At 68.4% G+C, this 903,776-nt stretch carries 844 protein-coding genes, 12 tRNA genes, 1 other RNA gene and 3 pseudogenes; 399 read left to right on the top strand and 461 right to left on the bottom strand.

The window, feature by feature from the left end:
* Positions 1–2: 2 nt before the first annotated feature.
* The 9 genes from ACMGFE_RS04295 to ACMGFE_RS04255 form a co-directional block, all read right to left on the bottom strand.
* Positions 3–344 carry a DUF7344 domain-containing protein gene (locus ACMGFE_RS04295; protein WP_436923849.1) on the bottom strand — a complete coding sequence of 114 codons (342 nt, stop codon included), beginning with the start codon at positions 342–344 and terminating at the stop codon, positions 3–5.
* A gap of 106 nt (positions 345–450) precedes the next feature.
* On the bottom strand, positions 451–1,182 hold the full coding sequence (locus tag ACMGFE_RS04290) for a GNAT family N-acetyltransferase (RefSeq protein WP_436923848.1): 732 nt from the start codon (positions 1,180–1,182) through the stop codon (positions 451–453).
* Positions 1,183–1,299: 117 nt separating this feature from the next.
* The gene (locus ACMGFE_RS04285; RefSeq protein ID WP_436923847.1) at positions 1,300–1,674 is read right to left on the bottom strand and encodes a DUF8055 family protein; all 375 of its coding nucleotides are present in this window, start codon (positions 1,672–1,674) and stop codon (positions 1,300–1,302) included.
* Positions 1,675–1,693: 19 nt separating this feature from the next.
* Entirely contained in the window at positions 1,694–3,361 is a 1,668-nt protein-coding gene (locus tag ACMGFE_RS04280) for an FAD-dependent monooxygenase (RefSeq protein ID WP_436923846.1), read from the bottom strand.
* Between the two features lie 63 nt (positions 3,362–3,424).
* Entirely contained in the window at positions 3,425–5,092 is a 1,668-nt protein-coding gene (locus ACMGFE_RS04275; RefSeq protein WP_436923845.1) for an electron transfer flavoprotein subunit alpha/FixB family protein, read from the bottom strand.
* A gap of 2 nt (positions 5,093–5,094) precedes the next feature.
* On the bottom strand, positions 5,095–5,991 hold the full coding sequence (locus tag ACMGFE_RS04270) for an electron transfer flavoprotein subunit beta/FixA family protein (RefSeq protein ID WP_436923844.1): 897 nt from the start codon (positions 5,989–5,991) through the stop codon (positions 5,095–5,097).
* Between the two features lie 219 nt (positions 5,992–6,210).
* The gene (locus ACMGFE_RS04265; RefSeq protein WP_436923843.1) at positions 6,211–6,540 is read right to left on the bottom strand and encodes a 4Fe-4S dicluster domain-containing protein; all 330 of its coding nucleotides are present in this window, start codon (positions 6,538–6,540) and stop codon (positions 6,211–6,213) included.
* Between the two features lie 168 nt (positions 6,541–6,708).
* Positions 6,709–7,362: a helix-turn-helix domain-containing protein gene (locus tag ACMGFE_RS04260; protein WP_436923842.1), complete on the bottom strand. Its 654-nt coding sequence runs from the start codon at positions 7,360–7,362 to the stop codon at positions 6,709–6,711.
* Between the two features lie 166 nt (positions 7,363–7,528).
* Entirely contained in the window at positions 7,529–9,262 is a 1,734-nt protein-coding gene (locus tag ACMGFE_RS04255; protein WP_436923841.1) for a glutamate--tRNA ligase, read from the bottom strand.
* A 106-nt stretch (positions 9,263–9,368) separates the two neighbouring features.
* On the opposite strand from ACMGFE_RS04255, the gene ACMGFE_RS04250 reads away from it, so the two are divergent.
* The 3 genes and pseudogenes from ACMGFE_RS04250 (at position 9,369) to ACMGFE_RS04240 (ending at position 12,464) form a co-directional block, all read left to right on the top strand.
* On the top strand, positions 9,369–10,151 hold the full coding sequence (locus ACMGFE_RS04250) for a helix-turn-helix transcriptional regulator (RefSeq protein WP_436923840.1): 783 nt from the start codon (positions 9,369–9,371) through the stop codon (positions 10,149–10,151).
* 100 nt (positions 10,152–10,251) lie between these two features.
* Positions 10,252–11,127, top strand: a pseudogene (locus ACMGFE_RS04245) (complex I NDUFA9 subunit family protein); the annotation flags it as partial.
* Between the two features lie 545 nt (positions 11,128–11,672).
* Entirely contained in the window at positions 11,673–12,464 is a 792-nt protein-coding gene (locus ACMGFE_RS04240; RefSeq protein ID WP_436923839.1) for a 2-oxo acid dehydrogenase subunit E2, read from the top strand.
* A gap of 84 nt (positions 12,465–12,548) precedes the next feature.
* On the opposite strand, the gene idsA3 is transcribed toward ACMGFE_RS04240, so the two are convergent.
* From idsA3 to ACMGFE_RS04135, 21 genes are all read right to left on the bottom strand, one after another.
* Positions 12,549–13,589: a geranylfarnesyl diphosphate synthase gene (gene idsA3 / locus ACMGFE_RS04235; protein ID WP_436923838.1), complete on the bottom strand. Its 1,041-nt coding sequence runs from the start codon at positions 13,587–13,589 to the stop codon at positions 12,549–12,551.
* 1 nt (position 13,590) lies between these two features.
* Positions 13,591–14,937, bottom strand: a complete 1,347-nt coding sequence (locus tag ACMGFE_RS04230) for an RNase J family beta-CASP ribonuclease (protein ID WP_436923837.1) — start codon at positions 14,935–14,937, stop codon at positions 13,591–13,593.
* Positions 14,938–15,218: 281 nt separating this feature from the next.
* Positions 15,219–17,156 (bottom strand): hypothetical protein, encoded by a 1,938-nt coding sequence (locus ACMGFE_RS04225; RefSeq protein ID WP_436923836.1) that lies wholly within the window; start codon positions 17,154–17,156, stop codon positions 15,219–15,221.
* 109 nt (positions 17,157–17,265) lie between these two features.
* Positions 17,266–18,006: an isopentenyl phosphate kinase gene (locus ACMGFE_RS04220; RefSeq protein ID WP_436923835.1), complete on the bottom strand. Its 741-nt coding sequence runs from the start codon at positions 18,004–18,006 to the stop codon at positions 17,266–17,268.
* A complete protein-coding gene (gene mvk / locus ACMGFE_RS04215) occupies positions 18,003–18,986 on the bottom strand; it encodes a mevalonate kinase (RefSeq protein WP_436923834.1) in 984 nt (327 codons plus the stop codon). Before mvk ends, ACMGFE_RS04220 begins: the two co-directional genes overlap by 4 nt.
* A gap of 49 nt (positions 18,987–19,035) precedes the next feature.
* Positions 19,036–19,488 carry a DUF5518 domain-containing protein gene (locus tag ACMGFE_RS04210; protein WP_436923833.1) on the bottom strand — a complete coding sequence of 151 codons (453 nt, stop codon included), beginning with the start codon at positions 19,486–19,488 and terminating at the stop codon, positions 19,036–19,038.
* A gap of 3 nt (positions 19,489–19,491) precedes the next feature.
* Positions 19,492–19,872, bottom strand: coding sequence for a DUF5518 domain-containing protein (locus tag ACMGFE_RS04205; RefSeq protein WP_436923832.1), 381 nt, complete (start codon positions 19,870–19,872; stop codon positions 19,492–19,494).
* A gap of 78 nt (positions 19,873–19,950) precedes the next feature.
* Positions 19,951–21,552, bottom strand: a complete 1,602-nt coding sequence (locus ACMGFE_RS04200) for a molybdopterin-dependent oxidoreductase (RefSeq protein WP_436923831.1) — start codon at positions 21,550–21,552, stop codon at positions 19,951–19,953.
* Positions 21,553–21,642: 90 nt separating this feature from the next.
* Positions 21,643–22,425 (bottom strand): 30S ribosomal protein S2, encoded by a 783-nt coding sequence (gene rpsB, locus ACMGFE_RS04195; protein WP_436923830.1) that lies wholly within the window; start codon positions 22,423–22,425, stop codon positions 21,643–21,645.
* Positions 22,422–23,627, bottom strand: a complete 1,206-nt coding sequence (gene eno, locus ACMGFE_RS04190; RefSeq protein ID WP_436923829.1) for a phosphopyruvate hydratase — start codon at positions 23,625–23,627, stop codon at positions 22,422–22,424. The genes rpsB and eno overlap by 4 nt, the downstream gene beginning before the upstream one ends.
* Positions 23,624–23,803 (bottom strand): DNA-directed RNA polymerase subunit K, encoded by a 180-nt coding sequence (locus ACMGFE_RS04185; RefSeq protein ID WP_274323432.1) that lies wholly within the window; start codon positions 23,801–23,803, stop codon positions 23,624–23,626. Before ACMGFE_RS04185 ends, eno begins: the two co-directional genes overlap by 4 nt.
* On the bottom strand, positions 23,800–23,994 hold the full coding sequence (locus ACMGFE_RS04180) for a DNA-directed RNA polymerase subunit N (RefSeq protein ID WP_436923828.1): 195 nt from the start codon (positions 23,992–23,994) through the stop codon (positions 23,800–23,802). The genes ACMGFE_RS04185 and ACMGFE_RS04180 overlap by 4 nt, the downstream gene beginning before the upstream one ends.
* 7 nt (positions 23,995–24,001) lie before the next feature.
* On the bottom strand, positions 24,002–24,400 hold the full coding sequence (locus ACMGFE_RS04175) for a 30S ribosomal protein S9 (protein ID WP_415382663.1): 399 nt from the start codon (positions 24,398–24,400) through the stop codon (positions 24,002–24,004).
* Positions 24,394–24,831: a 50S ribosomal protein L13 gene (locus ACMGFE_RS04170; RefSeq protein ID WP_436923827.1), complete on the bottom strand. Its 438-nt coding sequence runs from the start codon at positions 24,829–24,831 to the stop codon at positions 24,394–24,396. The genes ACMGFE_RS04175 and ACMGFE_RS04170 overlap by 7 nt, the downstream gene beginning before the upstream one ends.
* The gene (locus tag ACMGFE_RS04165) at positions 24,828–25,178 is read right to left on the bottom strand and encodes a 50S ribosomal protein L18e (protein ID WP_274323428.1); all 351 of its coding nucleotides are present in this window, start codon (positions 25,176–25,178) and stop codon (positions 24,828–24,830) included. Before ACMGFE_RS04165 ends, ACMGFE_RS04170 begins: the two co-directional genes overlap by 4 nt.
* Before the next feature lie 18 nt (positions 25,179–25,196).
* Positions 25,197–25,281: transfer RNA gene (locus ACMGFE_RS04160), tRNA-Leu, on the bottom strand.
* 165 nt (positions 25,282–25,446) lie between these two features.
* A complete protein-coding gene (locus ACMGFE_RS04155; RefSeq protein ID WP_436923826.1) occupies positions 25,447–26,214 on the bottom strand; it encodes a DNA-directed RNA polymerase subunit D in 768 nt (255 codons plus the stop codon).
* A gap of 2 nt (positions 26,215–26,216) precedes the next feature.
* The gene (locus ACMGFE_RS04150) at positions 26,217–26,606 is read right to left on the bottom strand and encodes a 30S ribosomal protein S11 (protein ID WP_274323426.1); all 390 of its coding nucleotides are present in this window, start codon (positions 26,604–26,606) and stop codon (positions 26,217–26,219) included.
* A 1-nt stretch (position 26,607) separates the two neighbouring features.
* Positions 26,608–27,126 carry a 30S ribosomal protein S4 gene (locus ACMGFE_RS04145; protein WP_436923825.1) on the bottom strand — a complete coding sequence of 173 codons (519 nt, stop codon included), beginning with the start codon at positions 27,124–27,126 and terminating at the stop codon, positions 26,608–26,610.
* The gene (locus tag ACMGFE_RS04140; protein ID WP_436923824.1) at positions 27,126–27,653 is read right to left on the bottom strand and encodes a 30S ribosomal protein S13; all 528 of its coding nucleotides are present in this window, start codon (positions 27,651–27,653) and stop codon (positions 27,126–27,128) included. Before ACMGFE_RS04140 ends, ACMGFE_RS04145 begins: the two co-directional genes overlap by 1 nt.
* Before the next feature lie 22 nt (positions 27,654–27,675).
* Positions 27,676–27,760 (bottom strand) — tRNA-Ser (locus ACMGFE_RS04135).
* 285 nt (positions 27,761–28,045) lie between these two features.
* On the opposite strand from ACMGFE_RS04135, the gene ACMGFE_RS04130 reads away from it, so the two are divergent.
* Positions 28,046–28,360, top strand: coding sequence for a hypothetical protein (locus tag ACMGFE_RS04130; RefSeq protein ID WP_436923823.1), 315 nt, complete (start codon positions 28,046–28,048; stop codon positions 28,358–28,360).
* Between the two features lie 71 nt (positions 28,361–28,431).
* Positions 28,432–29,505: a type 2 isopentenyl-diphosphate Delta-isomerase gene (fni, locus tag ACMGFE_RS04125; RefSeq protein ID WP_436923822.1), complete on the top strand. Its 1,074-nt coding sequence runs from the start codon at positions 28,432–28,434 to the stop codon at positions 29,503–29,505.
* A gap of 71 nt (positions 29,506–29,576) precedes the next feature.
* Here fni and ACMGFE_RS04120 read toward each other — a convergent pair whose 3' ends face one another.
* A complete protein-coding gene (locus ACMGFE_RS04120) occupies positions 29,577–29,957 on the bottom strand; it encodes a hypothetical protein (protein ID WP_436923821.1) in 381 nt (126 codons plus the stop codon).
* Positions 29,958–30,032: 75 nt separating this feature from the next.
* Complete coding sequence (gene moaA / locus ACMGFE_RS04115; RefSeq protein ID WP_436923820.1) at positions 30,033–31,112, bottom strand: GTP 3',8-cyclase MoaA; 1,080 nt, start codon at positions 31,110–31,112, stop codon at positions 30,033–30,035.
* Between the two features lie 146 nt (positions 31,113–31,258).
* On the opposite strand from moaA, the gene ACMGFE_RS04110 reads away from it, so the two are divergent.
* A complete protein-coding gene (locus tag ACMGFE_RS04110; protein ID WP_436923819.1) occupies positions 31,259–32,332 on the top strand; it encodes an ArsR/SmtB family transcription factor in 1,074 nt (357 codons plus the stop codon).
* A gap of 16 nt (positions 32,333–32,348) precedes the next feature.
* On the opposite strand, the gene ACMGFE_RS04105 is transcribed toward ACMGFE_RS04110, so the two are convergent.
* From ACMGFE_RS04105 to ACMGFE_RS04095, 3 genes are all read right to left on the bottom strand, one after another.
* Entirely contained in the window at positions 32,349–33,077 is a 729-nt protein-coding gene (locus tag ACMGFE_RS04105; RefSeq protein WP_436923818.1) for an archaeal proteasome endopeptidase complex subunit alpha, read from the bottom strand.
* Positions 33,077–33,805: an Ntn hydrolase family protein gene (locus ACMGFE_RS04100; protein ID WP_436923817.1), complete on the bottom strand. Its 729-nt coding sequence runs from the start codon at positions 33,803–33,805 to the stop codon at positions 33,077–33,079. Before ACMGFE_RS04100 ends, ACMGFE_RS04105 begins: the two co-directional genes overlap by 1 nt.
* Before the next feature lie 229 nt (positions 33,806–34,034).
* On the bottom strand, positions 34,035–34,331 hold the full coding sequence (locus tag ACMGFE_RS04095; protein WP_436923816.1) for a hypothetical protein: 297 nt from the start codon (positions 34,329–34,331) through the stop codon (positions 34,035–34,037).
* 520 nt (positions 34,332–34,851) lie between these two features.
* Here ACMGFE_RS04095 and ACMGFE_RS04090 point away from each other — a divergent pair.
* Positions 34,852–35,217, top strand: coding sequence for a DUF6176 family protein (locus ACMGFE_RS04090; RefSeq protein ID WP_436923815.1), 366 nt, complete (start codon positions 34,852–34,854; stop codon positions 35,215–35,217).
* 242 nt (positions 35,218–35,459) lie between these two features.
* On the top strand, positions 35,460–36,503 hold the full coding sequence (locus ACMGFE_RS04085) for an Mrp/NBP35 family ATP-binding protein (protein WP_436923814.1): 1,044 nt from the start codon (positions 35,460–35,462) through the stop codon (positions 36,501–36,503).
* A 24-nt stretch (positions 36,504–36,527) separates the two neighbouring features.
* Here ACMGFE_RS04085 and ACMGFE_RS04080 read toward each other — a convergent pair whose 3' ends face one another.
* Positions 36,528–38,930, bottom strand: coding sequence for a DUF2298 domain-containing protein (locus tag ACMGFE_RS04080; RefSeq protein ID WP_436923813.1), 2,403 nt, complete (start codon positions 38,928–38,930; stop codon positions 36,528–36,530).
* A 176-nt stretch (positions 38,931–39,106) separates the two neighbouring features.
* Between ACMGFE_RS04080 and ACMGFE_RS04075 the strand changes: the two genes are divergently transcribed.
* From ACMGFE_RS04075 to ACMGFE_RS04065, 3 genes are all read left to right on the top strand, one after another.
* Positions 39,107–39,874 carry a glycosyltransferase gene (locus ACMGFE_RS04075; RefSeq protein WP_436923812.1) on the top strand — a complete coding sequence of 256 codons (768 nt, stop codon included), beginning with the start codon at positions 39,107–39,109 and terminating at the stop codon, positions 39,872–39,874.
* The gene (locus ACMGFE_RS04070) at positions 39,867–40,367 is read left to right on the top strand and encodes a GtrA family protein (RefSeq protein ID WP_436923811.1); all 501 of its coding nucleotides are present in this window, start codon (positions 39,867–39,869) and stop codon (positions 40,365–40,367) included. The genes ACMGFE_RS04075 and ACMGFE_RS04070 overlap by 8 nt, the downstream gene beginning before the upstream one ends.
* A gap of 69 nt (positions 40,368–40,436) precedes the next feature.
* Positions 40,437–40,511 (top strand) — tRNA-Met (locus tag ACMGFE_RS04065).
* Between the two features lie 392 nt (positions 40,512–40,903).
* Here the strand turns inward: ACMGFE_RS04065 and ACMGFE_RS04060 are convergent.
* A complete protein-coding gene (locus tag ACMGFE_RS04060) occupies positions 40,904–41,182 on the bottom strand; it encodes a HalOD1 output domain-containing protein (protein WP_436923810.1) in 279 nt (92 codons plus the stop codon).
* A 612-nt stretch (positions 41,183–41,794) separates the two neighbouring features.
* On the opposite strand from ACMGFE_RS04060, the gene ACMGFE_RS04055 reads away from it, so the two are divergent.
* On the top strand, positions 41,795–42,619 hold the full coding sequence (locus tag ACMGFE_RS04055) for a M48 family metallopeptidase (protein WP_436923809.1): 825 nt from the start codon (positions 41,795–41,797) through the stop codon (positions 42,617–42,619).
* A 30-nt stretch (positions 42,620–42,649) separates the two neighbouring features.
* Positions 42,650–42,889 carry a hypothetical protein gene (locus ACMGFE_RS04050; protein ID WP_436923808.1) on the top strand — a complete coding sequence of 80 codons (240 nt, stop codon included), beginning with the start codon at positions 42,650–42,652 and terminating at the stop codon, positions 42,887–42,889.
* Between the two features lie 25 nt (positions 42,890–42,914).
* On the opposite strand, the gene hpt is transcribed toward ACMGFE_RS04050, so the two are convergent.
* From hpt to ACMGFE_RS04025, 5 genes are all read right to left on the bottom strand, one after another.
* Entirely contained in the window at positions 42,915–43,484 is a 570-nt protein-coding gene (gene hpt, locus ACMGFE_RS04045) for a hypoxanthine/guanine phosphoribosyltransferase (protein WP_415382687.1), read from the bottom strand.
* Positions 43,485–43,533: 49 nt separating this feature from the next.
* Positions 43,534–45,486 carry a hypothetical protein gene (locus ACMGFE_RS04040; RefSeq protein WP_436923807.1) on the bottom strand — a complete coding sequence of 651 codons (1,953 nt, stop codon included), beginning with the start codon at positions 45,484–45,486 and terminating at the stop codon, positions 43,534–43,536.
* Complete coding sequence (locus tag ACMGFE_RS04035) at positions 45,483–45,971, bottom strand: hypothetical protein (RefSeq protein WP_436923806.1); 489 nt, start codon at positions 45,969–45,971, stop codon at positions 45,483–45,485. Before ACMGFE_RS04035 ends, ACMGFE_RS04040 begins: the two co-directional genes overlap by 4 nt.
* Before the next feature lie 99 nt (positions 45,972–46,070).
* Positions 46,071–46,649: a DUF7344 domain-containing protein gene (locus tag ACMGFE_RS04030; protein ID WP_436923805.1), complete on the bottom strand. Its 579-nt coding sequence runs from the start codon at positions 46,647–46,649 to the stop codon at positions 46,071–46,073.
* 269 nt (positions 46,650–46,918) lie between these two features.
* Complete coding sequence (locus ACMGFE_RS04025) at positions 46,919–47,389, bottom strand: type IV pilin domain-containing protein (protein WP_436923804.1); 471 nt, start codon at positions 47,387–47,389, stop codon at positions 46,919–46,921.
* Positions 47,390–47,852: 463 nt separating this feature from the next.
* Here ACMGFE_RS04025 and mbhE point away from each other — a divergent pair, with 463 nt between their 5' ends.
* The 9 genes from mbhE to ACMGFE_RS03980 all read left to right on the top strand — a co-directional run bounded on the left by mbhE (position 47,853) and on the right by ACMGFE_RS03980 (position 56,410).
* Positions 47,853–50,291, top strand: coding sequence for a hydrogen gas-evolving membrane-bound hydrogenase subunit E (mbhE, locus tag ACMGFE_RS04020; RefSeq protein ID WP_436923803.1), 2,439 nt, complete (start codon positions 47,853–47,855; stop codon positions 50,289–50,291).
* Positions 50,288–50,764 (top strand): MnhB domain-containing protein, encoded by a 477-nt coding sequence (locus ACMGFE_RS04015; RefSeq protein WP_436923802.1) that lies wholly within the window; start codon positions 50,288–50,290, stop codon positions 50,762–50,764. The genes mbhE and ACMGFE_RS04015 overlap by 4 nt, the downstream gene beginning before the upstream one ends.
* The gene (locus ACMGFE_RS04010; protein ID WP_436923801.1) at positions 50,761–51,129 is read left to right on the top strand and encodes a sodium:proton antiporter; all 369 of its coding nucleotides are present in this window, start codon (positions 50,761–50,763) and stop codon (positions 51,127–51,129) included. The genes ACMGFE_RS04015 and ACMGFE_RS04010 overlap by 4 nt, the downstream gene beginning before the upstream one ends.
* A complete protein-coding gene (locus tag ACMGFE_RS04005; RefSeq protein WP_436923800.1) occupies positions 51,126–52,766 on the top strand; it encodes a complex I subunit 5 family protein in 1,641 nt (546 codons plus the stop codon). The genes ACMGFE_RS04010 and ACMGFE_RS04005 overlap by 4 nt, the downstream gene beginning before the upstream one ends.
* A 42-nt stretch (positions 52,767–52,808) precedes the next feature.
* Positions 52,809–53,459 carry a Na+/H+ antiporter subunit E gene (locus tag ACMGFE_RS04000; protein WP_436923799.1) on the top strand — a complete coding sequence of 217 codons (651 nt, stop codon included), beginning with the start codon at positions 52,809–52,811 and terminating at the stop codon, positions 53,457–53,459.
* Positions 53,449–53,739, top strand: a complete 291-nt coding sequence (locus tag ACMGFE_RS03995) for an MrpF/PhaF family protein (protein WP_436923798.1) — start codon at positions 53,449–53,451, stop codon at positions 53,737–53,739. The genes ACMGFE_RS04000 and ACMGFE_RS03995 overlap by 11 nt, the downstream gene beginning before the upstream one ends.
* Positions 53,736–54,098, top strand: coding sequence for a monovalent cation/H(+) antiporter subunit G (gene mnhG / locus ACMGFE_RS03990; RefSeq protein ID WP_436923797.1), 363 nt, complete (start codon positions 53,736–53,738; stop codon positions 54,096–54,098). The genes ACMGFE_RS03995 and mnhG overlap by 4 nt, the downstream gene beginning before the upstream one ends.
* 92 nt (positions 54,099–54,190) lie before the next feature.
* Positions 54,191–54,958, top strand: a complete 768-nt coding sequence (locus ACMGFE_RS03985) for a class I SAM-dependent methyltransferase (protein ID WP_436923796.1) — start codon at positions 54,191–54,193, stop codon at positions 54,956–54,958.
* A 135-nt stretch (positions 54,959–55,093) separates the two neighbouring features.
* Positions 55,094–56,410: a glycosyltransferase family 87 protein gene (locus ACMGFE_RS03980; RefSeq protein ID WP_436923795.1), complete on the top strand. Its 1,317-nt coding sequence runs from the start codon at positions 55,094–55,096 to the stop codon at positions 56,408–56,410.
* A 16-nt stretch (positions 56,411–56,426) separates the two neighbouring features.
* Here the strand turns inward: ACMGFE_RS03980 and coaBC are convergent, their stop codons facing one another.
* The 5 genes from coaBC to ACMGFE_RS03955 form a co-directional block, all read right to left on the bottom strand.
* Entirely contained in the window at positions 56,427–57,593 is a 1,167-nt protein-coding gene (coaBC, locus tag ACMGFE_RS03975) for a bifunctional phosphopantothenoylcysteine decarboxylase/phosphopantothenate--cysteine ligase CoaBC (protein ID WP_436923794.1), read from the bottom strand.
* Positions 57,594–57,881: 288 nt separating this feature from the next.
* Entirely contained in the window at positions 57,882–59,345 is a 1,464-nt protein-coding gene (locus ACMGFE_RS03970) for a DUF7519 family protein (protein ID WP_436923793.1), read from the bottom strand.
* Positions 59,342–60,865, bottom strand: a complete 1,524-nt coding sequence (locus ACMGFE_RS03965) for an NEW3 domain-containing protein (protein WP_436923792.1) — start codon at positions 60,863–60,865, stop codon at positions 59,342–59,344. The genes ACMGFE_RS03970 and ACMGFE_RS03965 overlap by 4 nt, the downstream gene beginning before the upstream one ends.
* Positions 60,862–61,542: a DUF7269 family protein gene (locus ACMGFE_RS03960; RefSeq protein ID WP_436923791.1), complete on the bottom strand. Its 681-nt coding sequence runs from the start codon at positions 61,540–61,542 to the stop codon at positions 60,862–60,864. Before ACMGFE_RS03960 ends, ACMGFE_RS03965 begins: the two co-directional genes overlap by 4 nt.
* The gene (locus ACMGFE_RS03955) at positions 61,539–62,699 is read right to left on the bottom strand and encodes a DUF4129 domain-containing protein (RefSeq protein WP_436923790.1); all 1,161 of its coding nucleotides are present in this window, start codon (positions 62,697–62,699) and stop codon (positions 61,539–61,541) included. The genes ACMGFE_RS03960 and ACMGFE_RS03955 overlap by 4 nt, the downstream gene beginning before the upstream one ends.
* 95 nt (positions 62,700–62,794) lie before the next feature.
* On the opposite strand from ACMGFE_RS03955, the gene ACMGFE_RS03950 reads away from it, so the two are divergent.
* Positions 62,795–63,880, top strand: coding sequence for a M48 family metalloprotease (locus ACMGFE_RS03950; RefSeq protein WP_436923789.1), 1,086 nt, complete (start codon positions 62,795–62,797; stop codon positions 63,878–63,880).
* A gap of 24 nt (positions 63,881–63,904) precedes the next feature.
* Here ACMGFE_RS03950 and trpB read toward each other — a convergent pair whose 3' ends face one another.
* Entirely contained in the window at positions 63,905–65,068 is a 1,164-nt protein-coding gene (trpB, locus tag ACMGFE_RS03945) for a tryptophan synthase subunit beta (RefSeq protein ID WP_436923788.1), read from the bottom strand.
* A gap of 140 nt (positions 65,069–65,208) precedes the next feature.
* Between trpB and ACMGFE_RS03940 the strand changes: the two genes are divergently transcribed.
* Both ACMGFE_RS03940 and ACMGFE_RS03935 read left to right on the top strand, forming a co-directional pair.
* Positions 65,209–65,688, top strand: a complete 480-nt coding sequence (locus ACMGFE_RS03940) for a DUF5518 domain-containing protein (protein ID WP_436923787.1) — start codon at positions 65,209–65,211, stop codon at positions 65,686–65,688.
* A gap of 150 nt (positions 65,689–65,838) precedes the next feature.
* A complete protein-coding gene (locus ACMGFE_RS03935) occupies positions 65,839–66,369 on the top strand; it encodes an SRPBCC family protein (RefSeq protein WP_436923786.1) in 531 nt (176 codons plus the stop codon).
* A gap of 62 nt (positions 66,370–66,431) precedes the next feature.
* Here ACMGFE_RS03935 and ACMGFE_RS03930 read toward each other — a convergent pair whose 3' ends face one another.
* On the bottom strand, positions 66,432–67,121 hold the full coding sequence (locus ACMGFE_RS03930; RefSeq protein ID WP_436923785.1) for a plastocyanin/azurin family copper-binding protein: 690 nt from the start codon (positions 67,119–67,121) through the stop codon (positions 66,432–66,434).
* Between the two features lie 145 nt (positions 67,122–67,266).
* Here ACMGFE_RS03930 and ACMGFE_RS03925 point away from each other — a divergent pair, with 145 nt between their 5' ends.
* From ACMGFE_RS03925 to ACMGFE_RS03910, 4 genes are all read left to right on the top strand, one after another.
* Positions 67,267–68,010, top strand: coding sequence for an NAD(+)/NADH kinase (locus tag ACMGFE_RS03925; protein WP_436923784.1), 744 nt, complete (start codon positions 67,267–67,269; stop codon positions 68,008–68,010).
* 71 nt (positions 68,011–68,081) lie between these two features.
* Positions 68,082–68,531, top strand: coding sequence for a DUF7313 family protein (locus ACMGFE_RS03920; RefSeq protein WP_436923783.1), 450 nt, complete (start codon positions 68,082–68,084; stop codon positions 68,529–68,531).
* A gap of 455 nt (positions 68,532–68,986) precedes the next feature.
* Positions 68,987–69,355 carry a DUF7344 domain-containing protein gene (locus ACMGFE_RS03915; RefSeq protein WP_436923782.1) on the top strand — a complete coding sequence of 123 codons (369 nt, stop codon included), beginning with the start codon at positions 68,987–68,989 and terminating at the stop codon, positions 69,353–69,355.
* A gap of 17 nt (positions 69,356–69,372) precedes the next feature.
* The gene (locus tag ACMGFE_RS03910; protein WP_436923781.1) at positions 69,373–69,618 is read left to right on the top strand and encodes a UPF0058 family protein; all 246 of its coding nucleotides are present in this window, start codon (positions 69,373–69,375) and stop codon (positions 69,616–69,618) included.
* Positions 69,619–70,134: 516 nt separating this feature from the next.
* On the opposite strand, the gene ACMGFE_RS03905 is transcribed toward ACMGFE_RS03910, so the two are convergent.
* From ACMGFE_RS03905 to ACMGFE_RS03870, 8 genes are all read right to left on the bottom strand, one after another.
* Positions 70,135–70,407, bottom strand: a complete 273-nt coding sequence (locus ACMGFE_RS03905; RefSeq protein WP_436923780.1) for a DUF7314 family protein — start codon at positions 70,405–70,407, stop codon at positions 70,135–70,137.
* Positions 70,400–70,810: a DUF7315 family membrane protein gene (locus ACMGFE_RS03900; RefSeq protein WP_436923779.1), complete on the bottom strand. Its 411-nt coding sequence runs from the start codon at positions 70,808–70,810 to the stop codon at positions 70,400–70,402. Before ACMGFE_RS03900 ends, ACMGFE_RS03905 begins: the two co-directional genes overlap by 8 nt.
* Entirely contained in the window at positions 70,811–71,572 is a 762-nt protein-coding gene (locus ACMGFE_RS03895; RefSeq protein ID WP_436923778.1) for a cytochrome b family protein, read from the bottom strand.
* Between the two features lie 4 nt (positions 71,573–71,576).
* On the bottom strand, positions 71,577–72,380 hold the full coding sequence (locus ACMGFE_RS03890) for a cytochrome b (protein ID WP_436923777.1): 804 nt from the start codon (positions 72,378–72,380) through the stop codon (positions 71,577–71,579).
* Positions 72,381–72,383: 3 nt separating this feature from the next.
* Positions 72,384–73,265: a ubiquinol-cytochrome c reductase iron-sulfur subunit gene (locus ACMGFE_RS03885; RefSeq protein WP_436923776.1), complete on the bottom strand. Its 882-nt coding sequence runs from the start codon at positions 73,263–73,265 to the stop codon at positions 72,384–72,386.
* 3 nt (positions 73,266–73,268) lie between these two features.
* Positions 73,269–73,658, bottom strand: coding sequence for a DUF7318 family protein (locus tag ACMGFE_RS03880; RefSeq protein ID WP_436923775.1), 390 nt, complete (start codon positions 73,656–73,658; stop codon positions 73,269–73,271).
* On the bottom strand, positions 73,658–74,323 hold the full coding sequence (locus ACMGFE_RS03875) for a plastocyanin/azurin family copper-binding protein (protein WP_436923774.1): 666 nt from the start codon (positions 74,321–74,323) through the stop codon (positions 73,658–73,660). The genes ACMGFE_RS03880 and ACMGFE_RS03875 overlap by 1 nt, the downstream gene beginning before the upstream one ends.
* A gap of 174 nt (positions 74,324–74,497) precedes the next feature.
* Positions 74,498–75,442 carry a DUF7319 domain-containing protein gene (locus tag ACMGFE_RS03870; RefSeq protein ID WP_436923773.1) on the bottom strand — a complete coding sequence of 315 codons (945 nt, stop codon included), beginning with the start codon at positions 75,440–75,442 and terminating at the stop codon, positions 74,498–74,500.
* Between the two features lie 342 nt (positions 75,443–75,784).
* Here ACMGFE_RS03870 and ACMGFE_RS03865 point away from each other — a divergent pair, with 342 nt between their 5' ends.
* The 5 genes from ACMGFE_RS03865 to ACMGFE_RS03845 all read left to right on the top strand — a co-directional run bounded on the left by ACMGFE_RS03865 (position 75,785) and on the right by ACMGFE_RS03845 (position 79,457).
* The gene (locus ACMGFE_RS03865; RefSeq protein WP_436923772.1) at positions 75,785–76,183 is read left to right on the top strand and encodes an ArsR/SmtB family transcription factor; all 399 of its coding nucleotides are present in this window, start codon (positions 75,785–75,787) and stop codon (positions 76,181–76,183) included.
* The gene (arsB, locus tag ACMGFE_RS03860) at positions 76,176–77,351 is read left to right on the top strand and encodes an ACR3 family arsenite efflux transporter (protein WP_436923771.1); all 1,176 of its coding nucleotides are present in this window, start codon (positions 76,176–76,178) and stop codon (positions 77,349–77,351) included. Before ACMGFE_RS03865 ends, arsB begins: the two co-directional genes overlap by 8 nt.
* A gap of 32 nt (positions 77,352–77,383) precedes the next feature.
* Entirely contained in the window at positions 77,384–77,830 is a 447-nt protein-coding gene (locus tag ACMGFE_RS03855; protein WP_436923770.1) for an arsenate-mycothiol transferase ArsC, read from the top strand.
* Between the two features lie 46 nt (positions 77,831–77,876).
* A complete protein-coding gene (locus ACMGFE_RS03850) occupies positions 77,877–78,380 on the top strand; it encodes a DUF7321 family protein (RefSeq protein ID WP_436923769.1) in 504 nt (167 codons plus the stop codon).
* Positions 78,381–78,482: 102 nt separating this feature from the next.
* A complete protein-coding gene (locus ACMGFE_RS03845) occupies positions 78,483–79,457 on the top strand; it encodes a D-2-hydroxyacid dehydrogenase (protein WP_436923768.1) in 975 nt (324 codons plus the stop codon).
* Between the two features lie 21 nt (positions 79,458–79,478).
* Here ACMGFE_RS03845 and ACMGFE_RS03840 read toward each other — a convergent pair whose 3' ends face one another.
* The 3 genes from ACMGFE_RS03840 to ACMGFE_RS03830 all read right to left on the bottom strand — a co-directional run bounded on the left by ACMGFE_RS03840 (position 79,479) and on the right by ACMGFE_RS03830 (position 82,279).
* Positions 79,479–79,874: a hypothetical protein gene (locus ACMGFE_RS03840; RefSeq protein ID WP_436923767.1), complete on the bottom strand. Its 396-nt coding sequence runs from the start codon at positions 79,872–79,874 to the stop codon at positions 79,479–79,481.
* A 67-nt stretch (positions 79,875–79,941) separates the two neighbouring features.
* Positions 79,942–81,063 carry an SPFH domain-containing protein gene (locus ACMGFE_RS03835; RefSeq protein ID WP_436923766.1) on the bottom strand — a complete coding sequence of 374 codons (1,122 nt, stop codon included), beginning with the start codon at positions 81,061–81,063 and terminating at the stop codon, positions 79,942–79,944.
* 619 nt (positions 81,064–81,682) lie between these two features.
* On the bottom strand, positions 81,683–82,279 hold the full coding sequence (locus ACMGFE_RS03830) for a DUF6663 family protein (RefSeq protein ID WP_436923765.1): 597 nt from the start codon (positions 82,277–82,279) through the stop codon (positions 81,683–81,685).
* A 166-nt stretch (positions 82,280–82,445) separates the two neighbouring features.
* Between ACMGFE_RS03830 and ACMGFE_RS03825 the strand changes: the two genes are divergently transcribed.
* Entirely contained in the window at positions 82,446–82,910 is a 465-nt protein-coding gene (locus ACMGFE_RS03825; RefSeq protein ID WP_436923764.1) for a hypothetical protein, read from the top strand.
* A gap of 120 nt (positions 82,911–83,030) precedes the next feature.
* Here ACMGFE_RS03825 and asd read toward each other — a convergent pair whose 3' ends face one another.
* The 3 genes from asd to ACMGFE_RS03810 form a co-directional block, all read right to left on the bottom strand.
* Positions 83,031–84,068, bottom strand: a complete 1,038-nt coding sequence (gene asd, locus ACMGFE_RS03820) for an aspartate-semialdehyde dehydrogenase (protein ID WP_436923763.1) — start codon at positions 84,066–84,068, stop codon at positions 83,031–83,033.
* A 129-nt stretch (positions 84,069–84,197) separates the two neighbouring features.
* Positions 84,198–84,389 (bottom strand): 30S ribosomal protein S17e, encoded by a 192-nt coding sequence (locus tag ACMGFE_RS03815; RefSeq protein WP_123537175.1) that lies wholly within the window; start codon positions 84,387–84,389, stop codon positions 84,198–84,200.
* Between the two features lie 197 nt (positions 84,390–84,586).
* Positions 84,587–85,351 carry an SOS response-associated peptidase gene (locus ACMGFE_RS03810; protein WP_436923762.1) on the bottom strand — a complete coding sequence of 255 codons (765 nt, stop codon included), beginning with the start codon at positions 85,349–85,351 and terminating at the stop codon, positions 84,587–84,589.
* A gap of 113 nt (positions 85,352–85,464) precedes the next feature.
* On the opposite strand from ACMGFE_RS03810, the gene ACMGFE_RS03805 reads away from it, so the two are divergent.
* Entirely contained in the window at positions 85,465–85,779 is a 315-nt protein-coding gene (locus ACMGFE_RS03805; protein WP_436923761.1) for a nucleoside triphosphate pyrophosphohydrolase, read from the top strand.
* A gap of 46 nt (positions 85,780–85,825) precedes the next feature.
* On the opposite strand, the gene ACMGFE_RS03800 is transcribed toward ACMGFE_RS03805, so the two are convergent.
* Positions 85,826–86,134, bottom strand: coding sequence for a hypothetical protein (locus ACMGFE_RS03800; RefSeq protein ID WP_436923760.1), 309 nt, complete (start codon positions 86,132–86,134; stop codon positions 85,826–85,828).
* A gap of 161 nt (positions 86,135–86,295) precedes the next feature.
* Here ACMGFE_RS03800 and ACMGFE_RS03795 point away from each other — a divergent pair, with 161 nt between their 5' ends.
* On the top strand, positions 86,296–86,625 hold the full coding sequence (locus ACMGFE_RS03795; RefSeq protein WP_436923759.1) for a DUF5658 family protein: 330 nt from the start codon (positions 86,296–86,298) through the stop codon (positions 86,623–86,625).
* 176 nt (positions 86,626–86,801) lie between these two features.
* Here ACMGFE_RS03795 and arlJ read toward each other — a convergent pair whose 3' ends face one another.
* The 16 genes from arlJ to ACMGFE_RS03715 all read right to left on the bottom strand — a co-directional run bounded on the left by arlJ (position 86,802) and on the right by ACMGFE_RS03715 (position 100,562).
* Positions 86,802–88,556, bottom strand: coding sequence for an archaellar assembly protein ArlJ/FlaJ (gene arlJ / locus ACMGFE_RS03790; RefSeq protein ID WP_436923758.1), 1,755 nt, complete (start codon positions 88,554–88,556; stop codon positions 86,802–86,804).
* Positions 88,556–90,232, bottom strand: a complete 1,677-nt coding sequence (gene flaI, locus ACMGFE_RS03785; protein ID WP_436923757.1) for an archaellum flagellar ATPase motor FlaI — start codon at positions 90,230–90,232, stop codon at positions 88,556–88,558. The genes arlJ and flaI overlap by 1 nt, the downstream gene beginning before the upstream one ends.
* A 27-nt stretch (positions 90,233–90,259) precedes the next feature.
* Positions 90,260–91,021: an archaellum protein ArlH gene (arlH, locus tag ACMGFE_RS03780; RefSeq protein WP_436923756.1), complete on the bottom strand. Its 762-nt coding sequence runs from the start codon at positions 91,019–91,021 to the stop codon at positions 90,260–90,262.
* The gene (arlG, locus tag ACMGFE_RS03775; protein ID WP_436923755.1) at positions 91,018–91,470 is read right to left on the bottom strand and encodes an archaellum stator protein ArlG; all 453 of its coding nucleotides are present in this window, start codon (positions 91,468–91,470) and stop codon (positions 91,018–91,020) included. The genes arlH and arlG overlap by 4 nt, the downstream gene beginning before the upstream one ends.
* Positions 91,471–91,545: 75 nt before the next feature.
* Entirely contained in the window at positions 91,546–92,016 is a 471-nt protein-coding gene (gene arlF / locus ACMGFE_RS03770) for an archaellum stator protein ArlF (RefSeq protein ID WP_436923754.1), read from the bottom strand.
* Complete coding sequence (gene arlF / locus ACMGFE_RS03765; RefSeq protein WP_436923753.1) at positions 92,016–92,447, bottom strand: archaellum stator protein ArlF; 432 nt, start codon at positions 92,445–92,447, stop codon at positions 92,016–92,018. The genes arlF (ACMGFE_RS03770) and arlF (ACMGFE_RS03765) overlap by 1 nt, the downstream gene beginning before the upstream one ends.
* A complete protein-coding gene (locus ACMGFE_RS03760) occupies positions 92,431–94,098 on the bottom strand; it encodes a FlaD/FlaE family flagellar protein (RefSeq protein ID WP_436923752.1) in 1,668 nt (555 codons plus the stop codon). Before ACMGFE_RS03760 ends, arlF (ACMGFE_RS03765) begins: the two co-directional genes overlap by 17 nt.
* Before the next feature lie 227 nt (positions 94,099–94,325).
* Positions 94,326–94,847, bottom strand: a complete 522-nt coding sequence (locus ACMGFE_RS03755) for a chemotaxis protein CheD (protein ID WP_436923751.1) — start codon at positions 94,845–94,847, stop codon at positions 94,326–94,328.
* 3 nt (positions 94,848–94,850) lie between these two features.
* Positions 94,851–96,065 (bottom strand): chemotaxis protein CheC, encoded by a 1,215-nt coding sequence (locus ACMGFE_RS03750; RefSeq protein ID WP_436923750.1) that lies wholly within the window; start codon positions 96,063–96,065, stop codon positions 94,851–94,853.
* On the bottom strand, positions 96,062–96,421 hold the full coding sequence (gene cheY, locus ACMGFE_RS03745; RefSeq protein WP_436923749.1) for a chemotaxis protein CheY: 360 nt from the start codon (positions 96,419–96,421) through the stop codon (positions 96,062–96,064). The genes ACMGFE_RS03750 and cheY overlap by 4 nt, the downstream gene beginning before the upstream one ends.
* A gap of 200 nt (positions 96,422–96,621) precedes the next feature.
* Positions 96,622–97,200, bottom strand: coding sequence for a DUF7500 family protein (locus ACMGFE_RS03740; protein WP_436923748.1), 579 nt, complete (start codon positions 97,198–97,200; stop codon positions 96,622–96,624).
* Between the two features lie 58 nt (positions 97,201–97,258).
* Positions 97,259–97,912, bottom strand: coding sequence for a flagellin (locus ACMGFE_RS03735; protein ID WP_436923747.1), 654 nt, complete (start codon positions 97,910–97,912; stop codon positions 97,259–97,261).
* 248 nt (positions 97,913–98,160) lie between these two features.
* Positions 98,161–98,436: a DUF7521 family protein gene (locus tag ACMGFE_RS03730; RefSeq protein ID WP_436925145.1), complete on the bottom strand. Its 276-nt coding sequence runs from the start codon at positions 98,434–98,436 to the stop codon at positions 98,161–98,163.
* Positions 98,437–98,628: 192 nt separating this feature from the next.
* On the bottom strand, positions 98,629–98,964 hold the full coding sequence (locus ACMGFE_RS03725; protein WP_436923746.1) for an ArsR/SmtB family transcription factor: 336 nt from the start codon (positions 98,962–98,964) through the stop codon (positions 98,629–98,631).
* Between the two features lie 176 nt (positions 98,965–99,140).
* A complete protein-coding gene (locus ACMGFE_RS03720; protein ID WP_436923745.1) occupies positions 99,141–99,866 on the bottom strand; it encodes an RAD55 family ATPase in 726 nt (241 codons plus the stop codon).
* A 246-nt stretch (positions 99,867–100,112) separates the two neighbouring features.
* Complete coding sequence (locus ACMGFE_RS03715; RefSeq protein ID WP_436923744.1) at positions 100,113–100,562, bottom strand: chemotaxis protein CheW; 450 nt, start codon at positions 100,560–100,562, stop codon at positions 100,113–100,115.
* A gap of 187 nt (positions 100,563–100,749) precedes the next feature.
* Here ACMGFE_RS03715 and cheB point away from each other — a divergent pair, with 187 nt between their 5' ends.
* The 5 genes from cheB (at position 100,750) to ACMGFE_RS03690 (ending at position 107,070) form a co-directional block, all read left to right on the top strand.
* Complete coding sequence (gene cheB / locus ACMGFE_RS03710) at positions 100,750–101,868, top strand: chemotaxis-specific protein-glutamate methyltransferase CheB (RefSeq protein WP_436923743.1); 1,119 nt, start codon at positions 100,750–100,752, stop codon at positions 101,866–101,868.
* The gene (locus ACMGFE_RS03705; protein ID WP_436923742.1) at positions 101,869–104,055 is read left to right on the top strand and encodes an ATP-binding protein; all 2,187 of its coding nucleotides are present in this window, start codon (positions 101,869–101,871) and stop codon (positions 104,053–104,055) included.
* A 63-nt stretch (positions 104,056–104,118) separates the two neighbouring features.
* Positions 104,119–104,928, top strand: coding sequence for a CheR family methyltransferase (locus ACMGFE_RS03700; RefSeq protein ID WP_436923741.1), 810 nt, complete (start codon positions 104,119–104,121; stop codon positions 104,926–104,928).
* A complete protein-coding gene (locus ACMGFE_RS03695; RefSeq protein WP_436923740.1) occupies positions 104,928–106,154 on the top strand; it encodes a HEAT repeat domain-containing protein in 1,227 nt (408 codons plus the stop codon). The genes ACMGFE_RS03700 and ACMGFE_RS03695 overlap by 1 nt, the downstream gene beginning before the upstream one ends.
* A 49-nt stretch (positions 106,155–106,203) precedes the next feature.
* Entirely contained in the window at positions 106,204–107,070 is an 867-nt protein-coding gene (locus ACMGFE_RS03690) for a CheF family chemotaxis protein (RefSeq protein WP_436923739.1), read from the top strand.
* 39 nt (positions 107,071–107,109) lie between these two features.
* Here the strand turns inward: ACMGFE_RS03690 and ACMGFE_RS03685 are convergent, their stop codons facing one another.
* From ACMGFE_RS03685 to ACMGFE_RS03615, 15 genes are all read right to left on the bottom strand, one after another.
* Positions 107,110–107,625 (bottom strand): DUF5813 family protein, encoded by a 516-nt coding sequence (locus ACMGFE_RS03685; protein WP_436923738.1) that lies wholly within the window; start codon positions 107,623–107,625, stop codon positions 107,110–107,112.
* 237 nt (positions 107,626–107,862) lie between these two features.
* A tRNA-Leu gene (locus tag ACMGFE_RS03680) sits at positions 107,863–107,947 on the bottom strand.
* A gap of 106 nt (positions 107,948–108,053) precedes the next feature.
* A complete protein-coding gene (locus ACMGFE_RS03675) occupies positions 108,054–108,326 on the bottom strand; it encodes a hypothetical protein (protein ID WP_436923737.1) in 273 nt (90 codons plus the stop codon).
* Between the two features lie 166 nt (positions 108,327–108,492).
* Positions 108,493–109,044 (bottom strand): DUF7529 family protein, encoded by a 552-nt coding sequence (locus ACMGFE_RS03670; RefSeq protein ID WP_436923736.1) that lies wholly within the window; start codon positions 109,042–109,044, stop codon positions 108,493–108,495.
* Between the two features lie 93 nt (positions 109,045–109,137).
* On the bottom strand, positions 109,138–109,530 hold the full coding sequence (locus ACMGFE_RS03665) for a DUF7555 family protein (RefSeq protein ID WP_436923735.1): 393 nt from the start codon (positions 109,528–109,530) through the stop codon (positions 109,138–109,140).
* On the bottom strand, positions 109,520–110,860 hold the full coding sequence (locus ACMGFE_RS03660; RefSeq protein WP_436923734.1) for an ABC transporter ATP-binding protein: 1,341 nt from the start codon (positions 110,858–110,860) through the stop codon (positions 109,520–109,522). The genes ACMGFE_RS03665 and ACMGFE_RS03660 overlap by 11 nt, the downstream gene beginning before the upstream one ends.
* Positions 110,857–112,026, bottom strand: coding sequence for an ABC transporter ATP-binding protein (locus ACMGFE_RS03655; RefSeq protein ID WP_436923733.1), 1,170 nt, complete (start codon positions 112,024–112,026; stop codon positions 110,857–110,859). The genes ACMGFE_RS03660 and ACMGFE_RS03655 overlap by 4 nt, the downstream gene beginning before the upstream one ends.
* A complete protein-coding gene (locus ACMGFE_RS03650) occupies positions 112,023–113,570 on the bottom strand; it encodes an ABC transporter permease (RefSeq protein ID WP_436923732.1) in 1,548 nt (515 codons plus the stop codon). The genes ACMGFE_RS03655 and ACMGFE_RS03650 overlap by 4 nt, the downstream gene beginning before the upstream one ends.
* Positions 113,571–113,576: 6 nt before the next feature.
* Positions 113,577–114,659 (bottom strand): ABC transporter permease, encoded by a 1,083-nt coding sequence (locus ACMGFE_RS03645; RefSeq protein WP_436923731.1) that lies wholly within the window; start codon positions 114,657–114,659, stop codon positions 113,577–113,579.
* Between the two features lie 112 nt (positions 114,660–114,771).
* Positions 114,772–116,715 (bottom strand): ABC transporter substrate-binding protein, encoded by a 1,944-nt coding sequence (locus ACMGFE_RS03640; RefSeq protein ID WP_436923730.1) that lies wholly within the window; start codon positions 116,713–116,715, stop codon positions 114,772–114,774.
* Between the two features lie 218 nt (positions 116,716–116,933).
* Positions 116,934–117,482 (bottom strand): peptidylprolyl isomerase, encoded by a 549-nt coding sequence (locus tag ACMGFE_RS03635; RefSeq protein ID WP_436923729.1) that lies wholly within the window; start codon positions 117,480–117,482, stop codon positions 116,934–116,936.
* A 168-nt stretch (positions 117,483–117,650) separates the two neighbouring features.
* Positions 117,651–118,757 (bottom strand): UxaA family hydrolase, encoded by a 1,107-nt coding sequence (locus ACMGFE_RS03630; protein WP_436923728.1) that lies wholly within the window; start codon positions 118,755–118,757, stop codon positions 117,651–117,653.
* On the bottom strand, positions 118,754–119,086 hold the full coding sequence (locus ACMGFE_RS03625; protein WP_436923727.1) for a UxaA family hydrolase: 333 nt from the start codon (positions 119,084–119,086) through the stop codon (positions 118,754–118,756). The genes ACMGFE_RS03630 and ACMGFE_RS03625 overlap by 4 nt, the downstream gene beginning before the upstream one ends.
* Before the next feature lie 37 nt (positions 119,087–119,123).
* Complete coding sequence (locus tag ACMGFE_RS03620; RefSeq protein WP_436923726.1) at positions 119,124–120,308, bottom strand: UxaA family hydrolase; 1,185 nt, start codon at positions 120,306–120,308, stop codon at positions 119,124–119,126.
* A 109-nt stretch (positions 120,309–120,417) separates the two neighbouring features.
* Positions 120,418–121,488: an anthranilate phosphoribosyltransferase gene (locus ACMGFE_RS03615; protein WP_436923725.1), complete on the bottom strand. Its 1,071-nt coding sequence runs from the start codon at positions 121,486–121,488 to the stop codon at positions 120,418–120,420.
* A 225-nt stretch (positions 121,489–121,713) separates the two neighbouring features.
* Here ACMGFE_RS03615 and ACMGFE_RS03610 point away from each other — a divergent pair, with 225 nt between their 5' ends.
* From ACMGFE_RS03610 to mptA, 4 genes are all read left to right on the top strand, one after another.
* Complete coding sequence (locus ACMGFE_RS03610) at positions 121,714–122,703, top strand: aldo/keto reductase (RefSeq protein WP_436923724.1); 990 nt, start codon at positions 121,714–121,716, stop codon at positions 122,701–122,703.
* A gap of 200 nt (positions 122,704–122,903) precedes the next feature.
* Complete coding sequence (ahbB, locus tag ACMGFE_RS03605) at positions 122,904–123,953, top strand: siroheme decarboxylase subunit beta (protein ID WP_436923723.1); 1,050 nt, start codon at positions 122,904–122,906, stop codon at positions 123,951–123,953.
* 123 nt (positions 123,954–124,076) lie between these two features.
* Entirely contained in the window at positions 124,077–124,646 is a 570-nt protein-coding gene (locus ACMGFE_RS03600) for a response regulator (protein WP_436923722.1), read from the top strand.
* Positions 124,647–124,744: 98 nt separating this feature from the next.
* The gene (mptA, locus tag ACMGFE_RS03595; protein ID WP_436923721.1) at positions 124,745–125,677 is read left to right on the top strand and encodes a GTP cyclohydrolase MptA; all 933 of its coding nucleotides are present in this window, start codon (positions 124,745–124,747) and stop codon (positions 125,675–125,677) included.
* A 53-nt stretch (positions 125,678–125,730) separates the two neighbouring features.
* Here mptA and ACMGFE_RS03590 read toward each other — a convergent pair whose 3' ends face one another.
* Positions 125,731–126,201, bottom strand: a complete 471-nt coding sequence (locus tag ACMGFE_RS03590; protein WP_436923720.1) for a hypothetical protein — start codon at positions 126,199–126,201, stop codon at positions 125,731–125,733.
* A 122-nt stretch (positions 126,202–126,323) separates the two neighbouring features.
* Between ACMGFE_RS03590 and ACMGFE_RS03585 the strand changes: the two genes are divergently transcribed.
* Positions 126,324–126,752, top strand: coding sequence for a universal stress protein (locus tag ACMGFE_RS03585; RefSeq protein WP_436923719.1), 429 nt, complete (start codon positions 126,324–126,326; stop codon positions 126,750–126,752).
* Between the two features lie 36 nt (positions 126,753–126,788).
* Here the strand turns inward: ACMGFE_RS03585 and ACMGFE_RS03580 are convergent, their stop codons facing one another.
* Complete coding sequence (locus tag ACMGFE_RS03580) at positions 126,789–127,241, bottom strand: universal stress protein (RefSeq protein ID WP_436923718.1); 453 nt, start codon at positions 127,239–127,241, stop codon at positions 126,789–126,791.
* A 173-nt stretch (positions 127,242–127,414) separates the two neighbouring features.
* Between ACMGFE_RS03580 and ACMGFE_RS03575 the strand changes: the two genes are divergently transcribed.
* Together ACMGFE_RS03575 and ACMGFE_RS03570 are read left to right on the top strand one after the other, a co-directional pair.
* Positions 127,415–127,753, top strand: coding sequence for a ferredoxin (locus ACMGFE_RS03575; protein WP_436923717.1), 339 nt, complete (start codon positions 127,415–127,417; stop codon positions 127,751–127,753).
* Positions 127,754–128,025: 272 nt separating this feature from the next.
* A complete protein-coding gene (locus tag ACMGFE_RS03570; RefSeq protein ID WP_436923716.1) occupies positions 128,026–128,427 on the top strand; it encodes a hypothetical protein in 402 nt (133 codons plus the stop codon).
* A 230-nt stretch (positions 128,428–128,657) separates the two neighbouring features.
* Here ACMGFE_RS03570 and ACMGFE_RS03565 read toward each other — a convergent pair whose 3' ends face one another.
* Positions 128,658–129,809, bottom strand: coding sequence for a KaiC domain-containing protein (locus ACMGFE_RS03565; protein ID WP_436923715.1), 1,152 nt, complete (start codon positions 129,807–129,809; stop codon positions 128,658–128,660).
* Between the two features lie 170 nt (positions 129,810–129,979).
* On the opposite strand from ACMGFE_RS03565, the gene ACMGFE_RS03560 reads away from it, so the two are divergent.
* Positions 129,980–130,834: an NAD(+)/NADH kinase gene (locus tag ACMGFE_RS03560; RefSeq protein ID WP_436923714.1), complete on the top strand. Its 855-nt coding sequence runs from the start codon at positions 129,980–129,982 to the stop codon at positions 130,832–130,834.
* An 81-nt stretch (positions 130,835–130,915) separates the two neighbouring features.
* Here the strand turns inward: ACMGFE_RS03560 and ACMGFE_RS03555 are convergent, their stop codons facing one another.
* Positions 130,916–131,203, bottom strand: coding sequence for a DUF8006 family protein (locus ACMGFE_RS03555; protein WP_436923713.1), 288 nt, complete (start codon positions 131,201–131,203; stop codon positions 130,916–130,918).
* A gap of 114 nt (positions 131,204–131,317) precedes the next feature.
* Positions 131,318–131,899: a GNAT family N-acetyltransferase gene (locus ACMGFE_RS03550; RefSeq protein ID WP_436923712.1), complete on the bottom strand. Its 582-nt coding sequence runs from the start codon at positions 131,897–131,899 to the stop codon at positions 131,318–131,320.
* A gap of 150 nt (positions 131,900–132,049) precedes the next feature.
* Between ACMGFE_RS03550 and ACMGFE_RS03545 the strand changes: the two genes are divergently transcribed.
* Positions 132,050–134,101, top strand: a complete 2,052-nt coding sequence (locus ACMGFE_RS03545) for an AMP-binding protein (RefSeq protein WP_436923711.1) — start codon at positions 132,050–132,052, stop codon at positions 134,099–134,101.
* An 87-nt stretch (positions 134,102–134,188) separates the two neighbouring features.
* Positions 134,189–135,058: an SDR family oxidoreductase gene (locus ACMGFE_RS03540; protein WP_436923710.1), complete on the top strand. Its 870-nt coding sequence runs from the start codon at positions 134,189–134,191 to the stop codon at positions 135,056–135,058.
* A gap of 45 nt (positions 135,059–135,103) precedes the next feature.
* Here the strand turns inward: ACMGFE_RS03540 and ACMGFE_RS03535 are convergent, their stop codons facing one another.
* The 6 genes from ACMGFE_RS03535 to ACMGFE_RS03510 all read right to left on the bottom strand — a co-directional run bounded on the left by ACMGFE_RS03535 (position 135,104) and on the right by ACMGFE_RS03510 (position 141,517).
* The gene (locus ACMGFE_RS03535) at positions 135,104–136,312 is read right to left on the bottom strand and encodes a hypothetical protein (protein WP_436923709.1); all 1,209 of its coding nucleotides are present in this window, start codon (positions 136,310–136,312) and stop codon (positions 135,104–135,106) included.
* A 28-nt stretch (positions 136,313–136,340) separates the two neighbouring features.
* Entirely contained in the window at positions 136,341–137,639 is a 1,299-nt protein-coding gene (locus tag ACMGFE_RS03530; protein WP_436923708.1) for a double zinc ribbon and FHA domain-containing protein, read from the bottom strand.
* Positions 137,640–137,747: 108 nt separating this feature from the next.
* Entirely contained in the window at positions 137,748–138,869 is a 1,122-nt protein-coding gene (locus tag ACMGFE_RS03525) for a PP2C family protein-serine/threonine phosphatase (RefSeq protein ID WP_436923707.1), read from the bottom strand.
* Positions 138,866–140,113: a serine/threonine protein kinase gene (locus tag ACMGFE_RS03520; protein WP_436923706.1), complete on the bottom strand. Its 1,248-nt coding sequence runs from the start codon at positions 140,111–140,113 to the stop codon at positions 138,866–138,868. The genes ACMGFE_RS03525 and ACMGFE_RS03520 overlap by 4 nt, the downstream gene beginning before the upstream one ends.
* The gene (locus ACMGFE_RS03515) at positions 140,110–141,303 is read right to left on the bottom strand and encodes a vWA domain-containing protein (protein ID WP_436923705.1); all 1,194 of its coding nucleotides are present in this window, start codon (positions 141,301–141,303) and stop codon (positions 140,110–140,112) included. The genes ACMGFE_RS03520 and ACMGFE_RS03515 overlap by 4 nt, the downstream gene beginning before the upstream one ends.
* Before the next feature lie 82 nt (positions 141,304–141,385).
* A complete protein-coding gene (locus tag ACMGFE_RS03510; RefSeq protein WP_436923704.1) occupies positions 141,386–141,517 on the bottom strand; it encodes a hypothetical protein in 132 nt (43 codons plus the stop codon).
* 386 nt (positions 141,518–141,903) lie between these two features.
* Here ACMGFE_RS03510 and ACMGFE_RS03505 point away from each other — a divergent pair, with 386 nt between their 5' ends.
* From ACMGFE_RS03505 to ACMGFE_RS03485, 5 genes are all read left to right on the top strand, one after another.
* Positions 141,904–142,908 carry an ABC transporter ATP-binding protein gene (locus ACMGFE_RS03505; protein WP_436923703.1) on the top strand — a complete coding sequence of 335 codons (1,005 nt, stop codon included), beginning with the start codon at positions 141,904–141,906 and terminating at the stop codon, positions 142,906–142,908.
* A complete protein-coding gene (locus ACMGFE_RS03500; protein WP_436923702.1) occupies positions 142,905–143,753 on the top strand; it encodes an ABC transporter permease in 849 nt (282 codons plus the stop codon). The genes ACMGFE_RS03505 and ACMGFE_RS03500 overlap by 4 nt, the downstream gene beginning before the upstream one ends.
* Positions 143,754–143,961: 208 nt before the next feature.
* Positions 143,962–144,600, top strand: a complete 639-nt coding sequence (locus ACMGFE_RS03495; protein WP_436923701.1) for a hypothetical protein — start codon at positions 143,962–143,964, stop codon at positions 144,598–144,600.
* Positions 144,601–144,603: 3 nt separating this feature from the next.
* Positions 144,604–144,891: a winged helix-turn-helix domain-containing protein gene (locus tag ACMGFE_RS03490; RefSeq protein ID WP_436923700.1), complete on the top strand. Its 288-nt coding sequence runs from the start codon at positions 144,604–144,606 to the stop codon at positions 144,889–144,891.
* 252 nt (positions 144,892–145,143) lie between these two features.
* Positions 145,144–145,317 carry a hypothetical protein gene (locus tag ACMGFE_RS03485; protein WP_436923699.1) on the top strand — a complete coding sequence of 58 codons (174 nt, stop codon included), beginning with the start codon at positions 145,144–145,146 and terminating at the stop codon, positions 145,315–145,317.
* 42 nt (positions 145,318–145,359) lie between these two features.
* Here the strand turns inward: ACMGFE_RS03485 and ACMGFE_RS03480 are convergent, their stop codons facing one another.
* A complete protein-coding gene (locus ACMGFE_RS03480; protein ID WP_436923698.1) occupies positions 145,360–145,728 on the bottom strand; it encodes a hypothetical protein in 369 nt (122 codons plus the stop codon).
* Positions 145,721–148,144 carry a penicillin acylase family protein gene (locus ACMGFE_RS03475; RefSeq protein ID WP_436923697.1) on the bottom strand — a complete coding sequence of 808 codons (2,424 nt, stop codon included), beginning with the start codon at positions 148,142–148,144 and terminating at the stop codon, positions 145,721–145,723. Before ACMGFE_RS03475 ends, ACMGFE_RS03480 begins: the two co-directional genes overlap by 8 nt.
* Positions 148,145–148,397: 253 nt before the next feature.
* Between ACMGFE_RS03475 and ACMGFE_RS03470 the strand changes: the two genes are divergently transcribed.
* The gene (locus tag ACMGFE_RS03470) at positions 148,398–149,783 is read left to right on the top strand and encodes a hypothetical protein (RefSeq protein ID WP_436923696.1); all 1,386 of its coding nucleotides are present in this window, start codon (positions 148,398–148,400) and stop codon (positions 149,781–149,783) included.
* 197 nt (positions 149,784–149,980) lie between these two features.
* On the top strand, positions 149,981–150,733 hold the full coding sequence (locus ACMGFE_RS03465) for a DUF7979 domain-containing protein (protein WP_436923695.1): 753 nt from the start codon (positions 149,981–149,983) through the stop codon (positions 150,731–150,733).
* 124 nt (positions 150,734–150,857) lie between these two features.
* Here the strand turns inward: ACMGFE_RS03465 and ACMGFE_RS03460 are convergent, their stop codons facing one another.
* The gene (locus ACMGFE_RS03460) at positions 150,858–154,976 is read right to left on the bottom strand and encodes a PAS domain S-box protein (RefSeq protein WP_436923694.1); all 4,119 of its coding nucleotides are present in this window, start codon (positions 154,974–154,976) and stop codon (positions 150,858–150,860) included.
* 237 nt (positions 154,977–155,213) lie between these two features.
* Between ACMGFE_RS03460 and ACMGFE_RS03455 the strand changes: the two genes are divergently transcribed.
* Entirely contained in the window at positions 155,214–155,519 is a 306-nt protein-coding gene (locus ACMGFE_RS03455) for a DUF7344 domain-containing protein (protein ID WP_436923693.1), read from the top strand.
* A 279-nt stretch (positions 155,520–155,798) separates the two neighbouring features.
* On the opposite strand, the gene ACMGFE_RS03450 is transcribed toward ACMGFE_RS03455, so the two are convergent.
* Complete coding sequence (locus ACMGFE_RS03450) at positions 155,799–156,770, bottom strand: phosphoadenosine phosphosulfate reductase family protein (protein WP_436923692.1); 972 nt, start codon at positions 156,768–156,770, stop codon at positions 155,799–155,801.
* A gap of 168 nt (positions 156,771–156,938) precedes the next feature.
* Here ACMGFE_RS03450 and ACMGFE_RS03445 point away from each other — a divergent pair, with 168 nt between their 5' ends.
* Complete coding sequence (locus tag ACMGFE_RS03445; protein WP_436923691.1) at positions 156,939–157,613, top strand: stage II sporulation protein M; 675 nt, start codon at positions 156,939–156,941, stop codon at positions 157,611–157,613.
* 55 nt (positions 157,614–157,668) lie between these two features.
* The gene (ddfA, locus tag ACMGFE_RS03440; protein ID WP_436923690.1) at positions 157,669–157,926 is read left to right on the top strand and encodes a DdfA family disk-determining factor; all 258 of its coding nucleotides are present in this window, start codon (positions 157,669–157,671) and stop codon (positions 157,924–157,926) included.
* 103 nt (positions 157,927–158,029) lie between these two features.
* Here the strand turns inward: ddfA and ACMGFE_RS03435 are convergent, their stop codons facing one another.
* A complete protein-coding gene (locus tag ACMGFE_RS03435) occupies positions 158,030–158,635 on the bottom strand; it encodes a DUF7110 family protein (protein ID WP_436923689.1) in 606 nt (201 codons plus the stop codon).
* 176 nt (positions 158,636–158,811) lie between these two features.
* Between ACMGFE_RS03435 and ACMGFE_RS03430 the strand changes: the two genes are divergently transcribed.
* The 5 genes from ACMGFE_RS03430 to ACMGFE_RS03410 all read left to right on the top strand — a co-directional run bounded on the left by ACMGFE_RS03430 (position 158,812) and on the right by ACMGFE_RS03410 (position 162,345).
* Positions 158,812–159,264, top strand: a complete 453-nt coding sequence (locus ACMGFE_RS03430; protein ID WP_436923688.1) for a DUF5788 family protein — start codon at positions 158,812–158,814, stop codon at positions 159,262–159,264.
* Positions 159,261–161,000, top strand: a complete 1,740-nt coding sequence (polX, locus tag ACMGFE_RS03425) for a DNA polymerase/3'-5' exonuclease PolX (protein WP_436923687.1) — start codon at positions 159,261–159,263, stop codon at positions 160,998–161,000. Before ACMGFE_RS03430 ends, polX begins: the two co-directional genes overlap by 4 nt.
* Before the next feature lie 116 nt (positions 161,001–161,116).
* Complete coding sequence (locus ACMGFE_RS03420; RefSeq protein ID WP_436925144.1) at positions 161,117–161,539, top strand: Mut7-C RNAse domain-containing protein; 423 nt, start codon at positions 161,117–161,119, stop codon at positions 161,537–161,539.
* A gap of 85 nt (positions 161,540–161,624) precedes the next feature.
* Positions 161,625–162,122 (top strand): DUF5797 family protein, encoded by a 498-nt coding sequence (locus ACMGFE_RS03415; protein WP_436923686.1) that lies wholly within the window; start codon positions 161,625–161,627, stop codon positions 162,120–162,122.
* A 76-nt stretch (positions 162,123–162,198) separates the two neighbouring features.
* Positions 162,199–162,345: a DUF7563 family protein gene (locus ACMGFE_RS03410; RefSeq protein ID WP_436923685.1), complete on the top strand. Its 147-nt coding sequence runs from the start codon at positions 162,199–162,201 to the stop codon at positions 162,343–162,345.
* A 152-nt stretch (positions 162,346–162,497) separates the two neighbouring features.
* Here ACMGFE_RS03410 and ACMGFE_RS03405 read toward each other — a convergent pair whose 3' ends face one another.
* Positions 162,498–163,574 (bottom strand): DUF5787 family protein, encoded by a 1,077-nt coding sequence (locus ACMGFE_RS03405; protein WP_436923684.1) that lies wholly within the window; start codon positions 163,572–163,574, stop codon positions 162,498–162,500.
* A gap of 292 nt (positions 163,575–163,866) precedes the next feature.
* Here ACMGFE_RS03405 and ACMGFE_RS03400 point away from each other — a divergent pair, with 292 nt between their 5' ends.
* Positions 163,867–164,280: a DUF5684 domain-containing protein gene (locus tag ACMGFE_RS03400; RefSeq protein WP_436923683.1), complete on the top strand. Its 414-nt coding sequence runs from the start codon at positions 163,867–163,869 to the stop codon at positions 164,278–164,280.
* A 29-nt stretch (positions 164,281–164,309) separates the two neighbouring features.
* On the opposite strand, the gene ACMGFE_RS03395 is transcribed toward ACMGFE_RS03400, so the two are convergent.
* Both ACMGFE_RS03395 and ACMGFE_RS03390 read right to left on the bottom strand, forming a co-directional pair.
* Complete coding sequence (locus ACMGFE_RS03395; protein WP_436923682.1) at positions 164,310–164,729, bottom strand: hypothetical protein; 420 nt, start codon at positions 164,727–164,729, stop codon at positions 164,310–164,312.
* Between the two features lie 212 nt (positions 164,730–164,941).
* Entirely contained in the window at positions 164,942–165,394 is a 453-nt protein-coding gene (locus tag ACMGFE_RS03390) for a bis(5'-nucleosyl)-tetraphosphatase (RefSeq protein WP_436923681.1), read from the bottom strand.
* Between the two features lie 128 nt (positions 165,395–165,522).
* On the opposite strand from ACMGFE_RS03390, the gene ACMGFE_RS03385 reads away from it, so the two are divergent.
* Together ACMGFE_RS03385 and ACMGFE_RS03380 are read left to right on the top strand one after the other, a co-directional pair.
* A complete protein-coding gene (locus tag ACMGFE_RS03385; RefSeq protein WP_436923680.1) occupies positions 165,523–165,834 on the top strand; it encodes a 30S ribosomal protein S10 in 312 nt (103 codons plus the stop codon).
* A gap of 148 nt (positions 165,835–165,982) precedes the next feature.
* Positions 165,983–167,263 carry an amidohydrolase gene (locus ACMGFE_RS03380; RefSeq protein ID WP_436923679.1) on the top strand — a complete coding sequence of 427 codons (1,281 nt, stop codon included), beginning with the start codon at positions 165,983–165,985 and terminating at the stop codon, positions 167,261–167,263.
* Between the two features lie 111 nt (positions 167,264–167,374).
* Here ACMGFE_RS03380 and ACMGFE_RS03375 read toward each other — a convergent pair whose 3' ends face one another.
* Entirely contained in the window at positions 167,375–167,860 is a 486-nt protein-coding gene (locus ACMGFE_RS03375) for an archaellin/type IV pilin N-terminal domain-containing protein (RefSeq protein ID WP_436923678.1), read from the bottom strand.
* A 439-nt stretch (positions 167,861–168,299) separates the two neighbouring features.
* Positions 168,300–169,670: a geranylgeranyl reductase family protein gene (locus ACMGFE_RS03370; RefSeq protein ID WP_436923677.1), complete on the bottom strand. Its 1,371-nt coding sequence runs from the start codon at positions 169,668–169,670 to the stop codon at positions 168,300–168,302.
* A 470-nt stretch (positions 169,671–170,140) separates the two neighbouring features.
* Here ACMGFE_RS03370 and ACMGFE_RS03365 point away from each other — a divergent pair, with 470 nt between their 5' ends.
* From ACMGFE_RS03365 to ACMGFE_RS03355, 3 genes are all read left to right on the top strand, one after another.
* Positions 170,141–170,476: a 2Fe-2S iron-sulfur cluster-binding protein gene (locus tag ACMGFE_RS03365; RefSeq protein ID WP_436923676.1), complete on the top strand. Its 336-nt coding sequence runs from the start codon at positions 170,141–170,143 to the stop codon at positions 170,474–170,476.
* Between the two features lie 15 nt (positions 170,477–170,491).
* Positions 170,492–170,767 carry a hypothetical protein gene (locus ACMGFE_RS03360; protein ID WP_436923675.1) on the top strand — a complete coding sequence of 92 codons (276 nt, stop codon included), beginning with the start codon at positions 170,492–170,494 and terminating at the stop codon, positions 170,765–170,767.
* A 76-nt stretch (positions 170,768–170,843) separates the two neighbouring features.
* Complete coding sequence (locus tag ACMGFE_RS03355) at positions 170,844–171,926, top strand: S66 family peptidase (protein WP_436923674.1); 1,083 nt, start codon at positions 170,844–170,846, stop codon at positions 171,924–171,926.
* A gap of 33 nt (positions 171,927–171,959) precedes the next feature.
* Here ACMGFE_RS03355 and panB read toward each other — a convergent pair whose 3' ends face one another.
* From panB to ACMGFE_RS03330, 5 genes are all read right to left on the bottom strand, one after another.
* A complete protein-coding gene (gene panB, locus ACMGFE_RS03350) occupies positions 171,960–172,790 on the bottom strand; it encodes a 3-methyl-2-oxobutanoate hydroxymethyltransferase (RefSeq protein WP_436923673.1) in 831 nt (276 codons plus the stop codon).
* Between the two features lie 310 nt (positions 172,791–173,100).
* On the bottom strand, positions 173,101–173,931 hold the full coding sequence (locus ACMGFE_RS03345; protein ID WP_436923672.1) for a hypothetical protein: 831 nt from the start codon (positions 173,929–173,931) through the stop codon (positions 173,101–173,103).
* Between the two features lie 52 nt (positions 173,932–173,983).
* Positions 173,984–174,577, bottom strand: coding sequence for a GNAT family N-acetyltransferase (locus ACMGFE_RS03340; RefSeq protein WP_436923671.1), 594 nt, complete (start codon positions 174,575–174,577; stop codon positions 173,984–173,986).
* A 3-nt stretch (positions 174,578–174,580) separates the two neighbouring features.
* Positions 174,581–175,846, bottom strand: coding sequence for a serine hydroxymethyltransferase (gene glyA / locus ACMGFE_RS03335; RefSeq protein WP_436923670.1), 1,266 nt, complete (start codon positions 175,844–175,846; stop codon positions 174,581–174,583).
* A gap of 153 nt (positions 175,847–175,999) precedes the next feature.
* Entirely contained in the window at positions 176,000–176,509 is a 510-nt protein-coding gene (locus ACMGFE_RS03330) for a hypothetical protein (protein WP_436923669.1), read from the bottom strand.
* A 190-nt stretch (positions 176,510–176,699) separates the two neighbouring features.
* Here ACMGFE_RS03330 and ACMGFE_RS03325 point away from each other — a divergent pair, with 190 nt between their 5' ends.
* A complete protein-coding gene (locus ACMGFE_RS03325; protein ID WP_436923668.1) occupies positions 176,700–176,843 on the top strand; it encodes a hypothetical protein in 144 nt (47 codons plus the stop codon).
* A 63-nt stretch (positions 176,844–176,906) separates the two neighbouring features.
* Here ACMGFE_RS03325 and ACMGFE_RS03320 read toward each other — a convergent pair whose 3' ends face one another.
* Both ACMGFE_RS03320 and ACMGFE_RS03315 read right to left on the bottom strand, forming a co-directional pair.
* Entirely contained in the window at positions 176,907–177,530 is a 624-nt protein-coding gene (locus ACMGFE_RS03320; protein ID WP_436923667.1) for an NUDIX hydrolase, read from the bottom strand.
* A gap of 106 nt (positions 177,531–177,636) precedes the next feature.
* Positions 177,637–177,789, bottom strand: a complete 153-nt coding sequence (locus ACMGFE_RS03315; protein WP_436925176.1) for a hypothetical protein — start codon at positions 177,787–177,789, stop codon at positions 177,637–177,639.
* Between the two features lie 186 nt (positions 177,790–177,975).
* On the opposite strand from ACMGFE_RS03315, the gene ACMGFE_RS03310 reads away from it, so the two are divergent.
* The 6 genes from ACMGFE_RS03310 (at position 177,976) to ACMGFE_RS03285 (ending at position 186,866) form a co-directional block, all read left to right on the top strand.
* Positions 177,976–178,707 carry an HFX_2341 family transcriptional regulator domain-containing protein gene (locus tag ACMGFE_RS03310; RefSeq protein WP_436923666.1) on the top strand — a complete coding sequence of 244 codons (732 nt, stop codon included), beginning with the start codon at positions 177,976–177,978 and terminating at the stop codon, positions 178,705–178,707.
* 544 nt (positions 178,708–179,251) lie between these two features.
* A complete protein-coding gene (locus tag ACMGFE_RS03305; protein WP_436923665.1) occupies positions 179,252–179,704 on the top strand; it encodes a hypothetical protein in 453 nt (150 codons plus the stop codon).
* Between the two features lie 45 nt (positions 179,705–179,749).
* Entirely contained in the window at positions 179,750–182,140 is a 2,391-nt protein-coding gene (locus tag ACMGFE_RS03300; protein ID WP_436923664.1) for a glycoside hydrolase family 2 TIM barrel-domain containing protein, read from the top strand.
* 166 nt (positions 182,141–182,306) lie between these two features.
* A complete protein-coding gene (locus tag ACMGFE_RS03295; protein ID WP_436923663.1) occupies positions 182,307–184,334 on the top strand; it encodes an FG-GAP repeat protein in 2,028 nt (675 codons plus the stop codon).
* A gap of 121 nt (positions 184,335–184,455) precedes the next feature.
* Entirely contained in the window at positions 184,456–186,141 is a 1,686-nt protein-coding gene (locus tag ACMGFE_RS03290) for an acyl-CoA mutase large subunit family protein (protein WP_436923662.1), read from the top strand.
* A 107-nt stretch (positions 186,142–186,248) separates the two neighbouring features.
* Positions 186,249–186,866 (top strand): DUF998 domain-containing protein, encoded by a 618-nt coding sequence (locus tag ACMGFE_RS03285; RefSeq protein WP_436923661.1) that lies wholly within the window; start codon positions 186,249–186,251, stop codon positions 186,864–186,866.
* Positions 186,867–186,873: 7 nt separating this feature from the next.
* On the opposite strand, the gene ACMGFE_RS03280 is transcribed toward ACMGFE_RS03285, so the two are convergent.
* The 3 genes from ACMGFE_RS03280 to ACMGFE_RS03270 all read right to left on the bottom strand — a co-directional run bounded on the left by ACMGFE_RS03280 (position 186,874) and on the right by ACMGFE_RS03270 (position 189,169).
* A complete protein-coding gene (locus ACMGFE_RS03280) occupies positions 186,874–187,137 on the bottom strand; it encodes a zinc ribbon domain-containing protein (protein WP_436923660.1) in 264 nt (87 codons plus the stop codon).
* A gap of 57 nt (positions 187,138–187,194) precedes the next feature.
* Entirely contained in the window at positions 187,195–187,632 is a 438-nt protein-coding gene (locus ACMGFE_RS03275; RefSeq protein WP_436923659.1) for an NUDIX hydrolase, read from the bottom strand.
* A 433-nt stretch (positions 187,633–188,065) separates the two neighbouring features.
* Positions 188,066–189,169, bottom strand: coding sequence for an aminotransferase class V-fold PLP-dependent enzyme (locus tag ACMGFE_RS03270; RefSeq protein WP_436923658.1), 1,104 nt, complete (start codon positions 189,167–189,169; stop codon positions 188,066–188,068).
* Positions 189,170–189,274: 105 nt separating this feature from the next.
* Here ACMGFE_RS03270 and mce point away from each other — a divergent pair, with 105 nt between their 5' ends.
* Positions 189,275–189,664 (top strand): methylmalonyl-CoA epimerase, encoded by a 390-nt coding sequence (mce, locus tag ACMGFE_RS03265; RefSeq protein WP_436923657.1) that lies wholly within the window; start codon positions 189,275–189,277, stop codon positions 189,662–189,664.
* Positions 189,665–189,738: 74 nt separating this feature from the next.
* Here mce and ACMGFE_RS03260 read toward each other — a convergent pair whose 3' ends face one another.
* On the bottom strand, positions 189,739–190,389 hold the full coding sequence (locus ACMGFE_RS03260) for a DUF2391 domain-containing protein (RefSeq protein ID WP_436923656.1): 651 nt from the start codon (positions 190,387–190,389) through the stop codon (positions 189,739–189,741).
* Positions 190,386–191,318, bottom strand: a complete 933-nt coding sequence (locus ACMGFE_RS03255) for a 3-hydroxyacyl-CoA dehydrogenase family protein (RefSeq protein WP_436923655.1) — start codon at positions 191,316–191,318, stop codon at positions 190,386–190,388. Before ACMGFE_RS03255 ends, ACMGFE_RS03260 begins: the two co-directional genes overlap by 4 nt.
* An 89-nt stretch (positions 191,319–191,407) precedes the next feature.
* Here ACMGFE_RS03255 and ACMGFE_RS03250 point away from each other — a divergent pair, with 89 nt between their 5' ends.
* Both ACMGFE_RS03250 and ACMGFE_RS03245 read left to right on the top strand, forming a co-directional pair.
* Positions 191,408–191,869 (top strand): MaoC/PaaZ C-terminal domain-containing protein, encoded by a 462-nt coding sequence (locus tag ACMGFE_RS03250; protein WP_436923654.1) that lies wholly within the window; start codon positions 191,408–191,410, stop codon positions 191,867–191,869.
* Between the two features lie 394 nt (positions 191,870–192,263).
* Positions 192,264–193,235 carry a transcription initiation factor IIB gene (locus ACMGFE_RS03245; protein ID WP_415382889.1) on the top strand — a complete coding sequence of 324 codons (972 nt, stop codon included), beginning with the start codon at positions 192,264–192,266 and terminating at the stop codon, positions 193,233–193,235.
* Positions 193,236–193,491: 256 nt separating this feature from the next.
* Here ACMGFE_RS03245 and ACMGFE_RS03240 read toward each other — a convergent pair whose 3' ends face one another.
* From ACMGFE_RS03240 to ACMGFE_RS03230, 3 genes are all read right to left on the bottom strand, one after another.
* The gene (locus ACMGFE_RS03240) at positions 193,492–194,220 is read right to left on the bottom strand and encodes a bacteriorhodopsin (protein ID WP_436923653.1); all 729 of its coding nucleotides are present in this window, start codon (positions 194,218–194,220) and stop codon (positions 193,492–193,494) included.
* 2 nt (positions 194,221–194,222) lie between these two features.
* On the bottom strand, positions 194,223–196,514 hold the full coding sequence (locus tag ACMGFE_RS03235) for a methyl-accepting chemotaxis protein (RefSeq protein WP_436923652.1): 2,292 nt from the start codon (positions 196,512–196,514) through the stop codon (positions 194,223–194,225).
* 116 nt (positions 196,515–196,630) lie between these two features.
* Entirely contained in the window at positions 196,631–198,259 is a 1,629-nt protein-coding gene (locus ACMGFE_RS03230) for a DUF3604 domain-containing protein (RefSeq protein WP_436923651.1), read from the bottom strand.
* Between the two features lie 246 nt (positions 198,260–198,505).
* Between ACMGFE_RS03230 and ACMGFE_RS03225 the strand changes: the two genes are divergently transcribed.
* Entirely contained in the window at positions 198,506–200,044 is a 1,539-nt protein-coding gene (locus ACMGFE_RS03225; RefSeq protein WP_436923650.1) for a protein kinase domain-containing protein, read from the top strand.
* Positions 200,034–200,774: a hypothetical protein gene (locus tag ACMGFE_RS03220; protein ID WP_436923649.1), complete on the top strand. Its 741-nt coding sequence runs from the start codon at positions 200,034–200,036 to the stop codon at positions 200,772–200,774. Before ACMGFE_RS03225 ends, ACMGFE_RS03220 begins: the two co-directional genes overlap by 11 nt.
* A 585-nt stretch (positions 200,775–201,359) precedes the next feature.
* On the opposite strand, the gene ACMGFE_RS03215 is transcribed toward ACMGFE_RS03220, so the two are convergent.
* Positions 201,360–202,013 carry a glycerophosphodiester phosphodiesterase gene (locus ACMGFE_RS03215; protein ID WP_436923648.1) on the bottom strand — a complete coding sequence of 218 codons (654 nt, stop codon included), beginning with the start codon at positions 202,011–202,013 and terminating at the stop codon, positions 201,360–201,362.
* 498 nt (positions 202,014–202,511) lie between these two features.
* Here ACMGFE_RS03215 and ACMGFE_RS03210 point away from each other — a divergent pair, with 498 nt between their 5' ends.
* Positions 202,512–203,231 (top strand): SDR family oxidoreductase, encoded by a 720-nt coding sequence (locus ACMGFE_RS03210; RefSeq protein ID WP_436923647.1) that lies wholly within the window; start codon positions 202,512–202,514, stop codon positions 203,229–203,231.
* Between the two features lie 30 nt (positions 203,232–203,261).
* On the opposite strand, the gene ACMGFE_RS03205 is transcribed toward ACMGFE_RS03210, so the two are convergent.
* A complete protein-coding gene (locus tag ACMGFE_RS03205) occupies positions 203,262–203,891 on the bottom strand; it encodes a hypothetical protein (protein ID WP_436923646.1) in 630 nt (209 codons plus the stop codon).
* A gap of 82 nt (positions 203,892–203,973) precedes the next feature.
* On the opposite strand from ACMGFE_RS03205, the gene ACMGFE_RS03200 reads away from it, so the two are divergent.
* Complete coding sequence (locus ACMGFE_RS03200) at positions 203,974–205,311, top strand: sodium-dependent transporter (RefSeq protein ID WP_436923645.1); 1,338 nt, start codon at positions 203,974–203,976, stop codon at positions 205,309–205,311.
* Between the two features lie 41 nt (positions 205,312–205,352).
* On the opposite strand, the gene ACMGFE_RS03195 is transcribed toward ACMGFE_RS03200, so the two are convergent.
* Positions 205,353–205,979, bottom strand: a complete 627-nt coding sequence (locus ACMGFE_RS03195) for a uracil-DNA glycosylase family protein (RefSeq protein WP_436923644.1) — start codon at positions 205,977–205,979, stop codon at positions 205,353–205,355.
* Positions 205,980–206,144: 165 nt separating this feature from the next.
* Here ACMGFE_RS03195 and ACMGFE_RS03190 point away from each other — a divergent pair, with 165 nt between their 5' ends.
* Both ACMGFE_RS03190 and ACMGFE_RS03185 read left to right on the top strand, forming a co-directional pair.
* The gene (locus ACMGFE_RS03190; RefSeq protein ID WP_436925143.1) at positions 206,145–207,695 is read left to right on the top strand and encodes an acyl-CoA carboxylase subunit beta; all 1,551 of its coding nucleotides are present in this window, start codon (positions 206,145–206,147) and stop codon (positions 207,693–207,695) included.
* An 89-nt stretch (positions 207,696–207,784) separates the two neighbouring features.
* Positions 207,785–209,104 (top strand): hypothetical protein, encoded by a 1,320-nt coding sequence (locus ACMGFE_RS03185; protein WP_436923643.1) that lies wholly within the window; start codon positions 207,785–207,787, stop codon positions 209,102–209,104.
* On the opposite strand, the gene ACMGFE_RS03180 is transcribed toward ACMGFE_RS03185, so the two are convergent.
* From ACMGFE_RS03180 to pdhA, 4 genes are all read right to left on the bottom strand, one after another.
* On the bottom strand, positions 209,101–210,111 hold the full coding sequence (locus ACMGFE_RS03180; RefSeq protein WP_436923642.1) for a YndJ family transporter: 1,011 nt from the start codon (positions 210,109–210,111) through the stop codon (positions 209,101–209,103). The genes ACMGFE_RS03185 and ACMGFE_RS03180 overlap by 4 nt on opposite strands.
* Positions 210,108–210,779, bottom strand: a complete 672-nt coding sequence (locus tag ACMGFE_RS03175; protein ID WP_436923641.1) for a DUF4166 domain-containing protein — start codon at positions 210,777–210,779, stop codon at positions 210,108–210,110. The genes ACMGFE_RS03180 and ACMGFE_RS03175 overlap by 4 nt, the downstream gene beginning before the upstream one ends.
* 135 nt (positions 210,780–210,914) lie before the next feature.
* Complete coding sequence (locus ACMGFE_RS03170) at positions 210,915–211,073, bottom strand: DUF1059 domain-containing protein (RefSeq protein ID WP_436923640.1); 159 nt, start codon at positions 211,071–211,073, stop codon at positions 210,915–210,917.
* 156 nt (positions 211,074–211,229) lie between these two features.
* Positions 211,230–212,351 (bottom strand): pyruvate dehydrogenase (acetyl-transferring) E1 component subunit alpha, encoded by a 1,122-nt coding sequence (gene pdhA / locus ACMGFE_RS03165; RefSeq protein WP_436923639.1) that lies wholly within the window; start codon positions 212,349–212,351, stop codon positions 211,230–211,232.
* Between the two features lie 132 nt (positions 212,352–212,483).
* Between pdhA and ACMGFE_RS03160 the strand changes: the two genes are divergently transcribed.
* Entirely contained in the window at positions 212,484–214,325 is a 1,842-nt protein-coding gene (locus ACMGFE_RS03160; protein ID WP_436923638.1) for an acetyl-CoA carboxylase biotin carboxylase subunit, read from the top strand.
* Between the two features lie 96 nt (positions 214,326–214,421).
* On the opposite strand, the gene ACMGFE_RS03155 is transcribed toward ACMGFE_RS03160, so the two are convergent.
* Positions 214,422–214,943, bottom strand: coding sequence for an adaptin protein (locus tag ACMGFE_RS03155; RefSeq protein ID WP_436923637.1), 522 nt, complete (start codon positions 214,941–214,943; stop codon positions 214,422–214,424).
* Positions 214,944–215,109: 166 nt separating this feature from the next.
* Positions 215,110–215,478 (bottom strand): hypothetical protein, encoded by a 369-nt coding sequence (locus ACMGFE_RS03150; RefSeq protein WP_436923636.1) that lies wholly within the window; start codon positions 215,476–215,478, stop codon positions 215,110–215,112.
* A gap of 584 nt (positions 215,479–216,062) precedes the next feature.
* Here ACMGFE_RS03150 and ACMGFE_RS03145 point away from each other — a divergent pair.
* On the top strand, positions 216,063–217,052 hold the full coding sequence (locus ACMGFE_RS03145; RefSeq protein WP_436923635.1) for a hypothetical protein: 990 nt from the start codon (positions 216,063–216,065) through the stop codon (positions 217,050–217,052).
* A 12-nt stretch (positions 217,053–217,064) separates the two neighbouring features.
* On the opposite strand, the gene ACMGFE_RS03140 is transcribed toward ACMGFE_RS03145, so the two are convergent.
* A complete protein-coding gene (locus tag ACMGFE_RS03140) occupies positions 217,065–217,832 on the bottom strand; it encodes a helix-turn-helix transcriptional regulator (protein WP_436923634.1) in 768 nt (255 codons plus the stop codon).
* 391 nt (positions 217,833–218,223) lie between these two features.
* Between ACMGFE_RS03140 and ACMGFE_RS03135 the strand changes: the two genes are divergently transcribed.
* Entirely contained in the window at positions 218,224–219,183 is a 960-nt protein-coding gene (locus ACMGFE_RS03135) for a biotin--[acetyl-CoA-carboxylase] ligase (RefSeq protein WP_436923633.1), read from the top strand.
* A gap of 31 nt (positions 219,184–219,214) precedes the next feature.
* On the opposite strand, the gene ACMGFE_RS03130 is transcribed toward ACMGFE_RS03135, so the two are convergent.
* The 5 genes from ACMGFE_RS03130 to ACMGFE_RS03110 form a co-directional block, all read right to left on the bottom strand.
* Positions 219,215–219,760, bottom strand: coding sequence for a universal stress protein (locus ACMGFE_RS03130; protein ID WP_436923632.1), 546 nt, complete (start codon positions 219,758–219,760; stop codon positions 219,215–219,217).
* 144 nt (positions 219,761–219,904) lie between these two features.
* The gene (locus ACMGFE_RS03125) at positions 219,905–220,261 is read right to left on the bottom strand and encodes a four-helix bundle copper-binding protein (RefSeq protein ID WP_436923631.1); all 357 of its coding nucleotides are present in this window, start codon (positions 220,259–220,261) and stop codon (positions 219,905–219,907) included.
* A 93-nt stretch (positions 220,262–220,354) separates the two neighbouring features.
* Positions 220,355–221,389, bottom strand: coding sequence for an amidohydrolase family protein (locus ACMGFE_RS03120; RefSeq protein ID WP_436923630.1), 1,035 nt, complete (start codon positions 221,387–221,389; stop codon positions 220,355–220,357).
* 21 nt (positions 221,390–221,410) lie between these two features.
* A complete protein-coding gene (locus ACMGFE_RS03115) occupies positions 221,411–222,634 on the bottom strand; it encodes an HD domain-containing protein (RefSeq protein ID WP_436923629.1) in 1,224 nt (407 codons plus the stop codon).
* A 110-nt stretch (positions 222,635–222,744) separates the two neighbouring features.
* Complete coding sequence (locus ACMGFE_RS03110; protein ID WP_436923628.1) at positions 222,745–223,296, bottom strand: protein-tyrosine phosphatase family protein; 552 nt, start codon at positions 223,294–223,296, stop codon at positions 222,745–222,747.
* A gap of 177 nt (positions 223,297–223,473) precedes the next feature.
* On the opposite strand from ACMGFE_RS03110, the gene cofD reads away from it, so the two are divergent.
* The 6 genes from cofD to ACMGFE_RS03080 all read left to right on the top strand — a co-directional run bounded on the left by cofD (position 223,474) and on the right by ACMGFE_RS03080 (position 228,899).
* A complete protein-coding gene (gene cofD / locus ACMGFE_RS03105; RefSeq protein WP_436923627.1) occupies positions 223,474–224,466 on the top strand; it encodes a 2-phospho-L-lactate transferase in 993 nt (330 codons plus the stop codon).
* Positions 224,463–225,305, top strand: coding sequence for a tRNA-dihydrouridine synthase (locus tag ACMGFE_RS03100; protein ID WP_436923626.1), 843 nt, complete (start codon positions 224,463–224,465; stop codon positions 225,303–225,305). The genes cofD and ACMGFE_RS03100 overlap by 4 nt, the downstream gene beginning before the upstream one ends.
* Positions 225,302–226,141, top strand: coding sequence for a triphosphoribosyl-dephospho-CoA synthase (locus ACMGFE_RS03095; RefSeq protein ID WP_436923625.1), 840 nt, complete (start codon positions 225,302–225,304; stop codon positions 226,139–226,141). Before ACMGFE_RS03100 ends, ACMGFE_RS03095 begins: the two co-directional genes overlap by 4 nt.
* Entirely contained in the window at positions 226,138–226,746 is a 609-nt protein-coding gene (locus ACMGFE_RS03090; RefSeq protein ID WP_436923624.1) for a DUF447 domain-containing protein, read from the top strand. The genes ACMGFE_RS03095 and ACMGFE_RS03090 overlap by 4 nt, the downstream gene beginning before the upstream one ends.
* Positions 226,747–226,838: 92 nt before the next feature.
* A complete protein-coding gene (locus ACMGFE_RS03085) occupies positions 226,839–228,059 on the top strand; it encodes a PKD domain-containing protein (RefSeq protein ID WP_436923623.1) in 1,221 nt (406 codons plus the stop codon).
* 30 nt (positions 228,060–228,089) lie between these two features.
* Positions 228,090–228,899, top strand: a complete 810-nt coding sequence (locus ACMGFE_RS03080) for a hypothetical protein (protein ID WP_436923622.1) — start codon at positions 228,090–228,092, stop codon at positions 228,897–228,899.
* A 350-nt stretch (positions 228,900–229,249) separates the two neighbouring features.
* Here the strand turns inward: ACMGFE_RS03080 and arsN2 are convergent, their stop codons facing one another.
* Positions 229,250–229,693, bottom strand: a complete 444-nt coding sequence (gene arsN2, locus ACMGFE_RS03075) for an arsenic resistance N-acetyltransferase ArsN2 (protein ID WP_436923621.1) — start codon at positions 229,691–229,693, stop codon at positions 229,250–229,252.
* Positions 229,694–229,873: 180 nt separating this feature from the next.
* Here arsN2 and ACMGFE_RS03070 point away from each other — a divergent pair, with 180 nt between their 5' ends.
* Positions 229,874–230,740, top strand: a complete 867-nt coding sequence (locus ACMGFE_RS03070; protein WP_436923620.1) for an aldo/keto reductase — start codon at positions 229,874–229,876, stop codon at positions 230,738–230,740.
* Between the two features lie 155 nt (positions 230,741–230,895).
* Here the strand turns inward: ACMGFE_RS03070 and ACMGFE_RS03065 are convergent, their stop codons facing one another.
* Together ACMGFE_RS03065 and ACMGFE_RS03060 are read right to left on the bottom strand one after the other, a co-directional pair.
* A complete protein-coding gene (locus tag ACMGFE_RS03065; protein ID WP_123538602.1) occupies positions 230,896–231,090 on the bottom strand; it encodes a cold-shock protein in 195 nt (64 codons plus the stop codon).
* Entirely contained in the window at positions 231,090–231,284 is a 195-nt protein-coding gene (locus tag ACMGFE_RS03060; protein WP_006883278.1) for a cold-shock protein, read from the bottom strand. Before ACMGFE_RS03060 ends, ACMGFE_RS03065 begins: the two co-directional genes overlap by 1 nt.
* A 160-nt stretch (positions 231,285–231,444) precedes the next feature.
* On the opposite strand from ACMGFE_RS03060, the gene ACMGFE_RS03055 reads away from it, so the two are divergent.
* On the top strand, positions 231,445–232,197 hold the full coding sequence (locus ACMGFE_RS03055) for a DUF429 domain-containing protein (RefSeq protein WP_436923619.1): 753 nt from the start codon (positions 231,445–231,447) through the stop codon (positions 232,195–232,197).
* Between the two features lie 86 nt (positions 232,198–232,283).
* The gene (locus tag ACMGFE_RS03050) at positions 232,284–232,502 is read left to right on the top strand and encodes a DUF8015 family protein (RefSeq protein ID WP_436923618.1); all 219 of its coding nucleotides are present in this window, start codon (positions 232,284–232,286) and stop codon (positions 232,500–232,502) included.
* 24 nt (positions 232,503–232,526) lie between these two features.
* On the opposite strand, the gene ACMGFE_RS03045 is transcribed toward ACMGFE_RS03050, so the two are convergent.
* Positions 232,527–233,891, bottom strand: a complete 1,365-nt coding sequence (locus tag ACMGFE_RS03045) for a hypothetical protein (RefSeq protein ID WP_436923617.1) — start codon at positions 233,889–233,891, stop codon at positions 232,527–232,529.
* Positions 233,892–234,123: 232 nt separating this feature from the next.
* Here ACMGFE_RS03045 and ACMGFE_RS03040 point away from each other — a divergent pair, with 232 nt between their 5' ends.
* Together ACMGFE_RS03040 and ACMGFE_RS03035 are read left to right on the top strand one after the other, a co-directional pair.
* Positions 234,124–234,813 carry a TIGR00266 family protein gene (locus ACMGFE_RS03040; RefSeq protein WP_436923616.1) on the top strand — a complete coding sequence of 230 codons (690 nt, stop codon included), beginning with the start codon at positions 234,124–234,126 and terminating at the stop codon, positions 234,811–234,813.
* 60 nt (positions 234,814–234,873) lie between these two features.
* Positions 234,874–235,242, top strand: a complete 369-nt coding sequence (locus ACMGFE_RS03035; protein WP_436923615.1) for a Cdc6/Cdc18 family protein — start codon at positions 234,874–234,876, stop codon at positions 235,240–235,242.
* Positions 235,243–235,269: 27 nt separating this feature from the next.
* Here ACMGFE_RS03035 and ACMGFE_RS03030 read toward each other — a convergent pair whose 3' ends face one another.
* Complete coding sequence (locus ACMGFE_RS03030) at positions 235,270–236,061, bottom strand: lamin tail domain-containing protein (RefSeq protein ID WP_436923614.1); 792 nt, start codon at positions 236,059–236,061, stop codon at positions 235,270–235,272.
* A gap of 147 nt (positions 236,062–236,208) precedes the next feature.
* Here ACMGFE_RS03030 and ACMGFE_RS03025 point away from each other — a divergent pair, with 147 nt between their 5' ends.
* The 3 genes from ACMGFE_RS03025 to ACMGFE_RS03015 are packed head-to-tail and all read left to right on the top strand — an operon-like array spanning position 236,209 to position 238,961.
* Positions 236,209–237,564 carry an arylsulfotransferase family protein gene (locus tag ACMGFE_RS03025; protein ID WP_436923613.1) on the top strand — a complete coding sequence of 452 codons (1,356 nt, stop codon included), beginning with the start codon at positions 236,209–236,211 and terminating at the stop codon, positions 237,562–237,564.
* Positions 237,561–238,406, top strand: a complete 846-nt coding sequence (locus tag ACMGFE_RS03020) for a hypothetical protein (protein ID WP_436923612.1) — start codon at positions 237,561–237,563, stop codon at positions 238,404–238,406. The genes ACMGFE_RS03025 and ACMGFE_RS03020 overlap by 4 nt, the downstream gene beginning before the upstream one ends.
* A 60-nt stretch (positions 238,407–238,466) precedes the next feature.
* Positions 238,467–238,961, top strand: a complete 495-nt coding sequence (locus tag ACMGFE_RS03015) for a hypothetical protein (protein WP_436923611.1) — start codon at positions 238,467–238,469, stop codon at positions 238,959–238,961.
* 59 nt (positions 238,962–239,020) lie between these two features.
* On the opposite strand, the gene ACMGFE_RS03010 is transcribed toward ACMGFE_RS03015, so the two are convergent.
* Together ACMGFE_RS03010 and ACMGFE_RS03005 are read right to left on the bottom strand one after the other, a co-directional pair.
* Complete coding sequence (locus tag ACMGFE_RS03010) at positions 239,021–239,584, bottom strand: hypothetical protein (protein WP_436923610.1); 564 nt, start codon at positions 239,582–239,584, stop codon at positions 239,021–239,023.
* 155 nt (positions 239,585–239,739) lie between these two features.
* Positions 239,740–241,197, bottom strand: coding sequence for a sulfatase (locus ACMGFE_RS03005; RefSeq protein WP_436923609.1), 1,458 nt, complete (start codon positions 241,195–241,197; stop codon positions 239,740–239,742).
* Between the two features lie 379 nt (positions 241,198–241,576).
* On the opposite strand from ACMGFE_RS03005, the gene ACMGFE_RS03000 reads away from it, so the two are divergent.
* Both ACMGFE_RS03000 and ACMGFE_RS02995 read left to right on the top strand, forming a co-directional pair.
* A complete protein-coding gene (locus ACMGFE_RS03000; RefSeq protein ID WP_436923608.1) occupies positions 241,577–241,936 on the top strand; it encodes a hypothetical protein in 360 nt (119 codons plus the stop codon).
* Positions 241,937–242,114: 178 nt separating this feature from the next.
* Positions 242,115–243,728 (top strand): long-chain-fatty-acid--CoA ligase, encoded by a 1,614-nt coding sequence (locus ACMGFE_RS02995; RefSeq protein WP_436923607.1) that lies wholly within the window; start codon positions 242,115–242,117, stop codon positions 243,726–243,728.
* A 46-nt stretch (positions 243,729–243,774) separates the two neighbouring features.
* Here the strand turns inward: ACMGFE_RS02995 and ACMGFE_RS02990 are convergent.
* Positions 243,775–243,848, bottom strand: a tRNA-Phe gene (locus ACMGFE_RS02990).
* Positions 243,849–244,002: 154 nt separating this feature from the next.
* Between ACMGFE_RS02990 and ACMGFE_RS02985 the strand changes: the two genes are divergently transcribed.
* The 6 genes from ACMGFE_RS02985 to ACMGFE_RS02960 all read left to right on the top strand — a co-directional run bounded on the left by ACMGFE_RS02985 (position 244,003) and on the right by ACMGFE_RS02960 (position 252,134).
* Positions 244,003–244,275, top strand: coding sequence for a hypothetical protein (locus ACMGFE_RS02985; RefSeq protein ID WP_436923606.1), 273 nt, complete (start codon positions 244,003–244,005; stop codon positions 244,273–244,275).
* A gap of 146 nt (positions 244,276–244,421) precedes the next feature.
* The gene (locus ACMGFE_RS02980) at positions 244,422–244,778 is read left to right on the top strand and encodes a YgaP family membrane protein (protein ID WP_436923605.1); all 357 of its coding nucleotides are present in this window, start codon (positions 244,422–244,424) and stop codon (positions 244,776–244,778) included.
* Between the two features lie 418 nt (positions 244,779–245,196).
* Positions 245,197–248,175: a transglutaminase TgpA family protein gene (locus ACMGFE_RS02975; RefSeq protein WP_436923604.1), complete on the top strand. Its 2,979-nt coding sequence runs from the start codon at positions 245,197–245,199 to the stop codon at positions 248,173–248,175.
* Positions 248,175–248,918 carry a DUF7269 family protein gene (locus ACMGFE_RS02970; RefSeq protein ID WP_436923603.1) on the top strand — a complete coding sequence of 248 codons (744 nt, stop codon included), beginning with the start codon at positions 248,175–248,177 and terminating at the stop codon, positions 248,916–248,918. The genes ACMGFE_RS02975 and ACMGFE_RS02970 overlap by 1 nt, the downstream gene beginning before the upstream one ends.
* Positions 248,915–250,489: a DUF58 domain-containing protein gene (locus ACMGFE_RS02965; protein ID WP_436923602.1), complete on the top strand. Its 1,575-nt coding sequence runs from the start codon at positions 248,915–248,917 to the stop codon at positions 250,487–250,489. Before ACMGFE_RS02970 ends, ACMGFE_RS02965 begins: the two co-directional genes overlap by 4 nt.
* On the top strand, positions 250,482–252,134 hold the full coding sequence (locus tag ACMGFE_RS02960) for a DUF7519 family protein (protein ID WP_436923601.1): 1,653 nt from the start codon (positions 250,482–250,484) through the stop codon (positions 252,132–252,134). Before ACMGFE_RS02965 ends, ACMGFE_RS02960 begins: the two co-directional genes overlap by 8 nt.
* Here the strand turns inward: ACMGFE_RS02960 and ACMGFE_RS02955 are convergent.
* The 4 genes from ACMGFE_RS02955 to katG all read right to left on the bottom strand — a co-directional run bounded on the left by ACMGFE_RS02955 (position 252,087) and on the right by katG (position 257,696).
* Positions 252,087–253,130, bottom strand: coding sequence for an AAA family ATPase (locus ACMGFE_RS02955; protein ID WP_436923600.1), 1,044 nt, complete (start codon positions 253,128–253,130; stop codon positions 252,087–252,089). The genes ACMGFE_RS02960 and ACMGFE_RS02955 overlap by 48 nt on opposite strands.
* 108 nt (positions 253,131–253,238) lie before the next feature.
* Positions 253,239–254,033 (bottom strand): superantigen-like protein SSL4, encoded by a 795-nt coding sequence (locus ACMGFE_RS02950; RefSeq protein ID WP_436923599.1) that lies wholly within the window; start codon positions 254,031–254,033, stop codon positions 253,239–253,241.
* Entirely contained in the window at positions 254,033–255,301 is a 1,269-nt protein-coding gene (locus tag ACMGFE_RS02945) for a PKD domain-containing protein (RefSeq protein ID WP_436923598.1), read from the bottom strand. Before ACMGFE_RS02945 ends, ACMGFE_RS02950 begins: the two co-directional genes overlap by 1 nt.
* A 244-nt stretch (positions 255,302–255,545) precedes the next feature.
* Positions 255,546–257,696 carry a catalase/peroxidase HPI gene (katG, locus tag ACMGFE_RS02940; RefSeq protein ID WP_436923597.1) on the bottom strand — a complete coding sequence of 717 codons (2,151 nt, stop codon included), beginning with the start codon at positions 257,694–257,696 and terminating at the stop codon, positions 255,546–255,548.
* A 196-nt stretch (positions 257,697–257,892) separates the two neighbouring features.
* On the opposite strand from katG, the gene ACMGFE_RS02935 reads away from it, so the two are divergent.
* The 4 genes from ACMGFE_RS02935 to ACMGFE_RS02920 all read left to right on the top strand — a co-directional run bounded on the left by ACMGFE_RS02935 (position 257,893) and on the right by ACMGFE_RS02920 (position 262,215).
* A complete protein-coding gene (locus tag ACMGFE_RS02935) occupies positions 257,893–259,344 on the top strand; it encodes a M48 family metallopeptidase (protein WP_436923596.1) in 1,452 nt (483 codons plus the stop codon).
* A gap of 106 nt (positions 259,345–259,450) precedes the next feature.
* Positions 259,451–261,007: an alpha,alpha-trehalose-phosphate synthase (UDP-forming) gene (locus ACMGFE_RS02930; RefSeq protein ID WP_436923595.1), complete on the top strand. Its 1,557-nt coding sequence runs from the start codon at positions 259,451–259,453 to the stop codon at positions 261,005–261,007.
* Entirely contained in the window at positions 260,994–261,809 is an 816-nt protein-coding gene (gene otsB / locus ACMGFE_RS02925; RefSeq protein WP_436923594.1) for a trehalose-phosphatase, read from the top strand. The genes ACMGFE_RS02930 and otsB overlap by 14 nt, the downstream gene beginning before the upstream one ends.
* A gap of 202 nt (positions 261,810–262,011) precedes the next feature.
* A complete protein-coding gene (locus ACMGFE_RS02920; RefSeq protein ID WP_436923593.1) occupies positions 262,012–262,215 on the top strand; it encodes a hypothetical protein in 204 nt (67 codons plus the stop codon).
* Between the two features lie 40 nt (positions 262,216–262,255).
* On the opposite strand, the gene ACMGFE_RS02915 is transcribed toward ACMGFE_RS02920, so the two are convergent.
* Both ACMGFE_RS02915 and ACMGFE_RS02910 read right to left on the bottom strand, forming a co-directional pair.
* Positions 262,256–263,353: an NAD(P)/FAD-dependent oxidoreductase gene (locus tag ACMGFE_RS02915; RefSeq protein WP_436923592.1), complete on the bottom strand. Its 1,098-nt coding sequence runs from the start codon at positions 263,351–263,353 to the stop codon at positions 262,256–262,258.
* Between the two features lie 129 nt (positions 263,354–263,482).
* Positions 263,483–265,294: an ArnT family glycosyltransferase gene (locus tag ACMGFE_RS02910; protein ID WP_436923591.1), complete on the bottom strand. Its 1,812-nt coding sequence runs from the start codon at positions 265,292–265,294 to the stop codon at positions 263,483–263,485.
* A gap of 203 nt (positions 265,295–265,497) precedes the next feature.
* Here ACMGFE_RS02910 and ACMGFE_RS02905 point away from each other — a divergent pair, with 203 nt between their 5' ends.
* On the top strand, positions 265,498–266,589 hold the full coding sequence (locus ACMGFE_RS02905) for a Gfo/Idh/MocA family protein (protein WP_436923590.1): 1,092 nt from the start codon (positions 265,498–265,500) through the stop codon (positions 266,587–266,589).
* 105 nt (positions 266,590–266,694) lie between these two features.
* On the opposite strand, the gene ACMGFE_RS02900 is transcribed toward ACMGFE_RS02905, so the two are convergent.
* Entirely contained in the window at positions 266,695–268,278 is a 1,584-nt protein-coding gene (locus ACMGFE_RS02900; RefSeq protein WP_436923589.1) for a right-handed parallel beta-helix repeat-containing protein, read from the bottom strand.
* Positions 268,279–268,430: 152 nt separating this feature from the next.
* On the opposite strand from ACMGFE_RS02900, the gene ACMGFE_RS02895 reads away from it, so the two are divergent.
* The 3 genes from ACMGFE_RS02895 (at position 268,431) to ACMGFE_RS02885 (ending at position 273,669) form a co-directional block, all read left to right on the top strand.
* On the top strand, positions 268,431–269,270 hold the full coding sequence (locus tag ACMGFE_RS02895; protein ID WP_436923588.1) for a sugar phosphate isomerase/epimerase family protein: 840 nt from the start codon (positions 268,431–268,433) through the stop codon (positions 269,268–269,270).
* 110 nt (positions 269,271–269,380) lie between these two features.
* Positions 269,381–272,122: a DNA mismatch repair protein MutS gene (gene mutS, locus ACMGFE_RS02890; protein WP_436923587.1), complete on the top strand. Its 2,742-nt coding sequence runs from the start codon at positions 269,381–269,383 to the stop codon at positions 272,120–272,122.
* Between the two features lie 167 nt (positions 272,123–272,289).
* A complete protein-coding gene (locus ACMGFE_RS02885) occupies positions 272,290–273,669 on the top strand; it encodes a sugar porter family MFS transporter (RefSeq protein WP_436923586.1) in 1,380 nt (459 codons plus the stop codon).
* Between the two features lie 133 nt (positions 273,670–273,802).
* On the opposite strand, the gene ACMGFE_RS02880 is transcribed toward ACMGFE_RS02885, so the two are convergent.
* Positions 273,803–275,053, bottom strand: a complete 1,251-nt coding sequence (locus tag ACMGFE_RS02880; RefSeq protein ID WP_436923585.1) for an orc1/cdc6 family replication initiation protein — start codon at positions 275,051–275,053, stop codon at positions 273,803–273,805.
* A gap of 1,034 nt (positions 275,054–276,087) precedes the next feature.
* Here ACMGFE_RS02880 and ACMGFE_RS02875 point away from each other — a divergent pair.
* Positions 276,088–276,747 (top strand): GNAT family N-acetyltransferase, encoded by a 660-nt coding sequence (locus tag ACMGFE_RS02875; protein WP_436923584.1) that lies wholly within the window; start codon positions 276,088–276,090, stop codon positions 276,745–276,747.
* Between the two features lie 155 nt (positions 276,748–276,902).
* Here the strand turns inward: ACMGFE_RS02875 and ACMGFE_RS02870 are convergent, their stop codons facing one another.
* Entirely contained in the window at positions 276,903–277,475 is a 573-nt protein-coding gene (locus ACMGFE_RS02870) for a DoxX family protein (RefSeq protein WP_436923583.1), read from the bottom strand.
* A gap of 132 nt (positions 277,476–277,607) precedes the next feature.
* A complete protein-coding gene (locus ACMGFE_RS02865) occupies positions 277,608–278,792 on the bottom strand; it encodes a tubulin/FtsZ family protein (protein ID WP_436923582.1) in 1,185 nt (394 codons plus the stop codon).
* A 222-nt stretch (positions 278,793–279,014) separates the two neighbouring features.
* Here ACMGFE_RS02865 and ACMGFE_RS02860 point away from each other — a divergent pair, with 222 nt between their 5' ends.
* Positions 279,015–279,926 carry a hypothetical protein gene (locus tag ACMGFE_RS02860; RefSeq protein WP_436923581.1) on the top strand — a complete coding sequence of 304 codons (912 nt, stop codon included), beginning with the start codon at positions 279,015–279,017 and terminating at the stop codon, positions 279,924–279,926.
* Positions 279,927–279,989: 63 nt separating this feature from the next.
* On the opposite strand, the gene ACMGFE_RS02855 is transcribed toward ACMGFE_RS02860, so the two are convergent.
* A complete protein-coding gene (locus ACMGFE_RS02855; RefSeq protein WP_436923580.1) occupies positions 279,990–280,412 on the bottom strand; it encodes a hypothetical protein in 423 nt (140 codons plus the stop codon).
* A gap of 173 nt (positions 280,413–280,585) precedes the next feature.
* Here ACMGFE_RS02855 and ACMGFE_RS02850 point away from each other — a divergent pair, with 173 nt between their 5' ends.
* Positions 280,586–283,066, top strand: coding sequence for a hypothetical protein (locus ACMGFE_RS02850; protein WP_436923579.1), 2,481 nt, complete (start codon positions 280,586–280,588; stop codon positions 283,064–283,066).
* Between the two features lie 175 nt (positions 283,067–283,241).
* Here the strand turns inward: ACMGFE_RS02850 and ACMGFE_RS02845 are convergent, their stop codons facing one another.
* Complete coding sequence (locus ACMGFE_RS02845) at positions 283,242–284,477, bottom strand: iron-containing alcohol dehydrogenase family protein (protein ID WP_436923578.1); 1,236 nt, start codon at positions 284,475–284,477, stop codon at positions 283,242–283,244.
* Between the two features lie 752 nt (positions 284,478–285,229).
* On the bottom strand, positions 285,230–287,389 hold the full coding sequence (locus ACMGFE_RS02840; RefSeq protein WP_436923577.1) for an ABC transporter substrate-binding protein: 2,160 nt from the start codon (positions 287,387–287,389) through the stop codon (positions 285,230–285,232).
* Positions 287,390–288,286: 897 nt separating this feature from the next.
* Here ACMGFE_RS02840 and gfo6 point away from each other — a divergent pair.
* Positions 288,287–289,354 (top strand): D-xylose 1-dehydrogenase Gfo6, encoded by a 1,068-nt coding sequence (gene gfo6 / locus ACMGFE_RS02835; protein WP_436923576.1) that lies wholly within the window; start codon positions 288,287–288,289, stop codon positions 289,352–289,354.
* Positions 289,355–289,428: 74 nt separating this feature from the next.
* Here the strand turns inward: gfo6 and ACMGFE_RS02830 are convergent, their stop codons facing one another.
* On the bottom strand, positions 289,429–290,604 hold the full coding sequence (locus tag ACMGFE_RS02830; protein WP_436923575.1) for a mandelate racemase/muconate lactonizing enzyme family protein: 1,176 nt from the start codon (positions 290,602–290,604) through the stop codon (positions 289,429–289,431).
* A gap of 117 nt (positions 290,605–290,721) precedes the next feature.
* Between ACMGFE_RS02830 and ACMGFE_RS02825 the strand changes: the two genes are divergently transcribed.
* The 9 genes from ACMGFE_RS02825 (at position 290,722) to ACMGFE_RS02785 (ending at position 301,269) form a co-directional block, all read left to right on the top strand.
* Complete coding sequence (locus tag ACMGFE_RS02825; protein WP_436923574.1) at positions 290,722–291,483, top strand: IclR family transcriptional regulator; 762 nt, start codon at positions 290,722–290,724, stop codon at positions 291,481–291,483.
* Between the two features lie 106 nt (positions 291,484–291,589).
* Complete coding sequence (locus ACMGFE_RS02820; RefSeq protein WP_436923573.1) at positions 291,590–292,459, top strand: fumarylacetoacetate hydrolase family protein; 870 nt, start codon at positions 291,590–291,592, stop codon at positions 292,457–292,459.
* 194 nt (positions 292,460–292,653) lie between these two features.
* Positions 292,654–294,150, top strand: a complete 1,497-nt coding sequence (locus ACMGFE_RS02815; RefSeq protein ID WP_436923572.1) for an alpha-N-arabinofuranosidase — start codon at positions 292,654–292,656, stop codon at positions 294,148–294,150.
* A 627-nt stretch (positions 294,151–294,777) separates the two neighbouring features.
* On the top strand, positions 294,778–296,679 hold the full coding sequence (locus ACMGFE_RS02810; protein ID WP_436923571.1) for an ABC transporter substrate-binding protein: 1,902 nt from the start codon (positions 294,778–294,780) through the stop codon (positions 296,677–296,679).
* A gap of 73 nt (positions 296,680–296,752) precedes the next feature.
* The gene (locus ACMGFE_RS02805; protein ID WP_436923570.1) at positions 296,753–297,763 is read left to right on the top strand and encodes an ABC transporter permease; all 1,011 of its coding nucleotides are present in this window, start codon (positions 296,753–296,755) and stop codon (positions 297,761–297,763) included.
* Between the two features lies 1 nt (position 297,764).
* Positions 297,765–298,757, top strand: coding sequence for an ABC transporter permease (locus tag ACMGFE_RS02800; protein WP_436923569.1), 993 nt, complete (start codon positions 297,765–297,767; stop codon positions 298,755–298,757).
* A 2-nt stretch (positions 298,758–298,759) separates the two neighbouring features.
* On the top strand, positions 298,760–299,806 hold the full coding sequence (locus ACMGFE_RS02795; RefSeq protein WP_436923568.1) for an ABC transporter ATP-binding protein: 1,047 nt from the start codon (positions 298,760–298,762) through the stop codon (positions 299,804–299,806).
* On the top strand, positions 299,799–300,905 hold the full coding sequence (locus tag ACMGFE_RS02790; RefSeq protein ID WP_436923567.1) for an oligopeptide/dipeptide ABC transporter ATP-binding protein: 1,107 nt from the start codon (positions 299,799–299,801) through the stop codon (positions 300,903–300,905). Before ACMGFE_RS02795 ends, ACMGFE_RS02790 begins: the two co-directional genes overlap by 8 nt.
* A 151-nt stretch (positions 300,906–301,056) precedes the next feature.
* Positions 301,057–301,269, top strand: coding sequence for a hypothetical protein (locus ACMGFE_RS02785; protein WP_436923566.1), 213 nt, complete (start codon positions 301,057–301,059; stop codon positions 301,267–301,269).
* A 106-nt stretch (positions 301,270–301,375) separates the two neighbouring features.
* Here ACMGFE_RS02785 and ACMGFE_RS02780 read toward each other — a convergent pair whose 3' ends face one another.
* The 3 genes from ACMGFE_RS02780 to ACMGFE_RS02770 all read right to left on the bottom strand — a co-directional run bounded on the left by ACMGFE_RS02780 (position 301,376) and on the right by ACMGFE_RS02770 (position 306,463).
* The gene (locus ACMGFE_RS02780) at positions 301,376–304,021 is read right to left on the bottom strand and encodes an alpha-L-arabinofuranosidase family protein (RefSeq protein WP_436923565.1); all 2,646 of its coding nucleotides are present in this window, start codon (positions 304,019–304,021) and stop codon (positions 301,376–301,378) included.
* A 506-nt stretch (positions 304,022–304,527) separates the two neighbouring features.
* Positions 304,528–305,322 carry an IclR family transcriptional regulator gene (locus ACMGFE_RS02775; RefSeq protein ID WP_436923564.1) on the bottom strand — a complete coding sequence of 265 codons (795 nt, stop codon included), beginning with the start codon at positions 305,320–305,322 and terminating at the stop codon, positions 304,528–304,530.
* Between the two features lie 49 nt (positions 305,323–305,371).
* Complete coding sequence (locus ACMGFE_RS02770; protein ID WP_436923563.1) at positions 305,372–306,463, bottom strand: Gfo/Idh/MocA family protein; 1,092 nt, start codon at positions 306,461–306,463, stop codon at positions 305,372–305,374.
* Positions 306,464–306,682: 219 nt separating this feature from the next.
* Here ACMGFE_RS02770 and ACMGFE_RS02765 point away from each other — a divergent pair, with 219 nt between their 5' ends.
* A complete protein-coding gene (locus tag ACMGFE_RS02765) occupies positions 306,683–307,114 on the top strand; it encodes an NUDIX domain-containing protein (RefSeq protein ID WP_436923562.1) in 432 nt (143 codons plus the stop codon).
* 102 nt (positions 307,115–307,216) lie between these two features.
* Here the strand turns inward: ACMGFE_RS02765 and ACMGFE_RS02760 are convergent, their stop codons facing one another.
* The 3 genes from ACMGFE_RS02760 to ACMGFE_RS02750 form a co-directional block, all read right to left on the bottom strand.
* Positions 307,217–307,828 (bottom strand): ArsR/SmtB family transcription factor, encoded by a 612-nt coding sequence (locus ACMGFE_RS02760; protein WP_436923561.1) that lies wholly within the window; start codon positions 307,826–307,828, stop codon positions 307,217–307,219.
* Positions 307,825–309,321 (bottom strand): S8 family serine peptidase, encoded by a 1,497-nt coding sequence (locus ACMGFE_RS02755; protein ID WP_436923560.1) that lies wholly within the window; start codon positions 309,319–309,321, stop codon positions 307,825–307,827. The genes ACMGFE_RS02760 and ACMGFE_RS02755 overlap by 4 nt, the downstream gene beginning before the upstream one ends.
* An 80-nt stretch (positions 309,322–309,401) precedes the next feature.
* Positions 309,402–310,631 carry an ABC transporter substrate-binding protein gene (locus ACMGFE_RS02750; protein ID WP_436923559.1) on the bottom strand — a complete coding sequence of 410 codons (1,230 nt, stop codon included), beginning with the start codon at positions 310,629–310,631 and terminating at the stop codon, positions 309,402–309,404.
* Positions 310,632–310,735: 104 nt separating this feature from the next.
* On the opposite strand from ACMGFE_RS02750, the gene ACMGFE_RS02745 reads away from it, so the two are divergent.
* The 9 genes from ACMGFE_RS02745 (at position 310,736) to ACMGFE_RS02705 (ending at position 321,266) form a co-directional block, all read left to right on the top strand.
* Positions 310,736–311,968, top strand: coding sequence for an ABC transporter permease subunit (locus tag ACMGFE_RS02745; RefSeq protein ID WP_436923558.1), 1,233 nt, complete (start codon positions 310,736–310,738; stop codon positions 311,966–311,968).
* A gap of 133 nt (positions 311,969–312,101) precedes the next feature.
* On the top strand, positions 312,102–313,046 hold the full coding sequence (locus ACMGFE_RS02740) for an ABC transporter ATP-binding protein (protein WP_436923557.1): 945 nt from the start codon (positions 312,102–312,104) through the stop codon (positions 313,044–313,046).
* Positions 313,043–313,906 (top strand): ABC transporter permease subunit, encoded by an 864-nt coding sequence (locus ACMGFE_RS02735; RefSeq protein WP_436923556.1) that lies wholly within the window; start codon positions 313,043–313,045, stop codon positions 313,904–313,906. Before ACMGFE_RS02740 ends, ACMGFE_RS02735 begins: the two co-directional genes overlap by 4 nt.
* 5 nt (positions 313,907–313,911) lie before the next feature.
* Positions 313,912–314,454, top strand: a complete 543-nt coding sequence (locus tag ACMGFE_RS02730) for a hypothetical protein (protein WP_436923555.1) — start codon at positions 313,912–313,914, stop codon at positions 314,452–314,454.
* Between the two features lie 148 nt (positions 314,455–314,602).
* Positions 314,603–316,831, top strand: coding sequence for a DNA mismatch repair endonuclease MutL (gene mutL, locus ACMGFE_RS02725; protein ID WP_436923554.1), 2,229 nt, complete (start codon positions 314,603–314,605; stop codon positions 316,829–316,831).
* A gap of 124 nt (positions 316,832–316,955) precedes the next feature.
* Positions 316,956–317,897 (top strand): sugar kinase, encoded by a 942-nt coding sequence (locus ACMGFE_RS02720; protein WP_436923553.1) that lies wholly within the window; start codon positions 316,956–316,958, stop codon positions 317,895–317,897.
* A 114-nt stretch (positions 317,898–318,011) separates the two neighbouring features.
* The gene (locus tag ACMGFE_RS02715) at positions 318,012–319,244 is read left to right on the top strand and encodes a PGF-CTERM sorting domain-containing protein (protein ID WP_436923552.1); all 1,233 of its coding nucleotides are present in this window, start codon (positions 318,012–318,014) and stop codon (positions 319,242–319,244) included.
* 184 nt (positions 319,245–319,428) lie between these two features.
* Positions 319,429–320,787 carry an MFS transporter gene (locus ACMGFE_RS02710; protein ID WP_436923551.1) on the top strand — a complete coding sequence of 453 codons (1,359 nt, stop codon included), beginning with the start codon at positions 319,429–319,431 and terminating at the stop codon, positions 320,785–320,787.
* 74 nt (positions 320,788–320,861) lie between these two features.
* A complete protein-coding gene (locus tag ACMGFE_RS02705; RefSeq protein WP_436923550.1) occupies positions 320,862–321,266 on the top strand; it encodes a hypothetical protein in 405 nt (134 codons plus the stop codon).
* A gap of 157 nt (positions 321,267–321,423) precedes the next feature.
* On the opposite strand, the gene ACMGFE_RS02700 is transcribed toward ACMGFE_RS02705, so the two are convergent.
* The gene (locus ACMGFE_RS02700; protein WP_436923549.1) at positions 321,424–321,999 is read right to left on the bottom strand and encodes an LURP-one-related/scramblase family protein; all 576 of its coding nucleotides are present in this window, start codon (positions 321,997–321,999) and stop codon (positions 321,424–321,426) included.
* Between the two features lie 106 nt (positions 322,000–322,105).
* Between ACMGFE_RS02700 and uvrA the strand changes: the two genes are divergently transcribed.
* The gene (gene uvrA, locus ACMGFE_RS02695; RefSeq protein WP_436923548.1) at positions 322,106–325,105 is read left to right on the top strand and encodes an excinuclease ABC subunit UvrA; all 3,000 of its coding nucleotides are present in this window, start codon (positions 322,106–322,108) and stop codon (positions 325,103–325,105) included.
* A gap of 33 nt (positions 325,106–325,138) precedes the next feature.
* Here the strand turns inward: uvrA and ACMGFE_RS02690 are convergent, their stop codons facing one another.
* From ACMGFE_RS02690 to ACMGFE_RS02680, 3 genes are all read right to left on the bottom strand, one after another.
* Entirely contained in the window at positions 325,139–325,669 is a 531-nt protein-coding gene (locus ACMGFE_RS02690) for a PIN domain-containing protein (protein WP_436923547.1), read from the bottom strand.
* The gene (locus tag ACMGFE_RS02685) at positions 325,666–325,983 is read right to left on the bottom strand and encodes a UPF0175 family protein (RefSeq protein WP_436923546.1); all 318 of its coding nucleotides are present in this window, start codon (positions 325,981–325,983) and stop codon (positions 325,666–325,668) included. Before ACMGFE_RS02685 ends, ACMGFE_RS02690 begins: the two co-directional genes overlap by 4 nt.
* A gap of 411 nt (positions 325,984–326,394) precedes the next feature.
* Positions 326,395–329,196, bottom strand: coding sequence for a rhamnogalacturonan lyase family protein (locus ACMGFE_RS02680; RefSeq protein WP_436925142.1), 2,802 nt, complete (start codon positions 329,194–329,196; stop codon positions 326,395–326,397).
* A 454-nt stretch (positions 329,197–329,650) separates the two neighbouring features.
* On the opposite strand from ACMGFE_RS02680, the gene ACMGFE_RS02675 reads away from it, so the two are divergent.
* Positions 329,651–329,824, top strand: coding sequence for a DUF7987 family protein (locus ACMGFE_RS02675; protein ID WP_436923545.1), 174 nt, complete (start codon positions 329,651–329,653; stop codon positions 329,822–329,824).
* A gap of 22 nt (positions 329,825–329,846) precedes the next feature.
* Here ACMGFE_RS02675 and ACMGFE_RS02670 read toward each other — a convergent pair whose 3' ends face one another.
* Together ACMGFE_RS02670 and ACMGFE_RS02665 are read right to left on the bottom strand one after the other, a co-directional pair.
* Positions 329,847–330,809: a glutathione S-transferase family protein gene (locus tag ACMGFE_RS02670; RefSeq protein ID WP_436923544.1), complete on the bottom strand. Its 963-nt coding sequence runs from the start codon at positions 330,807–330,809 to the stop codon at positions 329,847–329,849.
* 38 nt (positions 330,810–330,847) lie between these two features.
* Positions 330,848–331,267: a DoxX family protein gene (locus tag ACMGFE_RS02665; protein ID WP_436923543.1), complete on the bottom strand. Its 420-nt coding sequence runs from the start codon at positions 331,265–331,267 to the stop codon at positions 330,848–330,850.
* A gap of 262 nt (positions 331,268–331,529) precedes the next feature.
* Here ACMGFE_RS02665 and ACMGFE_RS02660 point away from each other — a divergent pair, with 262 nt between their 5' ends.
* Both ACMGFE_RS02660 and ACMGFE_RS02655 read left to right on the top strand, forming a co-directional pair.
* A complete protein-coding gene (locus tag ACMGFE_RS02660; protein ID WP_436923542.1) occupies positions 331,530–331,892 on the top strand; it encodes a winged helix-turn-helix transcriptional regulator in 363 nt (120 codons plus the stop codon).
* A 305-nt stretch (positions 331,893–332,197) separates the two neighbouring features.
* Positions 332,198–333,241 (top strand): WD40/YVTN/BNR-like repeat-containing protein, encoded by a 1,044-nt coding sequence (locus ACMGFE_RS02655; RefSeq protein ID WP_436923541.1) that lies wholly within the window; start codon positions 332,198–332,200, stop codon positions 333,239–333,241.
* 24 nt (positions 333,242–333,265) lie between these two features.
* On the opposite strand, the gene ACMGFE_RS02650 is transcribed toward ACMGFE_RS02655, so the two are convergent.
* Together ACMGFE_RS02650 and ACMGFE_RS02645 are read right to left on the bottom strand one after the other, a co-directional pair.
* Positions 333,266–333,652 (bottom strand): hypothetical protein, encoded by a 387-nt coding sequence (locus ACMGFE_RS02650; RefSeq protein ID WP_436923540.1) that lies wholly within the window; start codon positions 333,650–333,652, stop codon positions 333,266–333,268.
* 96 nt (positions 333,653–333,748) lie between these two features.
* The gene (locus ACMGFE_RS02645; protein ID WP_436923538.1) at positions 333,749–335,011 is read right to left on the bottom strand and encodes a COG1470 family protein; all 1,263 of its coding nucleotides are present in this window, start codon (positions 335,009–335,011) and stop codon (positions 333,749–333,751) included.
* Positions 335,012–335,182: 171 nt separating this feature from the next.
* Between ACMGFE_RS02645 and ACMGFE_RS02640 the strand changes: the two genes are divergently transcribed.
* On the top strand, positions 335,183–336,334 hold the full coding sequence (locus ACMGFE_RS02640) for a geranylgeranyl reductase family protein (RefSeq protein WP_436923537.1): 1,152 nt from the start codon (positions 335,183–335,185) through the stop codon (positions 336,332–336,334).
* A gap of 90 nt (positions 336,335–336,424) precedes the next feature.
* Positions 336,425–336,622 (top strand): DUF7333 family protein, encoded by a 198-nt coding sequence (locus ACMGFE_RS02635; RefSeq protein ID WP_436923535.1) that lies wholly within the window; start codon positions 336,425–336,427, stop codon positions 336,620–336,622.
* Positions 336,623–336,641: 19 nt separating this feature from the next.
* Here ACMGFE_RS02635 and ACMGFE_RS02630 read toward each other — a convergent pair whose 3' ends face one another.
* Positions 336,642–336,857: a hypothetical protein gene (locus ACMGFE_RS02630; protein WP_436923533.1), complete on the bottom strand. Its 216-nt coding sequence runs from the start codon at positions 336,855–336,857 to the stop codon at positions 336,642–336,644.
* A gap of 82 nt (positions 336,858–336,939) precedes the next feature.
* On the opposite strand from ACMGFE_RS02630, the gene ygfZ reads away from it, so the two are divergent.
* Together ygfZ and ACMGFE_RS02620 are read left to right on the top strand one after the other, a co-directional pair.
* Positions 336,940–338,043, top strand: a complete 1,104-nt coding sequence (gene ygfZ, locus ACMGFE_RS02625) for a CAF17-like 4Fe-4S cluster assembly/insertion protein YgfZ (RefSeq protein ID WP_436923532.1) — start codon at positions 336,940–336,942, stop codon at positions 338,041–338,043.
* Positions 338,044–338,218: 175 nt separating this feature from the next.
* Positions 338,219–339,088: a CheF family chemotaxis protein gene (locus ACMGFE_RS02620; RefSeq protein WP_436923530.1), complete on the top strand. Its 870-nt coding sequence runs from the start codon at positions 338,219–338,221 to the stop codon at positions 339,086–339,088.
* A gap of 63 nt (positions 339,089–339,151) precedes the next feature.
* Here ACMGFE_RS02620 and nth read toward each other — a convergent pair whose 3' ends face one another.
* On the bottom strand, positions 339,152–339,841 hold the full coding sequence (gene nth / locus ACMGFE_RS02615; protein ID WP_436923528.1) for an endonuclease III: 690 nt from the start codon (positions 339,839–339,841) through the stop codon (positions 339,152–339,154).
* Between the two features lie 252 nt (positions 339,842–340,093).
* Here nth and ACMGFE_RS02610 point away from each other — a divergent pair, with 252 nt between their 5' ends.
* Positions 340,094–342,022, top strand: coding sequence for a response regulator (locus ACMGFE_RS02610; protein ID WP_436923526.1), 1,929 nt, complete (start codon positions 340,094–340,096; stop codon positions 342,020–342,022).
* Between the two features lie 334 nt (positions 342,023–342,356).
* Here ACMGFE_RS02610 and hmgB read toward each other — a convergent pair whose 3' ends face one another.
* From hmgB to ACMGFE_RS02575, 7 genes are all read right to left on the bottom strand, one after another.
* Entirely contained in the window at positions 342,357–343,703 is a 1,347-nt protein-coding gene (hmgB, locus tag ACMGFE_RS02605; RefSeq protein WP_436923524.1) for a hydroxymethylglutaryl-CoA synthase, read from the bottom strand.
* 126 nt (positions 343,704–343,829) lie between these two features.
* Positions 343,830–346,409, bottom strand: a complete 2,580-nt coding sequence (locus ACMGFE_RS02600) for a hypothetical protein (RefSeq protein ID WP_436923522.1) — start codon at positions 346,407–346,409, stop codon at positions 343,830–343,832.
* Between the two features lie 153 nt (positions 346,410–346,562).
* Positions 346,563–347,144, bottom strand: a complete 582-nt coding sequence (locus ACMGFE_RS02595; protein WP_436923520.1) for a DUF2150 family protein — start codon at positions 347,142–347,144, stop codon at positions 346,563–346,565.
* A 367-nt stretch (positions 347,145–347,511) separates the two neighbouring features.
* Positions 347,512–347,730 (bottom strand): hypothetical protein, encoded by a 219-nt coding sequence (locus tag ACMGFE_RS02590; protein ID WP_436923518.1) that lies wholly within the window; start codon positions 347,728–347,730, stop codon positions 347,512–347,514.
* 39 nt (positions 347,731–347,769) lie between these two features.
* The gene (locus ACMGFE_RS02585; RefSeq protein ID WP_436923516.1) at positions 347,770–348,618 is read right to left on the bottom strand and encodes a TatD family hydrolase; all 849 of its coding nucleotides are present in this window, start codon (positions 348,616–348,618) and stop codon (positions 347,770–347,772) included.
* An 82-nt stretch (positions 348,619–348,700) separates the two neighbouring features.
* The gene (locus ACMGFE_RS02580; protein WP_436923514.1) at positions 348,701–349,570 is read right to left on the bottom strand and encodes a CAP domain-containing protein; all 870 of its coding nucleotides are present in this window, start codon (positions 349,568–349,570) and stop codon (positions 348,701–348,703) included.
* Between the two features lie 272 nt (positions 349,571–349,842).
* A complete protein-coding gene (locus ACMGFE_RS02575) occupies positions 349,843–350,358 on the bottom strand; it encodes an NYN domain-containing protein (RefSeq protein ID WP_436923513.1) in 516 nt (171 codons plus the stop codon).
* A 117-nt stretch (positions 350,359–350,475) separates the two neighbouring features.
* Between ACMGFE_RS02575 and ACMGFE_RS02570 the strand changes: the two genes are divergently transcribed.
* From ACMGFE_RS02570 to ACMGFE_RS02560, 3 genes are all read left to right on the top strand, one after another.
* The gene (locus ACMGFE_RS02570) at positions 350,476–351,345 is read left to right on the top strand and encodes an ATP-binding cassette domain-containing protein (protein WP_436923512.1); all 870 of its coding nucleotides are present in this window, start codon (positions 350,476–350,478) and stop codon (positions 351,343–351,345) included.
* 182 nt (positions 351,346–351,527) lie between these two features.
* Positions 351,528–353,318 carry a cation:proton antiporter gene (locus tag ACMGFE_RS02565; RefSeq protein ID WP_436923510.1) on the top strand — a complete coding sequence of 597 codons (1,791 nt, stop codon included), beginning with the start codon at positions 351,528–351,530 and terminating at the stop codon, positions 353,316–353,318.
* 34 nt (positions 353,319–353,352) lie between these two features.
* Positions 353,353–354,864 (top strand): aryl-sulfate sulfotransferase, encoded by a 1,512-nt coding sequence (locus ACMGFE_RS02560; RefSeq protein WP_436923508.1) that lies wholly within the window; start codon positions 353,353–353,355, stop codon positions 354,862–354,864.
* A gap of 28 nt (positions 354,865–354,892) precedes the next feature.
* Here ACMGFE_RS02560 and ACMGFE_RS02555 read toward each other — a convergent pair whose 3' ends face one another.
* From ACMGFE_RS02555 to ACMGFE_RS02540, 4 genes are all read right to left on the bottom strand, one after another.
* Complete coding sequence (locus ACMGFE_RS02555; protein WP_436923507.1) at positions 354,893–357,424, bottom strand: efflux RND transporter permease subunit; 2,532 nt, start codon at positions 357,422–357,424, stop codon at positions 354,893–354,895.
* Positions 357,425–357,649: 225 nt separating this feature from the next.
* Complete coding sequence (locus tag ACMGFE_RS02550; protein WP_436923505.1) at positions 357,650–358,726, bottom strand: metal ABC transporter permease; 1,077 nt, start codon at positions 358,724–358,726, stop codon at positions 357,650–357,652.
* Entirely contained in the window at positions 358,723–359,481 is a 759-nt protein-coding gene (locus tag ACMGFE_RS02545) for a metal ABC transporter ATP-binding protein (protein ID WP_436925141.1), read from the bottom strand. The genes ACMGFE_RS02550 and ACMGFE_RS02545 overlap by 4 nt, the downstream gene beginning before the upstream one ends.
* A 26-nt stretch (positions 359,482–359,507) precedes the next feature.
* Positions 359,508–360,584 (bottom strand): metal ABC transporter substrate-binding protein, encoded by a 1,077-nt coding sequence (locus ACMGFE_RS02540; RefSeq protein WP_436923503.1) that lies wholly within the window; start codon positions 360,582–360,584, stop codon positions 359,508–359,510.
* Between the two features lie 284 nt (positions 360,585–360,868).
* Here ACMGFE_RS02540 and gcvT point away from each other — a divergent pair, with 284 nt between their 5' ends.
* The 4 genes from gcvT (at position 360,869) to ACMGFE_RS02520 (ending at position 366,934) form a co-directional block, all read left to right on the top strand.
* On the top strand, positions 360,869–361,966 hold the full coding sequence (gene gcvT, locus ACMGFE_RS02535; protein WP_436923501.1) for a glycine cleavage system aminomethyltransferase GcvT: 1,098 nt from the start codon (positions 360,869–360,871) through the stop codon (positions 361,964–361,966).
* On the top strand, positions 361,963–362,346 hold the full coding sequence (gcvH, locus tag ACMGFE_RS02530) for a glycine cleavage system protein GcvH (protein WP_436923499.1): 384 nt from the start codon (positions 361,963–361,965) through the stop codon (positions 362,344–362,346). Before gcvT ends, gcvH begins: the two co-directional genes overlap by 4 nt.
* A gap of 429 nt (positions 362,347–362,775) precedes the next feature.
* Complete coding sequence (locus ACMGFE_RS02525) at positions 362,776–365,217, top strand: DUF5059 domain-containing protein (RefSeq protein ID WP_436923497.1); 2,442 nt, start codon at positions 362,776–362,778, stop codon at positions 365,215–365,217.
* A 175-nt stretch (positions 365,218–365,392) separates the two neighbouring features.
* Positions 365,393–366,934, top strand: a complete 1,542-nt coding sequence (locus ACMGFE_RS02520; RefSeq protein ID WP_436923495.1) for a glycosyltransferase family protein — start codon at positions 365,393–365,395, stop codon at positions 366,932–366,934.
* Positions 366,935–367,118: 184 nt separating this feature from the next.
* Here ACMGFE_RS02520 and ACMGFE_RS02515 read toward each other — a convergent pair.
* Positions 367,119–367,193: transfer RNA gene (locus ACMGFE_RS02515), tRNA-Ile, on the bottom strand.
* Positions 367,194–367,294: 101 nt separating this feature from the next.
* Between ACMGFE_RS02515 and ACMGFE_RS02510 the strand changes: the two genes are divergently transcribed.
* Positions 367,295–367,804: a macro domain-containing protein gene (locus tag ACMGFE_RS02510; RefSeq protein WP_436923494.1), complete on the top strand. Its 510-nt coding sequence runs from the start codon at positions 367,295–367,297 to the stop codon at positions 367,802–367,804.
* A gap of 48 nt (positions 367,805–367,852) precedes the next feature.
* On the opposite strand, the gene ACMGFE_RS02505 is transcribed toward ACMGFE_RS02510, so the two are convergent.
* From ACMGFE_RS02505 to ACMGFE_RS02495, 3 genes are all read right to left on the bottom strand, one after another.
* Entirely contained in the window at positions 367,853–368,716 is an 864-nt protein-coding gene (locus ACMGFE_RS02505; RefSeq protein WP_436923492.1) for an ATP-grasp domain-containing protein, read from the bottom strand.
* A 118-nt stretch (positions 368,717–368,834) separates the two neighbouring features.
* Positions 368,835–369,365 carry a 50S ribosomal protein L16 gene (locus ACMGFE_RS02500; protein ID WP_436923491.1) on the bottom strand — a complete coding sequence of 177 codons (531 nt, stop codon included), beginning with the start codon at positions 369,363–369,365 and terminating at the stop codon, positions 368,835–368,837.
* A 177-nt stretch (positions 369,366–369,542) separates the two neighbouring features.
* Complete coding sequence (locus ACMGFE_RS02495) at positions 369,543–371,999, bottom strand: coiled-coil domain-containing protein (RefSeq protein ID WP_436923489.1); 2,457 nt, start codon at positions 371,997–371,999, stop codon at positions 369,543–369,545.
* 141 nt (positions 372,000–372,140) lie between these two features.
* Between ACMGFE_RS02495 and ACMGFE_RS02490 the strand changes: the two genes are divergently transcribed.
* Entirely contained in the window at positions 372,141–373,139 is a 999-nt protein-coding gene (locus ACMGFE_RS02490) for a glutathione S-transferase family protein (protein ID WP_436923488.1), read from the top strand.
* A gap of 26 nt (positions 373,140–373,165) precedes the next feature.
* Here the strand turns inward: ACMGFE_RS02490 and ACMGFE_RS02485 are convergent, their stop codons facing one another.
* Positions 373,166–374,293, bottom strand: coding sequence for a hypothetical protein (locus ACMGFE_RS02485; RefSeq protein ID WP_436923486.1), 1,128 nt, complete (start codon positions 374,291–374,293; stop codon positions 373,166–373,168).
* A 186-nt stretch (positions 374,294–374,479) separates the two neighbouring features.
* Here ACMGFE_RS02485 and ACMGFE_RS02480 point away from each other — a divergent pair, with 186 nt between their 5' ends.
* The 5 genes from ACMGFE_RS02480 to ACMGFE_RS02460 all read left to right on the top strand — a co-directional run bounded on the left by ACMGFE_RS02480 (position 374,480) and on the right by ACMGFE_RS02460 (position 378,723).
* Positions 374,480–375,448, top strand: coding sequence for a beta-ribofuranosylaminobenzene 5'-phosphate synthase family protein (locus ACMGFE_RS02480; RefSeq protein ID WP_436923485.1), 969 nt, complete (start codon positions 374,480–374,482; stop codon positions 375,446–375,448).
* 109 nt (positions 375,449–375,557) lie between these two features.
* Complete coding sequence (locus tag ACMGFE_RS02475) at positions 375,558–376,400, top strand: RAD55 family ATPase (protein ID WP_436923484.1); 843 nt, start codon at positions 375,558–375,560, stop codon at positions 376,398–376,400.
* Between the two features lie 124 nt (positions 376,401–376,524).
* Entirely contained in the window at positions 376,525–377,454 is a 930-nt protein-coding gene (locus tag ACMGFE_RS02470) for a magnesium transporter CorA family protein (protein WP_436923482.1), read from the top strand.
* Positions 377,455–377,459: 5 nt separating this feature from the next.
* Positions 377,460–378,236, top strand: a complete 777-nt coding sequence (locus ACMGFE_RS02465; protein ID WP_436923481.1) for a DUF8135 domain-containing protein — start codon at positions 377,460–377,462, stop codon at positions 378,234–378,236.
* 163 nt (positions 378,237–378,399) lie between these two features.
* Positions 378,400–378,723, top strand: a complete 324-nt coding sequence (locus ACMGFE_RS02460; protein ID WP_436923480.1) for a transcription factor S — start codon at positions 378,400–378,402, stop codon at positions 378,721–378,723.
* Positions 378,724–378,748: 25 nt separating this feature from the next.
* On the opposite strand, the gene ACMGFE_RS02455 is transcribed toward ACMGFE_RS02460, so the two are convergent.
* Positions 378,749–379,009: a MarR family transcriptional regulator gene (locus ACMGFE_RS02455; RefSeq protein WP_436923478.1), complete on the bottom strand. Its 261-nt coding sequence runs from the start codon at positions 379,007–379,009 to the stop codon at positions 378,749–378,751.
* A gap of 107 nt (positions 379,010–379,116) precedes the next feature.
* On the opposite strand from ACMGFE_RS02455, the gene ACMGFE_RS02450 reads away from it, so the two are divergent.
* Together ACMGFE_RS02450 and ACMGFE_RS02445 are read left to right on the top strand one after the other, a co-directional pair.
* Complete coding sequence (locus tag ACMGFE_RS02450) at positions 379,117–379,581, top strand: SHOCT domain-containing protein (RefSeq protein WP_436923477.1); 465 nt, start codon at positions 379,117–379,119, stop codon at positions 379,579–379,581.
* A gap of 34 nt (positions 379,582–379,615) precedes the next feature.
* Positions 379,616–380,149, top strand: coding sequence for a YkgJ family cysteine cluster protein (locus tag ACMGFE_RS02445; protein ID WP_436923475.1), 534 nt, complete (start codon positions 379,616–379,618; stop codon positions 380,147–380,149).
* Positions 380,150–380,216: 67 nt separating this feature from the next.
* Here ACMGFE_RS02445 and ACMGFE_RS02440 read toward each other — a convergent pair whose 3' ends face one another.
* Positions 380,217–381,092: a ZIP family metal transporter gene (locus tag ACMGFE_RS02440; RefSeq protein ID WP_436923473.1), complete on the bottom strand. Its 876-nt coding sequence runs from the start codon at positions 381,090–381,092 to the stop codon at positions 380,217–380,219.
* Positions 381,093–381,305: 213 nt separating this feature from the next.
* On the opposite strand from ACMGFE_RS02440, the gene crtID reads away from it, so the two are divergent.
* The 5 genes from crtID to ACMGFE_RS02415 all read left to right on the top strand — a co-directional run bounded on the left by crtID (position 381,306) and on the right by ACMGFE_RS02415 (position 388,048).
* A complete protein-coding gene (crtID, locus tag ACMGFE_RS02435; RefSeq protein ID WP_436923472.1) occupies positions 381,306–382,916 on the top strand; it encodes a bifunctional phytoene desaturase/3,4-desaturase in 1,611 nt (536 codons plus the stop codon).
* A gap of 49 nt (positions 382,917–382,965) precedes the next feature.
* Positions 382,966–383,859 carry a prenyltransferase gene (locus tag ACMGFE_RS02430; protein ID WP_436923470.1) on the top strand — a complete coding sequence of 298 codons (894 nt, stop codon included), beginning with the start codon at positions 382,966–382,968 and terminating at the stop codon, positions 383,857–383,859.
* Positions 383,849–384,718 (top strand): bisanhydrobacterioruberin hydratase, encoded by an 870-nt coding sequence (cruF, locus tag ACMGFE_RS02425; protein WP_436923468.1) that lies wholly within the window; start codon positions 383,849–383,851, stop codon positions 384,716–384,718. The genes ACMGFE_RS02430 and cruF overlap by 11 nt, the downstream gene beginning before the upstream one ends.
* Before the next feature lie 105 nt (positions 384,719–384,823).
* The gene (locus ACMGFE_RS02420) at positions 384,824–386,779 is read left to right on the top strand and encodes a methyl-accepting chemotaxis protein (protein ID WP_436923467.1); all 1,956 of its coding nucleotides are present in this window, start codon (positions 384,824–384,826) and stop codon (positions 386,777–386,779) included.
* A gap of 147 nt (positions 386,780–386,926) precedes the next feature.
* On the top strand, positions 386,927–388,048 hold the full coding sequence (locus ACMGFE_RS02415) for an NADH:flavin oxidoreductase/NADH oxidase (RefSeq protein ID WP_436923465.1): 1,122 nt from the start codon (positions 386,927–386,929) through the stop codon (positions 388,046–388,048).
* 1,520 nt (positions 388,049–389,568) lie between these two features.
* Here ACMGFE_RS02415 and ACMGFE_RS02410 read toward each other — a convergent pair.
* The 3 genes and pseudogenes from ACMGFE_RS02410 to ACMGFE_RS02400 form a co-directional block, all read right to left on the bottom strand.
* Positions 389,569–390,810 carry a serine hydrolase domain-containing protein gene (locus ACMGFE_RS02410; protein WP_436923464.1) on the bottom strand — a complete coding sequence of 414 codons (1,242 nt, stop codon included), beginning with the start codon at positions 390,808–390,810 and terminating at the stop codon, positions 389,569–389,571.
* 231 nt (positions 390,811–391,041) lie between these two features.
* Positions 391,042–391,185 (bottom strand): DUF7557 family protein, encoded by a 144-nt coding sequence (locus ACMGFE_RS02405; protein WP_436923462.1) that lies wholly within the window; start codon positions 391,183–391,185, stop codon positions 391,042–391,044.
* A gap of 334 nt (positions 391,186–391,519) precedes the next feature.
* Positions 391,520–392,020, bottom strand: a pseudogene (locus tag ACMGFE_RS02400) (alpha/beta hydrolase fold domain-containing protein); the annotation flags it as partial.
* Positions 392,021–392,276: 256 nt separating this feature from the next.
* On the opposite strand from ACMGFE_RS02400, the gene ACMGFE_RS02395 reads away from it, so the two are divergent.
* Positions 392,277–393,482: a CaiB/BaiF CoA transferase family protein gene (locus ACMGFE_RS02395; protein WP_436923460.1), complete on the top strand. Its 1,206-nt coding sequence runs from the start codon at positions 392,277–392,279 to the stop codon at positions 393,480–393,482.
* A gap of 18 nt (positions 393,483–393,500) precedes the next feature.
* On the opposite strand, the gene ACMGFE_RS02390 is transcribed toward ACMGFE_RS02395, so the two are convergent.
* On the bottom strand, positions 393,501–394,130 hold the full coding sequence (locus tag ACMGFE_RS02390) for a TetR/AcrR family transcriptional regulator (protein WP_436923458.1): 630 nt from the start codon (positions 394,128–394,130) through the stop codon (positions 393,501–393,503).
* 116 nt (positions 394,131–394,246) lie between these two features.
* Between ACMGFE_RS02390 and ACMGFE_RS02385 the strand changes: the two genes are divergently transcribed.
* The gene (locus ACMGFE_RS02385; RefSeq protein WP_436923456.1) at positions 394,247–395,602 is read left to right on the top strand and encodes an amidohydrolase family protein; all 1,356 of its coding nucleotides are present in this window, start codon (positions 394,247–394,249) and stop codon (positions 395,600–395,602) included.
* Between the two features lie 67 nt (positions 395,603–395,669).
* A complete protein-coding gene (locus tag ACMGFE_RS02380; RefSeq protein WP_436923455.1) occupies positions 395,670–396,554 on the top strand; it encodes a fumarylacetoacetate hydrolase family protein in 885 nt (294 codons plus the stop codon).
* 27 nt (positions 396,555–396,581) lie between these two features.
* Here ACMGFE_RS02380 and ACMGFE_RS02375 read toward each other — a convergent pair whose 3' ends face one another.
* Positions 396,582–397,592 (bottom strand): TatD family hydrolase, encoded by a 1,011-nt coding sequence (locus ACMGFE_RS02375; protein ID WP_436923454.1) that lies wholly within the window; start codon positions 397,590–397,592, stop codon positions 396,582–396,584.
* Between the two features lie 114 nt (positions 397,593–397,706).
* On the opposite strand from ACMGFE_RS02375, the gene ACMGFE_RS02370 reads away from it, so the two are divergent.
* The 6 genes from ACMGFE_RS02370 (at position 397,707) to ACMGFE_RS02345 (ending at position 401,418) form a co-directional block, all read left to right on the top strand.
* The gene (locus tag ACMGFE_RS02370; RefSeq protein WP_436923453.1) at positions 397,707–398,753 is read left to right on the top strand and encodes a WD40/YVTN/BNR-like repeat-containing protein; all 1,047 of its coding nucleotides are present in this window, start codon (positions 397,707–397,709) and stop codon (positions 398,751–398,753) included.
* Positions 398,754–398,755: 2 nt separating this feature from the next.
* Positions 398,756–399,151 (top strand): DoxX family protein, encoded by a 396-nt coding sequence (locus ACMGFE_RS02365; RefSeq protein ID WP_436923452.1) that lies wholly within the window; start codon positions 398,756–398,758, stop codon positions 399,149–399,151.
* Positions 399,152–399,395: 244 nt separating this feature from the next.
* Positions 399,396–399,797: a universal stress protein gene (locus ACMGFE_RS02360; RefSeq protein WP_436923451.1), complete on the top strand. Its 402-nt coding sequence runs from the start codon at positions 399,396–399,398 to the stop codon at positions 399,795–399,797.
* Between the two features lie 144 nt (positions 399,798–399,941).
* Entirely contained in the window at positions 399,942–400,580 is a 639-nt protein-coding gene (locus ACMGFE_RS02355; RefSeq protein WP_436923450.1) for an NAD(P)-dependent oxidoreductase, read from the top strand.
* A 202-nt stretch (positions 400,581–400,782) separates the two neighbouring features.
* Complete coding sequence (locus tag ACMGFE_RS02350; protein ID WP_436923449.1) at positions 400,783–401,088, top strand: hypothetical protein; 306 nt, start codon at positions 400,783–400,785, stop codon at positions 401,086–401,088.
* A 57-nt stretch (positions 401,089–401,145) separates the two neighbouring features.
* Positions 401,146–401,418 carry a DUF7553 family protein gene (locus tag ACMGFE_RS02345; RefSeq protein ID WP_436923448.1) on the top strand — a complete coding sequence of 91 codons (273 nt, stop codon included), beginning with the start codon at positions 401,146–401,148 and terminating at the stop codon, positions 401,416–401,418.
* A gap of 105 nt (positions 401,419–401,523) precedes the next feature.
* Here the strand turns inward: ACMGFE_RS02345 and ACMGFE_RS02340 are convergent, their stop codons facing one another.
* From ACMGFE_RS02340 to ACMGFE_RS02330, 3 genes are all read right to left on the bottom strand, one after another.
* Positions 401,524–402,657: a BGTF surface domain-containing protein gene (locus ACMGFE_RS02340; protein WP_436923446.1), complete on the bottom strand. Its 1,134-nt coding sequence runs from the start codon at positions 402,655–402,657 to the stop codon at positions 401,524–401,526.
* Between the two features lie 231 nt (positions 402,658–402,888).
* The gene (locus ACMGFE_RS02335; protein WP_436923444.1) at positions 402,889–403,581 is read right to left on the bottom strand and encodes an SDR family oxidoreductase; all 693 of its coding nucleotides are present in this window, start codon (positions 403,579–403,581) and stop codon (positions 402,889–402,891) included.
* A 340-nt stretch (positions 403,582–403,921) separates the two neighbouring features.
* Positions 403,922–405,157 (bottom strand): ornithine cyclodeaminase, nickel-pincer nucleotide-dependent, encoded by a 1,236-nt coding sequence (locus tag ACMGFE_RS02330; RefSeq protein ID WP_436923443.1) that lies wholly within the window; start codon positions 405,155–405,157, stop codon positions 403,922–403,924.
* 115 nt (positions 405,158–405,272) lie between these two features.
* Here ACMGFE_RS02330 and ACMGFE_RS02325 point away from each other — a divergent pair, with 115 nt between their 5' ends.
* The 4 genes from ACMGFE_RS02325 (at position 405,273) to ACMGFE_RS02310 (ending at position 411,231) form a co-directional block, all read left to right on the top strand.
* Complete coding sequence (locus ACMGFE_RS02325; protein WP_436923442.1) at positions 405,273–405,524, top strand: DUF7996 family protein; 252 nt, start codon at positions 405,273–405,275, stop codon at positions 405,522–405,524.
* 107 nt (positions 405,525–405,631) lie between these two features.
* On the top strand, positions 405,632–408,070 hold the full coding sequence (locus tag ACMGFE_RS02320; protein WP_436923440.1) for a heavy metal translocating P-type ATPase: 2,439 nt from the start codon (positions 405,632–405,634) through the stop codon (positions 408,068–408,070).
* 447 nt (positions 408,071–408,517) lie between these two features.
* On the top strand, positions 408,518–409,138 hold the full coding sequence (rdfA, locus tag ACMGFE_RS02315) for a rod-determining factor RdfA (RefSeq protein WP_436923439.1): 621 nt from the start codon (positions 408,518–408,520) through the stop codon (positions 409,136–409,138).
* A 149-nt stretch (positions 409,139–409,287) separates the two neighbouring features.
* A complete protein-coding gene (locus ACMGFE_RS02310; protein WP_436923437.1) occupies positions 409,288–411,231 on the top strand; it encodes an archaea-specific SMC-related protein in 1,944 nt (647 codons plus the stop codon).
* A gap of 692 nt (positions 411,232–411,923) precedes the next feature.
* On the opposite strand, the gene ACMGFE_RS02305 is transcribed toward ACMGFE_RS02310, so the two are convergent.
* Together ACMGFE_RS02305 and ACMGFE_RS02300 are read right to left on the bottom strand one after the other, a co-directional pair.
* Positions 411,924–413,570, bottom strand: coding sequence for an aryl-sulfate sulfotransferase (locus ACMGFE_RS02305; protein ID WP_436923436.1), 1,647 nt, complete (start codon positions 413,568–413,570; stop codon positions 411,924–411,926).
* A gap of 141 nt (positions 413,571–413,711) precedes the next feature.
* A complete protein-coding gene (locus tag ACMGFE_RS02300; RefSeq protein WP_436923435.1) occupies positions 413,712–414,455 on the bottom strand; it encodes a ribonuclease H-like domain-containing protein in 744 nt (247 codons plus the stop codon).
* A 179-nt stretch (positions 414,456–414,634) separates the two neighbouring features.
* Here ACMGFE_RS02300 and ACMGFE_RS02295 point away from each other — a divergent pair, with 179 nt between their 5' ends.
* The 3 genes from ACMGFE_RS02295 (at position 414,635) to ACMGFE_RS02285 (ending at position 417,882) form a co-directional block, all read left to right on the top strand.
* Positions 414,635–415,687, top strand: coding sequence for a hypothetical protein (locus tag ACMGFE_RS02295; RefSeq protein WP_436923434.1), 1,053 nt, complete (start codon positions 414,635–414,637; stop codon positions 415,685–415,687).
* Positions 415,684–416,652 carry a DUF7537 family lipoprotein gene (locus ACMGFE_RS02290; protein ID WP_436923432.1) on the top strand — a complete coding sequence of 323 codons (969 nt, stop codon included), beginning with the start codon at positions 415,684–415,686 and terminating at the stop codon, positions 416,650–416,652. Before ACMGFE_RS02295 ends, ACMGFE_RS02290 begins: the two co-directional genes overlap by 4 nt.
* 141 nt (positions 416,653–416,793) lie before the next feature.
* The gene (locus ACMGFE_RS02285; protein WP_436923430.1) at positions 416,794–417,882 is read left to right on the top strand and encodes a type II glyceraldehyde-3-phosphate dehydrogenase; all 1,089 of its coding nucleotides are present in this window, start codon (positions 416,794–416,796) and stop codon (positions 417,880–417,882) included.
* A 16-nt stretch (positions 417,883–417,898) separates the two neighbouring features.
* Here the strand turns inward: ACMGFE_RS02285 and ACMGFE_RS02280 are convergent, their stop codons facing one another.
* Complete coding sequence (locus ACMGFE_RS02280) at positions 417,899–418,402, bottom strand: metallophosphoesterase (RefSeq protein WP_436923428.1); 504 nt, start codon at positions 418,400–418,402, stop codon at positions 417,899–417,901.
* Positions 418,403–418,504: 102 nt separating this feature from the next.
* Between ACMGFE_RS02280 and ACMGFE_RS02275 the strand changes: the two genes are divergently transcribed.
* Positions 418,505–419,341, top strand: coding sequence for an NAD-dependent epimerase/dehydratase family protein (locus ACMGFE_RS02275; RefSeq protein ID WP_436923427.1), 837 nt, complete (start codon positions 418,505–418,507; stop codon positions 419,339–419,341).
* A 128-nt stretch (positions 419,342–419,469) separates the two neighbouring features.
* On the top strand, positions 419,470–419,625 hold the full coding sequence (locus ACMGFE_RS02270; RefSeq protein WP_436923425.1) for a hypothetical protein: 156 nt from the start codon (positions 419,470–419,472) through the stop codon (positions 419,623–419,625).
* 51 nt (positions 419,626–419,676) lie between these two features.
* Here the strand turns inward: ACMGFE_RS02270 and ACMGFE_RS02265 are convergent, their stop codons facing one another.
* Positions 419,677–420,891, bottom strand: a complete 1,215-nt coding sequence (locus ACMGFE_RS02265; RefSeq protein ID WP_436923423.1) for a phosphoglycerate kinase — start codon at positions 420,889–420,891, stop codon at positions 419,677–419,679.
* A 185-nt stretch (positions 420,892–421,076) separates the two neighbouring features.
* Here ACMGFE_RS02265 and ACMGFE_RS02260 point away from each other — a divergent pair, with 185 nt between their 5' ends.
* Complete coding sequence (locus ACMGFE_RS02260) at positions 421,077–421,376, top strand: hypothetical protein (protein ID WP_436923421.1); 300 nt, start codon at positions 421,077–421,079, stop codon at positions 421,374–421,376.
* Positions 421,377–421,424: 48 nt separating this feature from the next.
* On the opposite strand, the gene gap is transcribed toward ACMGFE_RS02260, so the two are convergent.
* Both gap and ACMGFE_RS02250 read right to left on the bottom strand, forming a co-directional pair.
* Positions 421,425–422,444 (bottom strand): type I glyceraldehyde-3-phosphate dehydrogenase, encoded by a 1,020-nt coding sequence (gene gap, locus ACMGFE_RS02255; protein WP_436923420.1) that lies wholly within the window; start codon positions 422,442–422,444, stop codon positions 421,425–421,427.
* A 175-nt stretch (positions 422,445–422,619) separates the two neighbouring features.
* Entirely contained in the window at positions 422,620–423,573 is a 954-nt protein-coding gene (locus ACMGFE_RS02250; RefSeq protein ID WP_436923418.1) for a M48 family metallopeptidase, read from the bottom strand.
* Between the two features lie 259 nt (positions 423,574–423,832).
* On the opposite strand from ACMGFE_RS02250, the gene ACMGFE_RS02245 reads away from it, so the two are divergent.
* Positions 423,833–424,195, top strand: coding sequence for a type IV pilin N-terminal domain-containing protein (locus ACMGFE_RS02245; RefSeq protein ID WP_436923416.1), 363 nt, complete (start codon positions 423,833–423,835; stop codon positions 424,193–424,195).
* Between the two features lie 42 nt (positions 424,196–424,237).
* Here the strand turns inward: ACMGFE_RS02245 and ACMGFE_RS02240 are convergent, their stop codons facing one another.
* Positions 424,238–425,941, bottom strand: coding sequence for a CRTAC1 family protein (locus ACMGFE_RS02240; protein ID WP_436923415.1), 1,704 nt, complete (start codon positions 425,939–425,941; stop codon positions 424,238–424,240).
* 4 nt (positions 425,942–425,945) lie between these two features.
* Entirely contained in the window at positions 425,946–427,289 is a 1,344-nt protein-coding gene (locus ACMGFE_RS02235) for a DUF7405 family protein (RefSeq protein ID WP_436923413.1), read from the bottom strand.
* Positions 427,290–427,441: 152 nt separating this feature from the next.
* Between ACMGFE_RS02235 and ACMGFE_RS02230 the strand changes: the two genes are divergently transcribed.
* The gene (locus ACMGFE_RS02230) at positions 427,442–428,362 is read left to right on the top strand and encodes a HEAT repeat domain-containing protein (protein WP_436923411.1); all 921 of its coding nucleotides are present in this window, start codon (positions 427,442–427,444) and stop codon (positions 428,360–428,362) included.
* Between the two features lie 100 nt (positions 428,363–428,462).
* On the opposite strand, the gene ACMGFE_RS02225 is transcribed toward ACMGFE_RS02230, so the two are convergent.
* The 6 genes from ACMGFE_RS02225 to ACMGFE_RS02200 all read right to left on the bottom strand — a co-directional run bounded on the left by ACMGFE_RS02225 (position 428,463) and on the right by ACMGFE_RS02200 (position 435,016).
* Positions 428,463–428,750, bottom strand: coding sequence for a hypothetical protein (locus tag ACMGFE_RS02225; protein WP_436923409.1), 288 nt, complete (start codon positions 428,748–428,750; stop codon positions 428,463–428,465).
* 92 nt (positions 428,751–428,842) lie between these two features.
* Positions 428,843–429,949 (bottom strand): oligopeptide/dipeptide ABC transporter ATP-binding protein, encoded by a 1,107-nt coding sequence (locus ACMGFE_RS02220; protein WP_436923407.1) that lies wholly within the window; start codon positions 429,947–429,949, stop codon positions 428,843–428,845.
* Positions 429,946–431,091 (bottom strand): ABC transporter ATP-binding protein, encoded by a 1,146-nt coding sequence (locus ACMGFE_RS02215; RefSeq protein ID WP_436923405.1) that lies wholly within the window; start codon positions 431,089–431,091, stop codon positions 429,946–429,948. The genes ACMGFE_RS02220 and ACMGFE_RS02215 overlap by 4 nt, the downstream gene beginning before the upstream one ends.
* A gap of 1 nt (position 431,092) precedes the next feature.
* Positions 431,093–432,124: an ABC transporter permease gene (locus ACMGFE_RS02210; protein ID WP_436923404.1), complete on the bottom strand. Its 1,032-nt coding sequence runs from the start codon at positions 432,122–432,124 to the stop codon at positions 431,093–431,095.
* Positions 432,111–433,118, bottom strand: a complete 1,008-nt coding sequence (locus ACMGFE_RS02205; RefSeq protein ID WP_436923402.1) for an ABC transporter permease — start codon at positions 433,116–433,118, stop codon at positions 432,111–432,113. Before ACMGFE_RS02205 ends, ACMGFE_RS02210 begins: the two co-directional genes overlap by 14 nt.
* A gap of 56 nt (positions 433,119–433,174) precedes the next feature.
* Positions 433,175–435,016 carry an ABC transporter substrate-binding protein gene (locus ACMGFE_RS02200; protein ID WP_436923400.1) on the bottom strand — a complete coding sequence of 614 codons (1,842 nt, stop codon included), beginning with the start codon at positions 435,014–435,016 and terminating at the stop codon, positions 433,175–433,177.
* Positions 435,017–435,434: 418 nt separating this feature from the next.
* On the opposite strand from ACMGFE_RS02200, the gene ACMGFE_RS02195 reads away from it, so the two are divergent.
* Entirely contained in the window at positions 435,435–437,663 is a 2,229-nt protein-coding gene (locus ACMGFE_RS02195; protein WP_436923398.1) for a glycoside hydrolase family 3 N-terminal domain-containing protein, read from the top strand.
* A 57-nt stretch (positions 437,664–437,720) separates the two neighbouring features.
* Here ACMGFE_RS02195 and ACMGFE_RS02190 read toward each other — a convergent pair whose 3' ends face one another.
* The 3 genes from ACMGFE_RS02190 to ACMGFE_RS02180 form a co-directional block, all read right to left on the bottom strand.
* Positions 437,721–439,016, bottom strand: coding sequence for a DUF7405 family protein (locus ACMGFE_RS02190; RefSeq protein WP_436923396.1), 1,296 nt, complete (start codon positions 439,014–439,016; stop codon positions 437,721–437,723).
* 107 nt (positions 439,017–439,123) lie between these two features.
* The gene (locus ACMGFE_RS02185; protein ID WP_436923395.1) at positions 439,124–440,170 is read right to left on the bottom strand and encodes a DUF7282 domain-containing protein; all 1,047 of its coding nucleotides are present in this window, start codon (positions 440,168–440,170) and stop codon (positions 439,124–439,126) included.
* Position 440,171: 1 nt separating this feature from the next.
* Positions 440,172–441,311: a DUF7350 domain-containing protein gene (locus ACMGFE_RS02180; protein WP_436923393.1), complete on the bottom strand. Its 1,140-nt coding sequence runs from the start codon at positions 441,309–441,311 to the stop codon at positions 440,172–440,174.
* Between the two features lie 179 nt (positions 441,312–441,490).
* On the opposite strand from ACMGFE_RS02180, the gene ACMGFE_RS02175 reads away from it, so the two are divergent.
* The 5 genes from ACMGFE_RS02175 to ACMGFE_RS02155 all read left to right on the top strand — a co-directional run bounded on the left by ACMGFE_RS02175 (position 441,491) and on the right by ACMGFE_RS02155 (position 446,316).
* Positions 441,491–441,880, top strand: a complete 390-nt coding sequence (locus ACMGFE_RS02175) for a hypothetical protein (RefSeq protein ID WP_436923391.1) — start codon at positions 441,491–441,493, stop codon at positions 441,878–441,880.
* 327 nt (positions 441,881–442,207) lie between these two features.
* Positions 442,208–443,428 carry an MFS transporter gene (locus ACMGFE_RS02170; protein ID WP_436923390.1) on the top strand — a complete coding sequence of 407 codons (1,221 nt, stop codon included), beginning with the start codon at positions 442,208–442,210 and terminating at the stop codon, positions 443,426–443,428.
* 367 nt (positions 443,429–443,795) lie between these two features.
* Positions 443,796–443,972, top strand: coding sequence for a hypothetical protein (locus tag ACMGFE_RS02165; RefSeq protein WP_436923389.1), 177 nt, complete (start codon positions 443,796–443,798; stop codon positions 443,970–443,972).
* Positions 443,973–444,193: 221 nt separating this feature from the next.
* The gene (locus ACMGFE_RS02160) at positions 444,194–445,243 is read left to right on the top strand and encodes a glycoside hydrolase family 88/105 protein (protein ID WP_436923388.1); all 1,050 of its coding nucleotides are present in this window, start codon (positions 444,194–444,196) and stop codon (positions 445,241–445,243) included.
* A 131-nt stretch (positions 445,244–445,374) separates the two neighbouring features.
* Complete coding sequence (locus ACMGFE_RS02155) at positions 445,375–446,316, top strand: glycoside hydrolase family 43 protein (protein ID WP_436923386.1); 942 nt, start codon at positions 445,375–445,377, stop codon at positions 446,314–446,316.
* A gap of 24 nt (positions 446,317–446,340) precedes the next feature.
* On the opposite strand, the gene aroE is transcribed toward ACMGFE_RS02155, so the two are convergent.
* Positions 446,341–447,141 (bottom strand): shikimate dehydrogenase, encoded by an 801-nt coding sequence (aroE, locus tag ACMGFE_RS02150; protein WP_436923385.1) that lies wholly within the window; start codon positions 447,139–447,141, stop codon positions 446,341–446,343.
* Positions 447,142–447,433: 292 nt separating this feature from the next.
* Here aroE and ACMGFE_RS02145 point away from each other — a divergent pair, with 292 nt between their 5' ends.
* Positions 447,434–448,111 carry an SOUL family heme-binding protein gene (locus ACMGFE_RS02145; protein WP_436923383.1) on the top strand — a complete coding sequence of 226 codons (678 nt, stop codon included), beginning with the start codon at positions 447,434–447,436 and terminating at the stop codon, positions 448,109–448,111.
* A gap of 36 nt (positions 448,112–448,147) precedes the next feature.
* Here ACMGFE_RS02145 and ACMGFE_RS02140 read toward each other — a convergent pair.
* Together ACMGFE_RS02140 and ACMGFE_RS02135 are read right to left on the bottom strand one after the other, a co-directional pair.
* Positions 448,148–448,222, bottom strand: a tRNA-Val gene (locus tag ACMGFE_RS02140).
* Between the two features lie 55 nt (positions 448,223–448,277).
* Complete coding sequence (locus ACMGFE_RS02135; protein WP_436923382.1) at positions 448,278–448,523, bottom strand: DUF7553 family protein; 246 nt, start codon at positions 448,521–448,523, stop codon at positions 448,278–448,280.
* A gap of 226 nt (positions 448,524–448,749) precedes the next feature.
* Between ACMGFE_RS02135 and ACMGFE_RS02130 the strand changes: the two genes are divergently transcribed.
* Complete coding sequence (locus ACMGFE_RS02130; RefSeq protein WP_436923381.1) at positions 448,750–449,700, top strand: MBL fold metallo-hydrolase; 951 nt, start codon at positions 448,750–448,752, stop codon at positions 449,698–449,700.
* Between the two features lie 63 nt (positions 449,701–449,763).
* Here the strand turns inward: ACMGFE_RS02130 and ACMGFE_RS02125 are convergent, their stop codons facing one another.
* Entirely contained in the window at positions 449,764–450,300 is a 537-nt protein-coding gene (locus ACMGFE_RS02125) for a cob(I)yrinic acid a,c-diamide adenosyltransferase (protein ID WP_436923380.1), read from the bottom strand.
* Positions 450,301–450,498: 198 nt separating this feature from the next.
* Between ACMGFE_RS02125 and ACMGFE_RS02120 the strand changes: the two genes are divergently transcribed.
* Positions 450,499–450,672 (top strand): DUF7838 family putative zinc beta-ribbon protein, encoded by a 174-nt coding sequence (locus ACMGFE_RS02120; RefSeq protein WP_436923379.1) that lies wholly within the window; start codon positions 450,499–450,501, stop codon positions 450,670–450,672.
* Between the two features lie 52 nt (positions 450,673–450,724).
* On the opposite strand, the gene ACMGFE_RS02115 is transcribed toward ACMGFE_RS02120, so the two are convergent.
* The 3 genes from ACMGFE_RS02115 to gcvPA form a co-directional block, all read right to left on the bottom strand.
* On the bottom strand, positions 450,725–453,904 hold the full coding sequence (locus tag ACMGFE_RS02115) for a PAS domain S-box protein (protein ID WP_436923378.1): 3,180 nt from the start codon (positions 453,902–453,904) through the stop codon (positions 450,725–450,727).
* A gap of 107 nt (positions 453,905–454,011) precedes the next feature.
* Positions 454,012–455,556, bottom strand: a complete 1,545-nt coding sequence (gene gcvPB / locus ACMGFE_RS02110) for an aminomethyl-transferring glycine dehydrogenase subunit GcvPB (protein ID WP_436923377.1) — start codon at positions 455,554–455,556, stop codon at positions 454,012–454,014.
* Position 455,557: 1 nt separating this feature from the next.
* The gene (gcvPA, locus tag ACMGFE_RS02105) at positions 455,558–456,889 is read right to left on the bottom strand and encodes an aminomethyl-transferring glycine dehydrogenase subunit GcvPA (protein ID WP_436923376.1); all 1,332 of its coding nucleotides are present in this window, start codon (positions 456,887–456,889) and stop codon (positions 455,558–455,560) included.
* Between the two features lie 282 nt (positions 456,890–457,171).
* On the opposite strand from gcvPA, the gene ACMGFE_RS02100 reads away from it, so the two are divergent.
* Positions 457,172–458,134: a C-terminal binding protein gene (locus ACMGFE_RS02100; RefSeq protein ID WP_436923375.1), complete on the top strand. Its 963-nt coding sequence runs from the start codon at positions 457,172–457,174 to the stop codon at positions 458,132–458,134.
* 24 nt (positions 458,135–458,158) lie between these two features.
* Here ACMGFE_RS02100 and ACMGFE_RS02095 read toward each other — a convergent pair whose 3' ends face one another.
* Positions 458,159–458,482, bottom strand: a complete 324-nt coding sequence (locus tag ACMGFE_RS02095) for an Hsp20/alpha crystallin family protein (RefSeq protein ID WP_436923374.1) — start codon at positions 458,480–458,482, stop codon at positions 458,159–458,161.
* Positions 458,483–458,725: 243 nt separating this feature from the next.
* Between ACMGFE_RS02095 and ACMGFE_RS02090 the strand changes: the two genes are divergently transcribed.
* The 3 genes from ACMGFE_RS02090 (at position 458,726) to ACMGFE_RS02080 (ending at position 461,509) form a co-directional block, all read left to right on the top strand.
* Positions 458,726–459,391: a TetR/AcrR family transcriptional regulator gene (locus tag ACMGFE_RS02090; protein WP_436923373.1), complete on the top strand. Its 666-nt coding sequence runs from the start codon at positions 458,726–458,728 to the stop codon at positions 459,389–459,391.
* The gene (locus ACMGFE_RS02085; RefSeq protein ID WP_436923372.1) at positions 459,391–460,974 is read left to right on the top strand and encodes an MATE family efflux transporter; all 1,584 of its coding nucleotides are present in this window, start codon (positions 459,391–459,393) and stop codon (positions 460,972–460,974) included. The genes ACMGFE_RS02090 and ACMGFE_RS02085 overlap by 1 nt, the downstream gene beginning before the upstream one ends.
* A 148-nt stretch (positions 460,975–461,122) precedes the next feature.
* On the top strand, positions 461,123–461,509 hold the full coding sequence (locus ACMGFE_RS02080) for a hypothetical protein (protein ID WP_436923370.1): 387 nt from the start codon (positions 461,123–461,125) through the stop codon (positions 461,507–461,509).
* Between the two features lie 78 nt (positions 461,510–461,587).
* Here ACMGFE_RS02080 and ACMGFE_RS02075 read toward each other — a convergent pair whose 3' ends face one another.
* From ACMGFE_RS02075 to ACMGFE_RS02065, 3 genes are all read right to left on the bottom strand, one after another.
* Positions 461,588–462,391, bottom strand: coding sequence for a DUF7537 family lipoprotein (locus ACMGFE_RS02075; protein ID WP_436923369.1), 804 nt, complete (start codon positions 462,389–462,391; stop codon positions 461,588–461,590).
* 271 nt (positions 462,392–462,662) lie between these two features.
* Positions 462,663–462,734: transfer RNA gene (locus tag ACMGFE_RS02070), tRNA-Thr, on the bottom strand.
* A 97-nt stretch (positions 462,735–462,831) separates the two neighbouring features.
* On the bottom strand, positions 462,832–463,563 hold the full coding sequence (locus ACMGFE_RS02065; RefSeq protein WP_436923368.1) for a DUF7114 family protein: 732 nt from the start codon (positions 463,561–463,563) through the stop codon (positions 462,832–462,834).
* Between the two features lie 129 nt (positions 463,564–463,692).
* Between ACMGFE_RS02065 and ACMGFE_RS02060 the strand changes: the two genes are divergently transcribed.
* Positions 463,693–464,373 (top strand): enoyl-CoA hydratase/isomerase family protein, encoded by a 681-nt coding sequence (locus ACMGFE_RS02060; RefSeq protein ID WP_436923367.1) that lies wholly within the window; start codon positions 463,693–463,695, stop codon positions 464,371–464,373.
* Positions 464,374–464,509: 136 nt separating this feature from the next.
* Positions 464,510–465,220 (top strand): thioredoxin-like domain-containing protein, encoded by a 711-nt coding sequence (locus tag ACMGFE_RS02055; RefSeq protein WP_436923366.1) that lies wholly within the window; start codon positions 464,510–464,512, stop codon positions 465,218–465,220.
* A gap of 58 nt (positions 465,221–465,278) precedes the next feature.
* Here the strand turns inward: ACMGFE_RS02055 and ACMGFE_RS02050 are convergent, their stop codons facing one another.
* Complete coding sequence (locus ACMGFE_RS02050) at positions 465,279–466,112, bottom strand: NAD+ synthase (RefSeq protein ID WP_436923364.1); 834 nt, start codon at positions 466,110–466,112, stop codon at positions 465,279–465,281.
* A gap of 176 nt (positions 466,113–466,288) precedes the next feature.
* Here ACMGFE_RS02050 and ACMGFE_RS02045 point away from each other — a divergent pair.
* A tRNA-Gly gene (locus ACMGFE_RS02045) sits at positions 466,289–466,359 on the top strand.
* A 398-nt stretch (positions 466,360–466,757) separates the two neighbouring features.
* Here the strand turns inward: ACMGFE_RS02045 and ACMGFE_RS02040 are convergent.
* The gene (locus tag ACMGFE_RS02040; RefSeq protein ID WP_436923363.1) at positions 466,758–468,575 is read right to left on the bottom strand and encodes a S8 family serine peptidase; all 1,818 of its coding nucleotides are present in this window, start codon (positions 468,573–468,575) and stop codon (positions 466,758–466,760) included.
* Positions 468,576–468,901: 326 nt separating this feature from the next.
* Here ACMGFE_RS02040 and ACMGFE_RS02035 point away from each other — a divergent pair, with 326 nt between their 5' ends.
* The 13 genes from ACMGFE_RS02035 to ACMGFE_RS01975 all read left to right on the top strand — a co-directional run bounded on the left by ACMGFE_RS02035 (position 468,902) and on the right by ACMGFE_RS01975 (position 481,706).
* Entirely contained in the window at positions 468,902–469,234 is a 333-nt protein-coding gene (locus ACMGFE_RS02035; protein WP_436923361.1) for a BsuPI-related putative proteinase inhibitor, read from the top strand.
* A 96-nt stretch (positions 469,235–469,330) separates the two neighbouring features.
* Positions 469,331–472,669 (top strand): bacterio-opsin activator domain-containing protein, encoded by a 3,339-nt coding sequence (locus ACMGFE_RS02030; RefSeq protein WP_436923360.1) that lies wholly within the window; start codon positions 469,331–469,333, stop codon positions 472,667–472,669.
* A gap of 92 nt (positions 472,670–472,761) precedes the next feature.
* Positions 472,762–473,817, top strand: a complete 1,056-nt coding sequence (locus ACMGFE_RS02025) for an AAA family ATPase (RefSeq protein ID WP_436923359.1) — start codon at positions 472,762–472,764, stop codon at positions 473,815–473,817.
* Positions 473,818–473,928: 111 nt separating this feature from the next.
* Positions 473,929–474,243: a 30S ribosomal protein S24e gene (locus tag ACMGFE_RS02020; RefSeq protein ID WP_436923357.1), complete on the top strand. Its 315-nt coding sequence runs from the start codon at positions 473,929–473,931 to the stop codon at positions 474,241–474,243.
* Between the two features lies 1 nt (position 474,244).
* Entirely contained in the window at positions 474,245–474,379 is a 135-nt protein-coding gene (locus tag ACMGFE_RS02015) for a 30S ribosomal protein S27ae (RefSeq protein WP_415378539.1), read from the top strand.
* 123 nt (positions 474,380–474,502) lie between these two features.
* Positions 474,503–475,096 carry a twin-arginine translocase subunit TatC gene (locus ACMGFE_RS02010; RefSeq protein ID WP_436923355.1) on the top strand — a complete coding sequence of 198 codons (594 nt, stop codon included), beginning with the start codon at positions 474,503–474,505 and terminating at the stop codon, positions 475,094–475,096.
* A 91-nt stretch (positions 475,097–475,187) separates the two neighbouring features.
* A complete protein-coding gene (locus ACMGFE_RS02005; RefSeq protein ID WP_436923353.1) occupies positions 475,188–475,946 on the top strand; it encodes an SDR family oxidoreductase in 759 nt (252 codons plus the stop codon).
* A 93-nt stretch (positions 475,947–476,039) separates the two neighbouring features.
* On the top strand, positions 476,040–477,743 hold the full coding sequence (locus ACMGFE_RS02000) for a bifunctional N(6)-L-threonylcarbamoyladenine synthase/serine/threonine protein kinase (RefSeq protein WP_436923352.1): 1,704 nt from the start codon (positions 476,040–476,042) through the stop codon (positions 477,741–477,743).
* A 158-nt stretch (positions 477,744–477,901) separates the two neighbouring features.
* Positions 477,902–478,357, top strand: a complete 456-nt coding sequence (locus ACMGFE_RS01995) for a universal stress protein (protein WP_436923350.1) — start codon at positions 477,902–477,904, stop codon at positions 478,355–478,357.
* A 39-nt stretch (positions 478,358–478,396) separates the two neighbouring features.
* On the top strand, positions 478,397–479,881 hold the full coding sequence (locus ACMGFE_RS01990; protein ID WP_436923349.1) for an outer membrane protein assembly factor BamB family protein: 1,485 nt from the start codon (positions 478,397–478,399) through the stop codon (positions 479,879–479,881).
* 133 nt (positions 479,882–480,014) lie between these two features.
* Positions 480,015–480,293, top strand: a complete 279-nt coding sequence (locus ACMGFE_RS01985; RefSeq protein ID WP_436923348.1) for a DUF5808 domain-containing protein — start codon at positions 480,015–480,017, stop codon at positions 480,291–480,293.
* Between the two features lie 177 nt (positions 480,294–480,470).
* Entirely contained in the window at positions 480,471–481,148 is a 678-nt protein-coding gene (locus tag ACMGFE_RS01980; protein WP_436923346.1) for a non-canonical purine NTP pyrophosphatase, read from the top strand.
* A 51-nt stretch (positions 481,149–481,199) separates the two neighbouring features.
* Positions 481,200–481,706, top strand: a complete 507-nt coding sequence (locus ACMGFE_RS01975) for a GNAT family N-acetyltransferase (protein ID WP_436923344.1) — start codon at positions 481,200–481,202, stop codon at positions 481,704–481,706.
* A 124-nt stretch (positions 481,707–481,830) separates the two neighbouring features.
* On the opposite strand, the gene ACMGFE_RS01970 is transcribed toward ACMGFE_RS01975, so the two are convergent.
* From ACMGFE_RS01970 to ACMGFE_RS01955, 4 genes are all read right to left on the bottom strand, one after another.
* Positions 481,831–482,301 (bottom strand): DUF7384 family protein, encoded by a 471-nt coding sequence (locus ACMGFE_RS01970; RefSeq protein ID WP_436923343.1) that lies wholly within the window; start codon positions 482,299–482,301, stop codon positions 481,831–481,833.
* Positions 482,298–482,420 carry a hypothetical protein gene (locus ACMGFE_RS01965; RefSeq protein ID WP_436923342.1) on the bottom strand — a complete coding sequence of 41 codons (123 nt, stop codon included), beginning with the start codon at positions 482,418–482,420 and terminating at the stop codon, positions 482,298–482,300. Before ACMGFE_RS01965 ends, ACMGFE_RS01970 begins: the two co-directional genes overlap by 4 nt.
* A 270-nt stretch (positions 482,421–482,690) precedes the next feature.
* Entirely contained in the window at positions 482,691–483,359 is a 669-nt protein-coding gene (locus tag ACMGFE_RS01960; protein ID WP_436923341.1) for a potassium channel family protein, read from the bottom strand.
* 69 nt (positions 483,360–483,428) lie between these two features.
* Entirely contained in the window at positions 483,429–484,472 is a 1,044-nt protein-coding gene (locus ACMGFE_RS01955; RefSeq protein WP_436923339.1) for a hypothetical protein, read from the bottom strand.
* Between the two features lie 130 nt (positions 484,473–484,602).
* Here ACMGFE_RS01955 and ACMGFE_RS01950 point away from each other — a divergent pair, with 130 nt between their 5' ends.
* Positions 484,603–484,800 carry a heavy-metal-associated domain-containing protein gene (locus tag ACMGFE_RS01950; RefSeq protein WP_436923337.1) on the top strand — a complete coding sequence of 66 codons (198 nt, stop codon included), beginning with the start codon at positions 484,603–484,605 and terminating at the stop codon, positions 484,798–484,800.
* Between the two features lie 54 nt (positions 484,801–484,854).
* Here the strand turns inward: ACMGFE_RS01950 and ACMGFE_RS01945 are convergent, their stop codons facing one another.
* Positions 484,855–485,838, bottom strand: coding sequence for a replication factor C small subunit (locus ACMGFE_RS01945; protein WP_436923335.1), 984 nt, complete (start codon positions 485,836–485,838; stop codon positions 484,855–484,857).
* Positions 485,839–485,949: 111 nt separating this feature from the next.
* On the opposite strand from ACMGFE_RS01945, the gene ACMGFE_RS01940 reads away from it, so the two are divergent.
* From ACMGFE_RS01940 to ACMGFE_RS01910, 7 genes are all read left to right on the top strand, one after another.
* A complete protein-coding gene (locus ACMGFE_RS01940; protein ID WP_436923333.1) occupies positions 485,950–487,029 on the top strand; it encodes a bactofilin family protein in 1,080 nt (359 codons plus the stop codon).
* 70 nt (positions 487,030–487,099) lie between these two features.
* Positions 487,100–487,300 (top strand): ubiquitin-like small modifier protein SAMP2, encoded by a 201-nt coding sequence (samp2, locus tag ACMGFE_RS01935; RefSeq protein WP_436923332.1) that lies wholly within the window; start codon positions 487,100–487,102, stop codon positions 487,298–487,300.
* A gap of 342 nt (positions 487,301–487,642) precedes the next feature.
* Positions 487,643–487,966: a hypothetical protein gene (locus ACMGFE_RS01930; RefSeq protein WP_436923331.1), complete on the top strand. Its 324-nt coding sequence runs from the start codon at positions 487,643–487,645 to the stop codon at positions 487,964–487,966.
* Positions 487,967–488,180: 214 nt separating this feature from the next.
* Positions 488,181–488,678, top strand: coding sequence for a redoxin domain-containing protein (locus ACMGFE_RS01925; protein ID WP_436923329.1), 498 nt, complete (start codon positions 488,181–488,183; stop codon positions 488,676–488,678).
* Positions 488,679–488,709: 31 nt separating this feature from the next.
* A complete protein-coding gene (locus ACMGFE_RS01920) occupies positions 488,710–489,168 on the top strand; it encodes a GNAT family N-acetyltransferase (protein WP_436923328.1) in 459 nt (152 codons plus the stop codon).
* 70 nt (positions 489,169–489,238) lie between these two features.
* On the top strand, positions 489,239–489,733 hold the full coding sequence (locus ACMGFE_RS01915; protein WP_436923327.1) for a peroxiredoxin family protein: 495 nt from the start codon (positions 489,239–489,241) through the stop codon (positions 489,731–489,733).
* A 218-nt stretch (positions 489,734–489,951) separates the two neighbouring features.
* On the top strand, positions 489,952–491,208 hold the full coding sequence (locus tag ACMGFE_RS01910) for a mandelate racemase/muconate lactonizing enzyme family protein (RefSeq protein ID WP_436923325.1): 1,257 nt from the start codon (positions 489,952–489,954) through the stop codon (positions 491,206–491,208).
* Between the two features lie 54 nt (positions 491,209–491,262).
* Here ACMGFE_RS01910 and ACMGFE_RS01905 read toward each other — a convergent pair whose 3' ends face one another.
* From ACMGFE_RS01905 to larB, 4 genes are all read right to left on the bottom strand, one after another.
* Complete coding sequence (locus tag ACMGFE_RS01905; RefSeq protein ID WP_436923324.1) at positions 491,263–492,717, bottom strand: phosphohexomutase domain-containing protein; 1,455 nt, start codon at positions 492,715–492,717, stop codon at positions 491,263–491,265.
* 92 nt (positions 492,718–492,809) lie between these two features.
* A complete protein-coding gene (locus tag ACMGFE_RS01900; RefSeq protein ID WP_436923322.1) occupies positions 492,810–493,133 on the bottom strand; it encodes a GIY-YIG nuclease family protein in 324 nt (107 codons plus the stop codon).
* Positions 493,134–493,148: 15 nt separating this feature from the next.
* On the bottom strand, positions 493,149–493,298 hold the full coding sequence (locus ACMGFE_RS01895; protein ID WP_274325719.1) for a DUF7563 family protein: 150 nt from the start codon (positions 493,296–493,298) through the stop codon (positions 493,149–493,151).
* A gap of 124 nt (positions 493,299–493,422) precedes the next feature.
* Positions 493,423–494,193 (bottom strand): nickel pincer cofactor biosynthesis protein LarB, encoded by a 771-nt coding sequence (gene larB / locus ACMGFE_RS01890; protein ID WP_436923320.1) that lies wholly within the window; start codon positions 494,191–494,193, stop codon positions 493,423–493,425.
* A 287-nt stretch (positions 494,194–494,480) separates the two neighbouring features.
* Between larB and ACMGFE_RS01885 the strand changes: the two genes are divergently transcribed.
* A complete protein-coding gene (locus ACMGFE_RS01885; protein WP_415378562.1) occupies positions 494,481–494,648 on the top strand; it encodes a DUF1931 family protein in 168 nt (55 codons plus the stop codon).
* 36 nt (positions 494,649–494,684) lie between these two features.
* Here the strand turns inward: ACMGFE_RS01885 and rpiA are convergent, their stop codons facing one another.
* Together rpiA and ACMGFE_RS01875 are read right to left on the bottom strand one after the other, a co-directional pair.
* The gene (gene rpiA, locus ACMGFE_RS01880; RefSeq protein ID WP_436923318.1) at positions 494,685–495,365 is read right to left on the bottom strand and encodes a ribose-5-phosphate isomerase RpiA; all 681 of its coding nucleotides are present in this window, start codon (positions 495,363–495,365) and stop codon (positions 494,685–494,687) included.
* Between the two features lie 260 nt (positions 495,366–495,625).
* Positions 495,626–495,802, bottom strand: a complete 177-nt coding sequence (locus tag ACMGFE_RS01875) for a DUF7501 family protein (RefSeq protein WP_436923316.1) — start codon at positions 495,800–495,802, stop codon at positions 495,626–495,628.
* Between the two features lie 244 nt (positions 495,803–496,046).
* Between ACMGFE_RS01875 and ACMGFE_RS01870 the strand changes: the two genes are divergently transcribed.
* Both ACMGFE_RS01870 and glmM read left to right on the top strand, forming a co-directional pair.
* Positions 496,047–496,175, top strand: a complete 129-nt coding sequence (locus tag ACMGFE_RS01870) for a hypothetical protein (protein ID WP_436923315.1) — start codon at positions 496,047–496,049, stop codon at positions 496,173–496,175.
* A gap of 104 nt (positions 496,176–496,279) precedes the next feature.
* Complete coding sequence (gene glmM / locus ACMGFE_RS01865) at positions 496,280–497,590, top strand: phosphoglucosamine mutase (protein ID WP_436923313.1); 1,311 nt, start codon at positions 496,280–496,282, stop codon at positions 497,588–497,590.
* Between the two features lie 168 nt (positions 497,591–497,758).
* Here the strand turns inward: glmM and ACMGFE_RS01860 are convergent, their stop codons facing one another.
* Positions 497,759–497,917 carry a DUF7563 family protein gene (locus ACMGFE_RS01860; protein WP_006883194.1) on the bottom strand — a complete coding sequence of 53 codons (159 nt, stop codon included), beginning with the start codon at positions 497,915–497,917 and terminating at the stop codon, positions 497,759–497,761.
* Positions 497,918–498,206: 289 nt separating this feature from the next.
* Between ACMGFE_RS01860 and ACMGFE_RS01855 the strand changes: the two genes are divergently transcribed.
* On the top strand, positions 498,207–499,667 hold the full coding sequence (locus ACMGFE_RS01855; protein ID WP_436923311.1) for an aryl-sulfate sulfotransferase: 1,461 nt from the start codon (positions 498,207–498,209) through the stop codon (positions 499,665–499,667).
* Between the two features lie 57 nt (positions 499,668–499,724).
* Here ACMGFE_RS01855 and ACMGFE_RS01850 read toward each other — a convergent pair whose 3' ends face one another.
* Positions 499,725–500,303: a DUF7090 family protein gene (locus ACMGFE_RS01850; protein WP_436923310.1), complete on the bottom strand. Its 579-nt coding sequence runs from the start codon at positions 500,301–500,303 to the stop codon at positions 499,725–499,727.
* A 440-nt stretch (positions 500,304–500,743) separates the two neighbouring features.
* A complete protein-coding gene (locus tag ACMGFE_RS01845) occupies positions 500,744–501,166 on the bottom strand; it encodes a DUF2391 family protein (protein ID WP_436923308.1) in 423 nt (140 codons plus the stop codon).
* 112 nt (positions 501,167–501,278) lie between these two features.
* Between ACMGFE_RS01845 and ACMGFE_RS01840 the strand changes: the two genes are divergently transcribed.
* Together ACMGFE_RS01840 and ACMGFE_RS01835 are read left to right on the top strand one after the other, a co-directional pair.
* The gene (locus ACMGFE_RS01840; protein ID WP_436923306.1) at positions 501,279–501,959 is read left to right on the top strand and encodes a class I SAM-dependent methyltransferase; all 681 of its coding nucleotides are present in this window, start codon (positions 501,279–501,281) and stop codon (positions 501,957–501,959) included.
* A 91-nt stretch (positions 501,960–502,050) separates the two neighbouring features.
* A complete protein-coding gene (locus ACMGFE_RS01835) occupies positions 502,051–503,208 on the top strand; it encodes an AI-2E family transporter (protein ID WP_436923305.1) in 1,158 nt (385 codons plus the stop codon).
* A gap of 15 nt (positions 503,209–503,223) precedes the next feature.
* Here the strand turns inward: ACMGFE_RS01835 and ACMGFE_RS01830 are convergent, their stop codons facing one another.
* Complete coding sequence (locus tag ACMGFE_RS01830; protein ID WP_436923303.1) at positions 503,224–504,102, bottom strand: sulfurtransferase; 879 nt, start codon at positions 504,100–504,102, stop codon at positions 503,224–503,226.
* A gap of 301 nt (positions 504,103–504,403) precedes the next feature.
* Here ACMGFE_RS01830 and ACMGFE_RS01825 point away from each other — a divergent pair, with 301 nt between their 5' ends.
* A complete protein-coding gene (locus ACMGFE_RS01825; protein WP_436923302.1) occupies positions 504,404–505,267 on the top strand; it encodes a sulfurtransferase in 864 nt (287 codons plus the stop codon).
* Positions 505,268–505,509: 242 nt separating this feature from the next.
* Here ACMGFE_RS01825 and ACMGFE_RS01820 read toward each other — a convergent pair whose 3' ends face one another.
* On the bottom strand, positions 505,510–506,295 hold the full coding sequence (locus ACMGFE_RS01820) for a hypothetical protein (protein ID WP_436923300.1): 786 nt from the start codon (positions 506,293–506,295) through the stop codon (positions 505,510–505,512).
* Positions 506,296–506,438: 143 nt separating this feature from the next.
* Between ACMGFE_RS01820 and ACMGFE_RS01815 the strand changes: the two genes are divergently transcribed.
* Together ACMGFE_RS01815 and ACMGFE_RS01810 are read left to right on the top strand one after the other, a co-directional pair.
* Complete coding sequence (locus tag ACMGFE_RS01815; RefSeq protein WP_436923299.1) at positions 506,439–506,930, top strand: HPP family protein; 492 nt, start codon at positions 506,439–506,441, stop codon at positions 506,928–506,930.
* A gap of 44 nt (positions 506,931–506,974) precedes the next feature.
* Positions 506,975–507,883, top strand: a complete 909-nt coding sequence (locus tag ACMGFE_RS01810) for a DUF106 domain-containing protein (RefSeq protein WP_436923298.1) — start codon at positions 506,975–506,977, stop codon at positions 507,881–507,883.
* Positions 507,884–507,916: 33 nt separating this feature from the next.
* On the opposite strand, the gene ACMGFE_RS01805 is transcribed toward ACMGFE_RS01810, so the two are convergent.
* The gene (locus tag ACMGFE_RS01805; protein ID WP_436923297.1) at positions 507,917–508,891 is read right to left on the bottom strand and encodes an aldo/keto reductase; all 975 of its coding nucleotides are present in this window, start codon (positions 508,889–508,891) and stop codon (positions 507,917–507,919) included.
* A gap of 158 nt (positions 508,892–509,049) precedes the next feature.
* Between ACMGFE_RS01805 and ACMGFE_RS01800 the strand changes: the two genes are divergently transcribed.
* Together ACMGFE_RS01800 and ACMGFE_RS01795 are read left to right on the top strand one after the other, a co-directional pair.
* Positions 509,050–509,670: a rubrerythrin family protein gene (locus ACMGFE_RS01800; protein WP_436923296.1), complete on the top strand. Its 621-nt coding sequence runs from the start codon at positions 509,050–509,052 to the stop codon at positions 509,668–509,670.
* 114 nt (positions 509,671–509,784) lie between these two features.
* On the top strand, positions 509,785–511,071 hold the full coding sequence (locus ACMGFE_RS01795; RefSeq protein ID WP_436923295.1) for an ICP22 family protein: 1,287 nt from the start codon (positions 509,785–509,787) through the stop codon (positions 511,069–511,071).
* Between the two features lie 30 nt (positions 511,072–511,101).
* Here the strand turns inward: ACMGFE_RS01795 and ACMGFE_RS01790 are convergent, their stop codons facing one another.
* Positions 511,102–511,383 carry a hypothetical protein gene (locus ACMGFE_RS01790; protein ID WP_436923294.1) on the bottom strand — a complete coding sequence of 94 codons (282 nt, stop codon included), beginning with the start codon at positions 511,381–511,383 and terminating at the stop codon, positions 511,102–511,104.
* A gap of 603 nt (positions 511,384–511,986) precedes the next feature.
* Between ACMGFE_RS01790 and uvrB the strand changes: the two genes are divergently transcribed.
* Positions 511,987–514,053, top strand: coding sequence for an excinuclease ABC subunit UvrB (gene uvrB, locus ACMGFE_RS01785; protein WP_436923293.1), 2,067 nt, complete (start codon positions 511,987–511,989; stop codon positions 514,051–514,053).
* Between the two features lie 263 nt (positions 514,054–514,316).
* On the opposite strand, the gene ACMGFE_RS01780 is transcribed toward uvrB, so the two are convergent.
* The gene (locus tag ACMGFE_RS01780; protein ID WP_436923292.1) at positions 514,317–514,937 is read right to left on the bottom strand and encodes a hypothetical protein; all 621 of its coding nucleotides are present in this window, start codon (positions 514,935–514,937) and stop codon (positions 514,317–514,319) included.
* 400 nt (positions 514,938–515,337) lie between these two features.
* Here ACMGFE_RS01780 and ACMGFE_RS01775 point away from each other — a divergent pair, with 400 nt between their 5' ends.
* The 5 genes from ACMGFE_RS01775 (at position 515,338) to ACMGFE_RS01755 (ending at position 524,723) form a co-directional block, all read left to right on the top strand.
* On the top strand, positions 515,338–516,411 hold the full coding sequence (locus tag ACMGFE_RS01775; protein WP_436923291.1) for a phosphotransferase family protein: 1,074 nt from the start codon (positions 515,338–515,340) through the stop codon (positions 516,409–516,411).
* A gap of 256 nt (positions 516,412–516,667) precedes the next feature.
* On the top strand, positions 516,668–519,199 hold the full coding sequence (locus ACMGFE_RS01770; protein ID WP_436923290.1) for a ribonucleoside-diphosphate reductase subunit alpha: 2,532 nt from the start codon (positions 516,668–516,670) through the stop codon (positions 519,197–519,199).
* Between the two features lie 27 nt (positions 519,200–519,226).
* Positions 519,227–520,222 carry a ribonucleotide-diphosphate reductase subunit beta gene (locus ACMGFE_RS01765; protein WP_436923289.1) on the top strand — a complete coding sequence of 332 codons (996 nt, stop codon included), beginning with the start codon at positions 519,227–519,229 and terminating at the stop codon, positions 520,220–520,222.
* Positions 520,223–520,404: 182 nt separating this feature from the next.
* A complete protein-coding gene (locus ACMGFE_RS01760) occupies positions 520,405–521,991 on the top strand; it encodes an outer membrane protein assembly factor BamB family protein (protein ID WP_436923288.1) in 1,587 nt (528 codons plus the stop codon).
* A gap of 92 nt (positions 521,992–522,083) precedes the next feature.
* On the top strand, positions 522,084–524,723 hold the full coding sequence (locus ACMGFE_RS01755; protein WP_436923287.1) for an outer membrane protein assembly factor BamB family protein: 2,640 nt from the start codon (positions 522,084–522,086) through the stop codon (positions 524,721–524,723).
* A gap of 136 nt (positions 524,724–524,859) precedes the next feature.
* Here the strand turns inward: ACMGFE_RS01755 and ACMGFE_RS01750 are convergent, their stop codons facing one another.
* Positions 524,860–525,594: a helix-turn-helix domain-containing protein gene (locus tag ACMGFE_RS01750; protein ID WP_436923286.1), complete on the bottom strand. Its 735-nt coding sequence runs from the start codon at positions 525,592–525,594 to the stop codon at positions 524,860–524,862.
* A gap of 89 nt (positions 525,595–525,683) precedes the next feature.
* Between ACMGFE_RS01750 and ACMGFE_RS01745 the strand changes: the two genes are divergently transcribed.
* Positions 525,684–526,796 (top strand): MBL fold metallo-hydrolase, encoded by a 1,113-nt coding sequence (locus tag ACMGFE_RS01745; protein ID WP_436923285.1) that lies wholly within the window; start codon positions 525,684–525,686, stop codon positions 526,794–526,796.
* A 3-nt stretch (positions 526,797–526,799) separates the two neighbouring features.
* Positions 526,800–528,089 (top strand): MFS transporter, encoded by a 1,290-nt coding sequence (locus ACMGFE_RS01740; protein WP_436923284.1) that lies wholly within the window; start codon positions 526,800–526,802, stop codon positions 528,087–528,089.
* A 234-nt stretch (positions 528,090–528,323) separates the two neighbouring features.
* Here ACMGFE_RS01740 and ACMGFE_RS01735 read toward each other — a convergent pair whose 3' ends face one another.
* Positions 528,324–528,992, bottom strand: coding sequence for a helix-turn-helix domain-containing protein (locus ACMGFE_RS01735; protein WP_436923283.1), 669 nt, complete (start codon positions 528,990–528,992; stop codon positions 528,324–528,326).
* An 80-nt stretch (positions 528,993–529,072) separates the two neighbouring features.
* On the opposite strand from ACMGFE_RS01735, the gene ACMGFE_RS01730 reads away from it, so the two are divergent.
* Both ACMGFE_RS01730 and ACMGFE_RS01725 read left to right on the top strand, forming a co-directional pair.
* Entirely contained in the window at positions 529,073–529,996 is a 924-nt protein-coding gene (locus ACMGFE_RS01730) for an alpha/beta fold hydrolase (RefSeq protein WP_436923282.1), read from the top strand.
* A 25-nt stretch (positions 529,997–530,021) separates the two neighbouring features.
* A complete protein-coding gene (locus tag ACMGFE_RS01725; protein ID WP_436923280.1) occupies positions 530,022–530,873 on the top strand; it encodes an alpha/beta fold hydrolase in 852 nt (283 codons plus the stop codon).
* Between the two features lie 195 nt (positions 530,874–531,068).
* Here ACMGFE_RS01725 and ACMGFE_RS01720 read toward each other — a convergent pair whose 3' ends face one another.
* On the bottom strand, positions 531,069–532,400 hold the full coding sequence (locus ACMGFE_RS01720) for a cobyrinic acid a,c-diamide synthase (RefSeq protein WP_436923278.1): 1,332 nt from the start codon (positions 532,398–532,400) through the stop codon (positions 531,069–531,071).
* Positions 532,397–533,185: a cobalt-precorrin-7 (C(5))-methyltransferase gene (locus ACMGFE_RS01715; RefSeq protein ID WP_436923277.1), complete on the bottom strand. Its 789-nt coding sequence runs from the start codon at positions 533,183–533,185 to the stop codon at positions 532,397–532,399. Before ACMGFE_RS01715 ends, ACMGFE_RS01720 begins: the two co-directional genes overlap by 4 nt.
* Before the next feature lie 91 nt (positions 533,186–533,276).
* On the opposite strand from ACMGFE_RS01715, the gene ACMGFE_RS01710 reads away from it, so the two are divergent.
* Positions 533,277–535,295: a beta-galactosidase gene (locus ACMGFE_RS01710; protein WP_436923276.1), complete on the top strand. Its 2,019-nt coding sequence runs from the start codon at positions 533,277–533,279 to the stop codon at positions 535,293–535,295.
* A gap of 20 nt (positions 535,296–535,315) precedes the next feature.
* Here the strand turns inward: ACMGFE_RS01710 and ACMGFE_RS01705 are convergent, their stop codons facing one another.
* From ACMGFE_RS01705 to ACMGFE_RS01690, 4 genes are all read right to left on the bottom strand, one after another.
* The gene (locus tag ACMGFE_RS01705) at positions 535,316–536,128 is read right to left on the bottom strand and encodes a DUF7537 family lipoprotein (protein WP_436923275.1); all 813 of its coding nucleotides are present in this window, start codon (positions 536,126–536,128) and stop codon (positions 535,316–535,318) included.
* 237 nt (positions 536,129–536,365) lie between these two features.
* Positions 536,366–536,812, bottom strand: coding sequence for a DUF5518 domain-containing protein (locus ACMGFE_RS01700; RefSeq protein WP_436923274.1), 447 nt, complete (start codon positions 536,810–536,812; stop codon positions 536,366–536,368).
* A 120-nt stretch (positions 536,813–536,932) separates the two neighbouring features.
* Positions 536,933–538,822 carry an excinuclease ABC subunit C gene (locus tag ACMGFE_RS01695; protein ID WP_436923273.1) on the bottom strand — a complete coding sequence of 630 codons (1,890 nt, stop codon included), beginning with the start codon at positions 538,820–538,822 and terminating at the stop codon, positions 536,933–536,935.
* A 71-nt stretch (positions 538,823–538,893) separates the two neighbouring features.
* A complete protein-coding gene (locus ACMGFE_RS01690) occupies positions 538,894–539,925 on the bottom strand; it encodes a hypothetical protein (RefSeq protein ID WP_436923272.1) in 1,032 nt (343 codons plus the stop codon).
* A gap of 163 nt (positions 539,926–540,088) precedes the next feature.
* On the opposite strand from ACMGFE_RS01690, the gene ACMGFE_RS01685 reads away from it, so the two are divergent.
* The 4 genes from ACMGFE_RS01685 to ACMGFE_RS01670 all read left to right on the top strand — a co-directional run bounded on the left by ACMGFE_RS01685 (position 540,089) and on the right by ACMGFE_RS01670 (position 543,200).
* The gene (locus ACMGFE_RS01685) at positions 540,089–540,778 is read left to right on the top strand and encodes a hypothetical protein (RefSeq protein ID WP_436923271.1); all 690 of its coding nucleotides are present in this window, start codon (positions 540,089–540,091) and stop codon (positions 540,776–540,778) included.
* A 48-nt stretch (positions 540,779–540,826) separates the two neighbouring features.
* Positions 540,827–541,090: a DUF7967 family protein gene (locus ACMGFE_RS01680; RefSeq protein WP_436923270.1), complete on the top strand. Its 264-nt coding sequence runs from the start codon at positions 540,827–540,829 to the stop codon at positions 541,088–541,090.
* A 62-nt stretch (positions 541,091–541,152) separates the two neighbouring features.
* On the top strand, positions 541,153–542,181 hold the full coding sequence (locus tag ACMGFE_RS01675; protein ID WP_436923268.1) for an ABC transporter ATP-binding protein: 1,029 nt from the start codon (positions 541,153–541,155) through the stop codon (positions 542,179–542,181).
* The gene (locus ACMGFE_RS01670) at positions 542,178–543,200 is read left to right on the top strand and encodes an ABC transporter permease subunit (protein ID WP_436923267.1); all 1,023 of its coding nucleotides are present in this window, start codon (positions 542,178–542,180) and stop codon (positions 543,198–543,200) included. The genes ACMGFE_RS01675 and ACMGFE_RS01670 overlap by 4 nt, the downstream gene beginning before the upstream one ends.
* Positions 543,201–543,233: 33 nt before the next feature.
* Here the strand turns inward: ACMGFE_RS01670 and ligA are convergent, their stop codons facing one another.
* The 8 genes from ligA to ACMGFE_RS01630 form a co-directional block, all read right to left on the bottom strand.
* Entirely contained in the window at positions 543,234–545,327 is a 2,094-nt protein-coding gene (gene ligA, locus ACMGFE_RS01665; RefSeq protein WP_436923266.1) for an NAD-dependent DNA ligase LigA, read from the bottom strand.
* A gap of 130 nt (positions 545,328–545,457) precedes the next feature.
* Positions 545,458–545,712: a DUF7123 family protein gene (locus tag ACMGFE_RS01660; protein ID WP_436923265.1), complete on the bottom strand. Its 255-nt coding sequence runs from the start codon at positions 545,710–545,712 to the stop codon at positions 545,458–545,460.
* Positions 545,713–545,801: 89 nt separating this feature from the next.
* On the bottom strand, positions 545,802–546,536 hold the full coding sequence (locus ACMGFE_RS01655) for a rhodopsin (RefSeq protein WP_436923264.1): 735 nt from the start codon (positions 546,534–546,536) through the stop codon (positions 545,802–545,804).
* Entirely contained in the window at positions 546,529–548,133 is a 1,605-nt protein-coding gene (locus ACMGFE_RS01650) for a methyl-accepting chemotaxis protein (protein WP_436923263.1), read from the bottom strand. The genes ACMGFE_RS01655 and ACMGFE_RS01650 overlap by 8 nt, the downstream gene beginning before the upstream one ends.
* A gap of 232 nt (positions 548,134–548,365) precedes the next feature.
* A complete protein-coding gene (locus tag ACMGFE_RS01645; protein WP_436923262.1) occupies positions 548,366–550,654 on the bottom strand; it encodes a nitric-oxide reductase large subunit in 2,289 nt (762 codons plus the stop codon).
* Between the two features lie 232 nt (positions 550,655–550,886).
* Positions 550,887–551,999: a pyridoxal-phosphate-dependent aminotransferase family protein gene (locus tag ACMGFE_RS01640; protein WP_436923261.1), complete on the bottom strand. Its 1,113-nt coding sequence runs from the start codon at positions 551,997–551,999 to the stop codon at positions 550,887–550,889.
* 117 nt (positions 552,000–552,116) lie between these two features.
* The gene (locus ACMGFE_RS01635) at positions 552,117–552,494 is read right to left on the bottom strand and encodes an ArsR/SmtB family transcription factor (RefSeq protein ID WP_436923260.1); all 378 of its coding nucleotides are present in this window, start codon (positions 552,492–552,494) and stop codon (positions 552,117–552,119) included.
* A gap of 164 nt (positions 552,495–552,658) precedes the next feature.
* On the bottom strand, positions 552,659–553,060 hold the full coding sequence (locus ACMGFE_RS01630; RefSeq protein WP_436923259.1) for an Hsp20/alpha crystallin family protein: 402 nt from the start codon (positions 553,058–553,060) through the stop codon (positions 552,659–552,661).
* A gap of 139 nt (positions 553,061–553,199) precedes the next feature.
* Between ACMGFE_RS01630 and ACMGFE_RS01625 the strand changes: the two genes are divergently transcribed.
* On the top strand, positions 553,200–554,483 hold the full coding sequence (locus ACMGFE_RS01625; protein WP_436923258.1) for a TIGR00341 family protein: 1,284 nt from the start codon (positions 553,200–553,202) through the stop codon (positions 554,481–554,483).
* Between the two features lie 140 nt (positions 554,484–554,623).
* Entirely contained in the window at positions 554,624–555,382 is a 759-nt protein-coding gene (locus ACMGFE_RS01620; RefSeq protein WP_436923257.1) for an SIMPL domain-containing protein, read from the top strand.
* A 260-nt stretch (positions 555,383–555,642) separates the two neighbouring features.
* Here ACMGFE_RS01620 and ACMGFE_RS01615 read toward each other — a convergent pair whose 3' ends face one another.
* Positions 555,643–556,650: an NOG1 family protein gene (locus ACMGFE_RS01615; protein WP_436923256.1), complete on the bottom strand. Its 1,008-nt coding sequence runs from the start codon at positions 556,648–556,650 to the stop codon at positions 555,643–555,645.
* Positions 556,651–556,785: 135 nt separating this feature from the next.
* Between ACMGFE_RS01615 and ACMGFE_RS01610 the strand changes: the two genes are divergently transcribed.
* The 3 genes from ACMGFE_RS01610 to ACMGFE_RS01600 all read left to right on the top strand — a co-directional run bounded on the left by ACMGFE_RS01610 (position 556,786) and on the right by ACMGFE_RS01600 (position 558,075).
* A complete protein-coding gene (locus ACMGFE_RS01610) occupies positions 556,786–557,151 on the top strand; it encodes a DUF5518 domain-containing protein (protein ID WP_436923254.1) in 366 nt (121 codons plus the stop codon).
* A 90-nt stretch (positions 557,152–557,241) separates the two neighbouring features.
* Positions 557,242–557,670, top strand: coding sequence for a hypothetical protein (locus ACMGFE_RS01605; RefSeq protein ID WP_436923253.1), 429 nt, complete (start codon positions 557,242–557,244; stop codon positions 557,668–557,670).
* Between the two features lie 90 nt (positions 557,671–557,760).
* Positions 557,761–558,075, top strand: coding sequence for an ASCH domain-containing protein (locus ACMGFE_RS01600; RefSeq protein WP_436923251.1), 315 nt, complete (start codon positions 557,761–557,763; stop codon positions 558,073–558,075).
* A gap of 342 nt (positions 558,076–558,417) precedes the next feature.
* Here ACMGFE_RS01600 and hisE read toward each other — a convergent pair whose 3' ends face one another.
* Positions 558,418–558,705: a phosphoribosyl-ATP diphosphatase gene (gene hisE, locus ACMGFE_RS01595; protein WP_436923250.1), complete on the bottom strand. Its 288-nt coding sequence runs from the start codon at positions 558,703–558,705 to the stop codon at positions 558,418–558,420.
* 194 nt (positions 558,706–558,899) lie between these two features.
* On the bottom strand, positions 558,900–559,493 hold the full coding sequence (pdxT, locus tag ACMGFE_RS01590) for a pyridoxal 5'-phosphate synthase glutaminase subunit PdxT (protein ID WP_436923249.1): 594 nt from the start codon (positions 559,491–559,493) through the stop codon (positions 558,900–558,902).
* A 399-nt stretch (positions 559,494–559,892) separates the two neighbouring features.
* On the opposite strand from pdxT, the gene ACMGFE_RS01585 reads away from it, so the two are divergent.
* Positions 559,893–560,918: a PrsW family intramembrane metalloprotease gene (locus ACMGFE_RS01585; protein WP_436923247.1), complete on the top strand. Its 1,026-nt coding sequence runs from the start codon at positions 559,893–559,895 to the stop codon at positions 560,916–560,918.
* Positions 560,919–560,945: 27 nt separating this feature from the next.
* On the opposite strand, the gene ACMGFE_RS01580 is transcribed toward ACMGFE_RS01585, so the two are convergent.
* Positions 560,946–561,602: a riboflavin synthase gene (locus ACMGFE_RS01580; RefSeq protein WP_436923246.1), complete on the bottom strand. Its 657-nt coding sequence runs from the start codon at positions 561,600–561,602 to the stop codon at positions 560,946–560,948.
* Positions 561,603–561,724: 122 nt separating this feature from the next.
* Between ACMGFE_RS01580 and ACMGFE_RS01575 the strand changes: the two genes are divergently transcribed.
* Both ACMGFE_RS01575 and ACMGFE_RS01570 read left to right on the top strand, forming a co-directional pair.
* Positions 561,725–561,973: a DUF7533 family protein gene (locus tag ACMGFE_RS01575; protein WP_436923245.1), complete on the top strand. Its 249-nt coding sequence runs from the start codon at positions 561,725–561,727 to the stop codon at positions 561,971–561,973.
* A 137-nt stretch (positions 561,974–562,110) separates the two neighbouring features.
* Positions 562,111–564,024 (top strand): flippase activity-associated protein Agl23, encoded by a 1,914-nt coding sequence (locus ACMGFE_RS01570; RefSeq protein WP_436923244.1) that lies wholly within the window; start codon positions 562,111–562,113, stop codon positions 564,022–564,024.
* Positions 564,025–564,045: 21 nt separating this feature from the next.
* Here the strand turns inward: ACMGFE_RS01570 and ACMGFE_RS01565 are convergent, their stop codons facing one another.
* From ACMGFE_RS01565 to ACMGFE_RS01550, 4 genes are all read right to left on the bottom strand, one after another.
* Positions 564,046–564,936, bottom strand: a complete 891-nt coding sequence (locus tag ACMGFE_RS01565; RefSeq protein WP_436923243.1) for a ketopantoate reductase family protein — start codon at positions 564,934–564,936, stop codon at positions 564,046–564,048.
* A gap of 6 nt (positions 564,937–564,942) precedes the next feature.
* Positions 564,943–565,236 carry a DUF7130 family rubredoxin-like protein gene (locus tag ACMGFE_RS01560; protein ID WP_436923241.1) on the bottom strand — a complete coding sequence of 98 codons (294 nt, stop codon included), beginning with the start codon at positions 565,234–565,236 and terminating at the stop codon, positions 564,943–564,945.
* Positions 565,237–565,315: 79 nt separating this feature from the next.
* Positions 565,316–566,017: a hypothetical protein gene (locus ACMGFE_RS01555; protein WP_436923239.1), complete on the bottom strand. Its 702-nt coding sequence runs from the start codon at positions 566,015–566,017 to the stop codon at positions 565,316–565,318.
* Positions 566,018–566,094: 77 nt separating this feature from the next.
* Complete coding sequence (locus ACMGFE_RS01550; RefSeq protein ID WP_436923238.1) at positions 566,095–566,682, bottom strand: DUF7504 family protein; 588 nt, start codon at positions 566,680–566,682, stop codon at positions 566,095–566,097.
* Positions 566,683–566,930: 248 nt separating this feature from the next.
* Between ACMGFE_RS01550 and ACMGFE_RS01545 the strand changes: the two genes are divergently transcribed.
* On the top strand, positions 566,931–567,071 hold the full coding sequence (locus ACMGFE_RS01545) for a DUF7503 family protein (protein ID WP_436923237.1): 141 nt from the start codon (positions 566,931–566,933) through the stop codon (positions 567,069–567,071).
* Positions 567,072–567,073: 2 nt separating this feature from the next.
* Here ACMGFE_RS01545 and ACMGFE_RS01540 read toward each other — a convergent pair whose 3' ends face one another.
* The 5 genes from ACMGFE_RS01540 to ACMGFE_RS01520 form a co-directional block, all read right to left on the bottom strand.
* Positions 567,074–569,191: a hypothetical protein gene (locus tag ACMGFE_RS01540; protein ID WP_436923236.1), complete on the bottom strand. Its 2,118-nt coding sequence runs from the start codon at positions 569,189–569,191 to the stop codon at positions 567,074–567,076.
* A 123-nt stretch (positions 569,192–569,314) separates the two neighbouring features.
* Positions 569,315–570,526 carry a homoserine O-acetyltransferase MetX gene (metX, locus tag ACMGFE_RS01535; protein ID WP_436923234.1) on the bottom strand — a complete coding sequence of 404 codons (1,212 nt, stop codon included), beginning with the start codon at positions 570,524–570,526 and terminating at the stop codon, positions 569,315–569,317.
* Complete coding sequence (locus ACMGFE_RS01530; RefSeq protein WP_436923233.1) at positions 570,527–571,831, bottom strand: O-acetylhomoserine aminocarboxypropyltransferase/cysteine synthase family protein; 1,305 nt, start codon at positions 571,829–571,831, stop codon at positions 570,527–570,529.
* Between the two features lie 90 nt (positions 571,832–571,921).
* A complete protein-coding gene (locus ACMGFE_RS01525; RefSeq protein WP_436923232.1) occupies positions 571,922–572,821 on the bottom strand; it encodes a DUF7351 domain-containing protein in 900 nt (299 codons plus the stop codon).
* 578 nt (positions 572,822–573,399) lie between these two features.
* Positions 573,400–573,502 (bottom strand) — tRNA-Asn (locus ACMGFE_RS01520).
* Positions 573,503–573,647: 145 nt separating this feature from the next.
* Between ACMGFE_RS01520 and cca the strand changes: the two genes are divergently transcribed.
* Positions 573,648–575,015 (top strand): CCA tRNA nucleotidyltransferase, encoded by a 1,368-nt coding sequence (gene cca, locus ACMGFE_RS01515; RefSeq protein ID WP_436923230.1) that lies wholly within the window; start codon positions 573,648–573,650, stop codon positions 575,013–575,015.
* Between the two features lie 49 nt (positions 575,016–575,064).
* Here the strand turns inward: cca and ACMGFE_RS01510 are convergent, their stop codons facing one another.
* The 5 genes from ACMGFE_RS01510 to ACMGFE_RS01490 all read right to left on the bottom strand — a co-directional run bounded on the left by ACMGFE_RS01510 (position 575,065) and on the right by ACMGFE_RS01490 (position 579,908).
* The gene (locus ACMGFE_RS01510; RefSeq protein WP_495849296.1) at positions 575,065–575,319 is read right to left on the bottom strand and encodes a MarR family transcriptional regulator; all 255 of its coding nucleotides are present in this window, start codon (positions 575,317–575,319) and stop codon (positions 575,065–575,067) included.
* A gap of 221 nt (positions 575,320–575,540) precedes the next feature.
* On the bottom strand, positions 575,541–576,557 hold the full coding sequence (locus ACMGFE_RS01505; protein ID WP_436923227.1) for a histone deacetylase family protein: 1,017 nt from the start codon (positions 576,555–576,557) through the stop codon (positions 575,541–575,543).
* 7 nt (positions 576,558–576,564) lie between these two features.
* Positions 576,565–577,002 carry a histone family protein gene (locus ACMGFE_RS01500; RefSeq protein ID WP_436923226.1) on the bottom strand — a complete coding sequence of 146 codons (438 nt, stop codon included), beginning with the start codon at positions 577,000–577,002 and terminating at the stop codon, positions 576,565–576,567.
* Positions 577,003–577,142: 140 nt separating this feature from the next.
* On the bottom strand, positions 577,143–578,612 hold the full coding sequence (locus ACMGFE_RS01495) for a single-stranded DNA binding protein (protein ID WP_436923225.1): 1,470 nt from the start codon (positions 578,610–578,612) through the stop codon (positions 577,143–577,145).
* A gap of 681 nt (positions 578,613–579,293) precedes the next feature.
* On the bottom strand, positions 579,294–579,908 hold the full coding sequence (locus ACMGFE_RS01490; protein WP_436923223.1) for a hypothetical protein: 615 nt from the start codon (positions 579,906–579,908) through the stop codon (positions 579,294–579,296).
* Between the two features lie 113 nt (positions 579,909–580,021).
* Here ACMGFE_RS01490 and ACMGFE_RS01485 point away from each other — a divergent pair.
* A tRNA-Arg gene (locus ACMGFE_RS01485) sits at positions 580,022–580,094 on the top strand.
* A gap of 417 nt (positions 580,095–580,511) precedes the next feature.
* Here the strand turns inward: ACMGFE_RS01485 and ACMGFE_RS01480 are convergent.
* Entirely contained in the window at positions 580,512–581,228 is a 717-nt protein-coding gene (locus ACMGFE_RS01480) for a hypothetical protein (RefSeq protein ID WP_436923222.1), read from the bottom strand.
* Between the two features lie 158 nt (positions 581,229–581,386).
* Here ACMGFE_RS01480 and ACMGFE_RS01475 point away from each other — a divergent pair, with 158 nt between their 5' ends.
* The 6 genes from ACMGFE_RS01475 to ACMGFE_RS01450 all read left to right on the top strand — a co-directional run bounded on the left by ACMGFE_RS01475 (position 581,387) and on the right by ACMGFE_RS01450 (position 584,906).
* Positions 581,387–581,734 carry a cupin domain-containing protein gene (locus ACMGFE_RS01475; RefSeq protein ID WP_436923221.1) on the top strand — a complete coding sequence of 116 codons (348 nt, stop codon included), beginning with the start codon at positions 581,387–581,389 and terminating at the stop codon, positions 581,732–581,734.
* Positions 581,735–581,903: 169 nt separating this feature from the next.
* Positions 581,904–582,278, top strand: coding sequence for a VOC family protein (locus ACMGFE_RS01470; RefSeq protein ID WP_436923220.1), 375 nt, complete (start codon positions 581,904–581,906; stop codon positions 582,276–582,278).
* A 36-nt stretch (positions 582,279–582,314) separates the two neighbouring features.
* Positions 582,315–582,791, top strand: coding sequence for a DUF6653 family protein (locus ACMGFE_RS01465; protein WP_436923218.1), 477 nt, complete (start codon positions 582,315–582,317; stop codon positions 582,789–582,791).
* A 66-nt stretch (positions 582,792–582,857) separates the two neighbouring features.
* Positions 582,858–583,364 (top strand): DUF6653 family protein, encoded by a 507-nt coding sequence (locus ACMGFE_RS01460; RefSeq protein WP_436923217.1) that lies wholly within the window; start codon positions 582,858–582,860, stop codon positions 583,362–583,364.
* A 32-nt stretch (positions 583,365–583,396) separates the two neighbouring features.
* Entirely contained in the window at positions 583,397–584,017 is a 621-nt protein-coding gene (locus tag ACMGFE_RS01455) for a DUF309 domain-containing protein (protein ID WP_436923216.1), read from the top strand.
* Between the two features lie 70 nt (positions 584,018–584,087).
* Positions 584,088–584,906, top strand: a complete 819-nt coding sequence (locus ACMGFE_RS01450; protein WP_436923215.1) for an HVO_2922 family protein — start codon at positions 584,088–584,090, stop codon at positions 584,904–584,906.
* A gap of 81 nt (positions 584,907–584,987) precedes the next feature.
* Here ACMGFE_RS01450 and ACMGFE_RS01445 read toward each other — a convergent pair whose 3' ends face one another.
* The 4 genes from ACMGFE_RS01445 to ACMGFE_RS01430 form a co-directional block, all read right to left on the bottom strand.
* On the bottom strand, positions 584,988–585,632 hold the full coding sequence (locus ACMGFE_RS01445) for a DUF7344 domain-containing protein (RefSeq protein WP_436923214.1): 645 nt from the start codon (positions 585,630–585,632) through the stop codon (positions 584,988–584,990).
* Between the two features lie 231 nt (positions 585,633–585,863).
* Positions 585,864–587,618: a bacterio-opsin activator domain-containing protein gene (locus tag ACMGFE_RS01440; protein WP_436923213.1), complete on the bottom strand. Its 1,755-nt coding sequence runs from the start codon at positions 587,616–587,618 to the stop codon at positions 585,864–585,866.
* Complete coding sequence (locus ACMGFE_RS01435) at positions 587,618–588,070, bottom strand: response regulator (RefSeq protein ID WP_436923212.1); 453 nt, start codon at positions 588,068–588,070, stop codon at positions 587,618–587,620. The genes ACMGFE_RS01440 and ACMGFE_RS01435 overlap by 1 nt, the downstream gene beginning before the upstream one ends.
* A complete protein-coding gene (locus tag ACMGFE_RS01430) occupies positions 588,063–592,409 on the bottom strand; it encodes a PAS domain S-box protein (protein WP_436923211.1) in 4,347 nt (1,448 codons plus the stop codon). Before ACMGFE_RS01430 ends, ACMGFE_RS01435 begins: the two co-directional genes overlap by 8 nt.
* A gap of 244 nt (positions 592,410–592,653) precedes the next feature.
* On the opposite strand from ACMGFE_RS01430, the gene ACMGFE_RS01425 reads away from it, so the two are divergent.
* The gene (locus tag ACMGFE_RS01425; RefSeq protein ID WP_436923210.1) at positions 592,654–592,989 is read left to right on the top strand and encodes a DUF7344 domain-containing protein; all 336 of its coding nucleotides are present in this window, start codon (positions 592,654–592,656) and stop codon (positions 592,987–592,989) included.
* Positions 592,990–593,140: 151 nt separating this feature from the next.
* Here the strand turns inward: ACMGFE_RS01425 and ACMGFE_RS01420 are convergent.
* From ACMGFE_RS01420 to ACMGFE_RS01410, 3 genes and pseudogenes are all read right to left on the bottom strand, one after another.
* A pseudogene (locus ACMGFE_RS01420) lies at positions 593,141–593,260 on the bottom strand (NAD(P)-dependent oxidoreductase); the annotation flags it as partial.
* A gap of 152 nt (positions 593,261–593,412) precedes the next feature.
* Positions 593,413–594,183 (bottom strand): NAD-dependent glucose-6-phosphate dehydrogenase Azf, encoded by a 771-nt coding sequence (azf, locus tag ACMGFE_RS01415; protein WP_436923209.1) that lies wholly within the window; start codon positions 594,181–594,183, stop codon positions 593,413–593,415.
* Positions 594,184–594,550: 367 nt separating this feature from the next.
* Positions 594,551–595,171 (bottom strand): histidine phosphatase family protein, encoded by a 621-nt coding sequence (locus tag ACMGFE_RS01410; protein ID WP_436923208.1) that lies wholly within the window; start codon positions 595,169–595,171, stop codon positions 594,551–594,553.
* Positions 595,172–595,335: 164 nt separating this feature from the next.
* Between ACMGFE_RS01410 and ACMGFE_RS01405 the strand changes: the two genes are divergently transcribed.
* From ACMGFE_RS01405 to ACMGFE_RS01395, 3 genes are all read left to right on the top strand, one after another.
* Positions 595,336–595,689 carry a dihydroneopterin aldolase family protein gene (locus tag ACMGFE_RS01405; protein WP_436923207.1) on the top strand — a complete coding sequence of 118 codons (354 nt, stop codon included), beginning with the start codon at positions 595,336–595,338 and terminating at the stop codon, positions 595,687–595,689.
* 96 nt (positions 595,690–595,785) lie between these two features.
* Positions 595,786–597,021 carry a DUF7544 domain-containing protein gene (locus ACMGFE_RS01400; RefSeq protein ID WP_436923206.1) on the top strand — a complete coding sequence of 412 codons (1,236 nt, stop codon included), beginning with the start codon at positions 595,786–595,788 and terminating at the stop codon, positions 597,019–597,021.
* A 146-nt stretch (positions 597,022–597,167) separates the two neighbouring features.
* The gene (locus tag ACMGFE_RS01395) at positions 597,168–597,653 is read left to right on the top strand and encodes a DUF5790 family protein (protein WP_436923204.1); all 486 of its coding nucleotides are present in this window, start codon (positions 597,168–597,170) and stop codon (positions 597,651–597,653) included.
* Positions 597,654–597,701: 48 nt separating this feature from the next.
* Here the strand turns inward: ACMGFE_RS01395 and ACMGFE_RS01390 are convergent, their stop codons facing one another.
* The 3 genes from ACMGFE_RS01390 to ACMGFE_RS01380 all read right to left on the bottom strand — a co-directional run bounded on the left by ACMGFE_RS01390 (position 597,702) and on the right by ACMGFE_RS01380 (position 599,423).
* Entirely contained in the window at positions 597,702–598,484 is a 783-nt protein-coding gene (locus tag ACMGFE_RS01390) for a creatininase family protein (RefSeq protein ID WP_436923203.1), read from the bottom strand.
* An 89-nt stretch (positions 598,485–598,573) separates the two neighbouring features.
* Positions 598,574–598,780, bottom strand: a complete 207-nt coding sequence (locus tag ACMGFE_RS01385; protein WP_436923201.1) for a hypothetical protein — start codon at positions 598,778–598,780, stop codon at positions 598,574–598,576.
* Positions 598,781–598,889: 109 nt separating this feature from the next.
* Positions 598,890–599,423, bottom strand: coding sequence for a DUF6789 family protein (locus ACMGFE_RS01380; protein ID WP_436923199.1), 534 nt, complete (start codon positions 599,421–599,423; stop codon positions 598,890–598,892).
* A 134-nt stretch (positions 599,424–599,557) separates the two neighbouring features.
* Here ACMGFE_RS01380 and coxB point away from each other — a divergent pair, with 134 nt between their 5' ends.
* From coxB to ACMGFE_RS01360, 4 genes are all read left to right on the top strand, one after another.
* Positions 599,558–600,409: a cytochrome c oxidase subunit II gene (gene coxB, locus ACMGFE_RS01375; protein WP_436923198.1), complete on the top strand. Its 852-nt coding sequence runs from the start codon at positions 599,558–599,560 to the stop codon at positions 600,407–600,409.
* A 35-nt stretch (positions 600,410–600,444) separates the two neighbouring features.
* Complete coding sequence (locus ACMGFE_RS01370) at positions 600,445–603,054, top strand: cbb3-type cytochrome c oxidase subunit I (RefSeq protein WP_436925140.1); 2,610 nt, start codon at positions 600,445–600,447, stop codon at positions 603,052–603,054.
* 9 nt (positions 603,055–603,063) lie between these two features.
* Entirely contained in the window at positions 603,064–603,345 is a 282-nt protein-coding gene (locus ACMGFE_RS01365) for a cytochrome C oxidase subunit IV family protein (protein WP_436923197.1), read from the top strand.
* 104 nt (positions 603,346–603,449) lie between these two features.
* Complete coding sequence (locus ACMGFE_RS01360) at positions 603,450–604,634, top strand: LEA/WHy family protein (protein ID WP_436923195.1); 1,185 nt, start codon at positions 603,450–603,452, stop codon at positions 604,632–604,634.
* Positions 604,635–604,649: 15 nt separating this feature from the next.
* Here ACMGFE_RS01360 and ACMGFE_RS01355 read toward each other — a convergent pair whose 3' ends face one another.
* Together ACMGFE_RS01355 and ACMGFE_RS01350 are read right to left on the bottom strand one after the other, a co-directional pair.
* Positions 604,650–605,354, bottom strand: coding sequence for a DUF7546 family protein (locus ACMGFE_RS01355; protein ID WP_436923193.1), 705 nt, complete (start codon positions 605,352–605,354; stop codon positions 604,650–604,652).
* A 7-nt stretch (positions 605,355–605,361) separates the two neighbouring features.
* Positions 605,362–605,811, bottom strand: a complete 450-nt coding sequence (locus tag ACMGFE_RS01350) for a hypothetical protein (protein ID WP_436923192.1) — start codon at positions 605,809–605,811, stop codon at positions 605,362–605,364.
* A 410-nt stretch (positions 605,812–606,221) separates the two neighbouring features.
* On the opposite strand from ACMGFE_RS01350, the gene ACMGFE_RS01345 reads away from it, so the two are divergent.
* The gene (locus ACMGFE_RS01345; protein ID WP_436925139.1) at positions 606,222–606,875 is read left to right on the top strand and encodes a DUF5806 family protein; all 654 of its coding nucleotides are present in this window, start codon (positions 606,222–606,224) and stop codon (positions 606,873–606,875) included.
* A gap of 89 nt (positions 606,876–606,964) precedes the next feature.
* Positions 606,965–607,360, top strand: coding sequence for a hypothetical protein (locus tag ACMGFE_RS01340; RefSeq protein ID WP_436923191.1), 396 nt, complete (start codon positions 606,965–606,967; stop codon positions 607,358–607,360).
* Between the two features lie 84 nt (positions 607,361–607,444).
* On the opposite strand, the gene ACMGFE_RS01335 is transcribed toward ACMGFE_RS01340, so the two are convergent.
* The 9 genes from ACMGFE_RS01335 to ACMGFE_RS01295 all read right to left on the bottom strand — a co-directional run bounded on the left by ACMGFE_RS01335 (position 607,445) and on the right by ACMGFE_RS01295 (position 618,359).
* Positions 607,445–607,984 carry a DUF7529 family protein gene (locus ACMGFE_RS01335; protein ID WP_436923190.1) on the bottom strand — a complete coding sequence of 180 codons (540 nt, stop codon included), beginning with the start codon at positions 607,982–607,984 and terminating at the stop codon, positions 607,445–607,447.
* A 105-nt stretch (positions 607,985–608,089) separates the two neighbouring features.
* Positions 608,090–608,428, bottom strand: a complete 339-nt coding sequence (locus ACMGFE_RS01330; RefSeq protein WP_436925138.1) for a DUF7268 family protein — start codon at positions 608,426–608,428, stop codon at positions 608,090–608,092.
* Between the two features lie 110 nt (positions 608,429–608,538).
* Complete coding sequence (locus ACMGFE_RS01325; protein ID WP_436923188.1) at positions 608,539–609,537, bottom strand: ABC transporter permease; 999 nt, start codon at positions 609,535–609,537, stop codon at positions 608,539–608,541.
* Positions 609,538–609,589: 52 nt separating this feature from the next.
* The gene (locus tag ACMGFE_RS01320) at positions 609,590–610,633 is read right to left on the bottom strand and encodes an ABC transporter permease (protein ID WP_436923186.1); all 1,044 of its coding nucleotides are present in this window, start codon (positions 610,631–610,633) and stop codon (positions 609,590–609,592) included.
* A gap of 21 nt (positions 610,634–610,654) precedes the next feature.
* Complete coding sequence (locus tag ACMGFE_RS01315) at positions 610,655–612,469, bottom strand: ABC transporter substrate-binding protein (protein WP_436923184.1); 1,815 nt, start codon at positions 612,467–612,469, stop codon at positions 610,655–610,657.
* A 137-nt stretch (positions 612,470–612,606) separates the two neighbouring features.
* Positions 612,607–615,345 carry a dipeptide ABC transporter ATP-binding protein gene (locus ACMGFE_RS01310; protein WP_436923183.1) on the bottom strand — a complete coding sequence of 913 codons (2,739 nt, stop codon included), beginning with the start codon at positions 615,343–615,345 and terminating at the stop codon, positions 612,607–612,609.
* Positions 615,346–615,467: 122 nt separating this feature from the next.
* Entirely contained in the window at positions 615,468–616,892 is a 1,425-nt protein-coding gene (locus tag ACMGFE_RS01305) for a dihydroorotase (RefSeq protein ID WP_436923182.1), read from the bottom strand.
* Positions 616,893–616,978: 86 nt separating this feature from the next.
* Positions 616,979–617,551: an RDD family protein gene (locus tag ACMGFE_RS01300; RefSeq protein ID WP_436923180.1), complete on the bottom strand. Its 573-nt coding sequence runs from the start codon at positions 617,549–617,551 to the stop codon at positions 616,979–616,981.
* Positions 617,552–617,657: 106 nt separating this feature from the next.
* Complete coding sequence (locus ACMGFE_RS01295) at positions 617,658–618,359, bottom strand: lipoyl protein ligase domain-containing protein (protein ID WP_436923178.1); 702 nt, start codon at positions 618,357–618,359, stop codon at positions 617,658–617,660.
* Between the two features lie 120 nt (positions 618,360–618,479).
* Between ACMGFE_RS01295 and ACMGFE_RS01290 the strand changes: the two genes are divergently transcribed.
* Positions 618,480–619,376, top strand: a complete 897-nt coding sequence (locus tag ACMGFE_RS01290) for a DUF8155 domain-containing protein (RefSeq protein WP_436923176.1) — start codon at positions 618,480–618,482, stop codon at positions 619,374–619,376.
* An 18-nt stretch (positions 619,377–619,394) separates the two neighbouring features.
* Here ACMGFE_RS01290 and ACMGFE_RS01285 read toward each other — a convergent pair whose 3' ends face one another.
* The 9 genes from ACMGFE_RS01285 to ACMGFE_RS01245 all read right to left on the bottom strand — a co-directional run bounded on the left by ACMGFE_RS01285 (position 619,395) and on the right by ACMGFE_RS01245 (position 628,579).
* Positions 619,395–619,916, bottom strand: a complete 522-nt coding sequence (locus ACMGFE_RS01285) for a DUF4385 family protein (protein ID WP_436923174.1) — start codon at positions 619,914–619,916, stop codon at positions 619,395–619,397.
* The gene (locus ACMGFE_RS01280; protein ID WP_436923172.1) at positions 619,913–620,440 is read right to left on the bottom strand and encodes a GNAT family N-acetyltransferase; all 528 of its coding nucleotides are present in this window, start codon (positions 620,438–620,440) and stop codon (positions 619,913–619,915) included. The genes ACMGFE_RS01285 and ACMGFE_RS01280 overlap by 4 nt, the downstream gene beginning before the upstream one ends.
* On the bottom strand, positions 620,441–621,013 hold the full coding sequence (locus tag ACMGFE_RS01275) for a cysteine hydrolase family protein (RefSeq protein WP_436923170.1): 573 nt from the start codon (positions 621,011–621,013) through the stop codon (positions 620,441–620,443).
* 74 nt (positions 621,014–621,087) lie between these two features.
* On the bottom strand, positions 621,088–622,383 hold the full coding sequence (locus tag ACMGFE_RS01270) for a rhamnogalacturonan lyase family protein (RefSeq protein WP_436923169.1): 1,296 nt from the start codon (positions 622,381–622,383) through the stop codon (positions 621,088–621,090).
* 202 nt (positions 622,384–622,585) lie between these two features.
* Positions 622,586–623,503 (bottom strand): bile acid:sodium symporter family protein, encoded by a 918-nt coding sequence (locus ACMGFE_RS01265; protein ID WP_436923167.1) that lies wholly within the window; start codon positions 623,501–623,503, stop codon positions 622,586–622,588.
* A 72-nt stretch (positions 623,504–623,575) separates the two neighbouring features.
* Positions 623,576–623,818: a SelT/SelW/SelH family protein gene (locus ACMGFE_RS01260; RefSeq protein WP_436923166.1), complete on the bottom strand. Its 243-nt coding sequence runs from the start codon at positions 623,816–623,818 to the stop codon at positions 623,576–623,578.
* A gap of 72 nt (positions 623,819–623,890) precedes the next feature.
* Complete coding sequence (locus ACMGFE_RS01255; RefSeq protein ID WP_436923164.1) at positions 623,891–625,084, bottom strand: nicotinate phosphoribosyltransferase; 1,194 nt, start codon at positions 625,082–625,084, stop codon at positions 623,891–623,893.
* 318 nt (positions 625,085–625,402) lie between these two features.
* A complete protein-coding gene (locus ACMGFE_RS01250; RefSeq protein WP_436923163.1) occupies positions 625,403–626,761 on the bottom strand; it encodes an Hvo_1808 family surface protein in 1,359 nt (452 codons plus the stop codon).
* A 9-nt stretch (positions 626,762–626,770) separates the two neighbouring features.
* Complete coding sequence (locus ACMGFE_RS01245) at positions 626,771–628,579, bottom strand: Hvo_1808 family surface protein (RefSeq protein WP_436923161.1); 1,809 nt, start codon at positions 628,577–628,579, stop codon at positions 626,771–626,773.
* Between the two features lie 107 nt (positions 628,580–628,686).
* Here ACMGFE_RS01245 and rnpB point away from each other — a divergent pair.
* An RNA gene (rnpB, locus tag ACMGFE_RS01240) (RNase P RNA component) lies at positions 628,687–629,089 on the top strand.
* Between the two features lie 98 nt (positions 629,090–629,187).
* Here the strand turns inward: rnpB and ACMGFE_RS01235 are convergent.
* Positions 629,188–629,550 (bottom strand): winged helix-turn-helix transcriptional regulator, encoded by a 363-nt coding sequence (locus ACMGFE_RS01235; RefSeq protein ID WP_436923159.1) that lies wholly within the window; start codon positions 629,548–629,550, stop codon positions 629,188–629,190.
* A gap of 58 nt (positions 629,551–629,608) precedes the next feature.
* On the opposite strand from ACMGFE_RS01235, the gene merB reads away from it, so the two are divergent.
* Positions 629,609–630,286: an organomercurial lyase gene (merB, locus tag ACMGFE_RS01230; protein ID WP_436923157.1), complete on the top strand. Its 678-nt coding sequence runs from the start codon at positions 629,609–629,611 to the stop codon at positions 630,284–630,286.
* 51 nt (positions 630,287–630,337) lie between these two features.
* Here merB and ACMGFE_RS01225 read toward each other — a convergent pair whose 3' ends face one another.
* Positions 630,338–631,315: a nucleotidyltransferase family protein gene (locus ACMGFE_RS01225; protein WP_436923155.1), complete on the bottom strand. Its 978-nt coding sequence runs from the start codon at positions 631,313–631,315 to the stop codon at positions 630,338–630,340.
* Positions 631,316–631,455: 140 nt separating this feature from the next.
* Here ACMGFE_RS01225 and ACMGFE_RS01220 point away from each other — a divergent pair, with 140 nt between their 5' ends.
* Complete coding sequence (locus ACMGFE_RS01220; protein WP_436923153.1) at positions 631,456–631,746, top strand: transcriptional regulator; 291 nt, start codon at positions 631,456–631,458, stop codon at positions 631,744–631,746.
* A gap of 33 nt (positions 631,747–631,779) precedes the next feature.
* Here the strand turns inward: ACMGFE_RS01220 and ACMGFE_RS01215 are convergent, their stop codons facing one another.
* From ACMGFE_RS01215 to ACMGFE_RS01205, 3 genes are all read right to left on the bottom strand, one after another.
* Positions 631,780–632,355: a Rieske (2Fe-2S) protein gene (locus ACMGFE_RS01215; protein WP_436923151.1), complete on the bottom strand. Its 576-nt coding sequence runs from the start codon at positions 632,353–632,355 to the stop codon at positions 631,780–631,782.
* Between the two features lie 170 nt (positions 632,356–632,525).
* Complete coding sequence (locus ACMGFE_RS01210; RefSeq protein ID WP_425484368.1) at positions 632,526–632,681, bottom strand: DUF7563 family protein; 156 nt, start codon at positions 632,679–632,681, stop codon at positions 632,526–632,528.
* A 168-nt stretch (positions 632,682–632,849) separates the two neighbouring features.
* Positions 632,850–635,471, bottom strand: coding sequence for an ATP-dependent DNA helicase (locus tag ACMGFE_RS01205; RefSeq protein WP_436923149.1), 2,622 nt, complete (start codon positions 635,469–635,471; stop codon positions 632,850–632,852).
* A 217-nt stretch (positions 635,472–635,688) separates the two neighbouring features.
* Here ACMGFE_RS01205 and ACMGFE_RS01200 point away from each other — a divergent pair, with 217 nt between their 5' ends.
* Positions 635,689–637,914, top strand: coding sequence for a PAS domain S-box protein (locus ACMGFE_RS01200; RefSeq protein ID WP_436923148.1), 2,226 nt, complete (start codon positions 635,689–635,691; stop codon positions 637,912–637,914).
* A 51-nt stretch (positions 637,915–637,965) separates the two neighbouring features.
* A complete protein-coding gene (locus ACMGFE_RS01195) occupies positions 637,966–639,021 on the top strand; it encodes a Gfo/Idh/MocA family protein (protein WP_436923146.1) in 1,056 nt (351 codons plus the stop codon).
* Between the two features lie 30 nt (positions 639,022–639,051).
* Here ACMGFE_RS01195 and ACMGFE_RS01190 read toward each other — a convergent pair whose 3' ends face one another.
* Both ACMGFE_RS01190 and ACMGFE_RS01185 read right to left on the bottom strand, forming a co-directional pair.
* A complete protein-coding gene (locus ACMGFE_RS01190; RefSeq protein WP_436923144.1) occupies positions 639,052–640,170 on the bottom strand; it encodes a pyridoxal phosphate-dependent aminotransferase in 1,119 nt (372 codons plus the stop codon).
* A 96-nt stretch (positions 640,171–640,266) separates the two neighbouring features.
* Positions 640,267–640,761 (bottom strand): P-loop nucleotide/nucleoside kinase family protein, encoded by a 495-nt coding sequence (locus tag ACMGFE_RS01185; RefSeq protein WP_436923143.1) that lies wholly within the window; start codon positions 640,759–640,761, stop codon positions 640,267–640,269.
* Between the two features lie 130 nt (positions 640,762–640,891).
* Here ACMGFE_RS01185 and ACMGFE_RS01180 point away from each other — a divergent pair, with 130 nt between their 5' ends.
* From ACMGFE_RS01180 to ACMGFE_RS01160, 5 genes are all read left to right on the top strand, one after another.
* The gene (locus ACMGFE_RS01180; protein WP_436923141.1) at positions 640,892–641,263 is read left to right on the top strand and encodes an Hsp20/alpha crystallin family protein; all 372 of its coding nucleotides are present in this window, start codon (positions 640,892–640,894) and stop codon (positions 641,261–641,263) included.
* Positions 641,264–641,439: 176 nt separating this feature from the next.
* Complete coding sequence (locus ACMGFE_RS01175) at positions 641,440–642,402, top strand: winged helix-turn-helix domain-containing protein (RefSeq protein WP_436923140.1); 963 nt, start codon at positions 641,440–641,442, stop codon at positions 642,400–642,402.
* Between the two features lie 73 nt (positions 642,403–642,475).
* Positions 642,476–642,997 (top strand): CinA family protein, encoded by a 522-nt coding sequence (locus tag ACMGFE_RS01170; RefSeq protein WP_436923139.1) that lies wholly within the window; start codon positions 642,476–642,478, stop codon positions 642,995–642,997.
* Positions 642,998–643,132: 135 nt separating this feature from the next.
* The gene (locus ACMGFE_RS01165) at positions 643,133–643,615 is read left to right on the top strand and encodes a metal-dependent hydrolase (RefSeq protein WP_436923137.1); all 483 of its coding nucleotides are present in this window, start codon (positions 643,133–643,135) and stop codon (positions 643,613–643,615) included.
* Between the two features lie 101 nt (positions 643,616–643,716).
* Positions 643,717–644,022, top strand: coding sequence for a DUF7565 family protein (locus ACMGFE_RS01160; protein WP_436923136.1), 306 nt, complete (start codon positions 643,717–643,719; stop codon positions 644,020–644,022).
* Between the two features lie 91 nt (positions 644,023–644,113).
* On the opposite strand, the gene ACMGFE_RS01155 is transcribed toward ACMGFE_RS01160, so the two are convergent.
* The 5 genes from ACMGFE_RS01155 to ACMGFE_RS01135 form a co-directional block, all read right to left on the bottom strand.
* Complete coding sequence (locus ACMGFE_RS01155; protein ID WP_436923134.1) at positions 644,114–644,695, bottom strand: hypothetical protein; 582 nt, start codon at positions 644,693–644,695, stop codon at positions 644,114–644,116.
* A gap of 5 nt (positions 644,696–644,700) precedes the next feature.
* A complete protein-coding gene (locus ACMGFE_RS01150; protein ID WP_436923133.1) occupies positions 644,701–645,582 on the bottom strand; it encodes an ABC transporter permease in 882 nt (293 codons plus the stop codon).
* Positions 645,579–646,550, bottom strand: coding sequence for an ABC transporter ATP-binding protein (locus tag ACMGFE_RS01145; protein ID WP_436923131.1), 972 nt, complete (start codon positions 646,548–646,550; stop codon positions 645,579–645,581). Before ACMGFE_RS01145 ends, ACMGFE_RS01150 begins: the two co-directional genes overlap by 4 nt.
* Positions 646,551–647,009: 459 nt before the next feature.
* A complete protein-coding gene (locus ACMGFE_RS01140) occupies positions 647,010–647,447 on the bottom strand; it encodes a transcription elongation factor Spt5 (RefSeq protein WP_274325850.1) in 438 nt (145 codons plus the stop codon).
* Positions 647,447–647,629 carry a protein translocase SEC61 complex subunit gamma gene (locus tag ACMGFE_RS01135; protein WP_436923129.1) on the bottom strand — a complete coding sequence of 61 codons (183 nt, stop codon included), beginning with the start codon at positions 647,627–647,629 and terminating at the stop codon, positions 647,447–647,449. Before ACMGFE_RS01135 ends, ACMGFE_RS01140 begins: the two co-directional genes overlap by 1 nt.
* A gap of 131 nt (positions 647,630–647,760) precedes the next feature.
* On the opposite strand from ACMGFE_RS01135, the gene ACMGFE_RS01130 reads away from it, so the two are divergent.
* Positions 647,761–649,395 carry a potassium channel family protein gene (locus ACMGFE_RS01130; protein ID WP_436923127.1) on the top strand — a complete coding sequence of 545 codons (1,635 nt, stop codon included), beginning with the start codon at positions 647,761–647,763 and terminating at the stop codon, positions 649,393–649,395.
* A 71-nt stretch (positions 649,396–649,466) separates the two neighbouring features.
* Here ACMGFE_RS01130 and ACMGFE_RS01125 read toward each other — a convergent pair whose 3' ends face one another.
* The 4 genes from ACMGFE_RS01125 to ACMGFE_RS01110 all read right to left on the bottom strand — a co-directional run bounded on the left by ACMGFE_RS01125 (position 649,467) and on the right by ACMGFE_RS01110 (position 654,895).
* On the bottom strand, positions 649,467–650,321 hold the full coding sequence (locus ACMGFE_RS01125; RefSeq protein WP_436923125.1) for an MBL fold metallo-hydrolase: 855 nt from the start codon (positions 650,319–650,321) through the stop codon (positions 649,467–649,469).
* 213 nt (positions 650,322–650,534) lie between these two features.
* Positions 650,535–651,707: a cell division protein FtsZ gene (gene ftsZ, locus ACMGFE_RS01120; RefSeq protein WP_436923124.1), complete on the bottom strand. Its 1,173-nt coding sequence runs from the start codon at positions 651,705–651,707 to the stop codon at positions 650,535–650,537.
* Positions 651,708–652,053: 346 nt separating this feature from the next.
* Entirely contained in the window at positions 652,054–653,481 is a 1,428-nt protein-coding gene (locus ACMGFE_RS01115) for a D-aminoacyl-tRNA deacylase (protein WP_436923122.1), read from the bottom strand.
* A 1-nt stretch (position 653,482) separates the two neighbouring features.
* A complete protein-coding gene (locus ACMGFE_RS01110) occupies positions 653,483–654,895 on the bottom strand; it encodes a calcium:cation antiporter family protein (protein ID WP_495849295.1) in 1,413 nt (470 codons plus the stop codon).
* Between the two features lie 116 nt (positions 654,896–655,011).
* Here ACMGFE_RS01110 and ACMGFE_RS01105 point away from each other — a divergent pair, with 116 nt between their 5' ends.
* From ACMGFE_RS01105 to ACMGFE_RS01085, 5 genes are all read left to right on the top strand, one after another.
* Positions 655,012–655,809 carry a shikimate dehydrogenase gene (locus ACMGFE_RS01105; protein WP_436923121.1) on the top strand — a complete coding sequence of 266 codons (798 nt, stop codon included), beginning with the start codon at positions 655,012–655,014 and terminating at the stop codon, positions 655,807–655,809.
* 98 nt (positions 655,810–655,907) lie between these two features.
* Positions 655,908–656,501, top strand: a complete 594-nt coding sequence (locus ACMGFE_RS01100) for a helix-hairpin-helix domain-containing protein (protein WP_436923120.1) — start codon at positions 655,908–655,910, stop codon at positions 656,499–656,501.
* Between the two features lie 69 nt (positions 656,502–656,570).
* Positions 656,571–658,082, top strand: coding sequence for an aminodeoxychorismate synthase, component I (gene pabB, locus ACMGFE_RS01095; protein WP_436923119.1), 1,512 nt, complete (start codon positions 656,571–656,573; stop codon positions 658,080–658,082).
* Positions 658,075–658,782 carry an anthranilate synthase component II gene (locus tag ACMGFE_RS01090; RefSeq protein WP_436923118.1) on the top strand — a complete coding sequence of 236 codons (708 nt, stop codon included), beginning with the start codon at positions 658,075–658,077 and terminating at the stop codon, positions 658,780–658,782. The genes pabB and ACMGFE_RS01090 overlap by 8 nt, the downstream gene beginning before the upstream one ends.
* A 23-nt stretch (positions 658,783–658,805) precedes the next feature.
* A complete protein-coding gene (locus ACMGFE_RS01085; RefSeq protein ID WP_436925136.1) occupies positions 658,806–659,714 on the top strand; it encodes an aminotransferase class IV in 909 nt (302 codons plus the stop codon).
* Between the two features lie 8 nt (positions 659,715–659,722).
* Here the strand turns inward: ACMGFE_RS01085 and ACMGFE_RS01080 are convergent, their stop codons facing one another.
* A complete protein-coding gene (locus ACMGFE_RS01080; RefSeq protein WP_436923116.1) occupies positions 659,723–660,799 on the bottom strand; it encodes a saccharopine dehydrogenase family protein in 1,077 nt (358 codons plus the stop codon).
* Positions 660,800–660,994: 195 nt separating this feature from the next.
* On the opposite strand from ACMGFE_RS01080, the gene ACMGFE_RS01075 reads away from it, so the two are divergent.
* Positions 660,995–662,065 (top strand): ArsA family ATPase, encoded by a 1,071-nt coding sequence (locus ACMGFE_RS01075; protein WP_436923115.1) that lies wholly within the window; start codon positions 660,995–660,997, stop codon positions 662,063–662,065.
* Between the two features lie 86 nt (positions 662,066–662,151).
* Here ACMGFE_RS01075 and ACMGFE_RS01070 read toward each other — a convergent pair whose 3' ends face one another.
* The 3 genes from ACMGFE_RS01070 to ACMGFE_RS01060 form a co-directional block, all read right to left on the bottom strand.
* Positions 662,152–662,769, bottom strand: a complete 618-nt coding sequence (locus ACMGFE_RS01070; RefSeq protein ID WP_436923114.1) for a DJ-1/PfpI family protein — start codon at positions 662,767–662,769, stop codon at positions 662,152–662,154.
* 77 nt (positions 662,770–662,846) lie between these two features.
* A complete protein-coding gene (locus tag ACMGFE_RS01065; protein ID WP_436925135.1) occupies positions 662,847–664,169 on the bottom strand; it encodes a glycerate kinase type-2 family protein in 1,323 nt (440 codons plus the stop codon).
* Positions 664,170–664,211: 42 nt separating this feature from the next.
* Complete coding sequence (locus ACMGFE_RS01060) at positions 664,212–665,036, bottom strand: SDR family oxidoreductase (RefSeq protein WP_436923112.1); 825 nt, start codon at positions 665,034–665,036, stop codon at positions 664,212–664,214.
* A gap of 132 nt (positions 665,037–665,168) precedes the next feature.
* On the opposite strand from ACMGFE_RS01060, the gene ACMGFE_RS01055 reads away from it, so the two are divergent.
* Complete coding sequence (locus ACMGFE_RS01055; protein ID WP_436923110.1) at positions 665,169–665,732, top strand: class I SAM-dependent methyltransferase; 564 nt, start codon at positions 665,169–665,171, stop codon at positions 665,730–665,732.
* Between the two features lie 18 nt (positions 665,733–665,750).
* Here ACMGFE_RS01055 and ACMGFE_RS01050 read toward each other — a convergent pair whose 3' ends face one another.
* Together ACMGFE_RS01050 and ACMGFE_RS01045 are read right to left on the bottom strand one after the other, a co-directional pair.
* Positions 665,751–666,596 carry an endonuclease V gene (locus ACMGFE_RS01050; protein ID WP_436923108.1) on the bottom strand — a complete coding sequence of 282 codons (846 nt, stop codon included), beginning with the start codon at positions 666,594–666,596 and terminating at the stop codon, positions 665,751–665,753.
* Entirely contained in the window at positions 666,596–667,525 is a 930-nt protein-coding gene (locus ACMGFE_RS01045) for a rhomboid family intramembrane serine protease (RefSeq protein ID WP_436923107.1), read from the bottom strand. The genes ACMGFE_RS01050 and ACMGFE_RS01045 overlap by 1 nt, the downstream gene beginning before the upstream one ends.
* Before the next feature lie 162 nt (positions 667,526–667,687).
* Between ACMGFE_RS01045 and ACMGFE_RS01040 the strand changes: the two genes are divergently transcribed.
* The gene (locus ACMGFE_RS01040) at positions 667,688–668,263 is read left to right on the top strand and encodes a response regulator (protein WP_436923106.1); all 576 of its coding nucleotides are present in this window, start codon (positions 667,688–667,690) and stop codon (positions 668,261–668,263) included.
* A 111-nt stretch (positions 668,264–668,374) separates the two neighbouring features.
* Here the strand turns inward: ACMGFE_RS01040 and ACMGFE_RS01035 are convergent, their stop codons facing one another.
* From ACMGFE_RS01035 to btuC, 3 genes are all read right to left on the bottom strand, one after another.
* A complete protein-coding gene (locus ACMGFE_RS01035) occupies positions 668,375–669,196 on the bottom strand; it encodes a CAP domain-containing protein (RefSeq protein ID WP_436923104.1) in 822 nt (273 codons plus the stop codon).
* A 92-nt stretch (positions 669,197–669,288) separates the two neighbouring features.
* Positions 669,289–670,656 (bottom strand): ABC transporter ATP-binding protein, encoded by a 1,368-nt coding sequence (locus tag ACMGFE_RS01030; protein WP_436925134.1) that lies wholly within the window; start codon positions 670,654–670,656, stop codon positions 669,289–669,291.
* A 137-nt stretch (positions 670,657–670,793) separates the two neighbouring features.
* Entirely contained in the window at positions 670,794–671,894 is a 1,101-nt protein-coding gene (gene btuC / locus ACMGFE_RS01025; protein ID WP_436923102.1) for a vitamin B12 ABC transporter permease BtuC, read from the bottom strand.
* Positions 671,895–671,956: 62 nt separating this feature from the next.
* On the opposite strand from btuC, the gene ACMGFE_RS01020 reads away from it, so the two are divergent.
* From ACMGFE_RS01020 to ACMGFE_RS01000, 5 genes are all read left to right on the top strand, one after another.
* Entirely contained in the window at positions 671,957–673,177 is a 1,221-nt protein-coding gene (locus ACMGFE_RS01020; RefSeq protein ID WP_436923100.1) for a PGF-CTERM-anchored ABC transporter substrate-binding protein, read from the top strand.
* A gap of 161 nt (positions 673,178–673,338) precedes the next feature.
* Positions 673,339–673,617 (top strand): signal recognition particle subunit SRP19, encoded by a 279-nt coding sequence (gene srp19, locus ACMGFE_RS01015; RefSeq protein ID WP_436923098.1) that lies wholly within the window; start codon positions 673,339–673,341, stop codon positions 673,615–673,617.
* A 31-nt stretch (positions 673,618–673,648) separates the two neighbouring features.
* The gene (locus ACMGFE_RS01010) at positions 673,649–673,876 is read left to right on the top strand and encodes an H/ACA ribonucleoprotein complex subunit GAR1 (protein ID WP_436923097.1); all 228 of its coding nucleotides are present in this window, start codon (positions 673,649–673,651) and stop codon (positions 673,874–673,876) included.
* Between the two features lie 69 nt (positions 673,877–673,945).
* The gene (locus ACMGFE_RS01005) at positions 673,946–675,103 is read left to right on the top strand and encodes a presenilin family intramembrane aspartyl protease PSH (RefSeq protein ID WP_436923096.1); all 1,158 of its coding nucleotides are present in this window, start codon (positions 673,946–673,948) and stop codon (positions 675,101–675,103) included.
* An 82-nt stretch (positions 675,104–675,185) separates the two neighbouring features.
* A complete protein-coding gene (locus ACMGFE_RS01000) occupies positions 675,186–675,998 on the top strand; it encodes an aldo/keto reductase (RefSeq protein WP_436923094.1) in 813 nt (270 codons plus the stop codon).
* 67 nt (positions 675,999–676,065) lie between these two features.
* Here ACMGFE_RS01000 and ACMGFE_RS00995 read toward each other — a convergent pair whose 3' ends face one another.
* Genes ACMGFE_RS00995 through ACMGFE_RS00985 form a run of 3 tightly spaced genes read right to left on the bottom strand, consistent with a single transcriptional unit; the run spans position 676,066 to position 677,049 of the window.
* Positions 676,066–676,344 carry a DUF7521 family protein gene (locus tag ACMGFE_RS00995; RefSeq protein ID WP_436923092.1) on the bottom strand — a complete coding sequence of 93 codons (279 nt, stop codon included), beginning with the start codon at positions 676,342–676,344 and terminating at the stop codon, positions 676,066–676,068.
* Positions 676,337–676,696, bottom strand: a complete 360-nt coding sequence (locus ACMGFE_RS00990; protein WP_436923091.1) for a DUF7521 family protein — start codon at positions 676,694–676,696, stop codon at positions 676,337–676,339. Before ACMGFE_RS00990 ends, ACMGFE_RS00995 begins: the two co-directional genes overlap by 8 nt.
* 2 nt (positions 676,697–676,698) lie before the next feature.
* Positions 676,699–677,049 (bottom strand): ArsR/SmtB family transcription factor, encoded by a 351-nt coding sequence (locus tag ACMGFE_RS00985; protein WP_436923089.1) that lies wholly within the window; start codon positions 677,047–677,049, stop codon positions 676,699–676,701.
* Between the two features lie 129 nt (positions 677,050–677,178).
* Here ACMGFE_RS00985 and ACMGFE_RS00980 point away from each other — a divergent pair, with 129 nt between their 5' ends.
* Positions 677,179–677,976 (top strand): plastocyanin/azurin family copper-binding protein, encoded by a 798-nt coding sequence (locus tag ACMGFE_RS00980; protein ID WP_436923088.1) that lies wholly within the window; start codon positions 677,179–677,181, stop codon positions 677,974–677,976.
* An 18-nt stretch (positions 677,977–677,994) separates the two neighbouring features.
* Here ACMGFE_RS00980 and ACMGFE_RS00975 read toward each other — a convergent pair whose 3' ends face one another.
* The 5 genes from ACMGFE_RS00975 to ACMGFE_RS00955 all read right to left on the bottom strand — a co-directional run bounded on the left by ACMGFE_RS00975 (position 677,995) and on the right by ACMGFE_RS00955 (position 682,008).
* Positions 677,995–678,960 carry an oxidoreductase gene (locus ACMGFE_RS00975; protein WP_436923087.1) on the bottom strand — a complete coding sequence of 322 codons (966 nt, stop codon included), beginning with the start codon at positions 678,958–678,960 and terminating at the stop codon, positions 677,995–677,997.
* A 132-nt stretch (positions 678,961–679,092) separates the two neighbouring features.
* Positions 679,093–680,445 carry an MFS transporter gene (locus ACMGFE_RS00970; protein WP_436923086.1) on the bottom strand — a complete coding sequence of 451 codons (1,353 nt, stop codon included), beginning with the start codon at positions 680,443–680,445 and terminating at the stop codon, positions 679,093–679,095.
* Between the two features lie 105 nt (positions 680,446–680,550).
* On the bottom strand, positions 680,551–680,745 hold the full coding sequence (locus ACMGFE_RS00965) for a hypothetical protein (RefSeq protein ID WP_436923085.1): 195 nt from the start codon (positions 680,743–680,745) through the stop codon (positions 680,551–680,553).
* A gap of 29 nt (positions 680,746–680,774) precedes the next feature.
* Entirely contained in the window at positions 680,775–681,416 is a 642-nt protein-coding gene (thiE, locus tag ACMGFE_RS00960) for a thiamine phosphate synthase (protein WP_436923083.1), read from the bottom strand.
* A gap of 421 nt (positions 681,417–681,837) precedes the next feature.
* Positions 681,838–682,008: a hypothetical protein gene (locus ACMGFE_RS00955; RefSeq protein ID WP_436923082.1), complete on the bottom strand. Its 171-nt coding sequence runs from the start codon at positions 682,006–682,008 to the stop codon at positions 681,838–681,840.
* Positions 682,009–682,229: 221 nt separating this feature from the next.
* Between ACMGFE_RS00955 and ACMGFE_RS00950 the strand changes: the two genes are divergently transcribed.
* The 3 genes from ACMGFE_RS00950 (at position 682,230) to ACMGFE_RS00940 (ending at position 688,765) form a co-directional block, all read left to right on the top strand.
* Positions 682,230–683,402, top strand: coding sequence for an MBL fold metallo-hydrolase (locus tag ACMGFE_RS00950; RefSeq protein ID WP_436923081.1), 1,173 nt, complete (start codon positions 682,230–682,232; stop codon positions 683,400–683,402).
* 2 nt (positions 683,403–683,404) lie between these two features.
* A complete protein-coding gene (locus tag ACMGFE_RS00945) occupies positions 683,405–683,932 on the top strand; it encodes a DUF7988 family protein (protein ID WP_436923079.1) in 528 nt (175 codons plus the stop codon).
* A 294-nt stretch (positions 683,933–684,226) separates the two neighbouring features.
* Complete coding sequence (locus tag ACMGFE_RS00940; protein WP_436923077.1) at positions 684,227–688,765, top strand: PKD domain-containing protein; 4,539 nt, start codon at positions 684,227–684,229, stop codon at positions 688,763–688,765.
* 99 nt (positions 688,766–688,864) lie between these two features.
* On the opposite strand, the gene ACMGFE_RS00935 is transcribed toward ACMGFE_RS00940, so the two are convergent.
* Positions 688,865–689,155: a DUF6432 family protein gene (locus ACMGFE_RS00935; protein ID WP_436923076.1), complete on the bottom strand. Its 291-nt coding sequence runs from the start codon at positions 689,153–689,155 to the stop codon at positions 688,865–688,867.
* Positions 689,156–689,311: 156 nt separating this feature from the next.
* Between ACMGFE_RS00935 and ACMGFE_RS00930 the strand changes: the two genes are divergently transcribed.
* The gene (locus ACMGFE_RS00930) at positions 689,312–690,418 is read left to right on the top strand and encodes a DUF7093 family protein (RefSeq protein ID WP_436923074.1); all 1,107 of its coding nucleotides are present in this window, start codon (positions 689,312–689,314) and stop codon (positions 690,416–690,418) included.
* Between the two features lie 81 nt (positions 690,419–690,499).
* A complete protein-coding gene (locus tag ACMGFE_RS00925) occupies positions 690,500–690,892 on the top strand; it encodes a DUF5611 family protein (RefSeq protein WP_436923073.1) in 393 nt (130 codons plus the stop codon).
* Positions 690,893–691,253: 361 nt separating this feature from the next.
* Here ACMGFE_RS00925 and ACMGFE_RS00920 read toward each other — a convergent pair whose 3' ends face one another.
* Positions 691,254–691,613: a cell division protein SepF gene (locus ACMGFE_RS00920; RefSeq protein ID WP_436923072.1), complete on the bottom strand. Its 360-nt coding sequence runs from the start codon at positions 691,611–691,613 to the stop codon at positions 691,254–691,256.
* Positions 691,614–692,144: 531 nt separating this feature from the next.
* Between ACMGFE_RS00920 and ACMGFE_RS00915 the strand changes: the two genes are divergently transcribed.
* A complete protein-coding gene (locus ACMGFE_RS00915; protein ID WP_436923071.1) occupies positions 692,145–692,678 on the top strand; it encodes a hypothetical protein in 534 nt (177 codons plus the stop codon).
* A gap of 359 nt (positions 692,679–693,037) precedes the next feature.
* Here the strand turns inward: ACMGFE_RS00915 and ACMGFE_RS00910 are convergent, their stop codons facing one another.
* From ACMGFE_RS00910 to ACMGFE_RS00865, 10 genes are all read right to left on the bottom strand, one after another.
* Positions 693,038–693,343 carry a hypothetical protein gene (locus tag ACMGFE_RS00910; RefSeq protein WP_436923070.1) on the bottom strand — a complete coding sequence of 102 codons (306 nt, stop codon included), beginning with the start codon at positions 693,341–693,343 and terminating at the stop codon, positions 693,038–693,040.
* A 477-nt stretch (positions 693,344–693,820) separates the two neighbouring features.
* Positions 693,821–697,927, bottom strand: coding sequence for a DUF7286 family protein (locus tag ACMGFE_RS00905; RefSeq protein ID WP_436923069.1), 4,107 nt, complete (start codon positions 697,925–697,927; stop codon positions 693,821–693,823).
* On the bottom strand, positions 697,924–698,895 hold the full coding sequence (locus ACMGFE_RS00900; RefSeq protein WP_436923067.1) for a DUF7284 family protein: 972 nt from the start codon (positions 698,893–698,895) through the stop codon (positions 697,924–697,926). The genes ACMGFE_RS00905 and ACMGFE_RS00900 overlap by 4 nt, the downstream gene beginning before the upstream one ends.
* Before the next feature lie 401 nt (positions 698,896–699,296).
* On the bottom strand, positions 699,297–699,836 hold the full coding sequence (locus tag ACMGFE_RS00895) for a DUF7285 family protein (protein WP_436923065.1): 540 nt from the start codon (positions 699,834–699,836) through the stop codon (positions 699,297–699,299).
* Positions 699,814–700,347 carry a DUF7283 family protein gene (locus tag ACMGFE_RS00890; protein WP_436923064.1) on the bottom strand — a complete coding sequence of 178 codons (534 nt, stop codon included), beginning with the start codon at positions 700,345–700,347 and terminating at the stop codon, positions 699,814–699,816. The genes ACMGFE_RS00895 and ACMGFE_RS00890 overlap by 23 nt, the downstream gene beginning before the upstream one ends.
* Positions 700,348–700,508: 161 nt before the next feature.
* Positions 700,509–702,239: a type II secretion system F family protein gene (locus ACMGFE_RS00885; RefSeq protein WP_436923062.1), complete on the bottom strand. Its 1,731-nt coding sequence runs from the start codon at positions 702,237–702,239 to the stop codon at positions 700,509–700,511.
* A 3-nt stretch (positions 702,240–702,242) separates the two neighbouring features.
* Positions 702,243–704,183, bottom strand: coding sequence for an ATPase, T2SS/T4P/T4SS family (locus ACMGFE_RS00880; protein WP_436923061.1), 1,941 nt, complete (start codon positions 704,181–704,183; stop codon positions 702,243–702,245).
* A gap of 76 nt (positions 704,184–704,259) precedes the next feature.
* On the bottom strand, positions 704,260–704,727 hold the full coding sequence (locus ACMGFE_RS00875; protein ID WP_436923059.1) for a DUF7311 family protein: 468 nt from the start codon (positions 704,725–704,727) through the stop codon (positions 704,260–704,262).
* Positions 704,724–705,398 carry a DUF7310 family coiled-coil domain-containing protein gene (locus ACMGFE_RS00870; RefSeq protein ID WP_436923057.1) on the bottom strand — a complete coding sequence of 225 codons (675 nt, stop codon included), beginning with the start codon at positions 705,396–705,398 and terminating at the stop codon, positions 704,724–704,726. Before ACMGFE_RS00870 ends, ACMGFE_RS00875 begins: the two co-directional genes overlap by 4 nt.
* Before the next feature lie 200 nt (positions 705,399–705,598).
* Entirely contained in the window at positions 705,599–706,714 is a 1,116-nt protein-coding gene (locus ACMGFE_RS00865; protein WP_436923055.1) for an ATP-binding protein, read from the bottom strand.
* Between the two features lie 75 nt (positions 706,715–706,789).
* Here ACMGFE_RS00865 and ACMGFE_RS00860 point away from each other — a divergent pair, with 75 nt between their 5' ends.
* From ACMGFE_RS00860 to ACMGFE_RS00830, 7 genes are all read left to right on the top strand, one after another.
* Positions 706,790–707,314: an Ig-like domain-containing protein gene (locus ACMGFE_RS00860; protein WP_436923054.1), complete on the top strand. Its 525-nt coding sequence runs from the start codon at positions 706,790–706,792 to the stop codon at positions 707,312–707,314.
* A 192-nt stretch (positions 707,315–707,506) separates the two neighbouring features.
* Positions 707,507–709,885 (top strand): CARDB domain-containing protein, encoded by a 2,379-nt coding sequence (locus ACMGFE_RS00855; protein WP_436923053.1) that lies wholly within the window; start codon positions 707,507–707,509, stop codon positions 709,883–709,885.
* A 9-nt stretch (positions 709,886–709,894) separates the two neighbouring features.
* Positions 709,895–711,205 carry a M26 family metallopeptidase gene (locus ACMGFE_RS00850; RefSeq protein WP_436923051.1) on the top strand — a complete coding sequence of 437 codons (1,311 nt, stop codon included), beginning with the start codon at positions 709,895–709,897 and terminating at the stop codon, positions 711,203–711,205.
* On the top strand, positions 711,202–712,413 hold the full coding sequence (locus ACMGFE_RS00845) for a DUF8167 domain-containing protein (RefSeq protein ID WP_436923050.1): 1,212 nt from the start codon (positions 711,202–711,204) through the stop codon (positions 712,411–712,413). Before ACMGFE_RS00850 ends, ACMGFE_RS00845 begins: the two co-directional genes overlap by 4 nt.
* Positions 712,410–713,714 (top strand): cation:proton antiporter regulatory subunit, encoded by a 1,305-nt coding sequence (locus tag ACMGFE_RS00840; RefSeq protein WP_436923049.1) that lies wholly within the window; start codon positions 712,410–712,412, stop codon positions 713,712–713,714. The genes ACMGFE_RS00845 and ACMGFE_RS00840 overlap by 4 nt, the downstream gene beginning before the upstream one ends.
* Positions 713,715–713,963: 249 nt before the next feature.
* Positions 713,964–714,338 (top strand): DUF7857 domain-containing protein, encoded by a 375-nt coding sequence (locus ACMGFE_RS00835; protein ID WP_436923048.1) that lies wholly within the window; start codon positions 713,964–713,966, stop codon positions 714,336–714,338.
* Positions 714,335–715,033 (top strand): MinD/ParA family ATP-binding protein, encoded by a 699-nt coding sequence (locus ACMGFE_RS00830; RefSeq protein WP_436923047.1) that lies wholly within the window; start codon positions 714,335–714,337, stop codon positions 715,031–715,033. Before ACMGFE_RS00835 ends, ACMGFE_RS00830 begins: the two co-directional genes overlap by 4 nt.
* A gap of 15 nt (positions 715,034–715,048) precedes the next feature.
* On the opposite strand, the gene ACMGFE_RS00825 is transcribed toward ACMGFE_RS00830, so the two are convergent.
* Both ACMGFE_RS00825 and ACMGFE_RS00820 read right to left on the bottom strand, forming a co-directional pair.
* Complete coding sequence (locus ACMGFE_RS00825) at positions 715,049–716,674, bottom strand: DUF7125 family protein (protein WP_436923046.1); 1,626 nt, start codon at positions 716,672–716,674, stop codon at positions 715,049–715,051.
* Between the two features lie 112 nt (positions 716,675–716,786).
* Entirely contained in the window at positions 716,787–717,671 is an 885-nt protein-coding gene (locus ACMGFE_RS00820; RefSeq protein WP_436925133.1) for a transcription initiation factor IIB, read from the bottom strand.
* 481 nt (positions 717,672–718,152) lie between these two features.
* Between ACMGFE_RS00820 and ACMGFE_RS00815 the strand changes: the two genes are divergently transcribed.
* Positions 718,153–718,890: a DUF1028 domain-containing protein gene (locus ACMGFE_RS00815; RefSeq protein WP_436923045.1), complete on the top strand. Its 738-nt coding sequence runs from the start codon at positions 718,153–718,155 to the stop codon at positions 718,888–718,890.
* A 62-nt stretch (positions 718,891–718,952) separates the two neighbouring features.
* Here ACMGFE_RS00815 and ACMGFE_RS00810 read toward each other — a convergent pair whose 3' ends face one another.
* The gene (locus ACMGFE_RS00810) at positions 718,953–720,215 is read right to left on the bottom strand and encodes a M20/M25/M40 family metallo-hydrolase (RefSeq protein ID WP_436923044.1); all 1,263 of its coding nucleotides are present in this window, start codon (positions 720,213–720,215) and stop codon (positions 718,953–718,955) included.
* A 143-nt stretch (positions 720,216–720,358) separates the two neighbouring features.
* On the opposite strand from ACMGFE_RS00810, the gene ACMGFE_RS00805 reads away from it, so the two are divergent.
* Positions 720,359–721,303: an aldo/keto reductase gene (locus tag ACMGFE_RS00805; RefSeq protein ID WP_436923043.1), complete on the top strand. Its 945-nt coding sequence runs from the start codon at positions 720,359–720,361 to the stop codon at positions 721,301–721,303.
* Positions 721,304–721,589: 286 nt separating this feature from the next.
* Here the strand turns inward: ACMGFE_RS00805 and ACMGFE_RS00800 are convergent, their stop codons facing one another.
* The 5 genes from ACMGFE_RS00800 to ACMGFE_RS00780 all read right to left on the bottom strand — a co-directional run bounded on the left by ACMGFE_RS00800 (position 721,590) and on the right by ACMGFE_RS00780 (position 724,207).
* The gene (locus tag ACMGFE_RS00800; RefSeq protein ID WP_436923042.1) at positions 721,590–722,090 is read right to left on the bottom strand and encodes an RNA-binding protein; all 501 of its coding nucleotides are present in this window, start codon (positions 722,088–722,090) and stop codon (positions 721,590–721,592) included.
* Between the two features lie 52 nt (positions 722,091–722,142).
* The gene (locus tag ACMGFE_RS00795) at positions 722,143–722,400 is read right to left on the bottom strand and encodes a DUF8028 family protein (protein ID WP_436923041.1); all 258 of its coding nucleotides are present in this window, start codon (positions 722,398–722,400) and stop codon (positions 722,143–722,145) included.
* 163 nt (positions 722,401–722,563) lie between these two features.
* On the bottom strand, positions 722,564–722,827 hold the full coding sequence (locus ACMGFE_RS00790; protein WP_436923040.1) for a DUF6684 family protein: 264 nt from the start codon (positions 722,825–722,827) through the stop codon (positions 722,564–722,566).
* 152 nt (positions 722,828–722,979) lie between these two features.
* On the bottom strand, positions 722,980–723,573 hold the full coding sequence (locus ACMGFE_RS00785) for a response regulator (protein ID WP_436923039.1): 594 nt from the start codon (positions 723,571–723,573) through the stop codon (positions 722,980–722,982).
* Between the two features lie 28 nt (positions 723,574–723,601).
* A complete protein-coding gene (locus tag ACMGFE_RS00780; RefSeq protein WP_436923038.1) occupies positions 723,602–724,207 on the bottom strand; it encodes a DUF7504 family protein in 606 nt (201 codons plus the stop codon).
* A 279-nt stretch (positions 724,208–724,486) separates the two neighbouring features.
* Between ACMGFE_RS00780 and ACMGFE_RS00775 the strand changes: the two genes are divergently transcribed.
* Positions 724,487–724,559 (top strand) — tRNA-Asp (locus ACMGFE_RS00775).
* 900 nt (positions 724,560–725,459) lie between these two features.
* Here ACMGFE_RS00775 and ACMGFE_RS00770 read toward each other — a convergent pair.
* A complete protein-coding gene (locus tag ACMGFE_RS00770) occupies positions 725,460–726,461 on the bottom strand; it encodes a DUF5784 family protein (protein WP_436923037.1) in 1,002 nt (333 codons plus the stop codon).
* Between the two features lie 171 nt (positions 726,462–726,632).
* On the opposite strand from ACMGFE_RS00770, the gene ACMGFE_RS00765 reads away from it, so the two are divergent.
* The gene (locus tag ACMGFE_RS00765) at positions 726,633–726,803 is read left to right on the top strand and encodes a DUF5786 family protein (protein WP_436923036.1); all 171 of its coding nucleotides are present in this window, start codon (positions 726,633–726,635) and stop codon (positions 726,801–726,803) included.
* Here the strand turns inward: ACMGFE_RS00765 and ACMGFE_RS00760 are convergent.
* The 4 genes from ACMGFE_RS00760 to ACMGFE_RS00745 form a co-directional block, all read right to left on the bottom strand.
* A complete protein-coding gene (locus ACMGFE_RS00760; RefSeq protein ID WP_436923035.1) occupies positions 726,784–727,626 on the bottom strand; it encodes a DUF7530 family protein in 843 nt (280 codons plus the stop codon). The genes ACMGFE_RS00765 and ACMGFE_RS00760 overlap by 20 nt on opposite strands.
* Positions 727,627–727,671: 45 nt before the next feature.
* Complete coding sequence (locus ACMGFE_RS00755) at positions 727,672–728,622, bottom strand: NAD(P)H-binding protein (protein WP_436923034.1); 951 nt, start codon at positions 728,620–728,622, stop codon at positions 727,672–727,674.
* Between the two features lie 98 nt (positions 728,623–728,720).
* Positions 728,721–729,584 (bottom strand): YkgJ family cysteine cluster protein, encoded by an 864-nt coding sequence (locus ACMGFE_RS00750; protein WP_436923032.1) that lies wholly within the window; start codon positions 729,582–729,584, stop codon positions 728,721–728,723.
* A gap of 40 nt (positions 729,585–729,624) precedes the next feature.
* Positions 729,625–731,118, bottom strand: coding sequence for a PAS domain-containing sensor histidine kinase (locus ACMGFE_RS00745; RefSeq protein WP_436923031.1), 1,494 nt, complete (start codon positions 731,116–731,118; stop codon positions 729,625–729,627).
* Between the two features lie 154 nt (positions 731,119–731,272).
* Here ACMGFE_RS00745 and ACMGFE_RS00740 point away from each other — a divergent pair, with 154 nt between their 5' ends.
* On the top strand, positions 731,273–731,476 hold the full coding sequence (locus ACMGFE_RS00740) for a DUF7561 family protein (RefSeq protein WP_436923030.1): 204 nt from the start codon (positions 731,273–731,275) through the stop codon (positions 731,474–731,476).
* Positions 731,477–731,510: 34 nt separating this feature from the next.
* Here the strand turns inward: ACMGFE_RS00740 and ACMGFE_RS00735 are convergent, their stop codons facing one another.
* Both ACMGFE_RS00735 and ACMGFE_RS00730 read right to left on the bottom strand, forming a co-directional pair.
* The gene (locus ACMGFE_RS00735) at positions 731,511–732,842 is read right to left on the bottom strand and encodes a hypothetical protein (protein ID WP_436923029.1); all 1,332 of its coding nucleotides are present in this window, start codon (positions 732,840–732,842) and stop codon (positions 731,511–731,513) included.
* Between the two features lie 112 nt (positions 732,843–732,954).
* Positions 732,955–734,316, bottom strand: coding sequence for a hypothetical protein (locus tag ACMGFE_RS00730; protein ID WP_436923028.1), 1,362 nt, complete (start codon positions 734,314–734,316; stop codon positions 732,955–732,957).
* Positions 734,317–734,446: 130 nt separating this feature from the next.
* On the opposite strand from ACMGFE_RS00730, the gene ACMGFE_RS00725 reads away from it, so the two are divergent.
* Positions 734,447–736,309 carry a helicase C-terminal domain-containing protein gene (locus ACMGFE_RS00725; RefSeq protein ID WP_436923027.1) on the top strand — a complete coding sequence of 621 codons (1,863 nt, stop codon included), beginning with the start codon at positions 734,447–734,449 and terminating at the stop codon, positions 736,307–736,309.
* 571 nt (positions 736,310–736,880) lie between these two features.
* Here the strand turns inward: ACMGFE_RS00725 and ACMGFE_RS00720 are convergent.
* The 3 genes from ACMGFE_RS00720 to ACMGFE_RS00710 all read right to left on the bottom strand — a co-directional run bounded on the left by ACMGFE_RS00720 (position 736,881) and on the right by ACMGFE_RS00710 (position 738,599).
* Positions 736,881–737,543, bottom strand: coding sequence for a helix-turn-helix domain-containing protein (locus tag ACMGFE_RS00720; protein WP_436923026.1), 663 nt, complete (start codon positions 737,541–737,543; stop codon positions 736,881–736,883).
* A gap of 40 nt (positions 737,544–737,583) precedes the next feature.
* Positions 737,584–737,841 (bottom strand): hypothetical protein, encoded by a 258-nt coding sequence (locus ACMGFE_RS00715; RefSeq protein ID WP_436923025.1) that lies wholly within the window; start codon positions 737,839–737,841, stop codon positions 737,584–737,586.
* 83 nt (positions 737,842–737,924) lie between these two features.
* On the bottom strand, positions 737,925–738,599 hold the full coding sequence (locus ACMGFE_RS00710; protein WP_436923024.1) for a helix-turn-helix domain-containing protein: 675 nt from the start codon (positions 738,597–738,599) through the stop codon (positions 737,925–737,927).
* Positions 738,600–738,817: 218 nt separating this feature from the next.
* Here ACMGFE_RS00710 and ACMGFE_RS00705 point away from each other — a divergent pair, with 218 nt between their 5' ends.
* Positions 738,818–741,409, top strand: a complete 2,592-nt coding sequence (locus tag ACMGFE_RS00705; protein ID WP_436923022.1) for an efflux RND transporter permease subunit — start codon at positions 738,818–738,820, stop codon at positions 741,407–741,409.
* An 83-nt stretch (positions 741,410–741,492) separates the two neighbouring features.
* Here ACMGFE_RS00705 and ACMGFE_RS00700 read toward each other — a convergent pair whose 3' ends face one another.
* Positions 741,493–742,167, bottom strand: a complete 675-nt coding sequence (locus ACMGFE_RS00700; RefSeq protein WP_436923021.1) for a helix-turn-helix domain-containing protein — start codon at positions 742,165–742,167, stop codon at positions 741,493–741,495.
* 88 nt (positions 742,168–742,255) lie between these two features.
* On the opposite strand from ACMGFE_RS00700, the gene ACMGFE_RS00695 reads away from it, so the two are divergent.
* The 4 genes from ACMGFE_RS00695 to ACMGFE_RS00680 all read left to right on the top strand — a co-directional run bounded on the left by ACMGFE_RS00695 (position 742,256) and on the right by ACMGFE_RS00680 (position 747,959).
* Complete coding sequence (locus ACMGFE_RS00695) at positions 742,256–743,254, top strand: ABC transporter permease (protein ID WP_436923020.1); 999 nt, start codon at positions 742,256–742,258, stop codon at positions 743,252–743,254.
* Positions 743,255–743,515: 261 nt separating this feature from the next.
* Positions 743,516–745,120: an RICIN domain-containing protein gene (locus ACMGFE_RS00690; RefSeq protein ID WP_436923019.1), complete on the top strand. Its 1,605-nt coding sequence runs from the start codon at positions 743,516–743,518 to the stop codon at positions 745,118–745,120.
* Between the two features lie 97 nt (positions 745,121–745,217).
* Positions 745,218–747,386 carry a S9 family peptidase gene (locus tag ACMGFE_RS00685; RefSeq protein WP_436923018.1) on the top strand — a complete coding sequence of 723 codons (2,169 nt, stop codon included), beginning with the start codon at positions 745,218–745,220 and terminating at the stop codon, positions 747,384–747,386.
* A gap of 267 nt (positions 747,387–747,653) precedes the next feature.
* Positions 747,654–747,959, top strand: a complete 306-nt coding sequence (locus ACMGFE_RS00680; protein WP_436923016.1) for a hypothetical protein — start codon at positions 747,654–747,656, stop codon at positions 747,957–747,959.
* Positions 747,960–748,005: 46 nt separating this feature from the next.
* Here ACMGFE_RS00680 and ACMGFE_RS00675 read toward each other — a convergent pair whose 3' ends face one another.
* Positions 748,006–748,191: a hypothetical protein gene (locus tag ACMGFE_RS00675; RefSeq protein ID WP_436923015.1), complete on the bottom strand. Its 186-nt coding sequence runs from the start codon at positions 748,189–748,191 to the stop codon at positions 748,006–748,008.
* Between the two features lie 80 nt (positions 748,192–748,271).
* On the opposite strand from ACMGFE_RS00675, the gene ACMGFE_RS00670 reads away from it, so the two are divergent.
* The 6 genes from ACMGFE_RS00670 (at position 748,272) to ACMGFE_RS00645 (ending at position 754,284) form a co-directional block, all read left to right on the top strand.
* The gene (locus tag ACMGFE_RS00670; protein WP_436923014.1) at positions 748,272–748,889 is read left to right on the top strand and encodes a hypothetical protein; all 618 of its coding nucleotides are present in this window, start codon (positions 748,272–748,274) and stop codon (positions 748,887–748,889) included.
* A gap of 5 nt (positions 748,890–748,894) precedes the next feature.
* Entirely contained in the window at positions 748,895–749,890 is a 996-nt protein-coding gene (locus tag ACMGFE_RS00665) for a winged helix-turn-helix domain-containing protein (protein WP_436923013.1), read from the top strand.
* A 267-nt stretch (positions 749,891–750,157) separates the two neighbouring features.
* On the top strand, positions 750,158–750,784 hold the full coding sequence (locus ACMGFE_RS00660) for a hypothetical protein (RefSeq protein ID WP_436923011.1): 627 nt from the start codon (positions 750,158–750,160) through the stop codon (positions 750,782–750,784).
* A gap of 100 nt (positions 750,785–750,884) precedes the next feature.
* Entirely contained in the window at positions 750,885–752,336 is a 1,452-nt protein-coding gene (thiC, locus tag ACMGFE_RS00655) for a phosphomethylpyrimidine synthase ThiC (protein WP_436923010.1), read from the top strand.
* Positions 752,337–752,503: 167 nt separating this feature from the next.
* Entirely contained in the window at positions 752,504–753,274 is a 771-nt protein-coding gene (locus tag ACMGFE_RS00650) for an SDR family NAD(P)-dependent oxidoreductase (RefSeq protein WP_436923008.1), read from the top strand.
* Positions 753,271–754,284 (top strand): TIGR04024 family LLM class F420-dependent oxidoreductase, encoded by a 1,014-nt coding sequence (locus tag ACMGFE_RS00645; protein WP_436923006.1) that lies wholly within the window; start codon positions 753,271–753,273, stop codon positions 754,282–754,284. The genes ACMGFE_RS00650 and ACMGFE_RS00645 overlap by 4 nt, the downstream gene beginning before the upstream one ends.
* Positions 754,285–754,712: 428 nt before the next feature.
* Here the strand turns inward: ACMGFE_RS00645 and ACMGFE_RS00640 are convergent, their stop codons facing one another.
* From ACMGFE_RS00640 to ACMGFE_RS00615, 6 genes are all read right to left on the bottom strand, one after another.
* A complete protein-coding gene (locus ACMGFE_RS00640; protein WP_436923005.1) occupies positions 754,713–756,098 on the bottom strand; it encodes an FAD-binding oxidoreductase in 1,386 nt (461 codons plus the stop codon).
* A 69-nt stretch (positions 756,099–756,167) separates the two neighbouring features.
* Complete coding sequence (locus ACMGFE_RS00635; RefSeq protein WP_436923003.1) at positions 756,168–756,395, bottom strand: hypothetical protein; 228 nt, start codon at positions 756,393–756,395, stop codon at positions 756,168–756,170.
* 140 nt (positions 756,396–756,535) lie between these two features.
* Entirely contained in the window at positions 756,536–756,748 is a 213-nt protein-coding gene (locus ACMGFE_RS00630; protein WP_436923002.1) for a hypothetical protein, read from the bottom strand.
* Between the two features lie 463 nt (positions 756,749–757,211).
* On the bottom strand, positions 757,212–758,018 hold the full coding sequence (locus ACMGFE_RS00625; RefSeq protein ID WP_436923001.1) for a 6-hydroxymethylpterin diphosphokinase MptE-like protein: 807 nt from the start codon (positions 758,016–758,018) through the stop codon (positions 757,212–757,214).
* A gap of 126 nt (positions 758,019–758,144) precedes the next feature.
* Positions 758,145–759,350 carry a dihydropteroate synthase gene (folP, locus tag ACMGFE_RS00620; protein WP_436923000.1) on the bottom strand — a complete coding sequence of 402 codons (1,206 nt, stop codon included), beginning with the start codon at positions 759,348–759,350 and terminating at the stop codon, positions 758,145–758,147.
* Between the two features lie 192 nt (positions 759,351–759,542).
* Positions 759,543–759,848, bottom strand: a complete 306-nt coding sequence (locus tag ACMGFE_RS00615; protein ID WP_436922999.1) for a DUF7577 domain-containing protein — start codon at positions 759,846–759,848, stop codon at positions 759,543–759,545.
* A 134-nt stretch (positions 759,849–759,982) separates the two neighbouring features.
* Here ACMGFE_RS00615 and ACMGFE_RS00610 point away from each other — a divergent pair, with 134 nt between their 5' ends.
* Together ACMGFE_RS00610 and ACMGFE_RS00605 are read left to right on the top strand one after the other, a co-directional pair.
* Positions 759,983–760,510: a DUF8114 family protein gene (locus ACMGFE_RS00610; RefSeq protein WP_436922998.1), complete on the top strand. Its 528-nt coding sequence runs from the start codon at positions 759,983–759,985 to the stop codon at positions 760,508–760,510.
* A complete protein-coding gene (locus ACMGFE_RS00605) occupies positions 760,510–761,322 on the top strand; it encodes an RNA methyltransferase (protein ID WP_436922997.1) in 813 nt (270 codons plus the stop codon). Before ACMGFE_RS00610 ends, ACMGFE_RS00605 begins: the two co-directional genes overlap by 1 nt.
* A gap of 99 nt (positions 761,323–761,421) precedes the next feature.
* Here the strand turns inward: ACMGFE_RS00605 and ACMGFE_RS00600 are convergent, their stop codons facing one another.
* From ACMGFE_RS00600 to ACMGFE_RS00585, 4 genes are all read right to left on the bottom strand, one after another.
* Entirely contained in the window at positions 761,422–761,898 is a 477-nt protein-coding gene (locus ACMGFE_RS00600; RefSeq protein ID WP_436922996.1) for a hypothetical protein, read from the bottom strand.
* Positions 761,895–762,866: a hypothetical protein gene (locus ACMGFE_RS00595; protein WP_436922995.1), complete on the bottom strand. Its 972-nt coding sequence runs from the start codon at positions 762,864–762,866 to the stop codon at positions 761,895–761,897. Before ACMGFE_RS00595 ends, ACMGFE_RS00600 begins: the two co-directional genes overlap by 4 nt.
* A 28-nt stretch (positions 762,867–762,894) precedes the next feature.
* Entirely contained in the window at positions 762,895–764,823 is a 1,929-nt protein-coding gene (gatE, locus tag ACMGFE_RS00590; RefSeq protein WP_436922994.1) for a Glu-tRNA(Gln) amidotransferase subunit GatE, read from the bottom strand.
* Positions 764,824–765,348: 525 nt separating this feature from the next.
* Positions 765,349–766,281, bottom strand: coding sequence for an aminoglycoside phosphotransferase family protein (locus ACMGFE_RS00585; RefSeq protein WP_436922993.1), 933 nt, complete (start codon positions 766,279–766,281; stop codon positions 765,349–765,351).
* A gap of 109 nt (positions 766,282–766,390) precedes the next feature.
* Here ACMGFE_RS00585 and ACMGFE_RS00580 point away from each other — a divergent pair, with 109 nt between their 5' ends.
* The 5 genes from ACMGFE_RS00580 to ACMGFE_RS00560 all read left to right on the top strand — a co-directional run bounded on the left by ACMGFE_RS00580 (position 766,391) and on the right by ACMGFE_RS00560 (position 770,974).
* Entirely contained in the window at positions 766,391–766,633 is a 243-nt protein-coding gene (locus tag ACMGFE_RS00580) for a ferredoxin (RefSeq protein WP_436922992.1), read from the top strand.
* Between the two features lie 190 nt (positions 766,634–766,823).
* A complete protein-coding gene (gene nadA, locus ACMGFE_RS00575; protein ID WP_436922991.1) occupies positions 766,824–767,957 on the top strand; it encodes a quinolinate synthase NadA in 1,134 nt (377 codons plus the stop codon).
* 2 nt (positions 767,958–767,959) lie between these two features.
* Positions 767,960–769,603, top strand: a complete 1,644-nt coding sequence (locus ACMGFE_RS00570) for an L-aspartate oxidase (RefSeq protein WP_436922990.1) — start codon at positions 767,960–767,962, stop codon at positions 769,601–769,603.
* Between the two features lie 17 nt (positions 769,604–769,620).
* Complete coding sequence (gene nadC / locus ACMGFE_RS00565) at positions 769,621–770,448, top strand: carboxylating nicotinate-nucleotide diphosphorylase (protein ID WP_436922989.1); 828 nt, start codon at positions 769,621–769,623, stop codon at positions 770,446–770,448.
* Between the two features lie 73 nt (positions 770,449–770,521).
* Complete coding sequence (locus tag ACMGFE_RS00560; protein WP_436922988.1) at positions 770,522–770,974, top strand: hypothetical protein; 453 nt, start codon at positions 770,522–770,524, stop codon at positions 770,972–770,974.
* 19 nt (positions 770,975–770,993) lie between these two features.
* Here the strand turns inward: ACMGFE_RS00560 and ACMGFE_RS00555 are convergent, their stop codons facing one another.
* The 3 genes from ACMGFE_RS00555 to ACMGFE_RS00545 form a co-directional block, all read right to left on the bottom strand.
* Entirely contained in the window at positions 770,994–771,731 is a 738-nt protein-coding gene (locus tag ACMGFE_RS00555) for a GNAT family N-acetyltransferase (RefSeq protein ID WP_436922987.1), read from the bottom strand.
* A gap of 83 nt (positions 771,732–771,814) precedes the next feature.
* Positions 771,815–774,022 (bottom strand): glycoside hydrolase family 3 N-terminal domain-containing protein, encoded by a 2,208-nt coding sequence (locus ACMGFE_RS00550; protein ID WP_436922986.1) that lies wholly within the window; start codon positions 774,020–774,022, stop codon positions 771,815–771,817.
* An 81-nt stretch (positions 774,023–774,103) separates the two neighbouring features.
* Positions 774,104–774,943, bottom strand: coding sequence for a TrmB family transcriptional regulator (locus tag ACMGFE_RS00545; protein ID WP_436922985.1), 840 nt, complete (start codon positions 774,941–774,943; stop codon positions 774,104–774,106).
* 101 nt (positions 774,944–775,044) lie between these two features.
* On the opposite strand from ACMGFE_RS00545, the gene ACMGFE_RS00540 reads away from it, so the two are divergent.
* On the top strand, positions 775,045–775,383 hold the full coding sequence (locus ACMGFE_RS00540; RefSeq protein ID WP_436922984.1) for a DMT family transporter: 339 nt from the start codon (positions 775,045–775,047) through the stop codon (positions 775,381–775,383).
* Positions 775,384–775,450: 67 nt separating this feature from the next.
* Here the strand turns inward: ACMGFE_RS00540 and ACMGFE_RS00535 are convergent, their stop codons facing one another.
* A complete protein-coding gene (locus ACMGFE_RS00535; protein ID WP_436922983.1) occupies positions 775,451–775,621 on the bottom strand; it encodes a DUF5786 family protein in 171 nt (56 codons plus the stop codon).
* A gap of 151 nt (positions 775,622–775,772) precedes the next feature.
* Between ACMGFE_RS00535 and ACMGFE_RS00530 the strand changes: the two genes are divergently transcribed.
* Both ACMGFE_RS00530 and ACMGFE_RS00525 read left to right on the top strand, forming a co-directional pair.
* Positions 775,773–776,456 carry an RNA 2'-phosphotransferase gene (locus ACMGFE_RS00530; RefSeq protein ID WP_436922982.1) on the top strand — a complete coding sequence of 228 codons (684 nt, stop codon included), beginning with the start codon at positions 775,773–775,775 and terminating at the stop codon, positions 776,454–776,456.
* A gap of 408 nt (positions 776,457–776,864) precedes the next feature.
* Complete coding sequence (locus ACMGFE_RS00525; protein WP_436922981.1) at positions 776,865–777,803, top strand: carbohydrate kinase family protein; 939 nt, start codon at positions 776,865–776,867, stop codon at positions 777,801–777,803.
* 24 nt (positions 777,804–777,827) lie between these two features.
* Here ACMGFE_RS00525 and ACMGFE_RS00520 read toward each other — a convergent pair whose 3' ends face one another.
* On the bottom strand, positions 777,828–779,309 hold the full coding sequence (locus tag ACMGFE_RS00520) for a glycoside hydrolase family 32 protein (protein WP_436922980.1): 1,482 nt from the start codon (positions 779,307–779,309) through the stop codon (positions 777,828–777,830).
* An 80-nt stretch (positions 779,310–779,389) separates the two neighbouring features.
* Positions 779,390–779,848: a universal stress protein gene (locus tag ACMGFE_RS00515; protein WP_436922979.1), complete on the bottom strand. Its 459-nt coding sequence runs from the start codon at positions 779,846–779,848 to the stop codon at positions 779,390–779,392.
* 216 nt (positions 779,849–780,064) lie between these two features.
* On the opposite strand from ACMGFE_RS00515, the gene ACMGFE_RS00510 reads away from it, so the two are divergent.
* Entirely contained in the window at positions 780,065–781,414 is a 1,350-nt protein-coding gene (locus tag ACMGFE_RS00510; protein ID WP_436922978.1) for a glycoside hydrolase family 68 protein, read from the top strand.
* Positions 781,415–781,618: 204 nt separating this feature from the next.
* On the opposite strand, the gene ACMGFE_RS00505 is transcribed toward ACMGFE_RS00510, so the two are convergent.
* From ACMGFE_RS00505 to ACMGFE_RS00480, 6 genes are all read right to left on the bottom strand, one after another.
* Positions 781,619–782,806 (bottom strand): ABC transporter ATP-binding protein, encoded by a 1,188-nt coding sequence (locus ACMGFE_RS00505; protein WP_436922977.1) that lies wholly within the window; start codon positions 782,804–782,806, stop codon positions 781,619–781,621.
* A 6-nt stretch (positions 782,807–782,812) separates the two neighbouring features.
* Positions 782,813–783,772: a carbohydrate ABC transporter permease gene (locus ACMGFE_RS00500; protein WP_436922976.1), complete on the bottom strand. Its 960-nt coding sequence runs from the start codon at positions 783,770–783,772 to the stop codon at positions 782,813–782,815.
* Complete coding sequence (locus ACMGFE_RS00495; protein ID WP_436922975.1) at positions 783,769–784,767, bottom strand: carbohydrate ABC transporter permease; 999 nt, start codon at positions 784,765–784,767, stop codon at positions 783,769–783,771. Before ACMGFE_RS00495 ends, ACMGFE_RS00500 begins: the two co-directional genes overlap by 4 nt.
* Positions 784,768–785,004: 237 nt before the next feature.
* On the bottom strand, positions 785,005–786,480 hold the full coding sequence (locus tag ACMGFE_RS00490) for an extracellular solute-binding protein (protein ID WP_436922974.1): 1,476 nt from the start codon (positions 786,478–786,480) through the stop codon (positions 785,005–785,007).
* Between the two features lie 144 nt (positions 786,481–786,624).
* Positions 786,625–787,476: a DUF8054 domain-containing protein gene (locus tag ACMGFE_RS00485; protein WP_436922973.1), complete on the bottom strand. Its 852-nt coding sequence runs from the start codon at positions 787,474–787,476 to the stop codon at positions 786,625–786,627.
* A gap of 223 nt (positions 787,477–787,699) precedes the next feature.
* Positions 787,700–788,767 carry a TrmB family transcriptional regulator gene (locus tag ACMGFE_RS00480; protein ID WP_436922972.1) on the bottom strand — a complete coding sequence of 356 codons (1,068 nt, stop codon included), beginning with the start codon at positions 788,765–788,767 and terminating at the stop codon, positions 787,700–787,702.
* Between the two features lie 139 nt (positions 788,768–788,906).
* Here ACMGFE_RS00480 and ACMGFE_RS00475 point away from each other — a divergent pair, with 139 nt between their 5' ends.
* Complete coding sequence (locus ACMGFE_RS00475) at positions 788,907–789,644, top strand: IclR family transcriptional regulator (RefSeq protein WP_436922971.1); 738 nt, start codon at positions 788,907–788,909, stop codon at positions 789,642–789,644.
* A gap of 787 nt (positions 789,645–790,431) precedes the next feature.
* On the opposite strand, the gene ACMGFE_RS00470 is transcribed toward ACMGFE_RS00475, so the two are convergent.
* On the bottom strand, positions 790,432–791,001 hold the full coding sequence (locus ACMGFE_RS00470; protein ID WP_436922970.1) for an NADPH-dependent FMN reductase: 570 nt from the start codon (positions 790,999–791,001) through the stop codon (positions 790,432–790,434).
* Between the two features lie 256 nt (positions 791,002–791,257).
* On the opposite strand from ACMGFE_RS00470, the gene ACMGFE_RS00465 reads away from it, so the two are divergent.
* The 3 genes from ACMGFE_RS00465 to ddh all read left to right on the top strand — a co-directional run bounded on the left by ACMGFE_RS00465 (position 791,258) and on the right by ddh (position 794,549).
* Entirely contained in the window at positions 791,258–792,037 is a 780-nt protein-coding gene (locus tag ACMGFE_RS00465) for a DUF7260 family protein (protein WP_436922969.1), read from the top strand.
* Positions 792,038–792,247: 210 nt separating this feature from the next.
* Positions 792,248–793,459 (top strand): MFS transporter, encoded by a 1,212-nt coding sequence (locus tag ACMGFE_RS00460; protein ID WP_436922968.1) that lies wholly within the window; start codon positions 792,248–792,250, stop codon positions 793,457–793,459.
* 160 nt (positions 793,460–793,619) lie between these two features.
* Entirely contained in the window at positions 793,620–794,549 is a 930-nt protein-coding gene (gene ddh / locus ACMGFE_RS00455) for a D-2-hydroxyacid dehydrogenase (protein WP_436922967.1), read from the top strand.
* A 33-nt stretch (positions 794,550–794,582) separates the two neighbouring features.
* On the opposite strand, the gene ACMGFE_RS00450 is transcribed toward ddh, so the two are convergent.
* Both ACMGFE_RS00450 and ACMGFE_RS00445 read right to left on the bottom strand, forming a co-directional pair.
* Positions 794,583–795,548: an NADPH:quinone reductase gene (locus tag ACMGFE_RS00450; protein ID WP_436922966.1), complete on the bottom strand. Its 966-nt coding sequence runs from the start codon at positions 795,546–795,548 to the stop codon at positions 794,583–794,585.
* A gap of 116 nt (positions 795,549–795,664) precedes the next feature.
* Positions 795,665–796,618 (bottom strand): ferritin-like domain-containing protein, encoded by a 954-nt coding sequence (locus ACMGFE_RS00445; RefSeq protein ID WP_436922965.1) that lies wholly within the window; start codon positions 796,616–796,618, stop codon positions 795,665–795,667.
* A 1,431-nt stretch (positions 796,619–798,049) separates the two neighbouring features.
* Between ACMGFE_RS00445 and ACMGFE_RS00440 the strand changes: the two genes are divergently transcribed.
* Entirely contained in the window at positions 798,050–799,255 is a 1,206-nt protein-coding gene (locus ACMGFE_RS00440) for an enolase C-terminal domain-like protein (RefSeq protein ID WP_436922964.1), read from the top strand.
* Positions 799,256–799,257: 2 nt separating this feature from the next.
* Positions 799,258–800,289, top strand: coding sequence for a TIGR03560 family F420-dependent LLM class oxidoreductase (locus ACMGFE_RS00435; RefSeq protein WP_436922963.1), 1,032 nt, complete (start codon positions 799,258–799,260; stop codon positions 800,287–800,289).
* A gap of 103 nt (positions 800,290–800,392) precedes the next feature.
* On the opposite strand, the gene ACMGFE_RS00430 is transcribed toward ACMGFE_RS00435, so the two are convergent.
* Both ACMGFE_RS00430 and ACMGFE_RS00425 read right to left on the bottom strand, forming a co-directional pair.
* Positions 800,393–800,650, bottom strand: coding sequence for a hypothetical protein (locus tag ACMGFE_RS00430; protein ID WP_436922962.1), 258 nt, complete (start codon positions 800,648–800,650; stop codon positions 800,393–800,395).
* Between the two features lie 107 nt (positions 800,651–800,757).
* Entirely contained in the window at positions 800,758–800,961 is a 204-nt protein-coding gene (locus tag ACMGFE_RS00425; protein WP_436922961.1) for a hypothetical protein, read from the bottom strand.
* Between the two features lie 374 nt (positions 800,962–801,335).
* Here ACMGFE_RS00425 and ACMGFE_RS00420 point away from each other — a divergent pair, with 374 nt between their 5' ends.
* The 4 genes from ACMGFE_RS00420 to ACMGFE_RS00405 all read left to right on the top strand — a co-directional run bounded on the left by ACMGFE_RS00420 (position 801,336) and on the right by ACMGFE_RS00405 (position 807,430).
* Positions 801,336–802,997 carry an ABC transporter substrate-binding protein gene (locus ACMGFE_RS00420; RefSeq protein WP_436922960.1) on the top strand — a complete coding sequence of 554 codons (1,662 nt, stop codon included), beginning with the start codon at positions 801,336–801,338 and terminating at the stop codon, positions 802,995–802,997.
* Between the two features lie 87 nt (positions 802,998–803,084).
* Positions 803,085–804,080, top strand: coding sequence for an ABC transporter permease (locus tag ACMGFE_RS00415; RefSeq protein ID WP_436922959.1), 996 nt, complete (start codon positions 803,085–803,087; stop codon positions 804,078–804,080).
* Positions 804,067–805,209 carry an ABC transporter permease gene (locus ACMGFE_RS00410; RefSeq protein ID WP_436922958.1) on the top strand — a complete coding sequence of 381 codons (1,143 nt, stop codon included), beginning with the start codon at positions 804,067–804,069 and terminating at the stop codon, positions 805,207–805,209. The genes ACMGFE_RS00415 and ACMGFE_RS00410 overlap by 14 nt, the downstream gene beginning before the upstream one ends.
* Before the next feature lie 73 nt (positions 805,210–805,282).
* Positions 805,283–807,430, top strand: a complete 2,148-nt coding sequence (locus tag ACMGFE_RS00405; RefSeq protein ID WP_436922957.1) for a dipeptide ABC transporter ATP-binding protein — start codon at positions 805,283–805,285, stop codon at positions 807,428–807,430.
* Between the two features lie 81 nt (positions 807,431–807,511).
* Here ACMGFE_RS00405 and ACMGFE_RS00400 read toward each other — a convergent pair whose 3' ends face one another.
* From ACMGFE_RS00400 to ACMGFE_RS00390, 3 genes are all read right to left on the bottom strand, one after another.
* Positions 807,512–807,814 carry an L-rhamnose mutarotase gene (locus ACMGFE_RS00400; protein WP_436922956.1) on the bottom strand — a complete coding sequence of 101 codons (303 nt, stop codon included), beginning with the start codon at positions 807,812–807,814 and terminating at the stop codon, positions 807,512–807,514.
* A 74-nt stretch (positions 807,815–807,888) separates the two neighbouring features.
* Positions 807,889–809,505 carry a glycoside hydrolase family 28 protein gene (locus ACMGFE_RS00395; RefSeq protein ID WP_436922955.1) on the bottom strand — a complete coding sequence of 539 codons (1,617 nt, stop codon included), beginning with the start codon at positions 809,503–809,505 and terminating at the stop codon, positions 807,889–807,891.
* A gap of 55 nt (positions 809,506–809,560) precedes the next feature.
* Positions 809,561–810,823, bottom strand: a complete 1,263-nt coding sequence (locus tag ACMGFE_RS00390) for an MFS transporter (protein WP_436922954.1) — start codon at positions 810,821–810,823, stop codon at positions 809,561–809,563.
* A gap of 117 nt (positions 810,824–810,940) precedes the next feature.
* Here ACMGFE_RS00390 and ACMGFE_RS00385 point away from each other — a divergent pair, with 117 nt between their 5' ends.
* Positions 810,941–811,927, top strand: a complete 987-nt coding sequence (locus ACMGFE_RS00385; protein ID WP_436922953.1) for an LLM class flavin-dependent oxidoreductase — start codon at positions 810,941–810,943, stop codon at positions 811,925–811,927.
* Positions 811,928–812,109: 182 nt separating this feature from the next.
* Positions 812,110–814,869 carry a family 78 glycoside hydrolase catalytic domain gene (locus ACMGFE_RS00380; protein WP_436922952.1) on the top strand — a complete coding sequence of 920 codons (2,760 nt, stop codon included), beginning with the start codon at positions 812,110–812,112 and terminating at the stop codon, positions 814,867–814,869.
* A 49-nt stretch (positions 814,870–814,918) separates the two neighbouring features.
* Here ACMGFE_RS00380 and ACMGFE_RS00375 read toward each other — a convergent pair whose 3' ends face one another.
* On the bottom strand, positions 814,919–816,373 hold the full coding sequence (locus tag ACMGFE_RS00375) for a sulfatase family protein (protein ID WP_436922951.1): 1,455 nt from the start codon (positions 816,371–816,373) through the stop codon (positions 814,919–814,921).
* 172 nt (positions 816,374–816,545) lie between these two features.
* On the opposite strand from ACMGFE_RS00375, the gene ACMGFE_RS00370 reads away from it, so the two are divergent.
* Positions 816,546–818,294 carry an RICIN domain-containing protein gene (locus ACMGFE_RS00370; RefSeq protein WP_436922950.1) on the top strand — a complete coding sequence of 583 codons (1,749 nt, stop codon included), beginning with the start codon at positions 816,546–816,548 and terminating at the stop codon, positions 818,292–818,294.
* Positions 818,295–818,305: 11 nt separating this feature from the next.
* On the opposite strand, the gene ACMGFE_RS00365 is transcribed toward ACMGFE_RS00370, so the two are convergent.
* Positions 818,306–819,082 carry an SDR family NAD(P)-dependent oxidoreductase gene (locus ACMGFE_RS00365; RefSeq protein ID WP_436922949.1) on the bottom strand — a complete coding sequence of 259 codons (777 nt, stop codon included), beginning with the start codon at positions 819,080–819,082 and terminating at the stop codon, positions 818,306–818,308.
* A gap of 237 nt (positions 819,083–819,319) precedes the next feature.
* On the opposite strand from ACMGFE_RS00365, the gene ACMGFE_RS00360 reads away from it, so the two are divergent.
* The 4 genes from ACMGFE_RS00360 to ACMGFE_RS00345 all read left to right on the top strand — a co-directional run bounded on the left by ACMGFE_RS00360 (position 819,320) and on the right by ACMGFE_RS00345 (position 825,719).
* Positions 819,320–821,632, top strand: coding sequence for an RICIN domain-containing protein (locus tag ACMGFE_RS00360; protein WP_436922948.1), 2,313 nt, complete (start codon positions 819,320–819,322; stop codon positions 821,630–821,632).
* A gap of 121 nt (positions 821,633–821,753) precedes the next feature.
* Complete coding sequence (locus ACMGFE_RS00355) at positions 821,754–822,857, top strand: Gfo/Idh/MocA family protein (protein WP_436922947.1); 1,104 nt, start codon at positions 821,754–821,756, stop codon at positions 822,855–822,857.
* Positions 822,858–823,610 carry a hydroxypyruvate isomerase family protein gene (locus ACMGFE_RS00350; protein WP_436922946.1) on the top strand — a complete coding sequence of 251 codons (753 nt, stop codon included), beginning with the start codon at positions 822,858–822,860 and terminating at the stop codon, positions 823,608–823,610.
* Between the two features lie 321 nt (positions 823,611–823,931).
* Positions 823,932–825,719 (top strand): rhamnogalacturonan lyase, encoded by a 1,788-nt coding sequence (locus ACMGFE_RS00345; RefSeq protein WP_436925132.1) that lies wholly within the window; start codon positions 823,932–823,934, stop codon positions 825,717–825,719.
* Positions 825,720–825,763: 44 nt separating this feature from the next.
* Here the strand turns inward: ACMGFE_RS00345 and ACMGFE_RS00340 are convergent, their stop codons facing one another.
* Positions 825,764–827,227: a family 4 glycosyl hydrolase gene (locus ACMGFE_RS00340; protein WP_436922945.1), complete on the bottom strand. Its 1,464-nt coding sequence runs from the start codon at positions 827,225–827,227 to the stop codon at positions 825,764–825,766.
* A 192-nt stretch (positions 827,228–827,419) separates the two neighbouring features.
* On the opposite strand from ACMGFE_RS00340, the gene ACMGFE_RS00335 reads away from it, so the two are divergent.
* From ACMGFE_RS00335 to ACMGFE_RS00325, 3 genes are all read left to right on the top strand, one after another.
* Positions 827,420–828,421, top strand: a complete 1,002-nt coding sequence (locus ACMGFE_RS00335) for a Gfo/Idh/MocA family protein (protein WP_436922944.1) — start codon at positions 827,420–827,422, stop codon at positions 828,419–828,421.
* Positions 828,422–828,593: 172 nt separating this feature from the next.
* On the top strand, positions 828,594–829,628 hold the full coding sequence (locus ACMGFE_RS00330; protein WP_436922943.1) for a zinc-dependent alcohol dehydrogenase: 1,035 nt from the start codon (positions 828,594–828,596) through the stop codon (positions 829,626–829,628).
* Positions 829,629–830,584: 956 nt separating this feature from the next.
* Entirely contained in the window at positions 830,585–831,775 is a 1,191-nt protein-coding gene (locus ACMGFE_RS00325; RefSeq protein WP_436922942.1) for an oligogalacturonate lyase family protein, read from the top strand.
* A gap of 55 nt (positions 831,776–831,830) precedes the next feature.
* Here ACMGFE_RS00325 and ACMGFE_RS00320 read toward each other — a convergent pair whose 3' ends face one another.
* Entirely contained in the window at positions 831,831–834,662 is a 2,832-nt protein-coding gene (locus tag ACMGFE_RS00320) for a DUF8487 domain-containing protein (RefSeq protein WP_436922941.1), read from the bottom strand.
* A 57-nt stretch (positions 834,663–834,719) separates the two neighbouring features.
* Positions 834,720–835,892 (bottom strand): hypothetical protein, encoded by a 1,173-nt coding sequence (locus ACMGFE_RS00315; protein WP_436922940.1) that lies wholly within the window; start codon positions 835,890–835,892, stop codon positions 834,720–834,722.
* Between the two features lie 168 nt (positions 835,893–836,060).
* On the opposite strand from ACMGFE_RS00315, the gene ACMGFE_RS00310 reads away from it, so the two are divergent.
* Positions 836,061–836,747: a hypothetical protein gene (locus ACMGFE_RS00310; protein WP_436922939.1), complete on the top strand. Its 687-nt coding sequence runs from the start codon at positions 836,061–836,063 to the stop codon at positions 836,745–836,747.
* Between the two features lie 24 nt (positions 836,748–836,771).
* On the opposite strand, the gene ACMGFE_RS00305 is transcribed toward ACMGFE_RS00310, so the two are convergent.
* A complete protein-coding gene (locus ACMGFE_RS00305) occupies positions 836,772–837,440 on the bottom strand; it encodes a DUF1961 family protein (protein WP_436922938.1) in 669 nt (222 codons plus the stop codon).
* A gap of 137 nt (positions 837,441–837,577) precedes the next feature.
* Here ACMGFE_RS00305 and ACMGFE_RS00300 point away from each other — a divergent pair, with 137 nt between their 5' ends.
* Positions 837,578–838,606 carry a glycoside hydrolase family protein gene (locus ACMGFE_RS00300; protein ID WP_436922937.1) on the top strand — a complete coding sequence of 343 codons (1,029 nt, stop codon included), beginning with the start codon at positions 837,578–837,580 and terminating at the stop codon, positions 838,604–838,606.
* A 110-nt stretch (positions 838,607–838,716) separates the two neighbouring features.
* Complete coding sequence (locus ACMGFE_RS00295) at positions 838,717–838,917, top strand: hypothetical protein (RefSeq protein ID WP_436922936.1); 201 nt, start codon at positions 838,717–838,719, stop codon at positions 838,915–838,917.
* 41 nt (positions 838,918–838,958) lie between these two features.
* Here the strand turns inward: ACMGFE_RS00295 and ACMGFE_RS00290 are convergent, their stop codons facing one another.
* The 10 genes from ACMGFE_RS00290 to ACMGFE_RS00245 form a co-directional block, all read right to left on the bottom strand.
* Positions 838,959–839,222, bottom strand: coding sequence for a hypothetical protein (locus ACMGFE_RS00290; protein WP_436922935.1), 264 nt, complete (start codon positions 839,220–839,222; stop codon positions 838,959–838,961).
* A 41-nt stretch (positions 839,223–839,263) separates the two neighbouring features.
* Positions 839,264–840,418 carry an ABC transporter ATP-binding protein gene (locus ACMGFE_RS00285; protein WP_436922934.1) on the bottom strand — a complete coding sequence of 385 codons (1,155 nt, stop codon included), beginning with the start codon at positions 840,416–840,418 and terminating at the stop codon, positions 839,264–839,266.
* Complete coding sequence (locus ACMGFE_RS00280) at positions 840,415–841,473, bottom strand: ABC transporter ATP-binding protein (RefSeq protein WP_436922933.1); 1,059 nt, start codon at positions 841,471–841,473, stop codon at positions 840,415–840,417. The genes ACMGFE_RS00285 and ACMGFE_RS00280 overlap by 4 nt, the downstream gene beginning before the upstream one ends.
* A 6-nt stretch (positions 841,474–841,479) precedes the next feature.
* Complete coding sequence (locus ACMGFE_RS00275) at positions 841,480–842,535, bottom strand: ABC transporter permease (protein WP_436922932.1); 1,056 nt, start codon at positions 842,533–842,535, stop codon at positions 841,480–841,482.
* 6 nt (positions 842,536–842,541) lie between these two features.
* Positions 842,542–843,480, bottom strand: coding sequence for an ABC transporter permease (locus ACMGFE_RS00270; protein ID WP_436922931.1), 939 nt, complete (start codon positions 843,478–843,480; stop codon positions 842,542–842,544).
* Positions 843,481–843,766: 286 nt separating this feature from the next.
* Positions 843,767–844,039: a hypothetical protein gene (locus ACMGFE_RS00265; RefSeq protein ID WP_436922930.1), complete on the bottom strand. Its 273-nt coding sequence runs from the start codon at positions 844,037–844,039 to the stop codon at positions 843,767–843,769.
* 123 nt (positions 844,040–844,162) lie between these two features.
* A complete protein-coding gene (locus ACMGFE_RS00260; RefSeq protein WP_436922929.1) occupies positions 844,163–845,137 on the bottom strand; it encodes an AAA family ATPase in 975 nt (324 codons plus the stop codon).
* Between the two features lie 144 nt (positions 845,138–845,281).
* Complete coding sequence (locus ACMGFE_RS00255; RefSeq protein ID WP_436922928.1) at positions 845,282–845,809, bottom strand: DUF7519 family protein; 528 nt, start codon at positions 845,807–845,809, stop codon at positions 845,282–845,284.
* A complete protein-coding gene (locus ACMGFE_RS00250; protein WP_436922927.1) occupies positions 845,806–847,812 on the bottom strand; it encodes a DUF58 domain-containing protein in 2,007 nt (668 codons plus the stop codon). The genes ACMGFE_RS00255 and ACMGFE_RS00250 overlap by 4 nt, the downstream gene beginning before the upstream one ends.
* Before the next feature lie 57 nt (positions 847,813–847,869).
* On the bottom strand, positions 847,870–848,850 hold the full coding sequence (locus ACMGFE_RS00245) for a DUF4129 domain-containing protein (protein WP_436922926.1): 981 nt from the start codon (positions 848,848–848,850) through the stop codon (positions 847,870–847,872).
* A 367-nt stretch (positions 848,851–849,217) separates the two neighbouring features.
* On the opposite strand from ACMGFE_RS00245, the gene ACMGFE_RS00240 reads away from it, so the two are divergent.
* On the top strand, positions 849,218–850,225 hold the full coding sequence (locus ACMGFE_RS00240) for a hypothetical protein (RefSeq protein ID WP_436922925.1): 1,008 nt from the start codon (positions 849,218–849,220) through the stop codon (positions 850,223–850,225).
* Between the two features lie 214 nt (positions 850,226–850,439).
* On the opposite strand, the gene ACMGFE_RS00235 is transcribed toward ACMGFE_RS00240, so the two are convergent.
* Positions 850,440–852,641 carry an ABC transporter substrate-binding protein gene (locus tag ACMGFE_RS00235; RefSeq protein WP_436922924.1) on the bottom strand — a complete coding sequence of 734 codons (2,202 nt, stop codon included), beginning with the start codon at positions 852,639–852,641 and terminating at the stop codon, positions 850,440–850,442.
* Positions 852,642–852,723: 82 nt separating this feature from the next.
* Positions 852,724–853,242, bottom strand: coding sequence for a hypothetical protein (locus ACMGFE_RS00230; RefSeq protein WP_436922923.1), 519 nt, complete (start codon positions 853,240–853,242; stop codon positions 852,724–852,726).
* 251 nt (positions 853,243–853,493) lie between these two features.
* On the opposite strand from ACMGFE_RS00230, the gene ACMGFE_RS00225 reads away from it, so the two are divergent.
* Together ACMGFE_RS00225 and ACMGFE_RS00220 are read left to right on the top strand one after the other, a co-directional pair.
* Positions 853,494–854,174, top strand: coding sequence for a YIP1 family protein (locus ACMGFE_RS00225; RefSeq protein ID WP_436922922.1), 681 nt, complete (start codon positions 853,494–853,496; stop codon positions 854,172–854,174).
* A gap of 236 nt (positions 854,175–854,410) precedes the next feature.
* Positions 854,411–855,445, top strand: a complete 1,035-nt coding sequence (locus ACMGFE_RS00220; RefSeq protein WP_436922921.1) for a zinc-dependent alcohol dehydrogenase — start codon at positions 854,411–854,413, stop codon at positions 855,443–855,445.
* 718 nt (positions 855,446–856,163) lie between these two features.
* Here ACMGFE_RS00220 and ACMGFE_RS00215 read toward each other — a convergent pair.
* Positions 856,164–857,033, bottom strand: coding sequence for an amidohydrolase family protein (locus ACMGFE_RS00215; RefSeq protein WP_436925131.1), 870 nt, complete (start codon positions 857,031–857,033; stop codon positions 856,164–856,166).
* Positions 857,034–857,122: 89 nt separating this feature from the next.
* Here ACMGFE_RS00215 and ACMGFE_RS00210 point away from each other — a divergent pair, with 89 nt between their 5' ends.
* On the top strand, positions 857,123–857,599 hold the full coding sequence (locus tag ACMGFE_RS00210) for a cupin domain-containing protein (RefSeq protein ID WP_436922920.1): 477 nt from the start codon (positions 857,123–857,125) through the stop codon (positions 857,597–857,599).
* Between the two features lie 124 nt (positions 857,600–857,723).
* Here ACMGFE_RS00210 and ACMGFE_RS00205 read toward each other — a convergent pair whose 3' ends face one another.
* The 3 genes from ACMGFE_RS00205 to ACMGFE_RS00195 form a co-directional block, all read right to left on the bottom strand.
* On the bottom strand, positions 857,724–858,569 hold the full coding sequence (locus ACMGFE_RS00205; RefSeq protein ID WP_436922919.1) for a fumarylacetoacetate hydrolase family protein: 846 nt from the start codon (positions 858,567–858,569) through the stop codon (positions 857,724–857,726).
* Between the two features lie 215 nt (positions 858,570–858,784).
* Entirely contained in the window at positions 858,785–859,546 is a 762-nt protein-coding gene (locus ACMGFE_RS00200) for an IclR family transcriptional regulator (protein WP_436922918.1), read from the bottom strand.
* Positions 859,547–859,709: 163 nt separating this feature from the next.
* Positions 859,710–860,495 carry a hydroxypyruvate isomerase family protein gene (locus ACMGFE_RS00195; RefSeq protein WP_436922917.1) on the bottom strand — a complete coding sequence of 262 codons (786 nt, stop codon included), beginning with the start codon at positions 860,493–860,495 and terminating at the stop codon, positions 859,710–859,712.
* Positions 860,496–860,658: 163 nt separating this feature from the next.
* Between ACMGFE_RS00195 and ACMGFE_RS00190 the strand changes: the two genes are divergently transcribed.
* Positions 860,659–861,168: an LUD domain-containing protein gene (locus ACMGFE_RS00190; protein WP_436922916.1), complete on the top strand. Its 510-nt coding sequence runs from the start codon at positions 860,659–860,661 to the stop codon at positions 861,166–861,168.
* 32 nt (positions 861,169–861,200) lie between these two features.
* The gene (locus ACMGFE_RS00185) at positions 861,201–863,393 is read left to right on the top strand and encodes an LUD domain-containing protein (RefSeq protein WP_436925130.1); all 2,193 of its coding nucleotides are present in this window, start codon (positions 861,201–861,203) and stop codon (positions 863,391–863,393) included.
* A gap of 659 nt (positions 863,394–864,052) precedes the next feature.
* Here the strand turns inward: ACMGFE_RS00185 and dgoD are convergent.
* The 5 genes from dgoD to ACMGFE_RS00160 all read right to left on the bottom strand — a co-directional run bounded on the left by dgoD (position 864,053) and on the right by ACMGFE_RS00160 (position 867,759).
* A complete protein-coding gene (dgoD, locus tag ACMGFE_RS00180) occupies positions 864,053–865,207 on the bottom strand; it encodes a galactonate dehydratase (RefSeq protein WP_436922915.1) in 1,155 nt (384 codons plus the stop codon).
* A 97-nt stretch (positions 865,208–865,304) separates the two neighbouring features.
* Entirely contained in the window at positions 865,305–865,799 is a 495-nt protein-coding gene (locus ACMGFE_RS00175; RefSeq protein ID WP_436922914.1) for a TRAM domain-containing protein, read from the bottom strand.
* Positions 865,800–865,927: 128 nt separating this feature from the next.
* On the bottom strand, positions 865,928–867,145 hold the full coding sequence (locus tag ACMGFE_RS00170; protein ID WP_436922913.1) for an AGE family epimerase/isomerase: 1,218 nt from the start codon (positions 867,143–867,145) through the stop codon (positions 865,928–865,930).
* Positions 867,146–867,236: 91 nt separating this feature from the next.
* Positions 867,237–867,425 (bottom strand): hypothetical protein, encoded by a 189-nt coding sequence (locus ACMGFE_RS00165; RefSeq protein ID WP_436922912.1) that lies wholly within the window; start codon positions 867,423–867,425, stop codon positions 867,237–867,239.
* 100 nt (positions 867,426–867,525) lie between these two features.
* Complete coding sequence (locus tag ACMGFE_RS00160) at positions 867,526–867,759, bottom strand: DUF2249 domain-containing protein (protein WP_436922911.1); 234 nt, start codon at positions 867,757–867,759, stop codon at positions 867,526–867,528.
* Positions 867,760–867,914: 155 nt separating this feature from the next.
* On the opposite strand from ACMGFE_RS00160, the gene ACMGFE_RS00155 reads away from it, so the two are divergent.
* The 3 genes from ACMGFE_RS00155 to ACMGFE_RS00145 all read left to right on the top strand — a co-directional run bounded on the left by ACMGFE_RS00155 (position 867,915) and on the right by ACMGFE_RS00145 (position 870,323).
* Complete coding sequence (locus ACMGFE_RS00155; protein WP_436922910.1) at positions 867,915–868,295, top strand: putative zinc-binding protein; 381 nt, start codon at positions 867,915–867,917, stop codon at positions 868,293–868,295.
* A 271-nt stretch (positions 868,296–868,566) separates the two neighbouring features.
* A complete protein-coding gene (locus tag ACMGFE_RS00150) occupies positions 868,567–870,033 on the top strand; it encodes a lamin tail domain-containing protein (RefSeq protein ID WP_436922909.1) in 1,467 nt (488 codons plus the stop codon).
* Positions 870,030–870,323 (top strand): DUF3006 domain-containing protein, encoded by a 294-nt coding sequence (locus ACMGFE_RS00145; protein ID WP_436922908.1) that lies wholly within the window; start codon positions 870,030–870,032, stop codon positions 870,321–870,323. Before ACMGFE_RS00150 ends, ACMGFE_RS00145 begins: the two co-directional genes overlap by 4 nt.
* 82 nt (positions 870,324–870,405) lie before the next feature.
* On the opposite strand, the gene ACMGFE_RS00140 is transcribed toward ACMGFE_RS00145, so the two are convergent.
* From ACMGFE_RS00140 to ACMGFE_RS00130, 3 genes are all read right to left on the bottom strand, one after another.
* Positions 870,406–871,329 (bottom strand): 2-dehydropantoate 2-reductase, encoded by a 924-nt coding sequence (locus ACMGFE_RS00140; protein ID WP_436922907.1) that lies wholly within the window; start codon positions 871,327–871,329, stop codon positions 870,406–870,408.
* A 156-nt stretch (positions 871,330–871,485) separates the two neighbouring features.
* Positions 871,486–872,664 (bottom strand): DUF763 domain-containing protein, encoded by a 1,179-nt coding sequence (locus tag ACMGFE_RS00135; RefSeq protein WP_436922906.1) that lies wholly within the window; start codon positions 872,662–872,664, stop codon positions 871,486–871,488.
* A 163-nt stretch (positions 872,665–872,827) separates the two neighbouring features.
* Positions 872,828–874,279 carry an NAD(P)H-hydrate dehydratase gene (locus ACMGFE_RS00130; protein ID WP_436922905.1) on the bottom strand — a complete coding sequence of 484 codons (1,452 nt, stop codon included), beginning with the start codon at positions 874,277–874,279 and terminating at the stop codon, positions 872,828–872,830.
* Between the two features lie 224 nt (positions 874,280–874,503).
* Between ACMGFE_RS00130 and ACMGFE_RS00125 the strand changes: the two genes are divergently transcribed.
* Complete coding sequence (locus ACMGFE_RS00125) at positions 874,504–874,680, top strand: hypothetical protein (protein ID WP_436922904.1); 177 nt, start codon at positions 874,504–874,506, stop codon at positions 874,678–874,680.
* 292 nt (positions 874,681–874,972) lie between these two features.
* Here ACMGFE_RS00125 and ACMGFE_RS00120 read toward each other — a convergent pair whose 3' ends face one another.
* The 6 genes from ACMGFE_RS00120 to ACMGFE_RS00095 all read right to left on the bottom strand — a co-directional run bounded on the left by ACMGFE_RS00120 (position 874,973) and on the right by ACMGFE_RS00095 (position 880,409).
* Positions 874,973–876,175 carry a sensor histidine kinase gene (locus ACMGFE_RS00120; protein ID WP_436922903.1) on the bottom strand — a complete coding sequence of 401 codons (1,203 nt, stop codon included), beginning with the start codon at positions 876,173–876,175 and terminating at the stop codon, positions 874,973–874,975.
* Positions 876,176–876,283: 108 nt separating this feature from the next.
* The gene (gene gdhB, locus ACMGFE_RS00115) at positions 876,284–877,579 is read right to left on the bottom strand and encodes a glutamate dehydrogenase GdhB (protein WP_436922902.1); all 1,296 of its coding nucleotides are present in this window, start codon (positions 877,577–877,579) and stop codon (positions 876,284–876,286) included.
* A gap of 21 nt (positions 877,580–877,600) precedes the next feature.
* Positions 877,601–877,756 (bottom strand): rubrerythrin-like domain-containing protein, encoded by a 156-nt coding sequence (locus ACMGFE_RS00110; RefSeq protein WP_436925129.1) that lies wholly within the window; start codon positions 877,754–877,756, stop codon positions 877,601–877,603.
* A 178-nt stretch (positions 877,757–877,934) separates the two neighbouring features.
* On the bottom strand, positions 877,935–880,019 hold the full coding sequence (locus ACMGFE_RS00105; protein ID WP_436922901.1) for a RecQ family ATP-dependent DNA helicase: 2,085 nt from the start codon (positions 880,017–880,019) through the stop codon (positions 877,935–877,937).
* Between the two features lie 85 nt (positions 880,020–880,104).
* Positions 880,105–880,257, bottom strand: a complete 153-nt coding sequence (locus ACMGFE_RS00100) for a zinc-ribbon domain-containing protein (protein ID WP_436922900.1) — start codon at positions 880,255–880,257, stop codon at positions 880,105–880,107.
* The gene (locus ACMGFE_RS00095) at positions 880,254–880,409 is read right to left on the bottom strand and encodes a DUF7837 family putative zinc-binding protein (RefSeq protein ID WP_436922899.1); all 156 of its coding nucleotides are present in this window, start codon (positions 880,407–880,409) and stop codon (positions 880,254–880,256) included. The genes ACMGFE_RS00100 and ACMGFE_RS00095 overlap by 4 nt, the downstream gene beginning before the upstream one ends.
* Before the next feature lie 550 nt (positions 880,410–880,959).
* Between ACMGFE_RS00095 and ACMGFE_RS00090 the strand changes: the two genes are divergently transcribed.
* Complete coding sequence (locus tag ACMGFE_RS00090) at positions 880,960–881,415, top strand: response regulator (protein ID WP_436922898.1); 456 nt, start codon at positions 880,960–880,962, stop codon at positions 881,413–881,415.
* Between the two features lie 140 nt (positions 881,416–881,555).
* Here ACMGFE_RS00090 and ACMGFE_RS00085 read toward each other — a convergent pair whose 3' ends face one another.
* Positions 881,556–882,743 carry a pyridoxal-phosphate-dependent aminotransferase family protein gene (locus ACMGFE_RS00085; RefSeq protein WP_436922897.1) on the bottom strand — a complete coding sequence of 396 codons (1,188 nt, stop codon included), beginning with the start codon at positions 882,741–882,743 and terminating at the stop codon, positions 881,556–881,558.
* Positions 882,744–882,816: 73 nt separating this feature from the next.
* Positions 882,817–885,792 (bottom strand): FAD-binding and (Fe-S)-binding domain-containing protein, encoded by a 2,976-nt coding sequence (locus ACMGFE_RS00080; protein ID WP_436922896.1) that lies wholly within the window; start codon positions 885,790–885,792, stop codon positions 882,817–882,819.
* A 443-nt stretch (positions 885,793–886,235) separates the two neighbouring features.
* On the opposite strand from ACMGFE_RS00080, the gene ACMGFE_RS00075 reads away from it, so the two are divergent.
* The 3 genes from ACMGFE_RS00075 (at position 886,236) to ACMGFE_RS00065 (ending at position 889,556) form a co-directional block, all read left to right on the top strand.
* Positions 886,236–886,526 (top strand): PadR family transcriptional regulator, encoded by a 291-nt coding sequence (locus ACMGFE_RS00075; protein ID WP_436922895.1) that lies wholly within the window; start codon positions 886,236–886,238, stop codon positions 886,524–886,526.
* Positions 886,527–886,895: 369 nt separating this feature from the next.
* Complete coding sequence (locus ACMGFE_RS00070) at positions 886,896–887,555, top strand: DUF998 domain-containing protein (RefSeq protein WP_436922894.1); 660 nt, start codon at positions 886,896–886,898, stop codon at positions 887,553–887,555.
* 84 nt (positions 887,556–887,639) lie between these two features.
* Positions 887,640–889,556 carry a serine hydrolase gene (locus ACMGFE_RS00065; protein WP_436922893.1) on the top strand — a complete coding sequence of 639 codons (1,917 nt, stop codon included), beginning with the start codon at positions 887,640–887,642 and terminating at the stop codon, positions 889,554–889,556.
* A 197-nt stretch (positions 889,557–889,753) separates the two neighbouring features.
* Here the strand turns inward: ACMGFE_RS00065 and ACMGFE_RS00060 are convergent, their stop codons facing one another.
* A complete protein-coding gene (locus ACMGFE_RS00060) occupies positions 889,754–891,154 on the bottom strand; it encodes an FAD-binding oxidoreductase (protein ID WP_436922892.1) in 1,401 nt (466 codons plus the stop codon).
* A 147-nt stretch (positions 891,155–891,301) separates the two neighbouring features.
* On the opposite strand from ACMGFE_RS00060, the gene ACMGFE_RS00055 reads away from it, so the two are divergent.
* The 5 genes from ACMGFE_RS00055 (at position 891,302) to ACMGFE_RS00035 (ending at position 896,477) form a co-directional block, all read left to right on the top strand.
* Entirely contained in the window at positions 891,302–892,216 is a 915-nt protein-coding gene (locus ACMGFE_RS00055; RefSeq protein ID WP_436922891.1) for a helix-turn-helix transcriptional regulator, read from the top strand.
* Between the two features lie 197 nt (positions 892,217–892,413).
* Complete coding sequence (locus tag ACMGFE_RS00050) at positions 892,414–893,067, top strand: ribonuclease HI family protein (RefSeq protein WP_436922890.1); 654 nt, start codon at positions 892,414–892,416, stop codon at positions 893,065–893,067.
* 182 nt (positions 893,068–893,249) lie between these two features.
* On the top strand, positions 893,250–894,146 hold the full coding sequence (locus ACMGFE_RS00045) for a CPBP family intramembrane glutamic endopeptidase (RefSeq protein ID WP_436922889.1): 897 nt from the start codon (positions 893,250–893,252) through the stop codon (positions 894,144–894,146).
* Between the two features lie 154 nt (positions 894,147–894,300).
* On the top strand, positions 894,301–895,608 hold the full coding sequence (locus ACMGFE_RS00040) for an MFS transporter (RefSeq protein WP_436922888.1): 1,308 nt from the start codon (positions 894,301–894,303) through the stop codon (positions 895,606–895,608).
* Positions 895,605–896,477, top strand: coding sequence for a DUF8173 domain-containing protein (locus ACMGFE_RS00035; protein WP_436922887.1), 873 nt, complete (start codon positions 895,605–895,607; stop codon positions 896,475–896,477). The genes ACMGFE_RS00040 and ACMGFE_RS00035 overlap by 4 nt, the downstream gene beginning before the upstream one ends.
* 372 nt (positions 896,478–896,849) lie before the next feature.
* On the opposite strand, the gene ACMGFE_RS00030 is transcribed toward ACMGFE_RS00035, so the two are convergent.
* Both ACMGFE_RS00030 and ACMGFE_RS00025 read right to left on the bottom strand, forming a co-directional pair.
* A complete protein-coding gene (locus ACMGFE_RS00030) occupies positions 896,850–897,173 on the bottom strand; it encodes a DUF7344 domain-containing protein (RefSeq protein WP_436922886.1) in 324 nt (107 codons plus the stop codon).
* Positions 897,174–897,276: 103 nt separating this feature from the next.
* Positions 897,277–897,915 (bottom strand): helix-turn-helix domain-containing protein, encoded by a 639-nt coding sequence (locus ACMGFE_RS00025; protein WP_436922885.1) that lies wholly within the window; start codon positions 897,913–897,915, stop codon positions 897,277–897,279.
* Positions 897,916–898,291: 376 nt separating this feature from the next.
* Between ACMGFE_RS00025 and ACMGFE_RS26050 the strand changes: the two genes are divergently transcribed.
* Entirely contained in the window at positions 898,292–898,405 is a 114-nt protein-coding gene (locus ACMGFE_RS26050; RefSeq protein WP_495849299.1) for a hypothetical protein, read from the top strand.
* On the opposite strand, the gene ACMGFE_RS00020 is transcribed toward ACMGFE_RS26050, so the two are convergent.
* Complete coding sequence (locus ACMGFE_RS00020) at positions 898,402–899,187, bottom strand: sulfite exporter TauE/SafE family protein (protein ID WP_436922884.1); 786 nt, start codon at positions 899,185–899,187, stop codon at positions 898,402–898,404. The genes ACMGFE_RS26050 and ACMGFE_RS00020 overlap by 4 nt on opposite strands.
* A gap of 286 nt (positions 899,188–899,473) precedes the next feature.
* Between ACMGFE_RS00020 and ACMGFE_RS00015 the strand changes: the two genes are divergently transcribed.
* The 3 genes from ACMGFE_RS00015 to ACMGFE_RS00005 all read left to right on the top strand — a co-directional run.
* Entirely contained in the window at positions 899,474–901,258 is a 1,785-nt protein-coding gene (locus tag ACMGFE_RS00015) for a bifunctional metallophosphatase/5'-nucleotidase (RefSeq protein ID WP_436922883.1), read from the top strand.
* A 61-nt stretch (positions 901,259–901,319) separates the two neighbouring features.
* Positions 901,320–902,468, top strand: a complete 1,149-nt coding sequence (locus ACMGFE_RS00010; protein ID WP_436922882.1) for an MBL fold metallo-hydrolase — start codon at positions 901,320–901,322, stop codon at positions 902,466–902,468.
* Positions 902,469–902,691: 223 nt separating this feature from the next.
* Positions 902,692–903,776: multicopper oxidase family protein (locus ACMGFE_RS00005; protein ID WP_436922881.1), on the top strand; the 1,085-nt coding region annotated here is incomplete at its 3' end.

Below are 903,776 nucleotides of genomic sequence, written 5' to 3'. Positions count from 1 at the left end.
TCCTACTTCGAGCACCGACGGGCCCACTGGCCCGTGCGGTACGTCTCGGCGACGTCCAGACATCGTTCGAGGAGCGGCGCCGAGTCGTAGTCGACGACGCCGCGCTCACCGTCGAAGTCGATCACGCCGGCGTCGTCGAGTTTCGGGAGGTGGGTGTGGTAGAGCGCCGGCGCCAGTTCGTCCGGGTCGTCGTCCGTCTTCGACGCGACGCCCTCGACGAGCGCCGGGAGTTCGAGCGACCCGTGGGGCGCCGTCCGAAGCACCTCGATCACCGCGCGCCGTCGTCGGTCGGCGAGCAACTCGAAGGCCGTGTCGATACCGTCACTCTCGTCGCAACCCGTCATCGCGCTAGAATTCGTGAGAGCGGTTTAAAAAAGACCCCGGTGGCTTACCAGGGGCCACACCGTCGACGCCGGAAACGAGCGGCGACTCCTCGGATCTGGGCGGTCGTCAGGGAGTCGTCGCGAGCATGACCTCGTCGAGGTACTCGCCGTCGTACTTGTAGTGGTCCTCGCGGACCGCCTCGACCTCCCAGCCGTGGGACTTGAGGAACTCGATGGCCGACTCGTTCGAGTCGGGGACGCTGTTGTAGATCTTCTCGTACCCGTTGTCCGTGGCCCACTCGAGGCCGCGTTCGAGCAGTTCGCTCCCGATGCCGTGCCCGCGGTACTGTTCGAGGACGCCCACGGTGAGTTCGGCCGTGTGGTCGAGTTTCTCCGTCTCGTTCGTGTTGAGGTTCACCCAGCCGACGACGTCGTCCTCGACGGTGGCGACGAAGAACACCCGCGACTGGAGTTCGTTGTGCCGCAGGAGCACCTCCTCGTGGTCGACGACGTCGGCCACCGTCTCCGCGTCGACGTACGTCCCGTCGCCGATGGCCTGGCGGATGACCCCCACGAGCCCGGTCAGGTCTTCCTCGCGAGCCCGCCGGATCGTCACCTGCACGCCGTCCGAACTGAACTCCTCCTGGGGTTCGTCCTCGTAGGCGATGCGCAACTCCCCTTCCGACTCCAGGAGGACGCCGTCGCGTTTGAGGATGGCGACGTGGTGGCCGAACGCGCGCGGTTCCATCTCCAGGGCGCGCCGGGCCTTCCCCGGCTTCACCGACCCGTGGCGCTCGACGTAGTCGTAGATGTCTCGCCGGTCGTCGTGGTCGAACGAGAGCTCTGCCGTGAGTTCCATGAGCATCGGTACCACGCCACGATACTTAGCATTTGTCACGGTTTATCAAGACAGATCCGTCGCCGTCGGGCGGTCGGCCGTGGACGGTTCCCAGAATCGATCGACAGTCAGGCTCGGTCAGCGCTCGGCGGAGCGGTCGGGGACGCTCGTCAGGATGCGGGCGACGTCGGCGACGTTGTGCGTGTCGACGAGCGCCTCGGCGGCGGTCCTGACGGAGTACTCGGCGTCGAGTTCGACGCCGTAGCAGCGAGCGTACAGTTCGAGGTAGTCGTTCATCGCCCGTTCCAGGCGGGCGAACTCCTCCTCGCCGAACCGGTCCCAGTCGCCGGTGCGTGCGTCCACGTAGACGGCGACGGCCTCGCCGACGCCCTCCCGGCAGAAGCGCATCGCGCGCTCCGCGTCCGGCGGGTCGGCGGGCGGATCGAACGTCTCGCGGGCGCTCGCGGCGTCGGCGGCGAGGTCGTCGATGCGGTCGCGGTACTGTGAAGGCATGGGACGAGGCGAGTGGGGTTCAGCCCTCTTTGTACTCGACGCCCTTGCCGCCGCGGGGGTGCGTCCAGTTCGTGTCGGCGACGACGGCGCAGGTGCCGCACTCGACGCACGGCTGGGTGTCGAGGCTCACGACGTGCTCCTCGGACCCGTTCGTCCCGACGAACTCGTCGCGGTAGCAGCCGCCACCGAAGTCCTTCGCGCTGACCGGACAGGCCGTCACGGCCGTCCCACTGGCGGCGAAGGAGTTGTCCCGGAGTTCGATGTGGGGGTTGCCCTCGTCGATGTCGTAGGTCAACTCCCCGATCCGGTCGTCGAGTTCCGGCGGTTCGACCGTCGACTCGCCCTCGACGGGCGCGCCCAGTTCCTCGGCGATCACGGTCGGGACGGTGACGTAGCCCATCCGCGTGTCGGGGAGCATCCCCATGAGGAACGGGGAGTTGAACAGCGACTCGGCCCGGTCGCCGAGCGCGGAGATGGCCGTGCGGCCGACCACGGAGTCGGTCACGGCGTTCATCGCCGAGGCGACGGGACCGACCTCGCCGAGTCGACCCAGCGTCTTGTACCGCGTCGGCCGGAGTTTGTCCATCACGCCCTCGTTCTCCAGCTTCGTCACGTAGCGCTCGCCCGCCGCACCCGTGTCGCCGCGGGACTTGGCGTCGACGAACGCCTCCGCGGCGAGCGCGCCCGCCGTGACGGCGTGGTTCATGCCCTTGATGATCGGTCCCTGGGCCTGCATCTGCCCGGCGGCGTCCCCGACGACGAGGAGCCGGTCGCGGTACGGCGACGGGTGGGCCACCTTCTTCGAGTCGGGGACGAGTTTGGCGGAGTACTCCAGTTCGGTGTACTCGTCGCCGAGCCAGTCCGCGAGGAGCGGGTGGGTCAGCAGGTTGTCGAGCAGCTCCTGCGGTTCGGCGCGCTCGTTCGCGATGGAGTCGAGGTGGAACACCGTCCCGATGGACAGCGACTGGTCGTTCGTGTAGAGGAAGCCGCCGCCGCGGACGTCCTGGAAGAGGTCGCCCGAGAACAGGTGGGCGACGCCCTCGCCCTCGTCGACGTCGAAGCGGTCCTCGATGGCGCCCTCGGGCATCTGCGCGACCGCCTTGACGCCCTGGAACCACTCGTCGGGCTCCTCCCAGTCCATCAGGCCCGCGTCGCGGGCCAGCTCTGAGTTGACGCCGTCGGCGGCGATGATCACGTCGGCCCTGATGGGGTCGAGTTCGTCACACGTCACGCCGACGATCTCGGCGCCCTCGCGGAGGAGGCCGTTCACGCGGACCTCGGTGAGGAGGCCGCCGCCCGTCTCGCGGGTCATCTCGTGGACCTCGCGGGCGAGCCACGAGTCCATCTTCCGCCGCAGGACCGCGTCGGCCCACTCGGTGTCGTGGTGGTGCAGGTCGCCGAGGTCGAACGTCTTCACGTTCCGCCCGGCGATGTTGTGGATGTAGTGGTCGGTGACCGCGCGGTCGCTCGCCTCCGCGCGGAAGTCGGGGAACAGGTCGTCGATCGTGTACGGCGAGGACTCCTCCGCGTAGATGAGCCCGCCGGAGACGTTCTTCGACCCGGCGTCGACGCCCCGTTCGAGGACCAGCGTCTCTACTCCGTTCCGTGCCAGCGTGGCGGCCGCGGCCGCGCCGCCGGGTCCGGCGCCGACCACGACCGCTTCGTAGTGTTCGTAGTCGTCTGTCATCGTCGTCTCCTGTGGTGTCTTCGTTCGGTTCCGTCCCGTTCGATACGCGATTTCGTCGTCATCTCAGTCGTCGCTCGCCTCCGCGAGTGCCGCCGCCAGTTCGCCCGACTCGACCGCCTCGGTCAAGCGGGGGAGCACGTCGAAGAGGTCGCCCTCGATGTAGTAGTCCGAGAAGCCGCGGATGTCCGCGTCGGGGTCGGTGTTGATCGCGATGATCGTGTCCGCCTCGTCCATCCCGACCTTGTGCTGGATCGCCCCGGAGATGCCCGCGGCGATGTACACGTCCGGTTCGACCACCTGGCCGGACTCGCCGATCTGGCGGTCCTCGCCGATGTACTGCTCGACGTGTCCCTCGAAGTTGTACGAGGAGGTGATCACGCCCCGCGAGAGGCCGAACGCGGCGTCGTCGAACGCCTCGACGAGGTCGAGGCCGAGTTCGATCCCCTCGGTGGGCGAATCGCCGATGCCGCGGCCAATCGCGACGACCACGTCGTGGCCCGTCAGGTCGATCCCGCTGTCGAGCGTGTCGAAGTCCGTCACCTCGACCTGGAACCACTCCTCGGCGAGATCCATCTCGTGCTCGATCACCTCGCCGTCCCGTTCGGGGTCGGCCTCGGGGATCTCGAAGCTCCCCGGGATGACCGAGGCGCCCTGCGGGTGGAAGTCGCGGAACGGCTTGTCGATACAGAGGATCGTCGAGTACTCGAAGCCGGAGAAGTCCGGCCGCTTCATGTGCAGGATCCGGTCGAACTCCTTGCTGTCGCCGGGTTTCCCCGTCTTCGCGGGGTTGGAGATCATCGCGTCCTCGATGTACAGCCCCGAGCAGTCCGAGGCCAGCCCGGAGTCGAGTTCGCCCTGCACGAGCGCCGAGAGGTCCCGGCCGTTGTTCGTCGCCGGGAAGACCGTGTAGCGCGGTTCGTCGTAGTCCTTCCAGTCGACCTCGGCGTGGGCCTCGTCGGCGACCTGTCCGCCGGCGCGTGCCATCGAACAGAAGATCTCCGTGTAGGGCTCGTGGCGGAATCGCTCCAGCCGGTCGTCCTCGTGGTAGACGACGCGGTCGGCGCCGTACTCGACGACCTGCTCGGTGAGGTCGCCGACGTCGTCGCCGATCAGGACGGCGACCACGTCCTCCGGTTCGCCGTCCTCGTCGCCACCATATTCCTCGTTGTACTCGTCCATCAGCTGGCGAGCCTTCCCGAGCATCTCCATCGACACGTCGATGAGTTCGCCGTGCTGGGTCTCGCAGTAGACCCACATGTCCCGGTACTCGCCGCCGTCGATGTTCTCCACCCACTGCTTTTCGTTGGTGGGGTGGTCGAGGTCGGGGTGTTTCTCCTCGGGCGGGACGTACTCCAGTTCCTCGCCGTCGTCGTCGCTGCCCTGGACCGACTCGATGCGGTCCTCGATCTGTCCCTTCGCGGTCTTGCGGTCCTGTCCCGCCTGCTCGCGTTCGAGCAGGTCTTCGAGGACGTCGACGTCGTCGATATCGCGGACGAGGTTCGCGATGTCGGCGACGGTCAGGTCCTCCAGGTCGACCGTCTCGGGGTCGATCTCCCCGTCTTCCTCCTCGAGTTTCTCGATGCGGCTCTCGATGAGGGTCTTGACCGGCGCGCGGTCCTCGCCGCCCTCCTCCAGTTCCAGCATCTCCCGCAACTCGTCGGCGTCGTCGACGTCTTTGATCTTCGGGCCGAGGTCGGCTATCTCGTGTTCGGTTGGGTCTATCTCCGGCATCGTCAGTCACCTCCCGCGTACGGCGCGAGTTCGTCCACGACGCGCTCCATGGCTTCGTCGTCGGCCGGGTCGACGACCGTGGCCTCCCGTTCGGAGGGGGCCTTCGGGATCGGGTCGACGCCGGCGACGATGGTGGGCGAACCGTCGAGCCCGATGTAGTCGGGGTCGAGGTTGAGCGCCGCGTGGTCCCACATCGTGAAGCGGTCGTAGTCGGCCACGTCCAGGTCGGAGTCGTCGTCGATGTACTCGCCGAACTTCGCGGCCCGGTCCTGTGTCTGTTCGCGCAGGTCCTTGTGTTTCAGCCGGTATTCGGCTCTCCGGTAGGTAGGTTCGAACTCCGGGTCGGCGACGACGAACGCCGGGAGCGGCGCCTCGACCGTCTCGATCTCCTCGACGTCGCCCTCGACGAGTCGTTTCGCCCTGAGGGTCCCTTCGTCCTCGTCGATCTCCATGGAGATGACGTGGGTGACCAGCGGCATGTCCAGACACCACTCGGTCTGGGGGCCAGTGTGGCCAGTCTCCCCGTCCGCGGTCTTGAAGCCGGCGAACACCAGATCCGGCGGTTCGTCGAGCTTCTGGATGCCGGTCGCCGCCGTCATCGCGGTCGCCCACGTGTCCGCGGCGCCCATCTCGCGGTCCGAGAGGAGATACAGATCGTCGGCGTAGACGTCCCGCATTCCCTCCTGGAGCACTTCCATGTAGCCGGGCGGACCCATGCTCATCAGCGAGACGGTCCCGCCCTTGCGGACCTTCGTCTGCAGTGCCGCCCTGAGCGCGTGTTTGTCGTTCGGGTTCATCACCGTCGGCGTCTTCCCCCGCTCCAGGTGACCGTCTTCGTCGAAGGAAACCTGGCCTTCCCTGAAGTCGGGGACGCCTTTCGTCAGTACGACACTATGCATAGTGTTATCACACACGTTGGTAGCCGCAGGGACAATGGGTAAGTTTTTCGTCCATCGAAATCCCCGAATCCGGGACGCGTCTCGCGTTCGTGACGGATCGACGGAGCGGAGTCGGCGGTCGCTCGTGACGAAGTCGCCGGGCGATCGGAGACAATACGGCCGCTCGACGAAAACAGTTGTTCGGAAAGTTACACCACGGCCACCGACGGTCCGACGGCGTCAGATGCGGCCGGCGCGGCCGGGGTCGACGTCGATGGCGTCGACGGGGCAGACGTCGACGCAGAGCATGCAGTCGATGCACTGGTCCTCGTGGGCCGGGTCGGCCTTGATCTCGCTCTCGGGGTGGCCCGGCGTGTCGACCCACTCGAAGACGTCGACCGGACAGTCCTCCAGACAGGCGCCGTCGGCGAGACAGATGTCGAAGTCGACGGCCACGTGCGTCCCGTGGATTCCGAGCGTCTCGGGCTCCTCGACCGGTCCCCAGACCTGGTGTCCCTCGTGTTCCTCGACGACCTCTCGGTTGTTCTCGAACTCCGGATCGATGGCCATTGGTACCTAGGCGCACCACGCCGTGCCACGTAAACCTTGCCCCGGACGAACCGCCGTACCGCGAGGGAATCGGCGGTTCGAGGCGTCGAATCCGCCGAAGTGTCGGCCGGCGGCCAGGCGAAGCACTCCCAGCGATCCGTTGGGGTCCGGCCGGTTCCCGCGTCCCGATCAGTCTTCCTTCGAGGTGAGGATGGTGTTGGTAGTGAGTCTGACGATCGCCCGGCGGAGGCGTTCGGTGACCGCCTGGTCGGAGATACCGAGCGAATCGGCCAGTTCGACGGTCGTGCAGTCCCGCGGGATGTCGTAGTAGCCATTCTCGACCGCGAGCACGATGGCCTCGCGCTGTCGCTGCGTCAGTCCGAACCACGGCCCGAGGTCGGGATCGTTCGGATTGTAGACGCGGATCACCTCGAACCCGATCCCGTCGTCGCGACAGCGCTCCTGGAACGTCGACATCGCCTCGTGGGAGGGAAAACGCAGTTCGAAGCGCCAGGAGTCGCCGCTGCCCGTCGCGTTGAGGATGTAGGCGTTGACCTCCCTGATCGACCGGAAGACGGCGTCGTTTTCGACCGACCACTCGAACGTGTAGAGGACGCGGTCGTCGTAGGTGTCGATCTGGACGAGCTTGCTCACTGACGCGTCGCTGGTGACGGTCGCCTCGAAGGCGTCGAAATCGGCCTCGTAGACCCAGAAGAACGGCACCGCTCGCTCCCCGGTCGGAACGAGCGACTCCAGCTCGACCGTCCCCGACTGGGAAACGTCCATGATACGTCCCAACTCGAACTCCGTCGCTGAAATACTAATCTCGGCGATGACGCTCATACAGGCAACGTTCCCGTGTTATACGGCGCGTCCGAAAGCGGATCAGCATGATACATCATGCAGCAACCGTTGGGAATCGGTACTGTTCGCTACGGAAGGCTGACGGAAATACAGTTCGGATAGACAACAACTCTACGGCGCGCAACTTCCCTCCGCGGTCGACCCGTTAGGGGTGCGCGTAGTACGCGACCGCCGGCTCCGTGCTCAGGTCGTCCAGCCGGGCAAATCCGACGCGCTCGAACTGGAGCAGCGTGTCCTCGTCGTAGTCGACGACGCCGGGTTCGGCGATCCCGGTCACGTCGCCGTCCATCGTCCGCAGTCGCAGGCGCGGACCCCCGGCCGGCGCCCAGTGGATCACCGGGACGTCGCCCTCGCGGACCACGTCGAGGTCGTCGCCGGTCGCGACGAGTTCGCCGTCCCCGGCGCGGACGCACCCGAATCCCTTGAGCCAGACGCGCTCGCCCTCGTCGGGCACGTCGCCGGCTTCCAGCACGACTTCGTCGTCGACAGGGACGTGCCGCCGGCCGCGGTCCTCGTGATTGGGGTGGACGAGCGGTTCGCCCGCGTCGGGCCCGCCCGAAATCGGCAGCGCCACCGCTCCCTCGGTCCCTGGCCCCGCTTCGCGGACGAAGAAGGCCCGATCGGTCTCCTCGTCGACGATGTCGCGGTTGTTCGAGTAGATCGACGACATCGCGAGGTCGACGTTCGACGAGGACGTCCCGAGTTCGGCCATCGCGTCGACGATGGCCTCGCCGCGGATCCCGCGTCGACGCAGGCTCGCGATGGTGGGCGCGCGCGGGTCGTCCCAGCCCGTTAGCTCCCCGGCCTCGATCTTCTCGATGATGGTCGACGTGCTCATCGGCACGTCGTAGGCGTCGATCTGGACGTGGCCCCAGTGGACGACCTCCGGGTACTCCCAGCCGAAGTAGTCGTAGACGAACGCCTGCCGTTTCGCCGAGTCCTGCAGGTCGATCCCGCGGACGATGTGCGTGATCCCCGTCAAGTGGTCGTCGATCCCGCTCTGGAAGTCCAGCATCGGCCAGCAGCGGTACTCGGCCGCCTCCTCGCGGGGGTGTGGCGTGTCGATCATCCGGAACGCAACGAAGTCCCGCAGCGCCGGGTTCTTGTGCGTGATGTCGCTCTTGACGCGCAACACGAGGTCGCCGCTGTCGTACTCGCCGTCGACCATCGCCTCGAACTCCTCACGCACCGTCTCGACGTCCTTGTCCCGGTGCGGACACGGCTCGCCGGCGTTCTTCAGGTCCGAGAACTCCTCGCCGGGACACGAGCAGGTGTAGGCGCCGCCGAGGTCGATCAGTTCCCGCGCGTGGTCGTAGTAGATATCGAGCCGGTCGCTCGCCTTGACGACCTCGTCGGGTTCGAACCCGAGATAGTCGATGGCGTCGAGGATCTCGTCGTACGCGTCGAGATCCGGCCGCTTGGTCTCCGGGTCGGTGTCGTCGAACCGGCAGAGCATCCACCCGTCGTAGATCTCCTTGTAGGTCCCGATGACCGACGGCATCCGCGCGCTCCCGAGGTGCCACGGTCCGTTGGGGTTGGGGGCCAGCCGCATCCGCACCTCGTCGTACTCGTCGACGTTCGGCAGGTCCGGCAGGATCTGGTCGTCCTCCTCCTCCTCGGCGTCGAGCTCCTCGACCCGCTCCGGGGCGAGTTCGGCCAGTCGCTCGCGCTTCTCGGCCGCGTCCATCCCGTTGACCCGCTCGACGACCGGCGCGAGGACCCCCGCCATCTCGTCGCCGTATTCGCGGAACTCGGGATTCTCGCCCATGAGCGGGCCCATGATGGCTCCCACCTGCGCGTCGCTCTCGTGTTTCAGCGCGTTGAACAGCGCGTTCACCTCGGCGGCCTCCTCGGCCTGCTCGCGTACGTCGTCGTCCATTACCCGGGCGTTCGATTCCGGGGGTGAAAATCCCGTTGGGTTGGGCCGGCGACGGGGCGTCACGTCTGCCGGTAGGGTTTTCAGCCTCCCAGTCGGATCCGCGGACATGGCACGGGAGGTCGTCGCGTTCCTCGCCGGCTCGCCCGACCGGCTCGCCCTCCTCGACTACCTCGCCGAGGAGCCGTGCGCGCCCCGCGACGTGGCCGACGCGCTCGGCGTCTCCGGCAGGAGCGCCCAGCGCAACCTCGCGCAGTTCGCCGACCGCGGCTGGGCCGAAAAGCGCGACGGCGCCTACCACCTGACGACCCGCGGCCGCCTCGTCCGCGAGGCCTACGCCGACTGTCTGGACCGGATCGACCGGATCGACGACCTCGCGGGGTTCTACGAACACCTCCCCGACGGCGACGAGGCGCCCGATCCCGCGTGGCTCGCCGACGCGACGGTCGTCACCGCCGACCCGGACCACCCCCAGGAACCGGTGACGCGATACGTCGACGCCGTCCGGTCGCTCGACACCGACCGCGTGCGAATGCTCTCGCCGGTGCTCTCGCGCATCTTCGAGCGACCGCACGCCGAACTCGTCCGCCGCGGCGCGAGCACGGACCTGATCCTCCCCACCGACCGCGTCGCGGCCGCACGCGAGCGGAACCCGCCGAAGTTCGAGACGGTCCTCGCCGTCCCCTCCGTCACCCTCTACGAGACGGACGACCCCGTCGACGTCGGCCTGACCGTCACCGACGACCGGACCTTCGTCCTCGCCTACGACGCGGACGGCCACCTCCGGGCCTGCGTCGACGGCACCGACCCGGACCTGCGGGCGTGGGCCGTCGACCGCTTCGAGGACTACCGCCGCGCGGCGGCCGAAGTCGAGGGACGCGGCCCGTTCTGATCGGGCGCGGTCACCCCTCGCCACCCCTCGTCGGTCGCGACAGCCCTTGTCGCCGGCGCCAGCGAATGTCGTGAAGGCGGCAGGCAGCGTATCCGGAGGTATGAACGTCCTCGTCGCCGGCGGCACCGGCTTCGTCGGCACCGAACTCTGTCGAGCGCTCGCCGACCGCGGCCACGACGTGACCGTGATGGCCCGGCATCCCGACGCCGCGTCGCTCCCCGACGCGGTCGAGACGGTCACGGGCGACGTGACCGACCGCGAGTCCGTCGCGACTGCGGTCGCCGGCCGCGACGCGGTTGTCAACCTCGTCGCCCTCTCGCCGCTGTTCGAGCCCGACGGGGGAAGCGAGGCCCACGACTGGATCCACCGCGGCGGCACCGCGAACCTCGTCGCCGTCGCCGAGGACACCGGCGTCGACCGCTTCGTCCAGATGAGCGCCCTCGGTGCCGATCCGGACGGCTCGACAGCGTACCTCCGGGCGAAGGGAGCCGCCGAGGAGGTCGTCCGCGCCTCCGACCTGGACTGGACGCTCGTCCGCCCCTCCGTGGTGTTCGGGGACGGCGGCGAGTTCGTCGGGTTCACGAAGCTCCTGACGACGCCGTACGTGACCGGCCTCCCCGGCGGCGGCGCGACCCGCTTCCAGCCGATCTGGGTCGGCGACCTCGCGCCGATGCTCGCCGAGTGCGCGACCGAGGACCGCCACGTCGGCCGGACGTACGAACTCGGCGGCCCCGAAGTGCTGACGCTCGCCGACGTGACCCGCGCGGCCTACCGCGCCGAGGGGAAGTCGACCGTCGTCCTCCCCGTCCCGACGGCCCTCGCGCGAGTCGGTCTGACGCTGGCCGGATTCGTCCCCGTCGTACCGTTCGGCCCCGACCAGTACCGCTCGCTTCGCCTCGACAACACCGTCGCCGACAACGACGTGACCGCCTTCGGCCGCGAGCCATCGTCGCTCCGCACGCTCGGCGCGTATCTCGACGGGCGAGACGAGCGCGACGGAGATGCCGACCGCCACGACGGCGTCGACCGCCACGACGGCGACGGTGTCGACCGCGGCGGGGGTCCCCGTGGTGTCGACGACGGGGATCGTAGCGACCGGGACGCAGCGACGACCCCGCTGTATCGATCGCGGGCGGTCCTCACCGTCTTCGGCTTCCTCGCGGGCGCGTGGTCGCTGCAGTACGTCGTCGACATCTACGTGAACCCCCTCGTCCGGTGGCTGTTCGTCGTTCCCTACGTGGTGACGCTGTTCCTCTTCGACAACGGTGTCGCGGAACGGGTGGTCTACGCCGTCGAACCGTTCGTCCCGGTTCCGGGGCCGGTCCTCTGGGAGGTCGGCAACCTACTCACCTACTACTGCGTCGCGCTCGGGGTCGGTGCGCTCGCGCGCGCGTGGGGGGAGTGCTTCTGACCGACGAACCCGGAGGCGACGGCGGATCGGCGACGTAGCCGGCGTGGCACCGCCATCGACGAGAGCGGAGCGGGGTCAAGACGTTTGGGTCGTCCGGACCTACGTCGGGCATGAACGACGAAGGCGAACGGATCGAACCGTTCTCACCCCGTCGCCGCGGGACGGTCGATTACATGCGCGCGGCGGGCCGGCGAAGCAACGTCCACGGCCTCGTCGAGATCGACGTCACCGAAGCGAGACGCGCCATCCGAGCTATCGAAGCGGAGGAGGGCGAGGACGTCTCGTTCACCGCGTTCGTCGTGTACTGTCTCGGGCGCGCCATCGAGGACCACCCGGACCTGAACGCGTATCGCGACTGGCGGGGGCGGGTGCACGTCTTCGACGACGTCGACGTGAACGTGCTCGTCGAGACGGAGATCCGCGGCGAGCGGATCGGCGTCCCGCACGTCCTCCGCGGGGCGAATCGGCGGTCACTACGGTCGCTCCACGACGAGATCCGGGCCGCCCAGGAGTCGCCAGACCCCACGGACCTCTCGCGCTGGGCCGAACTGGCGCTCCGGCTCCCCGGACCCGTCCGACGGCTCGTCTGGCGGCTCCCGCAGTGGTTCCCCCGACGCTGGAAGGACACGGCCGGGACCGTCGCAGTGACCTCCGTGGGGATGTTCGGTCGCGGCGGCGGGTGGGCGATCAGCCCGACGAACTACACGATACAGGTGACCGTCGGCGGCATCGGCGAGCAGCCGCGACTCGTCGACGGGGACGTCCGGAACCGCGAGTTCCTCCACCTCACGGTGACGTTCGACCACGACGTGGTCGACGGCGCACCCGCGACCCGGTTCGTCCGACGGTTCGGGGAACTCCTCGAGGACGCCCACGGGCTCGATTCGTGGACCGAGACGTGACCGAACCCGTCCGCGCATCGACAGCCGCGGCTGTCCTGCGAGGTGGAGAAAGCGAGAGAATCGAGAGACCGACCTGAATGCGAGCTAGTACTCGCGCTCGATGAGGTAGTCGGCGATGTCTTCCAGGCGGTCGCGCGAGTCGTTGTCGGGGAGGACCTGGAGGTTGTCCTTCCCGCTGGCGATGAGGTCCCGGGCGGTCTCGCGGGCGTACTCGATACTGCCGACCTCGCGGAGGCGCTCGACGGCGGCCTCGATCTCGGCCTCGTCGACGGCCTCGACGGAGTCGGTCTCGACGAGGTCGTCCACGTCGACGCCCTGTTCGCGGGCGTGGAGCGTGATGAGGGTCTGCTTGCCCTCGACGAGGTCGGACCCGCGCTGTTTACCGAGTTTCTCGCTCGGCGTCGTCAGGTCGAGCAGGTCGTCCTGGATCTGGAAGGCCCGGCCGACGTCGAGGCCGTAGCCGTACAGCGAGTCGACGGTCTCCTCGTCGGCGCCGAGCAACATCGCGGCGATGGCGGCGCTCGCAGCGTACAGCACCGCGGTCTTGAGTTCGACCATCTCGAGGTACTCGTCGGTGGAGACGGCGCCGCGCGACTCGAAGTCGATGTCGAGCGACTGGCCCTCGCAGATCTTCGTGCAGGTGGTCGCGAGTTCGAGCGCCGCTTCGTTGGTGTTCTCGGGGTCGGCGCCGGTTTCGAGCAGTTGCTGGAAGGCTTCGGAGTAGAGCGTGTCCCCGGCGAGGATCGCCGTCGAGAGGTCGTACTCGCGGTGGACCGACGGGACGCCGCGACGCAGGTTGTCGTCGTCCATGATGTCGTCGTGGATGAGCGTGAACGTCTGGATGACCTCGACGCTGACCGCCGCTTTCATCACGTCGACCGCGTCGTCGCCGACCGGGAACGACCGGTAGTCGACGGCCTCGGGGTCGACGTCAGCCAGCGACTCCGCGACCAGCAGCAGGACGGTCGGACGGAGCCGTTTCCCGCCCGCGTCGAGCAGGTACCGCGTCGCCTCGTAGAGGCGCTCGGGGTGCTCGATGGGGAGTTCCTGCGCGATGGCCTCGTTGACGCGCTCTCGGCGCGCGACGATGGCCCGCTCGACGGCGGCCTGGGACTGCCCGCTCATGTTACTCGACCAGCTGGATCATGTTGCCGTTGCGCGTGACGTGCAGGTCGCGACCCATCTTGTACCCCTGGCTCTCGCAGAGGTTGACGTACTCCGAGAACCCGGACATGTCCTGGTGGGCCGGGATGACGTTCTGGGGCTGGAGCGCGTCCAGCATCTCGTAGTGACCCTCCCGGTTGAGGTGGCCGGAGACGTGGATGTCGTCGTAGATGCGCGCGCCCTGCATGCCGAGCAGTTTCTCGGACTGGTAGCGCTGGCCCTCGTTGGTCGGCTCCGGGATGACCCGCGCCGAGAAGATGACCTTGTCGCCGTTGTCCAGCTCGTAGGGCGTCTCGCCGCGGCCCATGCGGGTGAGCATCGCGCGCGGTTCGCCCTGGTGACCAGTCACGATCGGCAGGAAGTTCTCCTTGCCCTCGTTCATGATCCGCTTGAACGTACGGTCGACGGACTTGCGGTGGCCGTACATCCCCAGGTCGTCCGGGAAGTCGACGAAGTCCAGGCGCTCGGCGGTGCCGGAGTACTTCTCCATCGACCGGCCGAGCAGGACCGGCTGGCGGCCGATGTCGTCGGCGAACTCGACGAGCGAGGTGACCCGCGCGATGTGGGAGCTGAAGGTCGTGGCGACGATGCCGCCGTCGTAGTCCTCCATGCTGTACATCACGTCTTTGAGGTGGCGGCGAGCGACGGACTCGGAGGGCGTGCGGCCCTTCTTGCCCGCGTTCGTACAGTCCTCGATGTAACAGAGGACGCCCTCGCCCTCGCGACCGATCTCGCGGAACCGGTCCATGTCAATGGGGTCGCCGATGACCGGCGTGTGGTCCATGCGCTTGTCGAGGCCGTAGACGATGGCCCCCTCGGGCGTGTGCAGGACCGGGTTGATGGCGTCGATGATCGAGTGGGTGACGTTGACGAACTCCAGTTCGTTCTTGTCCCCGATGCTCATCGTCTCGCCGGCCTCCATCTTCTGGAGGTCGTTCTGGACGCCGAACTTCTCCTCGCTCTTGATCTGCTGTTTGACCAGTTCGATGGTGAACGGCGTCGCGACGATGGGTGCGTCGTAGCGGTGGGCCAGCTTGGAGATGGCACCGATGTGGTCGAGGTGACCGTGCGTCGGCACGATGGCCTTCACGTCACCTTCCAGATCGGACATGACGCGGTCGTCGGGGATCGCGCCCATGTCGATCAGGTCGAGGCTGTGCATCCGTTCGGTCTCGACGTTGTCGTGGATGAGGACCTTCGAGAGGTTGAGGCCCATGTCGAACACCACGACGTCGTCGCCTGCGCGAACTGCGGTCATCTGGCGGCCGACTTCCTCGTAGCCGCCGATAGTTGCGATTTCGATTTCCATGGTTTGCACTCCGAGGAAGGCTCGCCCGCGGGCGCGATGGCGACCGGCGAACAGTGGACGCTTGCGTGACTGCCGCGCTCCGGGCCGCGCCGGTCTCTCGACCCGCAGGCCGCGGGAGCGTCCCGCAGCCCGCGCGTCACCCGCGCGGTCGGAACCCAGTCCGCATCGACGTCCGATGCGTCAGCCGGCCGCCCCTACTGCGACCCGGGCGGCCGTATACTCGGTTATCTCTACCTATACGGCGAGGTTTTAAAAAGCGTGCGACTCGTCTCCGAAACCTGTCACTCCTCGTCGCCGACGTGACCGGGCCCCGTCGTCCAACCGCCGGCGCCGCCGTCCTCGTCCTCCGCGTCGTCGCCCGCGAGCGCGGCCGCCGCTGCGTTTCCACCCTCGTCCGCGTCTCCGTCCCCAGCGTCTTCGCTCCCTGCGTCTTCGTCCGCCGCGGACAGGTCCCCGCCCGCGTCGTCGTCGGCCGGCACTGCGTCTCCCGTACTCGACGGCGTCGAGTCGCCCGTGTTCGGCGCGAGCGGGTCCGTCGCCCCGTCGTTGGGGGCAAGCGGATCCTCGCCGTCCTCGTCGTTCGGAGCTAACGGATCCCTTCCATCCTCGTCGCCGGATGCCAGCGGGTCCGCACTCTCGTCGGGTCCCGACGCCAGCGGGTCCGATTCCCCGGGCGACCCGGAGTCCGACCGATCCGCCTCCCCGTCCGTGTCCGACACCAGTGGATCGGTTTCTCCGTGGGTATCGGGGGCCAGCGGGTCGGCTCCGCCGTCGGAGTCGGGCGCCAGGGGGTCGTCCGAGGCTTCATCGTCGGAGGCCAGTGGGTCGTCCGCCGCTTCGCCGTCGGGCGCATGCGGGGCAGTGCCGTCGTCCGCACCCGCCCCGGACTGGCCGTCGGAGCTGTCTCCCGATCGACCATCCACGGCCCCCTCGGCCGTCGATTCGGCCGTGGACGCCCCGGCACCCTCCGCGGACGAATCCGCGACGTCCTCGCCGGCGTCGCCCGCCGCTGGCACGAACGCGTCGCGGTCGGTCCTGACGTCGTCCGCGACAGGCTCGTCCAGCTCTGTCCCGTCCGTCGCCGTCGATTCGGCGTCGGTCTCCTCGCGGTGGGCCGGGCCGCCACCCTGGCCGAATCCCAGTTCCTCCGCGATCTCGCTGTCGTTCGCGACGTCCTCCGGTGATTCGGCCGGTTCGTCCGCCGCCGAAGCGTCTGCCGCCGAGTCGCGGTTCTGCGACCCGTCTCCCGGCGAGTCGTCGACCGCGGACCCGGCCGCGGCGCTGTCGTCCGCCAGCCCCCCTTCGGCGATCGAGCCGTCGCCCGACGGGTCTCCCATCGAGCCGTCCGCGGCCGAATCCACCGTCGAACCGACGTCCGTCGTCCGTTCGGTCGAGTCCCCGGTCGGGTCCGTCGAGGCTGCGCCAGTTTCCGAATCGCCGCGCTGAGCGGGTTCCTTGTCCGGACTCCACGGGCTATCGGTCTCGTCCGAATCGCCCTCGCCCGCGGCAGCGGTCGATCCCGCGGCGAGACCGTCGGACTCGTCGGCGGTCGTCTCCTCCGGTTCGAGCGACGGCGCCTCCCGTCTCTCGTCGTTCGCGTCGGAGACGGCGTTCTCGGTGGCCGTTCCGCCGCGGACCACCGCGCCCTCGGTCGCGGGCTCCCCGTCCGCAGGCGTCGGTTCCGGCTCGGACGGCTCCTGGCCGGCCGACGACGGCGCCGGCTCGGAGGGCTCGACGGACGCCGGGCCGGTCCGCGCCGTGGATTCACGCGGCGTCCGCGGTTCGGGTTCGGGCCGGTCGACGCCCGATTCGTCGGTCGCACCCGACTGGAGCGGATCGCCGTCGCTGTCGGCGGCGCCCGCCGCGGCCCCCTCACTGCCGGCGTTCGCCGAGTGGTCTCCTTCCTCGGCGCCCGTCGTGGACTCTGCGTCGGCCGGCACCGCGTGGGCCACGCCGGCTATCGTCCCGTCGGCGACGAGTTTGTACGCGATGCCCGTCTGTCCGGCGCCGAAGACGAGGACGCCGAGCACCGCGGCGAAGCCACCGACCGCCGCGAGCGCGCCGTCCTCGTTCGCGCCGACGCTCCCGTTTTGCACCTGTTCGGAGAGCAACCAGCCGCCGCCGGCCACCAGCGCGGCGCAGACGGCCAGCAACACGAGCCAGTACGAGAATAGGTAGAACCCGTACCGAAACGCCTCTCGACGGGGAACCGATGTCATATCACCTTCATTGCATAGCCCGGCCTAATAGGTTACGACGGTTCGGTGTCAGGAGCGGACGCGTCCGGACCCCGCAGCGGTCGACGCCGTCCCGCGCCCGGGCACCGGGTCACTCCCGACCGGCGACGACCGTGCCGGGCGACTCGCCGGCCAGAAACGCCGAGAGCCCGTCCGGGCCGAAGACGTGCGCCGGCGCCGACAGCGCCAGCAGTTTCTCGACCTTTGCGGCCATCCCGCCGGTCACGTCCGTCGCGTCGCTCTCGCCGACGGCGTCCGCCACGTCCGAAAAGCGCTCGACCCGGTCGATCACCTCGCCCGACGCGTCGAGGACGCCGGGCACCGTCGAACACAGCCCCACGCGGTCGACCGCTAGCCCGCGTGCGAGCGCGACGACGAGGTCGTCGCCGCTCGTGATAGTCACGCCCGCGCCGGACTGGGCGACGCCGTCGCCGTGGAGGACCGGCGTGAACCCTTCTTCGAGCATCGTCGCGACGCTCCCGGTCGGGAGCGAGAGGTCGCCCGCGGCGTCGCGGCTGGCGACGGACAGCGGCCGAACCGGGAGCGCCTCGACTCCCGCTCCTTGGAGCGCGTCGAGGACGGCCCCGTTGAGCCGGCCCATCGCGTCGTGGATCGCGACCGCGTCCGCGGCCGACCGGGTCCCCTCCGCCGAACTGACGCCGCGCTCGGCGGCGGCGTGGTGGCCGAAGCTCCCGCCGCCGTGGACGACGACCAGGTCGCCGTCGTGGGCGGCGACTGCCGACGCCGCCCGGGCGAGCGCGTCCTCGTCGACGGTCTCGGGCGTGTCCTTCTCGGTGACGACGCTGCCGCCGAGTTTGAGGACGGTCGTCATTCGACCCTGACCCCTTCGGTGTCGAGTTCGGCGCGGAACGTCTCCTCGCAGCCGGGGAGGTACCGCAGCGCCGTCTCGGTCTCCTCGCTGTCGTCGAGCGCGACGACACACCCGCCGCCGCCCGCGCCCGTGAGCTTCGCGCCGAGCGCGCCCGCGTCCCTGGCCGCCCAGACCATCGAGTCCAGCGACCGAGAGGAGACGCCGAGCGCCGAGAGCAGCCCGTGGTTGAAGTCCATCAGTCCGCCGAGTTCCGCGACGTCGCCGGCGGCGAGCGCCTCCTCGCCCGCCCGCACGAGGTCGCCGATGGCCGCCACGGTGTCGGCCGCGAAGTCGTACTCGTCTTTCAGATCGCGGACGCCCGCGACGAGCGCGCCCGTGTCGCCGGCGCCGCCGTCGAACCCGACGACGAACGGGAGTTCGGGGGCGTCGAGCGAGCGGCAGTCGTCGCCCTCGACGCGGACCGCACCGCCGGTCGCCGAGCAGAAGGTGTCCGCGCGGGAGGCGTTGCCCTCCTGGACGGCCAGTTCGGCCCGGTAGGCGCGGTCGGCGACTTCCTCGGCGGAGATGTCGACGCCGAGTTCGCGGGTCGCGGCGAGGATGCCCGCCGCCGTAACCGCGGCCGACGAGCCCAGCCCCGCACCGAGCGGGATCTCGCTCTCGATTGTAATGTCGAACCCCGTCCGCGGCGCGTCGGCGGCCTCGCGGGCCTGTTCGACAGCGGCGTCGACGTACCCCGTCGCGGCCTCGACGAGCGACTGCGAGACGTTCACGTCGGGGTCGGCGTCCGTCGACCCGCCGTACTCGACGGTGAAGCCGTCGAGACTCAGGTCCTCGGCGTGGACTCGCAGGTGGTCGTCGTCGCGTTCCTCGACTGTCACCCGGGCGCGGCGGTCGATGGCACAGGGCACCGCCGGCTCGCCGTACACCACTGCGTGCTCCCCGAAGAGGTAGACCTTCCCGGGCGCGCTCGCGGTAACCATGGCCGCCTCTCGCACCCGCGGGGAGTTAGGGGTTTCCGAACGCCCGCGACTACAGCCAGTGGGTCGGGTCGAGGCTCCTGTCGGTGTGTCGACGCACCCAGACGCCGACCAGCCCACCGGCGGCCGACAGCCCGACCGTGTACACCAGGAACAGCGCCGCGACGATCCCGAGAAAGAGACCGTAGGCGGGCGACGACGGCGGGATGCCGACGCCGAGCCCCGCGACGATGCGGAGCGCGGGCACCAGCACCAGCGCGAGCGGGAGCGCCGCGAAGACGCCGGCGAGCAGCCCCAGGCCGACCCCACCCGGGTACCCGGTCTCGCCGCGGAAGGCCGCCGCCGCACCGCCGGCTACCGGGGAGAACGGGACCACGGAGAGCGTGAGAGTGAGGAGGGCACCGTAGCCAGCGTCCACCAGCGGGCCGCGACGGCCGCTGTCGACGGTAGTTTCGGGAGTCTCGGGGGCGGGTCGCTCGTCGCTGTCGCCCCGACCGGTCGCCATCGATCAGATGTCGATGTCGGTGTCGTACTTGACGTAGTTGCCGATCCAGCCGCCGAGCGCGCTCAGCCCGACGGTGTAGACGAACAGTGCCACGAAGACGAACACCACGATGACCCCGCCGAAGGCGAACGGGAGCACGCCCTCGCCGCTCCCGACGGAGACGAAGCCGATGAAGCTGAGGATCAGGAACATGATGCCGACCACCGGGATGAGCGCGATAGCGCCGGAGATGGCGCCGACTTTCACGCCGTCAGAGCGGGTGCCGCCCTCGAAGTAGCCGGCGAGCGCCCCGCCCAGTACCGGTGCGAACGGGATGAACGAGCTCGCGACGGCCGAGACCACCGCGCCGACGAGCGCGTTGAGGTAGGTGTTGCCTTCTTCCATGCCCGGTCGTTCACCCAGTGGGGGCTTAAAACTGATACTCTCGACGACAGGTATCGCGCCCGGGTCGCCGGCGACCCGTCACAGCGAGACGGTCACGCCGTGCCACCCCGTCGAGCCGCCGGGGTGGGCGCCCGTCTCCTCGCGGGTCTGACGGTTCCCCTCGCCGTCGGTCGCCCGGACGACCACGTCCTTCGGTCCGGCGTCGGGTGCCTTGGTGACCAGCCGGAAGCGCCGCCAGGCGTGGGGGGAAGGCGGGGCTTCGAGCGTCGCGTCCGCCCACGAGTCGCCGCCGTCGAGGCTCACCTCGACGCGGTCGACCCCGCGCCGCCCGGCGTAGGCCACGCCGCCCACCCCGACGCGGTCGCCGCGGCGCTGGACCGCGCGGACGGACGAGAGCGTGTTGACGACCGCCTCCTCGTCCCAGCCGCGGGCCTCCCAGTAGGCCTCGTGCTCCCCCGCGCTGACCTCGATCGTCTCGACCCACTTGGTCGACTTCATGCCGTACCGGCCCGGGATCAGCAGACGCGCCGGGAAGCCGTGTTCGTTCGGCAACGTCCGCCCGTCCATCCCGACGGCGAGGACCACGTCGTCGCGCTCGCTGACGACCTCCCACGGGAGCGCCTCGGTGTAGCCGTCTGCCGCCCGCGTCACCACGTCGACGGCGCCGTCGGCGACGCCCGCTTCCTCCAGCAGCGCACGAACCGGCACGGCCCGCCACTCGACGGTGCTGATGAGGTCTCCGCCGACGTCGTTGGAGATACAGGCCGTCGTGACGGTCATGTCGCGGGATTCGGGGTGATCGAGGAGGGCCGGGAAGTCGAGTTCGAACGGCTCCGCGACGGCGCCGCGGACCGACAGGGACCACCGCTCGGCGTCGACGTTCGGATTCGAGACAGCCTTGTCGACGACGTAGTGGTCGTCCGCGGACCCGACCGCCGCCGGCATCCCGGTGAAGTCGTAGCCGAAGTCGGCGTCGGTGTCTGCCACCGAGACCACCACGTTCTCGGTCTCCCGGCGGTTCTCGACTGCGTTCCGGTCGGCCACGGGCGTCGCCGTCGAGCCCGAATCCGGCGTCGTCGTTCCCCGGTCTCGCTTCTCGGCGACCGGGTCGAGTGAGTCACCCGGGTCCGGGCCCCCGCCCGAGCCGCTGGCCCCTATCGATCGTGCCACGAGTCCGCCGCCGATCGCGACGCCCGCCGCACCGCCGAGGTTCCGGAGCGTCCGGCGTCGTCCCACCGTCGGTCGACGGTCGTCGCCGAGGACCCGGAGTACCGCTGGCCCCGCGAGCGCGAGCGCCGTCGCGAGCGTCCACCGCCAGAAGACCCCGTCGCCCGCCGCGCGAAAGCCCGCCGCCGTGAGCACGACGACGACGATTGCCACCCCACGGACGAGCAGTCGCTGCTGGCGGCGGGTCGTCCCGTAGCCCTCGGCGAAGGCGGCGATCCCGGCCGCGCCGGCGACCGCGGCGATTGCGATCCCGGCCATCAGCGCCGGCTGGGCCATCGACCCGAGCATCTCGATGGCGGCCGTCGCGACCGCGCCCGGCGACGCCTCGATCACCACCTGCGCGGCGACCGTGAGCGGATGCCCGCCCACGAGCGGGGCGACCGCGACGATCCCGAGCAGCCACACTGCCGCCGTCGCGGCCCACCCGAACGCCGCGCTGTCACGGCTGACCATACCCCGCCCTCGGGACTGTGGCCGGTAATAGCTTGCGCGGCCGCTCGGCAGACGCGGTGAGCGAAGCCGGAAATCCGGAAAAACGAGCGCTTAAATCTCGGTCTCGAAGTCGTCGAGCGAGTAGGCCGGTTCGGCGCCGCGCCGGTCCAGCGTCTCGTTGGCCAGCAGCCAGTAGACGACCGACAGGGCCTTGCGCCCCTTGTTGTTCGTCGGGACGACCAGGTCCACGTTGGACGTCTGGTTGTTGGAGTCGCACATCGCGATGACCGGGATGCCGACGGTGATGGCCTCCTTGACGGCCTGGGCGTCGCCGATGGGGTCGGTGACGACCACGACGTCCGGTTCGATGTAGCCCTCGTAGTCGGGGTTGGTCAGCGTGCCCGGGATGAAGCGGCCGGTGCGGGCGCGGGCGCCCACGGCGTCGGCGAACTTCTCTGCCGGGAAGCGACCGTACTGGCGCGACGACGCCACGAGGATCTGCTCGGGGTCGTAGTTGGCCAGGAAGTCCGCGGCCGTCCGGATGCGGGTGTCCGTCATGCTCACGTCGAGCACGTACAGCCCGTCCGTTCGGACGCGGTGGATGAACCGCTCCATGTCCTTGGTTTTCTGCTGGGTACCGATGTGGACGCCTGCCGCGAGGTAGTCCTCGACGGGGATGAGGAGGTCTGCCTCGTCGTCGGGCATGACGTCCTCGTCGAGGGCCGGCCCCTCGTCGGCCTCGTCGGCCGCCTCGTCTTCGACTTCCTCGGCCACGTCGTCGGCCCCAGCGGCCGATTCCTCAGTCTCTGCCTCGGTGGCCGCTTCCTCGTCGTCGACGTCCGGGTCGACGTCTGATTCGGCGGCGTCGAGGCCTTCGTTTTCGTTTCCGCTCATACTGCGTTGTCCTCGATTCGGATGAGTTCGTTCAGCTTTGCGGTGCGCTCGCCGCCGACCGCGCCCGTCTTGATGAACGGGGCGTCGGTCGCGACGGCGAGGTGTGCGATCGTGGTGTCCTCCGTCTCGCCGCTGCGGTGGGAGACCACGTGGCCGTAGGCGTTCTCGACCGCCAGTTCGATGGCGTCGAACGCGTCCGACAGCGTCCCGATCTGGTTCGGCTTGATCAGGATGCTGTTGGCCGCGCCCTGCTGGATGCCGTCACCCAGCCGGCCGGTGTTGGTCACGAACAGGTCGTCGCCACAGACCAGCGTCCGGTCGCCGACCTGCTCGGTGAGGTCGGCGAACCCCTCGTAGTCGTCCTCGTCGAGCGGGTCCTCGACGTACTTGAGGTCGTACTCGGCCACGAGGTCGGCGATGTACTCGACCTGCTCGTCGGTGGAGCGCACGCGGTCGGAGTAGACGTACCCGCCCTCCTCGTCGTCGTACATCTCCGCCGCGGCCACGTCGAGGCCGAAACGGATCTCGAAGCCGACCTCGTCGGCGACCGCGCCGGTCGCCTCGTCCATGATCTCGAACGCTTCCGAGTCGTCGATGGACGGCGCCCACGCGCCCTCGTCGCCCTTGCCGCTCGGGACGTCGCGGTCGACGAGGATGTCGTGGACCTTCTGGTGGACCGCCGCGTTGGCGAAGATGGCCTCTGTGACGGAGGGCGCGCCGACGGGCGCCGACAGGAACTCCTGGATGTCCGTCGCGTCCGCGGCGTGTTCGCCGCCGCCGATGACGTTCCCGAGCGGGACCGGGAAGGAGTTACCGCGGAACGTACCGCCGAGATGCTGGTACAGCGGCATCCCGGCCACGCTGGCACCGGCCTTCGCCGCCGCCATCGAGATGGCGACCGCGCTGTTGGCGCCGATCGACGAGAAGTCGTCGGTGCCGTCGGCCGCGTGCAGCGCGGCGTCGACCTCGCGCTGGTTGCCCGCGTGGACCTCCCCGACGAGTCGGGGAACCGCGTCCTCGCGGGCCTTCGCGATCGCCTCGCTCGCCGGCAGTTCGATGGCCTCGTACTCGCCCGTGGAGGCGCCGCTCGGTGCGGCCGCGCGGCCGAAGCCGCCCTCCTCGGTCAGCACGTCGGCCTCGACCGTCGGGTTGCCCCGCGAGTCGAGCACGCGGCGCAGGCGGACGTCGGTGACGAGCGTCACGCGTCTTCACCCCGCCGGACCGTGAACGGGAGCACGCCGGAGTCGTACTCCTCGGCGGCGATCAGGATGGGCTGGGTCTGCTCGCTGTCGACGAGGACCGGCGCCCCGTAGGCCACCTGCAGCGCTCGCGCGCCGATGATGCGTGCTTTCTCGTAGCGGTTGTACGACTGACTCATTGATAGGGTGCGACGATGTCGACCAGGTCCTTGTGCGAGACGAGCATCCGCCGGCAGCAGTGGCGCTCGACGCCCAGCTCGTCGAGGACCTTCTCGGGGTCCTCGCCGTCTTCCTGGGTGCGAGCCTTGAACTCCTCCCAGTACTCGCCGACGACGTTACCACACGTGAAACACCGGACCGGGACCATCATGGCGAGATCACCTGTAGGACTTCTGGTAGCGGGCCCGTGCACCGGGACCGCCCCATTTCTTGGACTCGCTCTGGCGAACGTCGTTGACCAGCAGCGACCGGTCGAACTCCATGAACGCGTCGCGGAGTTCGGCGTCGTTGGTGTGCTGGACGAGGCCGCGGGCGATCGCGGTGCGGGCCGCGTCGGCCTGCCCCATGACGCCGCCGCCCTGGACGTCCACCTCGATGTCGACGCCGTCGCGGAGCTCGTCGTCTGCCAGGCGGAACGGTTCGAGCATCTTCAGCTGCGCCAGCTCCGGCTCGGTCAACTCGACTGGCTGTGCGTTGATACGCACGCGGCCCTCGCCCTCGCGAACCGTCGCGCGGGCCACGGCCGTCTTCTTCTTGCCTGAGGTGTTCGTTACCATGTTTTGTTCGCTCCCAGCGCCTCGCTCACGTCGCCGAGCGAGACGAACTTGATGTTCGAGAGTCGGTCCAGCGACGTGCCTTCCAGCACCTCGCCGTCCTCGTCGTAGGGGTTACCCATGTAGACGCGGACGTTCTCGAAGGCCTCGCGACCGCGCGTGGTCTTGTAGGGCACCATGCCGCGGATGGACCGCTTCAGGATGCCGTCGGGGCGCTTCGGGTAGGCCGGACCGCGGTCCGAACCGAGCTGTCGGCGCGTCTCGAACGTCCCGATGACGTCGTCTTCGCTGCCGGTGATGACCGCGCGCTCGGCGTTGACGACCGCCACGCGCTCGCCGTCCATCGCTCGTTCGGCGACCTGCGAGGCGACGCGACCGAGGATGCAGTCTCGCGCGTCGACGACCACGTCGGCCTCGAACTCGGCGAGGCTCATCGGATCACCCGCACGTCGGAACCGTCTGGATTGTCTTCGAGTGCCTGTTCTAGCGTTGCCGCCTCGCCGACCTGGTCGATCTTCGTCCGGGCGGTCCCGGAGAAGTCGACTGCCGCGACGGTAACGTCCTTCTGCAGGACGCCACTGCCGAGCACCTTGCCGGGCACGACCACGGTCTCGTCCTCCTGGGCGTATCGCTCGATGCGACCCAGGTTGACTTCGGCGTGGGTGCGCCGCGGACTCTCTAAGCGCTCGGCCACGTCGCCCCAGACGTCGCCGCCCGAGTTGCGGGCGGTCGCCTTGAGGTCAGCGATGAGGCTACTGAGTCTCGGATTGCTCTTGCTCATACGTTTCTCCTAGAAAAGTGCAGGGAGCAGGATTTGAACCTGCGGACCCCTACGGGACAGCGCCCTGAACGCTGCGCCGTTGGCCTGACTTGGCTATCCCTGCTCGCGATTCGTTGTTTCGTCGGCCCCCTCAAACCGCTTTCGATCCGGGCCCCGGATCGACCTTCCGTCCGCGCGTTTGCAGCCGGACGAGCGGGACGCTCGCGGCCGCCGGAGCACTCCGGCGACGGTGTGCGAGCGTCGTGGGTCTGAGGGGTGTCGTTCATCGTTACAGTTGCACCGATTCGCGCAGTTCGTCCGCGCGGTCCCGCAGCGAGTCGATCGCGCGGGTGACCAGCTCGTCGACCGTCAGCGATCCGTCCGTCTCGACGCTGAAGACGAAGGCGTTGGGAACGTCCTCGACCTCCAGCTCCTTGCCGGGGTATCGCTGGGTCAGGTCGTTGTCGAACTCGTCGGTCGGGATCAGCTCGCCGTCTTCCTCGATGACCCCGCGCAGGATGTGGGGGTCGTCGTCGGCGAACTCGCCTTTCTCACCGATCACGTTGACCCGCTGCAGGTGCCGGTAGCCGACGGCCACGCCGCCCTGGTGTTTGGCGTGCTCGCGGCCGTGGTCGAGCACCGCGTCGGCCTCGACTTCGAGCCGCTGGCCGGCCTTGAGGTCGATGATCGGGATGTTGTCGTCGGCGGGCTGGACCATCTCGTCGCTGCTGACGATGTCGCCCGAGTAGGCGGTCACCGTCTCGGTGGCCTCCTCGCGACTCGGTCCCTCGACGTCCAGTGCGAGCGTCACCTCGTCACCGATCTCGAACTCGCCTTCGGGCGTGGTCAGCGGCACCAGCCCGAGTCGGAGTCCGATCTGCTCGTCGAACATGACGCTGGAGTTCTCCACGACGCGCAGCTGGTCGATGGAGAACGTCGGCACGTCCGCGATCATCGCGCGGCGGATGCCGTTGGCGAACGCGGGGGTGATCCCCCGCACCAGGAATCGCGCGTCCCGGTCGCCGCGTTCGACGAACTCGACCTCGTAGTCCTGCATCGTTAGAATCCTGCGTTCTTGGGACCGCGGGTGCCGTCGTGCGGGATCGGGGTGACGTCCTCGATGCGACCGATCTCGAGGCCGGCTCGCGCCAGCGCTCGGATGGTCGCCTGCGCGCCCGGTCCGGGGTTGGTCTGCTGGTTTCCACCGGGACCGCGCACGCGGACGTGAACGCCCTCGACGCCCTGTGCCTGGACTTCCTCGGCGACGACCTCCGCCATCTGCATGGCGGCGTAGGGCGACGCCTCGTCGCGGTTCTGCTTGACGACCGTCCCGCCCGAGGACTTCGCGAGCGTCTCGGCGCCCGTCTCGTCGGTGATCGTGATGATCGTGTTGTTGAACGATGCGTGCACGTGGGCGACGCCCCACTTGTCGTCCTGGGTCTCGCTCATGTTATTGCTCCTCCGCGCGTTCGGGGTGGAGTTCGTCCGTCAGCGGGCTGTTCGCGTCGAACTCGACGGCGCCCTGCTCGTCGACGGTGATCTTCTTCGACGGACGGGTGACGCGCTGCCCCTCGACCGTCACGTGTCCGTGACTGACGAACTGGCGGGCCTGGCGCGTCGTGTTGGCCAGCCCCTTCCGGTAGACGACCGTCTGGAGTCGCCGTTCGAGGATGTCCGTCACGTCGAGCGACAGGATGTCGTCCAGCGAGTCGGTCTCGTCGAGGACGCCGATCCGCTTGAGGCGCGCGAGGAACTCCTCGGTCTCCTTGGCCGCGCCGGCGGTGCCGGTCTGGCCGAGGAGCTTCCGCGCCTCGCGGCGGTACGCGCGCAGTTCGGACTGGGCGCGCCAGAGCTCTTCTTTGTTCTTGAGTCCGTACTGGCCGACGAGGCCGGACTCCTCGCTGATGCGCTCGCCCTGGTAGGGGTGGTTGGGCGTCTCGTAGAACTTGGTGTTGCTACCGAGCGCCATTACTCCTCATCCCCCTCTGCTTCGGCGGCTTCTGCCTGCTCTTCCTTGATCGCCTCGACGTTGACGCCGATGGTCCCCTCGGACCGACCGGTGGACTTCGTGCGCTGACCGCGGACCTTCTGTCCGCGCTTGTGTCGGGCTCCCTTGTAGGAGTCGATCATCTTCATGCGGTTGATGTCCTGTCGGCGGGTGAGGTCGAGGTCGTTGCCGGTCTCGTGGGTGGTCTCGCCCGCGAAGAAGTCGTTCCGGTGGTTCGAGAGCCACTCGGGCGCCTCCTCGGCGAAGCCTTCCACGAGGGCGACGATCTCGTCGATGTCCTCCTCGTCGAGTTTCCCGAAGACGGCGCGGCGGTCGATGCCGGCCTCCTCGGCGATGATGCGGGCCGCGCGATGGCCGATGCCGTTCATGTCGGTGAGCGACCGCTCGACGGACTTCGTGCCGTCGAGGTCGGTCTGGCCGATTCGGACGAAGTAGCGGATATCCTCTTCGTCTTCCGCTTCGTCCGGGTCTTGGTCTTCTGCACTCATGTGTCTGTGATTCGAGTGTGAGCGTCGTGGCGGGGATTCGAACCCCGGAGGCTGTACGCCACAGAGTTAGCAACCCTGCGCCTTGGGCCAGGCTTGGCTACCACGACACGCACTTGCCGCGTGCTGTTGTATACTACCGCCCTCACACGATCCGTCGCGTGGGACTCGGGACCCGGCGCCCCTGCACGAGCGTACCTGAATTACCTACTGGGCCCTATTTAAACGTCACGAAGTGGTCCCCACGCGGGACTCCGTGGCACGGAATCGGACAGCCTTCGACCCCATCAGGTGGCACGGACTCGGACAGCCGTCGACCTCACCAGGGGGTCACGCAGGCCGACGTGCCACGGGGTCGACGCCACCGCTTAGTCCGTCCGGCCCGAAATGCGGATATGGCCGAAGACCCCGCACTCGTCGACCCGGCCGACCGCGAGTCGGTCCGACAGAACCTCGAGCGCTTCGCCGGCGCCGCCGCGGTTTCCGAGCGCGAAGACGGATCGCTGGTCGCCGACTTCCGCGGCACCACACACGTCACCGTCCGACCGGACGGGCGGGTCGAGACCGGCATGCCACTCCACGCGTTCTCCGGGTCGTCGGATCGCCTCGTGTTCGACCACGACGCCGGCGAACTCCGCGTCGAGACCGACGCGGAACCGGATTCTGACGCGGACAGTCCACACGTCTCCTACACGTTCCGCCGGCCCTGATCCGCCGGGCCCACGTTCCTCGCCGGGAAGAGGTAGTTGTAAGACGTGGCCGGGGGAACTGCGGGCAACAGATGACGGGATCGGACGAGACGGTCGACAGGAAGGACGACCACGTCAGGATCGTGAACGAAGAGGACGTGGAGGAACCGGGAACGGGTTTCGCGGACGTCTCGCTCGTCCACGAGGCGCTGCCGGAGATCCATCGCGACGAGGTCGACCCCAGCGTCGACTTCCTCGGCCGCGAACTCGCGGCGCCGGTGGTCATCGAGAGCATGACCGGCGGCCATCCGAACACCACGGCGATCAACCGCGCGCTCGCCGCGGCCGCCGAGGAGGTCGGCATCGCGATGGGCGTCGGCAGCCAGCGCGCCGGACTCGAAGACGAGGACACCGTCGAGTCCTACTCCGTGGTTCGGGAGGCCGCACCAACCGCCTTCGTCTACGGGAACATCGGCGCCGCCCAGCTAGAGGAGTACGGGGTCGCGGGCGTCGAGCGCGCGGTCGAGATGATCGACGCCGACGCCGTCGCCATCCACTGCAACTTCCTCCAGGAGGCCGTCCAGCCCGAGGGCGACGTCGACGCCCGCGGCTGTCTCGACGCCATCGAGCGCGTGTGCGACGGACTGTCGGTCCCCGTGATCGTCAAGGAGACCGGCAACGGGTTCTCCCGGGGGACCGCCCGGCGACTCGCAGCCGCCGGCGTCGACGCCATCGACGTGGCGGGGAAGGGCGGCACGACGTGGTCCGGCGTCGAAGCGTACCGCGCCGCCGCCCGCGACGAACGGCGGGGAGAACGCCTCGGCGAGCGGTTCCGCCAGTGGGGCATCCCGACGGTCGCGAGCACCCTGGAGTGCCTCGACGTCCACGACACCGTCGTCGCCAGCGGCGGCGTCCGCTCGGGGCTCGACGTGGCGAAGGCCGTCGCGCTCGGCGCCACCGCGGGGGGGCTGGCCAAGCCGTTCCTCGCGCCCGCCGGACGGGGGACCGAGGCCGTCGTCGAGGTCGCCGAGGACCTCGTCGTGGAACTGGAGACGGCGATGTTCGTCACCGGCTCTCGCACCGTCGAGGACCTCCAGGCGGCGGACGCGGTCGTCGGCGGTCCGACTCGGCAGTACCTGGACGCGAGAGGCGTCACCGACTACTGACCAGCGGCCCCGTCACTGACCGCTCGGGACACGGGACGCAGAACCGACGGGTCACACCGGTGAATCGACGGTCAGACCAGCGCCCACGCCAACGCCGTGGTCAGACCCGCGAGGGCGGCTGCCGCGACAGTGATCTTCGCCGCGTACTCGTAGTCCGCTCTGCGGTGACCGGCGTCGGACACGGTCCCGGTCCCCTCGCCGCCGGTCGCCCTGAAGTCGTACCGGTTGAGTAGCGCGAGACGGACGCAGAAACCGGTCGATGCCTGGATGACCCACTCGAAGCCGACTGCGAGCGGGACGAACACGCCGACGAGCAGCGGTTCCGGGAGATAGCCGCCAGCGACCGCACCCGCGTACCCGGCTGCAGCACCGAAGGCAGTGGCCGCGACGACGAGGCGACGCTTGCGCTGTCGCGGGCCGATGTTACACGACGCTGGCTGGTACGTGCTCACGGTGGATCGACGGGACTTGCGCAGTTGAGGGTTTTGCACGCGGCAACCAGGAGTCGACTCCGAGACCGGGACGGGTCAGTCGTCGCTCTGGACGGTCGTCTCGTCGGCGGCCGGGTCGATCTCACCGTCGTCCCCGTCCGAGACGGCGGCGTCGGTGGACTCGTCCAGATACGCCTCGTTCACGACCCACTCGCCGTCTTCCTCGACCATGTACTCGCCGTAGAAGGGGACGCGCTCGGCGACTGTCTCCCGGAACGCCTCGCGGATCTCCGGGCGCGTCATCTCGCCCATCGGGCGGAGGTCGTCGTGGCGGTTCAGACAGCCCTTGAGGTACCCTTCGTGTGTCACGCGCACGCGATGGCAGTTGGCGCAGAAGGTAGGGTTCTCCACCGGGTCGACGATCTCGACCATGCCCGCCTGGGACTCGTCGGTGGGGTCCGTCGGCGTTTCGCCCTCCGGACTCACCCAGTAGCGCCTGCGGTCGTGCATCTCGCGACGCTCGACGTGGTCGGCCTGCTCCGCGAGCCAGTCGTGGACGCGCTGGATGTCGATGGCCCACTCGGGGTGGCCGGCGATCTCCGGCATGTACTCGATGAGCTGGAGACGGAGTCCCTCGTTCTCGGCGACGTGCTCGACCATCTCGGGGACGTAGCCGGCCGTCTGCTCGAAGACGACCATGTTGAGCTTGACCGGCGCCAGCCCCGCGTCCAGCGCGGCGTCGACGCCGTCCATCACGGCGTCGTACGCGCCGGCCTGGGTCACCTGTTTGAACGTCTCCCGGTCCAGCGCGTCCTGGGAGACGTTCACGCGTTCGAGGCCCGCGTCCACGAGGGCCTCGGCGCGACCGGGTAACATCGTCCCGTTCGTGGTGAGCGACACCTCCATGCCCTCGGGCGTGCGACGGACGATCTCCTCGATGTCCTCTCGCAGGAGCGGTTCGCCGCCGGTGAACTTCACCGAGTCGACGCCGAACTCGGAGACGACCTCCAGGAACCGGACCACGTCGTCGGTCCCCATCTCGTGCTCGCGGGGCGCCATAGGGCCGCGCGTGTCGCCCAGCCCCTCGTTGTGGCAGTAGACGCAATCGAAGTTGCACCGGTCGGTCAGCGAGACCCGCACGCCGCTCACTTCCCGACCGAACTCGTCCGCGAGCATACCGACTCTTTCGGCCCGGCGGTAATAAGGCCGGTGCCCGTTCCAGGGTTTCTGCACACCCGGTCACCGACCCGCGAGACCGCCCGAACCGGCAGGAGCCGTCGCGGACGACAGGTTCAAACGCCCGTGGCACGCAGTCACACGATATGACCGCCGAGCGCCGGGACGCCGTCGGATCCACCGAGGGGCGAGCGGACGAGTCGGTGCCGCCGACCGACGCGGACGCGCCGGATCCGAGCGACGCGTTCGGCGCGCTCGGCAGCGAGACGCGCCTCGCCGTCGTTCGGTCGCTCGCCGACGACTCGCCGCGGACGTTCTCGGCGCTGTTCGACGCGACCGACGAGGACACCTCCGCCGGCTTCGCCTACCACCTCCGGCAACTCACCGACCGATTCGTCCGCCAGCGCGACGACGAGCGATACGAGTTGACCGATGCCGGTCGCTCGGTCGCACGGGCCCTCGAAGCGGGGACCCTCACCCGAAGCGTCGACCGCGACCCCATCGAACTAGACGACGACTGCCCGTTCTGCGGCGAGGCGTCCCTCGCCGCGACCGTCGCCGACAACGTCACGGCGATCACGTGTGAGCACTGCGAGTCGCCGCTACTGCGGCTGTCGCTCCCTCCGAGCGGTTACGCGAGCCGCGACGCCGAGGATCTGCCGGACGCGCTCGACGCCCACCACCGCAGGCGCATCGACTCGTTCGGTGATGGGGTCTGTCCGGCGTGTGCCGGAGCCGTCTCGACGGGGATCGAAGCGGCTTCCGTCGACGACCGGGCGACTCACGGCGACGAGGAACCCGTCCCGGTGCAGACCGCCTTCGAGTGCGAGTCCTGCGGCGCTGCACTGCGCTGTCCCGTCGCGCTCACGCTGCTGGACCACCCGGCGGTCGTCTCCTTCTATCACGACCACGACCGAGACGTGCGTGACCGACCCATCTGGAACGTGGGCAGCGAGTGGCGCGAACGCGTCGTCTCCCGCGACCCCTGGTGCGTAGTCGTCAGCGTTCGACTCGACGGCGACGACCTGATCTGCTACGTGGCCGGCGACGGACGCGTCGTCGACCACCGTCGCGCTGGTGGCGACGACTCGGACGGATCCGCGAGAACGACAGAATCGGCAGATCTCGGGGACGCGGACGCCGAGTCAGGATCCGACCGGTCGCGGGCCGGAGAGCGCACCCGGGGCGAAGAGGGCGGAACGGGCGAAGCCTCCGCCTGAACCGACTGGTTCGACCTCAGGACGCCGCCGAGAGCCCTGCGTCGTCGAGCGCACTCGCCCGCCGACCGCGGTCGAACGGTTCGAAGCCGTCGTCGTCGAGCACCGCGACGTCGATCTCCCGGGCGCTCAGCCCGTCGTCGGTCCCCTCGTCCAGCGCTGCGAGCGCGAGCGAGACACCGGCGTCGGCGTCCGATTCCGCCGCGTACTCGGCTTCGAGGTGGCTCCGGATGGCCTCGCTCCCGTCGCCGACCGCCGTCGCTCGCCACTCCGTCGGCGTCCCGGACGGATCGATCTCGTAGAGCCGAGGATCCGATTCCATCACGCCGCCGACGAGCAGCGCCGCCCCGAACGGCCGCGTTCCGCCGGTCTGCGTCGACTCCTGGATCTGGTCGGCGACGGCCTTCGCGACGGGTTCGACCGCCGGCGGCTCGCCGTAGCGCAACCGCTCGCGCTCGGCGAACTGCCGACCGTAGTCGACGAGTCGGCGCGCGTCGGCGACGTGACCCGCCGTCGCGACCCCGAGACGGCCGTCGACGTCGTGGACCTTCTCGATGCTGTCGGGTTCCATCAGCGGTGATCGGGGCCGCCCGTGGGCGGCGAAGACCACGGCGTCCTCGGTCGCCACGCCCACCGCCGGGCTCCCGCGTTTGACCGCTTCGCGCGCGTACTCGACCTGGTAGAGGCGGCCGTCGGGCGAGAATACCGTCACCCCGCGGTCGTAGGCCCGCTGGTCGTTCGACTGCATCAGGCCACCTCCCCCGCGTCGTCGGTCTCTCCACGTTCGCCGCCCGACTCCGCGGCCCCGTCGAGCGCTTCGATTTCGACGCCGTCGACCGAAATCCTCGCGACCGTCACGCCGTTCCCGCTGGCGGTGTCGCGCGCGCTCGCGGCCTCGACCGCGGCGACGGCCGTCTCGGTCGCCTCCGACCGGGTCGCGTCGGGGTCGAACCGCCCTTCGAGCACGCCGTAGGCGACCTGCATCCCGCTCCCGCCCGCGGCGTAGGCGTCTTCCATCACGCTCCCGCCGCCGTCGAGTTCGTAGACGTGCCCGCCGGTGTCGTCGACGCCACCCAGGATCGGCGCGACCGGGAGGCCACGGAGGACGTGTCCGGCAGTCCGGGAGAGCGCCTGCATGGTCATGGGTTCGCCCCGTCGGGATTGGTAGAGGCTCGCCTCCGCCCGGATCGACCGGATCGCGTCCTGCGCGGGCCCGACCGACCCCGATATCGCCAGTGCCGCACGGGGGTGTACGCGAGAGAGCTTCCTGACGTTCTTGTTGGCCGTGAACCGCCCGCCGAGGCTCATCCGCTGGTCTGCGGCCATCACGACGCCGTCGTCGGCGGCGACGGCAACGATGGTCGTCCCGGTGTCGAACGTCGGCGCATCGACGTCGGCCGTCCGGTCGGCTTCTCCGTAGTCGTCGGTCAGTTCGTGCAACGCCCCGCTCGCGGGGCCGAAGTCTGGCGGCGTCATCGACAGGGAGTCGGTGCGGGGCGAGGATATATGTTAGCTAAAAAATATTTTAGCCGCGGATCCGAACCGGTTGCTCGTTCCACTGTCGGCAGCCGAGAGGGACGCTGGGCTTTCCGCTCCCACTTCGTACCCGGTTTGGCTGGCACGTTCAGCACTCACCACGCACTCCCCTGACCCACCGACAGGACCCAGTATCCACGTCGTCAGTTACCGTCTGACGGGCGCCAGGTCAGTCCTCGATGACCGCGTCGATGGACTCGTCTAACGTGAGGACGGGCGCGACGTGTCCGTCGTGGTCTTCCCCGAACGGTGGCCCGAGAAATCCAGTGACGGCCCCGAAGCTGTCGGCTTGCATGATGAAGTAAAACTGGTGTTCGGTCGGGGTGGCGTAGGCCCCGTCGAGTTCGACGCCGTGTTCCTCCGCTCGCTGGTCTAACTGCGTGATCCATTCGACTGCTTTGTCCTGGTTTTCTTCGCGCGCCCAGCAATTATCGGGACTGTGTTCCAAGGTGGCGATGAAGCGCATTGATAACACTCAACACGCAATTTCGGCAATTAAGGCCAAAAAAATACTTGCGACAATGTAATGTGGTGGGGAGAGTTTCTGCCCCCCGCATACGTCGGGCGGAGCGAGGTGGTGCAACCGCCTCGATGATGACTGCGAAGCCGTCTCCCGTCGCCCCGGAGCAACCGGTGGTGGCGCGTCACCGGACCCCGAGGGAAACGGATGAATCACACCCACTTCGCTCGGAGTTACGGAGACGAAGTGTGGGCGAAGATGGAGTGCTCGGCCTGCTCGGGACGCTCGAGGCCCCAGATCTGGGCGACGATATCGTCTCACGGGGGCCGGTCAACTCGGTCGAGGCAGACGGCGGGGTTTCGCTCTGAATCTCGTGTTCGGTGTGGTTTGCGGACGTTCCATTGAGGGTACGTCATTTGAATCGAGTTTTCTGTCATCTTGGCGATGAACGTATCAGTGTCCAGTTCCGGGAACGTCTCGAATTGACCGAAATACAAATAAAAATGGTGTATCTCAGGCTACGTGTATGCCCACTACCAGATTATTCAAACTCCCGCTCGATCCCGACAAGATCGAACAGGTACGGGACCACTTCGCTCACCTCGAACAACGCCGAGAGACGTTTGAGCGGGGTCTCGCGTTGGAGAAAATGAACGCAGAAGCGGCGTGGCTCGACGAGAACGAGCCCGCACTGTATTACCTACACGAGGAAAGTGATGCACATCCCCCGGATATCGAGAAGTCCGACGTCGAAGACGAGGCGATTCTGGAATTGAGCCGCGAACACCACGGCTTCTTCCAGCAAGTGGCAGCAGACGGGCACGAACACCCCGACGACCTGACCGAGTTCGAGACGCTGTTTGCTGCCTCCGCCCGCGACAGAATCGAGTAATTCTGGCAGCCTCACCTGAACCGTCTGCCCGGTCGCGGACTGGGAGCGCTCGCTGTGTTCGAGCGCGCCTCGGTTCTGAGCATCCGCGCCGAACGAAGTGAGGCGCGGTTCAACCGAGCGCGAGCGTCGCGAGCGCTCGGCCTTTTTCACCCATGTTTTTGGTCGGGGGGTCGCCGCAAGCGACCCCCCGACGAAAAAGATGGGTCACAACCCTTTTCGCTCGGAGTGACGGAGACGAAAGTATGGACGAAGACGACGTGCTCGACCTGCTCGGGACGGTCGAGGACCCGGATCTGGGCGACGACATCGTCTCGCTGGGACTGGTCAACTCGGTCGACGTCTCCGAGGACGAGGTTCGCGTCTCGCTGGCGCTCGGGGCGCCGTACTCGCCGACTGAGACGGAGATGGCGGGCGCGGTCCGCGAAGCGCTGTCGGGTCTCGATCGAGCGATCGAACTCGACGCGGAGGTGGACAGCGGGCTGGTCGCCGAGGGGTCGGTCCTCCCCGGCGTCGAGAACGTCATCGCGGTGGCGTCGGGCAAGGGCGGCGTCGGCAAGAGCACAATCGCCGTCAACCTCGCGGCCGGGCTGGCCCAGCTCGGCGCTCGCGTCGGGCTGTTCGACGCCGACGTGTACGGGCCGAACGTGCCGCGCATGCTCGACGCCGACCAGCAGCCCCAGGCGACGCCCGAGGAGACGCTCGTCCCACCGGAGAAGTACGGGATGAAGCTCATGAGCATGGACTTCCTGCTCGGCGAAGACGACCCCGTGATCTGGCGGGGCCCGATGGTCCACAAGGTGTTGACCCAGCTCTGGGAGGACGTCGAGTGGGGGAGCCTCGACTACATGGTCGTCGACCTGCCGCCGGGGACCGGTGACACGCAGTTGACGCTGCTCCAGAGCGTGCCCGTCACCGGCGCCGTCATCGTGACGACGCCCCAGGGGGTCGCGATCGACGACGCGCGCAAGGGGTTAGAGATGTTCGGCGAGCACGAGACGCCCGTGCTGGGCATCGTCGAGAACATGAGTTCGTTCCGCTGCCCGGACTGCGGCAACGAGCACGCCATCTTCGGCGAGGGCGGCGGCGAGGCGTTCGCCGCCGACGCGCAGATGCCGTTCCTCGGCGAGATTCCGCTCGACCCGGCCGTCCGCGAGGGCGGCGACGCCGGCGAACCGATGGTGCTCGACGAGGACAGCGAGACGGGCGAGGCGTTCCGCTCGTTCGTCCGAACCACCGCCGACAACCAGGGGATCGTCCACCGGCGCCGCCACGCCGACACGCACTGACCGAAGTTTACTGCTGACCGGTTCTCACTCGTCTGGGTACTGAAGCTCGCTCTGCTCGACGCGATAGACCACCACGCTGTTCCACTGCTTTTCGACGCTGAGACCGGCCATCGACTCGAAGGCGGCGAGCTCCTCCTCGCTGTACTCCTGGCGCTCGTTCGTTCCGACGTAGACGTACTCTACGTCGTAGGCGTCGAGGTAGTACGCCCGTTGCTCCGCCGACCCGGTGTAGATGGTGTCGACGTCGTCGAGGCGGGCCCGGTAGACCTCGCCGCCGCGGTAGCCGACTTCGTGCGCCCACCCGGCGACCGTCGGAACGCCTGTGAGACTCGATATCGGGTTCGACCACTGGTACATCTGCGATCCGCGCCCCGGAGCGGAAGCGATGTTGGGCTGGCCGTCGAGGTCCTCGAACCACTCGATGGCGGGGTACTCCTCGGGGTGGCTCTGGTTGACGAACACGAACCCGTTCAGCGTCGGATCGTCGGGGTGGTCGTACCGGTTGATCGGCGACTCACCGCTCAGGTGCTTCGGGACGGCGAAGGCCCCGAACATCGCCGTCGCGACGACGAGGACGACCGCGAGCGCGCGAAACGCCGACTGCCAGGTGTCGCCGGAGAGCGCGAGCTCTGGCGAGTGGTTTTCGACGAGACGGGCGAGGATGGCGCCGGCGGCGACGGCCCAGAGGATCCACACGTCTGCGTACGTCTTGAACACGGTGTTCATCCGCCCGGGGCCGGCCTCCTCCTGGACGTAGACGAACTCGACGAGAACGACGATTCCCGCGCCGGCGATCAGCAGGAGCGTCTCGAACCCGACCACGTCGCGGACGCGCGCGTCGCCGTCCGACGCGGTGCCCTCGGTGGCGCTACCGGTAGCTCCACCGCCGTCCGAGACCGCACCCATCGCGGTTTCGGCCGTCCGCGAAGCGGCACGGTGAACGACGTCGGCTTGCGTCCGCAGGAGGACCCAGGCGACGACGATCATCGGACCGAAGATGGCGAGTGCGGCCGAGGAGGCGCCGAGCCAGGCGATCGCGACGCCGATCCCGAGCATCACCAGCGACTCCCCGAGGAACTCCCGGTCGACCTGCGGGACCGCGTGGCGCACGAGGTAGATCCCGAACAGCAGTGCGAACGCGCCGTGGGCGAGGAGGAGGCCGCCCAGCGAACTTTTGTCGGGGAGGAAGCCGATCGAGCGGGTACTCGCCGTCCCGAGCCAGAACGGGAGCGACCAGACGATGCCCAGCGCGACGACTACCACCGCGCCCACGAGCGCGACGACGTGGCGAACGAGTTCGCGTTGCCAGTCCTCCCGCCGGGGGATGCGCTCGCCGACCGCGCCGGGCAACAGCGACACCGGGTCGGCCGGTGCGAGCGCGAGCGTCAGGAACGTCAACCCGCCGACGGTCGGGAACGACCACGTGTTCACGACTGCGAGCAGGCCGGCGAGCGGCGGGACCGCCGCAACGACGAGCAGGAGACGCCGCGTCCGGGCCGCCGCCGGCGTTCGGTAGTAGCTGAAAAGCAGCGCCGCGACCAGCAGGACGAACGGCGTACTCATCATGTGCGCGTGCAGGTCGCCGTTGAGCCAGGCGAACAGCGGGAACTCGTTTATCGTTCCCTCGATCACGCGGCTGGCGTCCCAGTATCGGAACGCACCGGGGCCCTCCCTGCCGACTCTGCCGAGTTCGACCCCGAGGAGGCCGATGACGAACGAGGAGAGACCGTCGGGCAACAGCCAGGCGCCGAACTGGACCGCCGTCGAGATGTTGGCGGCGAATCCGGCGAAGAACGCGCCAAACGCGCCTGCGCGAACGCGGGAAACACCGCGACTCGCGGCGACCGACCCGGCCAGGCCGTAGGCGGCGGTGACGAGCATCCCGAAGAAGCCCGCGAGCGCGAGGTTGTACGCGAATCGCGCTTCGGTCCCGGTGATCTTCGTCAGCAGCGCGGCTATCAGGTGGCCGCCGTAGTAGTACTTTACCGGTCGGCCGGCGAACCACATGTCTTCGGGAGGGAGCGCGTCGGCCCGGAGGATCGACTGCAGGAGACCGAAGTCGAGGAACTTCTCACCCATCAGGGGGTGGACCCCCGCGTCGACCGCGCGGATGGCGATCATGAACAGGAACGCGACGGTGAAGACCGCGGCCGCCTCCCCGTAGCGCCGACGGTCGAACTCCGCACCCCGATAGACGGCCACCACGCTGGCGGCCGCGAGGACGGCGAGGCCGACGAGCAGTCCGGCGGTCAGCGAGACGTGCCCGACGAGGTACGCGACGACCCAGAGGACGGCGAGCGCTGTCGGGAGCGCCACGCCCGCCCCGCGGTCGGCGAGGCGGGGGAACAGTACCGCCGCCAGCGGCATCCCCACCGCCATGAAGGCGAGGTAGGCGACGAGCCACCAGAGGACCAGACCGTACTCCATTACCAGAGTGGCCGTCTCCGGAGCCTATACCTCTTGTGGACCGGTGTAGCCCGCGCTGACGAGGGCCCGAGCGGCCGCGACGACGACCGTCGGATCGCCGTAATTCGCCACGACGAGTGGCCGACGATTCCACCGTTCCGAACAGTTTTTACTCGGCGCGGTGGTCACAACTGGCAATGAGCGCGTCCGTCGGTATCGTGGTCCCCGCCTTCCGCCCCGACGTCGACCGCCTCGCCTCCTACGTCAGGTCGCTCGACGCCGAACTCGACCCCGAGACGATCCGTATCGAACTCGACGACGCCGAAGAGCGCGTTGCCACCGCTCTCGCGGACCTGCCCGCGACGGTCAGCGTCTCCCCGTACCGCCGCGGCAAGGGCGCCGCGGTCACCGCCGGCTTCGAGGCGCTCGATACCGACATCCTCGGGTTCGTCGACGCCGACGGCAGCACCGCACCCGGAGAGTTCGCAGACGTCCTCGCCGCCATCACCGACGGCGGCGCGGACGTGGCCGTCGGGTCGAGACGGCACCCGGACTCGTCGATCACCAGCCACCAGACGTTCGCCCGTCGCTTCCTCGGCGACGGGTTCGCGTGGCTCGCTCGGCGGATGCTCGACGCGGACCTCTACGACTACCAGTGCGGCGCGAAGGCGATCACGGCCGAGTCGTGGGACGCCGTCCGCCAGCACCTCTACGAACCGGGGTTCGCCTGGGACGTGGAACTCGTGGCGATGGCGGGCGCGCTGGAACTCGACGTGACGGAGGTCCCGATCACCTGGGAGGACCAGCCGGGGTCGACGGTCTCGCCCGTCCGCACCTCGATCCGGCTGGCCCGCGCGCTGGTCTCGTCGCGCCACCGGGCGAAACAGATCCGCAACAGCCGCGTGCACAACGCTATCGCCGCGACTCGCGAGGACCCGACGGCGCTGGTGGAGAAGAATGACTGACGAGAACGTGGACACGCCGGGCGACTCACAGATCGACGGGTCGAACGAGTCCCGGACGGACGCGCTCCTCTCCGGCGTTCGATTCGGCAAGTTCGTCTCGGTCGGCGCCGTCGGCGCGCTCAGCGACAACGCGATGCTGGCTCTACTGGGGCTGGGGTTCGGCGTCCCGGAACTGGCCGCCAAGGCCGTCGGTATCGAGACGGCCATCCTGGTGATGTTCATGGTCAACGAACACTGGACGTTCGCGGGCGAGGGTGCGCCAGGTGCGAGGCCGTTCCTGCGCCGCCTGGGGAAGTCACATCTCGTCCGCTCGGGCGGCTCGCTGATCCAGTTCGCCATCTACTGGGCACTCACCCAGCGTCTGGACGTCACGCTCGTCGTCTTCGACACCGACGTGTGGTTCCTCGTCGCGAGCCCGATCGCCATCGGATTCGCGATGTTCGTCAACTACGTCTTCGAGAGTCTGTTCACCTGGCAGGTCCACGAGGGCTGACCGCGCCACTAACTCACGGACGGCGAGTGAATCACAACCCTTAATGGGTGGTCGCCGGTACGAATGGGTAGCGGGATGGGATAGCCAGGAGATTCCGGCGGGCTCATAACCCGCAGATCGGTAGTTCAAATCTACCTCCCGCTATGATTTTGCCGCGAACTAAACGGCGAGCACCGCCTTGTGTGTGCTCGCCACCGTGAGCGGCAATCACTCGCGAGTAGATTTGAAGTAGGCGAGTCGAACCGCGAGCGAAGCGAGCGGTCCGTCTCGACGTAGTTCAAATCTACCTCCCGCTATTTCTGTGACCTCACACATACAGCGAGGCGTTTCATCGCCGAGCGCTCCGTGAGGTCACGAAATCGCCAGTAGATTTGAACCCTGGCAGTCGCGCGCAGCGAACGGAGTGAGCGAGCACGTCTGCCTCCGGTTCAAATCTACCTCCCGCTATGATTTTGCCGCGAACGAAACGGCTAGCAGTCACTCGGGGGTGCGCGAGCGGTGACGGGGGGTACGTCGAGGAACGTCCGATCGGGTCCTCACGCGAACGAGCGCAACTGGATGAGGCCGTCGCTCGTCACGACGACCTCGTAGCCGAGGTATTCGAAGGAGAGCGTCTTCACTGACGAGCCGCCGGCTTCGCGGAGCCCGTTGAGGATGTCGGGGTCGATGCTGTCTCTGAGCGGCGGGAGCGACTCCGGATCGCTGCCGAGCTCGTCGGCGATCGCCGTCACGACTATCGTGCCGAACTCGTCGTCACGCGAGGGGCGTGCCTCGATGACCACGTCGGTTCCACGGTCGTCGTCGAACTGGTTCATGTGTGTCTGGGTGGGTGCGCGTTACGCCGGCACGCGATGGGCCGCCCCGGGTCGCGTCGCCACTCGCGCTGGGCAACGCTTTTACCGGCGGGGGGAGAAGGTCGACATGTCCTACCAAGCGCCCTTCTCCGCGCGCTCGTTTCTCTAGCGACGGCCATACCACCGACTGGGTTATTAGCTTTATTCTGTAAACATGACAGGCTACGTGATAGTAAACGAATAGAATCGTCGCCGTCGCTCGATTGGGCGAAAACGTACAACGTTTCTCTGAACTGTAATACGCGCGGAGATAGCGAGAGAACGCTGCGGGCGGTCGGCGGTCTGTCTGCCGCGGAGTGGCCCCGAACCGCTCGGGAAGCCCAGTTTCCACGCCACCGCGGCCGGCAGGAAACGCGGGTGGGTCGAGGCCGGGAACGGTCGCGCGCGCTCTTCGAGGACGAGAGTCCAGGGAGACAGATCGCTCGGAACGACTGCCGGGTCGGCGACACGAACGGCCCGGGCGGGCACGCTCCGGCGAATATGATGCGATAGCCACAGGTAGAGAGGGGGTTTCGACGGTTTAGTGAGGACGATCCCGTGGTTCTTTGTGGGAAGATGGAGGAAGCGACGGGTATGCGCCACCCAAGTCTGGTCGCGCGGATGGCGGTCGTCGGATCGATCCTGTTCGCGTTCTACGCAGTGGCAGCCGTCGTCGCCATGGGCGCGTTCGGGGCACCGCTGTGGCTCGTCCTGGTCGGGAGCGTCCTGTTCGTTGGCGTCCAGTACAAGGTCGGCAAGTGGGCCGCCGTCCGGAGCGTCGGCGCCGAAGATCTCCCGGAGGACCGATACCCGGAGATCCACCGCCAGGTCGAATCGCTGTGCGAGGAGATGGGTATCGAGAAGCCGCGGCTGATGATCGCGCGGATGGGCGTCCCCAACGCCTTCGCCGTCGGCCGGAAGGGCGCGGGAACGGTCGTCGTCTCCGAGGTACTCATCCGGACGCTGGACGGCGACGAGGTCGAGGGTGTGCTCGCGCACGAACTGGCCCACATCGGCAATCGCGACGTCGTGATGATGGTGCTCGGCCAGGGGATCGCGTCGATCGTCGCCATCGTCGCCCAGTGGGCAGTCCTGCTGACGGGCGACAACGACATCGCCGACTTCTTCCTGGCCATCGTCGTCGGCCAGGTCGTCCAGCTGTTCGTCATGCTGTTCGTCTTCGCCATCTCGCGGTACCGCGAGTACGTGGCCGACAGCGACGCGGCGGGAGCGATCGGGTCCGGCGAACCGCTCGCCCGCGCGCTGGAGAAGATAAGCCGCGGCAACGAGCGAGCGAGCGACTCCGCGGTGGACGAGCAGGTAAACGCGCTGTGTATCTCCGGCCAGGACCGCGGACTCGCGCGCCTGTTCGCCACGCACCCGCCGATCGAGAAACGCATCGACCGCCTGCGGAACTGACCAGTGACCGTACGGGAGAGCGAGTGACAGATGGACTATCGCACACTGCTCGCGGCCGTGCTCGGGATCGGCCTCGGCGTCGTCCTCGTCGCGACACCGGAATCACTCGTCCGCGCGCACACGACGGGGCGAGTCCCCGGCGAGCGGGGAGGGAGATACGGGACCGACTCGGCGCTCGACGACAGGACGCGGCGACTCGTCCAGGCCCTCGGCGTGGCGTTGATACTCGCGGGGCTGTACTTCGGCGCCGTTACGGCCGCGACGCTGTGAACGGCCGGAGAGCGGGGACGATCGGTCAGTCGTCGCCCTGTTCGTCGACGATGACGACTTCGCCGTCCTCGACGACGACGTTGATGAGCGTCTTGGCCTCGTAGCCCGCGTCGGCGAGCTTGTTCTGGCCGTCGTCTTTCTTGATCACGCAGACGATGTCGACGATGTCGGCGCCGATCTCTTCGAGCGCGCCGGTGATCCCCGAGAGCGTGCCCCCGGTCGAGAGCACGTCGTCGAGGACGAGCACGCGGTCGCCCTCGTAGACGTCGTTGACGTACATCTCGGACTCGGAGTAGCCGGTCACCTGTGAAAGCGCGACTTCCCCCTCCAGTCCGTACTGGCGCTTGCGGACGACGACGATGGGGATGTCGGTCATCAGGGAGACGGCGGTGGATATGTGGATGCCCATCGCGGCGGGCGTGACGATCTTGTCGACGTTCTCGAGTTCGGCTTTGCGGATGATCTTGATGACGATCTCGCGGAGCAGTTCCGGCCGGAGCATCGGCACCCCGTCGCTGATCGGGTGGACGAAGTAGTGATACCCCTCTTTCTCGACGATCGGGGCGTCCAACAGCGACTGCTTCAGACGATTCATGCTCGTTGAATCGAAACCCGTCGGGAAAAGCCTGACTAGCTTGGTCGGATCACGCCGTCGACAGCAGGTCGGCGAGCCAGTCCACCATCGGAAGCGCGTACGGACCGTATTGGAAGTAGACGAGCGCCGAGAGCACGACGAGATTCGTCCCCAGCGCGGCCGCGAGTGCGCCGACGACGGCCGTGGCTCTGTCGAAGCGTTCGTCGAAGGCGCTCGCCGTCGCCACCAGCGCGAACGAAGCTGCGACGACGAGCCCGACGACAGCGTGTAACTGGAGCGCCCCGCCTCGACCGATAGCGGTGGCAGTCACCGCGACGAAAAGCAGTTGAGCGCCGATGAGGACCCCAACTAGATACGTCCACAGAGCTGTGAGACCGTGGGTACCGAGAGCACGACGGATCTGGCTCTGTCGAACGACACCGTAGACTGCCAGTGGGTAAAGCGGGAGGAGATAGCGGACAGTGACCTGCGCGTGGAGCGGCAGCCGATGGATGTAAACCAGGAAAAATAGGAGTGCCGAGACGGCGACAAGCGCGTCGGTGGCTCTTGCAGGCGATCGACGAAGAGTGCGCGCCAGGTCGGCTATCCGTACCGGGCGAACTCGTTCGAGCCCGCTGAATCGCCCTACGACGAGTCGGTTAGCCGCGATTCCGACGATCCCGACGACGCCGGTGACGAAGGGCGCCGATTCGACGATCGTGAGGTTGATCGCTTGCTGATTGTCGTGCGAACCCACTGACGAGATGTATCCTGCTCGGACGAACGTCTGATACACGTCGCCCGGCCGGTTGACCGTCGCGTGGAGACCCTGGACGAACGGACCGAAAATGAGTTCCAGTCGCTGCGTGATCTCGTTGACCGGTCCACTGAGCACCGGTGGCAACAGCCCAGATCCCCCGCCACCGCCACCACCGCTGGCACCGCCCGAACCGGACCCAGAGCTGAACGTCGAATCACCAGAGAACTCGCCGAACTGATCGAGCATCCGCGGCGGCCGCACCGGGTCGCCCGAGATGAGCACGTTCGTCAGGAAAAACGGGAGCATCGACACTGTGAACGCCGCGGCGACGAACGTGAGCGTCCGCAGGTCGTTCGACGGCGCTGTCGGCACGTCGACTAGCACGAGTACAAGGAAGACGACGAACCCCTCACCCGCGTGTATCCAGGTCAACAGACCAACCAGTGCGTACGCGAGTCCGCGAAATCCGGTCTGAGAGAGTAACGCGTCGTCGGCCGACTCCTCGCGACTCCGGTAGAAAGCGTAGACGACGCCGATCAATAGCGCGACGACGTACACGTGGCGCTTCGGAATCGTAGCCCAGAATCCGACCGGCGTAGCGAGCACGATACTCACCGCCGCTCCGACGCCCGCTCGACGGTCGTGCATTCGAGCGAGTACCCGATAGCCCGTGCTCGCTGCGAATGCCGTCGCAACGAGCGCGCTGAGCTGTAGCGCTGCGAGCGGTACCAGGTCCGGTGAGAGCGGTTCGGCAAGGCGAGCATTGAGGAAGAACGTCGATAGCGCCGCTCCCGCACCGATAACGACCATGAGTGGCCGGTGATCGGTCAGCCGGCCGATCTGTACCGCCAGCGCGAGTAACAGCAGCGACCAGAGCGCAGGGAGGATGAGCCCGGGATCAGCAACCGACAGCGTGAGTCGAAGCGCCCAGAAGAACGGGACCGCGAACGCGACTTGCCCGTAGTTGCGGCCGTACGTCTCCCCGTCGTGGATCTGCATTCCGGGTGCTTCCAACGTGCCGTAGAGCGCTTCGTCGACGATCAAATGGCCGTCGGCGAGTGCGACAAGTGTATTGGCCGGCGTGTAATTGTCAGTTATGAAGAATCCTATCCGCCACGTGAGACCGAACACCACGAGCGTCCCGAGAAAGATGACGAGTCCAAGGCGGTCCCCGACCGCCGCTCTGACGAGCGCCTGGGAGATGTTGCGGATTCGCTGTTGTGAGAATGAGAGGTCGACCTGCCGTTCGCGATTGAGGTTCATTCAGACACCTCCACGCCGATCGACTCGTTGTAGAGAACCGACTTCCCGTCGCTTGAACGCATGACGATCGAAAGTTCGCCCTCATACACCTTACCCGGCGTGACGTCTTCGGAGAACGTGTCGGTCCGCAAAGAGAGTGCGATCCAACCTGTCCGTTCCTCGCTCAAGAAGTGCGTCGTCGATCGCGAGTAACCGAACTCAGGGATTTCGACGCCGTACGCGACGGTCGGTTTCCCCGAGATCGACGCGACGTGGATTCGCGCGTCAGGGACGTTGAGATAGTAGGTCTCGGACTGGTACTCGCGTTCGATAGAGACGGACGAGGGTGCGCCGATCCGGTCGACGGTGGCGTTACCCTCGCCGAGGCCGGCCATGTCGTAGCGGGGCGTCGTCAGGTCGACGAGTCCAATCGCGGGCCCGGAGACGAGTGTGATACCGAGGATCACCATAACGGTCGCGTACACCAGTGCCCGCGGCCGATTCATTGACGAATCACCAGCTCGGACCGATTTAAACCCGTTGGCCGCTGCCGAGCAGCGCCGTCAAAAAGGAGACGGAAGAAACAGGATACAGACATCGGACTGCTAGCGATCGATCTCGTCTGGCGCGTACCCGTCGTCACCGAGTTGCATGTCGGCGCCGCTGTACGTGTGGTACGCGGCGGCCGCGGTGAACGTCGCGGCGATAACTGTCGCCCACTCCAGCGGCGTGAGAAGTGTGAGCGGGAACAGTTCCGTCCACAGGGCTACGACGATGGCGCAACTGATCGACCCGAGCGAGAGGTAGAACTCCCGCCAGGGGAATTCGGACCCGGGAACGATCTCCAGATAGACGGTCAACTCTTCCGTGTACGGCGTGCGCGTCACGATGTTCTCGTCGGCATCGTACTCGACGATCCCGGCCTCCTCCATCTTGCAGAGGTGTGTCTGCTGGAGCGTCGTGTAGACGCGCTTTTTCTGGTCGTTGGTCACCTCGTCGACGGGCGTCTGGTACTCCCAGGCGGCGACCTGCGTAGCGAGGTCGCTCAGTTCGACCGGCTCCTCGAACCGCTTGAGATACTCGAGAACGTATCGGCGCCGCTGGTTCTGCAGGACGTCGAATATCTCGCCCTTCGACAGCTCTCCGTCCCCGTGCGTCGGAAGTCGTCTCGTCTGATTACTCATTGTGTCGAACCCCTTTTGGCAGGCGGAACCCCCACCGCCCGTTCCCGTGGATGATGTGAGTTAGATTGCTCATCCGCTAAGACTGTTTCGGAGAGCGTGCCGAACGCTCCCATTCCCGACAGGCCCCGACGAGCGAAGGGGGCGAATTCGGCACCCGTAGTATTAGTTCCGAGACTCACGAGACCGAGTAACGATATCAAAGGTGAAATGAGGCGATCCGCTAGCCGCACGGCGGCTCGTCGTCCGGACTGCGGAAGATATCGATCCGTTCAGGCGGTCGGGCCAGTCCACTCCTTCAGCGTCGAGGAGCTGTCGCCGGCCGAACTCTGCCAGACGATCCGGGCTTCAGCGTCGGAGTCGACGGCAGCTACACTTGCAGACATACCGGCCTGAACATCTGAAGTCGCCCCAACTCCGGTGGCGTAGGTGTCCCAGGTGTCACCGAAGTTTGCCGGTGAACCTGCGCCGTAAGTACCGTCAGAGCCCCGAACGTAGAGGTTCTGAGCCTGGATCGTTTCACCGCCGTCGTGCGTGATCTCTAGCGGTGCTTCGTTGCCTGCTTCGCCGTTCCACTCGAAGCTGAACGATGCCTGGGGAGTCGTGTTACTAACCTGATCGCCGAGTCCGAGGACGAACGTCGCGATAACGGCCGCGAGGATGACCGTGATCGCGACCATCAGGATGACGCCGATGACCGGCGACACCGCGTCGTCGTCCGCGAAGAGTTGGTTGAGTTGCATTGTTGTGTCGTCACGCCCGATGCGTGGGGCCGAATCCCCGGTCTCGCCACCGACCGGACACCGCGTCCGGCATCGACGGCGATCGGTGCGTGTCATTTACGGGTCGCCTAGCGCCGTACATAAGCGTCACTACCGTATTATCAAAATCGTAAATTCAAGGGAGTGCTTCGAGGTATCAAATATGAATTTCACGAGTATCACTGCCGTTGAATCGGAGAACTGGGCCCGGAGACCGCAAGGAAATGGTTCTATTGTTGTTTTACTAATGCGTATGCGTAAATTGTAGACAGTTCGAACAGAGTTGCGTTATCTGAAGTTGAAACGAGTATAGCGACCGATCGTATCTGACAGTTACTATTTCACCGGATCATTCGTCGGTTTGCCGTCATAATCCGGCTGCTGGAAGGGGACTCGGTCGGCGAAGTTGAGAACCATTAAGTCGCATCTCGGCCGAGAGACGCGTGTGCAACCGAGTCCGTCCGCGCTCCTGTCGTTGATGGCACTGCCGTTTCTCGGTGCGGCGCTCGCTCCCCTGGTGTATCGGGTGCTCGGCGAGCGGACGGCCTACTTCGCCGCGGCCGTCGCAGCGGCGTCGCTCGCGCTCGTCGGTAGCCTGTACGGGACCCACGGGACGGTCGTCGTCCCCTGGATCCCGGCCTACGACGTCTCGCTCGCGTTCTACGTCGACGGCCTGGCTCTGCTGATCGGCACGCTGGCCACCGGCGTCGGCGTCCTCGTGTTCACCTACTCCGGCGGCTACATGCACGGCGAGCCCGGCCAGGCGAAGTACTACGCGACGCTGCTCGCGTTCATGGGGTCGATGCTCGGCGTCGCGTTCGCGGCCGACCTGATCGCCCTGTTCGTCTTCTGGGAACTTACGAGCGTCTCGTCGTTCCTGCTGATCGGTCACTACCAGGACGCCGACGCCTCCCAGTACGCCGCGCGCAAGTCGATGCTGATCACCGTCGCCGGCGGCCTGTTCATGCTCGTCGGCTTCCTCCTGCTCCACGTGGTCGCGACGGGCGTCCCCGGCGTCGACTCGGCGTTTCGACTCGCCGGCGAGGGCTCGATACTCGCGAACGCGGAACCGATGGTCGGCGCCCTCCGCGCGCAGGGGCTGTTCGTACCGGTCCTCCTGCTCGTCGGTATCGGCGCCGCGACCAAGTCCGCGCAGATCCCTTTCCACATCTGGCTGCCCAACGCGATGGAGGCCCCCACTCCCGTCTCCGCGTTCCTCCACTCCGCGACGATGGTCAAAGCGGGCGTCTACCTCGTCGGCCGCTTCCGCCCGCTGCTCGTGACGGACGAGTGGACGCTCGTCTTCGGGATCCTCGGCCTCGCGACGATGACCGTGACCGCGATCCTCGCGGTGGCGGCCAGCGACATCAAGGAACTGCTGGCGTACTCGACGGCCTCGCACCTCGGCCTCATCGTCGCCGGCTACGGGATGTCCGGTTATCTCGGCGCGGAGACCGGCGCATTCCACATCCTCAACCACGCGCTGTTCAAGGCCGCTTTGTTCCTCGTGGCCGGCATCGTCGCCCACGAGGCCGGCACGCGCGCCATCGACGAACTCGGCGGCCTCGCCGAAGATCTCCCGGTAACGGCCGGGATCACGGTCGTCGCCGCGCTCGGCATGGCTGGCGTCCCGCCGTTCAACGGCTTCTACTCCAAGGAGTTCCTCTTCCACGCCGTCTACGCGACAGCCGAGCAGTTCGTCGCAAGCGGCGGATCCCCGCTCTGGTGGCTCCTCCCAGCCGTCGCCGTCTTTGGAAGCATCTTCACGTTCCTGTACTCCATCCGGTTCCTGATGCTCTTTTTCGGCGACAAGCCCGACGCGCTCGGTGAAGTCCACGCGCCTCCGCTCGCGATGACGGCCCCGGCGTTCGTGCTCGGCGCGCTCGCGCTGCTGGTCGGACTCGGGGGCGTCGCCGCCACCTTCGGATACCACGGCTGGCCGATACACGGCCTCGAAACGTTCGTGGAGGGAGTCATGGAGAGTTCGCTCGCTCACGGGGGTGACGGTGAGCACGGCTTCTCGTATTACCTGCCGACCGAGGTCTCCCCGTGGCTGATCATGAGCGCGGTCACCATCGGCGTCGGCGCAGTGCTCTACCCGTTCTTCGACACCGTCCGCGACGGCGTGCGCGCCGTCCGGAGCGTCGACCCGCTCCGGCCGAACTGGTACTACGACGGCACCACCGAGTGGCTCGACCGCTCGTCGGCGATCGACGTGATCCAGACCGGGGATCTCCGCACGTACGCGGCCGCGCTCTCGCTGGCGCTCGCGGGGCTCGCCCTCGGCGCCTACGCCGCCGCCAGCGTGGCGGTCCCGGACGTCGTCTACGCGGGCCTCGAACCCGCGCTCGTCGTGGTCCTCGGCGTCGCGGTCGTCGGCGCCCTCGCGGTCGCCGCGGCGCCCTCGCACATCTCCGGCGTTCTCACCCTCTCCATCGTCGGGTTCATGGTCGCCATCTTCTACATCCTCGGGAGCGCGCCGGACCTGGCGCTCACGCAGCTGGTCATCGAGACGCTCGTGCTCGTCATCTTCCTGCTCGTGCTCGACAAGCTCCCGGCGTTCTACGGCACGGTCGACAGGCTCAAGGCGGCCCGCGACGCGGTCGTCGCGGGCGCGGTCGGGCTCACCGTCTCCGTGACGGTGTTGCTCTCGACGGCCGCCGGTCCCGACGACGTGATCGCCCAGTACTTCGTCGCCAACGGCGGCGTCCCGGCCGAACACGATCCGATATTCGTCAACGCCGGCGGGGGCGGCAACATCGTCAACGTCATCCTCGTGGACTTCCGCGCGTTCGACACCCTCGGGGAGATATCGGTGGTGGCGATGGCCGCGCTGTCGGTCATCACGCTCATCGCCATGCGGGAACGAGGTGAACTCCAGTGAGTCTCGACAGGCAACCGACGGTCATCGCACGCACCGTGACGCGACTGGTCGTCCCGCTCATCCTGGTGACGGCGTTCGCCCTGCTGTTCCAGGGGCACAACCTGCCGGGCGGCGGCTTCATCGCCGGCGTCCTGACGGTAACGGCGTTCGCCCTCGTGTACATCATCTTCGGCCTCGACTACCTGGAGGCCGAACTGCTCGACCGCAACCCCGGGACCCGCTACGAGACCGAGTCCGGCATCATCCGCGAGTACGGCACCGTCTTCGCCCTCGGCCTCGCCGTCGCCGCCGGGAGCGGGATCGCAGCCATCGCGCTGGGCTACCCGTTCCTGACCCAGGCGGTCGCCTTCGTCGAACCCCTGCCGGTCTACGGGTACCTGGAGGTCGCCTCGGCGCTCGCGTTCGACCTCGGGGTGTACGCGGTCGTCGTCGGGGCGCTCCTGACGATCCTCGCGGAGGTGGGCGCGGAATGACCCAGGTCATCCTCGCCGGCGTACTCGGGCTCCTGTTCGCACTCGGGACCTACCTGATTCTGCGCAGGGACGTGGTCCGGGTGGTCTGGGGCGTCTCGATCATCAGCCAGGCCGCGAACGTCTATCTCGTCACGATGGGCGGGCTCACCGGCCAGTCGCCGATCCTCGGCCACGGCGGCGAGCACCCTGTCGCCTGCTCCGTGCCCGACGCGGGCGCGAACTGCGTGACCGACCCGCTCGTCCAGGCGCTCGTGCTGACGGCCATCGTCATCGGCTTCGGGACGACCGCGTTCGCGCTCGTCCTCACCTACCGCCTCTACGAGGAGCACGGCACGCTCGACCTCGGGGAGGTGACCGTCGAATGAGCGCCGATCTGGCCGTCTCGACGACGCACGTCGTCGTCGCGCCGATGCTCGTCGCGCTCGTCACGGCGGTCGTGACCCTCGGGACTCGTCGGTACGACCGCCTCCAGCGGGCCCTCAGCCTGCTCGGCGTCGGCGCCTACGCGGTCTTCGTCGCCGTCCTCGCCGACCGCGTGCTTCGCGGCGGGACGCTGACCTACCAGCTGTCGGCCTGGCCGGCACCGTTCGGTATCTCGCTGGTGGCCGACGCGCTCGCGGTGTTCATGCTCGCGCTCGCGGCGCTCGTGACGGTCGCGATCCTCGTGTTCTCGGTCGCGTACGTCGGCGACCAGGGCCAGCGGGTCTCCTATCACCCGCTGTTTCACTTCATGCTGCTGGGCGTCTCCGGCTCCTTCCTCACCGGCGACGTCTTCAACCTCTTCGTCTGGTTCGAGGTGATGCTCATGCCGAGTTACGTGTTCGTCGCCTTCTACAGCGGCCCGCGCCAGACCGCCGCGGCCCTGCAGTACACCGTCCTGAACCTCGTCGGCAGCGCGCTCATGCTCGTCGCCATCGGCGGCCTCTACGCGACGACGGGGACGCTCAACATGGCCGACATCGCCCGCCGGCTCGCCGACCCAGCGGCGTTCGGGATCGACCCCGCACCCGTCCTGGGGCTGTCGGCCATCCTGTTCATCGTCTTCGCGCTGAAGGCGGGGATCGTCCCCTTCCAGTTCTGGGTGCCGCCCGCCTACCGCGCGGCGCCCGCGCCGATCTCCGCGTTCCTGGCCGGCGTCACCAAGAAAGTGGGCGTCTACGCCATCGTCCGCCTGTACTTCACGGTGTTCGCGGCCGGAACCATCGAGGGCGGCCTGGGCCTGCCCGGCCTCTCGGGCGAGTCGTTCCTCGCCTTCTTCGGACCGGTCCTCTTCCTGATGGCGCTGGCGAGCATGCTCGTCGGCGGGATCGGCGCGGTAAGCCGCGGGAACCTCGACGACGTGTTCGCCTACTCCAGCATCGGCCAGGTCGGGTTCATCGTCCTGCCGCTGGCGGTCGTCGCGACAGTGGGCGACCACTCGCTCGGGGCGACGGCGACCGACCTGCAGGTGCTCGGGATCGTGGCCGCGCTCGTCTACTCGCTCAACCACGCCGTCGCGAAGTCGCTACTGTTCATGGTCAGCGGCGCCGTCTTCGACGCGACCGGGACGATCGAACTCGACCAGATCGGCGGGCTGACCACCAGGTTCCCCGTCCTCTCGGGATCCTTCTTCGTCGGCTCGCTCGCGTTGATCGGCATCCCGCCGCTGTCGGGCTTCTTCGGCAAGCTCCTCGTGTTCGACACCGGCGGTCGGGCGCTCGCGGCGGGGGCGCCCGGCGCCGGGATCGCGCTCGCCGGTGCGCTCGTCGGCGCGATATTCACCATCGCCTACCTCTCGCGGGCGTGGACGAGAGGCTTCTGGGGCGGCGTCACCCCGGTCGTCGAGCACGGCGAACGGTCGGCCGTCCTCGTCGGCGTCGTCGCCACGCTCGCGCTGGTCGTCGTCGCCATCGGCGTCGGGTTCGACCCGGTCTACGGGTTCGCGGAGTCCGCCGCGGAGGCCGCGCTCGACACCGAGGGCTACGTCGAGGCAGTCGATCCAGGGGTGGTCGCCCATGAGTGACCGAACGCAGCCCTCTTCGGTGCGGCCGCGGGAGGGAGAGGCATGAGACGCTGGATCGGCGTCGGCGTCGGCCTCGCCGTCGCCTGGCTGTTCGTCCGCGGCGTCACGCCGGAGGTCCTCGTCGGCGAGTTCCTCATCGGCCTCGCGATCGGGATGCCCATCGCCTTCGCCTTCCGGCGCTTTTACCTGCCGGAGCTGGCCGTGGGCGAGCGGCTCCGCGGTCTCCCGTACGCCGGCATCTACCTCGCACTCTTCCTGTGGGAACTGCTGACCGCGAACGTCGACGTCGCCTATCGCGTCCTGGCGCCGTCGATGCCCATCGAGCCCGACGTGATCGAGTTGCCACTCAGGGTCGAGACCGACCTCGCGATCACGACCATCGCCAACAGCATCACGCTCACGCCGGGGACGCTGGCGATGGACTACGACGACGAACGAAACACCCTGTACGTCCACGCCATCGACGGCCGCGACCACGAGTCCGTAATCGATCCCATCCGCTCCTGGGAGGACTACGCGCTCCGGATCTTCGACGAGGAACGCGATCCGGGGGACCCCATCCCGGATCCGGACGCCGTGCCCGCCGAGGCGGACGGCTCGACCGCGGACGATGGCGTCGACGAAGCCGGCGCGACGAGCACGGTCGCCGGAGAGCGACCGGCCGACGCGGGAGGTGAGACCGATGGCGAGTGAACTCCCCGCGTTCCTGGAGACGGCGGTCTTCGGCGGCCTCCTCCTCGCGACCGCCGTGACGCTCCTCGCCGGCTACCGCGTCATCTGGGGGCCGACCGTCCCCGACCGCGTCGTGGGGCTGGACACCATCGGGACGAACGTCGTCGCCATCGCGGCGCTGTTCGCGCTCCAGACCGGCGAGAGCCTGTTCGTCACGGTGAGCCTCGTCCTCGCCATCATCGGCTTCATCAGCACCATCGCCGTCGCGCGCTTCGTCACGGAAGGTGACATCATCGAATGATCTCGACAGTCCAGGCCGTCGTCGTGACCGCGCTCGTCGTCGTCGGGAGCTTCTTCCTCCTCGTGGGGACGGTCGGGCTCCTGCGACTCCCGAACGTCTACAACCGGATGCACGCCACGAGCAAGGCCGCCACGCTCGGCGCCTCGTCGATCCTGCTCGCCACCGCCGTCTACTACGGCCCCGCCGGGGACGCCCTCACTTCGCTGGTCGGCATCGTCTTCCTGTTCTTCACGGCGCCGACGGGCGCGCACGTCATCTCGCGGGCGGCCCAGAAGATGGGCGTCCCGTTCCTCGAGGGCGCCGACTGGCCCGCGACCGTCCCGATGCGCGACGAAGACGCCCCCAGCGACGACGACTGAACCACTCCCACCCGGGGACTTCCGCGCACGGACCGCGCCACACCGTCCCACGGCCCCATTCGGTTTTTCACGTCGGCCGCCGACCGGGCGGTATGGCCCACTGGACCGAGGCCGCCTTCCGCGAGAACCCCGACGTGTTCCGTCACCACCTCGAAGCCAGGCTCTCCGACGCCACCGAGGAGACCGAGAACCTCTGTACCCTCCTGGCCGACCACGGCGTCGAGCCGACGAGGGCGCTCGACGTGGCCTGCGGCATCGGTCGACACGCCGTCGAACTCGCCGACCGCGGCGTCGCGGTCCGCGGGATCGACATCTCCGAGGCGTACCTCGACCGCGCGCGCGAACGCGCCGACGAACGAGGGGTCGCGGACGACGTGTCGTTCGAACGCGCCGACATGCGCGACCTGGCCGAGCGCGAGGAGACGTACGACCTCGTCTACAACCTCTGGACCTCGTTCGGGTACTACGACGACGCGACGAACCGCTCGGTCCTCCGCGGGATGGCCGAGCGGACCGACGACGACGGCGCGCTCGTGCTCGAACTCGTCAACCGTGAGGGCGTCCTGGCCGACTTCCGTCCCGCGGGCGTCCCGGAAGACGGCGACGAGCTGGTCGTCGAATCCGTCGACTACGACCCCGCGACCGCACGGATGGAGACGACCCGACGGGTGTTTAGCGAGACCGAAGACGGCTACGACTACGAGGGCGAGATGGTGTACGACGTGCGGCTGTACGCGCCGGTCGAACTGGCCGCCGACTGTCGCGCGGCCGGCTTCAGCGACGTGTCGCTGTACGCCGGGCTCAACGGCGCGGCCCTCGAACGCGAGTCGACGCGGCTGGTCGTCGTCGCCGAGCCCTGACGACGGACGACTCAGGGACTGGGTCCCGGATCCGCGTCTCGGGCTGGGATCCCTCTACTGTCCCCGGGTCCGATAGCTCAAAGACCCGTTTGAGCCGACGGAAGACATTCATAACGACCGACAGTACCCCCAGATATGTCGCTGATTGGACGGCTATGGGCGCGCCGACGCGAGCGCCCGACGCTGGTCTTCGTCGCCGCCCTCGTCCTCACTGCGTTGCTGGCCTACCCGTTTGTCGACTGGTGGCTGCGCGCGAACTTCGAGTTCGCTTCGGGCTTTCGGTTCGGCGACTTCGGCGCGTACAACGCCGCCGTCGAGCGCTGGCAGCGCGGCGAGTCCCTCTACCGCCGGACCGAGGAGGGCGGCTTCTGGGGGACCTACCTCTACCCGCCGGTCGTCCTCCTGCTCTTCCGGCCGTTCACCGCGCTGCTGGAGTTCCGCCCCGCTGCGATGGCGTGGGTCCTCTCGACGGCGCTGTTCCTGTGGGTCGGCCTCCAGGCGCTGGTCGCCGCGATGGGGTACGACCTCCGCTGGTTCGAGCGGGTCGGGCTGGCCTGGCTCGTCGCGGGCTTCCAGCCGGTGATCCTGACCGCCAAGCTCGGCCAGACCTCGCTGTTCGTCGGCGGTCTCCTCTCGTTCGCCGGAGCCGCGATGATCTGGGACGGCCGCCGGTCCGCGGACCTGACCGGCGAGTCCCTCCTCGAATCGCCGTGGGCGCTCGCCAGCGGCGCCGCGACGGCCGTCGTCGGCGTCGTGAAGTTCGCGTACGCGCCGGTCGGCGCGCACCTCCTGCACGACCGCCGGCGTATGGCCGGAGCGCTCCTGGCGACCGTGCCCGTGCTGTGGCTGTCGATCCGCTTTTTCGACGTCGAGGCCCACCGCACCTACCTCGAAGTGCTCCGCTGGGGAGTCGAGAAGGGGAGTGACGACGCCCGGTCGCCGACCCTCTGGCTCGCGCCGTACTACAAACCGCTCGCGTGGCTGCCCGGTGCCCAGATGCTGCGCGCGGTGGTCTGTCTGGGCGTCGCCGGGCTCTCGGTGCTCGCCCCGCCCCGGGCCCGCCGGAGCGTCTTCGCGCTCGGCGTGGCGGCCGTCCCGCTGTTCGCGCCACAGACGTACGTCTACTACTTCGTGGCGCTGCTCCCCGTCGCAGTCGTCATGCTCGCCGTCGAACTCGAACGCGACGGCCGGCCCGAACTCGTCCTGGTCGGCCTGCTGCTCGTCCACCTCCACTCCTACGGGCTGAAGTTCCTCGTCCACAACGTGCCCGCGGCGGTCCCCGCGTTCGAAGCGCTCCGGCCCGCGTACCTCCTCTTCCAGCCCGGCCTCTGGGGGAACGCGCTGCTGTTCGGGCTCGCGGCGCGCAGCGTCGTCCAGTCGACCGACCTCACGATCGATCTCCTACCGATCCTCGACGGTGCCGAGAACCAGACCAGTGAGGGCGACGGGTAGCAAACGAGCGCGGCGGTCAGCCGTCGCCAGCGAGTTCGCTGGCGAGTTCGTCGGCGATCCGGGCGCCCAGCCCGGCCTTCTCGCCCTCGTACTCGTCCACGTCGTCGGTGCGGACGATCAGGGCGCGCGTCCGGTCGGCGGCCATCACGCCGGCGTCGTTGCCGACGACGAAGACCATCCCGGCGCGGTCGAGCAGGTCGCGGGCGGCCGCGACGATCTCCCCGTCGTCGCCGTCGGTCTCGGCCTTGAACCCGACGATGGGGAGGTCGGGCCGGGCCTCGCGGACGGCGTCGACGAGTTTGGCCGTCGGTTCGAGTTCGAGCGTCAGCGACTCCTGTCCGGAGCGGATCTTCGACGGGCGGCGCTCGACGGTGTAATCGGAGATGGCCGCCGCGGAGACGAGCGCGTCGGCGTCGGTCACGGCGTCGAGCGTGGCCTCGCGCATCTCCGCCGCCGACTCCACGGACTCGACGCTCGCGTAGGGGACGTTCTCGCCATCGTGGACGAGGGTCACGTCGGCGCCCCTCACGTAACACGCCCGGGCCACGGCGCGGCCGGTCTTGCCCGACGCGCGGTTCGAGAGTGTCCGGATCGGGTCGATCGACTCGGTCGTCGCGCCGCTGGTGACGACGACGCGTCGGTCGGTGAGCGGGTCGGGCGTCGCGGCGCGAGCGGTCGCCAGTGCGATGGCGTCCTCGGTCGCGATCTTCGCTTTTCCCTCCTCGACGCGCGGGTCGACGAACTCGACGCCCCAGGACTCGACGCGGTCGATCGCCTCCAGCACGCCGGGGTGGTCGTACATCGGTTCGTGCATCGCCGGCGCGACGACGACCGGGACGGCCGCCCCCAGCGCCGTCGTCGCGCAGGTCGTGACCGGCGTGTCGTCGATCGCCGCCGCAACCTTTCCGACCGTGTTGGCGGTCGCCGGTGCTATCAGCAACACGTCGGCCCATCCCTCGCGTCCGCAGAGTTCGACGTGTTCGACGGCGCCGGTGATCTCCGTGACCACGGGCTCGCCGGTGGCGAACTCCAGCGCCCAGGGGTGGACGATCCCTTCCGCGGCGCTCGTCGTGACGGCCCTGACGCTCGCGCCGCGGCGGCGCAGTTCGTGGGCGAGTTCGACCGTCTTCACGGCCGCGATCGAGCCGGTGACACCGAGCGCGACGTTGACGCCGTCCAGCATCGCTCGCACGTTGGCCGCGCCGTGACTTATAAGAGGTGGCTCGCGCGCCGTCGGCGCCGTCCCGCGCGGCGCTCGTCGGGGCGCCGTTCGAGAGAGAAACGGGGACCGAGAGGGGGGAGAGGGGTGTCCGATCCGATAGGGGATGCCTCTGACACCCGTTCAATACTGGTCGGGACCGGCCTATTGAGTGTTCCGTTCGTTCGCGACTGGCCGGTGGCCGCGCCGTCGTCGATGGTGGCGGGGACATTGACTCGATCCGTTGCCCCTCCGGCTGTCGCGCCGGGACCGTCAACGGCGCATCGCGAACCCGACAGCCACGAACGAACAGAGGACGAGCGCGAGGGCGACGATGGCGCGGTCGTCCGGGATCCGGAGGGGGACGGCCAGGTAGCCGACGGCCGTCGCGACGACGACGCCCCCGAGCAACGCGCCGGCGGCGGCAGTGGCGTGGACGACCTCGGTCCGCGTCGGCGGAGTGACGCCCCGCAGGTCGCGTTCGAGCCCGAGCGCGTGGACGCCGAGATCCCACACGAGCAGGCTGAGCGCCGCGCCGACGACGACCACCGCGGCCGGGAGGTCGTTCGCTAGCAACAGGGTCCCCGCGAAGAGCGCGGTGGCCCCGACGGAGAACTCGGCGCCCGTCGGGCTCGCGGCGACGACGAAGACGTGGACGCCGAAGATCAGCGCTGCCGCCGCGAGGACCGAGACGAACGTGCCGGCCAGCACCTGCACGGCCGGTCCGAACGCCGCGAGCACCGACCCTGTCGACCCCCACAGCGCGAGCCAGTCGAACGCGACCCCGAGCGCGGCGAGGACGCCCGCGGCGAACGCGCCGGCGACCGCGACGAGTCCGCCGGCGGCGAACGCGAGCGTGTAGCCCGGCGAGGTCCCCGTCCAGAAGACGACGCTCCGCTGGACGGGCGCGAACAGGGCGACGACGGCGAGCGCCGCCCCCACGACCGCGAGCCCGACCTGCGTGACGCCGGAGAGCAGCGCGACCTCCGCGGCCCGGGCGACGACCGGCCGCGCGGTCAGGAAGGGGTCGAGCACGTGCGGGGCGAGGGTCGCGAGGAGGAACTGCGCGACGAGCGCCGCCGCGTACCACAGCGGCACGTCGGTGAGTCGGAGCCGGAACTGCGCGGCGAGTCCGTCCCCGAGCGCGTCCTCGCCTGGCGTCCAGCGGTCCACGACCCGCCCCGCCCGCTCGGCGAGCAGCCCCACGCAGACGACGCCGACCTGGATCCACCACAGCGCGACCATCGGCGAGAACGTGGACAGCGAGAACAGCTTCCCGAGGAGGACGGCCACGAACCCCGTGCCGAACGCGAACGCCGCCACCGCGAACGCGACGCAGCCGACGACCGCCACGAAACCCGACTCGGACACCGACCGGTACAGCTCGGAGACCGTCTCGTCGGCGAATCCGTCCCGGGTCCCGACGGCGACGACCATCGTCCCGACGAGGACCGCGACGTACGCGGCCCCCTCAGCCTGGGCCGCCAGCACGATTCCGGCGACCAGCGCGACGCTCCCGAGCGTCAGCGCCACGCTGCCGAGGGCGACTCGCCGCTTTCGCTCGCTCGTGACCGCCCCGCTCCCCCAGCCGATCGCGAGGGCGCCGGCGACGCCGACCGCTGCCGGCGACACAGCTTCCAGCCCGACCGCGACCAGCGCGGCGAACCCGACCGCGACGACGAGCGCCGCGCGCCGGGAGACGACGCCGCTCCGTCGGTCGACGCCGAAAGCGGTCATCCGTCCCACCTCGCACCGGCGCGGTCGACGGCCGCCTGCAGCGGTTCGTCCGGCGACCAGTCGACGACTCGGACCCGCCTCGTCGCGGTGATCGCCCGCAGCCGTTCGGACCGCATGACCCGCTCGACTGCCCCGCCGGGAGTCGAACCGTCGGTCACGTCCGGACTGACGACCGTCGTCACGTGTTCGTGGGCGACCAGTTCGTCGACCGTCCGCACGGCCGCGTCGTCGAGCAACGGCGTGACGAAGACGACCTGGGCCCCTCCGGGGACGTCGTCGAGCAGCCGTCGGTCCTGCCGCGCGACGCTACCCGACCCGTCGGGGGTCGCGTCCGACCGTTCGGTCGCCGCCTCCTCGGACCCCGAGCCCGAGTCCCGGTCGGCGGCGACGTGCAGGTCGTCGACGTCGACGCCGAGTTTCTCCCGGAGTAGCGCCCTGATCCGCAGCGACTGCTCCGTCCCCCGGTCGGGGCCGACCGTCCCGAAGGTCCCGATGGCGTTCGACGAGCGGTACGAGCACACCGACGCGCCGACGAGGTTCTGGTCGTCGAGGACGGCGTCGGCGATCCGGACCGTGGCGTAACAGCAGAGCTCCCGCGCCGTCGGTTCGCCCAGCGCGCGCCGGTGGTCGAAGCGCCCGTCGACGACGAACACGACGGTCGCCGCGTTCGACTCGCGGTAGGTGACCGTCGTGAGTTCGCCGGTCGACGCGTACCGGTTCCAGTCGACGCGGCTCGCGGGGTCGCCCCGGGCGTACTCCCGCGTCGCGTAGAACTCGACGCCCTCGCCGCCGCTGTCCGTCTGCACCCGGCCCGCGCCGATGCCGGTCTGACCGGCCAGCGCCAGCGACTCGACGGGCGCGTGACAGACCAGCGTCGCCGCGGCGTCGTACACCGTCCGACGGACGCCGACGCCGCTCGCGCCGCGCGCGACCGCGACCACGTCGCCGAACGCGTGTTTCCCGCGGGGGATCCGCAGGTCGTACTCGAACTCGACGGCGTCCCCGGGTTCGACCGTGGCCGCGCGTCGCGTCTCGCCGTCGACCACCTCCAGGCCATCCGGCGGGTCGTCGGCGACGCGCAGGTCGGCCAGCGGCACCGACCCGACGTTCTCCGCACGAACCGTCACCGACACCCGGTCGCCGGGTTTCGGCGCGGCCGGCGCGACCGTCCGCTCGACCACGAGCGGCGCCGTCGGCGGTCCCGAGAGCGAGACGTATCCGGCGTAGACCAGGCCCACGATCCCGGCGAGGAACGCCCCGGTGTTCGAGAGCACGACGCCGGCGCTCCCCGCGACCAGCGCGAGTACGATCCCGACGACCCACCGGCCCTCGCCGTCGACGTCGGTCGTCTCTGAGACGGTCGTCGTCCGCGTCACCATCGGTTCGTCCACGTACCCGCCCGTCGTCCCGGTCCGCTCGTCGTTCGTCGTCCCGGTCCGCTCGTCGTTCGTCGTCTCGGCCGGCTCGTCGTCCGTCACCGATCGCGTGCCGTTCGTCTCTCCCCCCGATTCAGCGTTCACGGTGACTCCACCTCCGTTTCGACGCCGGCGATAGCAGCCAGTTCCGCCACGGTCGCCTCGACCCGGCGTCGGTACGGGTCGCCGCTGGCCCAGTCGATCACGCGGAGCCGCACCGGGAGTTCCACGTCGCCCACGTACGCGGCGGCGCGCGGGTCGTCGGTCCAGGTGCCCTCGTCGATCGCGGCCCGCACGTCCTCGAAGTCGGTGTCGGAATCGTTCCGAAGCACGTCGATCACCGCCTCCCGGATCGCCCGCTCGACGTCGATACGTCCCCGCAGTTCGACCACGTCGGACGGATCGGCGAGTCTGCGGAGCGTCTCGTCGACGCTATCACCGACGACCCTGTCCGCGGTTCGGCCCGCGTCCGCGGGGTCCGGGAGCGTCGTCGACCCCCCTCCGACACGGTCTCCCCGGGCCTGCCACAGCGACCAGGCGCCGAGCGCGACCGCGAGGTGCGCGAAGAGGTAGACGAACAGCCGCGCCGATCCGGCGAGCGCGCCGACGGCGTCGTCGACGCGAGAGCCTCCGACACCGGCGGCGACCGCCACCGCCGCCACCAGCGAGAGCACGCCGATAGCCGCGGCGGCAGTCCGGAGCGCGCGTCGGTTCCGGGCGAACACGTCGATGGCGCGCCTGATATCCGCGCCGAACGGTTCCGAGGGCGACCAGCCGCTCATCGGTCGTCCTCCCGGTCCCGGTCGTCGAGGATGTCGCTCACGGCCACGAGCGCGGACCGCGTCCGGTCGTCCGAGGGCGGTCGGCCGCCGTAGCGCACGTCGCGGAACGCGCGCGTCAGTCGCCGGACCGCTCCGGTCGGATCCCCGTGTTCGACCGCCAGCCGCGCGAACTCGCCCGGGGTGCGCGCCTCGGGATGCTCGGCCGGGAGGGGATCGGCGAACGCCTCCCAGGCGTCCTCGACCGTCCGGATACGGTCCTCGCCGGTGGATTCGGGATCCAGCGAAGTCGCGGTGCGAGCGTCGGCGGTCGGCGAATCGGCCGTCGCGGTGCCCGATCCACCGCGCCGCAGGCCGGAGAACAGCCCAGAGAACGAGATCGTGGGCGGGCCGGGGAGCGAGAACAGTCCGCTCAGGCCGCTCCCAAGCCCTGCGGTCACCGAGCGAGACCCCGCGCCGACGACGAACGCGAGTCCACCGACCACCTCGCTCGCGAGCGACCCGGCACCGCCGAGGAGCCGCGCCGTCCCGGTCGAGACGCCCACCAGCGCGACCATCGTCGCCTGCGGGATCCGGGCGACGATCCCGACCGGCGAACCGTCGAACAACCGTCCGATCCCGCCGAAGAGCCCAAGCGACTGGGCTGACCCGCCCGCGGCGCCGCTCTCCCGGAGGGCCTGCAGCAGTCGGACGACTGCCACGAGCGCCACCGTCACGACGAAAGAGAGGATGAGTCCACCGACCAGGCCGAGCAAGCCGAGGCCACTCCCGCTGTCGTCATCGAACGCGGCCTCCGTCACGTTCGGGGTCGGCGTGGGTGTCGGCGACGGCGTCGGTGTCACCGTCACTGCAGGCGTCGAGGATCCGCGGGCAGGGCCGTCCGTCCGCGTCGCGTCCGACGTCCCGCCGCCCGGTTCCGAGTCGCCCGGCTCGGCGGTCGCTCCGTCCCCCGCTGCGACTGTCTTTCCGTCCCCCGAGACAGTCGAATCACTCGATCCGGACCCCGGTCCGCTCCCCGGAGCGGCGTCACGGGGACCGACCAGGTCGGTCTCCGACGCCGGTGCCGACCCGAGCCCGGTCGGCGGAAAGAGGGCGCTCCCGAGCGCGACCGCCACGATCCCCAGCGCCACCAGCACCGTGCGATGCCCTGATCGCGTCACATCGGACACTCGATGCTGTGAGACAAAACTGTTGCCTTCGAAGACTGTTCCGACGATCGGACAGTTTTTGCCCCGCCCCCGAGAACGCCTCGGACGTGTCTCTCAGTAGCGACCGCGGGCTTGCGGTCAGGATGGCGGCGACGCTGACCGCCGTCGTCGCCGCGAACGCCCTGTTCGCCGGCGTACTCGTCTACCTGACCGCGCCGTGGCTCGATTCGCTCGCACGCCGGGCCGGAGACGCGGCCGGCCTCCACCCGGCAGTTACGGCGCTGTGGTGGCTCCCGCTGTCGGGCGGCCTCGTCGCCGCCTGCGTCTGGGCGCAGTTGCGATACGTCCGCAGTGAGACCCTTGGGGCAGTGGACGCCGAGCGAGCGACCGCGGACTCGCACCCCGAACTGGACCGCCGCGTCACTCGCCTGGCCGCCCAGGCGAGCGTTCCCACCCCGGCATGTTACGTCGTCGACAGCGAGACGCCCAACAGCTTCGCGCTCGACGGCGTCGGCCGGCCGACGCTCGTCGTCAGCACCGGCCTGCTCGCGACCCTCGACGGCGACCGCCTCGACGCAGTCCTCGCCCACGAACTCGCGCACCTCCAGCACCGCGACGCGACCGTGATGACCCTCGCCTCGTTCCTCCCGGCGCTGACCAGCGACCGCTACTCCCTCCTCGATTCGCTGGGGCCGTGGGCCCGCAGTCGCTTCGTCTGGGCGTTCGCGCTCTGCGCGGTCTACCTCGTCGGCGCGGTCGCGACTGGAACGAACCCGTTCGACCCGGGGTACGCGTTCGGATTCGTCGTCGGCCTCGCGGCGGTCGTCGTCGTCGGCGGCGTCGTCCTCGGCGTCTTCGCCACCGCAGCCGTGGCCGCCGCCCGTCGACTCTCTCATTATCGCGAGTTCGCCGCGGACGACGCCGGCGCGGCGCTCACCGGTGACCCCGCCGCCCTCGCGGACGCACTCGCGACGCTCGACGAGGAGACGGCGAGTACCCCCAGCGTCGACAAGCGCCTCGCCTACGACGAGGTCCGCGGCCTCTGTCTGCTCCCCCACGGGTTCGACGCCGCCGACGAAGCGGGTGACGACGACGGGACTGCTGATGACGGCGAATTCCACGTCGAGACGCGCTCGCACCCGCCCACCGACGAACGGATCGCTCGACTCCGCGAGCTGGTGGAAAAACAGTAGTTCGGTCGGCGCCCCTGCTCGGGATTACGAGAGGTCGAACCGCTCGGCGGCAGTCTCCATGTCCTTGTCGCCGCGGCCGCTGAGATTGACGAGGATCGTCTCGTGGTCGGTCTCCTCGGCGACGCGTTTCGCCATCGCGAGCCCGTGGGCCGTCTCCAGCGCCGGGATGATCCCCTCTTCCTCGCTCAGTGCGCGGAAGGCCTCCAGCGCTTCGTCGTCCGTGATCGCCCGGTACTCCGCTCGACCGACCTCCCGGAACATCGCGTGCTCGGGGCCGACGCCGGGGTAGTCGAGCCCGGCCGACACCGAGTGGACTTCGGTGTCGTCGTCGATCACGCGCGTCTTCATGCCGTGGATCACGCCCTCGTGCCCGTCGTCCAGCGGCGCGGCGTGGCGCGTCGAGTCGCTCCCCTCGCCGCCGCCTTCCCCGCCGTAGAACGCCACGTCGTCGTCACGGAAGGCGTGGAAGAGCCCGATCGCGTTCGACCCGCCGCCGACGCAGGCGACGGCGGCGTCGGGCAACTCGCCCGTGCGCTCGCGGAACTGCTCGCGCGCCTCGCGGCCGATGACCGACTGGAACTCTCTGACCATCCGCGGGAACGGGTCGGGGCCGACGACGGACCCGACCAGGTAGTGCGTGTCGTCGACGTTCTCGACGAAGTCCTCCAGCGCCGCGTCGACGGCGTCGGCGAGCCCCTCACCGCCGCGGGTGACCTCGTTGACCTCCGCGCCCATCAGGCGCATGCGGAAGACGTTCATCCGCTGGCGCTCGACGTCTTTCTTGCCCATGTAGATCTCCGTGTCGAGGTCGAACAGGGCGCCGACCATCGCCGTCGCCGTGCCGTGCTGGCCGGCCCCGGTCTCGGCGATGAGTCGCGATTTCCCCGCCTTCTCCGCGAGCAGGGCCTGCCCGACCGCGTTGTTGATCTTGTGGGCGCCGCCGTGGAGCAGGTCCTCGCGCTTGAGGTAGATCTCCGCGCCGTAGCGCTCGGAGAGGTTCTCGGCGTGGTAGATCGGCGTCGGTCGTCCCGCGTACGATTCCAGGATCGCCCGGAACTCCTCGTGGAATTCCTCGGTCTGCGCGACCGTCTCGAAGGCGTCGGCCAGCTGCGCCAGCGGTTCCTGCATCGGTTCCGGCACGTGGCGGCCGCCGAACGCGCCGAACTCGTGGTCACCGTCTTCGCTCATGGAATAGGGTGTCCACGCTGGAGACCATAGGTCTGTCGACGGCCGCGTCACGCTCGCGAAGTCGAAATCGCCGTCGTGAGCCGCTGAATCGGCCGAATTTAGTGCATAGCTTTATCGTGTTAGAGAGCCTATAAAAGTGTATGGCTACCAAATCCGCCGATTCGTTCGTCGCACAGCGCGAGGGTGACTTCTGGGTAAACGCACTCATCGGGGCCGTCGCGATGGTCCTGCTGTCGTGGATCCCGTTCGCGACGGTGCTCGGAGGGGTCGTCGCCGGGTACCTGCAGCGGGGCACTCGCACGGAAGGGGCGAAGGTCGGTGCGGTCTCCGGACTCATCGCCGCGATCCCGATCTTCGGCGTGCTCGTGCTCGTGTTCAGCATCTTCAGTTTCGGCGCGATCGCCGGCGGCGAGACCCTCGGGATGGTCATCTTCCTGGGCATCATGGTGTTCTCGCTCGCCGTCGTCGCGGCCGTCGTCGCGGGGACCGGCGCTGTCGGTGGCTTCCTCGGCGTCGTCCTCCGCGAACAGTCGGACGACGGTGACGACTACGACGACCACGACCCACGAACCGTCGACTCGGCCAGGGAGGCCGACCTCGAAGTCGACGCGACGCACTGACCGACGACGCTGTTCCGAGCTAATTTTCTCGCTTCCCGCGAACACACAGCGGAGCGGCCGGGTTGCCTCCGTATCGGCGTGACCGCTCGCCCGTCGCGGCCGGGCGTTCGTCCGCCGAGGCTATTAGTACGAGGGGCCCCCAGAGGTCGTGTGGACGAAGTCGAGGTCAGTACGGTCGTCTACGTTCCTCCCGACGAGATATACGACTTCGTCGTGGACTTCCCGCGGTACGCGAACTACTCGGAGTACCTCGAGGAAGTCCGCCGCGACGGCGACGGATCGCCCGGGACGCGCTACAGCCTGCGGTTCGCCTGGTGGAAGCTCAGCTACACCGCCCACACGGAGGTCGTCGCGGCCGATCGACCGAACCGACTCGACTGGCGCGTCGTCAAGAACGTCGACGCCGACGGTCACTGGCTCGTCGAAGCGGCCCCCGACGAAGCGCCCGCGGACGCCGAGACCGCCTCACGCGTGACCCTGCGTATCGACTACGATCCCGGGTCGGTCAAGGCCGGCAGCATCGACTTGCCGCGGTTCGTCTCGCTGTCCTGGGTCGTCGAGAAGGTCAAGCCGCTCATCCGGAAGGAAGCGACGCGCGTGGTCGAGCGGATCGTCGCGGACGTGGAAGGCGAGCCCCGCGACGTCGAACTGACGGTCCACACCGGACCGGACGCGATCTGACCGGCTCGAAGTTCTCGGCTCCCTGCGGCGACAAAAGACGGTACCGCGACGGGCCTCGGCTCTCAGGCCTCGTCGTACTCGCCGTAGTCGCCGCCGTACTTGATGAAGAAGTAGGCCAGCCCGAGCGTCGCGGCCATCCCGAAGCCGGTGGCGATGCCGAGCGACTTCGCCGCATCGGGGACCTGCGGTCGACCGCCCCCGCCGCCACCGCCGCCGGTGTCGACCTCGACGGTCGAGACCTCTTCGCCGACGGCGATGGCACCTTTCATGCCCTGGCCCTCGTGGGGCCCGCAGTAGTAGGTGTACATCCCGCCCGTTTCTAGCGTCGCCGAGTAGGTCTCGCCTTCGGGGATGGTGTCGAAGTCGCCGCCTTCGGTCCCGTCGAGGCTGCCGCCTTCGGGCTGTTCGTTCGGCTTGACGTTGTGGCTCGGCGAGACGAACTCGAAGTTGATCGTCGTCCCCGGGTCGATCCAGATCTCCGTCGGGACGAACGAGAAGTTCCCGCCCGGACCCACCTCGACGGTCACTTCCGACTCGCCGCGGAGGTCCTCGTAGCTCCCGTTTTGCGCGTCGTCGACGTACGACGGCCACTCCGGCTGGACGTTTCCGCCGCCGCCACCTCCGCCCTCGCCGCCAGTCTCGGTCTCTTCCTGGGCGGCGGTGGCGGTACCAGCGCCAGCCGCGACTGCTGTGGCGCCTGCGCCGGCGCGCAGGAAGGCCCGACGTGACACGTCCGCGCTCTGGTCGCTCATGTCCGTGGCTTTGGGACCGTCCGTAGTGAATCCACCGGAACGGTTTCGACCCGCTACCGGAACGGTTCCGACCCACCGCCGGCCCTCCCGGGTCGCGCACGCGCGGTGCGGTGCCTTTTTGCCGAGTCATCGCCACACTCCGGTGATGAGGAATGGACCGGTCGTCGGCGTCGTCGGCGCCGACACCGATCGCGCCGTCGCCGCCGTCGAAGCCGCCGGTGGGACGGCGGTCGTCGGAGCGGCCCGCGACGTCGTCGACGACAGCCAGGCGCTCGTCGCCGTCGGCGAACCCGCGCTGCTCGCCGTCGCGCGCGCGACGCCTTCCGTCCCGGTATTGCCGGTCGCGGCCGGTCGCGGAGTCAGGTCCGTCCCGCTGGACGCGGTCGACGAGGCGGTCGCGGCGCTCCTCGCGAACGACTTCGACTCCAGCCCGCACCCCGTCCTCGACGTCCGCGCCGGCGACGGAACGCGTGCACGGGCCCTGCTGGACGTGATGCTCGTCAGCGCCGAGCCCGCGCAGATATCGGAGTACGCCGTCGAGAGCGGCGACCACCGGGTCTCCCGGTTCCGGGCCGACGGCGTCGTCCTCGCGACGCCGGCGGGGTCGAGCGGCTACGCCAGCGCGGCCGGCGGCCCCGTCCTCGGGCCTGGCCCCGACGCCGCGGCGGTCGTCCCCGTCGCGCCCTTCGAGACGGACACCGACCACTGGGTCGTCCCCACGGCCGACCTGCGCGTCTCCGTCGAACGCGACGAGACCGCCGTCCACCTCCTCGCCGACGACAGAGTGGTCGGCGAGGTCGGTCCGGCCGAACCGGTTCGCGTGACGCCGGGCGCGTCGCTCTCGGTCGCGGTGGTCGACGCCAGCCGCTCGCCCTTCTCGTCGGCGTAGCCCGCCTCGACACCGCCGAGCGCCGCGCTGGATTGGAAAAACTCTAATGGGCCACGGACAGATCTACCGTTATGGTTGCATACGAGCTGTTCGGGCCGATCGACGCCGCCCTCGGAGGCCACATCACCGAGGAGATCCTCGTCATCGAGGCGGTGCTGCTCGGTCTCGTGGTGCTGAACATCGCGGCGCGGGCGCTCGCGCACAGACGTCACCTCTCGCAGGCCGAGAACGGCGACGCCGACGACCTCTCGCGACACCCCTTCCACGTCGCCACGAACGTCGCGCTCGTCCTCGGGTCGTTCTACTACCTGACCGTCCATCCCCACGCCGGGATGGTCGCCGCGACGATCGCCATCTTCGTCCTGCTGACCGACCTCTTCGAGTTCGAGTCCCGCAAGGTCGAAGTCCGCCGGGAGATCGACGTCGAGCGACCCAAGGCCGCGATCGGCGCGTCGCTCGTCGCGCTGCTGTACGTGGGCTACGTCACGTTCTTCTACGGTCCGCTCGGCCAGTTCCTGTAGCCCATCTTTTTCTCGGGTGGGTTTCCTCACTCGCTTCGCTCACTGCTCACTTCGTTCACTGCACGGCTCACTCCGTTCGTCTACCGAGCCCTGTCTCACTTCGTTCGACAGCACCCCGTTCACGTCGAGGTGCTCCCTTCGGTCGCCCCTCCCACCGCTCGTTGCGGGAACCCACCCGCCAAAAAACAGGGGTGAAAACGCTGTCAGAGCGCAGCTTCGACGGTAAACCGCACATCGGCCCGCTCGCCGCGGATGCTCAGTACAGGGGACTCACGTACCGATCACCACGTTGATTCTCCCGGTATCTGGCAAGAATGCCGTGCGAGATGTAGCGGATGGATTCACCAACACGAACTCACATCTCCCGGGGAGATTTGTGATGATCTGGAGTAACGTCACCCGTATTTACGTGAGGGACTAATGATTCTCGTCCATGTTCACGCGCGTCAGTGTCCATGGCGGACGCCACAATGAACACCAACACACAGACCGCTTCGACAGACCGAATACGACGGTTGATTGCCGACCCACGGCGACGACAGGTCCTCCAGTACCTGATTGAGAACGACGAGGAGGCCGTGCCCATCGGCGAACTCATTGCTGCAATCGTTGACAGCAAAGTTCCTCCAGCGGCTGGAGAAGACCCAATCGAACGAATTACCACCGAGCTGCACCACGTCCATCTCCCAAAGCTGGCCGACGCGAGCCTCGCCGACTACGACAGGGACTGTGAAACTGTCCGCTCCCAGCTCGACAGCACTGCCGAGGAACTGCGTCGAACTGTCTCGGGACTCAGCGTCGAGGCAGGGTCTGAGTGTCGGTGACTGCTACTAGTCTACCCATGCGCAAACAGGAATACATCCACGTTCACGCCTTACTCGTAGAAGTCACTCGTCACCTTACCGACCACGAAGACATGCCGGCCGAGATACGCGGTACGTACAACACGCTCGACATACATCCGTCGAGCGTCCACGCGTCGAAACAGGACCATCACGAAGCGGTCATGGCGCTCGCCACCGCGATCGGAACGTGGCTCGAACTGGCCCCCGACGAGAGAGCGGACCTCACGGTCACGTTACACTAGCCTCGACTCCCGAGCGATCCCGACCAGTGGCTGAATGACAGTCCACGTCTGCCGAGCGAAGTCACTCACGGCCAAGCGCTACTCGACGTGCTTGTCGACTCCACGTGCCGGAGAACGCTTCGGACGATCGCGGATCGAGCGATGAGCGCAGGCGAGACCGCAACCGTCGTTGCGCAATCACTCTCGACAGTCTACCGCAGACTCGAGACTGTCACGTACTCCTCTCGTGACCGCAATCACGCGAATTTCCGCGGACGGCTACCATCCGGATCGGTATCTGTGTACAGTTGAACGGGTTCACGTTCGGGTCTCTGCGAGCAGCAGCGACGTTCTGGACGTCGATGTTCCGGAGGGGCCCCGCGAGATTGATCGACGCATTCGCGCCCTGTATCTCACAGCTATCGGAACATCTCTCTGAAGTGGTAGCCCTCTCGGTGGCCAATACGCACTCCGTAGCGAACGCACGTCGACCCTACTGCAGCTACGGGGCCGAAGAGACAGAAAATCGAGCCGCCGTCAGTTCGAGCGTTCGGCGTACGCTTCGCGGGCCTGTTCGACGGCCGGGATGACGACCCAGAACGTCAGCGCGCCCATGACGGCGAACCACGCCATCACGTCCATCAGTGCGATGCCGATCTCGCCGTAGATCGACGACGGGGTCTCGACCGGCGCGATCAGCTGGACGCCGGTACCCTCGAAACTCGGGGTGCGATACCAGCCGGCCAGGGTCAGCCACGCCATCCCCGCGCCGGACAGTATCGCCAACCCCTTCGCGAATTCGTCAGCCATTGTTTGACGGTTCGTCGGTGTCGTCTTTAGCGTTTCCCATTCCTTCGGCCCGGAAGCGCGTCGAGAAGGCGTAGGTGACCGCCCCGAAGGCGATGAGACCCACCCCGACCAGCGCCACGAGCGGGTCGATCTCCGACAGCTCCGCCGTCGCCCTGTCCGTCGCGACGTCGAGCACGAGGAAGCCGCCGACCACGGCCACGACCGCGATCAGCGTCGAGAAGACCGTCACCCGCTTGTAGACGGCCGTGGGGACGACGACGCCCCTGTCGTCGCGCGTGTCGTCGTCATTCTCTGGTCGGGCCTGTGGAGACGAATCGGCATCGGCAGCAGAATCCGCGTCCGTCCCGCGGGTGGCGGCGACCTCCTCGGCCGCGTCGCCGGTCCGGGACGGGTCGTCCGCCATCTATTTCGGCGGTCGCAGCCGGTAGTACCGGCGATTGAGGTTGAACATGTACCCTTCCCGCATCGTCCGGAGCACCGCGTACGCGAGGAACGCGGACAGGATCGGGAGGATGAACGTCAGGTCGAACAGCAGGTGCGAGTCCATCGAGATCAGGTTCTTGACCGACAGCGCGGCGATGGTGAACGCGAAGACGACGCCGCTGACGCCGACCGCGCCCCAGAAGGGCTGTTCGACCGGCCGGCGCGCGCTCCCCTTGTTGAGGAAGGGGACGATGGCGACGAAGCCGACGACCACCAGGTTGGCGAGGACGCCGTACGTTCGGTCGGCCATCAGCTTCTGCCCGCCCAGCAGGCTGATGTCGGGGTTGAGCGGGCCGAGTTTCAGCAGGCCGAACGACCAGTAGAGGTACCAGTCGGGCAGGATGACCGCCGGCGTCGACGAGGAGTCGGCCGGCGGGCCGATGTGCGGCGGGAGCGCGGCCGACAGGAAGATGATCATGCCGACGAAGAAACTCGTCAGCGCGAGGTTGCGGATCATCTCGTGGGGCCACGTCGGGAACGCCAGCACGTCGCGCTCGACGTAGCTGGACTGCTGGCGCAGGTCCTGGTCCTCGCGGCGGGAGCGCTCGAAGTACTCGTAGGTCAGCCGGGCGAGCCCCTGCTGGCGCGCTTTCCGCTCGCTCCAGGTCGGGGTCTCGTCGTCCGGCGGGACGATACCCGTGCCGTCGGTGCGAACTTCCTCGCTGTTGTCGTTGTCGCTCATTGTATCAGTGTGGTTCCGCGATGCCCTGCATCCAGACGATGCCGATGTGGACCGCGATGATCCCCGTCGTGACGAACGGGAGCACGAACACGTGCAGGATGTACATCCGCTGGACCGTCGACTGACTGAGGGTGAACCCGCCGAACAACAGCTGGGCCACCCACTCGCCTATCAACGGGATAGAGAGGCTCATCTCGACGCCGATCTGGCCGGCCCAGAAGGCAAGCTGGTCCCACGGGAGCAGGTAGCCCGTGTACCCGAAGACCATCGTCAGCGAGATGAGCACGATGCCGATGATCCAGTTGAGTTCACGCGGCTCCTTGTACGCGCCCGTGAAGTACACGCGCAGCATGTGCAGGAACACGGCCGCGACCATCACCTGCGCCGACCAGCGGTGGAGACTCCGGAGGAAAAAGCCGAAGTTCAGGTCGGTCATGATGAACGTGATGGAGTTGTACGCCAGCGCCGGTTCGCCGTTCGAGGCGCCGGCGCCGGGTGCGTAGTAGAACCCGAGCAGGGCGCCGGAGATGGCGGCCACGACGTACGCGATGGTCGAGAACGACCCGAGGGCGTACAGCGGATACCAGTACCAGAACTTGTTGTCCAGATTGTACTGCTCCGTGTGGCTCTTCGGCATCTGGAAGTTGACCTTGTAGTACATGTTCTCCATGATCTCCAGATAGTCGACGATACGGAGGCGCCTGTCGAGCCACAGCAACACCGTGAGATAGATCTCTTCGATGGCCGTCAGATCGCGGCTCTCCATCCAGGTGTCGTGGTCGTGTTCGTCCTTGCGTTCTAAGCTCATCTGTTATTCCTCCGGGCGCGGGCGCGCGACGAACTGTACTTGCGTGGGGCTGAACGGGTCGTAGATCGACTGATGACACTGACAGTACACTTCGTCCGCGCCACCGAAGTTCGCACTCCCTTCGAGCTGTTTGTAGCCTGGGACGCAACAGAAGTGTGTGCACTTGTTGATCCAGGCCATGAAGTCCTGGTCGGTCGCCCCGTCGATGAAGCTCTGGATGTTGCTCGGGAGGTCACTGAACTCGCCCTCGCCGTTGGCCATCTGCGAGACCTTGGGCGAACGGAGCACCTGCACCGGGATGGTCTTCGCGTCCTCGCCCTGCGACCGCCAGGTCGCGCTCGCGGGCTTGCCGAGGCCGTCCTTCCCGATACCGTTGCCCCACGTCTCGTAGTCCTCGAACATGTCGACGGTGAGTACGGCGTCGCCCTCGACGTCTTGCTGCCACTCGTAGGCGGGCGGTGGGCTCGGGGAGGCGCGGAGAGCGTTGTCCGCATCGGCCTCGGGCTGGACGCCCTGGTACTGTTCGAGCCCGCAGTACTGGAACCACTGCGAGGAGTACGTCGTTCCGCCGACATCCATCTCGGCGATCGTCCGCTCGATGCCTTGGACGGTCTCCGTGCTCGCTTCCGGGAAGAGCCCGTACAGCTCACCGGAGCTGTTCACTTCGACCGGGACGATCGGCATCCCGCGCGGGGCCGGGCCGTCCGTGTTCTCGATGGCCATGTACTGCGTCGGGCCGCCACCGCCGCCCGCCGCCGAGGTCACCGTGTTCATCGCTGCCGCGCCGCCCGTGCCGACGCTCGCCAGCGCCGCACTGCCGACGACGCCTTTGACGAACCGGCGTCGGCCCGTTTCTCCGGGGTACTTGTCTTCGTCCAGTGGCATTGTTTATCGTTTGTAGTAGGGGTAGACGGCTCGTTTCACGCTCTCGATGGGGTCCTCCTCGGTGAAGGGCGTCCCGTCGACGTCCTCCTCGCGAACGTAGAGGTCCTCCCACTTGCGGCGTCGCTTCTTGACGATCATCACGTCCGGCAGGAACTCCTTGCGGTACAGCATCAGGATGAAGGCCAGGTCGATGAAGATGATCGCGAGGATGCCGCCCAGGTACATGTTCCCGAGGGGACTGTACCCCCAGCCGTTGACCAGCCCGAACGTGAACAGCCCGACGAAGACGACCTCGACGATCGTCAACAGGACGATCCCGACGGCCGCAGCGGTGCTCTCCCGGGCCGGTTCGTACCGGTGGATGTCACCGTAGGTGCTTCCAGAGGACGACATCAGTTGTTCCCTCCCTTCGCGTTCGGCGACTCACCGTACTTCAGCAGGAAGAACGTGAACAGCAGCGAGACGACCATCATCACGATAGTCGACACCCCGACGTAGTGGGGGTGGAAAGGCACGCCCATGTGCTCGGGGTTCAGCGGCGTCGCGCCGCCGCCGCCCGTCTCGACGGTCGAGACCTCTTCGCCGACGGCGATGGCGCCTTTCATGCCCTGGCCCTCGTGGGGCCCGCAGTAGTAGGTGTACATCCCGCCGGTCTCGAGGGTCGCCGAGTAGGTTTCCCCCTCGGGGACGGTGTCGAAGTCGCCACCCTCGGTCCCGTCGAGGCTGCCGCCTTCGGGCTGTTCGTTCGGCTTGACGTTGTGGCTCGGCGAGACGAACTCGAAGTTGATCGTCGTCCCCGGGTCGATCCAGATCTTCGTCGGGACGAACGAGAAGTTCCCGCCCGGACCCACCTCGACGGTCACTTCCGACTCGCCGCGGAGGTCCTCGTAGCTCCCGTTTTGCGCGTCGTCGACGTACGACGGCCACTCGGGCCGCACGCTCCCGCCTCCGCCACCGCCCTCCTCCTGGGCGGCGGCGGCCGTACCGGCCCCGACGGCCGCGGCGGACGCGCCACCTGCCGCGCCGCCGGCGGTCCGCAGAAAGTCCCGTCTATTCATACACGTCGATGCTCGGTACCGAATTTGTATAAACCCACCGAATACGCACGCAGGCGCGCTATTAGCCGCCAGCCGCGTCGCCGAACCCCGGAGATATTCGGGTCGCGCTCGCCGACAGAGCCCGTCTTCGAGACGGGGCCACTCCTCGGCAGCGACGACGAGCCATCGCACCCGTCACGTCGCGTCGCGCTCGCCCTCGGACTCGCTCCCCGGGAGCCCCTCTGACCGCTCGCCCGGGATGCCCTCCGTCCGCTCGGTCGCCGCTCCGTCGTCAGGCAGGAAGTCCGGCCGCTCGTCCGGCTCCAGCTCGACGGCGCGCAACCGGTTGCGGTACTCCTCCGCGCGGAACTTGTCGGAGAGACGCGCGTTCGCGACGACCGTGAACAGCAGCAGACCGATCCCGAGGAAGACGACGCCGGCGACGAGCATCCCGATGACGTTCAGCGACCGGACGCTCCCGCCGCCTGGCGGCTCGACCAGTCCGATGCTGATCACCAGCCAGCCGACGACGAGCAGGACGCCGGCCAGCACCTGAAACCCCGCGACGACCTGCAACATCGTGTTCCCGAGTTCGCCGCTCCCCTCCGGGACCTCCTGTGGTTCGGGGAGCAGGTCCTCGGGCGGCGCCTCGGGCACCTCGTAGGAGTCCATCGACGCCAGCGCGACCGTCGGTTTCACGTCGCGCAGGACGGTCCCGTGGCCCTCGACCGAGCCGTCGGCGTAGACGGTGGCGTACCCCTCGTCGGAGTAGGCCAGGATCCGGTCGTCCTGTCGTTCGATGCGGGCGAACACCTCGCGGTCAGCCACCCTCCGTTTGAGGTCTGCCTCGATCCGGTCGAGCAGCTCCTGGCCCGTAATCCACGAGTCCGGGTCGAAGACCGCCTCCCACTCGTCGGCGGACATCGACTCCATGTCGGCCGGGCCGAAGTCCTCGAAGTCGTATTCGGCCTCGACCTGCTCGCGGAGCGCCTCGATCGACTCGGACCCGTGATCGTCCCCGCTCGCTCCCTCCGAGGCCTCCTCCCGGTCGACCTCGCGGCTCGCGGGTCCTTCGTCCCCGCTCGCTCCCTCCGAGGTCTCTCCCCGGTCGACCTCGCGTTCGTCGCCCGCGTCGCTCATTGACGGAACTCGGTCCCCGAGGGGTAAAAGCGCCCCGACCGGGCGACGGACGGCGGACACGACGAACCGACGGATCGTCGCGATCGGCGAAATTGTCACGGCAGGCGGAATTCGTCGTGCTTCGCGTGTGCGCATGGAATAATCCTTAGCCGAAACGGAAATCGCGTCCTGCCGAAACAGGAGTTACGTCGCCATGTTCGCCAGACACAATTCACTATCCACTCAACTAGGGTGAAGTGGCTGTACTCTCGAACGGGCACCATAACACAGTAATCGAATTCAAACCGGGACCTCGATATCACACCGGAAAGACTAATTTAGTATTGATTCAACCGTCTGGTGATGGCCCAGGGAACGGATCGACTTCGTCGGTACCTCGACGATGAGTTGGGAAATTGTCGGAACGAAGACGTGGAGCGTCGTCTCGACGAACTCGGGACGCTCGAAGCGGCGCTCGGGGCGGCACAGGTCGACGCGGAACTCGACGTCCTCTCGGCGCTCGCCAACGAGACGCGCTACACGCTGGTCCGCGTGCTCGTCGCCGCGGGCGAGGAACTGTGCGTCTGCGAACTGAACGCGGTCGTCGACGTCTCCGAGAGCGGACTGAGTCACGCGCTGTCCGCGCTCGTCGACGCGGGTCTAGTCACCGACCGCAAGGACGGCCGCTGGAAGAAGTACCGCGCGACCAACCGTGCGGTCGCCCTCGTCACCGTCCTCGAAGGGACCGTCGACGATGAGTGACGCGGCCCACGAGCACGGACCGGACTGCGACTGCGAGAGCTGCGGCGACCCGCGGTCGATGGACGTCCTCGACAAGTACCTCACCGTCTGGATCTTCGGCGCGATGGCCGTCGGCGTGGGCCTCGGATTCGTCGCGCCGTCGGTGACGCGACCGATCCGCGACCTCCACCTCGTGGAGATCGGGCTCGTGGTGATGATGTACCCGCCGCTGGCGAAGGCGGACTACTCGCGACTCCCGACCGTGTTCCGCAACTGGCGCGTGCTCGGGCTGAGTCTCGTCCAGAACTGGCTCATCGGCCCGACGCTGATGTTCGGGCTCGCCGTCTTCTTCTTCAGCGGGCTCGTCCCCGGCCTCCCGGCACGTCCCGACTTCTTCCTCGGACTCGTGTTCATCGGGATGGCCCGCTGCATCGCGATGGTCCTCGTCTGGAACGAACTCGCCGAGGGCTCGACGGAGTACGTGACCGGACTCGTCGCGTTCAACAGCCTCTTCCAGATCCTCACCTACGGGGTGTACGTCTGGTTCTTCGCGCTCGTGCTGCCTCCGCTCCTGGGCATGGAGACCCTCGTCGCCGGCATCTCGACGTTCGACGTCACGCCGACCCAGGTGTTCGAGGCGATCGTCGTGTTCCTCGGGATCCCCTTCGCCGCCGGCTTCCTCACCCGGTACGCCGGGACGCGAGCGAAGGGCGAGGAGTGGTACGACGAGCGACTCGTCCCGAAGATCGACCCCCTGACCCTGGTCGCACTGCTGTTCACCGTCGTCGTGATGTTCGCCACGCAGGGCGAGACGATCGTCGCCGAGCCGGCGGACGTGCTGCTCATCGCGGTGCCGCTGACCATCTACTTCGTCGTGATGTTCCTGGTGAGCTTCGGGATGGGGCGGGGCATCGGCGCCGACTACTCGACGACGACGGCCATCGGCTTCACCGCTGCGAGCAACAACTTCGAGCTGGCCATCGCCGTCGCCGTCGCCGTGTTCGGCGTCGGTTCCGGCGTCGCCTTCACGACCGTCGTCGGCCCGCTCATCGAAGTACCCGTCCTGCTCGCGCTGGTCAACGTCGCCCTGTACTTCCAGCGCACGTTCGACTGGGGGAACTCCGCGGCGGGAACGCCGGGATCGACAAACGGCGAACCGACTACTGGCACCGAACCGACCGACGACTGACCGACACCACGCGACTCACCGATACGAGACACATGTCTACAGAAACCGACACCACCGAACCGACCCGCATCGCCTTCATGTGCGTCCAGAACGCCGGCCGTTCGCAGATGTCCACTGCGTTCGCCGAACGCGAGCGCGAACGACGGGGCCTCGAAACAGCGATCGAGATCCTGACCGGCGGAACCCACCCTGCCGACCACGTTCACGATGAAGTCGTCGAGGTGATGGACGAAGTCGGCCTCGACCTCTCGGACCGAACGCCTCGCGAGATCACGCTGGAGGAGCTCCGCTCGTGTGACTACGTCGCGACGATGGGCTGTTCGACGCTCGACGTCGGCCAGGTGGGCGACGACGTGACCGTGGCCGACTGGGCGCTCGACGACCCCGACGGCGAGGACCCCGAACGGGTCCGCGAGATCCGCGACGAGATCGAAACGCGGGTCGCGGCGCTGTTCGACGAGATCGAGTCCGACGAGTGAGCGGACTTTCGGCACGGTTTAGGAGGCATAGCCGATAGAGTCGGCTATGGTCACGGACAGGGTCGTCGCGACGGTCGTGTTGCTGGCCGTGACGGCGAGTTTTCCCTGTTTCTTCTACGGCGCCTGGTACATCATCGAGACCGAACCGGTCACGTGGGACGTGCTGATGCACCACCTGAAGTTCGTCGTGACGGGGCTCGTCCTGACGACCGTGCCGCTGGTTACCTGGATGGCGCCCCGACTGCTCGACCAGTTCGGGAGCTTCGCGATGGTTCACGCGTTCCTCGGGATGCAGGCCTACGCGCTGCTCGCGTTCGGCATGACGGGGATCGTCCGCATCTTCAGCGCCAAGCGCCGCTACGACCTCTACAACGACTACGACGAGGACGTACTGCTCGACGAGATCGGCTCCGACCGGATGGACCACTGGCGCAGCCGCGTGCGGATCGGCGTCTTCGGGTACGTCATCTTCTGGGTCCTCGCCTACGGCGCCGGCGTCGCGCGGTACGTCCTGCGATACGACATCCTCGAACTCGTTCCCGGGCTCTGAACACGGTCGAGTGCCGGCAACGCGACGCACATCCAGAACGATGCCGGGAGAGTCGTGTACCGACGGCGGGGTTTTTGATGAAGCACGGCGAACTGGCGGCCTATGACCGCCGGTTCGACGGGCGAGCACCCCGAGGTACTGGTGTTGCGACAGAACATCCACGGCATCTCCCCAGAGGAGTACGTCGCGACGCTGCGCGAACGACTCCCCGAGCGGGAGGTCGGCTACGCCGCGACCCCCGAACAGGAACGGGAGATGCTCCCCGACGCTCGCGTCGTCGCCGGCCTGTCCCTCGACGAGGACGACCTCGCGCGCGCCGAGAACCTCGAACTGTTCGCCTGCTCGTTCGCCGGCGTCGACCACCTCCCGCTCGACGCCTTCCGCGAACGCGGTATCGCCGTCACGAACGCCTCCGGCGTCCACGGCACGAACATCGGCGAGTACGCTCTCGGTGCGATCCTCACCTTCACCCGCGACTTCCTGGAGTCCCGGCGCCGCCAGCGTCGTCGCGAGTGGCGCTCGCACCAGGTACACGAACTCGCGGGGAGTACCGTCGCCGTCGTCGGCATGGGCCCGATCGGCGAATCGGTCGTCCAGCGCCTCCAGGGGTTCGACGTCGACACGGTCGGCGTCCGCTACACGCCGGAGAAAGGAGGGCCGACCGACGACGTGTACGGCTACGAAGACATCTCCGAGGCGGTGGCCGACGCCGCGTACGTCGTCCTCGCCTGCCCGCTCACCGACGCGACCGAGGCCCTGATCGACGAGGAGGTGTTCGTGACGATGCCGCCCGACGCCGTCCTCGTGAACGTCGCTCGCGGCGGTGTCGTCGACACCGGCGCGCTCGTCGACGCCCTGCGCTGGAACTCCATCCGCGGCGCCGCGCTCGACGTGACCGACCCGGAACCGCTCCCGGAGGACCACGAACTGTGGACGTTCGAAAACGTCCTGATCACGCCCCACAACGCCGGGCACACCCCCGAGTACTTCGGACGCCTCGCGGACATCGTCGCCGACGCCGTCGCCACCGCGGACGAATCCGGCGAGTGGGAGGACCTGCCGAACCAGGTCGTCTGAGCGGAGACCCGTGTCTGCCGATCAGGCTCCGGCCTCGGTCGTCGACTCCCGATAGCCGGCGCGGGCTTCGACGAACAGGTAGCCGAGCGCGACGAGACCGCCGAGCGCCGCGAGCAGTCCGTCCGTGGTCAGCGGGCCGACGGCGACCGGATCTGTCAGGGCCGCGATCACGCCGAGACCCACGATCGCCCCGACGGTGGCGACGAACCGCCACCGCGCGGAAACGGGGACGAGTCCGTCCTCGCCGCGCCACGCGAGATAGAGATGCGCGCCGGCGAGGACGACGCCGTTGAAGGCGACGAATGCCACGACTGCGAACGGGCTCTCGGCGTCGACGACGGACGGGGACAGGGCGGCCAGACTGGCGAACGCCAGCGCGACGACCGTCACGTGGACGGCCGTGTCTCTGGAGACCATACTGGCCTGTCACTGCGACTGATGAAAAGCGTTGAGTCTCCCGTCGCGAACGGGAGAGCGGCCACGTTCACTCCCGCTCGTCGATGACCTCGGAATCGTCCGCGCGCAGTCCCTCGCCCTCTTTGATGGCCTGGGCCTCCTCCTCCATCGCGTCGACGTCGACCTGTGCTTCCTCGTCGATCTGGCCGATGATCTCGGCGATGTTGTCGAGACCGAGGAGCTCGCGCGTCTCGGCGTCGAACTCTAAACTATTGAGTTCGCCCTCGCCGTCGGCCTGCGCCATGTCGGTCACGTCGCTGCCGGTGAGGTGCTTGCCGTAGCGACCGAGCAGCGATGACATCTCCTGGGGCAGGATGAACGTCGAGGAGTCGCCCTGGCCGATGTTTTCGAGGGTCTCCATCCCCTTGTCGATGATGGCGCGTTCGCCCATCGACTCGGCGGATTTCGCCCGCAGCACCGTCGAGATAGCGTCGCCCTGCGCTTCGAGGATCTGGCTCTGTTTCGACCCCTGGGCGCGGACGATGTCGGACTGCTTCGCGCCCTGGGCCTGCTCGATGGCCGAGCGCCGTTCGCCCTGCGCTTCGAGGATCATCGCACGGCGCCGGCGTTCGGCGGAGGTCTGCTGTTCCATCGCCTGTTTGACGCCCGCGGCCGGGTTGACCTCGCGGACCTCGACGCTCTCGACGCGGATGCCCCACTCGTCGGTGGGTTCGTCTAGCTCCTCGCGGATCCGCGCGTTGATCATCTCCCGTCGCGAGAGCGTGTCGTCGAGTTCCATGTCGCCCAGCACCGCGCGCAGCGTCGTCTGTGCGAGATTGGAGACGGCGCGTTTGTACTCCTCGACCTGCAGGAACGCCTTCTTGGCGTCCATCACCTTGATGTAGACGACCGCGTCGGCGGTCACCGGCGAGTTGTCGCGGGTGATCGCCTCCTGCTGTGGCACGTCGATCGTCTGGGTCCGCATGTCGAACGGATACGTTCGACTCACGAACGGCGGGATGATGTGGATCCCCGGTTCGAGCAGTTCGCGGTACTCGCCGAAGACCGTCAGTGCCTCCTTCTCGTAGGCCTCGACGATCTCGATCGCCGAGTACACCGCCGCGATCGCGATTAGCAGGAGCAACCCACCGACCACGACCAGCGGGGAGACGTCGAGCACCTGGAGGGGGGCGATTGCCGAGAGGCTCATACGTGAGCTAGAGAGTTACAGACAGATAAGGAATCGCACAACCATCTTTTTCGCTCGGGGGTCGCCTGCGGCGACCCCCCGAGCCAAAAACATGGGTGAAAAAGGCCGGACGCTTCGCTCACTCCGTTCGCTTGCGTCCGGTGTCCACGGGAGTGAGCACCGCGAACGACCGCGGGCTCGTCAGAGCTTCGCTCTGACGGTGAACCGGCGCCTTCGGCGCCGAACGCTCAGTACAGCCCACAGCGTGACCAAACACGGTGGCGCGCGCTGTCGCGGCGTTCATGCCGCGACAGTACCGTGCGAGGGATGAGCGACCGCGGGGAGCGAATCGGTTGGGGAGGCATGAGGCGCTTTGCTGTGCGGTCGTTGTCCTGGTGGACTGAAAGGGCGAGGCGCGCTCGCGACGGAGTATCGTCGTCTGAGCGACCCCTACCCGAGCGAAGCGAGGGTATGTCGCTCAGCGACCGCGAGCGCGCCGAGGGCTTTCAACGCATGCTGTCACCTGCAGTTGCTCCGATCCAACTTCTTTCCACACTAACTAAACCAGAAACCACTGCTCAAGAAGCAAAGTAAACCGGACACCACGGAATCGATCCCGACAAAGAATCGCGACATTACCTCAGACCAGCGGTTCGTCGGGAGCGTCGCGCTCGTAGGTCTCGCGGAGCGTCTCCGCGAATCGGCCCTCTTTGTCCAGTGCGATAGTGACGACGGTGAACGCGCCGTCCGCGGATCGCAGGACGAACAGTTCGCGGGGTTCGGGCTCGGTGTCGGCCTGGTCGTTGATTCGGTCGACGAGCGGTTCGAGCGGGCGGGCGCCGCCACGGAAGTCGTCGAAGACGCTCGGCTGACCGGCGTCCGCGAAGACGTAACAGACGCCGTTGACCTTGTTGTCGGTGTTGTACGTCTGCGTGGCGTTCATCCCCTCGCCGGCCGCACGGGTCTCCTCCCAGAGGTTCTGTGCCACCTCGAATATCGGTTCGGCGTCCGCGACGAAGGTGTAGCGCGTCGGTCGAACTACCGAGAGCGACCGTACCGCCGGCTCCTCCGATCCCCAGTCGAGTTCGGCCTCAACGAGGTAGCCCGGCCGGAGGTCCTCGACAGGCGCGTCGTGGCCTTCGACGGGAACGGCCACGGTCTCGAAGGTGTCGCGGTCGAGAAAGCGCCACGTCTCGTCGTCGCGACCGGGCAACACGCGGTATGTCCCCTCGTCCATGGCCATACTTTGCAGGGTGGCCGGATAACGTCGTCCATCTTGTTCGCCGGGTGGCATCCCACGTGTCTTCGCTCGCAGCGCTTCGAATCGTTCGCATCGAGATTGAATTACTGACCGTCATTCTGTCGCTCAGAAGATACTTATGAGACCCCTTTCACCGAACAGTATGAGACGTCGTCAATTCCTCTCGATTTCGGCTCTTTCCGCATCTCTCTGTGGCTGTATCGAGGGTGGTTTCGTCGATACGACCGGAAATAACTCTCGAACGTCGAAAGCGACAGAATCCGAAACTCCGAGGAACACCGCCACTGGAACGGAGACGCCGTCTCCCGAAGGCGCGACGCCGGAATGTTGGCCGTCGATGTGCGAGGGAACGAAGCTCGCGGAAGTAGTCGTCGCGCACGGCGTTTCGGGTGACGTCGTATTACAGGCCGAATGTCGAGACGAAGAGTTCCAAATCCAATCGGGAGAATCGGTCCTGATCGACCGCGAAGAGGACGCCGAGACCTGCGGGATCAGCGTATCCGTCGACGGTGAGCGAGTGTTCAACGAAACCATCGAGGGTCACGAGAACGTGACTCTGACAGTGAGTTCAGACGGCGAAGTCGACGACGAATGGGTCGTTTACTAACTGCGACTCGCAGGCCGGTTAGGCCTCTATCGCGGCGTTCGGAACTGGTCGCGACTACTGTCCACTGAGCGGACCTATCATATAATCGATCCGTCGGCGATCCTCGCTCGCGGCGACTGCTTACAGGTAGCCGGTGTCGAGGAGCAGTTCGCCGTTGAGGACGCTCGCGCCGGCGGCGCCGCGGAGCGTGTTGTGCGCGAGGCAGTTGAACTGAAGGCCGTGGGTGGTCTCCTGGACGCCGCCGACGGAGACGGTCATCCCGTTACCGAGGTTTCGGTCCATCCGGGGCTGGGGGCGGTCGGGCTCGTCGAAGACCTTGATGAGCTGATCCGGGGAACTCGGGAGGTCCAGGGACGGGTACGCTTCCAGGGCTTCCTCGGCCTCGGAGGGAGTCAGGTCTTCCTCGGTGTCGGCCCAGACGTTTTCGAGGTGACCGTCGATGGTCGGGATGCGGTTACACGAGGCCGAGACGTCGGCGTCGTGCCACTCGACTTCGGCGCCGTCGAAGGTGCCCAGCAACTTGCGCGACTCGGTCTCCATCTTCCCCTCTTCCTTGCCGATGTGCGGGATGGCGTTGTCGATGATCTCCATCGAGGAGACCCCGGAGTAGCCGGCGCCGGAGACGGCCTGCAGGGTGGCGACCTCGATGCGGTCGAGACCGGCGGCGTCGTCGATGGCGGCAAGCGGCGGCACCATCGTGATCGTCGAGCAGTTGGGGTTCTTGACGAGGGCGCCGTCCCAGCCGCGCTCGTCGCGCTGCACCTCGATGAGGTCGAGGTGGTCGGCGTTGACCTCGGGGATGACGAGCGGCACGTCGTCGTCGGCGCGGGCGTTCGAGGAGTTCGAGGAGACGACGTAGCCGGCCTCGCAGAAGTCCGACTCGACGCGCTCGCCGACGCTGGAGGGGAGCGACGAGAAGATGAGGTCCACGTCGTCGGGGACGGCGTCGGGGTCGGTCGCGGTGACCACCGTGTCCGCCACGTCGTCGGGGATCGGCGTGTCGATGCGCCACTTGCTCGCCTCGCGGTAGGTCTTGCCCGCACTCGATTCGCTGGCGGTGAGTGCCTCGATCTCGAAGTCCGGGTTCGGGTCGAGTAACTGGATGAGTCGCTGTCCGACGGCACCGGTCGCGCCGAGGATGCCTACGTTGACAGTCATTGATCCGGGATAGAGAGACGCCCCCTCAAAACAGTTTGGATACGTCTACCACGGTCAGGAACTTTCGTGCGCGATTTCGCGGGACGGCGCGGCCGCTCGGCGACCGGACAAGAGAGGAGAGAACCGCGCCTACGCTTCCGCGGGCTGGGCGTTCTTGCTGGTGACGTAGCCGGCGATGCGGTTCCGGACGCCTTTCGATTCGACGTTCGTGAGCTCGGTGACGACGTCTTTGTTGTGCTCGAAGTCGTCGCCGAAGGCGTTCGGATACCGCTCCATCAGCAGCGTCGCCGTCTTCTTGACGTAGGCGGGTTTGATAGCCATACCCGCCTGTTCAGGTCTCGCGCCCTAAAAGGATTCGAATCTGCCCGCGTCAGTAGTGGGCAGACTGGCACCGTTACAGTACCGACCGACACCGGTACTGCACCGACTGGCATCGGTACTACGCTGGCGGCAGCGCCCCCGGTGTCAGCGTCCCCGGTGTCAGAGCTCCCAGTGTCAGAGCACGTGATCCACGCGAGTCACGACTCCGCTTCGACCGGTTCGACGACGGCCGGCGAGTCGTTGGCCGGGTTGTTCACGGCCGTCGAGACCGGATAGGCGCGCATCTCGTCGGCCGGATACGGGTCCAGCAGCGCCTCGACCTCGTCCGGGTCGCCGGTGAGCCAGCGGTCCTCTTCCCCGGGTTCGAGGACGACGGCCATCCGGTGGTGCAGTTCGGCGACGGTGTCGTTGGGCTCCGTCGTGACGATGGTGAACGTCTCGACTGCGTCCGGGTCGGCGTCGGGGTCCGATCCACCGCCGAAGTCGCCGAGTCCCGTCTGGGTCTGCGGCGGCGTCCACCGTTCCCAGAGCCCCGCCATCGCGAAGAGGTCGTCGTCGCCGATAGTGACGCGGTACGGCTGTTTTCCCCCTTCGTCAGTCTCGGCCCACTCGTAGAACCCGTCCGCGGGGACCAGACACCGACCCGCCTTCGGCGTGTCGAGCTCCCGCTCGCTCCGCTCGCGGGAACAGCGCCGGGACTCGTAGGCGTCGGCGAAACTCCGCTTGTCGCGTACTGTTTCCGCGCGTGCGTTGATGAATTCGTACTCGGAGCGGTCGTCGGCCCAAGACGGGACGAGTCCCCACTCCATGCGCTGGATGGTCTCGGGGTCGTCGCCGGTGACGACCGGGAGCCCCTGGCTCGGCGCGGCGTTGTACCGCGGTTCGAAGGCGACGTCGAAGGTCGCGCCGAACCGCTCCTCGATGTCCGCGGGCGGCGCGAACAGGCTATAGCGACCACACATACCCTTCAGTTCGGTCGCGAGTGCCATAACGGCACCCGCTTCGATTGCGGCGATGGACAGCCGATAGGTGCCGCGAGCGTCACCGTTAGAACGGCGGCGGTGCCAGCGCACTCATGGCCGAGGAGTACGACAAACTCGTCCGCGACGAGATCCCGCGGATCATCCGGGAGAACGGGGAGGAACCAGTATTCCGCGAGGCCTCGTGCGAGGAGTATCTGGAGCGCCTGCACGAGAAACTCGACGAGGAGGTCGCGGAGTTTCACGACGACCCGAGCGCCGGTGAACTGGCCGACGTGCTGGCGGTCATCGACGCTCTCGGGGAGTGCCACGGGCTGGAGGACGAGGAAGTCGAACGCGTCCGCCGCGAGAAGGCCGACGAGCGCGGCGAGTTCGACGACGGGGTGGTCCTCGAAGCGGTGCGCCGGTGACACAGCGGTCCGATTCGGGACGACGACTCGGTCCCCTGGCAGTGCGTTACTCGTCGTCCAGTTCAGCGGCGAGGATGTTGGCGTCGGCGACGAGCTTGAACAGCGCGCCGACGACACCGCCGAAGAAGAACGTCGCGCCGACGAGGACGATGGCGAGTCCGATGATCTGGCGGACGATCTGCGCGATCCCGCCGATAAACGGCGGATTGACGAACATCGACAGCCCGATCGGGAGCAGGAGCGTCCCGACGAGGTAGAGGATGATGAGCCGGCGCATCTCGGGGTGGAGCGCGTAGGCGACGGCAGAATCGAAGTCGACGGGCGAGCGGCTGAGCGTGTCTTCCGGTTCTGGCATGGTCACCACTATCAGGCCCGAAACATAGTAATTGGTATCCGTTCACCGGGTCTCGGCGCCGTCTGTCCTGTCTCTTCGCCGCCCGCGGGAGGGCGTTAGACGACGTATTCGCGCCGGTAACCGGCCGATAGCAATGTCCGCGGCCGGCACACCAGCGATCGATGGCGACTCACGGGGGGACGAAGACCGACGTAACGGCGAGCACCTGGGCTGTCGCGCTGATCGCGTTCGGGATATTCGACGTGGTCCTGACAACCGCAGCGGTCGGAACCGGCGTGGCGGCGGAAGCGCACCCGCTCATACGTGAAGGGATCCAGCGGTTCGGTCTCGTGGTCCTCCCGGTCTGGAAGGGGATCCTCATCGCCTCGTTCTACGCGCTGTACCGGGCGACCCCGCGGCCCTACGACGTCGGCGTCCCGCTCGGCCTCGCGATCGTCGGCGTCGCGGTCGGGATCTGGAACGTCGCCGTGGTGGTCTTCGCGATCGTGTAGCGGGTGATGAAACCGGGCGGCGGGTACTGGCGTCCGCGCGAGCGAAGCGAGCGCGGTTCACCGGACACGAGGGAGCGAAGCGACCGAGTCGTCCGGCTTTTTCACCCATGTTTTTGGCCGGGGGGTGCCCGCAGCGAACGCAGTGAGCGAGGACACCCCCCGGCGAAAAAGATGGTCTAGATGGCGAGGAACTGCGTGACGAGCCACTTGGTGACGGCGGCGGTGATCGAGCCGACCCACGTGAGCGCGACGAAGTGGACGTAGGTGTTGATCTTGTGTCCGCCGTCGACGGTGCGGACCATCAGCGCAGAGAGCATGGCGCCGAACATGATGATGATAACCAGCAGGAACTCGATGAGCGGGATGTTGTAGACCTCGGTGTTGATGAGGCTGCCGACGTCGAAGTTGCTGGTGTTGCTCTGGAGGTCGAGACTCATGGAAGCGAGGATGTTGACGACCTGGAGGCCGATGAAGAAGGCGAAGGTGGATGCTGCGGTGATCCCGTAGAGGAGGCCGATGAGGGTGGTGGTCGCCTGGGTGCGGCGCTGTCGGAGCTGCTGGACCTCCATCATGTTCTCGGAGATGACCTCGCCGAGGAGTTTGGGGTCCCCGCCCATCTCCCGGCCGACGAGGTACATCTCGGAGAACATCTGGATGAGGTAGGAGCGACACTCGGCGGTGAAGTGGCGCCAGGCTTCGGTCGTCTCGATGCGCATGTTCAGCCGCTTGTAGAGGTTGTCGACGTTGTCGGTCAGCGGCCCGAAGTCCTTCTTGCGGAGGCTCTCGAGGACCGCCGAGGTCGTCGACTGCTTGGCGCCTTCGGTGGCGCCGAGCGCGCGGATGAAACTCGGGAACTCCTCGTCGCGGGCCTTGATCTTCTTCTCCTCGGCGTTGACGACGATCCCCGGGATCAGCAGGGGGAGAGTGGGGATAGCCGCGTAGAACGGCAGCGGGAGGGGATCGAGGAAGAAGACCACGTCGTCGAGCGTGACGGGGCTGACACCCATCATCCCGGCGAGCGAGAAGAGGAGGAGCAGCGTCGAGAGGGCGGTGCCGGCGACGGTCGCGTTGCGGATCTTGTCTTCGATGGGGGAGGGTTTCTCCTCCGGGTGGTACCAGAGGGGGTCGTGCGGTGCCATCGAGCGGATAGCGAGGTAGAAGCCGGACTGGACGAACACGTAGAGGACGATGACCGCGCTGACGGTCATCGTCGGGTTCGTGCCCGTGAGGACGGGGAGGACGACGGCGAACACGAGCGCGAACGTCATCGACAGGATCATCGACAGGTAGAGGTCCTTCATGACCTCGAGGTTGTCGAGGGTGCCCTGGTAGACGGTCTTGTAGTTCTGGATGATCTGGCTCTGCTCGGAGATGAGGTAGTCGTCGAGGGCCTGGCCGGCGCCGAGGGTGTACCCGAGGCGGTCGAAGAAGTCGGAGACGGCGTCGCTGGGGACCTGTTTGGCCCGGCGGCGGCAGGCGTCGTCGAGGCTCTGGTTCCAGGTGTCGACGAGTTCGACGACGCGGCCGATCTCGGCAGCCATCTCGCCGTACTGGTCCTGCTGGGAGAGCTGTCGGAACACCTCCATCCGGTCGATGTTCGTCGTCGAGAGGACCGTCATGTGCGTGACGACGAGGTGGAACTGGTTGTTGAGTTCGGCCTTGCGCTGCGAGAGGAGGATCTTCGGGTAGAACACGGCCGAGAGGAACATCAGGAAGCCGAGCAGCGGGATCGGGCCGCGGATCATCAGCGGGAGGTCGACCAGGATACCGATCCCGAGCGTGACGAGGAAGAACAGGGCCGAGGGCGCGAGGATGACGCCGATGTACCGGTTCAGCGGCATCGGCATCTGCTGGTAGGCGTCGATCAGGCCCGAGAGCGCCGACGTGACCGTCAGTTCGAGGTCGCTCGCGGATTCGTCTGCCGAGGCCATCAGTCGGGCCTGTGGATGTCGAAGGGGAGACCCTCGACGCCGTCGCGGTGGTAGTCCTCGATCAGTTCGTTGACCTCGTGGTACCCGAGGATCCCCTCCTGGATCGACCGCTCGATGATGCTCGCGCGGAAGTTCAGGTCGTCGTAGATGTCGCGCGTGTCCTCGTAGCCGAGGAGGGTCGCGATCTGCTCTTCGAGGACGAACGAGTTGTTCATGCCCTGGAAGATGATCTCGTCCTCGACGGGGTCCCAGTAAAAGGACTGTCGGGTGACGACGCCGTCCATCTCCTTGGAGTAGCCCTCGATCTCCTGGACCGAGGTGACCCGACGCAGGACCTGATCGCCCTGTTTGACCCGGTTCTGGAACAGGGCCACGTCGGCGACGTCCATGAACGTCTCCGGGACGTTGATCGGTTCGCCGGTGAACCGCTGGATCATCGAGACGATGTCGCTCGCGTGGAACGTCAGCATGACCGGGTGGCCGGTCTGTGCGGCCTGGAAGGCCATCCGCCCCTCTTCGCCACGAACCTCACCGACGATGATGTAGTCGGGACGGGACCGCAGTGCGGCGGCGACCAGGTCGAACATGTCGACGCTAGAGCCCTCGTCTTCCCCTTCCCTGGTCAGCAGTTTCTGCCACGTGTCGTGGGGCGGGAGCACCTCTGCGGTGTCCTCGGCGGTGTATATCTTCGCGTCGCGAGGGATGAACGCCATGATGGAGTTCAGCGTCGTCGTCTTCCCTGACGCCGTCTCCCCGACGACGAACACGGTCTGCTCGTTCTCCAGGCAGAGCCAGAGGTACGCCGCGAGTTGCGGGCTCAGGGTCCCCCACTTGGTAATCTGGAAGATCGACAGGGGGACGTCGTCGCCCTGACGGATGGTGAGCGAGGGGCCCTTGACGGACACGTCGTCGGAGTAGATGAGGTTCAGACGCGACCCGTCCGGCAGGGTGGAGTCGACGATGGGGTCGGAGTCGGAAACGGGGTCGCCGATCCGTTCGCCCATGTTCTTGAGCCACTGGTCGTACTCCTCGGGCGTGCCGAAGTCGACCGTCGTCGAGAGCATGCCGTAGACGGCGTGGTCGACGTGGCACTCGTGGGGGCCGATGACGTGGATGTCCTCGTTCGCCGGGTCGCGCATGACCGGTTCCAGCGGGCCGAGCCCGACGATGTCGCGGTTGAGCCGGTAGAGGATGTTCTCGTAGGTGTGTTCGGTCACCTCGACCTTGCCGATGTTCGAGAACTTCGAGAAGTGGGAGAGGACGCCGCTCTCGTCGCTCGCGCCGCTTTTGACGTTGGTGGACTCCTGGAGAAGTTCCTCGATGCGGTCGTCGTACTCGTTGTCGCTGGTCGGCGCGGGCTTGGAGACGCTCTTTTGCAGGAGCTTGTTACGGACCTTCTCGAAGACGACCTTCTCCTCGTCGTCGAGTTCCGGCTCGATGGCGTAGTACTTCATGTCCTGGCCGATGTCCCCGTAGATGTGACAGAAGATGGGTCCACCGACGGGGTAGAGGACGTTCGGCCGGTGGGACTCGTAGTCGTCGTCGGCCTCCTCGATGAACGTGGGGAACTCCCCGGTGATCTGCTTGAACTTCTTCAGATGGTCCATCAGGTGCGGCCGGCGCGATGCGACCTGTCTGAGTTCGTCCGAGGGTTTGGGTCGTCCGTGGTCTGTCATAGTTGTGCTGTGCGTCCGTGAGTTCGGTTACGCCACGCTGCGCGATTCGATCACGATACCGGTACCCGAGCGGACCGAGTACCCGATGGAGTCGCCGACCTGTTCGCCCATCCCCGCGAAGCGGAGGACGCTGATCTGGCGACGGACGTCGTTGCCGACCTCGACCATCTCCAGTTCGAGGAAGACGTCCGCGATGGCCCGGAACGGGCCGATGGCCTCCTCGTCCAGCGTCGACGGGTCGACGGTGAGCATGATGACCTTGCCCTGTGAGATGATGTCCCTGAAGAAGGAGATGATCTCCAGGGCGGCCTGGCGCTCGTCGTTCTGGCGGACGAGCGCCTCGAACTTGGGGTCGTTGCGGAGGATGGCGTCGAAGGTGTCGATGATGACGACCTCCGAGTCCCACATGACCTCCGCCTCCATCAGCCGCTTGAGCAGTTCCTTCCGGTCGCCCTCGTCCTCCTGGCCGGAGAAGGTGTTCCCGTCGCCGATGTCGGCGTGCAGGAACAGCATGTTCTCGTCGAGCAGGTGCTCGACCATGCCGTAGTCGAGCGAGTGCATCTGGTCGAGGAAGCTGCCGACCGTCAGCTCGGTCGAGAGCATCGTGACCGTGTGGCCCTCCTCGCAGAAGCCGTAGGAGAAGCGCTGGCTGATGGCGGACTTGCCGGCGCCGTAGTCGCCCTCGACGAGGACGATGCTGCCCGGCGGGATGCCCCCGCCTAGCTCCTTGTTCAGTCGGTCGCGCTCTTTCAGCCCCAGTGAGAGTAGGTCGGTCGTTGCGATGCTCATGTTCGGAACTCGAATACCTCCTCGTCGCCGTTGACGATCACCTTGACGCGGTGGTCGCTGTTCCCGTCGAGCGTCTCGGAGATGTCCAGGCGGACGACCTCGCCGGGTCGCCAACTAATCGCGTCTCCGAGGAGCGTCACAGTCACGTCGGTCTCGAACTGACCGTCGACGAAGACGTTTATCGCGCCGCTCTCGGCCGCCAACGTCTCCGATCCGGTGTTCTTGACGTGGAGCGTGACGTTGTCGTTCGCGTCGTCGTAGATGGACAGCGACCCGCTGTCGCTGATGATCTCCACGTCCGTGCGGACGTCCTGACTGACCTGCAGCCCCTGGTCGTCGATGGCGTTACTCAGTTGCCCGACGGTGTCCGTGAACACCCCCGCCACGCTGGCGGCGACCAGCATCGAGGCGATGAACAGGATCATGTGCGAGACGGAGACGCTAGCCACGCTGGATCACCTCCGTCAGGCCCCCGCGGGGGACGGACGCGTCCGTCGGGACCGACATCCGGCGGGGAGCGACGCTCACGAACATGAGAGCGACGACACCCCCTGTGAGTCGGCCACGCCGGGGCCGGAGACGACCTTGACCGAGCGGGGCGCGGCGTCGAGGCCGCTCTCCTCGATGGTGAGCCGCTCCCCGGGGAACCACAGCTCCGTGTTCGGTTCGGTCCCGTTGGCGGTCCCGTCGACGACGGCGTCGTCCCACTGGGCCCGGTACTCGTTGTCCACCAGCAGGTCCGTGTCGGACACCAGAAGCTTCGTATCCCCGGTGTTGTTGACCTGGACCTCGACGCCGCAGGTCGCGTCCGAGAGCAGGCTGATCGACGTGATCTCGATCGCCGTGTCGCGGACGCGGTCGAACCGGTCTGTCCGGTCCTCGCGGGCCTCGGTCACGCGCTCCATCGCGTTCGAGACGCTGCCGTAGTAGGCGCCGAGCGCGATGAACAGGCCGAGCAGGACGACTACCATCGATCCGCTGACACTGAACCCCATCAGCTCGTCACCTCCGTCGCGTCCGAGACGCCGGACTCGGTGACGAGCTTGACGCGGCTACCGGTCGTCGTCACGGTGATCGTGATCTGTTCGTCCGGGAGCCACAGATCGACGGGCTTCTGGCTGCCGTCGAACAGGACGTCGCCCTGCCAGCCGGTCTGATAGTCGTTGTCGACCAGCAGGTCGGTCCGGTTGAGCGACAGCGCCGTCGATCCGGTGTTGGTGGCTGTGACAGTCAGGTCGCCGTCGGTGGTCGAGGCCGAGTCGACGACGATCGCGGTGTTTTGCTCGTCGAGCGCGGCGTCCGAGCGGTCGCTCTGGGCCTCGCTGACGCGTTCGAAACTGTTGGAGGCGGCCGTCTGCCACATCCCGAAGGCGATGAACAGCCCGACGAAGATGATCGCCGCAGACCCGCTAACGCTGAAGCCCATCGGCACCACCTCCGCGGCGCCCCGTGAGCTTCGAGAGGGCGACGGCCTCGGCGGCGTCGCCGTCGAGCTGGCTGATGTACTGCAGGCTCTCGGTGTGGTGGTCGATCGTGAGCCCGCCGTCGCCGCCGGACCCGTCGAACCCGCGCAGGTACGCCTGCAGGTCCTCGGCGACCGGCTCGGACACCCAGTCGATCGTCTCGTAGTAGTCGATGGCTCGTGCCGTCTCGCGGACGCCGACCTGGTCGACGAGGTACTCGAGCCACTCGACGACGACGAGTTCGCTCGCGAGCCCCTCGGGCATCGTCGCCAGGTAGGGCTTCCCCTCGGAGTCGCCCGTCGATTCCGTCGGCGGCGACGCCGCGGCGCTGGCCGACGCGGTCGACTCGGCGACGTCCCCCGCAGGCTCCGGTTCCGGTTCGGGTTCCGTCGTCTCAGCAACCGGCTCTGGTTCTGGCTCAGGTTCGGGCTCGGGCTCCGGTTCGGTCGCCGGTTCTGGTTCGGGTTCCGGGTCGGGCTCCGGCTCCGGTTCGGATTCCGGTTCGGCCGTCTCGGCCTCGCTGTCGAGCCCGTCGTCGTCGATGACCTCGTCGAAGAGGTCGTCGTCGGCGAGGTCGCCGCCGGTCCCGTCGTCCGAACCGTCGGCGTCCAGTAGCTCGTCGGCGTCGCCGAGGTCGTCTTCGAGCGAGTCGTCCTCCTCGTCCTCTTCGAGTTCGTCCGCCCACTCGGCGTCCCCGGACTCGTACTCGTCTTTCAGTTCCGCGAAGGACTTGCCTCCGTCGCCGTCGCCTGTGGATTCACTCATGTCCTCACTGTCTCCATCGAGGTCGTCGGCCCCGTCGTCGAAGTCGTCTATCCCGTCGTCGAAATCGTCCATCCCACCGAAGTCGTCGCCCTCGTCGAGGGACCCGTCGTCGAAGGTGCCGCCGTCGTCTTCGAAACCGCCACTGCCGCCGTCCATGTCGCCGCCCATGACGTCGTCGACGCTGCCTTCCGGCGCGGCGTCGTCCTCGACCAGGTCCTCGTCGAAAAAGCCCTCCGCGTCCGCGTTGGCGATCTCGTCGTCGAGGTCCTCTTCGGGTTCGTCGCCGTCGTCGTCGTCGAACAGGCCGAAGTTGCCACCGCCACCGGCGCCGCCCATCCCGCCGGGCTCCATGTCGTCGGCGAACGGGTTGACGCCCCGGGTGACCATCTCGTAGATGTCGAGGAGTTTCCGAACGTTCTCCTCGACGTCGTCGACCGTCTCCGCGATCTGCTCGTTCTCGTTGCGGACGGTGTTGACCGTCGAAGAGAGGCTGCCGACTTCCGTCTCCAGTTCGTCGAGTCGGTGTTCCAGTTCGTCGGTGTCCGAACCTCCCTCGTCCATGTCGCCGAAGTCGTCGTCCCCGAACTCGCCGAAGTCGTCGCCGCCGTCGTCGTCCAGCCCGCCGAAGCCGCCGAGGTCGTCGTCGTCGCCGTCTTCGGCCATCAGGCCGCCGTCCGCCATGCTCTCGTCACCGTCGTCGCCGTCGTCACCGCCGCCGTCGCCGAAGATGTCGATCATCTGCCGGATGCTCATCCCGACGACGCCGCTGGTCAGCATCACCAGCAGAGCGGGAAGCGCCTCCGACGCGCCCGGCGCGATGGGGCCGAACGACTGTGCGACGAGGCTCATTACGTCCAGAAGTTCACTCAGATACCCTTCAATGTACCGTTTATAGTATCATTACTGATAACAAACGCGTTAATACGAGCTTACCGACGTTGAACTTACGGCGGGGGCCGCGAAAGAAACGTCGGACGTAAATTTCGGCAGATGCGGCGAGAAAGTAGTGTGTTCCCTGAAGTGTTGTGCGCGCCCCCGTCGGACGCTCGTCAGACCTACGTTCCCTATCTCTGATACTATAGCGTGATCGCGTCGCGATTCGCACTTTTGACGATGAGATCGCCGGTCTTCGCTTCCAGTCGGAGCGACCGACCGTGGTCGCCGCCGACGTCTTCACCGACGATCGGGATGTCGAACTCGGCGAGCGTCTGCCGGCCCTTCTCCACGTTCCGGACGCCGATGCCGGACCCGTTCTCGGAGAAGTCGAGCATGTCGCTCCCGCCGGCGATCTTCGCCTCCATTCGCTCGCGTTCGGCGCCGAGCCGTTCCATCTCGGTGACGAGGTCTCGGATCCCCGAGTCCGCGAACTTCGACCCGTTCTGTCCCTCCATCTCGTCGATCGAGGGGAGCATGACGTGGAGCAGGCCGGCGACGTCGGCCTGTCTGTCGGAGACTGCGACACCGAGACAGGAGCCGAGACCGCTCGTCGTCAACACCGCGTCGCCGCTGGTGACCTTCGAATCGGCGATCCCGACCTTGAAGCGCTCGGGTTCGGTCGCCGGTTCGCTCTCGGCCGTCGTCCCGTCGTACACCTTCATGTGTCAGAAGATCTTTTCCACGTCCGCTTCGGTCTCGTCGGCGCGTTCGACGAGTAGCTCGTCAAGCGCCTGACGTAATTCTTTTTCGTTCGGGAGCGCGTGGATCTCGGCCCCGAACTCGATGTCGTCGGTCCGCATCTTCGAATCGATGATGAAGGCGTGTTCCTGGTGCTGGCCGACCTGCGCGGCCAGCGGATCGACGATGGCCCGGCCCATGTCGTGGACGAGTCGCGGGGGCGTGTGCTCGACTGACGTCTGGAGCACGTTCGCCCAGCCGTCGACGAACCCCGAGGTCATGATGTTCCCGAGTTCCTCGATAGCGGCCTCGTGCTGGTCGGTCAGCTCGTCTACGTCCATCTCGACGGGCATCATCGCTTCCGCGATGTGGACGGCCGAGGCTTCGTCGAAGAGGACGAGCAGGAAGCCGCTCGGGACGCCCGTGAACTCGACGACCGTTCCGACGTACGTGTCGGTCCCGACCTGCTTCGGCACGTCCTCGATCGACGCGAAACTCAGCCGGGTCACCTCGGCCTCCGTCTCGATCCCGGTCATCATCTCGACGTTCGCCGCGGCCTGCTCGGTGCCGTCCTTGGTCATCTCGTTGAAGACCTCGAGCTTGTCGACCGGGATGGCGTCGTCCTCGGTGTCGGTGGTTCGCGACATGACGTCCGCGAGCGGGTCGTACTCGGGGAACATGTAGATGTAGAAGCTCACTGACTCGCCGACCCACTCGATCTCGCTCTTGAAGACGAACACGTGGTCGCGCTCCTCGTCGCTCGGGGGCTCCGGGAGCATCGCGGTCCCGTCGCCTTCGACGTAGTTCGGCGTCGAGTGTTCGATGGTCGTCTCGAGGAAGTCGGCCCAGCCGTCGATGAAGCCGCTCATCATGATGTTGCCGATCTCCTCGACGCTCGATTTCGCCATGGCGTCGTCGTCTGCGCCTCCCGGAACGAGCGAGTCGACGATCGTCTCGCTGCCCGCGCGGTCGAACACCAGGACCGTGTCGCCGGCCAGTTCCCCGTCGAACGCGAACTGGACGCCGACGTAGTCGCCGTCGGCCAGTTGTTCGCCGACGTCAGCGCGGTTGACCAGCGTAATCTTCGTCACGTCGACCACGGCGTCCAGACCGGTCATCTGACACAGCGACTGGGTCGCCTGCTCGGCGCCCTCGTGAGCCAGCCGGTTGAACGTCCCGAGCGACTGGACGTCGATCTTCATGAGGGAACGACGTCTTCGATCGCTTCCATCACGCTGGGTTTCTGGAACGGCTTCGTGATGTACCCGTCCGCGCCGGCCCTGACCGCCTCCTTCATCTTCTCCTCCTGCCCCACGCTCGTACACATGATGACGTTCGCGTCGGGGTTCGTGTTCTTGATCTCGTCGGTCGCCTCGATCCCGTCGCGGATCGGCATCACGATGTCCATCATCACGAGGTCCGGATCGTGTTCCTTGTACGTCTCGACTGCCTCGACACCGTTTTCCACCTCCCCGACGATGTTGTGGTCCTCTTCCAGTATCTCGCGTAGCAGGTTTCGCATGAACTCCGAGTCGTCGGCTATCAATACGTCTGACATGGGCCTATCACCTCTTTTGTACTGTGAAACCCAAGATAAAGGCTTCCCGTAAATTATCGTGATTGATAGCAATACGGATCGTCGTCGTGGCACACGACCGCGGGACGCTATCGGGATAACAGGCCGACTCGATTCGGATCTGCACCGCGGTTCGATGGGTACTGCAGACCGAAGGGTCGCGTCTCAGGTCGTCGCGCGAGTCAGATCCGGAAGCCGTCCTCGTCGCCGACGGCCGCGATGAGGTCGGCGATGGAGTCGTCTGGGGACAGCTCCGTCGATTCGAGGAGCCGCCGGAGGCTCGCGGGCGGATAGCGAACCGGGACGTTCGCTTCCATCAGGAGGATGCCCAGCACCTCTTCGACCGGCGTCTTGCCGTCGATCTGCTGGGCGTACCAGAGCACGAGGCTCTCGAAGATGGTCACGACGTCGTTGGAGACCATCTGTCGCTGCTGGATGGATCCGTCGAACGTCGCCGTGATGTCGAACCCGTACCGCGACCCGGAGTCTTCGAACTGCGTCTCGAGGAACGCGTGGACGTCCCGTTCGGTGAGTTCGGGTTCGTCCGCGGCGTTCTCGGCCGGCAGTTCGGTCGGCGCACCGGACGCCTGACCGGTCCCGTCGTCGACCGCCGGGACGTCGTCTATCGGTCCCCCAGGGGAGACGACGTAGCGTCCGTCGTCGATCTCTGCGACGTGCTCGTCCTGCGTGATGTCGAGCTCGTCGGGCGAGAGGATGGGGCCGTCATCTGCGTCCGGCGGGTCGTCGTCGCCCTTGGCCATACGGTGTTGTCTGCGATAAAAGGGTTTAGTTCCGTCGAATGAAAGGGTTCCGACAGGTTTAGAGCTGAACTGCCGACGCGCCCGAGAGCGTCTCGGGGACGGTCAGCTGTTCCGTCGTGGTCGCACCGGACTTGGTGGTTATCTTGACGTTGACGGACGCGCCTTCGGGGATCTGGCTACCGAAGTACGTGTATCCCTGACCTGTATCAGCCGTACTGTAGGTGATGTCGTCGCTGTTCACGTCGTCGTGACCCAGGTCGAAGACCATCACCATGCGGTCGTCCGGGTCGTTGAGCACGGGATGGGACCCGTCAGCGTCCTTGAAGGGAACGATCCCGAAGTGGCCGTCCGCACCGGACGCGTCGACGCTGGCGTTGACCAGGTTGTACGTGCCCGACGGACCGACCCACTGGACTGTCGCGTTCTCGAGGTCGATGTTACTCGCCCCCGGCGACTTCTTCAGCGTCATGTTGACGACGCCGACCTCGGACTGGCTCAGGTTCGTCCCGGTCGCCGCTGCGACCTGGAGCCGGTTCGTGACCTGCTGCCCTGACTGCTGACCCGTCTCCTCGGACTTCGTCTGCAGGAAGCCCGCCGTGTTGATCAGTACGCCCGCCGCGATCGCCGCCACCAGGACCATCGCGATGAACACGATGAGTGTCCCGATACCGACCTGCCCGCGTTTTCGTTCGTTACGTTCGTTTTGTAGCATGGATTCTCCGCCCGGGGCGGTACGGTGCGCCCGGACTCTACTCCGAGAATCCTACTCTCCCGTATTAAGGGTATCTCCCCAATTATCGAGAATAAAATCGAAGCTTACCGATCGAAGCGACGTTCTCAGACGATAGAACTGCCACGTAGACAGTTTAATACTGCGGAATTCGAGATGGGGAGCGACGCTTGTCGGTCGCTGGAATAACCGAGAATTAATCTAGAATATGATAGCGCTATCGAGCCGGATCAGTCGTACGTGACGAGACTGTACATCACGAAGAGGTAGCCGAACGTCGTGAGCCCGCTGTTGACCAGCAGCAGCGACCGCGGTCCCGCGAAGCCGGTGACGAAAGCGCTGATCATCGTCGCCGCGGCGCCTGCCACGGCTAGCGAGAACCCGAGGGAGAGGTGGAGCATCGCCTGTCGTGACGTCTGTACGTACGCGCGCATCGCCATACCGACCATCGTCAGCCCGGCGACGACGAAGACGAGCGTCGATACCGCGTAGAGAAGTTCAATCACTGTGACCACGTTGGGTCGAGGGTTCTCGACAATCGGTATTAAATCCACCCTCGAAAATATCTATCATGATAATCGAGAGTGGTGTGAGGGAACTGCCGTCGTCCGGTCAGAATATCGCAGGAGGGCAGTCGGTCGGACGGCAAACGGACAGTGTCACGAGCTGGGGACTGCAGCTGGTTCGCGTGCGCGAGTCTAGCTCTCTGAAAGCGTTCGCCACGCTTCGTCGAGCTTGTTCGTGACTTCCGAGCGCTCCTCGATGTCGACGGTCAACGACTCGTCGAAGTCGATGTGGACGGTGTCGACGTTCCGTCGATACACCTTGATCCGGCGCCTGTCGTCAGAGAGGATGTTGTCGTGGAGTTCGAGCAGGTCGTGCTCCGTCAGCTCGTCGATCCGTCGATAACAGGTGGCGATCGGGATCCCGAGCTCGTCGCTCAACTCCTGGGCGGACTGGGGTTCGTCCGTCGCGTCCAGGATCTCTGCGCTGTATTTGTTCCCCAGTGTCTGTAGGATCTCAGCTGAAGCCATCCGTTATCAAAACGTATATTCATCACAGTATAAATCTATCGCTGCCGGTACGGGGACATTACGGCGTCTGGTCGAACCGATCGCGAAGCGGGGAATTCGGCCGCCAGGAAGTTCATCCCGGCCATTTCACCCAGTAATAACCAGTTACAAACGTGAAAATCGGGCGTCGTGCTCTCTCACAGCGGCGTGTCGTCTTCACTCATCATCGAGAACGCACTCGCGTTCTGGTGGACGCGGATCCCGCCCTGGGAGATCTCCATCGGGAAGATGTCCGTCTCGATGTCTTGCTTGCGCATCTTGGCCACCCAGACGTAGCGGTTGACGCCCGACTCGGTCGGCGTCTGGATCAGGTAGATGTTACCGTCGGTCAGGTAGTTCTCCAGACCGATCTCGGTCTCCGGGAAGACCGCGCCCTGTTCGTTGGTCATCAGCGTCGTCAGATTGTTCTGACTCAGGATGTCCGTGAACTTCAGGAGGTACGTCCGTTTCTCCTGTTCGGTCTCGAAGAAGAGTTCGAACATCGCCAGCGAGTCGAGGACGACCCTGTCGTAGTCGTTGTCCTCGAAGTCGTCGAGCAGCAGTTCGAGCGACGACGAGAAGTCGTTTTCGCGTAGAAGAACCTTCTTGTCGTACACCTTGATGTCGCCGTTCTCGACGTGTTCGGCCCAGTTGTCGAACCCGAGCGACTCCGCGGCCTCGCGGAGGTCCTGCGCGTCTTCCTCGAAGGTGAGGTAGATCCCCTTCTCGTCGAACTGCTCGACGCCGTTGTAGATGAACTGCAGACAGAGGATGCTCTTGCCCGCCCCCGGATTCCCGCTCACCAGTGTAGTCGAATTCTTGACAATACCACCGTTCAGGATTTCGTCCAATCCGTCGATGCCGGTTTTCGTTAGTTCGATCATGTCTTCCGTGGATCCCCGCGACGTTCGGCTTGTGGAGCATCGGTCGTCGTCGGTAAAAAGTCTTGTTCATGCGAGCAGTTGCGAAGCCGGCGGCCACAGGCGATGCTTACTCCGGTACCCGGGGACCGGTGGTCTTCGGAATTGCGCACTGGTTCCCGATCGAACAGACCAGGACCCACGCGGGTGAGAGCGCGCTCAGTGAACCGGGGGGTGAGAAGCGATCCGGAGAACGGCCGGCAGAACCGATCAGGCGGAGTGGACAGCCTTCGGGTCGACCCAGATGACGAAGTCGTCGTCGCGCTTGACGACGCCGTTGACGGCGACCTTGTCCTGCGACGGTGAGTCGTCCACCTCGTCGCGGTCGACCTGGACCACCTGGAACACCTCGTCGACGATCCAGCCCGCTGCGCCCTGGTCGTCGACGATGGCGGGATCGAAGACGATGATCCGACGCTCCGCGCCGTCGCCGTCGATGCCGAAGACGACCTTCGGGTCGACGATCGACGTCGTCCGTCCGCGTAGATCCATCACACCGCGGATGTGCGGCGGCGAGTTCGGCACTGTCGTCACGTCGCCGACGTCCACGATCTCGGTGACGTAGTCGATGCTGACGCAGTAGGTCTCCTCGCCGAGGGCGAACTCGAGGACCTGTCCGTCCGTCGCGCTCGTCGACGAGTGCTGGGTGTTGGATGCCATGGCTAGCCGTTGGGAAATGTCCCCGCGACGGCGACTTAAGCGTGTCTCCCGGGTTATCAGCATTGATTTCGCGGGCGGAGTCTTTATGCCCGACCTACCGCAGTGTCCTAACACGTATGGTGCCGGCTCCGGTGGGGTTCCGGGGACGGGTTTCGGGCCTCGCCCGAGCCGTCACCGGGGGCTTCACATGGCAGTAGACTCGTCGCCACGAGCGGTCGTCGCCGACGACTCGCACTTCATGCGAAGCGTCATCTCCGACATCCTCGAAGAGGGTGGGATCGACGTGGTCAGCATGGCGAGGAACGGCCGTGAGGCCGTCGAAGCCGTCGAGGCGACCGAACCGGACGTGGTGACGATGGACGTCGAGATGCCGGAGATGAACGGCATCGAGGCGACCGACCGGATCATGTCGACGTGCCCGACCCCCATTCTGATGTTGAGCGCGCACACCGACGAGAACGCCGACGTGACGTTCCAGGCCCTCGAGAAGGGCGCCGTCGACTTCTTCCGCAAACCGGGCGGAGAAGTCTCGATGGAGATGTCCCGGCTCCAGGACCAGCTCGTCGAGATCGTGACTTCGGTCGCCGCGGTCGACCCGACCGACTCCTCGGACGTGGCCTCGGCCCGGACCGCAGGGTCGGACGTCGCGGTCGACGCGAGCGCCGGACCGAGTTCGAACGAATCGCCCGGCGCCGACTCGCGGGCCGAGCCGGCGGTTACCTACGTGGACAACCCGACGGTCGTCGTCGGCTCGTCCACGGGGGGACCGACGGTCGTCGAGCAGGTCCTCTCGGACCTCCCGCTGGCCGCGGACCTGCGCGTCCTCGTGGTCCAGCACATGCCGAGCGGCTTCACCGGCCGCTTCGCCGAGCGCCTCGACGCCCGGAGCGAATACGACGTCCGCGAGGCCGAGGACGGTGCGCGCATCGGCGGTGGCGAGGCGCTCATCGCCGCCGGCGACTACCACATGGAGGTGAAGAGCTACCGGCGCGGTCGACTCCGCGTCGGGCTCACGCAGGATCCGCCGGTCAACAACGTTCGACCGGCGGTCGACGTAACGATGCAGACGGCGGCAGAGACGATCACGGACCCGCTCGCCGGCGTCATCCTGACCGGGATGGGCGAGGACGGCGCCGCGGGCGTCCGCGCCATCCACGCCGCCGGCGGGTACACGGTCGCGCAGGACGAGGCCACGTCGGCCGTCTTCGGGATGCCCAAGCGGGCGATCGAGACCGGTTGCGTGGACGGCGTCGCGCCGATCAACGACGTTGCCGCCGCGATACTCGATGCATTCGAGGTGACATAAATGGACGAACAGTATCTCGACGCGTTTATACGCGAAAGTGAGGAGGCGATAACGAACCTGAACAACTCGCTGCTCGACCTGGAGAGCGATCCGGACGACCAGGAGGCGATGGACTCGATCTTCCGGACGGCTCACACGCTGAAGGGGAACTTCGGCGCGATGGGCTTCGAGGACGCCAGCGACCTGGCACACGCCGTCGAGGACCTCCTCGACGCGATGCGCCAGGACGAGATGGAGGTCACCGCCGAGCGGATGGACCTCATCTTCGCGGGCGTGGACATGATCGAAGTGATCGTCCGCGAGATCGAGTCCGAGGGCGAATCGACGACCGAAACCGGGGAGATGGTCGCGCAACTGCGCGCCGTCCTCGAGGAGAGCGACTTCGACGCCGAGACGGGGGCCATCGAGCCCTCGATCGACCCCGCCGGGACGCCCGCGGGAGACGCGGAGAGCGCCGGCACGACGGCCGGCCTCGACGACGCCGGGACGGAAGACGCGGAGGGCGCCGACGGGATGGACCTCGACGCGCTGGGCGTCGCACCCGGCGACGCCGACGAACGTGTCGTCCGTTCGCGCGTCTCCGTCGGTGAAGGCGACATGCTGGGCGTCGACGCCATGCTCGCGCTCGACCGGATCACGGACGCCTTCGACCTGCTCGGCGCCGCGCCCGACCGCGAGGCGATCGAGAGCGGCGACTTCGAGGAGGACTTCGTCCTCGCGCTCGACGCGCCCGACGCCGACGCGGTCGCGGCCGAACTGGACGCGATCAGCGCCGTGGAATCCGCCGAGACGACCGAACTGGCCGAGAGTGCACCCGACGCGACCGGAACGGGCGCGCCTGCCGCCCCGGGCGACGAAGCGGCGGACGCGAACGGGAACGACGGCGCGTCGGTCGACGAGATCAAGTCGGTCCGCGTCGACGTCGACCAGCTGGACGACCTCCACGGGCTGGTCGAACAGCTCGTCACCAGCCGCATCAAACTGCGGCGGGCGGTCGAGACCGACGACCTGGCCGGCGCCTCGGAGAACCTGAACGAACTGGACAAGATCACCGCCAACCTCCAGAACACCGTGATGGACATGCGACTCATCCCGCTGAAGAAGGTCGTCGGCAAGTTCCCGCGGATGGTCCGCGACCTCTCCCGCGAACTCGGCAAGGAGGTCGAGTTCACCATCGAGGGCGAGGACATCGAACTCGACCGCACGATCCTGACGGAGATCTCGGACCCGCTGATGCACATCATCCGGAACTCCCTGGACCACGGGATCGAGTCGCCCGACGAGCGCGAGGACGCCGGCAAGCCCCAGACCGGGCAGATCGAGCTGCGCGCCTCGCGCGAGCGCGACCACGTCATCATCGAAGTCGAGGACGACGGCGCCGGTCTCGACGTCGAGGCCATCGAGCGCAAGGCCATCGAGAAGGGCGTCCGTTCCCCGGACGAGATCGATGCCATGGACGACTCGGCGATCTACGACCTGGTCTTCCACCCGGGCTTCTCGACCGCCGACGAGGTCACCGACACGAGCGGCCGCGGCGTCGGGATGGACGTCGTCCACGACACCGTCACGCAGCTCGACGGGTCCGTGAGCGTCGACTCGACGCCCGGCGAGGGGACGACGGTCTCCCTGCGCCTGCCGGTGACGATGGCGATCGTCAAGGTCCTCTTCGTCGAGGTCGGCGACGAGGAGTACGGCGTCCCGCTCAAGAACGTCGACGAGATCACCCGCACGAGCGAGGTCAAGCAGATCAACGGGAGCGACGTCATCAAGCACAACGAGGACATCTACCCCGTGATCGACCTCGCCGAGCGCTTCGACGTGCCGGGCGCCGGCGGGCAGTCTCCCGCCGAGGCCGGCGCAGCCGATTCGGCCGGCGCCGCCGACGCAGCGAGCGGAGCCACCGAGTCCGGCGACGGCGGTGGAGCCGCCGTCGCTGCCGCGGCGGCCGGCGTCGACGCCGCGGCGGCGAACGCAGCGTCCAGCACGGCTGCGGGGGACGAGGGGATGCTGGTCCGCATCCGCGAGTCCGAGCGACAGGTCGCGCTGCGCTGTGACGCCGTCAACAGCCAGGAGGAGGTCGTGGTCAAGCCGCTGGAGGGGATCCTCAGCGGGACGCCCGGCCTCAGCGGGACGGCCGTCCTCGGCGACGGGAACATCGTCCACATCCTCGACGTGGTGACGCTTTAATGTCCGTGCAGACGGAGCGATCGACGTGAACCACCGACGCGACACATCGGGGGACCGACGGCCATGAACCAGGACACCGACCGCGCCTTCCACGACCTGCTCGAGTACATCGAACGCGAACTGGACTTCGAGTCGGGCTTTTACAACGAGGCGTACCTCGACCGGCGGATCACCGCCCGGATGCGCCGCACCGACACGGACGACTACCGGACCTACAGGGGGCTGCTCGAAGCCGACGACGGCGAGCGCGAGCAGCTACTCGACTCGCTGTCGATCAACGTCACCGGTTTCTTCCGCAACCCCGACGCCTGGGAATCGCTCCGGGGCGTCCTGCGGGAACTGACCGCCGAGCGCCGGTCGGTCTCGATCTGGAGCGCGCCCTGCGCCGACGGCCGGGAACCGTACTCGATCGCGATGTTGGCCCTCGACGACGAGGAGATCGACGCTCGCCGCGTCGAGGTCCTCGGGACCGACATCAACCGCGACATCCTCCGGACCGCCCGCGCCGGCCGCTACGAGACCTCCCAGACGACCGACATCGAGTCGGAACTCGAACCGCTGTCGACCCCCGACCGCTACGTCGACCGCGACGGTGACGTGTTCACCGTCACCGACCGGGTCAGCGACCTGGTGACCTTCGAGCGCCACGACCTCATCCGTGGCCCGGAGAAGCGCGGGTTCGACCTCGTGTGCTGTCGGAACCTGCTCATCTACATCGACGCGGACTACAAGGTACCGATCTTCGAGACCATCACTGGCTCGCTCACCGAGGAAGGGTACCTGATGATCGGGATGACGGAGACGCTCCCGTCGGAGTTCCGCGGCCGGTACGAGGCGGTCGAGAAGCAACACCGCATCTACAGACGCGCCTGATGTCACTCTACCAGCTCGAACGCGACGGCGACGTGCAGGAACTCATCGGCGTCCTCCGCCGCAGCGACAACCCCGAGTTGCGGGCTCGCGCCGCGGAGTTGCTCGGCAACTTCCCGGAGCACGACGACCGCGACGACGTCGTCAACGCCCTCAGCGGCGCGGCCGCCGACGACGACAGCGCCGAGGTGACCGCCGCCGCCGTCGACTCACTGGACACGCTCGGGGGCGACGCCATCGAGCAGCTCATCGCCGACGTCGCGGGCGTCGACTTCGGCGACGGCGCCGACTGGATGAAAGCCAAGGCCTTCGTCCGCGCGCTCGACGCGGACGTCCCCGAGTTGCGGATGGCCGCCGCCAACGGCCTCGGGGCGATCGAACAGGCCGACGCCGTCCCGAAACTCGTCGAGTGCTTCGACGACCCGGACCCACGCGTCCGGGCCCGCGCGGCACGGGCCTGCGGCCAGATCGCCGACTCGCGCGCGACCGATGCGCTCGAAGGACTACTCCGCGACGGCAGCGCCACCGTCCGCCGGGAGGCCGCCGAGGCGCTGGGTAACGTCGGCAACCGACAGGCCCTCTCGGCGCTGCTCCCGCTCTACGAGGACGACGACGAGCGGGTGCGCCGGATCGCGGTCGGCGCGTTCGGGAACTTCGGGAACGCACAGCCAGTCGAGTACCTCGTCGCGTCGCTGACCGACGACTCCGCGGCCGTCCGCCGGACCGCCGTCTACTCGCTCGTCCAGTTGCTCTCGAACGTGCCCACCCAGCAGAGCCACGAGATCCGCGAGACGATCGTCGAGCAACTCAGCGAGACCGACGACCGCAACGTCGTCGTCCCGCTCGTGGAGATCCTCGAAGAGAGCACCCAGGCCGCCCAGCAGCGAAACACCGCGTGGCTGCTTGGCCGCGTCACCGAGGCCGAGGAGCGCGAGCGCGTCGTCGAGGCGCTCGTCGGCGCCCTGCGATCCGACGACCAGATGACGAGCCAGTTCGCGGCGACGAGCCTCGCGGAACTCGGCGGCGAAGCCGTCGAGGACCGACTGCTCGCGCTCGTCGACGACGGCGACGCGCCGGCCGAGGCCCGCGCCCAGGCCGTGTTCACTCTCGGCAAGGTCGGCGGCGAGCGCTCGCGCCAGCGCATCGACTCGCTGCTCGACGAGACCGAGAACGAGCAGATCCGCAAGCGGGCCTTCTCGGCCATCTCGAAACTGGGTGGTCGCGCGTGACCTCGCGCGCCCGATCGACCGTCCGGATCGGCCCCGGGGGTGAGCGCCCGTGAGCGGCGGCGAGCGCCCCCTGGCGGACACCCAGGGGCGATTCGTCCAGGTCGTCTCCAACGGTCGGAAGGTCAACGACCTCGACTGGTCGACCGGACGGATCCTCCTCTCGAACAGGCGGCTCGTCCTCGCGAGCAACGAGGGCAAACGGCAGATCCCGCTCGCGAAAGTCACGACCGTCAAGAACCGCAAGAACGCTAACCAGGCGATGACCGCCGTCTCGGGCTACTTCTCCGTCCAACTCGGCTCCGACGTGTTCCTCGTCGCCCCGGTCGACATCGACGAGTTCGAGGAGCAGTTCTACACCGCCCTGCTCGACGGCGAGGTCGTCCTCGTGAAACACCCCGCGGTCAAAGGGGGCGTCGTCCAGGACGTCACCTGGACCAAAGCGCGGGTCAACATCGAGGGCGAGATCGTCGGCATCGCGGTCTCCAGCGGCCAGTTCGTGGAGGTCGAACTCGAAGACGTCGGCGCGGTCGAGACCAGGGAGACCGCCGTCCGCGGCGACGAGCGCCGCGTCATCGAGATCGAACACACCGACGGCGACGGGACGAGCGTGCAGACGTACGTCTCCGGCACAAATCGCCACGTGTCGATCCTCGAATCGCTCGTCCGGCAGGGCGAACTCCAGAACGCCACGGACGCCGACCTCGACCAGACCGACATGGAGGTGCTGATGGCGCTGTACTCCGGCGTCTCGTCGTTCGAGATCCCCGACTTCGTCGGCTTGGACGTCGAGGAGGTCGAGGCCGTCTTCGACCGCCTCGTCGAGGAGGGCATTCTCCGGGAAAAACGCGTCCGCCGCGACGTCCGCCTCAAGGCCCGCGGGCGGAACATCGCCAGTGACGTCATCGGCGACCAGTAGCCGGTCGTGAGTCGTACTCCTGTCTCGCCAGTTCGCCAGCTACAGCGGTGTCCCGCCGCGTTCGCCGTCGCTCCCGGTCGCCGCCGCGCCGAGCAGGCTCGCCACGGGCTCGCCGTACTCGTACCCCGGCACCACGCTCTCGACGTAGGTCCCCTCGACGTACTCGATGAACGTCTTCACGATGTCCGCGGCCCGTCCGGCGTCGCCGTAGGAGAACTCGTAGGTCACGACGACGGTCCCGGCCTCCGTGCGGACCTCGAAGGTGTCCAGTTCGACCGAGGCGCGCGTCGCCATCGGCGCGTCTTCGAGCCGTCGCTCCATCGCGTCGAGCCACCCGCTCTGGACAGCGTCGCCGACGTCCCCGTCCGTGACGGCGCTGTCGAGCGTCGGAACCACGACCGTCACTTCGAAGTCCGTCGCGTAATCGTCGCGCTCGCTCGCCGTCACGGTCGTATCGAAGTCGGTCGTCGTCAGGCGATACCCCTCGTCGGCCGCCGCGAACGCGTCGTGGGACTCGAACGCCTCGCGGGCCTCGGCCGGGAACTCGTCGGTCATTGCCCGTGATACGGCACAGGCCGGCAAAAGGCCGTTGAGTCGTGACTGGAGAGGTATCACCGGGAAATGCGAGGGATGGGACCGGGCGATTCGGGGCGGCGCGTCGTCGCGCCGCCCACTCATGCGAGGGATGGGATTCGAACCGGAGGGAGACGGTCGGCCTCGCTGCGCTCGGCCGCTGCGACTCCCAGGGCTCGAATCCCGCTCGCATCGCTCCTCACGTCCGTTCGTCGCAGATGCGAGGGATGGGATTCGAACCCATGGACCCCTTCGGGAGCGGGTCTTAAGCCCGCCGCCTTTGGCCTAGCTCAGCCACCCTCGCGCGTTCACCAGTCCACCCTCCGCGGGAAAAGCGGTTACGGTCCGGATGCGACTGCCGGACGATGTAGAAAGCAGAGAAGATAGTGTAGACGCGGGGACCGTCGGGCTCAGACCTCGACGTGGAGGTCGGTGAAGGGGATCCGAATCACGAGGATCCGGCGCACCGGACGGCGCTGCAGGCGGACGCGCAACACGAGGGCGGTGACTGCCCACGAGATCGCGCTGAGAGCGACCAGCATCGCGGAGAGCGCGGGGTACATGACCGCCAGCGCACCGACGACGACCGCCAGGGAGACCGCGAGCGACGCGAGCAGCGTCCGCGCCAGACTGTACTCGGTAGGGAGCTCGGCTCGTGCGGCCGAGGGATGGTTCCGTCTCATTACGTACAGTAGTACGACCCCCGACACCATAATGGTAATCTGAAATACATTTCTGTAGGCGCGTTTACTGAACTGCGTTTCAGGAGAGTCGTTCACACACGGACGAGCGGGGTCGGGTCGCGGTCGTCGCTCACCCGGACGGTGATGGACGCCAGTGAAAGCGGCCTCAGCTGGTTACGTCGTAGGCGTAGAACGCCTCGGGGTCGGGGAAGAAGTCCGAGGGGTCGTCGTGGTGGAAGCTACCGAGGAGGGTGTGATCGAGCGTCTTGACGTGCGTGTACATCTCGTCGCGGTCCATCGCGGTGCGGACCAGCCCGCCCGAGTAGCGCATGTCGTACGACCCCGCGACGAAGATCACGACTTCGTCGGACGGGTTGATCAGTTCGGTCACGAGGAAGACGAACCCGCCGCTCTCCAGCTGGTAGACGCCCGTCTCCTCGAAGGCCGACTCCTCGTAGAGTTCCTCGAAGTCCTCGGCGTAGTTGTCGGGGATGATGTGCGAGAGCCCCCAGGAATCGTCGTCGCCCATGTCCGGAGTGAGCGTCGTCGTGTCGCCGGCCGGGACGGTCAGGGTCTCGAACCCTTTCGATTCGCGGTCGTCGGCCATCGCCTCCATGTCGCTGAGAGTCCGCTGCCAGTTGCTCTTGAGTTCCTCGCTGTGCTGGGCGACGACCTCCTTCTCGTCGGGCGCCTCGGGACCGTCACTCTGGTAGGGCATACCTGGGGTAACGCGGCTGGGACAGTAAAGGGTGGTGGCGTGAGGCTGTCCGGTCGCGGCGCGCTCGCCCGTTCCGGTCCGATGGACGGGCCCTCACACGCGGATGCCCAGCCAGAACTCCATGGCCAGCGACACGGCGAGCACGAGCAGACTGGCGACGAAGACCTTCTTGTTCCGGTCCACTCGCTGGTCGAAGGGGACGCGGTCGCCCCGCAGCGGCGGGAGCTGCTGGATGCGCGCCTCGAACCCGTGCTCGCGGGACGAGTCCATCGAGAGCCGCTTTTCGTCCCTGTAGGAGGGCGTCGGCTGGATGCCGAGACTCCCGAGCCCGAACAGGAAGATGCCGACGAGGAAGACGGCGTACTTCGAGGCGACGAGCGACCCACCGACGAGGAACCCGACCGCGATCGCGCCCGCCGAGACCGCCGCCCCCACGACGACGACCCAGAGGACGAACTCGGCGATCCGGTGCCGTCTAGTCGCCATCCGCACGGCGACCGAGGGCCGCCTCGACGCTCTCGTACTCGTCGCTGTGCCGGTGGCAGTAGCTCAGCCGGTTGGTGTCGCTGACGGGGTACAGTTCCGGCCGGGTCGTGTCGCACACGCTGTCGAACTGCTCGCCCATGTACTCGCGGGCCTGGTCCGGGTAGCCCGCTTTGACGTACTCCGCGGCCTGCTCGACGTGGGACATGATCTCCGCGGAGACGTCGTCGTCGAACAGGTCCCGGACGGCCTCGTCGATGTCGTCGAACTTCGTGAAGCGTCCCGTTCGACGGCGGATCCGGTTGGGGACGCTGAGGTCGACGCGACTGCGCTCGCGGATCACCTCGCGGAACCGCTCGATCGAGTTCCACGTGTCGGCGTCCAGGTCTTCGTGCGTCTCCGGCCGGATCTTGGCCGGACACCGCGTCGTGAACTGACACCCCTCCGGGGGGTCCCGCGGACTCGGTGGCGTCCCCGGGAGAGTGATCCGCTCCTTGTCGACCGTCGGGTCCGGTTCGGGGATCGCCGACAGCAACGAGTGCGTGTACGGGTTCGCCGGGTCCGTGTACAGCTCCTCGGTCAGCCCGAGTTCCATGACCTTCCCGAGATACATCACGGCGACGCGGTCGCAGATGTGCCGCACCGCGGAGAGATCGTGGGCGATGAAGAGGTACGTGAGGTCGTACTCGTCCTGCAGGTCCTCGAGCAGGTTGAGGATCTTCGCCTGAACCGAGGTGTCCAGCGCGGAGACGGGTTCGTCGAGGACGACGAACTCGGGTTCGAGTGCGAGCGCGCGGGCGATGCCGATTCGCTGGCGCTGGCCCCCCGAGAACTGGTGGGGGTAGCGGTAGTAGTGCTCGGGCTGGAGCCCGACCTGCGCCAGCAGGTCCTTGACCTTCTCGCGGCGTTCGCGCGGGCTGCCCACCTCGTGGACGTCCAGCGGCTCGCGGACGATCTCGCCGATGGTCATCCGGTCGTTGAGGCTCGACTCGGGGTCCTGGAAGACGATCTGGGCGTTGCGCCGCCACTCTTTGAGCTGTTTGCCCGCCAGTTGAGTGATGTCCGTGCCGTCGAACTCCACGCTGCCCTCGGTTGCGGACTCCAGCTGGACCAGCGTCCGGCCGAGCGTCGTCTTGCCGCAGCCCGACTCGCCGACGAGACCGAGCGTCTCGCCGCGCTGGATGGTGAAGCTCACGCCGTCGACGGCCTTGACCGGCGGGTCGGCCAGCAGGCCCTGCCCGCCGTAGTACTTCTTCAGGTTCTTCACCTCGACGAGCGTCTCGCCCGTCGCCGCGGGGTCTGAACGGCCTCGCTGCTGGCTCATCTCGCTCATCGCCGCTCACCTCCGTCGGCCGCGACGTCGTCTCGGCCGTCGCTCGTGCCCCCATCACTGTCCGAACGCGTCGAGGTGTCCGACCGCTCGGCGATCCGCTCGTGGTACGCGACGGCCTCGCCCGTGGGCCGGTCCTCGGGGTAGAGGAGACAGGCCGCGGTGTGGTCGGCGTCGCGCTCGTTTACCTGGACGAGCCGTGGGTGGACCGCGGTACAGTCGTCGAACTCCTTCGGACAGCGGGGCGCGAATCGGCAGTACGTCGCCGGTTCGTTCGGCGTCGGGACGTCGCCCTCGATTGTCCGCAGGCGCTCCTCGTCGGCGTGCTGGCCGGGGATCGCGTCGAGAAGCCCGTTCGTGTAGGGATGTTTCGGGTCCGCGAAGAGGTTCTCCGTCGGCGCCTTCTCGACGATCTCGCCGGCGTACATCACGTTGACGCGATCGGTGATGTCGGCGATGACGCCCATGTCGTGGGTGATGAAGAGGATCGACAGGCCTCGCTCGGCCTGCAGTTCTTCGAGCAGTTCCAGGATCTGGGCCTGGATGGTCACGTCCAGCGCGGTCGTCGGTTCGTCGCAGATCAGCACGTCCGGGTCGCAGGCGAGCATCATCGCGATGACCGCTCGCTGGCGCATCCCGCCGGAGAACTCGTGGGGGTACTCCTTCAGTCGGCGCGAGGCGTCCGGGATCTGGACCGCCTCCAGCAGGTCGATCGCCTCCTCGCGAGCCTCCTCACCGGTGATCCCGCGGTTGACCTTCAGCGCTTCCCTGATCTGGTTGCCGACGGTGAACACCGGGTTGAGCGACGACAGCGGGTCCTGGAAGACCATGCCGATGCCGCTGCCCCGGAGGTTCTGGTACTCCTTCACCGAGTAGCCGGTGATCTCCTCGCCGCGGTACTTGATCGACGAACCGGGCAGGATCTCCCCCGGCTCCTCGACGAGTCCCATTATCGAGCGGGCGGTGACGCTCTTGCCCGACCCGGACTCGCCGACGAGGCCGACGGTCTCGCCCTCGTAGATGTCGAGGTCGATGCCGTCGACCGCGCGGATCGTCTCGCGGTCGGTCCGGAAGACGGTCTGGAGGTTGCGGATCGAGAGGACCGGTTCCTCGCCGTCGCGGCGGTCGGCCGGCCCTCGCTCCACGTCCTCCGAGGGGGAAGCGGTCATCCGCCCGTCCCCCCTGCGGCGGCTTCGTCCTCGGCACTACCCTCGCTCTCGGGGTCGATCGCGTCGCGGATGCCGTCACCGAACGCGTTGAGGCCCGTCACGAGGATCACGATGAGCATCCCGGGGATGAGCGCGATGTGCCACGACTGCGTGGACACGTAGTTGCGCCCCATCGAGATGGCCCGGCCCCACGCGGGGGTCGGGGGGTTGATCCCGAGTCCGCTCCCGATGAACGAGAGCGCCGAGAGCGCGATAACGATACCGCCGACGGCCATCGACCCGTAGATGAGCAGGTACGGGAGTACGTAGGGTAACATGTGTTTTCGCATCGTCACGCTCGGCCGCTGGCCGAAGCTCTGTGCCGCGTCGATCCACTCCTCTTCGGAGACCTGCAACGCCGGACCGCGGACGGCCCGCCACAGGCCGGGCCAGCCCGTGAGGCCGAACACCAGCGCGAGCAGGAAGCCGCCGTTGAACACCCCCGCGAGCCAGTGGCCCTGGAACGCCATCGCGACCATCAACAGCAACAGCAGTTGCGGGATCGACGTGATCCCGTCCGCGGTGAGGATGGTCGCGAGGTCGACGATCCCCTTGTAGTAGGCGGAGGCGAGCGACATGATGATCGCGATGATACTGGCCAGTCCCATCGCGAGCGCGGACACCGTCAGCGAGATGCGCGCGCCCATGACGGCGAAGGTGAACAGGTCCCGCCCGTTGGTCAGCGTGCCGAACGGGTGGAACCGGCCGAAGTCGTCGTAGGTCATCGGGCCGACGTTCTGGTCGCCGTTCCCCTTGGACTTCGAGTTGAAGTTCGCGTCGCCGGCGAAGATCGTCTCCACCTCGCCGCTCTCGGAGTCGAAGTACTGTAACTCGTGACTGTACGGCGACTGGATGTTCTGTTCGACGGTCGTGGGCCCGAGCGCCGGTGCGAACAGGGCCATCGTCGTGAAAATCAGGACGACCGCGATCCCGAACTGCGCCCAGCGGTGGCCCCGGAGTCGGTCGACGACGTCGTCGCGGGGGGTCCAGTCGGCGTTGCGGTAGTGGTCGCGGAAGACGACCCAGCCGCGGAATCCCCAGATGGCGACGAAGAACGCGTAGAGGTACACTAGCGTCGCGCGGATCGCCCACGCGACCGCCGGTTCGAGTCCCAGGAAGGTGTTCTCCCACGGGCCGTTCGGTCCGGTCTTGTACCCCTGGTTCGGAATCGTCTCCCGGGAGAGCAGCGTCGGGAGGCCGTTCGCGGTGCTCCGCAGGCCGTCGAGGAACGCGCTGGCCGACTGCTGGAAACCGACGATACTCTCCGAGGCGGCCGGCGAGAAGACGCCGACGAACACCTCGATGAGCGCCGTCGTCCCGATGAGACCCGCGTCGATCACCAGGAGGAGGCCCGCGACGAACGCGCCAAACTCGAGAGCGACCAGGCTGAGGGCGATCGCGGCCCACGACGCCGCTGGCTTCGGGTTCGCCGCGATCCGCTCGCGCAGCGTCGTGTCGTCGTGCCAGTCGCGTTCGCGCGTCCCTTCGGTGACAGTTGCACACATGTCAGATCACTGCTCCGCCCCGTCGAGGGTAATCCGCGGGTCGATGAACGTGTACGCGATGTCCTGTGCGATGTTGAAGAAGACGAGTATCAGGATGAACACGTAGGTCAACGCGCCGATGATCGGGATGTCCGAGGCGAAGATCGCGGAGAGATACAGGTTGCCGAGCCCTCGGATGCCGAAGATCAACTCGACGAGGACCGACCCGCCGATCAGCAGGTAGAACTCACCCATGATGACCGGCAAGAGCGGGATGAGGGCGTTCCTGGCGACGTGTTTCCCGATGATCGTCCGCGCCGAGAGTCCCTTGGCCTTCGCGGTGTCGATGTACGGCGCGTTGATGCTCTCCAGGACCGCCGTCCGCCCGATGCGGACCTCGTTCCCCATCGACGAGGACCCGAGGACGAGCGCGGCGGGGAGGATCCACTTGAACGCGACGGCCCAGTTGTAGAAGTTGGGGACGGGGATGCTGAGCCACTCGAGTGACGGTATCGGTACGAAGCTCCCGAGCAGGTTGCCCAGCGCGTTGGGCGTCCCGATGACGTCGGTCGGTATCAGGAACCCCCGATAAAAGGACAGCAGGCCGCCGGCCGAGAGCAGGCCAGAGAGCATGACGGCCAGCCAGAAGTTCGGCATCGCCCGCCAGACGATCCCGCCGAACGACGCGGCGTAGTCGCCCCACGTGTTCGAGCGGAGGCCGGCGTACAGCCCGATCGGGATGCCGAGCACGAGGGCAATCACGACCGACCAGAAGCCGAGCCACACCGTCGCGGGCATCCGTTCCCAGACGAGCTGGCCGACGTTCTGGCCGCGCGTGACGACCCACGACTGGCCGAAGTTGAACGTCATCGTCTCGACGAGGAAGTTCTTGTACTGGATCCACAGCGGTACTGGCGTGCCGTCGGGATACCTGAGTCCGAGTGCGACGGCCACCTGGCGCGCCGTCTCCGGGTCCGAGTCGCGACCCAGGATCGCCGTCATCGGGTCGAACGGGGACAGGTACAGGATGATGAACGTCATCGAAAGGCCGAACAGCACCACCGGCACCCCGAGCACGAGTCGTTTCGCGAGATACAGGAGTTTGTTCATTGCGTAATCTCCGTTATACGGGTAATTGTCGGGCTATGCGTGCCGCCGAGTAATACGTCCGTCGACTGCGTGATTCCGTCATGGAGGACGCCGCTGGGCTGCGATAGCGGCGTTATTCCGGCTGGTAGTGCTGATCGTACGCCTCGATGCCGCCGGGGTAGATCTGGGGCGGCGTGAGGTGGTAGGCCGGCTCGAAGCGGTCCTTGAACACGTTCTCCATGAACTCCGGCCGGTTGATGACGTACGCCATCGCCTGCCGGACGGCCTTCGGCACCTCCTCCATGTTGAACCCGACGTAGAAGGTACCGATCTCGGGGACCTTGGCGAGGTTGACGGTCTCACCGTTCTCGAGGTCGTAGGTCCCGAGTTCGCGACCGAGGTCGTCGGTCTCGTTGATCGTCACGGCGTCGGCCTGGTACTGTGAGGTCGGCACGCCGCCGATGTCTGCGTTCCCGTTGAGGAACCGGTTGTAGGTCGCCTGGGTCTCCGTGAGGATGGCCGCGTCGATGCCGTCGAAGCTGGCGCCCTCGCCGTGGTAGTCGTCGAAGGCGTCCATGACGAACTCGCCACCGTTGCCGGACTCCCAGTTGACGAACTCGAAGGGACCACAGCCGACGGGGTTCTGGGAGAACTCCTCCCACGCCATCTCGCCGTCGTAGCCCTCGATGTCGCCGACGATGCCTTCCGGCACCGCGGAGAACGCCGAGTACGCCAGCACGGACAGCGAGAACGCGAACGGCTCGTCGGTCGTGATCTGCAGTTCGTAGTCGCCGGTCGCCTCGACGCCGATGGAGTCCTGGACGACGTTGCCGTCGTCGTCGGTCTCGTGTGCGATGCCCATGACGCTGACCGGGAAGCGCGCGTTCGTGGAGTTCGTCGACGCCATCAGCCGCTTGATGGAGTAGACGAAGTCCTGCGCGGTCACTTCGTCGCCGTTGTGGAAGGTCGCGCCCTCCTTCAGCGTGAACGTGTAGGTCTTGAAGTCGTCGCTGAGTTCGTACTCCGTGGCCAGCAGGTTCTCGACCTCGGTGGTCCCGTTCCGGTAGTTGGTCAGGGCGTCGAACATGTCCATGATCTTCCCGCCACTGGCCGTGTTCCCGGACGCGATCGGGTCGAGGCTGCTGAACGTCGCCGAGGTCGTCGAGAGCCGGTCTTTCCCTTCGATACCGGCGACGGAGTTGCTCGCCTTCGCCCGCGAGGGACCCATCGGGCCCGGCGGGTTGTAGTCGACGTAGTCGTACCACATGCCCTCGGTGACCGACTGGAAGATCGGGAGCAGGGCCGCTTCCTGCCACATGCCCTCTTCCATGTTCACCGCGGCCTCGCCGCGGATCTGGGCGGCCTCCTCGGTGTCCTGCGGGTTGTTCTCGATCCGGTCGAACTGCTCGACCATGAACTCGCGGACTTCGGAGTCCGCCTCGGCGTCTTCCGACCAGAAGATGCGCGCGCCGTTCGCGGCGTCGTTCTCGTCGTAGACGGTGTTCGGCGGGTCGATCAGCTGGACGAAGTTCTGCGCACCGGGGTAGTCTGCGATCCACCCGAGCGTGTAGGCCTGGTGGTTCCCGTTCCGGGTGGCCTCGAGCAGCGGCGAGAACGCCGCTTCGCTCTGGTTCATGTCGATGTAGGCCGACTCCAGTCGGGAGGCGATCGTGCTCGCCATCTCCGACCACGTCGGGCTGGAGTACTGCAGCCAGTCGAGTTCGAAGCGGTTGTCCGGGCCGTAGCCGGCCTCTTCCATGACCCGCTTCGCTTCTCCGACCTTCGTCTCGCCGACTCCGTACGGATACCCGTTGATGTTGATGGGACCGGTGTCGGTCTGCGTCTCCGTCTCGTCTCCACCGTCGCCGCCGTTACCGTCACCGTCTCCGCCGCCGTCACCGTCACCGTCGCCACCGCCGTCGCCGTCGCCACCGCCGTCACCGTCGCCGTTACCCGGCGTGTCCGTGTCGCCACCGTTGGATCCACACCCGGCGATGGCGGACGTCAAGGTTGCGGCACCGGTCGCTTTCAGGAATCGTCGTCGGCTAGTTTCCGAATCGTCGGTATCGCGAGGCATACTGTGCCTTAGCCAATCATACTACTTAAATTGCGGTGGAACTTGCCGCAGGTTTTTTCGATAATCGCCGGACTACGACGGTCGAAAATTATCTTAAATTATATTCTAACCAGTAGTATTATAACAGGGAATGAGAGGGCTGGAAGGGACTTGTCCACCCATTCAATGGACTCATGATATTAAAAGAGTACCGGGGAACGGCCGATAAACGTCGGGTATTACCGGTGAATATCGACGGATTCGAGGACGATCGTGTCGATCGGTCGATCACTGGGGTCCGTCTCGACCGAACCGATCTTCTCGACGACGTCCATCCCGTCGATTACCTCGCCGAAGACGGCGTGTTTGTCGTCGAGGTGCGGCTGGGCGTCCAGCGTGATGAAAAACTGCGAGCCGTTCGTGTCGGGGCCGCGGTTGGCCATCGAGAGCTTGCCCGGCTCGTCGTGGCGCAGGTCCTCGTGGAACTCGTCGTCGAAGGTGTAACCCGGGCCGCCGCGGCCCGTCCCCGTCGGGTCGCCGACCTGGAGCATGAAGTCCTCGATGACGCGGTGGAACTCGACGTCCTCGTACAGCGGGTCGACGCGCTTCTCGCCGCTCTCGGGGTCTTCCCAGGCGCCCTCGCCCGGGCCGATCTCGGCCTCCTCGTAGTCGGATTGCGTCGCGTGGTCGACGAACGCCTCGACGGTGTTCGGGACCTTGTCTTCGAACAGTCGAACTTCGATGTCGCCCTCCGAGGTGTGGAGCGTCGCAGTCAGATCGTCACTCATGATTCGACAGAGCGCCGGAGCGAAGAAAACGCTGGTGGTACGGCCGCCGCGGGCGACTCGCCCGACGCATCGCGCCTTCCGGGCCGCCCTCGCGAGCGGATCGACAGATCGCGCCATCTAAGCCGTCTCCACCGACGGATCGGCCGGTCGAGCTACCGGGACCGTCCGTCACATCGACGGACCGACGCGCGTGATCGCCGACGCTTCGAGTCCGTGTTCTTCCGCACGCACGCGCTCGCCGCCCGCGACCGCACGCAACCGATCGAGTAGATCGTTGGCAGACGCCGACGTCGCGTCCACGTCGACGTCGTCGCCGACGGCCGAGAGGGTCGCCTCGTCGCCCGAGACCTTGACGACCGGCGCGACGGGGTGACCCGTCGGGACGCCCTCGCCGGTGACGTGGACGACGATCTGTGCACCTGCGGCGACGAGGCCGGTCGCCGCCTCCGCGAACCGCGAGGGGGCGTCGACCAGCGCCAGTCCGTCCTCGTGCGTCGCGCGCTCGCCGTAGTCGAGCACGTCCCGGACCGGCTGGTCGCCCCAGGCCCGCGTCACGGCGTCGAACTCGTGGACCGCGGCGTCCCGACCTACTCGCGACGCACGCGCGGGAAGCCCGCGATGGTGCTCGACCAGTTCCCCGACGGCCGCCGCGGTCTCGTCGCTCGCCGCGCGTGCCGCCGCGTCGTCGGGATGGGCAACCACGCGCTCGCTCCCGGCGGCGACCACCCGGGCGCCCGCCCCGACAAGTTCGTCCACGACCTCGCCCACGAGCGGATCGGCGACCTCGCGGGTCGACGCCGAGAGGTCGCCCGAGACGACGCCGACCGTCAGGTCCGAGAGATCGGCTGTCCGTTCCGTGTCCGAACCCCCGGCCTCCCGGAGTTGCGCTGCGGCGTCTACGCCCGCGTCGACCGTCGCCTCCGTGCCGCCGGCGTCCTGGATCGCGGTCTCGCGGACGGGGATCCCGAGGTCCGTCAGGTCCGCGGCCACGTCGTCGCTCTGGATCGACTCGCAGCCGAGGCCGACGACGACCGTGCCCGCGACGTTCGGGTTCGATCCGACGCCGAGGAACGCCCGGAGCGTCTGGGATTTGTCGTCGCCGATCTGTGCGCAGCCGTGGTCGTGCGGAGCGCTCACAGCGCCCGGCACCGCCGCTGCGATCCGGTCGGCGACGATGCGCGAGCAGATGACCGACGGCAGGACGAGCACGCGGTCGCGCACGCCCAGGCCGCGGTCGCCCCGGTCGACCGCCTCGAACCCCTGTTTCAGGCTCACGCCGACTCACCCCCGTCCGTCTCCGTCACGTCCGTCACCGCGCGGTCGCCACGGCCGCGGGTGCTCTCGCAGTTGTGGGTGTGGACCCACTCGCCGCGAGCGACGTCTTCCGACGCTTCGCCGATGACTTCGCCGTACTTGCGCACCGTCTCGCCGGCGTCGACGTCGACGAGAGCGACCTTGTGACCGAAGGGGATCTCCTCGGCGACGGTCAGCGGTGGGTCGGCGTCGTCGAGCCGATCCCCGGCTTCGATGTCTTCGAGCGCCGTCGCGACGTTGTCCTCGGCCGCCATCAACAGCGCCCGCCCGTCGAGGACGTCGCCTTTCATCTGCCTCCCTCCCGTGGCTCGCCGCCGACGCCGGCGTTCATCGGCCGCCCTCCGCGGCCAGTTCCCGGGGCTGGCGCTCGTTGATCGCGAACTCCTCCAGCCGTCGGGTCTCCGCGGCCGTCTCCGCGCCGTCGGCCACGGACAGCAACGTTCGATACACCCGCTCGCCGGCCTCCGAGAGCGGTTCGCCGTCGATGACCGTGCTCGCGTCGACGTCCATGTTCGAGGCGAGCCGTTCCGCGGTCCGCGGGTTCCCCGTCACCTTGATCACCGGCGCGATGGGGTTGCCGGTGGTCGACCCACGCCCCGTCGTGAAGGCGATCACCTGCGCGCCCCCGGCCACCTTGCCGACGACGCTCTCGACGTCGTAGCCCGGCGTGTCCATCACGGTGACCCCGCCGCCGACCGGCAGGGCCTCCCCGTAGTCGGCGACGTGGCGGATGGGCCGCGTCCCGCACTTGGCGATGGCGCCCAGGCTCTTCTCCTCGATGGTGGTCAACCCGCCTTCCTGGTTGCCCGGCGAGGGCTGGGCGCCGCGCATGTCGACGCCCATCAGGTCGGCCAGCTCCTCGCGCCGGCCGACGCGGTCGAAGAGTTTCTCGCGCGTGGCCTCGTCGACGCACCGGTCGGCCACGACGTGCTCGGCGCCGATGAACTCCGGCGTCTCGGAGATGCAGGCCGTGCCGCCCGCGTCGACGAGGCGGTCACAGGCGTCGCCGACCGCGGGGTTGGCCGCGATCCCGCTCGTCGCGTCGCTGCCCCCGCACTCGACGCCGAAGATCAGTTCGCTCGCGTCCGCCTCCTCGCGGGCGTGGTCGCCAACCTCCTCCCAGAGGTCCGCGACTATCTCGGCGCCGGCGTCGAGCGCTCCCTCCGTCCCGCCGGCCTCCCGGACGGCCAGCGTCTCGACGGACTTGCCCGACTGTGCGACGTCGTCGGCGACCGTCTCGGCGTCGATGTCCTCGGTCCCGAGTTCGACCACGAGCGCCGCACCGACGTTCGGGTTTCGTCCGATCCCCGAGAGGACGGTCCGCGTGCGTTCGCGTCCGGCCTCGGGCTGGCTGGTGCCCATCTGGTGGGGCGTCGCGCGCGCCCATCGGCCGGCGTCGCCGGCGATCCTGTCGGCGACCGGGCTCGCCGCCACCGACGTGGGCAGGACCGCGACGTGGTTGCGCACGCCGATCCGGCCGTCCGGTCGGCGGTAACCGCTGAAGGTGTCCATAGGATAGCTGATACCGCTCCGTCCGCAAGAAACTGTCGCGCTCGCGCGGAACCTTTCGGAGACCGAGTCCGAGAGCAGAGCGACGCTCCCGGTCTCCCGGGACCTGCGCTCAGAACGCCCGCAGATCCTCGAGCACGGCCGCCGCCTCACCGCTGTCGAGGGCGTCACGGGCCAGTTCCAGGCCCTCGTCCAGCGAGTCGGCGTCCTCGCGGGCGTAGATCCGCAGGGCGGCGTTGAGCGCGACGGCGTCGGCGAACTGGTCGTCGCGCTCGCCGGCCAGGACTGCCTCGGTGATCGCGGCGGATTCCTCGGCCACGTCCTCCACACCGAGGTCCTCGCTCTCGAAGTTCATGCCGTAGTTCGCGGTCTGGATCTCGAAGTCGTCCAGTTCCTCGTCGCCCTCGTTCCACTCCGCGACGACCGTGGTCCCGGGACGCACGTCGTCGTAGCCCTCCATCCCCTGGAAGAACAACGTCCGGGAGACGTCCTGGCTCTCGGCGGCCTGGAGCGTGTCGGTCATCTTGACCGCGAACGGCAGGTGGTAGAACGATCCGAGGTGCACGTCCGCGTTCGCGGGGTTCGCGAGCGTCTCGATGGTGTTGACGAACGAGCGGACGCCCATGTTGTCCCGGCGGTCCCACAGCGCGTCGATCCCGGGGTTGAACGCCGGCTGATAGTAGAAGCCGAAGCCCACGTCGTCGACCATGTCCGCGCTCTCGCCGGGTTCGATCTCGGTCCGCACGCCGAGTTCGTCGAGGACGTGCTTGTAGGCGTCCTGTTTCTGCGTCGGGACGCGGTCGCCGCTGTGGACGACGACCGGCGTGCCCGCGGCGGCGGCGACGACGCCGGCCGCGACGCCCAGGATCGCCGAGCGGCCCTTGCCGTCGTAGTTGGCGCCGCAGTCCACGGGGTCGGCGTCGGGCTCGGCCATCTCCACGCTCTCCTCGCGCATCACGTCGACGTAGGCCGCCAGTTCCTCCGGGGTGTTGCGCTTCCAGCGGTTGGCGAGCCAGAACGCCCCGAGCGTCGTGTGGTCGGGTTCGTCCGCGAGGATCCGCTGGAACGCCTCGCGCGCCTGCTCGCGCGTCATGTCGTCGGCGGACTTGTGTCCGGACCCGACGACCTCGGTCATCAGCCGTTTCAACGGCCAGTCGCCGAACTCCTGTGTCGCTTGAGCCATGCGAAGAAGTTCGGACTGGCGATTATAAAACGCCCCGCTTCCCGCGGTCCGGCGGGAGCGCGCCCGACGTTTTTTGTCCGATCGTGACGTATCCCACTGGGCTTCGTCTCGAACGGAAACGAATCAGGGGTTCGAAGCGTCGCCGGTCCCTCCGTCGTGCCGCGAACGCACCGGAAGCCGTCGGCCGGGCCAGGTTTATCAGGTATGCCGGCGACACGGCGAGGTATGGAGTACACCACGCTCGGCGACACGGGAATGACGGTAAGCCGGATCTGCCTCGGCTGTATGAGTTTCGGCTCGAACGACTATCGCGACTGGGTGCTCGACGAGGAGGACAGCCGGCCGATCATCGAACGAGCGATCGACCTCGGGATCAACTTCTTCGACACCGCGAACGTCTACTCGAACGGCGAGTCCGAGCGCGTCCTCGGGAACGTCCTGGACGACTACGAGCGCGACGAACAGGTCATCGCGACGAAGGGCTACGGGGAGATGGACGAGGACAACCCGAACGCGAGCGGGCTCTCTCGGAAGGCCATCGAGCAGGAGCTCTCGAACAGCCTCGACCGGCTCGGCGTGGACACCGTCGACCTCTACCAGACGCACAGGTGGGACTACGACACGCCGATCGAACAGACGCTCCGCGCGCTCGACGACGCCGTCCGCCGGAACCAGGTCCGGTACGTCGGCACGTCGTCGCAGTGGGCCCACCAGTTCGCCGACGCGCTCCACACCAGCGACCGCCTCGGCCTCGAACGCTTCCAGACGATGCAGAACCACTACAACCTCGCCTACCGCGAGGAGGAACGCGAGATGCTCCCGCTCTGCGAGCGCGAAGGGATCGGCGTCATCCCGTGGAGCCCGCTCGCTCGCGGCTATCTCACTCGTCCACACGAGGAACTCGCCGAGACCGTCCGCGGGGAGTACATGGAGAACAGCCAGTTCGCCGAGCGGATCGCGACGTACCGCGCGAACGGTGGCGAGGAGATCAACGAACGCGTCGAGGAGCTCGCCGCCGAGAAGGACGTGACCATGGCCCAGATCTCGCTCGCGTGGCTCCTCCACCAGGACGCCGTCGACGCGCCGATCGTCGGCACCACGAGCGTCGAACACCTCGAAGACGCCGTCGAAGCGCTCGACATCGACCTCTCCGACAGCGATCTGGAGTACCTGGAAGAACCCTACCAGCCCGTCGAGATCAACGGTCACGACTGACGCGCCGATTCCCGCGGCGAACACCCAGCGAGCGCCCGATGAGTGGCCGGCGAGCGATGCTCGGACGAAGTCCGCCAGACGTCCGCCCGTTTGACCGCCGTTTCGCGGACGTGTCTGGGTGGACGCCGGCGAAGCGGTGACGCTGCCGCGGAACCGACGGTCCGAAAGGGATAGGACGCTGTGTTCCTAACTTCCGTCGAATGAGCCAGGGAACGGGCGACTGGCGGTCGCAAGTGGACGCGGTCGACGCGGCTCTCGTCGACGGCTGGCAGAGCGGCTTCCCGGTGACGGAACGGCCCTTCGAGGTCGTCGCCGCCGACGTGGGCGTGGACGAATCAGAGGCGCTGGAGCGGGTCAAGCGGCTCTACGACCAGGGGATCTTCCGCCGGTTCGGCCCCGTGCTGAACCCGCCGGTCATCGGCAGTTCGACGCTGGCGGCGGTCAAAGCGCCCGCGGATCGCTTCGAGGAGGTCGCCGCGGTGATCAACGGGTACGAGCAGGTCAACCACAACTACGCCCGCGACCACGAGTGGAACATGTGGTTCGTGGTGACCGCCGCCTCGAAGGAGCGCCGCGACGCTATCCTCGACGAGATCGAGGAGCGGACCGGCTGTGCGGTGCTCGTCCTCCCGATGCTGACCGACTTCTACATCGACCTGGAGTTCCCGGTGGTCAACACGGACCGCTTCGCCCGCGAGAGCCTCGCCGAGACGGACGTGGCGGCGACGACGATCAGCGAGCGGGCCGCCGCGGATCTGACGGAACTCGACCGGCGGGTCCTCCTGGAAGTCCAGGAGGGGTTCCCGCTGACGGCGACGCCGTACCGGGACGTGGCCGAGGCGGTCGGCGCGCCCGTGGCGGACGTGCTCGACAGCGTCGAGCGACTGCTCGCCGACGGTTGCATCAAGCGGATCGGCTGCGTCGTCAACCACCTCGCGACGGGGTTCGACGCCAACTGCATGGTCGTGTGGGACCTGCCCGACGAGGACCTGGACGAGCGGGGCGTCGACGTGGGACGGCTCCCCTACGTGACGCTCTGTTACCACAGACCGCGCCGGCCGGACCACGAGTGGCCGTACAACCTCTTCACGATGATCCACGGGCGCGAACAGGAGGCCGTCGACGCGAAGATCGACGAACTGGCGGGCGAGTACCTGCCGTACGACCACGAGCGGCTGTACTCCACGGAGACGCTCAAACAGACCGGTGCGCGATACGAGGACCTCGTCGACGAGCGCGACGAGGAGTAGCCGGACGCGACGAGGGGTAGCCGGACGCGACGGGAGCTAGACAGACGCGCATTCGCGATCTCCTGCGGCGGAGGAACCGACGGAAGCTTTTTGCACACCGTTGTTCCATATGTCCACGTTCGAATGACGAGCCAGGAGCGGGCGGTCGTGCTGATCGTCGACGACGAGCCCGCAGTCGCCGACTCGTACGCCGCGCACGTCAGGGAGCGACACACCGTCAGGACCGCCTACGGCGGGGAAGCGGCTCTCGAGAAACTCGACGAGGAAGTCGACGTCGTCCTCCTCGACCGGCGGATGCCCGACATCGTGGGCGACGACGTCCTGGAGACGATCCGCGAGCGCGGCCTCGACGCGCGGGTCGCGATGGTGACGGCCGTCGACGCCGACTTCGACATCGTCGACCTGGAGTTCGACGACTACGTCGTCAAGCCGATCAGCGGCGAGGAACTGCTGGAGACGATCGACCGCTTGCTCCGCTGTGCCGAGTACGAACGGACGCTCCGCGACTACTACCGCGTGACGCGGACGTACGTCGCGCTCAAGTCGACGAAAGACCAGGCGGAACTCGATGCCAGCGACGAGTTCCAGCAGCTCGAAGCCCGGCGCGTGGAGCTTCGCGACTCGCTCTCGGCCGCCGCCGGGCGCCTCGCGGACGACGACTTCGAGGCGCTCTTTCGCGACCTCGAGGAGTGAGGCCGCGGTATCGACCGGCGGTCTCGTGGCGTCACCGAGCCTGGCGAATACTCGGGTTTTCGAAAACCCTATTCGGGGAAGGTCCTAAGCCGGGCGCAATGACTCAGCAACTGCCGGACGTCCAGGCGTCGAGCCCGGACGTGACCGTCGGCCTCAACCGCGTCGGCGTCACCGGCGTCGAGAAGCTCGTCGAGATAAGCCGCGAGGACAAGCGTCCGTACGTGCTGATGGCCGAGTTCGAAGTGTTCGTCGACCTGCCCAGCTGGCGCAAGGGCGCCGACATGAGCCGCAACATGCAGGTCATCGACGAGACGCTCGAAGCCGCCGTCGCCCGCAACGACCTCCCCCTGGAGGACATCTGCGGACACGCCGCCGAGCGCCTCCTCGAGAAGCACGACTACACCGAGCAGGCGGAGGTCCGCATGGAGGCCGAGTTCGTCACCCGCGAGCGGACCCCAGAGAGCGACCTCCCCACGCAGTCGACCGCCGACGTCATCGCCTCGGCGACCGCCACCGAGGTCGGCACCCACGAGGAGATCGGCGCCTCCGTCACCGGCATGACGGTCTGTCCCTGCTCGCAGGGGATGTCCGCCGCCCGCGCCCGCGAGACGCTACGCGAACAGGGCGTCGACGACGAGACCATCGAGGAGTTCCTCCGCGACGTGCCCCAGCCCGGCCACTCCCAGCGCGGCCACGCCACGATCACCGTCGAGAGCGAGGGCGGTCCGGACGTCGACCTGGTGGAACTCATCGAGGTCGCTCGCGATTCCATGAGCGCGCGCATCTACAACCTCGCCAAACGCCCCGACGAGGACTACATGACCTACCAGGCCCACCTCGACGCCAAGTTCGTCGAGGACTGCGTCCGCGCCATGGCCGAGGGCGTCGTCTCCGAGTTCCCCGACCTGGACGACGACGCGGTCGTCTACATGGAGCAGTCCAACGACGAGTCCATCCACCAGCACAACGCCCACGCCGAGCGTCTGGCCGACGTGGCCACGCTCCGCACCGAAGTCAACGGCGACGACTGACCCCGGACGCAGACGGCAACTGCCCCCGGATCCGGGACGACTGGCCACTGCCGTCAGGACGCCGATTCTTCCGCCTCGTTCGACTTCCCCTCACGGTAGACGAGCAGGTAAAACAGCGGCAGCGTGACCAGCAGTGCCCCGAAGGTGTTCCGCGGCTGGGCGAACACGTCCGGCGGCGCGAAGACCGTCCCGGCCATCATGGCGCTCAGGAGCGCGAGCAACACGGTGAGCGTCAGTCGTTCGCGGTCCGACTGCGGCCGAGCGCGGTCGCCGCGATAGTAGACGTAGCCGACCAGTAGCGGCGGGAAGACCGCGACGGACACCGCGGACCCTACGGGGTGGTCGCTCTCCCGCGCGAGCGCGTCTTGATACACCCAGGCGACCAGCGTGACCCACGTGAGCGCGGGGATCGCCGCCGCAGCGACCAGCATCCCCGTCGACTGCATCGGCAGCGGGGCGGCCGTGGTGACCGCCCCGGCCGGGACGGACGTGACGGCGGACGCCACCGCAGTGACGGGTGTCATGGAACCGGGTTGTCGGGGCGCCGTCCTAAGCCTTGCCCGTTGTCGTCGTCCCACCGGAGTCGTCCCGTGGCTCCCCCGTCGTGCGCCGAAGATTGAAGCACCGAGCAATTCATGTGGTAACTATGGGCAAGCGAGTTCTCGTCCCGGTCGACGGGTCGGAGCAGGCACACAGGGCGTTCGAGTTCGTCGCCGAGGAGTTCGACGACGCGGAGGTGGTCCTCTTGCACGTCGTCAACCCCGCCGAGGCGGGCTACAGCGCGCAGGCCTCGCTCCCGAGTTTCTCCGAGGAGTGGTACGAGGGAGAGAAAGCCGCCGCCGAGGAACTGTTCGACGAGATCGCCGCCCTCGCGGCGGACACGGAGCTGACGATCGACCGCGCGATCGACGTCGGCAAGCCGATCCGCGTCATCGTCGAGTACGCGGAAGACAACGACGTCGACCAGATCGTCATGGGCAGTCACGGCCGCTCGGGCGTCACGCGCATCCTCCTCGGGAGCGTCGCCGAGGCCGTCGTCCGCCGTTCGCCCGTCCCCGTCACCGTCGTTCGGTGAGCGGGCAGTTCGTTTCGCCCGGTCCGTCAAGTCCTGTCAGTCGTCGACGTGCCTGACGATGTGGACGTCGTAGCGCGGGTCCTCCGAGACCGGTGCGCCGACGCTCGAAACGGGCGTCGAGACGCGCCCCGCGTTCTCGCTCCCGATGAAGACGATGGCGGCGTCCACGTCCTGCGCCACGGACCGGACCGTCCGGACCACGTCGGTCGTTATCGAGGCGACAGAGCTCACGTCCTCCGGCCGCTCACAGCGGAAGGTCGCGTCGGGGGCGACCCGCTTCACCTGTACCTCCAGCGCCGCAGCGACCTCGTCGGGGTCGTAGCGCTCTCCCTCGTCGATCCAGCCGCGTTCGACGGCGAAATCGCGTTCTTCGAGGGGCACGACGGCGAGCGCGACGACCTCCTCGTCGGTCAGCGCCGCGAACTCGGTGGCTCGTTCCAGGGCGGCTTCCGCGAGAACAGAGCCGTCGAAGGGCACCAGATACGTCATGGGTCGAGGTGGGGGCGCCCGAGTCTTATATTCGGTGGACGGTCCGCATGCGCGACCCCGTGGACGCCCGTTGGTGCGACCCCGTGGACGCCCGTTGGTGCGGCCTCGCGGACGCCCGCCGGAGTTTCGCGCGAAGCGATAGACGAAAGGTCCGTCGGCGCTCATCGTCCGGTATGGCCGAGGACGGACCCGTCGATCCGAGTACGATCGGCGAGCGCGACGCGCCCCCCGTAGAGGACAAGCCCTACAAGATCATCTTCGAGGCGAACAAGTGCTTCGGCGCCGGGAAGTGTGCCGAGGTTTCGAACAACTGGAAGCTGGACATCTCGACCGGCATCGCCCAGCCGCAGGCGTACTTCATCGACGAGGACGACCTGGACGAAAACGTCCGCGCGGCGGAGGTCTGCCCCGCGAAGAAAGACCGCGGCGTCATCCACGTCGTCGACCGCCGCACCGACGAGGAGATCGCTCCCGACCCGAACGGCGACGGCTCTCTGTCTGTCGACTGGTAATTCGGGTCGTTATCCGCATAGTTTTTGTTCAATTGGGGGCTGTGCGTATCAATCAGAGGCTCCTTTGAGCTATCCGGGGAAACTTGTGGCTGTGCCGGCTATGTGTGTCTATGAATCGCCGTCGCTTTCTTGGTCTCGTCGGGTCCGGAACCGCTGTCGTTGCAGGCGGGTGCCTGGAAAGCGCTGACGCGGGCGGAACTGCGTCGAGAACACCGCAACCCACCGCTGATGAGCAACCGTGTCCTCCGTACCCGACCGACCGCAACCGCACGGTGTGTTCGCACACAGTCACGTCTGACACCGCCTCTGTGTATCTTACCCCGGACCCCACGGTCCAGCCCCTCGACGATGGCACGCCGGTCAATGAAATCACGCTCACGCTCTACAATCAGTCCAGCACCGACCTCAGGTTCAATCCACACAGCTGGCGTATTTGGCACCTATCTGACAGAGATTGGTCGGAGCTGGATCGGCAACAGTCCGGTGATGGTGTCGTGACCGTTGCAGCAAACGGAACCTATACGTGGTCGTTTCTGGAGACGCTAGAGACCATTCAGGACGACCCCGAACTGAATCCAGGACGATACGCCGCCGAAATCGGTGTCCCTGATCCAGACGCCGCCGACGGTTGGGTCGCCTGTATTGCGCTTATCCGATTCGAACCATCTGAGTAAGCCTCTCGATCGTTACGTGCACGCCCTGTACTGAGCATTCGCGCGAGCGGAGCGAGTGCGATTCGCCGTCAGATCTCCGCTCTGACGAGCCTGCGGTCGTTCGCGGTGCTCACTCCCGCAGACACCGAACTCGCGCACCGCGCGAGTTCGGCTTTTTCACCCATGTTTTTGGCCCGGGGGTGCCCGCAGCGAACGCAGTGAGCGAGGACACCCCCCGGCGAAAAAGATGGTTAGAAAATATTCGCCTGCTCGTAGACCGAGATGCCGTCCATCGTGATCTCGTAGGGCTTGGTCTCGCGGGAGTGGTTGGCGTTGCGTATCTTCTGTATCTCGACGGCGAGGCGGGTCTCCTGGGTCTCCGAGCGGACGTACCGGAGGAGGAAGACGGCGTCGGTGAGGTACTCGATGATGCCGTGGCGGGAGGCGTAGGGGTTGTCCTCGTTGGCCTCGCTGGTGAGGACGGTCGTGACGCCGGCCCGCTTCAGGCTCTGGGTGAAGTCGAAGACCTCGGTGCGGCGCTTGGACACGTCGTCGTACATCATCTCCAGCAGGGAGACGGAGTCGAGGACGAACCGGTCGGCGCCGAAGTCCTCGATGAGTTCGGGGAGTTCGCCGCGGATGTTGTCGAGGCTGTTGGCCATCTCGACGGGGTCGAGGTCGATGACGGCGAGGTTGCCCTCCTCCTCGTGGCGTTCGAACTCCCAGCCGCGCTCGGCGGCGGTCGCCATGATGTCGTCGTAGGTCTGTTCGAGCGTGATGAAGACGCCGCGGTCGGTGTCCTCGCGCTCCAGGCCGTGGTGGAGGAACTGGAGGCCGAAAGTCGTCTTCCCAGTGCCGGCGCCGCCGACGATGACGATGAGGTGCCGGAGCGGGACGCCGCCCTGGATCATGTTGTCCAGGCCGTCGATGCCGACGTCGAGGCGGGGGATGTTCGACTCGAAGTCCTCGTCCTCGAACTCCGCGTCGCCGCCGCCCATCCCGCCCATCGCGTCGGCGAAGTCGTCGTCGAACAGGCCGCCGCCGTCGCCGCCGCCACCGCCCCCGAAGTCGGCCGCGCCGTCGTCGAGCTCGCCGTCGCCGCCGCTTCCCGCGTCTCCGAACGGGTTCTCCTCGTCCGTCCCGACGTCGCCGAAGGCGCTCGCGCCGCCGTCGCCGCCACCGCCGCCGAAACCGGCCGCGCCGTCGTCGAACGAACTGTCGCCCGCTGCGTCGAGTTCGGCGCCGTCGCCGGCATCGAAGCCGCGCTCCTCGCCGGCATCGAAGCTGTTCCCGTCCGTCTCGTCGACGGACCGCTCGTCCGCCGGCGCGGTCGCTTCGGAGTCGTCGGACTCCTCGTCGGCGAACGCGCGCTCGAACCAGTCGTCGTCGGCGTCGTCGCTCATCGTTTCACGGCCCCGGTGTCCGGGGTAGCCATGGCCGAAGGTGAGTCTCCCCACGCATTAATGTTGCCCGCCAGCTATCGCGCCTGATTCGGGTGGGCGGGGCGCGGGTCCGTCGGTCCGTCGCGCGCCGAAGGGGTCGTTTATTGCGGTGGAGGGCGAAGTCCGGACAGATGCGAGTCGGAATCGTCGGGCAGCGGGGCAACCGCCGCGCCGCGGCCATCGTCGCTGACCTGTACGAGCGCCTCGACGGCATGGGCGTCGACGTCGCCGTCGACGAGGAATCGGCGGCCGTCACCGCCGCCTGGCCGAGCGAGTATCCCGAACCGGCCGACTTTGGCGTGCCCGTCGACCGGATGCGCGAGTACGACCTCGTCGTGAGCATCGGCGGCGACGGCACCTTCCTCTTCGCCGCTCGGGCGGCGGGGTCGACGCCGATCATGGGCATCAACCTCGGCGAAGTCGGCTTTCTCAACGCCGTCCCTCCCGAGAACGCGATCGGCGCCGTCACCGCGGAAGTCGAGGAGTACCAGGAACGGGGCGCCGTCGAGACGCGTGACATGCCGCGCGTCGAAGCCAGCGGCGAGGGGTGGTCGCTGCCGCCCGCGCTGAACGAGGTGGTCGTGCAGGGCCCGCGGCGAGGCCACGGCGGCGGCGCGGCGCTGGAAGTGCGCGTCGACGGGTCGCTGTACACCAGCGGACGGGCCGACGGCGTCCTCGTCGCGACGCCGACTGGGAGCACGGCGTACAACCTGAGCGAGGGCGGGCCGCTGGTGCATCCGAGCGTGTCCAGCCTCGTCCTCACGGAGATGTGCGGCGAGGAGTCGATGCCACCGCTGGCCGTCGACGTCGACAGCACCGTGACCGTCCGCCTCACCGACGCGGACGGTGGGTTCGTCGTCAGCGACGGGCGCGCGAGACAGGAGCTGTCGGTCCCGGCGCAGGTCACGCTCGAACGCGCCGATCTGCCGGTCCGGATCGCCGGTCCGCCCCTCGATTTCTTCGCTGCACTCGGCAAGATCGAGTGACCGACCGCGGACGCGGGGCTCGGCAGGCGTGAGAGTGTCGGAGGCGACGGGAAAACCCGAGCGGCGCGAGGACGGGGCGGATTACTTCTGGGCGGTCGTGTACAGGACGGGCGAGATCACCAGCAAGATGAGGCCGATCATCTTGTACTGGAGGATGCTGGTCAGGAGACTCAGTTCCTGGGGCTCGTAGAGGCTCCCGGGAGCGAGGAGGAAGAGCGCACCGAACGTGATGAGGTGCAGCGTCAACAGTTTCCGGGACCGCTGGGTGGCGACCGCGAACAGTCCCAGGACGAACCCGACGATGAGCGCGTCGCCCAGATTCACCTTGAGCAGGAACCCGTCGATCACCTGCAGTGGGATCGGGAGCATTCTTGTCTCGAAACTGGCCGTGATGCAATCATTAAACTTCCGTTCCCGCCGCGTTCGCGGCCGAGCCGACCTACCCCGTCGTCCCGAACGTGTGCGCCGCGGGGACGGCGCGGTTCACCGGCCGGTGTCGTACTTGTAGGTCGCCTCGTCGGGGTCGATCCCGAAGTCCTCGGGACCCTCTTCGGGTTCGGTGTCCGGCTCGTCGGCGGCGGCGCCCTTGAACGCCTCCCGGAGTCGCGACGGCATCTGGAACCGCTCGGGGTCGACCCGCATGGGAACCGCCTCGGGCGCGACGCCCTCGCGCTTCTCGTCGAGGCGCTCGCGCAACCGCTGGGGGAGCTGGGCCAGCTCGATGCGCTCGAATCCGAACTGCGCGAGGTAGTCCGGCTGGTCGGTCAGCGTGTAGACGGTGTCGAACCCCTCGCCGCCCGCCGTATCGACGAGCCGTTCGACGACGTGCGCCCCGACGCCCTGCCCACGCCAGCCGTCGAGGACGCCGATGCTCGTCAGCTCGCAGACCTCGTCGTCGTCGGTCTTGTGCACCCGGTAGCGCCCGAACCCGGCCTTCTCGTTGGACTCCTCGTCGATCGCGATGACGTAGTCGCGTGAACGGAACGCTGTCTCGTCGAGTCCCATCGCCTCGATGTGGTCGAGCAGCCAGGCCTCGTCGCGGTTTTTCGCGTCCCGAACGTACATGTGCTACCCTCAGACGGCCACGCGAAAAGTACTTGCGGGCGAGTACCCGCTCCCGACACGACCGATCGGCGCCGACAGCGTCCATCCCGCCGACCGGTTTGACACGATCGTCCGGGCAAGTAATTTGTGATAGCTGAGCGAAGTTCCGGTATGCCCTCGGAATCGCTCGCGGAGATCGACAGGGTGGTCCACCGACCGGATCGCGAGTTCGTCGAGTCGACGAACGTCTGGGAGTTCATGCAGGCGTACGACATCGACGACTACGAGCAACTGATCGACAGGACGACGCGGGCCGACCCGGGCGAGTCCGCCTCGGGGGTCGACTGGTTCTGGGACGCGGCGACGGACTACCTCGACGTGGACTTCTTCGAACCGTACGACCGCGTCCGGGACGACAGCGAGGGACCCCAGTTCTCCGAGTGGTACCCGGAGGGGACGACCAACATCGCGCACAACGTCCTCGACCGCCACGCCGACCGTGACGCCGAACGCCGGAACAAGGTCGCCTGCATCTGGGAAGGCGAACCCGTGGGTCCCGACGGCGAAGCGACCGAGATCCGCGAGGTCACGTTCCACGAGCTCCACCGGCAGTCCAACCAGGTGGCGAACTACCTCGATTCGCGCGGCGTCGGCGTCGGCGACACCGTCGGACTGTACATGCCGATGGTCCCCGAGGTCGTCTCCATACTCTACGGCTGTTTCAAGGTCGGTGCCATCGCCGTCCCGATCTTCTCGGGCTTCGGCGTCGACGCGACCGCCACGCGCATCGACGACGCCGAGTGCTCGGTGCTGTTCACCGGCGACGGCTTCTACCGCCGCGGGAGCGAGGTCCGGCTGAAGGGGACTGCAGACGACGCGATCGACGAGGCGGGACACGTCGAGGAAGTCGTCGTCTACGACCGGCTGGGGACGCGCGCCGACGGTGAGGACCCCGACCCGGGGGACCACGACGTCCCGTGGACCGAGGGCCGCGACCGCTGGTGGGACGAGGCCGTCGCGACGCAGGACGACGAGTTCGAGACGCGCGAACTCGACGCGAACCAGGAGTCGATGCTGCTGTACTCCTCGGGCACGACCGGCGAGCCGAAGGGGATCGTCCACACGCACGCCGGCGTGAACGTCCAGTGTGCCAAGGAGCTGTACTTCGGCTTCGACCTGCAGCCCGCCGATCGCTTCTTCTGGGTGTCGGACATCGGCTGGATGATGGGGCCGTGGACGCTCGTCGGCAACCACCACTTCGGCAACACCGTCTTCATGTACGAGGGCGCGCCCGACCACCCCGAACCCGACCGCTACTGGGAGATGATCGATCGCCACGGCATCACCCAGTTTGGTATCTCGCCGACCGCGATTCGCGCGCTCCGCAAGCACGGGGACGAGTGGGTCGAAGACCACGACCTGTCGTCGCTCCGGCTCCTCGGCTCGACCGGCGAGCCCTGGGACCCCGAGTCGTGGGTGTGGTTCTACGAGCAGGTCGGCGGGGGCGAGGCCCCGATCATCAACATCTCCGGCGGGACGGAGATCTGCGGCTGTTTCCTGATGCCGATGCCGATCCAGGACCTCAAGCCCTGCACGCTCGGCGGCCCGGGACTCGGGATGGACGTCGACATCGTCGACAGCGAGGGCGAGAGTGTCGCCGACACGCACGAGCGCGGCTATCTCGTGGCTCGCGACTCCTGCCCGTCGATGACGAAGTCGCTCTGGCAGGGCGACGAGCGCTACCTCCGCGAGTACTGGTCGACGTGGGAGAACCTCTGGGACCACGGCGACTGGGCCCAGAAGGACGAGGACGGCTTTTGGTTCCTCCACGGTCGGTCCGACGACGCCCTGAACGTCGCCGGCCGGAAAGTGGGGCCCGCCGAAGTCGAGGGCGCCGCCATCGAACACGACGGCGTCAACCAGGCCGCCGCGGTGGGCGTCCCCGACGACACCACTGGGACCGCCGTCGTGCTCTACGTCGTCGCCGAAGACGACGTCGAGGAAGGCGACGCGCTGCGCGAGGAGGTCCGCCAGCTGGTCGGCGAGGAACTGGGCAAGCCGTTCCGGCCGCGCGAGGTGCTGTTCGTCGACGAGTTCCCCAAGACCCAGAGCGGGAAGATCATCCGCCGCGCCATCCGCGGGACCTACACCGGCGAGGACCTGGGAGACATGTCCAGCATCGAGAACCCCGACGCGCTCGAAGAGGTCGAAGCGGCGCGGTGAACGTGCCCCGAGTTCTGACCGCTCGGGACCGCTGGGGTGAACATATCAACCCCCCTCTTTTCCGGGGTCGGCGCCGTCGTCGATAGTATGGAAGACAGTGACACACACGACCGGCTCGCGGTCGAGCCGATCACCGACGACGACCTGCTATTCGTCGACGACGAGCACTTCGTGGCCGAAACCGTCGCGGTCGTGACCGGTGCGGGGTCCGGGATCGGCCAGGCGACGGCGCTCGCGCTGGCCGCGAACGGCCTCACCGTCGCGGCGACGGACGTCGACGAAGACGGCCTCGCGGAGACCGTCGCCGAGGCCGACCGGCTCGACACGGACGGGACCGTAGAGACGGTCGTCGCGGACCTCACCGCCGACGAAGACGTCCGACGGATCGTCGACCGGGCCGCGGACTTCGGGACCGTCCGGTACCTGGCGAACGTCGCCGGGCTCCAGCACATCGACGCCATCGAGGACTTCCCGATGGACCAGTACGACCTGATGCACGACGTGATGCTCCGCGCGCCGGTGTTCCTCTCGAAACTCGTCGTCGGGCGGATCCGCGACACGGCCGACGGCGTCGGCGCTGTCGGCAATATGGCCTCCGTCCACGGCCACTACGTCACCGCGGACAAGGTCGGTTACAACGTCTCGAAGTTCGGCATCCGCGGACTCACGCAGTCCATCGCGGCCGAGGGCGGTGACGGTCTGCGGGCGTTCTCGGTCTCGACCGGGTACGTCAAGACGCCGCTCGTCACCGACCAGATCCCCGACACCGCCGAGCAGCGAGGCATCTCGGTCGACGAGGTCGTCGAGGACGTGATGCTCGGCCAGTCCCGCGTGAAAGAGATGATGGATCCCGTCGACGTGGCCAACCTCTTCGTCTTCGGCTTCTCGTCGCACGGCGACCACCTCAACGGCGGCGACCTGCTGTTCGACGGCGGGATGACGCTCACCTACGAGTGACAGGTCTTCGGGCGCGTCGACGGCGGTGGACGGGCGCCGCCGCGCTCAGTTCCGGTCCAGGACGGCGTTGCAGTTCGGGCAGTTGGTGTGCCCGGCGTCGGCCGCGTAGGTCTCCCCGCAGATGGGGCAGAACTCGTTTTTCGTCGCGTCCTCGTCGACTGTTCGGGTCGCGTCCCCGGCGGTGGCCACGCCCTCGGCGTCGTCCGGCGGCGTGAACACGCGCGTCTGGCCCACGTTCTCGGCCTGCTCGTCACCGGTTGCGTCGGCACTGTCACCGTTGGCCGAGGCGCCGCCGGCCGATCCGGTGCTCGCGGCGGGAGCGTCGGCCGCTCCGCCCCCGGTCCCGGACGGGCCCGATTCGGTCGGCTCGACTTCGGTATCACCGCCGCCGCCGTCGGAGGCGGTGCCCATCGCGAGGCGGTCGGAAGTGCCCGGCTGGACCACCTGCGGGTAGCGCTGGCCCGCCCGGATGGCCGACCGCGGCACGTCCGGTCGGCGAATGCGGACGACCAGGCTCGCGAACAACTGGACCCAGACGTACGCGAGGGCGAGCACGGCCGGGGTCGCCACGGCCGCCAGGGGTAGCGCCGGCGCGGAGACGCCGGCGCGGCTCACCGTCCCGAATGCGATCTCGGCGACGCCGTAGCGAGCCGCGACGGCCTCGACCAATGCCGTCTGGCCGGCGAGGGACGACGCGAGCGTCACCGTCGCCGTCGCGGCGACGGCCGCGGAGACGAACAGTAGCCCCTGGAGCAGCCGCGGGACCGAAAACGAGTAGACGCGGTAGCCGTAGGCGACGGTCCGCACGAGCAAGAGCGTGTTCGCGACGGCGAGCGCGGCGAGGACGTACCACGTCGCCACGCCGCGGACGGCACCGACGGCGAGGGCGGCGGCCAGCAGCGCGAGCGGTGGGACGAGCGCGACCAGCGGCCGGTCGAACCGGTAACACTGCTCGACGTTCCCCCGCAGGTTCGTGACGTTCCCGACGACGTACTTGACGGCCGCGAGCGACGGGAGGAGCACCCAGAGCACGGCGTAGGTCGCCGCGAGCGCGGCGGCCTCCGTCGACCACGGGTCGACCGAGTAGGAACCGAAGGCAAGATCCGCGGCCTGCGAGACGGCGACGCCGGTGCCGGCCAGCCAGATCAGGTAGCCGGCGCCGCCGACGAGGAGCCCGGCGAAGAGCCACCGCTCCTCGTCACCGAGGAGGCGGATCGACCTGCCGAGTTCGCGTCTGGTGTCTCTCGTGTCCATGCTGGCTCGTCCGACCGCGGTCGACGGCTCAGGGCGTCTGGACGCGCATCGTCGCGACGCCGGAGAGTTCGATCCGGTCGCCGGGCGAGACGGGGGCGCGCTCGCCCTCGTCCAGCGACCGGCCGTTCACCACGGTCGGGTTCTGCCCGAGCGCGACCACGTGGAACCGGCCGTCCTCGCGGACGAACCGGACGTGCTCCCGGTGGATGCTGAGCGCGTCGTCCTCGTCACCGCCGGTGTTCATCACGATGCTACGGATCGTTCGACCGACCGTATCCCCGTCCCACACTTGAACTTCGCGGTTACGCACAACCAGGACCAGTGATTCCGGCCCCTCGGCCACGGAACCGTCGGCGTCGCTGGACTCGGCGGCCACGGTACTCTCGCCGTCGGTCGCGTCGGTGGGCTCACTCGCCGTCGCGTCGGTCTCCGCGTCCGCGTCGGCCCCGGGGCCGTTCGCTTCGGTTCCCGAATCGTCGGTCGACGCCGTCGCTCCGGCATCGCCCGAGCGATGGGCGTCGAGGTCCTCGCCGCAGGTCGCACAGAAATTGTCCTCCGTGTCCACGTCCGCGTCACAGGCGGGACAGGCCGTCAGCGGGCCCGGTTCGAGCGCGGAGACGTCTTCCCCGCAGTTCGCACAGAAGTTGTCCTCGGCGGCGACCGACTCGCCGCAGCCCGGACACGACAGCTCCCCCGCGTCCGAGTCAGAGGGGGCATCGGACTCCGACCGCACGTCTCCGTCCGTGTCGTCGGCTGCCGCTGGCGAGTCGGCAGCTTCGGACGGTTCGTCGGCTTCTGACGGTTCGTCGGCTTCGGCCGCTTCGGCCGCTTCGGAGGCGCCGTCCGCTCCGTCGGATTCGACGACAGCAGAGGGGCCGTCGGATTCGGTCGTTTCGGACGGCTCTCCGGCGTCGGACGGTTCGTCGGGCTCGGCAGCGTCGTCTCCGGACGCCTCGACGGACGGAACCGCGTGCCCGTCGTCGGTCGCCGGCTCCCCTCCGGTCAGACCGTCCGCGGACGCCGCGGCCGTGCCGTCAGCCTCCCGCGACTCGTCCGCGTCGCCGGACTCCGCGTCCGGGATGGCATCCAGGTCCGAGGCTGCGTCGTCGACGTCCTCCGAAGCGTCGGGGGGTGTGTCGGCGGCGCCGTCGGGCGCCGACTCCTCGGGCGCGCCGTCGTCGTCGGTCGAAGTCTCCCCGCCGGCGTCGGTGGCTTCGTACTGCCACTCGCCGCAGTCCGAGTTCGTACACCAGCCCCCCGCGGCGGTCGGGTCGAACGCCTCCCCGCAGAGGGGGCACTCGACCGACTCGCTCGTGCTGTGCGACATAGCTGTCGGCATATGCAGGCCGGTCATGAAAACAGTTGCCCTCAGCCGGTCCCCGTCGCCGGGTTCCTGACAGCGATCGGAACGGTGTGGGTGCGGCCCGGCCGACGGTCAGTCGCTCTCGCCGACGACCGTCTCGCGGTCTTCCAGCGCGGGTTCGGCCCCGGCGGCGCGCGGCGGCGGGTCGTCCGGCGTCTCCGGGAGCGTCCCGTCACGGAGCAGGATCGTCGAGAGGTTGTCCTTGCCCCCGCGGTCGTTCGCCAGGTCGACCAGTCCCTCGGCCGCGGCGTCGAGCGACCGCGCCGAGAGGACGGCGTCGCGGATCTCCTCGTCGGTCACGGCGCGGTCGCGAACCACCGCGGCCATCTCCTCGTCGCGGTCGGCCTCCACGTACCACTCGTAGAGCTTCGCGGCCTCGGTCTGGGCGTCGAGGAGGCCGTCACTCGTGACGAGTAACACGTCCTCGCGGTACAGCGGGACCGTCGCCGTCTCGACGTCGACCGTCGCCGTCTCGGGGTCCTTGCGCCCGCTCCCGCCGACCGCGCGGGTGATCTCGTTGCTGCGCGGGTGGACAAGCGCCTCCACGTCGTCGATCTGGTCGGCCTCCCGCAGGCGCTGGACGACCGCGTGGTCGGTCGTGAGCGGGAGGATCTCGTCGCGCGCGGCGTTGACGAGATAGGCCCGGCTGTCGCCGACCCAGCCGTAGTGCACGGAGCCGCCGGCGACGACGCCCGCGACCACCGTCGCGTGGGCCTGCTGGCCGCTCTCGGCGGCGTAGGCGAGTACCTCCCGGTGGGCCGCGACGATCGCCTCCGCGACCGCCGATTCGAGGTCGCCCGCTCGCGGCGTCGCCGGCAACGGCTCGTCGACCGCGACGTCGAACCCGCCCGGATCGCTCCGGGCGGCGCCGACGGCGGTGCCCGCGAGATGTTCGCAGACGGCCGTCGTCGCGACGTACGACGCCACGTCGCCGGCGTCGTGGCCCCCCGCGCCGTCCGCGAGCGCGAACACCGCCGCGCTGCGGTTCGTCGCGTTCTCGGCTGCCGCCGTCCGGTCGGTCTCGTCCCCCGATTCGTCCCCCTCGTCTCGCTCGTCGGCGCTCGCGCGGTCGCGTTCGTAGCCCAGGAATCCCTCGCGGTGGCCCTGTTCGAACACGGAGACGGCGACGCTGTCCTCGTTGATGCCGCCGTCGCGCTTGTGGTCGCCGACGTCGTAGTGTGTCGCGTAGTTCATGCCTGATCACTCTCGAATTCGAACGTGACGCCGTAGCTCGGGTGGACGAGCGCGATGAGGTCGCCGTCGCGGAGTCCGTAGAGCTCGGGCGGCACGTTTCCGTCGCGGTCGGTCGCGTCCTCGCCGCTCTCCTCCAGACGTTCGCGGCCCGCCTCGCTGAGGACGCGTTGCCAGCCGTTGCCGGTCTGGACGTAGGTCCCGTTGAGACTCCGGTCGCGGATGAACCACTCGCCGTCCGCGTCCGTGTCGAACTGGACCTGGACCGTCGAGATGTACTCGCCGTCGTCCTCGATCACGATGGACGAACGCGGCCCCTCCGCGTAGCGCCGCCCGATCGTGTCGCCCGGGTAGACGGTGTAGGACTCGTCTTCCTGGGTGTATCGCACCGTCGCGGCGGGCGGCGGCGTCGGATCTCTGGCTTCGAGCACCCGCTTCATCGCGGTCGCGTTGCGATAGCGGTCCTCGTAGTCCGTCTGGGTCGCCATCTCGACGATCTCGGCGAGGTAGGGCTCGCACTCGGCGCCGAAATCCCGCGGGTCGACGCCGTCCTTGCGCGGGACCGTCCCCTTGAGCAGGTACAGCAGGATCTTGCCGACCGAGTACACGTCCGACCACGGCCCCTGCCGCATGTCGGTCTGGTCGGCCTCGGCGACTTCCCTGGGTTTGTACGGGCCGACGATGGTCGTCTGGTCGACCGTGCCGTCGCCGGCCTCGGCGCCCGCGGTGAAGCCCGTCGCCGTGTTGAAGTCGATGAGCACCGGCGTCACCGTCCCCCCGCGGTGGGTGATCATCACGTTATCGGGCTTCAGATCGCGGTAGACGATCTCGTTCTCGTGGAGGAAGCTCATCGCGTCGCAGAGGTCGATCCCGATCTGGCGGACCTCGTCGACGTCGTCGAGCGGGCCGGTCCGCCGGATCGCGTCGTCGAGTTCGTACCCGTCAACGAGTTCGACCACGAGGACCGAGGTCCCGTCGTCGTCGGAGACGTCGAGCAGCGACATGACGTTCGGGTGGCCGCCGACCGCGCGGATGGCTTCGAGCGTCTCGGCCTCCTTGTCGAAGTACGCCGTGACGATGTCGCGGTCGTTCTGGCTGCCCTCGTAGTTTGGGTACTTGACCGCAACGGACTCGCCGGTCCGGGTGTCGGTCGCGCGGAACACCTTCGCGAACCCGCCCTCGCCGATCACCTCGCCGAGTTCGTAGCGGCCGACGACCAGGTCCCCCTGCGACGGCGCGGTCGTCATTCTATCCGGGAGTCGTCGACGATCCTGGTCGCGTCGTTGCGCTCCTCCCGGCCGCCCTCGCTGACGAGGCGGGTCTGGCGTTTCGCCTCCTCGACGACGGCGGTGTCCTCACCGTGGATCCGCGTCATCTTCTCGACCTGCGTCTCGGCCTCCGCGACGTTACCCTTCCCGAGTTCCGTCCGGACGACCGTCTGGCGGTGGTCGAGCGACACCGACTCGTTGTGCTCGGCGAGTTTCGCGTTGTCGTCGGTGTACTCGGCGGCGATGCGGTCGCTCGCTTCACGACCGGACGCCGTGAGCGTCACGTCGACGAGGTTCTGCTCCCCCATCTCGTCGCGGGCCGGTGCGTTGACCTTCAGGACGACCCGCTGGCGCTCGCGCTCGGCGAGGTCCGGGAGGGGGACCTGTGCGGCGTTGCCGCGCCAGTCCACGTCGACCTCCTGGGCCTGCGGGAGCGCGCGGTACACCTCGCTCACCTCGACGCCGGGTGCGGCGTCGAGTTCGAGGCTGGCGTCGGTCGCGACGACCGACTGGGCCTGCTCGACGGCGGCGCCGAAGAAGGACTCGATGTCCCCGGGCGATTCGAGGTGGGTCCACTCGCCGCGCGCCGTCGTCCCGAGCGTGCGAATGGTCTCCTCGTCGTAGTCGGTGCCGATACCGGCCGAGAGGATACGGATGCCGGACCCGTCGATGTCCCTCGCGAGGTCGCGGAAGTCCGCCGGTTCGTGGGAGTTGTCCTTGCCGTCCGAGAGCAGGAGGATGCGGCGGACGGCGTCGTCGGTCTCGGGGCGATAGCCCAGCGAGTCGAGTGCGGTCCTGGCGGTGTCGAGGCCGTCGTACATGTCGGTGCCGCCGCCGGCGCCGAGGTCGTCGACCTTGCTCATCGCGGCCTCGCGGGAGGTCTCGCGCCACTGGGTCGGTCGCATGACGACCGACGCGTCGGAGTCGAACGCGACGATGCCCACGTAGTCGTCGGGTTCGAGCAACCCGAAGACCCACGAGGCGCCCTCGCGGGCCTGGTCGAGTTTCGCGCCGTCCATCGACCCGCTGGTGTCCAGACAGAGGACGATGTGGCGCTCGTTCACCCCCGAACTCGCCTGTGCACCCGGTTCGACGTCGACCGTCGCCGTCAGCGTCGTCCCGTCGGCGGGCACGTACGGCCGGTTGACGTCGGTCTCGATTGCTACCATCGTTCCCCCAGTTGCTCCGGTCCCGTATGTACTTTTATCCGACGCGTCGGGGTCGGGCCGACGGATCGGAGCCCCCGCTCCCCTACGCGAACAGGCTCTGGATCACGTCGCCGAAGCGAAGCAGCATGATACCGCCCACCAGCATCGCGAGCAGCCACAGGAACGTGATGATCACGCTCCTCCGCACGAACGGATCCTCGGTCCAGGTTGTCATACCTCACACTACGGGCACCGGGACTCAAAAAGTCTCGCGTCGGTTCGACGGCCGCAGGGAGCACGGACAGTTGCCGGAGGACAGCCCGACGACAACTGGCGGACGGCGTCGCTATCCGCACACTCGCGGAATCGAATGTGTCGGTCGACCCCCGCGGGGGTCGACCGGGCTCTCCGTCGCAAACCCGGCTTTGCGTCGTAAATTCTACTTTGCGTCACAAAGTGGCTGTGCGGCGCAAACTTTATTGGGGGAGAAACTAGTTTTCGAACCGTGGCGATGTCCCGTCCAGTTCAGTCCCCGCTCTCGCTGCACAGTCGACCGAACGGTCGAACCACCCGACGAGGGTTCGCCAGTCGACACTCCGCTCAGCCGGGGGTGGCCGACCCGTGAGCGCCATCGAAGCCGAGGGCGTGACGAAGCGATTCGGCGACGTGACCGCGGTCGAGGATCTCACGCTATCGGTCGAGCAGGGCGAGGTGTTCGGGTTCCTCGGGCCGAACGGTGCCGGGAAGTCCACGACGATCAACGTCTTGCTGGGGTTCCTGGAGCCGACCGCCGGGTCCGCACGCGTGCTCGGGTCGGACGTGACCGAGGAGGGCCGCGCGGTCCGCGAGCGGATCGGGCTCCTGCCGGAGGCGTTCGACGGCGTCCCGAATCTCAGCGCCCGCGAGCACGTCGAGATCGCGATCCGGACGAAGGGCGCAGACGACGACCCCGACGCGATCCTCGACCGCGTCGGGCTGGACCCCGACGACGCCCGGCGCTCCGCCGACGACTACTCGACGGGGATGCACCGGCGCATGGGGCTGGCGATCGCCCTCGTGGGCGACCCCGACCTGCTCGTCCTCGACGAACCCTCCGCGGGGCTGGACCCCAACGGCGTCCAGCTCGTCCGCGACATCGTCCGCGAGGAGGCCGAGCGCGGGGCAACCGTGTTCTTCTCCTCGCACATCCTGGACGAGGTCGAACGCGTCTCCGACCGGGTCGCCATCCTCCAGGACGGGCGGCTCACCGCCGTCAACTCCGTCGAGAACCTCCGCGCCGAACTCGGGATGGGCGCCGTCGTCGAGGCGACCGTCGACGACCCCGTGGACCCCGACCCCGTCGCGGCGGTCGACGGCGTCACGGACGTGACAGTCGCCGACTCCATCGTCCGAGTGGCCTGTGCGACGCCGCGGGCGAAGATGCCCGCGCTCCGCGAGATCGACCGGGTATCGACGGTCGCCGACGTGACTATCGAGGAGGCCTCGCTGGAGGACCTGTTCGAGGCGTACACGGCGGGCGGTGGAAGCGGCGCCGGTGACGCCGACGGGGCCAGCACCGGCGCCGACGGACGCGCTGGCGGCGGGGCAGACGAGCGCGCCGCGGCCAGCGGGGGTGAGCCGGCGTGAGCGCGGTGACCGTCGCGCGGGCGGACTTCGTGAGCATCCGCCGATCGTACGTCGTCGTCGGCGTGGTCGCGACGTTCGCGCTGATCGTCGGGCTGGCGTTCCTCGGGTCGAGCGAGGTGCATCCGCACCCGGTCAGGACGACCTGGGGCTTCGCGGCGCTCGTCGCGTGGGCGTTCCCGCTCCTGCTCGCGCCGCTGTCGTATCTCGCGATCGCGGGTGACCGCACCAGCGGGTCGATCACCTACCACCTCGGGCTCCCGAACTCGCGCGCCGAGTACTTCGCGGGCAAGTACGCCACCCGCACGGCCGTCGCCGCCGCGACGATGGCGGGCGGCGTCGCGGTCGCGTTCGCCGTCGCGCTCGCGACCTACGAGCACGCGCCCGACCCCGCCCGCTTCCTGTCGCTCGGTGCCGTCTCGGTCCTGTTCGCCCTCTCGATGGCGGGGATCTTCGTCGCGGTGTCGGCCGCGGTCGCCTCGCGCTCCCGGGCGATGATCGGCGTCCTCCTCGCGTACTTCGTCCTCTCGGCGTTCTGGGTGGGCCCGTTGCCCGCCCTGAATCTCGGGACGGCGCTGGACGCCGTCGCGTCGCTCCCGGGCGTGACGATCGCGGAGTCGACGCGGGCACTGGTCGGCTCGCTCTCCCCCGCCGGCGCGTACTTCAACACCCTGCCGGAACTGGTGTGGGCCGGTGCGCCCGGCGGGTACGAGGTGTTCGCGCAGTTCGAGGACACGCCCGACTACCTGGCGTACGAGCCCTGGTTCAACGTCGCGGTGATGGTCGTCTGGGCGGTCGGCGCGCCGCTCGTCGGCTATCTGCGGTTCCGCGGGGCGGAGCTCGGCTGACCGATACCGCCTCGCCCGGCGGTGGTCCCCGCCGGCGCTTCCGGAATCGACTTACCGGTCCTCCGACAACACGGCGCCAACGCGCCGAACCACGCATGACCGAACGAGTACACCCACGCCCGCGCGCCTCGACCGAGTATCACACCGTCGCCGGCCGGCGGCGCCGCAGCGTCCGGGGCAGCGGCGGCCGAGCCGCGGGGCGGTCGCGATGAGTGACACCGCCGGAGACGTCGACCCGGAGGAACTCCAGCGCCAGCTCTCGGAGATCAAGGGCGCCATGGGGCTGGCCGAGCAGTACCCCGGCCGGGCGCGACTGTGGCTGGTCGCCGGGCTGCTGATCGGCCTGGCCGCGGTGCTCGTTCAGGTGACGTTCTTCCTCTACGAGACGCTGGGTCCGGCCGCCTACTCCGCCATCTGGGGCGGGTTCTGCGTCGTAGCGGTCGCGACGCTGTGGCTCGTGTCGGCTCGCCTTCCCCAGCGCGAGGCGCCCGCCGGGGCACCGAGCTGGCGGGTCATCTACGGATCGCTGGCGGTGTTCCTGTTCGGGGTCGCCGGCGTCGCGGGCGAGGTCGCCAGGCAGGTGCCCGGGCTGGACCGCGCGCTGCTGTACTTCGGGCTCGTCATCGCGACGGTCGGCCTGGGTCTGCTGGTGACCGGGGCCGTGCTCTCGAGCTACCGGGTCCGCCGGCGGGACAGACTGGTCTTCTACGCCGGGGGCGCGTGGGTCCTGGTCTACGCATCGTGGCTCCCGTACGTCCAGATCCTCCGCTGGGTCGGCGTCGGGCTCTTCGGCATCCTCTTCGCCCTGTACGCGATAGCTGCCTACGTGTATCTGACGCGGGCCTGACTCATGGACTTCGACAAGCTCGTCCACCAGCCGACCCGATTGCAAATCTTCGCCTACCTCTACCAGCACGGCGAGACGAGTTTCCCGGACCTCAAGGAAGCCCTCGACGTGACCGAGGGCAACCTCGCGAGCCACATCGGGAAGATGGAAGACGCCGACTGCGTCGTCGTCGAGAAGCAGTTCGTCGACCGCAAGCCCCAGACAACCTACGAACTCACCGACCTCGGCCGCGAGAAGTTCGAGGAGCACATCGGAACCCTGGAAGCGCTGATCGACGATCTCGACGGGTGAGGCCCGCGAGCGAACGCGAGCGGCTTTTTGTCCCAGCTTTTTGGCCGAGCGGGTCGCGAACTGCGAGGCGCGACCGAATGGGAGCGCCTCGGTGGCGAGCGGCGAAGCCGCGAGCCGTGAGCGACCCCGAGGCGAAAAAGATGGTCGCCAGGAACACATCGGAACCCTGGAAGCGCTGATCGACGATCTCGACGGGTAACCGCCGCTTACACCGGTCGTCAGGTATATCCGTCCATAAATCAAAGAAAAATAATGGAATACAAGGAGCCGCTCGAGGATACGCAGCAGACGCTCACTGAGCACCTCGACGCGGCGCTCGACAGTGCTACCGACGAGACGGCCGTCTTCCACCTCCGGCAGGCCAGGCAGATGGCTGCCGACCTCCCGGCGCTGGTCGCCGAGAAGAGCGACGAAGAGACAGACTAACGCCGGGATAGACCGACCCGAGTCGCGACGACTCTCCGAACGCTACTCCCCGTCGAGCGACGCGTCGGGCAGGAGCCCGCGAACCGAGGCGCCGAGCGGGCCGGCGACGAGCGGGACGACGACGCCGACCAAGAGGATCGACCCCATCGCGAGCGATTCGTCGAGCGTTCCGGCGAGCGATAGCTGGGCGGCGGCGACTGCGATGACGACGACTCCGAATCCGAGGCCGGCAACGATCGCACGCCGGAGCGTCGGTCGGCAAAGTCCCACGAGCGCACCGCCGACCAGCAGGCCGGCCCAGTGAACCGACGCCAGCGCGAGTCCAGCGACGACCGCGGCGACGGTCAACGCGCGCCGCTGGCCGGGCGTCGTCTGGGCGGCGAACAGGCGCTCTCGCGGCGACTCACTCATCCGCCCCACCGCCGCTGTCCGTCGGATCGGCCGGGTCGAACCGGATGGCCGGATCCCCGTCAGTGGCCGGGCGGAGCGGCCGGTACTCGGCGTCGGCCCAGGCGCGCAACTGGTCGCTGTAGTGGTCCGAGAAGTACTCGCCGTCGTTACCGCCGGGCAGCATTCCGAGGGAGGGATCGCCGTCGAACCGCGCCAGCAGGCGGAAACTACTGCCGACGCCGGACTCCCTGCGGAAGTTGCGGACGGTCGCGGGCGAGCCGTCCGTCGGGAGTCGCGGGTAGTTCAGGAATTCGAGGTCGAACGGGTGGTCGATGGCGGTCCGGTTGTAGTCGCCGTAGGTCTCGTAGCCCGACTCGTCGATGTGGGTCGCGGTGGCCGCCATCGCCGAGGCGACGAGGGCTGGGCGGGTCCGCGGGTCGACGCCGTCTGCCGGCGGGTCGGCGAACCAGCGCCCGTCCGGGTCGAGCGTCAGGAGGACCCAGTCGTTCGGGTAGTAGGCGTCGTCGAGCCCCGCCGCGTCGAACACCGGGTCGAAGACGGCGCCGCGGTAGCGCTCGACGAACAGTTCGAAGACGAGCGCGGCCCGCGAGTCGCGGTCCATGCGGTAGTCCCACTCGGCGAGTCGGTCGGCCGCGTTCCGGGTGCGCTCGCCCATCGCGTCGCGGGCGTCCAGAATCGCGGGGACGAACAGCCGGGCGCGTTCGTCGAGCACGTCTCGCTGGACGCGACGCATGTCAGCCAAGTCGAACGGCTCGTCGGCGGCCGCTCGCTCGTCGAGCAGGTCGTAGATGCGGCGGGCGCGAAACGGCGCGGCGTACGCGTCGCTCAGATAGTGTCCCGGGTCGTCGACGACGCGCTGGTTCGCCGTCGCGACGTACTCCGGGTCCCGGACGCCGGGTTTCTCCGCGAAGGGGAGCCAGCCATCGTCGCGGTCGGGCTGGCCGTAGGGTTCGTAGCCGGGCCACTCCCCCTCGCCGGTCGAGCCGTCGAAGACGCGGTCGCCCCGGACGGCCTCGCCGTCGGTCCGGCGGACCGGGATGAGGCCGGTCACCCAGAACGCCGTATTGCCGTCGCGATCGGCGTAAACGGCGTTCTGCGTCGGCGTGTCGAACTTGCGGAGCGCGGCCAGCGCCTCCTCGCGGCCGCCGCTCCGGTCGAGTTCGTGGACGGCGATCGCGGTCCGGGAGCCCTGCAGCCCGGTCCACGCGACGCCGACGCGCCGGCCGTCGCGCTCGATCACCGGGCCGTGGACCGTCTTGCGAGTGGTCACCGTGCGGTCGTCGCCGCCGGCGACGTCGATCGTTCGTTCCTCGGCGTCGAACGACCGCCACTCGTCGCCGTATCGATACTCGCCGTCGCGGGTCTCGTACGTGTAGACGTCCAGCACGTCCGCGCCGGTGTTAGTGAACCCCCAGGCGCCCGCGTCGTTCTCGCCGATGACGACGAACGGGACGCCGGGAAACGTGACCCCGGCCACTCGCATCCCGGGGCGGCGCTGGTGCATCTGGTACCAGACCGGCGGCGCCATCAGCGTCAGGTGCGGGTCGTTCGCGAGCAGCGGCGCCCCGCTCGCGGTGTGTTCGCCGTCGACGAGCCAGCTGTTCGAGCCCACGCCGGGCCCGGACTCGAACGCGTCGAGCCACGACCCCAGCGACGAGAGGGTGTCGTCGCGGGGGACGCCGACGTTCGTCGCGGCAACGGACGCCGCGTCGCCGTCTCCGCTCGACCCCTCGCCCCGGAGGATCGGCACCTCGTGGTCCATCCGGTCGGGATAGAGCGTCGACGCGGCCGACTCGCCGAGCGCGTCGACGGCGGCCGCCCGCCGAAGCGTCCGGAAACTCCCCGTCAGCCCCCAGCTGATCTGTTTCTCCACGAGCATCGAGTCGACGGGCGTCCACGGCCCGGGCTCGTAGTCGAGCAGGCGAAACTCCAGCGGGAGCGGGTCGCTCGTCCGCTGGGCCTCGACGCCGGCCGCGTAGGCCCGCATCGCGTCGCCGGTGGGCGTGTCCCGAACCGTCCGCCAGCTCGCCTCGGCGGCGCGCTCGAAGTCCATCTGGACGTGGAACCGGTCGGACTCGACGGTGCGTTCGCCCACCGCCGCCGAGAGCGTCCCGCGCATCCGCCGGCGGATCAGGTCCATCTCGAACAGGCGGTCGGCCGCGTGGACGTACCCGACGGCGAAGTAGAGCGCCCCCTCGTTGACCCCCTGGACCGTAGGGATCCCGGCGTCGTCGTATCGAACGGTCGCGCGGCCGTACGGCGTCGCCACGCGCTCGCTGGTCCCCGCGGTCGCCGCGCCCCACACCCCGCCCGAGAGCGGCGCGAACCGGTCGAGGTAACTCCGGGCTTCGGTCAGCGTCGCGGCGCCGACGCTCCCACCGAGGAGCGCGCCGATCACCGCGCGTCGGGAGGGCATGTCGCTCGACTGGGGACCGGACGGACTTAAGCGTGGTCCGGGTCGTCGTCCGCCCGCGTCTCCGCCCTCGCCCTCATCCTCGCCCGTCGGCAGGTTGCTCACCCGGTTCGCGTCCCTTCGGGCCTGTGGCGGCGAGCGGACCCGGTGGCGACAGAAATTTTACGGGACCGACAGGCGAACGACCCCGTATGTCCCTCCATCGCGGCGTCGTCACACGTCGACCGTCCGACGCGTCACCCGGTGTCGTGAGAGTATGAGCGGGCAGCGATCCCGAGCGTGGGCGCCCGTCGCTCTCGCCGCCCTGATCGTCCTCGCCGGCTGTCCCGTCGGGTCGGAGTCCGCCCCGGGGACCCCAGGCGGGGCCCCCGCCGACTCGACGCCCGGAGGCCCCGGGAGCGTCGCGGGTCCCGCGACGACCGGGGGCCCTCCCAACGCAAAGACCGGCGACCCGGCCGGTTCGACCGCGAGAGCGCCGTGCGAAACGGAGGCCGCGACTGCCGATTCGAGCCCGGACCCGACGCCGACCGCCTCGAGCGCCACCCCGTTTCCCCCGAGCGAGGTGAACGCCTCCGACTACGCGATCCCGGTCCGCGGGAACGGGTCGTTCCCGTTCGACGTGAATCGAACGTACGCACGCACGCTCGCGTTCCTCGACATCGAGGCCGAGCCGCCCGCGCAGATCTACCGCCGGCAGACCGCCGAGCCGTGGCGCCCGACGATACCGGGCCCGTTCGCGCGGACGCTCGTCGACGGGCGCGAGACGACGAACTTCTCCACGGAGACCAGGACGGGTATCACGCTCTCTAACCCCGGCGACATGCCGACGCTGGACCTCCGATACACGCTGGTCCACGAGTACGTCCACTCCCTCCAGTTCCAGCGCGCGGACGACTCGACGGCCTTCAGGGCGATGGGGTCGGGCCGCGAGGGCGTCCACGGTGACGCGGCCTTCGCTATCGTCGAAGGGAGCGCCTCGTACGTCGCGTTCGAGTACGCGCGGACGTACACGAACCACAGCACAGCGACGATCCTGAACGCGACCGACGAGTACCGCGACGCAGGACCGGCCGGCAAGTTCGTCTGGGGCCCGTATCACTTCGGCCGCCGGTACGCAGCCGCACGAGTCGACTCGCCAGCCGACCACTGGCGCCTCTACGAGAACCCGCCGCGGACCACCGAGGAACTGATCCACGCGCGCGAGCCCGGGTCCGAACCCGTGCGACCGCTCTCGGTCTCGGTCGCCGCGGACGAGTGGTCGGTCGCCGACCGCGACAGCCGCGGCGAGCTGTTCGTCCGGACGGTGCTGACCGCCGAGCTTCCGGAGTCGCGGGCCGCCCGCGGGGCAGCGGGGTGGGGGAACGACCGCGTCGTCCGCGTCGAGGCCGACGACGAGGTCGGTTACGCGTGGGCGCTCCGCTGGGACGACGCGGCGAACGCCACCGAGTTCCTCGGCGCGTTCTGCGCCGCGATGGGTGAGCGCGGCGAGCGCACGGACGGCCGCTGGTCGGTCGACGAGGGAGCCGTCGACGTCGTCAGGGTCGCGCCTGAGACCGCCGTCGTGTTCAGCGGCTCCGCTGGATTCGTGGCGAACGCGACCGCCCGCGGCGGGAACGCGAACGTGACCGTCGTGGGGAACTAAGCCCGCCGTCGGACGCCGATCGCGTAGCCATGGATCTGAGAGAGGAAGCGGCGTCGTGACCGGTCCGTCGGCGGGTATCGGCGAGGGACGAGCGAGGAGGAAGGGCCGGCGAGCAACGGACGGCCGCGACCGAGTCGCGACGACGGAACCGCTACCCCGTAGACAAGACACTTATCTGATGGCTCCGAGCGTCGGCTATGAACTCCACCACGGAGGCCGTCGCCTACGCGGTCACCGGGTTGCTCCTCGTGTCCTTCGGCGCCGCGGCGTTCTCCCCCTTGAGCGAGCAGACGATGGTCACGGAGGTGGTCGAACGGGGAGACGTCCCGGAGAGCGCGACGGTGACGAACTACTCGGCGCTGCCGCCCGGGACTCGGACCGCGGTCGACGGAGCAATCGAAGACGGCCACGTCGTCAGCTCGTCGTACGAGGACGAGGCGGCCGTCGAGGCGCTCCGCGGGAACGCCTTCGTCCGGAAGGACGGAACGGTATACTGGCTCCGGACTACGAGCGCCGACGGGAACGGCGGATTGTTCGAGGGCAATGCACGCGACTCGGTGCTGGCGATCGGAGGCTTGCTGGTCGGCGTTGCTGCGTACGTCTCCGGCCGCGGGCGTCGGCCACTACTCCTCGCACTCCCGGTCGCCGCGTGCCTCGCGCTCCTCGGAGCGAACGTGCTAGCCGCGCCGGACCCGTCCGAGGTGTCCTGGCTCGGGAACACGTCGTTCGCGCTGGCCGCAGCGGTGCCGGTACTCGCCGGTATCGCCGCGCGGCTACGGGACGTCTGGATCGCGGGTGCGGCCGCGGGAACGCTCGCCTTATCCGTGGCTGTCCTCCTTTGGGGCCCGAACCTCTCGGCGCTCTATTTCCTGGTCCCGCTCGTCGGACTCGCGGTGCCGGGCACCGGGCTCGGCTGGTTGCTCGGCGGGCGGACCGCCGCGCGGTCGTGACTGCCTGCGGTGCGGAGAGTGGCGCTAGGAACGGAGCGATTCGACCTCGGCCCCGGTTCGGGTAAGTGTCTTCTGTCCTCGACGACGCGGGCTGTGTCGCTCCCCGGTCCGGACCGTACGTTCGCTACCCGACAGCCTGCACCGCGGACGCGAACAGCGACGCGAACACCTTCCGCTCGGCCTTCCGGAGGTGCTGGTGAAACGTGGGGGGCGCGACGTCGAGCGACTCGGCGAGGTCCTCGCCCGAGGTGTCGCGGGGCCACTCGAAAAAGCCCGCGTGGTACGCGGCTTCGAGCGCTGTCCGCTGGCGGTCGGTCAGGTCCGCCACGAGGTGCTTGCGGGTCCGCGAGGGGTCGTCGTGGTCGCGCCGTATCTGTCTGCGACGGAGCATCCGGGCCGTCGGGTAGGCGGACTCGACGGAGTCGATGACCTGCCGCACGTCGGCGGTCGGGGCGAGGTGGACCCGCATCACGTAGTCGCCGTCCTCGACGACGGCGTTGTCGACGTACCCGCCCTGCGAGGCGACCACCGACAGGACCGGCGGTTCTGTCAGCTTGAGTTCGAAGGCCGCCGGGTCGCCGTCGGAGTGGAAGGTCACTGCCTCCCAGTGGGGCAGCGCCTCGACAAGCGCGTGCACGCTGTCGACTGCGTCGGCCGTGGCAGTGCCGTAGACGAGGAACGCGCCGTCCCCGGCGGGGACCGAGTGGTCGAGGGAGAACCTGCCGTCCGCTCCGCTCTGCACGTCGAGCACGTCGAACACGTCGCGGATCCGGAACTCGAGTTCGACCAGTTCGTCGCTCATCAGCGCCCGTTTGCGTTCGGCGGCGGCGATGGCGTGGCCGACGACCTCGCCCAGCTGCGCGACCACCTCTCGCTCCTGGCCGTCGAAGGCCCGTGGCCGGTCGGCGTACACGTTGAGCACGCCGTAGACGGTCCCCTCGTGGACGATCGGGATCGCCGCCGAGGACCGTATCCCGTGTTCTTCCACGTGGGGGCGCCAGGGGTCGTGTCGGTCGTCGGCGCGGATGTCGGTCGTGACCTGGATCTCGCCGGTCCGGAGCGCTCGACCGGTCGGTCCCTCGCTCCGTTCGTCGTCGGGGTCGACGGAGATGGTGACGCCGTCGAGATACCCCTCGACGCCCGCCTCCGTCCGGAGGGCGACGGTCTGGGACGACGCGTCGACGTCGCCGATCCAGGCGAACAGGTACGAGTCCGACCGGGCGAGCCGGTCGCAGACCGTCCGCTCGATCTCCTCGCGCGTGGACTGCTCGACGACCGCCTCGGTGATCTCGCGGACGACCTCGTTGAGGTTGTTCATCGCCGCGAGTTGCTGGCGCTGGCGTTCGACCGCGATCTCCGTCCGCTTGCGTTCGGTGATGTCGGTCAGCGCGCCCGGGAACGAGACCGGGTCACCGGCCTCGTCGCACTCGACGGAGCCGCGCGCGACGACCCAGCGGACGTCGCCTTCGGCGTTGCGCACGCGGAACTCGGACTCGAACTCGCCGCACTCGTCGAGTGCCGCCCTGACCTCGCCCTCGACGCGGTCGCGGTCGGCCTCGTGGACGGCATCGAAGAACCGCTCCGGGTCGACGCCGTCCCTGGCGTCGCTAGGGACGACGCCGAACTGCCTGGCCAGCGCGGTGCCGGCGACGAACCGGTCCTCCCGGAGGTGCCACTCCCACGTGCCGACCGCCCCGGCCTCCGTCGCGGCCTCCAGCTGGGATTTCGCGTCTTCGAGGTAGTCCTCGTAGGCCGTTCGACTGGTGACGTCCTGGGACATCCCCATGGCCGCGAACACCTCGCCGTCCTCGTCGCGGACGGGAACGACCCGGAACTCGAAGCTACGGTCGCCGAACTCGCCCTCGAACTCGCTGGGCTCGCCCTCGAGAGCGGCCTCGTAGCGCGGGGCGAGCGCGTCGGCGAACGGGTCCGGCAGGGCCTCGCGGACCGTACTTCCCTCGATGTCCCCCGGCGACAGTCCGGTCTGTTCCGGTGGCGTGCCGCCGATCGTCACGTACTGGAGGTCCTCGTCGACGAGCGCGACGACGCCGTTCGGGAACTGTTCGACCAGCGTCTGGTATCGGTTCCGCGACTCCTCCAGCTTCCGCTCGCGCTCCTTGCGCTCGGTGACGTCACTGACGACGCCGAGCGCTCGCACCGGCTCGCCGCCTTCGTAGGAGATTTCGCCCCGGGCCTCGATCCACCGCTCGGCGCCGTCAGCGCGGACGATCCGACACTCGAACGTCCACTCGCCCTCGTCGAGCGCGGCCTCGAAGCTCTCCTCGATCCGCTCGCGGTCCGCCGGGTGGACGTGGTCGAGGAACTGCTCGATCCCCCACTCGTCGAGCGGTTCGTCGTACCCGAAGATCCGGTCGTGGTGGGGCGAGCGGTCCGGCGACTCGCCGCTCTCGAGGTCGAGTTCCCACGCCCCGAGGCCGCCGGCCTCCAGCGCGAGCCGGTGTCGCTCTTCGCTCTCGCGGAGCGCCGCCTCGGTCTCCTTGCGCTCGGTGACGTCTCGGAAATACACCGACAGTCCCGACTCGGAGGGGTAGACGCGCATCGCGGTCCAGATCCCCAGCGGCTCCGAGTACCGCTCGAACGTGGTCGACTCCTGGGTCGCCATGGCTCGCTCGTAGTGCTCGCGGACCGGGTAGTCCTCCGAGAGGTCGAATGCGTCCCACACCGACCGTCCCAGCAGGTCGGCCCGGTCCCGACCGAGCAGTTCCTCGGCGCGGTCGTTGACGTAGGTGTACCGGAACTGCTCGTCGAGCGCGTAGAACGCGTCGTCGACGCGCTCGAAGACCTCGTCCAGTTCGCTGGCCAGTTCCTCGTGCTGGCGTTCGAGGCGCCGCTCCCTGGCTCGCCGGTCGCTCACGTCCCGCCCGATCCCGGTGACGCCGCGGACGGTCCCGTCGTCGTCCCGCATCGGCGCGCCGGTGAACTCGTAGGGGATCGTCTCGCCCCCCTTCGTCACGAGGGGAAGTTCGACGGTCACGTTCTCGCCCATCTCGAGCACTCGGTTGCGGGCCGCGGCCAGGTCCCCCTCCGCCTCGTCCGAGACCAGATCCGCCGGCGGCATCGCGCCGATCTCCTCGTCGGCGTACCCGGTCACCTCGCGCAGGCGGTCGTTCCATCGACGGAAGGTCCCGTCTGTGTCGAACGCGTAGACCACGTCGCGCTGGTTCTCGAGGATGCTCTCGGTGAACGCCTTCTCCTCGCGGAGGCGGCGTTCGCGCTCCCGGCGCTCGGTGACGTCGTGGGTCACCTTCGCGTAGCCGGTCAGCTCACCTTCGTCGTCCGTGATCGCCGTGACGGTGACGTGCGCCCAGAACTGTGAGCCGTCGGCGCGGACGCGCCACCCCTCGTCTTCCGTCGAACCGAACTCGGCGGCCGCCGCGAGGTTCGCCTCGGGCAGGCCGGCTTCCCTGTCGGCGTCGGTGTAGAACGCCGAGGCGTTCTCGCCGACGATCTCGTCCGCATCGTATCCTTTGATCCGCTCGGCGCCCGGGTTCCACGAGGCGACCCGACCGTCGGTGTCGAGGGTGAATATGGCGTACTCCTCCACGGCCTCGACCAGCGACGCGAACTCCCGTCGGTCCTCGAGCCGGGCCCGTTCGGCGCGCTCGCGGTCCGTGACGTCGTAGTAGAGCTCGACCCGGCCGCCCTCGTACGCGCCGGCCTCGATCGGCTTGCTCCGGTGTTCGAGCCAGCGTTCCGAGCGGTCGTCCCCCGCGGTGACGCGACACTCGAAGCGCTCCGTGTACGTGTTGTCGTCGTACGTCGCGAGGACGGTGCTCGCGAACGACGCCGAGTCCTCGACCGCGGGCGCGATCCGCTCGTCGACGAGCCGGCGCTTGTCCCGACCGAGCGCCCGCTCGCGGTCCACCCCGAAGTAGCGCTCGGCGGTGTCGTTGATCCACGCCACGTCGAACCGCTCGTCGAGGACGAAGATCCCGACTTCGACGTCGTCGAGGACGTCCCCGACGAGCGATTCGGCGGCTGCGGGCCACTCCGCCGACGGCCGGTCCGATGGCTCGGCCGGTCGCCACCAGACTCGCGCGTTCGCCCCGACCTTCTTCGTCCGGAGTCGGCCGCGGTCGACGAGGCGGTCCAGCCGGCCGTACGTCGCTCGCCGGCCGAGGTCCAGCCGCTCCGCGATCTCAGTCGTCGTCTGCGGTTCCCCCGACTCGTCGAACAGCGCCAGCGTCGTCCGCATCGCGTCCGTCAGCGGTCCCCCTGCCATTACCCACCGCAGGCGTCCCCGACCCATTAACCCTCCGTCGTCGGAACACCCTGCCGTACGAATCCAGTCACCGAACGCGACAGATCCCGTCGACCGGGTAGTCGGTCGCGTTCGGCCAGTCCGAACGCACCCGCGGACCTCGCCAACTCCGACCACCTAATTGATTATGGCGTGAGCTTACGGTGACACGGAATCTCTGAAGAGATACACCACCACGACACACTGGTGATCCCCTTTATGTCTCAGATCACGACCGAACTCCGACCCGACTTCGCGGCGACCGCCGACCTCACGGAGAGCGAACTGTTCGGCGTCCTCTCGGAGCGACGACGTCGCCTGTTGCTCGACGTTCTCGACGAACGAACGACCCCGCTCGGCCTCCGCGAGCTCGCGACGGGAATCGTCGCTCGTGAAGGCGGCGACCCGGACGACATCGAAGCGGTTCGGGCCGTAGAGATCGTGCTCCACCACAAGCATCTGCCGAAACTGAACGCGCTCGATGTCCTCGACTACGACCGCGACGAGAAGCAGATAACGCCGTAATCTGGGTGCGCGCGCCGCGTTCACCCGACGTGCCGCGCTCTGCCAGGGTCCCCGATTCCTCCGTTTCACCTGGTCCGGGTTCGATTGCTTCGAACCGACCGTCGCCGACGCCGGTTCCCGCTGCCGCCGCGACCGTCGGCGCCGGAACGCGTGTTCTAAAGGCGAACCGGACCGGTGGCTCCGCTCCGGTGTTGCCGACGGTCGAGAGACGGCAGTCGTTCGACAGTGCCGAACGGGGTCGACGAAAAGTCGCGTCGGATGCAGTGGTTCCCTGGGGGCTTACATGTAGCCGAGGTCGCGCAGGCGCTCCATCAGGTCCTCTTTGTCCTGGGCGCGGCCAGCGCGCTCGGTCGTCGAGTCGAGGTCCTGCTGCCAGGCGGGTTCCTCGGCGGCCTTGTCAGTGCTGACTTCGGAGCCGAGCGAGCGGAACCCGGCGAAGTACTTCGGCGAGACGGGGATGTCCTCCTGCTCGATGCCCTCGGGGAGGTCGTCGTCCGTCTCCGGGACGTAGCCCTCGTCCGGGAAGTCCTCGACGGTGTCGGGGACGACGAAGTTCCAGAAGGCGTCCCAGACGGCGGCCTCGTCGAACTGGAGGATGGTCTGGATGCGGTCGTGGGGCGGGTAGATGTCCGGGTCGTGGCGCGGCGAGAAGAACGTCTCGTCGGCGCGGGACTCCTGCTCATCCCAGCGGATGCCCGAGATGATGCCGTCGACCTCGTGCTCCTCGATGGCGTCGTTGAGCGCGACGGTCTTGAGCAGGTGGTTGCCCACGTAGGTGTCCAGCAGGAACGGGAAGGTGTCCTCCTCGTACTCGAGGATGTCGCGGACGTGGTGCTGGTTGTGCTCGGAGAGCTCGTCGATGGGGATGTCGTCGCCCGGTTCGAGGCCGTGCTCGTCGACGTAGTCGCCCACGTCGGTGTTGCGAGCCCAGATGACCTCGAGGTCCCACTCGTCGGCCCAGTGCTCGACGAAGTCGATCAGTTCGTCGAAGTGCTGGTAGTGGTCGATGAAGACGACCGGCGGAACCTCCAGGTCGAACTGCTCGGCGACCTCCTTGACGAAGTAGAGGGTGAGCGTCGAGTCCTTGCCGCCCGTCCACATGACGACCGGGTTCTCGTACTCCTCGAGACCCTTGCGGGTGACCTCGATGGCCTTCTCGATCTTCTCGTTGACGTGCGAGTAGTCGGCAGGGTCCTCGCCCTCGCCGTCCGTGTAGTCGACGTCCAGGTAGTCGGGGAAGTCTGCTGACATCGGTAATTACATCTCATTACCCGGCGGGATAAGTTCTTTTTGGAGAACCGGGCCCCCGGGGCTTGGAAACACGTCACAAAGGCGGATCGCGGGGGAAGTGCGGTCGAGGGCCAGACGTCGGTCGTGTCACCGGTGCAACGAAATGGGTCGGGGTTGAAGCGGGAGGCGATGAGTGCGCGCACCGACGAACGGCGACAGGGACGAAGGGGAGAGCGGTCGGTGCGGTCGTTGCACCGCCGGGCCCGGTACACGCGCTGGTTTCGCTGGCACCTGGTCGCCGCGCTGGCAGTGTTCTTCGCGAGCGCCTTCGCGGCGTACGCGCTCGTCGGGACGATCCCCGTCGAGCAACTGGAAGCGCTGATCGAGGAGGCACAGGGCGGGATACCGGGCGACAGCCCGCTCCCGGAGCTGGCGTTCGTGCCGCTCCTGTTGAACAACCTCCGGGCGTTGCTGTTTATCGGACTCGGCGCGGTCACGGGCGGGTTGCTCTCGCTGTTCGGACTGGTCGTCAACGGCGCCCTCGTCGGTGCGGTCGTCTCGTTCGCGGTCCGCCAGACGTCGTGGGCAGTCGTCCTCGCGGCGCTGCTCCCCCACGGGGTCCTCGAACTCTCGGCGTTCTTCATGGCCGCCTCGGTCGGCTTGCGCATCCCCCACCGGATTCTGCGCTACCTCCTCGGCTGGGACGAGACGCCGCTGAGCCGCGTGGAACTGTTCGAACTGGCCGTCCTCTCGGTCCTGCTCGCGGCGATGATCGCCGTCGCGGCCTGGATCGAGGTCAACGTCACGCTCGACGTGGTCGAGTGGGTCGCCGGCGAAGGCGCGCTCGACCCAGTGAACGCCTGAGGCGCCCGATTTCCCTTCGGAGGAGTTTTACGTTTCACCGGTGAATCGGGGACTGATGACTACGGCAGGCTCCGGAGAACGCGAGGACGCCGCGTCGCTCAGCGAGACGGTGGTGTCGTCGGTCGCGGCCCACAGAGGCGTCGAGGAGATGTCGCTCCCGTCGCTGTACGAGGTCCTCGACCCGGACGCGCTGGACAGTCTCTTCGACACCCCCGGGTCCATCCCAGCGGGGCGCGTGACGTTCGAGTACGCCGACTGCACTGTCGTCTGCAAGAGCGACGGGACCGTCGACGTTCGCGACGCCGGAGAGTAGGGACTCGCTTCGAACAGAACGGACGTCTACGGAAAAGCAGTTTTTCGGGAGACGAGCGCCAGACAGAACCGAGCGGTGCGATAAGAACAGCGACCAGCGGCCCTCAGCCCGAGATGAACTCGTTGTCTCGCCAGTTGACGCCCTCGGAGTCCTCGTCTTCGCGGGGGTCCTCGACGACGTTGATGGAAGCGGGCACGTCTTCGCCGTCGACGATGCGGATCGCTTCGAGGTCCTCGTCGGGCGAGATAATGGCGGTGAGCGTTCCCTTCTCGGCGATCCGGGCGATGTCACAGAGTACCTGGAACATCTCGTACTGGAGGGTACTGTTCTGGAGGACCGTCTCGCGGTCGCCCTTGAAACAGGCGTACTCGACGAGTTCGGACGGCGGTTCCTCCTCTTCTTCCTCCAGGGCGCCCCACTGCGGGCCGCCGGCGGTATCGGTGGTGTGGACCGGCGTGCTGTCCTCGTCTTCGTCCTCTTCGATCTCCTCGTAGACGCGGTTCTCGGTCACGCTGGCCTTCAACTGGGCCGTCGGCGTGTACTTGCTGATGCTCTCGTCGACGGAGACCGCGCTGATGATGAGCGTGTTGTTCCGGCGCGTGATGTCGACGTCCTCGACGTTGTCCGGGAGATCCGGGTCGTCGAAGAAGTCGTACACGTCCTCCAGGGGCAGTTCCAGTGTCGAGTGGAGTCTGTATACGCGGCTCATGTTTATGGGATCGCCGGCCGTCCGCTGACGACGGTGCTACACACCTGTAGAACGCCCACCCATATAGGGGCTACCCTTCCGACTCGCGCCCTGCGAACCGCGCGCCGTCCGTCGAGAAGCGCTCCGCCGCCCGGGTATCGCGTGGGTTTTTGGCCGTCGAGACCGGAGACGAACTCGTGAAAGAGTACGAGCGCAAACAACTCCTGGAACGCATCGGCCGGGAGGGGGCGACCGTGGGCGCGGAAATCCCCGACCGCATCGAGGTCCAGGGGGAGCCGGTCGAGTTGCGCGAGTTCGTCTTCGAGATCAAGCGCCGGGACACGGTGCCGGCGGGCGAGCGCGAGCGCGTCGACCGGGCGAAGACGAACCTCCGGCGCGAACGGCTCCGGCGCAAGGAGCTCATCGAGGACGGCGATATCTCCCGCGAGGAGGGCGAGCGGCAGGCACAGGCGATCATCGGGATCGACCGGGCGCTCAACGCCCTGGAGAACCTCGGGCCGACGGACCTCGAAGCGGAGATCGAGGCCCAGGAGACCGCCGACAAGAAGCGCTGGATGAACTTCCTGAAGCAGGCGCTTGGCCGCGACCAGGACAGCCAGGGCTCGCACCGCTCGTCGAGGTCCCCATGAGCGTCAACGACGACATCGCCGCCCGTCTGGAGGAGTTCGCCGACCTGCTGGAGGCCAGAGACGTCGAGTACAAACCCCGAGCCTACCGGCGAGCGGCCGAGAACGTCCGCGAGCACCCCGGCGACGTCGCCCGGCTGGCCCACGGCGGCGAGGACGCGCTCGACGATATCGAGGGCGTCGGCGACGCCATCGCCTCGAAGATCGTCGAGTACGTCGAGACCGACGAGATCCAGGAACTCGAAGAACTGCGCGCCGACCTCCCGGTCGACATGGAGGAGCTCACCCGCGTCGAGGGCGTCGGCCCGAAGACCGTCGGCGCCCTCTACGAGGCACTGGGGATCGAGACGCTCGACGACCTCGAAGCCGCGGCGGAGGCCGGGGAGATCCAGGAGGTCAGCGGGTTCGGCGCCAAGACCGAACAGAACATCCTGGAGAACATCGAGTTCGCTCGCGAGGCGACCGAACGCGAGCTGCTGGGGGAGGCCCGCCCGCGCGGGGAGCGGGTCGTCGACTACCTGGCGGGGCGCCCGGCGATCGACCGGATCGACCTGGCGGGGTCGCTCCGCCGCTGGAAGGAGACGATCGGTGACGTGGACGTGCTCGTCGGGAGCCGGGAGGCCGAGACGGTCGTCGACGCGTTCACCGACTGGTCGGAGGCCGACGCGGTCATCGAGGCGGGCGACCAGAAGGCGAGCGTCCGCTCGGGCGAGGTGCGCGTCGACCTGCGGGTCGTCGACCCCGCGGAGTTCGGGAGTGCGCTCCAGTACTTCACCGGGAGCAAGGACCACAACGTCAAGCTCCGGAACGTCGCCATCGAGCGCGACCTGAAGATGAACGAGTACGGCGTCTTCGACGTCTCCGGCGTCGAGGACCCCGACGCCGACCAGCGGGCGGGCGAGCGCATCGCCGGCGAGACCGAGGAGGGGATGTACGAGGCGCTGGACATGCCGTGGATGCCCCCAGAGATCCGCGAGAACTGGGGCGAGATCGAGGCGGCGCGGGACGGCGACCTGCCCGACCTGATCGCCGAGGACGACGTGCGTGGGGACCTGCACGTCCACACCGGCTGGTCGGACGGCGACAACACGATCGCGGAGATGGTCGAGGGCGCCGCCGCGTTCGGTCACGAGTACGTCGCGATCACCGACCACGCGACCGGACCGGGAATGGTCGGTGGCGTCGGCGTCCCCGACGACGAACTCCGCGAACAGATCGACGAGGTCCAGGCGGTCGCCGAGGAAGCGGACATCGCGGTGTTCACCGGCGTCGAGGCCAACATCTCGACGGACGGTGAGATCTCGGTCGCCGACGACCTGCTCGCCGAACTCGACGTGGTCGTCGCCTCCCCGCACTCGGGGCTCGACGGCGACGGGACCGACCGACTGGTCGCCGCCGCCGAACACCCGGAGGTGGACGTCATCGGCCACCCGACCGGCCGATACATCAACCAGCGGTCGGGCCTGGACGTCGACGTCGAGCGCCTCGCGACGGCCGCGGCGGAACACGACACCGCCCTGGAGATCAACGCCAACCCGGCGCGACTGGACCTGGGTGGTGGGGCGGTCAAGACGGCGGTCGAAGCGGGCGCGACACTCGCGATCAACACTGACGCCCACCGGCCGGTTCGCTACGAACTCGTCCGCTACGGCGTCCACACGGCGCGTCGGGGCTGGGCCGAAGAGACCGACGTACTCAATACGAGAGCCGTCGAAGGCCTGCGCGAGTTCCTCGAATGACCGGCGACGAGTCAGACACTGACGAGGGCGTGCAGGACCCGAGAGCGAGCACCGTGACGACCGAGGACGAGATCCCACAGCGGCCGTCCGCGGAGACGGCGCTGTTGCTCGACACGATGCTCGGCAAGCTCGCCACGTACCTCCGGATGTGCGGGTACGACGCCGCCTACGTAGCCGAGCGGGGGATCGAGTCCGACGACGACATTCTGGCGCTGGCCCACACCGAAGGCCGCGTGCTCGTCACGCGGAGCCGCCGGCTGGCGGCGCGCGGCGAGCGGACGGAACTGCTCTCGACTCGCGACGTGACCGAGCAACTGCGGGAGCTCCGGGAAGCCGGGTTCGACCTGGACCTGGCCGACGAGCCGGCCCGCTGTAGCGCCTGCAACGGCCCGCTCGAACTGGTCGACCGGACGGAGCCGACGCCCGACTACGCGCCGGAGACCCACGAGGAGACCGTCTGGCGCTGTCGCAACTGCGGGCAGCACTTCTGGAAGGGCAGCCACTGGGACGACGTCGCCGCGACCCTCGACGACCTCTGACCGCCCGCGGTCGGCGACGGACGGCGGGCGGTCGCCGACCGGCAAGCAACACGGCTTAATAGCACATGTCCCTACCGGCGGACGAATGACGTTATCGGACGAGGCCCGCGAGCGACTCGCGGACGTGGTGGCGCTCCAGCCGACGAAGAACGCCGAGCTCCAGGCCCAGTGGGAGATGGACAGCGGGAGCGACGTCCACCAGTACCTCGAATCCGAGCTGAAGGACTACTACTACCGCAACGAGGACAGCCTCATCTGCGCCACGCCCGAGGCGAACGAGCTCGTCGGCGACGAGGTCGAGGGCGAGGTGAACGAACAGGTCGTCACCGCCCCGCCGCTCCAGGCGGCGACCATCGACGTCCTCCCCGACCACGACGCCGAGCCCCAGAGCGTCGTCGCTACGCTCCACGCCCTGCGCGACGAGGGATTCGACCCCGAGCCCGACGTGGACGACGTGCGCTCGGCGCTTCGCTCGCTCACCGAGAAGGGCGTCGTCGCGCGCGTCCAGAAGACCGTCCCGACCTACCGCCTCGCCGTCGAGCGCGACGCGCTGGACGTCGAGCGAGTCGACGGCGACGAGTGAACGACCGTTCTCGGCGCGGTAGAACCACCCTGACTGCAGAGACAATCGTTATCCCTCTCCTCGCTCGTCGTATATCATGGCGACGTGTTTGAACTGCGGATCGTTTGTGACGAGGGCGTACGTACGAGTTTTCGCGCCGAACGACATGTCTCAGCCGCGCGTCTGCCCGAACTGCGAGGACATGACGCGGGCGAACGGGGACGTCCGTTCGAAACGCAACTGAAGCGGGCACCAGAGAAACAGCGCTAACGGCTCCTTTCAGCGCCGTATCGACGAAGATCCGTGAGAGCGGCAGACGACCCGATCGATCCGGAACGGTCTCACCAGAGACCAACCGTGGCGAGCGCCACCTCCCGTCGACGCCCATGGCGACCGCTACGACGTTTCGTCGAGTCCCGGCCGCTGACGGCGCCGCTGGCGGTCGAGCAGTCGTTTGAGCCCTTTTCCCGGCCCGCCCGAGATCGGCCAGTCGCGAGACCGCCAGACGGGCGGCTCCGGTTCGAAATCGGGGCACGAGCCGGAACACTGCCCGGCTGTCTGGTGGCACTTCTTGGCGGCGCAGTACGGCAGGAACCCGGGCCGTTCGTCGGTGAGTCGGAAGTGCCGGCAGTCGGGCCGCATGGTATCGGCGTAGGAGCGCCAACCGCGGCCGAAGGCTCGCTCGGCCAGTTCGAGGCGCTTGTCGCGCTTCCACGCCGCGTCGGCGTACTCGAAACGCGCGGCGGAGGCGTCGCGGGCGCCGCCGGACGGACGTTCGAGGATGCGCGTTCCGGGGTCGTCTGCGGCCAGCGTCCGCGGGTGCCAGGAGACGCTCGCGTCGCCGTCGGCGTCGACGGTGAGGATACCTGCCTCGACGGGGACGTCCTCGATCAGCGCCGGTTCGACCGTCTCGCCGGTCTCGGTGGTCGCGACCCACACCTCGTCGGCGAGCGCCAGAGCCACGTCGCGTTCGAGTTGCGGCGCGAGCGCGCGGGCGGCGCTGGCGTCGAGGTCGGGCTTGTTCTCGATGGCGACGATCCGGCGGACCCAGTCCGGATACGCCCACTTCCGCCGGAGTTCGATGCGGCCGTTCGAGCCCGTCCGGGTCTCGACGACGCCGCGGTCAGCGGCGCGGTGGACGGCCTCGCGGACGTACCGCCAGGGGTAGCCCGGGTCCGGCAGCGCGTCGCGGTACCACGCCCACTCTGCGGGCGCGTTGCGGACGACGTGCAACAGATCCGAGTCGAGTTCTTGCAGGCCGAAGTTCGCCCGCTGGCGCAGCCCCTCGGGGTCGCACTCGACGACGACGGTGTCCCAGCGGCGGTCCCTGGTCCCGATCTGTCGCGAGACGACTGCGGTCGCCTCGTCGGTCGAGACGCCGTCGGGCGGCCACTCGCGCTCGGCCCACTGGCAGACGCACAGCTCGAAGACGAACTCCGACCCGCCGAGGGCCTCGCCGTCCCCGGGTGACACGACCCGAGATAGGTGGTGGCGGCCGCTTATAGGTTTCGCGGCGCGCACGGAACCGCGCTCCCGACGAGAGCGACAGGTGGCGTCCGGATTCCCGGACAGATCCGTTCGCAGCCGTTCGGCATATCCCCCTGTTGACGTGCAGCATCGATCCGACCGGCCGGATTACAGGCCCGCTGTCGTCCGTTCCCGGCGGTTTGTGAACGTCCACGCGCTCGGGCGAACGAACGGTACTGGCAAGTGACCTGTTTCCAGGAGGATAGGATTTATGTACTATGCGGAAAGAGGTGCGCACATGGCTGGGAGCCTACTGAGCGGATTCGGAACGGTCGCACTGCAAAGCAACGGCGGCGGGGCCGGCGCCCTCGCGGCGCTGGGACTGCTGTTTTTCGCCGTCCCGATGCTCCTCGCGGTCATCTCGATCGCGGGGATGTGGAAGACGTTCACGAAGGCTGGCCAGCCCGGCTGGGCGGCCATCATCCCGATCTACAACGTCTACGTCCTCGTGGCGGAGATCGCGGACCGCGACATGGTCTGGGTGCTGCTGAGCATATTCATCCCCTTCGCGGTCATCATTCCGATGATCGACGTGGCGAAGGCGTTCGGCAAGGGGACCGGCTTCGGACTCGGGCTGGCCTTCCTCGGGTTCATCTTCTTCCCGCTGCTGGGCTTCGGCGACGCCCAGTATCGCGGCGTGACCGGAATCTGAGCGGCGAACGCTGGTCGGAACCAACGATTTTACTCGGCGTTGAGGACGCTCCCCAGCGCCCCGCCCAGGATGTACCCGACGGGAGACATGAAGACGAGACCGAAGACGTTCATCAGCGCGCCGAGGCCGTTGATCGCCATAATCGCGCCAGTCGCCCCGTCGCCGGCCGCGGCGCCGAGGAGCCCGCCGAGCAGGATCGACCCGGGGATGTAGACGAGGTTGAACGCCACGGCGGCCAGCATGCCGGTGACGAGGGCGAACTTGATCCCGTCTTCCGCGTCCGAGAGCGACGTGAACGCCACCACGACCAGCGCGCCGAGGAGCACTTCCTTGAACAGCGGCACGTATCGGATCAGGTTGAGAACCGGAACGAATCCGGTGACGAGCAACGCGACGAAGATCGCCGCCACCGACCGCTTGAACGCCTCGTCGTCGAATCCGAGTAGCATGACGTACCACCGGTATCCAGTCGACCGTGATTAACCTACTGGATCAGACATGTGCTGTCGTCGACGTAACCGGATCTCAGCCCAGGTCAGACGAGAAACCCAGACGGCACGAACAGGTTTCGAACTGACAGGTGGGGAAGTGCCAGCGGGGGCAGAGAAGTCGCTGGCTGGCCGCGTATCGGGCGGCCGGAGTGGCACGGTTCAGCCCGTGGCTACTCCTCGTCGTCTTCGTCCTCGTCTTCCTCCGCGAGTTTCTCGTCGAGGAACTCGTGGGCCTGTTCGAGGATTTCGCGGGGGCCGTCCTGCGTGACGGTGTTGACGGCCTGTTCGTAGTCGCGCCACTGGAGGTCGCGGTGCTCGTGGGAGAGCTCGGCCGACGCCTCGAACGAGCGGGCGATGAACAGGTGCACGGTCTTGTGGATGGTGTTGCCGTTGGCTTCGAACACGTAGTCGTAGTCTTCTCGGAAGCCGTCCAAGAGCCGGAAATCACCGATTCCGGCTTCCTCTTTCACTTCGCGGATGGCGGTCTGCTGGAGCTCCTCGTCGCCCTCGACGCCCCCTTTGGGGAACTCCCAGTCGCCGGGGCGACTTTTGAGGAGCAGGTACTCCCGCCGGCCACGCGTGTCGCGAAAGAGGATGGCTCCCGCGCTCGTGGCCTCTATCATTGCCGATACGTACTCTATCACACCTTAAGTGAATATCGGAGCGTCGCCAGGCCGATACCACATCCGTCCGACACCTCCGTCGAGGGACAAACGCATCGCTTATCCGCGCGCCCGGCGACCGGACGGATATGCCGTTCGTCACGAAGCTCACGTTCACGAGCGGGGATCGACGCCTCCTCGACGACGTCGTCGACGGCGTCAAGTCCGCCGCCGAGCGCAAGGGCGTGGAGCTGAAAGGCCCCCATCCCCGGCCGCCGACCGACTACCGGGTGCCACAGACCAAACGGCTCTCGGCCGACGGGGGCCGGTTCGAGCCATGGCAGTACACCTCCTACACCCGGACCGTCGAGATCCACGGCCACGACGAGTTCGCGCGCTCCGTCGCCGGCGACGACTACCCCGACCGCATCCACGTCGAAGCCGAGATCGAACAGGTCTGAGTCCGCGACCCAGCGCGTCCCCACCTCACTCACCCCGCTCTCCAGCCCGACTCGCACCGCCCGGCGGTCCGTCCGACTCCGCTCCACGGTCCGTCCCCGTCCCGTTCCTCCCGAAACCGTCTACACCCTCGCCGTCCTCTCGTCGGTCATGAGCCAACCGAGTCGCGACCGCCTGGTCGAGTTGCGCCGCACCTTTCACCGGCGACCGGAGCCCGCCTGGCGGGAGTTCTGGACCACCGCCCGCGTCGTCGAGGAACTACAGTCGCTCGACGTCGACGAGGTGCGCGTCGGTCCCGAGGTGCTCGCCGCCGAGGAACGCATCGCCGTGCCCGACGACGCCGAACTGGACCAGTGGTTCCAGCGGGCCCTCGACGCCGGCGCCGACCCGGACGTCCTGGATCGACTCCAGGGCGGGTTCACCGGCGCGATGGCGACCGTCGAGGGCGGTGAGGGCCCGACGATCGGTCTCCGCGTGGACATCGACGGGCTGCCGCGGGAGGAGTCGGCCGACGAGGGCCACGCTCCCGCCAGTCAGGGGTTCCGCTCCGAGCACGAAGGACTGATGCACGCCTGCGGCCACGACGCCCACGCGACCATCGGGCTGGGCGTGCTCGAAGCGGTCGCGGACGGCGACTTCGAGGGCACGCTGAAGGTGTTCTTCCAGCCCGCCGAGGAGGCCATCGGCGGCGGCAAACCGATGGCCGAGAGCGGCCTGCTCGACGACGTGGACTACCTGCTCGCCGCTCACGTCGGCCTCGACCACCCGACCGGTGAAGTCGTCGCGGGCATCGAGGGGTTCCTCGCGGTCCACCAGTTCCGCGCCGACTTCGCGGGCGAACCCGCCCACGCCGGGGCGCGACCCGCCGAGGGACGCAACGCCGTCCAGGCGATGGCGGCTGCCGTCCAGAACCTCCATGCCATCCCCCGCCACGAGGACGGCAAGACGCGGGTCAACGCCGGCAAGGTCGGTGGCGGCAGCGCGACGAACGTCGTCCCCGAGCGAGCGCACATCGAGGGGGAAGTCCGCGGCGAGACGACGGAACTGATGGAGTACATGCGCGACCGCGCCCGGTCGGTCTTCGAGGGTGCGGCGGCGATGCACGAGTGCGACGTCGAGATCACGCCCCAGGGCGAGGCGCCGGGCGCCGAGAGCGACGACGCGGTGGTCGACGTGGTCGAGGCGGTCGCCGGACTGACCGACGGCGTCGACTCGGTGGTCCGCCGCGACGACCTGGGCGGGAGCGAGGACGCCACCTTCCTCATGCGCCGCGTCCAGGAGAACGGCGGGAAAACCGCCTACGTCGGCATCGGGACCGACCACCCGGGCGGTCACCACACGGCGACGTTCGACGTCGACGAGGACTCGCTGGTCATCGGCGTCGATACGCTGGCAGAGACGATCCGGGCACTCGCGAGAGAGCGACCCTGAGCGAGCACGTCGGTCGGAGGGGGAAACCCGTCCTCGATCGAAGGAAGCCGACGTCCCCCGACCGGAGCGCTCCACGCCGCGACGGCAGCCGCGGCGGCGACGACGCCGTCCCTACGCGCCCGGCCCCCGCCATCGGTAGAGGGTGTTCCCGTCGGCGCCGTCGGAACTGAGCCACGAGACGGTCACCTCCGTCCCCGAGAGCTGGAGGCGGCTCGCCGCGGGCGGACAGACGGTCCCGACCGCGATGTCGGCGCGCGTCCCGGCCATCACCTCCGAGGCGGAGACGCCCAGTTCTCCCAGGTCGAACCGGTCGGAGACCGTCCCGTGACCGAGGCACTCGGCGTTCGAGACCTGTACTTTCACGTTCTCCCTGGCCACGACCTCGCCGCCGGTGAACTCGAGCGCGAGCTCGTGCCCGCCGCTGTCGACGTCGAACTCGCCCGAGATCGCTACGGTCGGCGCCCCCATTCCCGTCAGCGAGTCCTCGTACCCCATGAAGAACGTCGCCACCGTCGTCGCCAGGAGGACTGTGATCGCGACCATCAAGATGACTCCGATGACCGGTGAAACCCCTCTCTGTGTGTCTCGTGCGTTCATGGTCTTCCCCACGCGCCCCTGTACGACACCGGGATCTACGACTCCGACTTCGAATGGCCCCCCAACGGACCGATTCCCGGGCCGCTCCCACACGGCGCGTCGTACGTTCAGTTGGTTGAGGATTGCATATAAATGTTTGTCAGTTTCGAACGATTTCGGGCCAGCGAACAGGTGGACGTTCGAGTGTCTCGTCGTGGCAGCGCCTTCCCAACGGGTCGGGCGGCCGATCGACCGACTACGGAGCGAGTGGCCTGCCAGGGACGGAGTGACAACGTATGAGTCCGCATGAGAGAACGAGACGGGAGCGAAGTGGTTCGGGCAGGGCAGGGCAGGGCAGGGCAGGGCAGGGCAGGGCAGGGCAGGGCAGGGCAGGGCAGGGCAGGGCAGGGCAGGGCAGGGCAGGGCAGGGCAGGGCAGGGCAGGGCAGGGCAGGGCAGTATCAGTACTTGGGGTCGGCGCCCGTGGTCGCGTAGACGTCGTCCATGATCTCGTCGCGCTCGGCCTGCCAGTCGGCGAATCCGGCGCGGTGTTCGGGGTAGGCCTCGTAGTGGTCAAGCACGCGTTCGGCGAGCTGCTTCGTCTCGTAGAGGTCGTAGATCGTCCCCCAGTGGCCGACCGACTTGACGGCCGTCTTGAGCTTGAGCCAGAGGCCGATGTCGGTCTCACCCTCGTAGAGGCCTTCGGCGATCTTCTCGGCCGGCAGGGCCGCCAGCAGCCCCATCAGGTCGTCGATGTCGTAGGCCGTCGTGAAGATGTTGTAGACGTCGAGCGTGGCGAAGCGAGCGCCGAAGTGGTCCATCACGTTCTCGTTGTACTCCCAGAGGCGGTCCTCGCTCACGTCGCCGGCCTCGATAGCCTCGACGGCCTGCTCGCCCGCGTACTGCCCGGAGTAGGCGGCACCGCCGATACCGCCGCCGGTGGTGGGGTTCACGAGACCCGCGGCGTCGCCGGCGGCGATGAACCCCGGCGCGACCGCCGAGTCGTAGGGCCGACGGGTCGGTAGCGCCGCGCCGAGTTTGTCCTCGACGGTGGCGCCCTCGAACTCCTCGCGGTCCCGGAGGTCGCGCTTGAGGTCGTCGACGAGTTTCATCGGTTCCTCGGTCATCTGGAAGCCGAGACCGGCGTTGATCTCGGTGTCGGTCCGGGGGAAGTACCAGAGGTAGCCCGCGGCGCGCTCGGTCGGCTTGAACACGAGCGCGTCGGACCACTCGACGGGTTCGTCGACCGTGACCACCTCGCGGTAGGCCGAGCAGAACTGCTGGTAGCTGACGTTCGTGTCGAACGTGCTCCCGTCGAAGTCGATGTTGTCCTGGAGGATCGAGAGCGCCCCGGCGCCGTCGATGACGAGTTCGGCCTCGTAGTCGACGGGGTCGCCCTCGTGCATCGCCCGGACGCCCGTCACAGTCCCGTCGTCCGCCTGGGTGACGTTCTGGACGAGCGTGTCGAAGTGGATCTCCGCACCGGCGTCGAGCGCCCCCTCGATGACGCGCTTGCCGTACTCCCAGCGGTCGATGACGGCGAGTTCCCCGGGCACCGGGATCTCGACGACGGTGTCCTCCTGGGGGATCTCGAACCGACCGTGGTCGACGTCGGTGTTGGTCATCGCCGGTTCGATCTGCGACTTCGGGATCGCCTCCGGGAACGAACTGGCACCCTTGAGGGCGTCGCCGCAGGCGATGTGGCCCCCTTCTTCCTCGGGTTTGCGTTCGAGGAGTGCGACGTCGTAACCCTCGTGGGCGACGGTCGCCGCGGCGTAACAGCCCGCAGTCCCCGCCCCGACGACGACGACGTCGTACTCGCGTGTGGTCATGGTCCATCTTTCGCGGGGGAGGGAAGAAAACTCTTTACTACCATCTTTTTGGCCGGGGGGTCGCTTGCGGCGACCCCCCGGCCAAAAACATGGGTGAAAAAGGCCGGCCGCTCACTTCGTTCGCGGCCGGTGAAACGCCTCGCTTCGCTCGGCGTATGCTCGGTACAGGCGGTCCAGCAAGCGCGCCGGCGTCCGCGCACCTCGGCGTGAGTTCAGGGAACGGCACGCCTGCGGCATGCGGATGCTATACTCGAAGGACAACGACCGCCCACGTTCTATCCTGCAATGAGCATCCGCGCCGAACGAAGTGAGGCGCGGTTCTTCCGAGCGCGAACAGAGTGAGCGCTCGGCCTTTTTCACCCATGTTTTTGCCGGCCGGGTTCCCGCAGCGAGCAAAGCGAGCGAGGAAACCCGGCCGGGAAAAACATGGGGTAGCAAGAGTTTAGGCGGAGACCGCCGAATCGAAGGCCATGACCGAGTACACCGTCGAGTTCGTGGGGACCGGCGAGGAGATCACGGTCTCCGACAAAGAGACCGTACTCAGCCGGTGCATCGAGGAGGGTATCGCGCAGGAGTACTCCTGCCGCGTGGGGATGTGTCTCGCCTGCTCGGCGAAGATCGAGGAGGGGGAGGTGACCCAGCCCGCCGCCCGCGGTCTCACCGAGGAGGAGGCCGAGAACTACGCGCTCACCTGCATGGCCCGCCCGCAGTCCGACCTGAAACTCGACCGCGGCAAGTACCCGCCCAGCATCGAGGACGACGTCGCGGCGGCGGCCGGCGCCGACCCCGCCTCCGCCGACGACTGAGAGGCGGCCGGTCCGATGAAGCCACTCCGGGCCGTCGGCGTCGCACTCTTGAGCCTCGTCGACGCGCTGGTCCCGTCCGCCGTGACGGCGCTCACCGTCCTCTTCCTCGCCGTCGATCCGACGGTCGACGCCGCGCGACCGTACGTGCTCGCCGCCGGATCGGGAGCCGTCGTCTTCGTCGGAACGCTCACGGTCGGATTCGCGCTCACGATGCTCGGCCACGGCCCGTTCCCGGTCACTCGTGCCACGAAACGGGTCTGGCAGTGGTGGAACCGACCGTGGTTCCGGTGACGGACCCGGGGTAGCCACTGTCACGTAGTGTCACACCGGCACAAACGCTATCCCGGTATCGACGGAACTGGCGGATATGAGCGACAGCGCTGCTCCCGTCGAGTTCGTCACGCCACCGCCCGCCGAACCGGGCGACCAGGTAGCCGTGATCGCGCCCTCCAGCGGCGCGGCGACGATATTCCCGGACGTGCTCGACCTGGCGCTGGAGCGACTCCGCGACCGCTTCGACGTGGAACCGGTGGTCTACGAGACGGCCGAGACCGACCCGGATCGCCTCCGCGAGAACCCGGAGGTGCGAGCCGAGGACATCCAAGCGGCCTTTCGCGACCCGGAGATCAGCGCCGTCTTCGCGACCATCGGCGGCGACGACCAGATCCGGGTACTGAGACATCTCGACGGCGAGATACTGCGGGAGAATCCGACCCGATTCTTCGGGATGAGCGACAACACCTGCCTCGCCAGCTACCTCTGGACCCGCGGCGTGGTCTCCTACTACGGCGGGCAGTTGCTCAACAACGTCGCTATCGCCGGCGAGTTCCCCGAGTACTCCGAGCGATACCTCCGCCGCGCCCTGTTCGACGAGTCGCTGGGCGAACTGGCGCCCGCCGCGGAGTGGACCGACGACGTGATCGAATGGGCCCGGGACGACTTCCGGGAGGCGACGCCGGAGTACGAGTCGGCCGACGGCTGGCGGTGGGACGTGCCCGACGAACGAGCCGGCGAGCAGATTTCTGGTCGGCTGTGGGGCGGCTGTCTCACCGTCCTCCAGTGGGTGCTGGCCGCAGACCGGGGTGCGCCAGACCCCGACGCGCTCGACGGCGCGGTGTTCGCACTCGAGACGTCCGAAGAGCTGCCGAGCGCCGAGGAAGTTCGGCGGATACTGACCTGTTTCGGCGAGCGCGGCCTGCTGGAGCGGTTCGACGCGGTGCTCGTCGGCCGTCCGCAGACGAGAAAGCGGGAGCGCGAGTACACCGACGAGGAGCGCGACCAGTACCGGGTCGATCAGCGCGCGACGATTCGAGAGTGGGTGCGGGAGTACAACCCCGACGCCCCGATCGTCTTCGACCTCGACTTCGGCCACACGAACCCGAACGCGCCGGTCCCGATCGGCGGTCGGGTCGAGATCGACCCGGACGAACGGTCGATCCGGTTCCCCTGAACGGCGAGTCGCGACGGTCCGAACGCGGGACCGTCAGTTCTCGTCGACCGGGTCGAAGGCGTTGTCCCGGGTCGGGAAGTCGCCGGACTCGACCTCGTCGACGTACCGCTCGACGGCCTGGCGGATCTCCGAATCGAGGTCCGCGTACTGTTTCGAGAGGCTGTACGGCTCGGCGCCCAGCCCGAGCACGTCGGAGATGACGAGCACCTGCCCGTCGACGTAGCGGCCCGAACCGATGCCGATGGTCGGCACGTCGACCGCCTCGGTGACCTCGCGGGCGACGCCCTCGCTGACCGTCTCCAGCACGATGGAGAACGCGCCGGCTTCCTCCAGGCGCTGGGCGGTCTCGACGAGCGCTTCGCCGGGCGAGGACGTGTCGGTGTCGCGGCCCTGGACGTACGCGCCGCCGATCTCGTTTTTCCGCTGGGGCGTGAGCCCGACGTGGCCCTGGACCGGGATACCGAGTTCGGTGAGGCGGTCGACGATCTCGATAGTCGTCTCCCCGTAGGGCGCGGTCTCCAGTTTCACCGCGTCGGCGTCCGCCTCCTTGAGGAAGCGCCCGGCGTTCTGTACCGACTCTTCCATCGACGTACCGTAGGTGAGGAAGGGGAGGTCAGCGACGACGAACGCGTCGTCGGTCCCGCGGACGACCGCGGAGGTGTTCGAGAGTGCCTCTTCCAGTGTGACGGGGAGCGTGTCGTCGTAGCCGAGGTGGTTGTCCCCGGCGCTGTCGCCGACGAGGATCATGTCGACGCCGCCGCGGTCGACCTGTCGAGCGATCGGCGCGTCGTAGGCCGTCAGCATCGTCAGCGGCTCGCCCGCCTCGTACTTCTCGTAGAGGTCCGGTATGCTGTTGCGAGACATCGCGATTAGTCGCTCTTCGACCGCCTCCCGTTTATCAGTTGCCGCAGCGTGACAGGGCGTCCGGGTGCTGAGACGGGTCATCAAACCGACCGGCGCGCGCTGTCGCGGCCTCTGTGCCGCGACGAAGTCGTGCGAGGGATGAGTAGCGCAGGGCGAGCGCAAGCGAGTCCCGAGCAACGCAGTCGGCTGGGAAGGCGTGAGGTGCGGCGCTGCGCGGTTGCGGTGTTGTCCTGGTGGGCCGAGGGCTTTTATTGCTCGTCGTCAGTCGCGGTAGCTGTTGGTCCGAGGACTACAGAATCACCTCGAACTCTCACGCGACGACAGACGACTCCGGCCCGTTCAGCTCGGCGAGCACGTCGCGGATCAGGTCAGCGTCGGTTCGGTGGGTGCCGAACACGACGCCGTCCGCGTGTTCGTCGAGTCGGCGCGCCAGCTCAGCCAGCCGCTCCGCCTGGGCCCCGGAGGTCGAGAGCTGGAACGTCAGCGAGGCGTCGAGTCCGCCGACCGCCGAATCGAACCCGCGGGCGAGCGACTCGACCCAGTAGGTCGTCTCGTAGCCGGTGCCACACAGCGGGACGAGGAAGCCGTCGACGTGTTCGGCGAGCGCCGCGGGGTCCAATCCGGCCCGCTCCCGCAGATGACCCGGGTATGGGTCTGGATACAGCGTCGCGATCACTTCGCCGTCCACGAGGTCGGCCGCCTCGGCGGTGAACTCCGTGATCACCGAGGACCGCCACTCGGCCCGGTCATCGGAGTCGCTCTCGGCGAACAGCCGCTCGCAGCGGTCACATCGGCAGAAGTCGGCGCCGGGGAACCCGAGCGTCGTGAGTCGTACGTCCCCGACGCTGCCCACGTCGGCGATCCGGTCGAGCAGCGCCGCGCGGTAGTCGGGATCGGTCGGGCAGACGGTACCCCAGTGGTGGCCGTCCACGTCGGGCGCGGCACGGGTGCCGTCGCTCGCCACCGCGGCCCGTTCCGGCGACTCGCGGACGGTCTCCGTGTCGCCCCAGCAGGCGACGGAGTTGACGACGCCGTCGACGGGGTCGCGGCGCGCTCCCGACACGCGCTCGGCGAAGTAGTACGTGTTGTCGCCGACGCCCTCGCTGGCGAGGTCGGCGTCGGCGGTGAGGACGCCGTACATGTCCGACGGTCCGCCGCGACCGGACATAAATCCCGGCGGGTGCATCCCTCGATCAGCCGTCGAGGCGAGACCAGTACAGGGCCAGATCCAGCGTCGCGCCCTCGAACTCGACGGTCGTCTCGCGGACGAGCGAGTACCCGTGTGACTCGTAGAAGCCGCGGGCCTGCTCGTTGTCGGCGCCGGTGTTGAGGACGAAGGCGCGGTAACCCGTACAGCGTGCGCGATGTTCGAGTTCCTCGACGACCCGGGTTCCGAAGCCCCGTCCCTGCGCCGCGGGGTCGACCCGCACTCGGGTGAGTTCCGCCGTCCCCGCCGTCGAATCGAACTGCTCGGCCATCCACCCGTCGAGCGGTTCGTAGGCGCCCATCGCGACGATTTCGTCGTCGAGGTTGCCGGTATCGATTTTCTCGCCCTCGCCCTGCTCGCGGGTCCTCGTTCCCCGCTCGCGCTTCGAGGTCTCGCTACGCTCGACCTCGCACACCAGAAACTCGCCACCGGCGTCGAGGTAGTGGCCGCGGACGTCCTCTAGATCCGCGTCGGGGGCGTCGGGCACCCACTCGGGCGTCTCGGCCATCGCCACGCGGTTCAGTTCGCGGACGCGCTCGCCGTCGCCCGGGCGGAACGGGCGGACGTGTAACTCGCTCACGCGTCAGGCCGACGCGACCCGCGAATCGCCGTAGATCGGGAACGATCGGCAGAGGTCGGCGACCGTCTCTCGCGCGTCCGTCGCGACTGACTCGTCCTCGGGCGCGTCGAGCACGTCGGCGACCGTGTCGGCCAGTCGCTCGGTCGCCGCCGCGTCGAACCCGCGAGTCGTGACCGCGGGCGTGCCGATGCGCAGGCCGCTCGCGACGGTCGCCGAACGGTGGTCGCCCGGCACGGTCTGCTTGTTCGCGACGAGACCGACCGATTCGAGCGCGGCCTCGGCCGCCTGGCCTGTCAGGTCGGGATGGGTGTCCCGCAGGTCGACGAGCGCGAAGTGGACGTCCGTCCCGCCCGAGACGAGATCGAACCCTCGCGCTCGCAGCCGATCCGCCAGAGAGCTGGCGTTCTCGACGATCTGTCCGGCGTATACATCGAAGTCAGGCGTCAACGCTTCGGCGAAGCCCGCGGCCTTGCCGGCGACGTTGTGCATCAGCGGGCCGCCCTGACACCCTGGCATCACAGCGGTGTCGACGGCGTCGGCCAGTTCACCGGCGCACAGCACCATCCCGCCGCGACCCGCGCGGATCGTCTTGTGCGTCGACCCCGTCACCAGATCGGCGACGCCGACGGGCGAGGGGTGGGCGCCCGCGGCGACGAGGCCGGTGAGGTGCGCGATGTCCGCGACGTGGTAGGCGCCCGCCTCGTCGGCGACGGCCTGCATCCGCTCCCAGTCGACTACCCGCGGGTACGCCGAGTAGCCCGAGACGATCAGGTCGGGGTCGGTCTCCGCGGCGCGGGCTTCGACGGCGTCGTAGTCGAGGCGACCCGTCTCCGGGTCGACGCCGTAGTGGACCACGTCGAAGTGCTCGTCGACCGCGGTGTACGGCTGGCCGTGGCTGAGGTGGCCGCCGTGGCGCAGCTCCAGCGAGAGGATGCGGTCGCCCGAGTCGAGCAGCGCCTGGTAGGCCGCGAGGTTCGCCTGCGTGCCGGAGTGGGGCTGGACGTTCGCGTGCTCGGCGCCGAAGAGGTCCCGGGCGCGCTCACGGGCGAGTCGCTCGACCGCGTCGGCGTGTTCACAGCCGGCGTAGTAGCGGTCGCCGGGGTCGCCCTCGGCGTACTTGTTCGTCAGGACCGAGCCCTGGGCGGCCAGCACCGCCTCGCTCGCGTAGTTCTCGCTGGCGACGAGCGAGAGCGTCTCGCGCTGACGGGCTCGCTCGGATTCGAGGGCGTCGGCGAGCGCGCCGTCCACGGGTGAGAGATCCGTCGGCATGTCCGGGAGGTCCCGTGACGGTCTCAAAGCTACTGCGCTGACAGGAACGGCGCCGTTCGGACGGTCGACACAGTCGTCACAGTCGGTCGAGTCGGTCGGCGAGCCGCCAACAGGCCGCCGGACGGAAACCGGTCCCCAGAGCGCCGACCGCCCTCACTCCAGGAAGTACTCGATGTCGTCGACGGCGTCGGCGTGGGCGTGGTAGGCGTCCTCGGGCACGTCGTCGAACCATCCCAGTTCCAGGTCCTCCCACTCCCCGAAGGTCGGATCGTCGGCGAGGGGTTCGCCGTCCACCGGGTCCGTGCCGACGACCGCGTCGAAACTCGTCGCGGTTCGGTCCGCGTCGCTCCGCAGTTCGTGAGTGATCTCGCTGACGCGGAGCACCTCGGCGGCCGAGACCTCGACGCCGGTCAGGATCTCGCCGACGTCTTCGGCGCTGGCCAGCCAGTCCGCACCGGCGTCGACGTGACCGTAGGGAAGCCGCCAGCCGTGGGGGCTGTCCATCAACAGGATCGCACCCGCGCCCGTCGTGATCCCGACGGCGACGAGTCCCGCCACCCCGTCGAAGTACTCGAACGCGTCCCGTCCGTCCGTCGTCCGGGCCTCCGTGAACTCGACGTCGGCGTCGTCCCGGAGCGACCCCGGGTCGTACAGCGCGTCCATGTCCCGAGCGTTGTCGGCCCCGGTATTTGGTCGTTGATACCTCTGACCCGCGACCGCACCGTCGTCGGACATATACATGGTAACAAACGGCATATACAGTCGAGGCCGTAGCCCGTCGAAAGGTGAGACCAGTGACAGACGACACGGACGAACCGACCGGGAACCGACGGCAGGGATCGAGAGAGAGCCGATGGCAAAGGTAACCGAGACCACTCGGGAGCGCGGGAAGACGTACATCTGCAGGACGTGCGAGGTGGAGTTTATCGTCCCCCGGACCGAGACGGCCGTCTGCTGCCCCATCTGCCGGATGAACCGCATCCGGGCGATCGATTGAACCAGGCCGGTCGCGCCGCCGAGGTCCGGCCTCGTCGGCGGTCCAGCCTGGCTGGACCCCGCCTCACCACTCGAAGTCGCCGAGCGGGTCGTCGACCGCGTACTCGTCCCAGAAGTCGTCGGCCCGGAACTCGTTGGCGGGGTGGAGTCGCGCGGGGGCCTCGGCGAACCACGCGGCGCCGTTGAGTTCGCCCGGCTGGATCGCGACGTGCCCGCCGGCGTAGTCGGCGTCGAAGAAGACGTAGAGGGTGTGCAGTCGCTCGCCGTGGTCGCCCGCCGAGTCGGTTCTGATGCGGCGAAACAGGAAGCAGTCGGTGATCTCGCAGTCGACGTTCGTCTCCTCGCGGACCTCCCTGACCGCCGCCTCCTCGTAGGTCTCGCCGTCCTCGCGGCCGCCGCCGGCCAGCCCCCAACGGGTGCCACCCCGCCCGAGGATCATCAGGACGCGCCGACCGTCCTCGATCCCCGACGGCATCGACTCGGTGAGGGCGGCCGTCTGCTCGGGTTCGCGCACGACCCACGCGTACGCACCCCCGGTGTATCCGCTCTCGGCGACTTCGCGGAGTTCCTCGAACTGTTCCGGTGGTACCTCTTCCTCGACCGCTTCGACGGGGACGTCGCCGTAGTCGTCGCGTAACCGCTCCATCCGCCGCTCGACCGCCTCCCGATTGACGTGCGTAGAGGGCATGAGTAACGGAGGTTACGCCGGGGCGTGAAAAACGTAGCGGGTGAACGTACCCTGTCGACACACCGCACGAAGTCGCTGGTGACGTCGTGGACGGCTCCCCGACCGGTCACTCGATCTCGTCGAGCGAATCGAAGGCGCTCCAGCACTCGCAGTCGAGGTCGTCGATGGTCGTCACCTCGTCGGGGAGGTCGGATATCGGCATTCCGTCGTCGAATCGGTCGCACTCGTCGGTGTGGACCGAGAAGTCGCCACTCGCCATGACCGGCATACTCGTCTCGACGACGCACCCAACCAAAAACCCCGCGTCGCGTTTTCACCGCGTGTAACCACCCGACGGCGGCCGTGCCGGTACCTCGCGGCGACGATCGGTAGCCGACCACGCGGCCGCAGCTGTGTCGACTGTGTCAGGACAATCGTTATCCCGGCGGGCCGCGAGGCGCCACGCATGGAAGTCGCCGAGCGCGTCCACCTGATCCCGGTGGGCTACGAGAACGACCGGATCGTCCTGCCGGCGGTCCGGTTGCGCGCCGACCGCGTCGTCCTCCTGCGCTACGAGGACGAGACCGACCACCCCTCCTACGCCGAGACGGTGCGCGAGCGCCTCGACGACGAGGGGATCGACCACGAGACAGTCCCGTGCAACATCTTCGACTTCTACGACTCCATCGGGACCGTCGCGGAGCTCGCGACCCGCTTCGCCGACCACGAGGTGTACGTCAACCTCGCTTCGGGGTCGAAGGTGACAGCTATCGGCGGCATGATCGCCTGCATGGCCACCGGCGCGACCCCCTACTACGTCCGCGCCAAACGCTACGCCGCCGAGACCGACGGCGACGTCGCGGAGGGGATCCGCGACATCACCGAACTCCCCACCTATCCGATGCAGAGCCCCGAACCCCAGCACGTCGCGGTGATGGACTACCTCGACCGCGAGGACGGCACCCGCAAGCGCGACCTCATCGACTTCGGCAAGGAGGCTGGCCTGCCGTTCATCGCCGAGCGCGACGCCGCCAACCGGAAGAGCGAGTACCGCCTGCTCGATAGCCACGTCCTCGGTCCCCTGGCCGAGAACGGCTACGTCGACCTCGAAGAGGTGGGCCGGTCGACCCGCGTCTCCCTGACCGAGAGCGGCCGTAACACGCTCCGGGCGTTCCGCTACCTCATCGACGAGGACTGAGAGGACGGTGTTCAGGTCGTCATGCTTTTTGAGTAGTTGGTCCCGGTCGGGTTGGTGTGGATTGTCGGTAGACTGGAGCGGCCGCAGGTGACAGCATGCGCTGAAAGCCCTCGGCCCGCTCGCTACTAGCCGAATCGATCGCAGGATACGCCGGGAGTTGAAAGCCCTCGGCCCGCTCGCGTGGTCTGTGCGGGATATCCTCGGTCGCTGTCGCTCTCTCGGATAGGGCCCGCGCAGACCACGCGACCTGGCCTCGCCCTTTCAGTCCACCAGGACGACAGCAACCGCACAGCACCGCGCCTCACGCCTCCCCAACCGACTGCGGTGCTCGCTTCGCTGCGCTCTCTGCTCACGGCGCCTTCGGCGCCGTTCGCATGGTCCGAGGGACCTTCGGTCCCTCGCTACTCGCCCCTCGCACGATGCTGTCCCGGGATAAAACCCGCGACAGCGTGCGCCACCGCCGTCGTTCACTCCCAGGGCTGCTCTACCCGAAAGCTGCTGACAGCGGGCGAACACCTTTCCGTCAGCCGGTCCGATTCTGACCATGCGCGCCGCCGCCATCTCTCGCGTCGTCTCCGCCCCGCCCGACACCGTCGCCGAACGGCTCACGCCCGAAGCGGTAATCGAGGGAGAGGGCAGATACGCCGTGAAAGACGTCGCGACGGAGAACGGCCGGACCGTCGTCACCGCGTGGCCAGCCGGGCGGCTCTTCCCGCCGCAGTTCGCCTTCGAGGAGCGCCCGGACGGCTTCGTCTACCGACGGCTCGACGACGGTCGGCCGCTAGTGACGACCGAGACGACGGTGACGCTCCGCCCCGAGGGCGACGGGACGCGTGTCGACGTCGAGTCGGAGGTTCGGGCGTCGGTCCCCGTGCCACTGATCGAGCGAAGTACCGTCCGACAGCGGCGCAGAGACGTCGAACGCCTCTGCGAACGCCTCGACGCGATCGTCGGCGAGCGGTCGCCGGAAGACGCCGGTGCGGCCGCCCCGAAATGATCCGAAGTCGGAAACTAATTGACGGACCTGGATGAGTGTCACCGTATGACAGCAGGCTCGCGACCGAGCGAGGAGCACCGACGGGTCCGCCGCCTGGAGCAGGGCTGGCGGTTCCACCGCGGTGACGTCGAAAACGGCGAGGACCCGGCGCTCGACGATTCGGACTGGGAGTCCGTCGAGGTCCCCCACGACTGGAGCATCGAGGGGCCGTGGGACCCGGACAACCCCGGCGACCAGCAGCAGGGCTTCGCCCCCGGTGGGATCGGCTGGTACCGGCGCGAGCTCCCCGAGGACGTCGACGGCGAACCGACGCTCCGCCTCGACGGCGTCTACCGCAACTTCGACGTGTACGTCGACGGCGAACACGTCGGCCACCGACCGTACGGCTACTCCACGGTCACCTACGACCTCGCCGAGTTCGGCGTCGAGGGCGGCGAGACGCTCGCGGTCCGCGTCGACAACGACGAGTACCCGCACAGCCGCTGGTACACCGGGTCGGGCATCTACCGCAACGCGTACCTGATCGAGACCGACTCCGTCGCGGTCACGCCGTTCGGCACCGACGTGCGCACGACGGCCGCGAACGGCCGCCGCGCCGAGGTGCAGGTCTTGACCGAGGTCGAGAACGCCGAGGGCGCCGCCGTCGACTGCGCGCTGGAGACGGATATCGTCGACGCAGACGGCGAGATCGTGGCGACCGCCGGGAGCAAAGCGACCGTCGAGAGCGGCGAAGCCCACGAGTTCGAACAGCGCCTCTCCGTCGCCGACCCGGACCGCTGGACGCTCGACGATCCCACCCGCCACTTCGTCCGCAGCGTCGTCTACCGGAACGGCGAACGCGCGACGGCTTCGCCGTCGCGGAACGACGAGGGCGGCGACGCCGCCCTCGCAGTCGACGACTACGTCACGCCCTTCGGCATCCGCACCTTCGAGTGGACGAACGACCAGGGCTTCTACCTCAACGGCGAGCCGGTGACGATGAAGGGGGTCAACCTCCACCACGACGCCGGCTGTCTCGGCGCCGCGGTGCCCGAGCGCGCCCTCGAACGCCGCCTGGAGACCCTCCAGGAGATCGGCTGCAACGCCATCCGGATGAGCCACAACCCGCCCCAGCCCGAACTGCTGGACCTGTGCGACCGGATGGGCTTCCTCGTCGTCGACGAGGCGTTCGACAAGTGGCGCCACGAGGGCGCCGACGAGTGGTTCGACGAGTGGTGGCGCGAGGACCTGGCGGCGATGATCGACCGCGACCGCAACCACCCGTCGATCGTCTGCTGGAGCGTCGGCAACGAGTCCTACGACCAGGGCGACGACTCGATGCTCGACGACCTCGCGATGCTCACCGAGGCCACCGCCGAGATGGACCCGACCCGACCGGTCACGTACGGCGCGGCCCCCTGGGGCGGCGACACCGCGGGCATGGTCGCCCAACTCGAAGACATCGGCGAACACGTCGACATCCTCTCGTGTAACTACCAGGAGCAGTGGTTCGAGGCGTTCCGCGAGGCCGGCCTCGAAAAGCCGATCGTCAGCTCGGAAGCCAAGCCCTTCTTCCTCGGCGGCGAGGACGAGGACATCGGCTTCATCGCGGAGAACCCGTGGTTCGGGGTCGCCGACAACGACTTCGTCGCCGGCCAGTTCATCTGGTCCGGGGTCGACTACCTCGGCGAGTCGCGCGAGTGGCCGAGCAAGGGCTGGGCCACCGGCCTGATCGACACCACCGGCCAGCCGAAGCCCGAGACGGGCTTCCACGAGAGCGTCTGGTCCGACGACCCGATGGTCCAGATCGCCGCCTTCGACCCCGACCGCGAGCGGCCCGCCGGCCGTCCCAACTGGAGCTGGCCCGCCGTCTCCGAGCACTGGACGTTCCCCGGTCGCGAGGGGTCGCGCGACTTCGTCCACCTCGTCACCTTCACGAACGCCGAGACCGTCGAGCTGTACCGCAACGGCGAGTGGATGGGCGAGCGAGACCTGGCCGACACCTCCGAGCGGATGATCGAGTGGTACGTCCCCTACGAGGCCGGGACGTTGCGAGCGGTGGCGAAAGAAGACGGCGAGGTCGTCGCCGAACACGAACTCGAGACCGCCGGCGAGCCCGCGCGGGTCGAACTCGACGCCGACCGCGAGGCCATCGCCGCCGACGGCCGGGACCTGGTCTACGTCGAGGCGACCGTCACCGACGACGAGGGCGTCCGCGTCCCGCGCGCCGACGACGAGGTCCGGTTCTCCGCCTCGGGCGCGGGTGAGATCGTCGGCGTCGATAACGGCGACCTCGACAGTAACGAGCCCTGGGTCGCCGACTCGCGCTCGGCCTACCACGGCACCTGCATCGCGGTCGTCCAGGCCGACCGCGAGGGCGGCGATCTCGAGATCGCGGCCGACGCCGATGGCATCGACGGCGACAGCGTGCGCGTCACCGTCGGATCCGCCGACTGAGCGCGGCCGCGCGGTCGGCGTCCACTGCCCATCCGTGGCAAATACGCGGTTTAGAGCGATTATCGACCGCGATATCGCCCTTCTGACGTTCAGCCGTTCACCCGGTAGATCGCCATAAGCGGTCTATTACAATGCGGACGTGTGGCGTCGCCCTCGACAGTCAACCATGCACACGGGTCACTCCGCGTCCGACGGTCCGGACGAACGACAGTCACCGACCGACGGCGACTACGCGGTCTCCAGACGCGCGGTCCTCGAGGGAGCGGCCGTCGCCGCGGTCGGCGCCATCGCGCTTCGATCCGCGCCCGGGAGTGCCCGCGCAGCCCACGGTGACCCGGTCGACTGGACGACGACAGGACTCGACGCTGACGGCGCCAGCGACGCGTTCGGAGCGTCGATCGCCCTGGACGCCGCCGGGGAGACCCTCGTCGTCGGCGACCCGCTGCGGCGGGACGGAGACGCCCGCGTCGGTGGCGCGTCCGTCTACGTCGCCGAAGACGGCGGCTGGACGCGCGAGGCCGTGCTCCAGCCGCCCGACCGGGCGCGCCTGGACTACGTCGGCGCGTCGGTCGGCGTCGACGCCGCGGGCGAGACCGTGGCCGTCGGCGTCCCCGGCGAGGACGCGCTGGCGGGGCAGTGCGGCGCGATCTCCGTCTTCGCGCGGGACGGTGACTCGTGGACGTACGAGGCGAAACTCCTGGCCGGCGACGACGCGGAGATTCGGGACCGACTCGGCAGAGCCGTCGCCGTCGACGACGCGGGCGAGCGAATCGTCGCCGGTGCGCCCGCCGACGACGCGAACCCGGCCAGAGCGGGCGCGGCCCACGTCTACGACCGGACCGAGGACGACGGCGACGCCTCGTGGTCCCGGACGGCGACACTGCGACTCCCGGACGGATCGGCCGGCGACCGCGCGGGCGCGTCCGTCTCGCTGTCGGGGGACGGTGCGACGGCGCTACTCGGCGCGCCCGGAGCGGCCGACAGTGCCGGCGTCGTCGCCGCGTTCACCGACGACCCGTGGGACCACGTCAGGACGGCCGAGAACCCGTCGGACGCCGCGGCGGCCTTCGGCGGCGCGACCGCGACGAACGGGACCGACAGCGTCCTCTGTGCGTCCGAGTCCGCGGCGTCGGCGTCCGAGAGCGATAGCCCGGACGGTGCGCGCGGTCCCACCGGGTACGCGGGCGTGTTCGGCGGCGTGTCGCTGGCCGCGGTCCAGCGACTGTCCGCAGCGGGGGGATCGACCGGCGAACGCTTCGGGACGGACGCCGCGCTCGCTACCGACGGCGACTGCGCAGTCGTCGGCGCCGTGTTCGACGGCGAATCGGGCTCCGACGGCGAATCGGGTTCTGACGGCGAATCAGGCTCTAGCGACGATTCGGAGTCCGGCAACGAGGACAGCGACGGCGAGAACGACGGCGGATCGGGGCCGACCGGCGACGTCTACGTCTACGCCAGCGGCGACGACGGGTGGAGTCGCTCCTCCCGACTCACGCCCACAGAGTCGGCGGACGGCTCGCAGTTCGGCCGGGCCGTCGCGACCGACGGCAGCGGATACGTCGTCGCCGTCGCGGGGCGGCGTGGCGCGTCGGACGAACAGCGGCCGACCACGGGGACCGACACCGGGCCCTCGTCCGCCGCGACCGGGACGGTGACCGTGTTCACCCGGGAATCGCCGGACGTCTCGATCGACATCGAGCCGGGCCAGGAGTGGCCCGCGACGGTCCCGTACGAGGGGAACGGCGAGATCGAGGTCTGTATCGAGCACACCGACGAGTTCGACCCGGCGACCGTCGAGGTCGGGAGCCTCCGGTTCGGGCCGCCCCGGCTGGTGGACGAGGGCGGTGGTTCCCGGACGGTCGACGGCGGCAGGTTTGAAGACGTGGACACCGACGGCGACCGCGACCTCGTCGTCCGCTTCCCGGTTGACGAGGCCGGGTTCGACGCCGACGACTTCGCCGCCAGACTCGTCGGCGAGACGATCTACGGGACGCCGATCGCCGACCACGACTTCGTCGTGACGACCGACGGCGACGACTCCGACGACGGGTCCGATAGCGGCGGCGACGGTAGCGGTGACGGAGATGGAGGCGACGGCGGCGGCGACCGCAGCGGTGACGGAGATGGTGACGAGAGTGGCGATGACGGAGATGGCGACGAGAGTGGCGATGACGGCGAAGACGAGAATCAGTAGCTGGGGCCGGACGGGACGAACGCGAGGGCCGGCCGTGGTTTGGCCCGAGAGGGAAGGCGACTCGGTCGCGGGCGACGGGATCGCCGCCAACGGTTAAGGGCCGCCGGGCGAACGAACACGTATGTTCGACCCCGACGACCTCGCGGCCATCCGGGAGGGTCGCGAGGAGTGGGAGGCTGAGACGCGCGGGCCGACCGTCGACCGCTTCGGGGAGCGCCAGGACACCTTCGAGACCGACACCGGCGGACAGGAGGTCGCGCCCCTCTACACGCCCGAGGACGTGGCCGACCTGGACTACGAGGAGGACCTGGGCTTCCCCGGCGAGGAACCGTACACTCGCGGCGTCTACTCCACGATGTACCGCGGCCGGCTCTGGACGATGCGCCAGTACGCCGGCATGGGAACCGCCAGCGAGACCAACGAACGGTTCAACTACCTCATGGACGAGGGCCAGACCGGCCTCTCGATGGCGTTCGATCTCCCCACGCAGATGGGCTACGACTCCGACGCCGGCATGGCCGCCGGCGAAGTCGGGAAGGCCGGCGTCGCCATCGACTCGCTGCGAGACATGGAGACCGTCTTCGACGGCATCCCGCTCGACGAAGTGAGCACGTCGATGACCATCAACGCCCCGGCGAGCGTCCTGCTCGCCATGTACATCGCCATCGGCGACCAGCAGGGCGTCCCCCGCGAGGAGCTCCGCGGGACCATCCAGAACGACGTGCTCAAGGAGTACATCGCCCGCAACACCTACATCTACCCGCCCGAGCCCTCGATGCGGATCATCACCGACATCTTCGAGTTCTGCGCCGACGAGGTACCCAACTTCAACACCATCTCCATCTCCGGGTACCACATCCGCGAGGCGGGTTCGACGGCCGCCCAGGAGATCGCCTTCACCCTCGCCGACGGCATCGAGTACGTCGAGGCCGCCCAGGACGCGGGGCTCGACGTCGACGAGTTCGCGCCGCAGCTGTCCTTTTTCTTCGCATCGTACAACAACATCCTCGAAGAGGTCGCGAAGTTCCGCGCCGCACGCCGGATGTGGCAGTCGATCATGGAGGAGCGCTTCGACGCCGAGAAGCCGGCCTCGAAACAGCTGAAGTTCCACACCCAGACCGCGGGGTCGACGCTGACCGCCCAGCAGATCGAGAACAACGTCGTCCGGGTTGCCTACCAGGCGCTCGCCGCGGTTTTGGGAGGGACGCAGAGCCTCCACACCAACGGGAAGGACGAGGCGCTCTCGCTGCCGACCGAGAAGTCCGTCCGGACCGCCCTGCGGACCCAGCAGATCCTCGCCCACGAGTCGGGCGCCGCGGACACCATCGACCCGCTCGGCGGGAGCTACTACGTCGAGTCGCTCACCGACGACGTCGAGGCCGAGGCCCGCGAGATCCTCGACCAGGTCGACGCCCGCGGCGGGATGCGCCAGGCCATCGAGAGCGGGTGGGTCCAGCGGGAGATCCAGGACGTCGCCTACGACCGCCAGGAGGAGATCGAGTCCGGCGAGCGGGTCATCGTCGGCGTCAACGAGTACACCGTCGAGGAGGACGCCCAGGACGCCGAAGTCGAGGACGTCTCGGAGGAACAGGAGCGCTCGCAGATCGATCGCCTGGAGTCCGTCCGCGAGGAGCGCGACGACGAGGCGGTCGCGGAGGCGCTGGACGCGCTCGGCGAGGCCGCCCGCGGCGACGAGAACCTCCTCCCCTACATCGTCGACGCCGTGAAGGCCTACGCCACGACGGGGGAGATCTGCGACGAGTTGCGGGACGTGTTCGGCGAGTACCAGCCCGGCGCTGCACTGTAGAACACGATGCGATAGGGCGCCGTTGCGCGGGGCCCGTCTCCCCGCGATTCAACCGTCGCTCGCCGTCGATCCCCGTGATTTTTCGGCGGGCGGGCGCAAGCGGCGGTATGGTCCAGTCCCAGTACGACCCCGCGCTCTCGCGGGTCCCGCCCTCCCTCGGACTCGCCGCCGTCGCCGTCTCCTTCGGCGGCGTCGTCTACGCCATGTTCGCCGCCCCCTGGTTCTCGCCGTTCTACTACGCCCTGTCGGACCTCGGTGCCCGCGGAGCGGTGACGGCGCCGATCTTCAACGGCGCCCTCCTCGTCGGCGGCGCGCTCGGTATCGGCTTCGTCGTCTCCATCCTCGCCGCCGTCGACAACCCGATCCGTGCAGCCGGCGCCCTGTTCGGTCTGCTCGCGATGGCGTTCATGGCGCTGGTCGGCGTGTTCCCCCTGCCGCACCCGCTGCACGGCGTCGTCGCGATCCCCTTCTTCGTCTGTCTCACGCTCGCCGTCCTCCTCTGGGGCGCCGGTGACTACGCGGCCGGCCGGGAGGTTCGCGGCCTCGTGCTGGTCCTCGCCGGCGTCCTGCACCTCGTCTCCTGGGCCTGGTGGATCCTCTACCCGTGGTTCCCGCCCGGCATCGCGCTCCCCGAACTCGTCGGGTCGGTCGCGTTCGCGCTCTGGGGCGGCTGGATCGCCGTCGACCAGTTACGGGACCACCGCGTCGACCGCGACCCGCTCTGAGGGGCGGTCACGCCGCGTCCATCGGCTCCTCGCAGTACGAGCAGACCGTCGCGTCGACATCGTTGCGCGCGCCGCAGTGGGGACAGTTCGTTCGCTCGGGGGCGCGTTCGCTCGACTCGCGTCCCCGGATCACCCCGGCGAGGAGGACGGCCGCACCCAGCGTGAGCCAGCCGAACGGTCCCAGGAGGAGGAGCAGAACGACGACGGGTAGCGCGACGACGGCCAGCACGCCTTTCAGGAGTTCGCCGCCCAGGGAGGGATATTCGGTCACGGAGCGTCACCTGTCGTCGATCGGTCCGTCCGGGGCATGGGTCTTGTGGCGAGAGCGTCACTCGGAGTAGCGAGCGGCGGCCCGTTCGACGTATTCCTCGGTGAACGCCGGCACGTCCTCGTGCTCCCGGAGTTCCTCCCGGTCGAGCCAGTGGACCGCCGCGACCTCGTCGGGGTCCTGCGGCGCCGGTTCGCCGCCGACGTACTCGCACAGCGTGACGACGTTGAGACACTGCTCGCCGGTGTCGGCCTCGAACGTGCCGCTGCAGACGTACTCGACCGCCCCGACCTCGATCCCGACTTCCTCGGCGATCTCCCGGCGCGCCGTGGCCGCGATGGCGTCGTCGCCGTCCGGTGGCGCTTCGAGTTTGCCGCCCGGGAGTCCGAGGATTCCCGGCGCGTGTGCTTCCTCGGCGCCGCGTTCGATGAGCAGGTACTCGTCGTCGTTCCGCGTCACGACTCCGTCCACGTTGACGACGTAGGCGAATTCTCCCATGTGGTTTTGATTCCGGTATTACCCGATTAATCCTCCGTGTCGATGGAGCGACCAACGCCTTCGGCCCGTTCGCTAGTAGTGATCTCCACCACGACTAACGACAAGCGACGAAAGCCCTCGGCCCGCTCGCTAGCAGTATCCTGATTCGGCGGCAGCAGGCGATGAAAGCCCTCGGCCCGCTCGCGGTCGCTGCACGGGATATCCTCAGTCGCAACGCTCCTTCGGATAGAGCCCGCCCAGCGACTACCCTGCGGCGCGACCGGCCCTCGCCCTTTCAGTCCACCAGGACCGCCCGACACAGCATCGCGCCACACGCCTCCCCAACCGACTTCGATGCTACCTCGCTCCGCAGGCTCCGCTCGGTGCGCTTCTCGTCCCTCGCACGGTGCCGTCGCGGGATGAAACCCGCGACAGCGCGCGCCACCCTGAATATTCAGAGCGCGTCGAGCAGGGCGTCGATGTCGTCGGCGGTGTTGAAGACGTGGACGGACACGCGGACGGTGCCCGTCAGCGGGATGTCGCGCACCCGGATACCCTCGTCGACGAGTCGCTCGGCGGTCGCGACGGGGTCGTCGGCCGCGAACGAGACCAGCCCGGACTCGTACGCCTCGGCGGAGACAAGCCGGTCGCCGAGTCCCGCTTTCAGCCGGTCGGTCAGCCGCTCGACGCGGTCGGTTACGGTGTCGTAGCCGACGTCCTCGATGGTCGCGACGGCCTCTCGCAGGCCCGCGTAGGGGACCGGCGAGACGCTCCCGGTCTCGAAGCGGCGCGCGTCGGGCTTCAGTTCGCTCGGGTCGGCCCCGGGGTCCTCGACGCTCATGTAGCCGACCTGTGCGGGTTCGAGCGAACGGGCGAACTCGTCGTCGACGTAGAGGAAGCCGGTGCCGGTGGGCGCGAGCAGCCACTTGTGCCCGGCGGCGGCGACGGCGTCGGCGCCCCATGCCTCGAAGTCGACGGGGGCCTGTCCGACGGACTGGACGGCGTCGACGAGCACGCGAGCGCCGGACTCGTGGGCGACCTCGGTGAGTTCCGCGACGGGGAGGCGACAGCCGTCGGTCCAGCACAGCGAACTGAAGACCGCGAGTTTCGCGCCGTCGACGGCCGCGCGCCACTCGTCGCGGTCGACCTGGCCTCCGGCCGCCTCGACGACGCGCACCTCGACACCGGCGGACGCCTGCAGTCGCTCCCACGGCAGGATCCCCGCCGGGTGCTCCTGGTCGGTGCGGACGACGACGTCACCGGGTTCCCACTCCATCGCCGCGCCGATGCGGCCGATGCCGTCGGTCGTGCTCTGGGTGAGCGCGATCGATTCTGGAGCGACGCCGACGTGGTCGGCGACCGTCTCGCGCGTCTCGTCGAGCGACTCGAACAGCGCGCCGTAGGTGCCCGCGCCGGCGGGCGCCTCGTACTCGTGGTACTCCAGGGCGGCCTCGGTCGCCTCGACGACTCGACGGGGGCTGGGCCCGCCGGCGCCGGTGTTGAGATAGATGGCCTCGTCGAGCGCCGGCATGTCCGCGCGGAGTTCCTCGGGAGTCATGGCCGTACCGACGGACTCGCGGAGGGTAAATCTCCCGCCACGGCGGCGCCGGAGTACCCGTCGGGTCGACGCCGGGATTAAGCCCTCGACGGGCCAAGCGCCGGTATGGAGTTCGACCACGCCGGCATCGCGACCGACGACCGCGACGCGCTTCTCGACCTGTACGGCACCGTTCTCGACGCCTCGGTCGCCCACGAGGAGGCCTTCGGCGACCTGCGAGTCGCCTTCCTCGACCTCGGTAACGGGTTCCTCGAACTGCTCGAACCGACGGCCGACGCGCAGGGCCCGATCCCGAACTACCTCGACCGGCGTGGGGCCGGAATCCACCACCTCGCACTCCGGACCGACGACATCGGCGACGCGCTCGACGCCGCGCGGGCTGCCGGCGTCGAACTAATCGACGAAGAGCCACGGCCGGGTGCGTGGGGCCACGAGGTGGCGTTTCTCCACCCCGAGTCGACCGGCGGGATCCTGATCGAGTTCGTCGAACACTGAGCGACCCGGGCTGACAGTCCGGCCGCGGCCGCACCCCGGCAGAAGGTCGCCGAGCGCGGACAGCCTGACGCGGCTCACCCCGGCAGCAGGTCGCCGAGGGCGGACCCGATCGCCATCGGCACGAGCGCGACGCTGACCTGGCAAATCGCGAACCAGGGCTCTGCCCAGGTGACGCGCCCCCAGGCTGTCATCACGACGAGCGCGGTGAGCAGCGGGATGGTGAGCACACCGAGGAACTTCCGCGGGAGGACGCCCAGGATGGGGTTGTGGACTCGAACGTCCTGGAAGTCCGCGACGTAGAGGATTCCGATCACGAGCGCGACGGTGAGCGCGTTGGTCAGGACGAAAAAGGCCGGCCGGGCCGCGATGAACTCGCCGACCTCCCGGGTGCCGCCCTCGACGAACATCGGGATCCCGAACAGGAGCGAGCCCAGCAGCGCCTCGGCCGCGTCGCTACGGTCGAACCCGAAGACGATGCGACCGAACACCGCGGGCTCCTGCACGTCCCGCATCATCCGCATGGTCTCACGGACCTGTTCGCGCTCCTCGTGGCCGTCGACCGTCTCCTCCAGCTCGGCGAGTTCGTCGAACAGGTCGCCCATGTCCGGAGTCTCCGCGTCGGCGTCCCCTTCCCAGTCTACGTCGTCCGGGTACTCGCCTTCCCCGTACCATTCGTCGTCGGCGTCGGCGTCCCCGCCCGGTCCGCGCCCGTCCCGACGGTTCATCCGCCGTCGGCGTCGTCGTCCGGGTCGACCGGGCTCTCGGTGCGCAGGTCCGGCCGCGGGTCGGGGTCGGCGGGTTCGACCGGCTCGCCGCCCTCCCAGACGTAGAACCCCTCGCCGGTCTTGCGACCCAGGTTCCCCGCGGCGACCTTCTCCCGTAGCACCGGCGGCGGCGTGAACCGATCGCCGAGGGACTCGGCGAGGTGTTCGAGCGCGTCGAGCGTCACGTCCAGCCCCCGCTCGTCCGCGGCGGCGAGCGGCCCGACGGGGTGGTCGTGTCCCACCGTCATCGCGCGGTCGACCGCCTCGACGCCGGCGGCCCGCTCGTCGATCATCTGCATCGCCTCGACGGCGAGCGCGAGGCCCAGCCGCGTCGCCGCGAAGCCCGGCGTGTCCCGGACGACGACGGCCTCGCGGCCGAGTCCGTCGACGAAGGAGACCGCCGCCTCGCGCGTGGGTTCGGCCGTCTGTTCGGCGACGACGACCTCGACCAGCGGGGCCTCGGGCGGGTCGACGAAGTGCAGCCCGACCGCCCGACCGGGGTTCCTGAGTCCCGCGGCGACGGCCGTGACCGACACCGCGGCGCCGCTGGTCGCGATGAGGGTCTCCTCGCCCACGCGCTCCTCGACGTCGGCGAAGAGGTCCCGCCGGGCCGCGCGGTCGGCCTCCGTCGCCTCGACGACGAGGTCCGCGTCGGCGACGGCACCGTCCAGTCCCGTCGTGGCTTCGATGCGCTCGACCGCGTCGTCGCGGGCGTCTGCGTCGAGGGTGCCGGCGGCGACGGCGTCGTCCAGGCCGGCCTCGACCGCGTCGATCCCGTCCATGACGACGTTCGCGTCGTCGTCGTGGAGGGTCACGCCGTGCCCAGCGGCGGCACAGCACTGCGCGATACCCCGACCCGTCGCGCCCGCGCCCAGTACGGCAACGTCCATACTTCCCATGCGAGTGCGGACCCGATTAAGCGTTGTTGCCCCGGATCGGGCCTGGACTGTTAAGCGATCGGCGTGCTAACAGGTATCGTATGCCGTATAGTTACGAGCCCCAGTACTTCGAGGAGTTCGAAGCGGGCCAGACATTCGAGAGCGTCGGTCGTACGGTCACCGAGACGGACTTCGTCATGCACTCGGCGTTCACCGGCGACTGGACGGAGTTGCACACGAACGCGGAGTACGCCGCGGACGGTCCGTTCGGCGAGCGCATCGCGCAAGGACCGATGACGTTTATCCTGGCGACGGGCTTCGTCTACCGCTGTGGCTTCCTCGAACGCCGCGTCGTGGCCTTCCTCGGGATGAACTACATGGACATCCCGGCGCCGGTCTACACCGGCGACACCGTCTCCGCCGAGTTCGAGGTGACCGAGGCCCGGGAACTCTCGAGCCGCGACGACGCCGGCCTCGTCGTCATCGACAGTTCGATGACGAACCAGGACGATCAAGAGGTGTTCGCCGGCGACATGAAGTTCCTCGTGAAACGCCGCGAATAATGCCGACGCGAGGGAGTTGGCGAGTCTGCGTGCGCCCTTTCACGGGCGACGATCGACGCCGCTACACGCCGTCGTCCGATCGGCCGCTACATGCCGTCGTCCGATCGGCCGCTGCGTGCCGTCGTCCGATCGGCCGCTGCGAACCGCCGCCCGACCGGCCACTGCGCGCAACCGTCCTATCGGGCGGGCAATACGAACCGGCCGCCCTCCGGGGGGAACGTCGTCGTCATCCGCATGTCAGACGGATGTCCGCTGTCGAACCGTACCCGGGAATCCGCCGCATTCGACCGACGATGCACCGAATATGTGCGCTTGCGGCCGATGTGTCGTCTGACATGCGACGGAAGTCGGGCGAAGGGTTTATGTGTCCCCAAAATTTGTCTATATAAGAACAATGGAACGGCCGAGCCGCCAGCGCGAGCGCGTGGAGTCCCAGGAGAAAGAGGAGGAAACAGCGGACGAACAGGCCGAAAATCAGGAGTGCCCCGAATGCGAGTCGTCCGCGCTCGTCACGAGCGCGGACGGCGGCGAGGTAGTCTGCGAGGACTGCGGCCTCATCATCGACGAGGGCAACATCGACCGCGGCCCCGAGTGGCGAGCGTTCAACCACAGCGAACGACAGGAGAAATCGCGGGTGGGCGCGCCGACCACCCAGACGATGCACGACAAAGGGCTGACGACCCAGATCGACTGGAAGGACAAGGACGCCTACGGGCGGTCGCTGTCCTCGGAGAAGCGGAGCCAGATGCACCGCCTGCGAAAGTGGCAGGAACGGATTCGAACGAAAGACGCCGGCGAGCGCAACCTCCAGTTCGCGCTGTCGGAGATCGACCGGATGGCCTCCGCGCTGGGCGTCCCGCGCTCGGTACGTGAGGTCGCGTCGGTCATCTACCGCCGCGCGCTCGACGAGGACCTCATCCGCGGCCGGTCCATCGAGGGCGTCGCCACCGCCTGTCTGTACGCCGCCTGCCGGCAGGAGGACATCCCGCGCAGCCTCGAAGAGGTCTCGGAGGTCTCGCGGGTCGAACAGAAAGAGATCGGGCGTACGTATCGCTACGTCGCCCAGGAACTCAGCCTGAAGATGGAGCCGGTCGACCCCAAGCAGTACGTCCCCCGGTTCGTCTCCGAGCTCGAACTCAGCGAGGAGGTCCAGGCGAAGGCCAACGAGATCATCGACGTCACCGCCGAGAAGGGCCTGCTCTCGGGCAAGTCCCCCACCGGCTACGCCGCCGCGGCCATCTACGCCGCCTCCCTGCTGTGTAACGAGAAGAAGACCCAGCGCGAGGTCGCCGACGTGGCACAGGTGACCGAGGTCACCATCCGGAACCGGTATCAAGAGCAGATCGAAGCGATGGGCATCCACTGACCGGCGCCGGCTGTCCGGCGTCCGGCCCAGTTCGTCCGACTCCGACGGCCCGGTGCCGTCGACTCCATTTTTCGCGCACCGACTGGTGAGCGGCGGCTCTCGCCGTCGACGACGGCCGTCTCTGTCGACGACGGCCGTCTCTGTCGACAACGGCCGTCTCTGTCGACAACGGCCGTCTCTGTCGACAACGGCCGTCTCTGTCGACGACCGCCGTCGCTGTCGAGTCGGTTCGAGAAGCGAGAGAACGGTCCGGGAGTCAGTCCGCGGCGTTCGGGCCGTCGCCGATCGACGCGTCCACGTCGGCGACGTCGTCGCTGGCCGCGGCCATGCTCGCGAAGTCGTTGATGACGATGAGGCCGAACCCGACCTTCGCCACCACGTCGATGTAGGTGACGACGAGCGCCGTGGTCTCGGTGTCCATGGCCCCGACGCCCGGCGGCGCGAGCAGCCAGATGACCGGGTAGATCAGCCACAGGACGACGACGAACGAGCGCAGCTTCCGGAAGAGCGAGGCCACGTCGTCGGCGCTGTCGCCGGCGAGCGCCTCGCAGTCGGTGAAGAGGAGGTAGACGACGCCCGCGAAGCAGGCGCTCCCGACCAGGTACAGCGCCCAGTTCAGCGGCGAACCGAGCGTCGCGCCGACGAACCCGAAGACGATCGTCAGCGCCTGGAGCGTCGCCAGGCGGGCTATCAGTCCGGTCGACGCGCCCACGACGAGCGCGATGATGGCGACGTGGATCGGGGTGGTGAGCAGCCAGTCGACGTACCGCGGGACGAAGACGGTCGCACCGTCAGCGGTGGTCAGGCCGCCGAATCCGAGGGCCATGAGGCCGTAGGCGACCGCGGCGATCGCGGGCACGACCGCCGCGAGGCCGAGCTGTCGTCGTCGTTCCGTCGGGACGAGGGTCAGTCCGTAGGCCAGCATGGCCGTCCCGACGAGCATTCCGAGCGTGCCGATGGTGAACCAGGTTGTGAGTCCGAGCATTGTCAGTCGTCCGTCGCCGCGGTCGTCGCCGATTCCGCGCCCTCGACGCCCGTTCGCGTCTCGAAGCGCGACAGTGCAGTCTCCAGTTCCTCCGCCCGCTCGCGCAGGTCCCGCGCCGAGGTCGCGACCTCGTCGATCGACCGGGACTGGTCGTCGGCGGCCCCGGCCACCGTGTCGGCCTCCGTCGCGGTCTGCTGACTGATCGCCGTCAGGTCGTCGATGGTCCCCATGACTTCCTGGGCGGTGCGGGCCTGCTCCTCGGTCGCGTCGTCGATCTCCTGGATGCCCGTGTCGACCTCCTCGGTGTACTCGACGATGGTCTCCAGGGCGTCGACGGCCTCCTCGACGGTGGAGACGCCGTCGGTGACGCGCTCGCTGGTCGATTCCATCCGGTCGACCGTCTCGTTCGCCTGCGACTGGATCCCGTCGATCCGGTCCTCGATGTCGCCGGCGGCCTCCTTGGTCTCCTCGGCCAGCCCCTTGATCTCGTCGGCGACGACCGCGAAGCCGGCGCCGTCGCCGTCCGCGTGGGCCGCCTCGATCGAGGCGTTGAGCGCCAGCATGTTCGTCTGCTCGACGATCTCCGTGATGACGCTCACGATCTGGCCGATCTCGTCGAGTTCGTCGTCCAGATCGGTGATCGCCGTGACCGTCTCCTCGGTCTCCCCCTCGATGGCGCCCATCTCCGCGATGGCGCGCTGGGCGGCCTCGCGACCGTCTTCGCCGACCTCCGCGGCCTGCTGGGAGGTCGTCGCGACCTCCTGGGCCGAGGAGGCGACCTGCTGGGCCGTCGCGGAGAGGTTCTCCATCTCCCCGGCCGCGTTCTCCAGGCGGTTCGACTGCTCCGTGGTGCCGTCGAAGATCTCCGAGATGGAGTCGGTCACCTGTTCGCTCGCCCGGTCGACCCGCTCGGCGTTGTCGCCGACCTGGTCACTGGCCGCCGAGACGTCCCCGGCGAAGGACTTCATCCGCGCGATCGTCTCTTCGAGCGCGTCGAGCGCCTCGTTGATGCTCCGGCCGACCGACTGCATCGACCCGTTGTCGCTCTCGGGGTCCGCCCTGCGCGTGAGGTCGCCGTCCGCCACGGCCGCGAGGACGTCGCCGTACTCCGTGGCCTTGGCCTCCAGGTGCGTCGTCATCGACTCCATCTCGGCGGCCTCCCGTTCGGCGCGCTGGCGGGCGTCCTCGGCCTCCGAACGGGCCGATTCGGCCTCGGCCACCTTCTCGCGGATCGAGTCGCGCATGTCCTGGAACGACCGATACAGCGTCCCGATCTCGTCTTCCCTTGTCGTCGCGAGGTCGACCCCGAGGTCGCCGTCGGCCATCGCCTGGGCCCGCCCAGACACGCGACGCAGGGAGATGATCGTGTTGCTCCCGATGGTCACGCCGACGAGACCGAGGTTGATGATCGCCAGCAGGACGATGCCGACGAGGTCGGAGTTGATCTGCGTCCCGAGCGCGTAGGCCGTCGACTTCGCCGAGTGGATCATCACGACCCAGTCTTTGGTCTCCATGCGCGTGCTCGCCATGAGCATCTCCCCGTTGTCCGTGAACGTCGCCTGGCCGGGTTCCATCATCGAGGGGTCCATCCCGGCCCCGTCGTGGGCGGTGAGTATCTTGCTCGCGTTCGGGTGGGCGACGTAGTCGCCGGCCGCGTTCACCACGACGGTCGACGTGTCGGCGTTGGCGTCGGCGAGCGCTTCCGAGCGGGCCGCGATGTCGGTCATGAAGACGAGCGCACGGTTCTCGGCGCCGGGCACCGGCGTCACGACGGCGACGATCGGGTGATCGACCGCAGACACCTCGAACGGCTCCGAGACGTACGCGTCGTTCGGCCCGTCGAACGTCGGCGGGTCGGTCGCGAAGGGCGCGCCCTGTTCGGCCGGGCTCACCCCTTCGAGGTCCTCGGAGGTGCTCTCGGTGAAGATCATCGACTCGGTATCGAGATAGTGGATCGCCACGACGTCCGGCGGAACGGAGCCCGATTCGAGGATCGCGGAGAGTTCTCGATCGATGGCGTCGCCGTCGCCCGAGCGCATCGTCTCCAGTTTGGCGGTGAGGACGGCTTCGCGCTCGACGCTCCCGAGCCACGAGTCGAGTTCGCCGGTCCGCGTCTCCGAGAGCGTCTGCAGGTCCCCTTTCACGTCGTCTTGCAGCGTCGCAGAGGCCTGGGTGCTGATGACGGCCCCGAACCCGACCATCACCACCACCGCGACCGCGAGTGCTACCCCGAGGCGAGCGGCGTACGACCGCCTGATTACCCCGGGCAAGAGAGAAGGTGCATCGGATGTCATCGTGCGGTACAGAGGAATACTCCCTGTAAAGCGTTCGTGCGCGATTCTCAGGGCTGATAGCCGCGACGGCGGCCAGGCCCTGCGCTCGTACCCAACGAGGCGCTCTCGACCCCGACTCAGGCCTCGGGTTCGGCCCACACGGGACCGGCCCACGCCATCTCGCCGTCGGCCTGCTCGACTCGCAGGTAGTAGACGTCCGCGTCGCTACCGCGCTGATCGTCCCAGGCCATCCCGCTGACCGGGTCGTCGTCGACGATCTCGCCCGTCTGCGTGAAGGCGTCGAGGTCCGCCGACTCGTCGGGCGTCCCGCCGGCGACGTGCCAGTCCTCGTTGTTCTTGACGACGGTGACGCGCTCGACCGGTGCGGTGCCGGCCACCAGCCACTCGACCGTGCGGTCGCCGTCGGCGGTCACGGTGCTGTCGTTCTCGCCGACCGCCACCCCGTCGACGGCGAACTCGACGATGGTCCGGTTGGGCTGGCTGGTCGCGTAGACGCGCCGCGAGCGCAGGCTCTCGAAGACGTTCTCGCGGGAGAGGTTCGGGGCGTAGAACCCGGTCAGCCCGCCGGGGTAGCTCCCCTCTTCCCAGATGCGCCAGATGTGACCCCAGCCGACGCCGTCTTCCCAGATGTCCGAGAGCGAGGGGAGATGCGGCGGCAGGTGAATGTGCGACCGACCCGGGCGGGGCGCGTGGAAGTCAGACGACCCCATCATGCCGACGCGGTAGCCGAGTTCGTGGGCGTCCTGGACGTAGTGGCCGGGGTCGCCCATCTCGCCCTGACCCATCTGGACGGGCTTGGGGTTGCCCTCGTCGCCCGGCATCTCGCTGGAGCCCCACTGGGAGTACACCTCGACGAGCGGCGCGACGTCGTCGTCGTAGTCCACGTTCGAGAAGTCGAAGGGGTACATCGCTTCCGCGGGGTGGTGCGGGATGGCGAGGGCGTCCCCGTCGCTCTCCTCTCGCCACGCCTGCAGGCGGCGGAAGAGCTTCTCGTAGCGATTCGTGTCGGTGTCGAGCGAGTCGAACAGTTCGGCGTCGTCGACACCGTCGAAGTAGACGTTGATGTGGCCGCCCATGTTCGGCTGTTTCGTCCACTCGTAGCCGAACAGCGTCACGAACTCGCCGGGGTCGTGGAAGTGCTTCGTGACGGTCTTCATGTCCTCGAAGTACCCCCCGTGCATCCGCCGGCGCTGGAGTTTTGGCGGGATGAAAAAGCCCATCGTGTCGTGGTCGGTGTAGGCCACCACGTCGAGATCCATCACGTCGCGGCCGAACTCGAAGCCCTTGCTCATCGACCCCGCGCCGTCGGAGAACTGCGAGTGCAGGTGGATGTCGCCCCAGTACAGGCGGTACGCGGGCTCGGATTCGAACACCTGCACCGGGTTGCTGACGAAGCGCCGGCCCTCCTCGCCGGTGAGGACGAGGTACTGCACGCCGGGCGTCTCGAAGGCGATCCCCTCCTGTTCGGCGACGGCCTCGTCGGTGAGGGAGAAGTCGAGCCGGTCGGGGTGGATCGCCTCGGTGTCGGTGCTCTCGACGGCGAACGCGCCGTCGAACTCGGGCAGCAAGCGGAGGTACTCGTCCCACACCGACACCGTCGCCGACAGCGACTCGCCGACGACGACGCGGGAGGGGAGGACGCACTGGACGTCGTCGAACCGGCGGCGACGGCCGCGAGCGAGGTCCGCGAGGGTGGGGGTGTTCTCGGCGAACACCTTCACCGACTCGATGGCTTTCGTCAGCATCGGGACCACCGCCGGTTGCCGACCCGCGGGGAACCGCCGCGTGTGCCCTGCCGGACCGATCGATCCGGCCGGGCGCGAGTCTGGACGGACATACCACGGAGGTGCGGCGGCGGCGGGATAAGGGTCCCGGCGGACGCGGCGGGATCGACCGCACTCACCCGCGGGTCCGACCCAAACAATCATTACCGGGTATCGTAACATATCCGAGAGACGTCGCGCCGAACGACGGCGAGACCACCGACAACGATGACAGCGGACAGAGACGCGGCCGACGGGGACGACCCCGACCCGTTGCTGGCGGTCGTGGCCGACCCCGAGCGCGGGCCAGACCGGCTCCCGTACCTGCTGGGATCGCTCGACGCCGCGGACCGAACGCGGCGGCTTCGCGCCGCGCTCGCGATCTGTCTCGTCGCCGAGTCCTCGCCCGACCTGCTGGAGCCGATCGTCAGGCGGCTGGTGGACCGCCTGGACGGCGACCCGCCGGTCGAAGTCCCGCACGCCCTCGACTACCTCGCCGCACGCGACCCGAGGGCGGTCGACGAGGTCGTGACCGACCTCGCGGACGAGGCGGAGCTCCGGGCGCGACAGTACCTCTACCAGTCCGGCGCCGGCTTCGCCCGCAACGAGTACCTCCGGGCGTCCCCGGGCGACCGCGGCGTCGGCCGAACCAGACTGGCCGGCGGCGACACCGGTTCGGATCCTCGGCAAGTGTACACCGACCGCTCGACCGGAGACGCGCCCGACCGGCGCGCCGACGAGCAGACGGGCGGTCAGGGCGCGGAAGAAGGGGTCAACGCGGAAGACGCCGACGAGGGCAGCGACGAGACTGGCGAGGGTGACGCCGACGACAGTGACGACGAGACTGACGAGCGCGGCGACGACGCCGACGAACGCGGCGACGGACAGGACCTGACCCGCGGGGCGCTGTCGCTCGTCGAGAAGCGACTGTCGGCCGTCATCGACCGGAGTCGCTTCGACGACCTGACCGTGCTCACCGAGCGCCGGCGCGAACGCTTCGGCGACCGGTATCGCGCCGTCGGGACCGTCGACGACGCGGAGACCGCGCTCGCGGTGACCGTGTTCCGCGTTCCCGACGGGGACGGGACGGCGTTCGCCCGGTCGCTCCGGAACGCGATAGGGTCGTGGGCGGGCGTGGACGACCACGATTCGGTCCTGACCGTCCACGACTGGGCCCTCCGCCCGCGGCCGTGGGCCGCGCTCGAATACACCGAGTCGTCGCTGGCCGAACGCGACGCCCTCGCGCCGGACGAGGCGGTCGCGAACGCCGTCGACGTGGCCGAAGCCGTCGCTCACGCCCACCAGCACGGCGTCGTCCACGGGGCGCTCGACCCGGAGACCGTCCGGTACCCGGGCGCGACGCTGACGGCCTCGCGGCAGCAGCGACCGCGGGTGACCGCGTTCGGTCTCGCCCGCGTCTACGCGGACTACCTGGGGCTCGCGGACGTCCTCGACCCGCGGTTCGCCGCGCCCGAGCACTTCGACGGCCGCTTCGGCCGCGTCGACCACGCGACCGACGTGTACGCCCTCGGCGCGCTCCTCTATCGCCTCGCCACCGGCGAGGCTCCGTTCCTCGGTCGCCCCGAGGAGGTCAGGACCGGCGTCCTCTCGGACCGGACGCCGGTCCCGAGCGAGGCCGCCCCCGGGTTGCCGGCCGGCCTCGACAGGGTCGTCCGGAAGGCGATGGCGACCCGGAAGCTCACGCGGTACGAAACGGTCACGCACTTCCGTCGGGAACTGGAGGGGATCGACACCGATGGCGGGTGACCTGACCTTCGGTCTGCACCTCGTGGCAGACAACCCGAACCTGACGTTCATCGCCTTCGTCGGCCTCGTCCTCCTCACGGTCATCGCCGCGCGCTTCGGCGCCTACGCATACCTCAACATCCGCGCGACCGGCATGGACGCCCAGCGCGTCCTCTGGGAGTACCTGCTTTACGTCGGCGTCGTCGCCGCCCTCTACGGCGCCGTCGGCATCCTCGAGATCGTCTCCTCGATCCGCACGCCCTACAAGAACGGCGTCATGCTCGCCGTCGTCCTCCTGCTCGCCCTCTCCGTCCGCGAGATCTACTTCAACGCCGCGCTCTCGACCGGCGCCGAGGACCGGTCGAACGGGTTCGCCGGTCGCCGCCTGCTTGAAGTCGCCTTCGTCGGCGTCGTCGCAACCGTCGTGTTCGGCGTCGCCGTCGCCGGCGTCGTCCGCCCGCTCCTCGCCCTCCAGGGCCTCGGCGCGCTCGCGTTCGCCGGCTACGGCTTCTGGTTCGGTCGCCGGCAGACCGCTGCGGCGATGGTCCAGGGGACGATGATCGACTCGTTGCTCCGCCACCTGCTGCCCGTCATGGCCTTCGCGACGCTCGTCCCCGCCGTCGACCTGGCGACCGTCGCCGGCCTCGACCGCGTCGTCGTCATGCACGTCCAGATCGTCTTCGTCATCATGACCGCCACCGCCCTCATGACCGCGACCATCAAACTCCGGCAGAACCTCGCGAGTCTGTGACGAGCAACTGAACAGCCGACTGCTGTGGCGCGCGCTGTCGCGCCTCTCGTGGCGCGACAACACCGTGCGAGGGGCGAGCATCGCAGCGAACGCAGTGAGCGAGAAGCGCAGTCGGTTGGGGAGGCGTGAGGCGCGGTGGTGTTGCGGTCTTCCTGGTGGACTGAAAGGGCGAGGCTCGCTCGCGGGTGGTGCGCGGGCCCTATCCGAGCGCAGCGAGGATATCCCCAACAGCACCCGCGAGCGGGCCGAGGGCTTTCGTCGCTTGCTGTCGACTTCGGCGTTGGTGACTGCTAGCGAGCGGGCCGAGGGCTTTCGTCGCTTGCTGTCGACTTCGGCGTTGGTGACTGCTAGCGAGCGGGCCGAGGGCTTTCGTCGCTTGCTGTCGACCTCGGCGTTGGTGACTGCTAGCGAGCGGGCCGAGGGCTTTCATCACTGGCCGTCACCCGCGGTCCGAGCCACTCTGAGCGGGTATTCGAGAACCTACGAGATTGATTGAGTACTCAATCAAACTACGTGGGACATAAATCCGAGTACGATCACGACGACAGCCGCTGACCGGCGAACAGCCAGACGTTCCGATAGGGATCAATCGGCGGACGGGCAGTACTCCGGAAAGTCGGTCATCACGCCGTCGACGCCGGCGTCGCGAAGCCTATCAGTCTCCCCGGACTCCCGTACCGTCCACCCGTTGACGCCTAACCCCGCATCGTGCGCTCGCTCGACCAGCGGCGGCGTACAGGCGTCGAGGTTCGCGTGCAGGAACGAACATCCCAGTTCCGTCGCGCGCTCGACGGCCCCCTCAGCCTCCCAGACTGCCAACGCAGTGGGAAGCCGCTCGACCTCGGAGACGGCCTCGGGATCGAACGACGAGACGACGGTCTCGCAGCCCGCCCCGTCGACCAGCCGCTCGACGCCCTCGCCGGTCCCGCGCTCTTTCAGTTCGGCGTGGAGGGTCACGTCGTCGGGAATCACTTCGACGACTTCCTCGAAGGTCGGTACCCCGGCCCCAGAACCCTCGACAGACAGTGCGGCGAGTTCCGCGGCGGTATGCGCGCTCACTGGACCGCTCCCGTCGGTGGTCCGGTCGACCGTCTCGTCGTGGCAGACGACGAGTTCGCCGGAGCCGCAGATTCGCACGTCCACCTCGACGGCGTCCGCGCGCGAGGCCGCGTCCTCGACTGCGGGGACGGTGTTCTCGGGATTGACGCCGCAGAAGCCGCGGTGAGCGATGCAGTTCACGGAAGCGTGTTCGACCCGAGGACCGATAGTAGTTGGCGCCACGAGGGCGGTGTTCAATCTCTGTGCGAACTGAGTAGTGATCTCTTTATTGTGATTCGTGGAACGAAATCGAACGGGTGCGACCGCAGCCGACAGTGAGAGTTGAAAGCCCTCGGCCGCTCGCGGTCGCTGAGCGGGATATCCTCACTTCGTTCGGATAGTGCCCGCTCAGGCGACTGCACTTCGTCGCGAGCGCGCCTCGCCCTTTCAGTCCGCCAGGGATTTTTTATCGAGGTGGGCTGTGAATGCCGGCTGGCCGGAAAGTCGTGAGCCTCACGCCTCCCCAGCCTCCTGCGGTGCTCGTCGCTACGCTCCTGCGCTCCTCGTCCCTCGCACGATGCTGTCGCGCGATGAAACGCGCGACAGCGCGCGCCACGGCGGGTGTACACGGTATCGCCAGTACTGAACGCCCACCTCCACCGACCTACCTTTAACCGATAGCCGCTCCAACCCACGACCATGTCAGCCGACTTCGACTTCGGAGACAGCGTGGTGCTCGTGACCGGCGCCGGGGGGACGCTCGGCAGTGCCGTCTGCGACGCTTTCGCCGAGGCGGGCGCGACAGTCTGCGGCGCCGACCTCATCGGCCCCGACAACGAGGACTTCGAACTCGACACCGACCGCGTCGACTTCTACCAGGGCGACTTCACCGACGAGGACGACGTGGCCGAGACGATAGAGTCCGTCGTCGACGACCACGGCGGCCTGGACGCGCTGGCGAACATCGCCGGCACCTGGCGCGGCGGGACGCCCATCGACGAGACCGAGGCCGACACCTTCGACTTCCTGATGGACGTCAACCTCAAGACGATGTTCCTCGCCTCGAAGCACGCGATTCCTCACCTCCGCGAGTCCGACGCAACGGGCCAGGGCGCCATCGTCAGCGTCTCCGCGCGCTCGTCGCTAGAGGGCGGCGAGGGCGACGGCATCTACCGCGCCTCGAAGGCCGGCGTCAGGATCCTCACGGAGACCGTCGCCGAGGAGAACCTGGGCGACGTGCGGGCAAACGCGGTGATGCCGAGCGTCATCGACACGCCGATGAACCGCGAGATGATGCCGGACTCGGACCACGACAAGTGGGTCGACCCCTCGGACATCGCCGAGACGATCCTGTATCTCTGTTCGGACGCCGCCTCGGTCACCAGCGGCGCGGCCGTGCCGGTCTACGGCGAGGCCTGAGCGGTCCCGATCGGCCGCTCCGGCGCCCGCTCAACAGCCGCCCGCACCGCCGGCGCCGGCACCTGCACAGCTCGCACCGGCGGCGCTCGCGCCGGCCATCGCGGCCGCCGATCCCGTCACCACCGCCGCGTCGTCGTTCCTGCTGTAGTCCACGCACTCGCTCCACGCGACCGGCGCGATCTGGTCGTCGATGTCGTCGGCTTCCAGCATCGCCGACTTGAAATCGGCGACGCCGAAGCCCGTCTCGGTGACGAGGCGGTCGGCCAGTGCCGGCGTGACGGCGATCCGCCGACACTCCTCGGCCTCGAACAGGCCATCTCCATCGAAGGTGAACTGCACGTCGTAGTGGCGGACGAACACCCCCTCGAAGGCGGGCTGCATCGCGCGGATCGCCTCGCTCGCCAGTTCCCAGACGAAGTCGTAGTCCGGTGATTCGACGTCTTCGCCCAGCGAGAAGCGAGCGATCGGGACCGTGATCGGCTCCTCGTCGGGGCCTTCGTTGACGACCGCGACGCCGGTCACCGCGCAGTCGTCGATGCCGTACGTCTCGGGCGTGATCCGGTTCTGTAACGCCTCGTGGGCGTCGTCTTCGCGCCGTTCGAGGTCGACGCCTTCTTCGGTCGACCCGTCGCCGAGCAGTCGTTCCAGCAGGGAGGGCATACCGTCTCTCCTGTCGCTCGGACACGACTTAGCGTCTGCGGTCGGAGCTATTTTGAACGACAACGGCCGAGCATCGATAGAGATGGTCGAACGAGAGACGTGGGCGACGCGGGTCGGCTTTCTGGTCGCCGCTATCGGGAGCGCAGTCGGCCTCGGGAACCTCTGGCAGTTCCCGTTCAAGACGGCCGCGAACGGCGGCGCGGCGTTCGTCGTCTTCTACCTGATCGCGGTCACGCTAGTCGGCTTCCCCGCACTGCTCGCAGAGTTCGTGATCGGCCGGCGGACGCACGTCAACGCCATCGACGCGTTCGCCGAACTTGGACACCGGAACTGGCGGATCGTCGGCGGCCTCGCCGTCGCCACCGGCTTCTGGATCCTCTCGTACTACGACGTGGTCGGCGGGTGGGTCCTCCGGTACATCCTCGGCAGCGCGACGGGCGCGTACTTCGACGCCCCGGGCGAGTACTTCGGCGCGGTCTCCGCCGGCCCCGAAGCGGTCCTCGCCCAGGCCCTCTTCCTCGCCATCGCCGTCAGCATCGTCGCGTTCGGGATCGAGGACGGTATCGAACGCGCCACGAAAGTGATGGTCCCCTCGATCGCCGTCCTGATGGTCGTCCTCGCGGCCTGGGCGGCGACGCTCCCCGGCGTCGGGGAGGCCTACGCTTACTTCCTGTCCCCGGACTTCGGGGCGATGCTCGACAACGCCGGAACGGTCATCCCCTTCGCCGTCGGGCAGGCCTTCTTCACGCTCTCGCTGGGGATGGCGATCATGATCACCTACTCCTCGTACATCGGGGAGGACGACAGCCTGTCCGTCGACGGCGGCGTCATCGTCGTCACGAACACGCTGGTCGGCATCCTCGCGGGCCTCGTCGTCTTCCCGATCCTCTTCGCCAACGACGTCAGTCCGGACACCAGCGGCCCGTCGGCGCTGTTCGTCGCCATCGCCCAGGGCTTCGCGGAGCTACCGCTCGGGCGGGTGCTCGGCGTCGTCTTCTTCGGCGTCGTCCTCATCGCGGCGCTGTCCTCGGCGATCAGCCTCATGGAGGTCGTCGTCGCCTACGCGGTCGACAGCACGAGCTACTCGCGCCCGACCCTCGCGGTGGCGACCGGGCTCGGACTGTTCGCGCTCGGACTCCCGTCGGCGTGGGACACGGCCTGGCTGACGTGGTTCGACGACCTCGCCTACCAGCTGTTCCTGCCGCTGTCGGTGCTCGCGGTCGTCGTGTTCGTCGGGTGGGTCCTCGGCGAGGAAGCGGTCGACGAACTCCGGGAGGGGACCGGCGGAATCGGCGCGCTCGGCCCGGTCTGGCTGTGGACCCTCCGCGTCGTGGTCGTCTTCGGCGTGCTCGGGACGCTCGCGCTCGGGTTCCAGACCCTCTTCCTCGGACCGGACCCGGCCGCGGTGCCGCCGCTGTAGGAGCGAAAACAGGGACTATCGACCGCCGGCTGAATCCCGCGCTACCGCACCATGTACGGGTCGTCGTCTGGCAGGAATCGACCGAGATCCGCCCGGCGGACGTAGTCGCGCCGCCGGAGTTCCACGAGCGCCTCGACCAGCGCCTCCTCGTCGGCGTCGGACCACTGGGCGGGATCTTTGACGGGGACGATGAGCCAGCCGCTGCCGGGGATCTCCGTCGCGTGCTGGGCCTCCATGTCGACGTCTTGGGGCGGGCGAGCGCTCATGTTTGCGAAGACGTGGCGGGTCGCGCGCTCGCCGACCGGCAGGAGGACGTGGGCGGTGATCGCGCGGATCTCCGAGTCGAAGATGTTCTCCAGGTCGGCGTAGTCGCGCTCGCTCGGAACGCCCTCCGGCACGCACGGGTAGAGGTACGAGAAGAAGGTCTTCTCGACGACGGGCGGTTCGCCCGTCTCGGCCAGCAGGCCGCCCTCGGTGAGGGCGCGCTGCAGTCGCTCGCTGGCGGCGAACTCCGTGAACGGGTAGCCCGATTCGGCCCCGCCGTGGACGCCGGGGTGGTCGCCGACGACGTGGAAGTCCGCGTTCGCGTCGCCGTAGCCGGCGACGAACGGTTCACACGGCGGCGAGAAGCCGAAGGGGTTCGACTGTCGGGCCGTGACGTTCTTCACGTCAGGCTGGAGTGGCGGGGCGGCCTAAACTCCGCCGGTTTTCACCGCCCCAGCCCGAGTTCGCTCCGTCGGGAAACGCTTTTCTCCCGGACTGCCGATTGTGCCCCCAATGACCGCAGGGACCCGTGATCGGCAGCAGTGCACACCGACCAGAGGTGGGACGGCGTGACCCACGACGAGGACATCGAGGACCTGCGCGAGCGCAAGGAGCGCGCCCGTAAGGGCGGCGGCGAGGACCGCATCGAGGCCCAGCACGACCGGGGGAAGATGACCGCCCGCGAGCGGATCGACTACTTCCTCGACGACGACTCCTTCGTCGAGATCGACCAGCTCCGCGAGCACCGCTCGACCAACTTCGACATGGACGAGCAGTCGTTCCCCGGCGACGGCGTCGTCACGGGCTACGGGAACGTCGACGGTCGCACCGTCTTCGTCTTCGCCCACGACTTCACCGTCATGGGCGGTTCGCTCGGCGAGGCGTTCGCCCAGAAGGTCTGCAAGGTCATGGACAAGGCCATGGAGACCGGCGCGCCCATCGTCGGCCTCAACGACTCCGCGGGGGCGCGCATCCAGGAGGGCGTCGACGCGCTCGCGGGCTACGCCGACATCTTCCACCGGAACCAGCTGGCCTCGGGCGTCGTCCCGCAGATCTCCGCGATCATGGGCCCTTGCGCCGGCGGCGCGGTCTACTCCCCTGCTATCACCGACTTCATCTTCATGGTCGAGGAGACCAGCCACATGTTCATCACCGGGCCGGACGTCATCGAGACGGTCACCGGCGAGGAGGTCTCCTTCGACGAACTCGGCGGCGCCGGCACCCACACCGGCGACTCGGGCGTCGCGCACTTCGCCCCCGCCGCCGAGGAGGAAGCACTCGACGACATCCGCTACCTCCTCTCGTATCTCCCCGCCAACAACGCCGAGGACCCGCCGCGCGTCGAGCCCTGGGACGACCCCGACCGCGCCGACGAGGAACTTCGTGAGGTCGTGCCGCAGGCGCCACAGAAGCCCTACGACATGCACCAGGTCATCGACGGCGTCGTCGACGAGGATTCGTTCTTCGAGGTGGCCGAGCGCTACGCGCGAAACCTCCTCACCGGCTTCGCCCGCCTCGATGGCCGCCCCGTCGGCATCGTCGCCAACCAGCCGCGGGTCAACGCGGGCACGCTCGACATCGACTCCTCGCTGAAGGGGTCGCGCTTCGTCCGCTTTTGCGACGCGTTCAACGTTCCGCTGCTGACGTTCGTGGACGTGCCCGGGTTCATGCCCGGCAAGGACCAGGAGAAAGGCGGCATCATCAAACACGGCGCGAAACTGCTGTACGCCTACTCCGAGGCCACCGTGCCACTCATGACCGTCATCACCCGGAAGGCCTACGGCGGCGCCTACGACGTGATGTCCTCGAAGCACGTCGGCGCGGACGTCAACTACGCCTGGCCGACCGCGGAGATCGCGGTGATGGGTCCCGAGGGCGCCGTCAACGTCCTCTACGACGACGAACTCGACGCGGCCGAACAGGTCGAACAGAAGCGCCAGGAACTCATCGAGGAGTACCGCGACGCGTTCGCCAACCCCTACACCGCCGCCGAGCGCGGCTTCGTCGACGACGTGCTCGAACCGCCCGAGACCCGCGCCCGACTCATCGGCGACCTCGAAACGCTGCACACCAAGCGGAAAGACCACCCCGACCGAAAGCACGGGAACATCCCGCTGTAACGTCACGTCCGATACCTTTATCAGCTGATAGCGGACAGTTGTGTCAACGTTCGATCCGAATCAGCCGACAGGAGGGTCCCCCTATACCGATGTCCCCCACGTCACGCAAGCGACTGCTCGCGGCGCTCTGTCTCGCATTGCTCACCGTGACCGCCGGATGCAGTTTCCTCGCCGGCGACGGCGGTCCATCGACCGCGTCGCCGCCGGCAGCGACCGACGCCGCGCCGACGGCGACTGCCGCTGCATCGACCCCGACCGACCTGCCCTCGTCGCAGGCCACCGCGGCGCCGACGGACGCGGGTGCGGCTGCGACGCCCGAGTCCGGCGAGGAGCTCACGGTGCGCGGGAACCTCTCCGTGGACGTCGACCGCATCTTCGAACGCGTCGAGCGACTCCACGGCGTGGACGTGGATCCGCCGACTGTCGTCGTCTTCGAGTCGAGGGATGCCGGCTCCTTCGAGTCGAACTTCTACGGGGCCTTCGGCCTGACTGGGACAGTTTCCGCGGCCGGACAGGCCACTCGACAGGGGACAGTGTACATCGAATCGAACGTGTCGATGCCCGAACGGGTCCTCGCACACGAATTCGCGCATCACGTCCACTCGCAGAGGCGATGGCGACCGAGCGGCCTCTGGCGAGTTACGGCCGACGAACGGCAAGCTGCCACGGCGGTCAGTGAGGGAAGTGCCGTCTTCGCTACCGACGCGTACGCGAACGCCCCGAAAACCGATGTACCCCTGGAAAGTGACGTCCTCCAGTACGGATACAACCGATCTGAATCACCGTTCAGGGTGTTCACGGCGAAGTACATCGTCGGCGCCGAATACGTCGAATCGCAGGTCGACTCGCCGAGTGAACTGAGCACGGTCCTACGAGACCCGCCAGAGACCACCGAGGAGCTCCTCCATCCGGATCGGTCCGTCTCACTGGGGAACCTCACGGTTGCGCCGAACGAGTCCGCGGACTGGACGGTCGAACTGGGCCACTACCCCTCCGACGCCGACAGGCGCGGCGAACTAATCGTCCGCGAATTCCTGCGGCTGGAACTCGACCGCAAGACGGCCGACGCGGCCGCGGACGGCTGGGACAACGACCGGAGCCTGACCTTCTCCGCGACGGCCGACGAGAACCGGACGGCCATCGCCTGGACGCTCCGGTGGGAGAACGCGACCGAGGCCGACGAGTTCGCCGCCGCCTTCGACCGCTTCGCGACTCGGCGCAGCGCGAACGCCTCCCTTTCGTTCGCCTCGGAGCGCGTCGCGCCTGAAACCGTCGTCGTCTTCGCTGGCGACGAGTCGTTCGTCCACGGCGCCACCGCTCGCGGGACGAACGAGTCGGTGCGTATCGCGGCGCCAGGCCGGTCGGAGACGGCGTCGGCCACCGCAGCGCGGTCCGACCTATCGGGTTAGCGATCGACCAACCGCCACCCGACGGCGCCACAGAGCGCGAACCCGTAGGCGTTCAGCGACCCGTGGAGCGACACCATCCTCCCGATGCTCAGTCCCAGCGGGTTCGTCCCCCCGAATGCCGCGACGCCGTACCCGAGCGCCAGCACCATCGACGCCGGGAGCGCGAGCGCCGAGAGCCCCACGAGTGCGGCCGGAAGCACGTCGAGCGACGGAACGACGCGGACGAGCACGAGCAGGCCGAACGCGGCGACGGCGAGCGTGAACGCGCCGACGGCGACGACCTCCACGAGCGGCGAAAAGGAGATGCCGACCGCGATGAGCGCCGGACCGACGAGTATCACGCCGGCCGTCGTCCGGGCGAGCCCCTCGAAGCCGTCGAGGCGTCGGCCCGTGACGCCCGCGAGGACCGGGAGCGCGAACCCCGCGAAGTGGAAGTGAACGGCGGTGAGGAGGACGATGACTGGGTCGAACCAGAACGTGATCCCGCGGTGGAAGAGCACGAGTGCCACGGCCGCGACCACGACGTACGCCAGCCCGGCGTCGACCAGCGTCTCGGACAGTCGGTTCGGGGCCAGGCCGCGCTCGCGGGCTCGGACGAGACCCGCGAGCGCCAGAAGTGCGGTCACCGGGAGCCAGGCCGCGGCCGCGAGCGTCGCGGTGAGTTCCGAGGACGCCACCAGCGACACCAGCACGAGCGGAGCCGTGGCCGGCTGAGTCACCGCCGCGAGTGCGAGGAGCGCTCCCGGAGTCCCGTCGAACCCCCGCTCAGCGGCCAGGCCGATCCCGAGCGGCACGACGACGAGCGGCGCGAGTGCGAGCGCCTGCTCGACCGGCGAGAGAGCGCCCGCAACAGCGGCGAGCGTCCACAGCGCCCCGCCGGCGACCGCGCTGACGTCCGTGACTCGGACGCCGCGGATCGACGGGATCTGCGCCGCCACTGCGCCCCCGGCGTCTCCGCTCGCGGCGCTCGTCTCGGTCCCGACACCGCCGCCGTCCCCACCGCTCATGGCGGGAGCGGGTCGATCCCGGTCGTCGGCTTCAGGTCGGTCGGAACGACTTCCATCGCTCGCCGTTCCTGCGTGAACGACCCGCGGTAGCCGAGAATGTGCCCAGCCAGTCCGCTCTCGACGGTGGCGGTGACGTAGAAGCGCTCGTCGGCCTCGTCGTAGCGGTCCCGGACGGTCACGTCGACCGCCAGCGGGCCGGGGGTCGGCAGGTAGCGCCCGCCGATTCTCGTCCACTGCTTGCCGCCCTCGACGACGAGCGCCCCGTCGTCGACGCGCGGGTGGAGTTCCGAGACGACGTGGCCGCCCGTCCCGAGGAAGTCGAACAGGCGCTCGCGCTGGTCGTCCCAGACCGTCAGCGAGTCGAACTGGCGAACCGTGCCGTCGAACTCGAACTCGCGGCGGGTCGTCAGCGCCTCGTAGCCCGCCGGGTCGCGAAACCCGACCGTCGTCACCGAGAAGGGGACGTCCGTCCCCGACTCCGGGAAGAGGAGGTTCCGCAGCGGCATCGCGTAGAGCACGGGGAGCGCGAGCGTTCCCCGGGTGATGTCCATGGTTCCGCGGCCCACTGTCGCGTACGCGTCGTCGGGTCCGAGGCCGTAGCGGTCCCGGACCTTCGGATGGAGGTCGTCGACCGCCGATCCCAGCGCGCGCTCGTAGACGCCCGTCACCCGACCACCGCCGCTACCCACACCGGTCGCGAAGCTACCTGTCTGTCCATACCGTCCGCTGGCACGCCGGCACACAAAACCGTTGGTGCCGCCGCTACGGCAGCGCGGCCCGTGAAAAGAGGTGGGCTCCGGCGGTCAGGACGCCTGCTGGATCATGTCGCGGGCCTCGTCGTCGCTCAGATCCATGTCGTGTTTCTTCTCGGCGTGTTCTTTGACGTGCTCGATGACTTCCTGCTCGTCCTCGGATTTGATCATGAAGTCGTCGTTCTGGCTGCATTCGACCTGATATGCCATACGCGCTCCGTGGGACCGACCGGGTTTAGCTATACACGGGTTTCGAGTCGGTAGGGAGACGACACTCCCGAGTAACACGTCAGATCTGTCGAGTAAGCCACCGTCGGGCGACCTGCTCGACGTGGGGTATCAGGTGGAGACGCCGACAACGCGGGCTTACTCGTCGCGCAGCAGCGCGTCCTCGCCGTGGCGGTCGCGGAGGTCCCGGAGGTAGCGCTGCTGTTCGCGGACGCGCGGAGTGGCCTCGTCGTAGGCGTGCTCGAACCACTCGTCTACGTCGGGTTCGTACGCCTCCGCGCCCGCGATCAGGTCTGCGACGCGCTCGCGATTGCGCTCGCCGATGGCGTCGACGCGCTCGTCGTCCAGCAGGTCGCGCTCGCGGAGGAACGCTTCCATCCGGGGAATCGGGTCGCGGTCCTTCCACCGCTCGACCTCGGCGTCGTCGCGGTACTTCGTCGGATCGTCGGCAGTCGTGTGGGCGCCGTAGCGGTACATCTCCGCCTCGATCAGCGTGGGGCGCAGTTCGTCCTCGTTAGGATCGCGCGCTTTCTCGACCGCGGCGGTCGTCACCTGGTACACCGCGAGCGGGTCCATCCCGTCGACGCGGACGCCCGCGAACCCGTAGGCGTCGGCCTTCTCGGCGATAGTCGCGCTGGCCGTCTGGCGCTCGCGGGGCACCGAGATGGCGTACTGGTTGTTGTTGCAGAAGAATATCGCCGGGGCGTCGAAGACGCCGGCGAAGTTCAGCGCCTCGTGGAAGTCGCCCTCGCTCGTGGCGCCGTCGCCGAAGTGACAGCAGACGACGCGGTCGTCGCCCTGGAGTCGCGCGGCCCACGCCATGCCCGTGGCGTGGGGGAGGTGGCTCGCGATGGAGATGTTGAGGGGGAAGATGCTGCGGGAGGCGAGCCACGCGTTGCCGACCTCGTGGCCCTTCCAGTACAGCAGGTACTCCGGTTCGATGCCGCGGACGACGACGGCGCCGTGTTCGCGGTACTGGTCGAGGATCCAGTCGTCGTCGCGCAGGGCGTGCGTCGATCCGATCTGGGCGGCCTCCTGTCCGGCCAGCGGCGGATACGTCCCCAGGCGACCCTGCCGCTGGAGCGAGACGGCTCGCTCGTCGAGGTGGCGGGCCAGCCGCATCTGCGCGTACATCTCGACGAGTTCCTCGTCGGACAGGTCCGGGACGGTCGCCCCGTCGCGGACGCGACCCTCGGCGTCGAGGACCTGGACCAGGCCGTCGTCGGCCGCGGTGGGTCGCTCGTCGGTCACGTCGGTCACAGTGGGGGCGAACGCGCACAGCGGATAAAGTCGTTTTCCCGGCGGCGACGGACCGGACGAACCAGCGGAGTCGTTCGGACCCGTCCCGCGACTCCGATTAGATTTAAAGGGCGACGGTCGGTACAGAGTGGTATGTTCGAGAAGGTCCTCGTCGCGAACCGCGGCGAGATCGCCGTCCGCGTCATGCGCGCCTGCGAGGAGCTGGGAGTCGGGACGGTCGCCGTCTACAGCGAGGCCGACAAGTACTCGGGCTTCGTCCGCTACGCCGACGAGGCCTACAACATCGGGCCCGCCCGCGCGGCCGACTCCTACAACGACGGGGATGCCGTCATCGAAGCCGCGAAGAAGGCCGACGCCGACGCCATCCACCCCGGCTACGGGTTCATGGCCGAGAACGCCGACTTCGCCGCCCGGGTCGAGGAGACCGACGGGATAACCTGGATCGGCCCGTCCAGCGAGGCGATGGAACGCCTCGGCGAGAAGACCCACGCCCGCCAGGTGATGCGAGACGCCGACGTACCCATCGTCCCCGGGACGACCGAACCCGTCACCGACGTCCAGCAGATCAAGGACTTCGGCGAGGAACACGGCTACCCGGTCCTCATCAAGGCCGAAGGCGGGGGCGGTGGGATGGGCCAGGAGGTCGTCGAAGGCCCCGAAGCGGCCGAGGAGGCGCTCGAAACCGCACAGCGCGAGGGGGAGGCGTACTTCTCGAACGCCTCGGTCTACCTCGAACGGTTCCTCGACAACCCCCGCCACATCGAGGTGCAGATCCTCGCGGACAAACACGGCAACGTCCGCCACCTGGGCGAACGTGACTGCTCGCTCCAGCGGCGCCAGCAGAAGGTCATCGAGGAGGGACCCAGCCCCGCGATCACCGACGAACTCAGGGAGAAGATCGGCGAGGCCGCCCGCCGGGGCGCCGAGGCCGGCGACTACTACAACGCCGGCACCTTCGAGTTCCTCGTCGAGGACGAGGACCGCAACGACGAGGGCCTGCTCGACACGGACGCCGACTTCTACTTCCTCGAGGTGAACACGCGAATCCAGGTCGAACACACCGTCACCGAACAGTTGACCGACATCGACATCGTGAAGTGGCAGATCCGGGTCGCCGCCGGCGAGGAACTCACCTTCGAACAGGACGACGTGGAACTGGAGGGCCACGCGATGGAGTTCCGGATCAACGCCGAGAACGCCGCCAAGGAGTTCGCGCCGGCGACGGGCGGGTCGTTCGACGTGTACGACCCACCGGGCGGCATCGGCGTCCGGATCGACGACGCCCACCGGCAGGGCGACGACCTCGTGACCGACTACGACTCGATGATCGCGAAGCTCATCACCTCCGGCGAGGACCGCGCGGAGTGTATCGCCCGCGGGAAGCGCGCACTCGCCGACTACGACATCCAGGGCTTCCCGACGATCATCCCGTTCCACCGCATGATGCTCACCGACGACCCGTTCCTCGAAGGGCGCCACACCACGAAGTACCTCGACGAGGAGATGGACCACGACCGGATCGAGGCCGCCCAGCAGCGGTGGGGCACCGAGACGGAACCCAGCGGCGACGACGACGAGGAGGTCGTCGAACGGGAGTTCACGGTCGAGGTCAACGGCAAGCGATTCCAGGTCGACCTCGAAGAGCGGGGCGCCCCGGCCATCCCGACGGGCGGCGACGGGTCCGGCGGCGGCCAGGCCCAGCGGCCCCAACCCGGCCGTGGCGGATCCGACGGCGACTCGGACGGCGGCGTCTCCGCGGAGGGCCAGGAGATCACCGCCGAGATGCAGGGGACCATCCTCGAAGTCAACGTCGCCGAGGGCGACGAGGTGGCCGCGGGGGACGTGCTCTGCGTGCTGGAAGCGATGAAGATGGAGAACGATATCGTCGCCGAGAACGCCGGCACCGTCACTCACGTCGAGGTCAGCGAGGGCGAGTCCGTCGACATGGGCGACACGATGTTCGTCCTGGACTAGCCCGCGTCAGGCGACGGGAGCGACGGTTCGTTCCCGCCGTCGGGGACAGATCGGTCCCCCGTCGTGGACACGTCGCTTCCACCGTCGGATGACGACTCACCCGACAGAGGATTCTCGCGGGCCCGCGCGTCGTGGCGGATCGAGGCCCAGGCTGCCGTCTCTGACGGCGTCCACGAAGTCCCAGGGGTAGTAGTGGATCCAGCCGTCGACGTGTGAGCGGTCGACGTCGTCGACGACGACGCGGACCGTCGCGCCGTCGCGGAGGGCCGCGAGCAGTCGGAGTCGCTCGTCGCGCGGGGGCATCGTGGCCGAGTCGACGCGGGGAGCGGTCGCGGCGAACATCGCGCGGAGCCCCGGGTACCGGTGGAGGTGCCACTCGACGCGCATCATCCCGGCGAGGAGGCGCGACCGGACGCGACCGGCCCCGAGTTCGGCGAGCAGTTCCGGGACGCCGGGGACGTCGGCCTCGTAGCGCAGTCGCTGGTTCCCGATGGCCCACACCTCGACGCCTTCGCGGTCGTCGAACGCCCGGAGCCACGCCAGCGGGACGGCCTCGCGGTCGGCCGGAGGGTTGACGTCGACGGTGTCGTCGCGGTCGAACGCGAGGATCGTCGTCATCGACCGGATCGACGGGAACGACGCCGATAGTAAGTCGACGGTGAACGCGGGTAACCACTCCGTTCGATTGCGGGTCAGACCGTTGGCGGCGGACGGCTTCGGACGGCTCGGGACAGCGGTGGCGCACGGGGCTCGGACGGGTCGACCGAGAGGCCGCGTGCCGGCATCACTCGTCGTCTGCCTCCGGTGGCTGGCGTCCGCGCGGATCGTCCGGGTCCGGTCGTGCGGCCGCGTCGGCGTCACCGTCGATGTAGAACACCGCGAGCGGATACCCGCGCTGTCGCTGCCGCCAGGCATCCCCGGGACGAGGCGGTGGGGCCGGATCCCCGGGCTCCGGGCCTGTCGACTGGCAGTCGCAGGGACGGGTGTCCGGTCGCTGCGACGCCCCCCAGGCGCACGCTCCGGACCGAGCGAACGACGAGACGACCCGAACGAGGAGTCGCGACGCGGCCGCGACGACGAGGGCCACCACCGTCCCGAAGACCAGCCACTCGCGGCCGCGGTAGAGCGCCCACAGCGCGACGACCAGGAGCATCTGTCGGAATCGTCCGGGTCCCGAGATGGCTTTGAGTAACGCGCAGATCAGCTGTTCCGGACCGAGCGCGAGGTCGCGAACCCGCCCGCGGCTCGGATCCGTGTCGCATCCGTTGTTTCGTACTGTCATCGTTTGACGGAGGGCGGCACCACACCGCTGGGATCGGGTGTGCGCTCCACCCCCCTATGCTTGGTAACGTACCGCAAACCCATAGTATTAAGAACTGAACGTCGTTCACGCCGTGATTATTTCCGACGAAGCGATCCGCTACTCCCGTCCCGAACGTCGTTCGGACGAGCGACGGCCTCGATGCCCGCGAGCGGTCGAGATCGCCCGTCTGCTCGGGCCCGAGTCGACGGTGATCGGCCGTTTTACCGATCCTACGGCCGAGCCTGGCGATCCCGGTCGGCCCGCCGCCGTCCCCGAAACTAGATCCTTACCGGGCACGTCGTCGTGAAGTGATACATAGTTCACGAATAACAAACTACCTGTCATTCGTGTAATCACTCGGGGACGCCGCCCGACGGAACGGCCGGTCGCGCCTCGACTGGAGGGACGGCGGGCAGTCCGACGGGGAGCGTACCATGTACGTGGGCATCGACCACTCGACGACCGGCATCAAGGTCGCGGCCATCGGCGACGACGGCGAGTTGACGACCGCGTTCCGGATAGACCGCCGGAACGTCGAGACGGCCGGGGCGTTCCTGGAGGTGCTAGACGACCGAATCGGGCTCTCGCGAGTCTCGCTCGCGACGGTCACGTACGCATTCGGGAACGCCATCGACGAGATCGAAGGCATCGAAGACGTCCCGAACAGGGGCACGACCGATCTGGTGGGGCTCGACTACGGGACCGGCGCGGGAGCGACCGTCTTCGACCGACTGTACGACTCCGCCGTCCCGACGGTCGTCCTGCCCGGCGTCCACCGGGGACTGGACACACTCCACGCGTTCTTCAGGCACTACTCGGCGCTGGCAGGGGCGGACAAGGTCGCGTCCATGCGGTACGCGCTGGAACGGTTCCGGGCGGAGTTCGACGCGTCGGGGGCGTTCATCTGGGTGTGCGCGAGTTCCTCCTGCATGGCCGGACTCGTCTGCGGCGGGCGACTGACGGGCTTTTTCCACTGGGTCGGACCGGTGCACGGCTGGCCCGACCCGGAGGCGGTCCGCCGCGGCGTCGAGTCGGACTTCGAGGACGTGTTCATGCGGTGCGGGCTCCTCCCGCGACGCGGCGCGGACCTCACCGACGTCCACGACATCGCCGACCGGGACCTCCTCCAGAGCGTGTACTGGTCGACGCTCATGAACGTCTACGCGCTGTATCCGTTCGCTCGCGACCTTGGCGCCGATGGCCTCGACGCCGTCGTCCTGAGCGGTCGCCTGATGCGACGTGAACGTCCGTTCCCGCTCGGCCGACGGGTGTACGAGGCCTGTGTCGACCTCGCCCCGGTCCGGTTCGCCGAGCCGTACACGTCGGCCCAGGGCGCGGCGCTGGTCGCCAGGGACGTGGCGGCAGGCGCGGACGAGGTTCTCGGGATCCCGGTCGGGGACGTGCCCGGCGGCAGGGACCGGTGAACGCGGACGCGCTCAGATCGGCGACGTGTCGTTCGCGGAGACCAGTTCCTCGAACCACGCCTCGGCCCAGGTCAGTGCGGCCGGGGTGTCGTTCACGACGACGCCCCGGAGGCTCCCGCCGTCGTCCCCCACGGGGACAGCGACGACGTCGTCGCCGACGAGGAGCCCGTACATCTCCGTCGCCGTCGTCTCGTACACCGTGGTGTGGTCGGCCTCCGTCAGGTCCGCGAAGCGGTCCGGGTAGTTCCGCTCCAGCGTCTCGACCACGTCGGCGGTGAACACGAGCGTCGCCGGCATCGCTTCCTCGACGACGAGTGAGTAGAACGCGTCGACGTACGACGGCAGGACCGTACTCGAGTACCCCCGGATCTCCGTCGCGTCCGCGGCGGCGTCGACGACGTCGAGGAACGGCTCCTGGGGCGCGTGCTCTGCTGCCCGGTGTGCGGTCGCGCCCTTCAGCAGTCGCATGTCGATCGGGGAGTCCCGCGGGAGCACCGACAGCACGTCTCTCATGTCCGTGAGCGTGGTGAGCGCCGCTCGCGTCCGCGTGAACTCCTGGCAGAACAGTTCGCCGAACGCCGTCAGTTCGTGGGTCGTTCCCGACGACGCCAGCACGCCGAGGTCCTCCAGTTCCCGGAACGACCGGTCGATCGTCGGCCGCGAACAGGCGATCTGGCGCTCCAGTTCCCGCTTGTCGAGCGTCCCCGCGCAGACCAGACAGAGCAGGTCCGTCCGTCTGTTATAGATATCGAGAACGTCAGCGACTGCTTCGTCCCCCATTATCGTGTGCTTTTATCGTCAACAAGTAAAATCTAACGGACGTAATTGATATTCGAATTATACGACGCGATCGGTCCGCGTCGCGCCGACCCCGGGGGACCGTCTGTCCGGGGTCGGTTCCTCCGGGGGCCGTCTGTCCGAGGTCGGTTCCTCCGGGGGAGTGCCAACACGCGTGGGCGGCCGGACAGAGAGCCCGCTACGACCGGGACACGCAGCGCGGTCCAGATCGGGTGCGGCGACCGCGGGCAGCGCCACGCTCGCGCCCCACGTCAGCGACCGCTTCGAGGTCAGCTGCGCGGCGCACCGACCACGCTGCGAGACGCTCTCGCGACGGGTCCCCCGACCGCCGCGCTCCGGACCACTTACAACCGGTCGCGGGCTACGCGGAGCCATGCAGGAGACGCGAGAGCGCGTCCTCGACGCGCTCGCCGACGGGCCGGTCACCGGACCGGAACTGGCCGAGCGACTGGACGTCTCGCGGGCGGCCGTCTGGAAACACGTCGAGGCGCTCCGCGAGGAAGGGTTCGCCGTCGAGAGCGGCAGTGACGGGTACGTCATCGACGCGTTCCCCGAGTTCGGTGGGTCGGCCGTCGAGTACGGCCTGGACGCCCCCTTCGAGGTGGAGTTCCACGACTCCGTCCCGAGCACGAACGCCAGGGCGCGAGACCTCGCACAGGCGGGGGCCGACGACGTGGTCGTCCTCGCCGACGAACAGACGGGCGGCCGGGGTCGACTCGACCGCGAGTGGTCCTCGCCGAGCGGCGGGGTCTGGCTGAGCGTCCTCACGCGGCCAGCGGTTCCGGCCACGCACGCGCCGGCCTACACGCTCGCGGCCGCGGTCGCCGTCGCGAGGGCGGCCCGGGAGGCCGGCGTCGACGCGCGGATCAAGTGGCCGAACGACGTCGTCGTCCCGGGCACCGACGACGACGGCGCCGAGGTCGACCGGAAGCTGGCCGGGATCTTGACCGAGATGGAGGGCGAGGCCGACCGCGTGTCGTGGGTGATCGTCGGGATAGGGATCAACGCGAACGTGGACCCGGACGACCTGCCGAGCGAGGCCGACCCGGCGACGCTCCGCGGAGAAGTTGGCGACGTCGACCGACGGCTGTTCACCCAGCGCGTGCTGGAGGAGTTCGACGACCTGCGCGGCGACCTGGAGGCGGTCGTGCCGGCCTGGAGAGAGTACGCGACGACGCTCGGCAAGCGCGTGCGCGTCGACACACCCGGCGGCGAGGTCGTAGGCGACGCCGTCGACGTGGCGTTCCCCGGGGCGCTCGTCGTCGACACCGGGGACGAACGGGTGACCGTGACCGCCGGCGACTGCGAGCACCTGCGACCGGTCGGGGAGTGAAGTCGTTCGGCAGGCGGTACGACGGCCCCGCTCAGGAGCCTTCGGCGCTCTGCGCCGGGTCCGGGTCCGCATCAGTGACGCTGTCCGACTCCGTGGCCCGTTCCGCTTCGGCGGCGTCTTCCGTCTCGACGGTGGCGGCCGCGCCGCCGACGGGCACCGTGACGACCGGGACGGCTGACTTCCTGACGACGCGCTCGGCGACGCTCCCCAGCAGGAGCCGGTCGATCCCGCCGCGGCCGTGGGTCCCCATCACGACCACGTCGACGGGTACCTCCCGCGTGTAGCGGACGATCTCGGTGCTCGGCGTCCCCTCGACCGTGGCCGTCTCCACCTCCACGTCCTCGGGCGCCACCCGTTGGAGCTGTTCGAGCGCCGTCTCCCCCTCCGATTCGAGCACCTGTCGAACCCCCTCCCAGGAGGTCTCCATCGGGAGCCCCGTGAAACTCGTCGCGTCGATGACGTACAGCGCCCGGATCGTCGCGTCGTGGACCCGCGCCAGCTCCCCCGCGTGGTCGATCACCCGTTCGATCCCCGCCGACCCGTCCGTCGGCAGGAGGATCGTCTCGTAGAGACTCATGCTACCAAATACCACTCGCGGCTGTATAACCCTTCGGCAGGAGCGGAGACCGGTGAACGACGAGAGTGGCGAGAATCGGCTTCACGCGGATGGAACGCGGGAAACGGGAAAGTCCGCGGCGACGACCTGGCCGTGCGATGCGGATCAGGCGCTCATCATGTCGCGGCAGGACTGGGCGCACTCGCGCAGGACGTCCGCGCAGACCTGGCAGTGCTCGGCGTCGTGGCGCGCGCACTCCTCGGCGCACTCCTCGCAGGCGCCCGCGCAGGCCTCGGCGAGGGCGGTGCTGTAGTTCGACCCGCGGGCCATGAACCTCGCGTGCAGCGACGTCAGATCGGCCACGTCGCGACAGAGGCGGGCGCACTGCTCCATCTCTTCGTCGCCGAGGCACTCGTCGGCGCACCACTCGGAGACCTCGGCGGCCTCGTTGCAGTTCTCGATGCAGTCGCGCTGTTCGTCGCTCAGCCGGTCGATCTTCGAGACGGTCTCTGAGAGTGACATTGCGTACGAAATAGGGCCTGACCGCCGTTCAACAGCGAGCCTGTATCTCCAAGGCCGTCGATCGCAGTTCCCGGCCAGGGACGTGCCCGGCGCTCACCGCCCGGGCAAGTACACCTCTGACACGTCCGCGACGCCGGCACGCCGGACGGCCGCGCGGACGGGGTCTTTCGCGCCGGAGAGGTTGTCGGAGTCGCCGTCGAGGACGAGCAGTTTCGCGTCGCGGCCGGGTTCGACGAGTCCGCAGTTCAGGTCCGCGATCTCGGCGCCGTTGACGGTCGCCATCCGCAGGACATCGCGGGCGCTCACGTCGGCGATCTTCGCGGTGAACTCCATCTCACGGAACATGGAGGGGCTGTTGAGGAAGACGTTGTCCGTCCCGAGCGCGACAGTCGTCCGTTCGAGGAGATCCGCGACCGGCGGGAAGCCCACGTCCGTGACGAGGTTCGAGCGCGGGCAGACCGCGACCGGGATCTCGCTGTCGGCGACGCGGTCGAGGTGCAGTTCCTCGGCGTGGACCATGTGGACGAGGAGGTCCGGGTCCAGGTCGAGCGCGGGGTTGATGTCCGAGGCGTCGACCTCGCCGGCGTGGATGCCGAACAGCTTCCCGGCGCGGGCGGTCGCGTTCCGTTCCCGGCTGAAGTCGCCGTCGTTCGCGCCGCTCGCGCCGAATCCGTCGCTGGCCTCCATCGCCGCGACCGTCTCGCGACCGAGGACCACCGGGTCGATTTCCAGCCCGTGGGCCGCTCGTTCGAAGGCCTCGACGCCGTCGGCGCCGCCCTCGCGGAACTCGATGCAGGCGGCCGTCCCCGAGTCGACCATGAACTGCAGGGAGCGGCGCATCGCCTCGACCTTCTCGTCGGTGCTCGCCTGCCGGAGCAAGCGGTGTTTCAGGCCGTCCGGCGGCGCGACGAGTTCTTCGAGGGAGAGCCCGCCGCCGGCCTCCTTGGCGATGGAGTCGCCGATGTGCGTGTGCGCGTTGACGAACGCCGGGAGCACGACGTCGTCGCTGTGGGTCGACTCCTCCTCGATGGCCGCGATCTCGCCGTCTTCGACGACGACGCGTCCCTCGACGGGTTCGAACTCGCGACCGCGGAGGATGGTGCCGTCGAACGTCGTGGAGTCGGTCATTACACAGTCACTCTGGTGGCGTCAGTTAAAATCGTCGAGGGTCGCGTGGACGCCGGGCCGCACGTCGCGGACCCTGGTGTCTTCCAGGTCGAGCCCGAGCGCGCGGACGGCCGCGTTGCCGACGCGCTCGGCCGTCTCGTCGGGGGCGTACACGCCCAGGCGCCACTGGTCGTGCTGGGCGGCGCGGAGGGCACTGACCAGCGTCGACTGCTCGCTCAGTCGGCGCACGTCGCCGTTGACGAGCACGCGGCTGCTCGATTCCTGCATCGACGGCCGGGCCGGCACGTCGAGGATCACCGCGTCGGGGTCGACGTTCGCCTCGTCGGCCACCGCCCGCTCGTGTTCCCAGATCGCCTCGTGGTCCGCGTCGATCAGCGACTCCGGGACCGCCTCCATCTCCGCCCAGACCGCGCGCTTGTACAGATCGCGGCGGTCGAGGCGGTGGGCGAACGCCGCCGTCGCCTCGCACTCGCGGAGGGCGACCCGGAGCCCGTAGTCGTCCATCCGCCGGAGTTCCTCGCCGTCGATCTCGGTGTGAGCGAGCAGGCGCTGGGTACCCCGGCGCAGCATCGCCTTCGCGATGCGGGAGACGTGGTGGCTGTAGACGGTCGGGTTCATCAGCGCCCGCGAGAGGAGGAGGCTCTCGGCCGCCTGGACGTTGCCCTCGTCGAGGACGAGGTCGCCGTCGACGAACCGGAGCGCCCGGACGAGCCGCTCGGCGTCGATCGTCCCGTAGGAGACGCCCGTGTGGTGGGCGTCCCTGACGAGGTAGTCCATCCGGTCCACGTCGAGTTCGCCCGAGACGATCTGGCCGAGTTCCCCGTCGCCCGCGACCAGGTCGGCCACGCTGTCGGGGTTCAGCCCGTGGTCGGTCAGGACGCGCGCGACCGGGCCGCTGCCGAGGAGGTCGCCGACATCGTCGTGGTACTTCCCGGTGCGGCGGTGGACGACGTCCTCGATGTTGTGGCTGTAGGGCGCGTGGCCCACGTCGTGGAGCATCGCCGCGGCGCGGACCCGTTCGGCCTGTTGGCCCTCGATGCCGAGGTGCGACAGCGCCTCGGTGGCGAGGTAGTAGACGCCCAGCGAGTGCTCGAAGCGGGTGTGGTTCGCGGAGGGGTAGACGTAGGTGACCGTCCCGAGTTGCTTGATCCGGCGGAGGCGCTGGACGGGCGGCGTGTCCAGCAGATCGGCGGCGACGCCCTCGACCGCGATGTGGTCGTGGACGCTGTCCTTGATCGTCGTCATTGGGTCGAAATTACGCGTCTCCCGACATAAGGGTCAGCATCGACTGCCGCGACCGTCCCGACCGCGGCCGTCGCGACTCCGGGGGCGAACGCGACGCCGGGAACGGCGGATCAGCCGAAGACCGCGAGCAGGTCGTACAGTTCCTGTTCGGTGGCGTTGCCCCTGCGGACGGGATCGCGGGGCTTGCGGCCCGTCACCTCGACCGTCTCGATGGCTCGTTCGGGGCCGTAGCCGCGGTCGTGTGCGAGCCAGGCGGCGAGCACCTGTCCAGTGCGGCCGATCCCGTCGAGACAGTGGACGACGACCCGTTCGTCGGCGGCGACGGCGTCGTCGAGGAAGGGCAACAGTTCTCTGTCGAGGAGGGCGGGGCTGACGAGGCGGCCGTCCGGGACGGGCGCGTGGAGCACCCTGTCGTCGCCGAACGCGTCGACGTATCCGTCGGCGTCGCAGTCGTCGGGGCAGGCGGCCCCGGGCTGGAGGCTACAGACGCGCTCGACGTCGTGAGCGCGGACGACGGCGATCCAGTCGGCGAGGGCCTCGCTGTGGGCGGCGGCGGTGTGCCAGCCCGGACTACACGCACCGTAGACGTGCTCCTCGTCCGGTGCAGCGGGGGCGAATCGGTGTGCGTCTGCACCCGATTCTCGGTTGTGAACGTCTGGCATCGGATCCTGGTCGGATCACTCGACGACCCCCCTTGAGTCTAGAGGTGCAATTCTCACGTCTGACAATAGTTCGATCGCGACGATCCGGTGCAGTGTGGCGATTCCAGACCGCGCTGCGGCCCGGAGTCGCTGCCGCGGACGCAAAGCTTTAGCCCGGGGTCACCCCTACGGCGGAGTATGGTGACGTTTCTGTCCGGCGGGACGGGCACGCCGAAGCTCCTGTCGGGCGCCGACGCCGTGTTCGACCCGGGCGAGACCGTCGTCGTCGGCAACACCGGCGACGACGTGGAGCTCGGCGGCCACCTCGTCTGCCCGGACGTCGACACCGTCCTCTACCTCCGCGGCGACCGCCTCGACCGCGACCTGTGGTGGGGCATCGCCGACGACACCGCGACGACCCACGAAGAACTCGTCTCGCTCGCCGAGTCGGCCGGGTTCGAACCGGGACCCAGATACCTTCCCGACGAGCGCCAGACTGCGGGCCGACGGATCGCCCGCTGGCGCCGGTTCTCCGGCGTCGGCGAGTTCATGCACATCGGCGACGCCGACCGCGCCGTCCACCTCACGCGGACGAGCCTGCTCGACGAGGGGCGTACGCTCACAGAGGCGACGCGGACGCTCGCGGACGCGTTCGACCTGACCGTCGACCTGCTACCGATGAGCGACGACCCCGTGGCGACCATCGTCCACACCGAGGAGGGACCGATGCACTTCCAGGAGTTCTGGGTCGCTCACGGCGGCGAGCCCGCGATCGAGTCCGTCGAGTTCCGGGGGAGCGACGAGGCCGCGGCCACCCCCGCCGTCCGCGACGCGCTCTCCGAACCGGTGGTCGTCGGCCCGTCGAACCCGATCACGAGCCTCGGGCCGATGCTCGCGCTGGACGGGGTCCGCGAGACGCTCGCCGAGACCACCGTGGTCGCCGTCTCGCCGTTCGTCGAGGACACAGTCTTCTCCGGCCCCGCCGACGACCTGCTGGAGGCCGAAGGCTACGAGGCCAGCACCGCCGGCGTCGCCGAGGCCTACCCCTTCGCCGACGCGTTCGTCCTCGACGACGCCGACGGGACCGAACTCGACCGCCCCGTCGTCCGCACCGACACCCGGATGGACGACGAAGACGACGCGACCCGCGTCGCCCGCGCGGTGAGAGACGCGCTGGAGGCGGTCGAATGAGCGCGAACGGGGACGGCGACCGCACTAACCCCGGCCGCGGCGACGTACCGTTCGAACCCCGACTCGCGCTCGCCAGCCTGAGCGGCCAGTCGGACGCCGCCTGGGCGCGGGCCGCGAGCGAGTACGCCGGCTGTGCCTTCCTCGGTGGAATCGCGCTCGACGAGCCGACTCGCGAAGCTGCGAGAGAACTGGTCGACCGCGACCGCGACGAGTTCCTCCCGGCCGATCCGGTAGCGTTCATCGATCAGCAACTGTCCGCACTCGCCGATGCGCCGCTCAGAGCGGCGTTCAACGTCCGCGCCAGCGGGCCGGAACCAGTCGCGGAGGCCGCCGCGGTCTGCGCCGACCACGGCGCGATCGTGGAGATCAACGCCCACTGCCGGCAGGACGAGATGTGCGCCGCCGGCGCCGGCGAGTCGCTCCTGCGTGACCCCGACCGACTCGCGGCGTACGTCCGTGCGGCCGCAGAGACCGGAGCGACAGTCAGCGTGAAGGTTCGTACCGAACTCGCGGGCGTCGACCTGCCCGCAGTAGCGGCCCGGCTGGACGACGCCGGTGCTAATCTCCTCCACGTCGACGCGATGGACTCCGAGGCGGTCGTCGCCGACGTGGTCGACGCCACCGACGCGTTCGTCGTCGCCAACAACGGCGTTCGCGACCGGGCGACGGTCCGTGAGTATCTCGATTACGGTGCAGACGCCGTCAGCCTCGGCCGACCGAGCGACGATCCGAGGGTACTCCGGCGGGTCCGCAGGGCCGTCGACGAGTGGTTCGACGGCGCCGAGAAACAGCGGTCCGAGCGGGCCCCCAACGCCGAACCAGGGGGATCGAACGCGTGAGGACGACCGCCCAGAACGCCGAACTCGCGCTCTTGCTCGAAGTCGCCGGGACGCCGAAGCCCGGGAACGTCGACCGCCACCGGGAGTACGACGACCTGCGCTTCGAGCACTTCCTCGCCGGCGCCGTCGGGGCGCGGCCGGGACTGGCGATGGCCGCCGACGGCGAACCGCTCGGTGAATCGTTCTTGCACGCTATCGAGGGGATGAGTGAGCAGCGCGGCGGCAACACGCAGTTCGGCGCCGTCCTCCTGCAGCTCCCGCTGGTCGCCGCCGCGGGCGCCGACGATCGGTCGCTCACACCCGACGGGGCGACAGCGGTCGTCGACGCGACGACCGTCGCCGACGCGGCGAACTTCTACCGTGCGTTCGAAGCGGTCGAAGTGGCCGTCGACGAACCCCCCGAAGGCATGGAACCGCTCGACGTGCGACGCGGGAGCGACGCCGTGCCCGAACTGGAGGCCCGCGAACTCACGCTCCGGGAGATCATGGGTCGCTCGGCCGGCCGCGACGGCGTCGCCCGGGAGTGGGTCGAGAGATTCGAGCGCGTGTTCGCGGCCGCCGAGTCCATCGAGCGCGGCGACGGCCCGGTCGCCGATCGCGCCGCGCGGACCTTCCTCGAACTGCTCGCCGACGAGGTCGACACATTCGTCGCGACGCAACACGACCGGGCGACCGCCGAAGCGGCGACCGAACGGGCGCAGGCGGCCCTCGACGGCGAGGGCGACCCGGAGACGCTGGCCGACGAGTTCGTCGCGGAAGACGTCAACCCCGGCACGACCGCCGATATCGTCGCGGCCGGGCTCTTCGTCGCGCTGGAACGGGGGCTGGACGTGTGACGGGGGACAGACCCCGGGCGGGCGATCGCGGCGGCGCCGGCGAGTGGCCGGTCCACCTCTCCGGCGTCGTCGAGTCTGTCGTCACCACGCGCGGTCCGAACGACCGCTGGAACGTCGCCGCGCTCGGCATCCACGCCGGCGACCCGGTGACGGCGCGCACTTACGGCCGCACGCGAACCCGGCGGAACTTCGAGGAACGTGGAGCGGGCTACGTACAGTTCACACGCGACCCGGTCGACTTCGTCGACGCCGCACTCGCCGTCCACGAGGTGGACCATCCCGTCCTCGACAGCGCCGACGCGTGGGCGGAAGTCGCGGTCGAACGGACGGGAGCGACCGACGAGGGCGGCACGGAAGTCGTCACCTGGCGGCTCGATCCCGTCGACAGCGGCGTCGAGCGGCGGGTCGTCCCGACGACGAATCGCGGCTTCTACGCCGTAATCGAGGCGACCGTCGCGGCCTCCAGGCTCGACGTCGAATCGTACGACACCGAGACGCTTCTCGACCGACTCGCGTACTTCGAGACCGTGGTCGATACCTGTGGCGGCGAGCGCGAACGGACGGCCTTCGACCGTATCGAGGACCTCGTAGACACAGAGTGGTAGCTGCGTGTACCTGTCGACAGTACCGACAGTACGACCGACAGTGTTGGACCACGAACATTTATACCGGAGAGGGAACCACCGGCGAGTAGAGGATGCTGGACAGGGATCGGGGAATTCCGACGGCGGCGCTGTGTTTCGCGCTCGTCGTCGGGACGGTGGTGAGTTTCGTCCCGGGGGCCGCTGGAGCGGCGAGTCCCGGGACTGAGGCGCCGTTGGCCGACGCTGGGTTGGACCAGAACGTCACGGCCAACGCGACCGTGTATCTGGACGCGACGGGGTCGCGAGATCCCGACGGGGAGATCGCCGAGTACGAGTGGCGACTCGAACAACCGGACGGCGACTATATCCGGCCGGACTGCCGGACGTGCGGCCAGACGTCGTTCGTCGCCCGACAGGTCGGGACGTACAACGCGACGGTGACTGTTACCGACGACGACGGTGCAACCAGTCGCGATACGTTGCGGGTTCACGTCGAGGAATCCAACGGACCGTCGGTTACTCTCTCCGGGCCGCAAGCATTGAACACGGGCGAAGTCGCCGGGTATACCGCGTCTGTGTCGGCTGGCAACGCGGACGTCGCGGCAGTGACCTGGCGGGTCGACGGGGACTGGCACAATCGGACGAGTATCGCCGGCGAGAGCGCAACGGCGGACTACCTTCACGCGTTCTCGACGGCCGGCAACTACACGCTCAGCGCCACGGTCGTCGACCGGGTGGGCCGCCAGCGTACCGCGACCAGAGAAATCAAAGTGCACAGCCCATCTGCTGCCGCTAGCGGCGGTAGTTCGTCGGGAAGCGGGGATAGTGACGGTGAGCAATGCTCGCGGTACAACAGAGACGACGACACCTACTGTAACAACGACCGGATGACCCTCGACAGTAACGGCATCGTCATCACCGACGCCGACAACGACGGCACGATCGTGTGGGCCGGCCAGACCCTCGACGCGGAGTTCGCCCAGAACAACGCCGGCGTCTCCTACGATTCGACCGACGGCGTCGTCGAATTCGACAGCCAAGAAGCGTACAAAACAGCGCTTGGGGTCAAGACTACTAATGTGAACCCAGCCTATAATGCTTCCAGAAGTACATCGGAAAGAAAGGAATCAGACGGTGGTGAGGAGGAGAACGAAGACGACCCCCTGGACTGGAGCGCGATATCTCATAATTATGCGGATAACTATGGCAGCAGTGGTGAGGAAGACGGCAGTGAGGAAAACAGAGAGGATAATACTGAAGATAGCGCTGAGACCGAGACAAATACACGAACTGGTCGTGTTCCCCCTGGGCGGGCTGGTTCGGGAGGTTTCTAAGTCCGCTTAACTGTGGACACTACTCAAAAGATGATCTTCGAAAACATCTCTGACAGTGATGTTGCACAAAGTACGACTGTAGTACTGGCACTACTGGGACTTTTCCTCATCGGGGTCATAGCGGTCTCAGTGCTTTTCCTTGGTGGACTATTTGATGATAGCACTCCATCAAAAACTGCTGAAACTGCGCTCTCAACAGAGACCAATTCCATATCGACAGTACCTACATCCACTCAAAATGCAGATTCGACGCCTACAGAGAGTTCAACGATCATCCCCATCACGACCCAAACGCAGGCACCGCCATCTACAGCGACGTACACTCCGACAGCAACGATAGACCCGACACCGACTCCAGGGCCATATGCGAACGAAAGGTACGGAGAATTCGTAGACGTCGTTTTTGGTGAAACAGAAACTTACTCTGGGGTGCCTGTAAAGATTCGTGGGTGGAGGGTTGTTGAAGGAGAGATATTGATCATTGCAGTGAATCTCAGCGCACGCTCAGAAGACGAAAACCGTCGGGTAAAACAGGTCAACGCCCTCGTCACCGCGGGATACACGCAAGCAGTAGTCCAATACGACAATGGAAAAATTGAGGGGAAAATCCCCAACCGCCTTCGTATTGCCGAAGTAAATAATACGGGTTCGAAACCGAAGATGTGGTATCTCAATACGTCGCTGGCCCGTGAGTACTATCTGAACAAGATAACTACTCCCGAGTTCACTGACCAGTATTGGGAGACTGTGGAAAACCAAACGGAAGCTCAAGAAGCATATATCAATCGTCTAGACCAAGCTGCTGGGAACGTTACGCTCTCCGACGGGAAAACGAAGTAAAGTACGTACTATCTCTGCGGAACAAACGGTTCATAGGACTCTGTTGTTTAATCTTGCGAAGAAAGACACAACATGTTCTGACATAGTTAACAGTTCGCCCCCCTCGATAATATGTATCCAAAGTGGGAATAGGGTCCAAAAACATTCAGTCTCACTGTCTCGGAACCCAAACGTGGATTAGGACGAAGTCGGATCGGCCTGTCGGTAGATACCCGACGCTGTCAGCGAGGGACCGTCGACGCGACTCTTGGGATCGGAGTCCAATAACGACACACCTCGGACGAAAGCTAGCTTCTGTCACATCTTAAACTGCGAGCCCACTCGAACTCGCGTGGCAGAAGAACGTGTACTCAGAGCGCTTTCCGCATACAGATCGCCGACGACGGACAGAGCTCGGTGAATTCGGTGGTGTTTCGGATGGTTCCGGGCACGTCGGTGCGGTCGATCTCCACATACTCGTGGCTGGCGAAGAACTCGCTGGCCGTAGTGGTGAGGAGATAGAACCGCTGGATGCCCGCGTCTCGGGCCTCGGCTTCGAGCGCGTCGACGATCGCAGTGCCGTGGCCCTCGCCCCTCGTCGATTCTTCCACTGCGACCGACCGGAGCAGCCCATCGTCTCCGTGGACTTCGATCCCGCCGACTCCGACGCGGTCGCCGTTGGCGCGTGCGACGTACAATCGGGCTGAATCCGCGTGGACGTCGTCGGTCGGGAGATCAGCCCGTCCAAGCACCCTCTCGACGTACCGGAGTCCGTCTTCGTCGGCGCGTTCGAGTCTGATCGCCGATTCGGTCATGTGTGCGTCGTGTCGTCTTCCGGGACGATTAGATTGTCGGCCCAGTCGGGAACGGGGAGCGGCGGAAATGCCGGGCCCGCTCAGGACGTAGACAGTACGTCGCGTACAGAACTTCGAAAACCCACGCTACGTTCCGCCATCCCCATCGCTTAGTGACTGGAAGCCCGAGCGAACTGTGCTATGGCTGACGACGTACACAACGAAAGCGACACGTTCGACATCGGTGGTGAGGTGACGGTCCATCGCCTCGGGTTCGGGGCGATGCGACTCACTGGCGAGGACATCATCGGCCGACCCGACGACGAGGAGACGGCCCGGAGCGTCGTCCAGCGGGCCGTCGAACTGGGCGTCGACCTGATCGACACCGCCGACTCCTACGGGCCGGGCGTCAGCGAGCGGATCCTCCGCGAGGCGCTCGCCGACGTCGACGCGGACCCGGTCGTCGCCACGAAGGCCGGTCTGCTCCGCCACCGCGACGGCGAGTGGCTCCCGCACGGTGACCCCGACTACCTCCACAATCAGGTCATGGTGAGCCGCGACCGTCTCGGTGTCGACTCCATCGACCTCTACCAGTTCCATCGTCCGGATCCCGACACCGACTTCGAGGACTCGGTCCACGCCTTCGCAGAGATGAAAGACGTCGGACAGGTGGACCACGTCGGTCTCTCGAACGTCAGCGTGGAACAACTGGAGACCGCTCGCGACATCGTCGACATCGCGACGGTCCAGAACCAGTACAACATCGGGTATCGCGACGACGAGGACGTCCTGCAGGCCTGCGAGGAGTACGACGTCGGGTTCATCCCGTGGGGGCCACTCTACACCGTCGAGGACGACGGGGTGGCGAACGTACTCGACGAAGTCGGCGAGGCCCACGACGCGAGCCGGCGGCAGGTCGCGCTCGCGTGGCTCCTGGAGCACTCGGACGTGACGCTGCCCATCCCGGGGACGTCGAGCGTCGATCACCTCGAATCGAACGTCGCGGCGTCGCAGGTGGCCCTCACCGACGAGGACATGGCGAAACTACACGATATCGACCCGCAGTAGGCAGTCGGCTCGCGTTTCTCGGCTTTCCCGGTTCCCGTCGCTCTGGGAGCGATCGTGGCCCGTCGAAGCGGTGGCGCGGGCGCCGTCGCTCGACGGTGTGATAATGTGAAAATCGGAGTCAGCAGGAAGCTGACGCCGTAGTTACAGAGAGCGACTTACTGTCGCGTGAGGTTCGTCGCGCGCGGGCCCTTGTCGGCCTGCTCGATGTCGAACTCCACTTCCTGTCCCTCTTCGAGGTCCGGGCCGCCGACGTCTTCCATGTGGAAGAAAACGTCGTCGTCCGCGTCCTCGGTCTCGATGAAACCGTATCCACCAGTGTCGTTGAAGAAGTCGACTTTGCCGGAGGCCATTAGAGGCGCTCCAGGTTGGTCGCTCGCGGGCCCTTGTCGGCCTGCTCGATGTCGAACTCCACTTCCTGTCCCTCTTCGAGGTCCGGACCGCCCACGTCCTCCATGTGGAAGAAAACGTCGTCGTCAGCGTCCTCAGTCTCGATGAAACCGTAACCGCCCGTGTCGTTGAAGAAGTCAACCTTACCGGATGCCATTGCTTCTAAACACAACAGCGGGGGATGTATAAGAGTTCCGAGAGAAGCGTTACCACGACCCTCTACGGAGCTACGCGGCCTGCTGGGCCGGATCGCGGAAATCCACGTCGGGACACGCGCGGGCAGGGGATTTTTGTCCGCAGACTCGAAACTTCGCGACATGAGCGAGACAGGGGGGCCGCTATACGTCGGGGTCGACTGGTCGGACGGCCCGTGGTTCGCGGTCGCGTTCGACCGCGACGGGTTCGACCACGCCGCCGTGTTCGGAGAGATCGGCGACCTCTGGGTCCGCTACGAGGAGCGCGCCGAGCGCGTCCTCGTCGACGTGCCGATCGGGCTGGTCGAAGAAGGCGAGGAAGGGCGGCGCTGCGACGCGCTCGCTCGCGAGGTTCTCGGCCCGATGGCCGACTCGCTCGTCGTGCCCCCGGTCCGTGAAGCGACACGCAAGCGCCGCTACCCCGCAGCGCAGCGCGTCAACGAGCGAAAGGCCGGACGCGGTATCTCCGAGCGCGCGTTCGCGATGAGCGACGGGATCGCGGCCGTCGACCAACTCCTCCAGAACGTTCCCGAAGCCAGTGCGGCCTTCGCGGAATCCCACCCCGAACTCTGTTATCGGGCCTTCGCGGACGAGCCGCTGGAACACTCGAGCGCGTACGCGGCGGGGTACGCCGAACGGATGCGAACGCTGGCGCAGTACGACCGCGACGCGCCGCCGGCCGTTCAGGCGGCTGCCGCCGCGACGGAGGGGTACGAGGTGGCCGTCGCGGACGTGCTCGACGCGGTCGCACTCGCGTACACCGCCGCACCCGGCGACGGTGCCCTCCGGACGCTCCCGGCCGATCCGCCGACCGACGCGAAGGGGCTCCCGATGGGCATCGCTTACAGGGCGAACGAACCGTTCGACGCAGAGTAGGTCCCGGTACCGCCCGGCTCCCGTCCGTGGTATCGCCCGTGTCGGGCTGACCCAGGATATTCCTGACGGCCGGTCGAAATCCGGTCATGGAGTACACCTGGCAGTACTACGACCTCGTCTTGCTCGGAGTGTTCGCCAGTGTCGCGACCGGCTTCGCCGTCGGCGCGTTGACGGGGGTCTCTCCGACGACGTCGACGCTCGGGTTCGGCCTCGTCGCGGTGGGGTTCATCGGCCACGGCCTGTTCGTCAACGGGCCCGTCGACGATCCCGGCGACCTCGCCGACGAAGTCGACACGCTCAACTGACGTCCGCGAGCGCCCCGCTGCCACTCAGTTCCCTTTGCCGTTCCCGCCTCCTCTCCCGTTCCCCTTGCCGTTCCCGCCTCCCTTGCCATTGCCCTCGTCCTTCCCGTTGTCATCGTCGTCGTTGGCGTGGTCGGGCGGCCCGCGACCATTTCCCTTCTTTTCGTCTTTGCTGTCCTCGTCGTCGCCATCTTCGTCGTCATCGTCGTCCGTCGGATCGAACGCGTCGATGGCGTCGTTCAGCGAGAACGACGAATCCCCGTCGTCTCCGCCGTCTCCACCGTCTCCACCGTCGATCTTGCCGACCACTTTTGCGAGGGCGTTTTTGGGGTCGATATCGGTTTTGTCGATCGGGAAGTGTACTTTGCACGTCCCGTCGTCGCTCTCGTGCTGTTTCGGGGACGCGCCGTCGCCGTCGTCGACGGCCTCCGGTGTACCGAACGAGATCGAGTCCACGTCGATCTCCGAGGGGTCTGGGCAGTCGATGTCGACCGGCACCAGTCCCTCACTCTCGACGTTGATCTTCGCGTCCGGCGGCGAGACCGAGAGATCGAACTCCGTTTCGTCGGATTCCCCGTCGGTCGAGGCTCGCTCGATCGCGACTGTCAGGGGTGCGTCGAGGTCGAGCGTCGACCGGGTGACGCCGCCTTCCCCGTCGGCGGAGAGGAGCTGCCACTCGTCGATCTCGCCCTCGTAGTGCTCGTCGTAGAGCGTCGCCGCCTCGTTGAACTGGGGGTTGATTCCGAGGGAGACGCCGGGGTCGAGATACCCCAGGACGCCGCCGTCACCCCTGGTCGCGCCCCAGGTCCAGTCGATCTGGTGGTTCGCGCCGTCGGTGTTCCAGTTGTCGTAGTTGCTCTCCGGTTTCTCTCCCGACTCGAACAGGTAGAAGTCGTCCTTGACGAGCCACTCGGCGTCCGTCGGGACGCCGGAGACCGTCCAGGTGGCCGACCCGCCGTCGTCGCCGTCGGCGTCGTGCACGGCCACGAGACTCACACCCTCGGGCCCGTCGTAGAAAAACAGCAGCGACGTCGACGGTCGCTGGAGGTCCTGCGTACCGACGGACATGTAGTACGGTCCGTCGCCGGGGTCGGTCGCGCCGTTGTCGCCCGTGTACTTCTCAGGGATCCGCAGGTCGTAGAACGACTCGGCCGGTTCGCTCCCGGACAGCGGCGTGATCTCGTAGCGCTCGTCGCCCTGCTCGACGACGTACAGCGGGTCGGCGTCGTCGTCCGATTCGTCGTCTTGGTCGCTGGCCGCTGCTGTCGTCCCTGCCGCCGCTCCGAGGGCACCGGCCGCTGCGAGCGCCTGCAGGAGCGTTCGTCTGCCGACCGAACGGCCGTCTCGTCTGCTGACCGAACGAACGTCTTTCGCCGGCGTTTCGTTCGTCATACCCCATGCCGAAGTGGAACAGTCATTGTTATGACGGGCAAACTTCGAGAGCGGTGAGTGCCGGTTCCCACTGCCAGCGGACCCGTTTTTCGTCGCTCCGGAGTAAGACCGGAGTACTACCGGTCCGTGAGGCAGCGTTCGCGGTCGATTGGGAGGGGTTACCGCACCTCATCCCCGGTCCTGGCAACCAGAAAGCAAGAACTGATTAACGGGATGACAGTGTACTGATGCCATGGACCACGAGATCAGTCACAGACCCTCGTACGCCCAGTTGACGCTCGACCTCGACGCCGGCGAATCGGTCCGGTCCGAGGCGGGCGCGATGGTAAGCAAATCACCGCACGTCGACGTGGAGACGAGCGCCGAAGGGGGATTGCTCAAGTCACTATCGCGGTCGCTGTTCGGCGGCGAATCGTTCTTCATGAACACGTTCACCGCCTCGGAGGCGGGGCAGATACAGCTCGCGCCGGCGCTGTCGGGCGACGTCCAGCACCACCTGCTCGACGACGAGACACTGTACGTGCAGTCGTCGTCGTTTCTGGCTTCTGACCCGTCGATCGAGGTCGACACCGAGTTCGGCGGTGCGAAGACCTTCTTCGGGGGCGAAGGGCTCTTTCTCCTCCGGATGGAGGGGACGGGGCCGCTGTTCCTGTCGAGTTACGGCGCCATCGACGAACACGAACTCGACGGGACAGAGTCGTACGTGGTCGACACGGGCCACATCGTCGCCTTCGAGGAGAGCCTCTCGTTCGACGTGCGGAAGGTCGGCGGCCTGAAGTCGACGCTGTTCAGCGGCGAGGGGCTGGTCTGTGAGTTCGAGGGCGAGGGGACGGTCTGGACGCAGACCCGCAGCCCGGACGCGTTCCTCTCGTGGCTCATCCCCAAGATCCCCCAGCGGAACACGACCCAGACGACGACGTGACGCTGGATCGCGGGAACGCCGCACCAAATCGTTATGACATGTCCGGACAAACTGATATGTATGAGTGAATCAGTCGATCTCGAGTCGGCGACGCTGTCGACGCAGGTCGTCCTCGCGGGTGTCGTCGAGCTGTCGGTCAGGGGAGCGACACCCGCCCACGCCGGTGAGATCCGGGGCGCCTGTAACGAGGCGATGAGCGCCGTCGTCGCGGACGTGCTGGGCACCGTTACGGAAGCGGAGGTCTCCCGCACGCTGAACGAACTGGAGGCCTCGGGACTGGTCGACGGACGGCGCGACGACACCTCCGCGACGGGGAAAGGCCGACCGGCGTATCGACTCGCGGCGGACGCGGACGCCGTCCGCGCGCAACTCGCCGACGACGAGCGCGTCGCCCCCCTCGCCGATCGCATCGATTCGATCGACCAGTAGTCCACGGGTCGCTCCGCTCCGACGGTCTTACTCGGCGCCCGACCCGCCCTTGTAGTCCGCTTCGAGCGCGCGGTGGCCGTCCGGCGTCTCGACGACGACCGTGCCGCCGCGGGTCGGCCAGACGACGTCGTCGGTGCCCCAGTAGTAGTCGTTCGCTTCGTCGCGGCCGTCGCCGCTGTGGACGCGCACCGTCGTGTCGGGTTCGATCGTCGTCTCCGGCGGGAACTCGAACGCCAGGCCCTCGCCGTTGCGGAGGCGCCACCCCGACAGATCGAGCGGTTCTTCGGCGGCGTTCTCCAGCGAGACGTGTTCGTCCTGCGAATCGCCAAGGCCGGGGCGGTGTTCGTGGACGCTGTCGAGGACGAGCTGGTCGGCGGCCGGCGTCGGTCCCCGGACGTGGTCGGCGGTCGCCGCGGCCGGAGTGGCGTCGGCGTCCTCGGCGGTTCCGCGGTGCGCGTCGGTGACCGGCTCCGCGTCGCCGGTGTCCGACTGGGACAGGTGACCGGTGTTCATGCCCTCTGTCCGGCGTGTCTCGTCGGCGACTGGTTCGCTATCGGCGGCCGCCTCGTGACTCACGATCTCGTAGTTCGGGGCGATCTCATCGGCGTTCGGTCGGTACCGGAACGCCAGGTCCTCGCTGTCGAAGACGCCGAAAAAGCGGCTCCAGGGCATTCCTTCCTCGGGCACGGGCTCGAACCCGAGGTCGGGCTGGCTGGCGCCGCGGTCGACGGGGACAGCGTCGTGCTCCGCCGCCCACTCCTGGATCTCCTCGTGGTCGCGCGTGGTTCGCCACGCGCCCGAGTCGCCGTTCTGGCTCATGGGGAACGGTCGGTCCGCCGAGTCGTAGCCCTTCGGCCTGCCTTCGCAACGCTCAGATCCCGCCGACGGCGTCGGCCTCGGATCGCCGCGGCCACCCGCAGCGTGGCCGCCGTTTAATATCGTGGGCCGATACCACCGACGTACGCTATGGTCTCACGTCGCGCCGTCAGGCTCCTTTTTGCGACGCTGCTGGTCGTCTCGATATCCGGCCTCGCCTACGGCGCGGCGACCGCACCGACGACCGCCAGCGCCGACGACGTACCGCGACCGGAGCCGCGCGACGGCCACACGGTCGTCACCGAATCGGCGAAGTTCGGAACGATCGTCGCCTGGCGCCCGAACGGTAGCCTCCTCTACTACGACGACACTCACACCAAGTACTTCGACGTCGACCCGGTGGCGAACGAGTCGCTGACCGTCGAGTACACCGCGACCGACACCATCCACACCAGCGGCCCCACCTGCGAGTCGCCCCCGTGCACCCGGAACGTGGTCGAGCGGGTGAACCTCTCGACGGGCGAGACGCGAGAGATCTACGCCCGGTACGACGACAGCGAACTCGCCGCCGAGTGGCACGACCACGTCCGCGTCGACGACGAGCGGATCCTGATCGCCGACATCGTCGACGACCAGGTCTTCCTGGTGAACACGACGACGGAACTCGTCGAGTGGCGCTGGAACGCCCAGAGCGACTTCCCCGTCGAGGGCGGCGGGCCCTACCCAGAGGACTGGGCACACATCAACGACGTGTCGCTGCTCGACGACGGGCGCGTGATGGTCAGTCTCCGCAACCAGGACCAGGTCGTCTTTCTCGACCGCGAGACGGGACTGGTCGACGAGTGGACGCTCGGCAGTGACGGCGACCACGACACGCTCTACGAACAGCACAACCCCGACTACATCCCACCCGAGCGAGGCGGCCCGGCCGTCCTCGTCGCGGACTCGGAGAACGGTCGAATCGTCGAGTATCAGCGCGTCGACCCGGACACGGGCCAGGCGACGACGGCCGGCGACGGCGTCTGGAACCGAACCTGGCAGTGGCGCGACGCCCGACTCCAGTGGCCGCGTGACGCCGACCGCCTGCCGAACGGCCACACGCTGATCGCGGACACCCACGGCAAGCGCGTCGTCGAGGTCGACGAGCAAGGCGAGATCGTCTGGTCGGTCCCCGTCTCGCACCCCTACGAAGTCGAACGGCTGGAGACGGGCGCCGAAAGCGCCGGCGGCGAGAGCGCGGCGCGCCTGGGGCTCGAATCGAGAACCGCCGAGCGTTCCGACGGCGGCGGGTTCGACCCGCTCGACCCGCTGAGCGACCTGGTGACGTTCGTCGTCCCCTCGCGGGTCGTCAACGGCGTCATCTTCCTCTCGCCGGTGTGGATGGGGCGCCCGGAGTTCGCGGCGGCGCTGTTCGGTCTCGGCGCGGCGCTCGCGTGGATCGGCGCCGAGGCGCGGTGGCGTCTCCCCGCCCTCGGCGTCCGGTGGCCGGTGTTCAGAAAGAAGTGACGACGACGGTCGGCGGATCGGCTCCCGCCGGCGTCTCAGCGGCCGTACGTTTGCTTGCTCCCGACGTGCTGCGGGTCGTGATCGTGGCGCGCCTCACCACCGTAGAGGAGCCCCTCTTCGGACCAGGGCCCCGTGTGCTGGTTCGACTCCGGGACTACGTCGCCGATCCCTCGCTGATCCGACTGCTGGGCCTGTCTCGAACCGCCGAACTGCCCATGCTGGGAGCCACCCTGCCGCTGCCGCGGCTGCTCCGCGGTCTGATGCTGCGGCTGCTCCGCGGTCTGATGCTGCGGCTGCTCCGCGGTCTGATGCTGCGGCTGGTTGCCGGGCTGGTGTTGTTGCTGCCCGCCGGGCTGGTGCCGTTGCTGCCCGCTGGGCTGGTGTTGTTGCTGCCCGCTGGGCTGGTGCTGTTGCTGCCCGCTGGGCTGGTGCTGTTGCTGCCCGCCGGTGTGCTGTCGCTGCTGGCGCTCGGACTGCCAGTACTGCTGATCGCTGGGGCGGTGCTGGTGACTGCTGGCGTGCTGGCTGCCGGCCGGGTGGCCACCGGTCTGTCGAGTTCGCTGCTGGTCGCCCGTCTGCTGGGGCTGCCGCTGGTCGCCCGTCTGCTGGTATTGTCGCTGATTGGCGGGGTGGTGCTGGTGACTGCTCGCCTGCTGTCGTTGACTCCCGGACTGCGGACGCTGTTGGCCGCCCATGGGCTGTTGCTGGCCGCCTGCGGATCGTTGCTGACCAGCGTCCGTGGGCTGTCGCTGGCTCCCTCCGTGCTGGCCCGACTGGTGCTGCGGTGGCGCGGAACTCCGGCGGTGATGCTGGAACTCGTCCTGCCGGGGCATCTGACCTGACTGGTCCCCGGCTGTTCCCTGTGGCTGTTGGGTCTCGCGGTTCAACTGCTGTCGTCGGTCGTGGCCGGTCCGACGCGACTGATCCGTCGTCTGCCAGTCCCGTCGCTGGGCGCCCTGACCGCCCATGTGATGTGGCTGTTGCTGATGCTGTTCGCCGGCCCCCATCTGCTGGCGACTCTCGCGCTGGCGCGTCCGGCGCGTTCCGTGCCCGTGTGTCTGTTGTCGTCCCTGCTGGTGCTGTCCCTGTTGCTGGTGCTGTCTCTGCTGCTGGTGCTGTCCCTGCTGCCCCTCCTGATACTGGCCCGCCTGACGGTGTTGCTGTCCCTGGCGCTGCTGCCGGTCGTGCGTCTGCCGGTCGTGCTGGTCCGCTCCGGCGTGCTCGTTGTGATGCATGATGGATCTCGGGCACGTAACCCGTGTCGGCAGTGGGACGCAGGTCCGCAAATAGGGCCGACTCCGTTTTCGCAGGGCCACTCACCGACTCACGGACTAACGCTTCCCTACCCGTCCGACGGGGGCTACTGCCCAGCGGGGCGGCTGGTAATCGCGGGGTAACGACGAGAATCAGTCCGCGTCGAGGACGGATCGACGCCGTTCGGAGGGAGAGACGTCGACTATCCTATAACGCGGCGCCGCTCGGTGAACGTCGCGTTTCCGCCGTCCCAGCGGACGGTGGTGTTGATGGTGATCCTGCCGTCGTTGCTGGCGACCGCGAACGCTTCGGCGTAGGAGAGGTGGATCCGCGCGGTCCGGTTGGTCGACGCGTTCGCGGACAGGTTACCGAACTGGTCCGTCTGGGTCCAGACGTCCCTGTCGCCCGTCGTGATCTCCGTCTCCGCGGTGACGTTCTCCAGCGTCTCGTTGCCGACGTTCGTCAGGTTAGCCGTCACGAGCCGACACCGGCTGCCGCACCTCGCCACCTCCTCGACCGAGACGGACACCGGGTCGCTCTCGTTCTGTTGGGCGGCCGTGTCGTTGGCCTGAGCGCTCTCGTCCTGTTGGACGGTGGTGGCGTCGTTCGCGGGGATCGCGTCGCTCGTCGCGGTGTCCCCCACCGGCTGGGCGGCTGTGGCGCCCGCCGTGCCGATGGATACACCGACGACGGCGACCAGAACGAGCATCCGAACGATCGCGACGCGGTCGAGGCCCGAGGCGGACTCGGAATCTGACTTTCTCACGGGCGCGATAGGGGCTACAACCGAAAGTGTGCCGTGCCGGCAAGTTCCTGCAACCACCGTTCGCCGGCGAGTTCGACGAAGATCGGCGATCTGCGCCTCGAGAGCTGGGTCGTCTCTGTCGCCTCTCGACGGAGAGCGGGCGCGCGGTCGTCCCGTTACTGCAGGTACCCGAGCTGTTCCAGCCGGGCTTTCCGCTCGTCGCCGATCGTCACCGACTCGCGGTCGCCCGCGGTGTCGACCGTCTCGAGCCAGTCGTCGAGCGCGTCGCCGAGTTCGGCGACCACCTCGGGACGGGCCTCGGACACGTCCGTGGTCTCTCCCGGGTCGGCGTCGACGTCGTAACACCGCTCCGAGCCGTCGGATCCCCGGACGAGCTTGTGCTCCTCGGTCCGGATCGCCCGCAGGGAGCGGTCGTATCGTCTGACGTGGTCCGGAACGTCCCCGATGTGGCGTTCGAGCGCCTCCATCGACGGCTGCGGGGCCATGTACTCGCTGACGACGAACTCGCGAGCGGACGCCTCGGCGTCGGGATGGAAGGAGCTCCCGTGGAACCGTTCCCGGGCGCCCGGTGCGTCGATCCCTGCCGCGTCAAGGAGCGTCGGCGGGAGGTCCATCAGGCTCACGAGATCGTCGAGGTCGCTCCGCCCGGTGAAGGCGCCGCCCGTGACGACGAGGGGAACGTGGACGAGCGTGTCGTAGAGACAGTACTGGTGGTCCATCAGGCCGTGGTCGCCGACGTTCTCGCCGTGGTCGGCGGTGACGACGAGGATCGTGTCCTCCCACTCACCCGCCGCGACGAGCGCCGCTTTGAGCGCGGCCAGTTGCTCGTCGAAGTACGTGATCTCGCCGCGGTAGAGGTCCCGAAGCAGTCGCAGGTCGCGGTCCGAGAGGTCGAGCGTCCCCGCGAGGTAGTCCCAGGGCTCCTGCGGGACGGCCATCGCCTCCTCGTAGGTGGCGTCGTCCGGGAGGTGGGGTTCGGTCGTCCGTCGCGGGGGCTCGTAGTCCAGGTGGGGTTCGAGGTAGTTGACGAGCAGGAAAAACGGGTCTTCGCGCGAGCGGTCGTCCAGCCAGTCGGCGATCCAGGCGGTCGAGCGGCGGGCGCCGTCGTCGGCCCGGTCGCGGACGAACCGTCGGTACAGGGCGTTCGCCGCGTTGACGAGCGGGTTGCCGGCGAACAGCTTCCGGGCGACGAGGCGGGTTCGGTTCTCTTCGGTCACGTCGACGAGTTCGCTCAGTGCGTTCTCGGACTGGACGAGCTGCCACATCTGCCGGAACTCGTCGAACCCGCGGTCGAATCCAGATTCGGCGCTCAACCAGGTGTTGTTCGAGACGCAGACCGTCTCGTACCCCGCGTCACGGAACAGTTCCGACAGCAGTGGGTGGCGGTCGTCGAGGAGTTCGTGATCGGCGTGGGCGCCGTGGGCGGACGACGGCACTCCCGTCAGCAGCGAGGCGTGGGAGGGAAGCGTCCACGGCGCCGCGGAGAAGGCCCGCGTGGCCCGTGTCCCAGACGATGCGAGTTTCGCCAGCGTCGGCGCGACCTGCGAATCGTACGCGTCGTCGACACGCGTCGTGTCGGCGACGACGACGACGACGTTCGGCTGAACAGCCATTGTCGCCTGCGCTTGGGGGCCGACACCGATAGCAATTGACCGCTTACTTCCGATCGTTGCAGCCCGCCCGCGGCTGTTGACGCGCTCGCTCAGTAACGTCTACTTATCGGGTCTGTCGCGGCTGTTCACCCGGGGCCGAACGGCGGATTACTGCCCACATCGGGCCCGCCCCCGCGGTCGCTCTCACCCTGCCCTCCCGGCATTCCTGAAGCCGCTTCGGAGCTTTCGGGCCGTCGGTCGGCCACCGACGGGGAGTGCGGCCCCACAGCGACCGGTCGGAAGCCGATACGACTAACTTACCCCATCGCTCTGAGTTCTGCGCCCAGATGTCGAGGAGTAATAGTGTAGTAACTACGGGTTCGGCACCACTTCGTTCGATATGGCACTCGTCGACTCGATCATCGTGTTCGTCGTCAGTCTGCTGGTGGGAGCGCTCGGGATCTATATCGGCGCCAGCGTCATCACGGACCACGAGGACTACACGTACGCGATCGTGACGGCTCTGATCGGCGCGATCATCTGGGGGGTCGTCGGATTCCTCTTCGGCTGGATCCCCCTTCTCGGCCCGATACTGGTCCTGATAGCCTACGTCGCCGTGATCCAGTTCCGCTATCCCGGCGGGTGGGGGGACGCGATCCTCATCGCGCTCATCGCGTGGATCGCTTCCCTCGTCGTCCTCTGGGTCCTCGCCTTCGTCGGGATCGGCGCACTGGAGGCAGTCGGGGTCCCGGGCGCGTAGCCGGTTCGACCCCTCGCTCCGGACGGTATCGCAGCGCCGCACTCGCATCGTCGGGCCGAACGGGGATCGATAGGCCGGGATCTACTACCCTCGCCGCACCGATCCGGCGGTGGACCATCATCATTGAACATTTAATTTATGGGGTGTGGCGGCGACGGTTCTCCCGTGAGACGATACCATGCATAAGCCACTGCTCGTGACCGACTTCCTGGACCGGGCCAGGCGGCACTACGGGGACGACGAAGCGATCGTCGCAACGACCGGCGAGCGATTCACCTACGACGAGTTCGGGGACAGGGTGGACCGGGTCTCGGCCGCCCTCCGGGAACGCGGCGTCGAGAAGGGCGACCGGGTCGCCGTGCTCGACCCGAACACCCACTATCACCTCGAAGTCGCCTACGCGAGCATGCAGATCGGTGCGGTCCACACGCCGCTCAACTACCGATTGACGCCCGACGACTTCGCGTACATCCTCGACGACGCCGGCGTCGACGCGATCTACGCCGACCACGAGTACGCCGAGAAGATCGACCCCATCCGATCGAACGTCCCCACGACGACCTTCCTCACGAACGACGCCGATGCTGTCGACGACGACTGGGAGGACCTCGACGCGGTGATCGAGAACACCGATCCAGACTTCGAGCGCCCGGAGATGAGTGAAGACGAGGTGATCACCATCAACTACACCTCCGGGACGACCGGCGACCCGAAGGGCGTGATGCGGACCCATCGGAGCGAGACGCTACACGCGTACCTGGTGTCGGTCCACCAGGATATCCGGGACGACGACGTCTACCTGTGGACGCTGCCGATGTTCCACGTCAACGGCTGGGGTCACATCTACGCGATCACCGGGATGGGCGCGACTCACGTCTGCACGCGCGGGGTCGACGCCGAACGGATATTCCGGACCATCGCCGCGGAGGACGTCTCGTACCTCTGTTGCGCGCCGACGGTGCTGAACAGGCTCATCGACTACGACGACGCCGAATCGCCGGCGACGACGGGCGCGAACGACGTCCGCGTCGCGACCGCCGGGAGCGCACCCCCGGAGGCGACAATCCGCCACGTCGAGGCGGAGTTCGGCTGGTACCTCACGCACGTCTACGGCGCGACCGAGACCGGCCCGCTGATCACCACGTCCGACGCTCGCAGACACTTCGACGACGACAGCGCCGACCGCTTCGCGGTCAAGAAACGGCAGGGCCTCGGCTATCTCGGGACCGACGTCCGCGTTGTCGACGAGGACGGCGAGGACGTCCCCAGAGACGACGAGCACGTCGGCGAAGTCGTCGTCAGCGGCAACCAGGTGATGGAAGGCTACTGGAACAGGCCCGAGGCCACCGAAGAGGCGTTCTCGGAGCGCCTGGAGGGCTACTACCACACTGGTGACCTCGCGACCGTCGACGAGAACGGGATGATCGCTATCCAGGACCGGAAGAAAGACATCATCGTCTCCGGCGGCGAGAACATCTCCTCCATCGAACTGGAAGACGCGCTCTTCGAACACGAGGCAGTCTCCGACGTCGCGGTCGTCCCCGCTCCCAGCGACGAGTGGGGCGAGACGCCCAAGGCGTTCGTGGTCCCCGAGTCCGACGCGGTCGACGACGCCGACGCTCTCGAAAACGACCTGATCGCCTTCACCCGCGAGACCCTCGCGAGCTACAAGACCGTCAGGAGCGTCGAGTTCGTCGACGCCCTCCCCACGACAGCCACCGGCAAGGTCCAGAAGTACGAACTCCGGGCGCAGGTCTGGGAAGACGAAGACCGCATGGTCGGACAGGGATAGTGCGGACTACGTGATCGGTAGGAGTGGGAATCAGGTAAAATCGGGATGCCGCCTCCCGGATTTGAACCGGGGACAGCTCGATCTTCAGTCGAGTGCTCTCCCAGTCTGAGCTAAGGCGGCGCGCCGTCGTGCGCATCTCCGACTGCGAGGAGGGGAGAAAAAAGGATTTCGAAAGCCCGCCCCGACAGATCACCTCGTTGACGACACGTTCGACCCGCCGATTTTGCCCGCGAAAACGCTCAGGGATCATCCCCCATCGCGAGGATCGAGCGGCGTGGGGACGGCTGTCCGGGATCCCGACGACGGTTCGACGCCACCGGGACAGACGACTCGCCGGTTGATGATCGCGCTGGGCTCCGGCACCGCGCCGTCCGTCGGGAAGTGGCTCGGCGAGGAGGACCACTCCGACGACGAGACCGTCGAGGAGGGCGACGAGGAGTTCCAGTTCGTCACCGTCGAAGACTCGAGCAAGGGCGAACGGTCCGACGGCGGAACGGGCGGCGGTATCCTGCCCGACCAGTCCGCCCCGCCAGCGGCCTCGGGCTGATCGAGGCCCCGCTCAGAGACCCCGTCCACACCGCGGTATTCTCGACCGCCGTTTTTCGATTCGATCGGCACCGTCGACGGACGCCTCTCCGAGAAAGCGTCAGTCGAACCGATGACTTACAAGGGCACGGAGCCCCATTTATGCGTATGGAGTCGAACGAGACACTCGACGACCGCAGTCGACTCGCCCGCGTGGTCCTCGCTGCCGTCCTGGCGCTCGTCGCGATCCAGTCGTTCCGGAAGGGCAAGCGAACGCGCGGCGTGCTGGCGGGAGTCGGCGCGGCGGCGCTCGGGTACACGGTGTCCGGCGAGTCCGACGACTTGCTGGAGAGCATCGATACTGGGGCGACCGACGTGATGGAGAGTATCGGTACCGAGACGGCCGCGGAACCCGGCGAACTACGCTGTGCGAGCTGCGGCGAACCCATCGTCCCTGGAGAGCGGCGGAAGCCGAACGAAGACGGCGAGACCGTCCACGAGGCCTGTCTCGAAGCTACTGCCTGAGTAATCGAGGCCGGCGTTCGTCGGCCCGGCCGGAGTGGCGCCCGAAGAACTGCGTTCCCGACTCGTGATTCCGTTGATGAGGCGTTCAGGGGAGGAACAGATCGGCCGCGTCGAACTCGCGGTCGCAGTCGTCACAGACGTACGTCGTCCCGTCGGTCGTGCTGACGTGTCCGTCGCAGTCGGGGCACTTCGATCCGTCGATCATGCCTGGATTCGGTCACCGGGGAACAAAACCCTTGCTCCGCCGTCCGAACCCGTGCGCGATCGCGGTCTGAACACGACTACGAGCGCCGGATCCGACCGCGAAAGGGTCGGTTAACCACGAAGTATTTGTTGCTGGCAGGCCTCCTAACGGTGAATGCAACGCCCGGAGTGGAACGTGACGATCCAGTTGCGGGCACCCGATCTGGCCTGACACATGAGTGACGCCGACGAGGGATTCGAGTTCGCCGGCGACGGGTCGGCCCGCGAGTACGGATCGGTCGCGCTCGTCGCCGGCTGCGTGGTCGCGGTCGTTCTCGCGACGACGCTGGTTCCCACAGCGGTCTCGGTCGGCCTCGCCGGTGCGCCGGCGGAGTCGTTGATCCCGATGCCGCCCGGCGCCGAGGAGCGTTCCGACGGCGGGAGCGCCGGCGGCGGCGAACGAGGAACCGGCGACGGGTTCGGAGCGCTGAACCTCGGCGACCGAACGTCGGTCGGCGGGTCGCTCGATCAGAACGGCGGCAACCCGTTCCGGTCGCAGGACGCGGAGGTTCACTTCCTGGTCCGTAGCGAGGAGTCCAGTTACTGGCGCACTGGCTCGTACGACACCTACACCGGCGACGGGTGGTCGCGGTCGGGCACGAGCGACGCGTCGGCGCCGATCGAGGGCAGCGAGGTCCGCTATCGCGTGGAACTGGCGCGACCGACCACTTCGGCACCGACCGTGTGGCGGCCGACGGGCGTCCAACAGGCCGAGGACATCGAACTGACCGAGGGTGGTCTGGCGCGCGCCAACGGTACGCTGCCGGCGGGAACCAGTTACGTAGGCGTGAGTCGGAAGCCGCCGCGGGACCCGGAGCTATTGCGGACGAGCGGCCGCGACTACCCGGACGCCATCGAGCAGCGCTACACGAAACTCCCGCCGAGCACCGCAGTGTCGCTCCGACCGTTCACGAACAACGTCACCCGGGGGGCGGACACGCCCTACGAGACGGCGGTGCGGATCGAGGAGTGGCTAGAGGCGAACAAGGAGTACTCGCTAAACGTCTCGGAGCCGTCGGGTGAAAACGTCGCCCGAGAGTTCGTCACGCAGATGGAGGCGGGCTACTGCGAGTACTTCGCGACGGCGATGACGACCATGCTGCGATCGCAGGAGATCCCCGCTCGCTACGTCGTCGGTTACTCGACGGGCCAGCAGGTCGGGGCGAACGCGTTCCAGGTGCGGTCGATGAACGCCCACGCCTGGGTGGAGGTGTACTTCGAGGACGTGGGCTGGGTGCGCTTCGACCCGACGCCGGGGACCGAGCGCCTGCAGCAAGAAGCGGAGTCGTACGAGGAAAGCAGTGCGCCCGGGGAGTACAGCCCCCAGGAGGAGGGCAGCCCGGGTGAGACGTTCTCGCCGGACCCCGGGGGGCGTGACGAGACGGCCACCGCGACGCCGGTGGACCCGGGGTCGAACGACGAGTCGGTGGTGACGCCGCAGCCGACGCCGGACGTACCGGGTGGCGCGGACGACACGCCGGCCCCGGGCGATCCCGGTGAACCGTCGACGAGCGAGTACGACATCGCACTCAACCGGACGGCGGTGCCCGGTGCGACGGTAGCGGTTTCGGTGACGGCGGGCGCCCAGCCGGTCGTCGGAGCGCTGGTCGAGTTCGACGGTGAGCCGGTGGGACGGACCGACAGGGACGGGACGGTCGACGCGACCGTCCCCTACACCGACAACCTCTCCGTAACGGTGGTCGGTGGACGCACCGTCGCGTCGGAGGTGCCCGTCGATTCGGCGCTGTCCGGTGGAGCAGCACTGTCCGGTGCAGCGCTGTCTGGCAGTGTGACGTTGCCCAGCGGTACGGCGCTGTCAGACGGTGCGGTGCTGTCCGGCATGGACGCATCGCGTTCGTTCCCGTCACCGGAGACCGACCAACTCGCCGCGGACGCACAGGCCGACAACACGACGCGTTCGTTCGACGTCTCGACGGAGGCGACGCTGTCCGTGTCGGGCGACGTGCGCACCGGCGAGACCGTGCTTGTCACCGCGACGGTCGACGGCGTCCCGGTCGAGAACGCGACGGTGTCGCTGGACGGCGAACCCGTAGCGCGCACCGGTGACGGGGGGCAGGCGAGCGTGCGCCTGCCCGAATCACCGGGGAACGTCACCCTCGGCGTCGCCCGAAAACCGGTCGCCGGATCCACGACGCTCCGGCTCGGTGGGTTGACAGTCTCGGCTGACGCGGTCTGGCCACTGCCGGTCGCGGGCTCGCCGGTCGAGGTGACGGCGGCGCTCGGGAACGACTCGGCCGCGGGCGTCCCGGTCCGGATCGGCGGCGAGCGAGTCGGCGTAACCGGCGTCGACGGGTCGTTCACGACCGGACTGCCGTTCGAATCGGCCGTGCAGATAGCGGTCGAGACGGACGGGCAGACGGCGCGAACGACCGTCGTGAACCCGCTTGCGAACGCGGCGGGCGCCGCCGTCGGCGCGCTCGCCGTCGTCGTCGGCGGCGCAGTCGCCCTCAGTCGACGGTCGGTCCGTCCGCGGTCGCTCGGCCGCCGTCTCGCGGGCGCGCTCCGAACGGCCTGCCGTCTGGTGGTGTGCGCGTTCGTGGGGTTCGCGGTCGTCGCGGCCGCGCGAATCGAGCGGACGATCGCCTACCTCGCCGCGCTGGTCGCGGGCGACCGCTCGCCCGCCGAGCTAGTCGGGGCGTTCCGAGCGTGGCTGGTCGCCTGGTCGAATCGACTCTCCGGGGTCGTCGATCGGCCGTTCCGCCCCGGAGACCGCGAGTCCGGCGTGGACAGCGGATCGCAGTCGACCGAACCCGACGCGGCGCACGTGACGATCCGGGAGGCCTGGGGACGGTTCCTGACTCTCGTGTCGGTCCGCCGGCCGTGGACGAAGACCCCGGGACAACTGGCCGACCACGCGGTGTCGGCCGACGGCCTGCCCGCCGAGGCCGTCGCGACGCTCCGTGACGAGTTCCGCGCCGTCGAGTACGGCCCGCGCTCGCCCGACGACTCCGTCCCGGCCGTCGAGGCGGCGATCGAACGGATCGAACGATCGATCGAATCCTCCGATTCGACGGGGGCAACTGCAAGATCCGACGACACTGGCGTATCCGACGACAGTGACGCATCCGACGACACTGACGTATCCGACGACGAATCGGCGGCCGAGATCGATCCCCGACGAGGTGGGGACTGATGCGCGGCCCCGTCCGGGTCGCGTTCGGCGTCGTCGGCGTGCTCGCGACGCTGCTCGGCGTTCTCTCGGTCAGTGCGCCGTCGCTCGTCGCGGGGACGGAGCCGCTGGCGACCCTGGTAGACGCCGCCTCGACGCTCGAACCGCGGGCGCTCTTCGTCCTCGGCAGCGTTGCGGTCGGGTTTTACCTCGTCGGAGCCGTGTGGAAGTCGCCGGAGGACCGCCTCGTGTCAGGCGACCGGAGCGGAACCGAACGGTTCGAGCGGATCGTCGCCGATCCGCCGGGGACGGTCACGGCTCCCGACCGGACGCTGGTCGCGACCGAATTCGATGCGACCGTCGAGCGGGCGACCACGGGCGACGAACGCGCGATGGACCAGATCCGAGAGCGGCTCCGTAGGCTGGCGGTCGCTCGCCTCCGTCGCAGTGAGTGGGACGGCGACTCGTCGGACGGCGCGGTCGCCTCGGGCGAGTGGACCGACGACCGGACGGCGGCGGCGTTCCTCTCGGGAGACGAGGGACCGGTTCCGTCGCTCCGGTCGCGACTCCGACTCTGGCTCGACCCCGCGGCAGAGCGCGAACGTCGTCTCCGGCGGACGGTCGCGGCGATCGACGCGCTCCCGGCGTCCCCCCGGACCGACAGCGAGCGGGGTTCAACCAGGGACAGCGACGGAGCTGTCGACGGAGGCAGCGGCCGAGAGCGTACGCCACCCGAGGAGGTCGGCGGTGGAGGTGTCGGCGAGTGAGTCACGAACGGGTGTACCGGTGGCGCGTCGGCGCGGTCGCGACCGCGGCGCTCGTCGCTCTCGGGCTGGTGTACGCGTCGCCGCTTCTGCTCGCGTCGACGGCGATCCCGCTCGCGTACGTCGTTTACGGCGCTATCTCGACTGTTCCGGGGGACGCCGCCGTCCGGGTCGAGCGCACGTTCTCGGACGCGACGCCGGCGCCCGGCGCGTCGGTGACGGTCGATCTCTCCGTCGAGAACGTCTCGGACGGGACTCTCCCGGACGTCCGAATCGTCGACGGCGTCCCCGACGACCTGGCGGTCGTCGATGGAACCCCGCGTGCGTGTGTCACGCTACGTCCCGGCGAATCGGCGACGCTGACGTACGACGTCGTGGCGCTACGCGGCGACTTCGAGTTCGCCGACCCGGTCGTCCGTCTGCGACCGTTCGCGGCGGGACGGCTCGTCACGGAGGTCGTCCCGGCGACCGGCGACGCCACGCTCTCGTCGCTCGATCCCGTATCCGCGGCGTCGGTCGGGTCGGCCACGCTCGCCCGGGCGGGAACGCACCCGACCGACAGCGGCGGTGAGGGGCTGGAGTTCCACTCGACGCGCGAGTACCGCCCGGGCGACTCGATCAGTCGCATCCACTGGCGGCGCTTCGCGAAGACGAGCGAGTTGACGACCGTTTCGTATCGCGAGGAACGGGCGGTGAGAGTCGTCGTCGTGGTCGACGCCCGGCCGGTCGGGCGCGTCAGACCTCACGCCGGGGCGCCGACGGCGACGTCGCTAACGGGATACGCCGCCGAACGGATCTACGAGTCCCTGGTCGACGCGGACGTGACGACGGGCGCGGCGGCCTTCGGCGTGGACAGCGCCGATCCGGCCGTCCCGACGGGGGCCGGGCCGATACCCTGGGTCGGCGGCGACCGGGACGACGCGACGGCCCACGCCCGCGCGCTCTTCGACGCGATTCAGCGCGTCGCCGACGATCCCGACGGCGGAGGCGGTGACATCCGTCCGAGAGCAGCGGACGGGAACTGGGCCCCTGTTCGATCGAACGCCTCAGGCATCGATGCGGACGGGCAGTCGGCTAGCGTCGGGCCTCCGAGCGACGCGGCAGAGGAGCCGGACGCGGCCGGTGAAGCGGACGCGACCGGTGAGGCGGACGCGACTGGGGAAGCAGACGCGACCGGAGGAACGGACGCGACTGGGGAAGTAGACGCGACCGGAGGGACGGACGCGGCAGCGCCCGAGACGCCGACACCGGACGGCGGTGCCGACGAAGTGCGATATCTGCTGTCGCAGTTCCCACCGACGGCGCACGTCGTCTTCGCGACGCCGTTGCTCGACGACTGGCCGGTCGACTTCGTCCGGCGGGTCCGTCAGCGCGAATACCCGGTCACGGTCCTCAGTCCCGCTGCGACCGGTTCGGCATCGCTCGGGGCGCGAGTCGCCAGTCGCGAGCGGGACGTACGCCTGGCCGACCTCTCTGCGACGGGCGCGACGGTAGTCGACTGGGACCGGTCGGACGCCGTCGAGGTGGCGCTTGCAGACGCGATCGCCTCGCTACCAGGGGGTTCCCATGGCTGACGTGCGGTCAGACGCCGACGCGACGACCGAAGACCCCGGTCTCGGCGGTTTCACGGCGCCCCCCTCTCGGGTGAGCACTGTGGTCGTCGTCGTGCTGTCGGTGGCCACCGCTGCCGTGCTGATCGGACGACTCGGATCGCTCCTCGCGGTCGCCGTCGCGTTCGCGCACGCGGGGGCGTTCGCCGCGAGTTTGTGGTTGGTCGGGCGGGATCGCTGGCGCGCCCCGGCGACCGCGATCGCCGGCCTGCTCGCGCTGTTCGTCGGCGCCGGCTTCGCCTCCGCCGTGGGCTACGTGTTTCTGGACCTCGTCGCGGCGCTGTATCCGGTGCAGACGGTCGATCAGATCCGACCCCGCGGTCTGCGGGTGGTCAGTGGGACCGTGGTCGTCCTCGGCGGGACTGTCGCGATGGTCGGCGCACTCTCGACGCTCGCCGGTCGCCTCAGCATGGCGAGGACGTGGGCTTACGCGAAACTCGCGGTCAAGACGTTCGTCGTCCCGCTGGCGGTCGCCGCCGTGCTATTGCTCTCGACGCTGCTCCGTCGCCTCGGTGGGGCGGACGAGGCGCCGATGGCCCCCCCGCTCGTTACCACCGTCGGTGACGTCGTCGGCGCGTTCGTCGCTCCAGTTCCCGGTCGAACGCACCTGATCACGTTCTGTCTTCTCCTCGGGACAGCCGCGCTGGCTGTCGCTCGGGCCGTCGACGCGCTGCCGGTCACGGAACTGTCGACGCCGCGGACCGACGACCGCGTCGAACAGACGGCGGCGGCGGTCGAGCGCGCCGCCCGCCGAACCGCCCTCGTCACGGCTGCCGTGTTACCGCTGACGCTGGTCGAGGCCGTAATCTCTCCCCCCGCTCTGCGAGCCGCGCTCTCTGCGCCGGTGTACAGCGTCCTCGCCGGATCGACTGCGAGTCCGTTGCTCCGTGCTCTCCTCCTCGGAGTCGCGCTCGTCGCCGGTGGGACCGCCGCGTTCGTGTGGTCGCTCAAACGCCTGACTCGAACGGAGACGAGCGACGTCGTGGTCGCGCTGACGCCGTTCGTCGGGGGCGGGGCTGTCGTCGTGCTGGCGATCGCACTCCACGGGGTCGTCCTCACACCGGCACTCGCGTTCGTCGCCGACGCACTCCCGGGGCAGTTCGCGACCGCCTTTACCCGCCAGTCGACCGCGGTCGTCGACTTCTACGGCTCGCTGGCGGTCGTCGTCACCGTCGCGGCGGCGCTCGTCGGCATGACCGCTGCGCTCTCGCTTGCGCTCGCGCTGGTGATGGCGGTCGGTGCGCTTCCGGAGTCCGCCCCCGGGCCGGCCATCGCGGCCGCCGGGACGTTCGTCGCCGCGGGCTTCGCCTCCGGCGCCGGCGTGGGTGCGCCGGTCGTTCTGGGGGGACTCGTCGCCAGCGTGGTCGTCTGGGACGCCGGCGAGTTCGGCGTCACCCTCGGACGAGAAGTCGGCCGAACGGGAGCGACCGCCACTCCCGAGATCGTCCACGTCGCCGCCGCGCTGGCAGTCGGCACGTTCGGCGCGCTCGGTTCGATGTCTATCTACCGACTCGCGACGGGGACCGTGCTCACCGACGTGACGACGATCCCCTTCGCCCTCTCAGTGGTCGTCGCCGCGCTCGTCTTGCTGGTCGCCGCGCTCCGATGATTCGCGCGTTGATCGCCCGTCTGCCGACCGTCCGTCCGATGCTCGCTCTTCGACGGCTGGCACGGCGACGCTATCGAGCACGTCGTCGATGACCGCCGCGGGATCCGCCCCGCGGACGCTCGCCTCCGTCGTCAGCACGAGTCGGTGAGCGAACGTCGGATAGACGACTCGTCGCACGTCGTCGGGGACCACGAACTCCCGTCCGTTGATCACCGCTGCCGCCCGGGCGGCCTCGAAGAGCCGTTGCACTCCCCGCGGCGAGACGCCGACCTCTACCCGGTCGTCCTCGCGCGTCGCTCGACCGAGTTCCACGACGTAGTCCCGCAGTTTCCCGTCCACCGAAACCGTCTCGGGCACCGACTGTAACTCTGCCACCGTCTCCCGGTCGACGACCGGATCCACGCTCGGCGACTGAGACGTGCGGTCGGCCCGGCGGTCGATGAGCGTTCGCTCGTCGTCGAATCCGGGATACCCCATCGCGAGTTTGAAGATGAATCGGTCACGCTGGGCCTCGGGCAGCCCGAACGTCCCCTCCTGTTCGATGGGGTTCTGCGTCGCGATGACGAAAAACGGGCTCGGGAGTGCCGTCGTCTCGCCGTCGACCGTTACCTGTCCTTCGCCCATCGCCTCCAGCAGTGCGGCCTGGGTCTTCGGCGGCGCGCGATTGATCTCGTCGGCCAGCAGGAGGTTCGAGAACACCGGACCGGGGACGAACTCGAACTCCCCCGTCCCCTCGTTGTAGACGTTCGACCCCGTGATGTCCGAGGGCAGCAGGTCCGGCGTGAACTGGATGCGCGAAAAGGAGAGGTTGAGTGCGCTGGCGAAACTCCTCGCCGTCAGCGTCTTTCCGGTCCCCGGCACGTCCTCCAGCAGCACGTGCCCCTGTGCGAGAATCCCCGTCAGGACGCTCTCCAGGAATCGCTCGTCGGCGATGACCGCCTCGCCGACGGCGTCGAGTATCCGCCGACAGGTCGCCCCCGCCTCGTCGTAGTCCATGTTCGGGTTCCGGGACGGCCCGACCAAATGTTTTCGGCCTCTGCTGGCTCCCGCCCAAATTTAGATTGGCGAACAGATTCAGGTGTCTTCGAGAAAGGGCGAACCTCGCTACTCCGAACTATTGTAAAGTGTAGAATTGCCGGCAGATCTGTCTATGTTCTCGACATATTCAATATGCCCTTCACTCATATTCGTTTTTGTAGACCAGTAACGGTCAGTGAATTCCATCGCAGTCAATTGGCCCGTGTAGTAATTACGGACCAGTGATGTGTTGACGTATAATGTCTGCGGTGGGGATCCAGTGTTGTTCACCTCTGCTATTCGCAATTTATTCGGAATTTCTCCATCTATTTTTCCGTTATCATAATGGGCGACTGCCTGCGCGTAACCGCTCGAAACAAGTGTGTTCACTTCTTTCGCCCGACGGATATCGTCTTCTGAATGCGCTGTGAGATTCATCACCATTACTAGTTCTTTCCCCACTAACACTGTCCATCCACGGATTCTAACTGGGACATCGGCATCTACCTCCGTTTCACCATAAACTGTGGCTACGAATTCACTGTACCGTTCATTGGCATATGGGCTTGGAGTAGCGGTCGCTCTCGGGGTACGCGTTGGAGTTGGCGTCTGGATTTTAGTTGGCGTTGACGTAACTGTCTGGGTCGGAATTGGCATCTCCGTTTGGGTGATTACAGGAGTTGGAATTGAAGTCCTGGCTGAAGTGGGGATATCTACTTGCGTAGCAGTTTTGGTAGATGTCTGTACACTTTTTGATTCTACCCTTCCATCGAAGACACCGGTTGAGATAGCAACTCCCCCAATTAAGAGAAGAACAATAATCCCGACAATCACCACCATTTTCTGTGCAGGACTAACCTTGGATGGGAATCTATTGACCATTAATATCCCGTATCATGCGGCACACGACCAGTTCGGGTATTGGTGCTCCCGTTCTCCTCACCACTACTTCCGCTGTTGCTGTCTCCGTTGTCTCCGCCATTGTTCTCGCCTACACGATCGGCAATGCTATCTAACAGTGTTGGAAGAATTTCATCGTCCTCATTGCTATCGTCGTATTCAGCGTTTTCGGCCTCACCCCATCTGACACCGTCGTCATCTTCTTCCATTCCATTTCTTTCTTCTTCTTCATTCATTGTGACGCTCACTGTGGGATCGACGTTAACCGAATCAACTTCTAGTGCCTCTTTGTACGCTTCTTGGGTGTCGAATTCGACGACGCCGTCGGTCGAATCGTAGGAGACGCCGGCGTTGTTCTGGGTGAACTCCGCGTCGAGGGTCTGGCCGGCCCACACGATCGTGCCGTCGTTGTCGGCGTCGGTGATGACGATGCCGTTACTGTCGAGGGTCATCCGGTCGTTGGTGCAGTACCGGTCGTCGTCTCTGTTGTACCGCGAGCACTGCTCACCGTCACTATCCCCGCTTCCCGACGAACTACCGCCGCTAGCGGCAGCAGATGGGCTGTGCACTTTGATTTCTCTGGTCGCGGTACGCTGGCGGCCCACCCGGTCGACGACCGTGGCGCTGAGCGTGTAGTTGCCGGCCGTCGAGAACGCGTGAAGGTAGTCCGCCGTTGCGCTCTCGCCGGCGATACTCGTCCGATTGTGCCAGTCCCCGTCGACCCGCCAGGTCACTGCCGCGACGTCCGCGTTGCCAGCCGACACAGACGCGGTATACCCGGCGACTTCGCCCGTGTTCAATGCTTGCGGCCCGGAGAGAGTAACCGACGGTCCGTCGGATTCCTCGACGTGAACCCGCAACGTATCGCGACTGGTCGCACCGTCGTCGTCGGTGACCGTCACCGTCGCGTTGTACGTCCCGACCTGTCGGGCGACGAACGACGTCTGGCCGCACGTCCGGCAGTCCGGCCGGATATAGTCGCCGTCCGGTTGTTCGAGTCGCCACTCGTACTCGGCGACCTTACCATCAGGGTCGCGCGATCCGGTCGCATCGAGATACACGGTCGCGTTGGCCGTGACGTTCTGGTCCAACCCAGCGTCCGCCAGCGGTGCTTCGTTACGAGAATCCGCCGCTCCCACTACCCCCGGGACGAAACTCACCACCGTCCCGACGACCAGTGCAACACACAACGCCGTCGTCAGGCACCCCCAGCCCCACGCACGCTCACAGTCCCAGTCCCAGTCCGACATCCTCTACTCGCCGGTGGTTCCCTCTCCGGTATAAATGTTCGTGGTCCAACACTGTCGGTCGCACTGTCGGTACTGCCGACAGGTACACGTAGCTACCACTTCGCGTCTACGAGGTCGAAAGCACTTCTGAAGAGCATTCCCACGCATTCAGCATTTCCACACCACTCGTCAGTGAATCCGAAGCGTAAATCGTGGCGACACTACACCGAGGTGCCACGCACGGAAGATGGCCTCTCGGCCGGGCTTATTCGAGGTCGAAGCGGTCGAGCTTCATGACCTTGCTCCACGTCTCGGCGAAGTCCTCGACGAACGTCTCCTCCTCGCTCGCGTAGACGTCAGAGATGGCCCGGAGTCGGGAGTTCGATCCGAAGATGAGGTCGACGCGGGTTCCCTCCCACTCGACCTCCCCGGTCTCGCGGTCGCGCAGCTCGTAGACTCCCTCGGACTCCGAGGCCTGCTCCCACTCGTAGCCCATGTCGAGGAGGGTCACGAAGAAGTCGTTGGTCAGCGTCCCCGGTTCGTCGGTGAAGACGCCGAGGTCGGAGTCCTGATAGTTCGCGCCCAGGGCGCGCATGCCGCCGACCAGCACCGTCATCTCCGAGGCCGTCAGGTCGAGCAGGTCGGCGTGGTCCACCAGCAGTTCTTCGGCCGGCGCGTCGTATTCGCCGAAGTAGTTGCGGAACCCGTCGACGCGCGGTTCGAGCACCTCGAACGACTCCTCGTCGGTCTGTTCCTGCGTCGCGTCGGTCCGTCCGGGCTCGAACGGGATCTCGACGTCGTAGCCGGCCTCGGCCGCGGCCGTCTCGACGGCCGCGTTGCCGCCCAGCACGACGAGGTCGGCGAGCGAGACTCGCACGTCGTCGGATCGGGAGCCGTTGAACTCCGCCTGGATATCCTCGTAGGTCGACAGCACAGTCTCGAGTGCCGCCGGCTCGTTGGCCTCCCAGCTGCGCTGCGGTTCGAGGCGGATGCGAGCGCCGTTCGCACCGCCGCGCTTGTCACTGTCGCGGTACGTCGAGGCCGCCGCCCAGGCGGTCTTGACCAGCTGTGTGCGGGAGAGATCCGAGTCGAGGATCTCCGCTTCGAGCTCGGCGGCCTCTTCCTCGCCGATCAGGTCGTAGTCGGCGTCGGGGACGGGGTCCTGCCAGAGCATCGTCTCCTCCGGGACGTCCGGGCCGAGGAACCGCTCGGGCGGGCCCATGTCGCGGTGGATCAGCTTGAACCACGCCCGCGCGAAGGCCTCCAGGAACTCGCCGGGGTTCTTCCGGAACCCCTCGACGATCTCCCGGAACTCCGGGTCCCGCTTGAGGGCGAGGTCCGTCGTCATCATCATGGGTGCGTGCTTCTCCGAGGGATCGTGGGCGTCCGGCACGGTGTCGTACGCCTCCTCTTCGACAGGCTGCCACTGCTTCGCGCCGACGGGGCTCTCCGTCAGCTCCCACTCGTAGTCGAGCAGGTTGTCGAGGTAGGAGGTGTCCCACATCGTCGGCCAGGCGTTCCAGGCGCCCTCGATGCCGCTGGTGGTCGTCTCGGAGCCCTTGCCGGAGTCGGGCCAGCCGAGGCCCTGCTCCTCGATGGGGGCCGCTTCGGGCGCGGGGCCCATGTCGTCGTTGGCGGCGCCGTGGGACTTGCCGAACGTGTGGCCGCCGGCGATGAGCGCGGCCGTCTCCTCGTCGTTCATCGCCATGCGACCGAACGCCTGGCGGATCCGCTCGGCCGACTCGAGCGGTTCGGGATTGCCGTTCGGTCCCTCGGGGTCGACGTAGATGAGGCCCATCACGGTTGCGCCGAGGGGTTCGACGAGCTCGCCGTCCTCGTCGATGCGCTGGTCCTGGGGCGCTTCCCACTCCTCTTCGGGCCCCCAGAAGACGGCCTCGTCGGGCTCGAACACGTCCTCGCGTCCGCCGGCCCAGCCGAGCGTCTCCATACCCATCGACTCGAGCGCGACGTTCCCGGCCAGGACGATCAGGTCGGCCCACGAGAGCTTGCGGCCGTACTTGTGCTTCACCGGTTCGAGCAGCCGGCGCGCCTTGTCGAGGTTCCCGTTGTCGGGCCAGCTGTTGAGCGGTGCGAACCGCTGGGTCCCGCCCGCGGCGCCGCCCCGGCCGTCGACGGTCCGGTACGTCCCGGCGCTGTGCCACGCCATCCGGATGAACAGCGGCCCGTAGTGGCCGTAGTCGGCCGGCCACCAGTCCTGTGACGTCGTCATCAGGTCCTTCAGATCCGCCTTCACCGCTTCGAGGTCGAGTTTCTGGAATTCCTCGGCGTAATCGAAGTCATCGCGGTACGGACCGACGTCTTCGGCGTTCTGGTCGAGCACGTCCAGGTTCAACTGGTTCGGCCACCACTCGTGGTTCCTGTTGCCCATCCTGCGCTTGGGATTGTCCTCACTCATCTGTCGTCAGGATAGCACGGCTATTTGGGGATAAGTTTTCCTTTGGCTACCAGCAATCCAGCCGTGGTCACCGTATCATGATCAGTCTCTAACCCCTGTTTTGGGCGGTATTTCTGGACAACAGGGAATGGGAGTCGGACGGGAACTGACGTATCGACCGCGTTGGATTTATCCCGTCCGCACCGTACCCCGTGGTATGCTCGCATTTCACGTCGCCTTCCTCGCCCTGCTCGTCGGGACCGAGGCATTCTTCACCTGGCTGGCGGCGCTGAACGTCCGGCATGGGGCCAGCGAGGTCGAGCGTAGGGAGACCTCGAATGGAGCGAGCGGTGAAACCGCGAGCCGCGAGGTCGAGCGTAGGGAGACCTCGAATGGAGCGAGCGGTGAAACCGCGAGCCGCGAGGTCGAGCGAAGGGAGACCTCGGATGGAGCGAGCGGTGAAACCGCGAGCCCCGAGACCGACTGGTTCGACGACCGTCTCGACGTCGGCGACACGGACGAACTGCTCGGCTACCAGCGCGCGAAGACCGGCGCCGGCCAGCTCGAGGCCTGGGTCGGTCTCGGCCTGCTGCTGCTGGTCCTGTACTCCGGTCTGCTGGCCGACGCCGTCGCCGCCGTCGAGTCGCTCGGTCTCGGCACCGTACCCTCGGGCGTCGTCTTCTTCCTGGGCGTCGTCCTCGCGCTGCAACTCTCCTCGGTCCCCTTCGATCTGTTCGACACCTTCGTCGTCGAGGAAATCTTCGACTTCAACGAGCAGTCGCCGCGCCTGTGGGCCCGCGACCAGGTCGTCGGCCTGGCGGTTTCGCTGGTCATCTCCGGCCTGCTCGCCGCGGCGGTCATGTGGGTCGTCGACTCGTTCCCGGGCCTGTGGTGGGTCGGCGCCTGGGCGCTGTTCGTCGCCTTCTCGCTGGTCATGATGGTCGTCTACCCGCGGGTCATCGCACCGCTGTTCAACGACTTCGAACCCGTCGAGTCGGGCGACCTGCACGACGCCGTCACCGACGTGTTCGACCGCGCCGGCTTCTCCTGCTCGCAGATCTACGTCATGGACGCGAGCCGGCGCAGCGGCCACTCCAACGCGTACTTCGTCGGGTTCGGCGCGACCAAACGGGTCGTCCTGTTCGACACGCTGGTCGAGCAGATGGAGATGGACGAACTCCAGAGCGTGCTCGCCCACGAACTCGCTCACTGGAAGAAAGCCCACATCTGGAAACGAGTGGGGAGTTCCGCCGTCCGGATGGGCGTCGTGTTCTTCCTCGCCTACCAGCTGGTCACCGGCCCGTGGCTCTACGAGATGTTCGGCCTCGCGTCGGGGGCGGGCCGGCCGGTCTACGCCGGACTGTTCCTCGCGGCGCTGGTCCTCTACCCGCTGAACCGGCTCACCAGCCCCCTCGAAAACAAGCTTTCGCTTGCACACGAGCGGGAGGCCGACGCCTTCGCCGTCGAGGTGATGGGTGACGGCGAACCGATGGTCGACGCCCTCTGTCGACTCGCCAGCGAGAACCTCTCGAACCCGTTCCCGCACCCCCTCTACGAGACGTTCCACTACACCCACCCCCCGATCCCGGAACGCATCCGCGAGATCCGCCGGCAGGCCGGGGCCGCGGACGCGGACACCGACGAGTTGTCTACCCCAAACGCGGGATAGAAACCCTTTATCGGCCATCTTTCCGACGCGTGGCGTTGTGGGTGACAGCGCGCAGGTGCAAGCCGCGCCCATACCCTCCTGGCGGGGCAAGCACGGGTAGTCCGTCATGGAGAGGACACATCTGCGGGCCGACCGGGTCGAGACGGGTCTCGACCGCGTGCTCGCGACAGCGGGCGACGACCTCGTCGTCGCATCGAACCGACAACCCTACAGACACGACTACGGTGACGACGGCGACGTGACCGTCGACCGCCCCGCTGGCGGCCTGACGGCGGGTCTCGACGCCGTGATGCGGCGCGTCTCCGGTACCTGGATCGCCTGGGGCGACGGCGACGCGGACGCGACCGTCGTTGACGGCGACGACCGCGTGACCGTCCCTCCGGACGGGGACGACACCTACACGCTACAGCGGCTCTGGCTCGACGATTCGGAAGTCGAGGGGTACTACTACGGGGTCAGCAACCGGGTGCTCTGGCCGCTCTGTCACGCCGCGCTCGGCACTGTCGAGGGCTGCGGCGACGCCTGGGCCGATTACCGGCGCATCAACGACCAGTTCGCGGCGGAGATGGCGGCGGCCAGCGGCCCCGACCACCTCCTCTGGCTCCACGACTACCACCTCGCGCTCGCTCCGCGGCAGGTCCGCGAGCGAACCGACGACGCGCCCGACGACCCGGCGGCCGACCGCACGCTCGCCCACACCTGGCACATCCCGTGGCCCAGCTGGGACACGTTCCGCGCCTGCCCCCACCGCGAGGAGATCCTCGACGGCCTGCTCGGCAACGACGTCGTCCTCTTTCACGTCCCGCGCTACTGCGAGAACTTCCTCCGATGCGCCGAACGGGGACTCTCGGACGCCGAGATCGACCACGAGGCGGGGACCGTCACGCACCGCGGTCGGACGACGACAGTCCGCGCCGCGCCGATGGGCGTTCCGGCCGACAGCATCCGCGAACAGGCCGGGAGCATGGAAGCGGCCGGCTTCTGCGCCGCCTTCCGGAAGAACCGCGGGATCGACCGCGACACCCGGGTCGCCGTCGGCGTCGACCGGCTCGACTACACCAAGGGCATCGTCGAGCGCCTCGACGCGCTCGAACGCCTCCTCGCCGAGCGCCCGCGCTGGCGCGGCGAAGTGACGCTCGTCCAGATCGGGACGGAGAGCCGGTCGAACATCGACGCCTACCGGCGCTACCAGCAGCGCGTGGAGGACGCCGTCGAGCGGGTCAACGACCGCTTCGCGACCGACGACTGGCGACCCGTCGTCTACACGACCGACATGATCTCGAACGAGGGGCTGGCCGGTCTCTACCGCGAGTCCGACCTCGCCGTGGTCAGCCCGGTCCGCGACGGGATGAACCTCGTCGCCCAGGAGTACGTCGCCGCGCAGGACGACGACCCCGGCGTGCTCGTCCTCAGCGACCAGGCCGGCGCCCACGACGTCCTCGGCGAGTGGACCGTCTCCGTCCGCCCGCACGACACCGTCGGCTTCGCCGACGCGCTCGACGAGGCGCTGTCGATGAGCGAGCACGAACGGCGACGCCGGGGCAACGCGCTGTCCGACTACGTCACCGACAACGACATCGAGTCGTGGGTCGGGACCGTCCTCGGGACCGTCGCGAACCTCGGCCACGCCGACGGGGGTGTGACCACCCGTGCAGACCACTGAGGCGACCCCGCTCTGGCTCGCTCGCGACTCCGTCGCCGACCGCCTCGCCACCGCGCCGGGCGTCGTCTGCGCGCTCGACTTCGACGGCACGCTCGCGCCGATCGTCGACGATCCCGAGGCCGCGTGGATGCCTCCGACCGTCCGCGAACGCGTCGAACGACTGGCGTCGTGTCCCTCCGTCGACGTGGCCGTCGTCAGCGGCCGGGCACTGACCGACCTCCGCGAACGGGTCGACGTCGACGGGATCGCCTACGCCGGCAACCACGGGCTCGAACTCCGCTACGACGGCCGCGAGGTCGTGAACCCGGAGGCGCGCCGGTGTCGCGACGCCGTGGACCGCGTCTGCGACCGCCTCGCCGACCGGCTCGCACACGTCCCCGGCGTCGAGATCGAGAACAAGAACCTGACCGCGACCGTCCACGTCCGACAGGTGCCCGCGGAGCGCGTTCCCGAGGTCGAACGGAGCGTCCGCACCACGGTCGAGGAGACGGTCGCGGCCGGCGTCCCCCTGGAGATCCGCGACGGCAAGGCGATCCGCGAGGTCCGTCCCGCGGTCGACTGGGACAAGGGCCGCGCCGTCGAACAGGTGACCGACGAGGCGCCCCACGGCTGGCTCCCCACGTACGTCGGCGACGACGTGACCGACGAGGACGCCTTCAGGGCGCTGGACGACGAACGGGGGTCGCTCGACGGCCTCGGCGTCCTCGTCGGGGAGCGCGAGACGGCCGCTGACTACCGACTGGAAAGCCCCCGCGACGTTCGCGAGTTCCTCGATCTGCTCGCCGACGCCCAGTTCGAGTGAGCGACGGACCCGTTCACCGCGAAGAATCCCGCTCTCCCATCAGTGTCTGCTCGGCAGTCGTCTGGCGATATGCCGCTCGTCCAGCGACGCAGCAGTCATCCGGCGACGCGGCCGTGACGGGCGAGTATCGAGGGGCCTCCGGCGGTTCGCGTCCGGACGTCCCCGCCAAAAGTAATGTGGCGCCGCCGCGTACGTCGAGGCGATGCGCGACCTGCTCGGGGACGTGTTCGAACCGACGCGGTACAACGTCGCCACCGCGGTCGTCGTCGTGGCCCTGCTCGTGGTCGCCTACGTCCTCGTCCCCCACCCCTACGTCCAGTACGGCGCGTGGCTGGTCATCTTCACTATCTGGATGGTCTGGTTCGTCTACGTCGGCGTCGACCGGATCTACGGGATCGACTCCTGATACGAAAATCGGTCCCAGCCGGGGGAGAAACGGCCGTTCCTCAGTCGTCGTCGGCGGGCTGTTCGTCGCCGCTCTCGGCCTCGTCGGCTGCCTCGACGCGCGGCCCGCCCGCGTGGCCCTCGTGGGCGACGGCGGTCGCGAGTAACTCCTGCGAGAGGGCGGGCACGTCGCCCGAGGAGACCGGCCCCATCGCGTCGACGTCCTCGACCGACCGGGGGAACTGGCGCAGGTCCATGTGGACGGCGATACCGGCCTTGGCGCCCTGGCCCATCGCGACGGGGATCTGGTTGTGGCCGGGGGTCACGTCGCCGACGGCGTAGACGCCGTCGACGCTGGTGCGGCCGTGGTCGTCCACGTCGATGGTCCCGTCGTCGGTCAGCTCGCAGCCGACGGCCTCGGCCAGGTCGGTGTTGTACTCCGAGCCGTACATCGGGAAGCCGCCGCGGTACTCTCGAACGGTCCCGTCCTCGAACTCGAAGGACTCGAGCCAGCCGCCGTCGTCGCGGTTGGCCGCCGCGATCTCCGCGTGGATCACCTCGACGGGGTGGTTGCGGAGCATCTCGTCGGTGTCGTCGCTCCACTCGGGGTCGTCACCGCGAGTCAGCAGGTCCACGTCGTCCGTGAAGTTCAGCATGATCATCGCGACGTAGGCCGCCGAGTCGCCCGTGCCCATCACGTAGACCGGCTCGTCGGCGAACATGTAGGCGTCGCAGTGCAGGCAGTAGTGGAGGCCCCGGCCCGTCGGCGGGAGCGGCGGGTCCGGGGTGACGTCGGAGAACCCGGTCGCGAGGACGACCCGACGAGTGCTGTAGGTCGCGTCGCCCGTCTCCAGGCGGAACCGGAGGTCGTCAGGACCCTCACCGTCCCCGTCGGTGACGCGCTCGATCCCGCCGACGAACTCGCGGTGGATGTCGGCACCGTACGACTGCACCTGCTCGGCGGCCGTCCCGAGGAACTCGCCGCCGCTGACGTCCTCGGTGACGCCGATGACGTTGTGGGTGTCCTGCATCATCGCGGCGCGGCCGCCGCCGCGGTCGACGACCGCCGTGTCAAGCCCGAGGCGCGTGGTGTAGAGCGCGGCCGTCAGTCCCGCCGGCCCGCCGCCGACCACGACGACGTCGTACTCGCTGTCGGTCATGTACGAGCGGATAACGGACGAGTCGGCTTAAACCCCGTCAAATCGGTGCGCGCGGTTACTGACGGGTAAGCCCCACGGCGGCGCGCCAGGGGTCCTCCGGACCGTCGTCAGCGATCCTCTGGACCGTCGTCAGCGATTCGCCGACCCGAATTCGTCCGAGAGCGTCCCGTTGCCGCAGTCGCCGGTCCGGCGGAGCACGACCGTGTACTGGTCGACGCCCATGTCCTGCGGGTCGCCGTACTGCATGGTTCGCGGGCGCGTCCCGACCCGGAAGAGTCGCTGCCACATCGGCGCCCGCCCCTCGCCACGCAGGAATCGCGGTTCGCGTCCGTACTCGCCGGCGATCTCGTAGGGGTAGGTGTCCTCGGCGAGCAGGTCGCTGACGAAGCCCTCGACGCTCGGGTTCGTGAGGACCTCCGCCCGCTTGCCCCAGGAGTCCGGCGCGAGATACAGCAGTGACCGGTGGTAGTTGAGGACGACGTATGCCGGACAGCGGTCGGTGAACGTCGCCACGCCGAAGCGCGGGCGCTGGTCGACGCGGTCGCTGTGCGGGACCGCCGCGTCCTGCGGGTCCACCGTGTAGGTCTCTATCGTGTCGTTCGCGCCGCCGTGGCTCGTCAGGTAGTCGACGGCCTGGTCGCGGGGCTGGGAGGCGTACGCGAGCGTCCCCGCACCGGCGTAGGCGGCGCTCGTCACCAGCAGGACGGCGACGGCCGCCCGGCCGACCGCTGGCCGGCGCTCGCGCAGGCGGACGAGCGCCACCGCGAGGACGAGCGCCAGCAGCGCGAACGTGGGCAGGAGGTGGTGCGTCCGGACGTATCGCCACGTCGAGAAGACGAGGAGGTACGTGCCGACGCCCGCCAGCGCGATCCGCAGTCCGTCGGCCGTCAGCGAGCGCTCGCGGAACCGCCCGATTGCGGCCGCCGCGCCGGCGACGAATCCGAGGAGAAGCGGTACCCCGGCGCCGTTGAGGTACCCCCGCAGGATCCACCACCAGCTGGGCTGGACGAGCCACCCGTGCGGTTCGGATTTCGCGCCGAACGCGCGGCTGATCCGGCCGCCGAACTCCTCCGGGGCCCCGAGGACGATGCTCGGGAACCCGGCCGCGACGGTCGCGATGCCGATCAGGACGCCGACGGTCAGGAACCTCGGGCGGACGAGCGCGGCGACCGGCCCCGCGTCCGACCGGCGAGCGCGGTGGAGGTGTGCGACCCCGAGCATCACCGCGCTCACGCCGCCCGAGAGCTTGAACGCGATCGAGACCCCGCCGAACAGGCAGCCCCAGAAGAACAGCCTGTCGGCGCCCGACTCCACGTATCGAACGGCGAAGTACAGCGAGAGCAGGAGGAAAAACAGCGACGGGACGTCCTCGCCGCCCTCGTGAGCGAGGACGAGGAACCCCCACGTGACGGTCAACAGCGCCGCTGCCAGTCGGCCGGTCGCGCGGTCGCGCATCGTCGTCCCGGTGCGGTAGACGACGTAGACGCTGCCGACGGCCATGGCGACGTTCGCCAGTCGCACCGGCAGGACGCTCCACGTCCAGATCCAGCCGGGCGTCCGGAGCCAGTGGGGCCAGAAGCCGACGCCGATGTGTCGACCCATGTCGGCGAACGCCGGGAGCGCGTCGCTCGCCAGGACGACGACGAAGACGGGGAGGAGCGCGAGCGCCGAGAGGTACATCGCCGAGCCGTAGGTCCGCCAGTACGCCGCACCCTCGGAGATCGAGCCGAGTCCGGGGTCGTCGAGGTACGCCGCGACCACCTCGATGGGGTCGACGACCCGCCAGCGCTCGTCGCGCGTCGCGAAGTTCGGCAGCCGGTGCCAGATCCAGAACGACGAGACCAGGAGGGCGGCAGCGAGGATGTACGGGAGGTACGGGTCGGCGCGGAGGTCCTCGACGACCTGCCGCTTCGCCCGCTGGAGGGGGTCCGGGAGCGCCATCTGTACGTCCCTCCCGACCGAGGGGAACGGTAAAAACGACCCGCCTTCGGCCCGGTGGCCGGCGCACGTTGCTCCCGTGACCCGCCCCGACGCGACCGTCCGCCGCTCGTGTCGCTGACAGTGACCGACACCGGATGGCACTCCCGGCGCCGTTCGCCCGCTCGGTCACCTTTTTGCCACGGGGTCGCGAACCGAGCGACGACATGACAGACCGTCTCGCCATCGCCGGGATCGGATCGGTCGCGACGATGCACGCCGAATCGATCGCGGACATCGACGAAGCGGCGCTCGTCGCCGGCTCCTGTCGCACCGAGGAGCGCGGCCGCGAGTTCGCCGACGAGTACGGCTGCGCGTGGTACGCCGACACCGAATCGATGCTCGACGCCGAGGACGTCGACGTCCTCAGCATCTGCACGCCGAGCGGCGCGCACCTCGAACCCGCGCTGGCGGCCGCCGAGCGCGGCGTCGACGTGCTCTGCGAGAAACCGCTGGAGATCACGACCGAGCGCATCGACGAGATGGTCGCCGCCGCAGACGACGCCGGGATCCGCATCGGCGGGATCTTCAACCAGCGCTACAACCCCGTGGTCCGGCAGCTCCACGAGGCCGCCGCCGACGGTCGGTTCGACGATCTCTCGGTCGCCAGCGCGTACGTGCCGTGGTGGCGCGACGACGACTACTACGACGGCGCGTGGCAGGGGACCCAGGAACTCGACGGCGGCGGTGCGCTCATGAACCAGTCGATCCACGGGGTCGACGCGATCCAGTGGCTCGCGAGCGCGGCCGGCGCGGACGGTGATACCGGAGCGGGGTCGGAGAGTGTCAATCCCGTCGCAGAGGTGTTCGCGTACACCGACCGCCGGGCTCACAGCGGCGACATCATGGAGGTCGAGGACACCGCGGTCGCCGTCCTCCGCTACCGCGACGGCACGCTCGGCCAGATCCTGGGCGCAACCTCCATGTACCCGGGATCGCTCAAGCGGCTCCAGATCGCGGGTCGCGGCGGCACCGCAGAGATCCTGGAGGACGAACTCGTCACCTGGCAGTTCCGCGAGGAGCGCGACGACGACCCGGCGATCCGCGAGGAGTTCGGCGAGACCGACTCCGGCGGCGGCGCGGCCGACCCGATGAGCATCGACTACGCGAACCACCGGCGCAACATCGAAGACTTCCTCGACGCCCGCGCGAACGACGAACCGTACATGCTCGACGCGAGCGAGGCGCGAAAGGCCGTCGAGATCATCGAGGCGATCTACGAGTCCGCCGAACGGGGCGAACCGGTTCGGATCGAGTGACCGCGCCGCGATGCGACCGGCGAGTGACCGCACCGCGGTGCGACCGGCGAGTGACCGCGCCGCGATGCGATCGGCGAGTGACCGCACCGCGGTGCGACCGGCGAACTACCGGCGTGCCTCGAAGCCCCAGCGGAGCGCCGCGCCGTCGGCGGGCGCGGTCTCGTAGACGACCGCGAACTCGTCGGCGTCGCCGTCGGTCACGTGGAACCGGCCGACCGCGTCGTCGCTGGCCGCCCAGGCGCTGGTGACGAGCGGGGCCACGTCGAGGCCGTGTTCGACCGAGAAGCGACGACGCTCGCCGTCACCCCGCGCGTTCGCGAACCCGGCCTGTTCGGTCACGAACCCCTCGTTCTCGCGGACGACCGGGAGCGTCTCCCCCGCGACGGGGTCGGCGTCCCCGCGGAACTGGTTGTCCCGGACGACGAGCGACTCGTGGTCGGCCGCGACGGCGACGCCGGGGGACTGCGTCCCCGCGCGGTCGACGACGTGGCACCCGGCGACGGTCGAACCCTCCACTGGCCCGCCGAAGTGAACGCCGGCCGCATCGCTGTCGGCGCCATCGGGGTTCGAATCGGGCGGCCCGCTGCGACCGTTGTCGCGGACGTCGCAGTCGGAGACGCGGAGGTCGGCGCCGCCGTCGGCGAACGTCAGGCCCGGCCCGCCGTTGTCGTACACCTCGCAGTCCGCCACCGACACCGAACGCACGGGCTCGCCGGTCGACACGCGGACGCCAGCGCCCGCGTTCGCGCCGACGTGGCAGTCCGCGACGTCGACGAACGCGTCCGTCCCCGCGTCGGCGACGTGGACGCCGTGGCCGCCGTTTTCGGTGACGTGGCAGCCGTCGACGCGGTGCTCCCGGGCCGGGAACGGGGGGCGCTTCGCCTCGTTCGGCCAGTCGCCCTTCTCGTCGATCACGACCCCGTCCTCGTCGTTGGCGTGGGCCGAGCAGTTCGAGACCCGGACGCGCCGATCCGCGGAGGTGCGGAACCCCACGCGGTTGCCGACTGCAGTCGACCCGTGGACGAACACGTGACCGGCGTGGTACTCGTTCGCCCGCCCGCCCGTCGCCTGGTTCTCGAACATGATCCCGTTGTTGCCGTTGGCGCGGGCGTGGCAATCGGAGACGACGACGGGTTCGGCGTCGTCCTGGAGCCCGGTCCCGATGCCGATGCCGTTCGAGCCGAGGTTGAGGCCGTCCCGGGCCGCGGCGAAGTTGCGGCCGCAGTTTTCCGCGACGCAGCCGTGGACCAGCGAGTCGACCATCATGTCCGTCCCGATGCCGGTCGCCGCCGCGCCGTACGCGTGGACGCGAAGGATCTGACAGCGGCGGACGTGCTGGTAGTAGACGCACTTCTCCGCGGCCGAGTAGTCGTCGGGGTCGCCCAGCCCGGAACTGTCGACTGTCAGATCGGCCACCGTCGCGTCGACGAGTACGTCGTCTGCGTCGCCGAGGTACTGGAGCGGGGCGAACCCCGTCCCCTCCGCGGCGACGGTCGTCGCCCCCATCCCGTCACCGACGAGACGGACCCGTGAACGCATCGTCACCGGGCCGTCGACGCGGTATTCGCCGGCAGGCAGACGGACGATCCCCCCGCCCGCGTCGCCCGCGGCGTCGACGGCGTCCCGGATCGCGGCCGTGTCGACGGTCTCGCCGTCGCCGGCGGCGCCGTAGTCGGTCACGTCGTCCATGGCACCACTACGAACCCCAGCCGATTAGGTGGACGGTTGAGAAAGCGCGCATTCGATAACTGAGCGGAAGGGCGTGACGCGAGCCGCCCCCGTTACTGGCACGCGTTTCCGCGGTGACAAGACATACGACCCCCCGCTCCGACCGCGGAGACATGACAGCCCCGTTCGTGATCAGCGGATTCGCCGACGAGATCGCGTCCGACCTCGACGACCAGCTCTCGACCCTGGACGGACTGGACATCAGTCACCTCGACCTGCGCGGCGTCTGGGACGAGAACGCCCTCGACCTCTCGGACGAGCGGCTGGACGAACTGGAAGCGACCCTCGACGAGCGCGGCTTCTCGGTCACCTCCATCGGATCGCCGATCGGGAAGATCGGGATCGAAGACGACTTCGAGCCGCACGTGGAGCGCCTCGAGCGCGCGCTGGAACTCGCGAATCGCTTCGACACCGAGTACGTCCGCGTGTTCTCATACTACATCCCCGAGGGCGACGACCCCGCGGACCACCGCGAGGAGGTCCTCCGGCGGACCCGCGTGGCTGTCGAGAAGGCCGAGGACGCGGGCGTGACGCTCGTCCACGAGAACGAGAAGGACATCTACGGCGACACGCCCGGGCGCGTCCGGGACCTGCTGACGACCGTCGACTCGCCGCACTTCCGGGCGGTGTTCGACCCCGCGAACTTCCTGGAGATCGGCGTCCGGCCGTACCCCGACGCGCTCCTGCAGGTCGTCGAGTACGTCGAACAGGTCCACGTCAAAGACGCCGAGTACGGCGAGCGCGGCGAGATCCGCCCCGCCGGCGAGGGCGACGGCCGCATCGGCGAGACAGTCGCGGCGCTCCGGGACCGCGGGTTCGAGGGCGCGCTCTCGCTGGAACCGCACCTGTCCTTCGCGGGGTCGGCGTACGGCTACAGCGGTCCCGAAGGGTTCGAGGCGGCCGCCGAGGCGCTGAAAGGCGTGCTCGACGACGGGGGAGTGAGCTACGAGTAGTCGAGAGCGGGGGACCACTCGACGAGAGAGCGGACTGCAACGGTCGTTCCGCGAACCACTTTCGCTCCGGACCCGTAGCCTTTTACCCGACTTCGCACACACGTCAGCGTATGACCGAGGCGACGGGTATCGTCGGGGAGTTCCTCGCGCTCAAGGAGGAGACCGACGCCGACATTCTCGCGATGCAGTGCGGTGACTTCTACGAGTTCTTCGCCGAGGACGCCGAGATCGTCGCCGACGAGCTCGATCTGAAGATCTCGCAGAAGTCCTCGCACGGGTCGTCCTACCCGATGGCGGGCGTGCCGCTCGACGACCTGACGCCGTACCTCTCGGCGCTGGTCGAGCGCGGGTATCGGGTGGCCGTCGCCGACCAGTACGAGACCGACGACGGGCACGCGCGCGAGATCTCCCGAGTGGTGACGCCGGGCACGCACCTCGCGACGACCGACGACGACGCGCAGTACCTCGCGGCCGTGGTTCGCGACGGCGAAGGGGGCGACGCCAAACGGACGGGAACCGACGCGACGTACGGCATCGCCGTCGCGGACGTGACGACCGGACAGTTCCTCGTCACCGAGCAATCGGGCGCCGACGCGACGGCGGCGGCGCTGACGGAACTGTACAAGTTCGACCCCGCGGAGGTGCTTCCCGGTCCCGAGGTCCGCTCTGACGATGCTTTCCTCGACGAGGTGCGCGAGCGGACCGACGCATCGCTCTCGCTGCACACCACCGAGGCGTTCGCACCGGGACGGGCGCGCCACCGGGTGCGCGAACAGTTCGGCGCGGAGACCCTGGAGAGCGTGGGTATCGCCGACGCCGACGCCGCAGTACGGGCGGCAGGGGCAGTCATCTCCTACGTGGACGAGACCGGCGCGGGCGTGCTGGCGTCGATGACGCGACTCCAGTCGTTCGACGAGTCGGCGTACGTCGACCTCGACGCGACGACCCAGCGCAACCTCGAACTCACCGAGACGATGCAGGGGGACCGGGAGGGGTCGCTGTTCGCGACGGTCGACCACACTGTCACGAGCGCCGGCGGGCGCCTCCTCCGCGAGTGGCTCCAGCGGCCGCGTCGCTCCCGCGGCGAGTTGACGCGCCGGCAATCGGCCGTGGCGGCGCTCGCCGAGGCGGCGATGGCCCGCGACCAGTTGCGAGAGACGCTCGGCGACGCGTACGACCTCGAACGGCTGGCTTCGAAAGCGGCCTCCGGGAGCGCCGACGCCCGCGACCTGCGCGCCGTCCAGGAGACGCTCGCGCTGTTGCCCGCGGTCGGCGACCTGATCGCGGAGACCGAACGCCTCGCCGAGTCGCCGCTCGCCGACGTCCTGGACCGGCCGGACCGCGAGGCGGCGGCGGAGTTGGCGACCGACCTCGACGAGGCCCTCGTCGAAGATCCTCCGGGGACGGTCACCCAGGGCGGACTGATCCGCCAGGGTTTCGACCCGGATCTAGACGAGATCATCGAGGCCCACGAGTCGGCGCTCGCGTGGATCGAGGAGTTGCCCGAACGGGAGAAGCGCAAGACCGGCATCACCCACCTCTCGGTCGACCGCAACAGGACCGACGGCTACTACATCCAGGTCGGCAACAGCGAGACCGACCAGGTCCCCGACGAGTACGAGCAGATCAAGTCGCTGAAGAACTCCGAGCGGTACGTCGTCCCGGAACTGGAGGACAGAGAACGGGAGATCCTCCGCCTCGAAGAGCGCCGCCACGAGATGGAACGAGAGATCTTCGAGCGCCTGCGCGACCGCGTTGCGGCGCGGGCGGAGGTCCTGCAGGAGACGGGCCGAGCGCTCGCCGAGTGCGACGCGCTGGCGAGTCTGGCCGCCCACGCCGTCCGCAACGACTGGACGCGGCCGGAACTGACCGACGGTCGCGCGCTGGCCGTCGAACAGGGTCGTCACCCGGTGGTCGAGCAGACGACGCAGTTCGTCCCCAACGATCTGCGGATGGACGACGAGCGGCAGTTCCTCATCGTGACCGGTCCGAACATGAGCGGGAAGTCGACGTACATGCGTCAGGCGGCGCTCATCACGCTTCTCGCACAGGTCGGGAGCTTCGTCCCGGCGCGGTCGGCTCGGGTGGGACTCGTCGACGGCATCTACACGCGCGTCGGCGCGCTCGACGAACTGGCGCAGGGCCGCTCGACGTTCATGGTCGAGATGCAGGAACTCTCGAACATCCTCCACTCCGCCAGCGATGACTCGCTCGTGATCCTCGACGAGGTCGGCCGGGGAACGGCGACCTACGACGGCATCTCCATCGCCTGGGCGGCGACGGAGTATCTCGCCAACCGGATTCAGGCGAAGACCCTCTTTGCTACCCACTATCACGAACTCACGGCGCTCGGCGAGGAACTCCCGACGGTGGAGAACGTCCACGTCGCGGCTGACGAATCCGACGGCGACGTCACTTTCCTGCGGACGGTCCGCGACGGGCCGACGAACCGGTCGTACGGGATCCACGTCGCGGATCTGGCCGGCGTCCCCGAACCAGTCGTCGACCGCTCGCGGGACGTGCTCACCAGACTCCGCGAGGAGAAAGCGATCGAGGTTCAGGGAAGCGACCGGGGCGACGGTGGGGAGACGGAACAGGTCGTCTTCGACCTCGGGTCGGGTGAGCTGGTCACCGAGGGGACGAACAGCACCCAGCAGCAGGTCGCGACCGACGGGAGTCAGACGGCAGCGCCGGCGAACGACTCGGACGGCCGGTCGCTCGATTCGGAGACGGAAGCGATTCTCGACGAGCTCGATGATATCGACGTCAACGAGACGCCGCCCGTCGAGCTGATGGCCAAAGTCCAGAACTGGCAGGAGCAACTCGAAGACAGCGACGCCGACGCCAATTGAATTCTGGCCGCCCAGCGCCGCGTGAGTCCCGGTCGTCCCTTCGCGAAGGCAGCGATTGACGAGTCGCGACTATCCGTTCGCCCGCAAACCGGCACTACTGAGGGCGTCTCGGATTCCGGGAACAGTTGGAAATATTTTTACACGGAAACGAGTACATTTTTGCATAGATGTCGACAGCTACGATTCGTAGCGTCCTCCGCGGCGACGGGGATCGATTCGTCTACGTGGTCTCCGCGTTAGCTGCACTGAACGGGCTATTGTTCGGGTTCGACACCGGGATCATCTCGGGCGCGTTCCTCTTCATCCAGGACTCGTTCGTCATGTCACCGCTGGTCGAGGGGATCATCGTCAGCGGTGCGATGGCGGGCGCGGCTGTCGGTGCGGCCGTTGGTGGCCAACTCGCCGACCGGCTCGGCCGCCGTCGGCTCATCCTCATCGCGGCCGTCGTCTTCTTCGTCGGGTCGTTCACCATGGCAGTCGCCCCGAACGTCCCCGTCCTGGTCGCGGGACGGCTGATCGACGGCGTGGCGATCGGCTTCGCCTCGATCGTCGGTCCGCTGTACATCTCAGAGATCGCACCGCCCAGGATCCGGGGTGCGCTCACGTCGCTCAATCAGCTGATGGTGACGACCGGGATCCTGATCTCGTATTTCGTCAACTTCGCGTTCGCGGACGCGGGAGCGTGGCGGTGGATGCTCGGCGCCGGAATGGTGCCGGCTGTCGTCCTCGGGATCGGGATCCTGAAGATGCCCGAAAGCCCGCGGTGGCTCTTCGAACACGGACGGGAGGACGAAGCCAGGGCCGTCCTCCAGCGGACGCGAGAAGACACCGTCGAGGGGGAACTCGCGGAGATCGAAAAGACGGTGGAGAAACAGTCGAAGACGGGACTCCGCGACCTGCTGGCACCGTGGCTCCGACCGGCACTGGTCGTCGGGCTCGGGCTCGCCGTTTTCCAGCAGATCACCGGCATCAACGCCGTCATCTACTACGCACCGACGATCCTCGAATCGACCGGGTTCGGCGGAGTGACGTCGATCCTCGCGACCGTCGGCATCGGGACCATCAACGTGGTCATGACGGTCGTCGCGATTTCGCTGGTGGACCGTGTCGGCCGGCGGAAACTCCTGCTCGTCGGCGTCAGCGGCATGGTTGTGACCCTGGCCGTGCTCGGAACCGTGTTCTACCTCCCCGGGTTCGGCGACGTCCTCGGCATCGTCGCGACGGTCAGTCTGATGCTGTTCGTCTCGTTCTTCGCCATCGGTCTCGGTCCCGTCTTCTGGCTGCTGATCTCGGAGATCTACCCGCTTTCGGTCCGCGGCTCCGCGATGGGCGTCGTCACTGTCGCCAACTGGGGTGCGAACCTCCTCGTATCGCTGACGTTCCCCGTGTTGACCGACGGGATCGGCACGCCGTGGACGTTCTGGCTGTTCGGACTCTGTAGCCTGGTCGGACTGGTGTTCGTCCACAGGTTCGTCCCCGAGACGAAAGGTCGGACCCTCGAGGCCATCGAGACCGACCTGCGCCAGAATATCTCGCTCACCGACTGACAAGCGGAATAATTGACGACGCTGGCCGACATCGACGTGAACGAGACGCCACCCGTGGAGCTGATGGCGAAAGTGCAGCAGTGGCAGGAACAATCAACCGAGGAGTGAACGGAGAATCGCGCGGCAGGCGGTCTTACTGATCCACGTCGACCTGCGCGGGGTTGGGGTCCATCTTGAACACGACGCTGGGCTCCCAGAGCAGGCGGTGTTCCTTGTAGGTGCCTTTCCCCATGCCGCCGTGTTCCTGGTTCGACTCCGTGACTTCGAGGAAGGCGAGTTCGCTGAGCAGCCCACGGATCGAGTCTGTCGTGAGGTCGTCCGCCCCTTCCGCCGCGCAGACTTTCTGGTACACGTCGTAGATGACGGTCGTCCGGAACCAGTCGCGCTCTTCGGCCGTGTTCGCGGTGAGGTTCGCCAGGGCGTAGAGGACGTACTTGCTGTGGGGCGGGAGCCCGGCGATGAGTTCCTTCAGCCGCTCGACCTCGGCCTGTTCCTGGGCCCGTTCGAGGTGGCTCTCGGTCACCTCGGCGATGCCGTTGTTCTTCGCGTAGTCGCCGGCGTGGCGCAGGAGGCGGATGGCTTTGCGCGCGTCACCGTGGCGCTGGGCGGCGAGCGCGGCCGTCTTCGGGATGACGCCGGCGTTCAGGACGCCGTCGCGGAACGCGTCGCGCCGGTTTTCGAGGATCTGTCGGAGCTGTTCACCGTCGTAGGGGTCGAAGATGAACTCGTTGTGGCCGAGGCTGCTCTTGACGCGCTCGGTCATCTGCTCGCGGAAGTTCACCTTGTTCGAGATGGAGATGATGCCGATAGGGACGTCGACCTTCCCCGCTTCCCTGGCCCGGGAGAGGAGCATCAGGACGTTGTCGTCGCCCAGGCGGTCGACCTCGTCGAGGGTGATGAGCGCGGCGTCGTACTCCCGGTCGAGGATCTCCCAGAGGCGATTGTAGTACTCGTTGGTGGAGATGCCGCGGGTCGGGATCTGGACGCCAGTGTCGGGCGTGTTGATGCCCTCGGCGATGGTCTGGATCGTGTCGGCTTCGCCTTTCGCCTGGGCGCAGTCGACGGTCACCGTCGCGAGGTCCTTGGCGCGGCGCTCGGCTTCGCCGCGGGCCCGCTCCATCACGTGGTTCGCGACGAGCGACTTGCCGGAACCGGTCTTCCCGTAGAGGATCACCGAGTTCGGCGGCGACCCGGTGACGGCCGGCCCGACTTCGTTGGCGAGATCGCGGATGTGTTCGTCGCGACCGACGATCCGGGTCTCGTCCGGGACGTGGTCGATGTTGAGCAGCTCGCGGTTCGCGAAGATCGTGTCGTCACCGCCCTCGTCGACAGACTGGAACAGCTCGTCCCCCTCCGCTGTCGCCGCGTTCCGACGCTCCTGCATGACTCTCCTGTTCGGTGGCCCGCTGAAAAATGTTTCCACTACACTCCGAGTTAGTTACCCGCCAGTGGAAGCTATATTTCAGGATAGGAGCAGTTTCGACGTAACTCCGAACCGGGTATTCCCCCACTAGATTCCGAGTTAGCGTCGGACGGTCGGCGTTCGATATCGGTCTGCGGGCGTCGAGACCGATCCGTCCCCGTGGTCGAACGGGGATCGATTCAACCTGACCGGAGACACACACCCGATTCCGAGTCAGCGATCGACCGAACGCAGACAGACGGCCGGCGTTCGGGGGCACACACCGGATTCCGAGTTAGTCGGCGTCGGTTCTTCGTCTTCGGTGGCCGCCTGGCGCGGGCGCGCGATACCGGACGAATTGTCTGCACACCGCAACGGAAATTGGACCCGACGCGGAGAGACACCTGATTCCGAGTTAGTTCTCGGGGACGGCGCGGTCGTGCTGCAACTCGCCCGCACCGGCACACACCCGATTCCGAGTTAGTTAGACGCCCGTCGTGCGACCGGGAGAAACGGACACACACCCGATTCCGAGTTAGTTCTGCGATAGTACTAGCCTCCGGGCTCTCGAATCGATCCTCTCGCGGTGAGACGGTTTTAGTTTCGGTTAGCTACCGAATAGCACGGCTATCTCTAGTGTCACTCCATCTAGATACAACCACCGTTCCTTTTCACACACTAGTAGACAGAGACTAGAAAGCTAGTTCTAGAAGGGACACACCGAATTCCGAGTTAGTTCAGCCCTCACAGCGACAGTCGACCCCGCCGAACCCCCCACTAACTCGGAATCCGGTGTGTGTCTCTCTGCCCATCACACGTCCGTCGGTCGTAACCGTCACAGTCCGGACCCCGACCGCGGTGGAGCGCCCGATGGTCCGCTCTGTCCGGATTTCGGCCGCGATTCCGGTCTGGGCCCAGTCCCAGTCGCAGACCAGACATCGGCTGACAGGTCGCCCGTTCCCGCGATCTGAGAGCGCACTCGCCACCTTATCCGTCCGGATAGCGGAGACTCGATCATGAGCGATACCGACGGGGCGTGTTCGTACTGGTCACCGGCGGACTGCGAGGGATCAATCCACTGTCCGCCGCGGTGTCCGCGGTTCGTCGACTCGCAGGGCGACCGCTGGGTCGTCCGTCCGCCGACAGCCGAGGATCGAGACGCACTGGTGGAGATGTACGACGACTTCGCGCCGGGCGAGCGAGCGCAAGGGCTCCCACCGCGAAACCGCCCCCGGGTCCGGGACTGGCTCGACGACTGTCTCGGCGAGGGGTGTAACTTCGTCGTCGCCGGCGACGACCGTGTCGTCGGTCACGCGCTGTACACGCCGACCGACGACCCAGAGCCGGAGTTCGCCATCTTCGTCCATCAGGACTACCAGCACCGGGGTATCGGGACGGAGGTGAGCAAGCACGTCCTCGCGGCGGCGGTCGTCGGCGACCGCGACGCGCTCACTCTCGTCGTCGAGCCCAGCAACCGCCCGGCCCGCCGGCTCTACGACAACCTCGGGTTCGAAACGGTCGAAGAAGTGTCGTACAACCAGGTGGGCCGGCCGATGGGCGTCCTCCGGATGCGCCGACCGCTCGACTCGTCGGCGGACACGCTCTCGTGTCGCCAACCGCCACTGGTACGCGGCGACCTCTCGCGCGCTGGGACGGACCATGCGACGTCGGATTGAGTCGCTCGCGCTGTAACGCTGTGGTGACGCGAAGACGGAAAAGGCGGGAAAGGACGGAAAGCCGGAGAAGTCGACGGAAAGACGGAGAAGGCGAGAAAGGACGAAAAGCCGGAGAAATCGACGGGAAGACGGGTAGAAATTACTGCGCAAACGCGTTATCCGAGGACGTACTCGAGCCTGGGGTAGCGCTCGACGAGGGTCTGTCCGCCGAGGTCGTAGTTCTCGATGTACTGGTCCAGTCCGAGGATTCGCCCGGCGCCGAAGGCGGCGACGGCGAGGAACACGAGCATGTACGCGAAGTCCCCGTTGATGACGCCGTGTTCGATGCTCCAGTTCCCGAAGTAGAACATGAGCATCATGAGCGCGCCAAAGAACGCCGCGAGGCGGACCAGCGCGCCGACGAGCAGCCCGAGCCCGATGAACAGCTCGCCCCACGGGACGGCGACGTTCGCGAACTCGACGAACCACGGCGTGGAGCCCATCCACGCGAACACGCTCGCGAAGGGGTTGCCGTTCGTCGCCGCGCTGTGGGTCAGGTAGCCGCCGGAGTCGAACCCGCCCGCGGCGATCTTCGTAAAGCCGGAGTAGGCGAACGCCCAGCCCATCATGAGCCGGAGCGAGAGGACGAACCAGGCGGAGAGACTGTGGGCGCGGCCGCCGACGGTGTACCCGGCGATAGTGCTCTGAAACGTGTTACGAGTGTCTGGGGAAGTGGTTGCTGCTGTCATGGTAGGCGGAAGAGAACTTCCTACTTCGTTAGACGACGGGCGAGGTAATAAGTTGGTATGTATATGCGGTAGCATGGTTCTCGATACGTTACGTGAATTATCGAGAACCGTCCGCGACCGAGGAAGAATCGCTCAGTACAGCGGTGCGATCTCCTCGGCGCCCTCGTTCAGCAACTTGTCGAGGTTGTCCTCGCGTTGGGCCTGCAACTGGTCGATGTTCTCCCTGGCCTCGATGGCGACCTGCTGGAGTTCCTTGATCCGGGGGACCTTGTGGACGCCCGAGAACAGGACGGCACTCGCGACCGTGTCGGATTCGGGGATCGGGTAGTCGCCTCCGCGGACCTCCATGCTCCCGGTCTCCTCTTCGACCCACGACCGCCCGCGCTCGATCCCCTTCCGGTTGAGGAACCCGGGCGGCCCGCCGACGACCAGCAGCGAGCGTTCGGTTCCCGACAGGTCACAGGGGAGCGTGAGTCGGCCGAGCGCGGCCTTCCGGACGAGCGACGTGATGCGGTTGGTCGTGTTGGCCTCCGCCATGTCGTCGACGGGCCCCTCGTCGCTGCCGCCGCCGACGCGCGAGAGGAGTCCCCCGTCGCTCCGGTCGACCGTCTCCGAGGCGTAGCCGACCGTGGAGACGCCGCCGCCCGCGAGCGTGTTGATGATCTCCGAGGAGTCGACGACGCTCTCGGCGACCTGCTCGTTGCCGACGGTCTCGCCGGCGGCGAAGAGCATGCCGAACCGGCGGACGATCTCGCTGTTTATCTGGTCGTACCCACCGGCCATCGACTCGCCGGTCTGTCGCCAGGCGTCGTTGTCGAAGACGAGCACGTTGTCGGTCTCGCGGACGAACGTCTGGAACGACCGCGCGGCGTTGAGGGTGTAGATGCCGCCCTCGTCGGCCGCCGGGAGGACGCCGAGACCGAAGACGGGCTCGGTGTAGATACGCTTGAGGTGCTTGGCGAGCACCGGCGCGCCGCCGCTGCCCGTGCCGCCGCCCAGCCCCGCGACGATCAGGAACGCGTCCACCTCGTGGACGGGGATCGTGTCGAGGGCGCTCTGCACCTCGCCGATGTCCTGCTCGGCGATCTCCGCGCCGAGTTCGTTGTCGGCGCCGACCCCGTGGCCCTTGACGCGTGCCTGGCCGATGAGGACCCGGTTGTCCACGGGGACGTTCTCCAGCCCGCGCAGGTCAGTCTTCGCCGTGTTGACCGCGATCGGGGCGCTGAAGATGTCCAGTCCCGTCCGGCGCTCGTAGTCGACGAACTCGTCGACGATCTTGCCGCCCGCCTGTCCGAAGCCGATGAGTGCTACTTTCATGGTTGCCTCGTGACGGGGGTCAGTGGTCGGCTCTCGCCCGCGGTAAGCCCTCGATATCCCGACGCCGACGTCGCCCCGTGTCGCTTCGGACTCGCGGCCGACACGGGTATTGTTATACGGCGTATTACCGCCGCTCGACGGCCGGGACGACCGCCTGTCGCCCGACCGAGACGACCGGCCGCCCGCACGGATTTACGCGTCGAGACCCAAAGAACGGACAGCATGAGCCACAGAGACGCGAGCCACGAGTCAATCGGCGAGCACAGCGAACGCGGCCAGCAGCGCGATTCCGGGGGCGCCGGTGGGACAGCCGGAAAACTCTCGGGCTACGTCCGGAAGGGCGCGCGTTCGGGCGCGCTCGCTGGCCTCGGCGGCGGTGCGACAGTGGTTCGCGGGCTCCGTTCCATCCGGGCCGGCCACCGCGCACGCGGGGTCGCCCGTCTCGCGGTCGGCGCCGGACTCCTCGCCATCGCGGTCGTCCAGCGCCGCTCGCGGCGCGACCGGGGCGAACGCATCGACATCGAACAGTCTGACGTGGTCGACACGAGTCCGGACATCGAGAGCGCCGCCAGCGAATCGGGAAGCCAACCGGACCACGCTGGCGGCGAGGAAGCGTCGTCGGTCGTCGACACCGGCCCGGACATCGAAGACGCCGTGGCGGACCAGCCCGAGGAGGTCGAACAGGCCGAATCGACGGCGGAAACAGACGAGAGCGGGGAGTCAGCCGACGACGTTGTCCCGCTCGCCGACGACCGCCTGGGCGCGGCGGCCTTCGACGAGCACAGCAACAAGGTGCCGGCGCCCCAGCGAGCGTTCAATCAGGAGTTCCTCTCGATGAACGCCGAGGTGGTCTGGGGGATCCGCGACGACGATGCGGTCGTCGTCTCGCAACTGTACGACCCGATCGAGGACGGCGACGACGTCCGATACGTCGCCAGCACGCAGGTCACCGAGGACCGACTGGTGACCGTCCCGGACGAGGTCCTCGACCACTGGGAGAGCGTCTACGACGGCGTCCGCGTCGCCGGCGGCGACGACATCGTGTTCGCGACGGGCGACGAACTGGAGCGCAACGAGCAGTTGCTCGTCGTCCCCGAGGCGTACACCGACGGCGTGGTGAGCGACGACGCCTGACTCGCGACGCCCGAGGGGTACTCACCGCTCGCGTCCCCGCTCCGAGCCCGGTCCGCGTGCAGGTCAGTTCTCGCGAAACTGCCCGCCTGCCGACCCCTCCGGCGGGGTGGCCTCCACCCAGTTCGATTCGTCGAGGACGAACCGAGAGGCGACCGCAGCGACGCGCCGGGCGGTCTCCTCGCGGCCGAACAGGGAGATGCTCCCCAGCGACGCGCCGACGCTCTTGCTCGCCTCGCGAGTCGGGATCGACGGGTCGCCGACCAGGTCTTCGAGTTCGCGCGTGAGCCGTTCGTCGAGTTCCTTCCGGGCGGGTCTGGAGAGTTCACTCCCCGCCGGCAGGAGGTCGTAGGTGACCGCGTACCCCTCCTCGTAGCGTTCGACGGCGAAAAACGGCGTCCGCTCGCGCTCGGCGCGCTCGTACTCGGCGTCCCGGGTCGCCTGGTCCTCGTAACACGGCACCTCCGCCGGCTCGTATCCCTCTGTCACGCGTGGCAGTTGGCGCCTCGGTACCATAAACGTCGGGCGGGTCACAGATCGGTCGGTCCCGATTCCACGATGAGTCGCGGCCGTTCGGTCTCGGTTCGTGCGGGATCGGTAACTAAAGGCCGCATTTGAGTTAGCGAAACCTACTACGTAGCTGCGGGGTTCAGATCGACTACATGCCCAGAACGGAAACCGCAACCGCCTGCTGGCTGGCCGCACTGGTCGTCGTCGGCACCCTCGTCGCCGTGGTGCCCGCCGGTGCGACCGCCGCAACGCCCTCCACCCCGTCCGCCGCTTCGGCGGACGCGCAGTCGAACAGTTCCGACGGAACGACCGTCCCGATGGCGTTCGAGGAGACCGACGACGGCGCGACGATCGTCGGTGGCGTCGAACTGCCGAAGAACTACAGCGTCCGGTCGGTTCCCAGAACGCTGAACGGGTCGATCGTCCGCTACGAAGACGACCGGGTCGACTGGAAGCGGACGTTCTCGACCACGAACGCGACGACGCAAGTGAGCGACGTGGCCGTCGACGACGACGGTGACGTGTACGCGTTCGTCACCACGCGGGACACCCAGACCGAGACGTACCCGCCGGAGACGACCGTCGAGGTCGTTCGACTCACGAGCGACGGCGACGTGACCTGGCGATACGAACTGAACGCGAGCGCACAGTCGACGTACGGGACGACCGGCGATACGCTCCGCGCCACCGACCAGGGCGTCGCGGTCGCCGTCGGCCTCCCCGGTGACGACGGCGTCCGCCTCGCGGAACTCACGAGCGGCGAGGCGATCTGGAGCAAGACCTACGGCGTCGACGCCTCTCCGACGTCGCTCCGTGTGACCGAGGACGGGTTCCTGATCGCCGGCAACGCCGGCTATTCGAACCCCTGGGTGCTCCGGACGGGCCAGTCGGGCCAGGTGCGGTTCAACAGGACCGTCAGCGGCAACGTCGACCAGCGCGTCGTCGACGCGGTCCCCACCGACGACGGCGGTGCGCTCCTCGCCGGCACCCAGACCGACTTCGGCGGCGCCTACAGCACGAACACGTGGGTCAGCCGCGTCGACGACGGGGGCGTCACTCGCTGGAGTCGCCTCTACGGCGTCGGCAACGAGAGCCGGGTCCAGCAGGTGTTCGCCCACCGCGATGGCGTCGTCCTCCTCGAACAGGGGCGAAACCGATTCCGCGGTGAGACGGCGATCCGCCTCCGCGGCGTCGACGACGACGGCAGTCAGCTGTTCGACCGGACCGCACAGTTCAACGGGACGATCACCGCCGCCCATCGGGTCGACGGTGAACTCCGACTCGCCGGCGTGACCGGTCTCCTGTCCGACCGCATCGCGACCACCGAGTCGACGGTCTCCATCCCCAACATCGGTCACGTCGACCACAGCGGTCTCAGCGCCGACGTCGACGTCTCCTCCAACGAGACGTTCTACCGCGGGCAGAACGTCCGGTTCGCGGACCGCGGAGCGAACGGAGCGACGTACGAACTCGTCCGGCTCCCCGGTCGGACCGACTTCTTCGATCCCCACGTCGTCCGCCGCGTCTCCTTCGACGACGGCGAGGCCGTCCTGGAGTCGGCGACGCTCCCCGACGGCGAGTACGTGCTCCGGAACGACGACGGCGAGTCGCTCGTCCTCGACGACGGACGCGTCGTCGGCACCGGCACGGACGCCGAGGCCGCGTTCTCCCTCGCCAGTCAGAACTTCTTCCGCCTCGAGACCAACCGCACGTTCGTCGACGCGGCCGCCGGCGAGAACCGCGTTTCGCTCTCGCTGGACTCCGAACGCACGGACTACGTCGTCCACGTCGCAGTCGAAGACGCCAACGGCGAGTCCGTCTCGGCCGACGAACTGCGTGACGCCTTCGGCGCGGTCGGCGCCTTCACCGGCGTCGAGCGCGACGGCGGCCGGCCCGTCGCCCGCCTCGAAGTCAGCGGGGACGTCCGGATGAACGTCTCCGCGGCCGCGTTCGACGCTGGCCTCTACGAGGTCGGCGTCAGTGCCGTCGACACGCGAGAGGCCGGTGCGTCGGCCACCGGGCGACTCGTCGTCGCGCAGGAGTCCAACCGCACGGTCGGGCTCTCCCTGAACGAGACGTCACTCACCGTCCCGGTCGACGGCACGGCGAAGACGAACCTCACGCTCAGCGGGGTCGACAACGGGATCTCGGCGCTTTCGATCTCCGCGAACCGGACCGGGTCCCCGGCCGTCTGGCCCGACCTCGACCTGAATATCAACGCTTCGCGGCTCTCCGCGAGCGCCGGCGGTAGCTCTCACAGCGCAGAAGCGTCGGCCACCGCGTTCGACGGCGCCACCGGAAACGGGACCGTCGCCATCGGCACGCTCGGCGTCGAGACGGACACCTTCAGCAACGACCCGATCGAGCCCGGCAACAACACGATCACGCTCCGCGTCGACTGGGTCGTCGACGAGGACGGCGTCCCCTACGCCCTCCCCGACCCGATCACCGTCCCCGTCGAAGTCGTCGAGTCGACGAACGAGACCAACGGCGAAACCGACGAGGGCGGCGTCGGCGTCCCCGGGGGCAGCGGTGACGACGAGCGTTCCGGCGGCGCCAGTGACGGTTCCGGAAGCGAAGACAGCGGCAGTAACTCGGCCACGAACTCGACGGCCGCCGCGACCGACGAGTAGTCGCTGAACGCCCGCAGCCTTTTTTCGGACGCTGATTGTCGTCACTGCCGATCGACGCAATCGCCCGCGACAGACCGATCTCGACCGATTCCACCGGTCCACCGATCGCTTCAGTCGCGGCCTGTCGAGCGTCCGTTCGCCGTCGGCTCTGTCGATTACGTTCCCGACTCGCCGGTCACCAGGCCGCGTCGAGGACGGCTTCGATCTCCGCCGTCGACGGGTCGAGCCCTTCCGGAGCGCCTTCCATCAGACTGTCCTCCCGGATCGCCTCGGCGATGGCGGGGAACTCGTCGCGAGAGAGTCCCTCGATCGCGCGCAATCGGGACGGGAGTTCGAGGTCGTCGCTGACTGCCGCGACCGCGTCGGCGACCCGTTCGGCGGTCTCGGCGTCGCCGGCGTCCGCTCCGGCGACGCCGAACGCCTCGGCGAGCAGGTCGCGGCGCCCGTTCACGTGGTCGAAGACGTACCGGAGGACGTGGGGCGCGAGGATGCCGTGGACCGTCCCCTGGTGGACGTCGTAGTCGTGGGAGAAGCCGTGGCCGAACGCGTGGACGACCGAGGCCCGGTAGGTCCCGGGCGTGGAGATGCCGTACTGCGCGAGCACGACGCCCGAAACCGCGTCGTACAGTCGATCGGGGTCCATCGACTCGTCGGGAAGCGTCCCGAATCCCGACTGCATGAGCGAGAGCGCCCGCATGGCCGTGCCGTCGGTCACCGGCGTCCGGTACCGGGAGTAGAGACACTCGACGGCCTTGTCGAAGCCGTTCATCGCCGACGCGCAGAGCACGCTCCTGGGAGTCGTTTCGAACAGCGCCGGGTCGTAACAGAGCGCCGTCGGCATCAGCCGGCGGTCACCGACAGATCCGTTAGGGATCTCGCGGTCCGAGCGCCCGGCCGACTCCAGCGTGAGGCCGACGCCGGCGATCACCGAGAGGTCCGCCCCTGCCAGCGTCGTCGGGACGGCGACGACCGGCGTCGGCTCGCCATCGGGCGCGACGGCGACGGCCCCGGATTCGAGCGCGCGTTCCGCGGCAGCGTCGACGTCTTCGTGGCTCGTCAGTGCGCTGATCACCTTCGCCACGTCGAGACTGCTCCCGCTCCCGACGGCGACCAGCGCGTCGATCCCGTCCTCCCTGACGCGCCGAGCGCCGTCCAGACCCGTCCGCAGGGACTTCGCGGGCGTCGTCTCGTCGAACACGCCGGCGAGCCGGTCGCCGAGGCCCGCCTCGATCGGCCCCATCACGTCCCGATTCGCCCCCACGTTCGAGCCGGTCACGACCAGTGCGTCGTCCAGGTTCCGCTCGGCCAGGACGGCCCCGAGATCTGCCGTGGACCCCCGGGCGCACCGGAGTTCGCCCGGGTCGTAGTCGAATGTGAACCCGCGCTCGGAACCGCGCGTATCGGTCGTCATACGCCCGGATCGGTCGATAGATCCGTAAGTCCACCGGGCCAGTCGGTCGGAGTGGCCCCGACGAGCAGATCCCAGCTGGTGTCGTCTGTCGACTCCGAACCCTCGTGTGGGAAACGGTTATCTCCCTCCGTGAGACAACCGTTCCCGGTAACCGGCGTTCGGACGTGGGTCCACCGCTACGTCGCCGGACCGATCGTCGCAGATTCGCACAAACAGCAGACATATATCAGAATTTTATACATGACATTATAGTTAGTGTGGAGAGAACGTATGGGTTTCGTATCCGAGTCGAGTACCGACGTCTTAGAGACAGGTACGACAGATTTCAGCCGATCAAAAGTCCTGTCTCTCGGAAACATACTTCGATCGACACCTGCCGGGAAGATGCAATTAAGTCCCGAATAAACCCGAGACAGGGCTTCTTTCAGATCTCGACGGCAAATCTACGAAACGAACTGTCTGTCGCCACTTTCCGAAAAAGGTAACCTGTCTTTCACCGTTCGAGACCGTCGAACGTCGCGACGCAGCAGTCGGCCGACGGAGGTTCGGAGAACGGCGGCGCGGTCGCGTCGCTCGCGGGTCGTTCGGCAAGGAGTGGTGCGGAGTTCCGCGCCGTCGAGACGGTCGCGCCGCGTGACGGCCGACGGAACCCGAGTGGTAATTGCGATCCGGCTGCGGCGAACGCGTGGGCGGGCGTTCAGTCGATCGGAGCGGTCAGCGACCGAACCGTCGACGAGCCGGTGTGTGCCGGCTTACTCCGGCGGTTCGAACTCCGTGTCGTAGCTCGCTTCGACGAGGCCGCCGAGGATGAGCGCGGCGCTGATGCCGAAGCCGCGCTCGTAGTCGAGCCCGCGGTGGGCCGCGTCCGGCCACTCGAAGTCGCGGACGTTGCCCCAGGCGCCCCAGTTGTACTGGTGGAACACGAAGTGGGGCAGGTAGTAGTTGTAGTACCGGGCGCACTTCCGGTAGAGGTCCTGGAGCTGCTCCTCGGACGTGTCGGGGTCGCGGATCTGGTAGACGATATCCGCCAGGTTGATCTCCTCGCCGTCCGAGAGGTCCGGGTCGCGACCGGCCTCGTCCGGTGCCTCGATGGAGCCGACCTCCGAGGGAATCTGGACCTGGAGCGGCTTGCCCTGCGAGTCCATCTCGGTGTCGCGGTCGACCCGTTCGGTGGGCGAGCCCGATTTGCCCATCACGAGCGTGCCGGACCACCAGCCGGGCGTGCTGTTGTAGTACCCGAACGAGTTGCCGTACCCGTGCCAGAAGATCGAGGAGTCGTAGTTGAGGCCGTCGCTGGCGGTGAGGTTGCTCTGCCAGCTCGACCACCCCTGGCTGCTGAAGTTGACGCCGAATCCGAACTTGGACAGGTTCGCCTTGATCGTCTGGGCGGCGCCGGCGTAGTCGCCGATGGCCGACGGGTAGATGAGGTCAATCTCCGCGGCGTCGCCGTTGGGATCCACCCACTGGCCGCCCTGCTTGCTGTAGCCGCCGCGTTCGAGGTATTCCGCGGCAGCGTCGAGGTCCGACTCGACGGGCCAGCTGTGGAGACTGTCGAGGAAGTCGCTCGAGAACGTCGACTGCGACTGCGCGTCGAGCATGTACGTGTGGTTCTCGATGGGCACGGACCGTTCGTCACCCCAGCCGTTCGCACCGGCGGCGGTCCAGTCGACCGCCGCCACGAGCGCGCGGCGTACCCAGAGGTTCCGGAGGTGTTCACCGTGCCAGTTGAACCGCCACTTGTCCCCGCCCGTCGACCGCAGCCAGCGGGTGATCTCCTGCATGTGGTCCGGCAGGCTCTCTCGCGGGTAGAGGCTGTTCGGTGCGACGATGTTCCCGTTGAGGTCGAGCGACCCGTTGCTCGCGAGGGTCTGTCGACGGTCGCCCTCACCCCACATGAGGGCGAGCTCCGTGACGTTGGTGTTAGCGGCGTTCGGGTGTGCGGCTTCGGTGTCTCCGCTGCTCGCCGCGGCCTCGTCGCGGAGCCGCAGCGTGAGCCGGGCCGAGCCGATGTCGTCCTCAGAGCGGATCTCGTACGGGCCGCTCCCCCAGCCCTCGTCCATCAGGCGCTGGAGCGAGATGCGGTCGCTAGTGAGGTCATCCGTGACCGACTGCGCCTCGTCGGCGGAGGAGGCGTCCTGGTAGCGCTCGAAGTACGGCCGCGTGAAGTCGGGGTGCAGCGGCATGTCGCCGTCGTTCGGCGCCGCGTTGGCCTCGAGGATGTGCCTGGCCTGCGGGTTGTCCTCGAGTCCGTTGCTCCCGTCGGCGTTCCACCAGTGGTACTCCCACTGGCTGGTGGCCTCGCTCTGGAAGGCCGTGTCCTCGTTGAATTTGTTCCCGTTCTGGAAGTAATGCACGTGGTCGTGGAGCTCGCGCGCCTCGGCGTCGAAGGGATCCCCGTTCCAGTAGGTCGCGCGGTCGTCGTGCATCTCGTAGACGTCGTACGGCGCCTCGACCTCGTAGCCCTCGTACCACGTCATTATCGAGACGCTTTCCTTCCCGGGCTTCCAGGGCGTCTCGATCTCCAGGCCGCTGTAGGCCATCTCGCGCGTGTGCACGTTCATCAGGGCGTGGAGTTCCGTCATGAACCCAATGCCGGTCGTATTGTCCTGGGGTGCCCAGAGGTTCGCGTCGAACACGTCCGGCGAGTTAGCCTGGAAGATCCGGATCTCGCTCGTCACCGGCTCGCCTTCCGGCGTCGGCTCCTGGGTAGCGGTGTCGGACCCGGACGGCGTGTCCCCCGAACCAGAATCGGTCGACGTCGGCGTCTCTGTCGGCGTCGACCCCGGGTCGGCCGTCGTTCCGTCTCCACCCTGCGACGGGCAGCCAGCGAGACCGGTGATCCCGACACCGGCCAGCAACTGTGCGTACTGCCGTCGCGACAATCTATCGCGCAGGTTGTCATACTCCCGCATAGTAACCCACTTCATCGCATGCTATAAAAAAATTACTAGTATTCGATTACCCATTCGACCGGCTCTCGTCCGCGTTCGCGGGCGTCTGGCGCCGGCCTCGGAGAGAACCGGTCTGGCCAGTACGCCTCGACGAGGACGGCGTGTGGATCGACAATCCGTGTGGAGCTCCGCGACTCCTCGCAGACGGCGCTGCGACCGCCGGAATCGACGATTCCGTCCGCCGCTCCAGCGCCCCCGTTATAAGTGACCGGTTTTCACCACTACTGTTTCACGATATGGGACAATACGGCGTGAAACGCGATTTCGACTCGGCCTGAGGCCGGGGATCCAGGACCGGGATCCCTGGTTCGCCGAAGCGATTACACTGTTATCACAGTAATAGATGGACCGTCCAGCAAAAGCACTCTGATCGACTGAGCACACGTCTGTTTCAGGATGTGAAACGGAGTGGAGGATTCGGCACAGTCTGTCCGGCCTGCCGTCCGTGGGCCAGCGCGTAGGCGAGATCAGTGTTGCGAGTGAGCGGTGCGACGACGCCCACGATAATATCGGATCGCCTGGAACAGGCGCCCTTCGGCGTCTTCAGGCCCACTTCAGCGGTTCCAGATTTCGGCCAGTTCGCATTGGAACTGGTCCGCGGCATCCGGCTATACGAGGCCCAGAGTTACCGTCGAATCCCGATCTCTCGCCCGATGGGCGACAGATCCCCGCTCTGTCCACCCGAGCGAAAACCGACGCACCCCGCACGATCGAGATTACGGATCTACAATTGTAATTCTCTCGACGACGCGTGCGGATGCGAGCTTCACTCATCCAGTGATCCGGATATATCGGATGAGGCCGTGCGCGATCGCAGAGGGCACATTTATGACGACAGTCGCGGATCGGTCAAACGAAATGTCGACATCGCTATTCGAGTACGAACCGAGAGACTGGCGAACGGACGCGACGGGGACGGTCAGATTCGCACTGGTCGGGATCGGCTGGTGGACCAGCGAGTACGTCCTCCCGGTGATAGCGGAGCTCGACCACTGCACGACGACGACGGTCGTCAGTAGCTCCACTGAGAAGACTGACCGCGTTCGCGACGAGTACGACACCGTCGAGCACGGCCTGACTTACGAGGCGTTCGCGGACGGCGAGGCGGCCGACGCCTACGACGCGGTCTACGTCTGCACGCCGAACGCGACGCACCTCGAACACGTCGAGGCAGCGGCGCGGCACGGGAAGGCGGTCCTCTGTGAGAAGCCCATGGAGGCGACCGTCGAACGCGCCGAGTCGATCGTCGAGGCCTGCGAGGACCACGACGTCCCGCTGATGGTCGCCTACCGGATGCACACCGAGCCCGCGGTCCGGCGGGCGCGTGAGCTCGTGCGTGAGGGCGTCATCGGCGAGCCGCAGCTCGTTCACGGCGAGAACTCCCAGCCGCTCCTCCGGATGATCGAGAACCCGGACCAGTGGCGGCTCAACCCCGACCTCACCGGCTACGGGACGTCCGTGATGGACCTGGGCATCTATCCGCTGAACACTGCGCGGTTCATCCTCGACGCCGACCCGGTTCAGGTCCAGTCGACGATGGCCTCCGAGCACGAGGCGTTCGACGAGGTTCCCGACGAGGTGGCGACCTTCTCCGTCGTCTTCGACGACGGCACGCACGCCGCGTGCTCCTCCTCGCAGAACGCGCACGACCACACGCGCCTCGAGATCGTCGGGACCGACGGACGGATCGAACTCGAACCGGCCTTCCACATGGAGACCTCGTTGACGGTCGCGCAGGGCGAGACGACCGTCGACGTGGAGACCGAGCAGGTCGACCAGATGGCAGAGGAGTTCGAGTACTTCGCTCAGCAGGTCCTCGCCGACGAGCCGTTGTACGCCGACGGCGAGCACGGGCTGCTCGACATGAAGGCGGTCCGAGCGATCCACGAGGCGGCGGAGTCCGGCGAGACAGTCGACATCGAATAAAAAGCGGTTCCGCGGTTTTTCCGGTTCCGCGGCGGGACAGACGATGTATCCAGTTTCGAAGGGAGAGCGACGACTTACCGCAGTTCGTCGGCGCGCTTCTCCCAGTCCTCTTCCCAGAGGTCGATGGTGTGGACCGAGTCCTCGGTGTACTCGTGTTCCTCGACGACGTCCATGTCGAGCTCGATACCGAAGCCGGGGCCCTCGGGCACCTGGACGTAGCCGTCCTCGACCTTCAGCGAGTCCTTCAGGAGGTCGTCGACCCAGGGCTCGTCGTAGGTCTGGAACATCTCCTGGATGCGGAAGTTCGGGATCGAGGTACAGAAGTGCGAGTAGATGGCGCCGGCGACCGGGCCCTGCGGGTTGTGCGGCGCGATGTCGACGTGGTCGGCCTCGGCGAGGCCGGCGATCTTCTTGCCCTCGGTGATGCCGCCCGTGTTCATCAGGTCGGGCTGGAAGACGTCGATGTCCGTGCGCGTGACCAGGTCGAAGAACTCGTGTTTGGTCATGTGGCGTTCGCCGGTCACGACCGGGATCGGCGACTTCTCGGCGACCTCGCGCAGGCTGTTGATCGAGTCCGGGGGGCACGGCTCCTCGTACCACGCCGGGTCGAACTGGTCGAGTTTCCGCGCGATGTCGACCGCCTGACTGGCGGAGAAGCGGCCGTGACACTCGATGAGGAGGTCGACGTCCGGGCCGACGGCCTCGCGGACCGCGCCCACGATGTCGACGGCGTGATTCTTCTCCTTGGTGGTCATCGACTGCCACGCAGTGCCGAACGGGTCGAACTTCATCGCGTCGTAGCCGTCGTCGACGACGCGCTCGGCGGCCCGGGCGAACCCTTCCGGCTCGCCGTCGGCGTCGGTGTACCAGCCGTTGGCGTACGCGCGCAGTTCGGTCCCGTGCATGGCGCCGCCCAGCAGCTCGTAGACGGGCTTGTCGAGCACCTTGCCCTTGATGTCCCAGCACGCCATGTCCACGGCCGAGACGACGGTCGTGTTGATGACGTTCTTGGAGAACCACTCGTTTCGGTACATCTCCAGCCACAGGGCCTCGGTGTCGAAGGGGTCACGGCCGATGAAGAAGTCCGACATCTCCTCGATGGCCGCCACCACCGTCCGCGGCTTGTCGTGTGTCGTCGCTTCTGCGACGCCGGTGACGCCCGCATCCGTGTGCAGGCGGACGAATACCCACGGCTTCCACGGGTTCGCTACCAGGTGCGTCTCGACGTCGGTGATTTCTACGTCCGACATAGATGGGTAGCGGCCGAGAACGCCAATAAAGCTACCGGTGCGAACCGAATCTGTGCGGGACGATTCCCGTCCGACAACGTCGGACGATTAATGTAGGCCGGAGTACGTGATACCTGTATGCACGTCGAACAGGACCCGCCGATCAAGTCCACCGCGACGAGCCTCGACGTCATCGAGACGGTCCACGAGATGGGTGGGGCGACGCTCCCCGAAGTCGTCGAACGCTTCGAGAAGCCCCGGAGCACCGTCCACGACCACCTGAAGACGCTCACGGAGGCTGGCTACCTCGTCAAGGACGACCGCACGTTTCGCGTCAGCGTCCGGTTTCTCAACCTCGGGGGTCGCGCACGCGCGGAGTCCCAGTTCTTCCAGGTGGCCGAAGGCGAAGTCAGGCAGCTCGCCAGCGACACGGGCGAACACGCGAACCTGATGATCGAGGAGAACGGCCGCGGCATCTTCCTCTACAAGGTCAAGGGGTCGCGCTCGGTGAACCTCGACACCTACGAGGGGATGGAGGTGGACCTGCACACGACGGCGATGGGGAAGTCGATCATGGCCTGGATGAGCGAGTCCAAACGGGACGAGATCATCGACGAACACGGCCTGCAACCGGTGACGAACCGGACGATAACCGACCGCGCGAAACTCGAAGAGGAACTGGAGGCGATCCGGGAACGCGGCTACGCGGTCGACAACGAGGAGCGCGTCGAGGGCGTCCGCTGCGTCGCCGCCCCGATCGTCACGGACGACAGAGTCGTCGGCGCTGTGAGCGTCTCGGCACCCAAGAGCCGCATGAACGGCGAGCGATTCGAGGAGACGATCCCCTCGGAGGTCCTCAGCACGGCGAACATCATCGAAGTCAATCTCCAGCACGCCTGATCCGAGTATATCGGATGGAGGTTGTGGCACCCTCTCACGTCGCCGATTCCCGTGGGACGGCGACACCAACGCAACCTTTATATCGCAGAACTCTCCATGAGTGACTATGCGTTACTATCGAATCGCCCGAGGGGAGTCTCCGTCGCTGATCGTCGAAGACGAGTCGGCAGCCTACGACCTCACAGCCACCGAAGCCGAACCGACGTCGTTTCTCGAACTCGCTTCTGCGGCCTCGCTGACGGACGGAACCGTCGACGACGTGGCCCGCGGCCTGATCGACGAGGCTCCGACCGTCGAACTCTCGACCGTCCGTGAACACCTCGTTCGACCGCTCGACCCCGACGAGATCTGGGGGGCCGGGGTCACGTACGCCATCAGCCAGGAGTCCCGGGAGGACGAGGGCGGACTCGCCGAGGCGTACCTCGACGCCTACGAGGCCGACCGCCCCGAGGTGTACTTCAAGGCGACGCCGAGTCGGACCGTCGGTCCGAACGAGACGGTCGGGATCCGCGGCGACTCCGACTGGGACGTTCCCGAACCCGAGATGACGATCGTCCTCTACGAGGACGAGATCGTCGGCTACACCGTCGGTAACGACATGTGTAGTCGGTCCATCGAGCGCGACAATCTGCTCTACCTCCCCCAGAGCAAGATCTACGCCAAGAGCTGCGCCATCGGCCCCTGCATCGCCACCGACGAGGCCATCGGCGACCCGCTCGACGTGGAGATGCGGATGGAGATCGTCCGCGACGGCGCCACAGTCTTCGAGGACTCGACCTCGACCAGCGAGATGGTCCGGACCTGCGAGGAACTGGTCGACTACTACACCCGCTACAACGAGGTACCCGAGTCGACCGCCCTGCTCACCGGTACGTCGATCATCCCGCCGGACGACGTGACGCTCGAAGAAGACGACGTGGTCCGCATCGAGATCGAGAACGTCGGCACGCTCGAGAACACCGTCGAACAGCTGTAGGCCGGACCCGCTGCGAACAGCTCTCGGCTGGCCGCGCTGTCGTCCTGTCCGGACACGCCCGCGACGGCGCGTCGGCGGCCGTCACCGCTCTGTCTGTCCCGTGCCCGAGCGGCGTCACAGCGGCAGTATCCTGTCGCTCGGCGCCGCTCGGACCGATCATTTTATACGACCGCCTCGGAATACCGTACTCCTGTATGGCAAACGCCCGCGTCACCGTTCACACAGAGGCAGGTATCGACCGCATCGAGCCCGAACTCCACGGCCACTTCGCCGAACACCTCGGGCGGTGCATCTACGACGGCATCTTCACCGACGACTCCGTCGACGAGGACGGCTTCCGTGAGGACGTCGTCGAACTGCTCGACGATCTAGAGATGCCCGTGCTTCGCTGGCCCGGCGGCTGTTTCGCCGACGACTACCAGTGGGAGGACGGCGTCGGCCCCCGCGAGGAGCGACCCCGCCGTCGGAACCTCTTCTGGGGCCAGGGTCGCGAGATGATCCCCGAGGAGTCCAACCGCTTCGGTACCCACGAGTTCCTCGAGTTCTGCGAGCGCGTCGGCACCGAGGCGTACCTCGCCGCCAACGTCGGCTCCGGCGACCCGCAGGAAGCGGCTGACTGGGTCGAGTACGTCAACTACGACGGCGACACCACGCTCGCCGACCGCCGTCGCGAGAACGGCCGCGAGGAGCCCTTCGAGGTCAAATACTGGGGCCTTGGTAACGAGAACTGGGGCTGTGGCGGCCAGATGGACCCCGAGCAGTACGCCCGGGAGTACCGCCGCTTCGCCACGTACGTCGGCACCCAGACCGCGCACATGCTCGACCACGACCTCGAACTCATCGCCTGCGGGTTCGAGGGCCACGACTGGAACCACCAGTTCATGGAGGAGGTCGGCGGCACGCCGTGGGGCGTCGACTACCCCCTCGACCACCTCACGCTGCACCACTACTACGGGCGAACCATGTCCGTCTCCGAGTCCGACGAGGACGACTACGACGAGTTCCTCCTCGAGGCGCTGGAGATGGACCACCACATCGAGCGGATCGCCTCCGCGATCAACGCGTTCGCGTCGACGCGCGACGTGGGCGTCATCATCGACGAGTGGGGCTCGTGGCACCCCGAGGCCCAGGGCGCCAGTGGCCTCGAACAGCCCGGCACCGTCCTCGACGCGCTGTCGGCCGCCGCGGTGCTCGACATCTTCAACGACCACGCCGACGTGATGACGATGTCCAACATCGCCCAGACGGTCAACGTCCTGCAGTGCCTCGTCGAGACGCAAGGCGACGACGCCTTCGCGCGCCCGACCTACCGCGTCTACGACCTCTACAAGCCCCACAAGGGCAACGAGGCCGTCACCACCTCGATCGACACGCCGACGCGCGAGGTCGACGACGAGGAACTGCCGCTGGTCGGCGCCTCGGCCTCGGTCGACGAGGACGGCGAGGTGTACGTCACCGCGACGAACCTCGACACCCGCGCCGCCCACACCATCGAGTTCACCGTCGAGGACGCGACCGGCGACGACGTCGACGCCCGGGTCCTCTTCGAGGGCCAGGAGCCCGACCTGGAAGTCGACGCCGACAACGCCGACGCGTTCGTCGCCGACGAGCTCGACGTGAGCGTCGACAACGACGGCACCATCACCGCCGAACTCGAACCGGCGACGGTCGCCGGCATCTCCGTCGAGTGACGCCCGAAGGCGGTCCGTACCTTCGATCGCCCCGCTCTCCGGCGGGTCGCGCTCCCTAACGGCCCGGGATTCGCCGCGACCGTCGACGGGACGATCGATCGGAGCAACCACACCCACCTCATGGATACACGGTCCCGGTCGGTATCGGTCCGCGGTCCCGGAGTTCCCGACTGTCACTCTTTCCCGTGTTGTCGTCTTTCGTTCCCCCACACTGCTCCGGATCTCTCGGTTCCGAGAGACGCTGCGGCCCCCGAAGCCGACGGTCGGAGAGTACCATAGACCGGGACGGTTCCGACGGAAGAACCGTCGTCAGAGTCGAGTCCCTACAGGCTCTCGTCGGCCCTCGCAGTACTGTGCCGACCAGCAGGTCGTCGCGACGGCGTCTCGCAGTCGTCGACCCCGACCTGCGACGACCGCGGACCAGCGACCGTCGACCACGTAGAGTACGATTATCGGAACGTAAACGCCAAAGAATTGAACAGTACTTCGCGACAATCGAACAGGAATTCGGGATGTGTGGGCGGCGGCGCATTCGGTCGTCCGTTAGAGGTGGACCCGGGCCCGCGAGCCCGTTAGATCGGCACGACCCCGACAAATTTATATAATGGGAGAAATGTACCAAAGGCCATGCCATCTGATGGCAAGCCAACAGAGAGTGCAGCACAGCGACGGCGGCGCGTGTCGCGTCGGAACGTGCTCCGTGCCGGGGCAATGGGTGGCGCCCTGGCGCTAGCCGGGTGTTCAAACAACGGTGACGGTGGCGACGGTGGCGACGGTGGTAACGGCGGCGACGGCAGCGGCGGCGACGGTGGTAACGGCGGCGACGGCGGCGACGGCGGTGACGGCGGCGACGGCGACGGTGGCGGCACGCCACCCGAAGACTTCGAGCCCGCGGACAACGCCATGACCGAGGGCATCACCGTCAACCCGACGAACTACCAGTTCAACCACCTCAACTTCACACAGCCCTTCTCGCACGCGATGCAGAACGACTGGTTCCAGCGCTACCACATCGCGAAGGAGGAGATCGAACCCTACGCGCTCGAGGTCACCGAGTTCGAGGGCGAGCGGGCGGTGCTGAAAGTCCGCGACGGACTCACCTGGCACAACGGCGACCCGGGAGACCCCGTGAACGCCGACGACCTCTACGCGAAACTCGTCACCGACACCGTCACGAACGGCTCGCTGGGGAAGCTCTGGACGGAGATCAACCGGGCCGGCGAGAAGTCCGTCGAACTCACGCTCGACGGCACCATCGCCGAGGAGCTGTTCATGGACGGTCTCAACTACTACGCCCTCGAGACCCCCTGGCGGCTCTACAAGGACTACGTCGAGCGCTGGGAGGACGCGACCACGGCCACCGCGACCGATAGCATCCGCACGGACCTCCGGAACGCCGCCTTCGAGGAACCGAAGGGTAACGGCCCGTTCCGGGTGTCGGACATCTCGAGTAGCCGCCTCCGGATGGAGAAATACGAGCACCACCCCGACGCGGACAACATCAACTGGGACTACTGGGACCTGGAGAAGGTGTCGACCGACACCGCGAGCGTCCTGGTCGGGATGGAAGTCGACGCCTTCCGGAACTACAACCCGCCCCAGTCCGTCTTCGAAAACGTCCCCGACGCGATGGAGTCGGCTGCCCTGCCCGCGCTGTGGGGCCAGTCGCTCCCGTTCAACCACAACGACGAGGACTTCGGTAACGTCCGCGTCCGCCAGGCGGTCACCGAGTTCATCGACCGCGAGGCCGCAGCGAACAACTACGGTCGCTGGGGACAGCCGGTCGAGGCCCCGAGCGGCCTCGTCGGGAACATCGACGGCCAGAACCAGCAGAGCGACCGATGGAAGAACAAAATCTCCGACGGAATGGCCGAACAGCTCCACCGCTACCGCGACCCCGAGCGCGGGCGGCGGCTCCTCCGCGAGGAAGGCTATCAGAAGGACGGCGGGACCTGGTACAAGCCCAACGGCGATCCGTTCGAGTTCACGATCAAGGTGCCGACGTACAACGACTGGCACCCGCTCTACCAGACGATCGCCGACAACCTCTCCAGCGAGGGTATCGACGCCCAGATGCAGACTATCGAGGCGTCGGCCTACTGGTCGGACCACTTCCTCGCCAACAACTACAAGGTCGCCGCGACGGGGTGGACGCTCCAGCGGTCGAGCCCCTACTACGTCTTCGACCAGTACTACAACGTCGACGCCGGCTTCCTCGGCCTCGACGCGACCTCGTTGATGGCGCCGCCGGTCGGCGAGCCCGACGGCGAACTCCAGGAGTTCGACCTCACGAAGCTCCAGTCCGAACTGCTCGTTGCGCAGGGCGACCGCTACACGGAGCTGACCGACAAGATCGCGTGGATCACCAACCAGACGCTCCCGATGCTCCAGATCCACGAGATCAACGACGCCACCTGGTACCGGACCGACAACTGGGAGATCCCGCCGACGGACTCCCCGAAGTACCAGGCCAAGTTCCCGCTGTGGTGGCTCCCGCGGTTCGGCTGGCTGCAGGCCAAATCGGCGTGATCCCCGCCCCGCGGTCGAACATGCATCGAGCGAAACAGTTATGACACAGCATACCACCATTCTTCAATAATCGATGTACGTAGCCAAACGAGTGGCACAGGCGTTCGTCACGTTCGTGTCTGTCGTCACCATCACGTTCGCCCTCGTGCGAGCGATTCCGGGTGGCCCCGCCGACTTCATCAGGGCACAGGTGATGCGCAGCGGCGGGTCCGACGAGATCAACATGCGAGAGCTCAACAACCTCGTCGAGACCTACACGAACATCGACCCGTCGACGCCCCTTCACGTCCAGTATTTTAACTACGTCACGAGCATCCTCCAGGGGGACTTCGGACAGTCGATCTGGTACAACAGGCCCGTCTCGGACATCATCGTCGACGCCGCTCCGTGGACGATCTTCCTCCTCACCGTCTCGATCCTGCTCACGTTCGGACTCGGGATCGTGCTCGGTGCGGTCATGGCCTACCTCGAAGGGACTCGCTTCGACAGCAGTTCGACCATCGTCTCGATGTTTCTCAACTCCGTGCCGTACTACATCGCCGCGATCTTCCTGGTCTACGTCGTCTCGATCCAGCTCGGGTGGCTCCCTCAGTCCGGTCGCTACGCGTCGGGGTTGGAGCCGGGGCTTTCCGTCGAGTTCATCGGCAGCGTGTTGCGCCACGCGATCCTCCCGATCGTGTCGCTGGTCGCCACCGGCTTCGGCGGCGTCGCGATCACCATGCGCGGCAACGCGATCCAGGAGATCGGCGAGGACTACATCCGCGTCGCCCACCTGCGAGGCGTGCCCGGCCGCCGAATCGCCACGCGGTACGTCGGCCGCAACGCCGTGCTCCCGATGTACACGAACTTCATGATCTCCATCGGCTTCATGTTCGGCGGGTCGGTCATCCTCGAACAGATCTTCGCCTACGAGGGGCTGGGCTACTACCTCCTCTCGGCGATCAACTCGCGGGACTATCCGCTGATGATGGGCGGGTTCCTGATCATCGCGCTCGCCGTGCTGATATGCATCCTCATCGCGGATCTCACCTACAGCAAGATCGACCCGCGCATCAGCGACAACGCGTCACGGGAGGCCTACTGAGATGGCCGAGAAGAACTCCTCGTTCAGCCAGTCGGACGACTACGCGACCGGGAGTAACGCGGCCGCGTCGAAAGGCGAGATCTACCGGGAGTGGTTCGATATGGCTCTGCTCACGCCGCTGCGAGTCGCGTGGGACGACTGGCGCACGCAGGTCGGGTCGATCATCATCTTCGTGTACGTCCTGATGGGCACGGCCGGCGTCGTGCTGGTCGACCCGCCCGTCCAGGGCCAGGGCGACCGGCTGACCCCCCCGCTTCAGGACTGGTCGGTGCCGCTGGGGACGAACAATCTCGGCGAGAGCCTGCTGTCGGCGACCGTCCACGCGACGCCGCCGATGCTCCAGATGATCGCCGCGGGCGCCGTGTTCTCGACCGCCGTCGCGACGGTCGTCGGCACCGTCTCCGGGTACAAGGGCGGCCGCGTCGACCGCGTCCTGACGACGTTCACGGACATCGCGATGACCATCCCCGGCCTGCCGCTCATCATCCTCCTGGTGGCGCTGTTCGAGCCGACGAATCCCGTGGTCATCGGCATCCTGTTGACGGTCAACGCCTGGGCCGGCCTCGCGCGGTCGATCCGCTCGCAGGTGCTCTCGCTGCGCGACCACTCCTACGTGGAGGCCTCGCGCATCATGGGCGCGCCCACCCGGCGGATCCTCAAAGACGATATCCTGCCGAACATCATGCCCTACGTCCTGATCAACTTCGTCAACTCCGCACGTGGGGTCATCTTCGGTTCCGTCGGGCTGTACTACCTGGGCCTGCTCGGTGGGGCTCACGAGAACTGGGGGATCATGCTCAACGGCGCATTCAACAACGGGGCCATCTACTCGCTGAGTTCGGTCTACTGGCTGCTGATCCCGATGGCCGCGATCGTCGGCATCTCCTTCGGGCTCGTGTTGTTCTCCCAGGGCACCGAGAAACTGTTCAACCCACGCATCCGCGCGCGTCACGCTGAAACCGTCGAAGACGACACCGCCCCCTACCAAGAATGACGATGCAACAGACACACACAGCGGTCGTCTCGGACCCGATCTTCGAAGTGCGCGACATCTCCGTGTCGTTCGACATGGACCGCGGCGAGTCGCGCGTCCTCGACGAAGTGGACATCGACATCCAGCGCGGCGAGATCCTCGGTGTCGTCGGCGAGTCCGGCTCGGGCAAGTCGATGTTCGCCTCGGCGTTGCTCGACGCCGTCGTCGATCCCGGCGTCCTCACCGGGGACATCGCGTTCCACCCCGAGGACGGCGAGTCGATCGATCTGCTGGACGACTCGGGCGTCGACATCAAGGACATCCGCTGGCGGCAGATCGCCATGGTGTTCCAGGGCGCGATGAGCTCGTTCAACCCGACGATGACCATCGAGGAGCACTTCCGCGAGACGCTCTCCGTCCACGACTACGACGTCGAGGAAGGCATGGAACGCGCTCGCGAGCTGCTCTCGGACCTGTATCTCGAAGCCGATCAGGTGCTCGGATCGCACCCGCACGAACTGTCAGGCGGGATGAGCCAGCGCGCGCTCATCGCGCTCTCGCTCGTCCTCGAACCCGAGGTGCTCGTGATGGACGAGCCGACGGCCGCGCTCGACCTGCTCATGCAGCGGTCGATCATCGAACTGATCAAGGACATCGCTCGGGAGCGTGACCTCACGATCGTCTTCATCACGCACGACCTGCCGCTGGTTGCGAACCTCGCCGACCGTCTGGCCGTGCTGTACGCCTTCGAGTTCGTCGAGGTCGGGCCGGCCGACGACGTCCTGACCGGTTCGAAACACCCCTACACGCGGGCGCTGCTGAACGCGACGCCGAACCTCGACACGCCGCGCGAGGAGATGAAACCCATCGACGGAGCCGCTCCCGACCCGGTGAACGTCCCGGACGGCTGTTCGTATCACCCGCGGTGCCCGATAGCAGACGAGACCTGTGTCCGCGAAGACCCGCCGCTGGACGGGGCCGACGACGCCCACGCGGCGGCCTGTCACTACGTGGAGCGAGTCCCAGACGAAGTCCCGCTGAACATCCAGGAGGTGACCGTCGATGAGTGACGAACCCGTCGTCTCGATGGAGAACGTGGAAGTCCACTTCGAGTCCGAGGGATCGATCCTCCCGTTCGGCGACGACCCCGAAGTCGTCCAGGCGGTCGACGGCGTCTCGCTCGACATCCCCGAGAACGACGTGGTCGCGCTGGTCGGTGAGTCCGGCTGTGGGAAGACCACCCTCGGCAAGACCGCCATCGGTACACAGCGGCCCACCGGCGGGTCGGTGAAGTACAAGGGCCAGGACGTCTGGAAGGCCAAAGACGGCGAGGGAGACGTCGAGATCCCCTTCGAGGAGATCCGCCAGTCGCTGCAGATCATCCACCAGGACCCCGGCGCCTCGCTCAACCCCAACAAGACCGTCCAGCACTCGCTGGGCGCGCCGCTGCGCCTGCGCCATCCGGACATGGACACGTTCGAGCGCCGCGAGCGCATCCACGAGATGCTCGCCCGCGTCGGGATGGAACCGCCGGAGGACTACGCCAAGCGCTTCCCGCACCAGCTCTCCGGCGGGGAACAACAGCGCATCGCGCTCATCCGCGCGCTGCTGATGAACCCGGACCTCATCCTCGCCGACGAGGCCGTCAGCGCGCTGGACGTGTCGCTGCGGATCGACATGATGGACCTCATGCTCGACCTGCAGGACACCTTCGACACCTCCTTCCTGTTCATCAGCCACAACCTCTCGAACGCCAGCTACATCGCCGGCAAGTCCGACGGTCGCATCGGGATCATGTATCTCGGCGAACTCGTCGAGATCGGTCCGATCGACGAGGTGCTGGGGAACCCCCAGCACCCCTACACGAAGGCGCTGATGTGGGCGACGCCGAACCTCCACCCCAAGGCGGCCGACCGCGGCGAGTCGCCGCTCCGGAAGATCGACGTGCCGGACCCGCGCAACCCGCCGAGCGGCTGCCGCTTCCACACGCGCTGTCCGGAGGCCCGCGAGGCCTGCACCGGCGAGATGCCCGATCCCGTCACCGTCGGGGACGACCACGACGTCGCCTGTTACCGCGCCTACGACCACCACGAGTACTGGTCCAGTCCGGAACTCTCCGACGATGCGTCCGAGGGGCCCGGTGTCGCCGACGGTTCGACCGCCGACTGACTACGATTCGACCGCCGATTGACCACGACTCGACCGCCGATTGACCACGACTCGGCCGCCGATTGACCACGACTCGGCCGCCGATTGACGACGCACGCTCTCGATCCGTCGTTCCAGTAGTTCTTTACCCGCCACGGGGAAACGAGAGAGCATGCACGCGAGCAAAGGGATATTCCGGGCGCTGCTCGCCGTCGGACTGACGCTGCTCGTGCTGACGGCCGGGCTGTTCGTGCTACAAGAGCCCGGCACCGCTGGATACGTCGTCTCGATCCTTTCGCTGGTCGTCCAGGTCCTGCTGGTCGCGCTCGGCGCCGCCGGCCTCTACTTCGAGTGGGACCCGTTCGCTACGTTCTTCGAGGAGTGACCGACGGCCGTCTGGTCGGCCGAGACGAGGGCGACGCAGCTCACAGAGACTGGATCGAGAGAGGAGAGATAGCTACCGCGCTGTCGTCGCTGCCCCGCGGCGTTCGTCAGTGGTGGCTGTGCCCGCTGCCATCGGTTCCGCGTCCCCTGCCGCGGTCGTGGTCGTCGTCATCGTTGTGGTCGTGGTCGTGGTCGTCGTGGTCGTCGTCATCGTCGCGGTCGTGGTCGCGGTCGCGTCCACCGTGACAGTCGCCACCGGCGTCTCCGTGATCGCGTCCCTCGCCTCGCTCCTCGTCGTCGTGGCCCTTCCCACGGCCGTGGCCGCGCTCGTCGGCGCAGTAGCTGTCGTGATAGGGCTCGCCGTCCGGCGCGAGGTCGATCCCGTGCCAGACGCCGTCGTCGTCGACGGTGTCGGGGCGCCCGCGGTCGTTGTCGACGTACAGCCTGACGACCGCGGCCGGGTCGAGGTCGAGCGAGAGGGTCCCGTCGTCGGCGACCGTCTCCATCGACGTCTCAGCGACGTAGTTCGTCGGCTCCGCCCACGACTCGGGGAAGGCGTGCGGGAGCGGCCGCTCCGTCGCCGTCGGCCGGACCGCGACCATCTCGACGGACTTGCCCGCGTACCACTCGTCCAGGTCGAGCGTCACGTCCGCGTTCTCCCGGAGGTTCCGGTTCGTGAGGAAGACGGCCAGTTCCTTCCCGCGGCGGTTCTGCATGGCGGCCGCGTCGACGTAGGGCACGTCCTCCATGCGACGGATGCGCGGTCCCGTTTCCGGGATGGTCCGGGTGTCCCCGTCGACGTCGACGTCGACGGCGTGCCACTCGGCCCTGCCCTCGAAGACCGCCGAGTACAGCGCCGTGACGGTGCCCGCCGGCGCGAGCGGGTTCGGGTCCGGCGGGAAGTCCTCGTTGATCGGCGGGAACATCCGCACCGGGAGCCACGTCTGGGAGGCCTCTTTGACCGTCTCGCTCTGCCTGATGAACGCGTTGAGCATCCCCGCGACGTACGAACCGCCGGGCATGGTCTCCGGTCCCGGATAGGGGGCGCCCGAGTCGACGGTCGGGAACAGGCCGTACTCGCCGACGTTGATCCGGAAGTCGTCGACGCCCGCGTCCGCGGCTTTCTCGCTCAGGTCCGCCATTAGCTGGCCGAACTCCGTCGGGAACATGACGAGCACCTCGTTGTAGTCGATGGGGCCGGCGTCGTTGGCCTCGTACCAGGCGTCGCGGTCCGCCTGGCTCTCGATGCCCCAGTTGTAGCGGTGCAGGTCGAAGCCGTCGAGGCGATCGCCGGCTTCCGCGAAGAGCGTCTCGTTCCACGTCGCCGGGTCGGGCGTGTTCGCCTCCTCGTACCCGGGGTCCATCGCGTCGGCGTAGACGAGGATGTCGTCGTCGACCTCCTTCATCGCGTCGTAGTACGTCGTGAAGCCGATCCGCTCGTCGGAGCCGCTTGCGTACTCCGAGGCGTCTTGCGTCGAACCGCGCTGCCAGGGGCCCCACACCTCGTTGCCGACCTCCCAGTGCGTCACGTCGTATGACTCTTCGCGGCCGTTCTCGGCGCGCAACTGGCCCATTTCCGTGTCCTCGTCGCCGTTGCAGTACTCGACCCAGTCGGCGGCGTCCTCCGGGAGCGTCTGTCGCTCCGACGCCCACGCCGGCGGGTTGTCCCACCAGCCGATCGTGATGCGCGGGGTGAGGTCGGCGATCTCGCAGAGTTCGATGTACTCGTCGGTCCCGAAGTAGTTGGGATTGATCCCGCCCCAGGCGTGGTTGAACCGGACCGGCCGCTCGGACTTCGGCCCGATCCCGTCGCGCCAGTTGTACTGGCTCGTGAAGTTCCCGCCCGGCCACTTCAGCCAGGTGGCGTTCTGCTCGCGCATCAACTCGACCGTGTTGGGATTGTACTTGCCCCGGATCGCGTCGTCGGCCGCCAGGTTGATCCAGTCGAGGTCGACGTGACCGCTCCCCTCGGCGGTGAACTCGACGGCGTACTTGCCGTAGGGCGTGTCGACGTTCGCGACGGCGCCCGCGACGTACTGGTCGCCGCTGGCCTCCGCGAGTTCGAGCGTCACCTCGTGGCGCGTCCACTCGTCGGTCACGTCGAGTTCCGTCGACGCGAGGACGGTCCCGTCGAGCGACGTCAGCGCGGCTCGAACCGTCTCGACGCCGTCACCGCGGACCGATACCGAGAGATCGTACCCGTAGGTCCGGAAGTCCGGCAGGACGATCTTCTGTGAGATGCCGCCGCGAGCGCCGTCGACGGAGACGCGCTGGTAGTTCGTCGTGTCGACGGCCGCGACGCCGCCCTCGCGCTGCTCGAACGACACCCCGTCGGGGTCCACCGGTTCCCAGGGGAAGGGGATCCCCTCGACCTGCTCGATGTCGGACGCGGGATAGAACGTCCGGGGGCCGAAGAAGTCGTCTTCGCTGTACGTCCGCGGGTAAAAGGAGGGGTTCTTGACGTGTTCGGAGTAGACGCCGGGGTAGATCGTCCCCGACTCGTAGCTCTCGCAGAGCCGGCCGAACAGCCCGTCAGAGACGGCCTCGCGGGCCCGATCGCTCGCGTCGACCGAGACGGTGTTGCTGACGGTCGCCCGCGTCTCGCCATCTGTCCGCGACGCGCCGGCGGCCGTCCCGGTGGCCGCCCCCGCCACCACTGCCGCCTGGAGCGCCACGAATTTGCGCCGTGATAGGCCACCTGTGCCAGTGCCACCGCTATCGCCGTTCCCGTGAGGGTCGCGATCACTCACCATACGAGAATCACATCAAAATCACCATACAAAAACATTACTGAATTAATGTTATCAATCAGCGACGAACGGGCTATCCGCACCGAGCGTCGCTGGGCGGCTGTGACCGCAGCCGCGGCTGAAACGTGTCCGATCACGGGGGAACGTATTATATTCGAGAGTCAAGTAGGCCGAGTCGGCAGGCAAACTCCGACTCGCAGTCAGTTCGACTGACCCCTATCCCCTCGTTGGAGTACATCTCCACGCCGTGACTCGATCCCTCGAATTGCCTGCCGTGCCGACTTTCGTTCCCGCTCCGGTCTGGTGACGCGTTGGGTGGTTCGTCGAGAGTCGACTGACCGGGAAACGAACTGACAGCCGTAACAATCAGATCGGCAGTATAATATGTATTATGATAGGAACTCCCGAAGACTGCCGCGGCGTCAGATCGAACAGGTAGCGGAGACGGGCGACTCCAGGCCTGACTGGCTTCTGTCGAGGAGAGGGCGGAGAGACTCGGTAGGCGTCGTTCAGAGCGCGTCGGACCACTCGGAGTAGGTGGTGTTGAACTCGACGACGCCGACGACGTTTCGAAGTCGCGAGGGAATCTCGGATCGGAACCGTTCGTCGGTCAGTCGGTCGGCTGGACCGGACACGCTGATCGCACCCAGCAGTTCCCCGGAGCGGTCGGAGATCGACGACGCGACGCAGCGGACGCCCTCGTCGCGCTCCTCGTCGTCGAAGGCGACGCCGCGGTCGCGGATCTCGGCGAGGGTCTCGCGCAGTTCATCCGGGTCGGTGATCGTGTTCGCCGTCCGCCGGGGGAGCGGGTTGTCAGCGAGGAGGTCGTCGAGCTGGTCCTCGGGGAGTTCGGCCAGAAACGCCTTGCCCGCGGCCGTACAGTGGAGGTCTTCGACGGTCCCGGCGTAGGTGGGCGGGTCGTCGACGTTGTCGCCGGACGCCTGGTAGAGGGTGATCCCGCGGCCGTCGCGTTCGACGACCAGCCGCGCCTGTTCGCCCGTGGCGTCGGCCAGTCGGTCGACGTTCGGCTTCGCGACGTGGTAGATCCGCTCTTGCGCCCTGGCTTGCGCGCCGAGCGTGAACAGCCCGAGCCCGAGACGGTAGGTGCCTTCCTCGCGGATCAGGTAGTTGTCGGCCGCGAGCGTGCTGAGGTAGTGATGGACGGTGCTCTTGGGCAGGTCGAGCGCGTCGGCGAGTTCCGTGACGCCCACGCGGTCGCGCTCGCGCACCGCTTTCAGGATCCGGAACGCCGTGGCGACCGACTTGATCTGCTCGCCTCGCGGCTGTGAGTCCCCCTCGGTCATGGACGACCCTCACGGGGCCGAGCCTTAAACCTGTATCAGGGGCTGTCGGTCAGACCCACCCGTGGTCGGTCGCCTCGTAGATGGCGTCGATCACGCGCTGGACCGCGAGCGCCTGCTGGGCGGTACAGCGGTCCGGCGACTCGCCCGTCTCGACGGCGGCGAGGAACGTGGCGAGTTCGTCCCGGAACGGGTCGTTGGCGGGCGGGATCAGTTCGCTGTCGACGTAGTGGTCGACCACGTCGCTGCGGACTTCGTAGAGCCGGAAGTCGCGGATCTGCTCGGTCGACGGGTCGACAGACTCCAGTGGGTTCGTGATGTCCAGGGAGACGCCGGCCTCGGTCCCGCGGATGTTGTACTCGTGGCGCCGGCGGGCGTTGGCCGCCCACGCGATTTCGAGGTGGGCGGTCCGACCGCCCTCGAACTCGCAGAAGGCGGTGACCGAGTCCTCGACGTCGTACATCTTCGCCTCGTCGTCCTCGCCCCACATGTCGAGATAGGCGTAATCGTCGCGGTGACCGAAGTCCGAGCGCGCCGTGGCTATCACCTGCTCCAGCTCCGGCCAGTCGTAGAAGTCGAGGACGAGGTCGACGAGGAAACACCCCACGTCGATGAGCGCGCCGCCGCCCGCGATCTCCCTGGAGGTGTACCACGTGCCGAGCCCGGGGACGCCCCGCCGTCGCATGTACCGCGCGTCGATGTGCGTGACCTCGCCGAGGCGGCCGCTCTCGACGTAACCCTTCGCCAGCCGACAGCGGTTCTGGAACCGGTGGAAGTAGCCGCACATGCAGATGTTGCCCGTCTCCTCGGCCGCCTCGACGATCCGCTCAGCGCTTTCGAGGTCGTGAGCCAGCGGCTTCTCGATCAACACGTCCAGACCCGTGTCGAACGCTTTGAGCGCGGCCGTCTCGTGGAACTTGTTCGGCGTCGAGATGATCACCGCGTCGAGACCGGCCGCGAAGAGCGCGTCCAGTCCCTCGTACATCGTCGCGTCGTATCGGTCGAGAAACCGCTGTTTCGCCCGGGGGTCCAGGTCCACCGCGTGGACCGTGTGTCCGAGCTCTTGCAGGAATTGCGCGTGTGTCTCCCCGTGCTTGCCGAGCCCGACGAGCCCGATGTCCATCCGGGGGGAGTCGTCGTCCATAGCCGAGTCTCCGCGCCGACGGTTGTATTTATTTTGGTCACTCTGTCGCGGGCGATCCCGCCCGTGAACTCGCGAAAATACGTAAGGTATCGAACCGATCGAGAGTCGTAACATAAATATTATCAATCAACCTCTCAGTTCTCGATCGCGGAGTCGAACGGACTGTTCGCCCGCGGTCGGAGGAAACGTTGAAGGCCGTCCGAGCAGCAACCCACCACAATGGCCGAGACGTATTTCAGTGGACACGTGACCCAGCGCGGGATCGTCTTCGGTCCGCGCGGCGACGTGTTGCTGGTCACGAGCGGGTTACGGCCGTGGACGTTTCCGGGCGGCCGGATCGCGGCCGACGCGCAACCGGAGGCCGCGCTCCGTCGCACGCTCCACGACAGGGTGGGCCTCCACACGACGGTCGAGGAACCGGTCAAGACCGTCACCGACATCTGGGGGAAGGGCGACGAACCCGTCTACGCGGTGCTCTACCGGGTGCGTGCCCGGAGTCGCAACGTCGACCTGGACGACAGGCACGACGACTACTGCTGGTACACGCCGGAGGGCGCCATCGAGGAGATGCACTTCAAATCGCTCGAGACCGCCGTCGAGCGCGCCGTCGCCAACCACCAGAACGACGGCGCCGAAGCGGCCGACGACTGACTAGCACGGCGACCGACCAGCACAGCGACTGACCAGCGCAGCGACTGGCGGGATCGATACAGGGCCCGGAGTGGCGACGGATTCTCGTCCGACCGGTCGGTGTCAGGCGGTATCGCGTGAGTAATCGACCGCGAGGACGGCGAGACCGAACACGAGGAGGACGAGTCCGGGATCGACCGTCGCGACGGCCGCCGCGACCAGCTGCGCTACCCCGTCGACGGCCGTCCGGGCGCCGCCGGTGCCGGCCGGTTCGAGCAGCGGACTCCCCGAAGGGGTCGCCGCGACGAACCGGTCGCTGGCGTAGTGCAATACCGCGCTCGCGGCCACCAGTCCGGCCGTGGCCCCGAGGTACTCGTCGAGCGAGCGGCGGGCTCGCTCGGTCTCCTCGGCGATGACGACTGCGCCCTGCGCGGGCGCCCAGACGGTCATCTCCTTGCCCTTCTCCGAGTAGTGGGTGCCGACGGACTCGATGAGCGTCGCCGACTCCAGCTTGGTCAGGTGGTAGGAGACGGTCTGGACGGACTTGTCCGTCGCCGCCGCCAGCGCCGAGGGGGTCCGCGGCTCCTCGTGGAGTGCACGGTAGATCCGCCGCGCTGTCTCCGAACTGAGCGCGTCGAACACCCTGTCTTCCTCCTCGCTCCCGAGTTCGACGAACCGCGGCGTCGCGTCGCGGTCGTCCGTCGTACCGTGTTTGATGCGTGAGATCTTGCTCATCTGTCTCGCCTCCAGTCGACTGCGTGTGCGCGTCCCCGAGCTATCGACGCGACCCCGAGTAGCGGCGCCGCGAGCAGCGCCAGCGGCGCGATACCCGGCAGCGCGCGCTCCGTCCGTCCTGCCGAGTCCGAGGCGACCCGTTCGACGGCTGTACGTGCGTCGAGGCGACCGTGACCTGCGACCGAGTCGGCCGTCCCTCGGTCGGCGCCCGTCGCGGACGATTCGAGCGCCCGCTCGACGCCGTCGGGGCCGAGCGACGGGTCGGCGTCCAGCACGAGCGCCGCCGTCCCGCCGGCGTAGGCGGCCGCGACCGACGTCCCGGTCGCGCCCCGGCCCGGCCACTCGTCCCAGATGCCCACCGGCGCGACCACGTCGACGCCTCGGCGCCCGTCAGCGGTCGGGCCGCGACCGCTGTGGACCGTGACGTCGCCGGTGTCGCCGTCGTACGCGCCGACCGAGAGGACTCCCCGGGCGGTCGCGGGCGCCGCCACGCTACCGGCCGGGCGCGCCTGTTCGAACCCGTGCGTCGTGGACTCGATCTCCAGGCGCACGTCGGACGCGGAGGCGCTCTCCGGTCCCGAATCGACCCGAACGGTGACGTAGTACGACCCGGGGCCGACCGACGTTTCGATGCGCTCGCTCTCTGTGCGGTTGCTGCGCGGTACGTCCCGCCGGACGGGTTCGGACGTGGCGACTCGCTCGGGTCCGGCAGGCCCGTCGCGATAGAGTTCGAGCGTCAGGTCGACGTCGTCGCCGGTCTGATCGGTCCAGGTCATCCACAGATCGGCCGGTCCGGCGGTGGACGATCCCGACGGGGACAGCGGGACGAGTCCGTTGCGCACGCCGTCGGAGAACTCGTGGCGGCCATCGCGGTCGGGCTGGAGCGAGCCCGTCCAGTGACCGCGCGCCTGATTCCCCGTCGGCGCGACGACGAGGACGCCCGCGTCGCGAGCGCGCGTCGCGGCCCGCGACAGCGGCGCCGTCCCGTCGTCCGGGGCGCCCAGTCGGTTGAACTCGACGACCACGACGTCGGCCCCGCGGTCGACGAGCCACTGCACCGCGCGCACGGCCGCCTCGGGCGAGTCGGCGTTCGCGAGCAACAGGTCGGCGTCGGGCGCCGTCGCCGCGACGGTCGTCGCCGCGGCGGTCCCGTGGGCGTTGACGCCGCCGTTGCCGACGCTGTTGCCCGGTCCGAACGCGCGGGCGGCGACGACGCGATTTTGGAGCATCGGATGATCGGTGGCGAACCCCGTCGCGTCGAGGACGCCGACGGTGACGTTCGACCCGGTGACGCCCCGGTCGTGGGCCTCTCCCGCCCCGTCGGGGAGCGTGAGGTTGTCGCGCTCGACGGTCGGGCCGTCGTCGCCCCCGATCGACCCGAGCGCGAGCCCCAGCGACGCCGAGACGGCGGCCGCCGCGAGCGCGCCCACGACCACGCCGACGGCGAGCCAGCCCAGATCCGCGAACAGCCCGGCGTCGTCACTCGCGTCCATGATCCCTCCTGCGGCGCCGACCGGGCCTCGCTCGGCGGGGGTCCCACGATGCCCGACCATCGCACCCTGGGCCCGGACCGTCAGTCGCCATCTTCGCCCTCCTCGATCCGCTGAATCAGTCGCCGATACCTGGTCGTGGTCTCGTCGGGGCCGAACAGGTGGGGCTTCAGGTGGAACTCCCCCTCGTCCGCCCAGGCGAGAAACTCCCGGACGGCTGTCGACGCGTGATCGCCGACGGGCACCGTCGGGACCGCTCGCTCCAGTTCCCACCGCCGCGCGGCCACCTCGGGCCGGCACAGCCAGTTCGCGTAGCGGAGGCCGGCGAGCGGCCGCTTGCTCGCGGTCGGCACGGCGGAGAAGGAGCAATTCAGGATCGCTCCCTCCGACGGGACGACGTACTCTAAGGGCACGCCCCGCTCGAAACGCGCCTCGTACACCGCCGGGAGCGACAGCGACCCGACGACGGCGTCCTCGGCGACGAACCGCTCGACGGCGGCGGACCGCTCGCGGTCGTCGTGTCCGTCGACGAGCTTGGGCCGCTGGCGACGCAGGACCGACTCCAGCCGGTCGAAGTCCGGATCGCGCGGGTCCTCGTCGGCGTAGAGCGCGGCGATCTCCAGGTGTCCGTACACGACGTCCGTGTCGACCAGCACCTCGCTCTGGTCGGCGCCGTCCCAGAGCGCGCTCCAGGAGTCCGGGGGGCGCTCGAAGTAGTCGGCGTTGTACACGAGCGGCGTCAACTGCGCCTCGACGGGGAGGCCGAACACGTCGCCGTCCGCCCGGTGGACTCCGACCGAGCGGAACACGTCGAACACCCGGTCGAACGACGGCACGTCCTCCGCGGGCAGCGGGTGGAGCAGCCCGTCGTCCATCGCCCGGGGGAGGAAGTCCGTGGTCGTGACGACGTTGTCGAACGATCCGTCGGGCTCGTCGCGCGCGCTCGGCTCGGTGAACAGCCCCTTGACGCGCTCGAACGCTCTGCTGAGCACTCCCGGGGGCCGCTCGCGACCGCCAAGCGAACGCGAGGGGTCCCAGGCGAACGTCCGGTAGCTCCGCACTTCGATGTTCGTCCGGTCGTGAAACGCCTCCCTCGCCCACGTCGACCACTGGTCGTAGTAGTCGCCGGTGACCACGGTGGCGGCGCCGGTGTCGGGCGGCCACGACTCGATGCGGCGCGGCATCTCCGGGCTGTCACGGCTGAGCAGGTGGCCGCCGCCGACGGTCGCCGCGCCGGCAGCGACGCCGACGCTCTTCAGGACCCGTCGACGCGAGAGCGGTCGCGGGGACCGACCGCCGTCCGCCTCGTCCATGACTGCGACGAGTCGCCGGTATCACATATAAGCTACAGAAAGTTTCGAACGGCGTCGAAGTCACCGCCGGGTTTTACTCCCGACCCCGCTCAGATGCGGACACGATGGCGGACCCCCGCGATCGGACCGACGCGAGCGAGCGGGATCGGCAGCGAGACCGCCGCTCAGATCCCGCGAGTCGCGACTCCGGGTCGGCGGACTCGGCGCTCGCGGTCGCGCGGCGCGACCTCGCGGCGCTCCGACGGTCGACGCTGCTGTGGGTGATCGCCGTGGTGGTGGTCGTCCTGACCGTCGCGCCGGTCCACGACCTGGTCGGCAGCGACATCCTGGTCCAGACGCCCTACGACGTGATGACCCGGCTGCCGTCGCTCTACTACGTGACCGTCGGCGCCGCGGCGGCCGGGATCGGCTACGCGGCGAACGGCGCCCCGCCGGCGTCCGGCCGGCTGGGAGCGCTTCGCCGCCGTGTCGAGCGCGCGTGGGTTGCGGCACGCCGGAACCGGACGCGCCGGGCGGTGGCAGCGCTCGGTGCCGCGTTTCTCGCCGTCCTCGCCTACCTCGCGATCATGCGGTTCTGGCCGAACCCCGTCGCCCTGGCGCTCGTCGCGATGGGCCTCACAGCGTACGTCGCGGCTGGCGTCGACCGGCGCCGCGGTCGCGAGTCGAACCACGCGATGGCGTCGGATCCCGACCCGAGCGACCGCCGGACCCGCGGCGGGCTCCCGGAACGGGGGCGGACCGCGTTCCTCGGGTTCGCGCTGAGTCGGTCGGCGGTCCTGCTCTGTCTGGTCCTGGGGGCGTATCTGCTCCAGGGAGCGCTCGTCTTCGTCGAACTCCGGGCGTTCGAACCGGCCGCCTACGCCGCGAACGCCGCGCTGCTGTCGGTGTTCACGGTGATGTGGGCGGCTATCGCGGTCGGATTCGGCGCGCTCACAGCAACGCCGAGGCGGGCGTTCGCGGCCACGCTCGGCCTGTACGCCCTCGCGAACCTGACCCACTTCTGGCACAACACGGTGTCGAACGTCGTCGGCGCCCTCCTCCTCGGCGACGCCTACGCCCCCCACGAACTCACCAGGCTCGAGAACCCCTACTCCGGGGACCCCTGGTGGGTGCTGTACCTCGGCTGGTTCAACCCGTTCGACGGCTTCCGGGGCGTCAGCAACTGGCTGTCCGTGAACCTCAGTTCGACCCACATCGTCCTCGACGGCGAGGTCCACGAGGTCACGATCGGCGGGGATCCGATCCACGTGGCCTACGCCGTGGCCGTCATGCTCGGCTGGACCGCGGCGTTCCTCGCGGCCGGGTACTACGCTTCCAGCCGGGCAGGGCCGACCTGAACCGCGATTTCGCGTCCGCCGACATTGCACGAAACATACGGTAAACAACATCTCCTGACCGCAAAACGTAGCTTCGAAACCCATCTAACCTATCGGATATTTTACCCTCTATCGGAGTCACAGTCAAGACGGAATGGCAGCGATCGAAACCACCGCCCTGACGAAGGAGTACGGCGACGTCCGCGCCGTCGACGGGCTCTCGCTCACCGTCGAGGAGGGCGAGATATTCGGCTTCCTCGGTCCGAACGGCGCGGGCAAATCGACGACGATCAACGTCCTGCTGGACTACGTCCGGCCGACGAGCGGCGACGTCTCGGTGCTGGGCGTCGACCCGCAGGCGCGGCCGGAGGTGGTCCGCGCACGCCTGGGCGTCCTCCCCGAAGGGTACGCCCTCTACGACCGGCTCTCCGCGCGCAAACACCTCCGCTTCGCCGCCAAAATGGAAGGGGTCGACACCGATCCGGAAGCGATCCTCGACCGGGTCGGGATCGCGGACGAGGCCGACCGCGCGGTCGGCGGCTTCTCGAAGGGGATGACCCAGCGCCTCGCGCTCGGGATGGCGCTCGTCGGCGAGCCCGACCTCTTGATCCTCGACGAGCCCTCCAGCGGCCTGGACCCCAACGGCGCCCGCGAGATGCGGGAGATCGTCCGCGAGGAGCGCGACCGCGGCGCGACAGTCTTCTTCTCCAGCCACGTCATGGAACAGGTCGAGGCGGTCTGCGACCGCGTCGGGATCATGAACGACGGCGACCTCGTGGCCGTCGACACGGTCGAGGGGCTCCGCGGACGGCTGGGCACGGGCTCGACGCTCGTCGTCACGGTCGATACGGTGCCCGACACGAGCGGCGTCGAGGCGATCGACGGCGTGACGGGCGTCTCCGTCCGCGACGATGCGCTCCGCGTCTCGTGTACGGACCCAGGTGTGAAGGCGGAGGTCATCGAGCGGGTCGGTGCCGCGGGCGCGACGGTCCGCGACATCGACGTCGAGGAAGCGTCGCTCGAAGACCTCTTCACCGAGTACACGAACGCCGGGGCGGATCCCGACGCCGACGCGCCGACGGGGGTGAGCGAAGCGTGACCGCGCGGGCGCTGACGGTCGCGCGGAAGGACCTGACGGACCTCGCGCGGTCGAAGCTGCTGTGGGGCGCCGCGCTGGTGATGCTCGCGGTATCGGTCCCCCAGACGTACGACCGGGCCACGGACTCGTGGGACGTGCTGGTCGACTCGACGCAGGAACAGCTCCTGATCCCGTTCGTCCTGTTCGGCGGCCCGGTCGCTATCGTCGCCGCGTACGCGTCGGTCGCCGGCGAGCGTGAGTCCGGGAGCCTCCGCGTCCTGCTGAGCTTCCCGACGGACCGCGGCACCGTCCTCCTCGGCAAGGCGGTGAGCCGCACCCTCGTCCTGCTCGCCGTGTCGCTCGGGACGTACCTCGTCCTCGGCGGCGTGTTGATCCAGGCGTACGGGACCCTCGACGGCGTGGAGTACCTGGTCGACGCGGGCCTGCTGGCGGCGTTCACGTTCGCGTGGGCCGGGCTGTCCGTGGGCGTCTCCGCGGCCGTCGCGACCAAGGTCAGGGCGGTGGCGCTCCTGTTCGGCCTCTACCTCGTGCTCGGCCCGCTCGACCTCTGGCGAGCGACGGTGGTCAGGGCCGTCGGGATGATCGTCGAGGGCCCGGGGTTCGACCCGTCCGGACTCAGCACTCTCACGAGCGCCAGCCCCGACGCGCCGGAGTGGTACCTGTACGTCGGCCGGCTGAACCCGGTCCAGGCGACGCTGGCCGCGACTGACTGGACCAGCCACGTCCTCACGGCGTCGCGGTGGTCGGCTCAGTACAACACGCTGGCTCACAACGCCTTCGGCCTGGCCGCGATCCTCGCGTGGGGCCTCGTCCCGCTCGCGGTCGGCTACTGGCGCTTCGGTCGCGCCGACCTGGGGTGATCACGATGCAGGAACGAACACGCCGAAACCTGGCGCTCGTCGCGCTCGGGGTCGTCCTGCTCGCCGCGGCGGCCGTCGTCCCCGTCGGCGACGTCCGCTGGCACGACACGTCGGTCGAACAGCCGGACTTCGTCGAGGGCAACGAGACCGGGCTCCGGAACGAGGGGTACCGGGTCGTCGCGTACGAGAACCTCTCCGAACGCGCACAGGATCTGTACGTCGCCACGCTGGAGAACGACGGCGCGTACCGCGTCCCCGCGGACGACGGCGCCGACGACTTCGACTACCCCACGAGAGTGGAGGTGATCGAACGCGCGAACGTGTCCGAGCCCGCAGCCCGGTACCCGATGCACGTCGTCGTCGAGCGTCCGAACGGCAGCGACCTGCCCGCGGCGGACGAGGACCTGCCCGACGCGACCTACGACGCGATGCTGACGAAGACCGCCGGACCGCCGCTCACGTCGACGGCGCGAGCCCCACAGCTGGCGCTCGTACTCGCCGGCGTGGCCTGCATCGGCGTCGGCGGCTACCGCGCGGCCACGCTGTGAGACGCCCCTCCGCGAATCGCGTCCGCGCCTCGAACCCGCGGTCGACCCGTCGGACTCGACCCGTCGGACTCGACCCGTCGGACTCGACCCGTCGGACTCGACCCGCGGCCGGAGTACTCAAGGGCGTCCGCGGCCCACCAGCGGGTAGATGAGCGACGACGCCCCGACCGGAACGATCCGCCGCCTCGACGAGGCGACCGTCGAGCGCATCGCCGCCGGCGAAGTGGTCGAGCGCCCGTCGTCGGTCGTGAAGGAATTCGTCGAGAACAGCCTCGACGCCGGCGCCTCCCGCGTCGAGGTGGCCGTCGAGCGCGGCGGCAAGGACGGGATCCGTGTCGCCGACGACGGCATCGGGATGACCGAAGCCGAGGTCCGTCGCGCCGTCGAGGAGCACACCACCTCGAAGATACGCGACATCGACGACCTCGAGTCCGGCGTGGCCACGCTGGGCTTCCGCGGCGAGGCGCTCCACGCCATCGGCGCCGTCTCTCGCCTGACGATCACGACTCGTCCCCGGAGCGACCGCGCGGACGTCGACGCCGACCGCGGCACGGAACTCCGGATCGAGGGCGGCGAGGTGACGAGCGTCGAGCCCGCGGGCTGCCCGGAGGGGACCGCCATCGAGGTCGAGGACCTCTTTTTCAACGTGCCCGCCCGCCGGAAGTACCTCAAACAGGACGGCACGGAGTTCGCACACGTCAACACCGTCGTGACGAGCTACGCGCTGGCGAACCCCGACATCGCCGTCTCGCTGACCCACGACGGCCGCGAGACCTTCGCCACGACCGGCCAGGGCGACCGCCGCGCGGCCGTCATGTCCGTCTACGGCCGCGAGGTCGCCCAGTCGATGGTCGCAGTCGATGCGAACGAGTCTGAACTGCCCGATGGCCCGCTCGACGGCGTCTCGGGGCTAGTCAGTCACCCGGAGACGACCCGGAGCACCCGCGAGTACCTCTCGACGTACGTCAACGGCCGGTACGTCACCGCCGGCGCCGTCCGGGACGCCGTCGTCACGGCCTACGGCCACCAGCTCGCCCCCGACCGGTACCCCTTCGCCGTCCTCTTCCTGGACATCGAGGCCGGCGACGTGGACGTGAACGTCCACCCGCGGAAGCTGGAAGTCCGCTTCGCCGACGAGGAGGGCGTCCGCGAGCAGATCCGGACCGCCGTCGAGTCGGCACTCCTCGACGAGGGGTTCCTCCGCAGCGGCGCCCCGCGCGGGAAGTCGGCCCCCGAGCAGACCGAGATCCACCCTGAACGGACCGGGACGGTGGGGGACGACGACGACGGAGGTCCCGACGGCGGGTCGGGTGTCGACGCCGGCTCCCGTGGGCCGGCCACCGACGAGCCGACCGGCGCCACGGATTCTCCCACGCCGACTGCCGCCGAGGACACGGCCGATACCGACGACGCGACCGATACAGACGACGCGACAGATTCACCCGCGACGACGCGAGGGCCGACGTTCTCGTCGGACCCCTCGGCTCCGTCGCCGCGGTCGTCGCCGTCCTCCCGGTCGAGGGGCGTTCCTTCGAGGGAATCAGGCTCGACCGGCGACTCAGGAGCGGGTGACGAGCCCGATTCGGCCGACGGCGCGGTGTCGCCGGGGACACCGAGCGACGACAGCCCGGGGACACCAGCCGACGCCAGCCCGGAGACGGCGAGCCAGACCGACCCGCACGACCGCGCTCGCAAGTTCGCGGGCGGACACGACCAGTCGCGTCTCGGCGACGGGGAACCCGAGGTCGGGCCGACCGACTTCGACGCGCTGCCGTCGATGCGCGTCCTCGGCCAGCTTCACGAGACGTACGTCCTCGCAGAGACCGACGAGGGACTCGTGCTGGTCGACCAGCACGCCGCCGACGAGCGGATCAACTACGAGCGCCTCCGCGGCGAGTTCACCGGCGAGACGACGACGCAGGCGCTCGCGACGCCGGTGGAGCTGTCCCTGACCGCCCGCGAGGCCGAGCTGTTCGAGACCTACGGTGAGGCGCTGGCGACGCTGGGTTTCCGGGCTGAACGCGTCGGCGACCGGACCGTCGAGTTGCGGACCGTCCCGTCGCTGGTCGCCGACGCCGCCGATCCCGACCTCCTGCGGGACGCGCTGGCCGCGTTCGTCGAGGGCGAGGGCAGCGCCGCCGAGACCGTCGAGGCGGCCGCGGACGAGCTCCTCGCGGATCTGGCCTGTTACCCGTCGATCACGGGCAACACGTCGCTCACCGAGGGGTCCGTGCGTGACCTGCTCGCCCGGCTCGACGACTGCGAGAACCCGTGGGCCTGCCCGCACGGCCGCCCCGTCGTCGTCGAGTTCGACGCCGACGAGATCGAGGCCCGCTTCGAGCGGGACTACCCCGGTCACGGCGGTCGCCGAGACTGACGCTCCGCGGTGAGACGGCCCGTAAATCACCGGCGTTCGCCGCGGGAAAGCAGATTCTACCGGCGAGACGGGCGGCGGGGCCGTCCCCCTATGAATTATACCGCATGCTATCCATGAACGGGGTATGACGGAGCTGGTTACGTTCGGAGAAACGTCGTTACGGGTGTCGCCGGTCGGGGACGAGCGCCTCGAGACGGCCGGCGAGGTTCGGATGCGGGTGTCGGGGACGGAGAGCAACGTCGCGGTGGCGGCGAGCGCGATGGGCGCCGACGCGACGTGGCTCTCGAAGCTGCCTGACTCCCCGCTGGGTCGGCGGGTCGAGCGGTCGCTCCACGAACACGGCGTCGACACTGAGGTCGCGTGGGCCGACGAGGGGCGACAGGGCCTCCAGTTCGCCGAACGGGGACCCGAACCGCGCGAGAAGCGCCTGCTGCAGGACCGCTATCACGCCGCCGCGGCGTCGGTCACGCCCGGCGAGCTGCCGATGGACCGCGTCCAGCGGGCCGACGCGACGTTCGTCGCTGGGAGCACGCTGTCGCTCTCGGGCGACATCGTCGAGACGGCCGAGGCGGTCCTGCGCGCCGCAGGGAGCGGGCTCGTCGCGATGGACCTGGACTTCCAGCCCGGCCTCTGGTCGGTCGAGGAAGCCCGCGAGACCCTGGAGGGCGTCTTCGACGCGGTAGACGTGCTGTTCGCGAACGAGGAGCAGGCGCGACGGGTGTTCGACCGAACGGGGTCGCCGCGGGAACTCGCCCACGCCATCGCGTCGACCCGGGAGTTCGACACGGTCGTCATCACCCGCAGCGAGCGCGGTGCGCTGGCCTGCCAGGGCAGCGTGATAAACGAGCAGGACGGCATCGAGGTCGACGCGGTCGATCCGACCGGTCAGCACGAGGCGTTCATCGGCGCGTTCCTCGAGCGCGTCCTCGCGGGCGCCAAGGCCGACGAGGCGCTGGCCTACGGCGTGGCCGGCGCGACCCTGGCGCGGACCATCCCCGGCGCGATGACGACCGCGACTCGCGCGGAAGTCGACGCCCTGGTCGAGGACCTCCAGAGCGGCCGCTGACGGCGAATCAACGGCCGAGCGGCCTCGTGGAAGGTGGCCATTTCTGTCAACAAGACGTGGTTTCGGAGGGGGACAGTCGACAAAGATATGGGGCCGCCCAATAAGGTACCAGTCATGGCACGGGCACACACGCGAGTTACACCGGTTCTGTTCTCGCTGTTCGTCGTCAGCGCGTCGTTCGTCGGGGGTGTCGGCGCGACGACAACGACGGATACGGTCACGCTGACGGTCACGGTCGTGGATCAGGGCGGCAACCCGCTGGGCGACGCGCAACTCTCGGCCACCTGGGACGGGGGCGGACCGGTCAACCGGACCACCGCCGGCAACGGGAAGGCGTTCATCGACGTCGCGGAGGGCGCCGACGTCACGATCCGGGTCGACCACCCCCACTACGTCCGCAACGAGCCCTACGTCGTCGAGGACGCGAGCGCCAGCGACGTCACTATCGAGGTCGCACGGGAAGGCCAGGCGACGATCGCCGTCGACGACGGGAGCGCGGCTGTCGACAACGCCATCGTCCGCATGTTCCACGACGGTCGCCCCGTCGTCAACGCCAGGACCGCGGCGGACGGCACGTTCACCACCGGCGAGATCGAACAGGGGAACTACACCCTCATCACGTTCAAGGAGGGGTACCTCCGAAACCGGACGACGCTCACCGTCGACGGGGAGGTCCGCGAGCAGATGCGCATCGAACGCGGTTCCGTGCTCGTCACGTTCAGCGTCGACGACGACCACTTCGACCCGCCGCAGCCGGTGACCGACGCGAACGTCACCGTCCCGAACGTCGCCGACGTCACGACGCAGGGATCGGGGAGCGTCACCGTCAGCGTCCCCGTCAACGACGCCTACGACGTGACGGTCACCAAGCCCGGCTACGAGAGCGTGACCGAGCGGCTGTCCGTCCGCGAGTCCCAGACGACGCTCAACGCGACGATCCAGCGCACCCCCACGATCCGCGTCAGCGCCGACAGCGACCGCGTGGTCGTGGGCGAGCCGGTCCGGGTGACCGTCACCGACGAGTACGGCAACCCCGTCTCCGGCGCGTCGGTCAGCGCCGGCGACTCGCAGGCCGGCGAGACCGACGAGGAGGGAGTCGTTCGCGTCCCCGTCGAGACCGCCGGGAACGTCACCATCTCCGCGGAGTCCGAAGACCGTGAGGACAGCGTGACGATCGAGGGCGTCCAGCCCGGCGGCGACGACACGCCGACGGCGACCGCGACGTCGACGGCGACCGCGACCGACTCCTCGACCGGGACCGACAGCGCGGGCGGCCCCGGCTTCGGTGCCGCCGGTGCGCTCGTCGCCCTCTTGCTCGGCGCGATCGCTGCACGACGCCGGGCATAACCGGCTCCCCACCGCGGCCCGCCCCGATCCGCTCCGGTCCCCCCCGATCCGCACCGCCCAGGCCCGCTCCGCCTTGTCCTCGCCGATTCGTCCCGACACCACGAGATGCCCCCGCAGCGGCGCTCGAAGCGGTAATCGTCGCCGGGGAACGGACGTTTACGACCGGTGGGAGCGATGCGTCCCCATGGCTACCGAGACGCCGAGCGTCCGGTCGACGGTCAGGCAGTTCTTCTCGCTGGAGCGGGACGTGCTCGTGCTCTCGCTGGCGATGTTCGCCTTCAGCCTCGGCTTCCAGATGACCGGCCGCTACCTCTCGGAGTACCTCGTCGTCCTCGGCGCGACGCCCTTCATCGTCGGACTGTACGGCTCGTTCGGCAACATCATCAGCGCGGTCTACCCCTACGCCGGCGGCGTCTTCTCCGACCGCGTCGGCTCGCGGTACGCGCTCACCCTGTTCGGCCTGCTGTCGACGCTCGGGTTCCTCGTCTGGCTGGTCGCCCCCCTCGTCGGTCCGATCGACCTCGGGGCCGTCGTCCTCGAACCGTGGCTGTGGATCTTCGTCGGCCTCGTCCTCGCACAGGCCTGGAAGTCCTTCGGGCTGGGTGCGACCTTCGCGATCGTCAAACAGAGCGTCTCCGACGAACGCCTCGCCCGCGGGTTCGCCAGCACCGAGACGTTCCGCCGGACGGCGTTCCTGATCGGCCCGGTCCTGGCCGCCGGCCTGCTCTTTGTCTTCGGCGGGAGCGGCGAGGAAGACATCCTCCCCGGTTTCCTGTACGTCCTGGCGATCGCCGTCGGTTTCGGCGTCGTCGCCACCGCGATCCAGCACGTCCGCTACGAATCCGACGCCGACTCGTTCGGCAAGGAGTTCGAAGGCGTCGCCCAGATCCGGAGCGACCTGGCGGACCTGCCCGAGACGCTCCGGCCGCTGCTCGTCGCCGACACGCTCGTGCGCTTCGCGAACGGGATGGTCTACGGCTTCTTCATCCTCGTCATCACCCGCATCTACGAACTGGACGTGACGCTGTTCGGATACTACCTCAACCCGGCCGTCTTCTTCGGCGTCCTGCTCGGCGTCGAGATGGTCGTCGCGCTCGTCTCGATGGCCCCCGCCGCCATCGCCGCCGAGCGAGTGGGACTGAAACCCGTCGTCGCGCTCGGGTTCTCCGTGTACGCGGTGTTCCCGGCGCTCCTCATCTTCGCACCGGCCGACCCGCTAGTCGTTACCGCGCTGTTCGCGTTCTCGGGGCTGCGCTTCGCGGGGCTCCCCTCGCACAAGGCGCTGATCGTGGGACCGGCCGAGCGCGACGCCAGCGGCCGCGTCGCGGGCGCGTACTACCTGCTCCGGAACACCATCGTCATCCCCAGCGCCGCCCTCGGCGGCTACCTCTACGACAGCGACTGGGCGCTCGACCTGCCGGTCGACGCCCTCGGGACGCTGGCGGCGGGCCCGGAACTCGCCTTCACCGTCGCGACCGTCGTCGGCGTCGTCGGCGTGGTGTACTTCCTCGCGTTCGGCGAGGAGTTCGCGGCGTACGCCTGAGTATCGTCGGTCGCGGCCCCGTCCCGTTGAACGCCGGCGACAGCCCTATCTCTTCGGCGATGCTACGTGTTGACATGGAATCCGACGGAGAGAGACCGGGGAGCGACCTGACAGACCGCGAAGTCGAGGCGCTCCACGAGGTCGAACTGGGGGTCGAGTGGCTCCGCCGCGCGCACGGCAAACTCGTCGAGTTCCACCACAACACCGGCCACGCCATGGAGCACCTCGACACGGCGGAGACGCTCCTCCGGGAGAGCGGCCACGACGACCTGGCAGACGAGGTCCGCGACCACCACCTCCCGCGCGGCGTCGTCGACGAGGATCGGTGGTCGTACGACGTGCTGGAGTCCTTCGAAGGCGACATCATGGCCGAACTCGGGGCCTTCGAGGAACAGGCGCGAGTCGAACTCGCCGACGGCCGCCGCCACGTCGCAGAGCGCCGGCAGGAACACGAGTGGAAACGACAGGCCGACGAGTGAGACGTTCTATCGAAGAGCGCGCCCGCCGGGCGCTGACGGCGCGAGAGGGGTGACCGGGTGGACAGGTGCTGACCGCCCGGACCACGCCCGGAGTCGATTCGAGTTGGTGGCCGCAGGGAGCGGAGCGAGCGTGGGCAAAGCGGACAAAGCGGCCGGTTCAGTGGTTCTGGATCGCGTCGATGACCATCGCCGCGGCGACGATGGGTTCCTTGGGGACGTTGGTGGCGTCGTCGATGGTGACGTCGTAGCGGTCGCGGATCGAGAAGTGCGCCTGGATGGTACCGACGTGGCCGCCGTTCGGGTCGGAAATCTCGTACTTGTGGGGGATGAGGCTCCCGAACGGGAGGTAGTGCCGGGCGAGGGTGTACAGGGCCCCGCGGGAGTCGAGTGTGGCGAGCGCTTCGCCGGTGTCGACGTCTCTCACGGTCCAGGTGTCCTGGAAGATCGAGAAGTCGTTGTCGAGGACGACCAGGTCCTCGCCGGTCTGGGAGTCGCTCAGGACGTAGTTGCCGGCCACGTCGAACATGCTCCCGGCCTTGACCGAGAAGACGTCGTTGCCGTCGCCGTCGACGAACGGGAACTCCTCTTTGAGCTTGAACATCTTCTGTTTGCCGCGGAGGACGACGTTCCCGGCGCCGTCGAGCGCCTTGTACTTGTTCCGGATCAGCGACTGCTCGACGGTGTAGTTGTCGTCCGTGAGTTCGAGTCCCGCGATGTCGTACGTTCCGGCCATGGCGTCCCGAACTGTCCCGCCCCTTTTATATAAATTTCGACAATCGGTCGGGAGGAAACCGGCGAACCGACAGCGTTTCACACCCCCAGTTCTTGACGTGGGATAGATGAGTAAAGACGTCATCGAGGTCCGAGGGGCAGAGGAACACAACCTCAAGGACGTCGACGTAACGATCCCGCGCGAGGAGTTGACGGTCGTGACCGGTCTGTCGGGGTCGGGGAAGTCCTCGCTGGCGTTCGACACCGTCTACGCCGAGGGCCAGCGCCGCTACATCGAGTCGCTGTCGGCCTACGCGCGCAACTTCCTCGGACAGATGGACAAGCCGAAAGTCGAGAACGTCGAGGGGCTCTCGCCGGCGATCTCCATCGACCAGAAGAACGCCGCGAACAACCCCCGTTCGACCGTGGGGACGGTCACCGAACTCCACGACTACCTGCGACTGCTCTACGCTCGCGTCGGCACGCCTCACTGCCCCGAGTGCGGCCGCGAAGTCGGCGAGCAGTCCGCCCAGCACATGGTCGACCGCATCCTCGAACTCCCGGAGGGGACCCGCGCGAAGATCCTCGCGCCGGTCGTCCGCGACCAGAAGGGCGCCTTCGAGGATCTGTTCGACGAACTCGTCGCCGATGGGTACGCCCGCGTCGAGGTCGACGGCGAGCAACACGACCTCTCGCTCGACCGGCCCGACCTCGACGAGAACTACGACCACACCATCGACGTGGTCGTCGACCGCATCACGACCGGTCCCGAGGCCCGCTCTCGGATCACCGACTCCGTCGAGACTGCTCTCGAAGAGGGCGAGGGCGTCCTCAAGGTCGTCGTCCCGGACCCGCCCGAGGACGTCGAACTCGGCGGCGCGACCACCCGATCCGTGGGCGACCTCGGCGCCGGAGACGAGGACGGCGACGAGAGCTCCGACGACCGCCTCGTCGTCGAGTTCTCCGAAGACCTGGCCTGCACGCACTGCAACGTCGACATCAGCGAGATCGAGACGCGCTCGTTCTCGTTCAACAGCCCCTACGGCGCCTGCCCGACCTGCGAGGGGCTCGGCGAGACCAAGGAGGTCAGCGAGGACCTGGTGATCCAGGACCGCTCGAAGGCGCTGAAACACGTCTTCGAACCCTGGAGCTACGACCGCACCTACTATTCGCGCCAGCTCGACAACGTCGCCGACCACTTCGGCGTCTCGCTGAACACGCCCTTCGAGGACCTCGACGAGTCGATCCAGCGCCAGTTCCTCTACGGCACGGACAGTCGCGTCCACTTCGAGTGGCGGACCAGGAACGGCACCCGCGAGAAGACCGAGCGCTTCGAGGGCGTCATCCCCAACCTCGAACGCCGCCACGTCGAGACCGACTCCGACCGCGCCCGCGAGCACATCGAGGAGTACATGGCGACGACCACCTGCCCCGACTGTGGGGGCACCCGCCTGAAAGCCGAGTCCCGCGCGGTGCTCGTCGACGGCACCGCGATCACCGAGGTCAACCAGCTCTCGATCGGCGACGCGCTCGAACACTTCGAGGGCGTGGAGGCGAACCTCGACGCCCGCGACACCAAGATCGCCCAGGAGATCCTCAAGGAGATCCGCGCCCGCCTCGGGTTCATGGTCGAGGTCGGTCTCGACTACCTGACGCTGGACCGGGAGGCGGCCACGCTCTCGGGCGGCGAGAGCCAGCGCATCCGTCTCGCCACCCAGATTGGGAGCGGGCTCGTCGGCGTGCTGTACGTCCTCGACGAGCCCTCCATCGGGCTCCATCAGCGCGACAACGACCGCCTGCTGAACACGCTCGCCGAGCTCCGCGACCTCGGGAACACGCTGCTCGTGGTCGAGCACGACACCGAGACGATGCGCCGCGCGGACAACATCATCGACATGGGCCCCGGGCCGGGCAAACGCGGCGGCGAGATCGTCGTCAACGGGGACTTCGACGAGGTGGTCGCCGACGACGAGAGCATCACCGGCGACTATCTCTGCGGCGAGCGCGCCATCCCCGTCCCCGCCGAACGGCGCGACCCCGACGGGACGATCACCATCGAGGGCGCCCGCCAGCACAACCTCAAGGACCTCGACGTGGACCTGCCGGTCGGGAACTTCACCGCCATCACCGGCGTCTCCGGCTCGGGCAAGTCCACGCTGATGCACGACGTCCTCTACAAGGCGCTGGCCCGCGAGATGCACGGCAACTCCGACGTGAACCCGGGCGAACACGACGGTCTCTCGGGGCTCGACAACATCGAGACGGTGCGCCTCATCGACCAGTCGCCCATCGGCCGCACACCGCGCTCGAACCCCGCCACGTACACAAACGTCTTCGACCACATCCGCGAGCTGTTCGCCGAGACGAACCTCGCCAAACAGCGCGGCTACGAGAAGGGCCGCTTCTCGTTCAACGTCAAGGGCGGCCGCTGCGAGGAGTGCGGCGGGCAGGGCACGGTGACCATCGAGATGAACTTCCTCTCGGACGTGCAGGTTCCCTGCGAGGAGTGCGGCGGCGCGCGCTACAACCGCGAGACGCTCGACGTCACCTACAAGGACGCCACTATCGCCGACGTGCTCGACATGAGCATCGACGAGGCCTACGACTTCTTCGAAGGTCACAGTCAGATCCGCCGCCGGCTGAAGCTCCTGAAGGACGTCGGCCTCGACTACATGCAGCTCGGCCAGCCCTCGACCACCCTCTCGGGCGGCGAGGCCCAGCGCGTCAAGCTCGCCGAGGAACTCGGCAAGAAAGACTCCGGCGAGACGCTGTACCTGCTCGACGAGCCGACCACCGGCCTGCACCCCCACGACGAGCGCAAGCTCATCGACGTGCTCCACCGGCTCACCGACAACGGCAACACCGTGGTCGTCATCGAACACGAACTCGACCTCGTGAAGAACGCTGACCACATCGTCGACCTCGGCCCCGAGGGCGGCGAAGCCGGCGGCCAGCTCGTCGCCGAGGGCACCCCCGAGGACGTTGCACGCACCGAGGACTCCTACACCGGGAAGTACCTGCGTGACCTGCTCCCCGACGTCGACCTGGAAGGGCCACGCGGCGACCGCGTCGTCACCGCCGACGCCGACGGCGAGGCAGAGACGGCGCCACGAGCGGACGACGACTGAGACTCGCTAACCGCTTCGACGGCGCCCGATTTCTCAGCCGCCTTCGACTTCGTCGATCAACCGCTCCGCCCGTCGAACGAGACTTGCACTCAGCCGCGCGCCCACTTCGTCCATCGCGTAGAGCGTTTCCTTCGCCTCGCTAGCGTCGATAGCATCGCGCTCGACGGCGCGAACCAGCACACCGATCGATCCGGAAACGGGTATCGAGAGCGCCTTGCAGGTCTGCCGGAGCGGCTTGTCGTCGGTCACTGCGACGACCGGCCCATCGGCGGTCAGGGCGTGAGCGAGCAGTCCGACGTCACCGGTGTCCTCCGAACTGCTCCCGAGATGTGTCCGCGCCGACTCCAGTTCCGTCTCGGCCCGCTTGACGTCGACGAAACCCTCCTTGCGGGCGGTCGATAGCGCCGCCTGCGAGCGGTCGTCCACGAGTTCGGCGACGACCCGTTTTGGGATGACGAGACGGCCAGCCAGTCCGGACAGCAATTCTACCGCATCAACCGCGGCGAGTGTGATGAACACGCTCGCGTCCACGAGAACGAGCCGTTCGTCCTCGGTTTCGCTCATCGCAACGCGTCGACGTCGTCGGCCAGATCGGCCTCGTCGTAGTTCGACAGCACACCGCGTTCGTTGGCCTCGGCCATCATCTCGGAGATCGTTACTCCTGCCAGATCCGCCGCGCCGCGCATCCCGACCTCACCCTCCCGATAGCGCTGGAGCGCGAGTCTGATCAACTCCTCCTGGGCGCCGCGACGGACGGCCTTCCGGACGACCTCGCTGCGGCTCTCCCCGCTGGCGTCGGCCAGCCGCTCGACGAGGTCGAGTTCCTCGTCACTCATGCGTGTCGTGACGTTCTCCATGCGTATTGCATCGCGTTGCATCGTAATAATCTCGTTGCACAGGCACCAATGACCTCGCGATCACTGATAAGAAATCGGGCAAAATCTTCTCTCACGGCTAAAGAATACGCTAGTCGACAAGATACCGAATTTCGAACGCAATACGTGCAACACACCGGACGACGCGACCTGTCGGCATTTCCAACCCGTCCATCGAATCGTGGCCTCCCGCGATACGAAAGAGACGACACTGCTCGTCGATCTCGGACCCGTCGGGACTGAGCAAATCCGACGGATTTGCGATGTTTGACGAGGGGATGAGACGAAGTGAGCGAAGCGAACGCAGTCGAATGAACTCGTCGGGACTGAGCGAAACCGGGAGTTTCGCGAAGGTCGACGAGTCCATCGACCGGAGCGAACGAAGTGAGCGAACGGAGATGGACTCGTCGGAAGTCAGGCCGAGGGGTCGAGGAAGGCGAACTGCTGGTTGTCGCTGTTGCTCACGCTCCAGATCCCGATGGTCGCACCGTCTTCGGTGCTCACACCGAAGACGTCGGCCGCGAGATCGTCGGGAGCGTCCATCGGCCGGAGGCTACAGTGCCCGTCGGCCACGGGCACGACCTTCCACTTCTGGTAGTCCTCGCCCTCCCAGGTGGCCTGGACGACGTTCCCGCCCTCCGAGGCGCCGCCGTCGGCTTCCATCACGAGCCCGCTGTCGACGTTCTCGATCCGGTACACGCCGTCTTCGAGTTCCGTCACCTCCCAGCGCTGGTAGTCTGCGCCCTCCCAGACTCCCTGCTGGACGTTCGCCCCGGCCGCCGTGGAGCCGTCGGCCACCTCGACGACCTTGTCGTCGGCGGTGTGCCGTGCGGTCAGACGGTAGGTTCCCGCTGCGACGTCGACCGTGATCGTCACGGAATGTGACGTCGTGCAACCGCTCTCGGCGGTGGCGTTCAGCGTGAGGGTGTACTCACCGGGTTCGTCGTAGCTATGGGAAACCGACCAGCCCGTGGCAGTCGTTCCGTCGCCGAACTCCCACGTCAGGGAGTCGACCGACCTCTCGTCACCGGAGACGTCCTCCGCTTCGAAGTCGATGGACTCGCCCATGTCGGCGCGGGTCGCACTCGGCACGGCCTCCGCTATCGGCTCCGGCTCGACGATCGTGATCGTCTCGAAATCAGTCGTCGTCTCCCCGTTCTTGGCTGTCGCGGTCAGCTTGACCGGGTACATGTCCGTCTCGTCGTAGGCGTGACTGGTCGAGCGGCCCGTCGCAGTCGTGCCGTCGCCGAACTCCCACGAGAGGGAACTGATCTTCCGGCCTTTGCCCGTCAGGTCCACCGCGTCGAATTCGATGGTATCGCAGACGGTCCCCTCGGTCTCACTGGCGGATATTTCGGCAAGTCGGTCGTGTCCTGCGGGTTCGAACGAGGTCTTGATGTCGGGTTTCGGTGGGTCGTCCATCCCGTGGCCGAGGAAGAAACTGGGCCACGGCGGCTGGTTGTAGCCGACGTTCTGGCGCGCGATGCCGGTCCGGTACTGCGGGTCGTGCAACAGCGTGTACAGCCGATTGTCGGTCTCGTGCGGCGTCGCGTAGAGGCGCAGGTGGCTGCTGTCCTCGGCCCGCCAGATAACCTCCTCGCGCCAGTCACCGAGGATGTCCCCCGACAGACACGGGTTGCCCTTCGTCCAGTTGTTCGAGCGAGTGCCCTCGAACGATTTCAGGAGGTCGAGTTCCTGGGCCTCGGGGTCCCACTTCTGGATGTTGCCGATGCCGACCCCATCGCCCTGCCAGTCGTGGTCGAGTAGTTCGCGGTGGAGGTCGCCCGTCCACCAGATCCCCGAGTTTACCGAATTGATGGCGGTCTCACTGATCGGCTCACCGTCGGCGGTGAACGTGCCGGCGATGTCACTCCCGGTGGACAGGGGCTGGCCCCCCCACGCTTCCGCTCCCTCGTAGTTCGGATCGACGTCGGCGACCATCGCTCTGCCGACGTCCGCACCGTTCCTGACGGCCCAGATGTACTCGCCCGTCTCGGCGTCGCGCATCGACAGGCTCGGTGCCCCTTCGGCCGGATACTCGGCGGGGACGAAGATCTCCAGACCCTCCCGGTCGGGGATGAAATCACCGCAGTGCTGGGCGTCGGGGTTCGACATCGTCGTCGTGTGCAGGCCGGTGCCGTCGTGGTCGATCACCGCGCCGCCGAAGACGATCTCGTCCTTGCCGTCGTCGTCGACGTCCGCGGTGGCCAGGCTGTGTGCGCCCTTGCCCTCGTACTCCTCGTTCCCGTCCTCGCTGTCGAAGATCCAGCGTAACTCGAGTTCGCCCTGCCGGAAGTCCCACGCGGCGAGCATCGTCTTCTCGTAGTAGCCCCGCGTGAACACGATGCTCGGTCGCTCGCCGTCGAGGTAGGCGGTCCCCGCGAGGAACCGGTCGACGCGGTTCCCGTAGCAATCGCCCCAATCGCAGGGGTCTCCGCGTGCGGGCTGGAAGTCCTGGGTCGCGAGTTCCTCACCCGTCTCTCCGTCGAAGACAGTGAGATACTCCGGTCCTCCGAGGACGTATCCGGATTCGTTCGTCCAGTCGGCGTCCGGATCCCCGATGACGTTGCCGGCCGCGTCTTCGGCACCGTCAGCCGTCCGCACCACGAGCTCCGACTTGCCATCTCCGTCGAAGTCGTACACCAGGAACGGCGTGTAGTGCGCGCCGGCCCGGACGTTCTGGCCGAGGTTGACTCGCCAGAGGTGCTTCCCGTCCATCGTGTACCCGTCGATCAGGACGTCGCTCGTCTGCCCCGACTGGGAGTTGTCCTTCGCGTTCGACGGGGACCACTTCTGGACGACGTCGAGCGTACCGTCACCCGTGAGGTCGCCCAGACTCGCGTCGTTCGCGTGGTACGTGATCGTCTCGCCGTCCTCGCCTTCGACCGGGTCGGGCTTGTTCAGCGGGATCGCTTTGTACTGGTCGTCCCACACCTCGACCGACTCCGACATCCCGGGCTTTCGATCGTCGTCTTTGTCGTGGCGCTCACCGCCGGCCCGCCCGTTGCCGACAGCTCGAACGGCGTAGGTCGAGTCGGTCGTCCCGGCGGGGTCGAGGTAGTTCGTGCTGTCAGTGATCGGTTTGTCGTTCAGCCGCTCGCCGTCGCGAAATACGTGGAAGCCGAGATCGGCTGGTTCTGTCCCGAACAGTCGCCATCGGAGCAACACTCCGTCTTCCGTCGGAACGGCTACGAGGCCCCGATCGAGCGACTCCATCTGCCGCGTACCATCCTTGTCTGTTCTGTTCTTCTCCCCCCTCCCGGCGGCTGCCATACTGATACCGCCGGTCCCCAGCAGTGTCGTCCCCGCAGCGATTCCCCCGAGGAACTCACGTCGGTACTGTCGATACCGCCCCTTGTTTTTATCCTCATCAGACATTGTCTTTTTCGCCACAATGTCCTCATTTGAATTCATTTTGTATGAACGTTTGGGTATTGACAACTCCACACACATGATGTACCGAGAACATATCTACCAGTCGTAACCCGTCGGAGACGACGGCTGAACCGGTGGCCGACTGGTTCGCTCCGATCCCCGACGCTTCGACGTGAAAGTCGGAGTCGCCTTCGGGTCGCGGTCGAGGGCGAGACGCGAAAGTTGGGGTCACCATCAGGCCGGGGGCGAGAGCGGGATCCGAAAGGATTTATCGACCACCGGCATGCGATAGCCAATGGTCTCACGGCACACGAAAGAAACCGCACTGCTGGTCGCGGTCGGTATCGTTGGTTTCGTCACCGCACAGTCACTCAACACGCCCGAAGTGTTCGCCGGCCTCATCCTGGTCGCGTTCGCCGTCGTCGCACCGACTGTTCGCGGTGAACAGCGCCGTCGACGCGACGCCTGATTCGCACGGCTTCAGCGGCCAGTTACGCGGTGGGCGGCATTCCCGGCAACTCGTCCCGGTTGTGAGACGCCTCGAAGTCGACGGCGGGACCGACGGGGACGAACCCGGTCGGGTTGATCTGCTCGTGACTGCGGTAGTAGTGCTCCTTGACGTGGTCAAGATTCACCGTTCCTGGAACGCCGCGCGTCTGGTAGACGTCCCGCGTGAATCCCCAGAGGTTCGGATAGTCGACGAGGCGGCGGACGGTACACTTGAAGTGGGTGTGATAGACGGCGTCGAAACGGACGAGCGTCGGGAACAGCCGCAGGTCCGCCAGCGTCAGGCGGTCGCCGAGCAGGTACCGCCGGTCCGAGAGGTGTGCCTCCCAGCGGTCGAGCGCCTCGAACACCGTCTCGACGGCCGACTCGTACGCCGATTGAGTCTCCGCGAATCCCGCGCGGTAGACGCCGCGGTTGAGCGGGCGGTAGAGTTCGCCGATGTAGCGATCGATCGCTTCCCGATGGCCCGCGGGATAGAGGTCGGCGCCCCGGTAGTCCGCGAAGGCGTCCGCGAGCGTCCGCATTATCTCGTCGGACTCCTCGTTGACGATGGTTCCCTCTGCTTCGTCCCAGAGGACGGGCACGGACACCCGACCGGTGTAGTTCGAGTCGGCCGTGGTGTAGACATCCCGGAGGTAGTCGGTATCGTGGAGTCGGTCGGGCGTACAGCCCGCTTTCTCCGGCGTGAACTCCCAGCCGTCGTCTCGCCGGTGCGGGTCGACGACGCTGATCCCGATAGCGTCGTCGAGGCCCAGGAGCGCCCGCGTCAGCAGGGTGCCGTGGGCCCAGGGGCACGCCCGGGAGACGTAGAGGTGATACCGTTCGGGGTCGGCCGGATGTCGGTCGGTCCCGATCGCCGATCTGAACTCGGTCTCCTCGTAGTCGAAGTCCACGCGGTCGTCGTTCGTCACGTCGCTCAACCATTCGCCGTCGATGAGTCGTCCCATGGATGTCGTGTGTTCGTCGGTGTGTGTTCGCGGGCGATTCAGACCACGGAGGGGCCGACGGCGTACGGCCAGGCGGCCGTCGAGAGCGCCAGAAAGACCAGCGCCGCACCGGCCAGTCCCGCGTTCTTCAGGAAGTGGATCAGCTCGTTCTGTCGGTCTTCTCCTTCCTGCCCCCAGAAGTCGTGCATCACCGGCGTAACGCCGACGAGGAAGCCGATCACGAGGAGCGCGCCCACGGCTGGGAACGCACCGAGCAGGATCGACGCGGCCCCGCCGATCAGCGCCACGCTCGACAGCGGCACCAGTATTCGCGGTGCCGGCGCGCCCTTGTGCTCGGCGTAGCCCACGGTCTCCTCCAGGTCGAGCAGATTGCCCAGCGCCATGAAGCCCAGCACGGCCGCGAAGAGCCCGCGACCGAGCAACAGCGCCGCCCCGGCGCCCGTCGACTCGAAGACCATCAGGCCGACACCTCCCCGACAGCGGCCGGCCCTACCTCTCCGTTCACTGCGCCGTTCGTCGGCCCTTCGTCGGCTGATTCCGCGTCGATGCGCTCGATTACGTGCGTCGCGTTCATCGCAGTCACGACTTTCGCCGCCACCCACATTAGTGTCAGGTATATTATGTTATACCGGGTTGGGTCGGATCGACCAGGTATACCGCGGTGTACCGGGACGTGTCCCAGCGGGAGATTTTTCACGCAGATGGCCGAATCTATGGGTGATGCAGACGGACGACCCGAACGACCCGTTCGCGGACGTGGATCCGCAGGCGTGCCCGACCGCGGAGTCCCTGGACGTGATCGGGACGCGGTGGCGCCTCACCGTCCTCCACGACCTGCACGACGAGGGGGAGATGCGGTTCAACGAACTCAAGGAGGCGACGGGGGCGAGTTCGCGGACGCTCTCGCAGTCGCTCGACGCGCTGACCGAGGCGGGCCTCGTCGACAAGCGCATGGAGGAAGCCGCGCCCGTCGCGACCTTCTACTCGCTGACCGAGAAGGGTGCAGCGCTCGGTCCGGTGTTCGAAGAACTCGACGCGTGGGCCCGGGAATACGTCGACCCCGCAGACTACGTCGAGGAGTGATCGGCCCTCGATTTTTCACCCCGCGGGTCCCAGCGTGCGTCGCGGTCGGCGGCGTCGCGCCCACTGTCCGCGACGAGTGGCGACGCCGACAGGACGCGTAGCCCACTGTCCGCGACGAGTGGCGACGCCGACAGGACGCGTAGCCCACTGTCCGCGACGAGTGGCGACGCCGACAGGACGCGTGGCCCACTGTCCGCGACGAGTGGCGACGCCGACAGGACGCGTAGCCCGCTGACGAGGACGCGACGGACTCCTGAAATCGATTTCAGCGACCAGTTAAGGCCGTCGCGACCCTCCGATAGGGTATGCCTGCCGACACGATCGTCTACGCCGCACTGGACGACCGCGTGCTGGTCGTCCGGGGCGATCCCAGTGGTTGGACCGCCAGCGAACCCCTCGTCGGCCGCGACTTCGAGTCTGTCGCCGCGAGCGAGGAGCGACCGGAGCGCGCCTTCGCCGGCACCGTCGAGTCGGGCATCCAGCGCACGACCGACGAGGGCGACACCTGGGACCGCGTCGCTCCCGATATCGACGACCGAGTCACCGCACTCGCCGTCAGCCCGCACGACCCCGACACGGTGTGGGCCGGCTCCGAACCCTCCGCGGTCTACCGCTCCACTGACGGCGGCGACTCCTGGGAGCCGCTGCCGCCGCTGACCGACCTCCCCTCGGAGTCGGCGTGGTCGTTCCCGCCGCGGCCGCACACTCACCACGTCCGCTGGCTCGAAGCGGACCCGCACGACCCCGAGCGGCTCTACGTCGCTATCGAGGCCGGGGCACTCGTCCGGACCGACGACGCGCTGACGGCGCGCGCGGGCGACGCCGACGGCACCGAGACGTGGCAGGACCGCCCGGAGGGAGCCCGCCGCGACAACCACACGCTGGCGACCCATCCCGACGCCGAGGGGCGCGTCTACACCGCCGCCGGCGACGGCTACGCCCAGTCCGAGGACGGCGGCGACACCTGGACGTACCCCCAGGACGGACTGGGCCACCGCTACGTCTGGGGATTGGCCGTCCCGCGCTCGGACTCCGACACCGTCGTCGTCTCCGCCGCCAGGGGCGCCCGGAGCGCCCACACCGTCTCGGCCGCCGAGGCCCACGTCTACCGGACGACGAACGCGGGCCGGGACGATGCGACCGAGTGGACCCTGTCGATGGACGGCCTGCCCGGGGCCGAGGGGACCGTCCGGTCGATACTGACCGCCGCCGACGGCCCGGTCCTGTTCGCACTCAACAACCGCGGACTCTACCGCTCGGCGGACGCCGGCGCGTCGTGGGACAGGCTCGACCTCGACTGGCAGGACGAGTACGAGTCCCAGACGCCGCGCGGGCTCGCCGTGGTCTGAGCGCGCCGGAGCCCGGTCGTCCGTTCACAGCACAGCCGCGACGCCGTAGACGCCCATCGTCGCGACGACCGCGGCCGCAGCCGATACCGCGAGCACCTGAAACGCCCGAACGCGGTCCTGTTTGACCGCTTCCGAACTGTCGACCGGTCCGGCGTCGCCGCCCGACCCCGAGAGGTCGTAGCGCGCCAGCGCACCGAAGGCCGCGCAAAACCCCATCCGGTCCTGGACGACGCCGACGAACCCGCCGAACAGCAACGGAAACGATCCGAGGAGCAGGCCGTCCGGTCGACCGGTTACGATCACGAAACCGACGTAGCCGGCCGCCGCCAGGAAAGAGAGCGCTCCCAGCGTGCGTCGCTTGCGCCGCTCGTCGGCCCCGATGTAACAGACGCCCGGTTGGTACTTGCTCATGGCCGTGTCTCTGCGGTGCGCCGATATAAGGACACCAGCAAACAGCGTCGGCACGGCGGACTCGGGCGCGAACCGCCGAAAAGAGCTGTGGGGCGTTCAGCCCTCGTTGCGGACGATCTGGTAGCGGAAGTCGACGGTGTTGCGCGGCATGATGCGGACGGTCCACTCGCCGGCGTCGGGGTCGTCGACGCGGTACTCGAACTCGGTCCCGCCCGAGCGGGCGGCGTAGGCGCCCTGCGTTTCGGCGTCGTGGCGGTCGTCGGCGCCGAGACTGACCGACCCACTGTCGGTGACCGAGACGCGCTCGGCGGAGAACTCGGTGCCGTTCGGCGAGACGAACGTCACGTCGAACGAGACCGGTTCGTCGGAGGCCTGCTCGTAGTAGTTACCCGCCGTCAGCGACAGCGAGACGTTGTCGGCGCGCTCGCTGACGGAGAAGGTCTTCTCGAAGGGCTGGTCGGGTTGTTCCCAGACCAGCATGCTCAGGTCGACGCGCTGCCAGTAGTCGCTCCGGTCGGGCCGCTTGGGGTCGGTCAACCCGAGGTTGACCTCGGTGTGATACCGGCCGACGGAGGCGTCCTCGGGCGGCGTCACGGTGATCGTGACGGTCGCCGTCTCGCCGGGCTGGACCTCGGTGGGCGCGTCGATCTCGAACCACGAGCGCTCGACCGTGTTCTCGCTCGGCCGCCGGTGCTCGCGCATCTGGATACGCGGATTCAGCGGGACCGCCTGGTCACCGTCGTTGCGGACGGTCACCTCGTAGGTGTAGCTGTCGCCAGTCTGGACCTGCGCGGAGGCGTAGCGACCGTCGACGATCTGCACCGACGGCTCCTCGTGAACGGAGACGCTGATCTGCGCCGCGTGGACCGGTCGATCCGGCCGACCCGGATAGCTCACCGTCTGATTCGTGAACGCCACCTGGGCGCGATAGCTGCCGAACTCGGCGTCGTCGGGCACCTCGACGGTGACGGCGAACTGCTGCTCCTCGCCGGCGTCCAGCGTCGTGTCGGCGTCCTCGATGGTGATCCACGACTTCTCGATGGGGCGACCCTGGACCTGCGGGAGGACCACGTGCGGGTCGAGTTCCACCGCGTGGTCCTCGCTGTTGCCCACGGTGACGTTGAAGGTCACCGACTCACCGGGCTTGACGCGGTCGCTGAGGTACCCGTCGGTGATGTAGAGCCGCGTGTAGTTGCCGTCCTGTGCCGTCGTCGCCGACGATGCCGCCGCAGCGCCGGCGCCGTCGTCGGCCTGTTCGTCCCCGCCGGGCGCGCTGTTCGAACTCGGTGCGTACGCGCTGGCGACGGGGACCAGAAGGACCGCCACCACCGCGATCGTCAGTATGTCTCTGTAATCCATGCGTGATCAGTCCCGGAGGATCGGGAGCTATAGTTACCTACTGGTAGCCACGTATAGGCGGTTTCGTAACATCAAATGGCCAATTTACATTTCGAGTGGTTCCACGATGCGGCCTCCGAGGCGAGGGTCGAGGCCGGAGAGTATTTACAGCGACGTGCCCCACCGGCGGGTATGCACGATTTCGTCGTCGTGGGCTGTGGCCCGGCCGGGTCGCGGTTCTCCCGCCGCGCCGCCGAGGCGGGCTACGACGTGCTGGCCTTCGAGCAAGGGGAGATCGGGAAACCGCTCGCCTGCTCGGGCCACGTCTCCACGGATCTCTGGGACTACACGCCCGACGGTGCCCGCGACCGTCTCCTCCAGAACGTCGTCTACGGCGCCCGATTCCACCTCGGCAGTCCCCGCGGCGCCGCGCCGAGCGACCCCCGTACGAACGGGCACGCCCCCGCGAACGTCGATAGCCGGCGACTCGACGCCGGAACCTACCCCTTCTACAAGGACGAACAGATCTCGAACGTCATCGACCGCGTGGGGCTCGATAACGAACTCGCCGACGCCGCCCGTGAGGCAGGCGCGGACGTGCGTGAAGACCACACCGTCGTCGGCGTCGAGGAGCGCCGCGACCGCGTCCGCGTCGAGGTGACGGGGCCGGACGGCGTCGAGACTCACGAGGCACGGATGGTCGCGGGCTGCGACGGCCCGAAGTCCCGCGTCCGCCGCGAACTCGACATGCCCGAACCGGACGAGTTGCTCCACGGCGTCCTCGGCTTCTCCGACGAGGACGACGACACCGACTTCGTCGACGTCCACCTGACCGTCCCGGACTTCTTCGCGTGGCGGATCCCCCGCGGCGACGCCGGCGTCGAGTACGGCCTGGCGACGCCGCCCAGCGCCGACGTTCGCGAGCGCTTCGACCGCTTCGTCGCCGACTACGGCGTCGAGACGGACCACCGGTGTTCGGGCCTGATACCCGTCGGTCCGCCGGACTCGGTGACGAGCGACCGGGCGTTCCTGATCGGCGACGCGGCGGCCCAGACCAAACCGTTCACCGGCGGGGGCATCCTCTACGGGATGACCGCCGCCGACCACGCCGCTCGCGAGGTCGACCCGCGCAGGCCGGGGAGTCTGGCCGACTACGAGCGGGCCTGGCGCGACGACCTCGAACGCGAGATCGAACTCGGTCACTGGCTCCGGCGGGCGTACTCGCTCCCGGAACCCGTCCAGCGGGTCGGACTCCGGGCGTTCTCCGGCGAGATCGGCGTCCACATGGACCGCCCGACCTCGCTATTTTCGGTCGACCAGCTGAAGTCGCTGCTGCGCGGATAGGCGGTCTGTCGACGACCGTCGACGGTCGACACCGCTCTCCGCGGTCGAAATCGTCGAAATCCTCATTTGATATCACTCCCAAGCGCCGTCATGGAGTTCGACCTGCCGAAGACGGCCGCCGCGTTCGTCGCGATCATCGTCGTCGCCGTGGGCGCGCTGCTCGCGATGGACGTCATGCCGCCGCGGATCACGCTGATGATGGTCGCACCGTCGATGGTCGCGTTCGGCCTGATCTGTCTCGGACTGGGCGTCCTGTACGGCGAACACCGGGCGGGAAGCGCGCACTGAGGGCACCCAACCGGCAGTCCTACTGTCCGACGTAGCGGCGGAGCGCGAGCGTCACCGCGGCGAACACGACGCCGAAGACGAGGCCGCTCTCGACCGCTTCACGTAGGCCGCCGCCCGTCAGCGCGGCCACGGCGACCTTCGCGGTGACGGGGGCGGCGACGAGCGCGAGGAAATAGGCGATCGGGTGGGCTTCGAGCCACTCGCCGGCGGCTGCGAGGCGAGACGTGGGGGACATATCTCGGCCGTCGTCCGTCCGGCACTTCACCGCTTCGCCGGTCCCGGAAGATGTAACCCGCCACCGGCCCCACACCGGGGTAATGACGGTCATCGAGTCGGTCCACGAGGACCACGGCGCGACGTTCGAGGAGCGCGGCGACCGCCGGGTCGCGGCCCACTACGGCCGACCCGAACGTACTCACGCCGCCGTCCGGAACGTCGTCGGGGTCACCGAACGCGGCTACGGCGTCCTCGTCGTCGAGGGCGAGGACCGCGTCGACTTCGTCGACAACGCCGTCTCCAACCGCGTCCCGAACGAGGACGGCCAGGGCTGTTACGCGCTGTTGCTCGATCCCTCCGGCAGCGTCGAGACGGACATGTACGTCTACAACGCCGCCGACGGCGACCGCCTGCTCCTCTTTCTCCCCCCGACCGAGCACGAACGCGTGGCCGACGACTGGCGCGAGAAGACGTTCATCCAGGACGTCGAGATCACCGACGCGACCGACGACTTCGGCGTCTTCGGCGTCTACGGCCCGCAGGCCACCGAGAAGGTCGCGAGCGTCCTCAACAAGTCCGCGACGCCGGATCGGCCCCTCTCGTTCGTCCGCGGGACGATGGGCGACGCCGGCGTCACGGTGATCCGCGACGACGGCCTCACCGGCGAGGAGGGATACGAGGTGGTCTGCGCCGCGAGCGAGGCCGCTGACGTCTTCGACACGCTCGCGAACCTCGGTCAGGCGGCCGCCCCCTTCGGGTACCGCACCTGGGAGACGCTGACGCTGGAGGCCGGGACGCCGCTGTTCGAGTCGGAACTGTCGGGCCGCCTCCCCAACGACTGCGGCGTCCGCAACGCGCTGGACTTCGAGAAGGGGTGTTACGTCGGCCAGGAGGTCGTCTCCCGGATCGAGAACCGGGGCCAGCCCGGGACGCGCCTCGTCGGCCTCACCGGCGAAGCCGTGCCCGACGCGGGCGCCGCGGTCTTCGCCGCCGACGCCGCCGTCGGCGAGGTGACGCGCGCCGCGGAGAGCCCCTCTCGCGGCGAACCGATCGCACTCGCCGCACTCGACAGCGATGCGGCCACCGGGACGACGCCCCTGACCGTCCGGGTCGACGGCGACGAACTGTCGGCGACGCGCGCCGCGCTCCCGTTCGTCGACGGGAGCGACGACTCCGAGCGGCGCCCGCGCTACCCCGACCAGTGAGCGAATCGAGAGTCCGCGACGCCACCGGACCGCTCGCGGGCGTCGCCGGGAGCGAGGGCGGGACCGTCGGGACGGCGGTCGCGGGCCGCGGGAGCGACCGAACGGCGTTCTCGCCAGTGATACTGGCACGAAACGCTCAATATTTGTGCTGTGCAAGGTGGTCGTAACCCCGCCCATGTCGGAATCAGTCATCGCGGACTTCGTCGGCTCTTTCAACTCGGAAGCGTCGGCTCGCGCCGAGCCGGTGAAAGGGCGGATCCTGCTGAGCGAGAAGCGGCTCGTGCTCGCCGGCGACGAGGGCAAAGTGACGATTCCGCTCACCACGATTTTCGACATCGCGGTCGGTCACGTCCCCGACGGGCTCGGGGAGTTTTTCAGCTCGACGGTCACCATCGCCTTCGAGCGGTCCGGCAAGCGGATGGTCGCCGCCGTCGAGGCCGACGACGACAAGATCGAGAAGTTCACCACCGTCCTCTTCAAGGCCATCCTCAACGGCACCGACATGACGGTCAAGCACCCGGCGCGGGTCGGCGGGCGCGTCACGGACGAGCCGTTCGTCCCCGCCAAACTCTTCCTCAAGCCGGAGACGGTCCGCTTCCGCCGCGCCGACGACACCGTCGACGTCGACCTCTCGACGGTCAGCGACTTCGACCGACTCACCCGCGAGATTAACGGCACCGAACAGCCGGTCCTCGCGGTTCGACACCTCAACGGCGGCCAGGCCGCCCTCTCGCTCGGGGCCATGGACTCCCCGCGGAAGATGTCCATCCTCGGGAGGTTCCTCCGCCTGGAGTACAGCGACCTCATGTCCGACCTCGAAGACGTCTCCCTCTCGGAGGAACAGGTCGAACTCCTCGTCGCCGTCTACTCGACGGGCCCCGGCGTCTCGCTCGCCAGCGTGCTGGACATGGAGGGCAGTCAAGTGACGATGGTCCTGAACGACCTGAAGGCCGACGACCTCGTCGTCGACGCCGACGACGGCCCGAAGCTCACCCCCAAGGGCCGCGTCGTCGTCAGCAAGCACCTCGAAGACGTCAACTCGTAACCGCTCGCCGTCTTCGCGACGGCTGGGTCGTCGCAGACTACTGCCTCGACCCCTCGCAGGCCGCTACTCGTCCCAGGGCTCGCCGCTGGCCAGGTCCACGTCGTGGTCGAGTTTCGACGACGGACAGATGTCCTCGACGACGCACGAGTCGCAGTCCGGGTTCCGGGCGGTGCAGATCGCCCGCCCGTGACTGATGAGCAGGTGGGTGTACCACTGCCACTCCTCCTCGGGGACGATGGGCAACAGGTCCTGTTCGATGGCGTCGGGCCGTTCCTCCTCGGTGATGCCGAGCCGCTTCGAGAGGCGCTGGACGTGCGTGTCGACGACGATCCCTTCCACCAGGTCGTGGCCGTGCTGGAGGATGACGTTCGCGGTCTTCCGCCCGACGCCCTTGAGGTCGGTCAGCGCCTCCATCGTGTCCGGAACCTCGCCGTCGTGTTCCTCGATGATCGTCTGCGCGGAGGACTTGAGGTAGTCCGCCTTGCTGTTGTGATAGGTGATGGAGTTGATGTCCTCGGAGAGTTCGTCGACGTCCGCCTCGGCGTAGTCCTCCGGAGTCCGGTACTTCTCGAAGAGGTGCTCGGTCTCCTGGTTGACGCGCTCGTCGGTGCACTGCGCCGAGAGTACTACGGCGACGAGCAGCTCTAAGCGGTTCGAGAAGTGCAACGAGATGGTGGCGTCGGGGTACTCCTCCCAGAGCCGCTCGACGACTTCCTCGACCTGCTCCTCGCGCGTGGGGAGTGGGGTGCCCATTGTGATGGGATCCTCGCCGGAATCTCGCTTCAGTGGTTCGGTCTCGACCGATACCCCGCGGGCTCGGTCGTCGCCGGATCGCCCGTCCGGCCGTCGTCGCCGGATCGCCCGTCCGGCCGTCGTCGCCGGATCGCCCGTCGGGGCGTCGCTGGATAGCCGTGCGGAACCGGCGCCCCCCCGGAGCCGCCCGAGCGGCAGCCCGTCGACGCAACAACTTTGATATGGCAGTGACATATATATCGGGCGATAGTGGTGTCACCCAAAGTGCTGTGCGTCGACGACCACCCCGACGCCATCGCGGTCACCGAGGAGTTCCTGGCCAGGGAACTCCCGTCGGCGGACGTTCGCGGCGTGACGACGGCGACGGAAGCGCTCGAGGTGCTCGCGGAGGATCGGATCGACTGCGTCGTCAGCGACTACGAGATGCCCGACGTCGACGGTCTGGAGCTGTTGCGCACGATCCGGGCCGACCGTCCGGACCTCCCCTTTATCCTGTTCACCGCCCGCGGGAGCGAGGAGATCGCCAGCGAGGCGATCTCCGAGGGCGTGACGGACTACCTCCAGAAGCGCGGCACCGAACAGTACGCGTTGCTGGCCAACCGCATCGAGAACGCCGTCTCCCAGTACCGCGCCGAGCGCGACCTGGCCGACGTTCGTCGGAAACTCGAGCGGTTACACGCGACGGCGCTCGAACTCCGCGACGACGACGACAGGGACAGTGCCTATCGGTGTGCCGTCGAGACGGCGCGAGACGTCCTGCAGTTCGACACCTGCGGGTTCTACGAACTCCGGGACGGCGCGTTCGTCCCGACGGCGCTGGTCGACTTCCCCGACCAGTCGTCGCACCTCCGACGCGACGAGGGGCTCATCGGGAAGACCTACGAGACCGGTGAGTCCTACCGGGTCGGCGACGTTCGAGCGGTCGACGAGGCCGAGCCGATCGACGACTCGTTCCGGAGCGCGCTGAGCGTCCCCGTCGGCGACCACGGCGTCTTTCAGGCCATCTCGACCACGGTCGACGAATTCGAGGAACGAGACCTCGAACTCGCGGAACTGCTCGTCTCCCACCTCGTCGGCGCGCTGGACCGCATCGAGTACGAACGCGACCTCGAACGGACCAACGAGCAGCTCGAGACCGTCCTCGAGAACACCACCGCCCACATATACATCAAGGACCGCGACGGCCGATACACGCTCGTCAACGAGTCGTTCGCCGACCGGCTCGGGTACGACCGGGAGGCGATCCTCGGACGGACCGACGAGGAGCTCCAGAACGCCGAGATCGCGCGTGAGGTCCGCGAGAACGACAGGCGGGCGATAGCGGCCGGCCGGACAGTCGAGATCGAGGAGTCCGCCGAGTGGGACGGCGAGCGCCGCGTCTACTACTCGGTGAAGGCGCCGCTGTTCGACGACGACGGGACGCCGAAAGGGGTCTGCGGCGTCTCCTCCGACATCACCGAGCTGAAAGCTCGCGAACGCGAACTGGAGCGCAAGACCGAACGCCTCGAGGAGTTCGCCTCGCTCGTCTCGCACGACCTCCGGAACCCCCTGATGGTCGCCCAGGCGCGGCTGGACCTCCTCGAGGGCGGCGACGAGGAGACCGTCGCCCACATCGACGACGCGCTCTCGCGGATGGAATCGATCGTCGAGGGACTCCTCACCCTCTCCCGGTCCGGACAGACCATCGGCGAGACCGAACCCGTCGACCTGGAGACGGTCGCCACCGACGCCTGGCGGACCGTCGAGACGGGCGACGCCGAACTGGTGGTCGAAGCCGACCGGACGGTCGAAGTAGACTGCGAACGGGTCACGCGGCTGTTCGAGAACCTCTTTCGCAACGCTGTCGAACACGGTTCGACAAGCCCTCGGTCGCAGGCTCCCGAGGACGCTGTCGAGCACGGCTCGACAAGCGCTCCGTCGCAAGCTCCGGAGGACGCTACCGAACGCGGCGAGAGCGTGACCGTCACCGTCGAGGAGACCGCCGACGGGTTCGCCGTCGAGGACGACGGCCCCGGCCTCCCCGACGACGTCGACGAATCGGTGTTCTCTCCCGGCGTCAGCACCGACCCCCGGGGCACCGGCTTCGGACTGGCCATCGTCTCCCGCGTCGCGGCCGCCCACGACTGGGACCTCCGGACCCCCGCCGACACCGACGGCGCCAGGTTCGAGTTCCGCCTGTGACCGCCGCCTCTGCGACTCGCGTTCGACCGGCACCGTCGCTTCCTAGACCGAGCTAGTCGAGAGCGGTGTCGCCGAAGACCGCTGATAGAACAGTGATGGCGACCGTCCTTACTCCACGTACGTGTACTTCCGTTCACCCATCCGTCCCCAGCCGTCGAAGACGAACTGGCGACCACCTTTTTTCGCCTCGGGTGGCCTCGGTCACTCCGCTCTCTTCGACCACCGCTCGGCCAAAAAATCTGGACCAAAAAAGCGGTCGCTCACTACCTCACGGCGCGGTGCGCCGTCCGGTTCTCGAGGTCGCTACGCGACCTCGCGCCGTTCGCGACCGTCCTTACTCCACGTACGTGTACTTCCGTTCGCCCATCCGTCCCCAGCCGTCGAAGACGAACTCGTCCTCCGGCGCGGTGAACTGATCGGTGTCGCTGGCGCCGGCGTCCTCGTCGTGGTTGTGGACGTCGTGGACGTCCTCGTACTCGTCGAACGTGAGTTCGTACCGAGCCGCGAGTTGTTCGTCGACGTCGATCGCTTCGATCTCGGACTCCCAGCCGGACTGGATGGTCTCGGCGTGGATCTCCGCCTGCGCTCCCGAGCCGTAGGAGCCGACGAGCAGTTTCTCACCGGTCAGGTCCGTTCCGTTCTCGTAGGCGGCTTTCAGCCCGGAGAGCCGGGCGACGTGGACCGAGCCGGTGTACCAGTTGCCGACCTCGCGGGAGATGGTGAGCGTCGGTTCGACCGTCTCGGCGTACCATTCGCGATACACGTCGGTGTCGGTCAGGTCGTCTGTGTAGTCAGCGGCGGCCTCGCGGAAGGCTTCCTCGCTGTCGAATGCCTCGTAACGGGGCTGTCGACCGATCTCGTCGGCGAGGCGCTCCTCTATCTCCGTGTCGCGGCTGAAGTGCCGGAACGCGAGCGCCGCCGCCTTGCGAACCATCCCCGGGAAGGGGGTGTGGAACGGCCCGAGCACGTAATCGTCGGGATGGATGGTCTCGGTGACCGACTCGAAGTCCTCGATGGCCTCGCGCATCCGCGCGAGGTACACCTGCACCGAGCGCTTGCCGTCGACGCTCGGGAACTGCTGCTGGGGCTTGAGGAAGTCCGTCTCGTCGGCGCTGCCGTACCCCTGCTCGGTCGAGAGTTCGACCAAGCTCGGGTCCTCGGTAACAAGGAGGGCGACGGCGCCGGCACCCTGCGTCGCCTCACCGGGGTCGTCCCGGGCGTACAGGGCGGTGTCGGTCGCGATGACCAGCGCCGCGCGGCCCCGATTGCGGCCCGCGCGGATCCAGTTGTAGGCGTCGTCGAGGCTCTGGGTCCCCGAGATGCAGGCGAACTTGCGCTCGCCCTTGTTGGCGTGGTGGAAGTCACCGTCGTACACCTGTTCGAGGCAGCCGGCGATGTACGTCGAGACGGGTTTGGAGTTGTCGAACGCGCTCTCGGTCGCCACGTCGATCCGGCCGATGTCCTCGGGTTCGAGGCCCTTGCGCTCCATCAGTTCGTGGGCCGCGTTGGCGCCCATCGTCACGATGTCCTCGTAGACGTCCGGGAACGAACTCGCCGTGAGGCCGAGCCCCTTCGTGTACTTCCCCGGGTCGTCGCCCTGGGCCGGCGCGAACGTCTCCGGCAGGTCGAGTCTGAGCTTCCCCGTCCGTATCTCGACGGCGTCGATACCGACCGATGTCATACCCGCTACTCCGTGTGACTCCTACAAGTGCCTGTCGACTAGCACATCGACGACCGTCGAACGCGCCGATCGACGGCGGTTTCGTGGCGCTTCTTCCGGGAGAAGCGGTCTGAGAGTCCCTTTCTCTCAGGAGACGTTCACCGTGAACGTCTCGCTCCCGGTCGTGCCGTCCGCGAGTTCGTAGGAGACGGTGACATCGAACGACTCGCCGCTCATGTCGATCCGGTTGCCGCCGTTGTTCTCGAACTCGAAGAGGGAGACGTCGAAGGTCGTCCCGCTCGACGCTTCCGGGTTCCCGTTGTTGTTGAACCCGTCGCTGTCCATGTCGAACGTGGTCGGGAGTCCGATGCCACCGTTGTAATCGACCCAGCCGTCGCTCACGTCGCTCGTCACGTATATCTCGGTGCGCCGGTCCTGATAGTTTGGTATCACGCGGTCGTTGATCCGGCGGTTCCCGCTGACGCCGGACACCTCGACGCTCGTGATCTGCGCGCGCTGGCCGAAGTCGTTCGTGACCGAGAACTCTACGCCGCCCGCGGTCGAGTCGGCGTCCGGTCCGTCGACCGCCACCGCGTCGTCGTTGAAGACGAGTGAGCCACCGCCTCCGCCTCCACCGCCGGACCCGGGCGTCCGCCCGCCCGCCTCCCCGCCGCCGACCGCTTTCCCGATCACCGATATCTGCGGGTCGTCGACGAGCCACTCGTCGTTGGCGGCGTCGGCCGCGACCTGCCGGAACCGCAGCGAGAAGTTGCCGTGAAGGGCGTCGGCCCCCAGCCGCACCGTCCGGTGGTAGGTCGGACGCTGCGGGTCGTCCACGGTCCCTCTCGCTTCCAGCAGGTCAGCCTGCACCCAGGTGCCCGCCGCGGTCAGGTACTCGACGGCGAGGTCCTCGTCGAGCCCGGTATCGGCGTCGTTCGCTTCGGCGCCGACGTCCTGAGCCCAGTACTGCACGACCACCATCTCGGCGCCCGTCGTGTCGTACTCCGTCGTGACGATCCCACCGTCGTCGCCGCCGTGCAACACGACCGACGACGACCCGGTGTTGGCGTTCTCCGTTGACAGCTCCGGATCGTCCCCGACGAACGTCCCGAAGGCGCCGTATCTCCCCAGATTCGACTCGAAGCGCTCGGACGAGGGGGTCGAGACGTTGCGGGTGGCGTTCGCCCCGGCGCTCTGTGTCCACAGCGTGGCGTTGCCCTCCGCCCGCTGGAATCGCACCGTCGTCGTCGCCGTCCCGCCGGATCCCGTCGCCGTCACCCGCCTGAAGACGCGAACGACGCTCGTGTCGTTCGACCCGAACCCGATGGGCGCGCCGATCTGCGGCCGGACTGTCTCCGCTCGCATCGTGACGTTACAGGGATCGGGCGTCGACGCACAGTCCGCACCCCCGCTCGTCGTCCCCGGGACCGTCGTCGGTTCGGTCCAGCGCAGCGAGTAGCCGGCGCCGCCGCCCCCTCCACCGCCGCCGCCGAGCCCGCTCCCGTCCGCGTTCCGCACGGTCACGTTCATGCTGACGTTCTCCGGTTTCCCGCCGGCGAACGAGCCCGGTCCCGCCCCCGGCGACACGGCGAAACTCGCGTTCACCCGCCCCGCGACCGACGCCCCGTCGACGTCGGCGGGGGCGCGATAGGTCAGCCTCGCCCGGCCGTCGTCGCCCGTCTCCGCGCGCCCCGAGACGCTCCCGGTGCCGTCGGTCGCCGCGCGCACCGTCACGCCACTCACCGGGTTGTTGTACCGGTCGCGTACCTCGACGACGAACTGCTCCGTTCCTCCCTCCGGGACGTGCGTCCCGTTCCCCCGGACCTCCGTCACGTACGCCGCTTCCGTCCCCGTCACGCGCGTCCCGACGCCCGCCTTCGCCAGCCGGAGGTCGTACGTCCCCGGCACGAGGTCGACGACGAGCATCCGGTACGCGGGCGCCGCGGGAATGGGGTTCGTCCGCACGTCGGTCACGTTCCCGCCCGCGGCGACGAACTCGTCTGCCAGCAGTGCCTCCCAGCGCGACTCGCTCAGTCTGGTCGGCACGCGGACCGTCACGTTCGAGTCCGGGTCGGCGTTCCGGACCGCGACCGTCGTCGTCGACGCGCTCACCGGCCGCACGTCGACGGACTCCGTGCCCGACGAGGACGCCCGGATCGACCCGTTCAGCGCCACCAGCGAGATCGAACTCCCGTCGACCAGCGCCTGCCCGCTCCGCGCGACGGTCGTTCCTTCGAAGGAGAAGTCGTCGTACAGCACGGAGTTCTCGTAGACCGTCGACGGCGGTTGGCCGTACTCGTTGTAGTCCGGCCGGTAGACGACGCCGCCGGTGTCGTAGTCGCGCCGGGTGCCGTTCCAGAAGTCGTCCGTCTCGGCGTCGAGCGCCGTCGCGTTCGTCACACCGAACGACACGTCGCCGTCGGCCGTCCCGACCGTCCGCAACTGTCCCGAGACGGGCGGCGGATTCACCGCCAGCACGCGCGACGGATAGGTCGTCCCGAGCGCCACCGACACCGACCGCCTGCTCGGGTTCCCGACCGTCGACACGACCGCGTTCCGCAGGTCCAGCAGTTCCCCCCGGATCTGCTGGCTGTGGTCGAACTCGACCCGTTCGTTCTGCTGTGGGACGACCGTCGCCTGGTAGAGCGCGAGCAGGAGGACGACTGCCGCGAAGACCAGGACTGCCCCGATCTGGATAGACTGCCCCCTGTCGTCCCACGAATCCATGTGCCCGGAGTTCCGCCCGGGCGTGCAAAAACCTGTGTCCCCGATTTTCCACCCTGATAACGACGCGCCGTCCGCCGATCGGGCAGACGGCGCGACCGCAGCGAGCGCGACAGCCGGCGCCGCGGCGGCGAACGGCCCGGGGAGACCGCCGCGTTACTCGTCGTCTTCTTCGACGACTTCGGGGTCTTTCATCGCCGTCTGGAGGCTGTCGAGCCCGTTGACCCACTGGACCACGAGGCCCGGCTCCAGTTCCTCGGCCATCGCGGGGTCGAACTCCGCCCCGTCGATGACGAGCGTCCCCGCCTGCACGCAGTACGACAGCGCGGCGTCGAGGTCTTCCTCGGACTCCGCGTCGGCCGCGGCGCTGACGTAATCGCCGATGCCCGCCTCCTCGGCGGTCCCGCCGACGATGTACTCCTCGGCCGCGTAGAAGACGCACACGAGCGAGGTCTGGACGCTGTCGACGAGCATGAGCGCCTGTTCGTCGTCGAACTCGGGTTCGGCGAGGACGACCTCGCGCATCTCCTCGATCTCGGCGAGCGCGCCGTCCTCGTCGAGGACCTCGTCCTCGAAGTCGGAGACGACCTTGACCACCGCGATGGCGGTGTCGTCCTGCATGTTCCAGAGCAGTTGGGCCGTGTCGTCGTCCTCCGGGTCGAGCTCCTCCTCGTCTATCCTGTCCAGCCAGTTCTGCCAGCGTTCGGGCGTGTAGTACTCCCCCGGCTGATTGCTCATACAACTCCGTTCGTCGCTCCGGTGATATGGCTTTCGACCCCATCTTTTTCGCTCGGGGGGTCGTGCGTAGCGCGACCCCCCGTCTGCTCACGGGCGGCGAAGCCGCCCGTTCGCATGGTCCGAGGGACCTTCGGTCCCTCGCTAGCCAAAAACATGGGTGAAAAAGGCCGCGCCTCGCTTCGCTCGGCGCGGTTAACCGGCGCCTACGGCGCCGGACGCTAGTGGCGGGCCTGCCCTTCCCCGAGTCGCGCGACCCGCGCAAGAGCGCGGGCACGCGCTCCCGGCCACCGCGACTCCGCGACCGTTCACGCTCAGTACCGACTCCGCGACCGTTCACGCTCAGTACCGACTCCGCGACCGACCACGCTCAGTACGCTTCTTCCGTCTCGATGTCCGCGTAGAAACGGATCAGACCACACTCGGGGCAGGCGACCGTTTCGACGTCCTTGCGTTCGTTCATCCCAAGTTTCCCCAGCAGGCCCTCGCGCTTCTCCTCGGTCTTGACGTGGGGCTGCCACGCGTCGGCCATGCCGAACTCGACCGACTCCATCGAAACCCCGCAATCGGGACAGCGGCGGTCGTCCATGAAGCGCCGTTCCCGTCAACGAATGGAAACGTTACCGGTTCACTCCAGCGTCCCTTCGGTGTCGATGTCGTACACCGCGGCGGGCGTCTCGACGTGGGCCCGCCGAACTGCCTCGTCGTATCCCTCTTCGAGCAGCCACCGAACCCGCCGCGGGACCGTCTTGACCCCCAAGACCGCACCCGGCCGGTCGGGGTCGTCGATGTAGTCGGTCTCCATCATGAACGGCTCGTCCTCCTCGATGGCGAGTTCGAGGTCCTCCTTGTTCGAGATGACGCTCTTGGTGATCCCCTGCAGTCGCCCGCCGGAGTAGTGCTTGACGACGCGCTCGGACGGGAGCCCGCGGTCTTCGGCCCACTCGGCGACCTCGCGGAAGTCCTCGCTGCCCTCGGCGTGCAACTGGATCGCACACCCGGCCTCCGCGGCGAGGTCGAACCCGTGGGTCATCACGGCGTTGGAGGCGTCCCAGACCGCATCGGACACCTCGTAGTGGGGCCGACCGGACTTGAGCGCCAGCGCCGGCCCGTCGGCGACGTACTCCGCGGCGGCGTCGAGACCGGTCTGCATGAGATCCCGGGCCTCCGCGGGGTCGTGCCCGTCGTCAACGAGCTGGGAGATCAGTGCGGGGTGGACGCCCAGGACCGGCCAGGCGCGGCCCGGCAGTACCTCGCTGGCGCGCTCGACGACGTCGACGGTGAGGTCGAACACCTCCCGGAAGTCCGCGGCGTCGCTCGGGAGGTCGTCGAGCAGGTGCCACGAGGGCTTGTTGACGACGAGCAGGTGCGTGCCGCCGTTGTCTGCGAACTCCGCGGCGGCCTCGACCCCTCGCCCGTGGACCGGGTCGAGATGCATGTGGTCGTCGAGGACCGGCGTGTCGAGGTCGGCGTTCATGTCTCGCCATGCGATCCGGCGTCGCAAAAACCAACCGCTCCGAGGGCCCGTACCGGCGCCGCCGCGGCCTGCAACCGGCCGGTCAGCTGTTCCCGTAGACGCCGCAGAGGTTACCGGTCACGTACACCTCGTTGTCCTCGGTCGTCTCGATGCCGATACCGATACGGGTCGCGTTGGCGTACGAGAGCCGGTCGCGGTACGGTCCCGGCTCGGTCCACGACTCGAAGATCGCGCTCGCGACCGCCGACTCGTCGCCGTTGTAGCGAGTCCCGTTCGGCGTCTCGTAGGTCCGTCCGGCGTAGGTTTTGCCCAGGACTTCCAGGCGGTTGCGCGTCGGCGTGACGATGTACTGGGCGCCGGACTTCTTGAACTGGCAGGTCTCGAAGAGCGCGGCGTCGCGGTAGCGTCCCGCGCTCGACCGGTTGTCGATCCGGTGGACCGTCTCGCCCAGGTCGGCCATGTCGACGCTGTGGGCGGTCGCCATCCGGTCGAGCTTCCGGACGACGCGCCCGTCCGGGTAGCTGAACGGCCGCAGTCCCCGCTCGTCGCGCCAGTCGTTCAGCAGCCGCCGCAGGTGCCGCTCGATCTCCCCGGAATCGAACCGGCGGATCAGCATCGGTGTCCGCGTCGGCGTCGCGGTCAGGCCTGGCGTGTGCGTCGGCGTCGCTGTGGGCGTCGCCGTCGGGACCGCCGTCGGTGGATCCGTGGCAGCAGGCGTCGGATCACGAGTCGGCGTCGGGGTCCCGGTACCCGGCGCGGTCCCCGTCGCTGTGGGAACCGGACTCGGCGCGGGCGTCGACGTGCCCGCCGGCGTCGCGGTCGGGCCACTGGCGCCGTCGCCGGGTCCATCGGACTGGCCGACACCGCCCCCGAGGACGAACCCCGCGGCCGCGCCGACGAGGAAGAGGCCGAGCACGGACGCGACGAGGACGCGCCCGTCGATACGGAGCATGTCCGAGGATTCCCACAGCCCCGGTTAAAGACTCGCCCCCAATTATCACGCCTAAAACGAGGACGGCGCGGCGAGTGCCGCGGACGCGAGCGCCGTGTCTGCGAACGTCGCGGATCAGAGGACGCCCGCGACGGCGAGTCCGACGAGCAGGCCGACGAGGAGCGCTGCGACCAGCGCGCCGACGAGGACGCGCCCGTCGATCCAGTACATAGCCGACGATCCGGCTCCGGCGAGTTAACTGTTGCACCCGGGCGACGAGCGGAGCCGCCCGCTCAATCGAGCGTGATGTCCTCGTGAGCCGTGTTCCGGAGCGCGTCGGAGCGACCGTGTTCGCCGGGGGCGATGGCGATGGTCGCCAGCCCGCGCTCGGCGGCCGCTTCCAGCACCGGCTTGAAGTCGGTGTCCCGCGAGGCGACCGCCAGCACGTCGATGGCTTCCTCGACGGCGGCGGCCGTCGCGTCCACGCCGAGTTTCACGTCGACGTCGCCGCTCGTGGTCACGACCTCGAACCCCCGTGCCTCGGCGGCCTGGATGAGCCCCGCCGGCGCGTTCTCGTCGAGATACAGGAGCGCGAACGAGCACTGGCCGTAGCGTTCGGCCGCCGCACGGACGTCGTCGAGGTCGACGTCGAACTCCTCGCGGAGCACGTTCGGCCCGTCGACGTAGAGCCCCACTCGCGGCTGGTCGTGTCCGCGAGACGCCGCTCGGGTCGATCCCGTCTCCGCCCCGGACTCGTCTTCGGCGCCGCCGCGACCGTCGCCGCCGAACAGCCGCCCCAGCAAACTCATTGCCCGCCGTTGTCCACCGCCGAGTATAGGCGTGACGCTTCGCCGCGTCAGTGCCGCGTTCGGACCCGGCGCGGGCGAAGACGTAGAAGTCGGGAACCCCAACGAGGAGACACGCCGATGTCCGACCACCCCGACGACCCGACGTCCGACGCAGCGACCGGCTCCGTGTCCGACACCTCGACCGGCCCCGCGTCCGACCGCGCCGTCGACCCGATCCTGGACGTCGAACGCCTGTCGGTCGCGTACGGGCGCGAACGGGTCCTCGACCGACTGGATCTGGCGGTCCGGCGCGGCGAGATTCTGGGCGTCGTGGGCGAGAGTTCGACGGGGAAGACCACGCTCGCGACCGCGCTAGTCGACGGCGTCCCCGCGCCAGGTCGCGTCTCAGGGACGATCACGTACGCTCCCGAGGAAGGCGACCCGATCAGCGTCCGCGAACTCGACGAGGACGCCCTCCGGCGATTCCGTCGCGAGGAGGTGGCCGTCGTCAGCGGAGACGTCGGCGGGTTCGAACCGACCTCGACGATCCGGTCCGGGTTCCGACCGGTGCTCCACGCGACTGACGCCGACGAGGAGCGCGCTCGCGCGCTGCTCTCGACGGTCGATCTCGACTCCGGTCACGTGCTCGACGCGCGCCCCGGCGACCTGAACGTCGGCGCCCAACAGCTCGCACAGGTCGTCCGCGGCCTGCTCGCCGACCCCGCGGTCCTCGTCCTCGACGACCTCCCCATCGCGTTCGATCGCCTCGCGCGCGGCGCCCTGGCCGCGCTCCTCGAAGCCGCCGCGTCCGCGGAACCGGTCCGCGACGGCGAGACGACGGTCGTCGCACTCGGGAGCGATCTGCCGACGCTCGCGGCGATGGCGGACCGGCTCGCGGTGGTGCACGACGGCCACGTCGTCGAGAGCGGGCCGACCGACCGGTTACTCGACGAACCCCATCACCCCCACACGCGGACGCTCGTCGAGTTCTACGGGGGGACGCTGTAGTTGTACGACGGGACGCTGTAGTTGTACGACGGGCCGCTGTAGTTCTACGGAGGGTCACTGTCGCTCGGAGGGCGTGAAACCGAGTCGAACTCGACCGCCGAGGCGGCGCGATGGCCGTCGAACGGCCGTCTGACGGTATTCTCCGGCAGTTATTTTACCCGTCCGAGCCCCGAACGGGACGTATGGTTCAGGCGGGTATCGACGTGGCGCTGCTGGCGGACGTGCTCTCGGTGTTCATCATCGCCGCCGGCGTCGGGATCTTCGTCGCGAAGATCGGTCGGTTCCCCTACACTATCGCGCTCCTGCTGGCCGGGTTCGCGGCGTCGGTCGCGGGCATCCACGTGGTCATCGACCTCTCCCACGACCTCATCCTGCTCGTGCTCCTCCCGCCGCTGCTGTTCGAGGGCGCGGCGACGACCGACCTCGTGCGATTGCGGCGCAACTTCACCCCGATCATCGTGCTCGCCGTTGTCGGGCTGATACTCTCGGTGCTCGCGCTGGGGTTCGTCGGGCAGTACGCCTTCGGCTTCGACCTGCTCGTCGCGCTCCTGTTCGCGGCGATGATCCTCCCGACCGACCCCGTGTCGGTCCTCGCGCTGTTCGAGGAACTGGGCGCGCCAGAGCGCCTCTCGGTCCTCGTCGAGGGCGAGAGCCTCATCAACGACGGGGTCGGCGTCGTCCTGTTTACGGCGCTGCTCGCCCGTATCAGCGCCGAGAACGGCGGTGGCGGACACGGCGGTGGCGGTCCCGAACTGTTCTCGGTCGCGGGCGCGGTCGACGTCGGACTGAACATCGCGGTCACTGCTGGTGGGGGCGCGCTGGTCGGTATCGTCGGCGGATACGCCGTCTATCGGGTGATGAGCGGCCTCGACGAGCACATGACCGAGATCGTCCTCACGATCATCCTCGCGTACGGCGTCTTCCTGGTCTCGGAGCACTACGTCGAGGTCCTGCTGGGCATCCACTTCAGCGGCGTCATCGCGACGGTCGCCGCCGGCCTGCTCATCGGCAACCGCGGCGCCGAGTTCGCGATGAGCCCGCGGACGAAGCTGTCGGTGTTCAACACGTGGGAGACCGGCGCCTTCATCGTCAACACGTTCATCTTCGTCATGATCGGCGTCACCACGCCGGTCAGCGACCTCCTCGCGAACTGGCAGTTCATCGCCGTCGCCATCCCGCTCGTGCTCGCCGCGCGCGCACTGGTGGTTTACCCCCTCACGTGGCTGGTCAACCGTTTCGACGAACCCACCGTACCGGTCGCCTACCAGCACGTCATGGTGTGGGGCGGTCTCCACGCGTCGATCCCCATCGCCCTGGTGCTCGGGCTCGGGAGCGGGTCGGGCCTCTCGCCGGAACTGCGGACCACGCTCCGGGCGATGGTCTTCGGCGTCGCCGCCTTCTCGCTCGTGGTGCAGGGACTCACGATGTCCAACCTGCTGAACGGGCTCGGCATCGTCACCCGCTCTGACGACGAGGAACTGTACGAACTCCTGGTCGGTCGGGCCCGCGCGGTCGACGAGGCCCTCGAGTCCGCCGAGGAACTGCGCGACAGCGGGGAACTCCCCGCCGAAGTGTACGAGGACTTCACGGCCGAGTACGAGCGCGAGAAGGAGCAGCTCAACGACGCCATCGCCGAACTCCTGCGGGAACACCCCGAACTGCGTCGCGAGCAACTGCTCGCGGGCGAGCGGCAGGTGCTCCAGCGCGAGAAGTCGGCCATCAGCGACGCGGTGCGCAACGGCGTGATAAGCGGCGACGTCGGCGAGCGACTCGTCGAGGAGACCGACCTCAAACTCGACTACGTCCGCGACGGCCGCAGCACGGTCGAACAGCGCGAGGAAGGCTTCGAGGAGTTCTGGCAGCGTCGCGCTCGCGAGTTCGGCCTCGAAGCGGTCGACGAGCCGGCCTCCGACCGTGGCGAGGGCGAGCGCGCGCTCGACCGGACCGACCGCGGATCGGACCAAGAGTCGTAACGGAGTTAACCCGGACCGTCGCATGTGTGAGCAGATGCGCCGAACCGTCCTCCCGACGCTGGTCGTCGCGTTCCTGCTCGTCGTCCCGATCAGCGCCGCCGCTGGCGCGGTGGCGACCGACCCCGTAGCCGGAACACAGCCCGCCGGAACCGTGGCGGCCGAAGCCGCGCCCGCCGCTGGTCCGGTCGCCGGTGGCCTGACCGCGGCGGCCGGGGTCGCGCGACAGGAGCGCCCGAACCCCTGCGTCGGAACGATGGAGCGAACGCCCGACGGAACGACTCTCTTCTCGATCCAGGGCGCCTACGGGGGCGAGAAGACGTCAGCGATGGTCGTCGGGGCCCGACCGGACGGGTCGGTCGTCGGCGTCCACAACGACACCGCGGCCGGCCGCTGGTGGAGCTACGACATCGACGTGCTCCCGAACGGCAACGTCCTGGAGTCGACGACCGACAACCGCGACACGCTGATCGAGGAGATCGACCCCGCGACCGGCGAGCACGTCTCCGAGCGCCGGTTCGAGGACGTCTACGACACCCACGACGTCGACCTGATCAACGGCGACGAACTGGTCATGAACGACATGAGCCAGGACGGCGAGGACCGCCTGCTCGTCTACAACCTCACCCGCGAGGAAGTGGTGTGGGAGTACTACTTCGCCAACTACACCGACCACTACCCGCACGACGGCGGCGGCGAGTTCGGCGGCGACTGGACTCACAACAACGACGTCGACCAGATCGAGGACGGCGTCTTCATGGTCTCGGTCCGCAACTTCGACAAGGTCGTCGCCATCGAACGCGACACGAAGGAGGTTCGCTGGACCCTCGGCGAGGACGACAACACCACGATCCTCCACGAGCAGCACAACCCCGACTACATCGAGAGCGAGGACGGCAACGCCACCGTCGTCGTCGCCGACAGCCTCAACGACCGCGTCGTCGAGTACGAGCGCGAGGGCGACTCCTGGAATCAGACGTGGGTCCTTCGCGGGGGCGGACTCGCTGAACCGCGCGACGCCGACCGCCTGCCGAACGGCAACACGCTGATCGCGGACCGCCGCGCCCACCGCATCGTCGAGGTCACGCCCGAGGGAGAGGTCGTCTGGGAGATGTACTCGCCGTACCAGCCCTACGACGTGGAACGAGTCGGTACCGGCGACGAGTCCAGCGGCCCGACGATGGCCGACGCTGGCGCGACCGGCACGACCGAGGTGACCGGCAGTGCCGACTTCGACACTGCCGACGTCGAGGCTTGCTACGACCACCTCACCTCCGTCGAGCGCACGCGCCTGATCCCGGACGCGGAACTGGACGCCGTCACCGGTTCGACGGCGACGGACGGCAGCGGAACTGACGGCGCCGACGGCGACACCGACGCGAACAGCACCGACGGCGAGCGCGACTCGGACACCGAATCGGTCGAGCGCGGCGACAGCGTGCTCGGCACCACGACCGGCGGGTCCGGGCCGTCGCCGCTCGGCACCGTACTCGCGCTCGGCGCCGTCGCCGTGCTGTTCGCGGGCGCAGTCGTGCGTCTGCGACGCTGAAAAAGAAGACTGCGGGCGGTATTCTCGTTCAGTCCTGTGCCATCGGCGCGTCGCGCGCGGCGGACTCGCGGCGGACGGCGTCGACGCTGCCGTGGTTCGCCCACGTGAGCAGCAGGCTCGGCAGGACGAACACGGCGACGACGAACGACAGTGACAGCGCGAGGACGACGAGCGTCCCGAAGCTCTGGATCTGCGGGTGCGGGTGGAGCAGCAGGGCGCTGAAGGCACCGACCGACGTGAGCGTGCTCCCCAGCAGCGCGCCGCCAGTGCCCGTGACGGCCGTGCGGAGCGCACCGGTGACGGTCTTGCCGCGTTCGAGTTCCTGCGCGAACCGGTCGCTGACGTGGATGTTGTAGTCGATGCCGAGTCCGATGACCAGGCTCAGAAGCAGCGCGGTCAGCAACGTCAGCGGCACGTCGAGCAGGTACATCCCGCCGACGACCAGCGCGAGCACGAGCGTGATCGGGACGACCGTGACCGCGCCGAGCGAGGCGCTCCCGGTCGCGAGCCGATAGATCACCGTCAGCAGGAGGCCCACGGCCGCCAGCGCGATCACCAGCGTCGTCAGGATGCTATCGGCGGTCTGGGACAGCTCCGCCTCGTTGAGCGTCCCGGCGCCGACGGCGATGGCGCTGACGTCGTCGGCGTCGACGCTCCCCGCGACGGCCTGCATCGCGTCGCCCTGGGCGGTGTACGTGGCCGCGTCGCTGATCGGGACGACGACGCGGAGCGACCGGTAGTCTCCGTCGGTCCGTTCGATCACCCGACTCGCCTCCTCGGGCGCTGCGCCGTAGAGCGCGTCGTAGACGCCCTCGACGTTGCGGTCGGGGACACCGTCGCCGTCGGTGTCGGCGTCGCGATACACCTGCGCGAATTCCTCGTCGGCTACTGCGACCGACTGCATGACCGACAGCGGCGAGACGACCGGGACCGACCCGTCGCGCTGGAAGACGGCGTCCTCCGCGGCGGCCGCGTCGTGGACCGTCTGGACGGCCGCGAGCGCCTCCGGCGAGGTCACCTCGCCTTCGAGCAGCACCTGCGACCGCCGGCGGGCGTCCTCCGAGGCCGCGCGGTAGTGCTCGTCGACGTATCGGCTCTGTTCCTCGTACTCGTGGGTGTCCCAGCCGAGCGGGCCGGGGAGGTCCTGCTTCCACTCGGCGATGGGCTCGTTGGTCTGCTGGACGGACTGGCGATCCAGATCGGTCCAGGCGACCGCACCGGCCGAACCGGCGACCAGCGCGAGGACGATCACGACGGGCGCGGCCCGCTTCGCGAGGCGCGCGCCGCTCGACAGGAACGGTTCGAGCAGTCGCGTCTTGCCCAGCGCCTGCTTGCGCCGGTCGAAGCCGACCCGTTCGAGCAGGCCGTCGATGGTCACCTTCAGCGCCGGGACGAGCGTCAGCGAGATCACGAACGTCGAGACGACGCCGAGCGTGATCCCGAATGCGAGCTGTCTGATGACGTTGAACTCGTTGGTGGCGTTGGACATGAACCCGACCGCCGCCGTGACGGTGACGAGTCCGAGGGCCACGGCGACCGACGAGACCCCGCGGAACATCGGCTCGCGGATGCCTTCGGCCTCGCCTCGCTCTTCCCTGTATCGCATGAACACGTGCAACCCGTAGTCGACGCTCAGGCCGACGATGAGGACCGGTCCGATGATCAGCGTCATCCCGGCGGGGATCTGCATCCAGCCGAGGATGCCGAACATCCACAGCACCGAGAGGACGACGCCGGTGAACCCGACGATCACGTCGACGAGGTCGCGATAGGAGAACGCGAGCACGGCGAGGATGGCCAGCAGCGCGACCGGGACGATCAGTTCCATCGTCTGCTGACTGTAGTTGGCGTTCGATTCGGCGACCGCGTGCTCACCGGTCGTGAAGTACTCGGGGTCTTCCCGGTCCTGGGCGATCTCGTAGAGCCCCGCGGTCGCCGCCGTGCGGGTCTCGGCGGCCGACTCGCCGGCGCTCTCGAATCTGAACAGTATCCGCCGGCTCTCGGCCGTCGCCGTCCCCGGCTCGTAGTCACCGGGGAGCAGCGCCTCCGCCTGCGAGCCCTCGGTGAGCGACTCCGCCACGAGGGATTCGACCTCGCTCTCGTCGGCGGACTCCAGCGCCGCGATCTGCTCGTCGAGCGTCGCGTCCGGGTTGCCGGCCGCTCGCATCGCGATCAGGTTCGCGACGCCGACGGGTTCGCGGTCGCCGAGGCTCGCGGCGACCGACTCGTTTTCGAGCGCCGCTCGCTGGAATCGCAGCGAGTCCAGCAGCGCGGCCTTCGAGAGGACGTTCCCGCCGTCACTCCGGACGTAGACGGGCGCCGGGCTGACGGCGGTCACGTTCTCGCTCTCGTTGTCGTGGCCGCCGTAGTTGGTCTGGATGTAGTCGAGCTTCTGGGCGACCTCGGTGTCGCCGACGGCGCTGCTCGCATTCGTCTCGCTCTGGGTCTGCAACTGCCCGATCCCGGCGACGACGCCGGCCGTCGCCAGTAGCATCACCAGGAGCACGACGACGTTGTGCTCGGTGACGAACCGGAGCGGGCGTTCGAGGGTGTCCCTCACGGGGCCACCTCCGTCTGCGCGCGCGGTGCGCCGCCCGGTGGTCGACGGCGGCCGGGCGGGAGGGCGATTCGTCGGATCGACGCTTCGGGAACCATTGCGTTCGACGGGTCGCCCGCACCGAGCATATAAACGGGATCACAGTTTCAGGCCGAGAAACTGTGCGAAACTGTCGGTCGGGATGAGGCGATCTCACGGCGTGCAGACGGCGAGGACCAGAAACAGCTGTCAGTCGGAGGGCGAGTCGTGCTCGTCGACGTCGATGCGCCCCATCTCGGGGGTCGCCTCGTCGCCGTACGCCGTCTGGAGCTTCCCGACGGCGACGGCGGCGACGTAGATGGCGACGGCGACGAGGACGACGACGCCACCGGCGGTCGCGCCGGCGTAGTAGGAGACGCCGATGCCCAGGAGTACCGCCAGTTCGGCGAGGACGACCGAGACGAGCAGCGCCTCGTCGAAGCTCCGGGCGACCTGCGAGGCGGCGGCGACCGGGACGACGAGCATCGCGGCGACGAGGATGACGCCCATGATCTGCATCGCGCCGACGACGACCATCGCGGTCAGCATCACGACGATCCGGTTGTACCAGTCGACCGGGATGCCCGACACCTCGGCGGCCGTCTCGTCGAAGGTCACGTACAGGAGTTGATTGCGCGTCACGCCGACGACGGCGACGACGATGGCGAACAGCACGAGCAACACCGCGGCGCTCTGGGAGGTGACCGTCGAGAGGTTGCCGAAGAGGTACTGGTCGACGCTGACGGTCAGCCCGCCCGCGTTGATGCTGATGAGCGTCGTCCCGAGCGCGAAGCCCGTCGAGAGGACGATGGCCATCGACACGTCGTTGTAGGCGTCGGTCACCTCCGAGATGAGTTCGATGCACAGCGCGGCGATCATCGCGACGACCACCGCGGTCAGGTACGGCGTGACCCCCAGGTCGACGACGGCGTTGAGGAACAGGCCGACGGCGACGCCGGCGAAGGCGGTGTGGGCCAGCGCGTCGCCGATGAGCGCCAGCTGTCGGTGGACCAGGAACGTCCCGATGAGCGGCGCCATCACGCCGATGCAAAGCCCTACCAGGATCGCCCGGTGCATGAACCCGTACTCGAGGACCTGCAGGCCGGTCTGCTTCGCCACCCAGCCCACGGCGCCCGACCAGAGATCGAGAATCCAGTACAGCGGGGCGAGTACCGCGTCGAGCGGACTCGACTGGAGGACGGTGAGTGCGGGCCAGGTGTCGACCGTCGGTGCCAGCAGTTGTGCGAGGAGTCGCGCGACGACCCCCGCGAGAAGCGGGTCGGTCATCCCGACTCACCCAGCCCCCTCGCCGCCGTCCCGAACGCGCGGACCAGCGCGTCGCTGTCGACGAACTCGTCGGTCAGGCCGTCGAAGTACACCTCGCCGTCGAGACAGACGACGCGGTCGGCGTGTTCGGTCACGGCGCTCAGGTCGTGCTCGATGAGCAACACGGTGATCCCGTCGGCGTTGAGCGATTCCAGCAGCGCGTAGAACGCCTCGACCGACTCGGCGTCGACGCCGACGGTCGGCTCGTCGAGGACGAGCAGCTCCGCCTCGCTCGCGAGCGCCCTGGCGATGAACGCGCGCTGGCGCTGGCCCCCCGAGAGCTGCGTGACCCGCCGGCCCGCGAACTCCGACATGCCGACGGTCTCGAGCGCGCGGTCGACGATCGCCCAGTCGTCGGCCGAGAGGAGGCCGAACCCGACGTGGGGGAACCGGCCCATCTTCACGACCTCGCGGACGGTGATCGGCATCTCCTTCGAGGCGCTGGCGTGCTGGGCGACGTAGCCGACGCGGTCGCCGTCGTCGAAGCGGTGGGCCGGCTCGCCGAACAGCCGGACCGTCCCGGCGTCGGGTTCGAGGAGGCCCAGCATCAGCTTCATCAGCGTCGACTTGCCCGAGCCGTTCGGGCCGACCACCGCCGCGTACTCCCCGGGATCGATCGTCAGCGATACGTCTTCGACCACTCGGGTCGCGGTGTAGCCGAAGTCGACGTCTGCCACCTCTATCACCGATTCGTCGGGCCGCTGGGCCTGTTCCATCGCCGTGTCCGCCGTCGTCTGTGCCGTCATTCGAAGTTCCTCCACTCCTCGGCCCAGCCGTCGGGACCGACCTCCGCGGGCGGTTTGTTCCCGAGCACGACCTCGAAGGTGGGCATGTTGATGTTGTACGCGATCTCCTCGTAGCCCCAGTCGTTGGCGACCCAGTCCTCGCGGACGCCCGCGTAGGGGGTCACCGGGAAGTACGCCGTTACCTGCGTCTCCTCCAGCAGTTGCCTGGCCGGTCGGCGCGCTTCGAAGACGCCGTTGGCGATGTAGTCGATGTCGTTCTCGTCGATGACTTCCTTGGCTCGCGCGACGTCCGCGGGCGCCACGTCGCCGCTGGCCGCGAGGTTCGTGACCAGCGGGCGCATTCGGACGCCGTATCGCACGCCGACGTACTGAAAGGCGTTGTGCGCCGCGAGCTGGACCACGTCGCGCTCGGCCGCGTCGAAGATGGCCTGGTAATCCGCGTCGATCCGGTCGATCGTCTCCGTCTTGTACGTCTCGGCGTTGTCGCGGAGGGCGTCCTCGTGGTCGGGCGCGAGTTCGACGAGCCCCTCGACGATGTTGTCGACGGACGTCTTCGCGCGATGGGGGTCGAGCCAGAAGTGTGGGTCTTTCCCCTTCTGTCGCCCGACGCCCTCCTCGTCCGGATCGAGCGAAGCCGCCAGATCCACCAGTTCGACGCCCTCGCGAGCGTCGATCAACTGGGTGTCGACGCCGTCGTCTTCCAGCGTCTGGATGGCCCGATCCGCCCAGGGCTGGAACCCCGGGCCGACGTGGAGGAACGCGTCGGCCTCGATGATATCCTGGGTGACGCTGGCGTTCGGTTGCCAGCCGTGGCCGTGGAGACCCGTCGGAACGAGGTTCTCGACCGTGATCGGCGTTCCCTCCGCGATATTACGGGCGAAGTCGTAGAAGCTGAAAAAGGAGGCCACCACGACGGGGCCGTCACCCTCGCCGCCCCCTCCGGGTCCGTCCGTCCCCGCAGTCGTTCCACCGATACATCCCGCGAGGCCCCCGATCACGGCGCTCGTTCCTGCTGCCAGCACCTGACGGCGCGTCGGCCGTGACCTCCCGGCCGCTTCGCTCGAGTGAGTCATCACCTCGCTGTAGCCACCACCAACACATTAATTCTTCTAGTCGAATCAGGTCTTTAGATGAGTCTAATCCGTCTTCGTTCCCGGAGTAGGCGCCGTCACACCCGGTCGGCGACAGCATACTCCTCGGGGTCGCCACCAACCAGACGAAAACGGATCGAGCCGTCCCACCCGGTATTCGATATAGTCGCATGCGGTTGAGAGCGTCAGACACCGGATCGCAGCAGGGTCGCGAGCGGGCGCGTACGACGACAACAGTTACGTCGCTGGCGGGCGGAATCCGGGACATGACGCTCAGACAGCCGCCGCTCGCGGCGGCGCACGAGGACAGCGGCGCGACGCTCACGGAGTTCGGGGGGTGGGAGATGCCCGTCGAGTTCGACTCGATCCGGCGCGAACACGAGGCGGTCCGCGAGTCGGTCGGCCGCTTCGACGTCTCCCACATGGGCCAGATCACCGTCACCGGCGACGACGCCGGTCGGCTCACCAACCGGCTGGTGACCAACGACGTCTCCGACCTGGACCCCGGCGAGTCCAACTACGCCGCGATCACCGACGACCGGGGCGTGATGCTCGACGACGCCGTCGTCTACCGCCCGCCCGCCGACTGGTCGATCGGCGCCGACTACCTCGTGGTCCCCAACGCCGGCCACGACACCGAGATGGCCGACCGCTGGGTCGAACACCGCGAAGCCTGGGGACTCGACGCCACCGTCGAGAACCGCACGGAGTCGCTCGGGATGATCGCGCTCCAGGGCCCGGTCGCCGAGGACCTGCTGGCCGGCGAGACCGACGCCGACCTCGGGTCGCTGGCCCGCTTCGAGACGTTCGTCGCGAGCGTCGCCGGCGTCGAGACGCTCGTCTCCCGGACCGGGTACACCGGCGAACCCGGCTTCGAGCTGGTCGTGCCCTGGGAAGAGACGGAGACGGTCTGGTCAGCGCTGGACTGCCAGGCCTGCGGGCTCGGCGCGCGCGACACGCTCCGCCTGGAGATGGGATTTCTCCTCTCCGGGCAGGACTTCGACCCCACGGAGAACCCGCGGAACCCCTACGAAGCCGGCATCGAGTTCGCCGTCGACCTCGATTCGGAGTTCGTCGGCCGCGACGCCCTCGAGGGCGCCGACGTCCAGGGCGTCGACGAGAAGATCCGCGGGATCGAACTGGTCGACCGCGGCGTCCCCCGCGAGGGATACGCGGTCACCACGACGGGGGGCGATCCCCTCGGGGAAGTCACGAGCGGCACGATGAGCCCGACGCTGGACGCGGGGATCGCCCTCGCGTACCTGCCCGTCGACCGGGTGAGCCCCGGAGACTCCGTCCGGGTCGAAGTCAGGGACGAACCGAAGAAAGCACGTATCACCACCACCCCATTCCTCGATAGATGAGCTTCGACGTTCCCGACGACCTGCGCTACCTCGAATCCCACGAGTGGGTGCGGGTCGACGACGACAGCGCGCGCATCGGCATCTCCGACTTCGCCCAGGACGAACTCGGCGACGTGGTCTTCGTCGACCTCCCGAGCGAGGGCGACGAGATCGCGGCCGACGAGGACTTCGGCGTCGTCGAGTCGATCAAGGCAGTCTCGGACCTCTACGCCCCCGTCTCCGGGACGGTCACCGCGGTGAACGCCGCCCTCGTCGACGCACCCGAACTGATCAACGAAGACCCGTACGGCGACGGCTGGCTGCTCGAAGTCGAACTGGCCGACGACGCCGAGTTCGACGACCTCCTCTCCCCCGACGAGTACGAGGACCAGATCGCCTGACGGCAGGGGGCCGACGTGGACTCCCTCCGCCCGTGACTCCCCGCGTGCGGTCCACCGAGCGCCGACTACGGCTCCCGAGCGTCGGCCAGCGAGTGCCAACCCGTCGCGACCCGTTCTCCGACACGCCGCGGCCGACCGCTGACCCGTCTCGGCCGATCTTCACCCCATCACGCCCTGTTCTCCGCAGTAGCGACCCGGAGTTGTCGGTAGCAGCCCGGAGTTGCCGGTACCGGCCTGCACGCCCCCCAGATGCCCGCGTTCGGTGCGTTCGTCCTGGCGCTCATAAACTGATGATAGCTATATCAAACTCACCCTTCGGCGCCCGTGCGGCACACAACAGCCGCCCACTGCAGCGTTTCCGACCCGAACATGTTTTAGGCGTACCTAAAGATCGGAGTGTTTATTACAATTTAGGCAGCCCTAAACCATATGAAACGCAGCAGACGCGAGGTGTTGACCTCGGGCGCGGCGGTCCTCGCGACGGCCGGGATCGCTGGGTGCAACGAACTGGGTGATGGGACCCCCACCGACGAGGGGGGACCGAGCGACGCGGCGGCGGTGGGCGGCGCCGTCGCTGCGGAGTGGAACGCGATGCGCGCTCGCGTGTGGGACGCGGCCGCTCTCGGCCTCGCGGGCGAGTCGACCGCCGGCGCCTCCGTCGCGCAGTCGACGTTCGCGCGCTTCGAGGAGGCCACCGGCGAGTACGGCGCCCACGAGGCGCTCGAACGCACGAGCGAGGACAACTACGCGGAGTTCGAAGAAGCCCTGGGCGAGTTGCGGACCGAAGGACTCCAGGCCGGCGACGTCGAGCGAACCCGCGAAGAGGCGTCGATCGCGAGCACGCAACTCGCCGAGGCACAGCGCGCTCGCGTGGGCGAGTCGACCGCCGACGCGCTCGACCTCCAGCTGTTCGGAGCGAACGCGCTCGACGCGGCCGCACTCGCCGCCGCCGGCGACCTCGACGGTGCCCGGGAAACCGCGGCCGCCGTCATCAGTCGATTCGAGGAAGCGAGCGTCCACGACGCTCTCGAATCGACGGACGGCGACGCCTACCAGGCCTTCGAAGACGCGCTCGAAGCGGTCCGGTCGGCCGCCGAGAGCGGCGACGCCGAGACGGCCCGGAGTGAAGCGAAATCGGCCTACGCCGCGGCGGTCGACGGCAGCTACGCCCTGGCGGATGCCGAGGCGGCCGCTGGCGCCGGACACGTCGCGTCCATCCAGGCCCGCGGCTGGGACGCAGCCGCACTCGCCGCGATGGGCGGTCCCTCCACGGCCTTCGCCCACGCCGCCGCGCTGACGCTGTACCGCGCCCGCGCCGCAGACGCCCGCAGGCTCGCCGCCACAGGCGAAACCGACCGCGCCGCGACCATGGCGAGCGATATCTTCGCGCACTTCGAGGGCGCACGCGCCCACGAGGCACTCGAGGAGGCCGACCACGAGGCCTACGAGGGCTTCGAGTCCGGCCTCTCCGCCCTCCAGTCGGCCATCGAGGGCGGAGACTCCGCGGCCGTCGGCGACGCGTTCTCGACGGTCGATGAGAACCTCGTCACCGGGATCGAGGGGCTGGCCGGGTCGAACGCGCCGCTGCTCGAAGCGGCGTTCTTCCGCGCACGAATCGCCGACGCACGCGAGCGATATCGGTCGGGCGAGGACGACGCGGCCGCTGCTGCCGCCGAGGGACTCTTCGAGCGCTTCGAATCGAACGAACTCGACTTCCACGAGACGATGGAGGAGACGAGCGAAGACCTCTATCACGCGTTCGAGGAGGAGCATCTCGCCGGCCTGATCGCGGCCTTCGAGAACGGCGACGACGAGGCCGTCGCGACCCACAGTGATGGTATCCGGTCGACGCTCCTGGAGTTCGAGACCAGCGCCGGCACGACGGCCACCGTCAGCGGCGCGGAGGCGGCGTACGTAGGTTCCCGTGGGTTCGACGCCGCCGTCCTCGACGCGCGCGGCGACGACGATCGTGCCGAGGCCATCGCCCAGAGCGCCTTCGAGCACTTCGAAGCTGGTGCCGGCGGCTATCACGAGTCACTGGAACACGCCGACGAGTCGGTCTACGAAGCCTTCGAGGAACGACTCGGCGCGGTCGCGACCGCCGCCGGAAACGGCGAGGACGTCTATCCGGCGAGCAAGTCGTTCAACGACGAGGCGCTGGCGTCCGCGTACGCCATCGTCGGGAGCGCGGGCGGGTCGACCAGCGACACTGCCGTCACGGTTCTGCAGGACGCCTTCGCGCACTTCGAGGACGCGCGGGTCCACGACCGACTGGAAGCGGCCAGCCGCTCCGCCTACGAGACCTTCGAGGCCGAACTCGACGCGTACGTCACCGCGCTACAGGACGGCGGCGACGTCCGGGGAGCTGCCGAGTCGTTCGCGAACGCTGCCCAGTACGCGCAGTTCGCCCTCGTCGACGGCGTCGAGGACCTCCCGCTCGACCTGCGCCTCGCCGGGACGAGTGGCGAGGGGGGTCACAGCGACGGGGGCGGCGAACCGGACCTGCACGGTGGACCGAACGTCGTCGAGGGCGTCCCAGACGACGCCGACCACGTCGTCGACATGGAGGCCGTCGCGTTCGCCCCCGCGGAGCTGACGGTCTCGAAGGGCGACACAGTCGCCTGGACCCATGCCGCCGGTGAACCCCACAGCGTCACCGCTGTCGGCGACGGTATCCCCGACGCTTCGGAGTACTGGGCCTCCGGCGACTTCGACACCGAAGACGCCGCCCAGCACGGCTGGGAAGAGGGGAATGGTGCCGTTCAGTCCGGTCAGTCGTTCGTCCACACGTTCGAGACGACGGGCACTCACGAGTACTACTGCATCCCCCACGAGGCCGCCGGGATGACGGGCTCTGTTACCGTAGAGTGATCTGGGGCCAATTTCGGCCGCTTGAGGGCAGTTCCACAGGTTCGAGCGGACTTCGATCGGGAAGGTGTGCAGACACGTCCGGGCTGATCCGACGGAGCAGCCGCCTCGGTAGGTGATCACGTCGCTCTCACCAAAACGAATATTTATGAAGGGGCTACCGGTACAGGGAACACCTGTGGCTTCGCTCGACTCCCCCGATTCGAATCCACTCCATCCCGACGCTATGGGATCGGTTCCGAAGGCCGCTTGGATAAGGATGTTCGCTATTCTCGGCCCGAGTCTCGTCTACTTGCCGTTACTGACCACGAGGATCCCGGTCGATTATCACTCTCCTCGAGAGGTAGCGGGATATTTCCAGGCGTTCGGGATGATACGGTTAGGAGTGGAATCGCTGACAGTTCTGACACCGCAGGAGAGTTACAGCGCTCTCCACCTTCATTCGTTTTTGAGCACGCCGTTCGTCACAATCGGGTACGTCGAAGGCGGCCGCCTCGTGAGTCTCGCGGCTGCTATCGCCGCAGCGGCCGCGATATCGGCGATCGCGTCTCACCTGCTAGATCATCGAGCGGCGGTCATCGCACCGCTCGCGATGTGGTTGAATCCGATGTTCGCGAGACACGCGTATCTGTACATGCCCGAGACGTTGAGCGTCGCAGTCACTTGCGGCGCGATCCTCGCAGGGATCTACTACGTTCGAACGGACTACCGAGTTTGGCTCTCCGCTGCCCTCTTTCTGTTGGCTATCGGGGTGACGAATCACATGTGGGAAGCGACCATCGCGCTCCCACTGGCCGTGTTATTCTTGGTCCATCGGAAATTTCGGGCGACCGCACTGGTCTGTCTCACCGCTCCGATCGCCGCCCTGATCGTCTATCTCGTCGCTGATCTACAGCCGAACGGCCCGTCCGCGCTCACCGGCTACAGTACGTTCGCGAATCCTGGCGCCTTACTTCAGAGCAACTTCTGGTTCCCTGGTCTCGTCCACCCATTCTCGCTCTCACAGTCGCTGGTGCTGGTCGGGGGGATCGTTTGCTTCCTCTCGTTCGGATACGTGGCTGTTTCAGCTCCGGATCGACGAGTCCCCACGGTCACGGCTGCGTGGCTACTGAGCGGTCTCTGCATCCCGTTCCTTCTGGCGAAAGGGCTCATCGCTCACGAATACTATCTCTGGGGCCTCTGGGCACCGATCGCGCTCTCGGTCGCCTATCTGTTCACACAACTCCTCTCGGCGCTGGAAATCAGGATGCCCGACAGACGAACGAGAGCGGCCGTGAACGCAGTGGTCGTCCTGCTCGTCGTGCTTGCGATTCTCAACGTGGCAGTCTTCGAACTTGGGATTGCGGCTGGTACCGGAATCCCTGTACTGACAGGCGTCGACGGAGCAGCGAACGGGACGCCTGCCGACCTCGAGCCTGGCGCAACTGTCGAAGCGGGCAACGCTATCAGAGAAGCTGGCGTCACGGACGCGTCGCGAATCGTCTTTGTCGGGAACTGGAGCCGGCAATCTCCACCTCCGTACTTCGGAGCTCCGGGCAGCGTTCTCGTGTATAGTGGCGTCTTTATCTCCGGTGAAGCGTTTGCAGGCGGCGACCCCGGACCGAAGTTCGTCCAGCGCTCGGACCAACTCCCCCCGTGCGACGTGTTTCTCGAAAAGACTGGCGGGTCGATTCGAGTCTCTCACTGCGCGAACACCGAGGTGAACGCCACCAGTTCGTGAGAGGTCTCTCCGCGAAATTTCGGGAAGATGATGGAATTATTCGATCTGAATCTCCGAGAGCGTTCGATTCACAACCGGCTGCTCGGATTGTGAACCGGAGGAAGACTCGCTACGCTCATCTTCCAGAGTTCCATTCCTCGGGGATGATACAGCGGCCGCTCACTATCGTTCGCGGCACGCTGAGTGGGCCCGCTCGGATTTGAACCAAGGACGAAGCGGTTATGAGCCGCTCTCTCTAACCAGACTGAGATACGGGCCCGCTACATCCCACGGTTTCGGACGCCGGCCCTTTAGCCTACCGGCTTCTCCCACAGCGGCCCGGGGACGGCATTTTAGGCCCAGCCAACCCGACCTCCGACCATGGACTTCGACACCGTCCAGGGCGACATCGCCCAGCAGTCAGCAGACGCACTGGTCAACGCCGCGGGCACGAGCCTCCAGATGGGCAGCGGCGTCGCGGGCGCCCTCCGTCGGGCCGCCGGCGGGCCGATCAACGAGGAAGCCACGTCGAAGGGACCGGTCGACCTCGGCGCCGTCGCCGTCACCGACGCCTTCGACCTCGACGCCGAGTACGTCGTCCACGCCGCCGCGATGCCCCACTACGGCGACGGCCGAGCCACCCGCGAGTCCATCGCCGACGCGACCCGGAACGCGCTCGCCCGCGCCGTCGAACTGGGTTGTGAATCCGTCGTCCTCCCCGTCCTCGGTACCGGCGCTGCCGACTTCGAGTTCGCCGAGGGCGCCCGGATCGTCTGCGAGACTATCGACGAGTACGACGCCGAGGGGCTGTCCGCCGTTCGCGTCATCGCCTACTCCGACGACGAGTTCGCCGAACTGGAACAGGTCGCCGACGAGGTCAAGAACGGATGATCCCGTCGTAATCGGTTCGGGCGTAGCGAATCTACCCGGCGTGACCTCTCACTCCTCGGCTGTTCGCCGGATCAGATCGGCCAGGTCGTCCCAGAAGCCGTCGACGTACTTGGAGGCGTCGTCGATGGTGGGGCGGGCGTTCGTCTCGTTGACGACGGCGCGCTCGTCGGTCACCAGCAGGTCGACGCCGAGGAAGGGGACGTCCAGCACCTCGGCGGTCCGTTCGGCCAGCGCGCGCAGTTCGGGGTCGAGGTCGACCCGGCTGGCCTCGGCGCCGCGATGGACGTTGTGTTTCCACTGGCCGGCCTCCAGCGCCTCGTCGGGGAGGCGGCGCTCGACGGCGCCGATGTACTCGCCGTCGAGGACCATCACCCGGTAGTCGGTCGCGGCGGGGAGGTACTCCTGGAGGAGGTAGGACTTGTCGCCGGTGGCGTGGAAGTCGTGGACGAGGTCGAGGTAGTCGACGACGCCGAGCAGCGAGTCCAGGTCGTGGGCCTTCGCGACGCCGACGCCGCGGGTGGTCGAGTTGGGTTTGACGACGACCGGCGGGTCGAAGCCCTCGACGGCGGCCGCGACCGCGGACTCGTCGGCGGGGTTCGAGACCATCACCGTCTCGGGGACGGGCACGCCGGCGTCGGCGAGGCGGGTGATCACGTCGGCCTTGTTGCGCGAGCGGAGGATGGCCTCGCGGTCGTTGACCCACGGGACGGCCAGCGCGGCGTCGGCGACCCCACCTTCCATGATACGCGGCGGGTAGACGAACCCGACGTCGAACTCGCCCCACGGCGGGTCGGTGAGCGAGATCGTCCGCTCGCGGGACTGCACGTGGTCGACCTCGATACCGCGGTCGCCGAGCGGCCCCTGCATCCGTTCGTACGTCTCGGCGTCCGTGGCGACCGCCAGCCGAAGCATGCCCTCTGGTTGTGACGAATCCCACTTAGCCCCTCCGCTGGCGCGCCGGGGAGAGAACACGGGACGGCGTGGAAAAACTCGTCAGTAGGGGGTCGGAGAAAGCGAGAGGAAGGCCGCGTTACGCGATGAGGAGCTCTTCGCCGCGTTCGACCTTGATGCGGCACGGCGGGGTGATCTTGTTGTAGGCGCGGCGGAAGGCTTCCTTGACTTCCTCGGCCTGGTCGACGTCGCAGTAGGCCGTAAAGAGCTGCTCGCCGGCCTGGACGCGCGAGGCGGTGCCGACGATCTTCCCGAAGGCCTGGCGCATGCCGTCGGAGACACGGTCCGCGCCCGCGCCGGTCGCCTGTTTGTTCTCCCGGATGACCTGGTGGGGGAACTTCCGGAGGACCATCTTGTAGTTGCCCTCGCCGAGTTCCTTGATCAGGTGGCGGTTGGCCGACAGGCGCGAGGCCTCCATCGAGCCGTGGCGCAGCTGGACGGACTCTTCCACGATGAGCGAGATCTGGACCGGGTAGTCGTCGGGGTCGGCCTTCTTGTCGCCCATCTGGTGCTGTGCGATCTTCGAACCGGGAATACCCGTGATGTACTCCCGTCGGGTGTACGCGGGCTTGTCGATGTCCCGGTACATCGAGGCTGGTTTCTCGGCCATGGTCTTGGTGTAGACGTGGCCTAGCGGTGGTAAAAGGGCTTCGAACCCGCGCGGGCGTGTGGGGCCGCCTGCCACACGGTGCGATCGTCGCCGAGCGTCTCCGTGTCGGGGGAATCGCCACAGTTCCCCGAACACCGCGATTCACACGGACTGGCCGAAATCACTGCGAGCGTCCGTTCACGACTCGGTCGGCCGATCGTCCGGGAGCGACACGTCCTCGCCGTCGGCCAGGTCCGCGAGTGCGTCGGGTCCGACGATCCGGACGCCACGCTCCGCCGCCCGCTCGCGCACTCGCTCCGGCACGGTGGCGCCCGCGGCGACGACCGCCTCGTCGAGGTCCCCGTCCCGTTCGACGGCCGAAACGAACCGATCGACGTCGTCGGGGTCGACCGTCGCCGCGTTCGACGCGTCGACAGTCAGGACCGCCGCGGTGACCGCCACTGGCTCCGGCGTCGTCGCCCGGAGGTCGTACGTGACGAGCGTCTCCCCCGAAAACTTGGTCTCCCAGCCCGTCGCCTCGAACAGTTTCGCGACGAGCGTTCGGAACCGTTCGGCGCCGACCGACGAGGGATCTACCGTCGGCCCTTCCGGTTCTTCGGGGTCGACCGCCCCGGATCCCGACTGCTCGACGCGCGTCTGGGAGTCCGCGACGCCCCACGACGAATCCCCGACACTCTCTGCGGAGTCATCGATACTCTCCGCGGGGTCGTTGACGCTTTCCGCGGGGTCGTCGATACCATCCGCGGGGTCACCGACACTCTCCGCGGAATCGCCGTCGCTCGGCTCTGTCCGTTCCGCCGAGACCCAGTCGTCGTCAGTCTCGTCGTCGACGAATATCCATCCCTCCTCGTCGGTGTCGGGTTCGTCCGGCGTCGCCGCGTCTGGTTCCTCGGCGTCGGCGTCCACTATCGTCTCGTCCACTGCCTCCGCGATCTCCTCGTCGACGTCGCCCGCCATCGCCTCCGCGAGCGCCTCCGCGATCTCCTCGTCGACCTCGGTCGGGACGTCGTCGCCGTCTCCCGGTGCAACGTCGTCACTGTCGGCTGCTGCCGGATCGTCACTTCGGTCGACTGACGCTGCTTCGTCGGCTGGTGCCGGATCGTCGCCGTCGGCTGGTGCCGGATCGTCGCCGTCTCCCGGTGCAACGTCGTCGCTGTCGGCTGGTGCCGGACCGTCGCCGTCGGCTGGTGCCGGATCGTCGCCGTCGGCTGGTGCCGGATCGTCGCCGTCGGCCGGCGACTCCTCGTCGTCCTCGGGCGCTATCACGACAGTGTCCCCGGCGTCGACGTCTTCGGGCGCTTCGGCGGCGTCGCCGGGCTCGTCGAACTCCTCTCCGGGCCGAGGCGAGCGCCGTTCGGCCAGCCGGTCCCGCAGTCGTTCGACGGTATCGAGTTCGTCCGGGACGCGCTCGCGGGCGACGTCGCGAGCGGCGTCGAGCGCCGACGCCGCGCGTTCGTCCGCGGCGTCAGTCGCGCCAGGAGGCCACTCCTCGACCAGGTCGATGGCCGCCCGGGCGCGGTCACAGTGGGCCGCGACCAGTTGCTCGGCCGCGGTGGCCAGCCGCTCGCGCACGACGTCGCGCTCGCCGGCGAATCGCCGCTCGTCGCGGCCCCAGTCCAACGCCAGCAGCGTCTCGTAGCGCTCGAGTGCGCGCTCCCACCACTCGACCGCGGCCTCCGGGTCCTCGGCCGCCGACGCCTTCTCCACGGCCGCTTCGGCCCGCTCCAGCGGGACGGTCGTCACCTGGTCGCGCTCGGTCGCGACGCGCTCGCGACGACGTTCGATCGCGTCGTCGGTCGGCCGGTCCGCGTCGACCGACAGCGCCGCGGCGTAGCTGTCGTCCGCTCGTTCCAGGAGGTCCAGCGCCGACTCGTAGTCGCCGTCCTCCCGGAGCGCCTGGGCCCGCTCGGCCACCCGTTCGGCACGCTCGGCGTACGCGCGTCGCTCGTGTCGCCGCAGTCGCTTCCGCGATGAGCCGACCCGGTCCGCGATCGACGCGGCCGCGCCGTCCAGCGACGCCGCCGCTTCCCGGGCGGCCTCCAGCGCCTCGCGCGCGTCGTCGAGCGCCGCCAGCACGTCGGCCGCGTCGTCCGATCCCGACCTGGCTTCGGCCCGGTCGAGCGCCTCCGCGGCGGTTTCGAGGTGGCGTTCCGCCCGCGCCCAGACCCCCGCGGCGGCGTCCACGAACTCCCGGACGGCGTCGAGGTCGCCCCGCGTCGGAAACCGGTACTGGCGTCCGTCGACGGTGTCGATGACGAGCGCGCCCCCCAGGAGTCCCCCCTCCGCCCGCGCGTCTACCACGTCCGACAGCGCCACGGACCGCGTTCGGTCGCCGTCGGCGCGGCCGACCGCGAACAGGACCCGGACGTCCGTCACCAGCGCCGCCGCGCTGTGATCTCCGTCGGGGACGACCTCCCCCTGTGCGTCCCGCGCTTCCGTCGCGTCCCCCTCGTCTGTTCGTTCGATCGAGACCCCCCGTTTCTTGTTCCGGACGACGTACCGCGGCGTTTCGGCGGCCCGGACGTACTCGGCGAGCGGCCGGTCCGCGAGCAGTCCGCGCGCGATGAGGCCGCCGCTCCCCGCCTCCCTGAGTACCGCGGCGTCGCCGTCCTCGACTTCGATTACGTGTTCCATCGGCCCACCCGTCGTGACTGGCGCAACCATCGACGTGATGACACTAAACTCTTTGGTGAGCGCGCCCAGACCGGACGAACGGCCGGTTACGCGCGGGTCACTGGGGTCCTTTTGGGCGTGGCGGCCCAACGGAGAATCGACATGAACAAACTCGTCGACGGCGAGTGGCGGACAGACATCGACGACGACACGAACGACGACGGCGAGTTCGAGCGCCAGGAGACGACCTTCCGGGACCGCGTCGAGGACGACCCCGACGCGCGCTTCCAGCCCGAGGCGGGGCGCTATCACCTCTACGTCTCCTACGCCTGCCCGTGGGCGCACCGCACCCTGCTGATCCGCTCGCTGAAGGGGCTCGAAGACGCCGTCTCCGTCGACGTGGTCGACCCCTACCGCGACGACGACGGCTGGCAGTTCACCCCCGAGAAGGACGGCTGCACGCCCGACACCGTCAACGGCAGCGACTACCTCCGGGAGGTCTACCAGGCCGCCGACCCGGACGCGACCTGCCGCGTGACGGTGCCGGTCCTCTGGGACAGGCGAGAGGAGACCATCGTCAACAACGAGTCCGCGGAGATCCTCCGGATGCTCGACACCGAGTTCGGGGACGTCGCCGAGCGCGACGTGGACCTCTATCCCGAGGGCTACCAGGAGGAGGTCGACCGGGTCATCGACGACATCTACGACCCGATCAACAACGGCGTCTATCGCGCGGGCTTCGCGAGTTCACAGGAGGCGTACGACCGGGCCATCGACGACCTGTTCGGCGCGCTCGACCACTGGGACGAGGTCCTCGCCGACCAGCGATACCTCGCCGGCGACCGCCTGACCGAGGCGGACGTCTGCATGTTCACCACGCTGGTCCGCTTCGACCACGTCTACCACACCCACTTCAAGTGCAACGTGACGGCCGTCCACGAGTACGACAATCTCTGGCCGTACCTGCGCGACCTCTACCAGACGCCGGGTGTCGCGGATACGGTGAATCTGGACCACATCAAGGAACACTACTACACGACCCACCCGGACGTGAACCCCAAGCGGCTGATCGCCCGCGGGCCGGACCTGCACTTCGACGCCGAGCACGACCGGGACGAACTCCCCGGAAGTCCGCCCACCGAGTTGCTGCCCCTGGCGTAAGAAACGGGAGAGCGGTCCGCGTCTTCTCAGTCGGTTCCGGAACTCGCCGGCCGAGCGTCGCTGCCGCCGGCCCGGGCCGCGAGTTCGCGGTCGAACGGCGAGTCCGGACGGGTCCGCACGGCGACCGCGGAGCCGTCGTCGACGGTCGCGACGACCGTCCGGCGACGCGTCCGGACGACCTCCATCCCGTCGAACTCGTCGCTGTGGCGGACTGCGTGGACGACGAGCGCGAAACTCCCGGCTGTCGCGAGCGCGAACAGCGGCGCGAGCAGTCCGGCTTCGAGACCGACGAGCGCGGCGAACGGCGCGACGGCGACCGCGCCGGCCGCCCAGACCGCGAGCGGGTCGTCGCTCACACGTCCGCGGACCCGTCGTTCGAGTCCGACCAGGCCGTCCGCGAGGGCGTCGATCGGGCCGAATCGGCGGAGTCGCTCCGTCAGCGTCGTCCCGTTCAGCGCGACCCCCTCGCGCCGAACGTGGTCGAACGTCAACGCCCCGCCGACGGTCGCGAGCGCGAGCGCCGGCGTCAGGGGGTTCGACGCGACGCCGAGCACGCCCAGGAAGGTGACTACGGAGAGGGCGTATCCGACGCCGCCGAGCACTCTCGCGTCGCGACCGCGGACGCCGAGCGCCGTGTCGACGGAGCTCCGAACCGCGGAGACCCTGTCGAAACCGACGCTCACGAAGTTGTCGTCGGTGGCGACGACGAGCCTGTCGTCGGTGAGCCCGGCCGTCGCCGGACCACCGCGGGCCCCGAGGAGCTCTCCCGTCGCGACGAGTTGCAGCGACTCGTCGGGTCGGAGCACCCGCCGGACGGGTCGCACGTCCCCGTCCGCCCCGGAGAAGGGCGTCCACCCCTCGACCGTCGTGACGCGCTCGACGGCGCTCTCGATGGCCGCGCCGACCGTGCTTCCACGCTCGCCCGCGTCGTCTCCACCCTCACGGTGGCCGGTCGCGTCACCGCCTGTAGCGACGGTCGGCACCCGCGAGACGTCGGTCTCCGTCGGTCGCTGGTCGTCCCGCTCCACCGAGGCCGACCCCGTCGCATCGGTTTCGCCCCGCCTCGCGGCGGTCGAGGAGTGGGTGGCGCCGGCGTCCCCCCGACTGTCGCCGGCGTCGTCGCGGTGATCCTCTGTCGATCGTCTCTCTCCCATGGGGGCGAGTTCCCCCCGCCGACGGGATTGTAAATGACTGCTTATCGGCCCGAACGGCGACTCTCGCCGGCAGACCGGGACGGAGACGCCCCGAACGGCGCCGGGGCCGAGTCGCCGGCGTCGCGGACTCCGGCGACGAACGCCGGTGTCGAAAGGCCGTAGGGCCGGGGGCGCGTCGGACGCCCCATGACCCGCGTCACGGTCGGCGGCCGCCTCCACGTCGGCTTCCAGAACCTCTCGCTGGCGCACAACCGGCTCTACGGCGGCGTCGGCCTCGCGCTCGCCGAGCCGCGCCTGGTCCTGCGCGCCGAGCGCGCCGAGCGCGTGGACTGCGACGACGAGGCGGCGTCCCAGTACGTCGAACGGGTCGTCGACAGCCTCGACGTGCCGGGGGCGACCGTTCGCGTCGACGAGCGGCTCCCCCGCCACGCCGGTCTCGGCAGCGGGACGCAACTCGCGCTCGCGACCCTCGCGGCCGTCGCCGGCGCGTACGACCGCGACGTGGACCCGCGGGAACTCGCCCCCGCCCTCGGCCGCGGCGGCCGCAGCGGTATCGGGGTCGCGACGTTCGAACGCGGCGGGTTCGTCGTCGACGGCGGCCACCCGACCGAGCGGTTCACCACCGCGCCGCCCGCGGAGGGCGAGTGGACCGTGCCGCCCGTGGTCGCCCGCCACGCCCTGCCCGACGACTGGCGGTTCGTCCTCGCGATCCCGGACGCCGGGCCGGGCAGGAGCGGCGACGAGGAAGACGAGAGCATGCGCTCGGTCGTCGAGCGCGCCGACCCGGGGATCGCCGAGGAGATCGCCCAGCTCGTGACCCAGCACCTCCTCCCCGCGGCAGCGACCGGCGACCGCGCCGGCTTCGGGAGCGCGATCGCCCGCCTCGGCCGTCTCAACGGCGCCTGGTACGCCGACGAGCAGGGCGGAGTCTACCGGCCGCCCGCGGGCGCGATCATCGACCGCCTGGCCGACGAACCGGCGGTCGCCGGCGCCGGCCAGTCCTCGTGGGGACCGACCGTCTACGCGCTGACTGGCGCCGACTACGCCGACGACGTGGCCGCGGCGGCCCGCGACGCCCTCGACGCGGTCGCCGACGGCGGCCGGGTGACGGTCGCCCGCCCCCGGAACGAGGGCGCCCGGATCGAGCGGTCGTAGGCCCACCGGCTCGGCCTGCTGGGGGTCCACCAACTCGACCGGTTCGTGCGTTTCAGCGAGCGAGAACTGCGGCGAAACAGGTAAGCGGGAGGGGGCGAATCCTCGGCGCATGGACCGGATACCCTTCGGCGTCCGCCAGCTGGACACGACCCTCGGGGGCGGCGCGCCGGCGGGAAGCGTCGTCCTCGTCGCCGGGGAGGGCGGCGCCGGCTCGCGGGAGTTCCTGTACACGAGCACGCTGATGAACGCCCTCGGACGAACCGACGAGGACCTCCACAGCCTCTACTACGGTGACCTCTCCGCCGACGCCAGGCCCCCCGGGGAGGTCCACTTCGTCTCGTTCACCGCCAGCGAGGAGCGCTTCGCCGACGAGGTGGGGATGACGATGGCCGAGGACATCGTCGAGGCCGGCATGGACGCGGTCCGGTTTCACGACCTCTCCGAGCAGTACTTCCACCAGAGCCCGGTGCCCCGCGACTGGTACGCCGAGGAGACCGCCGACATCAAGGACCTCCGGGCGCGCCAGGAGCGCGACGACATCCTCGGCGAGCTCGGGAGGCTCCTCGTCGAGCGCGCGCCGGAGAACCTCGTGGTCATCGACTCGCTGTCCGACCTCATCAGCACCGCCGGCCGCGACGAGAACGTGAACTGGTCGGACGTCGTCTTCCTCATCAAGGGGCTCCAGAAGGGCGCCAACGAGTGGAACGGGGTCATCCTCGTCCACGTCGGCCGGGAGACGGTCTCGGGGACCGAGTACGGCCAGCTCGTCGACAGCGTCGACGGCACCCTCGAGTTCGAGTGGGCCAGCGGCGGGTCGACCCGCGCCCGGACGCTCGTCGTCAAGCAGTTCCGCGGCGTCCTCTCGCAGATCGACGACGAGAACATCGTCCAGTTCGAGACCGAGATCGGCGACGGCGGCCTCGACATCAGCGACGTTCGCAAGATCCGCTGACGGGAACGTCTCGTCGCGATCGGAATTTTCGGGTGCGAGAGCCGGTTTATGTCCCGATCCCCAGATTCGATTTCCGAGAACCGGTGGCAAACGCTTAACTACCTCGTCTCGACAACAGATGGTAATGGCGAGCGAGTCGTCGGACGACGCCGCGGTGTCCGTGTCGCTCCCCGCGGACGTAGAGGCCTGGCTGGACCGCAAGGCCGACGACCTCGGGGTCGACCGCGAGGTCGTCGTCGTCCAGTTGCTCGCGTCCTACCGGGCCGCCGAGGAGTTCGGCGACGAGGACGTGAGCGCGGCGCTCGGGACCGACGTGGAGTCAGAGGTCAGAGACGTGATCGCCGAGCGGCTCCCCGACATCGCCGACGCCGTGACCGAGCGCACGGACGCCGGCGACGTCGCGGCCGTCGAAGAGGGCCTCAGTGCCGAGATCGACCGCGTCGAGGGGGACTTCGCGGAGAAGATCCAGGACGTGCGCGAGCGGGTCGTCCAGGTCAAACGGGAGACCGACGGGAAGGCCGACGCCGACCACACTCACCCGGAGTTCGGCGAACTCGCGACGCTCTCGTCCGCCGTCGACGACCTCGAATCCGCGCTGGGGTCGCTCGAATCGCGCGTCGACGACGACGCCGAGACCGTCGCGGACGTCGACGAACGGCTCGGGGACGTCGAGGATCGGGTCGACGAGATGGAGCGCGCGACGGACCGGCTCGACGAGATCGAGGAGCGATTGCGGACGGTCGCGTGGGTCGTCAGCGACCTGCGAGAGGCCGAACAGGCGCGGTCGAGCGGCTCCGACGCCATCGAGCGCCTCAAGGCCACCGCGGCAGAACTCGACGCGGACCGCGCGGTGTGCGAGAACTGTTCGCAAGCAGTCGACATCGCGCTGTTGCACGAACCGCGGTGTCCCCACTGCGACGCGACCGTCAGCGACGTCCGACTGCCGGGCGGCTTCTTCGGCAAGCCGACGCTCACCGTCGCCCGCCAGCTCGAAGCGGGCGACGAGGACGAGACCGACCGATCGAACGTGCCCGACGCCGCCGAACGGGAGTGACCGACGTGAGCGACGACTCCCGTCCGGACCGCGACGACGACGGTCCCGCGGACGACGAACGGTCGGACGACGGCGGCGACCGCGACCCCTTCGACTCCTTCGACGAGTACAGAGACAGGGGAGGCGACCCGTTCGAGTCCCTCGGTGGCGACGCCGGAGCCGGGGAAGCCGACGAAACTGCCCCCGACGATGGCCGAACGGCCGACGTGGACGCCGACGCGGAGGGTGACGGCCGCGATCCGTTCGAATACGGGACCGACCGCGGACGAGACGGGTCCGACAGCGACCGCGTCGACGCCGGCCGAAACGATAGCGGGGTCGACCACTCGCCCGATCCGACCCGAGCGGACGCGGGCGATCCGCTCGCGGGCGTGGAGGTGTCCGAAGGCGACCCCTTCGAGTCCGCGGCGAGTGCCTTCGAACGCGCCGGCGTCGAAGACATCGACCCCGACGACGTGTGGGACCGTCTCACGGGGGAGTCCGGGGGCGACGAGTCCGGGGATCCCGGGGCCGGGCCCGACTCGGCTCCGGGGACGGACGCGGGACCGGCGGCGGACGCTGGACTGGAACCTGGCGAGGCGGCACCGACCGGCGACGAAGACGACGTGGTGGACGTCTCGAAACACGCCTACTGCGAGGGCTGTGAGCACTTCTCGCCGCCGCCAGACGTGACCTGCTCGCACGAGGGGACGGAGATCCTGGCGTTCGTCGACGTCGACAGCGTCCGCGTCGCCAACTGTCCGGTCGTCGCCGAGCGACGCGACCTCGAAGACCACGAGTAGGCGGATTCGCGGCGAGTTCGCGGCGAGTTCGCGGCGAGTTCGCGGCGGATTCGTGGTGGATTCCCGGCGAGTTCGCCGCGGCGTCGCCACGGGCGAAGACTGGCGGTCGATCGCCGAGGAGACGAGAAATTGATACGTCCGCACGGACAACGGATGTGATATCATGCAGTTTTGCGACGACTGCGGTTCGATGATGCACGCCGACGGCGACGAGATGGTCTGCAAGAGCTGCGGCGCGACGACCGGCGTCGACCGCGACCGCGCCGACCAGTTCGTCAGCACCGACGAGCAGGCCGGCGACGAAGTCATCGAGACCGAGGAGGGGGCCGACTTCGAGGGGAAGCCGACGGACAAGAGCGTCACCTGTGACGACTGCGGCCACGGCGTCGCCTGGTACACGATCAAACAGACCGGCGCCGCCGACGAGCCGCCGACGCGATTCTTCAAGTGCAAAGAGTGCGGGTACCGCTGGCGCGAGTACAACTGATCTCGGCCGACCGGGTGGCCGCGTTCTATCGCACTGGCGATCCGGGATCGATCGTCCAGTAGGCGCCGCGGTGGCGGAGGACTCCCCTGTCTTCCAGCCGCGCGAGGACGACGCCGACGCTCCCGGTCGGGACGCCGGTCCGCTGGCAGATTTCGGCGGGCGTGAACGCCGATTCGCGGTGCTCGGTGAGGAACGCGAGCACGCGGTCCGAGTTCTCGGCGCCCGCGGCTGGCGGGCGGAGCCGGGGTTCGGGCGTCGTTTCGAACTCCTCGATACTGATGGGCATACGTACTGTTACGCCGGACGCGAGCATATCGTTATCGGGCAGGAGCGGCCGTCGGAGCGCACTCCTCGCCCCGAGAAACTATATCCGACGGGTCGCTATCCCCGGCCATGAGCGAAGAGACGGACGACCCGATGGAAGCCCTCGTCGGGATCGTCGCGGTCGCGACGCTCCCGCTCGCGGCCCTCGCGGCGATATTCGTCGGCGAGACGGCCGCGGCCGTGGTCGCCATCGTCGGGTGGTTCTTCCTCGTGCCGGTACTGGGGATCCTCTCGGAGCACGTCGATCTCCGCGAGTGGACGGGCTGGGGCGGCTCGACCGAGACGGAGGGACGCGACCGCGAGACCGAGGCGGAGGTCGGTGACGCCGCACTCCAGCGCCTCCGCGAGCGCTACGCGACCGGGGAGATCGACGACGTCGAGTTCGAACGCCGCCTCGAACGCCTCGTGGAGACCGAGGACCTCGACGTGGCGGACCACGCGACGCTCGACGAGCGAGCGGACGACGAACGAGCGGACGACGACCAGCGACGGCACCGCGCCGGCGGCCGGAGACCCGAGCGCGAACCGGAGTGAAAGGTCTTTGCCCGTCGACGCCGGACCGGAGGGCGTGTCCACGGACGCCCGCGTCGTCGAGGTCCACCCCGGCAAGGAGGCGGTCGTGGACTTCGACCCCGCGCTGACGTTCGAGTGCGTCGACGAGTGCACCTGGTGTTGCCACCACGGCGTCCTGCTGTACGAGCCCGACTTCCTCGAACTCGCGAACGTCGCGAACCTCTCCGAGGCGACCACCCAGTTCCGCGGGCAGGACTTCGTCCGCAAGGAGAGCAAGGACCGCGCAGACCACGTGGACGAGGACGGCGCTGCCTGCTTCTTCCTTCGCGACGACGGGCTCTGCGCGCTCCACGACGAGCACGACTGGAAGCCCGCCCGGTGTTCGGTCTTCCCGCTCGAAGTCACCGTCGGGGACGGCGACCTCACCGACAGGGACGGCGGCGACATCCACGTCTCCGTCCGCGAGGAGGCCCGCGAGCACTGCGACGGCCTCGGCGTCTCCGAACGCCGGGTGGTCGACCACCTCGACGCCTTCCTCCCCGCGGTGCTCTGGGACCTCGATCAGCCGGAGACGAAACGAGAGCTATAGGAGGACCCGCTGCCGAGAACTGTGGCCGCGGTCGACGCGACGAGTAACTCTACACGATATCGCCAGATCAGGGAGTGAGGACGACCCAGGCGGCGACCACGGCGACCGCGCCGACGGCGGTACTTCCCACGGCGTGGACGCGCAACTGGTCCAGCAGTTGGTGAGACTCCTCGTGGAGCGAGCAGACCTGGTCGATCTCGGAACCGGCCTCGCAGACGGGCAGGAAGTCCATCGCGATGTGGAGGAAGATGCCCGCGGCGAAGCCGAAGACGACCGCGTTGAGCGCGGCGACCTCGGGGACGGGCAGGGACGCCGACGGGATCGCGGTGATCCCGACGCCGGCGGCGGGGAGCAACAGCGCCGAGACGGGTTTCCCGTTCCGTCGCAGTCGCCGCGCGGCGGCGTAGCCCGCTGGCCCCTTGTGGGAGACGATGGCGAGGCCGAGCAGGAGCCCGAGCGTGGGCATCGAGCCGTAGACGAGGCCGATGATGAGGCCCGCGGAGAGGGCGTGGGCGGTGATCTGCGCCGTCGTCACGTCCATCGGGAGGTCCCGGTGGGTGAGCCGATGCCCGGCGACGTGGCCGCTGTAGCCGACGACGATACCGAGGGCGATACCGATGCCGCCGATCTGCGGCGCGCCGGCCGAGCGGCCGATACCGATGGCCTGCGGGACGAGGAACATCGCGGCGCTGGTCACCATCGCGCCGCTCGCCAGCCCGTACCCCCAGACGAGTCGCTGCGGATCCGTCGAGTCGGCCCGACCGCCGAGGTACGCCCCCGCGGCCATCGCCGCGAAGGCCACCCACCCGATGACGAGGACCTTCCACGTCTCCGTCACCGCCGCCACCACCGACAGCGCGAGCAGCGCGACCACGCCCGCGCCGCCCACGAGCGACAGGTCCCCGGGCGAATTATTAACGCCACCGCGTTCGTTAATATCCATTGTTTATGAACACCGAGACTGTTATTATTAAGTCTGTCGCTCCGACGGGGTGGCGAGTGGCAGGGCGGTCGACGTCGACGCGGCAGGACCGGGAATCGGCCGGGATTCGGCGACCGACCGGTCGCCGAGTAGTGCGCCGATCGTCGCAGCGGCGGCGCGACCCCGACGGGTTGGGCACCTCCTTTTTATCCGTCGCGCGGCAATCGAGAGACGATGACAGGGCTCTCGGGACGGGCGGACGGCGTGTCGGTGACGGTCGTCGGCGGCGGCGTCGGCGGGCTCTCGTCGGCCGCGTACCTCGCCGACGCCGGCGCAGACGTGACGCTCGTGGAGAAAAACGACCAGCTCGGCGGCCGCGCCAGCCGGCTGGAGGCCGAGGGCTTCCGCTTCGACATGGGCCCCTCGTGGTACCTCATGCCCGACGTGTTCGAGCGCTTCTTCGGTCACTTCGACAGGGTGCCCGGCGACTACTACGACCTCGAACGGCTAGACCCGCATTACAGGATCTACTTCAAGGGCGAGACGCGAAGCGTCTCGGAACAGTCGAGCGGGCGGAGCCCGCGAGACGGCGAGCAGTCAGGCCCCGGCGAGGAAGGCGGCGAGCGGATCGACGTCGCCGCCGACCGCGCGGCCAATCGCGAGTTGTTCGAGTCCATCGAACCGGGCGCGGGGGAGGCCTTCGCGGAGTACCTCGCGACGAGCGAGCGCCACTACGAGACGGCGATGGAGAAGTTCGTCTACGAGGACCGATCGTCGCTACGGGACTGGATCGACCTGGACGTGATGCGCGCCGCGCCCGTCGGGCTCACGCTCCTGCGCTCGATGCAGGGCCACGTCGAGAACTACTTCGAGAACCCCAAGCTCCAGCAGATAATGCAGTACACGCTGGTCTTCCTGGGAGGGTCCCCGCGGAACACGCCCGCGCTCTACAACATGATGAGTCACGTCGACTTCAACATGGGCGTCTACTACCCCGTCGCGAACGAACCCGACGACGACGGGGACCATCCCGGGGGAATCGGCGTCGTGATCGACGCGTTCGTCGACCTCTGCCGGGAACTCGGCGTCGCCTTCGAGACCGGCGTCGAAGTCGCGGAGATCACCCGCCGCAAGCGCGGCTTCTCTGTCGTCGACGAGGACGGGAGCGAGCGCCGCCCGGACCGCGTCGTCGTCAACGCCGACTACGCCCACACCGAGCAGGAACTCCTGCCCGAGCACGAACGGCAGTACGACGCCGACTACTGGGCCGATCGCACCTACGCCCCGTCGGCGTATCTCCTCTATCTCGGCGTCGAAGGAGCCGTCCCCGAACTCGCCCACCACACGCTCGTCCTCCCCGACGACTGGGACCCCCACTTCGACCAGATCTTCGAGGACCCCGCGTGGCCGGACGAGCCCGCGTACTACCTCTGTGTACCCTCGAAGACGGACGACACCGTCGCGCCGGAGGGCCACAGCAACCTGTTCGTCCTCGCTCCCATCGCCCCGGGCCTGGAAGACTCCCCAGCCCAGCGCGAGCGCTTCCGCGAGCAGATCCTCGACGACGTGGCCGAGAACACCGGCACAGACCTGCGCGACCGCATCGTCTTCGAGGAGGAGTTCTGCGTCTCGGAGTTCGTCGACCGCTACAACGCGACGCAGGGGACCGCGCTCGGCCTCGCCCACACGCTCCGCCAGACCGCCCTCCTCCGGCCGCCCAACCGCTCGACGGCCGTCGACGGCCTCTACTTCACGGGGTCGTTCACCACCCCCGGTATCGGCGTCCCCATGTGTCTCATCAGCGGCCAGCACACCGCCGAGGCGCTGGTCGAGGACGTGAACTGAGCCGAGGGCGCCAAGTTAACTCGCTCCCACACCTATGCCCGACGACCCGATGCCCGACGACGCGAAGCCAGCGGTCGCCGCCCGCCTCGGCGCCCTCGCGCCCCCCGACACGACCGTCGGGTACCTCCTGCGCGTCTCGCGCCCTCGGTTCTGGCTCTACCTCGCCGGGCCGGCGCTCGTCGGCGCCGTCTTCGCCACCCGCGAGACCGCAGCGCTGTTCACGCCGCTCACCGTCGCCCTCGCGCTCTACTTCCTCGTCCCGGCCAACGTCTTCCTCTACGGGATCAACGATATCTTCGACGCAGACGTCGACGCCGAGAACCCGAAGAAAGCGGAAAAAGAAGTCCGCTACCGCGGCGATCGGGCGGTCCTCGCTGCCGTGCTCGCCGGCGGCGCCCTCGGACTCGCCTTCTTCCCCGCCCTCCCGACGGAGGCCGTCGTCGCGATGGTCGCCTTCCTCGTACTCGCGACGGAGTACAGCGCGCCCCCGCTCCGATTCAAGACCGTCCCCTTCTTCGACTCGCTGTCCAACGGGCTGTACGTCCTCCCGGGCGTCGTCGCCTACGCGACCGTCGCGGGTTCGTTCCCGCCCGCGCTCGCCGTCGCCGGCGCCTGGCTCTGGACGATGGCGATGCACACGTTCTCGGCCATCCCCGACATCGAACCCGACCGCGCCGCCGGCATCCAGACCACGGCGACCGTCCTCGGCGAGCGCCGCACCTACGCCTACTGCGGCGCCGTCTGGGCGGCCGCCGCCGCGGTCTTCGCCCTGGTCCACCCCCTGTGGGGCGGCCTGCTCGCGGTCTACCCCGTCTTCACCGCCGGGGTCGCGCTGACGGACGTCTCGGTCGACCGGGCTTACTGGTGGTTCCCGGTCCTCAACACCGTCGTCGGCGCGCTCCTGACGATGGGCGGTCTCTGGAGGATCGTCTATGCCACCTGACCCCGCCGAGGCCGCGGGGCTGCCCGCGCCGGGACGGATCGACCGCGACTGGCTCGAAGCCCGGCTCGACCGCCTCGTCCGGACCAACCGGTTCACCATCGCGGTCGTCTTCCCCGTCGCCGGCGCCGCGCTCCTGCTCGCCAGTGCGTTCGACCTGCTCCCGCCCGTGCTCGCGTTCAACCCCTGGCTCGTCCTCGTGGGTGTCGTCGTGATGCGCTTGCCCCTGATCGCCGGCGTCGCCCCGCTCGTCGACCGGAAGGGGACCGTCGCCCTCGTCGCGCTGGCGGCCTACGCGTACGGGATCGAACTCGTCGGGGTCACGACCGGGTGGCCCTACGGCGCCTTCGAGTACGGCGTCGCGCTCGGACCGATGCTCGGCGGCGTCCCGCTCGCGCTCCCGGTCTTTTTCTTCCCGCTCGTCCTGAACAGCTACCTGCTCTGCCTGCTGCTGCTGGGCGATCTCGCCCGCTCGCCGTGGGTCCGCCTGCCCGTCGTCGTCGCCACCGTCGTCGCCGTCGACCTCGTCCTAGACCCTGGCGCCGTCGCCCTCGGCTTCTGGACCTACGACGGCGGCGGCGCGTTCTACGACGTCCCGTGGTCGAACTATCGGGGGTGGGTCCTCTCGGCGACGGTCGCCGTGGCGGCGTTCGACCGGGGCCTCGACCGCGAGGCGCTGCTCGCGCGACTCGACTCCTGCCCGTTCATGCTCGACGACATGGTGAGCTTCGTGATCCTCTGGGGCGCTATCAACGCCGCCTTCGGGAACTGGGCCGCCGTGGGACTGGCCGGACTGTTCGGTCTCGGTCTGGTCGTCACCGACCGATTCGACGTGCCGACCCGGCCGCGGTGGATGGAATAGCGCCGTCCCGACGACGGGCCGCGACGCGGCCGACGGGCCGTCTATCGTTATTTCCTGTGATACTGGCGGGGCAACGCTTTTCTTCGGGTTTTCCGCTGAGACGGTATGGTAGAGACTACGGGCGGATCTGGACCGGTTCGCCTCAGGATCGATCGCTGGGAGAGCGTCGTCCGGGAGTTCGTCGAATACACGCCGAGCGGCGACTCCATCCCGGACGAGATCTGGCGGGGACGCCACCGGAACATCCTCGCGCTCCTGCTCGCGCACGTGCCGTTGTTGCTCTTGCTCGGGACGTACGAGGGAACGGAATCGGCAGTGACGGGCGCGACGATCCCCGAGATCCCGCTGACCACCGTGCTCGTCGAGGTGGGCATCGTCGTCGCGTTCGCCCTCCTCGCGGGCTGGTCGCGGTTCGGACGGCGCACGCGAACCGCGCTGGCGACGCTGGGACTGGTGACGACGTCGGGGTTCCTCGTTCACTTCTCCGGCGGGTACATCGAAGCGCACTTCCACTTCTTCGTCGTCATGGCCGTCGTCGCCGTCTACGAGGACTGGCTCCCGTTCCTCCTCGGGATCGGGTACGTGGCCATCCAGCACGGCTTCTTCGGCATGATCGACCCGAGCCGCGTCTACAACCACGCGGCCGGCATCAACAACCCGTGGGCGTGGTCGTTCATCCACGCGGTGTTCGTCCTCGCGCTCGCCGGCGCGCTGATGAGCCACTGGTACTCGACCGAGCGGTCCCGCGAAGAGGCCAGAGAGCGACTCCGAGAGGCCGACGAGAAGTCGGCGGAGATCGACGACCTCGAAGCGAAGCGAGCGGAGAACGAGCGGGCCAAGGCAGAGGCGGAGGAGCTGCTCGCGGAGGCCGAGGCCAGACAGGAAGCGGTCGAGCAGCAGAACGCGCACCTCGAGGCCAAGGCCGACGACTACAGCGACGCGATGGCGCGGGCGGCCGACGGCGAGTTCCACGTCCGAGTCGACGCCGACAGCGAGAGCGACGCGATGGCCCAGATCGGCGAGGCGTTCAACGCGATGATGGCAAACACCGAGTCGGCGGTGCGGGAGATCCAGACGTTCGCCGAGGAGGTCGCCGAGGCGAGCGAGGGCGCGACGGCCGGGGCCGAGGAAGTCGAGCAGGCGAGCGCTGGGGTGAGCGAGTCGGTGCAGGAGATCGCCGGCGGTGCGGCCGAGCAGCGCGAGATGCTCGAGAGCGTCTCCAGCGAGATGGCGGACCTGGCGACGACCGTCGAGGAAGTCGCCGCGTCCGCCGAGACCGTCGCGGAGACCTCCCACGAGACGGCGGCGATCGCCGAGGAAAGCGAGCGGACGGCACAACAGGCGATCGACGACTCACGGGAGGTCCAGTCGGCCATCGACTCGACCGTCGAGAACGTCGAGGTGCTCCACGGCCAGATGGACGAGATCGGGCAGATCGTCGGGCTCATCGGCGACATCGCCGAGCAGACGAACATGCTGGCACTCAACGCCAACATCGAAGCCGCCCGCGCCGGGTCCGGCGAGGGCACCAAGAGCGGCGACGGGTTCGCAGTCGTCGCCAACGAGGTCAAGCAGCTGGCCGAGGAGACCCAGGAGTCGGCCAACGAGATCGAACAGCTCATCGAGGAGACCCGGGAACAGACGGAGACGACCGTCGAAGAAGCCCGGACCGCCGAACGCCACGTCGACGAGAGCGTCGACGCCGTCGAAGACGTCGCCGACGCGTTCTCGCGAGTGGCGACCAACGCGGAGGAGACCGACCAGGGCATCCAGGAGATCCGGAACACGGCGGACGAACAGGCGGCCAGCACCGAGGAGGTCGTGTCGATGGTCGAGGAAGCGGCCGACATCAGCCGGTCGACCGCCGACGAGACCGAGGGCGTCTCCGCCGCCGCCGAGGAACAGGCGGCGTCCACCTCGCAGGTCAGCGCCAACGTCCGGTCGCTCGGGGAACAGTCCGAACGGCTCCAGTCGCTGCTGTCGCAGTTCGCAGTGAGCGACGCGACGACGCCCAGTACCGGCCCGACCCCCGCGATCAAAGACGGCGGTCAGCCCGAATAACCGGACAGCCCCACTCTACCACCGAAACGGTCCGTTCCAGCCGACCGGGGCGCTTCTCTCAGCCCGACCCGGCGCGACCCGACCGAGAAGCCGGAACCGCTTGCGTTCGCCGCACGATACTTCAGTGGACAGTCGTAACCCACGACGATGACAGACCTGTTCTCCCCGCTCGAACTCCGCGACACGACCGTCCCCAACCGCGTGATGGTCTCGCCGATGTGCCAGTACTCCTGTGAGGCGCGCGACGGCCGCGCGACGGAGTGGCACCACGTCCACCTCGGCTCGCGCGCCGTCGGCGGCGCCGGCCTCGTCATGGCCGAGGCCACCGCCGTCGAGAAGCGCGGCCGGATCACCCCCGAAGACCTGGGCATCTGGAGCGACGACCACGCCGACGCGCTCGCCCGGACGGCCAGGTTCGTCAAGGAACAGGGCGCGGTCCCGGGCATCCAGCTCGCCCACGCCGGCCGCAAGGCCTCGAAGACGCGCCCGTGGGACGGGAGCCAGCCCCTCTATCCCGACGACGGCGGCTGGGAAGTGATCGCGCCCAGTGGGGACCCGTGGCCCTACGAGACCGACGAGGCCGACGGGCGGACGGAAGCCCCGCCGACCAGGGAGATGAAACAGGGCGACATCGAGGAAGTCATCGGCTCCTTCCGGCAGGCGGCCGAGCGCGCCCGCGACGCCGGCTTCGAGGTCGCCGAGGTTCACGCCGCCCACGGCTACCTACTCCACGAGTTCCTCTCGCCCGTGACCAACCGCCGGGAGGACGACTACGGCGGCGACTTCGAGGGCCGGACGCGACTCACCCGGGAAGTCACCGAGGCCGTCCGCGCGGTGTGGCCGGACGAGAAACCGGTGTTCGTCCGCATCTCCGGGACGGACTGGTTCGACGACCGCGACTCGTGGACGGCCGAGCAGTCCGCGCGCCTGGCCGACCGACTCCACGAGGTCGGCGCCGACCTGATCGACGTCTCCAGCGGCGGCATCGCGCCCGGATCGTACCCCGACCGGGCGGGGCCGAACTACCAGGTCCCCCTCGCCGAGGCCGTCCGCGAGGGGGCCGAGAGCGACGTCCGCGTCGGCGCCGTCGGCGGGATCACCACGCCCGAACAGGCCGAGGCCGTCGTCGCCAACGGCCGCGCCGACCTCGCCATCGTCGGCCGCCAGTTCCTCCGCGACCCGTACTTCGGGCTCCACGCCGCCGACGCGCTCGACGCCACCGACGAGGTGTCCGGCCCGCCGCAGTACCGCCGCGCGTTCGGCTTCTGAGCGGTCGCTCTCGATCGCTGTGCGCGATTCGACGCCACGCGGTCTGGTAGGGTCGTTCCCGCACGGACTGGGCGTAATTCGATCGCTCAGTACAGTCTGCAGAGTGAACGATCGCGGTGGCGCGCGCTGTCGCGAGTCTCGGCTCGCGACAGCAGCGTGCGAGGGATGACCGAGGGAGCGGAGCGACCGAGGGAATCGGCTGGGGAGGTGTGAGGCGCAGTGCTGTGCGATGTGGTCCTGGTGTCCTGGCGAGCGAAGCGAGCCAGGGCTCAGGAGACGAGCAAAGCGAGTCTCCTGGCGGACTGAAAGGGCGAGGCGGGCTCGCGGTGAGCGAAGCGAACGGAATCGTCTGAGCGACCCCTACCCGAGCGGAGCGAGGGTATGTCGTTCAGCGACCGCGAGCGCGCCGAGGGCTTTCAACGCCTGCTGTTGGCTGCGGTCGCTCCGACTCGACTTCAGTCCACGACTCAATCCACAGAAACCACTGCTAGGTAAGCAGACAGCAGTGAGCGGAGAATCCGTCATTTCGCTAGCTGAAAGTAGTGTCCCGTCCTCAGTACGAGTCGGATCCGGTCAGTACAGGCGATGTCGATCTCTTCAATCCCACAACTATCTGCCTGTATCGACGATCACAGGGTGTAACCAGTTTTGCACCTCGGGCAGCGAATTTGGCCATCTGAAACCAGTGTATAGCTCTGATTACAGTGTTCACAGAGCCCGTTTACCGAGAGACCGTTAATCTCTCCGGCGACACCTTTGAGCGTGTTTTTCAGGCGCTGGATCTCCGCTTCTTGCTGATCGAGACGAGCGATAACCGTCCCACCGTAGTCTGATCTGGTCCGTCTCACGAGAATCCCAGGTCCCGTTCTGTCGGAACGTTCTCGACAGGGGTCTTGCACTGTGAACAGGACTCCTTCTCCTCGCTCAGGTAGGTCGTATCACACGAGTCGCAATAGTAGAGACGTGATGACCAGGCCACTTCTTCGTCTGACTGCTCACGATCGGACTCTGGGGCGAGAAACGCTTGCACTCTGGTTACGACACTCATCAGTTTCGGGAAAGCTAGTCACTCGAATAACCCGTGTGCCTAAAGGATTTGGGCCGAGACCGAACATAGCCAGTACCGGCGTTGTTCGGCCAACATTCGGCATTTCACCCTCGGAGGGTATTACTCATATTTCACCAGCGACTTGGAGCGACCTTCGCCACCGAGTGACGATCTGTGGACCAAGAAAATCTAGTCAGTACGTGCTCACCTCGTGCAAGAAATCCAGAGAGTAATCAACGGAGATTCGCGGCCGGTTCTGTCCCCAGAGTCGGATCTGCTCAATCCAGGTTACACACTTCCCGTGACCAGTGACCACTTATCAGAAGTCCAGTAGAAATGCCGTGCAAGATACAGAGCAGATATTCCGCAACCCAGCGGTAACCATCACGAGTGCAGCAAAAGCCATGTAGACGACAGCAATTTGTCGGGGGCCTGTATTCGCGGCTTTATCGAATTGTTCAGAAAATCAGAATCAGGCACGGGGTGAATCCGTCTCCGAGCTCTGGCGTTCGATGCACTCGTAGACGGCTTCCCTGAGTGCTACCTCTCGGGGGTCGTCCTTCAGGTGGAGGCCCAATCGGTTGGGTGTGTAGGCAAAGCCCAGTTCCACGTCGGGGTCCGCAAACCCGAACGAGCCGCCGGCGCCGGGCGTACCGAACGCGGCGGTTGAAGTCCCGAACCGGAAGCCGGGCGATGGTTTCGAGTACCCCATCGCGTACACGGTCTCCATGCCGATGACAACGTCCCGCCGGTCACCTGACGGCGGCACCGGGGGTGCGGTCAATTCCGCGAACACGTCCTCGTCGAGACCCAGCACTTCGCCGCCCGTCGAGAGTTCACCATACAGCCGTGCCATCGCGCGGGCCGTCCCGATGCCGTTGCCCGAGGGAATCTCGACCGCACGGAACGCCGGACTGTTCAGGTCGGCCGGACGCCGGGTATCGAGCACGTTCAGCGCCCGACTCGTCACCGACCACGGGTTGAAAAACGACAGGACGAACCGGGGCGATAGTGTCCGGAGGTTCAAGAGCATATCCAGATACCCAAACGCATCGAGTTCCGCCACACGGTCGGTTGGAATCTTCTCGGGGAGCCCTATGTAAAACTCCAGGTTGAGCGGCTCGGCCACCTCCTCGGCGAAGAACTGACCAAGCGTCCGCCCGTCGGTGTGTCGGAGCAGTTCGCTCGCATACCAGCCCAGCGTGAACGCGTGGTAGCCCTGGCGGGTGCCGGGCTCCCAGTCGAGTTCCTCGCCTGCGAGCAGGTCCGAGAGGTACTCCGTGTCGGCTATCTGTTCGGGCGACAGACGCCCGTCGAGCGTCGCAAGGCCGGCTTGATGACTCAGCAACTGCCGGACCGTGACGTTGCCCTTTCCGTGCTGGGCGAACGCCGGCCAGTGGTCGGCGATACGGTCGTCGAGCGCGAACAGCCCCCGCGAGAGCGCAACAGCGATAGCCGCCGCCGTCATCCCCTTCGTCGCCGAGGCCACGAGGACCATCGTGTCGGCCTCCCACGGGTGCTCGCGGTCGGTGTCCCGGTAGCCACCCCAGAGATCGACGACGGGCTCGCCACGAGAGTAGACGGCGACGGCCGCCCCCAATTCGTTGCGGTTACGAAAATTCTCCGCGAACACGTCATGGACCGGCTCGAACCCGGGCGCGACAGTGCCGTGGATTGTCACGGTGTCCGCGGACGGCGCGCTAACATTTGACATACCATCAGCTACGTCCTCTGAACCGATAACACTGACAGTCGATGATTGGGTATGCGTTTGAGCGATATCGCGCTGTATTCAGCACGACAGTCAGAATTTCAAACTAATCTGGTAGTATATTCTGTGTTCGGTACGCAGGCTGCAATGAACAGGGAATTCGGCCTGGAGGTGACTGAAATTAGTGTCCGGTTCTATCCACAGACTCGGGTCTACTCGGTACAGGACGACGATTTACAGACCGGGGTCGCTGAAAAACTCCTCTTGTTCGTAGATGTTCACGAGCTCTTCGATGAATTCTTCGAGCGTTTCGTCTTCCTCGAGATGGCCTTCCAGACGCTCTACCAGTTCATCATTGAGTTCTATCGTCTGGGACATATGTCGTAAATGTGTTCGCCTCGGAGTAAAAGATGTCGCCAAGCACAGCGAAAAATATGTGGACGGATCGACCAGGAGCTCTGGGGAGTGGTCTATTGAAATGAGTGTCTGGTTCTACCCACAGAGCCGGACAGATCAATCTCTGTTCTCTCGAGTAGGTTCGACTGCACCCTTCAGCTCGTCGAGACGATCTTCGGCATCTTCTAGTTTGAGCCCTCTGTACCGGTCGTGAATTGTGAGGACGAGACTACCGTCACGTTCCCTCCCGTGGGCTGCCATTCCGAGCCTGACTTGGTCGGACGTCTCCAAATTAGGGTGGCCTGGATGCCCCTGTTCACAAACCGCCGAGCGCGACGCGCAGGTCATCGCCGAGGGCCTCCACGGCCTGGTGAGCGCGCTCGACCCCTTCGCTCTCCGAGAGCATCCCGACGAAGCCGTGAACCATGTCGGGGTAGTTACGAAACCGCACGGAGACGCCGTCACCGACGAGTTTTCGCGCGTACGCGATGCCGCCGTCGCGGAGCGGATCGAACCCAGCCGTCACCACCGTCGCCGGGGGCACGCCGGACAGATCGCAGGCCCGCGTGGGGTCCGCGTATGGGTTTCGCTTGTGGACGTCGCTCCCGTGGTAACACTCGCCGAACCACCGCACGTCGTCTTCGGAGAGGACGTAGCCAGTGTACTCCTGCATCGACTCCTGACCCTCCCTGGTTCCCACGGCCGGGTAGACGAGGGTCTGGTAGTCGAGGGCCGGTCCGTCGCGCTCGGTGGCCATCAGCGAGACGACGGCCGCGAGGTTCCCGCCGGCGCTATCGCCCGCGACCGCCAGACGTCCGTAGTCTACGCAGGACCGAGGTAGCCCCACGCCTGCAGTCGGTCGTTAGCGCCGATCAACGCGGCGTCCGGCGAACAGAAGCGGAAGCGCCTGGGATCCACACCCATCAGTCGAACGCGGTGGCGGTCGGTGTTCGGGTCGTTGGCCGCGAGTTCGCCGCCAGCCAGGCTTAAATAGCTCGTTTTACCAACTAGTAACCGGCCCGGTGATCGCGACCGGCGGTAGTTTTACCACGTGGTAAACCATACGGCGCTGTATGACAGCGGATGGCAGGATACTGGACGGGATCACCGTCGTCGACCTCTCGACGTTCGTGACCGGCGGGTTCTCGTCGTCGATGCTGGCGAACCTCGGTGCGGACGTGATCAAGGTCGAACAGCCCGGCTACGGCGACGCGATCCGGCACACCGGGCCGCCGTTCGTCGAGGGCGAGTCCCCCTACTACTGGACGGTCAACTACGGGAAGCGCAGCGTCGAACTCGACCTGAAAAAGGAGGAGGCGCGCGAGGCGCTGTACGACCTGATCGAGGAGACGGACGTGTTCGTCCAGAACTTCCGACCGGGGACCGCCGAGCGGCTGGGCGTCGACTACGAGACGCTCAGCGAGCGCAACGACCAGTTGATCTACCTCGCCATCTCGGCGTTCGGCCAGACCGGCCCCTGGCGCGAGCGCTCGGGCTACGACCTGCTGATCCAGGGGATGGGCGGGATCATGGACGTGACCGGCGAGGAGGGCCGCCAGCCCGTCAAGGTCGGCCTGCCGGTGACGGATCTCATCACTGCGATGTGGGCCGCCTTCGGGGCCGCCAGCGCGCTCTACCGGCGCGAACTGACCGGCGAGGGCGATTACATCGACCTGGGGATGCTGGAGGCCGTGTTGCCGTGGCTCACCAAGCAGGCCGGACAGGTGTTCGCCGGGGAGACGCCCCGGCGGATGGGGACGAAAGACCCCGTACTCGCGCCCTACCAGACCTTCGAGACGGCTGACGGCTACCTCAACGTCTGTATCCTCAACGAGAAGCTCTGGCACGAGCTCTGTGCGGCGATCGACCGGCCGGACCTGCCCGAGGACGACCGCTTCGAGGTGAACGCCGACCGGGTCGAGCATCAGGACGAACTGGAAGCCGAGATCGAGGCGACCCTCACGGCGAAGACGACCGACGAGTGGATCGAGATCATCGCCGAGGACGCGGGCGTCCCCGCGGGGCCGGTCTACGACGTCGAGGAGGCGCTTCACAATCCCCAGATCGAGGCCCGGGGCACGATCACCGAGCTCGACCACCCGGAGATCGGGTCGATCCCCGTGATCGAACACCCGCTGAAGTTCGAGAACGTCGACAGCGGGTTCGAACGCCCGCCGCCGCTGCTCGGCGAGCACAACAGGGACGTGTTCAGGGATCTAGGCTACTCGGCGGACGAAGTCGACGAACTGGAAGCGATGGGCGTCTTCGGCGACGAATAGGGCAGTCCGGCGACGGGGTCACTCCTCGCCAGCGTCGGACTCGGCGAGCAGCGAGTCGACGATGTACTCGTCGACGGCTCGACGGGCCTGCTCGGGGGCGTCCTCGTGGCCGAGCGAGATGCGGCGGCCGCGTGCCGCGTGGATCACGTCGGTGATCAACTGGCCCACGAGCTCGGCGTCGACCTCGCGGAACACGCCCTGCTCGATGCCGTCCTCGACGACCTCGACGACGCTGCCCCGGAGGCGGTCGTAGTGCTCGTTGAACAGCTCGCGGTGGCGCTCGTCGTTCTGGGCGTACGCGTACAGCTCGTGGTACACCTTCATGCGGTCCCAGTGGGAGAACTCCTCGAACTCCGGGCCGAACAGGCACTGTTCGACCCGGGCGTCGAGTTCCGTCACCGGGTCCGCGTCCGCGTCGACCTCGACGCTGCCCTCGTACTGGTCGATGACGTACTCCAGGAACGAGGACATCAGGTCGTACTTCCCGTCGAAGTGGTAGTGGATGACCTGCCGCGTCAGCTCCATCTCCTCGCCGATGTCCCGCATCCGGAGGTCGCTGTAGCCGTGCTCGCTCAGCGCGCGGAACGTCGCCTCCATGATGACTTCCCGCGTGTCCTTGGCGGCGACCTGCTCGTCGGAGTTCCCCATACACTCAGTCTGTCGATTCCGATACTTATAACGACTGTTTGCGACGACGGCGGTTTACCGAACGGTCTTACTGCCCGGTAAACTTTTATCCGCGTGGTCAGACGGTACGGGTGATCATGTCACGAACGATCATTCGGAACGGGACAGTCGTGTCCCTGGACCCGGAGGTGGGACAGCTCGACGACGGCGACGTGCTCGTCGAGGACGGCGAGATCGTCGAGATCGGGCGTGGGCTCACGGTGTCCGGCGCCGAAGAGATAGACGCCTCGAACCACGTCGTGCTGCCGGGATTCGTCGACTCGCACATCCACCTCGCACAGACCCAGGTCAGGGGCATCGCCGGGGACTGGTCCCTCATGGGCGAGTACTTCGACCACATGCTCGGCAACATCACCGGGCTCTACCGGCCCGAAGACATGTACCTCGGCGGCCTCTTCGGGGCGCTGGAGAAACTCGCTACGGGGACGACGACGGCCCTGGACTGGTCGTATCCCAACTCGCTCGAACACGGCGAACGGGCCGTCGACGCGCTCAACGACGCCGGGCTGCGCGCGGTGTACACCTACGGCCCGCCGGGCGACGACGCGGCGAAGTGGTGGTTCGAGAGCGACGTCGGCCTCCCCGAAGGGAACGTTCGCGAGCTCTACGACGAGAAAATCCGCGACGACGACCGGCTCAGCCTGGCGCTCGGGCTCCGGGGACCGGACTTCTGCGTCGACGAGACCGCCCTCGCCGACCTGGAGCTGGCCCGCGAGCTGGACGCGCTCGCGACGATCCACATGGGCGCCGCGCTGTGGCCGTCGTCGGTCTACGGCGAGGGCTACCAGGGCTTCGGCTGCCTCGAGGACGAGCTCGGCCCCGACGTGAACGTCGCCCACGGGAACCACTTCTCCCAGGAGGACGTACAGCACGCGGTCGACGCCGGGGCGTCCTTTTCGTCGACACCGGAGGTCGAGATGCAGATGGGCCACGGCATCCCGGTCACGGACAAGGTCATCGAAGCCGGTGGCCGGCCGACGTGGGGCGTCGACGTCTGTTCGAGCGTCAGCGGCGACATGGGTTCGCAGATGCGCATCGGGCTCCAGCTCCAGCGCATGTTCGACAACCAGGAGGTCCTCGAAGGCGACAAGGAGGTCAGCGAGGTGAGCATCTCCTGTCGGGACACCCTGGAGATGGCGACCGTCGAGGGCGCACGGGCGCTCGGCCTCGAAGACGAGATCGGGACGCTCACGCCGGGCAAGCGCGCCGACATCCAGCTGATCCGGACGGACGACTTCATGACCGCGCCGAACCACTCGCCGGTCCAGACGGTCGTCTTCCAGTCGGACCCCTCGCACATCGACACCGTGCTGGTCGACGGCGAGGTCGTCAAACGCGACGGCGAGCTGACGAACCCCGCGGTGACCGAGGAGTTCGACCGATTCGTGCAGTCCGGCCGTCGACTGATCGACGAGGCCGGGATCGACCTGTGACCGCGACGCGACCCGTGATCGTGACGCGATCTGTGACCGCGACGCGACCCGCGACCCCGAAGCGACCATGAGACTAGGACAATACAGCGCTGACGCGGAGCGACCGTGGTGTGGCATCGAGACCGACGACGGCGTCGTCGCGCTCCCCGAGGCGGGGGCGGCCGCCGGAGTCGAGATCCCGCGGACGACGGGCGAGTTGCTCGACCAGTGGGCGTGGCGGCGCAAGGCCGAACTCGCCGTCGAGCACGCGACCGAGACCGGCGAGGGGCTCCGCGACCCGGCCGACCTCGACCGGCACGCACCGGTGTCGAACCCGGGGAAGATCGTCTGCGTCGGCCTCAACTACCGCGACCACGCCGAGGAGGGCGACAATCCGATCCCGGACGAGCCCGTCCTCTTTTCGAAGTTCCCGACCTGCGTCACGGGACCGGACAGCACCGTCCGCTGGGACCCCGATCTCACCGAGAAGGTCGACTACGAGGCGGAGATGGTCGCCGTGATCGGCGAGGAGGCCCGCCGCGTCGACCCCGACGACGCGCTGGACCACGTCGCCGGGTTCACCGTCGGCAACGACGTGTCCGCGCGGGACCTCCAGCACGGGGACGGCCAGTGGGTCCGCGGCAAGAGCCTCGATTCGTTCGCCCCGGCGGGGCCAGATCTCGTCACGAGCGACGAGGTGGAGGACCCGCACGATCTGGACATCTGGGCCGAGGTGAACGGCGAGCGCCTGCAGGAGTCCTCGACGTCGAACCTCATCTTCGGCGTCGACGAACTCGTCTCCTTCTGCAGCCAGGCGTTCACGCTCGAACCCGGGGACCTCGTGTTCACGGGGACGCCGCCGGGCGTCGGCGTCTACCGCGAGCCCCCGGTCCTGCTCGGTGAGGGCGACGAGGTGACCGTCGGCGTCGAGGGACTGGGCGAACTCTCGAACGTCTTCGGCTTCCTCGACTGAGCGCGCGCCGATCCGATTTTCGGATGTTCACCCGCCGAGCCCGAACACCTCGCGCGGGTTCTCCCACACGACCTGCCGGATGTCGGCGGGATCGATGCCGTAGCGGTACAGATCGAAGATCGCTCGCTTCAGTGCGAACGGGTCCGTCTTGAGCACGTTGGCGCAGTCCGTGTCGATCATGACCCGGTCGGGCCCCCACCGGTCGATGGCGTCGGCCACGTCCGCCGCGTCGACGCCGATCAGCCACGCGTGGCCGATGGTGAAACTCGCGTAACAGTCGGTCTCCGCCATGATGTACTCGATGTTGTTCCGGTCGGCGTGCGAGGCGACCACTCGTTCCTCGGGGAGACCGGCGTCGCGGGCCGCCTCCACGTCGATCTTCACGGCCTCCAGCTGGGGGTTCTCGCCCCCGATGACCGGGTCCTGACCGAGCGCCGTGTTCTTCTCGTAGCCGGGCGTCCCGCCGGCCGGCCGGACGTACTCGCGTCTGGAGTCGGTGCCGGTGTTCGGCGTGTGGAGGATCACCGGCAGGTCGTGCTCAGCAGCCAGTTCCATCTGGGCCTGGACGACGGCGCGCTGCTCGTCCAGGTCCCACGCCTCGGCGTGCTGGGCGGGTGTCACGCCGGTCTCGCCGACGGTGACCACCTCCTCCAGCGCGCAGTAGTCGGCCATCGCGTCGAGCAGCTCGTCGGGGTTCTCGATGCGGACGCCGGTGTGGATCCCCAGTCCGAGCCTGGCCGCGAAGAAGTGGTCGCGCTCGATCGCCGCCCTGCGGTTTATCGCGTCGTCCCAGAGGTAGCGCACGTCCTCGGCCCGCACCGGCTTGTACGGCGTCCAGTGATAGCCCGAGGCGACCATGATCATCCCCTCGCAGCCCGACAGCGAGTATCGCTCGCGGTCCGCCCACGAGAGCGTGTGAGCGTGGTTGTGTGCGTCGATCCAGGGCAGGTTGAGCAGGTCCGTCGGCGGGTCCGCCCTGTCGGCGTCGTCGAGATACGCCGCGTCGGTCGGCCGTCTGGTCGGCTGTGGTCGTGTCATAGTGGTCCCGTGGCGCCGCCGCCTGTCGCCTGTCTCCCCCGTTCGCGCGGACCCCACTTAGCGTTTTACAGCTTGGTAAACTTTTAAGAGAACCGGATCCGTTTGTGCCAACGTATGCCACTGTTGATCGGGACAGACTCCGGGCTGTATCGGGCTGCGGACGTGCCCTTCGAGGAGGAGGCGCTCCAGCAGGTGCTGGATTGCGGCGTCGTGACCGCGGTGAAGACGTTCGAGTCGGTCGACGGCGTCTTCGTGGCCTCTTCGGAGGGCGCGTATCGATCCACGGACGGCGGGGACACCTGGGACGACCTGGGCGTCCCGATCGGGGACCGCTTCTGGCACGCCGGGACGAGCGAGGTCTGGTCGATCCTCGCGACCGACGACGGGACGCTCTACGCCGGCACGAACGACCCCTACGTCTTCCGTTCGGTCGACGAGGGGGAGACGTGGTCGGAGCTGAAAGGGTTCCGGGAGCTCCCCTCTCGGGGTCACTGGGAGTCGCCGATCGACCCCCACTACGCTCGACTTCGAGCGCTCGAACAGGTCCCCGGGCGACCGGAGCGACTCATCGCCGGCGTCGAGGCCGGCGGGATCCACCTCAGCGACGACGGCGGGCAGACCTGGCGCGACCGACGGGACGCCATCGTCGACGACGTACACCAGGTCCTCCCCATCTCGGAGGACGTGTGGCTCGCGACGACCGGCTATCTCGACCACGACCTGGAGAACCTGGGGCTGGGCCACGCGGTCGGCGCAGGCGGGCTCTATCGGACTGTCGACGCCGGCGAGTCGTGGACTCGTCTCGACGTCGGCAACGACTTCTCGTACATCAGGCGGGTGTTCGTCCACGACGGCCGCGTCTTCTTCTGCGGCGGCGAGGAGGCCCCGCCCGCCTGGGTCGAGGACGAACACGGGGTCGCCCTCTTCGAGTCGACCAACTTCGGCCGCGACTTCGAGCGGGTCGCGTTCCCCGGCGAGCCCCACGAGGTCGTCGAGACGTGGGAGGTCTACGACGGGGACGTCGTCTGCGGGTCCGGCCTGTTCGACGTCCCCGACGCCCGCGACGACGTGCGCGGTCGCGTCATGCGGCGGACCGACGACGGCGAGTACGAGACCGTCGGTCGCGTCGAGGCGAACGTCAGCCGGATCGAGGCGATCTGACCGTGTCGGGGACAGACGCAGCAGACGGTCCACCGTCTGCAATCGGCCGCTGCCTCTACAGCGGCGTCCTCGCGTACATGGCGATCGACGGGTTCCGGAACAACGAGAAACGCGTCGAGATCGCCGCCGAGAGCGGCGTCCCGATGCCCGACGTGATGGTCCCGTTCGTCACCGGGATGCTCTTCGTCGCCAACCTCGGGATCGCCCTCTGGAAGTACCCGCGGGCCTCGGCCGGCGCGCTCGTCGTCTTCTTCCTCGGGACGACGCCCGTCATCCACAACTTCTGGACGATGGAGGGCAAGGAGCGACAGGGGAACAAGATCAACTTCCTGAAGAACCTCGCCCTGCTCGGCGGCGCCGTCGTCCTCCTCGACGAAGCGTCCGATCGTGACGGATAGCGGCCGATATCATCGATCTCTCTCTCTGGGGTGGCCCGTGTCCCGGCGGCCGCCAGCAGACAGGCCGCGACCGGCAGCGACCGGCGACTCGCTGACGGGCTCGGCTGCGAGGTCATCGACGGGGACGTGGCCGACGTGTCCGCAGCGCTATCGCGGCGTCACGGGTACCAGATCCCCGAACACGACCGATACGCGGCGAGGACGATCGCCTGGATTTATCATCGTCGTCCGTGAATGTGGTGCCATGGTCGAACTCGTGGTCGGGACGGACGCGCCGGAATCGAGCGAAGCGCTGGCCGACTACCTCACCGACGTCGTCGACGACGACGACACGCTGTACGTCATCAACTCGCTCGTCGGCGGCGAGGACACCAGCGGCGGAGACGTCCAGGCCGGTGATCAGGCCATTCAGGTCCTCGTCGACCGTCTGGAAGGCCTGCCGGTGACGGTCGAGACCCACCAGTTCGTCCGCGGCAACGAGCCCGTGGAGGACCTGATCGGATTCGCCGGCGAGGTCGACGCCGACGAGTTCGTCATCGGCGTCCACAAGCGGACGCCGGTCGGCAAGGTCGTCTTCGGATCGACCGCGCAGAACCTCCTGCTGGCCGCCGACCGCCCGGTCCGCTGCGTTCCGCTGGTCGACTAACCGGATCGCGGGTCGGCCGCTCGGTCCCGGATCCGGCGGCGATTACACTCGCGTCCCCTGATTACTCCCACGTCCGCGAGCGCCTATTACGGGCCAGTTCGTAGGAGAGAGCGACGCGTGACGAGAGTCACGGAGACACCACCAATGAACGTGCTTCTACTCGGTGCCAGCGGCACCATCGGACAGCGCATCGCAGCCGAACTCCTCGACCGCGACCACGCGGTGACGGGCTCCTCGCGGAGCGGCGCGGTCGACGCGGTCGACGGCGAGGACTTCGAAGCCGTCGCCGTCGACGCGACCGACCCCGAGGACGTCGCAGACACGGCAACCGACCACGACGCGGTCGTCTCCGCGCTCGGACCCGGCGACGACGCCGACCTCGACGTCCTCGTCGAGATGGCCGAAGCTGTCGTCGACGGCGTCCGCGACGTGGACACCGACCGGTTACTCTGGGTCGGCGGCGCGGGCAGCCTCTACGTCGACGAGGAGACCCAGTTCATCGAGACCGAGGCGTTCCCCGACGAACTCGTCCCGCTCGCACAGGCGCACATCGACGCCTTCGAGGTCGTCCGCGAGGCCGGCGACGTCGAGTGGTCCTACCTCGCGCCGCCGGGCATCATCGAGCCCGGCGAACGGACCGGCGACTACCGCACCGTCGAGGGCGAACTCGTCGTCGACGACGAGGGCGACAGCTACATCACCGCGGAGGACTACGCCGTCGCGCTGGCCGACGAACTCGAATCCGCCGACGAGGTCCACACCCAACTCGGCGTCGGCTACTGACGACCACGGGTCTCTCTCGGCCCACCGCGGACACGGTACCCCACCCGACCTCTCCCCGATCCCGAACCCCGGCTCCCCGCACCCGCTGCTGACACTCGCTCTCTTCCCCCTCTCGCCGGCTTCCTCCGCGAGCCGCGGATTCCGGCGACCACAAGACTGATTCCACCGATCTGTGAACCCGATCTCACCCCTGGACTGACAGATGGCTCCCGACATCCGCCGGCTCCTCGCCGACTGGGAGTTCTGGCACGCGCTGACGATGGTGTCGCTCGCGGTCTGGATACTCGCGCGGACGAGCCGGTACGCGCTGATCGACGGGCTCTACGCGCTGATCTGGAACGGACACGGAGCCGTCCCGTTCGTCTCGCGGGTCGAACGCGACCAGATCCGGCTTCTCGTCGAGGTCTTCGTCGGACTGTGGCTCCCCATCGCGATCGTCTCGTTCGTCTGCGGCTTCTTCGTCTTCCACGCGGGCGCCGAATCACGCCGGCAGGCCGAGGGCGAGTGACCCCGACCGAAGACGGTCTCCGCAACTGTTAACGCCGGGCTCCGAGAACCCTCGAATATGACGCGCGAGAACCTCGCAGATGCCAGCGACACACTCGAATCAGCGGCCGACGCGACGACCGACGACGACGCGGCCGAGCGCCTGGAGAGCCTCGCCGACCAGCTCGACTCCCTCTCGACGCGCGACCGCGACCCCGACCACGGCCGTCTGGCACGGATCGAGAACGCACTCCACGACCTCGAAGAGTCTTCGAGCGACGACGTGGCCGAACTGATCGAGTCGGCGCACGAATCGGTCGTCGCCTTCCGCGAGACCGTCGAGGGTGTCTAACGACGACGAGGATTCCGGAGAAAACGCGAATCCCGGAGCGGAACCGGGAGACGGGGAACGGCAAGCGATAGGTGATGACGATGATCCGAGAGCGGTGCGGCCGGCTTACTCGACCACCTCTCCGTCGGCGTTCTCGATCTGGGCACCGTCGTGACGGACCGTCACCTCGAACTCAGTCCCGGGCGGGACGGTACTCATGTTGACTGCGGTGCGAAACCGTCCGTCCTCGGTCACTGTCGTCCTCGCGCTCTTGAGGAACGGACTCGATCCGCCGCTCGATACGAGCCGCACGGTCACGTTGGTCCCGACCGCGAGGTCGGTCTCGCCGGTGACCGTCTGATTCGGCGCGGATTCGAGAGTCAGCGCGTCGCCCTCGTAGTCGAGAGTCGTGTTGTGGTCGGTCTCGGAGGCCTCGTCCGTCCCGTTGGCGGGCACTGCGGTCCAGTTCTCGTTCGACTCGTCGGTCGTCGACACGTTGTTCTCGCCGCCGACGACCATCCCGTCGGCGGACGCCACGGTCTCGCCGTCGTGGCGGACGGTGACCCTGAACGTCGTCCCGTTGTCGATTCCGACGAGGTCGACGGTCGCCTCGAACGAACCGTCGTCACCGACGGTGGCGGTCTCCTGGATCAAGAACGGCGAGGACGAAGAGGTGGACGAGAGGCGGACGGTCAACTCGGTGCCGGCGTCCAGATCCGTCTCACCGCTGATCGTCTCGTTTTCCAGCGCCGCGAGCGTCAACCGGTCGCCGTCGACGTCGATGGTCGTCCCACGCTGCGTCTCGTCCGACGCCTCGGTCGGCGTCACGTGCTCGACGGCGGCGATGCGTGCACTCACGTTCGTGAGTTCGGTACCGTCACGGACCACAGTCGCCCACGCGGACGCGTCGTCGTCGACGTGAGCGAGGTCGACGGTCGCCCCGAACGTGCCGTCGTCGCCGACGGTCGTCGTCTCGGTGACGAGGAACGGACTCTCGGCGTCTGCGGAGATCAGGCGCACGGACAGCTCCGTCCCGGGCGCCAGGTCCGTCTCGCCGCTGACGGTCTGGTTCGGCGCCCCCTCCAGCGAGAGGGTTGACCCGTCGTGGTGGATCGTCGTCGCGTTGGCACCGCCGGGCGTCGCCGTCGGATCGGGTGACGCGTCGCCCCCGAGCGGGACGCCACCCGCGGAGACGACCGCGACCGCGGCGATCAGAACGACCGCGACGGCGCCGACGGTGCCGTACGTCCGGTCGATCACGGTATCACCCCCGCGTTTCGGAAACGGGTCGGTCTGTGGTCGGGCCCGGTCGGCCCGACCGCGTCGATGCAGTCGCGGGGTGGGCGGCTGGCTGTCATGCCACTCGACGGTACAGGCGAGCGGTAAGTAGCCCCGGCGGATGCTAAAAACTCGGTTTGAACGGCACCCTCGCCCGTCCCCCCGCTTTCACGGTCGTGCGCCCGCGACGCCCGACGGCCCCGCGAGCCACCTCTAGAGCTTCTCCGTCGTGTTGACGCCGATGTCGGTCAGTTCCACGTGGTCGGGACGGGAGAGAGCGAAGACGATAGTTTCCGCGACGTCCGCGGGGTCCATCGCCCGGCCGTCCCAGTGCTCCCAGTCGTTCAGTTCCGTCACGACCGGCCCCGGCATCACGATGGTCACCCGGACGGGCTCGTCGGACAGCTCCTTGCGGAGCGAGCGACAGAACCCGTTGACGCCGAACTTCGACGCGGTGTAGCCGCTCCCGCCCTCCTGCGGGAACCGGGCGCTCAGCGACGACACGGTGACGACGTCACCGCCGGATTCGAGGACGTCCGGCAGCGCGGCGTGGGTGACGTTCATCACGCCCTCCAGGTTGACCCGGACGTTCCGGCGGAGCGCCGACAGGTCCGCCGATTCGACCGGTCCGCCGCGTGCGACGCCGGCGTTGTTCACCAGGACGTCGATACCGCCGAGTTCCTCCCGAATCGTTTCGACCGTCGCGGCCACCGCGGCGTCGTCGGCGACGTCTGTCGGCGCCACGAGCGTTTTCGATTCGATCTCCGCGGCGATCTCCTCCAGGCGCTCTTCGCGGCGGGCCACCAGCGCGACGGCGCATCCTTCCCGTGCCAGCGCCCTGGCCGTCGCTTCTCCGATCCCGGACGACGCTCCGGTCACGACCGCCACCTTCCCGCTCAGGTCCATACCCGCCATCGCTCCAGATAGCGAATAACGTTTTTGTTGTGACGCGAGCGCCGGTCGCTGGGCCCCGGTGATGGCTCAGAGGCGGATACTTTGCTTCACCTGGTGCGAACGTCCGCCTCTACTCCTCCTCCAGCAGGTGATCCGCCAGAATCGGCACGAAGGTGCGCGATCCACCTTTTTCTTCACCGGGTGTCCTCGCACGCCGCTGGCGTGCTGCGGGCACCCGCCTCGAAAAAGATGGGGCAAAAACCGCTCGCTCCCGACGGTCGCTCGCGGTCGCTACTCGCGGGTCGCTCCGCTCCCCGCTCGTTTCTCCGAGGGCTCGCTTCGCTCGCCCTCGCTACCCCTCGTCCAGCAGGTGATCCGCCAGAATCGGCACGAAGGTGCCGATGTCGGTGACCATCCCGACGGCCTGGTCGCTGCCGCGGTCGAGCAACTGGGTCACCGTCGCGGGGTTGATGTCGACGCAGACGGTCCGGGTCGTCGACGGCAAGCAGTTCCCGACGGCGACCGAGTGCAACAGCGTCGAGAGCATGAGGACGAGGTCGGCCTCGTGGGCCTGCTCGCGGATGGCGTTCTGGGCTTCCATCGAGTCGGTGATGGTGTCCGGGAGCGGGCCGTCGTCGCGGATGGATCCGGCGATGACGAACGGGACGTCGTTCTCGACGCACTCGTACATCACGCCCGACTCGACCGTGCCGCTCTCGACCGCCTGTTCGATCCCGCCCTCGCGGATGATCTCCGAGATGGTGTAGATGTGGTGTTTGTGGCCCTTCCGCGGGTGGTCCAGCGTCTCGGTGTCCATGCCCAGGGAGGTGCCGTAGAGGTCGCGTTCGAGGTCGTGGACGGCGAAGCCGTTGCCGATAGAGAGCATGTCGATGTACCCCCCGCGGACGAGACGGGCGAGGTCCTCACGAGCGCCCGAGTGGATGAGCGCGGGACCGCAGACGGCGAGCACGTCGCCGCCCTCGCGTTTGGTCTCCTCGATGGCGTCGCCGACCTGGCGGATGGTGGACTCGGAGGGCCGTTCCGAGGAGACGCCGCCCTGCATGAACCCGAAGGCACCCTCGCGGTTGCGCGGTCGCTCCGGCGGGCTGACGCGGATCCCCGTCTCGCCGGCGACGACCAGGTCGCCCTCCTCGACGGCGCTGAGGACCTTGGTGTAGGCGCGGGGGTCGTCGCTGTCGTGGCCCTCCACCACGACGGCGCAGTCCATCTCGATGTTCTCGACCTCGATCCACTCGCCGTCGATGCGGACCTCGGTCGGGTGGTTGGTCGTCGAGTAGAAGCCGTAGGGGACGACCTTGTCCTTCGGGGCGCGCTGGAGCGTCGCGTCCTTGGGATCCGAGGGGTTCGCGCCGTTCTGGTGGAGTTCGTGGACGATCGACTGTAGCGTCTCCTCGTCTTCGGCCTCGACGAGCAGTCGGGCGTAGGACTCCTCGTTCTCGTGGCGGCCGATCCGGAACTCCTCGACGTCGAAGGAGCCACCGAGGTCCATGATGATACCGAAAGCGGCCCCCATCATCCCCGAGTCGATGATGTGGCCCTCCAGCTCGACTTCGCGCGCGGCGGTCATGCCCGGAGCATCGACGGCGGCGAGTAAGTCGTTTTGGATGTCCCGGGCGCGTCACCGTCCGCCGGCACGTGCACCGAACCGCTTACGTCCGTCCGTCCCCAACTCGAAACGATAGATGGACCGCGGAGACATCGCACTCGCGCTCGCACTGCTCGTCGGGATCGCGCTGACGGGCCAGGTCGCCGGCCTCGTCAGGTCCGTCGGCTTCTCGGCCGCCAGCGGTCTCGTCTGGCCGATCGGTTACGGCAGTATCGTCCTCGTTGCGTGGTACGTCTGGATCCGCCCGATCGACCTGCGCGCGCCCACCCCCGGCGACGGCGACCCGTGGGCCGCCGAACCCGACGAGTCCGCCGAGGCGGACCGGTAGCGACTCGCTGATTATTAATTCGGATTCGTTCGACTAGTAATCCGTAACAGAATACCCCCGTTTCGTAGCAGTGGGGTTAATACAGCCCGGTCGCCTAGCGCCGGGTAATGACAGACGATGGCCCGGAGCGGGCCGACTGCGGGTGCCCCAGCGGCGAGGGGACGGGCCGATGCGACCGCGACGAACGCGACGACGTGACGGCGGTCGACGGATCCGCCGACGCCGCGGGCACCGAGGTGAGGCTCTCGGTCCCCGACATGGACTGCTCGTCGTGTGCGAACAAGGTCGATGGCGCCCTCGCCGACCGCGAGGGCGTCGCGGCGACGGACCTGCGTCCGACCACCGGGACGGCGAAGATAACCTACGACGAGTCCCGACTCTCGCGGGCGGACCTCGTGGCGGCGATCGAGAGCGCCGGGTACGGCGTCACCGACCCGGAGGGGCGCGGCGTCGAGGACGAAGGTGCAGAGACCGAGAGCGTCTGGAGGACGGCGCGAGCCCGGAAGACGGCCCTCAGCGGGTTGTTCCTCGGGCTGGGCGTGCTCGTACAGTTCGGACTCCCGGGACTGAACGGTCCGGTCGTGGGAGCGGCCGGCCGGGAGTTGCTCCTCGCGGACGTGCTCTACCTGGTCGCGGTGCTGTCGGGCGGCCAGGTGATCGTCAGGAACGGCTACTACTCCGCGAAGAACCTGAGCCTGGACATCGACTTCCTGATGTCGGTGGCGATCGTCAGCGCCGCGGGGATCTCCCTGGTCGTCCCCGCGCTGCACTTCTACGTCGAGGCGGCGTCGCTGGCGTTCCTCTTCAACGTCGCCGAACTGCTGGAACGGTATTCCGTCGACCGCGCGCGCAACTCGCTGGAAGAACTGCTGACGCTCTCGCCGGACACGGCGACGGTGCGACGGGCGAGCGGTCCCGATGGCGAGGGCGAGCGCGTCGAGGTACCCGTCGAGGACGTCGCAGTCGGCGAGACCGTCCTCGTCGAACCCGGCGAGAAGATCCCGATGGACGGGACGGTGACCGAAGGCGCCAGCGCCGTCAACCAGGCGCCGATCACCGGTGAGAGCGTCCCCGTCGACAAGGAGGTCGGCGACGAGGTGTTCGCGGGGACGATCAACGAGCAGGGCTTCCTCGCGGTCGAGACGACCGCCGAGGCGGGCGACACCACCATCGACCGCATCGTCGAGCTGGTCGAGGACGCCCAGGCCAACAAGACCGAGCGCGAGCAGTTCGTCGAGCGCTTCGCAGACTACTACACCCCCGTCGTCGTCGGGGCGGCGCTGCTGGCGACGTTCGCTGCACCGGTCGTCTTCGGCGGCGGGTGGGCGACGTGGTTCGTCCGCGGCATCTCCCTGCTCGTCATCGCCTGCCCCTGCGCGTTCGTCATCTCGACGCCGGTCACGGTGGTCTCGGGCGTCACGAGCGCGGCGAAAAACGGCGTCCTGATCAAGGGCGGCAACCACCTCGAAGCGATCGGCGACGTCGACGCCGTCGCCTTCGACAAGACGGGCACGCTCACGACCGGCGAACTCACGGTGACCGACGTGGTGGGCCTCAACGGCAACGGCGAAGCCGACGTGCTCCAGTGCGCCCGCAGTATCGAGCGCCGGAGCGAACACCCCATCGCCGACGCCATCGTCGCTCAGGCCGACGAGCGCGGCGTCGCCGACCGCGAGGTGACGAACTTCGAGAGCATCACCGGGAAAGGCGTCCGTGCCGACCTCGACGGCCGGACCCACTACGCCGGCAAACCGGGCCTGTTCGCGGACCTCGGGTTCGATCTTGACCACGTCCACCTGACGGGCGCGGAGCCGATGACCGACGGCGGAGTCGTCGTCGAGCACGCCGACCCCGTCTGCGAGGACCGTGACGACTGCGTCGACCTCGCGGAGACGATCCCGCGGCTCCAGTCCGAGGGGAAGACTGTCGTCCTCGTCGGGACCGAAGACGAGATCGAGGGACTGGTCGCCATCGCCGACGAGATCCGACCGGAGGCGCGACGGACCGTCGACCGCCTGCGTGAGCAGGGGATCGAACGCCTCGTGATGCTCACGGGAGACAACGAGGGCACCGCGCGCGCGGTAGCCGAGCAGGTGGGCGCCGACGATTTCGCCGCCGACCTGCTGCCCGACGAGAAAGTGGCCCGGGTCGAGGCGCTGACCGAAGAGTACGAGACGGTCGCCATGGTCGGCGACGGCATCAACGACGCGCCCGCGCTGGCGACTGCCACCGTCGGGATCGCGATGGGGGCCGCCGGCACCGACACCGCGCTCGAAACCGCCGACGTCGCGCTGATGGGCGACGACCTCTCGAAGCTCCCCTACCTCCACCGACTCGCCCGCGCGGGGAACGGGATCATCAGACAGAACGTCTGGGGCAGCCTCCTCGTCAAGGCGGCGCTGGCCGTCGCCATTCCCCTCCCGTTCGTCGCCGTCCCCCTCTGGTTCGTCGTCCTCGCGGGCGACGTCGGCATGACGACCGCCGTCACTGGCAACGCGATGCGGCTCTCGCGACTGCGCCCGGACGCGCCCGTCGAGCCGAAGTGACTGAACCGAGTACGTAACTCGATCGAACTTTATCGGATGCAGTTTTATACAAATTTCTTATGCTTAACCCGACGTTCGGGGGCCCTTTTCCACTTCTCCGGATTGAGTGCCTCAGAACGTTCAGAGCGTCATTTTCGCCGTCTAGATGTCCCGCATAGAGAAATTCGGTCGACTTCCCATATCGTTCCATTGCCGGGCGAGGAAGCCCGTTTCTCCGCCGTTCAGGGACGAATCAAGTTCGTCGGTCAGATCAGTAAATGACACATTCATTAACTAGTAATATAATCCACCTTTCGAGGGGTTCGGGAGATGACGAGTGAACGGGAGCCACCGGGAGCAGCGGGTCGGTGATGGGGCCGGCTACCGGGACGAAACCCGGTCGTACCCGAGGATTTCGAGTCGGACGAACGGAAGACCTATCTGCGAGTCGGTGGTAGCGATGCGTACATGACGAATCGACAGGACGAGCGCCCGGACAACAAGGTAGAGCGGGTCGTGCGCAAGTACGACCTCGGGGACCTGGGTCGGGAGCTAGAGCGGCGGTGGACGGGAGACGGCAGGGAGCGCCAGAGTCTCCGCGACCTCGCTCACTACTTCAACCGGCGCGTGCTCGAGAGCGCGATGGACGAAGCGGGGGTCATGACGCTCCAGGGTGAACTGGAGAACATCTACGAACTGCTCACCGAGGACGACGTGACGGAAGGCGCGCGGACGCAGGCGCGCAATCGCCTGGAACGCGAGGGGATCGACGTCGACGAACTCACCGGCGACTTCGTGAGCCACTACGCGATCCACACGTACCTCCGCGAGTACCGCGACGCGGAGTACGAGGCCGGCGACGACGAGAACCAGCGCGAGAAGTCCATCGAGACGATCCAGCGACTCACCAGCCGACTGAGCGCCGTCACCAGGCGGAACGTGGAGAACCTCCGTTCGACCGACCGACTCGACATCGGCCCTGTCGACGTCATCGCCGACGTCCAGGTGGTCTGCCAGGAGTGCGGCCGACAGGAAGACCCGATCGACCTCATCGAACGCGGCGGCTGCCGCTGCCAGGTCGACGAGTGATCCATTACACTCGTATGTGTGTAATCAGATCTGCCGACCGGCGCTGTCCGGTCCCGGACGGCGGAGAGACACGCCCGCGAGCGCAGAAAGTCGAGTACCACGAGATACATTGCAGTACATTTATAGACTGGTAAACGCACCTCGTAGGTATGGGAGCGACTGATAGCATGGCGAAGTCTGTAGATGTCGCCGTGGAGAACGTGGGTGGCATCGACAGGACGTCGGTTTCGTTCACGTCCGGCGTGACGATACTGACGGGGCGAAACGCGACCAACCGAACCTCGCTGTTACAGGCCATCATGGCCGGCCTGGGGAGCGACGACGTCTCGCTGAAAGGCGACGCGGACGAGGGACACGTCGAGATGACCGTCGGCGACGAGACGTACACGCGAACCCTCGAACGGAAGAACGGGACAGTCGTCACCAGCGGCGACCCGTACCTCGAGGACGCTGAGATCGCCGACCTGTTCGTCTTCCTGCTCGAGTCGAACGAGGCGCGCCGCGCCGTCGAGCTGAGCGAGAACCTGCGCGACCTCATCATGCGGCCGGTGGACACGGCCGCCATCGAAGACGAGATCGAGGCGCTCCAGACCGATCGCGACCAGATCGAACAGCGCCTCGACGACCTCCAGTCGCTGCGACACACCCTGCCGGACCTGGAGGAACGGCGCACGGAACTCGAGGCCGAGATCGAACAGAAGCGCCAGGAACTCGAGGAGAAAAAAGAGCAGATCGAGGACGCGGACCAGGACGTGGGGACAACCCGCGACCAGAAGGCCGAACTCGAAGAGGCGCTGGAGTCGTTCCGCGACGCGCGCTCGGACCTGGAAGACGTCCGCTACAACATCGAGAGCGAGCGCGAGAGCATCAGCGCGCTGGAGTCCGAGATCGACACCGTCGAGACGGAACTCACGGACCTGCCCCAGGAGGTCTCGGGCGACGTCACCGAGGTCGAAGACCACATCGAACGCCTCCGCGAGCAGCGCCAGGCGCTGGATTCGACCGTCAACGAACTCCAGAAGGTGATCCAGTTCAACGAGGAGATGCTCGAGGGCACGAGTTCGGACGTCGTCGCCGCCCTGCGCGGCGGGGACGACGCCGAACAGGTGACCGACCGGCTCGTCGACGACCAGGTCGTCTGCTGGACCTGCGGGAGCGAGGTCGACCAGTCTGACGTCGAGACCACGCTCGACCGGATCCGCGACCTCCGCCAGGAGAAACTCTCGGAGCGCCAGGACCTGCAGTCGGAGATTGACGACCTGAAGACCGAGAAGGCGACCTACCAGGAACAGAAGCGCCAGCGCTCGCAGCTCGAAGACCGGCTCCAGCGTGCCGAGTCCGAACTCGAGCAGCGACGCGAACGGGTCTCGAACCTCGAGGACGAACGGGGACGTCTCGAAGACCGCATCGACGAGCTGGAGACCGAGGTCGAACAGCTCCAGGACGAGACCCAGAGCGACCTGCTGGACTTGCACCGCGAGGCGAACGAACTCGAGTTCGAGATCAGCCGGCGCCAGGACGACCTCGAGGACGTCTCCGAAGAGATCGAACGCATCGAGTCCGAACTCGACCGCCGCGACGACCTCAAGGAAGAACGCGAGGGGATCCAGGAGGACATCGAGGACCTGCGGACGCGCATCGACCGGATCGAGGTCGAGGCCGTCGAGCAGTTCAACGAGCACATGGAGTCCGTCCTCGAGATGCTCGGCTACGAGAACCTCGAACGGATCTGGATCGAGCGCAAACACGAACAGGTCAAGGAAGGCCGCCGCCGCGTCGAGAAGTCCGTCTTCGACCTGCACGTCGTTCGCAGCACCGACGACGGGACCACCTACGAGGACTCGATCGACCACCTCTCCGAATCCGAACGGGAGGTCACCGGTCTCATCTTCGCACTCGCGGGCTATCTCACCCACGACGTCTACGAGACCTGTCCGTTCCTCCTGCTCGACTCCATCGAGGCCATCGACTCCGACCGCATCGCCCGCCTCGTCGATTACGTCTCCGAGTACGCCGAGTACGTCGTCGTCGCCCTGCTCGAAGAGGACGCGCAGGCGCTCGACGACGCCTACCAGCGCGTCACCGAAGTCTAATCCGTCTCACTCTCCGACTTCCCTCCGCTCGTCTCCCCGACTTCTCTCCGCTTGCCGCTCTCAACTTCTGTCAGCTCGTCTCTCTCGACTCCGCTTCGCCTCGCGAGACCCGTCTCCTTCGACACCGTTTCGCCCGCTCTGTGCACGGCCCCCTCCGGGATCACCGACTCGACACGTTCGTTCGATACGACGGTCGAAGCGGCCGAACACGACCGATCTGACCGCTATCGAGTCTGGGAAATATTTACTCAATCGATAGTAAATGTTTGGAATACTGTATCTCCGTCCAGTTATAACCGAGCTGATGGAAGAAGCGGACGGCCGCAGAGCTCTCGACGATCGGTTCTGGTAACGCCCGCGTCACGTCACGTGGACGGCCCGAAACGGATACGATAGGAAATCCGGTAGGCGAACCCAGCCGGCTCACCCGATGTACTGGACGTCTCGGTCGACCGCGGAACGGCCGCGACGGACGGGTCCAGACCCTCGAACGTACGTTTCGTATTGTCGAACAATCTTCCGCTCCATTCATCGATTAGCTTGGAGTGGAATACCCATCAATGATCTTCGTATATATCGAAATTGACGTTGAAGAAGCGGCGCGAGAGTGTCTCTCACGGCCGTCCCGTGTGGCGTCTCGAGAGAGGATTCTCCGGTCGAACGCGAGTGCCGGCGGCAGAAGGGGGAGTTCCTCAGCGCGGTCGCACGGAGCGAAGCGCCGCCCGGGCCCGACCGAGCGGTGCGTACCGCGACCAGTAGAGTTCAGAACCGATCCATCCGAGCGCGGCGACGAAGCCGGCGGCGCCGAACGCGAGGTCGGTGAACCGGACCCACGAGGGCGCGGCGTAGAGGAGGCCGTTGACGACGATGCTCGGGGTCAGTTCCTTCAGGGCGACCCACGTCGTCTCGACGACGGTCCGGTCGGGGTGGGTGATCCGACCCTCGGGCGGGACCGCGTCGGGGTCGGCGTCGTCGTTCGCGGGCTGGATGATCGGGACGCCGACGCCCGAGCGCGCGCCAGACCCGTCCTCGGTCGTCCCCCGCGCCTCGCGGATCGAACGCATACTGTCGCCGCCGGCGCTCTCGTCGCCCGTCCCGAGGCGCTCGACGTCGTAGGGCATGCCGACCGTGAGGGACCAGTTCACGCTTCCGTCGGGGGCGATCTGCGCGACGCGGTCGCCGTGGGTGTCGACGACCAGCGTGTCGCCGTTCGGCAGACGGTCGGCGTCTCGCGGCCACTGCACCCGACTGTCGCGCCAGCCCCACGAGCGGCGCCACTCGCCGTCTTCGGCGGTCGTCGCGTTGCCGGTCTCCGGGTCGACGCGCTGGTACTCCAGCACGCGGCTGTTCTCCGAGTCGGCGACCGTGATCGCGGGGCCGCCGTGCTCCGCCGGGATGTAGTCGGGGTTGTGCTGCTCGTAGAGGACGTCGTAGTCGTCCTCGGTCCCGAGCGTCCAGTTCGCGTCGACGCCCTCGCCGGGTTCGACGAAGACGACCCGGTCCATGTTCCGCACGCTGACCATGAACCGCCCGTCGTCGAGCACCTCCACGTCGTTGATGTGCGTCCAGTCGCCCTCCGCGCCGCCGACGTCGGGGTCGAAGTGGTCCGACGCGTTCCACTCCCAGACTGTCTCGTCCGTCGTCGTGTTGACGACGCGCACGCTGTCGCGCAGGATGTCCGCGACGGCGACGTGGGTGTCGTTGATCCGGTCGACGTCGTGCCACCGCGCCGAGTAGATGCGCGGCGTCACCTCGCCGTACACCTCCCGTTCCTGGCCCGTCGTCATGTTCACCCGGTTGACGACGTTGTACGTGCAGCGCTCGGTCGAGACGTTCACGCAACCCTCGCCGTCGAGGTGTTTCGACGCGAGGTACTCGACCGTGTAGTCGGTCCCTTCGACCGGGTCCACGTCGAAGTACACGCGGTAGTTGTCGTCGTAGTAGGCCACCTCCCCCTCCCGGTCGAACGCGACCAGTTCTGCCTGCTCGTCGGAGGCGTAGAACCCCTGCGTCCCGACCACGGTCAGGTTCGCCGGGTCGTGCTCGGCGGGGTCGACGAGCACGCGCTCGTCCGTCTCGGCCGCCGTGCCGTCCGACCACTCGTCGACGGCCCCGTTCGTCAGCGAACCGTTCGCCCCGGGTTCGCGGTAGTCCGGCGGGCGTGTCTCGGGGGCGGCGACGCCGGTTTCGCCGGGGACCGGGTTGCCCGCGCCCGACGACCCGTGCGCCCGCGCGACGTTCGTTTCGGCCGTCGCGTAACTGCTCGCCACCGCTCCCGCAGCGAGGACCAACACGACCGCGAAGAGCGCGCGAGCGACGCGTTTGGAGGGCCCGTTCATACCCATACCCTGTGTGAGCGTTCGTTAAGTTTCTTTAGATCCGTCGACAGACCCACTCCACGCTGTTCGTTCGTCAGGGAATGGACGTCAGCAAGTGGTTCGGCAGCCCTGTACCGCTCGCCGTCGTGCGAGCCTGCCGGCTCACTCCGTCGTCACGAACACGTCGCTGTCGAGGAGGTCGGTGACGTGGTCGGCGAGGAGCCGGAGGTTCTCGGTGTCGTCGCGGTTGTAGGAGACGAGCGTCTCCAGCGCGTGCTCGTCGCCGCGCTCGTACTCCCGCCAGAGCCGGACGGCGTCCCGGCCCGAGAGGTCCGGTCGGTCGCGGTCGATGCCGGTCTCTTTCTCGATGGCTTTGAGCCCGCCGGTGAGCCCCAGCCGGCGGCAGGGGTACATCAGATCGACGTGCGGGACGTCGACGTCCACGTCGAAGGCTTCCTCCAGGAAGGGCACGTCGAAGCGCTTGCCGTTGAACGTCACGAGGAGTTTCGCGTCGTCGAGGCGGCCCTGCAGGCGCTCGGCGGTCAGGTCCCGGCCGGCGACGAACACCTCCGTGTCGCCCGGCGAGTGGACGCCGACGACGGTCACGTCGTGGCGGCGCTGGTCCAGTCCCGTCGTCTCGATGTCGAGGAAGCACGTCTCCTCGCGGAAGTTCTCGTAGCAGCGCCAGTGGCTCCCCGAGGGGAACTGCTCCCGGAAAAAGCGGGCGTCGCCGTCGTCCAGGCGCTCGCTCGCGTCCGCGATGAACGACTCGATGTTCTCGGCCTGCCTGGCGCCGACGGCCGAGGGGTCGAACGACTCCCAGTGGGTGACCCCTGACTCCCAGAGGGACCGCTCGGTCCGCTCGCCCACGCCCTCGGCCGGAATGAAGCTGTTCTCGATGCGCACACTCCTCCCGTTCGTCCCACCGGTCTTGGCTGTTTCGCTCACGACCCGTCGATTGCTCACCGTTCGCGACCAGTTCTCGGCCCGTCGACGTCCCGTGGGATGATCGCGCTCACGCCGCGAGTCGGCCCGCAGGCCCACCGGCAAGCCGCTTATGTCTGTCTCGCCCCTACGTCAGGTCAATGACCCGGCGCTTCGCGCTCGCGGTGGCGCTCGCGGTGACGCTGGCCGGCTGTAGCGCGTTCGGCCCAGCGGGAGACGCCGGGACGCCGAGAGAGACCGTGACGCCGCTCTCCGTGCCGACCGAGACGCCCGCCCCCGGCGAATCGCTCTCTCCGCCGCCCGGCGTCGCCGCCAACGGCTCGATATCGCCGTCTGTGGTCGGCGCTGCCCACCGCCGCGCGCTGGTCGACCGCTCGTTCACCTGGACCGTCGAGTACGAACGGCGCGACCTGGACGCCGGGGTCACCGTCGACGCCGTCTCGAAGCGGTTGCGAGTCGGGAGCGACGGCTCGTACGTGATCCGGACGGTGCGAGCCGACGACCAGCGACAGGCGCTCTACGCCGACGAAACGGGTGCTTACTCCCGGACCGTCCTGGGCAACGTCTCGATGGTCCACCACCTCGCGGACGCCATCGACTACCGCGACTACCTGACGACGACGCGGTCCGTTCAGATCTATCTCGGGACGGAGGGGGCGAGCGTCTCCCGGGTCGAACTGGACGGCCGAACGTTCTACCGCCTGCACGTCACCGCGCCGCCACCGAGGGTCGACGACGGTCACCCCAAACAGACCGTCCGCAACTACAGCGCGACGGCGTATCTGACGCCCGCGGGGCTCGTCAGGTCCCTCGTCGTCCGCTACGACTACGAGCTCCGGGCGGACCGGGTCGAAGTGTTCCTGCGGGCCGACTACGAGCGCGTCGACGAGACGACCGTAACTCGTCCCGCGTGGGCCGTCGAGCCCGATCGGAATCGCTCCGCGTCAGCGATCCACGCACCGACTACCGCCTCGCCGATGAACCCCTCGACGAAGACTGCGACGACCGACCTGTCGTCGTCCGCGAACTCGTCCTCGTCGGCTCCCACGGCCACGGACTCGAAGTCGAACGCTACCACGACTGACCCGGCGGCGACCACTACCACGACTGACCCGACGGCGACCACTACCACGACGACTGCCTCCGCTTCGACCGATCCGCACCCGGCCGCGACGCCGTCGGGGGAACGATGACTCGTCGTCCGGAGTGGGTCCTGATCGCGGTCGGACTGCTAGTCGTCCTCGGCGGCTGTAGCGCCCTCTCGCCGTCGACCGACGAACCGACCACGAGGACGATCACGCCGGTTCCGGTTCCGTCCGACACGGACGCGGCGGCTGGGACGCCAGTCGCGGCCGAACCGACGGTCCGCTCCGGGCTGGACTCGTTCGCGGGCGTCTCGGCCGGCCACGGCATCGACGTGGAGCGACTGCTCGCCGCCCACGTCGTCTACCTCTCGACCCACTCGTACACGGTCGAGTGGGCGCGCTGGACCGCCGGGGGGACCGAGTCCGTCGCCAACCGCTTCCAGCGGCGCGTCGAAGTCGCGGACGACGAAACGTACCTCCGCCGGAACCGCGGGATCAGCTACGGGAACGTCACGTCGACGTACGTCGGGCCGGAAGGTGCCTATCGCCGGGTGGTCGGTGACGACGCGACCGACGTCACCCCGGTGACTGTCCGGGACGACGACGCGGCGCGCGAGCGCTTCGCCCACCTCGTCGCCTTCGAGGTGCGGGCGTTTCTCGGGAACGGCTACGACGAACTCGACGTCGTCGAGCGGGACGGTCGCCGCTACGCGCGGGTGTTCGTAACCCGACCGCCGCCGCAACTCGCACAGATCTACGACGCCTACGCGCTGCGGAACTTCAGCGCGACGCTCTGGGTCGCGCCCGAGGGGTACGTCCAGGCCGTCCACTACGAGTTCGACCTCGTTGGAGCCGAGTACAGTTTCGCCGTCGAGTGGCGCTACGCCTACACCGCGGTGGGCGAGACGACCGTCGACCGACCGCCCTGGGTACCGACCGGCGGAACCGCCGGGGCGTCGTCGAACGCGACGGCGACCGACGCGGCACCGACGGGAACCCAGACACCCGACCCCTCTCGGGTCCCCCCACCCACCGCCCCGAACGCCACGGCCGCCGATCCAGGCGGTCTGTGAGCAGGTCCGACGTGGTCGTGATACACCGTCTCAATGCCCACGTTAGCGGCTGACGTGGCGGAACTTCTTTTTCGGTTCCGAGTTAATTTCTGGTAAAAAACCGTGAAAAGAACTATGCCGGTGCCCGTCGAACGGATGGATATGATCCACGTCGGCGTCAACGGATACGGGACAATCGGCAAGCGCGTCGCGGACGCGGTGCGCGCCCAGCCGGACATGTCGGTCGCGGGCGTCGCCAAGACCAGCCCGAACTTCGAAGCGAAAGTCGCGCTCGAACGCGGCTACCCCCTCTACGTGGTCGACGAGGAACGGACCGACGAGTTCGCGGCGGTCGGCTTCGACGTCGCCGGCACCGTCGACGAACTCGTCGCCGAGAGCGACGTCGTGGTCGACGCCACGCCCGCCGGCATCGGCGCGGAGAACGCCGAACTGTACCGCGAGCACGACACGCCCGCGCTCTTCCAGGGCGGCGAGGACGCCGACGTGGCCGAGGTGAGCTTCAACGCCCGGGCCAACTACGAGGCCGCGCGCGGCGCCGACTCCGTCCGCGTCGTCTCCTGTAACACGACGGGGCTCTCACGGCTCCTCGCGCCCATCATCGAGGAATACGGCGTCGAGAAGGCCCGCATCACGCTCGTGCGCCGCGGCGGCGACCCGTCCCAGACCGGCCGTGGCCCGATCAACGACACGCTGCCGGACCCCGTCGAGATCCCCTCGCACCACGGCTCCGATCTGAACACCGTCTTCCCCGAGATCGACGTCGACACGATGGGCATGAAAGTGCCCGCGACGCTGATGCACACCCACGCCGTCAACGTGACCCTGGCGTCCGAGACGGACGCCGAGTCCGTCCGCGACCTGCTCGCGGCGGAGTCGCGCCTGTTCGTCCTGCCGCCGGAGCTCGACATCGACGGCGCGGGCAAGCTCAAGGAGTTCGCGCAGGACGCCGGCCGCCCGCGCGGGGACTGCTGGGAGAACTGCATCTGGGGCGACTCCATCACCGTCGACGGCCGCGACATGTACTGCTTCCAGGCCATCCACCAGGAGGCCGACGTGGTGCCAGAGAACGTCGACGCCATCCGCGCCGCCGTCGACACCGCCGACCGCGAGGACAGCATGGCGCTGACCGAGGACGCCCTCGGCCTCGACGGCCAGATCGGACAGTCGATGCGCGATCCGGTCGCCCAGCCGCCGACGCTGGCAGACGGCGGCCGCGACGCCGACGACTAGCGACGGTCCGCCGTTTCTACGCCGATCCCGCGGACAGTTCGAACCGCTCTATCTCGCCGGTTTCCGTGTCGAGGACGACCGCGTAGTGCGGGCCGGGCGCGCCTTCGAACGAGATCCCGCCGGGGTTGATCCGGACGGTGCCCGCGCGGTCCTCGTGGACGAACTCGTGGGTGTGGCCGTGAAGCACGTAATCGTAGCGGCCGCACGCCACGAGCGCGTCGACGAGCGGCGCACCAGTACCGTGGTAGACCGCTATCTCGCTCCCGTCGAACGTCAACTCGCCGACTTCGCCGAGGTACGTGCCGAACTCGTCGACCGTCGACTGGAGCGCCCACTCGCCGTCGTTGTTGCCGCGGACGGCGTAGAAGTCGAACGAGGAGTCGAACGGGGTCGCCGAGAACGGCGCGACGATATCCCCGCAGTGGACGACGGCGTCGACGCCCTCGCGTTCGAACACTGTGACTGCGTCCTCGACCGCGTCGAGGTCGTCGTGCGTGTCGGAGACGATGCCGAGTTCCATGGGCGACCGTTCGGCCACTCGCCCAATCAAGGCTTCCCCTGGGAAACCGGCGCCGACCGCTCCATTGCGCGGATTGAAGGAGAGTCGCGCCGAACGAGTGGCATGGACGTACTCATCACGGGCGGCGCGGGCACGATCGGCACGGCGATCACAGACAACCTCGGGGACGGCGACCACTCGTTCACGAGCCTCGACGTCGAGGAACACCCCGACCCCGACGTCGAGTCGGTCGTCGCCGACGCGACCGACGAGGAAGTCGTCCGCGAGCAGGTCGCCGACGCCGACGCGGTCGTCCACCTCGCGCGCGTCCAGATGGAGGTGGGCGGCACCTCCGACCAGACCGTCGTCTGGAGCGAGGAGCACCTGGAGAACCTGCGACTCCACGCGTCGGTGTACAACGCCGCCCTGGAGACGGGACTGGACACGTTCATCTACGCCTCTTCGAACCACGCGGTCGGGATGTACGAGAAGGAGAACATGCCGGACATCTACTACGGAGCGAACGTCGAGGTCGACCACACCGTCCAGCCGCGTCCGGACTCGATGTACGGCGTCGAGAAGGTCTACGGCGAGGGACTGGGCCGGCTCGCCGCCGACTCGTCGGACCTGTCGGTGTACGCCCTCCGGATCTGCGCGGTCCGCGACCCCGAGTACGACCACCCCTGGGGCGACGCAGAGCGCGGCGTCGCCAGCGGCCGGTTCGAGCGCGACTCGGACCCCTACGACGAGCAGATCGCCCGAATGCGCTGCATGTGGCAGTCTCGACGGGACGTCGCGCAGCTGGTCGAGCGCTGCCTCGACGACGAGACGGTCTCCTTCGACGTGTTCTACGGCGTCAGCGACAACGCGAACCGGTGGTTCGACATCGACCACGCCCGTGACGTGCTCGGCTACGAGCCCGAGGACTCCGCCGACGAGTGGGACGAGCCGCCGAACTGACCGCCGAGAACTGAGCGTCCGTTCGCTCTCCGCCGACTGCCCAGGACCGAGAGATTAACTCGTCGCCGAGTTATTTTATTTCGACCTTCAGAGAAAGAAATTTAGTCGCAGCCGCCCAACGAGTGAGTATGCGAGACACCGGCGACGATTGGACGCGGCGGCACGCACGGCTCGTCGCGACGGGCGACCGAGCGGAGAACGGCCCGGCGGACCGCGAGCGAGTCGTCAAAGCGGACCCGCCAGCGGACGACTGGAGCGTCCGCCACGCCTGGTGCGAGCGGTAACCGGTCGGAAGAAGGCCAATAGTCGAAATCAGTACTCGGTGTGTCCTGCAGTCAGTTGCCGTCCTGCAACGCCTCGACGCCGACGAGTCGCTCGCCGGTGAGCGCGCGGATGTAGGCGCCGCCGGCGATGGAGACGTGGTCGAAGTCGTCCTCGCTCAGCCCGTACATTTCGATGGCCCGGGAGGTGTCGCCGCCGCCGACGACGGAGAAGCAGTCGGTCTCGGCGATGGCCTCGAGGACGCCGACGGTGCCGTCTGCGAACCGTTCGTCCTCGAACAGGCCCAGCGCCCCCTTGACGAAGACGGCTTCTGAGTTCTCGATGAACGCGGCGTACTCCGAGACGGTGTTCGACCCCACGTCGAGGAACGCGCGGTCTTTCTCCTCGATGTCACCGACTTCGATTTCGTCGCGGTCGCCGTCCTCGTCCTCGTACGCGAGGTCGAGCGCCAGCGTGATCTGCTCGTGGCGGTCGTCGATCAGGTGTTCGATCGTCTCCCTGTTTTCCTCCCACTGCTCGTCGAACAGATCCATCCCCTCGATGTCGCGGCCGACGGGGACGCCGTCGGCGCGGAGGAACAGTTCGCCCGCGATGCCGCCCAGCAGGAAGTCGTCGACTTTGTCGCCGAGCGCCGTCATCACGTCGATCACGTCGGTGGCTTTCGTCCCGCCGACGACCATCGTCACGTTGCCGTCGAACTCCCGCTCGGCGATGGCAGTGTTGGCCTCGTACTCGGTCTCCATGACTCGGCCCGCGTAGGCCGGGAGCGCCAGCGGGAACCCCACGAGCGAGGCGTGCGAGCGGTGGGCCGCCGAGTAGGCGTCGTTGACGTAGGCGTCGAACTCCGGCGCCAGGGCGCGGACGAACTCGGTCTCCGCTTTCACCGTCGGTTCCTCCTCGGGTAGTTCCTCGTCGCACATCCGCGTGTTCTCCAGCAGGAGGATCTCCCCGCCTTCGAGGTCGTTGATCGCCGAGATGGCCCGGTCGCCGAACGTGTCGGGGACGAACTGCACGGGCCTGCCGACGTGGTCGCGCAGGATCTCGGCGTGCTGTTCGAGCGAGACGAACGTGTCCCGGCCGGGACGGCCCTGGTGGGCCATGAGCACGACCGCGAAGTCGCGGTCGGCGAGTTCGCGCACCGTCTCGGCGTGGCGGTCGAAGCGGCGGTTGTCCTGGACCTCGCCGTCCTCTACCGGCGAGTTGAGGTCGAGGCGGACGAGGACGCGCTGGCCGTCGTCGAGGTCGTCGAGCGTCTTGAACGCGGGCATGGTTGGTGTTCGAAGCGTCGCCCGGCGACGAGAAAAAACCGCGTGGTCCGGCCGAGCTCTCGTCGCTGGCACGGACTGCCCAGCCACGCCGGTGAGACCGGAGCCGTCTCTGCGGATGGATCACAGCCCTCCGAAATACTTGTGCCATCACGGACACGTCTTCCGGGCAGAAGAGGAGATCACCGATGTCCGACGAACTCGCCGCGGTCCTCGACGACTTGCACGAACTGGGCTACGAGACCGTCGACCGCGTCGAGGGCTTCGAGAGCGAAGCGAGCGGTCGAGTGCCCCTGCCCGAGGAGCATCGTCGCGAGCGGGCGACCGGCTGGCGCCGGTATCTCCCCCGGATCCACTGCGACGCGGGCGACCCGGACCTCGTGCCCGACGACCTGCGGGCGGCGGTCGAGGCTCGCGGCTGGACCGTGCAGGCCATGGGACGGAGCGACGACACGGTGACCGTGGTCGTCTCGGAGAACGGCGTCTAAACCGGGTGAAGTATCGCCGAAACGCGAAGAGAAGTCGGACCGCGGGATTCAGTTCTCGGTGACGTACTCGGCGACGTCGAGCATCCGGTTCGAGAAGCCGTACTCGTTGTCGTACCAGGTGAGGATCTTCGTCATGCCGTTGACGACGTTGGTCGACTGCAGGTCGACGTACGAGGAGTACGGCGTCCCCTGGATGTCCGTCGAGACGACCTCGTCGTCGGTGACGCCGAGCACGCCCTCCAGTTCGCCCGCCGCGGCCTCGCGGAACGCCTCGTTGACGTCGCCCTCGGTCACCTCGTCGTGCAGGTCGACGACGAACTCCGTGATCGACCCGTTCGGGACCGGGACGCGGATCGCCATCCCGTCGAGTTTGCCCTCCAGTTCGGGCAGCACTTCGGTGGCGGCCTGCGCGGCGCCCGTCGAGGTGGGCACGATATTCTCCGCAGCGGCGCGGCCGCGGCGGGTCTTGGCCTTCGGGCCGTCGACGAGGTTCTGCGAGCCCGTGTAGGCGTGGACGGTCGTCAGCTGCCCGGCCTCGATGCCGAACTCCCGGTCGAGCACCTTCGCGACCGGCGTGATGGAGTTCGTGGTACAGGAGGCGTTCGAGACGACGTCCTCGCCGTCGTACTCGTCGTGGTTGACGCCGTAGACGATCTGCTTGACCGGCTTGTCGCCCTTCGGCGGCGCGGAGATGACGACCTTGTCGGCGCCGGCCTCGAGGTGCTTGCTCGCGTCGTCGTAGGTGCGGAAGATGCCCGTGCACTCGAAGGCCACGTCGACGTCGAGGTCGTCCCACGGGAGCTGCGTGGGGTCGGTCTCCTCGTGGATCGACGCCCCGAAGTCCGTCCCGTCGACGGTGAGCACGCCGTCGTCGAGGGTGACGCCCTCCAGACGACCCATCACCGTGTCGTACTTCGCGAGGTACTCCATGTCGTCGTCGTCCATCACGTCGTTGATGCCGACGACGTCGACGCGCGGGTCTCCGAGCGACGCGCGAAAGATGTTGCGGCCGATGCGGCCGAAGCCGTTCAGCCCGATCCGAACCGCCCCCTCGTTAGATTCGCTCATGGTGGCTAGAACGTCTCCCGAGGCGAGTATAGGGTTTTCGAATGCGAAACACGGCCCGTTCGCGTTCGCTTCTGGGGATCGGATCGGGCGGAGGCGACCGATTGGGCCGTACAGCGGTGTCGGGTGCGACCGATTGGGCCGTACAGCGGTGTCGGTGGCGCCGATTCGGCGTCGGTCACGGACGTCCCTGCGCGATCCTGACTCGTCGCTCCCCGTCGGAGCGGTCCAGAAGTCGCTCGACTCGCTCGTCTGTCGCCGGGTGCGTGGACAGCATCCGCGTCAGCGGCCCCTCTTCCTCGCCGTTGACGTACAGCGGTGACAGCAGCGACCACGGCGACCGGCTCGCCCGTTCGATCTTCCGCAACGCTCGCGCCAGCGCGATTGGGTCGCCCGTCACCTCGGCCGCCCGGTCGTCGGCCGCGAACTCCCGCCGTCGCGAGTGCGCCAGCAGCGCCAGCGTCAGCGCGAAGAACACCAGCGACACGGACCCCGCCACCGCCCGCTGGAGCCGTCCGGGAACCGTCCGCGACCACGCCTCCGGCCGACCACGGATCCACGCCACGCCCCGCGCGACCCCCGCTCCGACCACCAGTATCGGCGCCAGGACGAGCACGACCACCCCGGACAGCGTCTGCATGGCGCTGTACCCGAACGTCTGGACCAGGCTGTCCTTGCGCTCGATGTGCGCCAGTTCGTGGGCGCAGATCGCCGACAGCTCGTCGAGGGTGAGCAGTCCGAACAGCCGCCGGTCGACGACGATGTGGCCCGCTCCCAGTCCGCCGCCCAGCGCCAGCGCGTTCGGCTGGCCCATCTCCGCGACGAGTACGTCCGGCCGGTCGATGCGCATCTGCGCGCTGTAGGCGTCCAGCCGCCGGTAGAGCGCCGGTGCTCGACCTTCTGGGAGCTGCCAGACCTGCAGGTCCCGGAGGATCTGCGCCGTCCCGACCTGGTAGCTGACGAAGGCGAACACGACCGTCGTCACCGCGAGATAGAGCGCCAGCGTCGACAGCGACGGCCGGAGCGCCCATACAGACCGCGCGAACAGGTACGCCAGATAGGCGCCGGCCAGGTACACCGCCAGGGTCACCACCCCGACGACCGCCATCAGCCCCCGCAGTATCCAGCGCATACCTGAACGTCTGTCTGCGTCCCTGAAAACCCTTCCTGGCTCCGTGTCCTCGCAAATTATCGGGTATCTACGGCGATATCGCTGGAACCGCACGGAACAGCGTGAAAGCCCCCGGTCCCTTTCACGCTGTTTGCAGTCGTAGCGGTCCCACGGGCTGCGGTGTTGTCGCCGTTCACAGCTGTGCAATCGCAGGTCGACTTACTACTTACACCCCCTCGTAGCCAGCACGCTGATTTAGCTGCAGCAGAGACGTGGGGACATGGACGGCGACACGGCGCTGAACGCGGTCGGGGTGGTGCTAGTGCTGGCCATCGTCGCCGGGTTCGTCGTGGTCGGGCTCAACTTCGCCGGAGGTGCCTCCGGGAGCGACGCGCCGGACGCCGACTGGACGGTCGAGCGGATCAACGACACCGCCGTCCGGGTGACTCACGCCGGCGGCGAACCGGTGCGGACCGACGAGATCAGGGTGACGGTCGACAGCGTGAGTCGGTCGACCGACTGGACCGACCCGGTCACCGAGAACGAGAGCACGGTCGTCCAGGCGAACGACGGGTCGCTCGTCCGGATCGTCTGGAACGGAGGTCGCGGCGACCGTGAACGCATGCATAGCGAACGACTGTGAACCAAAGAAAAACGGTGTTTCGTTCTCCGCACTCTCGCTCGTTCAGTCGCCGGCGCGCGTGTGGTTCGCCACGGTCTCGACGCCGTCGGGGGCGACGCGGTAGCGGGCGCCGGCGTCGACCTCGAACGACTCCCACGTCCCGTCGGGCCAGGTCACGTCGAGGGTAGCGGTCTCGGCGCCGCCGAGACCGACGTGCAGTGCGCGGCTCTCCTGAGAGAGGAAGTCGCTCTGGTCGGTCTGACGGACGACGGCCACCTCGTCGCCGCCGGCGGTGACGGTGACGTTCGCACCGAGGGCGGTCGCGCCGTTCCCGTCGACGACTTCGAACTGGACGGCGGCGCCGCCGTCGACGGTGTTCTCGTAGAGCACCGTCGGCCCCTCGTACGTCGAGAGGACGATGTCGCGGTCGCCGTCGTTGTCGTAGTCGAGCGTCGTCATGCCGCGGCTGTCCTGGTGGGTCATGCCGTGGACGGACTTGTTGACGCGTTCGAATCCAGTCTCGTTGCGCTGCCACACCTGCGGGACGGTCCAGATGGGGTCGTCGTAGTCGACCTTGACGGTGTGCTGGGTGCTGTGGATCAGGTCCCGGCGACCGTCGTTGTCGAAGTCGGTCAGGCTGGCCGACCATCCCCACCCGCCGTGGCGGACGCCGTACTCGCCGGCCCGGTCGACGAACTCGCCGTCGCCCTGGTTGATCAGGAGCGTGTTGCCCTTCGTCCGGCCCGACTTGATGACGAACGCGAGGAACCGCTTGAGGCGGTTGTACCGCTCCTCGCCCATCTTCTGCTTGTCGATGGGGATGTAGATGTTCGTGACGAAGACGTCCATCCGGCCGTCGCCGTTGACGTCCGCGACCTCCGAAGCCATGCCGTTCCTGGCGGTCGCGCCGCCGAGCAGGTGCTGGGAGAACTCGCCGTCGCCCTCGTTGAGGTAGATGGTGTCGTTGTTGTAGTCGTTCGCGACGTGGATGTCCGGCTTGCCGTCGCCGTCGAAGTCGACGAAACTCGCGGCGAGGCTCCAGCGGTCGCCCTCGATGCCCTCGACGTCGACGCGCTCGAAGGTGCCGTCGCCCGTATTTTCGTAGAGGAAGTTCGGGTTGCCGTTGTCGTTCGGGACGTGGCCGGACTGGTAGAAGTGGCCCTTGGGCTTGTCCTCGTGCCAGTCGCCGGACTGGTAGACGAAGAGGTCGGTGTCCCCGTCGCCGTCGTAGTCGGCCGCGGCGGCGCCCAGCGGGTAGGTCAGGTTACCGATGCCGACGTCCGTCCGTTCGAAGGTGCCGTCGTCGTTGTGCAGCGCGACCGGCGGCGCCTGCTTGCGGAACAAGAGGAGGTCGTCCCACCCGTCGCCGTCGTAGTCGACGACGGAGGCGCTCTTGTGCCAATCGGTCAGGTTCGGGAACGACGCGGCGCGCTCGAACTCGCCGCCCGTGTTCTCGTAGAGGACGGGCCGCTCGCCGCCCATGACGAGCAGGTCGTCCCACCCGTCGCGGTCGTAATCGAGGACGTAGACGGCGTTGTTGCCGGCGCCGACGCCGGTGCCCGACCCGTGGTAGTCCAGGCCGGCCTCGGCGGTCGCGTTTTCGAAGGTCAGTGGCTCGGAGGGGTGGTCCTCCCCGCCACCGCCCAGCTCGCCGAGCGCACCGGAACAGCCCGAGAGGACGACCAGCGCCGCGACGGCGATGACCAGGAGGGCGCGAGTACGACTCGAACCGGGGCCGGACGCGAAAGCCGAGCGGAGCGCGCGCATCGACTCACGCCTCCGGGAGCGCGCGATTCTCGCGCGCCGGCACGACGTAGGTGCCGCGATTCACCGTCTCGATGTAGTTCACGATGCCGTGGTCCTCGGGCGCGACGTCCACGTCGTACTCCTCGACGTTCATCGCCTTGCGCGCCTCCACGAACGACTCCAGTCTCCGCTGGACCGAGGTGAAGTTGAACCCCGTGTGCTCGGGCGCGTCGGTCGCGAACCCCTCCGACCGCCGGAGTATCTTCGGCGAGAAGTCGTCCTCGCCGCGGGCGCGAGCGACCTTCTGGGAGTGACCGATCACGCCGTATTCTTCGGCGTGTTCTTCGATGCTGTCGACGTCCTCCTCGGTGATCGCGCTGTCGCTCCCGAGGCCGGAACCGTCGGGGCCGACCTCCTCGGAGGAGTGGGCGGGGCAGAACATCCGGTCGGTGCGCTCCTCGTGGTCGTGGTCGTACCACGCGTCGAGGTTCAGCCGCAGGCGCGACAGCGCGAGCGTCGTCCCGCCCGCGAACGGGCCCTCCTCGATCTTCACGCCGTCCTCGCTGGGCAGACTGTCGGTGAATCCCGACTTGAACCCCATCGAGAGGGGCGCGCTCTCGGGAATCTCGTCGTGGTCGAGTTTCTCGGCCGGGATGCCCTTGCCGGCGAAACCGGTCCGGCGCTCGGCGACGGAGAAGACGCCGTCGAGCGACCCCTCCACCTCGATCCCGTTGACCGTCTCCTTGCGCCCCATGAGCGCTTCCTCGGCGGCGAGGACGACCGATCCCACGTCGCTGGTCAGCACGACCGTCGCGTCGAAGCCGTCGGTCTTCTCCGGGTCCTCGCCGACCTCCTCCAGCATCCGCTCCGGCCGCATCAGCGACTCGGGCACGTCGCCGAACCGCTCGAAGTAGCTCGGCGCGTAGCCGATCAGGTAGAGCAGGCCGCGGTTGAACGTCGCGCCCGTCCCGCCGCCGGTCCCCCACTGGAACGCCCGCTCCAGGGTCTCGAAGGCGGCGTCGACCTGCTCGCGCTCCTGCTCGGTCGGTGGCGTCGACCCCTCGTAGGAGAGGCCGAGCACCAGTTGCTGCTGGGGCGGGACGGTGTTACCGTGGGTGTCCAGCACCAGGTACTCGCTCCACTTGTGGATGGCCTCGGGGAGGACCGAGGGGTCGCCCCGGGGAACCATCCGCGAACCCGATCCGGAGTCTGTCTCCGCGTCGGCCTCGGTCGGCGTGTCCGTCTCGTCGCCGCCGAGGAGCGACCGCTCGCGAGACAGACAGGCCGACAACGCGCTCGATCCCCCGATAGCCACTGCCGATCTGACGAACTGCCGGCGTGGTATCCCACGCTCCCGATCCGATTGCATCACTTCTGGTAACGATTCACGCGGCAAAACTCTTTTCCATAGGCTTACCCACCTGCTATGGGCTCTCACCCGCCTCCGGCGTCCGAGCCCGCCGGAGACGGTCGTCCGCCTGACCGCCACGTATATACGACTGCCGCGGGTGACCTGTAGACATGTCTGACGGGTCTTCCGCACCGCTCGCGGGGGTCGATCTGGAATCGCTGACCGCTGCCGACGTCGACGACGACGAGGTGCGCGCCGCGCTCGAATCGACGGACCCGGTGGTCCGCCAGCGCGGCACTCGCGTCTGTTCGGTGCTCGCCGCCCGGGACGCCGACGCGGTGCTCCCGCTGGCCGAGGATATCGTCGCTCGACTCGCCGACGACAGCCTGGCCGTCGCCCGCCACGCCGGTACCGCCCTCGTGTCGCTCTCCGAGGCCCACCCCGAATCGCTGCGCGGGGACCTCGAGCCGGTCGTCGGCTTCGCCGAGAGCGACCTCGGCGGGGTCCGCATGGTCGGCGCGCGCATCCTCGGGAACGTCGTCGTCGACCACCCCGGAGCGGTCGCGCCGTACGTCGACCGCCTCGTTACCGCGGTCGCCGACTCGGAAGGGACGTTCACCCAGTCCGACCTCGAAGAGCACGTCGAAGCGGCCCAGGCCGCCGACGAGAGCGCCGTCGAGAACGTCGCGCAGGCCAACAAGGAGGAGGCCCAGAAGCGCGTCGTCTCGCGGGCCGCCCTCGCCAACGTCGTCGTCGCCGTCGCCGAAGACGACCCGGACGCGGTCGCGGACCTCGTCGACGAACTGGCGCCCCTCCTCGCAGACCCCGACCCGAACGTCGTCGGCGCGGCACTCGACACGTTCGGCGCACTCGCGGAGGGAGATCCCGGTTCGGTGGACCCGGCCGTCGACGCCATCGCCGACTGCCTCGACCGCGACGACGGGATGCTGCGCGCCCGCGCCATCCGGACGCTCGGGTTCGCCGGTGCGACCGAGACGGTCGACCGGCTCCGCGACCTCGCCGAGAGCGACGAGGACGAAGACGTCCGCGACCTCGCCGCCGAGACGGCCGACTACCTCGAAACGGTCTGATCGACCGGACTCGCGCGAGAATACGTCGGTTTGTTCCTGCGAAATACCTGTTCTCTCATTTCGGCCGACCGTTTCGCAGGACGCCTCGTCCGTTCTCTTCCTACTGGTCGTCGGCTTCGCGTCCGTCCTCTCTGTATCGCTCGCCGATGGTCTCCGCTTCGTCCATCTCCCGACGGGTGCAGTACCAGAACGTGCCACCGAACAGGACGAACCCCAGAGCCAGGACACCGATGTCGATCAGCGCGATGTTGTAGGCGGGGGTCTGCGGTTCGAGGTAGAACAGCGAGAAGGCCAGCAGCGCGGTGAGCACTGCGAGGACGAGCAGGAGCGGCTTGGCCTGCTGGCGCTGACTGCAGGCCGCGTTCACGATGCTCTCGCGTGCGGACATACTCGACCGGAGGGGGCGCCCCGCAATGAAGGTGGTGGGAAACGCGGATCGGGAAAAAAGAGCGCGCCGCGGTACCGGTCAGCGCCGGCGGTTCAGTCTTCGAGTTCGGGGCTCGACCAGTACTCGTGGTCGTCGAGTTCCCGGAAGCAGGCGGTGGCCTGCTGGGCGCCCTCGACCTCGTAGAGGTCCGGTTGCTCGCTGACGCAGGCCTCGCGGGCCTCCGGACAGCGCGTGTGGAACCGGCAGCCGCTCGGCGGGTTCACCGGGTCCGGCACGTCGATCTTTCGCATGGGCGGCTCGCCGGCCTGCTCGGCGTCGAGGCCGAGGTCCGGCGTCGCCCAGCGGAGGACGTTCGTGTACGGGTGGTGTGGGTCGTCGATCATCCGCTTGGCCGACCCGATCTCGGCGATCTCGCCGAGGTACATCACGCCGATGCGCCCGCCGCCGTGTTCGCTGAAGTAGCGGGCGTTCGAGAGGTCGTGGCTGATGAACACGTACGAGGTGTCGAACTCCTCCTGGAGTTCGAGCATCAGGTCCATCATCTCGACGCGCAGGCTCACGTCCAGCGCGCTGATGGCCTCGTCGGCCAGGATGACGTCCGGGTTCATCAGGAGTGCGCGACCGAGCGCGACCCGCTGTTGCTCCCCGCCCGACAGCTGGTGGGGGTACCGGTCGGCGAAGTCGGCCGCCGGGTTCATCCCCACGCGTTCGAGCAGCGAGTAGATGCGCTCGCGGCGCTGGTTCGACCCCAGGTTCGGGTGGGTCTGCTTGATCGGCTCGGCGAGGATCTCGACGATCCGCCGGTTCGGGTTGAGCGAACTCCCGGGGTCCTGGTGGATGATCTGCAGCGACTTGCGGATCTCCGAGAACGGGACGTCCGCGTTGCCCCGCTTGGCCTCCCAGATGTCCGTGCCGCGGTACTCGACGGTGCCGGCGGTCGGTTCCTGCAACCCGATGCAGGTCTTGCCGAGCGTCGTCTTCCCACAGCCCGATTCGCCGACCAGCGTCACGACGTCCTGTTCGTAGATGTCGAGCGAGACGCCGTTGACCGCCTGCACGACCTGGGGGTCCTCGCGGAATGACTCGATGATGCCCTGCTCTTCCTCGAAGTGGACCTCGACGTCGGTCAGCGAGAGGATCGGTTCCTCGTCGCGGTCGTCGACCGTCGCCCCGCTCGCGGGTCGCTGTGCGTCGCTCATCTGATCTCACCCCCGTCGGACTCGTCGGACTCGTCCGACGTTGCTCGCACATCTTCGATGTGCTCACCCCCGTCGGCCGCGACGTCGCTGTCGCCGCCAGTGTCCCCAGCGGACTCGAAGTTGAGGGGGATCTCGGTCTGCGCCGCCTCCCAGTGGTGGCAGGCGGCGCCGTGGCCGTCGGAGACGGTGTAGAACGCGGGGTCCTCGCGGACGCACTCGTCGTCGGCGAGCGGGCAGCGCGGGTGGTACGAGCAGCCGTCCGGGACGTTCACCGGCGCGGGGCTCTGGCCCTGGATGGGTTTCATCTCCTCCAGCGGCGCGTCGAGGTTCGGCGTCGCGTTCAGCAGCGCCCGCGTGTAGGGGTGGCCGGCGTCGCCGATCACCTCGTCGCGAGGGCCGATCTCGATCATCTGGAAGGCGTACATCACGCCCATCCGGCTGGCGAGCGAGGCGACCAGCGGCAGGTCGTGCGTGATGAACACCATCGTCAGGTCGTACTTCTCCTGGAGGTCCTTCAGCAGCATCAGGATCGACCGCTGCATCAGCAGGTCGAGCGCCGCCGTCGGCTCGTCCATCACGAGCACCTCGGGTTCGAGGACGATGCTCAGGGCGATGAGCGCCCGCTGTTGCATCCCGCCGGAGAGCTCGTGGGAGTACGACCCGAGCACGCGCTCGGGGTCGAGGTAGAGGTCTTCGAGCAGTTCGCGGGCGAAGCGCATCCCCTGGTCGACGTTCTTGTCGTGGGCCTTCAGCGTCTCCCGGAAGTGCGCGCCGACCTTCATCGTCGGGTTGAACGAGCTCATCGCCCCCTGGAAGACCATCGAGATCTCCTCCCAGCGGAACTTGTAGAGCTCGTCGTGGTCGAGTTCGAGCACGTCGATCGTCTCGCCGTCGCCCCCGTGATAGAGGACCTTGCCGCTGAGCAGGCCCGGGTCGGGGATGGCGTCGAGCATCGCCGAGGCGAACATCGACTTGCCGGAGCCGGACTCGCCGACGACGCCGAGGATCTCCCGGCGCTCGATGTCCATGCTCACGTCGTCCAGGACGTACGTTTCGCCCTCGTCGTAGGTCACCTTGAGGTTGCGGACCTCGACGATGGGGTCGTCGGTCGTGAAGTGCGATTGTTGGTCTGTCGTGGCCATCTCACATCACCTTCCCGCCGAAGGTATCGTCTTCTTCTTCGGCCGCGGTCGATTCGGACTCCCCGGCCAGGCGGGTGCGAACGCGCGGGTTGAACACGCGGTCGAGCCCCTGTCCGAGGAGGATCAGTGCCAGCGAGAGCAGGCCGATGGCGAGCATCGGCGCGAGCAGCCAGTGGGCCGCCTCCGGGGCGAACAGCGCGCCGCCGGAATAGGCTCGCTGGAGCGTGAGGCCCCAGTTGGTCTGCTGATAGGGCAACACGCCCAGGAAGAACAGGCCGACCGAGGCGAACACGACGTACCGCGCCGCGAACACGAAGTTGACCGTGATGTACGGCATCAGGTTGGGGATGACGTCTTTCCGGAGGATCCGGGGCGTCGACACCCCCATCGTGCGCGAGGCCTCGACGTAGCTCTCCTCGCGGATGGTCAGCACCTGCGAGCGCAGCGACCGGCCGAGCCCGGCCCAGTAGTTGATGTTGATGATGATCCCGACCAGGATGGGGTTCTGCGGGTTGAGCGTGAACGCGAGGATGATCACCAGCGGGAGGCCGGGGATCGCCATCACGAGGTCGGAGAAAGACATCAACACGCGGTCGATGGTGCCGCCCTTGTAGCCGGCGAGGGTGCCGATGGCGACGGCCAGGCCGGTCGCCCAGACGCCGCCGGCGAGGATCATCAGCAGCATCTCGTCGGTCGAGTGGATGATCAGCGCCGCGATGTCGACGCCGGAGTTCGTCGACCCCAGCGGGAACGACCAGTCCTGGAACGGTTGCATGTACCGTTCGGGCGCCTGGCTCGAGGTCGGCTCGCGCCACAGGCCAGCGACGGCGACGAACGCCATCAGCACGTAGACGCTCATCAGCAGGATGCCGATGCGGGTCCGCGTGTCGCTCCAGGCGACCACGGCGGGCTTGTAGATCTTCTCCTCGTAGAACTCCCGGGCGCGGTCGCTCCGAGTGACGTCCGGCGCGGAGGATTCGTCACTCGTCCACTCGACGCCGCCGACCGTTGAGTCCATCTCAGAACGCTTCATTGGACTCACCCGATTTGACCCGCGGGTCGATCTTGCCGTAGGTCAGGTCGGCGATGTAGACGCCGACGACCAGCGCGACCGTGATGACGAGGAACGTGCCCATCATCAGCGGGTAGTCGTTGCTGTTCAGCGCGTCGAACAGGTAGTAGCCGAGCCCCGTGTACGAGAAGATCTCTTCGAGGATGACCGTCCCGCCCAGGCGGAAGCCGAGCAGGAGCAGGAAGCCCGTGTACATCGGGAGCACGGCGTTCCGTGCCACGTACCGCGTGGCGATCCGGGTGTCGGCGATGCCGCGCAGTCGCGCGACGCGCACGTAATCCTTCCCGAGGATCTGGATACTGTTGCCCCGCATGGCGAGCATCTGGATCCCCGCTTCGGCGATCGTGTACGAGAGGATCGGCAGGAAGGCGTGCTGGAGCGCACTGACGAGGAATCCCACGGAGAGTCCCTCACCGCGATATTCGGCCCCGACCGTCCCCGCGGTCGGCGTGAGGCCCAGCTGGTAGCTCAGGACGTAGAGCAGCAGGATGGAGTACACGTAGAAGGGGATCGACATGACGCTGATCGACAGCACCGTCAGCGCGCGGTCGAAGCGCGACCCCTCCCAGTAGGCCTGCAAGGCGCCGAAGACGATCCCGAAACCGAACACGAGGACCGTCGAGACGCCGACGATGAAGACCGTCCACGGGGCGGCCTCGGCGAGGATCTCGGTCACCGGCTGCTGGTAGTGGATCGACTGTCCGAGGTTCCCCTGGAGGAACCCGCTCATGTAGTCGATGTACTGTTGCCACAGCGGTGCGTTCGGGTTGATGTTCTGCAGGGCCTCGATGCGCCCTTCGACTTCCTCGGGGGACATCCCCGACCGGAGGAGTTCGTTCCGCAGTTGCGTGTACGGTCCGCCCGGCAGCAGGCGGATCAACCCGAAGGTCAGCGTCGCCACCAGATAGATGGTGACGAACACTCTGGCTGTTCGTCTGAGGTAGTAATTGCTCATGGTTTATGGTTTGCAGTTACGCCAATAAAATTTATGTGGACGGTTGTGTGGACCGTCTATTTCGCCTGCAGTTCGCCCTGCCGCGGCAGCCAGTTGGCCGGCCACTTGATCTGGAGGATGTCCGAACCTTCCTCGGGGACGTTCCAGTCGTCGCTGGTCAGCCAGGACTGCTCGAGCTTCCCGACGACCGACAGGAAGGGCAGTTCCCGGTTGTTGTGCAGGGCCAGTTGCGTCACCTTCTCGGTGACCTCGGCCTCGTCGGTGGTCGTCGCGATGCTGCGGACGGCCTCACCCGGCGTGATCGTGAACTCGCCGTCCGGACCTTCGAGCGTGAACTCCTGGTCCGCGGGGTAGTTGTGCCCGCCGTTGAAGGCGCTCGCGAGCAGCTGGTGGCGCAGGACGAAGTACGGGAACGCCGACCGCGGCTGGCCGGGCGTCCACGGGCGCGCTCCCATGCCGAAGTTGCCCTCGACGAACGCGTTCGTCCAGTCACTGCCGGGCAGCGTGTTGACGGTCGCGTCGATCCCGAAGGAGCTGAGCTGGTCGACCACGGACTCGGTGGCCGTCGTCCAGTCGGTCCAGCCCGCCGGGGAGATGAACTCCACGGAGAGCGTCTCGCCGTCCTTCGACCACGAGCCGCCGACCTCGCCCTCGTAGCCGGCCTCGCGCAGGAGCTCGGCCGCCTTTTCGTTCTGCGAGGAGTCGACGCCGTAGCTTTCGAAGCTGTCCATCGAGTCGCCGACCCAGCGGTCGATGTCGTTGGGCGTGATGCCACAGGGGACGGAGGTCGCGACCTTCGTCCGCGGCCCGGCGTTGTCGACGATGGCCTGTCGGTTGACGACGTGTGCGACCGCCTGGCGGACCTCGCGCTGGCCGAAGTGCGGGTCGTCGTGGTTGAAACAGATCCCGTAGCCCCACTTGGCCGGCGGGTTCGCCTCGACGACGTGGTCCGGGAAGTTGTCGACGACTGGCGGGGGCGCGAACAGGCTGATGTGCACGTCGAGTTCCCCGCCGAGCAGTCCCTGATGGCCCTGCTCGTTCCCCTGCCGCTGGAGATACTGGTACTCGCTGAAGTTGATCCCGTCGGCGTCCGGGTGGTCGCCGAACCGGGTCAACGTCATCTGCTGGTTGTCCTTGTTGCCCAGTTGCCACGGACCGCTGCCGATGACCTCCTGGTCCTGTCCGTGCCACTTGAACTGCTGGACCCCTTCGGCGTCGCCCTCGAACTCGGAGAAGATCTCCGTCTTCGCATCGACGCGGAGCTGGGCGAGCTGGTGGAGCAGGATGTTCTGGTTGGTCTCGCCGGAGAGGTTGAGAACGACGGTCTTGTCGCCGTCCGCCTCCGTGCTCTCGACGAAGTCGGCCACGGGGTCGTTGACGAGGTTCAGCATCTGGAACTGCGTGACGATGTCCTCGGAGGTCACGTCGTCACCGTTCTGCCAGACCAGGTCCTCGCGGATGTTCAGGGTGACCGTCGTCCCGTCGATCGTGTAGTCGCTGATCGCGTAGGGGATGAACTCGCCGTTCGCGGCGTCGTACTTCATGTACTGGTCGAACACGTCCAGCGCCGCGTAGTCGGCCACGTTCTGGGTCGCATAGCGGTTGAAGTGGAGGTCCGACGGGACGCCGTTGTTGGTCGCGCCGACGAGCGTGACGTCCTTGACGTTGGTCGACCCACCGTCGCCGCTACCGTCACCGTCGCCGCCACCATCGCCATCGCCGCCACCGTCGCCGTCGCCGTCGCCGCCACCGTCGCCGTCACTGCCCCCGTCTCCGGGAGTGTCCGTACCGCCACCGCCACCACACCCCGCAAGCGCGGCAGCACCCGACACACCTGTCAGTTCGACGAACCGACGGCGGCTAATTACGTCTCTGTAGTCGCTGTTATCGCTTGCCATGACTCACTAAATTCCCTACATCCATAGTAAATAAATGTTGTGGATCAACCGGCCAAAAGGGCCCAGAATGTCACCCAACAGTCACCCAGAACTGTCCCACATCGGGCCGCGAACGGCCGGTCACTTCCAGGTGAAGCGCGCAGTACCGAGTCAGTTTTTGTGATAGTATATAAGTTTTTACCTCGGGCGCGGTCCGGCCGGATATCCCCGATCGAATGGGCGATCGAGTGACACGTGTCCGCCGTCCGGGTGACGACGCCGGCAGTAGCCCGCAGCAGTCGACTCGACGCGGTCGCTCGACCGGTCGGGCCCCGGCGGGAGTCGGTCCCGACTCACCGGCGCCGTCCCGCGGATCCGGCCGCCCTCCGATCGACAGCACCCCGAAATATTTTTATAGGTGACAGATATCCATCCGAGCATGCCAGAGAGTGGAGGGAGGGCCGAGTATCAACGCTCGGAGCTTCCGGTTTCGCGGCGCGTCGCCGATCTGTGCGACAGAATGACGCTCGAAGAGAAGGCCGGACAACTCGTCGGGACCTGGGCGGGGGAGATGCACCGCGAGCTCGACGTCGACGACGTCAAGGACCTGATCAGGGACAAGCACCTCGGCTGCGCGGCCCCATTCGGGTGGGGCGGTTCGGAAGGGACGGAAGTCGGCGAGATCGTCGACATCGTCAACGAACTCCAGCGGGTCGCGACGGAGGAGACCCGCCTCGGCATCCCGATTTTCTTCAACGTCGACGCGGTACACGGGCACGCGTACGTCGCGGACGCGACGGTGTTCCCCAACGGCCTCGGTGCGGCTGCGACGTGGGATCCCGCGGCCATCGAGGAGGGCGCCTCGATCACCGCGACGGAGATCGCCGCGACCGGCGCCCACCAGAACTACTCGCCGACCTGCGACGTGGGCAGGGACCCCCGCTGGGGCCGCGTCTTCGAGACGTTCGGCGAGAGCCCGCGCCTGGTCGCCGAGTTCGCCGCCGCCAAGGTCCGCGGCTACCAGGGTGACGGGCTGGAGGCCGACGACACGGTCGTCTCGACGGCCAAGCACTTCCCGGCCTACAGCGAGCCCGAGCGCGGCGAGGACGCCGCGCCCGTCGACGTCTCGGAGTACAAGCTCCGCAACACGTTCGTCCCGCCGTTCGAGGCCGCCCTCGACGCGGGCGTCGAGTCGGTGATGCCCTGCTACAACTCGATCAACGGCGAACCCGTCCACGGCTCGGCGCGCTGGCTCACCGACCTGCTGCGCGGCGACCTGGGGTTCGACGGCACCATCGTCTCCGACTGGGGCGGCGTCCGCCACCTCACCGACGACCACAAGACCGCGGCCGACCTCCGCGAAGCGACCTACGACGCACGGATCGCCGGCCTCGACGTCGCGTCGGTCGGGAACGACCTCGAAGCCGACGAACTGGTCGACCTCGTCGAGTCGGGCGACCTCGCCGAGTCGGTCCTCGACGCGAGCGTCGAGCGCGTCCTCGAACGCAAGTTCCGGATGGGGCTGTTCGAGGACCCCTACGTCGACAGGGACGAGGCCCTCGACACCGTCGGCGCCGCCGACCACCAGGAGGCCGCCCTGGAGGTCGTCCGCGACTCGCTCACCCTCTGCAAGAACGACGACTTCCTCCCCCTCTCGGGCGACGAGGACATCTTCGTCGGCGGCCCGAACGCCGACGACCTCGTCCACCAGGTGGGCGGCTGGAGCGTCGAGTCGGAGGAACACGTCGACGGGACGACCATCCTCGAAGCGATCCGCGCCCACGCCGACGGCGACGTGACGTACGAACAGGGGTCGAGTCTGCACGAACCGCTCGACGTCGACGCGGCCGCCGAACAGGCCGCCGACGCGGACGTGGCCGTCCTCGCGCTCGGCGAGGGCTGGTACCTCCACGAGTTCGGCGCCGGTGGCCCGCGCACCGAGACGGGGGAGTTCCCGACGCGCGAGCAGATCGACCTCCCCGACGCCCAGCAGGAACTGGTCGACGCCGTCGTCGCGACGGGGACGCCCGTCGTCGGCGTGCTCGTCACCGGCCGCCCGCTGGCCGTCGAGCGCCTCGACGAGCAGGCCGAGGCGGTCCTGCTGGCGTACTTCCCGGGGACGATGGGCGGCAAGGCCGTCGCCGAGACGCTCGTCGGCGAGAATGACCCGAGCGGTCGGCTCCCGATCACCGTCCCGCGCTCGGGCACGCAGGTCGACGTCCACCACGACTACCTCCACCAGCCGCACCCGATCGGCGACTCGGAGCATCCCGATTCGTACGACCCGCTCTACCCGTTCGGCCACGGCCTGACCTACACCGAGTTCGAGACCGGCCAGCCGTCCGTCGCCGAGGAGGTCCTCGGCCCCGGCGACACCGCCGAGGTCACGGTCACGGTCGAGAACGTGGGCGACCGCGCGGGCACCGAGGTCGTCCAGGTGTACAGCACGACCGAGTCGAAGTCTCTCGTCATGCCCGAACGGCGCCTGCAGGCCTTCGAGCGCGTCGACCTCGACGCCGGCGAGGAAGCGACCGTCACCGTGGACGTACCCGTCGAACAGTTCGGCGTCTACGCTCCCGGCGACGGTCACCGCATCGAGCCCGGCCACTACGACCTGGTGGTCGACGGCGAGGCCGTCACGGTCCGCGTCGACGGCGACTACGTGTAAGAACGAGCCGTTCGGTCCGCGCAAGCCGCTCGGTCCGAGCGGTCCTCTCGGTTTCTCTCAGGGGTCCGGTCGGGGAAGCGCCCGCTGCTCGCGGGGCGGCAGGAGGAAGTTCCCGCGGCGGCGGACGAAAATGTACTCGAGGATCCCGTTGTTGACGCGCTGGCGAACGGCGGGGTTGTCCGTGAGGTCGGTGCCGTTCATCGCCGAGCGCGTCGCGACGAAGTCGGAGATGCCTTCCTGGAGCGCGAGGAAGTGCAGGCCGGCCTCCCCGCCGTCGGTCGAGTCGAAGTCCCGGCGGAGGATGATCGGTGAGCCGTCCTCGCGGACGCGGGCGTTCTTCTGGGCGTGGCCGACGCGCCCGTACTCCCCGGCGTGGTCGTCGACGTTCTCGACGCACTCGCCGTCGACGCCGTTGTCGTTCCCGAGGTTCTTCCCGGTCCCCTCGACGCGCCCCTCGTCGGCGTGGACGGGACAGAACATCTCCGCGACGCGCTCGTCGTGGTCCTGCTCGCCGTACCAGTCGTCGAGGCGCAGGCGGATCTTCGAGACGTGCTGGGTGGTGCCACCGGCGAAGGGGCCATCGGAAATCGTCACGCGGTCCTCGCTGGCCTGGTTCTTCTCGAAGCCGGACTCGAAGCCCATGAACAGCGGCGCGTCGTCGGGGACGGACTCCGGGTCCGGGATCCCCTTCACGTCCGCGTTCTCTGCTGGTAGCCCGTCGCCGACGAACCCCGTTCGACGGGCGGGGCCGTCCCCGGTCAGCGACGCCTCGGCGAACACGCCGGCGAGATCCGTCTCCATCTCGACGCCGTTGACCTCGCTCCGATCGCCGAACAGGCCTTCCTCGGCGGCGAGCAGGGCCGAACCCCTGTCGCTGGCGAGGTGGACGACGGCGTCGGGATCGTCGGGCGCGGGGTCCTCGAACGTCGAGAGCGCCTCTGGCGCGGGCAGGTCGACGCTCTCGGGCAGCGCGGCGTCGAAGCGCTCGAAGTAGGCGGGCGAGTAGCCGACGGTGAACAGCAGCCCCTCGTTACTCCGGGCGAACGCGCGCTCCAGCGAGCGGAAGGCGGCCTCCGCCCGTTCGCGGCCGTCGTCCGTCGGTGCGCCGTCGCCGGCGTAGTCGAGGTACAGCAGGAGGTGATGTCGCGGCGGGAGGTGGTTGCCGTGCTCGTCGGTCGTGAGGGCGTCGTTCCACGCGTGCTGACGGGAGGGGCGGGTCGACGGGTCCGTCCCCGTCGGCGTCGCGGCGTCGCTCTCGCGGTCGAGACAGGCCGACAGCGCGGCCGATCCGCCGATGGCGACGGCGGCCTTGACGAACTCGCGCCGGGAGGGGTCGGGCGTGCGGGGGGCCATCACCGGCAGTAGGGGACCGCTGGGAAATGGACGTTGCGATTCCATCCATACGCTCGGCAGGCGGTCGGTCCGCGCACATCGGGCGACAGAGCGATCCGGACCGGAGACTACCGGCGGCGCGACCGTCCGACGGCGGCCAGCGCAAGCGCGACCCCCAGTGCGGCGAGCGCGACGCCGAACCCAGCGCCATCGGCTGCCGTTCCGGTCCCGGAGCCGTCCTCGTCCGGCGTCGAGTCACCGGTAGGTGCGTTCGTGCGCGAGTCGGTCGCGGTCCGGGTGGCCGGCGCAGTGGTCGACGGCGTCGGGGTCGCGGACTCGCCGGGCGCGGTCGTCACCGTCGGCGTGTTGATCACGGGGCCGTCGTCGGTCCCGTTGCCGGGCGCGACGGAGAGGTACGTCTCGACCGGTCGATCACCGGCGGTGATCGGCGGGTCTTCCGGCCCGAAGTCGCCGTCGCCGTCGTCCCGGTGGACGACGACCCGGACGCGGAACGGCCGCTCGTGCTCGGCGACGAACGATTCGTCGAGCGGGACGGAGACGTTTCGGTGGGTGCCAGCCGCGAGCGAGCGCGACCCGATACTGTCGTTCGTGCCGACCGGCCGGACGACGACGTGGCCGGCCGCGGGGAGGTCGACCTGCCGGACCGTGAGCGCCCCGTCTGTCAGCGGTAACGGGTCGAAGGTCGTCGCGAGGACCCGCGCCTGGCCCGACGCCGCTCGTTCGACGGTGATGCGCGTGCTCGCCGCCGGGTTGCGGGTCACCATCGACAGGTCAGTCCCGTACTCGAACTCCCCGTTGCCGTTGGTGTCGTCGTGCAACACCGCCCACAGCGTCCGGTCGCCGTCCCACTCGTCCCACGTCGCGGGGTCGATCCGGACCGGGACGCTCGTCAGGAAGGTCAGGTTCGGCGTCCGCGCGACGCTGGTACTACCGACCGGCTCGCCCGGCCTCCCCCCGTCGTCGGCGCGGAGGACGACGAACCCGGGCGTCAGCGCCGACACCGTCTCGACGACGACGGTCCCGTCGCTGGTCACCTGCGAGTCCGCGGCGACGTGGTTCCCGTGCGCGGACACCGTCGCCACCGCGAGGGGCGTCGCCAGGACGACGGCCACCGTGACGACGACTACGGCCCGGTAGGAGACGCGTCCCGCCATGTCAGGCGGTGATCGTCGCCGGTTCCATCTGCAGGAACGCCCGTTCGTACCCCTCGTGGCGAGCGAGCTGGGGCGGGGTGGTCACGGAGACGGTGATCTCGTCGCCCGACTGCGGCGCCTCGGCCAGGGCCGTGCCGTAGTGATACCCGAGGTCCGGGTCGAGGGTCCGCCGGAGGTCCCCCTCGAACACCGTCTCGCCGCCCCGCGTCACGGTCGCCGACAGCCCCATCGCGGGCAGGACCAGCCGGTTGTACGGCGTCCGGGCCGAGACCGCCAGGTAGGGGTCGCCGTCGGTGAATCGGCTCGCGGCGTCGGCGGGCAGGCCCGTCGCGACGAGTTTCGCGTCGTCGCTGCGACCGGTGCCGAGGACGGTTCCCGGGAGGTCGTCGGGTTCGGGTGCGCGGGGCTGCGGTAGCTCGCCCATCTCCATGGGGGCGAGCGCCCCGCGCTTGCCTGCTTCGTCGAGCTGTTCGGTCTTCAGCTGTTCGCGAACCTGCTTGGACCACTCGAACGAGATATCGGCTCGCTCGCCGTCGCCGAAGCGGTCCGCGAACGCGCCGGTCGTTCGCGCGCTCACGCCGCCGACGCTGATCCGGGCGGTGTAGGTCCCGTCGCCGTCGAGTCCGAAGTTCGCCCCGTAGTGAAACCCCATCCGCTGGGAGAGCATCGGGTAGATGACCTCCTGGGAGACCAGGTCGCCGTCGCGGGCGATCTCGACCGAGAGGTTCGAGTCGGGCAGGACCGTCCGCGTCTCGGGGTCCCAGACCGCTGCCATCAGGTGGACGTCGTCGCCGTCGCGGATCGCCGTCACGGATCGCTCGGTGAGGGAGACCGTCCAGAAACGGTGGGGGACTGCGACCAGCAGGGCGAAACGGTAGTCGCCAGCCGTCGCCGTCCCCGGCATCACCATCGTCTCGCGGAACGACTGGACGTAGACGCCGCCCGGGCCCTCGGGCGTCGCCGTCGGCGACGCCGTGGGACTCGACGTCGGCGGCTCGTCGTTCGGGGACGCGGTCGGGTCGGGCGTCGATCCGTTCGCTGGGGTGGCCGTCGAGTCGGTCCCGCCGCCGTCACCGAGACAGCCGGCGAGTCCGAGCGCCGCGGCGCCCGTCGCGGAGTGGAGGAAGCTCCGTCGGTTCATCGCCGGAGGGTTGGGCCATGCGGCGGTTAACGGTTCTGGTACTCTCGTCGACACGTGGCGCCGCGATCCCGTCCCGAGACGGTGCCACCCACGGAAGACGGAGCCACTTCGATTCCGCGCAGACCGCCTGCCAGCACCCCTCACTGCGAATTTAAGTGTCCACGGGACGTGATAGACGTATGGTATTCGAGAACGTCACCCTGTTCGAAGTACACCTCGACGACGCGCAGTTCGGCCCCCGAGACGGGCGATCCGGCGACGACAGCCGGAGCGAATCGGTCGCCGTCGAGCGAAGCGACGCCGGCGAGCCAGAGGTCGGGACAGATAGCGGCGGCGAAGCGTCCGCGGACGCGGAGGGTAGCGGCCGCGGCCGATTCGCGAAACTGGCGGTCGCGAGCGTGGTGGTCTCGGTCGTCGCGACGGTCGTCGCCAGGCGGCTTGCGGGGCGCGGGGACGACTCCGAGTTCGACGAACGAGGCGGAGACGAATTCGAATCGGGCCAGTACGGGGCCGAGACGGCGGACGAGACCGAACCCGTCGCGGGTCCCTCGGGCGCCGGCGACGACTGATCCGGTCGGTGAAATTCGCATTTTAGTTTTAGGTGTCGTTATGTCCGGGCCGTCCCTCGGTCGACGTGCGGTCGGCGCGCGCCCTCCACATGGCGCTTGCCGTCCGCGTGCCCGACAACCCCACCCGCGACCCGACACCGGGCCGGCAGTGCCGCGCTGCTGGTGCCAGGCTGTCCCGTCTCCGACGGGGCAGTCGCCATCTTCACTCGGCCGGGCCTGTCACCCGCGGGCTCGGCCATCCGTTCTTATCGCCCACCGCGCTCTCGCCGCCCGCGGGCCACTCACAGCCCGCAGTACTTATCCGCGGCTGCCCGACAGACGTACGTAATGGACTCCCAGCGGTCGGTCGTGCTCGCCGTCATCGTCAGCACGTTCTTCGTCGGCATCGGCGGCGGCGTCGTCTTCCCGATCCTGCCGAACCTCGGGGCCGTCCTGGGCATCTCGCCGTTCCTCGTCGGCCTCATCCTCAGCGCGAACCGGTTCACGCGCATCCTCGCGAACGCGCCCGCGGGCTCGCTGGTCGACCGGATCGGGACTCGCACGCCGTTCGTCGCCGGCCTCCTCGTCGAAGGAGTCGCCACGCTGGGATACGTGGTCGCGCTCGCGGCCCCGTTCCCGGAACTGTGGTTCCTCCTCGCCCGCGTCCTCTGGGGGATCGGGAGCGCACTCGTGTTCGCGACCGCCTACACCATCGCCGCCGACGTCAGCGACGGCGGCGACCGCGGGACGAACATGGGCGTCGTCCGCGGCGGCATCACGCTCGGCTTCCCCGCCGGCCTCGTGATGGGCGGCGTCCTGAGCGACGCCTACTCCGTCCTGGCCGCCTTCGTCGCCGCCGCGGCCGTCGCGCTCCTCGCGAGCCTCCTCGCGTACGGCACCGTCCCCGAGACCCACGTCTCCGGCGAGCGAACCGCCGTCAGGCCCTGGGAGATCGACACCGCCCTGCCGACGCTGACCGTCGGCTTCGTCAACTTCGGCCTCTTTTTCGCCTACCTGGGCGCGCTGTTCGCGACGCTCGTCCTCTTCGTCGAGGCGAAGGGCCTCAGCGTCTGGGGCTACGGGCCGCAGGGCATGTCCGGACTGCTCATGGCCGTGACCGTCCTCGCGGCCGCCGCCTTCACCTTCGCGGGCGGGAAGGCGAGCGACGTCTTCGGCGCGCGCGTCCCGACGCTGCTCGCCTTTCTGGTCGTCTCCTTCGCGGGCTTTCTCCTGCTCGCGCGCGCCCAGTCCCTCGAAACGCTCCTCGCCGCCTGCGTCCTCATCGGTACCGGTCAGGGCGGGACCAGCGGCCCGCTCATCGCCCTGCTCGCCGACCTCACGCCGAACGAACGCACCGGTCGCGCGATGGCGACGAACAACGTCCTCGGCGACCTCGGCGGCGGCCTCGGGCCGATGGTTTCGCTCCCCGTCGTCGAGTCGATCGGATTCTCGCCCGTCTACGCCGCCTGCGCCGTGATACCGCTTCTCGCGGGCGCGCTCCTGGTCGTCGGCATCTACTCCCAGACCGGCCGCGTCAACCCGCAGACGGCGAGCCTCTCCGACGACTAAGTAACAGTTGACAATACTGATTGGAGAAGATATAGTACTGGATTCGTTCCTGTATTACGATACTATTACCGATCGGCTGCGACTCGTCTGCTGTTCGTCCTTGACTCACGCCTTCATCAGCTGTTCTGCCGATTTGTGGATCGGGAGTGGTGGACGATCCGGCGGACTCGGTTTCGGAATACGTATCCGGTACGTGCGGATAATTGCGCCTTTGAAACGCTTACCGACACGTTCGGGGCGAGGCCGCGATCTCTGTCCGTTCGACATACGTAATATATTCAAATATATAAGATAGAAAATAGAATAATCGTTCTCACGGTCGGATGGAGATCGAGTCGGTTATCCGTGGGCACCGGTGAGGGTGGGTGTGACCTCCACTGACTCCGACGACCGGGCCGCGCCGGACCCCCTGACGACAGACGCCTATCACGTCACCGTCGACGACGGCCGCGATTCGTTCTTCGCCCTGAGCATCGAGCGCGAGGACAGCGAGACCGCGTGGCTGATGTCCGACACCGTCGTCTCGCTCAGCGAGATGCGGTAACGTCCGTCGTTTCGCATCCCGCGCCCCACGTTCGCATCCCGCGCCCCGCGGCGCCCCGCGCTCCGTCGCTGCGCGCACGACGCCCCGTCGTTCTCGTCGATCACGTACCCCTCACTCGCCGCCGGACCAGTGCCTGTTCCGGCCGGTTCGAGCGGTGGTGCGGCGCGTCCACCGCGACCGATCCCCGCGCTCTTAAGATTGGGCCGGCCACATGGGGTAATATGCCCACACAACGGACGCTCGACGAGTTGCTGCCGACGGTCGCCGAGTACACCCTCGACCTCGACTTCGAGGAGTTCATCCAGGGGGAACGGCCGATGGTTCTCCGCGGACTGCTGGCGACCGACGACGACGAACACACCGAGATCGCGGAGGAGTACGTCGACAAGGCGGTCCGCTCGCAGTCGACCAAGGGCCAGCTGGCGTACGGCTCCATCGACGTCGTCCCCGAGTGGGACGAACACCGGATCTTCCGTCCCGTCCCGGACGCCGGCGCGTTCGGCTACCTCGTGCTCGACGTCTACGAGGACGACGGTCCCGAGTACTTCCTCGACGCCGCCCGGCGCCAGTTCGAGTACTTCCACGAGGGCGCCCCCCGGAGCGAGGCCGGCGGTATCTCCCACCACATCGACGACATCGAACTCTGGATCGACGCCGTCTACATGATGTGCCCGTTCATGGCTCGCTACGGCCAACTGACCGACACCCCCGAGGCTATCGAGGAAGCCGTCGACCAGATCCTCGTCCACCACGACCACCTCGTCGACCCCAAGAGCGATCTCTACCGCCACATCTGGCGCGAGACGCCCGACAGCTACCCAGACGGCTCGCTGTGGCTGCGGGGCAACGGCTGGATGGCCAACGGCATCCTCGACACCCTCGACTACGTCCCCGAGGACTACCCCGAGCGGGATCGGCTGGAGGAGATCGTCACCGACCACCTCCTGAGCATGGCGGAGTACCAGGACCGTAGCGGCTTCTGGCACCACCTCATCGACGACCCGTCGATGTACCTGGAAACGTCGGGCACGATGCAGTACGCGTACGCCTTCACCGAGGCCGTCGAACGCGGCCTGCTCGACGAGGAGTACGAGGAGGTCGCCGAGAAGGCCATGAGCGCGGCGAAGACCGCCGTGACCGACGACGGTGCGGTCCAGCGCAACGCCGCGATGCCCGGCGGGCCCGAGGCTCCTCAGGCAGTCAACCTCTACGGCCAGGGCTGGTTCCTGATCTCGGGAACGCGGCTCCGCGAGGCCGGGATCGGCGACTGATCGCCGGAGACCGGGTCTTTCTCGCAGTTTCGCGGTCAGTTCGTGGCGCGGCCCGAGCGTCGGCGTCCGCGCTGACCGACGGCGGCGAAACAGAAACGGATACGGCACTGACCCCACAGTAGCACGTAGAGATGCCGTACCTCTTCGTTCACTTCAGGGAGAAGCGGACGCCGGACGGTGAGCAGGTCTACTTCGGGATCAGCGAAGACGGGTTCCACTGGGAGGCGGTGAACGACGGCGATCCCGTCCTCTGGAGCTACAGAGGCGACAAGGGCGTGCGGGACTGCACGATCACCCGGACGGCCGACGGCCGGTTCGTGATCATGGGGACGGACCTCAGTCTCGCCTACGGGATGCCCAACCAGTACGACGGGTCGTGGGAGGAGATCACCCGCAACGGGAGCGACGCGCTGGTGCTGTGGGAGTCCGAGGACCTGGTCGAGTGGTCCGACCAGCGGATGGTCGAACTCGGCGACGGGCAGTTCGGCTGCCTCTGGGCGCCCGATATCACCTACGACGGCCAGAACGACGAGTACGTCGTCCACTGGTCGTCATCCCACCGTCGTGACGACTACGAGGACAAGGCGATCTACTGCGCGACGACCGAGTCGTTCGAGACCTTCTCCGAACCCGAACTACTCTACCGGAAACCGGACAGCGGCGTCATCGACTCCGCCATGTACGAGGAAGACGGCTCTTACTACTGTTTCTGCAAGAGCGAGGCGAACCCCGCCGGGATCGTTCTGCTGAAGAGCGAGCGGCCCACCGGCCCGTTCACCCGGGTGGACGTGTTCGACCGGACCATGGAGGGGCTGGAGGGCGGACGGTACGAGGCACCGACCGCCTTCCTGCTCGACGACGGGCGGTGGTGTCTGTTCCTGGACTACTTCGGCGGTCGCCCGGAGACGCAGGGGTACGTCCCGTTCGTCGCGGACTCGCTGGAGTCGGCGTTCGAGCGCGCAGACGAGGAGTTCGCGTTCCCCTACGGGTTCAAACACGGGACGGTGCTGCCGATCACGGCCGAGGAGTACGAGCGCCTGCAGGCCTACGAGAAAGAGCCCTCCGAGCGGTAGGCCGCGGGTCGGCTCACGCGGTAGTTACAACTCGGCGCGCAGGGCCTCGTTCATCACGTCGACGGGCGCGTCCTCGCCGGTCCAGGTCTCGAAGGCGTCGACGCCCTGGAACAGCAGCATCCACGCGCCGTCGATGGTCTCGGCGCCGGCCGCGGCCGCGTCGCCGAGGAAGCGGGTTTCGAGCGGCTTGTACACCGCGTCGAAGGCCACGCAGTCCCCGTGCCAGGCGTCGGCGGGCGCGACCGACTCGTCGGACTCCAGCCCGACGCTGGTGGCGTTGGCGACGACGTCGGCGTCCGCCATCAGGTCCGGCAGTTCGTCGAGGCCGTGGCCCGTCGCGCCGGGTACCTCCTCGGCGAGGTCGTGGGCCTTCGACGCGGTCCGGTTCGCGACCGCCACGTCCGCACCGGCTTCCTCGAACCCGAACGCGAGCGCGCGGGCGGCACCGCCGGCACCGACCACCACGGCGTTGGTCCCGGCGAGTTCCACGTCGTGGTGCTCGAACGCGCGGAGCGTCCCCGTCATGTCGGTGTTGTACCCGATCGGGCCGTCGTCGGTGAAGTCGATCGTGTTGACCGCACCGACGCGCCGGACGGACTCCTCGGGTTCGACGAACTCGAAGGCGTCGTGCTTGAACGGCAGCGTGACGGTCAACCCGTCGATTCCCAGCGCCTCGGCGCCGCGGAACGCCTCCTCGATGCGGTCGGGGTCGGCCTCGAAGGTGACGTACTTCGCGTCGATGCCCAGTTCGTCGAACGCGGCCTGGTGCATCGGCGGCGACAGCGAGTGCTCGACCGGATTACCGATGATACCGTATACGTCCATAGGCGTGTCGTCGCCGGGGCGGGTAAAAAACGATCACGGTTCGGTCCCCCCGAACCCCGGGTGACCGACCAGGTCTCCCGACGGGCCGGCCCGGTCCCCGACGGGCCGCTACCTGACGTGAACTGAGTCACCAGCGGGAGTGACGTCGACGGGCCTGCGCGCGGTCGTCCGGTTTGGTCGCTCGTACCGCTCGGCTGGTGGGGCTACGTCGATCGCGACGCGCGTCCGCCGCGCCGTCAGATGCGAGTCGGCGCGGGAGAGGACCTATTGAGCCACGCGTCCTATGGGACGCATGGTTCGCAAATCGGCACTCGTCGCGGGCGCGGTGGGAGGGATCGTGGCGGCCGTCGGAGGGTGGTCGCTCTACCAGCGGTACGCGACCGAGACCGTCCCCTACACCGTCGTCGCTCGCCTCGGCGACGTCGAGCTGCGCCGCTATCCGGAACTGGCCCTCGCCGAGACGGTCGCCCCGTCCGAGAACGAAGCCTTCGGTCGGCTGTTCCGGTACATCGCCGGTGGGAACGACGGCGGGGAGGACCTCGAGATGACCGCACCGGTCGAAGTGACGGACCCCGGAACGAAGCTCGCGATGACGACCCCGGTCGAGATGGCGCGTCCCACGCCGGTGGGTTCGACGACGCCCGCCGAACCAGCCACGAGTCGCGCCGAGAGCGGGGTCCGGATGGCGTTTTATCTCCCGCCGGAGTACGACGTCGACTCGGCCCCGAGTCCGACCGACGACGACGTCGACCTGGTCTCCGTCCCGGAGCGAACGCTCGCAGTCCGACGGTTCTCCTGGCGGGCAACCGACGACCGTCTCGCCCGTGAAACCGACCGACTGCTCGCGACACTCGACGCTGCCGACGTCCCACTCGACGGCGATCCGTTCTTCCTGGGATACGACGCTCCCTGGACGCTCCCTCCGCTCCGGCGCAACGAGGTCGCCGTCCAGGTCGAAGCGAGCGACTGAGCCCGCGCGGTCGCTCGCCAGTGACGTCGACAGAAGTGGGTTGGCCAGGAGTTGAACCTGGGGCCTGCTCCGTGTGAAGGAGCCGTCATAACCGGACTAGACCACCAACCCGGACACTCTGCGATACTTCGCCGCCCACCTTAAGAATTGCTTTCCGTCGAGACGCCTACCGTGACTCGGTTCGGCCGCGATACGAACCGATAGTCGCGCGGACTTCGTCGAGAACGTGCCGGACTTCCCTCTCGACTCGCTCCCGGGCCGCCTCGAACCGTCCCTGTTCGGGCGCTTTCTCCCGCCCGGTCAGCTCCCGAACCTTCTCCTCGGCCGGCGCGACCTCCTCGGTCACGCCCTTCCTGGCCGTCTCGACCGCTCGCTTCAGGTAGTACAGGGTGTCTTCGAAGTGCCTGTTCATACCTGTCCTTACGCAGGCAACAGATATATGCTTTCCCCCACCGCAACGTTTATCTTCTTTTAGGCAGACCTAAATCATGTCGGCGCGGTCGACCGTCGGGCCCGCGCCGTCTGTCTGTCCCAACAGGCTGTGACGTCCGCACACGACGGTGGGCATCGCCGTGTGCCGACGATTTCTCTCCGGGGGACCCGCCACGCACTTACAGCACCAGCCAGTATCGAGGCACATGTTCGAGCAGGTTCCCGTGCCGACGCCGTTCCAGGTCGGCCCCGTGAACGCCTATCTCGCCGACCGGACGCTCGTGGATCCGGGCCCCGACAGCGACGAGGCCTGGTCTCGTCTCACCGACGCGCTCGCCGAGCGCGACCTCGCTCCGGAGGACATCGAACAGGTGCTCATCACCCACCCTCACCCCGACCACTTCGGGCTCGCCAGCCGATTCCGGGAACTCGGCGCGTCGATCGTCGCCCACTCCGACGCCGCGGCGATCATGGCCGACTTCCCCGGCCGCCTGGACGCCGAACAGGCCTACTTCAGCGAGTTCTTCGAGCGCTGCGGCATGGCGCCGTCGACGGCCGACACCGTCACCGAACTCCCGGAAGCGTTCGTCCACTACGCGCCGAGCGTGACGGTCGACCGCAGCGTCAGCGCCGGTGAGACGGTCGCCGTCGACGGCCGCGAGCTCCGCGTCGACGACCTCGTCGGTCACGCGAGCGGCGAGGTCCTCTTCGCGTTCGACGGCCCGGGCGGTCGGGAAGCCATCGTCGGCGACAACGTCCTCGCGGAGATCACGCCGAACCCGTTCCTCCAGCCACCGGTGGATCCCGACGCGGCCCGTCCCCGGGTGCTCCCGGCGTACAACGACTCTCTCGCGACGTTGCGCGACGCCGGCTACGACCGCCTGCACCCGGGCCACCGCGGCCTGGTCGACGACCCCGCCGGTCGCATCGAGGCCATCCTCGCCGAACACGAGGAGCGCACGGAGCGCGTGGCCGACATGCTCGACGAGCCGACCACGCCCGTCGAGGTGATGACCGGACTCTTCGGCGACCTCCCCGTCACCGAGCAGTTCCCCGGGATGAGCGAGGCCGTGGGCCACCTCGACGTGCTCGAAGCCGCCGGGCGGGTGACAGTCAGCGAGACCGACGACAGCATCCGCTACGAACGCGACGAGTGAGTCGGCCGTAGAAGACGGCACGGATCGCCAGCGGCGGACTCCATCGGTAGCGGGCTGACTCCCTCAATAGGAGGGCGATTCCTCGCGGACGCCTTCGCGTTTGTTCACCGCGCGGGCGAGCGTGAACAGCAGGTCCGAGAGGCGGTTGAGGTAGACGATGGCGCTCTCGTTGACGCCCTCCTCGGCCTCGGCGAAGGCGACCGCGCGACGTTCGGCCCGCCGACAGACCGCCCGCGCCTGGTGGAGTTTCGCGCCGGGTTCCGACCCGCTCGGCAGGATGAAGCTCTCCAGCGGGTCCAGTTCCTCGTCGAAGGCGTCGATGCTGGTTTCGAGGTGCTCGACGTGGTCCTCGCGGACTCTGGGGTCGGCCTCGTCCGGGTCGGGGTTGGCGAAGTCCGCCTGCACGACGTGGAGGTGGTTCTGGACCTCGCGCAGGAGGTCGTCGACGTCGTCGTGGCCGGTCGGTCGGACGACGCCGACGAGCGCGTTCACCTCGTCGACGGTCCCGTAGGCTTCGATGCGGGGGTTCGTCTTCGAGACGCGAGACATGTCCCGCAGGTCGGTCAGTCCCTCGTCGCCGCGGCCGGTGTAGATCTTCATACGCACCGCTCCGACGGCCAGCGACTTAAGGACGGAGCCGAACGGCCGACGACTCACGCTGCACGGCCGACGGCCTCCGTTGGACAGCCGACGGTCCTCACTGCACGGCCGATGGCTCGCCGGACCGGGGTCGACCGGACCGCCGCACCCGCGGGGAAAATCAGCACGTTAAATTACCGCCGTGCAGAAGGCGGAGGTATGAGCGAGCTCATGGAGCACGAATGTCCGGTCTGCGGGACCGAGCGCGAGTTCTTCCAGGCGGCGAGCACGAACGTCCACATCGGGACGAAAGTCAAGTGGCACTGCCCCGACTGTGACTACGGGTTCGTCCGCATCGACGGGACCGTCGACACGAGCGAAGCCACTGCGTAAGCCCGTCCGAATCAGTCCGTTTTCGCGTCGTCGGCCCCGGTAGCGTCGCGTCTCACTCGTCGGCAGCCGTCAGCGAGAGCGCGACCGCAGCGCCGCCGAGGTCGCTCTCTTCGAAGCGCATGCGACCGCCGCAGGCGTCGCACACCCAGCGGACGACCCACAGACCGAGGCCGCTGGCGTGTTCGAGCTGTGTTATCTCGGCCGAGTCGTCGACGACGGACCGCTCGTACTCGGGGATCCCGGGGCCGTCGTCGGCGACGGTGAGCGCGATTCGACCGCCCTCGCGCTCGGTCTCGACGCGGATCTGGACGCCGTCACCGCCGTACTCGGCGCTGTTCTCGAGCAGTTCCCGGAGCGCGAGCTCGATCCGGCCGTCGCCGACGACGGTCTCGTCGTCGACGTCGGTCGCGATCTGCACGTCTGGGAACTCGTCGCGGTACTCCGTGACGACGTCGGCGACGAGGCCGCCGATCCCGACGGTGCCGTCGCGGAGCGACCCCTCGCGCATCGTCCGATCGAGCGAACGGGCGCGCTCGCCGAGCGAGGCGACGTCGGCGGCCGTCTCCACGAGCGTCTCCGCCCACTCTTCGAGCGACTCGTCGTCCACCTGCCCGGCGATCATCTCCGCGTACCCCATCACCACGTTGAGGTCGTTGCGGAGGTTGTGCCGGAGGACGCGGTTGAGGACCTGGAGTCGGCGCTCGCGCTCCTTCTGGTCGGTGATGTCGGTGTAGATGCCGAAACTGCTCGTCCCGCCCGTCCCGGTCTCGAACGGGACGCCGCGGAAGAGGAAGTCCCGGTAGCCGTCTGCGGCCTCGCGGCGAACCTCGCACTGGACGACTTCGCCCTCTGCGGCCGCCCGGTCGAGTTGCCGACCGCTCTCGCGCTCGTCCGCCGGCAGGATGAGGTCGTTGAGCGGTTCGCCGGCGATGGTCGCGGGTTCGTAGCCGAACACCTCCGCGAAGGCGTCGTTGATGGTCGTGACGATAGGCCCGCAGTCCTCGTCGAGCGACGCCTCGACGACGGCGTCGGGCAGGTTGTCGAAGAGGTACGTGAACCGGTCGCGCTGGGTCTCCAGTCGCTCGCGGGTCTCGACGAGTTCGCTCCGGTCACGGACGACGCCGACGCTCCCGGCGAACGCCTCGTCGGCCGGGAGGGGCGACACCTCCACTTCCGCCGGGAGCGCCTCGCCGTCGTCTCGGCGGAGCGTCGTCTGGACGACGCTGCTCTCGACGTCCTCGTCGCGGACGTCCGCGACGGCCGCGGCCAGCGCGGACCCGTCGTCGAGTACCGACGCGACCGGCGTGCCGACGAGGGCCGCGCGTTCGACGCCGAGCCACGCGGCCAGCGGTTCGGTCACCAGCGAGAACCGTCCGGTCTCGTCGGCGACGTACACCATGTCCTGGACGTTCTCCAGCACCGTCCGGTACTGGACGAGTTCGTCCTCGTAGGCCACGCGGTCGAGGGCGACCGCCGCGTTTGACGCGAGGATCTCCGCGAGCGAGCGGTCGCCGTCGTCGAACTCTTCGCCGTCGGTGGCGCCGATGCTGATCGTCCCCTGGTCGCCCAGGGGGACGTACAGCGTCTCCGTGATGGACTCGGGCAGGTCGCCGACGGCCGGGTCAACGTCCGTCGGTGCGTGGAGCGTCTCCTCGCGTTCGAACGCGCGCCCGGGACCGCCCTCGCCGACCTCGTAGCCCGGCCGGTTCGCGACGGAGATCACGTCGCTGCCCGACCCGGCGACGGCTTCGAGGCGGCCGCTCTCGGGGTCGTACAGCCGAACGACGTTGAGTTCGTACCCCACCGTCTCCGCCACGGCGTCGGCGACGATCTCGGCGACGCGGTCGCTCCCGTGTGCGCCCAGCAGCGCCCGGGAGGTGTCCAGCAGTTCGGCGAATCGCTCGCGGGCCTGGCGGAGCTCCCGCTCGCGTTCCTTTCGGTCGGTGATGTCGCGGATGACGCCGGCCGTCCCCTCGAATCGCCCCTCCTCGTCGGTCAGCATCGTCATGTGGTCCTCGGCGTCGACCGGATCGCCGGACCGGGGCTGGAGCGCGAGTTCGAACGTCGTCTCGACGGCGTTCCCGGAGACGAGTTCCCGGAGCTTGTTCTCGGCGCGCTGGACCGTCGGCTCGTCCTTGATGACCGATGTGTGTTCGCCGAGCAACGCCTCGCGGTCGTAGCCCGTCAGATCGAGGAGCGCGTCGTTGACGACCTCGAAGCGGCCCTCGTCGTCGAGCGCGTAGACGCCGTCGTCGACGGCCTCGATGATCGACTCGTAGCGTTCGAGTTCCCTCGTCCGCTCGCGCTTGTCCGTCACGTCGCGGATCACGCCCGCGATGCCGACGACCTCGCCGTCTTCCGTGACCGCGGTGACGTGGTCTTCCGCGGGAAACGGGTCGCCGTCCCGCGGGACGACCGTCGTCGACACCGTCTCGGACTCGCTCTCGCCGGTGACTACGCGCCGGATCGCCGGGAAGACGTTGGCTTCCGCCTCCTCCGTCGTGATCATCGCGGCGTTCTCGCCGACGAGCTCCTCGATACCGTACCCGGTCATCTCGGCGAGGGACTCGTTGGCGACGAGGAACCTCCCCCTGGTGTCGAGGACGTAGAGCCCGTCGTTGACGGCGTCGACCGCCGCACCAGCCTCTCCGATCCCGACAGTCACCCCAGCCTCGGCGTCGGCATCCGTGGCCCCCCGCAGGTCACCGCCGGTCGGGGCTCCGACGGCCCCGCGTTCGGTCGATTCCGATTCGCTATCGGCCGCTCCGTCCCCGTCGGTGACCACCGGTTGCGATCCGTCGCGGAGGTGCGCGCGGACGCGCTCGGCCAGCGACGGCCCCGTCGTGGCCCGCGGCACGTACTCGCTGACGTCGAGCCGCGTCGCCGCCGCAGCGAGGTCGCCATCGGGGCCCTCCGAGGCGAGGATCACCGGGACGTCGTATCCGAACTCGCGGACGCCCGACAGCGGGTCGAGCGGGTCGAACGCGGCGTCGTCGTTCGCCTCCCGTGCTTCGTCCCCCTCGTCGGTCGCCGGGTCGTCACCCACCGCACCCGGCCCCCCGGCCTCGATGACGACGCACGCTACGTCCCCGGCTTGCAATCGCTCGAGGACCGCTCGCGTCGTCGTGACACAGTCGACGTTCCACCCGTCGGCTTCGAGTTCGGCCCCCCACGAACCCTCGGCCCACGAACCATCCACCCCCTGACCGATCACCAGAACCGTCGCTCCCATTTGTACGCCGAGACAAAGAAATTCGTCCATATAGCGACTTCCCCCCGATTATCGAAAACTGAATCGTACGCGACCGGGGGGCGCCGCCGTGTGCGGGACGGGGCGGACTACTCGTCGAGCGCGTGCCAGGAGAGTCGCGGTTCGCGCGCGGCGCTGGCCTGGTCGATCCGCCGGGCCGCGGTTCGCTCGGGCGCGGCTTCGAGCGTCGCGTCGTCCTCGGCCGCGACGGCGTCGAAGGCCGCCGCGAGGTCGTCGAGCGAGCCGCGCGTCTCCGCCTCCGTCGGCTCGGTCATCAGCGCCTCGTCGACGATCTCGGGCCACTTCGTCGTCGGCGGGTGGACGCCGTAGTCGAGCATCCGCTTGGCCGCGTCCGCGGCGTCCTGGTCGCCCGCGCTCGCGACGAACTCGTGGTGGAAGGGGCCGTAGGGCACCTCGTAGTCGATCTGGCTCGCGAGGTAGTTGGCGTTCAGGACCGCCTTGGCGCTCGCGTCGGCCAGCCCCGCGTCGCCCAGGCGGGCGACGTACGCGTACGCCCGGACGAGGACGAGCCAGTTGCCCGAGAAGCCGTGGACCTTGCCGATGCTCCGCTCGGGCTCGTAGCGCTCGTAGCCGCTCCCGTCCGCCTGTTCTCCCGGGTCGCTGCGCTCCCCGCTCGAACCGGCCGCGGAACTCCGTTCCGCGCGTTCTCTGACGTGCGGGCTCGGCAGGAACGGCGCCAGTTCGTCGACGACGCCGACGGGGCCGGCGCCCGGGCCGCCGCCGCCGTGGGGCGTCGCGAACGTCTTGTGGACGTTGTAGTGCATCACGTCGAAGCCCATGTCGCCGGGGCGAGCCCTGCCGAGCAGGGCGTTGAGGTTCGCGCCGTCGTAGTAGAGCAGCCCGCCCGCGTCGTGGACGACCTCCGCGATGTGCTCGATGTCCCGCTCGAACAGGCCGAGCGTGTTCGGGTTGGTGAGCATCAGCGCGGCGGTGTCGTCGCCGACAGCGGCCTCCAGCGCATCGATGTCGACGCGGCCGTCGTCGTCGCTCGGGAGCTCGACCACGTCGAACCCGGACATCGCCGCCGTCGCGAAGTTCGTGCCGTGGGCGCTGTCCGGGATGACGACTTCCGAGCGGTCCTCGCCGTTGGCCTCGTGGTACGCGCTGGCGATCCGGATGCCCGTGAACTCACCGGCCGCGCCCGCCGGCGGCTGGAGCGTCACCGCGTCCATCCCGCCGATGCGCCCGAGGTAGTCCTGGAGTTTCGCCTGCAGTTCCAGCGTGCCCTGGAGGCTCCGGCCCGACCGGTCGGGGTGGACCGCGGCGTCGGGCAGGGCGGCGACCCGCTCGGTGAACTTCGGATTGTACTTCATCGTGCACGACCCGAGCGGGAACGGCCCGCTGTCGACGCCGTAGTTCATCTGGGAGAGGCGGGCGTAGTGGCGGGCGAGTTCCGGCTCCGCCAGCCCCGGCAGTTCGAGCGAGTCGCGCGTCAGGTCCGCAGGGAGCGGCGAGTCGTCGCCGATCTCGACCTCCGTCGAGTCCTTCTCGGAGAGCAGCGGCTCGTACTCGCCGTCGTCGGTCCAGCGAGCCTGGTCGTAGAGCGTGCCCGCCTCGGGCGCGTGGTCCGCGGCGTCGTCGACACCCTCGATTTCCCCCGGTTCTTCGCTCATCTCAGGCCACCTCCTCCACCGCGTCGACGAAGCTGTCGATCGCGGGCTCGTTCGCGTCGGTGACGCAGACCTGGATGCGGTGCTCGCCGACGACGTGGACGGCGAACCCCTCCGTTTCGAGGTCGCTCGCCACCGCGGCGGCGGGCTGGTCGGTCCGTGCCTGGAACTCGCGGAAGTGATAGCGGTCGTGGACCGGCGCTTTGATCCCCGAGACGTCGTCCAGCCTGCCGGCGAGGTCCTCGGCCAGCCGGACGCAGTCCTCGGCGAGGTCGACGAGGCCGTCCGGGCCGAGCGTGGCGGCGTGGATGGCCGCCCTGAGCGCCAGCAGCGCCTGGTTCGTGCAGATGTTGCTCGTCGCCCGCTCCTTCCGGATGTGTTGCTCGCGGGTCTGGAGCGTGAGCGTGAACGCCCGCCGGTCGGTGGCGTCTTCGCTGATCCCGACGAGTCGACCGGGTACCTGCCGGAGGAACTCCTCGCGCGTCGCGAAGATGCCCATGCCCATGCCGTAGGCGGTGCCGAGCCCCAGCGAACTCGCCTCGCCCACGACGACGTCGGCGCCGACGTCCGCAGGCCGCTCGAGCAGCGCGAGGGCGACCGGGTCCGACCCGAGGACGAACAGGGCGTCGTGGTCGTCGGCGAGGTCGCCGACGGCACCGAGCGACTCCTCGACGGCGCCGCTGACCGTCGGGTTCTCGGCGTAGACCATCGCTGCGTCCTCGTCGAGCGCGTCGGCGAGGCCGTCCGTGTCGACGTTCCCCGCTTCGGTCGGATAGGTCTCGATCGACAGATCGGGACCGTCCGCGTACTGTTCGAGCACCGCGCGTTTGCCCTCGCGCAACTGGTCCGGGACGAGGATGCGGTCGCCCGAGACCGACCGGACGCGCTGTGAGAGCGTCGCGGCCTCGCCGAGCGCGGAGGCGGCGTCGTACATCGAGCAGTTCGCCACGTCGAGACCCGTCAGTTCGACGAGCATCGACTGGTACTCGAACAGGGCCTGCAGGAACCCCTGGGCGACCTCGGGCTGGTACTGCGTGTAGGAGGTGAGAAACTCCTGGCGGCTCGCCAGGTCGTCGACCAGCGCCGGGACGTAGTGGTCGTAGTGACCACGCCCCATGAACTCGGTCAGGTCGTCGTTGCGCCCGAGCGCCAGCTCGACCTGCCGGTGGACGGTCCGTTCGCTCCGCGCCTCGATACCGAAGTCGCCGTCGAACCTGACCGACTCGGGGATGTCGAACAGGGCTTCCTCGCTGTCGGCGCCGACGGCCGCCAGCATCGCCTCGGTGTCGGTCGCGTCGTGGGGGGCGTACGGGCTCCCGCGCGTCTGCCGTGTCATTGTGGTCCCTCGCGTGTCATGGCTGAAATCCTCCGTCGGGAGAGATGGACGACCCTATCGGACGCTCGCACATGAGCCTCCCGTTTCACGTCTCGGACGGCACCTCAGACCGCGACGGACCCGGGAGGAGGGCACGCACTTCCGACGGGGAGCCGTGCACTTCCGACGGGACGCCGCGCGCCTCTGACGGGCGTGCCGTTTGCCGGTCTCGGCGCCGGGAGGCTTGCCAGCCGGTGGGAACGCGAGCACGCCTTTATCTCCGGCCGTCCCCGGAGGCCACACATGGAAGTCGTCGCGAGCGAGAACCCGATGATCGACGCCGAACGCCTGCGGGACCGACTGGGCGAGGCCGTGACCGTCACCGTCGCCGAAACGGGCACCGAAGCGGCGGTCCGCGAGGCCGCCGCCGACGCCGTCGCGCTCGTCGCCGACGTGTCGACCCCCGTCACGGCCGACGTGCTCGACGCGTGTGACGACCTCGACGTCGTCGCGCGGGCCGGTGTCGGCATCGACACGATAGACGTCGAGGCCGCCGCCGAGCGCGGTGTCACGGTGACGAACGTCCCGGACTACTGCACCGACGAGGTCGCGAGTCACACGGTCTCGCTCCTGCTGGCCTGCCTGCGGCGCCTGGGCGTCTACGACCGCGACGTGAAAGGCGGCGGCTGGGACTGGCGCGTCGGCGGGTCGGTTCACCGGCTGGCAGACAGCACGCTCGGGTTCGTCTCGTACGGCCCGATCGCCCGGCGCGTCCGCGAGCAGACCGCCGGGTTCGACGTCGAGTACGTCGCGTACGACCCCTACGTCGACCGGGCGGAGATGGCCGACGACGGCGTCGAACGGGTCGAGTTCGAGGCGTTGCTCGACCGCAGCGACCTCGTGTCGGTCACCGCGCCGCTGACTGCGGAGACGAGAGACATGATCGACGACGCTGCGTTCGCGCGACTGGCCGACCACGCCGTCGTCGTCAACACCGGCCGCGGCGGCGTCGTCGACGAGGAGGCACTGGCCAACGCACTCGAATCGGGGGAGATCGGGGCGGCCGGGCTCGACGTGTTCGCCGAGGAACCTCCCGAGGACTCGCCGCTGTTCGACCGTGACGACGCGATCCTGACCCCACACGCGGCGTGGTACTCGGCGGAGGCTCGCGTGGAACTCAACCGGACGGTGGCGGAGAACGTCGCCGCCGTCCTGGCCGGCGAGACGCCGCCGAACCGGATCGACCCCGGGCTGGACTGGGTCTGAGCGGCCAACGGCGGACCGGCGCCGTCACTCCGACGGCGCGGACTCGCGGACCTCGATCAGGGTTCCGGGCCGCGACTCGTCGGCGGCGATGGGGAGTCGCACGTTCAACACGCCGTCGTCGTAGTCGGCCGTGATCGACTCCGCGTCCACCGATCGGGGGACCGAGACGTGGCGGTTGTAGACGCGCGTCTCGCCGTCGTCGTCGCGGTGTTCGGCGGTGACGTGGAGCCGCCCGTCGTGCCAGCGGAGGTCGACGTCCTCGCGCTCGTAGCCGGGGAGGTCGACGTACACCTCGTACGCCCCCTCGTCTTTGAACAGTTCGACCTCGTGGTCCGGGTGGTGTGTCATGACTGGCCTCCGTTCGTATGGTGGACCGCGACCCATTTGAATCGACGCGTTGATTCTCGCCCTCCGAGACCCGTTGCGGCCCCGGCCACCGCCCGTGGGACCGCGACCACCGCCCGTGGGACCGCCGACTATGGCTCCGTCGCGACCGCCGAGTGTCGCTCCGCAGCGCCCCCGTGCCACGCCTTGACTAACCGGTCAGTCAGTTCGGAAACTTTTTGACTAACCGGTCAGTTAACTCAGCCAATGAGCGGAGAGACGGAGAGCGCCGCGGCGGGCGCCTCGGACACGCCCGAGGCGATCATGGAAGCCACCTACCGGGCGCTCTGTAAACACGGCTATGCGGACCTGACGATGCAGAACATCGCCGACGAGTCGGACAAGAGCAAGGCCTCGTTGCACTACCACTTCGACACGAAAGAGGATCTCCTGCTGGCGTTTCTCGACCACCTCTACGACTCGTTCACCGCGGAGTTCGCGACCACCGACGGCGAGCACGCCGTCGACCGGCTGATCACCTTCGTCGACGAGGTGCTGTGCAAGTCCGACGTGGAGGGCGCGGAGGAGTTCCAGACGGCGCTGCTGGAGATCAAGGCCCAGGGACCCTACGTCGAGGCCTACCGGGAGGAACTGGAGCGGATCGACGCGTTCGTCCGCGACCGAGTGCGCGAAATCGTCGCCGACGGGATCGAGGACGGTGTCGTCCGCGCCGACGTCGACCCCGACGACACGGCCGCGTTCGTCGCGACGCTCGTCGACGGCGTCAACACGCGCCGCGTCGCCATCGGCGAGACAGACGGAAGCACCCGGAACATCTTCGTCGCGTACGTCCGCGAGAACCTCGTCGCACCCGACGCCGACGTCGACATCGACGGCGATGCGCTGGGAGCGGTCTCGGAGAGTGAGGACTGATGGCCGGCGACCGCGTCGACCGCCTCGTCCGCGCCGTCCGCGAGCGAGTGAACGTGGTGTTCAAGGGCCGCGACGAGTTCGACCTGACCTCCGGGGACATCGCCAGACCGCTCTTCTACCTCTCGATCCCCATCGTCGTCACCAACCTCCTGCAGACGATGTACAACCTGGTCGACACCATCTGGCTGGGCCGCTACAGCACGGAGGCGCTGGCGGCCATCAGCTTCGCGTTCCCGGTCGTCTTCTTCCTCATCTCGCTCGGACTCGGCATCTCCATCGCCGGGAGCATCCTCGTCGCCCAGCACATCGGCGCCGACGAGGAGCGCGAGGCGGAGTTCGCCGCCTCCCAGACCGTGACCTTCGCCATCATCGCCTCGCTGATCCTCGGGACCGTCGGCTACTTCATCGTCGGCGACCTGCTCGGGTTGCTCGGCGCGTCCGACGACGTCCTCCCCGGCGCGACGGCGTACCTGGAGATCATCTCGATCGGGATGGTGTTCATGTTCGCCTTCTTCGTGTTCATGTCGCTGATGCGCGGCTACGGCGACACGATCACGCCGATGCTCGTCATGTTCGTCACCGTCGTCGTCAACATGGTCCTCGACCCGTTCTTCATCTTCGGGTGGTGGCTGTTCCCCGAACTGGGCGTCGAGGGGGCCGCCTACGCGACCGTCTTCTCGCGAGCGCTCGCGACCGTCATCGGCCTCGGCATCATGTTCCAGGGGACTCGCGGCGTCAAGATCCGCCTCGAAGACATGAAGCCGGACCTCTCGTACCTGCGGAAGCTCCTCCGTATCGGCGTCCCCGCCTCCATCGAGGGGACCGGCAACGCCATCGCGGTCAACCTCATGCTCGTCATCGTCAGCGCGTTCCCGACCGTGGTCGTCGCCGCCTACGGCGTCGGGGTCCGGATGTTCTCGGTCATCTTCCTGCCGGCCATCGCGGTCGGTCGCGGCGTCGAGACGATGTCCGGCCAGAACATCGGCGCCAAAGAGCAAGAGCGCGCCGCGTCGGCGACGCACTTCGCCGCCCGCGCCATGTTCGTCGTCCTCGCCGCCGTCGGCGTGCTCACCTGGCTCGGCGCCGGCAACATCGTCGCCGTCTTCTCCGACGACGCCGAGGTGGTCGAGGTCGGCCGCCTGTTCCTGCGCTACGTCGCGCCCACCTTCGGGTTCACCGGCATTTTCCACTCCTACAAGGGCGGATTCCGCGGGGCAGGCAAGACGATGACCGCCGCGCTCATCTCCATCGCCATGCTCGGCGCCATCCGCCTCCCCGTCGCCCTCTTCGCCTCCCAGTCGCTCGGCTACGAGGGGTCGTGGGTCGCGGGCCTCGTCGACGCCATCCCGTTCGACCCTCTCGCCGCCCTCCTCAGCGCGCCCATCGAGGCCGTCGCCGTCTTCGAGATGGGCTACGAGGGCATCTGGCTCTCCTTCGCCGTCTCGAACGTCGCCGGCGCCGCGCTGGCGTTCGCCTGGTACATGCGCGGCACCTGGCGCGACGCCGACCTCACCGAAGGTGCCACCGGCGTCGGCGCCGCCGCCGGAACCGACGGCGAGGCCGAACCGACGACCGACGACTGACTTCGCCGACGACTGGCGTTCGCCGACGGAGGCCTGCGGATCCGTCGTCTCCGACCCCAGCGGATTCCACCCCAGGAGTCCGGGCCGAATCCGCTCTCGCGCGAGAAGTTAAAAGGGATCCCGCCCTATCTCCCGCCGAGGCGACCACATGACGGCGCGCGACCCCTCGTTCGCGATCCCGGGCCGACCCGAGCGCACGTACCCGCGGAGCGGCGGCGTCGAGTACGAGGGCGAGACGGTGTTCGCCCTGACGCCCGAGGCCGACTACTCGGACGGCGACCTCGAAGCGCTCGTCACCTCCGTCCTCGAATCCGGCCCCTACCGCTCGGGCGACTTCATGGAGCTCCCGATGCCGCTCTACCTCGTCCGCGACGAGGAGACCGCAGACGTGTTTCGCGTCACCGTGCGCAACTGCTCGATCCAGTTGCACGTGCTCCCGGAGACCGAATCGGCAGGACTGCGCCGCTTCTACGACCGACTCTGCGAAATCTCCGAGTGCGAGTGGTCGGTCGTCTGCCGGACGGACTTCGGGTGAGTAGCGGTCGCGCCGCCATTCGTCCACGGCTTCACACCGGGCCGGCAGCACCGGTTCTCGACAGTAAGCGTCGACCAGTTACGATCCTGACGTCGCGTTCGACGTCCAGTCCGGCCGTTCCACGTCGGTGTTCCCGACGTCCGTCACGGTGTGGGCCACCGTGACGTTCAGCGTCTCGTTGTCGGCTTCCCAGGCGATCTCGACGCGGTAGCGACGGATCACCCCGTCGGCGTCGACGAGAAGCGTCGCGGAGAAATCCGTCATCGCGGGGGACCGTCCGTCCAGCGCATCGACGCCGACCGCTTCGTAGCGCATCACTTTCGCGTCGCGGAAGGTCTCCATGCCGAGACGCTCGTAAGAAGTGTTGTCCGAGATGTACTGGTACGGTTCGTTGAACATTCGCTGCTGCCAGCCCGTCCAGAGGTACTGTTCACTCGACCTGTTTAGCCGTCTGGCGTCGGAGTCCATCGTCACCCTCGACCCGGTGTTCGTTCGCTTCAGTACGTACGTCGTGGTACCGTTCGAGTAGACCGACCCGTTCTGCAGGCTCCCGAGGTACGGCCACTCGCCCCTGGAGTCGAGCAGGAACTGGCCGGCCTCGGGGTCCACGAGCGCCCGTCGACTGCCGTTCCAGGTGCTCGACCCGCCTAACAGAGAAGCGTATTCGGGATCGTGTCTAGCGACGGATTGCTCGAACTCGACCGTGAAGCTCTCGTTCGCGAGTAGCGCCGCGTGTCTGTCCATCACCGATCGATCGATCGCCGACGCATTGGGAAAGTCGGCCGACGTCGGCTCGGCTCGGTCAGTCCCACCCAATCCGCTACAGCCTGCGAGGACCAGTAGCGCGACGACGACCACCGCAAGGAGGGCAGCGTCCCTCATTGACTGTGATTTACCAGACACTCATGTAATACTTTTGCCGATAGAGGCTTTGCTACCGGACCAACAGACGGGAACCACCGCGGTGTGGTCGGTGAAACAGGTGCTCGGCGGCGGTACGTTCCGCAAAAACCGTCGAAGAAGCCTAGGCCGGGATTTGAACCCGATGCCAGAACTCACTCTGTTCGGTCTGCCGTGATTCAAATCCCGGTGTCGACTTCTTCGACGCAGCAATGGCTCGGCGACGGAGCGCCTCGCAGAATTGCGTCGAAGAAGCCTAGGCCGGGATTTGAACCCGGGCTCTCGTCCTTACCAAGGACGCGCTTTACCTCTAAGCTACCCAGGCGCCGTTCGTCAGTTGCCACGATTCGTCTTTAGGCGTTTCGATCCGGTCGCCGCCGTGCGGGCCTACCACACGGAGACGGCGCCGGAACAGCACCGGCTCAGAACCGCTCGGCCAGCGCCGCCGGCGTCGCCTCGGAGAACAGCCCCTCGGCGAGGGGCAGTGCGCCCTCGCTTCGGGCCAGATCCCCGACGTGCGCCCGCAGATCCGTGGTCGCCTCGCCGCCGGCGGCCGTCGCCCCGGCGACGGCCGCGAGTTCGAACACGTCGACCTCCAGGTTGCCGTCGAAGGTCTCGTCGCCGGTCGTCCGGCGGCGCGTCTGGTCGCCGCCGAACGACCGGACGACCGCGACCGCCTCGGTGGAGGCCTCGGTGCGCGCGAGCAGGTAGAACCCGCGGGCGACCATCACGTCGGCGACGAGGATGTCCATGTCCGCGGCGTCGGCCTCGGTCGTCGCCGTCGGGTCCGTGGGCACGCCGTCAGCGTCGGAGAGCGTCACGTCCCCGCCGTCGGTGAATTCGTCGCCCCGCGGACCGGCCGACGCACCCTCGCGCTCCCAGGGCGGGTCCTGCGAGAGCGTCCGCGTGAGTCGCAGCCCCTCGTAGATGAGCTGGACGCCCGCGCCGCGTTCGGCGAGGGCCTCCAGCGATATCGACGGGGAATCGTCAGCCGATGCGCGGGCTGCGGCGGCGCGGGCGCTCAGGACCGTCAGCACACCGGGTGCCATCGACCCGTCTTCGAGACGTTCGCGGATGCGTTCGCGAAGGCGGTCGGGCTCGACGTCGCCGACCGCGTCCGTCGCGGCCACGCGGACCGCCGCGGCTTCCTCCATTGGCGTCGGCTAGCGGGGGGAAGGGCAAAGACCTTTGGAAACGACTTACCGAACGACACCTATGTCGACGCCTGCGACGGTCCACCCGCCGTTCACGAGCGCTCGCCGCATCGCCCCGGGGGCCCCACGGTGATCGAGACGGTCACCGACGGCGACGTGCGCGTGGTGACGCTCGACCGCCCGGACCGTCGGAACGCACTCACTCCAGCGGCGCTCGACGACCTCGAAGCGGCCATCGAGGGAACCGACAGACCCGTCGTCTTCCTCCGCGGCGCGGGCCCGGCGTTCTGTGCCGGCGCGGACCTCGACGCGGTCGCCGCAGTCGACGACCGCGACGCGGCCGAGGCCTTCGCCCGTCGCGGCCAGGAGGTAGCCGCGTCGATCGCCGATTCCGATGCGGTCGTCGTGGCTGGCATCGACGGGGCGGCACGAGGCGGTGGCGTCGAACTCGCGCTGGCCTGCGACGTGCGCGTCGCGACGGCCGAAGCGACCTTCGCCGAGACGGGGGCGACCATCGGCCTGTTCGGCGCCTGGGGAGGCACAGCCCGCCTGCCGGAAGTGGTCGGTCTCGGCGAAGCGATGGACCTGGCGCTCTCCGGGCGAGTCCTCGACGCCGACGAAGCGCTCCGCACGGGTCTCGTCTCCCGCGTCGTCGACGACCCGCGGGCCGTTGCCGAGGAGATCGCCGCCAACGACCCCGCAGCGCTACGCGTCATCAAAGCCCGACTGCGGGACGACGCTGACCGTCGCGTCCAGGAGCGTCGCGAGGCCGAGGCGTTCGCCGACCTGCACGCTGAATTCGAGCGGTAGCGATCGCGTCGGGAGCCACTACCGCGGAGCCCTCAGCCGGCGCCGAACCCTCGGCCGGGGCGGAGCCGTCGGTCGGTCGTTCTGTCACTCCGGGAACCGAAACCGTTGAAAGCACAGGCGACTCAGTGAGGGTATAATGCCGGACTGCGACTACTGCGGGGCGACGTTCGACGGGGAGGAGGCCTATCTGGACCACCTCGCCGCGGAACACGAGGGCGAACTGCGGTCGATCGACCAGCGGCGCGTCGCGGACCGCGAATCGGCGTCCGAAGGCGGGTTCCCGCTCGGACCGGCCGTGCTCGTCGGACTCCTCGTGTTCTCGGGCGCGCTCGTCATCTACGTCACGTTCCTGATGGGCGGCTCGGGCGGCACGGCGTCTGCGAGCGGACTCCCCGACAGCGGCGACGACTCGGTGATATCCCAGGTCGAGACGGAAGAATCCGAGGGCAACCGACACGTCAGCGGGGGCACCGACATCAACTACGAGACGGTTCCGCCGACCAGCGGGACGCACTACGGCGGGTCCACGGTGAGCGCCGGATTCTACACCGACCGGCAGGAGCTGGGCTCGCTCGTCCACTCGCTGGAACACGGCGCGGTCATCGTCTACTACGACCCCGCGGAGATCTCCGATGCCGGCGAGGAGGGGCTGCGCGGCTGGGCGAGCAACCAGACCGGCAACTGGCAGAGCTTCATCGCCGTCCCCAACCCGAACGAGGACCCCGAGGCCACGTACGTCCTGACCGCCTGGGAGAAGCGCCTGACGATGAACGAGTACGACGCCGGCAAAGTCCGTGCGTTCGCCGCCGAGTACATCGGCCGCGGTCCGGAGAACCCGGTCCGGTAACGCCGCGGTCGTCGTTCGGTCCGGTCGCTTCGTCGCCCCGTTTTCCCGCTTTCGTCGCTCAGTGCAGCCGGTCGGGACCCGGCGGCGCCCGCCGCTTGTGCTCGCTCGCCTCGTAGAGCTCACGAACCGTTTCGATCGTCTCCGTTTCGACCCCGATCTCTTTCGCCGTCGCCGCGGTCGACAGCGGGCCGTCGACGTGGAGCGCGAGGATGGAATCGAGCGTGTCGTAGCCCATCCCGAGTTCGCCCTCGTCGGTCTGGCCTTCCCAGAGCTCGGCGCTGGACTCCTTGCCCGCAAGGTCGTCCGGGACGCCGACGTGCCGGGCGAGCTGGCGGACCTGCTGTTTGTAGAGGTTGGCGATGGGGTGGCAGTCGACCGCGCCGTCGCCGTACTTCGTGAAGTACCCGACGAGCGCCTCGCTCCGATTCCCCGTCCCGACGACCAGCCCGTCCTCGTGGTTCGCGACCAGGTAGTTCAGGACGGCACGGACGCGCGCCCGGAGGTTCCCCGTCGCCGTCGTGTCCTCGGCGGCGTCGGGGTAGGCATCGAGAAACGCGTCGACGAGCGGGTTGATCTCGACCACGTCGAACTCCACGTCGAGGAGTTCGCTCGCCACCCGCTCGGCGTCGCTCATGTTCTCCTCGCGGTTGACCTCGCTCGGCTGGACGAGCGCGTGGACGTTCTCGGCGCCGAGTGCCTCGACGAGCAGGTACCCGGTGAGCGTGCTGTCGATCCCGCCCGAGAGGCCGAGGATCGCCTGGTCGGCACCCGCGGCCTCGTACTGACTCGCGATGAAGTCGGTGATGTGCTCGCGATGTGCGTCGAGTTCTTCCGCCGAGAGCGTCAGGTCGAGCGGGTCGTCCGCCCGGGCGATCGTCTCTGTCGCAGTCATGACGGGCGCTTGGGGTGGCGGCGACTAATACCCTCGCGTCGACGGCCATCGGTGACCGTCCGTCCACTCCTGCGAAGCGCTACGTTCAAGTGATCGGCCCTGCCACTTCCACCCGAAGGGAGCGCCGTTGGCGAGTAGTCCCGAGCGGACTGCGAGCCTCGGGGCGAACGAAGTGAGCGCCGTTGGTCCAGTGGTAGGACATTAGCTTCCCAAGCTAATAGCCCGGGTTCAATTCCCGGACGGCGCATGCGAGGCGCGAATAGTGAGGGACCTCCGGTCCCTCATACCGTGCGAACGGGCGGCTTCGCCGCCCGTGAGCAGACGGAGTGAGCGCCTCGGAAAGCGAACGGCGAACGAAGTGAGCCGTGAGCACATGTCTGCGCCGCCATCTTTTTCCGCCTCGGGTGTCCTCGCGAGCCTACGGCTCGCTGCGGGCACCACTCGGCGCAAAAACATGGGTGAAAAAGGCCGGACGGCTCGGTCGCTTCGCTCCCTCGCGTCCGGTACAACGGATCGTTCCACCTCACAGCACCGCTACTGCCACCACACAGTACCGCTACCGCGTCCGCACGACACCGCTCTCCCACCGCTACCGCACCGGTAGTTCTTCAAAAAATGGCCGTCAGCCGAATTGTCCGCGACCGCTCAGGACGACACGGACTGCGTCTCGCTGGTCGAGTTGCCGGCGGCGTCGGTGACGGTGAGCGTTACGTCGTAGGTGGTGCCGCCGCCCTGTTTGATCTTGAAGCTGTCCGACCCGCTGGCCGAGGAACCGGAGACGTTCGAGGTCGCCGAATCGACCACGGCACCGCTCGGATCGAACACCTCGACGACGACGCTATCGAGGTCGCCGTCCGCGTCAGAGACGGCCCAGTCGGCCGTGATCTCCGCGTGGGGGTTCGGCGACCCGGCCTCGGTCACGCTGTAGGAGTCGACGACGGGCGCGTTGTCGCCAGTCCCGCCGCTCGTCGTAAACGTCGCGCTGGTCCCGCTGTCGCTGTCGCCGTCGCTCGCGTCCGCGACCGCGCGGAACTCGTAGTCGGTGCCGCTGGAGAGCCCTGACACGTCCTGACTGTAGCTTCCCGTCGAGGAGCGCGTCTGGGAACTCGTCGCGGTCCAGCTACTCGCGCCGCTCTCGCGGTACTCGAAGTAACAGTCGGCCGAGGAGGCGCCGCCGAGGTCGTCGAGCGACCCCGAGAGCGTCGCCGACGTGTCGCCGACGTTCGACGCCGATCCGGTCGAGACGGCGACGCTCGTGTCGCCGCCCCCGGAGTCGCCGAGGGCCGCTTCGACGTCGAGCAGGCCCGCCCCCGACTCGTTCGAGGCGAGGCCGATGTCCTCGGCAGAGTCGCGGAGTTGCTGGCGTGCTTCCGTGTTGGTGTAGCCGTTGTCCATGAGCTGGGCGCCAGCGCCCGAGACGTGCGGGCAGGCCATGCTCGTCCCGGAGTAGGTGTCGTACCCGCCGGCGACCGTCGAGTAGATGTCCCCGCCCGGTGCCGCGAGTTCGACCTCCGGACCGGTCGAGGAGAAACTCGACAGGCTGTCGTCGCTGTCTGTCGACCCGACGGCGACCACGCTGTCGTAGGCCGCCGGGTAACCGACGCAGTCGGTGCAGGGGCCATCGTTGCCCGCCGCCGCGACCAGGAGCACGCCGTTGTTCTCGGCGTACTGGCAGGCGTCCTGCAGCGTCTGGTCGCCGGAACTCGCACCGAGGCTCAGGCTACCGACGTCCCAGCCCTGGTCGGCGACGTACTCGATGCCGGCCGCGACGTCCGAGAGCGACCCGCTCCCACAGCCGTCGAGAACCTTGACCGCGTGGAGGGTCGCGTCGGTCGAGACGCCGACGACCCCCTCTGTGTTGTCGTCTGCGTCGGCGATGCCGGCGCAGTGGGTCCCGTGGTTGTCGTCGTCGTCCCACGGCTCGTTGCAGGCGTTGTCGTTCGTGGATCCCCCGTACCGGCAGTTGTTCACGCTGCCGCAGTCGACGTACGCTCGCCCGGTCCCGAGGTTCGCCTGCAGGTCCGGGTGGTCGGAGTCGATTCCGGTGTCGATGATGGCGACGTCCGCGCCTCCCTCGCCGTCGGTGTCGTCCCCGCCGGTCTCGCCGTCGGCGTGAACGACGTCCGCGTCGACGCGGTCGACCCCCCACGGGAGCGTCTGTTCGATCTTCTCGTACGTGCTGTCGGCTTCGACGTACCGGACGTGCGGGTTCTTCCCGAGGGCCTCGCGGGCCTGTTCCGGGAACTTCCCCGCGACGGCCATGCCGATCTCGCCGAAGTCGAACTCGCGTTTCACCGACGACGCGTGCCTTCTCGCCGCTTCCGCCCCCCGTTCGTTCTTCGTCCCGACGATGTAGGCGTCGTCTGGCGCGTCGCCGGCGGCCTGGCCAGTCGCCGCGACTGCCGCCAGGCCCGCCCCGGCGGCCTGTAAGACCTCTCTCCGAGTTGGTGTTTCGTCTGGCATCCGTGTACTCCGGCTCAGTCATCAATTGGTAACGGTTTATAATCTTTCATAACTGAAACTGATTCGGTAATTGTGACGTACGTACATCGCAACCAAATGGTGTAAAGCCGCAACTAACACGGGCAGTCCGTTGCTTCTCCCGGCTAATCTGGCGAATCTGTCGAGCAGGGTGTATCGGGCGAACCGGGCGAATCCGACTAATCGCACTCGACGACTGGGATTCTCGATACTGGATCCGAATCCGGCACCGACACACGGTGCACATCGACGACGGGGCCGCTGGAACCGCCGGACGCTTTTTCGCGCGGGCGGGGGTAGCTGACCGTATGGAACTGACGCCCACTGTGACCGTCGACGCGGGCGAGGACGACGTCGTCGTCCGCCTCACGGTGACGAACGACGGCGACGACCCCCTCGAACTGACGTTCGGGTCCGGACAGACCGCCGAGTTCGTCGTCCGGACGGACGGCGAGACCGTCTGGCGCTGGAGCGACGGACGGCTGTTCACCCAACAGGTCCGCCGGGAGACGATAGCTCCCGGCGAGAAACTGGTGGCGGAGGGGCGCTGGAGCGACCCGCAGCCGGGACAGTTCACGGTTGAGGCGACGCTGACCGCGGCGGACCACCGGCCGTCGGCCAGCGCGACCTTCGAACGCTGAACGCGACCCGGGGAGCGCCGACCGGTCAGCTCGGCCGCCTGCGGTGGTCACCCGTGATACTTGGGTTTATGCCGCTCGGAGCGAAAGAGAGTGGCAATGTCAGGGAGTGGGCGGGTTCTCGTGGTCGCCCGCCGGCCCGAGCGCGCGGCGGCCCTCGCCGACGAACTCGGGGCGGACGGGTCGCTGTCCACGGAGACGTCGAGCGCGACGGGTCCGGCCGCGATAGACGACCCGGGAGACGCCGACTGTCTCGTGTGGGTCGGCGACGCGACGGCCGAGGGCCTCGCGGCCCTCGTCGAACGCGCGAAGGGTCGAGAAGCGACGCCGGTCGTGGTCGTCGGGGGCGGCGACCTCACACCGGAGGCCGCCTTCGACGCCGGCGTCGCCGACTACGTTCGCGGTGGCGACGGCGAGGCGACGGTCCTCGCCCGGCGGATCGAGCAGGGACTCGGCGGCGTCGACGGGTCGTCCGACACCCAACCCGCGACGATCGCCGACGGGAGCGGAGAGCAGTCGGAGCGATTGGGCGGCGCCGCGTCGACGACCGAGACGAGCGCCAGACGGGTCCTCGACCGCGTCGACCGCGGCGTGGTCGGCCTCGACGACGACTGGCGGATCACCTACCTCAACAGCCGGGCCGAGGCCATCGTCGGCCGATCGACTGACGAACTGGTCGGGGAAGACATCTGGGAGATGTTCCCCGAAGCCGAGGGGACGGTGGTCGAACGGGAGTACCGCGAGGCGCTGGAGAGCCAGACCGTCCGGACCTTCGAGACGTACGACGAACGGACCGACTCGTGGCTGGAGGTGACCGTGTTCCCGGCCGCCGACGGGCTGTCCGTGTCCCTGCGCGACGTGACCGACGAGAAACGGACGAAGGCCGAACTGGAGCGAAACGAGCGCGCGCTCCGGGACCTCCAGCGGCTGGCCTCGTCGCGTGACCTCTCGTTCCCGGAGAAACTTGACCGGGCGCTGGCGGTCGGCTGCGAGCGACTGGACCTCGAACTCGGCTATCTCACCCGCATCGACGACGGAACCCAGCGGATCGTCGCGACCCACGGCGACCCGGCCGCCTTCGAATCGGGATCGAGCGCGCCGCTGTGCGAGACGTACTGCCGGAGAGCGCTCGACGCCGACGGGGTGCTCGCGGTCGCGGACACCGCCGTCGCGGGCTGGGACGACGACCCCGCCGACGACCGGTTCGGGCTGGGGTGTTACCTCGGCGGGACGCTGCTCGTCGACGGCGAGCGCTACGGGACGCTCTGCTTCGGGTCGAACGGGGCCCGGGAGCACCCGTTCAGCGACGCCGAGGAGACGTTCATCGAGCTGCTCATCGAGTGGGTCAGTTACGAACTCGAACGCCGCGAGCACGAGCGGGAGCTGGGCCGCTACGAGACCATCGTCCGCTCGGTCGACGACGGCGTCTACGAGCTCGACACCGACGGTCGCTTCACGTTCGTCAATCCCGCGATGTGCCGGATCACGGGCTACGAACCGGACGAACTCGTCGGCAGACACGTCTCGGTGATCAAGGGGGACGCGGCGACGGAGGACGCCGTCGCGGCGCTGCTGGCGGGCGAGGAGACGGAGCTGACCGTCGAATCGGTCGTCCAGCGCAAGCGCGGGCCGCCGGTCCCCTGCGAGGACAGCGTGACGGTCCGCACCGACGAGGACGGGGAGGTCCGCGCCGTCGTCGGCGTCGTCCGCGACGTGACCGAGCAGACGGCCCACCGGGAGATGCTCTCGGAACTGGTCACGTCCTCGCGGTCGCTGATGCAGGCCCGCGACCGCGAGGAAGTCGCGGAGATGGCCGCCAGGGCCGTCAGAGACGTGCTCGGGTTCGAACTGACCGTCGTCCGTCTGTTCGACCGCGACGAGAACCGCCTGCACCCGGCCGGAACGACCGACGCAGTCGTCGAGCACGGCCTGGAGACGCCGAGTTACGACGTCGACGAGGGCGGGCCGGGCCGGGCGTTCGTCGACGGCGAGATGGTTGTCGTCGAGGACACCTCGACCGCTGACGACGGCCGCGACCACGACGTCGTCCGCTCGGCCCTGCACATCCCCATGGGCGTCCACGGCACCATCAGCATCGGCTCCGAGGAGCTCGACGGCTTCTCGAACGTCGACCGCCGGGCCGCCCAGCTGCTCGCGACCAGCGCGGCCGCGGCGGCCAACCGCGCCAAGCGCGAACAGGAGGTCCGCGACGCCCGCGAACGGGTCGACACGCTCGTCGACCGGATCAACGGCCTCATCGAGAACACCGTCGAGGTGCTCGTCCAGTCCGGCACCCGCGAGGAGCTCGAACGCGGCGTCGTCGAACAGCTCGTCGCGACCGACCCCTACGCCTTCGCGTGGATCGGCCAGCCCGACCTGGCCGCCGATCGGGTCGAAGCCGCCGCGTGGGACGGCGACATCCCCGGACTGGACTCGGCCGTCGAGTCCCTCTCGCTCGACCGAGCGGCGGCCCGCGACGCCGCCGACCCCGCCGCGCTCGCGCTGGACGACGAGACCATCCACATCGTCGACGACCTCGCCGACGCCCCCGCGGACAGCGTCCACGCCGTCGCCCACGAGGCCGGCCTGGGATCGATGATCGCCGTCCCGCTCACCTACAAGGACGCGAGCTACGGCGTCCTCTGCGTCTACGCGCCGACGACCGACGCCTTCGCCGACCGCGAACAGGTCGTCCTCAGCGCCCTCGGCCGCGCGGTCGCCAACGCCGTCAACGCCATCGAGAGCGGCCGCATCCTCTCGACCGACCGCGTCGTCGAACTGGAGTTCACCGTCCGCGACAGCGACCTCCTCTTCGGCCGCCTCTCGGTGCAGACGGACGCCACGCTGGAGTTGACGGGCTCGGTCCACGAGTCCGACGGCAGCCTCCGGCTGTACGTGGCGGCGAGCGGCGCCGACGCCGACGAACTCGAATCGGTGCTGGCTGGCGACGACGCGGTCACGTCGGCGACGACCATCGTCGACCACGACGGCGACGTGCTGTTCGAGGCGGTCGTCGCGGACTCGCTCGTCGAGGTGCTCGCCGACCACGGCGCGGTCACGCGGTCGGTCACCGCCGAGGACGGTGTGGCGCGCTACACCATCGAACTCCCCTACGAGGCGGAGGCCCGCGAGCTGTTCGAACTCGTCGCCGACCGCTACGAGGAGACGGACCTGGTCGGCTACCACGAGCACGAGCGGCCCGTCCGCACCCGCCAGGAGTTCCGCGAGGCCGTCACCGACCGGTTCACCGACCGCCAGGAGACCGCCATCCGCACGGCGTTCCTCGGCGGCTTCTTCGAGTGGCCCCGCGACGTCGACGGCGACGACCTCGCGGAGTCGATGGACATCTCCCGGCCTACCTACCACCAGCACCTCCGCGCCGCCCAGCGAAAGGTGTTCGACGAACTGTTCGATCCCCACTCCGGGCGGCGCGACTGACCCGTCGAATCGGCAGCGCAGCGGCCGATCGGTCGGTCGCAGCCGGACCGAGAGAGATGGATTGATACGCCGGGGTGTCCTACCGGGAGTCGATGGCCGACGAGTCCGAGGACGACGCGGCCGCGGCGGTCGAGGGGCCGCTGTGGACCGAGACCCACGCGCCGGCGCTCGAAGACCTCCCCCAGCCGAAGGTGCGCGAGCACCTCCGGAGCGTCGTCGAGGAGCCGATGAACCTGCTCGTCCACGGGCCGAAAGGCGCCGGCAAGACCGCCGCCGTCCGCGCGCTGGCCGACGAACTCCACGACAACCCCGACGCCGACCTCGTGGAGATCAACGTCGCCGACTTCTTCGACATGACGAAGAAGGAACTCAGCCAGGACGACCGCTTCGCGCAGTTCATCGACTCCAAGCGCCGCCGGGAGTCCTCGAAGGCCGACCTCATCAACCACGTCCTCAAGGAGTCCGCGAGCTACGCCCCCGTCTCGGGCAACTACAAGACCGTCCTGCTGGACAACGCCGAGGGCGTCCGCGAGGACTTCCAGCAGGCGCTGCGCCGCGTGATGGAGCAGTACTACGAGGCGACCCAGTTCGTCATCGCGACGCGCCAGCCCTCGGCGCTCATCCCGCCGATCCGCTCGCGGTGTTTCCCCGTCTCGGTCAGGAAGCCCACCCACGACGAGACCGTCGCTGTCCTCGAAGCCATCGTCGAGGCCGAGGGCGCCGACCACGACGACGAGGGCATCGAGTACGTCGCGGGCTACGCCGACGGCGACCTCCGCCAGGCGATCCTCGCCGCCCAGACCACCTACGAACAGGAAGGGGAGATCACGATGAACAACGCCTACGAGGTGCTGGGGTCGCTGGGCGCCGACGAGCGCGTCCAGGAGATGATCACCGCCGCCGAGGCCGGCGAGTTCCTCGACGCCCGCAAGACGCTCGACGACCTGCTCGTCGACGAGGGCCACAGCGGGGAGGAGGTCCTCGAAGACGTGCTGACGGTCGCACGCTCGCGCTATTCGGGCGCGGAACTGGCCCGCGTCCACCGGCTGGCCGGCGAGATCGACCTCGACCTCCACGAGGGAACCAACGATCGCATCCACGTCTCGCACCTGCTCGCGGAACTCGGCGAGATGCGCGCCGGTCGCTGAGACGTGACCGGTACGGTGAGCGCCGGCGTGCGCTCTGCGTCGCGCCGCTGACCGCGTTGTGCGCTTCGAAATCCTTTTACCCGCTTCGGGGGGAGTATTGGACAACGAACCATGGACATCGACATCATCGCGGAAGAGGAGAATCCGATGTTGCATCGGACGGACGTGCGCTTCGAGATGACCCACGACGAGGCGACCCCCTCGCGGCTCTCCGTTCGAGACTCTCTCGCGGCCAAGCTCAACAAGGACGCCGGCGAAGTGGTCGTCCACGAGCTCGACACGAAGTTCGGCATGCGAAAGACCGTCGGCTACGCGAAGGTCTACGACGACGCCGAGTACGCCCGCGACGTCGAGCAGGACCACATGCTCGAACGCAACAAGATCGTCGCCGAGGACGGCGAGGCCGAAGAGGCCGAGGAGGCCTGAGATGCCGCGCCACGAACTCTACGAGGACGACGGCACCACCGAGCGCGAACAGTGTCCCCGCTGCGGCGACACCTTCCTCGCCGACCACGGCGACCGCAAGCACTGCGGGAAGTGCGGCTACACCGAGTGGGAGTAAGGCCCGTTCTTTCCGCCGTTTCCGCCGCCGCGTAGCCGCTCGCTATCCGGTCGACACGCGTCGCGATCGGCCTCTCGCCCCCCACAGAAGATTGATAGCCGCGACGGCGGACGTTCCGTTCGAATGACCAGTCCCTCCACGCGGCAGCGGTCGGCCGGCGGCGGGTCGGCGGTTTGGGCCGTCCTCGGCGAAGCGCGGAACGATCTACTGACGCTCCTGGCGGCCGTCCTCGCGTTCCTGACCGGCGCGCAGGTGACGTTTCTGGAGTTTCGCCGGGTCGCCTGGCCGGTGCTGAAACGCGATGTGAACGCAATCGTGGGGATCGAGACGGAGATAATCGCCACCACGCCGTGGGACGTGATCTTCCTGCAGGCGCAGGTCGCGCTCGCGGTCGGGCTGTTGTTCGCGCTTGAGACGGTCGTCTACCGCGCCCGTCGCACGCCGGAACTCCGCCGATGGTGGCCCGGCGACCCGCTCCACGCGGCGGTGCGCGCCGGACTCGTCCTCGTCGGCGTCGCCCTGTTCCCGGCGGGAGCCCTCCTCGGCTACGAGTCCCTCGTCCCGACCGTCCTCGACTTCGTGATGGGGGCCGATCCGGCGTGGTCGATCGTCCGGTGGGCGCGGATCGCGTCGCTGACTTCGTTCGCGACGGGCCTGGCCGCCCAGCTGGCGTTCGTCGGTACCGTCGCCGCGTTGCGGGGCAGTGTCTGCCGGTGACCGGGAGAGTCGGTGGTGCGCCGTCCCGACTCTTTAGAATCCAGTGACACATTCATACCGCCGCCGCTCGAAGGTCGAAGGGGAGACCAACATGACAGACTTCGACGGCAAGACTGCGATAGTGACGGGTGCGAGCGGCGGTATCGGCGAGGCGGCGGCGAAACGGTTCGCCGAGGAAGGCGCGTCGGTCGTCGTCGCGGACCTGAAAGTAGAGGAGGGCGAAGCGACCGTGGCCGACATTGAGGACGCGGGCGGGGAGGCGACGTTCGTCGAGACGGACGTGACCGACCCCGCGGACGTGGGCGCGATGGTCGACGCGGCAGTCGACAACTACGGCGGTCTCGACTTCGCCTACAACAATGCCGGTATCGAGGGCGAACAGGCTCCCCTGTCTGACCAGTCGATCGACAACTGGCAGCAGGTGATCGACGTGAACCTGCGGGGCGTGTTCCTCGGGATGCGCGCGGAGATCCCGGCCATGCTCGAGGACGGCGGCGGCGCTATCGTCAACACCTCCTCGATCGCCGGTCGGCTCGGCTTCCCCGAGATCAGCCCCTACGTCGCCAGCAAGTTCGCCGTGATCGGACTCACGAAGACCGCTGCGCTGGAGTACAGCGCCGAGGGCGTACGCGTCAACGCGATCTGCCCCGGCGTGATCGACACGCCGATGGTCGCCCATTCGCGCGAGGAAGACCCCCAGTCGATCGATCAGGCCGTCGCGGCGACGCCGATCGGTCGGCTCGGCCAGCCCGAGGAGATCGGTGACGCCGCCGTCTGGCTCTGCTCCGACGACGCTTCGTTCGTGACGGGCGAGGCGTTCACCGTCGACGGCGGGTACTCGAGCCAGTAACAACGCCTCCGACTACCGGCCACGGCGGCGACGCCGAGAGTCGGCCCAGACCGAAGTCGTCTTTTCCGTCCGGTGGAGATATCGGGCAACCACATGGCCGCGAGTCCGCCGAACGGGGACGGGGGCAGGGACGGACACGGAGACGTCCGGCGAGTCCTCGGCATCGAGGGGACCGCGTGGGCGGCCAGCGCCGCCGTCTACGAGGTCGAGAGCGACGAGGTGACCATCGAGAGCGACCCGTACCAGCCCGAGAGCGGGGGAATCCACCCCCGCGAGGCGGCCGAACACATGAGCGAGGCCGTCCCGTCGGTCGTCGAGACGGCAATCGAAACGGCCCGCGACCGCGCGGCCGCGGCGGGCGATGACCCCGACAACCCCATCGACGCCGTCGCTTTCTCTCGCGGGCCGGGGCTCGGGCCCTGCCTCCGGATCGTCGGAACTGCCGCGCGAGCGGTCGCACAGCGCTTCGACGTGCCGCTGGTCGGCGTCAACCACATGGTGGCCCACCTGGAGATCGGGCGCCACCGCTCGGGGTTCGACGCCCCGGTCTGTCTCAACGCCAGCGGCGCGAACGCGCACGTCCTCGCGTACCGCAACGGACGGTACCGCGTGCTCGGCGAGACGATGGACACCGGTGTCGGCAACGCGCTCGACAAGTTCACCCGCCACGTCGGCTGGTCTCACCCCGGCGGCCCGAAGGTCGAGGCCCACGCCAGGGAGGGGGAGTACGTCGACCTCCCGTACGTCGTCAAGGGGATGGACTTCTCGTTCTCGGGGATCATGAGCGCCGCGAAGCAGGCGTACGACGACGGGACTCCCGTCGAGAACGTCTGTCGGGGGCTGGAGGAGACGGTCTTCGCGATGCTGACCGAGGTGAGCGAGCGAGCGCTCTCGCTGACCGGGCGGGACGAACTCGTCCTCGGCGGCGGCGTCGGCCAGAACGACCGCCTGCAGGGGATGCTCCGCGAGATGTGCGAGCAGCGCGGCGCCGACCTGCACGTCCCCGAGGACCGCTTCCTGCGCGACAACGCCGGGATGATCGCCGTCCTCGGCGCGAAGATGGCCGCCGCGGGCGACACCCTCGCCGTCGAGGAGTCGGCCATCGACACGGACTTCCGCCCGGACGAGGTGCCCGTGACCTGGCGGGACGGAGAGCCGGTCCCCGCGCGAGCCCCGTCAGGCGCGGTCGACCGCGCGACGGAGCAGCAGGGCGCTGAAGCGACCGTCACCGTCGAAGGCGACCGCGTCGTCAAACGGAGGCACCCGCGGTCGTACCGCCACCCCGCGCTCGACGAGCGGTTGCGCCGCGAGCGGACGCGGATCGAAGCGCGACTGACCAGCGAAGCCCGCAGAGAGGGCGTTCCGACGCCGCTCGTGCGGGACGTCGACACCGCGTCGGCGACCATCGTCTTCCAGCGGGTCGGCGACCGCGACCTGGACGACGGGCTCTCGGTCGAGCGCGCGGCGGCGGTCGGGCGCCACCTCGCGGCGATCCACGACGCGGGGTTCGTCCACGGCGACCCGACCACCAGGAACGTGCGCGTCGGATCTGCGGATGGGAACGGCTCGGACACCGACCGGGTATTCCTCATCGACTTCGGCCTCGGCTACCACACCGGCCACGAGGAGGACCACGCGATGGACCTGCACGTCTTCGCCCAGAGCCTCGCGGGCACGGCCGACGACCACGAACGCCTGCAGACCGCCGCCGAGGACGCCTACCGCGCGGCGAGCGACCGTCCCGACGCGGTGCTCGGCCGGCTGCGGGAGATCGAAGGCCGGGGTCGGTACCAGTAGCGCGCCAGGCGGTACCGACCGCTCGGCGTCCCCCCTGGGGCCGCAGGCCGGCAAGCCCGGCTGCGCGGTCGGCGACATGGTCCGGCCTGTGCGGGTCGCCGGCCCTGTTAGCCGGTACCACAGAGATTTAAATACCCGTCGGCGAACATACGAACACTATGGACAACCCACTGGTCGTGTACGACGACGAGAACTCGGAGTTGCTCGAGGAAGCGGGAGAACTGGCCGCAGGCGTGGACGCGCAGTTGACCATCGTCTCGTTGATGACCGCCGAGGAGTTCAGGGAGGCGCGCGAAGCGCTCGACGTCGTCGCCCAGGAAGAGCACACCAGCTACGACGACAGCGTCGTCATCGACGCGGCCAAGCGCCAGGCGAGCGACACCGCCGAGGACGTCTTCGCCGACACTGACGTCGACTGGCGGGTCGTCGGCGCGCGCATCGGCGACAACGAGAGCGAAGCCGACCGCATCCTCGAAGTCGCCGACGAGAACGACGTCGACCACGTGTTTATCACCGGCCAGAAGCGCTCGCCGACCGGGAAAGCCGTCTTCGGCGACCGCGCACAGGCGATCATCCTGAACTTCGACGGCCCGGTGACCAGCCTGCTCGGGTAACGGAAGACTTACTCCGCCCGACCCTCCTGTCCCGGATACATGGACGACCAGCAGACCTGGCGCCGGCGGACCCTCCTACGCCGCGCCGGGACGGGCGCGTTCGCCTTCGCGACGCTCGGTGGTGCGACCGGGACGGGAACTGCCGCCGCGACCGACGCCGAGCGCCGCGGCTCCGAACCCGTCGCGAACCGGCAGCTGAGCGCCTCCCCGACCCAGTGGCCGCAGTTCCAGGCCGACGCCGTCAACAGCGGCTACACCGAGACGCCCGGTCCCGCGGAGGGGTCAGTCGCCTGGCAGTACGACACGGGCAGCTCTGGCGTGGCGACCGCGACGCCGCCGGCGACCGGGACGCCGTTCGACGACCCGCCGGACGACTCGCGCGACAACGTGGTCTCCTCGCCGGCGGTCGTCGACGGCACCGTCTACGTCGGGAGCAACGCCGGCTACCTCTACGCTATCGACGCCGTTAGCGGCGACGAGGCGTGGACCTACGAGACGGGCGAGGAAGTGATGTCCTCGCCGGCGGTCGTCGACGGCACCGTCTACGTCGGCAGCCACGACGGGCGCCTCCACGCCGTCGGCGCCGACAGCGGCGAGGAAGAGTGGACCTTCGAGGCCGACGGTGCCGTCTTCGCCTCCCCGACCTATCACGACGGGACGCTCTACGTCGGCAGCCAGTCCGGGACGATGTACGCCGTCGACACCGCCGGCGAGGAAGTCTGGCAGCGCTCGGTCGCCGACCGCGTCGACTCCACCGCCGCCGTCGTCGACGACACCGTCTACGTCGGCCTGTGGAACGCCGACCACACCGGGAGCGTCGTCGCGCTCGACGCGGCGAACGGCGAGCAGGTCCAGGAGTACCCCGCGACCGGCGAGATCGCCTGTTCGCCGACGGTCGTTGACGGCGTCGTCTACTTCGGCGACTACGCTCGCACGATCTACGCCGTCGACGTCGGGACGGCGGAACTCGTCTGGGGCCGCCAGTTCGACGGCGCGATCCTCGCCTCGCCGGTCGTCGTCGACGGGACGATCTACGTCGGCGGGTTCGACGGCACGCTCTGGGCGATGAACGCGACGAACGGCGACATCGAGTGGTCGTTCGCGACGGGAAACCAGATCTTCTCCTCGCCCGCCGTCACCGCCGACGCCGTCTACGTCGGCAGCGCCGACCAGTCGCTGTACGCGATCGACCGCGCGACCGGCGACGAACTGTTCAGTGTCGAGACGGACCAGCCCGTCCTCTCGTCGCCCGCCGTCACCGCGGGCGCGGTCTTCGTCGGCAGCAGCGACAGCCGCGTCTACGCCATCGGCGACCCCACCGGCGGCGAGTCCGTGAGCGCGACGCCCCCCGGAACGACCGACGACCCCACGAGGACCGGCACCGCCGGCACCGCTCCCACCGACGGGTCGGGCGGGACGACAGCGGACGACGGCCCCGGGTTCGGCGCGCTGGGCGCGCTGGGCGCGCTCGGACTCGGCGCCTGGCAGCGACACCGCGTCAAGGAATCCACCGACGAACAGTGACGGAACCGGCCGGTCGTCGAACAGTCGGCCGGCCGTCGAACGGTCTGTTGGGACGTTCGAATCGCATACCGGCACCGGTCGCGCGTCGTCGGCGGTGGAAAACCACTTAACCGATCCGCCCCAATCCTGGCACATGGTCGACAAGCCCACTTCGGGGTCGCTTTTCGGCATTCCGTACAACTTCGAGCAGCCGAGCCTCAAGCGCATGCTCTCGACGTACTGGCAGCCCGGCGAGGGCATGCTCGTCGAGAAGCCCTTCGGCGTCGGCTACACCCTGAACCTCGCCAGCTGGCGCTCGTGGGTCGTCCTCGGCGTCGCCGGCGCACTCTGGTGGCAACAGAGCCAGAGCGCCAAGACGACGGAGTTCGAGGACGAACGCGACGAACCCGTCGAAGTCGTCGTCGAAGACTGAGCGCGTGAATCCGCGGCTTTTCGCGTCTCCGTTCGTCGGCCAGCGACTGCCACTCCGACCGTCGACCGCAGGACAGCCGGGGCTTTCACGTCCTTCTCGACGCCGTCTGTAGCCGCGGATCGAACACAGACACCCGAAATCAACGCACCTATGACGAATCGAGCGGTGTTCTCGGACATGACCATTCGGTTCGTCACGACGAATCCCGGGAAGGTCCGCGAGGCCAGGGAATATCTCGCGGAGCCGGTAGAACAGCTCGACTTCGACACGCCGGAGATCCAGAGCGCCGACCTGGGCGCCATCGCCGCGCACAAGGCGCGAGCGGCCTACGAGTACGCGGACGAACCGGTCTTCGTCGACGACGCCGGCCTGTTCATCGAGGCGTTCGACGGGTTCCCCGGGCCGTACTCCTCGTACGTCCACGACACCGTCGGCGTCGAGCGGGTGTGGCGACTCGCCAGCGAGGAGGACGACCGCGCCGCGAGTTTCCGCGGAGTCGTCGCCTACTGTGACGGCGGCGAGTTCGAGGCGACGCCGGAGCCCGTCGACAGAGAAGCGCGCCGCGGGCAGGACCTCTCGGTCGAAGAGCGCGCGGCGGCGACGACCGACGAACAGGTTCGCGCCGGCGACGGCAGCGACAGTGATAGCGACGGTCTGCCCGTGAAACTCTTCTACGGCGTCGTGCCGGGTGAAATCGTCGAGCCGCGAGGGACGGGCGGGTTCGGCTACGACCCGATCTTCGAGTACGACGACCGGACGTTCGCGGAGATGGACGCCGAGGAGAAAAACGCCATCTCCCACCGCGGCCGCGCGCTCGCGAAGTTCGCGGAGTGGCTCGACGGCCGAACGGCCTGAGAGGGTCGCGCCGCGCGCAGTCGTTTTCACCCCGGCCGGCGAAGCACGGCCGTGACACGCGTTCGACCGGCCCGAGCGGCCGACACCGAACCGATCCGCGAGACACACGTCGCGGCTATCGAAGCGTTCGGGCCGGAGGCCTACGACGAGCGCGCCGTCGCCGCCTGGGCGGACCGCGGCGACGACCACTCGCTGGAGGGACTGCACGACCCCGACACCTACTGGGTCGTCGCCGAACGCGAGAACGAGAGCGAGAGCGGACCGGGCGGGAATCCGCCTGTCGCTGGCTTCGGTCGCCTCGACGCGGCCGGAGCCGAGGGCGAAGTGGTCGCCGTCTACGTCCACCCCGACTACGCACGCTCGGGCGTGGGGTCTGCCGTGCTGTCGAACCTGGAGGGGTACGCTCGCGGAACCGGACTGACCGAACTCGCGCTGATCGCGTCGCTCAACGCCGTCGGGTTCTACGAGCGACTCGGCTACGAGCGAACTCGGGCGGTCACCCACGAGACCAGCCACGGCGTCGAACTCGACTGCGTGGAGATGCGCAAGCGACTGTAGCCCGATTCGTACGGCGAACCCCGCGATGACGGCCCCCGGAGATCCCCGCGATGACGGCCCCCGGCGATCCCCGCGATGACGGCCCCCGGCGATCCCCGCGATGACGGCCCGCGGTGACGCCCCGCTACGCCCGCGGGTCGCGGTCCGGTCCGGGATACTCGCCGTTCTCGACCGCCTGGTACAGCGATTCGGCGTCGAACAGCGTCGCGAACGCCTTCGGGTCCCTGACGCTGGTCTCGACGCGACCGCGGACGGCCGCGCCGGCCGCCGCAGACTGGAGTGACTCGTCGAAGGTCAGGACGTGCATCGCCCCGCCGTGGAGCGCCGATGCCAGCGCGGGGTGGTCGTCCTCGGGCTGGTCGACCGGTTCCCGCAGGTCCTCGATCCGGTCGCGCCAGTCCGTCGCGAGGCCGGGGTCGGCCAGGTCGGCGATCACCGCCTCCGCGTCGTCGAGGAGCGCGTCGCTGGCGACGAGCGTCACCCACGAGTGCGACCGGACGTGGTCCATCGCATCCCGGGCGTCGCCACCCACGAGGAGGTCCGCCGCGAGCACGTCCGCGTCCGCGACGATCCGGGCGGGGCTCGCGTCGGTCACGACGCTCCCCCCTCCTCGTCCCCCTCTCCGGCCTCGCGTCGCCGCGCCACCGATTCTCGGACGTCCTCCACCGTCACCTCGCGGTCGTCCGCCCGCTCGAACAGATCGTGCCAGGACATGCCTGGACCGACGGACTGCGGCGGGTAAAACGCACGGTTCGAGCGGGTCCGTCTCCGGTCGACCGGCGAAGAATCACCGGGCTACGGCCGGTCTGACACGCGTCTGACGGGTGTTTACATAGACAGGTCGAGGAGTACGCGTGGGCGCGCAGCGACGGCCTCGTTTCCTATCCTCCCCACGGCGCGCCCGATCCGCAACCGATCCAAGACGCCCCGCGGTCGCTCCCCGCGACCGCGACTTCCGCGCGAGTTCGAATGGTACTCGGCGAGTCAGGCCGCGGCTTCCTCGCCGCGGAGGAACGCGCGGATGTCGGGCAGGTCGGCGGGCGCGGCCATGAGCGCCACGTCGTCGCCGGCCTCGATCTTCGTCTGCGGGAGCGGGATCTCCATCGGTTCGTCGGCGCGCCCGTGGGCGTAGATGTGGGCGTCGCCCTGGAGGTCGACGTCGACGACGCGCCGACCGATGAGGGGCGAACCCTCGGGGATCGAGACGGTCGCGACGGACAGCTCCTCGGTCAGGTCGGCGAGCACGTTGAAGTCGCCGCCCATGAGCGCGGTCTTGGCGCCGGCGGCGCCCAGTCGCTCGGGGTAGATAATCTCGTCGACGTCCTCGGCGTACTTCTCGTAGATCTCCTGGCGATAGTCCTCGTCGATGCGGAGCACCGTCCGCAGGCCGTAGTGTTTGCCGAGCATGCACGCCGAGAAGTTGGTGTTGAGGTCGCCCGTCAGCGCGGCCACCGCGTCGGCGTCCTGGATACCCGCCTCCTCGAGCGTCGCCTCCTCCGCGCCGTCCCCCTCGACGACTGTGAACCCCTCCGACTCGGCGCGCTCGACCTTCTTCGGGTCGTTGTCGACGATGACGAGGTCGTGGCCCTCGCTCTGCAGGATGCGGGCGGTCCGCATCCCGACGCGGCCGAAGCCGACGATGACGAACTTCATGGAGGTGAGTTGGGCGCCCGCCCCCAAAACTGTACTCCCGAGCGGAGTCTCGGGGCGGCGACTCGACCGTCAGTGGTCGCGGATCGACCGCTCGCTTATCGGCGTCTCCGTCACCGCGTCGACGCTGCGGTCGTCGCGGTCGGCGCTCCCCCCGCCGTCCGACTCGTCTGCGTCGAACCGCGCGACGCCCACGCCGGCGACGGTCGCGAGCGTCGCGACGACGGCGGTCGAGACCACTGCGTTCGGGAGCGTGGCCGCTATCGACGGGACCGTGGGCGCGCCCGGGCCGGCGTTCTCGGTCACCAGGTACCACGTCACCGGTAGCCAGACGGCCAGCAGTCCGCCCAGGGCGCCGGTCGCCGTCACGGCGACGAACCGACGCGACAGCGCCGTCATCCCGGTCCGGCGGACGGCGAGCACTCCCAGTCCGATCCCCCCACCGAGCAGCGCGAGGTCGCCCGCGAGTTGTCCGGCCTGGAGGTACGTCGTCGCGGTCGTCCCGATCGTCCCGAACTGCGGAAGCCACGCCGGAACACCCACGCCGTCGCTCGCCACCATGGCGACGCGGGCCACCGAGTCGAGCGCGTATCCGACCCCGGTGACGACGCCGGCGGCGAGTGCGAACGGGAGGAGGTCCCGCGCCGAAGGGGTTCGCCGGCCGCCCTCGCGGACCGACGCGATCGTCACGCCGGCCAGGGCGCTGATGGTGAGGACGCCCGGGACGGCGACCAGCAGCGTCGCCGTCGTGAGCAGCGTCAGGAACGGGCTCGAACCGGCCGAGCCGGTCGTGACGAGGACCCCCGCGACCGTCAGGAGCAACGCCGTCGCGCCGGCGGCGTAGACGACGCCGACGTACCGCAGGTACGTCCGGCCGACAGCCCGGTGTCGGGCCTCTCGATACCCCAGCGCGACGGCGCCAGCGAGGACGGCGATGGTTCCGAGCGCGAGCGCCATCTCACGGTATGCGGCGGCCGTGACGGCTGGCGACCCGAGGCCCGGGACCCACGCGGGGACTGAACCGCGGGCCAGCGCGATCGGCGGGAGGAACTGCGACGCGATGGCGAGGACTGTCAGGACAGCCGGGAGGAGGAGTGTGCGGACGGGGCGTCGCATAGCTGCCGTTCGACCGCCGGAGTGATAAACCGTCGGCTCGCTCACAGGTCTTTGCGAGCGCCCTCTCGAATGGTCCGGGCGGGTCGCGTCGTCCGTTGCACACAAGAGCGTCGCACTCCTCCGGTCGCGTATGGAACGACAGATCACGGTCAGCGGGATGAGTTGCGAGGGCTGCGAACAGAGCGTCGAGGACGCGCTCGAAGGCGTGCCGGGCGTGGAAACGGCGACGGCCGACCGCGAGTCCGAGACGGCGACCGTCGAGGGCGACGCCGACGAGGCCGCGCTCGTGCAGGCCGTCGAAGACGCCGGCTACGACGCGTCGGCGTGAGACCGCGGCAGCGGCGCGCAGAATCGGCAGCCGCTGAGAAGTCGGGACCGGAGTTCAGTCGTCGAGCGCGATGGACGCCAGTAGCGCCTCTAGCTGGATCCGCTCGTTCGCGCCGGTGGTGATCCGGTACTCCGTCTCGCCGATGCGATCGAGCAGGCGGACGGCCGCCTCGTCGCCCAGGTCGAACTCCCAGACCGAGCGGTGGAGCTGGTCGATCACGTCGCCGCCGGCGATGCCCTCCTCGGTCAGGAGGCGATCGAGCGTCGAGCGCGCCGCGGTGAAGTCGCCGTCCAGCGCCTCGACGACCATCTCGCGGATCTCCTCCGGTCGCGCGGTCGAGGTGAGCGCGTAGACGGCGTCCTCGTCGACCACACTGCCCGTGACCGAAGCGGCCTGCAGCGCGTTGATCGCCTTCCGCATGTCCCCGTCGGCGGCGTAGACGAGCGCCTCGATACCGTCCTCGGTGAGTTCGATCCCCTCCTCGTCGGCGATGTGGCGCATCTCCTCGGCGACGGCCTCGTCCGACAGCGGCGAGAAGCGAAAGACCGCACACCGCGACTGGATGGGGTCGATGATCTGGCTGGAGTAGTTACACGAGAGGATGAAGCGGACGTTGTTCGAGAACTGCTCCATCGTCCGCCGCAGGGCGGACTGGGCGTCGCTCGTCAGCGCGTCGGCCTCGTCGAGGAAGATGATCCGGTAGTCGTAGCCGCCGAAGGAGGTGCGCGCGAAGCTCTTGATGCGGTCCCTGACGACGTCGATCCCCCGCTCGTCCGAGGCGTTGAGTTCGAGGAAGTTCTCCCCCCAGTCGTCGCCGTAGAGTTCGCGGGCGATCGCCGTGGCGCTCGTCGTCTTCCCGATACCGGCCGGTCCCGAGAACAGCATGTGGCTCAGGTCGTTGCGGTCGACGTAGCTCTGGAGTCGCTCGACGATGTCCTCCTGTCCGACGATCTCGTCGAGCCGCTGGGGTCGGTACTTCTCGATCCAGACTTCCTCCCGGCCCGCCCGCGACCCGGACTCCTGATCGGCCTCGCTCATGGGATATCGGAAGCGCGGGCCGTCCGTAAACCTACCGAGTGCCGACCATCGGTCCGGCCGGGAGTTGCCTGGCTGACATCTTTATCACCTCGGCGGACGTATCGACGGGACATGAGACGCACCGCGATCGCGCTCGTCGTCGTACTGATCGTCGTCCTCTCGGTGATGCCCGGGGTGGCCGCCGCGGCGACGCGAACCGGCGGGACCGTCGTCGTCGCCGACGGCGAGACCATCGAGGGAGACCTCCAGGCCTTCGGTGGGTCCATCGTCGTCCGCGGCACGGTCGAGGGAGACCTCCAGGCCGTCGGCGGCACCGTCGTGGTCGAGGGGACCGTCGACGGGAACGTCCAGGCGACGGGCGGGACCGTCCAGATCCTCGGCACCGTCGGGGGCGACGTGGCGGCGTCCGGTGGCACCCTCAGCGTGGGCGACGACGCCCGGATCAACGGCTCGCTCGAAGCCGGTGCCGGGAGCATCGCCGTCGACGGCACGATCGTGGGCGACGTCCGCCTCGGCGGCGGATCGATCGTCCTCGGAGACACCGCACGGATCGCCGGCGACCTGGAGTACGAGGGCGACCTCACCCGGGCCGACGGCGCGACCGTAGACGGCACCGTCACGGAACGCGAGGGCCTGAACGTCGGCAGCGACGCCGACTTCACGATCCCCGGTGCGGTGTTGACCGTCTACGGGATGGTCGTCACGCTCCTGGTCGGCGCCGTGCTCCTGGCCCTCTTCCCCGTGACCTCCTCGGCCATCGCCGAGCGGGCGACCCGCGATCCGCTCCGGACGGGCGGTATCGGCCTGCTCACCGTCGTCGCCGTTCCCATAGTGCTCGTCGCCGTCGCCGTCACGATCGTCGGCATTCCGCTCGCGCTCGCCGGCGGACTCGCGTTCGGGCTGCTCGCCTGGGTCGGAACCGTCTACGGCCGGTTCGTCCTCGGCACCTGGCTCCTCTCGCTCGCCGACGCCGAGAACCGCTGGGCAGCCCTCCTCGTCGGCGTCGTCACAGTGGCGGTGCTCCGCCTGATCCCGGTCGTCGACCCGCTCGTCCGCCTCGCCGTCTTCCTCCTCGGGTTCGGCGCGCTCGTCGCCGTGCTCGCCGACAGATACCGCGACCGCCGCGGTCGCCGCGAACCGGCGCGCCAGTCGCCCGACGCCGACGACTCCGGCGCCGAACCCGCCGACTGACCGAGTCGCGTTCCCGTTCCCGCCGGGCGCAGGACGACACGCTCAAGCCCGTTCGGACGGATCGACGGGTATGCGCGTCACGGTCGCCGTCGCCGGCGAGGACACCCGCGAGGTCGAAGTCGACGAGGCCGCTACCTACGCCGACCTGCTCGACCCGTTCCCCTACGGCCCGCACGAGGTATCGGTCCTCGTCGACGGCCGCCCCGTCCCCGAGGACGCCCCGGTCGAGACCGACGAGGTGGAGGTCCTTCGACTCGTCAAAGGCGGGTGACCTACAGCCGGGCCGGCACCGAGCGAGACGGGTCACGCGAGTCACTGTCGGACGCGCCTCCAGCAGGCAAACGGGCCCTGCGACAGCAGGCCCGCCGTTTTCGGCGCCCGCGGACGACTGCCGATCCGGCATGTCTCTCCCAGCATCAGCCCCCGGAGTCGACCGACTGAACGACGAGTGGCGCGACCCCACCGCGGCGACCGGGATCTGCGACTAGTGCGCGGACGTTCTCCGGGCGGGCGCCGAACGCCGGCCACGTGCGAACGGGCGAACCAGCGACCGGCGAGCGGTCCCGTTTCCCGTCGCCGGACCGCGCGGCCACCGCGACAGGTGGCAGGATAGATGACGCCAGAAGACACCGCCACGAGCACGACGGGGATCGAAGCACGACTGGAGCGGGTAGGCCGCTACTCCCGGTTCGTCAAGGCGGGCCTCGGTGTGATCGTCGCCGCGTTCGTCCTCGCCGTCACCGTCGTGTTGCCGGCGAATCTCGACTCGGCCGCGAGCGCAGTCGACGCGATCCTCCTGCCCGTGATCTTCGTCGGGATGGGACTGCTGTTGTTCGGTATCGGGATGCACCTCCACCTCATGCACCTGAACCTGGTGAGACAGCTACGGAAGGGCCAGGGCTCGACCTCGGACTCGGAGTCCGGCGGCGACGGCTGAAGCCCGTGAAGGGACTCCGGACTACCGGGCGTCAGCGCGGCTGGGGCTCGCGGGTCACCGGTCGTGAACGGTGGGCGGTGCGAGCGTGACGAGCGCCCCGGCGCGACCGGAACCGGCGCCGCACGTGACCGAGGACAGCGACGGCCCGGCTCGCGGGCGACGGGGGCGGGACTGGACGCAGGGATTTTGACGAGGGGGCGTCTATCGGGGGTCGATGAGTGGTTCACAGCCGGCGCCGGAGTTCGAACTCCCCAACGTCGGACCCGGACCGGACCCGTGCTCGCTGACGGCGCTGGCCGACGAGGAGTCGTTCGTCGTCCTCCTCTTCCAGGACGACCACGACTGCGCGGAGTGTCGGTCCCAGGCGAAACGCGCCGGCGAGCGGTACTCTGCGCTGCGCGCTCGCGACACCGTGGCCGTCTCCGTGCTCCCCGAACCGCGTGACCGCGCCGAGGCGTGGCAGGACCGGTTCGAGTTGCCCCACCCCCTCCTGGTCGACCCGGGCGCCAGCGCCGGCGACGACTACGGCCAGCCCGAGCGGCTGACCTTCCTCGGCGAGTGGATCCCGATATTCGGCCGCCTGCCGGCGGTCGCCATCGTCGACGCGCGCGGGCCCGACCCCGAAGTCGCGTGGACCTACCGCGGCCGGTCCACGTGGGACCACCCCTCGATGGCGACCGTCCTCGACGCCCTCGACGACCTCCGGGAGTGAGCGAACGACCGATGGTTCGCGACACCGACAGATGACCCGCGACGTGACCGTCCGACCGGCGGCGCCCGACGACCTGGCGAGCGTGCTCGGCGCTCTCGACGCCGGCGCTCTCGAAACGGACGCAGAGCGGGTGCGCGCGAGCATCGACCGGGGCGACGCGTTCGTCGCGGTGCGCGAAGGGGGCGGTAACGCCGAGGGTAACGACGCCGAAGGCGTTGACGCCAGTGGCGTCGATTCCGCGGACGAGCGCGTCGTCCTCGGCGCGCTGGTCCTCGACGGCGACGAGATCGCGGCCGTGGCCGTTCGTCGACGACGCCGCGGTCAGGGGATCGGGACGGCGCTGGTCGCGGCCGCCGCCGCTCGCCGCGACCGACTCGTCGCCGAGTTCGACGCGGGCGTGCGACCGTTCTACGAGGGGTTGGGGTTCGCAGTGACGCCCGTCGACGCGAGCGAGCGGTTCCGCGCCGAGCTGGACTGTTCCGGCGACTGACAGCAGGCGCCCGGGGCGCGGCGGACCGAGAGGCGAGCGTTCATGACCCTCGGGCGGAAACCGACTGTCGATGAACCACCCGCTCGCTGCGCCGGAGTTCCTGCTCGCGAACGTCGGGCCAGGGCCGGACCCGTGCTCGCTGGCGGCGCTCGACGACGCCGAGTTCGTCGTGCTCGTCTTCCTCCGGGACTTCCACTGCGACTGGTGTCGCAAGCAGGTGCACACCCTGACCGACCGCTACGAGGACTTCCGGGCCCGGAACGCCGACGTCGCCGCGGTCCTCCCCGAACCCGCCGAGCGCGCCAGCCGGTGGGTCGACAGGTACGACCCGCCGTTCCCGCTGCTGGCCGACCCCGACCGCACAGTGGCCGACGCGTACGACCAGCCCACGCAGCTCGGTGGCCTCGGGGCCGCGAACGACTTCCTCGGACGGCTCCCCGCGACGTTCGTCCTCGACGCGCGCAGCGAGGAACCGCGGTTCGCCTGGGCGAACAGGGGCGACTCGCCGCGGGATCGGCCCGACGTCGACGAAGTGTGTGCGAAACTCGACGCGCTCGTCGGCTGACCGGGAACGCGTGAAAACACCGGCAGGAGAACGGTTTTACAGAGAGGTCGGAAACGTGATCCACTGGCCAACAGGGACCGCATCGACCTCCGATGCGTCCCGGTGAGTTCGATCTTCGCTCCGAATCCGTCGCTCGTGTCGTCACAATTCGACGGAGACGTGTCCCCGCTCCGTGACTAAATCTATATAGCCAGTACGAGGGATCGACGTACCGAACGATGTCTAACTCGAAATACGATCACCTCGTTGCGGAGATGAAAGGCGGGATCGAGTGGCGTGATCTCGGCGACCAAGGGATGTCGCGTGACCCGAGTCGCGACGTCGCGATCACCGGCGTCACCTGTCACGTCGTGAGCGGAAACTTCCCGTGGAACATCGTGACGGTGGAGACGGACGCTGGCGTCACTGGCGTCGGGGAAGCGTTCACCGGCCCTGTCCGCGAGCACGTCGAGTACCTCGAACCCGGCCTCGTCGGCGAGAATCCCTACGACGTCGAGCGCCTCACCGAACACATGACGCAGCTTCTCTCCGGGCTCGCCGGCGGTACCGGATTCTCGCAGGCGGCAGTCTCTGGCATCGAGACCGCGCTCTGGGACGCCGTCGGAAAGCTCGTCGACCTCCCCGTCTATCAGCTCCTCGGCGGGAAATACCGCGACGAGATCCGCATCTACTGTGACAGTCACGCCGGCGCCCACCTCGACGAGGGGTCCGAGAAGTCGTTCGAGGCGTACGAACCCGAAGCGTATGCGGACGCAGCCGAGGCGGTCGTGGACGACGGCTTCGATGCGCTCAAGTTCGACCTCGACGTCGCCGCTGGCGACGCGGACACCGCGACCCGCCGGCTCTCGAACGCCGCCGTCCAGCACAAAGTCGACGTCGTCGAGGCGGTCCGCGAACGCATCGGGACCGACCCGCTGCTCGCGTTCGACCTCCACTGGAACTTCACCGTGGAGACCGCGCTTCGCGTCGCGCGCGAACTCGAACCGTTCGACGTCGCGTGGCTCGAAGACCCCGTCCCGCCGGAGAACGCAGACTCCCACCGGCGCGTCACCCAGGCCACGTCGACGCCAATCCTCGCCGGTGAGAACATCACGCGCGTCGAAGGCTTCGTGCCCTTCCTCGCCGAAGGAGCCCTCGACGTCGCCGCGCCCGACATCCAGAAGTGTGGTGGGCTCTCGGAGTTCCGTCGTATCGCCGCGCTCGCCGACGCCTTCGACGTTCCGATGGCGCCACACAACGTCGCCAGCCCCGTCGGCACAGTCGCGAGTGTGCACGCCTGCGCGACCGTGCCGAACGCGTTCGTCCTCGAGTGGCACGCGCGCGACGTCGACTGGTGGGACGACCTCTACGTCGGCGACCCGCTCATCGAGGACGGTCGTATCCAGGTCCCCGAGGGCCCTGGTCTGGGCCTGGAACTCGACCTCGACGAACTCAACGACCGCCTCGCGCCCGGCCAGGACCCGGTCGACCTCTAAACGGCCTTCTAACGAGGCCAAGACGTCGAAAATTCCCGACCCGAGCGGCCCGACTCACACGAGCGGCTCGACCAGGTCGCGGCCGGCTGCCAGCAGTTCGTCGACCCGCTCCTGGGAGCCGGCTTCGGCGTAGACGCGCAGTTTCGGCTCGGTACCGCTGGGGCGCAGCAGGAGCCAGGTGCCGTCGGCGAGGAACACCTTGAACCCGTCAACGGTGGAGACGTCGTCGACGGCGACCCCGGCGAGTTCGTCGGGGAGGGCGTCTTCGAGGTCGGCGAGGACGGGCTCTTTGCGGTCCTCGGGGCAGTCGACGCTGACGCGGTCCTGGACGATCCCCCCGTGGCGCTCGAGGAGACCGTCGACGCGCTCGTCGTACCCCTCGGCGTTCGCGATGGCCGCCGCGAGGAGCGCGAACGCGACGCCGTCCTTGTTCCTGACGTGCGCCGTGAGCCCGAATCCGCCGCTCTCCTCGCCGCCCACGACGGTGTTGTGGTCACCCATGGCCTCGGCGACCCACTTGAAGCCGACCGCGGTCTCGTGGACGGCCTGGTCGTGGTCCTCGGCGACGCGGTCGACGATGCTGCTCGTCGAGACGGTCCGCACCACGTCGCCGCTCGTCGTCTGGTCGGTCGACCACAGGTCCTCGTCGCCGAGGAGGGCCTCGTAGGTCGCGGCGAAGAAGAGATTGGGATCGAGCGCGCCGCGGTCGGGCGTGACGACGGTGATGCGGTCGGCGTCGCCGTCGTTGGCGACGCCCAGGTCCGCGCCGCCGTCGGCGACGCGGTCGGCGAGCGTTTCGAGGCGTTCGGCGGCGGGCTCGGGGGACTCCCCCCCGAACTCGGGGTCGCGATCGCAGCGCAGTCGCTCGACGTCGGCGCCCGCGCGTTCGAGGAGCGCGTCGGTGACGCCGCGGCCGCTCCCGTGCATCGCGTCGTAGACGACCGAAAAGTCCGAGAGGTCGGCGTCGACTGCGTCGAGGACGTGTTCGGTGTAGGGCGCCACGAGATCGGTCTCCTCGATGGTGCCCCACTCGGCTTCGGCGAGTGGGTCGGGTTCGGCGAGGCGCTCGGCGAGCGCGTCCGTCACCTCGGGGAGCGCGGGCGCGCCGCCGTCCGGGATGAACTTCACGCCGTTGTACTCCGGCGGGTTGTGCGAGGCGGTCACCATGAGGCCGCCGGCGAGGTCGCGCTCCCGGACGGTCCACGCGACGACCGGCGTCGGGAGGTCACGGCCGGGAACGAGCACGTCGAAGCCGTTGGCGGCGAGGACGCGGGAGAGTTCCTCGGCGAACCCACGCGAACTCTCGCGGGCGTCGTAGCCGACCGCAACGGTCCCGGGCCCTCCGTCCGCGTCGGTCCCGGTCGCTTCGTCCGCGTCGCCTCCGGCCTCCTCGTGCAGGTACGTCGCGACTGCCTGGCCGACCATGCGGACGCGCGGCGCGGTGAAGGTGTCGAGCGTCGCCCGCCAGCCGTCGGTGCCGAAGTCGATGGCGTCGGCGTCTGCGGTCATGCCAGAAGGCACCGGTGCCGACCGGAAAAAGGTGTGTGCGTGGCGTGCTATCACGACGGGGAATCGGACGGCGACCGGGCACGCTCCGGCGGTCAGCGCGCGTCGTCGGCCAGAATCGACGCGGGCAAATCGAGCGTCGCTGGCACGCCCCCTTCGTCGAAGAGCCGTTCCTTGGCGGCGCGCGAGCGCTGTTTGATCGCGTACTCGCGGGACATCGCGGCCGACTGCGAGTCGAACTCCTCGACGTGAACGAGTCGGACGGGCGTCCGTCCGCGGGTGTACTTGGCGCCCTCGCCGGCGTCGTGTTCGCGGACGCGGCGCTCGACGTCGGTGGTGTAGCCGGTGTAAAACGTGTCGTCACAGCACCGAAGGACGTACACGAAGTGCTCGGAGTCCGGGGTCCGCAGGTCGGTCATGGGGCTGTGCGGGGACTACGCTTCGAGTGCGCGCTCTCTCGCGACCTCGGCGATGCCCGCGTTCGCCGAGCAACTGGGGCAAGCGTGGACCGCCCCGCCCTCGTCGGCGAAGACGCGTGCGAACTGGTCGGAGACGTGCGCGCCGCAGTGGTTACAGGTTGGCATTGGTTTCTGCCGGCTGTCAACCGGTACCAGGTCGTTGGCGTGCCCCGGATATAACGGGTGTACCAACGTGGTTTGGTGTCGTCGGTGTAACCGGCCGCTGGCCCCCAGCGCGGGCGCTCTGCGGTCACCGGTCGGCCCTCGCCTCGTCGATCCGGCGGGCGATCAGGCCGGCCTGCGCGCCGGCGGTGAAGCCGGCGTCGACGTTGACGACCGAGAGCGCGGTGCAGGACTGGAGCATCCCCGACAGGGCCGCCTCGCCCTCGCCGGCGTGGCCGTACCCCGTCGAGACCGGGAGTCCGATTATCGGGACGTCCACGAGGCCGGCGAGGACGGTCGGGAGCGCCCCCTCGCGGCCCGCGGCGACGACGAGCACGTCCTGGTCGCGGAGGGTTTCGAGTGAATCCACCACGCGCGCGAGCGACGCGACGCCCACGTCGTCGACGCGCTCGACGGTCGCGCCCATCTCCCGTGCGACGGCGGCCGCTTCGCCGGCGGGAACGGCGTCCGAGGTCCCCGCGGTCACCACGCCGACCGCCGCGTCGAGGTCCGGTCGGTCAAAGTCGGGCGTCGTCGCCACGACGACGCCCGACCGATCGTCGACGTCCACGGCGGTCGCCGGGTGGTCAGCGTCGAGCACGTCGCGGACCGCCTCGGCGACGGTCTCGTCCGCCCGCGTCACGATGGCCCGCCCGGTCGTCTCGACCGACGTCGAGGCCAGCGCCGCGACCTCCGCCGGCGTTTTGCCCGTCGCCAGCACCGCTTCGGGGACGCCGCTCCGGTTGGTGCGGGCCGCGTCGAACCGCCCCGCCTCGCCCGTGGCGTACCCCGCGAGCTCCGCCTCGGCTGCGGCGGGCGACAGCTCGCCCGCCGCGACCGCTTCGAGTAGTTCGCGCATATCCCCCCTCTGTGTTCGACCCACTTGACCGTCCCCCTCCGGCCCGGTCTCGACCGTGGGCGCGCGCCCGGCCGCTCACTCCGCGGTGAGCGCGCGCGAGCGGTCCCACGGGGCCGTTGCGCCCCGATCCGGGCCGATCCACCCCTCGACATCCCACAAGATACTTAAACACGCGTCGTTCCCGCGGTCCGACATGCCGGGAGCGACGCTCAGACCCCCGACAAAGCCGGCGAGACTGCGTATAATTGGGAAAGTTTATAAACCATCCATTTGTTCAGACACCTTGTATGGCAGACCTCATTGTCAAGAACTCGGTCAAGGAAGCGCTCGAAGAGATGAACGTCTCCCGCGACTTTTACGATGCCCTCGACGAGGAAGTCGAAGAGCTCCTCGAGCGAGCGCAGCGACGTGCCGAAGCGAACGACCGCAAGACGGTCCAGCCGCGCGACCTGTAAGGTCGACTCACTGTAGATTTTTTGGGGGGGACGTCGTCACGGTTCGAACACGGTGACGTCAGTCTCCGTCCCCACGTGTACCTCGTCGGCGTAGTCCACGAACAGTCCGTGCTCCACGACGCCCGGCAGTGCCGATAGATCCGCCGCCAGTCCCGCCGGGTCGGGCATCGCGCCGAAGTCACAGTCGAGGATCAGGTTCCCGTTGTCGGAGACCACGGGGCCGCTCTTGCGGTCGGCCCGCCGGAGTTCAGGCTGGCCTCCGAGACGTCGGACGGCGTCGGCGACGGTCGTCCGGGCGTCGGGTAACACCTCGACCGGAACCGGATAGTCCAGAACGTCGACCTCCTTGGTGGGGTCGGCCACCACCAGAAATCGATCGGCCGCGGTGTCGACGATCTTCTCGCGTGCGTGTGAACCGCCCCCACCTTTGACGAGATCGGCGCCGGCGAACTGGTCGGCGCCGTCGATGGCCACGTCGACGTCGGCCTCGTCCAGCGTCGTCAACGGGATCCCGACGTCGATGGCGATCTCGCGGGCCTGGAAGGAGGTCGGGACGCCCTCGACGTCCAGCCCCCCGTCGACTTCCCGACCGAGGGCGCGGATGGCGTGCGCCGCCGTGCTCCCGCTGCCCAGTCCGACGACCGTGCCGTCCCGTACTTCCGCTGCCGCGCTCTCGCCCGCGCGGCGCTTGGCTTCCTCGCGCTCGCTCTGGTTCATGCCCGAGTCAAGACCGCCCCCCGGGAAAACGCTACTGGCAACGCCCGCCGGCGCGACACCGCGTCGGCCGGTCAACGGCGCGCTGGGCCGGGACACGCTGTAGGGGCCGAACCGACAGGCGCGAAGTGGCGCGAACCGAGAGGGACGGGCTGAACGGCGACCGAACGGACCGCGGATCGGAAATCGCCGCGCACGACCCGTTCCCCGATCGTGGTCCGCTCTCCGATGCGGATCGGGTAGGCGGCCCCTACTTCGGCGGGTCAGCCGGTCCAGCCGCCGCGGACGTCGTCCGTGATGCGGTCGCGCCACGTCTCGAACTTCGCTTCGCAGTCCGGGCTCTCCGCCGTGTGATCGACGAACCCGGCACCGGGCGAGGCGAGTTTCGCGCCGCAGAACGGACACCGCTCCGGATCGTTCCAGGACTCTGTCGTTGCCATATCGGAAACGCCGCCGTCGAATTACGTAAAGGTTCCCGGTAAATACCTAAGGCACACACAGTGTTGATTATACACCCTATTACATAACGTGCCGAAGGAAGTTTACTCGAACCCGAGTTGATCATCCGTGCGAATCCCTCACAACAGTGCGAATGAGCGACTCATGACGTCGAACGTACGACCTTATATTCTCAAGTCCTAATAATAGGAAGGCTTAAACGGGCCGAAGAAGTGTAGGTCAACAATGGCAACCCAGCAGTACGCGACCGTCGGGGACTACACGTGCCCCGACTGCGACGGCGAGATAGACTTCGAACACCAGTCCTGGCAGTGCGGCGACTGCGGGTACGTCCCGCGACACGGCGCCGACTGAGCCGGAGCGGAGGCGGCGTTCCGGTCCGGTGTCCGTCCGCAGTCGGGCGACCGTGCCCGACGCGGACGGCCGAGTTTTTTGGTCCAGTCCTTCGAGGGTCAGGTATGTTCGGAACCAGCGGTATCCGGGGACCCGTCGGCGAAGACGTGACCGCCGCGCTCGCGCTCTCGGTGGGGCGAGCGGTCGGCGTCGACGCCGACCGCGTCGTCCTCGGCCGGGACGCCCGCGAGAGCGGACGCCTGCTCGTCGACGCCCTGGCGGCGGGGCTCCGGGAATCGGGGACCGACGTGGTCGACCTCGGGTTCGCGGCCACGCCGACGGTGGCCCGGAGCGTCTCCCCGGAGGGGGCCGACGCCGGCGTCGTCGTCACCGCGTCGCACAACCCCGCGCCCGACAACGGCATCAAGCTCTGGCAGCCCTCCGGCCAGGCGTACGACGGGCCGCTCCGCGACGAGATCGAGGAGCGTGTCCGAGCGGGAACGACCGACCTCCAGGCGTGGGACGGGCTCGGCGACCGCGAGCGTCGCGACGGCGACGACCGCCACGTCGACGCGCTTGTCGACGCGGTCGACGTTCCCGAACCGCTCTCGGTCGTCGTCGACCTGGGCAACGGAGCCGGCGGCGTCACCGTCGACGCCCTCCAGCGCCTCGGCTGCGGGGTCGAGACGCTCAACGCCCAGCCCGACGGGTCGTTCCCGGGTCGCCCCAGCGAGCCGACGGAAGCGAACTGCGAGTCGCTCGCGTCGCTGGTCGCCGCGAGCGACGCGGACCTCGGGATCGCCCACGACGGCGACGCCGACCGGATGCGTGCGGTCGCCGGCGACGGAACCTACCTCTCCGGCGACGTGACGCTCGCCATCCTCGCCCGCGAGGCCGCGAGCGAGGGCGAGAGCGTCGCGGCCCCGGTCGATACCAGCCTCGCCGTCGACGACCACCTCGCGGACGACGGCGTGACCGTCGAACGCACCAGGGTGGGCGACGTGTACGTCGCCGAGCGGGCCAGCGAAGCCGGCGTCGCCTTCGGCGGCGAACCCAGCGGCGCCTGGATCTGGCCGTCGGAGACGCTCTGTCCCGACGGGCCGCTCGCGGCCTGCAAGCTCGCTGCCCTGGCGGCCGAGCGCCCGCTCGCCGACCGCCTCGCGGACGTGGAGACCTACCCCATCCGGCGCGACTCGGTCGAGACCGACGAGAAGGCGGCGGTGATGGATCGCGTGAGCGAGCGCGTCCTCGCGGAGTACGACGACGTGACCACGCTCGACGGCGTCCGCGTCGACCTCGGCGACGCCTGGTTCCTCCTGCGAGCCAGCGGCACCCAGCCGATCGTCCGCATCACCGCCGAGGCCCGCGACGAGAGCCGCGCAGAGGAGGTCTTCGCCGAGGCGCGTGACCTGCTGGTCGCCGCGGTCGACGAGTGAAGCGCTGTCGCTCCGTCGGACGTGCGATAACAGACCTCCCAGAGAGCCGCACCAGGAGCGGTCGCTGGGCGGTGAGCAAACAGGAGAAGCGTCCTGACAGCGTCCCGGGCGCGTCCCCCGACTCCGCCAGACCGCCTCCCCCCGAGGATTTCGCGACGATACAGGACCCTAACCGCGACGGGTCGAGCGCGCCTCGCGAACGTCGGCCCCGTCGCGGATCTTGTCCTCGCACTGAGGACAGACGCGCGGCGACTCGACCCCGTTCGGCGTAAAAACCCGTGCGTAGTCTGCCGTAACGAAGGAACCGCAGTTCTGGCATTCCGGCATACGTTACATCCCTTCGAGTACTGAACCTTAATGGTTGGTGATTTGGTAGTAGCGCGCACACCCCGTCGATACCCGGTCTGACCGGGTGAGACGGCGAATCGACCGCCACCGGTCACCGTCGGACTGTGCGGTCCGACAGGACGCGGGCCCAGATCGAGTGGACGCGACCGCTCGTAGCGACGCGTGCTCGACTGGACGAGGGGCGCCGACCGACCGAGAGCGGTACGATTATATCCGAGTGACGGTTGCACTCGGACAACCGGAACGCGCGTTCCTCGGGGTCGATTTCATGGACAGGGATTCGCTCGCGCTCACGCGACCGCTGGTCGCCCGCCTCTGCGTGCTCGTCCTCGTCGCGGCACTGCTGGTGCCCTCCGGCGTCTCGGCGCTCACGCACGAACCGATCGAGCTACAGCAAGGGGCGATCGACGAGCCCGCGAACGGTACCACCGTCATCGCAGTCCAGGGGTTCAAGGGCCGCGGCCAGAACAGTTCGAAAAAGCCCGCCCGCCTCGTCGCGGTCGGCCCCGAGGGCGACCTGGAGTGGCACTACGAACCCCAGAGCGACGTGACGTGGTTCTACGACGTGGACCCGCTGGAGGACGGGACCCTCCTCGTCGTCGGCGCCCGCCGCGGCGGCACGACCGTCTTCAAGTACGACCCCGCCAGCGGCGAGCGCGTCTGGACCGAGCGCCTCGACACCCACGACACCCACGACGTCGACCTGATCAACGGCGACGAACTGCTCGTCGCGGACATGCGCAACTACAACGCGACGAGCGAGCGCAACGAGGACCGCCTGTTCGTCTACAACCGCACCACCGGCGAGGTGGTCTGGGAGTACCAGTTCGAGCGCCGGTACGACCGCGACGACGGCGGCCAGTACGCCGGCGACGGCAACGACTGGACCCACGTCAACGACGTCGACAAGATCGGCGAGGGTCGCTACCTCGCCTCCCCGCGAAACATGGACGAGGTCGTCGTCGTCAACCGGTCGACCAAGGAGGTGGAACTCTCGCTGGGGGCTCCGGGCAACCACAGCGTCATGTACGAACAGCACAACCCGCAGTACGTCGAAAGCGAGGACGGCACGCCCACGGTCCTCGTCGCCGACAGCGAGAACGACCGCGTCGTCGAGTACGAACTGACCGGGCGCGAGAACGGCTCGGCCTCCTGGGAGCGGACCTGGAATCTCGGCGTCGACGGCAACCTCAACTGGCCGCGCGACGCCGACCGCCTCCCGGACGGCAACACGCTCGTCACCGACTCGCTCAACCACCGCGTGATGGAGGTCACGCCCGAGGGCGAGGTCGTCTGGGAGTACTACGCCCCGTGGGGCACCTACGAGGCCGAACGCGTCAACCTCGGGGACGAACCCGGCGGCCCGACCATCAGCGACCAGGGAGCGACGGGATCGTACGGCCTCAACGGCAGCGCCGCGCTGACCCCCGGCTCGACCGACCGGGCGACCTTCGCCGACTGGGTCTCCGGCGCGTTCGCCGGAACCCCCCTCTCCGAGCAGGCCGACTGGTTCGCCGAGCGCTGGTCGCACATCGCCCCGTGGATCCGCCCGGTGTGGATGGATCCCTGGGCGTTCGTCGCCGCACTCGGCGCCGTCCTGTTGACCGTCGGCTGGGCCGGCGGCGAAGCCGTCTATCACCGCCGCTGGATCCGCGACCGCCTCCGCGCCGGCTACCACCGCCTCCGCGCCGTGAACGACGGGACAGCCTCCACCGACTCCGACGACTGACGGCGCTGCCGCTGCCGGTTTTTGTCTGGGTCTCGACCGTGGATAGAGACGCCGGTCTCAGAAGTCGGCGGTGACCGAGCCGTCCGCTGAGAGGTCGACGACGCCGTCGAACCGCGAGCGGAAGTCTTCGAGTTCGGCCTCGTCGTGGACGCCCTTCGCCAGGTGGAACAGGCCGACCGCGTCGTGTTCGTCGAGCAACTCCAGGATGGCGTCGACCGCCTCGCCCGCCCGCTCGGCGTCGGAATAGTAGATCATCTCGGTGACCGAATCGAGGCTGACGCGCCGTTTGCCCTCCGTCGATTCGAGGAACACGCGCGTCTCGTCGACGATGCCCTCCAGGTCGTCCGGCGCGGAGACGTACTTGACGTTCTCGGACTGCCGGCGGGTGTAGCCGCGCTCGACCGACAGCGCGTCGAGGATGGTCGCCCGTTCCTCGTCGACCTCGTAGTGTTCGAGCTTCTGGCGCACTTCCCGCGCCGTCGTCCGCGTCGAGATGACCAGCATGTGGTCGGTATCAGTACTCAGAAAGTCCGTGTCGATCCGGTCTGTCTCGCCCGTGCTCGGGTGCACGAGGAGGATCCCGGTCCCGCCGGGAACCGTGTCCGGCGCGTTCTCGATAGCGAGACGGTAATCCATGTCCAGTTGAGAGGCTGGTATCGCCTTAAGCCTGCGGGACCGGATCCCATCTTTTTCGCTCGGGGGTCGCCTGCGGCGACCCCCGAGCCAAAAACATGGGTGAAAAAGGCCGGTCGCTCCCTGTGGTCGCGACCGGTGTCCGCAAGAGTGAGCACCGCGAACGACTGCGGGCTCGTCAGAGCTTTGCTCTGACGGTGAACCGCCTCGCTTCGCTCGGCGGATGCTTGATGTCACTGCTTGGCTGTCTAAGCATTCGCGCGAACGGAGTGAGCGCGATTCACCGAACCCGAGCGAAGCGAGGATTCCGGCCTTCCTCGTGAGCGAAGCGAACGAGGGCTCGTCAGAGCTTTGCTCTGACGGTGTTTTCACCCATGTTTTTGGCGGAGGGGTGGCCGCGTCCCCCCCCCCCCCCCCCCCCCCCCCTCCGCCAAAAACATGGTCTAAAACACGCTGTCGGCGGTCGCGGCGCCGACGACGCTGAAGATGGCGCCGACGCTGACGGCGCGGGCGGTGATCTGCGCGCGTTCGAACGTGGTAGCGTTCTCGACGAAGGTGCTCGGAGCGGTCAGCGTGAGCGCGAGGACGGCGACCGAACCGTATGCGACCAGCATGAGCGAGACGAAGCGGAGGGGGACGCCGGCGACCTCGGCCTCGCGGTCGGGGTCGCGGTCGTCGTCGGCTTCGTAGAGGGCGCCGTAGCCGATGGCGAACACGATGGCGACCGTGATGGCCGCGTGCCACCAGGACATGCTCTCCGCCAGCGTCCACACCTCCTCGGTGACGACGAACGGCCCGGCGAGGAGGAACCCGCCGACCACCTGCTGGGCCGTGTCGGCGAGTTTGTACCGCGGCGGCCGTCCCATGACTCCGCGATTTCGGCGCACCGGCAAAACGCTGACGTTCCGACCGGTGGGGCGTGCGGCGAACCGTCACGGACACAGAACCGTTTTCATCGCGCCCGTCCACGCCTCGAACATGAGCGTCAGCGAGGAGTTCGACGAGTGGGCCCGGGACGGCCGCGACGAGGGCATGGAGGAGCGCCACTGGCACACCGCCAAACACGCGCTCTCGCGGATGCCAGTCGAGAAGGGTGACACCGTGCTCGACCTGGGGTGTGGGAGCGGGTACGCCGGGCGCGCGCTGCGCGAGACCAGCGACGCCGCTCGCAGCTACGGCCTCGACGCGTCGCCGCAGATGGCCCGTAACGCCCGGTCGTACACCGACGACTCGCGGTCTGGCTTTCTGAACGGCGACTTCGAACACCTCCCGTTCGCCGACGATAGCGTCGACCACTGCTGGTCGATGGAGGCGTTCTTCTACGCGCAGGATCCCGACGTGGTGCTGGAGGAGTTACTCCGGGTGCTCCGGCCGGGCGGCACGTTCTACTGCGCCGTGAACTACTGGGAGGAGAGCGTCCACACGCACCGGTGGGACGAGCTGGTCGACGTCCCGATGATCCGCTGGACGGAGCGCGAGTACCGCGAGCGGTTCCGCGCGGCGGGCTTTCACGTCGCCGGCCAGGACCGCATCCCCGACACCGAGACGGAAATCCCGCCGGCGAGCGAGTTCCCGATCGAGGGGTTCGAGACGCGCGAGGCGATGGTCGAGCGCTACCGCGAGCACGGGACACTCCTGACGGTCGGCGTCGTCCCGTGAGTCCCGGGAGGCCACGAGAACAGCGGTGAGCGCGCTCGCGCGACGCGAGTCCGTGCCAAACGTTTTGTAGGCCTCGCACGCACGCAGTGGTATGGCATTGACGCGCCGCCAGCAGGTGCTGGGGGCCCTCTTCGTCGGGATCGGTCTCCTGACGCTGGGGATCCTGTCCCGGGTGCTGGGGACGGTCTTCTTCGCCATCACGGTCGCCTACGTGCTCTACCCGGTCCGGCGGGCGCTCGTCCGCCGTGGCCTCCACCGACGCCTCGCCGCGGCGGGCGCGACTGCCGTCGGGTTCCTGTTCGTCGTGCTGGTACTCACACCGATCGTCTACGCCGTCTACATCCGACAGTCCCTCCTGTTCAGCTTCTTCCGTTCGATCCCCAGCGAACAACCGATCACGGCCTTCGGGATGACCTACGTGATCGACGTGAGCGCGCTGATCACCCGGGCGCGTAACGCGATACTCGAACTCGCCGTCGACACGGCCAGCGCGGCCCCCGTTCTCGCGCTGAAGGGATTCCTGTTCGTCTTCCTGGTCTACGGCCTCCTCTTGCGGCCGACGAGCGTCCGCCGCGCGATGTTGCGCCTCGTCCCCGGCGAGTACCACGACGTGGTCCTCTCGTTGCACCGCTGCGTCCGGGACACGCTCTACGCGCTGTACGTCCTCCAGGCGGCGACGGCCTTCGGGACCTTCCTCGTCGCCTACGCCGTCTTCTGGCTGCTGGGCTACGAGGCGGCGTTCACGCTCGCCTTCTTCTCGGGACTCCTGCAGTTCATCCCCGTCATCGGCCCGAGCCTGCTGATCGTCGCCGTCGCGACCGGGCAGGCGCTGGCGGGCGAGGTGACGGCGGCGCTCGTCGTCGCCATCGCCGGGCTCGTCCTGATAGGGTTCCTCCCCGACGCGCTCATCCGCCCACGCCTCGCCTCGGTCACGACCGGGATGTCCGCCAGCCTCTACTTCGTCGGGTTCACCGGCGGGACCCTGAGTCTGGGGGTCGTCGGCGTCATCGCCGGCCCGCTCATCGTGGCGCTCCTCGTCGAAGTCGTCGAGATCATCACCGAGGAGCGCACGACCGTCCAGCAGACCTTCGACGAGGCCGCCGCGGATCCCGACGCCCCGCCCGGGTCCGTCGGCGAATCGTCTCCGTCCGCGGGTAGCGACTCGACGGCCGATCTGAACGCCGACTCCGCGTCCGGTCCCACTCGCGGCCCCGATCCCGCTCCCGACGCCCCGCCGGACGAGGGGTGACGGACGGCCGCTCGCTCACTCGCCGGTTTCCAGTTCGCGACCGGCCGCCTTCCACTCCGTGAGACTCCCCTCGTAGAACGCCAGATCTGGGTAGCCGAGGTGTCTGAGGACGGTGTACGTGTGGCTGATGCGCCGCGCGGTGTTACAGTACAGGAGCACTCGCCGGTCGGGGGTGATCCCTCGCTCGTCGAGGACCGCCTCGATCGCCTCCCGCGGGCGGAGCCCCCGCGTCTCGTCGTCGACGAGTTCGCGCCAGTCCAGCCGGACTGCGCCGGGGATGTGCCCCTCGTCGAACTCCCACTCCTCGCGCGTGTCGACGACGACGGTGTCGTCGTCCGCGGTGGCCGCGGCGACCTCCTCGACGTCGACCAGCGGCGTCTCCGCGGGCGGGTCGACCGCGTAGTCCGAGGGCTCGAACGCGACGACCTCGCTCGTCGTCTCGTGGTCGAGGCGCCACGCGGAGAAGTCGCCGTCGAGCAGGTGCAGGCGGTCGGGCGGGTGGCCGTAGAGCTCGGCGGTCACGAGAAACCGGGCCGCGAACACGCCGTGGGTGTCGTCGTAGGCGACGATCCGGTCGTCGGGCGTGATCCCCGCGTCGCGCATCAGGTCGGCGAACACGTCGGCACCGGGGAGCATCCCCTGGTCGCCGTCCGTCCCGTCTTCTCCCCCCGCGCGGTCGTCTGGTTCGTCGCCCGATTCGCCGTCGCCGGATTCGCCGCCGCTCGCCTCGTCTTCCGCTGCGTGCGCGTCGGCGCGGAACGAGTCGAACGGGACGTTGACCGCGCCGGGGACGTGGCCGATGCCGTCGAACTCCCAGGCGTCGCGCACGTCGACGACCCGGACCTCGTCGAGTCGGTCCGCCACCCACTCGGCCGAGACCACGATATCACTCATATCCCCGTGTCGGGCGAGGGGGCGCTTGAAGATGTCTGTCCGGACCGGTCGGAGGTAGTGGCAAGTTTGTCCGCATGAATCGATCGCCGTCTCCGATAAAAACCCCGTCGGCCTGCCCTCCCGATACCCCCGTCGGCACCCGGCGGCCGGGCTGACCGCCCGCTCGCGAGCGCAATAGAGAGACCGTGAGAACGATAGACACGGCGACTGGCGGCAACATTCTCCGCTATGGTCGTCAAGGGGCGGGCCATGCCGAAAGTCGTAGGTGTATATAGTTGGTAGACTTACGGTTCTATGAATCATGAGCGACTACGCCAAAGACGTACTCGTCACCGCGGACTGGGTGGAAGAGCACCTGGACGAGTTCCAGAGCGACGATTCGGACTACCGACTGGTCGAGGTCGACGTGGACACCGAACTGTACGACGAGAGCCACGCGCCGGGCGCGATCGGCTGGAACTGGGAGACGGACCTCCAGGACCAGGTCGAGCGCGACATCCTCGACAAGGAGGACTTCGAGACCCTGCTGGGTTCGGCGGGCATCAGCGAGGACACGACGGTCGTCCTCTACGGTGACAACGCCAACTGGTTCGCGGCCTACACCTACTGGCAGTTCAAGTACTACGGCCACGACGACGTGCGCCTGCTCGACGGCGGCCGCGACTACTGGGTCGAGAACGACTACCCGCTCACCGACGAGGTGCCCGAGTTCTCGGAGGTCGAGTACGACGCGTCCGGTCCGCGCGAGTCCATCCGCGCTTACCGCGAGGACGTCGAGAACGCGGTCGAGCGCGGCCTGCCGCTGGTCGACGTTCGCTCGCCCGAGGAGTTCTCCGGCGAGGTCCTGGCGCCGCCGGGCCTCCAGGAGACCGCCCAGCGCGGCGGTCACATCCCGGGTGCCAGCAACATCTCGTGGGCGGCCGTCACCAACGACGACGGCACCTTCAAGACCGCCGACGAGATCCGCGACCTCTACGCCGAGGAAGGCATCGACGGCGACAGCACGACTGTCGCCTACTGCCGCATCGGCGAGCGCTCCTCCGTCGCGTGGTTCGCCCTGCACGAGCTGCTGGGCTACGACGACGCCATCAACTACGACGGTTCCTGGACCGAGTGGGGTAACCTCGTGGGCGCCCCGATCGAGAAGGGTGAGGCGCAGGACTGAGCGGAGCGAAGGACTGCGCCTCAAATCGGAGCGGCGAGCGACTGCGAGCCGCGGAGAAGGGCAACTGAGGTCGCTCACACCACCGGAATTTTTCGACGCGACACCGACCAGCCTCGGCGCCGCCAGCGTCGGCGTGTTGCTCGGTCCCGGCGCGATGACGCTGGCCGCGGGCGAATCGGTCGTCGTGACCGACGTCTCGGTCCTGGCGACGGGAGGCCCGCGCACTGCGGTGGCCCGTCGGCTCAGACCGATTGCGAGAGCACGTAGCGGCGGGTGGCGTCGTCGTGGTCCTGGACGACCGCCAGCGGGCCGCCGGGGACGATCTGGAGTTCGACCGGCCCCGAGAGCACCCGCGCGATCCGCGCCAGGTCGGGGCCGTAGCGGTTCTCGCAGTCCGGCCCGGAGACCGCCGCCTCCAGTCTACCCCGCCCGCGCATCTCCTCGCCGACGACCGCCAGGCGGAACTCGCCGTCCCTGACGACGACCGGCAGGCCGTCGTCGCCGACGATGTCCGCGGCGTCGGCGAGTCGCGCCAGCGTCTCGCCGTCGGTCTCGACGCGCGTCGGCGCCGGGTGTCCGTCGGGCGCGAACGTCCCGTCTTCGAACGACGACGGGCGGCCAGCCGACAGGTCCGGGTCTATCACGTCGCTCGGTAGCGGTCCGACCTCGACGGTGTCGCTCCCGTCGTCCAGTTCGACGGCCCGCACGAGACCCTCGTCGCCGAGCAACCGGGCGGTCACCGTGCCGCCGTCGAACCACTCGAGCCAGCGCAGCGTCGCCTCGGTCCCTAGCGCCGCCAGCACCCGGTCGGCCCGCGGGTCGAACGACGAGAGGTACCCCGGGTCGTAGCGGACCGCGAAGGTCGGCCCGTCCCCGCCGGTCGGCGTCGTCGCTTCGAGGCCCTCCCGGGCGAGCGAGAGCCGCACCACCCGGTAGGACGCCGAATCGGGGGCCGGCGCGACGGCGGTCTCGCGGACGAGTCGGCGCAACCGCTCGACGGGTGCCCGCAGCGTCGCGAGTCTGTCCATGGCCCCCCGTTCGCACACTCGGTAATAACTCCCCGCGCCCGAGTTCAATCTGCGATAACGGGACCGGGGCCGCGACCGGTCACGGAACTGATCGATCGTCCGAAAAGCGCCACGCTCTTTTCCGGCGACGGGAACGGGCAGACGTGGACCGCCACGCTGCCCGGGCCGCCTTGCACGCCGGCGCGTTGCTCGCGACGACCGGTGCCGTCGCCTGGGCCACGGGTACGCCGTTCGTCTTCCCGAGTCTGGGTCCGACCGCGTACCTGCTCGGGACCCAGCGACCGCGTGCCCGCGACCGACTGGCACGCGTCGTCGCCGGCCACTCCGTCGGCGTGGCCGCCGGCCTGGTCGCCTACCGCGCGCTCGGCGCCGGCGTCGTCGTCACCGCCGACCTGCCGGCGCGCTCGCCGACACTGGCGGCCGTCGTCGCCAGCGGCGTCTTCGCGCTCGCGCTGACGAGCGCCGCGATGCTGGCGCTGGACGTCGTCCACCCGCCCGCCTGCGCGACGACGCTCATCGTCTCGCTCGGCCTCCTGCCGACCCTCCGCGAGGGCGTACTCATCGTCGTCGCCGTGGTCGTCCTCGTCGGCGCCCACGTCGCGACGACGCGAGTCACTCCCGACGCGGCGACCTGACGGTCGACGGGAAGATTCATACTCGCGGACAGTCACTCTCAGGTATGGACGAGACCCTCCAGGAGTCCCTCGAAGCCGACGACGCGCTCGGGCGGGCGGCCGCGGTGGCCCTCGACCGCGCAGAGTCGGGCGACGGGACGGTGGCGTGGGCGGACGTGAGCGACGCGGTCCCGGCCGAACAGTGGGGTCGACTGCTCGAGACGGGCGTGCTGGTGGCGACCGACGCCGGGTTCGTCGTCGACGACCCCGACGCCGTCCGCGCCGCAGTCGAGGATATCGACCCGACCGCAGGCGAGACCGCCGAGGACGAGGCCGAACCCGACGGCTGGTCGACCGCCGACAAACTGGCCGGCGTCGCCGCGCTCGGGCTGATGGCCAGCTACCAGGTCCCGGTGGCCAAGGAGACAGTCGGGAGCACGGCCCACCTGCTGCTCGGGCCGGTCGAGGCCGCACTGCCGTTCGGCGCGACCGTCGCCCTGCTCGCCGTCGCGACGACGCTCGTCTCGACGACGCTCCGGCGTCGTCTGCTGGACGAGAACCCCCAGGAGGAGCTCAAAGACCGGATGAACACGGTCAAAGAGCGCCTGGAGGCCGCCCGCGAGCGCGGCGACGACGAGGCCGTCGAGCGACTCCAGTCGCGCCAGCAGGAACTGATGCTGGAGCAGATGGGTGCGATGAAACAGATGATCCGGCCGATGGTCTACGCGATGCTGGTCACGATCCCGGTGTTCCTGTGGATATCGTGGCTGACGGTCAACCCCGCGGCGGCGATCACCCCGGCCGCGCAGGTGTTGCCCCTCGCCGGCCGCGTCGTCTGGACCGCCCGGTTGGTCGGGCCGCTGCAAGTCTGGACCGTCTGGTACATCGCCTGGTCGGTCCTCTCGGGGGTCGCGGGCAAGCGCGTCGCGAAGAAAGTCAGTCCGGTCGTCGCCGACTACCGGTCGTCGTTCTGAGCGCCCCCGAGCGGTTTTGGGCCCTGCTGCGCCCTACTCGTGGCCGATGATCGGCTGGGGCTCGTACGGTTCTTCGAGGTAGGCCACGTCCGACGCCGACAGGTCGATCTCCAGGGCTTCGACGGCCTCTTCGAGGTGGTCGGCGCTCGTCGTCCCGACGATGGGCGCGTCGACGTACTCGTTCTGGTACTGCCAGGCCAGCGCGATCTGGGCCATCGTCACGCCGTGGTCGGCTGCGAGTTCCTGGATCCGCTCGTTGATCTCCCTCCCGCCGCCGCGCTCGTACTCGGGCGTCGGGTTGTGGAAGTTCTCGGGGTCGCCCCGATTCGTCCGTTCGAGTTCGTCGAACGGCCGGGCGAGAAAGCCCTGGCCGAGCGGGCCCCACGGGATCACGCCGACGTCGTTCGCGTCGCACAGCGGGAGCATCTCCCGTTCCTCCTCGCGGTAGGCGACGTGGTAGTGGTTCTGCATCGTCTCGTAGGAGAGAAGGTCCTCGCGCTCGCTCGTCCGCAGGCGCTCGGCCAGCTGGTGGGCCCACATCGAGGAGGTGCCGGCGTGGCGGATCTTCCCCCGGCGCTGGGCGTCGGTCAGCGCCCGCAGGGTGGTCTCGGGCGGCGTCTCCGGGTCGACGCGGTGGGTCTGGTAGAGGTCGATCGTGTCCATTCCTAACCGATCGAGGCTGGCCTCGAGTTCCTGCTCGATGGTCTTCCGGGAGAGGCCGGCCGCGTTCGGATGTTCCTTCCCCGACGGGAACCGGACCTTGGTGGCGACGACCTGCTCGTCGCGGTCGTAGTCGGCGAGCACGTCGCCGAGGATCTCTTCGCTCTCGCCGTCGGAGTAGGCGTTGGCGGTGTCGAAGAAGTTGACCCCGAGGTCGATGGCGCGCTCGATGATCTCCCGTCCTTCGTCCTCGTCGAGCATCCAGGGCTCCTCGCTGCCGAAGCTCATGCAGCCGAGACAGACCTTCGAGACTTCCATGCCGGTCGAACCGAGTGTGGTGTACTCCATGCAATCGATCGGCTCGCGAACGCGGTAAAGTCTGCCCGTCCCGGCACGGAATTCCCCGTCGTCGCGGCCGCCGGCCGGCCGAGTCACCGGCCGCCCGGCGCGTTCGCGATCCGGCCGGAGACGATGGTTACAAGCCGCGGCCGACCGACCGTTTCGACATGGATTCACAGGAGTTCGTCGAGACGGTCCGCGACGAGGCGGCGACGCCGCTCTCGCGGCTCGGCTCCTCGAAAGCGCTGTTCGCCGACACCGAGGGCGAGATGGAGGACGACGCCGTCCTGCAGGCGGCCGCCGACCGCGCGCACTTCGCGGCAGAACGCTTCGACGCGTGGGCCGACGGGGAAGCGGACGCCGTCGCCGACCTGTTCGCCGACGCCGCCGAGACCGAGCGCGACCACGCCGAGGCCGCCGCGGACGAACACGGCGACTACGAGCCGGGGGAGACCCCTGCCGTCCAGGCACACCTCGCGAACGTCGACGGCACGGTCGAGCGCCTCGGCGCGTTCGTCGGCTGGGCGCTCGCGGCCGGGAACAACGCGGACCAGGTCGTCGGGTACTTCGTCGGCCAGGCCAGCCCGCGGACGGCGAGCACGTTCCGCGCGTTCGGCGACGACTACGACGAATACGTCGCGACGGGGAGCGACCTGCTGGAGGAGGTCTGCGACGACGAGACCTGGTCCGACGCCGTCGAGGCCGCTACCGCGACTGTCGACGCCGACTACGAGGACTACTTCGAGACGCTGGAGTCGCTCGGCGTCAACCCGAAACCCGTCTGTTAGCGGCCCGCGAGCGCCGAGACGCACGGGAATCGACGCAGTCGGCGATGGCGGCGATGCCTGTCCCGTCTAGTCGGATGAGTAACTATTTTTACCGCGGGGGTTCACGGGTGGCGTGTGCGACGGGTCCTGGCGCTGGCGGTGCTGGGGATCGTCATCGTCGCGGGCGTCGGGGCACTGGGAGCGAAGACAGTGGACGCTCGCGACCACGCTGCCGCACCGCCGAACGGGTCGACCGACGAGACCACCTCCCCGGGGAACGGGGCGGAGAGCGACGCGCTTCTCGACAAGCTCGACCAGTGGGCCTTCGCCGCCGAATCGAACGAGAGCGGCTCGGACGCCGAGGCCGACGTCGGGGACGGCGACGCGACGACGACGCCGGGCGACGCGAACGACGCCCGTCCGGCGTTCGACGTGCCCGCCGAAGCGAACGGGAGCACGGACGCGCTGGATTCGGACGGTGACCAGCTTCCGGACGTGAAAGAGCGAGAGATCGGGAGCGATCCGTTCGACGCCGACACCGACGGCGACGGCCTCGCGGACGGCCGCGAGTGGTCGATCGGGAGCGACCCGCTGGATCCCGACACCGACGGCGACGGCGTCTCGGACGGGCGGGAGGTCGAACGCGGCACGAGTCCGCGCTCGATCGACGCCGACGCCGACGGACTGACAGACGAGCGCGAACTCGAACTGGGGACCGACCCCTTCGACCACGACACCGACAACGACGGCCTCGGCGACTGGCGGGAAGTCGAACTGGGGACGGACCCGACCGATCCCGACACCGACGGTGACAGGCTCCTTGACGGCTGGGAGTACCGCCAGGCGACGGCCGACGGCGCGGCCCTCCCCGGGAGCGACCCGCTGGCGATGGACATCTACGTCCAGATCGACTACGCCAGCGGCGTCGAGACCGAGTCACAGGCGTTCTACGACCGAATCGAGGCCGAGTTCGCCGACATGCCGGTGCAGCGGCCCAACCAGACGGGCATCGACGTGCACGTCCGCGAGGGCGGTCACATTAACGAGACCGCCGTCTACACCGGGGACAACTTCTGGGCACTCAAAGACGAACTGTACCGCGACCGCCTCGGCCAGCGGGCCGGCCGCTACCACCACGTCGTCGTGACGGATTTCGCCACCGACGAGGTCGGCTACGGCGAAGTCGGCGGCCGCTTCTCGGTCGTCGACGCCGGGGCCTCGGAGGGCACGAAACGCCACGTCATCGTCCACGAACTCCTCCACAACGTCGTCGGCCGCATCGACGCGCCCGGCGCCTGCGAGAGGGATCCGCACCACTACTGCGACGGCGGGTGGCTCACCCCGCAGATCACGCCCGGCGAGGACGAGTACCTCCCCGATCCGCTCGGCGACGAGATCGAACAGCAGGGATTCACGCCCTGAAGCGTCGGCCGCGTTCGGTCGAGACCGGTACTATCTCGGCGGCTGTGACGGCTGGGGTCGAGCGGTCGGACCCTGCTGCTGTTGGGTCGGCTGCCCCTGCTGGGGCGGCGCCAGTCCGACCTGTGGCGTGACGCCTTCGGGAAGCACGTACCACAGCCGGTCGTGCGGGACGAACCCGACCTGCTGGGGTTCCTCCGTGTCGTACCGCTCGCGCTCCGCTTGCTCTTCGGTCCCGTACAGCACGAGGCCGTAGTCGTTGACCTCGTATCTCGCGCACTCGAAGACGGTCCCGTCGGTGCAGTAGACGTGCATTGCGGCCGCGCTAGGGGCGCGATCCGGTTGAACCTGCTGTCGGTCTGGCGGTCGCGTTCAGTATCGGTTGCTTGTTGAGTAGTTGTTTCACCGTGGATTCGTGTGAATGGAGTCTGGTCAGGAGCGAGCGATGGAGACAGCAGGGGTTGAAAGCCCTCGGCGGGCTCGCTCACGGGTCGCTGCGCTCCCTCGGATAGGGCCCGCTCAGGCGACTCCACTCCGTCGCGAGCTCGCCTCGCCCTTTCAGTCCGCCAGGAGAGCAAGCTCTCCTGAGCCCTGCCTCGCTTCGCTCGCCAGGACACCAGGACAACGACCGCACAGCACCGCGCCTCACGCCTCCCCAGCCGATTCGCTCCCGACGGTCGCTCATCCCTCGCACGGCTACGTCGCGGCACGGAGGCCGCGACAGCGCGCGCCACCGCAATTGTTCACTCTGCGGGATGTACTGAACGCCGTCGCGATGGCGTCTCGTGGCAAGCGCACCCCTCAAGTCGCCCGCGGGTCGTTCCACTCCCCGCTTCCGTATCCGTGGTCCTCGCTTGGCTCGGACCACGCCTCGCTCGGACCACGCACCTCAAGTCGCTCCGCCCCTAGCCCCGAGTAATGAGCGACACCGAGGGCCCCCTGTCGCCGGACAGACCGGAGGAGGAGAGCGACTTCCGCGTCGACGCGCCCTTCGAACCGGCTGGCGACCAGCCCGAGGCCATCCGGCAACTCGCAGACGGCTATCGCCAGGGAATGGACAAACAGACGCTGCTCGGGGTGACCGGGTCGGGCAAGACCAACACCGTCTCCTGGCTCGTCGAGGAGATCCAGAAACCGACGCTCGTCATCGCCCACAACAAGACGCTGGCCGCACAGCTATACGAGGAGTTCCGCGAACTGTTCCCGGACAACGCCGTCGAATATTTTGTCTCGTACTACGATTACTATCAGCCCGAGGCGTACGTCGAGCAGACCGACAAGTACATCGAGAAAGACGCCTCCATCAACGACGAGATCGACAAGCTGCGCCACTCCGCGACCCGCTCGCTGTTGACGCGGGACGACGTGATCGTCGTCGCCTCGGTCTCGGCCATCTACGGCCTCGGCGACCCGCAGAACTACGTCGACATGTCCCTCGAACTCGAAGTGGGACAGCAGATCGACCGCGACGAAGTCCTGAAGCGGTTGGTCGACCTCAACTACGAGCGCAACGACGTCGACTTCACGCAGGGCACCTTCCGCGTCCGCGGCGACACCCTGGAGATATTCCCCATGTACGGCCGATACGCCGTCCGCGTGGAGTTCTGGGGCGACGAGATTGACCGCATGCTCAAGGTCGACCCGCTGGAGGGCGAGGTGAAATCCAGCGAGCCCGCAGTCTTGCTCCACCCGGCGGAACACTACTCCATCCCGGAGGAACGGCTCCAACGGGCTATCGCGGAGATCGAGGAACTGAAAGACGAACGGGTGCGCTATTTCGAGCGTAACGCCGACCACGTCGCCGCCCAGCGCATCGACGAGCGGACCACCTTCGACCTGGAGATGATGCGCGAGACCGGTTACTGCTCGGGCATCGAGAACTACTCGGTCCACCTCTCCGAGCGCGATTCGGGCGATCCACCCTACACCCTGATCGACTACTTCCCCGACGACTTCCTCACCGTCATCGACGAGTCCCACCAGACGATCCCCCAGATCAAGGGCCAGTTCGCGGGCGACCGCTCGCGCAAGGAGTCGCTGGTCGACAACGGCTTCCGGCTCCCGACGGCCTACGACAACCGGCCGCTCACCTTCGAGGAGTTCGAGGAGAAGACCGACAAGACACTCTACGTGAGCGCGACGCCCGCCGACTACGAGCGCGAGGAGAGCGAGCAGATCGTCGAACAGATCGTCCGCCCCACGCACCTCGTCGACCCCGCCGTCGAGGTCTCGCCCGCCGAGGGCCAGATCGACAATCTCATGGACCGGATCGACAACCGCGTCGAACGCGACGAGCGCGTTCTCGTCACCACCCTCACCAAGCGCATGGCCGAGGACCTCACCGAGTACCTCGAAGAGGCCGGCGTCGCCGTCGAGTACATGCACGACGAGACCGACACGCTCGAACGCCACGAGCTCATCCGCTCGCTCCGCCTCGGCGAGATCGACGTCCTCGTCGGGATCAACCTGCTCCGCGAGGGTCTGGACATCCCCGAAGTCTCCCTGGTCGCCATCCTCGACGCCGACCAGGAGGGCTTCCTCCGCTCTGAGACGACGCTCGTCCAGACGATGGGCCGCGCCGCCCGGAACGTCAACGGGGAGGTCGTCCTCTACGCCGACGACCCCAGCGACGCCATGGAGTCCGCCATCGAGGAGACCAACCGCCGCCGCCGGATCCAGCAGGAGTACAACGCGGAACACGGCTTCGAGCCGACCACCATCGAGAAGGAGATCGGCGAGTCCTCACTCCCCGGTTCGAAGACCGACACCGGCGGTGCCTCCTCGCTCTCGCCCGAGGACGACGAGGAGGCCGCCCGCGCCGTCGAGCGCCTCGAAGACCGGATGCAGGAGGCCGCCGACAACCTGGAGTTCGAACTCGCCGCCGACATCCGCGACCGCATCCACCAGCTCCGCGACGAGTACGACCTCGCCGGCGGCGACGACGAGGAGGGCGTCGTTCCCGAGCCCGTGACTGAGGATTTCTAGAGACCATCTTTTTCCGTCGGGGGTGTCCTCGGCGCGCTTCGCGCGCTTGCGGGCACCCCCGACGGAAAAACATGGGTGAAAAAGGCCGAACTCGCGCCGCAGGCGCGAGTTCGGTGTCCGCAGGAGTGAGCACCGCGAACTACTGCGGGCTCGTCAGAGCTTCGCTCTGACGGTGAACCGCGCCTCGCTCCGCTCGGCGCGGACGTTTCCGGGAAACGCTATCAGACAATTGCTCTCGCAGACCGCCGACGCTCACTTCGCTGTCAGCCAGAAGTAGTAGTCGTGGCGTCCTCGTCTTCAGTGCTCAGCCGAATCGAATCGCCGTACTGCGGGTGAATCGTCGCCTCGGCCGCAGAAACGGACGGGCCATCGGTCCGCACCCGGACGAGCATCGTGTCGGTCGTCACGTCGTCGGTGCCGCCCTCGCCCGGGTACTCGGCCGTGAGGCTCACGGTCGATCCCTCCACCGTTACGTCCCGGAGTTCGAGGTCCGGAACCGAGGAACTCCACCGGTCGTGAACGACGAAGAGTGCGGCCTGTGAGAAGTCGGTTTCTCCGAGAAACGCGGTGGCGTCCTCGTTCCGGAAACGCTCCGTCGGGAACGCTGCGGCGTGGTCGTCCGCGGTCAACAGCGCGAGGTAGTGGTCCTCGGCGTCCAGTTGCGGGAAGGGGGCGTCGACGCGACGGAGCCTGTCGGCGCGGTTGAAAGACAGCGACGAGGCGCTGGTCCCGCGGTTCGGCGTATCCGTCGCGCCCGACCCGTCGTTCGGCGTGGGCGTCCCGGTGTCGTCCGGTCCCGCCGGGTCGCCGCCGAGACAGCCTGCCAGCGCGCCCGCGACACCGACCCCGAGTCCGAGGAACGTCCGCCGCGTCCGTCCGTGCATACCTTCTCGTAGGAGACCGGGGTATAGAGGGGTTCTGCAGTCTCAAACGCGGTTTTCACCGTTCCTCGCGGCACCGCCGGCCACGCACGGCCGTCGGAACGCCGGCTGGCATCGGCCGGCAAATCGTGCTATCCTCCCGCACACTCGCGGAAAACTTTTCAGCCGAACGAATCAGTGATCCGTCAATGAACCGTCGTCGCTGAACGGGATCGAGATCGCGACGGTTGACGCGCTGATCGGCCGGTTCCGCCTCGGCGGCTCCGGCGCCCCGAATAGCTGCGCGCTCTCGATTCCGGCCGCCGCTCGGCGCCCGTTCGATAGCGGCGTCGAGGGCGACGTTCTTCTCGTCCTTGACCAGTGACGCGTATCGCGAGCCGACCGACGACCACAGCCGACGCAGATGACCGAATCCGAGATTCCACCCGAGACGATCACCCGAATGGTACAGCACGTCGAACCGACCTGGCGAGTCGCCGAGACGACCGCCGCGACTGAGGGCGCCCACCTCGTCTACCACCTGGGAGTCGAGACCGACGCCGGACGCCGCCGGTGCGTCCTGAAGGCGACGCCGCCGGACCAGTCGCCGAGTTGCGACGGCGAGGCGCGCCTGCTGGCGATCCTGGACGCCGAGACCGACCTCCCCGTCCCGGAGGTGTTCGGCGCCGTCGACGAGCACGAGGCCTTTCAGGCGCCGTACTTCCTCATGTCGACGCTCCCCGGGACGTACCACCCGCGACGGGACCTCCCGGATCTGCCGACCGACCTCGTGGCGGGCATCGCCCGCTCGACCGGTCGTCACCTCGCCCACCTCCACCGCTTCGAGGCGGTCGACGCCTACGGATACCTCACCGCCGAGTCCGGGCGGACGCTCGACGGCGGCCGGCCCGCCGCGGATCCGTCACAGCTCACCGTTCACGACCCGATCAGGTCGTGGCCCGACTACCTCGACGCCGAGATCGTGCGTATCACCGAGGGACTCGCGGAGACGCGATTCAGCGATCTGGCGGAGACGGTCCGTGCGGCGTTAGAGGCCCGGGTCGAGGTGGTGACCGACGACGGCGAAGTCGACCCTGTCGTCGCTCGCATCGACCAGTCGCTCGACAACGTCCTCGTCGACCCCGAGACCGGCGATCTGACGGGGCTGCTCGACTGGGAGTTCTGCGTCGCCGCCACGCCGGCCTACGACCTCGCGTTCGTCGAGCACACTCTGCTCGGCGGCCACTGGCGACTGTTCCACGGCGAGACCGACCTCCGATCGACGATCCAGTCGGGCCTGCTCGACGGCTACGCCGAGGCCGGGCCGGCCCGCGTCGTCGACCGATTCCGGGCGGAGCGCGAGTGCTACGCGACGGTCGTCCTGGCCCACGAACTGTGCAACTTCGACGCCTGGTTCGACCAGATCGCCGGGGTCTCGGACGACCGACGTGAAGCCGCCGCGCAGCGACTCCGGGGAGACGTCGACCGGCGCTGCTGAACCGGGATCGGGCTTCCGTCGAGCGATTTGGCGAGCGTGCCTGCCACCCCGCCCGCATCGCTGAAGACGCACGCCGTTGTGCTCAAAACAATCCAACTTGTATTAGTGAAAGCGACGTTGGAAAGGTTTATTCCCCGTGCGTCGGACAGGATAGAACGCACCGCGAACGGTCGTATTCGGCGGGTCCGGGCGTCGACGCCCGGATAGCCGAGCGACCGCGTGTGCCGCTTCGCCACCGAGAGTGGCGACACTACCCATGAGTACGCTGACCGAGCAGTCGACGATCCGCTCCGTCCTGGAGCGAGCACGCACAGGCCACGAAGACGTCATCGACGACGAGGCGCTGGACGACCTCGTCGCATCGATCGAGCGATCGCTGTACGAAGGCGTCGACGCCGACGAGCGCGACGAGGGGGTCGTCCAGGCGCTGACCGCGCGCATCGAGCGCCACCCCGCCTACGACGATGCGGCGGCCCGCGTCGCCCGCCGGAAGCACTTCCGGACCGTCACGGGCGAGGACCCGCCCGGCGACGGCTGGGCGCTGGACGACGACGCGGTCGCCGACGCCGAGTCCGGCGACGGCCTCGACGGCGCGTACGCCGAGCGCTATCGCGAGGCGTTCGTCGAGGGGATCGAAGCGGGCGTCCGCGCCGACGTCGTCGACGAGCGGCTGCTGACCTACGATCTCGACGACCTGGCGGAGGCCGTCCGGCCGGAACGCGACGAGCGCTTCGACTACATCGCCGTCGACACCCTCGCCCAGCGGTACTTCCTCGACGACGACGGCGATCCGCTGGAACTTCCGCAGGCGTTCTGGATGCGCGTCGCGATGGGGATCGCACTGCGGGAGGACGTCGACGACCGCGCCGAGCGCGCCCGGGAGTTCTACGAGGTCCTCTCGACGCTCCGGTTCGTCCACTCCTCGCCGACGCTCTTCCACGCCGGGACGACGCACCCACAACTGGCCTCCTGCTACGTCACCACCGTCCCCGACGACCTGGAGGGCATCTTCGACGCCTACAAGGCCCACGCCCAGCTCTCGAAGTGGTCCGGCGGACTGGGCACCGACTGGACGCCCGTCCGCGCGTCGGGCTCGCTCATCGAGTCGACTGGGGTCGAATCGACGGGGACCGTCCCGTTCCTCAAGATCTCCAACGACGTGACCGCGGCGATCAACCGCTCGGGCAAGCGCCGCGGCGCCGCTTGCGCGTACATGGAGCCGTGGCACCTGGACTTCCCGGACTTCCTCGATCTGCAGCGCAACACCGGCGACGAGCGCCGGCGCACCCACGACATGAACACCGCCGCGTGGGTGCCGGATCTCTTCATGAAGCGCGTCGCGGCCGACGAGCAGTGGACGCTCTTCTCGCCCGACGAGGTCCCCGACCTCCACGAGAGCTACGGCGAGGAGTTCGAGGAGCTGTATCGCGAATACGAGGCCGAGGCCGACGCCGGCGACCTCCGCCAGTACGAGCGCGTCGACGCCGCGAACCTCTGGCGCGACATGCTCACCCGTCTCTTCGAGACCGGCCACCCGTGGATCACCTTCAAGGACGCCTGTAACATCCGCTCGCCGCAGGACCACGCGGGGACCATCCGCTCGTCGAACCTCTGTACGGAGATCACGCTCAACACCTCGACCGGCGAGACGGCCGTCTGTAACCTCGGGTCGGTGAACCTCTCGGCGCACGTCGGCGAGGACGGAGTCGACCGCGAGGCGCTCGAAGACACCGTCGAGACGGCGATGCGGATGCTCGACAACGTCGTCGACCTGAACTTCTACCCGACCGACCGCTCCGAGCGCTCGAACCTGAAACACCGGCCCATCGGCCTCGGGATGATGGGCTTCCACGAGGCGCTACTCGAACAGGGGATCGCGATGAACAGCGAGGAAGCCGTCGCGTTCGCCGACGAGGTGACCGAGTTCCTCGCGTACAACGCCGTCCTGAACTCCTCGAAGCTCGCGGCCGAGCGGGGCACCTACGAGAGCTACGAGGGCTCGAAGTGGGACCGCGGGATCTTCCCCCAGGACACGGTTGCACTGCTGGAGGACGAACGCGGCCGCGATGTCGGCGTCGACGCCGAGGAGCGACTGGACTGGCGTCGCGTGCGCGAGCACGTCGCCGAGCACGGCATGCGCAACTCGAACACCATGGCCGTCGCGCCTACCGCCACCATCTCGACCATCGCCGGCACGTCGGCCTCCATCGAGCCGCTGTACTCGAACCTGTACGTCAAATCGAACATGAGCGGCGACTTCACCGTCGTCAACGACCACCTCGTCGCCGACCTCGAACAACGGGGGCTGTGGACCGACGAGATCCGCGACCGCCTGAAGTTTCACGACGGGTCCGTTCAGGAGATCGCGGAGATCCCGGAGGGTCTGCGCGAGCGCTACCGCACCGCTTTCGAGATCGACCCGCGCCACCAGCTACGGCTGAGCGCGGCCCGCGGCGTCTGGATCGACCAGAGCCAGAGCCACAACGTCTTCTTCCCCGAGACCGACGGCACGCTGCTCGCCGACGTCTACGAGACCGCCTGGGACCTCGGGCTGAAGACGACCTACTACCTGCGGACGCTCGGCGCCAGCCAGTTCGAGAAGTCGACGCTGGACATGAGCGAGTACGGCCGCACGCAGACGAAGGATCGGGGAGGCGACGTGAGCGGGGCGAGCGACGACCGCGGGGACGGCGGCGCCGGTCGCGGCGACGACGAGGACGCGTCCGCCGGGTCGAGCGACACCGACCTGCCGAGCGTCGAGGACCCGACCTGTGACGCCTGCCAGTGAACCAGCGAGCACGGAGGTGACCCACCAATGCCGATAACGTACACGACCGACAACGACACGCACGACCCGAACAAGATCCTGCCGATGGACTACGAGTGGGCCCGCGAGTACTACCAGGCGGGCGTCGCCAACAACTGGACGCCCGAGGAGATCCCGATGGGCGAGGACGTCCGCCAGTGGGACGACGGGACCCTCTCGGAGGCGGAGAGACAGCTCGTCGAGTGGAACCTCGGCTTCTTCTCGACGGCGGAGTCGCTCACCGCGAACAACATCGTGCTGGCGGTGTACGACTACGTCACCGCGCCGGAGTGTCGCCAGTACCTGCTCCGGCAGGCCTACGAGGAGGCCGTCCACACGGACACGTTCATCTACTGCTGTGACTCGCTGGGCTTCGACCCCGAGTACCTCTACGGCATGTACGACCGCATCCCCGCCATCGAGGCCAAAGACGACTTCGTCGTCGACCTCACGCGGGTCGTCGACGACCCCGAATTCACCATCGGCGGCCCGGCCGACGTGCGCGCGTTCCTCCGCGACCTCGTCGGTTTCTACGTCGTCATGGAAGGGATCTTCTTCTACGCCGGCTTCGCCATGATGCTCGGGCTGAAGCGCCAGGACAAGCTCACGGGGATCGGCCAGCAGTTCGAGTACATCATGCGCGACGAGTCGCTGCACGTGGGCTTCGGCGTCGACCTGATCGACCAGGTCCGGACGGAGACCGACGCCTGGACGGACGACTTCGAACGCGAGGTGATCGACCTCATCCGCGAGGCGGTCGAACTGGAGCAGCGCTACGCCCGCGAGGCCTGCCCGGAGGAGATCCTCGGTATGGGGCCCGAGCAGTTCGCCGAGTACGTCGAGTACGTCGCCGACCGGCGGTGTTCGCAGCTCGACCTGCCGGAACAGTACGGCACCGCGAACCCCTTCGAGTGGATGGCCGAGGCGGCCGACCTCAACCGGGAGAAGAACTTCTTCGAGACGCAGGTGACGGAGTACCAGAGCGGCGGCCAGCTGGAGTGGTGAGCGGTCGCGGGCTCGGCGGCCGGTCTGCCGACGGTCGGTAACGCCGACTCCCGGGAATCTCGCCACAGCGTGCCAACGGAAAGCTATTTCCGAAGAGTCGACAGTTATCCCCGATATGGAACGGGCACAGGGTATTCGCGGCGTGTCGCGGAGCGAACGGGCGGGTCGACGGAGGGGTCGCGATGACGAGTGACAGGTCGGCCAGCAGACGGCGGTTCCTGGGCGCCCTCGCGGGCGGCGCCGCAACCGCCGGCGTCGGCGGCGGCGTCGCGGCGGGATCGGCCGGCTCGTCGGCCGTGGATGGCGAGTCCGCGATCGGTGGCGCCGCTGACAGCGAGGCGGTCGCGACGGACCACACGGAGTGGCCGATGTTCGGGCAGAACGCCCAGCACCGGGGGACGACCAACGACCAGGCACCCGCGGACGGCGTCCAGATCGGCTGGCAGGCCGACCACGCGGCGTCGACCGCGGCGGCGCTGAAAGACAACCGGCTCGTCTTCGGGACGGCCGACGGCGTCGTGGCCGTCGGCGCGAGCGACGGCGAACGACAGTGGACCTTCGAGACGGAGACGTCGGTCGGCGGCTGCCCGGCGTTTTTCGACGGCGAGGTCTTCGCCGGCACCGAGGGCGGGCAGATGTACGCGATGAACGCGCGGACGGCCGAAGAGTCGTGGTCCGCCGAGGTCGAAGGCGGTTTGACGGCCGCGCCGTCGCTGACGACGAGTTACTCCGACACCGAACTCCACGTCGGTACCGACGCTGGCTACGTCTACGAGTTCGACCCCGTCCGCGGGCGCCAGAACTGGGAGTTCGACACCGGCGATCGGACGGTCTCGTCGGCCGTGGCTGCGTCGCCCGACACCGAGACGGCCTACGCGCCGACGGAGTCCGGAATGGTGTACGGGATCGACATCGAGACGGGGCGCGAGCGGTGGTCGACGCGACTCCGCGAGGGCGTGCAGGGATCGGTCGCCATCGACGGTAACTTTCTCTTCGTCGGCACCGACGCCGGAACGGTCTACGGGCTCGATTCGCGCAACGGGAGCGAGCGCTGGACCTTCGACGCCGACGGCGCGGTCTCCGCGACGCCTGCGTTCAAGAGCCGGCGGGTCTACGTCGGCACGGAAGCCGGGACGCTGTACGCGCTGGGCGACCAGGACGGCGAAAAGATATGGCAGGCTGACGTGGGCGGCACGGTGACCTCCGCACCGGCCGTCGCGGACAACGCCGTCGTCGTCCCCACCGAGGAGGGCCAGGTCGTCGCCTTCGACCGCCAGGGGAACGAACTATGGCGCGCGCAGTTGACGGTCGGCGCGCCGGCGTTGGCGGTCTCGAAGTCCGTCTACGCGGTCGGCGACGGGGTCACGGCTGTCGACGAGGGCGACCAGACGACGATAACGACGGCGACGCCGACCGCCACCCCGACGGCGACGTCCACGGCCACGTCGACCACCACGCCGACCGCCACCCCGACGGCGACGTCCACGGCCACGTCGACCACCACGCCGACCGCGACTGCGACCATGACACCGACGGCGACGTCGACGCCGGGCTCGACGGACACGCCGACGCCGGCCGCGACGCCGACTGCCACTGCGACGGCGACTCCGGCCCCTGCGGACGCCGCGAGCGGTGACGACCCCGAGACGACGAGCGGGGACGGGGCACTGTCGGCGTGGGTCGCGCTCGCAGGGATCGGCGGGCTGGCGGCGCTGGGGCTGCGCGGCGGCGGAACCGCCGGTTCCGGCGAGAGTGACGACAGCGCCTGACGGACCTGGACGCCGGTGACTGCTTGCGCACGCAAGCGAGTGCGACAAGATATTTGGCGGCCCGGGTCGACCACTCTGCAGAGGTCCGCTGGATGGACGATACGACCCCGCACTCAGACACAGCCCGCCTCGCTCCGACGCGGCGGCGATTCCTCGCCGGACTGACGGCGAGCGGCGTCGCCGGCTCGGCGCTCGTCGCCTCCGCCTCCGGTGACCGAGGGCCGCTCTCCGCTCGCGAGGCTAACGGCGCTTCCTCCGACGAGTGGCCGATGCACGCTTACGACGCCGCGAACACCGGTTACAGTAGCGCGAGCGCCCCGAACACGGGGATCGCGGTCGGGTGGGACCGGGCGATAAACGCGACGGGAGAACCGACATTCGACAGCACCAACGCCTACGTCAGGAGCGCGGATGGCAGTCTCTACGCGCTCGACCGCGCGTCGGGCAAGACGAAGTGGCGCTACAGGACCGACTCGACGAACGACGACCCGACGGCGGCGGCCGTCGCCGACGGGACGGCGTTCATGGACGACGGCGGCGCGGTTCTAGCCGTCAGGACCGGGTCACAGCGGCAGTTCTGGCGCACCGAACTCGACGGCAGCGTCTCGGCCCCGGTGACGGTGTCCGAGGACCGCGTGCTCGTCGGCACGGACGCCGGGACGCTCTACTCGCTCAGCCGCGACGCGGGCAGCGAGCGCTGGACGTTCGACGCCGGTGACGCCGTCGCCGCCGCACCGGCCCACGGGGGGAGCCGCGTGTTCGTCGCTGCCACCGACGGCACCGTCTCCGCTCGCGACGCCCAGAGCGGCAACAGCCGCTGGCAGTTCAGCACCGACGCGCCGACCGAGGACGTGACGCCCGTCGTCAAGGGCGACCGCGTGTACGTCTGCGACACCGGCGGCACTGTCTACGCGCTCGACAAGACCGACGGCCGCGTTCGCTGGGAGGTCGACCTGGAGAGCGCCGTCGTCGGCGGTCCGAGCGTCGCTTCGAGCACGATCTTCGTACCGACGGCCGACGGGCGGCTCCACGCGCTGAACACGACCGAGGGGAGCGAACGGTGGACGGTCGACCTCGGCGCCGCCCCGAACCGCAAGCCCGTCCTGACGGACGACGCGGTCTACGTCGCGACGGACGACGACGCCGTCACTGCGTACTCGCGGACGAAGGGCACCGAGAACTGGCGAGCGGAACTCCCCGTCGACGACCCGTCCCTGTCGGTCGTCGACGGGCTGGTCGCCGTCGTCGGCGGGCTCTACGTCGGCCTCGAACAGGGTTCCCAGACCGAGATCACTCGCGGAGCCGTCGACACCGTCTCGACTCGATGGAGCTACGAGACGGAGGGGACCACGACCGGGTCGCCCGCACTGACGGACGACGCGCTCTACGTCGTCGACGACGCGGACGCCTGTTACGCCGTCTCGCCGACCGAGGGAACGGATCTGTGGCGATACGACGCCGACACGGGCCTGACCGGTCCGGCGTCCGACGCCGACAGCGTATACGTCGGCGGCGCCGACGGCACCGTCCGCGCCCTCGCGGCCGACGACGGGAGCGAACGGTGGACGGCGGAGACCGACGACCCGGTCCCGGCGGCACCGGTCCGCTGGGGAGAGTTCGTCCTCGCCCTCGACAAGGGTGGTCGGCTCTACGCGCTCGACCCGAGCGACGGGAGCCAGCGCTGGACCGGGCGCGTCGACAGCGGCGGCACCAGCCCGGCCGTCGGCGGCGACCGTGTCTTCGCGAGCTCGCCGAGTGGCGTCCTCTCGGGCTTCGACGGTGCGAGCGGCAACGAGCTATGGGGGTTCCGCGCGAGCGCGACCCTCGCCGAACCCGCGGCCACCGCCGACACCGTCTACGTCGGCGATCGGAACGGGCAGTTCTACGCGGTCGGTGCCAGGAACGGCGACGAACGCTGGTCGACGGACCTGGACTCGGCCGTCAGGGCCGCGCCGACGGTCGCCGGCGACACCGTCTACGTCGGGACCGTCGACGGGACGCTTCACGCGTACGACCTCGAAGGCGACCGGCGCTGGACCGCCGACGCCGGCGAGTCCGTCCGCGCGAAACCGGGCGTGGCGGGCGACCTCGTCACCGTCGGGAGCGAGGACGAGAGCCTCTACGCCTTCGACGCCGCGACGGGCGAGACGCAGTGGTCGTTCGACACCGCGGCGCCGCTCCGGTCGACGGCGGCGTTCGGCAACGACTCGGTCTACGTCGCCAGCGCGGAGATCGCCTCGCTCGATCCCCCCGGAACGGTGCAGACACCGACGCCGACGGCGACGCCTGACGACACGCCCACGCCGACGGCGACGCCCACCGATACGCCGGACGGAGCGACGCCCACTGACACGCCGGGTGGCTCGACGCCGACCGACACGCCCACGACGACGGGTGGCTCGTCGACAGCGACGGCGACGCCCACCGCTGGGGGCGGTTCGGCCCAGACGACCACCGCACCGTCCGCGACCGACGGTACGACCGTACCGGCGGGGACGCCGACGGGAACTCCCACGTCGACGCAAACGAGCGCCCCGGGAGGGAACGACGGCGGCGACGGCCCCCTCGGCGGGATCGCAGGCGACTGGCTCCCCTACGCCGGCGCCGGTGCGGTCGCGGCCGTCGTCGCGCTCGGCGCGCTCGTCAGGCGGTTCGCGGGCGGCGGGATGACGGGCGGCAAGCAGGCCGACGCGCTGGACTGGGGCGGCGGCCTCGATGACGACGACAAGTAGCCGAGCGACCGTTTTTCGCGACGCCGGTCGCATCGGCCGATTCGAGTGGCCGGACCGTCGTCACGGCATCGTCGAAACCGCCGGCGAGGTGCCGGTCCCGGGCTCCGTTCGGGCGACGTCGCGTGCGGCCGGCCGTTCAGTCGGCTGCACGTTCAGCCCGCCCCGACTGCTCGATTTCGAGGGGATCGCCCGACGAGGTCGCGGTCACCAGACGCAGGAACTGACCCGCGTTCGTGAGGAGCTTGTTCTCCGCCTTCCGGAGGTGTTCCTCGTACGTCGAACGGGCGACGGCCGTCCGATCGGCCAGTTCGCGGAGCGACGTCTTCCGCGGCTGCTCGTAGTAGCCGCTCTCGAGCGCCAGTCGAAGGGCCGCCATCTGCCGGTCCGTGACGTCTTCGAACAGTTGATCCACGGGGGCAAGCATGCTGTGTGGGATCTGCTGTTCCGTGATGGCCGTTTTCGAGAGCACCTCGATGTCCCTGTCGCCCTCCAGGTCCTGCAGGAGCGTCCGCACGTCCGTCTCGTCGAACGCGATGACCGTGTAGTGTTCCCACCCCTGGCGATGGATCGTCGGCGGCTGGTACAGGCAGTTGAACTCCTCGAATCGCTCGATGATGGACCCCTCGAGCGAACAGAGACAGGACTGCGTGACGACGTGGAGACCGGATTCGTCGATCGACTCGTGGAGGATCGTCCCGAGCTGGTCGATCTCCGTGAGCAACTCGTCCGTCGGCGACTCCGAGGAGGTGATCTCGATCACCTGGCAGTCACTCAGGTACCACTCGCGGATGGTGAGGTCCGGATAGTGCTCCGAGATCTCTCGATACGGGCACTCGTGTTTGACCCGGAAGGAAGCTTCGTAGAGACCCATACAGGGGTAATCGGTAGTGATTCAATTAAGGGTGCCGGTCATGTCCGGCAGGGCCTATATGCCCATCTCTCCACTACGAGGAGACACTGATGCCAGCGATCAACCCCGATCGACTCAGCGAACGTTTGCAGACCGACGACGAAGACGTGGTCGTCCTGGACGTCCGTCACGAAGCGGACTTCGACGAGTGGCACATCCCGGGCAGCGTCAACGTCGACGTCTACGACGAACTCACCGACGACCCCGATTCGGCGACGGGCGCGCTGTCGGACCTCCCCGAAGACGCGGAGATCGTCACCGTCTGTGCCGCGGGCGTCGTCTCACAGACCGCGACTGACGTGCTACGGGAGATGGGCTACGAGGCCGTGACGCTCACGGACGGGATGAACGGCTGGAGCCGCGTCCACCGACACGCGCCCGTGCCGACCGACCTCGACGGCTGGCTGGGACAGGTCGCCCGGCCGGGGAAGGGTTGCCTCTCGCACGTCCTCGTCTCGGACGGCGAGGCCGCCGTCTTCGATCCGTCCCACTACGTCGAAGAGTACGAGGCGATCCTCGACGACCACGACGCCGAACTGGTCGGCGTCTTCGACACGCACGCCCACGCCGACCACGTCTCCGGTGGCGCGGACCTCGCCGAGCGTCACGACGTTCCGTACTACCTCCACCCGAGGGACGCGCTCGCGATCGACGCGACTCCCGTCGAGGACGGCCGGACCGTGACGGTCGGTGGCCGCGAGGTCGAAGTGATCCACACGCCCGGACACAGCGAAGGGAGCGTGTCGTTCGACGTCGACGGCGCAGCGCTGATCACGGGCGATACCCTCTTTCACGAGAGCGTCGGCCGCGTGGAACTCGGCGTCGAAGCGGGGATCGAAGACTCCGACGTCGAAGCGAACGCCGCGACGCTCTACGAGAGCCTCCAGCGGTTGCTGGACCGACCGGACGACGCCGTCGTCTTGCCGGCCCACGACCCCGGGTCTCCCGAACCACCGGTGTCCGCGACACTCGGTGACGTGAGGGACCGCAACGAGGATCTGGACCGCGACCGCGAGGCGTTCGTCCGCGAACTCGCCTCCGACGTCCCGGATCATCCGCCGAACTTCGAGCGCGTGAAGCGAACGAACGTCGGTCAGGAGTCGGTCCCCGACGACGAGCTGGCCGAACTCGAACTGGGGCCCAACAACTGTGCGGCCGAGTGACCCATGAGTACGGGAACGAAACTCCAACAGGGAATCCGCGAACACCTCGGACAGTTCTCACTGCACGTCCTGCTGGTGTTCGCGACCGGGCTGACCATCGGGTCCGAACGCGCCGTCGTCCCCGTGCTGGGGCGCGACGTGCTCGGAGTCGAATCGCTGTTCGTCATCGGATCGTTCGTCGTCTCGTTCGGATTCGTCAAGGCGCTCCTCAACCTCTACGCCGGGAAGTGGGGCGAGGAGTACGGCCGCAAGCCGGTCCTCGTCCTCGGCTGGGCGACCGCGCTCCCGCTCCCGCTCATCCTGATCTTCGCTCCCAGCTGGGGCTGGATCACGGCCGGGAACGTCCTGCTCGGGATCAACCAGGCGCTGACCTGGAGCATGGCGATCAACGCCAAGATCGACCTGGCGGGCCCCGACCAGCGGGGCCTGGCGGTCGGTATCGACGAGGCGTTCGGCTACTCGGGCGTGGCGGTCGGCGCCTGGGTCACCGGCGCTATCGCCGGCCGGTGGAGCCTCCGGCCCGAGCCGTTCTACTTCCTCGCCGTCGTCGTCGTGCTGGCGTTCCTGATCTCTATCTTCCTGATCAGGGAGACGGTTCAGTACGCACAGGCGGAAGGCGACGACGACCACCACGACGCGAATCTCCCGTTCAACGAGGTGCTGAAGCGGGCGACCTACGGGGACAGGACGCTGTTCGCCGCGGCACAGGCCGGCCACATCGAGAACTTCGTGGACACGCTGTTCTGGATCGCGGTGCCGCTGTATCTCACGAGCCAGGGGCTCGGCATCGCGGCGGTCGGCGTCGTCGTCGGCGTCCACAGTGCGATGTACTTCCTCCAGATCGCGACCGGCGGGCTCGCAGACCGCATCGGACGTCGTCCGCCCGTAATCTGGGGGATGTTCCTCGCGGGCGCCGGGGTCCTGGGCATGGTACTCGTCGACGGGTATCTCCCGTGGGTCGTTCTGGCGGCCGTCTCCGGGCTGGGAATGGCCCTGCTGTACCCCAACCTGATGACCGTTCCCGGGGACGCGGCGCACCCGTCCTGGCGGTCGGCGGGGATGGGCGTCTACCGGATGTGGCGCGACTCCGGCTACGGAGTCGGCGCGATCCTGATCGGACTCTCGATGGAGTTCGTCAACGCAGCGGCCGCGTTCTACGTCACCGCGGTCCTGATGTTCGTCTCCGGCGCGGTCGTAGTTGTCTGGATGGAGGAGACCCACCCCGACTTCGGCACGCACGAGCCCCCCGCGCCCGCGACGGCGCCGTCCGCTCAAGCGGTGTCTGAAGACTGAGTTCGGCTCTCCCGTCCGGGGCCGTTCCCCGCCGACATTCGGGTCCCGAACCTATCTGCGGCGACCCGAACGCCCGACCGCGAGCCCGCACGGACCGACGTTCGATATCGCGGATAGGGATTTACACTCGGTCGAGCGGGAAACGCGTGAAGGCGGTGAAAACACTTCCAGAGCGACCAGAGAGCCCTTTCGTCCGAATCAGGCGACGAACGACACCACTCCCGGCGACGGCGGTCAGCGGAACGCCGAGGACGGGCGGTCGGGTTCGCCGGCGAACGCCGTGAGAACCGTCGACTCGGCCCGGCGGAGGAGTTCGCCGGCGGTGCTCCGGGCGCAGTCGAGTTCGGCCGCCACGTCGGCGACCGAACCCGACCGGGGCACGTCGTAGTAGCCGACGGCGACGGCGACTTCGAGCGCTTCCCGACGCCGGTCGGTCAGCGCCGCGGGCGCGGGCCACTGGCGAAACTCGCGCACGCGAACGAGTTCGGTCGGAAAGAGTTCGGCGAGATCCGCGTAGAATCCTCCGATCGCCTCGGACTCGCCGACGGCGTCGAACCGGACGACGCCGTCCTCCTCGAACCGAACCGGTGGGACGAAGACGACCCGCGACGCGGCGACGAGATCCAACACCGGATCGGGGAGTTCGTAGGCGGTCTGGCGGACGAACGCGTAGGTCCCGCCGTCGGCGGCCACGAGGTGGGTTCGAGTCGTCGAGTCGACCGCCGCGAGCACGTCCGCCACCTCCGACCGGCCCGCGTCGAACCAGGTGAGCGTCGTCACCGCCTCCGTCGGTCCCCATATCAGCAGGTCCGCCCGCGTGACTTCGCTCCCCTCCATCATCCGCCGATGGAACGGATGGGCCGCTTCCGCCGGATACGTCGTCTCGAACGTAGCCTGCCGCATCGCCCGTGTCGTCGTACTGCTTATAAAAGACCGTACTGATCCGGGATAGCGTTCTGGCCGTCGGCCAACGTTCGATCCGTATGACTCGCGCACGTGTCGCCGGAGAGACCGGCGATGTCGACGGAGACGGCGACGGCCAGGGGAGACTCCCTGTCAAGGCCACCGTCGAATCTGTCGAATACGGCGCCGAGAGTCGGGAGCTTTGCTACGCGGAGTACGGCGACACGGGTGGCGAACCGGTCGTCGTCCTTCACGGGACGCCCGGGTCGCGATATCTCGGCGCGCTCTTCGACGAGAAGGCGCGGGAACACGGCGTTCGCATCCTCGCACCGGACAGGCCGGGGTTCGGGCGGTCGTCAGCCTGGTCCGGACGGCGCCCGACTGACGCGGGGGAGTGGTTCGGGGCGCTCCTGGAGGACGCCGGCCTCTCGACGGTGCCCGTGGCGGCGTTTTCCGGCGGGTCGGCGGACGGGCTGGGGCTGGCCGCGACTCGCGGTGACCTCGTGGACCGCCTCGACCTCGTCTCCGGGGCCGCGCCGCCGTCGATCGCTCGCGAGACGCCGCGACTCCAGCGGATTCTCGGCAAGACTGCGGCCAGATCTCCACGCCTCCTGGGGGCCGCGCTGCGGGGACAGACGTGGCTGGCCGCGCGCGGACCTCCGTCGACCGTCATCGGCCAGTACACCGACGAGCCCGGCGACGTTCCAGCGGACGTCGCGGAACTGGTGCGTCGGGACTTCGTCGAGAGCTGTGCGCTGTCGCGAAACGGGGCGGTGACGGAACTGGCCTGGGTGGTCGGCGACTGGGGGTTCCCGGTGTCGGCCGTCGACTGTCCGGTGACGCTGTGGCACGGCGAGCGCGATTCGAACGTGCCGATTTCCGGCGCCGAGCGACTCTCTCGCAGGCTTTCCGACGGTGAGCTGCGGCGGCTCGACGCCGACCACCTGACGGCGCTCCTGGCCGGCCGACCCGGCGTTCTCGAACGTGTCGCTCCCCGAGATTGAATGCGCAGGCGGACGAGATGCCGACATGGTCGACCGAACGCACCAGACGGCGGTCGTCGAGGGACATCGCATGCACTACCTCGCGGCCGGTGACCCCGACGCGCCGCCGCTGGTGCTCGTCCACGGGGGGATCATTGACGCCGCGCACGTCAGCTGGGGTGGCGTTCTCGAGTCGCTGGCTCGGGACTACCACGTCGTCGCCCCCGACTTACTGGGGTACGGTCGGAGCGCGAAACCCGACGTGACGTACTCGCTGTCGTTCCACGTCGACGCCCTCGACTCGTTCGTCGAGACCGTCGGGCTGGAATCGACCGCGATCGCCGGGATATCCATGGGCGGCGGCGCCGCGCTCGGGCTCGCGCTCCGGTCGTCCGCGGCGGTCGATCGGCTGGTCCTGATCGACAGCTACGGACTCGGCCGTGAACTCGCGAACGGATGGCTCACGGCGCTGCTGTCGAAGACCGCGGTGTTCAACAAGGCGGCCATCGCGCTCATGCGCCGGAGCCGGGGGTTCACGAAGGCGAGTCTCGAGAACATCGTCCACGACACGGACGCACTCTCCGAGGACGCGGTCGACGCCGTCTGGGAGGAGGTCAAACGTCCCGGCGTCGGCAGGGCCTACCGGAGTTTTCGGGCGGCAGAGGTCACGAGCGACGGGTATCGGACCGACTTCTCGGACCGCCTGGACGTACTCGCGGTCCCCACGCTGCTCCTCCACGGCGCCCACGACGAGGTGTTCCCCCACCGCTGGAGCGAGCGGGCCGCGGCCCGCATCCCCGACTCGGAGTTCCACCTCCTCACCGAGTGCGCTCACTGGGCGCCGCGGGAACGACCAGCGGCCGTGATCGACCTGATTCGCGAGTTCGTCCCGCAGTAGCGCCGAGAACGATCGAGGTGCGAGATTCACCGCCCCGGTGGCAAGATTTCCGTTCTCACGACCGCTTCCGGGGGTTCTCGACATCTCTCGACGACCTGCCGGTCTGTGGTCAACCGCCCCGATGAATCGCATGCCGCGATATAAAATTGATGGTGAGGCGGCTACCCCGGAACCGAGCGAAGCCTCGAAAACCAGCTACAGCGCGTCCAGGAACGCGTCGAAGGCGCCGCTCTCGGGGTGGCAGTGGCAGTAGGTGCCGAGCGTCCGGTGTTCGGTGAGTCCGTCGCGGCCGTCGGCGATGCCGTCGCCGCGCTCGACGTCGAACGCGAAGCGGGCGTCGGAGGCCGTGTCCGCCGAGGAGTAGTGGAACTCGTGACCGCGGCGCGTCTCCCCGGCCGAGGCGGTGAGCGTGTTACGGCTTGCCCGGAGTTCGACGTGGTCGAGCGCCTGGTAGCGGTCGTGCATCCGCACGTCCGCGGGGAGCACGCCGGCCATCTCGTGCGTCTCGCCGTCCGCGGTCGTCAGCGACTCGGACAGCGCCATTAGCCCACCACACTCCCCGAAGACCGGCAATCCGTCGGCTGCGCGGTCGCCCACTGACGCGAGTGCGGGGCTGTCGGCCAGTGCGGCGGCGTGGCGCTCGGGGTAGCCGCCGGGCAGGTACACCCCGTCGCAGTCGGGCAGGTCGTCGCCCGCGGTCGGTTCGAACGGGACGACTTCGGCCCGTTCGCCGAGGCGTTCGAGCGTCGCCGGGTAGACGAAACAGAACGCCTCGTCCCGTGCGACGGCGACGCGGCGATGCGGTGATTCACCGCCGGATACGGCCGAAGTCGGGCGGTCCGGCGCCACGGTCGACCCGTCGTGGTCCGGCGGCGTTCGCGCGACCTCGCGCAGGCGGTCGGTCCGGAGGTGTTCGGCCGCGGCGTCGAGGGCGTCGTGATCGACGGGCGACTCGCCTCCCATGTGGAGTCCCAGATGCCGGTCGGGGATTTCGAGGTCGTCTCGCGGCGGGATTCGGCCGAAGTAGGTCATCCCCTCCGGAAGCGCGCCGCGGATCCCCTCGGCGTGACGGCCGCCGTGGGCGCGCTGGGCGACGACCCCTGCCACGTCGATATCGCGGCCCGCGGTATCGGCGTACTCGCGAAAGCCCAGCGCCGTCGCGGCGACGCTTTCCATCCCCGCGCTCGCGTCGACGACGAGGACGACCGGGAGGGCGAGCGACTCGGCGACCATCGCCGTACTCGACCCGTCACCGTCGTACAGTCCCATGACGCCCTCGACGACGCAGACGTCGCCCTCGCCCCGACGGTAGTTCCGGCGCAGACCGGCCTCGCCCTGGAGCCACCGATCGAGCGTTCGTGACGGGGTGCCGGCTACCTGTTCGTGGTGGCTGGGGTCGATGAAGTCCGGACCGGCTTTCGCCGGCTGGACGGCCAGCCCCTCGCGTTCCAGCGCCCGGATCACCGCCAGCGTGGCGACCGTCTTGCCGACGCCGGAACTCGTTCCGGCGAGGACGAACCCCTTCATCGCGTTGTCGCCCCCGGCCCGTCCGTACCTGCCCGCACGACCAGCACGGAGAGATCTGAGAACGGCGTGTCGTCGGGGTCGGATCCACCGGCGTGAACCGCCAGTTCGTCCAACGTGGTCTCCGTGACACGTTCGTCGTCGTGAGTCAGTCGCTCGTAGACGAGGGCGGTCAGTGACCCGGGGGTGCCGGCGTCGACCAGGTCGGCGGCGACGTCGCCGGGCATCACGTCGTAGGGCCGGGGCAGGACGAGCAGGTGACGTTCGCCGGCGTCGGCGCGGAGGCGTTCGCGGTCGGCGGTGAGGTCGCCGCGCTTGTGGAGCGTGACGAACGTCGAATCCTCCATGGGCGTGCGGGCGCGACTCGCGGCGATCTGGAGCGATGAGACGCCCGGGACGACCTGGACCGGCCGGTCGACCGCGGCCTGGACGCGCCCGAGGAACTGGTAGCCCGAGAAGTTCGGGTCGCCCATCAGGACCGCGGTGCCGGTGTCGCCGTCGCCGACCCGCTCGGCGAAGGCTGCGAGGGTCTCGTCCTCGTCGTCGTATCCGCAGGCGAGGGCCTTCCCCTCTATCCGGTCGCGGACGTAGTCGACGACCGTCTCGAAGCCGACCACCGCGTCGGCCTCGCGGATCGCGCGCTCGCCGCGCGGGGTGAGATAGTCGAGGTTCCCGGGGCCGATGCCGACGGCGCGGACGGGGTCGTCGGCGTCCGGGCGTTCGGGCGCCGCGGCGGCGATGGCCTCGGGCGGGAGTTCGTCGCAGTCGGGTGTGGACGTGTCAGTCACGCGTTGTTACCATCGACGGCCAGCACCCGGTTGACTGTTCCGGACCGCGCGAGGGGAACTGTTTTCACAGTCGCCACCGACCCCGCACGCCATGAACATCGGCGTCTGTTACTTCCCGGAGCACTGGCCCCGGGAACAGTGGGAAGACCAGGTCGCACAGATGGCGGAGGCGGGCCTCGAGTACGTCCGCATGGGCGAGTTCGCGTGGTCGCGGTACGAACCCGAACCGGGCGTCTACGACCTGGAGTGGCTCGTCGACGCCGTCGACCTGATCGGCGACCACGGCATGGAAGCCGTCCTCTGTACGCCCACGGCGACCCCGCCCAAGTGGCTCAGCGACGAGCATCCGAGCATCCTGCGAGAGACCCAGGACGGGACGACCCTGGAGTTCGGCAGCCGTCGCCAGTACTGTTTCAACTCGCCGGTGTACCGCCGGGAGAGCGCCCGAATCGTCGAGCACATGGCCGAGCGCTTCGCCGGTCACGACGCCGTCGCCGGCTGGCAGACCGACAACGAGTACGGCTGCCACGGCACGACGCGGTGTTACTGCGACGACTGCGCCACCGCGTTCCGCGAGTGGCTCCGCGAGCGCTACGACGACGTCGACGACCTCAACGAGTCGTGGGGCAACGCCTTCTGGAGCCAGGAGTACGCGGGCTTCCACGAGGTCGACCCGCCCCGGTCGACCCCCGCCGGCCACCACCCCGCGCGCCTGCTCGACTACTACCGGTTCTCCAGCGACAGCGTCGTCGATTACAATCGCGAGCAGGTCGATATCCTCCGCGGGGCGGACGACGACTGGTTCGTCACCCACAACGACATGTCCCTGTTCGGCGGGTACGACGCCTACGACCTCGGCGAGGACCTCGATTTCCTCTCGTGGGACTCCTACCCGACGGGCCACGTCCAGCACGCCCGCGGCGAGGACGCCACGGCCGACGACCTCCGCGCCGGCGACCCGGACGTCGTCGGCATCGACCACGCGATCTACCGCGACGCCGCGGACGGCGACTTCTGGGTGATGGAGCAACAGCCCGGCGGCGTCAACTGGCCGCCCCACCCGACTCAACCCGGCGAGGGCGCGATGGCGCTCTGGGCCCACTACGCCAGCGCCTACGGCGCGGAGACGGTGTCGTATTTCCGCTGGCAGCGCTGTGACATGGGCCAGGAGCAGTACCACGCCGGCCTCCGCAACCAGGACGGCTCGCCCGACCGCGGGTATCGCGACGCCGCCCGCGCTGCGGGGGAACTGGCCGAACTGGACGAGATGCTGGACGGCGACGCCGCTCGCGGCAACGACGCTCGCGTCGCACTGCTCCACGACTACGAGAACCTCTGGGGGCTGGACATCGAGCCCGCGTCGGTCGACTTCGACTACTGGGACCACCTGCTGACCTACTACGCGGCGCTGCGCCGCCACGGCGTGGAGGTCGACGTGCTCCCGATCGACGCCGATCTCGACACCTACGACGCGGTCGTCGGCCCGACGCTCTACCTCGCCGACGAGGATCTGGCGGACAGTCTCGACGCGTTCGCTCACGACGGCGGTCAAGTCCTCGTGACCGTCCGCTCGGGCGTGAAGAACGAACACAACCGACTCCGCCCGACGCTCCCCGGGCCGCTCGGCGACGTAGTTGGCGCGAGCGTCGAGCAGTACGAGGGGTACCGCGGCGACGCCGACCCCGAAATCGAGTACCGCGGTGAGACCTACTCGTTCCGGACGTGGGGCGAGTGGCTCGACGCCGACGCGGCCGATACCGTGGCCACGCACGAGACCGGCCCCGCGGCGGGAACCGCGGCCATCACGCGAAACGAGCGCGGCGACGGCGCCGTCACGTACCTCGGCGTCTGGCCCGAGCAACCGCTCGCCGACGCCGTCGTCGCCGACTTCCTCGACGACGCAGGCGTTCCCACCACCGGACCGCTCCCCGACGGCGTCCGACTCCAGCGCCGGGGCGGGCTGACGTGGGTGGCGAACTTCACCAGCGAGGTCGTGCGCGCGGACGCGCCGGCAGATGCGACGTGGCACCTCGGTGACGGTGAGGTCGGCGAATTCGACGTCGCCGTGACCGATGCACACCTCGCGGACGTGAGCGTCGACACCCGATAACCGGGGTTTCGACCGACAGGTTACGGTCCCGCCGTCGCGTTCGCCACCCACTCCGGCTTTTCGACGTCAGTACTCCCCACGTCGGAGAGCGTATACGACCTCGAAACCCTTCGGGTCTGGTACTCAGACCAGACGAATTCGTACTCGTAGTGGCGGATGACGCCGTCCTCGTCGAGCAGTAGCGTCGCCGAGAACTCCTCGTACCACGAACTCGCGTTCTCGCCTCCGGCCCACGAGTCGGACAGGGCGTTGACCCCGGTAGCCTCGTACCGCATCACCGGAACCTCCTGGAACGTCTCGACGCCTTCGCGCTCGAAGGTGGCGTCGATCGCAGCGTGATCCAGCTGCATTCCGGTGTCGTTGCTGAACAGGCCCCGCCAGAGATACCGGTCGCTCGATTCGTTGAACACCGACACGGGAGAGAGGTTCTGTACCTCCGTCCAGTCGTTCTCCCGCGAGAACACGTACTCCGCGCTTCCGTTCGAGTAGGTGCTGCCGTTCCCCGAAAAGTAACCGGTGGTGTGTACGAGGTACTGTGAGTCGCCGGGCTCGGCGAGAATCCGGCCCGTGTCGTTCATGTGTTTGAAGTCCTCCTCTGACGTGTGGAGAACGCGGTCCGTCCGGTTTTTCACGGTTGTGAGGGTGAAACTCGTGTTGCCCATCGCTGTCGCGTGTCTCTCGAACACCAATCGATCGACGGCCGACGCGTTCGGGAACTCGTCGGGGGACGCGTCGGGCGAGGGCGTATTCCCGCCGCTGCTTGGAAGGCCAGAACAGCCCGCGAATATCAGGAGGGCGGCGACGGCGATCGCTGAGAGCGGAGACGCACGCATGGGCGACGATTCAATCGTCCCACAGTTAACGCTGCTGTAAGTCCACCGCTCGGCCACTGAGCGATGCCACCCTGTCCCGCCGGTGAGACTCGCGGGAGTAGCAGTGCGGAACCGGCTGCAAGAGACGCGCTCAGTATCCAACACGGTTCGACCGTCTCACCGATTGAGGATTTCGACGAGGCCGGATCGGACGGAGAGGACAACAAGCCGAGACACGCAGACGCCAGAAACAGCGGATCAGGCGCTCAGAGCGGCAGTTCGATCCCGACCGATCTTCCCGCTGATCCACGACCCGACGAGACCGCCGAGGAGGCCCATGACCGCAGCAGTACCGAAGACGACGGCGCTGAAGAGGACGGCCAGCAGGACTGACGCGGGCGCGAACGACCACGCGTCCGCGAAACTCTCAGCGCTGACGAGTATCGTGGGCGCGATCCAGACGTAGCCGGCCAGGCCGCCGATCACACCCGCTCGGATACTCGCGGCGCTCACGTCGGCCGAGTACCGGCGGGCGAGGAAGCCCGCGATCAGTCCGCCGACGACGACCATGTTGAACGAGAAGTGATTGCTCGCGCCGGAACTCCAGTAGGCGGCGAGTGTGAGCGGCATCGATACGACGCCGCCGACGAGGGCGTACTGCCACGTCCGCGAAAGTGAACCGGGATGGGGACCAGTCCGGGACATCGTTTCTCAGTTGACAGTTGCGTCCGCGGTGTAATAAATCACGTGTCGATTGATGAGCCGCCCTCGCTCGGCGAACAGGCTTTGCACGACGGACAAGCTCTCAGTCGTCTCCGCCGCCACTTACAGCCGTTCTTCGAGCGTCTGGGCGGTCTTCGCGCCGATGCCGTCGACGCGCAGGAGTTCCGTCTGCGACGCCGACCGGACGTTCTCGACGCTGCCGAAGCGCCGCAGCAGTCGCTTGCGCGTCTCCGGACCGATGCCGTCGAGGTCGTCCAGCACCGTGGACACCTCGTCGCGCAGGGTCTGGTGGTACTGGACGGCGAAGCGGTGGGCCTCGTCGCGGACGCGCTGGAGGAGGTGCAGGTGCGAGGCGTCGTCGGGCCAGTCGTACACGCCCGTCGGCGTCACGACGAGTTCCTCGTCCTTGGCGAGAGCGATGGCGGGCACGTCCCACCCAGCGGCCGCGAGCGCGTCACGGGCCGCGCCGAGCTGTCCCTCGCCGCCGTCGATGAGGAGCAGGTCGGGGTCGAGGCGGTCGTCGCGGCCCTCGACGGCCCGATCCGCGCGCCACCGCACGAGCGAGCGCATGTTCGCGTAGTCGTCGTTCTCGTCGTCGAGTTTCTTCCGGCGGTAGTCGGACTTCTCGGGGTTCCCGTCGACGAACGTCACGTCGCTGCCGACGGCGGCTTTCCCCTGGGCGTGGCTCACGTCGAAGCCCTCGATGCGGTCGACGCGTGAGTCGAGGCCGAGCGCGTCGGCCAGCGCCCGGCCCTCGTCGTCGCGGCGGTCGCGACTGCGGGCGTTCTTCAGCGCGAGGTCGACGAGCGTCGACTCGCGGCCGGTGCCGGGGACGCGCAGCGCGACCCCCTCGCGTTCCAGCCAGGCTTCGAGGTCGGCGTCGTCGGGGTGGTCCGAGCAGAGGATGGCGTCGGGCAACTCCCGCTCGGCGTAGTACTGGGCGATAAAGGCCGCGAGGACGGCGCCGGAACGCTCGCCCTCGGGGGCGTCGAGGCGGTGGCGGTCCCGCTCGACGAGTTTGCCGTCCTCGCTGTGGAGGCGGGCGACGGTGCCGGTCTCGCCCTCGACGGCGACGCCGAGCACGTCGACCACGCGCTCGCGTTCGGGCTCCTCGTGGCGGCCCTCGCTCGCCACCGCGTCGCCCGACTCGCCGTGGATCGCCTCGACTGCGTCGAGTCGGTCCCGGAGGTTCGCCGCGCGCTCGAACTGCTGGTCGCCGGCGGCCGCCTCCATCTCCCGGCGGATCGGGTCGCCGAGCGCGCCGGTCTCCCCCTCGAAGAAGCGCTCGACCGCTTCCACGTCGCCCAGATAGCTCTCACCGTCGACCTCGGTCTCGGCGACGCAGGGGCCCGAGCAGAGGCCGATGTCGTGGTCGAGGCAGGGTCGGTCCCGGTTGGCGAACTTGTGGTCGGAACAGCCACGGAGGCCGTAGGTCTCGCGGACGGCCTTGACGACCGTCTCCAGCCGCCCCTTGTCGGTGAACGGGCCGAAGACCGTCGCGCCCGGGCCGGGGTCGCGGGTGATCTCGATCCGGGGAAACTCGTGGTCGGTCAGCTGGACGAGCGGGTAGGACTTGTCGTCTTTCAGGCGGACGTTGTAGCGCGGCCGATGGCGCTTGATCAGGTTGGCTTCGAGCAACAGCGCCTGGGTCTCCGTGTCCGTGACGGCCACGTCGACGGACTCGGCCTCGGCGACCATCCGCCGGATGCGCTGGCTGCGGGGGTCGGCGTACGAGCGCACCCGGCTCCGGAGGTCGACCGCCTTCCCGACGTAGAGGACGCGCTCGTAGGTGTCCGTGCCGGCCGAGACGATCTCGTCGCCGGTGAGATCGGCACCACCGAAGTCGTCGCTCGTCCCGTCGGTCTCGCCGCCGTCACCCGTTCCGCCGGCGTCGCCGGCGTTCCGTCCGCGGGACTCGCGGCCGAGGAACTGGTAGACGCCGGGCTCGGCGGGGAGGTCGCTCGCTCGGTCCCGGACGGCGTCGGGATCCATCGCTCTCCCGTAGCGACCCGGGGAATTTGAACCCTGCGTCCGCCGATGCCGAAGCCGGGGCGGTCCGACGATCAGGCGTCGAAACCGAACTCCGAGTCGGTCGCGTCCCCCTCGTCGCTCCCCGAGTCGGAGTCTCCGACGTCCTCCTCCGGATCGGCCGCTTCAGGCGGCCCCTCGACCACCTCGTCGACCGTCTCGGAGAAGTCCACCCCGCTGGTCTCGCGGACGGCACGGTCGACCTCCTCCGACACCGACTCGTCGGATTCGTCCGCCGTCGACTCCACACTGCCCGTGATCCCCTCGCTCTTGACCGCACTGGAACCGGGAGATAGCGGGTCCGAATCGGTGTCGGAAGTCCGGCTCGCACCCACACCGGTCTCGCCCACCTCGACGCTGTCCGCTCCGGCCCCGCCCGCCTCGACGCCGCCAGCGTTGACCCCGCCCGCCTCGACTCCATCGGCGTCGACGGTACGACCGGAGTCGAACAGCGCGACTTCCAGGTCCGCCACGGCGCCGTCGAGTGCGTCCTCGGAGGCGGGGACGTAGACGTCTTCCTCGTCGCCGGCGACGCCGACCACGAGGACGCGGTCGCGGGTCACGAGATAGACGCCGAAGACGAAGACCGCGAAGAGGACGAGGACCGCGCCGATCAGTCGGGCGAACTCGTCGATGCGCGCGACGAGGTCGAGGAACCGCTGGAGCATCGCGAGCAGCCCTCCCATCCCGAGTTGCCCCGCCGCGCCGGTCTGCTGGAAGGCGTCGGTCGGGACGAACGCGCCGAAGTCGACGAAGACGCCGACGGCGAGCAAGACGGCGCCGTAGACGAGCGTCCGTCCGCCGATCCCGAGCAGGTTGCGCTCGCCCTCGTGGCCGGCCCGGACGTCCGTGACGTTGGGCAGGTCGACGCCGCGGTAGTTCTCGCCGTCGCTGCCCGGCGTGAACGCTAGCAAGCGATGACTCGTCACGACGACGCGGTCGTCGCCGCCCAGCGCGACGCGCCGCCTGACCGTCTCCCCGTCGTAGAGGAGGTCCTCGACCGACCCCGCCCACGCCCGACCCCCGTTCCCACCGACGCCGTCGAAGAGTCGAGCGAACCAGGACATGCTCTATGGAGGCGGGTACTCCCTCTTAAAGGGTGTGCCGGCGGCACTCGTCCGACCGTCGCCGGATCGGGTGCGCTCGCGGTTGGACCCTCGCTCGATAGTCTGCCGTTCGACCTGTAGTAAGCGCCGAATAACCAAGTGATCCACCCGGCGAACCCGAGACGTGTCTACCCGCGAGCTGGTCCGGACGGAGCGGTTCGTGGCCGCCTGCCGCTGGGCGCTCGTCCTCGCGCTCACCGGCCTCGAGGTGGCGACGCTGAGCGTCTGGCTGGCGCTGGTCGACGGGGCCCCACCGCTCTCGCGCGCGGCCGTCGTGGGCGTCGTCGTCCTCCTCGTCGGCCTGCAGGTCGAGCACTTCCTGACGGACCTGGCCGCCAACGGGTACGCCGTCGGGTTCCCCCTGGGCCGGACGCTCGCGGTCACCGTCATCGAGGCGCTGCTCTGGATCGGCTGGTTCGCCGCCGCGGAGGCGCTGGGCGAACTCCGCGGCGTCTTCGTGGCCGGCGTCGCCTTCGCCGTCGCGCTCGCCGTCCAGCACACCGTCGAGGCGAACGCCCTGCGCGGCAGGTCGCTCGCCGTCCGCCTGTTCGACCCCGGGACGGTCGGCTTCAGCCTCCTCACCGCCGCCGGCGCCTCGGTCTGGTTGGTACTGTCGACGCCGGTCGCCGGCAGCGAACCGCTGACCCTGTTCGTCGCGAGTCTCGGAGTCGACCCCGCGACGGCGGGCGGCCTCGCGCTCGCGGCGGCGCTCCTCGCAGAACGACTGCTGGTCGTCCGCTTCGCCCGTCGCGACCGCAGCGATCACACGGTCCCGGCGCGGCGTACCTATCGCACCGGGTCGCGCGCCCGCTGAGCGGTACGGACCGCCGCCTACAAGCCCGCCCGGCGCCCACGAAGGTGTATGAGCGACGACAGCGTCAGGTGCTGGCTGGTGGACCGACAGTCGCGCGACGAGAACCTCGTCACCCTGGTGTACGCGACGCCCGACGGCGAGCGCCACGTCACCAAACAGCTCTCCTTCCAGTTGCTCACGCGCAAGCCGACCACCGCGGCCATCGACGTCGACGCGGACCGCCTCGAACCGACGCCCGACGACGAGCGCGACCGGTACGCCACCCAGGCCCAGTCGATGGCCGAGAAACACGACCCCGACGACGAGGTGTGACGCGCCGGTCGCCGTCCGCAGACTTATGAAAACCTATAAATGAGGGCGCGAAAGCCCCGGCCATGCCAGCCATCGAACTCGACGGACTGACCAAGCGCTTCGGCGACGTCGCCGCGCTTCGGGGGGTCGACATGACCGTCGAGGACGGGGACGTCTTCGGGTTTCTGGGGCCGAACGGCGCCGGCAAGACGACGACGATCGACATCCTCCTCGACTTCGTCCGCCCCACCGCCGGGTCGGCCGAGGTCCTCGGGATGGACGCCCGCGAGGAATCAGAGACCATCCGGGAGCGACTGGGCGTCCTCCCCGACGGGTACGACCTCTACGACCGCTTGACCGGCCGCCAACATCTCGAGTTCGTCGCGGAGGCCAAACGAGCCGACCCCGACGTGGAAGCGCTGCTCGACCGGGTCGGCCTCGACGCCGAGGACGCCGACCGCAAGGCCGGCGGCTACTCCCGCGGGATGCAACAGCGACTCGCGCTCGCGATGGCGCTCGTCGGCGAGCCCGACCTGCTGATCCTCGACGAGCCCTCCTCCGGACTGGACCCCAACGGCGCCCGACTGATGCGCCGGATCGTCCGCGAAGAGAACGAGCGCGGCGCGACCGTCTTCTTCTCCTCGCACATCCTCGGCCAGGTCGAGGCGGTCTGCGACCGGGTCGCCATCCTCCAGGACGGCCAGATCGTCGCCGAGGACAGCGTCGAGGGGCTGCGCGCGGCCACCGACACGGGCACGAGGCTCGTGGTGAGCGTCGCTCCCGACGAGGCCGAGCGGGCCGCCGACGCCGCCAGGGAACTCGCCGTCGTCGACGGCGCGACCGTCGAGGGCGACGATCTGGTGGTCAGCTGCGAGGGCGACGCGAAGATGGACGTGCTGACGGCCATCGAGGACGCCGGCGTCGAGGTCGACGACTTCGAGACGCGCGAGGCGTCCCTCGAGGATCTCTTCGCCGCCTACACCGACGACGGCGAGCGACCGACCGCGGACGCCGAACCAGCGGGGGCCGACACCGAGACCGCCGACGGCGAGACGGCCGATGGCGAGACGGGAGACACCGACGCCGCGGCCGAGGAGCGTGGTGCCCGATGAGCACAGAGAACCAGGGACTCGACGGCGCGCTGCGCGACACCTTCGACTGGTACCCGGTCGCCAAGAAGGAGTTCCGCGACGCGATCCGCTCGAAGGGGCTGTGGATCCTGTCGTTCCTGTTCACGGCGCTGTTCGTCCTGCCGGCGGCGATCAACTGGTGGGACCTGCGGAACGCCGAACGGGTCTCGCGGGCCGTCCAGAGCTTCGGGCTACAGGCGGCCATTTCCGGAGTCTATCTGAGTTTCGTCACGCTGCTGGTGCCGATCGTCGTGATCTTCGTGACCTACGCGGCCGTCTCCGACGAGCGGACCAGCGGGTCGCTGAAGGTACTCCTCTCGCTGCCGTTCTCCCGACGGGACGTCATCATCGGGAAGATCGCCGGCCGTAGCGCCGTCGTCGGCGTTCCGCTCGCGCTTGCGCTTTCGATCACCGGCGCCTTCTTCGCGCTGTCGCCGTTCGCGTTCAAGTTCGAGGCGTTCGCGTGGTTCGCGCTGTTCACCCTCGCATTCACGCTGGTGATGGGCGCCGTCTTCGTGAGCATCTCCGGCGCGGTGTCGACGAACCTCCGCTCGCTCATGGGCGCCGGCCTCTTCTACTTCTACGTCTCGTTCGGCTGGAACTCGCTGGCGAACTTCGTCGGCGACCTGCTGGCCGACTACGCCGGGATCGAAGGGGCGCTTCGCTGGCAGATCGTCCTGTTCGTCAAGCTGTTGAGCCCGACGCAGGCCTACAAGACGCTGACGCGCTCGGTCGTCCTCGGCAGCGAGGGCGGGGCACTGGACTCCCGGTTCAGCATGTTCAGTAAAGACCCCGAGACGATGAAGACGATCTGTGCAGACGTCCTCAGCGGGCAGCCGGGCGTCCGACAGACGTTCTTCGGGAACCAGACCACCTGCGAGAGCGCCGGCTCGGCGGTCCCGTTCTACTTCTCCGACGCGGCCGTCTTCGTGAGTCTCTTCCTCTGGATCGGCCTCGCCGCCGCGCTCAGCTACTACACGTTCGACCGCGTCGACCTGTAGAACGACGTCCCGCCGCCGCCCGACTTTGCCGGTCTATTCTTCCAGTTCGACGCCTTCCGCGCGGAGTTTCGCCTCGAACGCATCGACGCCGTCGAGCGTCGGGACGTCGTGTTCGGCGGCGTCGTCCTGCTTGGACTGCCCGGGGTTCTCGCCGAGGACTAGATAGTCCGTGTTGCTCGACACGCTGCTGGTCGCTGAGCCGCCCGCGCGCTCGACGATGTCCTGCGCATCACTGCGAGTGTACCCGTCGAGCGAGCCGGTGAAGACGAAGGTCAGTCCCTCCAGCGCGTCGCCGGTGGCCGTCTCGGCTTCTTGCGGGGCGACGTAGTCGAGCAGGCGGTCGAGCACGTCCGCGTTGGCCTCGCTGTCGAAGAACTCCCGGACCTCGCGGGCGACCGTCGGGCCCACGTCCTCGACGGCCTGCAACTCGTCCTCGTCGGCAGCACGGACGGCCTCGAACGTACCGAAGTGGCGTGCCAGCGAAGCGGCGACCGTCTCGCCGACTTCGGGGATACCGATTGCGGTGAGGAAGTCCGCGAGCGGCGGTTCGCGGGCGGCGTCGAGTTCGGCGACGAGATTCTCGGCGCTGGTCTCGCCCCACCCCTCCAGGTCGGTGAGGTCGTCGACGGTCAGTTCGTAGAGGTCGGCCACGTCCGAGACGAGGTCGGCGTCGAGCAGTTGCTGGACGCGCTCCTCGCCGAGGCCCTCGACGTCCAGACCTGTGCGGGAGGCGTAGTGCTGGACCGAGCGCTCGCGCTGGGCGCGACACCCCAGTCCGCCCGTACAGAAGGCCATCGGGCCGTCGCGCTCGACGGGGCTCCCGCAGACCGGGCACGCCTCGGGGAACGCGAAGTGGCCCTCGCTGTCGGCCTCGGTGACTTCGGCCACCTCGGGGATCACGTCGCCGGCGCGGCGGACACGCACCTCGTCGCCGATGTCGACCCCTAATCGCTCGATCTCGGCGGGGTTGTGCAGCGACGCGCGCGAGACGGTGACCCCGCCCACCTGGACGGGGTCCATGAGCGCGACCGGCGTGAGTCGCCCCGTCCGACCGACCTGGACGACCACGTCTCGAACCGTGGTGTGCTCGCTGCGAGCGGGGAACTTGTAGGCGAAGGCCCAGCGGGGCGCTCGCGAAGTGGTTCCCAGCCGTTCGCAGGCGTCGGTGTCGTCGACCGATATGACGACGCCGTCGATCTCGTAGTCCAGGTCGTCGCGCTCCTCCAGGCGGGCGTCCCGGTAGTCGATCGCCGCCTCGACGTCGTCGACGAGTTCGGTCCGCTCGCAGACGCGCAGGCCCCACTCGGGGAAGGTCTCGTGCATCTCCCAGCGGGTGTCGAACTCGGGCCCGTCGAGCACGTCGAAGAAGAACATCGAGAGCGGGCGCTCGGCGGTGACCGAGGGGTCGAGCTGGCGCAGGGTGCCGGCGGCGGCGTTTCGGGGGTTAGCGAACGGATCGTCGCCGCGCTCGACGAGTTCGCGGTTGTACGCCTGGAACGCCTCCTTGGGCATGTACACCTCGCCGCGGACCGCGAGGAAGTCGGGGTGGTCGCCGCGCAGGCGCTGGGGCACGCTCGGGATCGTCCGGACGTTCGCGGTCACGTCGTCGCCGACGTCGCCGTCCCCGCGGGTCGCCGCGCGCTGGAAGACGCCGTCCTCGTAGACGACCTCGACGGAGAGCCCGTCGAACTTCGGCTCGCAGTAATAGGCGATTTCCCCGTCGTAGCCGGTGGCTTCCAGCCCCTCGCGGACGCGGCGGTCGAACTCGCGGACCTCCGCGGCCTCGCCGCCCTGGTCGATCGAGCGCATCGGCGCCACGTGTTCCACGTCGGGAAGTTCGTCGCGCGGCGCGCCGCCGACGCGCTGGGTCGGACTGTCCGCCGTCTGGATGTCGAACTTCTCTTCGAGAGCGCGCAAGCGAGAGAACAGGGCGTCGTACACCCGGTCGTCGATCGCCGGGTCGTTCTCGACGTAGTACCGGTGGTCGTGATAGCGAATCGCCTCGCGGAGGGCCTCGGCCTGTTCGCGGGCCGCCCGCTCCGAGAGGTCCTCGACCGGGTCGAACTCCGTCGACGGGTCGTCGACGTACGGATTGTCCGCAGCAGTCTGGGCCGCCTCGTCCGTCATTACCCCCTCTCGCGGCGGCACCCTCTTTGAATGTTCGGTGCGGGCCGCACGAGTTCCGACTCCCGCGAACTGGGGCGGTCTCTTCCGGGTTTGGGCTGTCGCGTCGGGGTTCGGGCCGTCTCTTCCGGGCTCAGACGGTCACTTTCCAGGTAGTGCTGTCGGAACGGCCCCACTGTTCGATCTCGAGTTCGCGCGTCCGCTCCTGCAGGAGCCCCATGTTGATCCCGACCTCCTTGGAGGACAGTCCCAGTTCCTCGGCGATGTACTTCGCCTTGAAGTAGGCAGTCCCGTCGACCTGCTCGCGGAGGTGCGAGAGGATCTGCGACTGCGTGTCGGTCAGCGTCGTGGCCGCGGCCGCACCGTCACGGCGGGTTGGCGTCGGCATGCTCGATGCTCGGCGTGGATCGACTATTGTTATACGTCGATTTCGGGCCGAAAACGCCGTTACGGTCCGTCTGCGGGGAAGCCGAGATCTCAGTCGCCGGTCGCGCCCGATCGGTCGTGGTCCGCGTCCGGGCCCGCGGTGTCGAGGAGCCCGCCCGCCGCGCCATCGGTGGCGATCGCGTCGACGTTCGCGAACAGGAAGCCCGCGAACCCGACGCGGATCAGCGCGCCCAGGTACTCGCCGAGGACGCCGGAGACGTAGGCGTCGAAGACGCCGGCGACGCCGAGCAGCGCGAAGACGATCAGCATCCCGATCAGGAAGAGGAGGAGGTTCCTCGCCTTCCAGTGCAGGAGTCGCTGTCTGTCCGGGATCGACTGCGCGCGCTTCCACACCGGACCGAGCAGCAGGTACGCGAGCAGCACGTGTCCGGCGACGACGACGAACAGGCCGACGAGGCCGACGACGCCGCCGAGGACGGCCGCGCCGTTGAACGCGACGACCTGGACGGCCGGCACGAGGGCGAAGACGCCGACCATCTCGCGGGACTCGTTCGCGAGCAGCGCCGCGACCGCCCACAGTAGCGAATAGGCGATCAGGTCGTCGAGGACGCTCGGGACGTCGAGCGGCGACCCCCCGACGGTGAGGACGCCGACGCCGACCAGCGAGAGCGCGGTCGTCACGGCGGAGATGCCGACCGCCGCTACCACCGGGTAGCAGTACAGTCGCTTGGACCCGGGGACTCTCGTGAGCCAGGCGAGCAGTCCGACAGCGGCCAGGGCGTAGACGACCGTGGCGACCCCGTAGACGGTCGACAGCTCAATCATCGTCGCCTCCTGCGAGCGACGCGGCGCCGGGGCTCGGTCCGTTCCCGGCCGCGCTGGTTTCCTCGCGCGTCTCGAACACGGCCAGGCGGTCGAGCAGGTCGTCGGTCCGACTGGCCAGGTCGTCGGCGCGCTCGCGCACGTCGGCCATCGTCACGGCGGTCTCCGAGGCGGTGTCCGCGAGCGCGTGCGAGCGGTCGGCGACCCGTCGGGCGACGTCGCCGACGGAGTCGACGGTCGCCGCGACTTCCTCGGTTGCGGCCGCGCCGTCGTCGGTGGCCCGGGCGATCTCGCCCATGGCGGCGTCGACGTCGTCGACAGTGTCCGTCAGCGACCCGAGCGTGTCGCCGGCGTCGGTCACAGTGTCGACGCTCGCGTCGATCCGCTCGTGGGTCCGGTCCATCTCGTCGGTCACGTCGTCGACGTCCTCGCGAGCGCCCGCGACGATGGTCTCGATCTCGTCGATGGCGGACTGGGTCTCCTCGGCGAGCTGTTTGACCTCGTCCGCGACGACGGCGAACCCGTCGCCGCCCACGTCCGCGTGCGAGGCTTCGATGTTGGCGTTCAGGGCGAGGATGTTCGTCTGCTCGGCGATGTCGTCGATGATGCCCGTGGTGGCGGCCACGTCGTCCATCCGGTCGTCGACTTCGGTCACCAGCCGGTCGAGCTCGTCGACCGTCGTCTCGACCGTCCGGATGGCCTCGATGGCCTCCTCGGCGCGCTCGGCGCCGGTCGCGCCCACCTCCGAGGCCTCGGCGGCCTGGTCGGCGATCTCGTCGGTCGTCGCGGCGACCTCCTCGATAGTCGCCGAGAGGTCGTCGACCTCGTCGACGGCGCTCTCCAGCTGTTCGGCCTGGTCTTCCAGGTCGGTCGCGAGTTCACGGATGTCGTCGGCAAGCCGGTCGTTGAGCCGCTGGACCTCCGCGGACTCCTCGGCGACCGCCGAGCTCGACGCCTCGACCCGTTCGGCGAAGGTGCGGATCTCCTCGACCGTCTCGGAGAGCCCCCCGGCCATCTCGTCGTAGGCGTCGGCGATCCGGTCGATGGCGTCGACGTCCGTGTCCGTCGAGAGCTCGCGCGTGAAGTCGCCCTCGGCGGCCGCGGTCATCGCGTCGCCGATCCGTTCGGCGTGGTCGAGCAGTTCCTCGTTGAACGCCTCGGCCTGCTCGGTCGCCGCTTCCGCCTCCGTTCGCGCCTGTTCGGCCTCGCGACGGGCTTCGTCGGACTCGTCGAGCGCTTCGCCGAGCGACCGGCGCATGCTGTCGAACGTGTCCGCCAGCCGCCCGAACTCGTCCGTCCGGTCGACGTCGGCCGAGGCCTCCAGATCGCCGTCTTCGACGGCCGCTGCCGCCTCCGAGAGCCGACGGAGCGCCACGGCCGCGTTCCCGCCCAGCACGATCGCCAGCAGCCCGAGATTCAGGACGAGCACGAACAGCGTCCCGGCGATCCCGGAGAGGTCGGCGCCCGGCTCCGTCGCCGACGCGACGTAGGTCGCGAACAACACCCCCAGCGCGACCGTCACGGCCGCGGTCAGCGCGACCGCCGTGGCAATTCGCCGACTGTAGTGGTCTCTGATCGCTGATACTGTAACCGTATTCATCACTAGCTCGGAGTTTCTTGAGGGGTCTCTTATTCGTACCTTTCCGAGTATAAAGTCTGATAATCTATGTTTAACCCACTTCTAACGCGCATGTAAACGGCTACAATATAGATCTAGTGTTATCAATATAAATAATAAATGGTGTCTTCCCGGGCAGTTCCACCCCGGCGGCCAGAGGAGAGTCGACCGAAACGGCCGACGGTGACTGACTCGCCGGAACTGCCCCGCGGCGTCAGTCGTCGCCGAGAACGCCTTCGGCGACGGCCATGTCGTCGACATCGGGGTCGGCGGCGGTGGTGCGGAGGACGAACCGTTTGCGGATCACGTCCGCGGCGAACAGCGCGGTGCCGGCGATGATCATGGTGTCCCCGGGCAGGCGCGCCCAGAAGAGGTTCTGGACGATAGGCTGGTTGTAGAACGCCAGACTCCGGCCGGCCGCGTAGCTCTCCGTGAAGATCGCCTCCAGTTGCAGGAAGCCGACCGGGAGCACGGAGACGAACACCATCAGCGCGAGGCCGACGTTCCACAGCCAGAACGCCCCGCGCAGCCAGGAGCCGTCCCAGCGGTCGGGCCGGATGGCGATGCGGAGCATGTACGTGACCATCCCCAGCGCGAGGAAGCCGAAGGCGCCGAACATCGCGGCGTGGGCGTGGCCGACCGTGAGGTAGGTGCCGTGTTCGTAGTAGTTGATCAGCGGGAGGTTGATGAAGAAGCCGAGCACGCCGGCCCCGACGAAGTTCCAGAACCCGCTGGCGATGATGAACATGAACGGGAGCTTGTAGGGGAAGGACTCGCCGCCGCCGGCCATCGCGCGGTACTGGCCGATGGCCTCGTAGAGGATGAACACGAGCGGGACCAGTTCCAGGGTGGAGAAGACGCTCCCGATGGGCACCCACACGTCCGGCATCCCGATCCACCAGTAGTGATGCGAGACGCCGATGACGCCCGTCGACATCACGAGCAACGCCTGGAGCATGACCGCCTTCTCCGCACTCCGGCGCTTCAACAGGTTCATCGAGACGAGCGTCAGCCCGACGATGGCCACGATGAAGAACTCGAAGGCGCCCTCGACCCACATGTGGACGACCCACCAGCGCCAGAACTCCGTGACGGCGATGTTCGTCTCGGGCGTGAACAGGAACCCAGCCGTGAACAGCAGGGCGATGGACCCGCCGGCGTAGAGGATCATGTGCGCGAGCCCGTAGACGGGTTCGCGGTCGAGCATCGGCTTGAGCCCGCGGATCGACAGGACCGCCCAGGCGCCGAAGCCCGCGAGCAGGCCGACCTGCCAGACCTTCCCGACTTCGAGGTACTCCAGGCCCTCGTTGCCGACGAGCCACCACAGCGCGCCGTCGAGGTAGCCGTTCGCGCCGATCCAGATGCCGCCGAGGCCGCCGACGGTGACGACGACGATCGCGCCCAGCAGTCCGTTCACGTAGGTCGACTGCCGTTTTGGTTCGTGACCGGTAAGCAGTGGCGGCAGGAACAGGCCGGCGCCCAGCCACGTCGCGGCGATCCAGAGGATCCCCAGGTCGATGTGCCAGGTCTTTGCGATGGCAAAGGGGAGCAGTTGCAGGACGTGGACGCCGAATAGCTCCTCGATCCCGAAAAAGGCCGCCCGCTCGATGTAGAAGTGTGCGAGCAGGCCTCCGAGTAGGACCTGCGCGAGGAACAGTCCGGCCGCCACCGGGACGAACCGCATCGCCGCGCGCTGGCTCGGGAAGACGCTCACGTCGCCGGGTGCGGGGACGGAGATGCCCTCGGTGGAGGGCTCGGGGAGTTCGACGGCCTTGTAGAGCCAGATGCCCGCACCCGCACCGCCGACGAGCAGGACCATCGCGATCACGCTCCAGGTCATCGCGGCCCCGGTGGCGTCGTTGCCGGCGGTCGGCTGGTACGGCCAGTCGTTCGTGTAGGAGTGGTCGCCCGCCGGCCGGTCGGTGTGGGAGAACCACGCCGTCCAGAGCGCGAAGTCGGCGAACTGGCGGGCCTCCTCTTCTGAGTCGATCATGTCGACGGGGACGCCCCGCTCGTGGTCGCCCTCGTGGTAGCGCTCGACGTATTCTTCCCTGATCTGTTCGTGCGCGTAGCGCTCGGCCGCGGAGTACTCGATGGCCCCACCGTCGTACGCGCCGTCGAGGTCACGTTGCACGTCGTCGTCGACGGCCGCCTGTTCGGCCGAGGCGAGCGCCTCGTACTCGCCGCCGTAGCGCTCGCGGGCGTAGTAGTCGCGCATGTGCTCGACCTTCAGATCGAGCGCGTCGGCGGTGTAGTCGACGCCGTAGTACGCGCCGTTGCCGAGGATCGACCCGTGGTTCATCAGCCCGTCGCGCTGGAACGCCTTCTTCCCCTCGCGGACGTCTTCGCCGGTCATGACGGTCCCGCCGTCGGGGCCGACGACTCTCTCGGGGATCGGCGGTGCTTCCTGGTAGGCCAGCCAGGCGCCGCCGGCCATCACGACCAGGTTGAACACGAAGACCGCCGTGAGGATCTTCGCGATCGTCGCTCTCGTGACTTGCATGTCCAGACGTCGGACCCGCTCACTTACGTCACTCTCCCCCGCTCTCGCCGGGCGGCAACTCGCCCGAACCAGTTCGCCCGGGCGTGGTCGTTTCGAGGGCGAACCACGGCGCCGTCTCGCGAAAATCCCCTGACTAGTTCCGTTCGTCGGATTGAATCGAGCCGGCGACTCGCGAACAAATTGCAGCCCGCGAATCGACTACGTCTGCGAACCAATTGCGGTCCGCGACTGTTCAGAGGTCCGCGACGTCTTCGATGGCGTCGGTGAGTTCCTCGATGCTCTCGACGTCGTGTTCGCCCATGTGGCCGATGCGGAACGTCTTCTCGCCGAGCTGGGAGCCGTAGCCGTTCGAGAAGGCGAAGTCGTACTCCTCGGAGACGGCATCGATGGTCTCGGCGACGTCGATCCCCTGGGTGTTCTCGATGCAGGAGACCGTCTGGGAGCGATAGCCCTCCTCGGCGAAGAGATCGAAGTGCTCGCGTGCCCACTCGTGGACGTACTCGGTCATCTCTCGGTGGCGCTCGTCGCGGCCCTCGTGGCCCTCTTCGAGCATGTACTTCATCTGCTTGCGGTAGGCGAGCATGATCGGGATGGCGGGCGTCGAGTGGGTCTGGCCCTTCCGGTCGTAGTAGTCGAGCGTGCGCTGGAAGCCGCCGTACCACGACGCCGAGTCCTTCTCCAGTTCCCGCTCGTAGGCGTCGTCGCTGACGACGCAGACGGCGAGTCCGGGCGGCATGGCGAAGGCCTTCTGCGTGGAGGCGAAGATCACGTCGATGTCGTGCTCGTCGATGTCGACGTAGTCGCCGCCCAGCGCGGAGACCGCGTCGACGACGAAGTACGTGTCCGGGTACTCGGCGACGACGTCGCCGATCTCCTCGATGGGGTTGCGGACGCCGGTCGAGGACTCGTTCATCACGGTCGCGACCACGTCGTAGTGCTTGTCGCTCGCTTCGAGTTCCGCGCGGATGTCCTCGGGCTTGATCGCCTGGCCCCACTCGTATTCGAGGCGGTCGACGTCCTTGCCGAGTCGCTCGGCGACGTTCGCGTGGCGCTCGCTGAAGCTCCCGCAGGTCGGCACGAGGATGTTCTCGTCGACGAGGTTGAGCGTCGACGCTTCCCAGAACTCCGTGCCGGAGGCCGTGAGAATGATGACCTCGTTGTCGGTGCCGAGGAACTCCTTCGTGTCCTCGACGATGGTCGTGTAGAGGTCGGTCATCCGGTCCATCCGGTGGCCGAACATCGGCTGGGCCATCTCGTCGATGACGTCTTCGCGGACCTCGGTCGGGCCGGGGATGTACAGCGTCTTGTCGTCGTAGTCGCCTGTGTATTCCTGTTTCTTGGGCACTGGAACCACCGTCTGTTACCGAGACGGTCGGCGCGAGGTGGTATGGTAGTTTTGATGCCGGCGCGACACCGTCGACGCAGTCGACACAATCGACCGAAGAGCGACGTCGCGGACCGATCATCCCTCCCGCCACGGCGGCGAGAGGTGGACGTGGAACAGCTTCCCACAATCCTCGTCCCCGCAGACCGGACATTCGCCGGTGTCGGCGGTCGCGGACTGCGATTCGGTGTCCCCAGACGCGACCGTCGTCGCCGCGACGACGCGACTTCCGGCGTGGCCGAGTTCGTAGCCCTCGTCCGTCTCGCGGACGAAGTACTCACAGAGCCGTCGAAGGTGGTAGCTGAAGCGACCGGAGTCGCGGATCCCCGCGCGCTCGCGCAGTCGGGAGAAGGGGAGCGGATCGTCGGCGTCGGCGAGCGCGCGGAGGATGGCGAGGCGCGTCTCGTCGCCCAGTACGTCGAACGCGTCGGCCGGATCGTCGACCGAGTCGGTCATAGCGGTCGCTCCGCACGGGCGGGTCCTGTACTTTGTGGCGCGACGGCCGTGTCTGTGGGTTGTGGCGCGACGACCGCATCTGTGGGTGGGAGAAGGTCGAACGACCGGAGAGAAATCGAGAGACGTACGGCTTCCGCCGCGGGAGCGACGACGCGGAGGGCGGCTCAGGAGAGGTCGATGTTGGCCGAGTCGTCGGCGCGGTCGAACGTGACCTCCAGGATGCCGTTGTTGTACGACGCCGAGGCGGAGTGCTCGTCGACGCGGGCCGGCAGGCGGACCCGTTCGTGGTACTCGCGGGCGTCGCCCGCGGCGTCGAGGGTGAGCACCTCGCCGTCGCAGCGCAGGTCGATGTCCCCCTTGTCGACGCCGGGGATGTCCGCGACGACCCGGAGACGGTCGTCTTCCTCGTAGACGTCGAGGTGGACGTCCGCCGCCGCGGGGTCGGAGGCGCCGGGTCCGGCGTTCGCACCGCCGCGGGCGCGCGCGTCGTCCATCACGTCGTTCATCATCCGCTCTATCTCCCGGAAGAACTCGTCGAAGGGGTCGTCGCGGTCGTCGCGTCGCATGCGAGATGCTATGTGGATCGATGGCAAAAGCTTTCGGCTCGCGGATCCGGGAGCGATAGCCGCCGCTTCGCCGGCGACGTCCGGCGCCCGGAACCGCCTGACCCCAGAGTATTTCCCGGTGCTGGTCCATCCGTGTGACGTGCGTCTCGTCCAGATCACGATCCCGACCGGCAAACGGGAGACCGTCACGCGCGCCCTCGACGACGAGGAGGTAGACTACATCGTCACGGACGAGACCAGTGGCCGCGAGTACGCAGCCGTCGCGTACGTGCCGCTCCCGACCAACGCCGTCGAACCGGTGCTCGACACGCTCAGGGCGGCCGGCATCGACGAGGGCACGTACACCGTCGTGCTGGACGCCCAGACGGTCGTCTCGAAGGACTTCGAAGCGCTCGAAGAGCGCTTCAACGAGGAGGAGGACACCGACCGGATCGCCCGCGAGGAACTCGTCACCGCCGCAGAAGACCTGCTCATGTCGTTACCCACGTACGTCGTGATGACCGTCGTCAGCGCCGTCATCGCGACCGCGGGGCTACTGCTCAACTCGCCGGCGGTCGTCGTCGGGTCGATGGTGATCGCGCCGCTGATCGGCCCGGCGATGGCCGCGAGCGTCGGGACGGTCGTCGTCGACAACGAACTGTTCGCCGAGGGCGTCAAACTCCAGGCCATCGGCGTCGTCGTCTCGGTCGCGGCCGCCGCCGCCTTCGCGTGGATCGTCAAGACCGTCCACCTGATCCCGCCGTTCACCGACGTGACCGCGATCCCGCAGGTCCGCAGCCGGCTCTACCCCGATTTCCTCTCGCTCGTGGTGGCAATCGGGGCCGGCGTCGCCGGCGCGGTCTCGTTGACAGCGGGCGTCTCCTCCGCGATCGTCGGCGTGATGATCGCGGTCGCCCTCATCCCGCCGGCGGCGACCGTCGGCATCGGCATCGCGTGGGGCAAGCCGATCGTCGCGTTCGGGTCGAGCGTCCTCGTCATGGTGAACCTCCTCTCGATCAACCTCGCCGCGCTGGTCGTCCTCCGCTACAGTGGGTATCGTCCGACGAACTGGTTCCAGCTGGACGAGGCCCGCGGTGCGACGCTCCGACGGGTCGGCATCCTCGTCGTCGCTATCGTCTTGCTGTCGACCTTCCTGGGCGGCGTCACCTACGACTCGTTCCGCGGCGCGACGACCGAAGAGCGCATCCAGAAGGCGACCACCGACGCCATCAACGCCTCCGTCGCGGACGCCGAACTGATCTCGCTGGAGGTCAACCGGAGCAGCAACTTCCTCCTGCAACACCCGGTGGGGATCACGGTGACGGTGGGCGTCGAGGACCAGGACTACCCGCGGATGGCCGGTGCTATCGACCGTCGCGTCGAACGGGCGATCGACCGCGAGGTCGAGACACACGTCCGCTACGTCGTCGTCGACTCGGCGTGACAGCTGGCGGTCATTACCGACCGACAGCCGTCGGCCGATCGTGACGGTCAGACGCGCGTCAGACGGCCGATTTCGATCCTTCAAAGACGCGTTTGAGTTAACGTGATCCCTTTTTGATAGCCCGTCGTTGGGACGGACGCATGAACTCACGAGTCACACTCGCCGGAGTGGCCCTCGTCGCGGCCCTCCTGGCCACGGCAGGCGCCGCCGCGGCGTTCACGTCCGGCGGTGCGCCAGTCCAGGCACAGCAGTCGCCCGCACAGGACAGCATGAGCGGCACGATAACCGTCGGCGCCTCCGGGCAGGTCCAGGCGCAGGCGGACCGCGCGGTGGTCCGCGTCGGTATCGTCGCGACGGGCGACGACATCGAGACGGTGCGCGAACAGCTCTCGAGCAACGCCAGCCAGATGCGTAGCGCCCTGAACGAGATGGGCATCGACGACAGCCAGATCCGCACGGGCTACTACGACATCTCGACGAACCGCCGCTACGGTGGCGGTCAGTCCGACCGGCCCGAGTACCGCGCCATTCACTCGTTCTCCATCACGGTCGAGGACCCCGGCAGCGTCGGTAAGGTCATCGACACCGCCGTGACCAACGGCGCTAACGAGGTCGACGGCGTCGAGTTCACCCTCTCGGCGGACAAGCGCGAGGAGCTCCGCCAGGAAGCGCTCGGCGAAGCGATGGACACGGCCCGCGGTGAGGCCAGCACGGTCGCCGGCGCCGAGGACCTCACCATCACCGGCGTCGACCGCGTCTCCACCACGGAGTATCACTCCCGTCCCTACGCGGTCGAAGCCAGCGCGATGGCCGGTGACGGCGGCGGGACCTCCATCGACAGCGGTCCGGTGACGGTCTCCGCGTCCGTCAACGTCGTCTACGAGACGAGTTCGGACTGACGACCGACCCGTTTCGCCCGCAGACCAGAGCCGTCTCCCGCTGACGCTCCTCCTTCCATCCCCCCCTGACGCTCACCCAACCCCCCTCCACTGTCGTTCCATCGCCTGCCCCCCGCTGGCGCCCCGTTCTCCCGTCACCGGCCCCCCGGTGGCGTTCACCCGTTCCATTCTCGATCCGTCGCTGACGGTTTCGCGTAGTTTATCGGTCGCTCGCGGTCGCGTCGACCGTCGCAAAACGTCGGCCCGGCCCAGTCGGCCGGTTACTGCCCGTCGTAGGGGAGTTCGGGTTCGTAGTCCACGGCCTCGACGGCGGCGTCGAGGACGCCCTGGACGTTCTCGTCTTCGGTGACGCTCATGTACAGGTCTGCTTCCACGTCGCGCGAGCGATCGGATTTGTTGCAGACGGTGAGGACGGGCACGTCGAAGCGCGCTTCGATGTCGTCACGGAGCGCGAGTTGCAGGTCGAGGGGGTAGCCACACTCCCCGCTGGCGTCGACGAGGACGAGGACGGCGTCGGCGAGGTGCTCGACGGCACTGGCGGCCTGGGCTTCCACGTCGTTGCGTTCCTCCGGCGCGCGGTCGAGTAGCCCCGGCGTGTCCACGATCTGGTATCGGATGTGGCCGTCGTCGAAGTGGCCGACGCGGATCTCGGTCGTCGTGAACGGGTAGGAGGCGGTCTCGTTTCGGGCGTTCGTGACCGCGTTGACGAACGTCGACTTGCCGACGTTCGGGTAGCCGGCGACGACGATGGTGGGCTCGTCAGGGCGGATGTCGGGGAGCGTCTTCAGGTCGTCGCGCGCGGCGCCGACCGCGGCGAGGTCGCCTTCGACCTCCTCGACCACGTCGGCGATGCGGGCGAACGCCTGCTTGCGGAGCTTGCGGGCGGTGTCGATGTCGCCGGTGGCGATGCGGCCCTGGTACTCGTCGCGGATCTCGGAGGTCTTGCGGCTCGCCCAGCCGATCTCCGAGAGGTGCTGGCGGACCGCGTCGATACCGCCGATGTCGGGCGCGTCGTCGTCGGTGGTGTTGGACGCGATGACCGCGTCGGCGAGTTCCTCGTAGAACGGGTCCAGGTCGTCGAAGTCCGGCCAGTCGGTGACGACGTTCTCCAGGTTGTCGGAGGCGATATTGGAGGCGGTCTGCAGCATCGACAGGGGGGCGTCGTGGCCGCTCTTGGCCCGCCCCGCGCGCGCGGCCCGCGAGAACGCCTTGTCCACCAGTTCGTCGGCGGTCGGCGTCGTCGGCAGGTCCTCGAACGGTTGGCTCATTGCCCACCGATAGACGGCCGGCGCGTAAAAGGCCGTTTACTCGCCGGCGCCCGCGACACGCCGTCACACCGCCGGGGACGCCTGCTGGCGTATCCCTGCGAGACGCCTTTCCGTGCCGGCGGTGTACCCCGGGTCATGACCGACTGGAGCGCCGTCGTCTGGGGATTCGTCGCCGGGATCGTCGCGGGTATCGCCGCCTTCGTCGTGCCGGTGGTCGGCCACGTCGGTGCGGGCCTGATCGCCGGGTTCGTCGCCGGCTACCTCGCCGGCGGGAATCTCGGCAGTGGCGTGTGGCACGGCCTGCTGGCCGGCGCACTCGGTGGCGTCGTTCTCGTCGTCCTCACCGCACCGATCGCCGGCTTGCTCGGCGGAGCACTCGGCGGCCCGATCGGCGGCGTCTTCGGCGGGCTCAGCGTGATAGTCGTCGGGATCGTCATCGCGTTCGTGTTCGCCCTCGACAGCGCCGTCGGCGGCGCTATCGGCGCGGTTCTCGCCGACTGACCCCGCTCCCACCGCCGCGTCTGGTCCCTCGGTCTCCGGGGCGCCCCGATCGGGATCCCCTTTTAAGTAGTCACCCCTCCCGTCGTCTGTGTGAATCGACCCGGTGCGCTCCTCGCGGGGACGGCCGTGAACGTCCCGACGCTCGCCGTCCTGCTGGCCACGACCGACGTCGTCCTCCTCGGGACGCTCGCCGGCGGCGTCGTCGCCGGGCTCGCGGTCGGGGAACTCCGCGACGGCGCCCTGGTCGGCGGAGCCGCCGCGCTCCTCGCACCGCCCGTCGGCGCCGCGCTGGCCGTCGTGCTCACGGTCGTCGCGCTCGCCGTCGGCGTCGTCCTCGGAAGCGGCGACGCCGCATGGGTCGGGGCCGGTGCGATCATAGGGACCATCGCGCTCGGCCCGGTCCTCGGGTTGGCCTCGCTGCTGGTCTACTTCGTCTCGCTCCTCGTGCTCGTCCCTCTGGGCGTCGTCGGCGGTGTCGCCGGCGCGCTCGCCGCCGGAACGCTCGTCCATCGACGCTGAGGCGAGCGGGCGCCGGCCCTTCGACCCTACGGCGTCCCGGCGATAGATCGCCGGAGTCACGTTTTTCCCGATACCGTCCCCAGCAAGCGTATGGCCCATATCGACGCGAGCGAACTCCTGCCCAACGGCCACGTCCAGCAACTGGCCGCCAGCGGGGACGTCACCCAGCTGCACCGCGGACACCAGTACGCCGACGAGGGCGACACCTTCGAGATCGACGGCCGGACGTTCGAGGTGACCGACGTGACTCGACGGACCCTCGGCGACCTCACGGACGAAGACGCCCAGCGCGAGGGGTCCGAGGACCTGGATGCCTACCGGAAGCAGCTGAATCGCGTCCACGACGAGTTCGAGTGGGACGACGACAGCGAAGTCGTCCGCCACCGGTTCGAGCCCCGGGAGTAGGTTCGTGAATCGTCCGGTGAATCCGAGGGCGCCTGGGACCGGCTCCCGGACCGACCGGGGATCCAGTCGGCGAGAACAGCGAGAAATCCCCCGTCCGCACAGACAGATCGGCAGGGGGACACAGGTGGGAATGAAAGGGGCGGCCGTCTGCGCGAACCCCGGCGACGGAAGCACTGGACCGAGCGGAGCGAGGGAAGCGCGCAACGAGCCGCGGGAGTGCAGACGGCCGGGGCTTTCACGCCGTTTGTCGCCCATATCGAGCCTGCGGTCGCGGCAAGTGCGGTGGAGGGGCTCGTGGTATCCACTGTGTGGTACTCCCTTCGCGAACAGTCGTTCCGGTTCCTACCGTCGCTCGGCCAGCTCGGACCGCAAGTCTTCGAGATCCATGTCTTTCATCGCGAGCAGCACCAGCAGGTGATAGACGATGTCGGCGGACTCGTGAGCGATCTCCTCGCGGTCGTCGTCCTTGGCGGCCAGCAGCAGCTCGGTGCTCTCCTCGCCGAGCTTCTCCAGCACGGCGTTCTCGCCTTTCTCGTGGTCGAACAGGGAGGCGGTGTAGGAGTCCTCGGGCAGGTTCTCCTTGCGGTCCTCGATGACGTCGAACAGGTCGTCGAGCACGTCGTCGGTCATTACCCGCCCTGTCGTCGCCCTGGGGTAAGTCGCCTCGGGTTTCCGCCCGCGCACGACGGCGATGGCTACGCTCGCACCACGCTCTCTCTCACGGTTCACTCCGTTCACCGTTCGAGTTGTCGCGGTACTCGGAACGCTCGTACCGCGCTTCTCACGGGTCGCTTCGCTCCCCGTTCGAAATACCGTGGCGCTCGCTACGCTCGCGCCACGCTTTCAAAAAACGCTAGATCGTGAATCCGGTAGTCGTCGGTCAACTCGGGGTGGAACGACGTCCCCACCACGGGACCGTCTCGCACCGCGACCGCTCGACCGTCCCACTCGGCGAGCACTTCGGCGTCCCCCACGGAGTCGATGAGCGGCGCGCGAATGAACACGGCCGGGAACGGCTCGTCGAGGCCAGCCACGTCCAGCGGCGCCTCGAAGCTGTCCGCCTGGCGGCCGAAGGCGTTTCGCTCGACGGTCACGTCGACGAGATCCAGCGACATGACGCGGTCGTCGTTCGGATCGGCCGATGCGACGATGAGCCCGGCACACGTCGCCAGGACCGGCTTGCCGGCGTCGACGTGGTCGACGATTTCCGGGGCGATGCCCTCGCGCTGGAGGTGTCGGGAGATGGCGGTGGACTCGCCACCGGGGAGGAGCAACAGATCGCAGTCCGGGACGACGCCGGACTGGCGGATCTCGACGACTTCCGCGGTCTCGTCGTGACTGGCGGCTGCCCGTCGGATGGCGTCGGCGTGCTCGCTCACGTCGCCCTGGACGGCGACGACGCCCGCCCTGATGGTCATACCCTCGCTACCGGACGCGACGCGAAAAACCTCTCGCTCTCCGTGTCGATATCGCCCGACCGACAGCGGTCGATTAGCCGTCGATCGGTCGTCGATTGATCACCGATCGGTGCCCCTTCCCGAGCGGCCGCTCGCGTTCAGTCGTCCGCCGATTCTTCCGCTGTCTGTTCCTCGTCTGTCTCGTCTGCCGGCGGCGCGGAGTAGAGCATCCCGCGGCTCGCGCTGACTCGTGTCATTGGTTGGCACTCGCCGACTCTCACTGATAACCGTACCCCTGAATCTGATATAGAGTATTAAGATACAAATAGGGGATATAAGGACAGTCGGTCGCCGTGGACAGCACCGGACAAGCGAAGGACGGCCAAACTGTTAGGGCCGGGGAAGACCAACGAGCGATCCATGCCAGACAGCCGCGATCCGGTTGAAGCGCACGCCGAGAGCGGGCGCGACCTCTACGAGGTGTCGACCTGGGAGCCGAGAACGGCGTTCGACAGGCTGTCGACCGGGCTCTATTCGGTCGGGGTCTCTGCGGCGCGGTTGTTCGTGGTCCTGGTCGCGGTCGTGATACTCGCCGTGCAGTTCGCGCTGGGCGGCCTCGGCGCCGTCACCGACCCGATCATCGGCGTCTTCGTCCTGCTATCGGCCGTGCCGGCGCTGGCGCTCGCGGCCTACGTCTGGTACGCCGACGTAACGACGTCGGAACCCCTGGAGTTGCTCGTCGGCACGTTCGTCCTCGGCGTGCTGTTCGCCGGTTTCGCCGGTATCCTGAACAGCATCGCCGACTGGGGGATCCAGTCGCTGGGGCTGACGGCCGGTATCGTCGGCTTCGTCTTCCAGATCGTCTTCTTCTTCGTCGTCGTCGGGCCGGTCGAGGAGACGGTGAAACTCCTCGCAGTGTGGCTCTACCCCTATCGAAAGCCGGAGTTCGACGCCGTCGTCGACGGGGCTGTCTATGGCGCGATGGCGGGGCTGGGCTTCGCGACCATCGAGAACGCCATCTACATCTCCGGCCAGACGCAGGGCATCGCCGACCCGCTGAACCTGATAGCGGCGGGCACCGGCATCTCGGCCGTCCGCGCGCTGGCGGGACCGGGCCACGTCATCTACTCGGCGTTCGCGGGCTACTACCTCGGACTCGCGAAGTTCAACCGCGAGAACGCCGGTCCTATCGTGGTGAAGGGACTGCTCATCGCCGCGCTCGTCCACGCGACGTACAACTCGCTGTCCAGCGTCGTCCCCGCCATCGTGGCGAACGCCACCGGGATCCCCTGGTTCATCGCCTTCCTCGGGTTCATCATCGTCTACGACGGGATCTTCGGCCTCCTGCTCATCCGGAAGATCGCCCGGTACCGGCGAGCGTATCACGACGCTCACGACGAGCCGCCGGGCGGACAGAAGTCCGAACTCACCGAGTTCGACGGCTGAACTGACGGCACCGGCCGGCGACCCGACCTATCGATACTCGCCGAGCGCCTCCCGCACTTCGGCCACGCCGGCCCCGGCCTCGGCGTCGCGGTCGGCCAGCCCGAGCATCCGCTCGACGTACTTCGCGAACACGTCGACTTCGACGTGAACCTCGTCGCCGGGTTCTTTCTCCGAGAGCGTCGTCTCGTGGTACGTCGTCGGGATGATCGCCACCGAAAACGTCCCCGCCGTCTCGTCGAGCGCGGCGACGGTCAGGCTGATCCCGTCGAGGGCGATCGATCCCTTCTCGACGACGTACTGGGCCAGCCCCGGCGGTAGCTCGAAGGTGTACGCCCAGTCTTCGCCGATGCGCTCGACGTCGACGACTTCCGTCGTCCCGTCGACGTGACCCTGCACGACGTGACCGTCGAAGCGCTCGTCTGCCGCGAGCGCCCGCTCCAGGTTGACCTCCTGGCCCTCGACGGCCGAATCGAACGTCGTCCGGTCGAGCGTCTCGGCGGCCAGGAACACCGAGAACCACTCGCCCGGCTCCCACTCCTCGACCGTGAGACACGCGCCGTCGACGCTGACGCTCTGGCCGCCTTCTAGATCCGAGAAACTCGACCCGATCCGAAGTCGTCGGCCGGCGTCCGTGTCCTCGATCCCGACGATCTCGCCCGTCTCCTCGACGATCCCGGTGAACATACGTCAGGGTTGGGAGGATCGTCACAAAAGGATTATCGTTCCCAGATGTGGAACAGCGTCCGAGACGTGCGCGAGCGTCCGGAGGCGCGGGGCTTTTGCCGGTCGGGGGGGTATCGGGGCCCATGGCGCGGAGTATCCTCGGATTGGTGGGGCTGGGAGCGACGCTCGTGTTCGCGATCCCGGTCGCGATGCTGGGGTTCGACTACCTCGTGCTCCAGGGGAAGACCGGCCTCGGCGTCGCGCTGTTGGTCGCGGCGGGGCTGATGATCGCCATCGAGGAGTACATCACGACGCCGGGCGACCTCGCGGGGACGGCCGTCGAGAAGACGCTCGGGGCAGTCGTGAAATCACCGGACGACGACGAGAAGTGAACGTGCCGGGGCGGGTCGACGTCCGCGCGTCGAGGCGATAGCCGAGTTGCGACAGCGGCGGAATCGCGCGACTCGACTGCGGTATCGCGTCGAGAGAGATCCAAGCGTTAAAATCGTGAGGGCGTGACACGGCGGATATGCGCCGCTCCGACTCCGAGTCAGCCGCCCGCGACGAGTCCGACGACGCCGCGGACGCGCCCGAGTCCGAGCCCTCCTCCGACGCCGGCCCCTCCTCCGACGAGAGGGCCGACCCCGCATCGGGACCGGGTTCCGGCAACGATGGTTCCCCCCGGTTCGGCGGGTTCGACCGTCTCGACGAGGCGACCAGATGGGTACTCGGGATCGTCTTCGTCGGGTTCGTCGTCCGATTCGCCCTCCTCGCCGCGCGCGTCGCGCACTACGACGAGGGACGGGTAGCCTGGTGGGCCCTCCACTTCCTCGACACCGGCCAGTTCGAGTACCGCTACATCATCCACGGCCCGCTGGTCCAGCACGTCAACAAGTTTCTCTTCGACGCCCTCGGCGCCAACGACTTCACGATGCGGCTGTTCGTCGCCGTCGTCGGCGCGCTGTTGCCGCTGTCGGCGCTGCTGTTCCGCGAGCACCTCGACCGCGACGAGATCGTGGGGGTCGCGTTCTTCCTCGCGCTGAATCCGCTGCTCGTCTACTACTCCCGGTTCTACCGGAGCACGCTGATCGCCGCGGCGTTCGCGTTCGTCGCCTTCGGCCTGCTCGTGCGCGCCTACGACGAGTGGAACGTCCGCTACGTCCACGGGGCGGTCGTCCTCGTCGCGCTCGCGTTCACCGCCAAGGAGAACACCGCGGTCTACCTGCTGGTGTGGGCCGGCGCGACGGCCCTGCTCGTCGACCAGTTGCTCTTCCGCACCGGCGACGACCGCTCGGGCTTCGAGTGGCTCCGGACCCGCGTCGCCGAGACCGAACGGAGACCGCTCGCGGAGTACCTCGCCGACTTCGTCTGGCACCTCGCTATCGCCGTCGTCCTCTTCCTCGGCGTCACGCTGTACTTCTACGCGCCGCGGTCGCCCGGGAGCGAGGCCGTCGGCCTCTGGCAGACCGTCGGGAACCCGGCGCTGTTCCCGGAACTGTTCGACCGGACCCTCGACGACGTCGTCGAGGGGTACAGCTACTGGTTCGGCGGGACCACGGACGCGGGGTGTCGGAAGGACAACATCATCGACGCGTACCTCTGTTTCCTGGGGCAGGAACTCCAGGCCATCGCGCAGGCGGCGTTCGCGCTCACAGCGATGGCCGTCGTCGGCTTCATCGCCGAGCGCTGGGGCCGCGTCCGCTCGCGCGGCGTCGTCCTCTTCTGCGCCTACTGGGGCTTCGTCTCGATCCTCGGCTACCCGCTCGGGACCGACATCGCCAACGCCTGGATCGCGGTGAACGCGCTCGTCCCGCTGGCGGTCCCCGCCGGCGTCGGCATCGCGCTCGTCGTCGACCGCGCGCGCGATTCCCTACACACCGGCTCGGTCCGCTTCGGTATCACCGCGTTCGTCCTCCTGTTGATCGGCGGCTACATGGTCGTCTCCATGGCCGGCAGCGTCTACGTCGACCCGGCCAGCGAGGACAACGAACTCGTCCAGTACGCCCAGCCCGCCGACGACTTCCGGCCGTCGATGCAGATCCTCGAAGAACGCGCCGGGTCCCACGGGGGGACGGACGTGCTCGTCGTCGGGTCGAGTTACGTCCGGGATAACCCACGCTCCGGCGGCATCGAACCCCGGTGTTCGAGCATCAGCGACACGCTCCCCCTGCAGTGGTACATCGAATCCTACGGCGCGACCGGGGACTGCATCCAGACTGCCGACGAGGCCGTCCAACAACTACAGCAGGAGCCGCTCGACCCGCTCGTCGTCATCGCGCCGCAATCGCTGGAGAACGACCTCAGTCCGGCGCTGGAAGGCTACGACACGGACGTCCACCGCCTGCGCGTCTACGGGAGCGAAGCCGTCTTCTTCACCGATCGCTCGCCCGGAACGGGCGCATCCGTCGAGAACGCGACCGCACCGCAACCGGCGGGCGGATAACGGACGGTCGACCTCCGGGCGCTACCGCAGACCTCGCTCGCGCTCCCAGGCCCGGAGGAGCGCCGTCAGCGTCTCGTTGACCGGCACCGGGGTCTCGGCCCGTTCGACGACAGCGCCGTTGATCGCGTCGACCTCGGTCCGCTCGCCGGCGTCCACGTCCTGGAGCATCGACGAACGGTTCGCCGCCGTCGCGTCGGCGACCCGCTCCACCGCGTTCGCGGCGTCTTCGTTTGAGAGGTCTATCCCCAGATCGCGGGCGACTCGCGCCGTCTCGACGGCGGCCCGGCGAGCCGGTTCACTCGCCGGCCCCCCCGAGAGCGCGCCGTTCTCGACGCGGGCGAGCGCGGTCACCGCGTTGATCCCGGCGTTGACCGCGAGCTTCTCCCAGAGGCGCCGTGTCATGTCCCCGGCGACCGTCGTCTCGATGTCAGCTGCGTCGAAGGATGCGCCCACGCGGTCGGCGAACGACGAGGGACCCCCTTCGGGCGGGCCGAGCACCACCTCCCCGCGACCGGTGCACTCGACCCGACCCGGTTCGCGGAGACGAGCGCCGTACGTACACGTCCCCGCGAGCACCGGGACGGCGAGCGCGTCCGCCAGTCGCGCTTCGTTACCCAGTCCGTTCTGTAGCGAGAGGGCGCCGCCGAGGTCGGCGCTCGCGAGCGCTGCTGCGGCCCCGTCCGTGTCGAACGCCTTCACGGTCACGACGGCGAGGTCGAAGCTCCCGTCGGGAACGGCCGTCGCTGCCGCCGGTTCGACGTGAGCCGACACCTCTCCCTCGATACGGAGGCCGTCGCTGCGGATTCGCTCGACGTGCGGGTCGCGGCCGACAAGCGTCACGTCGTGCGCACGGGCGAGCAGCCCGCCGACGAGACTGCCGAGGCTCCCGGCGCCGAAGACGAGGACCTGCACGGGTTCTCAGTCTTCGATCCAGTAGTATATCTCCTCGCGCGCGGCGCCGCACGACGGACAGGCGTCGGGGAGTTCCTCGATGTCGCCCATCTCGCCGCACTCCCAGCAGCGCCACATCAGCTCGGCCTCGCCCGCCTCGCCGGTCGTGAGGTGCTCGCCCGACAGCGCCCCGATCCCCTCGTCGGTCGTCACGTAGAACCCGTGTTCGTCGAACCCGCGGACGGTCCCCAGCCGGTTCCCCTCGTCGTCGTAGACCGCCTGTCCGAACCCGAGGCTCACCGTTTCGTCTGTCTCGGTCATACCTGATCTTGTTCCACCGCTCGCATAAATGTACGTGCCAGGGGCGCTGACCGGCCGTCGCGTCACCCACCGCCGGTACTCATTCGTCGCCGGAGTCCGATCCGGTCGCGTCGGATCCGTCGTCGCCGGCGTCCGATCCAGTCGCGTCCGACTTGTCGTCGCCGGCGTTCGTCTCGCCCGACCGCTCGGCGTCCGGGCCCTCGCCGCCGGTCGACTCGCAGGGCCGGAGACGTCGCTCGTCCGGTGACAGGGCGGCATCGAAGACCGACGCGTCGTCGATGCGCCGGAACCCGTCGGCGAGCTCGCGTCGCAGCTCCTCGAACTTTCGGTCCAGTCTGTCGCGGTTCGGAGCCGCGTCGTCGTCGTCCGCGACGGCGGCCCGTTCCTCCGCGAGCGCGTAGTACTCGTCGAGTCGCCGCCGGTACCGGGCGCGTGCGACCAGTTCCGAAACCGTCTCGCGGACCGCATCTTCGTCCCACGCGACGACCGCGTCGACGGGCGCGTCCGCGCCGAGCTGACACCGGCCCGCGCCAGAGTCGAGGACAGCGACCTGACAGTCCGCCTCGTGGGCCCGCAGGTCGTCGAGGACCGTTTCGAGCGACCCGTCGCCGAGGCCGCTTTCGACGAGGACGGCGTCGACTTCGTCGTCCAGGGTTTCGCGGAGCGCGACGGGGCTGTAGGCGGTTCTGACGGTGCCGTCGTCGCGGAGGGCCGCCGCCATCGCGTCCACCGCAGCAGCGTCGGCACCTGCGAGCACGACCAGGTGCCGTCCCGAAGTCATGTTCGGCGACTCGCCAGGGAGGTATAAAGAGCCACCCCTTTCACGTCCATCGATTTCGTCACCGATCGGCGACGTTGCTACGGGCCCCCGTCGAACTGGACGACCGCGTCACAGAGGATCCGGAACGTCTCCACAGTCGCCGGTTCGTGGACGTCGGGGTCGAGATGGAAGAAGGCGACGCCGTCGACGCGCCGGGTCACTTCACCGAGCGTGTAGACGAACTTGAACGCGGTCGACTCCTCGACGTGTCGGAGGATCCCGCTCAACGAGTGGACCGCGACGCCGACGTCGTCGCCCGCTTCGTCCGCCTGCTGGAGGACGTCGCTGACCTGCCGACCGAGCGCTTCCAGGTCGCCGGGATCCGAGACTCGCCTGACCGTCGCACCGGCCGTGTCCTCGCTTCGACTCGCCGCGGAGCGAGTGGCTTCGTCGACGTCCACGCAGGTGACCGGTGTCGTCGTCGATACGGGACTCCGGTCCCACAGCGAGAGCCACTCGGAAGCCGACTTGGTGATGGTCACCGCGGCCGCGCGGTCGACGCGTTCGTCGACCCGCTGGAACGCTCGCACGCAGGCGTCGATCGGTCGGCTCTGTACGTCGGGCGCCAACAGGAGAACCGTCGTCGCGCCCGCGAATTCGCTGTCTCCGTCCGGTCCGTCGATCATCTGACCACCACCCCATCTTCCCCTATCGCCATTATACGCGGACAACGGACCTACGTGACAATGAATCTTATTATCCCCTGACACCATATACTCACGAGAACGCGCGATTGCCATGCTCAAAATCTCCCTCGACACGCCCCGAAGCGCTGAATTCTAATCTCCCTAGTAGATCCTGATAATACAACGGTTAATTTATCTCTAATTTTTAGATAAATTCAATCACATCGCGTATAAATAAATGAGTGGCTATGAGCCAAGAATCAACGCGACTCCGCGAATTCCTCGAAGAGAACCCCAAATGGATCGGCGTCATGTTCAGCGCGCTGTTGCTGCTCTCGCAGGCCGGTACGGTGGCGGCTGGAAACGGGACCTCGATGACTGGTCCCTGAAGTTAGAGTTCTGTTAAGCCCATACTCCATCGAAGCGATCCGTCGAGATCAACTGGAACATCTTGCTTGTGAAGAAAGTCGAGTAGCTCCGGCTCTGTTAGCGAGTACGTCCGCATACGACCCGAGTTCAGACAGTACGTGGTTTCTCCATTGATTTGTGGTAAAAACATCGTACCCATCGGAGTAGATAAGTTTGGATATCCGAACAAGGTCATTTCATAATTATCAGAATCTCCTGCTTCGATATTGATTCGGTTAGGCGTTCCCGACTGATTTTCTACAATCGACGAGCTAGCGTCACCGACAACGAGATAGTGGTGTCCGATCTGCTCGTACTCCTTAATTATCGATACTGTGGCAGCGAGCGAGAAACCCTGGTTGAGTAGTTTTGCGGCGGTTCGACCGACAGAAGTAGCCGCTTCGTTAACGATATCCGTGACTGTCGCGATACCGGCCATTGCACCCGAATCGACGAGTCCGCGGCCCTGTTCGTATGAATCACAGGCATTGAGGAGGAAGGCACTAACGTTCACTTCCGAAAGGTGTCGCGTATCGAGATACCCGTCTGTACATCGGATACCTTCGTCGTCAACGTGGCCGATGTAGTGGAGGAAATCAACGTCGGACTTCAGGACTTCACGCATCTCCGTCGTCGTCAACTGCTCCTGGAACGAGATGTCGAACTCGACCCAGTCGCGCGTCCCGTATATCTCTGAAACGACGTTTTCGTCGGTCATCTCCTCGTCGTTACAGACGACTGCGACCCGAATCTGCGGATCCGTCGTCGGTTCGAACGACAATCGGCGATGATAGGCGTCGACTGTCATCTTGCTCGCACCGACGGGTAGTCCATCACCGACGTACGCCTGTTCGATGCTGTCCGCTGGCTCGGGACGGAAGATGTCCGTGTCGGTCGTAGAGGTTGAGGAGTTCGTCGACCGCGCTTTCGTGCTCCGACGTAGCGCCTGCGGGTTGTCGCGGAAGAACGACTCGACTTGCTCTGAAAGGTCCTCGAGCGCCTCGTCGTCCGAGGGGACCGCTCCCGGGCAGCGGACGATCGCGAGTTCGTTCGCGAGGAACGGAAGCGCGCTGACGTACTCGGCGTACGGCCGCACGTCGGCGGTCAGTTTCCACTTCGGGACGACATCTGCGAGCGAATCGTACGGAATTTCGAGATACGTCCTGAGCTGTTCCGGGAGCGACCGCTCGTACACTTTGGCGAAGTCGAGATCGACGCGCTTCTTTACTTCCCCGCGTTCGTGCAGGTCCACCTGATAGTATCCCTCTGTTCGCGTTACGCAGTCCAACAGGAGGATCTGTTTGAGGGTGCGGGCGACAGCGGGTTCGAACCCGTCGTTGCCATCGAGTGGATACGACCACTCTTCGGTGACGATCCGTGGAGACGGACCCGGCTGTAGCGTCGCCCCGAGATAATACACGAGCGGGACGACGGGATAGATGAACTCCTCGACTGGCGGGACTTCGATAGCGACTCCGTTGTCCGGAGAATCGATCGCCTCCGGGATGGAGAGTTCGTCACCGAGTTCGACGAGCGGGGGGTGGCCGCGCAACGACGGGAACGACCGCTCGCAGCTGGTCGTTTTCAGTGCCGACCCGAGCGTCGAGAGCGCGGCCATCAGGTCCTCTGGTTCCTCGGTCGTCGTTACGGTGGCTGCGGGTTGTTCGTGCACCGAGCGCGCACCGACGTGTAGGCGATCGGTCTCCGAGAGCGATAGGGTTACACCGTCTTCTGTCGAGGTGACTGCGATTCCACCTTCGATGGCGAACTGTAGTTTGATCTGGGTAGTCGCCAACTCGACGTTATAACGGCCGGGCTGGATATTCACGGACTCACGATCGCTGATCTCCGCGACGGTATCGCCTTCTTCGTCACGGATCCAGACTCCCACGAAATACGGCGTCTCGATCGTATCGGTTCGAATCGTCGCGGCGGTGTCGGCGGGGAAGTAGAAGCGTTCGGTGTCGCAGTCGGAGATGTCCGGTTGCTCGGGGGTGAGGAGGGCGAACTGGGTCTCCTGGATCGGGTCGACGATCTGCGCGCCGTCGCGACTCGGGTGCGAGCGGATCTGCGGTCTGGTCGCGTCCAGGTCGATTGTCATGCTGTAGAGGGCCTCTGCGTTCTCCCCGCGGGGCAGCGCCAGTCCACCCGTGCCCGTCCCCCGGAGACGAGTATCCGAGCAAACGCAGTGGGGAGAAAAAAGCCTGTTGGCCCCGCAAACCCGTCAATCAGAGAACAGGCTCGTGTGGACCGGGGCGAACGAGGGGTCGTCGTCCTCGGGGGGTTCGTCGGTGTCGGTGACCGCCGTTCCCTCGACGCCGTCGACGAGAAAGTCCGAGAGCGGCGGGCCGACGCTCTCCGGTTCGACCAGGAAGGCGTCGTGACCGTGGTCGGACTCGACGAGGTGGTGAGCCACGCGGACGTCCGCTCCGCGTAACGAGTCGGCCAGCTCCTCGGCCTGCGTCGGGGTGAAGTGCCAGTCGCCGGTGAACGACATGACGAGCGCCTCGCCGTCGAATGCCGCGAGCGCGTCCTCGTCGGATTCGAAGCCCGCCGAGAGGTCGTAGTTGTCCATCGCGCGGGTGAGATAGAGGTAGGCGTTGGCGTCGAAGCGGTCGACGAACGACTCGGCCTGGTAGTCGAGATAGGACTCGACGTCGCGGTAGGGGAAAAAGCCGGCCGCCGGGTCGGTCGGGAACGAGCGCGCGGCGTCGCGCCCGGCAGCGCGGCGACCGAACTTCTGCTCCATCGAGGCCTTCGAGAGGTACATGACGTGGCCGATCTGGCGGGCGAGGGCGAGCCCGTCGTCGGGGTCTGGGCCGTCGCCGTAGTAATCGCCGCCCTGCCAGCCGTCGTCGGTGGTGATCGCGCGGCGCGCGATGGCGTCGAGGGCGAGACACTGCACGTCGAGGCGAGCGGCGGCGGCGATGGGGACGATGCGCTCGACGTGGTCGGGGTGCTGTTTGGCCCACTCAAGGACGTTCATGCCGCCGACGCTGCCGCCGACGACGGCGTGGAGGTGCGGGATGCCGAGTTCGTCCAGCAGTTTGCGCTGCGCGTCGGTCCAGTCCGCCACCGTGACCGCGGGGAAGTCGGTGCCGTAGGGTTCGCCCGTCTCCGGGTTCTCGCTGGCGGGGCCGGTCGTGCCGTAGCACGAGCCGGGGATGTTCGCACAGAGGACGTAGTACTCGCGCGTGTCGATGGCCTTGCCGGGACCGACGATGTCGTCCCACCAGGCGCGAGCCTGGCCGTCGGTCTCCTGGTCCGGGTGGCGGCCGGCGACGTGGGCGCTCCCGGTGAGCGCGTGACAGACGAGGACGGCGTTGTCCCCGGTGAACTCCCCGTAGGCCTCGTAGGAGACTTCGAGTTCGGGGATCGAGCGACCGCACTCGAACTCGAACTCGCCCAGCGAGACCGAGTCGCGTTCGATCTCCATCTACGACTCACCCGCGCCGTGGTTGGCACGTTCGATGGCACCGTCGATATCGGCGACGACGTCGTCTGCGTCTTCGATGCCGACCGACAGCCGCACGAGGTCGGGCGTGACGCCGCTGGCGCGCTGTTCGTCCGCCGAGAGCTGGGCGTGGGTCGTGCTCGCGGGGTGGATGACGAGCGTCTTCGCGTCGCCGATGTTGGCGAGGAACTGCGCGAGGTCGGTCTCCTCGCAGAAGCGCTTGCCCGCCTCGAAGCCGCCGGTGAGACCGAAGGCGATCATGCCTCCGTAGCCGCCGTCGAGGAACTCTGCGGCGTGGTCGTGGGTCTCGTGCGATTCGAGACCGGGGTAGGTGACCCACTCGACGCCGTCGTGGTCGACGAGGAACTCCGCGACGGTCTGTGCGTTCTCGCAGTGGCGTTCCATCCGGAGCGAGAGCGTCTCGCTGCCCTGGAGGGTCGCCCAGGCGTCGAACGGCTTCTGGCCGTCGCCGAGCGAGCGGACGGCGCGCTGGCGGGCGGCCATCGCGAACGCCCGGTCGCCGAACCGCTCGGCGAAGGTGACGCCGTCGAAGGCGTCGTTGGGCGCGCCCAACTCGGGGAACTTCTCGGGGTACTCCGCCCAGGGGAACGATCCGCCGTCGACCAGGACGCCGCCGACGGTGGTGCCCGACCCGTGGATCCACTTAGTGGTCGACTCCCAGACGACGTCGGCGCCGTGGTCGAGCGGGTTGCAGAGCGCGGGCGTCGCGAACGTGTTGTCGACGAAGACGGGGACGCCGTGCTCGTGGGCGACCTCGGCGATCTCCTCCATCGGCGGGGTGACGAGCGAGGGGTTCCCGATGGTCTCGTAGTGGACGTAGGCGGTGTGGTCGTCGATGGCCTCGGCGTACGCTTCGGGGTCGAGCGTGTCGACGAAGCGCGTCTCGATGCCCCGGCGGCTCCCCATGTTGGAGAGATAGGAGTGGGTGCCGCCGTAGATAGAGGAGGCGGTGACGACGTTGTCGCCGGCGCTGGCGAGGATCGAGGTGCCGGCGTCGAGGGCCGCCATCCCCGACCCGGTGGCGACGGCGGCGGTGCCGTTCTCCAGGGAGGCGAGGCGGCGTTCGAGCGTCGCCACGGTCGGGTTGTCGAACCGGGAGTAGACGTTCCCGCCGTCGTCCAGCGCGTACCGGTCGGCCGCGGTGTCCGCGTCGTCGAACACGTACGAGGTCGTCTGGTAGATCGGTGGGGCGCGCGCCCCTGTCGCCGGATCGACCTCCTGGCCGGCGTGGACGCAGCGCGTCCCGAAAGCGTACGGATCGGTCATGTGTGTCGTGCATATATCTACAAGCATCTATAACCACGAGTTACGGCAAATATCTCAGTGAGACGGTGTGTCACGGTCCGGGAAGCGCAGTTACGTCCGTTCGGTGTCGACGACGGCGAGCGAGCGGTCGACGGTCACGTCGAGTCGCTCACCATCGACCTGGAGCGGAACGGTCACGCGTAACGGATCGCGTTCAGTGACGGCGATGTCGTCCGGGTCGCAGGCGCCGACGGTCCACAGCATCTCGGTCAGCACGTCGTGGGCGTTGGCGGCGACGAACGGCAGGACGTCGGGGTGGTAGACGAGGACTTCCGGCAGGTCGGTCGAGAAGAAGTTCTTGCAGTACGAGCAGTGGTGGACGACGGCGGGGCCGGGCATCGCGTGTTCGAGATCGCTCGACTTCTCGTCTTCGGGGACCACGTCGTGGTACATCTCGCTGGCGCAGGTCGGACAGACGTCGCTGGCGACGGTCATCAGGTCGCGCCGGGCGTAGACGTTCGCCGCCCACAGCACCGCGTCGGGGTCGTTCGACCGGATGGCGCCCGGCGGGAGGTGGTACTTGAACGCCAGGTCGCCACAGTCCCGGCAGCGGACGACGAGCATGCTGTTCCGATAGGTCGCCTCCAGGTCGCCGTCGCAAGTGACGCACGAGGAGTCGACGGGGAACGGGTCGACGGTCGTCCGGTCGGTGAAGCTGTCGGCCTTGATCGCCTGATAGAGGATGACGCCCGGGTACAGCAGGCCGTAGCCCTCCGGTTTCTCGGTGACGAAGACGTCCAGTAGTTCCTGAAGGTGGTAGTTGAACCGGCCGCTGTCGGTCACGTCGCATCGGCGACGCAGTTCCTCGAAGGGGAGCGGCCGGGGCTGGTTTCCCTCCTTGGCGTCGCCGAGTTCGAGGAGGATAGACACGCGCAGTTCGTTGCCGAGGAGGGAGAACGCCTCGGCGGGCGGGACGGACCGCTTCTCGGAGACCTCGAACGCGTCGCTCATGCCCACGCACCTCGGGGCGCATCCATTTAGCCCTGTCTCTCCCGCGTGGCTGGGCAGGGAGCAGTCGTCACACGCTCGTCGGCGCATCGAGCGGTCGACTGTTACCCGTCCGCGTCCGTCACGCAACTGACCGATGGCGCCGCGGGACGCCGGGGCGCTGTGAGGCGGCGAGTTCCACGTCGCCCGCCTGCTCCTCCAGCGCGAGCTGGCGCTGACCCCTGAGTGATTTCACCACGTTACCGACTTGTTGTGGCGCGCGCTGTCGCGCGTGTTCGAGCACTGCGAGAACCGCGCGGCGTAGCCGTGCGAGGGATGAGTAGCGCAGGGAGCGAAGCGACCGAGCAACGCAGTCGGCTGGGGAGGTGTGAGGCCGTCTGCGGTGTCGTGCGATGGGTGGGAATGAAAGGGGCGACTGGTTCGACGAAGCACGACGACGGAAGCACCGCAGGGAGTGAAACGACCGAGGAGCGCAGCGAGGCGCGCGAGTCGAACCAGTCGGGGCTTTCAGTTCTCGTCGTCGGCTGCTACTGTAGAACTACACTGATTCGACTCACCGAAGAAAACGACGACTGCTAGAACGCCACCGCCAGGACTCGAACCTGGGACAACCTCGTGTCTGCGGCACGCAGGTGACCTGCGCACCCTAACAGCGAGGTGCTCTACCAACTGAGCTACGGCGGCACGCATACACTGATAGCCGGAGTTATTGTATAGGGATTTCGCTTTGGACCCGCCGCGTCACGGAGTCACGCACGTCGACAGAGCGACAGTTCCAAACCCACGGTACATCAGACAGATTTTCACGGGCCCCACCGAACCCACGCACATGAGCGACGAGTTCGAGGGGGTCGTCGAGCGGGTCCGCGAGCGGGTCGAGCCCGACGCGGTCGAGCGCGAGCGACTCGACCGGGTCGCCGAGGAGTTACGCGAACGCGCACGGGCCGCCATCGCCGACTTGCCGGTCGACGCCGAGGTAGTCCGGGCCGGCTCGACGGCCCGCGACACCTGGCTGGCGGGCGACCGCGACGTCGACCTGTTCGTCTCGTTCCCGCCCGATATCGACCGGGAAGACCTGGAGTCCTACGGGCTCGACGTCGGTCACGCCGTCCTGCCCGAGGGTCACGAGGAGTACGCCGAGCACCCGTACGTCAAGGGAACGCACGACGGGTTCGACGTGGACCTGGTGCCCTGTTACGCGGTCGAAGACGCGACGAAGATTCAGTCCGCGGTGGACCGCACGCCGTACCACACCGAGTACATCACCGAGCGCATCGACGCCGAACTGGCAAGCGAGGTGCGCGTCGCCAAGCAGTTCCTCACCGGCATCGGCGTCTACGGGAGCAACCTCCGGACGCGCGGGTTCTCGGGGTACCTGACGGAACTGCTCGTCGACGAGTACGGCGGCTTCCGCGCGTTCGTGGAGGCGGCGGCGAACTGGCATCCACCGATAGAGCTCGACCCCGAGGATCACGGACGGGAAACCTTCGACGACCCGCTCGTGGTCATCGATCCGACGGATCCCGAGCGCAACGTCGCCGCGGTCTGCTCGGCCGAGGCCGTCGCGCGCCTCCAGCACTACGCGCGCGAACTCCTCGCCGACCCGCGCGAGGAGCTGTTTTTCCCTTCCGATCCCGACCCGCTCGACGCGGCGGCCGTCCGGGAGGCCTTCGAGCGGCGCGGGACCACGCCGGTCGCGCTCCGGTTCGACGCGCCCGACGTCGTGGACGACCAGCTCTACCCGCAACTCGACCGGTCGCTCGGCGGCGTGACGAGCGAACTCGACCGGCGCGGGTTCGACGTGCTCAGGGCGGCGGCGTGGGCCGACGAGACCGTCGTCATCCTGGTCGAACTCGAAGTCGCCGAGCGGCCGGCCGTCGAGCGCCACGAGGGGCCGCCGGTCGACGTCCGCGACCACGCAGAGGGGTTCTACGAGGCCTACGCGGACGACGACCCCGAGGAGGACGGCACGTACGGTCCCTTCCTCGATGGCGACCGGTACGTCGTCGAGCGGCCCCGGGAGTTCGAGACGGCGGTGGCGTTCCTGGAGAGTGACGCCGTCCTCGACGTGGCGCTGGGCGCGCACGTCGAGTCGGCGATGGAAACCGGATACGCGGTGCTCGCGGGCGAGCAGGTCGGCGAACTGGCCGCGGAGTTCGGCGTCGAGTTCGCGCGCTATCTGGCGCCGCGCCCCTGATCGGTCGCGCGTATAAAAATCCCGACACGGTCGACCCGGACCGCGGTGGTTATTCGGTGTCGATCGCGTAGAGTCGCTGGCGGGCGTCCGCCGGGTAGATCCGTTCCTCGACGAGGTCGGCGTCGGTCAGGTCCGACAGCGCGCTGCGGACGCTGCGCTGTGAGAGCCGGGTTTCCTCGGCGAGCGTTTTCTGGGTCAGCGGTCCCTCGTACTCGAGGACCGTGTACACGAACTTCGCGCTCGGTGTCAGGTCGTCGAGTTGCGATTCCCAGTCACGATACGTTTGTTCCGTACAGCAACACACGGGGTGAAGTCACCAAGAGACTCGTTCCGTGTACACACTTGTAATGGTTTCCGCCGTTCGTTGATATGTAGGCCGGTACCCGTCGGCTGAGAGACATTGTTTCCCCGGATCGCCCGGTCGGCTACCGCTCCTGTCGGGAAATTCACTGTGTCGACAGCAAACGTATCAGGAAGCATACAACAGCGGCGGACGGCTGCATCGGTCGGGGAGCGGTCGCCGACTCACTCGGCGGCGAGGTCGAAGCCCTGCGTCTGCAGGTCCTCGATGACCTGCCGGGCGGCGTCCTGGACGTCCTCGGTAGGTTCGGCGGGCTCGTAGCCGTCGAACACGTCGTGGACGGTCCGGATGCTCTCGGTCAGCGTGTCGAGGCCGTAGCCGCCTTCGAGGACGAACCCGAGGCCGGCGTCGATCCGGTCGGCGAACGTCGCCAGGCGGCGAGTCAGACAGCCGTACCCTTCGGTCGAGACGCGCATCCGCGAGATGGGGTCGTGTTCGTGGGCGTCGAAGCCCGCCGAGACGAGGAGCAAGTCCGGGTCGAACGCCTCGAAGGCGGGGACGATCAGGTCGTCTACTGCGGCGAGATAGCCGCTGGTGCGCGTGCCCGGCGGGAACGGGACGTTCATCGTCGTGCCCTCGCCGGGGCCCGTCCCGATCTCGGTCACGTCGCCGGTGCCGGGGTAGATGCCGTCCTCGTGGATAGAGACGAAGAACACGTCCTCGCGGTCGTCGAAGATGTCCTGCGTGCCGTTGCCGTGGTGGACGTCCCAGTCGAGGATGGCGACGCGGTCGACGTCGCGGTCGTCGAGGGCGTGCTGGGCCGCGACGGCGACGTTGTTGAAGAAGCAAAACCCCATGGCGTCGTCTTCGACGGCGTGGTGGCCCGGCGGGCGGCCGAGCGAGAAGGGGGTGTTCCGGCCGTTCGATCCGTCGAGCGCCGCGTCGGCGACCCAGTTGGCCATGCCGGCGGCCGCGAGCGCGGCGTCCCAGGTGGCTTCGACCGCGACGGTGTCGGCGTCCCAGTCGCCGCCGCCGTCGGCGCAGAAGTCCTTGACGTCCTGGACGTAGTCGGCGTCGTGGACGGCCTCGATCTGTGCCTCGGTCGCGTCGTCGGGGGAGACGTACCTGACGCCGTGGGACTCCGAGAGGCCCTGCCGGATGGCGCGCAGGCGGTCGGGGCTCTCGGGGTGGCGCTTGCCGGTGTCGTGGTCGAGACAGGACTCTCGGTAACCGAAGTTCATGACGGGCTTACTCGTAGTACTGTGCTAATCGAAAGTAGGCCTCGACGTCCTCCGCCTTGACCGTCCGCCGGTCGGCGTGGCGGGCCAGGTCGGCCGCCGCTGCGGCCACGCGGTCGGCGAAGGTCTCCAGTTCGGACGCCAGCGCGACGCGGGCGTCCATGGAGACGCGATAGTCGTCGATGTCGAGGCGAGCGATGCGGTCGACGGGAGCGATCGGCAGTTCGAGGTCGTCCTTGTCCTGGGAGACCTCGACGCCGAAGTCCGACGCCATCAGCGTCTTCCGCCCGTCCGCGGTCGCCACCTCGGCGGCCTCGGCCGCCAGGTCGGCCCCTCGCTGCTGGATGCGACGGGCGAGTTCCTCGGCGGCCTCGGCACTGACCCGCAAACTCCCGGCGTTGCGCCGGATTATCGTGTCGACCGGCGCGAACGGTAGCTCGACGCTCATACACCACAAGCGGTCTGTTCCGGCCTTAAGCGTTTCCGAAAACCGCTGTCCCCGGACGCCGGGCGCGCCACCGCCGCGGTGCCACCCCGTCGCTCTCTCGAGTGCGACCGCGAAACGCGCCGCTCCACGGTCGTACGCCGTCAGAACACGTCGTCCGCGTCGAGTCGGTCGTCGCGCAGCGACCCGCGCGCGGTCACTTCCTGGCCGAGGGTCAGCGCCGCGTCCGTCTCGACCTGCATCGTCTCCTGCCCGTCGTCCAGAATCACGGGGTCGCCCGTCTGGACCACCGTCCCCGTGAACTCGACTTCCTCGGTCGCTGCGGTCGCGGCGCCGCCGTCCGCGCTGGCACCGCCCGCGCCGCCCGACCCGCCGTCGGATTCGGTCGCGTCCTCCACACCGTCGCCGTCACCGGTGAACGCGCCGAGGCCGGTCGACTCCGACCCGCCGTCGTCGCCACCACTGCCCGCGCCGCCCGGCGAGGGCGCGGCCGCGCCGGCGCCGGTGTTCTCGTCGAGGACGACGACCGTCGACTGCCAGCCCGCAGACGCTTCCAGGTCGTCCTGCCAGCCGTCCTGGATCTCGGCGTCGGCGACGAAGACCTCGTCGCCGGGAGCGATCTCCTTGTCGGCCTTCTCGCCCCAGAGCGCGACGCGGATGTCGCCCGTGTCGTCCTGTACGCGGATGTTCCGGACCTGCCCCTCCGAGCCGTCGTCGCGGTCGAACGTCCGCTTGGGGTCGGCCGAACGGACGACGCCGGCCAGGTCGACCACCTGGTCCATCTCGACGGCGTCGATGGCGTCGGCCTCGGGCACGAACTCGACGGTCTCCTCGATCTCGTCGACGGCGCCGTGGTCGCCGACGTGGAGTTCGAGGTCGCCCTCGCGCTCGCGGACGTACCCGTCGACGATCTCGACGGCGGTCCCCGGCTGTATCTCCTCGACGCGGTCCGCGCGGTCGTCCCACAGCGTCACGCGCACGCGCCCCGTCTCGTCGCCGAGCAGGAAGTTCGCGACCTTCCCCTCCGAGCCGTCGTCGCGGTCGAACGTCCGGATCGACTCGGTCTCCAGCACGATGCCGGTGACGTTCACGTCCGACTGGCCCATCGTCAGCCCGTCGACGGACGACCCCGCGCCGAGTTGTACGTCGATCTCGGCGTCGTCGTCGGGTTCGGCCTTGTCGACCGAGACTTCGAGGCCGTTGTAGCCGTCTTTCGGTCGGCCGGCGACGCGGAGGACCTGCCCTTCCTCCAGCATGCCGTCGGTGATGGCCTCGGCCTGCTGGTCCCAGAACGCGAGGCGGACGCTGGCGGTCTCGTCGGCCGCTTCCACGTTGACGACGCGGCCGTCCTCGTCTTCGCCGTCGCGCTCGAAGGTCCGCAGATCGCCGATAGAGACGACTTTGGCGAGGAACTTCACCTCCTCCATGCCGGGCTCGATGTCCGCGACGGTGTCGACTTCCCCTTCGTTGAGCTCGTGGGCGAGGAGCATCGCCGCCGTCTCCTCGTCGGCGAGTCCGCCCATCTGCTCGACCTTCTCCTCGACGGCCTCGCGGAACTCCTCCTCGGAGACGTCGGTCTCCAGATCCGCGTAGATCTCCTCGATCTCTCCCATTAGTCTAGCCGTTGGCACGGTATGTCGCCGCTTAAGCGTTGTCGTTGCCCCGGTACCCAGTCCGCGTACGGCGATTTCGCCGCCGTTTCGGCCGCGCCACCGACCGAACTGATCGTCCGCGCGCTCGCCGCGTTCGCTCCGTGCATGGGTCGGTGTGGTCGCTGCTTCAGGTATAAAATCGAGGGTCGACGCGAGGGAGTGTTCAGATCAGTCCGCAGGGTAGACAATTGCGGTGGCGCGCGCTGTCGCGGCCCCGTGCCGCGACGAAACCGCGCGAGGGATGAGAAGCGCAGGAGCCTGCGACGAGCATCGCAATCGGCTGGGGAGGGATGTGGCTGTCTGCGGTACTGTCTTCCTGGCGGACTGAAAGGGCGAGGCGCGCTTGCGATGAGCGAAGCAAATGGAGTCGCCTGAGCGGGCTCTATTCGAGCGAGCGCAGCGAGCGAGAATATCCCGCGCAGCGACCGCGAGAGCGAGGCGCGAGCGCAGGGAGCGCCTCGCTATGCGAACGACGAGCGAAGTGAGCCGTGAGCGAGCGCGCCGAGGGCTTTCGTCACCTGCCGTCCTCTGCAGTCGAGCCAACTCAAATCGAGCGTGTCGAGGGCTTTCATCACCGTTGTCCCCGCTGCCGTCGCTCCCGATCGACTTCTCCCCCGGTTCAAGCGTCGCTACCGAAGCCGGCTACCGGTCAGCCGACGTAACCCGCGTGTCCTCGCCGCCGTGTTCGTGGACGACCGTCACGGTTTCGGGGAGCGCGGCGTCGAGGGCGATCGTCGCCTCGTAGTCGATCTCGGTGATGCACTCGGCGCACGCGGTGTCGGTGTCCGCGTCGGACTCCGCCGCGACGACGACCGTGAGAGAGCCGCCGTCGAGGCGGACGTCCGAGAGGACCGCCGTGTAACAGGCGTCGTTGCCCCAGATGGTCCCGGTGACCGTGACGGACCCGCTGCCCTCGTCGAACGAGACGGACGCCTCGTCGGTCTGGCTACCGCAATCGTTGCCGGTCACCGAGAACGATTCGTCGGCGATACCGCTCGGCGTCGTGGACGGCTCGCTGTCGGGCGTTTCGCTCACCGTGTCCGTCGGCGCGTCGCTGGGCGTGTCGCTCCCGTCGGGGTCGGGCTCGGTGACCGTATCCCCGTGTGTGTCGCTCTGGGTGTCGGCGTCGGTCGGTTCCGGGGTCCCGGTCGGTTCGTCGGTTTCCGTCGGTTGAGCGCCCGGGCCGTCGGAGAGACAGCCCGTCGCGGCCAGTGCGCCCGCGGCGGAGAGACCGCGGAGGAGGGTGCGTCGCTTCACGACAGGACGGAGGAGGGTCCGGATAAAGGGCTTTCTCCACCATCAAGCGACCCTTTGACACTCGCCGGACGGATCGTAACCCCTTTACAATCAACCGCGGTACGTAGGAGTGAGTCCGGATAGGGTAGTGGACTATCCTCTTGGCTTGCGGAGCCAGGGACCGGAGTTCGAATCTCCGTCCGGACGTTACTCTCCCGAAGCAACCCGGCGAGCACCGCGTAGCGTGTGCTCGCCTCCGCTGAGGGAGATCACGGTCACGGAGATTCGAGCAGGGAAGTCGCAGCCCGGGAAGCGAACGGCGCGAGGCCGAACGAAGTGAGGCCTCGGGAAGCGAACGGGGAACGGAGTGACCCGTGAGCAGTGAGCGACCCGGAACGTCTTCACGAGTTCGAATCTCCGTCCGGACGTTCACTTCGTTCACGTCCGACGTGCCCAGCGCTCACTTCGCTCACGGTTCCCTGCGGTCACCGTTCACTTCGAGGCGCTCCGTCCAGTCGCGCTTCGCTCGCGCTGGACTCCGTCCGGACGTTCCTGTCGACACCACACCGCGAGCAGCGCTTCGCGCGTGGTGGCCGGCGTGAGTGGGTCGACGAACCAGCGGGGTCAGACGAGTCTTGTGGCCAGCAGGCCGCCGAGGCCGCCGAGCGCGGCGTTGATCGCCAGTCCCAGGAGTTCGCCGGCGACGACGAGGCCGACGAGGATGGCGCCGCTCGCGAGTTGCCCGATGGCGTCGGCTCCGGCGAGCAGTCCGCCGGCGACCGACACGAGCAGCGGGACCGTCGCCGCCCACCCGACCAGTCCGGCCGCGGCGCCGATACGCACGCCGGAGCCGTCGTCGTGGAGGTACGCCGCGGCGCCGCCGCCCGCGATAGGCGACCCGGGGACGAACGAGACCAGGGCCGTCACCGCGGCGCCGTAGACGGCACAGGCCCAGAACGTCGCGGTCGTGCCGCCCTCGCTGGCGACCCGGCGGCGGGTGCGCCGACGCACGACGACGAACGCCGCGGCGCCGACGACCAGCACGAGCCCAGTCACGACGATGCCGGCCGCGAGCCAGTCGACGAACGGCTCACCGGCGGTGATGGCCTCCGAGGGCGTGATCCCGTTCACCTCCACCTCCTCGCTGGTGACGAAATCGGCGATCAGTGCCCGGTCGACCCGGGTGTAGATCCCGACGCCGACCGCCGCCAGGACGAGTCCGATCGCCCCGGTCACGATTCCCAGTAGCCAGTCGGCTGTCGCCGGTACGGGGTCACGTCCCTCGGTCGGTCCACCGGCCGGCGGCTGTCCTGCGTCGTGCACGGTATCTACGTCCGTCATATCTCCCGATAGGGTCCCCCACCGATTATAGCCACGAGCCGCGTTTCACCGCCGGAAAGCCGGCGAATCAATTAAGTTGTTCCACGAGTCGGGCCGCCAGTTCGGCGGTCAGCGGGACGGGCCCCCAGAGATTTGTCGCGAGCGCGCGATCCAGGCGTATGGAGCGAGTCAGCTTCGACGACGCCGAGACGTACGAACCGGACGAGGGGTGGCGCCGCGTGGCGCTGGCGGGCGACGACGACGTGAGCCTGGAGTGGTTCGAGAAGCCTCCCGGCCACAGCTCGCCGATGCACGACCACGAGAACGGCCAGGTGTGTCTCGTCCTCGACGGCGAGCTTACCATCCACACAGAGGACGACAGCGAACGCCTCCAGCGGTACGACTCGGTGTGGCTCGACCCCTGGGAGTCCCACCGCGTCGAGAACGAGGGCGAGGAGACGGCAGTCGGCCTGGACATCTTCGTCCCCGGTCGCTCGTTCGACTTCTGGACCGACCGCGAAGAATGAGCGATGGAACCTGCGAGAGGAGAAGACAGTACCGCACAGAACAGCGGGGATGAATCGATCGGCGGTTGCGGCTACCACGCCCTCTGAGGTGGTACCGGTAGCGAGGCATACCGAAGTCCCCCGGCCCATCACAGTACGTTTAAGCCGGAACTCTCCGAGCGATTACCCGATGACACTCCGACACACGTCTATCCGCGTCGCGGATATCGAGGCGACCATCGACTTCTACGCCGACCTCGTGGGCTACGAGGTGCTCCGGGAGTTCGAGACCGACGACGGGACGCGGAACGTCTTCGTCGGCGACCCCGCGGACGAGGACACCGACGACCCGGCCGCGCTCCAGCTAGTCGAGACCGACGGGCCCGTCGAGACGGGCGACTTCGAACACGTCGCGCTCACCGTCGAGGACGTGGACGCGGCGCTCGACCAGCTGGCCGACGAGCGGATCGACGACGGCCCGATCACCATGGACGAGTTCGACTCCCGCGTCGCCTTCATCACGGCACCCGAAGGCTGGGGCGTCGAACTCGTCGAAGACATCTGAGCGCGGCTTTTTCACCCAGCCGAGCGAACTCAGAACATGGACGACTCGATTCGAGCGCGGGCGAAGCGGACTTTCTGGGAACGGCACGCCAACCCGTGGAGTGGGTGGTCGCGAACGCTCACGTTGCCGGCGCTGACGTACGCGGTGTACCACCGGCGGTGGCGACTGGGCGTCGCCGCGATCCTCTTCGCCGCGGTGAACCCGCTGTTGTTCCCGAAACCCGACGACGCCGACGCGTGGATGACGAAGGTCGTCCTCGCGGAGCGCCGGTGGCGCGAGACGGGCGACAGCCTCGGCGCGCTGCAGTGGCTGAACGTCGGGAACGCGTTCGCGACGGTGTACGCCTTCTACGCCGCGTATCGGCGCGACGCCGGCGGCGCGACGGTCGGCACGAGCCTGTCGATGACGCTGAAGTTCGCGTTCGTCGCCGCGCTCGTCCGGCGCTACGAGGGCGAACTCGACTCGCTCGACGTGGGGACAGTCGCATCGGACCGTGACGGACGGCCGCAGTAGGGGAGTCTCGCTCGACGCGGCCCGTCGTACCCCACGCTTATTGGGACAAACTACCAAGGTACGGACGTGTCGACCACAGTGCCATCGGAACGGCTCGCAGAGTTCCTCTGGGAACGACACGCCAACCCCTGGAGCGGGTGGACGCGCGTGTTCGCGTTCCCCGTGCTTGTGTACGCGATCCTGACGCGGCGCAAGCGGCTCCTGGTCGCGGCTGTCGTGGCCATCGCCGTCAACCCTGTCGTCCTCCCCCAGCCCGAAGACGCGCGGGCGTGGACGAACGACGTGGTCCAGGCCGAACGCTACTGGGTCGACCACGGGAAACACGGGACGCTCCTCCGGGCGCTCGACGTCGCGACGCTCCCGGTCACCGTGGGGGCGCTGTACGCCGCCTACCGCCGCAAACCGCGGTCGACCGCCGTCCTGACCGCGCTCTCGATGGCGCTGAAGTTCGCGTTCGTCAACGCGCTCGTGCGCCACTACGAGATCGAAACCGCGACCGGAGCCGGGGCCGAGAGCGCGTCCCCAGACGAACGCGACTCGTCGGCGGAGACCGCCGACGAGCCCGCGTCGTAGGGGTTTTCGGCCTCGCGGGCGAACCGCAGCGCATGGACCCACAGCTCCGGGCAGGCGTCGCCGTCTACAACGCCGGCCACTACCACGCCGCCCACGACGCGTGGGAGGAGCGCTGGCTCGACCTGCCCGAGGGCGACGACGAGCGATTCCTCCACGGGCTCATCCAGTTCACGGCCGCCGTCTACCACGCCCGCGGGCGCAACTGGTCGGGCGCGACCGGCCTCGCCGACAGCGCCGGCGACTACCTCGCCGGCCTCCCGCCCGACTACCGCGGCGTGAACGTCGCGACCGTACGGGCGTTCCTGGCCGGCCTCGCGCGCGACCCCGAACGCATCGAGCGCAGGGCTGCCCCCGCGCTCACCTACGAGGGCGAAGCCATCGGGCTGGCCGACCTCGACGTCGAGGCCGCGTTCGTCGCCGCGGGCGTCCTCGCCGAGGACCTGGGGTACGACGAGGAGGTGATCGAGCAGGCGGCCCGGTACGCTCGTGCTGACCTGGACGCCGGCGACGAGGGGAGCGAGTTCGTCACGTTCTTGCTCGATTTCGTCCGCGACGCCGAGCACCGGGGTATCGTCGCCCAGCGCCTCTCCGAACACGTCGACCGCCGCGAACACCGCGAGTCCGACGTGGACGGGCTGTTCGACGAGCGCTGAGGTGAGCGAGGCGGACGCGAGCGGCCGGAACCGTCGCCAAGCGTTTCCGCCGCGGACCCTTCGTGAGGGTATGGCCGACGACGATACCAGTCATGACGCGGAGCGAGCGTCCGAGGACGAGAAACCGGCGGACGGCGGGCCGACCGACGCCTTCGAATCGGATCGCACGACCACGCGGGCCGAAGCGGCCGCCGTCCTCCGCGGGCTCGCCGACGGCGTCGACGCGGGCGCCGTCAGCATCGGTACGGGCGAGGACGCCGTCTCCGCGGCGATCCCCGACGAGTTCGACTTCGAAGTCGAGTACGAGCGCGACGACGACGAGGTGGAGATCGAAGTCGAATTCGAGTGGGCGCCCGACGACGAACCGCCGACGAGCGACGTCGTTCCCGCCGACGAGTCCGCTCGCGCGTCCGAGTCCCAGAATGACGCCGACGGATCGGCTGACGACGGCGAGCCGTCCGTCGCAGGCGACGATCCGTCCGTCCAAGGCAGCGGACTGTCCTCCGAAGGCCAGGGGCTGTCCCCCGAAGGCGACGAGTCGTCCGGGAGAGACGACCGTCCGACAGTGGAGACGGCGACGGTCGAAGCGGCGGTCGAGTCGGACGGCGGAATCGACGAACCAGCGGACGAGGCGGTCGACGGGACGGCTCCGCGGGACGACCGCGAGACGGGGGCGCCGGCGGTCGAGGCCGTCGCGCCGCTGGTGAGTCAGGCGCGATTCGAACTGTTCCGCGACCGCGCGAGCGAGTGGCGCTGGCGACTCGTCCACCGGAACGGGAACGTCATCGCCTCCAGCGGCGAGGGGTACACGCGGAAACACAACGCGGAGAAGGGGTTGCGGAGCGTGATGCGCAACGCGCCCGACGCGACGGTCGACGAAGAAGGCTGAGTGAGCGGCGACCGCGGATGCGGTCGGCGCCCCAGGTCGATATCCCCGGTCGAAGCCGCTGCCGGACGGAGTAAGCGGGGTCTACGCCCCGACAAGCAGGTCACCGACCGACGGGGTCTCGCTCTTCCGGTAGGCGACGGTTTCCTCGTCGGTATCGTAGTCGACCAGGCCCGCGTCCTCGAGTTTCGGGAGGTGGACGTGGTGCAACTGCACCGCGGCGTCGTGGACGGCGTCGGCCGACGGCGACCGCGACGCGTCGCGAGCGGCCAGTTCGCGGGCGAGGGTGGCGCGCGCCACGCTCCCCGTTCGGGACGTGAGGACGTCGAGAACGACCAGTCGGTCTTCGTCCGTCACGCAGGAGCGGACGTCGTCCCACTCGTCGTCGCCGCGGAGGAGTCCTTCGAACCGGGCGTCGTCGAGGAGCGGGTGCTCGGCCGGGGCCACCGTCTCGTCGGACTGGTCCCACGAGACGAGGCCTGCGTCCTCGAGCGTCGGCAAGTGAGCGTGATAGAGCCTCGTTCGAGCCGACGCGACCGCTTCGTCGTCGACCGATTCGGCCCCCTCGTCACGCTCGGCCGCGGCGAGTTCAGCGGCGAGCGCTCGTTCGCTCAGCGATCCCGATGCGTCGGCCAGGGCGACGAGGACGCGTCTGCGCGCCCCGTGAGTGAGGGCGTCCAGCGACTGGGTACCGAGGCGTCGTCCGCGAGTATCCTCGAGGGTGCTCATCGTAAGTCTCCCTTATCCTGCACGGGGGAAGTACGGTCTGCCTAAGTGTTTTGGAGAACCCCGATATCCTGTTATTTCCGAGGCAGATGGCTCGAAACGGTAGTTTACCGGCAAGCAACTGGGAGCGACGGCCGACCGGCGAGCGGGTGCAAACGTCGGCGCGATGGTCGACCGACGAGCGGGCGGCGAACGCCCGAGCGACGAGCACGAGCGGCAGCCGGCGACCGGGGATCAATCGGAGCCAGAGCCGGAGTCGGACTGGGACTCGGTCACGGAGTCGGAGTCACTGCCGGAGTCGGATTCCAGTGGCGTCCACGGGGCAGACTCCCCGTCGGCCGACTCGTCCCGGAACAGGGCCTCGAAGAGCTTCCGTTCGGCCGCCCGGAGGTGCTGGGTGAACGTCGCCGGCGAGACGCCGAGGCGGTCGGCGACCTCCTCGCCGGTGCTCGTCCGCGGCCAGTCGAAGAAGCCGGCGAACACGGCCGTCTCGACCGCGGACCGCTGCTTCTCGGTGAGGCGGTCCTCGATGACCGAGGCGGCGGTGTCGACGGCGTCGTCGTCGCGCTGGACCGTCCGCTGTGCGCGGGGGACCGCGCCGGGGCAGTGCTCCTCGACGAGTTCGACCAGCTGGCGCTTGTCGCGCCCGCGCGGGAACCCGACGACGAAGCGTAACTCGCCGTCGGCGATCGTCGCCGAGGAGACCTGGCCGCCGTGGGTCGCGACGGCGGTGACCAGCGACGTGGCGATGTCCGTGACGAGTTCGAACCCGAGTTCGTCGCCGTCCGACGAGAGGAACCTGAACTCGTCGACGACCTCCGTTCGCTCGACGGCCTCTCGGAACGCGTCCCCCGAGACGCCGTCGGCCCGACCGTACGCGACGACGCCTCTGTCGCTGCGGACCACGGTTTCGACGTCGACGACCGCCTGGCCGTCCGCCGTGAGCGCGGTCAGTTCCTCGGCGACCCCGGTCACCGCGAACTCGATCTCGAGGGCCGCGTCGCTCACCAGGGCGTCCCTGCGCTCGACGGCGGTGATCGCGTGTCCGATGACGTCGCCGAGCCGGCCGAGGACCTCGACCTCCGGTTCGGAGAAGGCGTTCGGGGACTCGGCGTAGACCGCCAGGACCCCGTAGAAGAGGTCTTCGTGCGCGATCGGGACCGCGGCAGCCGAGCCGTAGTCGCGCTCGCTCGCCCGGTCGCGCCACCGCTCGAACGCCGGGTCCGTCCGGACGTTCTGGACGACCTGGACCGACTGCGTCCGGACCGCCTTCGCTCCCGGACCCTCGGGCCCGGACTCGCCGTCGAGAGAGACCGTGATCTCGTCGAGGTACCCCGCTTCGACGCCCGCCGATACCCGCGGCGTCACCTCGTCGGTCGACCGGTCCACCTCGCCGATCCAGGCGAATCGGTAGGCGTCCGAGGCGACGAGTCGTTCGCAGACGGTCCGTTCGAGGTCATCGCGGGTGTCCGTGGTGATGACCGCGTGGGTGATGTCCTGGCTGACCCGGTTGAGGTTGTTGAGCGCTTCCAGTTGTTCGAGCCGCCGGGCCCGCTCGCGTTCCTGGCGGTTGCGCTCGATCGCGTGGTGGATCGAGCGCACCAGCAGGTCGCTCGTGACCTCGTCTTTCACGAGGTAGTCCTGAGCGCCGCGCTGGACGGCCTCGACGCCGACCCCCTCGTCGCGCAGCCCCGTGAGGACGACGATCGGGACGAATTCGGTCGCGTCGAGCACGCGCTCGAGCGTCTCCAGGCCGGTGCTCTCGGGGAGCCCGAGGTCGAGGAGCAACACGTCCGTGCCGCTCTCGGCGAGCCGGTCGAGGCCGTCCGAGAGGGTCGTCTCGTGGTGGATCCGCGAGCCGTCCGCGCCGGCCGCGTCGCCCTCGACGCGCTGGCGGAGGTCGCCGACCTCGCGAAGCATCTCCTCGATGAGCCGGGCGTCGCCGGGGTTGTCCTCGATGAGGAGGAGGTCGAGTTCGTCTCCGGACATCACTCCACCTCGTCCGACGGGAGCTTGACGACTTCGAGCCAGAACGCCTGGAAGCGCCGGACCGTCTCGATGAACTCGCTCGGGTCGACCGGTTTGGTGAGGTAGGCGTTCGCCTGGAGTTCGTACGACTGGACGACGTCCTCCTCGGCCTCCGAACTCGTCAGGATGATGACCGGGAGACACGAGAGGTCGTCGTCGTCCCTGACCTCCGCGAGGACCTCCTCGCCGTTCTTGCGAGGCAGGTTGAGGTCGAGCAGAACGATGTCCGGCCGGGTGGCGTCGGCGTAGTCGCCCCGCTGGTGGAGGAAATCGAGGGCCTCGACGCCGTCGGTCACGACGTGGAGGGTGTTGGAGATGTTGCCCTCCTCGAAGGCCTCCCGCGTCAGCCTGACGTCGCCGGGATTGTCCTCGACGAGCAGGATGTCGGCCGAGGCACCGGGTCGCTCAGTCATTTTCGTCCTCCGGTGCCGGGAGCGTGAACGAAAAGGTTGCGCCTTGGCCCGGTTCCGACTCGACCCATATCTCGCCCCCGTGGCGCTCGACGATCCGCTCGGACAGCGCGAGCCCGATCCCCGTCCCGTCGTAGTCGGCCCTGTCGTGGAGGCTCTGGAACACCTCGAAGGCCTGCTCGGCGTCGACCGGGTCCATCCCGATCCCCTCGTCTCGAACGGAAACGACGTACTCGTCGCGGGCGCGTTCGGCGGAGACGTAGATCCGCGGGGTCTCGTCGCCGCTGTACTCGATCGCGTTGTCGAGCAGGTTCTGGAACACCTGACGAACCTGCCCGGCGTCGGCGTGGACCTCGGGCAGTGACTCGGCCGTGATCGCCGCGTCGGTCTCCTCGATCTTCACCCGGAGGTCTTCGCGGGCGTCCGCGAGCACCGCGTCGAGGTCGACCGTCTCGAACGGGTCGCCCCGCGTCTCGACGCGCGAGTACGCGAGGAGTCCGTCGATCATGTCGCGCATGCGGTCGGCGCCGTCGACGGCGAACTCGAGGAACTCCCGGCCGTCATCGTCGAGTTTGTCCTCGTAGCGGCGTTCGATCAGCTGGAGGTAGCTGGAGACCATCCGCAGCGGTTCCTGCAGGTCGTGCGAGGCGGCGTAGGCGAACTGTTCGAGCCGTTCGTTGGACTCCTCCAGGTCGGCGACCAGCTGTTCGAGGTCCTCCTGGTAGCGGCGGCGCTCGACGGCCTCGGCGAGGACGTTGGCGACGCTCATGACGAAGTTGACGTCCTCGTCGGTGAACTCGCATCGCCCGGTGTCGTGCGTCCCGAGGATGCCCCACGGCTCCTCGACGGAGCCGATGACCGTACTGATCCCACTCACGACGTCGTGGGACGTGAGCAACTCGGGGCCGCTGAATCGGGTCTCCGCGTCGAGGTCGTCGACGACGACGGGCTGTTCCGAGAGCAGCGTGTACCCCGCCTGCGAGTTGTCGTCGGCGTCGACGGTCGCCTGTCCGACGATCCTCTCGTCCCAGCCGACGCCCTGGCGCAGGAGAAGCTCCCGTCTGTCGCCGTCGAGGTCGAGCACCTTGCAGTACTCGTTGTCGAGCACCTCGGCCACCTGCCGGCTCGCCTCGCGCATGAGTTCGTCGACGTCGTCGGTTTCGAGCGCGAACTGGCCGAGTTCGGCGATGGCCTCCTGCTGACTGGTCCGCCGTTCGAGCGCCCGCTCGCGCTCCTTTCGCTCGGTGATGTCCTGGGCCATCGTCATCCCGGCGAAGACGTCACCCCGTTCGTCGGTGATCGGGACGCCGTGGATGAGCCAGTCCCGGCCCTGGTACTCGACCTCGACCGCCCGCTCTCGACCGTCGAGCGCCGCCTCGAACGCCGGTTCGAGCGCGTCCGCGGTGTGCGCTGGCCAGACGTCGCGGAACTGCTCGCCCTCGAGATCGTCGGGGTCGATGGGGAGGTCCTCGAAGCCCCGTCCGGCGGCCAGCGTGTACACCAGGTCGTGGTCGAACAGCGTCACGACGCCGTTGGGGAAGTACTCGGCGAGCGTCCGGTAGCGCTGCTCGGACTCCGCGAGTCGCCGTTCGTACTCGCGTCGCTCGGAGACGTCGCGGTCGGAGACGATGATCGACACGACCTCGCCGTCGTCGTCCGTGACGGGCCTGAAGTAGCCTTCGAGCGTGTACTGCTCGCCGTTCGGGCGGGTGAGGTCCGCCTGGAATTCGACGTACTCGCCGGCGGACGCGCGCTCGGTCCACTCCCTGACGTCGTCCCGGACGTCGTCGCCGGCCCCCCACCAGGGCGTCTCCCAGAACGCTTCGCCCTGTACCTCGACGAGGTCGGCGTCGATGTACTCCATCGCCGTCTCGTTGATGTCCAGCACCGTCCCGTCTGGTTCGAGCAACCCGACGAGGATGTTCGGATCCTCGAAGACCGCCTCGAAGCGGCGTTCGGTCTCCCGGAGTTCGCGTTCGCGCTCCTTCCGGTCGGTGACGTCCTGGACGATCCCGTCGAAGTAGACCTCGCCGTCCTCCTCGGTCCGGATCCCCGTCCCCGAGATCCAGATCTCCCGGCCGTCGAGCGTCTCCTGTCGCAACTCCTCGTTCCTGACGATCCCTTCGCGCTCCAGGCGCTCGCTGAACGCCGCGCGGGTCTCGGGGTCCGGATAGAGGTCGCTGACCGAGACCCCCATCAGTTCCGCCGGCGAGTCCGCGTCGAAGATCCGGGCGAGCGCGTCGTTCATTTCGACGAACTCGCCCTCCGGGCCGGGCGTGTTCCGATAGACGCCGACGGGGAGGTTCTCGACGAGGCGCTCGTAGCGCCGGAGTTCCTGCTCGCGAGCCTTCCGGTCGGAGATGTCGCGGACGACGCCGACGCGCCGCTCGGCGTCCTCCCCGGTCGGAAGTATCGCGAACGTCGCTTCGGCGGGGAGTCGACCGCCGTCGGCCGTCTGCAGCTCCGCCTCGATCACGGCCGTCTCGGCCGTCCCGTCCCGGAGCGCGGCCTCCTCCTCTTTGGCCCGTTCCCGGACGACTCCGTCGACCACCATCGAGACGTGTTCGCCGATCAGGTCCTCGCGGTCGTAGCCGGTCATCTCCGCGTAGGCGTCGTTGACCATCCTGAACCGCCCCTCCTCGTCGACGACGTACACCCCGTCGTTGACGGCCTGGAAGATGGTCTCGTAGCGCTGTAGCTCGCGCTCGCGCTCCTTGCGTTCGGTGATGTCGACCAGATAGCCGAGGTAGTGGGTTATCTCGCCGGCGTCGTCGCGGACGATCTTCGTCGTGTCTTCGACCCAGCGGACGTCGCCGTCGCTCGTCAGGACGCGGTACGGTTCGTGACTGAATCGCTCGGTCGTCTCGTCGCTGTGTTCCGCGACCTCGGCGGCGATCCGGTCGACCTCTTCGTCGAGGAGCAGGTCGGTGTACGGGACCTCCCCGGACTCCAGCGTCGCCGGCTCGTAGCCCAGGACGTCCGTGACGTTCTCGGAGACGTACTCGACGGGCCATCCCTCCTCGTTGCGCCAGCGGAAGACCATCGCCGGTCCCTCGGCGAACACGTCGCGCTCCTCGGCGAGCCGTCGCTCGGCGCGGACCTCCTCGGTGACGTCGATGAGTACCCCTTCGATCGCGGTGACCTCGCCGCCCTCGGAGCGTTCGTGGCCCCGTTCACGTACCCATCTGATCTCGCCCTCGGCCGTCTCGATGCGGTAGGTCGTCAGGAAGGTCCCGTCGTCGGCCAGTCCCTCCTGGGCCTCCTCCCAGAGCGCCTCGTGGTCGGCGTCGAAGACGACGTCGTCGCCGAACGACACGTCGCCGCGCTCCAGCGCCTCCGGGTCGTAGCCGGTGAGGTCGCGACACCCCTCGCTGACGAACTCCATCGGCCACCCGCGCTCGTTGCGACAGCGGTACACCATCCCAGGGACGTTGGCCATCAGCGTCGAGAGGCGGCGCTCCTGTTCTTCGATGCGCCGACGTCGCTCCTTGCGCTCGGTGACCTCCCGGAAGTACACCGACAGACCGCTCTCGGATGGGTACGCCCGGACCTCGAACCAGGCGTCGAGCGGGTCCGGGTAGTACTCCTCGAACGTGACCGTCTCCTGCTCGTACATCGCCCGCTCGTACTCCGGTTTGAACTCCCGGCTGACGGCGTCTGGGAACGCGTCCCAGACGGTCTCGCCCACCAGGTCGCGTCCCTCCGGGTTGATCAGTTCGTTCGCGCGGTCGTTGACGTAGGTGAACTGCCACTCCTCGTCCAGCGCGAAGAACCCGTCGGAGATGCGACCGTACACCTCGTCGAGGCGGCTTCTCGTCTCCGCCCGCTCGACCGCCGACGCGACGACGTTCGCGACGTTCTGCACGAACGTGGCGTCGTCGTCGGTGAACTCGCGGTGCTCGGTCGCGTGCGTGCCGAACACGCCCCAGGGGTCCGCGACCGGGCCGACGATCACAGTGATCCCGCTGACGACGCCGTTGTCGACGAGCAGGTCGTTGCCGTCGAATCGTTCGTCCTCCGCCAGGTCCTCCGCGACGACGGGCCCCTCCGTGCGTAACGTGTACCCCGCCAGCGAATCCGACTCGGCGGGCACCGTCGCCGAGCCGACCGTCCCCGCGGGCCACCCGACCCCTTCCGTGAGTTCGAACCGCTCGCCCTCGGGACCGAGTTCCAGCACCTCGCAGAAGTCGGTATCGAGCGTCTCCGTGACTGCGGTCGCCGCGTCGCGTATCACCCCGTCGAGTTCGTCCGCTTCCAGCGCCCACCGCCCCAGGTCCGCCACCGTCTCCTGCTGGCGGACTCGGCGCTGTAATTCGGCGTCGCTTCGCGAAGAGGAACTCATGTAGGGAACCCAGACGTGCGGGCCCCGTAAGAATTCCGCCACCGTTAGTAATCGGCAGCCTTCGGGGACGTAGCGGTCGGGCCGGTTCGGTGGCACGGACCGCCCCCGACGACTGCGACGACGGAGCGACCCCGCCGAAAGGATCCGCGTTCTCCACGATGATAGTGACGAAATAGCTATTCTTAACGATCGATAAGGATGTTAATCGGAGGCTGTTTTTTGGGGCGGAACGCGAACTGCGACCATGCCTCCCGCTGACTGTTATCCGGAGGAAGCGAACGCGGTCGACGAGATACTGGGAGCGCTGGCCCATCACCTGCGGAGGGAGATAATCAATTACTTCGAGAACGAGGCCGCCGGGGACACCGCGACTATCGACGAGATCGGCGACTACATCGACACCCGAATGCCCGACGGCGACCGCGAAAATCTCCCCACGGTGCTCGTTCACAAACACCTACCGAAGCTGGAATCGGTCGGCTGGCTCGAGTTCGACCAGCGCAACGGGGAAGTCCGATACCGCGGTCTCGAGTCCGCCCCCGAGCTGTTGGGCGACGTGCAAGAGATGCTCTCGGAGTGAGCGGGCCAGCGTCGCGACAGAACGAACTGTCCATCGGTCAGGAGAATCACGAACGAACTGCCAGACGGCGACCGACCGCCGACACGCCGTGTCTGGCTTCGAGACGGAGGGCGAAAACCGGATCTAGCCTCGGGTTTCGCGACCGGGCTTCGTCGTCTTCAACGACCTTCTCGTCAGCGTCCCACTCGGCGGAGTTGTCCTGGTGGTCGTAGCCGAGGACTTCTCTCGCGCGCTCCAGCGAGAGGTACTTCCGGTCGTTGTCGGAGACGCCGACAGACTCGCTTCGCTCACGGCTGGCGCCGTTCGCTCACGTCGCGGTCTCCCGCTGGTCGGCCGCGCAGCGCCCGCCTGTCGAGCCCTCGCTCCGCTCGCGAGGATGCCGTAGACGATCCCGATGCCGGTCGCCGGGAAAAACGGTCGGAATTACTCCGCGTCGACGACTTTCTCGTCGGCGTCCCACTCTGCGGAGTTGTCCTGGGGGTCGTATCCCAGCACCTCGCGAGCACGTTCCAGCGAGTAGTACTTCCGGTCGTTGTCGGAGATGCCGTAGACGATCTCGAAGCCGTAGTCGGCCTCCAGCGCGCAGCGGTGGATTCGCGCGCAGTCGGGGTAGGAGAGCCACATGGCCTGGCCGCGTTCGTAGTCGATCGGTGGGTGGCCCTTCGTGAGGTTCCCGATGCGGATGTTGCAGACCGCGATGCCGTACTCGTCGTGGTAGTACCGCCCGAGGATCTCGCCGGTGGCCTTCGAGACGCCGTAGTGGTTGCCCGGGCGCGGGAACTCGCTCCCGTCGAGGCGGAAGTCGTCGCCGCGGCGGTACATGTCGGGCGTCCGCTCGTCGGTCTCGTAGGCGCCGACGGCGTGGTTCGAGGAGGCGAAGACGAACTTCTCGACGCCCTCGTCGATCGCCGCCTCGTACATCTTCTGGGTGCCGTCGATGTTGTTCGAGAGCACCGAGGGCCACGGGGCGCTCGGACGCGGGTCCCCCGCGAGGTGGATGACCGCACCGACGCCGTCCATCGCCTCCGCGACGGTCTCCTCGTCGGTCACGTCGCCGATGAGGTACTCGTGGTCGGGCTCCTCGTCCGGCGGGCTGTGCAAGAGGAGTTTCCACTCGTACTCGTCTTCGAGCCCCTGGAGTACGGCCCGCCCGACGCGCCCTCCCGCACCAGTGAGTAAAACCGGCTCGTCCATTCAGGTGAACCCTTGCGACCGGCCAGTAAGTATCATGCGGATCCGTCTTTTTCGCTCGGGGGGTCGCGCAGAGCGCGACTCCCGAGCCAATAACGTGGGTGAAAAAGCGCGGCTCGTTCGTTACTCGCGGGCTTGCCCGATCGCTATCGAGGCGCTCGTTTCACTCGCGCCTCGCACCGCTCATTCGCCGCGAAGAACCGCGCGCCCGCGGCGCACGGATGCTCAGTACAGGGGATAGACCAAGCGCTCAGTACAGTGTGGTAGCCACTCGGGCGATCAGCCGGTTACTGGGGGAGGTTCCCGGTCTGATAGGGGTTACTCGTGGTGTGATTTCCCACCGTCGTACCATGCAGCGACGCTGGGCGATTCAGCAGTGACTGGTATCGTTCTCGCGAACGATCCGCACCGCACCTGACTCGTGGTCGACCTCGAACTCGTTGATCGAGCAGCACCCCTGTGACTGCTCCGTGATCGTCTCGACGATGTCGAGGTCTTTCAGGTGTCCGAGAAGCAGGCGAATAGGGCCACCGTGCGTCACGACGAGGATGGTCTCTCTCGAGTCACACTCGGCCAGTGTCGTCTCCCACCGCTCGACGACGCGTTCGCGGACGTCCACGAGGCTTTCACCGCTTTCCGCTCGTCTGTGCGCTGCTTCTGGACCAGTCTCGCCGAGGTCGTGCTCGGGGAACCGCTCCGACATCTCGTCGACCGGTAGGCCCTGGTAGACGCCGACGTCACGCTCGCGCCACGCCGATTCGAACGCGACCGGCGCGTCGACGTGTTCGAGCAGGATTTCTACCGTCGCCTCCGCCCGATAGAGGCCCGACGACAGGATGCGGTCGACGTCGTATCCCGCTGTGAGTGCTACGCCGAGTTGGTCGGCCTGCTCTCGACCGAGGTCGGTGAGTTTGGCGGGCGCCCAGCCTTGCAATCGTTGCTTCCGGTTCCACGTGGTCTCACCGTGTCGGACTGCAACGATAGTCGTCATCTCTTTCGGTAGACAGAACGAGGCTTTGAGGATTCTGATCCGTTCCACTGTTCTCCCGAGTTGCAACGGAAATCGGCTCCCAGCGTCAGTCGTTGAGCGCGCGAGCCAACCTGCTCGTCCCCAACAGCCGACACTGATTACTCCCGGGGCGCCCAGCGGCCGGTATGGACGCCACCGACGCCCAGACGGCCTGCTTCGAGGCGGGCATCAAGTTCGGCTCGCTCTACCACCAGTTCGCCGGCACGCCGGTCAGCCCCGCGAGCGCCGACAGCCTCGCCCGTGCTATGGAGGAGGCAATCGAGAACCAGCCCCACTGCGAGTCGGTCACGGTCGACGTGCTCACCGACGAACTCGACGCGGAACTGGCCGACTCGGCCGCCGACTACACGGAACTGACCGGCCGGTTCCTCGACGTCGAGATGCGGATCGACTACGAGGGGAACGAGGTCCGCACGCGTATGGACATGCAGGACGGCTACCCGCTCATGCGCGTCGAGGACGTCCGTGCGGACGATTGACGGCTTCGTCTCGGAGCGGAACTCCCGACGCGGAGACAGGTCCGCTGGCTGAACCGACCACGAAAGATATGTAACAGGGCGGTGAACGGGCCGCCTATGTCCCTCGCTGCCCTGGACGACCTCGACGACGCCATCGAGGCGACGAAGCGGTTCCTCACTCCCTTCGACCGGGTCCGCTGGTTCCGGCTGGCGGTGGTGATGTTCTTCGTCGGCGGAGCCGGTTTCTCGTTTCCCGGCGCGCCGACCGGCGGATTCGGCGACGGGCCGGAGCCGGGCGAACCGACCCCCGGCGGGCCCGGACCGGAGATCACGCCCGAGATCACCGCGGAACTGCTCGTCCTGATCGCCGGGGTCGTCCTCGTCGGCCTCCTCGTCTTCCTCCTGTACTCCGTCGCGGCCGCGACGATGGAGTTCGTCTTCGTCGCCTCGCTGCGCGACGAGGAGGTCAGGCTCCGGCGGAACGTCGGGCGCTACTGGCGGCAGGGCGTCCGTCTGTTCGTCTTCCGATTCCTCGTCTGGACGCTGACGACGGGGGCCGCGGCGGCGGCCCTGCTCGGCGTCGGCGTCGCGATGAGCGGGTGGCCCCCCACCGGCTGGAGCGACGAGACGATACTGGCGGTGATCCTGCTCGGGATCCCGGTCTTCCTATTGCTCGCGCTCGTCGTCGGGACCGTCCTCGGCTTCACGACGATGTTCGTCGTCCCCGTGATGCTCCGGGAGGACCGCGGGGTAATCGGCGCGTGGCGGCGGTTCTGGCCGACCCTCACCGGCGAGTGGGTGGAGTTCCTCGCGTACCTTTTCGTGAGCTTCCTGCTCAGCATCGCCGTGGGAATCGCGGTGAGCTTCCTGGTCGTGTTGATCGCGGTCGCGGTCGCCGTCCCGTTCCTTGTCGTCGGCGTCCCCCTGTTGCTCGTGCTCGGACTCACCGGCGCCGGCGGACTGGTCGTCTTCGTCCTCCTGTTCGCCTACCTGATACTGCTGTTCGTCGCCGCGCTGCTCGTCCAGGTCCCCTTCCAGACGTTCCTGCGGTACTACGCGCTGCTCGTCCTCGGGGACGCCAACGGCGAGTTCGACGTGATCCCCGACGCCCGCGCCGCCGTCCGGGCCGACGGCGGCGCCGACCGCGACGAGACTGGTGACGACGGCCCGGGCAGTGGCGCCACCGGCGCCCGCACCGGAAGCGACGACGGCCCGGACGAGCCAGACACCGACGGAACTGGCACCGACGCAACGGGAGCGGACGATCCCTTCGAATCGACCGACGACGAGGGCGACACCGGATGGAACGTCGACCGCGACGACGAGCGCGGCGACCGGGACGGTCGGTCGTGACGAGAGACCGTTCGCCGGGATCGATAGCAGCGGATCGTAACTGATCGGGGCCGTACACAGAAACAGCGCGCTCAGCGGCACTGAGGCAGTTTTTCACTTTCAGTTTCAGGCGTGTTTTTAAACAGGCAGGGGCCGAAGGACGAAGTATGAGTCAAGCGACGCTCGACGACGACGAACTCTTCGAGGACGCGGCGAGCGAGATGCGCGAGGACGTGGAGGAGAGCCTGGGGAAGGCCCGGGCGGAACTCCCGGAGGCCGACGGCATCTGGGACGTCGACGCCGACAACACGCTGGGCGTGCTGAACGCGCTCCGGTCGGCCCTCGACGTCGAGGACGCCGAGGACCACCTCGTCGACGCCAAGAAGTGGTACACCATGGGCGAGCGCGCCGACGCCTTCGAGGACGCCGACGACCTCGCCGAGGAGATCGAGGCCGTCGAGGGCGTGCTCGACGACGTGACCGACGCGCACGAGCAGGTGAGCGACCTCGCGAGTACGGTCCCGCAGCTCCGGAGTGCGCTGGAAGCGTTCGCCGACGAAGCCGACGCGGATGCAGACGCGGACGCGGACGCAGAAGACGAGGCCGACGCGGAGGCCGACGCAGACGCGGACGCGGACGAAGCGGAAGCCTGAGGCGCCGCGCGGGCTCCGGTCGCGGACGGGCCCCGGGCCGCGAGCGGCTCAGCCGTCGTCCGAGCGCGGGCGGTCCCGTTCGACGACGCGACCCAGGAGCGTCGCTACCTTCTCGGCAGCCCGGTCGCGGAGCCACGCCCCCAGCGCGGCGCTTCCCTCGCGGGGGTCGCCGACGGCACCGTTCTCCGCGAACTCCGCCGAGTCGTAGGCGAGGTTCGTCCCCGCGACCCACTCGCCCCAGCCGTCTGCGGCGCCCGCCGCAGCGTCGTCGAGGCGCTCCTCGCGTATCAGGTCGGGCGCCACCGCCCGCACGAGCGCCGTCTCGACCGGGCCCCCGTGGCCCATGGCGATCGCCTCCAGGTCGACGGGGGGCGCGTCGGGGTCGCCCGTCCAGTCCCGATCGAGCGCGAGCGCGTCGAACCAGGTGAACGGGACGGCGTAGGCGTCGTCGTGGCGGGTGACGCGCGCACAGACTTCGCGGAGCGGCGCGACGTTGCCGCCGTGGCCGTTGACGACGACCACGCGGTCCCAGCCGTGGTGGGCGAGGCTGCCGACCGTCTCGCGGACGTAGTCGCGGAACGTGTCCTCGCTGACCCAGAGCGTGCCCGCGAAGTGGCGGTGCTCCTCGGCGACGCCGACGGGGATCGTCGGCGCGACGACGACCTCGCCGTCGTAGGCGTCGGCGCCGGCCGCGGCGACGGCCTCCGCGGTGAGGGCGTCCGTGCCGAGCGGCGCGTGGGGGCCGTGCTGCTCCGTGCTCCCGACGGGCAGGAGCGCGAGGTCCGTCTCGACGGCGTCGGCGTCGGTCCACGTCGACTCCGAGAGGTGCATATCGGCCTCTCGCGCGGCCGGGGGTTAAGCGGTACGGCCCGACGGGTCCGGCAGCGGCGCGGCCGGACGGACCCGTGCCCGAGTCGCGATCACTCGCTGCGCCACGCGCTGGGCTCCATCCCCAGCGACTTGACGAGCGGCCGATACAGCGCGACGAGGACGACGATGACGGCGAGTTCGACCCAGAAACCGACGTCGCCGACGACGCTCCGGACGACGGCGAGCACCACCGTCACGATGACCAGGATCACGACGTAGTGCGCGGCGAGTTCGAGGAGGTCTCCCTTGTCTACCATGGGGGTACTACGGTCTTTCCCCACAAAAACGGTCGTATCGGGGCCTGGTGAGCGTCACGAACGGGAGGGGGCCGCGGACACGGTCTCGGACGGCGTCGCCGGACCGACGTCAGACGAGCGTGTCCGGGCGCGTCGAGAGGTACTCGAAGACGGCGCCGAGGCCGATCCCGTAGACCCAGTGTGCGACGAGGGTCACCGCGAGGTAGCCGACGAGGGCGAGACCGGTGTAGCCGTCGTAGAACGCGAAGACGAAGCCGGTCCACAGCGCGGTCCCGAAGAAGATCCCGTGGACTGGGTCCTTGGCGCCCGGGAGGTACTCCTTGAGCGAGGCGAACAGCAGCGGCCAGGGGAACATCCCGGCGAGGACGAAGATGACGTAGCCCGCGGTCACTTCCGGGAACACGCCGTCGAGGCCGACCATACTCGTCACCGTCGCGAACGACGACCGCGAGAACACGCCGAAGGACTCGCCGATGAGCAACACGACCGTCATCAGCGTCGTCCCCACGAGCCCCCCGGCCGCACCGACGACGCCGTCCGCGATGATCCCGAACAGGCGATCGAAGTCGTCGTCCCTGACCGCCGGGTCCTCGAACTCCTCCTCGTCGACGGTCCGGTCGTCGATCTCGCGCGTGTCTGTCATGCCAATACGTACCACTCCAGTGGGGAAAAACCCCTCGGCAGATACGACCGGCCCCGAACCTGTTCGCTCTAGTTAAAAGCTATATGTGAACGTCCCCCAAACAATAAGACCGGGTGTATCGTTGGTGATCGAATATGGAAGAGTCCGGTGGACCGGTGGTCGGCGACGCCGTCCTGGCTGGCACGAGCGGGATCAGGGCGCCGGCGGAGGTGTTCAACAGCATCTTCGTCGTCTTCCTCGGCCTGGGGACACTGGTCGGGGTCGTCGTCATCTCCTACACGCTGTACAACGCGTACAAGTACCGCTATCGCGAGGATAAAGACCCGGCTCCAGACGCGGAGCGGCCGGAGCTGGGGGAGCTCCCGGAGGGAGGGGGCAAGGGCAAGAAACTGTTCCTGTCGTTCGGCATCAGCGCGCTCATCGTCCTCTCGCTGGTGATCTGGACCTACGCGTCGCTGCTGTACGTCGAGGGCAAACCGACGGAGGTCCAGCAGAACGGCGGCGACGTGGTTGACGTCGAGGTCGAGGGCTTCCGCTTCGGCTGGCAGTTCACGTACCCGAACGGCGCGCAGACGAGCACGCTCCGCGTGCCGACGGACACGGTGATCAACCTCTCTGTGACGTCGGCGGACGTGTTCCACAACTTCGGGATACCGGATCTCCGGACGAAGGCCGACGCTATCCCGGGCCAGACCACGAACGCGTGGTTCGTCGCCAACGAGACCGGCACGTACCAGGCTAACTGTTACGAGATCTGCGGGGAAGGGCATTCCGGGATGACCGCCGAAGTCGTCGCGATGGAGCCCGAGGCCTTCGAGGAGTGGTACGCGAACGCCGAGCCGAGCGGGGACGAGACGGCCGGAAACGAGTCGGCGGGCACCGAGACCGCGTCGGCGAGCGGTGGCGGCCACTCGCTGGGTCCCGCGGGGCCGAATGAACTCGGCGCGCCCGGAGTCGCGCCCGCACGGGCGGGTGGTGCGCCGTGAGCCACGAGGAGGCCGGCGGGCACGACTTCCCGCCGATGAGTTCGGTCAGGCGCTGGTTCGTCACGACCAACCACAAGGACATCGGCATCCTCTACACCATCACGGCGCTGTTCTTCCTCGTCCTGGGCGGCGTCCTCGCGTTGCTGATGCGCGTCCAGCTGTGGGGACCGGGCGAGAGCATCCTCAGCGCCGGGGCGTACAACCAGGCCGTCTCCGCGCACGGGCTGTTGATGGTCTTCTGGTTCATCTCGCCGTTCGCGTTCGGCTTCGCCAACTACCTCGTCCCCCTGCAGATCGGGGCGGACGACCTGGCGTTCCCGCGACTGAACGCCATGAGCTACTGGGCGTACCTGTTTTCCGGGCTCCTCTTTATCGCCTCGTTCTTCCAGGGCGGCACCTTCGACGGCGGCTGGACGATGTACGCGCCGCTGAACGTACCCACCTACATGCCGAACATCGGCGGGACCACCGTCGTGCTCGCGCTCATCATGTTCATCGCGGCGGTGACGATGGGGTCGGTCAACTTCCTGACGACCATGTACCGCATGCGCGCCGAAGGACTGCGGATGCGCGACCTGCCGATGTTCTCGATGTCCATCCTGCTGACGGTGTGGATGATGCTGTTCGCCTTCGCCGCGCTGCTGGCGGCGCTGATGATCCTCGGCGCCGAGCACCTGCTGGGCGTGACCTACTTCACCGCCGACGGCGGGACGCTGCTGTGGACGCACCTGTTCTGGTTCTTCGGCCACCCGGAGGTGTACATCGTCTTCTTCCCGGCGCTGGGCATCATGGCCGAGTGCTTCCAGACGTTCACCGGCCAGCGCCTCGTCGGTCGCAAGTGGTTCGTCCTCGCGATGGTGCTGGTCGCGCTCCAGAGCTTCGTCGTCTGGATGCACCACATGTTCCTCACCGGGATCAACCTGGAGATCAAGACGCTGTTCATGGTCACGACCATCGGCATCTCCCTCCCCTTCGACCTGATGGTCTTCTCGCTGATCTACACGATGATCAAGGGTCGAATCCGCTTTACGACGCCGTTCCTCTTCTCGCTGGGCGCCCTGATCCTGTTCATCATCGGCGGGATCACCGGCGTGTTCCTCGGCGCGGTCGTCCTCGACTACGAGTTCCGCGGCACCTACTGGGTGGTCGCGCACTTCCACTACGTGATGGTCGGCGGCGCGACCGGCCTGTTCGCGGGCATCTACTACTGGTTCCCGAAGATGACCGGCCGGATGTACGACGAGTTCCTCGGGAAACTCCACTTCGGGCTGTACTTCGTCGGGTTCAACCTGCTGTACTTCCCGATGTTCGGCGCCTGGGAGACCCCGCGGCGCGTGTTCGACTACGCACCCGGCCTCTCGGGCTGGCACCAGGTCGCCACCATCGGCGGGTTCCTGCTCGGCATCTCCTTCCTCGTCATGTTCTACAACCTGTTCAAGAGCGTCGCCGTGGGCGAGGAGGTCGGCGACGACCCCTGGAAGTACGCGACGACGGCCGAGTGGGCCGTCTCTTCGCCGCCGCCGCTGGAGAACTTCCCCGGCAAACCGAGCTACGCCGGCGGGAAACTCTCCTTCCGCGACGAGCCCGAACTGACCGCGGACGGCAGCGGCGACGGCGAACCCGCGAGCCACCCCTCGACCGACGGTGGTCTCGCGAGCGACGCGAGTGAGGGCTCGTCGGACCGGCGGTCCGAGGGCGGTCTCGCGAGCGACGCGAGTGAGACCTCGTCAGGCCAACGGCCTGACGGTGGCGTCCGCGCGGAAGGCGCGACGGCGGGGAGCGGCGGTGCGCTGGTCACCGGTCCCGACGCGGTGACCCCGAGCGCGACCGGCGGCGCGACGGCCCACGCCGAGGACGAACACGCCGACCACGCGAGCATCTGGCCGTTCGTCATCGGCCTGGCCGGCTTCCTCACGTTCCTCGGCGTCTCGGGCATCCAGGAGGGCGGTGCCTACTACTGGCTCACCGGGACCGGCGGCGTCCTGAGCGCCGTCGGGTTCGTCGGCCTCGCGCAGGAGCCGTTCCACGTGCCCGAACCGACGGTCGCAGAGCAGTGGCCCTTCGGGGGCGTCGAGAACATGAAACTGGGGATGTGGACGTTCCTGGCCTCGGACGTGGTGCTGTTCGGGGGGTTCATCGGCTCGTACCTGTTCCTGCGAGTCGCGAACGGCTGGACCCACTGGCACCACGCGTTCGTCCCCGAGGCGCACGTCACGCTTCCGGGGCTGATCAACACGTACCTGCTGCTAGCTAGCAGTTTCGCGGTCGTGCTCGCCCTCGTCGCGGCGCACAAGAACAGCAGCAGGGGCGTCGTCGCCGCCCTCTCGATAACGTGGCTGCTCGGCGTCGGTTTCCTCGTCAACAAGGGCCTGGAGTGGCAGCACCTGTTCCACATCTCGACGGAGGCGTTCCCGAACGGGTGGAACGTCGGGACGAACGTCGCCTCGTCGACGTTCTACCTGACGACCGGCCTCCACGGCGCCCACGTCATCGTCGGCCTGATCATGCTCATGTACATGATCCCGCGGGCGATGAAGGGGGCGTACCTCGGCGACGACGAGACGTCCATCGAGTACTTCGGGCTGTACTGGCACTTCGTGGACATCGTCTGGCTGTTCCTGTTCCCGCTGTTCTACATCCTCTAGGTGATCACAATGACACGATTCAAACTGTACTCGGCGATATTCGTGGTACTGATGGCGCTGTCGACCACGCAGGCGCTCGTCGAACGGACGGGGATGGTCGACTTCGGCGACCCGGACACCTACTGGCTGGCCTTCGGGATCATCCTCGCGCTGTCGTTCGTGAAGGCGACGTTCGTCGCGACCTACTACATGCACCTCCGGTGGGAACCTCGGTCGGTGACCTACCTGTTCCTCGGCGGGCTGTTCGTCGCGCTCGCGCTCACGACCGCCGCGGCCTACTCCATCCTGTAGACCGCGAGCGACGCTCCCACCAGCTGCTGTCCTGTCACTCACCCGAACGAGTTCGGCCGTGATCGCCAGGATTTATCCCGCTCACGGAGACTGTGCCGACAGCCATGTCAGAGGCTGGTTCAGCGGATCCGGGATCGGGCGGACCGAACGGGGGGAGCGGCGGGTCGCGACTGGGCGCGCTGGTCGCTACCTGGCCGCGAAAGATCGGTGTCGTGCTGGGCGGGTTCGTCGGTCTCCTGGTCGTCCTCTCCGTGCTGGGGATAATCGGGGCGCCGTCGGCCGGACTGGTCGACCGCGGCGACTGGGGCGAGGTCACCGACGAACGCACGGAGATCGTCACGACGGTCTGGGTCGACAACCCGAACCCCGTCGGCGTCTCGCTCGGGAACACCGTCACGGCCGAGTACGACATCGTCCTCAACGGCGTCGTGCTCGCCGAGGGGACGAAGTCGGACGTCGAGGTCCCGAAAGGCAACAGCACGACCGAGTTGCGCACGGACGTCATCAACGACCGCCTGGCGGCCTGGTGGGTCAGGTACGTCCGCGCCGACGAGACCGTCGCGCTCGACGCGAACGCGACGGTGAACGTGAACACGCCGCTCGGCACGGTCCCCCACGACGTACACCGCGAGCGAACCATGCTCAACGAGTCGACGCCCGTCATCGACGCGCTCTCGGCGTCGGTCAACGAGACCAGCGGCACCTACACCGAGTCCGCGAGCGCGAGCGAGGTCGACGATTCGCTGCTCGGCGACACCCTCGGCGACAGCGACACCGTGACGGTCGGCTACGAGGTCGAGCGCGGGTGGGCGACCTGGGGCGAGGTCAGCGAGAGCGAGACGACCGTGCGGTTCCACATGCTCGTGCACAACCCCGGGGACGTGCCGGTGCCCGCCGCACCGGACGGCCTCGGCGTCAGCATCGACATGAACGACGTGCGCACCTTCGAGGCCGAGAGCGGCGAACTCTCGGCCGGGAGCGCCGGCGCGGACGAGGTCATCGCGCCGGGCGAGACCGAGGAGGTCACCTACACCGTGACGATGGACAACGGACAGGTAGACGACTGGTTCACCAGCCACGTCCGCGAGGACGCCGGGCCGGGCGCCGAGGCGACCGCGGTCAGCGCACAGTTCCAGGTCGTCTTCGAGAACCCCGTCACGGGCGGCGAGTTCCGGTTCCCGCGCGACTCGCCGGTCACCTACGACTGCGCCTTCCAGACCGCGATCCTCGTCGACGACCAGAACAGCACGTCGACCTGCGAACCGCCGACCGTCCCGTCGGGGAACTGACCGCCCTCCGTCTTTTCACTCCGCCGCGTCGTCCGCGTCTCGCCCGAACGACGGGAAGCCGGGCCGCCAGTAGAGCAGGGCGACCGACGCCAGGAAGGCCACCGTCGAGACGTCGATGGAGTAGGCGACGGCTGTCGACATTAGCGTGACCCACCCGCCGAGCAAGCCGGTCGCGAAGGAGGCGAGGATGGGGGCCGAGCAGCTGAGACAGGAGACGAGGCCGAGCGCGCCGGAGGCGACCGCGCCGCTGGCGTCGAGGATCGCGGCGTAGACGAGGTACGTGAGACCGAGGTAGCCGATCACCCGGTAGGGGACGAACGAGACGTAGAAGACGCGCGTGACGAGTCGGAGGCGGCCCCAGCCGGGCGACCCGGCGCCGACGCTCAGCCCCAGGACCCCCTCCGGAATCGGGTGGTGGCCGCCGACGGTCAGGCCGACGAGCCCAGCCCAGTTGGCGAGCAACAGGAAGTAGACGGCAGCGATGGCGCCGGCGAGGAGGTGGCGACGGGGCGGTGCCGCGGGGATCGGCGTCCGGTAGGCGGCGACGAGGACGGCGTTGATCCAGACGAACGGGTACAGGACGTAGCGCGGGACGGTCACGTCGCCGGGCGTCGCGAGGAAGTACCCGACGACGAGGACGCCTTCGAGCGCGATGGCCGCGGCCAGCGGGGCGGCCCCGGTGGGCCAGGGCCACTCGGTCGTCCGGGTCGAGTGGGCCATCGCGGTGTCAGCTCATGACGAGTAGCACGGTGATCGCGAGGACGAACAGCATGCCCGTCGCGACGGCGCTCCCGGCCGCCGCCTGCGCGCTCGGGCGGCCGTGTTCCCGCAACGCGACGTAGACGCCGCCGACGAGGTACAGCGCGACGAGCGCGCCGACCGCGCCGATGACCGCCGGACCGGTGATCGCGCCGCTCGCGTACACCATCGGCGCGATCATGAATCCGAGGACGAGGACGACGTACAGCGCCGTCCAGGTGCTCGTCCGCCCGGCGATCTGGGCCAGTCCGGACGTCGGACGGCTCCCGTCGGCGCCCACCTCGCGGTACGCGGCCAGGGGCACGTAGTGGTGCCAGCGGCGCGAACGCAACGCCAGAGCGACCACACCGACCCCCAGGAGCGCCGTTACCACCGTGCTCGCCAGGTACGCCGTGTTGACCATGGTACGTGTCTGCACACCACTTCCCACCGGATCATTATAATTATTCCTTTAGGAATCCCGAGGGGAATCCCGGGCACGCGGGGGCGACGGCCGAGGGCGACACCCTTTTTCCCAGCCCCGACACAGTGGTGACCATGACAGACGGACCGGCGACGGGCGAGGGCGAGGAAGCCACCGAGCGGGCATCGCCCGACTCCGAGGGCCGATCGGGGGCCGACGGGACGGACGACGCCGACCGCGACGAGACCGACCGCCAGCGGGCCGAAGACGGGGCGGACGCCGTGGTGGACGACGAAGAAGGGGAGGAAGAAACCGACGCGACAGACGATGCCCGAGACGACGTGGCCCCGCAAACGAACGCGGCCGACGACAGCGAAGCGGCCGACGACAGCGAAGCGGCCGACGACAGCGCCGCCGACACAGCGATTGACGACGACGACGCGACCGACGACGACGCGACCGACGACGAGGGCCAGTCGGAGGCGTCTACCGCGGACACGTCGACTGGCCCGGGGCCGGCGGACGGCCCGGTCGACTCGCCCGCCGCGGACGTGCCGCCGGACGTGCAGAAGTACGACCGCTTCAAGAAGATCGACGGCGGGACGTACGACCGCGCGAACGAGTTCCTCCGCGACCGCACCTACATCACGGCCCGCGAGTGGGCCATCGCGCGCCTGTGCGCCGACTTCCGGACCGAGACGGGCGTCGAGATGACGAAGATCGGCGAGAACCTGCCGGAACTCGTCCCCTTCATGACCGACACGTACACGCCCCAGGCGGTCAACCAGGCCCGCGCCTCCTTCGAGGAGAAGGTCCGGAAAGCCGGCGCGACCTTCCTCTACGGCGCGATGTGCGACTTCTTCACCGCCGAGGAGCTCGACGACGTGATGTACGAAGCCACCGAGGTCGCGAAGTTCCTCCTGGAGGTCGAGGGCGTCGAACTCACCGTGGAGGAAGAACTCGAAGCCGAGGACGAGATCTCCGACGTGATGCGCGAGGTGCGCGAGCACTCGACCGCGCTACGCCACGACGAAGTCACCTGCCCCGAGTGCGGCCACGACATCGAAGCCGACCAGTAGACGGGATCGCGGCGGGTCGCGGCTCTGAGGCGGATTCCGGCCCGGAGACGTGCCCACCAATTTATCACCTGAGCGGAATATCGTCTCGTATGGACACCGCCCGGCGCGTGGTCCTCTTCGAGGGCGGGATGGGGGCCGCCTGGATACTACTCGGCGTGTTGAACGTCGGCGTCGCGGGCCTCCGCGAGGCCTGGTGGCTCTGCCTTGCGGCGCTCGTCGCCACGGTCGCGACCGCCTACGCCGACGAACACAGAGTAGTCGCACTGGACGAGTTCTACCGCTACGCGGTCGCGATCGTCGGCGTCGTCGCGGCGGTCGCCGTCTGCGGAGCCGTCGTCGCCCTGACGGACGTGGCCGTGCTGACCGTCGTCGGCGTCGTCCTCGCCGGCATAGGAGCCGGGCTGCTGGGCTATCGCGTCGTCTACGGCGTCCTCCGGCCCCTTCCGGAGTCACGACTCGACGGTGCGAAGAAACGAGCCGTGTGACTCCGACGCCGAGGACCCGAGCACACGTCGCGTTCGGCGCCGAGGACCTGTATCTGGGGCCGAGCCCCGGCCCACGCTGCAGGCTCACTCGGCGGTCGCGTCCGGGAAGAACGGCGCGAACTCCTCGTGTTCGACGGTGACGACCGCGTCGTCCTGCAGGGGTCTGACGTGCGTGTACAGCCCGTGGTCGCGAGCGACCGCGACGAGCGCCTCGCGGTCCGACTCGTCGTAGTACAGCGGAACCAGTCCCGCCGTCTCCCCGTCGGCCGCTTCTAGCACGACCACGAGATAGACGATGCCCGACCCCGTCGCGGCGTAGACGGTGGACTCCGCGACGGACCGGTCGGCGAACGCGGCTCGGAACGCTTCGAATTCGTCGCCGGGGACGACGACGTCGAACCCGAGCCGCCGCGGGTCGGGTTCGAAGTCGCCCGTCTGTTCGGCCGCGGTCCGCGGCTCGCCGGTCAGGACGGTCACGTCGCCGGGGTGGACCGCGACCACGTTCCAGCCCGCCTCCCGATAGTCCGCCGCCGTCGCGTGCATGTCCTCGACGACGGCGTCCCAGTCGTCGGTCACCCGATGGAAGGGGTTGTCCGTCGGGTCGCCCGGGTCCGGCTCTCGCATGTGCCGGTCGGTCGCTCTCTCGTCACAAAAGAACGCACGACCGTTCGACGGGGTATGCGGCGTTTACCGGGCGGTCGGGCCGTCGCCGCGGCTCGGGGTGTGCGCTCAGAGCGCCGCCGCGACCGACGAAACGCCGACCATGACCCCCGCGCCGAAGCCGGCGATGCGGGCCATCGCCCGTCGCGAACTCGCCTCGGTCCAGTCGCTGTCGGCGTCGAGGTGACGCTGCACGGTCTCTATCGAGCGGCCCGCGAGGACGGAACCGGACCAGCCGACGACGCCGAATCCGAGGGCGAGCGCGCCGAGGGCGAAGGCCGTCGCCTCGCTGGCGCGGGCGTCGCCCGTCGAGAGGACGAGCGCGACCATCGCTGCGACCCCGACGACGACGCCGACGACGGCGGCAGTACCGACGGTACGGGCCCGCGGGCGGACCCACCGGCGCAGTTCGTCGACGCGGCCAGCGGGCGCGTCGGTGGTCCCGTGGTTTCGGGTGGGGGGATCGCCGCCGCCAGCGGTCTCGGCGTCGGTACCGCGAGCGGCGTCGCGGCGGGCCATCAGTCGACGGCCTCCCGCATCCGCGGGTCGAGCGCGTCCCGCATCCCGTCGCCGAGCAGGTTGAACCCGAGGACGGTGATAGCGAGGAGCAGGCCGGGGAAGAACGAGAGCCACCACTTCCCCGTGAGGAGGCCGTTGTCGACGCCGCGCGCGAGCATCAGCCCCCACGAGGGCGTGCCGGCCTGCGCGCCGAAGCCGAGGAACGACAGCGCCGCGAGGTCGATGATGGCGAGCCCGAAGTTCAGCGTGGACTGGACGGTGACGGGCGCGAGCGTGTTCGGCAGGACGTGGCGCACGAGGATCCGCGGATCCGCGGCACCCAGCGCGACCGTCGCGTCGACGTACTCGTCCTCTAAAACGGTGAGCGCGGCCCCGCGGACGACCCGGGCGAACCGCGGCGTGTACACCAGCGTCAGCGCGGCGACCGCCCGCCAGAGGCCGAGTTCGCGCGGGAAGATGGCCACGAGCGCGAGCGCGAGCAACAGCGACGGGAACGCGAGCAGCACGTCCATCGTCCGCATGACGACGTTGTCGGTCACGTCGCCGTAGTAGGCGGCGACGATGCCGAGCGAGACGCCCAGTACCGTCGAGACGCTGACGGTGATGGTCCCGAACTTCAGCGCCAGCCAGGCGCCGTACAGGCACCGCTTGTAGATGTCCCGCGCCGCGGCGTCGGTGCCGAACAGGTGCTGGTTCCAGGCGGCCGGTCCGATCCAGCCCGGCGGCGTCCGGTCGGCGACTTCGGTCCCGAGCCTGGACTGGGTGAGCGCGCCCAGGTCGTAGACGAACCGTGCGTACACGGCGACGACGACCATCCCGACGATGATCGAGAGGCCGACGACCGCGAGCCGGTTCGACAGCAGATCCGACAGGAACGGGGACGCCCGCAGTCGACCGACGAACCCGCGCGTCTGTCGCCGGTCGACCGCGCCGTCGGCGTCGGTGGCCGCGGGCGAGGCGGTGTCGGCCTCGGTGTCGGTCGGTGTGTCGGCGCTCATGGGTCGTGCGGGAGCGGTCTGTGGCCAGCGACCGGGGCTGTGTCGTGCGTAGTCATTGCTGGATCCGTGGGTCGAGGTAGCCGTAGGTGATGTCGACGACGAGCGTAACGAGAGTGAACAGGAGCGCGAACGTGAGGACGGTCCCCTGGACGACCGGGTAGTCCGAGGAACCGATGGCGCGGACGATGGTCAGTCCCATCCCGTTGATGCCGAAGACGGTCTCGGTGAGGACGGCCCCGCCGAGCAGCGTCCCGAACTGGATGCCGATGATGGTGACGACGGGGATGAGCGCGTTCCGGAACCCGTGTTTCATCACGGTGATCTTGGCGCCCTGGCCCTTCGCGCGGGCGGTCCGCATGTAGTCCTGGCGGACGACTTCGAGCATCGACGAGCGCATCATCCGCGAGATGAGTGCCGTCGAGTAGATGCCGATGACCAGCGCGGGCATCAGCAGGTGCCGCGCCGCCGAGACGAACGCGTCGAACCGCCCCAGCAGGAGCGTGTCGACGGTGATCATCCCGGTCAGGGGGAGTTGCCGACCCATGAAGGTCCAGTGGTTCGGGAGGAACAGCGTCGACTCGATCCGCCCGCTCGTCGGGAGCACGCCGAGGTACGTGGCGAACAGGAGGATGAGCAGCGGCCCCGACCAGAAGATGGGTATCGAGATGCCCGACAGCGCGCCGACGCGCGTGAGGTGGTCGGTCGCGGAGTCCTGCTTGACCGCCGAGAGGACGCCGAGCGGGATGCCGATGAAGATGCCCGCGAGTTGCCCGTACACGGCGAGTTCGAGCGTGACCGGGAGTCGGTCGGCGATGACCGAGCGGACCGGCGCGCCCTGGCTGATGCTGTAGGACTTGCCGAAGTCGAAGCGGGCCGCGTCCGTGAGGAAGTCGACGTACTGGACGTACAGCGGCCGCGTCAGTCCGAGCTCTCGACGGACCTGGTTCACCTGCTCCGTGGAGGCCCGTTGCCCGGCGATGATGCGCGCCGGGTCGCCGGGCGCGAGGTGGAGGATGGCGAACACGAGCGTCGCCACTCCGAACAGCACCGGGACGAGCAGGAGGAGCCGCTTGGCGACGAACCTGAGCGAGGCCATGGCTGGAGCGGGGAGGTGACCCTACTGTATCTGGACCGTGTTGAGGTAGGGGCCACCGACCGAGCTGATCGTGTAGGAGTCCTCGACGACGGCCTCGTTGATCGCTCGCAGCGTCTCCGCGTAGTCGAGGAACACCCACGGCGCCTCGTCGTGGGCGATCTGGTTGGCCTCCACGTACATCGACTCGCGCTCGCCCTCGTCGTAGGTCCTCTGGGCCTCGCGGACGGTCTCCATGTAGTCGGTGTTGGCCCACGCCGAGACGTTGAGCGTGCTGTAGCCCTCGGTGTCGAAGGTCACCCAGTCCTGCCCGTCGGGGACGGCGTCCAGTGAGACCTTCGGGTCCAGCAGGACGTACAGGAAGTTGTCCGGGTCGGCGTTGTCGGTGTACCACCCCAGGAAACAGGCGTCGTGTTTGCCCTGGTCGGTGTAATCGAGGTACGGGCTGAACGTCGAGAACTGGTTGATAGTCACCGACAGTCCGATCTCCTCGAGGTCGGACTTGACCTGGTTCGCCGTCTGGATCGGACTCGGGTTGTACCCCCGGGGGTTCGAGAACGTCGCGAGTTCGAACTCGAAGCCGTCGGCGTACCCCGCCTCTTCGAGGAGCGACCGGGCCTGGTCTTTGTCGTGCGGGTACGGCTCGATGTCCTCGTTGTGGCCGAGCACGTCGGGCGGGAGCGGCTGGTCGGCCTCCGTGGCGAATCCCTGGTAGATCTGGTTGACGATGGCCTCGGTGTTGACGGCGTAGGAGATGGCGCGCCTGACCTGACGGTCGCGGAACTCCTCGCGACGGGCCATGTTGAACGCCATGTAGCCGACGTTGATGCCGTTCTTCCGGAGCAGCGTCGCCGAGTCGCTGCTGTCGGCCCGCTGGAAGCCGTCGGAGTCGAGGTTGTCGGTGATGTGCGAGTCGCCGTTGATCACGTCCTGGACGCGGGTGCTGTTCTCCTGGATCGTCTTGAAGACGACGTTGGCGACGTTGGGACCGTCGCCCCAGAACTCCGCGTTGGCCGTCAGCAGGATGCGGCTGTTGGGGTTGTCGAGCTGGTCGAAGGCGAACGGCCCGGTGCCGACCGGCTGGGTGCCGAGCGCGACCTGGTCGTCGCCGCTGGTGCCCATCTCCTCGATCTGGGACTCGGAGAGGACGGCGGCGGCGAACATCGCGAGGTTGCGCAGGAACGGCGCGTACTGCTGCTGGAGCTCGATCGTCAGCGAGTAGTCCTCGCTGGCGTCGACGCTCTCGATCCAGTTGCCGAGCGTGAACGGGCCGTACCCCGACCGGTTCTCGTCGCCGAGGTAGTAGTCGTAGTCCGACTGCGTGAACCGGCGCCACGTCGCCTCGAAGTCGCTCGCGGTGAACTCCTCGCCGTTGTGGAAGGTGACGCCCTCGCGGAGTTCGAGCGTCGCGGTCGTCCCCTCGAGCGAGTAGTCGGTCGCGAGCGCCGCTTCGAGCTCGCCGCCGCTGCCCGGCGCGAACTGGATCAGCGTATCGAAGATCTGGTTCGTGACCTTCGCCACCTCGCCGCTGGTCGTCTGCTGGGGGTCGTAGTTCTCCGGGTGATCCCCGCGAGCGTACACCAGCGTCCCGCTCAGGTCGGTCTGGTCGTCGCCGCCATCCCCGTCACCACCGTCGCCACCGTCACCGTCGCCGTCATCGCCGTCCGTACCGTCACCGCCATCGCCGTCGCCACCGCCGTCTTCACCGTCGCCGTCGGCCGGTTGGGTCGTCTGCGCGCCGCCACCGCCGCCACCGCACCCCGCGACGGTGACCGTCGCGGCCGTCGTCCCGGCCAGTGTCAGGAACTTCCGTCTATCTATCGACTTCTCCGGAGACATGATCAGAAATGCACCGAGATAGGTTATACTACCCACGATACTTCACACCCAATTACACGAGCGTTACATCGTGGTAACGATTGTCTACCGGGGAGAGCCGCGAAGGGCCGCACTGCGGTGTGGCCGTCAAGTCGGCGTTACCGGGCGCTCCCGTCGCCGGGCTGGTCGTACCAGTGGCACGCGGCGGGGTGGCTGTCGTCCTGGAGCACCGGGTGGCGCCGTTCGCAGACGCTCTCGAAGCGATCGCGGAGGACCCGGTCGGCCGCCGCCCACTCCTCGGCGGCCAGGTGTTCGAACGACTCCGCGACGACGGCGCGGTTCCGACCGGTGAGTTCCGTCTCGAACACCTCCGCGAACGTCGACTCGACGAACGCCGACAGCGAGGTGGGCCGGTCGGCGACCGCCACGTCGTCTCCCGGGGACGGACCGGCTGACCCGCTATCGGCCCCCGCGGTGCCGCCGTCCGCTGCGGTGGGGGTTTCCTCGGCGGCGTTCGCCCACAGCGCGTCGACGTTGATCGACCGCTCGGCGACCCGCTGGCGGTAGTCCATCACCTCGCGGTAGGTCTCCTGGCCGATCTCGACGTCGTCGGGCGGGATTATCTCCGGGCAGCGGGTGCGGAACCGGCATCCAGACGGCGGGTCGGCGGGGTCCGGCACGTCGCCTTTGAGCAGGACCCGGTCCGCGGCGACCGACGGGTCGGGTTCCGGGATCGCCGACAGGAGCGACCGCGTGTAGGGGTGTCTGGGGTCCGCGAACAGGTCGGCGGTCTCGGCGACCTCGACGATCTCCCCGAGGTACATCACCGCGACGCGGTCGCAGATGTGCCGGACGACGGAGAGATCGTGGGCGATGAACAGGTAGGTCAGTCCGAACTCCCGCTGGAGGTCCTCCAGCAGGTTGATAATCTGTGCCTGGACCGACACGTCGAGCGCGCTCACGGGCTCGTCACAGACGATGAAATCCGGGTCGACGGCGAGCGCGCGGGCGATGCCGACGCGCTGGCGCTGCCCGCCCGAGAGTTCGTGGGGGTAGCGGTCGAACTGGTCGGGGTCCAGACCGACCGCGTCCATGAGTTCCAGGACGCGGTCGCGGCGCTGTTCGCGGCGCGACCCGTCGGGCTGGGGTGCGGGGAGGTCGTGGATCTTCAGGGGTTCGGCGATGGTCTTGCCGACGGTCATCCGCGGGTCGAGACTCGACAGTGGGTCCTGGAAGATCATCTGCATGTCCCGGCGTTTGCGGCGTAAGCCGTCCTTGTCGAGGTCGCCGAGGTCGTCGCCCGCGAAGACGACGCGGCCGTCGGTCGGTTCGAGCAGGCGCAGCAGCGTCCGCCCGGTCGTGGACTTCCCGCAGCCGGACTCGCCGACCAGGCCGAGCGTCTCGCCTTCGTACACGTCGAAGGAGACGCCGTCGACGGCGCGGACGACCGCGTGCTCGCGGCCGAGGTACCGGTCGAACAGGTCGTCGGCCTGCGAGAAGTGCTTCGTCAGCCCCTCGACGGTCAGCAGCCGACGGTCGGTCCGGGTCGAGGCCGTCGCCGAGACGCCGGCCGTCTCGGTCCCGTACTCCGTCCGGTCGAAGGATTCGAGGATGCACTTCGAGCGGTGGTCGACCGCGTCGGGCCCGTGCTGGAGGTACGGGATCTCCCCGTGGCGACACTCCGGCTGGACCCACGGGCACCGCGGCGCGAAGAGGCACCCGTCGGGCATGTCGACGAGGCTCGGCACCGACCCCTCGATGGGGGCGAGTCGGTCCACGTTCTCGCGGGGGATCGACTCCAGCAGCGCGTAGGTGTACGGATGTGAGGGGTTGTGGAATATCTCGTCGACCGGCCCCTCCTCGACGATCTCGCCGGCGTACATCACGGCCACGCGGTCGCACACCTCGGCGACGACCCCGAGGTCGTGGGTGATGAACAGGACCGCCATCCCGAGGTCGCTCTGGAGTTCGGCGATCAGGTCGAGGATCTGGGCCTGGATCGTCACGTCCAGCGCCGTCGTCGGTTCGTCGGCGACGAGCAGTTTCGGTCGGCAGGCCAGCGCGATGGCGACGAGGACGCGCTGGCGCATCCCGCCGGAGAACTCGTGGGGGTAGTCGTCGACCCGCGAGGCCGGTTCCGGGATGCCGACCTGGTCGAGCATGTCGATCGTGTCGGCGAGCACCTGGTCGTCCGTGTCGCCGCCGAACCGGGGCAGGATCTCGCGGACCCCGTTGACCCACGAGTCCGCCCGCTTGCGACCGTACCGGTGGAGTCGCAGACTCTCGGCGATCTGTTCGCCGATCGTGATCGCGGGGTTGAGCGACGTCATCGGGTCCTGGAAGATCATCCCCACGTCGCCGCCGCGGACGTCGCGCATCGCCGCTTCCGGCGCCGCGGTCAGGTCGACGTACCCGTCCGCGATCGCCACCCATCCCTCGCCGGCGTCCGGGAGCGCTCGCTCGGGCGCCTGGCGGACGAGTCGGCGCGCGAGCGCGGTGTCGTCGAGCGATCGGTCGACGTCGACGCTCCGCGGGAGGGCGCCGCGGTCGACCGTCGCGTCGGTCAGGTGGAGGAACTCGCCGTCGGTCGACCGGCGGGGCGTCGACTCGCCGTCGGTCCCGGGCCGGGTCGCGACGCCGTTCGGGTAGCGACGAGCGAGTCGAGCGACGGTCTCGACCGCGCCGAAGCGGACGGTCCCGCCGGCGATGCGGCCGGGGTCTTCGATCAGGTCCAGCGTCGAGAGCGCCGTCACCGACTTGCCCGACCCCGACTCGCCGACGAGCCCGACGGTCTCGCCGCTCTCGACGGTCAGGTCGATGCCGTCGACCGCTTTCACCTCCCCGCGGTCGGTGTCGAAGTAGGTCCGCAACCCGTCGATCGAGAGCAGATCGCTCATTCGACCGGGCTTGGTCGATGCGTCGGAAAGTTATATCCCGGCTACCGTGAGACGAAAGTCGGGGAGCGGGCGGTGGTCGCGACGCGTCGGGAGCGGCCGAACGCGGCGGGCGGCCGGTCCAGTCAGGGGCGGTCGTCGTCGGGCGATTCCTCGACGACTTCCGCGGCCAGGTCCGCGATCGACTCGGTCTGCCGTTCGCCGCGAGTGGTCGAGTCGTCGTCTCCGTCCTCGTCGCCGGCGCGGTCCGTCCCCGCACGGACGTTCTCGCCGACGGCCGCACCGAAGGACTCGCTGTCGCCGCCGGGCCGGTCGTCGGGGTCGCGCTCGTAGACGACGGTCCCGCGGACGAGCGTGAGTTCGGGGAAGACGGCCTCGCGGCCCTCGAAGGGAGTCCAGTCGCACTTCGTGTGCAGGCGGTCGGCGCGGATCGGGTGGGTCTTGCCGGGGTCGACGAGCACGAGGTCGGCGTCCATCCCCTCGGCGACGCGACCCTTCGCGGGCAGGTCGAACACGTCGGCCGGGTTCGCAGCGGTCAGGTCGCGGACGCGCTCGTAGGTGAGCGCTCCCGTCCGGGCGTCGGCGAGCAACAGCGGTAGCGCGGTCTCGACGCCTGGGACGCCCGACGGCGCGTCCCAGATGTCGGCGTCTTTCTCTTCGGCGGTGTGGGGCGCGTGGTCGGTCGCGATCATGTCGACCTCGCCCTCGACGACGCGGTCGTAGACGCGCTGGCGGCGCTTCTCGCGGCGCAGCGGCGGGTTCATCCGCCCGTGCGTCCCGAGGCCGCGCAGGTCGCTCCGGGAGAGGTACATGTGGTGGGGCGTGACCTCGCAGGTCATCCCCGCCTCCGTCGCGGCGTCGATTCCCTCCGGGGTGGACGTGTGGGCGACGTGGATCCGCGTCTCGCGGTCGGCGGCGACCTCGCAGGCGCGGCGGACGGCGGCGGCCTCGGCGCGGGCGGTCCGGTAGGCGCTCCAGGCGTCGGCGTCGTCGCGCTCCCTGGCGGAGATGTTGAAGAGACTGGCGTCCTCGGCGTGGACGGTGACGGTCACGTCGCGTGCGTCGGCCTCGGCGAGCGCGTCGACGAACAGCGGTTCTTCGATGCCCATGTTCCCGGTCGAGTCGGCGAGGAACACCTCGCCGAGGGCGAAGACGTCGCGGTCGAACAGCGAGTCGGGGTCCCAGTCGGCGGTGACGCCGCCGTTGAGCCCGAAGTCGACCAGCGAGGCCTCCGCGAGGTCGGCCTTCTCGTCGAAGGCGGCGCCGTCGACGGTCGGCGGCGACGTGTTGGGCTGGTCGACGACGGTCGTCACGCCGCCCGCGGCGGCGCTGTGTGACCCCGTGTCCCAGGTCTCCTTGTGCGAGTCGCCGGGTTCGCGGAAGTGGACGTGCGCGTCGATCATCCCCGGGAGGAGGCGCTTGCCCGTCGCGTCGAGAACCCGCTCGCCCTCGGTCGCGTCCAACCCCTCCCCGACGGCCGCGATGGTCTCGCCCGACACGCGGACGTCCCGGCGGCGTCCGTCCGCGAGCGTCGCGTTCCGGAATAGCATACCCCATCTCTGACGTGCGTGGTCCTAAATCTCCCGGAGTGTGACAACCGGCCGGTCGCTCGGGGCAACGACGCGCGACGGATCGCTCAGGCAGGCGTGCCCGTCGCGGATTCGCCGCCGGCCGAGGCGGGCGTCTCGGCCTCGACGACGACGGTCCCGGCGACGCGGTCGCCGATGCGCTGCCGGCGGTCGCTCGCCAGCATGGAACCGAACCCGAGCAGGTACAACGACGGGAGCGAGTCGACGGCGCGCAACGCCGTGCGGACGAACGCCTCGCGGTAACCGATCGCCGACCCGTCCGTCCGGACGACGACCAGCCCGAAGAGTAGCTTTCCAACGGTCCGGCCGAACGCGCCCTCCATCAGCGTGAAGTACGCGAACATGGTTGCGGTCGCGCCGACCCCGAACAGCGCCGCGCCGACGGCGACGGCGGTCTCCGCGCTCGTCCCCCCGAAGACGCTCTTGAGCGGGTCGTCGAACAGTTGGATCTCGACACCGAGTCCGAGGGCGCCGGCACCGACGCCGAGGACCCACGACGCGACGGCGGTGAGCAGGCCGATCACCAGCAACTGGTCGACGACGAAGGCGGCGACGCGTCGCGCGACCGCATCGGATTCGGTTCCGCGGCGGGGAACAGGAGGGTGGCGGGCCAATCGCATGGCCGACAGTTGTAGTTGCGTAGACAAGAAAGTGTCGCAGCTCCTCTCGGACCACCGACCGTCGTTCCGCCCGGGTACCACCCGGGTGTCGCCCGAGTCCCGTCCGCTACTCCGTTCGGTCGACCGGGATCACCCGGTACGGGTCCCCGCCGCCGAGCGCCGTTTCGACGCGTCTGACGACCGCCTGGGGGTCGGACTCGCCGCCCGCACTCGCGACGCTGCCGACCGTTTCGGGGTCGAAGGGCACTTCGAGGGTCTCGTACACCGGGTCGAGAACCCCGGCGATCGGTTCGTGGTCGCGGACGACGAGCACGCCGGCCACGACCGCCACGTCGGCGCGAACGCGCTGTGCGAGCCCCGCGAGTTTCCGCACCCGCCCGCCGCAGTCGGCCTGGACGGAGTGCGTTCCCGGACAGAAGGAGTCCGGCGGTTCGCCGTCGCCGGCGTCGACGCCGAGGCCGTCGAGCGCGTCGAGCAGGTCGGCTGTCGTCGCGTCGTAGCGCTCCTGCAGGCCCGATCGGAGGTCGTCGACGGGCGTCACGCGAGCGAACGCGACCGTCGACCCGGTGTAAGCGACTGCACGCCCGCCCACCTCTCGCTCGACGGGCGGGAAGCCGCGGCCGTCGGCCAGTTCGCGAGCGCGCTCGTAGCCGGCTGCCCCAGTGTCGCGGCGCCCGAACGCGATCTGTCGATGCGGCCGCCAGACACGGACGGCCGGATCGCCCTCGGCGGCGACGCGCTCGACGAGTCGCTCCGAGACCGCGCGGTCGGCATCGATGGTGTCGGCCCGGCCGCGGTAGACGCGCATAGCGGGGGTTCGGGCCCGATTCCGAAAACCGCAGCGGTGCTCCGACGGTCAGCGGCGTCGAACGGGAGGGCAGCGGAAGCGAACGGGACCGTCATGTCGCTCCCGCCCGAACCACCGCCGATGGTCGTCACGCTGTCCGCCGCAGTCCTGTCGCGATACGTGCGGTTCACGCTCTACAACTCACCGTTCGCCGCCCACGACCGGGGATGCGCCGTCGACCTCTACCCGGGCGACAGCGACGGCGATGCGACCCGCCCGAACCCCGAAGACGGTCCGCCCGTCGATGCGCCCTCGCCCGTCGCCGGCGAGGTTCTCGAAACGCGGACGGTGACGGCACCTTCACAGCCCTACGCCGCCGACGAGGACCACCTGATCCTGATCGACACCGGCGAGCGCGTCGCCCGAATCTTACACGTCGACCCGGCGGTCTCGGCGGGCGACGCCGTCGCAGTCGGTGACTCACTCGGGCGGCTGGTCCGCGCCGGATTTTTCGCCCCGTGGGTCGCGAACCACCTCCACCTCGGGTTTCGCGAGTACGGGGCCGACCTGCACCGCGCCGCCGGGTCGATCCCGCTGGAACTCGCCCCCGACCTCCCCATCGAAGCGCTCGACTGGGACGGGACCGGCACCGTCGTCGCCGCGGGGGACACCTACGCCGTCCTCGACTCGCCGACCCATCCCGCGCCCGGCGAACGGTTCGCCGGCCTCGCGGTGACGGACGAGGACGGCGAGCGAGTGGGCGTCCTCGACGGGGGCCTCCCGCACTACGACTGCGGCGGCGTGTTCGGGCCCGTCGGGGGGCGCGACGAGGTGTGTCTCCTCGACGAGCGCGTCGGACGTGCGAACGGTCGCGACGTGGCCTGGGACGACGTGACCGTCCTCGTCGACGGCGACCCGGTGACGGGGCTCGCCCTGGCGTTCGGTCGGGACCGGGCTGGCGTGAAACTCGTCGGCGAGTCCGTCGACCTGCCCGTCGGGACGGACGTGACGGTCACCGTCGAGACGAACCGAGGCTAGCGGTGGGTCAGTGGTGGGTCACTCGCCGTAGTGCTCTCGGTGCTGGCGTTTGGCCCGTTCGTACGCCTCGTCCTCGCGAACGCGGTCGAGGTACTCCCGGTACGTAACTGCGATCTCCCGTTTCTCCGGGTCGTACCACTGCTGGGGCTCGCGTTCGACGCGGTTGCCGCTCGCTTTCGAGGCGCTTCGCGCCTCGCTGTCGTCGTCGGTCCGATACTTGTTCCCGCCGGGGTACTTCGCGTAGCGCATCGCCCGCGTCCACCCCATCTGGAGGTCCTTCCGGGCCAGGTCCATCCCGACGAAGTCGTCGGCCGCGCGATACTCGCGGTAGCGCTCGTAGATCGGTTCTGCACCGTCTTCGGCCTCGTCGAGCGTCGCGATCCCCCATTCCGGCAGGAGTTCGCTCTTGTACGGCTCTATCTTGAACGCGCCGCGCTCGTCGGGCGTGTGCCGGTAGCGCTCGGGGTGCTCGCGGAAGTCGAGGTCGTACTCCGGCCCGTCCTCGACCTCCGTGACCTCGCCGCGGACGGGGTCGCTCATCCGTCGGCCCGTCCCAGCGTTGCTGACCCGCCGTCGTCGAGCGATTTCTCGAATCGGAGCAGTTCGTACTCCCCTTCCGTCCGGTGGTCGGTTCCCTGGTACCCCAGGGACCGATAGAACGCCACCGCAGACCGCTGGCGCTGTGCCGTCCACAGGAACACCCGTTCGAGGCCGCGTTCCCGAGCCGCGTCCTCCAGTCCGGCGACGATAGCACGCCCGTACCCCGCTCGCTGGTGGTCGGGGTGGACTGCGATCCGCAAGAGTTCACCCGCGCCGGCCGGAATCTCCGCGTCTTCGACGGCGAGGCCGCCCATCGCGACTATCTCGCCGTCGTGCTCGACCACGAGGAACTCGCCGCCTGCGTCGACGTAGTTCCCCTCGACGTCCAGGACGTCGTCGCTGTTCGGCACGTCCTCGGGGTTCGTCCCCGCCTCGCGCAGCGCCGTCCGGTGGAGGTCCCGGACCGCGTCGCGGTCGCGCGGTTCGTACCGGCGGAGCGTTCCGGGAGCGGTGGCCCGGACCATTCAGGCGAACTCGATGTCGTCGAGCGGCGTCACTTCGCCGAACAGGAAGTCGGCGTGCTCCAGCGCGTACTCGCGATGGCGCTCTTCGATACAGCCCACCGCGTCCTCGACGAGCACCGGCCGGAAGTCCCGGAGGCCGGCGCTGCCGGCCGTGTGGAGCACGCAGACGTTGGCGAGCGTCCCGCAGATCACCAGGTCGTCGATCCCGTGGGCGGTTAGCCACCCCTCCAGTTGCGTCTCGTGGAACGCGTCGTAGGTGTGTTTCACGACGACCAGGTCGTCGTCCGCGGGATCGAGTTCCTCGACGATCTCGGCCTCCCAGGAGCCTTCGAGGACGTGCTCGCCCCAGCGGTCGAACTCGTCGTAGTAGTGGGCGTCGTCGAACTGCTCGGGCGGGTGGACGTCGCGGGTCCAGATCACCTCTGCGCCAGCCTCGCGCGCCCGGTCGACCGCCTGCCCGACCGGTTCGATCGCCTCCTCGCTGCCCGGTGCGTAGAGGCTGCCGTCGGGGTGACAGAAGCCGTTCTGCATGTCCACCACGACGACCGCCGCGGAGTCGGCGTCCAGTTGCATGGGCGGTCCTACGGACGGTTCGCCAATAGGTTTGCCGTCAGCGGATGGTATCTCGGTTCGGGCGATTCCGCCCGTTAGACGTCGTGCAGCGGCCCGTCCGGTCGCTCGCCGCCGGGGTAGAGCGTCGAGTTCGCCAGCCGTTTGGGCTGGGGTAACGGGCCGTCACCGGGCGCGTCGAGGCTGACCTCCTCGTCGCCGAAGACGTGAGCGGTGCCGTCGTCGAGGACGATCACCTGTTCGGTCCCGCGGCCGAGCAGGTCGCCGTGGATCAGGTAGCCGTCCTCGGGGAAGGTGACGACCGGGTCGAGGTGGCCGTCGTAGAGCGTCGGGTTCGTCCCGCCTCCCCGACGCCAGGCGAGAACGTAGTCCAGATCCGCGTCGTCCCACGAGGTCATCGGCTCGACGATCGTGAGCCAACCGCCGGGGTCCCGATCCTCGGTGCAGACCATCTCGCCGTCGCAGTCGACGACGAAGATGCCGTCCTGCCCCGTCTGGTCGGGGCCGCCGCGGACGATGCGGTCCAGACCCGCGACCTGCAGACCGTCGACGTCGTCGCGGAACTTCCCGGGGGCGATGTGCTGGACCTCTCTGGGCTCGCGGTTGCGCCAGCGTTCGGTACCCTCCGGGCGGTAGGCGTACACGCCGCCCTCACCAATGACGATTTCGGGGTCGTCGTCGCCGGATTCGCCGTCCTCGTCGAGGTCGGCCACCCAGATGCAGTCGGCGTGTTCGTCGGGGACGTCCGCCGTCCACAGCCGCTCGCCGTCCGAATCGAGGAACGAGTAGCCGACCATCACCTCGTCGCGGCCGTCGCCGTCGACGTCGTGCGGCCAGGGGTAGTGGCCCGTGTTCCCCTCGTGGGTCCACAGCGTTTCGAAGTCCGAGTCGAGCGCCCAGACCTGCTGATAGCGGTCTTTCACTATCAGGTCGTGGCGCCCGTCGCCGCCGGTGAGGTTCGCGGGGACGATGCAGTCGTGGGCCTGCGGGGCCGGCAGTTCGGCCGTCCGCTGGATCTCTCCCGTTTCTCCGTCGATCACGCGGAACTCGTCGTCCATCACGCAGACGACCTCGTTCGCGCCGTCGCCGTCGAAATCCCAGATCTGCGCGGGGAAGTCGGCGCCGTGGCTCCCGCCCTTCGGGTCGGGGTCGCCGACCTGCCAGCGGACCTCGCCGTCGAGGTCGATCGCGGTGAGCGAGGTCACCTGATGGGGGTCGTAGGTCGCGTCGATGTCGTCGCCCTGGACGAACAGCAGCTCCATGCGCCCGTCGCCGGTCAGGTCGCCGAGCAGAACTTTCGGCCGCCCGCCGGCGGCGCCGACGTCGAGTGTCGCCAGTCGAGTCGGTTCCCGAGCGCCAGTCTCGCCGGTCATGAGTCCGCCGGTCTCGTCCGTTCGACGGCTGTTCGACTGCCGAAGCGCGGTCGGCCCGGAATTCCAGAACGGTCGTTCACGGTACGATACAGTCGGCACCTCCACATCAATCCGATCGTGACCGAGTTGATACGTCGGCCGGCCACCGGCGGGTCGCTGCCGGCGGGGGTTCCGTTCCGGCCCTCGTCACTGGCCTGCGGGGTCAGCTCCGGGAGAGCAGCTTCACCAGCCCGGCGCTCGAACTCATCTCGACGACGCCGAAGACGACGGCGGGGAGCGCGGCGAGCGACGGGAGCCCCGCGCCGACGACGAGCGCGGCCGCGACCGCGAAGTCGCGCATCCCGACCGAGAACAGCGCGGCGATGCGCTCCTCTCGGGAGAACGACCGGGACGCGAGCCAGCCGCCCGCGTAGCCGACGGCGTTCAGCGCCACCGCGCCGGCGGCGACGAGCGCCAGGGTCGACCCACCTGCGCGGAGCACTTCCGCGTTGGCGGCCGTCACGATCCCGATGACGAGGATCACCATCAGCGCGGAGACAGAGGGGTAGAACTCGTCGTACTGTCCGACCCGCGCCGGGAAGCGAGCACGGGCCGCGACCGCGACGACCATCGGACCGACGACCGCGAGCAGGAGTTGCTCGACCACGCGCGCCGTCTCGAAGGCGACCGACTCGCCGGCGAGGACGCGCACCGACAGCGGGACGAGCGCGAGCGTCCCGACGCCGACGACGACGAGCGCGGTGGTCGTCAGCGCCGTGTCGCCGCCCCCGAGTTCCGTCATCACCGGCGCGACGAGTTCCGGCGTGACCGCCCCGAGGACGACGAACCCGACCGTCAGCGCTGGACCGAGTCCGAGCGCGCGGGCCACGAGGTACCCCGCGAGCGGCATCCCGGTCTGGACGACGAGGATGGTCGCGAGGGCGCGCGGGCGGACCGCCCTGAACGCCGCGGGGGAGAGCGTCAGCGAGATGCTGCCGATCATCACCGCGAGGATCGGCGTCGCGAGCGGCGTCAGCGCCGCGATGTCCGGAACGAGGACGCCGACCGCCACGGAGCAGAGGACCCACACCAGGAGGTAGTCGTCGACGGCGTCGGCGGCTCTCGCCAGTGCGGGGGACACGTCTGGCGAACGTGCCGGCGGCGCCCCGAAAGAACTGTCGGAGTTTGCGGCTGGTCGGCGGACGACCCCCGCTCAGGCCGCTGCACCGACGCGGTCGCCGATCGCGTCGACGATGGCGTCGGCGTCGTACTCGTCGTTCTCCTTGTCGAAGACGACCTCGCCGTCCGCTCGGACCTCGAAGACGCCGTCGTCGCCGGTCACCAGCGAGACGGCCTCGACGCGCTGGCCGAACGCTTCGAGGACGTCGGTCTGCAGGTCGACGGCGCGGTCGCGCATGCCACACGGGACGCAGTATTCGATTTCGACTGTCGTCATGTTCGTTCCGTAGTTCGGCCCCGACACTGGTAAACGCTGACGTGGCGGCCGGACGTGCCGGTACGTTCGATATCAGTCCCCGGATTCGCGGTCAGGCGCGTCGTCACCGGCCGGCGCGTCGAACCCGACCGCCTCCGCGTCCGCCGCGGCGCGGTCGACGGCCGCGTCGAGGTCGAACTCCCGGACGATCTCGCCGTCCCGGACGAGCGGTTCGAGGAGCGCCTCGGCGTTGTCGGGCGCTTCGTCCGCGGCGAGCGCGACGTGATGACCGCCGTCGTCCGTTCGATGGACCGCCTTCTTCCCGGTGAGTTTGCCGCGCTTGGCCGCGAGTTCGCCGTCGACTTCGACGAGGTCCAGCGAGAAGTCCGTCGGGTCCGCGTTGCTGACGTGACTGCCGACGCCGAACCCCTCGACGTACTCGCGGAGCGCCACGAGTTCCGCGGGGCCGAGCCCGCCGCTGACGAAGATGCCCACGTCCTCGAACCCCTCGGCGTCGAGCGTCCAGCGGACCTCCCGGACGATGTGTTCGAAGTCGCCGCGGCGCGAGGACGTGGTGTCGATCCGCACCGAATCGAGGGCGTCGACCGCCTCGGCGGCGCGGACGGACTCGTCGACCTCGTCGCTGTAGGTGTCGGTGAGCGCGATCCGCGGCACGTCCTCGCCGACCGCCTCGTCGAAGGCCTGCCACGCCGCTTCCTGCTCGCCGCGACCGAAGCAGATGACGAGCGCGTGGGGCATCGTCCCGCCGGCTTCGCGGCCGATCACCTCGCCCGCGGCGACGTTCGAGAACCCGTCGAGCCCGCCCAGCAGCGCCGACCGCTCGACCATCGCGCCGATGGAGGGGTGGACGTGTCGCGATCCGAAACTCAGGACCGTCGAGTCGGGCGCGGCGAAGCGGGCTTCGAGCGCGGCGGTCGCGGCCCCCGTCGGGTGGGAGAGAAAGCCCAGCAGCGCGGTCTCCAGGCGGCAGAATTCCAGATAGGGCCCCTCGATACGCATGACGGGTCCGCCGTCGAACAGCCGTCCCTCGCGAATGGCGTCGACGTCCAGGTCGCGGCCCTCCAGAAGGTTGGCGGCATCTTTCACGCCAGCCAGTAACTCCCACTCGCCGGTCGGGAACTGGTCGGCGGTCACTTCCGCGACGACGTGGGGGTTCCGGTCGGCGTGTTCCAGCGTCTCGACCGTCCGGTCGAAGTAGGCGTCGGTGGCTCGCCCGTCGGCGATGGCCTCCGGGGGCACGATGTCGAAGCCCGACTCGTCGGTCATGTCGTGGCCTACCGAGGCGACCGCCAAAAACGGTCCGCGTTCGATGTGGATCTGGAGTCGGCAGTTGTATACGGAACGCTGGCACCGCCGCGAACAGCGTGAAAGCCCCGACCGGTTCGACTCGGGCGCCTCGCTGCGCTCCTCACTCGCTCCGCTCGTTGCGGTGCTTGCTTCGTCGTCCTTCGTCGAACCGGTCGCCCCTTTCATTCCACCCGTTTCTGCTGGCTGACCGGTCTATGCGGGTGGGGCTTTCACGCCGGTCTGGCTGCTGTGATCGCCGACTTCCACAGAATCACCAATTTCACGATCGAGTCCAACTCAACCGGTTCGCGAGTGGACCTCGGAGAGCTGGTCGGTGGTGGGAGCGTTGACGATCCGCACCGTATCACCGTTCCGAACGACCCGGAAGGCGTCGCCGAACTCGCTGTCCTCGGGGACGACGTAGACGTTCCCGCGCGGGTTGCGCGCGTCGTGTTCGTCGAGCACGTCCAGGTAGGCAGCGTGGAACTGCCTGGCGTCCTTCTCGGTGTCCCAGACGGTCTTCCAGACGTAGGCCCCGGTATCGCCGTTCGTGTAGGGAACGACGCTGTCGCCCCCCCAGCCGGCCGAGGGCGTGGACTGGTAGCCGTAACGGTTCTCGGGGTTCACGGCGCCGTTGTGGACGAGCATGGCGTAGATGGATGCCTCGCCGACGGTGTCCGCGACGGGGTCGTGGTCGAAGCGGCGCCACTCCCCGCTGGAGCGGTCGGCGACGGACACGTTGACGGGCTGCTCGTCGGGGTACTTCCCCGGGTGGATGAGCTGTTCCGTGCTGTCGGGGCGGTCGTCGTAGAGGTCGTCGACGGCGTCCCAGCCGCCGTCGGAGCGGACGGTGTCGACGAACTGCGAGCCGGCTGCGTACGGCGTGTAGATGGTCAGGAACAGCCCGCGGTTGTAGTCGCTGCTGCCCGACCCCCCGCCGTCGCCGCCACGGGACGGCTCTGGAATGCACGACCACTGCGAGTCACAGCGGTTGTCGTAGAGCACGTCGACGTAGCGGGCGTCGCCCTCGGTGACGCCGCGGTTGGCGAGTTGCTGGTCCTGCGTCTCGCCGCCGGGACCGAAGCCGAAGTGCTGGTCCTGGAGCGCGTGGACGAGTTCGTGGGCGAGCGTCACCCGGTCGATGGTGGGCGTCTCGGAGTCGCTGACGAGGACGATGGCGTCCTTGCCGGGCGAGTAGTAGCCCTGGATGGTCTGGCTCAGCGTCTCGTCGGAGCTGTTGGAGTACGACGAGCGCTCGCCGACGACGAACAGCGACTCCCAGACCTGGTCGTTCCAGCGTTCGTAGGCCGCCGAGCCGTTCCCGCCGCCGGTCCGGTTTTCGAGGTACTGCTCGCGGGAGATGACCTCGACGGGGACGGTCTCGTTGAACTCCAGTTCGCGGATCTGCTCGACGCGGGCCATCGTCCGGGCGACCACGGCCTCGCGCTCGCTCTCGTTGTAGCCGTCGGCGGCGGTGACGTTCACCGCGTCGTCGTACCAGTAGCCGTTCTCCCAGCCGAGGCGGTCGCTGTCGGGGTCGCCCGCCGGGTGGCCGCCCAGCGACTCCAGCGCGGAACAGCCCGCGAGGAGGGCGACGAGGACGACGACGGCGAGCGCGGCGCGCGCGCGAGCCGATTCAGGCGCCCGGAGTTCCATCGGGCCGACTCACTCCCGCCGGCGCAGCGCCAGTCCGGCGAGCGCGAGCGCAGCGAGCGCGAGCGCAGTGCCGAAGCCGGGGCCGTCGCCGGCGGTGGTCTCGGCCGGGGCGTCCGTCGAGTCGCCGTCGTCGCCGTCCATGCCGCCACCGTCGTTGGGGATAGGCGTCGCCGTCCCGGCGTCGGTTCCGGGCACGTCCGTCCCAGTGGCGGTGTCGGTCGACTCGTCGGTTCCGGGCGCGTCCGTCCCAGTGGCCGTGTCGGTCGGCGTCGACTCGCCTGCCGGCGCGGCGCCCGCGCGGACCTCGCTCAGTTCTTCGACTGACGGAGCGTTGACGAGCGTCACCGTCCGTCCGGTGTGGTTGACGTAGAAGGCGTCGGCGTACTCGCCGTCGGGGATCCGGTAGGTGTTCGCGCGGTCGTCCACCGCTTCGGCGCCGTAGTAGTCGATCAGCAGGGAGTAGCCCTCCACGAATTGGGCGGCGTCCGTCTCGGAGTCCCAGACGGTCTTCCAGACGTAGCCCGTCTCGTTGGTCTCGGCGGAGTCGTCGGTGACGTACGGGTAGAGTCTGTCACCGTCCCAGCCGTCGGTGTATCGCGTCGTGTAGTTGAGCGGGTCGTACTGGCTGACCTGGCCGCCCGCCGTGTAATTGAAGAACGACCGCACGCCGACGACCGGGGACTCCTGTCCGCCGGAGGCGTACGTGGGGTAGAACAGCATCGTCGCGAGTCCGGCCTCACCGAACTGCGCGTAGTCGACGGTCCCGTTCTTCAGGTGCGGAACCGTCCACTCCTGGTTCGACTGATCGGTGAATCGCACGTCTGTCGGTTCGTCCTCGCCGTACTTCTCGGGGCTGATTACCTGTTCGGTGCTCGCGGGCGGGTTCTCGTAGACGGCGTTGACGCCGTCCCACCCGTCGGCTCTGTAGATCTGGTCGACGAACTTCGGTCCGTCGCTGTAGGGCTGGAAGGTGACGAAGTACATCCCCCAGTGGAAGTCCTGCGGCAGGTCACCGCCACCGTCCTGCGTCTGCGGCATCAGGCAGTTCCACTCCGCCTCGCAACGCTCCTGATAGAGCGTGTCGACGAGATTGCCGTCGCCCTCGATGATCCCGTCGCGCGCGTTGTGGAGTTCGCGGGTCGTCTGGTTGAACGAGGAGAGGTTGAACTGCTGGTCCTGCAGCGCGTGGAACAGCTCCTGCGAGAGGGTCACCTCGTTCATCTTCGGGGCCGTGGTGTTCTCGGAGACGATCACGATCCGCTCCTGGCGCGGGCTGTAGTAGCCGAGGACGGACGACCCGGTGTTGGACTGCTGCACGGAGATGGCGTCGGTGTCCTCGCCGACCATCAGCATGGCCTCCCACTTGGCGTTCTGATGGAGGCTGTTGTTGACCGAGTAGTTCCCGCCGGTCGCGTTGCTCTGGCGGAACTCCTCGCGGGAGATGACCGCGACGGGTACGGTCTCGTTGAACTCCAGTTCGCGGACCTCCTCGACGCGGGCCATCGCGCGGGAGACGACGGCGTCGAGTTCGGTGTCGTTGAGCCCGTCGCCGCGTGTCACGTCGATCGACTCGTTGTACCAGCAGCCGTTCTCCCAGCCGAGGGTGTCGTCTTCTGGGTCCTCGGGGACGCTCCCGTTGGCGACCGGCGCGCAGTCGTCTGCGGCCTGCGTCGCGGCGCCGGCGGCGTCGATACCACTCGCGGCGGACGACCGGTCGGTCGTCGCGTCGTCAGCTTGTTGAGTGCCGGCGACGGGAACGGCGGCCACCGTCGACAGCACCACGAGACCGACGACGACTGCGGAGAGGGCGGAACGCATGTCTACCGGAGACATGGGGTGGGGCCCATAAAAATCGCCCCACTGTCGGGCGACGGGCGGGGACGCGGACCGAACGCCTTAATCGTCGGAGTCGTCTACGGTTCGGTGGCAGAGGGAGCCCGGCCTCCGTGCGCCGGCACCCGCTTCGCGGGCAAGGTGCATGAGGAAAGTCCCCCCACCGTCCGGGCAGGTGACCGGGTGCAAACCCGGAGCGGGAGACCGCTGGCGCTGGAACAGAAACGAGACCGCTCCGCCCGACCGATGACGTGCGCGAACCCGAAGCGACCGGCCTCGCCGGGAAGCGACGGGGAGCTAACCCACCGAGGGTAGAAGGCGTCCGCGAGTCCTCCGGACTCGCGGGCTCGTCGGGCGCTTCGCGTCCGACGGTGGAGAACGGATGGAACGGCGAATCCTCACCGGTGCAAGTCCGCGCCGCAAGGTAGCCCGGACAGGGCGCGAACGCTCAGCCGAATGCCGGGCCGAACAGAAGGGGGCTTACTCCCCTCAGCCGACTCAGACTTCCGAGCCGCGGCTCCGTACCGTTCCCGAGCCACTGCTCCACGCCGCCTGCCACCGACTGTCTAACACCGAATCCTGTCCAGACCCGATCAGCAACATCCCTCGTCCCGCTCCATCGCCCACTCGACGAGGGGCTGCAGTCGCTCGCCCAGTTCCTCGCCCTCGTCGCTGAGTTCGTACTCGACGCGCGGCGGGATCTCCGCGTAGCGTTCGCGCTCGACCAGCCCCGCCTCGACGAGTTCGTCCAGCCGCGTCGACAGCGTCGACGTGCTCGCGCCCGGGAGGTGCGCCTCGATCTCGCCGAACCGCACCGTCCCGTGGTTCGCGACGACGCAGACGACGTCCATCACGTACTTGCGGCCGAGCAACGCCATCGGTTCCGACAGCAGACAGCGACATCCCGGATCCGTGCACTCACACTCGCTCTCCGCCATGGCTTCGGATTCGCGCATCTCGTTCGATGCTTTGGACTTGACAGTTTAATAACTTTGCTCTCCGAAGTATAGACGCATGTGGATTGATGCAGACAATCTGGACGGTACCGAACCGAAACTATCGCTCGCTGACGTGGCGCTTCCCCCGGAAGTCGGGGACGGGTTCGCGCGGCTGTACGGGAGCGACGACCGGCCGGAGACGGCCGCCGAGTGGGTCGCGACGATTCGGGAGGCCGTCGAGCGGACGTACGACCGGCGGCCGACCGTCGACGACCTCTGTACGACCGACGACGGCGACCACGCGTTCGTCGGCGACGACGGGGTGCAGACGTACATCTGCGTCCTCGACCCGCTGGTCTACCCGTACCTGACCGGAGAGACCGGAACCGTCCGGTCGACGACGCCAGTGCGAGAGACCGAGGTCACGTTCGAGATGAGTCCCGACGGGACGACCCTCTCGCACGACGAGGCGCTCGTCTCCATCGGCGTCTCCGACGACGTCGAACGGACCGAAGAGACGCCCATCGAAGCGGTGTACCGCGAGGTCTGCGGGTACATCCAGACGTTCGAAGACGCCGAGGAGTACGAGACGTGGGCCGCCGAGGTCGACGCGTCGACGACGGCGGTCCCGGCCGCCGAAGGGGTCGCGGTCGCCCGAGCGCTGGCGGACGCGCTCTTCGACGCCGAGACGGACGCGGACACGGACGCGGACGGCGAGACCGGCGACCAGTGTTCCGACGGCGCCTGCTGCTGAATCGGCGGTCGGCCCGGACGTAGAGAGAACAGGGAGGTCGCGACGCGGCGGTCAGTGGTCGCCGTCGCCGTTCGTGATGGTGGTGTGGGCGCCGATGAGCGCGCCGGCCAGATCGAGGTTCTCGACGTGCGTGTCGCGGTCGATGATCGACTCGCGGATGTCGCAGTCGCGGAGTTCCGCGTCGGGGAAGACGATGGAGTTGTCCAGGTGCGAGTCGACGACTGTCGAGTCGCCCAGGACGTGGACGTTCTCGCCGAGTTCGGTCCCCTCGACGGCCGCGTCCTCGTCGATCTGGTTGCCGCCGTCGAGGTGCCACGCGACCGCGTCGAGGTAGCTCTCGGGCGTCCCGATGTCGAACCACGCCTCGTCGAAGGCGAAGGCGTAGACCGAGTCGCGCTCGACGAGCCACTGGACGAACCAGCCGGGCTCGTCGGGGTTGTTGCCGTCGGCGAGGTACTCCGCGAACCGGACCTGGTCCGACGGGAAGACGTAGCAGGCGATCGAGACCAGCGTGCTGTTGGGGTTCTCGGGTTTCTCCTGGAAGTCGACGACTTCGTCGCCGTCCAGCGTGACCAGCCCGTAGGACTTGGCCTTCTCGCGCGACCCGACGTCGTAGGCGGCGAGCGTCGTGCCCCCCTTCTCCTCGTAGAAGTCGACGAAGTCGCTGACGTCGAAGCTGATGAGGTTGTCGCCGGCGATGACGAGCAGGTCCTCGTCGTCGACGCCCTCGCGGTCGACGAGCTGGGCGAGCGCACCGATGACGCCGAACTTCTCGTCCTCGTCGGTCGTGTCCTCGACCGACAGCTGGGGCTTCTCGTAGTCGCGCTCGGCGAGGTGGGCCTCGAAGTCGGGGGCGAAGCGCTCGTTGGTGCTGACGTAGACGTCCTCGATCCGGTCGTCCGATTCGAGCTCGGAGAGCACCCGGTCGATCACGGTCGTCTCGCCCACCGGTAACATCATCTTCGGCCGATGGCGCGTGATCGGCCAGAGACGGGTGGCGTAACCACCCGCGAGTACGACGGCGTCCATACCCCACCCTCCTCAGCGGCAAGTGAAGGTCTTTTTCATTGCGACAACGTACCACGGCCGTCCCGGGTGGCGATCACGGCGGGGTCCGGGAGGGGATACACCGCCAGAAAGGATTTGTGAACGCTTCCCCAACCCCCGGTATGCGCGAGGCCAGTCGGACGACACGCCAGCGAATCGCCGACCGTCTGCGGGAAGAACCGATGGCCGCCGGCGCGCTCGCCCGCGAGTTCGAAGTCCGGACCGACGCCGCCCTCGACCACGTCGAACACATCTCCCAGTCCCTCGACGCGACCGACGAGACGCTGCTCGTCGCGCCGCCGACCTGCGACGACTGCGGATTCGAGGAGTTCGACGACCTCGTCAACCGTCCGGCGCGCTGCCCGGAGTGCAAGTGCGAGTCCGTCACCGAACCGACCTTCGTCATCGAATAGGCCAGCCGACCCGCTACAGAACACCTCGACCCGCTACAGGATCACGTTCGAGGACGACGACAGATCGTGGTCGTCGGACTCGACGGGGCCCTCGCCGACGAACTCGTACTCGTCGTCGGCGAGGAAGACGCCCTCGTCGGCGACCCGTACGTCGACTTCGTTCAGAAACGCCCCCTCGCAGGGGCCGTAGGTACACTCCCCGGAGTCGGCCGCGAACAGCGCGCCGTGGTTGACGCAGACGACCTCGCCGTCGCGGACCGGCGCGCCCGAGCCCTTGTCGAGTTTGATGTGGGTCATGTGCTGGCAGTAGTTCAGCCAGCAGACGACGTCGTCGGCCGGATCGCCGTTCTCGGTCGCCAATCGCAGCAGGATCGCCTCCCGCACGTCGTCGTCCCCCTGCATGTCGTCCGGCATCGCGATGCCGTCGGAAGCGTCGGCATCGTCGGCGTCATCGGCGGTACCGCCGTCGACGTTGGTCGCCGTGTTCTCGTCGGACCGGAGCGCCGCGTCCCCGCTGGCGACGGCCTCGCCGTCCGTCGAGTGCACGCGGAAGAGGAAGGTGTCGTCGGTCGAGAGGTCGGCCAGGTCGACGATCCGCGTCCCGTCCATACCTCCGCGTCGGGCCGTCGCCGTTTGAACGGATCGGTTCGCGGCATTCGCGCGGGCTCGGTCCGGGCGCCACGCGGCCGGCGGCCCCGAGACCTGCGGCTCACGAGTCGTGGAACCGGAAAGGTCGACCGTCCCCCCGGACGGCCGGCACGAGCGTGTAGGCGGGATGCCTATGACCGCGACGACCGAGCCTCGCGCACCTCAGCGCCGTCGCGGAGTTTGTCTTCGCAGAACGGACAGACGCGGGGGCCAGTGTGACCGTCGGGCGTGAACACGCGTACGTACGCCTCGGTAACAAACGACCCACAGTTCTGACACTCTGGCATCTCTTGAGTAACGGGAATACTCCGACATATGCTTTCCGGCCGTGGATGGCGGTATAGACCGATTAACTCCCCTTCGGCGCCTGTCAGGTGTCCGCTTCCGGGGGGTATCTGGGTGCTACCTTTCGGTGGCCTGAGACGACGGCCGAGTCGTCGCGTCCGCCGGCGATCTCACTGCGACCGGTCGGCCCAGAACCGCTCTAACTGCCCGTCGAGGAACTCGGCGGTCATCCTGACGAACTCCTCGCGCTCGGCGGGCGAGAGGTACTCGTGGACGGAGTGGCGCGTCCCCGCCGTGTAGCGGCGGTCGGCGAACACGCGCACGCCGACTTCCTCGGTCCCGCGGATCACCCGGCCGATGGCCTGGCGGGCGCGCCGGACCGCGGGGACGGTCAACGCGTACTCGAAGGCGTTGTCCTCCCCGAATTCGTCGGCGTAGGCCCGGCGGACCGCCTGTACACGTGGTGATCCGACGTTGACGAGCGGAACGCCGATCACGAGCGCGGCGGCCAGTTTCTCGCCGTCGTAGTCGACGCCCTCGGTGAGCGTCCCCCGGGTGCTCGTGACGAGGACTTTCCCGCCGCCGCGGAAGAAATCGGCCTTGAGCTGCTCGGTCGCCTCGTTGCTGGAACTCTCGTCGACGAGGACCGGCTTGTCGACGGCTTCCTTCAGGTAAGCACCGGCCCACTCGGCTTCTCGATAGTTGGGCATCGCCACGAGGACGTTCCCCGGCGACCGGGCGACCGACCGCAGGACGTGGGCGTACTCGCCGCGTGTCTGGTTCCAGCCCTCGCCCAGCGGGTCCATGTCGCCGGGGTCGCCGCGGTTGCGAGCGGTGAACGGTGCCGCGTCGACGGCCCAGCTCGCGCGGTTCTCCGCGGGGAATCGCAACGGGTAGCTCTCCGCCTCGACGGGTCGACCGTAGTCGCCCTCGTCGGGCGTGGGTCCCGGGTCCGGGTCCCCCGCGCGGAGCGATTCGAGCCCCGACACCTCGGTGAACACGTCGAGCGGCGACAGCGTCGCGCTCATGAGGACGCCCCCGCCCAGCGAGTCGAAGATCTCCCGCAGCGACTCGGCGGGCATGCAGTCGAACAGGACGAGCCCTGGCGTGTAGACGCGCTGGTAGTCGGCGTCGACGGCGTCGGCCGCCTGCCCGGTCTTCGGGGAGTGTTCGAGTTCGATCTCCCGGAGGTAGCGGTCGTGGTCGCGCTCCCACCAGTGGTTCATCACGGCCCCGACGGCGGCGCAGACGGGCGAGCGCGTCAGTCCGAGGCCGTCGATGGCGTCCTCGACGGCCGCGCCGACGGTCGCGAGCGTCCGCCAGGTGTCGCCGTCGTATCCCACCCGTTCGGCCCAGCGGGTCAGTTCGTCGGGTTCGGGCTCGTCGGGGTCGCGAAGCGGGATCTCCACGTCGCGGGCGGGGACGCTGTCGGCCGGGTCACCGACGCGCCAGTCGCGCTCGAACTCCTCGTCGAGGTAGGACTCGACGCGCTCGTCCAGCCAGTCGAGGAGGTCGTCGTAGAACTCCCTGGCCCGGTCGATGGCCGAGAGGGGCACGTCGTGGCTGGCGAGTCGGTCCCGGACCTGTCGCTTGCGGTCCTCGCTCTCTCGCGCCCGCGAGAGGAGGTGGTTGCAGTCGTTGCGCGCCCGTTTTATCGTCGAGCGGCCGACCCGATCGGAGAGCAGGTCCCGAACGCGCTCTTCGAGGCGGTGGGCCTCGTCGACGACGAGAAACGTCGAGGAGTCGAGCGCGGCGGCGACGAGCGGCCGCGACCCCGGGTCGAAGACGTGGTTGTAGTTGCCGATTATCACGTCGGCGTGTTCGAGCATGACGCCCATCGCGCGATGCGGGCAGGTGCCGCGCTCGACGCTGGCCGGTAAGTAGTCGTCGGCCGTCACGACGCGGTTCTCACCCGCCGAGAAGTCGACGGGCGAACCCTTGTTACGGGCGAACCAGTCGGCCTCGAACGGACAGTACAGCGGGTCGTCGTCGCCGGAAGTCATCCCCTCGGGCGCGCTCGGCTGGCTCCGCGGGTAGGGCGACTCCGCACCCCCGGTTTCGAGCGCGCTGTCGAACGTCCGGTACGTGTCGGCGTCCATGCGCGCCTCGCGGACGAGGTCGCTCGCCAGGTCCGGGTCCCACCAGATATCGTCCGGGTCGGACTCCAGCGAGGCGTCGGCCGCGGGCGCGTCACCCGAGCGGCGGTCTGCCTCGACGAGGTTCGCGGTCGACTCGCGCAGGTCCTCGCAGCGGTCGTGCGTCGAGACGTCGTCGGGGAACGCGCCCTCGCGCCCGTAGGGACACAGGTCGCGCTTGCCGACGAGGGCCACGCCGTCGAGCGGTTCGGGCGCGTCGGGGTCGGCCGCCAGCCCGGCGTTCATCGCCCGCAGGTCGTCGACGAACTGGATGCGCTGCTGTTTGACGGGCGTGACGACCATCACGCGGTCGTACTTCGAGGTCGTCCGGACGAGCGTCGCGCCCGCGGTCAGCGCGGCCATCGTCTTCCCGGTCCCGCAGGGCCCCTCCATCGCGAAGTAACCGCCGAGCTGGCCGACCTCGATCGCCCGCTCGATCGCGTCGGTCTGGCTCTCGTAGGGCTCGTCGAAGCCGAACACGTCGCGCCAGGCGTCCTGCGGATCGCCGCTCCCGAACGCCGAACCGGGCGCGCCGTCGGTCCCCTCGCGCCCCGCGCCGTCGGCGGCGGTCCCGTGGCTCCCAGCGCCGCCGTCCGCGGCCCCTCCGCTCGTCGACCCGTCCCCGGCCTCGCCGCTCGCGCCGCGGTCCTCGGCCATTGTGGATCCCTGTGTCGTCCTCGCCTATGAACGCACGGATGCGGCGACGGACCGGGTCGACCTGCCCCCGCCCGAACCCGCCGGCTCGCTCGGAATCCGCGCCGCTGGTGGCGATTCCGCGGGACACTTATGGTCCTGGAGTCAGCACTACAGGCACTGACGGCCGACGAGACGGACCGGTGGGGCCGCGGAACGGACTGGACGGCCGGGAGGACAGATGACTGGACCGGACGACGACACGGACGACGGAGGGGAGGACAGCGACGGGTCGGCGGTTTTGATACTACACCTCGACCCCGACGAGACCGTCCGGTCGCGCCTGGCGGCAGTCGTCGACGAGGCAGACGGCGACGTGACCTACGAGGGCACAGCCACCGTCGAACGGGCCCGCGAACGCCTCGACGAGGAGGACGTCGACGTGCTGGTGGTCGAACCGGACGCCGCGTCGGACGTGACCGGACTGGTGACCGACGCCGACGTGCCGGTCGCCCTCTACACGAGCCTCGAACCGAACGAGATCGACCCGGCCGTCTCCGGGGCGGCCGACACCCTCGTCGAGAAGTGGACCGCCGAGGAGGGGCTGGACTTCGTCGTCGAGAAACTGCTCGGCGCCGTCCGCACCGCCGCCGAACCCCAGTCGCGGTTCACCCGCGCCTTCGAGCGCGTCGACCCGGACACCCAGTCCTCGTCGAGCTTCCTCGTCTACGAGGACGGGACCGTCATCTGGGAGACGACGACGCTGGAGGCGATCTTCGACCGGCGCGACGTGTCGGTGTCGCTCCCGGAGACGCCGAACTTCTACAAGCAACTCTCGGCCGCGCTCTCGCACGACCCCGAGGCGATCCGGACGATCCGCGGCTCGGACGTCCCCGACGAGCCGACCCGGTTCACGGTACCGACCGCCGACAGCGAGGCCAGCTTTCGGTACAGCGAACACGAGTTCCCCGAGACGGTCGGGCCGCTCCGCCTCGTCGTCGTCGAGGACGTGACCTGGTCGGCCCGCTCGGGCGCCCGCTACGAGCTGCTTGAACTGCTCGACCGCCACGTCCAGGACGGCATCTCCGTCGTCGACGCCAACGGCCGCGTCCAGTACCACAACGAGTCGTTCGCGGACCTCCTCGGGCACGAGGACATGGTCGGCGACCACACGGCGACGTTCATGGCCGACGGCGAACTCGAGGCCGGACAGCGGCTGATCCAGCGACTGCGCACGTCCAGTCAGGACAGCGGCGTCATCGACATGACCTTCGAGACCGCCGACGGGGACGAGCGGACGCTGGCCGTCCACTTCTCGGTCCGCGAGGCCGACGACGGCTACGAGGGGCTCGTCAACGTCGCGCGCGACGTGACCGAGCGCCGCGACCACGAGCGGACGCTGGACCGCTACCGCCGGCTCGTCGAGAGCGCCGGCGACCCGATGTACGTCGTCGACGACGACTGCCGGATCGAGATCTGCAACGAGGCGCTCGCCTCGCTGTTCGACCGGTCGCGCGAATCGCTCCACGGGACCCGGCTCACGGAGTTCATCCCGGAGGAGGCCGTCGATCGGACCCACTCTGCGCTCGAACGCGCGCGAGAGACCGGCGAGAGCGCCACGTGCGAGGTGGAACTCCCGGGCGCCGACGGCGAGGCCCGGCAGTTCGAGGCGACCGTGGCGGGCCTCGGCGACGCCGACGCCACGGGCTCGGTCGGGATCCTCCACGAGGTGACCGACCGCGAGCGCCGCGAGAGCGAACTCGACCTGCTCAAACAGGTGCTCACGCGCGTGCTCAGACACGACGTGCGTACCGGCCTGACCGTCGTCCGCGGTCAGGCCGAGGTGCTGGCCGAGCGGACCACCGGCGAGGAGCGGGAGATGGCCGAGACCATCGTCGACCGGAGCGAGGAACTCGTCGGGACCGCCGAGAAGGCCCGCGCGATCGAGCGAGTCATCGACAGCGACGAGGGACGAGTCACGCTCGACCTGCGGTCGGTCGTCAATCGGTGCGTCGCCAACGTCTCCGCGGCGCACTCCGGGGCCGGATACGACGTCCAGATCACCGAGCAGGTGCCCGTTCGCGTCCATCGGGCGTTTCCCTACGCCGTCGAGAACCTGATCGAGAACGCGGTCGAACACTGCGCCGAGGGTCACGACTCCGGAACTCGCGAGAGCGAGGGGGCACACTCCGGAGACGGAGCGTCGGTGACGATCTCGGCGACCGCTGACGACGACGGACGGGTCCTCCTGCGTATCGAGGACGACGGCCCCGGCATCTCGCAGGAAGAACTGGACGTGCTGGACGAGCGTGAGGAGACGCCGCTCAAACACGGCACCGGCGTGGGCCTGTGGCTGGTCAGCTGGGTCGTCGAGCGATCCGGCGGCGAACTGTCCTTCGACGCCGACGACGACGGGACGACCGTCACCGTCCGACTGGACGCGGGCGACGCCGAAGACGTGGTCTGACGCCAGCGCGGCTCCGCGACCTTTTTGCCGTCGTTCGGCGTGTCTCCCCCAATGTCCGCACATCGGATCGCCATCGTCGGCGTCGGCGGCGCGGCGGGGACGCACATGCGAGCCTACGACCAGCTGGACGACGTCGACGTCGTCGCCTGCGCGGGCCGCGAGGAAGCACCGACCCGGTCGTTCGCCGACGAACACGGCTGCGACCCGTATCTGGACGTCGAGACGATGCTGGACGACGCCGACCCGGACGTGCTCGATATCTGCACGCCAAGCGGCGCACATCTCGAACCCGCGCTCGCGGCCGCCGAGCGCGGCGTGGACGTCTTCAGCGAGAAGCCTCTGGAGATCACGACCGAGCGCATCGACCGGCTGATCGGCGCGGCCGACGAACACGGGATCAGGCTCGGGTGCGTCTTTCAGCGCCGGTACAAGCCGGTCGTCCGGACCGTCCGGGACGCGGTCGCCGAGGGTCGGTTCGGGTCGCTCGCCGTCGCGAACACCGCGCTCCCCTGGTGGCGGGCGGACGACTACTACGACGGCACGTGGCAGGCGGACCGGGACGTGGCGGGCGGCGGCGCCGCGATGAACCAGGCGATCCACAACGTCGACGCCCTCCAGTGGATCGCGGGCGCCGGGATGGATCTGGCCCCCGGCGAGAACCCCGTCGCGGAGGTGTTCGCGTTCGCGGACGTCCGCGGGCACGACGCCGATCTGGAAGTCGAAGACACCGCCGTCGCGACACTGCGCTTTCGCGACGGCACGCTCGGGCAGGTACTCGCGACGACCGCGACCTACCCCGGCGGCGACATCCGCTACGAACTCGGCGGGCGCGACGGCTCCGCGGTGGTCCGCGGCGAGGAGATCTCGACCTGGGAGTTCCGCGAAGAACGCGACGAGGACAGGGAGGTCCGCGAGCGCTTCTCCGGCCCCGATGCGGGCGAGGACGAACCCAGCCCGCTCGAACTGCCGAACGTCCGCGAGTTCCTCGACGCCCGCGAGAGCGGCGAACCGTTCATGCTCGACGGACCGGAGGCGCGCAAGGCCGTCGCCATCGTCGAGGCCATCTACGAGTCCGCGGAGCGCGGCGAGCCCGTGACGCTGGACTGATCCGCGCTGTCCCGGGCGGCCGGGGCGGCCTCACCCGAGGTAGTCGGCCAGTCGCTCGGCCGCCTCGTCGACGCGCGGCGTGACCAGCGCGAAGCGAAGCCAGTCGTCGCGCGCTTCGCCGAACGCCTCGCCGGGCATCCCCGCGACGCCGGCCTCGTCGATCAGTCGCTCGACGTTCTCCATCGTCCCCGGGAACCCGTCGAAGCGGGCCATCACGTAGAACGACCCCCCTGGCGTCGTGTACGCCGCGCCGGCGGCGTCGAGCGCGTCGGTGAACCGGTCGATCCGCTCCCGGATGCGCTCGCGGTTGCGCTCGTAGTACTCGACCGGCGTCTCCCGGAGCGCCCGCAACACCGCGTACTGGGCCGGCCGGCTCCCGGTCACGTTCTGTATCATGTGGCGGGTCCTGGCACGCTCGACGAGTTCGCCGAGCGGCCCGTCTTCTGGCGGGAAGACGGCGTAGCCGACCCGGAAGCCGGTGATCGCCATCGACTTCGAGAACGAGTTGGTGGCGACGACGTGGTCGGAGTCGGTCGCGAGCGCGCTCTCGAACGTTCCGGTGTAGTCGAAGTGGTCGTACACCTCGTCGCTGACGAGCACGGCGTCGTACTCCTCGGCGAGCTCGACCAGCGCCTCGATCGTTTGGGGCGGGTACACCGCGCCCGTCGGGTTGTTCGGCGAGTTGACGACGATGGCGGCGGTGTCGTCGGTGGCGGCCTCGCGGACGCCCGCGGGGTCGACCTGTCCCGTCTCGTCGACGGGGACGTACGTCGAGTCGGCGTCCAGCAGGTTCGCCCGCCCGGCGTAGTAGGGGTAGACCGGGTCGGTCATGATCACCGCGTCGCCCTCGCCCCGTTCCAGCGCGCTCGTCGTCGCGAGATGATTGGCCTCGCCGGCGCCGTTGGTCACGAGCACGCGCGAGCGATCGACGCCGCGGCGCTCGGCGATCTCGTCGCGCAGCGGCGTCAGGCCCACGCTCGGGGGGTACTGGAACTCGGTCACGTCGCCGTCGGCGTACTCGCGCAGGCCATCGCGGAGCGCCTCGGGGGGTTCCCAGTCGGGGTTGCCGCTGACCATGTCCACCACGTCCCGGTCGGCGCGCGCGGCGTACTGCATCACCCTGAAGAACTGCGGCGTCTCGTAGTCCATCGAGTACGCGTCCGTTGGCTCCCCGCGACGTAAATCCTGGCGCTCGCCGGTCGCCCGGGAGTACGCGGTGCCCAGCCGGAAGCGGTCGCCGCCGGCTCAGAAGTGCTCGTCCAGCTGTCGCCGGGTCGCCGTCAGGTCGCCGGAGTTGTCGATCGTGACGTGCACGCGTTCGAGCGGTTCGAATCGTTCGCGGGCGTTCTCGTAGACCGCGACGTCCGCCTCGCTCGGGTCGTCTTTCCGCTGGCGGATGCGCTCGCGGGCGACCGACTCCTCGCAGACGACGCGGACGAAAAGGCGATCCGCGCCGACCTCGTCGGCGAGGGCGGCGGCGGCGTCGCGGTCGACCTGCCGCTCGTAGGTGGCGTCGAGGACGGCCGGCCGCCCGTCCGCGAGCGACGCCCGCGCCCGCTCCAGCATGGTCGCGTAGACCCGGTCTTTCTCCGCGCGGCTGTAGGTCGGGTCGTCGAACAGTTCGGCTCGGACGGCGTCGCTCCGGACCCGCTCGACGCCGAGCCGGTCGGCGATCTCGGCGGCGACCGTCGACTTCCCGACGCCGGGCAGGCCACACTGCACCACGAGTCTCGGACCCATCGCCCCAGTATCGACCCTCCCACCGTATGAATCCAAGTGAAGCGGACCGACGGACCGCCACACAGTTTCCGGAAAGGTTAATTTTTTATAGAACCGCGAACAACGATCTACCGAGCCGAGGTGAGAAGCCATGGCTCTACCGGATCGACCAGTGAACTCGTGGTTCGAGGGTATGGACCTGCCGAACAGACTGTTCGAGACGGGACGCAACGACTACGAACTCTACGAGGAAGACGACGAGTTCGTCCTGAGCGTCGAGTTACCCGGCTTCGACCCCGAAGACATCGACGTGACGTGGCACGAGGGCGTCCTGAACGTGGCCGCCGAGCACGAGGACGAGACCCGCGGCCAGCGCAAGACCTACCACCGGCGGTTCCGCTTCCCGAAGGACGTCGACGACGACGAGATCGCCGCGGAGTACACCAACGGCATCCTCGAAGTCCGCCTCCCCATCTTCGAGGGCACCGCGACCCGCGGCACGACCATCGAGGTCGAGAGCTGACGCGGGTCGGCGACGGCCCACGAGCCGGGTCGACCCGTGATCCCCGGGCCCGCGACCCGGCCCCGTCGTCCTGACCCGAATCGTCGGTACTCCGAATCGTCGGTATCGCGGCTTTTCGTGCGCCGTCGACGCGTCGACAAGCGACTTTTAGGGGCCGGAGCCCGTTGGCGAGAGCGATGACTGACGAACCGGCCGAGCGGACGCTGTCGCCCGACGAGGCGTTCGAGGTGCTCGGGAACGAGACGCGCGTCGGCATCCTCCAGGCGCTCGGCGGTGCCGACGCGCCGGTGTCGTTCACCGAACTCCGTGAGGACGTCGGCATGACCGACTCCGGGCGGTTCAACTACCACCTCGACCGCCTGACCGGTCACTTCGTCCGCAAGGGCGAGGCGGGGTACGAACTCCGGAGGGCGGGCGAGCGCGTCGTCGAGGCGGTCCTCTCCGGGGCGGTCACGGCGGCGCCCGTGCTCGAACGGACGGAGATCGACCAGCCCTGCCACTACTGCGGCGCGCCGATCGCCGTCCGCTTCCGCGAGGAACGCGTCGAACTCTACTGCACGGAGTGCCCGGGAACCTACTCCCGCACCGACTCGGACGACGAGACGTGCATCGACGCCGACGCGGACGACGGCTACCTCGGCTACCACCCGCTCCCGCCCGCGGGCGTCGCCGACCGCGACCCCGAGGCCGTCTTCCGCGCGGCGTGGGTCTGGGGCCACCTCGAACTGCTCGCGGCCTCCGCGGGCGTCTGTCCGCGCTGTTCGGCGACCCTCGACCGCTCGACGCGCGTCTGCGAGGACCACGACCCGGACGAGAGCCTCTGCGACGCGTGCGGTCGGCGCTACGCCGTCGTGTTCGACCTCGAGTGCACGAACTGCATCTACGACGAGAGCGGCGCCGCCGTGGTCGGGCTCGCCGACTCGGCCGCCCTCGTCGCGTTCATGCTCGACCACGGGCTGAACCCCTTCGCCCCCACCGTCGAGACGCTCCCCGCGATCAGCCGCGCGTACAACAACTTCGACGAGGAAGTCGTCTCCACCGAGCCCTTCGAAGCGCGCTTTACATTCGCTGTCGGCAACGACGAACTCACGCTCACGGTCGACGACAGTCTGCGCGTGGCCGACGCCGACCGGAACTGAGTTTCCGACGGCCGGATCGACGTGGTCGACGACGGTCCCCGGCATTTTTCGGCCGGCCGCTCGTCCCGCCGGTATGGACGAGTTCGCGGAGGATCCGCCGGTCGAGGCGCGCCTCGGAGACCTGCTGCGCGACCGCGGGGAGAGCGTCGCGGTCGCCGAGACGGCAACCGGTGGCCTGGTCGGCGCGCTCCTCACGGGCGTCCCCGGCGCGAGCGACTACCTCGACCGGGTCGTCGTCCCCTACGACTACGACGCGCTCCGGACGACGCTGGCCGTCGCCCGCGAGACGCTCGACGAACACGGCGCCGTCAGCGAACCGGTCACCCGGGAACTCGCGCGGGCGGCCCGCGACACGGCCGACGCCACCTGGGGGGTCGCGACCACCGGTATCGCCGGTCCTGGCGGTGGCACCGGGGAGAAACCCGTCGGCACCTGTTTCGTCGGGGTCGCCTACGCCGCCCCGTGGGAGTCGGGCGAGTCGACCGCCACCGTCTCTCGCTACGAGTTCGACGGGGACCGCGCCGCCGTCCGCGAGCGCCTCGCGCGCCGCTCGCTCGCCGACCTCGAACGTGCCGCCCGCGCCCGCTCCGAGTGAGTTCCCGACCGCCCCGGGCGACCTCCGCACCGACCCGCAGTCGGCTGGTTCCGGCCGACCGGCCGCCCTCCCTGCGTCGCCCCGGGGCACACCGAAGGGGAACACTTGTCACCCTGCCGTCCGTCGATACCGCCGATGAACAAGCGCGGTCACGTGTTGAACGCGATCTTTCTCGCCGTTGGGCTGGGGTTCATCCTCGAACCGGCCGGCGACGCGGCGACGTTCCGGACCGTCGCGGCGGTGTTCGTCCCGCTGGTCCTCGGCGCTCTCTTCCCCGACGTGGACACGCACTTCGGCAAACACCGCAAGACGCTCCACAATCTCTTCGTGCTCGGCATCGTCGCCGCCTACCCCCTCTACTTCGACAACCTCCAGTGGGTCTGGCTCGGCGTCCTCACCCACTACGTGCTCGACGTGCTCGGCACGACCCGCGGGATCGCGCTGTTCTACCCGATCTGGGACGAGGAGTTCGGCGCGCCCGTCGGCGTCCCCGTCAGCAGCGACTTCTCCGACGCGATGATGCTCGCCGTCACCGCCTTCGAACTCACGGTCGCGGCCGGCCTCGTCTACGTGCTCCCGACCTACATCCCCGACGTGAGCGCGTCCGTCCCGGTCTGACCCCACCGGACCGCACGGGCGGCTCTCGGCCGTCGATCCCCCGCTCGACCGCCGTTCGAGGGGGAATGTTTTTATTAAGGGGCCGGCATGTCTCGGGTACGATGGCCCCCTGGGAGTGTGCGATCGACGGCGACGACGACCAGTTCGAGCGCGTCGAGGACCTGATCGTCCACCAGTCGACAGCACACGAACGCATCGAGTGCAAGGTCTGCGGAACCGTCCTCCCCGACGGCTACTTCGCGATCCGCCACGCGTTCGACGAGCACAGCCGCGCGGAGTACGTCCGTGCCTACGACGCCACCGCCAAGGAGGTCCGCCGCCGCGAGAACGTCAAAGAGACCATCGAGGAGGAGGCGGACATCCGCGAAGTCATCGACCGCCTCGAAGGCGGCAGCGGCAGTATCTGACACGGTTTTTCTCCCGTCGATCCACTTCCGAGCGGCGGCTCTGCTCGTCTCTCCATCCGGCCGACCGAAAACCGCACCGTCGACGCTCCCGCTACTTCGAGGAGAGCAAGTAGCCGCCCACGCCGAGCGACAGGACCGCCAACAGGACTGACGCCAGTCGGATCAGTTGCGGCGTCGAACCGAGCGGCGGTTCCTCGGTCGCCGTGTCCATCGCGTCGTAGCGCTGGATCACCTCGGCGCGCTGGCGTTCCCCCTCGCTCGCGTTCTCGCCGGGGCGCGGTCCGAAGTTCGGTTCGTCGGCTTCGGGGAGGTGGTCGTCGTCTTCGGGCCGCTCGATGACGACCGACCGGACCGCCGACCGGTTGTCGGTCTCGTAGGCCCGCCGGCGTTCGCTCGCGTTCAGATAGTCGAACTCCGACGCCCCCTCGCCGAGCGGGACGCTGTACTCGCCGTCGTTCTCCAGCGTCGTCACGTACAGTTCCTGACCCCGCTCGGAGAGGTTCTCGTAGGCGATTATCTCGTGGCCCTCCTCGCGGAGTTCCTCCGGCGGTCCCGTCGCCGAGTCCCACGTCTCGTGGACCAGCACCGACTGGACCGGGAAGAACGCCGGCACAGTGAACAGGACGACTGCCAGCACCGCGAGCGCCGTACCGAGTGTGTTGCGTCGATTCATTGATATCACTCCAGATCCGCCCGTTCGAACAGCCAGTAGCCGATCAGCAGCGGGACGACGAGCCAGAAGGCCAGCACGACCACCGAGAACTCGTCCTGCAGGTAGAACGGCAACGCCGTGTTGGCCTTCGCCGAGCCGTAACTGATCTCGTCTGGCAGGCTCGAATAGAAGACGATCTGGCGCAACTCCGCCGGCAGCACGAGGTTCACCGCCTTCTGGTAGCCCAGATACGGACTCGTGTACTGGACAGCGTTGTACAGGTCGGGGTTCGCGTCGGCGCCGAGCAGCGTCGTGTGGACCCACCTGGCGATGGCGGCGACCGACACGCCGGGGACCAGGTACAGGATCACGAGCGCGAAGTAAGTCCCGAACGCGCCCGCGATGGCGCGGCTGCGGGAGGCCACGGCCGAGGACATCGCCATCGCGACGCTGACGAAGACGCTCCCGTAGACGAGCGTCACCAGCAGCGTCCCGAAGATAACGGCCGCGGGGAACGCGCCGTGACGGGTCAGCGCGACGCTGATCGCCGCGACGTACATGAACGCGACGCCACCGGCGACGATGCCGTTCCGGCTCAGTAGCTTCCCGACGAAGACGCCCCGCCGCGTGTTCGGCAGCGAGAGGAGGAACTTGATCCCCCCGCCCTCGCGCTCGCCCGCGATGGCGAGGTAGCTCGCCACCAACGCGACGATGGGCAAGAGGACGCCGAGTATCATCGTCAGCACGCGGAAGAGCCGCTGGACTTGCTCCGCGTCGGCTCCGGGCGCGCCGCCAGAGACGTACCCGACGAACGCGGCGATGAGACCGAGGACGACGGCCGCCGCCCAGAGCAGCTTCGACCGACGGGCCGCCTTGAAGTCCTTCTTCGCGACGGTGACGGTGCTCATGGCGAGGCCTCCTGGGCGTCGACGCGCTGTCCTGGTTGGCCCCCGGGCACCTCGACGTCTCCGTCGCGCCCGCCTCCGGTGAACTGGTTGAACAGTTCCTCCAGGGACGTGTTGTCCGCGAGGATGTCGACGACCTCCGCCCGGCTGTCGACTCGCTTGACCACGTCGACCTTCGCGCGCGCGTCGGAACACGTCGCGGTCAGTTTCGTTCCAGCCACCTCGACTTCGGAGACGCCCTCGATGTCAGCGACGCCGTCTCGCGGCGGGACTTCGGCGCACTCCAGTTCGATGGTCGCCTGGCCGCTCGCGCTCTCGCGAAGCCCCTCGATGGAGTCGATGGCGACCAGTTCGCCCTCGTTCATCACGCCGACGCGGTCACAGACCGCCTCGACCTCCGAGAGGATGTGGCTGGAGAAGAAGACCGTCGTCCCGCTCTCGGCGCGGTCGCGGATGACCGACCGCATGTGCTGGATGCCGTTCGGGTCCAGGCCAGTCGACGGTTCGTCCAGGATGAGCAGGTCGGGGTCGTCCGCCAGCGCCATCCCGAACGCGAGGCGCTGTTGCATCCCCTTGGAGTAGCCGGCGGCGACGCGACCCGCGTCCTCGCGGATGCCGACGAGGTCGAGCAACTGCTCGGGGTCGTCGGCGGCGTCTTTCGTCTCGACGGCCCACTCCATGTACTCGCGCCCGGTGAGATAGTCGTCGAAACCGTACCCTTCGGGGAGCACGCCGATGCGCTCGCGGATGGCCGCCGCTTCGTCCTGGGCGTCCATGCCGAACACCTGCGCCGACCCCGCGGTCGGCCGGATGAAATCGAGCAGCATGTTGATCGTCGTCGACTTCCCCGCGCCGTTCGGACCGAGGAAACCGAATATCTCGCCGTCCTCGATCGTCAGGTCGAGGTCGTCGACGGCGACCACGTCGTCGCCGAACTCCTTTGTCAGGCCGTGCGTCTGAATGGAGGGCATGTGTCGTTCTCGTTGTCCGACTTGCGGGGGTCCTGTAAGTGCTTTCCCGTTTGTTCGACCGTTATTTGAGCCACCATCTTTTTCGGTGCGGGGTTTGCTCGATCGCCTTCGGCGACCGGCGGGAACAGCGTGGCCGCGTAGCCGCCACGTCATTCGGTCGCGGGCGTAGCCCCCGACCCGCCCCGCGCGCAAAAACACGGGTGAAAATGGCCGCGACCTCACTTCGTTCGGTCGCTGTGAACCGCCTCGCTCCGCTCACGGCGCTCCGCGCCGTTCGCATCGAGGTGTTCCCTTCGGTCACACCTCGCTCCGCTCACTGCGGGTACCGTCTCGAAAAAGATGGGGCAAAAAACGCGACTCACTGCGTTCGTCGCGGAGTCCTCGTGAGCGTCGGCGAACGAGGGCTTGTCAGAGCGAAGCTCTGACAGTGAACCGGCGGCGAAGCCGCCGGACGGTAGCTCAGCGTTCCTCGCTGTCCAGCACGCGGATCTGGTCCCCGCGGACCGTCACGGGAATCGGGACCGTCGCTTCGTAGAGCTCGACCGTCACCTGGTCTTTGCCCTCGTCGATGCGCTGGACCTGCGCCTTCTCGCCCTTGAACGGGCCGGCGATGAGTTCGACGATGTCCCCTTCGGCGATGCCCTCGACGTCGGGCTTGGGCGAGAGGAAGTGTTCGACTTCGCTGATCCCCGATTCGCCGGGGACGACGCCGCGCATGTGGGGGATCTCGTCGGAGATCCGCTCGAACACGGCGGAGTCCTCGGCCTCGACCATGACGTAGGAGGTCAGCGAGTCCGGGGCGAGAGCGGCGTGGATCGACTCCTCCTCGCGGTTCATGATCATGTCGGCGACGGTGCGCTCCTGGCTCGCCGTGGTCTTGACGGCGAAGATACCCATCAGAGACCACCCGGGCCGCCCGGCACGAAGTTCATAATCACGAAGATCAGGAAGCCGAGGATACCGACGAGGATGATGCCGGCGCCGGCGATCTTCGCGACTTGCGAGAACTCCTCCCACGAGGGCGTGCTCGCCAGTTTCAGCACGCGGACGTAGGAGCTCAGGTCGTAGGGAACGTTCATATCGACCGGTTGCTCCCGCGGGCTTTTCTATCTATTGATGCGGGCCGGTGGCCGTCGACGGTCGCGGCCGGCCGTGTGAACCCGCGTTGTTCCCCAGAACCGTTATACGCGCGAACGGCAACCAAGTGGATATGAATACGTGGCAGCGCCGGTCGGTGTGGTACACCGGCGTTCTCGTCCTCTCCATGGTCGTCTTCACCCTCCTCTACCAGTACGGGATGGCGGCGTACGAGGGCGCGTCGCTCACGTTTCTCGAGGCGTTCCAGTTCGTCGTCGAGACGTTCACCACGACGGGCTACGGGGCGCAGGCGGGCTGGGAGTCGCCACTCCTGCTCGTGCTCGTCATCGTCATGGACATCTCCGGGACGGTCATGATCTTCCTCGCGCTCCCCGTGGTCGCCTTTCCCGCGTTCGAGGACGCGCTCTCGACGACGGTGCCGACCGCGGTCGAGAACGGCCTCGACGACCACGTCATCGTCGCGACCTACACGCCCAGAGTCGAGACGCTCATCGCCGAACTCGACTCCCGCGGGGTCGAGTGGATCATCGTCGAACCCGACCGCGACTCGGCCACCGACCTCTACGAGGAGGGCTACGACGTCATCCACGCCGACCCCGACTCCGCGAACGGTCTCGAGGCCGCCAACTTCGCCGACGCCCGCGCGCTCGTCGCGGACGTCTCCGACCAGGTCGACGCGAGCATCGTCCTGACGGCCAAGGAACTCGACGAGTCGATCCGGGTCGTCAGCGTCGTCGAGGAGCCCGACCGCGCGCGTTACCACGAACTCGCCGGCGCCGACGCGGTGCTCTCCCCGCGACCCCTGCTCGGCGAGAGCCTCGCGCGGAAGGTGACCGCCAGCGTCTCCACGGACCTGGGCGGCAAGGTCGAACTCGGCGAGGACTTCGACATCGTCGAACTGCCGGTCCATCGCGGCGCAGACCTGGCGGGCCGGACGCTCGCCGAGAGCGGCCTCCGCGAGCGCGCCAGCGTCAACGTCATCGGCGCGTGGTTCGACGGCGAGTTCGAGAGCCCGCCCGAACCGGACTCGGTCGTCGAACCCGGGACCGTCCTGTTGCTGACCGGCGAGGAATCGCAGCTCGAACGCCTCGCCGACCGCACCCGCTCGGAGGTGCGCCGGCACACCTCCGGCGAGACCATCGTCGTCGGTGCCGGCGAGGTCGGCCGAAAGATCACGGCCATCCTCGACGACGTGGACCTGCCATACTCGGTCGTCGACCGGGACGACGGCCCCGGCGTCGACGTCGTCGGTGACGCCACCGACCCCGACGTCCTCGAACGCGCCGGACTGCCCTCGGCCCGGTCGGTCATCCTCGCGATCCCCGACGACACCGCCGCGGAGTTCGCGACGCTGGTCGTCCGCGACGAGAGCGAGCGCGTCGAGATCATCGCCCGCGCCGAGGAGGCCGAGTCAGTCCAGAAGATGTACCGCGCCGGCGCGGACTACGTCCTCTCGCTCGGGACCGTCACCGGCCGCATGGTCGCCTCGGCCGTCCTCGAAGACGAGGACGTGATCTCGCTCGATACCCAGGTCGAGGTCCTCCGGACGCGCGCGCCCGGACTCGTCGGCCACTCGCTGGGTGACGCCGACGTCCGCGCGAAGACCGGCGTCACCGTCGTCGCCGTCAAGCGCAACGGCGAGGTGCTCACCGACCTCGGCCCCGACTTCCGGCCACAGACCGACGACGAACTCGTCGTCGCCGGCCCGGACGAGGCCACGAACCGCTTCACCGAAGTGTTTAGCTGAAAATACGGGTCCGCCACTGCGCCCATCGGCCCGTCCGACACGTTCGGTCCGGTCGGTCCAGTTCGCCGCCCTCAGTCGCCGCCGAGACGGGTCGGCGTCACGATCCCGGGCTGGCCGAGCCGGAGACGGTCGCCGACCTCGATCTCTTCGATAATGTGTGGGTACTCGAAGGTCGTCGCGGCCTTCGAGAGCGCGCCGGGGTCGGCCTGGATCGACCGCCAGCGCCGCCAGTGGGTGGGGACGAGTCGGTCGATCCCCACCATGTTCGCGGCGTCGATCACGTCCTGGGCGTCGTTGTACAGCTTCCGGCGGACGACCTCGCCGTCCTGGTAGAGGCGCGCACTCGTCCCGTACGAGAGCATCCCCATGTCGACGTCGAACTCCTCGCCGACCGCCTCGAACGCGTCGCACGGCCGGTTGTCGCCGCCGTGGAAGATGACCCCCTCCTCGTGTTCGAGGACGTACGTGACGCTCCCGTCGGCGTCGGGGTCGCGGCCACCGCGGACGTGGACCGTCAGGTCGCCGACCTCGTAGCTGTCGCCGGGCTCGACGGCCGCTCGCTGGTCCTCGGCGATCTCGCTCACGTCGAAGTTCTCGTAGCACTCGGCAGGCGCGTGGATCGAGGCGCCGTCGATGTCGAGGAGCGGGCCGAACGAAGGCGGCCAGAAGTGGTCACGGTGGTCGTGCGTGCAGAAGACGGCGTCGCAGGCGTCCGCCCACTGCGGTTCCATCGGCACGGGCGGCATCCGCGCGATGTACTCGCGGTCGCGCTCGGTGCTGAAGTAGGGGTCGATGAACAGCGTGGTCTCGGGCGTCCGGATCGCCCAGCCGGTCACACCGAGGAACCACAGCGACACGCCCTCCACGTCGGGGCCGTTGAACTCCTCGCGAGCCCACCACTCGCCCCAGTCGCTGTTGATCGTCATCGGTTCACCCGCCGATTCGTGTCGATTTCGCTGTGAGCGTGCATGCAGGACCCATCCGCTCCGGTGTGGGTAAACCTTCCGAGGGAATCCGGGCGCTGTCCGCGACTTGCCCAGATGGCGAAGGGAGACACCGTATCTTTCGAACGCGGTGCCAGATAGAACAGCAGCGCTAGGAGAAAAAAGAGAACGGAGAATCCAGGCTACCGACAGCGATTACTCGACGTAGTCGATGTCGTCGCCGAGTTCCTTCGCGGCGCGCTCTTTCTCGGCTTCGCTCTTGCCGTAGATCTGCGGGCTCTCGACGCCGGTGACGACGATCATCGTCTCCATCTTGCCCTCGAACTCGTTGTTGACCGAGGCGCCCCAGATGATGCGGGCGTCGGGGTCGATGCGGTCGTAGATCTCCTCGACGACGCCCTCGGCCTCCTCGATGCTCATGTCGGGGCCGCCGACGACGTTGACGAGCGCGGAGTTCGCACCGTCGAACTCGACATCGAGCAGGGGTGAGCGCAGGGCCGAGCGGATGGAATCCTGGGCCTTGTTCTCGGAGTCTGACTCGCCGAGACCGATCATGGCGACGCCGCCGTTCTCCATGATCGTGCGAACGTCGGCGAAGTCGACGTTGACGAGGCCGGGCTTGGTGATCAGTTCGGTCATGCCCTTGACCGAGCGCATGAGGACGCGGTCGCAGATCTTGAACGCGTCCTGCAGGGGCATGCTCGGCGCGTAGTCGAGCAGGCGGTCGTTCGGCACGACGATGACGGTGTCGGAGACGGCCCGCAGCCGCTCCAGACCGGCGTCGGCGTTGGCACGGCGTCGCTCACCCTCCGCGGTGAAGGGGATCGTGACGATGGAGATGGTGAGCGCGCCGTTGTCCTGGGCGGCCTGGGCGACGACCGGCGCCGAACCGGTCCCGGTCCCGCCGCCGAGCCCCGCCGTCACGAACACCATGTCCGAGCCGTCGATGGACTGCTGGATGTCCTCGATGTTCTCCTGAGCCGCCTCCTCGCCGATCTTGGGCACCGAACCGGCGCCGCGACCGCCGGTACGTTTGCGCCCGATGAGGATCTTCGTGTCCGCCGCCACCTCGTCGGCGAGGTGCTGGGCGTCCGTGTTGGCCGCGACGAGCTTCGCCCCGTGGATCCCCTCTTCCATCATCCGCGTGACGGTGTTGCCGCCGGCGCCCCCGCAGCCGACGACGGTGATCTTCGTCTCCAGATCTTTGACGACGTCCGCCAGCTCCTCGTCGGACATCTGCCCCGACGTCGACATCTCCTCGGCCCCCGTCCGTCCGCCGCTCTCCTGTGTCTGTGCGGCGTCCTGCTGGCTCGCCGCTTCGCGCTCTTCCTCGGCCTCGTCGATCGCGTCGTCTATTATAGAGTCCATAATTTAAGTTTCCGTTGATGGCCAACATTTATTAACCTTCTCCCGTGCGTCAGACGCCTGACTGACGATTGGTAGCACGGCCGTACTCACGACTCCGCGGCCGTAAGCCCGCGTTACTAGCGGAAACGGTCGTCTCGGTCGATCTCCAGCTGAACCGCCGGTAACGCCGGTTCGGAGCCGGGTACGTTTCACGTGCAGATCACGTCCGTTCCACGTAAGCATCAGATGCTGGCGGTGCGCGATTCGAGTGCCGAGCGCGGTCGCTCCCAGGGACCGATCGAAACGAGCGTGACAGAACGGCGCTGGCGCTACGTGGTGGAGTCTCTGGAGTCTGCCCGCGTGTGCGTCACTCCGTCGCGAGGTCGCCGAGGGAGAAGCGGTGTTCGCGGTCGACGTGCACGACCGAGGGGTCGATCCGGTCGCCTTCGACCGTGACCGCCTCGCCCTCCGCGAGTTTCCCGAACTTCGGGCCGTCCGGTATGCCGAGCGTACGGGCGCGGTCGGGGTCGAACGCCGTCTCGCGAGCGACGACGGTCTCGCCCTCGCGCTCGACAGCGTCGTATCGCTCTTCGAGAACGGCCACCAGTTCGTCGACGAGCGCCGCGGCGTCGTGGTCGGCGTCGACGACCGCCCGACCGCCGAGGCGAGTCCCGCCCTCGGTCGTCTCGTAGGCGACCGTCGCCGCCTCGACCGCGGCGCGCGTCGCCTCGGGGTCGACGCCCTCGGCCGCGGCGACTACCTCCTCCGGCAGGTCGATCACGGAGCGTTCGCGATCCGGATCGGCGGAATCGTCGCTGAGGAGGCTGTCGCGCTCGGTCTCCGTCGCCCGGTCGCCGAACCGGGCGCCCTCGCCGACGGGACCCAGGCGGTCCTCGACGGCCTCGACCAGCGCGAGCGGGACGCCCGCGGTCTCCCGGACCCACGTCTCGCTCACGACGCGATAGCCCAGGTCGGCGACGACTCGCTTCAGGTCCGGTCGGTCGCCCTCGACGACGCCGTAGTCGGCGGCGCTGGCCTCGAACGCGCGCTCGATCACGTCGCGGTTGGCGTCGGGGTCGCCCATCGCGTCGAGACACCAGTCCGCCGCGACGTGGCCGACCGACCAGTCGGTCTCGCGGACAATCCGTTCGAACCGCGGGGCGTAGTGGCCGCCGCCGAAGCCGACGAGATGGCGGCGGCCGCCGTTCTCGCGGGGCGCGTCGGGGAGGACGGTCCGGAGTTCGAGGATGGCGCGCGCGACGGCCTCCGCCGCGTCGGGGTCTTCCCACTGCGGTTCGTCGCTGCCCACCTCGACGAACATCGAGGGGACGCCGACCGCCGTCGGGCCGTGGTGCGTGCACTCGACGCCGACTTCGTAGCCCGGCGGCGCGTGCGCCTCGAGCGCTTCGACCACACGGCTGTGGGCGTTCGGGCACGCTCGCGCGAAGTGGCCGGTCTCCCCGCCGTACTCGGCGGGACCGAAGTTGCCGGTCGGATGGGCAGTCAGGAGCTCGTCCGTCTCGCCGGCGTGACGGGAGGCGAAGACGAGCAGGTCCGGCTCGCGGAACGCATCCTCGTCGTCCACGCGCCCGAACGCGTCGCCCGCGTTTTCGAGGCGGAGGTGCAGGTCGTCGAACTCGCGGAGTTCGACCGAGTCGGCGCGATAGACGGTCCCGCCGCCGTCGGCGTCCGACCGGCTCCCGTCGGTGTGTTCGGTCCAGTCGGCGACGTCGCGCAGGCGCTCGCCGACGTGGACGGACGCGGAGTCGGCGCGGGAGACGACGACGGCGAGCATCTCAGTCGGCGTACTCCGGATGCACCGGTTCGCGGCCGAGCGCGGTCCGGCCGGCGTCGGCGGCGAGGCCGAGCATCTCTCTGAGCGCCTCGCGGCGGACGGCGAACAGCGCCGTCCCGATGAGCACGTACGCGACCGCGTAGACGAGCAGGAGTTCGTAGCTCGTCAGCGGGAGCGCGACGATGTCGCGGATGATGACGAACTCCAGGAGCACCTGTGAGATGAAGAGGACGAAGATGGTCAGCGCCTCGCGGACGCTGATCTCGAAGTTGACGAGGATGGCCAGCGCGAAGTACGACTGGGCGGCCGTGATCCAGATCTCGGCGGCCTGCTTGGCGTCGAACGGCAACACGCCGTACTGGCCGTATGCCAGCGAGAACACGACCGAGAGCGTCCCGATGAGCAGCGTCCACTGGTTGAGCTTCGACGAGATGAGCGCGTTGAACCCGGCGGTCGAACGCGCCTTGTTCACGAGGACGACCACGACGATGAGCTCCGGGGACTCGCTGGCCAGCGGCGCGATCCACTGGATCATGAAGAACTCGGGGATACCGTTCTCGACGCCGATCGTCTCCAGGCCGTGCGCGAACGGCTCGACCGCGGTGAAGATCATCGCGCCGGAGTAGCCGAACAGCGCGAGCACCACCATCGGCCGCCAGGGCAGCGACCACTGCTGGAAGTAGTTCGGGACGCCGACGTGGTCTTCCTCGGCGTCGACGTCGCCGCGGATGATGATCCCGATGTAGGTGACGTAGAGGCCGACGAGCAAGAGCGTGTCCAGCGCGTCGATGCCACCGCCGAGCGGCACGAAGAAGGCCCAGGCGGTCGCAAGGAAGAGGAAGGCGACCTCCGTCGCGATGGCGCGGTCGAGGGTGACGGCGTCCGAGAGCCACCCCTCGCGGTCGCGGACCGCCGCGTCGCGGGTCTTGGCGGCCCGCCAGACCGTGAAGACGGCGATGCCGGCCCAGCCGATACCGATGAGGATGCGGTTCGCGCCGGTCATGTTCGCGACGGCGAGGTTGGCGTCGTGACAGGCCCGGGCGAGCTGCGACTCGCCGTTCTCTATGGTCGCGGCCGTGAGCTCTCCGCAGGCAGCCGTCGTCGCGCCGCCCGCCCCCGCGTTCCAGGCGTACAGCGCGTCGACCGCGTACTCCGGGGCCACGGCGAGCACCGCGAGGACGGCGATGGCGAACGCCCGCGGCACGTCTTTCTCTGCCGTTTCAGCGCCCCACGCGAGCAGGAACGAGGCGCCGAGGACGGCGACGCCGCTGACCGCGACGGTCAGGACGACGCCCAGTTCCTCGTGGGTCGGTACCACCGGGAGCGCGGCGCCGCCGAAGAAGACGACGACCCAGCCCGCGGTGAGCGCCACTGCGGCGGCGACCTGCACCAGTGGGTGACTGAGACGACTCACTACCGATGGGGAGGCCGTGTCTGTATGAAATAGTTGCGGAAGGCAGACGCCCGACTGCGCCTCGAGCGTTGCGGCCGGAACGCATCGATTATGTCGGCCGCTCCACAGAGACCGGTATGGACGTCTACGGACTCATCGGCAACCCGGTGGGCCACTCGCTGTCCCCGCCGATGCACGAGGCGGGCTACGAGGCGCTCGGCCTCGACGCTCGCTACGTCACGTTCGAACCGCCGAAAGACGGCGCCGCGGCCGCGGTCGAGGGCGCCGACGACCTGGGCGTCGCCGGCCTCAACGTCACCATCCCGTTCAAACAGGACGTGCTCGCGGCGGTCGAACCCGACTCGCTCGCGCGGCGCATCGGCGCGGTCAACACCGTCGACTTCTCCGGCGCGGACCCGACCGGTCACAACACCGACGCAGTCGGCGCGACGCGCGCGCTCCGCGCCCACGACGTGGCGCTCTCGGGGACGGCGGTCGTCGTCGGTGCCGGCGGCGCCGGGCGCGCGGTCGCCTTCGGCCTGGCCGACGAGGGGATGGAGGTCCGCGTCGCCAACCGCACGGAGTCGAAGGCCCACGAACTGGCCGACGACGTGCCAGAGGCGACCGGCCACGGGCTCGACGCGCTCGGAGACCTGCTCGCGGACGCGGACGTGTTGGTCAACGCGACCAGCGTCGGCATGGAGGAAGACGCCACGCCGGTCCCCGCGGAGGCGTTGCACTCGGATCTCGGCGTTCTCGACGCGGTGTATCGACCGCTGGAGACGCGGCTCCTCCGGGACGCCGAGCGGGCAGGGGCGACGACGGTCGACGGCGCCTGGATGCTCCTCTACCAGGGAGTCGAGGCGTTCGAACGCTGGACCGGACGGGAGGCGCCCGTCGACGAGATGAACGAAGCGCTCCGCTCGCGGCTCTGAATCGACGACGTCTCTTCCGAACGCGGAATGGGCTGGCGGATCCCGCGCTCGTCGGGTGGCTGAAAGAGGTTAAGTGATGGGGTCCGCTATTGCCAGTTATGGGGCTTATCGAGCGTATCAAATCTGCACTCGGGCTGGGCACCTCTACGTCGAGTTCTCAGTCTGCACCGTCCTCCACAGACGGCCCGTCTCCGGGCGATGGCGTCGACGTGACCGTCGAACACGAACCGGCGACCGCCAGCGAAGACGCGGTCAAGGGGACCGACACCGCCGGCGACGCCGGGTCGACCGCCGAGGGCGAATCGACGACCGACGCCGGATCGCCGGACGCGGAGACCGAATCCGCCAGCGGAACCGACCAGGTCGACGCCGACACGCCGCCGGAGGGGGACGACGCCGCGGAACTGATCGAGGAGGCCGAATCGACCGAGGGGGACGAACCGGACGCCGCGTCCGCGGAGAACGAGACCGACGAGGCTGCCGACGCGGGCCCAGACCCGGAGGAACCGGCACCGGACGCCGAGCTCGAGGACATCAAGGGGATCGGTCCGACGTACGCAGAGCGACTGCGGGGAGCGGGCGTCGACGGCGTCGGGGGGCTCGCCGCGTCGGATCCCGCGGAGATCGCCGAGGAGACCGACATCGCCGAGTCGCGCGTCGAGAACTGGGTCGAGCAGGCGAAGCTCTACTGACGCGGTCGGCCCGGTCGTCGCGAGCGACGACCGCAAAACGGTTACTTTCCCCGGTGTTCTGTGCACTCGATGACCGAGCCACGGGTCGTGACCGACAGGGAGGCCTTCGAGCGCGCCGCGGCGGCGGGGCCGCCGGGCGCCCGCGTCCCCGTCGAGGTCCGCGTCTCCGTGGCCGACCCGTTCGACGCCTACCGCCGGGCCCGCGACGGCCCCGGCGGGTTCCACCTCGAGACCACCGGCGGCCAGTCCGGCTGGGGCTACTTCGGCGTCGACCCCGTCGACCGCCTGACTGTCGAACCCGACGACGTCCCCGACGCGCCGAGCGGCGAGTCCCCGGCCATCGCGGCGCTCGTCGACCGGCTCGATCGGGAGTCGCTGGCCCGCGGCGACTGCGACGTGCCCTACCCCTGCGGCGCCGTCGGCTGGCTCTCCTACGACGTGGCCCGCGAACTCGAGGACCTGCCCGAGAGCGCCGATCCCGACCGCGAACTGCCGCGCCTCCAGATCGGCGTCTACGACCGCCTCGCAGCCTGGGAAGCGCCCCGCGACGGCGAGACGACGCTCCGGATCACGGCCTGTCCGCCCGTCGGCGGCGACGCGCCCGACGCGCAGGAACCGGGCGACGCCTACGAGTACGGCCGCGACCGCGCGCTCGCCCTCGCCCGGTCGGCGATCGAGGGCGACCCCGCGGTCGGCGACCCGCCGGTGGCGACCGACGAGGCGCGCTTCGAGAGCGACTGCGGCCGGGCGGCGTTTGCCGACCGCGTCCGGCGCGTCAAGCAGTATATCCGCGACGGCGACACGTTCCAGGCGAACGTCTCCCAGCGGCTCACCGCCCCGGCGGCCGTCCACCCGGTCGCGGCCTTCGACGCTCTCCGGAGCGTGAACCCCGCGCCGTACTCCGCGCTGCTTGAGTTCCCCGGCGTCGACCTGGTGAGCGCGAGCCCCGAGTTGCTGCTGGAGCGAGAGGCCGAGCGCCTGGTCACCGAACCGATCGCGGGGACGCGCCCCCGTGGCGACACGCCCGAAGAGGACGAGTTCCTCGCGGAGGACCTCACCACCGACGAGAAAGAGCGCGCCGAGCACGCGATGCTGGTCGACCTCGAACGCAACGACCTCGGGAAGGTCAGCGAGTACGGGACCGTCGAGGTGAGCGAGTACCGACGCGTCGACCGCTACTCCGAGGTGATGCACCTCGTCTCGCTCGTCGAGGGGCGCCTGCGCCCGGAACACGATCTCGGCGACGCCGTCGCCGCCGTGTTCCCGGGCGGCACCATCACCGGCGCGCCGAAACCCCGGACGATGGAGATCATCGACGAGGTCGAGTCGACGCGGAGGGGGCCCTACACCGGGAGCATCGGCATCTTCGGGTTCGACGGGCGGGCGACCCTCAACATCGTGATCCGGACGCTCGTCCGCTACGGCGAGGAGTACCACCTCCGCGTCGGGGCCGGGATCGTCCACGATTCGGTCCCCGACCGCGAGTACGAGGAGACGCTCGACAAGGGCCGCGCGCTCGTCACGGCCGTCGACGAAGCGCTCGGCGACCGCGCCGCGTTCACGGTGGAGGACCATGACTGACCCGTCCGCGCCGGACGCCGCCGCCGGCGCTCCAGACGAGTCGCTGACCGCGGACGCGACGGCCGTCGATACGGTCGACGAGATGACCGTCCTCGTCGTCGACAACTACGACTCCTTCGCCTACAACCTCGTCCAGTACGTCGGCGAGATCGTCACGACCGCCGACTGGCTCCCCGAGGTCGTCGACGGCGAGGTTGTCGTCCGCCGCAACGACGCGATCGACGCGGCCGGGATCCGACAGCTCGACCCCGACGCCATCGTCGTCTCCCCCGGCCCGGGCACGCCCGAGGAGGCGGGCGTCTCGATGCCGATCTTCCGCGAACTCGACTACCCGACGCTCGGGGTCTGTCTCGGCCACCAGGCGCTCTGCGCGGTCAACGGCGCGCCAGTCCGCCACGCCGAGGCGGTGGTCCACGGCAAGCCCTCGTCGATCAGCCACGACGGCCGCGGCATCTTCGCGAACCTGCCCGACCGCTTCGAGGTCGGCCGGTACCACTCGCTGGCCGTCGAGCGGGCGGACCTGCCCGACTGCCTGACCGAGACCGCCCACACTGACGACGAGGCGGGGGTCGTGATGGGCGTCCGCCACGACGAGCGCCCCCACGTCGGCGTCCAGTTCCACCCCGAGAGCATCCTCACGGAGCACGGGAAACAGATGGTCGAGAGCTTCTGTCGCACCGCGCTGGAGGGACCGCTGTGAGCGGCGAGAGAGACGGCGAGGAGCTGACCTACCACGTGAACGGCGACCTCGTGCCCGCGAGCGAGGCGACTGTCTCCGTCCGGGACCGCGGGTTCATGTACGGCGACGGCGCCTTCGAGACCCTGCGGGTCTACGGCGGGGCGCCCTTCGAGTGGGACGCCCACCGCGACCGCCTCCAGCGGACGGCCGAGACGCTCGGCTTCGCCGACGCCGTTCCCGACGACCTGCGCGAGCGAGTCGACGAGACGCTCGCCGCGAACGACCTGGCGGAGGCGTACCTGAAAGTCTCGGTCACGCGGGGCGTCCAGCCCGGGAAACTCACGCCAGACGCCGACGTGGACCCGACGGTCGTCGTCTACGTCTCGCCGCTCGGCCGCGGCGGGGTCGACGGCGAACCGGTCTGGGACGGCCCGGCGACGGTCCAGACCGTCCGGACGCGCCGGCCGCCCGACGAGTCGTTCCCGGCCGACGCCAAGACGCACAACTACCTGCCCGGGATCCTCGCGCGTCTCGAACTCCGCCGGGCAGCGACGGCCGAGTTCGCCGCCGACGAGGCCGTGATGCGGACCACCGACGGCTACCTCGCCGAGGGCGCGACGAGCAACCTCTTCTTCGTCGACGGGGGCGTCCTGAAGACCCCGACCGCCGACCTGCCGATCCTGCCCGGGATCACCCGCTCGGTCGTGCTGGACCTCGCCGAGGACGAGGGGTTCTCGGTGCGCACGAGCCGGTACACGCTCGACGACCTGCGCGACGCCGACGAGGTGTTCCTCACCAACTCCACGTGGGAGATCCGGCCCGTCACCGGCGTCGACGGCATCGACGTCGGCGTCGGCCCAATGACGAAACTCCTCGCCCGACTGTACGACGAGCGCGTCGAACGGGAGCACTACGGCGGCGGGAGCGGCGAAGACGAGGCTCGCGACGAGTAGAGGGCCGATCAGGCCGATTTCTGGACCGCCTCGACGGGGTCGTCCGTCCGTTCGACGCCGTCGATATCGAGGATCAGGTCGGGTCCGTAGGCCCCCGCCGGGGTCTGGAACCCCACGGGGGCGTCGCCGTCGACGGCGCGGCCGGCGATTTCGACCGCCGTGAGTTTCGTCAGTCGGTAGGTTTCGGGCGCGACGAGTCGCGAGACAGCCCGCTCGCCGTCGGTCGTCTCGGCCTCGCCCCAGACGTAGCTCCGTCCCTCTCTGCGGGTGCGTTCGTCGGGGCCGTCGACGCGGGCGTCGACCAGCCGTTCCAGCGCGGATTTGACGGCGCCGGTCCGCGCGAGCGGACCGAAATAGCGGCCGAGGCGGAGGGCGTGGAGCGCCCACGACGGGACGGCCATGTAGACTTCGACGGTGCCGATCCCGGTCGTGTGGTACGCCGTCGACACGTCGCCCCAGGGGATCGTCGTCGCCGAGCGCTCGCCGTTCCCGAAGTCGATCCGGCGGGTCCGCCAGGCCGACGGGACCTGCTCGATCCGCCCCTCCCGTCGGGCCGCACCGCCCTCGCCGAGGCTCCCGACCATCGTCCGCGCGGTCCCCGGCGAGATGCCGCCGGAGGCCTCGAACCCCAGCGCGAGTCGGTCGGCGTCGGGGAGCCGGTCGGCGAGGTGGGCCGCCAGACAGTCCGTGGGCACCACGTCGAAGCCGACGCCCGGCAGGACCATCACGCCCGCTTCTCGGGCCTCCTCGTCGTAGCCGGCGAGGCGTTCGAACACCTCGATCTCCCCGGTGATGTCGAGGTAGTGGGTCCCGGTCCGGAGACACCCCTCGACCATCGGTTGGGCGGTGTCCGCGAACGGGCCGGCGCAGTGGAGGACAGCGTCGACCTCGTCCAGCGCGTGGTCGACCAGTCGCGGTTCGTCGAGCGAGAAGACGCGCTCCTCGCACTTCTGTCGGATCGCCTGGTTCTCGACGGCGTTGCGGTCGCGCCCGGCGACCATCACGTGCAGTCCGCGGTCGAGCGCTTCGTCGACTATCAGGGATCCCGTGTACCCGTACGACCCGTAGACGAGGAGATCGGCCATGCCCCCGGTTCGCCGGGTGCGAGGAAAAGGGTATGGTGTAGAGGGTCCGTGGCGCGTCGGCCGGAGCGCACGAGACCGGGGCGACGAACGGCGGACGACCGGGCGGCCGCGGTGACGAGGATAGCGGCCGCGTCCCGGGGGTCGACGCTCACCAGGACCGACGGGTACATCCGTCCCGGGAGTCCAACCGAACGCATGAGCGACATCGACGTCGAAGCTGTCGACGACATCGACGACGCGGCGGTCCCCGCGGGAGTCGACGCTCCGGAGTACGTCCTCTACGGGGGGAAAGGCGGCGTGGGGAAGACGACGATGGCCGCCGCGACGGCGCTGGCGAGCGCCCGCGACGGCACCGCGACGCTGGTCGTCTCGACCGACCCGGCCCACTCCCTCTCGGACACCCTCGAAACCGAGATCCCGGCCGAACCCGCGCAGATCCGCGAGGACGTCCCCCTCTACGCGGCCGAGATCGACCCCGAGGCGGCGCTGGAAGACGGTCCGTTCGCCGACGACGGCGGCGGAGTCGGCGGTGCCGGCGGCGCGCTGGGCGGGCTGGGCGGGATGCTCGGCGACGCTGGCGAGGAGATGGTCGACCCCCTCGGCGGGTCGATGCCCGGCGCGGACGAGGCCGCCGCCATTCGACTGCTCATCCGCTACATGGACGACCCGCGGTTCGACCGGGTCGTCGTCGACACCGCGCCGACGGGACACACCCTCCGCCTGCTCGAACTCCCCGACGTGATGGACTCGATGGTCGGGAAGATCCTCTCGCTGCGCGAGCGCATGGGCGGGATGATGGAGAACCTCGGCGGGATGTTCGGCGGCGACGACGAGGACGTCGACCCCGAGGAGGGGCTGGACGACCTGCGCGTCCTCAGCGACCGCATCGAGCAACTGCGCGCCGTGCTTCAGGACCCGACCCAGACCGACTTCCGCGTCGTGATGGTCCCCGAGGAGCTGTCGGTGCTCGAATCCGAGCGACTGCTCTCCCGCCTGGACGAGTTCGACGTGCCCGTCGGGACGGTCGTCGTCAACCGCGTCATGCAGGACCTGGCCGACGTGGCCGACGTGGACGCCGACTGGTTCGTCTCGCCGAGCCTCGACGACTGCGAGTTCTGCCAGCGGCGCTGGTCGGTCCAGCGCGAGGCGCTCTCGCGCTCGCAGGACGTCTTCCGCGGCCACGACGTCCGCCGCGTCCCGCTGTTCGCCGACGAGGTGCGCGGCGAGCGGGCGCTCAAAGTCGTCGCGGCCTGTCTGGAAGAGTAGCGGTCGCGGCGCGTCTCGGTGGATAGCGCGTCGCGGCGTACCTCGAAGAGTAGCGGACGGTCGCAGTGCGACTCGAAGCGTAGTCCCTAACTGCGGTACACGTCGGTGCTGCGCTCGTACTCCATCGCGTCCTCGACGTCGAAGGCGACTTCGTGGCCCCACTCGCGCTCGACGAGCCACAGCGCGGCGTCGATGCCGGCGGTGATCCCCCCGGCGGTCACCACGTCGCCGTCGTCCACGACGCGGGCGTCGATCACCTCGGCGTCGGTCTCGCGCAGGTCGTCGAGCGCGCTCCGGTGGGTCACCGCGGGCCGGCCGTCGAGCAGTCCCGCCGCCGCCAGGACCATCGCGCCGGTGCAGACCGAGAGAATCGTCGCGCCGCGCTCGTGAATCGTCCGAATCGCGTCGAGGACCTCCTCGTCGCTGGCTAGCGCCCGGGCGCCAGCGTCCTCGTCGCCGTCGTTCCACCCGCCGCCGGGGACGACGAGGTAGTCGAGTGCGGCGTCCGCAGTGAAGACGCCGTCCGGTTCCACGCGGAGGTCGTACGCGGCGGTGACGCGGTCGGTCTCGGCGGTCGCCAGCAGGTCCACCGTCCAGTCCGCGCCCGCCGTCCGGGCGTTCTGGAACACCTCGTAGGGACCGATCGCGTCCAGTTCCTCGAAGCCCTCGAAGGCGAGGATGCCCAGCGAAGCGGCGTCGCTCATCGACCGACGCTACCCGCGAGACGACCGAAAAGCTACCGGCCGAACGGGGCTTGCCAGCGACCCGGCGAGTCGACTCGTCACTCGACCAGCAACACGCGCAGGTCGTTGACGTTCGTCCCGGTCCGGCCGGTCCGCACGAGCGCGCCGCGGTCGGCGAGGAACGGTTCGGCGGCGTTGTCGGCCAGCGCGTCGCGCGCCGCGGCGGCCGACGCAGCGTCCCCGATCGTCTCCCAGTCCACGAGCGCACCTGCCGCGCCGGTGCCTCCGTCTCTCCCGTCCGTGTCGACGGCCCCCAGCACCGCGTCGTCGGGGAGTTCCAGGGCCGCGCGGAGCGCGAACTCCTGGTTCGGCCCACCGGAGCCGTCGCCGCGGACGGTCACCGTCGTCTCGCCGCCCGAGAGGACGACCGCGGGCGGTTCGAGCGGGTTGCCGGTCGCCGCGACCTCCTCGGCGACGGCGGCGTGGGCCAGTCCCTGCTCGCGGGCCTCGCCGCGAATCCGCGAGGAGAGCACTGCGGTCTCGTACCCTGCATCGTCGGCCACCGCGCGGGCGGCGTCGAGCGCCGTCCACGCGTCCGCGAGCAGGTGATAGCGGACGTGCGAGAAGTCGGCGTCCGGACCGGGCGTCTCTGCTCGATCGCCGGCCGCACCCGCCTGGAGGTGCGCCCGGACTTCCGGGGGGAGGCCGAGGTCGTAGCGGTCGAGGACGGCGAGCGCGTCGTCGAACGTCGTCGGGTCGGGCGCGGTGGGGCCGCTGGCGATCACGCCCGGGTCGTCGCCCACCACGTCGCTGAACGCGAGCGTGACGACCGTCGCCGGGGCGGCCGCGGCCGCCAGCCGCCCGCCCTTGAGCGCCGAGAGGTGCTTGCGAACCGCGTTGATCTCGTCGATCGCCGCGCCGGCTTCCAGCAACGCGGCGGTGGTCTCTCGCACGTCGCCCAGCGAGAGATCGCCGGCGGGGGCGGGGAGGAGCGCGCTCCCGCCTCCGGTGATCACCGCGAAGACGAGCGTGCGCTCGCCCGCGGCGGTGGCCCGTTCACGGACTCGGCGCGCACCCGCAGCGCCCGCCTCGTCCGGTACCGGGTGGGAGCCTTCGACGACCTCCACCCGCTCGGTGTCGACCGGGTCGTCGGTGACGACGATCCCCCCGTCGACGGCGTCGCCGAGGCGGTCGTCGAGCGCGCCTGCCACCTGTCCGGCCGCCTTGCCGCCGCCGAGGACGAGGACCTCGTCGTAGGACCGCAGGTCGTACACCTCGCCCGTGATGCGGAGCTGATCGCCCGACAGCGAGAGCGCGTCGGCCAGGACGCGCTCGGGCCGAGCGGCCTCGATCCCGGCTTCGAGACAGTCGAGGACGACCTCGTGGGCCGCGGTGCGGGCCAGACCGTCGCGGTCGCGCACGTCGACCACGTCAGATCGCCCCCGGCCCGCGGGCGGCCATCCTCAGGTCACCACCCAGCGCACGAGTCGGTAGGCCGCGTCGCGCCAGCGGTCGGGGAGATGGCGCGTCGCGATCATGACGCTCGCGAGCGTCCCGACGGGGTAGCGGGGGTCCGGGTCCGAGGCGCAGGCGGCGTCGCCGATGACCGCCGCGACCTCCGAGGGGTGGACGCCGAAGTCGTTCCCGCTCCCGAGCACGTCCGTGTCCTCCTGGACGCTGTAGAGGTCGTGGTACGCCCCGGAGCGCTCCAGGCGGTCGAACTCCGTCTCGGCCCGGTCGCCGAACGCCGTCGCGACGGGACCGGGTTCGACCAGCACGACGTCGATCCCGAAGTCCTCGACCTCGACGCGGAGCGCGTCGCTCATCGCCTCCAGGGCGAACTTCGACCCGCTGTAGGCGCCGGTGCCGCCCGTCGCGACCCGCCCCTGGACGCTGGAGACGTTGACGATCGTCCCCGACCCGCGCTTGCGCATGTGCGGGAGGACCGCCCGGGTCAGCCGGTGGGGACCGTAGACGTTCACGTCGAACTGGTCGCGGACCGCCTCGACTGGTACGTCCTCGATCGGTCCGTACTGGGCGTAGCCCGCGTTGTTGACCAGGCAGTCGATGCGACCGGTCTCCGCGGCGATCCGGTCGACGACGCGCTCGACGTCGGCGTCGCTGGTCACGTCGAGTTCGGCCGTCTCACACCCCGCCTCCGCGAGGTCGGCCACGTCGTCGGTGTCACGAGCCGTCGCGTAGACCGTCCACTCCCGTCGCAGGAAGTCGACGGCGGTCGCGCGTCCGATCCCGGACGAGGACCCCGTTATCAGCGCCGTCTTCGTCATGTCCCCGACGACGAACGCCCACCAGTTAAGTCTCCGCCGTCCAACGCTCCCGAGACGGCGCTGCGGAGTGGGCGTCGACGCTCGCCGCGCGGCACGGGAGCTATTTCACGGCGCGGCGACAACGACGACACCATGGGCCACCACACGTTCCCCGCCGAGGACGCGGACAAACTGGAAGACGCCGCGCGACGCTATCGCCACTGTTCGGCAGAGGAGCTCTACTGGGCGCTCGACCCCGACGCGGAAGACAGCGTCGTGGACCTCGGGAGCGGCACCGGCTTCTACACCGACGACGTGGCCCCCCACGTCGGCGAGGTGTACGCCCTCGACGTGCAGGAGGCGATGCACGACCGCTACCGCGAGAAGGGCGTCCCCGAGAACGTGCGCCTCGTCACGAGCGGTGCGGACGAGTTGCCGTTCGACGACGGCGCGCTCGACGCGGCGTTCGCGACGATGACGTACCACGAACTCCCCGACGCGGCGGTCGAGGAAGTCGCCCGCGTCCTCTGTCCGGGTGGTCGGTTCGCAATCGTCGACTGGACCGCCGAGGGCGCGGGCGCGAGCGGTCCGCCGGTCGAAGAGCGCTACGACGCCGACCACGCGGCCGCCGCGCTCGACGACGCGGGATTCACCGTCGAGTTCCGGGCGACCCGCTCGGAGACGTTCGTGCTCGTCGGCGTCCGCGACGGGGCGTAACGCGGTGGCGGCGGCCGCCTACAGATTCTCGCGCACGTCGGCTTTCACGTCGTCCGCGTACTTGTCGGCGAGGCGGGTCGGTTCGGGGAGTTTGTACTCGCTCGCGCAGGCCAGCGCGATATCGGATGCGGTGTCGGCGCTCACGCGGTGGCCGGGACTGACGATCAGCGGGTTGACGTACCGGTCCGCGTTCTCGAACTGACGCGTCTGGACGGCGTCGCCGATGTGGGTCCCTGGTTCGGCGGTCTCAACGTCCGCGTCGGCCTCGATGGCGACGCGCGCGCCCTGGGGGAGTTTCCGGTCGAGCGACTCTCGCGGGGTGCCACAGAGCAGGCTCTTGGCGACCCCGACCGCGGGGAGGTCGAGGGTGACGCCGACGTGGGTGGCGATGCCGGCCTCCCGGAAGTGGATGCGGCCGCTCCCGTCGAGCAGCGCGAGGTCGGGGTCGCGCGAGAGCAGGTCGAACGCCGAGAGGATGGCGTTCCCTTCCCGGAAGCTCAGCAGTCCGGGGATGTAGGGGATCTCCACCGGTTCGACGGCGTAGGCGCGCTCGACGACCTCGCCGCCCTGCAAGAGCACGATCGCGCTGACCGCGTGGTCGTCGACGAACGACTGGTCGACGCCAGCGACCAGCGGCGGATCGGCGGCCTGGCCCTCGCCGATCTCGTCGCCGTCCGCGTCCACGTCGGCGAGACTCGTCTGTTCGTCGTCGGTGGCGACCGCGTCGTCGCCGCAGACCGCCGCGGGATCGACGGGGGGGTCGTCCGCGAAGACGGCGACCTCGGCGATCTCCCGCTGGAGGGACTCCATATCCTCGCGGGAGAGGGAGGCGTCGGGGACGAACTCGGGACGGACGACTTCCATCAGAACGGGCCGCGGCCGCCGGGGCCGCCCGGTCCGCCCGGTCCGCGACCGCCGGCGCCGAACTGGAGCTGGTTCGGTACGCGACGACGGCCCTTCACGTGCTGGCCGTAGAGCAGGCCGATCCCGAGGCCGAGGAGGTGGGCGAGCTGCGCCGTCCCGCCGGCACCGATGCCGACGCTGAGGATCTGGAACACCGTCCAGCCGGTGTATCCGACGGTCAACAGCCACAGCGGGACCGGGAGGATGAAGTACAGGTACACCCGGAGGTTGGGGTTCAGCACCGTGAGCACGCCCATGACGGCGAGGGCCGCGCCGCTGGCCCCGAGGACGCCGGGGGCGAAGGCGGGGATGCCGCCGTTCTGGAGTATCTGGAAGCCGACCTGTCCGAGGCCGGCGAGCGCACCGCTCCCGAGGAAGAGCAGCGTGAAGTCTCTCGACCCGACGTAGTCCTCGACGATGCGGCCGAAGAAGTAGATCACGATGCTGTTGATCCCGATGTGCGCCAGCGATCCCGGTGCGTGGGCGAAGATCGAGGTGAACCACGTCCAGACGTACTCGGGGTGGCTGGGCCGGAGGACGAACAGCGCCTGGTGGAGGTCCTGTGAGATCCCGAGGAGCACGACGTGCTGGAGCAGGAAGGTGATCCACATCGCCCCCAGGAAGACGTAGGTCATGTTGCCGCGGAAGTAGCCGAGCGGGCCGCCGGGACCGGTGTCGATCCCGAGGCGGTCGCGAATGCCGCCGCCAGCGTCGTCGTCGACGCTGTCGTCGAAGCCGCTGTCGAAGACCCCACCGGGGTCGGACCAGTTGTCCAGCCCCGGACAGCCGTGGTTCTCCGGGAGGCGGTGTTCCGCACAGAACGTGCCGCCGCAGTGGCGACACTGGTACGGCATGTTCTCCTGTTTGCCGCACTCGTCGCACCTCGACATTACCCGGTCTTGGAAGGGTACCGGCAAAGGGATTGTGTTTGGCCGTGTCCGCAGCGCCCTTCCCGCGCGGGCCGACGCGGACCGGACGCAGACGGCCTGACGGTCCCAACACGTCGAGCGACACCCACGCACTTACATAGTATCATCGCGTCATCTCCCCCCGTGAACGAGACGAGTCCCGGACCGCGGGTCCTCATCGTCGACGACGATGCAGAGGTCGCCGACGTCTACGCGCTCCGCCTCCGTGACGAATACGACACGGAGACGGCCTACGGCGGGGAAGAGGCGCTGGAGGTCGTCGACGAGTCCGTCGACGTCGTGTTGCTGGACAGGCGGATGCCGCAGGTGTCGGGCGACGACGTGCTCGCCGCGATCCGCGAGCGGGGGCTCGACACCCGCGTGATCATGATCACCGCCGTCGACCCGGACTTCGACATCGTCGACATGCCGTTCGACGACTACCTCTGCAAGCCAGTACAGAAGGGCGACCTCGTCGCCGCCATCGAACAGCAACTGACGGCCAGTCGCTACGACGAGCGCCTCACGGAGTATCTCGAGGTGACCTCGAAGGTCGTCCTGCTCGAAGCGGAGAAGAGCGAACCGGAACTCGACGCCAGCGACGACGTTGCCGACCTGCGCGAGCGCGCCGAGTGCCTGCGCGAGGAGATCGACGAGGCGCTCGCCGAGTTCGACGACTTCGAAGCGGCGTTCAACGAGATCAGTCGCCACGCTGAGTGACAGTTTTGCGGCCCGACAGTCGGAGAAAACGGATGACAGGGAGCGACTGCTGCGGTAACGAGGAGGGTGTCCAGGTCCGGAATCCGTGTGTAACCGGACTCGACGCGCCGGTCAGCAGAAGTCGGCGGTGACGAACACGTCGCCGCGCCGGGTGATGTCGACGCCGACGCCCACCTGGGTGGCGTTCGGTCGGACGAGGCGCGGTCGGTAGGTCGACGTGTTCCACCAGCCGTCGACGATGGCGTCTGCCACGGCGCTCTCGTCCCCGTTGAAGCGGCGCTCGCCGTCCACGCGGTACGGTTCGCCGGCGACGGTCCGCCCGACGGCTTCGAGCGCGTTGTCGTCGGCGGTCACGAGCGAGTTCCCGTCGGGAGCGGACCAGCGGCAGCGCTCGTAGAGCCCGTTTTCGTGGTATCGGTCGGCGCTGTTCTGCCCGTCGATCCGGTGGATCGCCTCGTCGATGTCGGCCATGCGGACGCTGTGTCCGCGGGCCATCTCGACCAGGCTGTCCACGCGACCCCCTTCGAGTTCGAGCCGGTCGAGACCCCGGTCCGCCCGGCGATCGTTGATGTACTCGCCGACGAGGCGCTCGACTTCCTCTTCGTCGAAGGACTCGGCCGGGACGTCGGTCAACGCCGGCGTCGGCGTCGCGGTCGGCGTCGGCGTCGGCGTCGGGGTGAGCGTCGGATACGGCGTCGGCGTGGCCGTCACCGTCCCCCCGTTCGCCCCGGTGTCAGTCCCCGCTGTCGACCCCTCCGGCGTGGGCTCGAGCGTCGGCAACGGCGTCGCTTCCACGGCAGTTGGCGTCGACTCGTCTCCGACGACCGGCGCGTCCGGCTGTGTCAGCGCCGCACCGACGAGGACAGCGACGACGATCAGCGCGACGAGGCCGCCCCCCGCGACCAGTAGCGTCGGCTTGTTCACGTCCGCCATAGTCGGGGGTGAGTCCGCCTCCCAATAACTGTTGCGTCCACGACAGGCGAGCGAATCCCACGAATGGACTCGGTCGCTCGCGGCGAGCGCTCTCAGTCGTCCGCCTCGACGGGCCGGTCGAGCGCCGCACGGATGCCGGCCGTCACGGTGGCAGGCGTGGCCGCGACGGCGGCGTCGACCGCGGAGTCGGACCCGTCAGGTTCGGTCGCCGGGGCGTCCTCGGCGTCGAGGTTCGGCCGGTCAGCCGCATCGGTCGCGTCCGTCTGTTCCGCCGCACCAGACGCGCCGGTCGTATCCGCCGCATCGGCAGCGTCGGTCGCGTCCGCAGCGTCGGTCGCGTTAGCAGGATCGGTCGCGCTCGTTGCTCCGCCACTCCCTGCCGCCACCCGGACGACGGCGTCGTGGTCGCGGGCGAGCGCCCGGAGGGAGGTCGCGACCGGTTCGACGACGACCACCGCGTCGGCGGCCGACAGCAGCGCGCGCGCGTCGGCCTCGACGTCGGCGTCGAGCGCCGCGAACGCCGGCGCGGTCACCGTCTCCGCGGCGAGTTCGCGGGCAGTCGCCGCCGCCACGTCGCCCTCCGGGACGGCGCCGACGGTGACCGTCGCGCCCGCCTCCACCAGCGCCGCGACGGTCCGCGCGGTCGCGGCGCCCGTGCCGACGACGTGGACCGTCCGGTCGAGGTCGCCGGATTCCGCGAGCGGCGTGACGGCCGGCGTCCCCGTCACCGGGTTGGGCAGGACGGCCGCCTCCGTGTCGAAGGCGGTTCCGAGGTGCTCGGCAGTGAGGACCTCCGCGGGCGGCCCGACCGCCAGCAGGTCGCCGTCGGCGAGGACTGCCAGCCGGTCGCAAAAGCGCGCCGCGAGATCCAGGTCGTGGATGGCCGCGAGCGCCGCCTTGCCCTCGGTGTCGACCAGTTCGCGGACGAGTTCGAGCGTCCGCACCTGGTGGTTCACGTCCAGGCTCGCCGTCGGTTCGTCGAGCACGAGCGCCGGCGTCTCCTGCGCGAGCGCTCGCGCGAGGACGACGCGCTGGCGCTCGCCGCCGCTGAGCGAGGCGATCGAACGGTCGCGAAAGCGCGTCGTCTCGGTCCGGTCGAGCGCGCGCTCGACCGCTTCGCCGGCGTCGGGGTCGCCGCTGAACCGGCCGTGATACGGCGTCCGCCCCATCTCGACGACGTCCTCGACGGTGAACTCGAAGGCGACCGTCGTGTCCTGGGGCACCGTCGCGACCCGGCGACTCGCTGCTCTCGCCGACAGGTCCGCGACCCGTTCGCCGGCGACCCGGACCGAACCCCCGTCCGGGTCGAGGACGCCGTTTATCGCCTTCAGCAGGGTCGTCTTCCCGGCCCCGTTGGGGCCGACGAGGCCAACGAACTCGCCCGCCGCGACGGACAGCGACACGTCCTCCACCACCTCCACGTCGCCGTAGCTCAGCGAGACGCCGTCGACGCCGATCAACGGATCGTCGGTCGATCGAGCCGCGTCGCGGGCCACGGCCGGTCGCGCTTCGCGGCCGTCCGCGAACGCGTCCGTACGCCTTTCGTCGCGTTCGGCGTCGTCGAGGAGATCGGCGAGCGGGTCGGGCAGATCGGGGGTCACAGCGAGTGCACCTCCCGCGTCCGGAGGAGATAGAGGAAAAAGGGCGCGCCCAGCGCGGCGGTGACGATGCCGACGGGGACCTCGACGCTGCCGGCGCGGGCGACGGTGTCGGTCGCGACGAGGAAGGCGGCGCCCGCGATGGCGCTGGTCGGGAGCAGGATCCGGTGGTCCGGCCCCACGACGAGACGCATCATGTGCGGGACGACGAGGCCGACGAAGCCGATCGCTCCAGCGACGGCCACGGCCGCGGCCGTGGCGACGCTCGACACGGCGAGCAGGATCCGCTTCGTGCGTTCGACCTCGATCCCGAGCGTGTGGGCGTCCTCCTCGCCGAGCAAGAGGACGTTCAGGTCGCGCGTGTACGCCACGAGGACCGCGAAACAGGCCAGCGCCACCGGGAGGGTCACGGCCACGTCCGACCACGCGGCGTTGTGGAGCCGCCCCATCAGCCAGTACAGCGCCTGTTCGAGGCTCTCGCCGGCCTGCAGGAGGAGATACGAGACGACCGCGCCGAGGAACGTCTGGATCGCGACGCCGGCGAGGAGGAGGGTCGCGACGGGGGTCCGCCCGCTCTCGGTGGCGATGACGTAGACGGCGAAGGCCGTGACGACCGCGCCGACGAACGCGGCGGCCTGAATGCTGAACGGCCCGGAGAACGACAGCGCGATCGTGGCGACGGCGCCGACCGCGGCGCCCGAGGAGACGCCGATGATCGAGGGGTCGGCCATCGGGTTGCGGAAGAAGCCCTGCATCACCGTCCCGGCCGACGCCAGCGCGAGTCCGACGGTCGCCCCGAGGGCGATTCGGGGCAAGCGGATCCGCCGGACGATGGTCTCGTCGGTCGAATCGAGGGGGAACGAGAAGAGGTACGTGTAGGAGAGGTCCGGGACCGGAACGGAGAACCCGCTGCCGAAGAAGGCGACGGTGCCGCTCGCGAGGCGGACGCCGGTGGGGACCCCGACGGCGTTAAGGGTGGCTTTCGCGACCGCCGGGAGCGAGACCGTCACGGGGCCGATCGTCGCGCTCACGAGGACGACCGCCATCAGCAGTCCGGTCAGTCCCGCCGACCACCCGGCCGCCCTGGTCCGCACGTTCATGGTCATCAAGTCTGGTTGCAGTAGGTAAGTATTTATTGCATAGAGGCACAGCCACAGACGCCATGAGAGACGCGACAGCAGTCGTCGGTGCCGCGCTGGTGCTCGTCACCGCGTTCGGGGCGGTCGCGACCCCGGCGGCGGGTGTGGGTGCCGAAACGGGTGCAGCGAGCGCGAGTGCGAGCGGTCTCGCGGACTCGCACTGCACCTATCCGATGACGCTCACCGACGCGACCGGAGCGGAGGTAACGATCGAAGAGGACCCCGACAGACTCGTCGCGCTCGCGCCGAGTGCGGGACAGATCCTCTGGAGCATCGGCGCGCAAGACGAAGTCGTCGGGATGCCGCAGGACTACAACCTGGGGTACCTGAACGACACCGAGGGCAAGACCGACGTCGTGCAGGACGACGGGACGGTCATCACCGAGGCGGTCGTCGGGGCCGAACCGGACCTCGTGCTCGCGCCGAACGTCGTCTCGAACGAGACCGTCCAGAGCCTGCGCGACAGCGGGCTGACGGTCTACCGGTTCGAGAGACCCGACAACCTGGAAGACGTCTACACCAAGATCCAGCTATACGGCCGACTCACCGGTAACTACGACGAGGCCGGACAGGTCAGCGCCCGGATGCAGGGGCAGGTCCAGGCCGTCCGCGACGCCGTGAGCGAGGAGGAGAACCCCCGCGTGTTCTTCTCGCTCGGTGGCGGGTGGACCTCCGGCGAAGACACCTTCATCGGGCAGCTGATCGAAGCGGCCGGCGGCGACAACATCGCCGCGGGCGAGATCAACACCACTAACGGGTACGGCCAGCTCAGCGACGAGGTCGTCGCCCAGAAGGATCCCGAGTGGATCATCCAGAACGGTAAGTTCGGCACGGTGCCGAAGACCGCCGCGTTCAACCAATCGACGGCCGTCCAGGAGGACAACATCGTCCGGGTGAACCGCCACTTCATGAGCCAGAACGGGCCCCGGAACGTCCAGCCGCTGAAGAAGATGGCCCAGGCGTTCCACCCCGGGGCCTACGAGAGCGTCGACTTCTCGGCCGCGGAGACGCCGGAACCGGTCTCCTGTACGACGCCGACGCCGTCGCCGACCGCGACGCCGACGGCTACCGACGGGACGACCTCGATGGGCGACTCGACGGCCACGCCGGAGACCGGCGCCACGCCGACCGACACCGAGTCGCCGGTCGCCGAGACGACCAGTGACGGCGGCCCCGGCTTCACGGCCGCGACCGCGCTCGTCGCGCTGCTGGCCGGCGCGCTGTTCACGCGTCGCCGCCGGTAGGACGGCGAAGCGCGGTCGTCGGGAGGACGGCGACCACGCATCGACACCGATAGGACGGCGGTCACGCGGTCGTCGAGAGGACCGACGCGAACCGGACGTTTTTCGCGGGAGGGCGCGCCGACCGGAAAGACCCTTACGTAGGCGGGTTCTCAGGGCCGCGTATGGTCGAGAACGTCATCTGGCCGGCGGCGCTCGACGCCACCCGCACTCGAAGCGAGGGGCGTCGCGTGTCGGCGGATCTGGCGGTCCCGGAGCCGACGGTCGACGAGATCGCACAGGCCGTCCAGCAGGTCGGCTACGACGCCGTGATCGAGCGCGACAAGACGTATCCTCGCGAGTACGACCCCCGCGGGCGCGTGCTCGTCAAGGACGCCGACGACGCGAGCAAGTCCGACCTCCTGGGGGCCGTCGCCGCGTACCTGGACGTCATCCGCGAATGAACGCCGCAGACCACCGCGGAGGGACCCCTCCGTGAGACGCGTCGGCGAGGTCGTCCGGATCGCCCAGCACCTCGCGATCGTCCGCGCGCCGGACGCCGACCACGTCGACATCGGCACGCCGGTCGTCGACGAGAACCTCGACGGCCTGGGCCGCGTCGTGGACGTGTTCGGCCCGGTCGACCGCCCGTATCTCGCGGTTACTACCGACGACGACGTGCATGCGCCCGCCCTCGTCGGCACGCCGCTGTACGCGCGGTGAGCGCCGGGTCGCCGCGACGGCGCGCGGGCCCGTCGTAACCCTCAAACGGGTCGTGGGCGAGGTGTGCACATGGACCAGCGGACGCGCGCGTACGTCGCTTCGGGGGGAATCGTCGGGATCTTCGTGCTCGTGCAACTCGGCGCCCTCGCGCTGGTCGGACCGTTCCAGGACGCCGGCTACCAGGCCGTCGAGGACCCGGACAACCCGACGAACAGCCTCGTCTACGTGGCGTTCATCCTCGTGATGACGGGCGTCATGCTGGCGATCATCCGCTTCGGCGTCGACTGGATCCTGCGCCTGTTGCTCGTCGGCACCGGCGCGTACGTCGGGCTGTTCGTCCTGCGCGTGCTCGTCCCGCCGGTCGTGACGGTGCCGGTCGGCCCCGTCGAACTCAACGCCGTCGCGTGGGCCGGCGCCGCCGCCCTCGGACTCGCCCTGTGGTTCCACCCCGAGTGGTACGTCATCGACGCCGCGGGGATCGTGATGGGCGCCGGCGCCGCGGCGCTGTTCGGGATCAGCTTCGGGGTGCTCCCCGCACTGATTCTCCTGACCGTGCTGGCCGTCTACGACGCCATCAGCGTCTACGGCACCGAGCACATGCTCACGCTCGCCTCCGGCGTGATGGACCTCAAAGTCCCCATCGTCCTCGTCGTCCCTCTGTCGCTGTCGTACTCGTACCTCGACGGGGAGCTGCCCGACCCCGTCGGCGACGACGGGGACGAAAGCGGGAACGACGAGCGAGCGGACGCGGAAGTGAGTGCGGACGTGGACGAGGACGTGGACGTGGACGCGAATGCGGACGAGCGCGCTCGAGCGGTCGAGACAGACGGCTCGGACGGACGGCGAACCGAAGCGAACGGTCGAGACGGCGAGGCAGTCTGGGAGGACGAGGCAGAGGCCGGGGACCTCGACGTCGAGCGGGAAGCGCTGTTCATCGGCCTCGGCGACGCGGTGATCCCGACCGTCCTCGTGGCGAGCGCGGCGTTTTTCGCCCCCGACACCGTCCCGACGGTCGACCTGCTGGGGATCCCCGCGACGCTCCCGGCCCTCACGGCGATGGTCGGGACCGCCGCCGGACTGGTCGTCCTGCTGTGGATGGTCCTCAAGGGCCGCCCCCACGCCGGACTCCCGTTGCTGAACGGCGGCACCATCGCCGGCTACCTGCTCGGCGCGCTCGCGAGCGGGCTGACGCTCGCGCAGGCGACCGGGGTCGCGCCGTATCTCTGAGGGCGGGCCGGTGCGGGCGCGAGAACCGGAAGATCCGACGGTAGACAGAACAGTCAAACCGGCGTCGCCACAACACCGGGCTATGCCGCTCGATTCTCTGCCGCGACTCGGACTCGGCACGTACTCCGACGACAACCGCGACCAGTGGCGCGAGAACGTCAGCACCGCCCTCGACGTGGGCTTTCGCCACGTCGACACCGCACAGGTCTACGAGAACGAGCAGTACGTCGGCCAGGGGATCCGGGACAGCGGCGTCGACCGCGACGACCTCTGGCTCTCGACGAAGACCGTCCACCACGACGTGCCGCCCGAACCCGGGCAGGTCCCCGAGGCCATCGACGGCTGTCTCGACCGGCTCGGCGTCGACGCGGTGGACCTGCTGTACGTCCACTGGCCCTCCGGTATCTACAGCCACGAGGAGGTCCTGCCGGCGTTCGAGGCCGCCTACGAGGAGGGCAAGACCCGACACGTCGGCCTCTCGAACTTCACCCCCGAACTCCTCGACGAGGCCCGCGAGTTCCTCGACGTGCCGCTGTACGCCCACCAGGTTGAGATGCATCCCCTCCTCCCACAGGAGGAACTGGTCGAGTACGCCCAGGAGCACGACCACTGGCTGGTGGCGTACTCGCCGCTGGGGAAGGGCGCGGCGCTCGAAGCGCCCGAGGTGCAGGACGTGGCGGAGAAGCACGATGCGACGCCGGCCCAGGTCAGCCTCGCGTGGGTCCTCTCGCACGACAACGTCGCCGCCATCCCGAAGGCGAGCAGCCGCGAGCACATGGAGCAGAACCTCGCCGCCCAGGACCTCGAACTGGACGACGAAGACATCGAGCGCATCGACTCCATCGAACGGCGCCACCGGGAGATCGACGCCGATCACGGCCCCTGGAACTGGTAGGATCGACACCCGAGACAGATGACACCCTCGACAGACGACGACACCCGGGCCGGCGGCCGAACGCCGGTCACCGGAGGAACGAACGCAGGAGGACGAGGAAGCCGACGCCGATGGCGACGGACTCGACGATGTGAACCTGCGGGAGCGAGAGCGCCGTCAACTGGAAGAGGAGCCCCTCGAGGAGGACGCCGACAGTGATGATCGCGAACCCCGCGGTGGCGTCCCGAAGATAGCGCGTCCCCGACGCGCGGTAGGCGCGGTAGCTGACGAGCGTCGTCGCCGCGCCGAGCGCGAACACGATCGCCCTGGTTGCGGTGAGTACCACGGTGCTGCCGGCGTCACTCATTGTTTCCGTCACCGCCGTCGGGATCGCCGGGAACCGACCGGTTCCCGGCGACCGTCCGCTCGCCCTCCGCGCGGTCGGCGGTCGGCTGGAGCCCGTACAGCGAGTAGAGGATGAAGACCATCCCGACGGCGACGATGCCGGTCTGGATGGCGCTGGCCGGGAAGATGTCCATGCCGACGACGTCGAAGAGCACGCCCTCGATGACCGCGCCGAAACTGATGAAGGTGAAGCCGACGGCCACGTAGAGCATCGGCTCGCTCCCGTGGACGCGATAGCCGCGGTACGCCTGGTACGCGATGAGGAAGCCGAGCCCCATCGTGACGAGCTTCGCGATGACGAGTTCGATGTGCATTGTCAGGTCTCCCGGATGTCCTCCCAGATCCGCGTGAACCGCTCGGAGGGCGTGTCATGCGAGGTCAGCGCGACCTCGATACGCCCGTCGTCGACCTCGACGTCGAGGTGGTCGACCGCCGCCACGTAGACGCTGTGGTGACTGCCGTCCGGCGCGATCGCCGTCTCTTCCGCGACGAGCCCGTACGCTTCCATCTCTTCGAGACGGCGATACACCGTCGACAGCGCCACGTCGCACCGATCGGCGAGTTCCTTGACCGACTGGCGCTCGCGGCTCGTGGCCGAGAGTATCTCCCGGACGTACTCGTCGCCGAGGAGCGAGAGCACCGAATCCGAGTCGACGCCGTCTGGCACCTTGGTAGGCCTCACTCCACTGTAGGCCGGACGAGATACTTAAAGCGCCCCCTCGTTTGCGAGACGCGCAAAACAGGTGCGGGCTATACCGTGGTGTCGTCCCTCTCTCCGACTGTGAGGTGACTCCCGATGGACACGCCTACTCCCACGCGACGACAGGTGATCGAAGCGGGCGGCGCCGCAGTCCTCGCGACGCTCGCGGGCTGTAGTACCTCGACGGCGAGCGACGGGGCTACGTCAGTCCCGACGACCGAGGACGACGGCCACCACGCCGAGACGAACACGCATCACGACGAGTCGGCCGACCACGAGGACGGACACGACCACGAGCACGGCGGGTTACCGACCGAGCCGGCGGCGAGCGTGACTGTCGAGATGCGGACCACCGACGACGGGACGCACTTCGACCCACACGTCGTCTGGGTCGAAGAGGGCGGCACGGTGACCTGGAACCTGACCAGCGGGACCCACACCGCGACGGCCTACGCCCCGGCGAACGACAGGCCGCGTCGGATCCCCGACGGCGCGAACGCGTTCGACAGCGGGACGATGACGGAACAGGGGGCGACGTTCGAACACACCTTCGAGACCGAAGGCGTCTACGACTACTGCTGTGTGCCCCACGAGGCGACCGGGATGATCGCGAGCGTGGTCGTCGGCGAACCGGACCCCCACGGTCAGCCCGGCATGGCCCAACCACACGACGAGGTTCCCGAAACAGCACAGACGAAACTCCGGGACCTCAACGCGAAGGCCAACGAGATGCTCGGCCACTCCCACGACGAAACGAGCACTGACGACGGCCACCACGACGAGACCGCCACGGAACACCACGACGACGACGGCCACCACGACGAGACCGCCACGGAACACCACGACGACGACGGCCACCACGACGAGACCGCCACGGAACACCACGACGGGTGAGCGGGAGCCGCCCGGCGCTCACTCGATGACGTTGTCGGCCATCGCGAGCGCCTCGAAGTCGTACGTGACGCCGGTGAGATCCTCGGAGACGGTCCAGAGGCGCTCCGCGCGCTCCGGGTCGTAGGAGGCGTCGCTGGAACGCTGTGTCTCGGGGTGGCCGCGCATGTCGAACAGGCCGCCGGGACCGACGTAGTCACCCCCCTCCACGGCAGGCGCCGTGGCGGCGTAGACCATCGGGAGCGCGCCCATCTCGGCCGACTGGGCGAACGTGGCGTTGAGGGCGGCCATCGCGTAGCTCTTGATCGTCGAGCCCTCCTGTTCGGGGCCGCGTGCCTGGAGTCCGGTGGCCGCGTAGCCGGGGTGGCAGGCCGCCGAGAGGGTGTCGTCGACGCCAGCGGCGTCGAGGCGGCGCTGGAGTTCGTAGGCGAAGAGGACGTTGGCGAGTTTCGACTGGGCGTAGGCCTCCCACTTCCCGTAGGAGTCCTCGTGATCGAGGTCCGCGAAGTCGATCTCGCCGCGCTCGTGGACGCCGCTGGACTGGGTGACCACGCGCGTCTCGCCGGCCGTCTCGACGAGTCGGTCGAGGAGGTGGCCGGTCAGCGCGAAGTGCCCGAGGTGGTTGACGCCGAACTGCGTCTCGAAGCCGTCGGCGGTCTCCGAGCGGGGGATCGCCATCACGCCCGCGTTGTTGCAGAGGACGTGCAACTCGTCGTACTCCTCGCGCACGCCGTCGGCGAACGCCTCGACCGAGGCGAGGTCTGCCAGATCGCACTCGCGCACGTCGAGGTCCGGGTCGGTGATCTCGGCGCGGATATCGTTCGCGGCGCGGTGACCGCGGTCCGCGCTCCGGCAGGCCATCACGACCGTCGCGCCCTTCACCGCGAACATCCCGGTCGCCTCGTAGCCGAGGCCGCTGTTCGCGCCGGTCACGACGACGGTCTTCCCCGAGAGGTCGGGCGCGTCCGCGAGAGTCCACTTGCTCATACCGGAGGGTAGGCCGCCGGTCACTCAAACGCCTCGCCTGACCAGTCGGGGAGCCCCGCCGGAGCGAGCGGAGGCTGGCGACCGAACTGGCGAACCGGACCACGGAGCCAGCGAGCGCGGGCGACCCGACGGTCAGTCGATGGACTCGGCCGGGTCCCCGACCGGTGCCTCGGCGACCGTGACCGTCGCCAGGAGGGCGACGATGCCGACCGTCAACAGCGCGCCGAGGACGAACGGCGACCAGTAGACCACGACGGCGTAGAGGGCGGTCATGATCGGTGGCCCGACGGTCCGCCCGAGGCTCCCGGCGCCCTGCGTGACGCCGAAGGCGCTCCCCTGCCGGTCGGCGCTGGCCGCGAGCGAGACGAGCGTCGTCAGCGCGACGGTCAGCAGGCTGTTGCCGAGCGAGAGCAGCGTCAACGCGCCCAGCAGCGCCACGACCCGGGGGCCGAACCCGAACAGCCGAACCTCGCCGAGGAGCGCGCGCCCGATCTCCGGCGAGAAGGGGAACGCCCCGAGCGCGACGACGAGCAGGAGCGCGCCGGCGGTCGCGAGCCGTCGGGCGGGGACTCGCCGGGCCAGTCGCCCGACGAGGACGCCCTGGTTGAACACCGCGAGCGCGCCGACGTAGGTGAGCAGGAGGCCGGCCTGCGAGGCGTCGTAGCCGTACACGTCGGCGACGTACGGGATGAAGGCGATCTGGATGCCGGAGAACGCGACGGAAGCGACGAGGAACGCCGCCACCAGCGGACGGAGGGTCGCGTCGCGGAACGCGTCGACGAACTCGCCGATCACCCGGGGACGGCGGGCCGGTCCCGCGTGGCGGTCGGGTTCGGGCAGGAACGCCGCGGTCGCGACGAACGCGAGGAGGCTCAACAGGGCGGCGCCGAAACTCGGCAGCGAGAAGCGCGTCGTCGGCAGGAAGTCGGGGAAGGTCGCGGCGGCGCCGGCGACGACGGCGTCGCTCGCCAGTACGGATCCGAGCGCGGGGCCGAAGACGAATCCGAGGCCGAAGGCAGCGCCGACGAGCCCGAGTGCGCCGGCGCGGCGGTCCGCGGGCGTCACGTCCGCGATGTACGCCTGCGCGGTGGCGATGTTGCCGCCCATCGCGCCGGCGAGCATCCGCGCGAGGAACAGCGTCGCCAGTCCGGCGGTCGTCCCGGCCACCGCCCCGACTTCCCCGCCGAGGCCGAACACCGTCCAGGCGACGGCGTTGCCCGCCAGCGAGATCATGAGGATGGGACGCCGGCCCCTGCTATCCGAGAGCTGTCCGAGCAGCGGCGCGAAGACGAACTGCATGAGCGAGTACGACGCCGCCAGCAGCCCGTACACCACGTCGCTCGCCCCGAAGTCGCGCACGTAGAAGGGGAGGATCGGGATGACGACGCCGAACCCGAGCAGGTCGATGAAGACGATGGCGAGCACCGCGAACAGCGCCCTGCGGCGCCCGCTGGTCGGCCGGACGACGGCGCGAGGATCCTGCACGCGCGCCCGTAGGGAGTGCGCGGCCGAATAGCTAGGGGCGAGACCTGCAGGACGGCGGTCCCAGCGCGGTGGACTCCCTGGCGGGGTCGGCTGCGGTTTCGCCGGTCACGGCTTTCGTCGCTCGTCGAGTTCGAAGGCGAACCAGCCGTCTGCGCAGGTGATCCCGCCGCGCTGGACGCGGCCGTCCGACTCGAGTTCGACTTCGTACCCGTACAGCGTCGCGTCCCCGTCGCGCAGTTGCGTCGCGATCGATTCGAGGTCGGCGGCGATTCGGTCCTCGCGGCTGCGGCGTTCGCCCATATCGGGACGTGGGGCGCCGCCGGGAAAAATCAGTCCTCGCGGGCGTCCGCGACGCCCGCGCCCAGTTCGCGCGTCGCGGCCTCGGGGTCGTCGGCGCGGGTGATCGCGGTGATGACGGCGACGCCGTCGGCGCCGGCCTCGATCACCGGCCCGGCGTTGTCGGCGGTGACGCCGCCGATCCCCACGACCGGGATGTCGACGGCGTCGGCGATCTCCCCGACGCGCTCGGGGCCGATCCCGTACTCGTCGTCGTCGATGTCGTCCTTCGAGCCGGTCTCGTAGACCGCGCCGACGCCGAGGTAGTCCGCGCCGGCCCGCTCGGCCCGGCGGGCGTCCTCGACGAACGAGACCGAACGGCCGACGACGGCGTCCGGTCCCAGTTGCTCCCGCGCGACCGGGACCGGGAGGTCGTCGTCGCCGAGGTGGACGCCGTCGGCGTCGACCGCCCGCGCGAGGTCGACGCGGTCGTTGACGACGAAGGTCACGCCCGCCTCGCGAGTGAGCGTCCGGAGTTTTCGCCCGAGGTGGTACCGCTCGCGGGCGCACCGGTCTTTCTCCCGCAGTTGTACCACGTCGACGCCGCCGGCGATGGCCGCCTCGACGACGTCGCGCGTCGTGCGGTCCCCCGAGAGGCGCTCCTGCGTGACGAGATAGACGTCCCAGTCGGGCATTGGCGAACCGTCGGTGCCGACGAACCTGTTCCTTTCGAACCATCTTTTTCGTCGGGGGGTCGCCGCAGGCGACCCCCCATCTGCTCACGGGCGGCGAAGCCGCCCGTTCGCATGGTCCGAGGGACCTTCGGTCCCTCGCTAGCCAACAACATGGGTGAAAACACCGTGAGAGCAAGCTCTCCCGAGCCCTCGTTCGCCCTGCTCACGAGGAAGGCCGAATCCTCGCTCCGCTCGGATTCGGTGAACCGGCGCCTTCGGCGCCGGATGCTCGACGTGGGTGATGGACGTAACGCTGTGGAGTGCAATCTCTCCAACTACGGTCAAGGAAAGAGCGTGCCGACCGCAGAGGGAACCTCTCCGATCGAATTCCGGGGTCCTGTGACCCCCTCACTGCATCGAGGACGTCTGGCGGGCGAACGTCTCACTCCTCCTCACCGGTCGAGACGTCCTGCCACGACGACTCACCGAAGAACGTCTGAAGCGCCCCGAGAACTCCCAGGTACGTCCCGAAGACGACGATGAAGAACGGGACCACGAGCGCCAGTACTACGCTACCTAGCGGATTGACCCCGAACAGCTGGAGGACCGTCATGCCGAATCGTCGATCCTGATTTTGTATAATATTGTCGGTTCCGAACACAACCATTCCGAGTCTGTGACGTCCGAAAAATCCGTAGATGCGCTCCGCATTCAGCACGGTACGCAGAACACCACCTTGTTCTGACAAAGTGGCCAGCGGCCAGTACGCAAGAAACGGGGAACGTCGTCGGGACCGGCCGCGCCCTTATGCCGTCGGCGTCGCTACTGGGACCCATGACCGGCGACACACCAGGGATCGATCCCGGGGAGATCCAGCGCCGGATCGACGCGGGCGAACCCGTCCGGATCCTCGACTTGCGGAACCGCGACGAGGTCGACGAGTGGTACCTCGCCGGCTCCGGCGTCTCGCTGACCCAGAAGCCGTACAACCGCTTCGTCCAGGCCACGGTGACCGACGACTTCGAGGGGTTCGTCGCTGACGTCGAGGGCGAGGGACCGATCACGACCGTCTGCGCCCGGGGAGAGGCCAGCGCGGAGGTCGCCGCAGAACTGACCGAGGCCGGGTACGACGCCCGCAACCTCACCGGTGGGATGGAAGGGTGGGCACGACTCCTCCTCGCCGTAGAGGTCGAAGACGCCATTCCGGACGACGGCGAAGCCGACGCCGAGCTCGTCCAGTACCGCCGCCCGTCGAGCGGCTGTCTGGGGTACGCGGTCGTCTCGGACGGTGAAGCGGCAATCGTCGACCCGCTGCGGACGTTCACCGATCGCTACGTCGCAGACGCGCGCGAGCGCGATGTCGACGTCGAGTACGTGGTCGATACGCACGTCCACGCCGACCACGTCAGCGGCCTGCGCGAACTGGCCGGGGCCACGGGGGCGACGCCGGTGATGCCGGCACCGGCCGTCGACCGCGGCGTCACCTACGACGTCGAGACTGTCGCCGACGGCGAGGAACTCCGCGTCGGCGACCTGTCGATGGAGGCCGTCCACGCGCCGGGGCACACGACCGGGATGACAGCTTTCGCCGTCGGCGACGCACTGCTCACCGGCGACAGTCTCTTCACGGATGGCGTAGCTCGGCCGGATCTCGAACGGGCCGACGACGCCCCCGCGTTCGCCCGCGACCTCTACCGGACGCTCACCGAGCGCTTCGCGCGGTTCCCCGACGAGACGCTCGTGGCGCCGGGCCACCACGGCGAGGGTGCGACACCCGACGGATCCGGGGCGTTCACGGCGCGGCTGGGCGACTGTCGGGACCTTCCCGTCTTCGCGCTGGACGAGGAGTCGTTCGTCGACCGGATCACCGAGCGGACGCCGCCGCGACCGGTCAACCACGAGACGATCGTCGCCGTCAACCTCGGCCGGGAGTCGGTGACCGACGACGACGCGTTCGAGTTGGAACTGGGACCGAACAACTGCGCGGCCGCGCCCGCCGACGACTGACCGTGACGGACCGCGACCGATCCGCGACCGACGGGCCGTCCCCGGTCGACGAGCGGGCGATCCGGGACCGACTCGTCGCCGAACACGCGGAGGTCCTCGACGCGGTCGCGGCGGCTGGTGACGCGGTCGAAGCGGCGGGTGACACGCTCGTAACGACGGGTGACGCGGTTGCGCCACAGAACGAGACGACGGCGACCGATACTCGCGGAGCGGCCGACGGGGAACTCACCGACGGCCGGGCGCTCGGGGCGGCCCTGGAACGCGAACTCGCGGACGGCGGTGTCCTCGACCGACTACCGGGGGTCCTCGAGACGGCAGTCGACGCCGCGAGCGTGGAGCTAGTGGCCGAGCCAGTGGCAGCGCCGCCGTACGTGACCGTCACGGGCCGCGGCCCCGTCCTGCGCGGACCGACCGAGGACGGGCGCCTCGTCGTCGTCATCGGGGCGTTCCGCGTCGAGCGCGACCCCTGCCGGTACGTCCGGACGCCCGCGCCCGGCCGGACGGTCGTACAGGTCGAGTTCGAGCGGTGAGACGCCGACGGTGGCTGGGCGAGCATCGAACTCTCGGTCGATATCGTGCCGAAGTGTGAGGCGTACTGCTCATTATCGCCGGTGATTTTCGGGCGAATACATTCTTTATCGAGGTTTTTCGATACACGCACTAATGTCGAGTGACGCGAGAACTGGGAGCGGCTCGCTGAGAGACCGGCTGGAGGTCGGCCACGCGTCGGCGGCTCCGGCCGAACGAGGACGTTCCCCGAGATGGGGTGCGAGCGGCGAAGAGATACGAGAGTGCCGATCTGCATCGGCGACCGGGGGCGTCCGATGACGACGCCCGGGGAGGGCGTACGAGCGCTCGTGCTCGCGACGCTGGTGGTCTTCTCGGTGTTCGCGGGGACCGCCGCGTTCGCGGGCACGTCGTTCGCTGCGGGCAACACGGCGGGAAGCGTCGGGATCTCGCTCAGCGAGGCCGGCAACTCGGCGACTGTCACCGTCGACGACGCCGACCTGAACACGGACGGCGGGAGCGCCCAGTCGGTCACGGTGAACGTCGAGTCCGACAGCGAGCAACCGGGTTCGGCCACCCAGGATTCGAGCGCGGACACCGACGACGGTTCGACGCAGGACGTGTTCATCTACGCGCCGGTCGACGTGACCGGCGACGACGCGGTGACGGCGGCGGACCTCTCGTTCACCGGCGCCGACGACGAGCGGATCAAGAGCGTCTCGAAGGTCGGGGCCGTGAGCTACAAGGTGGTCGTCGAGGACACCGGCGGGTCGACCACCGACAGCAGCGTCGAGACGATCGGGTTCACTCAGCTCGGTCTCTCCGCGACGTCGACGGACACGACAGACACGAACACCCAGACGGTGACGACCAACGGACCGGTCGGTGACCGGAACGAGGACGGCTCGATCACCGCGGCCGACGTAATCCTCGCCTCCTCCTCCCCGGACGAGTCGATCAGTAACGTCGCGTTCAATCCCGACGGGACCGCGACCGTCACCATCGCGGACAGCGGCGGAACGGCAGACAGCAGCGAGACGGACGGCGGCCAGACCGAGTCCGTCGGGTACCTCCGGTCCGAGACGGTGACGCTCACAGAGACGGGGCCGGACACCGGCTCGTTCGCAGGGACGGTCCCCGTCTCGCAGACCGACAGCGACGGCGTGGTCTTCGCGCTGGAAGGGGATACGGTCACCGCTTCCTACTGGGACGGCGGCACGACGAAACGCGTCGCGACGGGGACCGCGAACTACCCGCCGACGATTTCGAACGTGTTCCTCGGCGAGTCCGAGGGCAACATGGTCGTCCAGTTCGACTCCGACGAGCAGCTCGGCGGCGCGGCCTCGGACGTCGCGGTCTCGGTGACGGGACCGAACGGGAAGCGCTACCCGTTCGACCGCACGGCCTTCAGCGAGAGCGGGACGGGCCCGTACACGTACAGCCTCGCCGTCTCCGCGTCGTACGACGACGGCGAGGGGACGTACTCCCTGAGCGTCGACGACGCGAAGGACGCCGCCGGGAACAACGGCGGGAACAGCGGCGCCGGGAGCGGTCTCGGCGCCTCGTACACGTTCAGCACCGGTGGGGACACGGAGGCACCGTCCATCTCGGGCTTCGACGCGTCGAACCCGAGCGACACGACGATCGACGTCTGGTTCTGGAGCGACGAACAACTGGACTCGATCGACGTCGGCCTCACCGGCCCCGAGGACAAAACGCTCACGCGCAGCGACTTCTCCGAGAGCGCCGAGAGCGGTGGGTACGCGTACACGGCGACGTACCTCGCGGGCTCCTCCGGTGACTACACCGCGACGCTGAACGCCGCGGTCGACGGCGCGGGCAACGACGGCGCGAGCGGGGAGTCCGATACCGTGTCCGTCGGCGGCGACGGCGGCGGTGAAAGCGGCCCGAACGTCCCGGCGGCGCCGTACGTGAGCCTCGAGACAGGGGAGCTATCGACGGGCGGGTTCACGTCGCTGTTCCTCATGGTCAACGCGACCGGCGAGGTCGACTCGTACGGCGACCTCGAACTCCGGTTCTACAACGCTTCCGAGTCCACGAGTTCGCCCATCGCGACCCAGACGAACGTCGGCACGCTCAAGGGCTTCGCGATGGTGGAGGTGCCCCAGTCCGAACTCGGGGCCAAGCAGTTCAACGGGAAAGTCGAACTCGTCGACACCACGTCGGACACCATCATCGACAGCGACACGCGGACGATCACCGTCTACAGCGGCGTGAAGACCACCGTCGACCACACGACCCTCGACAACTCCAAGGGCTCGGGCATCGAGGTGGGCTACGAACTGGGCAACCTCAAAGCGGAGAACGCGAAGCTGGAGGTCAAGACGATCACGCTCAACTCCGGGTTCACGACGGTCCAGAAGCCGATCGACCAGCAGAGCGGGACCGTGACGATCGCGACGAAGGCCTCCGACGTGAACCGGAACTTCACCGTGGTGACGAACGTCGTCGACACGTCACGGACCCGGACGATCCACTCCTCGTCCAACCGGACGTGCATCGGCATCCCCGGCTCGCCGTGCGCGGAGGTCGCCGACACGTCGGTCACCTACGCCGCGAACGGGTCGACCGTCCCCGGCGTCGACGTCGCGACCGACTGGAACTGGGAGTTCAACAGCCTCGACTTCCACCTCCACCCGACCGGGCAGCCCGACACGCGGGAGCTCGACGGGATCGCCGGTATCGACAGCGACACCGACCTGGAGGTGACGCTGACCGTCGACAACTTCGACCCGACGTTCGTGATGGGCAACGCCAACGCCGAGGGCTGGGAGACGTCGAAGGTCGACGCGAACACGACCGCCGTGACGTTCACGCTCCAGCCGGCAGACGCCTACTGGCACGACGAGGTGGCGAACCCCGACCCCAACGAGTGGCCGCTGAAGAACGCGTCGGCGACGACCCACTACGACGCGGTCGTCGACATGTCGGTCATCGCCATCCAGAACAGCTTCGCCGACAAGGTCCAGGGCGGGATGGTCGTGACCGACGCCCAGGCGTTCGCGCCGCCGCAGTACCAGGCGCCGAGCGACGGGAACGCCGGCAAGCTGCAGATCACCGTCGCGGCGCCCCACTACCAGACCGACGGGCAGACGGTCAACACCGGCTTCTACACGGCCATCATCCCCTCGGGCATCACCACCGAGTGGGGGGTCGACGCGAGCCAGCTGACGGCGACCTACGACTCCGAGTCGCTCGCCTCCTCCGTCGACGAGCTCGACTCCGGCGCGATCAAGCTGGAGACCGGCATCCACTACTCGTCGGGTACCGTCACGGTCTCCGGCGACTCCGGCAAGCCGGTCGCGAAGACCGGCGCGGACAAGTCGGTCGACGAGGACACGTCGGTGAGCTTCGACGCCTCGTCCTCGACCGACGACGGCGCGATCACCGGGTACGCGTGGGACTTCGACGACGACGGCACCACCGACGCGACCGGCGCGACCCCCTCGCACACCTTCACCGACCCCGGCACCTACGACGTGAAACTGACCGTCACCGACGACAGCGGGAAGACGTCCACGAACACCGTGATCGTCACCGTGGCGGACGTCACGGACCCGTCCGCATCGGCGGGCTCGGACCGGACCGTCGACGAAGGGGCGAGCGTCGACTTCGACGCGTCGGCCTCGACCGACAACGCGCAGGTCGCCAGCTACAGATGGGACTTCGACGGCGACGGCCAGACCGACGCCACCGGCGCGACCGCATCGCACACGTTCTCGTCGGCCGGCAGCTACGACGTGACGCTCACCGTCACCGACGCGGCCGGCAACACCGACACGGTCACGGTCACCGTCGCCGTCGAATCGGCCGGCGACGGCGGGAGTTCGGCCGGGTCGTCGAACGACGGCGGGTCGGACGCGCCCGTCACCGTCTCACAGGACGGCGACGTGACGAACGTCCGCGTGAACGACGCGTCGGAAGCCGGTCGCATCGACCTCGGCGACCGCGGCGCGGTGCGCGGCGTCGGCGTCGACTCGCTGTCGGTCTACACGACCGCGAGCGAGTTCACCCTCGACGTCTCCGCGCACGAATCGGTCCCCGACGGCACTCCCCTGCCCGACCGGACCGACGTGGGCGAGTCCACTGCGGGCTACCTGCAGATCGACCACTCCGTCGCCGACGCGGAAATCTCGGGCGTGACCATCGGCTTCACCGTCGGCTGGGACGCGCTCACGAGCGGAACGAACGCCAGCGAGGTCGTCCTCTACCGCCACCACGACGGCGAGTGGCAGCCGCTCGCGACCGAATTCGTCCGCTACACCGAACGGGGGGCGCGCTTCGAGGCGGCGTCGCCCGGCCTCTCCGTGTTCGCGGTCGGGTTGGAGACCGCCGCCGCGTTCTCCGTCTCGCCGACCGCCCCCGCCGAGGACCTGACGGTCGGTGAGTCGGTCACCGTCTCGGCGCGCGTCTCGAACGACGGGACCGCCGCCGGGACGAAGACCGTCGCGCTGCGCGCTGACGGCGCCGTCCGTGCGACCGAGGACGTGACTCTCGACGCCGGCGAGACGACGACGATCGAACTGTCGACCGCGCTCGATGCGGCCGGCGACTACGATCTTTCCGTCGACGGGGTCGACGCCGGAACGGTCTCCGTGACCGAGGCGTCGACGGCCGAATCGACGGCCAGCGCGACGCCGACTGCGACCGCGACGCCCGCGTCGACACCTGTCGTGACCGCGACTGGAACGCCCGAGTCGGGGCCGGACGCGGTCGAGACGGCGGCGCCCACCGGGACGGCGACCGACAGCGCGGGCGGCCCCGGATTCGGTGCGGGCCTCGCGGCCCTCGCCGTCCTCGCGCTCTCCGTCGCGCTCGCTCGGCGTCGGGACTGAACGCTCTCACCGTTTTCGCTGGGTTCAGACAGCTGTGATAGTACGCCTCGGGGTGGCCGAGCGGGGATCGAGCGACTGTCGTCGAACTGTCGGCCGCACTCAGAAGGGGAGCCGTTCGCGGATCTGCCCGATGAACGAATCGTCCTCCGGATCGACGGGACCGACGACGCCGTCTTCGGGGACGATGACCGTCCGGTGGTCTTCCTCGGTGGCCTCGATGAGGCCGTCGTCCTTCAGGTCGGCGAGCGCCGCTTCCAGGGCGTCGATGTCGACCTCCACGCGAGACCGGAGTTCGAAGACGGTCATCCCCTCCTCGCGCCGGTTGGCCAGCGCGTCGAGGACAGCGACCTCCACGTCGTCGCGGTCGCGGTACTCCGGTTTCGCCCTCATACCAGTGTGTTCGTCGGGACGGGTCTTACGCTTATCCCTCGGTCCGGTCGTCCAGCGGGGCCGTGGAGGTGTCGGGGCGGCCGCGCGCAACCGCCGGAGCACTCGCCGTTCGGACAAACAGCACGCTTATGTTTCGGAGGCGACGAACACGTGGTAATGAGTATCAAGTGTTCGCTCCTGGGACACAGCTTCGGGGAGACGACAGTCGAACGGGAGCGCGAAGAGGAGGGGACGGAAGTGGTCATCACCATCACGGAGATGGAGACCTGTTCGCGCTGCGGCGAGTCGCGCGTCGTCTCCGAGAACAAGGAAGTGACGACGCTGGAGGCCCCCGACGCCGACGACGCCGCGGACGACGACGAGAGCGACGCCGCGGACGACGAGTTCGCGGCGACCCCCACCGACGACGGCGCCGAGGCCGACGAGGGAGGCGACGCCGCGGGAGGCTCCGAGGCCACCGACGCCGTCATCCTCGGCGACGACACCGGCGAGGAGTCGTCCGCCCAGGCGGAAGCCCGCGGCGCCGAATCGGCGATCCCCGACGCCGAATCCGACGCGCCGGTCGAGAGCGACGCCGAAGACGAGGACGCGGTCATCATCGACGACGCCGAGGGCGACGACGGCGACCCCGGCGAATGGCCCGACGGGGCCGACGAATCGGAGCCGGCCCCCGACGAGGAGAGCACGGAGGGCGACGCCGAGGACGACGACCGCGACCCCGGCGAGTGGCCCGACGAACCGACCGACCCGGCCGAGCGGGCGGGCGAATCCGACGAGGTCGAGATCCTCGACGACGGCCCGAGCGCGGACGACGAGGAGAGCGAGGCCGCGGAGCAAGCTGATACCGCTCCAGCAGCCGACGCAGCGGCCGGGACGCCCTCGGCCGAGACGGCGAACGACGCGGGGGCCAGTGCGGCCGGGAGTCCGGCGGATGGAGACGACGCCGAGGCGGCCGAGACTGCCGACGACCGGAGCGCCGGCGCCTGGCCCGAAGAGGAGGGGTCGTCGACCGGGAGCGACGCCATGGGCGAGTGGCCCGAGGCGACCAAGCGGGACGAACCGGCCGACAGCGGGATCGCCGGCCCCTCGCTCGACGGCGATGACGGCCCCTCTGTCACCGTCCCGGAGGGGATGTTCAAGTGCTCCGAGTGCGGGTTCACGACCGAGGCCGACTCGTCGTCCCTTCGCGCGGGCGACTTCTGTCCCGAGTGCCACCGGGGCACGCTGCTCCAGCACGAGGACGACTCGTCGGGCGAGGAGTAACGGCTGCCGGACGCAGGCCGGCCCGGTCGCTCGTCCGACGCGCTCGAAAAAGGTAAGAACGGTGCTCGCAAAAGGTCGTCCATGCGGGAGTACAAGATGCGCCGGGGAGAACACCTCGAAGAGCGTATCGAAGACATGGAGGCGACGATCGAGGACTACTTCGGAACTATCTCTACCACCGAGGAATTCAAGGGGAGCGACCTGTACGTGGTCGAGGACCCCGACAATCCGGTGTTCGAGCGCATCACGGCGGGGACCGTCGAGTACAGCGGCAAGAAAGACAAACTGGCGGTCGATTTCGAGGAGCGTCCCGCCGAGGATGTCATCGCGGAGGGGAACGCCGACGCCGCCGCGGACGCGGTCGACGCGAAGAACGACTTCCTGCTCGAAGCGACGGGTCGCGACGCCAAGAGCCGTCGCGACTCGATGAAACGCTCCGTCGAGGACAGCCCCGACGAGGCCGACGAGGTCTAACGCCCTTTTCCGACCGCGCGGTCCGCGGTCCGCAGTCCGACGCCGAGCCGCGGTGCCCCTAAATAGGTGTGACACGTAATAGCACACACGCCCTCCGGGAGGCGTCGAGCAAGTATCCCGGCGGGGCCGTCGAAACTGTGGTCATGGGTAGGGCCGTCCACAGTTCCTGTCGATCGCCACCTCGAACGAGGCGGTCACCCACGGAGACCGGCGGCCCCGGTAAATGTTTTCTGGCGACTGTCGAGTCGGAGACAGGAGTGCGGCGTCCGGAGCGCCCCCCCGACGCCCGGTCGGCCGCGCCGATAGAAAGTGCAGTGGCTGGCGTCGATGCCGCGTCGCGTAGCGGTCGCGTGGCGGACGGTTACTGCCCGAGCGGGTCGCGGTTGATCGCGACGCTGTGGGGCGTGATGATGAGCTGGTCGTCGCCCTTCTGGGCGATGTCCCCGCCGACCTCGTTGGCGACCTGCTTGAGTTCGTCGGTGATGTGTTCCATCGTCCGGTCCTGGGTCGTGTGGCGCGTGATGTCCGCGATGACGACGTCGCCGTCGTAGACGGCGTCTTTGATGTCGATGACGTCCTGTTTGTCACCGATCTTCGCGATCCGGACCTCCATCCGGGTCACGGCCCCCCCGGCGTCGACGCCGTCGCTCTCGATCTCAACGTAATCGTCCTTGTGGCGACTGCCGCCTGATTCCCCGAGGATCTTGCTCATTAGTCCCATACACTGTCTCCCGGTCGCTGAGGGTTTGTATTTTACGTCAGACATCCCTCACCCGCCGGACATCCGCGAGACCGCTCTCCCGTGGCTGGGTCGGGGAAGAACTACCGACCGCCGGCGTCCCGTCACCTCCGGGTACGCTCCGACCCGCGAGCGGCCGACCGAAGTCGGCGTCAGGTGTCGAGGAACCGTTCGACTTCGCTCTCGGGACCATCCACGACGCGGACGAAGGCTCCGGTGTCGACGTCGACCGCGACAGTCCCGTACGTGTTCCGCCGCAGGAACGTAGAGACGACGAGGCCGTCTTCTCCGGGGTGGAACCCCCAGTCGCGGTTGCGCTGTCGGCTCCACAGTTGCGTCCCCGTCTCGTCGAAGCCGAACAGGATGGTCTTGCGTCGGAACCGCGCGTCCCCCTGGACGACGAGGAGCGTCTTCCACGCGGTAGGACTTCGGGGTCAGGTCACCGTACTGATCCTGCTTGCGAAGGTCCTCCATCGACCACTCGGCCAGTCGATTCCCGGTCCGGTCGAACCAGTGCAAGCGACGGGCAGTCTGGAGGAGCCACGCCCCATCGAGGGACTCGACCGATTCGACCGGCCGCTCGAACTCGTGGCGACGGTCGCCGATCACGAACTCGTCGAGCGGCCAGGAGTCGCGGAACGCGCCGCTGTCGAGGTCGAACTCCGCGTACCGCTCGACGTCGGTCTCGGTGACGAGACGACCGTCGTGGACGGATATCTCCTCGTGAACGGCGTCGTCGACGGGAAAGTCCGCGGCGTCCGCGACCCACTCGAGCGCGCAATCGCCGCTCACACGGACGAGATTCTCGGACCGATCGCCCACGGTGAAGTCCGAGTCTTTCGGGTTCGCGTCCGCCGGATCGAGCCCGACGATGGCCCCGTCGCCGACCTCCGTGAACGTGTGGATCGCGTACGGCATCCGTACCTCGGACCCACCGCTCCGCACTGTAAACCGATCGGCGACCTCGACGTTGGAGTCGTCCCCCGTTCGTTCATCTGTGCGAACAGTGACAGGCCGACGGTACAAAGTTCTATTCGACCGACCTGATCCGGTTCGACTGATCGGTCCCAGACACTCACTGTACGAGCGGCTGTGGCTGTCGACCACGACCGGAAGTCGGTCGCAGCGGTGGCTCGAATCGGAACCGGAACTCACTGTCCTATCTGGCCAAATCGCCGGGTGTCTCCGGGAGAGCATCGACTACACCCACCGTGCGCGCTCGCCAGTTGCGGCGGGCGCGCCGACGACGAGTCCGCATCGTCCCATGTCGTCGAGCGTGTGGCCGTGTTCGTCTTCGGCCAGGCCTACGCAGAGTTGTTTGCCGTTACCCGAAGCACTCGTACTCGTGGTTCGGACCGGCAAGCCAGAGAGGGATACCTGCGAGACGGTGTGAATCGTCGGGAACGCTACTCGGGTTCGCCCATCACGTCCGCGGCCACGTCGTCGGGACCGAATACGTGCTCGGTGAGCGCTCCCGTCTCGGGTTCGAGAACGAACTTCGAGTTGGCGCCTCGGCCCGGCTGGTGAAACAGGATCGGACCCGCCTCAGTTTCCCCCACCCGCCACGTCCGTCCGTCGTTCCGGCGCCACAACTGCCGACCCTCACTGTCGAACCCGTAGATGATCTGTTGGTCGACGTTGACGACCGTGATGTCCCCAAATTCCCGAATATCGTCCACTTTCCCGTCGAGACCGTGGCGTTTGCCGGCCATTTTAAATTCGTTCGAACCCCACGAATCGAGGATCCGTCCGCTGTCGGGGCACACGTGGAAAAAGTGGTCCCGGCTCTTGGATCTCGTGATCGGCCGTCCCCGATGCGACCACAGTTGGTAGTGCCAGTCGGAACTGTCTCTCAGGCGGCTCGCGAGCTCTACCGTCCATTCACGTGTACAGTTCGCGCTTACGGCGAAGGCGTTCCTGCTCGGATCCGAGAGCGGAAACGACTGGTCTGGCGGGCCGTCGGCGGTCGGGTTGACAGTGAAGAGTAGTCGCTCCCCGAAAACCTCGCACCGGGCGAGTCGCCTCGGTGGCCTGAGTTCCCGGTCACCGCACCTGATGGCCCCCTCCTCGGTGACCTCGAACTGGCTACTATCGATTTCCGGCATTCGTCATCCACATTTCGTGTCGGCTATAAGAGAGTTCCGGCGACAACGGTCCGATGTGAATCGCTCAACTGTCGGACTCAGTGGTCAACTCCCGTCGTAGTAGATGTCGTCCGAACACTTCCCGTCAGTGTACTCGTCGTCCGGAGTCGACGGATCCGCGTCTTCGTACCGATCGCTGAACTCACTGGTGTGGGAAGCCAGATATTCGATCCGGCCGAGCGGGATCCACTGGCTATCGTCGGGTATCGTATGCAGTTTGAACTGCATGTGGCCGCCGTCAAGCGTTTCAGTGATCGGATGTTCGCTCTCGTGGAACGTGCTCGTGGTGCTGACGCTCACCTCGATGTCCTCTTCGACGACCAGTTTCCCGAGGCACTGATAGTTGCCCCACGGGTCGACACTGGCCCTCTCCGGGACGACGCTCGCGTTCCACAGCGCGAAGTCCTGGACGAGTTGCTCGCGGTCCTTCCCTATCACCGACCCCGGCCGCGCGACGTACGACCCCGAGATGAGTCCGTCCTCGTCGCCGTTGCCGTACACCCGCGCGAAGCTGTGGTCTTCGACCAGCTGTAGCTTCGTCACGATCCCGGGCGTCTTGTGGGGATCGACCCCACTTTCGAGGGAGTTGGCGTTTGTCGCGGTTCGGAACCGGACGACGTCGTGTTTCTCGATCAGACTCTCGCTGTCAGAGAGCGACCCGCCCTCGCTATTCAGGTAGTTGAGCGTCCTCTTCACTTGCCGGTACTCGATGTCGGTGCTCGTGATGGCGCCTCGCCAGGACGCAGCGAGGACGTCGTCGTCGTCCTCGTTCGGTTCGTCGCCGTTGACGAAGTTCGCGTACTGCGTCCGGTAGTCGGCAGTGTGAAGCCGGCAGTACTGCCACTTCCAGATCTCCACCTGGGCGTCTTCGGACAGTCCGTCGTACCAGGTCTCGGCGTCGTCGTCGAGGGCCTCCACGAAGTCCTCTTCCTCGCAGTCGTCGGTCTCCGGCGCGGCGAGTTCCAGTTCGTCGCCGTCGTCGTCCAGCGTGAGCGGGAGCTCGCTGACGCTATCGCTGCCGGGCACGTAGTCCCACAGCGAGGCTTTCAGGGGGCCGCCGCCCGTGTTGATGTTACTGCAGGCGCCCTCGTTGATGGCGCTGGGCCTGAAGCCCGGGCCGGTGTGTGGCCAGCTCGCCGAGCACATGTTCCTCCAGGGCTTCTCGTCCCGGGGATTCTTGATGGTCCACCGGTCACCCACGCCGTAGTTGGGCTTCGGATAGACGGTTCCGCCCGGCACCGGGATGACCACGGCCGTCTCCGACGAGAAGTTGATCGGCGTGACCTGACCGACACGGCGTTCCTGGCCCGCGATCTCGAGGTCGACGGGCATCTCCTGGCGGACGTACGTCGTCGTCTTCGGCGAGGCCGGTGCGCTGTTGTTCGCCGTCACCTCGAAGCGCCCGTACTCGCCTTCCGTCTTGACGTTCCAGAAGTCGATCGAGAGGTACCAGTAACTCGGCCACGGGATTACCGGGACGCCGGGGTACCCGAACGTGTTGTGTTTGCGCACCGCCATCGGGATGTGCTGGGTGTCCCCGACGTCGGTCACCGTCGCGTACCCGGGCCGGAGCCCCGGAACCGTGGCGCGGGAGACCGGCCCGGTCGTGAGGTACGTCGGCGACGCGGACACCTCGTACCGGATGTCGCCGAGCAGGTCCGTGTCCGATATCGAGCCCGGACTGTACGTCGGACCCTCGCCGTCGATCTGGTCGGAGGCGAAGTCCAGTCCCTGGTTCAGCACGTTCGTCGCGCCGTCGACTCTGCTGGATATCTCGTCGTCCACGTCGTTCGAGGATTCCTCGCGTGAGCTCTCCACGCGGTCGATCCAGCGGTGCATCGAGTCGACGTACTCCATGCGGGCCTCGGCGATGGCCTTCTCGCGGGCGCTGTCGTAGGCCCCCGAGGTGTCGTAGTAGACGTGCGAGGCCGTCGTGACGTTCCGCCGGATCGGGGCGAACACGTTGTCGCCCGTCGCCATCTCGGTGGGCGACACCTTCATGTCCGAGACCTCCTCGGGCGGGCCGGAGTCGTCGCCCACCACGTGGTCGTGCAGGTCCTCGACTTCGTCTTCGAGGTCCGAGCGCAGGTCCGAGCGCTCGGACCCGGAGAAGAACTCGTCGGCGTCGATCGTCGCGCTCCCGGAGATCTGGTCGCTGACGGCCGATTCGAGGTCGCCGGCGCTCTTGATGCCGCCCGTCGAGATGGCGCTCCCGAAGTTCCCGTCGGGGTCGCTCGGGTCGACGTTCAGCCCCGCGCTGATCGATTCGGCGATCGCCTCCTCGAAGTTCGGTCCCGACCCCTCGTAGGCGCCGTCGGTCCCGTTGTGCGTGACGTTGATGTTCGGGTGGTCGCTGTAGGTCCCCGAGACCGTCACGTCAATCTCCCAGGTGACGTCCTCGTAGTCGGTCTGGTCCTCGTACTCGTAACACGGCCCCGACGGCGTGTCGGTCGACGAGCCGGAACCGGAGTCCGAACAGGAGACCTCCCGCCGGTACTCCGACGTCGACTTCAGTTCGTTCGTGACGCGAACGGTGAACTCGTGGAGGTCCCGCGTCCTGTCGGTCGACTCGCTCCACACCTCCTCGTGGTCGACGGAGACGTCGACGGTGTGGTCGACCGAGACCCCGCCGTCGTCGACCTCCGTCCACCCGCTGCCGGAGGGTGCGGTGGCGTCGGGGAAGCTCCCGGACACCTTCGACGCGCTCCCGGTGCTGGTCGACACCGAGTAGGAGAAGATCCGGTCGATGAGCCGCTCGAAGGTGTTCCGGCCGGTGAAGTCTGTGGGCAGGTCGTCGTCGAGTTCGGGCGCGCCGTCGCTGGCGCTGGGCTGTTCCTGCCCCGTGTCGTCGCTGTAGGCGGAGTCGAAGTCCACCGTGTCGCTGTTGACCTCGTCGAATGCCGGTTCGGCGAACTTCTCGACTTCGACGGTGCTCTTCTTGTTGAACGCCCGCTGGGCCTGGCCGCCGATGAACTGGTTGACGACGTCCTGGACGGAATCGGGCGGGTCGCCGCTCGCACCGCCGGTGATCATCGCCGCGGCCCTGCAGAAGTCCTTGGCGTCCAGCCCGGACACCGCAGAGTTGAGACCGTATTCCTCCTTCCAGCCGCCGGTCGAACCCTCGTCGTCGAGGCTATCGCCACCGGCGCCCTGGCTGTAGTCGTCGTCGGAACCGCTACTGCTCGAACGGCTGAACGCACCGGCATCGTACAGTTTCTCGACGTTCCGGACGACCATGCACGCGTACGCGGACGCCATCACGCGGTCGTGACCGGGATCTCTCGTCCCGAAGACCTCGCCCTGTACGGCGAAGTTGGCGCTGTTGGCGAGGACCTCGATGTCCTTCTTCATGACCATCTTCTCGAACGCGCCCGCCTTGCTGGGCGGCGCCATCCGCTCGTAGTACGCCTTCGCGTACATCAGCGGGTAGAGACGGGCCGCGAACTGCTTCCCGTACCCCTCGCCCGATTCGAAGAAGCCCTTCGAGAGTTTGTCCTGGTACTTCTGCGTGCGCTCCTGGAGCAGCAGGCTCGTCGACGCGACCGAGACGGTGACCGAGTCCGTCTCGCTGGCCCGAACCTCCCCGTTCTCGACGACTTCGGTCGTGACCCCGTCGATGGTCGCGACGACCGTCCCGTTGCTGATGTCGTCGCTCTGGTCGTCCATGCCGGCGGTCAGGTCGACGCGGTCGATCGCGTCCTCGATCGACGACTCGGTGTAACTCACGTGGGGGAGCGACGTCCGCGTGACCTCCCCGCCGCTCATTCGCTGGACCGAACTGTCGAGTTGGTCCTGTATCTCGAGGTAGATCCGTAGCTTCACGTAGCGGCGATACACCTGGTTGGGGTCCGGATCGCCGCTCGAACCGGCCAGCACTCGCCCCGCCGGCGTGTCGGCGGGGACGGTGACCGGTTGCTTCGCCGCGTCGTTCGCCGCGTCGGAGACGGCCTCCCGGATGGTCGACTGGGCGGCCGACTCGGCCTGATTCATCGCCTGCGCGACGCTCGACTCAGTCTGCGGGTCATCTCGCGATTGCATCACCCCGACCACCGTGACGCTCGTGATCAGGACCAACACGCCGACGATCGCGAAGGGGATGCGTGCTCTGTCGCTCAGTCCTATCGATATCGTTCGCGGTCGCTTTCGGCTCATTCGTTCCAGGTGGTAACCGTGATTTTCACTTCACCGACCGAGACCGCCGAGGCGATCGTTTCGGCATCCCTCGGGTACTTGTCATCCAACTCCTGGCGGATCATCGACTGGAGTTCCGCCTGTAAGTCCGAGTTCGCCGACGCCGCGTCCGCCTGCGTCCGGCTGATCGGGTGGTCGCCGGTCAACACGCCCGGGTTCTCGTCGAAATCGCCGTAGTCCGTGACCTCCGCCATCCGATGATAGCGATACACGACGAGTTCGCGTCCGAACCCGTCGCGTTCGAGCGCGAGTTGCGTCTCCGTGGGCGGGAAGTACCCCTCGACGATGGCTTCCGCGATCAGTCTCGAGACGCCGGTGTACCCGTCCATTCGGAAGGCGCGTTCGAGTTCCGCCTCGTCCAGCGACGGCATCTTGCTCGGGACCGTCAGCGTCGCCGTGCTCGTGTCGACGCCCGACGGCAGGTCCGCCCCAGCCTCGACCCGGCCCTCGATGGCCGAGTCGTGGTAGGGTTTCCAGACCGCGACGACGTGCGCATCGCCGTCGGCGCTCGTCAGCGCGTCGCGGACCGCGCCGTCGACCGCGTCGTCGAAGTTCTCGCCGGCCTTCGTCAGGTGCGTGGGCGAGTCGGGGTCGTACGCTGTCGAGGGCCCCCCGTCTGGGAACTGCGCGTTCGTGACGGCCGCGTCGGCCAGCAACCCCGTCAGCGTCCCGTGGGTCGACCGCTCGTAGTTGAAGTCGCTGTCGTGGTCGAAGTTGGCCTCTGACCTGACGGGTTCGAGGCTGTAGGTGAGCGACTTGGTCGTCGCGGCCAGCGTCTCCGCCGTTCGGTCGGCCTCCATCGGGTCGTGCGTCCGCTCGCTGTCCGTCAGGAAGACGCCCAGCACGGCGATAGAGGCGCTGACGAGCAACAGCGCGAACGTCACGTCGACGACGGTGCTGATACCCCGTGCCCGCGGAGACCGGATCACGGCGGCGACCCACCTCCCCCGCGCCCGTGTCGGCTCCCGACTCCCGCGCGAACACCGGCGCTCTTCGAGCGATTCCGGAAGCAGTCGCCGACGAACGACGCCGGCCGTCCGCCCGTGGTGACGCCCCCAGTTCTGCGATTCCCCCTCGATACCGACAACCGCGGCTGCATACCCGGTTTGGCCCCGTCATGATATTTAAACATAACATGGCCCCGACGCCGCACGGGCGGTCGGCAGAATCGCCGGCGTCTCACCGGTCTCGCCGTACTTCTGACCGTCTACTCGAACGTGTTCGTCTGCGTGACGCCTTGGCTTCGCGATTCAGCGTCGCACCGTCTAACTGCGACCGCAGCGGAGCCAGCGGCTCGCGGCGATACTGTCCGGACGGACGGTGTCGCCCGTCACTGCTCCCACGCCGCGACGTTCAGCCGGCCGGCCACCACGTCGCCGTGTCCGCGTCGGATCGGGATGGGGCGACTCGCCGTGCTCGCGCTGTCGGGGACGCCGAGGTCGGGGTCCTCGACGTCCGAGAGCACGGCGCTGCGCGCCTGTCCCTGCGGGCCGAAGACCACGTGGCGTTCCTCCGTCCCGCCGCTCGGGTCGTTGTACTCGAACAGCTCGCCCCGCTCGGAGTCGCCGGTCTCCGTCCGCGTGACGTTGATGTAGACGTAGTACCCCTGGGGGAGCCCCGACGGACCGGGCGAGCCGGACGGACTGTAGATGGCGCTCAGGTCGTCTTCGGCCGGGTACACCCCCGACTGTTCGATCTTGTTCCACACGTCCTGGATCGCCGACTCGGCGACGTCGCGCTGGCTCGTTCCCGGAAGCGTGTCCGTGACGTAGCCGGCGTAGAGACTCAGCCCGATGGCCATCGCGGCGACGGCGATCAGCGCCGCCAGCGGCTCGGTCTGGCCGCTGTCACGCGTCGACGAGCGTCGCACGCTTGTCCCCCCATTTGACGAACCGCACCACGAGTTTGCCGTCGGCGATGCGCCACTTCGGCACGTCCGGGTCTGAGAGGCTGTCCTCCGCCAGCCTGGACGCCGCCACCACGTCTTCCCGGAAGGCTTCTTTCGGGTTCGACCCCCTGTACTCGCTGCTGACCGGCGCCCCGTGGAGTATCGCCTCGAGGTCGCCGTCCGGCGCGTGCGGCGAGTCCCTGTCGGCCCAGACGGGGACCACCCTCGCGTACGAGAGGGCCGCACGCGCCGTCCCGCCGTCGTTTTTCATCACGATGGTCTTGTTGGCGACGTACCAGCGGTCGGCGTCGTGCTCGTACTCCGCGGTGGCGTTGTAGCCGCTCGCGGTCGTCTGGTCGATGGCGTCGGCCGCCGCAGGCGCGTCCGGCGGCGGTTCCGACGGGAACGAGGCCACCACGCCCACGAACGCGAGACTCACCAGCGCGACGCCGAACCACACGTACCACGCGTCTGCCGGCGACTCCAGTTCCATACCACGTTTGGTCCCCCCATCGTATTTAAACGACTACGCGCGACCGTCCGGCAGCGAGTAGCGAACGCGATGGCGGAGACGGCTCGGCGGCGGAGACGGTTCGGCCGCGGAGTCGGCTCGACGGCGGAGACAGCTCGGCGGGGGAGTCAGTTCGGCGACGGTCAGATCACGAGGCCGGTCACGAAGACGGCGATCACGTAGATGGGCGTCGCGGAGATCAGCGAGCGGCCGACGTGGTAACCCAGTAGTGAGCGGTCGAGGCCGTTGCGGAGCCCGATGGAGAGGGTCGTCAGGATGACCGACATCAGAAGGACGTAGACGCCGACGACGAGGCTCAACTGGTCGGCCGACAGCGCCTTGCCCACCTGGTCGCTCGCGGCTGCGGTGCCCTGGCTCTCCTCGATGCTCTTGGCGAGCGCGACGGTCGCTCCGGCGACGAGCGGACCGAAGTACGCCGCCGTGCTGTCGAGCGTGCCCGTGACGGCCGACAGCTCTCGCTTCGCCTCCGCTTCGACCTCCTGGAGTTCTTCGAGGTGGTCGGCCATGGCGACGACGGCGCTCCCGGCTGGCCTGCCCTCCCGCGCGGCGATCGAGAGCAGCGACGCCGTGCCGTGGGCGCGCGGGCTGGGGACGTTCGCGAGCGACCCGTACTCGCCGAAGAAGGCCTCGTCGACGGTGACGTGCAGGCGCTCCTGGAGGCCCGCCGCCCGCTCGAACACCTCCCCGGTCTCGGCGGGGACGCGCTCGCCGGCGTGGGCGATGGCCGCCTCGACGGCGAGCCCCTCGGCGACCTGCCGGCCGACGAGGTAGAGGGCGTCGGTGAGGTGCTCCTCGATCGCCCTGACGCGGTCGCGGAGCTCCTTGATCGGCGTGAAGACGGTGAGCAGCGCGGTGCCCAGGCCCAGCCCGATCCCCGCGACCGGCGCGAGGAAGCCGTGCCCGATCATCGTCGTGACCACGGCCGCGAGGACGCCGACGGCGAGCCCGAGGCCGACCCCCTGCAGCCGTCGGTCGGCCACGTCGGGGTGCGAGACGGTGACGTTCGGTGGCGGGAACGCGACGGGTCGGCGCTGGAGGAGCCAGACGCTCGCGGCGATCAACCCCGCCGGGAGCATGACGTCGTAGACGATGACGAAAAACTCGATCGGGAGGGTGAACCCCCCGTCGCCACCCCCTGCGAGGCCGATGGCCGGCACGAGCGCGACCAGAGCGAGCGGGAGCATGACGCCGAAGGCGTACAGTCCGGTCGTCGGGCCGCGGATCTCGCTGGTGAACTCGGCCATCTCCTCGCGCGTCCCGTTGAGGACCGCCGTGAGCGAGCGTTCGAGGGTCCGCTCGCGCTCGTCGGGGGGCGCGTTCTGCGCCGTCGCGAGCAGGTGGGCCGCCCGCCGGAGCGCGGGGAAGTCCTCGGCCCAGTCGTCCGCGAACGAGAGCAGGCCGGTCTGGGGCGAACCGATCGAGCGGTCGATGTGGCTCGCCAGGCTGTCGGCGAGCGGCCCGCGTCCGGTCTCGGCGGCGAACTCGACGGCCGTCTCGGTCGCGGGCTGGATCTGCATCCGCAGGACGGCACGGCCGATCAGGTTCGGCGTGTCGCCGAGCGCCTCGGTCCGTCGGAAGCCGGCGAGGATCGTCGGCGACGTGTGCGCCCCGTGGATCGTCGCGATCCCCACCGGGAGCGCCAGGATCGAGAACAGCGGGAGCCCGAGCGCGAAGAGGATCCCCGCGGTGAGGACGGCCACGGCGATGCCCGCTCCGTAGCCCGCCTGGACGATGGTCTCCGGTTTGAACGGCGACTCGATGAACGCCACCGCCTCGACGAGTTCGTCGCTGGTCTCGACCTCGTACGGGTACAGGCTCGCGAGCGCGTGGACGAGGCTGACTTTCCATCCCATAGGTCACTCGACGCCGCGGCCGACGTAGGCCGCGGCGACCTCCGTCGGCGAGGTCCGACCGTCCTCCGCGATCCCCGCCAGTCGCTCCCCCCGCTCTTTGACCGCTCGCCGCACGTCCGAATACGACTCGGCGGGGCCGGTGAGCCGGTCGAGGAAGCGGCTCTCCCCGCGGTCGATCCGGTCGGTCGAGCGGGCGATGTCGCCCTCGATCTCGTACAGCGGCGCGAAGCGGATCTCGTCGTCGCCGACCATGACCTCCTCGATGGCCGAGAGCCGGCGTTTGCGGCCCGTCGGCGTCCGGTAGGCCTGGACGGTGACGACGAGGTCGGTCGCGCCGAACGAGGAGGCCGGCACGCCCAGGTCGGAGACGACGCGCTCGAACACCTCGTCGGCGCCGTCGCCGTGGATCGTCCCGAGGACGGCGTTGGCGTTCGCGCCGACGCGCATCGCCTCGTAGAGGACGCGAGCCTCCTCGCCGCGGATCTCCCCGACGACGAGGGCCCCGTCGCCGAGGCGGAGCGCCGTTCGGAGCGCGTCGGCCGCGGTTATCTCCGGTCCCTCGCCGGTACCGGTGCGCAGCGGCTGGACGTCGCGGTCGCACTGCTGGAGCTGATTGACGGGAAGTTCGGGCGTGTCCTCGATGACGACCGTGCGCGTGTCGGGGGTGACCTCGTAGAGGAGCGTTCCCAGCAGCGTCGTCTTCCCGGCCCCGCGGGTCCCGGCGATGAGCGCCGCGGCGTTGCGCTCGATGGCGACAGAGAGAAAGCCCGCCGCCTCGGCCGGCATCGTCCCGTTCCTGACGAGTTCCGGGAGCGTGAAGGTGTCCTCGGCCTGCTCGCGGAAGGCGAAGGCGACCCCCTCGGCGACCGGGTCGGTGACCCCCGCGACTCGCAGGCCCGTCCCGTTCTCCAGGTCCGCCGTCGCGTCGACGGTCGGCGTCGCCCGGGAGAACGCGCGGCCGCTCGTCCGCCGAATGCGCGAGGCCAGCGCGCCGCCGCCGTCGGTCGTCAGGTGGACGTTCGTCGTCATCGCCTGGCCGTCGACCTCGAGGCGGATCGGGTTCGACTCCACCGGCGAGGTGGCGTACACGTCGGTCACGCGCGGGTCGGCGAACAGGTCCTCGAGCACCCCGTACCCCTGGGTGTGTTTGCCGAGCACCGAGGTCAGGATCGGGTCGACGTCGCCGTCGCTGACGTACTCGATGGCCTGCGAGGCGCGCCGGTCGCCTTCCACGAGGCCCTTCGCGATCGCCTCGTACCCCTCCAGCACGAACTCGCGCTGTTCGACCGAGAGGGTGACGTCGACCACGTCCAGCGAGTACAGCGGGACGGAGTCCTCGCGGCCGTAGATCCGGGCGGTGCTCCCCGTCGACAGTTCAGTCACGTCCCGGAGCCGCGCGCCGTCGTCGACGGTCCGGTCGACGAAGTAGTGGCCGACCGTCAGTCCGACGGTCGGAGCGAGCGCCTCGTCGTAGTCGTCCACTCCCGCCGCCGCCTGGAGAAGCCCCGACTGCGCGGCGATGTCGGCGACCGGACCGACCCGGGTCTCGGTCTCGTCGGCGACCGAGAGCGGGTCGGTCGCGGCGGTCCGGGCGAGGCGGTCGTCGCGGTCGCCCAGCAGGTCGACGAACCGGCCGGCCGTCGAGAGCAGGGAGACGGCGCGGTCGCCGTAGCGGTACTCGAGGCCGCTGGTCCGGACCACCAGCCCGTCGACGGTGTGGTCGGCGAGCGTCCGGACGACGGTCGCCCGGCAGGCCGGGGACGCGCGCAGGTCGCCGTCGTTGTCACACCCCGACGCGTCGACCAGCAGGACCCCCTCGTCGATACGCAGATCGCACGTACAGGGACCGTCGTCGCCCTCGTCGTCGCCGCCGCCGGTCAGCCCGTCGAGGCCGACCGCGTCGAGGACCGACGACAGCGAGAGATCGGACGTACCCGTTGCCATGCCGGGAGTGGCCGCGTGTTCGGCCTTAAACTTCTACACGGCGCCGTCTCCGCCCGGAGACGGGACCGACTCGCGCTCACCCGCCGGTACGGTGGACCGTGACGATCGGGTCGTCGGACGACCCCTCCCGTTCGAGCCGGAAGACGAACGTCTGTTCGCCCGTGATCCGCCCCAGTTTCAGCGTCCCGCCGTTCGCGTTGACCATCGGGGCGTCGACGTGGCGGACCCGTTCGGGTCGACCGCTGACCCGGTAGGTGATGACGCTGTGCATCTCGCCGCTGGGACGCTCGATCTGGAATTTCAAGACGGTCTTGGCGGTGAGCGACGGCGTCGGGAACGTGACCTCGACGACGCGCTGGGGCCCGCGGACGCTCTTCGGGGGGAGGTCTTCGCTCTCGTTGAGGTCGACCGCCGCCTGCTCGAACTGGGCGGCGATGCTCTCGACCTGGCGGTCGCTGTGGACCCCGGCGGCGTGGTCGATCGCCGGCATCGAGATCCCGACCAGCGCGACCATCAGGATGACGGCGAGGACGGTGCGTATCACGGGAGCTTCGAGCGGATGGTGTTCAGGAGACCGTCCTCGTCGTCCTCGTCGCCCTCACCGTCGAGGTCGAACTCGTCGGCCAGTTGCTCTTGATCGGCGTTCGCCTCGCCGTCCCCGTCCGCCGATCCGGCGGCCCTACGGCCGTCCGCCGACCCGTGGCCGCCTGTGACGCCGCTGGCGGCCCCGGGGCCGTCGCGAGCGTGACCGTTCCCGCCGCCTCGACCGGTCCCGGCCCCGCCGCGAGCGGTGCCCTGTTCGCGGCCGGAGACGACGCGGTCGACGGACCGTTCGGCGGTCCCCGGTCCGTCCGTTTCGCGACCGCTCCCCGCCCCGCGAGGACCGCCCTGGCCGCCGCGGACGGCGCCCTCCGTGGCCGCTTCCAGTTCGCCGATCCGCCGCTCCAGGCGGTCGACGGCCGCGAGCGCGGCGTCGGCCTGCTGCTCGACGTCGTCGTTGACTGAGCGCACCTGGCCCACGAACCCCTCGACTGACTGCGAGCGCGCCTCCACCGTCGCGAGCCGGTCTTCGATGTCGTCGAGGCGGGACTCCAGCCTGTCGACGTCGTCCGCCACCGCGGCGAGGTCGGCGAGTTCGTCGAGTTCGTAGTCGCCGTCGACGACCGCCCGCTCGACCGCCGTCAGCCGCTCGTCCAGGCGCTCGATGTCGGTCATACCCCGTTTGCCCGCCTCTTCGTATTTAAACCACAACGCCGTCGCGGCCGGTTTCGCAGCGCTGCTCCCCTCTCGCGCCGGCCGACGCTCGATTCGCGGTCCGAACCGCCAGCGTGCGTCCGGACGAACCGTCTGGGTCCGTCTGGACGGACCGCCAGCGTCCGTCTGAAAGAATCGTCGGCGTCCGGCGGGACGAACCGTCAGTCGTCGGTGGAGAGCCGCGGGTGCGGGTCGACGTCGACGTCGCTCGCGTTGGGGCTGTCCCCGCCGTGGGGCGTCTCCCGCATGCGGACGTTCGCGGAGTGGACGGTCTCGGTCGCGTCGTCGATGACGATGACCTCGCCGGGGCTCGTGGGCAACCGCTCGGCCAGCGAGGTCTGCATGTACGTCGGCTGGGCCGCGTCGAGCGCCTCGAGGTCGGCCTCCGACGTCAGCCGGTGTGAGACGACGATGTCCGACTGGGAGACGGCCACCTCGGAGACGGCGCTCGGCCGCTGGGTGGCGAGCACGAGGCTGACACCGGGCGCGCGGCCGCGGGTGAGGATGGTCTCCAGCGCGGCCTCGCCGACGCCCTGGAAGAAGGTGTGGGCCTCGTCGATCATGTACCACGGGAGCCGCGCGATCTCCTCGTCGACGCGGGCGCGGTAGAGCGCCTCGCCCACGCCGCGGACGACCGCGTTCATCGGCGCCGCGTCGAGGCCGGAGACGTCGACGACGGTCACCTCGCCGCCGCCGAGGTCCCGGGCGTCCAGTCCGTCGGGGTCGAAGATCCCCCACGAGTCGGCCAGATCGAGGTGGTTGACGGCCGCGCGCTTGTCGACGGCCGGCGCCTCGGTTGCCTCGACGTTCGCGCGCATGTCCGCGAGCGTCGACTCGTCCTGGGCCGCCTGCCAGACGAGGCCGCCCGCGCCGCTCTCCGGCGAGAGGTCGAGGAGGGCGCACCACGACCGCGGGTCGAGCGTCGTCGTCGTGATCTCCGGGTCGCTGACCACCTCGGCGGGGACCGGCTCGCCGTCCGAGGGCTGGTCGAGCGTCGGGAACACGCCCATCGGATCGACGATGACGGGGGCGACGCCGCGGGCCCGCGAGAGCGCCTCGGCGACGACCCCCAGCGTGTACGACTTCCCGTAGCCGCGCTTGCCGACGATCAGCATCGCGTGCGGGCCGTCGAGGTCGATGTGCAGCGGGGCGCCGCTGGAGCCGTCCCTGGCCCGATAGGTCCCCAGGTGACCCGCGGGCGCGTCGTCGTCGGTCGTCACGACCTTCCCGCGGCCGATGACGAACTCGGTCTCGTCCGATGCGGGGGAACCAGTCACGCGAGGTGATAGTCACGCCGCCGCACTTGTAACTTCGGTTCAAGGTTTAAATACCAGGACGGGACCAAGGCCGACATGCGGCGCACAACGACGCTGTCGCAGGACGAACGGGCCATCGAAGGACTCCCGATACGGCTCGTCATCGCCCTCGTAGTGGGCGTGGCGAGTCTGGGTATCATGATGACGATGCTGGACGGCATGGTCCTCAACACCCAGAAGGAGGTCACGCTGGAGGTGACGTCGGACACGATCATGGGGACCGGGAGCGGTGCGGGGACCGATGACATCACGGTGACCGTCATCACCGAGGACGGCGAACCGGTCCCGAACGCCCAGGTCCTGATCGAATCCGGGACGCTCACCCTCGAAAACGGACCGTATACGATGCAATCGGCGTCAGGGTCCGGCACAACGACGGGGGACAACGGGAAACTGGAGGCATCGCACCCCTGTGCGAGTTCCTGTAGTAGTTCCTCCGAGCCGGTCGTCGACTTCCGGTCCGACCAGGACAAGGGGACGCTCACGTTCGACATCATCCTGCAGGGGGACGGCGGATACGAGGACGAGAAGTCCAACCCCGAGATCGTCGTCACGGAATAACCACTCCGTGACCGCGCCCTCGTCGTCACTGCCACGGCCGACAGCACCCGAGACGCCACGTCTCGGTGCGATACCCCGTTTCGACCGTCGCCGTCCGGTCGACCGATCGCCGGCCCGAGGGCCGACGTTCGACGACTTCGGAACCGACGTAGCGGGCAGCCACACCTCACCACCAACGATCTATTACCGAACATGACATCTTATCACTCGAACGCACTACCGAACGTCAGCGGAGAGAGAACCGTCCCGGGACTGCTCGCCGTCGCGGTCGCGGCGGCGGTCTGTCTCGGCTTCGTCGCGCCCGTGACCGCCGTCGGGTCGGCCGACGCGACGCCGGCGTCCCTCGACGGCGTGACCGGGAGCGGAACACAGGACGACCCCTACAGGCTCACGAACGCGACGGAGCTGCAGGCGATGCGCGACGATCCGGACGCCCACTACGTCCTCGCGAACGACGTCGACGCGAGTGCGACCGCGAACTGGAACCGCGGCGAGGGCTTCGAGCCGGTCGGCTCCGACTCGCCGTTCACCGGGACGTTCGACGGTCGCAACCACACGATCACCGGGCTCACAGTCGACAGACCGACCGCGGACGACGTCGGGCTGTTCGGCGCCGTCGACGGCGCGACCATCGAGCACGTCTCGCTCGCGGGCGTCGACGTCCGAGCGGGCGGGGACGCCGGTGCGCTGGTCGGCATCGCACTCGGTTCGTCGGGGATCCACGACGCGAGCGCCAGCGGGACCGTGACCGGCGGTGACCAGACCGGCGGTCTCGTCGGCATTCTGGAGGCGAGTTCTCTGAGCGACGCGCACGCGAACGTCGAGGTGGACGGGAAGTCGAACACCGGCGGACTCGTCGGGCTGAGTTCCGGGAGCACGGTCGACGCGTCGTCGGCCAGCGGGAACGTGGCCGGCACGTACAGGGTCGGCGGCCTCGTCGGCGGCCCCACGAACCCGGTCAACGCGGACGCCAACACGATCACGCGCACGTACGCCACGGGCGCCGTCAGCGGCAGCGAAGCCGTCGGCGGGCTGCTCGGCGGCAACGTCGGCGCCGTCGAACGGTCGTACGCGACCGGCGACGTCAGCGGCGACGCGAAGGTCGGCGGACTCATCGGACACAACCGCGGCGACGCCGCCGCGCTCTACTGGAACGGGGAGGCGGCCGGCGACGCCGTCGGCGAGGGGTCGACCGCCGGCACCAGCCTGACGGCCGACGAGACGGTCGGCGCGAGCGCAAGTTCTGCCATGAACGCGCTGACGTTCGGCCAGGTCTGGGTGACGACCGACGAGACGCCGGTGCTCCGGAGCGAGGTAGAGGCCGTGTCGCTGTCGATCCCCGACCAGATCATCGTCGACCGGGGGGCAACGGCGACGGTGCAGGTCTCGCTGCGCGGCGACCGAACCGTCGGCGCCACGGAAGCGGCCGCCTACGACGTGAACCGGTCGGTCCTCTCGATCGACGGCGGTCGCGTGGACACGTCCGGGACCGGCAGCGTCGACGTGACCGCGACCGTCGCCGACCGCAGCGACAGCGCGACGGTCTCCGTCGTCACGCCGCCCGACGTGTCGGTCGACAGCTCCGGTCTCCGATACGACCGCGTCGGCGCCGAGACGGCCGCTCCGGTCGACGTGACGCTGCGGAACGACGGCGGTGCGGACGGCGAGTTCGACCTGTCGCTGTCGATCAACGGGACGGTCGGACAGACTCGCACCGTCGTCGTCCCCGGTCACGGCACGGAGACGGTGCAGTTCAACTGGTCCGCACCGGCGACCGGCACCTATCAGGTCGCTCTCAACGGGTCGTCGCTGGGCACCCTGACTGTCGTCGACGAACCCGAGACCAGCGTCGCCTCGGCCACGTCGTCCGAAGAACTGCTCGCGGTCGGGAACGCGACGACCGTCGAAGCGACGCTCGAGAACGCCGGCGACGCCGCCGCCGGGCACACGGTCGAGTTGACCGCGAACGGCGAGACCGTCGCGACGAAAGACGTCGTCGTCCCCGCCGACGGCACGACCGTCTCGTTCGAGTACACCGCCGATTCGGCGGGCGAGTACGACCTCGCCGTCGGCGGGACTTCCGCGGGGACGCTCACCGTCGCCGAGCTGGGGAGCGTCTCCGTCGACGGCGCGTCGGTTCCCGAATCGGTCGGCGCCGGCGAGCGCTACGAAGTCACCGTGACGCTGACCAACTCCGGTGGGCTCGCGCTGTCGACCGACGTGACCTACAGCGTCGGCGGGAGTTCCGTCGCGACCGAGACCGTCGAGGTGCCCGCCGACGGCGCCGCGGTCACCTTCGAGGCGACCGCGCCGGAAGCCGGCGAGTCGATCGAACACGCGGTCTCGGCCGGTGACGACGAGTGGACCGGCACCACGAGCGTCGACGTGGCGACCGCGACTGCGACGCCGGGGACCGGCGGTGACGGATCCGGCGGGGACAGTACCGAGAGCGAACCGGACGGCGACGGTGGCGCGAGCACGACGAGCGGCGACGGTGCCGGCTTCGGAATCGGGGCCGTCGTCGGCGCGCTCGCCGCGCTGGCGGTCGCCGGACGACGGCGAACGAACTGAGGAACACGAATGCACAGCAATGGGTTCGGGCGGTCGAACGGGGTCGGGCGGTCGGCAGCCGTGGGTGGCGTCCTGCTGGTGGTACTGGCAGCGTCGCTCGCCGGGCCGGCGGTCAGCCTCGCGACCGCAGACGACGAGGTACAGACGGGGACGGCGACGCTCTCCGGGATGGAGGGGAGCGGGACGCCGCAAGACCCGTACGTGATAACGACAGTCGAGGAGCTGCAGGCGATGAACGAGGACCTGGAGGCCCACTACGTCATCAGGAACGACATCGACGCGAGCGTCACCGAGACGTGGAACGCCGGGAACGGCTTCCAGCCGATCGGCGGCGAAGGGGCGACGTTCCGCGGGTCCCTCGACGGGAACGGCCACACGATATCCGGCCTGACGATCGTCCGGCCGGGGCAGAACAACGTGGGGCTGTTCGGGCTGTCCGTCGGGACGGTCCAGAACGTCTCGCTCCGCGGCGTCTTGATCAACGGAAACGAGAACGTCGGGGCCCTCGCGGGCGTGAGCGAAGGGTCGATCACTGGATCCTCCGCCACGGGCGAACTGCTCGGTTCGGCTTCGACCGTCGGCGGGCTCGTCGGCTACAACGCCGGCCAGATCGTCGCGGCGTACGCGGACGCCTCGGTCTCCGGGACCGACGTCGTCGGCGGGCTCGTCGGGGTGAACAGAGGCCCGGTCCGGGGTTCGTACGCGACCGGCGAGGTGACGGCCACGGCGGTCGGCGGCGGACTGGTCGGCGCCAACAGCAACGCCCTGACCGCCTCCTACGCGACGACGACGGTCGACGTCGAGGAGGTCGGCGGCGGACTGGCGGGGACCAACTCCGGGACGATCCGCACCTCCTACGCGGCGGCGACGGTCGAGGGGAACGCGAGCGTCGGCGGGCTGACCGGGACCAACGGAAACAGCGTCGTCAGCCAGAGCTACTGGGACGAGGACGTCGCGGGCGTGAACGAGTCCTCGGGCGACGGCGCCGACGTCGGCACCGCGCTCTCGACCGGCGAGTTGACCGGCGACAGCGCCACCGAGACCCTCGCGGGCTTCGACACCGCGAACGTCTGGATGACGACCGACGACTACCCGGTCCACCAGTGGGAGCGGCCTGACGTCGACCCGCTCGACCAGTGGCAGGTGCCGACGCCGACGCCGGCGCCGGCCACGCCGACGGCGACGCCGACCGACGTCCCGACGCCCTCGCCGACGCCGACCTCGGCCGGGAGCTTCGGCGCCGGGCCGGGCTTCGGTCCGGCCGCCGTCCTCCTCGCGCTCGCCGCGCTCGCGGCGCTGGGGGTGTCTCGTCGCCCATGAGTTCCCTACCGGTCGAGGTCCTGATCGGGATCTCGTTCGGACTCCTCGTCGGACTCATCCCGGCGTTCGCGGTCGGGCTGGCGAGTTTCCTGCTGGAGTACTACGGCGGGCGAGCGATCCCCGGGTTCGCGACGGCGCTGGTCGCGTTACCGCTGGCCGGCGCGAACGGCTACGCCGTCGGCCTCGTCGGGACGACGGTCGAGCAGGTCCCACGGCTGCTGATCGCCGCACTCGTCGCACTGATGCTCGCGCTGTACGCCAGCAGCCAGGGGAACGCGCTCGCCGCCGACCTCCCCCGCGACCTGGCCCAGGCGACCCGGAGCCGGCGGACGCTGTCGGCGGAAGCGCTCGACAGCGTCGACGGGTCGGGCCAGGTGACGATCCAGGCGACCGGCGAGATACGCGACATCGAGGGCTATCCGCCGCTCTCCCCGGATCTTCGGACGACGCTGGAGACGGGGGCCTGGCGGCTGCCGGCGGACCTGCCGCTGGACGAACTGGAAGTGCGCCTGGCCGACCAGTTGCGGACGGACTACGACCTGGCGGACGTCGCGGTGTCCATCGACGCCCGCGGGCGCGCCTCGATCGCCGCCGCACCGCCGTCGCGTGACCTCGCCGAGCGCGTGCCCGACGGCTGGCGCGCCGTCTCGTTCGCGGCGCTGTTGCCGACGGGCCTGTCGCCGGGCGACGAAGTGGTCGTCGACGCCGGCGGCGAGTCGGTGTCCGGTCGGGTGTTGAGCGTGAGCGCCGACCCCGACGACGACGCGGTCGCGGACGAGGCCGGTCCGTCGCCGGGCGAGGCCGAGACGCGCAGGCGCGCCCGAGCGGAGACGGCCGGCGGCCGCGGTCGCGTGACGGTCGCCGTCCGCACGGCCGACGCCCGGACGGTCCTGGGCGACGACGAGGCGGGGATCCGCGTCATCTCGCAGGGGACCAGTCACGTCTTCGAGGCGTTCTCGCACCTCGAACGAGCGGGCCAGGCCGTCCGGCGCGTCCGACTCGACGACGAGGACCGCGCGGCCATCGCCGACGCCGGGTCCGGCCTCTCGGTCGTGGGCGTCCGGCGACCCGACGGAGCGGGTCGCGGCTGGCAGTTCGGACCCGACGCGGCGTCGATCGACGACGCCGACGAGGCGTTCGTCGTCGGGAACGACGGGAGCGACCGGATCCACAGGCTCTCCGGCGACGGGGTGGAGGTGGAGCCGTGACGCTCGCCGTCCCGCTCCAGCTGGCCACCGACTGGACGATGACCGCGCTGTTGCGGATCCTCGGCTTCGGGCTGTACGCGAGCGTCGTCGCGATGGGCTTCGCCTTCCTCTATCGCGGCTACAGCACGCGTCCGCTCCCGGTCGGCGTCGGCGTCGTGCTCGGACTCTCGTTCGTCACGATGTCGCTGAACATCACCGCGGTCGTCCAGTCTTCGCTCATCGACGACACGGCGAAGCTCCACTACGCCAGCGCGGCGTACCTGCTGGGCGTGTTCAGCGTCGGTGCCGTCACCTCCGAGGTCGGCCGCCGCATCGGCGACCACTTCGCCTGCGACGTGTTCGAAGTCACCCGCGTCGACGCCGGCGGGATGGTCGCGCGGCTCGTCCAGTCGGCGGGCCTGATCGTCGAACTGACCCTCCCGGAGTCGCTCGACGACATCGACGGCTATCCCGCGGTCGACGACGACGTCAAACGGGAACTGGCCGGCCGAACCGTGCGCTTCCCGCGGCGCCTCTCCGACGCGGGCCTGGCGGACAGGCTCGCGACGCGGCTCGAACGCGACTTCGGCGTCGGCCACGTCCACGCCGAGATTGAGTCGGACCTGACGGTCTCGTCGCTGGCCGTCGGCGCCCGCCCCTCCGGGATCGGTCCGTCGCTGCCCCCGGGGACCGTCGCCCTCGCAGTCGAGGGCGATCCGTCGCCGGACGCCAGCACCGGCGACCCGGTGGAAGTCTGGGCCGACGGCGAGGACGGCGGTCGCCTGGTCGCAACCGGCAAGTTCCGGGCGACGGTCGGCGACGTGGCGACGATCACCGTCGGCACGGACGACGCCGAGGCGTTCGACCCCGACGACTCCTACCGGCTCGTCACCCGGCCGGACACCGCGAACGACGTCAACGAACTGGTCGCGACCGTCTGGGAGGCCGAGGAGACCGTCACGGCCGTCACCGTCGAGGAAGGCGACGCGCTCCAGGGCGAGTTCGTCGACTGGCTGCCCGTCTCGGTACTCGTCGTCGTGCGCGACGGCGAGCCGATCCCCTTCCCCGCCGAGAACGAGACGCTCGACGTGGGCGACGCCGTCTACGTTCTCGGGACCCCGGAGGGGCTCCACCGCCTCGCCGAGTACGAACCCGAGCGCGAACCCGGTGACAGCCCCGTCCCGGACGGCGCCGACGCGGGGAGCGACGACGGCGGGGAGGACGTCGCCGACGCCGGCAGCGGCGGCGACGCGGACGCCGAGGCGGCCGACGACGCCGAGAGCGAGGACGGCGGGCTCGCCTCGATGTTCAACGACGACTGACCACCGATTTTTCGCCGGCAGCCGAGTCTCGGATTCTCGCCGGTGATCGACGACCGATCTTTCGCCATCGACTGACGACCGGATTTCCACCGGCGACCGACGAGCGGCTTTTTCGCTGCAAACTAACTGCGGGGTGGTTTCGTCGCCGACAGACACGGCGGGGGAGCGACGGGACGCGCCGGGTCGGTGGACCGGTCCGACGGCCCGGACGCGTTGAACTTTATACAGGAACGGGCGACCAATACCGGTATGGACGAGGTATCGGAGTGCGACACGGTCCGACGCAACGGGGTGACGTTCGTGCGGGCGACGGTCGAAAACGAGCGGGCCACGCCGCAGGTCGTCGAGCTGGAGAACCGGCTCGAGGGGCCGGTGTGGCCGCCGCGGTTCGGCGACGTGACCGCGCCGGAGTGGACGGGGGGGACCTGGAAGGCGCGCGTCGAACCGGACCAGACGCTGGGCGTCGGCTACGCCACGCCGGCGCCGCCGCTCGCCGACGGAGACCCGGTCGCGGTCGTCTCGCGGGAGCGCGCCGGCGACGCCGGGGAGTCGGACCCCGAGGAAGTGCTCGCGTCGCTCGACGACTGGGCCCCGCCGAGCGACACGCTCTCGGGCGACCGATGATCCTCGCGGTCTGCGGCGGGAAGGGCGGCGTCGGCAAGTCGACCGTCTCGCTCAATCTCGCCCGCGAACTCGACGCGGTCGCCGTTGACGCGGACCTGGCGACGCCGGACCTGCCGCGGGGTCGCGGTCCCGACCTACACGACGTGCTCTCCGGGCGCGCGGCGCCGATGGAAGCCGTGGAGACGGTCGACTCGATCGAGCTCCTCCCGTGCGGACGGTCACTCGCCGGCGCGCGGGCGGCCGACCTGACCGAACTCCCGAACGCCCTCTCGATGGTCGACCGGCAGTTCGGCCGCGTCGTCGTCGACTGCCCTGCGGGGCTGGCCCGCGACGTGGGCTATCAGATCCACAGCGCCGACGCCGTGGTGCTCGTCACGACGCCCGACCGGGCGGCGCTGCTCAACGCCTTCCGGACGCGGCACCTGGCGGGCGAACTCGACACGCCGGTCGTGAGCGTCGTCGTCAACAAGGCCACCGCGTCCGAGGACCGGGACATCGCCACCCGCGTCGAGGACGAACTGGGCGCGCCGACGACCGTCGTGCCCCAGCGGTCGGCGCTCGCCGACTCCTTCAGGAGCGGCAAGCCGCTTCGCGACGCCCAACCGGAGAGCCCCGCGCTGTCGGCCTTCGAGACGCTGACCGAGCGCATCGAGGAGAGCGAGCGACAGATAACCGAGAACGCGGAGGCGGCCTGACCGACGCGGACTGTTCTACCGAGTGTTCTCCGGCCGTCCCCCCGGCCGAGCGGCGTCCGCGCGCCGCCGGTTCGCCTCGTCCGTCCGCTCGTCGTCGACCAGCGCCGAGTCCACGGACTCGGGGGTGGCGCCGCCGGCCCGGAACTTGGGGACGGTGATCCGGTCGGCGCCGTCGTCGGTCGGTTCGACGGAGATGACGGCGTCGGCGACGTGTTCGGTCGTCGCGCGGTTCTCGGGGACGGAGGGCCGAGAGAGACAGTGAAGGACGGCGATGCTATCGGTGTCGAGCATCCGTCCTTTGAGACCGTTCAGGAACTCGCGGTAGTCGTCGCGGTCGGCCCGTTCGAGCGGGGCCATCGTGTCGACGACGACGTTCGACCCGTCGGGCAACTCGCCGACGAGGCGCTCGGTCTCCGCGAGTCGGTCCTCGGTCAGGTAGCGGACGGTCGGGCTGCCGACCGTGACCGGCGCGGCGTCGAGCGACGCGCGGATCGTCCGCTCGGTCCGCTCTGTCGAGACGTACAGCGTCCCGCGAGTGGCCGTCAGCCCGTAGAGCAACTGCTCGGACTGGCTCGCCGGAGGCGCCTCGACGACGGCGACGCTGCCCGGCGGCAGTCCGCTCAGGTCGACGTCCAGGGCTGTCAGCCCCGTCGGGGGCGCCTGCCGTCCGCCGCTGACCGTGTCGGGCGGCGCCGCCTCGCCGTTCGACGCGGCCCCGTCGTGTCGGGCCCTCGGGGATCCGCCGTCGGTCCCGGCCTGCGCCCCGCCGGTCCCGGCCTGCGCGTCGTTCGCCCCGGACTGGATGCCGTCGGTGTCGGCGTCCCCGCGTTCGTCTGCGCCGGTCCGGTCCGGACCTGTCCCGGCCTCCGGCGAGGCCGACGAGTCACCGAGACCCTCCGCGTCGGCGCTCGGTTCGGCCGTCGAGTCGTCCTCCCCGCCCGGCGTCACCCAGTCGTCGAGTTCGCGGGCGGTCGCCGCGGAGTCGGCCGGCCCGCGGTCTGCGGGTCCGGTCGCGGTCAGCGAGGCGAGTTCCTCCGCGGCGCGTTCGTACTCCGTGCGCGCCTCGTCGCTCGCGAGCGGGGACTCGGACTCCGGGACGACCGCGAGGACGGGGATCTCGAATCTGGCGTGGAACGCCTCTGGGACGGCGCTACAGTGCGTGAAGACGGCGCCGGCGACGGGCACGTCCAGGCGGCGGGCGATGTCGATCGTCGTCGCGGCGGCGTCGAGGCTCTGGTCGCTGTCGGTCGTCACGACGACGACGCCGTCGGCGAGCGCGATGGCCTCGACCACGTCCGGTCCGGCGCCGGACGGGCAGTCGAGCAGCACCTCCGTCGCGCCGGCGTTCAGCCACTCCAGCGCCGCGTCCAGTTCGACGTTCTCGGTCGGCTTCTGCCCCGGGAGGACGTGCGCGCCGGAGGTCCCGGGGAACTCCTGGGCGAGCGAGTGCCAGCTCGTCTCGCGGTCGAGCGCGGCGACGGTCGGCTCGCGCTCGACGCCCGCCCGGACGTGCAGGTCGGGCAACTGCCGATCCGCGTCGACGGCCAGCGTCTCGACGCCCGAGCGCGCGAAGGCCGCGGCGAGGCCGAGCGTCGTCGTCGTCTTCCCGGATCCTCCTTTCGCTCCCGCGATCGCTATCATGCCCCTAGTGGTCGCGTCTTCCGTCTTGAACCCTCACACGGACGCGGCCGCTCGCGGCGGTCGAGACGCGGTGTTCACTGCCGCGACCGACGCCGCGTTCGGCGGGCCGGGACTACTCGAGTTCGTCGAGGTCGCCGACGGTCGAGCCGATGGTCATCCGCGAGACGTCGGCGAGGTCGGCGGCCTCGCTCTGTTTGACCGGCACGCCCCGTTCGTTGGCGGCCTTGTAGAGACACGCGGCGGCGACGCCGCTGGGGTTCTTGCCGCCCATGCGTCCGGACTCGACGAGCAGCACCGCGTACTTGCGGGCGCGTCGCTCCACCTCGGTCTCGACGTCCAGGTCCGAGGCGTACCGCGGGAGGTACTCCGTCGGCGAGACGGGACCGACGGGCAGGCCGAGCTCCCGGTTGAGCGCGTCGTAGGCGGTCTTGAGTTCGCTCCGGTCGGCGCGCGCCACGTCGACGATCTCTTCCATCGTCCGGGCGATCGACTGGGTCCGGCAGGTGGCGTACACCACCGCGGCGGCGAACCCTTCCAGCGACCGCCCGCACAGCAGGTCCTCGGACTGGGCCGAGGAGAACAGCGAACACGACTGGTCGCGCACAGAAGTCGGCAGCGACATCACCGACACCAGCCGCCGGATCTCCGTGTAGGCGTAGAGCTTGTTGCGCTCGGCCTTGGAGTCGAGCCTGGCGCGGTTGTGCTGGCGGCGCATGCGCACCAGCTGTCGCTGGCGGGTGCCCGATACTTCCGATCCGGTGCCGTAACCGATCTCGGTCGAGAGTCCACGGTCGTGCCGCGAGGCCGTCAGCGGCGCGCCCGTGCGGCGCCGGTCGGTCTCCTCGCCGAGCGAGCGCCACTCCGGGCCGCGCTCGACCGCGTCCTCCGCGAGGACGAGTCCGCAGTCCTCACAGACCGTCTCGGTCTCGGATTCGCGAAGCGTCCCACCACATTCCGTACACGCCGGGTCCGTCTTCGGGCCGTCTTCGGCGGCGATACCCCTCTGCTTTTGTTCCGATCGTTCCCTCAAGCGTACTCCCCCGTGCAACCAAATGTGTTGTTTTCCCGTACTATAATAACTTTTTATATTTTATCCAAACATGAATATGATGACATGCGCCGCTGGCTGGAACGGGGCCGGCCGGACCGTGACCAGAGTGACGACTCACGGACGGAGACGACGGCGTCCGCCCCCCTCGCGGTCGGACTTCTTCCCCAGCGGTCCCCACCGATGACGGGGATATCCCACAGGAGTCGTAAAAACGTACCGGAACCGTCGGTCGATTGGTACGACCAGCCCGGAGACACGAACGCGGTCCGTCTGGCCAGTTCAGCGATGGAGTGCGGAATCCATCGGTAACGACCATCCGCCACTCTCGGCCATTCGCCGGTCGCGTACACGATTCAGCGAACGAGTGCACGATCGAGCGACCGAATACGACCAAACACTGAGGGGCGTCGCGCCCGACGTGGCGGTCGTGACGTTCAGCATCTGCGTTCGCGAATCCTACACCGACGCGGCGGACGAGGAGCAGACCCGGTTCGGGGTCGCGGTGACGACGCGGCTGGCCGGCGTCGGGACGCTCTGCCCCTTCGCCAGCGAGCACGGCGCGGTGGCGACACAGAGCCTGGTCAACGTCGACCTCGGTCGCAAGGGCATCGAGTACCTTGGGGACGGGCTGGCCGTCGAGGACGCCCTGGAGGCGCTGTTGAACGCCGACGACGGACGGCCGCAGCGACAGCTCCACGGCGTCGGCGCCGACGGCGAGTTCGCCTTCTCCGGCGAGGAGTGCCGACCCTGGTTCGGCCACGTCGTCGGCGACAACTACACTGTCGCCGGCAACCTGCTCACCGGCGAGGACGTCGTCGAGGCGGTCGCGACGGCCTACGAGGCTGGCCTCGCCCCGGCCGCGCCGGACGACCCCGCCGCCGACCCCGACGCGCCGCTGGCCGAGCGGCTGATCGACGCGCTCGCCGCCGGCCACGAACTGGGCGGCGACAAGCGAGAGGAGTTGCACGTCCAGAGCGCGGCGCTGCTCGTCCGGACGACCGAGGAGCGGGAGATGGCCCCGTACTACGACGACCTGCGCGTCGACGCGACCGAGACGCCCCTCGAGGACCTGCGCGAGACCTACGAACTCGCCGCCGAAGGCTACGAGATGGCGATGGAGCGCTACGCCGACGAGTATGCCAACGACGAAGACGCCGGCGACTGAGGGGTAAGCCGGCGCCGACGACTGGGGCGCGTCGGCGCCGACGACCGCGGGATACGGCGCGCTCAGTCCGACAGGAACCGCCGGGCGGTCTCGACCAGCACCGCACCGGCGGTGAGCACCTCCGGCCAGCGAACGGACTCGTCGGGGAAGTGCGCCTCCTCGATGCGGCCGGGCCCGAACACGACCGTCGGGATGCCCGCCGCGACGTAGTGGCGCGCGTCGCTGCCATAGGTCTCTCCTGTCGGTGCGGTCGCCGACAGCCCGGACGCCGCCATCGCCTCCTGCAGGGCCGCGACGACGGGTTCGTCGGCCTCGATCTCGGCCGAGGCGAACTGGACGCCGAACCGCTCGAACGTCGGTGGATCGACCGACCAGGACTCCTCCGCCGCGACCGCATCCAGCGTCTCCCGGCACGCCGCTTCGACGCTGTCCAGCGACTCGCCGGGAGCGACGCCGACGCGCAGTTCGGCGGCGAGCGTCCCGGGCACGTTGGACGCCCAGGTACCGGCCTCGACTCGCCCGATAACGATCGGCCAGGGCACGTCGAAGCGGTCGTACAGCGGATGCGTGACCGCGTCGGCGCGCTCAGCTTCCAAGTCCTTGAACGCCTGGCGGACCCGTTCGAAGCCCGGCAGGACCGATTCGCCTTCCCACCGGCGGGCGGCGTGGGCCGGCGTCCCCTCGATCCCGATTCGTCCCATCAGACAGCCCTCGGTCGCCGTCACGACCCGCATGTCCGTGGGTTCGGCGACGACGGCAGCGTCGCGCTCGAAGGGGTACGGGTTCGACAGCGCCGCGGCCGCCGCCCCGAGGCCGCCGTCTTCCTCCCCGGCGACGCTCTCGACGACGATCCGTCCGTCGAGGTCGAACTCACCGGCTTCGACCCGGTCGGCGAGGTGCCGCGCGGCGAAGACGCAGGTCGCGAGTTGGCTCTTCATGTCCACCGCGCCGCGGCCGACGAGGCGGTCGCCGTCCCACCGCGGTTCGAACGGGTCGCCCGTCCAGCCGCTCTCGCCCGCGGGCACGACGTCGACGTGGCCGTTCAGGACGAGCGTCCGCCCCGCGTCGGGGTCGCCGAGTTCGAGGACGCCCGCGACGCTCGGCCGGTCCTCGGTCGACAGGTCTCCGGCCGAAGCGAAGGAGGGGTGGGACGCGAGCGCGTCGGCGTCCGCGGTCCACGTGTACGTCTCGAAATCCAGGTCGGCGAGCCGGTCGCGTACCCACTCCTGGGCGGGCGCCTCGTCGCCGGCGGTCGTCTCGAACCGGACGAGCCGCTCGGCGAAGGCCCGCACCCGGTCGCCGTAGGCGGCCGCGAAGTCCTCCATCGTTCGTCATTCGTGCGCCCGGCGCTATCAGTCCTCGGGAGCGGGGAACCGGCCGTCGGACGCCTCGCCGCGCCCGACTACGGAGGGCCACGGACGTTTCCGGATTCCGTAGCGTTACACCGGACCCCGCACACGGTCCGCACATGGAGTACACGAAGCTCGGTTCGACCGGCGTCGACGTCTCGAAACTCTGTTTCGGCACCTGGCGCTTCGCCAAGGAGTCCGGCGGCACGGTCGAGACGGACAGGGAGACCGCCCACGAACTGCTCGACACGTTCGACGAGCACGGCGGCAACTTCATCGACACGGCGAACGTCTACGGCGACCCGAACGGGACCAGCGAAGAGTGGATCGGCGAGTGGCTCGCCGAGCGCGACCGCGAGGACTACGTCGTCGCCTCCAAGGTCTACTGGACCGCGCGTAGCCGCTTCAGCGACAACCTCTCGCGCAAGAACATCCGCGCGGAGATCGAGGGCACGCTCGACCGACTCGGGACGGACTACGTCGACGTCTACTACATCCACCGCTGGGACGACGGGACGCCCATCGAGGAGACGCTGCGGACGCTGACGCGGCTCGTCGAGGAGGGGAAAGTCCACTACCTGGCGGCGTCGTCGATGGCTGCCTGGCAACTGACGAAGGCGCTGTGGACGAGCGACGTCGAGGGGCTCGAACGGTTCGAAGCCACCCAGCCGCGGTTCAACGCTGCCGACCGCCCACAGGAGTATCTCGACGTCTGCGCCGACCAGGACGTCGCGGTCTGCCCGTGGTCACCGCTCGACGCCGGTTTCCTCACCGGCAAGTACGACACGAACGACCCCGACTCGGGGTCCCGCGCGGACCTGCAGGGCTGGGACATGGAGTTCTCGAACCGGCAGTGGGAGGTCCTGGATGCCGTACAGGAGGTCGCCGACGAGGCCGACGCCTCGCCCGCCCAGGTCGCACTCCGGTGGCTGATCGACCAGCGCGAGTTTACCTGTGTCCCGATCTTCGGCGCCCGAACCGTCGACCAGATGGAGGAGAACCTCGGTGCGGTCGAGATTTCGCTCTCGGACGACCAGTACGACCGCATCGACGAGGCCTACTGAGTCGGCGCCGAACGAGACACGGACCGGAATTTCGGGCCAAACCGCTCGCTTCGCTCGCGCCCTCAGACCGAGAACTCGAACAGGTCCTCACGCGACCACCTTTTTCGGGCCAGGTGGAAACCGCACACCCGGCCCGAAAAATCTGGACCAAAAACGCTCGCTTCGCTCGCGCCCTCAGACCGAGAACTCGAACAGGTCCTCACGCGACCACCTTTTTCGGGCCAGGTGAAAACCGCACACCCGGCCCGAAAAATCTGGACCAAAAACGCTCGCTTCGCTCGCGCCCTCAGACCGAGAACTCGAACAGGTCGTCGCCCACGTGGTGAATCGACTCGACGACCTTGCCGGAGTCGCCGACCATGTCGTCGCCGCTCGTCTTCGCGCGGCCGATGGCGAGGAACTTGCCGTGGCCCTCCTCGTTGATCGCGACGAGGTCGCCCGACTCGATGTCCTCGTCGGCCTCGACGATACCGGGGCGCATCACGTCGGCGCCGTCGGAGACGAAGGAGATGGCGCCGGCGTCGACGGTGACGACGCTCCGTTCGGGCGGATAGGCGTTCGCTCCCTGGACGGTCAGGAACGGTTCGTCGTCGTCGCCGGAGTCGGCGGCGTCGACGTAGAGCACGTGTGGTTCGCCGTCGACGAGGACGACGTTCCAATCGCTGTCGTCGAACTCGACTTTCTCGAAGCTGTCGGCGTCGAGCGAGACGCCCAGTCGGTCGGCGAGGGCGTCTTCGATCTCCGACACGGCGTCCGCGCGGAGGTGGTGGCGCGACTTGACGTTCATATCTCGACGTGGGCCGGGACGGGAGATAAATCGACCGCTCCGCGGCGAGTCCTCAGCGGTTCTGGTTGCCCGACCCGTGAGTCGGGCTGTCCGTCCGATGGCGTCGGCCGGCGAGGAGCGCGACCCCGTGGAGCGTCCAGAGGGCGAGCAGCAGCGGCATCGTCTCCGGGGAGAACCCGCGGAACGCGAGGAGCGGCAGGTGGACGCAGGGGAGCGCGACGCCGGCCCAGAACGCCAGGCGCTCGCCGACGCGGACGGCGTCGTCGAGGGCGCGGCCGAGACGGCGGCGAGACGGAGTGGGGGCGCTCATTATCGGATAGTCACACCCCATCCCTCAAAAGTCGACGAACGCTCAAACCGGAGTTTGAGTTACCCCGCGCTGGCCGCGAGTGACCCGACTCCCGGTCGGCGGTCCGCGATCGGTCGGCGGTCATCGATCGGTCAGTGGTCCTCGGTCGGTCGGCGGCCATCGGTCAAGATTCCCCCGCGTCGGCGTCGGTGACCGATTCCGTCCGTTGTTCGTCGCGCTGGATGACGCGGCCGCTGACGTATGTGAGAATCGTCAGGAGGACGAGCGGGACGAACGTGAGCACGTGAGCCCAGAAGACGAACCACAGGTCCCATCCCCAGGGGTTGTACACCCAGAACATCACGTCGAGGAAGGCGAGGATCCCGATGGGGATGAAGTTCACCGTGAGATCGAGCCAGGTTTCGTCGGTGAGTTTCAGGTAGCTCATTGGTCGGACCCCGGCGCGGTCCGTGCGCCGTACGATAATTCCGACCGCTGCCCGCAAAGTGCTCGCGCTTGCGATGCAAAGCTCTCGCTCTCGGGTTCGTGCAAGGCCGCAACGACGGTCGACCGGGGACGGGCGGTCGGGGACGGGACCGCTCAGGGGTCGACGTCGAGTTCGCGCAGCGCGGCGTCGTAGGCCTCGTTGTTGTCGAGGCTGCAGAAGACTTCGTCGAGTCGCTCTTCGAGTTCGGCCAGTCGGCGGTCGAGTTCGGTCCGTTCGCTCTCGTCGGCGTCCGCGCGGTCGCTCGCCGCACGGTAGTACGCTTCGAGCGTGGTCCGGTAGGACGCGCGGCGGCTGAGCCGGTCGACGGTGTCTTCGAGCAGGTCGTGGGCGACCGGTTTGACGAGGTAGTCGTCGAAGGCGGTCGAGTCGACGTCGACCGGCTCGTCGGTGAGCGCGGCGACCTGGCAGTCGGCGGCGTCGGTGCGAACGCGTTCGATGACGCGCCGGACCGAGAGGCCGGGGATCTCCGGGTCGAGCAGCGCCACGCTCACGTCGGGGTCGAGACTCGCCAGCGCGTCGGCGCTGTCGTAGGCCGAACGCACGGTGTACCTGTCCCGGAGCACGGACGCGATCTCGTCGGTGACGGCGGGGTCGCCGTCGGCCACGAGCACGACTGCCGTCGGCGTCTCCCCTCGAGAGCGCTCGGACTCGGTCGTTCCCGCTCGTCTGGTTTCGTCGGTGTTCATCTGTTCGTGAGTCACTCCTCCTGAAGGGTCATTCACCGCTGACGCTGGCCGTTCGGAGGTCGACGACGCTGTCGAACAGGACCTCGAACGTTCGAACCGTCTCGGCGTCGTGGACGTCCGGATTCATGTGGTAGTGTGCGACGGCGTCCGCGCGGTCGACGCTGCTCGTCAGCACTTCGAGGAACTTGAACACCGCCCGCTCGTCCGCGCGCTGGAGCAGGTCGCTCACCGAGTGGACGCAGACCGCCGTCTCGCCGTCGGCGGTCAGCCGCGTCAGGTGCCGGTCCACTGTCTCGCCGAGGTCGACCAGATCCGCCTCCGCGGGGACGACCTCGACCACCGCGTTCGTCGGTGCGGTCGCCTCGGCCTCGGCCGCCGCTGCCGACCGCGCCGACGTCTCGACGTCGATCACTGTCGCGTCACTGGATGCGCCGTGGTCGTGGTCGGTCCAGGCCGCCAGTCGCTCTGCGGGCGAGTCCATACAGGTGATCAACAGGCCGTGACTGCGACCGGCCGCCCCGTGTAGTAACTCGCCGCAGACGTCGGACTCCTGTCCGCTGACTGACGGCGCCAGCAACAGTACGTTCGACGGCATCTCGATGTCCTCTCCGTTAGCGTCCGGTCTCGTGCTCATTTCGATGTCCCCGGAGTTGACTTCGGCGTAACTCCGCTATCTGAGTTAAGGGACTTCGCCACGCAAGTAAGTTCCGTTGACGTTATCAGTTGTGAGATGTCGATAAGTTAGTCATTAATTTATACTACTTTAGTACCAGAGTGGGCACAATCTGGTTGGATCATTGGTACGATTCGGTTGCAGAGATGGTAACGGGGTGTCGAGTGGGTTGGTCCGTCGTAGCACAGGGCGCTCGTTTGGAAAGTCTTAAATCCAACTCCGGCAAAGCGATGAATGCGTGCCCGGGTGGTGTAGTGGCCCATCATACGACCCTGTCACGGTCGTGACGCGGGTTCAAATCCCGCCTCGGGCGCTTCTCTGATTTCAACGGCGCGGAGTTTTATCTCCGCGCTTCTCCCGAAATCAGAGAGCGGTCGGCAAGGGATTTGAAGTAGACCGGAAGCGCGCAGCGAAGCGAGCACTTCCGGGCGTGGTTCAAATCCCGCCTCGGGCGCTTCTCTCGAACTCAACCCGCGAGCGACCAGCTTGCTGTGTCGCGAGCAATCGAGTTTGAGGAACGCCGTCCGGGATTTGAACCCTGGCAGTCGCAGCGGCCGAACGAAGTGAGGCCGACCGTCTGCCTCTGGTTCAAATCCCGCCTCGGGCGTCTCTCCGAACTCAACTGACGAGCGGCGCGTTTCATCGCGCCGCGTGCTGAGTTCGGGGAGCGCCGTCCGGGATTTGAAGTAGGCCGAGGTTCTGCGCCGCAGGCGCAGGTTCTCGGACGTGGTTCAAATCCCGCCTCGGGCGCTTCTCTGATTTCCACGACGCGGAGTTTCATCTCCGCGTCTCTCTCGAAATCGAAGAGTGACAGTACGGGATTTGAACCACGGCAGACCGAACGCAGTGAGGTCTGGCATCGGGTTCAAATCCCGCCGGTAAAGAGGGCATTTCCAGAGCGACTGCACTCAACAGTGTGCATCGAAAGCCCTCGGCGCGCTCGCGGTCGCTGAGCGACATACCCTCGCTCCCTTCGGTCGCTCGGGTAGGGGTCGCTCAGGCGACTGAACTACACGCGAGCCCGCCTCGCCCTTTCAGTCCACCAGGAACCGCAACAGCACCCATCCAGCACAGCACCGCAGACATCCACATGCCTCCCCAACCGATTGCGATGCTCGCGGGCTGCGCTTCTCATCCCTCGCGCGGCTAGTTCGAGCGGCCTGCCAAGAGGCGGGCACGCTCGACAGCGCGCGCCTTCCAGAAATCCAGCGAGTCACACCCACTCGATGCCGTCGTCGAGGTCGAGGGGAACGTCGCCGTGGCGGTAGCCTTCGCAGTGGCCGTCGGGGCGGTAGCGGAAGACGACGGTGGGTTCGTAGCCGAGCGAGGGGCGTTCGGCGCGGATGGGGTTCCACTCGTCGTCGCGGAAGGAGGTGCAGTCGACGAAGAGGACGGCCTCGTCGTGGATGGCGAGCTGGTCGCGGGTCTTGGAGTCGACCGTCCGGCGGAGGGCGGCGATGGCGGTGCCGGTGTTGCGGTCGCGGGGCGCCATCGGACGGGTGACTTCGACGAGGCGCTCGCCGCCGGGGGTCTCGACGGCGAAGTCCAGCGCGTGCCCGGAGTCGCGCTCGGACTCTGGGACGAACGGGATGCCGGCGTCAGTGAGGAGTTTGGCGGCGTTGAACTCGCCCATGGTGGCGCGCATGCGGTTGAACTCGTTGCGCTCGCTGGTGCCGAGCTTGGCGGCCATGGTGTAGCGGTGGTCGTCGAGGACGCCGGTCGAGAGGAAGCGCTCGTAGAATTCGAGCCCGTCCTCGCGGGTGGCGTCGGGGAAGCCAGCGGCGTCGCGGTCGAAGAATGCGCGGGTGGTCTCCCGGCCGTCCTTCGAGAAGAGGACGGGGAGGAAGAACCACGCGACGTACTCGTAGGCGGCGAGCCAGGGGGCCTGCCGTTCGAGGTCGTAGGTGAGTTCGCGCTGGGCCCAGCGGGCGATGTCGAAGGGCGCCTCGTCGAAGGTCTCCTTGTCCGTGCGCCAGAGGACTTCTGGGGTTACGGTGTTGCCGAGCCAGAAGGCGTCGCTGTCGGTCCAGGCGAACAGCGCGAGGTCGCCGTTGTCCATCTCGAGGCGGCGAGCGGTGTATCCGTCGGGGGCGTCGATCTTCGGCGTCGTCAGTCGGGCGCCGAAACGGTCGTCGAGCGGGGTGAGGAGCTGACGGCGCACGCGTTCCTCGTCCCAGCGCTCGGTCGACCGCCGAAAGCGAACCGGTCCGGCCATACCCGAGACGGGACCGCCAGTCGTATACACTGTTCGGACTGCCCGCCCGGCCGGCCGTCGGATCCTCGACGGGATTTCCCCGATTCCGGGACGTTCGGGCCCGCTGCGTCGACATTGTCACTGACCGTTACATTGATAGGTGTTAACTCACAAGTGTGGGTGTGATACGCAATGTCTATGGGTGCATACGACGAAGTGGAGCATGAACGGCGGGAGCGGAAGAACAGCGAAGTCGACGTGAGCGACGACGACCGACGGACGGAGTACCGCGGCAAGGTGGAGTACGAGAGCGACGAATCGACCGAGGAGCTACTCGACCAGTTCAAGGAGATAAATTCGTAATCGCGGCCTCGGTTTCTGTGCGCCTGTAGAGGACGACCAGCGACAGCGACGTGACCGTCGCGATCGCGAGGACGTGGCCGACGACCGCGACGAGCAGGAGGGTGTGGTCGAGCAGGAACGGCACGAGCAGCAACTGCAGGAACCCGAACCCCATGGTCTCCAGGTCGGCCCGGGCGAGCGAGCGCGTCTGCTCCGGCGAGAAGCGATAGCTGGCCGACCGCCAGAGGGCGGCGACGCTGGCCCACCAGCCGGTGCCGATGCGGTAGCACAGGTCCCACAGCACGAGCAGCGTCAGGTACGTCGCCGCGAGCGGTGGCTCCGATCCGAGCAGTTCCGTCACGAGCGGTCGGGCAGAACGGGGGTCGAGGACGAACAGGTAGGTGACCAGGGCGACGAACGCCAGCACGCCCAGGACCACCTCGATGCTGGAGCCGAAGAGGAGCCGCCTGTAGGCCGGTGGCGGGTCGGCTCGGCGGACGTGTTTGCTGATCCGGAGCATCTCGACGCTGCCGGTCGTCGCGACGAACACGGCGACCGTCCCCGCCAGCGCCCCGTCCCAGAGGCCGTAGACCGCGGCGAGCGCGAGCACCCCCGCCTCGAACAGCGTGAACTGGATCGCGAGCGCGAGGCGCTCGGAGATGTCGACGCCCGGGAGCGCGCCGATGATGCTCTCGTACACCCACGTCTCGCCGTACTCCGGGCCGGGGACCGGTGGGGCGCTCTCGTTCTCTCCCTCGCCCACATCGTCGACGACGGCCGCGCCATCGTCGGAGACGCCACTTTCGCTCTGTGACTCCGCGTCCCCCGGGTCGGAGTCACTCATCGACGGCCGTCCCCCGGGGACCCTCCAGCGACCAGTGGCGCCCCATCAGCTCCGGCCCCCGCGTTCGTCGGCGGCCGGGACCCCTCGCGACGCCGACTCCCGGACGGTCGGGTCGGGCGCCAGCGCTTTCACGACGGCGTCGTCGAAGGGTGTCAGGTCGACAGCGACGTGGTCGCGGATGCTGTCGTCGGTGACGACGACCGGGTTCTTGAGCCCGAGGATGAGCGGCCGCGCGACGTCGCTGGGTACGTCGGTGACGAACCCGACCCAGTACGAGGAGAGGTTCGGCGTCAACACCGGGACCGAGAGGACGAACGGGCGGCGACGACCCATCGCCTCGGCGGTCCGACCGAGCATTTCGCGGTAGGTCAACACGTCCGGGCCGCCGATGCCGTAGGTCTGCCCGGCCGTCGCGGGCGCGTCGAGGACGCCCACGAGGTAGGCGACCACGTCGTCGATGGCGATGGGCTGGCACTCGTTCGCCACCCAGCGCGGCGTCACCATCACCGGCAGCCGGGAGACGAGCTGACGGACCATCCGGAAGCTCGCGCTCCCGTCGCCGACGATGACGGCCGCGCGGAGCGTCGTCAGGTCGTACGAACCCTCCGAGAGGACGGTCTCGACCTCGCGGCGCGACCGGAGGTGCGGCGAGAGGTCGTCGGCGTCCTCGCCGAGCCCGCCGAGGTAGACCACGCGGTCGACGCCCGCGGCGCTCGCGGCGTCGGCGAAGTGGCCGGCGGCCGCCCGGTCGCGCTCCTCGAAGTCGCCGCCCGCGCGCATCGAGTGGACGAGGTAGAAGGCGGCGTCGATCCCCTCGAAGGCAGGGGCGAGCGTGCCGGGTTCCAGCAGGTCACCCGAAACGACCTCGACGCCGGGCTGCGGGTCGTACGCCGACGGATCGCGGACGAGCGCCCGCACCTCGTGACCCGCCTCGCGGAGCGCGGGAACGAGCCGGCCCCCGACGAAACCGGTCGCTCCCGTGACGAGCACGTGCATACCCGCTCCACGGGCTGTATCCCCTTAACGATCCGAGCCGACCGGGAGCGGGACCGACGTTTCAGCTGGGTGGTGATCGCTCCCTACGGCCGCGACCGTCACTCCCAGCCGGGCGTTCCGGGCGCACCACGTTCGTCCTCGACCGTCGCGGCCGCCTCGGGGTCGGGCGACTCGTCGGCCTCGGCGCGCTCGAACCACTCGGCGATAGCGTCGTCGACCCAGGAGTCTGCCCCCCTCGCGCGCTCGCGGGCACGCTCGTAGCGGTCGTCGTTGACGGCGAGCGTCCCGGGGCTGGAAGCGGCGGCGACGGCCACGAACTCGGCGTGGTCTGCCCGCGTGGCGTCGCCGGCGGCGAGTCGCTCGACGGCGTCCTCGATGCGGTCGGGGGCGGGATGGACGAACACGCGCGACCCGACCGCCCCCGGGCCGATGGCAGGCTCCGAGTCGGCGGGCGGGTCGTCGTCGACGAGGCGGTCGCCGCCGTGGGCCCGCTCGACGCGCTCGCACTCCGTCTCGGCGTCGAGCGCGAGGTTGTCGCCCGGGTACGTGGCGCAGGTCTCGGGGTAGGTCTCCGCCCCGTGGATGCGACACTGGAGGGTCTGGGGGTCGAGGAAGACGCACGTCGGGAGCCAGTGCGGGTCCGAGTCGAAGGGGGCGACCGGTTTCGGCACCTTCGCCAGGCCGACGAGGAAGGCGGGGCGGCCGCGGACGGCGGCGACGTCGACGCCGCCGACGGAGACGCTCGGGCCGTCGTCGATCCGGAAGAGGCGCGCGACCAGGGCGGCGGCGTGGCCGGCCCCGAGGAACGCGCGCACCTCGTCGCACGACAGCGGGACGAGGTTGTCGATGTCGTCGAGCGGTCGGTAGCGACCGCGGCGCTCGTGGCCGTGGTCGAACTCCGCGGGAGCGAGCGCTCGCCAGTCGAGACAGCAGCCGGCACACCCCTCGCAGTGCACCTCCATACGCGCCGTTCGCGTCGGACGCGGAAAAGCGCGACCCCGATCAGGCGTCGGTGGGGTCGGACGGCCCGTCGCCGACCTCGCCGAACTCGAAGCGCGCGCCGGTGGCTCGCTCGCCCTCTCGCCCCTCTGACTCGCCGCGCTCGTCCGCGACGCCGCCCGCGTCGCTCTCGGCCACGTCGACCTCCCAGCCGTGGGCCTCGGCGATGGTCCGGACGATGCTCAGCCCCAGGCCGGTCCCGTCCTCGCTGGTGGAGTACCCGGAGTCGAAGACGTCGTCGCGGTCCGCCTCGGGGATGCCGGGGCCGTCGTCGGCGACGTAGAACCCCTGTCGGGCACCGAGGTCGCCGACGGTGACCGTCACGTCCGGGCCGGCGTGTTCGATCGAATTGCGAAAGACGTTCTCCAGCAGTTGCTGGAGGCGCCCGCCGTCGGCCAGCAGCGTGGCGTCGGTCCGCACGTCGAGCGTGGCGTCGGCCGTCTCGACGACCTTCCAGGCGTCCCGTGCGACCGACGCGAGGTCGGTCGGTTCCGGATCGCTGACGGCCTCGCCCTCGCGGGCGAGCGTCAGCACGTCGTCGATGAGTCCGTCGATGCGGTACAGCGAGCGCTCGACGGCGTCGAAGTGCTCCTCGTCGCCGTCCGTGCGGGCGAACTCCAGGCGGCCGAGCGCGACCTCCAGCGGGTTGCGCAGGTCGTGCGAGATGGCGCTCGCGAACCGTTCGAGGCGCTCGTTCTGGCGTTCGAGCTGTTTCTCGTACTTCTTGCGCTCGGTCACGTCGCGGGTCACGCCGACGACGCCGAGGACGTTCCCGTGTTCGTCCCGCCAGGGCGCCTTGGCGGTCGTCACGTAGGTCTCCTCGAGGTCGTCGCCGTAGGCCCGTTCGATCCGGTCTTCGATCGACTCGCCGGTCTCGACGACGTGGCGGTCGTCGGCGACCGCCCCCTCCGAGAGCGTCGGCGGGTAGAGATCGTAGTCCGTCTTGCCGACGAGGTCCGCGGGGGCGTGGTGGCGCTTGCCGTCCGGGCTCTCGAGGTAGGGCGGGCCGTTCAGTCCCAGCATCCCGTCGCTCACGCGGACGTGACGGCTCCGGCGGTCCTTGACGTAGATGGACAGCGGGACGTTCTCCAGCAGCGAGTCGAGCATCGTCGACTCGCGGCGCTCCTCCCGGCGCCGTTCGATCGCGGGACGGAGCCGTTCGAGCGTCGCGACGCGGTCGGTGCCGGCGTCGACCTGCAGGTACGTCTCGACGCCGAACTCGGTGGCCGTCGCCAGCGGGAACGAGTCGCCGGCGGCGAGCACGATCACCGGGAGCGACGCCGAGTGCTCGCGGACCGCTTCGACGACGGCAGGCCCGTCGAAGGTGTCGTCGCTGTCGCAGACGACGGCGTCGAACCGGCGGTCGGCGAGCGCCGCGCCGACGTCGACCGGCGGCGTCGCGCTCTCGACGGTGAGGCCCTCCGCCGACTCGCGCCACGCGTCTGCGACGGACCTGGCATCACTTCCGACGTAGAGAACCGCTGGTAGCGTGTGCATCTGAACGGGCTCCGAGGCGATAGAACGGGTTACCGCTGGCGATGCATAAGTGCGTGGGTCACCCGAGAGCCGGCGTGGTCCGGCCGCGCTCCGGAACCTGGCCGCCTCGGAGCGGGCCCGCGGCGCTTTTCCGGGTGCCCGTCCTACGCCGGGTATGACGACCCAGCCATGCGACGGCTGTGGCGACGACGTGAGCATCGCCGGCGGCATCGCCAACATCTGGACGCTGGAGAAGTCCACGACCGACGGCCTGACGCTCGAACTCGCCGACGGCTCCGAGCACTTCCTCTGTTACGACTGCATGGAGCGATTGCCCGACGACCGCGAGCCCACCGCCGACGACGTGGCCGACCTGTAGCGCCCGCGAGGGGGCGTCGGGCCGACCCCGTCGCTCAGGCGTAGGGACCTTCGTGACGCGCGAGCGTCGCCGACGCGTCGCGGTCCGAGGGATCCCAGACGATCTCGATCTCGTAGTCGCGTTCGACACCGACGGCGACCGAGTCACCCGCGACGACGCCGCCCTCGTCGCCGCTCGCGCTCCCCTGCCAGGGGCCGGCGCTCGTCTGGTCGGCGCCGTCGACGCCGGCGAATCCAGACCCGCGGACGAACAGGGCGTCGCTGTCGACGGTCTCGCCGCCGTCCTGCGTGACCGTGAGCGTCCCGACGCCGTCGCCCGTCTCCGCGTAGTCGAACGCGAACGAGACCGCGGGCGGGACTGGCGACTCCGACTCGATGTCGGGGCCCGGGAACTCGGCCGGGAACTCGGTCACGTCGCCCGTCGCGACCAGCGCCGTCGCCGTGACGACCCGGCCGTCGGCGCCGACCGTGGGCGACCCGCCGAGGAACGAGTCCGACTCGCTCGCCCAGTCGGCGACGAGACGCCGGTCGGTCTCCCCCTCGGCGAAGACGACGCCGGCGTGGACGCGGGTCTGCTCGCTCCCGACGTGGTAGCCCATCCCCTCGCCGACGCCGCCGGCGAACGTCTCGCCCGCCTCGTGAGTGCGGCCCTGGACGAGGTGCGCGCTCCCGAGCGTCTCGACGAGGCGCTCGCAGTCGGCGACGGCGTCGACGTAGCGGTCGCCGTTGCCCGTGCGGGCGTCGACGATGGCCTCGACGACGGGCGTCTTGTCGGCGGTGTCCCGGCTGGAGAAACTGCCGACGGTGACGAGCATGTTGTCCCGGACGGCGGCCGCCCGCGCGTCCTCGGCGCTGAAGATCCGGAAGCCGTGGCGCGCTTCGCCGGTGGAGAAACCCAGGTCGCGCAGGTCGTCTTCGACCGGCGTGCGGTCGAACTCGGCCTCGACGACCGAGGCCGAACGGGCGAAGCGGTGGATGGCCGTCGCGTCGCCGACGGTGTCGATGGCCGCGAGCGGATAGGACTGGTCGAACCCGTCCAGCGCCCCCGACCCCAGCGCGTCGCCGAACTCGCGCATCGCCTGCGGCGCTATCGACCTGAACGCGTACCCGGTCTGGTCGATGGCGCTCGGCGCGGGCATCCACTTCGGCAACTCGCCGACGGGCGTCTCCGGGCGACTGCCGACCGGCGTCGGCGTCGGCGTGCCCGACGGGGTCGCGGTCTCGGCCGACGGGCCGCCGTCTCCGCCGTCGCCGCTCGGCGGTTCGGTCGCGGTACCGCCCCCACCTCCCAGACAGCCCGCGAGCGACGATACGGCGGCGATCACTGCTCCCCCTCGCTTCAGTGCGTCCCGGCGTGTCTCCGGCATGCACCGCTGTTTTCCGGTTACCGTCAAATTGGTTGCGGAGTTGACTCGTCGCCGCGGAGACACCCCGGACCGGCCGCGACAGTCACGCACTGATAGATCGGATGCCGCAACGCTAGGCGTCCGGGCCTTCGTCTTCCATGAGCGTCGACGCCGTGTTGCCGTCGGCGCTCTCCCAGACGACGTTGACCTCGTAGTCACTGGCAACACCGACTTCGACGCGGTCGCCGGCGACGACAGACTCGTCGTCGCCGCTGGCGGTTCCTTGCCACTGCCCGGCGCTCGTCTGGTCGGCGCCGTCGACCTCGGTGAATCCCGTCCCGCGGAGGACGAGTTCGCTCCGCGGGATCGAGTCGCCGCCCTCGTGGGTGATTTCGAGGGTCCCGACGTCGTCGCCCGTCTCCTCGTAGTCGTATCCGAACGTCGCCGCCGGGGCCCGATCGACGGCACGGTTCGCTTCGCCGGGAAGTTGCGAGTGGAACCGCTCGATCTCGGCGCTCGGGACGGTCGCCGTCGCAGTCACGACGCGCCCGTCGACCGACGTTCCGGGTTTGCGCCCGTAGAAGACATCCGCGTCGCTCGCCCACTCGACGACCGGCCCCTCGCTCGCCTGTCCCTCGCGGAAGACGACCGGCGTCGCGACGCGCGTCTCCTCGGATCCGACCGAGAAGACCAAGCCGTCGCCGACCACGCCGTCGAAGGTCCGGCCGGGCGCGTGGGTCCGCCCCCGGAGCAGGTGTCCCCTCCCGAGTGCGTCGGTCAGGAGGTCGCAGGCCGACGAGACGTCCGCGTACCGGTCCGCTTCGCCCGCCTCCGCGTCCACGACGGCCTCGACCGTCGACCGCGCGGCGTCGGCGTCCCGCGTGCCGACGGCCGAGACGAGCGCGTCTTCACGGACGGCCGCCGCGCCGGTCTCCCCGGTGTAGAGGGTGAAGTCGTGGCGCGCGCCCGCCTCTGCGAGACCGCGCTCCTCGAACCCGGCCGCCGCGTCGTCGGTGGCCACGTCGGTCTCGAACACCAGCGCGCTGTCGCCGACCACGTGGACGGCGCTCGCGTCGGCGAACTCGCCGACGCCGGGGACGCGCGCGTCGCGTTCGAACTCGCTGACCGCGCCGTCGCCGAGGTTCGCCTTCAGGTCGACGAGCGCCCCGGTCGCGAGGGACGCGAACGTATAGTGGTCGCGGTCGAGCGCGTCCGGCGCGGGCAGCCACGCCGCGTAGTCGGCGTTCCCGAGCGATCCGCCGGTGGTCGCGGTCGGGGTGTCGGTGGGCGTCTCGGTGTCCGTCGCGGTGGCCGTCGGCGCGTCGGTCGATGTGGCCGTCGCGGTCGGACTGTCGGTCGCCGCGTCGGTCCGATCACCGGACCCGCCGGTGGGATCGGTTTCGGTTCCGCTACCGTCGTCGAGACAGCCGGCCAGGGAGCCGGCGAGGAGCGCACCGGTCGCGCGTTTCAGGAAGGTTCGTCGCGGGGATGTCATCTCCGAATCGTGACAGCGGGCAGCCAAAAACGGTTCCGGTCGAGGGAAGCCGTCGCCGTCTCCGTGTTCGCTCGGTCGCGGCCCGGCGACGACCGGCAGTTTTAGGCGGACCGCCCGCCTGCCTTCGTGCGTGCAACCGGGTCGGATCTTCGACGAGTTCCCGGCGCCTTCCTACCGCGGCGCCCAGGAGCAGGCCCTGGCCGACATCCGCGACGCCTTCGAGGCCGACAACGACGTGGTCCTCGTGCGCGCGCCGACCGGCAGCGGCAAGTCTCTGCTCGCCCGCGCCATCGCCGGCTGTGCCCGGACCGCCGGCGAGAGCGAGGCCGGCGAACCCATCGACGCCTACTACACCACCCCGCAGGTCTCCCAGCTGGACGACGTGGCCGGCGACGACCTGCTGGCCGACCTCAAGGTCATCCGCGGGAAGAACAACTACGACTGCATCCTCCCCGGCGAGACGGACACCCCCGTCGACCAGGCGCCCTGCGCCCGAGAGCGGATGTTCGACTGCCAGGTCCAGCACCGCTGCCCCTACTTCTCGGACCGCGCCATCGCCGCGAACAACCGCATCGCCGCGATGACGCTCGCGTACTTCATGCAGACCGCCGGCTCGGACGTGTTCGGTCAGCGCGACGTGCTCGTCGTCGACGAGGCCCACGGGCTGGGCAACTGGGCCGAGATGTACGCGACCATCGACCTCGGTCCCGACACCGTCCCGATCTGGGACGCCTGCGAACCCCCCGACGTCGACGGCCTCGACGACGCCGTCAGCTACGCCGACCAGCTCCACACGATGGCCGGTCGACGCCTGACGGAAGTCCGCCAGCAGGCCGAACTCGCGCCCGAGGAGGCCGCCGAGCGGGACAAGCTCGTCCAGCTCCAGTCGGACCTGTCGTGGTTCTGTGAGGACTACCGCGACCCCGAGAGCGCGACCACCTGGGTCGTCGACCAGCCCGACGGCGCGGGCTCGCGGGTGACGATCAAGCCGATGGCCCCCGAGAAGTACCTCAAACACACCGTCTGGGACCGCGCGAGCAACTTCGCGTTGCTGTCGGCCACCATCCTCAACAAGGACGCCTTCTGCGCCAACGTCGGGCTCTCCGCAGATCGGGTCGCGCTCGTCGAGGTGCCCCACACCTTCCCCGTCGAGAACCGGTCGCTGTACGACGTGACCCAGGGGAAGATGACCTACGAGGCCCGCGACCGGACCATCCCGCGCGTCGCCGAGACGCTCGTCCGGATCATGCAGGCTCATCCCGACGAGAAGGGGCTCGTCCACTGCCACTCCTACGCGATCCAGGACCAGTTGCAGGACCACCTCCGGGAGTTCGGCGTCGACTCCCGCGTCCGGGCGCACGACTCGGCGGACCGGGACGCGCAACTGTCGACGTGGAAACGGGTCGACGACCCGGACGTCTTCCTCTCAGTGAAGATGGAGGAGGCGCTGGACCTGGAGGGCGACCTCTGTCGCTGGCAACTGCTCTGCAAGGCGCCGTATCCGAACACGCGCGACTCCAGGGTGGCGGCCCGCCTCGAAGACGACCAGTGGGGCTGGTACTACCGGACGGCCCTACGGACGGTCATCCAAGCGTGTGGCCGCGTGGTACGGGCGCCGGACGACTACGGCGCGACGTACCTCGCCGACACCTCCCTGCTCGACCTCTTCGAGCGCGCCCGCGTGGACATGCCCGACTGGTTCGCCGAGCAGGTCGACCTGATGAGCGAACCGGATCTGCCCGAACTCGACGTCACCGCTGCGACCAAATCGGGCAGTGCATCGGCCGGTGGATCGACTCGTTCCCGGTCGGCCGCCGGGTCCAGTAGCGGATCCAGTTCGGGGGCCGATTCCGGGGCGTCAGCGTCTGGCTCAGGGTCAGGATCCGACGACAGCGACGAAGGCGGCGATAACGGCACCCGTAGCAATCGCCGTCGGTCCCGCCGCTCTCGCTCCAAGTCCAATCCCGTCGCAGACGTGTGGGACACGGAGTAGGACGTGTGGAACGGGGAGTGACCGCAGTGGCGCGCGCTGTCTCGCGTGCCCGAACCTTGTGAGGGGCGCGAGACGAAATCGTGCGAGGGACGAGCGAACGTAGTGAGCGAATCGGTTGGGGAGGTGTGTGGCCGTCTGCGGTGCTGTGCTGTCGCGGACCTGTCCTGGCGGAATGAACGGGCGACACGGGCTCGCGTTCAGTTCAGTCGTCTGAGCGGGCACTATCAGCGCGAGTGCAGTGCGGTTGTTCGAGCGCGGATATCCCGGTCAGAGAGCGCGAGAGCGAGGCCGACCGCAAGGAGGCCTCGAACCCCGAACGGCGTCTGCGCGAGTGAAACGAGCGCAGGCTCGAAAGTCGAGCGAAGCGAGTTTTTCGGCGAGCGGAGTGAGCCGTGAGCGAGCGGGTCGAGGGCTTTCGTTGGTCGTTCTGGTCAGCTGTAAAACGAACTCATCGTAAGCAAGTCGAGGACGGTCGACCTTTGCCGTCCCCTGCTCTGGAAGCAACGCAGCGCAACCGACCTCGTGACACCGAGAACCCGACTAACACACGCAATTCAATGCTAAATCCAACTCAGTCGCTCACGTCGTCGAGCGCAACACGGACGAGCGTCGCTTCGGCTTTCCGGAGGTGCTCGGCGGCGGTCGGGGTGGCACAACCCATCTCCGCGGCGACGGTCTCACAGGTCGCCGACCGCTCGGTGTCGTAGTAGCCGAGGGCGGCGGCGGTCGCGAGCGCCTCACGCTGCCGGGCCGACAGCCGGCCGAGGGCGTCGTCGGGCGTGACGCGCGTCCCGCCGACGCGCTCGACGGTCACCGAACTCCCCGGAGGAAGGCCGTCGACGGCAGCCTGCACGTCCGCGGCGGTCCCGACGATCGTGAACGTACTACTGCCGTCGTCGTGGCACTCGATCGGTGGAACCGTCAGCAGACTCCCGCGGGTGAAGTTCTCGAAGAGCGCCCGTGCGGCCGGCCCGACCTCTCCAACGAGGTAACAGTGACAGGCCACCTCACCGACGGGGAACAGTTCGAAGTCGAGGACGGTCTCATCGCCCGCGAGTGTCGCGCCGAAGGACTCGTAGTCGCCCGTCAGCCGCAGCAGGAAGGTCGCCGGCGGGGTCGCGACGTTCCAGTTGACGATGCGGACCGACTCCAGGGCGTTGTCCCGGGTCAGTCGCTCGTAGACCGGCGGCTGGGCTGCCTCGTCGGGGTCCAGCGTGATCCGGACGCGTTTCACGCAGGCCGATGTGCGCCGGGCCGGGAAAGAGCTATCGCCCTCACTCCCAGCCAGTCATGACCACGAGCGACAGGCCGCCGAGGGCGAACCCGGGGAGCAGCGCGACCGCTCCGAGGACGGTCTGGCGTGAGAGTCCGAACGCGGCGAACGCGCCCGCACCGGTCAACAGTCCGAACTCGGTCTCGGCCAGGACCACCACCGGAACGCCGACCAGCGAGCCAACCAGCACCGCGAGGACGAGCCAGGACCGGAGCGAACCAGTGGGGGCGAACCCCGGTCGCGTCGTGTCGTCTGCCATCACCGCGTCGTAGCGGCGGCCCCGACCTGGGTCTGCTGCGAGAATTGTGTGGCCCGCTTAAGTCGGGCGGCCGCACGAAACGCTCACACCGACCGATCGATTGCGTCGAGCGCGGCGTCGAAGAGTTTCGACTCGGCTTTCCGGAGATGGTCGCCGGCGGTCTGGGCCGAACATCCCAACTCGGCCGCCACGTCTCCGTGGGTGGCCCCGCGAGGCGTGTCGTAGTAGCCCAGTTCGTTCGCTGCCACCACCGCCTCGCGCTGGCGCTCGCTCAGGCGCGTGGTGGGGTCGTCGAGGCCGCCGTCGAAGGTTCCGATTTCGTCGACCCGGACGTCGATCTCCTCGGGCATGTTCTCAAGTGCGCGCTGGAGTGGCTCGGGGTCGCCGACGGCCCTCCCGTACATCGCGCCGTCGCGGTAGACGAAGGGCGTCCGGACGACCATCCCGACGTCGTTGCCGATCTCGTGGATCCGGTCGAACAACGGCGTCTCCGGCGACCGCATCACCAGCATGGCGTAGGCCCGCTCCTCGGCGACCACCGACACATCGACCGATTCGACCCCGGGCGTCTCCGTCGCCCGGGCCGCGAACGTCGAGTGGTCGCCGTCGATGGCGATGAGCAGCGTCTCGACGCCCTCCGCGGTCGTGTTCACCTCGAGCACCCGCGCCTCCTCGACCGCGTCGTCGTGAGCGAGCAGGTTGAAGAACGTCGGCGCGTCGGCGGGGTCGACGCGCGCCGTGGCTCGCACTCGTTTCATCGTCTGTCAGTCCAGCCACCGGGCACATAAACCCGCTCGCTCTCGGCGGCACCAGCCCGTCTCGGTATAAACCCCTCGACTATACCGCCCAGAAAGCGGACCCGGTGGGCACCGCTCGAACGGAGTACGATGAGAGACGGACGAACCCTGGTCGTATCGAGACGCCGATCGAAGGAGGCTGGCGGCGACAGCGATCCAGCCAGCGGAGGGCCTCGCTGATGTCGCTCGTCGAACGCGTGGCCGGGCTCGTCACTCGGCGAAGCCGGCTCGTCGTCGCACTGTTGCTCGTCGCGACGTTGGCCGTCGGGTCGGGCGCGGGGATGGTCGAGCAGTCGGCGTCGCTGGACGCCGTCGCGTCGGAGTCCGAGACCGCCGCGGCCGACGACTACGTCCGCGAGAACTTCTCGGCCCGCGACGGGAACACGACGGCAGCGCTGTTCGCAGTCGAGAATCCCGACGGGAACGTCCTCTCGCGGGCCTCGCTGTTGCGCTCGCTGCGCTTCCAGCAACGACTGCGAGCGAACGAGACGGTGAACCGGACGCTCGTCGAGAACCGCTCGACCGTCGGGGTCGCGAACGCCGTCGCCCGCGCGGCTATCGCCGCCGAACAGCCCCGTAACCGGCGTGGGAGTGGGGGCTCCGACGGCCGATCCGAGCGGAGTGCCGCCCCGCCGACCCTGGACGAGCAGGTCGCGCAACTGGAGTCGATGAACGCGAGCGCGGTCGAATCGACCGTCGGCCGCGTCCTGGCGGCGGACGGCGACGGGAGCGGTCGGGCCGCACGCCGACTGCTCCCTCGCGGCTACGACCCCGGTGCGACGACGGCCGACGCGCGCCTGATCGTCGTGACGTTCAGGACCGAACAACTGGTCCGGGCGCCGCCGATGATCTCGGAGCCAGTGGTCGCGGGCCACTTCGCGGCCCGCGACATCGCGACGGCCCAGTCCGGACCGGAGCGTTATCGCGCGTTCGGCGAGGGGTACTTCTCTGAGCAGCAGAACGCCGCCATCGGCGACAGCCTGGCGATCCTGGGGCCGCTGGCCATGCTGTTCGTGCTCGCGGCCCTGTCGGTCGCCTACCGCGACCCGCTGGACGTGGCGCTCGGACTCGTGGGGGTGGTGCTCGTGCTGGTGTGGACCTTCGGCGCCATGGGCTGGGCCGGGATCGAGTTCAACCAGATGATGATCGCCGTCCCGCTGCTGTTGATCGGCCTCTCGGTCGACTACGCGCTCCACGTCGTGATGCGATACCGAGAGCGACGAACGCGGGACGGAGAGTCCGTTCGGACGGCGATGGCGCGTTCCCTGGGCGGTGTCGGGACCGCGCTGGTGCTCGTGACGGCGACGACCGCGGTCGGCTTCCTCGCGAACCTCACGAGTTCGATGCCGGACCTGCGGCTGTTCGGCGTGGTCACCGCCGTCGGCGTCGGGGCGACGCTGGTCGTCTTCGGGCTGTTCGTCCCGGCGCTGAAGACGGAACTGGACGCCGCCCTCGCAGCGCGGGGCTTCGACCGGGCGCGCGCTCCGTTCGGGACCGGCGGTCGGTTCGGCCGCCTCCTGAGCGGTGGGGCGACGCTCGCCCGGCGCGCGCCGCTCGCCGTCCTCGTGGTCGCGCTGGTCGCCAGCGCGGCGGCCGGGTACGCCGCGCTCGGCGTGGACGTCTCCTCCTCGGACGAGTCGTTCATGGCCGACGACCCGCCGGGGTGGACCGACGACCTGCCAGAGGCGATTCGGCCAGGCGAGTACTTCCTCGACGACAACCGCGAAGCCATCTTCGCCCGCTTCCAGGCGCCCGACACGCAAGCGGCTGTCCTCGTCAGGGGGAACGTGACGCGGCCGGACGCCCTCGAACGGGTGGACGCCGCGGCGGCCGACGCCGGATCTGCCGACGTGACGTTCGAGCGACCGACCGGCGACCCGGCCGTCAGTTCCCCGGTCTCGGCCATCCAGCGAGTCGCCACGCGCAACGAGACGTTCAACGCGACGGTCGCCGCCGCCGACACCGACGGTGACGGCGTGCCGGACCGGAACCTCGTGGCCATCTACGATGGCCTCTACGCCGCGGCACCGGACCTGGCGAGTCGCTCCGTCCACCGCGTCGACGGCGAGTACGTCGCGCTCCGCTTGCGCGTCGCCGTCGAGGGCACTGCTCCGAACGCCGCCGTCGCGGAGCAATTGCGTGCGGTCGCCGACGACCTCGAGGGCGGCGGCCTGACCGCGACGGCCACCGGCGCGCCCGTCGTCACGGACGACCTCGACTCGCGACTGGCGACCACCATCGTCGAGAGTATGGCCGTCACGCTGGTCGCGCTGCTGTGCCTACTCGCCGTCGTCTTCCGTGCCTTCGAAGGAAGCGCGTCGCTTGGTGCGGTCACGCTCGCGCCAGTGGCGGTGACGGTCGCTTGGCTCATCGGGACGATGGCGGCCCTCGACCTCTCGTTGAACCTGATCACGGCGCTCGTCGGGAGCATCTCCCTGGGACTGGGCGTCGACTACGCAATCCACGTCACCGAACGGTTCGCGGACGAACTGGCCGCGAGCGACGACCCCGGCGTCGCGCTGGAGCGGACGGTGACCGGCACCGGCGGCGCGCTGCTGTCCAGCGCCATCACGACCGCCGCCGGGTTCGGAGTGCTGGGGTTCTCGCTCCTGCCCGCCCTGCGCCAGTTCGGCCTGGTCCTCGCGCTCGGGATCAGCTACGCATTCCTCGCGAGCGTCGTCGTCCTCCCGAGCCTGCTCGCACTCTGGACGCGGTACGGTGCCGACAGGCCCGTCGCGGCGGGTGAGCCGGCGGTCCCCGGCGACGACTGACCGCCGGGCAACCGCGGTCCGAAGTGCGTGGTCCCTGATCCGTGGCCCTTGGTCCGTGAACACGGTATCGAGGGCGCGCCCGCTCAGACGCCGGAATCGACTTCGTCGAGGGCGGACTCGACGAGTTTCGCCTCGGCCTTTCGGAGATGGTCACCCGCAGTCTGGGGCGAACAGCGCAGTTCGGCCGCCACGTCCTCGTGGGTCGCATCCCGGGGTTTCTCGTAGTAGCCCAGTCGCTTCGCCGCGAGGACCGCTTCCCGCTGGCGCTCGCTCAGTCCGTTCGCCGACTCCCCGCCCACTGCCGGGGTCGAGGAGATCTCGTCGATGCGGACGTCGATGTCGCCGCGCTCTTGCTCGAAGGCGTCCTGTAGCGGGCCCGGGTCGCCGACGATTCTGGCGTGAACCTCGCCGTGCTGGAACACGACCGGCGTCCGAACGATCAGGCCACCGGCCTCGAGCGCGCTGGCGAGGCAACTGAATATCGGGACCGCCGACCGCTGGACGTGCAGCAAGACGCGAGCCGCCGCCTCGCCGTCCCCGCCTGAGACGTCCAGGCGGTCGACGCCTCGAAACTCGGACGCTGGATCGACCACGGGCGCCGGGTCGCCGTCGAGGGCGATCAGGATCATCGCGTCCTCGCTGGTGAGATTCCAGTCGAGCACGCGGGCGCGGTCGATAGCCGACGAGTTCGCCAGGCGGTCGAACAGCGGTGGCGACCGCTCCGGGTCGACGCTCGCGGTGACGCGAACGTGTTTCATAGCAGGTCACGTCACTCCTGGTCGTTATAAAACCCGACTCTATGCCGTGCAGAACGCCCTCCGGGTGGGCGGGCCACCCACCGAGTAGATGCCACGAGACGGAGCGCGACGCCGGCAGCCAGACGGCACCGAGACACCACCACCACCCAGCAAAGCCCAATCGATCGACGTCGAGGACCTGGAACTCACCTACTCGGACGGGACCGGCGCCGTCGGAGGTGGACGCGTGAGCTCGCCCGCCGGGTCGACGGCGACCGCCGAGCCGGGGAACTCGTTTCTCGGTGACGTGCGTGTCAACGCCGAGCGGTGGACGCGGAAGGCGATCCGCAATCCGACCGCGTTCGTGCTGGAGATCGTCGTCGCGACCTTCTCGCTGGTGCTGTTCTCGGCGGTCTTCGGGGACGTGGGCGCGGTCGCGCTCGAACGCGCCGGCTTCACCGACGTCGACTACGTGACCTACCTCCTGCCCGCGGTCCTGCTGCAGGCGACGATGGGGTCGGCGTTCACCTCCGGGATGGGACTGGTCGGCGATCTAGAGAGCGGCATGTTCGAGAAGACAGTCGTCACGCCGATGTCGTGGACGGCAGTGTTCGCGGGCAAGGCGGTCTCCGAACTCGCGTGCATCGTCGTCCAGTTGCTCGCCGTCGTCGCGCTCGCGGTCGCGATGGGCGCCCGGATCGAGACCGGCGTCGCCGGGCTGGCCGGCGTCCTCGCGGTCTGTCTACTGGTGGGGCTGCTGTTCATGGCCGTCTCGAACGTCGTCGGGCTCGTCACGCGGGACGACGAGGTGGTCAACGCCGCCTCGATGCTGTTCATGTTCTCGATGCTCTTCCTCTCGCCGGCGTTCGTCCCGCTGTCCGCGGACGTCGAGTTCGTCGCGACGTTCAACCCAGTGACCTACGGCGTCGACGCGGTGCGGGCACTGGTCCTCGGCGAGGACGTACTCTCGGTGGTGTCGGTGACGCGGTTCGGCGGCGTCGCCGACACGCTCGTCCCCGCCGTCGGCGTGCTGGTCGCGCTGAACCTGGCCATGGGCGCCCTCGCCGTCTCCCTCCTCGGCCGGGCCAGCAGCGCCGAGGCCGCCTGACTGCCACCCCCGTCGCGACGATTCTGTCCCGGCCGGCGGGCGCCGCGGTTCGGGCCCGTATGCCGGCCGAATCGGGACCGCGTGCGCATTCCTGAGCCCGTCTACGAGGGTCTTCGGACCGATCTCCTCGGTGGTGCATACAACGGAGTTCCGCGTGGCTCGCTCCCGCGCCGGAACGAACGGTCAGTCGTTCTGTAATTCTTCACCATTATTCTGGTTTGACATTATTTATTTATACTATTACTCGGAAGCGAGTTCCGCATGACTGAGAATTCCATGCAAAGTACGTGCGACGACGAACAGCGGCGGACGACCACGCGGCGTGCGGTGCTCCGGGCGGCCGGTATCGGCGTCGGGGGAGTGGCGCTCGGAGGGCTCAGTGGGACGGTCACAGCGGCGCCCTCGCGGCTGCACACGGAGGGGAAGTGGATCAGAGACGCCGACGGCAACGACGTCAAACTCCGGGGCATCGCGATGGCGGACGCCGGGTTCTACGAGCGCTCCCATCCGAAGTCGGCGATGGAGGTGGCGAAGTGGGCGACCGACGCCGACCGGGGGTGGCACCCGAACCTGCTGCGGATCCCGTGTACGCAGGACTCGATCACGAACTACGGCGCGGCGAACTACGTCCAGAACCACGTCCGGCCGATCGTCGACCTCTGCGCCGACCGCGGCATCTACGCCATGGTCGACCTCCACCTCGTGCGGCCGTACACGGAGCAGGCGACCGACGAGTCGAGCACGAGCTACGACACGTACCCCGACGAGGTCGTGCGGAACTTCTGGAACGCGGCCGCCCCGGAGTTCGCCGACGACTCGCACGTCCTCTTCGAACTGTTCAACGAGCCGACCGAGCCGGCCTACTGGGACGACGACCAGCAGGCCTGGAGCACCTGGAAGGGCGTCGCCCAGCCGTGGGTCGACCGCGTCCGGGAGCTCGCGCCCGACACGCCCATCGTCATCGGGTCGCCGCGGTGGACCTCCGTGCCCGACGCGGCGCCGGACGACCCCTTCAGCGGGAACGACCTCATCTACTCGGGCCACATCTACCCGTCGAACGGCCAGCCGTCGGACTTCGACGGGACCTACGGCGCGCCCGCCAGCGAGGTCCCGATCTTCATCACCGAGTTCGGCTGGGACCCCGACGGCGACGCCAACGTCGACCAGGGGACCACCTCCGGGTGGGGCGAGCCCTTCCGGAACTGGGTGGAAGGCTACGAGAACATGGGCTGGGCGGCCTGGTGCTTCGACGACTCGTGGGCGCCGACGTTCTTCAGCTCGCCCGACGCCGGCGCGAACGAGCCCTGGACGCTGAAAGACGGCGACGAACAGGCCGGCGGCTACGTCAAGACGTGGCTCGACGAGACCGTCAACGGCGGCAGTGGCGGTGGCGGCGGGAGCGGCGGCGACGACGGAAGCGGCGGCGACTCCGGCGGCCTCGCCGACGGCACCTACCAGGTCGCCAACGTCAACAGCGGCCAGGCGATGGACGTGTCCGGGGGCGACACCGGTGACGGCGGGAACGTGCTCCAGTGGCCGTACGGGGGCGCCGAGAACCAGCAGTGGAACGTCACGGGGAACGGCGACGGGACCTACACCTTCGAAGCGGTCCACAGCGGGAAGGTCCTGGAAGTCGCCGGCTGGGGGACCGGCGACGGCGCCAACGTCCAGCAGTGGAGCGACACCGGCGGCGACAACCAGCGGTTCGAACTGGTCGATCAGGGCGGCGGCGAGTACCGGGTCCGACCCGTCCACAGCGGGATGGCCGTCGGCGTCGCCGACGCCTCCACCTCCGACGGTGCGAACGTCGAACAGCAGTCCTGGACCGGCGACGCACACCAGCGCTGGACGTTCTCGTCGGTCTGAGACCGAGCGACCGCCCGGTCCGCGACCGCCGTTCAGTCCGTGGGATCGACCGGCACGCCGACCGAACGGATAAGTGACGGCGAGCCGACGGGCGGGCATGGACGAACTGCCCGCCGACGCGATATACGACCGGACTTGGCCTGGGGAGGTCGCCGTCTCGCCCGACGGCGAGCGGGTCGCCTTCGCCGCGAGCGAGGCCGACCCCGACGCGGACGAGAATCACCAGTCCGTGTTCGTCGTGCCCGCGGACGGGAGCCGCGACCCGCACCGATTGACTCGCGCCTCCGGCGCCTGGAACGTCGAGTGGTCGCCCGACGGCTCGAAACTCGGCGTCGTGATGGTCCGCGGCGACGACCTGGACCTGCGCGTCGGCCGTGACGACGACGAGGCGGTGAACGAGGACGACGAGGACGGCGAAAACGGCGAGGATGGTGAAAACGGCGAGAACGTCGACGAGGACGGTGAATCCGAGACCGATTCCGAGGAAGAGAACGGGAACGGCGACGACGAGCCGAAGCCGCAGGTCTGGGTGTACGACCTCGAACTGGGCGGCGACGCCCGGCAGGTGACCGACCGCGAGGAGGGCGTCAGCGACTTCGACTGGGGGCCGGAGGGCGAGCGCATCGCCGTGTCGGCCCGCGACCCGACCGACGAGGAACGGGAGTACCTCGACCAGCGCCGCGACGACGGCCCCATCGAGACCGAGCGCCTCCAGCACAAGTACGACGGCAAGGGGTGGCTCGACACCGTGACGACCTACCTGTTCGTGGTCGACGTCGAGACCCGGGAGGAACGGCGTCTCGACGACGCCTGCGCCGGCGGGATCGGCGGCGAGGGAACCGGCATGCAACCGGCCTGGCACCCCGAAGACGACCGGATCGCGTACACGTCCTACGACGGCGAGGACGGCGACGACACGTACGTCCAGGACGTCTTCGTCGTCGACGCGGGCACCGGTGAGACGGAGCGACTCACCGACGGCGAGTACCGCGCGTCCACACCAGTCTGGAGTCCCGACGGCGCTCGACTGGCCTTCGCCGGTCGCGTGCCGGACAACCTCTATCTCCCCTTCGACGTGTTCGTCGCCGACCCGGACGCGGGGGAATACGAATCCATCACGGACGGACTCGACAGGACGATCGGCTGGTTCGGGATGCCGGTCTGGCTCGACGGCGAGACCCTGATCGCGACCATCGGTGACGGGGGATGGTCGCGGTTCGTCCGGCTGGACGCCGAGGGGGGCCACGAGCGCGTCTTCGAGCGCCAGCCCCGCGACGAGACGCTCCGGCAGTTCGACGCCGCGAACGAGACGGTCGCGATGATGCGCAGCGACCCCGCGGAGGGGATCGACGCCCACGCGATGGACCGCGCCGACCTCGACGCTGGCCCGGACGAACCAGACCCGCGTCGGCGGTTGAGCGCGCTCAACGACGACCTCCTCGACGCCTACGAGTTCCCGGAGACCGTCCGGAGAACCTTCGAGAGCGACGACGGCACCGAGGTCGAAGGGATCACGTACTACCCGCCGGACTTCGACCCCGAGGACCCCGACCCGCGGCCGACGCTGCTGTGGATCCACGGCGGGCCGATGGCCTACGACGAGCCGAGCTTCGACTTCCAGGCCGCGTTCTGGACGACCCGTGGCTACGTCGTCGATACAATCAACTATCGGGGGTCGACCTCCTACGGGCGCGACTTCTGCGAGGCGCTGAAGGGCGCGTGGAACACGCTCGAAGTCGAGGACCTCCTCGCCGGGACCGAGGACCTGGTCCAGCGCGGCTGGGCCGACCCCGACCGGCTGTTCGTCGGCGGATTCTCCCAGGGCGGGGTCAACACCGCCTACGTCCTGACGCGGACGGACCGCTTCCGCGCGGGGCTGGCCGAACACGGTATCTACGACCTGCGTTCGTCGTTCGGTACCGACGACGCCCACAAGTGGTCCGAACTCGACTTCGGCCTCCCGTGGGAGAACCCCGAGGCGTACGACGCCGCGTCCTCGATCACCGACGTCGACGATATCGACACGCCGCTGTTGCTGACCGCCGGCGAGAACGACTGGCGGTGTCCGCCCACCCAGTCCGAACAGCTCTATCGCTCGCTCAGGAAGCGCGGCGTCGAGTCGAAACTCGTCGTTTACCCCGACGAACACCACAACGTCGGCGACCCCGACCGAGCGATCCACCGCCTGGAGACCCTCGACGAGTGGGTCGCGCGGTTCGACCCCGAGCGTGACTCACCGGACGGTACCGACGGCGACGCGGAGTGACCGGACGGCGCGCGGGTGCTGGACGACGCGCCGGGAATCGGTACCGTTCGGTCCGACGCTATCCGAACGCGTACGCGAGGACGTAGACGACCGAGGAACCGATCATCAGGAAGACGAGGATCAGCGACAGGATCTGTTGCCGATCCAGGCCCGTGACGTTCATGCGCGGAAGTTACCGCGAGGACTGATATGGTTTTCGCGCCGGCCGCGAGTGCGGAGCGCGTCACCCCGGGAAAAGATAATGTGTCGACACGTCCAACGATAGGTATGATCGACGCGCAGCGGTTTGGTCGCGGTCGACTTGCATCGGTCGCTGGCACGCTCTTCGGTGCCGCGCTGCTCGCGCTCGGGGTGGCGATGACCGGGACCGCCGCGTTCGAGCTGCTGATGGCGTCAGGCGTCTCCGACCGCGTGGCGACGTTCGGCGCGCCGCGGGGCGCGCTCGGCGTCGGTGTCGGCGTCGTCGGGTACCTGATCCTCGCGCGCGTGTTCGAGCGCGACGACGCGGCCGGCGACGAGACGGACGGTGTGTCGCCGCACCAGTCCGCAGACATGTACCTGTTCGACACGTAGCGACGGGCCGGCCGTCTCGACTGGATCGACCACGCCCAAGCCCCTTTCACGTTGTTCGCGGGGTTCCGGGTATGCCGTCCTCTCGCTCGTCCCCGAGCTGGTCGTCCGCGAGTCGCCGGTCCCCGTGATGACTGTCCGCGACGACGAGTGAGGAGTGACAGGAAGCCAGGAGGCGACCGCTCTCCTTCGTCAGTCCCGGCCGCTCGCAGTCCGGCCCCCGAACCCCGGACACACGCGCCACACCTCGCAGACCCGACCTCTCGAGGTCCCCTAGAGTTATGTCGGGAACTCGCGGATTGCAGGGCGAGAGACATGACGCCATCAACCGGCAGGTCGATCGAGCGCTGGAGTCCGACGCTGTTCCTGCTCGCCGGGGCGCTGTTGGTCGCTCACGCGGCGGCCTGGTGGCTCCGACTCGTCACCGACGCGAGCGCGCCGAGCGGCGTATTCGCCGCCGCCGGGCATCTCGTCGGGACCGTCGCGCTGGCCGCGCTGTACCCCGCGCTCGCTGACCGGACTCCTCGGCTCGCCCGGGCAGCGGTCGTTTCCGCGGCGGTCCCCGCCGCGGGATGGTTCGCGATCACCACCGAACTAATCGCCGAGACGGTGGGTATGTCGTCGCCCCGCGGCCCACCGGTCCCGCCCGCCTTCTACGTCGCGGTCCTCGCCTCGACGGTCGCGGCGTACGTCCTGTTCACTGTCGCCGGCCGCCGCGCCCGCCTCGGTCCTCGGACCCTCGTCCTCCTGCTGCTGGCGCCAGCCGCACTGCTCGTCGCGAGGGTCGGGGCCGCAGCCGTCGACGCGGCGTCCGACGCGGCCGGGTTCGCCATCGGCGCCGGACTGGGACTGAGCCTGCTGGCGCTCGGGTTCGCGCTCCGACGCGTCGCGTCGACCGATCGCGGGCCGGCCGCTCGCGGGACGGCGGGGTGAGCGCCGTGAGCGACGCAGACCAGACCGAGTCGCCCCTGGAGGCGACGGCGGACGCGGTCGGTCGGCGGGCGACCGACGCGTTCGCACTGCTCGGCGACGAGACGCGACTGGCGATCCTGCTCGCGATCTGGGAGCGTCACGACCTGCGCGCTGACGACAACGCCGTCGCGTTCTCGCAGATCGCGGAGCGGGTGGGCCACGACGACCCGGGCAACCTGCGATACCACCTCAAGAAGCTCGAAGGGCAGTTCGTTCGCCAACGCGACGAGCGCGGCGGATACGAGCTCCGCGTCCCCGCGCAGAAGCTCGTCCGGGCGGTGATATCGGGCGCCGGCGTTCACGACGAGCGCCTCGAACCCGCGGCGATCGACCAGCGGTGTCCGTTCTGCGACGCCCGGACCGTGATGAGTTACCGCGAGGGGACGCTCTTCTGGGCCTGCCACGAGTGCGACGGGATGACGCCGGGACGGGACTTCGCGTCGTTCGACCCGCCCGGACCGCTCACCGCGCAGCCGTTCGACCCGGCGGGCCTCCGCGAGTGGTCGCCCGAGGGGCTCCGGGCGGCGAGTGCGGTCGTCGGTCGGCGTCGGCTCCGGTCGGTGTTCGACGGCGTCTGTCCGACCTGTTCCAGCCCGGTGGAGCGCTGGTTCGACCGGTGTCCGGACCACGACCCCGACGGCTGCACCGACTGCGGGCTGCGGTTCGGGACGACGGCTCACTTCCGCTGTCGCACCTGCGGTCACCACGACGGAGCGACGCCCAAACGCCTCGCGCTGTTCCACCCGGCCGTCGTCTCGTTCTACCACGACCACGGCGTCTCGACGCGCGTCCGGGCCGGCGACTTCGAGAGCGCGAAACACGTCCACGACCTCGCGCTCGACCACGAGGTGACAGTCGTCGGTGAGGACCCGACACGTGTGGCGGTCACGGCGTCCCGTGACGGCGAGTCGATCCGGCTCACGTTCGACGAGACGGTCCGCGTCGTCGACGTGGACCGGTGAACGACGGCCTGTTCCGCTCGACGGGCCGGTCGAGGGCCCCGCGACGGCCCGGAGCGGGCCGGCACCGATACCTGTCAACCGAATTTTAGTACTGTCGTGCTAATGACGTTTATCGTCCCCGGTTCCCTCGCCTATCCTGTCTCGCCGTGGCCGGGAGCGGGAACCCGCGGCGGGTGAACGACACCATGTTAGCACCAATGGCCCCTCATTCGACCGCATCGTCGACCGAACAGCACCCGGAGACAGCCGCCTCGGGGGTGACCACCGATGGCCGTGCGTGACGGCGTGCTGGCCGCCGTCGAGCGGAGGCACTCGACCCTGTATCTCGCGGCCAGCGTGTTCATGGTCGTCTTCGTGACGAACACGGCGCTGCGGACGTACCAGGGCACGTCCTACGAACCGGTGCAACAATTCGTCGCGCCGACGGGGTTCCTGCTCGGAGTCGTCGCGCTGGCTGGCCTCTATCCGCGACTCGCGGACAGTGCACCGCGAACGGCGCTCGTCGCGCTCGGCACGGCGGCGATCGCCGCCGCCGACTGGACGCTCATCGCCGTCGCGGGCGTCCTGGAGACTGGGGGCGTCGTTCCGGAGAACGCCGCGTTCAGCGCGATCACCGGTATCGTCGCGCTGTTCTCGATGGTGTTCGCGTACGGCCTGTTCGGCGTGACGAGCGCGCGCACGGGCGGTCACGGGCGGGCCGTCGGCGGACTGTTACTGCTTGAAGCGGTCACCTTCGTGGCGATGATCGCGAACTCCGTCGCCGCTCTCGGTGCCCCGGTGATCGTCTTCGAGATCAGCCACCTCGTCGCGTACTCCGGTCTCGGCATCGTCCTCCGGGGCGATCGTGCCCCGACCGGCCAGGCCGCCCCGTCGACGGATCCGACCGGGCGATAACAGTCCCGGCACGGACGGAAACCTGGGTCAAGCGCCCAAAGAGAGCGCTCTGTGGCGCGGACACCAATATTTATTACCAGGTGTTACAACCTAGTAATCGATGCCGACCCAGCTACAGCGCGCACGGGACGGGGAGGTCACGCCCGCGATGGAGCGAGTCGCCGAGCGGGAGAACCGCGACCCCGAGTTCGTCCGCGAGCAGGTCGCCGATGGCCAGGCGGTCATCCCGACGAACCACGGGCACGAGTCGCTGGACCCGATGATCATCGGCCGGGAGTTCGGGACGAAGGTCAACGCCAACATCGGCGCGAGCGAGACGACCAGCGACCTGGAGGACGAACTGGAGAAGCTCCACACGGCCGTCCACTACGGCGCTGACACCGTGATGGACCTCTCCACGGGAGGCGACCTCGACCGGATCCGCGAGGCCAACGTCGAGTACTCGCCGGTCCCGGTGGGCACCGTCCCCATCTACGGGGCAGTCACGCGGGTCGACGACGTGGCCGACCTGACCCACGAACTCCTGCTCGACGTCGTCGAGAAGCAGGCCGAGCAGGGCGTCGACTACATGACCGTCCACGCCGGCGTCCGGATGGAGCACCTGCCGCTGACCGACGGCCGGAAGACGGGCATCGTCTCCCGCGGCGGCTCGATCCTCGCACAGTGGATCGAGGAGAACGGCATGGAGAACCCGCTCTACACCAAGTTCGACGAGATCTGTGAGATCTTCGCCGAGCACGACGTGACGTTCAGTCTCGGTGATGGCCTGCGGCCCGGCTGTCTCGCCGACGCGAGCGACGAGGCGCAGTTCGCCGAACTGGAGACGCTGGGCGAGTTGACCCGCACGGCGTGGGACCACGGTGTCCAGGTCATGGTCGAGGGACCGGGCCACGTGCCGATGGACGAGGTGGCCGACAACGTCGAGCGCCAGCAGGAGGTCTGCGACGGCGCACCGTTCTACGTGCTCGGGCCGCTCGTGACGGACGTGGCGCCGGGCTACGACCACATCACCAGCGCCATCGGCGCGACCGAGGCGGGCCGCGCCGGGGCCGCGATGCTCTGTTACGTCACGCCGAAGGAACACCTCGGCCTGCCCGACGCCGCGGACGTGCGCGAGGGGCTCGCCGCCTACCGCATCGCCGCCCACGCCGCGGACGTGGCGAACGGTCGCGAGGGCGCACGCGACTGGGACGACGCGCTCTCGGAGGCGAGGTACGAATTCGACTGGCGCCGGCAGTTCGAACTCGCGCTGGACCCCGAACGCGCACGCGAGTACCACGACCAGACCCTGCCCGGCGACAACTACAAGGAGGCCCGCTTCTGTTCGATGTGCGGCGTCGACTTCTGCTCGATGCGCATCGACCAGGACGCCCGCGAGGCGGACGAAGCAGGGCAGATGGAGGCCATCGACGACGAGACCGACATCGAGGCGTCGGCCGCCGCCGAGGTCAACCGCCCGCCCGTCGGCGAGCACGACGCGACCGACGTGCCGGACCTCCCCGAGTTCGTCGAGTATCCACACCCCGATCACGAGGAACCAGCAGACGACTAATAGCGGGGAGCGAACGAAGTGAGCGCCCCGGAAATACGAGCGGGGAGCGAAGTGAGCCGCCACCGATTTCAAACGCCGGACGAGTTGTCGCGAGTGCTACGCATCTATTTGGACCTGCGGGCCCCGAACACGAGTATGCGAAGAAGTACCACAGCGGAGGGGAGACGGTGATCGACCAGTTCTCCGTCGCCGGGCAGGCGGCGGTCGTGACCGGGGGGACGAAAGGGATCGGCCGCGCCATCGCCGAACAGTTCGTCGCCGACGGTGCCGACGTGGCGATCTGCGCCCGGACCGAAGAGGACGTCGACGAGGCCGTCGCTGCGTTGAACGAGGGTGACGGCGGCGACGCCGTCGGCCGGGCGTGCGACGTGCGCGACCGTGCCGACGTCGAGGCGCTGGTCGACGCGGCCGCCGCGGAGTTCGGGACGGTCGACTGCCTCGTCAACAACGCCGGCGCGAGCTTCATGGCCGGCTTCGAGGACATCTCCGAGAACGGCTGGGAGAGCGTCGTCGACGTGAACCTCACCGGGACGTACAACTGCACGCAGGCCGCTCGCGAGCACCTGGTCGACGGCGGCGGGACGGTCATCAACGTCGCCAGCGTCGCCGGTCAGCAGGGCTCGCCCTACATGAGCCACTACGGCGCCGCGAAGGCGGCGATCATCAACCTCACGAGCACGCTCGGCTACGAGTGGGCCAGCGACGGGGTCCGGGTCAACTGTATCGCGCCCGGCTACGTCGCCACGCCCGGCGTCGCCAGCCAGATGGGCGTCGAACCCGGCGAGATCGATCGGGACGACATCGACCGCAACGTCGGCCTGAGCGAGGAGATCGCCGACGTCGCCCAGTTCCTCGCCAGCGACGCCAGTTCGTTCCTCGTCGGCGAGACGGTCACCGCCCGCGGCGTGCCCGACATCGAGGAGACCCCGGACCTATGAGCGAGCGCGCACCCACCCGCGACGTGTTTCTGCCCGTGGCCGCACAGCCCTCCATCGACACCCTCGTCGAGTACGCACAGGACGCCGAGGAACTGGGCTACGACCGCGCGTGGCTGCCCGAGACGTGGGGCCGCGACGCCGTCACGGTGCTGACCGCCATCGCCGAACGCACCGACGACATCGGCATCGGCACCTCCATCGCGAACGTCTACTCCCGCTCGCCGGCGCTCATCGGCCAGACTGCGGCGACCCTGCAGGAGGCCTCCGACGGCCGCCTCCGCGTGGGCCTTGGCCCGAGCGGGCCCGCCGTCGTCGAAGGGTGGCACGGCGCCGACTACGACCGACCCCTGCGCCGGACCCGCGAGACCATCGATATCGTCCGCCTCGTCCTCTCGGGCGAGCGCGTCGAGTACGACGGCGACATCTTCACTCTCTCGGGATTGCGTTTACGCTGTGATCCACCGGATACGCCGCCGGGGATCGACGCCGCCGGCATGGGGCCGAAGTCCGTCGAACTGGCCGGTCGCTTCGCCGACGGCTGGCACGCGCTCATGCTGACCCGGGACGGGTTACGTGACCGGTTAGCGGACCTGGAGCGCGGCGCCGAACTGGGGGAACGAGAGTTCGAAGACCTGCGCGTTACGCTCTCGCTCCCCTGTATCGCGCTGGACGACCGGGAGCGCGCGCGGGACCTGGCGCGGAACCACCTCGCGTTCTACGTCGGCGCGATGGGCACGTTCTACCGCGAGGCGCTCGAACGCCAGGGCTACGAGGACGAGGCCGTCGAGATCGCCAGCGAGTGGGCCAACCGGAATCACGACGCCGCCCAGGACGCCATCTCTGACGAGTTGCTGGACGACCTGGGCATCGCCGGCACGCCCGATGAGTGCCGCGAGCGGTATTCGGCGTGGGAGTCGATCGACGGCGTCGACGCCGTCTCCGTGTCGTTCCCGCGAGGCGCCGAGCCCGACGAGATCGACGCGACGATGCGCGCGCTCGCTCCGGAGTAGCTGGTGGAGTCAGAGGGCCACGAGGAATCGAACGGCAGTCAACGGCAGCCGTGAGAGCCGCAGTCCGCAAACGCGACTTTCACCGCTCTCGTCCCGTCAATACTGACGTTGAAAGCTCCCGACCGCTGCGGTCCCGGGCCTCGCTGGGCTCCTCGCTCCGCTGTCGTTCGAAAGAGCGCAAAGCGCTCTTTCGTGATGACGAGAGAGCTTCGTTCTCTCGAACCACGGTGCGTCCTTCGTCCGGGTTCCCGCAGCGGCCGGCCCCTTTCAGTCCCGCCCGATACAGCACCGCACCACACGCCTCCCCAGCCGATTGCGGTGCTCACTTCGTTGCGCTCCTCATCCCTCGCACGACTCCGTCGCGAGACGAGACTCGCGACAGCGCGCGCCGCTCGAAAGCTCGGGCCCGATACGCCTCGAACGCCGCCCTACTCCGACTCGTCCGGGAATATCTTCCCGGGGTTGAGGATGCCGTCTGGGTCGAGGGCGTCCTTGATCGAGCGCATCACGGCCACGGAGTCGCGGCCGTGCTCGCGGTTCATGAACTGCCGCTTGCCCAGGCCGACGCCGTGCTCGCCGGTGGCGGTCCCGCCGAGTTCGATGGCTTTCTCGACGACGCTGGCGTAGACGGCTTCGCCCGCCGCCACCATCTCGTCGTCGTCGGGGTCGACGAGGATCTCGTAATGGAGGTTGCCGTCGCCGGCGTGGCCGTAGCAAGCCATCGGGAGGTCGTGAGCTTCGGCCTCGCCGCGGGCGTGGCGGATGATCGTCGGGATCTCGCTGATGGGTACGGTCACGTCCCCGGGGTGGAGCGGGCGCAGGTCCGGACGGTACTCGTCGAGGGCGTAGGCCATCTCGCGGCGCAGCTCCCACAGCTGGGCCATCTCCTCGTCGGCGGCCATCTCGAAGGAGAGGGGGTCGTAGTCGGCGAACACGGACCGACAGAACTCGATCTCCTCGTCGATGCCGTGGTCGGCGTGGAACTCGACGAACACCATCGGCGCGTCGGGCAGGTCGGTCCCGACGTACTCGTTGGCGACCTCTGCCGCGAACGAACCCAGCAGTTCGATCTTCGCCACGTCGACGCCCGACTGGATAGCGTCGGCGATGGCGCCCGCGGCGTCCTCGAACGTCTCGAAGACCGCTCGCCCGCCGCGGACCTGTTGCGGGCGGCCCGCGAGTTGCAGCGTCGCACGAGTGACGACCGCCAGCGTCCCCTCGCTGCCGACGAGCAGGTCCTTGAGGTTGTACCCCGCCGAGCTCTTGACGGCCTCGCTCCCCGCCGAGATCACGGTCCCGTCGGCGAGCACGGCTTCGAGTTCGAGCACCCAGTCGCCGACGACGCCGTACTTCACCGCCTGCATCCCGCTCGCGTCGGTGGCGATCATCCCTCCGACGGTCGAGATGTCGCCCGAGGAGGGGAGCGGCGGGAACGTCAGCCCGTGCTCGGCGGCGGCCTCGTCGACGGCGCTCCCGAGGACGCCAGGCTGGACGTCGATCTGGAGGTCCTCGGGTCGAACGTCGAGGATCTCGTTCATCCGGGTCGTGTCGAGGCTGATACCTTCGTGGGCAGGAACTGCGTTGCCCTCCAGACCGGTCCCGGCGGCGTAGGGGGTGACGGGGATCCCGCGTTCGTGGGCTCCCGCGAGGATGGCCGAGACTTCCGCGGTCGAGGTGGGCCAGACGACGGCGTCGGGGCGGACCTCGTCTTCGGGGTGCGTACCCCAGTCGCCTGCGTGTTCGTCGCGGGCGTACTCGTCGACCGACACCCGCTCGTCTCCGACGGCGTCGGTCAGAAAGGCGAACTCGGTCATTGCCTGAGTGAGCGGCCCCGTCGCATTTAGCTTCGTCGGCGGCGGCGAGGACGCTCGCGGCGACCCGGCTCACTGATTCACCGACTGCCTCGCGGTGATCCGGTGTGTCAGCGAGTGGCCGACGAGCACGAGGCCCGCGCCGGCGAACACCGCCGCACCCCAGCCGCCCAGCCCGGTCGGCCAGTCACCACTCGTCGCGCGTAGCGCGACCGAGACCATCGCAATGAAGACCAACAGCGTGCCGAAGTTCCGGGCGGTCAAGAACTGCTCGTCGCGCGTATCCCTCGTTCGATCCATGGTGGACCACGTCGGAAGTCGGGAGCGGACGCCCATAATCGGACAGCCAAAACAGTTAGAGCCGTCAGATCGAGTCGAGAGCGGCCAGTAGGCCGGAACTCGTCGGGCCTGCTGCGGAATCGTCCCCTAACCGGCCACCGCTACGTACCGGACAGCGGTTCGAACTCGTCGTTGCCGCACTGGCAGGTCCCGTCGGTCCCGAGCGGGACGACGGAACCGTCAGCCCCCGTTTGCAACGAGTAGACCTGTCCGCACTCGGTGCACTCCCCCACCAGGGCCTCACCGTCGTCGTCCTCGCTCCCGTCGTCCCGCGGCCGTTCGTTGCCGTTTCGCGCCTCCGCCTTTTCGTTCATCAGTCTGATATCACGATAGCCGATCATAAATTGACACCTGCGGCATCAGTACTGATTAGTTACCAGATGCCGGCGCAAACGGACTCGGATCGGTTACAACGACCACGTGGCGCCGCACCGGCCGCCCCGTAGGACGTGTGACGTAGTGGGGAACACATCAGCAATCTGACGAACGCGACTGTTCTCCTCGTCCGCGCGGTGAACGGGACGCCGACCGGACCGGGCGCCCTTCCGGCAGATCACCGAGTGGGCCGGCGAGCGATTCGACCTCTCGGAGACCGGTCGGCGACGGCTGTCCCTGCTGTTCGCGGTGCTCGCCGTCCTGTTGCTCGTCGCGTTCGTCGCCAACTACGCGACCGTCACGACCGTCGAGATCGTGAGCGCGCTCTGAGCGCGGCGCCGAAGGACTCCGCGGTCCGGCCCGATCGACCGGCGGCGCCGACGCCCGCTTCCGAGCCGCCGTTCAGATCGGGACGGTCGACTCGTCGATCCCGTCGCGCCGGCCGTCGAGCACGTCGAAGCGCTCGCCGCGGCGGACTTCCAGCCACCGCAGCAGCCGCTCGGCCCAGACGAGCTTCCGGCGCTTGATCGGCCCCACGCTCCGGTCGTCGAAGTCCCAGCCGGCGAAGACCAGTTCAGCGGCGCCGCAGTGATCGGCGAGGAACGCGGCGCGGTCGCCGTCGGTGAACCCGCCGGTGTTGTAGACCGGCCCCGCGGGCGCCGCCTGGGTCGTCGGCAGCACCCACTCCACCGCGAGGCGCGGCACCCGCTCGCGGAGCGCCGGCCGGTTGTCGCCGTGGGCGTGAACGGCGACGGGCGTCCCCTCGCGCGTCAACTCGCGGGCGACGTCGCCCTCTTCGTCCAGGTCGGTCACCATGCAGTCCACCGGGAGTCCGGCCTCCCGGACTCGCGTGGCCGCGTCCGAGGCAGCGACGACGCGCTCGGCCTCCCCGACTCGCTCCAGTTCGGCGTCGAGGGACGGCCCCGCGCCGACGATCGCGACCGTCTCGTCCGCGAAATCGAGGTCTTCCGGGACGAGCGTCCGTGCGTCGACAGCGCTTGCATCCGAGGCGCCGACACCGCTCGCGTCTGAGGCGTCCGCCCCGGCGTCTGACGCGCCCGCGCCTCCGTCAGACGCTCGCTCAGCCGTGGAATCGCCGTCGCTCACGAGGGCGGCGAGCAGGTCGCGGGCCCGTTCGTCGGCGGTCCGGTCGAACCCCATATCGGCCAGGATCGCGGCGTAGACGGGTTCCCAGTCGTGAAATTCCATGGCTGTCGCTACGAACGTTGGTCCCCAATAAACCGGATTAGCCGAAGTGGCACGGACAAGGTACCCCTACCCAGGTGCCCTTTCGGCCTTCACCCACTCGTTTTGGCGCATCCGGTATAAGTTTTCTCACCTCTTTTCGCCCCCGCCGCCCGGCAGCGTCCGCGCGAGCGGGCGTGGCACGTCTGTTCTGTCCCCCAGCGCCGCCAGCGAAGTCGTCGATCCATATAAAAACCCCCCGTCGCCTCCCTCGGCCGGCAGGAACCGACAGTCGGTCGCGTTCGCCGCCGCTTGCAGGCGTTCGCGCGCCGATTCGTCCAGTCCGCCGACGGCGTACACCCGACTCACGACAGACGCGGGGTCCGCGTCCGTGACGCCGGCGCGCTCGAAGTGGCGGGCCGCCTCCCCCGGAGTCGTCACGTCGAGTTCCTCGACGGTGAGGGCGTCGTCGCTGCCGGAACCGCTGCGTCCGCGCTCCCGAGCGAACGCGTCCCCGACGAGGGCGGCGTCGCGCGTCTCGGCCACGTCGTGGGTGCGGATCACGTGGGCGCCGCGCTCGACGGCCATCGAGGTGGCCGCCAGGCTCACCGGTAGTGCGGCCTCCGTCGAGCGGTCGGCGATCGAACGGAGGAAGTTCTTCCGGTTGATGGAGACGAGCATCGGCCGGTCGAGGCCGCGGAACTCCCGCAGGCGGCGGAACGTCTCGCGGTCGTCTTCGAGCGTCTGGTCCTCGGACCACCCGCCGAACGCCGGGTCGACGATGGTCTTGTCCGTCAGCCCGTTCTGTTTCAGCGCCTCGTACACCTGGTCGACGTAGTCCGCCTGTTCGGCCCATTCCTCCGAACGGCGCTCGGCCCACGGCGTCGCTCGCACGGCACCGGGTTTCGCCAGGTCTGGCGGGCTCGCCATCTTCGCGACCGCCACGTCGTACTCGCGACAGACGGCAGGCATCTCCGGGTCGGCGAACCCCGCGATGTCGTTGACCATGTCGAACCCGCGGTCCAGGGCCGCCTCCGCCACCTCGGCGTAGCGCGTCTCGATGCTCCAGACCGCGTCGCCGGAGGTCGAGTGGAGCGCCTCGACCGCGGTGTCCAGCCGAGCGAGTTCCTGTTCGGCCGAGAGCACGTCGAAGCGTTTGTTGGCCGACTCCAGCCCCACGTCGACGACGTCCGCCCCCTCGCCGATCAGGTCGTCGTCGACGTACGCCGCGGCCTCGCCGGGGTCGTCGAAGACGCTCGGGTCGTAGGGCGACTCCTCGCTGACGTTGAGGACGCCCATGATCCGCGGGGGGTAGTCGTCGCCGATCCCCATGCCCGCGGCGGTGACGTTCTGCATGCGCGCCTCTGCGGACTGGGGCCGCAAAAACGGTGCGATGGACCGCCGGTGCCGACCGACCGCGGTCGGTCGTGGTACCGGATAACCGCTGTCGCTCGGCAGTACCGGGCGGCTGCTGACGCTCGTCGGTACTCGACGCCCGCGGTTGGTCGCCAGCACGGACGCCGACTCGGACGCCACCTCGACGCGCGGTCACTGGTTCAGGAAGCTGTTCGGCGTCTGCGTCCTGCGTGCGGCGCGCGATTCCGGCAGCTTCGACGAGCAGTTCTTGCAGACGCTGTACTCCGGGTCGTTGTTCGTCCCGCATTCCGGGCAATAGCCCGGGTACTTCGCGGGCGTCGTGTAGACGAGACTCGAGTAGTGCGACGGCAACACCTCGCCGTCGCGCGGCGCGCGCGCCGCGAGTCGACCGAGTGCGAGCCACGCCCCCATCGCGGCCACGCCGAGTGCCAGCCCACCGGCGACCACCAGCGCCAGGAAGACCACGAAGCTGGTCATGTGTGTGAAGAGGTAACGTACATACATAAATCGTCGGCCGGCGAGCCCTTCGGTGGCGCCACCCCGGTCGCCGGTGGCGACACCGCGAGCGCCAACACGGGCGCTTTTTGTCGACTCGTCGTCTACCCGCCGACATGGGCAAGGTATCGATCGGTCTCCGGGGCTGGCGGTTCGACGAGGACGCGGTGTTCGGCGCCGACGGCAAGATCCGGCCGCTGGCGAACATGGACGCCGACACCCGCGAGCGGATCGTCCGCCTCTCCGCGATGATGGGCGAACCGTGTGACGCCTGTTACCTCCTCCACGGCGACGAGGACATCGAGCGGTGCAACCCCGCGCAGGCCATCTACGGCGAACCGCTCGGGGAAGTCCTCCTCTGCGACGACCACGAGGCCGACTTCGTCTACTGGTTCCAGGAGGAAGGCGGCAAGCACCTCGCCGGCGAGCGCGAGCTCCAGGCGCGCTTCCACGACTGGTTCGCCGACGGCGGGCGCGCGCCCGACGGGTTCGAGCTCGAACACGTCGAGGAGGACCCCGACAGCGTCCCCGAGGCGCCCGACCCCGACGACGAACTCCCCGGCCTCGAAGAGGAGATCGAGGAGATGGACGACGAGGAACTCGACGCGCTCGACCTCGACCTCACCGACCTGGACTTCGAGTGATGACCGACGGACCAGACCAGCGTGCCGCGGACCTCCCTCCGGACGCTGACGGGAGCGGCCCCTCGATCACCGTCGCCGTCGTCGACGCCGAGACGCCCGGCAACGTCGGCACCATCGCCCGGTCGATGAAGAACTTCGGTCTCTCGGACCTGTTGCTGGTCGACCCGCCGGAACTCGACCCCGAGGGCGAAGCCTACGGCTTCGCAGGGCAGGCCCGCGAGGACGTCCTCCCGAACGCTCGCGAGGTCAACTTCGACTATCTCGTCGACAACTTCCACACCGTCGGATCGACCGCAGTGACGAACGAGGACGAGCGGAGCCACACGCGCTATCCGTTCAAGACGCCCGCGGAGCTCGCCGACAGTCTGCGCGGCGTCGAGACTGACACCTGCGTCGTCTTCGGCCGCGAGCGCGTCGGCCTCACCAACGACGAACTCGCCCGCCTCGACGAGGTCTGTTCGATCCCCGCCGCCGCCGACTACCCCGTCCTCAACCTCGGCCAGGCGGCGACCATCGTCCTCTACGAACTCCGTGAGTTGACCGTCGCGGCGACCCAGCACCCCGACGATCGCCACCAGCGCGCCGAGGAACGGGCGGTCGAGGGGCTCAACGACCAGTTCGGCGACTTCCTGGAGGCGATCGACCATCCCGAGGAGAAGCGACCGAAGGCCCGCCGGCTCTGGCGGCGACTCGTCGGCCGCGCCCATCCGACCGGCCGCGAGGCGACGACGCTGCGCGGTATCTTCCGCCGGGCGTCACAGAAGATCGAACGCGTCAAGGACCGAGCAGACGGCGACCGCGTCCAGGACTGAGCAGACGGCGACCGCGTCCGGAATCGAGCGGACGACGACCGGACCGAGTAGGCGGTCGCGGCCCCCTGGACCGAGACCCGTCGCCCCAGTGGCGTCCGACTACGATTCTCGGCCGCCGTCGCTGCGAGTCGCGGCGCCGTCGTCGGCGGGACGGCCGCCCTCACCGCGCTCGACGACCACGCCGTTTCGCGTCGTCGAGACCAGATCGGCGAGCAGGTGAGCGTAGAGCGACGCGCCGACCAGCCCCGCGAGGTAGGGCTGCCACAGCCACAGCGCGGGCACAACGATCCCACCGATGACGACGTGGCTCAGGAGGCGGTTCAGCGCGCCCACGGTGCCGGCCTCGAAGATCGCGTCCTGGTCGAAGACGACGATCCGCGGGTCGCGGAGACAGCGGCGGACCGGACCCAGGTCGCCCGCGTTGTACCACGCGAGGAAGAAGTGGTCGAAGTCGATGCCGACGCCGACGGCGACCGCGATCACGACGACCGCCCACGCCGGGATCGGCGGCGTCGTGACCGCGAGCGCGGCGAGACCGACAGCCAGCGAGATCGCGGCGTGTGGACCAGACTTCATCGCGGCGCCCCGGAGTCGCCGACCGCGGCGCTCGACTCGGATTCGTCCCGCTCCGGGACCGTCCGCTGGACCACCCAGAGGCCGGCCGCGCCGGCGAGAAACGTCCCGGTCGCGAGCAGTTGCGTCCACGACTCGGGCGCGGGCCACAGGCCCATCCCGGCTGCCTCCACGGCGCCCATCGGCGTCGCGGTCGCGCCGACGAGCACGACGCCGAGTCCAGCGCTGAACACGCCGACGGCGATCCCGAAGACGACCAGCACCAGCCAGACGGCGGCGGCCCCGCCGACGGCCGACCGGACGTCCGCGCCGTCGACGGCGAGCGCGAGGAACGCGACCGCGAGGACGCCGTAGTCGACGGCCCCGCCGAGCGCCCCCACGGCCGACTCGCCGACCGCGAGCCAGAAGTAGGGGACTCCCAGTGCGAGCCGCGACGCCACCTCGATCCCGAACCAGAGCGCGGCGACGGCGGCCATCACCCGCGTCACGCGAACGACGGCGCGCGGGTCGACCCGCGGGAGACGCCGTTCGGTCGGCGCGAGCGGGAGTCCGCCGCCGGCACGGTCGCCGAGGGCATCACGGAGGGCCACGCCGCCCGCGGCGGTGGCGACGAAGAGACCGGCGGCGAACAGCCCCTCCTGGACGGCGCTCGCGACGCCGTCGACGAGAACGGTCGTCGTGACCGACGACGGTTCGGCGACCAGCCTGACGAGCGGCGACACCTCGATAGCGACGCCGCCGACGAACACCGCGAGTGCGAGCCGCCTGACGGTCGAGCGGGTGATCGACCCCTCCCCCGTGGCGACCCGCTCGCCGAGACTCAACAGCGCGACGACGGCCAGCCAGTCGGTCGCGACGCGGAGCCCCAGCGCGTGGACGAGCGTGATAACGCTCCTGAGCGGCCGCGGCGGCACCGACGCCAGCGTCACGGTCGCGACTGCCAGGAGCGACGTCGCGACGAGCACGCTCACACCGCGTCGTCGGGTCGCCCGCATCCCGCTACCCCGCTCGCTCCTGGATCTCCTCGCGGAGGACGCTGCTCACCGTGTCACCGTCGGCCTTCCCGCGGAGTTCACCCATGCACTCGCCCATCAGCCCGGAGAAGGCGCCCATCCCCTCGGTCTCGACCTGCTCTGCGTTGCGCTCGACGACCGTCACGACCGCCTCGCGCACCTCGTCCTCGCCGACGCCGCCCAGGTCCTGCTGTTCGACCGCTTCCTCGGCGGTCAGGCCCGGGTCGGCCGCGAGTGCTCGGAGGAGGTCGTCGAGTCCTTCCTGGGGAACATCGCCGTCGTCGACCAGCGCGAGCGCGTCCGCGAGGTGGTCGTCGGTCAGGTGCTCGACGGCAACGTCGTCCCGGCGCAGTTCCGTCAGCGTCGATTCGAGAGTGCCCGCCGCGAGCGTCGGGTCGACGCCGTCAGACTCGTCTGACGAGCCTCCGCTCGCGTCACTCGCGGAGACGCCCTCGGCGACGACCTCCTCGAACAGCGGCATGTACTCGCCGTAGGCGACCTGCTCGGCGAGCCCCGAGTCCAGATCGTACTCGGCCTGGTAGCGCTCGACCTTCTCGGTCAGGAGTTCCGGCCGGTCGACCTCGCTCGGGTCGGGTTCCACGGGGGGAACGTCCGTCTCTGGGTACATCCGCGCCGCGCCCGGCAGCGGCCGCAGGTAGCGGGTCGTGCCGTCCTCGTTGGCGCCGCGGGTCTCCTCGGGGACCTCGGAGCGGGCGACCGCTGCGCGCTCTGCAGCGGCCTCGATGGCTCGCTCCGCGATCGCCGCGGCGTCTGCCACTATCGCGACCCCGTCCTCGGGGCCTGCGCCGACGGCTTCACGAACCGCATCGACCTCGTCGTCAGTGATCCCGTAGGCGGGAAGCTCGTCGGTGTGGAAGATGCCGCCTGCACCGCTTCGTATCGCGTGATACGACAGCTCCGTCCCGAGACGTTTATCCGGCTGTATCTCTCGGCCGAGGAGGCCGTCGAAGCCGAACAGCGGGACTGCCATGACCTTCCCGGGATCTTCCTCCAGTGCGCTCGAAATGACGCCTGAATCCGTTCCCTCGAAGACATCGGTCACGTCCTGCGGGTCGCCGACGCTCGCGTCGCGCGCCTGTAGTTCCTCGGCGATCTCCAGCAGTTCGACCTGCCGGCGGACCTCGTTGCGGACGATGTCGTCGATGTCGTCGAGGCTCTGGACGCCTTTGATCTCGACGCGGGCGCCCTCGGCGATGGAGACGTTGACGTCCTGGCGGATGGTCCCCAGGCCGCGCTTGACCTGCCCCGTCGAGCGCAGGAGCATCCCGATGCGCTCGGCGGCGTCGCGGGCCTGCTCCGGCGAGCGGATGTCCGGCTTGGTCCCGATCTCGACGAGCGGGATCCCCAGCCGATCGAGCGAGTAGCGGACCCCCGAATCGGTCTCCGCGACGCGCTGGGCGGACTCCTCTTCGAGCATGAGGTCCTCGATCCGGACCGTCCCCTCGTCGGTCTCGATGGCGCCCTCGCCGGCGACGCGCATCGTCCGCTGGAACCCCGTCGTGTTCGACCCGTCGACGACGATCTTCCGCATGACGTGAACCTGGTCGGCGACACTCGCGTCGAGCAGTTGCGCGATCTCCATCGTCACGTCCATCGCTTCGCGGTCGACGCGGTGGGGCGGTTCGTCGTCCTCCTCGACGAGGCAGGTGGTGTCGTAGGCGAGGTACTCGAACTCGCGGTCGACCATGCTCTCTTCGAGGGCGGCCTCGTCGATCTCCCCGAGTTCGCTCTTGGTCGGGTGGAGGTACCGCGTGAACGTCCGCTGGGCGGCCTCGGGCTCCCGGAGTTCCGTCGGACACGGGCAGAACAGCTTGTGGGCCGTGTCGAGCTGCTGGTGGATCTCCAGGCCCGCCACCAGCCCCAGATCCTCGTAGTCGTAGTCGGCGTCGCTCATTGGTGAGTCCTGCGAGGCCGCCGGGCAAAAAACACACCCTTCGACGGCCGCGGGTGGGGACGACACTGCCAGATCGCGCCCCCGTTTCCGTCACTGGCCCGCCTCCGCGCTCCGTTCGGTCGGTAGTGTTCGGTACAGTCCGCAGCGTAACCATTCGCGGTGGCGCGCGCTGGCGAGCGTGTCGAGCGAGAGCGAGACCGCGATTCGTAGCCGTGCGAGGGATGAGCGACCGCAGGGAGCGAATCGGCTGGGGAGGGATGAGGCGCAGTGCTGTGCGGTGCGGATCCTGGTGGACTGAAAGGGCGAGACGGGCTCGCGTTTATTATAGTCGTCTGAGTCGGCACTATCCGAACGGAGTGAGGATATCCGACTCAGCGACCGCGAGCACGTCGAGGGCTTTCAACTCCCAGTATATCCTGCGGTCCTGCTCAGTCGACTTCCTTCCACAATCCACTCGACAGAAACCACTACTCAATAAGCACACCGCACTGAACGCGAGTGGCCGTCGCAAACGACGACGCCCCGTCACTCCGTCAGCTCCTTGACGAATGCACGGACGTTCGCGGCCTCCTCGTCGACGACCGACCGGTCGTCCCACCAGAAGTCGAACCCGCGGATCTCTCGGGCGACGGCGACCGCCCGGTAACACGTCCGAACCTCACCGCCCACCGCATCGCCGAATCCGTCGAACAGCGCGGCGCGCAGCTGCTCGGCTTCGGCAGGTCGATGGCGAGTCAGCAGGTACGCGGCGTTGACGAGTGCGAAACGCAGGTCGCCGACGGCCGCGCGTTCGAGGTCGAACACGCCGACGACCCGCCCGTCACCGTCGACGTGGAGGTTCGACGGGCGATAGTCGGAGACGACGAGGGCGGGGTCCGGTTCGGCGGGAACGGCGGGACGCGTCTCGTCGATCACGGCCCGCACGTCGTCGGCGCAGTCCGCCAGCGCGTCCGACGGCTTCGAGAGGAGCATATCGGCGTACCAGTCGACGTACTCGCGCCAGGAGTCCTCGCGGGCGACGAGCGGCGGCGTCCGGTCGGGGTCGCGCCGGAGGCGACCGTACCCGCCCAGCGGCGGAACCGACGCGAACCCGCGTAGCGTGGCGCCCATCTCACGAGCGACCGCGGGCGTCACCGCGTCCCCGTCGGGCGACGACCCGGGGAGCGCCTCCATGACGACGAACGCCGGTCCATCGGCGCGGTCGAGCGTCGCGTCGACCACTCGTGGGACCGGAAGATCGGTGTCGGCGAGGAGCCGATACACCTCGACCTCGGCCGCGAGCAACTCACGCCCGGAGAACGTGCTGTACTTGACCACGTACGCGTCCGCGTCGGTCTCGACCCGGTAGACCGCGTTCGTCCCGTCTTCCATTCGCCGGACCGTCTCGACCCGCTCGTCGGGGACCGCGTCGGCGACCGCACCGCGGGCGTCGGCTGGACTGACGGACCCGTCGGTCATCGACCGAGATGGGCGGCGGCAGGCCAAAAAACTGCGGGGCTGCTCGCTCACACCAGCGGCCGCCGGCGTCGGACGCCACCCTCTTTGCGGCCGGCCGCAAACCGCCGGTATGCGCATCGAGTACGACCGCGACACCTGTATCGGGATGTTCCAGTGCGTCGCCGAGTGGGACGGGTTCGAACGCGACAGCGACGCCGGGAAGGCGATCCTCGTCGACGGCGAGGAACAGGAGGAGGACCAGTTCGTCCGCGAGGTCCCCGAGGACGCCGAACTCGACGCGAAGTTCGCCGCGCGCGCCTGCCCCGTCGACGCCATCGAAGTCTACGACGACGACGGCGAACAGATCGTCTGAACGGCTCTCCCTCGGTCGCTCTTTCTCGTCCCGTGGTACCACATATCAATACCCATCAATATCGCCATTCGTCACTGATATGTGGCCAAAATACGAGAATGCGGCCCAGAGAATCACCGGTCGGAGGTATTGAAGACAAAACTTTTTCAATACGGTACTCCATAGACTCACCTAACCCAAGTGACCACTCGTGCCGGAAATGGAAACAGCCCAGTTCGAGACTGACCTCAGTCTCTTCAAGTACGACAACCTGGAACAGCTGCCGCCGGCCTACCGCGAGTTAGACGAGGCCGAACGCACCGAACGGATCGAGGCCGCACTGGCCGAACTCGGCGACGACGTGGTGATCCTCGGCCACAACTACCAGCGCCGCGAGATCGTCGAGCACGCCGACTTCGTTGGCGACTCCTACCAGCTCTCGAAGGAGGCCGCGAACGCCGACGCCGAGTACGTGATCTTCGGCGGTGTCACCTTCATGGCCGAATCGGCGGACATCATCACCGACGACAGCCAGTCCGTGATCCTCCCGAGCATGGAGGCCTCCTGTCCGATGGCCGGGATGGCCGAGGCGCTCCAGGTCGACGCCGCGTGGGCCGAGATCACGGGGGCCGCGCCCGACGAGGAGATCATCCCGATCACCTACATGAACAGCTACGCGGACCTGAAGGCCTTCTGCGCCGAGCAGGGCGGACTCGTGTGTACGTCCTCGAACGCCCACAAGGCCTTCGAGTACGCCTTCGAGAAGGGCGACAAAGTCCTCTTTCTCCCCGACAAGCACCTCGGGGAGAACACCGCCTACCGGCTCGGCATGGAGGACGAGATCGCGGAGTGGGACCCGTGGGACCCCGAGGGCAAGGACGCCGAGGAGGTCGTGGAGAACGACATCGTGCTCTGGGACGGCTACTGCCAGGTCCACGAGCGCTTCCGGGAGGAACACATCGAGGACCTGCGCGAGCGCCGCCCGGACGCGAACGTCGTCGTCCACCCCGAGTGTCGCCGCGAGGTCGTCGAGGCCGCCGACGTGGTCGGCTCCACGTCGACCATCTGCGAGACAGTCGAGGACGCCGACCCCGGCGACGCGTGGGCCATCGGCACCGAGATCCACCTCGCCAAGCACCTCGACCGCTGGCACCCCGAGGTGGAAGTGTTGCCGCTGTGCGGCGACGCCTGCATGGACTGCAACGCCATGCGCCAGATCGACCCCAACTACCTGACGTGGGTCCTCGAAGAGCTCGTCGCGGGCCGCGAGCGCAACGTCATCGAGGTCGCCCCGGAGGAGAAGGAGCTCGCACAGGTCGCGCTCGACCGGATGCTGGAGATCTGACCATGACCGGGGACGAACACACCGACGAGCCAGAACTGGAAGACTACGACGACTACCGGACGACGGACGTGCTCGTGGTCGGGTCGGGCATCGCGGGACTCGCGGCTGCACTCGGCGCTGCTCGCGAGGGTGCCGACGTGACCGTCGCGACGAAGGCCACTCGCCCGGAGGGCGCCTCCTCGTGGTGGGCGCAGGGCGGCATCGCCGTCTCGCGGGACGACCCCGGCCAGTTCAAGCAGGACATCCTGGCGGCCAGCGCCGACACCTCCGACCCCGGGGCCGTCGACGTGCTCGTCGAGGAGGCCAACGGCGCCGTCCAGGACGTGCTCGTCGACACGCTGGGCGTCGAGTTCGACACGAACGGCGACGACGCCGCGGGCGAGAGCGGAAGCGACGACGGCGATGCCGGCGACGACTTCGACTTCGGCCGCGAGGCCGCCCACGACGAGCCCCGGATCCTCCACGTCGACGCGTCGACGGGCAAACACATCCACGTCCCGTTCCTCAACCACCTCGACGACCGCGACGGCGTGGAGATCCTGGACGACACCGCCGCGCTCGAACTGGTCGGACACGAGGGCCGCGTCCACGGCGCGCTGCTCGAACACGAGGGCGAAGTCACGCCGACGTTCGCGGGGGCGACGATCCTCGCCACGGGCGGCATCGGTGACCTGTACCCCCGTTCGACCAATCCCGACGGCTCGACGGGCGACGGCATCGCGATGGCCGCGCTCGCGGGCGCCGACGTGGAAGACATGGAGTACGTGCAGTTCCACCCGACAGTCTACCCCGGTAGCGAGGCGCGAAGCGCCTCGAAGCGAGGCGGTGAAACCGCCGAGCCCGGTGAAGCGGAGGGCGATGGCCCCTTCCTCGTCAGCGAGGCCGTCCGCGGCGAGGGCGCCGTCCTCCGGAACGGGGAGGGGGACCGGTTCATGCCCGACTACCACGAAGACGCCGAACTCGCACCCCGCGACGTGGTCGCCCGCGCAGTGCAGGAAGAACGCGAGACCACCGGCGAGGTCGTGCTGGACGTCTCGCCGCTCGACTTCGCCGGGGAGTTCCCGGACCTGGCCGCGAAGTGCGAGGAACGCGGCGTCGACTGGGAATCCGGCATCCCGGTCGGTCCCGCCGAGCACTTCCTCTGTGGCGGCGTCGACGTGGACACCCGCGGGCGGGCGTCGCTCGACCGCCTCTACGCCGTCGGCGAGTGCTCCCGCACGGGCGTCCACGGCGCGAACCGCCTGGCCTCGACCTCGCTGCTGGAAGGACTGGTCTGGGGTCTCCGGGCCGGTGAGGACGCTTCCGGGTTCGAGGCTGACGTGGTGGAAGCTCCCGAACTCCTCGACCGTGACCCCGCGCTCCCCGAGAACTTCGCCCGCGAGAAGTTCGTCCGTCTGCGTCGCGTGATGGACGAGTACGTCGGCCTCCGCAGGAATCGGGACGACCTCGGCCGCGCGCAGGCGGTCCTCCGGCGGCTGAAGGGCGAGGTCGACGCCTACGTCCGCACGCGGACCTCCCGATCGCTGTACGAACTCCGCCACGCCTCGGTGACGGCCCTGCTCGTCGCGCGGGCCGCCGCGGAGAACGAGGAGTCCGTCGGCACGCACAACCTCGTCGAAGCGCCCGCCAAACCCGGGGCGGACTGAGAGGGGTTCTACCCGAGATGATCCCCGATTCACAGATCGAGCAGTGGCTCCGCGAAGACGTCGGCCACCACGACGTGACCAACCAGGTGCCCGGAGAGACGACGGGCCGGCTCGTCGCGAGAGACTCGGGCGTCGTCGCCGGCCTCGACGCCGCCCGCGCCGTCTTCGAGTACCTGGACGTGACCGTCACCGACAGCGCGGCGGCCGGCGACCGGATCGAAGCCGGCGATGCAGCCCTCGAAGTCGAGGGACCCGCTCGCGACGTACTGCGCGGCGAGCGCGTCGCGGTGAATATCACCGGTCACGCGTCCGGTATCGCGTCGAAGACGCGGCGGGCAGTCGACGCAGCCCGGTCCGAGAGCGACAGCGTGCGCGTCGCGGGTACCCGGAAGACCACCCCTGGACTCCGCGGTATCGAGAAGCGCGCGGTCGTCGCCGGAGGCGGTGACACGCACCGCCTCGACCTCTCGCACATGGTGATGGTCAAGGACAACCACGTCGCCGAGATGGGCCTCGAATCCGCCGTCGAGCAGTTCCGCGAGCGGGCGTCGTTCGCGACGAAGATCGAGGTCGAGGTCGAGGAGCCCGCAGACGCGCCGCGAGCCGCCGAAGCGGGCGCCGACATCGTCCTGCTCGACAACATGGACCCCGAGACGACCGAGCGCGCGGTCGAACGCCTGCGAGCGGCCGCCGCCGACCTCGGCCACGAGGTGCTCGCCGAGGCCTCGGGCGGGATCACCGTCGAGACCGTCCCCGACTACGCGGCCACCGGCGTCGACGTGATCTCGATGGGGAGCCTGACCCACTCCGCGCCGACGCTCGATTACTCCTTCCGGACCGGGTGATCGGCGCCCGTTCCGGGGGACACCGCGGGTACCGTCCCCTATCGTTTTATTGACAGAGGGTGATCGCACGGACATGGCAGAATCGACGATGGACGAGAGCGTGGTCTCCCCGGGCTTCGTCGGCGGGGCCGCCGCCGTGCTCACGTTCGGGATGCTCGCGTACGTGACCGTCCTCCTCTTCGAACAGATCGCCGTCGGAGTACTCGTCGGCGCGCTCTCCGGCGTCGGGATGTTCTACACCGTCCCGTACACGATCCGGCGGGCCGACGAGAGCTACGTCCGCGACGACCACGAGAACCTCGCGCGGAGCTTCCACCCCGGCGCGGCGGGCTACGCGCTCTCCGGGGCCGGCGTGGTCGCGCTCGCGCTCATGTTCGTCTTCGAGGGCGCGCTCGTCCCGATCGCAGTGGCGCTCGCCCTCTCGATGACCGAGTACGTGGTCCTGTCCCGACTGCTCCCGCGCGCCAGCGAGTCGTCGGTCGAAGACCACGAAGACGCGTGGTCCAGCGACGAGTGGGACGAGTGAGACCGTCGCGCGTCTCGGTTCACTCGTCCAGTCGCCGGGCGAGCATCACCTCGTCCACGAGGTCGCCGTCGATCTCGTAGTGGTCCTCGCGGATCGCCTCGATCTCCCAGCCGTTGCGTTCGAGGAAGTCGATGGCCGCGCCGTTGGTCGCCGGGAGGCTGTTGTACACCTTCCGGCAGCCCCTGGAGGCGGCCCACTGGACGCCGCGCTGGAGGAGGTGACTGCCGATGCCGTGGCGACGGTAGCCGTCGAGGACCCCGACGGTGCACTCGGCGGTCCCGCGGAGCTTGGCCTGCTCCTGGGCGTCGACGTGGGCCCAGCCGACCACCTCGTCGGCGACCTCCGCGACGAAGACGACGCGACACGCCGTGGGCGTCCGCCGGAAGAGCGTCTCCTCGTAGGTGAGCTCCTCGGCGACCGTCTCGGCGGTGATGTACGTCTGCTCGGCTGCGACCTCGCGGATGACGCCGACGACGCCCGAGAAGTCCGCGGGCCGGGCCGGGCGGACCGCGTAGGCGACGCCCGCCTCGGCGAACTCCTCGGTCTCGCCCGGCTGGATCTGCGCCTGCAGACGCCCGCGCTCGTCCTCCTCGACGAAGTCGTCGCGCTTGAGGATCGAGACGTGATGCTGGAACGACTCGGGGTCGACGCCGACGGTCTCGGCGACGACCGCGGGTTCGACCGGGCCGTGCCGGTCGACGAAGCGATAGACGCGCTTGCGCTCGCCGGAGAGATCGATCTCGTCAGGAACCGGCATCGGACCGATCTACGCTCGCCAGGGCCATGAGCGTGGTGGGCCGGTGCGGGAATCGCGTGACCGCAGCGGTCGGTCACCCGGCCTCAGCGCCGGTAGGGGCGGCCCCGCGCCACCTCGAACGACTCGACGAGGTCGCCGACCCGGACTTCGAAGGTTCCGGGTTCGACCGTCCGCGTCCCGTCGTTCTCGACGATGCCGAAGTCCCGGACGTCCAGCGAGAACGAGACCGTCGCCCGGTCGCCCGCGTCGAGGTCGACGCGGTCGAACGCCCGCAGTTCCCGGACCGGCGTGACACGGGTGCTCACCACGTCGGTCGCGAACACTTCGACGGGTTCCGTCCCGGCGCGGTCGCCGACGTTGGCGACCGTGACCTCGACGTCGACGGTCGCGTCCGGGCCGACCTCCCCGGGCGAGACGGACAGGTCCTCGTACTCGAAGTCGGTGTAGCTCAGCCCGTGGCCGTACTCGAAGAGCGGATCGTAGGAGGAACGGTGGGCCTCGTGGTCGACGGTGGGGTGGGTGAGGTGGTTGAACCGGACCGGGACCTGCCCCTCCGAGCGCGGGACCGAGAGCGGGAGTCTCCCCGACGGATCGTGCTCGCCGAAGAGGACGTCCGCGACGGCGCCGCCCTCCGAACCGGGCTGGTACGCGAGGAGCAGGCCGGGGACGTGCTCGGCGATCCACGGCGTCGACAGCACGCGGCCAGTGACGAGGACCGCGACGGTCGGCGTGCCGGTCGCGTGGATCGCCTCGACGAGTTCGCGCTGGGCCTCGGGCAGCGTCAGGCGCTCGCGGTGGGGGAACTCCTCGGCGCCGAACGCCTGGGAACTCGCGCGGAACTCGTGGACGTAGTCGGGCTCGCCCACCACGACGACGGCCGCGTCTGACTGCTCGGCAGCGTCGCGAGCGGCATCGACGTCCAGCGTCTCGTCGATCCCGGCGCCCCGTTCGTGGACCACGTCGGTCCCGTCGGCGACCGCCGCCTCGATCCCGTCGAGGACCGTGTCGCCGAGCGGCCGCGGGTCCTCGACGCTGCCCCAGCCGCCGTGCTGGGCGGCGATGTCGTCGGCGTTCGGACCGGCGACGAGCACCTGGTCGAGGTCGGGGTCGAGCGGGAGGACGTCGCCCTCGTTCCGGAGGAGCGTCATCGACTCCCTGGCGACCTCGCGGGCCAGTTCGCGGTGGTTCGGCCGGCCGAGCGTCGCGACGGCGTCGTCGGGGTCGACGAACGGGTCCTCGAACAGGTCGAGCGCGAACTTCAGGCGGAGCACGCGCCGGGCGCTCTCCTCGATCCGCGACTCGCTCAGTTCGCCGTCCTCGACGAGCGCCAGAATGTGCTCGCAGTACTCGGCGCCGCCGGAGGGGAGCAGGTCGATCCCCGCGTGGACCGCTCGCCACAGCGACTCCTCCAGCGATTCGGTGGCGCGATGTCCGCCGTGGAGGTCCTCGGCGCCGGCGTAGTCCGCGAGCGTGAACCCGGTGAACCCCAGGTCCTCGCGGAGGAGGTCACGCAGAAATCGGGGCGACCCGTGGACGGGTTCGCCGTCGATGACGTTGTAGCAGGGCATGATCCCGGCGGTCCCCGCCTCGATGCCGGCCTCGTATGGCGGGACGTGGACGCGCCGGAGCGTGTACTCGGAGATATCGTTGGGCGCCTGGTCCTCGCCGCGGACGCCCTCGCTGTAGGCGGGGAAGTGCTTGGTCACCGCGAGGACGGAGTCGTCGCAGTCGTTCTCCTGGTAGCCGCGGACCATCGCGGCCGTGAACTCGCCGCAGAGGTGCGGACTCTCGCCGAACGTCTCGGCGATGCGGCCCCAGCGCTGGTCCCGGGCCACGTCGCCGATGGGGCTGCTGGTCGACTGGACGCCGGTGGCGCGCATCTCGACCGCCGCGACGCGGGCCGCCCGCGCGGCGAGGTCCGGGTCCCGCGTCGCGCCGAGGCCGAGCTGCTGGGGGAAGACGGTGCTCCCCGAGATGGCGGCGTGGCCGTGCTCGGCCATCGCGCGGACGAACAGCGGGACGTCGAAGCGCGAGGCGTCGATGGCCGCCCGCTGGAGTTCGTTGACGAACTCGGCCTTCTCGGCGGGCGTGTTGTGCGGCGTCCCGCCGAAGTGGACCGAGCCGACGTGGTGGTCGGTGACCGCCTCCCTGGCTTCGTCGACGTCCGCGAGCGCCGGGACGCCGACGATCTGGCCCACTTTCTCGGCGACGGTCATCTCGTCGAGGATCGCCTCGACCCGCCGCTCGTCCTCGTCGGCGAGTCGCTGGCCGAACGCGCTCCGGTCTGGCATGGGTTCACGTGACCCGGGCTCCCAATCAACGTTCGGGTGCCGGAAGCGGCCGCGGTCCTGCGAAACGTTCGCCCCGGAGACTCAGTCGCCGAGATCTGAGACGCCGTCGAACGGGGCGTTCTCGCCCTCGACCACCGCGGACAGCGGCGCGGCTGCGGCCCAGGCCTGGTCGAACACCTCCGCCAGGCGGCCGGCCATCGCCGCGTCGCGGACGTGGATCACGCCGAGTCGTTCGCCGCTGTCGAGCGGATGCGGCACGTGAAAGCAGACTTCGTTGCCGTCGACCACGTCGAAGGTGACCTCCAGGTCGGTCGTGACGCGCACGGAGACGTGCTGTGGCGCGTCGACGGTCTCCGCGACGGCATCGGGCGGCGCCGCCTCGAGCATCGCGGCGTGGCCGAGTATCTGCACTTCGACCCCGTCGTCGAGGGCTGCGTAGAACGGGTCCACTTCCGGCTCGTAGCGCTCCCACGGTGCGTCGGCGTAGGGCACGCTCATCGCCGACCGGATGGTGTCGCCGGCGGTCGCGAACAGGTCCCGTTCCAGCGAGACGGCGGTGTCACTCCCCAGCGGTGCGGTCCAGAAGCGGCTCTCCGCGGGTTTCGTCGCGGCGAGTTCGGGCCCGATCTCGGCGGCGATCGCCTCGTAGCGGTCGGCCCGCGTCGACAGTTCGCGCCGGCGCTCCTCCAGCAGTCGCTCGACCGCTTCCGCCGGGTCGACTGCCGCGTACCTCGTCGGATCGGTCGACTGGCTCCGGACGACGTCGCGCGCGTCCAGGCCGTTGAGCACGTCGTAGATGCGGCCCATCGGCACGTCGCTCGCCTCCGAGACCTCCTGTGCCGTCGCCGACCCGAGCGACAGCAGGGCCCGGTAGCCCTTCTCCTCGTAGCTCGACAGCCCCAGTTCCCCGAGGTCGGACATGCCTCGCGGTGGGGAGCCGTCCGACTAAACTATTCGGGAACGGACAGGAAGTGGCGGCGGGTTCGACAAGCGGTTTTCCCCCGGGCGGACTCCGTTCGGGCATGCGACCGTATCTAACGCTCGCGTTCGCGATCGCCGCCGAGGTGACCGGGACGACTGCGCTGAAGGCCAGCGACGGGTTCTCGGAACTGCTGCCGACGGCCGTCGTCGTGGTCGGGTACGTCGGCTCGTTCTATCTGCTCGGACTGACGCTCGAAGATCTGCCGGTGGGGCTGGTGTACGCGACGTGGGCGGGCCTCGGGATCGTGGCGACGGCACTGGTGGGCGTAGTGGTCTTCGAAGAAACGGTCGACGCGGCCGCGGTCGCCGGGATAGCGCTCGTCGTCGCCGGCGTCGTCGTCCTGAACGCGTTCTCGGAGGCCTACGCACCGGCGCACTGAGCGGACGCGTTTGGGTCGCAGGCCGGCGGCCTGCGACCGGGCGTCGACGTGTCGAGCCGACCGGGGGTTACTTCATGTCCTGCAGGCGGTCGACCAGTTCGTCGGCCGAGTCCGCGCCCTCGACGGACACCTCGCCTTCGTGGTCGTGCTCGTGGACGTTGACGGCGTCGTCTTCGTCGTAGTCGGCGTCCCCGTTCTGGTTCTCCTGTTCGGATTCGTCGTAGCTCCCGAAGCCCATCGTGTATCGACGTAGCGGAATAGGACGGAAAAACCGTGCGGTCCGAGACGCCACTGCGGCGTGCCATCGGACGCCATACCCGGAAACGGCGAACGCGTGTTCCAGCGCGACGGCGAACGTGTTTTGCCGCCCGGTGGCGAACTGGCTCCCGATGACAGCCGTCCGTGCCTGCGCCGATCACGGCTTCTTCGAGTGCGAGGAGTGCCCGGTCTGCGAGCGCGACGGTCGCGCCGTCCTCGACGCCGAGCGCCGCCGACGTCTCTCGAAGTACCTCTCCGGCGCGCTGCGGCATTTCCCCGACGACGCGGGGCTCGCGCTGGACGAGGCCGGCTGGACGGCGTTCGACGACCTCGTCGACGCCGTCGAACGACAGTACGACTGGGCGGGCCGCGAGCGCGTCGCCGCCGTCGTCGCCACGGACCCGAACGGCCGCTACGAGCGGACCGGCGGCGATCTCGGTAGCGACACTTCAAGCGGTGATTCAGTGTCTGGCCCGGACCGCGTCCGCGCGGCCTACGGCCACTCGGTGGCCGTGGACCTGGAATCGGGTAACGAACCGGTCCCGGATACACTCTATCACGGGACGGCGCCGCGGAATCGCGACGCCATCCTCGCAACGGGGCTGAAGCCACTGTCGCGCCAGCTGGTCCACCTCTCCGGGAGCGTCGACGAGGCCCGCCGCGTCGGCGGGCGCCACGCCGACGACCCGGTCGTCTTCGCGGTCGACGCCGCGTCGATGGTCGCGGACGGACACGAGATCACCCGCCGCGGGCGGACGACGTTTACGACCGGGCGAGTTCCGCCCGAGCAGCTCGCCGTCCACTCGGCCGACTGATCGACGTTCGAGGCGTGTAAGAAATATTTACATACTGTATTTCTACCTCAATTATTATACTTACTGCGGTTGAGCCGGTAGATCGCCGCCAACTGAGCCACGATCACGAGAGACAGTCGTACTGTGCCGATCTGGGCGTCAATTTCCACGAAACTCGTTTCGAGAGCGGATCGAGGTCGGGAGGACGAGCCATGCGATCGGCGAGCCCCGATCGTCACGTATCGTCGATCTGTGGCCGATATACGCCAGTTTCTGGAAGTAGTGACGATATTTCGAAATCTGCGGAGATATTCTAATATATTATAACCATCATGATAAGATAATTGTCGTTACCGGGATGGGGTGAGGATCGTCGCGGCCGTACGGAGACCCTGCGGACTTTTCCCGGTCGGTGGCGAACGACTGCACATGAACCCGTCCGTACTCGTCGCGGGTGAAACGCTCGTCGATTTCTTGCCGGAGTCGGATACCTCGCTGGAGGAGACGGCCGCGTTTACCCGCAATCCAGGCGGTGCACCGGCTAACGTGGCCGTTCGGCTGGCGCAGTTGGATCGAACGCCGTGGTTCTGGACGCGCGTCGGGACGGACCCGTTCGGTGACTTTCTCGTCGACGTCCTCGCCGACCAGGGAGTGCCCGACCGGTTCGTCGAGCGCGACGCCGAGGCGAAGACGACGCTCGCGTTCGTCAGCGGCGACCCCGACGCGATCCCACGGTTCACCTTCTACCGCCACGAGACCGCAGACACCCGGTTCGAACCCGGGCGGGTCCCCGACGAGGTACTGGCGAGCGTCGACTGGGTCGTCCTCGGGAGCGTCCTCCTCGCGAGCTCGCCCTCCCGCGAAGCCGTGACCGACCTCGTCGAGCGCGCGCGGAGTCACGATTGCACCGTCGTCTTCGACCTGAACGCGCGACCGGAGCTCTGGTCCGACGCCGACTTCGAACGACAGGTCCGCCGGCTCCTCCCCTCGGTCGACGTAGTGAAGGCCTCGTCGGAGGACCTGGCACCCGCCGGGATCACCGGCGACGGGCCCATGGCGCTCGCAGCCGAACTGCACGACCTGGGGCCCCACACGGTCTTCCTGACGCGGGGGGAACTGGGGTCAGCCGCGTCGTCGACGGACGCCGCTCCGTGGAGTGCCGGGGAGACGACGCACGACGGCTACGCGGTCGAGGCCGTCGACGCGACCGGGGCGGGAGACGCCTTCACCGCCGGCGTCGTCGACGCGCTCGCGGACGGGACGCGCGACCTGGACGTGATGCTCGCTCACGCCAACGCCGTCGCCGCGGCGTCGACGACGCGCGCCGGCGGGATGGCCGCGCTCCCGGATCTGGACACGGTCGTGTGACCGAAGCCGGGCCGCCCGGCAGTGTCAGGACCAGATGCTCTGCATGTCCCAGACGTCCATCGACTCGAGTCGGGCGGCGCCGCGCTCGGCCGACAGGGAGACGCCGATACTGTCGCTACGGTTCGGATAGACCCGCGTCGTGAGCGTCTGTCGGCCGTTCGCGAACACTTCGACGATGCTCTTGTCGACGAACACCCGCAGGTCGAGCGGTTCGCCCTCGTTCAGCGAGAACGGTCCGACCTCGGGTGGACGGCCGCGCGCGTCGGGGTTCTCGCTGGAGTCACCGAGGTCGATGCCGAGCGAGCCCGACTCGTCCCAGTACGAGACCGTCGTCTTCTCGCTTCCGTCGGGCGAGCGGAGGACGGAGAGACCGACCTCTTCGGCGTCCCCGACGCCGATCGTGGCCTGCAGTTCGAGACTCGCGCCGCCGATGTCCGGGACGATCCACTCTCCGTTGGCCGGGACGGTGTGGCCCTCGATGTGGCGGTGGTTCGTCCGGAGCGCGGTGATCTCCTCGACCGGTTCGACGCGGAGGTCGTCGCCGTCGAGCGAGAGCGCCCGCGGGAGGCTGACGACGCCGGCCCAGCCCTCACCCGGGCGCTCGCGCCAGTCGTGGCGACCCTCGACGACGTTGAAGAAGGCGATCTGTCGCCCGTCGTCGGCGCGGAGGACCGACGGCGCGTGGAGGTTGGCGTGGTCGACCGGTCCGAAGTTCAGCCGGCCGTGCGATCGGATCTCGAAGTCCGTGCCGCCGTGGTAGTCGCCGACGTAGTACTGCGGTCCCCGCGAGTGGCTGAAAAACAGCAGGACGTGTTTGCCGTCGAGTTCGAAGAAGTTGGGGACCGCGCCGTCCTCGTCGGGGTCGGTGTAGTAGCCGTCCTTGACCAGCGTCCCGCGGTAGTCCCAGTCGGTGAGGTTCTCGGACGTGAAACAGAACTCCGCCGTGCGACCGTCGCGTTTCCAGCCCGACAGCGAGTGGTAGGTGTCGCCCTCGCGCCAGAGACAGGGGTCGAAGATCTCGTAGGGAGCCTCCTCGTCGATGGGGATGACGGGATTCTCCTCGGCCCGCTCGAAGTCGGTGAGATACTGGTCGTTCGCGGCGGCGACGCAGTTGCCGACTTCGGTGCCGAAGTACATCACGATAGTCCGGTCCTCCTCGGCGAGCGCCTGCCCGCTGAAACAACCGGCCTCGGGGCCGTCGTCGGGCGATAGCGCGACCGGCAGGTCCGTCCAGTGGACCAGGTCCTCGCTGACGGCGTGGCCCCAGTGCATGGCCTCCTCCCACGTCCGGTCGCCTGTCACGTCGGGCGGCCAGAACTGGTAGAAGAGATGATAGCGGCCGTTCCAGTACACCGCACCGTTCGGATCGTGGAGGAGCCCACCGGGCGGGACAAAGTGATACGCCGGTCGGTACGGGTCCGTCCGGAACGCCCGACGGCGTTCGGCGTAGCCCTCGAGTTCCGGCGACTCCCGGATCCCGACCGGTAGCTTTCCATCGAGGCTCATACCTACTCGTGACCACAGACGCCCTTAAATGTATAGTTCGGTCACGAACTCGATACGGGCGCCTGCTGGCGGTTGGCCGATCAGGCGAGGGCCTTCCCGCGTTCTTTGACGAAGGTGACCGGACAGTCGGCTTCGAGGAGGACTGTCTGCGCGGTCGACCCGAACAGCGCCTTCCCGCTGGGCGAGCGCTTACGGCCGCCGATGACGACCAGGTCCGCCCCCACCTCGTCGGTCACGTCGAGGATCGCGTCGCTCTCGGCCCCCACCGCACCGCGAACCGACACGTCGACGCCCTCCTCGTCGAGGCGGTCCGCGACGTCGCTGGCGACGCTGTGTCGGCGCGCGAGTTCGTCCGGCGCCTCCGCGCCGCCGGTCGGGAGGTTCAGTCGCTCCGTGAGGTCGTCGTATCTGGCGGCGTCGAACGCGTGCACGACGACGGCCGACCCGTCGTCGTCGAGCGCGTCGGTCGCCGCCGACGCGAGTCCGTCGAGACGTCGTTCGTCGTTCTTGCTGACGGCGATGACTGCTGTTTCTGTCATGGTGTCTCTCCGTACGTGCGGCGCTGGTAAAAGTGTTGTGGAAATATTAACTCGATTCCGAATTAAAATTTGCGAACGATGTGGGCCGCCAGACACGTGCGACAGGACTGTCGTCGGGAGGCGGTCGGGGGGCGGTCGGGACGACGTCGCGGGGTGGACGGCACACGCCCCCGAGACGGACAAGAGCTTTATAGTAGAATGTTCCCAACCTAACGTATGGCTGACCGCCCGTCGAGCGACGACTCGATAGTCGGTGGAGGAGCCGAGCGGTCGCGCTGGACCCGAGAGCAGGCTGCGGGGCTCAGTCGCACCGAAGAGACAGTCGCGCCGATCGCGTACCCGCCGGAGAGCGTTCCCAACGAAGACGTTCACGTCTGGGACACGTGGCTGCTCCGGGACCGCCAGGGGCGGGTCGCCGACGTCGACGGGTGGCGGATCGCGTTCTCGCTGACCGCCTCGGCCGACCTGCTCCCGGGGACCCGCCACGACGTGGCGACGATCCGGTACTTCTACTCCCCCGACGGCCGGAACTGGGAACTCGGGGGCCGCGCGTTCCCCGATGGGACCGCGTTCGGCCAGCGCCAGTGGGCCGGCTCCGCGCTGTTCGACGACGGCGACCTGTTCCTCTACTACACGGCCGCCGGCGAGGCCGACGCCGAGAAACTACAGTACAGCCAGCGCATCGCCGGCGCGACCGGCGTCAGCGTCGAGACGGGCGACGACGGCGTCCGCCTCGGGGGCTCGTGGGACCACGAGATCCTCCTCGAACCCGACGGGGAGTGCTACGAGACAGAGGCCCAGTCCCGCGCGATGACCTACACCTTCCGGGACCCGTGGTTCTACGAGGACCCCGAGACGGGCGAGGCCTGTCTCCTGTTCGAGGGGAACGTCCCGGTTCCCGAGGGGAGCGACGCCTGCGACGGCGTGGACGCCCACCAGGTGTACAACGGCTGTGTCGGCCTCGCCGTGTCCCGGTCGGGCGACCCGATGGACTGGGAGTTGCGACCCCCGATCCTCGACGGTGTCGGCGTCAACCAGGAGCTAGAACGACCACACGTCCTCCACAGGGAGGGGCGCTACTATCTGTACGTCTCCAGCCACGACCACACGTTCGCCCCCGGACTCGACGGCTACGACGGCCTCTACGGGTTCGTTGCCGATTCGCTCGACGGCCCGTACCGCCCTCTCAACGAGACCGGACTCGTCGTCACCAACCCCGCGAACGCGCCGTTCCAGACCTACTCGTGGATGGTCCTCCCCCACGACGAGGAGGTCCTCGTCCAGAGTTTCTTCAACTTCTACGACTTCGCCGGCGAGTCGGTCGACCTGATCGGTGAGCTCTCCGAGGCCGAACAGATGCGGCGGTTCGGCGGGACGCTCGGTCCGACGCTCCGCCTCGACCTCGACGGTGACCGGACCCGCGTCCTGGGGACGCTCGACGCCTGGCACCTCCCGCTCGCCGGCGAGGCGCTGCCCGACCTCGCTCCGTACGAGCCCGGACAGACCCTCGCGTTCGAGCGCGGCCGCGGCGGCTACGGTGCGAGTGCGAACGGGACGGACGACTGAGCGCGGAGCGGGTCGTTCGAGCGGCGGTCGACGCGGTCCAGACTCGACTGTCGAGCATCTGGCGCCGCAGACGCGCGCGGTTCCACGCCGACAGGGAACGCCGTGCGACGCGACAGTCCGGTCCAGGAGGATTCGCCCTGACCCGGGCGTCGAGGCTCACAGAACGGGAGCGATCGGCGCCGAGAATCGAACGCGGCCCCGCGGTCAGTCGACCTGTGCGCTGTCTTCGCCACCTTCGGTCGTCGTGGCCGCCTGTCGCACGACGCCGTGGGAGAGCGCCTCACCGGTCGCCACGTCGAACAGGTGGAGTCGTCCACGGTCGAGGACGATCTCCGCGGACTGGTCCTCGCCGATGTCGGTGTCGGGATCGACGCTCATCAGCAGTCCCGCCCGTTCCTCGGCGTCGCCCATGCCGGAGCCGGCGGCCTGCGCGAGCGACTTCAGGTAGACGAAGATCTGGTCGCCCATCGGCTCCAGCACGTCGGTCTCGACGGCGATGGAGTCGCTCGGATCGATCGCCTCCTCGCTGTTCTCGGTGAGATACACGTCCTCCGGCCGGATACCCATCTCGACCTCGTCGCCCTGGCCGACGCCGTCGACCGTCGCGGTGTCGAACGAGACGCTGTAGCCCTCGGCCTCGAGCCGGTCGCCGTCGACCGTCGAACGGACGAAGTTCATCGACGGCGAGCCGATGAACCCGGCGACGAAGCGGTTGGCCGGCTCGTTGTAGCACGTCAGCGGCGGCGCGATCTGCTGGAGTTCCCCCCTGTTGAGGACGGCGATGCGGTCGGACATCGTCATCGCCTCGGCCTGGTTGTGCGTGACGTAGATGATCGTCGTGTCGAGCTGTTTGTGGAGCCGCTGGAGCTCCGTCCGCATGTTCACGCGGAGTTTGGCGTCGAGGTTGGCCAGCGGTTCGTCCATGAGGAACACGTCGGGCTCCCGGACGATGGCGCGGGCGATGGCGACGCGCTGGCGCTGCCCGCCCGACATCTCGTCGGGCATCCGGTCGAGCATCCCCTCGAGCTGGACGACCCGAGCGGCCTCCTCGACGCGCTCGTCCATCTCCGCTTGAGGGAAATCGCGTAGCCTGAGCCCGAAGGAGATGTTGTCGTAGACGTCCATGTGCGGGAACAGCGCGATGTTCTGGAACACCATCGCGATCCCCCGGTCCTTGGGCGGGAGGTTCGTCACCTCGCGGTCGCCGATGAGTATCTCGCCCGAGGTGGGTTTCGTGAGGCCGGCGACCGTCTCGAGGGTCGTCGACTTCCCACACCCCGACGGGCCGACCAGGCAGACGAACTCCCCGTCTTTCAGGTCGAGGTTCATCTCGTTGACTGCCGTTACGTCGTCGTAGCGTTTCGTGACGTCCGTGAGTCTGACTCGTGCCATCTGTGGTTACTCCTTGAGTGCTCCTTGCGTGAGCCCGCTGATGATCTTCTCCTGTGCGACGACGACGAGGATAGCGACCGGGACGATCGCCACCAGGCTCGCCGCCGCCTGGAGGTCGTACCGCGTCGTGTACCGCGTCTGGAACGCGAGGACGCCGTTGACGATCGGCGCCCACTCCGAGGCCCTGTCACCGGTCATCAGGAACGAGAAGAAGAACTCGACGTAGGTCGTGATGAACGTCAGGATGCCGGCGGTCGCGACGCCGGGTGCGGACAGCGGAACGATCACCCGGAACAGCGCGCCGATCCGCGTCGTCCCCTCGATCCGGGCGGCGTCCTCCAGCCCGTCCGGGATCTGGGCGTAGAACGTCGTCAGGATGAAGATAGCCAGCGGCATCGCGAAGGCGCTGAGCGGCGCGACGACGGCGCCGGGCGTCCCGTACAGCTCGACCGGCAGCGTGAAGATCCCGAGGATCGGCACCTGCTGGTTGAACGCGCGGAAGAGCGGGATGAACAGCGTCGCCGGCGGGAAGAAGCTGAGCACCAGTAGCGAGAACAGCAGCGGCGTCTTGCCCCTGAACTCCAGGCGCCCGAAGGCGTATCCCGCCAGGCTCGCGACGAGCAACACGATGACCGTCACCGACGTCGCGTAGAAGAGGCTGTTGAACATGAAGCGGGCGAACGGGACCTGCTGGAAGATCACCACGAACGCCGACAGGTCGATCTGGTTTGGGATCAGCGGGATGTTGCTCTGTCCCGGTTCCGCCATGGCGACCGCGAACAGCCAGTACAGCGGGAACAGCGTCGTCGTCAGGAGGACGCCGCCCAGGAACACCAGCATCACCGCGTAGGCTTTCTCCGGGTTTCGTATCCAGTCGTCCGCCCAGCGTCCGATGCGTGACTTCGACTCGTCGGTCTGGTCGACGAACGTCTCCGCGTCTTCGTGGTCTTGTGCGTCGATACTCATGCGAGATCCAGGTTCTGGTTACTCATTTTGATGAACGCGAGGTACACCGAGATGAACAGTCCGACGACGATGGCAATCAGCACGCTCGCGGCCGCCGCCGAGCCGTACAGCGCGGACGACCCGAACATGAACTGTGTGACCAGACACGTCATCGACGGGACAGTGGTACAGCCGACCCCCGTCGACTCGATGACGCCGTAGACGCGTAACGCGCCCATCGTCCGGAACAGCATCGCGACCATCAACACCGGGAACACCAGCGGGAACGTGATGTACCGGAACCGCTGCCAGCGCGACGCACCCATCACGTCGGCCACGTTGTACAGGTCCTGGTTGACGCTCTCGAGCCCCGCCAGGATCAACAGCGCCATGAACGCCGAGGTCTTCCAGATGTCGGCCACCGTCACGATGACGAACCCGTCGAAGGTCGTGTTGAGCGGCAGGCTCGAGAAGATCCCGAGATTCTGCAGCGGCCCGGTCAACAGGCCGTAGCCCGGCCGGAACATCAGGAAGAAGATCATCCCCTGGATGACGATCGGAATCGCCCACGGGAGGATGATGAGCACGCGGACCGCGCGACGACCGCGGTACTCCGCCTTCATCAACATCGCGTAGAGGAACCCCAGCAGCGTCTCCCCGACGACGCTGAGGATCGCGAACAGGAGCGTCATGAAAAGCGCCTGTTCGAGGACCGGGACCTGGAACGAGGGGTCGAGGAACGTCGCTGGCGCGAGTGCGTTCGTGTCCGTGAGCAATCGGACGTAGTTCTCCAGGCCCGCGAACCCACCGATCCGACCCTCGCCGACCACCTGGTCGGCGAAAAACGACATCCTGATCGCCGAGCCCAGCGGCCAGAAGGCCATCAGCAACAGTATCAAAAAGCCCGGCGCCAGCAACAGGTACGCGTAGGCCTGTTCGCTCAGGTTTTCTGTCCACGTCCCGACCCGTGTGACGAGACCGCCGGTATCGCTCCGGTGTCCCCGATCAGCCGCCATGTGCAGCGATCCCTCCACGGACGGGTCCCTGTCGTTGTCGGACGACCATGACAGAATGCTCAGAATCCAGCTACTTCAATGTAGTGGTCAGATGGGCGTCCTGACAGCCCTCACAGCGGCTCCTCCGGGCCGCTAGCGACGGGGCCGCGCCGACTCAGTGCCGGCCGAGACGGTGCTGGGTCGGCCGGTCGCGACCGGCGACGGCAACGGCGTGCCTGCGCCGATACACGGTGGTCGTTAGCCGCTGGCCTGTTCCTCGATGGCCTTGATCTGCTCCTGCATGGCGTCTGCCGCGTCCTGAGCCGACTTCTCCTTTCGAATCGCCGCGTTGACTTCCGAGGAGATAACCTCCCGCTGGTTCGGCCACACCGAGGTAGTCGGTCGCGGGATCATGTTCTCGCCGGAGTACGAGAGCGCCTCGAAGTACGGGCCGTACGTCTCGTGTTCCTCGACGTAGCTGAAGACGTCTGCCTTGCCCGGCAAGAGCCCGGTCGAATCGAGCTGGTGCTTGTAGACCTCGTCGTTGAACCAGGCTTTGAGGACCTCCTTGGCGGCCTCCTTGTTGTCGCTGTGGGGGTTCATCGAGAGGACCCAGCCGCCCTGTGCGTGCCAGGAGCCGTTCGGTCCCTTCGGCAGCGGCATCACGCCGAGTTCGGCGTCGGACCCCTCGAAGGCGCTCGCGGACTGGCCGATGGCGTAGGTCCAGTTGCGCAGGGCGACCGAGTTGGCCTCCTCGGCGAACTGGGTGAGCGTGTCGGGTTCGATCCAGCCGGCGACCTCCTGGGGGGAGACGCCCTCGACGTCCATCGGGGACTCACCCTCGCCGTGGATCAGGTCGCGGGCCAGTTCGATCCCGTCGACGGCCTTCTCCTCGCCGATGGTGACCGGGCGGTCACCGATCGGGCCGAAGAGGTTGTCCGGGCCACCGAAGAAGGCGCCGCCCATGCTCGTCAGGAACTCGTTGAAGGTACAGCACGACAGGCCGACGTAGTTGTTGCCCTGCCAGAGGTGGCCGTAGTCGACGTCGGCCTCCGCGTGGGCCTCGGCGACGATCGACGAGAACTCCGCCCACGTCGGCGGGTCGGTCTGCCACGTCGAGAAGTCCTCGTCCGTGTAGCCGACGTTCCTGAGCAGGTCCTTGCGGTACTCGATCGCCGGGAAGTCCGGGAACGCCGGGATCGAGTAGAGGTCGCCGGTCTCGGGATGCTGGCCGGTCTCGACCATCGACTGGACGCCCTTGTCCTTGACGTTCTGGATGAACTCGTCGTCCATCTCCTCCTCGAGGTTGACCAGATCGCCCCGGACGATGAACGGGATCGTCCACCCGTTGTCCGTCATCACGAGGTCGGGGTCTCGCGCCTCCGAGTCCAGCGCGATCTTGAGTTTCTGCTGTTTCCCGCCGGTCGCCTGCGGTCCCGTCGTGTGCTTGATGTCGATCGAATCGGGGACGCCGGCGTCGTGAAGCACTTGGTTGTCGAAGTTGTCCTTGTGATTCTGTCCCGAGTAGATCGTGACCGTCCCGCCGAGTTCGTCACCGGTCGTCCCCATCGGGGTGCTACTGGTACTGCCGCCGTCACCGTCGCCACCGTCGCCACCACCGCTGCACCCGGCGAGTCCAGCAGCGCCCGTGGCGCCGATGGCCTTGACCATGCGACGCCGCGTGATACTGCTCTTGCCACCTCTATCCGATCCACGTGAGTCACTATCGACCATGCACGTTTCACGTATCCTTTACAATATATAAAATTAGGGGTCGCGCCCGGTCGCGTGCCGACCGCACGTTGCGGGCTGGGACCGGCCAGCGCCGCGGCAGAACTGTAGTAACGGGCCCGATCCGGTCGAGACGCGGGCCGGTCGTCAGGCGTCGGGGAACGTGTAGATCGCCTCCTCGCAGTCCGGGCAGCGAGAGACCGGCCGCGGGTCGGCCTTCTGTCCGCCACAGCAGTCGGCCGTCGACGACTCGACGAGCGCAGTTCCACAGACCGGGCAGTCGTCGAGAAACGCCCTGAGCGCTTCGGCCGCGGTCGCGCGCGTCGCGTCGTCCAGTTCGACGTCGGCGTCCGCGAGGGCGCGGACCGCTGCGACCTCGGCGACGACGACCGGTCGCGAGAGTAGCACTTCGTCCTCGTCCATCACGGAGTCGCCGCTCCCAAGCTGTATCACTTGGTCGCCGTCGACCTCGTGGACCGCCGCGTCGGGATCGCCCGGCGCGGCCGCGACTGCGGCCGCGGCGAGTCTGTCCCCCGGTGCGTCCGCGAGCGCGTCTCTCTCGCTGGCCCACGCGTCCGCGAACGACCGGGAGAGCGAGAGTTCCACCCCGTCGGCGACGAGCACTCCCCCCGTGATCAGCGTCTCCAGGACCGCGTTCGGGTCCGACTGGTCTGCGCCCCCCAGCGAGCCCCCGTCCGCGACTGGCCGGTCGTCGCCCGACGGCCGTTCGAAGTCGACGGGCAGTCGGTCGGCGATCCGGGGGGCAAACCGGGGCGTGTACGGAACGAGATACCCGCGGAGCCAGATGATCGTGGCGCCGACCGCGACCGCGCCCGCTGCCGCCCGAACGGAGACGATCCCGACGGACGCCGCCACCACACCGAGCAAGAGCGCGTTGAACGCGGTACACGGCCAACACCGGTTCGGTCCCGTGTACTCCGGCCGTCGGACGAGGTCGACGACCGTCATTCGGCCGCCCTCCCGCGTCGTCTCGACCATCGGCTTCGACCCACAGTTCGCTCGACGGTCACCGACGCGACGCGGGCCACCGACGCGACCCGAGATCGAGGCCCCCGCCCGTCGACAGGCCACGAGCGCGCTGCTTGCGAGGAGGTGTCGTCCATACCTCTCCGTTTCGCCGTACCCGTCAAAAAACTTTGCTGGTGGTACCGCTCCGCGACCCCCGCCGGGGTGACGCCGGTCCGCGACCCCCGTCGGGGTGTCACTCGATACTGGTGATCGTCATCTGGATGGCACGGATGTCTTCGAGGACGGCGCCGTAGCCACCGACGGTGTACTCCTCGCCGTCAGCTCGGATCTTCAGCGCCGCCTGGATGAACTGCTGGGCGAACGTCACGTCGCGGTCCTGGTAGATGTCGGTGTAGAGCACGTCGACGACTTCTCCTTCGACGTCGACCGTTTCCCTGCTTTGCGTGTCGATGCCCTCGACGCGAACGAAGACGCTCTCGTCGTCCGTCCGGAGCGACTCGACGTCACGGATGATCTCTCGGATGCTCACGTAGGTCGTCGTCACGCCGATCGACTCGGAGTAGAGGGTGTCCCACGGTTCCCACAGCTGGATCTGGAAGTACCAGTGGAGTATCGACGTGAGCGTGTTGTCGTTGGCGACGAGCCCGTACTCGCCGTCCCACTCGTTGTCGACGGCCAATACGCCGACGGAGCCGTCGACGAGCGCGACGAAGTGCATCGTCGACTCGCACCGGCGCACCTCCGAAGCGATCTCCGGAAAGAGCCGGGGGATCTCCCCGGCGTGGTCGCCCGTGCCGGCCTGGATCGCGATCCGGACGACGACGCCGCGATCGACGGCGTCACGGAGTGTGTCCGCCATATCGACCAGTTTCGTCGTCGAGACACAGAGGTGCACGGCGTGGTCGGCGGCGTCGATTCGGGCCGTCGCCTCTCTGACGGTCGCCGCGTGGGTCTGGAAGACGCTGATGTCCGTGTGCTCGAATCGAGGCCGTTCCCACAGCGTCTCCAGTCGGTCCGCGGCGTCGCTGAGTTCCTCGGACCAGTCGCGGAGTTCGTCGACGGCCGGCGTGACGTTGGCGATGCGCGCACGGAGTGACCCCTCCTCGTAGGTCTCGACGTACCCCGCTCTCTCGAGGTCCCTGAGCACGTCGTACAGTCGCGATCGCGGTACCGAACAGACGTCGGTCAGTTCCGCCACCGACGCGTCCCGCAGTCGAAGCAACCCCAGATATGCCTCCGCCTCGTAGCCGGAGAAGCCGGCGTCGGCGAGCGCCCCTTCGAGGTCGTCGAGGTCGTCCATATCCCATGCGAGGCGCCACGAAGCATAAAACCGGCCCCCACTGCCCTGCTGTCGTCGAACAGGTTCCGGCGGCAACCACGCTCGCCCGACACGTTCGAATATAGCGAACGCTTATGGGCGTTCGAACGAACCGTCGAGTATGCCAGCCGACCGGGTCAGCGCGACGGTGACGTCGATCGAGGTGCTCGAATCACTCCGGCAACGGGGGACTGCCGGGGTCACGGAGATCGCGAACGACATCGGTGGGTCCAAGGCGAACGTCCACAAGCACCTCGCGACGCTCGAGGACGCTCACTTCGTTCGGTCACACGACGGCGAATACCAGCTCGCACACCGGTTCCTGGAGTTCGGACTGGCCGCGAAACGACACGAACCGGTCTACCGCGCGGGCGTCGACAATCTGGCGAAACTCGCCGACGTGACCGGTGCCACCACGGTCCTCGTCGTCCGAGAAGGACGCGAAGCCGTGTACCTCCACACGGTCGTCCCGGTCGGTCAGGTCGGGGCAACGGCACTCGAAGGGCAGCGGGCACCGCTCCCGGACGTGCCCGCCGGACTCGCCATCCTGTCGTCGTACCCGTCGGGGACGCGCCGGTCCCTCGTCGATGCGACCGTCGACGAGCCGGACCGCGTCGAAGACATCCTCGACCGCCTGGACACCGCCGAACGAGAGTCCGTCATCGTCACTGGGTCCGACGAGAGCGCGGGCCCGGAAGCAGTGGCTGCACCCGTGACGGACGACGGAGAGCCCGTGGGCGCTGTCGGTCTCCGGGAACCGACGGCCGGAACCGAGGGGCCACGCGTCGAAGCAGACCTGCGGAAACTCGTTCGCAACACCGCAGGGACGATCTCCAACCGGATCGCGCTCACGGAGTGACCGCGCCTGTCGTTCACTCACTTCGAACGTCCGGCGCCCGGTCGCCGGATCGACCCATCACACCCACGAATAATTGTGAAGGATCCCCCGAACTGGTCCGTTTCGAACGGATCAGATGGACGTTCTTTGTTGCGACAGTAGTAACAACTCACGTGCGGGATACTATCCAACGGAGATTACGGACGTATGGTTGTAATCCCTTCCCGGATCGACGTCTCGGCGTCGCTTCGCCGAATCGACAGCGCCCGACACACTGCTGCGGGTGCGGTATCCATTGCGTCCATGAGCGCCACGCCAACCACGCTATCTTACGAATCAGAATTATGTATTCAATTTCGATAAGTCTGGATCGGTCGGAACCTGTCTCAGACGCCCCGGCATTGATTCACGAATGGATACCGACGATTTTTCTCCCCTGGTAGCCTCGAATCGGCAGTCTCGAGATGGAAGCCACGATATTCATGGAATCATTTGGATCGAGGGCAAATATTCGGAGTAGGGAAAAACAAATTCGTCTAAATCATTTGTATTACACATTACTCCCCATCAGAGTGTTGGATTGTCAGATTATCGGGATGTGTGACCCTGATAGAGTATACTATTGCCGATTGTATAATTCATCGTTCTATTACTGTATCTGGTATTTTTCGACGGTGATCCCGGCGTCCATGCGGTCCGGAGCCGCAGGGAGGGAGTTGTGCCGGTCGAACGTGTGATCGTCCGGACGCTGCGGACGCTCGATCTGATCTGCGGACCAGTGTGGTCTAGCGGCTACAGCCAGCCCCGATCAGTCGTCGGACTCGGCGGGCACCGCGGGGCGAGCGGACGGCTCGACCGGCGCGTTGGCGGCGACCTCGCGGCCGAGTTCCCGGAGCCGGTCTTCGAGGCCGGGTTCGGTGATCGACTCGCCGTCGAACTTGTCGTAGGCGCCGCGGATGCCGACCTGCGTGGGAACCGTCCAGCCGTGGACCGAGCGGACGACGGTCCGCAGGTGGTCGAACGTGCTCGCGTAGCTACCGCCGCCCGCGGTCGCGACCAGTCCGACGGTCGTGTCGGTGAACTCGTCTTTGCCGCAGTAGTCGAGCGCGTCCTTCAGCGTCGCCGAATACGAGCCGTGGTAGACCGGCGAACCGAGAATGACTGCGTCGGCCTCGCGAACGCGGCGCTTGAACTCGGTGACCGCCTCCCCTTCCTCGGCGTCGGGGTCGAACGGGGGCAGGTCGATCGTCCGCAGGTCCAGCAACTCGGTGTCGGCGCCGGCGTCGGCCGCCGCGTCGAGGGCGATACGGAGGGCGCGACGGGTGTAACTCCCCTCGCGGCGGCTACCGCAAATGGCGACCACGTCAGGGCGGGTCATGTACATCGATCGGGGCACGACCCGAATAAAGGTTCGCTGAACGGCGTTTTGGTAGGCGTTCCGATAGCTTCCGGGGCCGTGGTCCCGATGGCACGGGCGGGGCGGGGCGGGGCGGGGCGGGGCGGGGCGGGCGCGAACGAGGCGGACCGGCGTCCGGGCACGGGCGCTATATACGGGTACGTCACGGTATAGATGGCTCATAGCAACCGATTACCCGTCCGGGCGGGCGGATCCGGCACGGACTGCCCGACAGCACATGACAGCCTCGAACCCCTCGCCCCTCCGGACGGCGATCGATGTCGTGGACAGGGAGATCCAGTACGCGACCGACGAACGCGCGGCGTTCGACCGGTTCCGCGCTCGCCTCTCGAACGTCGATCCGACGCCCCCTAGCGTGACCTGCTCGACCGCGGGAGCCGGCGTCGCGACCATCCCCGCGGCGGTGTCGACGCGCGGTGACCCGGGGCAAGCCGCCCCGCTCCGGGCCGTCAGGACGGCCTACCGAGACACCGTGATGGACGTCCCTCACTACGAAGCGGAGTACGGCGACACGCTTCGCGCCAGCCTCGCCTCCGAGTTCTGCCCGGAAGTGGCGACCCAGGTGGTCGACGGCCGACAGTTGACCCGGCCGCTGTACCGCACGCTCTGGGGCGGTAGCGAGTCCGCCAGCGACGACCGCGAGCGGTTCCGCCGCGCGCTCGAACGCGAGCGGGAGTCGCTCCTCCAGGTCGACGGTGCGCTGGCCGACTGCGACCGGCGGCTCGCCGAGATAGAGGCACAGCTCGACTGCGCGTCGAGCGAGCGGCTGAGCCGGCTCGACGACCGGCTGGCCGACTTCGAGGCGACGTGCGCCGACCTCGCCGACGAGCGCCAGGCGCTCGTCCACGGCCGGCCGGACGTACACCTCTCCGGCGTCGCCGGGACGAGCCTGGTTACCTTCCTCTACGGCGGGTTCGAGACGCGCTGCCCGGCGCTGTCGGCGGTCGCCGACCGTCTGCGGCGGATCCGCGACGACCGGGCGCGCTGCCTCCGGTGAGCCGCGCGGTCCGTGACCGCGGCGCAAACGGGAAACATCGGCCGGGAACGAGGGTTTCAAACGCCCGTGGAAGCGACCGGGGAACGTGACCTCCCGAACCGGTATCGTCGCCCGTCCGCGCGCGGACGGTCCGTCCGAGTCGTCGTCGGCCCGGCGACCGCCGTCCTGCGGCCGAAGCCCGCCCTCCCGCGGCCGGAGTCTGCGGTCGCCATGAGCGGGTCGACCGCGGGCGCGACCGGGGCCGGTCGAACGGTCCCCCGGGGACGCGCGGGCGTGTTCGTCTCCATCTGCGCCTTCTCCTTTCTGGTGAACTTCGGGCGGATCGCCTTCGCGCCCCTCGTGGACTACTTCATCCGATCGGGCGTCAGCCCGGCCACCGCGGGACTGGCCGCGACGGCCGTCTGGGTCGGCAGCGCGCTCCCGCGGCTCCCGACGGGCTACCTGCTGACGAAGGTCGCACGCCACCGCGTCCTCGTCGGGATGGGACTGTTCCTCGCCGCGGCTGCCGGATTCACCGCGTTCTCGCCGGACATCCGCGTCACCGTCGCCGGCGCGCTGTTCGTCGGTCTCGCCTCCGGCGTGTTCTTCATCGCCGCGAACCCCCTGGTCAGCGAACTCTACCCCGATCGCGTCGGGCTGGCGGTCGGACTGCGGGGGATGTCCTCGCAGATCGCCGCCGTCACCGCTCCCTTCCTCGTCTCGCTCGCCATCGCGATGGGATCGTGGCGCATCTCGTTCCGCGCGCTGGCCGTCCTCGCGCTCGCGCTGACGGTCGTGTTCGTCTTCGCGCTCCGGCGGGCGGACCTGCCCACGGCCGGCGTCGAGGACCGGGACCTGCTGGGGGCCATCCGCGCGCAGTGGCACCTCGTCGCCGCCGGCGTCGTCTTCGTCGGCTTCACCGGCTTCGTCTGGCAGGGCGTGTTCAACTTCTACGTCACGTACCTCGGCGCGAAGGGCATCGCGACGGGACCGGCGAACACGCTTCTGACCGTGACCTTCGCCGCGGGCGTCCCCTCGTTCGTCGTCGCCGGCCGCCTGGCCGACCGCTTCACGTACCTCTCGGTCCTCCTCGGGATCCTCGCCGGGTTCGTCGTCACGCTGCTCGCGTTCACGCTCGTCACGGGCTGGGTAGCCGTCGCCGCCGTCTCGATCGTCATGAGCCTGATCGTCCACGGGCTGTTCCCGGTGGCCGACGCCTACCTGCTCGACTCGCTGCCCGACGAGAACCGAGCGAGCGCCTATTCGGGGTACAGCGCGGTCATGATGCTAATGCAGGCCCCGGGGAGCGTCGCGGTCGGCTCGCTCGCCGAGTTCGGCCTCACCTACTCGGGCGTGTTTCGCGGCTACGCCGTCGTCGTCGGCGTCGTCACGGTCGCGATGGCGGCGCTCGCACGCGCCGGACGGCTCCCGACCGGCGAGTGACTGGCGAGTAACCGACCACTGACCGGCCAAAAACCGGTGAGTGATCGGGGGAAGCCACTGCTGACCCGCTCCCACCGGGGAGCGAGCGGCGTGTCGCCGGCACCGTTCGGGGGGCGAGTTCGGAGCAAACGTTACTGTCCGACGCCGAGTAACCCGGCACATGCAGATCGACCGGATCGGAATCGACGAATCGGTCGCGGCGGTGTTCCCGCCGGAGCCGCTCGCACAGCGGCTCGTGGAGGCCGCGGTCGACGTGACGATCGTCGACGGGTCGCCCGACTCGCTCGCCGACTGCCAGGCCGTGGTGACGCTCGAACACCGCGACTCGTTCCTCGACCTCGAGTGGGTCCACTCGATCCAGGCCGGCGTCGACCGGTTCCCCCACGACCGCTTCCGGGAGGAGGGCATCGTCCTGACGAACAGCACCGGCATCCACGGCGACGCCGTCGGCGAGACCGTCGCCGGGTTCGTCCTCGCGCTCGCGCGGCGCCTCCACGAGCACGTCGCCCACCAGACCGAGCGCGAGTGGTCGCGACCCGACTGGGACGACGGCTGGACCGTCGCGGACGAACGGGCCTGCGTCGTCGGCCTCGGCGGCCTCGGCCGCGGCATCGTCGACCGTCTGACCGGTCTCGGCATGGACGTGGTCGGCGTCCGCCGGTCGCCGCTGCCAGAACCCGGCGTCGACCGGGTGTACACGGTCGAAAAACTCCACGAGGCCGTCGCGGACGCGCGGTTCGTCGTCCTCGCCGTCCCGCTGACCGACGCGACCCGCGAGTTGGTCGGTGCCGAGGAACTGGCGGCCATGCGGGAGGACGCCTACCTCGTCAACGTCGCTCGCGGCGGCGTCGTCGACCAGCAGGCGCTGGTCGAGGCGCTCCGGGACGGCGAGATCGCCGGCGGTGCCCTCGACGTCTTCGAGACCGAACCGCTCCCCGAGGACTCACCGCTCTGGGAGATGGACGACGTCATCGTCTCGCCGCACTGCGCGGCCTACACCCGCGACTACTACCGTCACGTGGCCGCCATCCTCGAAGAGAGCGTCCGCCGGACGAACGAGGGCGAGGACCCGGTCAACCGGGTGGTCTGACGGGAGGAGACGGCCGCGGTTTCGACCGGCCGGCTACGGTTCGATCACGAGCTTCCCGAGGAAGGAATCTTCCATGACGGCGCGCTGTGCCTCGCCGGCCTCGTCCAGGCCGTAGGTCCGCGCGAGTTCGATCGAGAGCGCGCCGCGCTCCATGAGGTGGGCCACGCCGCGGAGCGGTACCCGCAGGTCGGGGGTGTTGAACATCGACATGAACTGGTAGGAGACGTCCTTCGAGCGGGCGGCACCGTCGTTCGTGAACGCGGGGTCGGGACTGTTCTCCCCGATGCCGACGACGCGAGCGCTCGTCGCGGCGACGTCGGCGTCGAACTGGAGGTAGTCGTCGAGTCGGTGGTCGAGGACGGCGTCGACGCCGCCAGCGGAGGCCTCCGTGACGGCGTCGGCCAGATCGTCGCGGCGGTAGTCGAGCACGGTCTCCGCGCCCATGTCGGCGAGTTCGTCGTGGTACTCCTCACGGGCCGTGGTGATCACCCGAGCGCTCACGGCGTCGGCGACCTGGACGGCGGCGTGGCCGACGCCGCCCGACCCGCCGTGGACCAGGCAATGCTCCGCTGGGTCCAGATCGGCGTGGTCGACCAGCGCTCGCCAGGCCGTCACCGCCGCGACGCCCGCGGCACCGGCCTCCGCCAGGTCCGCTCCCTCGGGCAGGTGGACGACCCGATCGGTCGGGACGGTCGCGTACTCGGCGTAGGCGCCCTGGTGACCGCCGTTGCCGATCCCCGTTCCGAAGACCCGGTCGCCGTCGTCGAACTCGTCGACGCCGTCGCCGATGGCCGCGACGACGCCCGCGAGATCGACGCCGGGCGTGAACGGCAGGTCGACCGGTTCGTACGATCCGTCGCGGAAGTACGTGTCCACGGGGTTGACGCCCGCGGCCGCGACCTCGACGAGCAGTTCGTCCGGACCCGGGTCCGGACGGTCGACGTCCTCGACTGCGAGCGCTTCGGGACCGCCGTGGTCGTTGAGCCGAACTGCGCGCATATCGGTCGAACGAACGAGCCGAACCGTCATAACTGTGGGCGACGCATCCCGGTCGAACGACGCTTCCGAGCCGGTCGAAAAATGGGGGTGTCGCGGCCGTTTCCGGTCGATCCCCGTTATTCTGATTCGGTCGGGGTATCGGTGGCCGTCGGCGTTTCGGTGGCAGTCGTCGTCTCTGTCGGCGTATCCGTTGGCGTCTCCGTCGCGGTATCCGTAGCAGTATCGGTGTCTGTATGCGTCGCCGTCGGGGTCTCGGTCTCGGTTCCGGTCTCGGTTCCGGTCTCGGTCTCGGTTCCGGTCTCCGTTTCCGCCCCGACGTCGGTACCATCGTCATCCGACACGATGAACTGACTGACGGCATCGAGCACCTCTTGCTGGGAGGCCGCCGAGTCGAAGGCGTCCGGGAACGGCGACGTCCCGGTGACCTCGTTGAAGATGGCGGCGTGGCGCGCCTCGACGCTGTGTATCGACAGCGCGGCGCCCAGCAGGTCGGGACTCTCGATGTACGGTGCCGCACCTGCGTAGGCCGCGACACCGGTGTTCTCGAGGACCTGCCCGAGCGAGAGGAAGTCGCCGACGGTCTCGACGCCGAAGTCGTACGTCCCTTCCGCGGCGGGATCGCCGCCCAGCAGCTCCACGGCCTGCGTGAGCACGTCGACGTGGGCCGCCTCGTGGTCGGCGACCGATTGCACGTAGACGTACAGTTCCCGGCGGAACTCCTCGTTGTACGACTGCAGGTCTTCGGCTTCGACGAAGTCGTCTTCGCTGAACATCTCCGTCGCCTCGCGGTAGAACGCGTCCTCGAGGTGTTCGAGCGTGAGCGCGTAGTTCAGGACGTCGACGTCCGTCCCGTCCACGTCGTCGAACGTGGCCGTCATCTCTTCGGCCATTCCGTCGTCGCCCTCCTGTGCCAGTGCGGCTCCCGCACCGCCGCCGATCGTCAGCAACGCCCCGCCAGCGAGCGCCGTCCTGGCCAGGAATCCTCTTCGGGAGCTGTCCTCGTCCAGCGGCTCTTTCACCGTGGCCGCGATCTGTTCTGCGATCTCGCGCGTCTCATCTGAGTCTGTCATAGGTTCGCTGGAGATCCAGCGTAATCCCGCAAGGAATTCATCCCGTTAGTTATAGACAGGAGTACGAGTAATAAGCCGAGATCCGGTGTGAGTAACATCAAAAATCTCGGGATCCACGCCGACGCTGGCTGTCGACGCGGCGCGCGCGCGGCGCTATCGGCCCGTACGACGTCCCTGGTTCGTTCTGTTCCCGTCGGCGGATTCGTCGCTGACGGTCTCTCGCGTACCTAATCATTAAGGCGCCGAAAACTTCCCTCTCCAACCCCAACGATGAGATGGCTCGTGTGAATGCGAGCCCCATCCCACCACGGATGCACCCCACCCGCGACCCACCCTGTCCACACCCACCCGTTCCCGCGCTCGGGGGAGCGTAGGAACCCACCTTTCCGTCGTCCGCCTTCGCTCCCGCCCGTCCGATCCCGTCGATCACCTGGGCTCCCGCCCATTCGCCGTGCCATACCGTCCCGGTCCCCGCTTTTCCGTCGCCTCGAACCCGACAGCGACGCTTTCTTGCGTCACTCCGTGACACCGAACGAGCCGCGGACACCCTTTACCCACAGTAATGATGGGAATAGTATCATCACGGGGTCCTAAAAAATGAAATACATATCGTGCTAATTCTCGGGAGCGGCGGGAGACTCCCGGTCCGAGTGGAGTCGCCGAGTGGCTATCAAAGCGGTAAGGAGTGCCAATTCTGGGAATTATGGCCGTTTCGATCCCCGCAGGACTGACTCTTGCCCTTCAGCGACACCGCGTGCCAGCCCCGGCGATCCGCTATCGGCCCATATCAGAAATATGCACTTACGTGGCCGAACGACTCCCAATATTCGGTATTTCGGTGACTCCGTCGCGAGCGTTGTCCCACGTCGCTCCAGGCAGCCCTACCACTCTAACACAGTATCTGTCATATATGTATTTTTTATATTTCTCATCGGCAAGCCCCTCTCCCATCCCGTTCGACCCCGGAGGCGGGAGAGGTCTCGTGACCCTAAACATTCGATATTACCGGACATCACCCATAGATTGGAATTACGATACTATGTGTGGAAGGGGTATCAGAGGCGCCAGATGTGCCCGTCTCGGACCCCCGAACCGGCCGGTTTCGACATAGCGATGAGAAGAATGATCTATTTGTCCGGTAATCCCGGAAAGGGATACCCTCGACCTGACCGATATCTGGCCGAGACGGCATCATCGTGCATCGTCCGTGATCTCACGCAAATTACGTTTCGGTAATGCCGGACGTATATCGGAGTCGCTGCCTCGTCACGGACCGGGTGACGACCCCCTGCGGCCGTGACGGCGTGGTCGATTCGCGAGCGGAGCCGGAGCCAGCTAGCCGCGGTGCGGGCGCCGTCGGGCGACGACGGGCACACAAGGATTATATAAAGGTTGTCCGATGTATGGAACGTACGACGGTCAGCAGCCACTATGGAGATTACAGATATCGACGTCACGAGCGTGAGTACAGAATCGTGGGGCGAGTTCGTGGAGTTCCCCCTCGTCACAGTGATGAGCAAGTACGACGAGTACAACAACGCCGACGGGGACAACCCGCAGGCCCGGCGCAAGTGGATGGGGCCGGTCGGCGACGTCGTCGTCGAGGTCCACACCGACGCGGGGATCACCGGCGTGGGCCACGGCAACTGGGCGACGGGCGCCATCGAGACCATCGTCGAGGAGACCCTCTCGAAACTCGTCGTCGGCGAGGACCCCCAGGAGCGCGAACGCCTCTGGGACATCATGTACCGCGCGACGATCCCGTTCGGCCGGAAGGGCGCCGCTATCGAGGCGATCAGCGCCGTCGACCTGGCGCTGTGGGACATCGCCGGCAAGGAGGCCGACAAACCCGTCTACGAACTGCTCGGCGGGCCCACCAAAGCGGAGATCCCCTGTTACGCGAGCAACCTGCACCCGGTCGACCTCGAAACCCTCGAACGGGAGGCCATCGAGTACGTCGAGAAGGGATTCGACGCGATGAAGCTCCGGTTCAAACACGGTCCCGAGGCCGGCCGCGCTGGCATGAAGGAAAACGAGGAGATCGTGAAGACCGTCCGCGACGCCGTGGGCCACGACATCGCCATCGCCGGCGACGCCTACATGGGCTGGTCGGTCCGCTACGCGAAGAAGATGCTCGACCGACTGGAGAAATACGACATGGAGTGGGTCGAGGAACCGGTCATCCCCGACGACATCGACGGCTACGCCGAGGTCCGCGAGTCCACCAGTATCCCCATCTCCGGCGGCGAGCACGAGTTCACCCGCTGGGGCCACGAGGAACTGCTCGAACGCGGCGCCGTGGACATCCTCCAGCCGGACGTCCACCGCTGCGGCGGACTGACGGAGCTCCAGAAGATCGACGCGCTCGCGAGCACGCACGACGTGCCGGTCGTCCCCCACTCGGGGACGAACCCGCACCTGCACTTCATCGCCGCGTCGACGAACGCGCCGATGGCCGAGTACTTCCCCATCCCCGAGTGGTTCCAGGAACAGCAGGAGGAGAAAGACTCCACCTACGCCGACGCCATCTACGAGCACCCGCCGGACGCCGAGGACGGGGTCATTCCGCTGCCCGACGGGGTCGGCCTCAGTTCCGAACTCAACCGCGAGGCGCTCGACGACTACGCCGTGGAGTGACCATGTCCGACATCAGCTTCGAGTACAACGTGCCGGTGTTCGCTGGCGCCCCCGACGAGGGCAGCGAGCCCGTCCACCGCGACACGCCGGCCTACGAGTCGCTCGACTGGGAGACCACCCTGGAGGGCGTCCGTCGCGCGGAGGAACTCGGCTTCGACGCCGCCTGGGCGCCCGACCACCTGATGCTCGGCCGCGACAACGCCGAGTACGAGTGCTGGACGCTACTCTCCGCGCTCGCCGGCGAGACCGACGACATCGACGTCGGGTCGCTCGTCCTCTGCAACGACTACCGCAACCCCGCGCTCGTCGCGAAGATGGCCGCCACGCTCGACGTCGTCTCGGACGGGCGGCTGCAGCTCGGCCTCGGCGCCGGCTGGCACGAGCCCGAGTACGACGCCTACGGCTGGGAGTACCGCGACGGCTTCGAGCGCCTCATGCGCCTCGACGAGAGCATCCGCCTGATGAAGCGGATGTGGGACACCGATCCCGGCGAGGGCGCCGATTTCGACGGTGACCACTACCAGATCGAGGACGCCCACTGCGAGCCCGGCCCCGTGCAGGATCCCCACCCGCCGATCCTCGTCGGCGGGCAGGGCGAGGAGGTGACGCTCAAACTCGTCGCCAAGCACGCCGACGTGTGGAACACCGACGTGTTCAACGGCGACGTACCGACGCTGGAGCACAAGATCTCGGTCATCGAGGACCACTGCGAGACGGTCGGGCGCGACCCCGCCGAGATCGAGTACTCCTGGGACGGCCACGTCATCTGCACCCGCGACGACGAGAAGTTCGACCGCCTGCTCGACCTGATGACGCCGATCCAGTTCGAAGAGGAGTACCAGGACCAGGCGCCCATCGAGACCGAGGAGGACGCCCGGGAGTACTTCGTCATGGGGACGCCCGAGGAGTGCGCCGAGGCCATCGAGGACCGCGTCGACGCGGGCGTCACGAAGTTCCAGTGCTGGTTCGTCGACTACCCGGACTTCGAGGGCATGGAGCTGTTCGCCGACGAAGTGATGCCCGAGTTCGCCTGACCGCGCTTCGGTTCTGCGCCCGGCCCGGACCCGGGCGGGCCCCTTCAGATCCCGGCGAAGCCGCCCCGTTCGTATGGCGTGAACTGCCCCACGCTTGGGAGACTCAGCCCTTCGACCCGCGCTGGGAGAGGTGGGTGAAGGCGTACGCACCCAGTCCGACCACCACGAGCGCGGCACCCCATATCGGGAGCATCCCGGCCCAGACGCCGCTGCCGAGCACGAATCCGATCGCGATGAACACGAGCCCGGCCACCGCGAGTTGCAGCGAGAAGGACGAGCGAATCGGAGCGAGTACGCCGAGCGAGCGCTGGGGCGGACGTGACGAGTCTGAATCGGGACTCTCGTTGGCGTCGACGGCCATAGAGACGTATCAGCCGATACCCAGATAGTTGTTTCGCCGGGACGGGAACTCGGAACGCCCGGCGCCCGCTCGGCTTCTCGACCGCCGCGTGGGGCCCGGCGAAGCCCTCAGCCGAGGTCGAAAACGTCCCATTCGAAGTAGGAGATGAGCGCGACGAGCGCCAGCATCGTGAGACAGAGGGTAGCGGTCATGGCGGCGACGACGTACGACGCGGTGCCCGGTTCGAGATAGGGGTAGGAAAAGCCCAGCAGGAGCAAGAACAGCACGTTGATCCCGAACACTAACTTCAACACCGAGCGTGTACGGTCCATCGAGGAGCGATACCGAACCGACCGCCAAATAGTTTGTCTCCGTCTCTATGTGGTCCCGTACTAACCAGTCGCCGAGCAGTGTTGAACTGGAGCAATTTTCAGCGAAATTTATTTATAGTAGCCATGGAAAGTACGTTCGAATGTCTGACGATAACAGACACCAAGCCAGATGGCTGAGCCGACGGAGTGCCCTGAAGAGCGGTCTCGCCGGTAGTGCGGCGCTGCTCGCAGGGTGCAGCAGTGATTCCGGCGGTGGAGACGGTGGGGACGGTGGAGACAGTGGAGACGGGGGTACCGGAACGCAAACTGGTGACTCTGTTCAGGAACGCGTCGACAAACGGTTCACCCAGGCACTGCACCGGGGGACCTACAATATGTCCAATGCCTCGTGGAACCCGTACGATCCACAGAGCACGATGGCGAACTTCGACCCGCCGGGGCTGATTTACGATCCGACGGTCGTCTGGTATCACAGCCACAACGAAGGCCAAGGTGTAATCGCGAACGACTGGGAGAAAGAAGACGAAACGACGCTCCTCGTCGAACTGAGCGAGGAGTACGAGTGGCACAACGGCGATCCGGTCACGACCGCGGACTGGAAGACCGACCTGGACCTGATGTTCAGGATCTCCGACATCACCTCGCCGGATTCGAACGCGCACGCCGTCATCAGTGATTACGAGGCCGTCGACGACTACGCGATGCGGTTCCATCTTCACGACGCCTTCAGCACTGACCACGTTATCCAGCACGCCGTCGCTACCGACATGATGATCAAGGAGGACGTGGGCGATCCGTCCTTCGGCGATTGGCGCGACGACCTCATGGACGTGGACGCAGAGAGCGAGGAGGCAACGCAGACCGTCGCCGACTTCCAGGAGTGGACACCGAGCGTCGACGAGGTCGTCGGTAACGGTCCGTTCGAACTCGTCGAAGTGACGGACAGCGCCTTCGTCACCGAAGTGTACGACGGCCATCCCAACGCGGAGAACATCAACTTCACCGAGTACGTCATCGAGAAACACTCCGACCAGGTTCTGGCATTCATGGAAGAGGAGGTCGACGGGATCGGCCTCAATCTGCCCGCTTCGCCGGACGTCATGAATCAGCTGCCGGAGCACCAGAAGATCAACCGGGACTACAACCACGCCTGGTCGCTCCTGTTCAACCTCGGGAACTACGACTGGACCAACTCGCCGGCCGAGAACCCGTCGAACGATCCGATCACGTCCGATCGGCGGGTTCGACACGCTATCTCGTCCGCCGTCGACAAAGAGGAGATCTTCGCGTCGGTTCCCCAGCAGTACGAACTGTACGAGCTGCCGTCGACGTTCCTCAACCAGAGTACGGTCGACGAGGGAGTAGTCGACGTCGAGGGGTACGATTACTACGAGAAGGACAACGAGGAGGCGACGGCGCTCATGGAAGAAGCCGGATACCAGCGAGACGGCGGGACGTGGTACGGCGAGGACGGGGAACCGGCCACGCTCAGGCTGATCGCTCAGTCCGGTACCAGCGTCCAGGTCGACGCGCTCGACTCCGCACGACACCAGCTGGAGGAGTTCGGGTTCGACGTGACCCTCGACGCCGTCGACGAGGCCACCTACGGTGAAGCCCGGCTCAACGGGGACCACGACATCATCTTCGACAACCACCCGATCTTCTCGCTCACCGGGCTGACGTACGTCGGATTCGTCTGGGACTGGTTCGCCAATCTGACCCACGCCGATTACAACAATACGACCTGGGAGATTCCGGCGGAAATCGGAAACCCCGACGCTAGCGAAACGATGGAGATCAACATCATGAACGAAATTGAGCGAATACCTCTCACTGACGGCTCGGAGCCGCTGCAACGGCTAACGTGGTGGTACAATCAGGTACTGCCGATGTACAACTGTGTCGTCGGCCGGGACTACGGTGCGATCAACGCGAGCGACTGGGTCGTCGACGCTCCGGACGCGCTACTGGACAACCGCGTCTCCGAATTCAACCTGGTGAAGATTCCGGACGCGACGCTCGCCCCGAAGCAGTAGGAAGCGGTCCCCCCTTCGACATTTCATTCAGAGAGATAAGATTGGAACTGCAATGACCCCAGAAATTAACGACACGCTATTTAACAGATGAACTGGAAGATACGCAGGGTCGGTCAGGCCGTGTTTACCGTCTTCACGGTGTTGACCCTCTCGTTCGTGATGATACGGATGATGCCGGGCAATCCGGTCGACGCGTTCGTCGCCCGAGTCGGGCCCCAGCTGGAGAACCCGCAGGAGGCCTACGAGCGCGCGGAGATGTACATGAACATCAACCCACAGGAACCCATGCACATCGCCTACGTGAACTACATGGTGGACATGGTGCAGGGCGACATGGGGCGCTCGATGAGCCAGAACGCGCCGGTCGCCGAGATCATGGCCGAGGCCATCCCGTGGACGCTGTTCGTCATGAGCTGGGCAGTTTTCCTCGGCTTCGCAGTCGGCATCTCACTGGGCGCGCTCATGGCCTACTGGGAAGGGAGCAAGTTCGACAGCGCGCTCACCGGCTACGCCACCACCATCACGTCGATCCCCTTCTACGTGCTCGCGCTCTTCCTGTTGATGACGCTAGGCTATCAGCTCGGGTGGTTCCCGACAGGTGGTCGTCGGCCCGAGGGCGTCACCGTCGGGTTCAATCTGCCGTTCATGATGGGTATCATCTACCACGCGACGCTGCCCGTCCTCTCGATGTTCGTCGCGTCGGGCGCGGCCTCACTGACGATGCGTGGGAACAGCGTCCGCGTCCTCGGTGAGGACTACCTGCGGGTCGCCCGGCTTCGTGGCCTCTCCGACCGAACGATCGCCATTCGATACGTCGCCCGGAACGCGATTCTGCCCATGTACACCGGGCTGATGATCGCTATCGGCACGATGTTCGGTGGGGCAGTCGTCCTGGAGGAGATATTCTCGTACAGGGGGATGGGGTACTACATGATCCAGGCCGTGCGAGCGCGTGACTACCCGCTGATGATGGGAACGTTCACGGTGATCACGATCGCCGTCGTGATCGCGCTGTTGATCGCCGACCTGACCTACGGGAAAATCGATCCCCGAGCAGGGAGTGAGGACCGTGAAGCGTTCTGACGACGACCGCCGAGCAGGCGACTCGATCGACGAGTTCGTTCCTGCCCGCCCGGACGAGTCGAGCGACGACGGTCCGGCCGGCGACGACTCCGCTGGGAGCGTCAGGAGCGACGGAGGGACCGTCGGATCGGAGTCTCCGTTCGAAACGACCTCGTCAATCCAGGAAACCCGCGGCGACCGAGTCAAGCGATTCTTCGACGAGTTCTTCCGTACCCCGTGGTCGATCCTCCGGGACGACTGGCGAGCCCTGGCTGGATTCGTGATCGTGAGCATCTACGTGTTGATGGGGACCGTTGGCGTCTACCTGGTGGAGCCGACGTCTCCTGCAGCCGGGCCGAAGTTGGTCGGCGCGTTCCAGACCTCGGAGTTCCCGCTCGGGACGACGTCGGCGGGCAAAGACATTCTCTCGCTCACTGTGCACTCGACGCCGTCGATCATGATTATGATGGCTTCGGGCGCCGTGTTCACGGTCGTCGTCGGGACGCTCTTCGGGGTCGTTTCCGGCTATAAAGGGGGCCTCGTCGACACCGTACTCAGCACGATCACCGACGTGTTCATCAACATCCCCGGGCTTCCGCTCGTGATCGTCCTCGCGACGCTCCTCGAAGCGTGGATCAACAACCCGGTCACGCTCGGCGTGCTGCTGGCGATCGCAGCGTGGGCGGGACTCGCCCGCGCCATCCGATCACAGGTGCTGACGATCCGGAGCGAGTCGTTCGTCGAGTCGGCCCGGGCGATGGACCTGTCGACGAGGTGGATACTCTCGCGGGAGATCGTCCCGCACCTGATGCCGTACATCGTGGTGAACATGGTGAACGCGGCCCGCCGGGTCATCTTCGCGGCGGTCGCGCTGTACTTCCTGGGCGTACTGCCGTTCTCGGACGCCAACTGGGGCGTCATGCTGAACAACGCCTACAGCGCCGGTGCGCTCTATCGGCCGTCGGCCTACCACTGGCTGATCGTTCCGATGATCGCCATCTCGGGTATCGCGCTGGGGCTCATCCTGCTCGCGCAGTCGCTGGACCGCGTGTTCAACCCGCGGGTCAGAGCCCGACATCAGGATACCGGCGACGGCGAGCGGCTCGAACCGGACACCGAGGACGACGCAAGCGACATGATGAACGTATGATCTCGATTCGACCCACGACGACGACTCCCAACGGCCGCACCGAGCGACGAGCCCCCGCGCCGGAGGCGTTCCGATGACGCTCTCGCAGTCCGACGCGCGCGCCGCCCGACCGGACGACGACGTCGTCATCGAGTTGCGAGGCACGTCCGTCGAGTACGGGATGGACCGCGGGACGTCGAAGGTCCTCAACGAGGTGGACTTCGAGGTCTACCGGGACGAGATCGTCGGCGTCATCGGCGAATCCGGCTCGGGGAAGTCGATGTTCGCCTCGGCGATGCTCGACGCGGTCCCCGCACCGGGCGTCACCACCGGCGAGGTGATCTACCGGCCCGAGGACGGCGATCCCGTCTCCGTCACCGACCTCTCGAAGGAGGAGCTCCGGCGGTTCCGCTGGGAGGAGGTCTCGATGGTGTTCCAGGGCGCGATGAGCTCGTTCAACCCGGTCATGACGATCCGGACGCACTTCGTCGAGACGCTCAGCGCCCACGACTACGACGTCGACCGCGGGATCGACCGCGCGCGAGAGCTGCTGGCCGACCTCTACCTCGATCCCGACCGGATGCTCGATTCGTACCCACACGAGCTCTCGGGCGGGATGAAACAGCGCGTCCTCATCGCGCTCTCGCTCGTCCTGGAGCCCGAGGTGCTCGTGATGGACGAACCGACGGCAGCGCTGGATCTCCTGATGCAGCGGTCGATCGTCTCGCTGCTCGAAGAGATCAAGGAGAAACACGACCTCACGATCGTGTTCATCACCCACGACCTGCCGCTGGTCGCGGACCTCGCGGACAGGCTGGCGGTCCTCTACGCCTTCGAGTTCGCGGAGGTCGGCCCCTCCGACGACATTCTGGAGGATCCCGCTCACCCCTACACGCGGGCGCTGTTGAACGCGACGCCCAATCTCTCGGCGCCACTGGAGGAGATGCGCCCGATCGAGGGTGAGAGCCCGGACCCGGTGAACATCCCCGACGGGTGCTCGTACCACCCGCGCTGTCCGCTGGCCGACGAGCAGTGCGTCGAGTCCGATCCCGGCCCATACGACGCTGGGCCGGACCACGACGTCCACTGTCACCACTGGGAGCAGTCGGTCGAGGACATCGACGTCGCTTTCGCCGACTCGGAGGAGCGGGCGTTCACCAGCGCGGCCGAGAAAGCGGCCGACGAGCCGCTCGTGTCGCTCTCCGACGTCGAGGTCACGTTCGGCTCCGAGAACGACGGGTGGCTCGACTTCGGCGAGGACGAGACGGTGTCCGCCGTCGACGGCGTCTCGCTGGACGTCTACGAGAACGACGTCCTCGTGCTCGTCGGGGAGTCAGGCTGCGGCAAGACGACGCTCGGGAAGACCGCCGTCGGGCTGCAGCGACCCACCGCGGGCTCGATCGAGTACCGCCAGCGGGACATCTGGGAGGGCAGCGGCGGGACGAGTTCGCTCGCCGACGAGGAGATACGGCGCGCGCTCCAGATCGTCCATCAGGACCCCGGGAGTTCGCTGAACTCCCACCAGCGCGTCCGGACGATCCTCGAACAGCCGCTCAAGCGCTGGCACCCCGAGCTCGACGGCAACGACCGCCACGAGCGGATCCTCGGCATGCTGGAGTACGTCGGCATCACCCCTCCCGAGGACTACGTCGAGCGGTACCCACACCAACTCTCGGGCGGCGAGCAACAGCGGATCGCGCTCATCCGTACGATGCTGATCAACCCCGACCTCATCCTCGCCGACGAGGCCGTCAGCGCGCTGGACGTGAGCCTGCGCGTCGGCATGATGGACCTCATGATCGAGTTGCAGGACGCCTTCGACACCTCGTTCCTGTTCATCAGCCACGACCTCTCGAACGCCCGCTATCTCGCCGAGAAGACCGGCGGCCGGATCGGGGTCATGTACCTCGGGAAACTCGTCGAGGTCGGATCCGCCGAGCGGATCATCCAGAACCCCCAGCACCCGTACACGAAGGCGCTGCGCTGGGCGACCCCCGAACTGGGGGAAGACGAAGCGAGGGGGGAGGCACCGATCCGGACGATCGACATCCCCGACGCGCAGGACCCGCCGTCGGGCTGTCGGTACCACACGCGCTGTCCCGAAGCGCGCGCGATCTGCGCGAGCGAGTCCCCCGAATTCGTCGACGTCGGCGGCGAGACGCAGATCCAGCGGAGCGCCTGCTTCCGTGCGCTCGACGACCACCCCTACTGGGACAGCGACCCGATCGCAGAGGACTCGTAGTCCGCGACACCCCCGCTCACCGAGTTCTGTTTCCGGATCCGCCGTCGAACGTATCGGAATCGACTGTCGCAGTCGTACGGATCAGATCATCCGGTAGACTTCGTCCATCCAGCTGTCCTCGGCGTCTTCGAGGATGTCGTCCATGATCTCGTCCCAGTCGGCCTGTGCCTCGCTCTCGGCCTGCACTTCCTTGATCGCCTCGGGGTCGTCGAGTTCCATGAACCCGAAGACGTGGCCGTCCTTCTCGAAGACCGAGTACGTCTCGAGGCCCGCGTCGGAGTCGAGATAGGCCCGTTCGAGTTCCTCGGGCACGCGGTCGTGCCACTCGCGGTAGTCGTCTCGCTTGCCATCCTGGATCTCGAGGTGGAACGCGATTCGCGCCATACGTGCCCGCCGACGGCCGGCGTCGTGATAGCTATTTCCCCGCCTGCGACCCGCGAGAGGGACGTGCTGGCGCGCTACGACGGGGGAACGTTCCCGGAGGTGGTGAACCCGGTCTCGTCGAGGTCACCGGCCGACTCCGCGTCCGCGAGGTCGTTGCCGGCGAACAGGCGGGCGTCTCGAACCTCGTCGGTCGCGAGGAACTGGCCGGTCCCCGGTCGCGCGCGGGAGTCGCGGACGGAGACGGTCGACACCTCGCGGAGCGCGACCGCGGCGACGTCGCCGTCGCGGTGGGCCTGCCGACCATCGAAACCGCGGATATCGACATCAGAGGAGCGCTCGCAGGCGAGTCCGTGGGCGTAGTACGCCGGGACGTCGTCGGCCCAGTCGACTCGCACGTCGCGCACGGCGAGGTCGGCGACGCCCTCGCAGTGGAGTCCCGAGACGTCGCGTTCGACGATCGGCGTCTCCGCGGCCGTCGGCTGGAGGTCGAAGTTCCCGCCCGTGCGGTCGCTGTTCTCGCTCCCGGCGATTTCGATGCGCACGTCGTCGAAGGTGACCCCCTCGATCGACGCCTCCTCGGACCCGTAGACGAGCGCGCCGTTCTCGCTCCGGGCGACGACGTTCGAGAAGCGGACGTTCCGGACGCTCCCCAGGTCAGTGTCGTCGGTCCGCGGCAGCGACGTGACGTAGATGGGTTCGGCCTTCCCCCACCACGGGCCCGAGAGCAGGCGCGTCTCGACGACGATATCGCTGAACAGCACGTTCTCGAGCGTGCCACTGTCTCGGTGCTGGATACCCAGTCCGCGGTTGGTGTCGCGGATCGCGACGTTCTGGAAGCAGAAGTTCCGCATCGGCCCGTCGGTCGACGACCCGAACTTGATCGCGCAGGCGTTCGACTCCAGCGTGCAGTTCGTGACGGTGACGTTCTCGCAGGGCTGGTCGATCTCCGAGGTCCCGTTCAGGACGATGCTGTCGTCGCACGTGACGACCGTGCAGTCCGAGACGTGCACGTCCCGGGAGTCGGTGATCGCGATCCCGTCGTTGTTGGGGATGTACTTGTTCCCGAGAATGTCGACGCCCCGGACGTCGACCCCGGTCGTCCCCTCGAAGTGGAGGGTCCACGAGGGCATGTTCCGGAGCGTGAGGTCGCTGACGAGGACGTTCTCGCAGTCCGCGAACAGGAACATCGGTCCCGGGCGGAACCCCGGTTTGGCGACCGGCCAGTCGTCGGTACCACGACTCCGGTCGAGGTAGTCCTCGCCCTGGCGGGCGTCGTGGGCCCCGCTCGTGACGAGCGGGTGGGCCGAGGACTCGCCGGAGTGGCCCTCGATCGGTTCGTCCATCCGCATGATCTCGGTGCCGCGGCCGTGGAAGGTGCCGCGGCCGGTGAGCGCGACATTCCGACAGCCATCGGCCACGAGGAACGGACGTTCGCCGTCGGGGCCGACCCGCTCGTCGGCGTAGTCGGCCTCGTCCGGGCTCGCGAAGACGGTCGCCCCAGGTTCGAGGTGGAGCGTCACGTCGCTCCGCAGTCGTATCGTCCCGGTCTCGTACTCGCCCGGCGGCACGGCGACGCGTCCGCCGCCTCGGTCGCCCGCCGCGTCGATCGCCGCCTGCACGGCCGCCGTGTCCGTCGGCGCTTCGTCGTCGAGGTAGTCCGTCAGCGTCACTGTCGCTCCCGTCTCGGGCATAGGGAAACGGCGGTCGGCGGGACCGTAGGTGTACCGGTGGCCGCCGCGGGGCGACTCAGACCGACGCCGGGTCGGCGTCGGCTGTCGCGCCCGCGTGGGACTCGACGAGCGTGCGGCCGACCAGCGCGGCCGCGACGAACGAGAGGACGCTGATCGCGGCGAACGCCGACCCGTAGTCCGCGACGGTCGCCAGGGCGCCGACGAGCAGCGGGCCGAGCACGCCGCCGATACCGCGGGCGGTCGAGCGATAGCCCATCAGCTCCGACTCGCGGTCGGTCGGGGAGACGTCGCCGATGAAGGCGACGGCGCCGACGGTGAGCGCCGAGAACGTCAGCGCGTGGACGACCAGCGCGGCGCCGCTCACGAGCGCGCGGGCCGCGGCCGTCCCGGGGAGCAGCGCAGCGACCAGAACGAGCGCCTGCAGGCCGGCCCCACAGAGCCCGGCGACGATGAGTCGCTTCCGGCCGACGACGTCGGAGAGTCGCCCCAGCCCGTACATCGCCGCGACGCGCACCGCCGGGCTGACCGCGAGCACCGCGCCCATGACGAACTCGGAGAGCGCCACGTCGCTCACGAGGTAGACCGCGAGGACCGACGAGACGCCCTTCTGTGTCATGTTTCGGAGCGTCAGCCCGGCGTAGAGCCAGCCGAGTCCGTTCGTCCGGAAGAGGTCGCGCCGGTCGCCGGTCGGGTAGAGACGGCGGCGCACGTCGCGCCAGAGGCGTTGGGCCGTGAGGTCGCCGTCGCGGGCGGTCGTCGGGTCCGTCACGAGCGCCGCGCAGACGGTCGTCACGAGGCCGATGGCGACGACGACCCCGTACAGTTGCGTCGGGAGGAGGAGTCCGAGCAGGTACCCGCCCAGGAGTCGCCCGACGATGTCGCCGCCGGACTGGAAACTCGTGTAGAAGCCGATCGACCGGCCGCGGTCGGCGTCGCCTCCCATCTCGCTGACGATCGTCAGCACGACGGACCCGAACCCCGTGACGAACACCGCGTACAGCCCGCGGCTGGCGATCTCCAGTGGCACGGACCGCGTGACGGCCAGCGGAGCGACCGCCAGCGCCGCACCCAGACCGGTCGCGACGAGGACGGCCTTGCGACGCCCGGTGACGTCCGCGACGGCCCCCCACACCGGCGCGAACAGCAGCAGTCCCAGCGAGTAGATGGCGAACGAGAGCGTCACGACGAACGGGGAGGCGTTGCGGCCGAGGTAGACGGTGATCGCCGTGCCGAACAGGGCTCCCGCGGTCACGCGACTTATCGCGACGAGCGCCAGGGCGACTTGCGACCGGCGCGCGGCCGAGAGTGTGCGATCCACGCTACCCATCGGTCAGCGTGACGCGGCAAGAATCTTCGCGTCCCGGTCTCGACTTCCGGTGCCGAGCGCTCTCGAAATTGGTAAGTGAGTACCGCACACAGTGGCTGACGAACCACGATGAAATTCGGTATTTTCCCGATAGAGGGCGGTGACACCTGGGAGGGTGTCGTCGAGCAGTGTCAGGTCGCCGAGGACGTCGGTTTCGAAACCTGCTGGGTCAACGACCATCAGGCCACCGAAGGCGACAACTACTGGCCCTCGCCACTGACTCGTCTGACGAGCATCGCACAGGGCACCGAGGACCTCGAACTCGTCACCTCCGTGCTGATTCTCCCGCTGTATCACCCGCTGCACGTCGCCCAGCGCGCGGCGATGCTCGACAACATCTCCGACGGCCGGCTGACGCTCGGCGTCGGCCTCGGGTACGTCGAAGAGGAATTCGAAGCGTTCGGCGTGCCGATGGACGAGCGCGCCGGCCGGATGATCGAAGGTATCCAGTTCATCGACGAGTTCCTCTCCAGCGAGGAACCCATCTCCTACGAGTGTCCGTTCTTCGAGGTCGAAGACTGGCAGCCGCTGCCCAAGACGATCCAGGAGCCGCGTCCGAGCCTGTGGATCGGCGGATGGGGGCCCAAGCAGATTCGCCGCTCCGTGCAGTTCTCCGACGCCTGGGTCCCGGGCGTCGTCGCGGACCTCGGTATCGTCGAGGACCGCAAAGAGCAACAGAAAGAGCACGTCGAGGAGACCGACCAGGACTGGGAGTCGATGGACCACCCGCTGATGCGCGAGGCCGTCATCGCCGAGACCGAAGAAGAAGTCATGGAGCGCAAGGAGTACCTCCACACCACCTACGTCGACGAATATGGTGGGGAGTTCTCCCACCCGCTCATGAACGCCGATTCGGTCGAGGACTTCGAGGAACTGGCCGACGACCGCTTCATCTACGGCACGCCCGAGCAGATCGTCGAACAGATCGAGGCCATGCAAGAGCGCTTCGAGCTCAACCAGCTCGCCCTGCGCTTCCACCACTCCGGGATGCCCAAAGACCTCGTCGAAGACCAGATCCGTCTCTTCGGCGAGGAAGTCGTCCCCGAGTTCAACTGAGCGGCCGTTCGCGAGCGTCGCTGTTTCGCGGTTGGCGTTCGCTCTCGCGACTCCGGCGGTGCGATCGCTCGTTTCACTCTCGCCGAGGTGCGCGCTGGACTCGCCGTCTTCGAGTCATTGCCCATCGCTCTCACACTGTACTCGCTGGCTTTATTATCCGGTGGAGGAAACGAGGGAGCGAGATGGCCGACGCGAGCCCACCGACAGGTCTACGTACAGCTTACGCCGTCGATCCGGTCGGGATCGGCGAACGCGAACCGACGCTCCGCTGGCGAGCGCCGACCGACCGTCGCGGCGGAAGCCAGACGGCCTTCCGCGTGCTCGTCGCCACCAGTTCGGACCGGCTCAGTCCCGACTCTGCGGACGTCTGGGACACCGGGAAACGGCGGAGCGAGCGGCCGGCGGTCAGGTACGACGGGCCGGAACTCGACGCCGGCGAGGCCTACTACTGGACGGTTCGCGTCTGGGACGACCGCGGCGAGGCCAGCGCGTGGAGCGAACCGGCCTCCTGGGAGACGGCGCTGTTCGACGTGGACGACTGGGAGGCCTCGTGGATCCGTCGGCCCACCGACGGGTTCGAGCGCGGGGAGTTCTCCTACGTCCGTCGCGAGTTCGAACTCGACGGCGAAATCGAACGAGCGCGGGCGTACGTCTCCGCGAGCCACCAGTACGCCCTCTCGGTCAACGGCGAGACGGTCGACCGCGGCCAGTCATTCTGCTATCCCGACTTCCAGTACTACAAGACAGTCGCGCTGGACGACGCGCTCTCGGAGGGGGACAACGCCGTCGGCGCGCTCTACAACTGGAACGGCGAGGGGCAGGGCCGGCCCGAGGCGGAACCGGGGTTCGTCGCGCAACTGGAGATCGAATTCGCCGACGGGCGCGAACGAGTGATCACGACCGACGGGGAGTGGCAGACCCGCCCGGCCGAGTGGGTGAGCGCGCCGCTGCGCAACGAGGAGATCGCCGAGCCCGTGGAGACGATCGACGGCCGCGTCGTTCCCCAGGGCTGGGCAGAACCTGGATTCGACGACGCCGCGTGGGAGCCAGTCGAAGTCGTCGGCACCCACCCCACCGACCCCTGGGAGCGACTGATCGCTCAGGACCGCGAACGCGTCCACCGCCGCGTCGACCCCGAGTCGGTCGAGCGCGTCGGCGAGGACACCTACGTCGTCGACTTCGGGAAGGTCTACTCCGGGGTTCCCAGAGTGGCGTTCGCCGACGGGACAGACGGCCACCGCGTGAACTTGCTCGCCGGCTATCGCCTGACCGCGGACGGGTACGTCGACGACACCGAGGGGACCCAGTGGACGGACATGCGCTACGAGTACGTCCAGCGCGACGGCGAGCAGACGTTCCGGCCGTTCAACTACCTCGGAATCCGCTACCTGCAGATCGACGACCCCGGCGAGGACCTCGACCCCGACCAGATCTCGGTCGTCGCCTCGCACAACGAGGTGCCGGACGCGAACGCGGCGACGTTCGAGTGCGACGACGAGACGGTCGAAAACGTGTTCGAGTTGGCCCGTCACTCCGCGCTGTACGGGAGCCAGGAGCAGTTCGTCGACACGCCCACGCGGGAGAAGGGGCAGTTCCTCGCCGACGCGTTCAACGTCTCGGCGGTGACCACTCGGGCCTTCGGGGAACGGCGGTTGAGCCGGCAGGCCATCCGGGAGTTCCTGCGTTCGCACTACCGCTACTGGGCGCCAGAGGGCCGGTTCAACGCCGTCTACCCGAACGGTGACGGCAAGCGCGACATCCCCGACTTCACGGTCACGTTCCCCCAGTGGCTCCACGAGTACTACCGCGAGAGCGACGACCGCGCGACGCTCGAACGCGCCTACCCGGTCGTCCGCGCCGTCGCCGACTACGTGGTCGAGCACGTCGACGAGGAGACCGGGCTCGTGACCCGGCTCTCGGGCGGCGAGGGCGGCCCCTACCACGAGGGCATCGTCGACTGGCCGCCGGAGATGCGCTACGGCTACGACCGCGACTGGCCGGCACGGACGACGGTGAACGTCCTCTGCGCGAACGCCCTCGACCGGGCGGCCGACGTCGCCGCCGAACTCGATCGACCGGCTGCCGAGCGCGCGTACTACGACGAGAACCGCGAGGTCATCGAGGCAGGCATCGACGAGCATCTCCGCGAGGGCGACCGCTACGTCGACGGTGCGGACCCGACTGAAGGGGGCGATGCGACCGGTGAGAATGGCGCGGACACCGCACTCCCGGCAAGCGACCACAGTTCCCAGCACGCCAACGCGCTGCCGCTCGCGACCGGGCTGGTGCCCGACGAGCGAGTCGAAGACGTGGTAGACCGCGTGGCGGCCGGGGAGATGCGAATGGGGCCGATGATGGTCCGGTGGCTGCTCGACGCGCTCGACCGGACCGACCGCCCGGAAGCGATGGTCGACCTGCTGACCGACGCCGACGCGGACGGGTGGGCGAACATCCTCGACGTCGGCGGCACGTTCACGTGGGAGACGTGGCACTGTCGCACGCTCGAACCGGCCGACGAACGCCACAACCGCAGCGAGTCTCACGCGATGGGCGCGACCGTGCTGACTTCGATCCAGCGGACGCTACTCGGCGTCCGCGTCGCCTCACCCGGGGCCGCGACCCTCGAAATCGCGCCGCCCGCGGAGGGACTGAGCGAGGCGAACGGCCGCGTCCCGACCGAACGCGGTCCCGTCGTGGTCGACTGGGAGCGCGACGGCGACGAGTTCGCGCTCGACGTGACCGTCCCCTGGAACGCCACCGCGACCGTTCGCCTGCCGGGCGACGGCCGACCCGAGTCGGTGACCGAGGACGGGACGCCGCTGCTCGGTGCCGACGGACCGGTCGCGGACCTGCCCGAGGGTATCGAGTCCGTCGAAGTTCGAGAGGGCGGCGTCGCGGTCGAGGTCGGTGCGGGATCGTACAGTTTCGAGCGGCGAGAATAACGTCGAGCGGTACCGCCAACGGCCGCACAGTAGCGAACTCTATCGAGGCTCAGTTTTCGCCGTCGGCGGTCTCTTCCGGCGGCCCGTACGTCCCCGGATGGTACCGGCCCATCTCCAGTCGCTCGTAGGGGATCGATAGCAGTGAGTCGCCGTCGAGGTACTCGGTCGTCCCGTGCTCGCGGAGCCACTCGACCGCGGCGCGGCGACAGCGCTCGACTACCTCCGGTTCGTCGCCCGAGCGGTCGACCGTCTCGCGGGGGTCGGCGTCGAGGTCGAACAGCTGCTCGCGCCCGCCGTTCGCGGCGTAGACGTACTTCCAGTCGTCCTCGCGGACCATGCACGTGAAGTTGTGCGGGAGGGAGAACAGGCTCGTCTCGCGCGGGGTCTCGTGGGCGCCGAACAGTCGGTCGCGGGGTTCGGCCTCGCCCGTCAGCGCGCCGAGGACGTCGGCCCCGTCGCGCAGGTCGGGATCGCCCGCGGCGGTCGTCGCGATGCCGAACACGTCGGTCAGCGAGACGAGACCGTCGTACGCCTCGTCGGCGGGCAGGCGCTCGGGCCAGCTGACGAGGAACGGGACGCGGGTCGATTCCTCGAAGAAGGAACTCTTGCCCCAGCCGTGGTGGTCGCCGAGGAGTTCACCGTGGTCCGAGACGAAGCAGATGAGGGTGTTCTCGGCGTCGTCGCGCGCCTCGACGGCGTCGAGCACGCGACCGATCTCCCGGTCGAGTTGCGTCACGAGGCCGTAGTAGTGGGCGCGGGCGATCTGGATAGTGGACTCGCCGGTGTCGTCCGCGCGGGCCTTCCAGAAGTGGTAGTTCTGGGCGGGGATCTTCTCGTCGACGTGGTCGAGGTCGCGGTCCTCGCGTATCGGGTCGGGCATGTCGTCCGGGTCGTAGTAGTCGTCGAACGGCGGCGAGGGATTCCAGGCCGGATGGGGCTTCGAGAAGGAGACGAACCCGAAGAACGGGTCGTCGGTGTCGCGTTCGATCTCCGTCACGGCCTCGTCGGCGATCCACGACATCTTGCGGTCGTCGGGCGGGAGGGCACAGGACTGAGGGAGGAAGTTCATCGCGGCCAGTCGCCCGGTGTCCGCCGCGCCGTCGGCGCCAGGTTCGGTTGCGTAGTCGTCGCCGGTCAGCCGGCGGTCGTAACCGAGGTCGATGTCGCCGGGGTGGGCGTGGAACTTCCCGATCCCGAAGGTTCGATACCCTCGATTCCCCATCGCTCTGGCGAGGAAGGGGCCGTGTTCGGCTTCGAGGTGTTCGGCGGACCGCTTGTCGTTGCCGAGGTAGCCCGTCGCGACAGGTTCCCGGCCGGTCCGCACGTTGTGCCGGGCGGGGACACAGATCGGCGCGCCGCTGTAGGCGTTGGTGCAGGCGACGCCGCGGTCGGCGAGTCGGTCGAGGTTGGGCGTGTCGACGTGGTCGTGTCCGAGCGCGGAGATCGTATCGAAGCGTTGCTGGTCGGTCATCACGACGAGGACGTTCGGCTGGTCGGCTGCCATCGATGCTGGGTTCGCGGCCGCGCCCTTTCAAGATTCCCACGTTCGCGCCGATCCCCCCTCGCGTCCGTCGCCGACTCGACGCGCTCGCCTGCGCATATGTCATTCATTCACCATTTACAGATAGATCATAAATATTTATCAATCAAGAAGTGTGTGGTAACGACTTGCAGCCATGACACAAGATGGCTCACCACACAGTGGCAACGACAGTAGTATCGACAGCGACCGAGCGAAATCGGCAGACGAGAAGGCGTCGAGAACTGCGGACGACCCGCCGACGGACGACGGGCGCGGTTCGAGCGTCACGCGGCGGCGCGCGCTGAGTGTCGCGGGGTCGTCGCTGGTCGCGGGCGCGCTAGGGAGCTTCGTCGGCACGGCGTCGGCGAGCAGTCACAACGCGGTCGTCTACAACAACGGCAGCGGCGGCTTCACGGCGGAGAACGTCGACAGCGGGAGCGTCGTCTACGACGGCGGCGACTTCATCGCGGCCATCCAGGCGGCGGTCGACAGCCTCACGTCGGGCCGGACGTACAAGGAGAAAGTCAGAGTCGACGCGACCGGGGACACCGGCAGTCACTCCAGCCGCCACGCCGTGGACCTGCCCAGCTACACGATCCTGGACGTCCCGGGGAACATCAACGTCAACGACAGCGGCGAACCGTGGGTCATCCCGGCGCGCGCGAACAGCGTCAACGACGTCGAGATCCAGCGGTTCAACGTCTCTGGGAATCCCCGGTACGGCATCCGGGTCTCCCACTGCGACAACGTGATCCTCAACGACATCAACATGAGCCTCTCGGCGGGGCTGGGGATCCGGATCGACGGCCGGGACGGTCCCGACACGACGAACGTCACGCTCAACTCCGCGGACATCAGCGGGTCGAGCACGCACGCCGTCGAGACCTACGGCGTCGACGGCATCGACATCGGGACGGTCACGGCGACCGACGTCGACACGGGCTGTGGCCTCCTGCTCAACGACACCGAGAACGCGACGGTCGATTACGTCGACGCGACGCGCTGCGACCAGGGCGGCGGCTACGCCGGCTTCCGCTGTGCGAACGACGCCGGGCCGAACATCACGGTCAACCGCGTCGACGCGGTCGACTGCGGCCGGGGCATCTTCACCGTCTCGGGGTCCAGCGGCATCGACATCTACGACGTGTACCTCGACGGCAACGGCGGCAACCTCATCCAGGACACGCGGGACACGACCATCGACGGCGGGACCGTCACGAACACCGGGAGCGCCGGCATCAGGATCGACTCCCGCGACAGCGACACCCACCCCTACACGCAGAACGTCACCGTCGAGAACCTCACCATCGAGGACAACTCGGGCTACGGCGTCTACGAGACCGGGCCGGACACGGAGGACAACGCCATCCTGAACAACGACTTCTGCAACAACAGCTCGGGCGACATCGAGACGTACGCCTCGAACACGACCGTCAGCGGCAACACCAACTGCAGCGGCGGGAGCAGCGGTCCCATCTCCTCGGGGACCTACTACGTCACGAACGTCAACAGCGGCAACCTCCTCGAAGTGGCCAACGCCTCGACGAGCGACGGCGCGAACGTCCAGCAGTACTCTGACACCGGGTGTTCGTGCCAGCAGTGGGACGTGCAGGACCAGGGTAACGGCGAGTACACGTTCACGAACGTCAACAGCGGCAAGGTGATGGAAGTCGAGGGCGCGTCGACCACCGAGGGCGACAACGTCCAGCAGTGGTCGGACAACGGCGGGTCCCACCAGCGCTGGACGCTCGTCGACCAGGGCGGCGGCGAGTACACGATCCAGAACGTCAACAGCGGCTACGTCGCGGACGTGGAGGGCGCCTCCACCGGCGACGGCGCCAACGTCCTCCAGTGGACGGACAAGGGCGCCGACAACCAGCTCTGGACGTTCAGTTCGGTCTGAGAGGGTCCAGTTCAGACGACCGCGTACCCGCCGTCGACGTAGAGGAGGTGCCCGGTCACGAACGACGCGTCGTCGCTGGCGAGGAAGAGGTACGAGCCAGCGACTTCCTCGGGCGACGCCGAACGGCCCATCGGCGCCGACTTCTCGACGTCGATCACGTCCGTCTCGGACTCGGTCGTGTCGTCGGAGCCGATACCCGTCTCGACGGCCCCGGGGGCGACCGCGTTGACTCGAACGCCGTGTTCGGCGAGTTCGAGCGCCGCGACGCGCGTGAGCATCATCACCGCGCCCTTCGAGGCGTCGTACATCGCGTGTTCGGTCTGGGCGAGTTCGGAACTGATCGACGCGGTGTTGACGATCGTTCCCGGTTCGTCGCGGTCGAGCATGTCCCGGGCGGCCGCCTGCATCCCGGCGAAGACGCCGCGCGCGTTGACGCCGTAGACCCGGTCGAACGTCTCGGGGTCGGCGTCGAGCAGCGGGGCGCCGCGGAAGATACCGGCGTTGTTGACCATCACGTCGACGCCGCCGAACTCGCGGGCCGCCTCGACGACCGAGGCGACCTCCCCGGGATCGGAGACGTCCGTCTCCACGAACGTCGCCCGGCCGCCCGCGTCCTCGATGACCTCGTGGGTCGGCGGACCGCTCTCTTTCGGCCGTTCGCGCACGTCCGCGACGACGACCGTCGCGCCCGCCGCGCCGAACCGCCGGGCGACCGCGCGCCCGATGCCCGAACTGCCGCCGGTGACGACCACTGTCTGGTCCCCGAAGTCGTACGTTGCGGATCCCATGGACGTCCGTTGGCCGGTCGTCCGCTTAGTGATACCGAACGGGGAACCCCGGACCGCGATGACGCCCCGGTGGGAGCCGCCCGCCGAAACCGCGAGTCCCGCTCGCCCACCACGTCGCGTGGGCATCCGACCGGATCGCCATTCGGCCAGTACGTGACAACGAAGCTGCCAAAAAGGCTGGAATACTACGAAATTTTTCAATAATTATAAATGGGTGGTATTCGAGTCGACTGTGTGATGCGCGATAGCAACAGTCACGGCACACGGAGTAGCGACGCGGGCGGGCTCACGATGACGCGACGGGCGGCGATGGCGCTGCTCGGCGTCGGGACGCTCGCGGGGGCGAGCGGCGTCGCGGCGGCCCAGGAGGAGGACGACGATAACGGGAACGACAACGAGCCCACCCGCAAGTGGAACCAGCACGTCGACGCACAGGACTACGACCTGCGGAACGTCGGCGAGTTCGACGCGAGCGGGGCGACGCTGGGCAACGTCCGCACCGCCGCGCGGGACGCGGACGTCCTCGTCTGGCAGGGCCCCGAGGGGACCTACCACGCCGACGGTGTCGAGGAGACGGTCTACAGCGGGGAGAACTTCACCGAGGCGGTCCAGGCGGCGGTCGACAGCCTCACCGACGGGCGGACGACGAAAGAGAAGGTCGTCGTCGCCTGCTCGGGGACGATGGGACCTCACGAGTGGGACGGCGACGTCCTCGCCATCGACATCCCCAGTTACACCATCGTCGACTTCCGCGGGACGATCTACGTCGAGGACGAGAACGAGGCGCTGATCCGACCGCTCCGGGCGCTGAACGCCGAGGAGATCGAGATCCCGCGCGTCGCGATCAGCGGGAACTTCCGCTCGGCGATCTGGTTCCGGAGCGTCTCGAACGTCTACTTCGGTCACGTCGACATCCGTACGCCCGAAGACAGTATCATCGAGGCGACCGGCGGCGGCGTCCGGATCGACGGCTTCGCGGAGGGGCGGGGCGACGACACGATCCGCTCGACGGACATCCAGGTCGACACCGCCTACATCGAGAACACGGTCGGCCACGCCTTCGAGACATACGCCGTCGACCGCTTGCAGGTCGGCGAAGTCGTCGCGAACAACCCGAACTACGCCGGCGTCCTGTTGAACGACACGACCGACACCACTGTCGGCGCCGTGGTCGGCAAGGACGTGGACGTGGGCGGCGGCTACGCCACCTTCCGCGTCGCCAACGGCGCCCACGACGTGACTTGCGGGCAGGTCGTCGCCAACGGCGGCGCCCGCGGCGTCTTCGGCGTCTCCGGGTGTCACGACATCACCATCGGCGAGGTGAACATTCGCCACACCGACGCTCACGGGATGCTCATTCAGGACTGTCAGCGCTTCACCGTCCAGGGTGGCATCCTCAAGGACTGCAAGGGCGAGGCCATCCGCGTCGACTCGCGTAGCTCCGATCGCCACGACCCGGCCGAGGCCGTCTCGATCAGCAACGTCCGGGTCGTCGACACGCAGGACGAGAAGACCCAGACCTTCGGCATCAAGGAGACCGGACCGGAAACCGCCAACAACCGCTTCGTCGACAACGACCTCCGGGACGCGGGCACGGAGGCGAACATGAGCCTGTTCGCGCCCAGTTCCGTCGTCCGCGACAACCTCGCCGGCGGCGTCGACCACGGCACGGTGACCCTGTCGTCGGGCGCCAGCCCGGCCGCCCGCGTCGAGGGCGTCACCGACCAGGGCGGCGTGACGCTCGACCTGCGCGCCAAGCCCCGAACGGCGCCGGGCGGCGCGTTCGCCTACGACCACCACTTCGAGTGGACCGGCGACCAGTGGAACCTCGTCGTGGAGTGGACGGCCGACCCCGGGGAGGACGTGGACCTCGACTACATCGTCGACCGCCCGCAGGCCAACATCGGCGTCGAGAGCAGCGGTGACGACGGCGGCGGCGGCGACGGCGGGAGCGACGTGTCCTGGGACTACGACACCAGTCCGGGCGTCGTCGACGACTTCGAGGACGGCGACATCGACGAGTACGAGGGGTCGACGGGCGACTACACGGTCAACCAGGACGCCCCGGTCCCCTCCGGGAGCTACCGGCTCGAAGGGACCGGCGGCGAGAACTCGAAACTGCTCGCTTCCGACCTCGACAGGATGCCCGCCGAGGGCACGAAGTTCTCCGCGAAGATCGGCTGGACCGACGCCGCGCAGAACGCCTGTTTCGCCTTCGGGGGCGCGAAGTCGCTCGACGCCGACTCGTCGTTCCCCTTCCACTTCATCCGGATGTGGAAGAGCGGCGAGGACGACTGGCGCTTCCAGTTCTGGTCACGCGACGGGACCAGGCAGTTCGAGAAGTCGCTCGGCGCGACCACCCCGAACGCCTTCTACGAGGTCGTGGTCGACTGGAAACCGGACGAGGTCGTCGTCACGCTGAACGACCCGGACGGCAACGAACTGACGACCCAGACGACCGAACTCGACACCGAGTTCACGGAAGGCGGCATCGGCACGCGCGGCACGGGCCTGCTCGACGACGTGCGCGTCCTCGAAGACAACACCTGATCGGGCGCGCGTCCTCCGGGACGACACCTGATCGGGTCCAGAGCCGGGCGCGGTCCCGGCGGTCCCGGCGGTCCCCGCCGCGGTCACGTACTATTTTATCGGCCGGAGTGCACGACAGGGTATGGCCCACAGCGTTGCAGTGATAGGTACCGGTGCGGAGCCAGACGACCCCGGCCGCGACGGCTACGCGATGGCGTATCACCACGCCGCCGGCTACGAGAACCACGACGACTGCGACCTCGTCGCCTGCGCGGACATCGTCCGCGAGAACGCCGAGGCGTTCGCCGACGAGTTCGCCATCGACGAGGACGCCGTCTTCGAGAACTACGGCGCGATGCTCGACGCGGTCGAACCCGAGATCGTCTCGGTCTGCGTGCCGCCGTCGATCCACGCCGACATCGTCGTCGACTGCGTCGAGCACGACGCGGTCGCGGCCGTCCACTGCGAGAAACCGATGGCCGACACGTTCGGCGGCGCGGAGCGCATGGCCGATGCCGCCGAGGAACACGACGTGCAGGTGACGTTCAACCACCAGCGCCGCTTTTCCGACGCCGTTCGGACGGCCAAGGACCTGCTCGACGACGGCGCGATCGGCGAACTGGAGCGCGTGGAGTTCGCCGCGCCGGTCGGCATCTTCGACTACGGGAGCCACTCGATCGACCTGTGCAACTACTTCGCCGACGAGGCCCGCGCCGAGTGGGTGATGGGGCAGGTCCACTACGACACCGAGAACGTCCTGTTCGGCACCCACAACGAGAACCAGGCGATGGTCCAGTGGGAGTACGAGAACGGCGTCCACGGGATGGGCGGCGTCGACGCGTCCGGCGACGGCGGCCCGGCCGCCGCGTTCGCCTGCCACAACCGCCTCGTCGGGACTGAGGGGACCATCGAGGTCGGCCCGCACGGCGACGGGGAGGAGGAGCCCCCGGCGCTCCGGATCCGCACCGACGGCGAGTGGGAGGCCGTGGAGACCGAGGACGGCCTCCACGACTGGGCGTTCGTCGACCGCGCCATCGCCGAGAACGTCCGCTGTCTCGAAGCGGGCGAGGAGCCGGAACTCTCCGCCGCGAACGCGCTCACGGCGACGGAGATCATCTTCGGGACCTGGGAGTCGGCGCGCCGCCGCGCCCGGATCGACCTCCCGCTCGATATCGACGGCAACCCGCTCGAAGCGATGGTCGAGGCCGGCGAGCTCGACCCGGCCCCCCGCGAGGAGGACGAGTAGATGGTCGACCTCTCGGTGTGCGTCGAGATGGTGTACGACGACGAGCCCTTCGAGGATCGGATCGAACGGGCCGCAGCGGCGGGCGCGGACGCCGTCGAGTTCTGGGGCTGGCGCGAGAAGGACCTGGACGCGGTCGACGCGGCCGCCGCGGACGCCGGCGTTCCCATCGTCGGCTGTGTCGCCGGCGGGACGCTGACCGATCCAGCGGAAGCGGACGACGCCGTCGAGACGATCCGCGAGTCCATCGCGATGGCCGACGAGCGGGACATCCCGACGCTCATCGCCACGACCGGCCCCGACCAGGACGGCCTCGACCGGGAGGCCCAGCACGAGAATATCGTCGACGTGCTCTCGCGGGTCGCGCCCGACGCCGAAGCGGCGGGCGTGACGCTCGTGCTCGAACCGCTCAACACCGAGGTCGACCACCCGGGGTACTTCCTGACGACCGCCGAGGAGGGCTTCGAGATCGTCGACGAGGTGGGCTCGCCGAACGTACAGCTCCTCTACGACGCGTATCACCAGCAGGTCACGGAAGGCAACGTCATCGACACCGTGACCGAGAACGTCGACCGGATCGGGCACGTCCACGTCGCGGACGTGCCCGGGCGTCACGAGCCCGGGAGCGGCGAGTTGAACTACGGGAACGTCTTCGCCGCGCTCGACGACGCCGGCTACGACGGCTACGTCGGCTGCGAGTTCTCCCCGACCGGCGACCCCGACGAGGCGATGGCCGACGTGCTCGCGCTACGGTAGGGCGGCTACCGGCGGAGCGGGCGTAGTTCGACGGTCGGAAACCGGCGCGTTCGTGGCCTGCCGAAACCTTTTCCCCGCGACTCCGACACGGGACAGTGAAGAATGAGACCGACTCGGAGTATCCCATCGATTCTCGAAAGCACCAGCCGCGGGCGATTTCTCGGCGGCGTCTCCGCCGGCTCGCTCCTGTTCGCGGGGTGTTCGAGCGGCGGCAAAACCGACACGGACGGCGAAGCCGACGAACCGGACGGCGCGAGCGGCGAACTCCTGACCGACGGCGGCACCGACGTCGGCGAGACGGACGACACCGGGCCGCGCCAGATGGAGGCGCTGGACCGCGGCGTCGTCGCGGTGCCCGCCGAGGACGGTATTCTCGTTCGCTGGCGACTGCTCGGGACCGAGCCGCGCGACGCCGCGTTCGACGTGTACCGCGACGGCGAGCGCGTGACCGACGAGCCGGTGACCGAGAGCACGAACTACCGCGACCCCGACGGCGAACCGGGCGACGCGTACGCGGTCGAGCGCGTCGACGGCGACGACGGGCAGCGGTGCGACCCCGTCGAGGCGTGGGACCGGGAGTACAGACGGATCCCGCTGGAGCGGCCGGACCCGGTCGAAGCGGCGGCGCCCGACGACGACTCGCTCGTCGCGTACCACGCGAACGACGCGAGCGTCGGCGACCTGACCGGCGACGGGAGCCTCGACCTCGTCCTCAAGTGGTCGCCGGAGAACGCCAAGGACAACGCACACGAGGGGTACACGAACCAGACGATCCTCGACGCCTACGAACTGGACGGCACCCATCTGTGGCGGATCGAACTCGGCCGGAACGTCCGCGCGGGCGCCCACTACACCCAGTTCCTCGTCTACGACTTCGACGGCGACGGACGGGCGGAACTCGCCGTTCGAACCGCCGACGGCACCGTCGACGGCGAGGGGTCGGTCATCGGCGATCCGGACGCCGACTACCGGAACGAGACCGGCCGGATCATCGAGGGACCGGAGTACTTCACCGTCTTCGACGGCGAGACCGGCGCCGCGCTGACGACGGTCGACTACGAGCCCGCCCGGGGCGACATCGCGGACTGGGGAGACGACTACGGGAATCGCGGCGACCGGTTCCTGGCCGGCGTCGCCTACCTCGACGGCGAGCGGCCGAGCATCGTCAACGCCCGCGGGTACTACGAGAAGACGGTGCTGGCCGCCTACGACTTCCGCGACGGTGAACTCACCCAGCGGTGGGTGTTCGACAGCACAGAGGGCAACGAGGCCTACGAGGGCCAGGGCAACCACCAGCTGAGCGTGGCGGACGTCGACGGCGACGGCAGAGACGAGATCGTCTACGGCGCCTGCGTCATCGACCACGACGGGACCGGGCTGTACTCGACGGGCTGGCTGCACGGCGACGCGCTCCACTGCGGCGACTTCCTCCCCGAGCGCGAGGGGCTGGAGGTGTACCAGGTCCACGAACCCGAGGACGCCACCCACGGCGCGTCAATGCGCGAGGCCGGCACCGGCGAACTGATCTGGGGCGAGTACACCGGGACCGACACCGGCCGCGGGATGGTCGCGGACATCGACCCCGAACACGACGGCGCCGAAGCGTGGGCGCCGGCCGGCGTCGGCCTCCACACCGCCGACGGCGAGCGGATCGGCGAGACGCCCGCGTCGTACAACTCCGCGATCTGGTGGACCGGCGACCTGCGGCGGGAACTGCTCGACCACGACTGGGAGGGCGACGGGGTCGGCATCCCCACGATCGAGCGGTGGGACCCCGAAGCGGGCGAGCTAGAGCGACTGGAGACGTTCGAGGACACCCGGTCGAACAACTGGACGAAGGGCAACCCCTGTCTCTCGGGGGACCTGCTCGGCGACTGGCGCGAGGAGGTCCTCTTGCGCGAACCGGACAGCGAGGCGCTCCGGCTGTACGCCACGCCTCACGAGACCGACCACCGGATCCCGACGCTGCTGCACGACCCGCAGTACCGCCTCGCGCTCGCGTGGCAGAACGTCGCGTACAACCAGCCGCCCCACCCGAGTTTCTTCCTCGGCGTCGGCATGGACGACCCGTCGACGGCGGACGTCGAACCCGTCTCGGCCGACGACTGAGCGAGTCCCCCGTCTCGGCCGACAACCGAATCCGCGGTCGCCGCTCAGTCTGCGAGAACCGCCTCGCGGTCGAGTTCGTAGCCGTCGAGCACCGACGCGCCCTCGACGTCGTAGGCGTCGAGGTAGTCTTGCTCGATGGCGACGAGGTCGGCGAACAGATCCTGTGCCTCGTCGCGCTGGATCGTGACCAGCGGTTCGTTGAGAAATGCCTGGAAGGCGAGGTCCAGGTCGCCCGCGAAGCCGGCCTCGATAAGCGTCTCCTGGTTGTGGATCGCCCGCGTGACCATGCTGCGGACCTGCCGCGGGAGCGTGCCCGCGTTGACGGGCGAGATGTCGTCGCCGGTGATCAGTGCGTTCGTCTCGACGACGGCGCCGTCGGGCAGGTCGGGGCACTGGCCGCGGTTGGGGAAGTTGACGTGGGTCTTCGTGGGCTCGATGCCCAGCAGCGCCCGCATGATGTCGACGACTTCCTCGCCCGACTCCGAGAGGTGGAACTCGCCGTCCTCGTCGCGGAACTTGTCCATCTTCGCCGGTGCCTCGCCGTCGCTCCGTCGGGCGGAACTCGGCGTCAGGCGGATCCCCCACCGCTCGACCTCGGCGGGCGTGTCCACGTCCAGGTACCAGGGGACGAACTCCGCGAGGTGACGGTCGCCGGCGGCGGCGAACACGCCGAAGCGGTCGTACAGGTCGAAGGCGACCTGGTCGTGGTTGCTCCAGAAGGACTCGTCTGCCAGCTCCCCGGACTCGAAGCCCGGGAGCGGCCGGTGGCGCTCCAGTTCCTCGTCGAGGTACTGGTAGACGTCGCGGCCGCGCCAGCGCGCCTCGTCGATCCACGTGAAGTGGTTGATCCCCTTCACGTTCACTGCGATCTCCGACCCGGAGACGTCCTCGGCGGCGTCGATGTGCCGTTCGGCGACGTCAGCGAGCATGTGCTGGACGTGGGTCACCTCGTGGCAGAGGCCGATAGCGTTGATGTCCGGATACTCCGCGTAGAGCGCCCGCGTGCAGACGGTCATCGGGTTCGTGTAGTTGACGACCCAGGCGTCCGGGCACTGCTCGCGGACCGTCGCGGCGATCTCGCGGTACTGCGGGATCGAGCGTAGCGACCGGAATGCGCCGCCGGGGCCGACGGTGTCGGCGACGGTCTGGTAGATGCCGTACGCCTGTGGCACGTCGATGTCGTGGACGAAGGTTTCCTCCGGCGGGTCCTGCGTCGAGCAGACGACGAAGTCAGCGCCGGCGAGCGCGTCGTCCATCTCCCGGTGGGCCTCGAACGACCAGTCGCCCGGCACGTCCGGCCGGTCCATCACGTCGTTGGCCAGTTCGGCGTTCTCGACGGCGCCCTCGTAGTTCACGTCGTAGAGGGTGACGGTACCCGAGACGTCTTCGCACTGCGCGAGGTCGTTGATCAGCGTCAGCGCCCAGCCCTGGCTGCCGCCGCCGACGTACCCTATCCGTACGTCGGACGCCGCGCCGTCGACTGGTGGCTCCGCTTGCAGCGAATGCATGTATCCCACCCACCGCCCCGACGACAAAAATACCTGCCGTTCACGGCGGATCGCGCCGTCTCCGGCGAGTGCGGCGTCTCGACCGAGATCTCCCCCGTTCGGTGCGGCCACCGGATCGACGCACGGACGGCTCGCGGCAGGCCGCTCCGGGATCCGTAAGACGCAAGCGACCGGCCCCAGAACCACCGAGTCGTGTTACGAACTGCCATTATCGGGACCGGTGGCATCGGGACCCACCTCGCGCGCGAGGTGCGCACGCATCCGGAGGGACAGATCGCGGCGGCCGTCGACGTGAACGAGGAGGCCCTCGACGACCTCGCGACCGAACACGACCTCGACGAGTCGACCCTGTACACGGACGAGGCGGAGATGTACGCGGAGACGGACCTCGACGCCGTGATCGTCGCCACGCCGCCGGCGTTCCACGACGACCAGATCCACGACGCGCTCGACCGGGACCTGCACGTCCTCTGTGAGAAGCCCGTCGTGATCGAGCAGGAGGCCGCCGAACGCCTCCGCGACCGGGTCGCCGACTCCGAGCAGGTGTTCATGGCGGGCTACCAGCGCCACCTCAATCCCGGGTTCGTCGCCGCCTACGACCGGTATCACGACGAGGGGCAGGAACCGACGTTCGTGACCGGCGAGCTGACCCAGGACTGGACGGGCCACTTCGAGCGCGGGACGAACTGGCGGGTCAAACCCGACATCGGCGGGCGCGGCCACCTCTTCAGCGTCGGCACGCACGTCGTCGAGTCGGTGCTGTGGCTGACGGGCCTGACGCCGACGGCGGTCAGCGCCGAGATAGACTTCTACGACGACGAGCAGTACATCGACACGAAGTCGTCGCTGACGGTCCGCTTCGAGAACGGCGCGGTCGCGAGCTTCGCCGACTCGGCGGTCGCGCCCGCGACGCGCGAGCACATCCACGTCTGGGACGACGAGGGCGCGATGTACCTGGAAGGCGTCGACTGGGGGCAGCGCGAACTCACTGTCGTCGATGCCGACGGGAGCGAGCGGACGCCGGACCTGGCCTACGACGAGGCGCCGAGCAAGTTCGCCGCGTTCGCGGAAGCTATCGAGAGCGGGAGCGAGCCGCCCGCGACGGCCGAGGACGTCCTCGTCGTGACGGCGCTGCTCGACGCCACCTACGAGAGCGCGCGGACCGGCGAGCGGGTCGCTGTCGACCTGGAGTGAGGGCAGCGAACGGTCCACCATCGAGCAGGGGCCGAATCACGCGGCCGGGGACGCGGTCGAGCCGGACGACCGACCGGGAAAACGACCGACCGCACCGTCTCTCCCTCCAACATCTTTATATCCCGAAGGCCCGCACCTATCCGTGTCGAAGTCGAGAGGGATCTGTTAGCATATGAAGCAAATCGTCCAGACGGGCCCCGCGTCCGTCGAAGTTCAGGAAGGAGAGAGACCGTCCCCCGGTCCAGCGGAGGTTCTCGTCCGGGTGCATTCGGCAGGAATCTGTGGGAGCGACGCCCACGCCTACGAATACGAGGGCGGGTACGACTGGATCGCCATGCCGCGGATCATGGGCCACGAGTACTCCGGCGAGGTCGTCGAGGTCGGAAACGACGTCCGGAGTTTCGAGCCGGGTGATCGCGTCGTCGAGGAACCGATCCACCACTGCGGGGAGTGTTTCCAGTGTCGCAACGGCGAGGAGAACATCTGCCAGAACTTCTCGATCACCGGGATGCACCGCGACGGCGCCTACGCGGAGTATACGGTGGTCGATCCGGAGTTTCTCCACGCGGTCCCCGACGACGTTTCGCTGGCCGACGCGGCGATCACCGAACCGCTGAGTATCGCCACGCGAGCCGTCTTGACCCGCTCGTCGATCAACCCCGGCGACGACGTCCTCGTCGAGGGGCCGGGACCGATCGGCGTGTTCACCGCCGCGGTCGCGGACTCGCTGGGCGCGAACGTCCTCGTCTCCGGCCTCGACCGAGACGCCGCCTCGCGGTTGCCTCTCGTCGAGTCGCTGGGCATCGACACGATCAACATCTCCGACGGAGACCTGGAGTCCCACGCGGCGGCCCGGACGGACGACGTGGGCTTCGACGCGGTGTTCGACGCCAGCGGCCACTTCACAGGCGTCGAGACGGGCGTCGAGGTCGTCCGCAAAGGCGGCGAGGTCGTCGTCGTCGGGATTCCCCGCGAACCGAGCGAGATACTGCTGACACCCGTCGTCCGCGGCGAAATCGACGTCGTCACCTCCTACGGCTCGGACTGGACCAACTTCGAACAGGCGCTGCGGCTCATGGAAAACGGCGAGATCGATGCCGAAGCCGTCGTCGACGACTCGTTCTCTACCGCCGACCCCACCGCCGCCTTCGAATCGTTCCTCAACTCCGAAGTCGTCAAACCCGTCTTCACTTTCTCCGACGCCTGAGACGCCCCGGGCCGCTCTCCGCCTTGCTGTCCGGACGACCCGCCGTTCTCCGTTCGCCGTCGGACTCGATCAGCGGCGAATCGATGTTCGCCCCGGTCCGGCGCCGAAACCACCCGGATTCCGCCGTTCGACTTCGAAATGTGTTCGGTAATGCCGGAACCAGGCAGTCAACTCAGGCTGCGAAGACCAGCTAAACGGGCTATATCCGCCACAGACGGAGACACCACCCCGATCCATGTTAGTAAATAACATATCAATTCCGGTAATGCCGGACATAACTGTGGTGAGATCGGTGGATACGCGTCGCGTCATCGAACCCGACTACGGTCATTTTTCACCGAGATCGTGACACTGGCGGTGGGGTCGAACCGGCCCGAGCGTCGATATTACATCACTACGACTGTAATGACTTCGGAGTCACGAGGAGGTACGTCGCCTGCTCGACGTGCTCGGTACAGCCGCCGAGGTGGACGATTAGCGTCCGGCAATGCCGGAACGTATCTATGCTGGTCGTTCGGTATCGGTCTGAAACGACCGGATCCTGTCGAGAACTACTGCGAGAGGGGGTAAGAGACCATCCTTGCGGCCTGACGTAGTCCCCAGACCGTCTCGAATCGGGGAGAGACGGTCGTGAGTGAAGAGGCCCTGTCCCCCACCAATCCACGAGAATTGTTCGCCGTAGACGGGCTCGCCAGGGACGGTCGGAACGTCCGAATGCCGGACGGCGCGTTCGCGGCCGGATCGGAGAGACCTACTGGTCTCGTGTATTCGGCAGTACGAGCCGCCTTTCGGTCACTGGGGTGAACTCGTGGTCGGCGTCGTTCGTCGCCCGGCCGTGGCTCCCGGTCGTATCTCGAACCGACTGACCGGGGCGACGAGTGGGCGAGGGCATCCAGCGAGAGGTTCTGCGAGGGGAAGCTATATCCGCCGCGGCGTCCAGTGATTCGGTACTCATCATGCCAGAGACTATCGAGCAGGGGCCTCGCGCGGGCAGCCACTGGCCCGCCGAGGACGAGACGTACGCGGACCCGACGAGCGGCGCGCGCGTGCGCCGGCTCACGAGCTATCCCGAGGTCGGTGACTACCACCTCTACTTCACCGAGGACGGCTGGTACGACGGCGGCCGCCGCCTCCTCTTTCGCTCCGACCGGGACGGGTCGCGCCAGCTGTACTCGATCGACCTGACGTCGGGGTTGATCACGCAGGTCACGGACATCGAGGGCTTTCGCGGCGGGACGGCCATCGACCACGACGCCGAACGCGTGTATTTCTGGGTCGGCGACCGACTGGTGAGTCTGGACCTCGGGACGCTACGCGTCGAGGACGTCCACTACGAGGTCCCCGACGGCTGGAACGGCGGATCCCTCGACGTGAACGCCGACGGGAGTCGGCTCTACGTCGCCATCGGCGAGGACGTGGAGGTGCCCGAGCGCGACGACAAGCTCTCGGGCACGTTCGAGGCCGCGCCGAACACGCGGATCCTGTCGGTCCCGACCGACGGCGGCGAGCCGGAACGCCTCAGAGAGGTCGACGTCTGGGCCAGCAGCCACGTCAACGCCTCGCCGACGCGGCCGGAGCTGTTCACCTACTGCGAGGAAGGGCCGTGGGACGCCGTCGAGAACCGCATCTGGACGGTCGACGCCGAGACGGGCGACACCTGGAAGGTCCGGGAGGTCCCCGAGGAAGGCGGCGTCGGCCACGAGTACTGGATGCAGGACGGCGAGCGCGTCGGCTACCACGGCTCGCTGAAGGACCCGCAGGGCCGCGAACGCGTCGACGACCCCGACCCGTTCATCGGAAGTTCGCGCTACGACGACACCGACCGCCGTGAGACCGCTCTCCCCGACGAGCTGTACGCGCTGACGCACACGCACGCCAACTCTCCCGAGATGCTCGTCTGCGACGGCACGTTCGAGGAGGTGCCCCACAGCCTGCTGTACCGCTGGGACGAAGACGCCGGCGAGTACGAGGGACCGCGGATCCTCGCGACGCACGACTGGGACCACAGGGGACCACACCCCCACTCGCGGTTCAGTCCCGACGGCTCGCACGTACTGTTCGACTCCGCCCGCTACGACGGGTCGAGCAACCTCTATCTCGCCGAGGTGCCGGAGTTCGAGGAGTTGCCCGAGTACGAGAGCGACTGAAGGTCCAGATCCGCCGGAGATACCCCTCGCGCCGTCGCGAACGGTGAGTCGAGGCCTATATCGTCAGCAGTTTTTCGAGCACCGCCTCGCTGACGCCCCGGTCGGGGTCGAACGACTCCGACGCCGCGTAGTCGACCAGCGACCGCGCGAACGCTCGCACTGAGGGGTCGTTGTCCGCCGCGAACAGGTCCACGGCACAGACGAGCAGGTTCCCGTCGCCGACGGCCGTCTCGAAGACGAGCCCCAGGCGCTGGTTGCGCTCGACGTTGTCGATCATCCGGACCAGCGGCTCGTAGTCGTCGGGCGCGTCGTCCAGCACGACCGGGCGGGCGTTCGAGAGGAGGTGCCACCACTGCCAGTCGCCGTGGTCGTCCGTCGGGAAGCCGCCGAGCAGCGGGTGATCGGGATCGCAACGGGGCCCCATCGTCCCCGGGGGCGCGTTGCGCTTGAACAGCGCGTACGACCAGAAACAGGGAGCGAACGCCGACTCGACGGAGTGGCGCAGGTCGTCGTGGCGGGGCACGAGGACCACGTCCTCCCCCGCCTCCAGCAACTCGCGGGTCTCCTCGTCGAACGCCCGACGGACGGTCACCGCGGTGTCCCCGGATCCGCCCACCGAGCCATCGTCGGCGTCGACCGCGGGCAGGTCCGCGGGGTACACCCACACGTCGTAGTCGGTGGCGGCATCGGTGGCCGGAACAGTCACCGAGAGCGTGAGGCGAACGGGCGCGTCGACGCCGTCAGCGCTCGCGAGGGTGTCCCCGAGGTCCGCCTCGACGGGTCCGAGATCAACGAGTTCGCCCTGGGGCACGTCAGTGCCGGGGAGGGATCCCTCCGCGACCACAGTTTCCGCGTCGGATCCCCCGGCGGCTGTCAGGGACCACTCGGCGGCGACCTCGTCGTGGCCCTCCGGGCCGAAGTGCGCCAGTTGCACGTCCGCGGTCAGCGACTCGTCGGCCGAGAAAGTGCGCGCGTCCATCCGGACCAGCGGGACGCTCTCGGCGCAGAATTTCCGCCACTCCGCGGGCTCGATCAGTCCCTTCGACTCGCGGAAGGGGTCGAGGATGCCCACGAGCGCCGTGCCCTGCCCGGGGAAGTCCTCCAGTTGCAGCAGCTGGAACCCGCCGAACCCGGGCGTCCGCAGCGCGGCCTCGACCTCCTCGCGGTAACACTGCACCGAGAGGCGACCGGAGGCATCGCTGAAGGCTGCCGCGCGGTCCAGCAGGCCGTGGGCTTCGAGGTGGTCGCGCTTGAGTTCGAGGTTCCGGGGCGCGAGGACGCCGTCGTAGCGCTCCAGCCCGGCGAAGTCGGGGTAGGTCTGGTACTGCCCGATCTCGTGGGCGACCACGGGGATCGGGATGTCCTCGACGGCCTCGCGGTAGTCGGTCGTCGTCGCGGGCGGCGCGTCGTCGATGGCGGCCCCCCGGACCATCTCGCGGCCCGAGTCGACGTCGGTCGGGTCCGGCGGGACCGACGCGGTCGTCCAGTAGTCGTCCGCCTCGGTCAGCGTCGAGTCGCTGAGGCCGTTGTACGAGCCGCAGGCGTAGAGCCGCCGCGGGTCCCGCTCGCGGCGGTCCTCGACCAGGTCGCTCATCGCCTCGAAGTCGCCCGACAGTTCGTTGCCCAGCGCGAACATGACGAACGAGGGGTGGTTGCCGTACTCGTCGAGGATCCGCTCGGCCTCGGCGCGGTAGAAGGCGGCCGCGTCGGGGTCCTCGAACGTGCCGCCGTTGTTCCACAGCGGGAGTTCGGGCTGGAGATAGATTCCCATCTCGTCGGCGACGCGGAACGCCGCCTCCGGGGGACACCAGCTGTGGAATCGGTAGTGATTGAGGCCGTACTCCCGGGCGGTCTCGAAGACCTCGCGCCACGCCGCCTCGTCGGTCGGCGGGTAGCCCGTCTCCGGGAAGATACAGCAGTCGACGTTGCCACGGAGGAAGGTCGTCTTCCCGTTGACCGCGAAGCGCGTTCCCTCGCGCTCGAACGAGCGGACGCCGAATACCGTCTCGGTGACGTGGCCGTACTCGGCGTCGTCGGCGACCGCGCCACCGTTCTCACCCGCGTCTGCGCCCTCGGCGGTCGCGTCCAGCGCCGCGGTCAGTTCGTAGTAGTCTGGGTCGAACTCGTCCCACCGGAGCGGATCGCCGAGGTCGTACTCGACCGAGAGCCTCGCGGACTCGTCGTCGACCCGAACGGACTCCGTCTGGGGATCGACGGCGTGAGTTCCGTCGGCGCTCTCCGCGGCCAGTTCGACGGACGCCTCGGCGGCCGCCCCCGTCCGGTTGCCGACGGTCACCTCGACCCGCGCGGTCCCGGCCGCGGGGTCGGGGTAGACCTGGCAGTCGTCGATCCAGACGGGGTCGGTGGCGACCAGTTCCAGGTCGCCGACGACGCCGTTCCAGTTGGTCTGGGTGTGTTCGGTCGCGGCGTGGGAACGCTGGACGCCCGGGAACGTGACCGGCTCCGAGTCGGTGTCTATCCGGAGTGCGACGTCGTGTTCGCCGGGGTCAAGGGCGTCCGTGAGATCGTACACGTGGGGAGCCGAGAGGCTGTCCTCCCGACCGACGGGGTCGCCGTCGACCCAGACACCTGCTGGGCGGGTGCGTTCGAGGCGGAGGACGAGCCGCCTGTCGGCCCACGCGTCGGGAATTTCGACGGTCGTGCGGTACCAGGCGGCGCCCTCGTAGCGATACCGACGGGTGAGGTGTCCCGGCGTCCGCTCGGTCGTGCGCTCGCCTTTCTCGGCCTCGTCGGTCGTCCCTGGGAGCGGGATGTCGTCGTCGAAGTCAGCCGGTGGCGCGCGCTCGGCGCTATCCTCGTCGTCGGGGTCGAGCGCGAGCTCCCAGCGACCGGCCAGGTCGATCCGGTCGGTAACGGCGTCGGTCATCGCTCCCACAGACGACCGAATCCGCCATAACGCTGGCGGCCGACTCGGGACCGCGCCTCACTCCGCGGCCGTCTCGAGCGAGCGGGTTTCGGTGACGACGACGGCCCGTCCGGACCGCTCGTAGGACGGATCGACGAACTGGAGCGGGTCGTCGCGCTCGCCGTCGCGGAGCCAGTTCGACGCTACCCACGACCGGGTCGCGTCGACGTCCGCCTCCCCCTCGGGGAACGCGGCGACGAACCGCCGGTCGACCACCGGGTCCGCTGGCGCCGCTGTCGAGGCGTCGGCCGAGGTCGGCGTCGTGGTCTCGGTCGCGGTCGGCGACGGGGAACCGACCGTCGCGTCGGCGGCCGTGCCGTCGGTGCCTGTCGACGTCCCGACCGGCGTCGTGGTACCGATCCCGCTCCGGCCCGCCCAGCGAACCGACAACGCGAAGCCGCCCGCACGAGCGCCGTCGGGTGCCCAGGAACTTCCGGAGAAGGTCCCGCCGTCCGTGCGGAAGCGCGCGAAGACGAAGTCCGCCTCGGGGAGTCGCTCGACGAGCGCCCGGTCGGCGGGCGAGTAGCAGTGCCCGGGGTGAGCGTTCGCTCGCGCGGTGTCGAGGAGGCGCTCGATGCGCGCGGTCGCGTCCACGGCGACCGGGTCGGCGGCCTTCGGGGCGGTGACGACGTACTCGTCGTCGAAGGCGACCGCGTTGACCTTGCTGCTGGAGACGCCGCGACGCTGAAAGCCGCGGTAGTCCGAGGCCTCCGTGAGCTCCGCGCCGCGGAAGCCGCTCCCCTGAAGGCGGGTGAGCCACCGCCAGCGCTTCTCGGAGTAGTCGAACACGACGTACAGGGCGGGGCGCTCGCTGGGCGGCCGGAGCGCCGTGACCCGGTCGAGTTCGGCGAACGGCATCGCGGCGGCCTCCGCGAGCTCGCGACTGTACCACAGGTACGGCCGCAGCCCGCGGTAGAGGCCCGGATGCGCCGACAGGAACCGGGGCCGAGCGCTGGCGAACGCGACCGTCGGGGCGTCGTAGTCGCCCGGCCGCAGCGCCAGGAGCCAGTCGTCGTACAGCGGCTCGGCGTCGGTGTCCGGCGAGTCGCACGTCGACTCGCGGGGCGTCGGGGTCCCGCCGCCGAGGACGCTCCGCTGGCACCCCGCCAGCGACCCTGCTCCGACCGCACCGCCGAGCGCTCGCAGGTACGCCCGTCGCGTGCGGCCGTCGGTCCCACCGGACTCGTCCATGCGTGCCGGTCGGGACGGTCCGGACAAAAGGGTGCCGTTCACTGCGCCCGCTGGCGGATCGACCGCCGAGAACGCCGCGTGGCCGCGTCGCTGGGAGCGTGGCGGGTGGAAGGTGGACCGGAGCGTCTCGAAACGGATATATGCAACCCCACCGACATTTGTCGCAGGATGGAAACCTTCGATCGGCGATCGGTCCTCGCAGCGCTGGGCAGCACGGTCGGAACGGGGGTGCTGGCCGGCTGTCCAGGGTCGTCCGGGAGCGCCACCGACGCTGACGGCACGAACTACGTGGGCGACACGGCGACGGTCGACGGACTCGACATGACCCTCCTCGCCGCCGACCTCCGCCAGGACGTGACGGTGTCTCCCCGACCGCAGCTGTACGGGAACGAAGAGACCCCAGAGGGGGAGGGGACGCCGCAGACGCACGAGGTCAGGAGCTCCGCCGGCCGGCAGTACGTCGTGGTCGTCCTCCAGCTCTCGAACGAGACGGACGAACCGCTGGGCGTGCCGATGCCCGGGGGGACGGCCATCTCGGAAGGCGAGATCTACCTCCACAAGCGGGGCACGGAGGGCGACGCCACCGACGAGAACCTCGCACAGGTCCCGGTAGAGGGCAACGAACCGGTGACGGTCAGCGGCCGGCTCACCCACGACGGGACGACCTACGACCGCCTCACGTTCGCCCTCGGCGACTATCAGTCCGAACTCCCCGCCGGCGAGTCGGCCGCGGGGTGGATCCTCTACGACGTCGGGGAAGACGTGACGCCGGACCGGTTAAAGCTGGTCGCCGACCTCAACCCCAGGACGATCAACGAACGAGTCGAGTGGGAACTGGCGGCGTCCTCAGAGTGAGAGCGTCCTCCGCAGCCGTCGTGCTCACTCGGCCGTCTCGATGCGGTCGACCGTGAGGTTGGCGTACTCGCCGATCAGCGGGGCGGTCTGTCGGAAGCCGATCTTGCCGCCGCCGAGGGCCGGCCCGGTCCGCTCGTCGTCGGTCCAGGACAGTACCGGGAGGTCGTCGACCGAGAGGGAAACGCGGGGGCCGGCCTTGACGACGGTGATCTCGTAGGGCGGGTCCGCGGCCGGCGCGTCGGGGATCGGGTCCGCCCCCCGGGCGACGAGGTGGTCGCCGCGGCTCTTGCGGAGCGTGACAGTTCGAAGCCCGCCGTCGTCGCCGCCGCGCCGGTAGTACGACGCGTGCAGGGCGTCGATGTCGCCCGCGGTATAGGTCTCGTAGGCGCCGGCCCTGTCGGCCAGTTCCGGGCCGAGCAGGTCCTCGCCGCCGCGACCGTCCGCGGCGAAGAAGACCGTACTCAGGCCGCGGGCGGCGACGGGCCAGAACTCCCAGGATATCGCGATGTCGTCGGGGAACGACTGCGGACACCAGTAGACGAACTGTGGGCCGTCCCTGCGTTCGCTCTCCAGGCGGAGGCGGCCGTGCGGAAACGTGACCGCGGCCTCCCCCTCTAACACGAAATCCGCGACGTCTGCGGGACCAGCGAGCGGGTTCTCGTACAGCCGGTCGCGCGTCTCGTACTCCAGCATGTGACGGCCTCGACTTCACCGCCAGCCCACAAATAACTGCAGGTTGCCAACAGTGATCACACTCGCCTGGAGTTGTCGGCGAGGCGCCAGCGGGAACGGCCGACAGACCTTTGCGCGCCGGCGCCGCGTGACCGATCATGTCACCGACCGGACGGCGGTTCCGCGACCGCCTGCGACCGGCGCCGCGCGACGGCGGATTCGCGATGGACGACTACTGGATCTGGGGGGCGTCGGTCGTCCCCGGCGACGACGCCTACCACATGTTCGCCTCCCGGTGGTCGAAGGCGATCCCGTTCTCGCCGGGGTGGACGTCGAACTCCCACGTCGTGCGCGCCGAGGCCGACAGTCCCGAGGGCCCCTACGAGTTCGCCGGGGAAGTGATACCGCCCGGCGAGGAGGGCGACTGGGACCGGATGTCCCACAATCCGTCCGTCGTGCGTGCCGGCGACCGGTACCTCCTCTACTACTACGGCTGTCACTACGAGGGGCCGCGTCCGACGCCCGACGATCCCCGCGGCGTCGACCGGGACGAGAACGCCGTCGGCGTCGCCAGCGCTCCCGCACCGGAGGGCCCGTGGACGAGACACGGGCCGGTGATCGACGGCGAGACCAACGCCGTGCCCGTCGTCGACGACGACGGGGGCGTCACCGTCTTCGTCCGCGACGGCGCCTTCGAGTTGAGCGTCTACGCGGCCGACGACTGGGCGGACACCGACGGCTACGACCTCGTCGCCGAGCACGTCCTCGCGCCCCTGGAGGACCACGCCGTCTGGCGCGCCGGCGACGGCTTCGAGCTGGTCGCCAAGGACATGCACGCCCACCACGACGACGAGGGGTACGTCGACAGCTACGCCGGCTTCCACGCGGCGTCGACCGACGGTGTCGACTGGACGGTCAGCGACCCGCCCGAGGCGTATCCCCACGCAACGGGCGGCGACAGGGACCTCCGGATCGCCTGGGACGACGGAGGGGAGACCTCGTTCCCGAACGTCGAGCGCTCGCAGGTCCTCGTCGAAGACGGCGGCCCGACCCACCTGTTCCTCGCCGCGATGTCCTACACCGACGAGGACCGGGCGGACGCCGCCTCGCCCGCGTCCCTCCCCTCGCACGCCCGGTGGCCCGCGGACGCGCGGAACGTCTGTATCCCGCTCGACCAGCCGGAATAGCGCCTGAATCGGAGAGAATCGAGGAGTCGGACCCGCGCACACGCGACTCGTCCGAACCAGGAGGGCTTCGCGTCACAGGATTTTAGACAGGTCGGCGGATAGAGAGGGGCATGAACAGGCAGTTCTGGAAGGGGATCCTCGTCGTCCTCGTGATCATGCAGGGGATCCTCGTCGCGTCGATGCTGGCGGTCGAGTGGGGGTCACCGACGTTCGTGGTGTCGGTACTGGCGACGGTCCACGTCGTCGCCGGGATGGCGATCATCGGATCGATGCTCTACTTCGAGTGGGACCCGTTCGAACCGCTCCGGTGAGAAATTTCGGCCGGCTTCGCCCGAGAAACGCGACGACGGCCTCAGCTCGCGCCCGGTCCGGCCATGTCCCGGAGGATCGAGATGCCCCGGGACACGTAGAGAACGAGGTATCCGAACAGGCCGAGCGTTCCGGCACCGATACCGTAGATTGCGAACCACCCGGCCGCGATCACCGGAACGCCCGGCACGTCGACGACGCTCAAGACGCCGCCCACGGCGAGCAGGAACGCCGAGACGAGCAACAGCAGCCCGAGTATCGGGTGGTCGAAGTAGTCCGACAGCAGTGAGGCGAAGTACCGTATCATGTGTGGATGATTGTCGTGATTTCAGTTAGTCGTTACGGTGGCTACAGCGGGATCTCGCGGTCGCCGCCGTGGATCGACTCGCTGTCCCAGTACTCGTGGGTCGGATCCTCGCGGAAACAGGCCGCCCGGTGTTCCCGCTCGTCGCCGCCGATGAGATCGGGGTCGACCTCGGTACAGACCTCGTGGGCCTTCGGACACGTCGTGTGGAACCGACAGCCGCTGGGGATGTTCCGCGGATCCGGCGCTTCGTCGGACATCATCGGCGACTCGTCGGTGATGGTCTTCCGTGCGTCGTCGGGGTCCAGCGGGAGCGACGCCCACTTGAGGATCTGCGTGTAGGGGTGGCTGGGGTCGTTGATGATCTCGTCGGCCGACCCGACCTCGACGATCCGGCCGAGGTACATCACCGCGATGCGGCCGTCGGCCTTGTCGGCGATGTACCGGGCGTTCGTGAGGTTGTGGGAGACGAACAGGTACGAGGTGCCGAACATCTCCTGCAGGTCGAGCAGGAGGTCCATGATCTCGATGCGCAGCGAGACGTCGAGCGCCGAGACCACCTCGTCGGCGAGGATGAGGTCGGGTTCGAGCAACATCGCGCGGATGATGGCGACGCGCTGTTTCTCGCCGCCGCTGAGTTCGTGCGGGTACCGCTCCATGTAGTCCTCTGCGGGCGTGACCCCCGTGGTGTGGAGCATGGTCGAGATGCGCTCCTGGCGGTCGTTGAGGTCCATCTCCGGGTACCACAGTTTCAGTGGCTCGGCCAGTTGCGACCGGATCGTCCGGTAGGGGTTCAGCGCCGCGTCGGAGTCCTGATGGACGATCTGGAGCGCCCGGCGGATGTCCTCGGCGTACACCTCGCCCGCGTGTTCGCCGCGTTCGACGGCGTCGACGTCGTACCCGCGGTACTTGACCGATCCCGAAGTGGGCTCCTGGAGCCCGATGGCGGTCCGGCCGAGCGTCGTCTTCCCCGACCCGGACTCGCCGATCAGGACGACGACGTCCTCCTCGCCGATCTCCAGCGAGACGTCGTCGACCGCGTGGACGGGTTCCTCGCCCATCCCGAGGCGGTCTGTCACGCTGTCGGGAAGCGCCGACGCGAGCAGCGATTCGTCCTGGTACTCCACGGAGACGTTCTCCATGGACAGTACCGGTTCGTCGTTGTCGATCACGTCGTCGTCTGTATCGATCGTGCTCATTCTGAATCATCCTCCGAGAGCGTGACTGGCAGTTCCTTCCGGGCGCGGTCCGGGTAGAAACACGCCACGTCGTGGTCGTCTTCCAGTTCGATCAGGTCCGGGTCCTCGATGGTACAGCGGTCGTCGGCGATCGGGCACCGCGGGCTGTACGAACACCCCGAAGGGATGTTGATCGGGTCCGGGCTCGACCCCTCGATAGTGGTGATGTCGTCGACGTCCATCGCCAGGTTCGGCGTCGACCGCAGCAGCGCCCGCGTGTACGGGTGGGCGCCGTTGTGCATCACGTCCCGGGTCTCGCCGAGTTCGACGAACTCGAAGGCGTACATGACGCCGAGGCGGTCGACGAATCCCGAGACGACCGGGAGGTCGTGACTGATGACGATCAGCGTGATGTCGTACTCCTCCTTGATGGTGTAGAGCAGGCGCAGGATCGACCGCTGCATCAGCAGGTCGAGCGCCGCCGTCGGCTCGTCGAGGATCAGCACCTCGGGTTCGAGGACGAGCCCCAGTGCCACCAGCGCCCGCTGTCGCTGTCCGCCCGAGAGCTCGTGCTGGTACTCGTCGAGGATGGCGTCGGGGTCGAGGTTCAGGTCCCGCATGATATCGCGGGCCCGCTCCATCCCCTCGTCCTTGTCGGCGTTGTGCGCCGAGAGGGTCTCCTCGAAGTGGGTCCGGATCGGCTTGGTGGGGTTGAACGCGCTCATCGCGCCCTGGGAGACCAGCGCGATCTCCTCCCAGCGGAGCCGCTTGGTGTCGCCGCCCTCCAGGTCCGTGACGTCGACCGGGTCGCCCCCCTCGGGGTAGTAGGTGATACTCCCCCGGAGGACGCCCGGGTCCTCGACGGCGTCCATCAGCGTCGAGGCGAACATCGACTTGCCCGACCCGGACTCCCCGACGATCCCGAGGGTCTCCCCGCGGTAGATGTCGAGGTCGATCTCGTTCAGGACACGCGCCTGGCCGCGCCCCATCTCGTACGTGACTGTGGCGCCGCGGACCTCCAGGACGGTGTCGCGGTCTTCCTGCGGTCGTTCCGTCGCGAATTCTGATTCAGACATGTGTGATCACTGCTGGAATCCCATCTGCGAGACACCGCTGTCGTCGATGTCGGTTTCGTCGATCTCCTCTTCCACGTCGCCCCGCTTGCGCGCCTCGTGTCTGGCCCGCACCCGCGGGTTGAAGACCTGGTCGAACGCCTGCGCGAGCAGCGTCAGCCCGAAGGTCAACAGCGCGATGGTCAGGGCCGGCACGAGCAGCCAGTGCGCGTTCTCGAACGAGGCGAGGATGTTCGAGTTCTCGTAGGCGCTGTTGAGGACGACGCCCCAGTTGGCGCTCGTGTACGGCAGCAGGCCCAGGAAGTACAGGCCGACGGACGCGAAGATGACGGAGCGAGCGGTCGACATGAACCGCAGCGTCACCAGCGGTAGCAGGTCCGGGAGGACCTGCTTCATGAGCACGGTCGAGGTCGACTGCCCCATCGTCCGGGAGGCCTCGACGTACTCGACGTTCCGGAGCGGGAGGACCTGCGCCCGGATCCCACGGGCCAGCCCCGCCCACGCCTGGACGGTCAGGATGACCCCGATCAGGTAGGGGTTGCGCGGCTCGATGATGGCCGCGAGGATCAGCAGCAGCGGGAGCCCCGGGATCGACGCCACCACGTCGGTGACCGTCATGAGGATCTTGTCGGTGTTGCCGCCGGTGTACCCGGAGACGAGCCCGACGACGACCCCCAGCGTGTTCCCGAAGATGGCGCCCGCGAGCATCATCTTCAGCATCTTCGGCGTCGCGTGGGCCATCAGCGGCAGGAGGCCGCGCCCGACGCCGTCACTGCCCAGCAGGTACTGCAGGTTCGGTTGCTCGAGCGGACTCAGGAGTCGGTTGATCGGGTCGACCGACGGTTCGGGGATGATGACCACCCCGAGCGTCCCCACGAGCACGTAGAACGTCAGGATGAGCAGTCCGAATCGGCCGCGGTAGTCGCTCCAGAGCACCCGCAGGGGAGCGACGACCCAGCGACTGAACACGACCTCGTAGACGTCCATCGCGGTCGCCTCGTAGTCGGACTGCGATCTGAACGGCGATTCGTCGTCTTTCTCGGCCGGAGGTTCTCCAGTTCCCATTCGTGATCACCCCATGCTCGACTGCTCGGCCCGCGGATCGATCAGCGAGTACGTGAAGTCGGCTATCAGCGTCCCCGCGACGAAGATGGCCGTCGTGAAGATGAGCGACGTCGTCATCAGCGGGAAGTCCCGCTGGACCGTCGCGTCGTACATCAGCTTGCCCATCCCGCGGTAGACGAAGATCTCCTCGAGGATGATCGACCCGCCGATCAGGCCGGCCAGCCCCAGGACGATCCCGGTGTACATCGGGAGGATCGCGTTGCGCGCGAGGTAGCGCGTCGAGATAGTGTACGTCGACAGCCCCCGCAGCTCGGCGTTACGGATGTGTCCCTCGCCGAGGAGCCGGATCGAGTTGGCGCGCAGGCTGAGCGCGTTCCCCCCGAATCCTATCGTTATCCCCGAGAGTATGGGTAACGCCGCGTGATTGAACACCCCCGCGATGAACGGGTAGTTGAACCCGGGCACCGTGTCGGTGTTGAATCGCCCACCCGTCGGGAACCACTCCAGGTTGTAGGAGAACAGGAACAGCAGGAGGATGGCGACGATGTAGTAGGGCACCGAGCTGGCGGCCAGCATCGAAACCGTCAGCCCGACGTCCATCTTCGTCCCCTCGTAGTAGGCCATCAGCGACCCGAGGACGATCCCCGCGACGAGCCCGTAGACCAGTCCCGCCGAGGAGATGAAGATCGTCCACGGCGCCGCCTCCAGGATGAGCTGGACGTTCGACGCGCCGGGATCGACGATCACCGACGTGCCGAAGTTCCCCTGGATCGCGCCCTCCATGTAGGAGATGTACTTCTCCCAGATCGGTCCCGGCGTGTAGTTCATCTGGGTCTGCATGACCTCGTTTATCTCCGCCAGCGTCGGGTTCGGCGGCAGGCCGTATGCGCCCGGGTTCTGCTGGATCTCAGCCCGGAGATACGCAGTCGGGTCCCCGGGCATCATGCGTATGAACACGAACCCCAGAGTAATGATGCTGTACAGTGTGATTACTGCCTGCAGTAATCGATTCCGCAGGTATCCCATTGCTATCGAATGGCACAAGCTACCGGGATAAAAAGGTTTGGTAACCACCCGCAGGACCTGAAACGCGGCATTTCGGCGGTCAGCCGAGAACAGTTCGCGGTTCGGCTCTGGTATCAGCGCGGCGAATCCCCCGGTCGGCCGCGTGAACGATGCGGGACTCGCCGCCCATCCGATCGCGGCTATCAGAACGCGGCGGCCGACGGCATCAGATCGACTCGCCTTCCTCGACGATCCGCTGGCGCTTTCGATACACCATGTAGCCACTGCTGACGGCGACGACCGCACCGAGGACGCCGTACGCGAGGAGTTCGCCCATCGACAGAACCGCCGAGAGCACGAGGACGAGCCCGAGAGCCGCCCCGACGTAGTACGGCGTGTTGCTCCGGACGTCTTTCCCGCAGTTCGGACAGCTCTCGGCGTCGATCGGGAACGTTTCGCGACACCGTCGACAGACTATCTTGTTACCGTCGGCGCTCATACGTTCCTGATTCGACGGCCCGGACTTAAACTTGTACACTCATCGGGGGACGGAACGAGGATCGGTGCGCCGAGTCCGCCCAGTGGGCCGCAGACGCCGGCGGCGAGTTCGGGGAGAACGCGGTTAACGGACAGTCGGGACCGGAACTTCGTCGAGGACTTCCTGGATGACCTCGTCCTTCTCGACGTCGTTGACCTCGGCCTCGGGCGTGAGCACGAGTCGGTGCGAGAGGACCGGCTTTGCGATCTTCTTCACGTCGTCGGGGGTCGCGTAGTCGCGGCCCTCGATGACAGCGCGGGCGCGGGTACACTCGAACAGGCGCTGGGTCCCGCGCGGGGAGACGCCCGTGCGGACGCGGTGGTCTTCGCGGGTCATCCGGCAGATCTCCTTGAGGTAGACGAGCAGGTCCTCGTCGGTCTGGACCGTCTCGACGACGTCCTGCAGGGCCTGGACCTCCTCGGGGCTGTCCATGACCCTGCCGGACTCGGGAGTCGACTGGGTACGGCCGGCCCGCCGGCGCAGGATCTCGAGTTCGCCCTCGTCGTCGGGGTAGCCGAGCGACGTCTTGACGAAGAAACGGTCGACCTGCGCTTCCGGCAACGGGAAGGTCCCCTCCTGCTCGACGGGGTTCTGGGTCGCGATCACGAAGAACGGCTCGGGGAGCTGGCGAGTCTCGCCCTCGATGGTGACCTGCTTCTCCTGCATCGCTTCCAGCAGCGCCGCCTGGGTCTTCGGCGGCGCGCGGTTGATCTCGTCGGCGAGGACGACGTTGCCGAAGATGGGGCCGGGCTGGAACTCGAACTGGTTGTCCCGCTCGTTGTAGATGTTCGTCCCGGAGACGTCGTTCGGCAGGAGGTCCGGCGTGAACTGGATGCGCGAGAAGTCGAGGCCGAAGGCGCTGGAGAAACTCATCGCCGTCAGCGTCTTCCCCGTCCCGGGCACGTCCTCGAGCAGGACGTGGCCCTCCGCGAGGATGGCCAGCAGGACTTCCTCGAGGAAGTCCCGGTCGGCGATGACCGCCGACTGGATCTCCTCGATGATCTGGTCGCAACGCTCGCTGGCCTCCTGGATGGTGAACTCTCCGGTAGACGTACTCATACCAAGCCAATCCCAGCGATCGGACTTATGTTTGTCGGTTCTTGGCACCCCGAGCGACCACGATACGGCCGCTGTCGGTCGGATATCGTGACGGAACCGCGAAAAAGGCGGGCGGACGAGTGGGTGTGGGCGGTCGACCGACGCTCAGGTCCGGATCGCCCAGATCAGGAACACGAGCGCGAGCGAGAGCATCCCGATGGCGGCCATCGGGCGCCCGTCGCTCCCGACGAGGTAGACGCCGTAGCCGACGCCGGTCGCGACCATCGCGACGATCGTCGCGGCGGAGGCGTGGATGATCTCGTTGCGTCGGGTGCGGGAACTCGACCCGATCTGTTCGCCGAGGCTGATGGCGTTCTGGCCGAAGTTCCAGGCCAGGATCGTCGCGGCCGCGCTGACGAGCAGGATCTCCGGCCCGGTGCCGAACAGGCCGGCGATCAGGACCGAGAGGAAGAGGCCGGCCGCGCCCATCGTCACGCGGAGGCGGCTCGACCCCATGAACAGCCCCGACGCGAGGACGGCGATGCCGCCGAAGCCAAGCGGGATCGCGTACAGCGCGAAGGGGGCGCTCGTCACGGCGGCGACCACCGCGGCGACGACGGCCGCGATCGAGCTGAGTCTCGTCGGCGAGTGGTCGACCGTGACGGTCGAGAACTCCTCGGTTTCGGTGCTCATACGGTCCACCTCTGTCGTGCCTCGTCGAGTGCAAGTCCGAGCATGCTGTCGTAGTCCCAGTCGACGACGCGGATGTCCCGCTCGCGGAGCGTCGCGATCCGCATGGTCCGTTCGATGCGGGCCAGCCGCTGGCCCACGGTCCGATTCGCGGTCGGGTTGGGGCTGATGACCGTCACCCGGTGGCCCGACGAGTCGAGGCGACGGGCGACCTCGACCGTGTAGTCGTCGGTCAGCGGCGAGAACAGCACGAGCTGGGACTCCGGCGAGAGCTGGCTCCTGACGTGAGTCATCGGGTCCACGTAGTGGCCCTCGGTCTCGGACTCCTCGGGCGGCGTCGAGGACATGGCCGGGTGGCCGGCGAACATCCGGCGAGCGCGTTCGAGGTGCGCGTCGCCGGCGCTCGGGGCGAGCCAGCAGGGCACCGTGTCGAACGCTGCCAGCCCGACCATGTTGCCCTGGTCGGAGAGCGCGCCGAAGGCCTCGACGGCCGCCTCGACGCTGCGGTCGACGGCGTGGTGTTCGCCCGGTTCCGGCGCGACGTAGGAGGCGTCGCGCGCGTCGAACAGGAAGACGAGCGAGGCCGCCCGCTCCAGGCGGAAGTCGATGGTCGCCAGTTCGCCCGTGCGGGCCTGGCGCTTCCAGTCGATGCGGTTCATCGGGTCGCTCTCGCGGTACTCCCGGACCGCGAAGAACTCAAGACCGGACCCGCCCGTGGAGGTGTTCTCCTGGCCGGAGTACAGCGAGGTCTGCTGGCGGACGGGCATCTCGGCGGTCGTCCGCAGCGAGGGGATACATCGGAGTTCGCCCTCGACGTCGACGACCGCCTCGCGCTCGAGAGCGCCGGAGAAGTCCCGGCCGATCGCCAGCAGCGGCCACTCGTGGGTGCCGCGCTCGGCGACGACCTCGTAGGTGAACGTGGCGGTGTCGCCCGATCCGAGGGCGGTCGCGAGCCGGGGCGTCCCGCTGACCACGCGCATGTTGCCGGGGACGCGGTCGACCAGCCGCAGGTCCGGAACGAACGAGCCGCCGGTGTTCTCGACGGTGACGGTCACCTCGACGACGTCGCCGGGGATCACGTCCGACTCGTCGAAGGCCCGCTCGACGTCCAGGGCCGCCAGTTTCGGGGGCACGGCCGCGCGAGCGTACGCCGAGAAGGCGACGCCGAGGACGGCCACGAGGACGATGGCGGGCGTCGCGGTGATGACGCCCCAGCCGACGGCCACGAGCGCGAAGGCGGTGACCCCGCGCCACTGGCCGGTCTCGATCAGTTCGTTGTAGACGATAGAGTCGGTGATCCGTTCCGCGTTCTCGTCGACGTACTGGTCGCGGTAGCCGGCCTGGGCGCGCGGGCCGTCGTCGCCGTCGCCACCGCGGAGTCCCGAGAGCAGGCCGCCGTCGTCGTCGGCGGTCGTCGGCTCCGGTTCCGTCGCCGCCTCGATGCCCGCGTACTCGGCGATGGCGTCGACGGTCGTGTCGACCCACTGCTCGTAGGGCGTCTCGTCGTCGCCGAGCCATCGGTCGAGACGGGACTGGCTCGGGGGCGAGCCACCGGCGAAAAAGGAGGCCGCCTGGTAGTTGTCGGTCCACTCGCCCTCCTCGAGCTGGTGGACCGCCTGCGCGCGCGTGCAGTTCTCGCGCTGGCGGATGGCCGCCACCGCGGCCTCGGCCAGGCGGCTCTGTATCTGGTCGCGGTACTCGGAGGTCCCCTGGCGGAGGTGGGTCAGCCGGTAGAGCGTCAGGTCCAGGTCCGACCCGGGGGCGGGGAACGACCGCGGGAGTTCCACGTCCGGGACCGCCGTCTGGTCGACGCCGCCCTTGTAGGCCGTCCGGACCGCCCACAGTCCCAGCAGGAAGGCGACGAGCCCGGCGAGCGCCGCGACTGCGAACGTCGAGGGGAGCATGTCCGCGAACGGGTCGACGAGCACGTACGTGGCCGCGCCGAGGACGAACACGACCGCCCCGACGGCGGCCAGCGCCAACCGGATGAGGTCGTCTACGTCCATCGGCACCACCCCGGGTTCGCCGCGTCGGTCCTCGCGCCGTGCGCCGTCGTGTTACTGTCACTCATCGTTCTGGCCCTCCCACTGGTCGCCGCCGGTCTGGTCGTCGCCGCTGTACGCCGATTCGATGCTCCGGAGGATGTCGAGCGCCTGGTCCTCGCGGTCCGCGGCGTCGCGACCGCCGTAGCGGACCTCGTTGAACAGTCGCGTGAGTTCCGAGACGTCGTCCTCCGCCATGCCCAGCGAGATGGCCGTGTCCGCGAACTCGCCGGGGGTGTACATCTCCGGTTCGTCGACGTCGAGCAGGTCGGTCATCTCGACCCACGCGCGGTAGACCGCGTTGTCGACGTCGGCGTTGTGCTCCTCGATGCGGTCGGCCGCGCGGCCGGCCGCCGCGGCGAACTGGTCGAGGTCGGGGCCGTCGTCGACCGTCTCGTCCTCGACGACGACGATCTCCTCCTCGCCCATCGAGCGGTAGAGCGCCCCCACCGCGCCGACGAGGACGAGACCGACCAGGAGCCCGATCGCCCAGGACGGAACGTTCGTCAGCGGCGAGACGGGCGCGGTGTCACCGCCGGGGATGGGGTTGCTGCCGCCGCCTGACCCGGTGGTGGGCCCCGTGGTCGCGCAGTTGGTTCCGAGGAAGTACACCAGCGCCACCGGCGGGAGGAGCGCCCAGCTGGTCAGCAGCGCCGCGGAGAAGTTGAACCGGTAGTAGACCAGCCCGATCACGCCCAGGAATCCCGCCGCGACGAGGAGCGTCCCGAGGATGGAGTCGAGGAACTGGATACACGCCGAGATCTCGAGGACGTTACGCTCCGGGGTGTCCGCGGGATTGCCGCCTTCGAACTCCCCCGGCCCGCCGGGGTTCTCCTGTCCGGGCTGTTCGCTCTCGCCGGGTCGTTCGACGATCCCGCCGTCCCCGTCCCCACCGATGGTCTGGGCGGTGTCGACTGTCGCCGCGATCATCCCGATCCCGACGATACACAGTATCGCGACGACCAGCGGCGTCGCGACGTCTCGACTGACACTCTGGCTCATGCGACGCCGCCAACCCCGTGACCGAGCGTATCGAGTCGAACGCCGGTGCCGTCCGATCCGATGATTGTGCTGTCGATAACGCGTCTCATACTACAGTGAAAGAGCGGTCTACTGTTTAAGTTTTTTCCGATGGACGGGACCAGTCCACCGAGAGACGGTGAAGCGCCGTCCCGAATGAGCGCGCCTGAGCCGCGGTTCGCGTCCGGATCGGCGCCCCATTCGCCGTCACCCGCGGTCCCACGGAGCGCCGTCGGTCGCGGTCAGACAGGGCAGCGTCGGCGATCGCGGTCGTCGCGGGCGATTTATACGCGTTCGCCCGCTCTGGTTCGGCAATGAGACGCGCTCGTTCGACGGAGGAGCCGGGACGATGACGGTCGGCGGCCCCGCGGAGGCACCGGGCTTCCGGCACGTCCCCCGCGAGGGGATCGACCGCTATCGCCTCGTCGACCCGCCACGGAGCGTCGGTCCCCGACGGGTCGCCCCCGTCAGCACGGACCGATCAGTCTGGCTGTACGCCGGCGAGGGGACGCCGACCCTGGGCGTCCTCGACGTGGAGACGGGCGCCTTCCGGCCCGCGATGGAGACGACGCCCGGGGGGCCGACGCCGTGGGTCGACGTCGAATCGGAGACGGCGTACGTCCTCGACGGTCACGCCGTCACCGCCCACGACACGGAGCGGCCGGCGGACCCGCGGTCGGTCGGTCGGTTCGACACGGCGGTGGTTCCGGGGACCCCCGTCGCGGGCCTGACTCGCTCGGCCGACGGCGAGCAGTTGGGTGCGGTGTTCGCGACCGACGACGAGTCGCGACTGGCGGCCCTGTCCGTCGAGGAGGGGACGACGGCGGTCTGGCACACCCGCGACCGGCGCTACGACACGCTCCGGTTCAGCCCCTCTGACGCGTCGCTAACGCTCCTAGCACGGGGCGCGGCCGACGGCGTCGGCGGGGAGGCGTGGCTGGCGCGCGAGGGACTGGGCGCCCGGCCGCTCGCGAAGTTGCTGCCCGACCACCACGGCGACCTCCGGTGGAACGAGGGCGGGACGGGCCTCTGGTTCGTCGAGCCGGGGCGGGGCGCGGGACTGCTGCACCTCGAAGCGGGGCGCCGGGAGCGCGTCTGGGGGACGCCCGTGCGAGCGGCGGACGCGACCCGAGACGGCGACCTGCTAGCGGGGACTGTCCCCGACAGCGAGTCCGTCCGGGTCGCGGTCTACGACAGGCGAGGCGACCGCGAGCAAGTCGTCTCGGACCCGATCCCGGGGAACAACGCGTGGACGCCGCGGCCGCAGTTCGTCTGCGGTGACCGGTGGCTCCTGTACACGGCGACGGTCGCCGGCGACCCGCGGGTGACGCTGGTGCCGGTCGACGCGCTCCGGTGAACGGGTCGTCGCGGCGAGGATCGGACTGTCGGGGATTCGTGACGATGCGAGAAGAGAGCGAGTGCCGAGCGATTCGGCAGTACGGTCGATCGAGCCGAACGATATCCAGGGTCGAGTCGCGCCGAACGAGAACCGGGCCGGCGCGAGACGCCGGCCGGGGACGGGAATCGACTGCCGGACGTAGTGGGAGGGGCGTGACCGGGGGTTCGGGCCGTCAGTTACCCGACGTGGCCTGGACCTTGCCCTGCTGGATCAGCTGGAAGAGCGGCAGGTTCATCTGCCACTCCGACTCGTCTTCCGGCACGCTCCAGTTGGCGGTGTCCTGGAACGCCATCTCGAAGCTCTGCACGAACGGCGCGATCGGCAGCTGGTAGTTGAAGACCCAGCAGAGGCGCTGCTGGTACTTGGCGCGAGTCTCCTCGTCGAGGTTCTGCCCGAGCTGGGTGTCGTAGAACCAGACCGGGTACTCCTGCAGTTCGCCGTCGGGCTCGCCGACCGGCGGCGCCTTGAGGGTGAACTCCTTCTGCTGTTCGGGCGTCGCGCCCTCGAGGTTCATCGTCCAGTCGTACTCGACGTTGTCGACGTTGTCGTAACTGTTGGCGAACTCCTCGACGAACTCGTCGCTCCAGAGACTCCCGAAGCGGTGGCGCCGGTCGCTCTGCTGGACCATGCGGAACCACGCGCCGGCGTGGCTCGCGAACGGCCACTCGTACATCGTGAGCTCGAAGTCGCCGTCGCCCTGTCGCTGGTCGGCGACCGTCGAGTCGACCTTCTGGAGACTGACGTTGACGCCGAACTCGTTGAGGAAGGCGATGACCGTCGACTCGACCTGTACTGACGAGCCGCCAGTCAGCAGCGTCAGCTCGAAGGGGTCGCCGTCGGGGGTGATCCAGGTCCCACCCTCCTTGGAGAAGCCGGCTTCCTCCATGAGGGCCGACCCCCGGTCCATGTTCCTATTGTAGCGGGTGAACGAGTCGGTCAGGCCCGCATCTTCGACGTAGCTCCGCTGGACCGGGTCGAGCAGCCCAGCCGGGTACGGGACCTTCTCGTTGGCGTAGCGGTTGCGGATCTGGGCGATCTGCTTCTTGTTGATCGCGAAGTTGAACGCCTGCCGGACGAGCGGGTCGCCGAGGTACTCGTTGGCCTGGGCGTTCATCGAGAGCCCGTACTGACCGCCGCCGGTGTGGTTGACCCGGCGGAACTCCTCGGGCAGGTTGTCGACCGTGCTGGGGTTGGGTTTCAGCACGCGGCCGTTGACCCCGTCGAGGATGCTGTTCTGCAGCGCCTGCGTCTGGGACTGCGTGTTCGGGATGATGTTGACCTGCACCGTGTCCCAGTTGATCTTGTCCGAGAGGAAGTACTCGGGGTTCTTCTTGAGGATGACCTGGTCCTCCCGGACCTCCTGGAGCACGAACGGCCCGGAACACGGGATGTTCTCTGGGGCCTGGATATCGCTCTCGCTGCGCTGGCGGAGCCTGTCCGTTTCGCGCTGGATGAGTTCCGTCCGGTAGGTCGGGTTCCCGGTGTTGGCCGTCCCCTCGGGCTGACCCCACTCGAGTTCCTTCACCTCGTCGTGGATCGGCTTCATGTCCTGTGCCATGGTGGCGAGGGACTCGCCTATCGACTGATTGTTGGGGTGCGAGAGGTTCAGCGCGTTGATCTGCGCGTCCTCACTGAAGATGTCGAACCAGCCGGGTTCGCTGCGAACCGTCAGCGTGCCGGCGTCGTCGTCGAACTCGATGCTGGTGATCGCGCTGAACGCGCTGAGCGGCTCGCCGTCGGGGTTCTGCTCTTTGATCTCGTCGGGCGAGAGTCCGTTCCAGCGCGCCAGCCGGAGGGAGTAGCCCCAGTCGGACGGCTTGACGGGCGTGCCGTTGATGCCGTTGGGGTCGTCGGGGTTCGCGACGGCCCACGCCGAGTCGTCGCGGAACTGGACCTTGATCTCCGTGTCGTCGACTACCTCCCAGTCCGTGACGATGTGCGGGATCCGTTCCGCGGTCTCCTGGTGCATGACCGTCTTCTTCGCGTACATGAACGGGTACACGAAGCGCGGCATCTGGGTCCGGTGGTAGTACTTGTTGAACCGTAGCCGGTCGCTACTGAGTTCGCCCTCGAACGTGACGTACCTGCGGTCCGGGAAGTGCTCCAGGTCGCCGCTGGAGGTCCCGTCACCTTCACCGTCGCTGCCGTCACTCCCGTCGCTGCCGTCACCTCCACCGTCGCTGCCGTCACTCCCGTCGCTGCCGTCGCTTCCGTCGCTGCCGTCACCGCCGTCAGCGTTGGTTCCACCGTCGCCGTCGTCGCCGCCACACCCGGCGAGACCGGCCGTGCCGGCCGCACCTAACGCGGCCAACAGTTTCCGTCTGTACTGGTTAACGTCCGTGTCCGACCTTCGATTCTCGTTACCGCGTGTCATAAGACGGTCGCACAAACGGAATACCGGTATTTAACCTTTTTGGACCTCATCAAAAATCGGGCAGAATTCGGGCCAGATCGCGTCACTCCGGGACGGACTCGGCGCGTTCGGCGGCCGCGCGGAGGGCATCGGGGCGCGGATCCATCGTCACGTCGGCGAAGAACGTCAGCTCGTCGCCGTCGCGGTCGCCCTCCACGACGAAATACGTCCGGTCGTCCTCGTCGTCGACGTACGCCGTCACGACGTCCTCGAACGGGACCTCGAACAACGAGTCCGAGAGGCGGCCGCCGACGACGAACAGGAACCGTGAGTCGGTGACGACCACGGCGAGTTCGCGCGTCGGCGTCTCGCGGGCCAGCGAATCGCCGTCGTCGACCATGAGCGTCCCCCCTCGGAAGAGGTACTCCGGCTGCTCGCCATCGTCGACGTACGCGACCAGCGGGTACCGGGTGCGGTCGCCCGGGGTGGACAGCGCAGTCGCGGTAACCGCCGGGTCTGCGGCGGCGTCGGCCAGTCGCGCCGCGCGCTCCTCGTCGACGTCCGGACCGGCGTCGGTAGCGAATACGGCGGCCAATCGGTCGAGCAGGTTGCGCAGTCCCATCGGGCGCACCTATCCGAGCGACGGTATTCATACTGTCGGCTGCGTTCGGACGGGGACGGCTGCGTGGACGAGTCGGTCTCACTCTCCGGAGACGAGCCGGCCCACCACTCCATGGTCTCGCGGGCGCGCGACCGATCTATCAACCACGACGTCGAGGCAGTCCCGGTGGCGTCCGGCCGTGGCCGCAGAGCGCCGTCCGAGCTCTCCGGCGTACCACCAACATTGATTAGCGTTGCCAGTCACGCTCACATATGATTCGTCGAATCGCGACGTTGCCAGACGGGATAATCCGGCAGCGGACGCCGAAACGCGGGCTCACACTGGAGACGATCGTCGTCCTGCTGTGCGGCCTGGCCGGCAGTGCCGGGTTCGCGTACGTGATGATCGAGGCGCTCAACGTGGTCGAAACCGACAATTCGATGTTCCAGGTCCAGTTGGCCGGGCGGGTTCTCCGGCCGGTCGTGTTGACCGTGGTCGCGTGGCTCCTCTACTCTGTGGGCGCGCACGTCATCGCGAGTTCCAGCGGCGGGCGCGGCCCGATCAGCCGCCTGATGCGTGGCGCGGCGTGGGCGATGATCCCCATCGGGATCTGGAACCTCCTGCGCTCGCTCGTCGTCGCGTACCTCTTCTTCGACGTCGACATCCCGGCCGACCCGGAGGGACTGAGCGCCGCCGAGCAGGCCGCTTCGGTGTTCGCCGGCACGGCCGCCGGAGGCGAGGACGTCTACGCGGGCCTGACCGACCCGCTGTACGCCGTCGTCCTGCTGGTCGGGATCGCCTTCGCCGTCTGGAGCGGCCACCTGCTCTCGATCGCCGTCGCCGAGTCGAAGAGCCTGGAGATCGACACCGCTCGCCGAGCGGCCGCGGTCCCGGCCGGACTGTTCGCGCTGTACCTCCTGGTGACTACCCTCGGACAAGCGGGTATTCTGTAACGCACTTCCCGGGCCCCGTCCGGAGCCACCGGCGGGGAGTTCGACTTCGACGCGGCCGGTGCAGCCGTGGCGGACGGGCTCGTGGACGCAGTCCTCGTGTCCAGCGTGTGGTATCAGTCGGTCCGACCGTCTCTCGGTCCGGGGATCGCCCGGCCCGACCGAGAGGGCACCCGGTATTTTTATGGTCCGGGAAAGTCCACTCACAGTAGCGCGGTTCGAGAAGGAGTCATTAGCGTATGAAACAGATAGTTCAAACGGGCGCTGCGTCCGTCGAAGTCCAGGAAGGAGAGCGGCCGTCACCCGGGCCGGGGGAAGTCCTCGTTCGGGTTCACACGGCAGGTATCTGCGGGAGCGACGCCCACGCCTACGAATACGAGGGCGGGTACGACTGGATCGCCATGCCGCGGATCATGGGCCACGAGTACTCGGGCACGGTCGAAGCCGTCGGCGATGCGGTGACGAGCTTCGAGCCGGGTGATCGCGTCGTCGAAGAGCCGATCCACCACTGCGGGGAGTGTTTCCAGTGTCGCAACGGCGAGGAGAACATCTGCCAGAACTTCTCGATCACCGGGATGCACCGCGACGGCGCCTACGCGGAGTATACGGTGGTCGATCCGGAGTTTCTCCACGCGGTCCCCGACGACGTTTCGCTGGCCGACGCGGCGATCACCGAACCGCTGAGTATCGCCACGCGAGCCGTCTTGACCCGCTCGTCGATCAACCCCGGCGACGACGTCCTCGTCGAAGGCCCCGGCCCGATCGGCGTGTTCACCGCCGCGGTCGCGGACTCGCTGGGCGCGAACGTCCTCGTCTCCGGCCTCGACCAGGACGCGACCGCACGGCTCCCCCTGGTCGAATCGCTGGGCATCGACACGATCAACATCTCCGAGGAAGATCTAGCGACGCACGCTACCGTTCGGACGGACGACGTGGGCTTCGACGCGGTGTTCGACGCCAGCGGCCACTTCACAGGCGTCGAGACGGGCGTCGAGGTCGTCCGCAAAGGCGGCGAGGTCGTCGTCGTCGGGATTCCCCGCGAACCGAGCGAGATACTGCTGACACCCGTCGTCCGCGGTGAAATCGACGTCGTCACCTCCTACGGCTCGGACTGGACCAACTTCGAACAGGCGCTGCGGCTCATGGAAAACGGCGAGATCGACGCCGAAGCCGTCGTCGACGACTCGTTCTCTACCGCCGACCCCACCGCCGCCTTCGAATCGTTCCTCAACTCCGAAGTCGTCAAACCCGTCTTCACCTTCGCCGACTCCTGAGACGGGCAGCCGGTCCAGCACCGTCACGGACGCAGCCAGAACGCTCCGGGTTTCCTTTCGGTAGACGACAGTCGTCGTCGGTGAGCTCGTCGCCGCCGTCGTTCTCCGCCGTTCGTGGTCGCGATCCATCTCTGACGATTCCCCGTTTTCTTCTCGCCCGGCGCGTCCCGGCTCGAATAGCGTCCTGACCGCGTGTCGTGCGGGAATCGCACGACGGACGGCGCCTCGGTCAGTGCGGATTTTGTACGGTAATACCGGAATATCTCATTTTGTCCGATCTTCGGCGGCCCGTTCTACGGGGTCTCAGCGGTCTACAAGCCGGAGAATCGAACGATGCTGTGTGAGCTAGTAGCACGTGCCCTCCGGTAATACCGGACAGTGGTGGCGGTGATGGGACCGAACCCGCACCCGGAAGCCAGGTTCGGGGACGCCCCCCACGCCAGCACATGTGTCACGCCACCGTACATTCGTCACGTGAGTGATTTCTATTACGGTATTATGTCTGTAATCCACTCCCGCTCCCGACCGGGATCTCGTCGGCCGCTGGCGGCCGATTGGGAACGACAGTCCTGACCGCCACGTGGGGGATCCGGCAGTGCCCGCCGATCGATCCGGATATTGTCCGGCATTACCGGAATATAACTCGGGCGCACGAACACCGGCGCGTCGAATGGACCTGCCAGTAGCGACGGCGCGACGAAGGGTCGAAGAACGGGCGTTACAGGCCCAGGTGGCGCCGGAACGCTCGGTCGGTGATCCACCGCCGGTCGCCGGTTGAGAGGCCGTCCACCGCGTCGAGCCACGAGAGCGTCTGTCCGTAGGCGGCCTCGTCGGAGACGTTCGGGAAGTCGGAGCCCCAGACGACGCGCTCGCGGCCGAACTCGTCGAGTAGCCACCGCACGTGGTCGTGCATGTCGGCGTAGGGGTGGGCTTCGGCGGACTGGTGGACGATCTCGGAGACTTTGACGCCGACAGAGTCGTACTCGGCGAGCGCGGAGAACGTCTCGTAGACCCCCTCACCGAGGGGTTCGTCGGGTTCGGCGTACGCGAAGTGGTCGAAGAGGTACGTCAGGTCGGGGTAGCGCTCGACGAGTTCGAGCGCCTGGTCGAGCTGCTCGCCGCGGACGAGGATCTGGACGAGGGCGTCCGTCTCCGCTGCGGCCTCCCAGAACTCCGTCTCCTCGACCGCTTCGCGGAGCCAGGTCACCGACCGGTCGAACGTCTCCCACATGCGGTCGTAGGGACAGAGCCCGCCCAGCCGGAACCCCAGCACGCCGTCGACGGCCATCGCCTCACGGAGGTCGTCGGCCGCGCCGTCGGCGAACTGGTCGAGCATCACGACGCCGTACAGTCGGTCGTGCTCGCGCGCCGCCTCGACCGTGTACCAGTTGTCCGTCCACTCGCAGATGGGATAGCCCACGACGACGGCCTCGTCGACGCCGACGGCGTCCATCTCCGCGAGCAGCGCCTCGTTCCGGAACACCGGGTCGACCGAGAACGAACTCACCGACTCTTCGACGAGCGGCCCGTTGATCCACGGATGCGCCTCGCTCGGCGGGCCCCACGTGTGCGTGTGCGAATCGAGCACCATACCCGCCGGTGGATCCGCACCGGTAGTAAAAGTTCGCACCCGATCGACCCCGAACAACTACAAACGCTCGTACTGTGTACGCCTATATGGAGAAAGTAGCGATCGAAGACGTCCCGAACGAACGGAATCCCCTGCAGGTGCACGACGTGCGAAAGCCCGTGTCCCGGGAACTCGGGACCGAGCACTTCGCCGCGAACTACTTCGAACTCGCCCCCGGCGACTCCTTCTCGGGGGGCCTCCACCGTCACCACGACCAGGAGGAGGTGTTCTACGTCGAACGAGGGGAGACCACGTTCGAAGTAGGTCTCGACCGCGAGGAAGTCGCGGTGGCCGCCGGCGAGCTGATCCGGTTCGAACCCGGCGAGTTCCAGACCGGCTACAACGACGGCGACGACCGCGCCGTCGGCTGGGCGTTCGGGGCGCCCGGCGCCGGCCACGACTGGGACGCGCTCGAATCGCGCGCCTACTGCCCGGACTGTGACACCGAACGGACCCACGGCGTCGCCCTCGCCGGCAGTCGATTCGAACTGACCTGCGTCGAGTGTGGGAACGTCCAGGGCTGAGGGGGCGGCCCATCCTCGGAAGGGAGACGGCGGGAGGCGGGAACGGAAAAGAAGGCGAGAGCGGAGAGAGAAAGACAGCGACCGGAGCTGTGACCGGTCGGCCGTCACCGCGGAGACGGGCGCCTCACTCGGCGACGACGTGGTTCTCGAGCGTGCCGATGCCCTCGATCTCGGCCTCGCAGACGTCGCCGGGTTCGAGCAGGTCGACGGGCTCGCGGAAGATGCCGACGCCGCCCGGCGTCCCGGTGGAGACGACGTCACCGGGCCGCAGCGTCATGTTCTGGCTGATGTACGAGACCGCTTCCTGGATGTCGAAGATGAACTGCTCGGTGTTGGAATCCTGCTTCGTCTCGCCGTTGACGCGCAGGGACACGTCGACGTTGTTCGGGTCGTACGCATCGCCGGCGACCAGCGACGGCCCCATCGGCGAGAAGGTGTCGAGGCTCTTCCCGCGGAAGAACTGGCCGTCGTCGAACTGCGAGCGTCGACCGCTCACGTCGTTGAGGACCGTGTAGCCGGCCACGTGGTCGTCGACCTCGTCCTCGTCGACGTCCTTGGCCTGCCGGCCGATCACGACCGCGAGTTCGACCTCGTAGTCGACCTGTTCGTCGCCGCCGGGGTGGACGATCGGGTCGCCCGGGTTCGTCACCGTCGTCGGGGCCTTCGAGAACAAAAGCGGCGTCTCGGGGATCTCCTCGTCCTGTTCCTCGGCGTGGTCGCGGTAGTTCAGCCCAACGCAGACGATCTTGCCGGGGACCGGGACCGGCGCGAGCAGCGACACGTCGTCGACAGAGTGCTGGGAGAGCGCACCGCCCTCGACGCGTCGGCGCACCTCGTCGAGATAGCTCTCGTTGGTCAGTTCCTCGTAAGTCGGTTCGCCCGTGGGCTGGCCGTCCAGCGAGTGGATCGCGTCGCCGTCACGGACGCCCCAGGTAGCGCTACCGCCGTCTGTGTACCGAACGAATCGCATCACAGAAAAAAGGGGTCCATCAGGTCTTAAATCTTTAGAAGGGCGACGCGGCGGGTAGGCGTTCGGTCGGACGACGGACCGTCCGGGCACGACGAACGACCGAGACCGCCGGTGGCGACGCGGGCCGGCCAGTCGCGACGGCGGCCGGCCCGACGGGAGTGTCCGTCTCGGGCAGTGCGAGGGGTCGTGGCGCGGCGCGAGTGCCGAGTTCCGCGCTACGCGTGGGTCATGTTGACTTCGATGACGTTGGCGATGCGCAGCACCTGCCGCGGGATCTCCTCCTCGAAGCGCTCGCCCTGCATCCGGTTTTTCGGACCGGAGACGGAGATTGCGCCCAGCACTTCGTCGTCGTCGAGCAGCGGCGCGGCGATGCAGATCATCCCGCGGACGCGCTCTTCCCTGTCGATGGCGTAGCCCCGCTCGCGGATCTCCTCGAACTGCTCGAAGAGCACGTCCTCGTCGGTGACGGTCCGGTCGGTGATGGCCGGCATGCCGTGGCGGTCGAGGATGTCGCGGACTCGCTCCTCGTCCATGTGGGCCATCATCGCCTTCCCGAGCGCGGTGGTCTGGAGGTGGACGCGGTAGCCGTTGTAGGTGTCCAGCTTGACCGCGTTCTCCCCCTCGGTCTTGTAGAGGAAGACGCCGCGGCCGTGTTCCTCGACCATGAGGTTGGAGTGCTCGCCCGTCTGCTCGGCGAGCTTCTGGAGTTCGGGCTTGGCCACCTCGAACACCTTCATGCGCTGGCGCGCGTACCCGCCGAACTCCAGGAACCGGGTCCCAGTCTTGTACGTCCCGTCCTCGTTCACGACCAGCTCCAGTTCCTCCAGCGTCCGGAGGTGGTCGTGCACTGTACTCCGCGGGAGGTCGAGCTCGTCCGCCACTTCCGTCACGCCCGCCCCGTCGAGTGCCCGGAGCACCTCGACGACGTCGAAACTCACCCGCGTCGCCTTCACCGGAACGTCGATCTCGGTTTGCATTTCGGTCGCCTCTACACGATACTGGGGACTCGAACGTTATAAATCTGTACGGTATTACCGGAACCCCCCGTCGGCTGTTCGAGACTCGGGTTTCGACCGCTGACGCGGCGGTTCCAGCCGCGGTCGGCGGTCCGCGCCCGTCGACCCGGCCGAGCCCCGCCGGTCAAGCGAGCTCGAGCGTCGACCGGACCGCCTCGTCCATCGACGTGCCATCGCTGGTGGCGAAAAACTCCATGCCGACGTAGCCGTCGTACCCGGCGTCGTCGAGCGCGGCCAGGAGTCTGCCGTAGGCGATCTCGCCCGTGCCGGGTTCGAGTCGCCCGGGGTTGTCGGCGACGTGGACGTGGCCGACCTGGTCGACGTTCTCGGTGAGATTGCGGATCACGTCGCCCTCCGTGATCTGCTGGTGGTACACGTCGAACAGGACCTGGACACGGTCGCTCCCGATCGCGCGTGTGATGTCGAACGCGTCCCGGGAGGATTCGAGGAAGTAGCCGGGATGGTCGACGACGGTGTTGAGCGGTTCGATGACGACGGTGACGCCGGCCTCCTCGGCCGTGGGCGCCGCGGCCGAGAGGACGCGTTCGAGCGCGCGACGCTGCGTGTCGCGGTCGAAGCCTCCCTGGTCGGGGCCGACCGTGACGATGAGTGTCTCGGCGCCGATGTCCGCCGCCGCCACCAGCGACCGCTCGATGTCGGCCACTGCCGTCTCGTGGTCGTAGGGATTGACCGCCGCGGGCGCGTCGCGGTCGTCGATGTTCGACCCCGCGCCGGCCGCGAGGATGCCCGCGACGTCGATCCCGTTGCTCTCGCACGCCGACTCGACGGCCTCCAGGTCGGCGCCTTCCCAGTCGAAGAACTCGACGGCACCGACGCCGAGGTCGGCGGCGCGCTCGATCCCGTCGGGGACCGACTCGCCGACGATGCCGGCGTTGACGTCGAAGGTCACCACGGCGCCGTCACCGTCCCCCGGGTCGCGGGCTCTGTACGCGGTTCGCGTCGGTCTGTCGCTGTCGTCATGTCCCGGTCCAGTCGCCGTCGGGTCTTGAAACTACCCCTCGGCGCGGCGGGGACCCGCAAAGCACAAGACCGGCGAGTCCGACGTTCGTCCCATGACTTCCGGGAGTACGGACGGCCTCAGTCAGGACCTCGAAGCGGTGGGTGTGCGGACCCACCGCGTCCGGCCGGCGGCGTTCGCCGAGACCATCGCCGACATCGTCGCCGGACCGGCCGTCGGCGTCGAGTTGACCGATCTCCCCGTCTCGTTAGCGGGGACGCCCGTGACCGTCGATCCCACGCCCGCAGAACTGGACGACGCGAGCGTCGGCGTCACGCCCGCGTCGCTGTGCATCGCGGACTACGGATCGCTCGTCCTCCCGGGCACGGCCGACGGCGCGGAACTGGTCAGCCTCTTCGTCGAGGACCACGTCGCCGTGCTTCGCGAGGACGACGTCGTCGGGGACATGGAGACAGCCTTCGAGGCGTTCGACGCGGACCCCGAGACGGCGCGGGGGAGTCGGATACTCGCCACGGGGCCGAGCGCGACCGCCGACATGGGGGCGCTCGTCGAGGGTGCCCACGGGCCGAAGACGGTGACCGCGGTCGTCCTGGAGGGGGAGTGACCGTGGCGAAGAAAGACGACTACCGGCGGCTCATGGACACCGAGGGCGCGGCGGTCCGCGCCAACACGACCGCGTTCAACGACGGCCGCTACGAGTCGGTCGCGCGACTGGACGACTACGAGGAACTCAAAGACCAGGCGCGGGCGATCAAGGAAGACGCCATCGAGCAACTCCCCGAACTCGTCGAGCAACTCCGCGAGACCGTCGAGGACAACGGTGGAACTGTCTACGTCGCCGACGACGCCGCGGACGCGAACGAGTACATCAGGGAAGTCGTCGCCGACGAGGACGCAGAGCGCGTCGTCAAGAGCAAGTCGATGACGACGGAGGAACTGGAGGTCAACGAGGCGCTGGAGGCCGACGGCGTCGACGTTGTCGAGACCGACCTCGGCGAGTGGGTCCTCCAGGTCGCGGACGAGGCCCCGAGCCACATCGTCGCGCCGGCCATCCACAAGTCCCGTGAGGGCATCGCCGACCTGATCAACGAGCGCTTCGATCCCGATCCGCCGCTGGAGACGGCCGAAGAACTCACGCAGTTCGCCCGCGGCCACCTCGGCGAGCTGATCGAGGACGCCGACGTGGGCATGACGGGCGCGAACTTCATCGCGGCCGAGTCGGGGACGATGGCGCTCGTGACGAGCGAGGGCAACGCCCGCAAGTCCGTCGCGGCGACGGACACGCACGTCGCCGTCGCCGGCGTCGAGAAGGTCGTTCCGTCGGTGAGCGACTTCGCTCCCTTCGTCGAACTCATCGGCCGCTCGGGCACCGGTCAGGACATCACCTCGTACATCTCCCTGTTCACGCCCCCGGTCGACACGCCCACCGTCGACTTCGACGACGACGAGACGCCCCTGTCGGAACTCGACGCCGACCGCGACTTCCACCTCGTGCTTGTCGACAACGGCCGCCTCGCCATGCGCGACGACGACCAGCTCCGCGAGACGCTCTACTGCATCCGCTGTTCGGCCTGTTCGAACAGCTGTGCCAACTTCCAGAGCGTCGGCGGCCACGCCTTCGGCGGCGAGACGTACTCCGGCGGCATCGCCACGGGCTGGGAAGCGGGAATCGAGGGCGAGGACGTCGCCGCGGAGTTCAACGACCTGTGCACCGGTTGTACGCGCTGCGTGAACGCCTGTCCGGTCGGCATCGACATCCCGTGGATCAACACGGTCGTCCGCGACCGGATCAACCGCGGCGACGACGAGGACGCCTTCGACTCGCTCGTCGACGGATTGACGCCCGACGCGGAAGACGACGGGAGCCCGCCGCTGGGCAAGCGCTTCTTCGGGAACTTCGAGACGGTGGCGAAGCTCGGGAGCGTCACTGCGCCGGTGTCGAACTGGCTGGCCGACGCGGGGCCGAGCCGGTGGCTGATGGAGCGGACGCTCGGCGTCGACCGCCGCCGCGACCTCCCGACCTTCCGCCGGGAGACGTTCCGCGACTGGGCCGAAAAGCGGACGAGCGGGATCAGCGCTTCCTCCAGTGAGGGCCGGAAGGCCGTCGTCTACCCCGACCTCTACACGAACCACGTCCTCACCGAACGCGGGAAGGCGGCCGTCCGCGTCCTGGAGGCGCTCGGCTGTGCGGTGACCGTCCCCGACGTGCGCGCCAGCGGGCGCGCGCCCTTCTCGCAAGGCATGGTCCGTACCGCGACCGACCACGCCGAGGACGTGGTCGAGACACTCTCGGCGTACGTCGCCGACGGCTACGACGTAGTCGTCGTCGAACCGAGCGACCTCGCGATGATCGACCGCGAGTACGAGAAGCTCCTGTCCGAGGACGACGACGCGCTGGAGACCGTCTCGGCGAACAGCTACGAGGTCCTGGAGTACGTCTACGGGCTCCTGACTCAGGAGGGCGCGGACGGGGACCGCCTGACGGGCCCGGCGGACGGCGGTCCGGGCGTGGTCTACCACAGCCACTGCCAGCAGCGGACGCTCGGCCTCGAATCGCACACTGCCGCCGTCCTCGAACGCCTGGGCTACGACGTGACGACTACCGACGTGGAGTGTTGCGGGATGGCCGGGAGCTTCGGGTACAAGTCCGACTACTACGAGATCAGCATGGACGTCGGGGAACAGCTCGGCGACCAGCTCCGGGCGCCCGGGAACGACGACCGGATCCCCGTCGCCAGCGGGACCTCCTGTCTCGAACAGATCGACGCGCTCCTCGCACGCGAACCGACGCACCCGATCGAACTCCTCGACCCGCGGCGCGACCGGTAACCTCGAATTCGCACCGGCGATCAGAGGAACAAGTGGGTACCGATACACAGGATGTTTACATTGATGGTATTTTTATAAATCACCTATCACCCACCACGACGCGGATCCGGTCGACCGTCAGTTGTAACAGCCGTCGATAGCCCCCAAGAACCGACTGAGTGGCCAAATCGCAGCGATCCTGGACGCGATTAAACGGTCCAGACGGAGACCGTGCCCTCGACTTCCGTGTTCATTCTCAGACAGCGGAGTTATTCTCGGAATGGCACTAATGGACGGCTCAGGGCCGCAATTTCGCTGCTTCCACCTGTCGGCGTTCCAGACTTCGACGGCCACGATCAAGTGCGAGGCGGCCATCGGCATATATCAACAGAATACTTACCCTACAGCGATTTAGTCAGATATCAGTAATAGCGGTATCGACAGTGACCGGCGGCTCGCGGAGGCGCCGCTCTCGTTACTCGGGCGGACCCTAATATTTGAGGGCGTACGGACTTCCGTCTTCGGGCCCTCTCCTAACGTGGCTCGTCCCACACGGGCCCCATCTTGCCACGGCACCGCCCCGCCCGACCCACTCTGTCACTGTCACCGGTTTCCGATCGGGGCGGCCAGCCTGCTTTCAGGCAGTTCTGTCGGCTCCCACTCCGACGGCGGAGTTCCCGCTACCATTCGGCGACGCCACCGTCGTCGTGGCGCCAGACCGGGTTGTGCCAGTCGACGTCTGCTTCGGCCGCTTCGCGCACGTAGTCCTCGTCGATCTCGATCCCGAGGCCCGGCCCGTCGGGAACGGCGACGGCGCCGTCCTCGTACTCGAACACGCCGGGGTCGTCGAGGTACGCCAGTTCGTCGGTCCCCTCGTTGTAGTGGATGCCCAGGCTCTGCTCCTGGATGAGCGCGTTCGGCGCGTTGGCGTCGACCTGGAAACACGACGCGAGGGCGATGGGACCGAGCGGGCAGTGGGGCGCCAGCGCCACGTCGTAGGCCTCGGCCATCGCGGCGATCTTCGAGACCTCGGTGATGCCGCCGGCGTGCGAGAGGTCGGGCTGGATCACGTCGACCGTGCCTTGCTCGAACACCTCCTTGAAGTCCCAGCGGGAGTACATCCGCTCGCCGGTGGCGATCGGCGTGGTGGTGTGGTTCGCGACGTGCGGGAGCGCGTCGTTGTTCTCCGGGAGGACCGGTTCCTCGACGAACATCGGCTGGTAGGGTTCCACGGCCTCGGCGACGCGCTTGGCCATCGACTTGGCGACGCGGCCGTGGAAGTCCAGCCCGATGTCGACCTCGTCGCCGACGCGCTCGCGGACCGTCCTGACGCGGTCGACGGCCGCCTCGACGGCCGCGGGGTTGTCGACGCGGCGCAGTTCGGGCGTGGCGTTCATCTTCAGCGCCGTGAGTCCCTCCTCGACGCGTTCCTCGGCGGCGTCGCCCACGTCGGCCGGCCGGTCGCCGCCGATCCACTGGTAGACGCGGACGCGCTCGCGGGCTTTCCCGCCCAGCAGTTCGTAGATCGGTGCGCCGAAGTGTTTGCCCTTGATGTCCCACAGTGCCTGGTCGATGCCGGCGATGGCGCTCATCAGGACGGGGCCGCCGCGGTAGAAGCCGCCGCGGTACATCGCCTGCCAGTGGTCCTCGATGTCCGCCGGGTCCTCGCCGAGGAGGTAAGTGTCCATGAGCTCCTCCACGGCGGTCTCGACGGTCTTCGAGCGACCCTCGACGACGGGTTCGCCCCAGCCGACGAGCCCGTCGCTCGTCTCGACCTTCAGGAAGAGCCAGCGTGGCGGTACCTCGAACAGTTCGTAGTCGGTGATCGTCGTCACGGTAATTCTGTTCCGAACGTGCGATTCGACCCCGGTTAAGCGTTCTGTCCGGCGAGCAGCGACCGTAGAAAGCCAGGGCTGTCGAGAACGGACCGCCTCACTCGTAGTAACTCAGGCGCTCGACGACCTCGGCGAAGGCGACGTTCTCCCGTACGTCCGTGATCTCGACGGCGACGCGCTCGCCCTGTTCGGTGTCGGGCACGATGACGACGAACCCGCGCTCGACGCGCGTGATGCCGTCGCCCTGCTCGCCGATGTCCTCGATCTCGACGCGGCGGGACTCCCCCTCCTCGACCGGCGGCCGCTGGCGGCCGCGGTCCCGGCTCCCGTTCGTCGACCGGTCGGCGTCGTCCCCGCCGCTCGCACGGTCCCCGTTCTCCTTCGGCGACGAACCCGATCGCTGGGTCCCGCTCGTCGCCTGTTGCTCGTCGCCGCCCGTGCTGGGCGACGGTACCAGTGCCACGCGATACGTCCCGTCCGGGTCGATCCCGCCGCGCCTGATCTCCCGCTTGGGCACCTCGACGACGTAGGATCCGTCTCGTTCCTCTACCCGCGCGGAGAAAAGACAGCGGAGTTGATCGGAGATCTCCATTCGTAGCTCTGTCTCGCACGCAGGCCCCGGGACCACTTGGTTCTATCGAGCCAGCGTCGACAGCGCTGCACCCGCGACTCGGCAGTGTTCAGCGCCTGGAGCCGACCAGCCGCCAGCTCGGGTCGCTGTCAGCGGTTCGTCGTCCGCAGCACGTCGGCGCAGGCGGCGAGCGGGTGATAGCCGGTCTTGACCTCCGGCGAGGCGTCGAGTGCCTCGTCGTCGATCTCGTTGTCGGGGGTCAGCCTGAAGTACCAGTTGCCGTATTTGGGGTTGACCACGTTGTCCATCGCGTAGTCCCAGATCCGGTCGTACCACGTCCAGTACTCGTCGTCGCCGGTCGCCGCTGCGAGGCGCGCCGCGGCGGCGAACCCCTCGGCGAGCGGCCAGTAGTACTTCTCCGCGGCGATGGGGTCGCCCTCGCGGTCGAAGTTGTAGACGAACCCGCCGCGCTCGTCCCAGCCCCGTTCGACCGCCGCGTCGAAGAAGCGCTCGGCGCGCGGGAGCAGCCAGTCGGCGTCGACGTGCTCGTCGAGGTGACAGAGCAGTTTCGCCCACTCGAGGAGATGACCCGGCTGGTAGCCCCACGGGCGAAACAGGTGGGTCGGCTGGTCGCGGTTGTACTCCCAGTCGTGCTCCCAGTCCGCGGTGTAGTGCTCCCACAGCAGGCCGTCACCGTCGTCGGCCAGTTCGAGCGCCAGTCGCTCGGCTATCGCGTAGGCGCGGTCGAGGGACTCCTCGTCGCCGGTGGCCTCGTGGGCGGCGATGAACGCCTCGCACATGTGCATGTTCGCGTTCTGGCCGCGGTAGGTCTCGGTCTCCTCCCAGTCGGCGTCGAGTTTCCCCTTGCAGAGGCCGTGCTCGGGTTCCCAGAAGTGCTCGTCGATGGTCTCGAACGTCTCCCGGACGTGCTCGCCCGCCCGCGGGATCTCGGCCTCGGCGGCCGTCGAGAGCGCGAACAGGACGAACGCGTGTCCGTAGGCCGTCCGCTCGGAGTCTTCGACCTCGCGCCCCGAGAGCAGCCACGGGTAGCCGCCGTCGTCGCGCCGATGGACGTCCAGTAGGAAGTCGACGCCGTGCTGGGCCGCCGAGTGACACCAGTCCGGCCCGCCGAGCCGTTTCCCCGTGGCGAAGTTGAAGACCAACCGCGCCGTCGAGACGACGAGTTTCGACTCGCCGTCGTAGACGTGGCCGTCGCGGTCGCTCAACTGAGAGATGTATCCGCCGAAGCGGTGATCGATGCAGTCGGGGTAGTAGAAGTTCAGCAGGCCGCGGACGTGTTGCCGGAGCCAGCGTTCGTCGCGGTAGATGCCGCCGCCCGGACCGGCCGTCCGATCGTCGCTCGACATGCTCGATGGGTTCGTCACACCGCCGGAAAGCGTTTACTTCCGTTCGCCCGCTCGACGGGTTCGGTCGCGGGACCGGCGGGCGCGCACGGCGTCAGTAGTCGCGCCAGCTGCGTTCGAGGGTCCACTCCAGCAGCGACTCGGCCTTCGAACGGTCGAACAGCGCCTCGTGACCCTCGAACTCGGCTCGGCGCTCGGCCCCGGGGAAGAACTCGTCGGCGAGCCGCGCGGTCGGGACGTCGGCGGTGGTGTCGCCGGCGACCGCGATCGTGGAGAGCGTCATCGTCCGTGACCTCGGAACGGCCGATACAAAACGGCGGGGGGGGGGAGACTGTCTGTCACAGACCTCGGTCTGGGGCGGGCTCGACCGCGCGACGGTCCGGTTACTTCTTGGGCAGCGTCGCGATGAACTCGTTCGGGCCGACGCGGTCGACGGTGTACTCGGCGGCGTCGAACGACTCGACTTCCGCGGCCATCTGGTGGTACAGCGGCGTCGGTTCGTGGTCGTTGACGAGCGTCAGCGCCTCGCCGCTCTCCAGCGCCTCGAAGGCCTCGAATATCTTCGGATGGCGTTTCGGTGGCGGCACCTCGCGCAGGTCGAGTTGCTGTTCGGCCATAGCGTCGGGACGGACGACTGTGACCGCCGAAGGGGTTCGTGCGAATACATTCGCCTGACTGCGAGGGTCGACGGACCCCGTCGTCCGGAGACGAGCCCGGAGGCGAACGACGTTCGGGACAATCACTTCCCGGGGCGGCCCGGTAGGGAGCGGCGATGACCGCCGACTACGACGACTTGCCGCTGGTGTACTCCTGTTCTGGGTGTTCGAGCGCGGCCCAGATGGCCAACGACCTCGCGGTCAGGCTCGACCGCGAACGCCTGGCGGAGATGTCCTGCATCGCGGGCGTCGGCGGGGACGTTGCCCCGCTCGTCGACACGGCGACCTCCGGCCGACCGACGGTCGTGATCGACGGCTGTCCGCTGGAGTGCGCGCGGACCTGCCTGGACGACCACGGCGTCACGCCCGACTACCACGTCAACCTCGCTGCGGAAGGCGTGGCCAAGGAGTACCACACCGACTACGACGACGAACAGGCCGAGCGGCTGTTCGACGACCTCGTCGAGGGGGTCGAACGCGTCGAGGCGACGAACTGATCCCCCCGAGGGAGGGGAATCCTGACGCGACGAAACGAATCCAACCGCGACGAGACGGATTCAGCCGTGACGGACGGCTCTGAGGCGGCGGACTGCCGTGACGCGGTGGCTGACCGTCGCGCTCGCTCCGGGCCGTCTCTCGCACCGACTCCGACCCAACTGTCCGGTACGCGTTCGGCTCGTAAGGCGGCGAACGCGGCAATCGACCCGTCCGGTGTAGGCGCCTACCGGGAAACAACCGTATTCCGACTCGCGTCCCTCCGATACGCGCGTGAGTCGCACCCGAGCGGTCGCGTCTGCCACCGTCGTTTTGCTCGTCGTCTCCGCGGGCTGTGTGGGTCTAGCCGAGTTCGACGAGTTCGCCTCCGGGAGCGAGGGCTCGACGTCGGGCGGGGCCGAGGCGACCGCCATCGACGCCCAGTCGGCCGCGACGCAGACGGCGACGGCCGGGTCGAACGGGACCCTCGAGGTTCACTTCATCAACGTCGGCCAGTCGGTCAGCACCCTGATCGTCGGGCCGACGAACGAGACGATGCTCGTCGATTCGGGTGATTTCACGGACGACGGCGAGGACGTCCTCGCGTACCTGCAACGGCACAATATCAGCCGGATCGACCGCCTCGTCGTCAGCCACGCCGACGCGGACCACATCGGCGGGAACGCCGCGATCATCGACTACTACGAGACCGAGGCCGACGGGATCGGCGCCGTCTACGACCCGGGCATCGCGGCGAGCACGCAGACCTACGAGGCGTACCTCGACGCCGTCGAGGCCCACAACGTCACGCTGTACGAGACGCGCGAGGGCGACCCGCTCCCGTTCGAGGGCGTCGGCGTCGAGGTCCTCGGGCCGCCCGAACCGTACCTGGAGAACGGCGACCGGAACGAGAACAGCATCGTCCTCCGGCTCGCGTACGGCCGGACCGGCTTCCTGCTGACCGGCGACGCGGAAGACGGCCAGGAGCGGTATCTCGTCGACACCTACGGCGAGCGCCTCCGGGCGACGGTGCTGAAGGCCGGCCACCACGGGAGCCGGAGCAGCACCGGCGAGGCGCTTCTCGACGCAGTCGAACCCAAAGCGGTCGTGATCTCCAGCGCGAACGGTTCGCAGTACGGCCACCCCAACGAGGAAGTGTTACGGCGCCTGGCCGACCGGTCGATTCCGGCGTACTGGACCGCCACGCACGGAAACGTCGTGCTCGTGAGCGACGGAGAACGGGTGACGGTGAGGACCCAGCAAGCGGCGCCGACGGACCCGCTCTCGCTCCGAAACGGGACGGCCATCGAACCGGGGGCGACCGACCCGGTCGCGCCCCGGGCGACGATCAACGGCTCGCTGAACACGACAGCGGAAACGCCCGTCGCCACGGACGGCGGCACGGAGACGGCGACGGAGATCCAGGCCGACCGGATCCGCGTCGACGAGATCCACGCCGACGCCGCGGGCGACGACCGCGAGAACCTGAACGACGAGTACGTGGTCTTCGAGAATCCCGGGTCCGAAGCGCTCGACCTGACGGGGTGGACCGTCGAGGACGAGGCTGGTCACACCTACGCGTTCCCGGACGGGTTCACGCTCGAACCCAACTCGACTGTCACGCTCCGCACGGGCAGCGGGACCGACTCCGAGAGCGACCTGTACTGGGGGTCCGGGAGTCCGATCTGGAACAACGGCGGCGACACCGTCATCGTGACAAACGCGGCGGGCGAAACAGTCCTCAGGGAGGAGTACTCGTGATCCCAGACGGGACCTACACCGCCGTCGTGGACCGCATCGAAGACGGGCTGGCGACCCTGCAACTGGAGGACGACGACGGCCCCGAGGAGTTCGTCGTCTACCCGGGCCAGCTCCCGGAGGCGGCTCGGCACGCGGACGCGGTGCTCCGCGTGGAACTCGCCGACGGGGAGCTCGCCGAGGTCGCCTACGACGAAGCGGAGACCGAGGCCCGTCGCGACCAGGCCCAGGACCGCTTCGACCGGCTATCGCGGCGACCGTCGCGCGAGGACGACACGGAGCAGGACGGATGACGACCGACCCGTGACGCCGGACTGATCGACGCCGCCGGCGAGTGGGACCGGTGGCCGGTAGCCCGGTCTGGAAGACCGTCGGTCACTCGCGACGTTCGTCCGCCCACGGGCGCAGAATCCCAGTGATCGCTTCGTTCATCGGGACGTCGACGCCCGCGTCCACGGCGTGGCGGACGACGGACCCGTTGAGCGCGTCGAGTTCCAGCCGCTTTCCGTGCGTGAGATCGTAGTGCAACGACGAGTACATCTCGGGGTCGAGGTCCCGTGCGAAGTCGACCCACTCCGCAGCGGTCTCGTCCGGGAGGTCGATACCCTCGGCCTGCGCGACGGCGACGACTTCCTCGACGATGCGACGGTACATCGCCCAGGAGTCCGGTGACTCCCGGATGCGACCGATCGGCTTCCGCGTCGCGGCCGTCATGCCGGAGTGGGCGCAGATGAACGCGAACTTCCGCCAGAGCTCGACGCGGATATCGTCGGCGAGCACCGCTTCGACCCCCTCGCACGCCGAGAGAGCGTCGTGGAGCGCCTCGATACGGTCCGTCCGGGAGCCGTCCAGTTCACCGTAGACGAACCGCGCCGGACCGCCCGTGTGCGCGACGACGCCCGGGGATTCGATGGTGGAGAAGATGTACGCGACGCCACCGACGACGTGGCCGTCGCCCACTTCCTCGGCGATCCACCGCTCGTTGTCGATACCGTTCTGGAAGGAGACGACCGTCGTCTCCGGACCGAGGAGCGGGTCGAGGTCGGCCGCCGCGTCGCGCGTGTCGTGGGCTTTCACCGTGAACAGGACGTGATCGACCGGGCCGACGTCGGCCGGGTCGTCCGTCGCCGGGAGGTCGACGGCGGTGTCGCCAGCGACGCTCTCGACGCGGAGCCCGTCGGTCTGGAGCGCCGCGAGGTGGTCGCCGCGAGCGACGAGGTGTACGTCGTGGCCGGCGTCCGCGAGTCTCGCTCCGAGGTACGCGCCGACGCCACCTGCACCGAAGATTGCGAACGTCATCCGGAGCGACTTCGGCCCCGGGACGGAAGAAGGTCACTCCGGGGGCCGGAGCGCGTGCCGAGCGGCGACGCCCCGTCCAATTCGTCGGCCAGTGGCGACGCGGTCGGGGCGAGGAGGGCCGCCGCCGCACGGGCGGACGACGGCGTCGGAGCCGACCTACTCGAGTTCCGCGAGGCGCTGGAGCGACTGCTGTTTCGTCTCGCGGTCGAGTTCGGCGCCGTCGAGCATCGACCGCATGTACTCGATGGACCGGTCGTAGCGCTCGCGCTCGACCGGCTGGGGCGTGCCGTCCTTGCCGCCGTGGGCGTAGGCGTACTTCGCCGGGTCCTCCCGGGAGCTCTCGGCGTCGTAGACCAGCTCCGCGATCAGCGCGAGCGCCCGGATCGACCCCGGCCCGATGCCGTCGAGTTCGACCAGTTCCTCGTAGCTGTCGGGCTGGTACTCGTAGGCCCGTCCGAGCTGGTCGAGCGCCCGCTCGGAGAGGTCGGCCTCCCTGAGTTCGTGATGGGCGGGCATCGTCAGGTCCGGGTCGCTCGCCAGCGAGGCGGCCGATCCGCTGGCGGTGCTCCCCCCACTGTCGCCCCCGCCGCTGCTCCCGTCACCGGTACCGCTCGGCGCGCCGGCGCCGAAGTCGGCGAGCGAGGTCTCTCCGCGGAGTTCGCGCTTGAGGTGGACCGGGTCGTCCTGCACGAGGTCGACGGAGACCTCGCGGGCCTCGGCCGACTCCTCCGCGGTGAGGTCGAGCGGGTCGCTCTCCCGGCCCTGTGAGCAGATCGCGGCCTGCGGTTCCTCGACGAAGCTGCTCACGTCGTCGGAGAGCCAGTGATACCGCCGCGCCGTCGAGTCGTTCATCCCCTGCTGGACGACGCACCACGACCCCGACTCGGCGATCGCCATCGTGTGGTGATACAGCGTGTAGGAGTCCTGCACGCAGGCGTTGTCGACGGTGGCGCTCATCCGCGACGTGTGTCGGAGGTCCTCGCGCGCTCCCGGCGGCAGTCCGAGCGGGCTCGCGTCGATCTCGTCGGGCGTCTCCAGGGAGGTCGCGCCCTTCCCGCCGACGATCGCGATCCCGTGGTCCTCGGCCGACAGTGCCTCCTTCAGTGCGCCCATGGTCGTCGTGGTGACGCCCGAGGAGTGCCAGTCGAAGCCGATGACGCAGCCCAGCGCCTGGAACCAGTAGGGGTCCGAGAGCCGGCGGAGGAGTTCCCCGTGTCCGTACTCCTCGATCACGGCCTCCGCGATGGCGCCACTGAGGTCGACCATCCGGTCGAACAGCCACGAGGGCGCCGACCCGGAGTGCAGCGGCAGGTCCGCGCTCGTGCGTCGAGCCATGTCGCGCGGTAGGGGCGCGGCGCCCAAGAGTCGGCGCCACGGAGCGGAAGTGAAATCACAGCGCGTCCGGGCGCTTACTCCGCGGCGCGTCCGGGCGCTTACTCCGCGGCGCGTCTGGGCGCGCTCACCGCGGAGAACCAGTCGCCACTCCCCGCACCGCTCGTCACCGATCCCGCGTCCCAGCCTGCCAGATCGTCGGCGAGATCTCGTCCAGTAGCTCCGAGGCGACGAACGTCTCGCCGACCCGGTCGGCGAGTCGCTCCCCCGCTCGCCCCTTCACGAAGGCGCCAGCGGTCGCGGCGTCGAGCGGCGGTGCGACGCCCAGGAACGCCGCCGTCAGCCCGGCGAAGACGTCGCCGGTCCCGCCGACGGTCAGACCCGGCGTCCCAGCACGGCAGATGCGGGTCTCCGTCCCGTCGGTCACGACAGTCTCGGCGCTCTTCACCGCGAGCGCGTGGCCCAGGTCGGCGGCGAACGACTCGATCTCCTCCGTCGACTCGCGGAGGTCGTCGACGGACGGTCCGCCGAGTTCCTCCAGTTCGTGCGTGTTCGGCGTCAGGACGAGCGTCGCGTCGGTCTCGACGGCCGGGACCGCCGGGATGGCGTCCGCGTCGACGACTGCTCGCCCGTCGAACGCCGAGAGGAACTCTTCGACGGCCGCCAGCGTCTCGTCGGCGTCCCCGAGTCCCGGCCCGAGGACGACCACGTCGTCGTAGTCCGTCGCCGTCTCGACCAGGTCGCCGACTTCTCCCGGTGTCAGGTACTCTCCCAGGTAGGGCTGGACGATCAGGTCCTCGGCGTACCCGCTGACGGGGTCGGTGACCGCCTCGGGGACGGCGAGGAAGGTCAGGTCGGCGCCGCCACGGAGTGCCGCCTGTGCGCTCAGCGCCGGGGCACCGGTGTAGGGGCCGCCGCCGATCACGAAGACCCTCCCGGAGTCGCCGTGGTCGCGGTCGGCTCGCACGTGCCCGCGTATCGGCCGGAGGTCGCCGGGGCCGGCGAACCGCTCGGCGGCCGACGGGATACCGACGTCGGCGACCGTGACGCCCGAACGAGCGTCGAGCCCGGGTTTCGTCGCGTGGAGGGCCACGACCCGGTCGGCGTCCACGACGGCACCGGGAGCCTCGCCCGTGTTTCCGTCCAGCCCCGACGGAACGTCGACGGCGACCACCGTCGCGTCGCAGTCGTCGACCGACTCGATCGCCGTCCGCTCGGGCTCGCCCGGCGCTGCGGCGCGATCCGGCCCGAGTATCCCGTCGACGACCACGTCCGCGGAGCCGAGGTCGAGAGTTCCCGGACACGGGACCGACCGCGCGTCGAGTTCCGACGCGACGACGGTCGCCCAGTCGTCGCGCGCGGTCGCCGTCGCGATCGATTCGGGACGACCCAGCAGCGAGACCGACGGCGCGAACTCGTCGACGTGGCGTGCGGCGGCGAGCGCGACGCCCCCGTTGGCCCCCCGTCCCGCGACGACCGCGACGGTCGCGTCCGCAGCGGCGCGCTCGCGCACCTCGCGCGCGACGGCGCTCCCGCCCGCTTCCGCCTGTTTGGTCGGCGAGACGCCGAGTGCGACCGCGTTCGCCTCGACGGCCCGCATCCGGTCAGCCGTAAGCATGCACTCGCTTCGGCCCCTCACGTAATCCGTGGCCGGGCGGATACTGCAGGCGGTCGCGACTCGAGAGCGGCCGCCCGCTGACCGGGCCACGGCCGATCCGCGGCACCGATCCGACCGCAGTCTGGCGGTATCACGGTTTGCGACGGCCCGGCACACGCTCCGGAAAATAGCAGGTGTTATTGTGTCTCACAGAGAGGACTGGGTGTCGGGTCGGTGGAACTCGCATGGAAGAGATCTTTAAACTGGAATACCACCCCGTCGACACCGCGCCGCGACGGCTCCGGATCCTCTTACTCCCGGGTGAAGACGACATCCACCGAGTCACCGAGGAGCTGGCGGACGGGACGTGGGAAGAGATCGACCGCGACCGGATCGAGTACTTCGAGTACTCCGACGAGTGAGCACCGCGCCGTTGCTCCGCCCGCTGGCGGTCGGGTCAGTCCACTGAGACGCCGCTGGTCGGGTTCTCGCGGCGCTGTTCGATCGGAAACCGCGAGGCCCGAAGTGGGCCCCGCGAGACAGCAGTGGGTTCGGGTGTGGTGGGTGTGGGAGTTCGAGAACTCCCGAACGAAGTGGATGGCTTCGTTGTCCGTGTGTGCGGACACGTCCATCTGCGGGTCATCGCGCCATAAGCTTTGTCCACCAGGGAGGGGCTATATGACGCACCACCGCCCGCCTTCCGGACCGACGCCCTCACTCGCTCGCAGTGCCGCTCGCTGTCTGATTCGGCGACTCCCGCTCGGGCTCGACTGGACGCGTGTCTGGCTCGATCCGCGGCAGTTCGACACGGAAGACGCTCCCGTCCTCGCCCGTCTCGGCTAGTTCGACCGTTCCGCCGTACTGCTCGGCCAGTTCACCGATGAGAAACAGGCCCAGCCCGTGGTCGGTCGCGAACGAGTCCGGCCGGGTGAACAGTTCCTGGACGCGATCCTCGGTGATCCCCTCGCCGTTGTCGGCGACTTCGACCGTGACCTGCTCCTCCGAACGAGTCACCGACACGCGGACCCTCGGCGCGTCGCTGTCGTTGTGTTCGACCGCGTTCGCCAGCAGGTTCCCGAACACGTGCTTCAGCAGCGAGTTCGCTCGCACGTGCGCCTCGTCGGGAATCGATTCGACGACCTCGATCCGCTCGCCTCTGTCCTCGATCTTCTCGATCTCGCCCCGCAGCACCTCGCAGACGTCCACCGGTTCGAGTGGCGTCTCCTCGTGAGCCACCTTGATCAGCAAGCGGATGTCGGTGATCACCTCCGTGAGGTCCTCACTCCGGCAGTAGATGGTCTCGCTGTGGGCGTGGACGTCGCCGTCGGGGTCGGCCCCTTCCATCAGTAACTTCGCGTGCCCGCTGATGATCTGGATCGTGTTGAGCCCCTCGTGGCGGAGGAAGCTGTTGAGATAGTTGAGGAGGTCACGCTGTCTGGCCAGGTGTTCCGTTCGGCTCCTCGCGAGTTCGGCTTCGACCGAGTTCTGGACGGCCCTCGCCTCTGAGACGCCGATCACGAGGCCGAGGCCGGCCCCGACGGCGACGCTCCAGCGGACCCACCCGACGAACATCGCGAGCGAAGCGACCCCGATGACCGCGATGAGCAGGAGGTTGAACGCGAGCGACAGCGCCGCCCCCCGGAGGAGCCACTGCAGTATCCGCGGGTACCTGTCCGCGTCGAGTCCGCTCTGCGGGAGCCGGGCGCCGGCGTACCAGATCCCGGCGACGAACGGGACTGTCGTGAGAACTCCGACCAGGAACTCGCCCTGAAAGACCAGCGTCTCGCCGTTCGAGCCGACTAACGGACCGAACGTGCGGAGCACGATCTCACAGATGGTAGCTCCCGCGAGCACGACCGCGATCCCCACGAGATACCGCGGAATCCGGTCTCGTTCGACTCGTGCCGACGGGTTCACAGTGTACTACACAGCGAAGGTGATTAAATAATCACGGGCCCGATTGTTGGAATGCAGACCGCCGATTCGCTTCTCGCGCGTCACCGGTAGCGCCGTTCCGACGGAGGATCACGGCCAGAGACCGCGGCTCCCGTGCGCTTCGGCGATCCGCGACAGTGCGACGATGTACGCCCCGTCGCGCCACGACACGTCGTGGGTCTCGACCTCCTGACGGACGGCGTCCCACGCGGCGAGCATCTCGGTCTCGAGTTCCTCGTTGACTCGTTCGCGCGACCACGCCCGCCGGTTGATGTCCTGGAGCCACTCGAAGTAGCTGACCGTCACGCCGCCCGCGTTGGCCAGGATGTCCGGGATCACTCGCACGCCGCGGTCGTCGAGGATCGAGTCCGCGGTGAACGTGGTGGGGCCGTTGGCCCCCTCTACGATCAGGTCGGCCTGGACGTCGGCGACGTTGTCCTCCGTGATGACGTTCCCGACCGCCGCGGGGACGAGGAGGTCGACGTCGAGTTCGAGGACGGCCTCGTTGCTGATCGTCTCGTCGGCGTCGGTGGTCACGGCCTCGGGCTCTTCGTCGTGGGACGGGATCGCTCGCGTGTCGAGGCCGCCGGGATCGTAGGCGGCACCGTTCACGTCGCTCACGGCGACCACCGTCGCGCCCCAGTCGTCGAGCAGGCGCGCCGCGTTCGCGCCCACGCTCCCGAAGCCCTGGACTGCGACAGTGGCGTCCTCGAGCGGGTAGTCGTAGTACTCGAGGACTTCCCGGCTGATGATGGCCACGCTGCGGCCGGGCGCTTCCTCGCGGCCCTTGCTCCCGCCGATGACTGGCGGTTTCCCGGTCACGACCCCGGGGGTGGTCTCGGCTTCCTGGACGCTGTAGGCGTCCATGATCCACGCCATCGTCTGGGCGCCGGTCCCCATGTCTGGCGCCGGAATGTCCGTCATCGGTCCGATGATGTTGCGGATCTCGTTGGCGAACCGGCGCGTCAGCCGCTCGGTTTCGGCGGCGCTCAGATCTTTCGGATCGACCACGATCCCGCCCTTCGCGCCGCCGAAGGGGATGTCCATCACCGCGCACTTCCAGGTCATCCACATCGCCAGGCCGATGCACTCCTCGCGGGAGACCTCCGGGTGATACCGGAGACCGCCCTTGTACGGGCCGCGGACGCTGTCGTGCTGGGCGCGGAATCCCTGATACATCTCGACCGTGCCGTCGTCCCGTTCGAGCGGGATCGTCACCTCGTGAACGGCCGCGGGGTAGTTGAGTCGCTCGACGACGTTGGGGTCGACGTCGATGATCGACGCCGCCTGGTTGAGCTGGTGGCGCGCGGTCTCCAGGGCCGTCTCCGGTAGTTCGGTCGGCTGTGATTCCGTATCCTCCGCTGTCGCTGTCGTCTCTGAGACCATAATGTGAGTGAAGGCGGAGGGCTATTCGAGCGACTTCGCCCGGTTCTGGAAGTCGCCGCCGCAGTCACAGGCGCCCGGGTGCGAGTCCGATTCCACGATGTCGCCGCACTGCAGACACTCGTAATTCGACGCTTCGGTCGGGTCGTTCTCGTGTTCGACGTCCTGGCCGTGGGGCATGTCACCCGCTTGTAGCGCCACGGATAAATATTAATGGTAAGGAGAATATAATTGTGTATAAGGCCCGATCAACGTCGCCGCGGGTCAGCGGCGTCTCCAGCGTCTGGCCACTGGACAGTACCAGATTCGCTCGAAAGATCGGGTAGTAACGGCACCCTGTGAACTCACGCGCCGCCCGCTACCAACTGGTCCGCTCGGCCAGGGCGAACGGGTAGACGACGCCGCTGTCGCCGTCTCGAAGCGTCATCGCGGCCTCCGTGAGCGTCCAGCGTGTATCGACCGTCTCGTCGACCAGGAGGACCGGCTCGGATCGAACCGACTCCGTCACCTCGAAGACGCCCTCGACGTCCCATCGCTTCTGGTAGGAGTTCGCCAGTTCCCCGTCCGGGGCGGTCGGTTCGACCTTCCGGAGCGCCCCCGCGTAGGGGAGGCCGAGCCCGTCCGCGATCCGTTTCGCGAGATCCGTCACCCGGTCGGTCTCGGACAGCGACGGGACGGCCGTCACCCACGTCGGTGCGGGCGCCGGGTCCCAGACGTCCTCCACGTGTTCGACCGACGCGTCGACCAGCTCGTCGCTGTAGGCGCTCTCGCTCTCGTAGTCGTCGCGGACGAGTCCGCCGAGCCCGGGATCGCCGTACGTGCAGAGGACGCGGCCGTCCTCCGGCTTGCGGGACTCGGCGATCTTCGAGCGGCCGTCGCCGCGCTGGGGATCGTAGTACCGCGCCGAGATCTCGTCCCACGATTCGGCGCGATAGTGCTCGACGGCCGCCTCCACGAGGTCGTCGTCCCGAGGCGAGGCCGGCAGGAAGTCACCGGCGCAGTTCGCGCACCGACCGCACGGCGAGTTCAGCGACCCGTCGAGCACGTCGTCGACGAACTTCGTCAGGCAGGCGTCCGTCTCGACGAACTCCTGAATCTGGGCGAGCTCCTCCCAGCGGTGGTCCGTGATCGACTCGATGCGCTCGCGGTCGTCGGTCCAGTCTTTGCCCGTCCGCACGAACCCGTCGTCGACCCGGATCACGGCGTTGTCCACCTGCAGGATGTTCAGGCACTTCGAGGCGGCCTTCCACGAGACGTTCGCGCGTTTGAGGATCTCGTACTTGTACAGCGGTTCGTCGCTCGCGGCGACGGTCTCCAGGACGGTCTCGAAATCGGAGGGGTCGGGGAACGCCTGTTCGATGAAGAACTCGGCGACGTCGTCGTCTTCCTCGCCCGAGAGGACGACCGCGAACGCTTCGTCGAGGCCCCGCCCCGCGCGGCCGATCTCCTGGTAGTACCGGATGAGGTTCGGCGGGCGCTGGAAGTGGACGACCCAGCCGAGGTCGGGTTTGTTGAACCCCATCCCGAGGGCGTTCGTCGCCACCAGTCCGTCGACGTCGTTGGCCAGCAGCCGCTGTTCGAGTTCGCGCCGCCGGTCGCCGTCCATCCCGCCGTGATACGGCTCGACCGCGAGGCCGCGCTGGGCCAGCCAGTCCGCGACGATCTCCACGTCGTCGGTGGTAAGGCAATAGACGATCCCCGCCGAGGGGAGTTCCGGGAGGGTCTCCGCGAGCCAGGCGAGTCGCTCGGCCCGCGAGTCGATCTCGACGGTCTGGATGCGCAGCGACTCCCTGACGAGGTCGCCGCGGACGACCCGCAGGTCGGGCACCTGTTCGGTCACGTCCGCGACGACGCGGTCGTTCGCCGTCGCGGTCGTCGCCGCGACGGGGACGTGGTCCGGGAACTCCCGCAGGATCCGTTTGATCCGGCGGTAGTCCGGTCGGAAGTCGTGGCCCCAGTCGGAGATGCAGTGGGCCTCGTCGACGACGAGCAGGCCGAACTCCGCGTCCATCTCCAGCAGCACGTCCTCCCGGAACTCCTGGTTTGCGAGCCGTTCGGGCGAGATCAACAGGACGTCGCAGTCGCCGTCGACGACGCTCCGTTTGGCTTCGTCCCACTCGTCGGTGTTGTTCGAGTGGATCGTCCGGGCCTCCAGCCCCAGTTGCCGCTCCGCGTCCTGGATCTGGTTGTGCATCAGCGCCAGCAGCGGACTGACGATCAGCGTCGGCCCCTCGCCCCGCTCCCGCAGCAGTTTGGTCGCGATGAAGTAGACCGTGCTCTTGCCCCACCCGGTCCGCTGGACGAGCAACAGTCGTCCCTTCTCGTTGACCAGCCGGTCTATCGATTCCCACTGCTGAGGGCGGAACTCCGCGTCCGGACCGATGCTCCGTTCGAGGAGTCGTCGAGCCTGCGCTCGCGTCGCTGTACCGGAGTCCGAGTTCACACCCGTCTCCTACCCGCCGCGACCAATAACTGTTCTGTGCTCGATGCGAGCGAGGGCGGCGCTGTAGCTGCCTCCCGGTCGCCACTCAGAACTCGTACCGGCTGAAGTCCTCACTGCCGCACTCGGGACACGTCTCCGTCCCCTCGTCGAGCGACGTCCCGCATCGTCTGCACTCGACCACGACCGCGTTCGACGGGGTCAGCAGCCGCTTCACCCCGTCGAGGAGCGACCGGCTCATCGCGGATGGACCACTCCGCGACAGTCCGGACACTCGGCCCAGGCTTCTCGGTCGCCCGACTCGGTCTCGTACCTGATCAGGACGTGCCGAGCCAGCAAGTCCTCGTCGCAGACCGGGCAGACGCCGAGCCGTGACGATCCGTGCACAGTCATTCGTAGCCTCCCGCGAGAGCGGCCAGGGAACGTGAGTCGCTCCCTGCCATCGCTCTCACTGGTACGTTCGAGGGTCCGTCCCTACATAGAGGCCAGCCTACCGGAGTGAAAGTGAAACCGGTGCCCGAACCCCGTCTGGACGTGTCGTCGTCGACGATTCGACCGACGCGGTCGGGCCGGTACCGTTCGATCCCGAACCGCCTGATCAGGCTCTCGGGAAGCCGACTGTTCGCCGGTTGCCGTCGAGGTCGGCCCCGGCACGCCGCGGCCCTCGTCGCCACCCCGATGGTCGAATTCGCCGTCGCGAAGCGGGCCGGCAGTTCGGGTGAGATGCTGGCTACTGCGGCGTGGATCGGTCCGTCTCTCGACGCAGGTCCGGTTTCTCGTACGGCCGAGCGACGACGCCCCGGATTCGGTCGGTGGCGGCCCAGACGTCGTCGGTTGGGGTCCGGCGTCACCGCTCCGCGGGCGGGACCTCCCGAATCCAAATATCTTAGGGCGCATCCTTATTCGTCGAACCGAGTACTCTACAGCAACGAAACTCGCTACTGTGACGCTATCTACCGCACGCGACCGGAGTCGGACGCACGACCTCCTGCTTCTCGAACCGGAACCCGAGGAGGTCACACCGTTTGTCGACGCGTTCGAGGCCACAGAAACGACAGAGAGCGTCCACGTCGTCGATGACGGGGCCTCGGCGCTCGACTTCCTGCACCAGCGGGGCGAGTACGCCGACGCGCCGCGTCCGGATCTCATCCTCCTCGACCTCCACCTCTCGGATCCGGACGGGGTGGCTGTCCTCACGGAGCTGGACGACCGGCCGGAACTGCGGCAGATCCCGGTCCTCGTCGTGACGGCGTCCGCCGTTGCGGAAGACGTCGTCCAGGCCTACGAACTGCACGCGAACGCGTACGTGCAGAAACCGTCCGACCCAGCGTCGTTCGAGGCGCTCGCCGAAGCGATCGATCAGTTCTGGTTCCGAGTCGCGCATCTCCCACCGGCGTGAGGTGCAGTGGGGGCAGCGGGCGCGTCGAGCACGGGCCCGGACCGGGCGACGTTTCTGGCACGGGCCGGACCGGGTGACGCGTCGAGCACGTGCCCTGACGGAACCCTGATTACGGACCCTCGCGGAGCGGGCGGTATCGCCTACGCGCCGAACGCGTCGCTCATCGCCGCGAGGCCGGCGTCGACGTCGACGTCGGCGTCCCGGGAGGTCAAGACGTCGCCCAGTGCGGCGAGCAGGTAGCTCACGTTCTTCGGGCGCGCGGAGTAGCCCATGCACCCGATCCGCCAGACGTCGCCGGAGAGGGCGCCGAGGCCGCCGGCGATCTCGAGATCGTATTCGTCGAGCAACGAGGAGATGACCGCCCCGTCGTCGACGCCGTCGGGGACGCGCACGGCGTTGAGGCTCGGCAGCCAGTACTCGTCGGGAGCGTTCATCTCCAGGCCCATCGCCTCGACGCCGGCCTTGAGCGCGCCAGCGACGTCGCGATGGCGCTGCCAGCGATCCTCGATGCCCTCCTCGGCGACGAGGCGGAGCGCCTCGCGCATGGCGTAGACGTTCGTGATCGGGGCGGTGTGGTGGTAGGCCCGTTCCTCGCCCCAGTACCCCTCGAGCAGGGAGATGTCGAGGTACCACGACCGCGCCTGCTCCTCCCGGGAGAGCACCTTCTCCATCGCGCGGTCGTTGAGCGTGAGCGGGCTCGCGCCCGGCGGACAGGAGAGGCACTTCTGGGGCCCCGCGTAGGCGACGTCGACGTCCCACTCGTCGACGCGGAGTTCGACCCCGCCGAGCGAGGTGACGCAGTCGGCGATCACGTAGGCGCCGTGCTCGTGCGCGACCTCCGTCAGTTCCGGAACCGCCGGCTGGCGGACGCCCGTGCTCGTCTCGGCGTGGACGAAGCCGAACACGTCGGGCTCGTGCTCGCGGACGGCGGTCTCGACGTCGGCGACGGCCAGCGGTTCGCCCCACGGGGCGTCGACCTCGACGACCTCGCCGCCGGCGCGCTCGGCCATGCTGGCCATGCGGCCGCCGAAGTAGCCGTTGGTGGGGACGAGCATGGTGTCACCCGGTTCGACCACGTTGCCGATGGCGGCCTCCATCGCGGCCGACCCCGTCCCCGAGACGGGGATGGTCCACTCGTTGTCGGTCCGGAACGTGTAGCGCATGAGTTCCTGCACCTCGTTCATGATCTCGATGAACGAGGGGTCGAGGTGGCCCACGAGGGGCGTGCTCATCGCCCGGAGTACGCGCGGGTGGACGTCGCTCGGTCCGGGACCCATCAGCGTTCGGTCCGGCGGCGTCAGTTCGCCGACTGCTGGTGCGTCGGACATACCCTCCATCCCGGGCAGGAGGGCAAAAAGCTACGGGAGCGCCGACGCTGCTCCGCCGAACGCGGCGGGAGCGTCACTCGCCGAGGGCGGCCGCCAGCTTCTCGACCGGGTGCGGCGGCCGCTCGGCCCCCTGCCTGTCGCCCAGTTGCGTGCGACAGGATGCGCCCGGCGCGACGACCGTCTCGGCGGGACTGTCCTCGACCGTCTCGAAGAGGATCTCCCCGATGGCTCGCGAGAGGTCGTAGTGTTCGGCCTCGTAGCCGAACGACCCGGCCATGCCGCAACACCCCGTGTCCAGCGGGTCCACCTCGTAGCCCGCCCGGCGCAGGACGCCGACGGCGTGGTGGTCCCGGTTGAGCGCCTTCTGGTTGCAGTGGCCGTGGTACGCCAGTGACTCGTCGGGGGCGTCGAACTGGATCGCCTCGTCGAGTCGGTGCGTGTCGAGGAACTCGCAGACGCCGTAGCTGTTGGCGCTCACCGCTCCGACCGCGTCGCCGTCGAGCAGGTCCAGGTACTCGTCCTGGAACACGACGGCGTCGGAGGGTTCGACGGAGACGACCGACCAGCCCTCGGTGACGCGGGGCGCGAGCGCGTCGACGTTCCGTGCGGCGCGCTCGCGCGCCAGGTCGAGGAATCCCAGCGAGACGGCCGCCCGGCCGCTCGGCGCGAGTCCGTCCGGAACCGCGACGTGGACGTTCGCCGCCTCCAGCACCGCGACGGCGGCTTTGCCGATCTCGGGGTGGACGTAGTTCGTGTACGTGTCGGGAACGAGCGCGACGCGGTGGTCGGCGCCACCGGGGTCGACGCGCGACCCGCGTGCGGCGAACCACGATTCGAAGGACTGGCCGGCAAACTCGGGCAAGTCGCGCTCGGGGGCGACCCCGAGAAGCTTCGCCGCAACGGTTCGCGCGCCCGGCAGGCTCGGGGCGACGTTCGACACCGGCGCGAGCCGGCTCCCCAGCGACGCGAGGCGGTCGACGTTCGCGAACAGACGCTCGCGCAGGCTCGCGCCCTCCCGCTGGTGGTACTGGTGTTTGGTCTCGGCTTTGAGTTTCGCCAGGTCGACGCCCGTCGGGCAGTCGTTCAGACAGCCCTTGCAGCCGACGCAGAGGTCGAGCACCTCCCGCTGGAAGCGCTCGGAGTAGAGCTCGTCCCGGTCGAGTTCACCGCTGATGGCCGCGCGAAGCAAGTTCGCCCGCCCGCGCGTCGTCTCCGCCTCGTCTCTCGACGCGCGGTAGGTCGGACACATCGTGTCGGAGTCGGTCTGCCGGCAGGTCCCGCAGCCGTTGCACAGTTCGACCAGGTGGCTGTAGCCCCCCTCCTCGGCGAAGTCCAGTTCCGCGTTCGGCTCAACCGACTGGTAGTCGGCGCCGTAGCGCAGGTGCTCGCGCATGTCCGTCGGGTCGTCCTCGCGGTAGACGACCTTCCCCGGGTTCAACAGCCAGTCGGGGTCGAACGCCGTCTTCAGGTCGCGGAACGCCTCCCAGAGCTGCGGCCCGTACATCTTCGGATTGAACTCCGTGCGGGCCAGCCCGTCGCCGTGCTCGCCGGAGAACGACCCGTGGTACTCGGCGACGAGATCGGTCACGTCGTCGGCGATCGACCGCATCGCCTCGATGCCCTCCCCCTCCTTGAGGGTCAGGATCGGACGGATGTGCAGGGTCCCGCTCCCGGCGTGGGCGAAGTACGCGGCCGACGTGTCGTGGTCGTCGAGGATCGACTCGAAGCGCCCGACGTACTCGGCCAGGTCCGCGGGCGGGACCGTCGCGTCCTCGATGAACGGATAGGGTTTCGCGTCGCCCTCCAGGGACATCAGGAGGGGGATCGCGGCCTTCCGGAGCTTCCAGATGTCCGCCTGTGCGCTCTCGTCGTAGGCCTCGACGACGTCGAACGCGCGCCCCTGATCGCGAAAGCGCCGGTTCGTCTCGGCGACGGCGGCCCCGAGGTCGTCGTGGAGCTCGGAGTCGAACTCGAGGAGCAACGCCGCAGCCGCGCGTTCCGGGATCGGCTCGGCGTAGGCCGCGAACTCGCCCGACTCCCGGGCCAGGCGGAACACCTCGTCGTCCATCAGTTCGACGGCGCTGACGTCGAACTCGAGCGCCACGGGGACCGCCCGCATCGCGTCCAGCAGGTCGTCGAAGCAGTAGAGCGCGAGCGCCGTCGTTTCGGGCCGGCTCACCAGCGACACCGTCGCCTCGACGACGACGCCCAGCGTCCCCTCGGCGCCGACGAACAGCTTCGAGAGGTTGATCACCCGCTCGCCGGCGTCGTTCTCGTAGATCACGCGGTCGAGGTTGTACCCCGAGACGGTCCGCTTGAGGTCGGGGTAGCGGGCGTCGATCTCCTCCCGATTCGTCTCGACGAGTTCCCGGACAATCCGGTAGAGGTCGGCCTCGCGGTCGTCGTTCCCGACGATGTCGTCCCACTCCTCGCTATCGAGGACGACCTCCCGCGTGTGGATCAGCGACCCGTCCGCCAGGACGACGTCGAGCTCCTCGGTGTAGGCGTCGGTGATCCCGTAGCGCACGGAGTGGGCGCCCGTGGAGTTGTTCCCGATGCCGCCGCCGACGGTCGCGCGATTCGACGAGGCCGGGTCGGGCGCGAACTGCAGGCCGTGGTCGGCCAGTCGGTCGTCCAGGTCGTCCTGGACGACCCCCGGCTGGACCGTCGCCCGGCGCGCGTCGGGGTCGACGGAGACAACGCTGTCCATGTACTTCGAGCAGTCGAGGACCACGCACCCGGGGCCGACCGTCTGCCCGGCCAGCGAGGACCCGGCCCCGCGCGGGAGGACGGGGACGCCGTGGTCGCCCGCGAGACGGACGGTCTCCCGGACGTCGGCGACCGACCGGGGAACGACGACGCCGGCCGGGCGAGCCTGGTAGATACTGCCGTCGGTCGCGTAGAGGACCTGGCTGTACTCGTCGAAGCGGACCTCGCCCGCGACCGCGTCACGGAGGGCTCCTGCCAGGTCCGCGTACTCGTCGACGTCCGGGACGCGGTAGGGCTGGCCCGCCCTGAACGCCTGGAAGTCGTGGTCGTGTGTTGCCATTGCCTACCACACGGAACTCGAAGGCAAAAGTGATCTGCCCGGTTCGCCGGACGTCCCTCGGAATCCCGTCGGGGGGTCACGGTCGACTCAGTGCGAACCCGGCTCGGAGACCGGCGCCCTGCGTGACGATCCACTCGTCGCCACCCCGCTCTTCGAGGAGCAGCGTCGGCACGTGCCTGCACGTGTGGTCGGAATCGGTGGTCGCTCCGACCCTCGAGTTCGTGTATCGTCGAACGGGAATTCGGGAGAGAGACGCTAGCCGTCGTCGGATCGAAACTGGACCACTTTCGCTGTCGGTGCTCGCAGTCTCGGACGGCACTTCGAGATATCGTCATCTCTGATTTCACAGACGACGGCGAAACTGCACAGTCGTGGTTTCGCTGGGAATACACCGAAAACTCGACAGAATTAACTATCCGGCAGTCGTATCAGGAACTAGTTCAATGTACGACTTGACTGGGTTCCAGCGCGACCTGCTGTACGCGATCGCCGGCGACGACGAACCGCACGGCCTCGCGATCAAAGAAGAGCTCGAAGACTACTACGAGAAGGAGATCCACCACGGGCGGTTGTACCCGAACCTCGACACGCTCGTCGACAAGGGTCTCGTCGAGAAGGGCGAACGGGACCGGCGGACCAACTTTTACAGTCTCACCCGGCGCGGGCGCCGGGAGATCGAAGCCCGCCGAGACTGGGAGGCGCAGTACGTCGACGCGGACGGCGAGCCCGCGTAAGCGTCGTCGGACAGTCAACTCTCTCGTCTGATCGCCGTCGACGGCGAGGGACTCGACGGCTGGAAAGTCGTCCCTATCGGGCGACCTGCGACCACAGACGGAGCGGAATCCACGAATCCGCTGTAGCGTGGGGGCGGCCGGCGCTCACAGTACCGGACGCCCCTCGAATATTTCGGCCGTGGTTTCGGTGAGTCGCAAGATAGTGACGGTGTGGTCTCACGCAGTCGAGAGCCCAATAACGCCGCCGTTAGCCACGACAGCTGACCGACAGCCGCAATTTCTCTGGTGGGTATCTTCGAGTAAGGTATTCCCTGCCTGATCCTGCAAGCGATACACAATAGCGTATTGACACCATCGTCCCGGAACGTCGTGAGTCGAGTGACCGCGTACGACCAGTTCGCCCTGACCATCAGAGAGACGCTGTCCAGCGACCGGAAGCTCGCCGGGGTCGTCTTCCTCGCGCTCGCGTCCCAGTTCATGACGGTCATCATGCTCGCAGCAGCGATGGCTCCCGACTACGATTTCGGTGCGGCCGCCATCAGCGACCTCGGAGTCATCCCGGAAACCGCCCTGCTATTCAACGCGTCTCTGGCCGTGGTCGGCGTGCTCAACGTCCTCGGTGGGTATCTCTGCTACCGATCCCACGGCAAGCGCTGGCTGCTGGCCGTCTTTGTGCTCGCCGGGGTCGGGGCGCTCGGAGCCAGCGCGTTCCCGCTCGACACGGGCGGACTCCACTCGCTGTTTGCGCTCGTGGCGTTCGTGTTCTTCAATCTGGAAGCCATCGGGAGTGCGACCTGGCTGTCCGGCACGATGCGCGCGGTGTCGGTTTTCGCCGGTGGTCTCGGACTCGTCTTCATCGTCCTCATGGTCCTCGGGGACGCTGGCAACACGGCCGCGTTCGGTCCGATCAACCACGGCGGGACCGAACGGATGATGGTATACCCCGTGATGATATGGATGATCGCGCTCGCCGGCTATCTGCTCGGTGAATCCAGCCGTCCTGACGCGACCACCCAGCGTAGTGAGTGAACCGTGGAGAGTACGTCACGACCACAGACAACGACCGATGCCACCCCTGGTGACGGGCAGTGCGACACGCACTCTCGACGTAGTGTGCTTCGCGGCCTCGCGGCGACGGGGTCCGCGGCGCTCGCGCTCCAGAACGCATCCGGCAGGGCGAGCGCGACCGAGTCGAACCAGAAGGACCAGTCCGGTGGACCGCTGGCCGATCCGGAGGCCTTCGAGACGTTCCTCGACGGCGTGATGAACGCCCAGCTCGAGGGACACGAGATCCCCGGTGCGACGGTCGCGGTCGTCGACGGTGATTCGACGTTCACGAAGGGATACGGCGTCCGGGACGTCCGGACGGACGCGCCGGTCGAGGCCGAGGAGACGCTCTTTCGCATCGGTTCGACGTCGAAACTCTTCGCGTGGACGGCGGTCGTGCAGGGCGTCGAGGCCGGCCGGCTCGATCTCGAGACCGACGTGAACGAGTACCTCGACGGAATCACGATACCCGACACGTACGACCAGTCCATCACGCTCGACCACCTCGCGACCCATACTGCGGGGTTCGAAGACCGTGCTCGCGGGACGTTCGTCCTGGACGAATCGGATCTCCGGCCGCTCCCGACGATGCTCCGGCACGAACGACCGGCGAGGGTTCGGCCTCCGGGTGAGTTCACTGCGTACTCGAACTACGGGGCCGCGCTTGCCGGTCACGTCGCCGCCTCGACTGCCGGATCGTCGTTCGGCGAGTACGCCGAAGCGGAGATCTTCGAGCCGCTGGGGATGGATCAGAGCACGTTCGACCAGCCCGTCCCGGACGCTATCGACGGCGCGCTATCGAAAGGGTACACGACCTCGAACGGTCGGTACCGCGAGGGCGACTTCGAGTACGTCGGGATGCCGCCAGCCGGTTCGATGACCACAACGGCGACCGACATGGCACAGTTCGTCCGCGCCCACCTGCAGGGTGGAGCGACCACTGCGGGGCGCATCCTCGACCCCGAGTCGACGGCCGCGATGCACGAACGGCGATTCGGCAACGACGACCGACTGAACGGGATGTGCTTCGGGTTCTACGAACTGAGCCGGAACGACGTGCGTATCGTGGGCCACGGCGGCGACACCGAGCAGTTCCACAGCCTGGTGGCCCTGCTCCCGAACCACGGCGTCGGGCTCTTCGTCTCGTACAACAGCCCTGGCGGTATCGAAGCCAGAGACGAACTGCTCGACGCGTTGATCGAGGAGTACTACCCGAACGAGGAGTCCACGCCCCGGCCCGAGGGCGAACCGACCAGGGCGAGCGACGTGACCGGCACCTATCGCGCACTCAGGTCCCCCTACACCACGTCGGAGAAACTGCTGAGCGTGCAGTCGAACGTCGCTGTCACCGTCGACGAACAGGATCGGCTCGTCACGACCGGTCCCGGCGGGTCGACGCAGTGGGTCGAGGTGGAAGCACTGTACTTCGAGGCGGTCGACGGGTCGGACGCCCTCGTCTTCGGGGAGACTGACGGCGAAATAACCCACCTGTTCTTCGACAGCAGACCTCCCTCGGCCTACGAACGGCTCGCTGCTTCCGAGCAACCGACCACGCACGCGGCCATCGCCGGCCTGAGCATCCTGGTCTTTCTCGGAGCAGTCTTCGGATGGACGGCGACGGGTCTCTGGCGACGGTACCGTGGCGGGACGCGAGAACGACCGACCTCGCCGCTGCGGCACACTCGCCGGGTCGCTGGACTCGCAGCGGTGAGCTATCTGGCGTTCGTACTCGGATTTGTCGTCGTGGTGGTGAGCGACCCACGGGCGGCACTCCTCGGGGATCCGCTGCCGTTGCAGGTGGTCTTGCTGTTCCCGCTCGTGGGAGCCCTCGCGAGTGTCGCGACGCTGGTCCTCGCGGGGGTGGCCTGGCGGCGGGGTGTCTGGAGTCGCTCGACACGAATGCAGTTTACCGCGGTCGGCGTCGCTGGCGTCGCCTTCGCGCTCGTACTCGCCTACTGGAATCTCCTGGGATACCAGATGTGACGGCACGACGGTGAGGCTCTTTCCGGGACGTCCCGTCAATCGGGACGACGAGCGAGTACTTGGCGAGAACGTCGAAACAGGACCCTGTTGAACCCCTCGGATGATGAATGGGTTTCAGCAGTCGTGCTGTCGAGATAGCGCGAATGCGAACCTCACTGCTGCGGGTTGAGTGAGACGAAGGCTCCGAACGTCGTTGCTCAGGTAGTGGGCTCGATATTCTGGTTCATCCGGAACAGATTCCCGGGGTCGTACTCGTCTTTGAGTTCGACCAGCCGCTCGTACGCCGGGCCGAACGTCGTCCGCATCATCTCGTCGCCCTCCTCGTGGAAGCCGGGGAAGTTCAGATACACGGACCCGTCGGAGAACTGGCGCATGTCGTCGAGGCAGTCTCGGACCCACTCGACGTTGGCGTCGTCGGTCTCGGGGTCCTCCCAGTTCGCCTCCACTCCGAGGAGGAACGGCGCGTGGCGGCCGGCAAAGGCGCTCTCCTCGATGCCGACGTCCGTAATCGCACCCCCGAGTTGCCAGACGTCGACCGTCGATAGCGGCGACGGAGCGGCCCGAGTCCAGTACGCGATACGGTCGATGGCGGTGTCCGGAAGTCCGTCGAGGTACAGCGACTTCCAGTAGTACCGCATCCCGTCGGGGTAGTCGGCATCGAGGAGTCGCTGGAACGCCGCGTAGGGCTGCGTCCCGCTGAAATCGGCGATCGGGTCAGTGAATTCCCGCAGGGGCGCCAGTTCGGTCTCCCCTTCGTCGGCAGGGCCGGCGTAACAGCCCATGATGGCGAACTTCTGTTCGTGGACCCACTCCGCGGGAAACAGCTCTTCGTCCGGAAGCTCGCCGGCGAACACGAGGGTGCTTATCTCGTCGGGAGCGGTCGCGACGGACTCCCGGTACGCCGAAAGCACCTCGGTCAGCCGGTCACCCGGGTAGAACACGAGGCAGGTCGCTACGTCCGGACCGACGGGGTGCAGCGCGAACTCGAATCCGGTGACGACACCGAAGTTACCACCGCCCCCGCGCACCCCCCAGAACAGGTCGGCGTTCTCGTCGGCGCTGGCCGTCAGATACTCGCCCTCCGCCGTGACCAGATCGACCGAGCGGAGGTTGTCACAGCTCAGGCCGTACTTGCAGCGCAGGTGTCCGATCCCGCCACCGAGCGTCAACCCGGCGACGCCGGTGTCAGAAACGACGCCACCGGGGGTCGCCAGCCCGAACGCCTGTGTCTCGTGGTCGAGGTCTGCCCACGTGGCACCGGCCCGGACCCACGCCGTCCGTCCCGCTGGGTCGACGCGGACGCCGGTCAGCGCCGAGAGGTCGACGACGAGCCCTCCGTCGCAGACGGCCGTGCCGGCGACGTTGTGCCCGCCGCCACGCACCGCCACGAGGAGGTCGTTCTCGCGGGCGAAGTTCACGGCACTGATAACGTCCGCGACACCCGCACACCGGGCGATGGCCCCCGGTCGTTTGTCGATCATCCCGTTCCAGACGGCGCGGGCGTCGTCGTAGTCGGGGTCGTCGGGTCGGATCAGGTCACCGTGGAATCCGGCTTCGAACTGTTCGAGCGGTTCGTCGTCGATTTCGTGCGTTCCCATACCATATCTACGGGCTGATCAGGTGTTGGCCTCTCCTACCGAACAGGATTCGACGACGTGAACAGCGTCTCAGCGCGTGAGACGCGTTTCAATTCACGGCAGGAAGAGTTACGATCTGTCCGCTCGTATCTTCGTCGAAGAACGATCATGGAGCCCCACGAAGACGGAACGGACTCCGGGGACTCGACGCAGCAACCGGGCTCACCGGTCCTGGAGGCGCTCCTGGAGAACGAGCGGAACAGGCAGTCCCTCGGCCAGCGGCTGCACGCGGCGGGCGAGCGCGTCGACACGGACCGGCTCGGCGACGTCGTCAGGCACGGGCCGGTACTGGAAGCGCTTCGGCAGGAACCACTCGACCGCGGAGAGATCGAGGAGCGTCTCGACGTCTCGCGGGCGACGAGCCATCGCTTCACCCGGTGGCTCGACGAGCAGGGGTTCGTCGAGAAGGTGGACGGCCGGTTCCAGTTGACCGGACGCGGTGAGGCTGTCGCCGACGAGGTGCTCCGGTTCGAGGCGAACGTGCGAACCGTCGATCGGATGGCGCCGCTCCTGGACAGCATCTGTGAAGACCACCAGGAGTTCGTCGTCGAACCGTTCGTCGACGCGACGGTCACCGTCGCCGAGCCGGACGACCCGTACCGGCCGGTCGAGCGGTTCGTCTCGCTGGTGGAGGGAACGGACACCTTCCGCGGATTCAACACGACGCACATGGCACCGCTCGTCCCGGGAGCGTTCCACCAGCGGGTGTTCGACAGAACCGACACCGAGATCATCTACCTGCCCCACATCGTCGAGAAACTCTTCGAGACGTATCCGACACAGGCCACCGAGGCAGTCGAGAGCGGCCACCTGACGCTTCGGACCCGCGACGAGCTTCCCTACGGACTCGCCATCTTCGACGAGCGCGTGGGAATCGGTGGATACGACGAGTCGACTGGCGTCATGGAAGTGTTTGCCGACACGGACTCACCCATCGCCCGGGAGTGGGCCGAGCGCGTCTACGCGTCGGTCAGAGCCGACTCCGAACCGCTCGCCGACGACCGAATCGATTCGATCCGCTGAGAGGGTCTCGCCGGGTGCGTCAGGCGTCGCGGGTTCCGAAGGCCGACTGATTCAAAACGGTCCGCTAGCGGCATCACCTGAAGGGGTTATCCCGCTCGCCCACCGAGGACCGGTATGCAGTGGTGTGAGAAGCCAGCGAGATCGTCCGGGAGCGAGGGTGTGCGGGCCCGGGACCGACGCCCGGAGGGGGAGGTGGCGTGACCGACGACCCCCTCCCGACCGAACACCTCTCGCCGCTCGCCGCGCTCGTCGACGAGGTACTCGCGGGCGTCGGTTACGAGGTGGCGGCCGCCACCGACGCCATCGACGACGCCGTCCCCGGCTACGGCGGCCTCTTCGACCCCGGGACCACCCCGTCCGAGTTACGTCGCGCGCTCGAAACCCTGCTGGAGTCGGGACTCACCCGACCATCCGTCCCCGAGCCGACGGGAGACGCGTTCGTCCTCTACGTCGACGGCAGTTCACGCGGCAACCCCGGCCCCGCGGGGGCGGGCGCGGTCATCCTGGACGGAGCGGAGGACGAACTCGCCCGTCTCGGCCGCCCCGTCGGCTCCCGGACGGGGAACAACACCGTCGAGTACGTCGCCCTCCAGCTCGGCCTCGCCGAACTGCTGGCTCGCTACGAGCCGCGCAGGCTGGAAGTCCGCATCGATTCGATGACGGTCATCCGGGACGTCTGGGGCGGCGAGGACCCGACGGAACCGGGCGTCGAGACGTACAGTGAGGCAATCACGGCGGCGCTGTCGGCCGTTCCGGCACACCGGTACACGCATCTGGCCGACAGCGACCCGAACCCCGCCGACGCACTGGCGACAGTCGGCGCCGATATCGCCACCCTGGGGCCTGGATAGGAGCCTCACGGCGCTTCGAATCCGAATCCACGTCAGTCACTCTACGGAACCCCGAACGACCTCTACGGAGAGCGACCCGATCTGCCACCGAAGGAGAGGCACTCAGCCCGCTCGACGGCCCGTTCCGGGCTCGGTTTCGGCGGGACCACCGTTAAATGCGGTCTCTGTCACATCCGTTGGTAATGAGCTCCGGTATCCGCCCGTGGATCGATCGGCATCGCCTACTGAGTTTCGTCGCGATCGCGTACGCGTTCACCTGGACGATCCAGGGCGCGCTCGCGTATTCGGGCATGGAAGCCTCCTGGACGCACTCCATCCTGATCGGCTTCGGCGGGTTCGGTCCGCCGATCGGCGCGGCGGTCGTCATCTGGGCCTCCGGTGGCAGCCTCCGCACCTGGGTCGGCCAGATGTTCAAATGGCGGATCGGTGCAAAGTGGTGGGCGATCGCGCTCGGACTCCCGTTCGCTATCCTCTCGCTCGGCGTCCTGCTGTTCGTCGTCGCCGGTGGTCCGGTCGACCTCACCGAGTTCGAATCACCGTTCATCTACCTGTTCGCGATGGCGTGGGGAACCGTGTGGGGAGGCGGCCAAGAAGACCTCGGGTGGCGTGGCTTCATGCTGCCGCTTCTCCAGGATTCCTACAGCGCGCTGGCGTCGAGTGCCATCGTGGGCGCTGCGTGGGCCGCCTGGCACCTTCCGCTGTTCGTGAACGCGACGACCACCCACGGCGGCTGGCCGCTCTCCCAGCAACTCCTCTGGCTGGTCTCCATCTTCGCCGGGTCTATCCTGTGGACGTGGATGTACAACAGCACTGGCGGGAGCGTCCTCGCCGTGGCGGTGTTTCACGCCGGCGTAAACGCCATGGGGATCTTCCACCCCGCCGACCAGGACGCGCTCATCCCTGACGGTGTGCCAGACCCCTGGTTGAACCTGCTCGCCGAAGTCACGGGCGCGCTTCCGCTCGTACTGGTCGCGGTCCTCCTGGTCGTCGTCTACGGCGCGGACCGCCTCTCGAATCGCGACCCGCCGAGCCCACAGGACGCCGGCCTCCCACCGAAGGGCTCAGAAGCCGTCGAGTGAGCACGCACTACCGCAGCACGCCCATCGAGTTCCGAGGAGTTCCGGCTCGAACCAACGGCACCTCCACACCGTGGACGCAGTGACGGCGTGTTCGACTGCCGCCGACACCGCATTTAAAGGCAATCCGGGTTCACGACAGGGCAAGACGGCTCAAATGGAGCTCAGCACCTACGTTCGGGACCGCCAGTGGACGACGGTGGCCGGATACGGCCTCTTCGTCGCGCTGATGGTCGCCGGGTACTACTACAACATCACGTTCGTCCAGCTGGGACTCATCGATCTCGGGACCCGGCTCGTCGGGATGTCCGAGACTGCCGTCTCGACGTGGATGGCGGCGCTCGCGCTCGTGACGCTCCTCGTCGCGGCCGTGACCGGCGTGACGATGGACCGCCGCGGCTGGAGCAGGGACCTCCGAACGAAGTTCCGACTCCTGTTCGGCGTCGTCTGCGTCCAGTTCGCGCTCACGCTGGTCGCCCCGATGGTTCGGACCGTTCCCGGGTTCGGCGCGTGGATCGTCCTGGCGTCGATCGGGCTCGGGGTCGGGTTTCCCGTCTCGTTCTCGCTCGCGATCGACCTCGTTCCGGTGCCTGACCGAGGGTACGTCGCCGCGGCGATCACGGCGATCGCGTACTTCGTGGCGAACGCGATCCCGCTGTCGTGGTCGATCGACGTCTTCAGTCGCCTGCTGGTCGCCGCGATGGCGCCGGGCATCGTCGTGCTCGCGGTCCTGTCGTTCGTCAGCTTCGACCGTCTCGACGCGATCCGCGACGCGCTCGGGGCCCAACACGAGACCTACGGCACGGGGCGGTTCTGTCACGGGGAGCCGGTCCGGGCACGGAGTCTCGCCTTCGTCGTCCCGGTCGTCTTGATGTTCGGCGTGTTCTTCGTCGACAGTCTCGGGTTTCTCCGGATCATCGACACGCCATCGCTCCTCCTCAGTTCGTGGCAGTCGCCGGACCTCTCGACGCGGCTGTTCATCGCCGTCGCACACGTCGTCGGCGCGGTGATGGCCGGCGCCATCTACGCGAACTACTCGCTCTCGCGTATCTTCCTCTGGACGTTCGCGCTGTTCGCCCTGACCCACGTCATGTACACGTCCGACCTGCGATTCGCCGCGGTGTTCCCGTCCATAGCCGGCGACGGAACCTCCCCCCTGAATCCCGCCCTGTACGCGGTCGCCGTGAGCTTCTACACGACGCTGAACTTCGCGCTCTGGCCCGACCTCTCCACGCCGGAGACGATCGGCACTCACTCCGCGATCGGCATCGGCGTCGCCGGGTGGCTCGCCACGTTCTCGAGCACCGCGCTGGCGCTGTACTTCCAGGCGGCCGAACTCACACTCCTCTCACACCTGAACGTGGTGCAGGCGCTCTCCCTGCTCCTCTTGTTCGGGCTCGCCGTCGGTCTGTACGCCAGACGGATGATCGAACTCGCTCGCGGGAACGGGGGTGCGAGCGCGTGAGTCCGACGGAAGCCATCCCGCTCCTCGTCGTCGTCCTCCTCATGATCTCCATCGGGGGCGGCGACGTCCAGGAGATGTCCGTGACGTTCCAGGGTGACAGCGCCGTCGACTCGCTCGCGGACGTCCACGTCGTCGCCGGCGGGGTCACCACCGTCCCCGGGGACGCGGCTGTCGACGGCGACCTCTACGTGATCGGTGGCACCGCTGTCGTCGAGGGCACCGTCGACGGGGGCGTGACGCTCCTCAACGGGAATCTCTCGGTAACTGACGGCGCGACCGTGACCGGAACCGTCCAGACGTATTCGGGGTCCGCTACGGTCAGCTCCGGGGCGTCGGTCGGGCGCGTCTCGCAATTCGAGGCGCCCACCCCGTCGAGTTCGCCCGCACAGCAGATCGGGGGGTTCCTCCTGCAGTTCCTCGTCCTCGGTGCGTTCGGGTGGTGGCTCGTCGAGCGCCACCCGCACCTCGTCGGCAACGTCGGCGCAGCCATCACCGAACACGCGCTGGTCAGCGCTGTCGTCGGCAGCCTCGGCGCGACGACCCTCCTCGTGCTCTTCGTCTACATGGCGTTCACCCTCGTCTTGCTCCCGGTCGCGCTCGTCGGGCTATTCGCCGAGTTCCTCGTCGTCCTGTACGGCCAGACCGTATTCGGCTACCTCGTCGGGACTCGGCTCCCGATCGAGCACGACGGCGTCGCGACGATCGCGGGGATCGCTGCGTTCCTGCTCGCCCTCGAACTCCTCGGACTCGTGCCGTACCTCGGCGGGATCGCCCAGCTCGCCGTCGCAGCCGTCGGGTTCGGCGCCGTCCTGAACACGTACTTCGGCCTCCAGCGCTTCGAGCCGATCACCATTCCAGGGGGAACCTAGCGGCGTACGCGCCACGCCACGACCGGAGCGCTCCCCGAATCGAGGTGTCCGAGCGATGTCGACGTCACCTGAAGCGAGGAACCCGTGCTACGTTCGCGCTCTGTCGCCATCACGGGATTTTTGAATCACACCACGACCTACGATTCATCTGGGGGAGGGAGTTCCCGCCTCGACGTCCTCACTGGCGAGTCTCGTCGTGCTCACCTTCCCACGAGACGGCTTACCCGTCGGTCTGAATCGTCGTCTCGGTCCCGTTGTGTTCGAACTCCGTTTCGCCACACGACGGACACGCATCCTCGAGGGGGACGAACGTCCCGTCTTCGTTCACAGCCGTACTGAACTCCCCGCAGGACCTGCACATTACCATCTCCATTACTCCAGTCCCTCCGCGACGAGTGCCCACTCCCCGATGTTCCGTTCTCGATACCGAACGGTCTGGGTTCGGGCGTCGTAGTCGATGAGCCCTGTATCATTCAACTTCGGGAGCCCCGCGTGGTGAAGCCGCAGTTGGACCTGTTCACGCGTTCGGCTGTCGGACTGGCGTGCCGCCACGTAGTCGGTCAGGCCCTCGAGCGACGCTGTCTGCGTGGTCGACGTCTCGAAGTACGCGAGGACGGCACGTCTAGTCTCGGTTGCAAGTGCTGAACAGAGACGGTCGATTGTGGCTGAGTCGGCGGTCGTATCGGCGGGGGGCATGGACATGGTGGTTCGTCCCACCGTAGTGTACTGCATCCGGTAACGGCGTTCATTGTGTTCACAACCAGTTTATATGAGCCGGGGCGTCGATTAGAGGGGTCAGCTACAGCAGTATCTTTTCGAGGACCTGCTTGTTGCCCCGGCGGATGCGGTTGGACAGGGCCTGCTGGGAGATACCGAGGTCCCTGGCGAGGTCGTCCAGAGTCACTTCGCTCGGGGTGTCGTAGTACCCGCGCCGAAGTGCGAGGACGAGCGCTTCGCGCTGTTCGGTGGAGAGACCGAACTGCTGGGCGACGTCAGACCGCTCGGTGAGGGTGTAGCTGCGCTCGATAGTGATGGGAATGTCTTGTTCCATACAGTAGTTGTAGAACTGTGACACCTTGTCGTGGGTGGGAAAGCGCAGTCGGAACGTCCAGCCACCGTTTCCGTAGGCTTCGAGCACCGCGGCGTCGCTCGCTTCGAACGCCTCGAGTACGTCTTGCTGGCCGGGCTTCCAGTCCATCCGGTACAGCACCCATTTATCCATCCGATCGAGCGCCGTGAACGAGGCGACGTGTTCGCTGTCGCTGACCTGCTGTTCGAACGCTTCGTGGTCCTCACTTTGCACCCACAGGAACGGGATGAGCGCGCCTCCGGTCGGGACGATGCGTTCGAGCTCGACGTGCATGTCGGGCGGGTCCGCGAGCACCTGACCCAGCAGGAACTCCTCGTCGGCGAGGGTGAACTCCACGATGACACTCATAGTAAGCTTCGGTACGTCTCCCAGTCGGGTAGACGTGACGCCGCCTACCGATCAGTTCGTCTGCTGCACCGACCGATCGACGCTCGTGCCGTCTGGACTGCGGTTCGTCCGAGCCTGAGCGGTCGAGTGTCGGACGGTTCCGGAGGCCAATCATCGTTTGATGGTTTCAACGGGGCCCGCAGATCCAGGACTGCGTGGGACAGCGGTCGTGGATGATACACCTGAGACGAACGATACACCTGCATCACCGTTCTCACCACGGGTGCGATACCAGACGGCCGAAAAAAGCGGACTGTGCCCTCCGCAAAGTCCACCGGTCGCCGTATGTTGAGAGCGAGTTCCGTCGTACTCGCCGGCCTCGCAGGCTGTCTGTCCGATCCCAGGCCGTCGGATCCACGGAAAACGTGAGCGCCACGATGCCGATCACAGCCAGGTCTGTGCCGCGGTCCTCCGGGAATGCGCCGAGAGCTGCCGGTTCACGGTGAGCTAGAGTTCCGGAAGCGCCGTGAACAGGAGGACGAACGCGTTCACGGTCAGCAGTATCAGCACGACCCACTGGAAGATCCGCTCGGGGATGTGGTCGAAGATGTACACGCCGACCCAGGCACCGAGGAACACCATCGGAATGGCGATGGCAGCCTCGGTCATCAGTGGCGTCGTCACGGCTCCCGTATACGTGAGACTCCCGAGGCGATACAGCATGAGCGTCCCGAAGAAGGCGGTGAACGTCGCCTTCATTTCTTCGTCGCTCCAGAACCCGCTCGCCGACATGAAGGCCCCGTAGACGATCATCGGCGGGCCGGGGACGGCGACGGCGCCGCCGAAAATCCCCGCGAGGAGACCAGCCGTCGCGCCGATAACCTTTCCCGGGCGGTAGTCTCGCGCTTCGATCCAGTCCGTGACGACGTCGAGTTGCTGGGTCGCACCGACGATGATGACCGCTAACACGAGGACGACCCCGATGGCGACGCGCATCTGAGCTTCGTCGAACTGACTGAACACGTAGATGCCAAGCGGCATCCCGACGACGAGTCCGCCGACAGGAACGATCCACTTGCGCCAGTCGAACGCGTCCCGGACGCTCCACCAGACGCGGGCGTTGCTCACCACCGCCGTCGCCGTGAAGATGATCGACGCACTCGATGGCGACCGAAACAGCGGCATCAGGCCCATCGAAACCTGCGCGAACCCGAAACCAGCGATCCCATGAACGACGGACGCGACGAGGATGACGACCGCGGACAACCCAGTCGTTACCCAGTTACTCGTCATCGAAACCGCCTCCTGTGCCATGGTAGAGCACGCATCTGTCTGGCCGTTACTACGACTGCATCACTTAGTGCACTTTTCACTATGAAGAGTAAGCGAAAACCCGAACTGTGTTTCGCATCTGGGGCGGAAAGCCGATTCAAATTCACTATCGTACCCGACTGTAGTTCACACGACGCGGTTGAATGCGGCCTCTCCGTTCTAGCGCTCTTCGATAGTCATGTGTGGTCTTTAGAATTGCAACCACAACTCATGAACACTCGGCGTCCGTAGCTACAGTCGCGTCACGATGAACGGGAATGAAACGGCCATAGGCGAGTGGCGCTCCCTCGGCGATGTCCCCGTCAGCCGCGGCGACGACGATCCCGACGTGGTCTTCGCACACGTCAGTGACCTCCATGGACAGTTGACACCGCGCCACCAGGTCTATTACGACAACGCCACGTCCGGTCCGGCGTTGGACTTCGGCGAAGACGACCGAGTCATCCAGCGCGCGGGTGGCGTCCCGATTCTGGCAGCGAAACTCGACGAACTCCGCGAGAACCACGACGTCTGTACGCTGATGAGCGGCGACACGTTCCACGGGTCGGCCATCACGACCTACACCGACGGGGAGGCGATGCTCGATCCCATCAACGAGTTCGTCGACCCGGCCGTCTACGTTCCCGGCAACTGGGACTACTCGAACGAAGCCGCCGAGGAGGGCAACTTCGTGGAACTGATGGACGCACTCGACGCGCCAGTCCTCGCGAACAACCTCTACGATCAGGAGACCGACGAGCGGTTGTACGACGGGTACAGCGTCCTCGAAGTCGGGGGGCTCTCTGTGGGCGTCGTCGGGATGACGAACGTCTACGTCGACCGGATGGCACCCGCGTTCTACGAGGGGAAGTACCGCTTCGGCAAACACCCCGCACTCCTCGAAGAGTCCGCACAGGCCGCCCGCGAAGACGGTGCGGACGTCGTGGTCGCGGTCACCGAGATCGGCCTCCCGTGGATGGTCCAGGCCGCCAAGGACTGTGCGAGCGTGGACGTGATGTTCAGCGCGCACACTCACGAGTACACCTACGACCCCATCGTCGTCGAGGAGACCGAAACAGTCGTCGTCGAGTCCGGCATGGGCGAGGCGCTCGGCCGTGTTGACCTCCGCGTCCAGGACGGCGAAGTGCAGTTCCGTCATCACCTCTACTGCCTGACCGAGGACGGCGAACACACGCCGGAACCGGACGCCGATGCGGAGGAGACAGTCGACGCCGTCCGTGGACCCTTCTTCGAGGACGACCCGGGATTCGAGCGAGGGGCCGGCACGCTCGCCCGTCCGCTGGATACGGTCGTCGGCCGGACGGAACAGTCGCTCTATCGGCAGTCGTTCCTCGAGAGCGCGTGGAACACGCTGTTCAACGACGCGCTGCAGGCGCACTTCGACACAGATCTGGCCGTCTCACACGGGTTCCGGTACGGGACGGCCATCCCGCCCGGAGAGATCACGCTCGGAGAGCTATACACGTTCTTCCCGATGGCGACGCCCGTCGCCCGCGGTGTCGCCTACGGTCAGCAGCTCACGAACCACGTGGAAGAGTTCCTCGAGGACAACTTCACGCCGTATCCCTACGACCAGGAGGACGGCCGCGTCCGGAGCTTCTCATCGAACGTCGAGGTGACCGTCGACCCAACGGCCAAGCGCGGCCGTCGCCTCGTCGAGATGCAAATCGACGGCGAAACGGTCGACCCGGAGGAGACGTACTCGGTGGCGACCTACCGCCGGCCCGGCGACCCCGAACGCGACCTCGGCAACTGCGGGTTCCCGTTCCAGGACGTCGAGGTCGACGACGGGACGATACCGGTCGACGTCATCGTCGAGTATCTCGAGGAATACTCGCCCGTGGACTACGAGGTGATGGGACTGGTCGAGACCGCAGACGACGGTGGTCGAGCCCAGAATACGCCCGCCGACGGGCCCTATCCGTTCATCCAGCCCGGCGTCGACTACGCGGCCGGCGAGGCCTACTGCGAGACGTCCATGATTCCACGCAGGAACACGTTTCCCGACGAAGGGCGTAATCGAACGCGCTAGGCGACGGCGAACGCGACAGATCCGACGAACGGTGAACGCGACACCACACAGGTGAGATACGATGGTCAAGAACATCACTGCGGACGAGCTCGCGGAGAAGATCGACGCCGACGAACAGTTCACGCTCATCGATGTGCGTCCCGAAGACAGCTTCGAGGCCTGGCACGTACGCGACGCGGAGAACGTCCCGTACGACCCCGACGAGGGCCTGAGCGAGGACCAGCTGAACGAGGTGAACGCGCTGGTCGACGGCCGGCCGGTCGTCGCTATCTGCGGGAAGGGTCTGACGTCGACGCCGTTCGCGTTCGAGCTGGACGAGCACGGCTACGACGATGTCTCGGTCGTCACTGGCGGGATGGAGGAGTGGAGCAAACGCTACGAGGTCGTCCCCATCGAGACGTCCAGCGACGACCTCGTCGTTCGGCAGGTCCAGCGCCGAGCGAAGGGCTGTCTCGGCTATCTCGTCGGCTCGAAAGAGGCCGAAGCGGCCGTCGTGGTCGACGCGACCAGACAGGCCGACCGGTTCAAAGTCGCTGCCCAGGACGCTGGGCTCTCGGTAACGCGCGTGCTCGATACGCACGTCCACGCCGACCACATCTCGGGCAGCCCGGCGCTCGCCGACGAGGTCGGCGTGCCCTACCACCTCGGCGACGCAGCCAGCGAGCGCGGTGTCGAGTACGAATACGACCCGCTATCTGATGGAGACGTCATCGAGGTCGGTGACGTCGAAATCGAGGCGTTTCACACGCCCGGGCACACCTCGGAGATGATGAACTACCTCGTCGACGGCGAACTCCTGTTGACGGGCGATACGCTGTTCGTCGACTCCGTCGGGCGGACCGAACTCCAGTTCGGCGAGGACGACGCCTCCCGTGGAGCGGAACTGCTGTACGACTCGCTCCACGAGACGATCCTCGACCTCCCCGACGACACGACGATCCTGCCGGGACATCTCACCGTCACGAGCGACGGGCGCTACGAGAACGGCTCGCCAGGTTCTCCCCTCGAAGCTCGGCTCGGAAATCTCCGCGAAGAACTCGACTTCCTCGGGCTCGACCGCGAAACGTTCGTCGAGCGACTGACCGAGGACGCTCCGGAGAAGCCACCGAACTACGAGACAGTTATCGCCATCAACACCGGGAACGAGACCGTCGACGACGAGGGCGACGCGACAGAACTCGAACTGGGACCGAACAACTGTGCCGCCTAGAGAACAGAGCCCGCTCTCCCGCCGCAGGCTCCTCCAGCTGGCGGGGGCGACCACCTTCGGAGCGCTCGCGGGCTGTGCCAGTCAGCTGCCGGGCAACGACGATGGCGGTGATCGCGAGGTGACGCCCCGCTCGACAGTCACGTCCGAGCCAGATACGTCAGTCGACCTCACCGCGGCGTCCGGGACCATTCGACCAGCCCCCGGTACGTCGACGACCAACTGGATGTACGAAGGCCAATTCCCGGGACCGGAGCTACGCGTTCAGGAAGGAGACGTACTCAGCGTCGAAGTGGCCAACGATCTCCAGGCGGAGACGACGATTCACTGGCACGGGGTTCCCGTCCCGAACCCGGTCGATGGGGTGCCGAACGTAACGCAGGACCCGATCGCTTCCGGCGATACGTTCACGTACACGTTCCGTGCCGAACCCGCCGGGACGTACTTCTACCACAGTCACGTCGGGCTCCAGCTCGACCGTGGATTGCTCGGCCCCCTTATCGTCGAAGAACGTGAGCCACACGTCGAGTACGATCGCGAGTACGTCGTCGTGGTCGACGATTACCTCCCTGGAGAGCCGGAACTCCCTTCGGACGGGGGAATGGGTGGAGGTGGAGGTGGAGGAGGCGGCGGTGGTGGTGGAGGAGGCGGTGGTGGTGGTGGCGGAAGGGGCGATGGTGGGAGGGATGGGGGAGGCGGTATGATGGGAGACGTCCGGCCGCCATACGACGGGCTCCTGATCAACGGTCGATTGCCCGAGAACCCCCAGACGTTCGACGTCACAGAGGGCGAGCGGATTCGCTTCCGGTTCGTGAACGCCGCCAGCGCGACAGTTTTCGGTGTCCGGATCGCCGGCCACGACATGACAGTGACTCACGCCGATGGGCGACCTGTCGAACCCGTCGACGCAGACTCGTTCGTCTTCGGTGCCGGCGAGCGGTACGACGTCGTGGTCGAAGCGACGAATCCGGGCACGTGGGCCGTTCAAGCGGACCCTGTCGACGGGAACGAACCACCAGCGAGGGCTGTCCTCGAGTACGAGTCGGCGGGCGGAGAGCGCCCACAGCCCCCGTCGTCGGCCAGTAACCAACTACAGTACGGAGACTTGCGGGCCATCTCCTCGCTCGACGGGGTGAGTGGAGATCCGGATCGAACGTTCGACCTGACGCTCTCACGGGACAGGGACCAGTCCTACACGTGGACGATAGACGGGCAGGCCTACCCGGACGCCGATCCGCTACAGATTCGGCCCGGGGAACACGTCCGGATTCGGATGACCAATCAGAGCCCAGTCGTTCACCCGATGCACCT

This window comes from Halosimplex amylolyticum, assembly GCF_051414035.1.
Classification (GTDB): domain Archaea; phylum Halobacteriota; class Halobacteria; order Halobacteriales; family Haloarculaceae; genus Halosimplex; species Halosimplex amylolyticum.
The sequence above is the reverse complement of the archived record's forward strand: the minus strand, read 5'-3'. Positions and strand labels throughout refer to the sequence as shown.

Coding starts and splice junctions, on each gene's coding strand:
- ACMGFE_RS04295 (WP_436923849.1), bottom strand. CDS start 344: ATGACGGGTTGCGACGAGAGTGACGGTATCGACACGGCCTTCGAGTTG.
- ACMGFE_RS04290 (WP_436923848.1), bottom strand. CDS start 1,182: ATGGAACTCACGGCAGAGCTCTCGTTCGACCACGACGACCGGCGAGAC.
- ACMGFE_RS04285 (WP_436923847.1), bottom strand. CDS start 1,674: ATGCCTTCACAGTACCGCGACCGCATCGACGACCTCGCCGCCGACGCC.
- ACMGFE_RS04280 (WP_436923846.1), bottom strand. CDS start 3,361: ATGACAGACGACTACGAACACTACGAAGCGGTCGTGGTCGGCGCCGGA.
- ACMGFE_RS04275 (WP_436923845.1), bottom strand. CDS start 5,092: ATGCCGGAGATAGACCCAACCGAACACGAGATAGCCGACCTCGGCCCG.
- ACMGFE_RS04270 (WP_436923844.1), bottom strand. CDS start 5,991: ATGCATAGTGTCGTACTGACGAAAGGCGTCCCCGACTTCAGGGAAGGC.
- ACMGFE_RS04265 (WP_436923843.1), bottom strand. CDS start 6,540: ATGGCCATCGATCCGGAGTTCGAGAACAACCGAGAGGTCGTCGAGGAA.
- ACMGFE_RS04260 (WP_436923842.1), bottom strand. CDS start 7,362: ATGAGCGTCATCGCCGAGATTAGTATTTCAGCGACGGAGTTCGAGTTG.
- ACMGFE_RS04255 (WP_436923841.1), bottom strand. CDS start 9,262: ATGGACGACGACGTACGCGAGCAGGCCGAGGAGGCCGCCGAGGTGAAC.
- ACMGFE_RS04250 (WP_436923840.1), top strand. CDS start 9,369: ATGGCACGGGAGGTCGTCGCGTTCCTCGCCGGCTCGCCCGACCGGCTC.
- ACMGFE_RS04240 (WP_436923839.1), top strand. CDS start 11,673: ATGAACGACGAAGGCGAACGGATCGAACCGTTCTCACCCCGTCGCCGC.
- idsA3 (WP_436923838.1), bottom strand. CDS start 13,589: ATGAGCGGGCAGTCCCAGGCCGCCGTCGAGCGGGCCATCGTCGCGCGC.
- ACMGFE_RS04230 (WP_436923837.1), bottom strand. CDS start 14,937: ATGGAAATCGAAATCGCAACTATCGGCGGCTACGAGGAAGTCGGCCGC.
- ACMGFE_RS04225 (WP_436923836.1), bottom strand. CDS start 17,156: ATGACATCGGTTCCCCGTCGAGAGGCGTTTCGGTACGGGTTCTACCTA.
- ACMGFE_RS04220 (WP_436923835.1), bottom strand. CDS start 18,006: ATGACGACCGTCCTCAAACTCGGCGGCAGCGTCGTCACCGAGAAGGAC.
- mvk (WP_436923834.1), bottom strand. CDS start 18,986: ATGGTTACCGCGAGCGCGCCCGGGAAGGTCTACCTCTTCGGGGAGCAC.
- ACMGFE_RS04210 (WP_436923833.1), bottom strand. CDS start 19,488: ATGGCGACCGGTCGGGGCGACAGCGACGAGCGACCCGCCCCCGAGACT.
- ACMGFE_RS04205 (WP_436923832.1), bottom strand. CDS start 19,872: ATGGAAGAAGGCAACACCTACCTCAACGCGCTCGTCGGCGCGGTGGTC.
- ACMGFE_RS04200 (WP_436923831.1), bottom strand. CDS start 21,552: ATGGTCAGCCGTGACAGCGCGGCGTTCGGGTGGGCCGCGACGGCGGCA.
- rpsB (WP_436923830.1), bottom strand. CDS start 22,425: ATGAGCGGAAACGAAAACGAAGGCCTCGACGCCGCCGAATCAGACGTC.
- ACMGFE_RS04185 (WP_274323432.1), bottom strand. CDS start 23,803: ATGAGTCAGTCGTACAACCGCTACGAGAAAGCACGCATCATCGGCGCG.
- ACMGFE_RS04180 (WP_436923828.1), bottom strand. CDS start 23,994: ATGATGGTCCCGGTCCGGTGTTTCACGTGTGGTAACGTCGTCGGCGAG.
- ACMGFE_RS04175 (WP_415382663.1), bottom strand. CDS start 24,400: ATGGTAACGAACACCTCAGGCAAGAAGAAGACGGCCGTGGCCCGCGCG.
- ACMGFE_RS04170 (WP_436923827.1), bottom strand. CDS start 24,831: ATGAGCCTCGCCGAGTTCGAGGCCGACGTGGTCGTCGACGCGCGAGAC.
- ACMGFE_RS04165 (WP_274323428.1), bottom strand. CDS start 25,178: ATGAGCAAGAGCAATCCGAGACTCAGTAGCCTCATCGCTGACCTCAAG.
- ACMGFE_RS04155 (WP_436923826.1), bottom strand. CDS start 26,214: ATGCAGGACTACGAGGTCGAGTTCGTCGAACGCGGCGACCGGGACGCG.
- ACMGFE_RS04150 (WP_274323426.1), bottom strand. CDS start 26,606: ATGAGCGAGACCCAGGACGACAAGTGGGGCGTCGCCCACGTGCACGCA.
- ACMGFE_RS04145 (WP_436923825.1), bottom strand. CDS start 27,126: ATGGCGCTCGGTAGCAACACCAAGTTCTACGAGACGCCCAACCACCCC.
- ACMGFE_RS04140 (WP_436923824.1), bottom strand. CDS start 27,653: ATGAGTGCAGAAGACCAAGACCCGGACGAAGCGGAAGACGAAGAGGAT.
- ACMGFE_RS04130 (WP_436923823.1), top strand. CDS start 28,046: ATGGCCGAAGACCCCGCACTCGTCGACCCGGCCGACCGCGAGTCGGTC.
- fni (WP_436923822.1), top strand. CDS start 28,432: ATGACGGGATCGGACGAGACGGTCGACAGGAAGGACGACCACGTCAGG.
- moaA (WP_436923820.1), bottom strand. CDS start 31,112: ATGCTCGCGGACGAGTTCGGTCGGGAAGTGAGCGGCGTGCGGGTCTCG.
- ACMGFE_RS04110 (WP_436923819.1), top strand. CDS start 31,259: ATGACCGCCGAGCGCCGGGACGCCGTCGGATCCACCGAGGGGCGAGCG.
- ACMGFE_RS04105 (WP_436923818.1), bottom strand. CDS start 33,077: ATGCAGTCGAACGACCAGCGGGCCTACGACCGCGGGGTGACGGTATTC.
- ACMGFE_RS04100 (WP_436923817.1), bottom strand. CDS start 33,805: ATGACGCCGCCAGACTTCGGCCCCGCGAGCGGGGCGTTGCACGAACTG.
- ACMGFE_RS04095 (WP_436923816.1), bottom strand. CDS start 34,331: ATGCGCTTCATCGCCACCTTGGAACACAGTCCCGATAATTGCTGGGCG.
- ACMGFE_RS04090 (WP_436923815.1), top strand. CDS start 34,852: ATGCCCACTACCAGATTATTCAAACTCCCGCTCGATCCCGACAAGATC.
- ACMGFE_RS04085 (WP_436923814.1), top strand. CDS start 35,460: ATGGACGAAGACGACGTGCTCGACCTGCTCGGGACGGTCGAGGACCCG.
- ACMGFE_RS04080 (WP_436923813.1), bottom strand. CDS start 38,930: ATGGAGTACGGTCTGGTCCTCTGGTGGCTCGTCGCCTACCTCGCCTTC.
- ACMGFE_RS04075 (WP_436923812.1), top strand. CDS start 39,107: ATGAGCGCGTCCGTCGGTATCGTGGTCCCCGCCTTCCGCCCCGACGTC.
- ACMGFE_RS04070 (WP_436923811.1), top strand. CDS start 39,867: ATGACTGACGAGAACGTGGACACGCCGGGCGACTCACAGATCGACGGG.
- ACMGFE_RS04060 (WP_436923810.1), bottom strand. CDS start 41,182: ATGAACCAGTTCGACGACGACCGTGGAACCGACGTGGTCATCGAGGCA.
- ACMGFE_RS04055 (WP_436923809.1), top strand. CDS start 41,795: ATGCGCCACCCAAGTCTGGTCGCGCGGATGGCGGTCGTCGGATCGATC.
- ACMGFE_RS04050 (WP_436923808.1), top strand. CDS start 42,650: ATGGACTATCGCACACTGCTCGCGGCCGTGCTCGGGATCGGCCTCGGC.
- hpt (WP_415382687.1), bottom strand. CDS start 43,484: ATGAATCGTCTGAAGCAGTCGCTGTTGGACGCCCCGATCGTCGAGAAA.
- ACMGFE_RS04040 (WP_436923807.1), bottom strand. CDS start 45,486: ATGAACCTCAATCGCGAACGGCAGGTCGACCTCTCATTCTCACAACAG.
- ACMGFE_RS04035 (WP_436923806.1), bottom strand. CDS start 45,971: ATGAATCGGCCGCGGGCACTGGTGTACGCGACCGTTATGGTGATCCTC.
- ACMGFE_RS04030 (WP_436923805.1), bottom strand. CDS start 46,649: ATGAGTAATCAGACGAGACGACTTCCGACGCACGGGGACGGAGAGCTG.
- ACMGFE_RS04025 (WP_436923804.1), bottom strand. CDS start 47,389: ATGCAACTCAACCAACTCTTCGCGGACGACGACGCGGTGTCGCCGGTC.
- ACMGFE_RS04010 (WP_436923801.1), top strand. CDS start 50,761: ATGACCCAGGTCATCCTCGCCGGCGTACTCGGGCTCCTGTTCGCACTC.
- ACMGFE_RS04005 (WP_436923800.1), top strand. CDS start 51,126: ATGAGCGCCGATCTGGCCGTCTCGACGACGCACGTCGTCGTCGCGCCG.
- ACMGFE_RS04000 (WP_436923799.1), top strand. CDS start 52,809: ATGAGACGCTGGATCGGCGTCGGCGTCGGCCTCGCCGTCGCCTGGCTG.
- ACMGFE_RS03995 (WP_436923798.1), top strand. CDS start 53,449: ATGGCGAGTGAACTCCCCGCGTTCCTGGAGACGGCGGTCTTCGGCGGC.
- mnhG (WP_436923797.1), top strand. CDS start 53,736: ATGATCTCGACAGTCCAGGCCGTCGTCGTGACCGCGCTCGTCGTCGTC.
- ACMGFE_RS03985 (WP_436923796.1), top strand. CDS start 54,191: ATGGCCCACTGGACCGAGGCCGCCTTCCGCGAGAACCCCGACGTGTTC.
- ACMGFE_RS03980 (WP_436923795.1), top strand. CDS start 55,094: ATGTCGCTGATTGGACGGCTATGGGCGCGCCGACGCGAGCGCCCGACG.
- coaBC (WP_436923794.1), bottom strand. CDS start 57,593: ATGCTGGACGGCGTCAACGTCGCGCTCGGTGTCACCGGCTCGATCGCG.
- ACMGFE_RS03970 (WP_436923793.1), bottom strand. CDS start 59,345: ATGACCGCTTTCGGCGTCGACCGACGGAGCGGCGTCGTCTCCCGGCGC.
- ACMGFE_RS03960 (WP_436923791.1), bottom strand. CDS start 61,542: ATGAGCGGCTGGTCGCCCTCGGAACCGTTCGGCGCGGATATCAGGCGC.
- trpB (WP_436923788.1), bottom strand. CDS start 65,068: ATGAGCGAAGACGGTGACCACGAGTTCGGCGCGTTCGGCGGCCGCCAC.
- ACMGFE_RS03940 (WP_436923787.1), top strand. CDS start 65,209: ATGGCTACCAAATCCGCCGATTCGTTCGTCGCACAGCGCGAGGGTGAC.
- ACMGFE_RS03930 (WP_436923785.1), bottom strand. CDS start 67,121: ATGAGCGACCAGAGCGCGGACGTGTCACGTCGGGCCTTCCTGCGCGCC.
- ACMGFE_RS03925 (WP_436923784.1), top strand. CDS start 67,267: ATGAGGAATGGACCGGTCGTCGGCGTCGTCGGCGCCGACACCGATCGC.
- ACMGFE_RS03920 (WP_436923783.1), top strand. CDS start 68,082: ATGGTTGCATACGAGCTGTTCGGGCCGATCGACGCCGCCCTCGGAGGC.
- ACMGFE_RS03915 (WP_436923782.1), top strand. CDS start 68,987: ATGGCGGACGCCACAATGAACACCAACACACAGACCGCTTCGACAGAC.
- ACMGFE_RS03910 (WP_436923781.1), top strand. CDS start 69,373: ATGCGCAAACAGGAATACATCCACGTTCACGCCTTACTCGTAGAAGTC.
- ACMGFE_RS03905 (WP_436923780.1), bottom strand. CDS start 70,407: ATGGCTGACGAATTCGCGAAGGGGTTGGCGATACTGTCCGGCGCGGGG.
- ACMGFE_RS03900 (WP_436923779.1), bottom strand. CDS start 70,810: ATGGCGGACGACCCGTCCCGGACCGGCGACGCGGCCGAGGAGGTCGCC.
- ACMGFE_RS03895 (WP_436923778.1), bottom strand. CDS start 71,572: ATGAGCGACAACGACAACAGCGAGGAAGTTCGCACCGACGGCACGGGT.
- ACMGFE_RS03890 (WP_436923777.1), bottom strand. CDS start 72,380: ATGAGCTTAGAACGCAAGGACGAACACGACCACGACACCTGGATGGAG.
- ACMGFE_RS03885 (WP_436923776.1), bottom strand. CDS start 73,265: ATGCCACTGGACGAAGACAAGTACCCCGGAGAAACGGGCCGACGCCGG.
- ACMGFE_RS03880 (WP_436923775.1), bottom strand. CDS start 73,658: ATGTCGTCCTCTGGAAGCACCTACGGTGACATCCACCGGTACGAACCG.
- ACMGFE_RS03875 (WP_436923774.1), bottom strand. CDS start 74,323: ATGAATAGACGGGACTTTCTGCGGACCGCCGGCGGCGCGGCAGGTGGC.
- ACMGFE_RS03870 (WP_436923773.1), bottom strand. CDS start 75,442: ATGAGCGACGCGGGCGACGAACGCGAGGTCGACCGGGGAGAGACCTCG.
- ACMGFE_RS03865 (WP_436923772.1), top strand. CDS start 75,785: ATGGCCCAGGGAACGGATCGACTTCGTCGGTACCTCGACGATGAGTTG.
- arsB (WP_436923771.1), top strand. CDS start 76,176: ATGAGTGACGCGGCCCACGAGCACGGACCGGACTGCGACTGCGAGAGC.
- ACMGFE_RS03855 (WP_436923770.1), top strand. CDS start 77,384: ATGTCTACAGAAACCGACACCACCGAACCGACCCGCATCGCCTTCATG.
- ACMGFE_RS03850 (WP_436923769.1), top strand. CDS start 77,877: ATGGTCACGGACAGGGTCGTCGCGACGGTCGTGTTGCTGGCCGTGACG.
- ACMGFE_RS03845 (WP_436923768.1), top strand. CDS start 78,483: ATGACCGCCGGTTCGACGGGCGAGCACCCCGAGGTACTGGTGTTGCGA.
- ACMGFE_RS03840 (WP_436923767.1), bottom strand. CDS start 79,874: ATGGTCTCCAGAGACACGGCCGTCCACGTGACGGTCGTCGCGCTGGCG.
- ACMGFE_RS03835 (WP_436923766.1), bottom strand. CDS start 81,063: ATGAGCCTCTCGGCAATCGCCCCCCTCCAGGTGCTCGACGTCTCCCCG.
- ACMGFE_RS03830 (WP_436923765.1), bottom strand. CDS start 82,279: ATGGACGAGGGGACATACCGCGTGTTGCCCGGTCGCGACGACGAGACG.
- ACMGFE_RS03825 (WP_436923764.1), top strand. CDS start 82,446: ATGAGACGTCGTCAATTCCTCTCGATTTCGGCTCTTTCCGCATCTCTC.
- asd (WP_436923763.1), bottom strand. CDS start 84,068: ATGACTGTCAACGTAGGCATCCTCGGCGCGACCGGTGCCGTCGGACAG.
- ACMGFE_RS03815 (WP_123537175.1), bottom strand. CDS start 84,389: ATGGCTATCAAACCCGCCTACGTCAAGAAGACGGCGACGCTGCTGATG.
- ACMGFE_RS03810 (WP_436923762.1), bottom strand. CDS start 85,351: ATGTGTGGTCGCTATAGCCTGTTCGCGCCGCCCGCGGACATCGAGGAG.
- ACMGFE_RS03805 (WP_436923761.1), top strand. CDS start 85,465: ATGGCCGAGGAGTACGACAAACTCGTCCGCGACGAGATCCCGCGGATC.
- ACMGFE_RS03800 (WP_436923760.1), bottom strand. CDS start 86,134: ATGCCAGAACCGGAAGACACGCTCAGCCGCTCGCCCGTCGACTTCGAT.
- ACMGFE_RS03795 (WP_436923759.1), top strand. CDS start 86,296: ATGGCGACTCACGGGGGGACGAAGACCGACGTAACGGCGAGCACCTGG.
- arlJ (WP_436923758.1), bottom strand. CDS start 88,556: ATGGCCTCGGCAGACGAATCCGCGAGCGACCTCGAACTGACGGTCACG.
- flaI (WP_436923757.1), bottom strand. CDS start 90,232: ATGACAGACCACGGACGACCCAAACCCTCGGACGAACTCAGACAGGTC.
- arlH (WP_436923756.1), bottom strand. CDS start 91,021: ATGAGCATCGCAACGACCGACCTACTCTCACTGGGGCTGAAAGAGCGC.
- arlF (WP_436923754.1), bottom strand. CDS start 92,016: ATGGGGTTCAGTGTCAGCGGATCGATGGTAGTCGTCCTGCTCGGCCTG.
- arlF (WP_436923753.1), bottom strand. CDS start 92,447: ATGGGCTTCAGCGTTAGCGGGTCTGCGGCGATCATCTTCGTCGGGCTG.
- ACMGFE_RS03760 (WP_436923752.1), bottom strand. CDS start 94,098: ATGAGCCTCGTCGCACAGTCGTTCGGCCCCATCGCGCCGGGCGCGTCG.
- ACMGFE_RS03755 (WP_436923751.1), bottom strand. CDS start 94,847: ATGAAGGTGTACGACGGGACGACGGCCGAGAGCGAACCGGCGACCGAA.
- ACMGFE_RS03750 (WP_436923750.1), bottom strand. CDS start 96,065: ATGAAGATCGACGTCCAGTCGCTCGGGACGTTCAACCGGCTGGCTCAC.
- cheY (WP_436923749.1), bottom strand. CDS start 96,421: ATGTCAGACGTATTGATAGCCGACGACTCGGAGTTCATGCGAAACCTG.
- ACMGFE_RS03740 (WP_436923748.1), bottom strand. CDS start 97,200: ATGGCCAAGGGCGACGACGACCCGCCGGACGCAGATGACGGCCCCATC.
- ACMGFE_RS03735 (WP_436923747.1), bottom strand. CDS start 97,912: ATGCTACAAAACGAACGTAACGAACGAAAACGCGGGCAGGTCGGTATC.
- ACMGFE_RS03725 (WP_436923746.1), bottom strand. CDS start 98,964: ATGGCTTCAGCTGAGATCCTACAGACACTGGGGAACAAATACAGCGCA.
- ACMGFE_RS03720 (WP_436923745.1), bottom strand. CDS start 99,866: ATGATCGAACTAACGAAAACCGGCATCGACGGATTGGACGAAATCCTG.
- ACMGFE_RS03715 (WP_436923744.1), bottom strand. CDS start 100,562: ATGGCATCCAACACCCAGCACTCGTCGACGAGCGCGACGGACGGACAG.
- cheB (WP_436923743.1), top strand. CDS start 100,750: ATGGCAGTAGACTCGTCGCCACGAGCGGTCGTCGCCGACGACTCGCAC.
- ACMGFE_RS03705 (WP_436923742.1), top strand. CDS start 101,869: ATGGACGAACAGTATCTCGACGCGTTTATACGCGAAAGTGAGGAGGCG.
- ACMGFE_RS03700 (WP_436923741.1), top strand. CDS start 104,119: ATGAACCAGGACACCGACCGCGCCTTCCACGACCTGCTCGAGTACATC.
- ACMGFE_RS03695 (WP_436923740.1), top strand. CDS start 104,928: ATGTCACTCTACCAGCTCGAACGCGACGGCGACGTGCAGGAACTCATC.
- ACMGFE_RS03685 (WP_436923738.1), bottom strand. CDS start 107,625: ATGACCGACGAGTTCCCGGCCGAGGCCCGCGAGGCGTTCGAGTCCCAC.
- ACMGFE_RS03675 (WP_436923737.1), bottom strand. CDS start 108,326: ATGAGACGGAACCATCCCTCGGCCGCACGAGCCGAGCTCCCTACCGAG.
- ACMGFE_RS03670 (WP_436923736.1), bottom strand. CDS start 109,044: ATGCCCTACCAGAGTGACGGTCCCGAGGCGCCCGACGAGAAGGAGGTC.
- ACMGFE_RS03665 (WP_436923735.1), bottom strand. CDS start 109,530: ATGGCGACTAGACGGCACCGGATCGCCGAGTTCGTCCTCTGGGTCGTC.
- ACMGFE_RS03660 (WP_436923734.1), bottom strand. CDS start 110,860: ATGAGCGAGATGAGCCAGCAGCGAGGCCGTTCAGACCCCGCGGCGACG.
- ACMGFE_RS03655 (WP_436923733.1), bottom strand. CDS start 112,026: ATGACCGCTTCCCCCTCGGAGGACGTGGAGCGAGGGCCGGCCGACCGC.
- ACMGFE_RS03650 (WP_436923732.1), bottom strand. CDS start 113,570: ATGTGTGCAACTGTCACCGAAGGGACGCGCGAACGCGACTGGCACGAC.
- ACMGFE_RS03645 (WP_436923731.1), bottom strand. CDS start 114,659: ATGAACAAACTCCTGTATCTCGCGAAACGACTCGTGCTCGGGGTGCCG.
- ACMGFE_RS03640 (WP_436923730.1), bottom strand. CDS start 116,715: ATGCCTCGCGATACCGACGATTCGGAAACTAGCCGACGACGATTCCTG.
- ACMGFE_RS03635 (WP_436923729.1), bottom strand. CDS start 117,482: ATGAGTGACGATCTGACTGCGACGCTCCACACCTCGGAGGGCGACATC.
- ACMGFE_RS03625 (WP_436923727.1), bottom strand. CDS start 119,086: ATGAAAGGCGACGTCCTCGACGGGCGGGCGCTGTTGATGGCGGCCGAG.
- ACMGFE_RS03620 (WP_436923726.1), bottom strand. CDS start 120,308: ATGGACACCTTCAGCGGTTACCGCCGACCGGACGGCCGGATCGGCGTG.
- ACMGFE_RS03615 (WP_436923725.1), bottom strand. CDS start 121,488: ATGGCTCAAGCGACACAGGAGTTCGGCGACTGGCCGTTGAAACGGCTG.
- ACMGFE_RS03610 (WP_436923724.1), top strand. CDS start 121,714: ATGGAGTACACCACGCTCGGCGACACGGGAATGACGGTAAGCCGGATC.
- ahbB (WP_436923723.1), top strand. CDS start 122,904: ATGAGCCAGGGAACGGGCGACTGGCGGTCGCAAGTGGACGCGGTCGAC.
- ACMGFE_RS03600 (WP_436923722.1), top strand. CDS start 124,077: ATGACGAGCCAGGAGCGGGCGGTCGTGCTGATCGTCGACGACGAGCCC.
- mptA (WP_436923721.1), top strand. CDS start 124,745: ATGACTCAGCAACTGCCGGACGTCCAGGCGTCGAGCCCGGACGTGACC.
- ACMGFE_RS03590 (WP_436923720.1), bottom strand. CDS start 126,201: ATGACACCCGTCACTGCGGTGGCGTCCGCCGTCACGTCCGTCCCGGCC.
- ACMGFE_RS03585 (WP_436923719.1), top strand. CDS start 126,324: ATGGGCAAGCGAGTTCTCGTCCCGGTCGACGGGTCGGAGCAGGCACAC.
- ACMGFE_RS03580 (WP_436923718.1), bottom strand. CDS start 127,241: ATGACGTATCTGGTGCCCTTCGACGGCTCTGTTCTCGCGGAAGCCGCC.
- ACMGFE_RS03575 (WP_436923717.1), top strand. CDS start 127,415: ATGGCCGAGGACGGACCCGTCGATCCGAGTACGATCGGCGAGCGCGAC.
- ACMGFE_RS03565 (WP_436923715.1), bottom strand. CDS start 129,809: ATGAGCGACGACGCCGACGACGACTGGTTCGAGCGCGCGTTCGCCGAC.
- ACMGFE_RS03560 (WP_436923714.1), top strand. CDS start 129,980: ATGCGAGTCGGAATCGTCGGGCAGCGGGGCAACCGCCGCGCCGCGGCC.
- ACMGFE_RS03555 (WP_436923713.1), bottom strand. CDS start 131,203: ATGCTCCCGATCCCACTGCAGGTGATCGACGGGTTCCTGCTCAAGGTG.
- ACMGFE_RS03550 (WP_436923712.1), bottom strand. CDS start 131,899: ATGTACGTTCGGGACGCGAAAAACCGCGACGAGGCCTGGCTGCTCGAC.
- ACMGFE_RS03545 (WP_436923711.1), top strand. CDS start 132,050: ATGCCCTCGGAATCGCTCGCGGAGATCGACAGGGTGGTCCACCGACCG.
- ACMGFE_RS03540 (WP_436923710.1), top strand. CDS start 134,189: ATGGAAGACAGTGACACACACGACCGGCTCGCGGTCGAGCCGATCACC.
- ACMGFE_RS03535 (WP_436923709.1), bottom strand. CDS start 136,312: ATGGACACGAGAGACACCAGACGCGAACTCGGCAGGTCGATCCGCCTC.
- ACMGFE_RS03530 (WP_436923708.1), bottom strand. CDS start 137,639: ATGTCGCACAGCACGAGCGAGTCGGTCGAGTGCCCCCTCTGCGGGGAG.
- ACMGFE_RS03525 (WP_436923707.1), bottom strand. CDS start 138,869: ATGAACTACGCGACACACTACGACGTCGGCGACCACAAGCGCGACGGC.
- ACMGFE_RS03520 (WP_436923706.1), bottom strand. CDS start 140,113: ATGACGACCGCGCCGTCGCAGGGGGACCTGGTCGTCGGCCGCTACGAA.
- ACMGFE_RS03515 (WP_436923705.1), bottom strand. CDS start 141,303: ATGGTAGCAATCGAGACCGACGTCAACCGGCCGTACGTGCCCGCCGAC.
- ACMGFE_RS03510 (WP_436923704.1), bottom strand. CDS start 141,517: ATGACAACCTGGACCGAGGATCCGTTCGTGCGGAGGAGCGTGATCATC.
- ACMGFE_RS03495 (WP_436923701.1), top strand. CDS start 143,962: ATGAGTGACACCGCCGGAGACGTCGACCCGGAGGAACTCCAGCGCCAG.
- ACMGFE_RS03490 (WP_436923700.1), top strand. CDS start 144,604: ATGGACTTCGACAAGCTCGTCCACCAGCCGACCCGATTGCAAATCTTC.
- ACMGFE_RS03485 (WP_436923699.1), top strand. CDS start 145,144: ATGGAATACAAGGAGCCGCTCGAGGATACGCAGCAGACGCTCACTGAG.
- ACMGFE_RS03480 (WP_436923698.1), bottom strand. CDS start 145,728: ATGAGTGAGTCGCCGCGAGAGCGCCTGTTCGCCGCCCAGACGACGCCC.
- ACMGFE_RS03475 (WP_436923697.1), bottom strand. CDS start 148,144: ATGCCCTCCCGACGCGCGGTGATCGGCGCGCTCCTCGGTGGGAGCGTC.
- ACMGFE_RS03470 (WP_436923696.1), top strand. CDS start 148,398: ATGAGCGGGCAGCGATCCCGAGCGTGGGCGCCCGTCGCTCTCGCCGCC.
- ACMGFE_RS03465 (WP_436923695.1), top strand. CDS start 149,981: ATGAACTCCACCACGGAGGCCGTCGCCTACGCGGTCACCGGGTTGCTC.
- ACMGFE_RS03460 (WP_436923694.1), bottom strand. CDS start 154,976: ATGGCAGGGGGACCGCTGACGGACGCGATGCGGACGACGCTGGCGCTG.
- ACMGFE_RS03455 (WP_436923693.1), top strand. CDS start 155,214: ATGTCTCAGATCACGACCGAACTCCGACCCGACTTCGCGGCGACCGCC.
- ACMGFE_RS03450 (WP_436923692.1), bottom strand. CDS start 156,770: ATGTCAGCAGACTTCCCCGACTACCTGGACGTCGACTACACGGACGGC.
- ACMGFE_RS03445 (WP_436923691.1), top strand. CDS start 156,939: ATGAGTGCGCGCACCGACGAACGGCGACAGGGACGAAGGGGAGAGCGG.
- ddfA (WP_436923690.1), top strand. CDS start 157,669: ATGACTACGGCAGGCTCCGGAGAACGCGAGGACGCCGCGTCGCTCAGC.
- ACMGFE_RS03435 (WP_436923689.1), bottom strand. CDS start 158,635: ATGAGCCGCGTATACAGACTCCACTCGACACTGGAACTGCCCCTGGAG.
- polX (WP_436923687.1), top strand. CDS start 159,261: ATGAGCGTCAACGACGACATCGCCGCCCGTCTGGAGGAGTTCGCCGAC.
- ACMGFE_RS03420 (WP_436925144.1), top strand. CDS start 161,117: ATGCTCGGCAAGCTCGCCACGTACCTCCGGATGTGCGGGTACGACGCC.
- ACMGFE_RS03415 (WP_436923686.1), top strand. CDS start 161,625: ATGACGTTATCGGACGAGGCCCGCGAGCGACTCGCGGACGTGGTGGCG.
- ACMGFE_RS03410 (WP_436923685.1), top strand. CDS start 162,199: ATGGCGACGTGTTTGAACTGCGGATCGTTTGTGACGAGGGCGTACGTA.
- ACMGFE_RS03400 (WP_436923683.1), top strand. CDS start 163,867: ATGGCTGGGAGCCTACTGAGCGGATTCGGAACGGTCGCACTGCAAAGC.
- ACMGFE_RS03395 (WP_436923682.1), bottom strand. CDS start 164,729: ATGCTACTCGGATTCGACGACGAGGCGTTCAAGCGGTCGGTGGCGGCG.
- ACMGFE_RS03390 (WP_436923681.1), bottom strand. CDS start 165,394: ATGATAGAGGCCACGAGCGCGGGAGCCATCCTCTTTCGCGACACGCGT.
- ACMGFE_RS03385 (WP_436923680.1), top strand. CDS start 165,523: ATGCCGTTCGTCACGAAGCTCACGTTCACGAGCGGGGATCGACGCCTC.
- ACMGFE_RS03380 (WP_436923679.1), top strand. CDS start 165,983: ATGAGCCAACCGAGTCGCGACCGCCTGGTCGAGTTGCGCCGCACCTTT.
- ACMGFE_RS03375 (WP_436923678.1), bottom strand. CDS start 167,860: ATGAACGCACGAGACACACAGAGAGGGGTTTCACCGGTCATCGGAGTC.
- ACMGFE_RS03370 (WP_436923677.1), bottom strand. CDS start 169,670: ATGACCACACGCGAGTACGACGTCGTCGTCGTCGGGGCGGGGACTGCG.
- ACMGFE_RS03365 (WP_436923676.1), top strand. CDS start 170,141: ATGACCGAGTACACCGTCGAGTTCGTGGGGACCGGCGAGGAGATCACG.
- ACMGFE_RS03360 (WP_436923675.1), top strand. CDS start 170,492: ATGAAGCCACTCCGGGCCGTCGGCGTCGCACTCTTGAGCCTCGTCGAC.
- ACMGFE_RS03355 (WP_436923674.1), top strand. CDS start 170,844: ATGAGCGACAGCGCTGCTCCCGTCGAGTTCGTCACGCCACCGCCCGCC.
- panB (WP_436923673.1), bottom strand. CDS start 172,790: ATGTCTCGCAACAGCATACCGGACCTCTACGAGAAGTACGAGGCGGGC.
- ACMGFE_RS03345 (WP_436923672.1), bottom strand. CDS start 173,931: ATGTACGGCGTCCTCACCGCCGACGCCGACCTCGCCAGCGAGGGCGTC.
- glyA (WP_436923670.1), bottom strand. CDS start 175,846: ATGCCGACGGATCTCTCACCCGTGGACGGCGCGCTCGCCGACGCCCTC.
- ACMGFE_RS03330 (WP_436923669.1), bottom strand. CDS start 176,509: ATGGACGCGCTGTACGACCCGGGGTCGCTCCGGGACGACGCCGACGTC.
- ACMGFE_RS03325 (WP_436923668.1), top strand. CDS start 176,700: ATGGCAAAGGTAACCGAGACCACTCGGGAGCGCGGGAAGACGTACATC.
- ACMGFE_RS03320 (WP_436923667.1), bottom strand. CDS start 177,530: ATGCCCTCTACGCACGTCAATCGGGAGGCGGTCGAGCGGCGGATGGAG.
- ACMGFE_RS03315 (WP_436925176.1), bottom strand. CDS start 177,789: ATGGCGAGTGGCGACTTCTCGGTCCACACCGACGAGTGCGACCGATTC.
- ACMGFE_RS03310 (WP_436923666.1), top strand. CDS start 177,976: ATGGAAGTCGCCGAGCGCGTCCACCTGATCCCGGTGGGCTACGAGAAC.
- ACMGFE_RS03305 (WP_436923665.1), top strand. CDS start 179,252: ATGCGCGCCGCCGCCATCTCTCGCGTCGTCTCCGCCCCGCCCGACACC.
- ACMGFE_RS03300 (WP_436923664.1), top strand. CDS start 179,750: ATGACAGCAGGCTCGCGACCGAGCGAGGAGCACCGACGGGTCCGCCGC.
- ACMGFE_RS03295 (WP_436923663.1), top strand. CDS start 182,307: ATGCACACGGGTCACTCCGCGTCCGACGGTCCGGACGAACGACAGTCA.
- ACMGFE_RS03290 (WP_436923662.1), top strand. CDS start 184,456: ATGTTCGACCCCGACGACCTCGCGGCCATCCGGGAGGGTCGCGAGGAG.
- ACMGFE_RS03285 (WP_436923661.1), top strand. CDS start 186,249: ATGGTCCAGTCCCAGTACGACCCCGCGCTCTCGCGGGTCCCGCCCTCC.
- ACMGFE_RS03275 (WP_436923659.1), bottom strand. CDS start 187,632: ATGGGAGAATTCGCCTACGTCGTCAACGTGGACGGAGTCGTGACGCGG.
- ACMGFE_RS03270 (WP_436923658.1), bottom strand. CDS start 189,169: ATGACTCCCGAGGAACTCCGCGCGGACATGCCGGCGCTCGACGAGGCC.
- mce (WP_436923657.1), top strand. CDS start 189,275: ATGGAGTTCGACCACGCCGGCATCGCGACCGACGACCGCGACGCGCTT.
- ACMGFE_RS03260 (WP_436923656.1), bottom strand. CDS start 190,389: ATGAACCGTCGGGACGGGCGCGGACCGGGCGGGGACGCCGACGCCGAC.
- ACMGFE_RS03255 (WP_436923655.1), bottom strand. CDS start 191,318: ATGGACGTTGCCGTACTGGGCGCGGGCGCGACGGGTCGGGGTATCGCG.
- ACMGFE_RS03250 (WP_436923654.1), top strand. CDS start 191,408: ATGCCGTATAGTTACGAGCCCCAGTACTTCGAGGAGTTCGAAGCGGGC.
- ACMGFE_RS03245 (WP_415382889.1), top strand. CDS start 192,264: ATGGAACGGCCGAGCCGCCAGCGCGAGCGCGTGGAGTCCCAGGAGAAA.
- ACMGFE_RS03240 (WP_436923653.1), bottom strand. CDS start 194,220: ATGCTCGGACTCACAACCTGGTTCACCATCGGCACGCTCGGAATGCTC.
- ACMGFE_RS03235 (WP_436923652.1), bottom strand. CDS start 196,514: ATGACATCCGATGCACCTTCTCTCTTGCCCGGGGTAATCAGGCGGTCG.
- ACMGFE_RS03230 (WP_436923651.1), bottom strand. CDS start 198,259: ATGCTGACGAAAGCCATCGAGTCGGTGAAGGTGTTCGCCGAGAACACC.
- ACMGFE_RS03225 (WP_436923650.1), top strand. CDS start 198,506: ATGACAGCGGACAGAGACGCGGCCGACGGGGACGACCCCGACCCGTTG.
- ACMGFE_RS03220 (WP_436923649.1), top strand. CDS start 200,034: ATGGCGGGTGACCTGACCTTCGGTCTGCACCTCGTGGCAGACAACCCG.
- ACMGFE_RS03210 (WP_436923647.1), top strand. CDS start 202,512: ATGTCAGCCGACTTCGACTTCGGAGACAGCGTGGTGCTCGTGACCGGC.
- ACMGFE_RS03205 (WP_436923646.1), bottom strand. CDS start 203,891: ATGCCCTCCCTGCTGGAACGACTGCTCGGCGACGGGTCGACCGAAGAA.
- ACMGFE_RS03200 (WP_436923645.1), top strand. CDS start 203,974: ATGGTCGAACGAGAGACGTGGGCGACGCGGGTCGGCTTTCTGGTCGCC.
- ACMGFE_RS03185 (WP_436923643.1), top strand. CDS start 207,785: ATGTCCCCCACGTCACGCAAGCGACTGCTCGCGGCGCTCTGTCTCGCA.
- ACMGFE_RS03180 (WP_436923642.1), bottom strand. CDS start 210,111: ATGAGCGGTGGGGACGGCGGCGGTGTCGGGACCGAGACGAGCGCCGCG.
- ACMGFE_RS03170 (WP_436923640.1), bottom strand. CDS start 211,073: ATGGCATATCAGGTCGAATGCAGCCAGAACGACGACTTCATGATCAAA.
- ACMGFE_RS03160 (WP_436923638.1), top strand. CDS start 212,484: ATGTTCGAGAAGGTCCTCGTCGCGAACCGCGGCGAGATCGCCGTCCGC.
- ACMGFE_RS03155 (WP_436923637.1), bottom strand. CDS start 214,943: ATGACGACGATCCTCGCGTTCGACCGCGACGACACCGTCGACGTCAAC.
- ACMGFE_RS03150 (WP_436923636.1), bottom strand. CDS start 215,478: ATGCTCCTGGTCGTCGCGCTGTGGGCGCTCTACCGCGGCCGCGAGTGG.
- ACMGFE_RS03145 (WP_436923635.1), top strand. CDS start 216,063: ATGTACGTGGGCATCGACCACTCGACGACCGGCATCAAGGTCGCGGCC.
- ACMGFE_RS03140 (WP_436923634.1), bottom strand. CDS start 217,832: ATGGGGGACGAAGCAGTCGCTGACGTTCTCGATATCTATAACAGACGG.
- ACMGFE_RS03135 (WP_436923633.1), top strand. CDS start 218,224: ATGCAGGAGACGCGAGAGCGCGTCCTCGACGCGCTCGCCGACGGGCCG.
- ACMGFE_RS03130 (WP_436923632.1), bottom strand. CDS start 219,760: ATGAGTCTCTACGAGACGATCCTCCTGCCGACGGACGGGTCGGCGGGG.
- ACMGFE_RS03125 (WP_436923631.1), bottom strand. CDS start 220,261: ATGTCACTCTCAGAGACCGTCTCGAAGATCGACCGGCTGAGCGACGAA.
- ACMGFE_RS03120 (WP_436923630.1), bottom strand. CDS start 221,389: ATGACCGACTCCACGACGTTCGACGGCACCATCCTCCGCGGTCGCGAG.
- ACMGFE_RS03115 (WP_436923629.1), bottom strand. CDS start 222,634: ATGACGACGATCAAGGACAGCGTCCACGACCACATCGCGGTCGAGGGC.
- ACMGFE_RS03110 (WP_436923628.1), bottom strand. CDS start 223,296: ATGCCAGACGTTCACAACCGAGAATCGGGTGCAGACGCACACCGATTC.
- cofD (WP_436923627.1), top strand. CDS start 223,474: ATGGTGACGTTTCTGTCCGGCGGGACGGGCACGCCGAAGCTCCTGTCG.
- ACMGFE_RS03100 (WP_436923626.1), top strand. CDS start 224,463: ATGAGCGCGAACGGGGACGGCGACCGCACTAACCCCGGCCGCGGCGAC.
- ACMGFE_RS03085 (WP_436923623.1), top strand. CDS start 226,839: ATGCTGGACAGGGATCGGGGAATTCCGACGGCGGCGCTGTGTTTCGCG.
- ACMGFE_RS03080 (WP_436923622.1), top strand. CDS start 228,090: ATGATCTTCGAAAACATCTCTGACAGTGATGTTGCACAAAGTACGACT.
- arsN2 (WP_436923621.1), bottom strand. CDS start 229,693: ATGACCGAATCGGCGATCAGACTCGAACGCGCCGACGAAGACGGACTC.
- ACMGFE_RS03070 (WP_436923620.1), top strand. CDS start 229,874: ATGGCTGACGACGTACACAACGAAAGCGACACGTTCGACATCGGTGGT.
- ACMGFE_RS03065 (WP_123538602.1), bottom strand. CDS start 231,090: ATGGCCTCCGGCAAAGTCGACTTCTTCAACGACACTGGTGGATACGGT.
- ACMGFE_RS03060 (WP_006883278.1), bottom strand. CDS start 231,284: ATGGCATCCGGTAAGGTTGACTTCTTCAACGACACGGGCGGTTACGGT.
- ACMGFE_RS03055 (WP_436923619.1), top strand. CDS start 231,445: ATGAGCGAGACAGGGGGGCCGCTATACGTCGGGGTCGACTGGTCGGAC.
- ACMGFE_RS03050 (WP_436923618.1), top strand. CDS start 232,284: ATGGAGTACACCTGGCAGTACTACGACCTCGTCTTGCTCGGAGTGTTC.
- ACMGFE_RS03045 (WP_436923617.1), bottom strand. CDS start 233,891: ATGACGAACGAAACGCCGGCGAAAGACGTTCGTTCGGTCAGCAGACGA.
- ACMGFE_RS03040 (WP_436923616.1), top strand. CDS start 234,124: ATGGACCACGAGATCAGTCACAGACCCTCGTACGCCCAGTTGACGCTC.
- ACMGFE_RS03035 (WP_436923615.1), top strand. CDS start 234,874: ATGAGTGAATCAGTCGATCTCGAGTCGGCGACGCTGTCGACGCAGGTC.
- ACMGFE_RS03030 (WP_436923614.1), bottom strand. CDS start 236,061: ATGAGCCAGAACGGCGACTCGGGCGCGTGGCGAACCACGCGCGACCAC.
- ACMGFE_RS03025 (WP_436923613.1), top strand. CDS start 236,209: ATGGTCTCACGTCGCGCCGTCAGGCTCCTTTTTGCGACGCTGCTGGTC.
- ACMGFE_RS03005 (WP_436923609.1), bottom strand. CDS start 241,197: ATGGCTGTTCAGCCGAACGTCGTCGTCGTCGTCGCCGACACGACGCGT.
- ACMGFE_RS03000 (WP_436923608.1), top strand. CDS start 241,577: ATGGCACTCGTCGACTCGATCATCGTGTTCGTCGTCAGTCTGCTGGTG.
- ACMGFE_RS02995 (WP_436923607.1), top strand. CDS start 242,115: ATGCATAAGCCACTGCTCGTGACCGACTTCCTGGACCGGGCCAGGCGG.
- ACMGFE_RS02980 (WP_436923605.1), top strand. CDS start 244,422: ATGGAGTCGAACGAGACACTCGACGACCGCAGTCGACTCGCCCGCGTG.
- ACMGFE_RS02975 (WP_436923604.1), top strand. CDS start 245,197: ATGAGTGACGCCGACGAGGGATTCGAGTTCGCCGGCGACGGGTCGGCC.
- ACMGFE_RS02970 (WP_436923603.1), top strand. CDS start 248,175: ATGCGCGGCCCCGTCCGGGTCGCGTTCGGCGTCGTCGGCGTGCTCGCG.
- ACMGFE_RS02960 (WP_436923601.1), top strand. CDS start 250,482: ATGGCTGACGTGCGGTCAGACGCCGACGCGACGACCGAAGACCCCGGT.
- ACMGFE_RS02955 (WP_436923600.1), bottom strand. CDS start 253,130: ATGGACTACGACGAGGCGGGGGCGACCTGTCGGCGGATACTCGACGCC.
- ACMGFE_RS02950 (WP_436923599.1), bottom strand. CDS start 254,033: ATGGTCAATAGATTCCCATCCAAGGTTAGTCCTGCACAGAAAATGGTG.
- ACMGFE_RS02945 (WP_436923598.1), bottom strand. CDS start 255,301: ATGTCGGACTGGGACTGGGACTGTGAGCGTGCGTGGGGCTGGGGGTGC.
- katG (WP_436923597.1), bottom strand. CDS start 257,696: ATGAGTGAGGACAATCCCAAGCGCAGGATGGGCAACAGGAACCACGAG.
- ACMGFE_RS02935 (WP_436923596.1), top strand. CDS start 257,893: ATGCTCGCATTTCACGTCGCCTTCCTCGCCCTGCTCGTCGGGACCGAG.
- ACMGFE_RS02930 (WP_436923595.1), top strand. CDS start 259,451: ATGGAGAGGACACATCTGCGGGCCGACCGGGTCGAGACGGGTCTCGAC.
- ACMGFE_RS02920 (WP_436923593.1), top strand. CDS start 262,012: ATGCGCGACCTGCTCGGGGACGTGTTCGAACCGACGCGGTACAACGTC.
- ACMGFE_RS02915 (WP_436923592.1), bottom strand. CDS start 263,353: ATGACCGACAGCGAGTACGACGTCGTCGTGGTCGGCGGCGGGCCGGCG.
- ACMGFE_RS02910 (WP_436923591.1), bottom strand. CDS start 265,294: ATGGCGCTCCCGGACCCCCTCCAGCGGGCGAAGCGGCAGGTCGTCGAG.
- ACMGFE_RS02905 (WP_436923590.1), top strand. CDS start 265,498: ATGACAGACCGTCTCGCCATCGCCGGGATCGGATCGGTCGCGACGATG.
- ACMGFE_RS02900 (WP_436923589.1), bottom strand. CDS start 268,278: ATGGACGACGTGACCGACTACGGCGCCGCCGGCGACGGCGAGACCGTC.
- ACMGFE_RS02895 (WP_436923588.1), top strand. CDS start 268,431: ATGACAGCCCCGTTCGTGATCAGCGGATTCGCCGACGAGATCGCGTCC.
- mutS (WP_436923587.1), top strand. CDS start 269,381: ATGACCGAGGCGACGGGTATCGTCGGGGAGTTCCTCGCGCTCAAGGAG.
- ACMGFE_RS02885 (WP_436923586.1), top strand. CDS start 272,290: ATGTCGACAGCTACGATTCGTAGCGTCCTCCGCGGCGACGGGGATCGA.
- ACMGFE_RS02880 (WP_436923585.1), bottom strand. CDS start 275,053: ATGCAGGAGCGTCGGAACGCGGCGACAGCGGAGGGGGACGAGCTGTTC.
- ACMGFE_RS02875 (WP_436923584.1), top strand. CDS start 276,088: ATGAGCGATACCGACGGGGCGTGTTCGTACTGGTCACCGGCGGACTGC.
- ACMGFE_RS02870 (WP_436923583.1), bottom strand. CDS start 277,475: ATGACAGCAGCAACCACTTCCCCAGACACTCGTAACACGTTTCAGAGC.
- ACMGFE_RS02865 (WP_436923582.1), bottom strand. CDS start 278,792: ATGAAAGTAGCACTCATCGGCTTCGGACAGGCGGGCGGCAAGATCGTC.
- ACMGFE_RS02860 (WP_436923581.1), top strand. CDS start 279,015: ATGAGCCACAGAGACGCGAGCCACGAGTCAATCGGCGAGCACAGCGAA.
- ACMGFE_RS02850 (WP_436923579.1), top strand. CDS start 280,586: ATGCCCAGAACGGAAACCGCAACCGCCTGCTGGCTGGCCGCACTGGTC.
- ACMGFE_RS02845 (WP_436923578.1), bottom strand. CDS start 284,477: ATGACGACCGATACGCGCGGTTCCGAGCGCGGGTTCACATTCGACTAC.
- ACMGFE_RS02840 (WP_436923577.1), bottom strand. CDS start 287,389: ATGCGGGAGTATGACAACCTGCGCGATAGATTGTCGCGACGGCAGTAC.
- gfo6 (WP_436923576.1), top strand. CDS start 288,287: ATGTCGACATCGCTATTCGAGTACGAACCGAGAGACTGGCGAACGGAC.
- ACMGFE_RS02830 (WP_436923575.1), bottom strand. CDS start 290,604: ATGTCGGACGTAGAAATCACCGACGTCGAGACGCACCTGGTAGCGAAC.
- ACMGFE_RS02825 (WP_436923574.1), top strand. CDS start 290,722: ATGCACGTCGAACAGGACCCGCCGATCAAGTCCACCGCGACGAGCCTC.
- ACMGFE_RS02820 (WP_436923573.1), top strand. CDS start 291,590: ATGCGTTACTATCGAATCGCCCGAGGGGAGTCTCCGTCGCTGATCGTC.
- ACMGFE_RS02815 (WP_436923572.1), top strand. CDS start 292,654: ATGGCAAACGCCCGCGTCACCGTTCACACAGAGGCAGGTATCGACCGC.
- ACMGFE_RS02810 (WP_436923571.1), top strand. CDS start 294,778: ATGCCATCTGATGGCAAGCCAACAGAGAGTGCAGCACAGCGACGGCGG.
- ACMGFE_RS02805 (WP_436923570.1), top strand. CDS start 296,753: ATGTACGTAGCCAAACGAGTGGCACAGGCGTTCGTCACGTTCGTGTCT.
- ACMGFE_RS02800 (WP_436923569.1), top strand. CDS start 297,765: ATGGCCGAGAAGAACTCCTCGTTCAGCCAGTCGGACGACTACGCGACC.
- ACMGFE_RS02795 (WP_436923568.1), top strand. CDS start 298,760: ATGCAACAGACACACACAGCGGTCGTCTCGGACCCGATCTTCGAAGTG.
- ACMGFE_RS02790 (WP_436923567.1), top strand. CDS start 299,799: ATGAGTGACGAACCCGTCGTCTCGATGGAGAACGTGGAAGTCCACTTC.
- ACMGFE_RS02785 (WP_436923566.1), top strand. CDS start 301,057: ATGCACGCGAGCAAAGGGATATTCCGGGCGCTGCTCGCCGTCGGACTG.
- ACMGFE_RS02780 (WP_436923565.1), bottom strand. CDS start 304,021: ATGGTGAGTGATCGCGACCCTCACGGGAACGGCGATAGCGGTGGCACT.
- ACMGFE_RS02775 (WP_436923564.1), bottom strand. CDS start 305,322: ATGACCGAGGGGGACTCACAGCCGCGAGGCGAGCAGATCAAGTCGGTC.
- ACMGFE_RS02770 (WP_436923563.1), bottom strand. CDS start 306,463: ATGGACGACGACTCCCCCCGGATGGACATCGGGCTCGTCGGGCTCGGC.
- ACMGFE_RS02765 (WP_436923562.1), top strand. CDS start 306,683: ATGGCCGAGACGTATTTCAGTGGACACGTGACCCAGCGCGGGATCGTC.
- ACMGFE_RS02760 (WP_436923561.1), bottom strand. CDS start 307,828: ATGAGCAAGATCTCACGCATCAAACACGGTACGACGGACGACCGCGAC.
- ACMGFE_RS02755 (WP_436923560.1), bottom strand. CDS start 309,321: ATGGACGCGAGTGACGACGCCGGGCTGTTCGCGGATCTGGGCTGGCTC.
- ACMGFE_RS02750 (WP_436923559.1), bottom strand. CDS start 310,631: ATGGACGAGGCGGACGGCGGTCGGTCCCCGCGACCGCTCTCGCGTCGA.
- ACMGFE_RS02745 (WP_436923558.1), top strand. CDS start 310,736: ATGGCGGACCCCCGCGATCGGACCGACGCGAGCGAGCGGGATCGGCAG.
- ACMGFE_RS02740 (WP_436923557.1), top strand. CDS start 312,102: ATGGCAGCGATCGAAACCACCGCCCTGACGAAGGAGTACGGCGACGTC.
- ACMGFE_RS02730 (WP_436923555.1), top strand. CDS start 313,912: ATGCAGGAACGAACACGCCGAAACCTGGCGCTCGTCGCGCTCGGGGTC.
- mutL (WP_436923554.1), top strand. CDS start 314,603: ATGAGCGACGACGCCCCGACCGGAACGATCCGCCGCCTCGACGAGGCG.
- ACMGFE_RS02720 (WP_436923553.1), top strand. CDS start 316,956: ATGACGGAGCTGGTTACGTTCGGAGAAACGTCGTTACGGGTGTCGCCG.
- ACMGFE_RS02715 (WP_436923552.1), top strand. CDS start 318,012: ATGGCACGGGCACACACGCGAGTTACACCGGTTCTGTTCTCGCTGTTC.
- ACMGFE_RS02710 (WP_436923551.1), top strand. CDS start 319,429: ATGGCTACCGAGACGCCGAGCGTCCGGTCGACGGTCAGGCAGTTCTTC.
- ACMGFE_RS02705 (WP_436923550.1), top strand. CDS start 320,862: ATGGAATCCGACGGAGAGAGACCGGGGAGCGACCTGACAGACCGCGAA.
- ACMGFE_RS02700 (WP_436923549.1), bottom strand. CDS start 321,999: ATGGCCGGAACGTACGACATCGCGGGACTCGAACTCACGGACGACAAC.
- uvrA (WP_436923548.1), top strand. CDS start 322,106: ATGAGTAAAGACGTCATCGAGGTCCGAGGGGCAGAGGAACACAACCTC.
- ACMGFE_RS02690 (WP_436923547.1), bottom strand. CDS start 325,669: ATGAGCGAAACCGAGGACGAACGGCTCGTTCTCGTGGACGCGAGCGTG.
- ACMGFE_RS02685 (WP_436923546.1), bottom strand. CDS start 325,983: ATGCAACGCGATGCAATACGCATGGAGAACGTCACGACACGCATGAGT.
- ACMGFE_RS02680 (WP_436925142.1), bottom strand. CDS start 329,196: ATGGAGTCGCTCGATCGGGGCCTCGTAGCCGTTCCGACGGAAGACGGA.
- ACMGFE_RS02675 (WP_436923545.1), top strand. CDS start 329,651: ATGGTCTCACGGCACACGAAAGAAACCGCACTGCTGGTCGCGGTCGGT.
- ACMGFE_RS02670 (WP_436923544.1), bottom strand. CDS start 330,809: ATGGGACGACTCATCGACGGCGAATGGTTGAGCGACGTGACGAACGAC.
- ACMGFE_RS02665 (WP_436923543.1), bottom strand. CDS start 331,267: ATGGTCTTCGAGTCGACGGGCGCCGGGGCGGCGCTGTTGCTCGGTCGC.
- ACMGFE_RS02660 (WP_436923542.1), top strand. CDS start 331,530: ATGCAGACGGACGACCCGAACGACCCGTTCGCGGACGTGGATCCGCAG.
- ACMGFE_RS02655 (WP_436923541.1), top strand. CDS start 332,198: ATGCCTGCCGACACGATCGTCTACGCCGCACTGGACGACCGCGTGCTG.
- ACMGFE_RS02650 (WP_436923540.1), bottom strand. CDS start 333,652: ATGAGCAAGTACCAACCGGGCGTCTGTTACATCGGGGCCGACGAGCGG.
- ACMGFE_RS02645 (WP_436923538.1), bottom strand. CDS start 335,011: ATGGATTACAGAGACATACTGACGATCGCGGTGGTGGCGGTCCTTCTG.
- ACMGFE_RS02640 (WP_436923537.1), top strand. CDS start 335,183: ATGCACGATTTCGTCGTCGTGGGCTGTGGCCCGGCCGGGTCGCGGTTC.
- ACMGFE_RS02635 (WP_436923535.1), top strand. CDS start 336,425: ATGGAGTTCGACCTGCCGAAGACGGCCGCCGCGTTCGTCGCGATCATC.
- ACMGFE_RS02630 (WP_436923533.1), bottom strand. CDS start 336,857: ATGTCCCCCACGTCTCGCCTCGCAGCCGCCGGCGAGTGGCTCGAAGCC.
- ygfZ (WP_436923532.1), top strand. CDS start 336,940: ATGACGGTCATCGAGTCGGTCCACGAGGACCACGGCGCGACGTTCGAG.
- ACMGFE_RS02620 (WP_436923530.1), top strand. CDS start 338,219: ATGTCGGAATCAGTCATCGCGGACTTCGTCGGCTCTTTCAACTCGGAA.
- nth (WP_436923528.1), bottom strand. CDS start 339,841: ATGGGCACCCCACTCCCCACGCGCGAGGAGCAGGTCGAGGAAGTCGTC.
- hmgB (WP_436923524.1), bottom strand. CDS start 343,703: ATGACATCGGTCGGTATCGACGCCGTCGAGATACGGACGGGGAAGCTC.
- ACMGFE_RS02600 (WP_436923522.1), bottom strand. CDS start 346,409: ATGGATTCGTGGGACGACAGGGGGCAGTCTATCCAGATCGGGGCAGTC.
- ACMGFE_RS02595 (WP_436923520.1), bottom strand. CDS start 347,144: ATGAGCAATCAGCCGGGGGAGTACTACACGCCCGAACGCTGGCAGAAC.
- ACMGFE_RS02590 (WP_436923518.1), bottom strand. CDS start 347,730: ATGGACGACCGCCGCTGTCCCGATTGCGGGGTTTCGATGGAGTCGGTC.
- ACMGFE_RS02585 (WP_436923516.1), bottom strand. CDS start 348,618: ATGAACGCCGACCTCGACACGCCGGTCCTCGACGACCACATGCATCTC.
- ACMGFE_RS02580 (WP_436923514.1), bottom strand. CDS start 349,570: ATGCTCCGTATCGACGGGCGCGTCCTCGTCGCGTCCGTGCTCGGCCTC.
- ACMGFE_RS02575 (WP_436923513.1), bottom strand. CDS start 350,358: ATGAGTTTGCTGGGGCGGCTGTTCGGCGGCGACGGTCGCGGCGGCGCC.
- ACMGFE_RS02570 (WP_436923512.1), top strand. CDS start 350,476: ATGTCCGACCACCCCGACGACCCGACGTCCGACGCAGCGACCGGCTCC.
- ACMGFE_RS02565 (WP_436923510.1), top strand. CDS start 351,528: ATGGTTCAGGCGGGTATCGACGTGGCGCTGCTGGCGGACGTGCTCTCG.
- ACMGFE_RS02560 (WP_436923508.1), top strand. CDS start 353,353: ATGCGCCGAACCGTCCTCCCGACGCTGGTCGTCGCGTTCCTGCTCGTC.
- ACMGFE_RS02550 (WP_436923505.1), bottom strand. CDS start 358,726: ATGACCGACCCGCTTCTCGCGGGGGTCGTCGCGCGACTCCTCGCACAA.
- ACMGFE_RS02545 (WP_436925141.1), bottom strand. CDS start 359,481: ATGGAACAGGCCCAGCGGCCCGACGAATCGGTGATAGAGGTGGCAGAC.
- ACMGFE_RS02540 (WP_436923503.1), bottom strand. CDS start 360,584: ATGACTCACTCGAGCGAAGCGGCCGGGAGGTCACGGCCGACGCGCCGT.
- gcvT (WP_436923501.1), top strand. CDS start 360,869: ATGACGCTCAGACAGCCGCCGCTCGCGGCGGCGCACGAGGACAGCGGC.
- gcvH (WP_436923499.1), top strand. CDS start 361,963: ATGAGCTTCGACGTTCCCGACGACCTGCGCTACCTCGAATCCCACGAG.
- ACMGFE_RS02525 (WP_436923497.1), top strand. CDS start 362,776: ATGAAACGCAGCAGACGCGAGGTGTTGACCTCGGGCGCGGCGGTCCTC.
- ACMGFE_RS02510 (WP_436923494.1), top strand. CDS start 367,295: ATGGACTTCGACACCGTCCAGGGCGACATCGCCCAGCAGTCAGCAGAC.
- ACMGFE_RS02505 (WP_436923492.1), bottom strand. CDS start 368,716: ATGCTTCGGCTGGCGGTCGCCACGGACGCCGAGACGTACGAACGGATG.
- ACMGFE_RS02500 (WP_436923491.1), bottom strand. CDS start 369,365: ATGGCCGAGAAACCAGCCTCGATGTACCGGGACATCGACAAGCCCGCG.
- ACMGFE_RS02495 (WP_436923489.1), bottom strand. CDS start 371,999: ATGGAACACGTAATCGAAGTCGAGGACGGCGACGCCGCGGTACTCAGG.
- ACMGFE_RS02490 (WP_436923488.1), top strand. CDS start 372,141: ATGAACAAACTCGTCGACGGCGAGTGGCGGACAGACATCGACGACGAC.
- ACMGFE_RS02485 (WP_436923486.1), bottom strand. CDS start 374,293: ATGGGAGAGAGACGATCGACAGAGGATCACCGCGACGACGCCGGCGAC.
- ACMGFE_RS02480 (WP_436923485.1), top strand. CDS start 374,480: ATGACCCGCGTCACGGTCGGCGGCCGCCTCCACGTCGGCTTCCAGAAC.
- ACMGFE_RS02475 (WP_436923484.1), top strand. CDS start 375,558: ATGGACCGGATACCCTTCGGCGTCCGCCAGCTGGACACGACCCTCGGG.
- ACMGFE_RS02470 (WP_436923482.1), top strand. CDS start 376,525: ATGGCGAGCGAGTCGTCGGACGACGCCGCGGTGTCCGTGTCGCTCCCC.
- ACMGFE_RS02460 (WP_436923480.1), top strand. CDS start 378,400: ATGCAGTTTTGCGACGACTGCGGTTCGATGATGCACGCCGACGGCGAC.
- ACMGFE_RS02455 (WP_436923478.1), bottom strand. CDS start 379,009: ATGCCCATCAGTATCGAGGAGTTCGAAACGACGCCCGAACCCCGGCTC.
- ACMGFE_RS02450 (WP_436923477.1), top strand. CDS start 379,117: ATGAGCGAAGAGACGGACGACCCGATGGAAGCCCTCGTCGGGATCGTC.
- ACMGFE_RS02440 (WP_436923473.1), bottom strand. CDS start 381,092: ATGGATATTAACGAACGCGGTGGCGTTAATAATTCGCCCGGGGACCTG.
- crtID (WP_436923472.1), top strand. CDS start 381,306: ATGACAGGGCTCTCGGGACGGGCGGACGGCGTGTCGGTGACGGTCGTC.
- ACMGFE_RS02430 (WP_436923470.1), top strand. CDS start 382,966: ATGCCCGACGACGCGAAGCCAGCGGTCGCCGCCCGCCTCGGCGCCCTC.
- cruF (WP_436923468.1), top strand. CDS start 383,849: ATGCCACCTGACCCCGCCGAGGCCGCGGGGCTGCCCGCGCCGGGACGG.
- ACMGFE_RS02420 (WP_436923467.1), top strand. CDS start 384,824: ATGGTAGAGACTACGGGCGGATCTGGACCGGTTCGCCTCAGGATCGAT.
- ACMGFE_RS02415 (WP_436923465.1), top strand. CDS start 386,927: ATGACAGACCTGTTCTCCCCGCTCGAACTCCGCGACACGACCGTCCCC.
- ACMGFE_RS02410 (WP_436923464.1), bottom strand. CDS start 390,810: ATGTCAAATGTTAGCGCGCCGTCCGCGGACACCGTGACAATCCACGGC.
- ACMGFE_RS02405 (WP_436923462.1), bottom strand. CDS start 391,185: ATGTCCCAGACGATAGAACTCAATGATGAACTGGTAGAGCGTCTGGAA.
- ACMGFE_RS02395 (WP_436923460.1), top strand. CDS start 392,277: ATGACAGCGGATGGCAGGATACTGGACGGGATCACCGTCGTCGACCTC.
- ACMGFE_RS02390 (WP_436923458.1), bottom strand. CDS start 394,130: ATGGGGAACTCCGACGAGCAGGTCGCCGCCAAGGACACGCGGGAAGTC.
- ACMGFE_RS02385 (WP_436923456.1), top strand. CDS start 394,247: ATGTCACGAACGATCATTCGGAACGGGACAGTCGTGTCCCTGGACCCG.
- ACMGFE_RS02380 (WP_436923455.1), top strand. CDS start 395,670: ATGAGACTAGGACAATACAGCGCTGACGCGGAGCGACCGTGGTGTGGC.
- ACMGFE_RS02375 (WP_436923454.1), bottom strand. CDS start 397,592: ATGACACGACCACAGCCGACCAGACGGCCGACCGACGCGGCGTATCTC.
- ACMGFE_RS02370 (WP_436923453.1), top strand. CDS start 397,707: ATGCCACTGTTGATCGGGACAGACTCCGGGCTGTATCGGGCTGCGGAC.
- ACMGFE_RS02360 (WP_436923451.1), top strand. CDS start 399,396: ATGGTCGAACTCGTGGTCGGGACGGACGCGCCGGAATCGAGCGAAGCG.
- ACMGFE_RS02355 (WP_436923450.1), top strand. CDS start 399,942: ATGAACGTGCTTCTACTCGGTGCCAGCGGCACCATCGGACAGCGCATC.
- ACMGFE_RS02350 (WP_436923449.1), top strand. CDS start 400,783: ATGGCTCCCGACATCCGCCGGCTCCTCGCCGACTGGGAGTTCTGGCAC.
- ACMGFE_RS02345 (WP_436923448.1), top strand. CDS start 401,146: ATGACGCGCGAGAACCTCGCAGATGCCAGCGACACACTCGAATCAGCG.
- ACMGFE_RS02335 (WP_436923444.1), bottom strand. CDS start 403,581: ATGGACCTGAGCGGGAAGGTGGCGGTCGTGACCGGAGCGTCGTCCGGG.
- ACMGFE_RS02330 (WP_436923443.1), bottom strand. CDS start 405,157: ATGACCGCCGCGCGCGAAGTCGAGCTGGAGGGCCACATCATCGACTCG.
- ACMGFE_RS02325 (WP_436923442.1), top strand. CDS start 405,273: ATGGACCGCGGAGACATCGCACTCGCGCTCGCACTGCTCGTCGGGATC.
- ACMGFE_RS02320 (WP_436923440.1), top strand. CDS start 405,632: ATGACAGACGATGGCCCGGAGCGGGCCGACTGCGGGTGCCCCAGCGGC.
- rdfA (WP_436923439.1), top strand. CDS start 408,518: ATGACGAATCGACAGGACGAGCGCCCGGACAACAAGGTAGAGCGGGTC.
- ACMGFE_RS02310 (WP_436923437.1), top strand. CDS start 409,288: ATGGGAGCGACTGATAGCATGGCGAAGTCTGTAGATGTCGCCGTGGAG.
- ACMGFE_RS02305 (WP_436923436.1), bottom strand. CDS start 413,570: ATGAACGGGCCCTCCAAACGCGTCGCTCGCGCGCTCTTCGCGGTCGTG.
- ACMGFE_RS02295 (WP_436923434.1), top strand. CDS start 414,635: ATGACCCGGCGCTTCGCGCTCGCGGTGGCGCTCGCGGTGACGCTGGCC.
- ACMGFE_RS02290 (WP_436923432.1), top strand. CDS start 415,684: ATGACTCGTCGTCCGGAGTGGGTCCTGATCGCGGTCGGACTGCTAGTC.
- ACMGFE_RS02285 (WP_436923430.1), top strand. CDS start 416,794: ATGATCCACGTCGGCGTCAACGGATACGGGACAATCGGCAAGCGCGTC.
- ACMGFE_RS02280 (WP_436923428.1), bottom strand. CDS start 418,402: ATGGAACTCGGCATCGTCTCCGACACGCACGACGACCTCGACGCGGTC.
- ACMGFE_RS02275 (WP_436923427.1), top strand. CDS start 418,505: ATGGACGTACTCATCACGGGCGGCGCGGGCACGATCGGCACGGCGATC.
- ACMGFE_RS02270 (WP_436923425.1), top strand. CDS start 419,470: ATGCGAGACACCGGCGACGATTGGACGCGGCGGCACGCACGGCTCGTC.
- ACMGFE_RS02265 (WP_436923423.1), bottom strand. CDS start 420,891: ATGCCCGCGTTCAAGACGCTCGACGACCTCGACGACGGCCAGCGCGTC.
- ACMGFE_RS02260 (WP_436923421.1), top strand. CDS start 421,077: ATGTCCGACGAACTCGCCGCGGTCCTCGACGACTTGCACGAACTGGGC.
- gap (WP_436923420.1), bottom strand. CDS start 422,444: ATGAGCGAATCTAACGAGGGGGCGGTTCGGATCGGGCTGAACGGCTTC.
- ACMGFE_RS02250 (WP_436923418.1), bottom strand. CDS start 423,573: ATGCGCTGGATACTGCGGGGGCTGATGGCGGTCGTCGGGGTGGTGACC.
- ACMGFE_RS02245 (WP_436923416.1), top strand. CDS start 423,833: ATGGACGGCGACACGGCGCTGAACGCGGTCGGGGTGGTGCTAGTGCTG.
- ACMGFE_RS02240 (WP_436923415.1), bottom strand. CDS start 425,941: ATGCGCGCGCTCCGCTCGGCTTTCGCGTCCGGCCCCGGTTCGAGTCGT.
- ACMGFE_RS02235 (WP_436923413.1), bottom strand. CDS start 427,289: ATGCAATCGGATCGGGAGCGTGGGATACCACGCCGGCAGTTCGTCAGA.
- ACMGFE_RS02230 (WP_436923411.1), top strand. CDS start 427,442: ATGTCTGACGGGTCTTCCGCACCGCTCGCGGGGGTCGATCTGGAATCG.
- ACMGFE_RS02225 (WP_436923409.1), bottom strand. CDS start 428,750: ATGTCCGCACGCGAGAGCATCGTGAACGCGGCCTGCAGTCAGCGCCAG.
- ACMGFE_RS02220 (WP_436923407.1), bottom strand. CDS start 429,949: ATGAGCGACGCACAGCGACCCGCGAGCGGGGCGACGGTCGACGACCGC.
- ACMGFE_RS02215 (WP_436923405.1), bottom strand. CDS start 431,091: ATGGCCACGACAGACCAACAATCGCACTTCACGACCGACGACCCCATC.
- ACMGFE_RS02210 (WP_436923404.1), bottom strand. CDS start 432,124: ATGAAGCGTTCTGAGATGGACTCAACGGTCGGCGGCGTCGAGTGGACG.
- ACMGFE_RS02205 (WP_436923402.1), bottom strand. CDS start 433,118: ATGAGCAATTACTACCTCAGACGAACAGCCAGAGTGTTCGTCACCATC.
- ACMGFE_RS02200 (WP_436923400.1), bottom strand. CDS start 435,016: ATGGCAAGCGATAACAGCGACTACAGAGACGTAATTAGCCGCCGTCGG.
- ACMGFE_RS02195 (WP_436923398.1), top strand. CDS start 435,435: ATGCCAGAGAGTGGAGGGAGGGCCGAGTATCAACGCTCGGAGCTTCCG.
- ACMGFE_RS02190 (WP_436923396.1), bottom strand. CDS start 439,016: ATGGCCCCCCGCACGCCCGACCCCTCCCGGCGCGAGTTCGTCAAGGCC.
- ACMGFE_RS02185 (WP_436923395.1), bottom strand. CDS start 440,170: ATGGCGGGACGCGTCTCCTACCGGGCCGTAGTCGTCGTCACGGTGGCC.
- ACMGFE_RS02180 (WP_436923393.1), bottom strand. CDS start 441,311: ATGAACCGACGGAGCTTCCTCCACTCCGCGACGGGCGCCGCGGCGCTC.
- ACMGFE_RS02175 (WP_436923391.1), top strand. CDS start 441,491: ATGGTATTCGAGAACGTCACCCTGTTCGAAGTACACCTCGACGACGCG.
- ACMGFE_RS02170 (WP_436923390.1), top strand. CDS start 442,208: ATGGACTCCCAGCGGTCGGTCGTGCTCGCCGTCATCGTCAGCACGTTC.
- ACMGFE_RS02160 (WP_436923388.1), top strand. CDS start 444,194: ATGCCCACACAACGGACGCTCGACGAGTTGCTGCCGACGGTCGCCGAG.
- ACMGFE_RS02155 (WP_436923386.1), top strand. CDS start 445,375: ATGCCGTACCTCTTCGTTCACTTCAGGGAGAAGCGGACGCCGGACGGT.
- aroE (WP_436923385.1), bottom strand. CDS start 447,141: ATGGACGTATACGGTATCATCGGTAATCCGGTCGAGCACTCGCTGTCG.
- ACMGFE_RS02145 (WP_436923383.1), top strand. CDS start 447,434: ATGGTTCGCAAATCGGCACTCGTCGCGGGCGCGGTGGGAGGGATCGTG.
- ACMGFE_RS02135 (WP_436923382.1), bottom strand. CDS start 448,523: ATGAACAGGCACTTCGAAGACACCCTGTACTACCTGAAGCGAGCGGTC.
- ACMGFE_RS02130 (WP_436923381.1), top strand. CDS start 448,750: ATGTTCGAGCAGGTTCCCGTGCCGACGCCGTTCCAGGTCGGCCCCGTG.
- ACMGFE_RS02125 (WP_436923380.1), bottom strand. CDS start 450,300: ATGAAGATCTACACCGGCCGCGGCGACGAGGGACTGACCGACCTGCGG.
- ACMGFE_RS02120 (WP_436923379.1), top strand. CDS start 450,499: ATGAGCGAGCTCATGGAGCACGAATGTCCGGTCTGCGGGACCGAGCGC.
- ACMGFE_RS02115 (WP_436923378.1), bottom strand. CDS start 453,904: ATGGGAGCGACGGTTCTGGTGATCGGTCAGGGGGTGGATGGTTCGTGG.
- gcvPB (WP_436923377.1), bottom strand. CDS start 455,556: ATGAGCGAAGAACCGGGGGAAATCGAGGGTGTCGACGACGCCGCGGAC.
- gcvPA (WP_436923376.1), bottom strand. CDS start 456,889: ATGACACGGCAGACGCGCGGGAGCCCGTACGCCCCCCACGACGCGACC.
- ACMGFE_RS02100 (WP_436923375.1), top strand. CDS start 457,172: ATGGAAGTCGTCGCGAGCGAGAACCCGATGATCGACGCCGAACGCCTG.
- ACMGFE_RS02095 (WP_436923374.1), bottom strand. CDS start 458,482: ATGACACACCACCCGGACCACGAGGTCGAACTGTTCAAAGACGAGGGG.
- ACMGFE_RS02090 (WP_436923373.1), top strand. CDS start 458,726: ATGAGCGGAGAGACGGAGAGCGCCGCGGCGGGCGCCTCGGACACGCCC.
- ACMGFE_RS02085 (WP_436923372.1), top strand. CDS start 459,391: ATGGCCGGCGACCGCGTCGACCGCCTCGTCCGCGCCGTCCGCGAGCGA.
- ACMGFE_RS02080 (WP_436923370.1), top strand. CDS start 461,123: ATGACGGCGCGCGACCCCTCGTTCGCGATCCCGGGCCGACCCGAGCGC.
- ACMGFE_RS02075 (WP_436923369.1), bottom strand. CDS start 462,391: ATGAGGGACGCTGCCCTCCTTGCGGTGGTCGTCGTCGCGCTACTGGTC.
- ACMGFE_RS02065 (WP_436923368.1), bottom strand. CDS start 463,563: ATGGAGGAAGCCGCGGCGGTCCGCGTGGCCGCGACGGACGCGGTCGGC.
- ACMGFE_RS02055 (WP_436923366.1), top strand. CDS start 464,510: ATGCCGGACTGCGACTACTGCGGGGCGACGTTCGACGGGGAGGAGGCC.
- ACMGFE_RS02050 (WP_436923364.1), bottom strand. CDS start 466,112: ATGACTGCGACAGAGACGATCGCCCGGGCGGACGACCCGCTCGACCTG.
- ACMGFE_RS02040 (WP_436923363.1), bottom strand. CDS start 468,575: ATGCCAGACGAAACACCAACTCGGAGAGAGGTCTTACAGGCCGCCGGG.
- ACMGFE_RS02035 (WP_436923361.1), top strand. CDS start 468,902: ATGGAACTGACGCCCACTGTGACCGTCGACGCGGGCGAGGACGACGTC.
- ACMGFE_RS02030 (WP_436923360.1), top strand. CDS start 469,331: ATGTCAGGGAGTGGGCGGGTTCTCGTGGTCGCCCGCCGGCCCGAGCGC.
- ACMGFE_RS02025 (WP_436923359.1), top strand. CDS start 472,762: ATGGCCGACGAGTCCGAGGACGACGCGGCCGCGGCGGTCGAGGGGCCG.
- ACMGFE_RS02020 (WP_436923357.1), top strand. CDS start 473,929: ATGGACATCGACATCATCGCGGAAGAGGAGAATCCGATGTTGCATCGG.
- ACMGFE_RS02015 (WP_415378539.1), top strand. CDS start 474,245: ATGCCGCGCCACGAACTCTACGAGGACGACGGCACCACCGAGCGCGAA.
- ACMGFE_RS02010 (WP_436923355.1), top strand. CDS start 474,503: ATGACCAGTCCCTCCACGCGGCAGCGGTCGGCCGGCGGCGGGTCGGCG.
- ACMGFE_RS02005 (WP_436923353.1), top strand. CDS start 475,188: ATGACAGACTTCGACGGCAAGACTGCGATAGTGACGGGTGCGAGCGGC.
- ACMGFE_RS02000 (WP_436923352.1), top strand. CDS start 476,040: ATGGCCGCGAGTCCGCCGAACGGGGACGGGGGCAGGGACGGACACGGA.
- ACMGFE_RS01995 (WP_436923350.1), top strand. CDS start 477,902: ATGGACAACCCACTGGTCGTGTACGACGACGAGAACTCGGAGTTGCTC.
- ACMGFE_RS01990 (WP_436923349.1), top strand. CDS start 478,397: ATGGACGACCAGCAGACCTGGCGCCGGCGGACCCTCCTACGCCGCGCC.
- ACMGFE_RS01985 (WP_436923348.1), top strand. CDS start 480,015: ATGGTCGACAAGCCCACTTCGGGGTCGCTTTTCGGCATTCCGTACAAC.
- ACMGFE_RS01980 (WP_436923346.1), top strand. CDS start 480,471: ATGACCATTCGGTTCGTCACGACGAATCCCGGGAAGGTCCGCGAGGCC.
- ACMGFE_RS01965 (WP_436923342.1), bottom strand. CDS start 482,420: ATGTCCTGGCACGATCTGTTCGAGCGGGCGGACGACCGCGAGGTGACG.
- ACMGFE_RS01960 (WP_436923341.1), bottom strand. CDS start 483,359: ATGAAGTTCGTCATCGTCGGCTTCGGCCGCGTCGGGATGCGGACCGCC.
- ACMGFE_RS01955 (WP_436923339.1), bottom strand. CDS start 484,472: ATGCGACGCCCCGTCCGCACACTCCTCCTCCCGGCTGTCCTGACAGTC.
- ACMGFE_RS01950 (WP_436923337.1), top strand. CDS start 484,603: ATGGAACGACAGATCACGGTCAGCGGGATGAGTTGCGAGGGCTGCGAA.
- ACMGFE_RS01945 (WP_436923335.1), bottom strand. CDS start 485,838: ATGAGCGAGGCCGATCAGGAGTCCGGGTCGCGGGCGGGCCGGGAGGAA.
- ACMGFE_RS01940 (WP_436923333.1), top strand. CDS start 485,950: ATGAGACGCACCGCGATCGCGCTCGTCGTCGTACTGATCGTCGTCCTC.
- samp2 (WP_436923332.1), top strand. CDS start 487,100: ATGCGCGTCACGGTCGCCGTCGCCGGCGAGGACACCCGCGAGGTCGAA.
- ACMGFE_RS01930 (WP_436923331.1), top strand. CDS start 487,643: ATGACGCCAGAAGACACCGCCACGAGCACGACGGGGATCGAAGCACGA.
- ACMGFE_RS01925 (WP_436923329.1), top strand. CDS start 488,181: ATGAGTGGTTCACAGCCGGCGCCGGAGTTCGAACTCCCCAACGTCGGA.
- ACMGFE_RS01920 (WP_436923328.1), top strand. CDS start 488,710: ATGACCCGCGACGTGACCGTCCGACCGGCGGCGCCCGACGACCTGGCG.
- ACMGFE_RS01915 (WP_436923327.1), top strand. CDS start 489,239: ATGAACCACCCGCTCGCTGCGCCGGAGTTCCTGCTCGCGAACGTCGGG.
- ACMGFE_RS01910 (WP_436923325.1), top strand. CDS start 489,952: ATGTCTAACTCGAAATACGATCACCTCGTTGCGGAGATGAAAGGCGGG.
- ACMGFE_RS01905 (WP_436923324.1), bottom strand. CDS start 492,717: ATGACCGCAGACGCCGACGCCATCGACTTCGGCACCGACGGCTGGCGG.
- ACMGFE_RS01900 (WP_436923322.1), bottom strand. CDS start 493,133: ATGACCGACCTGCGGACCCCGGACTCCGAGCACTTCGTGTACGTCCTT.
- ACMGFE_RS01895 (WP_274325719.1), bottom strand. CDS start 493,298: ATGCCAACCTGTAACCACTGCGGCGCGCACGTCTCCGACCAGTTCGCA.
- larB (WP_436923320.1), bottom strand. CDS start 494,193: ATGCGCGAACTACTCGAAGCGGTCGCGGCGGGCGAGCTGTCGCCCGCC.
- ACMGFE_RS01885 (WP_415378562.1), top strand. CDS start 494,481: ATGGCAGACCTCATTGTCAAGAACTCGGTCAAGGAAGCGCTCGAAGAG.
- rpiA (WP_436923318.1), bottom strand. CDS start 495,365: ATGAACCAGAGCGAGCGCGAGGAAGCCAAGCGCCGCGCGGGCGAGAGC.
- ACMGFE_RS01875 (WP_436923316.1), bottom strand. CDS start 495,802: ATGGCAACGACAGAGTCCTGGAACGATCCGGAGCGGTGTCCGTTCTGC.
- ACMGFE_RS01870 (WP_436923315.1), top strand. CDS start 496,047: ATGGCAACCCAGCAGTACGCGACCGTCGGGGACTACACGTGCCCCGAC.
- glmM (WP_436923313.1), top strand. CDS start 496,280: ATGTTCGGAACCAGCGGTATCCGGGGACCCGTCGGCGAAGACGTGACC.
- ACMGFE_RS01860 (WP_006883194.1), bottom strand. CDS start 497,917: ATGCCGGAATGCCAGAACTGCGGTTCCTTCGTTACGGCAGACTACGCA.
- ACMGFE_RS01855 (WP_436923311.1), top strand. CDS start 498,207: ATGGACAGGGATTCGCTCGCGCTCACGCGACCGCTGGTCGCCCGCCTC.
- ACMGFE_RS01850 (WP_436923310.1), bottom strand. CDS start 500,303: ATGGATTACCGTCTCGCTATCGAGAACGCGCCGGACACGGTTCCCGGC.
- ACMGFE_RS01845 (WP_436923308.1), bottom strand. CDS start 501,166: ATGGGACGGCCGCCGCGGTACAAACTCGCCGACACGGCCCAGCAGGTG.
- ACMGFE_RS01840 (WP_436923306.1), top strand. CDS start 501,279: ATGAGCGTCAGCGAGGAGTTCGACGAGTGGGCCCGGGACGGCCGCGAC.
- ACMGFE_RS01835 (WP_436923305.1), top strand. CDS start 502,051: ATGGCATTGACGCGCCGCCAGCAGGTGCTGGGGGCCCTCTTCGTCGGG.
- ACMGFE_RS01830 (WP_436923303.1), bottom strand. CDS start 504,102: ATGAGTGATATCGTGGTCTCGGCCGAGTGGGTGGCGGACCGACTCGAC.
- ACMGFE_RS01825 (WP_436923302.1), top strand. CDS start 504,404: ATGAGCGACTACGCCAAAGACGTACTCGTCACCGCGGACTGGGTGGAA.
- ACMGFE_RS01820 (WP_436923300.1), bottom strand. CDS start 506,295: ATGGACAGACTCGCGACGCTGCGGGCACCCGTCGAGCGGTTGCGCCGA.
- ACMGFE_RS01810 (WP_436923298.1), top strand. CDS start 506,975: ATGGACGAGACCCTCCAGGAGTCCCTCGAAGCCGACGACGCGCTCGGG.
- ACMGFE_RS01805 (WP_436923297.1), bottom strand. CDS start 508,891: ATGGAGTACACCACACTCGGTTCGACCGGCATGGAAGTCTCGAAGGTC.
- ACMGFE_RS01800 (WP_436923296.1), top strand. CDS start 509,050: ATGGATTCACAGGAGTTCGTCGAGACGGTCCGCGACGAGGCGGCGACG.
- ACMGFE_RS01790 (WP_436923294.1), bottom strand. CDS start 511,383: ATGCACGTCTACTGCACCGACGGGACCGTCTTCGAGTGCGCGAGATAC.
- uvrB (WP_436923293.1), top strand. CDS start 511,987: ATGAGCGACACCGAGGGCCCCCTGTCGCCGGACAGACCGGAGGAGGAG.
- ACMGFE_RS01780 (WP_436923292.1), bottom strand. CDS start 514,937: ATGCACGGACGGACGCGGCGGACGTTCCTCGGACTCGGGGTCGGTGTC.
- ACMGFE_RS01775 (WP_436923291.1), top strand. CDS start 515,338: ATGACCGAATCCGAGATTCCACCCGAGACGATCACCCGAATGGTACAG.
- ACMGFE_RS01770 (WP_436923290.1), top strand. CDS start 516,668: ATGAGTACGCTGACCGAGCAGTCGACGATCCGCTCCGTCCTGGAGCGA.
- ACMGFE_RS01765 (WP_436923289.1), top strand. CDS start 519,227: ATGCCGATAACGTACACGACCGACAACGACACGCACGACCCGAACAAG.
- ACMGFE_RS01760 (WP_436923288.1), top strand. CDS start 520,405: ATGACGAGTGACAGGTCGGCCAGCAGACGGCGGTTCCTGGGCGCCCTC.
- ACMGFE_RS01755 (WP_436923287.1), top strand. CDS start 522,084: ATGGACGATACGACCCCGCACTCAGACACAGCCCGCCTCGCTCCGACG.
- ACMGFE_RS01750 (WP_436923286.1), bottom strand. CDS start 525,594: ATGGGTCTCTACGAAGCTTCCTTCCGGGTCAAACACGAGTGCCCGTAT.
- ACMGFE_RS01745 (WP_436923285.1), top strand. CDS start 525,684: ATGCCAGCGATCAACCCCGATCGACTCAGCGAACGTTTGCAGACCGAC.
- ACMGFE_RS01740 (WP_436923284.1), top strand. CDS start 526,800: ATGAGTACGGGAACGAAACTCCAACAGGGAATCCGCGAACACCTCGGA.
- ACMGFE_RS01735 (WP_436923283.1), bottom strand. CDS start 528,992: ATGCGGCAGGCTACGTTCGAGACGACGTATCCGGCGGAAGCGGCCCAT.
- ACMGFE_RS01730 (WP_436923282.1), top strand. CDS start 529,073: ATGACTCGCGCACGTGTCGCCGGAGAGACCGGCGATGTCGACGGAGAC.
- ACMGFE_RS01725 (WP_436923280.1), top strand. CDS start 530,022: ATGGTCGACCGAACGCACCAGACGGCGGTCGTCGAGGGACATCGCATG.
- ACMGFE_RS01720 (WP_436923278.1), bottom strand. CDS start 532,400: ATGAAGGGGTTCGTCCTCGCCGGAACGAGTTCCGGCGTCGGCAAGACG.
- ACMGFE_RS01710 (WP_436923276.1), top strand. CDS start 533,277: ATGAACATCGGCGTCTGTTACTTCCCGGAGCACTGGCCCCGGGAACAG.
- ACMGFE_RS01705 (WP_436923275.1), bottom strand. CDS start 536,128: ATGCGTGCGTCTCCGCTCTCAGCGATCGCCGTCGCCGCCCTCCTGATA.
- ACMGFE_RS01700 (WP_436923274.1), bottom strand. CDS start 536,812: ATGTCCCGGACTGGTCCCCATCCCGGTTCACTTTCGCGGACGTGGCAG.
- ACMGFE_RS01695 (WP_436923273.1), bottom strand. CDS start 538,822: ATGGATCCCGACGCCGTCCGGGACCGAGCGAGCGACCTCCCCGCCGAG.
- ACMGFE_RS01690 (WP_436923272.1), bottom strand. CDS start 539,925: ATGTCCTGGTTCGCTCGACTCTTCGACGGCGTCGGTGGGAACGGGGGT.
- ACMGFE_RS01680 (WP_436923270.1), top strand. CDS start 540,827: ATGAGCGACGACAGCGTCAGGTGCTGGCTGGTGGACCGACAGTCGCGC.
- ACMGFE_RS01675 (WP_436923268.1), top strand. CDS start 541,153: ATGCCAGCCATCGAACTCGACGGACTGACCAAGCGCTTCGGCGACGTC.
- ACMGFE_RS01670 (WP_436923267.1), top strand. CDS start 542,178: ATGAGCACAGAGAACCAGGGACTCGACGGCGCGCTGCGCGACACCTTC.
- ligA (WP_436923266.1), bottom strand. CDS start 545,327: ATGACGGACGAGGCGGCCCAGACTGCTGCGGACAATCCGTACGTCGAC.
- ACMGFE_RS01660 (WP_436923265.1), bottom strand. CDS start 545,712: ATGCCGACGCCAACCCGCCGTGACGGTGCGGCCGCGGCCACGACGCTG.
- ACMGFE_RS01655 (WP_436923264.1), bottom strand. CDS start 546,536: ATGATTGAGCTGTCGACCGTCTACGGGGTCGCCACGGTCGTCTACGCC.
- ACMGFE_RS01650 (WP_436923263.1), bottom strand. CDS start 548,133: ATGAATACGGTTACAGTATCAGCGATCAGAGACCACTACAGTCGGCGA.
- ACMGFE_RS01645 (WP_436923262.1), bottom strand. CDS start 550,654: ATGCAAGTCACGAGAGCGACGATCGCGAAGATCCTCACGGCGGTCTTC.
- ACMGFE_RS01635 (WP_436923260.1), bottom strand. CDS start 552,494: ATGACCGACTCGGTCGACGATCCGGCCGACGCGTTCGACGTACTGGGC.
- ACMGFE_RS01630 (WP_436923259.1), bottom strand. CDS start 553,060: ATGCGACGCGACGACCGCGACGACCCCTTCGACGAGTTCTTCCGGGAG.
- ACMGFE_RS01620 (WP_436923257.1), top strand. CDS start 554,624: ATGAACTCACGAGTCACACTCGCCGGAGTGGCCCTCGTCGCGGCCCTC.
- ACMGFE_RS01615 (WP_436923256.1), bottom strand. CDS start 556,650: ATGAGCCAACCGTTCGAGGACCTGCCGACGACGCCGACCGCCGACGAA.
- ACMGFE_RS01610 (WP_436923254.1), top strand. CDS start 556,786: ATGACCGACTGGAGCGCCGTCGTCTGGGGATTCGTCGCCGGGATCGTC.
- ACMGFE_RS01600 (WP_436923251.1), top strand. CDS start 557,761: ATGGCCCATATCGACGCGAGCGAACTCCTGCCCAACGGCCACGTCCAG.
- hisE (WP_436923250.1), bottom strand. CDS start 558,705: ATGACCGACGACGTGCTCGACGACCTGTTCGACGTCATCGAGGACCGC.
- pdxT (WP_436923249.1), bottom strand. CDS start 559,493: ATGACCATCAGGGCGGGCGTCGTCGCCGTCCAGGGCGACGTGAGCGAG.
- ACMGFE_RS01585 (WP_436923247.1), top strand. CDS start 559,893: ATGCCAGACAGCCGCGATCCGGTTGAAGCGCACGCCGAGAGCGGGCGC.
- ACMGFE_RS01580 (WP_436923246.1), bottom strand. CDS start 561,602: ATGTTCACCGGGATCGTCGAGGAGACGGGCGAGATCGTCGGGATCGAG.
- ACMGFE_RS01575 (WP_436923245.1), top strand. CDS start 561,725: ATGGCGCGGAGTATCCTCGGATTGGTGGGGCTGGGAGCGACGCTCGTG.
- ACMGFE_RS01570 (WP_436923244.1), top strand. CDS start 562,111: ATGCGCCGCTCCGACTCCGAGTCAGCCGCCCGCGACGAGTCCGACGAC.
- ACMGFE_RS01560 (WP_436923241.1), bottom strand. CDS start 565,236: ATGACCGAGACAGACGAAACGGTGAGCCTCGGGTTCGGACAGGCGGTC.
- ACMGFE_RS01555 (WP_436923239.1), bottom strand. CDS start 566,017: ATGACTTCGGGACGGCACCTGGTCGTGCTCGCAGGTGCCGACGCTGCT.
- ACMGFE_RS01550 (WP_436923238.1), bottom strand. CDS start 566,682: ATGATCGACGGACCGGACGGAGACAGCGAATTCGCGGGCGCGACGACG.
- ACMGFE_RS01545 (WP_436923237.1), top strand. CDS start 566,931: ATGAGCCAAGAATCAACGCGACTCCGCGAATTCCTCGAAGAGAACCCC.
- ACMGFE_RS01540 (WP_436923236.1), bottom strand. CDS start 569,191: ATGACAATCGACCTGGACGCGACCAGACCGCAGATCCGCTCGCACCCG.
- metX (WP_436923234.1), bottom strand. CDS start 570,526: ATGGAGATCGAACGCGACTCGGTCTCGCTGGGCGAGTTCGAGTTCGAG.
- ACMGFE_RS01530 (WP_436923233.1), bottom strand. CDS start 571,831: ATGACCGATCCGTACGCTTTCGGGACGCGCTGCGTCCACGCCGGCCAG.
- ACMGFE_RS01525 (WP_436923232.1), bottom strand. CDS start 572,821: ATGAGCGACGCGTTCGAGGTCTCCGAGAAGCGGTCCGTCCCGCCCGCC.
- cca (WP_436923230.1), top strand. CDS start 573,648: ATGAGCGACGAGTTCGAGGGGGTCGTCGAGCGGGTCCGCGAGCGGGTC.
- ACMGFE_RS01505 (WP_436923227.1), bottom strand. CDS start 576,557: ATGAACTTCGGTTACCGAGAGTCCTGTCTCGACCACGACACCGGCAAG.
- ACMGFE_RS01500 (WP_436923226.1), bottom strand. CDS start 577,002: ATGAGCGTCGAGCTACCGTTCGCGCCGGTCGACACGATAATCCGGCGC.
- ACMGFE_RS01495 (WP_436923225.1), bottom strand. CDS start 578,612: ATGGGAGAGATCGAGGAGATCTACGCGGATCTGGAGACCGACGTCTCC.
- ACMGFE_RS01480 (WP_436923222.1), bottom strand. CDS start 581,228: ATGACGGACGTAGATACCGTGCACGACGCAGGACAGCCGCCGGCCGGT.
- ACMGFE_RS01475 (WP_436923221.1), top strand. CDS start 581,387: ATGGAGCGAGTCAGCTTCGACGACGCCGAGACGTACGAACCGGACGAG.
- ACMGFE_RS01470 (WP_436923220.1), top strand. CDS start 581,904: ATGACACTCCGACACACGTCTATCCGCGTCGCGGATATCGAGGCGACC.
- ACMGFE_RS01465 (WP_436923218.1), top strand. CDS start 582,315: ATGGACGACTCGATTCGAGCGCGGGCGAAGCGGACTTTCTGGGAACGG.
- ACMGFE_RS01455 (WP_436923216.1), top strand. CDS start 583,397: ATGGACCCACAGCTCCGGGCAGGCGTCGCCGTCTACAACGCCGGCCAC.
- ACMGFE_RS01450 (WP_436923215.1), top strand. CDS start 584,088: ATGGCCGACGACGATACCAGTCATGACGCGGAGCGAGCGTCCGAGGAC.
- ACMGFE_RS01445 (WP_436923214.1), bottom strand. CDS start 585,632: ATGAGCACCCTCGAGGATACTCGCGGACGACGCCTCGGTACCCAGTCG.
- ACMGFE_RS01440 (WP_436923213.1), bottom strand. CDS start 587,618: ATGTCCGGAGACGAACTCGACCTCCTCCTCATCGAGGACAACCCCGGC.
- ACMGFE_RS01435 (WP_436923212.1), bottom strand. CDS start 588,070: ATGACTGAGCGACCCGGTGCCTCGGCCGACATCCTGCTCGTCGAGGAC.
- ACMGFE_RS01430 (WP_436923211.1), bottom strand. CDS start 592,409: ATGAGTTCCTCTTCGCGAAGCGACGCCGAATTACAGCGCCGAGTCCGC.
- ACMGFE_RS01425 (WP_436923210.1), top strand. CDS start 592,654: ATGCCTCCCGCTGACTGTTATCCGGAGGAAGCGAACGCGGTCGACGAG.
- azf (WP_436923209.1), bottom strand. CDS start 594,183: ATGGACGAGCCGGTTTTACTCACTGGTGCGGGAGGGCGCGTCGGGCGG.
- ACMGFE_RS01410 (WP_436923208.1), bottom strand. CDS start 595,171: ATGACGACTATCGTTGCAGTCCGACACGGTGAGACCACGTGGAACCGG.
- ACMGFE_RS01405 (WP_436923207.1), top strand. CDS start 595,336: ATGGACGCCACCGACGCCCAGACGGCCTGCTTCGAGGCGGGCATCAAG.
- ACMGFE_RS01400 (WP_436923206.1), top strand. CDS start 595,786: ATGTCCCTCGCTGCCCTGGACGACCTCGACGACGCCATCGAGGCGACG.
- ACMGFE_RS01395 (WP_436923204.1), top strand. CDS start 597,168: ATGAGTCAAGCGACGCTCGACGACGACGAACTCTTCGAGGACGCGGCG.
- ACMGFE_RS01390 (WP_436923203.1), bottom strand. CDS start 598,484: ATGCACCTCTCGGAGTCGACGTGGACCGACGCCGACGCCGTCGAGACG.
- ACMGFE_RS01385 (WP_436923201.1), bottom strand. CDS start 598,780: ATGGTAGACAAGGGAGACCTCCTCGAACTCGCCGCGCACTACGTCGTG.
- ACMGFE_RS01380 (WP_436923199.1), bottom strand. CDS start 599,423: ATGACAGACACGCGCGAGATCGACGACCGGACCGTCGACGAGGAGGAG.
- coxB (WP_436923198.1), top strand. CDS start 599,558: ATGGAAGAGTCCGGTGGACCGGTGGTCGGCGACGCCGTCCTGGCTGGC.
- ACMGFE_RS01370 (WP_436925140.1), top strand. CDS start 600,445: ATGAGTTCGGTCAGGCGCTGGTTCGTCACGACCAACCACAAGGACATC.
- ACMGFE_RS01365 (WP_436923197.1), top strand. CDS start 603,064: ATGACACGATTCAAACTGTACTCGGCGATATTCGTGGTACTGATGGCG.
- ACMGFE_RS01360 (WP_436923195.1), top strand. CDS start 603,450: ATGTCAGAGGCTGGTTCAGCGGATCCGGGATCGGGCGGACCGAACGGG.
- ACMGFE_RS01355 (WP_436923193.1), bottom strand. CDS start 605,354: ATGGCCCACTCGACCCGGACGACCGAGTGGCCCTGGCCCACCGGGGCC.
- ACMGFE_RS01340 (WP_436923191.1), top strand. CDS start 606,965: ATGGACACCGCCCGGCGCGTGGTCCTCTTCGAGGGCGGGATGGGGGCC.
- ACMGFE_RS01335 (WP_436923190.1), bottom strand. CDS start 607,984: ATGCGAGAGCCGGACCCGGGCGACCCGACGGACAACCCCTTCCATCGG.
- ACMGFE_RS01325 (WP_436923188.1), bottom strand. CDS start 609,537: ATGAGCGCCGACACACCGACCGACACCGAGGCCGACACCGCCTCGCCC.
- ACMGFE_RS01320 (WP_436923186.1), bottom strand. CDS start 610,633: ATGGCCTCGCTCAGGTTCGTCGCCAAGCGGCTCCTCCTGCTCGTCCCG.
- ACMGFE_RS01315 (WP_436923184.1), bottom strand. CDS start 612,469: ATGTCTCCGGAGAAGTCGATAGATAGACGGAAGTTCCTGACACTGGCC.
- ACMGFE_RS01310 (WP_436923183.1), bottom strand. CDS start 615,345: ATGAGCGATCTGCTCTCGATCGACGGGTTGCGGACCTACTTCGACACC.
- ACMGFE_RS01305 (WP_436923182.1), bottom strand. CDS start 616,892: ATGCTATTCCGGAACGCGACGCTCGCGGACGGACGCCGCCGGGACGTC.
- ACMGFE_RS01300 (WP_436923180.1), bottom strand. CDS start 617,551: ATGCGATTGGCCCGCCACCCTCCTGTTCCCCGCCGCGGAACCGAATCC.
- ACMGFE_RS01295 (WP_436923178.1), bottom strand. CDS start 618,359: ATGCGCGTCTACCGCGGCCGGGCCGACACCATCGATGCCGACCGCGCG.
- ACMGFE_RS01290 (WP_436923176.1), top strand. CDS start 618,480: ATGGTCGTCACGCTGTCCGCCGCAGTCCTGTCGCGATACGTGCGGTTC.
- ACMGFE_RS01285 (WP_436923174.1), bottom strand. CDS start 619,916: ATGAGCGACCCCGTCCGCGGCGAGGTCACGGAGGTCGAGGACGGGCCG.
- ACMGFE_RS01280 (WP_436923172.1), bottom strand. CDS start 620,440: ATGGTCCGGGCCACCGCTCCCGGAACGCTCCGCCGGTACGAACCGCGC.
- ACMGFE_RS01275 (WP_436923170.1), bottom strand. CDS start 621,013: ATGCAACTGGACGCCGACTCCGCGGCGGTCGTCGTGGTGGACATGCAG.
- ACMGFE_RS01270 (WP_436923169.1), bottom strand. CDS start 622,383: ATGACCGGCGAGACTGGCGCTCGGGAACCGACTCGACTGGCGACACTC.
- ACMGFE_RS01260 (WP_436923166.1), bottom strand. CDS start 623,818: ATGACGACAGTCGAAATCGAATACTGCGTCCCGTGTGGCATGCGCGAC.
- ACMGFE_RS01255 (WP_436923164.1), bottom strand. CDS start 625,084: ATGACCGACGAGTCGGGCTTCGACATCGTGCCCCCGGAGGCCATCGCC.
- ACMGFE_RS01250 (WP_436923163.1), bottom strand. CDS start 626,761: ATGGAACTCCGGGCGCCTGAATCGGCTCGCGCGCGCGCCGCGCTCGCC.
- ACMGFE_RS01245 (WP_436923161.1), bottom strand. CDS start 628,579: ATGCGTTCCGCCCTCTCCGCAGTCGTCGTCGGTCTCGTGGTGCTGTCG.
- ACMGFE_RS01235 (WP_436923159.1), bottom strand. CDS start 629,550: ATGCGCGAATCCGAAGCCATGGCGGAGAGCGAGTGTGAGTGCACGGAT.
- merB (WP_436923157.1), top strand. CDS start 629,609: ATGTGGATTGATGCAGACAATCTGGACGGTACCGAACCGAAACTATCG.
- ACMGFE_RS01225 (WP_436923155.1), bottom strand. CDS start 631,315: ATGGACGCCGTCGTACTCGCGGGTGGTTACGCCACCCGTCTCTGGCCG.
- ACMGFE_RS01220 (WP_436923153.1), top strand. CDS start 631,456: ATGCGCGAGGCCAGTCGGACGACACGCCAGCGAATCGCCGACCGTCTG.
- ACMGFE_RS01215 (WP_436923151.1), bottom strand. CDS start 632,355: ATGGACGGGACGCGGATCGTCGACCTGGCCGACCTCTCGACCGACGAC.
- ACMGFE_RS01210 (WP_425484368.1), bottom strand. CDS start 632,681: ATGCCAGAGTGTCAGAACTGTGGGTCGTTTGTTACCGAGGCGTACGTA.
- ACMGFE_RS01205 (WP_436923149.1), bottom strand. CDS start 635,471: ATGGCCGAGGACCGCGGCGCGAGCGGCGAGGCCGGGGACGGGTCGACG.
- ACMGFE_RS01200 (WP_436923148.1), top strand. CDS start 635,689: ATGACTGGACCGGACGACGACACGGACGACGGAGGGGAGGACAGCGAC.
- ACMGFE_RS01195 (WP_436923146.1), top strand. CDS start 637,966: ATGTCCGCACATCGGATCGCCATCGTCGGCGTCGGCGGCGCGGCGGGG.
- ACMGFE_RS01190 (WP_436923144.1), bottom strand. CDS start 640,170: ATGGACTACGAGACGCCGCAGTTCTTCAGGGTGATGCAGTACGCCGCG.
- ACMGFE_RS01185 (WP_436923143.1), bottom strand. CDS start 640,761: ATGGGTCCGAGACTCGTGGTGCAGTGTGGCCTGCCCGGCGTCGGGAAG.
- ACMGFE_RS01180 (WP_436923141.1), top strand. CDS start 640,892: ATGGCTCTACCGGATCGACCAGTGAACTCGTGGTTCGAGGGTATGGAC.
- ACMGFE_RS01175 (WP_436923140.1), top strand. CDS start 641,440: ATGACTGACGAACCGGCCGAGCGGACGCTGTCGCCCGACGAGGCGTTC.
- ACMGFE_RS01170 (WP_436923139.1), top strand. CDS start 642,476: ATGGACGAGTTCGCGGAGGATCCGCCGGTCGAGGCGCGCCTCGGAGAC.
- ACMGFE_RS01165 (WP_436923137.1), top strand. CDS start 643,133: ATGAACAAGCGCGGTCACGTGTTGAACGCGATCTTTCTCGCCGTTGGG.
- ACMGFE_RS01160 (WP_436923136.1), top strand. CDS start 643,717: ATGGCCCCCTGGGAGTGTGCGATCGACGGCGACGACGACCAGTTCGAG.
- ACMGFE_RS01155 (WP_436923134.1), bottom strand. CDS start 644,695: ATGAATCGACGCAACACACTCGGTACGGCGCTCGCGGTGCTGGCAGTC.
- ACMGFE_RS01150 (WP_436923133.1), bottom strand. CDS start 645,582: ATGAGCACCGTCACCGTCGCGAAGAAGGACTTCAAGGCGGCCCGTCGG.
- ACMGFE_RS01145 (WP_436923131.1), bottom strand. CDS start 646,550: ATGCCCTCCATTCAGACGCACGGCCTGACAAAGGAGTTCGGCGACGAC.
- ACMGFE_RS01140 (WP_274325850.1), bottom strand. CDS start 647,447: ATGGGTATCTTCGCCGTCAAGACCACGGCGAGCCAGGAGCGCACCGTC.
- ACMGFE_RS01135 (WP_436923129.1), bottom strand. CDS start 647,629: ATGAACGTTCCCTACGACCTGAGCTCCTACGTCCGCGTGCTGAAACTG.
- ACMGFE_RS01130 (WP_436923127.1), top strand. CDS start 647,761: ATGAATACGTGGCAGCGCCGGTCGGTGTGGTACACCGGCGTTCTCGTC.
- ACMGFE_RS01125 (WP_436923125.1), bottom strand. CDS start 650,321: ATGACGATCAACAGCGACTGGGGCGAGTGGTGGGCTCGCGAGGAGTTC.
- ftsZ (WP_436923124.1), bottom strand. CDS start 651,707: ATGGACTCTATAATAGACGACGCGATCGACGAGGCCGAGGAAGAGCGC.
- ACMGFE_RS01115 (WP_436923122.1), bottom strand. CDS start 653,481: ATGCTCGCCGTCGTCGTCTCCCGCGCCGACTCCGCGTCCGTCCACGTC.
- ACMGFE_RS01105 (WP_436923121.1), top strand. CDS start 655,012: ATGGACGTCTACGGACTCATCGGCAACCCGGTGGGCCACTCGCTGTCC.
- ACMGFE_RS01100 (WP_436923120.1), top strand. CDS start 655,908: ATGGGGCTTATCGAGCGTATCAAATCTGCACTCGGGCTGGGCACCTCT.
- pabB (WP_436923119.1), top strand. CDS start 656,571: ATGACCGAGCCACGGGTCGTGACCGACAGGGAGGCCTTCGAGCGCGCC.
- ACMGFE_RS01090 (WP_436923118.1), top strand. CDS start 658,075: ATGACTGACCCGTCCGCGCCGGACGCCGCCGCCGGCGCTCCAGACGAG.
- ACMGFE_RS01080 (WP_436923116.1), bottom strand. CDS start 660,799: ATGGCCGATCTCCTCGTCTACGGGTCGTACGGGTACACGGGATCCCTG.
- ACMGFE_RS01075 (WP_436923115.1), top strand. CDS start 660,995: ATGAGCGACATCGACGTCGAAGCTGTCGACGACATCGACGACGCGGCG.
- ACMGFE_RS01070 (WP_436923114.1), bottom strand. CDS start 662,769: ATGAGCGACGCCGCTTCGCTGGGCATCCTCGCCTTCGAGGGCTTCGAG.
- ACMGFE_RS01060 (WP_436923112.1), bottom strand. CDS start 665,036: ATGACGAAGACGGCGCTGATAACGGGGTCCTCGTCCGGGATCGGACGC.
- ACMGFE_RS01055 (WP_436923110.1), top strand. CDS start 665,169: ATGGGCCACCACACGTTCCCCGCCGAGGACGCGGACAAACTGGAAGAC.
- ACMGFE_RS01050 (WP_436923108.1), bottom strand. CDS start 666,596: ATGGAAGTCGTCCGTCCCGAGTTCGTCCCCGACGCCTCCCTCTCCCGC.
- ACMGFE_RS01045 (WP_436923107.1), bottom strand. CDS start 667,525: ATGTCGAGGTGCGACGAGTGCGGCAAACAGGAGAACATGCCGTACCAG.
- ACMGFE_RS01035 (WP_436923104.1), bottom strand. CDS start 669,196: ATGGCGGACGTGAACAAGCCGACGCTACTGGTCGCGGGGGGCGGCCTC.
- btuC (WP_436923102.1), bottom strand. CDS start 671,894: ATGAACGTGCGGACCAGGGCGGCCGGGTGGTCGGCGGGACTGACCGGA.
- ACMGFE_RS01020 (WP_436923100.1), top strand. CDS start 671,957: ATGAGAGACGCGACAGCAGTCGTCGGTGCCGCGCTGGTGCTCGTCACC.
- srp19 (WP_436923098.1), top strand. CDS start 673,339: ATGGTCGAGAACGTCATCTGGCCGGCGGCGCTCGACGCCACCCGCACT.
- ACMGFE_RS01005 (WP_436923096.1), top strand. CDS start 673,946: ATGGACCAGCGGACGCGCGCGTACGTCGCTTCGGGGGGAATCGTCGGG.
- ACMGFE_RS01000 (WP_436923094.1), top strand. CDS start 675,186: ATGCCGCTCGATTCTCTGCCGCGACTCGGACTCGGCACGTACTCCGAC.
- ACMGFE_RS00995 (WP_436923092.1), bottom strand. CDS start 676,344: ATGAGTGACGCCGGCAGCACCGTGGTACTCACCGCAACCAGGGCGATC.
- ACMGFE_RS00990 (WP_436923091.1), bottom strand. CDS start 676,696: ATGCACATCGAACTCGTCATCGCGAAGCTCGTCACGATGGGGCTCGGC.
- ACMGFE_RS00980 (WP_436923088.1), top strand. CDS start 677,179: ATGGACACGCCTACTCCCACGCGACGACAGGTGATCGAAGCGGGCGGC.
- ACMGFE_RS00975 (WP_436923087.1), bottom strand. CDS start 678,960: ATGAGCAAGTGGACTCTCGCGGACGCGCCCGACCTCTCGGGGAAGACC.
- ACMGFE_RS00965 (WP_436923085.1), bottom strand. CDS start 680,745: ATGGGCGAACGCCGCAGCCGCGAGGACCGAATCGCCGCCGACCTCGAA.
- thiE (WP_436923083.1), bottom strand. CDS start 681,416: ATGCCCGACTGGGACGTCTATCTCGTCACGCAGGAGCGCCTCTCGGGG.
- ACMGFE_RS00955 (WP_436923082.1), bottom strand. CDS start 682,008: ATGACGGTCCTCCAGCTGTTCGGGGTCAATCCGCTAGGTAGCGTAGTA.
- ACMGFE_RS00950 (WP_436923081.1), top strand. CDS start 682,230: ATGACCGGCGACACACCAGGGATCGATCCCGGGGAGATCCAGCGCCGG.
- ACMGFE_RS00940 (WP_436923077.1), top strand. CDS start 684,227: ATGACGACGCCCGGGGAGGGCGTACGAGCGCTCGTGCTCGCGACGCTG.
- ACMGFE_RS00935 (WP_436923076.1), bottom strand. CDS start 689,155: ATGAGGGCGAAACCGGAGTACCGCGACCGCGACGACGTGGAGGTCGCT.
- ACMGFE_RS00930 (WP_436923074.1), top strand. CDS start 689,312: ATGAGTATCAAGTGTTCGCTCCTGGGACACAGCTTCGGGGAGACGACA.
- ACMGFE_RS00925 (WP_436923073.1), top strand. CDS start 690,500: ATGCGGGAGTACAAGATGCGCCGGGGAGAACACCTCGAAGAGCGTATC.
- ACMGFE_RS00920 (WP_436923072.1), bottom strand. CDS start 691,613: ATGGGACTAATGAGCAAGATCCTCGGGGAATCAGGCGGCAGTCGCCAC.
- ACMGFE_RS00910 (WP_436923070.1), bottom strand. CDS start 693,343: ATGGCCGGCAAACGCCACGGTCTCGACGGGAAAGTGGACGATATTCGG.
- ACMGFE_RS00905 (WP_436923069.1), bottom strand. CDS start 697,927: ATGAGCCGAAAGCGACCGCGAACGATATCGATAGGACTGAGCGACAGA.
- ACMGFE_RS00890 (WP_436923064.1), bottom strand. CDS start 700,347: ATGGAACTGGAGTCGCCGGCAGACGCGTGGTACGTGTGGTTCGGCGTC.
- ACMGFE_RS00885 (WP_436923062.1), bottom strand. CDS start 702,239: ATGGGATGGAAAGTCAGCCTCGTCCACGCGCTCGCGAGCCTGTACCCG.
- ACMGFE_RS00880 (WP_436923061.1), bottom strand. CDS start 704,183: ATGGCAACGGGTACGTCCGATCTCTCGCTGTCGTCGGTCCTCGACGCG.
- ACMGFE_RS00870 (WP_436923057.1), bottom strand. CDS start 705,398: ATGACCGACATCGAGCGCCTGGACGAGCGGCTGACGGCGGTCGAGCGG.
- ACMGFE_RS00860 (WP_436923054.1), top strand. CDS start 706,790: ATGCGGCGCACAACGACGCTGTCGCAGGACGAACGGGCCATCGAAGGA.
- ACMGFE_RS00855 (WP_436923053.1), top strand. CDS start 707,507: ATGACATCTTATCACTCGAACGCACTACCGAACGTCAGCGGAGAGAGA.
- ACMGFE_RS00850 (WP_436923051.1), top strand. CDS start 709,895: ATGCACAGCAATGGGTTCGGGCGGTCGAACGGGGTCGGGCGGTCGGCA.
- ACMGFE_RS00845 (WP_436923050.1), top strand. CDS start 711,202: ATGAGTTCCCTACCGGTCGAGGTCCTGATCGGGATCTCGTTCGGACTC.
- ACMGFE_RS00835 (WP_436923048.1), top strand. CDS start 713,964: ATGGACGAGGTATCGGAGTGCGACACGGTCCGACGCAACGGGGTGACG.
- ACMGFE_RS00830 (WP_436923047.1), top strand. CDS start 714,335: ATGATCCTCGCGGTCTGCGGCGGGAAGGGCGGCGTCGGCAAGTCGACC.
- ACMGFE_RS00825 (WP_436923046.1), bottom strand. CDS start 716,674: ATGATAGCGATCGCGGGAGCGAAAGGAGGATCCGGGAAGACGACGACG.
- ACMGFE_RS00810 (WP_436923044.1), bottom strand. CDS start 720,215: ATGGAGGACTTCGCGGCCGCCTACGGCGACCGGGTGCGGGCCTTCGCC.
- ACMGFE_RS00805 (WP_436923043.1), top strand. CDS start 720,359: ATGGAGTACACGAAGCTCGGTTCGACCGGCGTCGACGTCTCGAAACTC.
- ACMGFE_RS00800 (WP_436923042.1), bottom strand. CDS start 722,090: ATGAACGTCAAGTCGCGCCACCACCTCCGCGCGGACGCCGTGTCGGAG.
- ACMGFE_RS00795 (WP_436923041.1), bottom strand. CDS start 722,400: ATGAGCGCCCCCACTCCGTCTCGCCGCCGTCTCGGCCGCGCCCTCGAC.
- ACMGFE_RS00790 (WP_436923040.1), bottom strand. CDS start 722,827: ATGAGCTACCTGAAACTCACCGACGAAACCTGGCTCGATCTCACGGTG.
- ACMGFE_RS00785 (WP_436923039.1), bottom strand. CDS start 723,573: ATGAACACCGACGAAACCAGACGAGCGGGAACGACCGAGTCCGAGCGC.
- ACMGFE_RS00780 (WP_436923038.1), bottom strand. CDS start 724,207: ATGAGCACGAGACCGGACGCTAACGGAGAGGACATCGAGATGCCGTCG.
- ACMGFE_RS00770 (WP_436923037.1), bottom strand. CDS start 726,461: ATGGCCGGACCGGTTCGCTTTCGGCGGTCGACCGAGCGCTGGGACGAG.
- ACMGFE_RS00765 (WP_436923036.1), top strand. CDS start 726,633: ATGTCTATGGGTGCATACGACGAAGTGGAGCATGAACGGCGGGAGCGG.
- ACMGFE_RS00760 (WP_436923035.1), bottom strand. CDS start 727,626: ATGAGTGACTCCGACCCGGGGGACGCGGAGTCACAGAGCGAAAGTGGC.
- ACMGFE_RS00755 (WP_436923034.1), bottom strand. CDS start 728,622: ATGCACGTGCTCGTCACGGGAGCGACCGGTTTCGTCGGGGGCCGGCTC.
- ACMGFE_RS00750 (WP_436923032.1), bottom strand. CDS start 729,584: ATGGAGGTGCACTGCGAGGGGTGTGCCGGCTGCTGTCTCGACTGGCGA.
- ACMGFE_RS00745 (WP_436923031.1), bottom strand. CDS start 731,118: ATGCACACGCTACCAGCGGTTCTCTACGTCGGAAGTGATGCCAGGTCC.
- ACMGFE_RS00740 (WP_436923030.1), top strand. CDS start 731,273: ATGACGACCCAGCCATGCGACGGCTGTGGCGACGACGTGAGCATCGCC.
- ACMGFE_RS00735 (WP_436923029.1), bottom strand. CDS start 732,842: ATGCCGGAGACACGCCGGGACGCACTGAAGCGAGGGGGAGCAGTGATC.
- ACMGFE_RS00730 (WP_436923028.1), bottom strand. CDS start 734,316: ATGACATCCCCGCGACGAACCTTCCTGAAACGCGCGACCGGTGCGCTC.
- ACMGFE_RS00715 (WP_436923025.1), bottom strand. CDS start 737,841: ATGGCAGACGACACGACGCGACCGGGGTTCGCCCCCACTGGTTCGCTC.
- ACMGFE_RS00710 (WP_436923024.1), bottom strand. CDS start 738,599: ATGAAACGAGTGCGAGCCACGGCGCGCGTCGACCCCGCCGACGCGCCG.
- ACMGFE_RS00705 (WP_436923022.1), top strand. CDS start 738,818: ATGTCGCTCGTCGAACGCGTGGCCGGGCTCGTCACTCGGCGAAGCCGG.
- ACMGFE_RS00700 (WP_436923021.1), bottom strand. CDS start 742,167: ATGAAACACGTTCGCGTCACCGCGAGCGTCGACCCGGAGCGGTCGCCA.
- ACMGFE_RS00695 (WP_436923020.1), top strand. CDS start 742,256: ATGCCACGAGACGGAGCGCGACGCCGGCAGCCAGACGGCACCGAGACA.
- ACMGFE_RS00690 (WP_436923019.1), top strand. CDS start 743,516: ATGACTGAGAATTCCATGCAAAGTACGTGCGACGACGAACAGCGGCGG.
- ACMGFE_RS00685 (WP_436923018.1), top strand. CDS start 745,218: ATGGACGAACTGCCCGCCGACGCGATATACGACCGGACTTGGCCTGGG.
- ACMGFE_RS00680 (WP_436923016.1), top strand. CDS start 747,654: ATGATCGACGCGCAGCGGTTTGGTCGCGGTCGACTTGCATCGGTCGCT.
- ACMGFE_RS00670 (WP_436923014.1), top strand. CDS start 748,272: ATGACGCCATCAACCGGCAGGTCGATCGAGCGCTGGAGTCCGACGCTG.
- ACMGFE_RS00660 (WP_436923011.1), top strand. CDS start 750,158: ATGGCCGTGCGTGACGGCGTGCTGGCCGCCGTCGAGCGGAGGCACTCG.
- thiC (WP_436923010.1), top strand. CDS start 750,885: ATGCCGACCCAGCTACAGCGCGCACGGGACGGGGAGGTCACGCCCGCG.
- ACMGFE_RS00645 (WP_436923006.1), top strand. CDS start 753,271: ATGAGCGAGCGCGCACCCACCCGCGACGTGTTTCTGCCCGTGGCCGCA.
- ACMGFE_RS00640 (WP_436923005.1), bottom strand. CDS start 756,098: ATGACCGAGTTCGCCTTTCTGACCGACGCCGTCGGAGACGAGCGGGTG.
- ACMGFE_RS00635 (WP_436923003.1), bottom strand. CDS start 756,395: ATGGATCGAACGAGGGATACGCGCGACGAGCAGTTCTTGACCGCCCGG.
- ACMGFE_RS00630 (WP_436923002.1), bottom strand. CDS start 756,748: ATGAACGAAAAGGCGGAGGCGCGAAACGGCAACGAACGGCCGCGGGAC.
- ACMGFE_RS00625 (WP_436923001.1), bottom strand. CDS start 758,018: ATGGAATTTCACGACTGGGAACCCGTCTACGCCGCGATCCTGGCCGAT.
- folP (WP_436923000.1), bottom strand. CDS start 759,350: ATGCAGAACGTCACCGCCGCGGGCATGGGGATCGGCGACGACTACCCC.
- ACMGFE_RS00615 (WP_436922999.1), bottom strand. CDS start 759,848: ATGACCAGCTTCGTGGTCTTCCTGGCGCTGGTGGTCGCCGGTGGGCTG.
- ACMGFE_RS00610 (WP_436922998.1), top strand. CDS start 759,983: ATGGGCAAGGTATCGATCGGTCTCCGGGGCTGGCGGTTCGACGAGGAC.
- ACMGFE_RS00605 (WP_436922997.1), top strand. CDS start 760,510: ATGACCGACGGACCAGACCAGCGTGCCGCGGACCTCCCTCCGGACGCT.
- ACMGFE_RS00600 (WP_436922996.1), bottom strand. CDS start 761,898: ATGAAGTCTGGTCCACACGCCGCGATCTCGCTGGCTGTCGGTCTCGCC.
- gatE (WP_436922994.1), bottom strand. CDS start 764,823: ATGAGCGACGCCGACTACGACTACGAGGATCTGGGGCTGGTGGCGGGC.
- ACMGFE_RS00585 (WP_436922993.1), bottom strand. CDS start 766,281: ATGACCGACGGGTCCGTCAGTCCAGCCGACGCCCGCGGTGCGGTCGCC.
- ACMGFE_RS00580 (WP_436922992.1), top strand. CDS start 766,391: ATGCGCATCGAGTACGACCGCGACACCTGTATCGGGATGTTCCAGTGC.
- ACMGFE_RS00570 (WP_436922990.1), top strand. CDS start 767,960: ATGACCGGGGACGAACACACCGACGAGCCAGAACTGGAAGACTACGAC.
- nadC (WP_436922989.1), top strand. CDS start 769,621: ATGATCCCCGATTCACAGATCGAGCAGTGGCTCCGCGAAGACGTCGGC.
- ACMGFE_RS00560 (WP_436922988.1), top strand. CDS start 770,522: ATGGCAGAATCGACGATGGACGAGAGCGTGGTCTCCCCGGGCTTCGTC.
- ACMGFE_RS00555 (WP_436922987.1), bottom strand. CDS start 771,731: ATGCCGGTTCCTGACGAGATCGATCTCTCCGGCGAGCGCAAGCGCGTC.
- ACMGFE_RS00550 (WP_436922986.1), bottom strand. CDS start 774,022: ATGCCAGACCGGAGCGCGTTCGGCCAGCGACTCGCCGACGAGGACGAG.
- ACMGFE_RS00545 (WP_436922985.1), bottom strand. CDS start 774,943: ATGTCCGACCTCGGGGAACTGGGGCTGTCGAGCTACGAGGAGAAGGGC.
- ACMGFE_RS00540 (WP_436922984.1), top strand. CDS start 775,045: ATGCGACCGTATCTAACGCTCGCGTTCGCGATCGCCGCCGAGGTGACC.
- ACMGFE_RS00535 (WP_436922983.1), bottom strand. CDS start 775,621: ATGGGCTTCGGGAGCTACGACGAATCCGAACAGGAGAACCAGAACGGG.
- ACMGFE_RS00530 (WP_436922982.1), top strand. CDS start 775,773: ATGACAGCCGTCCGTGCCTGCGCCGATCACGGCTTCTTCGAGTGCGAG.
- ACMGFE_RS00525 (WP_436922981.1), top strand. CDS start 776,865: ATGAACCCGTCCGTACTCGTCGCGGGTGAAACGCTCGTCGATTTCTTG.
- ACMGFE_RS00520 (WP_436922980.1), bottom strand. CDS start 779,309: ATGAGCCTCGATGGAAAGCTACCGGTCGGGATCCGGGAGTCGCCGGAA.
- ACMGFE_RS00515 (WP_436922979.1), bottom strand. CDS start 779,848: ATGACAGAAACAGCAGTCATCGCCGTCAGCAAGAACGACGAACGACGT.
- ACMGFE_RS00510 (WP_436922978.1), top strand. CDS start 780,065: ATGGCTGACCGCCCGTCGAGCGACGACTCGATAGTCGGTGGAGGAGCC.
- ACMGFE_RS00505 (WP_436922977.1), bottom strand. CDS start 782,806: ATGGCACGAGTCAGACTCACGGACGTCACGAAACGCTACGACGACGTA.
- ACMGFE_RS00500 (WP_436922976.1), bottom strand. CDS start 783,772: ATGAGTATCGACGCACAAGACCACGAAGACGCGGAGACGTTCGTCGAC.
- ACMGFE_RS00495 (WP_436922975.1), bottom strand. CDS start 784,767: ATGGCGGCTGATCGGGGACACCGGAGCGATACCGGCGGTCTCGTCACA.
- ACMGFE_RS00490 (WP_436922974.1), bottom strand. CDS start 786,480: ATGGTCGATAGTGACTCACGTGGATCGGATAGAGGTGGCAAGAGCAGT.
- ACMGFE_RS00485 (WP_436922973.1), bottom strand. CDS start 787,476: ATGGTCGAGACGACGCGGGAGGGCGGCCGAATGACGGTCGTCGACCTC.
- ACMGFE_RS00480 (WP_436922972.1), bottom strand. CDS start 788,767: ATGGACGACCTCGACGACCTCGAAGGGGCGCTCGCCGACGCCGGCTTC.
- ACMGFE_RS00475 (WP_436922971.1), top strand. CDS start 788,907: ATGCCAGCCGACCGGGTCAGCGCGACGGTGACGTCGATCGAGGTGCTC.
- ACMGFE_RS00470 (WP_436922970.1), bottom strand. CDS start 791,001: ATGACCCGCCCTGACGTGGTCGCCATTTGCGGTAGCCGCCGCGAGGGG.
- ACMGFE_RS00465 (WP_436922969.1), top strand. CDS start 791,258: ATGACAGCCTCGAACCCCTCGCCCCTCCGGACGGCGATCGATGTCGTG.
- ACMGFE_RS00460 (WP_436922968.1), top strand. CDS start 792,248: ATGAGCGGGTCGACCGCGGGCGCGACCGGGGCCGGTCGAACGGTCCCC.
- ddh (WP_436922967.1), top strand. CDS start 793,620: ATGCAGATCGACCGGATCGGAATCGACGAATCGGTCGCGGCGGTGTTC.
- ACMGFE_RS00450 (WP_436922966.1), bottom strand. CDS start 795,548: ATGCGCGCAGTTCGGCTCAACGACCACGGCGGTCCCGAAGCGCTCGCA.
- ACMGFE_RS00445 (WP_436922965.1), bottom strand. CDS start 796,618: ATGACAGACTCAGATGAGACGCGCGAGATCGCAGAACAGATCGCGGCC.
- ACMGFE_RS00440 (WP_436922964.1), top strand. CDS start 798,050: ATGGAGATTACAGATATCGACGTCACGAGCGTGAGTACAGAATCGTGG.
- ACMGFE_RS00435 (WP_436922963.1), top strand. CDS start 799,258: ATGTCCGACATCAGCTTCGAGTACAACGTGCCGGTGTTCGCTGGCGCC.
- ACMGFE_RS00430 (WP_436922962.1), bottom strand. CDS start 800,650: ATGGCCGTCGACGCCAACGAGAGTCCCGATTCAGACTCGTCACGTCCG.
- ACMGFE_RS00425 (WP_436922961.1), bottom strand. CDS start 800,961: ATGGACCGTACACGCTCGGTGTTGAAGTTAGTGTTCGGGATCAACGTG.
- ACMGFE_RS00420 (WP_436922960.1), top strand. CDS start 801,336: ATGTCCAATGCCTCGTGGAACCCGTACGATCCACAGAGCACGATGGCG.
- ACMGFE_RS00415 (WP_436922959.1), top strand. CDS start 803,085: ATGAACTGGAAGATACGCAGGGTCGGTCAGGCCGTGTTTACCGTCTTC.
- ACMGFE_RS00405 (WP_436922957.1), top strand. CDS start 805,283: ATGACGCTCTCGCAGTCCGACGCGCGCGCCGCCCGACCGGACGACGAC.
- ACMGFE_RS00400 (WP_436922956.1), bottom strand. CDS start 807,814: ATGGCGCGAATCGCGTTCCACCTCGAGATCCAGGATGGCAAGCGAGAC.
- ACMGFE_RS00395 (WP_436922955.1), bottom strand. CDS start 809,505: ATGCCCGAGACGGGAGCGACAGTGACGCTGACGGACTACCTCGACGAC.
- ACMGFE_RS00385 (WP_436922953.1), top strand. CDS start 810,941: ATGAAATTCGGTATTTTCCCGATAGAGGGCGGTGACACCTGGGAGGGT.
- ACMGFE_RS00380 (WP_436922952.1), top strand. CDS start 812,110: ATGGCCGACGCGAGCCCACCGACAGGTCTACGTACAGCTTACGCCGTC.
- ACMGFE_RS00375 (WP_436922951.1), bottom strand. CDS start 816,373: ATGGCAGCCGACCAGCCGAACGTCCTCGTCGTGATGACCGACCAGCAA.
- ACMGFE_RS00370 (WP_436922950.1), top strand. CDS start 816,546: ATGACACAAGATGGCTCACCACACAGTGGCAACGACAGTAGTATCGAC.
- ACMGFE_RS00365 (WP_436922949.1), bottom strand. CDS start 819,082: ATGGGATCCGCAACGTACGACTTCGGGGACCAGACAGTGGTCGTCACC.
- ACMGFE_RS00360 (WP_436922948.1), top strand. CDS start 819,320: ATGCGCGATAGCAACAGTCACGGCACACGGAGTAGCGACGCGGGCGGG.
- ACMGFE_RS00355 (WP_436922947.1), top strand. CDS start 821,754: ATGGCCCACAGCGTTGCAGTGATAGGTACCGGTGCGGAGCCAGACGAC.
- ACMGFE_RS00350 (WP_436922946.1), top strand. CDS start 822,858: ATGGTCGACCTCTCGGTGTGCGTCGAGATGGTGTACGACGACGAGCCC.
- ACMGFE_RS00345 (WP_436925132.1), top strand. CDS start 823,932: ATGGAGGCGCTGGACCGCGGCGTCGTCGCGGTGCCCGCCGAGGACGGT.
- ACMGFE_RS00340 (WP_436922945.1), bottom strand. CDS start 827,227: ATGCATTCGCTGCAAGCGGAGCCACCAGTCGACGGCGCGGCGTCCGAC.
- ACMGFE_RS00330 (WP_436922943.1), top strand. CDS start 828,594: ATGAAGCAAATCGTCCAGACGGGCCCCGCGTCCGTCGAAGTTCAGGAA.
- ACMGFE_RS00325 (WP_436922942.1), top strand. CDS start 830,585: ATGCCAGAGACTATCGAGCAGGGGCCTCGCGCGGGCAGCCACTGGCCC.
- ACMGFE_RS00320 (WP_436922941.1), bottom strand. CDS start 834,662: ATGACCGACGCCGTTACCGACCGGATCGACCTGGCCGGTCGCTGGGAG.
- ACMGFE_RS00315 (WP_436922940.1), bottom strand. CDS start 835,892: ATGGACGAGTCCGGTGGGACCGACGGCCGCACGCGACGGGCGTACCTG.
- ACMGFE_RS00310 (WP_436922939.1), top strand. CDS start 836,061: ATGGAAACCTTCGATCGGCGATCGGTCCTCGCAGCGCTGGGCAGCACG.
- ACMGFE_RS00305 (WP_436922938.1), bottom strand. CDS start 837,440: ATGCTGGAGTACGAGACGCGCGACCGGCTGTACGAGAACCCGCTCGCT.
- ACMGFE_RS00300 (WP_436922937.1), top strand. CDS start 837,578: ATGTCACCGACCGGACGGCGGTTCCGCGACCGCCTGCGACCGGCGCCG.
- ACMGFE_RS00295 (WP_436922936.1), top strand. CDS start 838,717: ATGAACAGGCAGTTCTGGAAGGGGATCCTCGTCGTCCTCGTGATCATG.
- ACMGFE_RS00290 (WP_436922935.1), bottom strand. CDS start 839,222: ATGATACGGTACTTCGCCTCACTGCTGTCGGACTACTTCGACCACCCG.
- ACMGFE_RS00285 (WP_436922934.1), bottom strand. CDS start 840,418: ATGAGCACGATCGATACAGACGACGACGTGATCGACAACGACGAACCG.
- ACMGFE_RS00280 (WP_436922933.1), bottom strand. CDS start 841,473: ATGTCTGAATCAGAATTCGCGACGGAACGACCGCAGGAAGACCGCGAC.
- ACMGFE_RS00275 (WP_436922932.1), bottom strand. CDS start 842,535: ATGGGAACTGGAGAACCTCCGGCCGAGAAAGACGACGAATCGCCGTTC.
- ACMGFE_RS00270 (WP_436922931.1), bottom strand. CDS start 843,480: ATGATGCCCGGGGACCCGACTGCGTATCTCCGGGCTGAGATCCAGCAG.
- ACMGFE_RS00265 (WP_436922930.1), bottom strand. CDS start 844,039: ATGAGCGCCGACGGTAACAAGATAGTCTGTCGACGGTGTCGCGAAACG.
- ACMGFE_RS00260 (WP_436922929.1), bottom strand. CDS start 845,137: ATGAGTACGTCTACCGGAGAGTTCACCATCCAGGAGGCCAGCGAGCGT.
- ACMGFE_RS00255 (WP_436922928.1), bottom strand. CDS start 845,809: ATGAGCACCGAAACCGAGGAGTTCTCGACCGTCACGGTCGACCACTCG.
- ACMGFE_RS00250 (WP_436922927.1), bottom strand. CDS start 847,812: ATGGACGTAGACGACCTCATCCGGTTGGCGCTGGCCGCCGTCGGGGCG.
- ACMGFE_RS00245 (WP_436922926.1), bottom strand. CDS start 848,850: ATGAGCCAGAGTGTCAGTCGAGACGTCGCGACGCCGCTGGTCGTCGCG.
- ACMGFE_RS00240 (WP_436922925.1), top strand. CDS start 849,218: ATGACGGTCGGCGGCCCCGCGGAGGCACCGGGCTTCCGGCACGTCCCC.
- ACMGFE_RS00235 (WP_436922924.1), bottom strand. CDS start 852,641: ATGACACGCGGTAACGAGAATCGAAGGTCGGACACGGACGTTAACCAG.
- ACMGFE_RS00230 (WP_436922923.1), bottom strand. CDS start 853,242: ATGGGACTGCGCAACCTGCTCGACCGATTGGCCGCCGTATTCGCTACC.
- ACMGFE_RS00225 (WP_436922922.1), top strand. CDS start 853,494: ATGATTCGTCGAATCGCGACGTTGCCAGACGGGATAATCCGGCAGCGG.
- ACMGFE_RS00220 (WP_436922921.1), top strand. CDS start 854,411: ATGAAACAGATAGTTCAAACGGGCGCTGCGTCCGTCGAAGTCCAGGAA.
- ACMGFE_RS00210 (WP_436922920.1), top strand. CDS start 857,123: ATGGAGAAAGTAGCGATCGAAGACGTCCCGAACGAACGGAATCCCCTG.
- ACMGFE_RS00205 (WP_436922919.1), bottom strand. CDS start 858,569: ATGCGATTCGTTCGGTACACAGACGGCGGTAGCGCTACCTGGGGCGTC.
- ACMGFE_RS00200 (WP_436922918.1), bottom strand. CDS start 859,546: ATGCAAACCGAGATCGACGTTCCGGTGAAGGCGACGCGGGTGAGTTTC.
- ACMGFE_RS00190 (WP_436922916.1), top strand. CDS start 860,659: ATGACTTCCGGGAGTACGGACGGCCTCAGTCAGGACCTCGAAGCGGTG.
- ACMGFE_RS00185 (WP_436925130.1), top strand. CDS start 861,201: ATGGACACCGAGGGCGCGGCGGTCCGCGCCAACACGACCGCGTTCAAC.
- ACMGFE_RS00175 (WP_436922914.1), bottom strand. CDS start 865,799: ATGGAGATCTCCGATCAACTCCGCTGTCTTTTCTCCGCGCGGGTAGAG.
- ACMGFE_RS00170 (WP_436922913.1), bottom strand. CDS start 867,145: ATGTCGAGCGACGATCGGACGGCCGGTCCGGGCGGCGGCATCTACCGC.
- ACMGFE_RS00165 (WP_436922912.1), bottom strand. CDS start 867,425: ATGACGCTCTCCACGATCGCGGTCGCCGGCGACACCACCGCCGACGTC.
- ACMGFE_RS00160 (WP_436922911.1), bottom strand. CDS start 867,759: ATGGCCGAACAGCAACTCGACCTGCGCGAGGTGCCGCCACCGAAACGC.
- ACMGFE_RS00155 (WP_436922910.1), top strand. CDS start 867,915: ATGACCGCCGACTACGACGACTTGCCGCTGGTGTACTCCTGTTCTGGG.
- ACMGFE_RS00140 (WP_436922907.1), bottom strand. CDS start 871,329: ATGACGTTCGCAATCTTCGGTGCAGGTGGCGTCGGCGCGTACCTCGGA.
- ACMGFE_RS00135 (WP_436922906.1), bottom strand. CDS start 872,664: ATGGCTCGACGCACGAGCGCGGACCTGCCGCTGCACTCCGGGTCGGCG.
- ACMGFE_RS00130 (WP_436922905.1), bottom strand. CDS start 874,279: ATGCTTACGGCTGACCGGATGCGGGCCGTCGAGGCGAACGCGGTCGCA.
- ACMGFE_RS00125 (WP_436922904.1), top strand. CDS start 874,504: ATGGAAGAGATCTTTAAACTGGAATACCACCCCGTCGACACCGCGCCG.
- gdhB (WP_436922902.1), bottom strand. CDS start 877,579: ATGGTCTCAGAGACGACAGCGACAGCGGAGGATACGGAATCACAGCCG.
- ACMGFE_RS00110 (WP_436925129.1), bottom strand. CDS start 877,756: ATGCCCCACGGCCAGGACGTCGAACACGAGAACGACCCGACCGAAGCG.
- ACMGFE_RS00100 (WP_436922900.1), bottom strand. CDS start 880,257: ATGAGCCGGTCGCTCCTCGACGGGGTGAAGCGGCTGCTGACCCCGTCG.
- ACMGFE_RS00095 (WP_436922899.1), bottom strand. CDS start 880,409: ATGACTGTGCACGGATCGTCACGGCTCGGCGTCTGCCCGGTCTGCGAC.
- ACMGFE_RS00085 (WP_436922897.1), bottom strand. CDS start 882,743: ATGTCCGACGCACCAGCAGTCGGCGAACTGACGCCGCCGGACCGAACG.
- ACMGFE_RS00080 (WP_436922896.1), bottom strand. CDS start 885,792: ATGGCAACACACGACCACGACTTCCAGGCGTTCAGGGCGGGCCAGCCC.
- ACMGFE_RS00075 (WP_436922895.1), top strand. CDS start 886,236: ATGTACGACTTGACTGGGTTCCAGCGCGACCTGCTGTACGCGATCGCC.
- ACMGFE_RS00060 (WP_436922892.1), bottom strand. CDS start 891,154: ATGGGAACGCACGAAATCGACGACGAACCGCTCGAACAGTTCGAAGCC.
- ACMGFE_RS00055 (WP_436922891.1), top strand. CDS start 891,302: ATGGAGCCCCACGAAGACGGAACGGACTCCGGGGACTCGACGCAGCAA.
- ACMGFE_RS00045 (WP_436922889.1), top strand. CDS start 893,250: ATGAGCTCCGGTATCCGCCCGTGGATCGATCGGCATCGCCTACTGAGT.
- ACMGFE_RS00040 (WP_436922888.1), top strand. CDS start 894,301: ATGGAGCTCAGCACCTACGTTCGGGACCGCCAGTGGACGACGGTGGCC.
- ACMGFE_RS00030 (WP_436922886.1), bottom strand. CDS start 897,173: ATGCCCCCCGCCGATACGACCGCCGACTCAGCCACAATCGACCGTCTC.
- ACMGFE_RS00025 (WP_436922885.1), bottom strand. CDS start 897,915: ATGAGTGTCATCGTGGAGTTCACCCTCGCCGACGAGGAGTTCCTGCTG.
- ACMGFE_RS00020 (WP_436922884.1), bottom strand. CDS start 899,187: ATGACGAGTAACTGGGTAACGACTGGGTTGTCCGCGGTCGTCATCCTC.
- ACMGFE_RS00015 (WP_436922883.1), top strand. CDS start 899,474: ATGAACGGGAATGAAACGGCCATAGGCGAGTGGCGCTCCCTCGGCGAT.
- ACMGFE_RS00010 (WP_436922882.1), top strand. CDS start 901,320: ATGGTCAAGAACATCACTGCGGACGAGCTCGCGGAGAAGATCGACGCC.